Genomic DNA, 922,746 nt, shown 5'->3' with positions numbered 1-922,746 from the left:
TGCTTTTTGATAGATAGGGCAAGCGAGAGCCGCACTGTTTACAGAACACATTGGAAAAGGTGCGAGTGGGGTCATCATAACGTTCGGTATTATCGACCCCTTTTGTCCACTTGATATTTGTCGGTGACGTAAATAAGTGCGAAACATGCGCCGAACCAGTTAGTTTTCTGCATTGCTCGCAATGGCAAAAATAGAACTTTACGAAATCATCTTGAACGACAAAGCTAACATTCCCACATAAGCAACTACCAGTAATTTTCCTGTTCACAAATCATCTCCCTGTGTTCATTTTCTCGATAAACTTATCGTGGTTAAAAAACAATCTATTGAGATAAGGTACAAGGATTTTTAAAAACAGGTCAAGCGTCCATTAATAGACTTTAGAGATATCACAGTACTACCTTGTTGTGGATCAAAGCTGGACATTGGCGAAAAAAGTGTCAGCATAAAGAGCACGACATATATTGCCTAACCACTCATAGCCAGCCCATGATAAAAGCCACAGTCAATACAAGAGTTAATCAACATAGCTTTGGTCCAGCGAGCGAGTCATTATCACTAGAGACAGTGCCTTTGAGCGCTCTTAATCAAGATAAAGTACGAGTCAAAGTCGAAGCGACCAATATTAACCCGAGTGATTTGTTGTCTATTCATGGTGTCGGCCAGTATAGGCATACGCATCAGCCACCCAGAGTGCCTGGTTTTGAAGCCGTTGGTCGGGTTGTTGACTCTGGGCATCCAGAGTTTCGCGTAGGTGCGAGAGTCGTAGTGGCAGCCAGTGGGACTTGGCAAAACTATATCGATGCCTCACCAGATAACCTTTTTAGTATTCCCGACCACTTAGAGGCTGGTTATGCGTGTCAGCTTTATATCAATGCGTTAACGGCCTGGGTTTTGACTACAGAAATCGCCCAGTTGGGTCAAGATGATGTGTTGATTATCAATGCCGCCAGCTCAGCAATAGGAAAAATATTCGCCCAGCTATCCTCATCGCTTGGATTTAAGCTTATTGCTGTCACCTCACAACCCGAAAGCTATCCATGTGACACTCATTATGTGATCGACGCAAAACAAGACCTAGCCTCGCAAATTCAACGGCTTGGTTGCCCTAGGCCCAATGTTGCCTTTGACGCTATCGGTGGTCAGGCTGGAACTGAGCTGGTTTATACTCTTTGTGCCCACGGTCGGTTTATCAACTACGGAACCCTGTCGTTAGAGTTTTACCCGCCCAGCTTTTTCGACCACTCAAAACAGCAAGCGATAGATTTCAGTACATTTTTCCTGCGCTATTGGGAGAATGGGGTCGGTAAAGATCAGCGGCGTGAAAAGTTCACTATGATGTTAGATCACTTTATAGCAAATCAAATACAACTGGATGTAGAGTGTTATTTCCCATTAGACCAAGTGCACTCGGCGATTGAGCTGATTGAGTCTAACTCCTTTGCGTTGAATGGAAAAATTATTTTGAAGCCAGTCTAGCCGGCGAGTTACAAGTTCTCACTTACCTGAGTATTAAGGTTTTTGCGTTGTTTCCTTGCACACAGAGTAACGCCGCTTGCGATGAGAGTTATCGCGATAAAATGATAGCTTTCAAGTTGCTCACCGAGGAAAAATACACCAAAGCAGCCGCCGGAAATAGGGATCAGGTGGGTGAAGATATCACTCTTACTGGTGCCAAGTTTGCCCGCACCATAATTCCAGAACACATAAGAGAGCCAGGACGGGAAGATAATTAAGTAACACAATCCTGCGACACTAAAGTAATTGAGTGAATCTACCGCATGGTTGATATCAAAGCTTGTGGATGAAGCATATATTCCGAATATGGGTAACAGCATCAGCGCGGCTATCCCAGAGGTATAGGCAACGAAAGAGGTATTAGAAATATCCTTTTGCTTAAACCTGAGCAGTGAGCTGTACAGTGACCAGCTGAAGGCGGAGAAGAAGGCCAGTGCATCCCCAATATTGAAAGTCAAACTCTCAGCTTTTGCGTTCATTATCGACAGGTACAGTACCCCGGCAGTACTCACTATCACGCCCAAGATCTCGTTAGCATGTACCTTATCTTTAAACACAAAATGATTAATCGCCAACACCATACTTGGCGTGGTGGATATGTAGATCGCGGCATTAAGTGAGGTTGTGTATTGCAGGGCGAAGTACAGAGAGAGTGGAAAGAAAATCTGACCTAAGATCGAATAGATCAGATTAAACGGCAGGTGCGCTTTAAACGCCCGCCAATCTTTTATCACGGAAGTGCGGTAGATGAGAAAAATAATGCACGCGGCACCGAGCCAGCGGATCAAAGTGATACCGACCGGATCCAATGCTTGGGCCATTACTTTACCGACAACGTAGTTACCACCCCAGAAGATCGCTGCCATTGCTAACGCTAGGTAATGCATAGGGTTATCATCCTTAATCAATCCCATATCCGTTTAGTTGATATTAATTAAAACAGGCAGTTGAGACTAGTGTTAATAGAGTATATTGATTAAAACGCTATAAAAAACTGTCTATTGATGAACCCTTTACCCGAGTTCAATAGCTGTGACCGATGCAGTTGGCCTGGGCTTCGACTTGCAACAGTAAGCAAAAAGACGCCCATCACCGTAAGGCGGTGTTAGCGGAGTAGAAGCTAACCGATTTTTCCTGCAGCTTTTATTTTCACATGCACCATATTCCCTTGCAGGTAACTCAATGGGATCTCACTTTTGTCGATCACCGCGACACTCTGCTGACATGCTCCCGCTTCAACGGCTAAGCGGCAGGCTTGCTGCTCTAGGTTTGCCAGTACTTGTGTGCGCCTATTGGGAGCAATTGGGACAATCTTATCCAACTGGCCAGAAATCTCGCCAAGCGCTACACCGATGGCATTCGCGACCTCAAAGTGTTCTGGACGTATCACTCTGCCCACTCCCTGAAAGTGATTGGGCATTAGAGCACTGCCGCCACCCACTAAAATGACATCCACCTCAGCCGCTGAGGTCTTCATCCGGTCAATTGCATCCTCCACACTCAATACCATTTGGTGGTAGATAGCATCCGCACTTGCCAAAGTCAGAGGGATAGGATGCGGCGCAGTTGTACCCGCCCAGTTCATCACACGCTTGGTCAGTGCGACATCGGTGAGTGTGAGCGTATCACCCCCAAAGCTTTGAGCCTTCTCAACTAGCTGGTGGCCAACACTCGCAGGGCCCAGCGTTATCTGACCATCGCTTAATTCCACGCTTGTGCCGCCACCAATGGCGATCGCGAGTATGTCTGGCATTCTAAAGTTGGTGCGCACCTCACCAAGCTCAACTGCAAGACTCGATTCTCTAGGGTATCCATGGGTCAGTGCGCCGATATCGGTTGTCGTGCCGCCCACATCGACGACAATGGCATCCGCTAATTGGGTTAGATGGCTCGCGCCGCGGATCGAATTAGTCGGCCCACAAGCTACAGTCAGGATTGGGTATTGGAGCGCAAAGTCCTGTGACATCAAGGTGCCGTCATTTTGACCAAAATACGGAGTAACATCGATGCGATGCTTTTCAAGGGCGTGACAAAACCCCTGCACAAAGCGCTTTGCTGTCCCTTGCAGAGCAGCGTTGAGAATAGTAGCATTTTCACGCTCAAGGATCCCAAGGCTACCCACTTTGTGTGATAGCGAAATATTCACTTTGGGAAGCTCTTCGCCTATCCACTTGGCGACCACTCGCTCTTGCTCGCTATCGACAGGCGAGAACACACCACAAACAGCAATAGAGTCTATCTGACCACGCATCTTTTGGCATAAGGAGCGGATCTCTCGCTCGTTTACTTCTGCGATTTTTTGCCCGTCGTACTCATAGCCACCATGAGCTTGATAAAAGTGCTCACCTAACAGGCTCTGCCAAGACTTACTCCAACCACAAAGGGGAGGGACAGCGCTGCCACTGGGCAGGGCGAGACGGATCATACCGACCCTATCCAACCCCCGTTTTTCGACAATAGCGTTGGTACACTGAGTTGTCCCGAGCATGGCATATTTAATTTTCTCACCGGTCACTTCAGCTTGACAAAGTAACGCCTCAATTGCGTTGTCGATGCCGGTGGCGATATCGGGTGTGGTGGCAACTTTGACTTTTGAGATGACTGAGAGCTGCTCATCTAAAAGTACTCCATCAGTATTGGTGCCACCGACATCAATCCCAAGGCGATAAGTTGCAAAGGACATTATGCGTCCTCCTGATCAAGTCGTGCTGATAATGCCTCGACCGGTGTGTAGTCGACGGGGTAGCCAAAATAGCGGGGACCAGCGACGTCGATCCCTTTGGTGGTGCGCCACTTAGGGTCACAAGGGTAGGCGATAAGGTCAATGCGTTGACCGTAACGCAGCTGCTCAGTTGTGATTGGCTGACCAGATTCATGGTCGAGAATACTGATCAAATCCGGCGTACAGGCCAGTAACGATGCCTGGCTGATCTCATCGGCAGTGCAACCTTTATGGGCTAGGAGTAGCTCATTTTGGAAGTGAACGTAGACCTTATTGGTTTCACCCTCTGTTGAGAGCGGCTCGATCACCACCCCTCCAGTGACGAAACCACCGCTGGTGCTGCGCTCTATATCGACGATTTTACCAGTTATCACGCGGCGTCCATTAACCAGTTTAAGAACCGCCTCAACGGCACTGTCGCCAAGGGCGTTAGCTTGACGAATCGAGCGGCCAATCTCCATTGCTTTTGTTAGTGTGCCGCCCAGTGCGCTGCTTTTGAGGGCTTTGCCCAACATGGGGTAGTCACACATGGCCGCCGATCCCCCCATTTGCTCGGTGATCGGCCGAGCAAATCGCTCAGACCAAAGCCCATCAATAGGGTGAAGGGTCACCACATTACCCTTTTCATCAGCAAGGGTATTGGGTGCAGATGGCAGACCATCGAGATAGAACGTTACCATTTGTGATTCGGGGAAAGCGCGCCCCATGGCATCACAATCTACAACCGGAATGCCTTTTTGCGCGGCGACTAGAATCGGGATCAGGGAGTTAAATCCACCGACCTCGATAGGGAATGTTGCCCCAATAGGGCAATCAAGTGCTTGTTCGATCGCTTCAAATGCTACCAGCATCTGATCTTGCGAGTTTAGCTTCTCGATAGCTACGGTCGGTGCGCCGATCATTGAAGAGGGGACGGTCATCCAATCGTCGGCGACTTGATCTAAAGCGATCAGCTCAACTGGCTGCTTTGCATTGGCTATTGCGGCCTTGGCCATAAGTACGCCGCTATACGGGTCACCACCGCCACCGGTGCCCAATACAGTGGCACCTAGGGCAATATCATCAATCATTTGGTCATTGAATATCACAAACCGTTTCCTTTTTTGTTACTGACAGCTTAACAAGCACAATGTAGGCAACGAACGACGCGAGAATGCCGTCAATCGCTGAGATAGTGGTGAATGAGAACAGGTTGAAGAACTCTCCAGCGGTGCAGGCACTCACGGCGCTGCCAAACGCCCACGCGACCAGTCCTTTAGCCAGCCAGTCTGGAACGCTCTGGATGTGTGCGAAGTTTAGCGCATGTTTGTCTAGGCAGTAATACTGTGCCAAGTAGACACCTGCTGAGGGGGCAATCGTGACACTCAACAACGTGAGAAAGACAGTGAACATGTCGATCATGCCAAATTGAGCAATAGCGATACCAATGATGGTCATCATCACGACTAAGACTGGGCGCGGAACCTTAGGTAGCAACACCGATAGGCCGAGCGCCCCTGAGACAAGGTTGCTGCTGTTGGTGGTCCACTGAGCAAAGACCAGAATGATAATCGCCGCTAAACCCAGACCAAGGCCAAAGAACACATCGACAAGGTTGTCTGTACCGGTCATTTGGGTTAGCAGCAATGCAACGACAATAGTGGCACTGTTACCAAAAAAGAAGCCAAAGCCAGCCCCTAAGATGGCATCTTTACGGGTCTTAGCGTAGCGCGCAATATCAGGCGCTGCCACTGCTGCGAGGATCCAAATCGACATCACATAAGAGATCGCCTCGCCCATCGACAACGGTGTGTATATAAACTTGCCGCCGTCAGTTTGCATGCCTGCGGCCATATACAGGCCAACGGTAATTAGGGTTACCATCAGTGGTACCGAATAGGTGCTTAATTTACCCAGTGCGCGTACACCATAAATGGCGGTGATCATCATTAAACCGCTGCCAACAACCAAAGCGGCAAAGTGGGGTACGAGCAGATCATATTTCCCCAGAGCTTTAACCAAGATGTAGGCGAAGAAATCGGCCTGGAAAGCAAACCAACCCACCAAGGAAACACCGTTAATCGCACCCAGCAACTTGCCACCGTGCCGCCCAAAAACTGAGCTGCTCATTAACGGCGTGGATACGCCCGACTGAAAGCCAATGTTAGCGCACAGCATCGCGAGGATGGCTAGGAGGAAAGAGCCGGTGAAGGTTGCGAACAGCGCATCATGAATCGACAAGCCACTGCTGAGAAAAGCCCCTAAGAAAAGCCCTGAGATGTCGATACCAATGGCCAACCAGATCAGGCTGATCACCCACCATGAACGTTTGGCTTTGGTGGGTACGGGCTCTAGTTCAAAGTCATCAATCTTATGTGCTGTTGGTGAGTTTGCCATCCTTGGTCCTCAATAATTATCCATTAAATACACATAAATAATCTATCAGCTTGATACATTTAGATAAATATATATTATTGAATGCAAGTATTTGTTTTTGATTATGTATGGAGATGATGGCGATTCATATCGAAAAACTGGATAAACGCGACCTGAGGCGGTTAGAGCTTTTCTGCGCAATTGTAGAGCAGGGAGGGATAAGCACAGCAACTGTTACGACTGGACTGAGCCAGCCGGTGCTCAGCAATCAACTCATCGAGCTAGAGAAGAGCCTTGGCGTGACGCTGTGTAAGCGTGGGCGCAGTGGCTTTGAGCTGACGAGTGAAGGTCATACCGTGTATGGTTATGCAAATGAACTTAATAGCCTGCTCTGTGATTTTGCCCAAAAACTGAAAGGCGTGCAGTCAACACTGAGCGGTCATGTACGGGTGGGAATTCTGGATAACACCTTCACACTGGCCAATAATCCGCTTCCTGCGGCGATTGAGGCCTTTTATCGCTTGAGTGATAGCGTGGAAGTGACCTTGGAGGTGGGTGACTACACAGTGCTCAATGAAAAGCTATCAAAGCACCAGTTGGATATGATGATTGTGGTGGTAGCCGAGAATCACGACGATGCCTTTGCCCACATCGACCCCTTGTTCAGTGAGCAAAGCTATCTGTATGCAAGGCGTGATATCGCCCGAACAATCATCAGCAGTGATCTCTCCCTTGAAGGGCGGCGGATTAATATCGGGGGTTACTCCTCTAAGGTGATGAATCAACTGCTTGATGTGACGCAGTATCGCAGCATTAAGCTAATCGATGGCTGGAATGTTGAGTCTGGCGTACTGTTGACTCTGGCAGGCACACATTTAAGTTTTTTGCCCAGCCACCTGATTGAAAACAGCGCGCTTAATCAATCGTTGGTTGCGCTCAACCCGATCCACTGGCACTTTCACAGTCACTTTTCACTGGTGCTGAATAAGCCCAAAAAAGCACTCTCATTGGCTGCTATGGCGTTCTACGACTGTTTAATGGTGCAAAACCAGCCAAGAGAGTAGTAATCTCAATAGGCTGGTTTATAGAATTACCTGCTGCCCTTATTAGCGACTTTTAACCGTCTGCTTCAGGTTTTGCATAAACTGCTTAAAGTGTGGGAAGAAATCAGCAAACAATGGGTGCTTGCGATCTTTCATCATTTCTGGGCCAAGCAGGCGCAGCGCAACAGAGACTTTGGTGGCAGCTTCAGGCTCAAGTCCACTGCCGTTTTTAATGCTCTCAACAATTTTGAACAAGTCCTCACGGTCTTGGTAGTCAAACTCAAGCGCTCTTGGCTCATCGATGTTGATTTCCTCAATCGTTACCTTGTATTGCTTGTCTTTACGAATAGTCGGGATCATAGTAATTACCTCGATAAATAGATTGTGGTATTCGGTTCTAATGTTGTTAGATCAACTCTTTAAGAACTTCTCAACCTTAGGTTTGATTGTTAGTGATACCGTGATCATTAGCACCAGTGCGATAGGCAGTGCCCCAACCACGCTATCTATCCATGCGTTAAAAAACTCAGTTTGATTGTTCAAACCAACACTGTGGTAGGCACTCGTCAATGCCATCCCTGACTCCATAATCAGCGCCATAATAATGCCTACCAGCGCATCACGTTTCTTGATGGCCACATTAGGTAGCAGCTTGGCTGCTCCCTTGGTCAACAGCACCATCAAAGTGAAACCCAATGGGATCACCGTGACGAGTGCGGTTAGAAAGTTGGTTGTCCAGTCAACCAAGAAGGTGTCAGTGAACCCAAGGTTTAGGTAGGTCATAGTGCCTGTGATCGTGCCCCCCATCAGGCTGATCATGGCAAACATCACCAAGATCTTTTGGATAATGGGCGTCTTCTGTTGCCCAACAAGCGATTCTGTCGTCATCGTGCGTTCAGTCATTATGCTCTCCCGTGTTGAACTCTTCTTATTTGGTTGATGTGGTCAACTATAATTTATTGGTTGATATTGTCAACTAGTATTTTGTCGAAGCCCTGTCTCGATACACGTTACTCGATGGCCTGTTTAGAAGAAAACATCGACTCCAGAGGGATCAGCCAAGCTAGAACTGCTCTCTTAAAAGACTGTTCAAATCAGTATTTTTATAAATGAATAATTTTTAGGAATAGCAGTGCTCTAGGTACTGTGATTGGTCAAGTACCTTGGTGTCTTGTTACTGCAGCAAAGGTGGGTAGGACTATTTGGTAGCGCAGCAACAAAGGTAAGCCTTGTCACATGTAATCTCAACAAGGCTGACTTTAGGCGTCTTTAATCAGGTAATGCTCACTCTTATTTGACAGTCACGCGCTCAATAACAATATGCTCAGCAGGTACATCATCATGACCCATGCGCGATAAGGTCTCGACCTCAGCGATCTTGTGTACCACATCCATACCAGCGGTCACTTTACCAAACACCGCATAGCCCCAACCCAGGTTGGTTTTGGCGGTGTGATCGAGAAAATCATTGTCGGCGAGGTTGATAAAAAACTGCGCTGTCGCTGAGTGCGGGGCATCAGTGCGTGCCATGGCAATGGTGCCGATGGCGTTTTTTAGTCCGCGATTGGCTTCATTGGTGATTGGCGCACGTGTCGGTTTTTCATCCATCAGTTCGGTCAAACCGCCGCCTTGAATCATAAAGCCCTTGATCACTCGATGAAAAATGGTGCCGGTGTAAAAGCCCTCTTCGCAGTAACGCTTGAAGTTTCTTGAGCTAACTGGTGCCTTATCTTTGTTGAGTTCAATGTGGATATCACCAAAGTTGGTGTGCAGAGTAATCATAGCTAGGCTACCGTGTTGATTAAAATGGGGCGCAAGTATATCGATATAAAATCCAGTTTAGTACCTCTACCGAGCGGGCGAGGTGTTTTCTACTGCTCTCACAGCTTGGTTAGCCGCTTTAGGTAGCATTTTCTGCAAGCTAAAAGAAAGGCGGAGATTGATGTTGCAGTTATTTGGGGCAGCGTGCTAACTTTGTGAGCTAATAGCGGAATTTCAAAGGGTTGTGACTTTCATGTTTTCTCATCTACCAACGCCAGCGTTGGATCCTATTCTCTCTCTTTCGGTCGCTTACCGAAACGACACACGCAGCGACAAGGTTGACCTTGGTATCGGGGTGTACAAAAACAGCCAGGGTGAGACGCCAATTATGCAGGCGATCAAGCAGGCGCAGACTATTGTCACTGAGAGTCAGCAAACTAAGGCCTATGTGGGCTTGGCTGGTTGTGAAGAGTTTAATCAGTCGATGGTGGACTTGCTGCTCAAAGGCACATCAGCGATGGATCGCGTCTCTGCAATCCAAACACCCGGCGCGAGCGGCGCACTGCGTATGCTTGGCGACTTGATGGCCGTAGCTCAGCCCAATACCACGGTTTGGTTATCGAACCCGAGTTATGTTAATCACCGCCCGGTGATGGAAGCGGCGGGACTAAAAGTGAAGTTCTACCGCTACTTTAGCCCAGTGACCAAGCAGGTTGATCTTGAAGCCATGCTAGCGGACTTAGCTACAGCGGGTAAGGATGATGTCGTGCTGCTGCATGGGTGCTGTCATAACCCAACGGGGGCGGATATTGATTTTGCTACCTGGCAGGCGATTACGGAGCTTGCAGCGAAAAATGGTTTCACCCCATTTGTTGATATCGCCTACCAGGGCTTTGGCGATGGTTTAGAGGAAGACGCCAAAGGTTTGCGTCATATGGCGGATAACCTTGAGGAGATGATGATCACCACCTCATGCTCGAAGAACTTTGGTCTGTATCGTGAGCGCACCGGCGCGGCGATTGTAGTGGGTAAAAACCCGCAAGATGTCGCCAATGCGAAAGGCAAACTTCTGACCCTAGCGCGTGCGACTTACACCATGCCACCCGATCACGGCGCGGCACTGGTGAAAACCATCTTGCAAGACGATGCGCTTACTCAGCTATGGAAGCAGGAGCTCAATGAGATGCAGCAGCGTTTGGTTTCCCTGCGTTCACAGCTGTGCCAAACCCTTAGAAATGAGTACCATACCGCACAATTTGATTTTATCCAGCAGCACAAGGGCATGTTTACTGTGCTAGGATTTAGTCAAGAGCAGATGTCTAAGCTGCGTGAGGATTATGCCATTTACGGTGTTGGCGATGGGCGGATCAACATTGCTGGCCTGACCGAACAACATATTCCTTACGTCGCCAAGGCCATTTTTGAGGTCGCACAATAATTAGCATACTGAGGGACGCAATGAATCAACTGCGCAATCTGATGATGACCCTGTTGGTAACGGGCGGTCTTGCCGCCTGTTCCACGCCGGTGCCGATTGACCCGGAGCCGGAACCCCCACAACCGGAGATCGAGCAGCCGATTGAAAGACCGGATATCGAGCAACCGATAGAGCGAGAGGTGGAAGAGCCGGTTGAGCCTGAGCCAGAAGCCGAGGTCAAACCTGAGCCCAAGCCACTTCCGGTCAAAACCGCTGATGGGAAACTGATTTTAGGCGCGCAGGAGTGGGTGTATTTCCCAAGCATCGATAAACACATCAAGGCGGGCATTGATGAGAGTGTTGCCAACTCCTCGGTCAGTGCGGTGGATGTGACCCCATTTGAGCGTGATGGCAAAGACTGGGTCAAGTTCAAGATCAAACACCAGGGTCTTGAGACCAAGGAGTTTGAGGCGCCAGTCCAGCGTTGGCTCAAGGTCAAACAAGCCAATGGTGACGACAGCCAGCGTCGCGCCGTCGTGGTAGGCTGGGTGCAATTGGGCGATCTTCGTGAGCAGGCGGAGTTTACGTTAGTTGATGGTGGTCAAATGGCACATCCGGTTCAGTTAGGACGCAACTTCTTTAACGATGTCGCAGAGCTTGATAAAAGCCGAACCTTTGTTCAAGGTAAAGCAACCCCGCAAAAGTAATGGTGCATCGATAAGCTGGCTAACAAAAAGAAAGCTAACAAACAAAAAGAGCGCTTCTCATTCGAGTCAGCGCTCTTTTCTTTTGCGTGGGCTATGTCCCTAACTGCCATACCAGTCATCCATAAAGTACTGTCCTTCAGGAGCGTAAGGATCATCATCAAAAGGATGCTCGGCCTTTGATTTGAGTGATTCCAACTGCTGCTCTAGCATGTTGATAGTGTCATAGTCACCCTCTGAGCTAGCAATGTAGATTTGCTGCTCGAGCATTTCGATTCTCTCTTGTAGCTTCATAACTCCCTCCTGAACCGAATTGGTTCCCCCAACAAAATGTCCACGTCCATTTTTCATTCGATTATAGTTAAGCGCCGCAAGAACGATCAGAAAAAATTGCACAAATACAGCACAGCGATGATAGCTGAGACTATCAGGTGAAAAAGAGTATTGATTCATCTGTTATTTTTTAACCACTTATCTGGAGAGCTTTGTCGAGTCGTTGAGGCAAGTATCATTTCTCCTTGCTTTTATAGGCAAAAGGCTATCGCGCGGTTACCCAGCAGACTGAGAAAGGTAGGCTAAGGCGTTGAAAGTGTTTGATCCAACGCCATTGATTATCTTGAAGTTTGTCGCCCGGTCCCTTTACCTCAACCCAGCGAAACTCGGTATCATTAAACAAGATCAGGTCCGGCATGCCGTTGCGATACAACTTAATGTCCGAGAGCATCACAGTGAATAGTTGAGCCAAAGTTTCGGCAGGTATGCGAGTTAAGGCCAATTCCACCAGGGTAAAATCGAGCCACTTCCACTGGACAAAGGGGTTAGCGATTCCGAACTTAGCGTGATAGTTATCAAGGATAAATGCGAGTTCACCATTACCAACTCTCTGCAGCGTTTGCTCAATCAGAGGACGACGCTTGTCAGAAAAATCACCGTGGTAGAGATCAAGGGGTCGATGTTGGTAGCGATTGACAAAGGCATTATCAACATCCGCAAAGATACACGACCAAAAAGCCAAACCGAACAGGCCATTAAGCAGGGTATTTTCGCTGTAGAAAACCTGCCAGCCTTGCTGTTGATAATGCTCCAGTGCTGCGTATTCCACTCGCTGAGAAGACAAATTGAGGCTGAGCTTATCTTCGTTTAATGTGGGCTTTGGTGTGCGTGCAACGCGCTGTTTGCGCTTACGTTTAATGCGGGTCTCTAATCGCTGCGCAACCTCGAGCTCTTCGATATTGTAGGGGGCATCGAGCATCGACTGAACTATCTCTGCCATCGCGTCGACGTGCTCTAGTTTATCCAAGATACGCGCCTGTCGCTCTCTGGCTGGCGGCAACTGGCTGAGTCGAAACCAATTTAAGGCAGGTTGATAATGCTCGAGACGCTCAAGATCTCGGGCGATCAGATTGATTAATCGAAAGGCCTTGCGTTTTAAGCTGGGGTGGCGACTGATGGGTATCGACTCGAGTAATGCAAGCAGTGAGGGGGCCTGCTTTATCTCAAGGACATAGAATTGCTCTGCTATCTCAGCAAGTTGCTTGAGCTGTTCTACTTGCTCGCGGTCACTAAAGTAGCGTGCACTGCGAGTCAGTGGGTAGTGCTCAAACTGCTGCAAACCCAGATCACTGATGACAAACTGACTGAGATCCTGGCGTGAGTTAGCAAAAAATAACGCGAGCAGGGTGGCGATCATCTCATTATCAAGTAGATGGTAAAACACCACCTCATCGAGTGTGATAGCTGCGTTCGAGGGCAGTTGATCAATCAACACAGATTTGGGCAGAGTGCGTTTGAGTTGTGGGTAGGCTTGGCTAATTTCAGGTTTGGTCAGAAGGTGGTTGATAGCGCAAATATCAGACAGCGTGTCATAGCGGCTAATAAAACTATGTTGCTCTAGCTCATGGCTGACTGCATCGAGGTTTGGGATCTCTGCATAGTTGAGTTTGTCGCTGCGAAACCACTCACCCTTGCGTGACAACATTCTAACCAATAGGCATTGGCTGGGATTATCGAGCTGGTCAAAGCGGGCAATCCAGTCCAGTTCATGGGGGCTGAGCAAGTCTGAATAAAGCTGAGTAGCGTGCTCTATTAGTTTTAAAAAGTTTGTCAGGTAGTAGTCGGGCGCGAGATCTATGGCGTCAGTCATGGCATCAATGAGTGAGAAACAAAAAAGGCTTAACCCTAAGGTTAAGCCTTTCATCTAGCAAAGCCAATGATTAAGCGTTAGCGGCTTTAAGCTGTGCCACTTTCTCTTCTGAGATTGGCTTAGTGATCAGCGATAGTGCTACACACACGCCCATCATTACTGCTGAGATGGTGTACGCTAGGGTGTAGCTGCCGCCACCTTGTGCCATTGAGTAACCAACCACGCTTGCGCCGATGGCACCACCCATACCCCATGCGGTGTAAAGGATGCCGTAGTTGGTGCCGTAGTTTTTCAGGCCGTAGTATTCAGACGAGATAGATGGGAATACTGCCAGTAGGGTACCGTAACCCATTGCCGCAATTGCTGTACCTACAATCAGAGTGAACTCTGAAGTGAAGGTCGCGAATAGCACCATGTTAATGCCTTGGAGGGCGAACGCTAGGAACAGTGTGCGCATACAACCAATCTTGTCAGATAGGATACCTGCTGCCACGCGACCGCCTGAGTTAAATACCGCAAGGATTGACGCTAGGTAAACGGCGTTTGGCAGGTTTGCTTGTACGCTTGCAATGTTAGTGATGTTACCGATGATCATAAGACCAACAGACGCCGCGAAGGCATACATTACCCACAGTGAGTAGAACTGAGGTGTCTTTAGCATTGCGCTCCATTTTAGATCTTCAGGGCGCTTCAATACTTTTGGTGCTTGGCCAGCTTTCACTTTAGGCTCAGCTGGGGTGTAGTCCGCTGGTGGGTTGTTGATAGTACAAGCCAAAGGAACAGCAATAACCAGTACGCCAACACCTAGGATCAAGAAGGCGTTGTTGATGCCTTGCGTCTCAATCAGAAGCGAAGTCAAAGGTGCAAGGTAGATAGCGGCAAGACCAAAGCCTGCTGCGATAAGACCATTAACCAGACCTTTTTTGCTTGGGTGGAACCATTTCATCGCTGATGGAGAAAGACATGCGTAGCCAAAGCCGATACCCATACCAGAGATCACGCCGAAGGTGATGTTAAGGCCCAGTACAGAGTCAACAAAACCCGACGCGATCATACCAAGACCAGTCAGTGAAGTACCCAAGATAAGGATTTTACGTGGACCCATACGGTCTTGCAGAATACCCGCTACCAAAAGAGAAATTGAGAAGACAATAGTAGCAACCGCATAAGGTGATGACGCATCCGCAGCGTTCCAGCCAAAGTCTGTTACTAGGGCTTTGTTAAATACACTCCAGGCATATAGGATGCCAAGACAAAGGTTGATACTGAATCCTGCTAGTAGGATGCTGGTCGCTCTATCAAACTTGCTCATCATTTTTCTCGTCTGTGCCACTCAAACGGAGCAGCGGGTTAAGGGTGGGTTTACTCAAATATTTTTTACTTTATCAACACCAGTGATAAAGGAGCGCGGATTATAACCAATAAAATTGTGATTGGAATCTCTTTTTTTACGTGCTGCGAAAATATTTCAATTTGTTTCGGTGTGGTTACGGGGTTAAGCCTCGATCTGAACGATAGATGAGGCCTAATAGTGCTGTTTATCCGAAGTGGCATTTTGATAAATTATTGATATTAATGGATAATCAGTTTTATTGATTATATTTTATTTTTATATAAGAATTAATCAGAGCCCGTAGAGTTAAATTGTTGAAAAAGTGAGCGATCTGTTCGATTCTCGACTTTGGTGCACTGTGAGGGTTGGCGAAAGATTATACTGATGTCAGACTCAACTTTTGTTGAGTGAAATGCAGTTTTGACGAATAAATGAACGGGATGTAGCAGTGGAAAATCGTTTTGCGTTAGTGGTACAGGGCGGTGGTCAAAAGGGGGCGTTCGCCGCCGGGGTATTAGATTATTTCAAAAAGCAGCAGTTTGATCCCTTCTCGCTCTATCTGGGGACGTCAGCCGGTGCCTTAAATATCGCGGCGTATGTGGCTGGGCAGCAAGGTTTGGGTTTGGACTTTATTCTCAACTATTCAACCCACAATCGTTTTTTTGACCTGAATAAGTTTTTGCGCAAAGAGCAGCCGATGGATCTCGATTGGGCGTTCCAGTTTGTTGAAACGGGAGAGTTTCCCCTCGATATCAAGCGAGGGCGACAGCGGCTGGGTGCAACTCGAGAGGCGCTGGCCTGTATCACCCATGTCGAAGAGATGAAGGACTACTACTACCCGATCTTTGCCGATAACTGGTTTGATGTCCTTCGAGCAACCTGTGCGATCCCAGTACTGTATTTCAATGATATCGAATTCGATGGTGCAACCTGGGTCGATGGTGGCGTGACGGCCTCTGTTCCTGTACAAGAGGCATATCGGCGGGGCGCCACCGAGATCGTGGTGATCACTACAGAGCAAATTATTGAGAGTAAACAGCCCGATCGCTTTGATGTTTCGATTGAAAGGTTTAAAAATGAGTTAGAAACTGGGCTTGAGCCCCTGATCGCCAAGTATGGCCTGCATGGTCATCGTGATAAGTTGGTGGACTTTCGTAATCAGTTTGTCGATAAGCTTTCACACTGGCAGCAAACCAGTCGTGAGGACATTTTTGGCATGGTGCCTCGGGAGTGGCTGCCCGATACCGATAAACTGGCCCAAATGATAGCTGAGCAAAAGCATCGTTTGAGCTTGTCTAAGCCCAACTCACAAAAAGTCGATATGCTGGTCAATCATTATGTCAATCATGAGGCGGTAAAGGAGTTTATGCGTGAGCCGCCCGAAGGCGTAGTCATCCATGAGATCGCGCCTAGTAACGGCTTGCTCACGCAAGGGCTGATGAGCAGCCGTAAAGAGATCTTATCTGATTATGAGAGCGGCCAACTGGCAGGGTTCGAGTTTCTCAATCGCTTGCAGGAGCGCGAGGTTATGACAGGAAAATAGCAACGCGCCAAAAGACCGATCTCGATGCTTGCCCTAGTGCTCGATCTTGGGTGCGTATATCGAGTAAGCCGTAATTTGCCCTGCTACAATTGCCGAGAACATAAACACAGCGGACAAGCCAATATCAGGGATGGGTAATACTGATTGCTCAAACACCGATTGGCTGGCACTGACTAAAACGCGACTACCTGGGACTAGGATGATTATGCCTTGGACAATGTAGATAGAGCCGGTGAGCTCGAGGCGTTTCGCAACCCAAGTACCATACAGGGTGATCAGCACCGTGGTCACCCAAGTCCCAACTATCCAGCCACTGTCAAAGCCAAGGTAGAAGGGCCCCCACATGCCAAGTACCGCGACTGGCAAGCCAAGCAAAATATCTCTTGGTCTAGCGTTAAAGATCACGCCAATTGAGGTTGAGATCAACAGCAGGCCAAAGTAGTGCATCCAGGTTGGGATCTGATTGGTATACGAGATCGAGTCAACCTGACCCCACCAAGCCTCACCAATGTTGAGACCGATCACCACGCCAACAAACAGCTTGATCAGAGTCAGCGCACTTTGACCCAAAAGGGCAGTGCCTGAAACCAAGTCATTGAAGGCTAGACACTCGAGTGAGTTGGCGATCGATAAGCCCGGTACAAAGAGGATCACCGAGGCAATACATAGTGCCCAAACTGGTACACTGGCCCCCATACCGACAATGAAGGCCACAAAAATGCCCGTCAGCAGTGCGGCAATAAACTCAACTGCAATGGCTCGGTGCCCTTTACAGATTTGCTGCACCATCCACACCATCAGACCCAGTAGACCCGCGTAGCCCACGGCTTCGAGCGTGCTGCCTACCAGCATTAGGTACGCAGGCGGAATGCCAATATTGGCCATCGCAACCACCCACGGTGAGTATGAGCGTGTTTCCACGGCTGGCTCTTTTGAAGGGCGATTAATTCGATCAATGGTATTGGCAAGCAGCCCAAGATTGATTGACGCAGGCTTAAGGCGCTTAAGTACCACTGTATTGTGCTTATCGGGGAACTGATAGTTAATTGCGGTCGGAGTTGCCTGTACCAAGACATCCACACCATGCTTGTTAGCATAATATTGCGAGTATTTTTCCACCTTATAAGCAGGACACCCACAGCGATGCAGGGTATTACCAATCTCTACGATTTTATTGATCTTGTATTGCGAGGGCATAGCGGTCTATCAGTCATTACCAAAACGCGCGTAAGGTACCAAAGACCGGCACAAGAAGCTAGGGGAAGCTGGGGGGCGAGGTTCGGGTTACACTTCGTTCCGAGTATCGAGGAGTGCGTCGTGTGTGTCCTCGCCTCTCGCCTCTCGAATCTCGCCTCTGTTTTTACGTGCGATGCCACATTTTAAGAGATTGAAATTGCAGCCTATATCCTCGATAGGTAAGACTATTTCAATAATTTAAATCGTTTCGGTAATACGCAATGTCAGATGCACAGTTTTTGGTTGGGTGTTATACCCCTGAGTCGGCGCCCGCTGGTGTGGCGCGTATCTCACTCAACAGTGAGAGTGGTGAGCTGAGCTTTGAGAGTTGGGAGCACCTCACCACTAGTCCTTCCTACCTATACAGCAACGATAAGGGCATTTATACCTTTAATGAGCTCAGCCAAGCCAAAGGCTCACGATTAGAGTTTGTTGACAAGCGAGGCAAGGTTCATACGCTATCAAGTGGGGGGGATTACCCATGTCATATCGATATAGACAGCCAGGGGCAGTTATTGGCACTGGCTCATTATGGTTCTGGCACGGTCACTGTGTTCAGCTTAAATGAGACCGGCGCGATGCAGGAGCAGATTGACTGTCTGAGTAATCCTGGAACTGGCCCTAATCTCGCTAGGCAAGAGGCGGCACATGCGCATATGGTGAAGTTCTTGTGCAGAGATGATCAACTAGCCTATGTGGATCTTGGCACTGATAGTATCCATTTTTATCAGCTCAATAGGGCCAGTTTGAGTCTTGAGCTATCTCAAACCCTCACCTTGTCATCTGGCAGTGGACCAAGGCATATGGTATTTAACCGTGATGAGACGCTGGCCTATGTCGTGTGTGAGTTGACGGAAACCGTAGTGGTGTTGGCAAAAGTGAACCAACAATGGCAAGTGCTTTCTGAGCAGCGTTTACTTCCGGAAATTGAGGTGACAGAGACAGCGGCGGCGATCAAGCTGTCTACAGATGAGCGTTATGTATATATCTCATGTCGTGAGCAAAACATCTTGGCCTGCTTTGCGGTCACCGAGCAAGGCTTATCACCGGTACAGCAAGTGATGCTAAAAGGGCAGTTTCCCCGCGACTTCACCATTAGCCAAGATGGCCTCTGGGTTGTTGTTGCTAACCAGCATTCGAGTAGTCTAGAGGTATGGGCGAGAGATAAGGACAGCGGACTTTTGAGTGAAACCGACCATCAGCTGGACTTTCACCAACCTGTGTGTGTCATTGAGGCCACAGGCTAGGGTTAACCTCAATTTAGCTGTGAACATGCTAGGGTGAACGGGTCTCACCCTAGCAAGGCGAGATTAACGACCCAACATGCGCGTTAGCGTACCATCTTTATCGATCAACTGATGCTTGAGTGCACCAGCAATATGTAGGACGAAGATGACGATCAACGCATTCACGGCAAAGGTATGCACGGTATTGGCGCTTTGCTGCAAGAGAGGCATCTTTTCTCCAGCAGCGATAAGCTCAAGGCCAAATAGCTCAATCGCCCGCCCGCCACCGATACTCATTAGGATTCCCGACAGCGGCATTGCGATAGTCGCGAGCATTAAAATCCCATGTACGGCCTTACCCAGTTTTTCTTGCCACACGGGCAGTGATGAGGCGGGTTGAATCGCCCCCTCTCTAATGCGCCAAGCGATACGGACAGCGGCGACAAGTAAGATCAGTAAGCCAATCGATTTGTGGATTGCATAAAGCTCAAATTTATCTGGGCTGCGCGGAAGGTCGACCATATACAGACCCAAGCCAAAAACGCCAATAAACGCCAGTGCCACAAGCCAATGCAGGGCCACGGTAGGTTTGGACAGTGAGCCAGTGTTGAGCATAGAAGTTCTCCATATTTATGAGTGTTAAATGATTTGAACTATTATGTGATCAGTTAGGTTTTGAAACTATGATCGCCGATGTAAATTTGCGTAAATTCTATTCAGTGCAGTGAGTTAGGAGCCAAATATGGACCGATTTCCAGAGTCATTTTTGTGGGGTGGAGCTATTGCCGCCAACCAGGTTGAAGGCGCCTATGACCTCGATGGAAAAGGCCTATCAACGGCTGATATGTTACCTAAAGGCATTCTAAGTCCCCATCAAAAACGGGCGCAGCGTACGCCGGGAATCAAAGACCTAGCGATTGATTTTTATCATCGCTACCCAGAAGACATCAAACTTTTCAAAGAAATGGGGTTTACTTGTCTGCGTTTATCCATCGCTTGGACACGCATTTTCCCCAATGGCGACGAGTTAGAGCCCAATGAGGCGGGGCTGGCTTTCTATGACAAGATCTTCGATGAATTAGCTAAGCACGATATCACACCTTTCGTGACCCTGTCACACTATGAGATGCCTTATGCCCTAGTGGAGAACTATGGCGGTTGGGCAAGCCGAGACACGATTGGCTTTTTCGAGCGCTACGCTCGCTGCGTGCTTGAGCGTTATAAGGACAAGGTTAAGCTGTGGCTGACATTTAACGAGATCAATATGTCGACCCATGCGCCGTTTACTGGTGTTGGCCTGGAGGAAGATGCCAATCAACAAACCATCTATCAAGCCATCCACCATCAGCTGTTAGCCAGTGCTCAAATCGTGAACTTGGTGCATGACATTATACCCGATGCCAAGGTGGGTAATATGCTGCTTGGCGCACTAGTTTACCCTTATACCTGCAACCCTGATGATGTGATTGCGGCGATGCACAAGAATAACCAATGGCTGTTTTTTGGTGATGTGCAGACGCGCGGTCGCTATCCCGGCTATATGTGGCGCTATTTTCGCGAGCACGACATTACTCTCAATATGGAACCGGGCGATCTTGACCTGCTTGCCTCGGCAAGCGTGGACTTTATCTCGTTTAGCTACTACGCCTCTGGCTGCGCCAGTGCGGACCCTCAGCAAACGGAAGTCGGCAATATTATCGATAGTGTCCCCAACCCCTATTTAACCAAGAGCCAGTGGGGCTGGTTGATTGATCCCAAGGGGCTGAGGGTATTGCTTAACTTTCTTTACGATCGTTACCAAAAGCCATTGTTTATTGTCGAAAATGGCCTTGGTGCACGCGATGAAGTCGACGAAAAAGGTCAAATCAACGATGATTACCGGATTGCTTATCTTAATGATCACCTAGTTCAGGTGCATGAGGCGATTTTGGATGGGGTCGAAGTGATGGGCTTTACTAGCTGGGGACCTATCGATTTGGTCGCCAATTCAACAGCAGAAATGAGCAAGCGCTATGGCTACATTCATGTTGATCGCGATGATGCGGGGCAGGGCAGCTTATTACGCACGCGTAAGAAGAGCTTTTATTGGTATCAAGAGGTGATCAAAAGCCGAGGGGCCAGCCTGAAAGGCTAGACGTTTGAATAATTGGCAAAGGAGTGCAAAAAAATGATCCCACTAAGTACACACTATGTGTCTGGTGTAGTGCTATCAGAGATCGATGGCGAGATGAAATTGTTACTACTCAAACGGGTGAAAGGTGACTACTGGTGTCACGTTGCAGGGAGAATTGAGGGCGATGAAACTGGTTGGCAAGCCATAATGCGTGAGTGTTTGGAGGAGACTGCGATCGAGGTTGGGACACTGTATAACGGCCAATTTATGGATCAATTCTACGAACCACATGTCAATGTGATAGAACTTATACCTGTGTTTGTTATTTACTGCCCGCCCAATCAAGCGGTGGTGCTCAATCATGAGCATACTGAGTATCGTTGGTGCGGCTTGACGGAGGCGGTTCAACTCGCGCCATTTGTAGGCCAGCACAAGGTATATCAGCACGTTTGGCGATACTTCGTTGATGCGAAGCCTCATCCACTTTGGCAGGTCAAGAGAGTCAGCAAGGGCTGATACATATCCAACTGACCTCAAGGTGCAGTTGGGTATATTTCTTACGACTTGTACTTATGTAGCAGATCTAACGGGATATGGCAGTAGTCACCGGGGCGTAGGGTGAGCCGGTCTTGATGTTCATCGTCGCTTTTGACGTAGTTGGACAGCAAGCAGATCTCGACCGCAATCTTATCGGCGTCTTCTCGCTGTTTGATGTAGTCACGTGCATGCTCAAGGTGAGCGGTATTTTTGCTGTAGACGCCAGTTCGATATTTTTCGCCCACGTCGCCGCCTTGCTTGTTGATGCTGTAGGGGTCGATGATCTCAAAAAAGTACGCCATCAACTGCTCAACAGACACTTTAGCTGGGTCAAATTTAGTGCGCACACACTCAGCGTAGCCATCGTAGGGGGTAGCAGTAGAGTCGGTGCTGCCATTGGCGCGTCCTGCTTCGGTTTGGCTCACTCCGGGTAAGTGGCGCATGTATTCCTGAACGCCCCATAGGCAGCCGCCTGCGAAGTATATTTCTTCCATCTTTTATCTCTCTAGAGTTTTCAGTAGGTGATCGAGCAGGCTTAGGTCTGGTAATCGTTGTTTGTCTATTTGGCTATAGGCTTGGTAATCATTCCCAATGACATCAAAGTCAAGCAACTCTAAAGCCTCTCGGTCATATTCTGGGTGGGAAGAGCATAGCAGCCAACGTCCGTGGCCGTATTTGCCACACACAATGGCCGCTGGTTTATCGGGTAGCTCGGCAAAACGTGCCAGCACCTGATAATTGGCATTTTCATTGGCATCGTTTGATGGAGAAAAATAGCAGCCGCCGATGTACAGTGATGGTGTATTACTCAGCTGTGCTGAGCTCATTTGCAACTCAACCACACGGGGTTTGGTTTGGTTGTAGTTATCTCCGCGGCCAAAGGCTTCTACTGGGCCTTTGGCGATGCCGTTGAAAAAGCCCAGCTCGTTTTGAGTCACGATCTCAAACGGCTCACCTTTAGCCCAGTGTGTTGTCTCGCAGGCCATATAGGCTCCGGCGCAGATCCCCAGATAGCGACCACCACGTTTGACATACTCTTTGATCAACTGGTTGGCGCGCCCATCAAGCTTGGCAGACTTATAGCGACTCGCCCCACCAGGCATCACAAATAGATCAACATCTGCATCTAGGGCACCAGCGAGGATCTCGTTGGCATTGACGAAATAGATGCCTTGCTTGCCACGAAGTTTACCCAGAGAGTAATACAGCACATGGTTGTTCGAGACATTGTCTGAGTAGATAAGAATCTTCACGAGGTCATCTTAGCTAAAGGTTTGACTAGACAGCGCGTGATAGCACACTGGCAGGGCGCGCTTTAGCTATCGCTGAGGTGAGTGTGCCAGCGATTATAGCTTTGACCAGATCGCCCGGAATGAACACCCACATTAGCATCGTCGATTCAAGTAGTGTCTTTTCGAGCACGATCGCCATACCAATAATACCGAAGATGTACATCACAATGATACCGCCAATCACAGAGGCAACGGTTGCCACAAGTGCAAGCGATCCACGGCGCCATTTCTCAACGATTAAGCCGGTAACAAAGGCAGACACAGGCCAGCCAATCAAAAAGCCACCGGTGGCTGAAACAAACATGCCTAAGCCGCCATGGCCACCAGAGAGCAGCGGAAGGCCTAGGGCAACCAGTAGCAAGAACAGCATTACTGCCAGTGCGCCGCGTCGGGCGCCCAGCATGGTGCCGCACAGCATAATACCCATACCCTGAGCGGTGATTGGCACACCAAAGCCAAGCGTGATACGCGGCATCAAGCCCAGCGCCGCGATCAGGGCTGCAAACAAGGCAATATAAACAACATTTTTTTCCATCTATTCTTCTTCCATGTTAGTTAGGCCACCACGCGCGCGTAGCGCTTCTGCAACGTGGTCGGCATCATCAAGAGCAAGTACGGTAAAAGGCAGGATTATCCGCCAACTTGAGCGGCGATGAGAGCGCGCGCGCCAAGCCTGAGATAAATTCCGTCCTTTAGAGATCAGTGTTGGTGTCATACGGATCACCAGTGCCATCGCCAACTCTAAAGCGCGGGTATTTAGACCCAATCGGCGCAGGGGACGAACAAGCGTATGCACTACCTCAATCATGTCAGATAGACGAGTGGTCATGGTAACGAGGTTGGCTAGCGCCACAGCAGAGAGCAACCGCAGAGCGATCATTGTGCCTTGGGTCAAATCCGCAGTCCACCAATGCCAAACTAATAAGACCAGAACAAACGGCCACAGGATTTTGAGTTGTTTGACACCGTTGAGGAAAAACGCCTTACCGGGCAGAGCATATAGGGTGAGCACGAGCAACAAAAAAACAGCATGAACCATTAAATGCTGAACAAAGAACAACCCTAGCGTGGTGATACTCAACGCCGCAAGTTTAAGCCCTGCACTCCATTGGTGAGCCCTGGTTTCAACTGGCGAGCTGAGAGATATCATCACCGTCTCCGATTCTGTGCATTTCTTCCAAATAGCTAGGCAGCACATCTTCCGTTGGACCAAAGGCCGCTATCTGGCCGCTTTCGAGCCATAACAGTTGATCATAGCCCTCGAGATCATTGGGATCGTGGCTAATATGGACTAGTGTTCCTGGGAAAGTATTTAGGTAGCGCTGCAGCTGCTTTTTGGTTGGGATATCCAGTCCGGCAAACGGCTCATCAAGGATGATAAGCTTTGGCTGCATCGCCATCACCGCCATCAAACACACTAAGTGCTTTTGTCCGCCAGAGAGAGCGGAAGTATGTACGTCTTGCCAGTGCGTTTTACCAAACGCAGCCAGCGTATCAAGAGCGCTCTGCTGCGCCTGCTTTTTACTCTGACCGAGCTGGCGCAGGCCAAACACAATCTCTTCGATGACAGTAGGGAAGATAATCTGGTGATCAGGGTTTTGAAACAATAAGCCAATGCCACGCAATGCGGCCTTACGATCGGTAAACGGGTTAATACCACCAACTTCTAGCTCACCAGATTGGATCTCAATCAGCCCGGAAAGCACGCGCGATAGTGTTGACTTACCCGAGCCATTACGCCCAATCACGCCCAAGCGCTTAACTTTGGTATCCAAACAGAGGTCATGCAAAATAGACTTGCCTTCTACCTCAAGGCGAACTTGGTGAAGTTTTATCGATTCGCCGCCATCATCGGCAGCCTTGCGGTTAAGGTGAGTAGTGTTCATGTTCCCCTGACAGCCAAACATCCATAGAGTTGATATGCGGCCACATAGTATCAACTTTTTGGGGGAGAGGCGAGAATACAGAGGCGAGAAGCGAGAGTCGAGAGTCGAGAGTGTTTCTCGGGCGCTGCCTATTCTGCGAGCCCCCAAAGTTTTTTACAATTGAAAGTTTGTGAGAACTTTATTGCGTCAGAGCTTCGCCTCTCGAAGGGCGAAGCCCGTCTCGTCACTCGCCTCTGCCGCTAGGCCACTTTCGGGAAGAGGTGAGAATCGGGAGTCGAGAAGCGAGATTGTTTCCCAGGCGCTGCGTGTCTGCGAGCCCCCAGAGTTTTCACAATTGAAAGTTTTTGAGTACTTTATTACGCCAGAGCCTCGCCTCTCGAAGGGCAAAGCCCGTCTCGCTTCTCGCTTCTGCCGCTAGGCACGATTGGGAACCAATTCGACTGGACGATCATCAATCGGAATATGAATCAAGCCAGCAATCACCGCGAGTACGACCGTTGACCACCAGATTGGCTCGTAGCTGCCGTAGTAGTCGTAGATGCGACCGCCTGCCCAAGCGCCTAAGAAGCTGCCAACTTGGTGGGTGAAGAAGACTAGACCGTATAGGGTCGACATGTATTTTACGCCGAAGATATGACGCACTAGACCCGATGTTAATGGTACGGTGCCAAGCCAGACAAAGCCGATTGCGCCGCCGAAGATGGCTGCGGTGAACTCGCTGATTGGGAACACCACAAAGCTTGCGATGACTGCAGCGCGCAGCATATACAGTACACACATTACGTGGCGTTTGCTGTAGCGGTCCGCCATCAGGCCCCAGAAGTATGAGCCGAAGATGTTGAAGATACCGACATACGCCAGTGCCATCGCTGCGCTTGAGGCGGGTAGCTGCTTGTCAGCTAGGTAGCTTGGCAAGTGGGTAGCAATAAACATTACGTGGAAGCCACACACAAAGAAGCCTGCATGAATGAGCCAGTAGCCTTTGTGATTAAACGCCTGCTTAAGCGCTTGTTTAAGAGTCATTTCTGATTGGACCGACTGAGTCTTTACCGCCGCCACACTAGGTTTGCTGGTCTTCATAAAGGCAGCAAAAGCAATCATCAAGGCACACAGCATAGCAAAGCCTTGCATTGCACCTTGCCAGCCCCAGTTTGTCATCATCGCTTGCGCGCCTGGGATCATGGCGAACATACCAAATGAGCCAGCTGCAGTGGTTAGGCCAAAGGCCTTGGCTGCGTGCTCCGCTGGTACCACTTTTGCCACCGCACCAAGGATGATCACGTAGCTGGTAGCACTTAGACCAAAGCCGACTAGCGCGCCAAGAGAGATGTAAGCCATCGCAGTGGATTGAGTCACTGACATCAGCGCCAGACCCAGGGCATAGGCAATCGCGCCGATAACAACGATACGCTTTGCGCCCCACTTATCAGCGGCCATGCCGACAAATGGCTGGAATGCGCCAAACAATAGGTTCTGCAGTGCAATCGCAAGGCTAAAGAACTCGCGACCTGTGTTGAAGTGCTCTGAAATAGGCATCATAAAGATACCGAAAGACTGCCTGATCCCTAGGCTAATAATTAGTGTACCGATCCCTAGCCAAACCAAAATTGGAAAACGAAAAATACTCATGTTTGACTCTTAATGTTGATGATGGTTGTGGTGTTGATGGTGGTTGTGGCTGTCTAAGGTATCGTGGCTATGACACCCCGCATCCATTGCCTGCTCTGCGAGCACCTGCAAAAGGAAAGGTGAGTGGTGAACCGCGGCCAAAGCCATGACCAGCAGCAGGGTCATGCGAACCAGTTGCGCCGTCAATGTCTGTGAGAACATACCATTTCAAAGTGAATTAAAGATGTTGCGAATTGTAAATGGCTCACGTGTATGAGGCAAATGATTAATTGTCTTGGCTTATATGCATAAAACGCATAGAGGCGAGAAGCGAGATTGGGTCACTGTTATGGTGAGCTCCTCGTATCTCGGAACGAAGTGTGACTCGAACCTCGCCACTTAAAAAGTTTCAACGAAATAATGCAACAAGTTGAACAAATTTATCCGCTATTCAGTGACTCACAGGATGACTAACATTAATGGTGTCCGGACAAGACATTGATTTGATTAACTGTGATAAAGGAAGCCTGACCATGAAATTTAATTCGATAACACTGACCAGCTTAATGATTGTTGCTTTGTCCGCGCCTGCTGTTTTTGCCACTACAGCCGATAGTGATAGTGGTGAGCGAAGTGGCATTACTTTCCGTCTTGATTGGCAAGATCCTGCTGAGAAAACGGGCGGTGGGTATTATGATCAAGAAGAGTCAAACCGTAAGCATTAAACTATCAATCACACCAATGCCTTTCGGGCGTTGCGAGTCCTCAAACGCCCGAACCACACAGCAACTTAGAATTTGTGAAGCTCTATCGATGCTAAGCCTCGCCTCTCGCCTCTGCCGTAAGGCGATTTAGTCTAATGATTGAGCAAATTTTTCGGCGCAGCTTTGGCAGATGCACGCGATGCCTTTTTTATCTTGCGGTACTTGCTCTAGGAGTGCCTCGGGAAATTTTATTTTTTGGTCAAAACACCAACATTGATCGCCGCAACCTTGTGTCTTGGGCTGACCACATCGGTTGTCCTGATGGCAAATTGGACATTTTGTGGCTTGGTTTTGTGGTTTCATCGTTGTATCTCTGTAGATTACTTAGCCAATTATCATTGGGTGTGAGTATGGATGACAAGTTATTTTAAACTCTGACATTTTCTCTGACACAATAGGGATGTTACTTAATCTAATAGTTGCGTATGATTCCTGCCTCTAATTTTTGCATGATCAAAAGGAAGGCGAGATGAGAGATAAAAAACACGGCTTAGTAATGATGTTATTGTTTACGTTAACTCTGGCCGTGACCCCTCCTTTGAGCCAGGTTATTGATCTCAACGCATCCGTTGGGCATGTGAGTGGTATATTGGTGACAGTGGTGACTGACTCGGCTGGACACAGAGGCTTTTTACTTACGCTCGCGGGATTGACGCTACTCTCGCTGAATTTAAACATGTCACGCCGTGACTTAGTGATTCGCTTTACTCAACTTGCGGTGATCTTAGTGATTGGGTTTTTGAGCAAAAGTGGCTTGAAACAGCTGACGGAAAGTCCTCGTCCTTACACAGAGCATATTGCCCAGCAGCAAGTCATCCCCAGTGCGGAGCAGTTCTACCAACTGGACGTTGCTGAACAAGCTCAAGTGATTGGTCACGTATCTGATCAGGTGAGCAACTGGCGTACTCGCCATTGGCAGGGTGAAAAAGACTACTCGTTTCCCTCTGGTCACACTATCTTTGCTGCCATTTGTGTGGCGTTTTTTGCCGGGTTATTTTTCCAGCAGAGACGATTCTATCTAGCGTGCATGGTTGTTATTTGGGCGGCAAGCGTTGCATATACCCGTATTTGGATCGGTATGCACCGACCGGAAGACTTGTTCGCCTCTGCAGCGTATGTCACTTTGCTGTATATGGTGATACCTACTTTTCCACGATTGGCCAATCAAGCGCTGCGCCTAGCTCCGGCGCGTGTGCGTGCTTATCTAGACCAATAAACCTGCCTAATAACCGCAAGGTGCTGATTGGATCAGTACCTTGAGGTCGCTAGAAAAATTTTCTGATAATATCCAAGCTTTATTGTTTTAAATGTAAATAATATCAAAGTTTAAACGAAAGCAATTATATTGGTTTAAATGGATATGGTAATGACTATCATTATCCACCTCCGTTGATTAATTAGTTAATATAAAAGTGTAATTGAGTTGAAGTAATAGGTGACTATTATCTGATAGATTATATTGACTCATGTTGATACGTTTAGTGATAAGTGACTATTGACGCTTTTAGTAACGGTAGTTGCAGATTCACTCTTAACTATGTCAACGTAAGGATAGCTTGCGAGGTAATGTAAGGTAATTGGAGTTGCTAATTGATGTTATAGGCGGTTATTAATCCATTTATAGACTCGCCACAGAATATAAAGAGTGGCTTTGTTTTTGTATAAATAGCCCCGGTAGGGTAATCAAAATAATTTAGATGGCGGAATGAGAGAAAACGATGCTCTTTGTTGTAGTCAGAGGCAATACCTCACCACTTGTACAATCGCAAGTTTATACTGAGAAAATGGTTAATAAATCTAGGATGGTTGCTGAGTTAATACTTAATTATACTAGGGATAAATTATTCAGCGTCAGATGAGTTTGAATTAATTTGTTTCAAATTAATTAATCTAAGATTTAACTATTATTTACCAATTGTGTACTTTTGATTAAAGCTAGTAAAAGTTGTTTTTGATCAAATTTAATATAAGTTTGATTATGAATACTGAAGCCGTACTTAAATCATCTTGTAAAAGGCAATGTAATGAAAGGTAATTTTTTTAAATTAAGTTCAGTGGCGCTAACTGTTTCGGCTCTATTAATTACTGGTTGTAACTCCAGTGATTCAAATGAGCAAGATAAAGACGTTAAACAGGCGAAAAATATTATTCTTATGATCACTGACGGTGCGAGTGATGGCGCATGGGATATTGCATCTTACTGGCAAAAAGGCACGCTAGCGAATGACTCTGTGCCGTATGTGGATATTAAAACGCGTTATGCAATGACAACTTTCCCCCTAAACACCAGCTCAAACCCAGCTGATATGTGTTCAGATGAAAACGGTCGTGAGCAGGTCTCTTACGATAAAGATCTAGCTTGGGACAACACGCCAAGTGGCAACACAGCCCGTCCTTTCGAGGGTTATGAGTACTTAAACCGAGATGCAACGGACTCGGCTGCAGCGGGCACCGCTATCTCAACCGGTCAAAAGACTTACAATAACGCCATCGCGGTTGATTTCTGTGGTCGTGATTTAAAAATTATCACTGAATACGCCAAAGATCAGGGCATGAGCACGGGTGTGGTCTCATCCGTTCAATTTAACCATGCGACACCGGCCTCGTTTGGTGCCCACCATGTTAGCCGCAATGCATACTCGGACCTTGGCAGCTACATGCTAAGAGAGGGTATTCTTGACCTTGTCATGGGTACAGGACACCCAGCATTTGATGATCAGGGCCAAGAGCGTGGTATACAAAACTACGATCACAAGTATGTATCAGAGCAAGACTGGACTGACTTAACCAACAACGAACTGTTTGCCAAAGGCAATGATCTGCCTTGGGGTATGATTGAAACTAAAGCTGATTTTGAGCGTTTGGCGAACAATGAGTCAAGCATAGAGTTGATGCAAGCGCCGCTATTTGGCTTAGTGCAAAATATTTCAACCCTTCAGCAAGGCCGTGCTTGCCAAGAAGGTGAAGACAAAACGGTGGCGTTTGATTGTAGCATGTTAACCAACTCTCCTAGCTTAGAAGTGATGACTAAAGGCGCGCTTAATTACCTATCACAGAACGACAATGGTTTCTTCGTCATGATTGAAGGCGGCGCGGTTGACTGGGCAGCACACGGTAAACAAACTGCGCGTATCATCGAAGAGCAGATTGATTTTGATGACTCTGTTGCGGCAGTGATGGAATGGGTAGAGCAAAACAGCTCATGGGATGAGACGATGCTGATCGTCACAACCGACCATGGTAATGCTTATGTATTGGGTGAGCAGTCAGACCAAGTTGCTTATACGGCGGTGGAAAACCCGGGCAAAAATACGATGCCAAAAGTGAAATACTACAGCGGCAGCCATACTAATGAGCTTGTGCGTGTCTACGTGAAAGGGGTAGGTGAAGATATGTTTGACCAGCATGTTGTTGACACCGATACCAACTACACTGAGCAGTATCAGAACACTGGCGCAACCGGTGAGTACTTTGATAACACCAACATCTTTGATGTGATGAAAGAGTTTATTGTGAATTAATTACTCTTGATTTGGTAAATAAAAATCCCCTCAGATGCAAGCATCTGAGGGGGTTTCTGCATAAAGCGAGGTGATTAGAACGTTGCGTTCACAGAGAGCTTAAGGCGGCGCTCGTCACCGTAGTGAACATCACGGATAATACCGAAACTGTCCTGTGTGCCACCTGAGCCAACAAAGTATTCTTTATCCAGCAGGTTCTCGATGTTAAAACGCAAATCCCAAGTTACGTCACCGCTCTTAATCTTGTGTGACGCACCCGCATCGATACGTGTGTAACCATCCAGTTTGACTAGGTTACTCTCGTCTGCGTAACGCTCGCCTTGGTAGTTCAAGCCAAGGTTAACCGCCGTGCTTGGGGTAAACGCGTAACGTGTCCACGCCGAGCCAGACCACTCAGGGACGTTGGCCGGAGTGTTACCCTGATAAGTGTCGTCCTTGGTGTACTCAGCATCGATATACATCGCTGATGCCATCACAAAGAACTTGTCACTAATTCGACCTTGAGCGCCGGCTTCGGCACCTTGGTGACGTTGCTTACCGCCTTGTGTCGTGATGCTAGTATCTTCATCAACGTATTCAGTGAACTGAACATTACTTAGCTCGATATCGAAGATCGCACCGGTGAGCAATAGGCTCTGATCAAACAGCTCCCACTTAGTTCCCACCTCAAACTGACGGCTCTCTAGTGGATCAAACTCGGTGATGGTGTCATTGTCATTCAGCACGTTACTTTGATGACTAAAGCTCTCTGCGTAGCTCGCGTAAATAGTACCGTTATAGGCTGGATGATAGATCACGCCAACTTTTGGCGAAAAGGCCGAAGAGTCGTTGCCATCTGATACTTTGATGGCGTTACCTTCGCTGTCAGTTCCGGAGATCTCATCGTAGTACTTGTCATAGCGCAGTCCAAGTAGCACTTGCCATTGATCGTTAAGCGTGACCAGATCCTGCATGTAGAAACCAACCGAGGTGTTATCAGACTCTGAGCGCGCTCCGTTTTTGTAATTGATATCTGGTAGTGCACCCGAGCCATCAGAACCGATATCCTGTCTTTCGCCAGTCTGGCGCTGCTGTGCGTATTCGTACAACAAACCGTTGATACCAAAAACGGTATTGTGCTCAACACCCAGCGCTTCAAAGTTTCCTTTTAGGTCGGCGTAGAAGGTGTGGTGTACCCATTCATCTAGGCGGTCGAATGGGGTGATGCTGTATGAACCATCAAGCTCAGTACGAGCAGTTGTGTTCGGTGAAGAATCAAAGCGGCGACGGTCAAATTGCTGATAGTTATAGCCGGTGCTCAGCTCCCAGCCATGATTTAGATACGCAGTAAAATCAAAGCCAACGTTTTGAACGTTGTTATCGGTGTAAGCCCAGCTCATATCGCGGATCAGATCTTTATCACCGATTACGTTACCGTTGCTATCCAGCCACGCGCCAGAGTCGATGTTGGCTTTATCTTGGGTGCGCTCGTAGTGAACAGACAACAAACCCCAGTCAGAGATATCGGCTTCAATAATACCGTAGCCAAGGAAACGGTCACGCTCGCGGTTATCGCCATCGGCATACTGACGCACTTCCTCTGTGTCTTGTTTCACCATCACCATGCGTCCACGCAGGCTACCGGATTCGTTTAGGGAACCAGACGCATCGATATGAACACGGTGACTGCCGTTGTCATCAATATCGGTGCCGACGTTAACCATAGGCTCAAAAGTAGGGCGCTTGCGCACCATGTTGACCAAGCCACCAGGGTTACTTGCACCGTAAAGCATACTGCTTGGGCCTTTCAGAATCTCAACGCGCTCAAGCGTCTCAATTGGCAGCATGTAGTGAGCAAATTGCTGGTGACCATCAATCAGATAGCCATCGCCGGACGCAAGCTCAAAACCACGTAGGCTAAACACTTCACGGTTCCATTTTTTGGTGCCAGGTGAAACCGAGGCGTCGTTACTTAGCGCCTCACCCAAAGTCGTCGCAAGCTGCTCGTCAAGAATGATCTCAGGAATAACCGCAACCGATTGTGGCGTATCAAGTAGTGAGATATCCGCTCGCATCGCCCCCGATGCATGGTCCACTTTGTAGTCATCAAAGCCACGACCGGTAATGGTCATCGACTCATCCGTTTGTAATTCTGTATTGTCTTGAGCAAGAGCCGCGCTAGAGGCGAGGGCCGCTAAAATAGCGGTGCTAACAGTGGTTAGCTTAAATGTCATGTTTGAATTCCTTATTGTTTTTGCAAGCTTAGCGAGCAATCTGGATGCAAATGATAATGATTATCAAAATAAATTAAATTCAAAAATTACAGAATGTAACAGATTTTGCTAAAAAGGTGATTCAGATCAAATTAAGTGCATTTTAGTTGAAAAAGAAGATTGAAAAACAACAAGAAAAGAATTTAAATGCGACAGATTATCATTTGTATTTAATTTTAGGCGAGTGTAGTTTGCCAGCAACACCTCCATCGGCCAAGACATGAAAAACATTATCACCAATAGAAACGTCCAATCTTGGTCGCGAAAAATCCATATTTACAGCTCGGTGGCCCTGATGTTGTCGATGCTGTTTTTTGCAGTGACTGGTTTGACTCTCAACCGGCCAGAGCTCTACGTCGCCAAGCCCGATGTCAAAGAGTGGTATGCAGAGCTGCCCACTGCGCTGGCTGAGACTCTCGCAGAGGATCAGCAGCAGTTTGAGGTTGCTGTGATTGATTGGTCAAAGCAGCAGGGCAAACTCAAAGGCATTGTTTCACCGGTGCGCACCTTTACTCGCTATAGCGGTGATGAGTTAGTAGAAGGTGAGGTTGAGTTTGATTTTAAAGGCCCTGGCTATGATGCCAGCGTGTTTATCGATTTGGCTGAGAATGAGGTGGAGTTTCGTGTAACCGATTACGGCACCGTCGCTTGGCTCAACGACCTACACAAGGGTCGTAACACAGGTCCGGCTTGGCACCTGTTTATTGATATTGCTTCAGTCGTGATGCTGCTGTTTATCGTGACTGGTTTTATTTTGTTGTTTCCTAAAAAGAAAACCTTAGTGGTTGCCACTAAATGGTTGTCATTTGGCACCATCGCAACGCTGTTTTCTTACTACTTAAGTTATTAACGGACGGTTTGCATGTTTAACAAAACCCTGTGTGCAGTAGTGCTCTCTAGCTTAGCACTCTCACCGCTAGCCTCGGCTGAAGCGCTTCCTGAGCAAGCGCGAGTATCAGTTCAGTTTGAATTGCCTGAGCTTAATGTCGCCATGTACGCGCGTCCTTATGTCGCGATTTGGGTCGAAGATTCACAAGGTCAGGTGGTGAAAAACATTGCCTTGTGGACAGGTAACCAAACCGAATGGCTTAAAGATATTCGCAGCTGGTGGCGCAAATTCGGTCGCTACAACAGCGAAAAGATTGATGGTATCTCATCAGCAACGCGCGGCGCAGGCAACTACCGCGTCGAGTGGGACGGCCTTAATGAGCAAGGCGAGCGCGTCGAGCAAGGTGAGTACACACTCTTTACCGAGGTGGTGCGAGAGCACGGTGGTCGTGACATTGTTCGCCAATCGATTGAGTTAGGCCAAGAGAGCTTTGTGATCAGCACAACACCGCAAGCCGAGATTGGCGTCATCGAAATCAATTACCAAACAAAATAATCTCTCCAGGAAAAAATAATGAAAAAATTTACCACAGGTCTTTTGGCAGCGGCATTGATCGCACCGTCTCTAGTTAGCGCACACCCACTTTGGATTTTGCCTTCTCACTTTACTGTGTCTAAAGACGATGGTGACTGGGTCACGTTCGACGTTACCGCTTCACACGGTACGTTTGTATTCGATAAGCCAGCTTCGGCACATGGCGCAACTATCGTGATGCCGGATGGTACATCAGCACGTCCCGATCACGTCCTACGCGGCCAGCGTCGCTCAGTGTTTGATTTCTTCTTTGAAGAGCAGGGCACTTACAAGATCGTTAATAACTTTGACCCAATGTACTTGACCACTTATAAGGTCGGTCGTCGTGACACAGTACGCCGCATTCGCGCAAGCAAAGCTGAGCGTGACGCGCAAATCCCTGAAGGCGCGCGCGATATCAGCACTAGTCTAGTTAATCGTCGCTCAGAGAGCTACGTAACTGTAATGGCGCCAAGCACTAAGGCGATTGAGCCAAAGGGTAAAGGTTTTGAGTTTAATCCGATTACTCACCCTTCAGATATCATTGAAAATGAAGAGGTGACGTTTCAATTCCTATTAGACGGTGAGCCACTAGCGGGCGTTGAGTCAACCATCACTCGCGAGGGTACGCTTTACCGTGCAGCGCAAGAAGAGATCACTGTGGTATCAGGTGCAGACGGTAAAGTATCGTTTACGCTAGACCAAGCAGGTCGTTACGTGCTGCAAACCTCAACCCGTACTCCGGTTGAAAACAACCCACTGGCTGATGTGCTCTCAACCAGTTTGTCAGTGACGTTTGAAGCACAGCTCGACTAAGGATCCTTGATGAAATACTTTTTGTTGGCATTTGCCATGATTTCACTGCCAGCTAAGGCCCACTATGGCATGCTGGAGTGTTGGTTTGTCGATGAACGCTCAGGTGTGCTTTGCGAAGCGAGCTGGAGTGATGGCAGTGATGCCTCGAATTACGACCTTGAGCTGTTTGACTACGATGACAACCTGCTTGATCGCCAGCGAACCGACGGCCAATCACTGGCTCGCTTTGAGCTCCCTGAAGATGATTTTTACATCGTCTTCGACCCAGGCCACGAGGCACCAGCAGAAGTGGACATCGTAGAGATCAAGGATAAGTAATGGCGCACACACAAAAAGTATGGCCGGACAATGGCGCTCGAGAAGGGCGCTATATCTTTCTCAGCATTAGTCTGTTGTTGTTGCTGGGGTTGGTGACCATTCCACTTAACCAACGCGATGATGTTGCGGTTGAGCTTGCGGATCATCAGCTAAGAGCCGATCAAATGACGGTGGCCCAGCAAACGCTGCTCAGCCAACTGAAAGTCGCCCATGAAGAAATCGTCGACCTCTATCAAGACAGTGTTGAATTTGAGGACACGCCAATGTGGCCACAAGTTGAGCAACTGGAAGAGCTGTATCTAGCCCCTTTCACCCAAGACCAAAATTGGCGCAGCCTGGCTGAGCTTGACTGGCACAGCTTGGAGGATGGCCGTTATCTTGCGCGGGCGGGCAACGATGACCTGGGTTACCAGACGGTATTGCTTGATAGCCAAGATCAAGATGAGCCCGCAATTTGGCTCCATTTGGCATCGATTCAAACCCCGAACGCCGACCTGGCTCACGGTCAATGGCAACAAGTGGTGTTTGTACAAACTCATCGTCAAGCCCACCATCACTAATATAACGAACGTACGAATATGAAAAATATAATAAAACATAGTGGCCTTCTGTTAGCGCTCGCGATGACTCCACTATTTGCTCAAGCCAAAATGGTCGTCGGCACCACGCTTCACCCTTACTACAGCTATGTGTCTGTGGTGGTAGGTGATAAGGCTGAGGTAATGCCCTTGGTTGATGCAGGTTTTAACGCCCACAACTATCAAGCTCAGCCACAAGACCTGCAGCGATTGGCAAAAATGGATGCGATTGTGATCAATGGCATTGGCCATGATGACTTTGCCCTTGAGGTGATCCGCGCTGCTAACCGCAGCGACCTTGCTGTAATCAATGCCAACAATTCGGTACCATTACTGCCAGCTATGGGCGCCAGTGTCGGCTCGGATGCAGTCAACCCACATACTTTTATCGGCATTACCACCACGATTCAAAAGGTTTACACCATTGCTCAAGAGCTGGGTAAGCTTGACCCAGACAATGCGCGCGAGTATCGCCGCAATGCGCGCAACTATGCCGCGCAGCTACGCCAGCTTAAGCAAAAAACCATGGAGTCGATTACCGGCCTTGACACCCGTGGGATGAAAGTCGCCACCACACACAATGCTTACGACTACCTTCTGCAAGAGTTTGGCATTGGTGTTGATGCGGTGATTGAGCCAGCGCATGGCGTTGAGCCGAGCGCAAGTCAACTGCAAGACACGATCAACCGTATTCGCGACTCGGGGATCAATATCCTGTTTTATGAGCTTGACATGCCTAACCGCTTTGTTGCCACCATAGAAAAAGAAACCGGTGTGCGCCTGTTTCGCTTCTCACACATGACTTACGGTTCGTTTGATAAAGACAAAGTCACGCTTGAGACCACCTCGAATCTAGCAACCTTGGTTGAGGCCATTCACTTCTCGACGGAGCAAGGCTAATGGGACCGAGCATTGAAATCTCAAATATGTCGCTCAGCTACGTGGGCGGCCCGGTGCTGGAGTCGGTCAATCACCAGTTTGCCGGTGGCCAATGCCATGTGCTGATGGGGCCAAACGGCGGCGGTAAAACCTCATTGCTGCGTTCAATCTTGGGTTTGACCCCATTTGCGGGCGATATCAATGTGATATGGCCTGAGCAGCAAGGCAAGATTGGCTATGTGCCACAAAAAGCCACATTCGAAGCCAGCCTGCCACTGACGGTGATGGACTTTGTGCTGCTGAATCAAACCCGTCATCCGCTGTTTTGGCGCCAAAATGCTGCGCATAAGCAGCGTGCAATGCAGCAGCTTGAGCGTGTGGGTATGGCTGATCGCGCCCAGCGACGCATGGGGCAACTTTCTGGTGGTGAGCAGCAGCGTGTTCTCTTTGCTCAGGCCCTACTGGATGATCCTCAGCTTATTATGCTCGATGAGCCAACCACGGGCATGGATGAGCAAGGCGTGCGTTATATTGAGAACCTGATTTCAGAGTTGGTTGCCGACAATCGCACCTTGATTGCCGTGCTGCATGATCCTGAAACGGTGGAAAAGTTACCTTCACCTCAAGTCCATGTTATCAACCGCAAGTTGCTGCGCTCGGGCCCTGCCTCTGAGCTTTTGCAAGCACAAAACTTGGCCACGCTATACCAGCAAAAACCTTATCAAGTCGTGGGAGCCGCCTAATGGAATGGTTACGAGAACTCGCTCAAAGCGCAGCTCACGCGGGCTACCTATCTGAGAGCTTTACTTACGCCTTTGTGGTTAACGCGGTGATTGCGTCCTTGCTAATCGGTCCCATGCTAGGCGGTTTGGGTACGTTAGTGATTGCCAAGCGCCTTGCCTTCTTCTCTGAGGCGGTGGGGCACGCGGCGATGACCGGTATCGCAATTGGTATCTTGCTTGGAGAACCAACCGATAACCCGATCATCAGCTTATTCTGCTTTTCGATGATTTTCGCCCTGCTGCTGCATTACGTACGTAACCGCACGCAAGTGCCTTACGATACCTTAGTTGGTGTGTTTCTTGCCGTGGCACTTGCTGGCGGCGCAGCGCTGCTGATGTATGTTGCGCGTCAGATCAATGTCCATTTACTAGAGAATGTACTGTTTGGTTCAATTTTGACCGTTCAGGACAGTGATATCTATCTATTGGCTATCGCTTCTGCAGTAATTCTTGCTTTATTTTTACCAACATTTAACCGCATGCTGTTAACCTGTATCAGTCCAGATTTGGCCAAGGTACGAGGTTATAAGACGGCGCTGTATGATTATTTGTTTGTCATTATGATCACTCTGATCACGATTGCAGCAGTGAAGATCATCGGCGCGGTCTTGGTGGGTGCACTGCTGTTGATCCCAGGAGCGACCGCGCGATTGATCAGCTCAGATATGGGGACGTTTGTGCGCCGATCAGCGGCGATCTCAACGGTTTCTTGTGTTCTGGGTACGGTGGTTCCAATGGAGCTGGGTTGGTCGATTCCATCCGGTGCGGCGATCATCTTGCTGTGCGCCAGTTTTTTCTTAACAGTGACTCTGTATCGTATCTTGGTCAAAGCATAATTAAGAATGAGAAACAAACATGGTTAAATATTTATTTGTCCTTTTAGCGTGGATGCCTAGCATCGTCAGCGCGGTAACCCTAGTTAGTACTGAAACTCAAGTTAGCACTGAAACTTTGGTCAAGATTGAAAGTATCGAAAGCGCAGAAACCGTTGAAAGCAGTGAAGCAGTCATTGATGCTGAGCCTCAACTTAGCAATGAAGTGTTGGTGGTTAACGAATTATCAGCAGAAGAACAGCCAGCTGCGAATGATGAAGTTCAGCCAGTGGATGTACTGACTTCTTTACCTGCTACCTACATGATCGTAGACCAGCTTACTCAAGGTACGGGACTTAAAGTTGAAAACCTCGCGCCGCCGCGATTTGGCTTTGAGCGTCTACCCGGTTGGTATGAGCAACAAGGCGCTGAGCAGGTGGCAGAGGTGACTGGTCAGGCACAAGTTGTGGTGAGCATGGGCTCAATCTGGCAAGCCGACCCACTTTACCCTCACACTCGAGCGCATAATATTCAGGTGATCAACGTCGATGCTGGCCAAGCTTTGTTGCCAAACGGGCAAGCGGTAACCGCGCTGCACACCCAAGACGGCGTTTCTCCATACGTGTGGCTAAGCGCCGCTAACCTAATGCGCATGACCGAGATCATCGGTGATGATTTCGTTCGCATCTGGCCAGAGCACAAGCAAACCATCTCCGATAACCAAGGTCAGCTATTACAGTCTCTTAAAGAGCTCAGCGCCAGCCAGCAGCGTCAGCTATTTGAAGCAGAAATCGACAGCGTGATCCTGCTTGAAGAGGCCCTAGAAGACTTCGTGCTAGCCAATGATTTATTTGTCTTAGAGCGTAAATTCAAGCCAAACCTCGATTGGAACGAGCAAGACATTGCTGATATCGCCGAATGGGTAAAAGAAGAGCCAGAACTATGGGTCCTAACCACCCGCCCAGTCAACCAACGTCTACTTAAACTCCTGCCTGAAGGCGTATCAGTCTTGCGCATCGACCCACTCGATCGATGGGGCCGAGGTATCCAAGTTGACAATCCACTGCAGCGCTGGAACTTAGACCTTTAATTGAGTTTCACTTCGTTCCGGGGAGCGAGTATCACTTCGTTCCGAGGTTCGAGGGGTCTACCACGCGTGGTTGAACCTCTCGCTTCTCGCCTCCCGACTCTCGCTTCTGCTCTAAGGTCGCGGGGTTCGGGGATCATTTCGTTCCGAGGTGCGAGGGGTTTACCACGCGTGGATGAATCTCTCGCCTTTCGTCTCTGCTCCAACGCATGGCCAACTCCTCGCTCCCCGAAGGGCAAAGCCCGTACTCGAACCTCGCTACTTATTTAGCCACTCAACCGCCATAGCATTTCTCGAACATCCAGAGCATGTTACGCTATTAAAAATAGGTTTGTTTTTTTAGCATTTTATGTCGATTATTCTTGGGATTGATCCCGGTTCACGTATTACAGGTTATGGCGTTATTCGCCAGCAAGGCCGCCATTTGCAGTATTTAGGTAGCGGTTGTATCCGTATGTCAGAAAAAGAGCTGCCGGGTCGATTAAGACAGATCTATGCTGGGGTGAGTGAGCTTATTACCCAGTTTCAGCCTGATGTGTTTGCTATCGAGCAGGTGTTTATGTCGAAAAACGCCGACTCGGCGCTAAAGCTTGGCCAAGCGCGTGGCAGTGCGATTGTTGCGGCGGTGAATGCGGACCTTCCAGTTTATGAGTATGCGGCGAGATTGATCAAGCAGGCTGTAGTTGGCACCGGTGGCGCTGATAAAGCCCAGGTGCAGCATATGGTTCAGCATATGCTCAAACTGCCGGCCAAGCCGCAGGCGGATGCCGCAGATGCGTTGGGTGTGGCGATTTGTCACGCCAATACCAATAAGACCTTAGTTGCCCTGGCAGGTAAAGCCACCTCAGCACGCCGTGGTCGCTATCGTTAATATCCTCAATCCTGCAAGTTACCTGCTATACAGCACGGCATCGAGACTTGTACTGGCTATCCATCCAGTTATTGATTATCATCACTCCACTAACCGAACAACTATAGGAAACCTCCAGTGATTGGACGTCTGCGCGGAACACTGATTGAAAAATTGCCACCAGAAGTATTGATTGAAGTGAATGGGATTGGCTATGAAGTCCAAATGCCAATGAGCTGCTTCTACGAGCTGCCGAACGTTGGCGAAGAAGCCATCATCTACACCCACTTTGTGGTGCGTGAAGATGCTCAGCTGCTGTATGGCTTCAATACGGTGAAAGAGCGCGCGCTATTCCGTGAGGTGATCAAAGCCAATGGTGTAGGGCCAAAACTGGGTCTTGGCATCTTGTCGGGTATGACGGCAACGCAGTTTGTTGCGTGTGTAGAGCGCGAGGATATTTCGACCTTGGTTAAGTTGCCGGGCGTAGGTAAAAAGACCGCTGAGCGCTTGGTGGTAGAGATGAAAGACCGCCTTAAAGGCTGGGGTGAGGGCGATCTGTTTACACCTCATACCGATGCCGCGCCGATGGATTCAGCCGTGCCAAGTCAGAACAACGAAGAAGAAGCCGTCAGCGCACTACTTGCACTTGGCTACAAGCCGACCCAAGCTTCTAAGGTGATCTCCCAAGTTGCTAAAGACGGTATGTCGAGCGAAGAGCTGATCCGCGAAGCATTGAAGTCAATGGTATAAGTGTCAAACCGGTCAAAAGTTGAAATGTCATGATTGAAGCCGATCGTTTAATCGCCCCAGAGAACCCAGTATTTAAAGACGAAGACGTGATTGATCGCGCCATTCGTCCCAAAAAGCTCCAAGATTATCAGGGGCAAGACCATGTCCGTGATCAGATGGAGATCTTCATCAAAGCGGCGCAGCTGCGCAGTGAAGCGCTCGATCACTTGTTGATCTTTGGCCCTCCGGGCCTGGGTAAAACCACGCTCGCTAATATCGTTGCCAATGAGATGGAAGTGAACATTCGTACCACCTCAGGCCCTGTGTTGGAAAAAGCCGGTGATCTGGCCGCGCTCCTGACCAACCTCGAAGAAAACGATGTCCTGTTTATCGATGAGATCCACCGCCTAAGCCCAATGGTGGAAGAGGTCCTGTATCCTGCGATGGAGGACTATCAGCTCGATATTATGATCGGTGAGGGGCCAGCAGCGCGCTCAATCAAGATCGATTTGCCTCCGTTTACCCTAATTGGTGCTACCACCCGTGCAGGCTCACTGACCTCGCCACTGCGCGATCGCTTTGGTATCACCCAGCGCCTTGAGTACTACAAGATCCCCGACTTGCAGCATATCGTCCAGCGCAGCGCCGATTGCCTCGGCTTATCGATGGACCCAGATGGCGCACTTGAAGTAGCAAGACGCGCCCGCGGTACCCCACGTATCGCCAACCGCCTGCTACGCCGCGTACGCGACTACGCCGAAGTAAAAGGCGATGGCCATATCAGCGCTGATGTTGCAGATAAAGCGCTCAACATGCTAGACGTCGACGCCGAAGGCTTTGACTACATGGACCGCAAACTCCTACTCGCCATTATGGAGAAGTTTGGTGGCGGCCCGGTTGGCCTAGATAACATGGCCGCAGCCATTGGTGAAGAGAAGGACACCATCGAAGATGTTCTGGAGCCTTATCTGATTCAGCAAGGCTACTTGCAGCGTACGCCACGTGGCCGCATCGCAACTGATCGCGCCTACTTACACTTCGGCCTAGAAAAATAGAGGCGAGAAGCGAGATTCGAGAGGCGAGGGGTTTATCACGCGTGACTAGCTCCTCGCACCACGGAACGTAATGATACTCGTGCCCTGCGTCTGAATTCAGAAGCGAGAGTCTAGATTCGAGAGGTGAGGGGACTTCCCGCAAGTGATAAACCCCTCGAACCCCGGAACGAAGTGTAACCCGCACCTCGGAACGCAGTGATACTCGCGCGCCCCGCGCGCGCTGTGCGCGCCGTCACAATGTTACATTTTGGTTTTCATTATTGACTTAGCCTGGCTAGATAAATATGTTGCAAGTGTGTTCCAATTCACGCTTGCAGCAGTTCCTTTCACCACATCTGTGTAACAGCCTCTAGAAAAAGCGATTGACTTGCGTCAATTTGATGCTTTTTTATGCAATTTAACCTTTCAAATCTTGATCCTCATCAAGGCGTAATTTCGCAAGAAACTTTTTGAAACGCTCCCGATTAATCAGTAATATTAGCTCCAGCTATATTAGTTATCGCTTAACAAAAATACAACATTGCGATACATGGCGGCAACAATCGCGCAAAAGGATTGCAATATTATGAGTCGCTAAGCGATAGCTAATGGAATTTAGTGTTTAGAAAGTGCCATTCAGCCGGCACAAAGGAGTAATAATGTTCGACATCGACGTAGTGGATCTGTCGCGGTTGCAGTTTGCAATTACCGCGATGTATCACTTCCTCTTCGTACCATTGACTCTCGGTCTAGCTTTCTTGCTAGCCATCATGGAGTCTTTGTACGTTATGACCGACAAGCAAATCTATAAGGACATGACCAAGTTCTGGGGTAAGCTTTTCGGTATCAACTTTGCCCTTGGTGTTGCCACGGGTCTGACCATGGAGTTCCAATTCGGTACTAACTGGTCGTATTATTCGCATTATGTTGGGGACATCTTCGGTGCGCCGCTTGCCATCGAGGCCCTGGTTGCCTTCTTCCTCGAATCTACCTTTGTCGGTCTATTCTTCTTTGGCTGGGATCGCCTGTCCAAGCGCCAACACTTGGCGGTAACTTGGCTAGTTGCGCTTGGCTCTAACTTCTCTGCACTGTGGATCTTGGTGGCGAATGGCTGGATGCAAAACCCAGTCGGCGCTGAGTTCAACTTTGAAACCATGCGTATGGAGATGGTGAGCTTTGCTGAGGTAGTGCTCAACCCAGTTGCTCAGGTGAAATTTGTTCACACGGTTGCATCGGGCTACACCACAGGTGCGATGTTCGTTCTTGCAATCAGCTCATACTACCTACTGAAAGGGCGTGACATCGCCTTTGCTCGTCGTTCGTTTGCGATTGCTGCGTCTTTTGGTATGGCGTCAATCATCTCGGTTATCGTCCTGGGTGATGAATCTGGTTATGAGCTAGGTGACGTGCAAAAAGTCAAGCTGGCTGCGATTGAGTCAGAATGGCACACTGAGCCTGCGCCTGCGCCATTTACTGTATTCGGTATTCCTAACCAAGAGACCATGGAAACCGACTACGCAATCAAGATCCCTTACCTAATGGGTATCATCGCGACGCGTTCTCTGGATAAAGAGGTAACGGGTCTGCGCGATCTGCGTGAAGAGCATATCGATCGTATCCGTAACGGTATGTACGCTTATGAGCTACTTGAGCAACTGCGCGCTGGTAACAAGTCTGAAGCCAATATGGCGGCTTTCGATGAAGTCAAAGGCGACCTTGGTTACGGCATGCTGCTTAAGCGCTACACCGATGCGGTTGTCGACGCAACAGAAGATCAGATCCAAGCTGCAGCGGATGACTCCATTCCTACCGTATGGCCGCTATTCTGGTCGTTCCGCATTATGGTGGGCTGTGGCCTGATCATGCTGTTTGTCTTTGGTGCGGCGTTTGTTCAAACCTGTCGTCAGAAGATCGAGCAGAAACAGTGGGTACTTAAAGCCGCGCTTTGGAGTTTGCCACTACCTTGGATTGCGGTAGAAGCCGGTTGGTTCGTTGCCGAATATGGTCGTCAGCCATGGGCAGTGGGTGAGATCCTACCGGTTAGCGTGGCCGCATCGGCACTAACTGCAGGTCAAATCTGGACATCACTGTTTGCGATCATCGCACTTTACACAGTGTTCTTGATTGCAGAGGTTTACCTAATGCTGAAGTTCGCACGTAAAGGCCCTAGCAGCCTGAAAACGGGCCGCTACCACTTTGAACAAAACGCCACGACTGTCGAAGACAAGCTTGGCCGTCAAGTTGAAGCGTAATACAAGGAGAGATGTATGTTTGATTACGAAGTGTTGCGATTCATCTGGTGGGTACTGATTGGTGTCCTACTAGTCGGCTTCGCGATTACCGATGGTTTTGATATGGGTGTGGGTGCCCTAGTCCCATTTGTGGGTAAAACCGACAACGAGCGCCGCGTGATGATCAACTCGATCGCGCCGCACTGGGATGGTAACCAAGTTTGGCTTATTACCGCAGGTGGTGCACTGTTTGCAGCCTGGCCATTGGTTTACGCGACGTCTTTCTCTGGCTTCTATTTTGCGATGATCATTACTTTGGCCGCGCTTTGGCTGCGTCCAATCGGCCTTGATTACCGCTCGAAAATTGAAGATCCAAAATGGCGTGAAGCGTGGGATTGGGGCATTTTTGTCAGCGGCTTTGTACCACCGGTTATCTTCGGTGTGGCATTTGGTAACCTGCTGCAGGGCGTTCCGTTCCAGCTCAGTGACTTCTTGATGCCAACCTATCACGGCTCATTCTTTGGCCTGCTCAACCCATTTGCTCTGCTATGTGGTTTTGTCAGCCTATTTATGATTGTGATGCAAGGCGCGACTTGGCTACAGATGAAGACCACCTCTGATGTTCACACTCGCTCGCGCAATGTGGCTCAGATCACCGGTATCCTTACCGTGGTGTGCTTTGTTCTAGCGGGTTTCTGGGTTCAGTCTATTGAAGGCTACGTGATCGTAGGTGGCATTGACACCAACGCAGCGTCTAATCCACTTAACAAAGAGGTTATCCGTGAAGCGGGTGCGTGGATGCGCAACTTCGAGCAATACCCACTGTTGTGGTTAGCGCCAGCACTGGGTGTGTTTATGCCTCTTCTAGCCGTGGTAGCTTCACGCTTTGAGAAGTGTGGCTTTGCCTTCCTAACCTCAAGCTTGGGTAACGCAGGTATCATCCTGACAGCGGGCTTTGCTATGTTCCCATTTGTGATGCCATCTGATTTGGTGCCTTCACACAGCTTGACCATGTGGGATGCCACCTCAAGTGAACTGACGCTGAACCTGATGACCGCAGTTGCGGCTGTGATGGTGCCTATTATTCTGGCTTACACATCTTGGACTTACTACAAGATGTTTGGTCGCCTTGATGACAAGTTCATCGAAGAAAACAAAAACTCACTGTATTAAGGAGTCGAAGCTATGTGGTATTTTGCATGGATTCTAGGTGTACTGTTGGCGTGTGCGTTCGGCATCATCAACGCGCTATGGCTAGAGCACACTGAAATGATGGATAAAGACAGTGAGTGATCTGAATCACCAGATTCAGTCGTTACATAAGCCATTGGACAGGGCGCCGATGCGCGTCTTGTCCTTGCTGCTGGGCTTCTTCCATGTCGCGATGCTGATGTGGGAGCCTGAGCTGTATAGTCAGGCGATAGGGGGCTTCAATGCGTTGATCGCGCCTTTGATGATCCTTGCGCTGTGCAGCAGCATGATCTTTGGGATTGGTTTTCAGCCACGCTTTTGGCTGTGGCAGTTACTCTTCAGTCCCTATATATCACTGTCAGTATTATTCTATTTGTCGGTTGCTTACGTGCTATAAACCGGTCAAAAAAGTTAGTAAATGTTAATAAAAAAACGCCAGCCGAAAGGTTGGCGTTTTTTTATGCATTTTCAGTGCGATAACATGATATATTCAAGCAAAAATGTACTTAAATGCTAAACACTTACTAATACTTTGCGTTATAGTAAGTTTTTCAAGTGGAACCCAAATGGATAACATTTTGCATACTTCTGATAACCCTTTTCATTGGCCTGTCACTATTTACTACGAAGATACGGACGCAGGTGGTGTGGTGTATCACGCTAATTACGTCAAGTATTTCGAGCGGGCGAGAACAGAGTTATTGCGTTCAGTTAACATCTCGCAACATGTGTTGCTGGAACAAAAGATTGGTTTTGTAGTCCGACATATGGATATCGATTTTTTACAATCAGGGCGACTTGACGATCAACTTACAGTAAGCACATATATTCATGAATTGAAAAAGGTTTCGCTGACTTTCTGTCAAGAGATTGTCAATCCCGCAGGGAAAACTTTGTGCCGTGCCATCGTTAAGATAGCATGTGTGGATATTGATAAGTTAAGGCCGACGGCCATACCAAACGAGCTACTTTTGGAGTTAACCGCAAGTGACCGCTGATATTTCTTTTTTCGACCTCTTTTTACAAGCAAGCGTGCTGGTGCAACTGGTGATGCTGACCCTACTTGGTATGTCAGTGATCTCTTGGGCGATGATCATCAAACGCAGCAAAGCGATCAAACAAGCCTCCAAAGAAGCTGAAGACTTTGAAGACAAATTCTGGTCAGGCAACGATCTGGCCATCATCTACCAGGGCATGAAGTCGCGCAAAGACGAACTAGCTGGTAATGAAGAGATCTTCTACTCAGGCTTTACCGAATTTGCGCGCCTGCGCAAGACCAACCCAGACGCGCCTGACTTCGTTATGGAAGCAACCGGCCGTGCGATGCGCGTAGCGGTAGCTCGTGAAGTTGATGATCTGGAAACCAACCTGCCTTTTCTTGCTACCGTTGGCTCAATCAGCCCATACATTGGTCTGTTCGGTACGGTATGGGGCATCATGCACGCGTTTATCGCCCTCGGTGAGGTGAAACAAGCGACTCTAGCCATGGTTGCACCGGGTATCGCTGAGGCATTGATCGCGACGGCGATGGGTCTATTCGCAGCAATTCCAGCCGTTATGGCCTACAACAGCCTAAGTAACAAAGTGGGTAAACTTGAGCACTCGTACGCGACGTTCTCAGAAGAGTTCCACACGATCCTTCATCGCCAGGCAATGGCGGCTAAGGATCAACACTGAACAGAGCTCTTGAGGATTAAACATGGCGGGTTATCAACCTAAAAAACGTAAGATGACAGCAGAGATTAACGTTGTGCCTTACATCGATGTGATGTTGGTACTGCTGATCATCTTTATGGTGACGTCACCCTTTATTACTCAAGGGGTGGACGTTGAGCTGCCGAAGACGTCGGCGGCCAAGCCTGCATCGGAACTGGCAGGTGAATCCGAGTCAAGCTTTATCATTGTGGAAATCGATCACAACGGCAACCTGGGATTGAGTGTTAACGATGAAGAAGTGATGCGCGGCTTGGGGATTCAAGACATTATTGTCCGTGTTCGAGCTGAGCTTTCGCTTAAGCCAGACTCTCCAGTGGCGGTAGGCGGTGATGCTGCAACGCCTTATGCCGATGTGGTGTTGGTGCTGGATGAGTTGAGCCGAGCAGGAATCGAGAAAGTTGGCTTGTTAACGGACATCAAGGAGTAGATGCAGTTTACCATGCGAGAAAAGAGAACCAAGAATCACGGATTGGGTAAGCCTTTGGCGATCTCTTTCAGTATCCACGCAGCGGTGATTGCAGGATTACTGTTTGGCACGGATTTTTCAATGTCGCCGCCAGAGCCACAGCGCCAGGTTGTACAAGCCGTGGTGGTGGACCCGTCTGCGGTTCGTCAGCAAGCGCAGCAGATCCGCGCTGAGCGCCAGGCTGCCGCCAAACGCGAGCAAGACCGACTTGAAAAGCTGCGCCGCGAGAGCGAGCAACTGGAGAAGAATCGCCGCGCCGAAGAGGAGCGGATTCGTCGTCTGAAAGAGCAGCAAGCACGTGAAGCCAAGGCCGCTCGTGAGGCTGAGATCCAGCGTAAGAAGGTTGAGCAAGAGCGCAAAGCCGAAGAGGCGCGAGTTAAGCAAGAGCAAGAGCGGGTGCGTAAAGAGCAAGAGCGCGTCAAACAAGAGCAGGAGCGTGTTCGTCAAGAACAAGAGCGAGCAGCCAAGCTTGAGGCTGAGCGCAAAGCCAAAGAAGAAGCGATTCGTGTTGCGGAAGCTGAGCGTGTGGCGCGTGAAAAAGCCGCCCGAGAGGCCGAAGAGCGTGCTCGCGTAGAGCGTGAAGCGGCAGAAAAAGCCGAAGCCGAACGCATTGAGCAAGAGCGCGCAGCCAAAGAAGCCGCAGAAAAAGCACGCCAAGAGCAAGAGCGTCTAGACAGACTCGAGCGTGAGCGCAAAGAGCAAGAAGCGGCACTGAATGACATTTTTGCCGGCATGGAAGCCGAGTCACAAAGCAATCAAGCGGCGCAGTCGCGTCACAACCAGTCTGAGGTGCAGCGATACAGTGCTATCTACACCCAGCTGATTCAGCAGAACTTGCTGCTTGAAGACCGCTTTGTGGGAAAGTCTTGCCGAGTGAATCTGCGTCTGATCCCAACTGGTTCAGGCGCTATCGTGGGTAACATCAGTATTGAGAGTGGCGATCGTCATTTGTGTAATGCGAGTAAACGCGCGATTGCACAGGTGTCGTCATTCCCAATGCCGACGAATCAGCCAGCGGTGATAGAACAGTTAAAAAACATCAATTTAACCGTTCGACCAGAGTAAGATTCACATCGCTATGACTTTAGAGTATAGGCGAGATAGTATTGTTACAGCCTTAGAGTTTGACTCTATGACCCGTGGACAAAATACAACAGAAAGGAACAAGCTTGTGATAAAGCGTGTATTTTTAGGACTTATCCTAACCCTCACCGCAGCGGTCTCCACCGCCCATGCGGCTTTGGAGCTGGTGATCACCGACGGGATCAACTCAGCGCGTCCGATCGCGGTTGTCCCATTTAAATGGGAAGGGGCCGCGCCACTTCCTGAAGATATCTCTGGCGTGATTGCCTCTGACTTGCAGCGCAGTGGTAAATTTAACCCATTACGTGTCAGCACTATGCCACAAACGCCTAACGATGAGCATGAAGTTGATTTCGATCAGTGGATTGCGACGGGCGTTGATGCGATTGTGGTCGGTTCAATCACGCAGAACCAAGCCGGTGATTACCGCGTGAACTATCAGTTGATCGATGTGGTCCGTGGTCAGTTGACCCAAGGTGAGTCGCGTAGCCTCTCTGCCGATGGCAAGCTGGTTGCATCGCGTGATCACGTGATGTTCAACAAGGTGGCGACGGTGCCAAAAAGTCGCATGCGCGACTACGCCCACCGTATTTCTGATTTGATCTATGAAGAGCTGACTGGTGAAAAGGGCGCGTTCCGTACTCGTATCGCGTATGTGGTAGGTCAAGAAGATGCTCAGTACCCGTATCAACTGCGTGTTGCAGACTACGACGGCTATAATGAGCGCCTTGTATTGCGCTCAAAGCAGCCATTGATGTCGCCTGCATGGTCACCTGACGGCAGCAAACTTGCTTACGTGAGCTTCCAAAATGGCCAGTCTGAAATCTTTATGATGGATATCTACACCGGTGAGCGTGAGAAATTAACCTCCTTCCCGCGTCATAACGGTGCGCCGCGCTTCTCGCCAGATGGCAACAAGCTTGCGGTGGTTTTATCTAAGTCAGGCAGCTTGCATGTCTATACCCTAGACCTTAAGACCCGCCAGCTTGAACAGCTGACCACCGGACGCTCAAACAACACCGAGCCATACTGGACGCCAGACGGTAAAAGCCTTGTGTTCACCTCTGATCGTGGAGGTCGCCCACAGATATATCAAATCGCGTCTAATGGCGGCACGCCCAAGCGAATTACTTGGCAGGGCTCACAAAACCTCAGTGGTCAAATCACCCCAGATGGTCGTTTTATGGTGATGGTAAACCAGAATAATGCTGGTCAATTTAACCTTGCCAAACAAGACCTAGAGACAGGAGCGGTACAGATCCTGACGGAGACGCTTCTTGACGAATCACCAAGCCTTGCGCCAAACGGCAGCATGGTGATATACAGCTCGATGCATAATCAGGCGAATGTTCTATCCATGGTGTCCATTGATGGACGTTTTAAAGCTCGTTTACCATTGACTAACGGTCGTGTACGTGCGCCCGCTTGGTCCCCATTTTTAAAATAAATACAAAAGGAATAATTAGATGCAATTTAGCAAAGTGTTTAAAAGCTTGATGATTGCTTTGCCGGTTATCGCAATGACGGCATGTAGTTCAAGTGATGAAGCAGTAAACGCTGAAGGTTCTTCAACGGATTATGAAACTAACCAACCGGCTGCAGAAACGCCACAAACAGATAACACTGTGGTTTCTCCAATCGATGACGGCAAGGATGCACTGACAGAGCAAGAGCTGCAACAACAAGCACTTGCTGAGATGTCAACCATCTACTTTGCATTCGATAACGCCTCGATCTCAGGCGACTACGAAGAAGTGCTTGCGTCACACGCAGCGTTCCTAGTTTCTAATCCAGCTAAAGATGTGACTATCGAAGGTCACGCCGATGAGCGCGGTACCCCTGAGTACAACATCGCACTGGGTGAGCGCCGTGCTGAAGCGGTAGCCAAATACCTACAAGCTCTGGGTGTTCAACCTGATCAAGTATCTATCGTAAGCTACGGTGAAGAGAAACCAGTCGCCTTCGGTCAGTCAGAAGAAGCGTACGCTCAAAACCGTCGCGCAGTATTGGTATACTAATCAACCGCTCGGTTTAATACACACAGAAGGAGAGTGGTGCCATGGCTATTGAGCGCATCATTACAACGGGTCGAGTTTTTACTCTTTCAGGTTTAGCTCTTGCGCTGTCGGGTGCGGCGATTGCCGCGCCTGCTCCTGTCGCAGACATTACCGCGACCACCGCCACAGTAACGGCGACCGCGACCAATACGGCAGCGGTCAGTGGCGCTGAAACCGAAGTTCAACGCCTAGAGCGCGTTCTTGAAAGTCGCAACCGCACGCAAGCGCGTATGCAGATGCAGATGGACGAGATGGCTCAGGAGATCAGTGAACTTCGGGGTCAGCTTGAGCAAAATAGCTACGAGCTGCAGCAGATGCTTCAGCGTCAGCGCGAGCTGTTTATCGAGCTAGATAAAGTCCGTACTCAGGCGCCAGCAGTCGCTGTCGTACCTGTCGAGTCTGATGAGGACGACGCACCTATCGGTGGCAAGGCGACATCGAATGCTGGTGAGCAGCAAGCCTACCAAGAAGCGGTAGACTTGGTGCTGAAAAAGCGTGACTACTCTGCGGCGATTGTGGCGTTCCAGGAGTTCCAAGAGGAATATCCGGATTCGACCTACAGCGCCAACGCGCATTACTGGCTTGGTCAGCTTTATTTTGCTAAGAAACAAGATAAAGACGCGGTGAAGAGTTTTGCGGCCGTGGTGTCACACAAAGACTCAAACAAGCGCGCTGACGCGATTTTGAAGCTTGGTGAGATCGCGCGTCGTAATGACAATATGGATGCGGCGAAAAAATACTATCAGCAGGTTATCTCTGAATACCCAGACAGTGCCTCGGCAAAACTGGCGAGAGAGCGCATCAAATAGCGCGTAATATGTTGATTTTACATTAAGGCGGCCCTAGGGTCGCCTTTGTATTTTCCACTGAGTAAACCTGTTGCCTTGCAACCTTTGATCCGACATTTCACAGGGTGTACAATCGCGTAATCGTTGTAACATTGAGAGCCCGGGCCATGAGCCATATCCTAGATAAAATCGATACTGTTTACCCTTTCCCACCTAAACCGATGCCACTGTCGGACGAGGAAAAGGCGCAGTACGTTGCAAGCATCAAAGCATTATTAGAAGCAAAAGATGCGGTTCTGATTGCACACTATTACACAGACCCTGAAATCCAAGCCCTTGCGGAAGAGACTGGCGGCTTTGTCGGCGATTCTCTGGAAATGGCCAAATTTGGTAACCGTCATTCAGCCAGTACCCTAATCATTGCGGGCGTGCGCTTTATGGGCGAATCGGCGAAAATCCTCACGCCAGAAAAAACCATCCTAATGCCAACGCTAGAGGCAGAGTGTTCACTCGATCTTGGCTGTCCTGAAGACAAGTTCACCGAATTTTGCGACGCGCACCCTGACCACACGGTTGTAGTTTATGCCAACACATCAGCGGCGGTGAAAGCCCGCGCTGACTGGGTGGTGACGTCAAGTATTGCCCTTGAAATCGTTGAGCACCTTGATGAAGAAGGCAAGAAAATCATCTGGGGTCCGGATCGCCATCTAGGCTCTTACATCTCAAATCAAACAGGCGCTGAGATGCTGCTGTGGAATGCGGAGTGTGTGGTTCACGATGAGTTCTCTGCCGATGCGCTGCGCAAGATGAAAAACGTCTATCCTGACGCCGCTATCTTGGTTCACCCTGAGTCACCAGCGAGTGTTGTTGAGCTTGCCGATGCAGTGGGTTCAACCAGTCAGTTGATCAAAGCTGCCAAAGAGCTGCCACATAAGCAGATGATTGTCGCAACCGATAAAGGCATCTTCTTTAAGATGCAACAGCTGGTGCCAGAGAAAGAGCTGATTGAAGCGCCAACGGCAGGTGCTGGCGCGACATGTCGCAGCTGCGCTCACTGTCCTTGGATGGCGATGAATGGCCTTAAAGCGATTGAGCAAGCGCTACGCGAAGGCGGTGCTGAGCACGAAATCTTTGTTGATGAGCAAGTACGCGTTAAATCACTTATCCCACTCAATCGTATGCTGGATTTTGCTGAGCAGTTGAACATTAAGGTCAAAGGCAACGCGTAAGGCGTCGTTAAGGCGAAAACCGTCTTTGAAGCATAAAAAAGCAGAGCTCGATTGGCTCTGCTTTTTTTGATCTTGCTAGGCTTGTTCTGTTCAGGCCTAGTCGTCTTGCGCTTGTGCTAGCGCTTGACCACGCTGCGATAGGCCACAAATCATCACCGGGATAGCGTTAAAGATCTCTTCAAATTGCTCCAAGCCTTCCATACCTTGCTCTTTAAGGGTGGTGAGCGACGTCAGTGGGTCGTATAGCATGGATAGAGACAGCAGCACGCCACCAAGTAGGGCGTTGTCTTCACTGTCCTCTGGCATCAGGGTTTCCCAGTCATCACGGCTGAGTTGCCAACCTTGCAGCATGCCCTCACAAAACTCGCGTGTCTCCTCACTGACAATATCTTCTTCATCCAGCGTACAAGCTTGTGGCCACTGCCATGTGCCTTCAAGCAGTTGAGGGCCAGTCTCGTTCCAAATGTTGATCACCAGCTGGATATACTCCTCAAGCTGAGCGCCATCGCTAAATGGCGCTTGTTCCTCGCCGCCCCACAAGAAGGGTAGCCATTCATTGACCTCAAGTAGGTAAGGGGCGCTCGCCATTGCGGTGATAAAACCACGCGTTTGCGCTTCGCTTAGTAACTTATCTTGCAGCTCGTTCGTTGCAATCAGTTCAGATAGGGTCACTTTAGATTCCATTTATTGCTGAGTGTGTTTACAGGGCAGTTTAGCAAGCCAAGGAAGAAAAATCAGGCAAAATAGCTTGCCAGATCAGATGTGTGTAGTTAGCTTTGAATAGAGGCTAAGCAATAATCACGACCAATAGCCGCATTGGAACGACTCAACTACAGCTATGGATAGCATGGCAAGGGATAGCGCATACCGATGGAACAGACGTCGTCATTAAGGCGTAAAAGCAAATTTGCACTTAGTGTGTATCTCATCATTATCATTACCGTGATTGGTAGCGTGGTCTACAAGGTGGTGGAGCCACCTGTGCGCGAGCAGCTCCAGCATAGTCTGGACCTACGTACTATGCTGTTATCAGCAGAAATTGAGCAGCAGCTAAATAACTCATTGGTAATTCTGAACAATATCAGTAGTGTCGGCGAGTCAGGCCTGAACGCGTTTGGTCAGCGAGAGCTGCTCTATTCGACCTTTGCCAATAACACAGGCATTGCCGTCAGTGGCGGCTTATGGCCTGAGCCCGAGCACACCGAGCGCGGTAAAGTTTATCAAAGTCTGTTTTTTAACCGCGCCTCTGATGGGCTGGTTGAGCAAATCTATTCGTGGAATAACCCCGCGAGCGGTGGATACGACCAAGAGGGGTGGTATCGCAGTGCGATCAACCAGCCTTCTGGTGAGGTTGTCTGGTCACCAGTATATATCGACCCCTTTACCCATGTTCAGATGATCACCGCATCGGCTGCCTACTATGTTGAGGGGCAGTTTGCCGGTGTCGCGACGGTGGACATCTCTCTTGTTGACTTAATAGAGAGTGTTCGCCAGCACGCAGAACAATATAATATCGGTCTGGTGCTCAACGATGGCTTTGGCGAGACGATTATTCATCACAACTACAAGGTGGTGGAGAACATCTATATTTGCCAGCATACCTTTGGTGATTTTAATTGGCAGGTCAATGTGGTCAACTCGCAGTACCTAGTTAAAGATCAGGTCTTTCATCTGGTTTCGCAGATTGAGGCTGGTGTTATTCCCATCCTCTTGCTGTGTATCCTATTGGGATACTACCTACTGAGCCACTATTTGATTCGACCGATTGTCTCAATCGCGACCTGTGTGCAGGGCAGTAAACAGAGCGATACCATAGATATCGATTATCGCAGCCAAGATGAGATCCGTTTTTTGATTGATAGCTTCAATCAAAAAACCGTGTTTCTCGAGGATGAGCGACGTCAAGCCCAGGTCTCAACAGAGGCTAAGAGCGCGTTTCTAGCGACCCTGTCCCATGAGATCCGCACGCCAATGAATGGGGTGCTCGGCACCGCGCAGATCCTGCTCAAGAGCGATCTTAACCCTGAGCAGCGAAAAATGATGCGCATGCTGTATGACTCGGGCGATCATATGATGACGCTGCTCAATGAGATCCTCGATTTCTCCAAGATAGAGCAGGGGCAGCTTGAGCTAGATAACAGCGCTTTCCCACTCGATAACATCATTGGCAGTATCAACAGCGTCTATCACACCCTGTGCACCGAGAAAGGCCTCGACTTTAGGATCCGTACCGAGGTGCCTCACGATCGCTGGTATTACACCGATAAGGCGCGTCTGCGCCAGGTATTGTTCAACCTACTCAACAACGCCGTTAAGTTTACCTCGCATGGCTTTATCGAGGTGTACATGAAAGAGCTTCACGTAGGAGAGAGCCACTTTTTAAGTATCCGTGTGCGTGATACCGGGATTGGCATCACCAAAGAAGCACTCGAGAAGGTTTTCTCCCCATTTCAGCAAGCAGAATCTACCACCACCCGCCGTTTTGGTGGCACCGGGCTTGGCCTTGCGATCGTTAAGCAGCTTGTCGAGCTTATGGGCGGCAGTATCACCTTAAGCAGTGAGGTCGGGATTGGTTCAAGCTTTGAAGTTGTGGTTAAGGTTGAGCTCGCAACACCAGCAGCGCCGCCAGTGTCGATTGAGCAAAGTAAGACCTTTAAGGGCCTTAAAGCCCTTATCGTTGAGGATAACCGCACCAACGCGATCATTATTGAAGGTATCTTAAAAGGTAAGCTTTTTGATATCTGCGTGGTTGAAAACGGTCAATTGGCGGTTGAAAAGCTCACCCATCAGTCATTTGATTTGGTGATGATGGATAACCATATGCCTGTGATGGACGGAATTGAGGCCACAAGACGAATTCGCACCTTAGATAACGCCATGAGTGAGGTATTGATCCTTGGCTGTACCGCGGATGTGTTTGAGGAAACTAAGCAGCGTATGTTGGCCGCGGGTGTTGACCACATCATTCCCAAACCAATGAAAGAAAAAGAGTTGGATGATGCGCTTTACTTTTACGCAGATAAGCTACGCCAGTTCCAACAACACGCACACTCTTCTGCAGCGATTGGCTATAGCGATGACCTAGAAGCCATAGTGGTAGATCTGAGTATCTCAATCGACAATCAAGCCTATGACCAAGCTCAAAAGGCGTTAGATAGCCTATTTCCGATGCTTGCCGTCGAGAATACCGAAGGCAAACGATTGCTTAAGTCGCTTCAGTTATCTATCGAGCAAAAACAGCCACCATCGAAGGAGCTGATGGACAATTTGGTTGTTCACATTTTGAGTTGGCAGTCATAACTTCTGCCTTAATGGCAGATACTAGTGTATCTCGCTGCTTATTATTTTATATTCAATATCATAATCTAAATTTTTTATGCTCTAATAGCGCCATCGTCTGGTCGTCATTGGCTGGGCTTTTTTATGCCTGTTGATCCGCCGTGCCTATCCTGTGCTGATTGATAAGAGCCTGATTTTAAGTCGTGTTATTGGAGCCTAAAGAGAATGAAAGCGCGAGCGCCGTTCTGTATTCGCAACGCTGCAGCAGATACTTTTGCTATGGTGGTTTTTTGTTTTGTCACCGGGATGGTCATTGAGATTCTGATCTCAGGCATGAGTTTCCAACAGTCACTGGCCTCAAGAACGCTCTCTATCCCAGTTAATATTGCGATTGCTTTCCCGTATGGCCTGTTCCGTGATTTTTGCTTGCGCCAAGGAAAGCGACTCTCAGAGACGCCACTGATGCGCAATATCTCAGACTTAGTCGCCTACGTACTGTTCCAATCACCGGTTTACGCACTGATTCTGCTGGCCGTTGGCGCATCAAGCGAGCAAATCATTACTGCGGTTTCAAGTAATGCAGTGGTATCGTGCGGCATGGGCGTCCTGTACGGCTACTTCCTTGACATGTGCCGCCGCTGGTTCCGTGTCCCAGGTTATCAGCGCCAATCAGTGTAAATTGCTCAATCAATCAGCGAGATAGCTAAATATTCGCCACTTGGTACGCAAAAGCCGATTTTTTTCCAATATCTGCTTGACCAAACAGCCCTGAATCATTAAATTAGCGCCTCGTTGGCACGCGATGCCAACCCAATCAAAATACGGTGAGTTGTCCGAGTGGCTGAAGGAGCACGCCTGGAAAGTGTGTATACGGCAACGTATCGAGAGTTCGAATCTCTCACTCACCGCCACATTCTAAGAGGTCTGATTTATCAGGCCTTTTTCATATCTGAAGGTTCTACAAGATAGCAATAGCCCACACTGGAGCTAACACATGCTATCAAATCTTCGTTGACCCTCACGCAAAGCATTGTATCTTTTTACTAGTAGAACAGGTGTCTATACCTTTCGATGGAGCATTAGGAATAATGGCACGCACCACCAGCCTTCTCTGAGTTTAAAAACAAGAGATTACCTCACTGCTGTTAGGTTGGCTTCTGATTTAGCTAATCGACTTCTTCAGCTTTCTAGCCCTACCATTGACGAAGTTAAGTCAATTTATGACGACTTCAGGGGAGAAAAAAAGAAGGAAAGCCTACTGCTAGGCAACATTGATATTGAAGCAAGCCTCGTGGACTTGAGTGCTAAGAGTCAAACAGAATACCGCAATTGTTGGGTTAGTTTTGTTCAGTGCCTTGCTCCGTCAATGACCATAGATAGCGGGAATGACTGTCCGGATAATGCCGGAATAGGTGTCCGGTTTGCTCCGGCGCATGCAGTAAGGAGTGCTCACATTGAAAAGTGGAAGCAAACACAGACTTGTAGTGCTACTACTATGAAGAAAAAACTCCGTTTACTCTCTAGCTGTTTCAATCGTCTAGGGCATAAGGTTGAAACTGAATGGTTCAAAATCAGTGTGGAGAAGAAGCCAGTTCGGCCAACTAGAGCTATTGCTGAAAGCGCGCTTAAAATGCTCCTACAAGCCACAGAGAGATACAAGAATGAAGTGGATAGGTGGAAGTGCTATCTACCTCGTATTGCAGCTCTAACAGGTTGTAGGCTCAATGAGTTAGCTCAACTAAGAGTTGGCGACATTGACTTAGGCAAGCAACCAAGTTTGAGTATCAATGACTCTCACACTGATAAGAAACTCAAGAACTCAGCTAATGAACGTGATATTCCAATAACTAACGAGTTAAAGAAGTCGGCTTCTGTTACCTAGATGCGGTTTAACAGGCTGAATTTAAAGACCTAAAGTGGTCGCTGTTGCTAATACAATAAGGGATTGTCGTTTCCATCACAGAACGCGCAAAAGACAATGAGTTTAACATTTACGCATAGGCATCATTGCCCACTCCCCAATTTTCCCATATTCTCTCACTATCAATTCTGATGAATAAAACCAATATGAGATAACACTCTGAATGGTAGACCAAATTTTAACCTTGAAAGAGGTGGCTGCTTACCTAAAGTTGGCCGATAACACAGCGTATAGATTAGCAAGCGAAGGAAAGCTTCCTGGTTTTAAAGTTGGTGGTTCGTGGCGTTTCAAACGCGAAGACCTCGAAGGGTGGATCGAAAAACAAAAAACGTAGGTGCTTAGATGCTTCCAAGTTATCAGGATTTAATGAAGCCAGTGTTAGAGGCTGCGAAGAATGAAGAAGTTAAGCTTAGCAACGTTGTAGACTTGCTGGCGGAGCATTTCAATCTGTCAGAAGACGAGAGAACAGAGCTTCTTCCCAGTGGACGACAAGCAGCTTTTACAAATCGCGTTGGATGGGCCAAAACCTATCTTGCGAAAGCGGGTCTTTTGGACTCAACAAGGCGTGGTCATTTCGTGATAACAGACTTGGGGAAAGAAGCTCTAAACAGTGGCGAAGAGATCAACAACCAATACCTTAAACGTTTTGATGACTTCAATGCGTTCACCAAGCAAAAGAACGATGATTCAGAAAAAGTCGAAGAAACAACTGTGTCTGATAATGATGCGACACCAGATGAAGTACTAAGAGCTGCTTACAAACAGATTAACGACGCGTTAGCCTCAGACATCCTGTCTCGAACACGTAAAGTATCTCCAGCATTTTTTGAGCAACTACTTATCGACCTGCTACTCGCAATGGGTTATGGCGGAAGCGATGAGGGTATGGCCCACACTCTTGGTAAAAGTGGTGATAACGGTGTTGATGGCGTGATTAATCAAGACCCACTTGGAGTTGACCAGGTTTACATCCAGGCTAAGCGTTATGCAGATGGTAACAATGTTGGCGCTGGTGAAATCCGAGACTTCTTTGGTGCGCTTAATCTGAAGAAAGCACAAAAAGGCATTTTCATTACCACATCTGAATTTACTTCATCAGCCATTCAAACAGCCAAAGACTTAGGCATGCGCATCGTGCTTATCAATGGTAAAGAGTTGGCTAAGCTTATGCTGCGTTACAATATTGGTAGCCGAGATGAGCAAGTTTTGCATATCAAGCGTATCGATGAAGAGTTTTTTGAAGGATAACCCACGATGGATAAAGAACTCACGCCAGAAGAGCAGGCGAGATTAATCATAGATCAAAAGCTGGTGGACGCTGGTTGGACTATCCAGGATAAGAAACGTCTCAATCTCTACGAAGGCCTGCAAGGCATCCACGGAATCGCCATTAGAGAGATGGATACGTCCACAGGTCCAGTGGATTACATGCTTTTCATTGATGGTAAAGCATGTGGCGTTATTGAGGCTAAGAAAGACGGAGTCTCTCTAGGCGGAGTCGCAGGGCAAAGCGAGCGTTATAGTTTATCGAGATCAGCATTCACACAGCGCTGGATGGATGAGTTACCGTTTACTTACGAAGCAACCAGTGAAGAAATTCGTTTTTGTGACTATCGAGATCCTAAAGCACGTAGTCGCAATGTCTTCCATTTTCATAAGCCAGAGACATTGAAAAAGTGGCTAGAGGAAGAGAAAACACTTCGTGCGCGTATGCTAGATTTACCTGAACTCGACACTCAAGTTCTTCGTGAATGCCAAATCGATGCTATCAAAGGCATCGAAGATTCACTGAAAAAGAACAAGCCTAGGGCTCTGTTGCAAATGGCTACTGGCTCGGGGAAAACATTTACTGCCGTTACTCAAATATTTCGTTTAGCCAAATACGCCAAGGCTAAGCGTGTTTTGTTCTTGGTCGATAGGGGCAACCTGGGTCGCCAGGCCAAGAAAGAATTTGAGCAATACGATACCCCGCTCGACGGTCGAAAATTCACGTCTCACTACAATGTAAATATTTTGGGTACCACAGGCGTCGCGGATACAACGAAAGTGACTATCTCGACAATCCAACGACTTTACTCACAGCTTTCTGGCTTAGAACTCGATGATGACGCTGATGAGCGTTCTGGGTATGAAGTAGAAGCAGATAGCGATGCTAAACAACCTCGAACGGTAAACTATAACCCAGCGATACCGATTGAGACCTTTGATTTGATCATCATCGATGAATGTCATCGCTCAATATATAATCTATGGCGACAAGTAATTGAGTATTTCGACGCATTTTTGATCGGGCTCACGGCAACACCAACCAAGAAAACCATCGGTTTCTTCAACCAAAACTTGGTCTCAGAATACACTCATGAAGATGCAGTCATCGATAAGGTAAACGTTGGTTATGACATCTACCGAATCAAAACCAAAAAATCAGAGGAAGGGGACATAATAGAAGCGGGGACCGCTGTACAGATCCGTGACAGATTGACTAAGAAAAAGCGTCAAGAAGTTTTAGATAAGGATGAGAGTTATAACAAAACCCAACTAGATAGGAGCGTTATTGCGCCTAACCAGATAACAACCGTTTTAACCGCTTTTAAGGATAGATGCTTACCTGATTGCTTTAGTGAACGTTCTTGGGTCCCTAAAACCCTGATCTTTGCTAAAGATGATGATCACGCAGACCGTATTGTGGATAAAGTTCGAGAAGTATTTGATGAAGATAATCATTTTTGTAAAAAGGTGACCTATCGGGTTGGTAAGAAGAAAGCCGAAGATACCATTACAGAATTTCGTACAAGCCCAAGGCTACGTATTGCTGTGACCGTCGATATGATTGCGACAGGTACGGATATTAAGCCTCTTGAGTGCGTTATCTTCATGCGTGATGTTCGTAGCCAAGCTTACTATGAACAGATGAAAGGGCGTGGTACACGAGTGATTGATACCAGTTCTCTGCACCTTGTTACGCCGGATGCAAAAGCAAAAACCAAATTTGTCTTAGTTGATGCAGTCGGAGTGACAGAGTCAGACAAAACGGAAAGCCAAGCGATGGAGAAGAAACCATCAGTTTCTACCGAAAAACTGATGGAGCAAATTGCTAGGGGTGACCGAGATGCCGATACACTACAAAGCTTGGGTAACCGCTTAATCCGCTTAGATCTAAAGCTGGATGACAAGCAACGTGCAGAACTGACCAAGTTAATGGGCAAGCCACTCGCGCTTGTAGCGGGTGAGCTGATACATGCAACGAATGAAGATTACCTTGAACAAGAGGCGATAGAAAAGTTTGGCACCGACGCACCAACGGTCGAGCAACGAGATCAAGTCTATAAGCCTTTAGCCGATGCTGTCGTTAAACCATTTCACAACCCTGATGTACGAGAGCTAGTAGAAAAGGTAAGGCGCAATACGGACCAAATCATTGATGAAAGTGCCGATGAACTGACCGATGCAGGTTTTGATGTTGAAAAAGCCGAGCACATTATCAAGAGCTTTAAGCAGTTTATGGATGACAACAAAGATGAGCTCACCGCAATTGAGCTAATTTACAGCAAGCCGTACCAACAACGACATTTGAGTTACGATCAGATTGAAGAACTTGCTGAAAACATCCAAGCGCCACCTTATAATCTCGCCCCTATTGAAGTGTGGAAGGCGTATGAGCAGCTCGAAGCTGCCAAAGTAAAAGGTGTTCCACCAGCGGCTTTGTTAACTAACATAGTAAGCTTAGTTAGTTATGCAACAGGCTTAAAAGATGTACTCGAACCATTCCCAGAGGTGGTCGAACGGCGTTTTAATGCGTGGCTAAGCCAGCAACAGCAAACTGGTGTTGAGTTTGATGAAAGCCAGCTTGAATGGTTGGAAATGATTAAACAGCAGATTGCCCAAAACGCAGAGATGATGATCGAAGACTTTGATTACGCCCCGTTTAACCAACAAGGTGGCGTGTTCAAAGCGAAGCAGTTATTTGGTGACAAGCTGGATAATGTAGTCCATGAGTTGAATGGCTATTTAATTGCGTAACCCAAAGAGAAGTATTTTGACCGAACTAAATGAAATTCCCAATAATTGGGTGAAGAGCAGTATTGGTGAGTCCTTAGTCGTAGTGCTTGGCCAATCCCCCGCTTCTTCTTCATACAACGAAGAAGGGAATGGAGAACCATTTTTCCAAGGAAAAACCGAGTTTGGTGCGTTGTATCCAACCGTCAGAAAGTGGTGTACAGAACCGAAAAAGTTTGCGAAAAAAGATAGTATTTTAGTATCAGTTAGAGCTCCTGTCGGACCGACTAATATTGCCCCATTTGATTGTGCAATTGGTCGGGGTCTTGCTGCGCTTCAACCTCTGGCTGGCTGTAACACTAAGTACTTTTTGTATTTAATGCGTAATTTCGAGAAACAATTGGCAGCTTTGGGAACTGGAACCACTTTTGAAGCGATTTCAGGTGATGTGCTAAAAAACTTTCAAATTCCGTTAGCTCCGGTTTCTCAACAGAACTTAATAGTCGAAAAAATCGAAGAGCTTTTCTCTCATATTGATGCAGGAGTTGAAGGACTCAAGCAAGCGAAAGCAAAGCTACAACAATACCGCCAGTCGGTTCTTAAAGATGCAGTTACAGGAAAACTAACAGAGCAATGGCGTGCGCAAAACGTAGATATGTTAGAGCCTGCGGAACATTTGCTAGAACGTATTCTCGATGAGTGCCGAGCGAACTGGGAAGCAGAGCAGCTTAAAGCCTTTGAAGAGAAGGGTAAGACACCTAAGAACGATAAATGGAAGGATAAGTATAAAGAGCCCCCTCAGGCTGATCTGTCTTCCTTACCTGAAATACCCGATGGTTGGACTTGGACTACTATAACCCAGCTCGGTGAGTTGAATAGAGGCAAATCAAAGCATAGGCCACGTAATGACCCAAGCTTATATGGCGGAGATTATCCGTTTGTTCAAACTGGTGACGTGCGTGCAGCAGATGGTCTTTTAACAACTTATAAGCAGACTTATTCAGAAAAAGGGCTTTCTCAAAGTCGTTTGTGGCCAAAAGGTACAATGTGTATCACAATTGCCGCAAATATTGCTGAAACAGCGATACTTGGTTTTGACGCATGTTTCCCTGACAGCGTAGTAGGTTTTATCCCTCAAAATGAAAGTGTTTCAGTTGAATATGTTGAGTTCTTCTTTAGGACAGCCAGAGAAGACCTCGATCGCTATGCTCCAGCGACAGCCCAGAAAAATATCAACCTAGCAATATTAGAGACGGTCTCGGTACCGTTTATGTCAATTGAAGAACAAAAAGAGCTAGTTCTGCAAGTGACAGAAAAGCTTGAGGCTACGAACAGAGCAGAGGCTACCATTGATGAGAAGATACAACATTCGGCTTCTTTAAAGTCGTCAATCTTGGCAAAAGCATTCTCTGGCGAGCTTGTACCAAATAGTTGTGCTGAAAATGCACTAGAACTATTGGAAAACATTAAGACAGAAAAAGAAACGATGGCAGAAACAAAGCCAAAGCGTTCTACTAAGAGGAAAAAAAAAGTGACTTCAGGGCGTAAACCACTACTAACCGTATTGAATGAACAAAGCGAACCATTAAAACCTGATGAGCTCATGCAATTGGCTGGATATTCATCTAATGAAGTTGAAGAATTCTATATCAAGTTAGCCGAAATTGCTGAACAAGTAGAACAGCTATCGCCAGATACGGAACGGATTAAAAACTGGCCTTACGAGAAAGAGTCTGAGATCAAATTAAAGCTGAAGGGTTAGTTGTGAAAATTGATTGGTTACGCTTAGAAAACTTCAAAAACCTAACAAACTTTGAGGTCGACTTCTCTCTTGAGAGTGAACGGCAAGTTGTTATTGGTCGAAATGGTGTCGGAAAATCCAATATATTGGAGTCTATCGCGTGGATTTTCAGAGATTTAGACCTTGGTGAAGAGTCTGAATTTGAGTATGCGATTAAATATCGTTGTCGAGGTCACTATGTGAAAGTTGTCTCGAAAGGCGAGTCAGCTAGAAAGCCAAAGCGTAAGGGTAGTAGAAGAGAAAATGTTCAGAGATTTAAACGCTCTTACTGGGTTATTGAAAACGCCGCAGATATTGAAGATAAAAGTAGTGAAGAAGTCGAAGAGTTATTTGTAGAAATCAAAGAGACAGAATTTAATCGACGTAATCAAGCTATTAAAAATGAAAAGGGAGTTTATTTTTTTCCTGATACGCGAGTATTGCCGGACTATGTATTTGGTTATTACTCAGGTATATCTGCTCGTTTTAATGAAGCTTTTGAAGATCATGAGCGTGACTACTATCAAGATCAGAAAAATGGTGAAGAGATGTCTCTTCGCACCATGTTTTTAGCTAAGCCTCACCATAGCCAATTTTCATTGCTCTCTTTTTTCGCCAAGAATGATGAAAGTACTGCAAAATTTTTATCAGATGAGTTTGATATTGAGAGCTTGTCTTCTGTTCTATTTACACTTCAAGAACCATATTGGAGTAGTTCAGCGAAGAAGAATACATTAGCAAAGCAGAAAAAAGATAGACGTTTTTGGGGAGCTGGAGGAAACGTTGAGCCATTCTTAGACAAGTTATTTGAGCTTGCCTATGCACCGATGTACGGTTCAGAAAGAAAAGAGATATCAATAAACCGCTCGACAAATTTAGAGACGAGGTATTGCTTCTTAAACTCTCAAAACTGTATCGAGAAACTAGCTGAAGGACTTGAACCAAAAGAGTTTTTCACTCGTTTAGAAAGTGCAATTTTTAGCGACGTTTTGAGTCTAGACGGCAGTGGATTGAAGATTAGAGTCAAGCTAAGAGGCGTTAAGGACGCAATTACCTTCAGCGAGATGAGTGAAGGTGAGCAGCAACTACTAACTATTATTGGGCTGATGCGTTTCACTCAGCAAGATGAAAGCTTGTTTCTCTTGGATGAACCAGATACTCACTTAAATCCGGCATGGTGTTTAGATCTATTAAAAAACCTCAAAGATCATGGTGTTGACCCCAAGCGTAGTCAAATTCTTATAACTACTCATAACCCGTTAACGTTTGCTGGGTTGGACAAGCACGAGGTAGTAATTGTCGACAAGAATAGTGATGGCTCCATATATAGTTATCACCCAACGAGTGCCCCGAAGGGGATGGGCTTTCAAGCTATATTAACCAGTGACTTTTTCAAGCTAAGGTCAACTCTAGACCGGGATACGTTAGCGCTACTTGATGAAAAGCGTGAACTAGGTTTGAAAGCGGATAAATCCGATGAAGATAGGAAAAGACTTGCAGAACTGAACGTACAGCTTGGTAGGCTTGATTTTTCGCATGCTGCGCGTGATCCGCTTTATATCGAGTACATTAGGGCGATGACACTGGCGCAAAAAGATCATCCAGAGATTGGGGATGCAGCACCAAACCACAATAACTGGGAGCTTAGAAAGAACATAGCCGAAAAAATTGCATTAAAGCTGTCTGAGAAGGAAAGCGAGTAATGAGGTATATAGATAAGCGGCAGTTACCAAGGCTAATCGATCTGACTGATATTAATAATGCGAAGGCGGAAATATCTGCGCTACCTGATGACCAGCGTAGCAACTTTATTGATTCTAATGGCGGTAGATGGTCTGCTTTGAAAACGCAGCTATGGACTATTGGGAATATGAAGTGTTGGTATTCGGAAGCCGTTATACAGAGGCAAGAAGGCCACGTAGAGCATTATCGCCCAAAAAAGAAACCACATGGCTTGAATGGAGAACAACATCCAGGGTACTGGTGGAGGGCGTTTGATTGGATGAATTTCCGAATTTCTCATCCTACTTCAAACGTGCGAATAACAGATTACCTAACAGGGGAAGTTGTCGGAAAAGGTGCTTACTTTCCTTTGCGAGAAGGCTGCGTCCGAGCGCAAGATGAAGCAAGTGAGCGAGCAGAAGAGCCCGTCCTATTAGATCCAACCGTCAGAGGGGATTGTAGACTCCTTTGTTTTGACTCTAATGATGGTAAACCAATACCAACGTATACAGTAGACCAAGATGAGTGGAAAAATAAAAGAGCGGCAGACTCGATTGCTTACTACCATCTTGATGAAGGTACGTGGAACTATTTACGAAAAGATCTTATGGATGATGTCAGTCGATTATGTGAAACACTGATTGATGCAGCAGGTGCATCTGAACCAGATCAAGCTCGTTGTGATGACTTGATAGATGAACTTGTTGGTTTAATGGATGAGCATCAACCTTTTACAGCAGCATGTATTCAAGTAATTAAAGAAAAAGGTTTGCTAGAAGTAGTGACCTAGAGAACAATATGAACAATTTAACAACTGGTGATATCGTAAATCGAGTATGGAACTATGCCCATGTATTGCGCGATGAAGGCGTAGGGTATGGTGATTACGTAGAACAGCTAACCTATCTGATCTTCTTAAAAATGTCTTCTGAGCGATCAGAAGGTGGTAAAGAGGGGGAGAGCTTAGCTGCGGAACGTTGGGCTAAACTTATTGATCTAGACGGCTCAGACCTAGAGATGGAATATCGTCATACTCTGGAAAGCTTAGGTAGCCAAAAAGGTACACTGGGCATGATCTTCCGAAAAGCCCAGAACAAAATTCAAGACCCAGCGAAACTTGAGCGCCTAATATCCATGATCAATAAAGAGTCATGGTCTTCGCTGAGTATTGATGTCAAAGGTGAGATTTATGAAGGCTTGTTACAAAAAGGTGCTGAAAGCGAGAAGAAAGGTGCAGGTCAATACTTTACTCCGCGGCCAATCATTGAGGCAATCGTCGATGTAATGCAACCCAAGCCAATGCAGAAGATCGCCGATCCTGCTTGTGGTACCGGTGGATTTTTAACAGTCGCGCATGACTATGTTGCTTTTGATATTAATAGAGAAACAGGTGAAAGAACACCAAAAGCACTGACTAAAAAAGAGAACCGTTTCTTAAAAAATGAAGCGATAAGTGGTAACGACATTTCAGATTCGGTGGCTCGTTTATGTGCCATGAACCTGTATCTCCATGGTATTGGAGCTGAAGAGTGCCCGATCTCTACATCAGATGCATTGGCGAAAGAGGTTGGATCTAACAAAGTTGATATGGTTCTAGCTAACCCTCCTTTCGGGAAAAAGAGCTCAGTAACTATCATTAACGACTCAACTGGTAAGTTAGAGAAAGAAAAGCTGACCTATACTCGTGAAGATTTTTGGGCAGAAACCTCAAACAAACAACTTAACTTCGTCCAACACATCGGCAATATGTTAAGAGTTGACGGAAAAGAATCTGGCAAAGCCGCTGTGGTACTACCTGACAACGTTTTGTTTGAAGGAGGTGCTGGTGAAACCATCCGTAAAGAGCTACTTACACGTTTCAACCTACACACTATCCTACGTCTACCAACCGGTATCTTTTACGCTCAAGGTGTTAAGGCAAACGTACTGTTCTTCGATGCTAAGCCTGCTTCAAAAGAAGCGTGGACCAAAAGCGTATGGGTTTATGACTACCGAACTAATGTTCATAAAACGTTGAAAACTAATAAACTTGTCTGGAATGACTTTAAAGAGTTTATTGAACTTTATAAAGCAGATGATCAAAAAGCACGAGTTGCTACTTGGGCAGAAGCTCAGGAAGCAGATGGTGGCCCAGGTCCAGATGGTCGTTGGCGTGAATACAGTTATGACGAGATCATAGCTAGAGACAAGACGAATCTCGATATCACTTGGTTGAAAGATGAGTCACTGGAAGATACGGATAACCTTCAGCCACCAGCCGTCATTGCTAGTGAGATTGTTGAGTTGCTTACCGCTGCACTAGAAGAGTTCAAAAGCGTAGAAGAAGCACTTGTAGAAGAAGACGAAGATTAAATACATAGGGGCCTGCGCCCCTTTTTTGTGTTTTATATATTTGGTTGGGAAATATGAAGTTAATTGCGAATGGCTTAAACAAGAATTTTTTTAGAACAATGTTGCCTCCTGCAGGAACGGAGGTTGATGGTGTGGTTGCTGCAATCGCTTATGGTGATGATAGAACAGAGCTACTTCAGCACTGTATTGATAACCGTTATAGGCTTGATATTTGGATGAGGTATGATCATACGGTTCCCGTATCGCCAGCTTTTTTATCTAAACTTTTAGCCAACACAAAAAACAATATCTTCTGTAAGTTGGTACCAGATTCTCTCCACAGTAAAGTGATTTGGTGGAAGGGGTATGGTGCATATGTTGGTTCGGCAAACCTTACCGATCGAGCGTGGAATTCAAATATAGAAGCCGGAGTTTTCTTTAGCGAAAGTGATCTTGTTGATTCAGGAATGGCTGAGCAGTTATCAGAGTTTTTCGAAAGTTTGGAGTCTTTAGACGTTTGTTTTGATTTGAACGAGGCCATCATAAAAGAGCAAAAAGCGCTTCTCGAGCTAAACAAACAAAGAATGAAAGAGGATAAGGAAAGAGCGAATAAACGCAAAATACCTGAATGGGGGGGGTTAGCTTTATTGATGATCGCAAAGCGAAGGACAAGAGAAAGGACAACTTTAGGAAAGAGTGGGAGAGTACACTTTCGACAATCAAGAACATAGCTTCTCAGATCAATGATTTCAGACCTAAATGGATAGCGGATGATACTCCGGTGTATTGGCAAGTTGATCAATTCTTACACGCCTATTACTACAACAAAGTTAGACGTGATAACAATACATATCCATACGAAGACGACTATCAACAGCATTGTAAGAACCCACAAGCAACTTTAATGACTATGCTTCAGTGGTGGCAGGACTTACCTGAGCCCCCTTCACAAGAAGATTTCAATATCGAAGTCAATGCGCCACTTATTCGCAATAACTTGTCTAGGAACCACATAGGTTCAGTTACAAGAGATGATCTTCAAGGTATTTTGAGGGCAACTCATGCAACGATGGACCACTTAATTAAAATGAGCACAGAGTCTTTGGGAAGGCCAAATCAGAAGTCATTGACCAGAGAAGAAAGGCTTCCGCTGTTTACAGACTGGTCATACAACCAACGAAATGGTAAAGGGCAAACGGTGATAGAGCTATTAGATTTCGTGCTCTACGGGGGTAAACCTGAAAATATGTGGGAGCGCATCTATCAAGCAAGTAAGCATGAAGACTATCGATTCGCGCACTATGGTATTAGTTCGATTGCTGAGGTTATTGGTTGGGCTAGACCTGAAGATACTCCACCAAGAAATGGCCGTACTAACAAGGCTCTTAGAGCCCTTGGGTATCCGGTAAAGGTAAATATCTGATAAAAAATAATATTCCGTCTAGCTATACCAAAAATGTGAAGGGAAACGCTGTCCTGAAAGTAGTTTTATGACACTGTATGCTCATTTAAATGTATGGTGGTCAACGTATGAAATTAGGCTTTTTCTTTGGAGCGGGTGCTGAAGTAGGTTATGGGCTCCCGATTGGTGGAAAGTTTGCGATCGATTTGTTTCGCCAAGATGTTAGTGAGCATAAACAGGCGTTGCGAGACCAGTTGAGAAGCCTAAACCAATACGATACGTACGTTACAAGTTGGCTACCAGAAAAGTACGCTACACAGAGGATTCATGCCTTTGGGAAGAATGAGTTTACTAGTTTAATTGAATCGTCGATTGAGTACAGGAAGTCAGAAATAGTTCGTAGGCTTAACGACTTTGATGTGGAAGCCGACAAAGCCCTGATAGACCTCGGAATAGATAAGAAAGTTGTTGTTGATAAATTTAACACTGAAATGGATCATGCGTTCGGTGATCAGCTGTTTTCTACTGCTGTTCAGATGAATAGCTTACTTTCTGATGAAGTGAGATTGTTTGGCAGCGAAATGTACTCAGCAATGCTGAGTGTACTGCGTGTTAAAGAAAACACTGCTGATCTTCAGAGGTATGCAGGGGCCTTTTTACAACTTTTGGTTGGGGCCCACGGACAAGAGCTGGTTCAGCGACTTAATCAAGAGCTGTTTGAAGCCGCGCCTGACGATATCCCTATATTTGATGATGTTTCCGGAATGTTCAAAGTTGAGTTCAATCAAGCTGGATTAAGTGCTTTGGAACTATTAATGGAATCGAAGCGAGAATACGATGTAGAGAATGGGTCGATATCAGACTTGCTCTCCGCTTTGGCGCAACAACTTCTAGAAAATATATTTACCACTGTATTAGACTATCAGTCACTCATTGATAGTCATTTTCGCTATTTATACTCCCCAAAAACAGAGTGGGCTAAGTTCTCAAAAATGGTTATTTTTTTGTGGGCAACAAGGAAGTACATTAAGGAGCAGCTAGAGAATATTGGCAGTCTACCCAACAGCGGATACTATCATGATCTTCAACGTTGTGAAGCTCTTGGTATTGAAATTTCCGCAATAGGAACAGCTAACTATAATAACCTCATCGAGACAATTGCTGGGCAACTTAATTATCAAATACCAAGTGTTCACCAGTTAAATGGTGGTGTCTGTGATTACTACAATCCATATAAAAACTCGGTTGTATTTTGCCAAGATGATAATGATGTTCCACAAGATCAAATCCATGTACCGTTTATACTGACTCAAAGCGGGCTAAAGCCCTTAACATCTGTCGATATGTCAAGACGTTATGTTAGCTTGTTTGATAGTTACTCCGAGTGTGACGCCATAGTTGTGATTGGGTATGGTTTCAATATTGATGATAGCCATATCAACGGATTGTTTCGTCAGTTGATAGAAGATAACGGTAAGTCTTTACATTGGGTTTGTTTAGATACTGATGGAACAGCAGAAGAACAGAAACGAACATTGGTTCAGAAGTTGAGGATTAGTGCAGTTAATCGAAGTAAGGTTCACGTTGTGCCCGTTTCTCCTGCTGAGAGATTAGTTGGAGGAGTAAACTGGTTAGATAGTGTCAAAACAGTAGTTGAGCAAGGTTAGGTCTGCAATAGCTATTGTAACTAATAGCCCGATGAACTGAGTGAGAGTTCTGAGCAATGCTTTGTACTATTTATGGTAACCAAGTGGATGCGTCTAATCGTAGCAGGTAGTATCAACTGGTTGTTTATTTATGTACCACTGAATGTACCACTGTTGTTCTTTATTTTTAATTGTTTCTAATAATCAGTGCTTTATGTGGACTTTTCGACTGCCTCACTCCCGCCACATTCGAGCCCCTAGAGATATCTAGGGGCTTTTTGCGTTCTATAACCCACTGAAAAATAGAGAAACCGATGTGTCATGGCGTTTCTTTAGTCTCTTACGTTCCCAGTTTTCTTTGTATGCTTAAGTGTATGTTTAAGTGTATGCTTTAAGTGACATTTAGAGTTAGGGGTTGAAGTCAGAATGAAGTCGCCGTAGAACGGCAACTTTCATCAAAGGTGACACTAATACCAAAACGTAAGCGCCCCACGATCCCACGTGGTGCGCTTTAATAATCGAAGTTCCAAGGAAGCAGCGAGTCGACATCCGGCTCAGGTTTGGCAAGCTCTTTCAAGCAATGAACCATGTAGTTGTAGAGGATTAAGTCATTTGCTTTTGCCGTTTCGATGATGCTGTAGAGCATTGCGCTAGCATCAGCGCCTCTTGAGTTATCAGCAAAAAGCCAATTTTTTCTCCCAATAACCAGCGACTTAATTGCACGCTCAGCACGATTATTATCGATGGATAAGTGTCCGTCGTCGATATAACGAACCAACTTCGGCCACTGCCCTTGGGTGTATTTGATGGCTTTACCAAGTTCACCCGACCCAACCACTTTCTGCGTGGCAAGCCAGTGATGGATGTCATCGAGCATCGGTTTAGCTTGAGTCTGCCTTGCTATCAGGCGCTCCTCAGCCGTGCTGCCTTTCAGCCTCGTTTCCAACGCATAGAGCTTCTGGATTTTCGCTAGGATTACGTCAGCTTTACCTGCTTTGCCTTTTCCCTGCAGCTTTTTAGCATCCATGAACTTGCGACGAGCGTGAGCAAAGCAACTCACGTTGGTCACCTTATCTAGCCTATCGTAAACGGCATAGCCATCACTTTGAAGATAGCCATTGTAGTCACCTAAGAAGGTCGCAGGGCAAGCAGTTGCGCGACTATTTTGATAGTCGAACAAGACGATGTTTTTTGTATCATCAACACTGGCTTTTGGCGAGTCTGCACCTGAGCAGTAGAGCCACATATAGGCTTTCTTCTCTTCTTTGAGCACATTGAGTGGGGTTTCGTCGGCGTGAACAACAACTTGTTTAAGAAGGTGATGTTTGAGTACTTGGTAAAGCGGTGCGAACCGCTCACTGACCTGTATTACCCACCTTGCCATCGTCGTTCGAGACAGCTCGATACCCGACTGGCTGAACAAGGTTTCTTGGCGATAGAGTGGCAGTGCGTACTGGTATTTGCCGAGGATAATGTTGGCAAGCAAGCTTTCAGTGGCGAAGCTCTTTGGAATGATGCTTTGTGGTGATGGCTTCTGATGTATTTGGCTTTGGTCAGCTTGCTGCTCACACTGACGACACGCATATTTAGGCCGAACATACTCAAGCACTTTCAGCACCGCTGGGGTGAACTCGAGCTTTTCACTGTAGTCTTCACCGATTTTATGCAGCTCACCCTGGCAGCAAGGACACTGTTTTTCCTGCTCATCAAGGTCAAGAACGATACGCTCGCGCGGTAGGTCTTTAGGTAGTGGCTTGCGTTTACCTCGCGGCTTGGTGGTTTTCGATGAAGTAACTGGTGCCTCTTCCTCTTTGACTAACTCAGATTCTGCCTCGTTAAACAGGTCGCCTTGCGCTTCATCGTAAGGCTTTAAGGCCTCAGAGCGTTTTGCGAACTGGCGTTCAAGCGCTAGCTTGAACTGCTCAATCAAGGACTGGCGCTCTTGCTCCCACTGCGATTCTTTCTGCTCTTGTTGAGTCAACAAGGCTTTCACCATCGCTTGAAGCTCGGCAACATCTTGGCTTTCTGGGTTAATATCAGGTGTCGTTTTCATGGCATTTATTATACTAAATGCACATTATAAAAGCCTGATAGATAAGTCTTTTATTACGATTAACTCATTGTAAAATCATGTATTTCAACTGCTTTGTGACCAATAATAGTGAAGCCCGAGAGCAGCCTATCTAGCTCAAAGTCGGTTAAGATGAAGACAGCCTTTTTCTCTTTCGAGGGCCATTTGAACTTGGCTTTTTCAAGGCGCTTGTACCAGAGTGCGAAGCCAGTTTTATCCCAGTACAAGACTTTAACTTTGTCGCGTTGTTTATTCGTAAAGAGGAACAAAGCACCAGACCCTAGAGGCAAGTTGGTCTCAGATTCAATGATGGCAGCTAGGCCGTTAATCGACTTTCGAAAGTCGACAGCTTCGCGATATAGAAAGATGTTCGGGGCACTGAGCATTCTTTTCACGACAAGGCTCCAATCAGCTCTGCAACATAGGCAGCTGACGTGCCTGGCGGTATGCTGAGTTCAACCTCACCCAAAGAGAGTGTCATATTCGCTACTGACGTGCGCACCGATTGATAGTGAGTGGTCTTTTCGACAAGTTGTGCCTTAACGAAGCCACTGTTTTGGTTGGTACTTATTTGCTGTAGCCGTTGCCGCTTAGCGAAAAAGGTCGATGGACTGAGATTGTTCTGCTCACAAAAGGCACGTTGAGTGAGTTCGCTCGCTTCGTATTGCTCGAATAATGCCTGCCATTCCTGGTCACTACGTCGTTTAGCCATAATCTTACCTCCGTGTTAGTGAAATAAGATCATAATTGGGGACTGAGACTATTAGAATGCGGTGTTTATGGGGCGCTTACACCAAAACGTCACTCCGGCTCCGATTGATTGAACGGATTTCGTGTAGTTTGATAGAGTATTCATTTCAGGATCGAATCAAATACGCCATCCAAGACAATTCGAAGTACAGCAGATATCGAGTCATTACCGACTGATGTAACAATTTCTGGCATTTTGTAGGAAATGCCATCTCTATCGATGTATCCCGCATCGTCTGAGTAGTACAACTTCAAGTATTTTGAAATTGTGTCATTAACCTTAACTTGGTTGCTATTAGCTTTCGAGCCACTCAAAGGTGCATCTTCACCAGAAGTCATAGTTCTCATAGAGGAATTTGAACCGTAATTATTCTTTATTAGAGCAGCAAACTCCTCAATGTCCTTTGGTGAAATATCAATCGATTCTACTTGACCTCGTACGATGTCACTCTCAGATAGCTTTATCAGTTTTTGGATTAAGGGATCGTTGTTTAAGTAATCTGGCAGAAATTTTTGGTTCTTCCAAACTAATGATTCATCCTCGAATTCTGGTCCATAGATATTTTTATAAGCCTTGGACAAATTGCCATAGATTAAACTATTTAATTCTTGCTCCCTCTGAATAGTATTCTCATCCCTTTTTGATTGAATAAAGTAGCTTTCATTTGCAACAACCAATGCATCTTCACTTGGTATAGAACCGCAACCTACGAGCAGTAGTGGTAAAAAGTAGAAAATAAATTTCATAATCCATACCTTTCAGAATGACATGAATTTTAGCGTAGCTTATATGGTAAAAAATGGATGATTGTGATTAAAAATTACATATTTGAGTTGTAAAAATGTGATTAAAGTAGAAGTTATAAGCGCACTTAACGTAGTGGTGTTGGTAGATTTAAGGCCAAGCTAAAGTCGAATACATTGACGCCAGCTAGCTTCATTGATGACGAGAAATATTCAAGATAAGCTTGACCATAAAGGGCAATCATAAATTGATGTTTGATAAATTTACGGGCTTGAGCATAAAGTCCTATCGTAAACTAATATCTAATACTAGCTTATTTGAAGGTGAGCTGTTAAGACCCCAGTTCCATAGACACAGCCCCAATATAACAAGCCCTGCGACACTCTCCACAGCCATTGCACTTATCTGCATTCAGCTTAGGCAGTTCACCTTCTTCAATTGAGATCGCCTTTGTACCACAAACTCGTTCACACTCATCACAGTCCAACCCAAGATGGTTATTGCATGCCTCAGCAAATTTGGGTTTTAGATCGATATGTGGCTCGGAGGTCATATGCAGAGCGCCAGTTGGACACACTTGCGTACAGGCATCGCAAAACGAGCAAGTGTTGTAATCAAGATTGATCTTAATGTTCGTTTCTTGCTTTTCGATTACGCTATTAGGGCAGGCCAACTCACACTCGCCACAATTATTACAAAGGCGCTCAAATAGAGGCTCGGCTACCGCGCGAGGAGGGCGGGGCATTGACCTTTGATGTACCTCATTCTCAGCTTTAGATTGCTGAATAGGCTTTAAGGCTCGGGTTAGAAAACCGCGACGTTTGTTGTCAATGGATTCTTGCATCGAGATAGAGCTTTTTTTGTTCAACCTGAAGCTGGTTTTCCTCAACCAGTACCGCTAGCCACTGCTTGGTTTCAACCGCTAAGGCTTTGAAGTATTTAATATCTGTAGAGTTTGACAGCAGTTGTAAGTAATCAGGTGCCCAAGGAAGTAGGTGCTTTTCTAATAACTCGATAGCGGCCTTAACTTTATTCACTTCAAGTAAATAAGAGTACGCCATAAGCATTAAACCAAATTGATCTTCAGGCTCACGTGTGCCTGTGTCCATATCCATATCTTGGCTATGCAGAAATTGACGATAATCTACGGTTGAGTGACCAAAAATAACTCTGTCCTTATCTAGGTATACAGAGCCCCAAGGTGGTGCAGGCATCGGGCCAATTCCATTAAAAAGTCTTTGAAATTCATGGCTAAGAGATTCTTCTGGCTCAGAGATAAGTGCTGATTTGCACTCAGAAGTGAGCACATGTTCCAGTGTTAATGCAGATATGAGGGATTGAGTCTCTGCTTTGGATTGCCACTGATAGAAGAGGACTCCTAAAATTTTGGCAGTACTTTTTGAATTGATAATCATTATTGTTTACGACGGAGCCTGTTTGGTGAAATGTACCTTGTTTGGTTCGGAGTGTCTTTGAGCGAAACCTCATAATTTCAGTTTTAGATTTATTTTTATTGGTTTATTGATAATTATCAAGATAGCTTTGCTAAAGAGGTGCACTTGGGGTTTCTGGTCCTAAAGTATGAGTTAGGAATAATCGAAGGCACCTTTATATGAAAAATAATGATAAAGATTCTGCTCTGAACATGACCCGACGTGGGTTTATCAAGGCTTCCTCCGCTCTTGGTAGTGTAGCGGCTGTCGCTAGTGGGATCACCTTACCCTTTAAATCAAAGTCAGCCGCAGCTGCGGCAACCGAAGCGGTGGATGAAAAAGTGGTTTGGAGTGCGTGTACCGTTAACTGCGGTTCGCGTTGCCCCCTTCGTATGCACGTTCAAAATGGCGAAATCAAATACGTCGAAACCGATAACACAGGCGACGACGTTTACGGCCAAGATCATCAGGTACGTGCGTGCTTACGTGGTCGCTCTATGCGCCGCCGTGTTTACAATCCAGACCGGCTAAAATACCCGATGAAGCGTATCGGTAAGCGTGGTGAAGGTAAGTTCAAGCGTATCACTTGGGAAGAGGCCTACGACGAAATTGCCGTTAGCATGCAACGCCTTATCAAGGATTACGGTAATGACTCTATCTATCTAAACTATGGTACTGGTACTCTGGGTGGCACGGTCACTAAGTCATGGCCACCAGCGCAAACCTTGATTGCGCGTCTTATGAACCTATGTGGTGGCTATCTGAATCATTATGGCGACTACTCAACAGCGCAGATCGCTAAGGGCCTAAGTTACACTTATGGCGGTTGGGCGAATAACAACTCTTTCTCCGATCTGCAAAACGCTAAGCTTAATGTTCAGTTCGGTAATAACCCGGCAGAAACGCGTATGTCTGGTGGTGGTCTTATTCACCACTATGTAGAAAGCAAGAACCTCTCTAATGTTCGCACTATTATCGTTGACCCGCGTTATACCGATACCGCTGGTGGCCGTGAAGATCAATGGATTCCAATTCGTCCTTCGACCGACGCGGCTCTAGTCGCAGGCCTTGCGCACGTGATGATCACCGAGGATCTAGTCGACCAAGCTTTCCTAGACAAATACTGTGTAGGTTACGACGAGAAGACACTTCCTGCCTCAGCGCCAAAGAACAGCGACTATAAATCTTACATCCTAGGTAAGGGCGAAGACGGCGTTGAGAAAACCCCTGAATGGGCTGCGAAGATCACAGGTATTCCAGTGGATACGATTGTGAAGCTTGGCCGCGAAATGGGTAACAACAAACCCTGTGCCATCCACCAAGGCTGGGGTTTACAGCGCACGGCCAACGGTGAGCTAGCGTGTCGCGCCATTGCTATGCTGTCACTTTTAACTGGCTCTGTAGGTGTTTCCGGCGGTTCAACGGGGGCTCGTGAAAGTGACATCAATATCCCATTTGTACGCTTCCCGACGGTACCCAACCCAGTTCAAACCTCTATCTCTATGTTCTTGTGGACCGATGCTATCTATCGTCACGAAGAGATGACCGACATTACTGATGGTGTACGCGGTGCTGAGCGTCTAAAAAACCCGATTAAGATGATCTGGAACTACGCAGGTAACTGTATTATCAACCAGCACTCAGACATCAACCGCACCCATGACATCCTTCAAGATGATAAGGCGTGTGAGATGATCGTGGTGATTGATAACCACATGACCTCTTCTGCAAAATACGCGGACATTATCCTGCCTGATTTGACCACGTCTGAGCAAGAAGACTGGGCGATGGATGGCAAAGCAGCAAACATGCCTTATTTCATCTATGCGCAAAAAGCGATTGAGCCTCAGTTTGAGGCTAAGAGCATCTACGAGATATGTAGCCAACTGGCTAAGCGCATGGGTGTAGAGAAAGCGTTCACGGAAGGTCGCACACAAGAAGAGTGGGTAGAGCATCTCTACGCTGAAACGCGCAAGAATGACCCAGATCTTCCAACCTTCGAAGAGATGAAAGAGATGGGCATCTACAAGCGTAGTCACGATCACCACTACATTGCTTATGAAGATTTTCGCAAAGACCCAGAGGCGAACCCGCTAACGACACCGAGTGGTAAGATTGAGATCTACTCAGAAGCGCTTGCAGATATCGCAGCAACCTGGAAACTTCCAGAAGGCGATGTGATCCATCCGCTTCCTATCTATGTGGACTCGTTTGAAGGTCATAACGACCCGCTCACAGCGAAATACCCGCTGCAGCTTACTGGTTTCCACTATAAGTCACGTACGCACTCGACGTATGGCAACGTCGCCGAGATCAAGGCGGCGGCTCCACAAGAATTGTGGATTAACCCAATCGATGCAAAGGAGCGTGGTATTGAGAATGGCGACATGGTGCGGATCTTTAATGACCGTGGAGAAACGCATATTCCAGCCAAAGTAACCCCCCGTATCTTGCCACGTGTTGTCGCGCTAGGTGAGGGTGCTTGGTATGCCCCTGATGGTCAGAAAATTGACCGTGCAGGCTCTATCAACGTATTGACCACGCAACGTCCAAGTCCATTGGCTAAGGGTAACCCTCAGCACTCGAATTTGGTTCAAATTCAAGCGGTTAAAAAGGCATAAGGTAGACTGGAATGAAACAGTACGGCTTTTACATAGATTCAAGTAAATGCACAGGTTGTAAGACTTGCCAGCTTGCTTGTAAAGATTATCGAGATCTCGACATCAAACAGAACTATCGACGCATCTACGAGTATGCAGGGGGTGGTTTTGTACAAGACGGGGATACCTGGATTCAGAAAGATGTGTTTTCTTACTATCTTTCTATTGCATGTAACCACTGCTCAAACCCTGCGTGTGTGAAGGTGTGCCCGTCGGGTGCCATGCACAAGCGCCAGGAAGATGGCCTAGTCATTGTGAGTGAGGATATCTGCATCGGTTGTCGTCACTGTGAAAATGCATGCCCTTACGGCGCACCACAGTACAGCAAAGAGAAAGGTCATATGACCAAGTGTGACGGTTGTTATCAACGTGTTGCCCAAGGCAAGCAGCCTATGTGCGTGACTTCTTGTCCGCTACGTGCTCTCGAATTTGGTGAGATCAACGAACTGCGTGCTAAGTACGGTATTAACGCAGACGTTGCACCGCTTCCGCACTCTACGCAGACGATACCGAACATCGTTATTAAGCTAAACAAGAACTCTAAGCCCACTGGCGATACCAGTGGTTTCCTAGCTAACCCGAAGGAGGTGTAAGATGATTTTCCATGAATGGTCTCTGATCTTCTTTACTGTGTTTGCACAGACAGTGGTTGGTGCGTATGTGCTGGTTAGCTGCCGCGCGCTGGTGGATGGCCACGATAGCGATAAGATCAACCGTTATAAAATCCCAATGTTCTTCCTTTGGGCACTCATGGGGGTTGGCTTCTTGTTCTCAACTGCCCACCTTGGCTCGCCACTGCGCGCGTTCAATGCACTGAACCAGTTTGGCTCGGCATGGCTTTCTAACGAGATTTTTTTCGGCGCGGCGTTCTTTGCAGTCGGTGGCCTTCAGTGGCTACTGTCTGTCCTAAATAAGGGCGGTGCAGGTTTGCAGAAGATCCTGATGTTCGCTGCAATGGCTCTAGGTGTTGTGTTTATGTATGCCATGATCAATGTGTACATGATTGATACCGTTCCTACTTGGAATAATATCTACACCCCAATGAGCTTTATCATGACCATAGCCGTTGCTGGCCTTCTGTTCTCGCACTTGGTCTTTGCTAGTGCGGATGAAGCCGAGTTAAAGCTTAGCCGTAACTTCGCAATGCTAGCGGTAGTCGTGGTAGCCATCAGCCTTATGGTGACTGTCTCTAAAGCAAACTTTATTGGTGAAGTGCAAACCTCAGCGGTAAAAGCGAGTGAGCTAGTAGATGGTCTGGGTATGTACCTTGTCGTTCAAGTTGCACTTCTTTTAGCGGGCTTGCTGATATGGCTTCTGCCTCTTCTTAATAAGAAGTCAGTCAATCCGATTAATCTTGGTTTGGCACTGGTACTGATTATTGGTTCAGAGCTGATTGGTCGTGGTCTATTTTACAGCCTGCATATGACCACTGGTTTCTAGGCCTCGCGATTGATATCTTTGATTAAGCGACAGCACACCTTCGGGTGTGCTTTTTTATGTTGGTGGGATCTGGACAACTCAACAAGATCCTTTTCTAAACGAAATGAACTCATAGTCTATCGGAGAGCACGTGCTATTGGCAGTATATTGCTAGACGTAAGAGTATTCAGTATTTAGCTATCCCTAATACCACTTACTATCGCGAGACTATCTTTGAGTCAGCTCGATGACGGCCAAACCTGCCATGTATGATATCTCTCTCCTCAAAGAGAGGCGTCTTTGGGCATCTTTTTGTATCTAAATCATACCTATAAGACCTACTCTTTATCCTTTTGACCAATCACCCAATCAACAAAAAGCTGAGCCCCAGGATTAGTACAGTGGTCAGCGATAGAGAGAAAATAGGCTTTCTCTGTAAAATCCATCATCTCAGTTAACGCGATCAACTGGCCAGTTTCCAATAGCTCTTTTACCTGCCAATCCCAAACAAGCGCGATTCCCGTATCATTAATGGCCGCCTGAATCACTGCAACTTGGTCGGTCATACAGATGGCGTCGTAGGGGATGCGGTATTCAAGCCCGGCCTTATTGGACCAGCTCTGCCAGCCTTCCCAGAACTCCAACTCATCTTTGAGCATAATGAGTGGTAGATCGAACACATTGGTGATGTCTATTTCGCCGCCTTGCTTGTCGAGAAACCCCGGGCTGCATACCAGTAGCATGCGCTCAGCGAAAAGTAGGTAGTTGTTGTGGTTTTGTGCATGGATGGGGGAGTAGAAAAAGGCAACATCGTAATTGGCCTCGCTGGCAACCTGGCGTTCATTGTTAACCTTGAGATTAAACAAGACATCCGGATGGGCCTGTCGAAAAAGGTTGAGTTTTGGTAGTAGCCAGAAATGGAGGAAACACGGTCCCACCTCGATATCGAGCGCGGGGATAGCCGCGGCCTCGTCCATATTTAACGTCTCTTCTGCAAGAATCGTCAATGCCTGCGTGACCTTCTCGATGTATATCTTGCCGTAATCGGTGAGACGTACCCCTTGCGGTGAGCGAATAAACAGCTCAGTGCTTAGCAACTCTTCCAGCTGTTTTATCTGCTTGCTCACGGCTGTCGGTGTGACGCAAAGCTCGTCCGCGGCCTTGGTTAGGCTTCCCAATCGTGCTGCAGATTCGAACATGATCAGGCTGCTACTGGAGGGTATTAACTTGGGGTCTATAGGCATTGTGGCTCTTGTGTGAACTTTTAGTTAAGGCTATGGTAACTAAATACTGATTTACTGACAAATTGAACCCTTTAACATAGTCAGTTCTGCAGTAAACAAAAGGATTTGCATGAATACCGTACAAGAGTGCCATCATGAATGGCTGACCCTTCCTGATGGTACCCGACTTGCTTACCGGGCATGGATGCCTGAAGATGTTCTGACCAACCCAGTCCCAGCGATACTTGAATTTCTCCCTTACCGAAAGAATGATGGCACTGTTATTCGTGATGAGATCACGATGCCACAGACCGCCGCCCATGGTTATGCTTGCATTCGGGTGGATCTGCGTGGTTGCGGTGAATCGGAGGGGCTATTCGACGATGAGTACTCTGCGCAAGAGCTGCAAGACGGATGTGATGTGATCGCCTGGATTGCGTCGCAGCCATGGTGTGATGGTAGCGTTGGTATGGTGGGGATTTCCTGGGGCGGCTTTAATTCTCTTCAAGTGGCGGCACTTGGGCCTCCTGCGTTGAAAGCGATCATCACCCAGTGCTCAACCGACGATCGTTTCCGCGATGACATTCATTTCTCGGGTGGCTGTCTGCTTAACGATAACATGGATTGGGCGGCTTTCTTTTGGGCGTATGCGCTGGGCCGGGCACCGGATGCGAGCTTAGTCGGTGATGACTGGCAGTCTATCTGGCTTAAGCGCCTTAACCAAATGCCCTTTCTGGCTAAGCCATGGCTGACCAATCAGACCCGCTCTGAGTACTGGAAGCACGGCTCAGTATGTGAAAACTACTCAGATATTGAGATACCAGTCTATGCGATGGGTGGCTGGGCTGACGGGTATCGTAATACCGTCTTTACCTTGCTCAGCAACCTATCTGGACCGAAAAAGGGTCTCGTGGGTCCTTGGGCCCACAAGTATCCCAATATCGCCTATCCCAATCCGAAAATGGATTATGTTGCTGAGTCGGTTCGCTGGTGGGATCGCTGGCTGAAAGGGGTCGATAATGGTATCGACAGCGAGCCAGAGCTTCACTATTACTTGCAAGACGCCGTGTTACCGCAAACGGATTATGAGCATCGCCCGGGGCGCTGGGTCAGTGAGCCGACCTGGCCGTCACCATTTACAGAGCACCGTACTTGGCATTTCGCAGACAAGTACTTGTCGGCCTCGGTGTCTGACTCAGCCCCAGTCAGTATTCGCTCGCCACACACGGTGGGATTGGATGGCGGGCGTTTCTGTGTTGGTATCCGCCTGGATATGGAGCAGCCTTGTGATCAAAGGCTGGATGATGCTGGCTCGCTGGTGTTTGATACCGATACCTTGGATGAAGACTTGCCACTGGCAGGTCAGGTCATGGCGCATCTGGCACTGTCGAGCGACAAACCTCAGGCCTATGCGGTAGTGAGAATTTCTGATGTACACCCGACAGGGGAGGTTACTCGAATTACTCATGGCTTGCTCAACTTGTCTCATCGTGACAGTCATGAGTTCCCGGCCCCGCTGGTTGCAGGAGAGATCTACGAGGTGGATATCCCGCTCAACCATATGGCTTACGTCGTCCCCAAAGGCCATAAGGTACGTATTGCGGTATCTACGGCCTACTGGCCATTAATCTGGCCATGTGGCGAGGATGCAACACTGACACTGTACCCATCGCGTTGCTCGGTGACGGTTCCGTTGAACATGTCACCGACACCCTCCGATTTGGTGCCTGATTATGATAGCCCCGTGACCTTTGCAGGCGATCTGCTGCGAGCGCCAGGTAGCAAGCGGGTGGTGCATCGTGATTACAAGACGGGGACCCACATACTTGAGACATACGAGGATTTTGGCCGTCAGCGCTTTGCTTCCTGTGCCAGCGAGATTGATTTTATCATTGAGCAGGCGATGTCTATCCATCCACAAGACCCACTTAGCGCAAAAAATGCTATCCACCTTTGTGTTGATATGGGGCGCGAGGGCTGGCGTACGGGCATCGAAGCCGATTATGAAATGACTTGTGATGCATCACATTTCTACATTAAGGCGCATTGGACGGCGCGAGTCGAAGACAAAGTCATCTTTGAAAAGAGCTTTGATGAAACCATAAAACGGAACTACATGTAATCTCATATCAAGGATGATGTAATGATTAAGAATATTCGACCTTTGGTCTTTTTCCCCACCTTTTTCATACTGGTGGCGGCGTTGGTGTTGAGTTTAATTGAGTTGGAGCAGTTTACTGCTGTTACGGGGGCGATTAACGACAGCATATTACAGAACTTTTCTTGGCTGTTCAGCTTGGGCAGTTTCTATCTATTAGTTCTGATTGTCATCACCTATTTCTCTAAGTTAGGCAACATTCGCATCGGGGGTGAGAAGAGCACTCCACGGATCAGCAAAAAGCGCTGGTTTATGATTGTGCTGTGTACCACGCTTGCGGTGGGTGTCCTGTTTTGGACCACGGCTGAGCCGATTTATCACATCTATGGGCCACCGGCGAGTCTAAATATCGAGCCGGGCAGTGGTGATGCGATACTGTTCTCCATTTCTGCGATGTTTCTGCACTGGGGACCAACACCCTATGCTATCTATTGTGTTCCGGCGCTGATTTTTGCACTGGCGTTTTACAACCTGAAGCTGCCATTTTCTATTGCCAGCTCGCTTAAACCCGTATTCGGCCGCTTTCTCACGCCACAGATGTGCGATGTGGTGGATGCGTTGGCGCTGTATTCGCTTGTCGTGGGCATGGCGTCCTCGCTTGGTACCGGTGCGCTCACTTTGGTAGGTGGTGTGAGCCAGTTTATCGAGGTAGAGCGTAACACGCTGACTTTGGGTGTCTTTATCGCCATTATCGTTGGAACCTTTATTTTTTCTGCCTGCAGCGGCCTCAATAAAGGGATAGCACGCATGTCGCAGTTAAATTTCTGGATGTTGATCGGGCTGTTTGTGTTTGTATTGCTAGTCGGGCCAACGACCTACTCATTGGCGCTGGGCGTCGAAGGGTTGGGTGAGTTCTTACAGTCGTTTTTCCGCTTAAGCCTGTTTACCGGTCAAGCGGCACAAGACCCATGGCCACAATGGTGGAGCGTGTTCTACTGGGCGGTATGGTTTGCTTGGGCTCCTATCACCGCGATGTTCCTCGGCAAAATCGCCCGAGGCTATACAGTGAAAGAGTTTATTCAGGTCAACCTGATCTACCCCAGCATGTTTATCCTGGTATGGGTGACCGTTTTCTCTGGCACTGCGATCTTTATGGACATGCAGAGCGGCGGCGAGCTGTACAAGGTACTCAACGAGCAAGGCATCGAGCAACTGCTTTACCATATTATGGGCCAGCTACCATTTGGTGGATTGACCTCCTTCTTCTTGATCTTAATCGCGTTTATTTCTTACGTGACAGCGGCAGATTCCAGTACGGATGCGATAGGTGATCTATGTACTCGGGATTTCGATGCAGAATCCGATGAAGGCTCTTCTCTGCCGATCAAGATCCTATGGGGGACATTGATTGGTCTCGTCGCTTGGATCATGGTAAGTACCGTCGGCATAAACGGCGTCAAGCAGCTCTCTAATCTCGGCGGCTTGCCTGCAACGGTGATTATTCTTAGCTGCAGCTTAACCTTGGTCCGCTGGTTGCGTAATCCAGAACTGCTGAGTGCTAAGAGTGACGTAAAATTTGAAGATACAAGCACGAGTGCCATCCCTCATTCGGCAAAGAGTTTGCAGACAGAGTAGGTCGCCTCCAATAATTTGGGTGATTGCTATAGCAATACTAAGCGCTTATCTCTGATCGAGGCTGGGTTGATAAAACCCACCTCGTAAATGTTGCAATAGCAATCAACCGAGAGGTCAGACTACGGCAAGCGTGAGATAAAATACGCGGTTTACTTTCTATACTCCTGTGTAGATCTGTTAGTGGCATAAACGGTGCATCCGATGAGTGAAACGGATAAATTACTAACTTGGGTCCTCATTTAGCTGTGTGTGGTTACTTGGTTCTATTGGGGATCCATTGAGGACAAAGGAACTATGTATCACTTTAATATCCGCGCTTTGGAGTACCTGAATGCGGTTTCCCGATATGGTTCGTTGCGAAAAGCATCGAAAATGCTCAGTGTTGATCCAGCAGCCATTAGCCGAATGCTTTCCCAGTTGGAAGAGCAAATCGAAGCACCGATATGGGAACGCCATCAAGGCGGGGCTAAACTCACTGATGCTGGCATAGAGCTACTTAATTTTTATCGTACAACCGTCGCCAATGAAGCCGCGGTTTATTCTCGGTTGAATGATTTAAAGGATCTCAAATACGGTAAAGTTCGAGTGGCGGTAGGAGAAGGCTTCATTGCCGATCTCATATCCAAGCCGATGCAAGATTTTATGAATCAATATCCTGGTATTCAGTTAACAATAGAAACCGCTGGAGCTTCAGATGCGGTGCAATTATTAGAAGATCGCCAAGTAGACTTTGCCGTTACCTATGCATCCGCTCCTCATCCCAAGCTACATTGTCACGTAGAAAGATGCCACCCATTAGATATCGTGGTGCCAGCTGATCATGAGCTAACCAAAGGCGATGCTGTTGAGTCGATACAAGATATCGCGGATTATCCCTTGGCGTTGATTGATAGTTCGACGGGAATGGGCCGGTTAGTAAAAATTGAAGAGCAGCTTTCACATATCAACCTTGAGCCTAGGCTGTGCACTAACTCCGTCTCTGTGCTAACCAGCTTTGTGACTTCAGGCAGCGGAATTATATTTATGCCAAGGCTAACGGTAATCGAAGAGCTCAAGCAAGGGATGATTGAGATATTGGAGTATCGGCCCAAGGTCTTTGAGCAGGCCAGCGCACGAGTGCTATCTCTCAAAGACAGAGAGCTGACTTTGCAAGCCCAAGCCTTTATGAACTTCCTTATCGATAACTCTCGTTTTCTTAATGAAGACGCACCAGATATGGGCGTTGACGCACCAGAAAAAGGCGTTGACTATATGTCAATGCAATAGCTATTTCGTCATCAACACATTAATTTTATATTGATAACTAGGTTCTAGAAAATGGATTAACTAGTACAGGAAGTTGAATGATGATCACTCAATTAGCACGAAATTTATTGGTAGTTTCACTCTTAAGCACGAGCAGTTTTATCGCTGCAGCTCAAACCATTGACTTAAGCTATAACGGCGCCCCCGATGCGGATAAAAATGCAGTTCATTTGTTCGCATCAAACTTAAAGTCCTATGTCGAAAAGGAGTCAAATGGAGAGCTGAAGATCAACCTTTATCCAAACAGTATGCTGGGTGAAGAGCAGGAGAGGATGGAGCAGGTGATCAACATGCCGAGCTTGAATATCGCCTCTTTTGGCGGTGTATCACCCTTGGTTCCTGAGGTGTTTGTTAGTGCAATCCCTTTTATGCTGAAAAGTAATACTCAAGCGCATAACTTCTTCGATCACGGTGAATATTGGAAGCAATTAAAAGCCACCTTCTATGAAAAAACCAATGCGCATATGCTGGCGGTAATTGAAGAAGGTGGTTTCTTAGCGTTTACCAACAATAAAAGAGAAATCAGGACGCCAGATGATTTTAAAGGCTTAAGGTTTCGTGCGATGGATAAAAGCCAAGTTGCGCTCTATGAGTCATTTGGCGCTTCAGGGACGCCTATTCCTTGGACAGAAGTCTATATGGCGCTGAAAACTGGGGTGGCGGACGGGCAAATGAATCCACCGATGTACATCATTATGGGGAGCCTGAATGAGGTACAGAAATACCTGACTCTCGCCAATATCCAATACTCAGACCAATTTCTCATCGGCAATGACGCACTTCTAAATAGCTTGTCTGATAAAGAGAAGCAGATCCTGATGGACGGCATCCAACAAGCCGGAGAGATCAATCGTAAGTCGGTAGCGGAGCAGGTGCAAAATCGGATTGATTACCTGGCTCAAAACGGTATGCAGGTTTATCAACCAACGCAAGAAGAGCTTGCACAGTTTCAAAAAATTTCTCAGCCTTCATACCTCGCTTGGCTAAAAGAAGAGGGGATTGAACAGAAGTGGGTTGATATGGCCCTTGAAGATGCGAAGTCGTTTTAAATATTTGTGATTTTGGTGCCCACAAGGGCACCAAAGATTGAATAGAGGTCTATGCAATGAGCAAATATTTTAGCAATAAGTATTCAACCGAGATTCCGCACCTTATTCAGGAATAAACCGCTTCATAGAACTTACCCAGTAAACTAAGCAGCCGAGTTTGGTGCTCTTGAAGCCCTGTAATGAATCGTTGGTCGTTAATATCTAAGGTATCTATTCCCTCGAACTTCAAGAAGACCCAGCGTGCAGTCGGTTTCGATGTTTGCTTGTTCTTAACCATACTCGGGAAAAACTCCTCGGTTTGTCCCAGTTGCTCTCTGATCTTGTGCTCTAAGCTGGCATAAACTAGCAGACTCAATGTCATTATCATGAGTAACGCTTCAATGCGTTGGGGCTTTTTCAAAAATATTGAAGAGGTCAAAAACTCGGGACTTTTTAGAAAACGGAAGCCACGCTCAACCTTTTGTTGAGACTTGTAGTGATCTAGAAGTGCTGCCATTGTCAGACTTTCGTTGCCGATGTCATTAGTGGCTAGAATGAACATGCCTACTTTGAGCTTTGCTAGCTTCACTTTTTCTAGGTCGGTGTACGGCACGGCCTCTATAAAATACTGATATCCTGAGGGTTCATCGCCTTTCTTCGGACGACCTGGATTGGCATAAATAGCAGCTTTGACGATAGCGGAGTGTTCAAAGCCTAGTAACAGGCACTGCGCCTTGAACTCCTTAAGCGCATGCTCAGCATCAGTATCGCATGCAAATGGCTTTTTACTGAGCTTGTTCAACGCTCTGATTTCTTTGGCGATGTTTTTCTCTAAGTTCTTGTAGAAGGTAATTTCTTCTCGTTTAGTTGCTTGCTCACTGTGAACCAACAACCACCGCTGAGCAACCTTGCCATAGTTTGAGTCTACCCAACATCCTGAATAGCCATCTACAATCTTACTTAACTGCTCTGGCTCTAGGCTAAGTAGTGCTTGTTTTGCTTGCTTGATAGTCATTGGAACACGGGTAATGAACTTTTGTTTTTGCTCATCAAGTGAGCAGATACTTTCTTCAGTGTATAGGGCTGCATCAGCGATAAAGTATCGACTATTCTGTGCCGCTTTTAAGCAATGGATATGATTACTAGTGACTTCAGCGAATGCCTTGGCATCATTGGTGTTGCCACTAAGCGCCTGCATATAAACAGGAAGGCCAGCTTGGTTTTCACAAATGAGCTCAAGAACCACCTGATTGAGCTCAGGACGATGATCTCGGCTATAGCCCTTCACTAACTTGATTGCCTTGGTATCTTCCTCGTGCGCATACTCACCATCAACGTGAAAGCTCGTGATATCAAGGTGTACAGAGTCGCTAGCGAGGCCAAGTTTATCGACCACACGTTCGGCGATGACCTGATAAAGCGCTGAGACATCGGCCTCATACAGCGCATCCAAGGTTCGGCCGAGTACATCATCGGTGAGATGGTGCGCTTCAATATCCTTAGCAAGCAACTTAGAGATGGGTTTGGTTTCAAAGAAGTCAGAGAACATATGCAATGTTCTACTGTGAAAGCCTAACCCATTGAGAATCATGGCTAAGACTGCATCACCATGGGAAACGTTGTGATTAGAGTACTTGGGAATGACTGAATCTATCATTTTTGATAGGCCAATCTCGTGACAAAATGCAGCAATGAGCCCGAGGTGATCCAAACGCTTAATAACAGGTTGCTGAGTAGGCATAGTTTAAAACCGTCAAATAACAGTAATAGATCAAACCTGCAGATCGCGGTCAAGATGTTATCATCCTTTTCACTGCTAAATGTTCACTGGATCACACTGTTTTAATTCTAAAATTAGGTGCGGAATGACGGATTCAATACTCTTTACATCTTTATCTATTGGTTGCCTTTCTATCAATGTGATCACCCTGCTCGGTGGTGTTTTTTCAAGATATTTCCTCGGATCATCACCAATATGGGTCGATGAGCTATCTCGATATTTAATCATTGGCGGTGTGATGTTGATAGCCGGAATCGTGCTGTTAAACGGTGAGCACATGCGATTAAACTTAGTTGATAGGCTTGCATCAGAAAAAACTAAGTGTGTGATAAATCTCTATCAAGGTTTGGTGGTGACAGTGGTTTTAGGCGGTGTTGCCTATTTCAGCTATACCTATGCATTATCAATAGTTAAATTCACCACGATAGGCTTAGGGATAAGCAAGAGCATCCCAATGTTTTCCCTGCCTATCGGTTTTGGCAGTCTATTTCTATGCTCATTGCATGGTTTAGTTAAACAAGTTTTGCAGCTGATAAAAGGCTCGCCTGTCGCTAGGGAGGTCTCATGACTTTAGCGATAGTGTCGGTATTTCTAGTTAATTTATTATTGGGCATTCCTTTGTTTGTGGCGCTGTTGTTGGCGTCACTGGTTGGGTTTTGGTTTGTTAACTTTGACTTAGCATTTCGAATGGTGCCACAGCAATTTTTCAGTGGTATTGATAGCTTTTCGCTGATGGCGATTCCACTGTTTATTCTCGGGGGTAACTTACTTAACGAAAGCGGCTTAACCCCCAAGCTGATGAATTTTTCAAGATCGCTGGTCGGACATTTGCGAGGTGGGCTTGGCGGCGTGAACATTGTATCCAGCGTATTTTTCGCTGGGGTCAATGGGTCTGCCGCTGCAGATACTACTGCGCTTGGCACTATTTTGGTCCCTGAGATGAAAAAAGAGGGATACGCACCAGGTTACGCCGCGGCGTTAACGGCGGGAAGCTCCCTGATAGGGCCGATTATACCGCCAAGTATATTCATGATTCTCTATGCTTCTTTAACCAACACCTCGGTAGGGGATCTCTTTCTTGCTGGCGTCATTCCGGGTCTACTATTAGGTAGCATTTTCTTTGTGGTCAATTGGAATTACTGCCGCAAGAACAGTATTAATGTCACGGGCGATAAACCCACAATGACAAGGGTTGTAAAGTCCTTTTTTACTGCAGTTCCCGCTCTTTTTGCCCCAATTATTATTCTATTTAGCATTGTATTTGGTGTGGTCACACCAACTGAATCTGGGGCTTTGATCGTGCTGTACTCAATAACTGTCGGGCTGATATCCAAGTCACTTACTTTTGAGAGGGTTGTCAATGCGCTGGTAGGGACAATGAAGCTAACCTCATCAATATTTATGATTATTGCGGCATCATCAATAATCACTTGGTTGCTTAGCTATGCAAAGGTCCCTGATAGTTTTCGATTGTTGTTAGAGCCCTTTGTAGAGTACCCAGTGGTTATTTTACTTACTATCAGTGCGATTACTTTTTTTATCGGCATGTTAATGGAAGAGGTATCGACCTTGATGCTACTGACACCCATATTTATGCCGATTGCTCTTCACGCCGGGATCGACCCAGTCCATCTTGGTTTAGTCGTTACAATGAATATCACCATTGCTTTGATCACGCCGCCGATGGGGGCTTGTTTGTATATCGCGAGTGCAGTGAGTAATGTGCCACTGACACAAATGTTCAAAGATATTATTCCATTTATTGGCTATGCGATATTGGTATTGCTCTGTGTGATATTTATGCCAGGTATAGTGCTATTTTTACCGGGGTTATTTAATTAATGATTGATAATTATAAGTGTATTGAAACGATGGATAATCCAGATTGGACAGCCATGGAATCAATAAAAATAGAAGATAACCTCGAAACATTAGTCCCGACATCACTCTCATCAAGGATAAGACATTACCCCGTTTACAACAAAATGGGAGTGGAAGGCTCGATATCGGAATGCTTTGTTCGAGAAACGGTGTTTGAAAAGCTACATCAAGCTGCCAAAGCGCTACCACAAGGTACTCACTTAGTTGTTCTTGATGGTTGGCGGCCCTATTGCGTGCAGCAATATCTTTATGAGGCGCTATTGAAAGAGCTAAAACTTAGCCCAGAGCACCGAGGAAAGAGCCTAGATAGCTTGCAGCTGTTGGCTCGCAATATCGTCTCGCCAGCGAAAACCAACCCACTCTGTCCAAGCCCGCATCTGACGGGAGGCGCTGTTGACGTGACGCTTTGTGATGACTTGGGTCGATTGTTAAACATGGGGACCCTGTTTGATGAAAATCATCCGCTTTCCTGGACTGCTGCGATAGAGCGCTGTGAGCATATAGAGCAACAGGTGATAGCTAATAGGAGAATGCTTTATCATGCCATGACGTCAGCAGGCTTTGCTAATCTGCCAAGTGAATGGTGGCATTACGGGTATGGGGATCAAATTTGGGCTTTCTATAATAAGCAGCCAGTAGCAATTTATGGCGCAACTAAGCCAATTGACCTAGTTACCTTGTGGAAGACGCCGAGTCAATAAGAACCGTTAGAAAAGATCAAGTGACCACCGACCAGCAATGTAGTCAGTAAGTCATGACAAATCGACTATTTAGGTCGCCGTGTCAATTACGCCGCTTCACACAGAGTTTGTGTGTTTTTGGTGAGATGCTAAATTAGTGCGATTACTAATAAATGCATTAATAACCAAATGCTTGCAATGTTTTGTAACATCTCTTTATTTGCTCGTAAACGAGCTTCGCATATTATTCCATCAGTTGACTATTTAATGGAGAATAATATGCGCTTTGTTTGTGCCATAACTGCCATAGTGCTGTCTTTTTATTGTCGGGCATTCGATTATGATCAGCTGGTGGAGGCTGGCAAGACGCGTATTTTGACAACTGAGGAGATCGACTTTCTATTTGCCACAGAAACGCACGATGACTATCGTCGACTCGTTGGTGACGGTTTGAACCGCGTGAGCGGTTACACGCACTATAACTGCAATGAAAAAGAGATCAACGTTAAACGTTATAACGAATCAAGAGTATCGGCTTCTAATAGCTACCCACACTCGCCTAGCGATATTTTGCGCACAACTCAACCGAACCTATTCAGATTGTCGCTCATCGATGAGCATCGCCGCCATAAGTTTGCCTACGCTGCTTCAAATCTGAGTTCATCATCTACAGCCTCTTTGACGACTAAGTTTCGCCTCACATCGTCTTGGACAGACAGGCATAATTTTGGTGTGATGTCTGCAGTCCCTAAGTTGTGGCTAGAGAGTCAAACCGAGGCTGGAAAAATCAATGTTCACCAGGCTTGTGGAGATGCCCAGGTTGGTTCGGTGAATTACGGCAGAATGTCGATTATTTTGATAAATGTGCTGTCAGACCAGCATAGCTACCAAGAGAGAAAGGCGGTGTTGAATGAGGTTTCAAGGGCTATTTATGGCGATGATATTCAAGCAGTAGAGGCGCTGTCGAAGTACGATGATGCCTACGATATTGAGCTTCAGGTGTTTAGTCTCGATAGGCTTTTACCAGTCGGTACATTGTCGGCGATGGACCTCTTCCTCTATATCAGCAATCGAGGGCATCAAGAGGATGATTATGTTCCGGTTGGATTGAAGGAGTTTTCTTATGCTCATACAGGTTATGACCGCTTAGATTCGAATCAAGCGATTAACACCCGCGGTAAATGGCAGGGTTATATGAGGACTTTCTACTATCGTCAGTGTGCAGAGGATGATGGTTCCCTAACACAATTGTGTGAACAGACAGAGCGAATGTATTTCAAAATGGTTGGGGACTACTGTGGGAATGCAACGATGCGAGATAGGTGTGTCGCGCCTGAGCACTCAGCGTGTGAGTTGGATGAAGGGGTAAGTTGTGATGCGTTGCGTTATACCGAGTCAGAGGGAGTTGAGTTATGATTGCGCATAAGCAGTTTGCAGAATTGCACATTTCCCGTCGCAAGGCGCTAATGCTTACCGGTCTCATTGGGGTGTTACTCGGGTGTAATCAAAACTCCAATCAGTTGCCACCAAATATTGAGCCTGATGAGCCGACAGTCTTTTGGCGCGCGGAGGGCAATATCTACGCCAGCGTAGAGGGAGAGATACTGACCATCCACCAACTAAACTCAGTCGGCCAATACTGCTCTTTTGTTTCACAGACGCAAGACTGGCAAGTGATATCCGGTGATTTAGACCAACAACAGGTTGAAATTCGCTATATCAACGCGGATGGTTATCCGGCTTTGGCGGCGTTTTCTCAGACTAGCATTCATCCAGAGTATATGTATCCTGAATGTAACGAGGCTCATCCTCTTAACGGTGTCTACACCAGACTCAGTGGAACTTTTCAATCTGACTATCTTGTGATTGCGGCTCCAGAAACCTACGCGTTGACCTGGAATAACGATGTGCAGTGTTACGAACAAGCCTATATCGATGCTTGGCAGCGTGAGGCGGCGTTTGCGATTAAGGGTGAATCTGGCTTTAGAGCTAGGATAGGTCCTGTAAAGAGCGCTGAATATGTAAAATACCATCGCCAAGAACACTTACCAACACGCGATATCTGCCAGTAATACCAAGAGGGGACCTCTCTAGCGAAAATAGGAGAGGCAGTGCTGGGAAATTTATAACGCGGTGGTCAATTTTAATCGACCACGACACTGGCATGAAAGTGATGAGAGAGCGGGTTACTAATGAGGATAAGTTGGTAAGTTAGGGCCTTAGTCATTTAACAAGGAAACACACAGATGATTTATTCAGGAGCAGAGTCTCTTCGTCACATGAGCCATAGTGATATCAGTGTGATGCGTTCGCTTGATGTGGGCCATAAGCAGCAAATTGGCGCGGGTTTCTTGTTTAAACTGGGAGCTGGTGCTGAGTTTGAACACTGCAAATTTCCATATTATTCAATTTGTTACGTCATAGAAGGTACTGGCCAATACAGGGATCAAGCTGGAAACGGATATGATTTAGCGCCGGGTAGTCTATTTCAACGCTTTCCCGACAGAGAGCATTCAACTAGCGTTGAGCATGGTCAAAAGTGGGCAGTATGTTATCTTGATTTTGATAGGAAAACTTTTGATTTCTTTACTGCTACTGGGGTCATCAACCCGGACTACCCGTGTTTACATGGACTTCCTTCACAACATATAGAACAAACCTTGTTTGAACTTATGCAGGAGTTGAAGCAATGTCCTCAAGCTCGACTGCCTGATCTGCTGCTTCAAGCGGCAACATTTTTGCGTAAACTTCAGCAGCAATACCTTCGTCAAGGTGAGCATTCGTCAGATTTTATCCAGCTTTCATGCATTTACTTTTTGAACAACTACCAGCAACGATTTGATTTACAGGAATATTGCCTACAGCATGGCAAGGGCTACGAGTGGTTTCGCAAAGCTTTCAAACAATCTGTTGGAGTTTCTCCGAGAAAGTACATTATCCACAGAAGAATGGAAGTAGCCTGTCAATACCTAAGGTATACCACTGATAGCATCAGCCAAATCGCTCATGAACTTGGCTATCTATCCCCAAGTGATTTTTCTGCACAGTTCAAATCGACGCTGGGCAGCTCACCCCAATTCTATCGACAACGTCACAAAACGAATCCAAATACCAATTAACCCATGTAACATGCCAGTATTCCAATGGTTTTGACCAGCTTACTCAATTAACTTGTCTCTTATTGAATCAAGGAGTAGCTAAACTATGTTCTCAATGTTGCATTGTGCCAAACCGTGGGAAACCCCAGAAATAACCGCCATTAATAAGGTTGCTTCTCGAGCGACCCTGTACCCATATCCTACCGTAGAGCTCGCTAAACAGTGTAAAAGGGAGTTTAGTCCCTGGTTCAATTTACTCAATGGCGTTTGGAAGTTTAAGTTATTTGATTGCCCAGAAAACATAAGTGATGCTGTTGTCGAGCAACACTATGATGACTCTGAGTGGGATGATATTAAAGTACCCGGTTGCTGGACTATGCAAGATACCGGTGACTACCCACAATATACCAATATTCAAATGCCATTCACTTTGAGTCCTCCTAACGTACCACAGGTAAATCCTACCGGCGTTTACCGGATGAAATTCACTATAGATAGTGAGTGGAAGCAAAGACGCACGGTAATACACCTCGCTGGTGTGGAAAGTACTTATTTCTTATACGTAAATGGTAAACAGGTTGGACTTGCCAAGGATAGCCGCACACCCAGTGAATTTGATCTCACTCCTTATCTAATTGAGGGAGTGAACAGTTTGGCTATTATTGTGCTTCGTTGGTCAGATGGTACTTATTTAGAGGATCAAGATCACTGGCATCATGCAGGTATTCATCGAGATGTTTATCTCTATTCCTCTGACCATTGCTATATCCAAGATGTGTTTGCCAAGTCAGGTTTAGATACTAGCTACACCAAAGGTCAACTCGACTTGAAACTTCGTGTTGAGAACTCTGCCTATGATAAGCAAGCATTCTCTATTGATGTTTCTTTGTTCGACCCTCAAGGCAAGCCAGTCATTGAAGAGAGTGAAGCGGCACATTGCTTAGGGGTACCCATTTCACATACCTCAGATTTCAATACCAAGTTATTAGACCACAATGTTCGTCTGTTCTTTGAAGTTGATCGTGTCCAGTCTTGGAGTGCAGAGACGCCTTCTCTTTATACGTTAGTCATTACTCTAAAAAATCAAGTAAATGAAACAATCGAGGTTATTTCACTAAAAACAGGCTTCCGCCGGATAGAGATTCGCAATAAGCAAATGCTGATCAATAACCAGCCAGTGCTTATGAAAGGGGTTAACCGACATGACCACGATCAATACACTGGAAAGGTGGTTTCGCGTGAGACAATGATCCGCGATATCCAACTACTCAAGCAATTTAACTTTAATGCTGTTCGCTGTGCTCACTATCCCAATGATGTTTTATGGTATGAGTTATGCGATCAGTATGGCATTTACCTGATTGATGAAGCCAATATCGAGGCTCATGACTATTATGATCAGTTATGCAGAGATACACGATGGCTACCCGCTTTTATAGATAGAGTTTCTAGAATGGTTCATCGTGACAAAAACCATCCTAGTATCATTCAATGGTCATTAGGTAATGAATCTGGCTATGGTGCCAATCATGATGCAGCAGCTGGATGGGTTCGCGCTATGGATGATAGCAGGCTGCTCCATTATGAAGGGGCTACGCGAATGGAATATGGTCAAGCTGAAACTAGCATGGTTTCAGGCCGAGGAGCTCACGCGACGGATATATTTTGTCCTATGTACCCGAGCGTTGAGGATATGATCGAGTGGGTGACCACAGTTGATGATCCAAGACCCTATATCCCATGTGAATACTCTCATGCGATGGGAAATAGCAATGGAAGTCTAAAAGACTATTGGCATGCGATTGAGACACATCATGGTCTACAAGGTGGATTTATATGGGACTGGGTCGATCAAGGCCTCGTTAAGACAACAGATAGTGGTGAGGAGTATTGGGCCTATGGTGGTGATTTTGGTGAGGAAATACACGACTTTGATTTCTGTATCAATGGATTGATTTGGCCAGATCGAACACCGCACCCAGCAATGTACGAGTTCAAAAAGTTGGCACAACCGCTCAAGGTAGAGGTTGTTGATTGGGATACTGGTGCGTTCACCATTACCAATAAGCATAATTTTGTTGATTTGAGTTACCTAGCAGGCAAGGTCTTGTTGATGAAAGATGGCAAATCGGTCAGCACTTGCGCAATAGAGCCCCTTTATGCCAAAGCCGGTGACTCACAAATTATTCACGTCGACTTAAGTGCTATTCGTGACGAAAATGAGAGTGAGTACCACCTGCTGTTTTCTTTCATGACACTTGAAGACCAACCTTGGGCCAAACGGGGTCATGAGCTTGGTTGGGAGCAGTTCGAGTGCCCTTGGTCTCAGCGGGTCAATCCAATTTTGCAACAGCCATCGGTTTCTTCCACGGTGTCAGAAACTCCTGATGGCATTGAGATGCAGTGTGGGCAGCTAATTGTAACGTTTGACCGTACTAAAGCCTGTTTTTCTGGATTAGTAAAGAATGGCCATTCGTGTCTTACTTCAATGATGACACCCAACCTTTGGCGTGCGGCGCTCGACAACGACGGAATACGTGATTGGACGGGACAAGACAGTAAACCGATGAGTTTGTGGCAACAAGCAGGGCTGCAGGAGTTGAGTGTTCACGATGCATCTTTAGAAGTAATCAATAATAACTGCATTAAGATTAGAAGTTTATGGGTGACTAGTGAGAATACACATGCGCTGGAGTTTATCGAGCGTTATAGTTTTGATGTCCAAGGTGCGCTGAATGTATCGTTTGAAATATCGTGTAATTCCAGCCTGCCTTCGCTAGCGAGAGTTGGAATTAAGCTAGAAGCGAATAAAGAGTTCGAGGGTTTGAAGTGGCTTGGTTTAGGACCGAACGAGAATTATCGTGACAGAGATGCTGGCTCATATGTTGCCGAGTTCACATCAACAGTCAGTGAGCAATTTGTTCCTTATATCTTGCCACAAGAGAATGGTAATAAATCTGATACACGTTGGTTTAGCCTAATTAGTCCTGCCCAAGAATTGACATTTACCAGTGACAAGGCATTCGAGTTTAGTGTCAGCCACTTTACTTCAAAAGAACTGTTTAGTAAGCGTCATAAACATGAGCTAGTACCTGATCAAAATACACAAATCAACATCGATTTATTTCAACGAGGTGTGGGTACAGGGTCTTGTGGTCCACAAACACGACTAGAATACGAGGTTTCAGCGGGTAAATACAAGTTTGATCTGAAAATTGTATAACTGGAACTAGATAAAATATTGGGACTAATTAGTTTGCCTGTGCTGTAGATAACTTTAGTCCCACAATACATTAACACTAGAAGTTAAACTATCTGATAATTATATAACTTTTATAAGTTATAGATGCTTATCTGTCATAAATATAAATGTACTAATTGAATTTCTAGCCTTTAATTGAAGTTATAAGGGATATCACGTGAATAAAAATAAACAATTGAGCGCAGCTTCTTTGCGTGCCTTGGAGAGAGGCTACTACGAACAAGGACCAGAGTGGTTTATCGAGTTTGAGGTAGAGAAGCTAAAGGGAGATTTTGAATATCAAGAGGGTGTCATTCGTAGAGACCCCTCAGCGGTAATCAAAGTCAATGACATTTACCATTGCTGGTATACAAAAGGGGAAGGTGAGACAAAAGGATTCACAGGCAACCCTGATGATAAAGTATTCCCATGGGATAAAACTGAAGTATGGCATGCAAGTTCGAAAGATGGTGTGGTATGGAAAGAAGAAGGAGTCGCTATCAAGGCTGGTGAAGCGGGGCAGTATGATGATAGAGCCGTCTTTACACCCGAAGTATTAGCCTATGAAGATAAGTACTATCTCGTGTATCAGACGGTAAGAGCACCATACACCAACAGGCAGTTTGAAGAGGTAGCTATCGCTTGGTCTGATTCACCTTATGGCCCGTGGCATAAATCTGAAGGCCCTATATTAAGCCCATCACGAGACGGTGAGTGGTTAGGAGATGAAGATAATCGTTTCCATGTTAAGTCAAAAGGAAGCTTTGATAGTCATAAAGTTCATGATCCCTGCCTGATCGTGTTTCAAGGTCGCTTCCATCTCTACTATAAGGGTGAAACGATGGGGGAAAGAATCAATATGGGCGGTCGTGAGATAAAGCATGGTGTTGCGATTGCGGATAATATTCTGGGTCCTTATGAGAAATCTGAACTTAATCCTATTTCTAACTCCGGACATGAAGTTGCCATTTGGCACCACCAAGGCGGCATTGCATCTTTAATTACAACCGATGGCCCTGAGAGAAATACAGTACAGTGGTCAAATGACGGTTTGAATTTTCACATTAGATCCTATATTAAGGGTGCTCCAGAAGCGTTAGGTATATTTAGGGATGACAATGAGGATACCATCAACTCGCCAGGTTTAACATGGGGCTTGTGTCATAAGTATGATGACTCCTGGAACTGGAACTATATATGTCGCTATAAGGTTAAACGCCAAATACTAGATGGTTGGTCGAATATCGAAGATCAATAATAGTTATCTTAGAGGCCCAATATGAATAAAATATCGATACCGAGCAAAGGATCACAAATAGAAATTACCTCGATAACGCTAGGTACAGGTGGGTTTTTGTACAGTGATAAACAGGATTATTATCACAGCCTTCTTGATCACTACCTAGCTATTGGTGGCAACTGTATCGATACAGCTCGTCACTATGGTGCCAGTGAAAATGTCATTGGAAGTTGGTTGAATAAGCGAGGATGCCGAGATGACGTTGTTTTATTGACTAAAGGGGGGCATCCAGCTGACAAAACACCCAGTACAAGCAGGTTAACCCCTAGAGATTTGCAACAAGATTTAGATGAAAGTTTGATGGCATTAGGCACTAGCTATGTGGACTTATATGCACTTCATCGAGACGATCCGGATATCCCAGTACAGTCAATTGTTGAGCAATTACATCAGTTTGTAGTGGATGGAAAAGTAAAGTCTGTGGGTGTATCGAACTGGACTCTAGAGCGTATCGTCGAAGCCAATGATTATGCTGCAACCCATGGTCTTACCATGCTTTCTTTCAATAGCCCTGGCTTTAGTTTAGCGCGACCGATTGAAGCAAGGTGGCCTGGTTGCGTATATGCAGATCCAGAGATGATAGGGTGGCATGAATCCACAAAGCTACCCTTGCTTGCATGGTCTCCGCAAGCAGGAGGTTTTTTCTCAGGCAAATACTCTAAAGCGGCTACTGCTAACCATGATTTATATCGTGTTTACGCAAGCAGTGATAATTGGGAACGGTTATCTCGGGTTGAAGAGTTAGCTAAGCACTACCATACCTCAACCTCACAAGTCGCGCTAAGTTACGTCTTAGAGCAGAAGTTTCCAACGGTTGCGATTATTGGTGCAAGGGAAATTGAACAACTCAATCGAGCTATAGAAGCCGAGCAGCTTTCTATAACTAGAGAAGATCTAGAATGGCTAAATTCAAATAATTATCAAATCGAGGTGTAGAGGGCTATGGGAAAAGTGATTGGAATTAAAAACCTATGCGTGCATATATTAAACTTGGAAGAAACATTAAAACTGTATAGAGAGATACTGGGCTTTCATTTAATCGATGCAAGTGTTCTTAAAGGCGGAGCGATAGAAGGAATGTTGGTTTTAGAACTAACAGCAGGGGATTGTACAATTCATCTGTCTTTAACAGCTCCAGAATATAGAGATAATATTGGAGAGATAGGCAATACAAACCACAACCATTTTATGCTCTATGTTGATGATATTAAGTCCATAGGTGACTCATTAGTAGCTGATGGTTACAATTTAGAAAACTTAAACTATGAGGAAGATGGTTATACCTTCTTCACAGGTCCTAATGGAGAAATAATAGGGCTTAATCAAAAGTAAGGGGAAGCGCCTCCTTAGTTCCCTTGATTTAAGGCAATAAGTACAACATTGATAGGCAAGTGTAGAAGAGTAGGGCGGGTTGATGCCTTACTCATTGATATGATCTACCACGTTCTTTGGTGATAGTCATGCTTGCCTCGGTTTTGCTGTGGATCGCAGGCTCTAAAGCCTGCATATCGAGGTCACTTGGGTAGAGTTGTCTCAATTACTCGTTGTTCACACAGTATATAGCATCAGGTTGAGTTGCCCCTAGCTGCCAAACTGCTTTGTATAAATCAGCTATTTCTTGAGCTGAGGCTGAACGCGGGTTATTGGCTGGCGACCCTGAGGCCAAAGCTTGCTTTGCCATAACAGGGATTGAAGAAATGAAATTTTTTCCTTCGATTCCGTACTCTTTCAATGTTGGTACTTTAAGGTCTTTGTTTAATAAATGCAGTTCTGCAACAAGCTGATCACAAGCGGTTTGATCACTATCTTTATTTGTAGCAACTCCTATCGCTCGCGCGCAATCTGCATACCGTTTTTCATTGCCCTTGATTGAAAACTCCGTGATTGCGGGTAATAGCATCGCATTGGAAAGGCCATGAGGTATGTGGAATAGAGCGCCAATAGGACGGCTCATACCATGAACGAGTGCTACTGAAGAATTTGAAAAGGCGATACCGGCAAGTGTAGAGCCTAACATCATAGATTCGCGCGCGTTTTCATTGGCAGGGGAGTTGAAAGCGGTTCTTAGGTTTTTCCCAATCAACTTCATCGCTATGAGTGCCTGACTATCAGAGAAGGCATTGGCTCTTCGACTCACATAAGCTTCAATTGCATGCGTTAGTGCGTCCAAACCGCAATCTGCGGTAGTTCGAGCGGGCAAGGTAAGCGTTAGGCTATGATCAATAATCGCCGCAACAGGCATAAAACCTATACCAGCACATAGCATTTTCTCATCACTTGATTCGTCAGTAATGATAGTAAAGCGGGTGGCTTCTGAGCCAGTGCCAGACGTAGTTGGTATGGCTATGATCGGCAAGCCATGTTCCTCAACATCGCGAGGATATTTATAGTCACGAATGTGCCCTCCGTACTTTCCTACAATAGAAATCGCTTTGGCACTGTCAATTGGACTCCCACCTCCAAGGGCTATGATTGAGTCAAAGTTCCCATCACGAAGCATGTTTACCCCCGCTTCAATAGAGGCGGCAGTAGGCTCGGGTATGGTTTCTGAGAATACCTTTGATTCCATTCCTACGCTTGCGAGAGACACCCTCAAACTTTCGACATAATCGAGTTCAATCATGGTTCGATCGGTGACTATCATAGGCTTCCTGACTCCCAGCGTTTTAAGGACATCTGGAGTGCGTGATAATGCACCTCTGCCTATTTCCATTATTTGAGGTAAACTAATCCTATTAGTCATGTGGTATATATTCCTAATGTAGCGATGAATTACATATTGTATTGACAATTAAGCGAAGTGAACGTTTTTACTATTCAGCGAAGATTGACTTTTAAATACACTCTCTAGAGCTTTGTCAATAGTATCTATAATTACGTCAGCTTGTTCATGATTTAACGTTAGCATCGGGCTAATACATAAGTTATTGTTATACTTCTTGAAGGATCGATTGGTTCGCCCTATTAAAACGCCGTTCTGATTACAGTGCTTTACTATTTCAACCAAAATGGATTCATCGACAGGTTCTTTGCTTTCTCTATCTGTGACAAGCTCTAAACCTAAAAATAGCCCTTTTCCTCTCACATCTCCAATGACCTCGTGCTTGTCTTTCAACACCTCTAAGCGAGTTAATAAGTAATCACCTAAAAGAGTGCAATTTTGCAGTAGATTTTCGCGCTCGATTATAGCGAGATTTTCCATTGCTGCTGCGGGGCCTGAGGTGCATCCTCCAAAGGTACTAATATCACGGAAATAACTTTCTCGGTGGTTGGGGTTGTCGTTTAGCTTTTGAAAAATATCTTCTGTTACGACAGTACATGCAATTGGCGCATAGGCTGATGCTAAGCCTTTAGCCATAGTAACTAAATCAGGTTGCACATTAAAGTGCTGGTATCCGAACCATTTACCAGTGCGTCCTAATCCACAAACAACTTCATCGAAGTGAAGCAGGATATCGTGTTTATCACAAATACGCCTAACGCCCGCAAGATACCCTTCAGGTGGGACAATAATACCACCCCCGGCAGTTATGGGTTCAACCACGATAGCACCGATTGTATCTGCGCCTTCCCTTGAAATTACGTCTTCTATGGCTTTGAGAGATAATTCAGTATAGTTATCGACGTCGCCGTATTGACTTCGATATTCACAACAGTGTGGAATTTCGATGAAACCCGGGGTAAAAGGGCCATACTGGTTTTTCCTTTCCTCTTGCCCTGATGAGCTTAAGCAAGTAATGGTTGTGCCGTGATAGTCACGATCTCGATAAAGTATTTTTGTTTTTTTTCCACCATAAAATTTTGCCGCAATTTGACGGACCATTTTGTAGGCTTTTTCGTTTGCTTCAGATCCTGAGTTAGAGAAGTAAACCCGGCTCATCCCTGGCATATAGCTCAACAATTTGGCCGCGAACTGGCTAGCGATTGGTGTAGCACCGGACCCCGCATAATAGTGTAAGTTAAGCAAGTGCTCTCTGACGACATTAGCAATAGACTCACGCCCATAACCGACATTGACACACCAAACACCGCCGGAAGTAGCATCAAGATAACGTTGACCCTCTGCATCCCAAAGGTAGCTTCCTTCACCCTTAACAAACATTGGCGCCCTTGAGTTGGCGTGTTGTGTCATATGGTGCCATACATGGGCTGAGTCTAGCTCGATTTCATCATGAAAATTATCCATAGTCTCTCTGTCTCTCCTTGCATACCGAACGCATTCCTTTATGACTAGGCTGAACTTGGTGGCTTTGTCATGGTTGAAACTTGTTGATAGTTATCGGTTGGATCTTTTATCCCATGAGTGTAAGTTGAGTTAAATACAATTTTACTGTACGTGAGTTATTGAAATGCTAAACCATGAAAAAAAATTGGTTAATCAAATTACAGACTTTGACATTAAATTGATTCGGTTATTTAAAACAGTCGCAGAGTGCGGCAGCTATACTGCGGCAGAGTCTGTTGTTGGGATTACCAAGTCTGCAATTTCACTACAGATGAGTGATTTGGAACGGCGTTTGGGTATGAAGCTATGTCATCGAGGGCGGGGCGGGGTCACTTTAACAGACGAGGGTGCACTGGTGTTGGAGTCATCTGAAGCATTGCTGGCATCGATTGAAGACTTTAGGAACAACGTCAACCAAATAAACCATGAACTTAGGGGACAGTTGAATATAGCATTAGTGAATAATCTTGTTACTCAGCCCAAGATGCTAATAACTAATACACTCAAAAATCTAAGGCAATTAAGTGATAACATTAACATTAATATAACTATGACCACTCCAGAAGATATCGAGAAAGGGATATCTGATGGTCGCTTTCATCTCGGAGCAATGCCCATCCAAAATCGCAGGACAGGGCTTGAATATCACTCATTGTATCGGGAGTACTATAACCTGTATTGCAGTAGTGAACATGAGCTCTTTTCTGCCGACGATATCACTGTTGAAGACCTACGCAAATCTCACACAATCATTACAAGAAATCAGATAGATACCAAAGCATATGAGATTCATCAGAAATTGAGATGTACAGCAACTGCCTCGGATCATGAAGGTGTTGCATTTCTTATACTAACTGGCCAATACATAGGTTTTTTACCTGAACACTACGCGGCAAGTTGGGTAAATGAGCATAAAATGCTGAAGCTATTACCAGAGCTATTTAAATTTAGTTCTGAGATTAATTTAATTAGTAAAAAAGGTATAAAGCGCAACCAAATTGTTAGCGAATTTATCAATCTTGTCGATATGGAAGGTTAGTTTGTAATTAGTCAATAACGGATTTTTGATGGTTATAAGTTGAGTTTGGAGCATTATGGTCTTATTGAGGAAATCAACAGTAACTAATCTTGCAAGACGACAAATTGGTGCAATAATGTGCTTTTTGCACCATTTAAGTCCAGCAGATTAACTATTGTAGGTGTTTGAATTTGCGTGTTATGAGCTGACCAGCTTGATTAATATTATTATCAGCTAACCGACTGTTATCGGTAAAAAATACCATTTATCAATGAACTAGAAGACATGAGCTGAATCCATTCTTTGTAACTTTTGGCAGAGCAATAACGTCAATAGCCTAAATTGGCATGCTATATGCTTGGGAATTCAATAATTAATCATAATTATTTGTATAAATATAATTAATTTTATGGATGCGTAGCCATGGCACTTGGTGAAAAAAGTAGACTAAAACGAAAATTGTCGGATCTTATCGTTGATGAGGTAAAACGTCTTATTGTCTCTGAAGAGCTTAAACCGGGAGACCGGTTACCAAGTGAGAGAGAGCTGATAGAGCAGTATGAAATATCCAAAGGGACAATTCGAGAAGCAATGAAAGCACTCGAAGTAGAAGGTCTGATAAGGACAAAGCCGGGCCCAGGGGGCGGAGCGTGGTTAAAGGAGGTTGGTACAGAACCTGCGAGCAGGGCGCTTAGAAATTACATGTACTTCAAGAGTATGTCGGCTGAACAACTCTATCAGATAAGGAAATTGATTGAGGTTGAACTCGCTGTTTCAGTAGTGGGACAATTAACCGCTGATGATTTCCAAGCGCTACGCAAACATACTTTGATATGCAGCTCAAAACCAAACTCTGAACTTCGACAACATCAGCAAAAAGTAGCTGAACTAGAGTTTCATAACGTATTAGCAGATGCTTGCCCTAACCCAATATTAGGTTTTTTTGGACGGTTTATAAATGAATCTCTTCGCGATTTAGTCGTGTTCAAAAAGGCATATTTAGTCGACTACTATGAGTTTACAAAATCAAATGCTGACTATCATTATGAGCTTATTGAAGCGTATGAAAATGAGGATGAGCTGCAAGTAAGAGCTCTAATGAAGGAACATATGAATCAAGCTGAAAGGCATTTCCTTGCTTTAGATGGGATGATATCAAAAATAATGTAGATGAGTAGTTGCTTGTTTAGAACTGCTTAAACAGCCCAAGTGAATTTTAAATTTAATTAGATATAAGAAGGACCTTATAATGATTAGTAAATACTTGAAGATCACAGCATTGTCTCTAACCGTACTGTCTGGTTCTGTACAAGCAAAAGATGACGTAATAACAATCTATGGTGTCAAATCTATGTCGGGTGCATTTGCCAGCTACGGTAAATATGCTGACATGGGATCTCGATTAGCAGTCGAGGGTTATGGTGAGCTTTTGGGTAAGCAACCTGTCTATAAAGTCATCGACACAGAGGGTAATGCTGGTAAAGCCTTGCGTAAAGTGCAAGAGGCAGTAAACCAAGAAGGCGCAAAGTTTTTTGACGGGGGGACTTTATCTTCGACATCGTTAGCTATCGGTAAAGATGTGAACAAATCTGGAGGAATATTCATTACACCTGCAGGTGCTGATGAGTTGACGGGTGTTGATTGCAATGCAGCGACCTTTCGATGGTCGGTCCCTACCTATGGTGCTATCAGAGAAACAGTCACTGCACTATACAAAGAAGACCAAGCGAATAAGCGTTGGTACACTATTACTCCACAGTATGTTTTTGGTGAAGCATTGCTTGATAATGCTAAAGTAGTGTTTGATGAACTCGGTATTGAGCATGTCGGCAATAGCTACCATTCTCTACAAGAACAAGAGTTTTCAGGGTATTTAACAAATGCTATGGCCGCTCAACCAGATGTATTACTGCTCCTTAATTTTGGTGGTCAATCATCTAATGCCCTACGCCAAGCCGTGAATTTCGGGTTAAAGCAGCAAATGACCATTTTGGTCACTTGGTCTTCAGGGTTAGAGCAGTTCCAAGAACTTGGTACCAGTATCACTGAGAACGTTTTTTTTGGTGCACAGTACTGGCATACTGTTGACACACCAGAAAATAACAAGCTAGTTCAAGAGGTAAAAGAGGCATATGGTATAACGCCAAATTATCCTTTGGCTGCTGACTATATCGGAACAAAATTAATATTAGATGGAATTGCTATTGCCGGTTCGACAGAGCCGAGTAAAGTAGTTAAGTCGTTAGAAGGACATTCATATGAGGGGCCAACAGGAAAAGAAGTAATTCGTGCAGCTGATCATCAAATAATTAAAGATTACTACTTACTTAAAGGCAAATCAGCCTCACAAATGAAGGATCCAGATGACTACGCTCAAATTATTAGTTCTGGGAAGTCTTTCCCAGATGAATCAAGTCTAGAATGTAAATCAATTTAGTAGATAACGTAGCACATCTATTCTATTTTCTTGAATTGATTTCTGGAGAGTGTAATGAATCTATATTACTTTCAAGCTTTAAATGGCTTAGGATTAGGTATGATCTACTTTCTCATGTCTGTGGGATTGACGATTATATTTGGTTTGTTGAACTTTGTAAACTTTGCTCATGGTGCTTTCTATTTACTAGGTGCTTACTTAACTTATACCTTGGTTATTTATACAGAAAATTTTTGGTTAGCATTACTTGTTGCTCCTTTCGCTATAGCTCTAATCGCTTTGGTGTGCGAAAGAATTTTAATAAAGAGAGTCTATCACTTACCTCATACCTATCAAATACTAGTGACATTAGGTATGGCTCTAATAATTCAAGAACTATGTATATCCATATGGGGACCAATAGGAAAGAGTATATCTCCACCAGAGTTATTGAATGGTGTTATTCAAATGGGTAACTTTTTCTATCCGGAGTATCGTCTTTTCGTTATCTTTTTCTCCGCAGTGATTGCGGTAGGTATATGGCTGTTACTTGACAAGACTAAGTTCGGAGCACTGGTTCGAGCGGGCAGTGAGGATGCAGAGATGGTTTCACTGCTTGGAACCCATACGTATAGACTATTTGCGATTACTTTTGCACTTGGTGTGGCTCTTGCCGCAGTAGCAGGTGCTCTTGCTGCGCCACTTAGAGGGGTTCATCCTTTTATTGGACCGGAAATTCTAGGTTTAGCTTTTGTCGTCGTTGTCATTGGTGGAATGGGCTCTTTTACTGGTGCTTTGGTTGGTGGAATCTTGGTAGGGCTGGTCCAAAGTATGATGACAACTTTATGGCCTCAAGGTGCAAGTCTAATGATTTATGGGGCTATGGCTTTAGTGATTCTACTTCGACCTTATGGATTATTTGGGAGAGCTTAGGATGAATAGAAAAAATACGATTTATAGCGGCGTCACATGGGTTGCATTAGCGATTATTATATTTATGCCTTTTGTTTTACCGTCAATGACATTGGCAACGGAAATAGTAATATTTGCACTAGCAGCTTTGGCTTGTAATTTATTGCTTGGTTACACGGGTCTACTCTCATTTGGACAGGGAATTTTTTTTGGATCTGGTGCATATTCGGCTTCACTAGTTATGATCCATTTGGACTTTGGCCTATTTGGAGCATTATTTACCGCTACTTTATTTGGTAGTGTTTTAGCCTTTGTTGTTGGTGCGCTATCTATAAGAAGAACTGGTATATATTTCGTAATGTTAACTTTAGCATTTACCCAAATGGCCTACTTTCTTGCCTACTCATTCAGTGACTGGACCGGGGGGGATAATGGTTTGCTCGATGTTCCTAGACCGGAGCTTTCTATTTTTGGTGTTACTATTTCTAGTTTGTCAGACAGCAGTTCATTCTATATTTTTGTTGCAGTAATATTTATGTTGGTTTTTATTTCTGCACGAAGGATTATTCATTCTCCTTTTGGGACAACTCTTGTTGCGATCAGAGAGAATGAGGGGAGAGCTTCTGCAGTTGGTTTTTCAACAAATCACTTTAAATTGCTTGCATTTGTCATATCAGGAGCGATTACTGGACTAGCGGGCGCACTTTATGCAATGTTGATTAACTTTGCTCCTCTGTCAAATATTGAGTTGTTAATGTCGGAAAATATCTTAATCATGACAATTATAGGAGGGACAGGATCTTTGATAGGATCTATTTTTGGCTCCGGTGCAATTATATTGATTGGTGATGTTCTTTCGGCATATTGGCCTAGATGGATGATGCTTTTAGGCGCCGCTTTGATTGCTATAGTTCTAATAATGCCAGGCGGAATTTATGGTGGAATAATGAACCTCAAAGCCAAGGTTTCTAGTCTAAATCTGTTCAGAAAGGCCAAAGAGACACAGCTATTGGAGGTTTCTAAGTGATGAGTGAATATATACTGGAAACTTCTGGCCTTGGACTTAATTATGGTTCCTTTCTTGCTGTTGGCAATGTAGATCTTCGGATTAAAAGAGGTAGTATTCATACTATTATTGGTCCAAATGGCGCCGGAAAAACATCTTTGTTTCATTGCTTGACTGGAGAACGAAAGCCATCAAAGGGAAATATTGTTTTTAATGGAGAAAGCATAACCTCTTTGCCAGCTCATAAGCGCGTTTCACGGGGAATGTCACGCTCATTCCAGGTTACCAGCATTTTTCAAGAGTTATCCGTGAGGGAAAATTTACGAATAGCAGCTCAAGGTCGAGAGGGGTTACGTGCTTTAAAGTTCTGGGTCCCGGAAACTTCAGTTCAGTCGCATATTGATAAAGCAAATGAAGTACTTTCAAAGGTGAAACTCGAGGATGTTGCCGATCGACTCGCTGGTGAACTCTCACATGGACAACAGCGTGTTCTCGAAGTTGGTATGGCCTTATGTGGTTCTCCTGAAATCCTTCTGTTAGATGAGCCGACTTCTGGCATGGGCGTTGATGATATTCCTATGATGATTCAACTAATCTCGGAATTAAGCCAAGATCAGACAGTAATGTTGATTGAACACAATATGAAACTCGTGATGTCAATATCGGATTACATTACCGTTATGCACCAAGGTAACATACTTGTAGAGGGGGCTCCGAACGAAATCAAGGGTGATGTGCGTGTGAAACAAGCCTACTTGGGAGAAAACTATCATGAGTAAGCTAGTGATTAATAATGTCCATTCTTTTTATGGGAAAAGTCATATTCTACACGGGGTGTCATTATCTCTATGCCAAGGTGAAATAGTTACTCTTTTAGGTAGAAATGGTGCCGGTAAATCAACAACCTTGAAGTCTATAGTAGGAATAGTAAATCCAAAGGTTGGTCAGGTATTGTTAGATGATGAAAACTTAGTCGGCAGAGAAATATTTGAAATAGCCCGTTATGGCATCGCTCTTGTTCCCGAGCATAGAGGTATATTTGGAATACTATCTGTTGAGGAAAATTTGAAAATCGCGGTTCGCAGGGGTAGCCGATGGGATTTGGAGGATATTTATAGGATGTTTCCTCGCCTAAGAGAACGCAAGGCTAATGGGGGGAATGAACTCTCCGGTGGTGAGCAGCAAATGTTAGCGATTGCAAGAGCATTACTAAATAATCCTAGATTCCTGTTGCTCGATGAGCCCACTGAAGGACTAGCGCCAGTAATCGTAGATGAAATTGTTGATATTTTGGACAAGATACGTGCTCAAGGCGTTGGAATTCTATTAGTGGAGCAAAACCTATCCGTTTGCGAAAAGTTAGCTGACAAACACTATGTCATAGAACTCGGTAAAGTAGTTTATCAAGGAAGTCATGGTGAGTTTAAGTCTAGAGATGATATCAAAGATCGCTATTTGGCCGTTTAATTTTTAGAGAAGTGATTCAATATGATAGAAGAAAAAATAACTAGTGCTCTGTATCGAGTTAATAACGATCGATTATGGGACACCTTGATGTCTCATGGTGAAATAGGCGCGACCCCAAAAGGTGGACTGAATAGACTTGCGTTGACTGACCTGGATAAAGAAAGTAGAGAACTGTTTATTCTATGGTGTGAGCAATCTGGTTGCACTGTTCGAATTGACGAAATAGGTAATATTTTCGCTCGAAGAGAAGGGAAGAACAAAAACGTTCCGCCAGTCATGACAGGGTCTCACATAGATACTCAACCGACCGGTGGTAAATTTGATGGGTGCTTTGGTGTACTCGCTGGTTTAGAGGTTATACGCACGTTAAATGATCTAAATATTGTCACTGAAGCTCCAATTGAAGTCGTCGTCTGGACCAATGAGGAAGGTGCGCGTTTCCCTCCCTGTATGATGGGGTCAGGTGTCTATACCGGTAAAATTCTACTCGATGATGCTTTAGCGACAACGGATAAAGAGGGTATTAGTGTTAAGGATGCTCTAAAAGGCATAGGGTACGATGATTTGAAAAGCTCTCGTACCCATAAAGCCCAAGCGTATTTTGAGGCACATATCGAACAAGGACCTGTTCTAGAGGACGAGCAAAAGCAAATAGGTGTTGTGGAAGGTGCCTTAGGTCAAAAATGGTTCGATGTAGAAATTTTAGGCCAAGAAGCGCATGCCGGGCCAACTCCGATGCATCTGCGAAAAGATGCCAGTCTAGTAGGGGCGAAGATAGTTCAATTTGTTAATCAACTTGCAATTGATTATATGCCCCAGGGCCGGGGAACTGTCGGTTGTTTTGATGTCTATCCGAGTTCAAGGAATGTGATACCCGGTAGTGTAAAAATGACGGTTGATTTACGACACTCAGATATTGGCTGCTTAGATGCTATGGTAACCAAGTTTAAAGCTATGGTTGATCAACTTAGTGAGACGCATCGAGTACAGGCAATTATCACTCCTACGGCAGACTTCCCCCCAGTCCATTTCAATAGTGAATGTGTTAGTAAAGTAAGAGATGCGGCGAATGCCTTAGGTTACACCAATATGGGTATAACCAGTGGAGCAGGACATGATGCCATCTTCCTGTCAGATATCATGCCAACAGCGATGATTTTTGTACCTTGTGAAGGTGGAATTAGTCACAATGAGCGTGAAAGAGCGAACAAAGAAGATTTAGGCGCTGGTGCATCGGTCTTATTGAATGCACTACTCTTATGTGCTGGAGAGGTATAAATTATGTCCGAGGTAGCCACTACAGAGATTACCGATATGACTGCTGCTCAACTAGGGATGTTGTACAAAAAGAAGCAACTTTCTCCAGTCGAGGCTGCTGAGTCATTTTTGGCCAAAATTGAAAGCCACAATCCTATAGTTAATGCATACAGTCATATTGCAACAGAGTTAGCACTAGAGTCCGCGAAGGGTTCAGAACAGAGGTGGTTTAAGGGCACACCTTTAAGCCCTATTGATGGAGTCCCCTGTTCTATCAAAGATCTGACAATGGTGGAGGGTTTACCCAATCGCAGCGGCTCTCTAACCACGAGTGATAGACGGATGGATGTTGATGCTCCTTTTCCCGCAAGTATGAAACAAGCGGGTGCAGTCATCATGGGCAAAACGACAACTCCAGAATTTGGTTGGAAAGGCGTCACTGATAGTCGGTTAACCGGTATAACGCGAAATCCTTGGAATACTGCATTAACAGCAGGAGGCTCATCAGGAGGGGCGGCTGTTGCTGCTGCATTGAATCTAGGGGTCTTACACCAAGCTAGCGATGCAGGCGGCTCAATTCGCATACCAGCGAGCTTTTGTGGTGTATTTGGGTTTAAACCTACCTTTGGGTATATCCCTCAGTGGCCAGCGAGCGCTATGACGACGCTCTCACATCTTGGTCCGATAACGCGAACGGTTGAAGACAGCGTACTAATGCTTGACGTTGTGGCTAAGCCTGATATTAGGGATTGGTACTCTACTCGTGTTTGTAATAGCTCCTGGAGGACACGAGAACTTCTGCCGCTGAAGGGGTGTCGTATCGCGTATAGTCCTACATTGGGTTATGTGAATGTTGGTCAAGAAGTAAAAGCGGTCACAGACAATGTCGTTGAAAAACTGAGAGACCTCGGAGCAGACGTAGACACTATAGATCCGGGTTTTTCAGATCCTATTGAAACATTCTCAACGCTTTGGTTCGCGGGAGCCGCAAAAATTTTGGCATCTCTCAATATGCAGCAAAGAGAACTATTGGACCCGGGCTTTTTGAAAATTGCTAAGTTAGGAACGGAAATAGAAATCGTCGACTACATGGTAGCAGTAGATCGAAGAGCTGAACTTGGGGTTGCAATGCAGAAATTCCATACCAGGTACGATATATTGATTACGCCGACTCTACCCAACACGGCTTTCAAAGCAGGTCAAGATACTGAATCACAAGCTCAGAGAGACTGGATGGAATGGACTCCATTTACATACCCGTTTAATCTGACTCAACAGCCCGCAGCCACTGTCCCGTGTGGCCTAGCTAACGGACTTCCTGTTGGACTGCAGATTGTCGCAGATAGAGGTAAAGATTGGCTCACATTAGCCGTCGCTAAACACATAGAAAGGGAAAGTCGGTTTAAGTTTTTGAACGAACCAATAAGAATCAACTTTGGTTCTATATAAAATCAAACCGGTTTTAAAGCTGAATAGTCTCATTCATTAAAGAGTTAGCAGACCAAGTTGGACACCTCTGTTCTTACCTGCAATATAAAAATGGTAGCTTATGACCCAATGCAGTTTTGGTCTTTTTACATACTGGTAAATCGAAGTGCCGATTTACCTTCGGAACCCAAGTTACTCCTCACCACCAACCTACACCTTCAAATCATACCAACTACGTCGAATGTGCACTTAATGTAATCCCAATGGAAAGAAGGAACGACTTGTTTTGTCCAGCTGAGTTGGAGGTTCTGCATCTATGAATATCATAAAGTCTCATAGTGAAGTGTCGACTTCATTCTACCTACCTTTACCTCGTTATTGATTGTAATTACTTAACTAGGTGCAAAAACTATTGGCACCGCTCAGTATGGTGATGACATTGTCAGAGGTCAGTAAAAAGAAAGCACTATAAATAGCAATAAGTTAAATCCAAGTTAACAATAATCAGAGTATATCTGATAAATAAAAAAATTAATTATTACTTGGTTTTAATTTGGATATTATTATCATTGATGTGAATAAATTAACTCTAAAATATTGCAATAAATTTTTGAGATAAATATCATGTGTCACACGGTGATTGGTAAGGTTTTGCTTGATGCTTGCTATTGATCAAGTATTTGTATTTATGAGGTTTAATGTGATTAATGTAGTTAATGCTAATCATTAAATAATGAAAATAAATGGGTTTGATTTTTTGTGGCGACATGGAGTGTTAACATTTTTTGTCGTTTATCAGGTTCTAGTTTTGTTGGCCTTTCATGTTTGTAGTGTTAAGTGTGGTTATAGCACCTGAAGCGCAGTTTATTAATTGTTTTTGTCACTCTTTGAACTTTGTGTGTTTGGGTGGCAAAGAGCTGAAAGATGATTAGATGGCACTACTTATTCTATATGGCCTCTGTAGCGAGAGGATTGTGTTAATTAAGGTTTTGGTAGCCGCCTTAATGACGCACAACAACATTGGTAGCCTTATTACTGACTGAAAATAGTGGGTTGATAGTGAATTATTAGCCACCCACCATTGCGATTATTTGTTGCAGGTAAATAACACCTTACGATTGCCACTAAAAATGCGCGATAACACTCAGGAATATGGGGCGTTGTATTTGTGAAAAAGAGACAGGGCGTTCACATCGTTTAGAGAGATTTGTAATGCGAGGCAGGGCTGAATCTGCGTACGTATTTGATTGGCCCAAGGCAATGGTGCCAAGGGCGGCATTGTAACACAAGGAAAATAATATGAAATTAGCAGTAAACACCACCATGGCGCTGTCATTAGCGATGGCACTGTCCGCGCCAGCGCTGGCGAATGAGGCGTCCCAAGTGCTCAAATGGACGGGCAACTTACCGGGCAGTGGTACCGATGGTCAACACATTCGTATTCGTGGCGAAGGTCCTGTTGGTACAACATTGACAACGGGTGACGTTGTGGTCACCAGCCAGGGAGCGGCTGAGGGTACCTATGATATCAGTACTAGGGGCGCTAAGTTTCAGGTTGAGATACTCGAGGGTGAAGATCCTAGTAGTAACGATAGCTGGGCCATTACCTCAGACTATCAGCTGAAGTTCACCAATCTCGAGGTATTGGTAGGGGGTGTGGAAGACGTACTTGATACCGATGACTTTACCATCTCAGCGGCCGGTAGCGACTGGACGATAGGCGATGTGGGTGATATTACAGCCAGCTCTGTCGAGGTCAATGTCAATGCGCAAGGCATTAGCTACGCAGGGCTAACGCCTTATGCATCTATTGAGATAAATGCTGCCATTATGGTTGGCACCACCCTCTAGCTTGGAGTGCCGATATGTTGAAATGGCTTTGTGGTCTGTTGTTGTGCGCAACCTGTGCCAGTCAGGCGAAAGAGTTAACATTTCAAGTATCGATGGCCATTGAGCCTGCTGAATCGGCAGGCTCTAACATCCGTGTTGATGTTGACCAGGCGATATTTGACGCTGTTTATGACCCTTCTCGTCACAGTTTTAGGCCACTCCCTGTCACGTTCAGTGTGGTGAGTCCATTAAGCGATACCATCAGTGGCTATGACCTAAGGCTTATCTATAGTCGTCACGAATGTCAGGTCACCACCACCACTCAGGCGCCCGAGCCGATATCGCTCGACAACATCACCTTCAAGAATGGGACGGAGCTTGAGATGAATACACCTTATTCGTTCGGCTACCAAGCGGATGGCAGCCGCGATGAGAACGAGCAGTGGGTGGACCACGAACTGACGTTCACGTTTCCTTCTTTTCTATTTGACACACATCCGGAGCTTCGCCGTCAGTGTGTTGGTGCCATAGCAGTTGCAGTGAGGTTACCTGTATGAGATTGATGGCTGTGCTCAGTGTGACAGCACTGTTAAGCGTTAACTTAAGGGCGAGTGAGCATCCCGATGCGTTCACCCATTTTTTTGCCCAAACTCCCAAACCCATTACGGTCGTCCTCGCGGGTGAAACCACAGGGCAAGAGGTGATCGCGCAGGTCAACTTTGACCGATTTCGTATCGAACCAGAGAGCCGTGCCTATACCGAGATGAGTAACTTTCTTACTCGAAGTCAGCTAAATGGTGCCACTGTATCGATGATCATGGGCGATGCGGTGACGGGCATTGAGACCAATGCTGCGTGTTCGGTTCGCTTGAGTCAATGTGTATTGGCGATGTCACCAGACAGTCAGCCTCAGTATGTGTATGACTTTGATGAAGCGCTGCTGAAAATCTTTGTGCCAGCGTCCAGCTTGCGGGATGTGGTCACAGATATTGAGTATGAGAGTGCTTACAACGCAGAGAACGGGCTAATTAACTGGACGAACCTGTATGGGTTTAGCGATTTTGATGGCCATGACAGCATTACTTGGTCTAACGAGACGTACCTTGGGCTTGCGTATGGTCAATTGTATTTTGACACCACTTACTCCTCTTCTCGCCAAGATTTTACTACCTATGTTGGTCAATATGATGCCCATTGGCATAACTGGCGACTGCAAGCGGGCTACAGCCGCTATACCCCGACCTTTAACACGACTGATTATCTTAACAACGGTATTCGACTAGCTGGTGAGCGTGTGTTTGTGGGTCACAGTCGAAACCTTATTCGTGGCAATGTGGCCGATCTGCAGCGCATTAACTTCTATGCCCCTCAGGCGGGACAGCTGGAAATCTATCGTAATGAGCGTTTGATACTGAATCGAGTGGTGAACGAAGGAGGGCAGTATGTCAGTTATGCAGATCTGCCCCGTGGTGCGTATCAAATTACCCTGATTTTGCGAGTGGGGGGCGAGATTGTACTGACAGAAACCAGACAAGTGGTCAACAACAACCGGTTCGCCCTGCAGCAAGGACAAGTGGATATCGTGGCGGGGATAGGAAGACTTGATAAACCCCGGTTGGAAGAGTTTGACCAAGGCGTGTCTCGAGAGTTTGGTCGTGTGCTGCTTAATACTCGATGGTCAGACACCATCATGGTAGGTGCAGGGCTGATGGCCAACAGCGACAGTACCTATGTGCAAGCCGGGATTGGATACAACTACAGCCACTGGTTGTCAGCGACCTACGTCGGCGGACGATTTACGGACGATGAGTGGTATCAAACCAGTCGTCTTGGCTTGGGCCGTTTTTATGTCGATTGGCAGGCTACCGACGTCGACTCACAAGGGCGTCGGATGACATTAGCCCAAGCTCTGTATGGGACCACCAACCGTCGTGAGTGGGGGGTTGGGTACAGTGATGCACTCTTAGGAGGGCAGTTATTCATTCGTTATGACCGCGCGCGAAGTCAATACCACAACAGTATTCTCGTTGAGCATCGCGATATGGTGTCGACGGGTTGGTCGGTGCCTTTTTTTGGCGGGCATCTCAACCTCACGGCGGATTATGACTGGTATGAGCGTGGCCCAGATGAGTCTCGGTTTGGCCTGAGCTGGACGCGTGACTTAGGTCAAGGTGTGTCCGTTCAGATGACCACCTACACCAATCAGGCAGGTTTTGAATCCAACACCAACTATGTGCGAGCGCAACACGACAGCGAAAATTGGCAGTTGACAGGTGCGGTTGGAGCCAGGCTCGAACAAGCGCAACCGATGGGCGGTGAAATCAACGTCGCGGCCTATGGCGGTAACGAGCATTTGAGGGTATCGAGTTACGGTTTTGCCGATGACCGAGGGCGACAAAATGCGTCATTGAGTTTGAGTGGCTCTCAGGTGTTGACCCCGAGCTACGCCATGACCACGCGAGAGCGAGGCGCTTCTTTTGTTCACGTTGCGCGAGATTATGCCGGTGACTTTGAACAGACGCAGCCAACCCTGAAGCTGCAAATGGTGCGAGATGGTCGCTATGGATTTCGCGGGGACTTGGACTCGGATGAGGTACTGATGCCTGTGCCAACGTACGAGTTTATCCAACTCGATGTCGATGAGATGGGCAGTTTGCTTGATGTGGACAATCGTCACTTTAACCAGTTTACCCACCCTGGAGGGGTGTACAACTTTGCGATGACCTTGTCGCCTTTGGCCTACATGGTTGTGGTGTTGGATGATGTATTTGATGCGCCAGTCTCAGCGGTGCAGTGCGTCGGCGATGACTGTGTGAACGTCGATACATTGTCTGAAGATGGGGTGTTTGGCATTCGTTATCGTGAGGGGGGACGTTTTCGTTTGGTGTCCAATAAGGGGTTGTGTTTATTCGAGGCGATGGGAGAGCAAGGCTATTACAACGGCTATTGCCTACCAGGGCTCGATGCCACGGGCGACATGGATTGGGAGGAATTGCCGGAGGCCTTTGATAGTGAGGCGACTTGGCGAGACTCAAAAGACACCTTGCTGTTTTACCTAGGTCGTTTTGAGCATGAGGGTGATGCCCAAGCGGTGATGGCTCAGTTAGATGAGTTAGACATCCATTACAAACCGATTCGCGTCGCAGGGGAAGTGTTTGTGTATATCGTCGAGCAGCAGACATTCACTCAGGCGCAGCGAGCGCTATTAGAAAGTCTGGATACTTATGTCTTGCTCAAAGACGCGGAGTTGGATCTATTGACGATTCAGTCATCAGGAGAAAATAAGAAGGAGGGCGTATGAGGCTTGGAGTGTGGGCGATGGCGTTGTGTTTAGCAGGGAGCGTTAATGCTATCGAGGTCAATACGCTGTTTGCGGTGGCCAATGACGATGGGGTCGCGATGCTGACCTTAAATAATGATCAGCAGGAGCGCTTGTATGTCAACGTGTCGATGGCGGCACTGCACGTGGAAGAGGGGCAGTTGGTTGAGACGCCTTACAACCGCAGTAACGTGTTGGAGTGGGAGATAGAGGTTAAGCCCTCTCAAGTAGTGGTTAATCCAGGTTTTGAACGTGACTTTAAGGTGCAGCTTAAGTGTGGACAGGCCTGTGACCGAACGACCGACCAAGTGTATCAAGTCTCACTGCTGCCGGTACCTCACTTTCCAGACCGTCCACCTGGCTCATCGCTTGGTATGGTGTTTGGTTTTGCGCCAGTGATCATGATGCCAGGGGAAGAGCGCCCGCTCGACTATCACATCGAGTATCGAGCAGATGGGACGTTATGGGTAGAAAATTACAGCACCAATTATATGCGGTTGAAGATAGAGGCGTGTGAGGGTGGTGAAATAAGTCGCGACTGCACTGCTGAGTACACAGTGTTAGGGGGACGACATCTCGCCCTGCCACTGACCGAACGTCTGGCCAAGCTTCAACTGGCGGTGACGTTGGAAACGCACCGTGCTAGCTATCGAGACACTCAGGTGCTGACTCGAGGTAAGCAACATGAAGGCTAAGTTAGCGCTTTTGATGTGTTGTGGCTTTTGCACCTTGACAAATGCATCGGTGGACTTGCGTGGTGAAGTCGTGGGTCGGCAGTTGAACTGGACTAATGGCCAGACGGTTTCCGTTGGGGTGACCCCCAGCCACTGGGATGTGGTGCCAGCCCTGACTCCGACATCTCGGTGGCGGCCAGGGGCACTGACTAAGGGGGCTGAGCCGATAACACTCGAGCACCGTGATGGCTTAAGTAAGGTCGATATTACACCGGTGGGCATTGAATACCGTTTTGCTTCGTTTACCCCGGCAGCAGATGGACCACAGACGGGCACCTTGTGCTCGCTTAATCGCGTAGGGAGCAGTACCGCCACCGTCGGGACGATGGCCTTAGGGCAATGTTACTCAGACACGTGGCTGCTCTCTAGCTCAGCAGTGACACCCTTTAGTCACGTACACCCCCTGTTCAACACCACCTCGTTGGCGACGGATTTGTATGGGAAACCAGCGGGGGTGTATCGCTGGAGTGGTTCGCTCTCTTATGCCTACGAATATGCGTTTTCCGGCTCAGGGCAAGTGGTACGCCGAGTGGTGAACATGGCGACCACCATTGAGGTGCACCATCGCCCCGACGTACTGACGAGCATCAGCAAAACGGGTAATGGTGTCATTGAACCGGTGTACGACTATTTGAGCGACACGGTGTCAGGGGAGGCGGTCTTTGATGTGCGGGTGCGGGGCCAGTTTGATAATGGCATTACGCTGGCGCACAAAGACGCCAGCCGTGACTTTGCATTAACGGATGACAGCGCGGGTGAGTCAAGCCCGATTGCGTATTCGGTGTTATGCGACCAGTGCAAAGATACGCTACTGGTTCGTGAGGGAAGGGCTGCTCGTGATAACACGGTTGTCGAGAGGACGGGGACAGAGCTGCCGGTGACCCTTCGCGTTCGCGTGGAGAATGTGCCGATTGAACAGGGACAGTATCGCGATTCGTTCACGTTAGTCATCCGTGCAGGTCTGTAACAGGAAAGTTTATGAAGCAAAATTTCAGACAATGTGCACCCTTGCTGGGCGTCGGGCTGATATTGGCTGGATGCCAAGGGGAAGAGAGTCCCAAGGCACCAGCAAGTAATACCCTTATGTTGTTGGGTGTTAACCTTAAGGAGAAAATGAGTATGACGTCTAGGTACAGCAGTAAGGTAGTGTTCGCCTTTGGGGCAACTGTAATGGCGTGGCATTCGGTCGCTGGAGAGGGTTGGCACGTGGGCGGCATGGTCGGCATCGGCACCGCTTCTCAAAGCGCGGAGCATACCCATACAGAGTGGGTCTATGGGGGCTATGGGGTAACGAATTGGCTAGACATCGGGCTGGGAGTGAGCGCAATTGGCGCGACGGACCAAAATGACGCCAGCGTCAAACCCGCTCTTTATAACAGAGCCAAATATACGCTCAGTGAGGAGGACTCTATGTATGTAGGGCTAGGGATTAGGGGTGTTGACAGCCTTACGGCAGAGGTCGGCTGGTTGCATCGCTTCAGTGAACCCTTGTCATTGAACATTGGCTACCGTTATCAGCACCAACCCTTCAAGGTAGAGGAGGGCGATCTCTATACCTTGGGGATTGGGTTGGAGTGGCGATGGCGCTCAGCGCCGTTGGCCACATCGAGATCCAGTGAGGAGGTTGAGACGTTCCTTCGGCCGGTGAGTGAGCCTAGGGAGTCGAGTGTCGCACTCGTTCAGCACTCAGAGCCAGACTTATTAGCGCCAACTGATGAGTTGTGCCCAAAAGCAAAGGATATCCCGCTAAAGGCGTCAGAGACAACCCGCAGTTATACGATAGTTCCTGGCGATTGGGCGAGTAAGATTGCGCCGGCTCACTGCGTCACGCTAGCGTGGTTAGAAGCGATGAATCCATGGTTGGCAGAGCGTAATGCGCGAAAGGCCTATATTTTTCCCGGTGAAACCTTACTTGTCCCAAGTGACGCTCCTTAATCGCGTCGAAAGAGTGGGCTCATCGCTTTGGTCATTGCCTAAGGCGATTCGCGTAGTCCGTGTTGTGTAATGAATTCGATGACACCTTGCTGGTCAGTGAAGGGTGGGTAAGCGTTGAAAGCACCGTCGTCAGGGGCAGTGGTCAGAGCTGCCTGTGATCCTTCGCGTGCGCGTAGAGAATGCGCCGATTGAACAGGGACAGTATCGCGATTCGTTCACGTTAGTCATCCGTGCAGGTCTATAACAGGAAAGTTTATGAAACAAAATTTCAGACAGTGTGCGCCCTTGCTGGGCGTCGGGTTGATATTAGCTGGATGCCAAGGGGAAGAGAGTCCCAAGGCACCAGCAAGTAATACCCTCATGGCGTATAACACCGTGGTGGTGGCCGACGAGGGATGGGTGGATATTAGCCAAGCTGTGGCCCATAGCGGCCGCAGCGAGGTGCAGTTAACCAATGTGACCTCGATGATGGCGGACTGCCCAGATGCTCAGTTGGGTGAGGCACTTCGCTTTCAGGTGACGCCATCGGATTGGGCTCGCTGTGAATACCAGTATCAAGTGAGCGCAGGCAGTGAACGTTCTGGGGCACAGGTGCAAGTCATGGCGGACGATGACCATGTGGTGTTGACACCGCTGACGACCTCGCTACCTCTAGGGGGGGTGAGTCAGCTAGGGGTACCAAGAGAGGGGCCGCAGGGGCAAGATTTAGCGGGCTTTGCGCTGTCGGCCAATCTAAGCACGGTTGGACCGGGGTGCGAAGAGGTGACCTTATCGGTGCTCAATAGCACGTGGCCTCGATTGGTGTTTAACGGCGCGCAGACCACATCACCATGTCAGGTAACCGCCACTTATCAATTGACGCTCGATGATGAGCCCTTGTACTGGGGCGTGGCGAACGCGGCGGTGACCACCAGTACCCACACCCCACCACAAGCGAGCAATAGCGCTTATCCAGATGCGCTACCTATCAGTGAAACGGCACAGCGCATCGATATCACACCTTACGTTCAGGCGGGCACTTACCCAGATTGGCAGTTGCTGGAAGTACAGAGCTTAACCGCCAACGTTGCGGTGGACGATAAGCAGCATCTGCTGTTTTCGGCAGGCCAAGAGGGCGTGCACACCCTCGGTTATACCGTGGGCGATGAGTATGGCGGCTTGTCGGGTGGGTTGCTAATGGTCGAGGCCTACTCCCCGGACAGCGTGGCCCCATGGTCTGACATTTTGACCGCCGATGCACAGTTTTTAGCGCCACTGACCCACGCGCAAGCACAGCGCTTAGGAGTTGTGAGTGAGAGTCAATTGGACATCAGTACCGGCAGTGAAGTGGTGGTCAGTGGGCAAGCTTACAGTGTGGCGCAGGGGCATTGTTCAACGCTTGGGTTTGATATCCCAACGGTGGCTATGCTCGATGATGTGCGCACCAACGGCCACGCGGTTGCCGAGGGCTGGCCCCACAGTCAGCACTACTGGGCCAAAGTCGAGGGAGACAATCAGCCGGCGGGGGTGTATGAGCTTGCCGATGGCAGCTTTACGCACAATGTACAGCCGTTTGAGGCCCATTATGTCACGTGTGCAAAAGGCTTGGCACTGAGTATTGCGGGCCCTGAATCATTGATAGCCGGTCGAGGCAGTGAGCTCACGGTGCGTCTTTTCCCACCGCGCGTCGGTGACGTGACTCTACGTCTGTCCGGTGACGATGCCACGTTTGAGGCTAATGGCTCGGATACCATAACCGTGTCACTGAACCCTCAAGGGGAAGCCAGTACTCGGGTGGTCAGCAATAAGGCGGTGCCGTTTACGCTCAGCGCGACCATGGGCACCTTTGAGAGCAGTGAACGTTTTGAGGTGGCACCGGACCGAGACAATGCGGTGGTGACGCTGGAAGTGCAACAAGATGGGGCATTAGTGTATGACGGTCAAAACGTCGTGCGCGCTCGCTTAGCGGACCCGTTTGGTAACCGTATTGGCCAAGAAACACTGCCGATACCGACCTTTGACACCCCGATGGTTAGCTGCATCAGCTGCTTTGATGATGCGGGGCGCACCACCACCTCGGCTGGGTATCTGGACATGACCTTGGTCTCTTACGATAAGTCTTCGCACCCAACGCTTATGACGCAATGTTATCACGGTGCGTGTGACGACGTGACGGTTCAGTTTGCTGATAGGTTGTATTTAGACAATGTAATGCGTGTGGTTGGTGGGACCACAGCGTTTGGCGCACTGCGCCAAGATGGGGTCGTGAGCTGGGGGGATATTCGTTATGAGAGTGCCACTCAAGCGGTACCTGCACCGCTTGGCACTAGCGCCACTGAACTGGTGCAAGGATCTTCGATGAGCGCTGTGCTGTGGAGTGATGGCAGTGTCTCCTCGTGGGGGCAGGGCCATCCAGCAGAAAGTCCCATTACGACGCCGCCCACTATCGCCAACCCGGAAAACGAGGCTGACCAAGTGGTGGCACTTTCGGCGAGTTCGTTCGCGTTCGGTGCCATCCAACAAAGTGGTGAGGTGGTTGCTTGGGGTCACTCAGGTTACGGTGGACTGATGAACAGCACGCTCGCTGACGTGCGCACCCTAACCCCCAACAATTATGCGTTTGCGGTCACCATGGGCGATAATGCCGCGCTTGGTGCGTGGGGTAATGGCAGCTACGGGGGGCAGGCGCCCACCGGGGTGGTGGATGTGAAAGCCATCGTCCCGTCCTATGGCGCCTTTGCTGCTATTGCCGGCGAGGAGCGACAGCTTGTGACTTGGGGGTTTGAAGGTCACGGTGGGTCAGGTCCATCGTTGACGGGTGTAAGAGAGGTGGTCAGTACCCATAATGCCTTCGCGGCGCTGCTTGAGGACGGCACAGTGCGGGTGTGGGGGGATGCAGACCGAGGGGGACGCTTGGATGCCAATGAACAAGCGGCGCTCACCGATGTGGTGAGTATCACCGCGAACGCATTTGCGTTTGCCGCGCTGAAAGGGGACGGCAGTGTCGTCGCCTGGGGCGGCGCGGGGACTGGCCGAGAGCTTCCTTCCTTTGACGGGCACCCGATCATGGCTATCTACCCTGTTTGGCAGGGCGCTTTCGCGGCGCTGCTTGATGACAATACGCTGAAAGTCTGGGGACGCGATGATTATGGTGGCGACCCAGACGCGGCGCCGACACAAGCCATTTCACGCCTTTGGGGGGGCAACTATGCCTTTGTGGCTGAGCTAGAGGATGGCAGTTGGCATGCTTGGGGTAGCTACAGTTACGGGGGGCATTTACCCAACACAATAAAAGAGACCTTGCGTCAATCGATGATCACTGAGTTGGTGAGCAATGGCCGCGGGTTTGCGGCGCTCACGGACAACGGCCGGGTGATTACGTGGGGAAGTGGCAATTATGGCGGCAATAGCTGCCAGGCACAACCTCCTTGGGACAGAGAGGGCTATTCAGCATGGAGCTGTTAAGAATGAGAACACGCACAGTATTGCCACTGACAGCGCTAGCGCTGCTCGTGGGTTGTCAACAAGAGGCGGCACAGAGTGAGCCGCCAGCCGTCAGTGCCATGCCTTACGTCACGGCTGTGCCAGGCGGTGTCGGTTATGTGGATGTGTCCAGTCAGGTCCGTCATGGCGAGACACTGTCTGCGGTCACCTCGTCGAGCTGCGAGCCCGCAGGGGTGGATGGGCTTGGCTTTTATGTCGAGCAAGCGGGGAGCTTATGTGATTATACCTTTACCGCGTCAGGGCCTGGTGGGCGTGCCAGTGCGGTTGCTTGGGTGGCGGATGCGGATGCGCTGGTCATGCTGCCGCCCTTGGGAGTGGCGCTTGAGCGGGGTGACGAGATGTATTTGGTGAGCATGCCGACCGAGGATGAGCACGGCGTTGACATCAGTGATTACCTGCTTCAAGACACGTTCATCGTCGAAGGATTACCGGTGACTGCTCGGGCAAACACTGGTCGTATAGTGCTCGAGTCTGACGCCATCGACCGCATTGGCTATAGCAGTGTCTATTATCAGCTATCGCACCCCAATGCGGGGAGTGATACGCGTCCAGCGCAGTATTTGGGTGTAGTGGATGTCACCTTCTCCGAGCCAGGCAGTCACCCGCCGGTGGCAGGGCCAGGTCGTCATCCCAATATGGTGAATGTGGGTGACACGGTGTCCATCGCGATTGACCCTTGGGTCACAGCCGGCAGTCATGCGTACGAGTTGGTCAATGTCACTGCAATGGGCGCTAGCGTTCGCCTTGATGACGATAACCCGAATCAGTTTCTGTTCAGTGCTTTGACGGCAGGTGAGCACGTGGTGCGCTACACCGTGAGTGACCATCGCGCGGGGGTGAGCACCCATTTGGTTCGAGTGACCACGGTATTGCCCGACGGGGAAGCGCGTTGGGACGACATTTTCCATCAGGGCTACAGTTTTACAGCGCCGATGACCTATTCCATGGCGCAGCGAGAAGGATTGCTGCCCACAGCGGTGTATGAGCCAGACTATACCCCAGAGGTGTATATGGCAGCGATGGCGTACGACGATGTAGCGTACTACTGTCAGCAGCAAGGCTCTAGTATGCCAGATACCGCCGCGGCTGAGGCTCTTATCCATGCAGACCCCGTATCAAAGGACTGGCCAGCGGGCAGCGCGTATTGGTTAGAGGGGGGCGAGTCGGTGTTTTCACTTGCCGATGGGAGCTTATCTCCTGCCGATGCGTCGCATTACTACGCCACCTGTGCTCAATCTCTGCCGCTGACCTTGTCGGTGGAGAGCAACACCTTGATAGCCAACAATCAGCCTTCTTCATCCATAGAGGTGAGGGTGATGCCGGCGCAGGCGACGACCGTCTCACTTAAGCTAACTGAAGGGGTGGCGATGCTCAACGGCTGCAGTGGGAGCAGCACGCAGTGTACGGTGAATACCGACGATACTGGTGTTGCGCATGTCACGCTACAGGGCACCACCGCCGGCAGTGTTTTATTGGAGGCATCGTTGAATGAGCTTAAAGCAGAGCAGCGCTTTACCTTACTCGCCGACCCGGATACTGGGATCGCAACATTGAAGGTGATTAGAAATAGCCAACCGTTGTGGACTGGGTATAACCAGTTGCAATTGAACCTAAATGATGCTTATGACAACCCTCTTGAAGGGGTTGATTTTGGCACCCCTGGTCTTGGCGGCCCTGAGCCCGCTTACGGACAGGTTCACTTAGACGCGGACACCACCAGCATTATGAACAAGAGTGGCAAGATGCGCACCGATGACAAGGGTCAATTGGTGATCAGCCTGAGGGACTATGACAACGCGGCACATGACACAAGCGTGTGGGTGACCTATCAACGCCCGGATGGGAGCGAGTATGAGAGTATCAAGCGGGAGGTCAGTTTTACTGAGCTAAGCTATTGGCTGCTCGATGTTGAGGCCATTGTGCCGATTGGGCGAGCCATGCTAGCCCTGCGTGATCGAGGTCTCGGGTATCGTATAGTCGCCTGGGGCGCAGATGTTCCCACACCCAGCGGGAATTTGGCTCAAGAGCTGGCGACAGTACAGCCCGAGGCTTTGTTTTACACCCAATTTGCCGCCGCCGTCGTGGTGGACGATGAGGACACCAACCGACTGATCGCTTGGGGCGATGTCAATGCTGGTGGCACATTAACTGAACAGGCGCAGCAGATACGGGATATTGTCACGGTCAATGCCAGTGAGCGAGCCTTCGCAGCCCTCACACGTCAAGGCGATGTAGTGACATGGGGCAGTAAATGGTATGGCGGCGATGTCTCAATGACCGACATTGACCAGCCGGTGACGGCGATCGTCGGCAACCAGTATGCCTTTGTCGCAGAGCAGCGTGACGGTCGTCTAAAAGCTTGGGGAGAGCCTGATTTTGGCGGAACGATACCCGATGGTCTGACCGGACGCGCTCAGGACATTGTGGGTAATTACCGCGCCTTTTCAATGATAACGGACCAGGGCACCGTGGTGAGTTGGGGAGAAGAGTCGCATGGCGGGGATGGACCGCCTGATCCAGAACAAAGAGTCACCCACCTGGCTGCGACGCGAGGGGCCGACAGTAGTAGTGGTGGCGCTTTTGCGGCCATCACTGAGAATGGCGATATTATGGTGTGGGGGCATCGAAACTACGGAGGACGTCCTCCTGTAGTGACCGAATCAGTGATCGACATCGTGTCTAACTACTACGCGTTTGCGGCATTAACCGTTAACGGGAACGTAATCACTTGGGGGGGAAGCAGTTACGGTGGCATTGTCCCAGATAATGTGGTCAGTGAGCTAAGGGGGATCAGGCGTATTGAGACCCTTCCGGGTGGGTTCGCGGCGTGGCGTGACGATGGCGCTGTAGTGATTTGGGGGCTCTATAGCAACTCTACTGATCCATCACCCAAAGTCTTTACCAATGCGACACAAGTAGTGGGCTCACTGTATGGCTACGCCGTTCTCCATGGCGACGGCAGCGTAACAGGGTTTGGACACAGCACGCTGGCTCAGTGGCCCTTTGAGTGGGTTCAGGCGCAGCTCATCGGCGTGAGAGCGGTCTATGCCAATGATTATGGGTTTGCGGCGCAACGTGAGGATGGCAGTGTGGTCACGTGGGGACACAGTTGGAGCAACACCTGTGTGAGGCAGCCGCCTTGGCTATCAGGCATGAGTGCCTATGAAACCTATGGCGATACTTTAGGTTGCTAATGACATAGGACAAATGGAGTATGGAATGTGTATGAGCAATCAAAATAAGCGCTTGGCCGCGGTGGCACTCATGGTGACGATTTATGTTGCCCCTTGTGTTGCTGAAAACGGTTGGCACATAGGCGGTATGGTCGGCACCGCCTCTCAAATCGCTGCCCAGCGCTACACAGAGTGGGCTTATGGAGGCTATGGGGTAACGGATTGATTAGACATCGGGATAGGGGAGAGTGTGATTGGTGCGACGGAGCAAAATGCCACCAGCGTGAAACCCGCCCTTTACAACAGAGCGAAGTATCCGCTCAGTCAGGAGGAGTCTCTATATGCGGGCTAGGGGTTCGGGGTGTTGATAGTCTCAGCGCGAAGGTTGGCTGGTTGCACCGTTTCAGTGACCCCTTGTCATTGAACATTGGCTACCGTTATCAGCACCAACTCTATAAGTTAGAGGAGGGCAATCTCTATACTTTGGCGATTGGGTTGGAGTGGCGTATTCCCGACCTTCAGTCAACGACTGATAATCTGAGGCAGTAATGCTTATGTTTTGGCCAACAGATGAGTGAACTAATTTCACTAGTAAGCCTCCTCTTCCATACCCAAGCAAATCTCGTCGAAACTGCACCTTGAGGTTACTTGGGTATACATGTTTCCTATGATGTCGAACGTATTATCATTAATGGGTAGGAACTAATAAAAGTCTACGGGCGCGGTATTTTCCAAATGTGACCTTCTCCCAAAAAAGCGATGAACTTATTATAAGGAAGTACCATTATTATTAAATGTGCTTTGAAATATTGGTCTGATCACTTTTTTCTGGCAGGCAGAATAAGTACCCATATTCACGAACAGTAACAAAGTACTTCTTGCTCAAGATTTTTCTTAATTGAGAGATTGCGACTACTACTGCTTCTACTCCAACTTTTTTATTTCCCCATCCGATATTAACCAAATCCTCCTTGCTATATATAACTCCCTGATTATTATGTAAATGTAGCAGGATTGAATATTGTGCTTTCGAAATGCGACCGATGATTCTCATGTTAGCACTATTAAAAACCAGTCCATTTGAGAGAAAGATTTTGCCATCTAGTGAGAAGTTATTTTCATTTTTATCATTTAGTAGCTGTCTCAGTTCTATCACTGCATCTCCCCTTTTCTACTAGCTGAATTACAGATTGTGCGAGCAAGTTAACATACTAATATTAGGAAACACATACCAGCCCTGAATATTTTGGATATATAAACAGGATATAATCAGGAAGTGTTCAACAGTATAATATATAAATCAAAACGTTATGAGCTGCATTGTAGCCTAATTCGCTGTAACTCAATCAGGAGGTTAGGAACAGTTCGGTTGCTGGTAAGACCTCTGAACTCTATACACTGTTTGAGCTTGCAAACACAATATGGAAAAAAATATCTATACCTTGTAAATATTTACCGATAGAAATCACACCACTGATGCTCGGAACAGGGAGAGTTTTTATCTAGTGATCAGCAGGAGTTCTACCAGCCACTTCAGGATCATTGTCTGGCTATATACCCAAGTAAACTCGCCCGAAGGGAGCCAATATACAGGCTCTGAATTCTGCATCTTGAGGTCACTTGGGTATAGGGGTAACTGCGTCGATACGGCTCATCATTATGGTGAGAGTGAAAGTGTCATTGGAAGTTGGTTAACAGCCAGACAATGCAAAGATCAAGTCGTTTAGTTGACCAAAGTCGTACACCCCACCACCCAAAAGCGCTTTCCTTCATAACAGTCAAACCACCACCAATCACAATTATGTATTTGGGTATTGATTGACCAATAAATAGCTGTGAATAAATCTCATACTTTGATTTCTATCACCCCGATAAATCGTCTAATTGTGAGAAAAATCACAACAAACAAAACCAAATGCTTGTTAAATGAATTCAAACGAATCCAAATGCAGGTGTATTTGAGCTGTTTTTGTTTTCATTTACAGTGATTTTAGATTCGTATTTGTTAACTGATTTGAGAAAACAAACATTGAAGAGGGATAGATCTAATGAATGCCAAGCAACTTGCAGCAATGATTGACCACACAAACCTTAAGCCTTTTGCCTCGGTTGAGGACTTTAAAGTGTTGTGCCAAGAAGCCAGTGAGAATCAGTTCAAGATGGTTGCCATCAATTCATCACCGGTTTCCTTATGCGCCGATATGCTAAAAGAGACTGGGGTAAATGTCGGTGCAGCGATCTCTTTTCCTTTAGGGCAAACCACTATCGCAACCAAGTGCTTTGAAACTGAGGTAGCGATTAAAGAGGGGGCCGATGAGATTGATTATGTGATTAATATTGGTGAACTAAAGAATGGTAACTACGCGTATATCGAGGAAGAAATGAGTCGCATTGTTGCTATTTGCCGCGAAAACAAGGTGACATCAAAGGTTATCTTCGAGAATTGCTACCTCAATGACAGTGAAAAAATCAAGCTGTGTCAGATTGCTTCTGAAGTGAAACCAGACTTTATCAAAACCTCGACCGGTCTCGGCACATCCGGAGCGACTGTCGAGGACATCAAATTGATGCGCCAGCATGTTGCACCGCAAGTCAAAGTCAAAGCTTCGGGTGGCGTTCGTGATTTAGAAACCTTCCTTGCCATGGTGGATGCTGGTGCGGAGCGCATTGGTACATCATCGAGTCTCAAGATCCTTAAAGAGCTTGCACAACAGGCATAGCATGCAATAAATCCAGATTAATCAGAGAGGTACAAAATATGGCTAACACAAGAAAAGCAGCTGTCTTTATGGGCAAAGATCAGATGGTCGTGAAAGATGTTCCTATGGTCGATTGTGGTGACGATGATGTCGTGGTCAATATCAAAGCAGTCGGTGTCTGTGGTAGTGATGTTCACTTCTTTAAAGAGGGAAGGATTGGTCCTTATGTGCCACAGCCAGGGCATATCATCGGCCATGAATCCGCTGGTGTGATCAGCGCTGTGGGTAAGAATGTTAAACACAGAAAAGTGGGTGACCGGGTAGCGATTGAGCCTGGAACACCTTGTGGGCAGTGTGAGTTTTGTCAAAGTGGTCGCTATAACTTGTGCCTCGATATGATGTTTTTGGGCCACCCAGATCCTTGTCGCGAAGGGGCAATGGCTGAATACGTGGTCACCAAAGCCAGTTCCACCTTTATCTTGCCTGAAGAAATGAGCTTTGCAGAGGGGGCAATGATGGAGCCCTTGGCCGTCGCTCTAATGGCACTTAAGCGCGGCAAAGTGACCGCGGGTATGAATGTGGCCATCCTAGGTAGTGGTCCAATTGGATTGTCTTTGCTACTGGCGTGTAAGGCATTTGGCTGCCAAGCCGTGTATATGACTGATATCGAGGAAGCACGCTTAGAGTTTGCTGAGCGTTTGGGTGCAACCAAGGCGTATAACGCCAAAGGCGATTATATCAGCGAAATCCTGGCTGATACCCATGGTGCGGGCTGTGATGTGGTGATTGAAGCGGCTGGTGATGAGTCTGCTTACCTCACCTGTACCAAAGTGGCCAAACGCGGCGGCACGATTGTGTTTGTCGGTATGACGGCAAAAGAAGAGTTCCCGATCAATGTGTTCGACATCTCGGATAAGGAGCTCGAAATCACGTCCATTTTCCGCTATGCCAACGTCTATCAGCAGGGTATTAATTTGGCCAGCTCTGGCGCCATCGATATGAACTCGATCATTACCCATAACTTCCCACTCGATGATGTGGTTGAAGCGATAGAGGTGGCCCATAGCAAGCGTGATAACGCGATGAAGGTTGTGTTGACGGTCTAATTCATTGAAATAAGGGAATATGCAATGAGAGTAGCGAGTTATTACGGAAAAGGCGATATCCGCCTAGAAGAGAAGCCGATCCCGCGCGTGGGCCCGGGCGAGCTTTTGATAAAAATGCAAGCGGCCGCGATTTGCGGAACGGACCTGCGAATCTACAAACACGGTCACTTTAAGATTGACCCAGAGGATCGCCGCGTTCTCTCGCATGAAAATGCCGGTGTGATTGAGAGCATTGGTGATGGTGTGGTGAATTTTTTTCCGGGCGACAGAGTCATTGTTGCGCCAAATGTGGGCTGTGGGCAATGCGCTCAATGCAAAGCTGGGTTTAATCAGTTGTGTCCAGACTATGATGCCTTTGGCATTAACCGTGACGGTGGCTTTGCCGAGTTTATGTTAGTTGAAGCCGATGCGGTGAAAGGGGGGAACGTTCTCAAAGTTCCGGAGAACCTGTCACTAGAAGACGCGGTGTTGGCCGAGCCACTTTCCTGTGTGTACAACTCCTGGAAAATGTTGGGCACCAAACCGGGTGACAGTGTGCTCATCGTTGGAGCCGGGCCAATTGGGGCACTGCACGTGGCCATGAACAAACTGGCCGGAGCGACCCAGATCTTTTTAGCGGATATCTCCGATCAGCGTTTAGCCGATGTCAAAAAATTTGGTGCTGACGATACCATCAATTCTGAGCAGGTTGATTTGGTCGAGTACATCAACGATGTCACGGATGGACGAGGCGTTGACGTTGTGATTGCCGCTTGCTCTCACCCAAGTATTCAATCTTTATCGCTTGAAGTCGCGGCGATCCATGGTCGGATTAACTTCTTTGGTGGTATGCCTAAAGGGCTAGAAAACGTCACTTTAGATACTAACAAGGTGCACTATAAAGAGCTGATCGTCCTTGGTACCACAGGATCGAGTATCTCCGATTTTCAAGCGTCTCTCGATCTGATCGCGTCTGGCAAGATTGAGATTGAGGGGTTAGTGACGGCTCGGTATCCCCTAGAGGAGATCCACTCGGCCTTTGAGGGAGCACTGGCGGGTGTCGGCCTAAAAACACTCATCACCTATCAATAAGAATAACTAATAGGCAGGAACTATGGATTATTTAATTGGCGTTGATATTGGTACAACGGGAACCAAAACCGCGTTGTTTGATCTGCATGGTAATGAAGTGGCGGTCAGCTATGTTGAATCAAAGCTCTCATATCCAAAAGAGGGCTGGGTCGAGCAAGATCCGTGGGATTTTTACCAAACTGCCATAGAGACGATTTCGGATGTGGTTGAGCAGTCGCGGGTTGAACCCTCATCGATCAAGTCGATATGTGTTGCGGGGCAGATGGCCGGTATTTTAGGCGTCAATCAAACGTTCCAGCCTGTTACTCGTTATGATTCTTGGCTCGATACACGTTGCAAGCAGTATATCGAACAGATCCGCCAAACGGCAGAGCTCGATGTATTGGAGCTCAGTGGCTTACCGACAATGGTTGCACACTGCGCGAAAATGCTGTGGTGGCAGAATGAGGATCCTCAAACGCATGCGCAGGTAGACAAATACGTCATGCCAACCACCTTTGTCGTTGGTCAGTTAACTGGGCTTGATGCCTGTGATGCCTATATCGATGATACCCATGCCCACTTTTCTGGTCTGTTTGATTTCTATCGTGGTGAATGGTCTAGCTATTTGTGTGACAAGTTGGCGGTGGATACCAGTAAGCTACCAACCAAGATCCGTAAGCCTTGGGACGTCATAGGCACCATCACAGATAACGTCGCCCAGCTGACCGGGCTTAGCCCATCCACACGGGTGGTGGCGGGATGCGGCGACCAGGCTGCTGGGTTTCTTGGTGCCGGCATTGTTGAAAAGGGTGAGATCATTGATGTCTCGGGCACAGCGGCGGTGTTTGCTACCTGTGTTGACCGCTACAGCCCAGATGTTGAGCGGCGTACCTTGTTGACCTGCAAAGCGGCGACGGATGATCTTTGGTTTCCACACGCGTTTATCTCTGGCGGCGGGCTGTGCTTGCGATGGATGAAAGAGAACATTGTCGGCTCTAATGACCCCAATTTCTTCCACAGCATGAACGAGCAAGCCATGGCGTTGATGGATGGCCCTGAAAGCTCGCTGTTTCTTCCCTACCTCAATGGTCGAAACTTCCCTTTTAATGCAGATATGCGCGGATTTTGGGTTGGTTTCAACTGGAAAGATGATGCTGCTCGTCTTTACAAGGCAATCATGGAATCGATTGGCTATGAATATCTTAAATACCTAAAGATCGAGCAAAAGTTGTTTCCGGATATCAAGTTTAAGCGCGTCACTGCGATAGGGGGAGGGGCAAAGTCGGCCCTGTTTAATCAAATCAAGGCCGATATCTTGGGCATACCCTATGTGACGATAGACAGAGAAGAGGTGGGGTGCTTAGGCGCAGCATTAATTGGTGGCTTTGGTGTTGGGGTGATAAAGGAGTTAAAGCAGACCGTCAAATCAATGAACTCAATTAAACAGACATTTACCCCTGATATGGCGAGGCATAAGGCGTATCAAGAGTTTGCCTTGATGCATGAGAAGGTGACCAACCAAATGGAAGGGATTTACAGCGAATTTACGGCGTTGCAAGCAAGGAGTGGACAATGAGAGCAGCAGTGTTAGAGCAAGTTGGACAGCTTGTAGTTAAAGAGGTACCGATGCCACATAGGGACGATCAGAGTGCGGTAGTTCAGGTCAAAGCTTGTGGGGTGTGCGGCTCTGATTTAGAGCGTGTCATGCATAAAGGTACTTATCATTTTCCGACTATTCCAGGGCATGAGTTTGCGGGGGTAATAGAGCAAGGCTGTGATGATTTCGCTCAGGGGGAGCGGGTGGTTGTGGCGCCTATCATGCCGTGTAAAACCTGTGAGAGCTGTCGAAGCGGGTTTTATGGCCAGTGTGAGAACTATAACTTCCTTGGCTCACGTTGTGATGGTGGTTTTGCCGAGTATGTAAAAGTTCCGCAAGAGAATATATTACCTTTACCTGATAGCATCTCATTTCCTGAGGCGGCAGTAATAGAGCCGGCTGCGGTTACATTGCATGGTGTGCGCAAGCTTAACATCAATGTTGATGATGTGGTGACGGTGCTTGGCTGCGGTGCGCTGGGTTTATTGGCGGTGCAATTGGCGAAAATTATGGGGGCATCCGTGGTGATTGCTGTCGATATAAAGGCAAAAAACCTTGAACTCGCTACCCAGCTCGGAGCGGATTATGTGGTGAATTCTCGCACCGAAGATCTTCCCCAGCGCTTAGCACAACTGAGCAAGCGGGGAGTCAGCGTGGTCATAGAGACCGCAGGTGTTGCCTCAGTTCAGGCGCAAGCCATCGAACTGGTCAAGCCGCAGGGGCGCATTCTTTATTTGGGTACAGCCCATGCAGATGTGGTTTTACCCCCAACCGTGTTTGAAAAGATTATTCGTAACGAGTTGGCGCTACTTGGCTCTTGGAATTCCTATTCAGCTGATTTTCCAGGCGCAGACTGGCGCTCCATCATCAATCTCATTGCCCAGGGCAGGCTGGATGTCAAAACGCTCACTTCACACTGCGTGACAATGCGTGAGCTACCAGAAGTTATCGCAAAAATGTATCAGCGTGAGATGGAATACACCAAGGTCGTGATGTTAAACCAATAGCTAGGAGTAGAGATATGACTCTGTCTACCACCACCTCTCTTCCAATTAAGTATGGAAGGGTAATTAATCTAAATAACTTTGAGTGCCAAGATGATGTTTTTGGATGGTGCCCTGATATTATTGATTTTAAGCCAGATTATTCGATTAACGTTCTGTCATGTAAAAAAAGAAGCTTTGAAGTTGAAAAGTTAGAACGGCATAAAAACACGAAAGAAATTATTGTCCCTATTGATGGCAATGTCCTTATACCACTCGCTATTGGTGATGATTGTCAAGACAGGTTGACGTTCTCGCTTAGTCAGGGCCAAGCTTTAGAGTTAAATGAATCAGTTTGGCATTTTATACCCTACCCACAAGAGAAAGATGTAAATTGCTTAGTGATATTTAAGCAAAATACGGGTTTGAATGATATTGAATTCAAGCAGTTGAGCTAAATGCTTATCAAGAGAATAAAATCAATATGTGTAGCGGTATTGTATTTAATGTCCAAAAGTTTACGATTCATGATGGGCCTGGAATAAGAACAACGTTCTTTTTAAAAGGGTGTAATTTAAACTGTCCTTGGTGTCACAACGTAGAGTCTTTGAGTCGTTTAAAAGAACTCAGTTGGGATGCTGCCAAATGTCGCCACTGTAATCGTTGCGTAGATGCTTGCCAACAAGGAGCGCTGTCATTTAGTGAAAGTGGCGCCCTGCAGTTTGACGAGCAGCGCTGCGAAAGATGCTTTAACTGTGCACAGGCATGCCGAACACAAGCGCTAGAGGTGATCGGTACAGATTATACAGCGAACCAGCTAGTCGACATTGCGCTAAAAGATAAGGCGTATTTTGATGCCTCTGGTGGTGGTGTGACTATCTCGGGTGGAGAGCCATTGCTGCAAAGTCATTTTGTCGCGACGGTTTTTAAGTTGCTCAAATTGCAAGGGGTACACACCGCCATTGATACTGCAGGGTTTGTGCCATGGAGCAGCTTTGAGCGAGTACTTCCTTACACCGATGCTATTTTGCTTGATATGAAGGTGCTGGTGGAAGAGCAGTGCACGAATATGATTGGCGGCAAACTGAGGCATTTTTTGAAAAACCTCGCAAGGTTGAGGCAGTTTAGCGGTGATATCTATATACGTGTTCCTGTGGTCAAGGGCATCACCGACCAAGCTGCAAATATTGAAGCTATCAAGCAAGCTGTATCAGACCATCCTGCGATCCGCTCAATAAAGCTGCTTCCTTATCACTCCGTAGGGGCAGATAAAGGTGACAAGTTACTCTCGTCAATATGCCACGATAAGTTTGAGGCTTTAGGTAGGCAAGAGTTGGAAACGTTATTAGCAGAGTTTCAAGAATTAGATATACCAGCCATGATTGGATAAAGAGGGAATTATGGGTAACTCGATAGAGATATTAAAAAGTAAACTATTTGAGCGGGAAGACTTTTTAACATTTTATGAGAGAATTGAACTTCTCGAAGAAACGGAAAATATGTTCAATGAATACTCTTATGCTGAGAAGTATGGTTATACCTTGCAACATATTTTAAGCAACGTCTCCATCTGTATCGATGATAATGAGAGATTGTTTGGTAGAGTAAAAGAGATTATTCCCAATCAAGCGCAATATCAACATGCTGATAATATGAGTGAGCGTTGGTGGGGTAATGGTGACTTAGAAAAGCGCCGAGATAGCGTGCATTTCTACTACTCTCATGGTTGGCTAAAACGTCGCGCGCCTTGGTTTCACTCCATGGGGCATTTAGGCCTGCAGTGGGAAGAGATCCTCGAGTTGGGTTTACAAGGTTATATTAATAAAGCTGAGGGATTGCTTGCTGAAAAAAACGGCCACCAAGCAGACTTTCTGCGTGGAGCTGTGATTTGCTATCGAGCGATCCAGGAGTATATTTCGCGCTATGAGCAAACGCTTAGCAAGGCTGCTACTGAGGTGAATGACCCCCAGCGAGCTGTTGAGCTTGAGCATGCAAGCCATATCTGCAAGCAAATCGTTTCTGGTGCGCCACAAAGTTTTGAGCAGGCTGTTCAGTTGATCTGGTTGATAAGCTTAGTCTGCTCTAAGGTGTGTGGATGCGGTGTGCTCAATTTTGGACGCATGGATCAATACTTGTTGGCCTTGTATGAGCAAGATACTGCGCAAGGGCGGATCTCAAGTGAGCGTGCGCTTGAGATCATTAAAGAATTTTATATAAAGAACAATGAAATAATGGTTAATGTCGACCATATGTCGGTTGAAACTGACGAGGTCGATAAGCAGCTAGAAGTTACTTTCGATGATCCTAACTACATTATTCTTGGCGGCCTGAGTGCGCGTGGTAAGTCAGGTGTGAATCCACTTAGCTTCCTGTTTGTTCAAGCGGCGAATGAACTTCGGCTCAAAAATCCGTTTATCATTGTCCGTTATCACAAGGGGATTTGTGAGCGCTTTTTGCACTTGGTCTGTGATGGGATCATTCATAACGCGACCTTAGTCCTTTACAACGATGACACCATGTTACCTGCCCTGACTCGCTACGGTATTCGTGATGAGGATGTCTACGATTATGGCTTTTATGGTTGTAACGACCCAAGTTTTGCGGGCAAAGAAGGGGGGTTACGTCAACTCTGGTTTAATCTCGCCATTCCAATGGAATTGGCGCTGAATAATGGACAGATGTACAAAGGTGGTCCGTCACAGGGTAACTTCCCCCTAGAAGACCGAATGACCGGATTGATGTCTGGGCTTTACGCAGGCTTACCCGGTAAAGCGCTTGAGTCAATCACCACCCTAGATGAGTTATTTGATCAGTTTCAATCTCAGGTCGAGTTTCTGTTAGGTAACTATTACCGACAATTATGCCAAGACGTCAACAACGAAGTGGCGTTAAGCCCGGGGCGGCTGAGAATTGAAGATTGCTTTTTGCATGGAACACTTGAAAATGCCACGACTTGGACCGGATGCAGTAGCCTTTACCACAAAATAATCACCCAAGGTGTTGGGCTTGCCACTGTGGTCGATAGCTTCGCTGCGCTTGCCCATTATGTTTTTGACCTCAAGCAATTTACCTTAGCTGAGTATGTTGAGATCCTGAAAAACGATTTTCAGGGCCATCAGGACTTGCTCGATGAACTGGCCAACAGCCCACTAAAATATGGTAATGACAACCCACAAGTTGACCAGTATGCCAAGCGAATTGTCGATATCTTTACCGACGCCTGCCAAGCAACAAACCAGGCGGATGGTACGCATACGGATGGTACGCACACGGATGGTACGCACACGGATGGTACGCACACGGTTGGGGTATATAAACTCTTCCCAACCTTGTCGAGTGACAGAAGTTTTACCGACTCAGGTTTATTGATGGGGGCGAGCGCTAACGGTCGTTTGTCCAATCAGCCTTTAAGCGAAAATCAGTCCCCTTGTACCGGCGCTGATAATAGTGGCGTGACCTCGCTGCTTAATTCTGTCGCGAGTATCCCATTTAACAAAATCACCGGTGGACCACTGAATGTGAAACTGCATCCAACGATGGTGAAAGGTGTCAAGGGGCTCGAGATGTTTAAGATCCTGATTAAGACCTATATGGCCAAGGGTGGTATGCAGGTGCAAACCAATATCTTGAATCGAGAAGATCTGATTCAAGCGCAAAAAACACCAGAGAAATACCGAGACTTATGTATCCGTATTACGGGATACAGTGCTTATTTTACCAAGATGGGCAAGCTTGCTCAGGATGAAATTATCGCAAGGACGGAACACGGATAAAAAGCAATCTAATATACCCAAATAACCTCAAGATTTAGTTTCAGCGAAATTCACTTGGCTGCGAGCCAAGTGAATCTTGCCCAAAGGATGGCAATATTCTGGCTCTCCCCCACGTCAAATGACCTTAAAGGGGAGTGGCTTTTCTGCGGCCATTTTCCTTGATAGGAGCGGTATGTTGCCCCTGAAGTTAGCTCCTTGAGGCCACTAGGGTATGCAAATATAAACATAAGGAAGTTCAACTATGACAGTTTATTCCAGTAACTTGAAAACCGACGTCAATACCCTAGACATCACAGATGCAGTCGCGCCCGAAGAAAGCGCTGATCGAATAAAGCTCAAAGAGTATCTAGGCTATTTTGGCTATGGTTTCGGTCAATGTTTTGCGTACGGTATCATCGGTACATTTATACTGTACTTCTACACTGATATTCTGATGATTTCGGCGGTTTCCGCGAGTATTATTTTCTTGATAGCCAGGGTTTGGGATGCGGTGAATGATCCCTTAGTGGCAGGGATTATGGACTCGCGGGTGACCAAAGAGGGTAAATTTCGCGGTTATCTGAAATTTGTGCCTTTATTGGTGTTTATCTCAACTGTCATTTGCTTCTTTAACCCAGATATTTCCCTGACTGGTAAGGTGCTCTATGCGGCGGTTACTTACATCTTGTGGGGCACATTCTATACCTTCTCAGATATCCCATTTTGGTCAATGTCGGCGGTGATGTCTGCTCGAAATGATGAGCGAACCAAATTGGTTTCTGCAGCAAATGTTGGTGTTTGTGGTGGCATTGGTATGGCGAGTATCTCAGTACCCCCGCTGGTTGCAGCCTTTTCTAATGGTGACGAAGGTCGAGGCTATTTGATTGCTGTAGCGATTTTGATGACCGTGGGGTACCTGTTGATGATGTATGGTTACAGCGTGGTTAGAGAGCGCGTCAAACCTATCAGTGATGAGAAGCCAACTATGAAAGACGTGGTTGCTACGCTGAAGACCAACCGACCTATGTTTAAAGTGCTCGCGGTGTTTATGTTTAAGTTCTGTACCGATGTAGTGCAGGCTATCGTGGTCTACTTCTTCATCTACAATATGAGAGACTCCAGCCTGATGACCTTTTTCGGTATCGTCGTTTTGGCCAGTGCCGTTGCGATTATGATCTTGCCGTTTGTTACGCGATATTTTAAGAAGAAGCATATATACATTGCAATTATGACCGTTGATATCGCCTTGCGGGTGTGGTTGTATCTTACAGGGTATGAGAACGTTTACTTTGTCATGGGCATTTTGACGGCGACCCAGTTTATTAACGCAATGACCATACCCCTTGTTTCAATGATGCTAGTAGAGACAATTGATTACAGTGAAGTGAGAACAGGGAAACGCTGTGAGGCAATCACGTTCAGTGGTCAAACCTTTACAGGAAAACTCTCAGTGGCTCTAGCTGGTGCCGCAACCGGCCTGACCTTGAGCTTGATTGGTTATGTTCCATCCCAAGAGCAGACGGAATTCACCCTCAACGGCATTTTCTTTGCTGTGGCCCTGCTGCCAGCACTTGGTTCTCTGTGTCGTATCCTGATTCTACTCTCTTATCGTTATACAGAGACAGAGCATCGAGAAGATCAGCGTAAGCTAGCTGAGATGCGTGCAGCCGCGGCTTCGCGAGCATAGGAGCCTAATTTCGAATATTTAGTGTGTTGATTGGACAACGAATGCCAGGAAGCAAGTCTCCTTGCTTCCTGATTGTATACCCAAGCGACTGCTTTAGTTGCCGACCAAGCAACTGTCGCTGAATTTGTACGATGAGGTCACTTGGGTAATTTACGAACTTGAGCTTAATGAACATTGCAGTGAAAGGATAAGATTATGGACAATATTATTATTTCCCCAGGCAAGTATATTCAGGGTCGCGGGGCACTGGGTAATCTTGCCCATTATGCCGGACAGCACTCACTAGTGATTGCCGATGAGTTTGTGCTCGGTTTGACGCGTGATACCGTTGCCAGCAGTTTTGATAAAGAGGACATCAAGGTCACCTTCGAGCTTTTTGGCGGCGAGTGTTGTAAGCAAGAGATCCAACGACTTGCGGCTATAGCAGAGGCTTGTGGTAGTGAGATGGTGGTGGGAATAGGCGGTGGTAAGGCATTGGATACGGCCAAAGCGGTGGCTTATTATCTGCATCAGCCGGTGGTGATTGCACCAACGATAGCCTCGACGGATGCACCGTGTAGCGCGCTGTCTGTTCTCTATACCGAAGAGGGTATTTTTGAAGAGTATCTGTTACTGCGTCAGAATCCTGACATGGTGTTAATGGATACTGAGATTATTGCCAACGCCCCAACGCGTTTACTGGTCGCAGGAATGGGGGATGCGCTAGCCACCTACTTTGAGGCCAGGGCTGTAAGCAATAGCCACAAAGGAAATCTTGCTGGCGGCTTACCAACTAAAGCGGCTATGGCATTAGCCAAGCTGTGTTTTGATACGTTAATTGAAAAAGGGCAGTTAGCCAAATTGGCCGCAGAGGCGAACGTTGTGACGAGCGCACTGGAAGATGTGGTCGAAGCGAATACCTATTTAAGCGGTGTAGGCTTCGAAAGCGGTGGGTTAGCCGCCGCACATGCGATTCACAACGGCTTAACCATCCTTGAGGAGTGCCATGGTCAATATCATGGTGAGAAGGTCGCGTTTGGCACCATCACTCAGCTGGTTCTAGAGAATGCTCCTAGTACAGAGATACAGCAGGTGATCGATTTTTGTAGACAAGTCGGCTTGCCAACCAATCTGGCTGAGCTTGGGGTGAGCCAGTTTGATAAGGCTAAGCTCTATGAGGTGGCTGTGCTGGCTACGGCGCAAGGAGAAACCATCCACAACATGCCGTTTGCAGTCGATGCCGATAGTGTTCTCGCCGCAATGCTGGTTGCCGATCAACTTGGCTCCTAGCAAGTAGAGCTATCTCAATGTGTTGGGGTAGCTCTCAATTTCTCTACTCAACAACGAGGAATTGTGCGCCAAGCGCTTCATATTCCAAGTGATTGTCTGGTAGTTGGTCCGTTACGATGTAGCCTAACTCATCGATACTGGCATATTTTGCCAAAGATTTGAGGTTAAACTTGGAGTGATCACAGCACACAACCGTTTTCTCAGCTTTTGAGGACATCAAGCGTTTGGTATCGGCGAGGTGTATATCTACGGCGGTGGCACCATCGACTGAAATTCCGTTTGCTCCCATAAAGGCGATATCGACTTGGAGGTTATTTATAAAGGCTTCTCGACCGCTGTGATAGCTACAGTGGTAGCCGGATTTGACGATGCCCCCAAGAATATAAATCGTGATATTTGGCGAGGTTTCAAGGATTTGCGCCGTTGCAAAGTCGTTGGTGATGACCGTGAGATTCTTTTTATCGAGGATATAGCGTGCAATGTGGGAGGTTGTGGTACCCGTATCGAGAATAATGGTTTGATTGTCCGTGACAAGCGACGCAGATAGCTTACCAATGGCCTCTTTTTCGTTGAGGTGATAGTCCTTTCTCTTATCGGAAATGGTCTCAGTATCGATGAGATTTTTGCGTATCGCACCGCCATGAGTTTTGGTTGCTAGGCCACGGTCACAGATCTCCCTCAGGTCTTGACGAATGGTTGCTCGAGTGATGTCGAATTCGTCAGCAAGCTCATTAACGGAGACTTTACCTGCCGATTTTATAAGCCCAAGAATTTTTTCTCTTCTTTCTTCCGCAAACATAACTGTCCTGTATTTGTTTGTTTTTTCTTTCATTTTATCTACATATGCATTCGAGTCAATCTATGTTTAGTCGGTAGTTTGTGATCAAAGGCTTAATGTAAAGGGCGTGAGGGCATCGACAAACCACTTAATCCACCAATCCCGCACTTCGTTGCGGGCTGACGTTTTTAGGTTGTATCGGGTATGTATAGTAACCTCCGTGGCAGGTCCCAGAAACCAAGACTTTGACGTAGGAAAAGAACTTGCAATGTTACTGGTAATCATTGATAGATGCTTGACGACTTGAAGCGAGGTTTATATTGAGGGTGGGCCATCTTTCGAGCAAAGTTGGTTCCTGTAAAGTGCGTTGAGGTAGTGTCAAACCTCAACGCAGTATGTCTTGGCATAAAATGACTTCGAGGTTGCAACATGCTCGCTCCAAGTTCATTTTATTTTCTTCCATCCAGTTCTCTAACCCAGGTGGCCAGCTGACCGTCGGCTCAGTAAAAAAGCCGCGCAACAGTGAGAAACAGATCGCCTGATCGACCAGAGGAAGTGTGGATAAATACAGAGTCTCATTTTACCTTCCTCTCAGTGCCTAGTACTTAATCGCCGTTTTCCCGATAGAAGCGCTGCTCTCAATTAGGCGATGAGCCTCCTTCAAGGTACTCAGGCTAAAATCATGCAGTGTCGTGGTTAAGGTTGATTTTATCCGACCACAGTCAATCAGATTGGCGGTTTGGAACAAGATATCTTGCTGTCTTTGAATATCCTTAGTTTGAAATAGAGAGCGGGTAAACATCAGCTCCCAAATAAAGCCAGCGGATTTCCCCTGCAGTGCCGATAAGTCAATACCGTCATCAAACTCAACAATCGAGCTAATCATTCCTTGCGGGGCGATCAGTTCGACCATCGCAGCCCAGTGGCCCTTAGTGTCAGCTACATTAAAGATGTAGTCGACGTGGTGTATCCCCTGAGCTCTGACTGATTCGATGAGATTGCGGTGATTCACTACCACATCAGCGCCCATATCGCGCGCCCATTGTTCGGTTTCAGGTCTTGAGGCGGTGGCAATAACGGTTAAGTTTGTTAGCTGTTTTGCCAGTTGGATGGCGATTGAGCCAACACCACCTGCGCCGCCAATAATCAAAATCGATTGGTGCTCTTCTGGGCGCACTCTGAGGCGATCGAAAATAGCCTCCCAGGCCGTTAAGGTTGCCAAAGGCATTACTGCGGCCGCCTCGTCAGATAAGCTCTTAGGGGCGTGCGCAACAATGCGGTGATCAACGGCCTGGTATTCGGCATTTGCGCCCTGCCGGCTGACGTCACCAGCATAATAGACGCGATCACCAACGGCAAAGCCCTTAACCTCAGCACCAATCGCGACCACCTCACCAACCGCGTCATAACCCAGAACTTTGGGTTGGGCGTGAGGCTTATTTTTGGCGCTGCGGATGCGAATCTTGGCGTCAGCCGGGTTGATGGACGTTGCACTAACTTTTACTAATAAGTCACCATCTTTTGTTTCTGGTAGCGCAGCCTGAAACTCGATTAGGCTCTCTTGCTGTTCAATATCGAGCGATTGTGTAAAGCCAATGGCTTTCATTGTCGAAGGTAACGTCATGGGTTGTGCCTCTTTACTAAATGATTGACCAGTTTGGTGTTGGGTCCAAGTATAGGCGGGTAGAGGCATGGTTTTATCAAAGCTTCTTAGAGACTCTCTCAAATCCACATCAGGTAGCAACATATTTGATGGGGGAGTGAGCGATAGGCAATAAAACCCCGACAGTGAACTCGGGGTTTTATTGCCTATCGTGTAGATAAATTGCGGTGTGGTGTGGTCGACTATTTGCGGATTAGAGCAATCTCTCCATCACGATCGGCAACCATCCACCATCGATTTTCGTAGTTGGAGTCGTAGCCAACAACTGGGTGGTCTTCACAACCCGCTTCACGATCCGGTGTTACACCGTTTACAAAGTCTTCATTCCATGGCATATCCAACACGCAGTTTTCTGGCGCCACTGGAACCCATACGTGATTGACCGACTGGCCAAGGGTCACGTTCTTGGCATTAACGCTGTCACTTGCCGTAAACTGAATACCGTATTGGTCGCCGATGATCGCCTCAACATCCCAATCTTGAGTTGCCGTGGCCGGTAGCAGGGTATGCGGCCCTTTTGCTGTGCCGTCAGGTTGAGAGCCCTCATTGCCGTAGTCGGCAGTGATGTCTTTGACTGCGCCGTGTGAGTTCTGATACGTGCCACCATGAACCTGCATACCGTTGACAATTAGGATATCGGATACGGTCTCGTTGCTGCGAGGTTCCCAGCTCAAGGTGACATGCTTTTTCATATCAATGGTGGTAGCTGGTACGATAACATTACCCTTGCGCGCACCAGTGTTATCGAAGTCATTCTCGCCATTGATGATACGGTTGTTACCATTAAGGTTTACATCCCAACCTTGGTGTTGAGTGAACAGGAACTGGTAAGTAAGGCGCGTTAGGTCATTCATTGATTCAGCGCGCTTGAAGCCTTCGTGGAAGCTCAATGTACGCTGCGTTGTATCTACGCGGTTAAACGTATTGTTGGTACCACCAACCAGTTGTGCAGCGGAGCCGTCATCGCCCACACATTCCGCGGTTTTGTATTGCGTAATGTGATTTAGAATCGGGCGTTGATCCTCAGGGATCGAATTAGGGTAGATCAGCGACTCACAGCGATTTAGTGTGCGGCTGAAGGTATCGATCATAACCCAATCCGGATTCTCCAACTCCTTCATGCCATCTTCATTTTGTTTGATGGTGTGTGGAGCGGCCCAAGAGTGGTAATCCACACGTTGGTCATTGAAGGTTAGGATTGGTGCGTTCGCATCGTAGTGCGTCGAGCCTTCACTCATGCTGGCCATTTTGTGTTGGATGACATCTTGGATCAGCTCGCGCTCGCCGTAGCGGTACTCGTAGCCTTTGTAAGAGGCGTTACCACTGACGATCTGTGTATATGATGGCATGCGGTAATTGCCGCCACTTGGGGTCGAAGCCATAGTTTCAGTCGATGCACGGCCGCCAGGATCGTTTGAGCCAAGTACGCGTGCATGGATCTGAGAGCGTTGGTACATATGCTCATGGCCTTGTACCCAAATCACATCATGCTCAGCGAATGTCTCACGGATCTCTTTGTGGATATCGAACAAGCGGTTGTCATCTTTTTTGCCTTCAACGATTTGCTCGCGAGTTTCACCGTACTTCGCACCAACGAGACCGTCGTGGCTGGCGATAACAACGTGATCGAAGTTGCCTTCTTCATTGGCAAGGATTTCTTGGATCCAACCAAAGGCGATTGGCAGGTTGTAGTAGGCAAGGCCAATCATCAAGACGTTTTCACGAATGATGTAGTAGTTTAGCCACTCAGCTGACGGCATATGAATCGCATCTTCAGGGATGAAGTGGCGCATGTTCTCAATCCACTCTACCGTGTAGGCCCAACTGGTTTCATGGTTACCCATCACTGGCAGGAACTCAATGCCAGCATCGCGGTATTTCTCAGCCACACCAACCCACTGTTCCCACTCATGCGTTGAGCCATTGTCGGTCAAGTCACCAACAGGGATCACAACGTTAACGCCTTCTTGTTTTTGCTTCGCCAGCACAGCTTCCATCGGGTGGATCGCTACGTTCCAGCCGCCACCTTGAGTATCTGGCAGAAGACCAACTTTCAGTTGGCCCTGTGGGGCAGGTTGTGGAAGCTCTGAAGAGATATTGTCGTTGCTATCTGAGCTATTACAACCGGCTAACACTGCGGTAATGCTCAACGCAATAAGTGAGGTTTTAAAAGTACTGCTTTTCATTGAAAAATCCGAAAGATGATTAATTTTCTGTAGGTCACGTTTGGATGAATATTGACCTTTATGACAGTAAAACTGCTGGCGTCGGAGAATAGGTGGGGAATATGAAAGATTTATTTCTACAGTCTGGAAATATTAAGCCTAAAATGTCATAAAATAATAAAGTGTGACCTTGGTTCATGGTAGTGCGTTGCAGTTACATGACAGAACTAAATAGTTAGGCTAAAGGTAACTATAAGTTAAAGTATGCTAATGGTTATATTTTTGACCAAGTCTGATTGACAAGTTAGAGAGTTTTATTCATCAAAGGGCTGGTTTGGACGGGCTAGTTAAGTAAAAAAGCCCTGGATTAAATCCAGGGCTTTTTTATTGTAGATATCGTATCTTAGATTTCTGGTGGTGCAGAATCAAACTGACTGCGCGCCTCGAACCCATTCATGAATTCGCATCGGTGTGTATAAGCAGACAGTAGCATAGAGGGCAACATGTCCTCTTGGTAGCGCTTGGTGGCTCGATTGATGAAGTGCATATATTGCTGATTGGCCATTTCAAGGATGTTGTCCCTGACATCGTTTGGCACTTGATACTCGGTAACCAGCGATGTGTAGTTGGCACGATGCACTTGCTCTCTTTCTACTTTTAAATAACTCGCAGCAGCGATGCAGGTTGCCTCTTCATTCAGGTCATACATCATTTTTTCTGGGGATATATAAACTATGTCTTCTTGGGAGAGTGCCTGCATTGAACAAGCAATCAGGCCTAGGGTAATAAACAAACGTTTCATTGTAGGGTGTTATAAGCAAATAAGCGCAGAGAATATAGCTAAAAGATGACACTTTTATTTCTTTTTTGTGTAATAGGCCGACGTGGTATTACTAATAGAGAAAAATTGTCGCTTTATTGTAGGCACATCAATGATGAGTATAAAGCCCACTCAACCGAGCGCCAAATGGGCTAACTGTTCAATCAGTTAAGAAAATTCAACACCAAATTTGATATCGCATTCGATTGAGCCAGCATAGACATTGAAGCTTGTGTTAACAATTGATTTTTCATCATTTCAGAAGACTCAACCGCGTAGTCAGTATCGAGTATTCTACCCTTTGCCATAGCCGTGTTTTCCGACATGTTGGCCAGATTGAGTGTGTTGTGCTCTAGACGATTGATCTTGGATCCCAACTCTGAGCGAAGCTCGCTAACCTGATCTAGAAACCGGTCAATGCCATAAACCGCCGAACTCGCACCCATGGTGAGAGAATAACTAAACAGTCCACTTTTAATCCAAACAATATCGTCATCATCAGGCCAGTCCCAACGGCCTATGGTAGAAAATACACTTTCGATTTTGTCGACCAAATCAACTTCCATTTGCTCGTTGCTGGTGGTGCCAATTTGAAAGTAAGTCGGTTGTGAGAGTAATCCTGAGCCATCAACCAACTCTCTTGCTGTGTGGTCATATTCACCAAATACGCTACTGCCTGAGCCATGTTGAGTGTTGTCCATTATGTTTTTAAGCTCATAACAAAGAGCGTCCCATTCGGACTGCATGGCTTTGGTCTCTGACTCAGAGTTGGTTCCGTTGGCGGCAAGTAGAGCAAGGTCGCGCATTCGCTGACCAATATTGGTCATTTCATCCAGGGCGCTCTCTGCCGTCTGCAAAAGAGAGATCGCGTCCTGTGTATTACGTGAGGCAACACCTAAGCCATTGACTTGTGACTGCAGGCGAGTGGCAATCTGTAATCCGGCAGCATCATCAGCGGCGGAGTTGACGCGCTGGCCAGTTGATAATCGCTGCATGGCTTGGCTCATTGCACCGGTGTTTTTGTGTATTGAGCTTTGTGTGATCAGCGATAAATGATTAGTGTAAAGAGATAACATCCTTGATCCAACTTGTGATTCTAGTTCTAAATTAGGCCTCTTGGCCTAATTTTTATAGAACGACATACAGCGCATCAATAATTAAACAAGATGCATAGCTAAAATGCATAGATAAGATCTATAGGCTTAATTCAAGAGCAAGATCATGTCTCAACGCTGCGAGAGTGTGTATGAGCAGCTTCACTATTTTTTCACAGTTAATACAGTTATTTACTTTACGTCGTACGGCAACGTAACCAATATTTGAAGTCCGATCACATTATTACCCACAAATTTAGCATGGCTACCTATCTCTTCTAATATAAAACCTAATGCATATGGAGGGAGAGCGAAACCATGGTAAGGCGATTGGACACGATTTTGGTTTTGGTCAGCACCCTTTCCTTTTTTAGTGCGCCGGCATTTGGGTTGGTGGCTATCGATTCTCTGGGCTGGAAGGCCGAGGTGTCATTCGATAGCGCTAAAATACCGCTTGCAAAGATCCATACGTGGAAAGTGGAAGTCAAAGATCAAAGCAGCCAACTGGCGCCATGTGCTCCCAATTCGGTGACAGGTGATATGCCAGCCCATCGGCATGGTTTACCCACACGCCCGGTAGCGAGAGCTGCGGATAAATCAGGGGTGATTTGGGTTGAGGGCCTCAAGTTTCAGATGCCGGGTGAGTGGGAGGTGTTGATTTCGTGCGCGGATACAGTGGGGAACAACCATGAATTTAAATTCTCCTTTGTGTTGTAGATGCTTGTATCGGACATCGGCCCTTTTGATTGCTGTTCTATCACTTTCATCCTGCTGGCAAGCGGAGGGCAGTGTTAGACATCAGTGGTCCCAAATCGAGCTCAATATTCTCCAATCAATGCACTTGTCTAATCTCGACTCAATCTCTGACCCCGGTAATCGCTATATTGGCAGCGCGGATGCCATTGCATTAGGCGAGGCGTTATTCTTTAGCCCTATCTTGAGCCATGATGGTAATACCGCATGTGCCAGTTGCCACGATACGAGCCAATACTTTACCTCCGGTAATGTCAAAGACGGCCATAGGAACACGCCAACGATAGTGGGGGCCGCGACTTCACCATGGCAGTTGTGGGATGGAAAAGCCGATAGTTTATGGTCGCAGGCGTTGATCCCATTTGAAGAGCCGACTGAGCATGGAATCAGTCGTTTGGAAGTGGTTGAACTGGTTTTAGAACACTTTTTGCCGGAGTTTGTTCAGGCCTTTGGTCAAGTGGAAGAAATCCGTCAATTTGGCCAAATTAGACAGCAGCATGAGAGTCAGCCACTCGGTGAGGGATCGCAGCAGCAGTGGCAAAGCTTGTCGGCGTCCGAGCGAAACACGGTCAACAGACTGTTTGCCAAAGTTGGCAAAGCGATTGCTGCCTATGAAGCTCAGCTACTTCCAGGTGAAGCGCGTCTCGATGGCTATATCTCTGCCATTGAGCAGCAAGACTTTGCTTTAGCCGATGATTGGCTCACGCCAAGTGAAGAGGCAGGGTTAAGGATCTTTATTAGTGAAAAAGGTCAGTGTATCCGCTGTCATAATGGCCCCATGCTCTCTAATGGTGATTTTACTGTCACCGCTTCGCCGGAAAGTCAGCACGATCAAGGACGCATCAAGGTCGTTTCGTCTATCACTAAAGCGGAGTTCGGCTGCCTGAGTGAGTATTCAGACGGTCAAGAGTGCGATGAGGTACGCTACCTGAAAACCGAAGGGGCAGAGCTAATGCACGCATTTAAAGTTCCATCGCTGCGTAATATCACACTGACAGCGCCATATATGCATCAAGGCAGCCTCGGTGATCTCAATGCTGTTGTGGACTATTACAACCGTGCGCCAAGAAATGGCTTAGCCCACACCGAGCTCGAGCCACTTTACCTACTTCCTTACCAAAGAAAACAATTGGTCGATTTTTTGTCGGCACTAGAGGGGGGCATTAGTCCCACTTCCGTTTCTCGTATTCCACATAAGGAGGAATAACTAATGAGAAAAGTCATCGTACTAATAATCGTATTATTTTCCTGTCAATCCTGGGCCCATGTGCGGTGGTTTATTGATGCTGCGGAGGTTGAGTCTGTCAGCCTTCCCCAAGATAGCTTGGCCCTAGGCATCTTACTTTTTGTGCTAAGTTTCTGTTTTGTGGTCCACTACGTGACTAAAGTTGGCTTATTAGGGGGCTTTACCGCCAAACCTATCCTCCAAGAATCTTTAGTGCTTTGGCGTTTTCTGACGTTTGTGATGGCACTGTTTTTTATCCTCAACCTTATTTTGGGTGAGTTCGTTGCACCAAACCTTCAGTTGTTGACAGGGCAAGAGTGGATAGGGGTCGTTTTACAAGTGACTGTGGTGGCGGTGATGGCTGTATCGGTCAGCGTCAGCGGGCTAATCATAGTCGCACTGGCTTTGAGTCTGTTTTACCTTCAGCCGTTTTCCATCGCTATCGACTATTTTCCAGAGCTACTTGCGATTGGAACCGCGCTAGTTGTCATGGGGCCACTGCTGAATCCGGTGGATCAAGGTGTCTTTGGCAGTGTCAGTAGACGTATCGGTGGACGAGCGTTCGCGGTGAAACAGCTTCGGTTCTTATTGGGGCTGCAGCTGTTTATCTTGGGAATACATAACAAAATGATGTTACCGGGTCTTTCACTTGCTTTTGTTGAGGCCTATCCATACTACAACTTTATGCAATTGTTGGGTTGGAGTGAGTTTAGCCATATCCACTTTGTTTGGTTTGTTGGCGTTAGCGAAACACTTCTCGGTGTGATGTTGATGCTTGGCTTTGCGACACGCTGTGTGACGTCACTACTGGCGGCCATTTTTGTGACAACCACTATTGTATCGGGGCCGGCTGAAGTTTTGGGTCATATGCCGATATTTGCCATGGCTTTCTTACTTCTGTCTGAATCGACCAATATACTCCAGATTAGTGAAAAAAGAGCAAACAAAGAGCGTGAAAGTAATACATGTATAAATTGATGCTCCGTCAGTAATCTAAATATTTTACCGTACAGGAACTCATTAAATAGTGATGTTGTATGGTTTTATATATCGGTATATCTTGAAATTACACTTGCGTTAGACGTAAAGCGCTTTTATTTTGAGGGTATTTACCTGAAATCATGACTCTAAATATTATAAAGTATGCGGCCAGGTTATAGGTTAAGTTCCTCCTGGTTTTTCATCTTGAGGCCAAATGGTGGTTATTTGTAAATAGCGAAATTTGGGATGAGTTAATGTATTTACAAATTAGAGCTTTTATTTGAATATGACCAGCTCAAAGGATGTCGTATGGTAAGTGGCTTTAAAGGGCCAAATTACAGGATGTCGTGTTGTGTTATATTGATTGATTTGTTTTTATAATGCCAAATAACTGCGAGTAATGTAAGTGTTAATATATCTATACTTGATGTATTAACGATTATTTTTCAGAGCGAAGGAGTCTAATAAATAAGAATTAGGTCCACCACCACAATATATGCCTTCACCAAAAAAATTGCACAAGGAGAGTAGTGTAATGAGTATGAGTCACAAAGATGCATCAAGGTTTCTTGAGAGAGCTACTTTTGGCCCAAGAAAAGAAGAAATAGATACCGTTAAAGATATAGGTATAAATTCTTGGCTTGATGGGCAATTTAGTCATGAACCCTCTTTTCACTATGAACGATATCGATTTATTCAAGATTATCGAGCAAGTGTTAATGGTTCTAAACAGGAACACTGGAATTATCGAATTAATGCTTGGTGGGATATTGCCCTTAAATCCCAAGATCAGTTGCGCCAAAGGGTAGCGTTCGCCCTCAGTCAGTTGGTCGTGGTATCTCAAAGAGATCCCGGCTTGGCGGCGAAAAACCAAGCCGCTGGTTTGGCCAAGTACTATGACATCTTAGTGCGCAATGCTTTTGGCAGTTACGCTGATCTGCTTAAAGAGGTCAGCCGCTCCTCTCCAATGGGTGTCTTTTTGACCATCGATGGCAATATACCGCCCAGTGAAACAAGTATTCCTGATCAGAATTATGCTCGTGAACTGATGCAGTTATTTACCTTGGGTGACTGGCAAGTTGATATTGAAGGCAACTTTATCCGCGATCAAAATGGTGGGTTGATCACCTCACACAGTCAAGAAGATATCGAGGCTCTGGCGCGAGTATTTACTGGGTGGAAAGTCAAAGACTCAACCCTGATTAGCGATATGGTGGTCAATGAAAACGACCATGATCAGAATGAAAAACTGTGGCTAGGGCACACAATGCCAGCAGGTGTCTCAGCTGAGGAAGAGATGGAGTATGTGGTTGAGCGCTTGATTGAGCAGACTGAAACAGCGGTTTTGGTCAGTAAGCATCTGATTAAGCACCTAGTAACCTCTAACCCTAGCCGGGCGTATGTTGGACGTGTTGCCTCGGTATTCCAAAACTCTTTGGGTGACTTAGAGCAGGTTATAGAGGCAATTCTTACTGATTCTGAATGCTTGAGTGAAGAAGTGACGACGAGAAAGGCAAAAGAGCCAATTATCGCGTTCTCTTCACTTTGTCGGGCGCTGAATGCGAAGATGGGCGCGAACTATCCGCATCACCGAGATACCGGAATTGGTTTTGGTTACCTTGATCAGTATTCACCCAACAGGCCTACTAAGCAGGGGGCGTTAATGGCCCCAACGGTGTTCAACTTCTACGACCCTGATTATGCGCCTCTGGGAGCTATCAACGACCAAGGGTTGATTGCACCGGAGTTTGAAATTATGTCCGGTAACGATCTGACCCAGTACGGAAATTTACTCAACGACAAAATCAAAAATGCGGTCAGAGACGGAGATACAGTCAGTAAATCCGACAAGTACTTATATCTGGATATTACTCCCTTTATCGATTTGTATGAATCTGAAAAAGCGGATCTTTTTCTCGCTGAAGTCAATGATACTTTCTACAACGGTAGCATGCGTTCAGAGACATATGACTATGTGAATGAGGCGATGAATAGCTATGGATTCAATCGAGACAATTGCTGGAAAATCATCTGGTTGGTTGCCATGTCTCCAGAATTTAACGTACAAGGATGAGTAATATGAAGCTTTCTAGACGCAAATTTTTACAAAGTTCTGCTGCCTTATCAGCAACATCTTCACTTCCTTTTGCTCTTACAATTCCAAGAACTGCGCTCGCTTTTGGCAATGATGGATATCGCGCGATTGTGTGTATTGAGCTGACCGGTGGTAATGACTCAGCTAATATGGTTGTGCCTCTCTCTGGCGAATATCATGATGCATATAAGAGCAAAAGACCGGCCATTGCATTCTCACAATCTGAATTATTGGATACGGGTTGTCAGGATGACAACGGGGTTGCCGTTGGTTTACATCCGAAAATGGTGGGCGTTCATGAGTTGATGCTCCAAGGTAAAGCAACGTCTGTCTTAGGCGTTGCCCCCATGCTTGGAGTCAATAAAACGCCGCCAGGCACCCGTCGACATAATGCGATGAGAGCTGCTTGGCAATCGAGTTACACCGCTAACCAATCGCTTAGTGAGTTTGGTTGGGGTGGTCAAATTATGGATAGCCTGTCGACCGGCTCATTTTTTCCTGAGCTCCTCTCCTCGTCGAGCAACACGCTACTCAAAGGGCGTTCTGTCAGTGATCAACAGATGAATGATGACGCCAGTTTTAACCTAATGCAGTTTTTTAACTCAAGTAGCCAAGGCGAGTCGCTGTACAAGCTGCATATTTACCAACAAAGAGATAACGACTGTCCATTTATGGCGCAATATGCGCAAGAGTTTGGTGTGTTTTTTGATGCCTATGAGCAGTATACAGAAACCATTAAAGACATCGGCTTTGATCCATTGATTGAGCGCACTAGCTCACTGAGCAAACAGCTTTCCGCGGTTAAGAGAATTATAGATGCCAGTGCAAATTCAGGGGTTGTCGGCGGGCATATATTCCTGGTTAAACAAGGGGGTTATGACACGCACAGTAACCAGCTTAATCGTCACAATAGCCTATACGGTGTATTGGATACGGCTCTGTATCAGTTTAGTCAGGCGCTTGAGCAAAGTGGATTATCTGACAGCGTGACCACGTTTACCATGTCTGACTTTGGACGTACCACCCATGCCAACACTAGAGCAGGTACCGATCACGGTCATGGTGGACACCAGTTAGTGTTGGGAGGCGCGGTCAATGGTGGCAAGGTGTATGGTCAATTTGAGAATATGCTTCAGTCAGGGACGGGCCTTAAAGGGATGATTTCTCATGAATCCTATGCGATGACGTTGGCCTCATGGCTGGGGGTTGATGATAGTACTTTGATCGATGTGTTCCCCAACGCCTATGTTCAGTTCCCGACCAATCTTGGTTTTATCGGCAGCAGCACCTTATTCCTGAAAGCTTCCGAGGATGGATTTGTAAGAGGGGGGAGAGGTGCCAATGAGGTCAATAATACTCATCTTCTCTATGTGAAAGGAAAATCCAAGTGGGGCAGCAATAACTCCTTTCTTCGCATCGCGTATGTCAAATTCAATCTTGGCAGTACGACACTGTCTGATTCCGCTACATTAAAACTCTATTTGAGCGGAGTACATTCAGCCCTTGCTTCCACTAAAACGACAGTCAAAGTGGGGCTTGCAGAGAGTAATTGGTCTGAAGACTCCCTAACGTTCAACACCAAACCAGAGACCGTGAGTTGGGGAGAATCACGCAACATCTATCAAGAAGAGGCTGGGACGTGGGTCAGCTTTGATGTTAGTGATCTCATTGCTGGTCAAAGTGGCGAAGTCACACTTGTGCTCCGTCAGACAAGTATGGGTGATGGGCAAGGCGACTTGTTTTTCTCTAGCAAAGATAGCCTAGAGGGTAATGTCCCTGAGTTGGTTATCAGCAAGATTTAAATCAATGTCTTAGGTAGAAACTAGCCCAAACTCACCTATGAGCGAAAGGCTTTTAGATGCGGACTTCGTCATAGAGCAGGCGGCTCCGCTCTAATCGCTCTAAGACGTTGAGTTTAGGGCTTGGATATCACCCACCAAGCCAACCCTGCTGAATTTGCGTCTTGAGGTTACCGGCAGGTTAGTCAATAAACGACGTTATTATCAACCCGGAGGTAGTAGTGCAGCTGCCCAATACTGAACCGACTCTTACTCAAGTTCGCCATCAGTTTCCAATCGTTGACACGGATATATATTTCGATAGTGCCGGGGTTAGTCCTTTATCCATCGCCGCTGAGAGAGCCGCTAGCGCAGTGTTAAACAGTCGTATGAAGCAGGGAAAGCTCGGAATTAAGAGTCACGCGACGCAAGTCGTGGAAGGGTGTCGAACGCAACTGGCCAAGTTGCTGAGTGTGTCGAGCGATAATATTGCGTTGACGGCCAACACCACTCAAGGACTGAATCAGATTGCGCTTGGCTTAAAATGGCGGCCTGGTGATGAGATCTTGTTGCCTGACAACGAGTTTCCCGCCAACCAATACCCATGGCTCGCGCTGCAACGAAGAGGGGTGAAAATCATCCGCTTTCCGGTCGATAATGGAAAGTTTAGCCCGCAGCAGTTAAGGCCATTATTTACTTCACGTACACGGCTGCTCGCGATCAGTCATGTTGGCTACGCCACTGGCTTTACCGCGGATTTAGCGGGTTTCGGCGAGCTGTGTCATCGTCATCAAGCTGCGTTTATTGTCGATGCCGCTCAGAGCCTTGGTGCTGTCCCCATTGACCCCAAGCTATATGGTATCAGTGCATTAGCCGCGCCAGCCTGGAAATGGCTATTAGGCCTAGTTGGCCATGGGCTGCTTTATTGTGAATCTAATTTTATCGAACAACTGGCACCTTCATCAGTGGGGGTCGCCAGTGTGGCCCTTAGTGAAAGAGAAACGCCACAGTGGCCTTGTGCCTGGGCACGAGGCGCGCGGCGGTTTGAGTGTAGCTCGCTTGAAACTGCTACAAAGCCTATCTTGCACACAAAGGTACCAGCACATTCGTCAACTGAGCCAATCGTTGTTATCCCAACTCTCAAAGCTCGACCAATTGGAAACCTATCCGGATGGTGGCAGTGGTATCGTCAGCTTCCGTCATGCCAGACAGATTAATACAGCGCTGTTTGACGCCTTAACCCAAGCGAGAGTTCATGCCTCATACTGGCATGGTTGGATCCGACTGTCTCCTCATATCTATAACAATGAGGATGATCTCACGGCCCTGCTCTCACTGTTAACAAGGATAATCAACTAATGCCAAGCAAAAAGCCGATCTTGTTTGATGACCATATAAGCACCGATGAAACCGAGATTCAGTATATTCTCGATACACGAGTTGGTAAAAAAACCTACACCAAATCTATCAACAACACCCAAGTGATGTTCAATTAAGTCTCAGCGAAGACTTTGGCAAATGGGGCATCGAGGTGATGGACTTTCCCCAAGGTGTCGGCCAGTGCGTTGCTGGTGAAAGGTTGTTTGCCATCGTGAACAAACAGGTGTTCGCCTGTCCGGTCGACCTGACCATCAAAGTCGGTGAGCTTAATCACGCTAATCAAATTGAATGGTATCAACCAGCGCTGGAACGAATTGCGCAGCTTAAGCAACATCCATCTTATGGAGGGTGCCTCGGCGTTGCCCATGCCAACTCCATTGAGGTGCAAAAATGGTTGCAACCTTATACCCAACTGCCGGTTGGCGATAGACTCGAAATTAAGGAAGGATAAGATGTCACTTATTGAATTACGCTCAGACACGTTTACCTTACCAACGCTCGCGATGCGTGAAGCGATGCTTGCAGCGCCAGTCGGGGATGATGTTTATGGTGAAGATCCAAGTGTGATAGCGCTAGAGAGAAAAATGACGACAATACTGGGTAAAGAGCAAGCGCTGTTTGTCGCAAGTGGCACGATGGCCAATCAGATTGCTATTAATCTTCATTGTCGCCCTGGGGATGAGGTGTTGGTTGGGGCGAATGCTCATAATCGCTTTTTTGAGTGCGGCGCGGCAGGTTTCTTATCGGGCGTGCAAATGACTGGCGTGCCAGGCGATGGCCGTTTTGATGCCGAGCAGCTCTTGGCAAGCCTGCACTTGCCCGGAAGCCACTATGCCCCGACACGGTTAATATCGGTCGAAAACACCCACAATGTCAGTGGGGGACGGATTTGGCCGCTGGCTTTGATACGGTTTCGGTGTGTTTTTCTAAGGGACTGGGTGCTCCCGTTGGCTCAGTGATTACGGGCTCAAAGAAAATAATGTGCGAGGCGCGGCGAAAACGAAGAATGATGGGAGGGGGGATGCGTCAGGCTGGTATTTTGGCAGCCGCTTGTGAGTACGCTATCGATCATCACCAACCACAACTTGTGGACGATCACTCAAATGCTCGCCTACTTGCCCGAGGCCTAGATCGGTTGGATGGTCTCTCCATCGGCTTGGGTAGTGTCGAAACTAATATCATCATGGTCAAATCCGACCAACCTGCATCGATGCTTGCACAACAGGCAGAGCTACAAGGCCTGATGTTTTTCCCGCTTAACGATCACTATTTTAGACTGGTAACTCATCGTGATGTGAGCCGATTACAATGTGAAAAAGCGATAGAGATATTGTCAGGTTTAATGCAAGAGTAGCACGCAGAGGGGACAAGTAGCTGCCGGAATAAATCTGATATCGGTGGAAGTTGTCTAGTAGTCAGTTGTAGACAACATGGAATACTTCCCTAATCTACTAAGCAAAAGGCTTATCGGGAAAACCTCCCGATAAGCCTTTGACAGACAGAGAGTTAAGCAGTTTGTCGCGGAGCTTGTTTGCTTGGGTTAACCTCAGTCAACAAACCGCGCAGCAGGCTAAAGCAGCCTAATACCAGAATAATGGTAAACGGCAGTGCTGCGATAATCGTGATCGATTGCAGTGCTTGAATCGAATCCGTGCCGCCAATCCACAACATAACAATCGCGATAAGCGCAGAGATTACCGCCCATACCACTTTCTGCTTGATAGGTAGCTCGAGTTTGCCACCAGCGGTCATACTATCGACAACGATTGAACCCGAATCTAGCGTGGTGACAAAGAACACGATGATTAAGGCAACCGCGATAACCGACAGGATGTTGCCTATCGCGTAGGCATCCAGCATGTAGAACAGGCTGAGTGAGACGTCAGTGATCCCTTGTTCAATGCCAAGCAGGCCAACGTTATTCATGATCTGGTCGATAGCGATACCGCCAAAGAAGGTCATCCACATCGTGGTCACGATGGTCGGCACAACTAGTACGCAGATCAAAAATTCACGAATGGTACGGCCTTTCGAGATACGTGCAACGAAGATACCGAAGAATGGTGCATAAGCGACCCACCATGCCCAGTAGAACACGGTCCAGCCATGCAGCCAGGTTGTATCTTCACGTCCAGCGCTTTGGCTCAGTGGGATGATGTTTTTCACATATCCAGTGACGCCAGTAAAGAATGAGTCGAGCGTGGTGGTGAAGTTAAGGATTGCTAGAAAACCTAGGAACAAGAAGGCAATCACCATGTTAAGGTTACTCAGCACCTTTACGCCGCTGTCCATACCACGGATCACAGAGACAATCGCTAGCGCCATAATAGCTAGGATAATTGCCAGTTGTAGGAACAGGCTGTTCTCAAGGCCAAATACATGGCTGATACCACTTGCCGCTTGAGTGCCGCCAAGGCCAAGTGATGTCGCCAGACCGAATAGGATAACTAGGACTGCCATCACGTCGATGATATCGCCAATCTTACCCCATACTCGGTCACCCAACAGCGGGTAGAAAACCGAGCGGATCGCCAGGGGTAGGCCCTTGTTGTAAACGAAGTAGGCAAGCGATAATGCGGTCATGCCGTAGATTGCCCAAGCGTGGAAGCCCCAGTGGAACACAGCACTGCCAAGCGCAAGCTCACGACCTTCAGCAGTGAACGGCTCAACATCAAGCGGAGTACCAAACCAGTTAGTGAAAAACGCGGTTGGCTCTGCAACGCCCCAAAAGATGAGACCGATGCCCATGCCAGCCGCAAACAGCATCGAAATCCAAGACAGGGTTGAGTAGTCGGTGGTGGCTTTGTCGCCCCCTAGGCGGATTTTACCCAGTGGAGAGAAGGCAATGCCGATAGCGAATAGAAGCAGTATGTTTGCCCCCCACATAAAGATGAAGTCAAATTTGGACAGCGCTGCGCCCTTGACGGCATCGATGGCGGCCTTGGCGTCTGCAGGTGAGAGCACTAAAAGGGTGACGATGAAAAGAAGAGATAAACCGGCAGAAGCGGTGAAAACTGTGTTGTGGACATCCATGCCCCACTTAGTAACGTTATCTTGACCAACTTGGTAGTCTGTAGAATCTATACTGTATTTGTTTGATTTATAACTCATGCTATGAGGTTTGTGCATGCTCGATTCAACGAACGCTGCGAACAACTCCTTGTTTAAGTAATGTACGATTAGCGTGTCGATATCCGCGAGTGAGAGATAGAACCTCACGCCTTGTCTAGCCAGCGCAGAAGTACCAACAACTAATCCCAAGTCGCGTAATTTAACACAAAATGCACCAAATTAGGGAGTTTTGCCTGATTTTTTACAAATTTCAGTTGTACTGGTGGTTTTTTTCTTGGTTTTGTAGTCATATTTTTTGTCCAAATCTGATTGATAATTGAGTGGTGCTCACCTGCTATTTATGGTGTTTTTACCTTGTTGCTTATTCCAATTAATATTGAGTAAATAGTGATTAAATCTCTAATTTCATTGCATATTTGAAATTTTAGTTAACCTTGCCTTGGTTATAACGATTGAATAATTTGTCTACAGGTTTTTGGCTAGGAAAATAAGATGAAAAGCATCAGTATATTGACGTTATTATTTGTATCAGGTGTCGTCTCTGCCTCAGAGTGGGGATACGGTGAAGATAATGGGCCGGACAAGTGGGGCAGAGTCTCTAAGCTGTGTATGGAGGGGAAAAATCAAAGCCCAGTAAATCTTGGTCAGACGGTGGCTACCCAAACACACGAGCTGGATCTTGATTATTCAGGCGTGGTCACACAGCTGTTCAACAATGGGCATACACTTCAAGCGGCGATAGAGGGAGATAATATCCTATCGATTGACGATAAACAGTTTATCCTCAAGCAGTTCCATTTTCATACCCCATCAGAAAACCTGATCAGAGATAGGTCATATCCACTCGAGGCACATTTCGTTCATGCTGATAGTGAGGGTAACCTCGCGGTTGTGTCAGTGATGTATGAGATTGATACTGAAAACCGTGAAATTGGCAAATTGACGCGAGCATTGCCAAGTGAGGGTAAGCGGTATTCGCTGCAAAAACCGTTGGCCGTTGCGGATATGCTGCCAGATTACCACTCTTATTATCGTTATAATGGCTCACTGACAACGCCTCCATGCTCTGAGGGTGTACGTTGGTTTGTGCTGGCTAATACTCAATCATTGTCTCAAGCGCAGGTCAAACAGCTTAACGATGTAATGGGGGACAATAACCGCCCAGTACAAAGCCTTTGGGCGAGGCAAGTTATGTTCAGTAATTAAGGTAGCCGGTGAAATTTGGTGACATTAGCATTAATTAATGCCACCAAACTTTTGAACATAATATTTAATGCACTAATCGCATCATGCGATGGCCTTATATCGCGTGGTCACTTGGGTATTATTACAAGTAACCAAGGAGCTCAGTGTATTGATATCAGCTACCTTATTCAAAATGAGGATTAAGAAGATACCAGTGAGTAGCGTTTCCAGTGCATTGATCGCCAACGAGCAAACATAGTTAGGCTGCGTACCCACTCATCTGCCGCGATGGCAACCCAAACCCCTAACACACCAAGGCCCCAGTGCAGTCCAAGCAGGTAGCCAAGAGTAACCGAGACTCCCCACATGATAAGGATTCCCATTTTTACGGTGTAATTGATATCTCCGGCCCCTTTAAGTGCCGAGATAAAGATAAGGTTGCCGACACGTCCAGCCTCAATCAGTAGTGAACCAATCAGCAGGCTTGCCAGAAGAGCTGCAATTTCGGGGTCTTCAGTAAATAGAGCGATGATTGGTTGGCGGGCGAGTACCACCACAACTATAGCCAGTACCGACGTTGTGACACCCAGTAGATAGTACTTTTGTACCCGGCTGAATATCTCATCTAGCCACTGTTTTCCAACGAAGTAACTCGTTTGGATTTGAGTCGCCTGGCCCAGCGCTAATGCAAACGTAAAGGTGACCCTGGTGATATTTTGAGCATAGGTGTAGGCAGCCAATGAGGCTGTACCAAGTTGTACCACAATGTAGATAAGCGCGATCTGAGCTAGGTTGTAGGAGAGGATCTCGCCACCATTCATTACACCGATTTTTAGAATTTTACGATAGACATCGTTGGGAATATGGCGCCACTGGCGGTAGTGAAATTGAATGTCAGTTTGCCTAATGACCAAGAAAAGTAGCAGAGTAGCGATAATCTGACTCACAACGGTAGCAATAGCCACTCCCGTGATTCCATATACAGGTAGGCCAAATGGTTGATAAAGAGCGATATAATTACCGATAACATTGACTATCCCTGCAATGAAGTTAATCACCATTGGCGACCTTGCGTAACCATAGCTACGTAAAATGGTGGTAAGGACTACGCTAAAAGTCAGATTAAAGGTGAATAGGCCAGTAACGGAAAGATATTGGTTGCTCATTATGGCCACGTCACTTTCAAGAGCAAACAGGGCAATAATAGTTTCGGAACTAAGATAGATCATAAGGCTTAACATTAATCCGACACCAAGGCCTAGGATTAAGCTTGCGAGGCCAACTTGTGAAGATTTTAAGTGTTGATGTGCTCCATTGTATTGAGCGATCAGGATGCCAGTACCACTACTGACCATTATAGAGATCACCATGATAAAAAAGATGATCTGCGAAACAACGCCAACCGCCGATACGGCAAGGTCAGAGTAACCGGAAAGCATGAAGATATCAGTAATACCAAGCACACTTCGGAGCAAGGTTTCAATAAAAATTGGCCAGGTAAGCGCGACAATATTCATTCGCCCTTCCGTGGCATGAGAAGATGATGACATAGCTAGCTTCTATAGTTTAATTAAGATAGGGATTGTCTGGTTTTAGAAAGAGTCAACCAGTGAGCAAGCTATATTGGGACAAAACCAGATAAAAAACTATGCATTAGGCCACATATTGAGTGTGACGTGCTCACTTTATGTATGATCATTCACTGTATAGCTAATCAACCTCACTTGAAGGGCGTCGCATACAGGTTGCGGGTCAAATGACTTTGAAAAGGAACGCTATCCCTGCCGACAGTATCTTTTATATGAGCTTGTCGATTGGTTTGAAATCTGCATTATTTAGGTCGCTTGGATAGAACTTACGCGGAGTTGACCTATTTTTGAGATAAGAAAGTCGAGTTTAAAGTGTGGTAAGTTACTTGGGTATCAAAGCACAGGGACTTATCAATGCGACCAAATAAAATAGTTTTCTTGACCGGAGCTGGGATCTCAGCCAGTAGCCCGGGTATGCAAACCTTTCGTTATAAAGATGGGCTTTGGAATGAACATCCAGTGATGGAGGTGTGCAGTCCTCAGGCCCTCGAGCGCGATCCGCAGCGGGTTTTAGATTTTTATAATACGCTGCGACGTAAGGTGCACAGTATCGAGCCTAACCTTGCTCATGTGGCGTTGACCAAATTACAGCAAGAGTACCCTGGTCAGGTTTCAATTATCACGCAGAATGTCGATCCGCTCCACGAGCAAAGTGGCTCTGAAGTGATTCATATGCACGGTGAGTTATTAAAAGCGTGTTGTCCTGTCTCGCAAGAGCCTATTGATTGGCAAGGTGACATTCGTTTAGGTGAGGACTTGTGTGATTGCTGCGCGACTCCTCAACAGCTTCGACCGTGGATCACCTTCTTTGAAGAGATGCCCAAGTTTATGAGTCAGATTGAACAACTGCTCGCAAATGCTGATCTCTTCGTTGCGATTGGTACCTCGGGTAAAGTTTATCCTGCTGCTGGTTTCGTCTATGCCGCCAAGTCGAACGGTGCATATTGCATCGAGGTTAATTTAGAGCCCGGTGACTTGTGTGAGGAGTTTCACGAATCGCGCCAAGGGAATGCGACAGAGCTGGTGCCAGAATTAGTCGAGCAGTTACTTGCGGGAAGCGAAGCTTAAAGATCGTGGACTCATGATTCATTCACAAACAACGGACAGTTTGCCCTAGAGTGATGAAGAATATAATTGAATTATATTGTGCACGATAGGAGCTCCTGGGGGGAGCATTGGCGTTGCGACAAGTAAATGTTGCCATTTAGGGTGGATAGTGCTTGTGTTGAACATAGTGTTGTGGTGCAAAAATTGACCAAGAAAACATTGCCAGTGTGCCACTCAACTTGGCTTGACTCACGCGCTTTTTTACCTCAATGGCAACTTTACGGTTATCGCCTCAGTTAACAGGCCTCTTTGTAAGGCCGCTGCCTACATCACTGTCTCAGTGCTGGACAATCGTGTCATAGATTAATGGTAAACCAAAGATCGAGTCGAAAAATGGGACTTTCCAGTAATTGGTTTACATATCACGATTGGTAGGCCTATTTTTTCCGAATTCTGCGACAAACATATCAGTTAAATTGCTTATAAAACCGGCTCTTATCCGGTTTGACAAGAATTGCTACATTTTTTTTGGGCTAATGACCAACTCGTTACCGAGATCACGTAAAATTGGTTAGCCAGTTGTTATACTGAGCGCAGTACACGGGATATGTACTGTTTACAATCGATATGGATCGGCCCAATTAGGCGCTGGATTCACTATTAGGGAGTTGAAGGGTTTATTTAGTTAGGTCGGTATATATGGTATTCAATGTTGAAAAAAGTAGAAAAGGGATTAATTTCCTGTTCCTACTTAATATTGCTCTCCTCATTTTTCTGATGTCTTTGGTGGGTTGCGAGGAGGATCTAAAAGAGTTCACCGAGGTTAATAATGGTATTTACCTGCGACTTGGCCAGGCTGATATCGATAATGAACTCGACTTTGCTGATGTGGCCAGCTTCAATCATCTTGATTTCGCAGGGCTACATCTCTCGATGGATATACCGGTTGAGAGCAATGGGCACAAGGAAAGTCGTCATACGCTAGGTTCATCTTGATACTCAGTAGTGTCTATCATCGCAGCTGCATTGTAACGACGCTCTTACCCTTTGCTCTATGCTTCTTTCCACATACCTGAGACAGCGTCATCAGGTCAGTTAGGCGTAGGAGCCACGTTTAATTACCCTCCAAATCAACAATGAGTGACAAAACTGTGCGCTCACACAGAATCAAAAACTTTTCTTTGTATAAAAATCAAACACTCTTTCCTTCACACTCCAGTCTGTTACAGTAATCACAAAAGCTTTTCATTGCGACCATTGGTTGAGTGAGGCTGTCTTTCGTCACGTGTTTTCTCAGTGGGTATAGTGTAATGGGCGCAACGGCATAAGAATCTGCCGTTGTTTGTGCGATCTTGTAAAGGGTTGTCGGATCGCGTTGATATAAAACAGAGGACTCGTTTTACATGGACTATTTCGACCTATTTGCCTTGGGTAACTTTGCTGCTTATTTCGCCACTGCGCTGGTGACCTTGCTGATTTTCAAGTATACCGTCATCGCCATTACACCCTATCAAGAGTGGCGCTTGATCAAAGAAGAGAAAAACGTTGCGGCGGCGGTCGCGCTTGGTGGGTCATTATTGGGTTTTAGCATCGCCATTAACGGGGTGCTGCAAAACGCGGTCAACTACATTGATTTTGCTATCTGGTCTTTAGTTGCCCTGTTCGCTCAGGTTATCTCGATCATCATCGTGCGTTTTGTCTTTATGCCTAAGTTTGTTGAACGGATAGAGAATAACGAGCTCGGAGCCGCTATTGTCGCCGCAGCGATGTATATTGCCGTTGGATTGCTTAACGCTGGCTCAATGACTTACTAAGAGGTGATGTTGTGAATAAGAGACAAGGTCACGTTAACTTAGGTCGGCATATGATCGGTGACCGTGCACCCATCGTGCTGTTTTTGGGTCTCGGTGCCGCGGTAACGCTGGGTGGATGCGATACCAAGAATGAGCCCTATTATTCGTTTACTAGCATGGACACCTGTGAGAAGACCCTTCCGGGCCAATGTGATGCTGCCTACAAACTGGCTGAACAAGAGGCCAAACGTACAGCGCTGAAGTACATGCTTGAACAGGAGTGTAGCCGAGACTTTGGCGCTAATATTTGTGTCAAAGATGAGCAAGGGGTGTGGTCGCCGCGTATGGCAGGTTTCATTACTCACAAGGACTCTAGTGTGTCTTTTGCCCAGCCGTTTTTCACTACGCTCAATCCTGATCTTAGCCTCTATGGCCAGGCGTTTATGGCAGATGGTCGAGAGATTGCCGATCTGCGAGATATGGATGGTCTTAATCTCGACCTCAGTCGTGATTATGCTAAGCCGCTGTCAACCTCGCGCTTAGAGCAGGTTGCCAACACTCAGGAAAATCAGGACTCAACAGCGGATGGACGCTCACAGAGTGGGTCGTTGGTTAACTCATTGCTTGGGGCTTATATCCTCTCAGAAGTAATTGATGAGACTGGGGACTACCTGAGCGAGCGTGAGCGCACTAAGCGCTATCAACAGTGTCTGCAATCCGGGCGCAATAACTGTGACCAATATCGAGTGTCTTCTGGTACGGCGCGGATAGGGAGCATGACGACAGGCAGAGCTGGCTCACAATTAGAGACCAAAGCTCAAAAAACGAACAGTACCTATAAAAGCACTGCGCCAGTGAAAACCAAATCCAAGGGCGGCTTTGGCAGCTCAGGGCGCTCATTTGGTGGCTTTGGCGGGTAGGGTTCGTCATGTTTCAGGTGGATATTGAGCCGCGTCCTAACTGGCAGCAACGACTGCTAGAGCTTGGTTTTGACTTCTACGAGGTATCAAGCCGACACCCCTATTGGTGTGAAAATCAGTATATTCAGTTAACGCGATCGCAGGTTGATCATATTGACCAGGTCAGTGAGGCGTTACATCAATTGGCTGTTGATGCAGTCAGCTATGTGTTTGAGCATGACTTACTTGATCTATTCGGTCTGCCAAGTCGGCATCATAAGCTGTTACGTGACTCCTGGCAGAGCGACAAAACCTATCTCTATGGTCGTTTCGACTTTGCTTGGGATGGTGTCAGTGAGCCCAAGCTACTGGAATACAATGCTCAGACGCCTACCTCGTTGTTTGAGGCCTCAGTGGCGGCTTGGGACTGGATGCGTCAGTGTGTAGAGCAGGGCAAGCTGCCTAGGCATGCAGATCAATTTAACCTGCTCGATGAGCGCATTATCACTCAATTTGCCTATCTTAGACAAACTAAACTATTGCGCTCGAACGTTCTCCATTTGGCCTGTGATGAGACCTCTTCAGAGGACTTGCGCACCGTGACCTACCTAGCGGCTTGTGCCAGTGATGCAGGATTTGAGTGCGTGATCGTGGATATCAATCATATCCAGCTGAGCGTGGATAATCGCTTCGCGGATCACAATTCCAAGCCAATTGATGGCTTGTTTTCACTTTATCCCTATGAATTTGCGCTGCTTGATGAGTATGGCGACTATATTGCAGAGAGTGGGTGTGTGTTTATCGAACCACTGTGGAAGGTATTACTGAGCTCAAAAGCCCTACTGCCAATCATGTGGCAATTGAATCCGGGACACAAAAATCTGCTTGAGTGCTATTTTGCCGATGATCCTCGAGCAGAGCAGATCCCGCAGCGGGTGATGAAACCCGTATTCAGTCGTGAGGGCGCGAATATCAGCATTGTGATGAACGGAGACTGTATTGAGGGAACCTCTGGTCACTATGGCGCAGAGGGCTTTGTTAGCCAAGCATACGCACCGCTAGTCGAATTTGGTCGAGGACGATGTGTGGTTGGGTCATGGATGATCGGTCATACCGCTTGTGGGATCTCGTTTAGAGAGTCTGACAGGCTGATCACCAATGACATCGCACGCTTCGTCCCGCATGTATTTTTTGAATAAAAGGAACTTTAACATGGCACTAGAAGATATCAGAGCGCATCTCGATGCATCGGATCATAACTGGACTGTTGAGGAGATTGAGGGAGGCTTGACGATTGTCAATGAGGATGGCGTGCTGGCGCACCTGATCTTGACTGAGCATCAGATGATCATTGAGTCATTGCTCTTTCCGGTAGAGGCGATTGAGGATGTGGCGAAGTTTGATGATTTGATGATGTTTGCCCAGAAAAAACTGCCACTCACATCGGTAGGTAAGACGATTGTCGCCAAGCAAAAGTTCTACGCAGCGTTTGGTGCGCTCTCTGCGGATTCCAAGTTTGAGAATATCGAATTAGAAGTGGTGATGTTGTATCAAAACATCACTGAGTTATTAGACTTTTCAGCTGATTTTCTTCGCGTTACAACGGAAACTAATTAAAGGGTAGGTCACTATGTCAGCATTTAAACGACTATGGACAGGTATAAAAGGCATCGTCAATAACGAAGTAGAAGCGATTGCAGATAAGAACGCTATCCCTGAGCTTCAGCAGGCCACACGTGAGGCGAAAGCGGAGATCCAGACACTGGATCAGAATATCGCCAAAACCCGTGGTGAGCGTAAGTTAGCTGATAACGAGATTGCTGAGTTGCAAGCCAAGATTGCTGGCTATGAAGAGAACGTGCGAGAGTTTGCAGCTCAAGAAAACATGGAGATGGCGACCAAGATTGCTGCAGAGATTGCCAATCAAAGGCCTAAACTCGACGCAGCGCAGGCAAGGCGTGATGCGATTTTGGCCAATGAGAACAAGATGATTGCGATTGTGCAAAATCTTAAAGAGCAGATCACTGGGATGGAGCAAGAAATCGCTCAGATCGAGAGTACGGAGAAGCTTCAGCGTGCCCAAGCCGCCACTTTGAACGTCACTGCGGGGCTGGAGTCAAAATCTAAGACCGCGCTTGAAGCACTTGAGCGTACTAAAAAGCGGCAAAAAAGCCGTGCTGCGGAGCTTGAGGCCGCAACGGAGTTGGCCGCGGAAGCGGAAGCGCCCAAAGGGATTGATGCCGAGATTGCAGCTGCTAAGGCGGGTAACAGTAATGCAGCGCAATCAGAGCTTGAGCGCATCCTTGCGGGTAAAAAGTGACGAATAGAGCCGACTGGGTAGGCGGTCAGTGAGCCGCTTGTCGGATAGGCATTGCAAGTAGGTAATGGAAGCTGGCTATGTTTGATTCTTTGAAAAAACTATTTGCGGTTAAATCGGGGCCAGAGCCGATAGTAAAGCCTGAGCCGCCCGAGTTACTTGGGTTACGTCTAGGTGCGTCATTGACCATAGACCCGATTAAACTGGATTTGATCCAGCCTGCACTGACGATTGACGGGGCAAATCCAGATCAAGTAATCGAAGCGGTTGGGGTTGTCAGGCTCGATCAGCAAAGAAAAATTGTCCGTTATTACACTGACGATGAGGCTTTTTTGCAGGTCCAGCTTGATGGAGAGCACATTCAGGAGCTGTCACTGTGGTACTTCTTCGATAGCAAAGGCGTCATTGAAGCTGACTGGCAAGCGCTACTTGACCACCAAGTTGCCACTGGTCGCTACGAGCTGGATGGTCAAATCTTCAATCAATCATGGCAAGGTGAGCAGGTCGAGCTTCTCACTGAGACCACTTATCACCGCGATGGTAGCGTCTCAGAGACGGATCAATTCTGTATGGCGTATTATCGCGACGTCGACAATCCCCACCTTGATATTGAGATGCTGCTTGTCAGCGCTGAAGAGAAACATAATACCGTAACGCAACGTCTAGATAGAGAGTTGGTACGCTCAACCGGCTTTATGCTCAACACTATCGATATTCGTAATAATTGAACTTATGCAGATGACAAAAACGCTGATCAAGCTCTGGGATGACTATTTTTCACGACTGGCGGAAGGCTTGAGTAAGGTCAATGCGGGAGCAATCGCGCTGGGTTTTGCGCTTTTGGTCTACGCGGTGTACTACCTTTTGGGCGAGTACGAGTTGATTGCCTCGCCAATCCGCTTTGCCTATCTGCTGGTGGTGACGGGAAGTACCGTGGGCTACGGCGACTTTAGCCCAAGCACTGAGTTGGGGCAGCTATTTACCGCCTTTTTTGTTATTCCCGTCGCCATTGGTATGTTTGGTCTGATTGCAGGGAAAATCATCGCTAAGGTCGCTAGCATTTGGTATAGGAAACTTAAAGGAATGCACACAGTAAATCTCAAGAATCACATTGTTGTTATCGGTTACAATCGTAATCGCACCCCTTCCTTAGTCCGCCAGCTGATACGTGAGGAAACGCGTAAAATTGTGTTAGTGTCGTGCGAGCAGGTGGAAAATCCAATGCCTGATATGGTGGAGTTCGTCAATGTGCCCTCGTTTACCAATGAGGAGGAACTCAGTCGGGTAGCGCTTGATTGTGCCAGCTGTATTATTGTCGATACCGATAGTGATGAGAATACCCTGACCATTGCCCTTTTTGTCAGCCAGCTGAACAACACCGCCCATTTAGTGGCGCACTTTATCGATATCGTCAAGGGACGGATATTAAAGCAGCAGTACCCCAATGCGGAGATCATTTCAAACCTGAGCACCGAGCTGCTTGCTAAATCAGTGATTGATTCAGGCTCGTCACTGGTCCATAGCGAACTGGTGTCGGCTACCCATGGACAAACCCAATACAGTATTGAGGTGACAGGTAAGCACAGCTTTGTACTACGTGATGTGTTTATGCTGTTTAAGGAAGAAACCGAAGCAACCATTATCGGCTTGAGACGTCAAGGCGTGGATGCAGTAGTGCTTAATGTCAATCTCTCTACCGTGATCAACCCCCAAGATACCTTGTATTACATCAGCGACGAGCGAATCCAATTCGATAACTGGCCAGTCGGTGAGGGGTAGTCCTTCTCCTATCCCCTTCAGCAGAGCCCCTAGTGTCGCTAAATGACCTATTAGCCTTGCCAGCTTGGTATTGTTTTCTGGGATCGCAGTAATGGTTGTGATGATCCTTGCCCCTATTTCTCTATCAAACGAAATAGATCGGAAATCGAGAAAGCAGCCGGGCAAGTGCTGCTAAGGTTTGTTTTCGATACTTTATTGTTTTTTAGTACAACGCTTTAAATAGATAGATTTTATATTAACTTTAATGATATGGCGGAGTAGCGATGAAAAGTAGATAAATTAGCTTATATGTTATTGTGGTTCTGTGGGTGGTTTTTAATATATATTGTGCAGTGGTCATCCAAATAGACTATCTTGAAGTACTAGGTTGATTATTAACTATTGGCAGACTATTATGCCTATCTCTGTCGCTACAATATAACCTTAACTGGTAAAGCTTGAGGTCATCTTACGATACATTCCAGGTGAAACGCCTTTAATTTGTTTGAAGTTTCGGTTAAAGCTCGAAACGGTGGGAAAGCCGACCGAAAAACCAATATCGGCGATCCCCTTAGAGCTCTTAAGAAGCAGGTTTGCTGCAGCCTCAATCCTAACTTGAGTAATATAACTCATTGGCGATGTACCAGTTTGGGCTTTAAATGCACGACAAAACGCATTTTTGTTCATATGAGTCTGTTGGGCAATATCGTCAAGGTTGATTTCGCGATGATAGTTACTATTAATCCACTCTATCGAAGCGTGAATCTTTGTCGTTGACTGAATTTCAATATCTTGTTCTATCTGAGTCGACAAGAACTCCAATTGAGCGTTAATGTTCACTTCCGACAACAGTTGTAAGAATGTAATCACTGAGCTTACGCCCTTGGCTTGAATAAGCTCAGCCATCGACGAAAATAGAGACTCAGGGGCGTGACGAATGACCATGCCATGCTTCGCATGACTTATCATTTTGGCGATGCGATCCAGTTCTGGTGTTTCAGTAAAGAGTGACCCAAAACAATCGGGAGTAAACTGTAATACATAGGAATACAATGGCTGCTTTTCTCCCCGTGTGGTTTGAAAACGGTGCGGGACGTTAGAGCCAATAAAAAAAATATCACCCGCTTGAAAGTCACAAGTTGTATTACCAATCAATACCTTACCAAAGCCTTTGGTAATAAATACCAATTCTGTCTCATGATGAAAATGATACGGATGCTCAAATTCACTCGACTCAAATTCGTATGCCGTAAAAGAGTGATGGTCTCTAGAAATGTTTTCAACCGTTGGTTTCACATTGCCCCTTCCATAATCAGCCTGCAGTTAGGTTACTTGGGTATATAAAATTATTTGCGAGTGATCTATTTCACGCTTTTATCCAATGCTAATTTTTAACCATTTTAGGCGAATTTCTGCGCAGAATCGTTGCGCTACCCCCGATAAGATGAATTTAGTTAGGAATAAGGAGAAACCTAATGCTGTAATCAGATATTTCCCAACTGATAAGGTTATCTTCCCCCTTTCTGGTTTACCATGCGCGTCTTAATTCGCTGACTTTACGCAGCCAAATGATTCAAAGCATATAGGTTGCCGAGCAGTACGATTAGCGAGATAAGTCGTTGCCCAATAATATCCTGGGCGGCGCTGTTGATTGGACAACAGTCGACCGCAAATCACCTCACAAAAAGAGGACGAGTTATGATTATTCCAATCTCTTTCGCACTCGTAACCGGCGCTGTCGCCATCGGCTCTTGGTACAAGGTTCGACGCAAATCGACCAAGCAAGAGTCGGCCAATTCGTATTTTCTTGCCGGTCGCGGCCTAACTGGGGTGCTGATCGCCTCATCATTGATGCTCACCAATCTTTCGACTGAGCAGCTAGTGGGTCTGAATGCACAAGGTTATACCGCCAACATGACTCCTATGGCATGGGAGGTGTGTGCGGCGTTGACCTTGGTCGTGGTGGCGCTGTATCTGTTACCCAAGTACCTCAGTGGCGGAGTGACGACCATTCCGGAGTTTATCGAGGATCGCTTTGGCAAGAGCACCATGTACTTCTGTACCTTCTTGTTTCTATTCGGCTATATCCTGAATTTGCTCCCGCCAATCTTATATACCGGCTCGGTGGCTCTAGGCGGGATCTTTGATATCTCGGGCATCTTTGGGGTTTCTTACTGGGGCGCGATTTGGATCATGGTTGTGTCGATTGGTTTGGTCGGTGCGGCGTACGCGGTTTTCGGTGGCCTAAAAGCCATTGCTTACTCAGATACCTTTAACGGTGTTGGACTGCTGATCGGTGGGGTGATCGTCATTCCTATGTTTGGCTTGGCGGCGCTTGGTGATGGCAGCGTGGTGGCGGGTTTCCAGCACTTGATGACCGAACATCCAGAGAAGCTAAATGCCATCGGCGGTAAGGATGACCCGGTTCCATTTTCGACCTTCTTCACCGGCATGCTGATCCTCAATTTGTTCTACTGGGGAACTAACCAATCGATTATCCAGCGAGCACTGGGTGCACAAAACCTAGCAGAAGGGCAAAAAGGGGTATTGTGGGCAGGTATGCTCAAGCTAGCCGGTCCAATGTTCCTACTGATACCCGGTATCATCGCCTTTGCTATGTTTGGTCCTGACTTACCCAATGGTGAGGTGGCTTATCCCATGCTAGTGCGTGAAGTGCTGCCCACCCCATTGGTCGGCTTTTTCGCTGCAGTGTTATTTGGCGCGATCCTAAGTTCATTTAACTCCGTTCTGCACAGTACCTCGACCCTATTTACGCTAAACGTCTATAAGCCATTGCTAAACCCTAAGGCGAATGATGGCGATTTGGTCCGAGTCGGCAAGCGCTTTGGCGCGGTGATCGGTTTGTTTGCCATCTTTGTTGCACCGTTTATCTATTATGCCCCAGAAGGCTTCTATCAATACTTTCAAACCATCAATAGCTTCTACATGGCGCCAATGTTTACCGTCATTGTGGTCGGCTTGATCACACGTCGCGTGCCTGCGATGGCAGCCAATATCGGCATTGTGGTGTTTATGGTTGCCTACGCACTAACCAGTTTTGTCTATCAACCGGATATCCACTTCCTTCATCTCACCGGCTTACTGTTTGTGTCAGTAGGGCTGCTGATGATGGTAATTGGTTATTTCTTCCCGCAAGCGAAGGCGCATCAGCCTAAAAAAGCCAATGCGGTTGAGCTCAAACCTTGGAAGCACGCCAAGCCGTTTTCGGTGGCGATCTGCCTTGGTGTGGTATTGCTTTATATCATCTTCTCACCACTGGGCATTGCCAAGTAGTGACATGTCCAGACTCAGCCATTTTGTGCAGAGTCTGGGCGCGATTAGAACTCAGCACCAGTCAGTAGATACAAAGATTATTTTAAGAAATATGCAGTGAATCTATCCAATAATTGATTGAGACAGGAGTGTTATCCATGACAATCCAAAACCTACATCCACAGACCCTAGCCTTTGTTGAAACCAACCCAATGCCATTTCTACTCAATGGTGAATGGGTCCAATCGAAACACACGATAGGCGCTCATAACCCGGCAACAGGCGCACCGATTGCAACCGTGTCGCTCGGTGATGCAGAAGATGTCGATAAAGCGGTGCTCGCCGCTGATCAAGCGTTCAAAACTTGGCGCAAAACCACACCAAAGTCTCGCGCAGATAAGATGCTCAAATTAGCCGAGCTGGTGATGCGTGACTGTCAGATTTTAGCCGAGCTAGAGTGTATCGATGTCGGCAAACCAGTCGCGGCAGCGGCAGGCTTTGATGTCCCTTTCTGTGCTCAGTGCTTTGAATATTATGCTCAGGTAGCGATTGAGACAGAGTATGAGTGTGAGCTTGGTCTAGAAGTGACAGATAGTCAGACGGTCAAGCGCCCTTACGGCGTGGCAGGATTTATTTTCCCGTGGAACTTCCCTTTGACCTTGTGTGCATGGGGTATTGCACCTGCGTTGGCCGCAGGTAATACGGTAGTGATAAAACCAGCCTCAGAAACTCTGCTATCAACTTTGTATTTTGCCAAGTTAATTGAAGAGGCGGGCTTCCCGGCTGGAACGGTCAATATAGTGCCCGGACGCGGCGGGGTAGTGGGTGAGGCATTGATGAATCACCCTAAAGTCAAATTGATGTCGTTTACAGGCTCAACGGAAGTTGGTCGCCGAATTGGTGAGGTCTGTGGGCGTAATTTAGTCCCCGCTAAGTTGGAGTTGGGGGGCAAAGGTGCGGCGGTGATCTGTCAAGACGCGGATATTGATCTTGCAGTGGAAGGGCTATCGGGAGCCATCACGCTCAACGCCGGACAAGTATGTTGTACTGCTTCTCGTTGGTATGTGCATGAGTCAATCTACGATGAGTTTGTCGCTAAGGCCAAGGCTAAGTTTGAGGCATTAAAACTTGGTAATGGGCTGGATGACAGCACTGAAATGGGGCCAATGTGCACCCAAAAACAGATGTCAAAGGTGCTTGAGTGTATTGCAGAGGCTCAGGCCGCTGGGGCAGAAGTGGTCACCGGTGGTCGGCGCGAGATGTCGGGTGAGCTAGACCGTGGGTACTTTATTCAGCCAACACTTTTAGCCGGCAGTGATGACAACCCTTGGGCGCAGGATGAGATTTTTGGGCCTGTAGCATTCTTACTCAAATTTACAGACGAAGACGAAGTGGTTGAGAGAGCCAACCTTAATCCATATGGCTTGGCAAATAGCGTTTGGACTCGAGACGCGGCGAAGGCCAAACGAATTGCGGCAGAGTTGGTTGCAGGTAATAGCTGGATCAACGCACACAATGTGTTTGAGTATGGTTTGCACTATGGTGCATGCAACCAAAGTGGCTGTGGTGGTGGTGTGAACAGCAGGGCGACCTTTGAGGGGTACCTACGCCATCAATCTGTTGCCGCGATTCGCTGAGGTAAGGCATGATTTTAGACACCTTGAAAAAACACCAAATCGTGTCAAGTGATCATGCCACGGCCACCCCACTGACCGGTGGGGTGAGCTGCGAGATCTATTTGATAGAGGATGGTGAGCGTCGTTTTGTTGCCAAGCGTGCACTTGAGAAGCTGCGCGTCAAGCAAGATTGGTTTGCAGACACCAGCCGGAACTTGTACGAGCAACGCTATCTAAAATACGTCGGGCAGCGCTTCCCACATTATGTACCAAAGGTTCTTCATGCGCTTGAGCAGGAGCGTCTATTTGTCATGGAGTATTTTCCTACTCAGTTCAAGGATTGGAAAAAGTACTTAATGAAACGCGAGCTGGATACTCAAGTCGCTCATCAATTAGCCACTGCGCTGGCGGATATTCACCTTGTCAGCTGGAGAGACACAGAAGCGATCGACCTGTTTGACTCGGATGAAAACTTTCATCAACTGCGTCTATCGCCGTATTTTGAAAGTTTAAAGGCGCGTTATCCCGCCCTGTCATCATTGTTAACAGAGACCTGTAAGGAAGTCGCTGAGACTAAATACTGCCTCGTACATGGCGATTTTAGCCCCAAAAATATCTTAGTTGCTGGGCAGAAAATCAAGGTTGTGGATTGTGAGGTGGCTTGGTATGGGGACCCGGCGTTTGATGTGGCGTTTATGCTTCATCATTTACTGCTCAAATCACATCACTTTAATGATCCGAACTACCTAGTGCTTGCCAGTGACTTTACCAACACCTATCGAGATGTCCTTGGCGAGGAAAAATTCACCCTCGTCAATGAGCAACGGGTGGCCAAATTGACCCTGTTAATGGCACTGGCGCGCGTCGATGGTAAATCACCGGTGGAATATCTGGACCAACACCAACAACAGGCCGTTCGCCAGTGGTGTTGCTCTGCCATTGAGAATCAGCAATTTAATTTAGAAACTATCTTTAACGGAGTGAAGTCTCATGAAAATTGTCTCAATTGATGCCTATCAGATTTTTGATTCGCGCGGTCAGCCGACCGTTGAAGCGTTAGTGAGCCTTGATACTGGCGAGGTGGGGATGGGCACAGTACCATCGGGTGCATCCACTGGACAGTTTGAGGCGCTAGAGCTGCGAGATGGCGATTTATCCTGTTTTCTCGGCAAGTCGGTGTATCAAGCAATAGCCAATATCAAGGACATCATTCAGCCGGAATTGGTCGGGATGAGTGTTGAGTGCCAAAAGACCCTAGATAGTAAAATGTGCGAGCTTGATGGTACGGCAAATAAGAGTCGTTTAGGTGCCAATGCCATTCTCGCGGTATCGCTCGCGATAGCGGATGCAAAGGCGAAAGCGATCAAACAACCTTTGTATCGAAGCCTGGTACCGCAGAACTCAGACTTCTTGTTACCTTTGCCTGAAATTCAATTGGTTGGTGGTGGAGCTCACGCACAGTGGCGCACTGATATTCAGGACTTTTTATTGATTGTAAATGGAGCTAAAACCTATCAAGAGACACTGGAAGTCACGTACAACATCTATCGCACTGGAGAAAACTTACTCAAGAGCCGTGGGTTGCTTGCGGGAGCCGCTGATGAGGGCGGTTTTTGGCCGACTTTTGATAGCCATGGTGAGATATTTGATTTTGTGGTTGAGGCAATCGAAAAGGCGGGTTACAAACCAGGGCGTGATGTCTCGATCTCTTTGGATATTGCGGCGAGCGACCTCTACTCTGAAGGCAAATATCACCTGCCACTTGATGGTATGAGTTATAGCTCAGAGGAGTTTCTTCAATTGATGCTGGACTGGTGTGAAAAATACCCAATTCTCTCGATTGAAGACCCGTTTGCGGATATCGATTTTGCCATGTGGCAGCGTTTTACCGCCGAGGTGGGTGAAAAAGTTCAGGTCATCGGTGATGACTTGTTTACCACTAACATTGAGCGGATAAAACTTGGCATTGAACAGAAGCTGGCCAACAGTGTGTTGATCAAGCTCAACCAGATTGGTACCGTTTCTGAAACCATCGATGCGATCCGATTAACCCAAGAAGCGGGTTGGTTGCCTGTGGTATCCGCTCGCTCTGGGGAGACAGAGGATGCCTTTATTAGCCACCTAGCAATCGCGGCCAACGCGGGTCAACTTAAAGTCGGCTCGTTTACCCGCAGTGAACGCATGGTGAAGTGGAATGAGGTGATCAGGATTGAACACCAACTCCAGGGGCAATCCCGCTTTATTGGCGGTGAGATCTATCAACAGCTGGGGAAAAGTGTATCGATCGCTTGATATGAAGCCAGTTCGTGCGTGCTCTGATGACGAGAGGCGGCGAACAACACAATGAGGCGTGCTACTGTCAGCTCGCCTGTTGACTTGCGAAACTCGCTCCACAAACTCGGGCCAAGATGCCCGAGTTTGTTCGTTTAGCGATGGAAATAGATTGTAGGGGGTTATATCGCGCTTGTGATGTTTAGTGTGGGCTTATGACTCAATGTTTGAAACTGAAAAAGCATCACTCAATATCACGCGCACTGTAGAGAAAGGAGCAATGACCAGCGCTTAAATCATACTCAGATCACTTATTTCACTCACAATATTGATACTAAGAAAGATATCTATTATACCAATCTATGATCTTCGGCACATAGTCACATGACGTACTTACCATTTATATGATCAGTGTCGCACATCATATATGTCGGTATACCAATGTAAACGTTTACCCTGTACTTTGGTCGCTCAATTGTTAGTAAGTAATAAACCAATTTCGTCAGGAAGTAGTTATGGTTCATCACACCCGGAATGCCATGAAGTATGCATTAATTGTTGCTTTAGGTGGCTTTGTCTTTGGCCTCGACGCCGCGATCATATCTGGTACGATTCGATACATTAGTGTCGAATTTGGCTTATCAGATCTTCAGATAGGTACTGTAGTTAGCGCACCTAGCTTAGGGGCAATCATTGCTCTGTTTGTTGCTGGTAAAGCTGCCGATGCATGGGGGCGAAAGACAACCTTGCTTGTGATCGCCGGGTTGTATGTCTTCTCTGCGATTGGTTCAGCGTTAGCCCCTAGTTACGAAGTATTGGTTGCTGCTCGCTTTGTTGGTGGCCTAGCCTTTAGTTCTCTCTCTCTTGCCTCTATGTATATTGGAGAAGTCGCGCCATCTCGATTACGCGGTAAGCTTGTCTCAGCAAATCAGTTCAATATCGTTATTGGCCTCTCAGCTGCGTACTTTATCAATTACTACTTGGTAACCAATACTAACGAGTCAATTTATTTGCTCTCAGAAGCAGGCCTATGGCGTGCGATGCTCGCTTCAGAATTGATCCCAGCCATTGCCTGGCTTTGCCTGCTATTTACGGTGCCAGAATCACCACGCTGGCTGATCCTAAAAGGTCGACCAAAAGAAGCGAAGAAGGTACTTGGCCTACTATACTCCCCAGAAGAAATCATGGAGACGGTTAAGAACATTAATGCCAGTATGGATGTTGACAAGCAGCCATCTTTCTCTAGCCAGTTCCGCCAACTACTCAAGTCAAAGTATCGTAGTGCTCTTATCATTGGCGTCACCATTGCTATTGTGCAGGGTGTGACCGGAATGAATGCCATTCTATTCTATGCCCCAACCGTGTTTGAACAGGTAGGTTTTAGTGGTGATGTCGCCTTCAAACAAGCGATCTATGTTGGACTTGTGAGTGTTGTGTTTACAATTCTAGCGATTGCTTTCATTGACAAATTAGGCCGCAGACCGCTACTGATCATCGGCCTCAGCTGCGCTTTGCTAAGCCACCTTACTTGCTGGTATAGCTTCAACAGCGCAAGCTATCAGCTGACTGAGCAACGCGTAGAAGCGCTCAGTGAATCAATCGAAACTCAGCCGTTAGCTGCGATTGTTGGCGTTGAATATCACAGCGACGTTGAGTTTAAAACAGCTCTGTCTTCACTCTACTCTCAAAATGAGCTAAGACAGTATGAGGCACAAATTATCCAGAGTGCGATTTCGGTTAACCCATATTTAGTCTTGTTTGGTATCCTTGCATTTATTGCAGCTTTCCACATCTCTATCGGGCCGATTATGTGGGTGCTCTTTTCCGAGATATTCTCTAACTCGGTAAGAAGTGTCGCGATACCGCTATCGGCAATCGTAACGAGTATCACAAGCTACCTTATCCAGCAATTTTTCCCTTGGCAGCTAGCTAATTTGGGGGCCGCAAATACCTTCCTTATGTACGCGCTATTTAGCGGCATAGGTCTGGTGTTTATTGTTAAGTTGTTACCAGAGACCAAAGACAAGTCTATCGAGCAAATTGAGCAGTTGCTGAGCCGTGAAAAGCCAACCAATGCTCAGCTCGCGACAAGTAACTCTTAAGCCTCTATTGCTCGAAATAGCAATGTGATTATGATGGATTCTGCTGTACCTAACGGGACCCTGTCTATATCGACAATATCCATCATTTAAATCGTGATGTTGGAATGGAGCCTAATAACCTGACAGTTTAGGTTATACAGGCTCCATTAAGAGCGAAAGGGGAGGGGAAAGTAAAAGCTCTCTCTTCGTTATATTGCTAATTACGGTGACCTTTGGACTTAGCTTTAAAACCATCTCACAATGAGGTTAATTTAGCATTGCTCTTGACTTGCTAAACGCGCTGGACAAACTCGGGATCAAATAGATGCCCGAGTTTGTCATTCTTGGTTTGTAGATAGGCTTTATTGTGTGGGTTATGCCCCTCTTGTAATGGGACTCGCTCGACGATATTGATTTGAGCTTTTTTCAGAGCGGCTATTTTTCGAGGGTTGTTGGTCATCAAACGCACCGAGTCTACGTGAAAATGTTGCAGGATTTCTTTGCAAAATGTGTAGTCACGAGCATCGGCATCAAAGCCAAGGCGCTCGTTGGCTTCCACGGTGTCGGCGCCTTTGTCTTGCAGGTTGTAGGCACGGATCTTGTTCATCAGACCAATACCACGGCCTTCTTGGCGTAAGTAAAGCAGTATTCCGCAGCCTTCTTCAGTTATATTGTGCAGCGCACGATTAAGTTGAAAGCCGCAATCACAGCGCGTGCTAAACAGCGCATCTCCGGTTAGGCATTCTGAATGTAACCGAACCAAGGGCACTTGGTTGCCATTCAGGTCACCATAGACGAGTGCAACATGCTCTTTTCCGTTGGCCCGCTCAAGAAAACCATACATCATGAATGTTCCCCAACGAGTGGGCAGCTTTGCTTGTGAGATAAACTCCACCAAATTAGCCGGTTTGATACGCTTAAGCTCGGCACGGATGTTCATTAAGATCTCACCTAAGTGGTTTTCACCACTACCATCACCACCATCTCCCCAGAAGGCATCCTTGTGAGAATGCTCGGTTAAATGAGCACTGGCGGTATTAATCAGCCTTTGCGCAAGCTCAGTATTCTGGAGGAACTTCTCTCGCACGATATAACTCATCACCGAGAGTTTTTGTTGATCCCAGTCTTTGCGCACCAGATGTTGATACTTACGGCTTAACGCGAAGGCCTCACAAGGCGTTTCGGCCTCAAGAATTTGTTGTTGCAAACTAGGGTCAGTAAACTTTTGCGCTTGATAATAGTGTTCACTGGTTGGCCAGGATATTGACGAGACTTTGATCGGGGCCGAACAAAAGTTAGAAAGGAAGCCATACGGCTCGTCTGGCTCGTAAAAAAAAATCTGTTCACTCATAGTCGTCCCCTGACTGCTAATAATTATCAGTTTTGTTGCATATTGATAAGGTCTAGTAAGTCAGAGCGATAAAGTCAAATTGAGGTTGGTGGTGGCAGCACAATCTATGTGCTGAATGACAGATATCAAAGTCGCCTATATTGAATGTGGCGGCATTGCATTTGGTGTAGGGTGATAGGTTACAACAAAGGAAAACTGGCTGCTTGATTGGGCCAGCATTGATAGCTGACCCAGATAAGGGTTAATGGACGTCGCAAGCATCATTAACGTAAGGGTTTCGGTTACCTTGTTGGCGCAGAATACGTTCGCCACGAACACACTCATCGGCTTGCACGGGATACTGTCTATTCCACGCATCAAACAGTTGGCGCTTAGCAGAGCTTAACGTGAAGTCAGGATAGGCGTAATCAAAATAGAGATAAGTGCGCGCTATCTGGCCCCGGGTCCATTCAGGGGGCTCTACCGCCCAATCATCTATCTTCATTGGGCAGGTGCCGAAGAAGTTTTCAATATTGGATGACAGCTGAGTAAATCGATAGTTAGAGCGATAGGCGTTGACCGCGCCAATGGCCGGGACGAGATTCCAGCGGTCGGCGTGCATATAACGAAATTGCTCACTATGCTTGAGGGCACAATCGCGATTACTTAACCGGCGACCACGGCTGTTGAGGCAGCGTTGATCATCTTGAGCATAATGCCATGCCTCAAACGCGCGGCCGAAGTTTTCTGCCGGGACGATGTGCTCCCACTCGATACGTTCACTGCGGCGCTGGTATCCCGGTGTGCTAAAGCCAGCCGGAAGTTGGGTGTTCCCATCTGAGTCGTAGCCAGCTTGGCAATAAAAGGTCACTTTATGATCTTTAAAAATCTCGCGCATTTGGCGCTTGGCGGCGTTGAAAGAGGGGTTATTGGTGTTGCCCTTTGTCGATAGAGGCTGCGGCTCTTCTGGACGAGTCTCTGGCTGTGTCACTGTAAGCGTTTGCCCTTTAGGCAGGCGTCCACCGGCATCGATACACTGGCTTAGGTTAGGGTAGGTTTTCGTCGCGTTAGTCCGTGCAAACCATGGGCTGTCTTGGTCATGGCAGATCCCACTTTGGGACAGTTTGACTTCTGCATACGAGGAGGCAGAGAAAAGGGCAAAGAGACTGAACATCAGTCGGAATACAGATTGATACGGCACGGGATACAGCTTGAGTTTAGAGTTAAGCTTCTATCCTAAGAGATTGAATGGGTTTTGACTAGGTGTTAATGAGGGTGCTTTTGCTTGACTGATGGCGTTGGCCACAACAGAGCGATCAACGCCATTTTTATTAGTGACTGGTCACGACACTCTCAAATAGCTCACTAAACTTAGCTAACCCTTCTTCCACGATCTCATCGCTGCTGGTGAGGGCTGGCAGGAATCGTATCACGTTGGCATAGAAGCCGCAGGCCAGCAGCACCAGGCCATATTCCGCTGCCTTGGCAACCAGAGCTTGGGTTAACGCCACGTTAGGCTGTTTACTGTCCCCATCAATCATGAGCTCCAGGGCGATCATCGCGCCTTGGTTACGCACGTCAAGGATATGCTTAGGATAGCTTGCCTTGAGAGTCGACAGCGCCTGATTGAATTGGCTGCCAATCTGGTTAGCACGCTCAACCAGGTTTTCATCCTCTATCACGTCAAGCACGGCGAGTGCGGCAGCACACGCGATGGGCGAGCCGCCGTAGGTGCCGCCAAGCCCGCCGGGTAGGGGCGCGTCCATGATCTCGCTCTTACCAACCACTACAGATAGGGGATAGCCACCCGCCACGCCCTTGGCCATGGTAATGAGATCAGGCTCGACTCCACTGTGTTCGATACTGAACATCTTGCCGGTACGGGCAAACCCGGTCTGAATCTCGTCGGCGATTAGCACAATACCGTGTTGGTCGCACAGCTTACGTAGCTCAACCAATAAAGCCGTCGGCGCAGGATAGAATCCGCCTTCGCCTTGAACTGGCTCGATAATGATTGCCGCCACATCCTCTGGGCCAATATCGACCTTAAACAGATTCGTTAGGGCATTCAAACTATCCTCAACCGAGATGCCGTGGGCATTGATGGGGTAAGGGATATGAAAAATATCACCGGGGAAGGGGCCAAATAGGTGCTTGTAGGGCGCCACTTTGCCGGTCAGCGCCATTGCCATATTGGTTCGGCCGTGGAAGCCGCCGTTAAATGCAATCACGCCGCGGCGGCGCGTATAGGCGCGGGCAATTTTGACGCTGTTTTCGACGGCCTCAGCCCCAGTGGTGACAAAAATGGCTTTTTTTTCTGAAGGCCCAGGGGCAATAGTGGTGAGCTTTTCTGCCAGCTCCACGGCGCTCTCATAGGGATTAACCATCAAACAGGTATGGCTGAACTTATCGACTTGGGCTTTGACCGCTTGGGTAATCTTTGGATGACTGTGGCCGGTATTGCACACGGCGATACCCGTAGCAAAATCGATGTAGCGTTGTCCTTCGACATCCCATATTTCGGCGTTTTGAGCATGCTCGACATAAACGGGATAGGCATTACCTTGGCCGCGAGCAAACACTTGCTGCTTGCGCTCTTGTAGTTGCGAGTTGTTCATACTATTCCTTTAGCACTGATGTTGTGATGTTGTGATGTGTGTCATTGGGTTATTGAGTCAGGCCACCCATGCATAAGTATTTGATCTCCATGTACTCATCAAGACCATACTTCGAGCCCTCACGGCCTGAGCCTGATTGTTTTACGCCGCCAAATGGGGCAGAGACATTGGAGATGGCGGTATCATTGATGCCAACCATGCCATACTCGAGCGCTTCAGCGGTGCGCCAAATTCGCCCGATGTCTCGGCTGTAGAAGTACGCTGCGAGCCCATACTCGGTATCGTTCGCCATGGCGATGACTTCATCGTCATCGTTGAAAGCGATGAGCGGAGAGACCGGGCCAAAGATCTCGTTGCGTGCTACTGGCATTGAGTTGGTTACCTTAGTGAGCACGGTAGGCAGATAAAAGTTGTTACCCAGTGGTGAGCGCTCACCGCCCAGTGCGAGTTGAGCACCTGCAGCGAGTGATTCGTTGACTAAGGTTTCTACGTCACTGACGGCATCGGCGCTGATCATCGGTCCTATGTCTGTCTCAGGCTGCGTGCCAACACCAAGCTGCAGCTTACTAACGGCGGCAATAAATTTATCGCTAAACTGCTCGAGTATCGATTGGTGGACAAAAATGCGATTAGTACAGATACAGGTTTGCCCGGCATTGCGATATTTCGAGCTCAACGCGCCCTGAACGGCGGCGTCGATATCGGCGTCATCAAATACGATTAATGGCGCATTACCACCCAGCTCCATGGAGACTTTTTTGACCGTTGAGGCACATTGACTGATCAGCGCTTTACCTACCTGGGTTGAACCGGTAAAGGTGAACTTGGCAATATCTGGATGCTGAGTCAGCACCTTACCCATGCCGCGCGCATCACTGCCGACCACGACATTAAACACCCCAGCAGGGATACCCGCGCGCTCAGCGAGTTCGGCCGCAGCTAGTGCCGATAACGGAGTTTGTGTTGCAGGGCGCACCACAAAGGTACATCCAGCTGCAAGCGCTGCCGCGGCTTTGCGCGTGATCATCGCGTTAGGAAAATTCCATGGCGTAATCGCGGCGACAACGCCAACAGGCTGTTTAATCACCAGGATACGCTTGTCATTGGCTGGCGCAGGAATCGTGTCACCATAGGCACGAGTGGCCTCTTCGGCAAACCATTCAACAAAGCCAGCGCCGTAGTTGATCTCGCCTTTGGCCTCAGCAAGCGGCTTACCTTGCTCCAAGGTGAGGATATAGGCCAGGTCGTCTTGGTGCTCAAGCATCAATTGATGCCATCTTTTAAGCAACTGGGCTCGCTGCTGAGCGGTTTTTTGACTCCAGGTCGACAGCGCTTGCTTGGCGGATTTAACCGCAAGTTCGGTTTCAACCACACCGGCATCGCTGACATGGGTGATCACCGAGCCATTGGCTGGGTTGACGACAGCAAGTTGAGCCTCGCTGCTATGCCAACTGCCATTGATATAGGAAAATTGCTTGATAAGTTGACTGTCGTTCAGTGTAAGTTGCTGGTTGTCTCTCATAATGCACGTCCTTTTTTCACCTCTTTGTTCACCCATGACTATTGAAGACCAATTTCGAATCGGTTTAAATATCAAACTATTAACTGAATGTTTGAAGTGCATAAAACAATGGAGTGTTCATGCGCAGAAGCTCAATTATCCCGAGACCCGTTACTGAGTATGACTTACGCCTGCTACGGATCTTTGTGTCTGTGGTGGAGCATGGTGGCTTTTCGGCGGCTGAGAATGCGTTGGGGATCACGCGATCTACTATCAGCGTGCATATGACCAATCTTGAGTCGAGAATGCAGCTCAAGCTTTGTCGTCGCGGGCGAGGGGGCTTCTCTCTCACTGAGGAGGGGCAGATGGTGTATCACGCAGTCATTAACCTGTTTGAATCACTGGATGAGTTCTCCCTACTGGTGGGTACGCTAAGCAAGGATTTAAGTGGCGAGCTGGTGATCATGTGCTCTGATCAACTGGATAGTAAAAAGCAGCAGAAACTCGCGACAGCGATTGAAAATATCCACGATCAATCCCCCAACCTGCATATCGTACTGGATGGTGATACCTTGCCAAATATAGAGCAGCAATTGCTCAAAGATAAAGTTCACGTTGGTCTGTTGACTCAATCACAAACCATTGAGGGACTGGATGATACCATCCTTTCCCGCGAGCCGATCTATTTGTGCTGTGGGCGCAAACACCCATTCTTTGAACTGGTTGATAGCGAAATCAGTGCTGAGTACTTATCCAAAGTAGCGACCATTCATCCCGGCATAGACCTTCCACCTGATGGCCGAGAGCAGCTGAAAAAGCTCCAGCTCAGCGCCAAGTCCTATCAGTTTGATATGCGTAAAACGATGATCATGTCCGGTAAGTACTTGGGCTATATGCCGCAGAGCTATATTCAGGATGAGCTTAACCAAGGGATAATCAGGATTATTCAGCCTAGCTTACTTTCTTACCAGTTTGTTTTGTCGCTGGTGAGTAAGAAAGTGCCGCGCGAGCCACGCAAGGTCGAGCTTGCACGTTGTGTATTGGCTGAGGCATTTGTATAGTGCGCAAGCTTGGTAATTAACTATGCGCGCTTGAGCTACTGAGTTACTTTGAACATTTGATAGTTTGCTTTTTGAGACTTAGCTTTTTGGTACATAGAGGCAAAGTCGCCCTCACAGTCATTGTGGAGTAAGAAGCGGGCGAGATTCTCAGGCGATGAGTTCATCAAAGCGTCCAGTTCGATATGAGTGCGGCGGTCGATCAGGAGACAGGTGCCGCTATCGGCGTTGTAATTTTTGCATTGATGGTTGCACTTGCTCATTCAATCGTCCTTCAAAAGAAAAACCCAATACAAGATACTGTTTTTATAACTTATATTCAACTGGGTGCATTTAGATCACAACCGGCTTTTGTAAAAAAAATGTTGTAGCGCAAATACTTGTTTCGCAATATAGGATTCCCATTCTATTTCTACTCCCCGGCACGTTAACGGATTTAGACTATGGCTTTAATGTGCGAGTTGCTCCTGGAATAAGTTGATAAGCAGACCACGAACGTAACTATGCAATGGTGCATGCTGGTTGCGTTTATGCCAGTAACAGTAAATAGGAACTTGGGGTAGCTCTTCTATGGGCTTAGCGATTAATGTGGTTTGTTTGAGACACTCAAACGCTAGGTGTGATATCACCGTTAAGATCTGACTCCCCTGAATTGCCTCGGCAAGTACTGTGTAACTGGTCGCCGACACTTTCACGCGGCGCTTTTTACCCAGTTTATGTGCCAGTTGGTCCAGTGGCTTTTGGCCAGGCCCAGCGGGTAGGAGCAGGGCATGGTCAAAGTCAAAGATCTCCTGTGTATCAAATTCTTGGTTGGCTAATGGGTGGCTCTTATCCATTACAACATTGAGCACAGATTCAGTCAGCTGGCGGCCATGTATCAGAGGGTTCTGATGGGATAGCACATTAATCGCTATGTCCACCTCTCCATCCACGACTTTGCGCTCGGTTTCAAGATCCCAATCCCACACTTCAATCTCTACATGCGGTGCCTCAAGTTGCAGTTGCTTAACCAGTTTGGGGATCAGTGCGGCAGCCGTGACGTCTTGCAGGGCTATTTTAACCACACCACTCGCCCTGTGGGGCACGAATTTGGCCGGTTGTAACAATTGTTCGAGTTGCTCTAACGTCTCCTCTAATTGCGAAGCCATCTCGAGCGCCCTAGCGGTCGCCTCGAATTTCTTTCCGGTTGCGATGAACAGTGGGTCATCGAGCTGTTGTCTTAACTTATTTAGGTGGTATGTCACGCTAGCTCGGTTCATGTTGAGCTTCTCTGCGACCAGCTTTGCGTTGCGATAATGAAGTAAATAGTGGAGAACTTGCAGCGATTTGATCTCAAGATTAGGCCATCGCATAAATGCACCGTTTTAAATTTTAAAATTATGGTGATTATAATTTTAAATATCTTAAATGGAAAGTGACGGGCTACACTATTTAGGAAGTCATCAAGTTGATGATCAGAAGTTCCCTACAAGTAAAATAGAGCACCACTATATGCTAAAAAAATCACTTATAGCCTTGTCACTGGCAATCACTTGCTTACCTGCAATGGCGCAAACCGGAAACAGTGCATCAGAGATCGATGTGAATAAGATCCGCGAGATTCAATCTTACTTTGCTGAGGATGCCCACCGCTCTCACATTCTAGTGCCGTCTGACAAAACCCTTTACGCGTGGCAAAATATGTCTCGTTTCTACCGTACTGCCCTTATCCAACGTGAGGGTGCAGTCAGTGAGCTTGAGTACGACTTGATACCAGAGATCGGCAAGATTGAGTACCAACGTAATGACGGTAGCAAAGAGACACTTGAAGGGCATTTAGCAAAATATCCGACTGATGGTTTCCTTGTCGTACACAAAGGAAAGATCGCATTTGAGTATTACAGTGACACAATGCGTCCTTTCGATCTGCATAACTGGTACTCTTCTGGCAAGATTTTGGGTTCGACTATGTTAGCGATCCTAGAGACGGAAGGTAAGGTTGATGTCAATAAGCCGGTGTCTTACTACTTAACTGAGCTTAAAGACTCGGTTTGGGATACCGTTAAAGTGGTTGAAGCACTTGATATGACGACCGGACTAGATTCAACCGAGCACGATGAGCCAACACGTGACTCGCGCACTAATCCAGATCAAGGCTGGTATCGCTGGGCAGCAAGTCTTGACCTGTTTGATGATCCACGTGGATTGAACGAGACACCGATTGATGTGCTGCGCAGTATGAAGCGCCGTCAGCCGGCCTACTCGGCTTATGAATATAATTCGATCAATACTTTTGTTATCGATCTAATTGTTGAGCGAATTACCAACCAAACCCTTCCTGAGTTATTGAGCGAGACCATCTGGCGTCCAGCTGGTATGGAATCAGGCGCGTACATTGCTGTGAGCGACACGGGCCTACCGACATCGTTTGGCACCATGAACTCAACGCTACGTGATATGGCGCGTTTTGGTATGGCCTATACGCCGAGCTGGAAGGTGCTATCTGATACGCCAGCCATCCCACAAAGTGTTATCGAACTTATTCAAAAAGGTGGTGATCCGGAAATTTACAAGCACGGATACCTTGGGCCAAGAACAACTGAGTTGGGTTTCTCTGGTGAGCAGGGGATCACTAACCGTTATCAGTGGGACGCAGTTTTTGCTGACGGTGACTTTTGGAAGAAAGGGGTAGGTGGCCAAGGCTTATACATCTCACCAGACAAAGACCTAGTCATTGTCTACTTCGCAACGGGAACAGGCAACGATCAAGAGGAAACGATTACTCGCGAAATTGCCAAGTACTTCTCTTCTAACTAGTCAAAAATAGCTGAAATAGTTAGAGTAGAGGCTCTTTTACTCCGAGGGTCAAGCCATCCATACCCTAATAAGGACGGCTTGTCTCCGAGTATCTGAGCCTTGGCCTCTTGTGGCAACATGATTTGTGCAGCAGCTTAGCGTCAAAGCGATCAACGTTGGGTATAGCGGGTGCCATTGAGTTAATCGTTGTGGTGCGAATGCTCGCTAAAAGGCCCATCATTGTCGTTACTGAGAAATAATTATCTTAATCTGAACTTCTATGCTTTAATGGCGCGCCTTTGATAGATGGTGCCGCGATAGGACACCTTCTATAATTTTCCAACCAGCTTAGCTAGAGTTGGTTATGTCCTTGGGGTGAAATTGATTAGCCCAAGCCATACACAGATTTTAGAGAACGATATATGTCTGAGAGTAAAAAGTTTACAGTCCAAACAACAGAGAAGCGTAATGGTTGGTGTGCTGAGATTGTTCGCCAAGTGTCATCACGCAGAACGACTGTTTCTAAGCGACAAACTGGTTTCGAAACTGAGGCTGAAGCGCAAGCATGGGGCGAAAAAGAGCTAGAGGGCTTTGTTAAAAACCAAGTTGAGCGCAACAAGCGCAAATCAGCACTTCGCCAAGATAAAGACTAAGCCGGGCTCTTGACCGATGCATTTGAGTCAGCGACACCTATGCTGACTCGAATCTTTCTTTACCTCATCTCAGTTTTCTTCTCACTCTCGTTTCGACCGCCGTTTTGGCCGTATTTGATCTGTCCCAAATAGCACTCATAAAGGCGCACTAGCAAAAATTAGGCTCGATGAGGTTAACTTTGCTTGAGTAAATCGTTTTAGATTACTGTGTTTGGGTAGTCATTTTGTGGTTAAACTGCATGATGTGACAAAAGATAGATCATCAACATTTGCGGCTTTCCATAGGTACCGACAAATTCTGAACAAAAAGGCTTACTATGAATTTTGATATCAACGCACTCAAACACCACCAACTGGTAGAGGATGGTCAACTCGAAGGATGCTATATTCATCAGCCAGTACCGGGCAGTCAGCAAGACGACAAAGCGGTTGTGGCAGAGCGAAAAGCGTTAGAAAAGATGGGTTATAAGGTGGTACAGGTTAAAGCCAAAGGTGGGACAACGACGTTTGCCGAGGCTATGCAAGAGCTGGCCAAAAAGACCGGTCACCAGCCCAAATAATGGAAAAAAGCTACACCCAGGTTATCTTAAGGTGCAGTTTCAGTGATCTTGACGAGTTGAGAACATAGAGAGCTAAAAAGGGGGAATATTTCCCCCTTTAGGCTAATACCAGTTATTTGTGACTGATCACTAATGCCATTTCATCACCATCAGAGAACGGTTTGCCTCTTAGATCATTGAAGGTTCGCTTTATCTCTAGCCCATGAGCGGCCAATTCTTGGCTTAGGTCTTCAATGGTGAAATGTTGAAGCCAGTTAAGTACTGTCCACTCTTTATCTTCTTGAGCGATCACATACTTATCCAAAGTGACCTTCTCATCATCGTATTTGAATGAAGATTGAATGCACCAGTAGTCCTTGTCACTCCAAAAGCCATTCATCGCGTTTTTCTCTAGGTTAAGAGACTCATTTTGCTTGGTAAACCGGGTTGCAGTATAGACATCAAGCGCAATCGAGCCATTGGGGGCAAGTAAAGACTTAAATTTCCCATACAGCTTAGAGCGTTGCTCTGGATTTAAAGCACACAAGTCGCACATCACTAAGGTGATCAAATCAAACTTGCGAGGGTCACTGTACTCTAGGTAGTTTCCATAGTTGTACTCAACGGCAAGGCCAGCTTGCTTTGCTTGCTCTTTTGCGTACATCAAGGAGTTCTCAGAGAAATCCAAACCAACAACGGTGCCAACCCCTTTTTGCTTTAAACGATGGGTATACAGGCCCGGACCACAACCAAAATCGATGACTTTTGAGTCTTCGCCTAACTTAAACTCAGAAACCAACCACCCAACAGACTCTTCGATGAAGGAAGCCGTTCGCGAGGCAAGGCTCAAATCAGGGTTCAGGTGGAAAGCCAGCATTTGCTGAGCAATATGCTTATCAGTCCAAAGAACATCAGCAGTATATTCAGACCAAATGGCAGGTTTAGTGGTTGCAGTATCAATTTTTTTAAACATTTTTGTAATTCCGACAATGATTTAATTGCCGTCCTCACAACATACTACTGGGCCAATGATTGCCCCAAAATGCAGTAAGGACGCGTTAATAGGGTAGTTTTTTTATTAATAATCATTGCAAGAGCCTCCTTAAAAAAGATTAAAAATCAGGCGGAGACTATATCACGGTTGGAATTGTGTCAATTGGCGTGATTATGGCTTAAGCCCTAGTATTGTTGGCTGGATAATCACCGTAACCCATAACAACGTAGGCCGAGCAATAACGGTATTGCATGTCGGTATTTCATCAAAAAGACGCGATCCTTATTTTGCCATAGATAGGGCATCGCATTTAGCTGCGCAAATAAAATCATTCTGATGCAGCCCCTTAATTTTGTGGCTCCACCAAGTGACGGTGACTTTTCCCCACTCTAGTAAAATCGCCGGATGATGAAACTCATCTTCTGCTAACTGTGCGATCTGGTTAGAGAATGCCCAAGCGTCTTTGAAGGTCTTGAAGGTATATTGCTTTTCTAGTTGCGGGATACCATCTCTTACCATTATCTCCCAATGTTCGACTTGGCTTAACAGTGTTTGTTGCTCTTGAGCCGTTAACGCGGTTGCATCGCTGGTACAGGCTTCACAGCGGAGTTGATTTAGCATAGGTTCTTTTCCTTGTTAACATCAGTACTGATTAGAGTTTAGAAAGGCGGTGCCAATAAGCCAGCCCTCATGGCTTGCTTAACTTGCTCAGTAAGGTGTTGAGGGCGTAGGGCATAGAGCTGCTGAATCTCTTTTAATACAAAATACGTCGGCTGCATAATGTCGATTCGATAAGGGGTTCTCAGCACAGTATTGAGCTCGAATGCCTGACGTGACGGCCGTTGGTCCTCTAGAGCGTAGCGCGTCTCACTCGGGGAGGATAAAATGCCGCCACCATAGATCTTGAGCTGCCCATGTTGCTCAACGAGGCCGAACTCAACGGTAAACCAGTACAAGCGAGCCAGGTAACTGCGCTGCTTTGAGTCGGCATGATGGCCAAGCTGGCCATAGGTGTGGGTAAACTCAGCAAACTCTGGATTGGTGAGCATGGCGCAGTGGCCAAAGATCTCGTGGAAGAAGTCGGGCTCTTGCACGTAATCGAACTCGGCTCGTGAGCGAAGAAAGGTCGCAACGGGGAATTTGCGCTGCGCCAGGAGGGCAAAGAAGCGATCAAAGTCGATCAGCGCTGGCACTGCTTCGACCTGCCAGCCGGTCTCGTTGAGCAGTACGTGGTTAATCTCGGTGAGTTGTGGGGCTCGGTTGCGTGGCAGGTTAAGTAACTCCAACCCTCGGATATACTCTTTACACGCACTCTGCTTGACTAAAGGTAGTTGCCGAGAGACTAAATCATGCCAGATTTGGTCTTCTTCGCTACTCCAATCAAGATTACCGTGCTGATCAACAGGCTTGGATACATAGTGAGTCATGTCGCCACCGAGAGAGGTTTGTTTACCTCAAGCCTATGTCTAGACACGAATGGCGACAATTATCGGGTGTAAATTCCGCACACTTTACGCTGTAACAATTATTTTACATACAACGGTTAACGATGAGGGCAATGAGCCAGACGAGCTTATAAGTCACTCATCTGGCTCATAAATACACGTTGTTTCGCAGGTATTACTTCAGATGCTCGGCAACCGCATCGTGAGAGATCATGCGAACCTTGTTCTCAGTGCGTCTCGCATTGGATGCTGAGGCAGCGGAAGAGAAGCTGGCAATCACCAAATCCTGCTCTTGGTTAATGTACATTACCTGACCAAACACGCCGCGGAAGGTACCGATGCCTTTGTCACTGTCGTGAACCCACATGTAGTTCTTATAGCCTTCTAGTTGTGGGTCGTAGGCTGCAGCGCCTTGCTCTTTGTAGATGCTGCGCTCAGTATGTAGGCGCTCTTCATCGGTAAGTGCAAACGTATCCTTGACCCAATCTTTAGCAAACACTTGCTCACCGTTGTATTTACCGTCGTTGGCTATCGCCATACCGACACGAGCAAAGTCACGCAGCGTAGTGTTGAAACCGCCAGTGGCAATTGGGTTAAATGACGGATCGGTCCAGTAGAAGGCATCATGCTCAACGCCGAGTTTGTTCCATACGTTGTCAGCAATAAAGGTTTGCAGTGGTTGTCCTGAAACGCGGCTAATGATCCAACCAATCACGTCGACGTTAGGAGAGTGGTACTCGAATTTGTAGCCTGGTTCCAAATCTGGGTTTTGGGTGAACATTGGGGCGAACTCAAGCAGTCCACGAGGGGTGTCATCCTTGGTAGGATCAATGCCGTAGTACTGGATTGCAGGGGCAAAGCCAACGCGGCTAAAATACTCGGTGACCATTGCGCCTGGGACCATGTTTTCATAGTCTTCGGAGTAATCCAGTGCTGTGACCATATTGAGCACTTCACGCACCGTGCGCTGACCAAAGTGCTTGCCTTTTAGTTCAGGGATGTAGCTCTCAACTTTCGCATCAACGTCGACTTTGCCCTGCTCAACCAATAGGCCCATCAACTGGCCGGTTAAGGATTTTGTTGAAGATGCCCAAAGGTGGTGGTCGCGCTCAGTAAATTCATTGAAGTACTCTTCGTAGATTATCTCGCCCTTGTGCACGACGACAAAGCCATCGGTGTGGTCGTTGATCATCGCCTGACGCAGGGTAATTTCCTCGCCCTCATACTCAAAACGAATGTTGGCAATATCTGAGTCAATGGCTTCAGGGATCTTAACGATGTCGCCACCGCGCGGCACCATCACATTAGGCTGAATACCTACGTTACGGAAGGTCCAGTGGTTAAAGGGTTGCGCGCCCCAGTTCATCAATGTAGCTTGTTTTTCAGGTGCCGCCGGTACGGTATCCATAACCGTTGCTGATACGCCAGAGGTCAGACCTAGTGCTACCAAGCCTGCAATCAGAGTTTTCTTCATTGTTTTCTCTTTTTTGTTGCACGTTGAATTTACCGACTACTATACGTAAACTACAGGCCAACAAACACAGGCATTATGTTGGTGCTTTACGTTCATTGAGGTAAAATAAATGATCACTCTCGAACAAATTAACTGTTTTCGCGCCGTTTATGAGCATCAGAGTTATAGCGCGGCGGCGCGTAGTCTGAACAAAGACCGAACCACAGTGCGTGAGAGGGTCCTGACGATTGAAGATACGATCGGTTTGCCTTTGTTTGAAATTCGCGGCAAAAAAGCCGTTGCCACCGAACTGGGTCGTTACCTCTATCCAAGAGCGCGCAATATTAGTAAGCAAGTGGATGATTTTGAACAAGTGGCATGGTCGGCCTGCAGTGCGCAATTAACCGAGCTGACCATCCACTACGATACGCTGATCCCGCACTCATTATTGCAAGCGGTGAATGTCTGTATTAAGGATAAAGCGCCATGGCTGCAAGTTCATTGGTTGCATCGTAATCGAGATGAGAGCTTTACCGCGTTAGAAAAAGGCCAAGCCCAATTGATGCTCTCATTGCTCGGAGGAGGGACGACTGCACCAGCGAAAGTCGGGGTGACCAACCTTGGCGCGTCGCAATATGCAGGATATGCGCACCCGCGCAGCAGTTTGTTTGAGCACCATGCCGTCAGTCTTTCCCTGTTGGTTAGTGAGCCTCAGTGGCTGATTGAAAACACCCCCCAAAGTGTCCTCAAAGTGTTTGAGGTATCAGGTCAAATTCAGGTCGTGAGCAATGTGGACTTGATGGTGAAGCTGCTGGAGCAGGGTGGTTGGGGGCTACTGAATGTGGAAGATGCCGAGGGCTATGTTGCGCAAGGGCAACTGAGACAACTTCCCACCCAGGAGTTATTGCAGGCGTTCTCGAGTAGTATTGTGTTGTTTTATAGCTTTGAGCATGAGACCAACCCGGTGATTGCTCATTTGCTGGCGAAAATACCAGAGCTCGCCCGCCAATACCTAAGCTAATCGGACTCCCTTTAACGGATAGCCTGTGAAAGACACAGGCTATCCGGTCCTTTCTATGGTGAGAATTAGGTTTGCACAATCATACTAGGAGAGCGTAAGTATCTAAATCGAGCCATAAACACACCAGCGTCGACGACATTTGCCAGTGCGATCACGCTAAATAGCCAAACAACGTCTAACCCCAACTGAACGACTACCCAACTAGGTAGGACAACATTGAGCCACAGGAGCACAACCTTGATCAGTGCTGTTTTGGAGATGTCGCCAAGTCCTCTTAGCGCCGCGGTATAAACAAACTGCAGACCCAGTGGGATTTGAGCCAAGCCAATGACGCGAATATAGAGCGAAGCATCATTGATGACGTCCGGTTGGTTGGCAAACAGCCGTGCAAATGACTCTGGAGTAACGGCCATTAGTACGCCGATAACACCCATAAACACACACGTCACTCTTGCGGTCACACTAACAACCTTGTCGACCTTGTCAGGTTGATTCGCACCAATAAATCGACTGACCAGCGTAGTCGCTGCTGCTGCCGTTCCAAGCCCTGGTAGGAAGGCAATACTCTCAACTCGATAACCAATCTGAAAACCTGCCGCAACAGACGCTGCATAATGATTGATCAGCGATATGACCAGCAGCCAACTTAATTGAAAGGTTAGGTTTTCAATTGCTGAAGGAATGCCAAGCTTGAGGATGTCTTTGACATATTTCAGAGCGTGTCTAATCTGTATCGAATAGACACTAGTGCATTTGATGACAATGAGATACAGACCCACGCTAAACACTGTTGCGATAACAGTCCCCAGCGCAGCGCCCTGTACACCCAGCGCCGGTGCGCCAAAGTGACCAAAGATAAACACATAATTGAAGATGACATTCAGACCTAAACTCATGATCTTTATCTTCATCGGCAGCTTGCTGTTGCCAATTGAGACAAAATACGTAAACAGCAGAACATCGAGATAAAGAAACAGTGAGCCTGCGAGCAAGGTGCCAAAATACAAACCACCCAGTTCGGCTACTTGTGGTGTTGTTTGCAGCAGTAAATACAAGTCTGCTACAAAAGGAATCGTCAAGGCGCTAAAGATTGACAGCGGTAGCGCGATGAAAAACATTGCCCCAAGGACATTAGTGGCATTTTGCGGTTTGTTTGCGCCAATAAAGCGGGCAACGAGTATGCCGCCTCCGGTCGCAAATAGGTTATCGAGTACACCGATTGAACCAGAGAGCAAGACCAGACCCATACCTACGGCGGTGAGCTCAGCAGCGCCTAGCTGGCCAATCATAAATAGGTCGATCAGAACCATGGCCATATCGAGAAATATTTTTAAAGATACAGGAATGGCTATAGTCAAAACCTGTTTTGAAAGAGATAGAGATTTCATTCGCTAAGTAACATACACACGAGTGTATGTCTCCATATAAAAATGGAGGCTAGCATTACGGAGAGTGTTTTCGGTGACTTGCTCTCAGTACTAGCCGCAATTTTCCGCGGCCAATAAGGACACGGATACGTTAGTTACAAGTACCGTCAAGCGCGAAATAGCTAAGACAACTATTTCTGTGTTTTACGCTGAGCGGCGGATCCTATCCGCTGAGGCAAAAATACGAAAATTCCATTTTACGGTAAATATCATCATGGCCTCCTTTCTAGTTACTAACTATCCGTCTAGGCAGTGAAGTTACAATATCCTCATTTGTCTGTCAAATCCGTTATTGATCGTCAATAGTGATGTAGGTAATTGATTTACTTGCTAGTGGTACTTACAGATGAACAAGAGCCTGTTGATGGTCGTTGTAATTTGGTCATCGTGATTTTGTTAATGTGACTATTACTTTTGATTTAAAGAAAGCAAAAGTTCTTGACGGTTGTCGACTAAATAGCCTAGCATTTGCCCATCACTTCTTAAGGAGATTACGCCGATATGAATCACTAAACCTGTTATCCATTCGCATTCTATTTTTTTGGATTTACAGGGTTAGTAGGCGTAGCTCACTTACCGATACTTCTTTGCATGCACAATAACTCGCGTTGAGTGGTTTCTTTAGCTGGAAACTCATCGTTAGCAGCGAATCGCTAACGAGTCATTGCATCGATTTAATATCTCTTTATATCAAGCTGCGGTTATTGTCCCTGTCACACAGGAGGCAAAGTATGCCATTTTTACAGGCTTACAATATTTATCATCAATTTGATAACGGTGAGAGGCTATTTGAGCCGCTATCGTGCGTTATGACCCGGCAACGAGTTGGGCTCGTTGGGCGCAATGGCGTCGGCAAGTCAGTGCTAGCATCGATACTCAGTGGTGAGCGAGAGCCATCGGGCGGCTCTGTGACTCAGCCTGACACGCTTGCGGTCTACCGCCAGCAGCGCTCTGAGTCGTTGTCGGGCACAGAATCTATTGCTCAGTATTTAGGACTAGACCATGTGCTGGCGGCGATCAAAAACATCGAATCGGGAGACTGCTCGGAGCATTGGTTCGAGATAGTGGGTGAGCAGTGGGACTTAGCTAATCAACTCGCTAGGCAGCTCAATGCAATGGGCTTACCACCCGAACCAGACTTTGCATGTTCGCAATTGAGTGGCGGACAGCTCGCTCGATTGCAGCTGTGGCAGTTATTGAACAGCCAAGTGCCGTTACTGATTCTCGATGAGCCATCCAACCACCTCGATAACGATGCAAAGCAGTGGTTGATCGAGTCTATGCGCAAGTTCTCAGGTGGGATATTACTCATCAGTCATGATCGAGCGCTGCTGCGCGAGATGGAGGAGATTTGGGAGCTATCGAGCTTGGGTTTAAACACTTTTGGTGGTGACTACGATGCCTATGCTGCTCAAAAGCACACCGAGCAGCAGGCCATTGCAAGGCAGTTAGCCAGTGTTGATAAACACAGCAAAAATCTGGAAAAGCAGGCACAGCGCGACCAAGAAAAGGCGCAGCAACGAGCCGCGCAGGGAAACAGGTTGCGCAAAGAGGGCAGCCAACCCAAAATTTTGCTTGATAGCAACAAGGACAAGGCTACGGCACGCGCATCAAATCGCAACAAAAACCAGCAGCGCCGCAGAGAGCAACTGCAAGACAAATCGCAAAGCTTACAGGCCCGTATGGATCAAACCAAAAGCCAAACACTGTATTTGGCAGACGCGGAGCCGCGAGCGAGAAAAGCCATTTGCATGCGCCAGGCTAGATTGCCATTTGGTCTATCTCAGTCCATTACAATGCAGATTTATGCTCTGGATAAAGTGCACTTAAAGGGCCGTAATGGATGCGGTAAATCCACATTACTTAAAACCCTATCAGGTCAATTTTCACTGCAAAGTGGCGAGCTGCAAGTCAATACACCGATATATTACCTCGACCAACACTTCGCGTTGATCTGCTCAGAGCTTTCGATGCTCGATAACCTGATGCATTACTGTGAGGGGATGAAAGAGTCAGATGCACGAACACTCTTGGCTGGGATTGGTTTCCGCCGAGACAGCGTATTTCGCACCGGAAGCGTTTTGAGTGGTGGTGAGAAGATGAAGCTTTCGATGCTGATAGTTAGCCACCAACCGAGTCAGCCTTTGCTACTTCTCGATGAGCCTGATAACCATCTTGATTTGACATCAAAACAGATGTTGGCGCGGGCTCTCGCCAACTATCGTGGTGGTTTTATTTTGGTCAGTCATGATACTGATTTTGCGCATGAGTCGGGGGTGCAGCGACAAATAACACTCTTATAGAGTGCGGGTTTAAGCCCGCTATATAGTTATACGGGCTTTGTCTTTCAATCAGGCCCGAGGTCGGTAATGGGGACTATTTGTAACGATTAACGCGGGTCTAATGACAGAGTCATCAATCAGTTTGCAGGTTTGGCGTGCATCCATAGCCAAGGTTGAATTGGGTGAAAAAGCGAGTTTGATGTGAGGCTGCTTCAAATTCATCAAATTATCATCAAGACTTAATGGACTAGACCAAGTTCTGTCATCATTGAAAGCTAACTTAGTCGATTACTAGGATGGCACCATGAAAACCATTTGAGTGTCTAGTCCCCCTTACTTATTGAATAGAAACTGAAGATCTACACCATGAATTTTAAAAACGTCTCACTGCTTACTATTGCCGTGACTGCTGCATTAGCGGGATGCAACTCCTCTTCTGACACCAACGATAGTGACTCATTGCCAACTATGCCGAAAGGGCGTTGGACTTTTGGTGATATGCATGTCCACTCAACTGCTTCTGATGGACACAATATCATTACCGGTGTGTTAGACCGTGGCTTTAACCGCTTTGGGGCAGATTTTATTGTCACGACTGATCACTCGGGTTTTAATGCCTATGAGATCAATCAGGCACTGACACGTTTGACGGTTTCTGGTGAAGAAATCCTAAACCCTACACCGAATGAAGAGCTCCATAGTCACGACTATGCCAAAGAGTACTTTGAAGACGACAAAGCGAAAGGTAATCGTCGTAACAACATTACGATGGTGTACGACAAGATCGTTGAATATCGTGAAACCTTGCCTGAAGGCAAGTTCGTGTTTAAAGGAATGGAGTGGACTATTCCATATACCGACGAACATGCGACCTTGTTTATTCTCGATGAGGATGGCAATGCAGAGATGCTGGCGGACTTTCATGACGAGTACGCAAAGGGCGATGGTAACTCTAAAGAGCTTGAACACAGTCTTAACGCAGCGCGAGTGCTTGAGAACCATGGTAATTCAGTGTTCGCTTTCAATCACCCGTCTCGTAAGCACAAGGTAACGATTGGTGACTTACGCCACTTCCACAATACGGCACCTAACGCAATGCTTGGGATGGAAGGGGCGCCGGGGCACCAGCGTAATCCTTGGGGGCGTGGCTCTTATACTGAAGTTGAGCCTGTGATTATTGAAGAGTACGCAGATGATTATGGTATTGCTTACCATGGTCAGACTTATGGCGGCTTTGATTATATGACCACACGTGTTGGTGGTGTATGGGATGCTCTGCTGGCTGAAGGCCGTCAATTTTCAATCTTAGCTCAGAGTGACTTCCATAGCTTTATCAAGGACTTTTGGCCAAATCAGTACAGCAAAACTCATGTTTACCTCCAAGATGAATCGGAACAAGGACTGATCGATGCGCTAAAAAGCGGCATGATGTATGTCACTCACGGCGATATCATCGACAACTTACACTTTGCTGCAACCGCTGAAAACAGAACGGCTTGGATGGGTAATACCCTAGAGGTGACATCGGGTGAAAGTGTCGAACTCACGATTCGCTTTGATATTCCTCAATCAAACCACGCTGGCCAGACGCCAGATGTTGCCTTCGTTGATGTGATTGCGGGTGAGGTAAGCGGCTATATTCATCCTCAAGATGCGGAGTTTGAGAAGCCGTTTACCGATGCTGCGCGAGTGATCAGCAGTTTCGAACAAGGTCAATCGAGCTGGGAGCAAGATGGACGCACGGTGACTTTGCGCATGACTATCGATAGTGTTGAAAACGATATGTACGTGCGTCTGCGCGGCAGCAACAATGCTAAAGGTACGCCGGGTTATGTGGATGAGCACGGTAACCCAGTACTTGACCTTGAAAAATACGATGAAAACGGCAACCCAGTGTTAATTAGTGACAAGCAGGCGCGTTTCTCATCGCCAGCAGAGTTGGCTTGGAGCGATTTGTGGTTTTATGCTAACCCAATTTATATCAATGTAAAATAGGCGTTGGGCAAAACTGCTATATCGGGCAAGCTCAAATTTTCCGTACCACTCTATGGAGTAGCGCCGATTGGTGAGTTGCCCGAGGGGCACTTTTATATGCTAACAGCGACCTTCACAGCCGGTGATGGAAAAATGGACAGTTAAGCAATCTACCCACTAAGTTTTGTGACTCAATAAAGCGACAAGAGGGTAAAAACACAGGTGCAAGGCTTCAGGTTTTGCACCTTGCTTGCGTCTCGAAATCGCGACTAGGTAGCAAAGAGAGCGATGCATTTGCCGTCGAGGTGACTTTATCGCTAGAGTTACGTGAATACTGCTATGTTTATAACACTCATTAAATGATTTAAAGGGTGAGACAATGAAAAAATATATCGTAGCAGTGGGTGTCGTCACGCTAGCCTTAGTTGGCTGTGAGGACTCATCAAATACCATGGAAGAGGCAAAAGAATCGGCGACTCAAATGGTTGAAACAGTGAAAGAAACCGTTGAGGGCTTTGATTTAGAAAGCTTGGATTTGACACAGTTTGGCGATGCGGGTGAGCAGGTTAAGGCTTTAGGCGAGGCCGTTCAAGAAGTGCTCGCGACTGATTTCACCGATCTCTCGGCGCTGGCTGCTGTAAAAGATAAGGTGGCCAATGCTTACAGCTGTTTGGTTGGAGCATCTTCAGAAACAACGGCACAAGAAGTGATCGGTAAGCTACTCTCTTCCGTCACCGACCAGGAAGCCGTAGACGTGATTGAAGAAGGCGTCGAACAGGGCAGTGACCCGGATCAGTGTACTATGTAGTCGACCTTGTTCGTTTTAAGTATATTTTAGCGCTGACCTATTGGTCGGCGCTCGCTTTTTAGGGGGAAGCAGGTTACATTTCGTTCCGCGCAGTGAAGAATTTGTTATATGTGTTGAACTCCTCGTGCCTCGAAGGGCTTTGCCCGTCCCCGAACCTCGCCCCCTCGTCTCTCGCCGCTGTTTTTTGATAGGAGTAGCAATTTTACCGAACGATAGCTGCTAATCTAGTCGATGAGCCCTGCTCAAGGTTGTACGAGCCCCTGCAAATGGATATTGCCCATGAGGTGAGTGATGCACAAACATTTCTTGCTAGCCATTTTGGTTGTGTCTTCTAGTCTCGCAGCCCACGCACATGATTATGCCAAACTGTCTGCAACTGATCAGGGGCGATTTTATGTTAATGCAATCGAATCTGATCGCCTCTATCCGGTGAGTCGCCAGAGCTTTAATCAACTCCACGCTTACTACAAGGATATGAAGCTGAAAAATCCTTGGGAAGATAAAAGTCGCATCCTCAATGACCCTGGTTTTTATTCTTCGGTAAAGTCATTCACTGGCGAGGTCTGCGCGATGCTTTGGCGCTATGAAAATCGAAAACCGCACAAAGTGCGTGCCGGTAAAGCTGAGAGTAAAGTTGAGTTAAACAAGACGCAGCTTGAAACAACACCCTTCTATGATCGCAATAGTCCTTGGTACTCGGAGCGTTACGCGGTCACCTATCCTGGTCGGCAAAATACGTATCTTCACTTTTTGCCCCCAGGCAACCAGTTTGCGCCAGATCAGCTTGGATTTGCCATTCATCAGACCGGAGCCTTGTTTGGCTATGGTCGGGGAAGAGGGCGTCATCTGGTTTTTTCGATGCAATCCTTTTTCTTGCCTGTTAAAAAAGGGGAAATTTCAACTGAAGGTACCTTAATCGAGCGCGATATTGCCCTGATTAGTCCAATTTACATACCGATGAGCATTGGCGAACTAGGCGATATAAAGACCGAGGCGCGGGCGTTTAGACAGTGCCAGAACCAAGCGCAGTTTATATTACCTCTATGGCAGTAGCGCGAAATGCTCCCACCTCACAACTTGAAAATCAAGTGCATTAATCGGACTAAATATAGTAATATCAATTGTTTACTTTTCATAGCGAAGTTGATTAAATTGTTGATAGTCTAATTTGTATTGGAGAAGTGTTATGACTACGAGTAACAAGGTACGCTATCGACAATACCAACCTAGGGATTACTCAGATTGTGAAAGATTAGTCAGCCAAGCATGGCAATTTGAGCAGCACTTTGCCCCCAATTCATTGGCCAAGTTAATGGCCTATTTTTATACATCTGGCGCTCCGCAGGTGAGTAATTTCAGTTTGGTTGCAGAGGCCAATGGTCAAGTTATTGGCTTTATCTTTGGCAATAATCGTCGTGAGAGGCAAAAGAAACCATCACTTGGTTACTCGCTGCAGAGCTTGGGCAAGCTCGTAAAACTATGGTGTTTATCTGGCGAAGTTCGGCAGCGGAAAAAAGATCTTTGGGAGCGGATCTCACAACACAGCCTGAACCGCAAGTCTTTATGCAAAGATTGGGGCAGTGAGGTGCTGCTGTTTGTGATTGCCCCCGAGTTTCAAGGCCAAGGAATTGGATCGCACATGGTGAAGGCGTTTCTCAACAGTTGCGCCCAGCGTGGTGTTGACAAGGTCAGTGTTGAAGCGAATGTTGTTGAAGCTGGACGCTTCTATGAGCGGGTAGGGTTTCGTTACATTGATGAGTTTGAGTCTCCGTTACATGCTACTTGCTCGAGTTGCGATAGGGCAGGTCGCTACCTTTTTTGTCTTGATGAGCCCGTGTTTTCTGAGCCAAATCCAGAGTGATGGGGGAAGAGTACTTCCCCCTAATATAATGAACTTTATTGAAATAATTTCTAGCTTGTTGCGCTTTGATGTGCGAGCAGTAGCTCGGCGAACTCAGCGAAGCCGTAGCCGCCAGGCTTGCTCATAACAAGCGCTGGTTTGTGGGTTAACTTATCCCAGTACTTCTCAATATTAGCAACGCCAATGCTATTTGGCAGCCATGCAAACATGGCGACATCATTGGGTGAGTCTCCGGCATAACAACACTGGGCAAGGATTTGCTTATCGCTTAGCCCCTGCAGTTTGAGAAAATACTCAGCAGTTATGCGTTTAGAGTGCTCACCATACCAAGCATTGATATGAATCGAGCTTGCTGTCGCATTGGCGCCAAGCTGGTGGATGTCGCTCACGACCTGCTCAACAATATCAGGATCGACTGCGGGGCGGTTTTGGCCGATATCGATAGCCACCTCACACACTCGGTAAGCTTGATCGAGTGTGAACTCAAGGCCTGGATAAGACTTGAGGATTTTGCCAATCTGCACCTTTAATTGTTGTTGCTTTTTCGCAAGCTCTGCCATGTCGGTCAAACCATGCCGAACCAGATAGCCGTTTTGTTTCTCCATGATCACCGCACCATTTTCTGCCAGAACGGCATCAACCGGCCATAGCTGAGCGATATGATCACCCCAGCCAGCACAGGCACCCGTGACCGCAACCACTTTCTTTCCTGCATCACGTAGCGCTTGCAACGCCTGCAAAGTTTGCGGAGGAAGATGGCCGTGACAGGTCAGCGTATCATCGACATCAGTAAGAACCCACTCAATTGAGTCCCAGTTTTGGCTTAGCTTTTTCATTGTTTCTCTTGAATACAACCACAGGATTTGAATAGCGGGTAAGACTAGTCGGGGTTTGTGAAACACATATGAACGTACTAGATGTTTTCATTGTTGAGGATTAAATCTAAGAGGCTTAACTTGCGCTGGTTAACCGGCGAAGGATCACGCCTCTATACTAGGAGAAGGCCGTAATCAACGGCGCTCGCTACAGCGTTGAGCTAATAAGAGGTGTAAAGGTTTGCCTAAAGGTGTACAAGAAATCTACTTTTCAGGTACCTGTTACTGGTGCATGGAAGCCGTATTCCAGTCACTTAACGGCGTAATAAGCGCTACCCAAGGTTGAGTAAGGGTATCAGGGCAGTCAGGTCGCTATGAGGCGGTGGCGGTGATTTTTAAGCCGAGCATCATCAATATAAAAGCCTTGGTGACGGTTCACCTTCACACCCACCACTGCTGCAGTTCACACCGCTTTCGCCGGCGTTATCCTTCCGCTGTTTATGTCACTAGTGATGAAGGTTACCAAAGGGCTTGTCGGGCGATAGAGGTAAATCAATCGTATTTCCAAAACGAGATTATTACTCAAGTGTCGATGTTTGGTGACTTTACCCCCTGTCCAAAACATCAACAGAATTACTATTACTCACATCCAAGTCGACCATTCTCTAAACGCAAGATCGCGCCCAAGTTGTCTTACTTGATAGAACACTTTGAGCAATATGTTGATCCAGATAAGAAAAAGAAACTGCTATCTATCCTTAGTCTCGAGTGACGGTTGAAAGGATTACTGAGATAGGATCGACTATTGTCATTGACTAAGTAGCGCGGCCTAAAGGATGCCATTGACCACGCCTGTTAACAGCAACCCATCGATTTTCTACTATGATTTCTATTAATAGTCACTACGAAAGAGGAAGGAAAGACGTTAGAGATGATCAAATATTGCTTGATGTCGTGCCCCTCTACACGTCAAGCAGTAAGTTTAGAATCAAGGGATCAATGGTGACAATATGCTTCGAAGAATTGGACTCACAGTAACCTTATTAATCTCATCATTTGCGGTCGCTGCACAAAGCGCAGGCGGAAGTGGCGGCATTGGCGGAATACCGTCCATCAGTAAAGCTCATTTAGAGGCGCAGTGGGATGGTAAAGCGGGTAAGCAATCCACACGCATCTGGGGCATTGTTGCCAATTGGCGCGCTGATGTTTGCGGGACGCTCAATGGCACAGAGACGGATGCCAACCAGTGCGCTGCCAACACACCCAAGGCGACACGCCAATAAACACGTACAAACGGGTCATTGCTTCGCGTCAGCAATGAATATCGAAAAAGCCTATCTAGTTTGTGGTAATAAAATTGTATAAGGCACCTGCGCAGCCGGTGCCTCTTGCTTATCTACCACACGTCATTACTTGCTGTTTACTGTGCTGCAACCAGCTTTTGCCTTGAGCGGGTGTGTTGCTTAAATTTTGTACTGACAAAAAGTTGAGATTTCGTTTTTATCTTCCTAACTGCATTGTGTGATATAAAAACAAGTGGTTGGCTCTATGGGAAAAGCTTGGGTAAAAAGTACCAGTGCTGCTTTGCTGCTGGTCTGTGTTCCGTTATCGGCATCAACGGTAATTCGGTTTGGTATTGTACCTCAGCAATCGGCGACGCGTGTGGCCGAACACTGGATACCAGTATCGAACTTTCTAAGTCAACAAACCGGCCTTGATATTCGCTTTACTACCAAGCCTTCAATATCCCAATTTGATCAAGAGCTTGCCAAAGGTCGGTATGATCTGGTTTACATGAACCCGTTCCAATATATTCAAAGTCACGAGCACCTGGGTTATCAAGCCATTGCAAAAGCGCGTGATAAGAAAATCCGTGGCATTGTGGTATCACATAAGGATAGTGGGCTTGATTCTCTATCCGATATATCAGGTCAGCGATTGGCGTTTCCATCTCCTGTCGCTTTTGCGGCGAGTATCTTGAGTCAGGGGTACCTAAAGCAAAATGAGATCGATTACACGCCAGTTTATGTCCGCTCGCACGATTCGGTTTATCACAATGTGGCAAAGGGTGTATTTATCGCTGGAGGGGGCGTTATGCGCACCTTTAACGCGATGGATAAATCCATTACGGAGCAACTCACAGTGGTGTGGGAAAGTGATGGGTATACACCTCATGCGATTGCAGTTCACCCTTCTATGCCCCAAGCGACCGTACTGCAAATTCAGCAAGCATTTTTAAACCTTGAGGAACGCGCACCAGAGTTGCTGACTCCTTTAAGACTCAAAGGCTTTACCACCGCACAAGATCGAGAATGGGATGATGTGCGGCTGCTAATGGCCGATTATGAGTCGGAATCTCAGTGAACAAGGGGTATAGCCAGGGATGAAATTTCGCACCAAAACAGTTCTAGGTATCGCCATCATTGAGTTGATTTTTCTCGTGATTCTGGTGTTTTTCGCTGTCAGATTCATTGGCAACTCAAATATAGAGCAGTTCGAGAGTAAAATGACCGCGGCAATGAGTCTTATTCGGATCACTTCGGCCGATGCACTGCTGACTTATGATTTGGCCGTTCTGGAACGGATAGCATTGAGTGCCTTGAGCGATGTTAATATCACCAACGTGAAGATGTATATTGATGATCAAGCCGTTGTTAGTGTTGGTGATTACCTCACTGAGAAAAGCACAGCTTTACCCGAAGGCTACTTTAACAAAACCGCTAATATCGACTTTGAAGGTACGCATATAGGTCATATTGAGGTACTGTTTGATGGGCGCCATATTCAAAATGTCGTGACTGACTCGGCCAGCTATCTACTAGGTATCGCGGGTTTCGAAATTCTATGTGTTTCAATCGTCTCGCTGTTGTTTGGCTGGTTACTCACGCGCGACTTAGACAAAATAATTCTCGCAATCAATCAAATTGGACGCAGTGGACCTGGTGTTCAGATCCCGCACCATCGTAGCGATGAAGTCGGTCAGGTCATCCAGGCCTTCAACAAGATGTCGAAGGATATGCACAGCCAATATCAAGAGCTGCAAGAGGTAAAAGAGCAAGCATTGGCGGCTAATCGAGCGAAAGATGACTTTCTTGCCGTGGTGAGTCACGAGATCCGTACCCCCCTGAATGGGATTCTCGGTATGGCTAAGGTAATGGAACAGGAGCTGAGTGGGCAGCAAAAGCAAAACTGTAAAGTGATCAATAAGTCGGGTGAGCACCTGATGCTGATCCTGAACGACGTGCTGGATTTTTCCAAGTTAGAGCAACAACAACTGGTCTTGCAACAACATGATTTTAAAGTACCGAATATGACCTTTTTGGTTGGATATTTGTTCGATGAAGCGTGTAAGAAGAAAAACATCGAGCTTAATATTGTCGATCAAACACCAGCCGATATCATTTGGCAGGGCGATGAAGCGCGCGTGAAGCAAGTATTGTTTAACCTTTTGAGCAACGCCGTCAAATTTACATCTCATGGTGGTGTCACCTGTACATTCCCTTGGCAAGCGGGTCAGACAAGCTTAATTATGGAGATTCGTGATACAGGAATAGGGATAGCGGAAGACAAGATTAAAGCGATACTGCAACCCTTTACTCAGGTAGATAACTCAACCTCACGCAATTACGAAGGTGCCGGGCTTGGACTGTCGATAGTGGTCAAACTCATCGAGCTGATGAAGGGGACACTCGAGATAGACAGTGCACCTGAGATTGGCAGTGTGTTTCGGGTGAGTTTGCCGCTGGAGTGTCACAAGGAGGCGCAGCGAGAGGAGCAGTCATCTAAACAAGATGAGAGTTGGACAGCGCCCGATGGTGCTCGGATACTGATAGTCGATGATAATCGTGTCAATCTTATCGTTGGAAAAAAGTGGTGTGAAAAGCTTGGGTTACAGGTGGATGTCGCCATCGGTCATGAGCAAGCCATTGAGTTCGTCAAGCAAAATGATTACTACTTTTTACTGGTGGACAATCATATGCCAGGTATGACCGGCCCGCAATTGATCCCTATTCTGCAAAAAATGCGTTCTAGCTTGATAATTTTTGGTTGGACTGCAGATTTATCGGATAAGTCACTCGAGGAATTTGCCGCTGTTGGCACTAGTGGTGTGCTACCCAAGCCAATAAATATGCAGAAGTTTGAGCAAGTGGTGGTGAGCGCCCTCAACACAAGGGACCGTCTTGCAAAGCGACATAACGCTTTAATTGAGCACTCTGAAACCGTAGAGCCGGGGCAGTGAAACTCTTGACCCTACTGTTTACTTACCTGCTCACTTCCTATCCTATAAGTATCAGAAAATCGACAAGGGAAGAGAAGGATGACAAACCCACCGCGTGTCACTTGTGATATTGACGAGCAGTTCATTGCGACAGTGAGCCTTAATCGCCCAGAGAAACTCAATGCACTCGATATGGCCATGTTTGATGCTATCTTGGCGGTGACCAAGCAATTGAAAAAGGATAAAAACATTCGTGCCGTCATTGTAAAAGCAAACGGAACGGATTTTTGTACCGGGCTTGATATTAAGTCGCTTTTAACCAGCAAGGTGGATGCGATGCGCTTACTCTACAAATGGTGGCCGACAACCCCCAATGCCGCCCAGCGTTTTAGTCTGGCATGGCGTAAAGTCCCTTGCCCGGTCATCTTTGCTATTCATGGACGATGCTGGGGTGGTGGGCTGCAGCTCGTGTGTGGGGGGGATTTTCGGATTGCGAGTAATGATGCCAGCTTTTCCATTATGGAGGGGAAGTGGGGGCTGATCCCTGATATGGGCGGCTCAATTGCTTTTCGCGAACTGATGCGGCAAGACCATGCGTTAGAGTTAGCAATGACCGCGAAAGTGATAGATAGTCAGTCAGCCAAAGAGTATGGATTGATCACTAAGATCGCCAAAGACCCGTATGATGCGGCCTATCAACTTGCTCTCGAGTGTGCTGAGCGGTCACCAGATTCGATTGCTGCCAATAAACGACTGTATCAACAGACTTGGTGGGTGAGCCAAGGTAGAGCCTTGTGCTTAGAGACTTGGTATCAACTCAGGGTCCTATTTGGCACAAATCGGTCTATTGCAGCTAAGCGCGAGCGACAAAATACTAAAACCAGGTTTCTACCTAGAGGTTTCAAGTGAAAATAGCGCTGTGTGCATAAATGCGCCCCACCTAAATAACGGCGGTAAAACGGCCACTTGAGAGAGCGTGGCCAAGTTTCATATACTAAGGCAAGTTAATCGTCACTGAGCATAGTTTCGACCTCGAAGTTGTACTCATGTTTGCCTTCTTGGATGGACATGTTGCACTCCTCAATACTTAATCTCCATTCCCCAGCAGAGTTTTTTGCTGCAAACTGATTCAAGAAATGCATTTGCTGATCCTCGGAGTTGCTCGCGAGATCGCGTCCATACTGCTCACACATTTCTGCTTCGGTCATCGAGAAAGTACTGAATGATACTAACGCTATGAGTGATATCGCCAATGTTCTCATGATCACTGCTCCAACTAAATTAGGTGCTTTTAAAACCGTAGAACATGCCACCGTATTGATAAAGTCGACAGTCAATAATTTACCCTTAGCGCTTGTATCCGATCTATCTACTTTTTAGTGCGAATCAGCTGAGACTGTCTATGCGAGGCACTGGTCAAGACTTCTTGGTAGAGGGTATCAAAGTGTGATTCAAAATAATTATAATGCTTTACTAAGCTGTGCTGGCAGTCAGACAGTGCTGCGAGCCTAGGACTGCGTTGAGCGATTCGATTTAAGGCATAGAGAATATTGTCAAACTCTTGATAGGACTCTAGCCAGCGCTCTTGCCACATATGCTGTGAGACTAAAACAAAGCGCGCCGGCAAATCTGGATGGGTGATATTAATCTGTGCTCTGGCAAACGCGACAAAGCTAGCCAATGGTTGTGAATGATAGTGCTGCCAATGCTTGGCTAGGCAATGATCCCAAAACATGTCGAGTGCTATCGGAGAAAAACGACGCTGGTTTTGGTCAAATTTCGACTTACACAGCAACACTGTGTCGTGATAGTCGGTATAAGAGTCGACAAATCGATGCAGCAAAATCCCATTGGCGATATCCTTTCCAAACTGTTTGTGAGGATCGCCCTTTACAAAGTCTCCCAGTAGGTTGCCGAGCATACTACTGTTGCAGTGATGAGCGATGTGAAGGTGGGCTAGAAAGTTCATTTGGGTAAAATCGAAACTGATGTGATCTCGTTATTTGAATCTAGATGAAGTGTAGCAAGTAACTTGTGCACTCAGTTTTGAGTCTCGATAATTCACTTATTCTAGAAAGTTGGTGTGCACAACAACGATGAATTTACTCGTTTAGATTGGTTATCTCTCCTATTGCTCAGGCAAGGCTTTAGTAAAGAAGCAGCCGTATGGCTGTCTCTTTGATTTATGGGCAACACTGCTTACAAGTGTGATCGTTTTATGACACCCGTTGACCATGTGTGGTTTTCATATATGATTTAGCGAATATATGGTTGTACGTATATTTAAGTGACGTATGACCGACAAGGCTTCAAAGTTTTGATAATAAAACGAGAGACAGTGATGACTGAGCAACTTGCAGACATGGAACCCACCGCAGCGAAAAAAATGAGCTTTTTGGATCGCTATCTAACCTTATGGATCTTCCTCGCTATGGCCGTCGGGGTAGGGATTGGGGTCATCTTCCCGCAAGTCGGAGAGTGGAACGAGGCGATGACCGTCGGTAGCACCAATATTCCGTTGGCGATTGGTTTGATTTTGATGATGTATCCACCACTGGCTAAGGTGAACTATAGCCTACTTGGCAGCGTGACTAAGGATCGCCGCGCAATTACTCTGTCTCTGGTGATGAACTGGATTGTCGGGCCCATCTTGATGTTCGCCCTCGCAGTGATCTTTCTGCGTGACCATCCCGGCTACATGGTGGGCGTGATCCTGATTGGTTTAGCACGCTGCATCGCAATGGTCTTGGTTTGGAATGATATCAGTGGCGGTAACAAAGAATATGGCGCGGCGCTAGTGGCACTCAATAGCGCGTTTCAGATTGTCACCTACAGCTTCTTTGCTTGGCTGTTTATCACCGTGCTGCCACCAATGCTTGGGCTGCAAGGGTTTAATGTCGACATAACCGTGCTGGAGATTGCTCAAAGCGTGGCCATCTATCTTGGTATTCCTTTTCTTGCTGGCTACCTTAGCCGTAAATGGTTAGTCGCTGCAAAAGGAGAGCAGTGGTATCTGCAGGTGTTTATTCCGCGTATCTCACCCATCACGCTGATTGCTCTGCTAGCGACGATTGTGCTGATGTTCAGCCTAAAAGGGGAGATGATCTTTGAGTTGCCCGGTGATGTGCTGTTGGTATCGGTTCCGCTGATTATTTACTTCTTATCGATGTTCTTTATCAGCTTTTACGCCGGCAAAAAGCTCGGGCTACCGTACGATCAAAATGCCTCGATTGCCTTTACCTCATCAGGCAATAACTTTGAGTTAGCGATTGCCGTCTCGATTGCGGTGTTCGGCCTAAACTCTGACCAAGCGTTTGCTGGAGTGATTGGTCCCCTGGTGGAAGTGCCTGTGCTGATCGCTTTGGTTAACGTTGCGCTCAAGATGAAGCGCCGCTACTAGCCCGGTTACTTGGCGGGGTATTTGACAAGCGATGCCTGTTGGTATCGCTTTATTTTTATCCATACCAGACCGGCGACGAGCCCCCACAAGGTGGCATCAATGCCAAACAGATTAACGCCTGACAGCGTGATCAAAAGTGTCAGCATTGCCGCATCGTTGTCACCCTCGACGAGGGATTTATTTAAACACATGGATAGTGTGCCTAGCAGTGCGAAACCTGCCAACACGGTGGTGACAGCATTGGGCAGAGCGAGGAATAAGGACACGACCGTGGTGCCCCATAGACCGGCAATAAGGTAGAACAGACCCGCACTGATACTGGCGAGGTAGCGCCGTTCGGGTCTTGGGTCGACACTCTCATTCATACAGATGGCTGCCGTAATTGCGGCCAGATTGACACTGAATCCACCAATGGGGGCAAATAGGCTATTGGCGAGCCCAGTTGTGACTAAGATAGGCTTAGTCGGCGGTTGATAGTGGAAGTTCTTCAGCATCGCGAAGCCAGGTAGGTTCTGTGACAGCATAGTGATGACGTACAACGGCAGTGAGATGTTGATGATTGCGCCGAGATCCCACTCCCAGCCCATAAACTGAGGCGAGGCGAGGGTAAAGGCAAGCTTGCTCACCTGGAACTCATCAAGCAATGCAGAGACTGAGGCGCCTACGATCAGGATTGCCAACATCGCGTATTTGGGGAAGTAGACTTTACTGACCAGGAAGGCGGCAAACATACAGAAAAAGATCTCAGGCGAGCTCATTGAGGGGGTAAAGGCGTTAATACAAAAAGGTAGCAAGATAGCCGCTAACATTGCTGAGGCAAGGTTAGTCGGAATGGAATTTAGTGCCTGGTTAAGCGGTTTTATTAAGCCTGTTAAAGCGATAAGCAGCCCCGTGATGACAAACGCCGGTGTCGCTTGGGCAAGGGTATAGGCACCATCAAAAGTGATCAGTAGCGCCGCCCCGGGTGTTGACCAAGCAATTAGGATGGGCAGCTTAAAAAACCAAGACAAAAAGACCGAAGATAATCCCATCACTAAACCCAGCGCCAAAAGCCAACTCTCTATCTGACCGTCAGTGGCACCCAGACTGGTAGCCGCCTGGATCACGATGATGATGGCGCTGGTATAGCCAACCAGTACCGCAGTAAATCCCGCGCTAAGGTGGTCGAGTTTAGTCATTTTCAATCCCTAGTTGAGCTGCTAATCTTGAATATGTACGCTATAGCGCACAAAAGACAGCCTAGCACTGTGCGTTATAGCGCACAAGGTGAGATGAACACTATTTTAACAACCATGCAGCATATCGCTCGGTGAGAGCCGAGTGAACAAGACCAAAAGGAAGCCGCCGTGTCGGAAACGCGATTTAAAGCCAGTATTGCTAATCATCTCAGAGCCATACGCAAAGAAAAGGGCTTAAGCCTAGATGCGACTGCGAAGCTGACGGGGATCTCTAAAGCCATGCTCGGCCAAATTGAGCGAGGGGAGTCAAGCCCGACCATCGCGACGCTATGGAAGATTGCCAGTGGACTGAAAAGCTCATACTCCGCGTTTTTTGCCCTAGACTCGTCGCCGCTTAGTGAGACCGAAAGCTTTCCTCATGACCCCAATATGCATGTGAAAACGCAGTTTCCATTCACTGCTGAGACAGGGTTAGAGGTATTTGAGATCACACTAGAAAACTATCATCAGCAAGAGTCCAGTGCCCATGAGCATGGGGTGATTGAGCATATCCTAGTGATAAGTGGTGAATTAGAGCTTTACATCGATAATCAATGGCATCAGCTCAGTGCCGGTGAGAGTCAGCGTTTCTACGCCGATCAACCCCATGCTTATCGAGCGAAAACAGAGCAAGTTATTTTTCATGACATTATCAGTTATCCGCCTAACAAAGCGCGATTAGTGAGATGAAAATGTTAACTAAATGTAATTGAGCTGTCACTTGTTCGCTGCAAACTAACTCCAAACATCACAGCAATCCAACTGATTTGGTCATTGAGATCATGGAGGAAGCAATATGAGCACCAAAGAGCCAAGCCGCTGTAAACCCCTTAGTCCTTGCAAAGATCAAGGCATCGACCAACGCCGATTAGAGCAAGAGCCAGAGTTCAATCGATTTGTAGAGGCTGCCTTATCGCGCCGCGGGTTCCTTGTGGTAACTGGTGCGGTCGGCAGTGTTGCGTTCTTCGGGACCAGTCCATTGAGCCAAGCCGTGGCGAGTGCCGTAGCTAGTCCATCAGCCCTGATGGGATTTGAGGGGATTGCTATCTCGACCAAGGATAGTGTTGAAGTCCCGGCCGGCTATCGAGCAGATGTCCTGATCTCTTGGGGCGATGCGGTAGTGAAAGGCGCACCTGCGTTTGAGCAAGGTAATGACGCGCAAGCACAGGCGCTTCAATTTGGTGATAACAATGATGGGATGACCTTCTTCTCACTCAGTGATGACCGCGCTGTGCTTGCTGTCAATAACGAGTACACCAACAATGAGTACCTCTATACTCACCAAGGTCAGTCGATCAGTCGTGATGATGCGCTTAAGGCACAAGCGGCGCATGGAGTATCGATTGTTGAGTTGATTAAGCAAGACGGGACTTGGCGCGTCAATCCAAATGGTCGGCTAAATCGCCGCATTACCGCCAATACCGAAATGGAGATTACCGGACCTGCGGCGGGGCATGATCTGCTTAAAACCAGCGCAGACAAAAGTGGACGTAAGGTACTGGGTACCTTTAACAATTGCGCTAATGGTGAGACGCCATGGGGAACCTACCTCACCTGTGAAGAGAACTTCAATGGCTATTTTGCTAATCCGGGAAAGGCAAAACTTGCGGACACTTATGCTCGCTATGGACTTAATCAGCAAGACCGTGGCTATGATTGGTATAAGCACGATAGCCGCTTTGATATGGGCATCGAGCCCAACGAGGCGCACCGCCATGGTTGGGTGGTGGAAATTGACCCTATGAACCCGAGCTCCACGCCGAAAAAGCGTACGGCATTGGGGCGTTTTAAGCATGAAAATGCAGCGCTAATGGTCGATAAAAGCGGTCATGTGGTGGTGTATCTTGGTGATGATGAGCGGGGAGAGCACCTGTATAAATTTGTCTCCAAGAACAAGTTTCGCCCAGGAGCTGAAACTAATCACGACCTGCTTGATGAGGGGACATTCTATGTTGCCAAATTCACTGGTACCGAGGGTGAATTAAAAGGGCAGGGGCAGTGGATAGAGCTAACCTGGGGTAAAAACGGGCTCACACCTGAGAACGGTTTTGCAGACGCTGCGTCGGTGATGATCTTCGCCCGCCAAGCGGCAACACAAGTTGGGGCGACCACTATGGATCGTCCCGAGTGGGTCGCGGTGCACCCACAACAACACTCGGTCTTTGTCACCCTGACTAACAACAAGTATCGCGGCGTGAGAGAAAACCAACCGCTTAATGCCGCAAACCCACGTGAGAAAAATCCCTACGGACACATAGTTCGTTGGCGACCAGCTGGAGGAGGCCACACCTCCGAGCATTTTGCATGGGATATCTATGTATTAGCGGGCAATCCTACCGTCCATCAATCGGGTTTAATGGCAGGCAGTGACAACATTACGGCGGATAATATGTTTAACAGCCCAGATGGTATTGGTTTTGACCGCTTTGGCCGTTTGTGGATTCAAACCGATGGCAAGTACTCAAATCAAGGTGAGTTTGCTGGGATGGGTAACAACCAAATGCTGTGCAGCGATCCCCAGACCGGAGAGATCCGCCGCTTTCTCACCGGTCCTATTGCTTGTGAGATCACCGGATTGACCTTCTCACCCGATAACACGGCTATGTTTGTTGGCGTGCAGCACCCAGGAGAGGATCTCGCGCCATCTCACTTCCCTGATGGTGGTCAGAGTATTCCTCGCTCTTCGGTGTTGGTAATCACTCGTGCAGATGGCGGAATTATCGGCGCTTAACGCTTATACTATCGTGCAATATAAACTATTTAAAACCCTGTGTAATCAGGGTTTTTGCTGTTTTAGAGCGCTAAAGTTTATCACTAGTGATAGACTTAACCTAAACAAATCACGGCTTTAACTGGATAGGTATGTTAGTGCGTTGGTTAATTACGATGTTGTGCTTGGTGTCGCTGCCTGTTGTCGCCCAGCCAAGTATTACAGTATTTGCAGCGGCCTCGATGACCGAAGCGCTGGATAAGATAGCAAAGCAGTTTGAGCAGCAAACCCAGATTAAGGTCAAGCGCTCATACGCATCCTCATCGGTACTCGCTCGACAAATTGCTCAGGGTGCCCCTGCTGATGTATTTGTCTCGGCCAACGTGCGCTGGATGAACTACCTCTCTGAGCTTGGGGCGATAGAGCAAGACTCTGTCACTCCCTTGGTGCAAAATCAATTGGTGGTGATTATGCCGATTCAATTGGCAGAATCTGTTACTGAAATTAGAGAAGACAATACGTTTGAGGCACTACTGCAAGGTACGCGCTTAGCCGTCGGCGACCCGCGCCATGTGCCAGCGGGTATCTACACTCAACAAGCGCTACGATCACTAGGCGTCTGGGAGCAGCTCAAGCCGCATTTAGCGCGCGCCAATAGTGTTCGATCCGCTCTGCTGTGGGTCGAGCGGCAGGAGGCGAGGGTAGGTGTGGTGTACAAGACTGATGCTCTGGTTTCCGATCTGGTTGAAATAATCCACCATATTCCCGCTTCAAGTCATGATCCGATTGTTTACCCCATCGCTAAAGTTACCCACTCACGGAGCGACGCATTACAGCAAACAGAGCGAGATGCTTTTTTTAGCTTTTTAACGAGTGAGCACGCAAAGGAGGTCTTTAGAGAGTTCGGTTTTCTAGTTACCGAATAGCGGGTGTATATGGCACTTTGCTATCTCGGATACCTAATCCAGTGACTCACTGCCCGCGACATTTTTAATCATCAACTATTCTTTGTGCGTATCAATAGTCGTTTCACATCACAAGAGGATAACTTGATGAACACCCCTCCGAACACAAACCCGACTTACCCTCGCACCTTCAGTCATATTGGTATATCTGTCCCTGATCTAGAGGCCGCTGTGGCGTTTTATACTGAGGTACTAGGTTGGTACTTGATAATGAAACCGACCGAGATTGTTGAGGATGATTCACCGATAGGTGAGATGTGCACGGATGTTTTTGGCTCAGGCTGGAATAGCTTTAAGATTGCTCATCTGGCAACCGGCGATCGCATCGGCGTCGAAATTTTCCAGTTTGAAAATGCACAAAACCCAGAAAACAACTTTGAATACTGGAAGACGGGCGTCTTTCACTTCTGCGTTCAAGACCCGGATGTCGAGGGGCTGGCGGAGAAAATTGTCGCAGCCGGGGGTAAGAAGCGTATGAAAGCGCCGCGCTATTACTATCCGGGTGAAAAGCCTTATCGGATGATCTATATGGAAGACCCATTTGGTAATATTCTAGAGATCTATAGCCATAGTTACGAGTTGACTTATAGTGCTGGCGCATACTGACAAGAGAGCAATACTCTTCAGTCGGAGCTGCTTGAAAGCTCCGGCTGAGCCTAACCAGCCCCTCTCTGATGATTATATTGCTGTTCAATAGCTCAATGGAGAAATATGGTTTCTTCAACAGAAATAAAAAGGAAAGGATGCTAATCATCAGTGGGGACATTTTATAATGAGGACATTTTTCGAAAACCGAGTAACTCCTATTTGGTTAGCCGGTCCCCATGCTCCGATGACTGCGCGAAGTTCGCTTACAAAATGCAAGCCTTGAACTGACGCGCTATCCCCCACGCCAAGAAAGGTGAAAGGCTTTCCACGAGCCTTACACCCAAAATAAAGGCAGAGCGCGAGTTAGACTTAGTTTCTATACGCGGGTAGTCCCCGCAAGCGATCAAATCCTCGCTCCTGATTTTTCCTTGACAGCGTTCAAATTGACTACCACGCTAAATATATGAAGTATAAACACAATATTATCAAAATATAACTGACGTCAGCTAGATCATAACAAAGCTAAATCCGCCCTATGTGAATGTAGGGAATCACTAAAATAACTACGATAAGAGGTATTGCTGTGAAAAGGGTATTGCTAATAATAATGCTTATCTCGCCCTATGTGATGGCGCAGTCTCAGTGTCATCTAATTGATGATGATACGCAGCGACTTGCGTGTTATGACAAAACTCGCCACAATCAAGGCACTGCCGAGCCGATGGATGATACACGTTTTGGTGATATGTCATTTTTCCAGGTAGTTGATTATTACAATGACAGGGATGTATTTAAACTCACTCCTCATCGTGCAAATTACATTTTACCTTTTTCCTATAACTCATCACCCAATCAAGAGGATTGGTCACTTTATTGGCGTGACTCTGAGCTGGATGATATTGAAGCAAAATTTCAAATTAGCGGTAAGTTGAAATTATGGAAAGATCTATACCGTGATTGGGATCTCTGGCTGGCATACACCCAAACATCCTGGTGGCAAATTTATAATGGTGAGAATTCAGCGCCGATTCGAGAAACCAATTACAGCCCTGAGCTGATCCTCAGTACGTACCCCAATGTCTCGCTACTCGGGTTTGATTGGGTTCAGGCAGACTTTGCGTTTGTCCATCATTCTAACGGTGAAGATGGGCCTTTTTCTCGTAGTTGGAACCGACTCTATACCAATCTAGAGTTTACCCGCGATCAATATGTGATTGCCTTCAAGCCTTGGTATCGTATTCCTGACCCTGAGCTTCGAGATGACAACCCCGACATAGAAGATTACATGGGCTATGGTGAAATTGTGTTGGGTTATCGTCACAATGGGGCGCTTTACAGCCTGCTTTTGCGCAACAATTTGACCAGTGATGGTCAGGGAGCCGTTGAGATCAATGTTGCTTATCCATTGTTTGACAAAGTAAAAATCTACGCACAGTACTTTTATGGTTATGGTGAGAGCTTGATTGATTACGACGACAGAGTGAACCGCTTTAGCTTGGGTATCTCGCTGTTCGACTTGTTATAACTGATCATTCTCATCGATTGGATACGTACTTTGCCAAGATCACTGACGAGCAGTTTTAACAGGAAACTTTCATTGATGAGTCGCTAATATGAGTTTTCATTGCTTAACTGACAAAGGTGTAATATACCCAAGTAACCTCAAGATGCAGTTTCAGCGAGTTTGCTTGGCTAGCCAAGCAAACTCGCCCGAAGGGAGTCCATTTACAGGCTCATCTCCGCGTCAAATGACTTTGAAAGGGATGGCCATTTCTACAGCCATTTTCCTTGATATGAGCCTGTATATGGACTCTGAATTCTGCATCTTGAGGTCACTTGGGTATAAAGCATTAAAGATCACGTTATGAATAAAGTTTCTACCCTTTTGGCTATCGCCTACCTAGGGGCTGTACTCACTCCGGCCGCGTTTGCTAACCAACCACCACATCAGCCCCCTTTATTCGATGAGCTCGATACCAATGGTGATGGGCAACTCAGTCGAGATGAGGTCAAGGGACCGCTGGCTGATCAGTTTGATAGCCTAGATGTCAATAGTGATGGGTTTCTATCTCAAGACGAGCTTCCAGAGCCAAGAGGGATGGGAAAAGGTGAGATGAAAAAAGAATACTAAGGTTGAGTTTTGTGGGGAGAGCATGACCACTTTAACTGTGTGTGTCAGCTCTCCCAGATGCCCTACAACCTTTTTAAGAACAAGGTTTATAAAGGCGCAGCGAATACCTGCGTCCAGTAAATACCGTAAGTCGTGTCAGGGTTTTCAACCAATGCCACACCTAATTCCGTGACGCTAGTGCGCATGATATTCTCGCAGTGACCAGGGCTGCTAAGCCAAGAGGCCATTACGGCATCAATATCTTTTTGTCCTGCCGCGACATTCTCTGCCCACGCTGATGCTCGATATCCCGTATCAGAGATCCTATCGCCCGCTGAGCTGTTATCTGAGCCTGTATGGCTAAGAAAATTGCCATTCGCCATATCGCTAGAGTGTCTTACAGCAGCAGATTCAAGGTCGTAACTCCAGGTCAGTGCCGATGCTGCAGGCATACTTTTATCACCGCAGTCTCTGGCATGTTGGCGCGCTTGGTTGACCGCAAACAGCATTTGCTGAGCAAAATCGTCATCAGGCCCGGGTGCTGGGTTATTGTCATCCCCGGGATTAGTTCCGTCTCCCGGTGTGTTGCCATCGTCAGGAATTTGACCTGAATCTGATGTACCAGAGCCGCCGAAGCCACACCCGACCAGTATCAAGGTCGGCAATAACAGTAGAGGAACAAGTTTCATCATACACCTTAGATTTACACTGTGATCAAAACGTCAAGCCGGGTATCTAAGTTGCAAGTCGATAGCTTGAGCGGTGTTACTATACGAAGTCACAGTAAGACTGTTCAATATGCAACCAGTGGGCAGATGTCGTAAATGACAAAAGATTGACAGTGTCATTTGTCTTGCTCCATTTTTTTGAGTACTTTCGCTTGAATGACCAGTACGGCAAATGGGAAGACACCGCGACCAACAAACACACCAGCGTAGACAATGGGATTACATCAACCTTCGCGCCAAAATATATTAATGCAAAGATTGAAATTAATAGGGTGATTAAACCAGAGTAAATCTGGATTGGTTAGTGATATATTTAAATCCAATAGTAATATTTTTGATACAAATTAAACCCAGAATAACCTCAAAGGAACTGAACTCTATGCAGCCAGAGAAAATCCAAAACGTGGTGTTTGATATCGGTAATGTATTGGTCCGCTGGGCACCAGAAGAAATTGTCCGCTTAACGTTTACAGATTCAAGACCGGCTATTGATCTCGCCAAGACCCTATTTCACGGAGACATTTGGCTCGACCTTAATCGAGGCTTGATGACGGAAGAGCAGGCTAAGCTCAAATATCAGCTGCAACATGGCCTGACAAAGCTCGAGAGTGACAAACTGTTTTATTATGTCAAGCAAAGCCTGATCCCGCTTTATGGTTCGCAAGAGCTACTCAGACGGGTCAAACAAGCCGGGTACAACGTGTATGCGATGACCGATAACGTGCATGAAATCGTGGACTATTTGCAGCTACATTATGATTTCTGGCCGTTATTTGATGGAACGACGGTCTCTGCGGACCTAGGTTTACTCAAACCCGAGCCAGGGATTTACCAAAGTTTATTAGAGACTCATAGTTTGCGCGCCGCTCAGACAGTGTTTATTGATGATATGCAGCACAACGTCGCAGGGGCTCAGAGTCTCGGTATTAAAGCGATCCAGTTTCTAGATGCACATCAGTGTGAACGAGAGTTGAATATGCTGGGCGTCCAGTTTTAGAGGGCGGGTAGCGAGTATCACTTTGTTCTGGGGGCGATTAGATATCGCTTGTGTTGAGTTCACCGTGCTGATGTTTGTTTTGGGCAATTTATTCTTACTGATAGTTCTCCAAGTATTGCGACTGTCTAATATTTAAGACAGTGTGACCTAGATCTAACTCGTAAAATCGAGTTAGCGGGTGCGTTCCGATGTGGTTGTTTGAGTGTTCTTCCCGCTGAAAACAGTGAAAGGGAGATAGAACAATGAACAAACTAACAGTGATTGTGGCGGCGAGCACCGCGCTAGTTATGGGTTACGCGCAAGCAGGTTACAATGCCTATCCAAACCAAACCAATCAGGCCAGCAGTGTTTGTACCACAGACAGTGGCAAGCTCGGCAAAGTCGTCGACGCTAAACAGTACGGCCATCTGTGTGTGCCATTTACCGTGCACAACAAATACGTGCAATGTGAAACGGCAAGTGGTGAGCCGGGTCGTTGGATCGATGCGAAAGAGTACGGCAAGGTTTGCTCGTCTTTCGCGCTGCAGACTGTTAAAGCAACCTACCAGTGCACTACGCCAGAGGGCAAGCCAGGCCATTACGTTGATGCGAAAGAGTATGGCATTATCTGTCGTAGTTAACTTGAATATCTAGTGACAACCATCCTTGATGGCTCTTGTTGTCACGATGGTAGCAATAGCGAATCAGTGCCTTTAGCGACTCTCTCGCTATCGATGCTTATTAAGGCTTAGTGAATTGATTACCAAGCGTTTGTGTTATAACTCTTGTGGTTGTTGCTCGCTCGGTGCTAACGCGATCTCACGATTACTTTTAAACGGTGTTGATCGGCACGGCTCGTGGGCAGCGAAGCGGTTTTCGATCGCTTCGCTGCCGATTTATCTGGTCAAATGCGCTCAGCGAGCACTTTTACCGTTGCTTGGATACCAAGGTGGGCATCGAGCACACTTTGGGCTGTCATGTAGGCGGGCGTGGTGATCAATCGATTGGCTTGATCAACCACACAATCCTCGGTTGGACAGTCGATATGAGTATGCCCCTTGGACTGCATCAGTGCTGCGATGTCTTTATCCTTGCCAAGGGTAAGCGTAACGCCTGAAAGCACATTGGCCAGCAGTACTGGGGTGATGCATAAGGCTACAATAAACTTGTTGTCTTGGTGAAAACGTTCAATCAGTGCTTTCACTGATGGCAATACCTCGTATTCCCCCTCAGTAAAGGCAAAGTTGGACAGGTTTTTCGCAGCGCCGAAGCCGCCGACAAACAGCAAGGCATCGAAGTTATCGGGGTTTAACTCATCCAGGTCTTGGGTGGTGGAGCGAGTGATACGGTTGGCTTCCACCAGAACGTTACGCTGCTCTTCAACCACTTCACCCGAGTAGTGGTTAACGCAGTGCGCTTGCGCAATATTCGGCGCAAAGGTTTCGTAACTGAGTTGATGTTGCTCGAGTGCTAGGAAGGTTAGCACCGCTTCATTAAGCTCGGTGCCATCGAAAACACCAGAGCCAGAGAGTACCACAGCAATTTTTTTCATCGAGTTGATCCTTTTTTGAGCAATCCTAAAACCATATTGCCACAGCTTGTCTGCCCATGCAGCAGGCGGCCGATGTTGAGAGAGCATTTTTGTGTACAGGCACTAGTATCTCACTGGGAATAAAACATACAATAGCCGCAAACGGCCAACCTGAGATCCCTATGCTAGATTACACTTACGATTCGTTGAATCAGTCGAATAAAGATGAATTGACTGAGCTTGCCCTGCGACTTATCCACCGCTTGGTGCCTGAAGAGTCGGTTAGTGAACTGTTTACCTTTGAGAATGAAGAGACCGAGTCTGAAGAGCGCCTGCAGGAAGCACAGTTTGATGCCATGCTGCGTCTATGTGCGATTGCACTTGCAGAGTTGCCTGCGCTTTTTGCCGAGTCGGAGAACGCTGCGCAAAATATTCAGCGTATGCAGCGTCTGTTGTTGTGGCATTTCTATGCGGTCTCTTTTCAGCTAGAGCGAGCAATTTCACTTGAGGTGCATTGTAATCATGTTGAGGTTCTACTCAAGCAAGCGCCAAGCAATGTGATTGAGTGGGTCGCGACCTTAACTGATCTGCTTCGTCAATATGCTGAGATTGACGCAAAGTAATACCATATTGGTTTGATTGCTAGAAAGAGCACCTCCGGATGCTCTTTTTGTATTGGGAGAGGAAATGATCCTTGCCAAGCTTACCGCGTAACCCTAGCTAAGACTCAATAAGGAGCAAACTATGGCGACTCTAACCGTTTTCTACGACGCGACATGCCCGCTCTGCGTCAAGGAGATGAAAGCCTTGGGCAAGCATGATGAGCTGGAGCGCATTAAAACCGTCGATATCTTTAGCCAAGAAGTCAAAGACTACCCCCAGATTGACCCACAGCGTGCCAGTGATATTTTGCACGCCATCGACGAAAAAGGCACGCTGTTGCTCGGACTTGACGCAGCGCATCGGGCCTGGCAATTGGTTGGCCGGGGTTGGCTGTATGCTCCACTACGCTGGAGGGGCGTTAAGCCCGTGGCAGACTGGCTCTATCTGCAATTTGCTCGTCATCGTTACCTTATCTCAAGGCTGTTAACTGGCCAATCACGCTGCAATTGTAAGTAACGCCTAGTTTAGCGCTACATTCGTTTTGGCACTGTAAGCTCCGGTTAAGTGCTAGTTCCAGTTAAAAACCTTAACCTCATTGTGCTCGCTAGGATGGCGAGGGATATTTAGTGACAGTATCAAGGATAAAGCAGCCATTGCCGCGCCAGCATAAAACACCAAGGCGGGAGAGGTGAGCCAGACGATACCAAAAGCGACGGGGATGACCACTGCAGCGATATGGTTGATGGTAAAGCTCACCCCGGCGGTTGAGGCCATGTCAGCTGGGTCGGCAATTTTTTGAAAATAAGTTTTTATTGCCAGCGCTAAGGCGAAGAACAAATGGTCAATGATATACAGCGCTGCCGCCCACTCAGCAGTTTCAACCACGGCATAGCCGACAAAAACACCGATTAAGCCCACATATTCAAAGATCAACGCTTTGCGCTCACCAACTTGGCCGATAAAACGTCCAATCTTCTTGGCAAACAGGAAGTTGAACAGATAATTAAGCAAAAATAGCAAGGTAATATCGGCTGCAGAGTAGCCAAACTTTTCCACCAACAAAAAACCGGCAAACACAGTGAAAATCTGGCGTCGGGCACCACTCATAAAGGTTAGCGCATAGTAGAGCCAGTAGCGTTTACGAAGCACTAACTTAGTGGTTTGCTGAGTGTGTGTTTCAAAGTTCGGAAACGTAAATGCAATCCAGACCAAGAGTACAAACCCAGCCCCACCGAACAGCAGATAGACCCATTGGTAATCGAGCTGAAATTGCTCTAAACATAGCCACAAGGCGGCATACGTTATCAAAGAGGCAAGTGCGCCAACAGAAATCAATTTGCCCAACATCTCAGGCGCTTCCTCTTTGCTCAGCCACTGAAGCGAGAGGGATTGCTTTAAGGTTTCAAAGTAATGAAAGCCAGTCGACATCAACAGTGTGGTTAGCATTAGCCCCCACATACTAGGGAAAAAGCCGGTGGCCACCACGCCTAGGGTGAGCATCGCCAGCGAGATGATCATAAAGCGCTGCTCTTTGATAAACCCAATCACAAAGATAGCGGTGAAGGCGAGGAAGCCCGGCACCTCACGCACGCTCTGCAGCAAACCGATGTCAGCCCCATCAAAGCTGGCTTTCTCGATAACAAAGTTATTGAGCAATGCCATCCAACTTGAGAAGGCAATCGGCACGATGATTGAAACCATAATCAGAAAATTGTGCGGGGTTTTCCACGTTTTGCGACTGGACATGGTTGGATTCCGGAAAGACGACAGAGCAACACTTTAGCGCGAAATGCAACAAATACACAACAACAATGGGTGATTAAATAGGGACGAATGAGACAGCTACAACCGGGCGATTGTAACGACAGCCTATTTTACTTAGGTTTATAAACCGCAATTCTCACCAGTGACTTAAAGGTTGATGTACAGCCTCAACATGTCAAAGTGGCGAATGCCATTTTCCCAAATAGGCTCTGGATAGTTGTTAACGAAGTGATCCTTTTCTATTCGGTCTACACGAAAGCCCAATCGCTGATAATAAGTCAGTTGGTAGCCAAAGGTGCCCGTGCCTAGTTCTACTCGCTTGATCCCCTGCATCGCGAGTTGTTCAAGCGTGTATTGCAGTAGTTGTGTGCCAACGCCTTTGGCTTGGTGGTCAGGGTTGACTGCTACGTTGAGAACTTCATAGACGCTTGAGTCGCTGAGCTTGACCACCACGGCACCAATAATGTCGTTGTCCAATACAGCGCAATAGCATTGTGAACTGCTGAGGTATTGATTAATCGATTGCTCGTTAGGGTCAGCTTCGAGCAATAAGGGTAAAGGAATAGATCGAGGCGTTGCTTGACGGTATTCAACTTTGTTGAGGTCAAAGCGCAGGGGATGGGTCGTGTTCTGTGGTTGATTACTCATAGCGATTCGCTTGATAATTATCTCTCGATATCTTTAGTGGCTGTTTAGTCTAACTGCCTATTAAACCGATTGCTAATTAGTTGATTGATTCAAGATTTTGAGTTGATCCTACTTTTGGTCTGGGTGAGTCATATAAAATTTGGTGGCATAAAAGGATTGCATAGTCATACCCATCTTTCTACTAATAGAGTAAAAACAACCCCTGATACCCAGCTAACTCAACCTCGCTAACATAGTCGCCGACGTTTCCGTGTTGATCGACGGGACGCATTGGCTCGTCGAGCGTGATGGTGACAGGTTGTGCGCTGTAGTAGTCACGATTTTTACCGTGAAAGTCGGTCCTATACAGGACTTTGCCTTTGGTGAACTCACGTGCGAGCACCATTTCAGCCGGACCGCCCGAGACGACATTTTGTGCCGAGCGATATAAAAAGTATGTATGAGTCGGGGTGATATACTCAATCCCTTCAGGCAGGTCAGCGTGGACCACCTCAGGGTTTGCTGAATTGCCAACGATGGTGTAATCCGCAGGAGAGGGTGTTTGCGTTGACAGCATCAGCGGGATAGGGTCGAAGCCACTTGGGATATGATTGGCAGGCTCACCCAAGTCAATCGATAACAGAGCGGTTGGTTGATAGGCGATGTTCTTTGCGATCCCACTTTGATAGAAGTTGCTCTCGGTGGTGTTGTCACTACCGTACAGATAGCCGTTGTTCCATTGGTTAAACAGGCTACCCGAGTTGTGATGATTAAGATAATAGGCTGCTAGGGCAGAGTATTGATCTTGTTGCCAGTTGTCTTGGTTATTGCCAAAGTACTCAACTCGACCGTAACGGGTGGTTGCTTGATAGATCACCTTTTTGCCAGCGTGCGCTAACGCCGAATTGTCCCAAAACTTGCTAAGTCCTGCATAGCCACTAAAGCCAGTAGAGGGGAACAGATAGTGCTCTCTGAGGTAGAGCGACGCCGACTCGATAAGATGAGATTGGCCGTTGCGACCATACAAGTTAGCGGTGCCGATGTTGACACTGATCAGGGCGTCACTGTCGAGTTCGCTCAAACCTAGGAGAAAGTTGGCAAATTGCTGTTGATAGACTTGCTGTGCCTGCTTACTACCGGCAATGGCGTCGAGCTCAGCAACGTGACCGCCCGAGTAAACCACGAACTGATTGCCGCCAATCAGCTTGTTGGTGTCATCATTGTATGCACCACTCAAGCCTTGTTCCTGCCAGTCTCGTTGGTAAACACTGTGTATGGCGTTGAGGTAGTCCTGACTCCCAAGGTGAGTCAATGCCCACGAAGAGCTCTGATTCCACATTCGACCAAATGGGATCACCCGAGACTCCCAGCGAAAACGCGCTGTTGCATTCTTATTGCTGCGGTTCTTGTACTCGAAGGGCGAGAGGTAATTGTCTTGATTTAGATCTGCAGAGGCATCAAAACCGCGCACCTTGCGCCATCGTTGTATCGTTTGGCCTTCTGCGGTTGTACTTGGCCCATCACTGGGCTTGACCACTGGGAAGCTGTTGCGCAGCTTGACCTCATCGATGCGTGGACGCAGCTCAGAGTTATCATCATGCCATCGGATACGGGCAACGAAGAGTTGACCACCGTCGCGCAGGTAAGTTGAACCAAAATACTGACCGCCGCCATAGCTGCGACCGCTGCCATCATGCGTCGCTGCTCGCTGCCAGTCATCGGGCATATTCCAGATCACCGTTTGGTTTTTGGTCATGTTGTTGGTTTTGTCGTTCTTGATATCTAATCTCGCCCATTGAGTTACCATCCCCTGGCTATCAGTGGCACTAGGGTACTCAATCCAAAACTCACCACCTTGAGCAAACTGGGAGAACTTGAGGGTTAAGCGGTCAAATTGCTCTGAGTGATAAACATACAGCGCGCCGCCTTGTTGGTGACCGGCAAAAACATCGGCATTCCACGGTGGCGATTGATAGAGCCAAAATCCAGCGTGCATGGCATCGGCGGTATGACCGACGATCATCGGCTTGCGATTAAGGGAGGTTTTTTCGCCGTGGGTAGGGTCCACCTCTGCAACAATGGTGTCGCTAGTAAAGTGAAGAAAGAAGTCTTCGTAATCGATGCCCTGTGTCTCGGCATACTGTCTCACTCGATGTTCAGTCCATCCGGCATTGAGCTCAAGTTTTTGGTTGTACATGTAACCAACGGCCTGAGTGCGCGCGTTGTCGCTTTGCTCTGCGTAGGAGCCAAAAATGAGGTCGCTGTTGTTGATCTCCCAATCGATCACTTGCTCGGGCGATAGGGAATAGCCTTGCAGATCTTGGCTAGATTGATGCTGTCCCGGCAGGATGATGGCGCTACTTGCTGATGGAAAGCTGGCTGATTGAAGGTAGAAAGGCGCTAGCAGGGTTAACAACAAAAACGGTCTCATATAGAACAAATCCTTAATTCATTTCACGATTCAAAATGCGAGTCAGATTGCTATTCAAAATGCGAATTGATTATCGATGATTGAGTCGGTTTTGCCATATCACTAAAGGCTGATTTATCTTTGTGTATCAATAAAGATGCAAAGCCAAATCCAAAGAGGTTAAATTTGTGAGAAGCCAAGTTCATCTAGGAAGCTAAGTTAATCCCAAAGGTCATGGATTGTTGCAGATTGAGTTGCAAATTGACAAACAAGACAGTGTTTTGGGTTGAACGAGGGAGAGAAATCGTGAAGCGCACTCACTTTCGCAGGGGCGAGTGATGATTGGTGAACTTCACGGCTACTGAGTGTCATCGTGGCTATGATATTTAGGCGATTGTATTTACTGATCACTTTTCTTTGCACAATGTGTGCTGTTAGTCGGCGCAATCTATCTCTGACCTAAGCTGTCAATCTATTTACTCCGAGCTGACACTCTCTGAAGCTCTAGCACGTATGTTGCCGCCAGTTTTAATCTTGGTACAGCAGCATGACATCCACCAATCCGTCGCCCAAGTCTCGACGTTTTTCCATTCCCACCGTCCTAGTTATCGTATTAGTTGGTATCGCTCTCGTGTGGTGGACCTTTCACCGCAGTGTTGCGAGTCAAGTGCAGCAGCGCTTTTCTGGACACTTGTTTGAACTGCCAAGTGTGGTTTATGCGCGTGAATTAGTGTTGAGTATTGACTCGGCTGTGAGCCAGCAAGAGTTGCTTGATGAGTTAACTACGCTCAATTACCAACAAGTGCAAACTCCAGCGAATAGCGGTGAGTACCGCGTGTCAGGCAATAACGTGACACTGGTACGTCGTCCTTTTCAATTTAGCGATGGTTACCGCGATGTGCAGAGAGTGTCCTTCACCTTTAGTCAAAGTGGCTTGAAGTCAATCCATGACGTTGATACCGGCTTAGAGCTGGGGGTGTTTAGCCTTGAGCCCAAACTGATGGGCATGATTGGCAATGATGGTCATCAACAGCGGCTGTACCAGTCTTGGCAGGATATGCCGGAAGGGCTTATCACAGCATTGCTACTGACAGAGGACCGCGCGTTTTGGCAGCATGATGGTATTTCTGTAACCGCCATTGCGCGTGCTTTTCTGACCAACTTAAAGGCGGGCCGTACCGTACAAGGTGGCAGTACACTTACCCAGCAGCTAACTAAAAATTTATTTCTAACCAATGAGCGTAGCTTGAGCCGTAAAGTACGCGAGGCGTACATGGCTTTACTCATCGATGCCAAATTTAGCAAGGATGAGATCCTTGATGGCTATGTCAATCAGATTTATCTCGCCCAGCAGGGCTCGGATGCGATCCATGGTTTTGAGCTAGGCGCGCAGTTTTACTTCAATAAGCCGCTAAGTGAATTACGTATCGATCAACAAGCATTGTTGGTGGCTTTGGTAAAGGGGCCTTCATATTATAATCCGTGGCGTTTTCCTGAGCGTGCGCTAGCAAGGCGCAATACGGTGTTAAAACTGCTAGAGCAAGAGGGTTATCTGGAAGAGTCAGAGTATCAAGCAGCGATTGAGCGTGAGTTGGACGTTCAGGTCCGTGGTCAAGTGGCAATGCGCAAACCTGCCTATTTTGACTGGGTGACTCAAGAGTTACAGGCACTGGCACCAAGGATGGACCGAGCGGGCGCACGTATCTACACTACGTTAGATCCGCAGTCCCAGCAGCAAGCAGAAGAGAGTGTGGTGGCCATGCTGCCAGAGCTAGATGCCGTTGCAGGCACTGAGCTAGATGCTGCGCTGTTGAGTGTAGATTATCAAACAGGCGCCATTCGCGCCGTGGTGGGTAACCGCAATCCCGACTATGCCGGTTATAACTTTGCTCGCGATGGCTCGCGTCAAGTTGGGTCGATTATTAAGCCAGTGGTTGTGCTGGCGGCGCTGAGTGACCCACAACACTATAATCTAGCGACCCGTTTGCCCGATCAGCCGCTGACTATCACTCTGGATAATGGAACAACTTGGCAGCCGCGCAACTACAATCGTCAATATCAGGGCGAGGCGTCCCTATACTCGATGTTGGCAAACTCGCTTAATGTACCGATTGTTAATTTAGGTATGGCACTTGAGCTTAAGACGGTGGCTGCACTAATCGAACAGCTTGGTCAGCTTGAAGACACAGTTCAACCTCTACCCTCGATGCTACTTGGTGCTTTAGAGCTGAGCCCTGAGCAGGTCAGTCAGATTTATCAGCCAATAGCTAATCAAGGGCAGAGAAACCAGCAGTTTCTTATCCGTGCCATCGTCGATGCCGACGACCACTCGGTCTATAAGCAGCGAATGAGCGAGCAACAGGTCGCGCCGGCCCAGGCCAGTCAACTGACGATGGCGGCACTGCAGGGAGCCGTTAAAGAGGGCACCGCTAAATCCCTGAATGCGCTTGGGTATAATTATCAGTTGGCAGGCAAAACTGGCACGACCAATGGTAATCGCGATAGCTGGTATGTCGGCATTGATGGCCGTGAGTTAGTGACGGTTTGGATTGGTCGTGGTGACAATGGCAAGACCAAGCTGACCGGGGCAACGGGTGCCTTGCCGGTCTATCAGCATTACCTCACAGGGCGAGCACCACAAACCCTTAATATTGATTATGTAGACGACATTGAGCTAGTGAGCTTTAGACGTAAAGAAAACGGCGTGCTGCGCACCAGCTGCGGTCGAGGCGATGTTGTACTGCCGGTTTGGGGCGCAAAGGAGAACCTGTCTTCTGGCTGCGCCGGTGAGGAGATCGGTAACTTTTTTAAGCGTTTATTTACGCGTTAAGTCGATCACAGGCTAAATAGCTACCGCTTGTTTTTCAGTACGATGTGTTGAATTACAGTCTTGCTCGCAACGTTGTTGCCAACTTAGATTGACGCGAGAGGTGAGTTGTATCGTTAGTTCATAAGGTATGGTTCCCGCGGCCTGAGCGACCTGCTCAATCGGCATGTGTTCTCCCCAAAGCTCGACCTGATCCCCGCTGCAATCTCGAGCATCTTGCCCAAGGTCGACCACCAACATATCCATAGATACCCGGCCAACGATAGGGACTTGACGACCATTGATAAACACCATGGCGCTGTTGGATGCCGATCTGGGATAGCCATCACCATAGCCCGCTGCAATGACGCCTAGCGTGGTGTCTTGTTTCGGTCGCCATGTCTGCCCATAACCTACCGGCTGCCCGGCTTGATGTTGGCGAATCGAAATTAGACGACTGGTAAAGCTCATGGCAGGGATCAGACCGAAATCATGTCCGGTATAGCCATCGATGGGAGAGATCCCGTAAAGGGCGATCCCTGCCCTTGCAACGCCAAATGACGAGTCGGGCCACATCAGTAAACCCGCAGAGTTGGCGATACTTTTAGGGCCTTGGGTATCCTTGATTGCCTGTGAAAAGGCACTGATTTGCTCGGTCGTGGCAGTATTTGAACGCTCATCGGCGCAGCTAAAGTGGCTAATAATGCCAATTGCACTGTCAACATGAGCGAGAGCTGTTAGGCGTTTTTGATAATTTGGTACCAGCGCAGGTTCAATGCCGATGCGGTGCATGCCCGTATCGACCTTTAGCCACACTGCTAGGCTGCTGTCTACCTTTAGTGTTTCAAGATCGGCCAGTTGGTATTCGCTGTGAATCACCACATCAAGGTTATGTTCGGCGGCCTTATAGAGGTCATCTTGGCAAAAGCAACCCTCTAATAATAGTATAGGTTGCTCAACCTTGGCCTTTCTCAACTCAATGGCCTCTTCTATACGGGCCACGGCGAAGGCATCGGCATTGTGCAGTGCTTTGGCGACAGCAATCGCTCCATGGCCATAAGCGTTGCCTTTAACGACCGCTATCAATTGTTGGTCGCTGAGTTTTTTCAGTTGTTGATAATTATGCCGAATAGCATCGAGACTAATGGTGGCTTGAGCCGTGATCATTCTTCACTCCTTGAGTCATGATTCGTTTTTCTAAGCGCTGATGTGAAATCACCCAGACATATTAAATGTACTTACCTGTAAATCAATGAAGCAATTACTACGCCATATAAACGTTAGAGTGGACGACTGTGATTTTTTCTAAGTAATGAATCGGTACTAATCGGCGAGTTATGCTCTGGTTTATCTGGTCATAAGGTGGTTTTGATGAGGATGAATAGGCCACAAATGATGGTTGGAAAGAGAGTTTTACCTTGCAATATAAAGGCTCTTGTAGTGGGTCATATGCACCATTATATAGCGTATACTCACCATAATGATTCATTTATGTGGGTATAAGGTAGTGTATATATCGGTATTGGGTCTACATAACAGTCATTAGTGTGGTGAATGATTCTTTGTTGTGGCTATCGTTTATGTGTGGCATTAACAGTAAAACTCAGTATTTAAAACTGCACGGGCAAAAAAGTTGGTTGATAAATTCATTAATGGTCGCGGATAAGGTTAATAATCTAGTTGAGACTAATGTGACTAGATGATAAGGCAGTGTTAATTACTGCTTAAAAGATAAAAATACCACGTAAATATCTGGTAACTGAAAAGTTGACACGATTTTTGCTTTGAAGGTTATTAACAGTCAAAAGTTAGGATCAAATTTAGGAGTTTTAGATGGAACTGAACAAACCTTATTTACTTTTTCTCGGGGATGCAGCCGATCAATTGGCCGCTAAAGTCGCACAAGGAATTAAGACTTGGCGACCAGATTACTGCGTAGGTCAACTTCGCCTTGAGGGGTGTAACGCGGATGTAGGGCTGAATGACGTTTCGATTGAGCAAGCGATTGAACTCGGTGCACAAACGCTAGTGATTGGGGTAGCTAATCGAGGTGGGATCATTTCTGAGCAATGGATTGGGGTATTGAAGCAAGCATTGGCTGCAGGTATGGATATCGCGTCTGGTTTGCATAATAAATTGACGGATATACCAGAGTTGGTCGATTGTGCCCAGAGTTATGGTCGCAGCCTGTTTGATGTTCGTTACCCAACCCAAGCCTATCCGGTTGCGAGTGGGGTAAAGCGCAGCGGTAAGCGCCTGCTCACTGTCGGCACGGATTGCTCAGTAGGCAAAATGTATACCTCACTCGCGATAGAAAAGGACATGCAGGAAAAAGGCTTTGATGCTGATTTTCGAGCCACAGGGCAAACAGGGATTCTTATCACCGGTGGTGGCGTGAGTGTTGACTGTGTGGTTGCAGATTTTATCGCTGGTGCCATTGAGACGATTGCACCTGCTAATGACGAGCAACACTGGGACGTCATTGAGGGGCAGGGCTCGCTGTTTCATGCTTCGTTTGCTGGTGTCACCATGGGGCTTATCCATGGCTCTCAGGCAGACGCGTTAGTTTTATGTCATGAGCCAACACGTGAGCATATGCGAGGGTTACCAGATTATGCTTTGCCAGATATCAAAACCTGTATTGAGACTAACCTTGCAGCGGCACGACTGACTAACCCAGCGGTGCAGTGCGTTGGCATCTCAGTGAACACAGTGAATATGCAAGAGCAAGAGGCGTTGGCGTACATGGACCTACTTGAGACCGAAATCGGCCTCCCAGTTGTTGATCCGTTCCGTCAAGGCGTTGGGCGGATTGTAGACAAGCTCAAGGAGCTGTAATGAAATTAGAACTTTCCCAACAGGCTTGGCCGATACGGGGTCGGTTCACGATCTCACGCGGGAGTAAAACTCAGGCCGATACCTTAATTGTGACCTTGTCTGATCAAGGACATTCTGGGCGTGGAGAGTGTGTCCCGTATGCACGCTATAACGAATCGATTGCCAGTGTACGCGCGCAAATTGAGGCAATTGCTCCGCAAATTGAAGCTGGACTGTCCCGTTATGACTTACAGGCGCTTTGTCCATCTGGCGCTGCCCGCAATGCGATTGATTGCGCGATGTGGGACCTAGAGTGTAAATTAGCCGGACAAAGTATTTGGCAACAACTTGAACTTGAGCCACAGGAGCTGCAAACTGCCTACACCATTTCATTGGCTGATTCGAGTGTGATGGAGCAGGCTGCGAAAGACAATGCTCACCATACTTTGCTAAAGGTAAAGCTTGGGGGCGGTGATGATCTTGAATGTGTCCGAGCCGTGCGTCGAGGTGCACCTCAATCTAAGATCATCCTAGATGCTAATGAGGCATGGACGCCGGAAATATACAACCAGCTAGTTCCAGAGTTGGTGAAACTGAAAATCGCAATGATTGAGCAGCCTTTTCCTGCCGATAATGACGCCGTCTTGGCCGAGTTGGAAAGACCGATCCCTATCTGTGCTGATGAGTCGTGTCATGATCGAGAGAGGCTTGAGCAGTTGGTGGGTCGCTACGATATGATTAATATCAAAATTGATAAAACCGGTGGGTTGACCGAAGCTCTATTTTTGAAGCAGGAAGCACAGCGGCTCGGTTTGAGGGTGATGGTAGGTTGTATGTTGTCATCGTCTTTAAGCATGGCACCAGCATTTGTATTGGGTCAGGGTGTTGATGTCGTTGACCTTGATGGTCCTTTACTCTTAGAAAAAGATATAGAAAATGGCTTTGATTTTAGAGGCAACCAGATGCTGCCTTTTAACAGTCAGTTGTGGGGATAATTATGAATAGAACAGTATATGTGAATGGTGAATATGTCGCCGAGCAAGAGGCGAGTATCTCTATCTTCGACCGTGGCTTTTTGTTTGCCGATGCGGTCTATGAGGTTACGGCAGTGCTTGAAGGTAAACTGGTCGATAACGCGGGCCACCTGGCACGCTTGGAGCGTTCTTGTAGTGAGCTGGGTGTTAAAATGCCAGTTACTGGAGCGCAGCTTACTGAAATCCAACGCAGCCTAATAAAGAAGAATAATCTGACAGAAGGCGGAGTCTATTTACAGCTCACACGAGGCAATGAAGGCGACCGAGATTTCTCTTACTCAGATGATATCGAACCGACACTGGTGATGTTTACTCAACAACGTGCCCTTATCGAGAGCAAGCCTGCCAAGGAGGGGATAAAAATTCTCTCTATGGATGATATGCGCTGGCGTCGCAGGGATATAAAAACCACTAGCTTGTTACCGGCTTGTCTGGCCAAGCATATTGCTCATCAAGCAGGGTGCGATGATGTGTGGTTGATTGAAAATGGTTATATCACTGAGGGTGGCTCAAGTAACGCTTATATCGTGACTCAGGATGACAAAATAGTAACCCGTCCGCTCAGTAAAGACATTCTGCATGGTATCACGAGAGCCTCTTTGCTTAAGCTAGCTGAAGATTGTCAACTAGAGGTAGAAGAGCGCCCATTTACAATAGCTGAAGCCTACCAAGCAAAAGAAGCTTTCGTCAGCAGTGCCACGACGTTCATCTGGCCAGTGACGAGCATCGATGGCCACACCATCGGCACCGGCAAACCAGGCGCAATAGCCGCCAAACTACGCGACATCTACATCCGCACCGCACTAGAACTCGCAGAGTAGCAATCCGCAAAAGAGGTGGTGTAGACGTCATTACACCACCCATTTACAGGACACACACCTTATTGGTCCTCACTCATCACCCGTTTACCACCCATTCACAGGACACACACCTTATTGATCCTCACTCATAGTTAATGGGACACACAATAAAATGCAATAAAATTTACCGATTAAGCAACAAGCGGATATATACTTGGTTTAAAAGGATACACAGTAAATATTCCGCTCAAACAGCAGGATAGGTCATGATGCTTGGAGAGTTACAAAGCTGATACTATGATTTAATCAAAGAGTTTTTGTGTGGGTTTGCATTTAGGAAATTCAGTCATGCAATTGAGCTATTACGGAGGTGAGTTCACCCTATCAACTAGATTCACAAAAATAGATTTGTATATGGATGAATATTTAGGTGGTTACTCCAACAAGTAAAGCTGAATTTTTTGCTTATGCAGAGATAGTTTTGCCTTCAAAGCTTTGGCTCTAGTACCCACCGCTGTTGCACGTGGTTTCTCTAGTTTTCTACAGACCTTGAGCCAACATTCACAACCGATATCAAGTCTGCACAGAATAGGAGGTAGGCTACCATCTAAGTGGGCTTTCCCCTGTCTCAGTTGACGAGAAGTCCAATCAACGAGTTCAATATATTCAATGAGATGGAAAGGAATACCTTCTAATTGATTGTTTCTTCGGTCACCAATGAGCGGATACAAGTAGGAGGGAGCGAGGCAACTTTGTTTGAGGGCACTAATTCGTGTCTTAATCGATGTATATTCCGACGTTTCAGGTTTGCTAGCGATACCGGATCTAACCGGATTTAAATCCACATAGGCCATTGCTGCTGCGAGTGCTTTTTCATCAAGAAGTGCCTGGCTTTTAAATCGACTTTCCCAAAAGTGCCCCGTGCAACTGTCTTCTCTATTGGCTTTACAAGCGATGTGATAGTTAAGCTCTTTCATGAACCAGCTGAGGCTCCAAAGTCTTTTTCTCCAACTTTCAATGAGCTCGATACACGAATCTTTTTCTGCAAGACCAGTAAGCTTGCCATTTTGCCAACGTTGCACAAGTAGGGGTAATTTGTGAATGCGACCCCATCGTTCCACGATTTCGTCAAAGCTAAAATCCAATGCTCTTCGTTTATTGATGTGTACTACTAGATGATAGTGATTACTCATGATGGCATAGGCACAGATCTCAATGCAGTAGACATGAGCTAGTGCATGAATTTTTGCTTCGATCCAACCTCTTCGATGTTCATAGTTCACATTAGTTAGCGGGTCTTGACCACACAAAAAGCTGCGTCTGACACAGCGAGAAACGCAATGATAGTAAGAGGTGACATCGGTTGAAATGAGCTGTTGTCTTGCAATCGTCATTGAGCAGTACTTGGAATTTAGGCCAAGAGAGTTTAGAGCTGACAGGCTCATCGAGTAATGGCATATGTTTAATATTGCGTCACATTATGCTTTTTCCTGGCTTTATTTTTTCCGGTGTACATAGAAAGTGAGACGAGAGACAAATATTAGGTTGTCCCTTTATGGGTAATTAAAAATAACGTGTGTGTCCCTTTGTGGGAGAGAAAAGGTGTGATGAGGTGTGTGTCCCTTTGTGGGGGGGGAGAAGCTCCGGCACTTAGTGACGGAGCTGGAGGGATTTATGATTTAACTTCTGCTGATGGCTTTGCTTGATTGCCTTTTGAGAAGTAGGATTTCGTGAGGGCGAAAACTACTGGGCTTAATACTGCTAGGGCGATCAAGTTTGGAATTGCCATCATGGCGTTTAGCGTATCGCTGAGTAACCAAACAAAGTCAAGTTCCATGGTTGCACCGACAGGTAGCGCCAGTACAAAAATAATGCGGAAAGGTAGAATTGCCTTATCACCAAACAAGTATTTGGCGCAGCGCTCACCGTAGACAGACCAACCTACGATGGTAGTGAATGCGAATACCGCGAGGCTAATTGCAACAATGTAGTTACCTAAACCAGGCACGACTTGACCAAAGGCCGCTGATGTTAGTGCAGCGCCAGAGTCACCAGAAGTCCATGCACCAGATACGATAATTACCATACCAGTAATCGTACAAATCACCAAAGTGTCGATAAAGGTACCAAGCATCGCGATCAAGCCCTGACGAACTGGATCATTGGTTTGTGCACTTGCGTGAGCAATCGGTGCAGAGCCAAGACCGGCTTCATTCGAGAAAACACCACGTGCAACACCGAAGCGGATTGCCATCCAAACCGTAGCACCAGCAAAGCCGCCTTGGGCTGAAGTTGGTGTAAACGCTTCTTTGAAGACAAGCGCGAATGCACTAGGAAGTTCACTTGCGCTCATTGCCAAGATAACCACACCACAGAGTACATAGGCAACTGCCATCACTGGTACTAGCGCGCCAGCAAATGCACCGATGCGTTTCAAGCCACCAATGATCACAGCACCTGCAAGAACCATCACGATAATACCAACGACAAGAGGAGAGTAGTCAAAGTTAGACTCTAGCACCTGTGCGATTGAGTTAGACTGAACACCATTACCGATGCCAAAACAGGCGAACGTACCAAAAATCGCAAATAGAGTACCAAGCCAGGCCCATTTTTGCCCCATACCATTTTTGATGTAGTACATTGGACCACCAAGGTAGCGACCTTGCGCATCCTTCTCACGGTATTTTACTGCAAGTACGGCTTCAGCATATTTCGTAGCCAATCCAAACAGTGCGGTAATCCACATCCAAAACAGTGCACCAGGGCCACCAATAAAGACGGCAGTGGCAACCCCGGCGATATTACCGGTACCTACTGTCGCAGACATCGCAGTCATCAGCGCTTGAAATGGAGGGATTTCTCCATTGTCAGAAGACTTATCACGTCGACTCAAAAGCAGTTTAAACGCGTTCAAAATATTGAACATCGGCATAAACTTAAGGCCGACGCTGAGAAAAATCCCGACACCCAAGATCAACACCAGCATGGGTACGCCCCAAACGATGCCGTTTATTGTTCCGACCAGTTGACTTAAAAATTCCATTTATCTTTCCTACAACTTGATTAATAAAAATTTCTTCCCTGTTCCATGATGCATTTCGTATTCCAAAACCATCGCTAAATAGAGGTTATTCGATCTAAATGGCTAAATAAACGTCAATTTAGCGCTTATTGTGACATGAGTCATATTTTTATGGATAATAATCAATGGGTTGCTAACTATGAGTGAGCTGAGACAAGAAAAGTGCACTAATTTAGTGCTTTCAATGCTTGGTGTTGGTGCATGCTAATTTGTAATAATAATCAATAGCATAGCAAGAGCCTTTGGGAGTTTGCTGAAAAATTAATATCCAAATATTTGCAATAAGTTAGAAGCTAATGTCGGCCAGCTCTTTTTTCTATCTCTGTTTTGCTGCCAATATTCGAATTTAAAGGGTAATCTGTTAAGTGGAGCGCCCTGTTGAAACAAAATGACAATATGCATTGTACTATGTGAGAAATTACCAAACAGGTTTCTAGAAAGGCGGGTGATGACGAATTTTATAAGGTTAGCCCAAACAGTACCTTAATCTGCGAGTGAGGAACTGGCGCAATCTACCCTTGCCTACCATCACACCGTGCACCAAGTATGTCAGTGCTATCTTGGATTGATATAGCTATTATTTGTCACAAATACGAGCTTGGGTTTTCGTATTGGTAATTGATTGAAAAGCCGTGAATCATCACGGCTTTTACAAGTTTGATAAAATCGATAGCGAAATAGCGAATCAAGTATAGAGTGGTACTGAAATAGGAGAGTTACCACCCAACTTTGTGCTCGCTTATGCTTGGCAGCAACGCTTGAGTTTTTTGCCACTACCACATGGACAAGGTGCATTTCGGCCCCCTGTAAATTGCTTGCTTATCATCTTTTGCTGTAGATTAAGATAGATAATGTCTGAAGCTGGGCGGCCGCTAAAGATCAAATCACGCATTTGCTTCATCTTTGTCTCGGTGTGCTTAAAGAAGCTTTGGTAGCCGGAACAAAAGTAGTTGTGACCAGGTTGGCCCGAAGACGAGGTATTAAATCGATGCTTCGGACAGCCGCCGTTGCATTGTTTTAGATAACGACAGCCTTTACATTGCTGCGTTAGCTTGTCTTTTTTATCAGCTCCAAATTTGAGAGCTTTTTCCATCTTGTTCATTTCACGAATAGAAACGTCGTGGATGTTGCCAAGGCGGTGCTCAGGGTAAACGTAGTGGTCGCAGTTATACATGTCACCATTAGACTCAAGAACGAAGGCATGACCGCAGGTTTCGGCCTGAACACAGATGCCTGGTGACTCATTACAATAGGTCGCTAGGGTGGCATCAAAGGTATTGACGTAGATACGACCTACGTCTTTTGCTATCCAGCGATCAAAGATACGGTTTAGAAAGTCACCATAGGCAGTGGGGGGGAGCGACCAGTCAGTAACGCTTGCTTCCATTTGATAATCTGGGCTAATTAAGTACAGGCCTTCCTCAGTTTTGTCAGATGCTTCACGCTCCACAATGGGAATAAACTGAAGGAAGCTAGATCCAATACTGACTAAAAAGTCATACACTTCCTGAGGGTGGTTCGCATTGGTAGCATTCACTACCGTCAGGGTATTGAAATCTACGTTGTATTTTTTCAGCTTTTCAATCGCGGCCATGACCTTGGCGTGGCTTGGTTTACCCGAGCGGGATACACGATTGTTATCGTGTAAGTGGGCAGGGCCATCGATAGAGATACCGACCAAGAAATTGTATTGATTTAGGAATTGACACCATTCATCATCAAGCAAAATACCATTGGTTTGGAATGCGTTTCGGATACGCTTATTTTGGCCATGCTTTAGTTGTAGCTCTATTGCTTTACGGAAGAAATCGAGCCCCATCAAGGTCGGTTCACCGCCTTGCCATGAGAATTCTATATCTTGACTATCATGTGATTCAATATAGGACTTTACATAGTGCTCCAATGTCTCATCAGACATCTTCCAACGACTTCGACGTTCAGGGTATAGATGCTCTTTTTCTAGGTAAAAACAGTAACTACAATCGAGGTTGCAAACCGAGCTGCTGGGTTTCGCCATTACATGACTGTGTTTATAAGAAGACATTGTTTACCTTTGTAAAATTCTTTTGACTATATTGATGTCATTGCCTCTAACAGAGCTGGTAAGCGCTAAATTTACTAAGCACATAACGGCCAAATAAAGAGAAGTTAACCAAAAATACAACTCTGAAGCCAAAAATTGATTAATGATGAAGTTGTTAATGTAAACGTTTTACATAACTGAAGACTACTTTAACCGTCTCTATTGCTCAATGGTTGCATATCAGGGAAGCGTTAGAATGTGAGCTGAATCGGAGCCGTACGTCAAAGTTGGGGTAATAACCTTACGCTGTGCAAATTTCAACCAGCAAAGCTGTTCTGTAAAGAGGCATTCTAGTGACTAGAGTTAGTTTATGATGTACAGGTTCAAAGGGTTGCACAAGACGATTAACTTGTTGATGTTATGGTTTCATTAGTTAGGGCAAGTAGAATGTCATTTTAACCACCTCACCAATGTAACCACGATAGATTCACATGAATATATAGCGACACTTGACTCTCCCCTTACCGGAGAGAGCAAACTGCAAGATGTACTCAAAACGAAGGCAAAACTTATGTATACCATTGGCGAATTTTCGCAAATTACCTCTATCACAGTGAAAGCACTGCATCATTACGATGAAAAAGGACTGTTAGTGCCTGTTTATCGCGATCAGGACAGTGGCTATCGCTATTACGGTGAGCAAGAGGTAGAGCGTGCACGTGTGCTCAGTGTGATGAAATCGATGCGCTTTAGCCTCACTGAGATAGCGATGTTACTGCAAGAATTCGACGATGAGTCACAGATCACCGCATGGTTAGAGCGTAAAAAAGCCAGTGTTGATGCTGACATTGCAAAGTTAAACTCCGTTTCTGAGGCACTTGAAACCATCCTAATCAAAGAGCAAGAGGTCGCTAACATGTCGCACAGTCCAGATCTAATCACCATTAAGAACTTATCACCCATTCAAGTACTCAGTATCCGCTGGCAAGGCAAGTATGCCGAAACAGGCAAAGCCATGGGCAAACTGTATCGTGCAGTAGGGAGGCACGCCGCTGGCGCCGCTTTCAACTTGTATTTTGATGGTGAATACAGAGAAATCAGTACTATCGAAAGCTGTCTACCCGTCAAAAAAACCATTAACTCCAAACTAGACCAGCAATCGCTGCCCGGCGGACGTTTCGTTACCTACGTCTATCAAGGTCCTTATGAGCGAATCGGCGAGGCGTACAAAAAGTTGTTTGATTATATCAAGCAGCATGACGAACAAACCATACTACCTACCCGAGAGGTTTACCTAAAAGGGCCGGGGTTGATATTTAAGGGCAATCCGGACAAGTATTTGACGGAGATACAAATCCCCTTGAAAGGCTAAAAAAGTTGCGAGGGGCGGGGACGCTTCGCTCAAGTAGCGAGGATGTCTGAGCCCGCTACACCTGCAGGGACAGGCGAATAACGTCATCCAGTTGCAGTGATTGACTGTGAGGTTTCCCAACAAGGTATGAAAAGTTCGATACTTACAACACCTCAGTGACTCCTCGCACCTCGAAGGGCAAAGCCCGTCCCCGAACCTCGCCCCCTTTATTTCGAGAGTTTGACCGCAGTCCCATAAGCCATCACCTCTGATGCACCATCAGTGATCGAGCTGGTGGTGAATCTTACGCCGACGATGGCGTCGGCACCGAGTTGGTGGGCATCGGTGACCATGCGCTCGATGGCGATGTTGCGTGCTTCAGTGAGCATCTCGGTGTAACCCTTAAGCTCACCGCCAACGATGCCCTTTAAGTTAGCCATAAAATCTCGGCCCACATGCTTTGATTGCACGACATTGCCGGTGACGATACCGAGTACTTCTTGACTATCGCTACCTGGAATATGGTCAGTGGTACTGAACTTCATGCTTTTCTCCATAATTATGATTTATCAAAAGCTTGTTTGATAGTTGCATGGAGGGAGCGGTGAGCGCAAGTGTATAGACGAGAAATGAGAGAGTATGATTTGCTTGTTATAACAACAAGAAGAGAGGCTTGGTAAATAAATTAAATCGCACTGACTAGGTTGCTCTTGGTCAGTGCGACTGACTATTTGTCTCAGGGCTCCAACTCCACTTCAGCGGGTAGTTGTATTGGCGTGTCGAGTGTTTGGTCGCTCCCGACCCAGTCGCGCAGCGCTTTCCACCATCGGCCCATGGTCTCGTGCCAGTAGCGCTCGGTTTGTTCGAGATATTTGGCGCTAGGCGCATACTTGTTCCATGGTTGGTTGATATTGTCATGAGCAAGGTAATTAGTCGGAGCGGGGTATGGATTAAGACCGGCGGTTTCAAACTCAAGCATGGCGCGTGGCATATGACTGGCGGATGTCACCACCACTAAATTCTTTTTACCCACATAGGCGGCCGCTTGGTGTGCCTCTTCCCATGTGTCCTGTGCGGTTTCAAGCAAGATGATATCCGACTTACTCACCCCAAGGGAAAGGGCAACCGTTGCCATCATGCGAGCATTGCTCACTTGTGTGCCACCAGCATAACCAGATAGGATCAGCTTGGCCTCTGGATACATGCGTAAAATACGGATCCCTTCGCTAAGACGCATCAGGCCAGCACGGGTTAGCTCTGAGGTAGGCGGGATCTGATCGTCTACGACATGCCCGTTGCCAAGCACCATCACGTAGTTGACGTTTTGCCCCTCAGGCAGGTAGATCGAGTATTCTCGCTCTAACGGCATCAGTAAACTGGTGGCAAAAGGTTGGAAAGAGACTAAGAAAATACCGATTAGACTAAACAGCACCATGAAGCAGCCCGACTTACGTTTAGCAGTAAACATGACCAGCATTAGGCCGAGAAATGCCAAAATCAGCATCGCAGGAAGTGGCATTAGGAGCGCAGAGACCACTTTTTTCAGTTCAAACATACGAAATAGCCCGAAAAAACATCACTTAGAGACAAAAAAACACGAACCCTCTTTATTCCTCATATTCCTATGACAGAATAGCGGCACGGAGGATTATGATAGCCTAATGAAACAAACACAAGACCGCAATTTCGATGATATTGCCCACAAATTCGCAAAAAATATTTATGGCTCGGATAAAGGCGAGATTCGCCAGGTCATAGTTTGGGAGGATTTGCAGGCCCTGTTGTCGCATTTTAAACCACAACAGACGCCGCTTCACGTGCTAGATGCCGGCGGTGGGCTCGCGCAGATTTCGCAAAAGATTGCCAAGCTAGGCCATCATGTAATCCTGTGTGATCTGTCTTCTGAGATGCTCAAGCTGGCACAGAAGGATATTGACGCTAATGGCCTTGGCCAACAATATCGCTATGTCCATAGCCCAGTGCAAGAGGTAGGAAACCATCTTGATGAGCCAGTGGATATTGCGATGTTTCATGCTGTCATGGAGTGGCTAGCTGAGCCTGAAGAGGCACTAAAATTGCTTCTGAAACAAGTTAAGGATGGTGGGATGGCGTCGATCATGTTCTACAACCATCATGGTTTGGTGTACAAGAATGTGATTTGCGGCAACATCCCGCATGTTCTAAATGGCATGCCGTTTAGAAAACGTTTTAAGCTACAACCACAGAAGGGCTTAAAGCCAGAAGAGGTGTATCGCTGGATTGAAGAGGCAGGTTTTGAAATCTGCGGTAAATCGGGTATCCGATCATTCAGTGATTACATCGGCGATCGACAATATGTGGGTGAGTATGATTATGAGGATGTACTGGCGTTGGAAAAACAACTTTGCCGTCAAGAGCCGTACCTCTCATTGGGTCGATACATTCATGTATGGGCCAAGAAGACCCCAAAACAGGAATAATGATGAGTGAGATGACTCACAATGTTGCCGAGCAACCAGTCGATGAGCTGGTAAGCTGGGTACAGAAGAACGAATTTTCGCTCAATCTACCCCCAGAGCGTCTCGCTTTTCTGATCGCACTGGCGGTGCTGAGCAATGAGCGATTTGATGAAGAGCTCGGGGAAGGTGAGCTACACGATGCGTTTGCGATCGTGGCCAGGATGTTCCCTGATACGGGAGAAGCCTCGGCATTTCGAGCCAACAATGCGATCAATGAGATGGTTAAGCAGCGACTGATGAGCCGCTTTACCAGCGAAGTCAATGACGGAGCAAGTATCTATCGATTGTCACCGCTAGCGGTGGGAATCACAGATTACTACGTTCGTCACCGTGAATTTTCTAAGCTGCGCCTGTCGATTCAGTTATCCATGGTCGCGGATGAGATGGCCAAAGCGCTTGAGGCGGCTCAAGAGGGCGGCACAGTCGGTCACTGGAAGAAAAACGTTTACGGCGTATTAAAGTACTCCGTTGCCGAGATCTTCGACCAGATCGATCTCAACCAGCGCGTGATGGATGAGCAGCAACAAGAAGTCAAAGTGCAAATTGCTGAGCTACTCAATAAAGACTGGCGTGAGGCGATCAATAACTGTGAGCAGTTGCTGTCTGAGACGTCAGAAACGCTCAAAGAGCTTCAAGACACATTGCAAGCGGCTGGTGATGAGTTGCAAACGCAGATCTTAGATATCCAGCAGCAGGTGTATGGCAATGAAGAGCTTGATTTTATCGATGAGACTCTGTTCAGCCTGCAGATGAAGCTTGATCGCATCACGAGCTGGGGTCAACAAACGATTGACCTGTGGATTGGCTATGACCGCCACGTCCACAAATTTATCCGAACCGCGATTGATATGGATAAGAACCGAGCCTTTAGCTCGCGTCTGCGTCAATCATTAAAAGACTACTTCGACCAGCCGTGGTTCCTAACTTACGCCGATGCAGAGCGATTGACTGACCTGCGTGACGAGGCGCTGGTACTTCGTGATGATGAAGTGACCGGACAGGTACCGATGGCGGTAGAGTATGAAGAGTTTGAACAAGTCAATGATGAGTTGTCAGCGCTTATCGGCACTATGCTGAAAGCGCATAAAGACCAAGGTCGCCCCATCGACCTTGGTACGGTGCTGCGCGATTATCTCGCCGATCACCCTCACACTCATCATTTTGATTTAGCCCGCATTGTTGTTGATCAAGCTGTACGCATGGGGTATTCGGAGTCCGATTACCAAGCGATTCAACCAGACTGGCAAGCAATCAACGATTTTGGCGCAAAGGTACAAGCAAATGTCATCGACCGATACTAATGACTACATACCAGAGAAACTGGTAAAAGCAATTTCTAACCCTCTGTTCCCGCAGCTCGATAGCTTGCTGCGCGCAGGGCGTCACATCTCTAGCGAGGACCTAGATAATCATGCCTTATTGTCGGATTTTGAGGTGGAACTAGGGCAGTTTTATCAGCGCTACAACACCGAGCTGGTGAAAGCGCCGGAAGGCTTTTTCTACCTTCGCCCTCGCTCGACCTCATTGATCAGCCGCAGCGTACTTTCTGAGCTGGACATGTTAGTGGGTAAGGTATTGTGTTTCCTTTATCTCAGCCCGGAGCGCCTAGCACATGAGGGGATCTTTACCAATCAAGAGCTCTATGAAGAGCTGTTGACCCTGACCGATGAGAAAAAGCTGATGAAGCTGGTGACACACCGCGCATCTGGCTCTGATTTGGATAAAGAGAAACTGTTTGAGAAGGTGCGCACATCACTGCGTCGCCTGCGCCGCTTGGGTATGGTGATCACTGTGGGTGAAACTGACAAATTCCGCATCAGTGAAGCAGTGTTCCGCTTTGGCGCCGATGTGCGTGTCGGTGATGATATGCGTGAGGCGCAGTTGCGTCTGATCCGTGATGGTGAGGCGGTGGTGCACACCCCTGAGCCAAGCCAAGGCAGCTTACTTGACCAAAACAATAATGATAACCAAGAGCTTGATTCACAAGCCGAGCATGCCCTAGAGGATGAAGCATGATTGAACGCGGTAAATATCAATCCCTGACCATGGTCAACTGGAACGGCTTCTTTGCTCGTACCTTTGATATCGATGGTCTGGTAACAACGCTATCAGGCGGTAATGGTGCGGGTAAATCCACCACCATGGCGGCCTTTATTACCAGCTTGATCCCTGACCAAAGCTTGTTGCACTTTCGCAATACCACTGAGGCAGGCTCAAACCAGTCTTCTCGTGACAAAGGCTTGTACGGTAAGCTGCAAGCTGGTGCGTGTTACGCCGCATTGGATGTGATTAACTCACGTAACCAACGTCTCCTGTTTGCGGTTAAATTGCAGCAGGTTGCGGGTCGCGATAAAAAAGTCGATATCAAGCCGTTTGTGATTCAAGGCTTGCCGATGAACGTCAAGCCAACCGACATCCTGATTGAAACCGTGTCGGCAAGTCAGGCGCGGGTACGTCAAATTAATGAAGTTAAAGCGGCCGCAGCAGAGTTTGAAGGAACACACTTTAAGGCATTCAGCTCTATTGTCGATTACCATGCGCAGATGTTTGAGTTTGGTGTGATCCCAAAGAAACTGCGTAACTCAAGTGATCGCTCTAAGTTCTACCGCTTGATTGAGGCGTCGCTTTACGGTGGTATCTCGAGTGCGATTACTCGCTCACTGCGTGATTACCTACTGCCACAAAATGGTGGGGTGAAGAAGGCATTCCAGGATATGGAGTCGGCATTGCGTGAGAATCGCATGACGCTAGAAGCCATCAAGGTGACTCAAGCCGATCGCGACCTGTTTAAGCACTTGATCACCGAGTCGACCAACTATGTGGCAGCGGACTATATGCGCCATGCCAACGAGCGGCGTAAAAAGCTTGAGCAAGCCATGTCGCTGCGCCAAGAGCTGTTTGGTTCTCGTCAGACCTTGATTGAACAGAATCAATTGATGGCGCAAGTGCAAGAAGAACTTGAACAGCTTGTTGACCAAGAAGGCGTATTAGAGGTCGACCATCGCGCCGCGTCAGATCACCTGCAGTTGGTGCAAAATGCCTTGCGTCAGCAAGAGAAGATTGCTCGCTACCAAGAAGACCTCGAAGAGCTAAGCGAGCGCCTTGAAGAGCAAATGATGGTAGTGGAAGAGGCGCAAGAGCGCGTCTTAATCGCTGAAGAACAGGCCACAGTGTCTGAGGAAGAGGTGGATAGCCTCAAAACTCAGCTTGCTGACTATCAACAGGCTCTAGACGTTCAACAAACGCGCGCACTTCAGTATCAGCAGGCAGTGCAGGCACTGGAAAAGGCCAAGACCCTAATGGGCGATGACTCGCTCACTGCAGAGTCAGCGCAAGCGCTGGTGAGTGAGCTCAAGAGTCAAGAAACAGAGAACACCAACAGCCTGTTAGCAATCAAGCACAAGTTGGATATGTCCTCTGCCGCTGCCGAGCAGTTCGAGCAGGCCTACAAACTGGTGCAAGGCATTGTTGGTCAGGTTGAGCGTAGCGAAGCAGCCGCGCAAGCCAAGTCGATTTTCAAACAGGCACGTGAAGCCGAGCAAACGGTGGAAAATGAGCAGCAATGGCGCGCTCAGCACCGCGATCTTGAGCGTGACCTGCAGACGCAGCGTCAGACCCAAGAGCTGGTGGATGGCTACCAAAAGCAGTTCAACATTGTCTTGGACGACGAGCTGGCTATCGAGCAAGAGCGTGAGCGTCATATGATGTCGCTTGAGTCGCTTGAGATGGCACAAGAAGAGCTGCGCGAGCAGCGCTCTGAGCAGCGTCGCAATGAGCAGGATTTAGCGACTGAGATCGAGCGTTTAGAATCGATTGCGCCAAGCTGGCTTGCCGCCAATGACGCACTCGAAGTTCTACGTGAGCAGAGCGGGGCGGACCTGTACGACAGCCAAGCAGTGATGTCGCAGATGCAGCTGGTGCTCGAAGACGAGAAGAACCTCTCGCTTGCCAAAGATAAACTCGCGACTCGCCGTGGTGAGCTTGAGTCTGAAATTGAGCGTCTTGCCTCACCAGGTGGCTCTAATGATCCGCGTCTTAAAGGCCTTGCGGATACACTAGGTGGCGTGCTGCTGTCTGAGATCTACGATGATATCACCATTGGTGATGCGCCATACTTCAGCGCGATGTATGGCCCGGCGCGTCACGCGATCGTAGTGTCTGATCTGTCTGATATCGAACAGAAGCTCGTCGAGCTGGATGATTGTCCAGAAGATCTGTACATCATCGAGGGTGATATTGATGCCTTTGATGACAGCAGTTTTAATGCCGAAGAGCTTGAGGGCGCAGTGTGTGTGCGTCTTAATGAACGTCAAATGCGTTACTCGCGCTTGCCTGAGATCCCGTTGTTTGGCCGTGCAGCGCGTGAGCAGCGCCTTGAGCTACTTCGTAATGAGCGTGAAGAGGTGGTTGAACAGCATGCAAAAGCAGCGTTTGATGCCCAGAAACAGCAGCGTTTATACCAAAGCTTTAATAACTTTGTCGCTAAGCATATTCAGGTGGCCTTTGATGCCGATCCTGAGCAGGCGCTGTCCGCTGCACGTGATAAGCGTAATCAAGCTGTGCGACTACTGACCGACCTCGATAGCAAAGCCCAGCAGCAGCGCAGTCAAACCACAACCAGTAAGCAAGCCTTGGCTGCCATCGATAAGATTGCGCCAACCATGCGTCTGCTTGAGGATGATACCTTATCTGAGCGATTTGAAGAGCTTGAAGGGAAGATTGCCCAGCTGTCTGAGGCGAAGGTGTTCATAAATGCCCATCGTAAAGCCGTTGCTGAACTGGATAAAGTCGCCAATGCGCTTGAGGCCGACCCAGAGCAGTTTGATGCCTTACACAATGGCTATCAGCAAGCGGATCAAGCGCTGCAAGCACTCAAAGCGCAGATTTTCGCCTTATCGGATCTGGTCGAGCGTCGTCACTACTTTAGCTACTCAGATTCGGTGGGCTTGCTGAGTAAGAGCAGTGAGCTCAGTGAGCAGCTTAAGAACAAATTGATCGAAGCAGAGCGTGCTCGAACCCGCTCGCGTGATGAGCTTAAGCAGTCTCAAGGTCAGATGAACCAATACAACCAAGTGTTGGCCTCACTGAAAAGCTCACACCAGGCGAAACTTGAGACGGTACAAGAGTTCCGTCAAGAGCTGCAAGAGTTCGGCGTGAACGCCGATGAGGGCGCTGAAGAACGTGCATTGCGTCGCCGTGATGAGCTTCAAGAGCGTCTGCACGCCTCACGTACGCGTAAGAGCGAATATGAACGTACCTTGACGTCGACTGAGCTAGAGATGAAAGGCCTAGCCAAGCGAATGAAGAAGGTACAGAAAGAGTACGTTGAACTGCGCACCTTTGTGGTCGCGGCAAAAGCGGGCTGGTGCTCAGTGTTGCGTCTTGCACGTGAGAACGACGTCGAAAGACGCCTGCACAAGCGTGAGTTGGCGTACATGAGCGCCGACGAGCTGCGTTCGATGTCGGATAAGTCGCTTGGCGCGCTACGTTTAGCCGTTGCCGATAACGATGATCTTCGCGATGCGTTGCGCCTGTCTGAGGACAATGCTCGCCCAGAGCGCAAAGTTCTATTCTATATCGCGGTCTATCAGCACCTGCGTGAGCGTATTCGCCAAGATATTATCCGTACCGACGACCCGGTTGAGGCAATCGAAGAGATGGAAGTCGAGTTGGCACGCCTGACCGAGGAGCTTACTCAGCGTGAAAACCGCCTGGCAATCAGCTCTGAATCCGTTGCGAGCATTATCAAGAAGACCATCCAGCGTGAGCAAAACCGTATTCGCATGCTTAACCAGGGTCTGTCGAATATCTCATTTGGTCAGGTAAAAGGCGTGCGCTTGAATGTCAAGGTGCGCGAGAGCCACGAGGTGTTGCTTGATAGTCTAGCAGCGCAGCAAGACACGCATAAAGACTTGTTTGAGTCGATGCGCTTTACCTTCTCTGAAGCGATGGCGAAGTTATTCCAGCGCGTTAATCCGCACATCGATATGGGCCAACGCTCACCGCAGGTACTAGGTGAAGAGCTGCTTGATTACCGAAACTATCTTGAGCTCAGCGTTGAGGTGAATCGTGGCTCAGATGGTTGGCTACAAGCGGAGTCGGGTGCCCTATCAACGGGTGAGGCGATTGGTACTGGTCAGTCTATCTTGTTGATGGTAGTACAAAGCTGGGAAGAGGAGTCACGTCGACTGCGCAGTAAAGACATTGTTCCGTGTCGCCTACTATTCCTCGATGAGGCTGCTCGTCTGGATGCGAAGTCTATCTCTACCCTGTTTGAGCTGTGTGATCGTCTTGATATGCAACTATTGATTGCCGCACCAGAGAATATCAGTCCAGAAAAAGGCACCACCTATAAGTTAGTCCGTAAAGTGTTTAAGGACCATGAGCATGTGCATGTGGTTGGCCTGCGTGGGTTTGGCCAAACCGATAAGACCGGCTCGCAAGAGCTAACTGCAGAAATCGACTAAGCTTATTGCTTCGCTAACAATGAAAATGCCCGCAGATGCGGGCATTTTTTTATCCCTCGGTTGAGCTGAGGAAGGACCAATTCTACGTTAGACGTAGCATCAGGCTGCATGTTTGGTAACCTCGTGAGGGTAGATGCGCATGCCACTTAAGGTGTTCTCATAAACAGAGAGTTCGCTAAGGTAGGACCAAGCAGTCGCCTCGGTTGCCGTTTGGGCGGCTAGGCGAGCGATAACAACATCAATATCACGACCTGCGTAGTCTCGTACTGGAATAAACAACTCTTTTATCACTGATAACATAAGCTTTCCTTTTCAAAAATGTAATTTAATTACGCCCTAAAGCTCTTTAACCTTAGGTCAAAAGTAAAGTGTGATCAAGATCAGCTTGAAAATGTCACAAATAGTTCATTGGCTGTAATTTGATTACATGATTAGGAAGTCTGAAATTTGGAGACAAATGAAGCCTATTGAGTAATATGTCAATTTTAGTGCAAGTTTTGCTTCGTTTATTGGGTCTAGACGTATGAGACCCTGCTAAAGGAGGTAACCCATGAAAACACTAGTGTTTAGCATCATCATCCTTTTCTCTGGTTCTGCGTTCGCAGGACAGGGCACGGGGGGAACACCGTCTGTCCCTTGTTATATCAATGGTGAATACCAAGGCACGATTCAGATCACCATTTGTCACCGTATGGGAGGCAAAGTGCCGGGTGAAAATGGTTGGCGAGAGCGTCAGTAATACGCTAGCGCAATCTGCATAGTCAAACCGTAAGTCGCTACCACAAGGATTGTGGTGAGTTAAGGGCAGATACAAACATGAGCCGAGATGGCTCATGTTTGTTGTAGGTTGTTAAGATGGGGTCATCAGCTGAAGATAAATTGTTCGATACAGTGTGCGACACCATGCTCATCATTGCTGATAGTGATGTGATCTGCGATTTGCTTAGTTTCTTCCATCGCATTTGACATCGCTATTCCAAGCCCGGCGTAACGCAGCATATGGTGATCGTTCTCTGCATCACCCATCGCGATAACTTGTTGTGCAGGAATGTTGAGATATTCGGCGATCGCCGCAACGCCAATGCCTTTATTTGACAATGGATTTAGGAACTCAAGGAAGTAGGGCGCGCTCTGCACAACGTTGAATTCTTGTCTCAGTTGCTGATCAATTGCGGCTGACGTCTGAGTGATCTTGTCGGCTGGCCCCACCATCATGACTTTGATTATCGGGTGGTCATCCTCGAGCGATTCAAAGTTCATTTCGGTTGCTGGGGTGCCGTTGATATCGGTCTCAATTTGGGTATAAGGGTTGTGCTCTGGGGTGATCAAACCCAAATCAGTACTGAATGCATGACAATAAACTCCAAGCTTCTTTGCCTTGCGTGCAACCTTTTTCGCTGCCTTGCCGTCAATGATTTGCTGATGGATCACCTCGCCTGTACCGATGTTCTGTACCATTGAGCCGTTATAGCACAGGACAAAGTCTCGATCAGAATTAATTCCCAACAGCTCTAGCTTATCGACCATACCTTGGATAGGGCGCCCGGAAGCCAATACGACCGTTACGCCAGCTGCGCGAGCTTTGGCGATAGCTTTTTGGTTTTGCTCCGAAATGCGCTTATCGCTTGCTAGGAGGGTGCCATCTAAATCAAGGGCAATTAACTTGTACATCTATACTTACCTGCAAAATAAAACCGTAATGAAACACTAAATGACGGTAAAAGAAAAATGAATTTTTGGCGAAAAATGAAAATAATGCCATAACCACTACTTTCGAACGATAGATTGAAACGGCAGGGGGAGAATAAGGGAAAATATGGGCAGATTAGGAGAGGCGACTTAAGATCCGGCCTCTCCTTTGATACGACTAGTCACTCATTGGCGTGGGTTTAAAACTGCGCGCGGATCAACTCAATATGCCGGTTGGTGATTTCGCCTTGTTGATAAATGGATTCAAGCTTTTCTGCAATTTGTATTGTGCTTTGCAGTAAATCGCCAGTTTCTTCAACATGATTGTCGATATGGCGGATACTTTCCAAAATACGCGTTGTTTGCTCGTTGGCGGCATCCATCTCACCGGTAACGGTGGTCACGTCCTTGGTGATCTGACCGAATTGATTAAGCAGTCTGGCAACACTATCCCGTGAATCGTTGAGTGATTCTTGGGTGTTCTGTGCGAGTTTTCGCACCTCATCCGCGACGACGGCAAACCCGCGTCCGTGTTCTCCTGCGCGAGCAGCTTCAATACTGGCATTCAGCGCTAGCAGATTGGTTTGCTCCGCAATCTTCTCGATGATGCTGAAGATGGCCTCAATCGTAGAGAGATCGCCCTCGGCACTGTTAACGTTGCCACTTAAGACATTAAGTTGCTCAGTCAACCTAGTGATCGATTGATTGAATTCGCTAAATTGATCGTTGAGATCTCGGCTGTCACTATTGATCGCATGAGTTTTTTGCTCGGCTTGCTTTGATAGCGCCAAAGACTCGTTGGCGACCGACATAGTACTTTGACTGGTTTGGATCATGCTTTGCTGCATTTGACTAAGCAATTGACTTGCTTGTAGCTCTAATTCAACAAAATAGCGGGCAAAAGAGGCGTACTGGGTGACAAAGTTATTGTTGTTGACGGTTTGATATGTATCTTGGCGATAAAAGAACAGCGCACTTAAGGTTTCATTGACGTTGACGCCACACAACTCACCCAGTGTAGAAAAGCCTGCACACGGGAAGTCATTAAAACTATTCAAACGGCTTAACCCGGCTTGGTTTTTTAGACGGCGCAAGATACAGTCAAACAGTACTCCACCAACCGGTTCAGAGCCGTGACTATTCAGGGCATCAAAGTCGCGTTGGGTGGTTGAGCTGAAATCATTACTCTTCATCAGATAGAGATGAGTGGCTAGTGGAAGGTCACAGTAAAAAGAAAGACCGCCTTGCGCGACATCAATTGCTGCAACAGAGCGGATATAGAAAGTGTCTTTGACCTTAATTGCGAATGTATAGCCTTCTAGTGACTTCTCTAGCTGCTCTGGTTGGCAGTTAAGATAGCGACACAATGCATCCACGATAGACACCATCCCTGATCCACCTTGATCAAGCACCTTGGCTACGGTGCGCAGAGGCGGGTTAGCCTCGGTGATCAACCAGTGCTGGCTGGTCGGCTGGTAATTATGGCTGGTGAACAACTGGTAGTGGTAGGCCTTACTCACTTTGACAAAGCAAATGATGGCGTGCTCGTGAACAACTTGTGAACGGGTGGCAATAGACGTCACACTAGTAGAGAGATCGTTGCCCGCAGTACCGCCGACGAAAGGTACCGCAAACTTACCGCTTTGATAAACGGCCTCCATCAGCCAACTTTCACAGTTGGTGAAGCCATTGACTAAGGTGAGGGCAAAACTATTGTGGTGGTCAGGGATAAAAGACGGATTAATTGTGCTCAATTGGTCGGTGATCGCTTTGATTCTTTGCTCTTTGGTTAAAGATAAACTTTGCTTATAGATATCTTGGCAAGGCAACTTAATCACATGGCAGGAGACCTGCTCAATCAGTTCTGGGGAGAAAATCTGTAGCACGACTTGTTTGTCTTGCCCCGTTTGATAGAGGTTATTACCATCGGTGCTCGATAGTTGTCCTGCTGTGCTGGTAAGAATAACCTCGCAATCAACGATTGATGTCAAGGTCCGACGAATTCTGTCCAGATCAAATTGACAAGGAACAAAACCAAGTACTAGGGCTGGATGGTTGTCGAAATCGCAAAGCTGGGCTTTGGTTAAGCTCAATACTTGTTTCAACTCTAAAGAGAGAACCTTTATTGGCTCGACATTCGCCGAGCGTTCCGTATTTTTCTGTCGGTTAAAAAAACGCTTCATTTGCCTGCTTTTCCCTGGCCTGTGTTATGAACTAGGATACCTGATCGCGAATCATACTAATGATTTGTGACAGATATTATATTATTTGATAACAATATCAGTACTTTGAGATCATTGTCTCATTTTGTAGAACTCAAAGACTAGCACGGCAGTTATGAACCCCAAGCTTTCAATTTGTAAAATTTAGTGTAAACGTTTCCACAGTGTGAAAGTAGTCACAAAATCAAGCGCAATTCTTGTCTAGAATCTATCTCAACAACTTGGGAGGAGTTTATGAAAGTATTAGTAACTGGCGGTATGGGTTATATTGGGAGTCATACCTGCGTACAGATGATCGAAGCAGGGATTGAACCGATTATTGTCGATAATCTGTCAAATGCGAAAGAGGAAGTATTGCATCGGATAGAGGCGCTAACGGGTAGTCGCCCTGCGTTTTATCAAGGTGATATTCGCGATGAAGAGTTCCTCGACTCAGTATTTTCACAGCATCAAATTGACGCTGTTATCCATTTTGCGGGTTTGAAGGCGGTTGGAGAGTCAGTTGCTAAGCCTATCGAATACTACGACAATAACGTCAATGGTTCACTGGTGCTCGCTCGCAGTATGCGCAAAGCTGGTGTCAAGAGTATCGTGTTTAGCTCATCAGCCACTGTCTATGGTGACCCTGAGGTTGTGCCGATCACCGAAGACTCCCCTACAGGGGCTACGACTAACCCGTATGGTCGCAGTAAGTATATGGTTGAGCAGTGCTATTCAGACCTGTTTAACGCCGAGAATGACTGGAGCATTACACTGCTACGCTACTTTAACCCAGTGGGTGCTCATCCGTCTGGCACTATGGGTGAAGACCCACAAGGCATTCCAAATAACCTGATGCCATTTATCGCTCAGGTGGCGGTCGGTCGACGCGAAAAACTGGCTGTTTTTGGAAACGATTACAATACACCGGATGGCACGGGCGTGCGCGATTATATCCATGTGGTTGACCTTGCTGATGGCCATATCGCGGCATTGCAGTCGGTGGGTAAAGAGTCAGGCTTGCATATCTTTAACCTAGGTACTGGTAAAGGCTCGAGCGTTCTTGAAATGGTTGAAGCATTCAGTCAAGCCTGTGGTCATCCTGTACCTTACGAAATTTGTCCTCGCCGCCCAGGTGATATTGCCGAGTGCTGGGCAAGCACTGACAAAGCAGAGCGTGAACTGGGCTGGAAAGCCACGCGCAGCGTCGCACAAATGACTCAGGACACTTGGACCTGGCAATCGAAGAACCCACAAGGATATGAAGGATAAGTAGTACTTATGTCAAACATTGAATTTAACCCAGTGGACCACCCACACCGTCGTTACAACCCGCTAACCGGACAGTGGATCTTGGTATCTCCGCATCGTGCGAAGCGCCCTTGGAGTGGTCAGGATGAGAAGCCTTCAACTGAAGAGTTACCAAGCTACGACCATAAGTGCTTCCTGTGTCCTACCAATGAGCGTATTTCGGGTGATGTTAACCCGGATTATGAAGGGACATACGTATTCAGTAACGATTTTGCGGCATTGATGGTGGACTCGCCAGATGCGCCTGAATCAGATAACCCATTGTTTAAAACCCAAGGTGTTCGTGGTCTTAGCCGAGTGATCTGTTTCTCCCCAGATCACAGTAAAACTCTGCCAGAGCTACCGGTTGCTAAGATCCGTGGTGTAATTGATACCTGGAACGAGCAAATTGAAGAGCTTGGCAAAGAGTTTCTTTGGGTGCAGGCATTTGAGAACAAGGGCGAAACCATGGGTTGTTCTCAGCCACACCCACATGGACAGATCTGGGCAAACAGCTTCTTACCAAACGAGATAGAGCGTAAAGAGCAAAATCTACGTGCGTACTATGAGCAGTACGGCTCGAACTTGTTGGTGGACTACGTGAATGCGGAAGTTGAAGACGGCTCTCGTACTGTGGTTGAAACCGAGCACTGGATTGCTGTTGTTCCCTATTGGGCAGCATGGCCATTCGAGACCATGCTTCTGCCTAAAACTCATGTTCGCCGCATGAGTGAATTGACTGATGAACAGCGTGATGATTTGGCAGTAGCAATTAAAAAGTTAACCAGTCGCTACGACAACCTGTTCCAGTGCTCATTCCCATACTCAATGGGTTGGCATTACGCACCGTTTTTTGAGGAAGGAACGGACATTGAACACTGGCAACTACACGCCTTGTTCTACCCACCATTATTGCGCAGTGCTTCGGTACGCAAATTTATGGTCGGTTATGAAATGCTAGCAGAATCACAACGTGATTTGACTGCAGAGCAGGCAGCACAGCGTCTGCGTGACCTGAGTGATGTTCACTATAAAGAGCAGTAACAGTCTGTTCAAAAGCAGTAATTAACTATAAACATGGGGCACTTGAGTGCCTCAATCCCAAAAACTATCAACTATTATTGAGGACGAAAGATGTCTGATTTAGTCCAAAAAGTGAAAGCCTCATTTGAGGCGGTGTTAGGCTACGAGCCGACCCACATGATCCAAGCACCTGGTCGTGTCAACCTGATTGGTGAACACACCGATTACAACGATGGATTTGTCTTGCCATGTGCGATTAACTACCAAACCGTAGTTGCCGCAGCTAAACGTGAAGATAACTTGGTTCGCCTAGTGTCTGTTGACTATGGCGACGCTCGTGATGAGTTTAGTCTTGACCAAGAAATCGAGTTCCAACAAGACAAGATGTGGTCGAACTACATTCGTGGTGTGTTGCAATGTCTTCAGAAGCGTGGCTTCGAGTTCGCTGGCGTTGATATCGCCGTGAGCGGTAACGTACCTCAAGGCGCTGGCTTGAGCTCATCAGCAGCACTTGAAGTCGTCATTGGTCAAACCATCAAAGAGCTGTATGGTATTGAGATCACTCAAGCTGAGATCGCGCTGAACGGCCAGCAAGCAGAAAACGAGTTCGTTGGCTGTAACTGCGGCATCATGGATCAGATGATTTCGGCTGAAGGTAAGGCGAATCACGCACTGTTGCTGGACTGTCGCTCTCTAGAGACCAAAGCAGTGCCGATGCCAGATGACATGGCGGTGGTGATCATCAACACTAACAAGAAGCGTGGCCTGGTTGATAGTGAATACAACACCCGTCGTGAGCAGTGTGAAGAAGCGGCGCAAGTATTTGGTGTCAAGGCATTGCGTGATGTCACCATTGAAGAGTTTAACTCACGTGCACACGAGCTTGATGAAGTGGTTGCTAAGCGTGCTCGTCACGTCATCACGGAAAACGATCGTACCGTACAAGCGGCAGAAGCTTTGCGCCAAGATGATATTCGTCGTTTGGGTGAGCTGATGGCGGAATCTCATGCCTCTATGCGTGACGACTTTGAGATCACAGTAAAAGAGGTGGATACTCTGGTTGATATCGTTAAGGGTGTGATTGGCGACCAAGGTGGTGTGCGCATGACTGGTGGTGGCTTTGGCGGTTGTATTGTTGCCCTAGTCCCGCCAGCATTGGTTGGTGATATTAAGGCGACGGTTGAGCGCGAGTATGAAGCGGCAACCGGTCTGAAAGAAGACATCTATGTGTGTCAGGCGACCGATGGCGCAGGCTTGATCGCTTAAGCGACTTAACGCCAAACTGAGTGTGCTCGTGGTAATTTTGCTACGAGCCACACATGCTGCTTACATGTGTATTAAAATTGCCTTACATTTGCGCTAACGTTTTAGAAGGATAATCGTGATAGTGTAACTATCAAGGTAAAAGTGTTGACGCAAAAAATAGGTTAATGTGAATGCTGTTTGGTCATGTAAGTAAACTCAATCTCGTCCCATATGTTCATCCAACCTTGCGTGCTCTAATACAAGAGAGCTGGATGATCGCCCATGATGACGCGGCAGACGATGGGCAATATGCACTCTCGATGAGCGGTGCCTTTGTCGTATTAGCCCGCGTGAAAACCAGCCCCAAAGATCAACGCTCCGCCAAATTTCATCAACATTACCTAGACGTTGAGCTATTGCTCGAGGGTCAGGAGACCATCGGTTTTTCCAACTATCTTGAAGATGACTTGGTTGAAATGGCGTCGCTCGAGCATGACATCAAAATATGCAAACAGATCAAGGGTGAGCAATTTATAACGCTTGCGCCTGGTGATTTTGTGTTGTTCTATCCTAATCAACCTCATCGCCCCCTGTGCATGGTTGAGGAGGCGGGACTGATTCGTAAAGCGATCATCAAAATCCCTTGCTCGCTGTTTACGTAGCAACGGTTGGCTTCATGCCCGCTATTTCAGTAGGTTACATTGACTCACTGTGCCCCTTGGCTGATGATTCGGCAAAGAGTTTGGCGCAATTTTCTCACTCGCTGACGCAGTGTCATAACGTTTTCTGAGTACTGCTCATCAAAATTCATCGATTGTTGAGTAAGGATCTCAAATTGAACTCTGAGTGCTTCTAGGCATAATCGAGTGCGTTTATTACTGGCCCTTAAAATGGTGCGTGCGCGTTCATCTGGGCCTTGCTGAATCTTGAGTTCATTGCCTATGGTGCTCAGGTGGATGAGCTGGCTGTCGATATCCCCCAATAGTCTTTTGATGTCTCCCGCTCGTTGCTTGGTCGCCGTTGTTTCGAGAAGATTGATGGAAAAAATGCGATCGAGAAGCGCGTTAAGGGGTATGAGGTCAGAATTAAGGGTGTTCATATCTTGTTGTCCGTTCATAAGCTTCATTGATTCTCGCAGATGCCTGCTGAGACTTATAAAAACCACTGACATCGGCCAATGAGCTGCCTCTAGTCGGGCTATTTTGCTCACGACAGAGCATAGTGGGGGAAAGTGAGGAATGTTAGTTAGGGCCGCTAATATTTGGCGAGATTCTTTACAATGATACGTAGATTGGTTTCATTGAAGTGATAATTCAAGTGACGTTGTCACTGGTGTTTTGACTTCGATATCGAGAGGTTAAACAACGAGATGCACAATCTGTCACCTTTCACGTAACAAGATGATGATTTAACAAGGAGAATGGTTTGATACAGGTATATTTTGTTTGTGGTTTTATCGGCTCTGGCAAGTCGACGCTTTCCAACAACCTAGCCTCTGAGCACAATGGATTTATATTTTCCCCCGATGAATGGATGATCCCGCTGTTTGGTGAGCATATGGAGCGCGAAGTGTTTGATCGCAGACTCAACACACTGCGGGAGTTGTTTGATCGCAGTGCGCTGCGGATGGTTGAGCTAGGCGTTCCAGTGATTTTTGATTACGGTTTTTGGAGCAAACGAGAGCGCGAGCAAGCTGTTGCTTGGGCACAGTCTCATCAGCTCGACTTTGAGTTTCTCTATTTGGATGTTGGCTACGAGGTGTGCCGAGAGCGTGCATTGCTGCGTAATACAAAGGAGAGTGTGACCTGCTATCAGATGAGTGATGAGATGCTTGAGCTGTTCTGGTCGCAGTTTGAACCACCGGTCAACGAACCTTACATAATCCCATACCAAGGATAGGTGGTACTGAAGTAGGTTACCAAAAGTTAACTAATTGAAACTCGAAGTCGAGGTTACCATAATATACCCAAGTGACCTCAAGATGCAGATTTCATAGTCAATATACAGGCTCATATCAAGGAAAATGGCTGTAGAAATGGTCATCCCTTTCAAAGTCATTTGACGCGGAGATGAGCCTGTATATTGACTCCCTTCGGGCGAGTTTGCTTGGCTCGCAGCCAGCGTTGGTCACTCTCGATTTAAAACCACTAAGTCTTCAAGTGACCGCCTTGGCTGCAAACCAAGCAAATCTCGCTGAAACTGCATCTTGAGGCCACTTGGGTATAAACCACATAGCGAGTCGACAAGCTAAATGTGTATTTCAACAAGGTATTTATATTATGAGTAACGTATTGATTATCAACGCCCACGAGCCTTCTCCTTACTCAAAGGGTAAACTAAATTCCAGTCTTGTCGATATGGCGGTGACATCGCTTGGCGCAAAAGGGCATCAAGTTCGTGTGGTGACGATGCAAGACGATATTGTGGTTGATGAGCAACTAAGCCATTTTGAGTGGGCTGACCGCGTGATCATTCAATCGCCGATCAACTGGATGACAGTGCCTTGGTCATTCAAGAAGTATATGGATGACGTGTTTACTGCGGGCATGGGTGGCGCACTGTGCCACTTTGATGGTCGAAGTGAACAAGAGCCAAAGAAGAACTATGGGACTGGTGGAACAAGAACCAAGAGTAAGTACATGCTTTCTTTAACATTAAATGCGCCACAAGAGTCCTTTGACGATCAAGAAGAGTACTTGTTCCAAGGTAAGAGTGTTGATGATCTTATGCTGCACATGCATGCGAACTTCCGTTTCTTTGGTATGCAGGCGCTACCGACATTTGCCTGTTACGATGTGATGAAGAACGCAGACATTGAGAGTGATTTCGCGCGCTTTGCAGCGCACCTCGATCGCCACTTCTAACAGGCGCATTTTAGTCATCGAATGTGTCTGAAACAAACCAAGTGACCCTATATTGATGGCAAGTCGTCATTAAGGGTTACTTGGATGTAATGAGTTGTAGGAAAGATATGGAAAGTAAAATCAGTATTGACCAACGTGGTCGCAAGTCAGTGGCTAACGTGTGTTCGGAGCCATGTGCGATCGAAAAGGGCATGCGTTTGATCGGCGGAAAGTGGAAGGGGTCTTTGATTTATCACCTTAAAGATGGCCCGGTGCGTTTTAATGATTTAGCGCGAATGCTTGGTGGAGCCAGTAAGAAGATGATCGACCAACGACTTAAGGAGCTGGAAGCCGAGGGTATGATCACCCGCACCGTACTGTGTGAAAAACCACTAGCGGTGTGTTACGAACTCACCGAGTTTGGTCGCAGTGCACTGGATATTCTTGAGTCTTTGCGCCTATGGTCAGAGGCACATCAAATAGAACTCGTTAAATAAGTGACGCTGGACTTGCCAGTGTCACTTATTTGACTGCTCCGTTTAGTATGCTAGTGTCCCGCGGATCGGATAATGGTTATCTGGGTCTCTAATCCAAGCCAGACCGCGCGTTAACGCTCCAAGTTCGGGTCGGACAAATGGGTTGTTTGAAATGTCCACCACATGCAGATTCCCTTCTTCGTTAACAATAAACAGACCAGGCTCTGCGAAGTTATGGTCGGTCTCCTTTTCTGATCTTGGTATTGAGATATAAACGCCAAGCGTTTTTAACTGCGCTTCTGTCAGTCCGTATGCGATAGGGAAGTTAATCTCCAGTTTCTCAAGATGTGCTTCAAGCTGAGCTTTCGAGTCAGCCGATACCGCAACAATGTCGACGCCAGCGTCAGCGAACGCCTGTTTATAGCTCGCTAGCTCGTTAAGATAACGGGTGCACAATGGGCAATGTCTACCACGATACACGAACACAGCCTGCCAAGTAGCAGGGCTGTTTGGCTTACCAAGTCGTACTAAAGAACCATCAAGAAGGGTGGCTTCTATTGAGGGGAATTGATCACCAGCTTTAAGCTTTGAGGAAGTCGCCATTGCTGTCACTCCATATTCAGGTTGTCGATTTACCTTAATCAATTTAGTCATGCTTGCATGAATTATCAATTAGTTACCTTTTGGTAACCTATGCTTGCCAAAGAAATAATGCCTCCGGCAATCATGCGCTTATGGTGTACTATTCACTAAATACACATTTGCGTGGAAACGTTTACACAAACGATAAACTGATCACGGTTAGCCGGTAAGACCAGTGGTAATATTTAGCCAAATCATAATTACAAGGATTGAAAATGAGCGAAGTCATATCAATGAACGATCAGTTGGATGGGTTAGAGTTGCTTGAACAAGCAATGACACAAAGTGTTTATCGCGATGGTCGAGCGGCTAAAGTGGTACATCTGCGTAACAGCAATGGCGTGACGGCGTCTTTTATGGATATCGGGGCAACATGGCTGAGTTTTTGCGCCCCAGTAGGCGACGAAACCAGAGAGTTACTGATCAGACCCAAGCACATTGAAGCTTTTGTACAGCATGGGGCTTATATGGGGGCAACAGTCGGACGTTTTGCCAACCGTATTGCCAATGGTAAGTTCAGCATTGATGGTAAACGCTATCAGTTACCAATCAATAATGGACTTAACTCATTGCATGGCGGTGACGCTGGATTTGATCAGCGTCGCTGGGCAATTACCGAGTTCAACACCAGTCGTGTAGTGTTTGAGCTTGCTTCAGCCGATGGTGATCAGGGCTACCCAGGTAACCTCGCGGTCAAGGTTGTTTATCAAATAAGTGAATCTAATGAGCTGACGATTGATTATTACGCATCGTGTGATCAAGCGTGTCCAATCAACCTAACTAATCATGCTTATTTTAACCTCAGTGCTGAAAATGCCGATGGAAGTGCTCTCGAGCATCAGCTACAGATTTTGTCTGATCATTATTTGCCGACCGATCAAACCGCGATCCCAACTGGCGAGCTGCGCAGTGTGGCGGGGACAAGCTTTGATTTTCGTGTGGCAAAATCAATCGGACGCGACTTTTTGCAAGACAGCGACCAAAAACTTGCTGGTGGATATGACCACTGCTTTGTGTTTGAGCCTGAGGTGTGTGACTCTGTTTCTGTATTGGCTAAACTGGTCGCACCGGAAAATGATATCACCTTGTTGGTCAAGTCAACCAAACCAGGGATGCAATGCTACACAGGTAATTTTCTAAATGGTATTGAAGGCTTTGACAAGCAATACGCCAAGTATGACGGTGTTGCGTTAGAAACTCAGTACTTCCCAGATGCCCCGAACAATCCGGATTGGCAAAACCGCTGCCCAATACTGCAGCCAAAAGAGATCTACCGTCACCGCACTGCTTATCAGATCATGTTCTGAGCCTATGTGGATTAAGTGATAAAAGCCTGCGCATTAGCAGGCTTTTTGCTTTATGCCGAAATAAACTGGGTATAAGTACGCAATATCTCAAGCGCTAAATTGGTTATGACTAACTTCTGCTCAGCCTCTCGCTGGTACTGGCTTGGTGTCATCCCCGTCAACTTATTAAATGCATCAGAAAAATGAGTGGGATGGTTAAACCCAACATCCAGCGCCACATCGGTGACTAAGTAGCCCGTTTAAGACACAAAACACTTGCCTAAGGTATAACGTTTACTCTACCCTAAGTAGAATAAACGTTATACCTAGTGGAGAAGAGTGTGTGAAAGAGCAGATTGCCGCTGAACTGGAAAGTGCATTCAGTCTATATGGCTTCGCTCAACCGAGTGTGGCTAAACTCAACAAGGCGTGCAGCGTTAGCTTGCGCACGCTGTATAAATACTTCCCCTCAAAAGAGGCGATGATCATTGGCGCTTTGGAGCACCGACATCGTCGCTACCTGCAACATCTAATGTGTGATTTAGCCAGTGAACCTCGCGAGGCGCTAAGTCAGATATTCGATCGGCTTGAAAGTTGGATGGAGACTGAGGCACCTAACGGCTGCATGTCAACCAACGCATTGACCGACTTTCCCGATAACCCTGAGATCAAGCAGGTGGTTAGTGAGCATAAGCAACAAGTAAGAGCCTATCTAGCTAACCTGTCTGGCTGCGAGCAACTTGGTGGCGCGATCTTTCTTATTCACGAGGGTGCTTCCAATGCTTGGCCGCTGGTGGGAAAGACCACTATCGATATCGCGAAATTTACCGTCAATCAATTAATCAAAGAGAAATAAACATGACTTCAATACCAAACACGATGACTGCCGTACAAATGATCGGTCACGGTGGCCCAGAGATGCTAAAAATCAATCCGAGCGTCTCAGTGCCACAGCCTAAAGAGCACGAGGTATTGATCAAGGTCTCTGCCGCAGGTGTTAACAATACCGATATCAATACCCGCATTGGTTGGTACTCGAAAAACGAAAACGCGAGTGAAGATGCAAGCTGGTCAGGCACTGCTTTGCAATTTCCACGTATTCAAGGGGCGGATGTTTGCGGCTACATTGTTGCGGTAGGCAGTCAAGTTGACTCGTCACGTATTGGTGAGCGCGTTTTGATTGAACCATCGCTGCAGAAGATTAACGGTCAACAGTTGGATGCACCTTGGTACTTTGGCTCTGAGTGTGACGGTGGTTTTGCTGAATATACAGTGGTTTCGGAGGTACATGCTTACAAAGTTGAGACCTCAATGACGGACGTTGAGCTGGCATCATTCCCATGCTCGTACTCGACGGCGGAGAATATGCTAACGCGCGCTAAGGTTAGTGAACAGGATACGGTGCTGGTAACAGGCGCCTCTGGCGGGGTGGGTTCAGCAGCGGTGCAACTTGCAAAAGCGCGCGGCTCCAAAGTTATTGCTGTTGCCGGTGCAGGCAAAGAGGAGCAACTGATGGCACTGGGTGCTGAGCGCGTGATTGAACGTGGTCAGGATTTGTTGGAAGCGCTCGGCGCTGACAGTGTCGATGTTGTGATTGATTTGGTTGCAGGCTCGGCTTGGCCAAAGCTGCTTGAGATCCTACGCTCGAAAGGCCGCTACGCGGTATCTGGTGCGATTGCTGGCCCAATCGTTGAATTGGATGTTCGCACACTGTATCTCAAAGACTTGAGCTTTTTTGGTTGCACCGTGTTAGAGCCACAAGTATTTGGTAACCTTGTTGCGCGTATCGAAAAAGGTCAGATAGCTCCTTTGGTAGCTAAGAGCTATCCACTTGAAGAGATTGCTCAAGCTCAAGAGGACTTTCAGCATAAACGTCATGTGGGTAAATTGGTGCTAAAGGTTGCCGGTCGATAAGCCTTAGTTAGTCGTGGCGTTACGACTTAACTCTCAAGGTTAGGTCGTAACGCTCATTGACTTGCTGGCGCAGCTAAACAGTGTGTTTTATTTGGGTATATCCTATTACACTATGTGAGTGGAGCACCCACACCGGTGAGTATAAACAAACCCACCAAACATATACTTGGTCGCCTCTGCGCCCAAAATAGCGATCTTTGCCCCTGGCTTTAATTTGCCATTGTTTATTAGGTTTGAAAAACTGCACCAAATAGCAGCCGAGCCTAAATTTCCCCAGTACTTAGCATCATTGATAATCCTAGTCGCGTCGATATCCAGTGCTTCAGAGAGCATGCTATCGATATGGCCACTGGCTTGATGTGGAATAATATAGTCGAAGTCGCCCAACTGATAACCCTGGCTCTTTAAGGCTTGAATACTCGCCTCGAATAAAGCCTGACCATTCTCACGTACCTTGCTAGCATTGTGGTGAAAGCGCACTTTGGTGTCATGGGTATAAGCGGACAACGAGCCACCATCGAGTGATAGTCCAGGAGACTTGTCGATGCCGATTTGTCCGGTAAAGCAATCTGAGATAGTGCCGATACCCTGGCGATTTTCAGGCGCCACAATGATCCCCCCAGCACCGTCACCCATTTGCATGTAATTGACGAGTTGGGATTTATCTAGAAAGTCCGGCTTGTAGTCAAAATAAACCGAGCCGGTTTCACTGCCAACGATAGCGATGGGCTTGGATAACATAGCAATGCGCGGGATAGCGATTTGCAGTGCATTGGCAAAGCCTGTACAGGCTTGGCGCAGCTCCATAAAAGGCCCCGGATATCGGAGTTTTTCAGCGACCCATGCTATGTTCGGCGGCAGTTGTGTATCTGGAGTGGTAGTGTGGCCGATAAGGAAATCGATATCATCAAGGGTTAGCTGCGTTTGCCTGACTAAGGCGCGGACGGTTTGCTCAGCAAGATCAGAGTTGCAAGGGGCAGGGCTGCTGACAGCCTTTCTAATGCTACGCGAGAAATGTCGCTGTTCGATTCCCAAGTAGGGTACGATCCGAGCTGCGATCTTGGCGTAGCGCTTACCTGATAACGACTCGAGTGCCGATATCAGTTGGGTATTGCTCAGTACCTGTGATGGGAACTGATGACTGGCAGCCAATAAAGATACTTTGCCGGGTAAGAAAGTCACACTCATTGATTATCTCTCCGTTAAAGTCGCAGTCGTTACGCACTGATCACGTCAAAAATATCGTCCAATTGGACACCTATTTCGCCAAAAGCCGCCCGTTCAGTATTGAGCAGCTCAAACAGTCGCCGTGAGATCACCGCGTTCATCTCTCTCCATTGTGATCTATCGTAGCCCAGCATTAGCGCATGCTTTCTCGATACCGATACGTGCCTGGCTTCATCTTGTTTTATCGCGCGGCACAACAGCACGAATGGGTGCTGAGGAGCTAGACGACCTTTCTCAATCAACAGCATGAGCTTACACACTAGCGCATCAAGACAAGCGATTTGTGCAAAGTGCTCTTCAATGGTTTTGCGCGCGCCAAGTGAGGTGAAAAAACGCTGGCTACGCCGCTTGATAGACAAGATGTCAACAGGTTCGCATAGCTGACGGCGCACGCATTCGAGTGCTTGCTCATGGTATTTCTCATCTAATACGATTCGCTTGAAATCGTCCTGAGCGATTGCTTCGCTCGATTTACACTTTTGTCGTTGTGACTCGTTATAGAAAACCCATTGGGAACTTTGTTCGCCGCATACCAGTAAGGGTAGCAGGCGAGAAAGTGCACGTGCTTGTCCTTGGCTGAATTTAAACTTGCTCGCCTGATATTGCTCAAGCCACGCGCGTACAGGGCTTTCACTATTGCCAGCAAAACAACTTGGGGCCTCTAAAGGGACAGAGGGAAAACACGCTTTCATCGTCATGGGCACAATCCGTTGGTAACACACTTTTTAGATAGACCGGACTTTTGGGTATTTCTTTTCTTGGAAAAACTGATGCAAGGGGGCGAGGTTCGGTGACGGGCGTTGCCCTGCGAGGAGCGAGGAGATTTGTGGTTGTTGATAGCACAAGAATACGTACCCATGAGATGGGTAAACATTAACCATGGCGACTGGCCGGAAGGTGATTTGCTTGAACGCAAACGTTTAATTGGGATTGAAAGTTGTGCTTTTGATCTGAGTTAGTTGGGTTTTTGGTGTGTTGCTGTTGCGCATAATGGTGATTCGGACAGGGGGTGTCCGAAGCGGTTCTATAATTGAGTTGTCAGCATCAGAATTCGCTGTGTGATGCCAATATCATGTGCTGTAACGGGAGGCGATATGCTCAAGCAACAACGAATCAACACTATTCGTTCGCTATTACTCAAAGATAAGCAGGTTACCGTTGCAGAGCTAGCAAGTTTGCTAGAGGTGACGGATCGAACGATAAGACGAGATTTAAAACAATTAGCAGACTCCGGCATCGCAGAGCTGTTCTTTGGTGGAGCAAGACTCGCAAAACAAAATAAAGAATTATTAAAGCAAGTAGGCATTAAAAGTATTATGAGTGCGCTCACTGACAAATATAATCAGGAACTTGAAAGTATGAATGCAGATAACGAGGACACATTGGGTGTCTACGTACTGGGTTCATTCAATATCGATATCGTTTCTGAAGTTCCCGATTTCCCGCGAAAAGGCGAGACGATCCATTCACTATCGACCGATTTTTTTGCTGGTGGCAAAGGCTCAAACCAAGCCACGGCCGCAGCTAAGGTCAATAAATCCGTGCACTTAGCGGTTAAAATTGGTGATGACGAGTTTGGTACTAAGGCCAAGCAATATTTCTCTGGTACCGATATTCACTCATTTACCATATTTGAAAATGAGCATCGTCATACTGGTAACGCGTCAATTTTTGTCTCTCATTTATCGGGAGAGAACTTTATTGCGATTGATCTTGGTGCCAACAAAACCATTTCTGATCTCGAGGTCCATCAAGAATATAACCTGATTGAAAAATCAAAGGTGTTTTTGACTCAGCTAGAGAATAACTTCTCTGCCACCAAACTGGCGGTTGAATGTGCCAGTCAGAGTGGCTCACAAGTGATACTCAACCCCGCGCCATACATTGAGGAGTGTAACTCAATCCTGCACCTAGTCGATATCCTGACGCCAAACGAAACCGAAGCACAAGATATCACCGGGGTTAAGGTCATTGATGTTGAGACCGCAAAACAAGCCGCGGCGGCGATCCAGCAAATGGGCGTTAAGGTGGTGATCATTACCCTTGGCAGCAAAGGTGCCTTGATGTACGACGGCACACACTACCGCCACTACCCACCGTATCGAGCAGTGGTGACTGATACCTCAGGGGCAGGGGACTCGTTTAACGGTGCATTGGCAGCATGTTTGGCCAACGATCAATCTCTGGATTATGCGATTAAGTTTGCCTGCGCTTATGCGTCACTCGCTGTGGAGCGCAAAGGGGCATCAAATATGCCGGAATACGCTCTTGCCAAAGCCAGAATGTCTGAACAGGATAAATTCTAATGAACCTACATCAACCAAGATTGACCCAAATGACGGCAAGCTTTGAGCCACTTACATTAGCTCAGCGCATGGCAAATATGGACGTGCCAAAGCAGGGTAAGGTGGCAATAGTCATTGATAGCGATACCTACAACGAGATTGATGATCAATTTGCCATTGCTTGGGCGATGCTACGCAGCGATCGCATTGATCTTCAAGCGGTGTATGCAGCGCCCTTTACCAACGCGATGTTTGACGATGCCCACGAGCCAGTGGCGGACCCAAAAGTGGGTATGACCCTGAGCTTTGAAGAGATTGAGCGTGTGTTAGAGCGTGTCGAGACAGAACGTAAACCCCAGATTTTCCGTGGCTCAAGCCGCTATGTGTATCAAAGTGATGCGCCTGAGCGCTCTGAGGCGGTGGAAGACCTTATTGCTCGTGCCCATGCTTGTGATGGTGTGCTGCAGGTGATCAGTATTGGCGCGCCAACCAATATCGCTCACGCCTTGATTGCCGATCCGTCGATCGTTAAGAAAATACATGTGTTGTGGCTTGGCGGTCACAGTTTCGATTGGCACGACACCCAAGAGTTCAATTTGCTACAAGACCTCGATGCCAGCCGAGTTCTGCTCGACTCGGGTGTGGCTTTGACGCTGTTCCCTTGCATGGGAGTGACTAACACCTTGGCGACCTCCGTGCCGGAATTGCAATACTATTTGGCCGGTACCAGCAAGATTGGTGACTACCTTGCAACTGAAGCACCTAAGTGCCCGTGGATTGGCTTCGCCAATCGCAAGGTGATTTGGGATATTGCGCCAGTCGGCTATCTATTAGATTCGAACTGGTACACGGAGACTTTTCAGGCTTCACCAGTACTGAACGATAACTTGACTTGGAGCTTCGATCAGCGACGCCATCCAATTCGAGTGATCAAATTTATTGAACGCGACCACCTGTTTGTCGACCTATTTCAACGCTTAATTGACGGTTAAACTTTTTAATGCAAACTCTAATCCCTTTGTGTGGTGTTGCCACACTGCTTTTTATCGCTTGGATATTCTCTTGCAATCGCAAGGCGATTCATTTTCGCACCGTTAGTATCGCGCTATTACTCCAGGCCTCTATTGCCGCCTTTATCTTGTTTGTTCCTGCAGGGCAAATCATGCTGGTGGGTATTTCTAATGCCGTTAGCTCGATTATGGACTACTCAGGCGAGGGCATTCGCTTCTTGTTTGGTGATTTAGGCGCCTTTGGTTCTGGATTTATTTTTGCTATTCATGTTCTGCCTATCATCATCTTCTTTAGCGCCCTAATGTCGGTGCTGTATTACCTCGGCATTATGCAGCGCGTGGTGAAATATCTGGGGATGGCGGTGCAGAAAGTGCTAGGGACTTCTCAGGCTGAGTCGACCGCAGCGGCGGCAAACATCTTTATCGGTAATACCGATGTGTTTGTGATGATGAAGCCGTACGCACCAAAAATGACCAAGTCAGAGCTATTTGCTTTAATGACAGGCGGCTTTGCCTCAATCGCGGGTTCTGTGCTGGTGGGTTTTGCTGGCATGGGTATCGAGATCAAATACCTTGTTTCTGCAGCCTTTATGTCAGCGCCAGCGGGCCTATTGTTTGCCAAAATTATCTACCCTGAAACCGAGACGCCACAAGATGTGGAGCTGGAGATCTATCAGGAAGAGGACCGTCCAATCAACGTGATTGAAGCGGCGACCAGCGGCGCCTTTAATGGTCTAAAAATGGCTGCAGCGATTGGTGTGATGCTTTTGGCCCTGATTGCCCTGATTGCCATGGTGAATGGCATGTTGGGGAGCCTATTTGCGCTTGTTGGTATTGAAGATGTTACTCTGCAAGCCATCTTTGGTTATCTATTTGCGCCAGTGGCTTATTTGTTGGGTATTCCTAGCGATGAGATCATGATCGCCGGTAACTTCCTCGGCCAAAAACTGGTATTGAATGAATTTGTTGCCTTTATGGGATTCTCTGAGGTGCGCGAAACGTTGAGCCCTAACAGTCAAGCCATCATTACTATGGCACTGGCTGGTTTTGCCAACCTTTCTGCTCCGGCAGCAATGATTGGTGTGCTGGGCACGATTGTGCCGAAGATGAAGCCATTTATCGCCTCAATGGGCGTGCGAGTTATCCTTGCTGCGACCTTGGCTAACCTAATGAGTGCAGCGCTGGTCGGCTTACTTCTCTCATTTAATTAATTCACTTTGTGGGAGATAACCTCTCCCACTACTTTTTAGTCGCTGTGCCCATCTTTGGTGTACTGGGCATGGTGACGCTCGTCCTAAAATAAACACGGTAATAAAACCAATGAACAAAGCAGTATCTTCTTCACTTTTATGTTGTTCTCTTATGGCGACTGGCGCAGTGGCCGGCGAATACTCAGGCTGGGGTAATATCCACCTTGATTATCAAGCGTGGGGTCACGGTGTGTCTGAAAGCGAATTTGACCAAACCTTGATTGGTATTGAGGGTGGTCTGAACTTCGAATGGGGTGAGGTATTTGGTTTTTACGACTTTGAGGGCCTAGATCGCGACTCTGGTCAGCAGACTGCGACCATGAACCTACAAGCGCACACCTACCTGGGCGATACAGGTGCAAGCATCTTTACTAAGGTGTACAGCACACAAGGTACTGAGATCAAAGAGACCAACAGCTTCCTAGGTTTTGGTTACACAGATATCGGTGGTGATGGCTGGTGGTTCACACCTTGGGTTGCAGCGAACTACACCACGGTATACAACGAGTTTGTAGCCAACCGCAACGTAAACGGCTTTAACGGTGCCACGCTTGGTTGGGCAGCGGGCTACGCGTTTGAAGCCTTTGGTCAAAACCTATTACTAAGTAATTGGACCGAGATTGAGATGCTACGTAACAGCGACTACGCCGATAACAACGACGGTAAAACCGGTGTTAACGGTGGTTTAAACCTAGGCTGGGATGTGACTGATAAGATCAATGCAACTTTGATGTACCGTTACTACCACAACAAGCTAGGTGCGGATGGCTACGGTGATATTCTTATTTACCGCTTAGCTTACAAATTCTAATTTAATTAGAATCGGCCTCACACGTTGAGTCCCCTTATCACCCAATAGGGGTGATAAGGGGTGGTCAAAGAGCTAGTTCGGCATTGGCAAAATGTCGAACAACCCATCGAACTCGTCTAATGCACCGATAAGCTGACTCAATTGCTCTTGGTCGCCCTCGATGGTGGCAGCGCCATCCTTGACTAGCTTTTCAAGAGTGGTTTTACCTAGCACAACCTTGGTCATATCGGTCTTTGCCATCGTCACAGTGACATCGGTTTTCGGCAACTCGACAACCTGAATGTTAGCCATGTTTGCATTCGAAACCTCAGCGTAAAATGCCTCATCGAGATCAGGATGAATTAAGCCTAGATTAAAGTCGAGTTCCGCTTGCTCGGCTTTTTGGGCATCTAATCTCACCGCCATAAAGTCAAGGAACATACCGGTAGGGGTATTGGCAATCACGTCCGGAGAGGCCAGTTTGATCGATGGGGTAATCGTTCCCGAGCGCAGCTCTACCGCAGCCTGCAAGTAAGAGTTACGCCATGCCATGGTCTCTGATTGGTAGCCTTGCTGCTCGAAGCTATCCGCCAATGCAAAGCGATACTGCTGATTGTTTGGATCACACTGCACCAGGTCATTAAACAGCTGTGAAGCGGCTTGATAATCGCCTTGTTCAAAATAATTCATCCCAGCTTGATAAAGAGCACTTTCCCCCGCAGCTTCGACATAGACACATGATTTGTCTTGGGTTTGTAGAGGGTTGGTATTGACTGGATTAAGGTCATGATAACCCAGGTACAGATTTACCACTGCGCGTGCGTTATGGTTGTAGGAGCCGTGATAGCCGTTGGTATGCCAGGTATCGCGCTGAGCTTGTGGGACAATTTTCTCGATCTCTCGGCCGACATCATTGATCGTCACACCATGGTTAGCTAGACGCATAGACTGATTATGAATAAAGCCGTAATTATCGCGTTGTAGTGTCATGTACTTAGAGATCTCGTTGATGTCGGTTGCGGGATCATTCCAGACTGGCGCTGAGTGCGCGGCGTGAATATTGTCCACTAAACCGCTATCGACAAAGCGCAGTTTGAGCTCAGTAAGATACTTGGTCCAAATCAGCGCATCACGCACCTTTGCCCCGCGGAAGGTGTAGATGTTATGCATGCCGTCATAGGTGAGTTCAGCGGTATTTAGAGAGCGATATTTCGGAACATACAGTACCATCTCCGCTGGTGCCTCAGCGCTTGGCATATTAATCGCTAAAAACTCCAGCCCGTCGATGGTGATAGGGGCTTCACGTTGTTGCACTTCCTCTGTCGGCGCAACCAGCGTCACCTTGCCGCGTGAGGTGCCAAGTCCCAGTGCGTTGTCCACGATCCCTTTGGTGTTATTGTCGAGGGTTGTGCCATATTGATAGTTGGCGCGACGGCTCATCGCTGTGCCGGCAATTACATTTTCATCAGCCAGCTCTTTGATAAAGTCCTTGGGAGCGAAAATCGGTGCATCCTCGGCAAAGTCGCCAGACTCAACGATGCCACGCGAGCCGCCAAAGTGGTCACCATGCATGTGCGAGTAGATCATGCCCATGATCTTGTGCTCGCCGTTGATTGCTGGCAAGTGTAATTTGGCAAACTCCCATGATGCGGCAGCCGCCTCTTTTGACAGCAGCGGGTCATGGATAACATAGCCGTTATCAGTGCGGTAAATGGTCATGTTGGATAGGTCAGCACCACGGATCTGATACACCCCATCAGTCACTTGATATAGACCGCCTGCGGCGTAGTTAAGCATGCCTTGGCGCCAAATTGATGGGTTAACCGAGTCAGGCACATTCTGCAATGGCATACCTTGCATATAGCTAAAGCGGCTTTTCAGCTCACCCGCCTCGTGGTCGCCAAACTCAGCCATGAGTCCCTTTTGAGTGCGCTCAAAAGCACTGGTATCTTGCCATGGCAGTGATTTTGCCAATTGGTTGTTAGCCTCAATAGTATGCGCTGTCGCAGGCTTGCCTTGGTAATTTTCTAGGCTTGAGTATTCAGCTTGCACAGAGAAAGTAGCAATTACGGAAGTGGCGAGTAGGGATAAGGTCAGTCGGTTAGTCATAGTCAGCCTCAATCGTGGTTAGTATCGAATTGAGCTCTACTTTACGGATTCGATTCATACAAATTAATGCATGAGTCTGTATACTAAATATCATGGTTTGTTATGAGTGGGATTGCAAATGGCGTTGAATTTCGATCTGAATCTGTTGACGGTGTTTAACGCCGTCTATCGACACGGTTCAATTACGCTAGCAGCGGAAGAATTAGATATGACCCAGCCAGGTGTCAGTGGCTTGTTGAAACGCTTACAAACCAAGCTCAAAGTGCAGTTGTTTGTCCGCGAAGGCCGCGGGATTGCGCCGACCCAGCAGGCGCATGAACTACACCGTCATACTGAACCTGCTCTAGTTCAGATCAATAACGCGCTGGAGGGGTTGGGTGGTTTTTCTACTCAGCACAAACGCAAGTTTGTAGTATATGCCTCTGAGCCAATGATGCTGATATTGCTGCCTAAAATAGAGTCAGATCCCTCACTGGGTCAGGTCACAATTGAGTTGCATCCCTCACGTGCCAGCCATGAGCAACTGCTGCATAACCTTAACCTGCAGCGAGCGGACCTGGCCGTTGATTTCGTTAATCAATCAGCTAGCGCCTTTGTGTCACAACCCCTTTATGACGATCAGATGTGTGTGATTGCGCGTCGGGGTCACCCTCGGGTTAAACAGACGTTGTCGTTGGCGCAGTATTACCAAGAGCGGCACATCACATTGAGCAAACGACGAGAGGACACACACCTTGCCAGCTACTATGTTCAGGGTGAGCTGAGAGAGCGCACAGTCGCTGCTGAGGCGGAGTCACTGATGTCGCAGATGACCATGGTGGCGAGCAGCGATTGCCTCGCGGTGACAGCGAAAAGCGTAGCAAGTCTGTTCGTGGATAAATTGGATCTTCAGTTACTTGAGCCACCATTTAGCTATTCGCCGATTCAGTTTGGGCTACTTACGCATAAGCGAATGAGAAAAAATCCAGCCAACCAATGGTTAAGAGACAAATTGCAAAGTTACTTTAGTGAGTAGAGAGTGATTGGTTTGCGCACTTTGGGGCCAGTCAGCGAAGGGTTCTAGTTGTACAAAATTTAGAGCTAAGTTTCACTCACGGGCAAAGCTCTACAGACGGTTATCCAGCCGAGGGGGAATGAAAACAATTAGGTCTATATAGGCCAATTGCTTTAGTTCGAAACACATCTGCACCACAAACTAAAGCAATATAGATGAATTGGTATTAGCAGGTGACGAGCTTAGAGCATAATGCCGCATATCGCTTTATCGGTGTCGCCCAAATATTGCTCGCGCAGCGACTTCCTTTGGCACGACCGTTTTGCCTATCGGTGCAAGGGAGATCAACGCTAACTTGAGGTGTTGCAAGGCAAAAGGGATACCAATAATCGTCACAAAACATGCCACTGCCGAGGTCAGATGACCAATCGCCAGCCAGATACCCGCAAACAAAAACCAGATCACATTGCCAATAAACCCAAGCGGTCCTGTGCCAATATCATGTCGCATGGTCAAATCATCGCGCGCAATCGCCTCGTAGCCAAATGGAAAGAAGGAGAAATTCCCCATCACAAAACAGGCACGTCCCCAAGGGATCCCAACAATGGTGATAAAGGCTAACAGGCCAAAAATCCACCACATCAACCCCATGATCACGCCACCACAAAGAAACCAAATAATGTTGCCCAGTGTTCTCATATCAAAATCTCGAAAATCGTGTGTAGTTAAGTCTAACAGTTATTTCTAAAGAAGAGGCGAGATTCGAGAGTCGAGAATCGAGATCCTAACCACACGTGACCAACCACTCGCCTCTCGAGCGCAGCGTCCTCGCCTCTCGCAACGCAGTGATCTGCGCATCCAGCGCATAAAAAAGCCCAGTAAATACGACTGGGCTTAAAGCGATAAATTAATCTAAATATTACTCACAAGGCGGCGCCAAATGAATAAGAGCCAGACCGCCGAGTGACGTCTCGCGGTATTTCTTGTTCATGTCTTTACCCGTTTGGTACATGGTCTCGATAACCTTGTCCAAAGAGATTAGTGACTTGCTGGTGCGTTTAAGCGCCATGCGTGATGCGTTGATCGCCTTCATTGCGCCCATTGCGTTACGCTCGATACAAGGCACTTGTACTAGACCGCCGATTGGGTCGCAGGTCATACCTAGTGAGTGCTCCATAGCGATCTCTGCTGCGATACAGATCTGCTCGTTGCTGCCGCCACGTAGAGCCGTTAGACCGGCTGCTGCCATTGACGACGACACGCCGATCTCGCCCTGACAGCCTACCTCAGCGCCAGAGATTGAAGCGTTGGTTTTGTATAGGATACCAATCGCACCGGAGACAGCGATAAAGTCCTTAAGCTGCTTCACATCCAAATTTTTGATAAAGCGGTGGTAGTATGCCAATACCGCTGGGATTACGCCTGCTGCGCCGTTGGTTGGTGAAGTTACAACCTGACCACCTGCTGCGTTTTCTTCACTGACAGCGAAGGCAAACAGGTTGATCCAGTCCATGATCTCCATTGGGTCATTCTCGATAACCGCATTCGCTTCAAGCTTTTTCAGTAGGTTAGGGGCGCGGCGTGTCACATTTAGGCCACCGTCTAGAATGCCTTCAGTCTGGAAGCCACGCTCCATACACTTGCTCATTACATCCCAGATCTTCTCGGCTTTGGCATCGATAGCCGCTTGGTCTTGGAATGCCAGCTCGTTGCGTAGCACCATACCGCCCAAGCTTAGGCCGTTCTTTTCAGCTTGTGCCAGCATGGTGTCTGCGCTAGTAAAGCTGAACTCAACGTCTTTCTCTGAGCTGCCAGTACCATTTTCCAGCTCTTCTGCGGTTGCGATAAAGCCACCACCGATTGAGTAGTAGGTTTCGAAGCCCAGTTGCTTGCCTTGTGCATCGAACGCAGTAATAGTCATACCGTTTTCGTGCAGAGGAAGGTTATCTTCGTGGAACAGCATATCGGTTTGGTAATCAAATGCGATTAGGTGATCGCCACCCACAGCCAGTTCACCATTATCGATAGCATGGCGCATCTTTTGGTTTGCGGCAGTGATGTTGATAGTATCAGGCTTGTTGCCAAGCAGACCCAAGATAGTGGCACGATCCGTGTGGTGGCCAATACCTGTCAGTGACAGTGAGCCATAGAGATCGACTTGCACGCGAGACACTTTCTTTACATCTTCACCCAGCATTTGGATAAAGTTGTAACCCGCGATCATTGGACCATTTGTGTGTGAACTAGATGGACCAACACCAATCTTGTAGATATCAAAAATCGATAACATTAGAAGAACCCTTAAGAGTAATATCCTGACTTAATTTTAGGCAAAGGCTGCGTACAGCCAGTCAGGGATAACGAAACATGCAGCAATGGTGATCGCCGCAAAGACCAACAGACCGTACTGGCCCATCGTCGGTTTAACAATCAAACGCTTTTGCGTTTGAATAAAATTCAAATTTGCAGGGGAGTTTTGACCCCATACGTGGCTAGTGGCAACACCAAAAATTAGAAACACAATTGTGCCGATTGGTGCAAACCATGGCCAAGCAATGTTACTGCCTTGGGCGATAAACACCGCAATAATACTGGTGATACTACCAACGATAACCCCTTTCTCATTGGCCTTGGCAAAAAACAGACCCAGCACAAACGATCCGAGTCGGATACCGACAAAGATAGAGGTGAGACTAGCGATGGTTTTTAATACTGATTCATTTGAGATCGCAAACAGAGCAGGGGCGATAACTGATGCCGCTGCAATTAAGCTAAGCTTGCGTGCTGTCGCATCATAGTGTTTTGCCTCGGCGTCACGGTTAATAAAGCGCTTGTAAATATCGAAAGTGGCAACCGTAGCAATCGAGTTATAGGTTGAGTCGAGCGTAGACATGGCTGCTGCCGCAAGTGCTGAGATGATCAGACCAATCACAATTGGGTTGGTGTGATTGAACACAAAATCCAAGATCACTTCGTTACTGTTCTCAAAAACGCGGCCATCATAATAGACCGTGAGAAGAATGCCTAGTACCGCAAACAACAAATAGATAAAGAAGGCGCCATAGCCACACAGCAGCATAGACTTATTTGCGTGTTCCACCGACTTAGTCGCCAGCGTGCGCTGAATGATCAACTGGTTGGTGCCGTAGACGCTCAGGTGTAAGAAAGTCACTGCGAATACACCCGCCCATACTGTGGTATCGACACCAAGATCAAAAGAGCTATCAATAACCGTCAACATCTCATAAGAGGGCGCTGCCGTGTTTCCACTGGCTACATTGACCAAAAGAATCGAGATAATGCATGCCGTACCGATCATCAACACCAAAGATTGCAGCATGTCGGTCCAAATTACAGTAGAAATACCCCCCGCATAGGTATAGCAGGCAGTAAAGATACTGATGTAGATGATCGCCTCGGAAATCGAGATCGGTAGTACTTGGACTAAGATCAGTGCCACGGCATACAAAATCACCCCGGCTGAAATACACTGTACTAGAATGAATACGATTGAGTTGATCGTTCGGGCCAATACGCCAAAACGCAGCTCAAGGTACTCGTAGATCGAGGTTAGGCGCAGCTTATAAAATACTGGGACGAAAAATATCGTCGCAAAGAAGATCACGATAGGGTAATTGAGATGAATGCTCATCGCTGTCATACCATCGCTGAATACCCACCCGGGCATACCGACAAAGGTCATTGCACTGATGTAGGTAGCCAAAATAGAGACGCCGGCAGTAAACCAACCAAACTGTTGGCCGCCGGTCGAGTAGTCGCCGCCGCTTTTGTGCTTCACATTGACCAGATAACTGATGAGTATCGTTATCGCAAGGTACAGTACGATGACCAAAATGCTTGAATACGTAACCATTGGTGGGGGTTTCTCGCTTTAGTATTATAGTTTATTGGTTAAATGTTGTTCCAAAACTCTTGTTATTATTCATGTTCATCCTTGTTTGCAGAGATGATAATCAATATTCAAGGCTAGTTCTTCCTCATTTTAGTCGATTTTGCGTATTTGTGTGATCATGATCACTAAAATTGTATGCCTGGATGGGTTTTGGGTGCGTATTCATTGCGAATTTGACCTTGATCACTTTTTTTTACTGGCAACTTCCTTTAATATTCGCCCCGAATCAACGGGGAGAACACGTGCAATAATCGTGGGAAACCCCAGTTAATTATAAGTAACTATCAGATAAATAGAGGATTCTCGGTTATGACAACCAAGAAACACATGAGCGAAGTGCCAATGGTACAACGTGCTGCAGCGTATCTAGCGATACTTGTGGGTTACGTTTTTTACTGTTACAACTTTGTTGTTATTGACTACGTACGCCCTTACATTGTTGACGCATATGACGCGATCGACCTTGCAGACACTGCTCAGTTCTACACATGGCAGTCACTAGGTGCTCTAATTGGTGCCCTAAGCTGTGCGTGGTTTGCATCACGCTTTGGTAAGAAGAACGTTCTTATCACTATTACTGCCATCAACGGTGCAGCGACCATTCTAAACATGACTTTTACCAGCTACGAAGGCTGGGCTGCAATGCGTTTCATCGTTGGTATCGCTCTAGGTGGTTACTTTACTGTTGCTGTTTCTCTAATGATCGGTCTATTTACAGACTCTGTACGCGGTAAATTGACGGCATTTGCATCAAGCATGTTCTCTGTTGCAGTAATGGCAATGGGTGCGTATGCAGCATACCTATCAAGCATCAACGCAGCATGGGAAAACATGATGCTAGTTGGTGGTATTCCTCCACTAGTGGCCGCTGTTGCAATGATCTTCATCCTACCAAGCGACAAAAAAGTGATCGCTTACGGTGAAGAAGTACAAGAGGCAAAAGAAGGCGAAGAGCCAGTAGAGCAGAAGAAAGGCTCTTGGGGCGAGATGTTCCGCGGCGCGAACCTACGCATCACTCTTACCTGTCTACTACTGTCAGGTCTGAACTTCTACGGCTTCCAGTTCTTTAACGGTTTCGTGACTACGTACCTAAAAGAAGTACGTATGTTCGATGGTACAACAATGGGTATCATCTTCTCTATCTCTGCATTCGGTAGCCTTCTAGGTGCATGGTGCTGGGGTGCGATCGCTGACAAATGGGGTCGTAAAGTTAACGCAATCGGCTTCATCCTTGCAGGTATCATGGCGTCAATCTTCTTCGTTGCGCCTTCAGATGTGACCTTCATGGGTCTAAACCTACTGGCTATCCTAGGTCTAATCTACAACTTCGGCCTAGCATCAAGCGCGGTATGGGGTGGTTACTTCTCTGAGCTATTCCCATCACACCTACGTAGCTTCGGTGCAGCGCTATTCCACGGTGGTCGTCTAATCGGCATGTGGGCGCCAATGGTACTAGTCTTTATCCAAGAGCGTTCTGACCTACAAACTGCGATGTGGGGTTCACCAATCGTATGGATTCTAGCGGGTCTACTGTGGTTCTCACTACCAGAGACGCTAAAAGGCGGCATCTTCAACAAGAAGAAAGCTGCTTAAGCAAGATTTAAGAATAACTTGTCGGCGATACACACGTCGCCGGCAATAAAGAATATCGAGTCCTGTTCCAAACTTTCGGTCTCGAAGACTAAAAGAGAGATAATTATGTCTAAATATCAAGAAGCTAAACGCATCGTACGTGAATACTTCGATGCAATGGAAAACGCAACTCACGAAAACGTTGCAGAAGTACTAAAAGCACACACTTCAGAAGATTACCTTTTCCGCGGCGTTTACCCATTCCGTGAGCAAGCAGGCGCAGAAGCAGCAGCAGACGTATTCTGGGCTCCTCTAATGAAGTCAATGACACGCATGCAGCGTCGTCAAGATGTATTTATCGGCGGTGAAAACGAAGTAACTGAAGGTGAAATCTGGGTAATGAGCATGGGTCACTTCATGGGTCTATTCGACGCTGAGTACCTAGGCATGCGCCCAACTGGTAAGATCATGAACCTTCGTTACGCTGAGTTCAACTGTGTTGAAAACGGCAAAATCACTAAGACTGGCCTATTCGTAGACCTTCTAGGCATGATGGACCAAGCGGGTTGCTACCCACTACCACCATCAACGGGTCGTCACTTCACTTACCCTGGTCCTCGTAACCACGACGGTCTACTGTTCGAAGACGCAGCACCTGAAGAAGGTCAAGCGACTCTAGATCTAGTAAACAAGATGGTTGCTGACCTGTCTGCTCTAAACGACAGCGGCGCGATGGGTTGTCCACCAGAAGTTCTAGAGATGAGCTGGTCAAAAGACATGGTATGGTACGGCCCATGTGGTATCGGTGCTTCTTACACTATCCCACGTTACCAACAGCAGCACCAGCTGCCGTTCCGTAACAACCTAAAAGACAAGAAGTTTAACGGCCACGTATGTCGTTTCGCTGAAGGCAGCTTCTCTTGTTTCTTCGGTTGGCCAAACCTATCAAACACCCCAATCGGTGGTTTCCTAGGTATGCCTGGCGGCGAAGTTCGTGCGGACATGCAAGTTGTTGATGTTTACTACCGTGACGGCGACAAGCTATCTGAGAACTGGGTACTGATCGACCTACCATACTGGTTGAAGCAGCAAGGTCTAGACGTATTTGACCGTACTTCTACTATCCTGAACCCTTCTTACTAATCAGGTACTGAGTTAAACGAGACGCTAACGCTGCCTTGTTAAACTTGCGATAAGACACTCTGAAGAGACTGATGGTTATCAGTATCAATAGTCTCAGCGCTCTTCAGAGTTATCGGCGAGTTTGTCCGGAGCAGGTCAGTGACGGTGCCTCGCACAACTGAGTGTCTGTTCCAAAGCCAATAGTCACGTGTTGGCTTTGGAATGACCTAAGTCATTTCCACTGGAGACCCCTCTCGGCTCCGGTGGGCTCTCAACTAGTACCTCATGGATGGGGTACGTCTCAAAATATTATTTTTATAACGGGCAAACATGCACGGTGGCATGGTGCGTCCGAATTAACGAGAATCAATATGAAAAAATCGACTCTATCTGCAGTGATTCTAGCTGCACTAGCTTCTGGCTCAGCTGCTGCTGCGCACACTTGGGTAAACGAAGCGGGTGATAGCTTGACTCTTGACGGTCGTTTTGACGTACGTTACCAAGACAAAGGCGGCGATCACGCTGGCGAGTGGAACAGTGGTAGTTCACGTTTCGGTCTGAAAGGTACTAAGGGCCTAGACAATGGCTGGACGGGTTTCGGTCACGCTGAATGGGGCTACAACTCTGGCGCAAACGGCAACAACATCTACGACCGTTTGCTATACGTTGGTGTTGAGCATGACAAATTCGGTAAAGTTGCAGCGGGTACTAAGCAGTGGTCTACTTTCTACGATGTAGCTTGGTACACTGACCTTGGTCGTGTATTCGGTACGCGTGGCTCTGGCGTTTACAACTTATCTGACTGGGGTATCGCATCAGGTGCAGGCCGTGCAGAAAACTCAATCACTTACCGCAACAAGATCAACGACGCTCTAAGCTACGGTTTCACTTACCAAACCACTCGTGAAGGCGTCGCACTTTCAGGCTCTGAGCACGAACTATCTGTTGCTCCAGCGAGCACGCATAACAATCGTGCTACAGCGACACTGAAAAACGGTCTAGGCGCATCGATGACTTACAAGGGCATCGAAGGTGTAACTCTAGGTGCTGCTTACCACCAGAATGAACTTCAAGACGTAACAAGCAACGTTGAAGGCGCGAAAGACGGCGACCACATGCGTATCATGCTTGTTGGCGCAAACTACTCTAACGGTGGCTTCTACGCGGGTGCAACTTTCCACGTTGGCGAAAACTGGGAAGCAGTTGAGACCTCAAGCGTAACTAACGCACTAATGGACACCATTGGTGGTGAATTCTACACCTACTACGATTTTGCCAACGGCCTGCGTCCAACGTTCATCTATAACTACATGGAAGAGCGTGGCAACAGCTTTGCAAACAACTACGAGCGTCAGCTAGTGGTTCCTGGTGTTGAATACCACTTCCAGAAGAACAAATTCCTAGTATGGACTGAGTACCAATTTGACCTTGGTAAAGACCAGCTAGACGGCGACAAGTTCGTGAACCGTGAAGACCAGTTCGCAGCGGGTATCCGTTACTACTTCTAATTACTTAATGGGTCGTACCCAAAATAGCTAAAGTAGTTAAGCTAAAGCCTTATTCTTATTAGAATAAGGCTTTTTCTGTTTATGACTACGTACCTAAATGTGTTATCATGCAAGGGTATTAGTAGGCTAGAAAAGACAACAATGAATACGACCAAGACTCAAGTCACCTCGAAAGACGTCGCCAAGTTGGCCGGCGTGTCTCAATCCACTGTATCGCGCGTGTTCGTCCCGGGCAGCTCGGTAGCAGAAAGCACAAAGCAGAAGGTTTATGAGGCAGCGAAGACGCTCAACTATCGCCCTAATGCGTTCGCCCGTAGCTTGACCACCAATGAATCGAAACTGATTGGCTTGGTCTTCCCGGATGCCGATTATCCGATCCATATGAAAACCCTCCAGTTGATCAGTAGCGAATTGCAAAAACAAGGCTATTCTGCAGTGTTGATCCCATGGCAAATGGATGCGCTGCAACATACTATCCCAAGCATTTTTCAATACCGTGTTGATGGGGTGATAGCGGCATCAGCCACCATGAATACCGCACTGTATGAAGAGTGTACTGAGTTTAATATTCCTATTGTCCAGTACGCTCGCGTGGTTGAGGGAACCAAAACCAGCTTTGTTGTGAGTGATAACTACTCAGCAGGACAAAAAGCAGCAGAAGTCTTTTATAAATCAGGTGTAACAGATGTTGCTTATCTGACCGGTGAGGTACCTACCTTTACCAACGGCGAGCGTCAGCAAGGCTTTGCCAATGAATTTGAAGCTTTATCAGGTCAAGCTGTGCGTGTGATAGAAGCCAATTATGACTACAAAGAGTCGATCGAGGTGATCCGTCAGATGCTGTCCAACGGCGATAAGCCTCAAGCTGTTTTTTGCGCAACGGATAATCTAGCAATGGCCGTGATGGATATCGCGCGCTTTGAGTTCGGTTTATCGATTCCAAAAGATTTGAGAGTGATCGGTTTTGATGATATCCCACAAGCAGAGTGGGTGAGTTACCAGCTCAGCACTTTTAGTCAAGATTTTGCCCGCCTAGCACGCGAGTCGGTGAAGATTATCGTCGATCAAATTCAAGAGAATGATCCAAGTTTGATCAAGTTGATGGTGCCGGTTCGCTATGTTGAGCGCAGCACCTGCTAATCCGATGTTGTTTCAGCCAATCCAATCCTGATTGGCTGATTTACATTGTAAATCCCTTCCTGTTTGCTCTTTCCATTGCCTCATACCTTAATGGGTGACTTCAAATTGCTTATAAAGTAAGCAGTTAAACTCAATCTGGCTCTAAGTCACTAAATTTTAACCTTTTTTAAACTAGACTATAACTACAAGAACGCGCCGCTAGAACAAGTATAACGTCACGATAGAAGCTGACGACTGAGGAGGTTAAGATGGCGATAGAGAGTTTACGAGCAGAGCAGCTGTATAACGTTGCTGATTTGGAGCAACTTCCGTGTAAGTCGACTAAGGAGCTTCCACCCTTAGATGAGATAGTGGGACAAGAGCGAGCTCAGAAGGCGGTTGAGTTTGCGATGAACATTAAAGAAAAAGGCTACAACATCTACGCCATCGGTCATAATGGCTTGGGTAAGCGGACCATGATCTTGCGCTACCTTAATCGCCACCAATATGATAGCTCGACTTTGTTTGACTGGTGTTATGTGGCGAATTTCGAGGATATTCGTACACCAAAAGTCCTCAAGTTACCTTGTGGGCTTGGCCAGCGCCTAAAGCACGATATCGAAATATTGATGACTAAGTTGGTGACAGCGATGCCGCTCGCATTTGATAACGAGATGTATATCTCACGGGCCGAGCGGCTCAAAAATCAACTCGCCCAGAAACAACAGCTTGAGCTAGATAAAATCAGCCGAGTTGCAAAAGAGAAGGGCATCAGCTTGACGTTAACTCCGCAAGGGGATTATCAATTTATCGCCATGAACGGTGATGAACTGCATACCGAAGAGAGTTTTGATGCCCTGAGTCGCAAGCAGCAGGAGGAGTTTGGCAGCAGTATCGATGATCTTGAGGTGACACTGCGAGATATGGTGCGCCAATTGACCGATTGGGAAGAGAGCTACACCGACAAGATCAAGCGCTTGAATGATGAGGTCACGCTTGATGTTATTGCCCATTTTATCAAGCAGTTAAAAATCGACTATGCACAGTTTAGTGAGATTAAATCTTTTCTCTCCGCGCTGCAGAAAGACATAGTCGATAACGCCGATATCTTCCTCGAAGAGGGGGGAGAGCAAGGCGAGATAGCGGCGGCGTCACTGGATAAAAAACTGCCAAGGCGGTATAAAATCAATGTGTTGGTTAGCCGTGAGGGGTGTGATTTTCCAATCGTGGTCGAGGAAAACCCTAATTACCATCGGCTATTTGGTTATACCGAGACAGCGACCTATAAAGGCACAGTATTTACCGATTTTTCATTGATCCGTGCCGGCAGCCTGCACAAAGCCAACGGCGGGGTACTGCTTATCGATGCGCAGAAAGTGCTCGAGCAGCCATACGTTTGGGATGGACTCAAGCGCGCTTTGCGCTCACGCCAGTTGAGTTTAACCTCGCTCGAGCGCGAGGTAACGCTCAGTGGAGCGGTGACACTCGACCCAGAGCCAATCCCACTCGATGTAAAAATCATCTTGTTTGGCGACTATCGCACCTACCAACTGCTTCAACATTACGATCCCGAGTTTAGTGAACTATTCCGTGTCACCGCCGACTTCGCTGATGAAATGCCACGCAATGAGTCGTCGGAGCTTCACTATGCGCGGTTTATCTCCAGCATTGTTCATGACAATAAACTGTTACACTGTGACAGAAAGGCGATTGGACGGATCATCGAATACAGTTCACGCATGGCCGGTGATCAGACCAAGCTCTCTCTACACTCAGCCAAAATTGCCAACCTTTTGCGCGAGTCTAACTATGTCGCGCGCCAGGCAAACTCGAATATGATCCGTGCGACTCACGTAGAGGATGCATTGAATAGCCAAGAGTTGCGAGTGAATCGCTTGCAGCAGAACGTAATGGAATCGTTTATTGATGGCACCACCTTGATCCAGACCGATGGTGAGGCAATAGGTCAAGTCAATGCGTTGTCGGTGTTGTCCACCAGCGATCATATGTTTGGTGCTACCAACCGTATTACGGCGACCACCAGTTATGGGGATGGCGAGGTTATTGACATCGAACGCAGTGTCGATCTTGGTGGCAGTATTCACTCTAAAGGGGTGATGATTTTGACGGCTTATCTGTCTTCAGTGTTTGGCAAAACCGCCAAAGTGCCGCTCACGACTAACATCACCTTTGAACAGTCTTATGGGGGTGTTGATGGAGACAGTGCGAGTATGGCAGAGTTTTGTGCTGTGGTGTCCGCCTTTTCAAGGCAACCGGTACGTCAAGATATTGCCATCACGGGATCAATGAACCAGTTTGGTGAGGCGCAGCCCATCGGTGGGGTAAACGAAAAGATCGAAGGGTTCTTTGATGTTTGTCGGATCAAAGGTCGCACCCATCACCAAGGGGTGATCATTCCACAGTCCAATGTCCATAATTTGATGCTGCGTCATGATGTCGTAAAAGCGGTAGAGAAGGGCGAGTTTCATATTTGGCCTATCCAACATGTCACCCAGGCAGTCAAATTGTTCTCTGGTAAAGAGGCCGGCGAAGCCTCCGAGATGGGAAGTTACCCGATTGATACCGTGTTTGGTATCGCCCAGGCCAAACTCAACTCACTGCGAAAATAACCCTGAAATCGCAGTGTGGGTTTGGCCTGTCACTGCGATTCTGCCGCTTTCTGTTGGCGACTCTCTCTCTGTCGCAACGGCATCGCATCAATCTGCTCAAATATATCAGCGAGATTAAAGGTATCAGCACGTGATTTGATTCCCCCATCTTTACCCATCAAGATCACTTCTCTGGTTGGGTCGGAAAACATCGTCGCAATCTCATCGTCGAGTTGGGTTGACATGGGACCTACGTAGTTGGTCTGCATACCTCGCTCAGATAGCACAAACCACTGAATATGGCGTTCATCAATCTCAGCTTGGTTGGCAATTAATTGGGCAATGTCACTGTCGGCCGATGGCATGGATTGGATAAGCAGTATCCGATGTTTCCACTGCAGCTGTGATAGCTGTTGAAGTGACGAGGTTGCCCCAAGCTGTGCACTGACCACAGTGACGAGAAACCCGGTGAGAGCGAGTCGAAATCGCATACCTAACCTCCGATAGACTAAACTGGTTACCAAAGGATAGAAGAAAATTCTACAGGCTAGCGAGTTTTATCCTCACCACTCAATAAATATTGGTGTACCGTACTCAACCAGTTTTATAAACTCATCCATCTCATGGTTTGACAGAGCGATACAGCCATCTGTCCAATCGAAACTTTGGATAAACTGAGGATCTCTTTCGTCAGTGTTACTCACTCCGTGAATTTTGATGTTACCTCCAGGATCAAGCCCTAGACGCTCGGCATGTTCGATGTCCTGATAGTTTGGGTAGTCGATGTGCATTGAGCGGTGAAATGCGGAATCTTCCATCACGAATGACAGGGTGTAATGGCCCTCTGGCGTTTTCTGGTCACCCTTTTGTACTTTGTGGCCACGTGGACTTTTTCCAAGTGCAATTCGATATTTCTTAATCACCTCATCACCATGCATTAGGTACATGCGACGCTCAGATTTCTTGACATGTACCCACTCAACATGCATTGCTTGGGTGGCAGATGAGAACGACAAATTGAGTTGGCTCGCACTGTCGCTGGGTGAATGAGCTGTGGCGCTCAAGGGTAACAACAGTGATAACAAGAGAAGAGCAATAAGTTTTGGCATTAGCGGGGATAAATCATTCAAAGTGGAACATTCGGCGACATTCTAAGCTAAGTTGACCCCGGCGCCTAGTGGATTGGTGAAGAACTGTACTGCTAGGCTGAAATTTTTGAGCGAGATACAGCATCCGAATGAGAACGGCTATGGGGAAGGCTAGATGGCGACTAGTCTATGGAGAAGATATCACTCGGTAAGTAACCGCTCTGTTTAAATTGCTCGATGGCATCTTTACGTGACTCCGCAGTGAACGTGACGCTTACGATCGCTTTGCCGTCGAAGTAGCGGATGACAAACTGAGTCTGTGGATTGATTTTTATTAAAGCAGCCATATCTATATTCCACTTTATTTGTAAGAGCCTATTTGTAAGAGCATAACGTAACGACTCTTACAGCGAACACTCTTTAGCCAACTGATATTTTATACCTATAAAAACGAGGTTAGACTCAGTCTAACCTCGCGTTAAATTATAAGAGCACTTTACAAATTAGGCAAATTATAGTTTGAATTTTTGATATTTGAATAATGTTTCGCATTTTTTAATAGTTGGATTAATTCGCTGCTGTTCCATTTCTGCTCAGAGAGCGAATATTGGCCACGATTCATTTTGTCTAATTCTTCTTCAATTGCTCTTCGTGTTTCAGCGCTGAGACTTGGTTGGTTATTTAACCACTTTTTCAGGTGGAAATTAATTAATTGTGTGTCTCCGCCTTGAACGACATCGATGAGTTTCGGATCAGTCTTAGGGTCTGAGTTGTGAGTGTTAACAACATTAGCTCTCAAGCGGTCTTTTCTGATGTAATGTAATATGACTGTAATACATACTAGTAAGCTCCCAGCAAGCATGAAGGTCGCGTACTTCCAATAGTGAGAGACGCCGTAATGAGTTTCGCCACCTGGTTGAGTAATGAATTGATCAGGCTGAAAACTGTAAAGGCTCTGCTGCGCGGCAACGATGTTAATATCGGTACTTATTGCTTGAGTAGTACGGGCAATATTATTTCGGCTATCCCACCATTCAATTTCAGGTAAATTGATCGTTATTTGATCCTCACGCTGCGGGATCAACACCTGTTTTCTGATCATCCGTGTCAACCCATTTTCAACCTGTTTAAATTCTGGCTTTTGCTCATAAACGCGCAATGCCGTTGGTAGAGGTAGGTCAATTTCTGGGAAGTTTTCAGCTTCTAAACCTTCGATGTCTAAGTAAATTTCACGCGTAATTGACTCACCGACTGAGAGGGTTATTTGTGCATTATCTGATAATTGGTTACCCGTTTCATCGATAAACTTTTGTTCGATTTTGAGTGATTGTGTTGGTAGCCAGTCTCCCGTGTAGTTAGCTGGAGGCGGCAACACACTGATCGATATTTGCTCAGGTTCGACCTTAGTCGGGATCAAGCGTGTTGAGCCACGCATGTTATCGCCGTAGATCACTGTGCCATTAAAACCAACGCCGCTTAAAGTAAAGTCGCCGGCTTGCTCTGCAGTGAGTCGATAAGTTTGCTCAACCACAGTGACCTCAACACCTGCCAGAACCGAGTTGAACTGGTTGGCGTCACCAATCGGTGTTATCTGCATACCCTCGACTTGTGGTTGCGAGATTTCTGGGTTTTGTAGCCGGCGAGGATCGGTCTTGATGATCACGCGGCTAAGCAGTTGGGTGCTTTCCTGCGGGTAAAGTTGATGACGTTGAAGATCGTTAGTCACCACGACGAAGTCATCGGCTTGGGGCTCTCGCTCATCTTTACTGACACGAACATAGATTGGCTCAGACCGGGCGCCATTGAGATCGAAGGCGGGAATAGTAAAACGGCCCTCTGTTTGCGCTGCAAGAGAGACATTCCATTCACTGCGCGTGGTTCTTTGATTATTGACGATATTGATTGAGGTACCAAAGTTTGGTCGGCCGACAAAGAAATCCTCTTCGAGCACACTGAGATCGATATCATCGCTGCTGGCTCGGGTATCGGCGACAATTCTCAGCTGGAACACTTCATTGACCACCAGTTCACGGGCGCTGACAGTGACTTGTAAGTTTGCGGCATACGCTGCCGAGCTAATGCTCGCGAAAAGAATAAGACTCGCGACGATCAGTGGATAAATTGGATTAGTGACTCTCATTTACCAGGTTTTCTCCGTAACGGGTGGCTGCGGTTTTTGTTGTGCTTGGAGCTGCAATTGCGCTCGGATGAGACGACTTGGATCGCGCGCGGCTTCGACTTGATCTAAGCGGCGCAGATCACGCTGGGTTTGAGGATCAATGGCATCTTCATTAGCGAGCTCAGCTTGGTTTGCTTCAAAGCCTTGCTGTTCAAGAGACTGCTGCTCTGAAGTATTGTCTTGCGATTTCTCCTCTGGCGGCGCATCCCCATTAGTTGAGTCTGGTTCAGCCTCACTCTGGGACTCGGTTTGCTTATCCTCAGAAGCCGATACATCGGCTGTATCTTGCTCTGGTGAAGGCTGAGGCTGATCTGATTGCTGTTGTTCAGATTCTTCGTTTGAGGACTGCGCGTCGGCGGACTGCGCGTCAGCGGACATATCATCACTAGGTTGGTTTTCTTGGTTCTGATCGCTGTCAGCGTCATTACTCTCAGTTGAATCGTTTTCTGAGGAGTCGCTCTGTGATGGTTGATCATCAGTCTGGTTACTGTCTTGTGGTGACTGCTGCTGCTCTTCAAGCAGTTGCTCAACAAGCTCAAGGTTATGCTGAGCATCGGTGTTGTTTGGATCGGCGTCGAGAACACGGCGGTACTGCTCTGCCGCTTCCTCTAGCTGGCCAGATTGCGCGAGGGCATTACCTAGGTTGTATTGGGCGTCCTGCGTCTCAATGCCACTTAACACATCAATTGCGGTGTCAAAATCTCCGGCCTGATAAGCAGCAGCACCGAGCCATTCAGGGTCGCTAAATTGTTGCTGCGCACTCTGATAGTCACCATTTTGAAAGGCTTGATGCGCTTTTTGGTCATTATTGTGCCAGGGCGAGGCCTCAACATTAACCGAGGGAAGCCCCAATACCATCAGCGGTATGCAGTAAAACACACCACGGCGGAACATCAGTAGAGCCATGATCAGCAAGGGGATAATTAGCCAAAAACCTTGGTTTTGCCAGGTTTCAATTTGACGTCGATCAGAACTGGTATCGGTGGAGTTAACGCGCTCCGATAGGCTGGCAATAGCCGCAACGTCTGCATTGTGATGTTGGACGGGGAGGAACAAACCACCACTCTCGCGAGCAAGGCGGCTCATATTATCGAAGCTGCTGCTCGCGACCACAGTGGTACCATTAGACAATTGCAGCATCCCACCTTGAGGCAGAGGAATTGGAGCGCCGGTCTCAGTGGCCACGCCTAAGATGGCCAACTCCCAGCGAGCATCGAGGTGCTCAAGGATCCCTTGTGTCTCTATCTGTGAGAGGTCATCGGCGACTAAGATAATTTGACCTGCTTGAAAGCCTGCATCGGTTAGCATTGAGATCGCCAGTTCCACCGCTTTATCCGCACGTGCTCCAGGGTAGGGCATTATCTCTGGGCTTAGTAGAGGGAGCTGGTTGAGCAGTACGTTGGTGTCTTTAGTGAGTGGTGAGACAGAGTAGGCATCACCGGCATAGACAACCAGACCAGTTTGACCATCCTGCCATTGATTCAGCAGGTCAGTGACCTTAAAACGAGCCTGCTCCAAACGACTCGGTGAAATGTCTCGTGCATACATGGACAGAGACATATCCATGATCACCACACGCGCATCGCTGGACTGAACCGAAGGACGCTCGGTCGGTTTTAGGCTAGGGCCTGCGAGCGCGATAATGGCGACAGACCAAGCAACGGCGAGCAGGGAGGCGAGCGTGGTTTTTTTGCCTCTCTCTAAGCCCATTGCTTTAGCGATGTGTGACGCTATTAAGGTTTGCTGGCGAGTGCGCTTGGTGAGATACACACACAAGATCAAGCTGGGCACAAGCAGCCATAATAACTTTGGGTAGACAAAATGCATCTAAATTTGCTCCCGACGATAAAAAATAAGTCCAACCGATAACAGCAGTGCAATCGCAAGTGGCAGGAAGAACCACTCGGTTTGTGGGCGCCAGACGTCTGACGCAATTGAAATCGGCTCAAGACGGTTAATCGTGTCATAGATCTGTTGCAGATCCTGTTGATCACGCGCGCGGAAATACTCACCACCGGTCAGTTCAGCTATCTGTTGTAAAAGTTGCTCATCGAGATCATGTGCGGTATTGACCGTGCGGCTACCCATAAAGCTGCGTACCTCCATTTCGCCGGCACCAACGCCGACGGTATAGATGGTGGCACCATGCTGCTGGGCAATCTGGGCGGCCTCCATAGGGTCGAGCACTCCGGCGTTATTGGCGCCGTCACTCATCAGCACCATCACGCGCTGCGGGGCATCACTCTCAATAAACACCTTTGTCGCAATACCAATGCCGTCACCGATGGCGGTTTGAGTGCCGACCAGTTTTAGTACCATATGGTCAATCTGTTGCTCAATCGAGTTGGTGTCTAGCGTCAATGGCGATTGAAGATAGGCATGATCGGCGTACACAACCAGCCCAAGGCGATCACCTTGGCGCTGGCGAGTAAATTCAGTCAACACCCTCTTCATTGCGGTCAGGCGGTCGATATATTGATTACCATCACGCATGTCCTCTTGTTTCATTGAGTACGAGAGGTCAACAACCAGCATCAGATCGCGATGATCGGTAGGCAATGCAACTGGCTCACCATAGTGAACAGGGCGCGCCGCCGCGACGAGTAACAGGCCCCATATCGCCCAAATAAGTGCGGGTATCACTCGCGATTTAGGCTGGCGACTGCCAGCCTCATCGGGCAAGTGTGGGATGAATACGGCGCTGGGCTGCTTTATCGCTGGCAGCGCCTTTCGTACTATCCAGGGTAAGGGGAGAAGGAGCAGTACCCACACCCAGATAAGATCGACATCAATCACGTTTTACTCCTGGTGTTTCGTCTCCAACGCCCTCTTTACCTGTGACTTGCACTTTGGCAGCTTGCTCTTCAGTGGCTTGTTCGCTAGCTCCTTGCTCATTGGCAGCCTCCATTTTCACAGGGCGTGACTTCGGTGGCAGAGCATGGCGAATCCAGTACTCACAATCGGCGATATAGGAGGATACATCTTGTTCACTTTGCGGTCGGTACAAGACCGCCTGCCAGTCAGCAATGCGCGGTACAAAACGCTCATCACCGAGCTGGCGATCGAGAAACTGATACCAAGCCTCGCCATGCAGTGAGGCCAATTGCTCGCGAGAGAAGTAACTGAATGAGACCTGTCTGAGCACTTCCATCGCCGCAGAGGGGGAAGTTTGGATTTTGACCAGCTTGAGAGCGGTATTTCTTGGCAAAACTCGCTGTTGATGGCGACGAAGTAACCAAGTGCCTAGCCCAAGTAAAACGATGATCCCAGCAAGAGATAACCACCACGCTGCGGTAAGTGGAAACCAAGAGGGTGCATCGGGTAGATGAAGGCCTTTAAGTGGTAAAGTATCTGGTGCTTGCTGCATGCTAGGCTCTCAATAATTGGGTCAAGATTGGTTGGGCGTTCGATAGGGTGAGAAAACTCATTCCCTGTTGTTGTGCATACGTCTTTAGCTGCTCGACGTGCTGGTTAAAGTGGTTTTTCATTGCATCACGCGTTTGTCGTGATGAGAAGTCCATCCACTGAGTGCGAGTTTGGCTAGAGACCTGCTCTATGCCACGGTACTCGGTCATACCATGTTCGAGTGGGTCTGACACGTGCACTAAGCGGATCGAGTTGTGTTGGCGCAACGCGGTGAGACGTGGCTGATCTTGCTCAGCCAAACGGTTAAAGTCGCTAATCAAGATAATTTCACTGCCTTTGGGGCACAGTTGAGTCAACGCCTCTAGCGCAGAGGTCATGGAGTCCGGTTGGTGGTGTTGACGCTTGAAGTCATGCTGCTCGGTGACAAGATTGAGTAAGCGCAGTACGCCACGATTGCCCGTTGTCGCCCGCGTTTCGAACAGCTCATCGCCAGTATCAATTACGGCGCCAACGCGATCTTTTCCCTTTGCCGCCAGCCAAGCAACTAACGCGGCAAAGTGCGCCGCAACGACGGATTTTAGCATTAAGGTAGAGCCAAAATTCATGCTCGAGCTCAGGTCGAGGTAGACAAAGACGGGGCGCTCACGCTCTTCGGTGAACAGCTTAGTGTGCACCTTGCCTGTGCGTGCTGTGACCCGCCAGTCAATCGAGCGGACATCATCGCCACGCTGATATTGGCGCACCTCGGCAAAGTCCATACCCCGGCCAAGTTGGCGGCTTTGGTGTTGTCCAAGTTGTTGTGACCAAAGGCTTATCGCCGGCGGCAACCAATGCACAGCGTGCTGCTGATAGTAGAGCAGCTCATCGAGGCTAAGATGCACGCCATCAGCAAATGGTGGCAGGGACGGTGAGCCAAGGTCGGGCTCAGGGTGAAGCGAGTGAGCCATGACTATGCACTGCCTACACTAGACAGAATGTGGTCAATCAGATCGTCTGACTTGATCCCTTGCGCTTGAGCTGAGTAGCTCAGTAATAAGCGGTGACGAAGCACGGGATACGCCATGGTTTGCACGTCTTCTGGCGTCACGTAGTCGCGTCCAGATAGCCAGGCATGTGCGCGGGCACAGCGGTCAAGTGCGATGGTGGCACGAGGGCTGACGCCCATCTCCAGCTGACTTGCCAGCGCTTCGCTGTATTTTTCTGGCTGACGCGTGGCAAGCACCAAGCGCACGATATAGCGCTCAATCCCTTCCGCCATATGAATATCGAGCACCTGTTGACGAGCGGCAAAGACGCTCTCCTGGCTGAGCATAGGTTTTTCTTTTACTTCAATGCCTTGGGCTTCACCACGATTGAGGCGCAGGATATCGAGTTCCGACTCTTCATTTGGGTAGTCGACATTGAGGTGCAGCAAGAAACGGTCTAGTTGCGCCTCAGGCAGTGGGTAGGTGCCCTCTTGCTCAATTGGGTTTTGCGTGGCCATGACCAGAAATAGCTCAGGCAAAGGGTAAGTCGTTTTACCTACCGAGATTTGCTTTTCAGCCATCGCTTCAAGCATTGCCGCTTGGACTTTGGCTGGCGCGCGGTTAATCTCATCCGCCAGGACTAGCGAGTTAAAAATAGGACCAGGCTGGAAGCTAAACTGACCGGTCTCAGGGTGAAAAATGTCGGTGCCGGTCAGATCGGCAGGAAGTAGGTCAGGGGTAAACTGAATGCGGTGAAAATCACCCTCAATGCAGTCTGCAAGGGACTTGACCGCTCGTGTTTTCGCAAGCCCCGGCGGACCCTCAACGAGGATATGCCCATCTGCTAATAAAGCCACTAAAAGTTGTTTTACCAGCTCTTGTTGGCCGATAACTTGAGATTCTAAGTAGGTTTTTAGGGTATGAAATTGCTGTGCAATCATCCTGAATGCCTTTGTTTTTGTTCTAAAAAGTCGTTGCAAAATATGCGATAGCTTGAAACAGGTTTCAAGGGTATGGATTGAAAAAATCGTGTCAAAATTTAAAGAGTGCGCTCAGGACAAAAAGTTCCCTAAACTCAATGGGAAAGTGCACAGTCGCTTGGAAGCTGATAAACTAGACGACAATTGTGTTATTTACGTGAAATTAAGAGTTAGCGTTATGAGTGATTTTGATAAAGAGCTAGAACTGATGTCTCAAGAGATGGGTGATGAGCCAGAGGTGAAACTCCCAACCATGGAAGAGCAAAAACAGATTGCTGCAGAGCTGAAAAAGCTTGAAGAAGAAGGCAAGCTGACGCCGGAAGTGCTTGAGGAGTATTTTGGTAAGTTCTACGCTAAGGCTACCCCCGTCCATTAAAAAAACGCTCTTCGGAGCGTTTTTTTATTCCCTCTGGGAAGAGGCGAGAGGCGGGATCACTTCGTTTCGAGAGGCGAGATGTGATCGTTTTGAGTCTCGATTTTTGCTTGTAATATTTGTTGAACACGTTAGTTCGTGTTGAGCATTTAGAGGAGCGAGGGGCGGGTTACACTTCGCTCCGAGTTGCGAGGAGTTTTGTGAGTGCTTTTATTCCTCGCCTCTCGCAGGGCACCGCCCGATCTCGACTCTCGCCTCTACAGCCAACCAGGCGTTGGACTAATTCAACCCAGTGAACCACTGGGATATCGACATAACTTACCAAGTGCATCAGGCATGACGCGTTGGCTGTAATAATGAGGTCGGGGGAGTTTATTGTTAGGTTTTGGGCTTTGCTTTGACCTATGGTTTTGCTCATCTCTGGGTGGATAAATCGATAGCTTCCGCCTGAGCCGCAGCACACTCTTGATTCGTTTACTTCTACTCTTTCTACGGGTAGCTTGTCGATTAATTCTATCAGTGGCTTGTGTTTATCTAGGCCGTTTTGTAGTGAGCAGGGTAGGTGGACGGCAACTTTTAGTCGCTCTAAGCTATTTAGATCCGCTCGTGATAGATGTGGCCCTACTAACTCGGCTAGATTGACTAGCTTGTTACTTAGAGTCTCAACCAACTCAATGAAATTACTCTCATCCCCGACTAAGTCTTGGTATTGGCTCAATGCAAGCTCGCAACTTGACGACAGGGCAACCACGCCTTGCAAGTTTTCGTCGGTTAAATATGGCTGCCAATTGCGCAGGTTACTACGCATTTGCTGTTTGGCTTGCTCAGTTTTGCCAAGGCCAATATTGATGGCACCGCAGCAGCCTGAACGAGGGGCCGATATCACTTCAAAGCCTAACGATTTCAACAAGCTTGTTGCAGCTAAAGCCCCTTTGCTGTTAAGGCTTTTATCACCGCAGCCTGCAATTAACAGGACAGTCCCAAGTTTTTCAAGTTGTTCCTTCGGCTTGATTATGTGAGGTTGGCTTGACTTAGAGTGGTGGAAGGCGGCTCTAAGGGGGAGAGCGTTCGGTAAAAGCTTAAGTTTTGCCCCGGCTTTGAGCACGAGGTGATTGGGTTCGTTTCGTGGGCTAAGTCGACTTAAGCCAAATTCGATTAGGCGTTGTTTAAGTGGTGGCGTGGACTGTCGGTCTAAGGCACTTTTTGCCAAACGAATTAATCTAGCAACCTCAACTCCCGATGGGCAGTCGGTTTCACAGCGACGGCAGTTGACACACTGCTGGATGGCTTGCTTCTGATCTTTGGTTAACTCTTCCCCTTGCAGATACTGCTTGATCAAATAGACCCTTCCACGTGGGCTGTTATCGACTTCCTTGGTGGCTAAAAAGGTTGGGCAATGACTGTTGCAAAAGCCCCGATGTACGCAGCGACGCAGGATATTTCGTCCCGCCACTGCCACTTCTTGATCAATAAACGCCGGATCTACCTCTACCAACATTACCAGCCTCACTACCGTCTCTTGGATCCTATCAATATGATCCAGCTCTATTTTTAACCAACTTGTGTTGACAATAACTCGGTAAAGATCAATAGTCAATAACATGAGTACTCCATATATTGATTATTGAATTCAAGACAGACACTGAGTGAGGTGGAAGCGCTATGACAAACTATCTAAATGTTGTTGAACAACTGGAATCACAACTCGGTCAACAACGAGTATCAACCCATCGAAAAGACCTTGAGGCGAGCAGCCACGACACATGGCCCTTGATGACCAAATTAAATTTACTCGATCAGCACCCGAATATGGCTGATGTTGTTGTCACTGTGGACAGCATGCAGCAGATCAGTGAGGTGCTGGCGGTGGCTAATAAAAAGCAAGTGCCGGTCACTGTGCGTGCTTTAGCTTCATCGGTCACGGGGCAACCATTGCCAACCCGAGGCGGAATCGTGCTTGATGTATCGCAACTGCCCGCTGACTATTCGGTTAATGAACAGAATATGACCGTTACCGCCGACGCCAGTTTTAACGGTGGTGACCTAGAGGACTTACTTGCTAAGCAAGGCTGGACCATGGGGCACTCACCTCAATCACTCTATCGCTCGACAGTTGGTGGGTGGCTGGCGACGCTAGCGACGGGGCAGTTCTCCTCGCTTTACGGTGGCATCGAGGATTTGGTGGTGGGTTACGATGTTATTCTCGCCACCGGTGAAAAGATGACGCTGAAAGCCAACCCGCGCGCAGCGATGGGGCCGGACTTGCGTCAAATCTTTTTAGGCTCTGAAGGTACCCTTGGCATTATTACGTCAGTGACATTGAAGATTTTCCCAGTGGCTCAAGCTGAGGCCTTGATGACTTATGCGGTGCCAAGTGTTGAGCAGGGGCTACAAATGATGCGTGAGATCACCGCCTCCAATATCAAGCCATTCTTGGTGCGCTTCTATGACACTGAAGAGGCCAAACACGCCATGGCAGACTCAAGTTTTGCCACGCCAGTGCTGTTCTTAGGCAGTCGCGGTCTTCCTGAGCTCGTCGATGCCGAGCAAAACGTATTAAATGGCATCGCGACCAAACATGGGGCAACCGCCATTGGCTCCAAAGGCGTTGAGGGCTGGATGGCACGCCGCTATGACTTCTCAACGGTGGAGAACTTACTGGCAACCAAAGGTGGTTTTGGGGAAACCATTGAGATTGCCCATAACTGGGATACGATTCATGACCTGTGGGCCGCCCTGAAGGTCGCACTGGACCCTTATGCTGATGAAGTCCTGTCGCACTTCTCGCATATCTACAATCAAGGCACCTCGATGTATATGATCCTGCTGGCACAAACCGAGGATGACGAGGTGGCGGTTGAGCGTCTGCGTCAAATTTGGAAGACCACCATGGAGGTGTGTATCGAATATGGCGCCGAGCTATCCCACCACCACGGAGGTGGTCTGGCGCGCTCGCCATACAGTCGCCGCTCAATCGGGGAAGCACACCTCATTCTAAGAAAGCTTAAGGCAGCACTCGATCCGAACGGCATTCTCAATCCAGGCAAGCTTGGATTGGACTAACCCCAAATGATTTTCATGCAACACCGAGGTGTGTATGCAATCGACTCTGTTGGCCGATAGGGCTGACAGAGTCAAAGCGCGAGCATCGAGACACCTCATATTTAGTCACGATGACAGCTTAATTTCCATCACCAAGCTGCCTCACTTAGTACCCCCAAAACAAGGTGCGAGGTGCGGGGACGGGCATAGCCCTACGGGGTTCGAGGAGTTGAATGCATAGCCTTGGCTACTCGAACCTCGCAGCGGAGTGTACCCCGTACCTCGCCCCTGAACCCAGAGGACAATTATATGGAGAATGTGTTTAATGTTATGCAATTAGCTGGTGCCATCGCAGGTGGATTTCTTGGAGCCACCTTTGGTGCTTTGGTCGCGTTTGTGTTTACTGGATTTGCCATCTTGGTCGGCATTGCCATCGTGATGGGCAGTGGTGACCCAACCTTTCTTAATCTCATTGGCCTAGGTCCCTTCTTTGGTCCGCACATCTCGTTTGCAGCAGGGGTTGCTGCGTCTGCGTATGCGGCGAAAAAAGGTTGGCTAGAGAGTGGACGTGACATTGTCACGCCGCTAGTGAGCTTAGGTAAGCCCGAAGTGCTGCTAGTCGGCGCCGCGTTTGGTCTGTTCGGTTTTGTGGTGCAGCAGCTACTCATGATGGTCAACGGTTTGGGTAACTACACCGATTCGGTGGCTCTGACTGTGGTGATCTCAGCGGTCGTGGTGCGCTTGATGTTCGGTAAGTGTGGCATAGTCGGTGAGCACTGCCAGGGTAAGAAAGGGCTGAAACGCTTTGAAACCTGCAAAGAGCACGCGTGGCTTCCGTATCAAGACTCCTTCTCTATGAGCGCGGTGCTGGGTCTGTTTGTCGGCGCCATGTCGGCTTATGCAGCGTATGAACTTTTGACTCTCTATCCTCAACCACAGGCGCAGGGCGTCATGCTGTTTGGCTTTGCGATCTCAGCTATCTCGTTGCTTTTCTTAGGTATGAATGTGATGGTGCCCGCCACCCACCATATCACAGCGGTGAGTGCGGTGGCGGTCTCATTATTTATGGGCGTTATTGGCAATCAGTTTATGGTGATCACGCTTGGCGCGGTCTGCGGTTTACTTGCCTCGGTATTAGGGCAATTATTTGCAAGATTCTGGTTGATCCGAGCTGATACCCATATCGACCCACCGGCTAGCGCAATCTGGCCGATGACATCTGCTCTTATTGTTATTTCAGTCGCCCTTCAGTAGTTAAGGAGTTACGTATGGACAATAAAATACTAGTCATTGATGCAGGCACCACGGGTATCAGAGCCATTATCTATAACGACCGCTGTCATATCTTGGCGCAGGCCTACACCGAGTTTCCCAACTACACGCCCGAGCCAGGTTTGGTCGAGCAAGATGCCAATGAAATCTGGCAGGCGACCGACAAAATGATCACCCAAGCGCTCAATGCGCTCGAGCTGCAATTGGACGATATCTCATGTATTGGGATCACCAACCAAAGAGCGACCACCGTGGTGTGGGATCGCACGACGGGTGAGCCAGTGACACGGGCGATCGTTTGGCAAGATACGCGCACCGCCAAGCAGGCCGAATCCTTAACCAAAGTCTGGGGCGATGAGGTATACTCGCACACCGGCTGGCCAATCGCACCTGTTTACTCTTCACTCAGCTTACAATGGATGCTAGAGAACAATCCAAGCATGCGAGAGCAAGCCGAGCAGGGGCAGTTAGCGTTTGGTACGGTAGACTCTTGGCTGATCTATCGCTTAAGTGGCGGTGCGAAACACATCATTAGTGCGTCCAATGCCTCGGTGACCGGCAGCTATGATATGGTCAAAGGCGAGTGGTATAGCGAATGGCTAAACTCGCTACAAATCCCGCTCTCTATGTTCCCGGAAGTGTGTGATGACTCAGGCATCGTCGCGGTCACTGATGCGAGTGTGATGGGCGGTAGCGTACCGATAAGTGGCGTTATTGCTGACCAACATGCGGCGCTGTTTGCCCAAGGCTGCACTGAGCCGGGAATGATCAAATGTACCCATGGCACCGGGACCTTCCTTGATATGTTGATTGGTGAGGAGCCAATTATTGAGCCGAGCAGCGGGGTATGCTGCCAGATTGCTTGGCAGAAAAACGGTAAGACCCACTATGCACTGGAGGGCTACGCAGGCTGCACGGGTTCAGCGGTTCAATGGCTGCGCGATGGCCTGCAAATTATAGATTCGTCTAAAGAGTCGGAAGCCGTGGCGAAAAAGGCCGATGATAATGGTGATGTCTATTTTGTGCCGGCGCTCACTGGCTTATCAGCACCATCGTGGGATTCGTTTGCTCGTGGCGTGATATTGGGTATCACACCAGGCACTCAGCGCTGTCATATCGTCAGAGCCACGCTAGAAGGGATCGTCTACTCGGTGAGGGACTTTATAGAGGAGATGGAAAAGATCTCCGGCTATGAAGTCAAGAGTATTGCCGTGGATGGTGGAGCGTCCAAGAATGATCTCCTGGTCCAGTTCCAGGCCGACCAGCTTGGCGTTGAGGTCGTCAGACCAAGAAATGTTGAGGCAACCGCCTTTGGTGCGGCACTGATGGCAGGGCTTGGCATCGGTATGTGGAATAATGAGCATGAAGCCTTTGCCGTGCATCGCAATAAAACCAGTTTCCAGCCTGAGATGTCAGAAACAACTCGCAGCGAGTTGTATCGTAAATGGAAAGTAGCGGTTGAGCGCGCACGTGGATGGAGCAAGCTATGAGACGAGCAGACTTACACTCTATCAGTAAGCAGCAGTACGACCTGATCGTTGTTGGCTGTGGTGTGACTGGTGCGGCGATTGCCCGTGACGCTGCGTTGCGGGGTCTAAAGGTGTTGGCGGTGGAGAAAGAGGACATCGCCTCCGGCACCTCTAGCCGCTCGTCCAAACTGATCCATGGTGGATTGCGCTACCTTGAAACCTATCAATTTGGCTTAGTGGCTGAATCAGTGCGAGAACGTGAGATGGCGCTGAGGGTTGCCCCGCACCTAACCAAGGTGCAGCCATTTTTGTATATGTTCTATGATGATGCACCGGACAAAAAGTGGCTGCTTAACCTTGGTCTGACGTTTTATGATGTGGTGTCTGGCAGCTGGGCGAAGCGCCGCCATCGGATGCTCAGTCGTAATCAAGTGCTAGAGAGACAACCACAATTTCGTCAGGAAGGCCTCAATGGCGCGGCGTTGTTTTTCGATGTCTCAACCGACGATGCTCGCGTGACCATCGATACCATCAAATCGGCGTGTGAGCAAGGTGCGGAGGTGATTAACCACTGCGAGGTAGTGGGTTTAACCTTTGATGATAAACGCTGTAATGGTGTTCAGGTTAAAGATCGCTTGACCGGCGAGACCGGCGTGGTGCAAGGGCACTATGTGGTCAATGCATCTGGCCCTTGGAGCGATAATATTCTGCGCTTTGAAGATGGCAACTCAAAAGTCTTGAGACCCACCAAAGGCGTGCATATTGTCCTAAGAAAAAGCGACTTTCCACTTCACTCGGCGGTGTTTACTCGCTCGCCCGATGATGGGCGCGTGGTATGGCCAATCCCTTCGATGCAAGATGATCGCGTGTTTATTGGCACGACTGATACCACTTATGAGGGGGACCTGGATAATGTCTGCCCAGATAAGCAGGACATCGATTATCTGCTCAATGTAGCCAATCACCTTATGCCTACCGCGAGATTAGAGCCTAAGCATGTGGTGGGCTCTTGGGCAGGATTGCGTCCCTTGATCGCACCAAAAGATGACCTCAATAACAGCAAGACGCCACGCGAGCATCAGATCATGGTCAGTGATTCAGGTGTCCTGTCGATTGTTGGCGGTAAGCTCACCAGCCACCGAGTGATGGCCAAGCAGGTGATCGACCGGGTGATCCGAGAAGATGGCTACAAGTACCTCTCACCGAGTTTACTGCCACACACAGCGCATAAGGTGGTGCTGTCAGGCGCGCGCCCTATTGGGCAAGGCGGCTACAGTCACAACCAAGTAGTGGCAAAACTGGTTGAATGCCAAGTGCCTATGGAACTTGCACGAGCATGGGCAGGGCGGTTTGGCTCTAATGCGCTGAAAGTGGCAGAGATCTATCGCGCTGATCCTGCCAATCAGGTGCGATTGTCCGAGCGTGGACTCACGGTCGCAGAGCTAGACTACTGCGTTAATTATGAGGTCGCCAGCCAGCTTGCTGACCTCTTGATTCGCCGCACATCTGAGTTCTTCTGGGATAAGCAGGGGGGACTTGCGCAGATCAAGGCCATTGCCGCAGAGATGCAGCAGCGACTTGGCTGGAGTGACGAGCAAACGGCGCAGCAAATAGAGCGTTACCAGCGTTTAGTTGAGCAGCACCGCCCAGTTGTTGATGCTATTGAGAAAGCTACAACAGAAGATGCAGAGGTAGTAGTTTAGCTCAACATAGGTCACTCGCGTACTTAAGCTTAGGAACGTCTATTAAAGACCATGTGATTGTCACCCCAATCCATGGTCTTTCGCATTTTGGGTCTTATATGTATCTAAAAGGCACGATTGTAGGGATCTTCTTGTTTGAGAGCACGGGTTTGCGCCGCGAGGATCTCATCGCTATCCAAGTTACTTAAAAGAGAATTGAGCTCAGGTCGCTTCGGGTTGGTAATAAACGCGGCTGATGAGATCTTTTGGTGTTGCTCAAAAGTGGCCGTGCCAGTTAACGGAGTTGCTTTTAGGCCCGCAAAACTGAGCGGAACAGGGCTCCCCGTCATATGCCAGATCCCGGCATCCAACTCATCACGGAGCACGCGAGCGGGGATCTGACGAAAGTCCGACTCGATATAATCAAACCCTTGCTGGCGAGGGAACTCGCATTGAGTCAACCCCAAATGGTCGGTTGAGTGTCGATCAATTGCAATCCGGCGCCACTGCTCAGGCTGTGAATCCTGGCCAGAGATGATCACGAGTCGCTCTAGGCAGTAATAGGTGTTTGGCTTGAGCACTTTCATCTGGCCTGATTCCTCGCAGATCCCTTCAATCTCGGCAGCGCCGCTTGAGGCAAGGGTTATATCACTCTTACCTTGCTCAACTTGCGCGATCCGGTCTAATGCCCCCGGCTGGTTAGAGATAAAGTAGGGGATATTCAGCTCACTGAGTTTGGCCGTAAAATGACGAATTAAGACATCAATCTCAATCGAGCCACTGCTCGGCATCAAGAGCTGGAGAGGTTTAAGTTTGGCAATATTCCAGCACAGCCCCACATCAAGGTGAGTAATCACCCGCCCTTGATGTCCGCGCGAACGAGTTTTCAGCGCTTCAGTATCACTGAGTAAAGTCAGTGCACGCTGCATGGTCCCCGCCACGATATTATGCTGCTGCTTAAAAAAAGCATTAGTTGGCAGCTTGCCATCCACCCCAGCACTAAGTGCTTGAATTGCAATCTGCCGCTTGGCATTCAATATGGCTTGATCTTCACCAGAATCTTTACTGACTTTCGACATTATTCTTATTTAAATCAGGGGCTAATATCGACTATGGTAGCAGATATGCGGCTTTCTAGGAAACCATAAGGGTAGGGGAATAGAGGCGAGAGGCGGGATCGGGCTTTGCCCTGCGAGAGGCGAGGGGGTGTGCGCTGGGAAATACTAGTAACGCGATACACTATACGATCGCTATCTATTACTAACGCGGAAAATAAGGCGTTAAAACACGATATCCAGTAACCCGATTTAGTGGCGTTAATTGAGGAATAACCGCGATCACAACTCGCCTCTCGCAGCAACGCGGTCTCGCTTCTCGCCTCTCAAATCCCCAAAAGGGATAGAAAAAAGCCCAGCAGGTGTTGAGCCTGCTGGGCGTGATTTACTATAGCGATAAGATTATTTGACCGTCCAAGCAATCTCTTCGCCGCCGCGGATTGGTACGACGACGTCGCCGCCAAACGGCATGGTTTCTTCAACTGACCAAGCTTGTTTGGTCAGAGTCACAGTATCGGTATTGCGTGGGATACCGTAGAAGTCCGGGCCGTTGTGGCTAGCGAAAGCTTCTAGGTTTTCTAGCTTGCCTTCTTGCTCAAACACCTCTGTGTAAAGCTCCAGTGCAGCGTGCGCTGTGTATGAGCCTGCACAGCCACAAGCGTTCTCTTTTTTGTCTTTGGCGTGCGGGGCTGAGTCCGTGCCCAGGAAGAACTTCTTGCTGCCGCTGGTGGCTGCGGCAACCAAGGCTTGCTGGTGCGTGTTACGTTTCAGAATTGGCAGGCAGTAGAAGTGCGGCTTAATGCCACCGACCAACATGTGGTTGCGGTTGTACATCAGGTGGTGCGCTGTAATCGTTGCTGCCACGTTTTCATTGGCGTTGTTGACAAACTCAGCTGCTTCAGCAGTAGTGATGTGCTCAAGGACGATCTTAAGATTTGGGAAATCGTTAACGATTGGCGCAAGCACGGTCTCAAGGAACTGCTTTTCACGGTCGAAGATATCGACGTCGTGCGTAGTGACTTCACCGTGGACTAGAAGGAGCATGCCAACTTCTTGCATTGCTTCAAACACAGGGTAGATTTTTTGCGCTGAAGTCACACCAGAGTCAGAGTTGGTGGTTGCGCCTGCTGGGTAAAGTTTTGCCGCAACGACCTTGCCAGATGCTTTCGCTTTACGGATTTCATCAGGGGTAGTGTTGTCAGTCAGGTACAGCGCCATTAGCGGCTCAAACTGCTCGCTAGGCTTTTCTGCCATGATGCGCTCACGGTAAGCCAATGCCATCTCGGTATTGGTCACAGGTGGGATAGTGTTTGGCATAATCAGTGCGCGGCCGTTGTAGCGGCTGATATCGCGTACTGTATCTTTTAGAACGTCACCGTCACGTAGGTGAACATGCCAGTCGTCTGGACGAGTAATTGTAATCGTTGTCATAAAGCGCTCCCACCGCATATAAGATTGGAATAGCGCCTAAACGCAAACGGTTACGCTTAGGCGACAGGATGATAGTGGAATCCGCGTAAAGAAACAATCACTGTGTGTCTATTTGCCTATTTTAATATCAACCACAGGGCATGAACCATGCCTGGGATGAAAAAGAAGATGGTTAAAATCAGGTTGATCAAAAACTGCGAGCCAAAACCAAACTTGATAAATACCGCGAGTGGGGGGAGAAGAAGGCAGATGATCACCATTAAAAATGTATTGTCCTGCATCGATTGACTCCAATTCACTGTGAGAATAACTAAACAACTAGCAGACTCAGTCGAGAGATCAACTGTCAAACATGGATAAGGCTTGGCCAAATGACTGCATCTCACTTGAGATACCTTGGTCTTGGTGATAGCGTGAATGCATAACACAATACATGGACCCCATCATGCAAAATGAGCAAAATCGTCAAGATACCCACCTGTCTGGCATTCATATTTTCCCGGTTAAATCGATTCGAGGCATCGAGCTATCCAGCGCCTGGGTTGAAAAGCAGGGATTGGCCTTCGACCGCAGACTGATGCTCGCCAGTCATGATGGTGTGATGGTGACTGCGCGTAAGTATCCTCAATTGGTACTGGTTAAGGCGGCCCTGACCGCGACAGGTTTAGTTCTGGGCTACCCTGGTCGACCGGCCCTGCAACTGAGTTACAACGATTTCTCAATGCAGCCTACAGACGCAACCGTGTGGAGCGATGAGTTCACCGCTTATAAAGTGGATGAGAAGGCGGACGAGTGGTTTAGCGATCTTTTGGATCAGGACGTTGAACTTTTGTATACCGGTGAACAGTCAAACCGCACACGCGAAAAGCTTGGTCATAATGTTAGCTTTGCCGATGGATACCCTTTGCTAATTATCTCACAGGGCTCGCTTGATGCGCTCAACGCTCGTAGTAGCGAAGAGCACAAGATGGCGCAGTTTCGTCCGAATTTGGTTGTCTCTGGTTGTGAGGCGTTTGCTGAGGACAACTGGAAGCGAATTCGCATTGGTGAGGTTGAGTTTGAGATAATGAAACCTTGTGAGCGCTGTATCCTAACTACGGTTGAGACGGAGACGGGCAAGCGACGTGAAAATCGTGAGCCGCTTAAAACCTTGAGTCAGTTCCGCGCTAATGAATTTGGGCAGGTGTTCTTTGGCCAGAATGTGCGTGCGCTGAATGAAGGTATTATTGAAAGCGGTGCAAGGGTTGAGGTACTCGAAACACAACCAGCGGTGGAGTATATCGACCAAAACAGCAGCGTGGCGGTAAAGAAACAGCTGCAGCTTACCATTGATGGCCAGCAGATCCAGGGTAACGATCAGGAGACGCTGCTCAGCCAAGCAGAAGCGCAAGACATTAAAATCCGCAGCAGCTGCCGTTCAGGTTTATGTGGTGCTTGTAAAGTCAAGGTGACGTCGGGCAGTGTGAAACAGCCACAAGCACCCGCCATCACCGATCAAGAGCGAGAGCAAGGCTTTGCTCTCGCATGTTGCTGTATTCCTGAAACCGATGTTGAGATCACGCAATAAGGTTAGCTATTGACGGGCTGCGCTGTCTTGCGGCGCGGCCACAGGTGTGGTTTAACTTGCGCCAGCAATACGCCACCAATCACTAGCAGCCCTCCCATCAAATGATAGGTATCGATCACCTCATCAAGCAGCACCGCCGCCATGGCCAATGCGAAAACCGGTAGCAAATTCATAAACATCGCGGTTGAATCGGCGCCGAGCTTTTTAATTGCGGTGACCCACATCCATGGTGTTAATGCAGACGCGAGGACGCCTGCGTAGGCAATTAATGGTAGTGAGGCTTGGGTAGGCATTAATTGCTCGCTAGTCAGCCACAAAGGCGTGAGCAGAAGTACCGCCAAAACACCTTGGGTATAGATCATGGTCCAGTTACTCAGCGGCAGTTGCCAACGCTTGAGTAAGACACAGTAAGTGGCATAAACCACAGCGGCCAGCACCATCAAACCATCACCTTGAGTAACCGATTGACGCATAAAGAACAGCACGTCACCTTGTCCTAGCATCAAGGCTAAGCCTGAGAGTGACAAGATACCGCCTACCACACTCAAAGGTGAGATAGCTTTGCCTAGCAAAGGCACGCTAAGAAACACACTCAGCAGTGGTACCAAAGATGTAATTAACGCCATGTTAGACGCTGTGGTTGTCAGGCCTGCGTAATAGCCTAGTGATTGATTCAACACCATGCCTAGGCCCGCCAGTATGGCCAGTTTACCGATATGTTTTGTGATCACTTTACGCTGCTTGATGGCTTGTGGCAGGCAAAAAGGCGACAAAATAACCATCGCCACCAGCCAGCGATAGAAGCTCATGGCACTGGGCTCAATGGCGGTGGCCGCCATCTTATTGACGATAGAATTGCCTGCCCAAATAATAACGGTGATCAGCGGTAACAAATAAACCATAACAGCCTAGGAAGTAGGGGAGAATGTCGTTAGTTTCTCATGTCGAATGATTTGCATGTATCTGCAAACCGACATTGTGGGTGATGGAGAGACAAAATAGCTCGTGCTACAGCTGACACAGTTTAAACCCACTCATGACGTGGACTAAACGAATGGTAACAAAATCGCGCATTGGTAAGAGTTGCTTATCAATCATCACAGGTCGTTACAAATTAGCCAAAGAGTTAGTGGAGCTTTTTCTCTAGAATAAACGGTAATCTCGCTCAATGTCCTCGGTAATTCCAGCAGCCGGCAATGAGCGCTCGCGCTACATAAGGAGAACAACCGTGCAAGAGATGTTAACGGCCATCTTAGTCCAAGACTTTGATACATTATTGGAGTTTGATTCGTTACACGCTCTACTGTTGTTGTTAGCCCTGATCTTATTTCTTGAGTCGAGCTTCGTATTTTTGCCTTTGCCTGGCGACGGTCTGGTGTTATTCGTTGGCGGTCTTGTCGGTATCGGCGCGATTGATTTTCACGTCGCGTTATTTGTCTTAGCCTTCGCTGCAGGTAGTGGCAGTGTGATTGGCTATTTGCAAGGGCGCTGGCTCAGTGACACGCGCTTTATGGCTAAGGTGGAATCGACGCTTCCCGATGGCGCATTGTCACGTGCGAGTGATTTGCTAGAGCGCTATGGCTTTTTATCTCTGTTTGGCTCACGTTTTATCCCGTTTGTGCGCGTCCTAACACCTATGCTCATGGGGGTCTCTCGCCTTAGTATTACCCGCACAGCGCTCATTAGTATGACCAGTTCGTTTACCTGGACGTTAGCACTGCTGTGTGTCGGTAGTTGGGTGATGCAGCACCCTGTTGTTGCAGAGTACCAAGAAGTGTTGACTAAATATTTCTTGATGGGCAGCTTGGCTCTGATGATCAGTGCGTTTATTGGCCTTGCGATCCGTGTATCGCGGAATAGACGTCGAGATACTGCTAGCAATATCGTGGTTGAGTGAAATGTCACCAAGCGTGGTCAGGTATGATCAAGAACGCACATTTTTGCTTTACCCAACGGGTGAATAAAGGGTATCTTGCTGAACTGGCGCGACATCGCCATGTAACTCAAGGAATCGAATGAAAAAAAATGCTCGCAACCTACATCCGTCTCTCGCTATCGATAAAGCGCCTTCAGATGTATTTATGAACTTTGAGGCTTTCCTCTCCAATACTGAGACCCGAGTTCACTCTCACCCTTGGGGGCAGATTCAGTTGATCAGTGGCGGGATCTTAGAGATGGACGCTGAAGATACTCGATTCCTAGCTCCGCCTCACCTCGCAATATGGGTACCTGCAGGCGTGCGCCACTGCAGCTATAACCGTAAACCACTCGAATACTGCTCACTCAATATCTCGCCGAGCCTAGCGCAAGGTCTGCCAGCGCAAACTAGCCTGCTAAAAGTCACTCCAATCATCGACGCCATTATTGAGGACTTTCGCCAACGTGGCGTTAACGTTGCAGAATCCGAGCAAGATCAGCGCCTGGTTCAGGTGCTACTTGATCAATTAGCCGCCAGCGATATTGAGCATCATTTTCTGCCAAGTACCGACAATAAGTATTTGGCCAAAATTCTCGCTCACGTTGAGGAGAACCCAACCGACGATACTTCATTGTCTATGTGGGCAGAGAAAGTCCACACCACTGAGCGCACCCTAGCGCGCCATTGCCAAACCGAGCTTGGCATGAGCTTTACCGAGTGGCGTCTGCGGGTGCGTTACCTGTTTTCGATGGAGTTGCTGCGTAAAGGGCATTCGGTCAAAGAGGTGGCACTGACACTAGGCTATAACCAAGCCAGTCCGTTTATTAGTATGTTCAAGAAGTATTCGGGTCAAACCCCAGAGCAGTATAAGAACCGACTGTTGTAAAATTCGGGCGTAGTGCAAACAATACTGTTTGGTTGAGTTACACAAAAAAAGCTACTGGAAGTCCAGTAGCTTTTTTCATAGTCGAAGTTAATTGCTTAACTATTTAGCCAGGTAAACTGACTGACCTTCTTTGATGGTCTCAAGCACCTTAAGATCTTTCAGGGCTTGTGGGTCAATCTCAAGCGGGTTTTGGTCAATGATGATCATGTCCGCCATTTTACCTACCTCTAGAGAGCCTTTAATATCTTCCTCTTTGAACTGATAAGCCGCGTTGATCGTCGAGGCTTTTAGCGCGTCCATGACACTAATACGCTCTTCTTCTCCCCATACTTTTCCACTGCGGCTGGTCCGGTTAACCGCCGACCAAATCAGGGTAAACTGATCGATTGGGTGCACGGGTGCGTCGTGGTGAATCGTGGTTGAGAAGCCGTAATTAATGCCACTTTGAACCGGATTTAGCCTTTTAGTTCGCTCGGGTCCGTAGATGTGTTTAGCATGGAAATCAGCAAAGTAGAACGAGTGCGCCATCTGATAGGTCAGGGTCACATCGAGATCTTGCATTGCCTTGAATTGGTCGTCTTGTACCTGTTGAAGGTGGATCAACTGGGTACGATGAGGCTTGTTCGGGTACGCCTCTTCGGCTGCTGAAATCGCGTTAATCGCCTGGTCAACCGCTGCGTCACCCAGGGCATGGACGAATGCTGGAACATCGTGCTCAAACATATCCATCATGAACTCGGTGATCTTCTCATCAGTCATGATTGGGTAACCGCGGTAGTCCTCTTCACCTTGTAACTGCTCTGTATACGGCGTACGTAGGTAGGCCGTGCGACCAGGGCTGCCGCCATCCAGGCCGATCTTGCCTCCCATTACACGATAGTGGTTGTCATAGCTTGGTGAGTACAACTCGGCCAACAGCTCTGGGCCAGCTTGGAAGTACATTGGCATAATACCCACATCGATATCCAGAGCACCTTGGCTGGCCATATTTTTGTAAAGCTCGTGAGCATCAACTCCAGTGCCCGCATCCGTTGCCGTGGTAAAACCTTGTGACTTATACTCTTCTAGGATATTCAATGATGCCTGGGCGATAGCGGCTGGAACAAAATTTTCAGGCAGCGCCTCTGCATCTGGGTAGCCGATCGACAATAGCGCAGGAATCATAACGATTTTTGACGCGTACTCTTCCAGGATGCCATTTGGTGTCTTGCCATCTTCCTCACGTTGGATCACGCCGCCGTCAGGGTTTTCGGTTTCAGCGCTAATGCCTGCGATCTCAAGTAGCTTAGTATTAGCGACCACTTGGTGTGCAGAGAAATGAATCAACATGATGGGTTTGTCGGTTGAGATCTTATCCAAATCATGTCGAGTAGGGTGGCGACCTTCTTCAAGCATCGCATGGTCATAGCCCCAGCCGATTAGCATGCGGTCATCATCCTTGCCCTCTTTTGCTCTTTTAGCCAACTCTAAACTGAAGTTACGCTGGATATCGCCAATATTTCTCACATTACTAGCAGGAGCCGGGTCCATATCAACGAATATACTTTTAATTGCTGAGAGGAAAAGGTGGCCATGAGAGTCGATAAACCCAGGTAGCAGGGTACGGCCATCAAGGTCGACCATGCTAGTTGCCGCAACTTTGTGCTCTTGTTTGATTGAGTTGAAATCGCCCACCGCGATGATATTACCATCTTTAACTGCGACGGCTTGTGCCGTTGGCTGGGCATCATTCATGGTTAAGATATCACCACCAAAATAGATACTATCTGCATTAGCGAACACCGAGCCTGTATAGAGGGTTATCAGCGTGGTAAGAAGGGTCTTTTTCATAGTTTTGTTTGCCTTGTGCTTTTTTTACAGTGCTCAAGCACTGCATTAAATTCCCGACTATTGTATCTACCGCTAAATAAATGTAATGTCGCCCTTGTGTGCTACAACCAATCAAAATAACACATTATGTTACATTTAAGCGCTGAGCAAATAGAGGCTTTCGTCGCTGTCGCGAGAGAAGGGTCGTTTAGCCAGGCCGCTAAGGTATTAGGCAAAAACCGAACTACGATCAATCAGCATATTTCTAATCTCGAGATTGATCTTGATATTAAAGTTTTTGAGAGGCAGGGCAGGACGGCAGTATTAACACTGGCCGGAAAACAGCTAATCACCCCAGCTAAGCAAGTGATTTACCACCTCAACTATATGCAAAATTGTGCTGAAAGTTTAGCTCGAAAAGAAGAACTGCAACTCACGATTTGTCACGATGGGGTGTTACCGGCAAGTCTCTTAGCGTCGGTAGACAAGTGGATTCAAGACGCCTTCCCTTTGACCGAGGTGAACTGGCTGTATCGTAAGCGTGAAGATATCTTCAACGACCTGCGCGATGGTCGTTGTGACGTTGGGCTTGCGTTATCTTTGGGACGGTCATTACCTGCTGATGGAATTGATTTCTTCAACTTAGGCGGCCTGCCATTTGAAGTCTATGCTCATCACGCTTGTGAACTTGTAGAATTACAGCCTTGCTCAGTTAATCTTTTTGCGCAGCACCGGCTGGTAATGCTCGAAAGCTACTTTAAAACCCCGGTTGCAACCGCCGCAGAATTATCTGCAAAGCGGCTAGTTGTAAACAATAACGAGGAAATGCTTGCTATGCTGACGTCTGGTGGTTGGGCGGTCGTGCCTAGCATGGTCGTGGACCACTCTCCGTTAAAGCAACAACTCATCTCACTGAAAGTTGATTATAGAGAGGTAATCGCCCAAACGGATTACGTTATTTTTAGCAATAAGTTGAAAACTGCCGGTCCTGTGTTGTCCGAGGTAGTGGAAGCTATCAAGGCTCAGTTTCAGGGATATGTAAACCCCAATAAATGGTAGCTAAATAGCAAGTCATATCTTGACGGGTTTATTGCTTGTAAATATTGTGCCTCGTTGGTGAAGATAATCCCTTTAAGAGGGGAACGGGGAAGGCCACTAAATATTGGTGTCCATAGTAAAAGAGACTGTTAGCCAAGTTTATGCTGCGCTTATGCGGCAAACTAGAATAAGCATCTGTTTTGTTGTGCATTTATCGCTTTCGATATCTGTGCTTGATAAGCTCGCCCTACGCAGTCATTAGGATGGAACCATGACCAAGGCTAAACTGAGCATTTTCCAAGGGGCCAATTTACTTCTCTCAGCATTGTTAGGCTCAAGTATTCTTATAATTCCAGCGCTAGCTGCAACACAAGCCGGTCTCTATTCGCTGCTTGGCTGGGTGGCCATCATCTTAGTGATGATCCCTATTGTCATCACCTTTACCGGTCTGGGAAGAAGATACCCACATGAGGGAGGCACCGCCCATTATGTTAGCCATGCCTTTGGTCGACCAGCGTCTAAGGCGATCGCGTGGCTGTATCTCGCCATCGCCCCAATTGGCCCGCCCGTGGTGTTTATTACTGGTGCAAGTTATCTGAATCAACTTATCTCTTGGTCAGATATCCCGTTACTATCATTAGAGTTGGGTATTTTATTGTTGATCACCGCAATGAATTTTGCCCGTTTGCAGACCTCAGCTCGGTTGCAGAGTTTCATCTCTTGGGGGCTGATAATTACCATCTTTCTGGTGACAATCCTAAGCCTTGGTCAAACTACGCCGATGATAGATAGAGAAGTTAGCCATGCTTTTTCCACGACTAAGTTTGGGGCTGCAATCGCGATTATGTTTTGGTCTTTTGTGGGCATTGAAGCGATTTGCCATGTTGCAAATGAGTTTAATAACCCTGAGCGAGATTTTCCCAAAGCGGTTGCTATCGGGGTCGGTGCCGCTGCCTGCTTATACATCTGTGTCAGTTACGCAGTACTGGTTCACCATGCGTATGGGGATGAGGCGAGTAATCTCAACTCGGTCACCCATCTCGCTGAAATCGGGCTAGGATCTATCGGGCATAAGTTGGTTGCACTGCTTGGCTTTCTGGGCTGCTTCTGTGCGGTGAATCTCTACGTAATGAGCTTTGCACGTATGCTGTATAGTCTTTTTGAATCTCAGGGGGACGAGCATCTTTTGAGAAAAAAGAGTGCTTCAGGAACAGCTGTTGTCGCTCTGTTACTCGTTTCTGCGAGCATTGCTGTCGTGCTCATCTTGCGTGATACTCTTGACCTCTCGTTTGAGGTATTGCTTGGCACGGCGAATGCGATGTTTGTGCTGATCTACCTTGCAGCCAGCCTCTCTGGTTTGCGTTTATTACGCGGTATTCCTCGTATTGCAGCAGGCTTGGCAAGCCTTTTCTGCTTGGCAATTCTCTTTAATACAGGGCTCTCGGGATTGGTCGCCAGTGCAATTGTGTGTGCTTTGTTTGTTCACTTTAATCTAAATAAATCTCGCCACCGTTTGTCACTGGAAGGTACTGAGTAGACTAGCACCAGATTAGATATCCTTTTAATGGGTTGGGAGCGATGTTGAACACGGTTGCTCACTTAATTTGTTATTGATTTTTGGGAAAGTTTTAGCGATTCTATAATGCTGCGTAAAATTTACCGCACCAGCAGTTGCGACTCGTCAACCAGATTTAAAGGTAAAATAATGAAGTTTCCCAAATCCCTTCCGATTTCTCATCACGCGGTTTTAGAGCACATTGTCTCAGTGCTATCTCAAGATCCACGCATTTGTGGCATTGGTTGTAGTGGCTCTTTTGCGTCAGATTCTATGGATCAATACAGCGATTTAGATTTTGTTATCGCGGTTAATCCGCAAGATTACGCTGAGGTCATGGCACAGCGATTCGATATCCTTAATCAGTTTGAAGATTTACTGGCTGCTTTCACCGGTGAGCATGTCGGAGAGCCAAGGCTGATCATCTCTTTATTTAACGCGAGTGAGCCTGTGCATGTCGACTTTAAATTTGTTTCCCTGCCGGATGCAGCCGTGCGGGTGGATGACACTCAGGTGTTATGGCAGCGTGGAAGTTGTTTAAGTGATGTGTTTGCAACCAAAGAGCCGCATTACCCGCAGCCAGATGCTCAGTGGATTGAAGACCGGTTCTGGATTTGGGTACACTACGGCGCAACTAAGATTGCCCGTGGTGAGTATTTTGAAACCCTAGAATTTATCTCTTCTCTGCGTTTGGTGCTTTCACCTCTGGCTTTGCAACAAGCGGGGTTAACGCCATCTGGGGTACGTAAGATTGAGCAGCGCTTGCCAGAGTTTGCGCGTCAACTTGCCAAAACAGTTGCTACGCCGGAAAAAGCCTCGCTGATTTCTGCGCTTGAGCAATGCATTACTATTTATCTTGATCTGAGGTCAAAAGAGAGCGTGGTGGTTAACGATAAGGTGAAACAAGCGAGTCTGGCTTATCTTGCCGAGATTAAATAAATACAAAAACCAATAAAAAGCCCTAACGAAGGTTAGGGCTTTCAGTGAATATTAATTGAGGCTAGTGAGCGATCAGGTAGTCAAGACCACCAATAATTGCCGCGACTTGAGCTTGATTACACTCATCGTCCGTCACCTTGGCACTATCGGGATAGACTTCGGTGGTGGTACCAAATTGACAGTTGGTCACACCACCACATAGGCCTAGCTCAACCATAGGGTAGAGGATGACGCCTTCCTGAACCACATCAGAGCCAATGATCTGACCGTTTGCGTCAGCTGGTGCAATATGTGTCACTTGGCGCACTGAATCGATCACCGCTTTCTGGAACTCAGGTTGTGGGTTTAGTGTATCGCCAACGGTGTAAAAACCATCAGGGATATTAGCTTCGATATTAACCAGACCGTCACGCGCCGCTTTAGCTGGGCGGAACTCCGTTTGGTCTGAGTCGGTGGTTTCGTGAAGGTCGAAATGCGCAAGCACATCAATTGAGCCAACCAGCGCACGTAGCGCTGCCGATTCTTCTGCTGGGCTATCTGCATAGAACGAGCGATTCGGATCAACCGCATTAGGGTTCCAGCGATTGATCACCTCATAGCCCCAAGGGCTAACACATGGCGCGATGATAAAGTTAAACTGCGCTTCGTAGCGCTCGGCGTCACGTTCAGCAAACAACAGCGCGCCGTGAACGCCGCTGGTCTCATAGCCATGCACGCCGCCAGTCACCACCACTGTTGGCTTGCTCTCATCCCAGTGCTTGCTCTTAAGGCACAGCAGTGGGAATCGCTTAGGGTCGTATGAGAGGGCACCATATTGCTCAACGGTGAATAGCTCACCTAAGGCACGGATCTTTGGTACCACTTCATCTTGATATAGGCGCTGAACTTTGCGGCTATCGAGCCATTCACGTCGCTCTTTCTCACCCCATGGTTGTCCAGCGACACCAATCGGGTATTGAAAATCGCTCTTCATTATTAACGATCCCAGTAAGCTTCTTCTAAGCTGTCCTCTCGTTCTGGCAGAGAGCGGGTCAGGCGTGGAGAGTGCTGCGTGAGTACCTCGTAGCTGACTCGGTTGGCATATTTACAGATCTGTGACAGCGAAGAGTAGGTTAAAAACGGTGCTTCGTGTTTTGAAGAGTTTGGTACATTGTTCAGGTGATACAGGTTCGCCGCCATATCGTGCAGTAGGGCAGAGAGTGCTGCGTCACCTGCACCATTGGTGTTTTTGATCTCAAGTGGACCACCTAGGTATGGACCAATGTGTGAGTAGACCTTCATCGGCTTGACACAATCTGACTTACGCATTGCGCGACTGAACTCATACTTGTTGAACTCAGGAATGTTACCTGGAAGCAGCAGGTGATCGGTTTCTCGCTTATTCTGCTCGTCGGTGTACCCTGCCATGTAAAGGCCAACTGGGCCTGCAGTACACAGTACAAGGTCAACCCACTCCAGCGCTTTATCTGCGGCTAGTAGAGGATCTTTTTCACCGGTCAATGCCAGGCCTTCTTCCTCATTCATCGCAAGGATGGTGACATTGTCACGAATGTAGTTTTGCCAGAACTCTTCATTACCTTCAATAACATACTTAGTGCCAAGGGTAAGCACAACCGGTACATTGTAGGACTTTGCAAGCTCAACCGCACGCGCGACGGCTTTTGGCATTGGATCTTCTGGTTTACCGCGCATCAAGTAAGACGACACAACAAGTGCCGAGGCCTTTTCGAACACGCTCTCTGGTACGCTATCTGGCTCAAGCTGGTTCATATGGCCCTCGCTGATTGCGAACGTGCGCTCACCACAAGAGGTGATTAGGGTGTAGCAGCGACCAATTGGACCATCGACCGTTTGCAAGTGGTTGAGATTCATACGTGACGAGGTGCGGCACAGATAGCGGTAAGCGTAAGAGCCAACCTCAATATTTTTCGACATCACACCCAAAAGAACCGATTTGCTGTCTGCCAACACTGAGTAGTTGTGCAGGGTGTTACCAATGGTGTCGCCTGGGAATTGGTGGGTGATCAGTTCACGTTCTACTAGTTCCGCATACAGGGCATCTGCTACGGATTGCTCCACAACCAGCGAGTGTCCTTTACTCAGGTTATATTTTTCAAGGAACGAGTCATCAACTTGCGCTTCAATATCTACGATAGTTTGCCCAACACCGACAATGGTAGGGCGGTGCAGCTTCGCTTTATCGTCATGCATTTGGTTCATGAGCGGATCACGCGATTGAGTCGGGAAGTAGTGTTTTGATTTGCGTTGGCCTGGGAATTTCATAATTCTCGGGAAGTAGTAAAAAACGGGCTGTGGATACTATCACAAAAAATTCATAGTAGTTGCAGTAATTACTCAGAGATTAACGACATATCGGTCAATACATCGCCATATTCTCAAAAACAGGACGGACTGGGGGGCCTGCGAGGTGCGAGTACGGGCTGCGCCCTACGGGGTACGAGGGGTTTTTCGCGTGTGGATGATTACTCGTAACTCGGAACTTAAAACAAAGGGGCGAGATTCGAGGACGGGCGGAGCCCTTCGGGGAACGAGTAGTTTTTCACGCTTGGATGACTCCTTGCACCTCGTCCCTAAAAGACGGTTCGAGGAGTCTTTCGCGCGTGCATGACCCCTCGCATCTCGGAACGAAGTGAACCTCGCACCTCGCCCCTTTACTCGTTAGAGTATGCGTGCGTGCCCCATAGTGGGACAGTTGAGAGGCTGTGTTTGAAGCTGCCGCTGGTTTCTTTGGTGGTGTATGAGACATAGAGTAGGGTCTGGTTGCTTGCATCGTAGATGCGGCGCACCTTCATGGTTTTGAAGAAGATACTCTTGGATTTTTTGAATACCACTTCCCCTGAGGAGCTTTTGTTGATGTTTTCTATCATTTCGGGGGTAATATCTCCGGTTTGGCGGCAGGAGATTGAACTGTCGCTGGGATCAGAGAGACTCAGATTGGCTTCAATTGACGCAATATGACAGGTTACCCCAGTGACGATTTCATCTTGAAGAGAGGTGATTTTGATGTCTTTCATGGTGAACAAACCCAGGCTCACATCACCGACTTCGTTTTTGTCACAGCCCGCTAAGGCAAGGGCAGCAAGGGAGGTAACTATCAGTTTTTTAATCATATTAGAGTCCTTAGTACTATTTCCCCCAGTGTAGCTTATGTTTTGTGCTCAAGTCAGCTGAATTGCCTTGAGAGAAGCGCGTTTGATGCGTATGCTTGACACGAATCAGTTAAACACAAGGACCATTGAGATAATGGACACCCACTCGGCACTGGTTGCCGCAAAAAATGATTGGCTTCACCAGCAAGTTGAAGTTGATTATCCTACCAAGGAAAGCCTTAAAGGCCGCGAACTCTACTTTAGTCGCTACAATAGTACTCAACTGTTTGATTATGACCAAATCTCTGCCTCAGCTAACTTCATTGCTGAGAACATATTCAAAGTCGATTTTCATCGCCTCACCGTGATGTTTTCCCTGCTTCAATCGACCTTGTGGCCAGCATCCGACGACCAAGAGTTGATTGTCGAGTTCCTTTCGCAAATTATCTATGCCGCTCCTTGCGATCTCTATTTAGCTTTTGAGCAAGGTACGCCAGTGGCTGCCGCTATCGTGACCTGCGTCGAGGGTCGCGGGCTTATCTCGGATATTGCCACTCATGTCGATATCGACAAGCATGGCTTCGTAGTGAGCTTGGCTGAGGTGCTCGCAGAATCTGGTGTTGAGGTTCAAGAGGTAGAGTTATAAATGGATGCTACAATGTTTGCGATGGTGCTCACCACCGTAGAGCCAGGGAAAGAGCAGGGCATTATTGAAACGTTGTTAGACAACAAGCTGGCAGCGTGTATCCAAACCCTGCCGATGAATAGCCACTATGTTTGGCAGGACAAGATTTGTCACGACGACGAGGTTTTGTTGGTGATCAAAACTCAGCGCAGTCTCTACACACGGGTCGAGCAGGCCATTCAACAAGCTCATGCTTACGATGTACCCCAGATAGTCATGTTACCCTTTGTAAATGGGTTTAACCCTTATCTTGCTTGGATTGAGGAAAATACCAAATAGTGCAGTTCAAAGTGAGCTTTAGTCCTAGGTACTTTTCTCTATGTGTTTGTTTTTCAGTGCGTAGTCTTTGACTATGCTTGAGAGAGGTAAGCGCTATTCGATGGATGGAGAACACAAGGCATGGAAGATAGCCACACTGCTCACCAGGCACTCTTTGAGGACAACCCACTAGTATGGCCGATTTACGCGATCATCAAGCAGCACAATAGTGGCTGGAAGGTACACACCTTAGCTCAACGGCTTCAACAATTAGACATGATGCCCAAGCTGGATGAGTGTAGTGAAAAAGATCTGTTCAAACGCAACTTTCTGTTGATGAATGCTCTCTATCACTTACAAAACTTGCTCTACCCACAACAATGGCTACAAGTGCAAGCTATGGATATTTGCCTGCAAGCGAACCTTGGTAAGCAGAGTATTGACGCTTATGACCCATTAAGAGACTACTATCGCGATTGGTCACACTATGACACTGATCATCATGAGGTTAAACGTCTACTGGATCAGTTTTGGCAACGCTATAACGAGCATATGGGCCATACGACTTGGTCTGGTTTTGACGAGCGGGAGCAGGCGTTGGCTCTGTTTGGCTTGGATGAGACGGCAAGTCGCCGTGATATCAGTAAACGCTGGCGAAAACTGGCGCTGCGTTGGCACCCCGACCGTGATAACGGTGATTCGCAGCGATTTCGCGAACTATGTCAGGCCTGGAGTGTTTTGCGCCTTCAATCGACTTAATGTAGATTCAACTTTCTATACTTTAGTCGCCTCGAAAGTTATGTGTATCGGTTATTACAAGCCAACTTGGGTATTGAGGTATGAGTATTGTAAACGAATACGTTCCCAGGGTAGGCTAATCTATACCTAGGAACGCACTATATTAAATAGTCATTACATCCAGTGATTTGGACATAGAATTTATACTATTGTCATCGCCAATGTGACAGAAAGAACCATGATCATTAGATATAGACCAAAAGTCTCACGGCGAGATACTTTGCTATTTTCGACTAGTTTGCTAATGATTTTTGTTTGAGCTTGATTAAATCCAGCCTGTTTTAGCTCTGATTCAATATCACCATTTTTCATAAAGTTAACATCAGTTTCAACTGCCTGCTGGGTGCCAACAGACTGGGTAATTTTGGTCAGTTGCTCATCTACTTGTACATTCATTTGTAATTGATCCTTTGTTCTAATGCGATTGAGTCACTTGGGTATAGCTTACTTACTATTTAATTTATCACCTTGAATAAAATCGATTGTACAAAATCCCTTTGAGCAGGGCTATTGGGTGTTGTCCGATAGACACTGAATTAGAATTAAACGTCTAAGTGATTAAGCAACTTAGCTGCATAAGTGATTTGATTAAGGTTGACCCTATAGCCCATATAAGTTGCGGTTCAGCAGAATAAAATTGGCTAAAATAGCCATTTATAATGTTCAGCTTGTATTGATATTCAATAGTGAAATACACTAGTTAAATTGTAGTTGGTTAGCAAATAATTCTAAGATCAGGTAATTTGCTTGCGCGATTAAATTGGCGGCTATTACTAAGTTTATATAGTGGAAAACATTAAGAAGTTGAGAAGATGTATCAATAATATTTTCTTCTCGGTTTAAGACAATATGCGTTTAGACTGTGAATTGTAAAATTGTATCTAAATATTACTTACTGGCTGTTTAGGTGACTGGCGTAGGATCTGCCGAGATCAAAAAGGGGAACGAAACGTATCCGATCCCCTAAACCTGCTCAATTATGATGATAACCTACGCTTGTTTCATATCACTTAAACTGTGCTTTACGTAGGCGGTTGAGTGTTGCCATGGCATCAATCACACGAGGCTTGGCAATGTCGCCTTGAATAGGCATTGTCTTGTACCAGTCGCCTTGTAGGCTTTCCGCCATCTCCTTGGCAGGCAACGATGACCAACCAGGCAGCTGGGCTAGTTGGAACAACAGCCAACCAATCGCGTTCACTTCACAGCCCGATTCTAACTGCTCGAGTGCTTGAATATCGACAAACTCTTTACCAAAGCGTAGGGTATCGGTGCCTTTGGCGGTCACACGGTATTTACCATCCGCTAGGGTCTTTTGAAGTGCAACTCGGCTACAGTTGCGTGGTTTAAAGGTGGCAAGCTCGGCTTCACTCTCGTTCACACGCTGGCTTGGATGCTGGGCGATAACCTCTTTAGCCTTTTCGCTGAGATCGACGGCTTGATAGTCATGCATTTGAATCACCGTATCCGCCACATCAAGATAATCACCCGAGCCACCCATAACGATAATCGATGAAATATCTAACGAGTGATGCAGCTGTCCAATGCGATCAACCAGAGGCGTGATTGGCTCATCACCCTTACTGACCAGTGCTTGCATGCGTTCATCACGGATCAAAAAGTTGGTTGCCGAGGTATCTTCATCAATCATCAGCGCGGTGGCTCCTGCCTCGATGGACTCTTGCAGCCAAGCGGCCTGTGAGGTTGAGCCCGATGCATCTTGAGTCGAAAAATTGGCTGTATCTTTGTTCATCGGCAGGTGATTGATGTAGTTGGACAAGTTAAGGTTGTGTACACAACGTCCATCCTCAGCCTTGATCTTGACTGCATCACGGCTGGTGACAATATACTCTCGACCGTCACCAAGGATGTGGTTGTAAATTGAGCGCTCAACGGCATTCAACAAAGTCGATTTGCCGTGGAAACCACCACCAACAATCAGCGTGATACCTTTAGGAATGCCGAGGCCTGTCACAGAGCCTTTATGCGGCGCGTCTAGGGTGACCTCTAGTGACTTTGGCGCGTTAAACGCGACGGCATCGCGCATCGGCAGGTCGCTGTTACCAGCAAAGCGTGGCAGGACACTACCATTGGCAACAAACGCAATCAGATTGTGCTGCTCGAGCTGCTCGCGTAGAGCATCTTGGTCCTCTACGACTTGACAGTGTGCTTCAAGCTTGGGTATATCTAACTCACGCTCTAGGGTTGCCTTACGAATGAATTTAGGCAGATGAAAAGTCAGCAGATTGATCGCGCGCTTACCCAAGACAGTGCGACCTTCTGCAGGTAAGTTGACCCTAAAACGCAGCTCAATCCCCGCTTCAGTGAATAGAACCGCGGTGCTGTCGAGCACGGTTTGCCCGGTCAGGGCAATATCAATGTCGTTTTCTTGCTTGGCATAGTAGGCGAACTGGCGGGCAATGAAATCGCGTGCCGCTATCTGGTAGCTTTGTGGTTTGGCTCGTAAGCTGTCTAGGCCGGTTACTGACCACGGGCGAATAGCTCGAAGGCGGGAAGCAGACGCGTGAGAGTCACCCTGGACATGGTCGATGTGCAAAGTGAAGTCTTTAAAGTCGTACTGACCTTTGATCTGTTGATAAGCGCGGTAGTTCTGACGCTCGATTTTCTTAAGTATTGCCGTTAGGTGGTCCATAACTTTTTATTCGCTTGGCTTTTAGTTTGCTTGAACATTGGAGGCGGCGATTATAGAAACCGCTAGGCAATGAGTAAAGGCTCAAGGCTCGATTTGCGGCGAATTATTACCCGAATGGCTCTGATTCAAAAGGCAATACTCAAATTCATCGCACGGCATTGGCTTGCCATAATAATAGCCTTGTCCCACGTCACCGCCATGATGAATGATAAAACTTTCATGCTCTTTGGTTTCGACACCTTCCACCGTTACCTTAAGGTCCAACTTCTTGGCAATGTGAATGATAGAGCGAATGATCTCTTTGTCGTAGTAGCTATCCTCTACTTGGTTAAGGAAGCTCTTGTCCACCTTGATGCCATCGAAGGGAAATTTCTTTAGGTAACTAAAGGAGGCGTAGCCAGTACCAAAGTCATCGAGTAATAAGCCGACTCCAGTTGATTTGAGTCGAAACAGCGTCTGTTTGGCTAAGGTTTCATCGGCAATTAAACCACCTTCGGTGATCTCGAGCTCAATAAACCGGGCCGGAAGATCGTGACATCCAAGCAACTCTTCGACCTGCTGGGCAAATAATGGGCTTTTGAGCTGCACTGACGAAACGTTGACAGCGATGGTAAAGTTTTCAAACTGACCGGCCCATAAAGCGGCTTTTTCAATCGCTGAGCGAAGGACAAAGTTGCCGACCTCAAAAATCAGGCCGTTTTGCTCAGCCAGGCGGATCAGCCCCTCATTAGAGATATCACCCAGCACGGGGTGCTTCCAGCGTAAAAGCGCTTCCGCCCCAATCCAGCGGTGGGTTGTTGGGTCGACCTTAGGTTGGAAGTAGAGCAGTAAATCATCGTTTCTTACCGCCTGAAGCAGATAGCTTTCTTTGACATTGAGGTCATGGCTGGTGTTGGAATCTGTCGGCTGATAGAAACTAAATTTATGTCCAGAATCGCGACTGGCCAGGGCCGCCTCAGCCGCATGGGTAAGTAGAGGGGTTCCCATTACCTCGTGTTGGGAAGTCGCGACGCCAATATGGCAGTGGAGATGGACGGATTGTCCATCTAGGCGAAACTCATCGGTGCTAATATCAAGCACTTTTTGACAAAAGTCGTGAACCCTTGCAGGTTCAGAGACCGAGCGAATGATCACCACTAATTCGCTAGATGTCGGACGACCGACGATGATCTCACCTTGCTCAACAGTTTCAATACGCTGCGCAAATGCCATCAAGGTCGCATCCCAAGCGATATAGCCATATTTGGTTTGCAAGCGGCGACCGTTACTTAGGGTTATGTGGATCACCGCGGTGAATCCCGAGGAATGCTGAGTTTCGGCGTCACCGAGTGAGTTAAGCTCGTGCTCTAAAGCTCGACGATTGAGTAAACCAGTGCCTTGGTCATGCCACTTTTGATATTCAACCGCCCGCTCTGCCGCTTGGCGCTTGCTGATCTCCTCACTGAGAGAAAAGTTGAGTTCGGCGATGTTTTTTGCTCGGTTCGACATCCGATGACGCAGAGATTGCTGGGACAGTTTGAGGCTTTCATTTAAGAACAACATCGACAATTGAGACTCGAGGCAGTCGCGAAACGCTTCCAGAAGTTTTCGATACATATCACTAAATGGATTGGCTTTTGTATCTAACACGCACAAGGTGCCAAAACACTCTCCGGTTGGCCAACTGATGGGCAACCCAAGATAGGCGATCATACCCATCTCGACCTCAGGTGTGTTTTGCCAACGAGGGTCACTTAAGCTATCGGCAATCAACAGGGCTTGCTGCGAAGCGATAACGGTCTCACTGTAAAGCCCTTGCCCAAGCGCTTTACCGTTGTCCTTTTGATACACATGGTCACGGTTGTCGTTTGATGAGAACACTTCGAGTTGCTGGTTGTGGAACCGCACGATCAATACCGAAGGTACATCAATCATCTCAGCGATAAGATTAACGATATTTTGCCAACTAGCCTGCGTGTTGGAGGGGATAGGCACCTGTGATGTATCGATTTTAGACATCGTGTCTTCCTTGAATGATTAGGGCTAGTTGGTTCATTTTTCCTATAATTTTTTGGCTCACTAAAGTGTAGGCGGATTCTTGAGCGGTTACTCAATAGTTTGCTGCAAGGGATTTAATACTGAGGAATGTCTTATTTCTAAGACAAAATAAAGGGTGAAGAAGAGGCGAGAAGCGAGAGTCGAGGAGGGAACACGTTCGTCTCTCGCTTAGTCAGTACGAAGGTTGCTTAGGAAGTTGCTTGTGTGTTGGTGAGGAACTCACTAATGTCAATTGGTTTATCGTAATCGACGTTATCAAAGCCAAAACCGTTGAGGTTCATAAATGCCTGTTTGTAGCCTTGGTAATCACCAAGCTCAGTGAAATTATCACCATTCATTTGCGCGACAATCTCAGCCACTTCTTGCTGGACAGTGGCATCTAGCTCGCGATCGTCAATGCGTATTAAGCGCTGACCATCGACATGAGTGCCAGATGGAGACATGAACTGCTCAGAGAACAGGCGATGCATCTGTTCGATACAGCCTTCATGGGTGCCATGCTGTTTCATGACTTTATACAGCGCTAGGATATAAGGGGTGAACGCAGGGATAAAGACGCTCGCTTTGGTCACCAGTGCCTTACAGACCGCTGCATAGGCGCCACCATTGAAGTTGGCAAGTTTAAGGTTCAATGAGTGGCTGGTTTGGTGCAGGTCAATCTTGGCTTGCCCCAACGTGCCATCGAGATAAATTGGATGGGTTAGCTCAGAGCCAACATAAGAAAATGCCACGGTTTGACAGCCTTCAGCTATCGATTCTGCGTTGATCAGCGTATCAATCCAGCTCTCCCAATCCTCGCCACCCATCACTTTAATCGTATCTTGGACCTCTTGCTCGGTTGCAGGGTTAAGGGTTTGAGCAAGCCACTGATCCGTTTCAAGCGAGACCACCGCCCCGGTGACAGACTGTCCAATCGGTTTGATCACGCTACGCCACTTTTCGGGTTGGTCACTGGCGTAGTTTGGCCGCACGCCAGTGGCTAGGCTGTAGATGACCAAATCCACCTCGCCCTCGAAATAGGTTTCGATGGCTTCGATGACCTGCTCGCGCAGTTGGGGCGAGAAGGCATCACCGGTAATGTTGACGGCTATGCGTCCTGCTTGTTCAGCGTGTTTTTTAAAGTAGTGGTTGTTATACCAGCCGGCGCTGGCGCTACTGTGCTGTGAAGGCGCTTTTTCAAAAGAAACACCAATGGTGTCGGCCTGTGGGCCACCAAAGGCGAGTGCGATTCTAGCCGCCAGACCAAAGCCAGACGAAGCGCCCAAAATTAGCACCCGTTTTGCTCGAGTAGGTAGCTGCGGTGCATGTTTCACATACTCAATCTGCTCAAGAACAGATTGCTGGCAACCGAGAGGGTGAGCACTGCGTGCGACAACCCCTTGAATAATAGGCTTAACTATCATTAAACGCACTTCCTCTGTGTTACTGCATTGATTAAAAAACTCTAAACCAAACCAATCAGAGATTTATTGCGCTAGGGCATTAAAGTGGAAAGTAGGGTGTGAGGTTGGTTGCGATAAACTCAGCTATCCACGGCTGGGCAGCGGGTTTGGGGTGCAGGCCATCGGCCATCATCCACTCTTGGTTCAAAATCACTTGCTCGAGGAAGAATGGGATCAGAGCAACCTTTGCTTCTTCAGCGAGTTGTGGATAAACATCTTCAAACAGGGTTTGATAACGCTTGCCATAATTAGGCGGCACGCGAATTTGCATCATGATGGCCTTGGCGCCCGTCGATTCAATCATTTCAACCATCTGTTGTAGGTTGTTTTTTAATACCTGAGGAGGAAATCCACGTAAACCATCATTAGCACCCAGTGCAATCAGTACTGAGGTTGGCTCATATTCCGTCAGCAGTGCAGGCAGTTTGGCCAAGCCGTTGCCCGAGGTGTCACCCGAAACACTGGCATTGATCACAGTGACGTCTTGGGCTTGTTTTTCAAGCTCATTCGGAAGTAAAGAAGGCCAAGCTTGTTCGATGGACATCTGGTATCCTGCACTAAGGCTATCGCCAACCACGAGCAGGGTTTGTGCCGAAACTGAACAAGAAAGTATCATTACAATAAACAAGGAAAAGCGTTTGAACATGTCATCTTCCGTAATAAAAGCCAGTTCCCTCAACCATATCGTTTCAACCAAACAAGAGCAATTAACAATTCTTGAAGATGTCTCGTTAACTATCGACAGGGGACACTCCGTGGCGATTGTTGGCTCCTCAGGCGCGGGTAAGTCAACCCTAATGAGTTTGCTCGCGGGGCTCGATCTCCCTAGCTCAGGCAGCATAGAACTACTGGGCAAATCCCTTGATACCATGGACGAAGAGCAGCGCGCAGCGCTGCGTAGCCACTCAGTTGGATTTGTTTTTCAAAGCTTTCTACTCATTCCAAGCATGACGGCACTAGAAAATGTCACTCTGCCGTGCCTACTCAAAGGTATTACTGTTGATGAGCAGCGGGCGAAGTTCCTGCTTGAGCAAGTGGGTCTTGGCCAGCGCATGACGCACACCCCTGATGAACTTTCAGGTGGTGAGCAGCAGCGAGTTGCCTTGGCGCGAGCGTTTATGATTGAGCCTGAGATCCTGTTTGCCGATGAGCCAACTGGCAACCTTGACCAAGGCACGGCCGAGAAGATCATTGATTTGCTGTTTGAGCTCAATCAGCGCCACGGCACCACACTGGTGATGGTGACTCATGATCCTGCTTTGGCTGAGCGCTGCGACCGCACGATTCAATTAGCGGGTGGCAAAATAGTGGGAGACAGCGATGGCGAGTAATCAGACGACTAAACCTGGCTTTTTGTTGACCCAGTGGTGCTGGCGTGAAGTGCGCAGTGGTCAGCTATGGATTGTCGCTTTGGCGCTGATGCTGATCTTTGCCAGTGTGTTTGCTCTCACCGCGTTAAGCTCTCGCTTAGAGCAAGTGATCGTTAAGCAGGGTAAGGATGCGTTAACCGCAGATTTGGTGTTTGAGTCTTCCAACCCCATCACTGACGTAGTACGAGACCAGATCACACCTCAACCCGAGTTGGTGACCACAGAACTCACTCGTTTTGCCACCATGAGCTTTAGCGACAGCCAGATGCAACTGATCTCAGTCAATGCCGTGAGCAGTGATTACCCGCTTCAGGGCAGCTTAACCCTTGAGCGTGATGGGCAACGTTTTGAGCGCGTTCAGCCAGGAGAGCTGTGGCTTGATGACCGGTTATTCTCACTACTGGATATAGATACAGGTGATGTACTCAGTGTTGGTGATGCAGAGCTCACGGTGACAGGAAGGATCGCCGAATTTCCTGGTTTGAGCTTCAATCCATTTCAACAAATGCCAGCAGCGCTTATCCATCATAGTTCGATTGAGCAGACGGGGGCCATTCAGCCCGGTAGTCGTGTGCGCTACAAATTATTTATCGATGGTCCGAGTGCACAGCTTGAGCAGTTACAAGAGAAGATAGAGTTAACGCCAAGCGATCGCTGGCGAACGACAGAGAGCGGCAGTCGTACCAATGATGTGTTTGCTAACACCCAACAGTTCCTCTCGTTAACCGTCGTCGTGGTGATATTGATGGCAGCAACCACGCTGGTGCTCACCTGCCAACATTATGTCAGTACACGTGAACGCCTCGTCTCAATGCTGAAAAGTATGGGAGCGACGCGAGTGTGGCTGCAGCGCTGGCTCGCCACACAACTGTTGATGCTTGCCGTGATTGCAGTAGTCACTGGCACATTACTGGGTATGCTTTTGGAGTACGGCTTGCGCTTTGCTCTGATAGACCTCTTGCCGGCACCGCTGCCGAGCTATGGTATCACGCCATTTGCCACCGCACTGTTATCTTGTGCTTTGATCTCGGTGCCAGCCGTCGGCATACCCTTGCTACGCCTGCTCAATGCCAAGGCCAGTCAGGTCATTTCGGTTACCGAGCAACAAGCCAACTACCGCCACTTAGGTCTTGTCTTGGTGCCGCTGGTGCCGTTTCTATTGCTTTATGCCTCAAATAAGCTGGTGTGGTTGATCCTATTTGGCTTGATTGGGCTGGTTATTGCGCTGGGATTAATCAGTGTTGGCCTAGTAAGTAGTGCGCAAAATGTCTCGAGTCAGCCTGCTTATCAGCTCGCGCTGAGTCGCATCAATCGTAATAAGCTTGCGACCGGCTTGCAGTTTGGTTGCCTGGCCTTTTCGGTGATGCTATTAGCTATCTTGTGGCTAGTGCGTACCGATCTCCTGGCTGACTGGCAACGCACTCTACCAGAGAACGCTCCCAATGCCTTTGCGCTGAATATTGCCGAGTATGAGAAACAGGCCTATATCGATACGCTTGATTCTGCGCAGATTGACCGCTCTGAGGCTTTTCCTATCATTCGAGGGCGGTTATCGCTTATTAATCAGCAACCGGCTAAAGAGCAGCAAAGAGCCGGTGCTGACACTGACGCCGTGCGCCGTGAGCTCAACTTTACCTGGGCAGAAACGCTACCGGATTACAATGAGGTGTTAGAGGGGCAATGGACCTCAAATGGAGGGGTGTCGGTAGAGAAGCAAGTGGCCGACGCACTCAATATCCAACTGGGCGATACCCTTGAGTTTGTTGTCAACTCTCAGCCCTTTACCGCACAGGTCAACTCAATTCGCGCGGTTGAATGGCGCGATATGAAGCCAAACTTCTACTTTATTTTCACGCCCGATGTAATGGCCTCAATTCCCACCACGTATTTAGTCAGTTTCCGCCTCCAAGAGCAACACGACGACTTGTTCATTCAATTGTCGCGTGAGCACCCCACAGTCAGCCTAATGGATATTCGCATCATGGGTGAGAAGATCCAACAATTGGTTAAACAGATAGTTTCTGCCATCACCTTATTGGCTGGCCTTGCCGCACTAGCAGGAATGCTGCTGATTTATACGCTCCTTAACCTGAGCCTTGCTGAGCGTCAATCCGAGATGCAGCTTTATCGCACGCTTGGCGCCAGTGAGCGCCGCCTGCGCAGGACACTCTGGATTGAGTATGGGGTGATTGCGATCGTTGCTAGTTTGGTTGCAACTGCTGGCGCCGAGCTGGTCGTTGCCGGTGTCATGACCTTTGGCTTTGAGCTCTCAGCTCAAGCTCATCTATGGGTGTGGATACTGCTGCCTTTACTCACCATGGTGACCTTGGCCTTGGTGGTGCAGGGGGGGATGCGGCGGATATTGGTGCCGTTGACTAAGGGTTAACGGCAGAGGCGAGATTCGAGTGTCTGGTGCGGAAAAAGACTCGCTACTCGGAACAAAGTGAAACTCGCTACCCGAACCTTAAAAAAGAAGCCAACCGTTAGTGGTTGGCTTAAATGTAAAAGGATTGATTCCATAATGTCATAGATGCGCCTGGAGTTGTCATCCCGTCGCAGAACATATAGTAACTTAAAGTGGTAACGTTTACATGGGCTCATGCCGGTAATCTTATTTTTTGCGATCCCAGCAGATGTTAGTGGAGTAATAACTAATAGTCTTATCAGCGTTAATTGTGCCACATGGATTTAAAGTAGGGCGTTAATGACAACTATCATTTAGGAAAACCGAATTGAGGCTGATGACATGCCATTGATTGGGCAAGCGGTTCCGCCAGTTTTATGGACGATTAATTGCTCCGCACGATTGTGCTTGAACAAAAAAACACCACAAAAGGGCAATTTCTTCCACTGAAACTGGCCTAGTTATCCACAAAAACGGTGGATAAAGTTTTGGATAACTTGTCCTGTGAATAACTTCGATGGCGGTGAAACGGTTTTGTCACAATGGGTAGCGGGTTTTGAGATACTCACAAGGCTCGTTTTTAATAATTCTGCAATTGAACCGTCAAGTATTTTTTGTGGTTTTTTTTGTGGTTCAAGTGAAGGTATAATTGCGTCACTTCAGTGGTTTACCTGCACCCACACGGTGCAGAAGAAGAAACTAAATAGGGCATATAATGAGTGGCAAATCAATAGCCATTATCGGTGGCGGTGTTGCAGGAGCAACAACGGCAGTCCATCTTGCAGAGCTTGGTGTAAATGTGACCTTGATCGAAAAGGGCGCAAGCTTGGTCAGTGGACCACCTATCTGTCATCTGCACGCAGGCGGCAATTTATACAGAGAAATATCAACAGAGCAATGCATCGAGTTGTTAATCCAATCGATTAACACGCTTAGGATGTTTCCACATACCATCAATCATCGTCCAACTGTGGTTGCGATCCCGACCGATGATCGCGGCGAGCCGCAAGATCTGCTCCCGCGCTTGGAGCAAATCCGCGATGTTTATCAACAGCTCGTTGAGCAAGACCCCGCCAATGAGGTTCTCGGTGGTGTTGATCAGTATTTTCAAACCTTTTCTAAGTCTCAACTCCTATCTCTCAAGGGCAAAGTACAGCCGGAACGTGTTGAAGCGATCCAAGACTGGTTGATTCCATTTGCTAACCAAGTTGACCTCGACAAAATCAAATACCCAGTTATCGCTGTCCAAGAGCACGGCTGGAGCGTATTTCGCCTTGGCGCTAGCGCATCGCTTGCCCTAGACAAACTCTCCAACTGTGAGGTCAAGCTCAACAGTGCGGTTGAGGGTATCAGTGCGACAGACCAGGGCTGGCAAATTAGCTATCGCCAAGCGGGGCAGCTAGAGGTCTTAGATGTCGACTACTTAATCAATGCAGCTGGTTTTAAAACCGGCGTGATTGACGATATGGTTGAACAGCCGCGTCAGCGCTTGGTGGAGTTTAAAGCGGCCTATGTGACTCAATGGACAGAGAACCGCTATCAGTGGCCTGAGGTGATTTTTCATGGTGAGCGCGGCACACCAAATGGTATGGCCCAGCTGACCCCTTACGCGGACAATCACTTCCAGCTCCATGGTATGACCAAGGACATCACCTTATTTGAGGGAGGCTTGGCGCAGTCAAGTGCAGCCACATCACAGCCTCAGCTTCCGGCTGCGCTGGAGAAGAAACAGCAAGTTGGCTGGCAAGAAGAGGTAGTCGCGCAGCGCACCGAACGTGCGATTGACTTTGTCGCTCGTCTGCTGCCTGATTTTGGTCAGGCAGAGTGTGCAGGCACGCCTTTGTTTGGTGTCCAGCAAATCCCGGGCAATGACGATACGCTGCGCGCTGCGGATGTGAGCTTCTCTGGTGAGCGCTATGCACGACTCGAGATAGTCAAAGGCTCTTCAGCCTTAGAAGGAGCGATGACCTTAGTTAAGGAGTGGCAACTGGTAGCTGACTTTGATGAGTATCAACACAAAACCATCGAGCAACTGCACCCTGTGACGCTGTCACTTAGTCTTGCTCAAGTAGAGAGTGCCGCGATAGATACCGCCGAGCAGCGTGGCTACCCGGCCTCCCTTGCGCGCTATTTTGGCCATGCTTAACGACTTGTAAGCTAAATACTAATGACTTAAGCACTAGTAGCCCAAGAACTAGTACCCAAAAAACTAGTACCCAAAAAACATAGCCCAGCGGCACCAGGCATCTTGCAGTTCATTGACATCCCCAGGGTGAAAATGAACGCTTTGACCAGGTTTGGCCTGTCCCAGGCGGGGCAGGTCAACCAGGGACACGGTGCCTATTTTGGGATAGCCGCCAATGGTCTGATGATCGCTCAGCATTACAATCGGCATACCCTCTGGGGTGATCTGAACTGCGCCGAGTGCCAGCCCCTCACTTTTAATTCCATCACTCGGTGGAGTAAGGTGCTTACCGGACAGGCGGTAGCCCATGCGATTACTGTCTTTCTGTACCTGGTATTCACTTTGATAAAAGGTCTCAAGTGATTGTCTTGAGAACGCCTTATTCTGATAACCTTCAATCACACGCAAGTAGATAGGGCGGTTATAGTCAGGGATAAAACGAAATGAGACATACTGCCGGCTACCTTCAAGTGAGTGGTTAGCAAAGGGTAATTTGTCGCCAGCTTTGAGTGCATGCCCCTGATGGTCTACCCCTCCAAGTTTGTCTCGGCTGACCGTTGAGGTGCTGCCCAAGGTTTTCGGGACTTTAAAGCCATTTTTTACCGCAAGATAGGCACGCAGACCATTTTTAGGCAGTTTAAATTCTAACTGCTGTCCCTCACAGACTAAGAAGCTCGACCAGTTTCTCAGCGCGACGCCATCCAATTTCGCCTGCAGATCAGCCCCCGCGATGGCCATCCAACAAGGCTTAGTGATGCGAAAACGCGCTTGACCTAGGGTAATTTCAATTACGGTGCAGTCGATATGGTTTTGCAGCAGGTAGTTTGCCCAGCTAAACGCGTACTGATCAGCAGGCCCGCCTGTAGTAATACCGAGATGAGCATACCCGTAACGACCAAAGTCTGTCACGATCACGCCAGGGTGTGACTTCTCTACAATCAGTGTCATGCGCTTGCTCCAAGGTTGGTTAGCTGGCCACCTAAATCCAGAAATTCACGCTGGCTGATGCTCTTAAAGCGCACCGTGGCACCAACGGAAAACGGCGTGATCGGATCTTGCTTGGGAAGGTAAAGCGGTTGTGGGCAATTACCGATAATTCGCCAACCTCCGGGGCTAGTACTGGGGTAAACAGCGGTAAACTCATCCGCAATGCCAACACTTCCCGCGGCCACTTGTGTGCGGGGTGCGCTTAGTCTTGGCATAGAAAGCTCGGGATTCAGACCGGCCAAAAAGGCAAACCCAGGAGCAAAGCCGAGTGCTGAGACATAATAGCTTTGCTGGGTGTGTAGCTCGATGACCTGATTGAGTGACAGGCCCTTTTGTTCATAGGCTTCAATATCGTAGCCAACACTTGGGTGATAGTAGACAGGCAGTGTCAGTAGCTTGGTATTGAGATGACCAAGCTGGGCGTTGGCCACTAAGCGCTGCAGATCGGCAATAAGGACTCTAGCATCGACTCGATAAGGCAGATAATCGAGTGACAGAGTTTGGTGAGAAGGTGTCACGTTCATTAACACCTTGCTGTGTTTTTTAAGCAGCATCTTGGCCACGTGGCCAATTAAATGCGACAGCTCAATACTGAGCGGCGCTTGGAACTCGACCAATAACGTGGTTTCAGATACCTGCTGCCACTCAATTGCGACTGGTTTGATTTGATTCATCCCTGGCTTCCTTGCTGATCAATGATTTGTCGCAAACGTTGCGCGATAAGGATTGAGCTTGGGTTGTCACCATGGATACACAGGGTATCAGCATCAATCGGCAGAATTTCACCATCGAGTGTTTTGACTTTTTGATAGCGAATAATCTGATTGGCTTGGTCTAGGATCGCGTCAGGGTCGCTCAGCACGGCACCGGGTTGGGCTCGCGGTGCCAAGGTGCCGCTGGCGAGATACGCCCGGTCAATAAATGCCTCAAACAGTAGCGGCACATCATAGCGGTCGGCACAGTCGAGAAAAGGGTCCCGATTCGGTGTAGCCAGCGTCATCAGTGGCAGGTGAAAGTGGGCGACCGCTTGGCATACCGCCTCAAACAACCCAAGATCGCGCTGCATGTCGTTATACAGCGCGCCATGAGGTTTGACATGGTTAAGCGACAACCCTTGGCTATGTGCAAGAGCTGACAGGGCGCCAATTTGATAGATCAAGATATGAGATAGCTCAGTATGCTCCATCGTCATTGAGCGGCGACCAAAACCTTGCAGGTCAGGGTAGCCGGGGTGAGCCCCAACTTTTACCTGGTGCTTGCTGGCAAGCCCAAGCGTTTGAGCCATGATGTGTGGGTCTGAGGCATGAAAGCCGCAGGCGATGTTGGTTAAATCGATATGGGGCATAACGTGTTGATCGTTACCCATCCGCCAAAGCCCATAACTTTCCCCCATGTCACAATTGAGAGAAATGCTGCTCACTGTCATTTAGTGTCCTTGTACGTCCTAGTACATCTTATAACCTTAATTAGTACAATCAATATGTTAAATTAGCAACTTTCAATTTTGATGATGTCAGTCTGCGCACCTTTCGAGTGAAAGGAGGGGCGAACAAGGATGAAATTATTGCTGCAGGTGTGTTTGACTAAAGACTTAGCTCGGTCAATGCTTTACACTCACGGTCTGACAATAAAACCCCAGTTGAGGCTAGGATAAATGAACGTTTTAGTGACAGGTGGTATGGGCTATATCGGCAGCCACACTTGCATCCAGATGATTGAAGCAGGTATGACGCCTGTAATTCTCGATAACCTTTACAACAGTAAATCCAGCGTGCTTGAGCGTATTGAGCAAGTTTCGGGTGTAAAACCTGTCTTTGTTCAAGGTGATATTCGTAATAAAGGCCTGTTGGTTGATGTGATGCAAACGCACAGCATTGAAGCTGTGATTCATTTTGCGGGTCTTAAAGCCGTGGGTGAGTCGGTCGCCAAACCTCTTGAGTATTACGACAACAATGTCAATGGCACTCTGGTTTTGGTCGATGCAATGCGTGAATCTGGTGTGAAGAGCATTGTGTTTAGCTCATCAGCGACCGTGTATGGCGACCCTGCATCGGTGCCAATTACAGAGGACTTCCCAACCAGCGCGACTAACCCATATGGTCGCAGCAAACTGATGGTTGAAGAGTGCTTAACCGACTTCCAAGCTGCTAACCCAGATTGGAGCATTACCTTGCTGCGCTACTTCAATCCAGTCGGTTCACACCCAACCGGTCATCTAGGTGAAGATCCACAAGGGATCCCAAATAACCTGATGCCGTTTGTGTCTCAAGTTGCTGTAGGGCGCCGTGAATTCCTGTCGGTGTTTGGTAGTGACTACCCAACCAAAGATGGCACGGGCGTGCGTGACTACATTCACGTGATGGACTTGTCTGATGGCCATATTGCTGCGCTGCGCAAGGTGGGCAAAAAAGCAGGCCTGCATGTCTATAACCTAGGCACAGGTAATGGCTCGAGCGTATTGGAAATGGTCAAAGCCTTTGAACAGGCAAGCCAGAAGACGATCCCTTATAGACTGGTTGAGCGCCGCCCAGGCGATATCGCCGAGTGTTGGGCTGACCCTAGCAAAGCAATCAATGAGTTGGAGTGGAAAGCGACCCGTACACTGGCCGAGATGACCGAAGATACTTGGCGCTGGCAGTCAAATAACCCTAATGGGTACCCAGACGCGTAAATTATTGTTTTATTAGCAGTAAATTAAAATAAGTGGTCTACCGCCTGGCAATAGACCACTTGATCTTTAGAGACGCATGCTGCCTTCAGCCTGTCAACACCGTCTTTTCGCTATCATCTTGAGTAATAATCACCTTGACTAGGTGAGATAAAGCCAAATACCCACACCCACCATCAGGCTGCCCGCAATACGATTAAGCAATTGGACCTTTTCACTCTTGCCCAGCATACGTTTAAGGCCCTTACCACCCGTGGCGTATAGCGTCATACAAATGAACTCACATATAAGGATAATCGATACGAGCACCATTAACTGCGGTGTTAATTGGCTGGATTGATCGATAAACGGCGGTAGAAGGGAGATCATAAACGCCCAACCTTTGGGGTTAGCTATTGCGGTAATAAAGCCTTGTATAACCAGATCCCAGTCATTGCCAGATTTAACAGGAGCGGTATCGGCCGACAGAGCTAACTTGCCTTTTGAACGCCACATCTGCACCCCAAGGTAAATCAGATAGGACCCGCCAATGAACTTAAAACCAACGAATAGCCAAGGATAGTTAAGCATGATTGCCGCAATGCCAAACACCGCTGAAATTGCCACAATCGCAACCCCAGCCAACTCGCCCAGCATCATCCACAGAGTGCGGCGATAACCGATACTCATACCCAGTGTAAGGGCTAGTGTCATACACATGCCAGGGGTCACAGAGACAAAAAAGAAAGTCGGGATAAAGACAGTAAGGGCAGCAAAATTCATTACAAACAAACAGTTTAGGGTTTCAATACGGCAAGGCTAACATATTCAATTTGACAAAAACAGCCACATTTCCCGCTTGGATCAATCGAGGCAAAAAGGCGGTGACCGGGTAACTTTGGTAACCACCTTAATATAGGCTGATTGCTACGGTTAATCTGCGGCTGAATTACCGTCTGTCTTCAACGTAGAACGATATTGCAAACGCTGGAAGAGCCATCCAATTACAATTAGCGAGCCTCCCAAGCCCAAGAAACTGATGGCTCTCCAAATACCGTCTAGTACTGCGGTATCGAGTAAAAATACCTTACAGACGGCAATACCTAATGTTGCCAAGCCGACCTTTTGTAACTGAAGTTGCTCTTTGATCCCCCCTACATAAGTCGTTCCAACACCAATGAGGATAATCGCGAACGAGTAGCTAAACATCTCAGCCATTGTGGTTGGTTGAGAGAGCATCATGCTACCTTCTTGCCAGAACTGGCGGATCGAATAGAGAACCCACAGCCCCATGGCACCTGCTGCAACGCTATATAGTTGTACTGCATTAATCGGCGGTGAGAAGTATCCTTTGTATGCTGTTATAGCGAGAATCGCAGCGGGTAACACCCAACCAATCGCTAACCAATTGAAGATTGGCCAATCTGCACCAGTAACGTAGGTGTTGGTCAGTGGTTGATAGACGGTATTTAATGCTGTAAACAGCAAAGCAGCTAGGGCAAGTAAGCCCAATGAATAGTACTGATAGAATAGCTTCAAGCTTGAAGCGACTTTGGATTTTGCTTGGTAAACGACGAACAGTGCTAACGCTTGGCAAGTGAAAAGCGAAATGCTGTAGAAGCTCACCTCAGCAAAGAAGTTGTAACTGTCTAAAAGCCAATAGCTAGTTTGAGTAAAGGTTAGTAGCACTGCTAGGTGCATTGTTGTCGCATCAAACCATTCTCTAAACTCTAGGTTATATGTGCCGATGACCTGCCGGGCAACAACCAAAATCGTGATTGTCGGGACAAAGCTAGTGAGAAGCCATGCCCACTCCGGTAGCCAAGTAATTTGTAACTGGGGTAGGAAAGGCACTAGTGACAGCTTAATGATAAGTAAAGTCATCATGATTTTAATAACCGGTATCCCCGGTGAACAAAGCTTTTTCTGGCTCTGTACACTAGCAATTAGCACCTGTGTTGCGATCGTTAATGGAAGAAATTCAGGGGCGAAATAACAGTAACAAATCGCCAGAATTAAAGCGTGTACCGCAATAGAGTTCTCCATGACAAGCTGTTTGTATCGGTTAGCGACCATGAGAGATAGTGTGATTGACGTAATGCAAAAGGCCGCCCAACTGTTTAGGAACGCAGCGAAGTTATGATTGATATAGACAAGGGCGGTGATAACCAAGCATGGCAAAGTCAGTGAAGCCATCCAGTAGGCGATTTTGTGTTTGTCACCCAGCAAGTATTGGGCTTGTGCTCTTATACCAGCTATGACGACGAGCGCAGCAAAGACGAACCACACCTTGCCCGTTAACGTCTCATTGGCCACAATAAAGGCTGATACGATCGCCAGAACAATGGCCAGTACGCTAATACCATAGAAGGCTCTCGGAACAAGTTTACCTCGCAATGCAGGTATGATGAGCAGTAGTGCTGGATAAGAGAACACTAACAGGTAACCAGTGCCTAACGAAAGAGAGCGCTCCATGACTTGCGCGCTAATGGCGGTGAGCAATACTGCGGGGATCAGTGGGTGAAACAATCGCTTTGGTGCTATTCGCTTGTAGCCTAACTTTAGCTGCCAACCCATTACCGGAGTGAAAACCAACAAATAGGTACTGATTGGAACAAAGAGTAAGAACCAGGTGATGATCTGCTCTGATGAAATATTAGTCGCAATTAACAGTAGCCATAGCCCGTGAGCGATAGACACAGCAGTTGCCAGCCATTTGATTTGGCTGTAGTGCTTGGTCAAAATTCCTGCAAGTGAAATGGTTAATATGTAGCTAGTTAGTAATAGATAATTGGGTTCACTACCGCCAATCCAAAACGGTGCAGAATAGCCACCAAACAGACCAAGCGCAGCCATTAATGGCCCTAACCTAGCGGTTAACGCGAGGCAGAGCACCGCGAGTGTGGCCATTGATATCAATGCAATGCTTGGGGTGAAAAACTGATAAATCACCGTCGAGAAAATAACAGTGGCGTATAAGCCACTCATGCCCGAAGCATAAAGCGCTGCCGGTATATAAGCATCGGCTTTATCATTGAAAAACGTGGTGGAAATAGCACTGATTTTTCTATGTGCCCACTCTCCAATAGTGATAAGAACCAGAGATATCGCGGCTGCAGCTAATACTCTCGCAATGGGTGGGAAAGTGAAGTTGCTGCCAACGACCTGAACAAGGTAACCAGCACCGATCACCATGGCTAAACCACCAACCCAAACTAACCACTTATCGTGCATATGGTCAAAGCACTTTACAAGCCACGGATGTAGCTCAGTTGGCTCTGATGGCGGAATCGGTTTGAAAACAGGCTTTGGCGCGTTTGTTACTTGTGTAGATTTAGGCTCCCACGGCGATTCAATGACGAGAGAGTCTTTCACAACCGGTGCAGTTTGCGGTTGCGCTTGTGAGATCGACGCCGGCTGTGGATTTTCCTCTTGGGAGGGGAGGTGTGCTCGCTTTAGTTTCTCAACTTCTTCTTCTAACGAGCGGACATGCTGCTCAAGTCGATTCGCTTTATCATTGGCCCTAAAAGCCACAATAGGTGTGATAATGGCTAAAGAGATAGCGATTAGCCCAATCACAATGATTATTTCCATTTTTCCAATCCATACAAGTTGCGAGCGAAAGACGAAATTAGGCGTATATTAGCCTAATTAGCAAACACTGGTATTGATATGACGGCTATATTTGATAGGCAGCGCGCTCGGTAGTCGGTGCGAAACATGACAATAAGACGAAATCAACATTCAATTGAGACAGCCATCTGCTATCAACACGCTCTGTTTGCTCAATGTACTACAGAGTGCATAGAATTTAAAATCTGAATTTGGCTAATCACCAAGATTATTAGCTATTTAGCGATTTGACGATCTCTTGAAACAGCAAATAGTTTTTATCATCCATGATTGCTTGCCTTAAAAGGATAAAAGTGGGAAAACGTGTCCAAAAAGACTTGGTTTAGTGACTTAACGTCACTATTTGGTCATACTTGCCACGTAAGGTAAGCGCGCGAAAATAAAGACAGTTTAGGTCAAATCAAAATGAATAATCTTTCACAGCAACTAATGAAATACCAAGGACTCATCTTTGACATGGATGGCACCTTGCTCGATACCATGCCAGCCCACCTTGAGGCTTGGCATCAAACCGCACAAGAATTTGGCTTTGGCTTTGATCAGCGGTGGTTTCATGCGCTAGGCGGGATGCCCAGCCCCAAAATTACCCTTAAGGTGAATCAGGAGCAAGGCTTAAATCTTGATCCTCAAGCGGTGTCTCGGTTTAAAATGCAGAGTTTTGCGGCAATCCGTGACAAGGGGGCACCGATTGAAGTAACAGTAGACATCGTTAAGGCAATGCACGGTGAAAGGCCGCTGGCGGTTGGCACGGGTAGTCAGAGTGTCAGTGCCAATGAACTCATCGAGGGTGCTGGCTTGATGCCTTATTTCGAGGCAATTGTGACCGCCAACGATGTTGATAATCACAAGCCTGAGCCCGATACCTTCCTACTTGCGGCGCAAAAGATAGGCTGTGAGCCAAGTCAATGTGTCGTATTTGAAGATACCGACCTAGGCAAGCAGGCAGCCCATGCCGCGGGTATGGACTGCTTTATGGTGGTAGGTAATCAATTAGTCTTCCACCCAGTGGACTTATAAAATCTCGAGTAGTTCAACGTCAAAGATTAATACCGAAGCGGGTGGAATGGTGCCCGCACCTCGGTTGCCATAGCCCAACTCACTTGGGATATACAAGCGGAATTTATCGCCTTGTTCCATCAGCTGCAATCCTTCCTGCCAGCCTTTGATCACCTGCATCACACCAAAATCAATCGGTGTGCCACGCTCAACGGAGCTATCGAATACGCTGCCATCGATCAGTGTACCGTGATAGTGGACTTTAACACGCTGATCCGCCGTTGGTTTAATACCCGAACCACTTTGATGAAGGATCTCATATTGCAAACCAGACTCGGTGGTGATTACTCCTTCCTGCTGCTTATTCTTGTTCAGAAACTCAATCCCTTTTGCTTGGTTCAGGTCGGCTTGCTTAGAACTTTGCATATTGCGATAGAGCCAAAATAGACTCAGAGCAAGGATAACGACGGCTAGTATGGTCTTTGACATTAAAGGTTACTCCAGATTTAGTAAGTAATTGATAGTATTCGCGATATCTTGCACGTCTTCATGGGCAGAAGTGTTGATTTGATACTGTCCATTGACGATAAACGTTGGCACCGCGTTGATGCGTGCCTTAATGCTGACGTTATCAGCATGTTGGAAGAGTTCGAGTCGTTCACTATTTAGCTGCTCCTCGATGTCATAGGGGCTTGTCCAACCCTGTTGACTAAACACCAGCTCGACGGCTTGCTTTTGCTCCTCAGCCGTGACATCGGCCATTTGGATTGCTGCATACAGCTGCTCCATCGTCTCGGCGGACAGTGGCGTATCACTTTGCATCACGGCAGTATAGTAAATCAATGCGGCTATCTGGGCGCTCTCATTAAAGGTGACATGGACTTTATCAATGCTCTGACCAGTCGCTTGCTCTAACTGAGGAAGATAACCCTGCATCGCGCGGCAGTGACCACAGGTCAATGAGAATACTTTGGTCACAGGAGCCATATCATCAAGCACCACGCTCAGACGTTGGTATTGATCGCCCTCAGTTGGCACTGTTGGCTCTTCACTGCAGCCAACCAGAGTGAGGACAATAGCAAGTAGGGATACCAGGTAAAACTTTGGGGTTTTTATTGACATATTCATGCGCTATCCATCTGATTTTGTATCATTTCCTATCATACACGTTTGCGGTTAATCCGAGTATGAGATTAAAACTGCAAAATATTACTCAAGTATAATCAGCTTTGGCCGATATGATCAGAGTAGTAATTTAGTTTTGTAGACGTGGTGCTGGTGGGCGATGAAAAAAACCATAATAGTAAGTGCATTGATCTTAAGCGGTTGTGGTAGTTTCGACTCTCAAGGAGGGTATGGTAGCAATCTGCTCGATACCGCACCGAGAAACGATTATGAGGTCAAGCATCCGGAGTGGGGCGATCCACCGTACACGGTGATCACCGTGCAGCGTCAGGTTACGTCAACGACCGTTGAACACAATCAATCGAGCAGTTTAGAGCAGTTTCTACGTCAAAATGGCATTGAATATCGCTTGATCCCAGGCGAATTTGCCGTGATCCAACTTGAACCCGTGATCCAGTTTGCGACCGATTCTGCTCAAATCAACCCTCAATCACGTCAATGGTTAGATAGGCTGGCACGCCACCTCGCAACAACGCCAGAGATTGAGGTTGTCATCGATGGCCACACCGATAACGTTGGTCTAAGCCGTTATAATGATCAACTTGCGCAAAAACGCGCCGAGTCTGTCGAGCAAGCACTGGTTAGCCAGCGTGTGACAAGACAGTCTATCTATACGCGCGCCTTTGGTGAGACAATGCCCAAGTGCAGTAACACCTCTTCTGCCGGTAAGCAGTGTAATCGCCGGGTTGAGATTAAGTTCATTTATCCCGCGGGATAGATGAAATGTTTGCATCTAAAGATAGCCACACAGTTGTGCTTTACTTAGGCAAGCGATCGTTTTAGCGTCGGTGAGTTGATTCGTTTTGATAAGCTCTTGAAGGTGCTGCAGAGGTAGGGTTTCGACCTGGATTATCTCGTCATCGTCCAGTGCGCACTCGCCGTGTATGCTCGCTCCCTTAGCAACGAATAGATGCTGGATCTCATCACAAAAACCCGCCATGGGCGTGACTTGACCTAATGGCAAAAACTGCTCAGCAACACAGCCGGTTTCTTCAAGCAGCTCTCGCTGTGCGCAGGCTAACGGGCTTTCACCTTCTTCAATGGTTCCGGCAGGCAGTTCTACTAACCACTTTTTCAGCGAAGGGCGATACTGATTAACCACAATTATTTCACCTTCAGCATTGATGGGTAATACCACGGCAGCGCCAGGGTGTTGAATATTGGTGTGAGTGATCTGCTTGCCATTGGGCAGGACGACCTCTTCTTGCTCTAAACGGATAGACTTCCACTGATGAATAAGACGACTCATGTCCTTACCACGCTCACTGACAACATAAACTTGCCTCCACTCTAACTACAAAAGTCAGCAATAAAAAGACTAAGGGAGTAAAATCCCAGCGCTTATTCCATTTTTGACCCGTTTCACACAATGGTGTGATGTGCAATTTCAAAATTACAAACAAAGATTGTGTTGTTCACACTTTTATTCATACATTTATCTGTGTCACATTTTGTTACACAGCATTGGCCAATTTCCATCACAACTGAGCAGCTATTTCAAGCGCTTGCCTTGTCAGCCTCGGTCCCACCTAGAACTAAAGTTGTAAGTGCAGGGTTGGGAATGTAGCTATAATGTTAATTGAAAACAAAGATAAAATGAGCAGTAATAAAAGGAAAGTGGATGTTGAAGCCAGTCTCTACGTCACATGCAAATAAAGCATTGTTATCAGAGCGAATCAATAAGCTTGCCAAGGGCTTATCGGATGGCGTGTATGAGCGTGAGCGCACGATCAAAATGTGTTTACTGGCGGCATTATCTGGTGAGAGCGTGTTTTTGCTCGGTCCGCCGGGAATCGCAAAGAGTCTTATCGCCAAACGTCTTATCCAAGCGTTTGAGGACTCGAGCTATTTTGAGTATTTGATGACGCGTTTCTCAACGCCTGAGGAAGTGTTTGGTCCACTGAGCATCCAAGAATTGAAGGACAACGGCCGCTACGTGCGCCTAACCCAAGGGTATTTGCCCACCGCCCAAGTGGTCTTCCTTGATGAGATATGGAAGGCAGGGCCGGCAATCCTGAACACCTTGTTAACCGTGGTAAACGAAAAGACCTTCAAAAATGGCAGTGAAATAGAACCAGTGCCAATGCGTTTGTTGGTCTCGGCTTCCAACGAACTACCAGATGAGGATAGCGGCCTCGATGCGCTTTACGATCGTATGTTGGTGCGTATCTTTGTCGACCGAATTCAAAACAAGCAAAATTTCCGTTCGATGTTGACCGTTGGCACTCCGCAAGAAGTACAACTCGAGCCAGGGTTGGCCATTACCGATCAAGAATATCATGACTGGATGCGCGCACTACAAGATATCCCACTCGACGAGCGCACCTTTGAAAAGCTCTATACGGTTAAGACAGCACTCGAACAAGATCCTCAAGCCATTCAGCTTGGCGAAGAGCAGATGTACGTCTCGGACAGACGCTGGAAAAAAGCGATTAAGCTGCTCAAAGCCAGCGCGTATTTTAATGGTCGAGATACCATTAACCCACTGGATCTACTGCTACTCGAGGACTGCCTATGGAACAGCCCAGAGTCCCGACAGGTAGTCCATCAGGTGATGCGAGACTATGCCCTTAACCATGCTTTTGACCAACAAGAGGTGGAGTTACAGGTCAACAGTTGTCGTGAGGATTTGCATGACATCCAAGAGGAGATCAACCAAGCCTTTAGTATGACCCTCAATCATGAGGCTGCCTCTAGAATTTTGAAAAAGACCAGTATGTCTTATGACCTGAACCAGGCCAAACTGTATAAGGTCGGCGTGATTGGCAATCTGGCCAAACTGGTGTTGCTACAAAGCAATATGTCCGTTTCTGATGTCGATAAGGGCGATACACAATGGGTCTACGTGCCGAAAAATGATCTTGAAAAGTTGGTCAAAGAGGGAAGTGGAGAGATTTTTGGCTACGTAAACACTAAATCTCAAGTCACCAAACTGCGTTTCGACCTTGATGCTCAGGAGCGTTTGGTGATCAAAGATCTCGCCAATCGCTCAGTGCTGGTCGGATTAGCGACTACCCAACCTATAGAGACCGACAACTATGCCGAGTGGCTTGAGCGCTGCAAGGCGATTAATCACCAAGTGCAATCGATGCAACACCATGTTCGTCAAGTGAGCTCGGATTTTCGCGGAGCATTACCGCATAATTTCCTCGATCAAGACATCTTGCTGGCAATGGAGTCTGGGTTGCAGTTGATAAGTGAGCAAGCCGAGGGCTTTGCCGAAGAGTGTGACAACATCATTAAGCGTATTCACGCGTTCCCAGAGTTTTTTAGGTAGAGAGGTGGCGTATGTTGGGTGCAGATAGTGTTAATTTAGCCTTGATGGTAGCGGAATCAGGCATCATCGACACCGCGATTAATGATGTCATGGCTCGCTCGCAAATGGTCGTCATGGCCGAAAATCGCGGCGTCTCGACTTCGGTTAAAAATCACTTGATGAAATGGCGCACGTCGGTCAAAAAACGCATCACTAAGGTGTGCGAGACAGAGCGGTTCAAGACAGAGCTTGCCCTCTATCAACAAGTGATCCATTGGAACGAATCTCAGTTTGATACTGAGATTGAAAGTGTTGTTAAACAACTCGAGTGGCATTCTGCCTTTTACGTCAAAGCCCGCAAGCTGCTCGACGATAACAAGATAAAACACAACCCGATGTTCCCGCACTTTTTTTGTGACCAATGGTATCAGCATCTTAAGGCGGCATTAAAACAAGCGCAGGTTTCAGAGCTAGAAGCCAACAAAGAAAAGGTGCTCGACGATCTCTATCAACGCATAGAGACCATTCAAGAGATGGATGGCATCACCAGTGCGGGTGACGAGGAGAGTATTGGACGTTTATGGGATATGGCGTCGGCTAAACTCAAACGCAGCGATGTTGGTCAACTGAAACAGTACGCCGATTTCCTTAAGAAAAATCCTGGTCTGCAAGCCATTGCTACCTCTCTTGGCCGAATGGCGGGCGAGGTAGATGATCCGGCCTTAACCACACTGCCAGATGAGACACTGGAAGTGGTCGAGGAGAGCAGTGATGAGGTGGCCGATGATATTGTTGGTGTGCATCAAAGTGATGACCTTAACCGCTTACTGCCTAATGAGACGATGTTTTTAACCCATCCAGAGCTAGAAGTGGTGTTTTATCAGCACCTGATTGACAAGCGTTTGATGAATTATCGCGTTAAGGGTAAAGCGCGCACTATCCGTAAAGTGGTGGCGCATAAGCCTGACCACGCCGCTGGTGAGATAGAGAAGGGACCGTTTATTCTCTGCGTTGATGCCTCTGGTTCAATGAAGGGCTTTCCGGAAAAAAGTACCAAGGCAATGGCCTACGCTCTAATGCAAATTGCCTTGGCAGAGGGACGAGATTGCTTTGTGATGCTGTTCTCTACCGAACAGATCACTTACGAGCTAACCAAGCAAGATGGTTTGCAAGAGATGGCGGATTTTCTTAGCTATACCTTCTATGGCGGCACGGATATCGAGCAGGCGTTGATTCGTTCGATGGAAATGCTCCAGACCGAGCGCTATCGTAACGCGGATGTGTTAGTGCTCTCTGATTTTATTGCGCCAACGCAATCCGAGGAACTTGAGCAGCGGGTTAATGATTTAAAGCAGCGCCATTTTCGTTTTCATGCGGTGTGTGTCTCGCGTTACGGCAATCCAGAGCTCACTGAGATGTTTGATCACTGCTGGCATTACGCGCCGAGCATGTTGGAAAGATTTACCAAGCGACACTAGCATCGCTGACTATATCAGCACATTGTAGAGTATTTGTTCGATTGGGCATAAACTGAAAAAAACCATTGACTGACACAGTGAAGCAGGTAAAGTACACGCCATCGAATCGGTGGGGCACACGATTTCTGGGTTTCAGTCGTTGTGGGTTCATATAGATTTGATGGCAAATCAAATGAGGCGTGTTGGCAGAGTGGCTATGCAGCGGATTGCAAATCCGTGGACCTCGGTTCGACTCCGGGACGCGCCTCCATTTCTTTGAAGCTTTTCTTTGTCTTGCAAAAATCTACCTTTCATCAAAAAAGTCTTTGTTCCGAATATACTTGCTCATCAGGTGGTAGGAAAAAGGGCGCATAATCCAACTTAACACTGAACGTCCAAAGCGAATCAAGCTCGGCGTGTTTTCGTATATCCGTCCATTGTATAACCACAACATTTTACCTACGTGCCAGTAGACCAAAGGCAGCGGCGGCATAAATGTGACCATATCTAAATCGCAGCAGATGCGGTAGGTCTTGTGCGATAAGCGATAATGTTTCCTGAAATTCCAGTCGCCAATCGACGGTTGACCAAAAGTTACAATCCTCTTGATCGATTTAGGGTACTTTGTCTCAAGATAGTCGCCAAACACGCAGCCGATCGCGCCTCCAGACGAGTGCCCGGTAATGGCGATACGCTTTCCTTGCTCGATGAGGGGAACCAATGTCTGTTCAAGCCGCTCTAGTACCGTTGCACCAAGGCGATCTTCGTTGCGTGAAGGCTGACTCTCTTGATTGAGAAGATAGTAAAATCCTGCGTGGATACGATAATTAAGCCCAAGCGACTGGCAACTGCGCGTCCAAAGGGCGAAGTTAAGCAACCAATCGAGCGCGCTGTGAGAGCCCTTGATCACCACCACTACTTCTTTACTGCTTTTACTCCACAGTACCCGTACCAGCGTTTTGCCAAATTTGTTCTTGATGATGCGTTGTCCATTTGGATCGAAACCGTAGCGTGTTTGCTTAAAAACACGTGGATAGGCGAGACTGCACAATACGGCATAACGTTCATACTGATAACGTTTTAAAGGTTTCATCACATCAGGGCAGGTCATTTAGGCAAATTACACATTAATAAAGCTGTGTGAATTTGTGATGACATTGATTATCACAACAATCGCTCAGCGTTTAGATTGATTAACATCTGCCCTAATCGGTGCGCCTTTATACTGCGGAGTCGCCTTTTTAACCATATGAATAAAAAAGATAAAAATTAAGTTGACCTAGAATCTCAATCCGTTAAAGTACGCCTCGTTCTCGCGGCTCAGGCCTCTAGAGCAGATGGTGTTGCCATCGCATGATTGCGTTGCCCTGGTGGTGGAATTGGTAGACACAAGGGATTTAAAATCCCTCGACGTTCGCGTTGTGCCGGTTCAAGTCCGGCCCGGGGCACCATCACAATCAATGAGATTGAGCGCTATAAAGGCGCCTTGGCAGAGTGGCTATGCAGCGGATTGCAAATCCGTGGACCTCGGTTCGACTCCGGGAGGCGCCTCCATTCTCTATCGCAACATGGCGGGATGAGAATTGGCGAAAACTCATTGAATAAAACTGAATTAACTCTATGTTAATCACCAAAGGCGTGTTGGCAGAGTGGCTATGCAGCGGATTGCAAATCCGTGGACCTCGGTTCGACTCCGGGACGCGCCTCCATTCTCTCTTACTCGATGAGTCGGAGACAGAGCAGTAACAAGCTCACCTCAAGCAAGATTAACTCATGTTAATCATCAAAGGCGTGTTGGCAGAGTGGCTATGCAGCGGATTGCAAATCCGTGGACCTCGGTTCGACTCCGGGACGCGCCTCCATTTTTATTCCCGATTATGTATCAAATGAATTCGTTTTCTTAGTGAACTTGTGTAGGCTTTTAATGCAACTCAGTCCGAATGCGACCCAGTTTGATCGCGACCCGGACCAATTCATTGTTCGTAACCGAGTCGCAATTGCCTCTATTAAGACTGAGCAAGCCACTGTTCAAATTGCTGTTTTGGCAGCGCACCGTTGATCACATTCACTCTTTGACCCTGTTTAAACACCATGATGGTTGGGATACTGCGGATACCAAATCTTGCCGCAAGCTGTTGCTGCGCCTCGGTGTCAACTTTAACAAAGCGGGTTTTCGCTTGCTGCTCCGCCGCTACCTGTTCAAATACAGGAGCAAAGCTCGTGCACGGGCCACACCATGGTGCCCAAAAATCCACGACCACGGTTTGGTCACTTTTTAATAGCGCATCAAAATTGTCTATCGTAGCTTCGACAGGCTTACCATCAAGCAAAGGAGATTGACAGCGACCGCATTTAGCGACCTGGTTAATTTTATCCTCTGGTACTCGATTCAATCCCTGACAATGCGGACAACGGGTGTTGAATGTGTTCATTAGTGGTTCCTTTTTTACAGCTTAGGCTTTGTTGGGTATATACTTATAAGTGTTTGAGAAGTCGAAGTTCATCGTTCGCAGTATAGACTAGTGATTTGACTCTATTTTGCAATCGTCTCTCGATTGGAAATACCAATTACAACGATAAGTAGGAACTGATTGACTATGTACTACGCAGAGATCACTGGGTGGGGGAAATGTCTACCACCTGCTGTATTAACTAACCAAGACTTAAGCTCATTTATGGATACCTCTGACGAGTGGATCCAAACCCGCACTGGGATCAGTTCTCGTCGTATTAGCCATGTTAATACATCGGACCTAGCTACAGTGGCCGCGCAGCGTGCGCTTGATTGTGCAGGGCTTGCGCCTGAGGACATTGACCTGGTCATAGTGGCAACATGCTCTCCGGATTCATTGATCCCCAATACCGCTTCTAAGGTGGCACAAAATCTAGCGATCAGCAGTGCTGCTGCGTTTGATCTAAATGCGGCATGCACGGGTTTTCTATATGGCCTTGAGACTGCAACGCGTATGATTCAAGCAGGCAATTACCAACACGCCTTGATTATCGGGGCGGAGCGCTTGTCGTTTTTTATCGACTGGACCAAGCGTGACACCGCGGTACTGTTTGGTGATGGAGCAGGCGCCGCGGTGGTGTCTCGAACCGAGCAGGTACTCGGCCTGCAGAGCGCAAAAATTGGCTGTGATGCCAAGGGGCGCGATATCTTGTCGGTACCCAAGTTTGGTACCTCAATGGAGCGGTTTGACCCAGAAAACGGTTACTGGGACTTCAATTTTGTTGGTAAGGAGATTTTCAAGCGCGCGGTTAAAGGGATGGGGGCAGCCACTGGTGAGGTGTTACGCCAAGCGAAGTTAACCCAAGAGCAGGTCGATGTGGTTGTGCCACATCAAGCCAATATTCGCATTATCCAGACCTTATGCGATCTGTCTGGTATTCCCCAAGACAAAGCGTTCATCAATATTCAAAATTACGGTAACACATCAGCAGCGACGATACCAATCGCGCTTTGTGAGGCGGTTGAGCAGGGTAAAGTGCAACCCGGCAACACGCTGTTGCTGGCGGCATTTGGCGCGGGCTTAACTTGGGGGGCTGGGATCATCCACTGGGGCGAGCGAACTCAGCCTATCAATCACAGTACGGCACAGTTGCCTGACTGTACTCAATCCGCGACAGAGCTTATTGATCGTGCGATTAAGCACTGTAAGCAGTATGCCGCGAATAATCCCTCGTGAATCGCTTTGATAGACGTGACGGATCAATAGTGGATTAGCCAAGATTAGAAATAGTAGTGCAGTATAGACCTGGCTCACCTTTTGGTGAGCTAGTTTTTGTTGGTAACTTGTTACGCCATATTGCGCTTGTGAATAAAAATTGCCCGACAATTGCACCAGTTCTCTCTTGTTGTGAATAATTATTCTTCGCTGCGGGTTAACTTATCGCCGCGTGTGAAACAAACTCTAAACATAAGAAAATCTAATCCGAAAGGAGAGTTTTTGTCATTATTTACAATGCAATTAATCACTTATGATTGTGTCAACAAGGTGACCGAATATTGAGGAGTTAGGTATGGCACAAGCAATGCAAATCGATGCAATCGTAGTTTCAAGTCCTAAGGAAAGCAGAAGCTACTCGGTTAACTTCAAAGGATTGATTAAACACTTATTGGACATTTTGTTTGTCGATAATACGCCGCGCAGCTACTACGCAAGCGACCTTTCAGGGCATATGCAGAAAGATATTGGGCTTTATCGCTAACCGAGCCAGACAAAAAAGCCAGTTCATCGAACTGGCTTTTTTACGTTTGAAGGAGGTGACCCTGAGCGAGCTCACCTCTCTTGCGTGTCAGAGTGCTTATTTCTTACGACAAAACTCGCAGCGAAGCCAGATAGATTGGCCTTCGACTTTACCAGAGAAGAGATCAGGATCATCTTGAGCAAGACCAATGCCACGCACCACGGTACCTTGCTTAACAACCATGCTTGAGCCTTTTACTGGCAGGTCTTTGATGATTGTGACATCGTCACCTTTTTGTAGCTCGACGCCATTGCAGTCTAGGTGTTTATCGTCTGCTGACATCCCTTTCATTGCCCAAGTCATGGTGTCTTCTTCCATGTACATCATGTCCAACGCATCTTGAGCCCAAGACTCGCTGTTAAGACGAGTCAGTTGGCGCCACGCCAATACCTGTACTTGAGGTACTGGGCTCCACATGCTGTCGTTAAGACAACGCCAGTGGTTAATATCTTTTGGCGCTTCAATCTCAGACAGACACTTGTCACACAGCATTGCTGCGTGGTCAACGGTAATCGTTGACTCTGGCGGAACCGCATAAGCTGTAAGAGAGGTTTCTGCGCCGCAAAGTTCACATTTTGATTCGCAACGTTGTAATAGAGTCGCTTCTGTAGACATGATTATCTTACCTAACATTCAATTTGGGTCGGATTATAGCGGAAGTCAGGCAAAGATGCTGGTAAAAGTTATCTATTCCAGCTAGATAAATGAGCAAAAGTTATACTGTCACTCATCTCTTTACGCTTAAAACACAGGCAGTTAGCAAAAGAAACAAATTTCACTGACAATACAAGCTAGCCTGGCACTTGGCAATTTGGTTTGCCACCGGCGGCAGGCGGCACCTTGGCGATTTGCTCACGCAGGTCCTTGATCCGGGTTGAATGAGATGGATGGGTGGAAAAAAACTCTGGTGGCTGAGAACCACCGGAGGCTTTAGCCATATTTTGCCACAATGAGACACTGGCGGTGGGCGTGAAGCCAGCACGTGCCATAAGATCTAAGCCTATAATGTCGGCTTCAGACTCTTGGGCTCGACCATACGGTAAGATCACCCCGTATTGAACGCCAAGCCCAAGTGCAGCCATAGTCATTCCCCGATATTCACCAGCCCCGCTACCCGCAAGGGCGACATCGGTGATCTGCAAACCAACATTGGCTAACTGACTTTGTGAAAGGCGCTCATTACTGTGGTCTGCCAGCACATGCGCAATCTCATGGCCAATCACAGTGGCTAGCTGATCTTGGTCTGTAGCAACATTAAGCAGACCCGTGTAAACACCAATTTTCCCACCTGGCAACGCAAAGGCATTAACCTGCTCACTGTCAAAGACAACGACCTCCCACTCAGTAAACGCGGGCTGGGGTGGAACATAGGCGGTAATTGCATTGGTGACACATTGAACATAAGCATTGACTTGCTTATCTTTACTAATCGCGAGCTCTTGCTTCATTTGTTCAAATGACTGTGAACCCAGCGAGCTCATGTCCGAGTCGGAAAACAAGATTATCTGGTTACGTCCGGTTGGCGACGAGCTACACGCAGTTAAGGCGATACCTAAAGCGATAAAACAAAAGCGGATCCCGTTAGACATTATCAATCTCCGTATTGATATAGTGATACAACTTCTCTTACCATTATGGCTAACCTACAAATGATGGACAAGTTGCTATGGCATTCAACGACCTAGATTCACTCAATCCAAGCCAAACGATATGGAAACAACGCGCTGACTTAGATGCGCTCAATCAAATGTCTCACAACACCTTGGTCGAACATCTCGAAATCCGCTTTACTGAGATCACCGACAACTCAATCAGTGCTACGATGCCAGTATGTCACTTCACCCATCAGCCTTTTGGCCAGTTGCATGGCGGTGCATCGGTTGTCTTGGCCGAGACGGTAGGCTCGGTGGCGGCCAATTTATGTGTTGATGAGGGGTACTACTGTGTTGGGTTGGACATCAACGCCAATCATCTGCGGGCAAAAAGTGAGGGGGTTGTGACCGGAACTGCGCGTGCTATACACCTCGGTCGTTCAACGCAGGTTTGGCAAATCACCATTGAGGATGAAGAGCAGCGCGCGATCTGTGTCAGCCGCCTGACTATCGCCGTTAAACAGCGCTAAGCGATTTCCGAGCTATTAAACGTTTTATTAGAGCAATTTAACCAGAAAAATAAGAAGTAATAATGAGCAGTCCACGCCTTAGAGTCCAGTTTGAAACCTTGTTTGAGCACTTTGCAGGTCAAGACAGTCAAGTCAGGATCGAAGAGATCACTGAGGTTTTGTTCTGCACCCGACGTAATGCGCGCATTGTGCTAAATAAGATGGATGAAGAAGGGTGGATAGAATGGCATCCGGCACCGGGTCGAGGCAAGTTGTCACAACTCAACTTTAAGCGCAACCGGACCGATGTCAGTCGCCACTTGGCCTTGCGCTACCTAGAAGAGGGTAAAATTGAGCACGCACTCGGGGCGATGAACAACGACTCAGCAAAATTAGCTCAAGTCATTGAGGGTTACTTGGGAGTTCAGCACCGTCAGGGTGAGCAAGTGATCCGCCTACCTTACTATCGCCCGTTATCAATGCTCAATCCAAGAATGCCAATGCGCCGCTCTGAGCAGCATATCGCCCATCAGATTTTTAGTGGTTTAACTAGACTAGACGATAATGACCAATTAGCGCCTGATCTCGCACACACTTGGGAAACCATCTCCGATTTACAATGGCGATTTTATTTGCGTCCCAATATTCGCTTTCATGATGGCAGTATGCTCACTACGCAGCACATCGTAGAAAACCTCAATGAACTGAGGCAGTTTACTCTGTTTGAAACCATCGAGAGCGCTACATCGCCATCACCCTTGGTGGTCGATGTACATCTAAACTCTCCTGATCTGCGTTTACCGCTACTGTTGGCTGAGACCTGTGCCAAGATAATACCCCATAAGTTAGAAAGAAATGACGAGTTCGATCTGGCACCTATTGGCAGCGGGCCATATAAGGTGGTGAGAAACGATGAGCAGAAGTTGGTATTGCAGGCCTTTGATGGCTATTTTGGTTATCGCGCCTTGGTGGACACGGTTGAAGTGTGGGTGATTGATGAGGCGTATTCCAGTCTGGTTTATCCAAGTGTCTCGAACCCAATCAAGCCCACCAACAGTAATATGGAGCAGAGTGTTGAGCTCGACCCTGGCAGTATTTATTTGCTGCTTAACCAAAGGACAGGGGTAGCAAAGGACCCTCGCTGGTCAGAATATTTTTCTAATAAATTCAATGCTCTAAGTCTATTTCGTGAGCTGCCAAGTGACATTGTCACCAAACTTGGCGTTCTTCCCGCCCATGGTCTAAAGCCAGGATGGTTGCACCACACAGATTGTGACCTCAGCATCGAGCCACCAAGCCAGCGGGTGATCAGGCTCGCCTATCATGACCGACATCCAACCTATCCGCACTTAGTTAAAGCGCTAGAGCAGCGTTTGAAGCAGGATGGTTTAAGCGTGGAGCTGTCAGCCTATAACCTAGAGCCTGAAGACACCGAAGAGATTGATATCTGGATTAAGCCGATGAGTATCGCCAATCATCGCGATGATGCATTGGCCGGTTGGTTGCTCGACTATGGTGATATCGAGCGCTTGAGCAGTGATGAAAATTTCCGAAAGTGGAAGGAGCTGATCTCATCATGGCGTGAGTGCGAATCGCAGCCCTTTCCCGCCCATCAATTGGGCAAGGCTCTGATTGAGCAGCGCCAGATCATTCCGCTGTTCCACTGTTGGTTGGGTGTCAATCAAGAGCAATGCGGTGCACTGCAAAATGCACAATGTAATGCGCTTGGATGGTTTGATTTTAGTCAGGTATGGGTTCGCCCAGATCGTTAGTGAACAGAATAAGGAAGAGTGGAGTGATTAGTCCAATAACACTGGAAGCACTGAGTATTCTTGATGCCATCGAGCGCAGAGGTAGTTTTGCCGCCGCCGCGAATGAACTCAATCGCGCACCATCGTCACTTAGCTATCAAATTCAAAAGCTTGAGCAAGATCTTGATATCACCATATTTGATCGCTCCGGTCATAAAGCCAGCTTTACTCAAGCCGGAAGATTGATCCTCGAACGTGGCAGACTCATTCTCGAACTGACAGGCAACATGGTTGAGGAGGCCAATATCATTGCCAATGGTTGGGAGCTGGATTTGACCATTGCCTATGATGGTATTATTCCGATTTCGAGCTTTTTCCCTGTAATCGAAGCGTTAGGCCAGCAAAGCCAAACCCGGATTAAGCTTCAAGAAGAGATCTTAGCCGGCGCGTGGGAGTCTCTGAGTAGTGGGCGTAGTGACCTTTTGATCTGCCCAGCGATTGAGGGCATCAGCCAAGATATCAAGGTACAGACGATAGGGAGGCTATCGATGGTATGGGTGGCTGCGGTTGATCATCCCGTGCATAAACGCACCTCTGAATTTGATGACCAAACCAGGCTCAAGTATCGCGTTATCGCAATCTCAGACACCGCACGAGAGCAGCCTACGATGAGCATCAATGTCCTAGACAAGCAGCCGCGCCTAACGGTCACTAACTTTGCCAGCAAACTCGATGCCTTAGTGGCTGGCTTAGGTATTGGTACTTTGCCTGAGCCTGTGGCGCGTAAACTGATTGCACAAGGCCAGCTGCAACAGATCGATGGGGCAGTGTCACGGCCGATAGACATAGTACTTGCCTGGCGTCGTAACCAATTGGGCAAGGCTAAGTCATGGTTAATCAAATACTTGAACAAGCATTGGCAACTTGGCAGTTAAACTAATCGTCCAGTGGGAGCACCATGTCAGCGGTGCCGTCTTCAAAATCAATCGACACGGAGAAACCCAGTGATTTAGCCAGATTGAGCATGCCTTGATTGGTGGGCATCGTCATACCGCTGATCTTGGCTGTACGATGATCTTTACAGTAATCAACGATCCGGCTGAGTAATAGCTTCCCTAGGCCCATGCCTTTCTGATCAGATCGGATCAGCACCGCAAACTCAGCATCAAGGTTATCTGGCATGATCATCGCTCTTGCCACCCCGAGGATCTCGGTCGGTGGTGATAAGGTTTGGGCGACAAAGGCCATCTCTCGATCATAATCAATCTGGGTTAGCGCGGCCAAAGCCTCATGGTTGAACTCACCCACCTCGGTAAAGAATCGTTTGTAGAGATCCTCGTTAGAGACTTGGGAAATAAACTTATCATGCAAGGGCTCATCTTCTGGCTTGATGGGTCGCATCAACAGTTGACGCCCATCTTTTAGGGTGATGAGCTGCTCTAGTTGATTAGGGTAAGGTTTGATTGCGAGCCTTTGTTGGGTATCACCGTCAAAGGCTTTGATACACATATCTGCATCGACAATACACACCTTGCTGCCCTTAATCATTAGTGGATGGATATCCAGTGTATTAAGCTCTGGGTTATCGACCACCATTTGTGAGATGGTGGCAATAAACTCTGCTAGTGCATCAATATCAATCGGCTCCGGACGCTTTTGCAGTCGGATCACCCCAGCTTTGACTGCGCGAATAATGAAATAGCGTGCCAATGCAGTATTGAGTGGAGGAAGGGCACACACTGAATCTGTAACAGGATTCCACTCCGAACCGCCTTGTCCTATCAGTAAAACCGGGCCAAATAGTGCATCGGTGTGAACTTTAAGGCGGATCTCTTCAGAGCCAGCCGAGTTGGCCATCGCTTGGACTGCGACACCATCAATGTTGGCACTTGGGTAGGTTAACTGGGCACGATCAAGTATTGCATTGGTCGCAGCAGAGACCTCATTGGCGTCGCGCAGTGACAACATGACCCCATGGACATCCGATTTATGAGCAATGTCCGGTGAGAGGAGCTTTATCGCGACCGGATAACCAATCTGCTGCGCAAGATGAGTAGCTTCGCTTGCATCAATCGCCACCCAAGTTTCTAGTAAGTCAATCTGGTAGAGTTCAAATAGCTTGCGCAGATGGTGGCTTTCAAGCTTAACCTCATTGTTGTCAGTGAGCTGGTTATTAAACCATTGCCGGGCGGCTGCCAAGGCTTGCTCTCCGATCATCTCGAGCGAGGTCGGCGTTTGCATTAACTGTTTTTGATTGCGCCGGTATTCGACAAGATGCATGAAAGCTGTCACTGCGCTCTCAGGAGTGCGGTAGGTGGGAATTTTAGCCGTAGTGAACAGATTGCGAGCGTTTTTAGCGGTTTGCTCACCTGTCCAGTTGGTAAAAATATTCAGTCGATGCGCCTTTTGTTTATTAGCGTGAATCACTTTTACAATCGCTCTTGCGGTCTCCTCACTGTCAGAAACTGCAGAGGGTGTATGCATGATCAGTAGTGCATCAAGCTCACGACTATCAAGAAGCGTCTCAACCACTTGACTAAAGCGTTTACTGGTTGCATCGCCATGAATATCGATTGGGTTGCGACCGCTCCAGCCTGGCACCAGCTTGCTCAGCCTTGCGATCATATCGGGGTCTTCAATGCTGGCAAGTTTACCACCAAGATGAATCAGTTTATCTGTGGCAATAATCGATGGCCCGCCTCCATTGGTAACAATCATCAATCGCTCACCACGCAAAGGGGTTGGGTGGGCTAAGGTTTCAACTGCAGCAAAAAGCTCGTGCGTGCTGTGAACGCGCAGCATACCTGAGCGCTTGATGGCCGAGTCATAGATGATATCCATTGACATAGGGGTAGAGTAGTAGTCTTGCAGTGAGGTCAAACCTTCATGGCTGCGGCCTGCTTTTAATACCAGTACCCGACGATTACGTGATGCCGCTCGAGCTGCGGAAATAAACCGCCGGGCATCCAAAATCGAGTCAACGTAGAGAACAATAGCCTGAGTTTTGCTATCAACCGATAGATAGTCAAGCAGTTCGTCAAAGCCGATATCACTGCCATTGCCAAGCGATATAAACGCTGAAAATCCAATGTTTTGTGCATTAGCCCAGTCAAGCACTGTGGTGCACACGCCCGCAGATTGCGAGATAAAGCCGATCGAACCTGCTTGTGCTGGGAGAGGGGAAAAAGAGGCGTTAACCCCTAACCAAGGTAGCATCATGCCCAAGCTGTTCGGGCCGAGGACTCTGATATTGTGTTGTTTTGCCAGGTTTTGTACTTGCTCGGCGAGCAAGGCATCTTGCTGATCAAAGTGAGTCGCCAAGATCACAATTGATTTCGTTTGCTTGGCACTCAAGCTCGGGATAAGGTCGAGATTGACTTCATTGTTGGTGCACAAAATGGCAATATCTGGTGAGAGCGGCAAGTCCTCAATGGATTGATAGGTATACACGCCACACACCGACTTGTGCTTGAGTGAGACGGGCATGATCGTACCTGCAAAACCTGCTGAAAGTAGATTTTTCATCACGATATTACCGGCGCGATGGGTGGTTGCTGAAGCACCAATTACCGCAATAGTTTGGGGTCTTAATAAGTAATCAAGTGAACGTGCCATATCGCCATCTCCGCACAGTGTTTGTATGAAGAATAAGCGCTTAACAAAGCAACTGCTATCACAAGGGCTATCAATGTGCCTTAGTTCACAATGTGCTGTTATTAAATGAGTTTGCTCGCTTGATTCTGTGCCTTGACAGGGGCATCATTGATGTAATTTATAAAAAATAGTCAGCTGAGTTTTTCAATGAAAAAAATGCTTGTTGTCGGTTTGAGCTCGCTTGCTGCAGCTTGTACATCGAATACCTATGTCACAGACGTCAAATCCGAGTCTTATGTCGAAGATTATACCCTGACCAAAGAGGCAGCCATTGTCGAAATAGAGGCACAATCAGCGCAAAGATCGATAACTAAGACTGAAACTGTGGTTGAAACGCAGCGTAAGCAGGTAGCCAAGCCAGTGCTTGTTACCCCACCGAGTGATGATCAGCAGCAAAAGCAAATTCGCTATGGCTATACCATTCAAGTGGCGGCAATGAGCAGTCAGGCCAAAGTCGATAATTTGCTCAAGGCATTTACCGACAGCACGCAGCCAGTGTGGCAAAATGATAAGGTCGTCGATGGCGTGAAGTGGCATACGGTTCTTTACGGTGATTATGCAACCCGAAAAGAAGCGGTGAATGCGATAACGGTTTTGCCTGAACCAGTGCGTCGTCTAAAACCATTTGTGAAGAGCATTGATGCGATAAAAAACTCTCAATACCCAGAATTAAGTAAGCTTAAGTAACTAAACCAAAGCAACTTTTACTAAATTTATCGGGTACAAGCCAAAGAACCATAAGGTCCTTTTGTCATTTTCAGGTCAATAATCGCCTAAGAAGTATGCGTTTGGGAAAAACAATTGCATTTTGTGGTTGGTAAACATGTCACAACACCGCGTTTCCGATTATCATGATCTTAAGCAACTCCAAACCAATGATATTATGACAACACGTAAATCTATTCTTTTACTTTGTGGTGGTGACTCTTCTGAGCATGAAGTGTCTCTGGTGTCTGCAGGTTATCTGCAAGCTCAACTTGAGTCGACCAAGCAGTATTCTGTGTATAAGGTCGAGATTAAAGACGGAGAATGGCGCACCGATAGTGGTGAGCTAGTTGCTCTTGAGACCAGCTCCAAGACGCTGGTTGGCGATCAGCTTGCTGTGAAGATCGATTACGTTGTGCCATGTATTCACGGTTTTCCTGGAGAGACGGGCGATATTCAATCGTTGCTCAAGATGGCTGATATCCCATACCTCGGTTGTGATGCTGAAGCAAGTACCAATAGCTTTAACAAGATCACCTCCAAGCTTTGGTATGATGCACTTGGTATCCCAAATACGCCTTATGTGTTTCTAACTGAGAATAATGCCCATGCTGTCAATCAGGCTGAGCAAGCATTGGAGCAATGGGGGAGCGTGTTTATTAAAGCGGCCTGTCAAGGTTCCTCAATTGGCTGCTACAAAGTGACCGATAAAGCAGAGATCGCCCAAACAGTTGCCAACGCATTTCAATACTCTCATCAAGTCTTGGTGGAGAAAGCACTCAAACCACGCGAGCTTGAAGTGGCGGCGTTTGAGTATCAAGGCGAGCTGAGAGTGACGGTTCCTGGTGAGGTCATCGCCCCAACGGAGGCCTTTTACACTTATGAAGAGAAGTACAGTAGCGATAGCCACACAACGACGGAAGTGGTTGCACCAAACCTCAGTCCGGAACAAGTACGTGACATCCGAGCCTACGCATCGCGCGTGTTTACTCATATGGGTTTGCGTCATCTGTCTCGAATTGATTTCTTCCTTACTGAAGACAACGAGATCTATCTTAACGAGGTCAACACCTTTCCAGGAATGACACCCATTTCCATGTTCCCTAAGATGGTTGAGCACTCAGGTGTCAAGTTTGCCGAGTTTTTAAACGATTGTATTCAAGCTGACCTGCGCTAATCTTCGGCAACTGCGCGTAAGACAGTGCGAATCTAAGCGGAAAACCACAAACTCCAGGATATTTTACTATTGGGGGTTTCTTTTGAAGATTGTTACTGATATAACCGTAAGTTGTTGTTAAACCTCTTAAACAAGAGTGAACGAAGATTAGCGGTATAGAATGGCGTTTAGTAACTATCGAGGCTTTAATATTAAACTCCTGAATCGTGAGAAAGATCTCTGGCAGGTGCAAATTCAAAACAAGGTTCTACAGGGACAGCTTATCGGCGTGCGTAAGAGCATCGATTGGTTTTGCGATAGTGCATCCATCATTGACCCTTCTGAGTTTGCTTCGCTGGCGAATAAGCGCCCGGTGGTAAAAGGGAGTGTGGACAATTTCCACGGCTTCCTTTTACAAAATGACAGCGGCGAATATAATGCTTGGTATTGCATGTTCAAAGGTCGCCTGATAAAGGGGACGAATATTGCCCTGAAAAAACACATTAGAGAGACTATCGCTGCAATCAACAAGCAACGTGCAGCGCTTAAAGTGAAGAATTAGAGTCATGACATTAGTTTATTCAACCGAGTCAGGCCGCATTAAGCCTGAAGAAGAGAAAGTTCAGCGTCCAAAAGGCGATGGTATTGTTCGCATTCAACGCCAGACCAAAGGTCGAAAAGGCAAGGGCGTTTGTATTGTCACTGGCCTCGACCTGGATGATGCTCCGCTGAAGCTATTGGCGGCTGAGCTGAAAAAAGTTTGCGGCTGTGGTGGTGCTATCAAAGACGGCACGATCGAGATTCAGGGTGATAACCGCGATAAGATCAAGGCACATCTTGAAAAGAAAGGCATGACCGTTAAGTTAGCCGGCGGTTAATCTTAACGAGGAACATCTAAGGCAGCGCAGTGCGCTGCCTTTTTCTATTTGTGCCGCAGTGAAATCGGTAAAACAGATAACCGCGGCGGCTCAGGTATAGAATCTTATTCGAGCGTAATGAAGATTGACTCGGCGATTTCTAAGCTGCTTGAAATATGGCAATGCAACTCACCAGCTGCAAATAGATCAAAGCTGTAGATAGCAGCAATACAGGCAATCGCCAGACTCGATGACTTCAACATAAACTTCTCCCTCAGTAAATGACACCCCAAAGGCAGGTTACAACTGCGATTGGGTATTATAAATTAACGACGGTGGCAGAATTGTACTGAAGAATGGCAAGTACTTAGCTATTGATTTGGAATGAATCTCACGAATGATAGGGCTTTGAGGACAACAAGAAGTAGGGTATCAAGGCTTGAATACAACAATGCCGTATTACGGTTCGCTTCAATGCTTCGTAACACGGCAAACAGGATACAACGATAATCAGTCAGAGATTAGTCGTCGTTAACTGAGGAAATTCGGTGAATCGCCAAGTCAGCACCATTGAACTCCTCTTCCTCAGAAAGGCGCAGTCCTGTGATTTTATCAAGAAGGCCGTAAATTATTGCAGCGCCGACTAATGCGACAGCGATACCAGCGACTGTTCCCACCAATTGAGTAAGTAGACTCACACCACCAAGGCCACCAAAGGCTTGCTGGCCGAAAATACCGGCAGCGATACCACCCCAAGCACCGCACAGACCGTGTAAAGGCCATACGCCCAACACGTCATCAATTTTTGTCTTATTCTGCAGGTAGGTAAACACCCAAACGAACAGAGCACCGGCAATACCACCGGTGACTAAAGCACCAATTGGGTGCATTAGATCAGAACCAGCACAAACGGCAACCAGGCCAGCCAAAGGTCCGTTGTGAATAAAGCCTGGGTCATTTTTACCAATGATCAGTGCGGCAAGAATACCGCCAACCATCGCCATCAGAGAGTTTACAGCGACCAGACCGCTAATACCATCAAGGGTTTGTGCTGACATCACGTTAAAGCCAAACCAGCCAACACTTAAGATCCACGCACCAAGAGCTAAGAAAGGAATGTTTGAAGGCGCAAAGTTGGTATGCTTGCCTGCTTTAATTCGGCCTTTGCGCATGCCAAGATACACGACCGCGACCAATGCAATCCAACCACCAACACCATGCACGACGACAGAACCGGCAAAGTCGTGGAACTCTGCTCCAAAGGTTGACTCAAGCCAAGCTTGGAAACCAAAGTTGCCATTCCAAATCATCCCTTCAAACAGTGGGTACACCAGACCGACCGTGAAAAAAGTCGCCAACAGGATAGGGTAAAAGCGAGCACGTTCAGCGATACCACCCGATACGATTGCTGGAATTGCAGCGGCAAAGGTCAGCAAGAAGAAAAACTTAACTAACTCATACCCGTTACCTTGTGAGAGGGTTTCGGCATCAGCAAAGAAGGTTCCGCCATAAGCGACCCAATAACCGATAAAAAAGTAGGCAATCGCTGAAACGCCAAAGTCAGCAAGAATTTTAACCAGTGCATTTACTTGGTTCTTTTGACGCACGGTACCTACTTCAAGGAACGCAAAGCCTGCATGCATTAGAAAAACCATAATGGCGCCTAATAAGAGGAAAAGTGTGTCAGAACTTTGCGTAAGGGTGTGTACGGCTCCGTGTACCTGCTCTATGGAAGAGGACATGCTTAAATAACTCCTTTATATTGAACCAATTGACCTCATTGAGATAAATGCACCAGATAGGGGCTCTATTTCGATACGGTCACACCAAAATGGTGAGTAATCGTTTTAAAGCGAGTAACAAAGCAAATTATGTTCCAAAAAAATGACACAAAGTATATTTACTAAGTGACTGTTTTATATCGACTAGTCTAAATAAACCAAAACTTTGCCTATTATCTTTGCCCCAAAGAAGGGCGTTAATGCCAGAAATGAGTGCACCAACATGTAGCGCAGATGTTAAATTATGATGTCTGTAGCGCGACTTGGGCCACCGAAGCCGTCATTTGGGATGATAAGCCAGAACGAAACAAAAATATCGAACTCTCGCTGCTACATATCGATGCATGATGTGCATGATAATGGGTCAAGAGTCAGTTGCTCGAGCAAGGATGTCTCAAGGCCGAAGATAGACTCTCTCGCTCTAAACAAAATTGGCAACTGAGCTAAGCCTAGAGAGAATGGAAAACGTCACAAGCAAAGCAGTTTGAGGCAAACCAACCATGTTAAGCGAATACCTTGATATTGATGTACAAGAATGCGTAGCGTTCGCCGGACAACAATATCAATGGATATTAGCTATTTTATGGTAAATACAATTATGTTGAATACAAATCTCCTTATGGAAGCTATGGAAGCGGTTAGCGGGTAAGGGGTATTCCGTTGTACGACTTCTATTGGTGATAATTTATATTTAACATAACACATATAATACGCACTAATTTTTGATTTGTTAACATTCAGACCAGACAAAGCTTTTTTCGAACTCAATCACGCTACACAGCCCAGAAACTCTATGTTCTTTGCAGCAAAATCACCAACTTCTGTAGATTGCTCCCGAGTTTGCTTCGGACACGCGATAAATATCAATAGTCTGCGTTCTTGTTTTTGGACAAGTATCATCGTTACCGCCTATCAATATCTTCATTAATTCCATATTTTGATAGTTCAAATCTATGATAAACTAATTTCGAAAACTTTAAATTATGGGAGCTACTTCACAATGCTACACGAGTCATTCACCACACTCATCGTAACCGTTCACCGGAGTAGCTTGACTCAAGTAGCAAGCTCAAAGACATCAGGGTATGGTTGGCGGTGCACAACAGCAGTGATAATCTGACTCAACACATCCATTGTTGATAGGCCGCGTTTCTTGCAGGTTTCGATAAGCGTATGGATCCGGCTTCGGAACTTGTCACCAGCATCAGAAGTGGTTCCATAGCTAATTTTACGCATGATCACGCAACCTCGAAGACGTCGCTCCGCCTCATTATTGGTCAGAGGGATCGTGAGATCCTTGAGGAAGACCCACAAGCTACTTTCATGCTTAAGTAAGTGAGCACACCTTCCTCGATATCGCTTAACCATCACATCTGTGCCTTTGTTGAGCCAACTATGTAACGATTTCCTCAAGCGCTGCATTCTGCGAAGGTAGACAAGTTCTGTGATGTGGCCTTCTTCTAAGTTGTGACGATTACGGAAGACCAAGTTGACAATAAAGCATAGGTGCTGACCAATAAAGGCCGTATGCCCACCACCACTGTAGTCGGCCATCTGCTGTAAGTTTCGTTTTACATGAGCCCAGCAGAGTTGGTGGTTTTCGCTAGGTAGCCAGTTGTAACTGGCATATTGATCAGAGACAACGATACCTGTGTATTTTTCTCCGAGCACAAGCTTGGCAGAGTGTATGGAGCGGGAGTATAAGATCTTCTGATAAACAAGATCCTCACTGGCAACCAGCCAACACCATCTTAGACTCTGCTCATCATTACGGATGTGTGAGGTTTCATCGATATGAACTAACGGCGCTTTGTTCACTGCCAGTTTAATGGCTTGGTGCAGTGGTGTTAGCATTGAGGCCACTTTGGTTTGAGCTTCACTGATAGCACCAATCGAAAAGGTTGTTCCCAAATGCTCTTTGAGTAGAGATTGGATTTTACGGACACTGAGATGATACTGCCCCGCAAGCAAGGCGATGTAGCTTAATAAATTCGGACCCAAGATACCTTGTGGGGCATCATCTGGTTTCTTGGCTCGAACTTGGGTTTGACAGTGGGAGCAATGGCCAGAATAAAGTTGATATTCGATGATGTGAACAACAGGCTCGGGTATTTCGTGAACTTGGTGGCGATAAAATGGCGACGAGTTTATTTTGACGTCGGGTTTTCCACAACATGGACATTGAGAGTCAGGCAAGCATTTAACAACGTTGTCAGTGGGTTTTAGTTTGCTGATTTCTCGTCGATGCCCTGTGTGGCCTTGTTGAGCTCCTCGCGTATTGCCACTACTAGGGCTTTGAGCTTTTTTCTTTCGGCTCGCTCTTTAGGGCCGTCCGATGAAGGTGATTTTGAGGAGTTCCGTGAACTGGTCGCAAGCTTATCCTCATAAAACCGAAGCTGCTCCCAGAGCTCGTCAATAAGCGCCTTTGCCTCACTTAGATTAGAGACCTCAGGCGGGGCTAGTTTAAAGCTGGCTTTTTTCTTTTTCATGGTTTCCAGCATGAGCCAGCGGAATGATCAATCAATAGGCAAAAGTGGATCAAGTGCTCTTAGTCACATTTTCTGTGTCAATAGGGGGCAGGTGAACGCTTACCACTCATCAAGCAAAACTTCACTTCATTGCAATCGGCCGCCGACTGGTTTCATGTTCTACCGATCACCGTTCGACGTTGGATCACCGACGAAATTGCGATTAATCCCATGGCCGAAAAACTTCTGATCATCAAAGCCATTGGTTATCTGCCCAACGATTTACGCTGGCAAGGTTTTCGTATCAATGAGCAAAAAGCCATTTTGATCACGCCTGAGGGTCGCGAATTTAGTCCCAAGCAACTCGATAGCTTTGCCGTCCACAAAGACGAATATCAACAACTGTAACTGTCAGATCAAGTCTGAATTAGCACACTTAACGCTTTGCCTATTAGGTATCGAGGTGTATTTGTGTAAAATTGTCGGTACTCAAGGATGAATCACGCTGAGTTATTTTTTAGGACCCTGTAAATAATTCTGTGTAACTGACGGGGTTATTGGTATTCAGAGAGACGTTCTTCGAACATAATAATAAAAGATATTATTCATCATGCTCAGAGTCATCACTTGGCTTAAAGCGATAGCCCTTAGGATATCTTTTACTGATAATTTCTTCTATTGCATCATCAGATAACCCGTCAGCTTTCAGGCCTGAGATAAGCTTATCACGTGTAACTTTCTTCACAGAACGACTAGTCAAATCTAAAAGTTTGCTGATGTCTGTTAATCCACGTTCATTCTCGATATTTCTAATTCTCCTATCCATCGTTCGAGTTGAACTTAATATCTCCAACAAAATTTCATCTTCACTGCGCTTCTCTACATGGTCGGATTGAGGAGTCTCTTCTAAAATCTTTCGAAAGTCTAATTCAAACTTTGGCCAGTATGTTTCAAAAACCAACTCAAGCGTTTTTTCTTTTAATCCTTTTTCTTTTAGTGAGCTGTTTAATGTTCTTACTAACTCCCACAATCCACCTTGAGAAGGGAAAGTATGGTTAAATTGTGATAATGGAGTACCAACATCTGTAGGTTCTAGGTCGATAAGAAATGTGCATACTCGGCTATTGCTTAGACCTTTTGCCAATGCCCCAGCTTCAAATAGTATCCAAGGCTTATTTTTATTTTCCTGAGTTAAGCAAATTATACCAATGGTAGTATTCTGCAATTGATCATTAATTTCTGAGAACCATAGCGAGCCTCTATCAATATCTTTACTAGACATCCAAGGATCTACAGCTTGAATTACACACTGCAGCCATGTATCAAGCAGTTCTGCAACCAATTTGCTTCGCTCACCTGACCAACTACAACTGCTTGTAGACTCCAATGTAAAATGTAACTTTTTTTGCGCTGAAACTTTACATTGGGAAATGTCAAGTCTATCGACTTTAGAACTAGCTCATTCAAGTACATCCACAAATTGGAATAGATTAGCAACAAAAAAAGAAAACTAACAGCAAATGAACTGTCAACTGTTAATAACGGGCTAACTTTCTCAGCAATCACAAGGCTAGCTAAAAAACCAAATATCACACCACCAATTTGTATAACTAGATTTGTCCATGAAGTTCTAACAATACCATTTTTATTTTCTATTGCTGCAATCACATCCCTATATGCAGAGTAAGTTGACTCAACCCAATCTTGCTCATCGCTAGAAACAGATAACCAGCAATTACTTGGATCTTTAGCATCAAAACGAAGTTCACTGTGACAACCAAATACCCGCCCTGTATTTCGACTTTGCTGTGATTCCATACAGATAATTACTCGCTCTACTTTATTAGCATTTTTATAGAACTTTAGTAGTTCATCTATCGCGTAGAAACGGTAGCCTTTATTGTCAAAGCGTATCACGTAACTCACTAATTGCACCTGACCTTGATTTTTCTCGTCATCAGTTAAGACATTATTTATCTTTTGTGCTCTAGATAAAAATTCATAACTAATGTCTCTGAGGATATCCTCTCTTACAGTGACATTCTTGATAGCTTCATCTCTCAGATATCGTCCCATCTAGTAACTTTCCCCAAACCTATAACGCCTCTAATACACTATCACAATAATATGAAATGCTATACAATCAGTTCACTGAATGATACGTGATGTCATCCGCATAAGTACGGAAAAATGAAAGTGGATTGTTGGGGGGAGCATTTGATTTTTATTCAGAAGCATATTGGGGGAACCTATCGACCCGAAAGCACCTAGACTGAAAATTTAACCCTAGAGAGTTCCACCTAAGATATCGCTAATTAACCATTCACTATTTGTAGTCCAATTCTCCTTGCTCAATGTTATCGATCCCCTCTTTGATTAACAGGTATTGTGCGATGCCTTGGTTTTGAGTCGCGGTTTTCAGTGCTTTGAGTCGCTCTGGACAAACCCCACGTAATTTATGAATCGCATTGACATCGGTTAGACTCGATAGCCTACCCACCCACCAAACCGGACTTTGAGTAATTACGGTTTTTGATTGCCGATGGTCTCTGGGTACCGCATTCTCAGCGGCAGCCTCGCGTTTATCAGCCTCGTTACCGTAGAGATTGTCTGGGCGTTGACGGCTTTCATCATGACTGGTTTGAAGGACGCAGCGACAAGTGTAGCTTGCTCGTCATCATTGATGATGCCACGGGCCGCCTGATGAATCTGAGTTTCAGTAAGACCGAATCCGGGTTTGACTATATGGTTGCGACTCGCGAGTATTTGTGCGAGCACGGTAAGCCCGTGGCGCTCTACAGCGATAGACACTCGATATTTCGGGTCAATTAAGAGCAACGAAAGCAAGTCGGTCAAACGCAATATGGACGTGCCTTACAGGAGCTGGGTACTGAGCTGATTTGTGCGAATAGCTCCCAAGCCAAAGGTCGTGTTGAGCGAGCCAACTTAACGCTACAAGACCGCTTAGTCAAAGCGATGCGTTTGGAAGAATTTGAACAACACCAAAAACGCAACTGCCCGTGATTAAGCCAGTCCTCACAGATCCGGAACCTTTTCAGTGGCCTCACTCTCCTACTCTTCCAAGACTGCCTTAAGGGGATACCTCTACTTGGAAGCAAGAACGCATTTTTGACTAATATTGACATTTTTATTTAAGTAATTGTAATCATTAGATGTAATTGAGATTGCAACTTCACCCGATATTACGTGACCTGTGCCGGATATTTGTGCAATTAATCAATTTAATCAGTAATTTAGTTGAATGTAATGCATTACATTTGTATCATCTGCTTTGTAACGGTTTCAGACCTGTTACCTAGCCAACTGACGTTGTTATTGAACTAGGATTGTTCAAAAAAGCCAGGCACTCGTGTATGTGACTGGCTTTCTTTTACTTTCTTCTCTCACTGCTCAGACTTAAGTTTGCCGCTATCAACTCAGTAATATCCAGCGAACCGAATTCGTACCAATGCTGCATCTATCTTCTTGCCTGAATATAAGCTGAATGCTATTGCGCCTGTCAATGTCAATTTTTGACCACAATATTCGTGATTAGATTATTGAAGCGAAGAGCCATACTGCCAAACGAAGATTTTGGCAGTATGGCGGCAACAAGATTACGTTAACAGTAAAGCTGACGTTTTTGGCTCTTAGTTCTCGCCAAAGATCGAATACTCATTTGGCGTTGTTGTCCTCTAGTCTAGTTCGTCTTCTAAGTCCTTCTCTGGATCAATAAAAAACACAGCCTGACAGTTTGCACACTGACACTTTGTCTGTTTTCGATTTAATAAGTGACGCTCAAGTGTCGTTCGCCTTTTACGGTAAACTAACGTTTCCCGTTGGCACTTGTCACAAAAGTATTCGAATACCACCATTTTTGTTATTTCCTTATAACAGTTAAACCTTAGTCCTAGTAACAAAGGCAATATAGGAAGTTATAGAGATAAAACAAGTTTAGTGTGTGATCGGTACCAGTAAATCTATGTCTTACAGGCCAACAAATCTCAACTAACTGTGATCTGTTACTGATGGCCGATCTACTCAATATGCATTGAGCCTTGGAAGCAGAGTCATTCCCAGAACTGGGCTGATGGTAAGCACATCAGATAACATCGAGTATGAGGGACTGACGGTGAGGATGTTCTAAGAGACAGTAGTTTATGACTACTTAGCCTCAACGACATAGCCGTTGGTGTCACGCACAACATAATAGCTGTCTGCACTGTTAGGCAACTCGATATGCTGCTGTTCGTCTTTTTGAAAAGCTATCGCAAGCGCTGAGCCAAGTAAGATGACATTGATGGCAAACAGGGTGCGACCGATACGCATTGAAAACGAGCTTTCCATTAAGGGTCCTAAACAAATTTGAAGAATTAAAAAATATTTTAAATCATACAATATCACTATTGAGCAATCAATCACTGATAGTAAAAATCTCTCACAGCATAGAGTCATTCAGCTAGCTGTTGATGACCCTTTCCTCTAAGCGCCTGACACTTGCAATGCATGGTTTTTTTCTTCGTGACAGCGTCACATAACAGACTTCTAGTTGTGTGATTTGGGTAATCGTAAAAGGTGACGGTGTGCCGTGGCAGAGAAAACAACCAGCCTACACTTCCTTGCTGTTACTGCGTGACTTCAGTCTTGTAATAAAACTACTATTTCATATCACCTTTATTTTCTGCAGTAGAATACTCTTGGCTATCCTATTGATTAATATAATATAATTACTATAAGTGCCCTTTATTTGATGCATTTAAAGTTATTTAGCTTCGATAATTAACTCTATCAAGAAAAAAGAAACCAGCGCAGAGCTGGTCTCTTTTCTATGGCAAAATAGTGATTGCCGCTATTGGTTCTGAGCTTCAAATTCTTGTCGAATTTCATCAGCGACTATTTTGATCGCTTGAGCTGTGCTGATACCCTGCTCCATCAGTTGTTGGATTTTCTCGACGGCCTTTTGTTGCTCTTCGTGACTGAGCGGTGGTAGCTGGTCAAACATGGTGGGTGACTCACAAGTTAAATCATTTGCTTGCATTATAGCGATTTAGCCACAAAATAAAACCCATACTTCGTGACAGGGTAACTCTTTAATATGAACTCAAAAAATTGATATAGACGCCAACCGCACTTTCATTAGTATAACTAAAGCCTAAGTCCATTTGAGTAATGTTCAGCGGTGAGATACCGAGGCCTGCGGTCAAGGTACCCTGATCATCGTTTCTAGCAAGGTTCTTGTAGTAACCCCCTCTAAATTTAAATTGGCGCATCAGATCGGCCTCAGCGCCAACACGCAGCATATGCACACTGTCATTGACGCCCGTAAATTTTTTTGCCTCATTGAGATCGTAGTCGACACTAATCTGCCAAAAGTCAGCAACCAGTCCGGCGCCAAGTGTATATTGGGGCCGCATTTTATAGGTGTATGCACCATCTTCGGTAACAAAGTCACGTGACACCATATTTCGCCCCGTTATACCAACCCGTACTGGACCATGAAACCAAAGTGCACCAATATCATAGTTGAAGGTGTTCTCTGCACTGCCATTTTGCTTGATATTGCCCAATGAGAAATCATCCAGCTGACTGACATGGCTGTATGAATAGACCCGTTGAATTTTAGGTGTAAAGCCAAAAGACCAATGATTGTTCAAAATGGTCATATATTTCGCTATGGATAGCCCGCCTTCAAGCACACCAATTGCTGCTCCCCTAACTTCTGAGTCATCATATGCTTGACCCGGGTTAGTCTCATAATCACCCACTACTGCCTCAGCAAAGCTCTCGCTGTAGAGTTTTCCGTAGGCATTCATTGAGACATACCGGTTAGGAATGGCGAAGGCTGCAGATAGACCAAGCGTGAGGGTAATGACGTCGCCGTCTAACTCGCGCAGCGCATCTTGAACTCTATCATTATCGTTAGCATCAATCGCTGACAGGACATTATCTAAATCTTCAAGCATGTTGTGCTGATCATTGTATGCAAAACCCACACTTGGCAGCAGCATACCGACATTATCATTGCGACGATAAATCGCGGTCAACGCTGGGTTGTGGAAAGGAGCAGAGAGAAAGTCACCGGCCACTACCCCCACACCACCCATGGCGTCACTCCTTGCATCAATCGCAAAATGACCGGCATGAGCAATGTGGGTAAGCACAAGTGTAAAGGGAATCAGTCTGAGGACTGGTTTCATAGCGGCTGGTTTCCATTAAATATTGAGCGATATCGATAATATCGACTGGAAGCCAGCAAACTTTAGAATTGATTACAATTACCGCCAGGGTAGTGAAAAATCACTCGTTATCTTCGAGGTCAGCCTCATCAACCGAAATATCATAGGTTTTGGTGATAATCTGTGACTGCTCGATAATGATAGGTCCCTGCCAGCGCTGACTATCTAGGGCAATCGACAGTACATAGCGGTCAGGCGGTATTTCCATTTGCTCCAACTGGGTTGGGTAGTTGGCTTGGTAGGTCTGGCCCCAAACCTCTCGATATTGATCCTCTTGATAGTTGTAGATTCGCACCGAGAGCTTAGGTAACGGACAGAACTTATTCAGCAACTCATTTTTCTCAATGCTCCAACTGTCATTATCCGACCAACGAACGATCTGCTTGGCTTTGTACTCTTCAATGATCACCCAAGTTGAGTAGCTTTGGTTATCACGTGTTTCAACGTTAAGGTGATAAAGGCCCATCGGCAAACGACTATTAAGATTGTAGGTTTTTCGGTACTCAATGTTGGCTGAACGAGATTGCGCCTGTGGCTCGCTGATCGGCGCAAACTCATTGTCTGTTGCAATGCTGGCATTGATCCAACGATCAAGTGAAACGTCCCTTAACTGTTGCGTCGCCGTTACGTCGACAAAAACACGGTACGATTCCTGTCCCGGGCTTTGAATACTGGTACGTTTGATGGAAACATTACGTAACCAGTTCGGTAACGGGTCATTTTGCAATGCTTTACCGCAATCGGCGTCGAACGACTGAACAAGCAAGTCGTTGATATGCTCACGCATTGATGGTGACTGGTCTCTCTGCAGAACCTCGACCATCACCGAATACATCTCAGAGAATGAGCCCTTGAGTAAGTGCTGATGAGCCTGGGTCAACGGAGTCACATCGTCAAACCAAGTATTCGAGGCAAATGATGAGCAAGATAGGAGACAAGCTCCTATCATAAGTGTCTGTCGGATCATGCTTTTAGTTTGTAGCCCACACCACGCAAGGTTTCAATTTCAAGGCCAGGCAATTTTTGACGTAACTGCAAAACGTGTGTATCCACGGTTCGTGTAGTCGGAAAATGATTGTAACCCCAAACATGATCAAGCAACTCATCACGAGTGAACACACGACCGATATTGCTGGCCAAAAACAACAGCAAATCAAACTCTGTTCGGGTCAACGTGATTTGCTCGTCTTTATAGACCACTTCACGTGTATTCTTGTTAATGTTTAAAAACTCAGTGTTGACCACACTATCATCCTGCTCGGATGCTTCCGGGCTGCGCAATTGTGCTCGGATACGAGCAAACAGTTCGGCTTCAGCAAAGGGTTTGGTCAGATAGTCATCAGCACCAGCATCGAGGCCAGTTACCTTGTCTTTTACGGTCACCAGAGCAGTCAAGGCAATCACAGGGACGTTTTTTATTTGCTTCCATTCCGGTAGTTTTGAGATCGAGTCGCCATCAGGCAGTTGACGGTCCAAAATAACCAGATCCGCCTGCTCCCATAAAGGCGCCACATCCGCAATAGTTTCCGAGTGAAGGCAGGTGTAGCCCGCCTGCTCTAAACTTACTAGCAGTCCGTCAGCTAAGTTTCTATCATCTTCAACGAGAAGCAGTGTCTGTTTCACAAGGTATCTCCAGTATAAATGTCGTCGGTGGACCGACGAGTTTCATATTTCCGCCCATTTTAGCGACCATCGACTCGACAATTGTCAGCCCCAAGCCAAGACCTGCTTGACTAACGAAGGGTTTTCTCAGGTTATTCCAGTCTTTCTGACCTAACTGACCTTGGTCAATCACTTTGATCAACAAACCAGAATCGGTCACTTCAATGTTGAGTGTAACAGGAGCGACGCCATACTTTAGTGCATTACGTATCAAGTTGTCGATACAGGTGCCCAACCAGTATACGTTAAGTTTAGCAGCGACATCACGGTTAAGATTAAACTCAATTGACTGGCTAAACTCTTCTTCCAGTTTATAAGTCAGCCACTCTTCGATTGACGGCACCCATTCGGTAGCAAGCGGTTGGTAGTCCGATTGCAAATAATCTTTACTCGCCTCAGCTAACTGACGCAGTCGTCGCGAGTCTTCACATAATCGACGAAATTCGTCGTAAACGGATTCTGGTAGATTCTCAAACTCGCGGCGAAAGCCCTCAACCGTTAGTGAAAGACTTGCGATTGGCGTGCGCAGCTCATGGGTCAAGATTTGCAACACCAACATGCGGCTCTTGAGCTCTTTGCGCTTGCTATCCCAACGGTAGTAAAGCCAACCACACACCAACATTATGTTAGCGATCCCCAGGCCAATCATTACCCCTTGCAAGATTTCACTGTGATCCTGAACCGACCAACAGACATTTCCACGTTGCACCAAGCATTCGCCACGCTTGTTGGTGACGGAATAAATCAATCCCGCCTGCTCGGCATGAGCCTTCCACACACTCGGCTCATACACATAGTAGATATCGCCTTTTTTTAGCCACAATTCGTCCTCTTCAAGCATCATCGAGTCACCACGAAGTAAGGCCTGAACAACGGTCGGCGTCATTTCTTGCATGCGGCCCAGCAAGGTATTTGGGTCAGCAATTGGACGCTCTTTTATGTGCATAAAGCGTTCTAGTTGAGAGTATCGCTCTGGATAGACTTGGGAGTATCGATAAGCATAGCTACCTCCGCCTGGGTGAATCATGTTACTACGGGCAAACCAGCGTTCGCTCAATTGATTGCCTTTACACAGGGCACGAACAAACACCAGTGGCTCAGTGACCAAAGGGCTAACAGGTAGTTGTCCAGTACAAGATTCCGAAAGTTGATAGAGCTTTTGGATATCCTTTAATGGATAAGAAGAGGTCTGTGGCTTCATATAGCTAGGATCAATCAGACGGTTAGGAAACTCACTTTGAATGATCCGAATGTCGTAGTTTGCTAATGCTTGCTCGACATTGAACATGGCACCGAACTGATCAAGCCGCTCAGGCAAGGTATTTGCGCGAACGGCGAAAGAGCAAATGGTGACGAGTATAAAGAGTAAAGTTCGACTTAGCACGGGCACAAATTAACAGTTTCGATGGCCTAACTATATAGCCTTTGCGCCTATTAATACACTCTCCGATGTGAGGAGTGTGTCAATTTAGCTTCATATTTTGCTCTAACAAAAGGGAATTTAGAGCAAAATACACATCAAAAACAACAACACTAAATTAACCAGCTATTCACAGGCGATTATTAAAATAACTTAAATGTTCTTAGTGTTTTTTTTCAGATTTCAAACTTGTGCCCAAATTTTGAAGGTAGCTTTGATTTTGTTGGTCAGTTGGTTTTGAATCCTGATAAATCAACCGTTTATTAAAACTATTTTTTAAGGCTTTCCATGACTACGTCCACCTTTAAAATCGCTGTCGACGACGGCTCTACCAACGTTAAAGTTGCTTGGCTTGAACAAGGTGAAATCAAAACCGTTGTTTCTCCTAATTCTTTTCGTAAAAATTGGAAGAGTGCGGCACTGAGAAAAGATAAGAAGATCTTCAACTACAGCATAGGTGATACTAAATACACTTATGACGCGACTTCAGACAAGGCGTTGGAAACCACCCATGTCGATTATCAATACGATGATTTAAACTTGCTAGCAGTCCACCACGCCCTACTGCAAACAGGCCTCTCCCCTCGCCCAGTAACCTTAGTCGTTACTCTACCTATCACGGAATATTACAATCCTGAAGATTGTCAAAAAAATGAGTTTAACATCGAGCGCAAGCGCAAACACCTGATGCGTGAGATCTCGCTAAATAAAGGTGAGACCTTTAAGGTCATCGACGTTGAAGTCATGCCAGAGAGTTTGCCTGCGGTTCTATCAACACTGGTTAATTCAAACTGTAATGAGTTTACTCGTTCACTGGTGATCGATATTGGCGGTACAACCCTTGATATGGGTGTGGTTGTCGGTGAGTTTGACGATGTATCTGCTATTTATGGGAACAACGAGATTGGTGTCTCTATGGTTACAGATGTCACCCGTAAAGCCCTAGCATTTGCGGATAGTGATTCAAGTTATCTGGTTGCTAACGAGTTGATTAAGCGTCGTAACGATCACCAATTCTTCTGCGACGTGGTCAACGATGAGAGCAAGATCGCGACAATCAAAGAGAAGATCGAGAGTAAGATCGAGGAGCTTGGCGCTCAAGTAGCCAATGAGGCGAAGAAGTTCGCTAAGAATCCAAACCGAGTTTACATTGTCGGTGGTGGTGCCCCATTGATTTACCCAGCGATTAAGGCGGCGTACGAGACCCTTGGTGAACGCGTGGTATTAGTAGAACAGGCGCAGGCTGCTCTGGCGGAGGAACTATGTCTCTATCATGCAGATGAAGCCGAGACAGCGGAAGTAGTCAATGGATAATCGTTTTAAAAAGATCAGCTACTCGATCTATCTTGATCCGACACAAAATCAATCCGATTTTTATGCGTACAAGTTGATGCAGCAATGGTCTAAACAGCAAAAGCAGTTTGCTGAGGACCCGAGTGCCGCAATCGAGCTGCATAACCAGATCCATGTCCACAAGGACATTTATCTTAGTGGCTTGTTTCTCTACCAGTTAAAACCCGAATTAGCCAAAGCCATGGCATCGACTTTAACTCAAGAGACAATTACTGAGCAAAGCTTGGTGGCGATGCTTCGCGCACACAATGTGGTGTCACAAGCCAAGTCTGATCAGCAACCGGTCACTGAGCTATCCTTCGATGCATCCGCTCAACTGGCACAATTGACTGAACTGACACAGAAGCTTGCTTCTGCTGATACTAAAACGACAGCAACACTGGATATCGACACACTTGCTGAGCAAATCACTAAGCAGCAGCAACCAACAGTAGATAAGTTAAACGCGCAGGTATCTACGCTAGAAAACTTGGTTGATAAACAGCAAAAACTGATCGAGCAACTACTACAAGCCCAACGCAATGTTCATACGCAAGAGCCATTGACAGATAAAGGTAAAGTAGTCGATATCGGTGAAGGCGTTAGCGACCGCCTAAATAAAGTACAAAAAGTTAAAAAGAAAGGTATCTTTTAAGCTTAAATCGAGCGCGGTTCCCCTCGCTCCTCGCAGCGAAGTGAAACCCGCGCCTCGCACCTAAAAAAAGCCCGCCAAAATTTGGTGGGCTTTATTATCTATAAGTGCAATAGATAATTATGATGCTAGCGCTTTCGCGATAGAGTCGACAGACTCTTTAGCATCACCGAACAGCATTGACGTATTTTCTTTGAAGAACAATGGGTTCTGAACACCGGCATAGCCTGTATTCATTGAACGCTTGAACACGACCACATTTTGCGCATTCCAAACCTCAAGTACTGGCATGCCCGCAATCGGGCTGTTTGGATCTTCTTGTGCCGCTGGGTTAACTGTATCGTTAGCGCCGATGACCAAGACCGTATCCGTGTCAGACAAGTCATCATTGATCTCGTCCATCTCTAGCACGATGTCGTAAGGGACTTTAGCTTCAGCCAGTAGTACGTTCATGTGCCCAGGCAGACGACCAGCCACAGGGTGAATACCAAAGCGAACGTTCACGCCCTGCGCGCGCAGTTTTTCTGTGATCTCGTGCACTGGGTACTGTGCTTGCGCAACCGCCATACCATATCCCGGAGTAATGATGACAGACTTCGAGTTCTTAAGCATCTCAGCCACTTCTTCAGCAGAAGTTTCCGTGTGCTCACCGTGCTCGACATCGCCCGATACCGCCACTTCTTGACCAAAACCGCCAGCGATAACGCTGATAAATGAGCGGTTCATCGCCTTACACATGATGTAAGACAGGATGGCACCTGAAGAGCCGACCAGTGCTCCGGTAACGATCAGTAGATCGTTCGATAGCATAAAGCCTGCCGCAGCTGCTGCCCAGCCTGAGTAGGAGTTCAGCATTGAGACCACGACTGGCATATCCGCCCCACCAATTGAGGCAACCAAGTGGTAACCAAAGGCAAACGCAATTAGCGTCATTACAATCAACGCAAACATACTGCCATCAACATTAACGAAGTAAATCATCAGTGCTGTTGAGACCAATACGGCTGCCAAGTTCATCTTATGCTTGTGAGGTAGGTTCAATGGTGATGATGAAATCACGCCACGTAGCTTACCAAAGGCAACGACGGATCCGGTGAACGTCACCGCACCAATAAACACACCCAAGAACACTTCCACCATATGAATCACATGTTCGGTATGTTCGTATGGGCCCGGCTCATAGACCGGTGGTTCTAGGAAGCTGTTAAAACCAACCAACACTGCTGCCATACCAACAAAAGAGTGAAGGATCGCTACCAGCTCTGGCATTTCAGTCATTTCGACTTTGCGAGCATAGAAGATACCGATGCTTGCACCGATCACCATCGCAACGATAATCCAGCCAAAGCCTTGTGCTTCTGGGCCGAAGATAGTGGCAATCAATGCGATCGCCATGCCGACGATACCGTAATAGTTACCTGAGCGAGCCGATTCTTGCTTCGACAATCCCGCTAGACTCAGAATGAAAAATAATGCGGCAACAATGTATGCCGCTTGTACTAATCCTGCAGACATGGTTATCCCCTATTATTGATCTTTACGGAACATCTCAAGCATACGCTTGGTGACGGTGAATCCGCCAAATATGTTGATACTGGCTATCAGTACTGCGACAAAGGCTAGGCCAGTGACTACTCCACTGCCTTGACCAACCTGCAGCAACGCTCCCACAATGATGATGCCAGAGATCGCATTGGTGACTGACATCAGTGGGGTGTGCAGGGCGTGAGTCACGTTCCATACCACGTAATAACCCACCACACAGGCAAGGACAAATACTGTAAAGTGTGCAAGGAAGGCAGGAGGAGCAACCGAGGCGATCCAACCAAATGCCGCCAATCCCGCACCTAGCGCGACAAATTTTTTCAGTGGTGAAGCGGGTTTCTCTTCCTTCTGCGCAGCTGGTGCAACAGGCTCAGCTTTAACCTCAGGCTGAGCAGAGACTTGGATAGGTGGTGCAGGCCAAGTGACTTCGCCCTCTTTGATCACTGTCACGCCACGCTGAACGACATCGTCAAAGTCGATATTGATGTTACCGTCTTTCTCTTTGCACAGTAGCTTAAGAAGGTTGACCAAGTTGGTGGCATAAAGCTGTGACGACTGTGTCGGCAGGCGTCCCACCATATCGGTGTAACCGATGATTTTGACGCCGTTATCTGTGGTAATCACTTGATCAGCGACGGTATATTCACAGTTACCACCATTAGCCGCAGCCAGGTCAACAATCACGCTGCCTGCCTTCATGCTATCAACCATCTCTTTAGTCACCAGTTTCGGTGCTGGGCGACCTGGAATAAGCGCGGTGGTGATGATGATATCCACATCTTTGGCTTGCTCTGCATAAAGCTCTGCGGCTTTGCGATTGAAGTCATCAGACATCTCTTTAGCGTAGCCATCACCTGAACCCGAGTTCTCCTCAAAGTCTAATTGGAGGAACTCCGCGCCCATCGATTCAACCTGCTCTGCCACCTCTGGGCGCACATCAAAGGCACGTACAATCGCTCCAAGGCTGCCTGCCGCACCGATTGCCGCAAGACCGGCAACGCCAGCACCAGCAACAAACACTTTTGCCGGAGGCACTTTACCAGCAGCGGTAATTTGACCTGTAAAGAAGCGTCCGAATTCATGAGCAGCCTCAACGACTGCACGATAACCAGCGATATTGGCCATCGAAGAGAGTGCATCTAACGCCTGGGCGCGCGAGATACGCGGTACAGAATCCATCGCCATTACGTTGATGTTCTTGGTTGACAGCTTGTCCATTAGCACAGGGTTTTGCGCTGGCCAAATAAAGCAAATTAATGTTGTGCCATCTTTTAGCAGTGCGAACTCATCAATTTTCCGTGAATCATCAACGATTGGGGCGTTGACTTTCAATATGATTTCAGAGTCCCAAACCTCACTTGCTGAGACCACCGTTGCGCCCGACGCTTCGAATGCAGAATCATCGAAACTGGCCAAAGCACCGGCTTGCGATTCTACTTTTACTTCAAAGCCCAGTTTAATCAGCTGCTCCACCGATTTCGGTGAGGCAGCAACTCGCGATTCCCCTGCGAGTACTTCTCTAGGTACACCTATCTGCATCATGAGTAACATAATCCTTTTTAATTATTTGTGTAGCTAAATCCTTAACTTAGCCATTCGATGTTACATGATTATTTACAGAGCACCACAAACTTTTTAACAGGTCAGCTCACATTACTCGCATAGAATTCGCACAGGACAGTGCCGGAGTTAACAGATTTTAAACAAAAAGAAACGAGAGCCTAAATAATAGAAGCGAGAGCCGAGAATCGAGATTCGAGGAGGGATTAGCGCGCGTGATATATTACTCGCAACTCGGAACGAAGTGTAACTCGCCCCTGCCCCTTGTTTTGAGTTAGTCACAAACTGGCGTGTGCAGACAAGAGTAGAATAGAGTCGAGAAAATACCACGATCGCCTCGCCTCTCGCAGCAGAGCGATCTCGCCTCTCGACTCTATATGGCGTTTAGCCAAAAATATTGTCACCCATTTGGTCGATAAACATCTGTGCCTTGTTAAGCATCAGTTCATTCGCGTCATCTTTATTCGATACCACATCTGAGCGTATAAAGCGGTGCTGCTTTAGCTCGCCGTCGATCTCTTTGGTAATGCGCCCTGCGATGCGAAACTGGCCGCCCTCTGCAATCGGCTCCTGATAAATGTTATAGCCTTTGTACTCTACCGGCTCCGCCTCTTGTGCAGGCGATTTTTCCTTAGACTTACCGCCGAATAATCGAGAAAAGAATCCCACTATAATGCTCCTAATTCATTTGCTTATATTGTTCGCTTGATTGGTGAAATCCATCGAGCGACTTTGCTGATTAGCATAGCCTGAAACCCTATTAACGAATAGCCTTGTTACCAGGGATTGTGGCGTTAAACCGACTGGTTGCGCATTTTTGCTCCATTTGCTTCATTTAATATATGTGACAGTGTCATTATTTTCTATGCCGGTAATTTGGCGAAAAACTTGGCATCAGTGAGAATTGTCATAAGCTATAAGTTACTCTATCCACAAAACTAATCAGGTAGATAGCGCAAAACATGTTCACGAATTGGTTCAGAGTACTGTTTCCGATCGCTCTGTTGGCGGTGGTATTTGGTTTTTACCAGCAATTGCTGCCCCTAATCGAAGCTAATCTGACGGTTGCGACCAACCTTCCCTACGTGTTGCTCTCAATCGCAATAGTCGTCAGTTACGCTTTCAAGCAAAGTCGCAGCGCAATGGTCAGCGCGACTGCGCTTGTGGCCTACTGGATCATACAGCAGCGTCTGCAAGTTCCCCTTGCTTACGGCAACACCACCTTGGAACTATCCCTCTTGTGTTGTTTACTGCCGCTATGTTTGTTTGCCTGTTTACTTTTCTCTGAATCGGGACGGTTTTTTCGCTCGTTTCTCACCTACCTGGCGATTCTTATCAGTTGCGGGTTACTTTTCTATCTGGTGGTCACCTCAGTGCCTTTGAAAGCCACTCACGAGCTACAATTGAGCTGGTTGATGAATTTAGACTCGTTCTCTCGCCTACCATTTGTGTTGGTCGTCTATATGGTCAGTATGACGGGTGTTGCATTCGCTGTGCTCGTACGTCGTAACCGCAACATTGATGCGATGATTTACACCGTCATGCTGCTCTGTTGTGCGACGTTTGCACTCTTTCATCTAGCCTATATTTCAAGTTCACTGTTCACTCTGGTTGGCGTCTTACTGCTGTTCTTTATTGGTTGCTCAAGCTATCAACTCGCCTTCAATGATGGCCTAACCGGGATCCCAGGGCGACACACGTTGGACCTTGATATTTTGCAATTAGGCTCGCATTTCACCATTGCTATGGTGGACATTGATCATTTCAAACTGTTTAACGATCAGTATGGCCATGAAACTGGAGATGATGTACTCAAGTTAGTGGCCAAGCAAATCGCCAAGACCAAAGGTAATCCTCGATTTTATCGATACGGGGGTGAGGAGTTCACGATTTTGTACCATCGTCGTCGGGCAAACCAAGCAATACCCTACTTAGAGCAACTAAGACGCGATATTGCCAATTACCCGATGTCTTTGCGTGATAACAACCTAAGGCCAGAGAATGACGTGGAAGGTTCACGCTTTCGCAGCCAGAACGACTCTACGTCAAACGCCGAGACAGTGCATGTCACAGTCAGTATCGGTGTGGCTGACTCGACCTTGTCCCTTGAACCTAATGAAGTGCTAAAAGCTGCTGATAGTGCCCTTTATGCGGCAAAGCGTGGAGGAAGAAATCGTATCATCAATGCGTCGGCTCAACGTTAGCTAACTCGCCTTTGATGACAAACGACCAGCCAATGGTTAACGAACGCTAAACGACCGGCATTGGTTGCAATGACTCAATAACATAACGAGCACGGCCGCGTTTCTTGGCCTGATACAGCAACTTATCCGCGCAGCGATAAAGTGTATCAATCGACTCGTTACCACTTGGCACAATTGACACCCCACCCTGTGACACGGTCACATATTCACCGACTGAGCTGTTCTGGTTTGGAATAAATTGATCAACGATGGCTTCGTGAATGCGTCGGCAGGCCTGCTCAAGTTTGCTTTCATCGGTATTGGCCAGCAATACCACAAATTCTTCACCTCCATATCGTCCCACATACTCTTCAGTGCGGGTAAACAGGCTGTTAATGGTATCTGAAATCTTAATTAAGCATTTATCGCCTTCAATGTGGCCATAATTATCATTAAACAGCTTAAAATGATCGACATCGAATAGGATCAGAGAGAAGGGAATATTGTGCCGACCATGGAAGGAGATGACTTTTTGCAACTGCTCATCCATAAAACGGCGATTAAATAGCTTGGTTAATCCATCTTCGTTAACTTGTTTCAACAACCGATAGTTGACCCGCTCTAGTTCCAGCGATGTGGCCTGTAGCTCCCGACGCATATTTGCAATCCGTTGCATCGCCTTAAGCTTGGCGCTCAATACTTCGCGGTCAACAGGTTTGATCAGATAGTCGTCTCCACCGGCATGAATCGCCTTAGAAATAAAGTGGGGCTCCTCATGGCTACTGAGGAAAATGATTGGTAACCAGTCTTGATCTTGATCCCTAATTCTTTGCGCGACCTCAAAGCCATCCATTTCAGGCATGGTGATATCCAGCAGAATCAACTCCGGGTCAAAGTGACCAAACACCTCCAATGCTTCCCGCCCACTTGCCACGGCCTCAACCACGTGCCCTTGTTGCTTTAAGCGGATAGCCAGTTGCATTCTATCGAGCTGTACATCATCGACTAACAGTATTCGCATTGAAGCGCTGGTTTCAAACATACAAATCACTCGCCATATTTTGGTGTTGTGGTTAGTTAGTTGCAAATCGGTTAGCTACAAATTGGTCAGTTTGTCAATTTTTTAACCGATTCTTTTCAGGAGTATATGAAACAATTATTCGATATCCAATTTAATGACAGCCAATTTGTTGACTTTTGTCTATGAACACATACGATCACAGCTGATTTAAACTGATACAGAAATATGACTATGTCTGATACTCAAGCAAATGAACAAGCAACACCAACCGTCGATCTAGCGACGATTTCAGCAGAACTTCGTCAAGTGATCGAATTTGATCAAGTTCCGGAGTCGATGCACTCTATGGTGGTTTCAATCCACGAAGTGTCAGAAGAAGCCGTGCGTGAGTCATGGAATGAGCTACCCGCGAGTGCACAAAACATCGTTGATAACTTTGAGCAGTTTCATGCTTTAGTTTCAGTGAGCCAAGCCTTTGCTGGAGTGGACCTAATGGAAAAGTTCCCGACACTTGACCTGCCAAAAGAGATGACTGAAGAGCAGCAAGAGGCTTACCGTGCTGAGCTACTTAATGACGTGCTGTTTAACTGCGTGAAAGACATGTGTAAGCAAGTGAAAAAAGCCCGTCGCGATCCACTGCTTAAGAAAGACTTTAAAGACGTTTTTGCACGTTAATCCCATCGCCTCTAAAGTCAGTCTTGGCGGCCAGCGTCCTGACGACCAGCGGTAGGTAGTCGCCTAGTTCAATGGGGTGAGTAGGTTAAGGAGATATCTCTTTGACTGATACTCACCCCTTTTATTTGTGCAAACACCACCATCTCCGGCGCCAGTTTCAGCTCATCAAGCGCCCACTGAGTAATACTGGCACTTAAGGTTCGGTTCGGACCAATGGCTAGCTCAACAACCACACTCTGTCTATCTGGTGCCTGCTGACGCTGCTCGATCGCCACAATTTTGGTCGGCAAGACATTACGAATTGAGGTGCCAGTTGGCCTAGTCAGCATGATTGACACATCTCCAGCACGTATTTGTACACGCACAGTTGAGCCGAGCGCCACTGCGCAATATTGAGTCCATAGCTCCACTCCATCGGCTAATGCCACCTTACTCAGTCCATATTGCTGACTGTGCTGTACGATCTTGGCTTCAAACAGCGAACTTTGCTCTGTAAAAGATTGCCACGGCCGCATCGCGTGAGATTGCCACACTTGAGTTAACTCTCCACATTCGAGTACCTTGCCCTCATCGAGCATGATGATGTTCTGCGCTAGGCGGGCTATTTCAGCAAGACTATGGGTGACATACAGAATAGGGATATTAATTTGCTCAGCCAGCTGCTCGAGGTATGGCATAACCTCTCGCTTGCGCGGCAGATCGAGCGAAGCAAGTGGCTCATCCATCAACAACAAACGTGGCTTGGCCAATAAAGCACGACCGATGGCAACGCGCTGCTGTTCGCCACCAGAAAGTTGATTGGGATAGCGAGTAAGCAAATGCCCGATATCAAGCAACTGACACACTTCACTAACAGCTTCGACCGATCGCAACTTCATGCCATAACATAAATTGCCTTTGACGGTGTAATGGGGGAATAAGCGTGAGTCCTGAAAGACATAGCCGACTTGGCGCTGATAAGTGGGCAGATTGTGCTGCGCACCGCTATCAAAAAGAACCTGGCCATCAATGGCGATGTAACCACTATCTGGGGTTAATACTCCCGCAAGCATATTGATCAGGGAGGTTTTACCTGCACCGGAGCGGCCAAATATGGCCGTGATCCCTTTTGGCGCTATCTCAAGGTCTATTTTGATCTCTAATTGACCAAGTCGCTTACTTGCCTTGACGATAAAACGGCTCATGACTTCGCCCCCAACCGCTTAGTGGTACTTCGTTGTAACCACTCAGAGAACAGTAAGGAAAGCAAGGCTATGGCAACAGAAATCGCGCACAAGCGTGCGGCTTCAACTTCGGCCCCCGGTGTTTCGATAAAGCTGTACATTGCGAGAGGCAGGGTCTGAGTCTCGCCCGGTATATTCGAGACAAAGCTGATCGTCGCACCAAACTCGCCAAGGCTTCGCGCAAACGCGAGCATCGAGCCGGTAATAATACCCGGCAACATCAGTGGCAATGTGATAGTTACAAATACCCTAACGGGGGATGCACCAAGCGTGGCCGCCGCCATCTCCACTTTGGTATCAATAGCATCAAGGCTCAGTCGAATCGAGCGCACCATCAAAGGGAGCGCCACCACAATACAAGCCAGCACCGCCCCTTTCCAATCAAAACTGAACACTAGGCCAAAGTGCTGATCAAGCCAGCGACCGATAAAGCCTTGCCTACCCATTGAGATCAACAGCAGATAACCAACCACAACCGGAGGCAGCACCAAAGGTAGATGAACCAAACTGTCAACCAGCGACTTGGCAAAAAACTGCTTGCGACTGAGTAACCACGCTAGAGAAATACCAAGGGGGATCAACCAGACTAGGGCGTAAAGTGCGACTTTAATGCTCAACACTAACGCTTGCTGTTCATACTCATTCAACAAACATGCTTCCTTTTCAATCGATTATAAATCCGTCCATATTGGGGATAAGTCTATATGTTGTTCGATAGCATCGGCAATCTGATTAATCGCATTTTCCTGGATTTGGTCATGGTTTAGCGGCGTCAATTGAACGCCTGTTGCCCAACTGATCAGAGCTTCGGCGAGCTGTGGTTGATCAAAGATACCATGCAGGTACGTGCCAAGAACCTGATTATCAGCGCTTAACGCACCATCTAGGCGACCGCAGGAAAGCTGAATCGGCGCTTGCTCGACGCCAGTAGTGACACCGACATGGATCTCATAGCCCGAAACGTCAAACGATTGACTATTTAGAACCAGTTGACCACTGACATTGGTCAGAGTCTTCTCGGCTTGCAGTTCGGTATGAACATCAAGCAGACTTAACGCCTGACTAATTCCCTGCTCACCCTCAATTCCCAACGGATCAGAAATAGACTGACCGAGCATTTGATAGCCACCACAGATACCGATGACTTTACCACCATAACGTAGGTGGCGGCGGATCTGCTCATCCCATCCTTGCTGCTGCAAGAAGGCTAAGTCAGAACGCACCGATTTACTGCCCGGCAGAATTATGAGGTCGGCGCCTTCGAGACTTCCCCCTTTGGCAATATAGTGAAAGTCAATCTCTGGATGCAGTCGGAGTGGATCAAAATCGGTATGGTTGCTGATACGAGGTAAAACAGGCACCACAACCTTAATCCGGCGTGATACGTCGCTATTCGGTTGCTCTACCAGCGCGTCCTCGGCTTCCAGATTGAATCCATGTAAGTACGGCAGCACGCCAAGCACAGGTTTGCCCGTTTTTTGCTCGAGCCAATCTAATCCGGGTTGCAATAACGCAAGGTCACCGCGAAAACGGTTAATAACGAACCCCTTGACCCTGGCTTGCTCAGAGGGTGAGAGTAAGGCTAATGTGCCGTAAAGATGAGCAAATACACCACCACGATCGATATCGGCAACGATGATCACTGGTACATCGACTTCTTCGGCAAAGCCCATATTGGCGATATCATTGGCACGCAGATTGATTTCCGCTGGACTCCCTGCCCCCTCGACCACCACACATTGATATCCCTCGGTTAACTGCTGAAAAGATTCCAGCACCTTAGGCAAAGCAAACGATTTATAGTCACTAAAGCCGATAGCCTGCATGTTTCCGACCGCTTTGCCCTGAACGATCACTTGGGCTCCTGTGTCGCTGCATGGCTTGAGCAATATTGGGTTCATATGTACGTTCGGCGCGACCTTCGCGGCACGAGCCTGAACGGCTTGTGCACGACCAATCTCGCCGCCATCCGGTGTCACGGCACTGTTGAGAGCCATATTTTGCGGCTTAAAAGGGGCAACACGGACACCATGGCGCTGGAGCACGCGGCAAATCCCTGCCACTAGGACACTTTTCCCCGCATCTGAGGTCGTTCCCTGAATCATGAGCGGGGTTAATTGGTGATTGAATGAACCTGTTGGCATTGTGTGGCTTCCCGTACGGCGGTAAAAAGTGATGAAATAGTTATCAACACGCTGATTTTATGAAGATTATAACCCACTTCTAACACTTGGTGGGTTTCTATTATTATGTAGTGGCGTATAATTTGCATCTAATTAGACGAGCCGATGATCGACCAGAGTCCGGCAACACATTGTTTATAGGAGTGATTTTTCACTATGTTACGTTTTAAGCCAAAAGCCGTATTGATGGCTGCCAGTTTACTTGCTGTGACCACAGCCGCGTCAGCGAATAACTTTAGTTATGACTATATCGAGATGCGCAGTGGTCTAAGCCCGCTAACGATGGGGGTTGAGGGCAGTAAACAGATCATAGAGAATCTGCACATGGTCGGTCGCATTGACTCCAGGCTAGAAAACGACTGGGACTTTGCTGCTGGCCTAGGCTTTAACGGTCCACTTAACCAGTTTGCCGATATTTATGGTCAAATGTTGATCCACAATATTCGCGAAATTGATAGAAGCTCGACAGATTTCAAGCCTGAGCTTAATGTTGGGTTTCGTGTTTGGATGAGTAATCAGCTTGAAGCAACGGGTCGTATTGGTGTTCTAAAAGAAAAAGCAATTTTCCACGGCGGAATCAAATTTCATTCAACCGAAACCTTGGTACTTGCCGCAGAGATCCGCAGTAACGGCACTTACGGTGTTCAGCCAACCCTTGGGGTTCGCTTTCACTTCTAACCCCCCTTATCATCTCATTGGTTGCTATCGGTTCGCTCCAGAACCGATGAGCATTGTCGAATTCTATCGCTTGTAGCGACATAGCGAAGTTGGCTCAGTTGGCAGTTTGTGGCTATAGATATAGAGGCTAACCTGCAATCAAGCTTGGAGAGTTGTTATGACCCGTAAAGTCGTCACCGTCACCTTAAACCCTGCACTCGATCTGACCGGCTCACTGGAAAACATTACCTTAGGTAAGGTGAGCCTGGTAAACCAAGGTCATCTCCATGCTGCCGGCAAGGGGGTTAACGTCGCCAAGGTGCTGAGTGATCTCGGAGCTGACGTGACCGTGACTGGATTTTTGGGTGCTGATAATCAAGCCGCTTTTGTCGAAACCTTTGCGGCGATGCGTGCTCACGACCAGTTCGTTCGCGTCCCTGGCTCAACACGAATTAATGTCAAGCTGGTCGAAACCCATGGCCGGGTCAGTGATATTAATTTTCCAGGGATAGAAATAGACTCATCAGCAATTAAAGCCCTCACCAGCAAACTTACTGCGCTATGCCCCGATCATGACTATTTTATCTTCTCAGGCAGCCTACCTCCCGGTGTAGCGCCCAAACAGTTGGCAGACTGGATCTCGTATTTAACCGATCAAGGCAAAAAAGTTGCGCTCGATTCTAGTCATGCCGCCCTTGAGCATGGGATAAAAGCCAAGCCATGGATGATCAAACCCAATCAAGATGAACTCGCTGAGCTTATGCAGCGCCCATTAACCAGTCGTAATGAACTGCAGAGCGCGGCGCAACAGCTAGCCAGCTATGGTATCAAGCACGTCGTGGTTTCTATGGGTGCCACAGGCGCCATGTGGCTATCCCACGGCCAGTGGCGCATCGCTTCCCCACCGAGTATGGAACTGGTCAGTACTGTTGGTGCTGGCGATAGCTTTGTAGCCGGATTTTGCTGGGCTGCGATGCAATCGTTTGAGGCACGCAAGCAATTGGGCTTTGCAACAGCAATATCCGCACTCGCAGTCAATCAAATAGGCGTTGGGGTGAGTGATATTAACCAGGTTATCGGTTTAAAAAAGCAAGTTATCATGCAGGGTTAACTAACCCTGATGTTGTGGGGTCCTGTTTTCAGCTATCGATGCAGCGCCTCACAATGCCGTACCCCGCTGCACCAAACTGAACACCGACGTAGTGGTTGCACCAAAACAATGCCAAGTTTGCTTGTCACGACACTTGTTTTTATACCGTGCTTCTCAGGATCAGTCTTCAATTGCTTAAACTTGGGGCAAAAATTTGCTTGTGACCCATAATGTGACTAAACGTAACATTATGGCTTGATTCTTGTAACCTAATTAATTAACCAATATTTATGCGTTGAGACAGCAAGTTTGCACCTATAGTGTGCAAGCGAAACACGCTCCCCCTAGTAACAAAGGATTGAACTATGGAAGACACGATAGCCATCGTATTGGCAGGAGGCATGGGCTCTCGCCTGAGCCCTTTGACCGATGATCGAGCTAAACCTTCGGTGCCCTTCGGTGGTAAATACCGGATTATCGACTTCACCCTCACCAACTGCTTGCATTCAGGTGTGAGAAAAATCTTAGTCTTAACCCAATACAAATCACACTCTCTACACAAACATCTGCGCGATGGTTGGTCTATCTTCAACCCAGAGTTGGGCGAGTTCATCACTGTGGTTCCCCCACAAATGCGTAAAGGCGGTCGCTGGTATGAAGGAACAGCAGATGCGATCTACCACAACCTGTGGCTGCTCGAGCGCAGCGAGTCAAAATATGTCGTGGTACTCTCTGGTGACCATATCTACCGCATGGACTACGCTGCCATGCTCGAAGAACATATCGCCAACCAGGCCGAACTCACCATTGCCTGTATTCCCGTACCAAAAGCGGAAGCGCAGTCATTTGGCGTCATGACGACCGATGATACGGGTAAAATCACTCAGTTTGATGAGAAACCGTCGAGTCCGGCGAGTATGCCTGACGATCCCGAGATGAGTCTAGCCTCAATGGGTATCTACATATTTAGCATCGATACCCTGCTTAACACCCTCAACGAAGACGCGGCTAATGAAGAGTCTAGTCATGACTTTGGCAACGATATTATTCCCAAGCTAATTGGCAATGATACGGTTTATGCCTACAACTTTTGCAACGACAAGGGACGTGTTGCAAAAGACTGCTATTGGCGCGATGTAGGCACCATTGATTCCCTCTACCAAGCTAACATGGATTTGCTTGAGCCAGTGCCACCGATGAATGTCTATCAATCAGACTGGGCGGTAAGAACTTATGAGCGACAGCTTCCTCCTGCTCGCACTGTATCATCGGCCACGGGTAATGAGGGGATCTTTATCAACTCAATTATCGCGTCTGGAGTGGTGAACTCCGGCGGGTCTGTGCACCACTCAGTGATCTCTTCAAGCGTCCGTATCGAAGACGGAGCCACCATTACTGGCAGTATATTATTTGACCACGTGGAGGTTGGTGAGGGCTGTCAGCTAAAAAACTGCATTATCGATAAGCGGGTCAAAATTCCGCCACATACGACGATTGGTTTTGATCTAACCGAAGATCGCAAACGCTTTAAGGTCTCAGAACGCGGGATTGTTGTAGTACCAGAAGACTATCAGTTCTAGAAAACTAAAAGCCTTATCACTACGCTAATCATAAATCCGGGGGCATCTTAGGGTGCCCTTTTATTGTCTCACTACCCTTGAGTAATGCGCACCACTTTTCGTACGGTTTACTCTGGCGTCCCTTTTTTTATAGAAAATGTCTGTGCTAGGGATTGATCTTTGCCGATTTCATTCACATATTGAATTTGTCACTGGCAAACGGCGAGTCAGGGTTTGGTGCTTCTCCTGCACTGATATCACGCCGACAGATAAGGAAAAAGACCAATGAAATTCAGTTATGCAAACCCAACCCAAATCCACTTTGGACAAGGCCAAATTGCGGCAATCGCGCAAGCGATCCCTGCAGACAACAAAGTCCTCGTCGTCTACGGTGGCGGCTCTATCAAGCGCAATGGCGTCTACGACCAGCTCACTCAAGCACTTGCCCAGCATCAGTGGAGTGAGTTTTCAGGTGTAGAGCCTAACCCGACTAAAGAGACTCTGGACAAGGCAGTGGCACTGGTCAAAGAGAAGCAGATCGACTTTATCCTCGCGGTTGGCGGTGGTTCAGTTATCGATGGTTCAAAATATGTCGCTGCGGCGTCTCTCTATGCTGGTGATGGCTGGGATATCCTAACTGGTCAGCATGTTGTCGACCAAGCACTACCACTTGGCGCGGTATTAACCTTGCCTGCAACCGGCTCGGAATCAAACATGGGTGCGGTGATCACTAAGGCCGAAACCCAGGACAAACTGGCGTTTCTTAGCCCATTTGTTCAGCCTAAGTTTGCTGTGCTGGACCCAGACACAATGAAAACTCTGCCAGAAAGACAGCTGATCAACGGCGTGGTTGATGCCTGGGTGCATGTGTGTGAACAATACCTGACCACCACCACTGACGCTTGGGTCCAAGAGGGCTATGCCGAGACCCTACTACGTAATCTAAAACGCCTTGGCGAGAGTTACGATGTGCGTGATAGCGACGAATGGCGTGGTAATTTGATGTGGACGGCTAACCAAGCGCTCAATGGCTTGATTGGCAGTGGCGTACCACAAGACTGGGCAACTCATATGATTGGCCATGAGCTGACTGCACTATGGGGTGTCGATCATGCCCGTTCGCTGGCTATCGTTCAGCCTTCGCTGCTGCGCAACCAGCTCGATGTTAAACGCGCTAAATTAGAGCAAATGGGCACGAATGTGTTTGGCTTGGAGCCAAGCGATGACCTAGCCGAGCGCACGATTGATTCGATCGAGCTATTCTATCATCACCTCAATGTCGCGACTGTTTTTGATGGGCACGGTGAGTCAAAGCAGACAGCAGTCGACAAAGTCGTCGAGCAATTGGATGCCCATGGCATGCACACACTCGGTGAGAATCAGAGTATAACTTTAGAGCAAAGTCGCCAGATCCTTGAGCAAGCCATCGCCTAATCGATGAAATACTCAACAAAACATCAACGCACTCCTCGGGGTGCGTTTTTTCGTTTACAAATCTCCAACACGAATTGGCTTTACATCACGAAAAATACTCGTATTATGCTCACGCAAACGTTTTCCTTGGTCAAAATCGCTAGTTAAAGAGATATTATGCTGCCAGATATTGAGATTTGTCGTCAGACAGAGCTGTTGTCAATTAATCACGTTGCCAAACAATTTGGCCTCCTTGAGGATGAGTTCCAAGCCTTGGGTAAGCACAAAGCGAAAGTGTCGCTTTCCAGCCTCAAACGCACACAAACCAACAAGTCCGGCAAACTTATCTTTGTCACTGCCATTACACCAACGCCACTCGGTGAAGGCAAAACCGTGACCACCATTGGTCTTTCTCAAGGTTTAAAAAAGATTGGCCACAATGCAGCAGCCTGTATTCGCCAACCGTCGATGGGTCCCGTTTTTGGTGTCAAAGGTGGCGCTGCGGGCGGCGGTTTCTCACAAGTTGCGCCGATGGAAGAGCTCAATCTCCACCTAACTGGTGATATTCACTCGGTGACGGCAGCGCACAACCTAGCGTCAGCTGCCATCGACGCACGTATTTATCACGAACAGCGTCAAGGCTACGAAGCATTCGAAGAACGTACCGGTCTTAAGGCGCTTAAAATCGATCCGAAAAATGTCGTTTGGAAGCGCGTGATTGACCATAATGACCGTGCCCTACGCATGATCACTGTCGGTAAGAACGAAATCAATAAAACCATCAACGGTTTCGAGCGTGAAGACGGGTTCGATATTTCTGCGGCCTCTGAGCTAATGGCGATCCTAGCGTTGGCCGATGACCTACAAGACCTGCGTAAACGTATCGGTTGTATTGTCGTTGCTTACAATGTTGATGGTGACCCGGTAACGGCAGAGGACCTAGATGTTGCCGGTGCGATGACCGTTAGCATGAAAGACGCCATTGAGCCAACGCTAATGCAGACCCTTGAGGGCGTGCCTACCCTAATTCACGCAGGCCCATTTGCTAACATTGCCCACGGTAACTCGTCAATTATTGCTGACCGCGTAGCAACGCACCTTGCTGATTACACAGTAACTGAAGGCGGTTTTGGCTCGGACATGGGCTTTGAAAAAGCCTGCAACATTAAGGCACAAGCCTCTCAACAAGCTCCTGACTGCGCGGTGATTGTGGCTACTCTACGTGGACTAAAAGCCAACTCTGGTCTTTACAACCTCAAACCAGGTCAAGCGATCCCTGAATCTATCTTTGACGCCGACCAAAAGGCGCTTGAGGCAGGCTTTGAGAACCTGAAATGGCACATCAACAACGTCAATAAATATGGCGTGCCAGCAGTGGTTGCGATTAACCGCTTCCCACAAGACTCTGAGCAAGAACTTGCGACGCTGAAAGCAATGATCGAAGCGCTGCCATTTGATGTTGAAGTCGCCATCAGTGAAGCATTCGGTAAAGGCGGCGAAGGTGCGGTAGAGCTTGCCAACAAAGTGGTTGCACAATGTGACAAGCCAAGTCAATTCAAACCACTCTATTCAGTGGAAGACTCGCTAGAGTCAAAGCTTTCTACCATTGCAGAAGTCGGTTACGGCGGCAGCATAGTCATGAGCTACAAGGCTCAGCAACAGCTTACTGCACTGAAAAAGCACGGTTTTGATAAGCTTGCGGTATGTTTTGCCAAAACGCCACTGTCAATCACCACCGATGGCTCGATCAAGGGCGCACCAAAAGGCTTTGACGTACCAATCCGTGAGCTGAAGTTGTGCGCCGGCGCAGGCTTTATCTACGCCCTAAGCGGCAACGTAATGACCATGCCAGGCCTTCCAGATAAGCCAGCCTTTATGAACCTGGATATCGATGAAGACGGCAATATTGTTGGTTTAAGTTAATATCACCAACTGTTAGTAACAAAAAACTCGGAGCTTGTCTCCGAGTTTTTTTATCCCTTCGGGAGAGGCGTGAATCGAGATCGGGCTTTGCCCTGCGAGAACGCTGCGCTCGAGGTGGTGTAACACTTGACAGCAGTGACAAAGGTTGGAAAATTTTCTCGCCTCTCGCCTCTCGCCTCTCGCCTCTCGCCTCTCGAATCTTTCCCGTAGTTGAAATTTAATCGCTTTGCTCCCGTTCTTATTGCGTATAGATGTTTAAATTACGTGAAGCTAGGGTAAAGGAGTGACACCATGAAGCGAATTGTACTGTTTATAGCCTTATGTCTTGCGGCGGTGGCAAGCCTGTTGATGCCTGCTAGTGCCGACAACAAAATGAGTAAAGCCCCCTCGGGTAAAACTGAAGTTGCCACATTGGCCGGCGGCTGCTTTTGGTGTACTGAGTCGGATCTGGAACAACTTCCTGGCGTGCTGGATGTGGTCTCTGGTTATGCCGGTGGCGAGCTTGAGAATCCAACCTATAAACAGGTCTCATCAGGTAAAACCGGTCATATTGAAGTGATTCAAGTGACCTATGACCCGATGCAAGTGACTTATGAGCAGGTATTGGATCAGTTCTTCCGCCATATCGACCCAACCGATGACCAAGGATCATTCGTCGACCGCGGTCGCCACTACCGCCCCGCTGTCTTTTATCATGACGATGAGCAAAAGCAGATTGCTCAGACTTTTATGCAGCAGATCGATGCCTTGGGCGTGTTTCCGAAGCCACTCAAAACTGAGCTGATCGCCTATGAGACATTTTATGTGGCCGAAGACTATCACCAAGACTATTACAAAGAGAACAAGTGGCGCTACAAGTACTACCGCAATGCCTCTGGACGCGATCAGTATCTCGACGAGGTGTTTGGTAAAGGCCGTAAAGAGAACCCGGTGACCCTGCGCCAGATGATTGATGAGGCTAATGGCGTTGAGCGTATTCGTTACGCCCGTCCAAGCGAATCAATCATTAAGCAGCAACTAACTGAGCTGCAATACTACGTCACTCAAGAGGAAGGCACCGAACGTCCGTTTAATAATGAGTACTGGGACAATAAGCAAGAAGGCATATATGTCGATATCGTCTCTGGTGAGCCATTGTTCTCCTCAACAGACAAGTACAAGTCAGGTACAGGGTGGCCAAGTTTTACCAAGCCGATTGATGAGCACTACATCACGACCAAGACCGATTTTAAACTCATCTACCCCCGCACTGAAGTGCGCAGTCGCTACGGTGATTCACATCTAGGACATGTGTTTAAAGATGGGCCTGCCCCTACTGGCCTACGCTACTGCATGAACTCAGCAGCGATGAAGTTTGTCGCCAAAGAGGATATGGAGGCACAAGGTTACGGTAACTACCTATTCTTGTTCGATAGTTAACCGACACTCCACTAAAAAGGAGCGCTTTATGTGCTCCGTTCATCTATCCTTTGCTTTAACTCGCATCGCTGGCGCTATTAGGTATATAATGCGCCAGCTTTTTCTTGGACAGACAAACCTTTTATGATTTCAAAAAACCAACTTAAACTTCTTCGCGCACTTGGGCAAAAGAAACAGCGTAAGGCGCATGGCCTCTTCTTGGTTGAGGGAGAGAAGAACGTCCTTGAATTACTTGATTCATCTTTGATTGTTAAACAGATTTTCGCTACTCGTGAGTTTCTCGAGCAATACCGTGCTGAGCTTGGCGGCTATGTGTGTATTGAAAGCTCACTCGATGATCTGACCAAAGCCAGCAGCTTAGTCAGCAATAATGCCGCTGTTGCCATCGCAGAGATCCCTGCGAACACAGCGCCACAATCACAAGGATTGATGATCGCCCTAGATGGCGTTTCAGACCCTGGGAATCTTGGCACTATTATCCGTGTTGCTGATTGGTATGGGATCAAACATATCGTCGCCAGCCGCGATTGCGCCGACCCCTATAACCCCAAAACCATCCGTGCCACCATGGGCAGCTTTGGCCGCGTACAGGTGACTCAACTGGATCTGCCTGATTATCTCGCGCAGGCAAACCTGCCGATTTATGGTGCGTTCCTTGAGGGTAATAGTGTGCACAGCACGGAGTTCGCCGCTGAAGGCATTTTATTAATGGGCAGTGAATCTCATGGGGTACGCCCACAAGCTGAGCAGTTTGTCACCGATAAGATCACCATTCCTGCCTTTGGCGGTGCCGAGTCACTCAATGTCGCCATGGCTACTGGGATTATCCTAGATAACCTACGTCGTCAGAACAGTAACTAGTTTTTGTTAAAAATATCCGATTTTTTAGCCTAACATCAAAACGCAGCTCACAAATAAGCTCTAACGATTTCAGTATAAGATATTATTTTACAAAGACTTTTAGTCCTTGTTATGAATAACAAATGACTTAGACCTAAGTGAGCTCAAGGTGTGGACTTCTGAGTTAATATACAGGCTCATATCATAGAAAGTGTTAGCAAAAGTGTTCATCTCTTTCAACGTTATTTGACGCTGAGGCGAGCCTTTTTGATCTCTCCCTTCCGGCGTGTTTACTTGCTTTGCTTAAACTGCTCTTTGAGAACACTTGGGCCGAATCTTTAGGTCACTCTCAACCGCGGGTTTGGCTAAGCCGTTTCAAGATTTATCTGAGACCCTCGGTCCTCTGTGGGGAACTAACGAATTAAATCCATGTTATCCAATAAACACCTACAAAAATAACCGTCTTGAGTACTATATAAAACGTTCGACATAACACATCAAATCAAATAACATACCAATCCATAGTTACAACCAAATGTTTACAACAGTGCAACTCTCTCTCTTTAAGTAGCAGTACCCAGTGAGTGTTCTCATGGTAGCTACGCTGACTTCTCGTATCGATATTGCATTTAAAGAGAGAGAGCTTTGCTAATTATTAAATAAGTTAGAGGTATGTAGAGCACAAAACATTTGGTTCTAGCATTAATCTTTGACAACTAAATTAATGAAGTAAAGGATAATACCATATGGATATGAAGCGTTTTGTTACGTTAGCTCTTATTTTTTTTAGCATGAATATTTATGCCAGTCCATCTTACACGGACGTAATTGTGTTTGGGGATAGCCTTTCCGATGTAGGGAACTTAGATTTCATGAATTACCCTGGAGGTGCGGCTGAGGGGCAAACATACGGGCCAAGATTTTCAAACGGTCCGTTAGTCGTGGAGTATATTGCAAGTGAACTCCTTGGCGTTGATGATATTGAACAAGCACTACAGCCCTCTCTTCACCTTACAGGCAATATAATAGGTAGCAACTTCGCTGTCGCGGCTGCAAAATCTCTTGATGATGACGGGTCTTTATTAACCCCTGATATTAACCTTCCAACTCAAGTTAATGCCTATTTAGCCGCTCAACAGGGTATAGCTCATGATAATGCACTGTTTTTTCTTTCGATCGGAGGAAACGATGTTCGTGCTGCTAGGGATATTGTTTTGAGTGATAGCAACATTGAGAATGCAATAAAAAATAGACTATCTGCCTATTCTTACGTTTATGACTCTGTCACATCTACTGCGGAAAATCTGAATTTACTGCTAAAAAGTGGTGCTAAAGATATCATGATCCTTGGCACGCCAAACATGGCTCTTACTCCAGAAAGTGCTCTCATCACCAACCAATTAATAGAGAGCTCGAGCAATTCACTAGAAAAATTAAGTGCTATGTCCCTACCAAAATTAGTGAGTGATTTATCAAAATTCTACCAATTTAACCTCAAATATGAGATTAAAAAATTACAGAAAAGATACCCAGGTTCAAATTTAATTTATATTGATCTAATGAAGTTAGTAGATTCAGTTAATAAGCAACCTGAGCACTTTGGATTCACAAATACAACTCATGCCTGTAATTACATACTAAGTACGTTTCCAGTTGCAGAACCGACTTCAGAATGCCTCGTAGATCAAGGATATCTGTATTTTGATGAACTTCATCCTACAACAAAAGCAAACCTTATCGTAGCAGAAAGGGCACTCAAACAGCTTATAAGCGTCAAGCACTGAGAAGCCTGCTAATAATTTGGATTTAAACCATCAAGTCCATCTAGATTGTACAGCTTGTAATGTGAATAAATGGTTTCGCGACAGCTCGAAAACCAGATAACATGCTGTGCAATCTTTCTACTCTGTATAGTTGTCTTAACCAATCCAGCCCTGAGCTCTATCTACAGCGACTCATAGTTTGATATTAGCTTTTCGAGCATTATTTGATAGAAACACACTTGCGCTCACTGAACTTGCTTGCCCGAGTTCGAACTCAACATTACTTTACCGCAGCGGTTAGTTCAGGCAGCGATAAGGTATATAAAGGGCTCCCTTGAGATGCAGCTCGACTAGTGTTGCAGGCTATTTTTTTAGCATGCTCAATTTGTTCGGCACACCATTCCAGGTTTCAGCCTCTTCCATTGCAGGCTTAACCTCCGTCAGAACTGGCCACTGCTCTGAGAGTTCAGCATTCAGCTCGACAAACACCTGCTGATCGTCAGCAAGCTCTTCTTCTTGAAAGATGGCCTGAGCATCACACTCTGGGACACACAAGCCACAGTCGATACACTCGATTGGATTGATGACCATAAAGTTTGGACCTTCATGAAACGCATCGGCTGGGCAGACGGCCACACAGTCGGTGTATTTACATTGGATACAGTTATCGGTTACAACAAATGCCATGGTGTTCAACTCTTGGTTAGCTGGGTTTGTGGAGGGGCGATAATACTGATCCCCACCTAAAATTCAATACAATAGCGGCGATAAACTCCTCAATCCGCCCGACGATGTCCAATTAAGTATGACAGACAAATGAACTTGACGTAAAATGCGCGCCATTGTGAGCCTATTGCTGCCCATCGAACGTGATCATCCATCATTGTGACGGCAATACGCTAAGACACCAATTGAAAATACGAGAAATCGACATGATACGTTTAACCGAAATTAAACTTCCTCTTGATCATGAGGAAGGCGCCATCCTGGACGCTATTACCAAAAAATTGGGCATCACGGCCCAGGAAGTACTCTCTTTCAATATGTTTAAACGTGGCTATGACGCTCGTAAAAAAAGCAAAATCCTGCTGATCTACACCCTAGATGTTGAGGTCGCTAACCAAGCAGAAATGCTAGAGCAGTTTGCCAGCGATCCACACGTGCGTGAAACGCCAGACATGGAATACAAATATGTTGCTAAGGCGCCGGAAAATCTCACTGAGCGCCCAGTGGTGATTGGTTTTGGTCCATGCGGACTATTCTCAGCGCTTGTTCTGGCGCAAATGGGCTTTAAGCCAATCGTCCTCGAGCGCGGTAAAGAAGTTCGTGAGCGTACCAAAGACACCTTTGGCTTCTGGCGCAAGCGTGCGCTGAACCCAGAATCGAACGTTCAGTTTGGTGAAGGTGGTGCGGGTACATTCTCTGACGGCAAACTGTATAGCCAAGTTAAAGACCCTAAACACTACGGCCGTAAGGTGATCGAAGAGTTTGTTGCCTCTGGTGCACCTGAAGAGATCCGCTACGTGAGTAAGCCGCACATCGGCACCTTTAAGCTGGTGACCATGATTGAGAAGATGCGCGCAAAAATCATCGAGCTCGGTGGCGAGATCCGCTTTAGCACTCGCGTGGATGATATTCACATGCAAGATGGTCAGATCACAGGTCTTACCCTATCGAACGGCGAAGAGCTGAAATCACGTCACGTGATCCTAGCCGTTGGCCACAGTGCGCGTGATACGTTTGAGATGCTGCACAAGCGTGGCGTTTACATGGAAGCTAAGCCATTCTCGGTTGGTTTCCGTGTTGAACATAAACAATCCGTGATTGATGAAGCGCGTTTTGGTAAAAATGCCGGTAACCCTATTCTTGGCGCAGCAGACTACAAACTCGTTCACCACTGTAAGAATGGTCGCACGGTATACAGCTTCTGTATGTGCCCAGGTGGTACTGTGGTGGCAGCAACTTCTGAAGAAGGTCAGGTTGTAACCAATGGCATGAGCCAATACTCACGTGCAGAGCGTAACGCCAATAGCGCTATCGTAGTGGGTATCTCACCTGAGACCGACTACCCTGGTGACGTGCTTGCGGGTATTCGCCTGCAGCGCGAGCTGGAAAAAGGCGCTTACGTGCTTGGCGGTGAAAACTACGATGCGCCAGCACAAAAGATTGGTGACTTCCTTAAGGGTCGCGATCCAAGTGCGATAGGTGAGGTTGAGCCGTCATTTACCCCTGGTATCAAGCTGACTGACCTTTCAAAAGCACTGCCTGATTTTGCTATCGAGGCTATCCGTGAAGCGATCCCAGCATTTGACAAGAAAATCAAAGGCTTTGCTTCCGATGATGGCTTGTTGACCGGTGTTGAAACGCGTACCTCATCGCCAATATCTATCAAGCGTGGTAAAGACTTCCAGAGTGTCAACCTTAAGGGATTCTACCCAGCAGGTGAAGGCGCAGGTTACGCCGGCGGTATCCTTTCTGCGGGTATCGATGGCATCAAGGCTGCCGAAGCACTAGCCATTGCGATGGTTGAGCAAGCGCAAGAAGCTTAAGTCGTTATAGTCGAAACAACTAAAAGGGCGCTATTGATTAGCGCCCTTGATGTCTTTACCCATCAATATTTCCCCTCACACAGCCTCAAGCCAAACACTGATTAATAAACTCAATCGATTTGGACAGCCGCTGCTCTATTTCAGCGATCGGCAATAGCTGCTCTCTAGGCTTAAACCTGGTTGAGCCATCAACCAGCCTTTCAAGCGCATAAGGTGACTCGATACTGAAAAACGGCACTTGTTCGTTGGCTGCCGCACTTTCGAGTAAGGCTTGGTATTTGCCTGCGCCTCCCCCTAATTCACAGCAGCGCCACACATCTTGCTCCAAATAGAGATCTTTAAGATGCAAGTGCTCTGCAAACGCAAGGCTCGACAAGCTGTGCTCCAATACATCCAGCTGTGGGCGGTGTGAGAGAAAGTTACCGGGGTCGAAGTTGATGCCAAACACTGTATTATCGGCCTGTCGACAAAATGGCTCAAAATCATCCGCTTGATTGAGTAAGTAGGCCTGAGTGTCACCGACATTCTCGATCAAAATCTTGATCCCAAGTTGTTTAGCCAAGGCAATGGCCTTAGACGCTGCGATCACGAACTCACCAAGCTCGGCTCCTCGAGGCGCGTATAGCACCAAGCGCTTGCAGGCTAAGATTTTGCACATCTCAAGGCGCGTGATCAGCCTTTGCTCACAGTTCTCCAAAGTCAGATCACAGTGCGCCGCCAATGAGCTGCAGCGCATCTGCTTGTCATCTAGGTACGACTTTATCCACCGCGCAAGCTCAGGTGTAATATCGGACTCAGTCAGGTCGTAGACCGCGCCTTGGATCAAGGCCAGTTCGATGTTCAGTACTCCTAAGCTAGCAATGGAATCAATCGCCTGCTCGATTCGATAACCCGAATAGGCGACGGTACTGATGGAAAAGTTAAGTTGCATAGGCCCCTCCCCCCGTCACTTGCTCCTCGGATATCATCACCTCAGATACCAGCTCGATTAAGCGAGCAAACCCTTCAGCTTGCCACGCTGTTCGGCCGACAAACAAGCCATCGATATTTGGCTGAGTAATTAAGACTTGCGCGTTATCAAGGTTGACACTCCCGCCATAGAGCAATGGGATACGCTGAGCTATCTCGGCGCCGTAGCAAGACGTTAAGGCAGTGCGGATGGCACTCATCCCCGCCTCCGCTTCTTGCGCACTTGCCGGAGAGCCTCCCTCACCAATCGCCCAAACGGGCTCGTAAGCAATCATCACCTTGGTTATATCAGCTGGCTCAACGTCATAAAGCGCAATCTTGACTTGCCGCACGATTGATTCCGCAGACACGCCCCAGCGCTTCTCCTCAGCGCTATCACCGACACAAATTAAGGGCACGAGTCCAGCCTTAAGTGACAATATCACTTTTTTGTTCACGGTTTCGTTGCACTCACCAAACCACTGCCTGCGCTCAGAGTGACCAATCTCAACCAGTGTGGCACCGATATCTTTAGCCATGTTAGCCGACACCTCGCCGGTCAATGCCCCTTGCTCCGCCCAACCAATATTCTGCACCCCGGTTAAGCAAGGCGTTTGCGCCAGTAGTGTTCCCACTTGTTTCACATAAGGGAAAGGTGGGATAAGAAAGGTCTGAAGCTCATGCCTGATATTGCTAAGCTGTGGGGCGATAGATCGGCAATACTCAACCACCTCAGCCTCGGTTTTATTCATCTTCCAACTCGAGCCCAACCAGACCTTTTTCATGCTGGCACTCCTTCAACGATATAGGTTGTCATGAATTCGAGGATCAACGACATCGAGATGGCGCCAGGGTCTGGGTAACCCAGCGAGCGCTCGCCAAGGGTTTTCGCCTTGCCCGTAGTGGCAATCATCGACTTGGTGGCCTCTACACCCTGTTTGGCTGCCGCAGTGATCAAAGGCATCGATTGCTCTAGTGGCAAATGTGCTATTTCATGTGCCTTTCTTGCTGCTGGTGCCAGTGCGTCAATCATAGTTTTTGCCCCCTCATCGGCGCCGCCACGTTGACGTATCCCCTCTAGCCCCGCGGCTAAAAAGTCAGCGACGACGGCCGTAGTCAACTCGGGCGCATTGGAGACCGCTTTGCCGCCATTGCGAAACAAGGTGCCAAAAATCGCACCTGAAGCGCCGCCCATAGTCGTAAGCAACTTTGTACCAACTTTGGTTAGCACATCGCCGACTGACTTGGCCTCAAATCCTTGCTCAATTAACTGTTCAACATTGCTAAAGCCGCGCTCAATCCCGAGCCCATGGTCGCCATCGCCAATCGCTTGGTCGACACGCGTTAATTCAGGCTCACTTTTCACCATGTTGTGCGCCATATATTGCAACATTTGTTTGGTTTGTGTGCTGTTCATAATCACTTCCTTAGTGCGAACGATTGACAAGGTGCTTGGTACAAGGCTTGGAGATCATCATTGAGTTTGAGCAATGAAATCGACCACCCAGACATCTCAAGTGAGGTGCAATATCCGCCAATAAGATTATCGACGATAGAAATTTGTCGCTCAGACAAATAGCGGTGTACCGCCCGATTGGTGATCAACAGCTCCATTTGAGTTGAAGCACCTAGGTTGTTCACCAACAGAGCAACTTGGTCGCCCTGAGTGAGAGCCGCCTCTTCAACCAACTTACTCATTACCTGCTCAGTCACTTCGTCTGTACTGGTCAAGGCAGACTTACCGACTCCGGGCTCACCGTGAAGCCCCATACCGACTTCGATTTGATCGTCGGCGATGTGGAAATTAAAGTCGTCGTTTCTTGGAATCGCGCAGGGACCAAGAGCCACACCAATAGAGCTGGTATGAGCGAGCGCCATTTCACTGGCGGCCACGACTTGCTCAAAGCTATCACCACGCTTAGCTGCCGCGCCAGCCACCTTTAACACAAACAGTGCTCCAGCAATACCACGGCGCTCTTGCTCCAATTCTTTCGGCGCTGAGATTACGTCATCGTTGACTCGAACCGTGTGAGATTGGATCCCTTCTTCCTCGAGCAGCTCAGCGGCGATATCAAAGTTCATGTTATCGCCAGCATAGTTGCCATAGATAAACACCACGCCGTTTTCTGGATTGAGTGCTAACGCAGTGGCAAAGATGGCATCCGGTGTTGGAGCGGCAAACACATCACCAACCGCCACCGCATCAGCCAGCCCCTCTCCCACATAGCCGCCATACATTGGTTCATGTCCGGCACCGCCACCAGTGAATATCGCCACCTTGCCATCAAGTGGGGCTTTACGGATCGCACAGGTATAGTCACCAATAGGTTCTAAGTCATGCTGCATGGCTGCGATAAAGCCCTCAAACTGTTCACGGGCTACGGCATTTTTGTCATTAATTAGTTTTTTTGGCTTTCTCATCTTGCTCTCCTTGCCGCTTATTGCGCCAGAATTTCGGCCTCTATCTCACTGATCCGTTGCACTTTTGGCTTAGACGCCTCATCGATCTCTTCAGCTTCGAGCCAGGCTTGCAGTATCGTTTTAGCTAATTCCACACCGATCACTCGCTCGCCCATAGTAATGATTTGTGCGCCATTGCTTTTTCTCGCCCGCACGGCGGAAAATACGTCATGGCAAAGCGCTGCGCGGATCCCGGGTACTTTATTAGCAACAATCGATACACCGATTCCTGTCCCACACACCAACACACCGCGCTGGTGAGTATTATCAGCGACTTTTTTGGCTACTCTTTCAGCAACATCGGCATATAAATTAGAGCCACCAGCTGGTGCTTGGCTATAGTCTATATAGTGATATCCTAATTTATCTAAGTGTTTACAAAGCTCATCTTTTAATTTTACTGCTGCATCATCACAGCCAATTGCAATTGACATACATCCTCCTAAAGGGTCAGACAAACCACCAGGCAACACAAATAAAGCTACTCTATTTTTATTAGGGTATATTTGAATTTCGTCACAAAGAATTTATTAATTTATTTTTAATTTTGTATAATTATTATCATTCTTTTCTTATTCGTTAATATTTATTTTTCATGCCGTAATGATTACTTCCTAAATATACCTATTTCACATCACAACTTAATATCTTTTTTCTGTACATTATCAATCGGACAAAAATATATTAATTTTTGTCTCTTTGCGTGACTAAGATCGCGTTTGAAACAACCAGGTTATTTTATACTCGACAGCAATTAATGAATGTTTTAATAAATTTTTTAGGGAATCTATTAGAAAATAAATTGATTTTGCTCACACTTTGCGATTGGTATAGAGGTTGAAAACGCCGTTATGAAGCTATCAGAACAAGCATACAACAAGCTTAAACGAATGATTTTAGAGAATAAATTTCGAATCAATCAGCAGCTACTTGTTGATGAAGCGGTCGAGATATGTGGCTTTAGCAGAACTCCTGTAAGAGAAGCTCTGCTAAGACTACAACAAGATGGTTTGATAAAACTTCACCCGAGACATGGACTAAAAATTTGCGCGTTGTCAAGACGCGATGTCGAGGAGCTTTATGAGCTGATTGCCCACTTAGAGGTGATGGCGCTGGATATTTGCATTGCAAAAGGGCTGACTGAGAGCCAGATAGATGTCCTGCGTGATTATACAAGTAAGATGGAGCAAGCGCTTGACGATAATGATATTCAGCAGTGGGCAATTCATGATTTTGCCTTCCACGATCAAATTTTTCAATATACCGAAAACTCTCGACTGATTGAGACGGCTAGAAAATACAATGAGCAAAATAAACGCTGCAAAGACATTGTTATTAAGTTAAGACCCCTACCCTGGGATTCGATTATTGAGCACAACAAGCTTATTGATAATTTGCAAACTGGCAATATCAATGAAGCAAGAGAAATGCATTTAACTCACTGGGAGCAGGTTTCTAAGCAATTTATTGAATTCTTAGAGAATTACCATTTCCTAGAGAAATAAATTTAGTCACTATTTTTTTAATTTGTATCCTATTCAAGGAGGTTCACTTATGTCTAATATAAGTGTTCAGGCGCTTTATCAGCTGGCCAATGATGTTCGAATTGATATTCTCGATATGGTTTATCAAGCACAATCAGGACACATTGGTGGCTCTTTTTCTGCAGCCGAAATCGTCACCACTCTGTACTTTTCAGAAATGCAGAACCTCGATCCCAATAACCCAAAACAAAGTCATCGCGACCGCTTTGTTTTGTCTAAAGGTCACGCTTGTCCGGTCTGGTACGCCTGTCTGTCACGGCTTGGTTATTTCGATCGCGAGCACCTCACCACGCTCAGACAGATCAACAGTATTCTCCAAGGTCACCCTGATATGAAGAGTACCCCAGGGATTGATATCACCACCGGCTCACTTGGACACGGCTGCGCGGCGGCTACCGGTATGGCGCTCGAGGGCCAACTTGTACAAGACGGTCGCCGAGTGTATTCGCTGCTTGGTGATGGTGAGCTAAATGAAGGCGTGGTGTGGGAAACAGCGATGGCTGCGGCCAAATATAAGCTGGATAACTTGGTGTTCTTTGTTGACAAAAATAACCTACAAATGGATGGCACCAGTGATCAGATCATGCCGCTACTTAGCATTGAAGATAAGTTCCGCTCTTTTGGTTGGCACGTGCTAACCATCGATGGTCACGACATTGAGCAAATTCTCACCGCACTCGATACCGCTCGCCAGACCAAAGGCAAACCAACTTGCATCGTGGCCAATACGGTCAAGGGCAAAGGGGTGAGCTTTATGGAAGATGTACGCAACTGGCATGGCAAGGCACCGAGCGAGCGAGAGTATACCGATGCTCGTGCAGAACTAGTCGTTTAACAGGTAAGGGCTATCACTATGATTACAGTTACTAAATCCACAAAACCGACTCGATTAGCCTTTGCCGAGCGCATGGTTGAGTACGGGGAAATTAACTCAGAATTTGCTGTTTTTGAGGCCGACATTGGCTATTCAACCAACTCCTATTTGTTTAATCAGCAGTACCCTGAGCGCTACTTTCAGATGGGGATTGCCGAATTTGGCATGATGGCGTCCGCCGCGGGCATGGCCGCGAATGGACGTCCAGTCGTCGTCGCAGGCTATGGAGTGTTTTTGACCATGCGTGCCTTAGAGAGTGTGCGCAGCTTTATTTGCTACCCTAACCTCAACGTCAAATTGATGTCCTCACACGGTGGCACCACTGCCGCCATTGATGGAGTAACCCACCAAGCCTCGGAAGATATGGCGCTGATGTCAACGCTGCCGAATATGCATGTTTTCGCGCCCTGCGACAGTGCGTCAAGCCGTGCTTTGTTTGATGTCACCATGCAAACGCCGGGACCAGTTTATTGCCGCTTAATGCGCGATGCCTACCATGAGCTGTATGACGAGAGCGCCCAGTTTGAGTGCGGCGGAAGTCATACTCTGATGACAGGCAGCGACCTCACGTTAATCTCCTATGGTGATATCCTCTTCCAGGCTATTGAAGCGGCGAATGAGCTGCGTGAGGCAGGTGTCAGTGTCGAGTTGATTGATGCCTACAGTGTCAAGCCGCTAGATTGGGCGACGATTCGCAGCTCAATTAAGAAAACCGGTCGCGTGATCATTGCCGAGGGTCATCAAAAACGCAATGGCATGGCCTATGACATCGCCACGCGCATGGCCAAGGAGCAGATCCAGGCGCAATTTGACCATCTAGGTTTGGATGATACCTTCGCCGAATCTGGCGCTTACCCGCTATTGCTAGAAAAATATGGCTTGTCGTCAAAACACATCATCGACATCGCAAGCGCCATGCTGATATCCAATCAATCGGAAGCTTACTAATTAGAGGCAAGGCAATTGCCTAGGGAGACTTATGTTTAAACATGCAGTGATTACCCCATTTCTCAGCCAGACGCGTGACCGCTTCTCTGAATATAACGAACCAAAAACATTAGAGCAGCGCCTGCAAACGCTGCGTACGATTGATGGGATGACTGGGGCAGAGTTGGTTTACCCCTACGAGGTAAATTATGACAATTTGGCCGAGCTGAAGTTACTCTTGGCTAAATATGATGTCAAAGTCGCGTGTATTAACGTCAATGTAAAAGTCGAGAAAGAGTTTTTGTCCGGTGGGCTTACCTCGCCAGATAAAGCCGTACGTGATCGCGCCGTCAGTTTTATTAAGCAGGCTAAAGACTACGCCGAGGAAGTGGGTGCCGATAAGGTTCAGTGCTGTCCGCTCAGTGACGGCTATGAGTTTTCTTTCCAAGCGGATTATGTTGAAACGTGGCAACGCCTGTGCGAAACGTTTGGCGAGGCGGGTGACTATAAGCCACATATCCCACTGTTTATTGAATACAAACCGAATGAAGTGCGTGGCCGCTGCTATCTGGATGATGCAGCAAAAACCATCTGCCTAATCAAAGATATCGGCAACCCCAATATCGGCGTCACGCTCGATTATGGTCACTCTTTATATGGCGATAATAACCCAGCAGAAGAGCTTGCCTTGCTTAACTCGCTCGATATGCAGTACTACATCCATATCAATGATAACGATGGCAAATGGGACTGGGATTATTTCTGTGGCAGCCGCAGCCTGATGCAATACATTGAATTTATTTATTATCTGAAGAAGTTTAACTACCAAGGTTGGCTTACATCAGATACCTCACCAACGCGATGGGATATTGTAAAAATGTTCGAGGCGAATATTCGCATGACGAATCGTATCTCTGACCGAATTGATGCCATCGGCATGGATAGCTTTGGCGAGAGTTTAAGAAAACAAGAATACATGGATATTTGGGCCGATCTTGAGAGCTATTTCATCAAGATCTAGACCGGAATATCAACCTGTCCGCGGCACAAGTTGGGCTTAAGATCCGACGCCGCATCACAAGAGGTGAAACAAAATGAAAACGAGAACTCTACTGAAAGCGGTTTTGGTTGCAGCTATCGCTGCAACAACTTCATTTGCTCAGGCGACGGATCGCTACCCTACGCGAAACATCACTGACGTGGTCACTTGGTCTGCCGGCGGCGGTACTGACGTAATTAACCGCGTTGCGACCGCGTCGATGGCCAAATACCTTGGTACCAATATCAACGTCATCAACAAACCCGGCGGCGTGTCTGGCTCAGTCGGTTTGCTTGAAGGCTATAACTCATCACCCGATGGCTACACCTTTGTTGGGCTTTCCGAGTCAAACGTGGCCGCAGCAGTAATGGGTGGCTGGGACAACCGTATGGACGTGTTTGACTACTTTATCGTCGCAAGCTCGCCAGATGTTATCTCGGTGTCGAAAAACTCGCCGATCAACACTATTGAAGAGCTCGTCGCACACATTAAAGCCAACCCAGGTAAAGTGCGCGTTGGCGCAGGCTCTGCTGGCTCACTGCACCATATTAACTACCTTGCGTTTGAAAAAGGCATCGGTGGTGAGATGAACTTTATTCCTTTCCCTGGCTCTTCTCGTAGCCAAAACGCGGCGTTAAGCGGTGAGGTCGATGTGGTTATTACCTCAGTAGCTGAGCAAAATCAGCTAATTCAATCGGGTGATTTCAAAGCGCTTGCAACTCTGACGGAGAATCCATTTACCGTGGGTGATATCACTATCCCTTCTGGTTTGCAGACCTACCCTCAGCTTCAAGAGCACTTGCCTATCTCGCAAGCAATTGGTTTTGCGATGAAAAAAGAGACCCCGGTTGAGATCAAGCGTACTGTGGCCAAAGCCTTTGCTAGCGCGATGCAAAGCGATGAGGTACTGACTTATGCGAGCGAAAACCATTATGAAATCGTCGGCGAGTTCGGCAAGAAAGCTAACGAGCGTATGGCGCGCCTAGAGTCGCTGTTTAGCTGGACACTGTGGGATCTGGAAGCGGCGAAGATTGACCCTGCGTCACTTGGCATTCCAAAACCTGAGTAATGCCTGTAGACCAGTCTCTTTAGGAGGCTGGTCTTCCCTTTTGATTGATTGACTTGCTGTTGGGGGCACCTATGTCTACGCAAAACCAAATGTCTTCGCAAGAAAAAGCGTCACAAGACCAAGAATATCAAGAGCCAACACTCGAAGAACAACAGATGCATGGCTGGGATTTTGCTTTTTCCCTGGTAGTCATGGTGTTTTCAGTGATGATCATCGCAAACTCATTAACCATGCCATTTTCAGGCACCGTTGGCGGGGTAACCACCGAGTGGTATGAATCACCCGGATTGCTGCCACTGTTCATTGGCTGCTCACTGTTTGCAGCGGGCCTATCGGTATTTTTAAAAAGCAAAGCAGCGCACGGCAAAGCGCTACTGATGCAACACTATAAAAACATTAACCCAACTGGGTTTCTTATTTCAGGTGGCGGTATTATTACCTACATCTACGTGCTTATTACTTGGTACGACTTCTTCCTCGCCTCGGCGATATTTCTGATCTTCTATATCGGCCTGTACTACCTCGATATTGAAAAGGTTACCAAACAACTGATCAAGATTTACTCGGTAACCGTTGTGCTATCGATTCTGTTATTTACTACAGGCGCTGCCAATGCAATGAACTCATTCTACCCCTACACCAGCGACATGGTGTTGGTGGTGAGCGGTGTTGTCATGTCGAGCTATCTCTATCTGCAAGGCAAGGCGCTGGGCAAAGAGGTTAGCGCTAAGGTTCGCCGCTTGCTGATCATCGGCCTGGTTTTCCCGGCTGTGCTGTGTCCTATCTTCAGATACTTCCTATTGGTGCCACTACCCAACGAGGGTCTGATTGTTGAGCAGGTATTTAATCAAACTTACTACACCTATTTAGCACCACCAAAACAAACAGAAGCCATGCAGCTATCAGATGAAGATCTTCAGCTGCTCGAAGACGCATTCTAACAGGTGATAAACATGGATATTTTGACCACTTTCGGAAGTATGTTTTGGCATATTTTCACCTCACCACTGCTGATACTGATCCTGGTCGGCAGTACTTTCTTGGGGATTATTTTTGGCGCGATGCCCGGATTGACCGCAACCTTGGGGGTGGCACTACTCACCACCCTCACCTACGGTCTCGATAATCAAACCGCGCTGCTTGCCCTTTTGTCTATTTATGTCGGCGGTGTGTATGGCGGCATGTACACCTCGATTTTGCTGAACATTCCTGGAACTGCTGCCTCTGCGGCAACGGCCATGGACGGCTATCCAATGGCTCAGCAAGGGCAAGCGGGGCGCGCGTTTGGTCTCGCGACAACCTCATCTTTGATAGGCTCTGCGATCGGTATGGTGTTTGTCGCGCTGCTCTCACCTGTTATCGCTAAAGCAGCATTGCAGTTCACCTCGTACGAATATTTCTTGCTGGCCCTATTTGGCATTCTGATATCGGGAAGCCTAACCTCACCCGAATTGGCCATCAAAGGCTGGATTGCGGGTCTATTTGGAATCTGGCTCTCTACCATCGGCCAAGACCATATGCAGATGTACCCGCGCTTCACCATGGGCATCCATGAGCTGGATAATGGTATCGATGTGGTGCCGGTCTTGATTGGTGCGTTTGGCATCCCGCAAATCATGTCGGTGTTAGAGTCTAAACTGAAGATGAAATCGATGAACGCCAAATCGATTGGACGCTTGATGCCCGACTTTAAAACCATGTTTCAAAACACCCGTAATATCATCGCATCGGCATTAACTGGTGTCGGTATCGGTGCCGTGCCCGGCATTGGCGAGGACATCGCGGCTTGGGTAGCCTACGGCATCTCGCGTAAAACCAGTAAAAAACCGGAAACCTTCGGTAAAGGTGCGCCAGAGGGGGTTATTTCCACTTCAACGGCCAACCAAGCATGTGTCGGTGGTGCAATGATCCCACTGCTCAGCCTTGGTATTCCTGGCTCGCCACCGGCAGTAATGCTCCTTGGTGCCTTAATGCTGCATAATGTCGCACCAGGTCCAATGCTACTGAAAACCAACCCAACATTTATCCCTGAAGTCACGGCGATCTTGTTTGCCGCTGCGATTGCAATGTGGGTGTGCGGTATGATCTTGTCTAAGCAAGTCATCCATATCCTGCGTATTCCACAAACGCTGTTTATGCCTTTGATTGCCGTCTTGTGTGTGATTGGCTCATTTGCACTAGGGATGCGCGTGTTCAACCTGTATTTAATGGGTATCATCGGTATCATCTCCTACTTCTTTATGAAGCTTAAAGTGCCGATTGCACCGTTGGTTATTGGCGTGATCTTAGGGCCAATGGCGGATACTTCTTTGCGTACTGGCCTAAAAACCACCGGAGGTAGCCTGATGCCGATGATAGAGCGCCCAATCTCATTTATCTTGGTGTGTGTGATTGTGATGATCATTTGTAGCCAAATTCCGGCGGTTAACCGCGCCATTCGCAACCTCTTTAGCTCGGTGAAAAGTCGCCTAGCAACGTCATCTTAAGGAAAAGATATGAAAACTATTGTTTGTTTGGATGGTTACACCCTTAATCCAGGCGATAATCCATGGACACCGATTGCCTCACTCGGCGAGTTTCAGTGCTTTGACCGCAGCACCGAAGGACCAGAGCAGGTGATCGAGCGTGCGCAAAATGCTAGCGTCCTACTGACCAACAAGACCCCTATCACCCAACAGGTCATCGATGCCTGCCCAGAGCTTGAATGTATCGCCGTGCTCGCCACTGGTTATAATGTGGTGGATGTCGACTACGCCAAGCAAAAAGGCATCGTGGTGATGAACGTGCCGGTTTACGGTACCCAAACCGTGGCTGAGATGGTGTTTGCGCATATATTCCAGTTCGCTCGTAACGTTGGCAGCATCAGCGATGATGTCAAAACTAATCTCGGTTGGAGTAATAACCAAGATTGGACCTACTGGCTCACACCACAAGTCGAGCTAGCGGGTAAAACCTTGGGCATCGTTGGCTTTGGCAACATCGGTCAGCAAGTGGGAGCAATTGCCAGCGCGTTTGGCATGCAAGTCTTAGCGCACGACGACTTTAGCGCCACCGTCCCAGTGTATGAGCACAAGAAAGTCTCACTCGATCGCTTGTTATGTGAGTCGGACTTCGTCTCACTGCACTGCCCCGCGCTGCCCGCCACCGAGAATATGATCAACCAACAGACACTCAAGAAAATGAAACCAAGTGCCCTGCTGATCAATACCTCGCGTGGGCAGCTGGTCCAAGAGCAAGAGCTAGCCGAGGCATTGACACAAGGCGAGATCGCAGGTGCTGCGCTCGATACGCTTTGGCAAGAGCCTCCAGCGGTGGATAACCCGCTGCTGGCTGCGCCAAACTGCGTGATCACACCACACATCGCTTGGGCCACCCTCGATGCACGTGAGCGGATCATGAATATGGTCGCTAGCAACATCCAAAGCTTTATTGATGGCCAGCCCATCAATGTCGTCAACCCTTAGGAGCGCGTTATGCCTATCGATACCCGTCATGTCGGTTATTTCTACAACCAGAGTGTTCACCAAGTGACTATGACCTCTAGCACCGGCATGTCGGTATCGATCCTGACACTGGGCGGGATCATCAAATACTTGCTGGTGCCTAATCGTAATGGTGAGTTGGTCGATGTCGTCTTGGGCTATGATCGGCTTGCCGACTATGCCAATGACCCGCACTATATGGGCGCGATCATTGGCCGAGTGGCCAATCGCATCGAGAACGCACAGTTTGACTACCAAGGTCGAACCATTAAGGTCAACGCTAATGCCTATCAAGGTAAACACTGCGTCCATGGTGGGCGGTTTGGTTATCACCATCGGGTGTGGAAAATCGTCGGCACCAGTAAAACTGAGCACAGCGTCTCGTTGACGCTAGGCTTAGTCGATAATGACGGTGAGGAAGGCTTTCCCTCAAAAATCGACGTGCTAGCGACTTACACTCTAACATCAGATAACCAATTAAGCCTTGAAGTTGCCGCCCAGTCAGACGCTTCTTCGCCGTTTAGTTCCACGGCACACAGCTACTTTAACCTCAATGGTCACTCATCTGGCTACATTGGCGATCACCTACTATCGATTCCATCTCAGCAGAGACTGCAACAAAAACACGACCGCGTGCCAAATGGCGAGCTTATCTCTGTAGAGGGTACACCATTTGATTTTCAACACCCTAAACCACTCTTCGAGTGTGTGGATCAGGCTATTGATATCAACGACTCTTACACCCTAGCCTATGACGGCAATACAAACCTGGTCGCAGAACTCACCGCCTGTCAGCTTGGTCTGCGCGTCTACTCCAACGAACGCACACTGCACTTTTATAACGGGCACAACCTAGATGCAGTAAGCGGCAAATTTGGTGCAACTTATCACAAGTTTGCCGGCGTTTGTCTAGAGCCCAAAGGCTATGTTAATGCCGTCAATATCGACCACTTCCCCCTCTCCGAGGTCTCGCCAGACAAGCCTTATCAACACAAGATTATTTATCAATTTTTTAGTCCTGAGTAGGTTGTTAGTGGTAAACTCTGCGCATCAGAATTACCGAGATACCCTATGTTTATCCATCGTGTAAACGACATCGACTGGCTTGTGATCACCGCTTTTGAAGAGCTGAAACCGCTGTTTATCGAAGAAGCCGGTGCGATCCCCTCTTACTTCTCCACCACCAGCGAATTGAGCCTGATTGATCAAGCCAAGCGAAGCTATGGTTACTTGCCAACACTCAATGGCGAAATCACCGATACCGGGACCTTTCAAAGCCAGAATATCGGAGAAGATCTGAACCCCCAGCTTGCCTGTCTAGTTGAAGGACGTGGTCGCGTGTTTATCTATCATGGCGGCTTTGTCGCTTTCGTAGATGACGAGCAAACTTTTATTACTCGAATGGAGTGAGAATCACTCAGTGTCGGTGAGCTGGCGTCCCTTGCCGTTCAAGCGTAAATGTTTCGCCGATGCTCAGGAGGCGAGTCAAAATTTCAGTTGCTCAATCAAGCAATTGCCGATAGTGTTAAAGCTCACTTGGAGATTTTATGAATACATCTCAATTCAACCGTTGGCTATCATCTTTACCTGTAGCTAGGTAGGATGAGTTGTGCCTGGCTGCGAGAATCGTAGCCGTGGTTGTTCATTCTCGTAGCCTTTTTCTTAAGGAATAGAGAATGATTTCAAACAATGACCCCCTTCCGAACAAGCGTTTTTTTCAAACGAGTTACGTCAAGGGCCTGTGCCTTGCGCTAACTGGTACGGCGCTCATGTCACTCAAACCGATATTGATTAAAATCGCTTATCAGTTCGGTGGCAATGTACAGTCCGTGATGCTGCTCAGAGCAATAAGTGCTTTACCCATCTATCTATTGGTTTTGTTTACCCTTATTACTAAATACGATAAGAGTGAGCGGTTAAAGCAAGATGGATGGAAAGCCGCGTTTTTGGGTGTATTCGGCTACTATGTCACCGTCTACCTAGACCTAGCCTCTTTGAATCATATTTCTGCTCAGTTGGAGAGATTAATTATATTTCTCTACCCCAGCATCGTCATTATGCTTTCTTGGAGACTCTATAAACAACGACCCACAAAGCGTGTCATTATTGCTGTTATCACAGGCTACCTTGGCGTCACAGCCATTGTCATCGGTGAGCCTACCGGGGCTAGCTCAGAAGCATTTTTAGGTGGGGGCCTAGCTTTTGCGTCGGCTTTTGTGTTTGCATGTTATTTGCTATCCAGTAAGCCGTTAATAAACCGGATGGGAAGCCAACTCTTCACCAGTGTCGGGATGGCAAGCGCCAGTATTGCTATTTTGCTTCACTTTTTCATTTTGGATGGCAGTTTTGATAGTTGGAGCCCGACGCTTATAGGCTTGGGGGTCATCCTTGGGTTGGTCTGCACTGTGTTACCCGCCTATTTGATTGCTGCCGGAATGGAAATCCTCACTCCAGCAGAAGTAAGCTTGAGCGCAAATATTGGGCCAATCATTACTGCGGGTGCAGCTGTGTATGTGTTGGGTGAAGCCTTTACAACCTTGCACGCGATTGGACTTCTCATCGTCGTACTTTCTATGCTAGTCATGTGTTCTAGACAATAGTCATATAGAAAACCCTGGGCCAGGACGTATTTTGCTAACACGACTAAACAGCAGCGGACAGTATGATGAAGCTTTAGTCGTCACAATAACCGGCCCAAACCTATTTTCACTTGATACTCTCTTTATAAGGAGCTATCTCATTTCGCAATATTCAGAGGTACGCAAAGGAAAATCGCTAAACACTTCTAAAACGGCTACCTGGATTATTCTGCGATGGGGCCAAGTTTTCTCATGCTGCAACTTACATAACAAGCTCAATGACTTGTACTTTCAAACCTAAATGCTGGTTGTATGTCATCGTAGCGTACTGATAACTTTGCCCGTTGACTCTGAATGACAACTCGCGACCAATTGGAATATGCTGTTGTGAAATCGAACTATTGAAGGTTGGATAAGGGACAGTGCCATGCCATTGAAATTGAGCAGAAGCGGCAAATGTCGATTGTGATATAGTGACAGTTAGAAGACTGATGAGACCTAACACGACGTTACGCATAAGTTATATCCTTTTTTAAGGCAAACAACACAATTGTTACCATTTGTAACAATTGTGTTTCTCACTTGTTATGTTAGATCGTTATTTCCGGAGATCAAACTTTTCGTGACCTAAACCACATTTACAGGTCGGACGTCTTATAAGGCAACTCTACTTTTTTGTAGTCAAGCGGAAATTGGATAGTTCATGTTTGGCGATTTCAAAGCCTCCTAGGCTAAATTTATCTGCGATTAGGATCATTTATTTTTAGCGTATGTGAATTCGACTCATCACAAGGGGGCTGTTTTTTGAGCAGAAAAATGCTGCTGTACCAGAATTTGGACAGATATACCCTAGGCCGCGGCCTTTCTACGCCTACTTAAGGTTTCATTGACTAACCGTTGTTTATTGATTCCTACATAGGAAGGGACAAAGCGCGGTTGCCAGCCACACAAAGTGCATTCAAACGGATAGACTTTATAAAAAAGGATAGTAAGGTGGCGGTAAACACCCTACTGCAATAACAAACGCAAGAAAGACAACTGCAATGGCGCTTCACGGGTCCGGCAGGAAAGGCAGAAAAATCCTTACCGGATATACTCTCATCAACAAAAAGTTTTGTGCTAAAAACAAGTTCCGCTCTTACTCGGTGCGCTCGCGCTTTCCGGCATTTCATCGCACAGTAACTCATGACTGCACAGGTTACACCGTCACTAAATATCTAGACTAATCATGTTTGACATTACCTAATGATGACCTAGCAAAACAGGGAGCGTTTATAAAGAAACTATGATAGGGGTCGGTGCTGGCCAGTGGCCCATCCCGTAAGAGGACGTTAAATACTTGCCCCGGCATGACCGTTGGTATGTGTGATTCATAGAGAGGGTCTCAATTTTCTTAGCTCAAGTTCGAGCTTATAATTCTACTCTTGAAGTCGCCCTTCCTTGATCTTGTATTGCTGAGATACCTTTTCAGACAAAGGAGTTTGGTCAGATAACTCAGTTATTCTATCCATCGGAGCTGAGCCCTTTAATGGTTACGATGGGTTTGAAGGATGCTTTGGATAAAATTTTATGCAGTATCGCAGTGATTAGGTGTGTTTTCTAAAGTCGGATTACTTCTGGATGAATGGGGCGTTTGCTCTGATTTTGGTACGTTATTTCAGCAACGGTTTACATTGCTCTTACTGCACTATAACCAAGTGGCGTGACTCAACCAATGCCTTCAAATAACACTTTCATTCTCCCGTCGAGACGATGCCCACAAACAGATAAGGAAGTAATGGATCTTGCCATTACTTCCGTCTTTCTTGCATACGCTTTGACTTTATTCTAGCGTCACCGTAAAGTTCAGTTCATCGACATCGCTTTGTCTACCACCATTTTCATCCTTCCCCCAGACAAACACGCTACCGTCTTCCCAGTTTGTGGTTGCAAAGGCATAAGCATTGGAAAAAACGGCGTTAACGGTATCAAGACCATCCACATCACTGGGCCTACCCCCAGAGATATGATCCCCCCAAGTCTGAACCTTGTACTCCTCGCCATATACCGCAGCAAACGCCGTTTCTGTAGAGAAAATACCCTTGATGTCTGAGAGGCTGTCGACAGCACTTTGGTCGCTGCCTGCCCCTAATAATCCCCACACTTTGACTTTACGCTCGTCGCCATATAGTGCCGCAAAGTCAATAGCCGTAGAGTAAATGGCGGAAACGTCAGTCAACCCGTCCACGTCCGCTTGAGCGCCACCATGACTATCTAACCCCCAAACCTTCACTCTACTCTCATCGCCATAGACAGCCGCAAAGGCAAACTGTGTTGATGACATAGTAATGACATCTTTGAGTCCGGCTACATCATTGGAGTTACCTCCATAGCTATCATCCCCCCACACCCAAGCTCTATTTTCATCGCCATATACCGCGGCAAACGCATAGCTTCCTGGATAAATGTCATGGACATCGGATAATGCGGCCACGTCATGTTGGTTACCGCCATAAACATCCGCTCCCCAGGCCAAGACTTTGCGGTCATCCCCATAGATTGCTGCAAAGGCTTGAGTGGTCGAATACACCATTTTGACATCGGTTAGACCATCGACATCACTTTGGTCGCCACCATAATCACCTCTTCCCCAAGCCCAAACTCTATTCTCATCGCCATAAACCGCCGCAAACGCGAGAAACGTTGAGTACACCGCTTTGACGTCTCGCAAACCATCAACATCGCCTTGACTTACCAAGTTTCCCCAAATCCAGACTCGGTTTTCATCCCCATAGACCGCTGCAAACGCTGAGTTGGTCGAATAAATGGCTTTGACATCTTTGAGCCCAATTACATCACTTTGGTTGCCTCCAAACATATCAGCACCCCAGACCCAAACTCGGTTTTCATCCCCATAGATGGCGGCGAACGCGTAACCGGTTGAGTAAATGGCTTTAACGTCGGTCACAGCAGCAACATCGGACTGATTACCACCGTAGTCGTTATGCCCCCATGCCTTTATCGTTCCATCATCGGCAATGGCCGCAAATGCTTGGCGTGTACCGACAATACGGCGACTGTCTATTAACGTTTTAGGCGCGGTTACCGTTACGGACAGCAGTCCCACTGAGTAGTTGCCACTAAAGTCGCTAATCACGTACTGCACGATATGAATGCCCTCAGTCGAGGCCGTAAACGAGATATGCTGGCCATCATCGTCAGGGGGTGGCGCCAGATAAGTCGTGGCCGTGAGACTTTGAACGTCGGTCAGTTGCCAATCCATATCCCCCTCATTGACAAAGTCTTTTATGCTTATTGTCACCACTTGGTCTACGTAAACCCGTGTTGGCGCTGTAACGCCATTGGGCACCTCGCCATTGCCAGCAATCGGACCATCAATACCGGTAACCGACACCGAGGTATAAATGACACCAAACATACGGTCGTCAGTATCACTGGTATTGACCATGGTATAATGCACCTCTCCCAATCCAGTGCCTTGGTCAGCGCTGAGCGAGATTGACTGAGTGCCTAAGTTAGCCACCGCCGATATGGCGCCCTGAACCATGATGTTTTCTAAAGTGTAGCCGGGCTCTGAGACCGAGACGTCTTGTGTGTCACCCAACCATAGCGCTAGCGATGTTGACGTCAAAGCCGGCTCCGTGTTGGTTGACACGAGCGTAGTCACCACGCCGGTGTCTTCAAATGATTGCCAAGCATCCCCTTGCTGATGCAACGTTAACGTATACTCATACTGACAGACCACAGTCTCAGATTGCGCTCGAGAAAAGCGCTGTTCATTGTAAGCCGTCGCTGGACCACACTCATTTGGGTTGGTTGGGAGAGAGCGAACGTCCGTAATGCTTACCTGCGAGTTATTGAGCCAACCGGACAGGTCAACATCACTGTCAGCTTGAGGTGTTGCCACGACGATATTGGGCGCAGCAAAGGCGGGAATATCCGGCTGATTGTTCTCATCAGGTTGGCACCCTACTATCCCTATCGACAGTAACATGCAACAAGTGAACGCCCATCGATTCTTGTGCCTATTGAGTTTTTTTACCACAATATCCTCCTCTCAATTTATCGCAGTGTTACGGTGAAATTCAGTGCATCCACATCATCTTGGTCACCACCGTAATGACTCGATCCCCAAACTGCCACGCTCCCGTCTTCCCAGTTTGTCGCAGCAAACGCGTAAGCATTTGGAAAAACGCCGTTAACGGCACTCAGACCTACCACATCACTAGGACTCCCGCCAGAGGAGGGATCGCCCCAGGCTTGCACCCTATTTTCATCACCATACACTGCGGCAAACGCCCCTGCTGTCACCCCAGTTGTTGAATAAATGGCGATAACACCTGTCAAACTGTCAACGTCGGATTGAATACCACCATAACTATTTTGGCCCCACGCTTTGACTTTATTCTCGTTCCCGTATGTCGCCGCAAACGCGCCCTCATTGGAGTAGATAGCCGTCACCCCCGTAAAACTCTCTACGTGACTTTGATTACCACCATAACTATTTAATCCCCAGGCCCAAACTCGGTTTTCATCCCCATAAATGGCCGCAAAAGCAGCATGTGTTGAAGAGATGGTCTTGACATCTTTTAGCTCCGAAACCTGACTTTGGTTGCCACCATAGAAGTCATTTCCCCAGGCCCAGACTCGATTTTCATCCCCATATACAGCAGCAAAAGCCTCGCCTGCAGAGTAAATGTCCTTGACGTCTGATAATGCACTTACATCATTTTGGTTTCCTCCATATTCATTTCCTCCCCAGGCCCGAACTTTATTCTCATCCCCATACACTGCTGCGAAAGCTCGAGTGGTTGAATACACCGCTTTGACATCTTCGAGGCCTGCTACGTCGCTTTGATTTCCACCAAAGATATTGGTCCCCCAGACCCACACTTTATTCTCTTCCCCATAGACCGCAGCAAAAGCTCGTTGTGTAGAGTAAATCGCCTTGACATCACGCAGACCATTGACATCGTTTTGACTGACATAATTTCCCCAAGTTTTTACACGATTTTCATCCCCGTACACCACTGCATAGCCAGTATCACTTGAGACAATGGCTTTGACGTCTTTGAGTTCAACTACGTCACTTTGGTTACCTCCATAGCTATCATGTCCCCATACCCAAACTCGGTTTTCATCCCCATACACGGCAGCAAACGAAAGCAAATTTGAATGAATGGCTTTGACATCGGTCACTTCCGTGACGTCGGACTGATTACCGCCAGCGATATCATCCCCCCATACCTTTATCGTGTCGTCATCGGCTATAGCCGCAAACGCCCTTCTATTGCCAACAATACGAGAACTCTCTAATACAAATGGGTCCCGGGATACGGTGACTGTCAACAACCCTGCATCAAAATACCCTTGTTGGTCCGACACCACATAGCTCACGATATGATCGCCCTCGGTCGTCGCTGTGAATGTAAAGCTCGTATTGGTGAAATCGTTCTCATCGGATGGCACTACCATTGATGTCAGACTATCGACACTCACCAACTGCAAAGTTTCGGGTGTTGAGGTTGCCACAAACGCCTTCACATCAATAGTAATGACCCGACTAGGAAAGACCTGAGTGTGAGCGGTGTCGTCCGGCACCGCAAAGTTGGATGCGCTCAGTTCACTGGCCTCATCACCAATCACGGTGACGTAAATCACCCCAAACTTTCGCTCGTCAGGGTTCGCATCACTCGCCAGTAGATAGTGCACTTGACCAGACCCCATGGTGGTGCCTTCGAGCGTTATCGTTTGCTGGACCACATCGCTGGCCACCACGTCCACCGCACCCATCGACGTGATATCTGGCTCGAGATGGTATCCAGAGAGCGCCACCGAAACCGTGTCTTGTTTGCCCACACCCAGCACTATCGACTGAGGCGATACCGTCGGAATGGTGCTGCTCGACACAAACGTAGTCACTCGACCTTGTTGCTGCTGCATTGCATTTTGCCTCGAGACGTTCCCCGCCTCATCGGCCCCGTAGGCACGCAACGTGTAATCATACTGACAAGAGACCGACGTCGATTGCTCTCGGGTAAATTGCAAGGTGCCTGTCGTCAAGGGCTCACCGCACTGTGCTGAGTTACTGCTTACCGCCGTGACCTCACTTAAGTAAGCCCCTGTCGCGCCCACACTCACCCATGCCGACACATCGATGGCATCGTGGCCTGATTCTGTCGCCACCAGAATGTTGGGCGCTGCAAACGGTGGGACGGACTCCCCTTTTTGCTGGCGCCCCTCAGACTGACAGCCTGTCAGAATGGCGAGCGCACACAAAGCCACTGCGCCCATTGACTTAATCGTTGTGATGGTCATCGCCTTGTGTCTCCTTCCTCTTCGGCACCCAAAGTCGCTGCTCGGGGTAAATCAAATCATAATTACTGTGGTCCAGCGTCTCGGTGTTGTGCCTTACCAGCCACTCGAACGTTACACACTGTTGGCGCGCAATCTTGAGCAGCCAGTCGTCCTTTTTGACCACGTAGGTGTCAAGGTCAACGTCAGGCAAGACATCGTCTTGGGTGTACACCGTTAGACATTGTGACGATGAACGAGGTTGAATTGGTGTCGCGACTTCCTGCGTCGGAGTGGTTGGCGTGACCGGTGACACTGGCGTAGTGACAAGCGGCTGAGAAGGGCGAGGCTCTGTCACCGTCGTTTGCACCGGCTCAGTTGACGATGTTAAACCCAAGGCATAATTGACCGTCAGCCCTCCGGTATAACGAACACCCGACGCCTCCCCACCTTGGTATCGTCGATAACCGAGGTCGAGAGACCATGACCTCCATCCCTGATAGCGTAACCCTGCGCCAAGATAGTAGTGACCTTTGGCCTGATAAGGCCCGGTCTCAACGAACAATCGCGACTGCGGGGTAATAGGCGCAAGTAAACGAAGCACGCCTTCTAAGCCGGAATCGTTGCGAGATTCACCGAGCCAGCGATGGTAGCCCACCCCAAGCTCCACCGTATCTGCAAAGCGATACCCCATGGCCAACCGACCATACGGCTCATTGAGTTCGGCGTCCGCACTCACCCCGAGACTGGCACTGCCGTAGGCGCAGTGGTCAGACTCACACGCAAGACTTGGTAGACTGGTCAAGGCCAGCGCTGACCAACCCAACAGGCTAGTAGTTCGCTTCAAGTAACAAAGTAAAGGTGTCACTGTATTCCCCATCCTCTAAATCCATGAGTGGTAACTCGTCAATCCCGGTTTGTAGCTTTACTTCCAATGCTGACCCTTCTCCGCCAACCGTGACCGTGGTCACCCGCGCGTGGCCATTGACGTCTATCCATTCATCATCAGAGCACGACGACAAACAGCGCAAGAAGTAAGGCAATGGCGTCGCCAACACGTTGTCGATCTTTTTCATCTCAAACGTACGCGTAGGGTGTTGCAAACTCAGACTCATGCCATTGACGAATGTCCCTGTCGCCTTGATGATGTAGTTCGCCTCACCAGAAAGTGCGACGCCATTGCCTATTCTGGGCGTAATTTTGCCATCCCCAATCAGGCTGACACTGGTGATGCTGGCCGGGTTATAGTGAAGACGGACATCGATGGGCAAAGAGAGCTGGCGCAGTGTGTTCACCCCCTCGTAATCGTAGGCATATCGGTACGTCATAAACGCGGTCCCCAGGTACTCACCGGGCTCCGCGTTGGCCTGACTGAACGCTTGCGCTATCGCCGCATCGTCGCCCAAACGAAACAAGGGCTTCACAAATGAAAATGGCGTGATTCGCTCAGCGCTGACCCATTGACGAGGCGCGAAGCAATGCTCGCCTTTTACCCAAGCCAGGCCAACGTCGCTCTCCGTGGAGGTACAAATCGGTGTGATGCTTGACGCCGCCTCAGTCGGGCCTTGTTTGACCGCGTGGTAAGCCACCCCCATGACGTCAAAAGGGAGAGTCACCGCTACGCCATTTCGGCGAACCGTCACCTCGGTTACGCTCGTCACCAGCCCCCCTGGCACCCAGCGTGATGTCGACGCTAGCCCCTCAACGGGCGTCCACTGATGAGGCTCACTGTCGCCAGCTATTCGTGACGAGGTCACATTTGACCAACTCACGCGTTCACCCTTCAGCTCCCCGCTAATCGTGACGTTGGCCATCGCGGAGCACGTCACACTGCTCATCATCAGGAGCATCACACCCTTCACTCTCATTCAGGCCTCCTTAGTACCTGCTGCTCACCCATCGCCTTGCCCCTCACATCCGAGTACGTCAGGGTCAATGATGGCGTTTGCATAGGCTCAGGAAGCGAAAATGACAATGACCGTCCCCCTAATACCGTTAAGGTGCGCTTGCATTCGTCTTTGAGCGCTCCCTGACAGGCCGACACTCGGGTCGTCAACACATGGGGAGAGTGATTGAACACCGTTAACGTCGTCCCCTGGTAATTGACCACAGCGTCTAACTGTGGGCGCCCTTTACCTGGGTAAACCACATACGGGCCAAATCCAACCGCCATCTGAGACACCGCTCCCGCGACCCCCTCACGATAAGGCACTGGAACAAACGCTACCTGATACACTTGGTCATCACGATAGTCACACTGCAACTCACAGCGCATGGTCACCTCAAACACCTTTTCCAGCCCCGGTTCAATAATGGCTCTCGCCGGAAAGACATCCAAAGCCCACTGCCCGATGTTGTCTCGTGAGTAAGGCACCTTGTTCATCGCGCCTTGCTCGTCAAAATGAAGCTCATTCACAGACGTGCCGACAAAAATGCGATAGTCTTCGCTGTTTTTAATGATGAAACTGGCTGTCCCTTCACGATTCATCACTTGGTACATGGAATCGATTTCAAAAGCCGACGAGGACAAAGGCAAACCGCCCATCGCCAACAGACACATACCGTGCCACCACTTCAGACTACGATGCGTCATTCATCCTCTCCTCTAAGGTCAAAATGGTTAATGGGCTTAGCTCTGAGCCTTGCAACAACACATAGGCATCCAGCTCTTGAAGATAATCTAACTGCGCACTGGTAAAGTGCTGGTCAGTGAGGACATACAGATAAAAGTGTCCACCCACTTGAATCGATTTATAACGAATGTTGAGCGTTTCCAACTGCAGCGTCGCCACCTCCAGCGTTTGGGACGTGAACAGACCTAAGTACACCACCAAGGCATCGCTTTTCTCGAGCAGGAAGGAAGAATCTTGCCAGCGTTCACCATTAAGCGAGGCGTCACGATCAATCCCTGGCAAGCAATACCCTTTAATCACTAAGGACGTAGCGCTCGACTCATCTAGCACGCACAAGCCTTTATTCGACACCAATCGATAGGGCTTACCCGATAGAGTCGAGACTCGGAATACCCCGTCGTCCGTGACCGCTTCAACACTGACGCACCCTTCACCAATGCACTGCACATCTTGAATCGCATGACTGAAGACGTCGTCCAATATCACCATCTGAATGTCGACTTGATACAGCTCAGGCAAGAACTGGTAAACGCTGCCAGGGTAGCTATAAAACTCAAACTGACGCGTCTGCGGTGCCACTTGATGGCGACGGGCGTCAACCGTTAACATCAGCGATTGATACGCCTGCTGACCAAGAAGTGCCCCCTCACTGCCGATATCCGCTCGTTGGCCGTAGCGACCATCGCGCTGCACCATCACACGGATAGGGTCATGGTGCTCACCACCATACTGTGGCTGTACTTGCACATAACTGTCGCTTTTTCTGTCGGTAAATCGAAGCCCTTGCCCCGACCACACCTGCGTACTGCTCACCGTGCCAGACACAGTGGAGATTTGCTGGTCATCGACATAGCCATAGGCGTTCATCTGCGCCACTGTGCCCACTCGACCAGAAGCCGTTCCAGATAGCTCGGCAGACAGCTGTTCATGGGTCTCAATCGTGGCCCCTATCCCACCATCGACCAGCCACCCATTCTCGAAGCGATTCTGTTTACGTAACGAGTTGGTGTTTCTGACCATGCCATCAAAATCGCTGAACATCGCCGCTTGCGCAGACCAGTCTTCCCCAAGCGGCAGGGACCAAGTCACCCCTACCCACATTTGGTCAAGCTTTGAGATTGACGATTTCGGCTGGGTATACGTCATGGTGACATTGACAGAGCCCAGTGGCATCGCGCGCGTCAGCCCCAGCGAGTACTGGTGATTCAGCGTAGTCATCTCATCCACCGCCTCTTGATAGGCGTATTGGCTGTAGCGTAAATAACCATTCATCCCTAGCCACGACCACGACGCCCCAACACCGATGTCTCGATACCCTTGCTGGCCGTACAAACTCTGCGCCAGCGTCGTGACGTCGTCATTGTTTAAGTTATCGACCGCCATGTCATCGAGTGACAACTGTCGATAGTCAACAAACAGCGGCACCCAAGTTAATCGCGCAGTCGAAAACGATGCGCCTTGGTCAAATCGACCGTACGTGTAATCGACCATGGTGCCACTGTCCCACATCCAGTTCAGACCCACTTGACCATAAGCCTCACGACCATCCCCAGTCAGGCCCGCCAACCACATCCAGTTCTCACGCCAGCGATAGCTGCCAAGCGCCCTAGCGTAATAGTCATCGCTGTTTGAGTAACGAGTATCAAACCAACCCGCTGACACCACATAATCCCAATCGCCCACCGGCAACGAGAATCGGTCATTATTGACCACCGTGTGCACTTCATTGAGCAGCACATTGCCCGCCACATTCAATCGCACCACGATGTCGTAGGCCCCTTTAGGCAATTCAGAGTAGCGTATTGACTGACGCCCTTCGGTGACCGCGCGCGACAGCAACAGACGCTCGCCTTGATAGACTTCCAACTGACCATAAGACGGGGCATAGAAATAAATGCGCTGCCTATCTTGCTCTCGACCGTTCATCAGCAAACGACTGCTGCCCACACTGACTCGGTCTCCCGTCACCAGGGCGCTGTTATTTAGAAAGTCTGTTGTGTTGAATGACACACCATAACGACTGCGGCCCACCACCACTCGATGCCCCTGCAGCGGTAAATCGTATAGCGCTTTGTACACGTCAAAATTCGAATCTGAGCCCTGACGCTGCTGGTATTGCGTGTCCAACTGAACATGCCCAAGCGGCAGTCCCAGTACAGTGTCGTTCGACCACGACACCCCCTTACCCCCATCCAAATCCACCGACCCGTACAATCGTGAGGTGTTAATCAAGGCATTGTGCTCACTGTAGGGCGACGCATAACCAAACGCGTCACTCTGGTTATCCAACGCATTCGCTGGCATGAAAATAATCAATTTTGAACGGTCGAAATCATAGGCATAACGCGGCATCTCAGTAGCTTGCAACAAACACTCTGACGCCACCAGAACATAGTAACAGGCTTCATCGGAGCGAATACCCGCGAGCATATCTTGCTCAATAGTCGCTATCGTCGCAGCCCCCACAGATTGGGCCGACAAATACCCCCTAACGGCTTGTAAGGTCGCCTCGTCGTCTTGACGAAGCCAAAACCGCTCAAAATTGGTCATTGCAGACACGCTCAACCCAGTACGCTCGCCCGCAATGGCGATATGGATGGGACGACGTGTTTGGACAAAAAAATCTGAAAACCCTTCTGGGTAATAAGAAGGGGTGGTCGACTCCTCTTGGGCATAGGCCACTTTGACATACCACAAGCAACTAAACAGCGCTGTCATACAGGCGATTAGGCCAATGTACTTCTTGAACTTCTTCATTGGTCTCACATCCTTACATCAGTGATAAGTAGTGTGATGGATAACGTCAGTCCTTCTCCCTCTTGCCACGCAGGCGGCCCGCTGTAACTGGCATTAGACGTCATGGACAAACGCACAACTTCCTCACCTGGCATCTCTGTCCGTTGCTCTGACAACCCTAACAAGCCCCCGGATACATATAGCTGGTAGGCAGGGTTCGCGGAGTCTATACTGACCGCCTCTTGGTCATTAATGCGATAGGTCATGTCGTCGTTGACGAGCGTGAAATCAGACACAGAGCCATCCAACACACCGTTGGTGATCTTCATCACTTGAAACATCATGTCACTGGTGTAAATGTGAAGCGGTGACTGACGCCAGTCATACCCCAGTGTCCCCGAAAGAAAATCCGTTGTACCTCGATTGACAATGCGATACGTGGGCGTAGTCACCACTTCCACCGATACAGGCACGTCGAGAGTATGAATCTCGGCCCCTACACTCGCACTGAGAAGACCAACAAGAAGACTTACCTGTCGTATCATGCACTCTCCTTAGAAAAAAAGAGGCGCTCCCCTCGATAACAGGAGCGCCCGTCCATACCAACGACGTTACGGTGCAACCACTACATCAGTAACAAGAAGCGAAGCGGTAATCGTCAAGTCCTCACCCGCGGTAAAATCTAGCGGGCTGATAGTGGCCACATTTAGACCGACCACGTCGCTACCATTGGTAATCTCTGCTGAGTCGCCCACACTTAGCTCTTCTGCTGCTGCAGAGCCTGCAAGATAGGACAGCGCGTAATCGTCACGCGCATCAACTGGCACCAAATCCGAACTCAACTTCGAAGTCAGACGATTTAGCTCAATTGTGTAACTCTCTGGTGACACGTCACCGGTCGCTACATCCGCAACATAGAAACTCAATGTATCTGTTTCGACGTCACGAACACCTGTAGTCTCGTCAGCATCACCAAACTTTACGGTACCGTTTAAGAAATCCGGGCTGTTCAGCGCCTGATAGATTTTCCATGTATCACTGGTAGACTCAGAAGGCACTACACCCGACCACTGAAAATCTTGTGACGCCTCTGTGTCTGCCAAACTGTGACCCGCGAAGAGCGCCATAGACAGACATGCTGCAATTGAAATCTTATTCATTATCTTTCCTTATTTGCTATTAAATATGTCGTAATACCTTTAATGGTGCGAAGGTAAGTACAACTTGAATTCACTTACAGTAACTGCAAGCAAAACTTAATCACTCGCTGGATTTTAGAAAATATCCAACTTGACGAATTGCGACTAATTTCGAATCTGGCAATAAGCGTTTAATGCCGTAAATGACATTTCTGACCGTCGCATCACTACCGCTGCAATTATGAGTCGTGAGATTATCTTTAAGCTCTTGGGTAGAGATGATGTCTGCATTTCTGTGTTTATACAGAATCTTTAACGTTACGTATTGAGAATAAGAAATGCGTCCAGTAGGATACAAACTTCCTTCATTAAAAATATGCCCATTCTCTAAGAACACTAAACCATCAAGCTTAATATGCTCGCTTCTATCTAATAGTTGTTGAAACGTTATTGCCATGAATTTACCAACCCCCAACGTCGAGGCTACTGACAACATAAGAAAATGACGAGTACAGTTAAGGAGCCTAACCGTTTTAACATAATGGAGATAATACGAAGTGTCTTTTGATTATATGCTATCTGATAAGCACTAAGAATGATACATATCATGCGAGGGAAAAGAGGCATTTGGAGCGAGCATCACAACTCTGACACTAGTTTATAGTTTTTGATGATCGCTCCATATGCATGTGTTACCTAGCATGATATGTATCATACTAAGTGATTATCAGATAGAATATAATCAAAAGACACTTCGTATTATCTCCATTATGTTAAACACAAAGAGATATGGCTCATCGCTTTTAAGTATGAGACACGATTAAATGCCTGATTGATGCACCGTATTCTAACTATGCTGAAAAAAATCGCAATCCTGTATTTTGAGTTTTTCTGATGCTTGCTATTAAATGATGCTTATCATAAAGATCAAATATACGAATAATTAGCATATTCTCATGTTGAAATTTTCATTATAAACTCGTTATATTTATTGAATATTAAGAATATAAAACAAGAGTCATCTCAAAAACCAGTAGTCATTAAAACTACCAAAAACCCTTATTGTCGCATGTTTGTCTTTATTGCTGGTCTATATAAAGTATTTCTCTTGAGTTTGATATATACAGACTATTTTATGTTTCTCTATTTTATCTATACTTAGCCTAGCGTAACATAAGTGTTCTATTGCAATGCTCATTCTGATAATTAAGCGCTGCATTAATGTAGCGGTTACCACGATTATTAGAGTCCACTACGCTTTGAAATTTGTGACATATATCACTTAGTGAAACGATACATCCCTCTTTATAGCTAAAATCAAACAGGGATAACCAGTGTATTGTCAATAGCGACAGTACAATTTTCCGCCGCTGGCATTACTGGCGTGTCGATTCTCGTCTGGTGTGCATTTTTGCCGGCTTTTGCCTTTGGTGCGCCATTGATTACGACATCCTCGGCCTCTTGATTGGTCAGCGTGTTAATGACACTGGATACCTAAATATCATCAACAAAATTCTGGCTACTGTATTGCTTGTTGTTGGTGTGAGAATGGGTCTGCCAGCGACAATTGATTTATTTTCTTAGTTATCTGCCCTATATAGGGCTATTGGTAGAAAAGCGATTAGTTAACATCCATTTCGGTATCTAACAAATACTGACCTACGACACCTGACCATAGATGATAATACTTGTAGAAAATGTCATGTCCGGATACCCCTTCACCGAGTTTGTAGAACTTAAAATCTAGAGAACCGCCAGCATTCTTATAAGAGCTGACAAACTTTTCGATTGTTTGGTCGGCGTAAAACGGATCATTTCTGCCATAGATGAATAGAGTTGGGGTGCTAAGCGCACTACCCGCGGTTGCAAAAATCGCTTCATTGGGTGAAACGCCGCCGCTAGCGCAAGTATCATCGACCCAACCGCCAGAAAAGTTAATGACTCCAGTAAACGAATCAGGGTGTTCAGATGCGTACCTTAGCGAGAGAATTCCCCCTCTTGAATTACCAACGAGCATAACCTTACTCTTGTCGACCCAAGATTGTTTTAGCAGGAATTGATAGGATGCATCCAACGACGCCATTGCATAATCGAACCCTTGAGCAATGCCCTTAGAGTCACATGTATATTGCTCTTTATAGCGGCCTTGTGAGTTCCCCCGACCCCGCCTCATTGGAACAATGAGGGCGATGTTTTTCTCGTTCAATACTTTCCCTAAACCCCAAGGATTAACCGTTTGCCTGGCATATTCTTTGCTGCCGCCAGTAGAACCATGATTGAAAATAACGGTTGGAAAAGGACCTTGCCCCTCCGGTTTATACAGCGTTGCTTGTAATTTGATCTCAGTATCCCACAGCATACCTTTGTCTTTCATCGGTATTTGGATAGTTTGTCCGTAGTCATTCGCTATTACGCCTAAAGAAACACATAAACATAATGCCCCTAGGGTAAATGATTTGATTCGTGAGAGCATTGGAGTCATCTGGTGGTTAAAGTAATGTCTAAATACTAACCACCCTTAAGTGAACTGTTTGTGATCAATGTTATGTATTAACGACATTACCAAGCGCACCGATGAGTTAATATCATTAAACAACTTGTTTTTTGTAAATCACTTAAGGATAAGGACATCGTATGATAAACAAAATCAACCAGCTTTTTCCGGTTTGGGCAGTGCTATTCGCAGCGACAGCCTATCTATCGCCTGAGCTGTTTATCGGTTTGAAGGATCAAATCGTGCCGCTGCTGACGATCATCATGCTGGCGATGGGTATTAGCTTATTACCGAAGGATTTTGTTAACGTCGCTCAATATAAAAAAGCCGTGGGTATTGGAGTGCTGTTGCAGTTTTTGTTGATGCCACTTTCCGCCTTGGCCATCAGTATCGCACTGGGTTTTGATAGTGAGCTAACCGTCGGCATGGTGTTGGTTGGTAGTGTCGCCGGGGGAACATCGTCGAATGTGATGTCGTTTTTGGCCAAAGGTAATGTGGCGCTGTCGATAACCATGACCGCAATTTCAACCTTGATAGGAGTGGTTTTGACCCCATTTCTGGTGCAACTTTTGGTTGGTGAAACCGTTGATGTCCCGACTTCGGCCATGCTAATGAGTCTGGTGAAAATCGTTTTACTTCCCGTTGGCTTGGGACTATTGATCAATACCTTTGCCCATAAAGTCGTAGCAAAAATCAGCCCTGTGCTGCCGCTTATCTCTATGGTTGCGATTGTCTTGATTATTGCTATCGTCGTGTCGCTCAATGCCGAAAACATCAGCCAAGTTGGTTCAATGGTGGCACTTGCGGTTGTTGTTCACAACGGATTCGGTCTCTCGGCTGGCTACTACTGCTGTCGCCTACTTGGCTTTAATGAATCTACCTGCCGTACCATCGCGTTCGAGGTTGGACTGCAAAACTCAGGGCTAGCAACCGCACTAGCGATGAAATTCTTCTCTCCAGCATCGGCCATTGCTGGCACGATATTCTCTGTCTGGCACAACATCTCGGGTTCGCTGCTTGCTGGGTACTGGGTGAGTAAAGAATCGGATAACAGCAAAGATTCGGTTGCCGCAAATTAGCCTATGGCCAAGCTAGAGCGGGTTGCTAGGCAGTTAACCTAGCAACCAATCAAAACCTCATGACGACGCTGGGTTAAACAGCGCCGCAGTGCTGGGCGTTAAACTCATTTCACCAAGTTCTGAAGCTGAGTCTTGTTTGCCTCAAGCCAAGCTTTGAACGACATTGGCTTTTTCCCAGTCAAGGCTTCAAAGTCAGTGCTATCGCCATCCGAATGACCGGCTCGATTGTGCTCGTCCATAGTGACACACAAGTAAACAATCGCCTTTGGTAACTCAAAGCTCTCCAGTTTGGCCTGATAGTCCTCGTCACTAAGCTGTACAACTTGGATTGAGGTCCCTAATACCTCATCAATCTGCTTCGCCATCTGCTCATGAGTCAGGGACTCAACACCATTTAAAGATAGGGTGTGTTTACCCTGGCTCTCATGCATCAGTGAAGCCGCGGCCGCATAAGCAAGGTCTTGGCGAGACAGTTCGGCTACCTGACCAAGCCCTGACGAGGTGAGCCAAAAACCAGTTTGGAAGATACTTGCAAAGTACTCCGGCAGATTCTCAAAATACCAGTTGTTACGCAAAATAGTTGCTGAAGCAATGCCACTTTGCATGATCGCCTTTTCGGTGGCTTGGTGTTCATGGGCAAAGACCAGTGGCGATTGCAGCGCTTCGGGCATTGAGGTGTAGCTAATATGCTTGACTCCTGCCCCCTGCGCAGCCTCAACCGCATTAAGGTGTGCTTGAGTGCGAGGTCCGGACGCATCAATACTGATTAACAGTAACTTATCAGCCCCTTCAAACGCTGCGACCAATGAATCAGGCTGTGACAAGTCGGCCTCGCGCACCTCGACCCCTTTTGCTGCTAGATGTTGCAGACTCTCTGCTCGACGGCTGGTTACAATCAGTTGACCTGGGGCCAGCTTAAAGTCCTCAAGAAGATAGCTCACCACCTGTTGACCCAATTTACCGCTTGCGCCTGTGACTAGAATTTTTTGCTGTGACATGTTTGATTCTCCATCTGGGTTTGCAGCCCTTGTGTACGACTGTTGTTTTCTGTCGGCACTTGGCGTTGTTGATGAGGTCACTATAAAGGTAATGATTGCAGAGATAATTAGCGTACAATTAAACTCATTGTTAATTTGAATTAAACAGTGTAAGTATGATATCGCTAGATGACATGATGGTTTTTGCAAAAGTCGTCGAAAACCAATCTTTTACTAAAGCGGCAGAAGAGCTGAACCTGGGCAAGGCACGGGTATCGCAGATCGTGACCAAACTAGAAAATGATCTCAACACCCGTCTCTTGCACCGAACTACGCGATCCCTTTCTCTTACCCAATCTGGGGCTCATTACTTTGAGAAGTGCTGCGCGGTCAGAGACATAGCGCAGCAAGCTAATGATATGATCCAGGAGGATGAGCACAACCTCAGCGGCCTGATCCGGATCTCGACTCCAAGTATGGCCCTCATTGATCTGCTCAGTGAGTTTTTAACCCAATATCCAGCAATCAAACTGGATATTGTAGAAAGTGACAGTTACACCAACTTAATTGAGTCTCGCTGTGATATCGCGCTCAGGGCGTCATCAATGCTCGAAGATTCCAGTTTATATGCGATCAAACTTGGCCACTTTACTGACATGATCTGCACCTCGCCTGAGTACCTTGACAAGCACCTAGCAACAGGACAACCACTGGAGTGCGCTGAAGATCTGCTTAAAATGGACTGGATTAGCCACCACATTGTGCACGGCGATAAACAGTTGACGTTGACAGCTACTGACCACCGGGTCGTCAAACTTGCTCATACGCCAAAGGTTTCTGTGAGAACCTCGGCCTCAGTTAAAGGGTTCTTGCTCCATCATCATGGCTTTGCCATTGTGCCCAGTTTTATGGTCTACAAAGAGTTAGAGTCAGGCAAACTAGTGCGACTCTTACCCGAGGTCCATGATCTAAAGGTTCCAATCTATGCCGTTTATCAAGATAAAGCCCTTATGCCAGCAAGAGTGCGCGCATTGATTGAGTTTCTTAAACAGAGGAGTGACTTTTTCAATTGAGGTCAATGAGCGTGTCATATTGAAACAATGGCTCTTATGTTTTGTAACCTCATTTTAATTGATTAACCACTAAAACAAATAGCCAGATAAGTGTAGAACATATCATATTAACACCACCCAAGTTGATGCTACTTTGGTAAGACAATTAGTAGCAAATACTAGGGGTCAATATGTCTGAACAAAAAGTTGTCGAGCAAAGAGTTGCGTTAGCAATATCAGGAGCAGTTAGCTTAGGTTCTTATGAAGCTGGTGTTATGTATGAACTAATCAAAGCATTTAAAGAACACAACGAAAAAGACCCATACAACAAGATCGTTATCGACGTTATCTCTGGCGCTAGCGCCGGTGCCATTACCGGAGCGATGTTAGCGCAAAAACTGCTGTTTGACGGTGTACGTCTTGAAGACCCCAAAGGAAATGCGCTATATCAAGCGTGGGTTGAAAAGGCGAATATTGATGGGTTGCTAAAAAAGCACAAAGGAGACAATACCAAGACCTCCCTACTCTCCAATGGCTTTGTAAAAAGCATTGGCGAGAGCATGATACTCTCACGCTATGGAAGTTACGCACAACCATCCGAGCAACCTCACCCTGTTAGTGCTGCCAAGATACGCTTGGGTTTGGCGCTCACTAACCTCAATGGTATCGATTATCACGTATCCACACTCGACCCACTTCATTCTGACGGAAAGTTCATCCAAACCCGCCACCAAGACAGATACACAGTAACCATTGAGAGCGAATCCGCTAAACAAGTTAGGGAGAAGGAGGAGGAAGCACGAGACGAGCCTACAGAGGACGAGGTTATTTCACGTAATTTTGCCCATGATAAAAAGGAAGACTGGCAATACATTGTCAATTTAGCACAAGCAAGCGGAGCATTTCCTTTCGCTTTTTCACCGATTAAATCACACCGTACTTGGGACAGCCCCGACTACAGGGTGAGAGATGCTGATAATTTCAATCTTCATAGCTCTGATGGCTCTATGGCGTATCTCGATGGTGGCGTCATGAACAACTACCCGTTGGGTATGGCAAGAAATCTGGCCCAGTTAAACGATACCAAGGCAACTGACTACAAACAGCGTCATTACTTTTATATATCACCCAATAAAAAAACCAGCACTGCAGATTATAAGAAAAAGCTTGATAACCTAATTGATATTACTGTTGGCCTGGGTAGTTCAATTTTTAATGATGCTAGATTCCAAGACTGGCTTATGACGGACGATTTTAACCAAAAGGTTGCCTCCATCGACACTCGGGCAAAGTCGATTCGAGACTGGATCCGGCACAACTTGACTGATGAGGCCAAAACACAGCATCAGCAGAAACTTATCACACAGTTAGTGGAATCGATTTATTCAGACGATGAACTTGCTGCCCTCAGAGACTACCTAGGGGGTCAATACGAAGAGGACCTCAACGAAAAGCCATTGAACAAGGCTCAACGAGCGGTTTGGTTAGATATGATTGTGTTGGTTGTCGACTCAGCTAGCTTGACAGACAAAGACACGATGAATGTATACACCATTACAGCAGAGAACAACGATCTCGCCAGCAGTGATATGTCCTCCTTTGTCGGTTTCTTTGATAAAGATTATCGTGACCATGATTACCTAGTCGGGCGTATTAAAGCGTGCGAGCTGCTAAATGATATCGCCAACAGATATGGCAACAAATCCGATCTAATCAAACTTAAGATCACAAGACGTGATACAGACCAACTAGAGAACTCCAAAGCTGCGTTTGGCAAACTTGGGGGCATTGAGCTTCCAGATACTGATCTTAACGTCAGAAAACGATTAGCTGCCCATTTCAAGTCTCGACTAGATAGCACTTTAAAACAGTCTGAGGTTAACTGGTTTCAGCGATTTGTGATCAAGCATTTTGTCACTGATAAAGCCATTGATAAATATTTGGGTACTGAAACACGCGGGCGTGGCAAGCCATGGGGTAAATAACCTCAGTAGCTAGCTCGCAAGCACGGGCTAGCTACTGTCGGTAGTCCTATACCCAAGTGACCTCAAGATGCAGGATTCAGAGCCAATATACAGTGAAACCAGTCTAGTTGTACCACTTCGGATTATCTGGATAGTAGTGTGACGCAAAGTCGATAAAAGCCCGTACCCTGCTCGGCATAAACTGGCGATTAGCGTAAACCAAAAACAACCCTAAATCCGGCAATGCATGCTCTGGCATAATTTCTACCAAACGCCCCGCCTTTATCGCATTACCCGCGATAAAGGTAGGCTGAATGATGATCCCTTGCCCAAGTGAAGCCAAACTGACCAAAAGATCACCATTGTTGGCCGTGATTGGGGAGCGTATTTTGGCCTCACGCGGATCGAGATCTAAAAAATGCTGCAATTGGTTTTGCTCAGAATACGAGTAGTTGAGAAAATCATGGCCGCCTAACTCTGCAGTATTGTTTGGTGTTCCTTTTCGCTCGAGATAATCAGGCGAGGCGAGAATAGCGAGTCGGATTGAGGCGATCCGTTTGGCGATGACAGAATCGCTTTTCAGACTGCCGATTCGCAGCGCAATATCGACCCCTTCCTTAACAATATCGACCTTGTGATCAGTGAGATTAAGTTTTATGTCCACCTCTGGGTAGCGGCGTTGAAAGTCACTCAACAGCGCTGGCAGATGACGATGACCGAACGACATTGGCGCGTTGATGGTGAGTTGCCCCGATACGCGCTGGTGCCAATCTGCGAGCTGATTTTCCGTCTCTTCGATATCATCCAAGATCTGCGAACAGCGTAAGGCGTATTGCTGGCCTGCCTGTGTCAGAGTGACCTTACGTGTGGTGCGATAAAACAGTCGGGTGTTCAGCCGCTGCTCGAGTGCTGCAACATACTTGCTCACCAGTTGTGGTGAGGTATCCAGCTTTTCCGCCGCTTTAGAAAAGGCACCTTCTTGGGACACACACAAGAAGGTACGCATCATCTCTAGTTTGTCCATCTTAATCCTTTAACAATACTTTGTTGTTAATTATTCAACATAACCAATATTTATCAACAATTAGTTTGCTATTAGTCTTTAGTTAACCCAAAAAGGAAATCAATAAAGGACACCACCATGAACAATAAACTGATCAATCTTGCCTTTGGCTCCAATGCTGGCCTTGCACCACTGCTACTACGTCTGCCATTAGGGCTTATCCTCAGTGCTCATGGCGCACAAAAACTGTTTGGCTGGTTTGGCGGCTACGGCTTAGAAGCAACCGGAAACTGGATGGCGAGCATTGGTTTTCAGCCAGGGCTACTAATGGCATTCCTTGCTGGCAGTGCCGAATTTTTCGGTGGCCTTGCCCTAGCACTTGGTCTGTTAACGCGACCAGCTGCGATTGTAGCTGCCTTCACAATGGCGATGGCAATGACAGTCCATATTGGCAACGGCCTGTTTATCAACAATTCTGGCTATGAGTTTGCGCTTATCCTTCTTGCGGCTACTAGTTATCTTGCCGTTATCGGCGGCGGTCGCGCATCGATTGACCAACTCGTTAGTAAAAAATTCGCCTAACATTCGATAGCCGAACAGTGTACAAGATTCGCTATTAACCACCCATAAGGAGAGCCTGAGATGAACGCTAAACCCTTCCCTGCCCTGTTTATTTCTCACGGCTCTCCTTTGATGGCGACCGACAATAGCGACACGGCACATTTTCTTGCAACCCTAGGTCGTCAACTTCCCAAACCCGATGCTATCCTAGTGTTTTCCGCCCACTTTGATATTGACGCCGAAGTGGTTGTGACCGGAAATGAAAACCCCACCGCGATTCACGACTTCTATGGCTTCCCTGAAGAGCTATATCAACTTGATTACCCAGCTCCTGGTGCTCCAGAGCTTGCCAAACGAATTACCTCAACCTTAGTCGAGGGCGGCATTAGAGCGCGACTGGACCCTCAGCAAGGCTGGGACCACGGCGTGTGGATTCCGTTACGATTACTCTACCCACAGGCCAATATTCCCGTCGTTCAAGTCTCAATCAGCACCCAATCAGGGCCTGAATTTAATCAGAAACTTGGCAAGCTGTTGGCAGCGCTGAGAAATGAGCGGGTACTGTTTATTGGCTCTGGAGGAGCCAGCCATAATCTCGCTGAGTATTTTACGCCCTCACCAAGTCCTGATCGGGCAGAGAAAGTCAACAGCTTCACTCAGTGGGTCGATGAACAGCTTGAACATGGCCACCATCAAGCACTGCTCAACTATCAAACACTTGCGCCAGAGCTTAGTTTTAATCACCCAACCCAAGAGCATTTTACCCCACTGTTTCCGATTATAGGCAGCAGCACTAATCACAAAGCATTCTGTCTGCATCGCGCAATTGATAATGAAGTTTTAGCGATGAATGCTTACTTGTTCGAGCAGTAAAACTCTCATAGTTATGTAAAATGTGTTTCAGCACATCTTGATTATTGACTAATTATTTTTGAGACTTAGTTGATAGTACTCGGTGGTCTGGTCTAGTTGTCGCTTATGGGTGCCATAGTCGTTTGCTTTGCTATTTTTCCACACATTATGTGTTGAGGACCGGCGGCACCACCCAAGTATTTCTCTCCCGTATCCTCAAAACCACCATTTCTATAGCAACTCTGTGCACTTGGATTTTTGCAGTTGACCGTCAGATAAATGGAATCAAAACCTGGGTAGTTTTCTTTAAGATAAGGGAATAGAGCCTTTACTGCTGACGTTCCAATACCCTGCCCCTGATAGTTAATACCAATTACAAATGTTCTCAGCCCTAGACCATTTTGCGAGCAAAAATCGTAGTTTAATGAGTAAGCGGTATCGAGCTTAAAAAAGCCCACCACCAGATTGTTGTTCTTTATCACATTCCGATGAGTCGTGTCGGCGAAGTCAGAAAGGAACTCTTCCGCTGTACATGCAAATTTTTCTTGCTCTTCAGCCACGTTAATTTTCTTTATCAACTCGATGTGTGAATCATCTAACCGTTCAATCAGTATCATTTCATCTCCCTATGAATACATTACTTATCAAATGGCATGCTCCCTCAGACTAGGACGCAGGCACACTTTGAGAGTTACTTTTGGCTACCGGATGCGCTCACTATTCTCATAATCCCCCTAAGTATAAATTGGTAAACAATAGTAACTTTCGAACCTATCATCGGAAAATAACAATAATTTCAGGTTATAAATAACTTGAATAGTGCCGGCTATCGCTCTCTTCAGTGGGCAGGCCCACATCTTTTTTTAGGTGGTTACTCATCACAGTGACCTTGGTGTGCTTTTCACCACGAATCAAGTTTAGGTGACTAAATTTCATAACCTTACGTACCAAACGTGCTTTATAGGCTGTTGTCAAATGCATGTTCTTATCCTTGATTACTAAATGGATACCATTATTATCAAGGTAAGCAACCTCCGTTACGAGCAACGATAGATTACAGGTACTATAATTACAGCTTATGGACAATCGACTTCGCTACCTCTCTGCACTGCACTCTTTCGAAGCTGCTTCCCGACTTAAAAGCTACAGCAAAGCTGCTGAAGAGCTATGTGTCACTCAGGCAGCTATCAGTCAGAAACTACGGCTCCTTGAAGACCGTTTGGGATGTAAGCTATTCATCCGTCGTGGACGTGAAATGCACCTGACAGATAAAGGACAAATGCTTCAAAGCCATGTCACAGAGGGGTTTAATGCCATCATAACTGGTCTGAACCGAATTCAAAACGAACCACTCGAGGGCGTGCTTAACGTCAGTGCTCCTCGTTCATTCTCCACACGTTGGTTAATGCCCAAATTATGGAAGTTCACTATGGCGTTCCCACATGTACCAATCCGGGTGCAAGCGGTTAAAGAAATAGATATTCGCCACTCTGAAATTGACGTCTTGATTTGGCAAGGAGATGAGAGTGTTGAGCACTTAAATTTGGATCAAGAGACACTTTTCGAAGAAGATATTTTTGCTTATTGTTCTCCACAACTCGCAGACTCAATGACTTTGGCTAGTCCAGAGCAGCTTCTCAACTGTTGGTTAATTGATTTTCATTCTGCATCTTTCAGTTGGGAGCAATGGTTTCGACAAGCCAATATCACGGTCAAGAGAGATGGTGTTCAATGGATGGAAGTGGGTACCTTTGACATGGCCATCAATGCTGTGGTTGCAGGACATGGGGCATGCCTAGCGACAGAGAGTATTACCGCAGACTTTGTTGAACGAGGATTACTAGTCAAGCCATTCAACATAGGGCTCAATCCCGGTATTCGCTACTCTGTAATTAGTGATCCTGCTTCTTCACGGGCTCTAAGAGTTAATGCATTTAAATCTTGGTTACTAAAAGAATTAAGCACAGCATCGCAAGGTTAGTTTATGTCGTGTAGTCAAGCTTAAGGATCAGCGAGAGTCTAGCGTTTCGATAAGTGATTCAATAGAGCCAACGCAAGCTTACTTTACCCCACTGTTTCAGATAATAGGCAGCAACAACCACAAATGCCCAATGCCGGACACTTTGTTCAAGAGTTTGGGGAAGACGTAGCCCTTGCAGCGCTCAAGCACTTTAACTTGTAAACCTAATTCAATCGAGCACAGAGGCATCTCGTTCAACCGCTTTAACTTGACTCGTTTTTCCTCCTAACTGTACTGTGACGAAAAGCGTTTGTTTTAGCGGTGACCGAGAATGGAAAGAATTATTGAACTCATCAAGCAGGACCCAATGAGAGTAAAGGCCCTAAGATGTGTTGCCCAACTAAACCTCCCTCAGTGCTATATAGCTGCAGGGTTTGTGCGTAATTTGGTTTGGGACTCTCTACACAAGGCCGAGCAATCAACGCTACTCAATGACGTGGACGTGATTTATTTTGATCCTCAAGAATCAAACCCCGGCAAAAATTTGCTGTATGAGAGACAACTCACTAAACTAATGCCGGAGTTAAACTGGCAGGTACGCAATCAAGCAACAATGCATACAGCCAATGGCGATTTACCTTACACAAGCTCTTTAGACGCGATGCGCCACTGGCCAGAAAAAGAAACAGCCGTAGGCATTCGCCAAGTTGGCCTAAGCCAGTACGAGTGTATTGCAGCGTTTGGCTTCGAATCATTGTTGAAAGGCTATGTCACGTTCAACTCTATCGGGTCAAGACTAGCTTACGATCATCGTTTGAAATCCAAGGGGTGGTTAAAACAATGGCCTTTATTAAAAGTCTCATCATAGTCTTTGTGTACAGCTCGTCGCCTCCCCACTTACCGAAGATACAACCCAAGACTTGGTGTAATTGCAACAAATTGAGCTCATGACAAATATGTGTTCGTGATGAGTAACGACTAACTACCCCTTCGCCAGAACGAAGCAGTCAGCTTAGTTGTTCGATTATGTTGGCTGCTAGCGCAGCCAACGATAGATATTACTAATTGACTGTCTTGGGGCTCATTATGACAGGTGTGTGTTATTTAGCTTGCGCTAAAACAAAGTCATTTAACTCGGGCACTGTTTTAATTATGTAAACTTCTTTACTACGAGAGTAAGCAGTAATCCTCGACTCGAAATCATCGTTCCAGAACTTAGGGCACAACTTAAGTGTCTTGTAGCTATTCAGTGTGCCTTTTAATACCGAGCTTCCATCTGGCCACCCCTCTGGTTTTACGAAGAGTCCTTTGAGAAAGCGTTTAGTCACAAACCAGTAACTGACCGAGTATGGTAAATCGATATAAATTAGTGTGTCTGCTGCCGCTAAACGTTCGTTAAAGGAACTGATTGGCCCAAGCCCATCGATAACCCAAGATTCAGAACGCAAGATATCGCTGTGAACGGCATTGAACTCTTCTCGCCCGACAAACTCACCATTTGGTTTATAAACAATCGAATCTAACTGATGAAGCGGCAAACCCATCTCTGTCGCTAGTGCTTTGCTTACTGTTGACTTCCCACTACCCGGCTTACCAAAAACGGCTACTTTTTTCATTGTAATCCCTTTAAAAGTTAAATTCCCAAAAGGCAGAAAAATGAAACCCACCTTCTAGGGTGGGTCGATTTATCCAAAGCATATCAAAATCCCACCATTCCTAAGGAATGATGATAATTCGTTGGTTAAGTTGCAATAGATTAAATTTCATATAGCCACGGTCTTATAAATTCGATCCGTTGTCAACTGTTCTCTGCACTTGTAAAAGCAAACCGCCTTGCTGACGGGCAATAACGCTATACCACTTAACTTCCCTAAGCCCTGGTACCGATTTGAATTAAAGTGCTCAAGCGTCAGAAGCTTCTGTTACGCGATTGGCTTTGTGAACTCACACAATAGTTAAATGATTTAATGGGGCCCATGCTGACTGTTTATTACCCTCAACCTTGTGGCACCAAATCCAACCATTGAGCTCATACTCCTTGATCAATATGTCGCCTTCAACCAAAGAGTGTTCTTGTGCAGAGTAATCCTTTAGTACGCGAGCAACGGAGTTGTTAAGTTCAAGTAATTGCTTGGGCACCCAACCCTCCTTATTTTCCCCACGGCAAAACACCCAATTGGGCCAATCACCGTTAGAATCAGACTCTTCGACAAACTGTAGCTCTTCACCTGCTGTTACCTGTATTGGGCTCTCAGGTGCATCTGAATAATTCTTAACTACCGTGTATTTCATTACGTGTCCATTCCTCTATCCATATAGCGCTTGAGCATTTACCCACTTGCAATCGTTCATTTTGGCGTCGCCTACTATGCTCGCTGCTCTGACCATACAGCGAACTCGTTGCCACTCGGTTCTTGAAAGTGAAATCGACAACCGCCCGGAAATTCAAATATAGGGCGAATGATCTTTCCACCGTTGCTGGTGATCTTCTCTTGGGTTGCCTCGATACTAGAGCTGTAGAATACTAAAAGGGCGCCACCTGTTTCAGTTTGATTGCACGAGTCAGACTTAAAGATTCCTCCATCCAGGCCCTGATTTGAAAACGCTGTATATTCAACACCGTAGTCGATAAACTCCCAAGCGAACACCTTGGAGAAAAAATCTTTAGTGGCTTCAAGATCACTGGCACCAAACTCAACATAGTTGAGCTTTTCATGTTGATTCATATCGTTCCTTGTTATTTTCCTGTCATTAGGTTCACTTTTACTCGGTTTATCTTAAGGTTAATTTAATGGAGCATCAATCTTGTTGCCACCCAGTCGATGAGCAGTTCCACTATGGTGTAAAGGAACAAGATTGTGCCAGTTACCCTAGCTTGGAATGGCCCGTATCGATTACTGTTGGGCAATGGTTTGAACGCGAAATGCGTAGATGTACTCGATCAAGTTTAGAGTAAGATGAGCAGCAAACGGTGCCATCACTCCGCCGCGAACATAGTACAGTCCCGTAAACAGCCCCCCTGCTACAACACCTGTTAAAATCATATACCAAACTCCTCCCATCCAGTGCAGGAGACCAAAAAACAGGCAACTTAATAGCACCGCCCAAGTAACACCCAGTTCAGTTTCGAGCATAGGGAGAGCAACCCCTCGGTAGAGTGTTTCTTCAACTAAGGGAGCTAATATCACGTTAGCTAGAAAGAACAGCGTAATGCTGCTTGACACTGTTTTTAAGACTGAGCCCGGGGAAACATAGTCACCAAAGGTACTCTGAAAATATTCAAGAAGCGGAGCTAACCAATAGATATATGCAAACGCCAGAATTGCCCCACATAACATACCGACCATTACGTCTATCAAGGCCTTATCATTGACCAGCGGCATCCATGCCGCTTTGCTGCTGTTAGGAAAAGCTGCGAATAACGCCATCAATAGGCAGAAGAGTACACCAAGTAAAATATGTGGCACAAAAGCCATTACTTCACTTGAAATTTGCTCAGGTGGCGTTGAGCGTATAACAAACCCTATAGAAACAGCGACAGTTCCTAATAAGAATAGAAATGGACCGGCCATTAGTAGCAGCCATAACCCAATCGGGATTTCAGCCAAACGTTGTACTAACAAAGTGAACTCCCAGGAATCTTTATATGAGTTTGGGTTATTGCGTGCCGCTATTACCAACACTGTGATCATCTTGGTAAAACTACCCTAATCTAAAACTAAGTAAATGAATTAATTGCGAACTTGGGATGTTATCCCATTAGCCGCAGCTCAGAAAAATACGTCGTGAGGCAAGTCTGCGCTACATTTCTAATGAACTTGCTTCTCACCAAAGGTTTTACTTATCGTTGTAGGTCGTTAGTGAGCAACTGGGTAAAGAACTGTCGCTCTAGAATACACAAAACGGAGTGCAATATTACTGTAAAACAGCGTTAATCGAACTGTAAGAAAAAATTAATTAAGCGTAATTATTATCTCTGACCTTACTTCGTCATTAAACACATGGAACTGAGATGAAAAAAACTGTATTGGCGCTAATTGTTACGGGCATGCTAGCGGGTTGTATGAGCAGCAACGATAATAAGGATATAACCCTAAGTGAAAAAGGGAAAGAAGAGCATCTTAGCTTTGTTGTGGGCGATGTTCACTGGGTTACTGTTGGTGATCTTATGCCAACACAAAGAACATTAGGTCTACGCCAAAATGACTACAAGCTCGGTCGCTGGCAGCTAGAACAAGAAAAACTATTCGAAGAGTTCTGTGAAACCTATGGCCTTCGTGATTCGGTTGACTATTTTGATGAAGACAGCGACTTCAATGACCCAGACAGCTTCGTGTGTAAAGACCCACGTGAGTCAGACGGAGAAATATCAGAAGATCAAAATGGCGATGAGCGAATAATGAGCTGGATCAACCCAGTTATTGTTGGCCCTGATGGCGCGCTTTACCTAACCGACGGTCACCATACTTTCAGTCGTTTCCATGATATGGAAGACGGTGGAAAAGACACAAAAATACTGGTTCGAGTTGAAGAGAACTTTGCATTTGACGCTAATGGTAACCGCAGTGATATGGCGACTTTCTGGCACGAGATGCAGGAAACAAAAAACGTTTACCTGTTCGACAACGGTAACGCGATCAAGCCGAGCGATTTACCTAAAGACTTAGGCGCAGTAACCGCAGAGAACCCACGTGGACTCATTAACGATGATTATCGCGCCCTTGTGTACTACACCCGTGATATCGGCTGGCACAAAGGAAGCGCTGAGTCGATCCCCTTCCTAGAATACTACTGGGCCGAAGAGCTACGTGACATTATTCGTGTCGATGGCACCGACTCTATTGAAGACTATGTACAAGTCGTTCTTGATGCATCTCGCTATATGGTGAGCTTACCAAGTTATTATGTTCTCGGTGACAGCGGCAAAACAACCACTGAGTTAGGCCAGCTACCAGAACTGGAGTTCAACAATACCCAAAGTATTATTGAAGAAATCATCTGTGAGTGGGATGAAGATGATGCTGAAGATGGAAAACTAAAACTCGGTAAACTAGGCTGGTCATTCTATAACACCGGCACTGATATCGAAGATTTCCCATACCCTTGCAACAACTTAAGCGACTACGAAAATCGTTACGATCTATCTCGTTAATCCTTAGTTGTAGTAGCCATGACTATATCAGTTGTGGCTACTCACAGTAACGATGATAGCTTACACGCCTACCTTTGATTGACTTGCTCGGCTCACTCATTAGATATATTAGTAATAATGTGATCTTCCCGTTATCTAATCAAGATGTAATAAGATATGACAAATTACTCTAGCTCACTTTGTCCCTAAATGAGTTTGCACTCTTCCCTTCTCTTTACGCATACAAATGCATTTGACTTATTTTTCCTAAAAGCTGTAGCCTAATGAATCAAGGACGACTAATCAGCTTTCGAAGGTAACTCCGGATGGACTACTCTACCAACCCATATGAGCCATTTCAGCCGCAATTAGATAGTAAGATCGCGACTAGTCAAAATATCACAATAGAAAAATGTGCCCCTTGTGATGAACTGAAGGGTATTGTTCACTCTTATTTACAGGTTACAACTCAAGGTCCACTAAAGTACAAAGTAGTACCTGACGGAATGGAAAATTTCTATATTTCTCCATGTGGTGTGACGAAGTTAGGTGTGTGCAGAGAGTCATTCGAAGTAAATATTAAACAATCAGGTCAGTATTTTGGAGTACGTTTCTACCCTGGTATGCTCTAGCGCTTCACAATTGATAGCTTTCCGGGTGTCTCATCAATAGCTAAAGCGTTCGTTTGTTGTAAGGAAGGAGGTCTACACACACAAATCTATGACAAGGAAGGTTTTGATGAGCGAGTTCAAATTTGCGATAGCTGGCTAATTGAAAGGCTTTCACCAAGTCAAGATTCAAAACTGATAGACGCTGTTAATTTAATCATTGAGAGTAAGGGGCGTATTTTAGTTTCAACTCTTGCCGAGAATGTCAATCTAAGCGCGCGACAACTCAATCGCGTTTTCCGTAAGCATATCGGCCTGAGCACCAAAGCAATGATTCAAACTATTCGGGTACAGTGTGCGTGCCGTAGTGCATGGGATTTGCAAGCCCCTCTCTCCGAAGTTGCGCTCGAACTTGGCTATTACGACCAATCTCATTTTACTAATGACTACAGACGCTTTGTGTCAAACACTCCCAGTGGATTATTTGCTCAAATGATGTCCGATTTTTCCAATACCTAAAAAGTGAAAATTAGTAAAACGGTAGTTTTATAACAAGGATTTGAAATGCAGTTTACTAATGAACAGATTATTGAGATGTCTACTGGGAGATTTTTTGGCAAAGGAAATGCAACCCTTCCAAGTGATGAGATGCTGATGATCGATCGGATTACAAAAATAACTAAGGAGTCTGGAAGTTACAATAAAGGTATGTTGGAGGCGGAGTTTTCGATAGACCCAACGCACTGGTTCTTTAATTGCCATTTTAGAGGAGATCCGGTAATGCCAGGTTGTCTTGGTTTAGATGCTCTTTGGCAGTTGTTAGGGGTGTATCTAGGCTGGTCAGGCCTAGAAGGTAGAGGTCGCGCGCTTGGAGTCGGTCAAGTAAAGTTTTCAGGTCAAATTTTCCCAGATGCGGGCAGTATCCAGTATAAGCTTGATATTAAACGCGTATTCAAGAAACCGATGCCTCTAGGCATTGCTGACGGTTTTGTGCTTCTCAATGATGAAATAATATATGAGGCGAATGACCTCAGGGTTGGGCTAGTTTCCTAACTGGAATTTACGGCGTAGCAATTTTGCCACAAGATAACTGAGGTTCGGGGCATGAAACACAGACATGCTCCAAAACGTGTTGTCCGCGATAGAACCACATCCACTCTTAGCTCACAATCACATAATCAAAATTTATATATGAGGCAAGAGGCACCAAGTATCCTCCCTTGAACCGAATAAGTTATAGTGACTAAAACTCGTCTACCATTACGGAATCAAACGGAGAACAAGTTGCTAACTAAAGAAAATATCATAGGTCAGCTTGGACGCCTCAACATAGCAAACAAAGTTGTATGCCTTCACTCCTCATTTAGATCTTTTGGCGATGTTCAAGGCGGCCCACAAACAATTATCGATGCCTTTTTGGAGAGCGGCTGTACCTTGGTTTGCCCTACCTTCTTTTATTTGGCTCAGACCTACCCAGCACGTATAAACTACCTTAACAATGGTATCGACTACGAGTCGGTACTTGAAATGCGCTCTGTGAACTACACGGGTGCTCCATCTCAAATAGAGCCGACGATGGGAGTAATTCCAAAGTTGCTTTTGGGTATTGAATACACCGCTCGGACACAGCACCCAACGAACTCGTTTGCTATTACAGGTAAAGACAAAGCTTTGCTGCTCGCAAATCAGAGCCCACTTAATGTTTACTCCGCATATAAAGCCATTTACAGCGGAAATCTGCCAGCGGTAGTGATACTTGCTGGAGTCAATTTTAAAGCCTGCACACCGATCCACTACGCTGAAGAACTTGCTGGGAAAGGTTTATTTCGGCGCTGGGCTGTACAAAACGGTCAAGTAGTCGAAACCGAAGAAGGAAGCTGCTCAGATGGTTTTGAAAGTCTAAGGCCTTATGTTAGCAAGATTGAAAGTGAAATTAAGATTGGCAATAGCTTAGTAAGGGTTTACGACTTTCACCGCTTTGTAGATACCATTACTGACGTTATCGTCCGTGATCCTAGTATTACTCACTGTGGGATTGCGAACTGTCATCGGTGTAACGATATGGTGCATGGTGGGAGAAACAAGGCGTAATCAAATCATCATCGTACAACCAATCAAGATATGCTCTGCAAACTGGGGCTGCTTTTGCCTTTTCCTACTTAGCCTAATGCGAAAGCTACCTAACCTTGGCAACCCCAAACATACGATTGTCCACAACTTTCATGGTCGGCACCGCGTAACTAACAAGTGCCCCATTTCAATTCAGCCCCCTCACTCACGATGTTCCTGAGTATCGACGTTTGCCCTAATTTACCTAACGAATTAATACCAGTTTAGTAGTATCTGACTGGCTAAATGTCTAAAGGACAATTCAGTGGAGAAACAGAGGTTATCTTTCTTCTGGAGAATTCTGGATAAGTTCGTTACATTATTTTTTCATTCGGTATAAGGATTTACTCGAGTATTTATGAAGTTTTGTGACGAAACGTTGGCCCCTCCAATACTGGCATATGCACACAATTATTCTCATGGGGATGTAGAACCACCCCATACTCATCAGTGCGCTCAGTTTTTACATGCTTTAAACGGTGTTATTCGAGTGGATACACAATCAGAGTCGTGGGTTGTGACAACGAATCAAGGGCTATGGATACCTGCAGGTATCTCACACAGCCTCAGAATTACGGGGGACGTTCGAGTTCGCACGCTTTTTGTTGATCCTATGGCCAGGGCAGACCTTCCCAATACCTGTGTGCTATCGAAAGTTTCGTCGTTGTTGACCAGTTTAATTGTTGAGGCCGTATCTCTACCCGATATTCGGATAGCAGGAACGCGAGAAGAACGAATATTCGAACTGATACTTGATGAATTACGTTTGCTAAACCCCATTGATTTTTATCTCCCCAATCCAAGAACCGAAGCATTGGTCATGCTCTGTAAAAACGTATCTGAGCGTCTTTCACACCCATGGACAGCTTCAGATGCTGCCAAGTATTTGGGCCAAAGTGAAAGAACTGTTTCTCGTCGGTTTCAGCAAGAGCTAGGTCTAACGTTCACAGAATGGCTGCGTCAGAAACGATTACTACATGCGTCTGAACTTTTAGCCAGCGGGTGCAATGTGCTAGATACTGCATTAGCAATTGGATATGACAGCCCTAGCGCATTTAGCGCGATGTTTAAAAGTCGAACGGGGCTGTCTCCGAGGGAATATTGTCCGATGGTTAATCCATTAGAACAAGATTAAAGCGCTAAGTTAGTCTGTAGTAAATTAGAGTAGGCATTCAACAATGCTTGTAGAGACGCTTTTGTTGCATCTTCTTCAATTGCTACGCCAAAAAAGCTCACGTTAGAAATCGCAGACTGTAGCTGCACATAACAGGCCGCTTTACTTTGGGTTCGTGAACCGAGAGTATGCTCGTGATAGTCAACGATATTGACCTGCAGACCATATTGTTCCATTAACCCTTTTAGCAACGCAGACATTAGACCATTCCCCGAACCAACACATCCTATCATTTTGTTGTTGTGATGAATTTTAGCTTCAATTTTTTGGCCAATCTCTGTTGTTTGGCTGTGATAGCTCTGCAAGCTTATGGTCGGGTTACTCACTAGACCATAAGACTGTCTGAATAGTTGCCATAATTCCGAAAGATTAATTTCACATCCCGATCTATCGGTATGACTTTTCACTTTTTTACTCAAATCGGCTTGGAGCATTTTAGGCAGTAACAATCCGTGGTTTTCTTGTAGTAACCATGCGGCACCACTCTTACCTGATTGACTATTTACACGAATCACTTCTTCATAGTTACACCCCAAATCCATAGGGTCTATCGGCAAATAAGGGATATCCCAGAAGGTCTTCAACTTAGAGCTATACGAAGAAAATCCTTTTTTAATAGCATCTTGATGAGAGCCCGAAAAGGCGGTGAAAACGAGCCTTCCAGCATATGGGTGACGTGGGTGAACAGGGATTTCGTTACACTGCTCGACGAGTTCAACCGTATGCCGAATGTCATGAAAGCGCAATTTAGGATCAATGCCTTGTGAATAAAGGTTTAGCGCGAGTGTGACCAAGTCAACATTGCCTGTACGTTCACCGTTCCCGAATAAACAACCTTCGACCCGAGTCGCTCCTGCTAGCATGGCGAGTTCGGCACTAGCAACACCTGTACCTCGATCATTATGAGGATGAACACTGATTGTCACGTGCTCTAATGAACTAAATGTATTTATGAAGTGTTCAATCTGGTCTGCAAAAACGTTAGGAGTGTTACATTCAACGGTTGTTGGCAGGTTAATGATAAGCTGCCGTGTCTTACTTGGCTGCCATGCTGACGCTACTGCTTCACAGATTTCAAGAGCAAACTCGGATTCCGTAAAATTGAATGTCTCTGGTGAATACTCAAGAGTCCATTCAGTTTCAGGTCGTTTTTCACATAAGGCTTTAATCTGTTTAGCCCCATTTACAGCAAGTTCTAGGGTAGACATTTTATCCTGAGAAAAAACAATATCTCTAAAAGATGGAGCTGTCGCATTGTACAAATGGACGATAGCCTTAGACGCCCCTGTTAGAGAATCAATTGTTCGCTCAATCAAGTCCGATCTGGATTGCGTAATCGCCTGAATAGTAACATCACCTGGAATTAACTCGTTCTCGATCAGACATCGAACAAAGTCAAAATCCGTTTGCGATGCTGATGGGAATGCAACTTCAATCTCCTTGAATCCGCATTCAACTAAGTGGTGAAAGAGCTTCAGTTTTTTATCAATATTCATTGGGTTAGATAAAGACTGATTACCATCTCGTAAATCGGTTGAGCACCAGCGAGGGGCTTTGTCTAATATCTTCGAAGGCCATGTTCTTTGTGGGAAGCTGATAACAGGAGCTGCTTGGTATTTTTCTGATGGCATTTCTAACATTATTAATTTGTCCCCCGATTTCAGATAATAAGTGCGACATTCATGGGAAGGTGTAGAAGAGGAAGCCAACTGCTGAAAGTGGTACGCTCTTCTCGCCAAAGAAACAAGCAGTACTACCATGAATTATCAGCAGTTGACCGAGGGCAGAAGATACCAGATTTCTGCTCTTTTGGAACGGGGAATTTCAGTTTCTGAAATCGCTAAAACAGTTCAATGCCATCGCTCGACGGTTTATCGAGAGCTAAAAAGAGGCCGTAAGAGCAATCATTACTGTCCAAGCACGGCACAGATGGTGTCCATCACCAGACGGAGAGCTGCACTAAAATACCGAATTCCAAAGGAACGTGTTGACTTTATTCGTCTTCTTCTAGAGGCGGATTGGAGTCCAGAGCAGATATCCAACGTCTTAACGAAAGCCGGCGCAGCAGTCAGCCATGAGTGGATTTATCGTTTTGTTGCTAGCGACAAGCGCTCAGGCGGTAAATTATATCGCCACTTGAGGCAAGGCCATAAGCGGTATCGTCGCGGTAAAAAAGAGAAAGCTCCTGCGATTAAGAATGCCGTTTCAATTGATGACAGACCAAGCATTGTCGACAGCAGAGAGCGGTTTGGTGACTGGGAAATTGACACTGTTCTAGGTAAGCATGGTACAGGCGCAATGGTAACTATTTTAGAGCGTAAGACCCGGTTTTACTTGGTAAAGAAAGTACCATCTAAGTCAGCCGATGACGTTACCCAGGCGACAATAGAGCTACTCATGCCTTACAAGGAGCATGTGCATACCATCACCGCGGACAACGGGCGAGAGTTTGCAGGTCATGAAACTATCGCAAAAGAGTTGGAGGCAGATGTGTACTTTGCTCATCCCTATAGCTCTTGGGAGCGAGGTGCTAATGAGAATGCGAACGGCCTTTTGAGGCAATATGTGAAGAAAGGAACCGATCTATCGACGGTGACGGACATTGATATAGAGTTTGCTTTATCGCGGATAAATTATCGACCAAGAAAGTGTTTAGGCTTCAAACAGCCAGCCATTGTATTTACCAAAATGGCTTTAGCTGCTTGATATTGGAGAGTGTCGCACTTCGCAGTTGAATTCGGGCCTTTCTTTGTTGAGAAAAGTTCATGCTAGAAGACTATGTGACTGATATCTCAATAGAAGTTGACGAAAATCGTCGCGTTTTGGACAGCGGGGGACATCGTCAGTATGAGAAGAGGCACTTACCTGCCTATTTGCTAATAGTTTTTTGTTCACTGTGAACACTTCTAGCTCAGAAATGCCCCTTTTCGGTTTATGCCCTACAAACAGGCGAGCACGCCTTTAATGGTCTTTCCCAAATTATACTTACGCGACGTGACTCTTATGTTATTGATTTGTCTAAAAAGAATACCAAGTTTTGTATCATTCGTCACATTTGACTATCATTTTTCTATATCATTGATTTGTATGACTTACTTCCCCAATACGGTGTGTAATGATTGTTGGGTTGTTTAGTGTCCCTATTCATCATGAATCTTTTGTATTTATGTGAGGTCAAATTTGCTAGTAAGGAGTATCGTTTGCGTAAATTAATAAGCTCAGGCTCCCATCTTGAGTCTCCAATTGGTTTCTCTCGTGCCAGCCGTATCGGCAATCACATTGCCGTAGCAGGCACGGCTCCAATAGACAATGGGAGGACTGTTCATGCAGGAAGTGTCTACGAACAGACACAATATTGTCTAAAGCTATCAATCTCAGCTATCGAAGAAGCAGGCGGTCGTCTGACAGACGTTATTCGAACAAGGATAATGCTCACTGATATCTCTGAATGGGAGCAGGCAGCAAAAGCTCACGGAGAATTATTTTCAGAACAACGGCCAGCTTGCACGTTTGTTGAAGTAAAGGGGTTTATTGACCCTGAGTGGTTAGTTGAGACAGAGGTAGATGCAGTGATAAATAGGTCCTGAAATCAACACTTCGTAAGTCAAAACTGCCCCTTTTCGTGCTGGTGACGCTCAACCTCATGAATCGCATTGAGGTGCTCGCCTCACTTTTTTGTAATCTGAAAGTGGCTATCGCTATCAGACCTTTCCAATCACTGCCTGATTGATAGATGGCAATGCACATCATATTGTGACGCGTGTTCGATTTAGTCGCTTGATAATCTGCTGAATTGTAGGGATGATGTTGATGTGGGTTTAGTTTTAGTGGTGGATTAGGGAGCGATTCTAAAGGGGATTATACGGCAGGTTGCCGCATAATAAGCACATTATGTGATTCTCAAATTTGGAGTTGGAATGAAATCTAGATCATTTGTAGTGACTTGGGAGCAAGAACATTTCTTTGCAAGTGTAAGTCGTAATAAAGTGGCTAGTTTATTTAAAGGTATCAAGTCATTTGAGATGTATTACGGTTTAGATATAACCTGCTCGGATATAAATGTTTCTTTTCAACCAATGGAACTAGACTCGAATGGAACAGTTCGCAGTTCTAACGGTATTAACTTCCCAGTGCTAAATGTACCGGCTGATCCGGTTGTTTTACGAGAATTAGCTAAATCACTGGAAGATTGTGCGAAGCATATAGAAGGTATAGGTGATAACACCACATAATAAAGCGTTAGGGGCTTTATCAGTTATGGAGAAAGTAAATGGAATCAATTGATAAGTGGCTAGAGAAAGTTTATAGCGAAAATGATTTTGGTAGGGGTATCGCTACCTCTTTATCCGGAGCTCTTGGATTAACTAGTTACTTGTATTCAAATGATTGGGTTATTGCTTTTTTCTCTTTATTCATAATCTTCCCTATTGCTCGTATAGTTGCTACAGCACTGAATGAACGATCAAAAGTCAAGCTAACAAATAAACTTCAACATAAGCAGTTAGTAGACGTATTTCAGCGCTTGAGCAAAGAGGAGTTGAGAGTTGTTCAAGCTTTTACGGAATCAGGTGGCACAGCGTTAACATTTCGTCAGATTAATGAATTAGACCTGTCTAGCCCTGCAATTGAGTCGTTGGTTCAAAGGGAACTCCTTTGGACATCCGTCACGTCTGATCTAATGACTGAAACATTTGCATTGGATACAGAGTTTTTTGATGTAGCTAAGAGTATGGCGAAAACATCCCCCTAACGCGGTGTGAGAACTTCTGACCCGCGATATGTGTGTTTTCGATACTAAAAGTAATCCGTAATTTACTAATTTAGCAAAACCTATAAAACGTTTTTGTCCAGAGGCGTTTTTGGTGGCATGTGGGATAATCTTTAGTACACATTAGAACAGCGTCCACTTCAATCAATTTTCAATCGCAACTGATCCAATATCTTGCCAAGAGATTAGGGAATACCTTACCCATAATGGTTTTTTCAAACTGGCCGCCGTTAGCTTCAATGACCTTTCTCGAGGCAAAGTTGTCTTCATCAGCAGTGACTAGCGCTTTCAATATACCCAACTCTTTGACTTTCGGTAGCGCAAGTTTAAGCATAAGCTTGCCTTTACCGTTGCCTCGATATGAAGGGGCTATATCATAACCAATATGCCCAGCTTCCAAGGATAGAAATTCGTTGTCAATGTTATGTCGAATGCGAATGACCCCTTGTAAGCTTTTGTCTGTGCCTACTAACCAAAAATGGCTGCAAGGCACATAACCTTCACGTAAGTTAATCCCCTTAGATTCATCGCTCAAACGTTGGACATAGTGTGGAAAATCAGACTTCCCAGCAAAGTAATGATCAGCGTTTGCGGTATCATTTATCGCGAAATCTTCGTAAAAAGCAGCAAAAGCCTTTTCAAACTCTAGCGATGGCGCTATCAGTTCCATTTTTCTATCTCCTATTCGGTGTCTAAAACATGAGTCCACCATCGTTAGTTAAATATCTGGTGGCTAGTAGAGTTCTCAAGAATCAAGCTGGCTTCCACGCCGAAGAGCTTTGACGCTGGTATGTCGAAGCTTCGGATATAATCAAGTACTATTTGGTACCCTAGGGAGTAACCAGCATACCGCGGTATCGACCTTGACGGTTTACCCAAGAACCAAGCAAAGTGGTCATAGGTATCGCTAGATAACTCGTTTCTTGCTCTCTTCCAAATTTGGGGTAGTTCGTCTTGATTGACAGCGATAGCATAGAGTGGCGGCGCCAACGTTCGTAATTCAGCCTCAAAACAACATGCTAACCCCTCGCTAACCAACGCCTCACCCAACGTAGTTCCATACCCTACTTCCTTCCATCGTATGGAATGATGTAACTCATGCGCAAGAGTAGCGGTAAATTCTTCAGAGAATTTTTTGAGAAGGTTGGTGTTATTTGGATCAATGCTAACGTAAACCAGATCGTCTTGTGGGCAATATCCAGCTATTCCTGTTTCAGGAATAACTTGAGAACTTGCACGTATTACCACATCAACGTGGTTCACTGGCATTAGATACTTCACCTGGTTGACTGCATTATTGAACTCAACAACTATTCTCTTTTCAAGGGTTGAAAGTCTATTTGTAGCATTAAGTAGATGCAAGTTTATACTCATAACAGCTCCTATTTAATAAGCACTTTCTAATTTATTTATACTATGAAGCATGCTCACTAAACCCGTTTAACAGCCACGACAGAGTACGTGTGCCAATGCTTTAATTTACCTAGGGACGTCATCGCTTTTTCGTCACGCTCGACGAACTTAACGACCTCAAAACCTGAGAATAGAGACCTCACTTGTGACTTTAACAGCGGTGTCGTCGGACTGCGATAGTTGTTTGCCCAACTGTCTTTTTCACCCATAAAATCCCCGGCAAATACACCTCCGGTATGAATAGAAGATCGAAGCTTACTCCAAGTAGATTCAAACAGATTGGGTGTGGCAAAAAATAAGCTAGAATTAGCAATCACTATACCTGTGCGGGGATAGTGAAAAGATTCAAAAGAGGACTCTGATATTTCGACTAATGCTTTGGAAGCAAATCTTTCTCTGCAGATAGCGATTGAGTCTGGGTTGATGTCAAAGCCATGTACCTGATAGCCTTGCTGCTCTAGATATTGGATATCGCAGCCAACACCACATCCACTATCCACAGCTACTTTTAGATTCGACTCATTGAGCTTGATAGCAAGTTCAGTGCGTTTAGAGTGCTGTCGAGACAGCGCTACTTGGTAATATTGACGCCAAATTTCTCTGCTTTCATCCATGAATTTTCACCATTCTCAGTACTAAGAGTTAATGAAATTAATACGTTACATTGAAAAGCAAAACTAAGTCAACTGAGCTTCACTTGACAAGAAGGATCGTCTGTTGCTGACACAAAAGGGCGATTTCATTTTGCTAGGGTCGGACAAGCTCATAGGTTAGTTGGCTTTTTGTGCTGCACTTAGCTAAACGGTTCACACATCGCTTAAAACCGGACTTTTCAAGTACTCGTTGTGAAGCATAGTTTTCGGTATCACATATTCCGTAGAGATGATTGATACAGAGCTTTTGCATAACCACCGGCACAAATGCTTTTAAAGCTTCTGTCGCGTATCCTTTACCCGTAAACTCTTTTGCGATGTGATAGCCAACTTCCCAGCCTTGATCAACTTTCGCTACCTGCACATGACCAATGTGTAGCCCCGATTCATATACGGCATACACAAACGGTCCCTCTTTGTTGCTGTAACAGGTGATCAAAAATTCAATAGCATCTTTCGCATCTTGAACTGTCTCGAAAACTTCATCAGGGACAAATCGACGATTATCGTCATCTAGGGAATTAAGATGCACACTTTTGGCTAATCTTGCCTCTAGTTTTCCTATCGTGATCCTAGTCGTTTTAATTTCCAAAATTCATTCCCATCTTCATCCCGTTAGCTCACCATACATCAATTTTAACTGGACATGCAGTTTAATTGATGAAGGTGACTGCAAAAAAGCAAACAACACTAAACGTGTAAACAGTATGAACGGTAAACGACTACATGGGTATACATACACCCTAGTGTTTAGTTATATCTACGCCACGGATGGTTTTTTCCAATAATATCGATAATAGCCCACTAGGTTGCTTGTGATAAAAAGTACTTCCATTAGAACTGCCGTTGGCGAACCTATTACATAATTGTGGATTAACCAAAAAGTTGTACCCACTATCATATATTCCCTCAAACGACGATCATTTTTACTGAACGCAGCCACTGTTTGAAAAACTGACGCCACACAGCTAATTATGCTGATAACTCCCGAATAGGTTACCACAGATGAAATAATTGCCCCTGTACAAAACACATACTTTAGTTTGTCGGAAGTAGAAAATGCACTCACTAAATATCTAATAGTGGCGATAATCATTAGACTTGCAGCAGTATACTGCTCAAGTAACATAAAATGACTGGAAATAAACAAACCCGCAAAAAAAAGGCACATCACAATTTTTTTTCTGTCTTTGAACTGGAATGACATCAAGTCAAACCCAATTGCAACGGCCACTAATATCTGCGACAAAATGAATGGTGTCACTATACCTCCCTGTGAATAGACCAGCTAACTGGTGATCCAACTCGTTAACTTGGCAATCTGCTTGGTCTATCTACGTATAACTAATTGATATCAAGTCCCTTGGCGCTGATAATACCTGCTTGCATGGTGCATTAACAAGCTCAAAAACCGTACTTTTTCTTCAACTGTCCGCAGTGCTGTACATTTCGACTTAGGCGGACAGCCTAGTTCACTTTAACCCAAGCTGGCGGCTGCTCGTCGACTGTTACCTCTTAGACGTCAGTAAAGGAAGTAGATGCTCTGTAAACAGCGCCACTCTGTCTTTGGGTCGCGGGATGAATCGCGATGTTATCGCCACCGCCACCTGTTGTTTTGGTAAGATAATCAATGCATTGCCCCCATCCCCCAGAGCGCAGTAGCCGTTACTTTCCGTATCAGGCATCAGCCACCATAGATAGCCGTAACGTCTCTCCCCCCAGCGACTCTGCTCAGACGTGCTCCGTTGTATCCACTCTTCTGCCAGCAAACGTTGTCTTTCCCAACGTCCCTTGGCCAGATACAGGTGGGCAAGTTTAATCAGGTCTGATGTGCTTAACACAAGTCCCCAACCAGGAGTATTACTCCCCTGAGGGTCTGCCACCCAACCGCGCTCAGTCGCACTTCGAGTAAATTGAATATGCTGCTGCCGATCGCGTAAAGTGATGTTCTTAACCGGATTAATTCCAAGCGGCGCAAACAACTGCCGATTGGCGAAGTCCGCCACGCTTTGCCCAGTCGCGGCGCTCAACACTCCTGATAAGACGTGCAGTGCCGGTGTCGTGTACTTAAACTGCCCTACTTCACCTTTACCCCCAAGAAGATCTAGCGATGCGAGTGTCCAATCATTGTTTGAGTAGACCTTGGTATACGGCTCACTCCTAAACTTGTAAGGCGCAGTCATGCTTAGCAGATCTTTTAGCCGAAGACGCGGCAGTGTTTTCTCGCCACGTTTTAGTGAGTAGTCAGGGAAAAAATCCAATATTGGCTGCTCTACGCTTTTGATATGCCCTTGCTCTAGCGCAACACCAATGAGCATCGAAGTAATGCTTTTGGTAACAGAAGAGAGGTGTACGGGCGTTTGGCTTGAAAAGCCGGGGGCAAAATAACTAAGTTCCTCGTTGCCGCACCGAGTGGCAACCAGTCCAGTAATGTTTTGGTATTGGGTGCCAATTAGCCCTGCTATGGATTCATTGATGTTACTCATCGTAATGCCTCATTTCGTGATTAATGAGGTTGCAGGCTAACTAAACCATTTTAAAAATGGAAAACCAAACCCTGATACGGTCGCGTTCATTTTAATACCAAGGGGGGCGATCACAGTAATTTGAAAATGTAATCTGATATTGGCTACCCAATAGCTGAATAGAAGTTACTTTGTTGTTGAGGACCCATTGGTGAGATCCTGCCCCCACTGACCCTTTCAGCATATAAATTACACGACTACCCAGCACTATGCAGATTAGATCTCACCATATTTGCTTCTCAGCCTGTTTGAGTTGCCACTAGACCCAGGGTGAGATCGTGAACGTTTTATAATCAAAATAACGATCGATTTGACGATCACATCTACCTGTGATCATATACTCCCTTTTTAGGGAGCACACGATGCACATTGACCACTTCAAAGAACATTTCCAAACGATGACCGACCAACGCCAAGAAGCAAAGGTAACTTACTGCTTGTTTGAAGTTCTTTTTGGCTCGCTATGTGCCGTGATTGCCGGTGCAAAGGGCTGGTTTGATATTCGTGAGTACATTCTCGGACACCACGATTGGTTTAAACGCAATGACCTCTTTTTGAATGGTATTCCTGCCGATGACACGATTGCCCGCATAATATCTACGATTGAGCCCGAGCAATTCCATAAGTGCTTTGTTAGCTGGATATCGTCGATACATACACTCACCGACGGCCAAGTCGTTGCAATAGATGGCAAAACGCTTCGCGGCTCCTACAATCGTGAAGACAGAGCAAGCACTATTCACATGATCAGCGCCTATGCTTCATCAAATAAGCTCGTATTGGGACAGCTAAAAACCGAGCAAAAAAGCAATGAAATAACGGCAATCCCAGAGCTGATAAAGATGCTCGATATCAAGGGTGCTCTCGTCACCATTGATGCAATGGCCTGTCAAACCAAGATAGCTAAAGTCATTATAGAACAAGGAGGCGACTACTTGCTTGCAGTGAAGTGTAACCAAGGAAAACTTCGACAAGCGATAGAAAAAGCGTTCTCAACTGAGCGAGCAAATGTGGCGGAAGACATTGTGCTTGAAGACGGGCATGGGCGTATAGAGTCTCGCCAATGCTATGTATTTGACAGTGCCAAACTTGAAGGTAACTTCTCTCGTTGGAAAGGCTTGAAGAGCATTGTTATGGTTGAAAACTTCCGCTTTGAAAAAGGAAAAGCAATAGGTCTAGAGTATCGTTACTACATCAGCTCCAAAGAGCTTAGCGCCGAGCAAGCGGCGACAGCAGTCAGAGAACATTGGGGTATAGAGTCAATGCATTGGGTGCTTGATGTGAGTATGAATGAAGACGCGTGTCAAATATACAAAGAGCACGGCGCAGAGAATCTGTCGTGCTTACGCCATATGAGCTTGAATATGCTCCGTGCAGAGCCAACCAAGTTGAGCATTGTTGGGAAACAAAAGCGATGCATGATGAATACAGCCATGCTTGAGGCGGTATTAAGTGCTGGTTTTAATCAGACGCTGAAAAACTAGACACTCATGCGGTCGCCCTGCCACTAGACCAAACTGTATTTCGACGACATTATCAACTGATTCTGGCCCCGCCCATTTATGGTAAACCTCGCGACTTTCCCCAGTGTATTTGCCGTTAACAGCGTTGATCTCATTCAGTAGTGGTTGATAGCCGAGTTCGAATAACTGATGTAGTCCTCCTTCAAAGGTACTGCTTGCACAATAAAATTCGTTTAGTGTAACTAACTGAATATCATCACCATTCACTTGATGACTCACATCAGAAACAGGAAGACAGAAGTCCACGGTGTAGCTGGTTTCAATATCTTTAGGAAGCCCGTGTGAAACAAAGTGCCAAGGTCCACTCACAGACGCCCCTATTTCTTGCGCTTTTTGGTAAATTTTCCCGCAACATTCGACGCTCTGCGGACCAACTTCAGGGATAGTTAAATTTCGTCTAATACGTAAGACGCGACCAACATCCATATTTTTAAGTTCCATAACTGCTCCTATATACCTAATGTTTTGTAACTGACTAAATATTAAGCTCTCTTATGTATACCTGTGCCTCTTTTGGATTAGTGATACGAACAAAGCTAATGTGCCTGTAATCAGGGTCCACCAGCAGCCTTTGATATCGGGCTCGATTAGTTTTGTATGTTTTCAGTGTCCATAGAATTATTGATTCTTTACTCAAAAAGGACTTCTTGAAAGACTCAACATTGCCTGAGTTCTGCCAGAGTTCCTGGCGACTCACAGAGCGAATAAAGGCTCTTTTTACCGCTTGATATATCGTTCTGGTAAATGAGTAATCAATCCATATCACAGTGTCAACTCTTGGCCACTTAATTGGGCCTGTGCGATTATAGTTACCGTCAAGAACCCAAGTATCGCTCACGAGTTTGCTTTCCAAGGCTGAGAAAAACTCCTCATCGGTGGGCTTTTGCCAATTGGGCTTCCAAAAAATGGCATCCATTTCAATATACTGATAGCCGAGAGCTTCGGCTAATTGACGGCTAAATCTACTTTTACCACTGCCACTGGTACCAATTACGTTAATTCTTTTCATAACCATTACTTTGCGTGTATTTTCGATGGCATCAACAACTATTCAGAACGAGTGTGCGCTGACCATTGTGTGCTCTTGTCCATTGTAAAAATATGCAAACCACTGTCTAGTGTTACATTACCATTTGTCTTTGAAGATATGTAGCCAACCGTCGAATCGTAGCCCTATTCACTCATTCACTACAACCATTTATACTGGATAGTTCAAACTTGTTGTTACACTCGTTCAACGGTTATCAACAATACAATAAATAAGGAATTATAATGTATCTTAATGGATTTCATCATGTCGCCATTATTTGCTCAGACTATCAACGTTCAAGGTCATTCTACACGAATATCCTTGGATTAAAGGTTATTGCAGAAACTTTCAGAAAAGAGCGCAACTCATATAAACTTGACCTAGCACTACCTAATGGTGGCCAAATAGAACTTTTTACCTTTCCAGAGCCTCCTTTCCGTGTTGATAACCCAGAAGCTAGAGGGTTGCGACACTTAGCTTTTGCGGTTATCGAGATTGAAAAAATGGTTGCTTTCCTCGAGTCGTCCGGCATAGATGTGGAGCCCATTCGTATAGACAATTTGACTGGCAAGAAATTTACCTTTTTCAAAGATCCTGACGGTTTGCCGCTAGAGCTATACGAGCAGTAGTATTACTAACTTGTCAGATCAATCACACCACTGACAAACGGTTATCGATTAGGATAATCCTATACCTTTATGGTTAGATGACTCTCGCCAAATGGTCGGCAAGGAAATTCATCAGTAAGCGTATCTTGCTGTTGTGTTGGACGTCTCGGTGGCAGGCGATATAAACCGGTAGGGCTGGAATAACCAGACCACATTCTACATGCTTGAGGTCGGTTTTTTCTGCCACTTCTCTGTGAGTGAATACAATACCTCCCCCATGACTTGCCAACTCTACCAACAGAGGCATATTGTCTGTACGAAAGGAGAGATCGTCGTTTTTTATCTCCCAACCCAACGCCGCAGCACCGTCTTCAAGCTGTTTGTCTCGGTCATACCCAAGCACCCTATGATTTGAAAGATCTTCGGGCGTCTCAGGCATACCCGATTTTGATAGGTATGCCTCACTCGCATAAGCGCCAAGTTCAATGTCAAAAAGGTGCTTTATCACAAGATCTTGCTGTTGAGGCCTAAGCATTCTTATCGCGATATCTGCATCGCGTTTATCAAGGCTTGTGATTTGATTCGTTACAACAACTTGCACTTGCAGATTAGGATATAAATCTAAGAATTCAGGCAAAATTGCTGGAAGGTAATATTGCGCAATCATCTCATTAACCGACAATCTCACACTACCAGACAATGTAATGTCCTGCCCTTGTATCAATCTTTCAAGCTTATTCGCTGACGTTGCCATTTTTCTGCTTTCTTCTAATAGCGTTTGCCCGAAGCTGGTCAACACAAGACCACGTGTACTCCTGTCAAACAGAGAACGCCCTAGCTGCCTCTCAAGTTGGTAAAGCTGTCTACTTAATGTCGGCTGAGAAGTATCGAGCATGGTAGCCGCTTTAGTCAGACTCCCACTCTCCGCTACGGCTAGAAACAAATGCCAAGCACGCCAGTCAATATTCAATTTTGTATATCCATCTTGCAGATTAGTCAGTTCTTTACATCAAATATGAATATTAAACTCATTGCAACTGGTTTATGAACCACACCTAGATCCCACTAATACTCAAAGGAGACAGTTCGATGGAAAGCAATATTAGCGCGACGGTTCTTGATCATGGCGCACCTAACACCTTAAAACTCGTCAAGAGCGATGCAGCAAAGCCTGGACCAAAAGAAGTGCGAGTTAAAGTACTGGTTGCAGGGGTTGGATGGGCCGATATCATGGCGCGCAGAGGGGGGTATCCCCTTGCTCCAAAACCCCCTTTCGTACCTGGGTACGACTTTGCAGGGATTATCGATGCGTTGGGCGATGAGGTTTCTGAGTTTAAAATTGGCGACCATGTTGTTGGATTAAATCCAAAATATGGCTGCTATACACAATACTTGTGCATCAAACCCGATCTGATTGTTAGGTACCCCAAACACCTCAATGCCGCTCAAGTTTGTGCTTTATCCCTTAACTATTTAACTGCGCACTGCATGCTATTTTCCAAGGCGAATCTGCGGCCAAACCAAACCATATTGGTCCACTCAGCGGCTGGTGGCGTTGGCTCTGCCGTGACTCAATTAGCAAAAAATGCTGGAATTCAGGTAATTGGGACCGCCTCTCCTACAAAGAAAGAGGCCGTAAAACAACTCGGAGCAATGCCTATCGATTCCAGCTGCAAGGACTTTGTTCGCGAAGTCCACACCTACTGCCCTGGCGGTGTTGATGCGGCTTTTGATTCGGTCGGAGGCGACCATTTAAATCGCACTGTTCAGGCAGTTAAAAAGGGCGGCATTACTGTGAGCTACGGTTTTTCCGGAAGGAATTTTGGTGGCTTATGGAAAATGCTCTCGGGAGTCATGCAGATCACTATGTTAAACATCCTACCTAATGGGAAGTCAGTAGAGTTTTGTGCATTGCCTTCTGAGGTTGACAAGAACAGATCTTGGTATCAAGAAACCCTTGCATCCCTAATTAAACTGTTAGAGAGCAAGCAAATAGATCCCATCATCTCAGCCGTGATACCTCTGGCTCAAGTACACCAAGCACATCAACAACTGGAGAGTGGAATAAGCATAGGCAAGATTTTAATACAGTGTAATGAGGCACCTCAATTAGAGGATTGCAAAGAGTAAAAAGTACCGGACAGTCACGAGATTGGACAATCTGGATAAAGTCATCATTGGTGAACTTTTACCAGCTGCTACCTCACCCCAAAAAGCCTAATTATTTCTGGTTTACAAGGGGATACATGGTTTATATTCTATCGGTAATTACTTGTGATAATGACTATGAATATTGCGCTCGCGAGCTAATCTTGCCTATTGAGAATGGAAGCGATGCGAATTTTTGAGGCTATTGTATGAGATTGTTGATTTTTACTCTTCTTGCCAGCGCATTGTTTCACCAAACAAGCTGGGCGCAAACAGAGAAGTACTCTGATTCAGAGCTGCTTGATCGACCGCTGATGGAGCGTTATATCCTCGACGAGCTGAAGTCACTTCGCCAAGAGCAACAGGACTTGGAGAGGCGGATGGTGTTGCAGATCACTGATCGCGAACTTGAGGTGGCGGACAAATCGCTCAACTACGCCAATGTTACCGTCACCTACTTTTTCTACATTATCGCGGGCGTCGCGTCCCTTATTGCCTTTGTCGGCTGGCAATCATTACGTGAGTTTAAGCACAACACCAAAGAGATGGCCGACAAACGCTTGGATGCGATTGCCAAAGAGTACGAGCGAAAGTTCCGCGCACTAGAGCTGGATCTCAAACGCAAAACCCGAGTGATTAGTGAGAACAACAAAGAAATCGAGCGGATCAACGAGATCCACAACCTCTGGCTGCGTGCCCAAAGTATGCCTACCGCTGATCAGCGTATCGATGTTTACGATGAAATTCTTACCATTCGCCCTGGTGACCTTGAAGCCCTAACCTACAAAGCTGATGCCGCAATGGAAATTCAGGAGTACCACTGGGCGCTGAGCTTGTGTAACCGCGTTCTATCACTCGACAATACTAACGGTCCGGCGCTTTATCAGCGTGCTTGTGCATACTCTAGACTGGGCGCCGAAGAACAGGCTATCGAAGATCTAGAGCTGGCGATCGAAGCAAGCCCCTCGATTAGAGACCTCATTAATACCGAGCCCGATCTTGAGGGCCTGCATGGCAATCCGAGATTTGACGGCCTAATTGAGAAGCCGCAAGGTGAATAGAGGTCACCCTTCACAACAACTTACCGCTTGGTCAGAAGTCTGACTTTCAAGGGCGAGCAACCTAGCTCGCCCTTGAACCCAAGTAGCCCTACCTCACCACACCTAAAAGGGTGAATATAAAGCGATAAATCAGTAATCCGTTTGTTTTTTTAACAAATTGCGATTTGCCTCTGCCGTTTTGTGTATTTTACGACTAAAATAGCCGCGATCCTCCTTCCTTCCACCTGATAGGGAATGCCATGAGCAGCCAGAATGCACAAACCAATGACGTAGTGATTGTCAGTAACTCTTCCGATAACCCTTTTGCCATCGACGTCGCCTACGCGATGGGGCAGCACGAAGATATCTCCGATGTCATTAGCATGAAGCAGTTTATGAATACCGAGTTTTGTCCACGCTTCATTTCTGATGAAGATGATATGGACAACATCGGTAATAGCTTAAACGGCAAGACCGTTGTCATTGTTAGCACGGGTAACCTAGTGACCAGCCGCCAAGAGTTGGCGATGCACAACCTAATTATTGCGCGCGCGGCAAAAGAAAATGGTGCGAGTCGTGTGGTCCTGGTTGAACCGGACCTGTTCTTCTCCGCACAAGACCGTGGCCCTCGTCCCGAGTTGGGAGACACCTCAACAGAGCGTTCAGTATCCGATATCAAGAAGTTTGATGGCCAGCCTTTTACGGCCAAACTCTATGCGCAGATGCTGAAACTAGCCGGTGTCGATGATGTTATGACGGTCCATAACCACTCGGTGTCGGTGCAAAAGATGTTTAGTCAAGTCTTCGATGGTCGCTTTTACAACCTGATCCCATACGAGATTTATGCTCACTACTTATTGAATTCAAACATCCTCAACTACGGACCTGAAGGCGAAGGGCTAGTGCTTTGTGCGCCAGATAAAGGAGCGCGTGATTTTGTCAAAGCGATGTATAACCAACTGGGCCTGGCATCGGCCAAATTCATTATGCTCGACAAAGAGCGTACCGCTGAGCGACAGGTAGAAATCACACTCCACAAAGAGAGTGAAGACACCTTCGAGGGTTTGGAGAACCCAAGTATTGTGCTGTTCGATGACATGGTGCGTACCGGCTCAACCGTGGTTAAATCCTGTCAATTCCTCCAAAAATTGAAGCCACAGCGAATGCTGTTTACTGTCTCACACTTCTACGCCAGCACTGAAGGTCGCGAGCGTATGTCAAGCCCAGCACTGGGCGAGATCCTAACGCTTAACACTATGCCAACTATCCTTAATCGCGACGAGCAAGGTCGTCTGCGCAAGAAAATGGTGGTGTTAAAAATCGAGAAGTACTTGGCTCAAGAGCTGTGTAAAATCCTCGATATACCGCAAAGAATGGAAGAGAAGAACCCGTACAAAATCGATATGTCGTCTAAGAACCCGCGCTTTCAGCGTAAGATCTGGTTCTCTGACCAATTGTCAGAGCTGTAAATCAGTTTGATGAACGAGCTTTAATCTTGATAAACACTTGGTGCAGCGCAAAACAGACTGCGCCAAGTGCCGCACCACTGAACAAGTGGACCACGCTTGCGCCAATGCTCTCCCAAAATAGATCCAAACTCGGTATATGATTAAACGTATCTGCTTGGCTTACGCTAAGATGCTCTAGCCAAGGCAAGGCATGAGCGATAATGCCACCGCCGACTAGGAACATGGCGACGGTCCCCACTATGCCTAGAGCTTTCATCAACCAAGGGGCGAAATTTAGTAAGCCCATACCGAGCTTGTATTGCAACGAGTTTTGTTGTGGATCACGGTTGATCAACCACAGTCCTGCGTCATCAAGTTTGACGATGAAAGCAACTAAGCCGTAAACCGCAACGGTCACTAGCAGCGCAACCACACTTAAACTGACTGCTTGTGTCGTAAGCGAGTGCGCCATCATAGTGCCTAGTGCAATGACCACAATCTCAGCTGAGAGGATAAAATCAGTGCGAATCGCACCTTTGATTTTCTGCTGTTCATAGGACACAAGTTGTGCCTCATCGAGCACAGCGACCGGCGAGCCCTGGTGACCATCGGCTTTCTGACCTCGATGACTCCACCAGTGATAGATTTTCTCAAAACCCTCAAAACACAAAAAGGCACCGCCTAAAGTTAATAATGGGGTTATCAACCAAGGTGCGACAAGACTTATCAGCAAAGCGGCCGGCACCAAGATCACCTTGTTGATCAACGAGCCTTTTGCCACCGCCCACACCACTGGCAGTTCACGCTCAGTGGACACCCCACTGACCTGCTCAGCATTAACCGCCAGATCATCACCCAGCACCCCGGCTGTTTTCTTTACCGCAACCTTTGACATCACCGCCACATCATCCATCAAGGTTGCGATGTCATCAATCAAAGTCAGCAAACTCGCCCCTGCCATAATGCGGCTCCTTTCTCAGGTATCACTACGCCGGCCGGTGTCCCCACAAGCCGATATTTCGGTCATTGAGTTAGTGTAGTTGATGTCGCGAGGCGCTTTGAGCAATCAGTCGTTTTAAGTTAAGCGTAAAGGTGAAAGAGTCAGGGAGCGCTAGACTCACGCCCTTCCTGACTCTTGTATTTGAAATAGCGGGCGAGGCTTGAGGAACGAAACGCGCGCTTAACTCGCCTCTCGATTCTCGCCTCTTGTCCTAGATCTTAAACACCAGACTTCATCACACGCGCCTTGAAAGTACGCCCTTTCATCTTACCAGTCTGTAGTTGCTTAAGTGCCGGTTTCACCACATCATGCTCTAACGCGACGTAAGACACCATCGCCAGGATGTTGATCTTACCGATACGTTTACCATCGATGCCGGCTTGCTTAGTCAGTGCGCCGAGGATATCGCCTGCACGTACCTTTTGCTTCTTGCCGCCAAGGATTTGGATGGTTTGCATCTTTGGATAGAAAGGACGCTCAACGGGCTTCTCTGGCAGTTGTGCTGGCGAGATGGCGATGTCCATGTATTCATCGATTCGCGCAACGCGGTAGGCTTCTTTCTCACTGTAGAAACTATAGGCGCAGCCCTTTGAGCCTGCACGACCCGTACGGCCGATACGGTGTACGTGAACCTCAGGGTCACGTGATAGCTCAAAGTTGAATACCGCATCAAGGTTATCAACATCGAGACCACGTGCAGCGACATCGGTTGCGACTAAGATAGAGATGCTCTTGTTAGCAAACATCGTCAGCGCGCGTTCACGCTCACGCTGCTCCATATCACCGTGCAGCTCAACCACACTAAAGCCGCGGTGAAGCAGCTCATCCGTAACGTTCTGTACTTCTTTTTTGGTATTACAGAAGACCACTGACGATTCTGGCTTATGAGTCAGCAGCAAGGCCTCCAGCGCGTCATCACGTTCTTCGGTGGTGTCTAGCTGGTAGAAACGCTGCTCGATGGTTGAGCCTTGGTGAGTCGACTCCACCTTGACCATCACTGGCTGCTTAAGCACTTTGGCTGAAAGCGCTTCAATATTATCTGGGAAGGTCGCACTGAACAGCAGTGTCTGACGCTCGGCAGGTGCCTGGGCGATGATCGCATCAATCGCATCCTCAAAGCCCATCTCTAGCATTCGATCTGCTTCGTCAAGCACCAGTGTATTGAGCTCATCTAGGTTAATTCGACCTTTAGACAGGTGATCCAAGATGCGCCCCGGTGTACCAACCAGAATGTGCGCGCCGTGCTCAAGTGAGCCAATTTGTGGCCCCATTGGCATACCGCCACACAGGGTTAGCACTTTAATGTTGTGAATGCCGCGCGCCAGGGTGCGGATCTCTTTGGCCACTTGATCAGCCAGCTCACGTGTTGGGCACAGCACCAAAGTCTGCACGCGAAAGCGAGCAACATTCAGATTACTTAACAGGCCAAGCGAGAAGGTCGCGGTTTTACCCGAGCCAGTTTTGCCTTGGCCAATCACGTCCTGTCCCTCTAGCACCACAGGCAATGCCTGCTGCTGGATGGGGGTCATATCGGTATAACCTAGGCTATCCAGCGTGCCGAGCAGCTCAGGTCGTAGGTTCAGAGATTTAAATGAAGTACTCAAAGTCGTGTCCTTTAGCGGGAGACCAATCAGGTACGCGATATCGGGCGCACCTAGTTAGCATAGAAAATAAAAGCCGCTTCAGAGGAAGCGGCTTGAAAAATTTTATCGGTTAATCGCTGATTAACGTAAGCCGTGGAGGAACTCAGCGCGAGTTGCAGAGTTGCTCTTAAAAATGCCACCCAGTGCCGTGGTGGTGGTCACGCTGGTTGCATCCATTACGCCACGTGATTTAACGCAAAAGTGAGTCGCGTCAATCGTTACCGCGACATCATCAGATTCAAGCAAGGTTTGCAGCGCAACCAAAATCTGCTGGGTCATGCGCTCTTGCACTTGTGGACGCTGAGCAAAGAAGCGCACGATGCGATTGATCTTCGACAAGCCAATGATCTTGCCGCGCGGGATGTAAGCCACCGCTGCTTTACCGTCAATCGTAACTAGGTGGTGTTCACAGGTACTGGTCAGGGTGATATCTTTAACACGCACCATCTCGCTGACATCCATCTTGTTTTCGATTACTGTGATTTTGGGGAAATTCTGGTAGTCCAAACCCGAGAAAATTTCATCGACAAACATCTTCGCCACGCGGCGTGGTGTCTCTTCTAACGAGTCATCAGTGAGGTCAAGCTCAAGTAAAGATAGAATTTCACGCATATGGTGTTCTATGCGCTCCTTCTTTTCGTCGCTGCCAAGAGAATTAGCGTTCATTGGCGTCTCTTGCCCTCGCTCCTCAAGTGCTGCTTTAACGAGTTTTGCCGATTCACTTAGACCTGTCATTCCACTACCTTCTGATGTTGCCCATTGCGGATGGCTGACAAGAATACTCGCATTTAATCACAATTACACCCACTATTTATTGACAATCCACGTCAAGATGCTGACTTGTCTGTAATTCATGCTCAAACCGCATCTTGAAGTTACTTGGGTATCGCAAGGGTTATGCAGCCTTTGTGCAAAGGGTTATCGAGTGGTACAGTTGGTGCCACAATAATGAAAAAAATAGGAAGTCTCATGGGATGCTGTGATGCACCAGGCCTGATGCCTATCGAAGATGCCGTGAACACAATGCTCAACGCGGTAACACCAATTTCAACCACACAAAGTCTGCCCCTACCCCAAGCTCTCGGCTTTGTCCTCGCCGAGGATATCCTCTCACCCATCTTTGTGCCGCCATTTGCTAACTCGGCGATGGACGGTTATGCGATCCGGATTGCAGATCTCAAAGGCACCGACACCTTACCTATGGCCGGTAAATCCTTTGCAGGTCAGCCTTATGAGGGAGACTGGCCGCAGGGCACCTGCGTGAGGATCATGACCGGTGGTGAGATCCCAACCGGCTGCGATGCGGTAGTTATGCAGGAGCAAACACAAGTCACACCGCAAGGTATCGTGTTTACCAACCGCGAGATCCGGGATCAGCAGAACATTCGCCCTGTTGGTGAAGATATCGCCAAGGGCGCGATTGTGCTGCCAAAAGGTGCGCGTTTGACCCCACGTGATATTCCAATGATCGCCTCTTTGGGTATCGCTGAGGTGCGTGTTTTGCGTAAACCTAAGGTAGCGTTTTTCTCTACCGGGGATGAGTTGCGTGCGCTGGGTGAGCCACTCGAGCCTGGACAGATATATGACAGCAACCGCTATGGGCTGGCGGCATTGATTGAAAAGTTTGGCTGTGAACCACTCGACCTTGGCGTGGTGCCAGACTGCCGAGAAACGCTGCAAGCCACCTTTGAGCGTGCTCAAGCACAAGCCGACTTGGTTGTGACCTCTGGTGGTGTGAGCGTCGGTGAGGCCGACTATACCAAAGAGATCTTGGGCCAAGTCGGTACGATCAACTTCTGGAAGCTGGCGATGAAGCCCGGCAAGCCGTTTGCGTTTGGCACCCTTAATAACGCCCTATTTTGCGGTCTGCCCGGCAACCCTGTCTCTGCCATGCTGACCTTCTATGTTTTGGTCCAACCGCTGATCGCCAAACTCGCCGGTCACAGTCAATGGCAGGCAGAGCCTTTTATTCCTGCCATCACCAAGCAAGGGTTTAAAAAGACCCCAGGACGAACTGAGTATCAGCGTGGCATCTATAAGCTAGAGGATGGCCAGTTTGTGGTTGAGTCCACTGGCAATCAAAGCTCTGGCGCATTTCGCTCAATGAGCCTTGCTAACTGCTTTGTAGTGTTAGAGCGCGAACGAGGCCGCGTTGAGGTCGGTGAGACGGTCCAAATTCAGTTGTTTAACGCCAACCTATATTAGGAAGACGCAATGGAGATCCTGTCTGACCAAGAGCTTATCCGCTATAACCGTCAAATCATCTTACGTGATTTCGATTTTGACGGCCAAGAGGCACTCAAACAAGCCAGTATCCTGATCATTGGTGCTGGTGGCCTAGGCTGCGCCTCCAGCCAATACCTTGTCACCGCCGGGGTGGGTCAACTGACTCTGGTTGACGACGACGTGGTTGAGCTCTCCAACCTGCAGCGCCAAGTGCTGCATCAAGACCAAGATGTTGGCGTGCTTAAGACCCAATCGGCTCAAGCGTCGTTGAGCCAGCTCAACCCGTACACACAAATTGCCACCGTCGATAAGCGACTCGACGACAAAGAGCTTGCTCAGCTGATAGCAAGCCATCAGTTGGTGATTGATGCCAGTGACAACTTAGCCACACGCAACCAGCTCAACCGGCTGTGTTATAACAGTAAGACACCGCTCGTCTCCGGCGCAGCAATCCGCATGGAAGGCCAGATCAGCGTCTTTACCTACCAAGATGATGAGCAGCCATGCTATCAGTGCCTGAGTGCACTGTTTGGTGACACCAACTTAAGCTGTGTAGAGACGGGCGTGATGGCACCGGTTGTTGGCATCATTGGTGCCATGCAGGCGATGGAAGCGATTAAAGTGATTGCCAGTTACGGCCAGGTGAAACAAGGTAAGTTATTGATCCTCGATGCCCTTTCAATGTCATGGCGCGAGCTTAATCTGAATAAAATGCCCAACTGCCCAGTGTGCGGCAATCAATCATAACGAACAATTCAAAGCAAAGGAGTGACACAATGAGCCCGCTGGTTAGCGCAAAATGGTTAAAGGATAACCTCGATAACCCTAACCTAGTCTTGCTTGATGCAAGCATCGACTTTCAGATCCCAACAGAGACAGAAAAGGACAAGGTCAACCTAATCCCTAATTCTCGTCGCTTCGACTACGACAGTGAGTTTTGTGACCCGAACTCAGCATTGCCTCATATGATGCCGAGCGAGGCACGCTTTAATGCCTTAGCGCAGGCGCTGGGAATCAATAACTCCTCGTTGATTGTGGTGTACGACAACGCGGGCACCTTTGCCTCGCCGCGTGCTTATTGGATGTTTAAAGCCATGGGACATCAAGAGGTTGTGATACTCAATGGCGGTTTGACAGCCTGGAAAGCACAAGGTTACACCGTCACTCAGTCCTATCTATCAGATATCGTTGCGGGTGACTTTGAGGGGCAATATCAAGGCCAGTGGTTCGTTGACGCCGATTATGTTGAGCAGCAGATTGACGCGAAGGACAGTACCACCATCGATGCCAGAGGAAAGCCGCGCTTTTTAGGAACGGTGGCCGAGCCGCGCGAGGGCGTCCGCGCAGGTCATATCCCCAACTCGGTTTGCTTGCCCTTTGCCGAGCTTATCGATGGTCACCAATTCAAAGCTGTCAGTGACATCGAGCCTTTGCTGCATTCATTGGTAACCGATCGCAATCAACAGATCATTTTTAGTTGCGGCTCAGGCGTCACTGCCTGCATCCTCTCCGTTGCCGCGCAGTTGTGCGGATATCACGACCTGCGCGTCTACGATGGCTCTTGGACTGAATGGGGACAAGACCACAACCGCCCTATCGCCTAATTAAGATTAGTTTAAATGCAATCTGTCAGTTCCATTGACTCGATGTGACTAGAGCTGACAGGTTGGCCAAAATCAGTACTGCGACGAACCGTTTTGGCGCTATCGCTCGATAGCGAGCTGTTGTTACCTTGAAGCAGTGATGTCCTGCTTGGTAGACATTGCATCTCAAATGACGAGCGGACTGATACGATCAAAGATGAGTTAAGCAAAAAACGAAAACATTTATTCACCTGTTGGTATTTCACTCTTTGAGCGCTTTTAAACCCCTGTCGAATTTTTGATTTACTTTGTGTAATCTGGAGACCTCGATACGCCAATGTTTAGTGGAAAGGTGATTTGTTAGCATGGCTTGTAAAATACGGAACATTAGTCAGGATTATTGGACTAGCCCACTCACACCCTATCTGACGGTAAGGACAACTCGAGATAGTACCCAGGGGTACAAAGCCCATTATCACCCGGAGCTATCTATTGGGATCATGCTTACTGGTCAAACATCTTTGACTCTAGGTAATACAACTATGCTCTTAAACGAAGGTGATTTGGTTGTTATTGAGCCTAATATGGTTCACGCCTGCAATCCTGTCGATAGCAATCCTAGAAGCTACCACATGCTTTACATAGATAATCAGTGGTGTTGTAACGCGTTATCGAAGCTGTTTGGTTACGAAGTCAAAAGCTTCAAAGTAGACCATAGTTTGTTGTGCGACAATGCGGGTAAACTCGATATTAAAAATTCAGTCTCTATGCTCATTGAATGCGAATCACAGCACATGGCATCGTCAATCGAAAACTCAATACTCGATCTATTAGGTCAATACTGTTCACCCTACATTGATGACAATAGTGATGAGCTAGCTTACAAAGTTAGAGAGTTGCTTCTAAAAGATGTTGAACACGCCCCACAGCTTGAAGCTATCGCCTACCAGCTTGGGTACAGTCCAGAAACCCTAATTAGAAAATTCAAAAGACAATTTGGGATCACTCCCAAGTCATTTCTCAGCAACTACCGGGTTGAGAAAGCAAAGGTGCTTTTGAAAGGAGGGATGGAAATCACCGATGTCGCTAATGAGCTAGGTTTTTTTGACCAGAGTCAGTTACACCGGGCCTTTGTGACTTATACCGCATCAACTCCGGGTCAATATCAACTTATAAAGTCAATTTTCGACAATAATGAATAAACAAGATACTGCATAGTCGTTGGGTGTTTTAAATGGATGCTCAAATATGTCTTACTCTACTTTTTTCCCTATTGCGTTTCCGGCATTGGCTATTGCTCATTTTCTAGCGTTATTAAGTCCTGGCCAAGACTTTTTCCTAATCGTTGCTCACTCTATACGTTACAGACTGCAAGGGAGTCGCTTCATTTGCTTAGGTGTTGCTCTAGGGAATGGATTCTATATTGGAGTTGCAATATTTGGTTGGAAGATTCTTCGTGATAATCAGGCTATCTATCTGATGGTTGAAGTTATCGGTGGGCTATGGCTTCTGTGGTTAGGATCTGCTCTGCTAAGAAGTAAAAAACGCAATGCTGATTTTAACTTAGAGCAAATACAAGTACCGTCAGTCCTTAACCAGTTAGTCCTAGGTTTTAACTCAGCAATACTCAACCCCAAGAATGCGCTATTCTATATGAGTCTAATGACCGTCATCCTGGGAAAAGATGTTACGCTGACTCAGCAACTATCATGTGGATTGTGGATGTTTTTTGCGGTTCTAGCTTGGGACTTGTTGGTTGCATCTATTATTGGTCAGCCTAGCGTGCAAAGGCCCTTATCGAACTATATCCATATAGTCGAAAGAGTAGCTGGACTGGTTCTTTTCTTCTTTGGACTCTCACTGTTTGTTGGCTATTTGCGTTAGATTTAGTCCATGCTGCGCTATAAATCCATCATGCCCACTTCGTCAATCACAAGGGCCCTGAAGCTTTACAGTCCTATTGAGCTGACTGGTTAGCAAACGCTACAATCGGCCTTAATTTAAGTAATCTCTATGAATCACACATAAATTGAGGTTTAAATTGCATGGCCTTTGGGAAGAATCATGATTCTTGGAATTCTTATGTGATCGGGCTTCTCTAATACTTCAATAACGGCGTCAGCTATATCTTGTGGTTGCAATGCATGGGAAATGTTCAACAGCTCCTTGGGATGAACATCCCACTCTGAGTGCAGGTTTGTTTGGACAAGACCTGGTTCAATACATGTTATTTTTACGTCTGTATCTGACAGCTCCATTCGTAGTGCTTCCGCAAGGGCTTCAAGAGCATAATTACAGCCTGCATACGCTCCTGAACTTTCCCGTGTTTTTGTCCCAAGAACACTAGAAGTAATAAAAATATGTCCACGCCCTTTTGATTTGAAGTATTTCGCAAAGGTATATACAAGCCTAAACCCCGATTCAACTTTTAGTCGAACCATACTGCAAATTTTGTCAATATCAACATTCTCAATATCTCCTGACTCAATTACACCTGCATTGACGAACACCGCATCAACAGCCCCAAGTTCAGATAATGAGTATTCCAATATTTTCTCAATCTCTCCATCCACGGTAAGATCGCAGCTAAATGGGTATATCAGCTCAGATGGTGCATATTTGTCATTGGCAGATCGACCAACCGCGACAACTTTATTGCGACGATTGGTTAATGCGGAGGTTATAGCCTCACCTATTCCGCTAGTAGATCCAGTAACAACCGCAATCATGCTCTCTCCTCACTAAATAACCATCTGAATATGTTGAACAATATCACTTCCCACACCAACCTACCAAACAAAAAGAACGAAATCTATCCGACTATTACATCAGACTTCTGTAAGCGTTGACCGATAGATTTGTCGAACCAATTGTGCGCCTAAAATACCAATCGTTGCCCAGAAAGCGCCATGAGCAAGAGCACCGATGAGCAAAGCAGCGAGCAATAGACGAAAACTGTGACTGACCGCTGATAGAGCATAGCTATTGGTGCTAACTCAGTAGCAACTAACGTAAATGACGCGATACCAGGCATAAAAACAGCGGTCCAGATGTGTCACAGTTTGCATAATTTAATGGGCTCAAGCGTTCACTCCCTTCATACCTTCAGTTGTATAACGCTCGCCTACCGGCTCAAACTCGCGTACAGCTGATTCAATACGTGCCAGTTCCGCTGCCGTTAATACCACATCATGAGCCCCCATGTTATCAATCAAATGCTTTATCTTCTTTGTACCAGGAATAGGTACTATGTCAGGCCCCTGGGCTAATAACCATGCCAATGCAATTTGCGCCGAAGAGCATGACTTACTGCTGGCCATGTTAGCGACAACCTCCGTTAGGGGACGGTTTGCTCTTAGATTATCTGGGGTAAATCTCGGTAGTGATTGCCTCGCATCTTGAGAGTTAAAGTCGCTGTCAGGCGTTATATTCCCGGTCAAAAAGCCACGCCCCAATGGCGAATAAGGGACAAAACCAATACCTAATTCTCTACATGTTGGCAAAACATCTCGTTCCACATCACGGGTCCACAGTGAATACTCGGTCTGTACTGCACTAATTGGATGAACGGCGTGGGCTTTTCTCAGTGTACTTGCGCTGACCTCGGACAAGCCAATATTCGCAATTTTCCCCTCCTTGACTAACTGAGACAACGTGTAGATGGTTGCTTCTATCGGTACATTAGGGTCTAGTCGATGGATATAGTACAAGTCGATGCATTCGACGCCTAAGCGACATAGTGAACTCTCGCAAGCACGCCGAATATAATCTGGACTGTTATCAATTACTCGTTGGTACTCCCCAGGGCGGCGTACAATTCCGCACTTAGTCGCAACTCTGATTTCAGCACTGCTTTGTTTCAAGAACTCTCCAAGTAACTGCTCGTTATGATAATGACCATAAGTATCCGCCGTGTCGAAAAATGTGCAGCCGAGATCAATAGCTTTGTGGAGCACCGCTTTGGATTCAGCGTCATTTCTAGGTCCATAGAACTCGCTCATACCCATACAGCCCAACCCTATCTCGGACACTTCAAGACTTTGACCTAATACACGTTTCTTCATCAGTAATTTCCCTTGGTTTGCGTTGAGATATTCAGTATATTTTTCAAAAATGGAGATTTATATGCATACAAACCGCAATCAGATTTCCGAAAATGGAAACCAGAACAACACCCCTTCTTTGAATTGGGATGATGTCAGGATATTTCTCACCATCGCAAGAGAAGGCACATTGAGTCGCGCAGCAAAGCGATTAAATTTGGGGATTGCCACCACTTCTCGACGCTTAGAGCGTCTAGAATTGGCTCTACAGATCCGCCTATTTACGCGAGATCAACAGGGCTACACATTAACCGATGAAGGCAGGGATATGGTTTTACCGGCTGAAGCTTTAGAACAAGCTGGCTTTGCTTTGGGAGAGGCTACTTATCGTAACAACGATGAAGTGGCAGGTCATGTAAGGCTGGCGACAGCACAAGGACTAGCAGATCACCTCATTATTCCTGCTATGCCAACACTTATAGCTGATCATCCAAATTTAACCGTTGAGTTAGTCACGAGCGTATCCACCGTTAACCTGCACCGACGTGACGCTGATATCGCCTTGCGTATGGTAAGGCCGGAACGAGGTAATGTGAGCATCCGTAGACTAGGTACACTGGGGTTTGGGCTCTATGCCTCACAGGACTACGTAAACAATAGAAAAACCTCAGGCACCACTAACCTGTCTTTCGAACATGATGATTTCATCGGATGGTCTGAAATACAGCAAAATTTGCCCGCAGCACAATGGTTAACAAAAATGTCAAAAGGCAAGCCGTATCGCTTAACCACAACCAGCCTATCGGCACAAATGAGCGCCGTAGAGGCGGGAATTGGCATGGCCATACTCCCTCATTTCTTGTGTAAGAACAAAGGGCTGGTTTGTGTTCAAGGAGATGTAGGCTGTGATCAGCCTATTTGGCTAGCTATTCACTCCGATTTAGCATATTCACGCAGAGTCAGAGCCGTTGCCGATTTTCTGGATACACTTATTTCCAACAACCAGCAATTGTTATCGCCATATTAGGGCTCACTGTTTGCTGGACATTACACGGTACTAGAATTCTAGGACAACATTACTTCTTAAGTAATCTATTAGATTAGAAGCCCTCCTGCTGAGGAGCTGACGTCTATGCCAAACAACATAAGCATGACGATCTCTTCCATGATTTACAGTTGGCAGTTCGTAACTCGGGACAGCCCAATTTCAGTTTATGCTCGACAAGCAGGCGAGCACGTCTTTACTGGTTTTGCCCAAATTTCCCCTGTGTGATGTGCTTCTTGAATTATTGATTTATCAACCGACACTGCCAAGTTATCTATCATTCGTCACATTTGGCTATCGCTTCTCTATATCATTGATTTGTATTACTTACTTCTTAAATTCGGTGTGTAATGATTGCTAGGTTGTTCAGACGCACGTCAAGTGCCCCTTGCCACGATGAATGTTCTGTACTTATGTGAGCTCAATAACAAACTTGATTAGAAGTCTAAGTATTACTGGTAACTAGGTAACGTAGTCCAAATAGGTAACAAATGCATACGCTTAAAGAATACCCGATAAATCTGCATGAGATGTATAAAGCACGCAAGATCATTAGTGAGTTTATGAAACCATCACCTCTGATCAAGTATGATAGCCTATCGAATCAACTAGGATTCGAGGCCTATATTAAGCACGAAAATCAGAACATAACCGGTAGTTTCAAAATAAGAGGTGGCATCAATATCATGTCACATCTCAAAGAAAGGCAGGTAAGCGGTGTTGTAACTTTCTCAACTGGGAACCATGGTTTATCTGTTGCTGCTTCTGCAAAGTTATTTAACCTTCCATCCATTGTTGTTGTGCCAGTAGGAGCTAACCCAACAAAGATTGACCTTATAAAAAGGGCTGGTGCTGAAGTTATTGAAGCCGGTAGGAACTTTGATGAAGCATCAGAGGTGGTTTTTGAGATAAACAAGACTAAAGGTTACTACTATATACACCCAGCAAATGAGCCACTACTTGTAAATGGAGTTGGCACGGAGTTTCTAGAAATACTTGATGAAATTCCCGACCTTGACGCAATTATACTGCCATTAGGTGGAGGGAGTGAGGTTGCATCGGCTGTTGTAGCGCTAAAATCAATTGCTCCCCATGTGAGTATTTATGCAGTTCAAGCTGAACTTTCGTGCGCAGCTTATCAATCATGGTGTCGCAATGAAATAGTCAGCAGCTCCAATCATACATTTGCAGGCGGCTTCGCTACAGGTACCGCATACAAAACAACTTTTGATCTTTACCGAGATAAGCTAGACGATTTCATACTGCTATCTGAAGAAGAAATTGTACAAGGGATTGCCCTTGCTGCATTTCATACAAAGAACATAGTCGAGGGTGCTGGTAGCTCGACGATAATGGCCGCCGCAAAGTTGAGAGAAGAGCTTGCAGGAAAAAAAGTGGTATTGCAATTCAGTGGTGCTAATCCGTCTGATAGCGAAATTAAACTAGCTTCCAAACTTAGCTGTTTTTATGACGGTTTAATAATGTAATTTATATCAGCGAGTTGATTTAGAGTAAGCAGTTTAATATCAAGTTGGTCTTCGAGCCTGATGACTACCGGTATTTTGAAGACTCGGATTCTAAGCGGAGTGAGCAGAGAACATGAAGATCAAAAAGAAGTTAATGCTAGTAATCACGATCTCCTTTTTGTGTTTTGGATGTGATCAGGGAACGAAAACTCTAGCTTCTAACTATCTACCAAGGTTAGAGATGGACAGTTACCTTAATGATTTTTTGCGTGTTGGATATACTGAAAACATGGGGGCATTTCTAGGTATTGGCAGCTCCTTACCAAGTGATTATCATTTCGTCGCTTTCTTTGTAGTAGTGAGCCTGATTCTGTTAGCGTTACTTCTTTATATCTTTTATTCAGGCAGCCTAACCTCAAAAAGTGTTGTTGCTTTGTCTCTGCTTCTATCAGGTGGGGTTAGTAACTTGTTCGATCGATTCGTTAACGATGGCGCTGTAATTGATTTCTTAAACATTGGCGTTGGAACACTTAGAACTGGCATTTTTAATCTAGCTGATATCGCTATTGTCACAGGAGCTGCTCTGCTAGTCGTTAACTCGAAGAACAGCTCTTTTGAGTAGAAGTTGTATTTGTAGCCGGCAAGAAGTTGAGCAATGCCACAGATTTTCCGCTAAATACTCGCTTAGCAAAATCTATAGTCCACTTTTGTCCAAAACTTTTGCTGACTGGCACCACGGCATTATTGTACAGGTCAACTAGAGCAAACCAGTCATGGCTTGCCTGCGGACTTATAGCTTTAGTATGAAATACAACTACTGCATAGCATGTGAGGGCATTTGCTCATCTAAGTTAAGCACCGTTAAGGCATTACTCACGCTCGTGGCGATCACATCGATCGCCCCGGTGCGAAGCGCGCCGAGCAGCGCCAAAGGCTTGCTGTTTTCCGCTGCGATCGCTATCACTTCTGAAATCGCGGAGTACTCCTCGATCCCCAGGCCAATCACGCGATCGTTCATCACCGTATCAGCAATTCGCCCATCGATGGTAAAGAAATCGTAGCCTGCAAAGTCCCCAACTACGCCCTGATGTAGGCGAGACTGAACCACCTCTTCTGGAGTAAACCAGCCCAAGTCAACCATATAGCTGTTTTCACTCATATCACCAACCCCTACCAAGGCAACATCGGCTCTGCGTGCAATGTCCAGCGTCTGTTTAATGGTCGAGTTTTGTAAAAAGGCATTTTTTTGCTCGCGGTTTTCGGCGTAGGCTGGCGCGTAGAGAGTTTCCGAGCTGCCGCCATATTTTTTGGCAAATTGACGACAGATATGGTCGGCATTGTACATCCCGCCTTTAGGGTGAATCCCACCGATCCCACAGACAAATTTACAGTCTTTCTCAGTGTTGACCCCAATATGATGAGCAATTGATGATACGTTGCGCCCCTGCCCAACCGTTACCACCATGCCATTGGCCAAACTCGCATCCAAATAGCCAGACACTAAGCCTGCCACCAGCGTTCGTTGCTGCTCTTCTAGTGGGTGGTCGAGTGCAATTAAGGCACGTTTTATACCAAATCGCTCAATCAAGCGCTGCTCAATCTTGGCACTGAAGACTGGGTGGTACTTGACCGTGATCTCGACAATCCCTTCATCACGCGCCATTTTGAGCATTCGACCCACTTTTGCCCTAGAAATAGAAAACTTCTTAGAGATTTCTTCTTGTGTTGCACCATCTTGATAATAGGCGACCGCAATCTCAGTCAGTAAGTCCGTCGTATTGGAATCGATTGTCGACATAGTATTTCTCAACCTCGGTACGTCATTAGTGTTTTTAAACTTCCCAGTGCGCAAGCAATTGCTCAGCCAGAAGACATTTGCTGCTGCCGGGCAAATACTATTACATTTGTTTACTGGTAATACAAATGCTCACAGTGCGATTATGTGTCTTTTTGGTGACAACTGGCTGAGATTGCTCGGAATTTGCACACTTTTTGTCGCGGCAGCTTACTTTTTTTCGTTTCGGTCTAAAATTATTTTGGTTTCCGACGTCAAGCATTGACATTAAATCTGGTTAGGATAAATATGGATTTATCAAATACTCATTGGCCGAGCAATTGCTCAACCACAATTGAGCACTGAGAAAGTACTCGCAGACAAGGGCTCTAAACATAGTAATTTCTGCCCGCTGCAATAAAAATAATTAAAGCCCGTAAGTGGTTTACTGCATTAGAGATAGGAAGACGAAAATGACGAACAAGCTAGAGCAACTACGCAAACTAACAACGGTTGTCGCGGACACGGGTGAAATCGATGCGATCAAGAAGTACCAACCGCAAGATGCCACCACCAACCCTTCATTGATCCTCAAAGCGGCGCAGCTAGAAGAGTATGCCCCACTGATAGACCAAGCGATCAGCTACGCCAAATCTAGTGGCGGGGACACTGTGCAGCAAGTTGAAGCAGCCTGTGACATGCTGGCGGTTAATATTGGTAAAGAAATTCTTGCCACTATCCCAGGTCGTATTTCAACTGAAGTCGATGCTCGCCTGTCTTACGATACTGACGCGAGCGTGGCGAAAGCACGCCAATTGATCAAGATGTATAACGATGCGGGCATCACTAACGACCGCATCCTTATCAAGCTGGCCTCAACTTGGGAAGGTATCCGTGCAGCGGAGATCCTTGAAAAAGAAGGCATCAACTGTAACCTGACCCTGCTGTTTTCATTCGCTCAAGCGCGCGCTTGTGCAGAAGCGGGCGTTTTCCTTATCTCGCCATTTGTTGGTCGTATTATGGACTGGTACAAAGCCAAAGAAGGCCGTGATTTCGCGCCTCAAGAAGACCCTGGCGTACTGTCTGTGACCAGCATCTACAACTACTATAAACAGCATGGCTACAACACCGTTGTGATGGGGGCTAGCTTCCGCAATATCGGCGAGATTCTCGAGCTAGCTGGCTGTGACCGCCTGACTATCTCACCGGCTCTGCTTGCTGAGCTAGAAGCTGCTGAGGGTGTGGTTGAGACCAAGCTTGCGCCAGCAGGTGATACTCAAGCAAGTCCGGCAGCTATGACGCATGCTGAGTTCCTATGGGAACACAACCAAGATGCAATGGCCGTGGAAAAACTGGCTGAAGGTATCCGTAACTTCGCGATTGACCAAGGCAAGCTTGAAACTATGATTGAGGCTAAGCTGTAATCCAGTCACTGAATTTACCTACCAAGGTGGCAGGCAAAGATGACTTTAGTCTGCCAGTTTGGTGAATAACAGAGAGTGTTATCAAGAGTTGTAATAAGCAAACCGCACTCCCCCTACTCTACTAAATCGGTATCACAATATGGATCGTAAACATCTCGCAAATGCTATTCGTGCTCTGAGCATGGATGGCGTACAGAAGGCCAATTCCGGTCACCCTGGTGCCCCAATGGGCATGGCAGACATCGCTGAAGTGCTGTGGCGCTCTCACCTCAATCACAACCCACAAAACCCAGATTGGGCTAACCGTGACCGCTTTGTGCTGTCGAATGGTCACGGCTCGATGCTGCTTTACTCTTTGCTTCACTTGACGGGTTATGAACTGCCGATTGAAGAGCTGAAGAATTTCCGTCAACTGCACTCGAAAACTCCGGGCCACCCAGAGTACGGTTATGCTCCGGGGATTGAGACAACCACTGGCCCACTCGGTCAAGGGATCTCAAACGCTGTCGGCATGGCAATCGCCGAAAAAGCCCTTGCCGCCCAATTCAACCAGCCGGGTCACGACATCGTCGACCATTACACCTATGCCTTTTTGGGTGATGGCTGTCTAATGGAAGGTATTTCACACGAGGCATGTTCACTTGCAGGTACCCTTGGACTAGGTAAGCTGATCGCCTTTTGGGACGATAACGGTATCTCGATTGATGGTCATGTAGAAGGCTGGTTCTCTGACGATACGCCAAAACGCTTTGAGGCTTATGGTTGGCATGTCATTCCAGCAGTAGACGGTCACGATCCACAAGCGGTTAACGCAGCGATTGAAGCAGCCAAAGCCGACCCACGCCCTACTCTAGTGTGCACCAAAACCATCATCGGCTTTGGCTCACCGAATAAATCAGGCTCACACGACTGTCACGGTGCCCCACTGGGAGAAGCCGAGGTTGCTGCAGCACGTGAGTTCCTTGGTTGGGAACACGGCCCATTTGAAATCCCAGCGGATGTTTATGCCAATTGGGATGCGAAAGATGCCGGTGCTGCAAAAGAGGCCGCTTGGGAAGAGAAGTTAGCCGCTTATCAGGCTGCCTACCCAGAACTTGCTGCCGACTTTAAACGTCGTATCAATGGCGAGTTACCTGACAACTGGCAGCAGTATGCAGAACAAGTGATTAATGACTTACAAGCAAACCCAGCCAACATCGCCTCTCGCAAAGCATCACAAAATGCGCTCGAAGCCTTTGGTAAAATTTTGCCAGAGTTTATGGGCGGCTCTGCTGATCTTGCTCCCTCTAACCTAACGATTTGGTCTGGCTCGAAATCACTTGAAGCCAATGACTTTGCCGGTAACTACATCCATTATGGAGTGCGTGAGTTCGGCATGACCGCGATCATGAACGGTATCGCATTGCACGGCGGTTTTGTCACCTACGGCGCGACCTTCTTGATGTTTATGGAATACGCGCGTAATGCGATGCGCATGGCCGCGCTGATGAAAGTGCAAAACATTCAAGTCTACACTCACGATTCAATTGGTCTTGGTGAAGATGGTCCAACCCACCAGCCTGTTGAACAGATGGCAGCACTGCGCCTAACGCCAAATATGAGCACTTGGCGCCCTTGTGATCAGGTTGAATCTGCTGTTGCTTGGAAGCTTGCCATTGAACGCAAAGATGCACCTACCGCTCTGATTTTCTCGCGTCAGAACCTGGCTCAACAAGAGCGCAATCAATCGCAGGTTGCCGACATTGCCAAAGGTGGTTATGTACTTAAAGACTGCGCAGGCAAGCCTGAGCTTATCTTGATTGCAACAGGCTCTGAGGTCTCACTGGTGGTTGAAGCAGCTGAGCAGCTGGCCGCTCAAGGCAAAAATGTACGCGTAGTATCAATGCCATCAACTGATACCTTTGATGCCCAAGATGCCGCCTACCGTGAACAAGTTCTGCCATCAGATGTGACAGCCCGCATTGCCGTTGAAGCTGGTATTGCGGATTACTGGTATAAGTACGTTGGCTTCGATGGTCGTATCATCGGCATGACCACCTTTGGTGAATCAGCACCAGCGGGCGAGCTGTTTAAATTATTTGGCTTTACTGTTGCTAATGTGCTTGAAACTGCTCAGGAGCTGTTAGCTTAGCTATTAGTAACAACGCTCGTTAGCAAATATTGGGTTAAAAATGCACACACCTCTCAGTGTGTGCATTTTTTAGTCTTCAAAGGTGAAATGGCCGTTGCACAGTTGATCAATGTTGCTTGTTCATCCACTGCTAGTGTGAACGATTGCGCTAACTGATCAGGTTCACCTAGCGGTTTCGATGAGACTCCAATCCAATCTGGTAGCAGGTGAAGGCTTGAATCGCATTGCTCTTCACGAGCAACTTTGGTCACATTATTGGTATCGGCTCGAAGCCGAACAGGCCCTGTAAAGAATCTTAGCTATCTCTTTCATCATAAACTTTGCGTGCCTGTTTGATTTCTTCCTGATGATCATCTGCCCATGTAACAAGCTGATAAAGTGGCTTAACCAGATCTCTTCCCAGCTCCGTCAGTGCGTATTCAACTCGAACTGGCACTTCAGGATACACCGTCCGATTGACATAACCCTCTCGTTCTAAATCACGCAGAGTTTGCGTTAGCATACGCTGAGAGATCCCCTCAATTCTTGATTTCAATGCATTGAACCGATCAGAGCCGTCAACCAGAGCGAAGAGGATAAGTAGTGACCACTTATCACCGATCTGCGCCACTATGCTTCGAACTGGGCAATCCGGTCTATTATGAAAAACCCGTCTGTCTGATTGCTTTGCTATCACCATATTTATTCTCCTGATTCCCAGTTACCTCAATGTGCCTTACTAATATATTAGTACCTCCTTGTAATGCAAGTTACTTTTGAATACTTAGGTTATTAATCTATACTTTGAAAGTAAAACGACCAAAGGAGTGACTTATGTATAAAGCAATTGCCCTATCTATTCTTTTGCTATGTAGTAAAGCAACCTATGCACAAACCGAAGATTCACTGAAAATTGATCTCTTGTCGCTGGCCAAGGATAACTGGACAGAGCAAGAGCGAAATAATGCAGAATTGGTGACGGATTTCGTTCAAAACCTAATGAATGATCACAATTTTGACTACGTCATGGACAATTATGACGACAGTTCTTATCTACAACACAACCGTAACCTACCGGATAAAATGACAGGCTTAGTCGGCTTTTTGAAAGAGTTCGTCGAGGAGTATCCCGATTACACTTATGATGTGAAGCATATCTTGGTTGACGGCGACTATGTCATTTTTCATTCTCATGCAACGCTTAACAAAAAAGACCGGGGAAATGATCAAAAGGGAATGAATATTATTGATATCTGGCGTATTAAGGAAGGGAGAATCGTAGAGCACTGGGATTCAATCCAAGCTCTTGATTTCTCTATGAGAGTCTATTCTCTTATCAGTGGCGGTGATATCGCCAATGCCAATGGCGTTTTCTGACTCATTTCAGGCGAAATATCTCAGTGGCGACTAATGATAGGATTAGAATGACACCCAAGTAGCCTCAAGAGGTAGGTTCGGCGATTTTTGCTTGGCTTGTAGCCAGCCCCGGGCAGCATGCCAAGCAACATTTGCTTTTTTTTGCTAACTAAGCCAAATGACGGCCTCTAAATCTGTCGCCTTAACTCTGCACTATCAAGCAATATGGACTGAGGTACCACTCTCGACTAGTGCCTTGATTTGCTCTTCTTCTATTCCATTGTCCGTGATCAAAGCTTCAAACACATTGATTGGTAGAGCATTGTGCAGGGATATATTGCCAAACTTAGCTGAGTCGGAAACCAACACCTTGCGCTTAGCCATCTGGGCAATGGCCTGCTTCACGGTGACTTTGTCCTCTGCTGGGGTCGATATACCGTTTGCACTAAACCCGGAGGTCGAAACAAAGGCAAGATCGATATTGAAACTACGGATAGCATCTGCCACCCGCTGGCCAACAAATGAGCCATTTTGGTGATCAAGCTTACCGCCGGTGCAATAGACCTCGCACTGCCCGTTTTCCATCAGGTAATTGGTAATGGCAATATCATTGGTGATCACCACAACATCACTGCGCCCCTCAAGTAAAAAGGCAATTTCGGCCGTTGTGGTACCGGCATCCAAATATAGGGTTTTGGCTTGTCCAATCAAGGAGAGTGCAGTGTTAGCAATAGCGACTTTCTGAGGGTGGCGGATTTTTGCTTTGTGGGTACGAGGCAGCTCACGACTGGTCGAAGCCATTGCTTTTACCCCCCCTTTCACCGCCGCAACCCGATAATCGGCCTCGAGCTTTTCAATGTCCCGACGAATAGTCATGTGTGACACATTGAGCTTTTCCGAAAGCTCGGCAATACTCACGAACTCTTTGTCTTCTAGGACTTTTAATATTTCACTGTGGCGTTGTAACTGCAACATAGACGCATCCCTTTACATATGAAATCACATTTTATCACAGAAATTCACACAAGGTAATTCCCCTAATCAATTAGCTCCTCGAACATTGCTGGCCTCACAACTCTGTTAACTTTTGTGATCAACCAATCAAAGATCAACTTACAATGTTAATTGTTGTTCATTTTTCACAATAATTAACATACAGTGCGCTTATCGACAGAATGATTAATGGAGAAAAGGCTATGTTTGTCGTCCAGGTTAACCTGACAATTCCCAACCATTTTGCAGCATCGTTCCAGAAACTGCTGCTCGAAAATGCCAATGCAACACTCAAAGAACCGGGGTGTGATTGCTTCGAGGTTTCAGTCAACCACAGCGACACTGCGGCCACTTTTCTCTTGTATGAAAAATACCACCACCCCCGCGATTTTGATTTCCACCTTACCACCGATCATTTCAAAGCATTCGATACAGAAACTGCACATATGGTCGGCGAGAAAGTGGTGAACACTTTCGAACTTTTACCTTCTGCTGAATAACCGGAGCGCCCATGAAAACCTTCAATATTGCTGTGATGCCTGGCGACGGCATCGGCCATGAAATCACCCCACCAGCATTGAATCTTTTGCAATTTGTTGCCAATAAGCATGGTATTCATTTGGAATTTGACCATATCGATGCAGGAGCACAATACTATGCCGATACGGGTGATGCCTTCCCTGAGCCACACTTCGAACGCGCCGCTGCTGCAGATGCCATTTTCCTTGGTGCAATGGGCTTGCCGGATATTCGCTACCCGGACGGTACTGAAATCGGTCCCCAGCATGATCTGCGCAAACGCCTTGGGCTTTATGCCGGTGTGCGGCCTTGTCGCACCCTGCCAAACCTACCACTGCCCTTAATTGATCAACGCAGCAAAAAACTCGACTTCGTTATCGTTCGCGAATCAACAGAAGGGTTGTTTGCCTTCCCGCGCGGCCACGAGCTTGATGACGATGAGTATGCGCACAACCTAATGCGGATATCCAAAACCGTTTCCGACAAGCTGTACGATTTCTCGTTCCGCCTCGCGCAACGCCGCCACCGTCAGGGGCGCGGTCATAACCTGGTAACCCACATCGATAAAGCCAATGTACTGTCCTCACAGCACAAGGCCCGTCAATGGTTCTATCAAATCGCAGAGCAGTACCCCGAAGTCAAATCAGCTCACCAGTATGTCGACTTCGCTGCCCTCGACATGGTTCGCCGCCCATGGGAGTTCGATGTGATGCCGACGGAGAATCAGTATGGCGATATCCTATCTGATCTTGCTGCCGGCCTGATGGGCGGTATGGGAATGGCACCAAGTGCCGAGATCGGCGACAACCACGCCGTCTTCCAACCTTGCCATGGCTCGGCACCCGATATCATGGGTCAGGCCAAAGCTAACCCAACCGCGATGATCCTGTCCGGTGCTATGATGCTGGATTACCTCAGCGACAAATTCGATTGCCCACAAGCCGCTGTTGCAGGACAAGAACTCGACCAGGCTGTCGAGCAAGCCTATGCCACTGGTACGCTCCTACCTTACGAACTAGGCGGTACCTCGGGCCTAAACGAAATCGTTAGTGAAGTTCGTCGCCAACTAGGCATGTAAACCATAGGAGTCAGCATGAAATTAGGAATTATCGCTGACGACTACACTGGCGGCACCGATGCCGCCAGCTTCGTGGTCAATGCGGGATTGCGCACTATTCAGGTCAATGGTATTCCGGACAGGACAGTCACCGCCGGGCTGCCAGACGATATCGATGCCATTGTGGTGAGCTTAAAAAGCCGCAGCGAACCAAAACAAGATGCTATCAACCATAGCCTGGCTGCCTATCGTTGGCTCAAGGCCCAAGGCTGCAACCAGATCCAGCTCAAGTACTGTTCAACCTTTGACAGCACTACCGATGGCAATATTGGCCCTGTTACGGATGCCTTGCTCGAGGAAGCCGGCTTGACCAGCACCATTGTTTGCCCTTCGCTGCCGATCAATGGCCGTCAGGTGTTTTTCGGCAACCTATTTGTAAAGGGTGTACCACTCAATGAGTCCGGTATGAAAAACCATCCGCTGACCCCAATGCATGATGCCAACCTAATGCGCCTGATGGATAGCCAAAGTCAAGGCCGCTCGGCATTAATTGACTTCCAGATAATAGAAAAAGGCTGCGAAGCGGTACGTCGTCGTTTTACCCAGCTTAGCAATGAGGGCTACCGGTATATCGTCGTTGATGCGTTTAACGACAATCACCTCGATGTGTTGGGCAAAGCCTTCCACGACCTGGCATTAATTACTGGCGGTTCGGGGATCTCTGGCGGTATTGCGAAACATCGACAGCCGAAAAGTTTTGGCGAAACAAGCGTTCCGCTACCCGAGGCGGCAAAAGCAGTGGTGATCAGCGGCTCTTGCTCAACCCAAACCAACCTTCAAGTCAGCAGGTATGAAGCTGTGGCGCCTAGCCTGAAGCTAGACCTCGACGAGGTAATGAGCAACTCAGGTTACCCGCAGATACTAGCCAATTGGGTGGAAGCAAACAGCCACCAGCGTTACGCCCCCATGGTGCGAGCAACCGTGGATGCCACTGAGCTTGCCTTCATCCGCCAGCACTACCCGGAAGATATCTCGCTGCTGATCGAACAGGTCTTCGGGCAACTAGTAAGTGAGTTAAGCGCAAGGGGCTTCAAAAATTTCATTGCCGCAGGCGGTGAAACTTCTGGCTCTGTCACTAGGGCATTGGATGTGGGTGCGCTTGAAATCGGTGTCACCATTGCAGCCGGTGTTCCCTGGGTACGAGTTAGCAACCATGACTACTACCTCGCTTTGAAATCAGGCAATTTCGGTAGCCCAGATTTTTTCCAGCAAGCCCAGGATATGTTTTTACCTAAACTTGAGGAGACGTGCTAATGGACGCTCAAGCACTACGGCAACTAATGGTCGAACAGGGCCGCTCGCTGTTTAACAGGGGGTTTACCACAGGTGGGGGTGGTAACCTTTCACTCAAATTGCCAAATGGCAATATCCTGACAACTCCAACAGGCTCCAGCCTTGGTCGCCTCAACGCCGATACCCTGTCGGAAGTGACGATCGACGGCACCCACATCAGTGGTGATCGTCCCTCGAAAGAAGCTGGTTTTCACCTTGCGGTGTACCTTAGCAATCAAACAGTCAATGGTATTGTCCATTTGCACTCGACCTACCTAACCGCGCTCTCTGTCAGAGCCGATCTTGACGTTGATAATGCGATAAAAGCTTTCACTCCTTACTACGTGATGCGGATCGGAGCATTGCCCGTGGTCCCCTATTTTGCTCCCGGCTCTGCGCGTCTCAACGATACAATTGGTTCGCTGACCGCACAGGGACACAAGGCAGTCCTATTGGCCAACCATGGCCCTGTCGTTACCGGCACGGATTTTCTCGACGCCGTAGACAATGCCGAAGAACTGGAGGAAACCGCCAAGCTTGCCTGGCTATTACAGGGCCAACCCGTGAAATACCTAACAGATACAGAGGTCAGCGAACTGACCCATAAGAGAAAGTAATTCGCTCTACACATAATAACGACTGGTCATTAACCAGCGCCATAACGTGAACGAAAAGGAAAAGTAAAGAATGACTGATGCCTCTATTACCCTGCTCATATTATGTTTTACCATCTTTATGTTCGTCACCGAAAAGCTTCCCCTCGGTGTCACCGCCATGCTTTCGGCCGTTTTATTGGTCTTTTTTGGGGTACTCTCCCCCCAAGAGGCCTTTGACCAGATCGCCAACAAGAATATTGTCCTGATTGTCAGTATGCTGATCATCGGAGCTGCCTTGTTCGAAACCGGTATGGCAGACCGAATAGGTAACATGGTTAAGAAAGTTGCCCGTACCGAAAACCAGCTCATTGCTGCAACCATGATCTTGTGCGGTATTATGAGTGCCTTTCTGTCCAATACGGGAACTGCCGTCGTGCTTATTCCAGTGATTGTCGGAATGAGCATTGGCCTGAAATACTGCTCCAAAACCTTATTGATGCCGATTACCATTAGTTGTTCTATCGGCGGGATCATTAGTTTGGTAGGCCAGCCTGCCAATCTATTGGGAAATGGCCACATACAGAATTTTGGCCATGAACCTTTCTCGTTCTTTTCGTTTGGCACTGTCGGTGTACCTATGCTGCTCGTTGCCGTGGCTTACTACATCCTGATTGGCAAACGCTTTCTAAGCTCACAAGTACACAAAGGTGCTGAAAAGACCGAAACACAAAGCAATGACCATCACAACGTCCCTGCTTGGAAACAATACTTGTCCCTTGCGACCCTGATCACTGCAGTGATCGGCATGGTCCTTGGCAAAAGTGTCACTGGATTTGATCTTCATGTTATCGCTTCGATTGGCGCAGTCAGCTTAATCATAACCGGCGTGCTCAATGAAAAACAGGCCTACAAAGCCATCGACCTCGGCGTTGTTTTCCTCCTCGCAGGGATGCTGGCAATGGCTATCGCACTCGGAAAATCCGGTGCTGGTGCCATGATCGCCGAAAACTTGGTTGGCTTGCTGGGCGAAAGTCCCAGCGGCTACGGCCTGATGGTGACCATGCTGCTGCTCGCTACCGTGATGACCAACATTATGAGCAACACGGCTACCGGTGCCCTGCTTATTCCAATTGCCTACAGCCTTGCCGTTCAGATTGGTGTCAACCCAGTCGGCATCGTCTTTGCTGTCATCATCGGTACTTCACAGTGCTTCTGTATGGTAATGGGGCAACCTGCCAATCCTTTGGCGATGTCAGCATCCAAACGTCATGACGGATCCGGTGGTCTGAGCTTCACCGATTTTGTCAAAGTCGGCACACCATTGGCGGCTATCAACACTGTACTGGCGATTATGGTTATCCCAATGGTATTCCCGATGTAACAATGAAACGTCAAGCACAGTAGCAACACTAACCAAAGCTGGAGCTGGTAACAGCCAGCCCCAGCCAACCAAGAATAACAATTAGATGCCTAGGACAATTACCTCCCCTGTTATCAAAGGTGGGGTATTGCTTGGAGTGTCTAACAACGACAACGAGAAAAAAGTCAGTGATGTAACGAATTCAATTAAGACAGAGAGGTCACTATGAGCTTCAATCAGCGATGGCGGGTTAAGGGAGTAATAGCCTTTATCTTCGCATGTGTGTTTTTTTCTGGCGTCATGAAATCCGACCAATGGTGGGGAATCTTTGATTTTCTCACCATGGCAGGTGGCTTCGGGCAGGTTGTCCACCAGGTCGATACTACGCTATTAGACGGGCAGGTTACCGAGGTCGTCTCCTCGACCACATCTTTTCGTGGCAAGGGCGGGAGCGGCGCCAGAGACGGGTTTATCTTCGCCCTGACACTGGCCCCGATGGTGATATTTGCGATGGGTATTTTTGCCGTCATCGAATCGATGGGCGCTCTTGAGGTTGCCCGCCGCCTGATGGAGCCACTTTTCCGCCCGCTACTGGCCGTTCCCGGTATTGCGGGCCTAACCGCCCTAGGTTCATTTCAAACAGTAGATGTAGGCGCGGCAATGACCAATGACCTACTCAAAAAGAAACACCTCAATGCGCGTGAGAAACTATTCTTCACCCAATTCCAGTTTTGCGCCGGAGGTTGGTTGACCAACTTTCTGATGACCGGTTCAGTGTTGCTTGCTTTATCCGCTGAGGACAGTAGCGTTAGTGCCACCAGTATTGGTTTAGTGCTGGTTGTTAACTTGCTGATGAAGGTCTTGGCGACTAACTTGCTGCGGGTCTATGTACACTTCTTTGACCCGAATTTCGAAGAAAATAACAAACCAACTTCACCTCAACCAGCATTGCAGGAGACACAGTCATGATCCAACCAAAAGCAAGTAAAAAACTCCCAACTGATGTCTTTGTTGACGGTGCCAAAACCGGTTGGAATGCAGCTATTACATCGATGATGCCCAATGTGGTGATGGCCTTTGTCCTTATTCACGCTTTGAAGTTATCTGGAGGGCTGGACCTCATTTCTGCTTTGTTCGCTCCTATGATGGGCCTGCTTAACTTACCTGGAGCCACGGGTATCATGCTGATTGGATACTGGCTGTCGATGGGAGGAGGTTTAGGCGTCGCATCAGCCCTTTACTTGGGTGGGGCACTAACTGGGTACGACTTGGTTGTAATGGCACCAGCATGTTACATCATAGGTTCCAATATTCAATATCATGGCCGGATTTTAGCGGTTATAGGTACACCCGGTAAATACCATTTAATAATGCAGATCAACAACTTTATTGCCGCATTGGTGTCGATAGTCATTATGAAAGCCATAGTCTAATCGATGGTAATAACTGCAAGCTCATTATTACCGACAACTATGGGGATACAGGCTTTTCAAAGCCAAGAAAAGCCTGTATCTGTACCTCTCACGAGTATCTAATCAAAGAATTTTGATTGGGTTCTTTTTGACCAAGCTTCTATCACATCTGACGCTGTATCTTCGACCGATTTCTCATTACTGTTGATCTCAATGTCATATTCAGAGTAGGAGTGTACGTGCGTTAAGTGATATTCAGCCTCACCTCTGTAACGATTGCCGATATTTCTGTCCTCTCGCTTTATCTCTCGCTCTCGAAGAACGTCAATTGGACAGTGGACACCAACAAAAAACAGGTCATGTTCAACGAGCAAAACTTTTAACTCTTCATACCATTCATCTGACTCGATGATGTGATCAAGGATAATATCGTTTCCTGAGTCCAAAACTGCCTTGATACATAAGTGAAATGCCCGAAAGAATTTGGGGCGGTTAATCTTCCAATCAAATGCACCTCCATCGTTTATACGCTTTGGTAGCATTCCCGCTTCGACTAACTGATCTGACGCATAGTGCCAAAATGGTAAATCGATCTGTGACTGAATGGCTTTAGATAGCGTGGACTTACCAGCGCTACTAGTACCATGTAAAAATATTACTTTAGCCATCAATTTCCTTTTATTAGATGCAAAAGCCTGACGATATGTGTGCATCAGTAACACATTCTTGCTGTGCCCTCTGCAGCCGTACATCATGCGAGCACGGCCCATACCTAACTCTTTGAAGGGACAAACGCGTTAGTGAGTCTGTTTATCCTAACAGTATTTTTGTAATATATTCTCGATTATTTACCAGATACTCAATATCAGCGAGATAAGCTAGATGATGACCATCGCGAATATTGGCTATGAAAGCATCATCGCCTCTTCTCGCCTCTTGGTCCATAAAGGCTAGCAACGCTTCAAGTCTATCAACCATTGTCATTACCAGTTTTTCACGATGTTCGATGCTTAAGCCGTAAGCATCACAAAACTGCTTTGCGCGTGCGGATTGGGAGTTCAGGTCACCCAAAGCATCATATTCATGTGTTTTAAAGGGGGCCCAGCAATACACCGCATAGGCAATGTCCCACACTCTCGATGCTGGATGGGCAGTATCAAAATCAAATATCCCAACCGTTTGTGAACCATTTAGAGCAACATTGTAAGGGGCAAAGTCCCCATGACAAATGACTTCAATTGGCTCACGGCTTGGTAACCGCCAACGCATATCATTGAATAGTGGATTAGAGAGTAACGGTAATGTTGCATCATGGTATTCTCGTAGCAGTTGTGCAGCCGAAACAAGAGCTTGACTGGTGGCTATATTTCCTTCTAGCGGGTAGTTATATACCTCTCCTTGAACGAAAGTCAGAATTTCATTTCCGTGGTTATCAAGTCCACAAAACTTTGGTGCGGCGTCAAAACCACTACTTTTAAGTTGCTCTAGAAGCGAATGTACAGACGAAGACCATAACCCGCAGGGACGAATTACATTATTACCAGAGCGGTAAATTGAATTTAATCGCCCACCTTGAAGCTCTTCCATATCCTTCCTTGTCAGTGAATAATTGCGTGAGTTGAATCTACCACAGCCGAACCACATTTTATGTACACTGGGTAAGTGAAATTCAAATCACTTGACCAAAGTGCGACCGCGATCCTGACGAAACATGAAAAGGGCCATCAACCATGTTAGCTACTTTCCATCGTAAGCTCCTAGTCTAATCAAGGGCGAATTTGATACACGCTCCCTGTCTCATACTGATTCTCTGCAGCGCATTTTCTTTGCCAACCCAGTTTTTCCGCCACTTTTTGGCTACCTAGATTATCCGATGCAATAAATACCTTCACCTGAGTCAAATCGACGGACTCAGCCAACTGAGATATCGCAATTTTACACATTGCACTTGCCAGTCCTTTTCCCCAAAATCGCCGACGAATAAAATAACCAAAGTCTAACTCACCCTCGAGCAGTGTTACTCCGCAAAAGCCTATGATTTCATTGGATTCAACCGAGCGAAAGGCAAAGCGGCTTTTGGCTCGTTGCTCATTCACAAACCAAGTTTCAGACTCTTCGTCTGTCAAAGGCCTGCGGGGGCCTAAATACCGCATAGTCTGTTCGTCTTGCAATAACTCCCACACAGCACTTCGGTCGCTATCAAGTAGCTGTGAAATATAAATTTTGTCCAAGATAACCTCTTAGCGTTTGATTTATGTCGATACCGCCCATTCATATAGAGACTACAGCCACAAGCAAAACCAGTTCAAATAACGAACAGTAATGTGTGGCGGATAAGTACTCTCATTTAAATAGGTGAATCCGTGCTACGAACAACTGTTGTCAAAACATTGCATGGGGCCTAAGGGCTGTGAAGCCGACCAACCCTCAGAGAAGGCGCCGTGGGTGTAGCTTGATATCGCCTTGCGCCAAAAGCACTGAGCTACTTTGTTGGACTCAAGTTGTGCGACCGTCCAGCTACCCAAATGCTGTCGAAATACTTTATGAGCAAACTGAGTTGCTATCCCTTTCCGGCGATGTGAACTCAAAATGAAAAATTCTGCGATTGAAAACTGGTTAGTCGCAATTTCTCGGACCAAAGCAAAACCGATCGCTACATCGTCATTGAGACAAAGATAAGCAAACCGGTCTTTATCAGTCCAATATAGGTCGAAGTATTTTCCGAGGTCATACAGGCCTTTATCATCCGATATATCACCTGTATATGGTGACATATCATGCAGATAATTTTGCATCAGATCCTTAACGACTTTTTTTGTTGAGCGCTCAGATTTTATTATTCTCACCAAATTAACCGATTTCATCTAATCCTAAGACAATCTGCACTTATAAAATTGTGTTGAAAGCTTCGATTTACCCGAGCCCGCAGACCCTATGATTATAATTTTCTTCATCTCTGACACTATCTGCAAGCCATATCTCCCTGACTCTGCAAGTGCTGATTCAACCTGACCAAGGTGTCCATTTGAGCCTGGGTTTGGATCATATGGTTGTTTCGAGATACCCTCAGGTCCCTCACAATGGATAATAGACTCAACTGGGGCCACTTTGTCATTACCATCGCAGCAATGGTTTGACCCGTCCTGCCAACGCCCGCACGGCAGTGTATTACTGGCAACATTCTTTTGGCATCCCCGACGGCCCGGCTGTTTCTCTGTGCGTAAAAGTTTCTCTTATCAGCCGCAATCGATTCAATAATATCAACGAGTTCAAGTGTGGCATCTATATCTATCGTGTGATGATCTGGCCAATTGTGCACGTGAATGACGGGAACACTGACAGTAGCTTTGTAACCTGAGATTTCCAAGCGATGGATTTCCAATCTGGTCGCCATAGCTAAGGAGATTGAACGTTCATGCGTGCATCTTGTCGATATTTCTCCATACTTCTCAGAGAGTGCAAAATACCTCGGCAAGTTGTCATTAAAGATGTCGTTGCTACTTGCAAGCACAACTAATACCGGAGTTCTATTATCTACCAACAACTGTAGCTGTGCCTCTACTTGATGTTGGTAGGGATACTGAGTCGCAATGGCAATATTGAGCCCATCAACTGCAATGAAATTCGCGTTTAAGTCTCTGCGGACGCTTGTCTTAACGCTGTGTGATAGGTTGAATCTATCTCTTTTGGGTTCGAAGAGTAGACGCTCAGCCGGTCCCTTAATTCCCATTAGCAATTTTGCGCTATCAACACCAGCAGTATCAAAACCGTGCTTATCTTGCATATTCGTCCTTTTTCGCTGGAAGTGTTATTTCACGGTTAGATTACAGACGCGAGGAACATAGAGTCAAGCTGGACTGGTATGGCAGGACAAGTTAAACAGCGCTGTACGAAACGGAGCAATTATTACAATGTTTGAAAGTGCACCCGTTACCAACCCACCTGATAAGTCATCTAAATCTAACCGGTTAACTCTCGTAGAAACTGCAATGCCCGCTCTTTTACCGTGTCGACTTTATTCAAGGTATCATCAAGAGTTTTATCTATGTATAGGTCCGGCTCTATGCCAACTCCGACGAAGTCTTCACCATTTGGGTAGGTATCACGCTTAGCACATATTCTATAACCCCCTCCCCCTGGGAGTTCGCCAAAAATAGGTTGGCCGGTACTACCACACGTTCTCTCACCCATTGTTGTAACATTTTTCATTGCGCTCGCATAAATCAAGAAATCCTCTGCTGCAGAGGCTGTATACCTCCCTATCAACATAACGATAGGCAAATCAGGGTATCCTTTACCTTGAGGGCTAACTGGATCATTCGAGCCCTCCACCCAAACATCATCTGAAGCGTAACATTGATACTCAGGTATAACGGCTCCCCAACTCCGATACGCCGCTATATGCTTACGTGTATACCATTTCGATCCGAGCAACTCACAATCTGTCAGGTGGGATAGTATTTGTGCAGCAACTCGAGTATCCCCGCCACCATTGAACCTCAGGTCAATCACTAATCCAGACAGGTGGTTAAATTTTGGTACCAGTGATTCAAACTCATCTACTATTGCAGGCCTATCAAAGCTACCTAAACCAACATATGCAATGTCATCGCTAACTTTCTCGAAAGTCAAAGCTGCATTACTCACTGATTTAAGCTTTAGTGACTGATATTGTCCGTTATAAGTTCGCCCGTTGCGCTGGAGCAACTGCTGCCGATGTGCGCCATTTGGAGTAATGAAATCAATTTTAACGCTTGAGTAAGGCTTGCCATGTAACGCTGTTGAGATTGCCAAATCATTTCGTACATGTGGCGATGAAGCAGCGATATAACGAAGGATATTTTTCTGTAAGTAATCCATAACCTCATCACCATCAATGTTAGTCAGCACTGAGCCCGGAGGAACCAGGTCAATGAGTGCTTCAGCAACGGAGATTATCACAGCTTTACCCGCGACTTCTTGCAGCTCAATACATGGCCAGTCTATAGATTGGGCTTCTAATTCAGGAGGTAAGTAGATGTTTGTATGCCCATCTTTGAGTAGTGCACAAAACTCCATTAGCAGTTGGTAATACTGGAAAGTCGATTGTGGCTCGACTGCTTTGGTCAAGTATTCCCAGTATGCCTTGTCGAAATCCAGTTCTGGGACTTGATGAAAGTAGGCAAAATTGTAGCTCGCTTCCTTCCAGAAAAGAGATAAGCCGAAGATCCTATCCTCAACTGATAAATCTCCCTCGCTGAGCAATACAGTCTTGTCACACATACCTGGCGCTTCCTTTCATCACTGTCTTCAGGATAATGCATAGGTTAACGGCAGAAAGAAAGCTAAGTCAAAGATTTCATTGACTATTAGCTTGAAGAAGCTTTGAGCTCAGTAGGGGGATTTGTGTCGTTTTATTGTCCAGAGTCAAGACGGCTTCGTTTCTCAACAAGCTAAAATCAAACAACATTCTCCATTGACATTCAACGTTTATGGCTCAACGATTTTGTATCGTGGAATGAATTTCATACCAGCGCGTGACGCTTGGTCTGATAATGATGTAAGCATAAGAAGGAAATGCTATGACGTATAAGGCAATCATTTTTGATTTCAATGGAACCTTGCTTTGGGACACACATCTCCATAATCAGGCATGGGATATTTTTTTAGAAAAACATGACTTTTTTCTCAGTGATGCTGAAAAAAATGAAATCATCCATGGCAAACAAAACCAATTTATCTTCAAAGAGCTCTTCAATCAGAGCCTGACAGATGCTGAGATTCAAAAGTATACCTTGGAAAAAGAGCTGATTTATCAAAACCTATGCTTGGAAGAGAAGTTAACTCTTAGGCCAGGAGTGGTTGAATTCCTTGATCTGTTGAAAGAGAAACAAATTACATTTACCATCGCAACATCATCTGGTATCGAGAATATCCGTTTTTTCTTTGATAACTATGACCTTGATAGATGGTTCTCAATAGACAGTATTGTTTACAATAATGGTAAGATTGAGAGTAAACCTAGCCCGGATATCTTCGAAGCCGCAATGGAAAAATTAGGCTGTGCACCGGAGCAAGCAATTGTGTTCGAAGATTCACAAACTGGTATTATCTCGGCCGAGGCGGCGAAAGCTGGCAAGGTTATCATTGTTAACTCAATTGATGACGATTACTCGCATTACGGCCACGATGTTATAACCCATTTTGACCAGTTCGACATCAGCCTTGTTCAATAAGAACTAGGGTTGTCTCACTATGACAGCTATTCAATAAGGTCCCGGCTAATAGCTTATTATTATCGGGCTTGTTAAGTACAAGCCCTTCATCAAGGGATCTTTGCATTATTTGCTAAGGAACAGTAACGTATGCACAACAAACTTAAGGAACTTCAGCTAAATTATCAGAAAATCGAAGATATGCATGTTGATAATTTGGCCAAAGGTAGTGTAAAGATTGACCCCTATCTTATGCCAGGCTGCATAGATAATCGATTTGGATTGTCACTGATTTGCTCGATTGGATCCCAATTTTCAAACTACTCTGCTTTACTTTCCAATTACGATGAATTCAAGGGTTGCTTATATATGTACCCTCAGGAAGACCTTCACATTACATTGTTTGATATTTTCCCTGCTGTATCTGATTTTAGTATTTCTGATAGTCAACTTGAAAAATATAAGAATACCTTTGAGGACCTGTTTAGTGGTATTGCATCGTTTCAAGTCAGTCTAAATGGTGTTCTTTTTACTGATATGGCAGGATTTGTAAAGGGCTTTGATTGTATGAAGGTCTATTCGATTAGGCAAGAAATTAGGAAAAAACTCAAACAAATGAACCTAGCCTATCAAGAGCGTTACGAATCAAAAATCGCTCATATTACATTTTGTCGTTTCAATGATGAGCTTTGTAACTCTTCAGCACTACAAAAAGTGAACTATAAACTTAGTGATAAAGCCCTTAATACTTTAACTATTAATAATGTCTCCCTTGTGGTTCATGATTGCTATAACATGAAAAGCAAAACAAATATTATCTCTAACATCCCTCTTGGTGGTTGATAGGTGTTAACTAATAGCTTCTCTGCCTAAGAAAAATCACGGGTATAGCCCAATCGATGTCACTACACCCGTGTAAAATGATTGCGGTTAAGCTGATTTTACGTATTAGGAGCACCCGCAAATTTGTCCGCAAGTGCTTTGATAGAGATAGTTCGAGACTAACCCACGCTTCATTATTTTAAAAAGCCTAAGTCTTTTACTGAAAAGTTGGCTAAATTTGGAAAGATATAATCCATTGCGCTATCGCTGGTCACACCCATCCATTTCGCGATGGTCGCGCCAATTTGCTCTACGGAGGTGGTTGGGATCATGCGCCCTTTATTGAAATCATTCTCTCCATCAAGGACTAACGATGGCCATTGTCCATATAGCTGCCCGCTATTTAACGCGCCGCCCATTATAAGGTGATTACTCGCCCAGCCGTGGTCGGTTCCACTGCCGTTGCTTGCCAAGCGCCGACCAAAATCAGACATCGTCATTGTTGTCACCTTATCACTTAGCCCTGATGCTTCCATTGACTGATTAAATGCGGCCAGAGACTGACTCAAGTTGCTCATCAATATTGCATGGTCTTCCAATTGGTTAGCGTGGGTATCAAAGCCACCGAAGCCAACAAAATAGATTTGTTTTTGATGCCCAAGCTGATCGCTTGACTTGATCAATCGCGCGACCGTATGCAACTGATTACTTAGCGATAGGTTCGGAAAATGATCTTCTTCTGGGACTGAATCAATCGCCGCTGCGAGCATATTGCGTATTGCGATTGAATCCCCCTTAACACGATCGAACTCTCTGCCAAACGCTGTGCGTGGAGAGAGGCTCATCACCTGTTCAAAGCTCCTACGGCGTAAGTCATTTTTGATGGCATTGATTTGCGGCAATGATGAGCCATTTATCAGGTTGGCGGTATATTCACTGCCATTGAGTAGCTGTGCATATCCATTAAGACTAAACATTGGACTGACGCCATCACTATCGGCGCTGAGCACATCCATCAAACGCCCTGCCCAGCCCAACGTGGTATTACTCCCAGACCACCCGCGTTGCCACTCCTCTTGCTGTGAATTGTGAGAAAACAAAAATGGCGGCATAGCGTGAGTGCCATCCTCTAGACCCGCTTTGGTCGAGGGCTCGATCAAGACACCGCTGTTAGCAATGGCAACCATTTTTCCTTGGTTACAAAGAGTTTGAAGATGGCTCATTGAGGGATGTAAACCCAGCCTCAAATCAGAGTCGGTGTTCAACGATATAGGCAACAAGGACTCTTGAGCAAGGGCAATATCAGGCCGAGCTGCCGCATACTCATCGTAGTGCTTGTTATCGCTTGGCACCAACATATTGAAGCCATCATTTCCACCAAACAAAAATACGCAAACAAGGGCTTTATAATCATTATTTGGCTGCGCATGGGCAGAGCCCATATCCATCATTGAGACGATGGGGGTCGATGCCATCGCAGCCAATAGTTGACGACGTGTAATCATTGCGCAATCTCCTCTATATGAAATTCTTGACTGGTCACCACCATATAAAGAGCGTTACGCACTTTTAAGCTTTGCTGTGTGTCGCGCAGTTCCTCTAAGCTCTCGAGTAATATGGCTCTCAACGGCTCACTCATTCTTTGCGACAGCAAGCGCCGATCAATCTCATCAATCAATGCCAAGTGGTCATTGGCCATCGCCTCCAAAGGTTTCGTATTGATCACAATCCGGCTCGGGTTGGTTTCACCTTCATAGTTGGTTCGGCCCGTTGCTGACCAAAGTTGATTATTGGTGAGAATGAAGTTGTTCCAGCTTAGGATCTCAAACTCTGGCGCGACCTTGTTTGCATCGGCTATCTCGCCACTGGGTGCGTAGTCTGGAGAGAAAAAATTGAACACACTGGGTGAGCCAAGTGGGGATTGTCCATATGACCCAAACGTGCCAATGGAGTTATGAAAGCGTCCCGAGGGATCGGCGGACTTGGCTTCGAAGGCGCGCAAGAAGTTTGCCATCGCAATCAAAGGCTCTTTAAGCTTAACGGGTGAATGTTCACCGCCGCTCAGCGCTTCACTATCGGTTAACACCGCGCGGATCACCGCTTGAAGATCGCCCCTAACTCCTCGACCATTATCAGCGAACAGTGCACTCACTCGGGCAACATACGCTGGAGATGGGTTTGAGGTGACCAACCTTTGGATCAGGTGCTTACTGATAAACGGCCCGGTATTGGGATGATTGAGCAACATATCCATTGCTTGCGCCATGTCTTGCTCGGCGGTTTGCCCTTGCACAAACACCTCGCCCATCACGACCTTCTCCTCGTCGTCATGATACTCAGGGTAAGCGATCATTGGCACCAACCAATTGCCATCCTTCGAGCCCCACCCCGGTTTGTTTTTGTCCGCGATGTGCCAGCCGGTGAATACGCGGGCTAAGTTTTCAATATCATCTTGGGAGTAGGTCGGGATCAGTTGCCCTTGGCTATCGCGTTTCTCTGTTCCATCGGCGTTTAGCTCATACAGGCCAATACTGAACAGTTGCATGACTTCTCGAGCATAGTTTTCATCAGGGTAACGGTTGCGCTCAGGGGCGGCCTTTTGATTGGCCATCATAGATAAGTAGTCACCCATTGCAGCATGAAGTGTCACCGATTCAATCAAATCTCGATAGTTACCGAATGCGTGAGTGACTAGCATATCATAGTAGTCGGTCATCTCTAGTGCGCGCCCATTCAGGCTTGCACCATAACGTGAAATCACAAAAATCTCGCTCAGGGCAAACGCGACACGTTGCCTCAGCTGATCGGGTGCATTAAGGCTGAGATCCCACCACACGGCCGCTCTGTCTGCTTGGTTGTAACTGTCTTTATCCCCCTCGAGCGGATACTCCTGGAGGCGAACAGAGTGCAGACTCGGGGTCATCGAAAACTGTTTATTCAGCCAAGCTACATAGCCTAACTGGGTTAATTCTTGATAGGAGCCAGGCTCAGGACCAAAGGTTGACCGATAAAGCAGGTCATAACGCTGGTCTTGGGTCAGGGGAATAGCAGGTTCATTTTCGGTGCTGTTGTCACTACCACACGCCGAGAGAATTAAAAGACTAACAAGCCATTGAAGCCCAGAACGTTTTAATACAAAAAACAACTCAAATACCCTATTCGCAAACGATGTCGCAGGACGATATCCAAACAGAGGGAACTCAGCAATCGAGCCCCAAATTAAATGTGTGATGGGTTCAAATTTGCAAATTTGTCATAAAAATGACTTTAAGATTGGTCTAACTACTGTCGAGCGTACATGCACTAGGAAAAAGTCGGCCTACTACCTATTCATCACACAAGCAATGTTTGACCTCATCATCTCATCGATAAAAATATTAATTGCCCCTACCTAGCTGCTGAAAGTATGGACAGAGTCATCGACACCATAGCCAAAATCGACTAAATTCTTACCCGACGACAATATTAGTTAGTAAGTAGCAATACGTACCCTACTTTATAGTTAGCGTTGCTCAGCCACTGCTGCGAGTTTACGCTAGATAAATTCAACACCATAATGAATAGTACGGGCTGGTATTCTTGCAACACCAGCCCTTCGCTTGTCACTTTGTGGCTCTAACTGACACACCAGATAAACCCAGTGCATCAAGAGCAACAAGTTTTACTGCATGAAGCGTAATCTTTGGTTATTGCCACCATCACAAGACCATTGCTGTAAAAGCCCACCATTTGCTGTTGAACTATCGGCTATTTCTAAACATTTACCTGTTGTTACGTTGCGTAGCTCAAAAGTATTGCTACCCTTATCAAACAAAGTCCAGCGTTGATTATTTTCAGCTGAATTACAGACGTATTGCTGAATCTCAGCTCCGTCCTGCCACTGCGTGCTGCTCGGTTCTAGCTCTACACATAATTGGCTTTGCTTGGACTGAATCAGATACTCATCATTACTGACAGGCAGAAATTCGAAACGTTGATTATCATTCGATGTATTGCATGTCCACTGTTGGTAAGGGCTTCCATTCCATGTCGCACCATCTTTAACATCGATGCAGCGGTCGCTATGAATGAACTGAAGATTGGTCATTCCCGACGGGGGTGTGATTGCATCGCCACTCCCTCCTCCAGTGGGTTTATATACACGTATCCAGTCAACATACATTTTGTTCTTACTAGGGTTGGCGAGGTCCTCATCCTTCGCGATGTTTCCTGCTTGAGAGCGCCAATCATGATCTTCTGTATCTAAGATAATGAACATTTCTCGATCCATGTTATAGACTGACTTGTCAAGAATAGCACCAGTGTAGTCTTTGTCCTTCATGACCACTTGCTCCCACGAGCCCTTAGGTGTCTGTACCCCATTGATGTAAAAAGTAACCTCCGTCGGACTTTTCCAGTAAACACCAAAACGGTGGAAGCCATCACGCCAATAAGTTCCCCAAGGAGGTTCATTATGTGTTTGGTCGTTGAAATCACTGCGAATACTATTGTCATTATTGCGTAGGAATACATGGAAGTTTGTCGACATATTCTTGGCAAACCATTCATCTTCTGCCCCACCATAGACTTCCAACACATCAATCTCACGTTGATCGTCTTCACTGAGTAGCCAGAAGTTAGAGGAGAGTTCCAATCCACTTACTTTAATGCTTGCTTCTAGGAAAATAGGGTATTTAACCTTAGTTTTTGAGGTCACTACACCAGCATTTACCATGTTGGTCCCCTGTCTTCGAGATGCACTGATGATTAAGTTGCCATCGGCCACCCATGATTCTTCCTGCTGCCAATAAGTCAGTCCTGGACCAGTCCAACCGTGAAAATAGGTATCGTTCCATTTTTCTGAGAAACTTGACCCTTTCCCGGCATAGTTAAATGAATCAGAGTAAGCCTCCTGCAATTCCCATGTCTGCCCATCATCTAGCTTCGCCGGGATTGGAATATCTTGCCAATCATTAGCCATCGCGCCTATTGATGCCAGTGCCGGCAACAATATACAAGTAAATCGAGATACATTTATCATTCTTTGAAACCTTTCGTACTTTGCTTAATATTAACAATGCAAGTTCAATAATGTGCACTTGTCTGCCTTTGAACTTACCGTTTAAATCAAACTAATCTTGTGAATGGTTAAATAGAGTAGCTATTAACTAGCTACTCTATTTTTTAATGGTTATCTATATATAATTTTATCTATCACTGAATTTGCTGCTGGGGCTGTGAACTGTAATCCCAAATTACAATACTGGTTGCAGTTAATTCACCGTTATGCTTAAAGTCGACAGAGATCTGATTATCCTGTTTGAGCACATCAACAGGTACTGGAATTTCCATGGTAGTGAAAATGCGCTCGGCATTATTTTTCGCTGGCCCTCGCCAATCAATCGGTGTATCGATCTTTTGACCATTGACATACATAGAGTTAAGCGTCAACAGACCACCAACGATATCATCGGCATCAGGGTACAAGGACACAGTGAGCCTTACCATGGCTTCAGCTGAACCTTCAGGCAAGCTGACTTGGTTAACATTTAGCGACTTAGCACCACCGTTGACCGAGATTCTGTGTGGCACAGTACCGCCGCTCACACTCTCACCAAAGTACTTATGCTCTTCAACCAGCTGGTCGACAACCACTGGCTGCTTTAACGTAACTCGTAGCATCATCGTGCCATCAGCGGCCAACTGAACACGGCTTGGCAGCACTTTACTATGACGTCTATCGAGGATCGTTTCTGTGTTGTGTTCATAGTAAAGGTGGCGCATTTCTACATTTTCCACCTCATCTTCTGAAATGCCAAACACTCCAAGATTGACTGCTGATGGATATTCTTCCAGGTTATTGAGCATAATGAACAGTTCATTGTCATTCACATAGGCGTCAACTTGAACATCAATATCCGAAGAATGAGAGCGGACTCTGGTACCATCAATATCGGCCCACAACTCAAAGAACTTGATGTAAGAGGTCCACTGCCAATCACCATTATTGAGCGCACTTTCCATTAACATGCTGTAATGGTATGGCGCTGTACAAGCCACAGAAGCATCGTATGCACAACCGCCCGGCATATAACCCCATATTGGCTTGGCAGGGGTAAATGGCATTGACTTGATCACATAGTCTGGTCTTTGCAAGAATTGCATCAACATACCATTGAACGCTTTCAAGTTTTCGATATCGTAACGCTCTTCATGCGGCAATGGCTCCCAAGCACCCTGAACCGCCCCGTACTCTGACATCACAATCGGCTTTCTTGATGCAATACCACCGCGATTAACATCGTACCACTCCATCATATCCAGCATTGCTTGGACATGACCGCCACGACGGATTACCCCAGCTTTATCAGCATCATCTTTGTGTGGCCAGTCATAAATGTGCACGGAGTAGAAGTCCATCTCATCGCCAGCAAGGTCCATAAATCCGCGCCACATAACGTCCCACTGATACCAATCACTTTCGCGGGTATCATCAACATCAGTCGTCATCGCATCGCGGTAGAAAGCTCTTGCTTCTTCGTCTTCAATCCACTGGTCATAATTATCATCGGCGAAGCGAGAAATACCGTCTCTGCGATAAAAATCATGCTGTCCCCAGGTCATCCCCCCAATGAGTGGTGCATCCGCACCCAATGCCTCTCGTACCTGTTGAGCAACTAAGGCATGATAACGCCACACTGCTTCCTGGTTTGAAACCATAAACTGTCCAGTTTTCAACAACATGTCTGGTTCGTTTATGACCTCCCAGTATTTAGGCATCGGCTCACCGACATAGCCATTCGACGCATTGGCGTAATAGTGTTTCAGGTATTGCGCCATCCAAGCCGCCGAGGTTTCAATATTTTTCGGCTGCCAACCTGTGTAGGTAATTCCATTTGGGTACCAGCTTAAGGTTGGATAAGTTGGGTGTGGGTTCGTGCCAGCGATCAACTCCGTTTTTTCAAGCGCGAAGCGTTGATAAAACGGATTGTCGTCATAGAGCTTTCTCAGTGTTTCACCACGAGAAACCATCCAGTCAAGATCTGGCCAATTCGTCTTGTTAGGATCTTCTAAAGTTTCATTAAAGCGCCAGGTTGCGGTCCCATTGTCGCGGCCAAAGTACACGTCGAGGGTATTGAGTAGGTAATTTAGCTTGTCATGATGCCCATTCCAATCCTGCTCATATATCCCACTATGCATAGTGATATGTCTTGAGCGACCAAAATCATCCACCCCATTCACCGAGTGACGGAAATTCGCATTGATATCCACGTTCACTGAATGCGGAATGGCTAATTGTGACGGTGAACATCCATTTCTATCTGCAATTTCATCAAGTGGGGTATTTGGACACATGTCGTATGCGTTCTCAACACCATCTTGGTCATCATCATTGGAAACCGTCAACGAACACCCATTCGAGTCAACATTATCGCCAAACGGTGTATCCGGACACATATCAAGTGCATTTGGAATGCCATCAAAGTCATCATCATCGCTACCGGTGCTAGTACAGCCTACCTCATCGACAAAGTCACCTTCTGGCGTATCTGGACACTGGTCGATAGCATCATTGATGCCATCATTATCTGAGTCTTTTTGCGATGGAGTACAACCGAACTCATCCGCTATCTCATCGATTGGACTGTTGGGACATTGGTCTGAAATATCCGGTATCCCATCGCCATCAGAATCAAGAGACAAATCAATGTCACCCTCTCTCACGAAGTTGAGTTTATCGATATTAAACTGAAAATCTTCACTCCCAGCCCCAACGAGACGCAAGGTCGTTACCCCTGCAAAAAAGTTAAAACGGCTCGCTGCTGGAGCGTTAAAGTAACGATCCCAGTCTCGATAAGGGCTGCTGATCGAAGTTGAGTTGACTAATTTAAGCTCGTTGGCTTCATTAGTAGCGTAGAGTTCTGCGACCACACCGTCACTATGTTCGGTTGCTAAGTCGAAGCTCACACTGTATAAACCCGGCTGCTTTTGGTCGACATAGAACTCGATATGATCGCCTGAATTAAAATAGTTAACCGCAGTTCTGCCGTCGATAGTGTAAGTACTTAATTCCCCCTTGCTACCTTGATACCACTCAGCCTCCAGAGTGAAGCTCCCATCAACCGTAATCGGTTCTTCCCCAGTTGGTGGATCAACCGGAGGGTTGGGATCTGTTGGCGTATCAATCGGCCCCATACGCATGAGTTCGAGGTAATCTAAATTCCATTGCCAATCGGCAGTCCCGGAGGCTAACACTCGTAGCTCATTTGTACCGGCAACAAGCGGCACCTGGGTGGTTGATGTTAGTGGGTAATAGGTGTCCCAACCACTTGCAGAAACTGGCAGCTGTGCGTAATTTTTCCATACTCCATTATCGTTGACTTGGAGAACAATCTCCGCCCCCTGACTCGTCGCCGTAGCGACCTGATAGGTGACTTGATACATACCCTCTTCTGATATATCAACATAATAACCAACCAAATCACCTCGATTGACAAAGTTGATCGCCTCTCCGGCATCAGTACTGTATATGCTCACTGGATTAGGCTGTCCATCGGGAAAAGTTCCCTCTGAATAGTCAAAAGCCTCTGCCTCAACTCGGATAACATGATCACTGGCATTTGCGAAAGCAATCAGACCAATTGAGACAGCGAGAGCACATGACAAAAGGTTCTTATCTGTTTGTTTTTTCATTACGTGTCCTTTAAAACTGAACGTACAGTTAACTAATTAGATAGTTTGGTGAGTAACCTGATGGTTAACTCTTGTCCTGATTAGCCAAAGACAACAAAAAAACGCAACTACACACACCTACGCAACATTGGGCAACCAGACGCAAAAAATCATAGTACCAATTAATAAACTTTGGTTGATCATAGCTCGCCTTTTTTTGTTTTTTATGCGATTAATTTGAATAGGTATGAGCAACATCAAACTCGTGCGGCATGTAATCTTATAATTTTATTTACAACAATCATCAATTTTGTGACATAAAAACAGAGCAATAACCACAAAGAAATAAAATAAGTTCATTAGTATTCCAGAAACTCAAGTGAGGGAGAGAGAATTAATACCTTTACTCTAATGAGGAGCAGAGATTAAACCAAACAATGTGCGATAAATAAACCACACAATATGCGATTAATTGAGATTAATATATTTAAGCTAAAAAGTAGAGACAACCATGCAACTAGCAAGCGAATAAATGTTTATTAATCACCAGGCTTTGATTATAGTTGCTGATTTATTATAAGCCCTCAAGCTGAGAGTTCAACTTGAGGGCTTATGGGTAGTAAAAGCTAATTTAAAAACCAGTCATATTGAACATCATACTTCAGATACAAGTTCTCTAAATATCTGGTCACCACTTTGAAACTCCAGCCCCGGATGATTATCAAACCTAACCACACCAACCGCTGCTCTGCCCTTGACGGCTTTACTCACCCGAGCCACCCCTTCGCTACCAAAGCCGCCACACAGCTCAATAGCTGATATACCCGATGAGATCAATTCACTGACTAACTCCTCTGCTTGCTGATAATCTTTGACTCCGACGCTGGTGAGCTCAACAACTGGCGTGTCAATGATAGAGCGATGAATTTTACTATCCGCATCTGGTGCGACAAATATAAATGCTGCTTTTAGCTTCATTGTTATACCTTATTTTTCGTGTGAACAATTACCGTATATATTCGCACGTCATTTACAGATGTGTAAAATGACATTAAATAATCTTTAGGTATAGAGTGACAACATAAGTATTTTGAAAAGTCGATTTAACTTCAGCGATTAGCTACAACCTATGCTCCAGCTTAACTTAGTCAGGCTAGATTCATAATTTGTTAACAGATTAAACTGTTTGGATTGAGGCGATTTGATCAAGCAAGTTTAGGAGTATGCAAACCTATCATATCTTAATCCGTATGTACACTTAGAGTTAGCCCACACCGATGTGCATAACCATATGTACGCAGGAGCACTCTAGATAAATAACTCAATTAAGCGTATCAACGCTGCCACTAATTGGTCTAACAGATTTTAAATCCTCAGAACTGATAGCATGGTCTGGATGTTGTACTCTGCCTTCTTCCTTATCATGACGAGTTGGTCCGGTTCGTTGGGCACAAAGATAATGCTGTCATAAAACTAAAATTGATAGGTTACTCCAAGGCCCACGCCAATCTTAAATTTGGTCTTATCTTGAACTTGTAAGGCTGGGTTGAGTTGACCTGTTAGGTTCCAGCTCGGAGCAAAGCGCCAATCTAAGCCTAGCGGTACTCGCACACCAAAATCATCATCCCAATCTGTCCAGCCACCAACACCGACAAAATATCGAACGGGTTCCCCACTTGAAAAAACCCCTGTTTCGAAATGGTAGTCTAGAGCAAATCCATCATTACCAATGAAGACATTGACCGTGTCGTCAACCTTCAGGTTAACCCCTAGCCCAAGATCAACACCCATACCCGCTTTCACTGACGCATAAGCGGGAAATATCGCCAGACCAGCAGAAAGTGCCGCAACATACAGCGCTAGCGGACGTAATTTACCCATGGGTTGTTCCTTCATCATCTCGTGATGCTGGTGACCAATGACTCGAAGTCACTCTCCGTTGCAACTTCGGTATTTGGCTCTCAGCAAAAAGCCTTTACAGTTGGCAGTGCATAAACAAACATTAGAAGTGTTTTTCCATTACTTCAAACTCCTAGACCTAACTACTCAAACCTATTAGGGCTTGGTTACTGGTAGCGCGTATTTCATATCATGCATATCATCTTTTCAATTGCTCAAAACAGTGGTTACCTGTCATTATTGAATTACATTTTGTCAAGTGTCGATATGAGCCGGATGAATATCCTTTGAGATAGATGCAAACATGTCTGTGCCTATTTCAATTCTAACGTGACGGTCAATACTGACACTCGATAGTGACTTTGTCGATAACGTGCGTACACCAAACAATGCGATTGGACTGTTCGCAACCCTAACTTCAGGCATAAATTGATTTAAGGTATGATAATATATTGCGTCATGACTCATATCACTGAGCCATAACACAGTATATTCAGGCTTCATTGCCTTCCACCTCGATCAATTTACCTAAGTGACAACAGGGATTAGTTTATGCGAGTTAATGATCACGCACCCGTTGAGATGTATCACGCCAAAAGCGAGCGTTACGACTCCTTACCCTTTCGCCGCTGTGGCAAAAGCGGTGTACGCCTGCCTGCGTTTTCTATCGGGCTGTGGCAAAACTTTGGTCAGCATGATAGCTTGGCCAACGCAAGAAGCATTCTGCGAACCGCCTTTGACCTTGGCATTACCCATTTCGACTTGGCGAATAACTATGGTCCACCTTACGGCTCTGCGGAGGAGACCTTTGCTCAACTGCTGCGTATGGACTTCAAGCCATATCGAGATGAACTGCTTGTTGCCACTAAAGCGGGTTATGATATGTGGCCTGGACCTTATGGTAACGGCGGTTCACGTAAATATCTGGTTGCCAGCCTCGAGCAATCATTGAAAAGAATGCAGCTTGATTACGTTGATATTTTCTATCACCACCGACCAGATCCTGACACGCCGCTTGAGGAAACTGCGCTGGCATTGGATCACCTAGTTAAGCAGGGTAAGGCGCTTTACGTCGGCGTATCCAACTACAGCGCTGAGCAAACCGCAGCGATTTCAGCGATTTTTAATGATCTAGGGACACCTTTTATCATCAATCAATCTCGCTATTCGATGCTAGAGCGGAAACCCGAGCAACACCTACTTGATGAGCTGCAAACTCAAGGGCTGGGCATGATCGCATTCTCCCCCCTTGCCCAGGGCATGCTTACCGGAAAATACTTAGCCGGTATTCCTGCTAGCTCTAGGGCGGCGAACCAACGCTCCTATCTCGCACCAGAGCAAATTGAACCACACCTAAACAAGCTCAATCAACTCGCTGCGATTGCTGCCGACCGTGGGCAAAGCTTGGCACAAATGGCCCTAGTATGGTTACTGCGCGACCCTCGTGTCACATCGGTTCTTCTAGGCGCCAGTTCGCCTAAGCAATTAATCGATAATGTGAGCGCATTAGACTGTGCAGATTTCTCTACTGAAGAGCTCATGGCCATCAATAACATTCTTACCTAAATGAATGACTGTTTAGGGGGAGAAACGACAGAAACGTCCTTCTCTCCCTAATCTGCAATATTCCGCTGACTCTCGCTACCAGCTCATAACTGTAACAACACGGCGTACTGATTATTTATTCTTTTCGGATAGTATTTTTACTTATCATAATAATCGACACACTCTAACTATTTATACAAACATCACATCAATTCTCATCCAAATACCAATAATTGTGTATCGAATTTATTTGATCACCGAGCTTACCACTAAGTCATTTATTCCAATGTCATCAATCTGCATATCCATTCTTTTTTATTAGCAATCGGCACGAAACACCAAATAATAACCGTAAGGAGTACCATAAAACACTATGTGATATTGGTTCCATAATAATTTGTCTAAATTTGTAGATGTGTCTCACTTGACCAAACTCAGCTTCGTAGCACCCCACATAAACTTGGTTCAGCGTGAACTAGCGTGGATCAAAAAAGCGGATGTAGACACAGTGGTCACTGCCTCTATGAGGCTCGGGGGTTTATCATGCACGGTTAATGCTCACCCCAGCTCAAAGTGTACCTCGCCCCTCGCTCCTAAAATAAGGTGAATGTTATGGAAAACTTAACTTACCGACAGGCGTCTCGGTTTCTCGATATGGCGACAATGGGGATAAAAGATGGTGAAATTGAATCCCTTCTCAACATCGATGACCGAACGGCTTGGATCGATGATCAAATTAGCCAAGCTTATACCTCGCACGAAAATCAAACTCTCTACCAAATGCAGCAAAGAGGAGAGTCTCAACCGAGTCAAGAGATGCGCGTATGTGCTTGGTTCGATATTGCGCTATCCAGTTCTGCCCAACTTCGCCAAAAAGTTGCTTTCGCGCTAAGCCAAATAGTGGTGGTTAATGATCGCGATAGCCAACTGAGTCCCTACCCGGTTGAACTCGCACACTACTATGACCTACTTGCTGAACATGCCTTTGGTAACTATCGCACCCTGCTCTACCATGTTACGCGCTCGCCGATCATGGGGCACTTTCTCACTATGGCAGGGAATCTCCCCCGCTCAATAACAGGCGTCGACCCAGACCAGAACTACGCTCGAGAAATCATGCAGTTATTCTCGATTGGCTTAGAAGTATTGAATATCGATGGCTCGCCTCAGCTTGACGACAACGGGCAAGCTATCCCGACCTATGACGATGATACTATTCGCAATGTAGCGCGCATCTTCACTGGCTGGTTTTTAGACAACAACGGGGCAAATGGTGTTATGTACGATGCCATGGTGGCCGATGATGAATACCACGACCTAGATGAGAAGGTGGTTTTTAATGAAATTTTCCCAGCAGGTATTGGCGCCGAAGACGAGCTCAACCATTTTCTCGACCTTTTGATGGCACACCCAAGCACAGCGCCAAATATTAGCCAACTTTTGATAAAGCGCCTAGTGACGTCCAATCCAACCAGCGCCTATATTGCCCGAGTTGCCAGCGTATTTAACCACACCAATGGCGATCTCGCTGCTGTGGTTAAAGCGATCCTCACCGACAGTGAGGTACTCAAGGAGAACAGCAATCAAGTAGCCAAAGTCAGAGAGCCTATTCTGGCAATGACCTATGTTTATCGCGCGCTCAATGCCTACCCAGGACAAAACAGCGATATTATTTACAACTCGATGCAGTATCAATCTACCTTTAACCAGTATCCTCTCGGTGCGCCGTCTGTGTTTAACTTTTTCTCACCGACTCATAGTCCAGAAGGTCCACTACAAGAGGCAGGGTTAGCCGCTCCCGAGCTAGAACTGATAGACTGGAACCAAGCAATCAAGTTTGCTGACATTGCCTACAAACTTGTCTGGACCAATGGCCAGCATCGCAGCAAAAGTAATACCAAGCTCGAAATGTACGTCAATACATCGGACCTTGAAACTCTCGCCAATAACGATGACTTTGCAGGGATTGTAAATCTGCTCAAAAACCGCTTCCTTCATGGACAGATGTCTGAGCCACTGACCGCACATTTGCAGAAAATCTACGATGTGCATGCCACGCCCGTCTATTCAATACCTAAGCTATTGTTCTTCGTCATCATCTCTCCCGACTTTATGATACAGGAGTCAGTCTCATGAAAATTTCACGTCGCAGATTTCTCCAAGGTTCCGCTGCCGTTAGTGGTTCATGTCTCGCACCACTGAGTCTCACTCTTCCTAGCTCTGCCTTCGCAGCAGAGGACGGTGATTACAAAGCACTGATTTGCCTATTCTTATATGGCGGCAATGACTCTTTTAACATGGTGGTGCCCACCACAGGAGCTAACTATCAAAACTACCTAGCCTCTAGGCCGGATATTGGCCTCGTCGAGAGTGCGATGGCTGCCCAATCGTTCGTTGATGACCAAGGGCAAACACTAAAAATGAACGCTGCCATGCCAGGCATTGCGCAATTAATTCAAGACGGTGTTGCAGCACCGTTAGTCAACGTCGGCACCCTGCTTGAGCCAACCAATAAAAGCAATTACAGCTCGGTACGTAAGCCCGCTAATATCGGCGCACACAACAAGCAGCAACTCGCCTGGCAATACAGCTGGAATACCAGCGAGTACCACCCCTATGGCTGGGCTGGCCTGATGATGGACATTCTTGGCGACTTATCCTCTCCCATATCAGAAAAACTCGCGTTTAGTAATAACGAATTAATGACGGGCTCAACTCGTACAGCGCTGCAAGTGTCCAGTGGTGGTATCAAGGCGATGGATGCCATGGGGCACTCCGGCGTTATCACCAACACGTTTGAAGATATGGTTTCATCACCTTATGGCTCGGAGTTTTCGCGCGAGTATCTGGCTCGGCTCAAAGGTGTGGTTGACTTCCAGCAAACGCTCGAGTCGATATTCGATGGTTACCCGGTCGACACGTCGATACCAGATAGCTCGCTTGGCTCACAACTGCGTGCCGTCAAACAGCTTATGCAGGCCAGTCAAGATCTTGGTCATAGCCGACAGGTGTTTTTCGTTGCCACTGGGGGCTATGATACCCACCGCAATCAGAAAGGACGTCATGAGGGCTTACTCTCAGGCGTAGACCAAGCCGTTACAGCATTTTATCAATCACTAGTAGCAGAAGGCATGGCTGATCAGGCGGTACTGTTTACTATGTCAGACTTTGGCCGGACGATAGAAAACAACAGTAATTTAGGTACGGACCACGGTTGGGGTAGTAATCAGCTTATTGTGGGTGGCCCAGTTGCAGGCGGTAAGGCGTATGGTCGCTATCCAGAGTTTATTCGTGACGGCAACGATGCGATTGGTAACAAGTTTATCCCTTCTACCTCTTCTGAGCAGATGGCGGCAACACTGTGTAAGTGGTTTGGCCTAGGCGACAGTGGTATAGATCTCATTTTCCCGAGCCTTAACCCGAATAACGCCAATGCCTTCCCGAGCCGGTATTTAGGTATCCTAGGTGATGCTGGGCCACAGGCTAGTACGGTAGTGGTCAGCGAAGACTGCTTTGTGCGTGGAGGGAAGCATGCAGATAAAAACTATGGAAACAATGCTCGTCTTACCGTTAAGTTAGACAATGGTAACTTCGAAAGGGAGACGTTACTCAAATTTGACCTGGCGACACCATCGATCAGCAGCGCCGTACTGCGTTTATATGTGAGCTATTGTAATATTGCCGACTCACGGACGGTGACCATTTATCGTACTGATAACACAAGTTGGAGCGAGTCGACGGTGACCTGGAATACCAAGCCAGCAAAAGGCGCTGCAGGTAATAGCTTCACTGTCTCACCTTCTCAGGTAGGCAGTTGGATAGACGTGGACGTGACGGACTTACTGGCTGGAAGCAGCGGCACTGTTTCTTTGACCCTAGCCCAAACCAGTGCGAAAAACAGCAAGGCGGACCACAGTTATGCAAGTAAAGAGGACTCGGTTGATTTAGCGCCACATATTGTCATTAATGCGTGACACACGTCAGTAAATCGTAGGTTAAGCACCTTGAGGATATCGGGCAACACCGCCCGATATCCTCTTACTCATTTAGGTCAACAGTTTGTCATTGGGAAGTGTCACGTTTTTAAACCCACCTTCGCACTACTTAGCAAAGGCTTTGGTGCGAAACTGTTTAGGCGATATACCATGATACTTCTTGAAGCGATGCGAAAAGTTGTTTGGGTCTTGATAACCCAACCGACCACTAATCATTTTTATTGACCAGTCGGTATGCTCGAGCAATGCTGCAGCCCGAGTCATTCTTAGCATCACAATATATGAACGTGGGTTTAAGTCATACAGTGACAACGTCACTCTATTGAGCTGCTCTTCGCTGAGAAAACAGCGCTTGGCAACTTCAGAGACTCGCCAATCCAAGTGAAGCTGGGATTCGACAAGGTTGTAAACCGCCATAACCCGAGTGGGCGTGTCGTAATCACTGGGCTCTATTTGATTGAGCACTCGCACGAGTTCAGCCAGTAGGAAGCGACGAAAGCTTTTTCTTCCGCCAATTTCTGCATGCAGCAGTTGAATCGTTGACCATGTCCGCTCTGCATCTTCAAAGTTGGTGACCCTTTTGGCTTGCTGATGCCAGCTTGACCAAGAGTCGGTGTCTTTCAAAAGTATCCAGATCATTTTCCAACCCGATGCGAGAGGCGCCAATTCAAATCGAAATGGCACATTGGCAGGCAAGATGGTGATTGTCGATGGTGTGATCTGCTCAGCCCCTTGCTCTGTCAGCAATTGTCCTTCGCCTTCCACCGTGATCAAAATGGTGTGAGTGTCGGGCTTGGTACGTTCAACCCAGTAGGCCTCTCTCAGTTCTGACATCCCGGCCATATGAATTCCAAATTCCTGCATTTCTGGAATATCCGCATCGACCAAGAACCTTTCATAGCACGCAGGGCTGAGAAATAGGTCATCTTTCCAATCTCGATTAAACTGCTCTTTGGCAATGACAGATTCGCACAGATTTTTTGGTTGTTTGAACATTTCAGTTGATCCTAAAAAGCTTTAGAGTTGACGCCCTCGCTATTAGACAGGAGATGTACCTTTATGAAAACCTTTTCACTCACATCACAGTCTCGTTCTTTAATCAGCCGCACACTTAAGCTCGGGATCCCTGTCGCTATTCAAAGTGCTTTAGTATCAATACTTGCGCTCGCTGATGTACTCATGGTGAGCAGCTTTGGTGAAGCCGCGACAGCGTCAGTCGGTATTGCGGCAAAATGGCACTTCGTCGCTATCATGGTGATGGCTGGGCTTGGTATTGCAAATGGGATCTTGATCGCACAATACTGGGGCAAGTCTGATGTGATTAGATGCCGGAAAATAACACGTTTTGCCGTTTACGTAGGTATCCTAATTCTGATCCCAATTTCGATTGCTATCGTCGTGTTTGCCGATTGGATTATGCGCCTGCAGACGCCGGATCTTACCGTCATCGCTTTGGGTAAAGAGTACCTGATTTATGCAGCACCCGTTTTACTACTCACGCACGTGATCATCATGTTTGAGTCCAGTATGCGCTCGACGGGCAATGCCGTTACGCCGCTTAATATCGCCGCGGTGACCATTGCAGTGAATATTTTCCTCAATTTCTGCTTAATTCAGGGTAACTTTGGCTTCCCTGCAATGGAGGTTGCCGGTGCTGCCCTTGCGACAACCATTGCGCGTGTTTTCCAACTGGCAATATTTATTGTCTACCTCGCAAAACGCAATCACTGGCTCAAGGGTTGGTCAAAGGAAAGTCGTGATCTAGCGGTTGAACGCTCGTTTGTTAAACTCGCTATCCCTGGTATAGGTAGTGCTGTGTTGTGGGGCACTGGCACGCTGGTATACCAGATTATTTTTGGTCACCTTGGTACCACAGAGCTGGCTGTGTTTAGCATGTTTGGCCCGTTTGAGTCACTATGCTACTCAATCTTCTTTGGACTGTCTGTCGCAAGTTCAGTGATCATTGGTCAGTCACTTGGCCAGCGTAACTTTGAAGAGGCTAAGGATAATGCCCAGCGCTTTTTAAAGTTTAATCTATTAGCCGCGTTCACTGTCTCATGCGTGATGTTTTTACTGCGCGATCAGATCTTAAGCTGGCTAAGTCTAGATGGCCCTGAATACATTGCTATTTCAGCCCCGGCTATCGTGGTCATCTGTATTGGCCTTGGCATCAGAATGAGCAATCTTATGATTATCAACGGCGTACTGCGTGCTGGGGGCGAAAATAGCCACTGCTTACGTATCGATTTTATCGCGATGTGGCTGGTCGGCCTTCCATTTACCGCCATCGGAGCGTTTATCATCGGCCTACCCTTTCACTTGGTTTACACCGCCATGCTGTGCGAAGAGGTGATCAAGCTGTGCTTGTGCTACCACCGCTACCGCCAATGTATCTGGGTAAAAGACCTCACCCTAGCGACGGAATAAATTCCAAGGTGCGAGGTGCGAGTGCGGGCTTCGCCCCTAATTTAAACACAAGGGTTCGGGCACCAGTAAGCCCTACGAGGATCGGTAAATATGACCTAAAACGATGAACCCCTCGCACCTCGGAACAAAGTGTAACCCGCACCTCGAACCTTTTTTTTGGTATGAGGCGAATTAGTGTTATTCTACGACAAATAGTTATTATCCAAACAATCAATGAGCTCCCAAGTTAATAAACGCGTTCTTCTTCTCGCCTGCTTAATCATAAGTGTCGGACAAATCAGTATGGGGCTCGTGATCCCATCATTGCCTTCTATTGCTAACGACTTTGGCGTGTCTCTCGACCAAACGCAGTTGCTTGTCAGTGTCTATTTGTTAAGTTTTGGTCCTTCCCAGTTTTTGTACGGTCCGGTTTCTGATGCGTTGGGAAGAAAGAAGGTACTGCTGTTTGGTCTTGCTATTGCAGCAGCTGGTCTTGTGAGTATTCTGCTGTTCCACCATTCACTAGAAGCCTTAGTGCTTGGACGCTTGCTACAAGGGGCTGGTACGGGGTGTTGTGCGGTTCTTGCTCGAGCCTCCATCCGTGATAGCCATGGTGGCGACCAACTGGCGAAAGCGCTTGGCTATATCGCGATGGCAGCGTCAATCACGCCATTGTTCGCTCCCGTACTTGGCGGCTTTATCAACCATCACTTTGGCTGGATGATGGTATTTGCTTCCTTGTTTGCTTATGTCTCAGCGGCTTGGTTGTTACTGCTTATTTTCTTTAAAGAGACTTCAAATCAGCGCTCAAAAGTCCCTTCACCAAAGACAATGGGTTTGCAATATAAGGCCTTGTTACAGTCGACCTATTTTGTCAGTTTTGCCTCGATCAGTTGGCTTAATTTTAGCCTGATGATCACCACCATCTCAGTGATGCCGTTTATCATGCAAGATCAAATTGGCATGAGTTCTGACGAGTTTGCTCTATGGGCACTCATTCCAGCGATGGGGATGTTGATTGGCACCAGCTTGTGTAACCGTTTTAGGCCCAAGATAGGGACCAAGGCCATGCTGTACTGGTCACCTGTCTTCCATCTTTGCGCCGCATTGTGGCTGGCATTTTGCCCACTGGAGCCGTTGATGATGATGCTTGGCCACTTATTGATGATCCTCGGTAACGGTATCGCTCTGCCCTGCGCGCAAACCATGTTGCTCCAGCCCTACAAGAAACAAGCTGGGGCCGCAGCGGCAATGGCTGGAGGTGGTCAAATGATAATGTCCGCTCTGGTGAGTATGGGATTAACCCAAATGGGTCTTCAGTTTGCTTGGCAATTGGCGATCATCATTGCCGTATTCGCCTGTATGTCGCTCATTAACATTAGTCGCGGTTTCAAAGCTCAGCCTTAAACCAATTAGCCGCCAGTTAAGGCGGCTAATGAATAGTTATGATGTGAGTACCTCTATAGCCAGAATAGCATCGCGATAATGGTCAGGGCCCCGATACACATAATGTTGAGGATGATCCCCACGCGCATCATATCACTTTGCTCAATGTGGCCTGAGCCATAGACAATCGCATTGGGTGGCGTAGCCACCGGAAGCATAAAGGCACATGATGCCGCCACAGCAATGAGTACTGATAGCACAACGGGTGAGACACCAAAGGCTTCAGCGACGGTCGCAAACACGGGGATCAGTAGCGCAGCACTGGCCGTGTTACTGGCAAATTCGGTCAAGAACACCACAAAGATTGCGACCACTGCGATGATAAAGAAGATGCCTAAGTGAGCGATCAACTCACTTAACTCATTGGCAAGAAAGACGCTAGTGCCAGTACTGCGCAATACATTACTCAGACAGATACCACCACCAAACAGCAACAACACACCCCAGTCAGCGGTTTTTTCGATATCTTTCCAATGCACGACACGGGCAAAGCTGACCGCGATAATTGCGCACAATGCGATGATCGTATCAAAACTTTTTAGCCCACCTAACATGCCATTAATAGGTTTGCTGAAGATCCAACAAAATACCGTTGTAGTAAAAATAGCTAAGGTAACGACTTTCCCTTTATCCCAATCAACAGGCTCATAATTAAGCTCAAAGTTGCCTTTCAGATCAGGCTTCATGGTGAAATACAGTACCATTAGAGCGACAGGTAAGATAATCAAGGAGGTCGGCAGACCAAATGCCAGCCAGTCACTGAATGATAGGCCAACTTCTGCGGCAGCAATCGCGTTCGGCGGACTACCTACCAAGGTCGCGATCCCACCAATACTTGCACTATAAGCAACGCCAAGTAGCACGAAGACATAGGTTTTACGCTCACTTTTCGCATCGACTTTACTCAAGATCCCGAGCACAAGCGGCAGCATCATTGCGGCCGTGGCCGTGTTACTGATCCACATCGATAAACCTGCCGTCACGCCAAACAGCATAAATACCGCCACGCTCATCTTACCCTTGGCTAACACCAACACCTTATCCGCAATCACCTTATCGAGTCCTTGTCGGTGCATCGCTGCCGCAAGTGCAAAGCCGCCCAAGAACAAGAAAATGATCGAGTTTGAAAAGTTGTTTAGTGCGGTCTGGGTATCGAACACACCCAACACCACCGCAAGCACAGGCACCAAGATTGCCGTGATGGTGACATGCAGCGCCTCGGTGAGCCATAGTACCGCGATAAATGCCAGAATACTCAGCCCCAACACGACGTCAGGTTCAAATGGGAGGGTTAAATACAGGGTGAGAAACAGTGCTATATCCGCCAGCACAATCATACTATTTCGGTTAAAAAACCACTCTCTGGTGTTGGTGGGGAGTGGATAGAGGTCATTTCTATGCATGATTCCGATCCTTGTCGTTGCTATTGACCTGTTTATAATCCCACAATGAACCTGAGGGAATACTAGACCTTGGTCGCAATTGAAGCACAATTTTTCCAGTTTGTGATTTTCATCAGATACAAAAAAGCCGCTAGTACATTAGCGGCTTTTTTTCAATAAAATCTGCTATTTATGCGAAGGTAGGATAATCAGTCAGGCCTTTTTCACCACCACCAAACAGGGTTTCCGGGTCGTGTGGCGCTAGAGGTTGCCCTTGTTCGATACGCGCTGGTAAATCTGGGTTAGCCACAAACGGACGGCCAAAGCCAATCATATCTGCAACGCCTGAATCTAGCGCCTGCTGAGCTTTATCCGCGTCGTATTTACCGGCCCAAATCAGCACGTTTGAGAAAGAGTCGCGCATGTCACGCTTAAATTGCTCCGGGGTTTCAGGTGCATCTTCCCAATCCACTTCCGCGATGTGTAAGTAAGCGATGTTGTGCTTATTGAGTAATTTCGCCGCGGCCGGGTAGGTTTCCAGTGGATTCGCATCAACGGTACCATTGAGTGTTGTCAAAGGCGCAAGGCGCACACCGACCTTGTCTGCACCAATCGCATCGACCAATGATGCAACCACCTCATCCAAAAAGCGCAGACGATTCTCTAGGCTTCCACCGTACTCATCGATACGCTGATTCGACTCCGAATCAATAAACTGATTCACCAGGTAACCATTGGCAGCATGCAACTCAATACCATCAAAACCCGCTTCGATCGCATTGAGCGCCGCTTGGTGATACTCGCCGATCACCTTGTCGATATCGGCTTTGGTCATAGCTCTTGGCTCAACAACGTCAACGAAGCCCGGCTCATCACTGCCATTATCGATAAAGACTTTAACATCCTTGGCTTTGATTGCCGAAGATGAGATTGGTTGCTCACCACCGATATTGTCCGGGTGAGTCACACGACCTACATGCCAAAGCTGGGCAAAAATGACGCCCTGCTGCTTATGAACCGCATCTGTGACCTTTTTCCAGCCAGCAATCTGCTCTGCACTATAGATCCCTGGTGTCCAGGCGTATCCTTGGCCAAGCGGAGAGATTTGAGTACCTTCGGCAACAATCAAACCAGCACTGGCACGCTGGGCGTAATACGTCGCCATCATATCGTTGGCAATATTACCAGGTTGAGTGGCACGAGAGCGCGTCATCGGTGGCATCACAATGCGATTACTTAATGTGTGTTGACCAAGTTTTTGCTTTTGAAAAAGTGAGCGGGTCATAAGTTACTACCTATTTATCTGCTGATATTCGCTGTAAGGTTATGATTTTTATCATCTCAACAGCCAGTTACCGCCAAAATACGCTGAACTTTGAAATTTATAAAATTATTGATTTTTATGCTGTCGATAACGTTTTGTTATTCTGATGGCAAGCATCAAATATTAAGTCACGATCAGACTAATGGTAGAGGTGATAAGTATACCCAAATCACCTCAAGGTACCTTATCGGTACACTGAGGTGACTTGGGTATGGAGTATTATGCGGTTTTCGTGGTCTTTTTCGCACCCGTCGCTGGGCTTTTGTCGACTATCTCGTTAGTGCTATTAAGCTGAACAACCTCGTTACCCGGTAACTCAGAGTTTTCACCGATAAACTTACCACCAGGTTCAATACACAGGTCGTTACTGCGTACCTTGCCGTTCACTTTGCCCTTACCCAGCACCTGCATGTGCGGAGCATGACACTCACCCTCAACGATGCCGTTGACGATCAATCTCTCGGCATGGATTTCACCTTTAACTCGACCAGTTTCAGAGATGATCAACGTGCCTTGGACGTTACACTGGCCCTCGATCACACCATCAACCTGAATGTCACCCTCTACTTTTAGTTGGCCACTCGTGTAACAGCCTTTGGCGATGAGGGTGGCAACAGTTGTGCCACCCGTGTCTCGACTGTCTCGACTAAAGATTCCCATGGAACTCCTCCTTCATTTACAAATATCGACTCAAAATCATCCACACCCCACGCGACAAAACGCGCAGGATCTAATGCGCGGCCGACATAACGCACTTCGTAGTGCAGATGTGGACCGCTTGATAAACCGCTGTTGCCTGAGATGGCGACTAGGTCCCCTTTACGGACGAACTGCCCTGGACGAACCTTAAACTGATGAAGATGTGAATAAGAGCTGGCAAAGCCAAACGCGTGTTGAATCCGCAAAAAGTTACCCGAGCCCTGATCACTTTTCCGCGTCACCTCAATAACCCCATCGGCTGGAGCAAACACTTTGGTACCGGTATTGACGGCAAAATCGATACCGCGGTGCATGGTTTGTGCTTTGGTGATCGGGTGGGTACGCATACCGAACTTCGACGATATACGTTGGTTGCCGGCAACCGGCGAACCGTTTGGAATTTGCGACAACATCATCAAGCGCGTGCTAGAAGCAATATTGGCAGCATCAAGACGAAACTCCAGTGAGGTTTGCTCATCTAACTTATCTACATTCAACAATTGCTCAATGTCAGCCAATCTATCGGAAACAAACTCAACCCGCTCCTCGCGCTCAATTAAGTCGTTTTCTAAATCATCTTTGAGTTGGTTTAGAGCATCAAGCTCCGCAGCTAGCCCTTCCGAGCGACCAATAAGCTCAGCATTGCGCAATTGAAAATCGTCTACCGTGTGATACAAATACGCTAATGTCAGTATCGTAAAAGTGGCTACAGTAAAAATGGCATAACAGAAGGCTTTAAAACGAACTCGCGCTCGCTTACTAAAGTGCCAATGTTTGGATCCATTAATAGAAGAAATAGATATGGTAAGCTGGTCTTTCATTACTACTTGGCGGGTCTACAACATTACTGCTTATAGGGGTGACTGTACGCTATAAGCATGTCAGGAAAAAGCCATTATAACGTGAAATTTCGCTGTATGTGACGTTGTTTCAGATATTTATATCATTTTCACCGGGGGTGAGAGGCGAGAATCGAGATCGCTGCGCTGCGAGAGGCGAGAGGGATCGTTCTCGAATTCTCGCCTCTCGATTCTCGACTCTTTTCCGCAGGAAAAAAAAACCCGAGCAAAATGCTCGGGCAAGAATAAAAAATAATAAAAACTATCAATACTAAATCGAGGTATAACCAAAGGGAAGTATGAACTCCCCCAGCGGGTTATGGCGCGTGGCGCAGTAGGCGAGATTAAAGAAGCTCTACAGACTGCTGTGCAATTACAAACTCTTCGTTGGTTGGGATAACCATAGCTACCGCATCCAACAATTCAGATTTTGCAATAATGCCTGCTTCGCCGAAACGAGCCTGCTCGTTTCCTTTTTCGTCTTCAACAAAGCCTAGAAGTTTTAGGTTGTTCAAGATTTCGCGGCGAATTGGTAGTGCGTTCTCACCGATACCACCAGTGAAGATCACTGCATCAAGGTTTGATAGTGGGATTAGGTAAGAACCAATGTATTTAGCAACACGGTAAGTAAACACTTCGAACGCTAGACGAGCACCTTCATGGCCCTCTTCCATCGCTTCTAGGATACCGCGCGCATCAGAAGTTAGACCAGAAACACCCAAGAAACCAGACTTCTTGTTCAGTGCTTCAAATACTCGCTCAGTTGTCCAACCTTTCTTGATTAGGAATTCAATGATGCCTGGGTCAAGGTCACCAGAACGTGTGCCCATCATTAGACCTGCCAACGGCGTGAAGCCCATTGAGGTATCGACTGATTCACCATTAGAGATAGCACATACTGATGCGCCGTTACCTAGGTGAACAGAGATAAAGCTTGACTCATCAATTGACTTGTTCAGCATCTTAGCCGCTTCGCGAGAAACGTAGTAGTGGCTAGTGCCGTGGAAGCCGTAACGACGGATACCGTATTCTTTGTAAAGCTCACCAGAGATTGCGCCTGTGAATGCTTTTTCAGGCATGGTTTGGTGGAAAGCAGTGTCGAATACAGCAAATTGTGGCAATGCAGGGAATGCGTCCATTGCAGCGCGGATACCGATAGCGCCTGCAGGGTTGTGAAGCGGCGCTAGGTCAGCCAGCTTTTCAATCTCAGCGGTCACGTCTTCAGTGATGCGAACTGTCTTAGTGAATTTCTCGCCACCGTGTACGATGCGGTGACCGATTGCAACGATTTGCTCAGAGAAGCCCAGTTGCTCAGTTAGGCCAACCAGCTTGCCAATAGCAATTTTGTGGTGGCTGTCATCACCTTCGATAGCGATTTCAGTCTTCTCGCCGTTGAACTTCCAGCTCATGCGCGATTCAGCAAGACCGAAGCACTCGCCTAGACCTGTTAGGACATCGTCGCCAGTTGCTGCATCGATTACAGCGAATTTAAGAGATGAGCTACCAGAGTTGATAACCAGTACAAACGATTTCGACATGAGTATAATCCTGTAATAAGAGAAGGTATGGAGCACCCTGTTTACGTGTGCTCATTATTCAATAATTTTTGAGCGTTTCAACTTTTTTTTACTCATTCAACAAAAGTTAACGCGCTTTTTTGATGCAAATCAATTTTATTGATTGAATCAACAATTGTCTTGCCACTCGCTTACGCAAACGGTTGCGCTTGTAACCACATTGATTTGTGGAACAAAATCAATTAAATCGCTTACAATTAAATTGCTCAACAAAATTTGAGTTGTATGACAATTAATCCAAGTGGCTCCATCATAACATTTAAGGACCAGATTAGTATGATGAATATTGGTGAAATCGCGAAATTGACCAATTTATCGGCTAAGTCGATACGACTTTACGAAGAAAAACAGTTGATCGCGACGCCCAAGCGCACAGAGACTGGTTATCGTGTCTATAGTCAGCAGCACGTTGAGCAACTCAACTTGATTGCCAAGGCAAAGCGCGCCGGGTTTTCGCTGCTTGAGTGCAAGCAATTTGTTGATTTGGCAGGTGACCCCAATCGCACCAGTAAACAGGTTCGCGATTTTGCCGCCCACAAATTGGCTGAGGTAGAAAGCAAGATTAACGAGTTGACCGCGATCCGCCGTCAACTTGAGGTTTGGGTGAGTCGCTGCCCTGGCGATGAGGGCAGCGACTGTCCAATCATTGATGATTTGACTAAATCGTGATGGCTTAACTAGAAAAAGTTAATTTCACCGCGCCCACCAGAGCCTTTATTTGACTTTGGCTTATCCATGATCGGCGCATCATTAGACTGAGCTTGGCGCTTGTTACGGCTGCGCTGCTTGCTACCCTTTGCCTGTGAGTTCGGTTTTTGCTGACTTAGTTTCGGTTGCTCTGCTTGGGTTTCGACAACCTCAACTGGCGGCGTATCACAAACCACGACGTAGTATTCCTGATTGAACTCAAGGAAATCGCCGTCGTACATCTTGCGGCGCTTACGCACCTCTAGCTCACCGTTGACCGCTACATAGCCTTCCGAAATCAGGTGCTTGGCTTGGCCACCACCATCGACAACATTGGCCAGTTTAAGCACCTTGTATAGCTCAATAGGCTGAGACGAGACCTCAACACCAATCGCCTCAATCTCAATTTCTTCTTGATCAAATTCTTGTTGATCAATGTCTTCTGGGAAACCTTCCACCAAAACCTCTAATAACTATTATGACACCGCTGATAGCGATACAAGTGTCTTAGTGTAATCGTGTTTGGGGGCGCTAAACAAGCTCGCTGTTTCACCCTGCTCCACGATCTCACCTGCCTTCATCACAATAGTATAGTGGCAAAGTGATTTGACCACGCTGAGATCGTGGCTGATGAATAAATAAGTTAAGCCGTATTTTTGCTGCAGTGATTTCAGCAAATCAAGCACTTGAGCTTGTACCGTTCTGTCTAGCGATGAGGTGGGCTCATCGAGCAGGATAAACTCTGGTTTGAGGATCAACGCTCTTGCAATCGCTATCCGCTGACGCTGGCCACCCGAGAACTCGTTAGGATAGCGATAGCGGGTACTTGGGTCGAGCCCAACCTCACGCATCACTTCCTGGATCTTGTTATCCAGCTCCACTTCGTCAAGCTCAGTATGGACGAGCATCCCCTCACCAATCACCTGTGCCACTGACATGCGCGGATTGAGTGCCGAGAACGGGTCTTGAAACACCACTTGCATCCGACTGCGATAAGGCAGCATGCCTTTTCTATCCAGCGGCTGAATATCGGTATCTCGATATTCGATCAAGCCTTCCGATTCAACCAGCTTAAGGATAGCCAGCCCCGTGGTTGATTTACCCGACCCCGACTCACCCACAACGCCAATCGTTTGGCCAGATTTGAGGGTGAAATGCATATCGGTCACTGCTTTAACATGTGAGGTAACCCGTTTAAACAGCCCAGTCTTGATGGGAAACCACACCTTGAGTTTATCAACCGCCAGCAATTTACGCGCATCCTCACGCATCGCCACTGGCTCACCGCGAGGGTCAGAGTTAATCAACATCGTGGTGTAGGGGTGACTCGGTGCAGAAAAAAGTGTCTTACACTCACCGACTTCAACCAGCTCACCACTTTTCATTACCGCGACTCTGTCAGCGATCTGCTTGACGATACTTAGATCGTGCGTGATGAACAGCATCGCCATGCCCATCTCACGCTGGAGTGACTTGAGTAGGTCGAGGATCTGTGCCTGCACAGAGACATCCAGCGCGGTCGTTGGCTCATCGGCAATCAGCAGCTCTGGCTCATTGATCAGCGCCATGGCAATCATCACCCGCTGACGCTCGCCCCCGGATAACTCGTGGGGATAGGCATCGATTTTTTGCTCTGGGTGTCGAATACCGACTTTATTTAGCCAATCGAGCGCTAACTGACGTGCCTTAGTCGCGCGCATGCCGCGATGCAGTTCTAAGGTCTCAACCAACTGCTTACCAATCTTGTGCAGTGGGTTGAGTGAGACCATCGGCTCTTGGAAGATCATGCCGATTCGCCCCCCCCGGATCCCGCGTAAGTGGCGCTCGGAGCAATTAAGCATATCGGTGCCATCAAAGTTGATGTGACCGCCCTGATAGCGAGCGGAGTTTTTCGGTAGCAGTTTCAAGATTGAGTTGGCCGTCACGGATTTGCCCGAGCCACTCTCCCCCACTAGCGCCAAGGTTTCGCCCTTGTTGATTGAGAGCGAAACATCCTGAGTCACCGTGCGCACGCCCGTTTTGTCTTTAAATCCGACCGTCAGATCTTGAATGGTTAATATGGTTTCACTCATGGCTTAGCGTCCTTGTTGATGAGGGTCAAAGGCATCGCGGACCGCTTCGCCAATAAATACTAACAGGGTCAGCATGATGGATAACACGGCAAACGCCGATATGCCAAGCCATGGCGCCTGCAAATTCGCCTTGCCCTGTGCGAGCAGCTCACCCAGTGACGGAGAGCCTGCCGGTAAGCCAAAGCCAAGAAAATCGAGTGACGTTAGGGTTGTTACTGAGCCCGATAGGATAAATGGCATCATAGTCAGCGAGGCCACCATGGCATTGGGCAGCATGTGGCGCCACATGATGCGCTTATCATCCACACCCATGGCTTGGGCTGCTCGGACATAGTCAAAGTTGCGGCAGCGCAAGAACTCGGCGCGCACAATCCCCACCAGCCCCATCCAGCTAAACAGCACCATAATCCCCAGCAGCCACCAAAAACTCGGTTCGACAAAACTCGAGAGGATGATGAGCAAGAATAAGGTCGGCATTCCCGACCAGACCTCAATAAACCGCTGACCAAGCAGATCTAGCCAGCCACCGTAGTAGCCCTGGCTAGCACCTACAGCAACCCCAATCACACTGGAGATAATGGTGAGGATAAAGCCAAATAACACCGATATGCGAAAGCCATAGATGATCCTCGCCATTACATCACGACCTTTGTCATCGGTACCAAGCCAATTGACCTCAGACGGCGGAGATGGAACTGAGCCCACCACATCAAAGTTGATTGACGAGTAACTAAATCGGATCACCGGCCAGATGATAAAGCCCTTGTCTTCAATCAAGTCGATCACAAAGGGGTCGGTATAGTCAGCTTCGGTCTCAAATTCACCGCCAAACTCGGTTTCAGCGTATTGAGTGGTGACGGGAAAATACCAGCCGCTGTCATAACGCACCACCAACGGCTTATCGTTGGCGATCAGCTCGGCAAACAGGCTTAAAATAAACAATATGGAGAAGATCCACAGTGACCAATAGCCGCGCTTGTGATTGCGAAAGGTGGTCCACCTCGCAGCAATCATCGGATTCTTATGTTTTTCCTTATTCTTGGTTAGCATCTTAGCGTGCCTCAAAATCAATGCGTGGGTCTACCCAGGTGTAAGTAAGGTCGGAGATGATACTGAGTATCAGCCCGAGCAGCGTCATTATGTAAAGTGATGAAAACACCACTGGATAGTCGCGCTGGATGGTTGACTCAAACCCAAGCAGCCCAATCCCCTCAAGCGAAAACATCACCTCAATCAGCATCGAGCCGGTAAAGAAGATGCTAATAAAGGCACTTGGAAAGCCGGCGATAATAATCAGCATCGCGTTGCGAAACACATGACGATACAAAATCTTTTGGTCATCGAGCCCTTTAGCTCTTGCAGTTACCACGTATTGCTTATTGATTTCATCCAGAAACGAGTTCTTGGTCAGCATACTTAAGGTGGCAAATCCGCCAATCACCATCGCTAGGGTTGGTAAGGTTAAATGCCAGAAATAGTCGATGATCTGTTGAAAGGTGCTCATCTGATCAAAGTTATCCGACACCAAACCCCGCAGGGGGAACCAACTGAAGTAGTTGCCGCTAGCAAAGAAGATGATCAAGATAATCGCAAATAAGAAGCCGGGGATGGCGTAACCCACTATCACCACCGCGCTCGACCAAATATCAAAGCGTGAGCCGTGGTGGATCGCTTTCATTATCCCAAGCGGGATTGAGACCAGGTAGATGATCAAGGTGCTCCATAAACCCAGCGATATCGACACTGGCAGTCGCTCGACAATCAAGTCGATAACGTTGCCCCCACGAAACAAACTATCGCCAAAATTAAAGCTGGCGTAGTTCTTGAGCATGTCCCAATAGCGCTCGAGGATCGGCTTATCGAAGCCAAACTGCTTCTTGATCTCTTCCACCACCTCTGGGTCTAGGCCACGTGAGCCCTTATAACCGGTGGGTGTGGTATCTTGACCACTAGGGATATCAACCTCACTACCGCCGCCTGAAAAGCGCTCCATAATGCCGGACGAGTGGCCCTCAAGCTGAGCAATCGCCTGCTCAACTGGGCCTCCTGGGGCAATTTGAATGATAAAGAAGTTAATGGTGATGATTGCCCACAACGTTGGAATAACGAGCAGCAATCGGCGAAAAATATAGGCAGCCATTATTGTCTATTGAAGTCCTTTTATTACTGACGCTTTTGCGGAAGTTTTTGCGCTTTGGTCTTTGACACCCACCAAGTATCGACGCCTAGATCATATTTTGGCGTGATCTCTGGGCGCTCGAATTTATCCCAAGTCGCAACACGGTAGAGGCTGCTGTGCCACTGAGGGATGATGTAGAAATTCCACTGCAGGTAGCGGTCAAGCGCGCGGCCTAAAGACAGTAGCTTCTCCGGGTTTTCTTGGTTTTGTGCAATCTCTAGGGTAAATGCGTCAACCACAGGATCCTCAACCCCGGCTCGATTATAGGTTGAGTCAATATACGACGAGTGCCAGACAATCATCATATCAGGGCTTGGGTGGGTAAATGCTGGGTAAGCTGATGACACCATATCAAAGTCTCGCTCACGCAACCGCTTGATGTATTGGGTGGTATCTATGGTGCGAATGCGCATCTCTATCCCCATTCGCTTGAGGTTCTTCTGCACTGGGATCGCAATTCGTTCTGTAGTTGGGCTGTAGATCAACAGCTCAAAACTCATTGGCTCGCCCGTCTCAACGTTGGTCATCACCTTGTTCTGTAGTTCCCAACCTGCTTCTTTTAGCAAAGCAAACGCCGTACGCATCTGAGCGCGAATACGCCCTGTGCCATCTGTCACTGGCGGCTGGTAGATATCGCTATAGACGCGTGGTGGGATCTTGTCACCAAACGGCTCTAACAAGGCTTTTTCTTCGGCAGAGGGTAAATCGGTCGCCTCATAGTCGGTGTTTTGGAAATAGCTGCGGGTGCGCTCATACTGGCTGTAAAACATGTTGCTGTTCATCCACTCAAAGTCGAGTGCGTAGTTGAGCGCTTCACGAACTTTCGGGTCAGCAAACATCGGTTTTTGAATGTTAAACACCAGCGCCTGAGTACCGGTTGGCTTTGAGTGTGGGATTTCCTCTTTCTTGATGTAGCCACGGTCAAAGTTGGCGCCGGTATAAGAGTTGGCCCAAAATTTTGCCGAAGACTCTTCGCGGAAATCAAACTCGCCTGCTTTAAATGCCTCGAGCATCACCGTCTCATCACGGTAATAATCGTACTGAATTTGCGCAAAGTTATAGCGGCCTACATTGACAGGAAGATCTTTTGCCCAGTAGTCTGGGTTGAGGCTGTAGGTGAGCGACTGACCTGACTTAAAATCGGTGATCAAATACGGCCCACTGCCCACGGGTGGTGTGTCCAAAGGCTCCGAAAAGTCTTTCCCCTGCCAAAAGTGCTTAGGGAGTACCGTCATCGATTGAGCCAGGCTAAACAGTTTCTCACGATTTGGGTTGTCCATCTCGATACGAGCAGTGCGTTCATTTAGCGCTTTCACGCTTGCGACATCTTGATAGTAGACACGATATTGTGGCACCCCTTGGGTCATAAAAGTCTGGAAAGTAAACTCGACATCTTCAGCCGTAATTGCCTCACCATCTTGAAACACCGCTTTAGGGTTGATATCCACTTCAAGCCATGAAAAATCGCTGGCGTATCTCACCTTCTCGGCTATCAATGGATAGTACGCATCGACCTCATCAGCGGGGCTGAACATCAGGGTATCGTATAGCTGCCCTGTCGCCGCTGCGGCAACGCCACGTGAAGCATAACGGTTAAAGTTGTCGTACGTACCCACTTGACCGTAAGTCACTTTGCCATATTTGGGCGCATCAGGGTTAACGTAGTCAAAATGAGAAAAGTCGGCGGGATATTTCGCTTCACCGAATCCGACCAAGCGGTCAGTTTCAATTACGCTGGGCTGCGCGTCCTCAGCGTAAGCTGACAGCGCAAAAAAAGAGACAGAAACACCCAAGATCACCTGCTTCAGTTTCCCCATTACCATTTCCTTATATTCCATTTGGGATAGAATTTGAGTATAACCCACTGAAAAAGAAAAAGACCAGTCGGTTTACCAACTGGCCTTAAAAACAGTTTATATCAGCACACTTTCAACGTGACAGGGGGATTTGGGTTCCATTTCCCAAAATATGACTAGGTGCGGTAAAGCACCTTAGTGTTATGTTTTAACTGACTAAACTTTCATTTCACAACTCACATTACCAACTTCAACACTGTTTTTATTAGGTATTTCCAGTATCATCTTATGTCAGGGTTAACACAGTGATGAGGGTAGGATGCCAAAAATATCTTTAGTTGTTGGTAATGGTTTATCTATAGGTTACGGGTATTTCTCAAAGCTCATTGAGCAATACAACTCTCAAGAGCCACTTACATGGGACGTGAAATGCCCTACTACGGGTGGCAAACTGCTATCTAGTCTAACCAGGCTGAAAAAGTTGTACAGAAAAAATACTGACAAGCCACACTTTGAGGTATTTAAGCTCGCTCTAGATGATCAATATTGTAAGAGTATTGGACTCGACAGCTTTTACACGACTCTAGAAGCCCGACACTTTTTAACGATAGCGTTCTCAGAGTACAGCCAAAAGCAGCGTGAAGTTTTTTCTACGGATTGGACTTGGTTTCGCTGGTTAAAGCTACATAGAGATGAAGTTAATGCAGCATACTCACTAAACTATGACTTACTTCTAGAAACTGCATTCGACAAACTACGTAAAGACTACAACTCACTACAAATAAACCATCACGGGTATGGCATACCTCTCGTTAAACCTCATGGCTCAGTTGATTTCGAAATATCACCAAATAGCATCTGTTATACGCCTTGCTATCCATTGAGGAACTTTGTTGATCTAAATGATACCGACATTATTAGATTGGAAGAAAATGAGCTATCAACAGCTAGGCGACAAGTACTCTGTATCGTGCCTAACGAGTCTAACAAGTATGCGTCATATCAATGGGTAGAACCTGCAAAGCAACGCTTTGAAAGTAAACTCAAGGAAACCAGTTACTGTATTTTTATCGGTATTTCGTATTTTCCGTGCGATAGAATTGAGATCGATCGCATCATAAATTCTTTGCCGCTAGACTGTGTCATTGTCGTAGCCAACCCTCACCCTCCAGAAGACTTTCTAGATAAAATATCTGGTAGACCATACATTGTTTGGGATAACCCAGAAGGACCTGTAGGCGATGACGGTTGCCTGCTGAGTTTGAAGTGTTTGAAGTCGGGGAAAGCGTTGCGTAAGTGCTTTTGCAAAAGTGGTATACCATACCAGTATTGTGACTGTCACTAAAAGACAGGCTTAAGGCAACAACAATACTTTAGCTCAGACTCGGTAGTGCTCATCTCACTACCGAGCCTGGCGCTCTATAAATGACAGTACATTTTATAGATCATGTACGATAGAGGATCTTGACAACATGCCAGCCAAACTTGGTTTTGACTAGGTGCGGGACCAGCGTCTCGCCGCTGAAGCAGATGCGATCAAACGCAGGCACCATTTGGCCTTTCTTAAACTCCCCCAAATCGCCACCTTTTTTTCCTGACGGACACTTAGAATACTTGCGCGCTAGTGTCTGAAATTTCGCGCCTTTTTTTAGTTGTTTGATGATATCTTCTGCCTGCTCTTTGTGATTCACAAGGATATGCAAGGCTGCTGCTGTGCGTGCCATTTAACTAACCTATAACGATAAAACGTGATCATCATACCATTTATTATCCTCTGCTCACTAGTTAAGCTTGGTATTGGGTATTTTATCTGTCGTGATGGCTGGAAAGTTTACCGTCAGCACAGTCGTTTATTTACAGTATTGAGGTAGTTACTGGTTATGGTTGAGTTGCAAACCCAATCCAATCAAGCGCAAGGAATGTTGATGTTCACCCTCAACAGCCAACAGCAGCGCTTCGCCATTGGCACGTTAAAAGTGCGCGAAATTGTCCCGTATCTTCCCACTACGCAAATTCCATACTCTCACCAACTCGTGATTGGCACCGTCTCAATTCGAGATAAAACCGTGCCGGTTATCGATATGCCAGGAGCGATTGGGTTTCGTCCAATCCAACCAGAGGAATATGAGAGGTGCTACCTGATTGTTACCGATTGTTTGCGTAGTGTGGTTGCGTTTATGGTTCGTTCCATCGATAAGATTATTGAGTGTGACTGGCGTGATATTGAGCCAGCGCCGCACTCTGCCGGGCATCACGTTTTCGTCACCGGTATCGCGCGCTTTGACAACCAGTTGGTCCAGATGCTCGACATTGAGCTGCTGCTATCGAAAATCTATCCTCAACTTAACGACACCAGTCAGCCCATCGTTACCGATATTGAACGGGAGCAACTCAGACGAGCGAATATCTTGCTAGTGGATGATTCGGCCATTGCCCGCAAACAACTTGCCAACGCACTAGATAATTTGGCGATACCTTATCAGATGGCAACAAACGGAGCCGACGGATTAGAGCGCATGCGAGAGGCAGCTGCGGCAGGTAGACCGTTTGATGTCTTAGTCAGCGATATCGAGATGCCCGGTCTCGATGGCTATGAACTGGTTTTCGCGGTGCAAAACAGTCCTGAGTTGTGTCACTGTTATCGTATCTTACACACATCACTCTCAAGTGAGATCTCCGTTGAGCGCGCCAACCAAGTCGGCGCCCACCAAGCGCTTGAGAAATTCAACGCGGCAGAGCTAGTTTCAGCAATGCTAGCAGGTGCTCAGAAAATGAGTGATCAAACCCTCAGCAAGGCAACGTAGTAGCACTTAGGTACACTAAGGAGCGACGATGAGCCATAAAAAAAGCACGTTACCACACAAGGTGTGTCCAGTTTGCCAGCGCCCTTTTTCTTGGCGGAAAAAGTGGCGCCTAAATTGGGACAATATCAAGTACTGCTCTAAACGCTGCAGCAGCAAACGTAGCACTAGCTGTGGTAACCAATCACCTATAACTGATTAATATCACTTAAGTAATATTCGGCGGTTTGCAGTATTTCATCCTGTTCAGCATCACTTAGCTTATCCCAGTTACGGTAGACCATATTCATGCGCGGGTTGCGCGCTAGCCAGTCGCGATGCTTAACCATAAAACGCCAATACAAGGGGTTAAAAGGGCATGCCCCCTCCCCACTGCGCTGTTTGACTTGGTAGTGACACCCTCGGCAATAGTCGCTCATGCGATTGATGTAAGCACCGGATGAGATGTACGGCTTAGAAGCAATTAGGCCACCGTCGGCATAGAGTGCCATGCCTAATGTATTGGGCAGCTCGACCCACTCTATCGCATCAATATATATTCCCAGATACCATTGATGAACTTCGGATGGAGCCAACTCAGCCAACAGGGCAAAGTTGCCGGTGATCATTAAACGCTGGATATGGTGCGCGTAGGCATAATGTAGCGATTGTTCAATCGCTTGTTGCATACAGCGCATTTTGGTTTGGCCATCCCAGTAAAATTCCGGCAGTGCTTTTTGATGGCGCAGATGATTCAAGCCGGGATAATCTGGCATATTGGCCCAGTACATACCCCGGATATACTCACGCCAACCGAGGATCTGACGAACAAAACCCTCAACTTGCGCCAACGCCTGCTGTGAAGGGTGATGATTGTAGACATGCACAGCTGCATCAATGACCTCACGAGGCGACAACAATTTACAGTTCAGGGCAAAAGACAAACGGCTGTGATACAAAGACCAGCGTGAGGGGGACTCTGCAGTCATTGCATCCTGGAAAGTACCAAAATTTGGCAGGCAAACGCGGCAAAAGTGGGCCAAAAGGTTCAGTGCTTGAGCGCGATTGATTGGCCACAGTAGATCATGCTCAACATGACCAAACCCGATCAGTCGATGCGCGCGCAGTCGCTCTATGATATCTCCTACCGGATTGCCAAATACCAATGGCTCGGGCAACTCTGAGATATCGTTTGCCTTGAGTTTATGTCGATTATCAACGTCATAGTTCCACTTCCCGCCCTCTGGACTCTCCTCAGAGTCGACCAGAACCCGATGCCGCTTGCGCATGCGGCGATAAAAGTGCTCCATCCTCACGGCTTTGCCGCTGGGAAACTCTTCAAGCAACTGGTCGAACTGACACAGGAAGTGCTCGGTATCAAACTCCACCACCTGACAATCAGCCAAGCTCATCTGGCGCAGCATACCAAGCAGACGATACTCATCCGGGCGTTGATAACAAAAGCGTTCTGCATTGACCAACCGACACACATAGTCAATTAGCGACGGCAAGCTTTGATACTCAGCAGTATCATCTAGGGTGAGATGAATGACTTGATGGCCGTCTTTGGTAAGGTCTTTAGCGAACGCTTGCATTGCTGCAAAAAAAGCCACCTGTTTTTGTCGGTGATGACGCACATAAGTTTGCTCTTGCACTAACTCAGCGATCAGATAGAGCACATCTTGTTGTGGCTGCTTAAACCAGCTGTGTTCGCTGTTGAGTTGGTCACCCAATATCAAACGCACCTGGAGATAGTGCTTACCCTTGATTAATTTTTGTATCGTCACTTAGCCACCTCTGGATGAACGCTTCGTCTGGGTCATAAATCTCAGTCTGCTTTTGCAAATCAAATCGGCGATGACCACGCGGATCAGCACCAACACCCGCCAAATACTGCCAGTTACCCCAGTTCGATGTGACATCATAATCGATCAACATGGCTTCAAAGTAGGCTGCGCCAAACCGCCAGTCCAAGCCAAGCTCATGGACAAAGCAGCTGGCAACCAACTGCCTGCCCCGATTCGACATCGTGCCTGTGTGTTTGAGCTGACGCATACACGCATCCACGATCGCAAAGCCAGTGCAGCCCTCAGTCCATTCGCGGTATTGCTGCGGGTAATACGTGGTCAAGGGTTTAATCCCCTTGACCCCAGCAAAAGCGAACAGCCTTTTGCCGTGTTTTTCTGCATACCAACGAAAGTATTCACGCCATAGTAGTTCGAACCAAATCCAGTAGGTTGATTCATTGTAACCATGGCTTTGTTGATAAGCCTCAAGGCACTGCACGATCTGTTTTGGGCTTATACACCCCCACGCAAGCCATGGTGAGAAACCAGTCGACTTGGTCCAGTCATCAAGGTGGTTGCGGGTCTGCTTGTAATGCGAGGGTCGTTGTGAGTCAAAATAGCGACCAAGCCACGCCTTCCCGCTTGTCTCCCCCCCCACAAACTGGCTTTGGTCGTTAATAGGCTCTAGCGTCAACCAACGCATTCCTTCATCGTTAATCAAAGCGGGTGACGGCAGATTGTCTGGCGAAGTGTGTGACGGATACCGAGGCGTGATGTTGTCCACTTTCTTGCGAAAAGGAGTGAAGCTTACGGGTAATTCACTGAGCGCAAACGGCAACTGCTCAAAATCAAACAGACCGCCTTGGTTTGCGGTGTGCGTCGTGATCTGGCCCATGGTCGAGTTAAGGTAGCGTACTAGAGCATGCTGCTGATAGTCCGCACCGCAATCATGATACAAGTCACTGATGTGTGGGTTTTGCCCAAGCAGTTGTGTGAGTACCTGACTTGGTTGGCCACAAAACGTAAGTAACACATGACCATACTCCGCCAACCGATGCTTCAGATCAGATAAACACTGCTGCTCAAAGTTTGCCTGAGCCTTGCCTTGGGTTACATGGGGAGAGAAATGGCGGGCAAACACGTTAGGTTCAGGTTTAACATAAATAAAGGCAAGTTGGTGGCACTCATTCGCAGCCGAGTGTAGTAAAGCATTATCAGCCAAACGCAGATCCCGATGAAAATAGTAAATCCCAATACGCACAAGCTACTCCCGTTAGTGTCACTAAGCATGGTTACGTGAGTGACTAAAGGCTGATCACTTTGAATAAAATAAACCTAAGTATTAGCAGTAATTTAGGTCAATTTTAGATATTATCTAATGCGTATTTTTCAGGTCAGGCTTTGTCGCCCTGCTTGATTTCTCATAGTGTTAACTATTTTTGACGAGGGGCTTTGGTGTAATAGCGGCTTATATGCTTTTTGTCGCTATCCTTATCCGCTTCATCAGTTTGCTTACTTCGATACACACCAAACGGTATATCAATTGGAAATTTTGACTATGTTTGAAGAGTGGTTTACCACATCGGCTTTGCTCGCTTTTGGACTGATTTTCTTGGGCTCTTTTGTTCAAACCGCCATTGGTTTTGGCCTTGCCATTGTTGCTGCGCCATTGCTGTTTCAGGTCTCTCCCATTTATATACCCGGACCTATCTGCCTCGTCGGTTTGTGTCTCTCAATCATGAATGCGCTAAAGTACCGGGAAAATATTGAGATTGGTGGCTTAAAAATGGCTTTTCTTGGTAGAGTGCCCGGTACACTTGCCGGTGGGTGGTTGTTGCTGGTGGTTTCGGGCGAGCAGCTGTCTTTGTTGCTTGGGTTTATCGTGTTGTTTGCTGTGGTTCTGAGCCTCTTGCCTTTTCGTATTGAACCTACCCCGGCTAGGATGGGAATCGCTGGGTTTTTCTCGGGATTTTTCGGTACCAGTTCCGCGATTGGTGGGCCGCCAATGGCACTCTTACTGCAACACCAAGACGCAGGCAAGTTACGCGGTAACATGTCTGCCTTTTTTGTATTTAGCTCAACCCTGACCCTACTAGTACTGATCCCCACTGGGTACTTTTCGTTATACCACTTATACCTCAGTATCCCACTCATACCAGCGGCATGGCTGGGGTATTACCTTGCTTATAAAACGACCCACTCTTTACCCAAAGAGAAAATCCGAGTGGGTGCACTGGTCCTTTGTTCAGTCAGCGGTCTTACGGCTATCATTCAAGCGCTATAGTTGTTGCAGAGAAAGATATAAAAGGGAGAGATCGGAACCGTCGATACTCTACTATTTGTCGGCAAACTCGCTATAGCGAATAAAATGATCGATCTGACGGGTGGCAAAATCACTGTAAATGAGACTGGTGTGACTTTGTTTTGTAACAATATGGTCGGTCATCCCCTCAATACGCGTTTCCGCTACAGTGACTGTGCCATCGGACTCCTCCATCTCCCCCAGCAGCAATCGGCGTGCCCCCAGGTCAAAGTTGCCTGCGATGCTGCCCAGCTTTTGCGGTAATCGCCAGCGATTGTCATTCATCGAAAGGCCATGCTCACGTGAATTTCCCAAAATCATGCCCATGCCCATCTCTTCAATCACGGCAACAATTGATGCCCCTTGCAACGGAGAGCCAAGGGTTACGACATGGGAGATCTGCTCAACAGATGGTTGGCGACTCTCAAGGTAACGCTGGATCATCAAACCACCCAGACTATGCCCCACCAGTATATTGGGCAGCTTTTGGCTTAATGCTTGATCAATATCAGTAAAAACCCGCTCGGACTCAATGGCGAGGCTGTTGTAGGTAATAAGTCGAGTACTGTAGCCCAATTTCTCTAGGTTTGATGCCAATGGTTGCATCACAACGCCATGCATGTACAGCCCATGCAGTATGACTATGTTCATTCCACACCTCGTATTTCTGGCAAAAGGCACAGCAGGTCACAGCCCGTTGTGGGCGTAGTCATTACCTTACGAGATTTTTGCTAGCAATCACAAGTGATTTTCACTACTCAATTTCACTAATTGCAATAAGATCAACTGCATACTCTAGATGGTCAATCATATCCTTGATGCTTTCGCACTCGAGGATATGCTGCAAACTGCACGGCCTACTGAAATAGTAGCCCTGCACGTATTTAACCTTAAGTGTGGTGAGTGTTTTTAGCTCGGCGAACGTTTCTACGCCCTCCACGACGACATCCACCGATAACTCGTGGGCGAGTTCAGTAAGCATTTTTACGGCCAAGTACTTGTGCCTTACGCTATCAATATCGGAGATAAAACTGCGATCGATCTTGATACAATCAAACTTGATATCATTGAAGTATTGAAATGATGAATTACCAGAGCCGAAATCATCAACTGCGATATCAATGCCTTTGGCGCGCGCATTCATCACCTGCTCTGAGTCCATCAAGCTATTGTCGAAATATGCCGACTCGGTGATCTCTATCATCACAGAAATATTCTCTGGCTTGTGCTTTTGTATCACGGTGCACAGCTCATCGAAGCACTTTAGCTTTTCACCACTCTCTTTGAGAGAGCAGTTGAGAGATAAACGATGAACCGTTGGAAACTTAGCTCGGATTTTCTCGATGCCCTGTAGTGCTCGCTCAGCGACGATTTTATCTAGCACATGCACGACACCAATTTTCTCCGCCGTGTCGATTAATTTCTGAACCGAAAACTCTTTCCCAACACCATTAAATCGACACAGGGCTTCCAACCGATGGATTTGGCCTGTTGTGATATCTACGATCGGTTGAAAAGCAACATCTATATTTCTCAGCCTCACGGCCTCTAATACGGCTGCGGTCAATTTCTGGTCGGTGTTCGCTTTTTCGACCAATTGGCGATTAAAAAAGGCGTAAGGTGATTTGCGCCTGTCGTGGACACGCATGGTTTGTAGCGCCCGTTCTATCACCTTATCTAACGAGCTACTGTCAATACCATAGATGTCAATGCCCCAGTAACCATTGACAATATCCCGGTAGATCAAATCATGAACATTGCTTTTGAGTTCTTTGCGAAGCTGGCGTAGCAACTTGGTCACCGCGTGGGTGTCTTGAAAGTTTTTTGGGCATAGCTTGGTGACGAGGCAATACACGCCACTCTCCAAACGCCCCATGACCAAAGGTATGGAGAGCTTCTTCAGCGCTAAAGAAAGGCGCCTATCCGCCTCTTCCCTGACAGACTTAAAGAAGTCTGGCCTGATACAGGCCACTAGCAGCACTTGATCTTTACAGCCCTGCTCGACTCTCTCGATAATTGCCTCTCTACTGGGCAAATCAAAGCTAGGTTGCCACTTAACCTGTTCACTGGTGGTTAAATTGAGTTGTAATCCATTGAGTTCATTTAGAGTAATCATGTATACGTGGTTATCTGCCGACCAGCGGATCGCTCGCACCTCAACCTCTTGAACACTCGACTCCCCATTTGATTGGGCAAATTCTGCAATACTTCCCCACGTCTCTTTATCGCGGTTATCAAGCAGTACAGATTGAATACTCTGGGCGGAGGAGACTTCAGGACTCAACGTCCATACCGGCATACCTAAGATTTGCTCTTCTGTGACATCAAATTTATTGAGGAATCGATGGTTAACACACAGGATGTTAAAGCTTTCATCGGTAATGATAACGCTTTTGCGCCGGTCATTGAGTAGGGTCTGCAGCAGCCACTCCGAGCCAACCTGGCTGGGAATGATTGATTGCACATTGCCCACTCCATTCACCTGTCCTTGGTGTTTATCCTGGTGTTCGATATAGACAATACAACTGCGCACGTCGTCGATTTGATAGATAAAGGATGCTCTCGCGACTCCATCGCTATTTGGATGGAGGAAGAAGCTTCTTAGTCTTTTTCTGCTGGTTGGGGAAATGTGACGAAAGACATCTTTCAAACTGAGCTGAAACGTAACGCGTACCCGCGACTCTCCACTTACAATGAACAGCGACCGAGTGGATAGATCGACTACCCACTTAAAGCTCTTACCGACTAAAGAAGCAATCTGGCTGTTCATACTCCACCTTAAGCTTGCCTAACTGTATGTAATTCAGAGAGATATCAAATATGAGTCAATCACGTCCTAAAGATGTAATTTGAGCGAGCTTTGCTAGGTTTGTAGCCAAGTTTTTACAGGCTATGAGCGTAGTAAGCCATGTCAGTACTCAAGACTTTCACATTTCTGATTGATCACCAGCAAATAGTTTGCATAGGTTTTCGCCACTGTGTCATCCCGCCACTGATCAACGATTCTCACAGCAGCGCAATAATAATCATTGTTTTTCAATAAGGTAGATACCGTTTCATTCATATCGTAAAAGCGCTGTGACTCCAACTCACCCAACTCCCCGGGTGAGGTATTTAAAATCGGTTGCAATCCAAATTCCAGCCAGGCTAACAGTATTTCACGCATTTCAAGTTCCGCTTCTGGAACATCTTTACAAGAAAGGACTCGTCCTTTGGGAGGGGGTTTTATATAGTGGGTTGCTGTGGGCGAGTCGACATATTTATACATGAACATTTCCTAACCAGTGTAGCTTGAAAATAATCTAGGAGTTAACTCACGCAAATCAAATTAATAGGCCTATCACTAACTCGTTATTTGATAACCAGCAAGCCACCTGCAAGAAAATTTTGATTTCCAATTTTCTATCCTAACTTACCTTTTAGGACTGTTAAGTAGGGACAAAGCAATGATTGATATTACTCAGTTAGAAGAAATGTTCGACGGTGATAAGGAGCTTATTCAAGCACTGTTTATGGCCTATCTCGATGATCACGTACAAGCTGAGAAAAAAGTACAAGAGAAGGTCGACACGGGCGACTTTGAGCAGCTGTTTTTCTTGTCGCACACACTCTGTGGCACGCTTAATAACCTGTGTGAATCAGATATCACAGCAAATTTGAAGCAGCTTGAAGAGGCGGCTCGTGATGGTAATCTCTCAAGTCAGGAAGACTTAACCAAAGTACTCAGTGAACTGCCAAAGATAGAGCAACAGATGAACGAGTATCTCGCCTAACAGTCAAGTTGTAAGATACCAACCGCCCGTATGATACCAGCGGCAAAGTAGCAAACTACAATCAGGCTACTTTGCCAGGCAGCTTCGCAACACCTTACCCAACATCGGTACACTCATTGATAATGTGTCTTATCGATACAGCATCGAGGGCTTAACTTCAATTGACATAACCTCCTGTACAACACGACACCATTGTCTGGTTAAGTACGCTAGCTCGCGGTAACTCTTGGATAATGCATGGCGCTCAACCAATTCGAGATAGCGATAACACCAAGGAAGTAGAAAGTGGCCCAGCAAGTGTTTTACCACCTTAACATCGTAACGCAGCTCAAGAATTTGACTCACGGCAAATAGCATCAAGCCGAACTGATCTTCGGGGTCATCCACACCGGTATTGACTTCGATTCCGTAGTCTCTGAGAAACTGGCGATATTTGAGCGTGCTTATCCCGATCGGAGACTCACTCTGTTCAAGATACAGTGATCCCCAAGGCGGGGCGACCAAGATCTCCCCACCCTCAAACAACAAGAAAAAGTCTTGCTCTAGAGTATCAGGTAACTCTCTGTTGACGGTGTTAGACCAATCACTGAACACACTTCCACCCCGCTCAGACGCGTACGAGAGCGCACGAATTAGAGCCTGATTGTTGGCATCCGTTAGTGGATAGTAAAATAGCGACCCAAGTACTTTTGCCATGGTTTGTACACTGTCTAAATCGATATCTGTGTGTTGGGGCATGATCTTTCTTGTCTGCGGGTGATTTACTAAATTTAGTGTGAAAGCCGTTTTCCCGCCATTCCCAAATGAGCAACATCGCGCAGTTATAGTGTCAATCGTGGCTGGATAAAGTCGATAAATGCAGTAATTCGACGTGCAACGTTGGATGACTTGTAGTACACCGCATTGACAAGTTCGCGGCCAGTTTCGGTCATCTTTTGCTGCTCGAATAAGGCAACCAGCCTACCGGCTTGTATATCTTTCTTAACCATAAACCCCGACAAACACGCAATACCATTGCCATCTAACGCCATTTGACGCACGGTTTCTCCATTACTGGCGCTAAAGCAAGGGGTGATCATAACTCCTCCGTCGATTGGCCAATAGTTGAGGATCTTTACGTCAGAAAACCCAATCAATTGGTGTGCGGCCAGTTGATCGCTGTGATTAGGTGTATCCCAAGCCGCCAGATACTCAGGAGAGGCAACGATAAATAACTCACTTTTACCCAGTGCTCTTGCATGCAATGTAGAGTCCGTGAGCTTGCCGATACGAATCGCAATGTCAGTCCGCTTTTCAAGTAAGTCAACGAAACCCTCATTCGACGTCAACTCAAGCTCGATATCTGGATAGTCAGTCTTGAATGTCTTAATCAGAGGAACGAGTTGATGAAAAATGAAAGGACTCGCTGCATCGACTCTCAATCGGCCTTTTGGGGTAAGGCCTCGAGTCATTACCTCCTCTTCTGCCGCTTCGAGCTGCCCCAATGCCTGACGTATTTGCTCAATAAACTGCTGACCTTCTTCTGTCGGTTTCACTCGGCGTGTCGTGCGGTTCAATATTGTGACGCCTAATTGAGCCTCTATACGGCTTACCGCTCGTGATACCTTAGCAACTTGGATCTCCATCTGCTCTGCTGCAGCAGAAAACCCACCGCTATCGACGACGGTAAGTAATATCTCTAAATCATCTGAACGTGTTCTCATCACCTCTCCTCTTTTATTGCAAATATAACAAAGGTCATTTGTAATTTTTACTGTTTCTGACAAAAGAGGATCCAAGCATAATGCGCCCCGTTCACTTACACAACGAGATACTATTATGCCATTAGCACTCTTTGCTCTTACGCTCAGCGCGTTTGCCATCGGCACCACTGAGTTCGTTATTGTTGGTCTGATCCCTACTATGGCATCAGATCTAAATGTTTCACTGCCCTCTGCTGGGCTACTTGTCAGCCTTTACGCGCTTGGCGTAGCCATTGGCGCACCCGTTTTGACCGCTCTTACTGGTCGATGGCCCCGCAAGCGTGTCCTACTTGCCGTGATGAGCTTGTTTGTTCTGGGTAACCTGCTTGCTTGGCAGGCACCTAATTATACGACCTTGGTGGTCGCGCGAATCCTAACCGGGCTTGCACATGGTGTGTTCTTCTCGATAGGCTCAACCATCGCAACGGGTTTGGTTGCCAAAGAAAAAGCAGCAAGCGCAATCGCAATTATGTTTACTGGCCTGACTGTCGCCTTGGTAACCGGGGTGCCTCTAGGAACCTACATTGGACAGTCTTTCGGTTGGCAAGCTACTTTCTTGATCGTTGCTCTGCTTGGTCTAATAGCGCTTGTCGGTAGTGCTATCCTGGTACCAAGCAACCTAAAGCAGCCGCCAGCGACCAAGCTTGTTGATCAAATGAAGGTTCTAACCCAACCACGACTACTACTGGTTTACTTGATCACCGCTTTAGGTTACGGAGGCACGTTTACTGCCTTTACCTATCTTGCTCCGATTCTTGAGCAGGTTTCAGGGTTTGAATCGACTGCGATTGGCTTGATCATGTTGGTCTATGGTGTGTCGGTCGCCGTGGGTAATATCTGGGGTGGTAAGCTGGCTGATAAAGCGGGTCCAATTAAAGCACTAACTATCATTTTTACCTTGCTTGCGGCGATTTTGTTGATGTTTACCTTCACCGCTGGCAATAAAATTACCGCAGTAGCGACCATCTTGATTTGGGGAGCATTTGCTTTTGGTAATGTTCCTGGATTGCAGGTTTATGTGGTTAAGCTCGCTGAGAAATATGCACCCAATGCCGTTGATGTTGCATCGGGTCTGAATATCGCGGCGTTTAATGTCGGTATCGCACTTGGCTCCTGGGGCGGTGGTGTCATTGTTGCTGACGCTGGGCTAATGAATACCCCTTGGGTGGGCGCTCTCATTGTCGTCTTGGCTCTGGTACTAACACGAGTAAGTGGTGCCCTCGACAAACGCTCCGCGGCGACTGAAGTGGCAGCAAACGTTTCAGTGTAATCGCTTATACATCGTGAACAACTAGGTACAACAAAGGCGGGAAACTCCCCGCCTTTTCTAATGACAAGCTGAAGTGATTTTTACACTAACTGCCTAACATTCCGTAAATACACGCTCTTGAGGCCAACGGGCCTTAGGCAGGGCTGAGTTAAAATCTTGCTCCGAGTGATGACCCAATGCAACCAAAACCACAGACGTATAGCCTTGTTCGCGTAGGCCAAACTCCTGGTCGATTTTTTCTGCATCGAATCCTTCAATCGGCACGGCATCTAAGCCCAACGTTTTGGCACCCAACAATAAGGTACCCACATTCAGATAGACCTGTTTCTGCATCCAATGTTCGGCATCATTGAGCTCATTACGATGCAAGCCGACAAAATATTGTCTGCCTGCATTAACCGTTTGCTTAACCTCTTGGTTAGGATAGCGCCCTGCGTCTTCCTCAAGGTCAGAAAGTGCAGCTAAGTAATCGTCATCTATAGAGGTTTTAGCACAGAACACCACCACGTGCGAAGCCGCTTTGACCTTCGCATCATTAAATGCAAAACCCTCTTGCGTTCCTTTTGCAACTCTGGCCTTGCCTTCCTCTGTTCCTGCCAAAATAAAATGCCAAGGCTGAGAGTTAACACTTGATGCACTGAGTCGAATCAGCTCCTTTATTGCTTCCACCTGCTCGTTAGTTAACTTCTTTGTACTATCAAAGGCCTTAGTTGCATAACGGGACTTAGCAATATTTACGATTTCCACACGACTTCTCCTACTACATTCTCTATTAATTGTTCAGTTTCAGCGTAGGCTCAGTTCTAGCTATGCAGTGATCTGACTACAATTGGCTGGTCAAACGCTACCAACTAAGAATCAGAATAACTGCCTAGGCCACTATGCCTTGATCACCATGACTAGGTTACTATGCCCAACTCACTACACTCAATTCTCTTGTGCTAACACGGCGTCAACCTGAGAAACACGCGCCTCTGGAGAGTGGCTCGCTCCTCCAATAAGCAGATACAAGCTTGGAATCACGTACAGAGTTACTATCGTCGTCAATAGCATCCCACTAAAGATCACAATGCCGACTGCAAAACGTGTTTCTGAACCGGCACCTGTCGCCGCCAACATTGGAATAGAACCGAGCAGCGTCGTCAAAGCAGTCATAATGATCGGCCTTAGACGCTGCTCTGCCGCGTTGAGCACCGCTTGTTTTATCTCTTGACCTTGGTCACGCAACTGATTGGCAAATTCGACGATCAGAATACCGTTTTTGGTTGCCATGCCAATCAGCATCAGCATGCCAAGTTGTGAGTATAGGTTGAAGCTTCCATCGGCTTGGAGTATTCCGACCAAGCCACCAAGCAAACCTATCGGTACTGTTAACATCACTATGGTTGGGCTAGTGAAACTCTCGAATTGTGCCGCCAGAACTAAGTAGGACACAAAAAGCGCTAAAACAAAGATTAACCACACCTCACGCTGATTATCATAATAGTCTTTTGACTCTCCTGCATAGTCATAACTGTAACCTGGCGGTAACAATGGCGCGACTTGCTCCTCGAGAAACTCCAAGGCTTCTCCTAACGTAACACCGTCAACAAGGTTAGCCTTTAGGTTGATCGACTTCTTGCGTTGATAGTGAAATAAACCCCTTGCTGAGGCGACATCTTTAACCGCAACGAGCGTATCTAGCGAAATTAAATGACCATCATTAGAGCGAATATAAACCTTACTCAGATCGGCTGCTGAATTAAACTGGCTCTCATTGGCTTTAAGGTAAACATCGTACTCTTCTCCACCCTCTTCAAAACGAGTTTCAGTGGCACCGCCAAGAAAGACTTCTAGTGTTGATGCGATATCGCTCACGCTGACCCCTAGCTCACGTGCAACTTCACGGTTAACGGTCAAAAGCATCTCTGGCGTTGTCGGGTTATAATCGAGTTTGACGCCATCCATTTTGCCACTCTCTTTGGCAATTAGCTCAAGCTCCTGAGCAATCTCATAGATGGCGTCATGATCATCACCTTGCAAGACAAACTGCACCGGCTCACCCATTCCACCACCAAAACCTGGTTGATATGGATACACCTTCACATCCGTCACGTCATGGGTCAGCTCTTTGATTAAATTAACAACCTCGGTTGCGTTTAGGTCTCGTTCGCTCCAGTGTTTAAGACGAATGATAAAGAAGCCTTGGTGGTCTGCCCAAGTACCAAATGCAGGTGTTGAGTAATTCAGCGACGCAATCGGACCGTCACCTTGCGACAATGGCAGCAGCCGCTCGTTGATCTGCTCCATACTGCGCACCATTCGTTGATAACTGGTTGCCTCGATGCCACCGACATAAACGTTCACCGCTCCGCGATCCTCAACCGGGGCAAACTCATGCTTCTGCGCAAGATACGCATGGTACAGTCCGATCATACAAAGCAGCAGCACCACTATTGAGAACCAACGCCAACGCAACACATAAGTCAGTGAACTGCGATACACTACTTGCGCGAACTGAACCCCTTGATCAACCCGTGCACAAATTCGACTTGGTTTTTCTAATGGACGACTGAATAGTCTTTCACTTAGGACTGGACCCAGCGTCAGTGCCGCCACCGATGAGAAAGCCACGGCCGCCGATAAGATCACCGCAAATTCAGCAAACATATTACCCAACTTACCATCCAAGAAAATCAGGGGTAGAAAGGTCATGATCAAGACTAAGGTTGTGGCAATCACCGCAAAATTGAGCTCTTTGGTTCCCTTATACGCGGCGACCATGGCTGGTTCACCTTTACTCCGGTGACGAACGATATTTTCAACCACCACAATCGCATCATCTACCACCAGGCCAATCGCCAAGATCAGCGCCATTAAGGTGATCAAATTTATCGAGTAGCCACACAAATAGGCCACTGAGAAGGCAGAAATCAGCGACACGGGTACCGTAATCGCGGGAACGATGGTCGTCGATAAGCGGCCGAGAAAGAGATATAGAACCGATATCACCAGAACGGCGGTGATACCTAATGTCCAATATACCTCTTTGATCGCTTCGCGAATAAACACCGTGCTGTCATAATCCACCTCAAGCGACACGCCTTCTGGTAGGAAGTGCTGCAAAATTTCCAGCTCACGTTGAACAGCCTCAGATACCGTTAGTGGGTTGGCTTGGGACATCGCTACGATCCCAAGCCCCATACTGTCAACATTGTTGGCCTTAAAGGTCGTGGTATCTTTTTTGGAGCCAACATAGACATTAGCAATGTCCTTTAGCAGTACTGATTGACTATCGCGCTCGACAATCAATAACTGCTCAAAGTCCTCAACTTGTTGATACAATCGCTCAAGACGAACCACCACATTCATTGATTCATTACGAACATAACCAGCTGGTAACTGGAGGTTTTCTGCTCTTAACGCCCTTGTGACATCAGTCGTAGTCAGTTCACGTGCAGCAAGCTCGACAGGGTTAAGCTCAACATACAATACGCGCTCCATCACGCCAGAGGTATTGATGGTGCTCACGCCGGGCAGCAAACTCAGACGCTCGATCAATACCCTCTGCGCATAATCACTCAACTCGATCCGGTCATGTTTACTACTCGTAAGGTTGAGCCACATGAACGGGTCACCCTCACTGCTGTTTTTACGTACAATCGGCTCTTTAACATCGTCAGGTAGCCGCCATCGAGCACGCCCAACAGCATCACGCACGTCGCTAACCGCTTGGAGCATGTCATGCCCGGGCTTAAAGGTAATGTTTATACCAGACCAACCATCCCACGACGAAGAGCGGATGTAATCGATGCCATCAATACCACTGAGTTGATCTTCAATTGGCTTGGTGATCTGACTCTCTACAATCGATGAGGCACTGCCATGATAAGGGGTACCAACGGAGACCACGCTACTTTCGACATCGGGCATTTCGCGTACTGCGAGCATGCTTGCCCCAACAAGGCCAAAAAGGATGAATAGAATATTCAATACCACTGCCGACGTTGGTCGGTAGACGGCAAAATCTGAAAGTTTCATCTGTGTAATTAACCCTGTGCAGTGGTGCTTGAGCGCACGGTTTCTATAACTTCAACGCCTGCGCCATCACGAAGCTTTACGGTACCGCGATACACAATTTCCTCGCCCATATCGAGTCCAGAAATCACCTCAACCCTGTCACCAGTTCTCCCGCCGAGCGTTACCTCGCGTTGATGAGCAACCTCGTCTTGGATCACATACACATATCGGTTATGCCCTCGGTAAACGACTGACTGCAATGGAATGGTTACAACGTCCTCACCTTCCAGTACCAACTCGCCAGTCATTAAGCTACCGGGGGTCAGTTGGACAGACTGGTTATCAATCGTAAATTGTGCCTGAATATTTTGAGTTTGACTGCTCACTCGGCCATCCAAGCTGTCGAGTATCGCATTAATAGGGGTCGCACTCTCAACATGGGAGAGAGTGGTAGAATTGCCGGGAGTGATATATGGCAGATAGCTGGCAGGAATGGCAACGTTCAAGCGTAGTCGACTGGCATCATCCAAAGTCGTCAACTGTGTATCCGATGCCACGATTTGGCCAACGCTGATGTCAACCAGGCCTAACCGACCTGCAAACGGGGCGGTAACCCGACGGTCTTTGAGATTGGCCAGGGCAATTTCTAACTCCGCTTGTTGCATCTCTAATCGAGCATTAGCGGCATCAACATCTGCTTGAGTTACCGCGCCATTGGGTAATAGACGAATTAGTTTGTCATGATGACGCTGCAGTTCTCCTAAGTTCGCCTGCTCGCGTGTCACCGCCGCGCGCTCGAAACGATCATCTAGCAGAAATAGGAGTTGCCCCTTCTCCACACTTTGACCCGAAACGACTAAAACCTCATTGATTCGTCCGCGATTCTCAGGGGTGATAGAAATGGACTGATGGGCAAAGCTGTTACCAACAATATGGACAGTTCGAGTGAGCGTGCTAAGTTCAGCGAAGGTGGTATCTACCGTCAACCTCGTGACTGGAGATTCTTTCTGTACCTTCTGCTCAGAGGGCTGCAGAGAAAATGCCACCATGCCGCTGAGAGCTATGATGGCAGTAATTAATGCGATATTTTTCATTGCTAGCGATATCAAACTCAAGAATTGGACTGCTATTTTACTCAGTGATGCAATCTTAAATTGAAACTGAGTTCAAATTCTTGATATTTTCCCGCGTCTAATCACAAAAAATACGTTACCAGTTTTTACAACTGGCAAACATAACGTGACATAGTCACCCTATGACAAATTCGATGCTGCTATTAGAAGTAGACTCTAAAGCCAGCGCGTGCCTCAAGTTCTATTTCTAGGCCATCGAGGTAGATGCTCGGGCTTAAGTCTACATAAAAACCAAGTGGTCTAGCACCCAACTCAGCACCAATACCCGGTGCAATCGCTAATGATCGATTGTTACGGTCGACGTAATGACCGCCCAAGAACAAGTACAAAGGGGTATTATTGACGCCGAAGAGCTTATTAGCACCGATACCAAAGTTATCGTCTAGGCTAACATTAACTCTCAAGTCATTGTGTTTTAGCTCAACGCCCCAGTACGGATCACCAACCATCATACCCACACCGGTTGCAGCCACTGAGCTAAAGCTAACCGTCAAAGCAACTAACGCTAGAATACACTTTTTATAAAACACTCTGCTTTCCTCACAATTGCAAAGCGCGTAACCTAGCAAAACAGGCTGTAAAAAGCCTGAAAACGAGGTGGATTTTACCTAAAACTCACAATTTAGAGTAAAAGGCACCCACCTCTTTAAGCGGTACTTACATTGGGTCGTCGACCCCTTGATTGCCGTCTCGATAAGTCAATCTTACCTGTCAGCTCATTAACGCTGAGTGGTTGACTAAAATAGTAGCCTTGTTGGTAGTGCGCTCCTGCCGCGCGGAGAAACTCAGCTTGGGCCTGTGTCTCAACACCCTCGGCAACGATTTCAACACCAAGGCGATGACCTAGGTCGATAATCGCTTCCAGTACAGGGCTGTTGACCGCGTCTAAGCCAATGCTATCAACAAAGCACTTATCAACTTTTAAGACGTCAAAGTGAACTTGCTGGATAACTGAAAGTGCAGTGTGCCCTGTACCAAAATCATCCAGAGATACCTTGATTCCCGCCTCTTTTAGCTTGGTCAGCGAGTGACGAGCTCTTTCATCAAGAAATTGCCTTTCGGTGACTTCAACGCACAGTGATAGGCCGGTTGATGTCATTGCATGATGCGCAGATAAAATCTTGCCCAAATGGCGAGGCTGATGCAGATAGTTAGGGGGGATATTGACCGCTACATACTCAAAAGGTTGATTGGTTAACCTACTTAAGTCGTGCTGAACACGCGCCAGAACGAAATCGGTCAATTGCGCGACCAGCCCATATTGCTCAGCAAGTGGGATAAAAATCTCTGGGCTTATCGCTCCAGTATGTGGATGAACCCAACGTATTAGTGCTTCAGCACCGACAACTTCACAGCGCTCGCTCGAAATGATTGGCTGATAGACGAGATAGAGCTCTTCACGCTCAAGACCGCGTCTTAGGTCATCAACGACTGAGTTGCGTTGCTCGAAAGCCCGGCGACAAAGGGTCAAAACAAAGGAAATCAGCAATGATAACAATATTGCTTGAGTCATAATGTACACGAGCATATGACGGACAAATGCGGGTTTGGCTTCGACAATTATTTGATAAGTATATTGAGATGAGTCAATCAATACGTGGATTAACTCCGAATCAAAGTGGGCATACTCTGGATAGGTTTGATGGCCAACTCGGAATTTGAGTGCGTGAATTCGATCACTGATCCCCTCGCCGATATTGCGGTTCAAATAGTCTCTATCAATAATGGAAAATACCCCACTAGTCGGATCGTCCTCTCCGGTATTAACAATAATGAGTGTTCTTTGTGATGGATCCGCTCCGCGGTTATGCAAATACTCACCAGACTTCACACCTTTGTTTCCAAACAGATGGGTCAAGTCTGCATGTGTTTTACCTAGCCTTGACGAGCAAATCACAACCCCTTTTTCAACCAGTAACATCTCACGAAAGGTGCTATCAACAAACAACTCATCTCTGAAGTCATGGCAATCTAAATCACGAGTCATCACCTGATTGTGCTCGAAATAGACCTCATCAATCACACTATCTACGCGATCAACAAAACCATTACCAAACTGCTCCAGGGATTCATTGACTTTGGCAAACGCCACCCAAGTGGCAAAAGGAAGAATAACAACCAATGGCGATAGCACTATCAACAACATGGCTTTGGCTTGTGGTGTGATTTTGAATATAGTGCTCATCGTCTCTCAGTGAAGTACAAGTTTTCATTTAGTGACGGTTTGAATCATTACGACCAACACGACTGCCGCATTGAATCCGCATCAACGCCCTTGAGCCGATTCGGCCCTTGGTTACAGCATAACAGTATATACCCAAGTAATCCCAAGATGCAGAGTTGGCAAGATATGCTTGATTGTCAGTCAGAGGGGAGCGTCAAGATTTGGTCGCTCCCAATGAGTTTAGTGAACACAAGTTGCCAGCCACATAAACTCGGCATACCTTTTAAGCGACACCCTTGGCGTACTGTAAACTGGTGGTATTGTCGATCATACCAGTAATCTGTTGCTGAGTTTGCTGTCCACTCAGTGCGATTTTGAATCCTTCTATCAATTGAGCATCGTCAACCTGAACACGCGTCTCAGTCTTAATTGGTCTCAGGTCGACTACAAAATGGGTGAACAAGCCACCAAGCTGCTCAATAGCATCGAGATGTAATGTGTTTTTGTCAGCATACAGTCTGTTGAAACTTCCTTTTTGCTTGTCGATCACATAGGGATTATCGCGCAAGTTGAGGATGGATGTATGCTTCGAACAGCGCTTTAAACACCCCCGATTCATGCGTTGTTTCTTACACCCAACACTTTGCATAAACAGGCAGTGACGGCTAGTTAACAACATCATTGGTTGATAGAGGGTATAGTAGAGTTCAAAGCCTTCAGGGCGAACTACTCTTTTCATTTGCTTGTAACTAAGCTCAGAGGAGATAACCGCACCGCCACCACCAAGCTCCTGTTTGATGCATCTTAGGGCAAACGAGTTAGCAATATTCAAATGCTGACCAGCAACCCAATCCACTTGATACTCTTTCGCGGCCTGCGCTACCCCGAGGTTATCTGTCACCAACTTGCGACCAATAAGCCTCTTAACTAACTGCTTAGCCGCTTGATAGTGCTCACCGATCAAAATCGCCGGAAAAACTGGAATGATAGAGGTATGTTTAGCTAAGATCTCTTCAATCTGTTGGTAATAGTCAGCGAGCGCATCTGGTAAATGGTAGAAAAACAGTACATCGCTGTGCTGCTCGACTAAAGTGAGTTGCTCCGGGGTCGAGATTGATACCACCAGCTGAGGCTCGCAATCACCAGACAAGTTAGCATCAGGCTTTGGCATGGCAAAGTCCTTCAGTTCAATCGAACCCTTCAGGCTTCTCTTGCTCGAGGGAGCCACCATCATATCACGCGTTCTACGCTCAACGTTCTGGATAATTGATGTTTTTTGATCGTACAGCGCCTGCTTCACACGCTGGACATCCTCCGTTTCAATCGCATTTGCTCGTTGACTAAAGTATAGCGGTGCATGGTCACGTGGGTTATCAATATACATTGCGTTATTGATGTCACCCTTTAAATAACCATCTGAGAAATCACGATTAAATACCGTATAGAGTGGCTCAATATCGGTTAACAATTCACCCGTTTGACAAAATTTATCAATCTGTTTACGCCAACTATCGACGACAGTGTACACATAATGGGGCTTCTTGATCCGTCCTTCAACTTTCAATGAGTGCACGCCTGCTTTTGCAAGCTCTGCCATGTCTAAATAAGCGGAGTTGTCTTTGAGGTTAAGGGGGAAGTCCTTGCCACTCTCAGTTCGCTGATACTGTTCACGACAGGGCTGACTGCAACGACCACGGTTGCCTGAGGCGCCATTACGTGCTGAGCTAATGTAACAAAGCCCCGAAAAACCGATGCAATAAGAGCCATGGACAAAAACTTCCATCAGCACATTGTGTTGATGGCCAAACTGAGCCAAATGAGAAATTTCATCGATATTTAGCTCACGTGATAGGTTGACGCGACTTGCCCCCAAATTTCCCAACAACAGTATCTGTCCCTCGTTGTGGGTATTCATTTGAGTCGAGGCGTGCATATCCAGCTGGGGAAAATGGTGCTTGAGAATATAGGCGAGCCCCAGGTCTTGAACGATTATCCCATCAACCTTAGTCTCAACCAGTTGTTGCAGCAGGCGCACAACCGCCGGGATTTCACTCTCTAATACGACAATATTGAGGGTAAGAAAGATCTTGCAGTCATGACGATGGGCCAGCTCAAGTACACTGTCGAGAACATCGAGAGTAATATTCGTGGCTCGATTACGTGCATTGAATCGGTCTAATCCGCAATAGATTGCATCAGCGCCGGCAGCGATGGCTGCTTTAATCGAATCAAGATCGCCACCAGGGGCCAGAAGTTCAAATTGCTGTTTACTGTACACCGTCAAAGCCTACTGTTGTATGAACACAAAAGCCCGGCATTGTAGCGATCTCACTTGCAAATATCGAGGAATAGTTGTCGATGAACAATTATGTTTTATCAGGGGGCTGTACTTGAACTTCCTCAAAGGCTGCGCTCGCCCTCAGAATTTCATCGTTCGTGTAACAGCCAGTACGGCGAGAGATATTTTTCAGGATAAAAAGAGGGCAATAGTGTTAAGTTGGCTTTTATACCCCAAAGAACTATGAATGTCGCACTTATTTTCTGAAATCAGGCATGACTCGTTAACAATACCAAAGACGACATTCATGTAGGGTTTTTCCAACGTTCTCGTACCTCAGACGCTGAAATACCCATGATTTTTTTAAAGTTTCGACAAAATACCGAAGATGATGAGTAGCCCACACTCATAGATATGCTGCAAATTGAAGCATTTGTGGTAATTAATTGTGAGTAAGCATCAGATACTCTGAGTTGATTCACATACTCCCTAACAGTCAAACCTGTTACTTTCCTAAACCTTCGACAAAACGATGACACGTCCATATTAACCAAGCATGCGAGCTCTACTGTTGTTACATTCTCTCGGTAATTATCACCAATCCACTCAAATATTGGGCTAATCCTAGAGACATTGAAGTCAAAACTAGCGTTCTCCCGGATGATATGCTCACTAAAATCACTAGCAATATACTTGAGGATGAAAAGAAGACTATGCCAAAGATCGATACCTTTGCTATAAATCGCATTATCAAGGTGATACTCTAGTTCAGCGCATTCAGTATTCTTTATATAGACACACGAGGTTGTCACTAATAACTTGTTAAGGAAGCTAAAATTAGGCAACTTCATCATCTCGTTACTAAACAGCTTTGGAGAAAATTGAATTAATTTTGACCTCGACCAAGAGCTATTGGCGTTACTGAGAAATCGATGAGGCAAGTTAGATGATATGAATATTAAGTCATTCGGCCTGTAAGGGATAACCTCATTGCCAGATATAAGAGAGCCCTCGCCTTCTTTTATATGTATGACTTCAATTAACTCATGAAAATGGTACGGGTTGTCGAAGCGGTATTCAGAGAAGTATATTGCTCTGAGCGTTTTGTACTCAGAATCAAAGAATTCCGTTTGTGCATCCATGACCTATCCCCTTTTGCTAACTTGCGTGGTGTGTGAGTCTGTTCACAAAATCTCATGCTCGTCAATTAGCGTCAATTAACAGCATGTTAGTAGCAATAATTTGATCTCTCATTAGCTTACTCTTTGAGGCATATCATTCAAATAGCAAAGTCAATGAGAATACAGAATGTGTGATAACGACTATACAAGATCAATTGAACCCCGTGACTTTCTTCAATTTTGGCAGGTAGCAAAGGAGAATGTTGACGTATTGGGAGGTAGTTTTTCTCTTCAAGAGTCAGGTTTTAAGCACCCTACTCATCAATGCCTAGAACTCATCTATAAAGGCATCGATGATGCGACTATCTATGCTAAGTATCTTAAGCACCATTCAAGTACTATAAAACCAAGCCCAACAATCTTTGTTTTCCATGGATATGGAGAAGCCTCACCTCCTTGGTTTAGGCTTTTGAGCTGGGCGTCTGCTGGATATTCTGTTATTGCTATGGACGTGCGAGGTCAATTAGGAAGGTCGTTAACCGGCAATGGTATTTCGGGAACTAATGTCCATGGTCAATTAATGGCAGGGATAGGTTTAGATACGGACCAACTTCATTTCACAAAAGTATATCAAGATGTGTATCAGCTTATTTCTATCGTGAGCAAAATGGAAGAGGTTGATAGTGATAATCTTTTTACTTACGGTGCATCTCAAGGTGGAGCTTTATCAATAGTAGCGTCAGTTTTATCTAAAAAAATCAAGAAAACGGTCGCAATACACCCTTTTCTATCTAATTTTCCACTAGCCATCAGCATGGGATTAGTTGATTCACCTTACTTTGAAATCAATAAATATTTCAAATTCAAGGATCCCTCTTTCATTTCGAGAGATGCCGTCCTAGAACAGTTAAGTTACATTGATGTCCAACATTTCGCTAAATACCTTGATAATAGTTTCCTCGGAGCCTTAACAATGAAAGATAACATTTGTCCTCCTGAAACACAGCTTAGCACCTTCAATAATATTAACTGTCAACGTGAAATATTAACTTACCCCGAACATAGTCACGAAGACATAAAGTGCTTTGAAGACATAGCCTTTAGTTTTTTCATGAATTAGGAGTTAATACATAGTATGCAAGTAATTATATTTTTATTCATTACACTATCCATAGCTGCTTTTACTTATATCAAATGTCGGAATGCTCCGAGAAAAGATAATGACAAGCAGGAATATTTCCTAGCTGGTGGAAGCTTGCCGTGGTTCTACGTTGCTGGATCGATCATGCTGACTAACATTAGTACTGAGCAAATTGTTGGTATGAACGGTGCTCAGATGCTGTTAGTTGCTTGGTGGGAAATTGCAGCTGCAGCCGGATTAATAATTTTAGCCAGATGGATAATCCCCATCTACTTTAAGTACAAGTGTACGACAACAGTAGAGATTCTTGAGCATAAATTTAAGAGCAAAACACTAAGAGCAACGGTTTCAACGCTCTTTTTAATTGGCTATGTATTTATTCTTCTTCCAACAGTCTTGTACACGGGCTCATTATTTTTGAAGTCAATGTTTAATTTAGATTATAGTATCATTTCGATAGCAATAGTCATTTCAATTATTGGGTCATTGTATGCTATCTATGGTGGTTTAAGAGCAATAGCGGTATCTGACTCCTTTAATGGAATCGGGCTGCTTGTCATGGGATTAGTGGTGACTATATTAAGCTTAAATGCTATCGATTTTGACTTTTCCGGCATACCAGCCGATAGAATGACACTGATTGGTAGCAATCAGTCCCCCATTCCTTGGCATACATTACTGACTGGAATGATTTTCATCCAAATTTTTTATTGGGGTACTAATATGGTTATCACCCAGCGAGCTTTAGGTGCAAAAAGTATAAAAGAGGCGCAAAAGGGTATTTATGCAGCTGCAATACTTAAAGTACTTATTCCATTTATTGTGGTTATGCCAGGTATCATATCGTTTAAGCTCTATGGACCAATTGGGGATGTATCTTATGGCAGACTAGTTGGGGATCTTTTACCTAATTATCTTAGTGGCGCTTTTGCGGCAGTCATGCTTGGTGCCATTTTGAGTACTTTTAACAGTACATTAAACTCTTCAGCCGCTTTATACTATTGCGATATTCATGAAGTTTTCATCAATCATCGGGCCAACATCAAAAAGGTCAGTACAATTTTTTCTGTTATCATCGCACTTATTGCTTTGTGTCTTGTTCCTGTCTTTCAAAGTGCAGAGTCTATCATCGCAATGCTGCAACAAATGAGCGGCTTGTATAGCATGCCAGTCCTTTCTGCGTTCTTGATGGCCTTATGTTGGCGTAATATTGATGCAAGAGCAGTTATTATAGGCCTTATTGCAGGCACACTCCTTTATGCAGTATTTACTTTTGTTTGGTCACCTCTTCATTATATCCATCTTATGTTTATTACAATGTGCTTTTGTATGTTAACTTCGATTGTCTGTAGCCGAGTAATTTATAACTCAAATGTGGAACTTATCTTAACTAAATCTTCAAACAAACCTGCAATTGACGCTATACCCAAGTGACCTCAAGATGCAGGATTCAGAGCCAATATACAGGCTCATATCAAGGAAAATGGCTGCAGAAATGGCATCCCCCTTTCAAAGTCATTTGACGCGGAGATGAGCCTGTATATTGGCTCCCTCGGGCGAGATTTGCTTGGCTGGCCGCCAGCCAAGCAAATCTCGCTGAAACTGCATCTTGGGGTTACTTGGGTATACATAAGTCTCTACACCTATTGTTAGTAATCGCACCATGCGAATAGTGGTGCGGTTATGTCCCATGTAAACAAAATACCTAAACATCAACTATAAGTAGCCCTATGAGCTCAAAGTGACTTTGATTCGCTATGTGCTAGGAAGTATTTGAGAACGTTCTCAACTATCGACAAACGAATTATTGGCTTGTTGAAATACGCCAATACCATCTATCGCTTCGGCCAAGCGTTCCTTCTTTATTGGTTTGTGAATATAGCCGGCCACACCAGCCTGGATAAACTGCTGCTTGGTCTCTTCAAACCCATCAGCCGTGCAGACAATAATCGGTATCGCAAGCTTAAGCTCGCCTAATATCCAGGGCGACCGCATGAGTGTCTAGTTTTTCACCGCCAGATTAAAACCAGCACTTAATACCGCCTCTAGCATGGCTGTATTCATCATACATCGCTTCTGTTTCCCAACAATACTTAACTTGGTTGGTTCTGCTCGCAGCATATTCAAGCTCATATGGCGTAAGCAAGATAGATTCTCTGCGCCGTTCTCTTTGTATATCTGACACGCGTCTTCATTCATACTCACATCAAGCACCCAATGCATTGACTCTATACCCCAATGTTCTCTGACTGCTGTCGCTGCTTGCTCGGCGCTAAGCTCTTTGGAGCTGATGTAGTAACGATACTCTAGGCCTATTGCTTTTCCTTTCTCAAAGCGGAAGTTTTCAACCATAACAATGCTCTTCAAGCCTTTCCAACGAGAGAAGTTACCTTCAAGTTTGGCACTGTCAAATACATAGCATTGGCGAGACTCTATACGCCCATGCCCGTCTTCAAGCACAATGTCTTCTGCCACAGTTGCTCGCTCAGTTGAGAACGCTTTTTCTATCGCTTGTCGAAGTTTTCCTTGGTTGCACTTCACTGCAAGCAAGTAGTCCCCTCCTTGTTCTACAATGACTTTGGCTATCTTGGTTTGACAGGCCATTGCATCAATGGTGACGAGAGCCCCCTTGATATCGAGCATCTTTATCAGCTCTGGGATTGCCGTTATTTCATTGCTTTTTTGCTCGGTTTTTAGCTGTCCCAATACGAGCTTATTTGATGAGGCATAGGCGCTGATCATGTGAATAGTGCTTGCTCTGTCTTCGCGATTGTAGGAGCCGCGAAGCGTTTTGCCATCTATCGCAATGACTTGGCCGTCGGTGAGTGTATGTATCGACGATATCCAGCTAACGAAGCACTTATGGAATTGCTCAGGTTCAATCGTAGATATTATGCGGGCAATCGTGTCATCGGCAGGAATCCCATTCAAAAAGAGCTCATTGCGTTTAAACCAATCATGGTGTCCGAGAATGTATTCACGAATATCAAACCAGCCTTTTGCACCAGCTATCACGGCACATAGCGAGCCAAAAAGAACTTCAAACAAGCAGTAAGTTACCTTTGCTCCTTGGCGTTGGTCGGTCATCGTTTGGAAATGTTCTTTGAAGTGGTCAATGTGCATCGTATGCTCCCTAAAAAGGGAGTATATGATCACAGGTAGATGTGATCGTCAAATCGATCGTTATTTTGATTATAAAACGTTCACGATCTCACCCTGGCCTAATATCACCTTAGTCGCTTCAAGCCCGGTCATATTTGGCATATGGTGGTCCATCAAAATCAGGTCAAAAGATTGCTGCTTCACCCGTTCGACCGCTTTTTGCCCATCCACCGCGACCTCACAAGTATGGCCGAGATCTTTACACAGTTTTTTCGCCACCATGGCGTTTACCTTGTTATCTTCAGCAATTAAAACATTTAAGCTCTGAGGGGGACTTTGTGTGATTTCCGCATCTGCAGACTGCTTTGTCTCCATAACGGCTAAACGTGATTCTAGGGGAATCTTAACCCAAAAGTGACTGCCCTCACCTTCACAACTGTCAAAACCTTTAGTCCCATTCATACCAGCGACCAGCTTGTCGACAATCGCCAAGCCCAGTCCGGTTCCGCCATACTGTCGCGATATACCACTATCGCTCTGAACGAAAGGGTCAAAGATACTTGGCTGGCTCTCAATCGGAATCCCAATCCCGGTATCGATTACCTCAATCTTTAGCTCACCCGAATCAAACCCAAGGTTGAAAACCACCTCGCCGTGTTGAGTAAACTTAGCGGCATTGCTGACTAGATTGTAAATTATTTGCCGTAGTCTCGACTCATCACCCAACAGCTCTACTGCAGGGCTAATCGCGTTATTCACCGTGAGTCGGATCCCCTTTGCATCACAGACTGGTTTGTAAGTCGCGACGATGGGATTAATTAACTCGGTCAAACTAAACGGCTCTTCGACATACTCAATCATATCTTTATCTGACTTAGAGAAGTCCAATATATCATTTAGTATGGTGACGAAATGGGTGCCGCTCTCGACAATCGTCGAGAGCATCTCACGCTGTTGAGGGTTGTTGATCTGACTAGTCAAAATTTGAGTCATGCCAAGGACACCGTTCATTGGTGTACGTAGTTCATGACTCATAGTGGCTAAGAACATACTTTTCGCATCACTCGCCGCCTCGGCTTGCTTTCGTGCGATTTCCAGCTGTTTATTGGTTCGCTGCTCACGCACATAACTACGATAGAGAAAACGATAAAACAATATGCCAGTACAGATAATCGCGACGAGACCACCGAGTATCATTCCAAATAGTGATTGGTTGATTCTGTATATATAGTAGTTCTCTGTGAGATGTATATAGGAGAAAGTCTCTGCTGTCAGCAACTGAGAAACAATCTGTTGTCGTTGGGCAATCAGGTCATAGTAATTATCGGCATAGATGGATAATGGAGCGGAGCGCCCTTCGTTGGGTTTAACCCCACCCGTTCCGAGTAGGTCGGCAATAACATTGGCTAATTGTTGTTTGGTGTAGTTATCAATGTTTTGTGTAAGCGAGTTAGGTACAGCTTGTTGAGCAAACTGCAGCGCTACCTCGACACGAATTAGCTGCTCCAATCGACTAATCACCTGCTTGGATTTTGAATAGAATTCTTGTCGATAGCGTTCATCTTGCGGATTTAAGGCAGCAAGATATATCGGCTGCGTAGAGTCGAGTTTCAATGCATCGATATCAATATCGAACTGATTCAGGCTATAGGTTAAATCACTCGCAGCCCTATTCGAGTTGAGCTGAAACGCCAAAAACTCACTGTTAAGTTCAACCAGTCTGTGGCCTAGTTTGTTGACGACCACCAGATTACTGTCCAACAGCTGCAACTTATAGTACGACCACGCGCTCGCGCCCGCAGCGAGTACGAAAATGACAACCAGAATACTGTTATAAAAGATGAACTTTCTAATTTTCATTTTCGAGCTGCCCTAATATTGTCGGCCGAGGAGTCTCTAAGCTTTGCAAAAATGCGGCAATCTCAGCGATAGATTGCTCATTGAGTTCCTGGCCTAGTTGAACTTTGGCCATGATATATATCGCTGACTTAAGCTCCATCACCTTACCATCGTGAAAATATGGTGCGGTAATAGTGACATTGCGTAAGCTTGGGACACGAAAGACTGAATGGTCAATCTCTTCACCCGTAATTGCCTCTCGGCCTACGTCTAAGGTCGCCTCTGTATCGATATAGTAGCCAAATTTCTGATAGATACTGCCACCAACATTGGGACCTTGATGACAAAGGATGCAGCCACGAGAGTTAAACTGCTCCCACCCGGCCAACTCAACGGCGGTCAATGCATCGTCTTGACCAGCAAGGAACTGGTCAAACCGTGAAGGGGGGGTGATCAATTGTGACTGAAAGTAACTCAGTGCCTGTTTAACCCCATGCTCACCAATATCCTCCACGCCCGCTTGGGCAAAAAGAGTGGGGTAATCTGGGTGCTGGCGCAAATAACTCTCAATCTCAGGCCAGCTGTTATCCATTTCTAGCGGATTATGAATTGGGCCATCCACCTGGGCCTCAAGTGTATTTGACCGTCCATCCCAAAAAAAACGCGTGTTAAGCGACACGTTAAATACCGTTGGCGAATTCCGCTCCCCCAGCCCACCAACTCCAACAGACAAGGGAATAAGATCCGCTCCATTGCTCGCCAAATCATGACAGCTATTACAGCTTATTTGGCCATTAGAAGAGAGGTTTGGATCGTTAAATAGTTTCCACCCAAGCCGTGCTAAGGGTTGATTAGAGTTGACCACCTCCGGTAACGGGAAGACCAGCTTGCTACGAGAAACTGGCAATGGAACACGCTCATCTGCAGAATGCTGGTGAGAGTGAGAATCATGATGATGGTTTTCGTTATGACCATGCTCATCAAACCGATGGTCTTCACAACCGATGATTAGCACACCCATTAGCGTGCTACAAATTACTGACCGTTTGACCATAGTCACTCCCATACGTAGTGCAGCTGGCTGCCCCCATCAGCAGCCAAGTCACCCTCTGACAACAGAGGTGGGCATATCACCCACCTCTTGCTTCAAGTGCTAACTCATTAGAATGAGTTGTTATCGAAGTCATTTTCCAAGTTGCCGCCTCCTTGTTGATCGTTATCGAAGCTGCCAGAGTCGTCAGTAAAGTCGACGCCAGCATCACCGCCGCCAGCATTGGTCCAGTCACCGCCGCCTGCATCACCACTATCCATCTGACCAGCATTTGGATCTTGCTGCTGCGATGCCGTCATTGCGTGCTGATCATCGACCTCTAGCTCAACCGATGCCTGAGCACCATCAACCTGACCACCCAAATCATCGAAGCCTTGGAAGCCAACATCCACCGTGCCTTCATAGCCATCCGGCAATTCAACACTGACTGGCTGCGACAAGTCGCCACTGATGGTGTAAGTGCCGTCACCACTGTCGAGCGCACCACTGACATTCGAGCCGTCCGGTAAGCCACTCATCTCGACGTGATCGACATCATCATTGCCACTGACCTCATCTGGAATCGCGATATTGATGGTATCACCTGGCGCTGCAGTCACATCGGGCTCAGCCTCTTCATCACCAGCTGCTTCTGCTGCCGCTTCTTCTACCACTGGTGCCTCTTGCTCGGCTGCTGCAGCTTCGACTTCGACAGACTCTTGCTCTGTTTCTGCCGCCGCTGACGCCTCACCGCCAGTATCAACTTGCACCGTTAACGCATGCTCTTCGACGTTGCCATTATCGTTAACCTCAACCGCCATTGGTATTTCGCCATTGAAGTCATCGTTCGGCCAGAAGGTCCACTCATTCTCACCGGACTCAACGAAGAAACCGACGTCCCCTTGGTCAGTTACATCCATCACCTCTGCCGATGGGCTTAGGTCAAGCTCGCTAAGCAGTTGCTCTTCGCTAAAGGCAATCGAGCCGTCTTCAGCTTGAACATACTCATCGCTCACCTCACTTGGGCCTTGCAGGTTAACGTTGAAGTGGCTTTCGATGCGGTTTTCACCATCGGTGGCGATAAACCCAATCTCAACTGGCCCTTCGTAACCTTCTGCAGGTGTGAACTGGTAGTTACCCTCGTTATCACTTTCGACCATGCCTCGGCCTTCCATGATGCTCACAGACTCAATCGACAGCGAGTCGCCTTCAGCATCGGAAAGGTTGGCCAGCATATCTTCATCGGTAAACTCAAGCGTCGAACCTGGTTCAAGGTCGGTGGTGGTCACCGTCTCAACCTGTGGCGCCTCATTGGCCGCTTCACCTGGTTCATTGACCACGATGCCAGTTTGCTCATCATGCAATACACCGTCTTTATCGATGACGTAGGCAATGTCCACTTCACCAGTAAAGCCAGGAGCTGGATTAAACGTCCAGGTTCCATCGCCATTATCAACGATCTCACCTTGGCTGCGGTCAGTTAGGTGAACCATCTTAACTTCGTCACCGGCATCCACATCGACGTTCTCAGCAATTGCCATCAGATCATCAGCAGTCAGTAGGATTGACTCACCGGCAACCATCTCGAAATCACCTGAATCGATGCCATCCTCGAAGGCTTCTGGTTCATCACCATAATCGACAGTGGTCGCCGATACGGTGACAAAGAAGTTACCCGAGAAGTCATCCGGTGGGGTGATTTGTAGATCCGACATATCCCACTCGGTAATATCGATGTATTGATCTGGCGAGGTGATAATAATCGTGTTCTCACCATCCGATACCTCGAATCCTACTGGGAAGCCAGTCATCACTAAGTTACTGAGCGTCTCTGAATCATCAATCAAGTCAACATTCAGACCTAAGTGACCCGTGCTGTCTTCGCCAATCACCAATGGACCATCATGGTCGGTGGTGATCACGGCGCCATCCGCTACTGGGCGAACAAACACAGGTACATCAAGTGCCGTTTCAAACTCACCATCGCTAACCACAACTTGCATATCCGCAAGGCCTGCAAAGTCACCGGTTGGCGTGAAGGTCCAAGTACCATCGCCGTTGTCGGTGATGGCGCCGCCATCTTCATCTTCTGGCATGATGATGCGCGATACCACCAAGTTCTCGCTATCAATATCATCAAACAGGTTCATCAGGTCGCCAGCATCGAAGGTGAATGCACCATCTTCATCGGTGGCCATAAAGGCGTTACCGTTATTAAACGGTGCATCGTTGACCGGAATAACATCAACGTTCATTGCCCCTTCAACCGACTCAGTGCCATCTGTGATGGTGTACGCCAACTCAACCAGACCGTTATAATCTTGCGCAGTCACTAAGTGGAACATACCGTCTGGCTGCTGAGTAATGGTTGCATTCGCTGGTGCACGTACCGATAGATTTTCAAGCGAGATATTGTCGCTATCCATGTCGGTAACTTGACTGGTGATAAAGCTTGGGTCGATGACCATTAACTGGTCTTCCTCACCAATCATCTCAACCATAGGTGCATCAGGCGTATCGTTCACCGCGGCGATATCGATGTTGCCCGATACCGTGGTGGTGAGGTCACCATCGCTGACCTCAAACTCCATTGGCACATCGCCATTAAAGTTCTCGGTTGGTGTGAATGACCAGGTACCATCACCGTTATCGAGTAGCTCCCCGAACTCCTCATCGATTCTCAAGTCAATCGCACTGAGCTCATCGATGGTGTTATCCACGTCTGTTGCTTGAGCCAGCAGCATATCTTGAGTGATCAGTATTGTGGTGTCTTCTGTGCCTTGAAGCTCGATGTCCTCTGACTCTGGTGCATCGTTCACCGGAACAAACTCAAGGTTCGCCTGGGTATCGACTACCTCAACACCGTCAGTCACTTGGTAATCGAGGGTAACATCACCGTTGAAGTCTTGTGCCGGGGTGAACTCGAAGAAGCGATCCACTTCGGTATCACCGCTGACATCCAGCTCAACACTGCCAGACTGATCAACAATCTCACCGTTTTGCACCTGGATATCCAGCGCAAGGTCATCCGAGGCTTCGCTGATTGGGGTGCCATCCAAGATGGCCTCTTCATCAACACGCTCATAGGCCATGGTGAAGCCCGACAACTCGACGTTCGCAAGACCACTATCATCGAGCGAATCCGCTGCTTGACCAATGGTTGGCTGAATGCCAGCTGGCATCACGATACCCGGTTCAACCGCTTCGGTTCCGACTAGCTCACCATTGTCGTACAGACTTACAGAACCGTCTTCACTGCTCCAAGTCAGCACGATATCGTGACTATTACCATCGTTGAGGTCGATACCATCAAACATTACGTTATCTTGACCATTGAGGTCGAGGCCAATACCTCCATCCTCGTTGCGCACGTAAATTGACAGTCCTGCACCTTCAGAGTCACCAGACATCAGGGTTTCAACGTTGCCTTCGTGCTCACCAGTCGAGGTGTATTCGAACTGAATTGAGAACTCATCGTGCTCTTCAAGTTGATCCTCTATCTGGATTTCACCCGAGCCATCTGCACCGAACTGAATAGTACCAGTATCCGCGATTGAGCCATCGTCACCTGTGTATTGAACGTTAATGACATCGAGATCATCACCGTCGATATCAGATGCATTCTCCAACAACTCTTCTGGTGTAATGCGCATCACCGTATCTTCAACGCCGCTGAAGTCGGTTTCACCAGCAACTGGGACGTCATTGGCTGGGTCAACCGTCAAGTCAACGCCAACCTGAACGGTGGCACCATCGTTGTCGATCAGGTCAAACTGAAGGTCAATCTCACCGTTGAAGTTCTCATCTGGTGTGATGGTAAAGCTGCCGTCCTGATTCTCGACTACGGTCGCATTGCCTGCTGCCGTTAAGTTGGTTGCTTCAAGATCAGTACTGTCGATATCGGATGCTTGCGCCAGCAGTTGTTCTTGACTCAAGGTAATTGAGCCATCCTCGGTGACGGTGTAAGCCAAATCACCAGAGACAGGTGGATCATTGATTGGCAACACATCAATGCTGGCAGTGGCCTCCGCGGTCGCACCATCTTCATCGACAACGACCACCTCTAGTGATACCTCGCCGTTGAAGTTCTCATTCGGCGCGAAGCTAAAGGTGCCATCACCGTTGTCGGTCAAGATACCATCAGCGCCTGAGTAGTTGACACTATCTAGGCCCACTTCGCCCTCGATATCGCTAGATTGGGCTAGTAACTGGTCGGCCGTGAAGGTCAAGACCTCATCTTCATTGACGCTGTAGCTGGTATCGCCAGCAATTGGTGGGTCATTAACCTCAATCACCTCGATGCCTGCAGTGGTCTCAGCTGTGACACCGTCTTCATCCGCTACGGTCACATCTAGGCTGATATCGCCTGAGAAGTTCTCGTTTGGAGAGAAGGTGTAAGTACCGTCACCATTATCTACAAACACGCCATCCGTACCGCTGTAGCTGACATCGCTGACAGAGACATCCCCTTCAAGATCGGAAGAGTTGGCCAGAAGCTGCTCATCACTGATAGTGATTGAGTTGTCTTCTTGGACAGTGTACGAGGTCGCGCCAGCTACCGGTGGATCGTTCACTTCCGTGACTGACACATCGATATTGGCGGTCACCGTATCAGTGCCATCGCTCACATCGAAGCTGAACTCGACATCGCCATTGAAGTTCTCGTTCGGTGCGAAGCTATAGGTACCATCGCCATTGTCGGTGAGTACACCATCGGTGCCGGTGTAAGACACGCCTTCTACCGATAGCTCATCGCCATCGATGTCAGTGGCATTTTCAAGTAGCTGCTCATCAGTAAAGGTGAGCGTACCGTCCTCTTCCACTGTGTAGGCTTTGTCCTCCGGCTGAGGCAGATCGTTAACTGGATTAACGGTCAGGTCTGCACTCGCTTGAATGGTATCGGTGCCATCGGTGATATCAAAACTGATATCGATATCGCCGTTGAAGTCCGCATCTGGGGTAATGGTAAATGAACCATCGTCATTAACCGTCACCTCAGCGTTACCATCGACAGTAAGGTTGCTGGCAGTTAAATCATCGCCCTCCACATCAGAGGCTTGCGACAGCAACTGCTCTTGGCTGATGGTGATTGAGCCATCTTCGTCAACTGAGTAAGCGGTGTCGCCAGAGACTGGCGCGTCATTGATCGGCAATACATCAACATTTATCACCGTCTCAACCGTAGCACCATCATCATCCGTGACGGTCACATTAAGTTGAACTTCGCCGTTGAAGTTCTCATTCGGCGCGAAGCTACAGGTGCCATCACCATTGACGGTAAAGATACCATCTGGACCATCGTAGTTGATCTCAAGCGAAGTCACTTCACCGTCGATATCCGAGGCGTTAGCCAAGATTTGTGATTCACTAAAGGTTAAGACACTGTCTTCATCAATGCTGTAAGACGTTGGGCCAGCAATTGGTGGGTCATTGACCTCAATCACTTCAATGCCCGCGGTGGTCTCGGCCGTGGCACCCTCTTCATCCGCAACGGTCACATCTAGGCTGATATCGCCAGAGAAGTTCTCGTTTGGTGAGAAGGTGTAGGTGCCGTCACCATTATCAACAAACACACCGTCAGTGCCGCTGTAGCTGACATCGCTGACAGAGACATCCCCTTCAAGATCGGAAGAGTTGGCCAGAAGCTGCTCATCACTGATGGTGATTGAGTTGTCTTCTTGAACCGTGTAAGACGTAGAGCCTGCAACTGGTGGATCGTTCACCTCAGTCACGGATACATCGATATTGGCAGTCACCGTATCGGTACCATCGCTCACATCAAAGCTGAACTCGACATCGCCATTGAAGTTCTCGTTCGGTGCGAAGCTATAGGTACCATCGCCATTGTCGGTCAACACGCCATCGCTACCAGTGTAAGACACGCCCTCTACCGATAGCTCATCGCCATCGATGTCAGTCGCGTTTTCAAGTAGCTGCTCATCGGTAAAGGTGAGCGTACCATCTTCCTCGACTGTGTAGGCTTTGTCTTCAGGCTGTGGAAGGTCGTTGACAGGGTTCACTGTCAGGTCAGCCGTGGCCTGAATGGTATCGGTGCCATCCGTGATATCAAAGCTAATATCAATATCACCGTTAAAGTCGGCATCTGGGGTAATGGTAAATGAGCCATCGTCATTCACGGTTACCTCAGCGTTACCATCCACAGACAGGTTACTCGCGGTCAGGTCATCACCCTCAACATCAGAGGCTTGCGCGAGCAACTGCTCTTGACTGATGGTGATTGCGCCATCTTCATCGACAGAGTAAGACGTAGTACCAGAGACCGGCGCATCGTTAACCTCGGTCACTGTGACATCGATATTGGCCGTCACCGTTTCCGTACCATCGGTAACAGCAAAGCTCAGCTCGACATCGCCTGCGAAGTTATCGTTCGGCGCGAAGGTGTAGGTACCATCACCGTTGTCGCTAAAGACACCTTCACTACCCGTGAACGTGACATTCTCTATACTGAGGTCGTCACCGTCGATATCACTGGCTCCTTGAAGCAGCTGCTCATCGGTGAAGGTTAATGTGCCATCTTCCTCAACGGTGTAAGCTTTGTCTTCGGCCTCTGGCGCATCATTGACTGGGCTCACCGTTAGATTCAGGTCAGTTGAGACAATCTGGTCGCCATCAGAGACATCGAAGCTAAACTCAATTTCTCCATTGAAGTCCGCATCCGGAGTTAGCGTGTAAGTGCCATCGCCATTATCGGTGATGGTGACATTATCATCATCGGTGGATAGATTCAGCGCGGTTAGGTCATCGCCGTCTAAGTCGGTGGCGTTAGCCAACAGATCTTCTTGGGTAATGAGGATAGAGCCATCCTCATCAACCACCGCATCAACCGGCGCTGCTTCTGGTGCATGCTCAACATCGATGGTAATAGTTTGAGTCACCGTCTCTGAATCATCGTTAGACAACTCAGTCGCCGTGGCTGAAACCGTAATATCGAAGGTCTCGCTCGCATCCTCAGGCAGCACAAACTCGATGGTTTGGTCAATCGCTGTGGTTGGTATGACAACTTGACCATCCTCACCAACAGTGATTTCACCGCTGTAGATCTGGCTGTTTACTTCACCAACATCAATGGTGTAGTTGAAGTCACTGAAGTCGTTATCGCCACCGCCATAGAGATCCTCGAAGCCATAAACCAGCTCACCGTCTTCGTTGATGGTGGTGCGAGTATGCTCAATGCCATCCTCGTTGATACTCTCTGTGGAGCCACCGTGGAACACGGCATCACCAAATTGACTCTGGATGACCGTTACTTCGCCATCTTCACCAACGTGCACAAGCTGTGGATCAACCGTGTCCATCGTGGCTGGTGAGCCATCTTCGGCGCGGAACTCGAAGCTACCGTCTTGCATCGCATCGAAGTCATTGGTGTTGAAGCCATTTGGTACCACGAAGAGGTTGAAGCTCTCACCCTCTTCAATTGGGAAGGTGAATGAGTCTTGTCCTGGGACAAGGTCACCACCGCCACCAACTTGTGAGGCGTTTTCGTAGACGATTTCTACATCGTAGATATTGCCTTCGTCATCGACTTTGTAGTAACCCGCCGCATTCTTGAACCCAGCGGTTTCACCCTCAAAGGTTACGGTGATTTCAGTATCGTTGAAACTGGTGATACCGTTTTGCTGATCAGCCAATACCTCATCGTTGTCATAACGAACCACGGTGCCTTCTGGGATACCATCAACGGTGACACTCAAGGTTTCTGACAAGTCTTGGTCAACTAAGCTTGCGCCAATATTAAGCTCAACCACGCCACCAGGCTCTGTGACGATCGTGCTGTCACCGACTTCGTTACCATCACCATCGGTGACGACAAGATCCGGCGCGTCGGCCACGGCCTCAACATTGACGTCTATGGTCTGTGTCACCTCAGCCTCACCGTCAGAGACAGTAAAGTCGAGTTGCAGCTCACCGCTGAAGTGCTCACCCGGTGTGAACGAGTAAGTACCATCGCCGTTATCAACAATCTCACCCTGATCACCGCTGTAGTTCACACCTGTCACTGAAAGATCATCACCTTCAATATCGGTGGCATTTTCAAGCAGTGCTTCCTCAGTGATGAGCAATGTGCCGTCTTCTTGCATGTCGAAGGCAAGGCCTTCCACTTCAGGGGCATCATTGACCGGTGTAACATCAAGGTTCAATTGCGTGGTGGTGCTGAGCTCACCGTCGCTGACTTCATAGTCAAACTGGATTTGACCATTAAAGTCTTCTGATGGGGTCACACTAAAGGTGCCATCACCATTGTCCACTACGGTAGCGTTTGGATCGTTGGTAGTAAGACCAGATGCGTAGAGATCATCGCCATCGACATCCGAAGCATTCTCAAGCAGCATCTCTTGGGTGACCAAGATGGTGCCATCTTCCTCTACTGTGGCAGCAACGGCCTCGGCATCCGGCGCATCGTTTACAAACTCAACGGTAAGGTCAATGTTGGCAGTAATGATATCCGTACCATCACTGACATCGAAGGTTAAGTCAGCATTGCCGAAGTAGCCTTCTTCTGTACTTAGGGTAAAGGTACCGTCACCGTTATCAACCACCTCGACGTTTTCATCCAGGCTGGTGACGTTGAGGGCGGTCAGGTCATCACCCTCAATATCAGTGGCTTGCGCCAACAACTGATCTTGAGTGAGGATAATCGACTCGCCATCTTCAGTGGTAAACGATAGGTCTGGTACGTCTGGCAGGTCATTAACAGGGTTCACCGTAAGGTTCAAGCCAGCGGAAACCGTGTCAATCGCATCGCTTACATCGTAGGTAAACTCTACCTCACCGAAGAAGTTTTCACTCGGTGTGATGGTGAAGCTGCCATCTGGGTTTTCAACAATGGTCGCATTTGGATCATTGGTTTGCAGATTAACCGCAGTTAAGTCATCACCATCCAGATCAGAGGCATTCTCAAGCAAGTCCTCTTGGGTCAAGGTAATGGTGCCATCTTCATCGACGGTGGCTTCCACAGGACCTGAGACATCAGGGCCAGTGTTGACCATTTCAACATCAATCGAGGCAGTGCTTGGCGCGCTCGCCATACCATCGCTGATGTCAAACGTTAGACTCACATCACCACTGAAGTCCGTTGCCGGTTCAAAGGTAAAGGTGTTGTCGCCATTGTCGGTCAAGGTACCTTGAGTCTGATCAACCAGCAGCAAGTTCTCGATATGGAGAATATCGCCATCCACATCAGTCGCGCCAGCAAGCAGATCCTTGGCCTCGATAACGATCGTACCATTCTCAAGCATCTGAGTATGCAAAGGCTCACCAGGTACTGGCACGTCGTTGACTGGGATAACCGTCAAATCAAGGTGCGTTTCAGTGGTGTCTTGACCATCAAAGACTGAGTAATCGATGTCCACTTCACCATTGAAGTTCTCGTTTGGCATGAAGGTGTAGCTGCCATCGCCATTGTCGATTAGCTCACCGTTATCGCCGTTGTAGGTGATGTCTGTAATAGAGAGTTCATCCCCTTCAACATCGCTGGCATTGGCCAATAGATCTTCGGCGTTGAAGGTGATACCCACATCTTCATCGGTCGAAAGTACGATTGGCCCAGAGACAATCGGCGCATCATTCACAGACTCGAAGTTGATGTTGATGATATTGTCATCGGTCAACTCGCCATCGGTGACTTGATAACCGAGCTCAATCTCACCGTGGAAGTTCTCATCCGGTGTGACCGTCCAAGTACCATCACCGTTATCGGTCAAGGTGGCATGCTCGGAGTTCTCACCCACCAGCTCGAGGTTCTGGATATCTAGGTTTTCACTATCGATGTCAGAAGCTTGAGCGAGCAATTGCTCCTCAGTGATCACTATGGATGCAAACTGTGAAGCACCTTCCGTATCGATTTCGATATTCGGCAGTTCAGCACTTAGGTCGATCTCTGTATCACCTTGGTGGAGGTTAAGATTTACTGCCTCTGTGATCTCAGTACCATCAACCCCGATTGAAGTGAATACCGCTTCATCAGGGCAAGTTTGTGACACTGTCATGTTTTGCACAACATAAGTGCCGTTACCTTGGATAGTACCGAGCTCGAAGTAAGAAACAGGCTCATCAACCGTCAAGGTATAGTCGGTCTCAAAGGTACCACGGTCTTCTTTGTGGTAGGTCATTGAGTCAATCAAGTCGCCATCAGCGTTAAACGCTTTAATTTCTACTTCGGTGAAGTGGCGCGACTCTTCCATAAACCAGCCGCCAACACCGTCAAGGTGGAAGCTAACTTCGTTGATGTCTTGACCTTCAACCGTGACGGTCAGTTTCTCATCACCGCTCAAACCCTGACGGTCTGTATCACCGATACCATGACCAATATGAGTATCCCCATTCCAGGCACCCAGTGGGTCGTCGTTACTTTGTACCGTAATGGTTAAGTCACCATCGGTGAACTCACGGGTGTATGGGTCAATCTCAGTACCCCAATCATCGACGCTGGCATTGTCATCGAAAGTACCAACTTGAGTCGTATGAGTACCCTCAGCGATAGCATCTTCATTGGCAACAAAGCGCACCTCGGTGTCAGCCGGAATTTCAACCCCAACCTCAAGCTCTACCCACTCATCGTTGAGGTGAGCTTCAATAATACCGAACTCAGGCGCTTCATCGAGACGCAAGGCTGGCTCTTCTCTCAAGGTCACACCAACGGTTTGATCTTCTTCCGCTTGGATATAGATCTCTTCGCCTGCATCCGGCGCATCATTGACTGGGTTAACGGTTAAGTCCGCAGTACCCTGAACCACACTGTTGCCGTCAGTGACATCAAAGCTAATATCAATATCACCATTCCAATCCGCATCTGGCGTGATAGTGAATGAACCATCGTCGTTAGCCGTGACATTGGCATTGCCGTCCACTGCTAAGTTAGTTGCACTCAACGTATCACCCTCGACATCGCTGGCGTGGGTCAACAACTGCTCTTGGCTGAGCGTGATTTGGCCATCTTCATCGATGGTGTAAGCGAGGCTGCCATCCACAGTTGGCGCATCATCCACTGGAGTGACTGAGACATCCACATTGGCTGTGACGGTGTCGGTACCATCACTGACATCGAAGGTAAACTCAACATCACCGTTGAAGTTTTCGTTCGGAGCAAAGCCATAAGTACCATCACCATAGTCAGTCAATATACCGTCTGTGCCTGTATAGCTGACCCCCTCAACAGTCAGTTCATCGCCATCGATATCCGTCGCATTCGCCAACAACTGCTCGTCGGTAAAGGTTAGGATGCCATCCTCTTGCATAGTAAATTCATGGTCTTGAGGCTGCGGCAAGTCATTGACTGGATTCACTGTCAGGTCAGCTGTCGCTTGAACCGTATCAGTGCCATCGGTGATATCGAAACTTAGGTCGATGTCACCATTCCAATCTGCGTCAGGGGTAATAGTGAATGAGCCGTCTTCATTAACGGTCACCTCAGCATTACCATCCACAGTGAGGTTGCTCGCCGTTAGGTCATCGCCCTCAACATCAGACGATTGGGCAAGGAGCTGCTCTTGGCTGATAGTAATAGAACCATCTTCATCGACGCTGTACGAGGTTGAACCGGCGACTGGTGGATCATTGATTGGCAAGACATCAATGCTCGCCGTCGCAGTATCCGTGGCGCCATCTTCATCAACTACGGTCACCTCGAGGCTGACATCGCCATTAAAGTTCTCGTTCGGTGCAAAGCTGTAAGTACCATCACCATTATCGGTCAAGATACCATCCGCGCCTGAGTAGCTAACATCTTCAAGCATCACCTCACCGTCAACATCGCTCGATTGAGCAAGGAGCTGCTCGGCACTGAAGGTTAGGACTTCGTCCTCGTTGATGCTGTAAGAGGTGTCACCAGCAATTGGTGGGTCATTCACTTCAATGACCTCGATACCGGCTGTTGTTTCAGCCGTCGCGCCATCTTCATCAGCAACCGTCACGTCTAGGCTGACATTGCCCGAGAAGTTCTCGTTTGGCGAGAAGGTATAAGTGCCATCACCGTTATCGACAAACACACCCTCATCACCCGAGTAAGACACGTCATCAACGCTAACATCGCCTTCGATATCTGACGAGTTAGCTAGCAGCTGCTCATCACTGATGGTGATCGAGTTATCTTCTTGGACTGTGTAGGACGTCGAACCTGCCACTGGTGGATCGTTGACCTCAGTGACCACAATATTGACTTGAGCTTCAGAGGTTAACTCTCCATCAGTAACTGTATAGTTAATGCTTAAGTCACCATTGAAGTTTTCGTTTGGTGAGAAGGTAAAGGTACCATCACCGTTATGACTGAAGACACCATCATTACCTTGGTAGTCACCCACGTCAATGGTGAGAACATCCCCATCAGCATCAGTTGCATGTTGTAGCAGTTGCTCTTCGGTAAAGGTCAAGCTGCCGTCTTCTTCGATGGTATAGGTCACATCGTCAGCTTCTGGAGCCTGGTTCTCAGGATCGCTAGGAATGACATCGATTCCGGCACTGGTTTGTGCCGTTGCACCATCCTCATCCACAACCGTCACATCAAGCTGTAGATTGCCAGCAAAGTCCTCACTTGGCTCAAAGGTAAAGGTACCATCACCATTATCGGTAAGCTCACCGAAGCTGCCTGTGTACTCGACGCCGTCAACAAATACCTCACCCTCAACATCGGAGCTATTGGCAAGTAACTGCTCTTCACTAATGGTGATAGTGCCGTTGGCATCCATTGAGTAAGAGGTCGCACCCGCGATTGGCGGATCATTCACCTCAATGACTTCAATACCCGCGGTGGTTTGAGCTGTCGCACCATCGTCATCGCTGACGGTCACATCCAGGCTAATATCGCCCGAGAAGTTCTCATTTGGTGAGAAGGTGTAGGTGCCATCGCCGTTATCGACAAACACACCATCAGCCCCGCTGTAGCTGACATCGCTAACCGACACCTCGCCGTCAACATCAGACGAATTCGCCAGTAGCTGCTCATCACTGATGGTGATCGAGTTGTCCTCTTGTACGGTGTAAGACGTTGCACCGGCTACTGGTGGATCGTTGACCTCAGTGACCGAGACATCAATATTGGCCGTCACCGTATCGGTGCCATCGCTGACATCAAAGCTAAACTCAACGTCACCCGAGAAGTTCTCATTTGGCGCGAAGCTGTACGTACCATCACCATTATCCGTTAGGACACCATCGGTACCGGTGTAGCTCACGCCCTCAACCGAGAGCTCGTCACCGTCAATATCGGTTGCATTTTCAAGTAGCTGCTCTTCGCTGAAGGTCAGCGTACCATCTTCCTCTACCGTGTAGGCTTTATCTTCTGGCTGCGGCAAGTCATTAACAGGATTCACCGTCAGATCCGCCGTGGCCTGAATCGTATCAGTGCCATCGGTAATATCAAAGCTTAAGTCGATATCACCGTTCCAATCCGCATCTGGCGTGATGGTGAATGAGCCATCCTCATTCGCAGTCACTTCGGCGTTACCATCCACCGTGAGGTTATCCGCGGTAAGGTCATCACCCTCCACATCCGAGGCTTGCGACAACAACTGCTCTTGACTGATGGTGATTGAACCATCTTCATCGACTTGATAAGCGGTGTCACCGGATACCGGTGCATCATTGATTGGCAAGACATCAACATTGATCACTGTATCGGTTGTCGCGCCGTCATCATCTGTCACAGTCACGTTAAGCTGCACTTCACCGTTGAAGTTTTCATTCGGCGCGAAGCTACAGGTACCATCGCCATTAACGGTAAAGATGCCATCAGGGCCGTCATAATTGATCTCAAGTGAGACCACTTCACCATCAATATCCGACGCATTGCCTAGGATCTGCGATTCACTGAAGGTCAGAACGCTATCTTCATCAATGGTGTAAGACGTTGGTCCGGCAATCGGTGGATCGTTGACCTCAGTCACTGACACATCGATATTGGCAGTCACCGTCTCGGTGCCATCGGAGACATCAAAGCTGAACTCAACCTCACCAGAGAAGTTCTCATTAGGTGAGAAGGTATAAGTGCCATCACCATTGTCAGCCAACACGCCATCAGTGCCGGTGTAGCTCACGCCCTCGACAGACAGGTCGTCGCCATCGACATCGGTGGCATTTTCCAATAGCTGCTCATCGGTAAAGGTGAGTGAACCATCCTCTTCAACCGTGTAGGCTTTATCTTCTGGTTGTGGCAAGTCATTAACTGGGTTAACGGTTAGGTCAGCACCAGCTTGAACCACATTGTCACCATCAGAGATATCGAAGCTAATATCGATATCGCCATTCCAGTCGGTATCTGGGGTAATGGTGAACGAGCCATCGTCATTGGCGGTGACCTGTGCATTACCGTCAACACTTAAGTTGCTAGCTGTCAGGTCATCGCCCTCAACATCGGAAGCTTGTGACAACAGCTGCTCTTGGCTAAGGGTAATCTCGCCATCTTCGTTGACGCTATAGGCCAAATCACCAGAGACTGGCGCGTCATCCACCGGAGTGACTGACACATCGACATTGGCGGTCACCGTATCGGTACCATCTGAGACCTCGAAGGTGAACTCAACATCACCATTAAAGTTCTCGTTTGGTGCGAAGCTGTAGGTGCCGTTGCCGTTATCGGTCAAGATTCCATCTGTGCCTGAGTAGCTGATACCCTCGACAGACAGATCGTCGCCTTCGATATCGCTAGCGCCTTGCAATAAGTGCGCATCAGTAAAGGTGAGGATGCCATCTTCTTCAATGGTAAATTCTTGATCTTGCGGCTGTGGCAAGTCGTTGACCGGGTTAACGGTTAAGTCAGCACCAGAGGCAACGATATTTTCGCCGTCGGAGACATCGAAGCTGATATCGATATCACCGTTCCAGTCTGCATCCGGTGTGATAGTGAATGAGCCATCGTCATTGACGGTGACCTCAGCATTGCCATCCACGCTCAGGTTCGAGGCCGTAAGATCATCACCCTCAACATCCGTCACATTAGACAGTAGCTGCTCTTGGCTAAGTGTGATTTCGCCATCTTCATTGACAGTGTAAGACAGGTTACCCTCAACCGTTGGCGCATCATCGACTGGTGTCACTGACACATCCACATTAGCCGTTACCGTATCCGTACCGTCAGAGACCTCGAAGGTAAACTCAACATCACCGTTAAAGTTCTCGTTTGGTGCGAAGCTGTAGGTGCCATTGCCGTTATCGGTCAAGATACCGTCAGTGCCTGAGTAACTAATACCCTCGACAGACAGATCGTCGCCCTCAATATCCGAAGCGCCTTGGAGTAAGTGTGCATCGGTGAAGGTCAAGATGCCATCTTCTTGGATGGTAAACTCTTGGTCTTGTGGTTGTGGTAAGTCATTAACCGGGTTCACGGTTAAATCGGCGCCAGAGGCAACAAGGTTTTCACCATCAGAGACATCGAAACTGATATCGATATCGCCATTCCAGTCTGCATCCGGCGTAATAGTGAACGAACCGTCATCATTCACCGTCACCTCAGCATTACCATCCACGCTCAAGTTGCTCGCAGTCAGGTCATCCCCTTCCACATCGCTCACATTCGATAGCAGCTGCTCTTGGCTTAGGGTGATCTCACCATCTTCATTGACGGTGTAAGATAGATTACCCTCAACCGTTGGCGCATCATCGACTGGTGTCACAGACACATCAACATTGGCAGTGACCGTATCGGTGCCATCAGAGACTTCGAAGCTGAATTCAACATCGCCATTGAAGTTCTCGTTTGGTGCGAAGCTGTAAGTGCCGTTGCCGTTATCCGTTAAGATACCGTCGGTACCGCTGTAGCTGATGCCCTCGACTGACAGGTCATCGCCTTCGATATCGCTCGCACCTTGAAGTAGGTGGGCATCAGTGAAGGTGAGAATGCCGTCTTCTTGAACAGTAAACTCTTGGTCTTGTGGCTGCGGTAGGTCGTTAACTGGGTTAACGGTTAGATCCGCACCCGAGGCAACAAGGTTGTCACCATCAGAGACATCGAAGCTGATGTCGATATCGCCATTCCAGTCTGCATCCGGTGTGATGGTAAATGAGCCATCGTCATTAACGGTGACTTCAGCATTGCCATCCACGCTTAGGTTGCTCGCGGTCAGGTCATCCCCTTCCACGTCAGTGACGTTAGAAAGAAGCTGCTCTTGACTTAGGGTAATTTCACCATCTTCGTTGACGGTGTAAGACAAGTTGCCCTCTACCGTTGGTGCATCATCCACTGGTGTCACAGACACATCTACATTGGCCGTAACGGTGTCCGTGCCATCGGAGACATCGAAGCTGAACTCAACGTCACCGTTAAAGTTCTCGTTCGGTGCGAAGCTGTAAGTGCCATCGCCGTTATCAGTCAAAATACCATCGGTGCCTGAGTAGTTGACGTCTTCAACCGATAGATCATCACCATCAATATCGGTGGCTCCGGTCAATAGATCCTCATCAGTAAAGGTCAGCGTACCATCCTCTTCCATGGTAAACGCTTGGTCCTCGGCCTGAGGTAAGTCATTAACTGGGTTCACCGTCAGGTCAGCCTGAGCCTGAACCACGTTATTGCCATCAGAGATATCAAAGCTGATGTCAATATCGCCATTCCAATCGGCATCTGGCGTGATAGTGAACGAGCCATCATCATTGGCCGTTACATCGGCATTGCCATCAACACTTAAGTTGCTGGCGGTAAGATCATCGCCCTCAACATCCGACGCTTGCGACAATAACTGCTCTTGGCTAAGCGTGATTTCACCGTCTTCGTTAACGCTGTAAGCCAACTCTCCTGACACTGGCGCATCATCAACTGGCGTTACTGAGACATCGATATTCGCTGTGACCGTATCGGTGCCATCAGACACATCGAAGCTGAACTCAACATCGCCATTGAAGTTGTCGTTTGGCGCAAAACTATAAGTGCCATCGCCGTTGTCACTCAAGATACCATCGGTACCGGAGTAATTGACGCTTTCAACCGATAGATCATCCCCGTCAATGTCAGTGGCACCGGTTAATAGGTCCTCGTCGGTGAAGGTCAGCGTACCATCTTCTTCCATGGTAAACGCTTGGTCTTCTGGTTGTGGCAGATCATTGACTGGGTTAACGGTTAGGTCAGCACCCGAGGCAACAAGGTTGCCACCATCAGACACATCGAAGCTGATATCAATATCGCCATTCCAATCGGCATCTGGCGTGATAGTGAAGGAGCCATCATCATTGACCGTCACTTGTGCGTTACCATCAACACTTAAGTTGCTAGCGGTCAGGTCATCCCCTTCCACATCGGTCACATTCGATAGCAACTGCTCTTGGCTTAGGGTAATTTCACCATCTTCATTGACGGTGTAAGACAAGTTGCCTTCTACCGTTGGTGCGTCATCAACTGGTGTTACAGACACATCAACATTCGCCGTCACGGTATCGGTGCCATCCGAGACATCGAAGCTGAACTCAACCTCACCGTTGAAGTTCTCGTTCGGTGCGAAGCTGTAAGTACCGTCGCCATTATCAGTCAAGATACCGTCAGTACCCGAGTAGTTAACACCTTCAACGGATAGATCATCGCCTTCAATATCAGTCGCACCGGTTAATAGGTCCGCATCGGTGAAGGTCAGCGTACCATCTTCTTCAATGGTAAACGCTTGATCTTGTGGCTGTGGCAAGTCGTTGACTGGGTTAACCGTCAGATCTGCACCTGAAGCAACAATGTTTTCGCCATCAGAGACATCGAAGCTAATATCGATATCGCCATTCCAGTCGGCATCTGGCGTAATGGTGTAAGAGCCATCATCGTTTACCGACACTTCAGCATTACCATCTACTGTCAGATTCGAAGCGGTTAGGTCATCACCCTCCACATCGGTTACGTTAGACAATAACTGCTCTTGGCTAAGCGTGATTTCACCATCTTCATTCACGGTGTAAGACAGGTTGCCTTCTACCGTTGGCGCGTCGTCGACTGGCGTGACAGACACATCAATATTCGCAGTCACGGTGTCAGTGCCATCAGAGACATCGAAGCTGAACTCAACGTCGCCATTGAAGTTCTCGTTTGGTGCGAAGCTGTAGGTACCATCACCGTTATCGGTCAAGATACCGTCAGTACCCGAATAGTTAACGCCTTCAATCGATAGGCCATCGCCATCAATATCGGTGGCACCGGTTAATAGGTCGGCATCGGTAAAGGTCAGCGTACCATCTTCTTCCATGGTGAACGCTCGGTCTTCTGGCTGCGGCAAGTCATTGACTGGGTTGACCGTTAAGTCCGCACCCGTGGCAACAATGTTTTCACCATCAGAGATATCAAAGCTGATATCAATATCGCCGTTCCAGTCGGCATCTGGGGTAATGGTGAATGAACCGTCCTCGTTAGCCGTGACCTCAGCGTTACCATCGACACTCAAGTTACTTGCCGTCAGGTCATCGCCCTCTACATCAGAGGCTTGTGACAATAGCTGCTCTTGGCTTAAGGTGATTTCGCCATCTTCATTAACGCTGTAAGCTAAATCACCTGAAACAGGCGCATCATCCACTGGTGTGACTGAGACATCAACATTGGCGGTCACCGTATCGGTACCATCCGAGACCTCGAAGGTGAACTCAACGTCACCATTAAAATTCTCATTCGGCGCGAAACTGTAGGTACCGTTGCCATTGTCGGTCAAGATACCATCGGTACCGCTGTAGCTAATACCTTCAACCGTTAGATCGTCCCCTTCAATATCGCTTGCGCCTTGAAGTAGATGCGCATCGGTGAAGGTTAAGATGCCATCCTCTTCGATGGTAAACTCTTGGTCTTGCGCTTGAGGCAAGTCATTGACTGGATTCACCGTCAGATCAGCACCAGAAGCGACGATATTTTCGCCATCAGAGACATCGAAGCTGATATCAATATCGCCGTTCCAGTCTGCATCCGGAGTAATGGTGAAGCTACCATCATCGTTAACCGTCACTTCGGCATTACCATCCACACTGAGGTTACTCGCGGTCAGGTCATCCCCTTCCACATCCGTCACATTCGACAGTAACTGCTCTTGGCTAAGCGTGATTTCGCCATCTTCATTCACGGTGTAAGACAGATTGCCTTCCACTGTTGGCACGTCATCGACCGGCGTCACTGATACATCAATGTTTGCGCTAACCGTATCGGTGCCATCGGAGACATCAAAGCTGAACTCAACGTCACCATTGAAATTCTCGTTCGGCGCGAAGCTGTAAGTACCATTGCCGTTGTCGGTCAAGATACCATCGGTACCGCTGTAGCTGATGCCTTCAACGGTGAGGTCATCACCCTCAATATCCGTAGCCCCCTGAAGTAGATGGGCATCGGTGAAGGTTAAGATACCATCCTCTTCGACGGTGAACTCGTGATCTTGCGGCTGTGGTAAATCGTTAACTGGGTTAACGGTCAAGTCCGCGCCGGAAGCGACAATGTTTTCGCCATCAGAGACATCGAAGCTGATATCGATATCACCATTCCAATCGGCATCTGGAGTTATGGTGAAGCTGCCATCGTCATTGACGGTAACTTCCGCGTTGCCATCCACACTCAAGTTACTGGCCGTCAGGTCATCGCCCTCAACGTCAGTCACATTAGACAGAAGCTGCTCTTGGCTGAGGGTGATTTCACCATCTTCGTTGACGGTGTAAGACAAATTGCCTTCCACCGTAGGGGCGTCATCCACTGGGGTGACAGAGACATCAATATTGGCCGTCACTGTATCGGTGCCATCTGAGACATCGAAGCTAAATTCGACATCACCATTGAAGTTCTCGTTTGGTGCGAAGCTATAGGTGCCATTGCCATTGTCAGTTAGGATACCGTCAGTACCGCTATAGCTGATACCTTCAACAGTCAGGTCATCACCCTCAATGTCCGTAGCGCCTTGAAGTAAGTGAGCATCGGTGAAGGTTAAGATACCATCCTCTTCGACAGTGAACTCTTGATCTTGCGGCTGCGGCAAGTCGTTAACTGGGTTAACGGTCAAGTCCGCGCCGGAAGCAACAAGATTTTCACCATCAGAGACATCGAAGCTGATATCGATGTCTCCATTCCAATCGGCGTCTGGGGTAATGGTGAATGAGCCATCGTCATTCACCGTGACTTCTGCATTACCATCAACACTCAAGTTGCTGGCCGTCAGGTCATCACCCTCAACATCCGTCACATTAGAAAGAAGTTGCTCTTGGCTTAGGGTGATTTCACCATCTTCGTTGACGGTGTAAGACAGGTTACCTTCAACGGTTGGCGCATCATCGACTGGTGTGACAGACACATCCACATTCGCGGTCACCGTATCGGTGCCGTCAGACACATCGAAGCTGAACTCTACATCACCATTAAAGTTTTCATTCGGTGCGAAGCTGTAAGTGCCATCGCCATTGTCGGTCAAGATACCGTCTGTACCGGAGTAGTTCACCCCTTCTACCGACAGATCATCCCCATCAATATCGCTCGCACCGGTTAATAGGTCGGTGTCCGTGAAGGTCAGCGTACCATCTTCTTCCATGGTAAACGCTTGATCTTCAGGTTGTGGCAGGTCATTGACTGGGTTAACTGTCAGGTCAGCCTGAGCTTGGACAATATTGTTACCGTCAGAGATATCGAAGCTAATATCGATATCGCCATTCCAGTCCGCATCAGGGGTGATAGTAAACGAGCCATCATCATTGGCCGTCACCTCAGCATTGCCATCGACACTCAAGTTAGATGCAGACAGGTCATCCCCTTCAACATCAGACGCTTGTGACAACAACTGCTCTTGGCTTAGGGTAATTTCACCGTCTTCGTTAACACTGTATGCAAGGTCGCCAGACACAGGTGCATCATCGACTGGTGTGACTGAGACATCCACGTTGGCTGTTACGGTATCGGTGCCATCGGATACATCGAAGCTGAACTCAACATCACCGTTGAAGTTCTCGTTTGGTGCGAAGCTGTAGGTGCCGTCGCCATTGTCACTTAAGATGCCGTCGGTACCTGAGTAGCTGACGCTTTCAACAGACAGATCATCCCCATCAATATCGGTGGCACCGGTCAATAGGTCCACATCAGTGAAGGTCAGCGTACCATCCTCTTCCATAGTGAACGCTTGATCTTCTGGCTGTGGCAGGTCATTGACTGGGTTAACCGTTAGGTCAGCCTGGGCTTGGACAACATTGCTGCCATCAGAGATATCAAAGCTGATATCGATATCACCGTTCCAATCCGCATCTGGGGTAATGGTGAATGAGCCATCATCATTGACGGTCACCTCTGCATTGCCATCGACGCTGAGGTTGCTCGCCGTTAGGTCATCGCCCTCAACATCAGAAGCCTGTGACAACAACTGCTCTTGGCTGAGGGTAATTTCACCGTCTTCATTGACGCTGTAGGCCAAATCACCGGACACTGGTGCATCATCCACTGGAGTGACTGACACATCGACATTCGCGGTCACCGTATCGGTGCCATCAGAGACATCGAAGCTGAACTCAACATCACCGTTGAAGTTCTCGTTTGGTGCGAAGCTGTAGGTGCCGTCGCCATTGTCACTCAAGATACCGTCGGTACCTGAGTAATTCACGCTTTCAACGGATAGATCATCTCCATCGATATCGGTGGCACCAGTTAATAGGTCCGCATCAGTGAAGGTCAGCGTGCCATCTTCTTCAACGGTAAAGGCTTGATCTTCAGCCGTTGGCAAGTCGTTGACTGGATTAACAGTCAGATCTGCACCAGACTCGACAATGTTTTCGCCATCGTTGATATCGAAACTGATATCAATATCACCATTCCAATCCGCATCCGGAGTGATAGTGAATGAACCATCTTCGTTTGCAGTTACCTCGGCATTGCCGCTCACACTAAGATTACTAGCCGTCAAATCGCCACCGTCAATATCGCTGGCATTCGACAGTAACTGCTCTTGGCTTAGGGTAATTTCACCATCTTCGTTGACGGTGTAAGACAAGTTACCCTCCACGGTTGGTGCGTCGTTGACTGGAGTTACGGACACATCGATATTCGCGGTTACGGTATCGGTACCATCAGAGACATCGAAGCTAAACTCAACATCGCCATTGAAATTCTCGTTTGGCGCGAAGCTGTAGGTACCATCACCATTTTCGGTTAAGATACCATCGGTGCCGGAATAGTTGACCCCTTCAACAGACAGATCATCCCCTTCGATATCCGTCGCACCGATCAATAGGTCGGCATCGGTGAAGGTGAGCGTTCCATCTTCTTCCATGGTAAACGCTTGATCTTCTGGTTGTGGCAGGTCGTTGACTGGGTTAACGGTTAAATCAGCACCAGAAGCGACGACATTTTCACCATCAGAAACATCGAAGCTGATATCAATATCGCCGTTCCAATCCGCATCTGGGGTAATAGTGAATGAGCCATCGTCATTCACCGTCACCTCGGCATTGCCATCGACGCTTAGATTGCTCGCGGTCAGGTCATCGCCTTCCACATCAGACACATTCGATAGTAACTGCTCTTGGCTGAGGGTGATTTCACCATCTTCGTTGACGGTGTAAGACAAGTTACCCTCAACCGTTGGTGCGTCATCGACTGGTGTCACTGACACATCAATGTTAGCCGTCACTGTATCGATACCATCGGAGACATCGAAGCTGAACTCTACATCACCATTAAAGTTCTCATTCGGTGCGAAGCTGTAGGTACCATCACCGTTGTCGGTCAAGATACCGTCGGTGCCGGAGTAATTCACGCCTTCGACGGACAGATCATCCCCGTCGATATCGGTCGCTCCCGTCAATAGATCTTCATCTGTGAAGGTCAGCGTGCCATCTTCTTCCATGGTAAACGCTTGATCTTCCGGCTGTGGTAAGTCATTGACAGGGTTAACAGTGAGGTCCGCACCTGAAGCGACAATATTCTCACCATCAGAGACATCGAAGCTAATATCGATATCGCCGTTCCAATCCGCATCTGGGGTGATGGTGAATGAGCCATCGTCATTGACGGTGACTTCGGCATTGCCGTCGACGCTGAGGTTGTTCGCGGTCAGATCATCGCCTTCCACGTCAGTCACATTCGACAGTAACTGCTCTTGGCTTAACGTGATTTCACCATCTTCGTTAACGGTGTAAGACAAGTTGCCTTCGACGGTTGGGGCGTCATCGACTGGTGTTACAGACACATCAACATTGGCTGTTACCGTATCAGTGCCATCCGACACATCAAAGCTGAACTCAACGTCACCGTTGAAGTTTTCATTCGGCGCGAAGCTGTAGGTGCCATCACCATTATCGGTCAAGATGCCGTCCGTACCAGAGTAGTTCACCCCTTCAACAGACAGATCATCCCCATCGATATCGGTCGCACCAGTCAATAGGTCTTCATCAGTGAAGGTCAGCGTACCATCTTCTTCCATGGTGAACGCTTGGTCTTCTGGTTGTGGCAGGTCGTTGACTGGGTTAACAGTTAAGTCCGCACCCGAAGCTACGACATTTTCACCATCAGACACATCGAAGCTGATATCAATATCGCCGTTCCAATCTGCATCTGGGGTAATAGTGAACGAGCCATCATCATTAACGGTGACTTCGGCATTGCCGTCGACACTGAGATTGCTCGCGGTTAGATCATCTCCCTCAACATCGCTCACGTTAGAAAGAAGCTGCTCTTGGCTTAACGTGATTTCACCATCTTCGTTAACGGTGTAAGACAGGTTGCCTTCTACCGTTGGCGCATCATCCACAGGCGTCACAGACACATCAACATTCGCCGTCACTGTGTCCGTGCCATCAGAGACATCAAAGCTGAACTCAACATCGCCGTTGAAGTTTTCATTTGGCGCGAAGCTGTAGGTGCCATCACCATTATCGGTCAAGATGCCGTCCGTACCAGAGTAGTTCACCCCTTCAACAGACAGATCATCCCCATCGATATCGGTCGCACCGGTTAATAGGTCTTCATCGGTGAAGGTCAGCGTACCATCTTCTTCCATGGTGAACACTTGGTCTTCAGGCTGTGGCAAGTCGTTCACTGGGTTAACGGTTAAGTCTGCACCCGCTTGAACCACGTTCTCGCCATCGGAGATATCGAAGCTAATATCGATATCACCGTTCCAGTCCGCATCTGGAGTAATGGTAAATGAACCGTCTTCGTTCGCAGTAACCTCGGCGTTACCATCAACACTCAAGTTACTTGCTGTCAGATCATCACCCTCAACATCAGACGCTTGTGACAACAATTGCTCTTGGCTTAAGGTGATTTCACCGTCTTCGTTGACACTGTAGGCCAGATCACCCGAGACCGGTGCATCATCCACTGGTGTAACAGACACATCAACATTAGCAGTGACGGTGTCGGTGCCATCAGAGACTTCAAAGGTGAATTCTACGTCACCGTTAAAGTTCTCATTCGGCGCGAAGCTATAGGTACCGTTGCCGTTGTCGGTCAAGATACCATCGGTGCCGCTGTAGCTAATGCCTTCGATAGACAGATCATCACCTTCAATGTCGGTGGCACCTTGCAGTAGGTGTGCATCGGTGAAGGTTAAGACGCCATCCTCTTCGATGGTAAACTCTTGGTCTTGCGCTTGAGGCAAGTCATTGACCGGATTCACCGTCAGATCAGCACCAGAAGCGACAATATTTTCGCCATCAGAGACATCGAAGCTGATATCAATATCGCCGTTCCAGTCGGCATCAGGAGTAATGGTGAAGCTGCCATCATCATTGACGGTGACTTCGGCATTACCATCCACGCTGAGGTTACTCGCGGTCAGGTCATCCCCTTCCACATCCGTCACATTCGACAGCAACTGCTCTTGGCTAAGGGTAATTTCACCATCTTCATTGACGGTGTAAGACAGGTTACCTTCGACGGTTGGCGCGTCATCAACTGGTGTCACTGACACATCAATGTTAGCTGTCACGGTATCGGTGCCATCGCTGACATCGAAGCTAAACTCTACCTCACCATTGAAGTTCTCGTTCGGCGCGAAGCTGTAGGTACCATTGCCGTTGTCGGTCAAGATACCATCGGTACCACTGTAGCTGATGCCCTCAACGCTGAGATCATCACCCTCAATATCCGTCGCACCCTGGAGTAGATGGGCATCGGTGAAGGTTAAGATGCCATCCTCTTCGACGGTGAACTCTTGATCTTGCGGCTGCGGCAGATCGTTAACTGGGTTAACGGTCAAGTCCGCGCCGGAAGCGACAATGTTTTCGCCATCAGAGACATCGAAACTGATATCGATGTCACCATTCCAGTCGGCATCTGGGGTAATGGTGAAGGAGCCGTCGTCATTGACCGTTACTTCGGCATTACCATCCACACTCAAGTTGCTTGCTGTCAGGTCATCACCTTCAACGTCAGTCACATTCGACAACAGCTGCTCTTGGCTGAGGGTAATTTCACCATCTTCATTGACGGTGTAAGACAAGTTGCCTTCGACCGTAGGGGCGTCATCCACTGGGGTGACAGAGACATCAATGCTGGCCGTCACTGTATCGGTACCATCCGACACATCAAAGCTGAACTCGACGTCACCATTGAAGTTCTCGTTTGGCGCGAAGCTGTAGGTACCATTGCCGTTATCGGTTAGGATACCGTCCGTACCGCTATAGCTGATACCTTCAACAGTCAGGTCATCACCCTCAATGTCCGTAGCTCCTTGAAGCAAGTGAGCATCGGTGAAGGTTAAGATACCATCCTCTTCGACAGTGAACTCTTGATCTTGTGGCTGCGGCAAGTCGTTAACCGGGTTAACGGTCAAGTCTGCACTAGATTGAACGACGTTATCACCATCAGAAACGTCGAAGCTAATGTCGATATCACCATTCCAATCGGCATCCGGAGTGATGGTGAATGAGCCATCATCATTCACCGTGACTTCAGCGTTACCATCGACACTCAAGTTGCTGGCCGTCAGGTCATCGCCCTCAACATCGGTCACATTAGAAAGAAGTTGCTCTTGGCTTAGAGTAATTTCACCATCTTCGTTGACGGTGTAAGACAAGTTGCCCTCTACCGTTGGCGCGTCATCAACTGGTGTGACCGACACATCCACATTCGCAGTCACGGTATCGGTGCCATCGGACACATCGAAGCTGAACTCTACATCACCATTAAAGTTTTCATTCGGTGCGAAGCTGTAAGTGCCATCGCCATTGTCGGTCAAGATACCGTCTGTACCGGAGTAGTTCACCCCTTCTACCGACAGATCATCCCCATCAATATCGCTCGCACCGGTTAATAGGTCGGCGTCCGTGAAGGTCAGCGTACCATCTTCTTCCATGGTAAACGCTTGATCTTCAGGTTGTGGCAGGTCATTGACTGGGTTAACTGTCAGGTCAGCCTGAGCTTGGACAATATTGTTACCATCAGAGATATCGAAGCTAATATCGATATCGCCGTTCCAATCTGCATCTGGGGTAATGGTGAACGAACCATCATCATTGGCGGTGACTTCGGCATTGCCATCGACACTAAGGTTGCTGGCACTAAGGTCATCACCTTCGACATCACTCGCTTGTGATAGTAATTGCTCTTGGCTTAGGGTAATTTCACCATCTTCATTCACGCTATACGCTAAGTCGCCTGAGACAGGTGCATCATCGACTGGCGTGACTGAAACGTCAACGTTGGCTGTTACAGTATCGGTACCATCGGAAACGTCGAAGGTAAACTCAACATCACCATTAAAGTTCTCGTTTGGCGCAAAGCTGTAAGTACCATCACCATTATCACTCAAGATACCGTCCGTACCGGTATAGTTGACACCTTCAACAGACAGATCATCCCCCTCAATATCGGTGGCACCGGTGAGTAGGTCTGCATCAGTGAAGGTCAGCGTACCATCTTCTTCCATGGTAAACGCTTGATCTTCTGGCTGTGGTAGGTCATTGACCGGGTTAACGGTCAGATCCGCCCCCGCTTGGACAACATTGCTGCCATCAGAGATATCAAAGCTAATATCGATATCGCCGTTCCAATCCGCATCTGGGGTAATAGTAAAGGAGCCATCATCATTAACCGTCACCTCGGCATTACCATCAACGCTGAGGTTACTCGCCGTTAGGTCATCGCCCTCCACATCAGAAGCCTGTGACAACAACTGCTCTTGGCTTAGGGTAATTTCACCGTCTTCATTGACGCTGTAGGCCAAATCACCGGACACTGGCGCATCATCAACTGGTGTGACTGACACATCGATGTTCGCGGTCACGGTATCCGTGCCATCAGAGACATCGAAGCTAAACTCTACGTCGCCATTGAAGTTCTCGTTTGGTGCGAAGCTGTAGGTGCCGTCGCCATTGTCACTTAAGATGCCGTCGGTACCTGAGTAGCTGACGCTTTCAACAGACAGATCATCCCCTTCGATATCAGTCGCACCGGTCAATAGGTCGGCATCGGTGAAGGTTAACGTACCATCCTCTTCCATGGTAAACGCTTGATCTTCTGGTTGTGGCAAGTCGTTGACTGGGTTAACGGTTAAGTCTGCACCAGAAACGACGACATTTTCACCATCAGAGACATCGAAGCTGATATCAATGTCGCCGTTCCAATCCGCATCTGGGGTAATAGTGAACGAGCCATCGTCATTGACGGTGACTCCGGCATTACCGTCGACACTGAGATTGCTCGCGGTTAGGTCATCCCCCTCAACATCGCTCACATTAGAAAGAAGCTGCTCTTGGCTTAACGTGATTTCGCCATCTTCATTCACGGTGTAAGACAGGTTACCTTCGACTGTTGGTGCATCGTCAACCGGTGTAACCGATACGTCCACATTAGCTGTTACGGTATCCGTGCCATCGGAAACATCGAAGCTGAACTCAACGTCACCGTTGAAGTTTTCATTTGGCGCGAAGCTATAAGTGCCATCGCCGTTATCGGTCAAGATACCGTCAGTACCCGAATAGTTAACGCCTTCAACCGATAGGTCATCGCCATCAATATCGGTGGCACCGGTTAATAGGTCGGCATCGGTAAAGGTCAGCGTACCATCTTCTTCCATGGTAAACGCTTGATCTTCTGGTTGTGGTAAGTCATTGACTGGGTTGACGGTGAGGTCAGCACCAGAGGCAACGACATTTTCTCCATCAGAGACATCGAAGCTGATATCAATGTCGCCGTTCCAATCGGCATCTGGTGTGATGGTGAAGCTTCCATCATCGTTGATGGTCACTTCGGCATTGCCATCAACGCTGAGGTTGCTCGCGGTCAGATCATCGCCTTCCACGTCAGTCACGTTTGATAGCAGCTGCTCTTGGCTTAGGGTAATTTCACCATCTTCGTTCACGGTGTAAGACAAGTTGCCTTCAACCGTTGGTGCGTCATCCACTGGTGTTACAGACACATCGATGTTCGCGGTCACGGTGTCCGTGCCATCAGAGACACCGAAGCTGAACTCAACGTCGCCGTTGAAGTTCTCGTTCGGTGCGAAGCTGTAGGTACCATCACCATTGTCGGTCAAGATACCGTCGGTACCGGAGTAATTCACCCCTTCAACAGACAGGTCATCCCCATCAATATCGGTTGCACCCGTCAATAGATCTTCGTCGGTGAAGGTCAGCGTACCATCTTCTTCCATGGTAAACGCTTGATCTTCTGGTTGTGGTAAGTCGTTGACTGGGTTAACGGTTAAGTCTGCACCAGAAGCGACGACATTTTCACCATCAGAGACATCGAAGCTGATATCAATGTCACCGTTCCAATCCGCATCTGGGGTAATAGTGAACGAGCCATCGTCATTCACTGTAACTTCTGCATTACCATCCACACTCAAGTTGCTGGCTGTCAGGTCATCACCTTCAACGTCAGTGACGTTCGACAGAAGCTGCTCTTGGCTAAGCGTGATTTCACCATCTTCGTTGACGGTGTAAGACAAGTTACCTTCGACCGTTGGTGCATCGTTAACCGGAGTCACGGACACATCAACATTCGCCGTTACCATATCGGTGCCATCAGAGACATCGAAGCTGAACTCAACATCGCCATTGAAGTTCTCGTTTGGCGCAAAGCTGTATGTGCCATCACCATTATCGGTCAAGATACCGTCGGTGCCGGAGTAGTTCACGCCTTCAACAGACAGATCATCCCCTTCAATATCAGTCGCACCCGTCAATAGGTCGGCATCGGTGAAGGTTAGCGTACCATCCTCTTCCATGGTAAAAGCTTGATCTTCTGGTTGTGGCAGGTCGTTGACTGGGTTAACGGTTAAATCAGCGCCAGAAGCGACGATATTTTCACCATCAGAGACATCAAAGCTGATATCAATGTCGCCGTTCCAATCCGCATCTGGGGTAATAGTGAACGAGCCATCGTCATTCACCGTCACCTCGGCATTGCCATCAACGCTTAGATTACTGGCGATCAGGTCATCGCCTTCCACATCAGAAACATTCGATAGTAACTGCTCTTGGCTTAGGGTGATTTCACCATCTTCGTTGACCGTGTAAGACAGGTTACCCTCAACCGTTGGAGCGTCATCGACTGGCGTCACTGACACATCAACGTTAGCCGTCACAGTATCGGTGCCATCGGAGACATCGAAGCTGAACTCAACGTCACCGTTGAAGTTCTCATTTGGCGCGAAGCTGTAGGTACCGTCACCATTGTCAGTCAAGATACCGTCGGTACCGGAGTAATTGACGCCCTCTACAGAGAGATCATCCCCATCGATATCAGTTGCCCCAGTCAATAAATCGGCATCAGTGAAGGTGAGCGTGCCGTCTTCTTCAACGGTGAATGCTTGGTCTTCTGCCTGTGGTAGGTCATTGACTGGATTAACGGTGAGATCAGCCGTGGCTTGAACGGTATCCGAGCCATCGGTGATATCAAAGCTCATATCAATATCGCCGTTCCAGTCCGCATCCGGCGTGATGGTGAATGAGCCATCGTCGTTAACCGTGACTTCCGCGTTGCCATCCACCGTTAAGTTGCTGGCGGTTAGGTCATCACCCTCAATATCTGAGGCTTGAGACAGCAGCTGCTCTTGGCTGATGGTGATCGAACCATCTTCATCAACTTGGTAAGCGGTATCACCCGACACTGGCGCATCATTGATTGGTAATACATCAACGTTGATCACTGTATCAACCGTCGCACCATCATCATCGGTAACCGTGACATTCAGTTGTACTTCACCATTGAAGTTTTCATTTGGTGCGAAGCTGCACGTACCGTCGCCATTGACGGTGAAGATGCCGTCTGGACCATCGTAATTGATTTCAAGTGATGTCACTTCACCATCGATATCCGAAGCATTGGCCAGGATTTGCGACTCACTGAAGGTTAGGACACTGTCTTCATCAATGGTGTAAGACGTTGGTCCTGCAATCGGAGGATCGTTAACTTCAATCACCTCGATACCAGCAGTGGTGGTATCCGTTGCACCGTCTTCGTCAACCACGGTCACATCAAGACTGATGTCGCCCGAGAAGTTCTCATTAGGTGAGAAGGTATAGGTGCCATCGCCATTGTCGGCCAACACACCGTCAGTGCCAGAGTAAGAGACATCCTCAACCGCAACGTCCCCTTCGATATCACTCGAGTTGGCAAGCAACTGCTCATCACTAATTGTGATCGAGTTGTCCTCTTGCACTGTGTACGCGGTAGAACCCGCCACCGGAGGATCATTGACTTCGGTTACGGAGACATCGATATTCGCTGTGACCGTCTCAGTACCATCTGAGACGTCGAAGCTGAACTCAACATCCCCATTGAAGTTCTCGTTCGGTGCGAAGCTGTAGGTACCGTCGCCATTATCGGTCAAGATACCGTCGTTACCGGAGTAGTTCACGCCTTCAACAGATAGATCATCGCCATCGATATCGGTCGCACCCGTGAGTAGATCCGCATCGGTAAAGGTCAGCGTGCCATCCTCTTCGATGGTGAACGCTTGATCTTCTGGCTGTGGTAAATCGTTAACTGGGTTAACGGTTAAGTCTGCACCTGCTTGAACGACGTTCTCGCCATCAGAGATATCGAAGCTGATATCAATATCGCCATTCCAATCCGCATCTGGAGTAATGGTAAATGAACCATCGTCATTCGCCGTCACCTCAGCATTACCATCGACAGATAGGTTAGACGCACTAAGGTCATCGCCCTCGACATCCGAAGCTTGTGATAGTAGCTGCTCTTGGCTGAGGGTAATCTCACCATCTTCGTTAACGGTATAAGCTAAGTCGCCCGAAACCGGTGCATCATCGACTGGCGTCACTGAGACATCGACATTCGCTGACACGGTATCTGTGCCATCGGAAACCTCAAAGATGAACTCAACATCGCCATTGAAGTTCTCATTTGGCGCGAAGCTATAGGTACCATTGCCGTTATCGGTCAAGATACCGTCCGTGCCACTGTAACTAATACCCTCGACAGACAGATCATCCCCTTCAATATCCGTTGCACCTTGTAATAGATGGGCATCGGTAAAGGTTAAGATACCATCTTCTTCAATGGTGAACTCTTGATCTTGTGGCTGTGGCAAGTCGTTAACCGGATTAACGGTTAAGTCTGCGCCTGAGGCCACGATATTCTCGCCATCCGACACATCGAAGCTGATGTCGATATCACCGTTCCAGTCGGCATCTGGGGTTATGGTGAATGAGCCATCATCGTTCACCGTCACTTCAGCATTACCGTCAACACTTAAGTTACTCGCGGTTAGGTCATCACCCTCGACGTCAGTCACATTAGACAGCAATTGCTCTTGGCTTAGGGTAATTTCACCATCTTCGTTGACGGTGTAAGACAGGTTGCCTTCTACGGTTGGGGCATCATCAACCGGTGTCACAGACACATCGACGTTCGCGGTGACGGTATCGGTACCATCTGAGACTTCGAAGCTGAACTCAACATCACCGTTAAAGTTCTCATTCGGTGCGAAGCTATAAGTACCGTTACCATTGTCGGTCAAGATACCATCTGTGCCGCTGTAACTAATACCTTCGACAGACAGATCATCCCCTTCAATATCCGAGGCACCTTGCAATAGGTGCGCATCGGTAAAGGTCAAGATACCGTCTTCTTCCATGGTAAATTCTTGATCTTGCGGCTGCGGCAAGTCGTTCACCGGGTTAACGGTAAGGTCCGCGCCCGAAGCCACGATGTTCTCACCATCAGACACATCGAAACTGATATCGATATCGCCGTTCCAATCGGCATCAGGGGTAATGGTGAAGCTACCATCATCGTTGACGGTGACTTCGGCATTGCCATCGACGCTGAGATTGCTAGCTGTGAGATCATCCCCTTCTACGTCAGTCACGTTTGAGAGCAGTTGCTCTTGGCTTAGCGTGATTTCGCCATCTTCGTTGACGGTGTAAGACAAGTTGCCTTCTACCGTAGGCGCATCATCAACTGGGGTGACAGACACGTCAATGTTGGCCGTCACTGTATCGGTACCATCCGACACACCGAAGCTGAACTCAACATCACCATTGAAGTTCTCATTTGGTGCGAAGCTGTAAGTACCGTTGCCGTTGTCAGTAAGAATACCGTCAGTACCTGTGTAGCTAATGCCTTCGACTGATAGGTCATCGCCCTCAATATCCGTGGCACCTTGAAGCAGGTGCGCATCGGTGAAGGTCAAAATACCATCTTCTTCAATGGTGAACTCTTGGTCTTGCGGCTGTGGCAAGTCATTGACTGGGTTAACCGTCAAGTCCGCACCAGATTGAACGACGTTTTCACCGTCAGAGACATCGAAGCTAATGTCGATATCACCATTCCAATCCGCATCCGGAGTAATGGTGAACGAGCCATCGTCATTAACGGTGACTTCGGCGTTGCCGTCGACGCTTAGATTGCTCGCGCTCAGGTCGTCGCCTTCTACGTCAGTCACGTTAGATAGCAGTTGCTCTTGGCTTAGGGTGATTTCACCATCTTCGTTGACGGTGTAAGACAGGATGCCTTCAACGGTTGGTGCATCGTCGACTGGTGTAACCGATACGTCTACATTCGCCGTTACAGTATCGGTACCATCCGATACATTGAAGCTGAACTCAACGTCACCATTGAAGTTCTCGTTCGGCGCGAAGCTGTAGGTACCATCACCATTGTCGGTCAAGATACCGTCTGTGCCAGAGTAGTTCACGTCTTCTACAGACAGATCATCCCCGTCGATATCGGTCGCACCCGTTAATAGGTCTTCATCGGTGAAGGTCAGCGTACCATCTTCTTCCATGGTGAACGCTTGATCTTCCGGCTGTGGTAAGTCATTGACTGGATTCACCGTTAGGTCCGCACCCGAGGCAACAATATTTTCGCCATCAGAAACATCGAAGCTGATATCGATGTCGCCATTCCAGTCTGCATCTGGGGTGATGGTAAATGAGCCATCGTCATTAACGGTGACTTCAGCATTGCCGTCGACGCTGAGATTGCTCGCGGTCAGGTCATCGCCTTCCACGTCAGTCACATTGGATAGCAGTTGCTCTTGGCTGAGGGTGATTTCACCATCTTCGTTAACCGTGTAAGACAAGTTGCCTTCAACGGTTGGCGCATCATCGACTGGTGTCACAGACACATCAACATTGGCCGTTACCGTGTCTGTGCCATCGGAGACATCGAAGCTGAACTCAACGTCACCATTGAAGTTCTCATTCGGTGCGAAGCTATAAGTGCCATCGCCATTGTCGGTCAAAATACCGTCGGTGCCAGAGTAGTTGACACCTTCGACAGACAGATCGTCCCCGTCAATATCGGTCGCTCCGGTTAGTAGGTCGGCATCGGTGAAGGTCAGCGTACCATCTTCTTCCATGGTGAACGCTTGATCTTCTGGCTGTGGTAAATCGTTAACTGGGTTAACGGTGAGGTCAGCTCCCGAGGCCACAAGATTCTCGCCATCGGAGACATCAAAGCTGATATCGATGTCGCCATTCCAGTCCGCATCTGGGGTGATGGTGAATGAGCCATCGTCATTAACGCTCACCTCAGCATTACCATCCACGCTGAGATTGCTCGCGGTCAGATCATCGCCTTCCACGTCAGTGACGTTAGAGAGTAACTGCTCTTGGCTTAGGGTAATTTCACCATCTTCGTTAACCGTGTAAGACAAGTTGCCCTCAACGGTTGGCGCATCATCCACCGGCGTAACCGATACGTCCACGTTCGCCGTAACCGTGTCGGTACCATCCGACACATCGAAGCTGAACTCAACATCACCGTTGAAGTTCTCGTTTGGCGCGAAGCTATAGGTGCCATCGCCATTGTCGGTCAAAATACCGTCGGTGCCAGAGTAGTTGACACCTTCGACAGACAGATCGTCCCCGTCAATATCGGTCGCTCCGGTTAGTAGGTCGGCATCGGTGAAGGTCAGCGTACCATCTTCTTCCATGGTGAACGCTTGATCTTCTGGCTGTGGTAAATCGTTAACTGGGTTAACGGTGAGGTCAGCTCCCGAGGCCACAAGATTCTCGCCATCGGAGACATCAAAGCTGATATCGATGTCGCCATTCCAGTCCGCATCTGGGGTGATGGTGAATGAGCCATCGTCATTAACGCTCACCTCAGCATTACCATCCACGCTGAGATTGCTCGCGGTCAGATCATCGCCTTCCACGTCAGTGACGTTAGAGAGTAACTGCTCTTGGCTTAGGGTAATTTCACCATCTTCGTTAACCGTGTAAGACAAGTTGCCCTCAACGGTTGGCGCATCATCCACCGGCGTAACCGATACGTCCACGTTCGCCGTAACCGTGTCGGTACCATCCGACACATCGAAGCTGAACTCAACATCACCGTTGAAGTTCTCGTTTGGCGCGAAGCTATAGGTGCCATCACCATTGTCGGTCAAGATACCGTCCGTACCAGAGTAATTGACCCCTTCAACAGACAGATCATCCCCATCGATATCGGTCGCACCGGTCAATAGGTCTTCATCAGTGAAGGTCAGCGTACCATCCTCTTCCATGGTAAACGCTTGATCTTCAGGTTGTGGTATGTCATTAACTGGGTTAACCGTGAGGTCGGCACCCGAGGCCACGATGTTTTCGCCATCAGAGACATCGAAGCTGATATCGATGTCGCCATTCCAGTCCGCATCTGGGGTGATGGTGAAGCTTCCATCATCGTTGACGGTCACTTCGGCATTACCATCGACGCTGAGGTTGCTCGCAGTCAGGTCATCGCCCTCCACGTCAGTGACGTTAGAAAGCAGCTGCTCTTGGCTGAGGGTGATTTCACCATCTTCGTTAACGGTGTAAGACAAGTTGCCTTCGACGGTTGGCGCGTCATCCACTGGCGTAACCGATACGTCCACATTCGCCGTAACAGTGTCAGTGCCGTCCGAGACATCAAAGCTGAACTCAACGTCACCATTGAAGTTCTCGTTTGGCGCGAAGCTATAAGTACCGTCGCCATTATCGGTCAAGATACCGTCCGTGCCGGAGTAGTTCACACCTTCTACAGACAGATCATCCCCGTCGATATCGGTCGCACCCGTCAATAGGTCAGCATCGGTGAAGGTCAGCGTGCCATCTTCTTCCATGGTGAACGCTTGATCTTCTGGTTGTGGTAAGTCGTTAACTGGGTTAACCGTCAGGTCAGCACCCGAGGCAACAATATTCTCACCATCAGAGACATCGAAGCTGATATCAATGTCGCCATTCCAGTCCGCATCTGGGGTGATGGTGAAGCTTCCATCATCGTTGACGGTCACTTCGGCATTACCATCGACGCTGAGGTTGCTCGCAGTCAGGTCATCGCCCTCCACGTCAGTGACGTTAGAAAGCAGCTGCTCTTGGCTGAGGGTGATTTCACCATCTTCGTTAACGGTGTAAGACAAGTTGCCTTCGACGGTTGGCGCGTCATCCACTGGCGTAACCGATACGTCCACATTCGCGGTGACCGTATCAGTACCATCCGACACATCGAAGCTGAACTCTACCTCACCGTTAAAGTTCTCGTTTGGCGCGAAGCTATAAGTACCGTCGCCATTATCGGTCAAGATACCGTCCGTGCCGGAGTAGTTCACACCTTCTACAGACAGATCATCCCCGTCGATATCGGTCGCACCCGTCAATAGGTCAGCATCGGTGAAGGTCAGCGTGCCATCTTCTTCCATGGTGAACGCTTGATCTTCAGGTTGTGGTAGGTCATTAACCGGGTTAACGGTCAGGTCAGCACCCGAGGCAACAATATTCTCGCCATCAGAGACATCGAAGCTGATATCAATGTCGCCGTTCCAATCTGCATCTGGGGTGATGGTAAATGAGCCATCGTCATTAATGGTGACTTCGGCGTTGCCGTCGACGCTGAGATTGCTCGCAGTCAGATCATCGCCTTCCACGTCAGTGACGTTCGAAAGAAGCTGCTCTTGGCTTAGAATAATTTCACCATCTTCGTTTACGGTGTAAGACAGATTACCTTCAACGGTTGGTGCATCATCCACCGGCGTAACCGATACGTCCACATTCGCCGTTACGGTATCGGTACCATCCGACACATCGAAGCTGAACTCAACGTCACCGTTGAAGTTCTCGTTTGGCGCGAAGCTGTAGGTGCCATCGCCATTGTCGGTCAAGATACCGTCGGTACCGGAGTAGCTTACCCCTTCAACAGACAGATCATCCCCGTCAATATCGGTCGCACCCGTTAATAGGTCTTCATCGGTGAAGGTCAGCGTACCATCCTCTTCCATGGTAAACGCTTGATCTTCCGGCTGTGGTAGGTCATTAACCGGATTAACGGTGAGGTCAGCACCCGAGGCGACAATATTTTCGCCATCAGAGACATCGAAGCTGATATCGATGTCGCCATTCCAGTCCGCATCCGGGGTGATGGTGAAGGAGCCATCGTCATTAACGGTGACTTCGGCATTGCCGTCGACGCTGAGGTTGCTGGCGGTCAAATCATCGCCTTCCACATCCGTCACGTTAGATAGCAACTGCTCTTGGCTTAGCGTGATTTCGCCGTCTTCGTTTACGGTGTAAGACAGGTTACCTTCAACGGTTGGCGCGTCATCCACTGGCGTAACTGATACGTCCACATTCGCCGTAACAGTATCAGTACCATCAGACACATCGAAGCTGAACTCAACGTCACCGTTAAAGTTCTCGTTTGGTGCGAAGCTATAAGTGCCATCGCCATTGTCGGTCAAGATACCGTCCGTACCAGAGTAATTGACCCCTTCAACAGACAGATCATCCCCATCGATATCTGTCGCGCCGGTCAATAGGTCTTCATCAGTGAAGGTCAGCGTACCATCCTCTTCCATGGTAAACGCTTGATCTTCCGGTTGTGGCAAGTCGTTAACTGGGTTAACCGTGAGGTCTGCACCCGAGGCCACGATATTCTCGCCATCTGAGACATCGAAGCTGATATCAATGTCGCCATTCCAGTCCGCATCTGGGGTGATGGTGAATGAACCATCGTCATTGACGGTGACTTCAGCATTGCCGTCGACGCTGAGATTGCTCGCGGTCAGGTCATCGCCTTCCACGTCAGTCACATTGGATAGCAGTTGCTCTTGGCTGAGGGTGATTTCACCATCTTCGTTTACGGTGTAAGACAGGTTACCTTCAACGGTTGGTGCATCATCCACCGGCATAACCGATACGTCCACGTTCGCCGTAACCGTGTCGGTACCATCCGACACATCGAAGCTGAACTCAACGTCACCATTGAAGTTCTCGTTCGGCGCGAAGCTGTAGGTGCCATCACCATTATCAGTCAAGATACCGTCGGTACCGGAGTAGTTCACCCCTTCAACAGACAGATCATCCCCGTCAATATCGGTGGCACCGGTCAATAGGTCTTCATCGGTGAAGGTCAGCGTACCATCCTCTTCCATGGTAAACGCTTGGTCTTCTGGCTGTGGTAGGTCATTGACTGGGTTCACGGTGAGGTCTGCACCCGCTTGAACCACGTTCTCGCCATCTGAGATATCGAAGCTGATATCGATATCACCGTTCCAATCCGCGTCTGGGGTGATGGTGAATGAGCCATCATCATTGGCTGTCACTTCAGCGTTACCATCGACGCTGAGGTTACTTGCTGTGAGATCATCACCCTCAACATCAGACGCTTGTGACAACAATTGCTCTTGGCTTAAGGTGATTTCACCGTCTTCGTTGACACTGTATGCCAAATCACCCGAGACCGGTGCATCATCGACTGGTGTGACAGACACATCCACATTAGCAGTGACTGTGTCGGTGCCATCAGAAACTTCAAAGGTGAATTCTACGTCACCGTTAAAGTTCTCATTAGGCGCGAAGCTATAGGTCCCATTGCCGTTGTCGGTCAAGATACCATCGGTGCCACTGTAGCTAATGCCTTCGATAGACAGATCATCACCTTCAATGTCGGTGGCACCTTGCAGTAGGTGTGCATCCGTGAAGGTTAAGATGCCATCCTCTTCGATGGTAAACTCTTGGTCTTGCGCTTGTGGCAAATCGTTGACCGGGTTTACGGTCAGATCTGCACCTGACGACACAATGTTCTCGCCATCAGAGACATCGAAGCTAATATCGATGTCACCGTTCCAGTCTGCATCCGGGGTAATGGTGAATGAGCCATCGTCATTGACGGTCACTTCAGCATTGCCATCGACGCTGAGGTTACTCGCGGTCAGATCATCGCCTTCCACATCAGTCACATTAGATAGTAACTGCTCTTGGCTGAGGGTAATTTCACCATCTTCGTTGACGGTGTAAGACAGGCTACCCTCAACAGTTGGAGCGTCATCGACTGGTGTCACTGACACATCAATATTGGCCGTCACTGTATCGGTGCCATCCGAGACATCGAAACTAAACTCTACATCACCGTTGAAGTTCTCGTTTGGCGCAAAGCTGTAGGTGCCGTTGCCGTTATCAGTAAGAATACCGTCGGTACCACTGTAGCTAATGCCCTCGACAGATAGTTCGTCACCCTCGATATCCGTTGCGCCTTGGAGTAGATGCGCATCGGTGAAGGTCAGAATACCATCTTCTTCCATGGTAAATTCTTGGTCTTGCGGCTGCGGCAAATCGTTGACTGGGTTTACGGTTAAGTCCGCACCAGATTGAACAACATTTTCACCATCGGAGACATCGAAGCTGATATCGATATCACCATTCCAATCGGCATCTGGCGTAATGGTGAACGAGCCATCGTCATTAACCGTGACTTCTGCGTTACCATCCACGCTGAGATTGCTTGCAGTCAGATCATCGCCTTCCACATCAGTGACATTGGAAAGCAGTTGCTCTTGGCTGAGGGTGATTTCACCATCTTCGTTAACGGTGTAAGACAGATTGCCCTCTACCGTAGGTGCATCATCAACAGGAGTGACAGACACATCAATGTTAGCAGAGACGGTATCCGTGCCATCTGACACATCAAAACTGAACTCGACATCGCCATTGAAGTTCTCGTTTGGCGCGAAACTGTAGGTACCGTTACCGTTATCAGTCAAAATACCATCGGTACCACTGTAGCTGATACCTTCGACCGTCAGGTCATCCCCTTCAATATCGATCGCGCCTTGAAGTAGATGTGCATCAGTGAAGGTCAAAATACCGTCTTCTTCAACGGTGAACTCTTGGTCTTGCGGCTGTGGCAAGTCGTTGACTGGATTAACGGTCAAGTCCGCACCAGATTGAACGACGTTTTCACCATCAGAGACGTCGAAGCTGATATCGATATCACCATTCCAATCCGCATCCGGAGTAATGGTGAACGAGCCATCGTCATTCACGGTGACCTCTGCGTTGCCATCCACGCTGAGGTTGCTAGCAGTAAGATCATCGCCTTCAACGTCAGTGACGTTAGAAAGAAGCTGCTCTTGGCTGAGAGTGATTTCACCGTCTTCATTAACGGTGTAAGACAGGTTGCCTTCAACGGTTGGTGCATCATCCACTGGTGTGACAGAAACGTCTACATTCGCTGTTACGGTATCGGTACCGTCTGAGACATCGAAGCTGAACTCAACGTCACCGTTGAAGTTTTCGTTTGGCGCGAAGCTGTAGGTACCGTCGCCATTATCAGTCAAGATACCGTCTGTGCCTGAGTAGTTCACGCCTTCAACAGACAGATCATCCCCATCGATATCCGTGGCACCGGTCAATAGGTCGGCATCAGTGAAGGTCAGCGTACCATCTTCTTCCATGGTAAACGCTTGATCTTCCGGCTGTGGTAAGTCGTTGACTGGATTGACTGTTAAGTCTGCCTGAGCCTGCACCACATTGTTGCCATCAGAGATATCGAAGCTGATATCGATATCACCATTCCAGTCTGCGTCCGGCGTGATAGTAAACGAGCCATCATCATTAGCCGTGACTTCAGCGTTACCATCGACGGCGAGGTTGCTCGCGGTCAGGTCATCACCTTCGACGTCGGAAGCTTGTGACAGCAACTGCTCTTGGCTTAAGGTAATTTCACCATCTTCATTAACGCTATACGCTAAATCGCCTGAGACAGGTGCATCATCGACTGGCGTGACTGAAACATCAACGTTGGCTGTTACGGTATCGGTACCATCAGAAACATCGAAGCTGAACTCAACGTCACCATTGAAGTTCTCGTTTGGCGCGAAGCTGTAAGTACCGTCGCCATTATCAGTCAAGATACCATCCGTGCCGGAGTAGTTGACCCCTTCAACAGACAGATCATCTCCGTCAATATCAGTGGCACCGGTCAATAGGTCTGCATCGGTGAAGGTCAGCGTACCGTCTTCTTCCATGGTAAACGCTTGATCTTCTGGCTGTGGTAGGTCGTTAACTGGGTTAACGGTCAAGTCCGCTTGCGCTTGGACAACATTGCTGCCATCGGAGATATCAAAGCTGATATCGATATCGCCGTTCCAATCGGCATCAGGGGTGATGGTGAATGAGCCATCGTCATTAACGGTGACCTCAGCATTACCATCGACGCTAAGGTTGCTCGCGGTAAGGTCATCACCCTCGACATCGGAGGCTTGCGACAATAGCTGCTCTTGACTTAGGGTAATTTCACCATCTTCATTAACGGTATATGCCAAATCACCAGAGACTGGCGCGTCATCCACTGGAGTGACTGAAACGTCGACATTCGCGGTAACGGTGTCAGTACCATCGGATACGTCGAAGGTAAATTCGACATCGCCATTAAAGTTTTCATTCGGCGCAAAACTGTAAGTACCGTCGCCATTGTCACTCAAGATACCGTCAGCACCAGAGTAACTGACGCTTTCAACAGACAGATCATCCCCATCGATATCGGTCGCACCCGTCAATAGGTCCGCATCAGTAAAGGTCAGCGTACCATCCTCTTCCATGGTAAACGCTTGATCTTCCGGCTGAGGTAAGTCATTGACTGGGTTAACGGTGAGATCAGCACCTGACGCGACAATGATATCGCCATCGTTGACGTCGAAGCTGATATCAATATCACCATTCCAATCCGCATCTGGGGTTATGGTGAAAGAGCCATCATCATTGACGGTAACCTCGGCATTACCATCAACTGTCAGGTTGCTTGCGGTGAGATCACCGCCATCAATATCACTGACATTGGATAGCAACTGCTCTTGGCTGAAGGTAATTTCACCATCTTCATTAACGGTGTAAGACAGATTACCTTCCACCGTTGGCGCATCATTGACCGGAGTCACTGATACGTCGACATTGGCGCTGACCGTATCTGTGCCATCTGACACATCAAAGGTAAACTCAACGTCACCGTTGAAATTTTCATTTGGCGCGAAGCTGTAGGTGCCGTCACCATTGTCGGTCAAGATACCGTCGGTGCCAGAGTAGTTCACGCCCTCAACAGACAGATCATCGCCATCGATATCGGTGGCGCCAGTCAGTAGATCAGCATCAGTAAAGGTCAGCGTACCGTCTTCTTCTACAGTAAACGCCTGGTCTTCTGGCTGAGGCAGATCGTTAACTGGGTTAACAGTGAGGTCTGCGCCAGACGCAACGATATTCTCACCATCAGAGACATCGAAGCTGATATCAATATCGCCGTTCCAATCCGCATCTGGAGTGATAGTAAACGAACCGTCATCATTGACTGTGACATCCGCATTACCATCCACCGTTAGGTTCGACGCCGTCAGGTCATCGCCTTCGACATCCGACACGTTTGAGAGCAACTGCTCTTGGCTAAGGGTAATTTCACCGTCTTCATTCACGGTGTAAGACAGGCTACCTTCGACCGTTGGAGCGTCATCGACTGGTGTCACTGAGACATCGATATTCGCTGTGACCGTATCGGTGCCATCCGACACATCAAAACTGAACTCAACATCACCGTTGAAGTTTTCGTTTGGTGCGAAGCTGTAGGTGCCATCACCGTTATCGGTCAAGATACCATCCGTGCCGGAGTAGCTCACTCCTTCAACAGACAGATCATCCCCGTCAATATCGGAGGCACCGGTCAATAGGTCAGCATCGGTAAAGGTTAATGTACCGTCTTCTTCAACGGTAAACGCTTGATCTTCTGGCTGTGGCAGGTCATTGACTGGATTCACGGTCAGATCAGCTGAAGCCTGAATCGTGTCCGTACCGTCTGTGATATCGAAGCTCATATCGATATCACCGTTCCAGTCGGCATCAGGTGTAATGGTGAAAGAGCCATCATCATTGACTGTCACTTCAGCATTACCATCGACCGTCAGGTTGCTAGCCGTGAGATCATCACCCTCAATATCCGAAGCTTGCGACAGCAGTTGCTCTTGGCTGATGGTGATAGAGCCGTCTTCATCGACTTGGTAAGCAGTATCACCTGAGACCGGAGCATCATTGATTGGCAACACATCAACGTTAATTACCGTTTCAGTCGTCGCACCATCGTCATCCGTCACGGTGACGTTCAGTTGTACCTCACCATTGAAGTTCTCATTTGGCGCGAAGCTACAGGTACCATCACCATTAACTGTAAAGATACCGTCTGGGCCATCGTAGTTGATTTCAAGTGAGGTCACCTCACCATCGATATCTGAGGCATTGCCCAGGATTTGCGACTCACTAAAGGTTAAAACGCTATCTTCATCTATGGTGTACGAGGTTGGCCCAGCAATCGGTGGATCATTGACTTCAATAACTTCAATACCCGCTGTCGTGGTGTCGGTTGCACCATCTTCATCGACAACGGTGACATCAAGGCTGATATCACCTGAGAAGTTCTCATTTGGTGAGAATGTATAGGTGCCATCGCCATTATCCGCCAACACACCATCGGTGCCTGAGTAGGACACATCCTCAACCGCAACATCGCCCTCGATATCGCTTGAGTTAGCAAGAAGCTGCTCATCACTGATAGTGATTGAGTTATCTTCTTGAACTGTGTATGAGGTTGAGCCGGCTACAGGGGGATCGTTGACCTCCGTCACTGAGACGTCGATACTCGCCGTGACCGTCTCGGTGCCGTCACTGACATCGAAGCTGAACTCGACCTCACCGTTAAAGTTTTCATTTGGCGCAAAACTGTAGGTGCCATCGCCATTGTCGGTCAATACACCATCAGCGCCCGTGTAGGACACGCCTTCTACAGACAACTCATCGCCATCAATATCGGTCGCGTTTTCAAGTAGTTGCTCATCGGTAAAGGTCAGCGTACCGTCTTCTTCGACGGTGTACGACTTATCTTCCGCCTGCGGCAGGTCATTAACTGGGTTAACAGTCAGGTCGGCGCCCGCTTGAACCACATTCTCGCCATCGGAGATATCAAAGCTAATGTCAATATCGCCATTCCAGTCGGCGTCCGGAGTAATGGTGAATGAGCCATCATCATTGACCGTCACCTCTGCATTGCCATCAACACTTAGGTTAGACGCAGTCAGATCATCGCCTTCCACGTCCGAAGCCTGCGACAGGAGCTGCTCTTGGCTAAGGGTGATTTCACCATCTTCGTTGACGGTGTAGGCGAGATCGCCCGAAACAGGGGCATCATCGACTGGCGTGACAGACACATCAACATTCGCCGATACTGTATCGGTGCCATCAGAAACCTCAAAGGTAAACTCAACATCGCCATTGAAGTTCTCATTTGGCGCGAAGCTGTAGGTACCATTGCCATTATCGGTCAAAATACCGTCGGTACCGCTGTAGCTGATTCCTTCAACAGACAGATCATCGCCTTCAATATCCGTGGCACCTTGCAAGAGGTGTGCATCGGTGAAGGTGAGAATACCGTCTTCTTCAATGGTAAATTCTTGATCTTGGGGCTGTGGTAAGTCGTTAACTGGGTTAACAGTGAGGTCCGCACCAGAGGCGACAATATTCTCGCCATCGGAAACATCAAAGCTGATATCGATGTCGCCATTCCAGTCGGCGTCAGGGGTAATGGTAAACGAGCCATCGTCGTTAACCGTCACTTCGGCATTACCGTCAACACTTAGGTTGCTAGCGGTAAGTTCATCGCCTTCAACATCAGTCACATTGGACAATAACTGCTCTTGGCTGAGGGTGATCTCACCATCTTCGTTCACGGTGTAAGAAAGATTACCTTCCACCGTTGGTGCATCGTCAACTGGCGTGACTGATACATCGACATTCGCCGTGACAGTATCGGTGCCATCAGAAACCTCAAAGCTAAACTCTACATCACCGTTAAAGTTTTCATTCGGTGCGAAGCTGTAGGTACCATTACCGTTATCGGTAAGAATACCGTCAGTACCACTGTAGCTAATGCCTTCGACTGAAAGATCATCCCCTTCGATGTCCGTTGCACCTTGAAGTAAGTGGGCATCGGTAAAGGTCAAGATACCATCTTCTTGGATGGTAAACTCTTGGTCTTGTGGCTGAGGCAAATCATTGACAGGATTCACCGTCAAGTCTGCACCTGAGGCGACAATATTCTCGCCATCGGAGACATCAAAGCTGATATCAATGTCGCCGTTCCAATCGGCATCAGGAGTAATGGTGAACGAACCATCGTCGTTCAACGTCACTTCGGCATTACCGTCAACACTTAGATTGCTCGCGGTAAGGTCATCCCCTTCCACATCAGTGACGTTCGATAGAAGCTGCTCTTGGCTAAGGGTAATCTCACCATCTTCATTGACGGTGTAAGACAGGTTACCTTCGACCGTCGGCGCATCATCGACTGGCGTCACAGAGACGTCAATATTCGCTGTTACTGTATCCGTGCCGTCGGAGACATCGAAACTAAACTCAACATCACCGTTGAAGTTCTCATTCGGTGCGAAGCTGTAAGTACCATTGCCGTTATCGGTCAAGATACCATCGGTGCCGCTATAACTGATGCCTTCAACGGTAAGGTCATCGCCTTCAATATCGGTCGCACCTTGTAGTAGATGCGCATCGGTGAAGGTGAGAATGCCGTCTTCTTCTACGGTGAACTCTTGGTCTTGTGGCTGAGGTAGATCGTTAACCGGATTGACCGTTAAATCCGCGCCAGATTGAACTAGGTTTTCACCATCAGACACATCAAAGCTGATGTCGATATCACCGTTCCAATCCGCATCTGGCGTGATAGTAAACGAGCCATCATCATTGACAGTAACTTCAGCATTGCCATCAACGCTGAGATTGCTGGCGGTCAGGTCATCGCCCTCAACATCACTTACATTAGACAGAAGTTGCTCTTGGCTAAGGGTAATTTCACCGTCTTCGTTAACGGTATAAGACAAGTTGCCTTCAACGGTCGGGGCATCATCGACTGGAGTTACGGACACATCGATATTGGCCGACACAGTATCAGTGCCATCAGAGACATCGAAGCTGAACTCAACGTCACCATTGAAGTTTTCATTTGGTGCGAAGCTGTAGGTGCCATCGCCGTTATCGGTCAGGATACCATCCGTGCCGGTGTAGCTCACCCCTTCAACAGACAGATCATCCCCATCGATATCCGTTGCGCCAGTCAATAGGTCGGCATCGGTAAAGGTCAGCGTACCGTCTTCTTCCATGGTAAACGCTTGATCTTCCGGTTGTGGTAAGTCGTTAACTGGGTTAACGGTCAGGTCAGCTTGGGCCTGAACAATGTTGTTACCATCGGAGATGTCAAAGCTGATATCAATGTCACCATTCCAATCTGCATCTGGTGTGATGGTAAAGCTGCCATCATCATTAGCAGTGACTTCGGCGTTACCGCCGACGCTCAAATTGCTCGCCGTCAGGTCATCACCCTCAACATCTGAGGCTTGTGACAATAACTGCTCTTGGCTTAGCGTTATTTCACCGTCTTCATTCACGCTGTAAGCTAGATCACCGGACACCGGCGCATCATCCACTGGCGTTACTGACACGTCGACACTAGCGGTCACAACATCTGTGCCATCAGATACATCGAAACTAAACTCAACGTCGCCATTAAAGTTTTCGTTTGGTGCGAAGCTGTACGTGCCATTACCATTGTCGGTTAAGATACCGTCCGTTCCGGTATAACTTACCCCATCAATAGACAGATCATCGCCATCAATATCGGTAGCACCCGTTAAGAGATCCGCATCTGTAAAGGTCAGGATGCCGTCCTCTTCCATGGTAAAGGCTTGATCTTCAGGCTGTGGAAGGTCGTTAACTGGGTTAACCGTTAAGTCCGCCTGTGCCTGAACGACATTGTTGCCATCAGAGATATCGAAGCTGATGTCGATATCACCATTCCAATCGGCATCCGGCGTGATGGTGAAGCTACCATCACTGTTCACGGTCACCTCAGCGTTACCATCAACACTGAGGTTACTGGCAGTCAGATCATCGCCTTCGATATCACTCGCCTGCGACAGCAGCTGCTCTTGGCTAAGCGTGATTTGGCCATCCTCATTGACGCTGTATGCCAGATCGCCTGAGACAGGAGCATCATCAACTGGTGTGACGGAAACATCGATATTCGCCGAGACCGTATCGGTGCCATCGGAAACGTCAAAGCTGAACTCAACATCACCATTAAAGTTTTCATTTGGCGCAAAGCTGTATGTGCCGTCACCATTATCGGTCAAGATACCATCGGTGCCGCTGTAGCTCACGCTCTCGACAGACAGATCATCCCCTTCAATATCTGTCGCGCCAGTGAGTAGATCGGCATCGCTAAAGATTAACGTACCATCCTCTTCAACGCTAAAGGCTTGATCTTGAGGCTGTGGTAAATCATTAACTGGATTAACCGTGAGATCGGCGCCGGAAGCAACAATGTTCTCGCCATCGGACACATCGAAGCTGATATCAATATCACCATTCCAATCCGCATCTGGCGTGATAGTAAATGAGCCATCATCATTAACGGTAACTTCAGCGTTACCATCGACGCTTAGGTTGCTCGCGGTCAGGTCATCACCTTCCACGTCAGTCACGTTGGATAGCAGTTGCTCTTGGCTTAGGGTAATTTCACCATCTTCATTGACGGTGTACGACAGGTTGCCCTCCACCGTAGGCGCGTCGTCAACCGGAGTCACTGACACATCAACATTGGCCGTAACAGTATCCGTGCCGTCAAACACGTCAAAAGTAAACTCAACATCGCCGTTGAAGTTCTCATTTGGCGCAAAGCTGTAGGTGCCATCGCCATTGTCGGTCAAGATACCATCGGTGCCGCTATAGTTGACCCCATCAACCGACAGATCATCGCCATCAATATCTGTTGCATCGGTGAGTAAGTCAGCATCGGAAAAGGTTAGCGTTCCGTCTTCTTCGACGGTAAATGCTTGGTCTTGCGGTTGTGGCAAATCATTGACTGGATTAACGGTCAGGTCCGCACCAGAAGCAACAATGTTCTCACCGTCAGAGACATCAAAACTGATATCGATATCACCATTCCAATCCGCATCTGGCGTAATGGTAAATGAGCCATCGTCGTTGACCGTTACCTGCGCATTACCGTCAACCGTAAGGTTTGAAGCCGTAAGGTCATCGCCCTCGACATCCGAGACATTGGACAACAGCTGCTCTTGGCTTAGAGTAATCTCACCATCTTCATTGATGGTGTAAGACAAGTTACCTTCCACTGTTGGCGCATCGTCTACCGGAGTTACCGAGACATCAACATTGGCCGTTACGGTGTCAGTGCCATCCGACACCTCAAAGGTAAACTCTACGTCACCGTTAAAGTTCTCATTTGGCGCAAAGCTATAAGTGCCATCGCCATTATCGGTCAAGATACCATCGGTACCGGAGTAACTGATCCCTTCAACCGATAGATCATCCCCTTCGATATCCGTTGCGCCGGTAAGGAGATCGGCATCGGTGAAGGTCAGAGTGCCATCTTCTTCAACCGTAAAGGCCTGATCTTGTGGCTGAGGTAGATCATTGACTGGATTAACGGTGAGATCTGCAGTGGCTTGGATAGTATCGGTGCCATCAGAGATATCGTAGCTAAGGTCAATATCACCATTCCAATCCGCATCTGGCGTAATAGTAAATGAGCCATCCTCATTAATGGTCACTTCTGCATTGCCGTCGACGGTTAAATTAGACGCAGTCAGGTCATCCCCTTCCACATCAGAAGCCTGCGACAATAATTGCTCTTGGCTGATGGTGATCGAGCCATCTTCGTTAACTTGATAAGACGTGGTGCCAGAGACCGGTGGATCGTTGACTGCCGTAACCGACACATCAATATTGGCGGTAACCGTTTCAATGCCGTCACTGACATCAAACGTGAAATCGACATCACCAGAGAAGTTTTCATTCGGAGCGAAGGTATAGGTGCCATCACCGTTATCGGTCAAAATACCATCAGCGCCAGTGTAATTGACCCCTTCGACTGACAAATCATCACCGTCAATATCGCTTGCTCCGGCAAGCAGTTGCTCATCGGTAAAGGTAAGTGTGCCATCCTCTTCGGCAGTATAAGATTTGTCTTCCGCTTCTGGCGCATCATTGATTGGACGCACGGTTAAGTCAATATTGCTGGTGACCGTTTCCTGACCATCACTGATATCAAACGTCAGATCAAGCTCACCGTTAAAGTCTGGGTCTGGTACAACGGTAAAGGTGCCATCACCATTATCAGTAACTGATGCATTTTCTCCGACAGACAGGTTTGAAGCCGTCAGGTCATCGCCATCAACATCACTGGCATATTCCAAGAGTTGTTCTTGAGTAAAGGTAATGGTGCCATCTTCGTCCATGATGTAGGCGAGGTCTTGATCAACCTCAGGTGCGTCATTGACGTTTTCCACTTGCACTTCGAAGGTGCTGCTCGTAGTTTCCGAGTCAAAGTCATCCTCGGTTTGGCTGGTTGTCTCATCACTGCCGTCAGCAACATTGACCTCGAACTGCTCACTGGTGGTTTGTGAATCAAACTCTTCCTCTTCACCTGTGCCTGCTCCCGCGTCTGAAGAAGCCGCAGCTGGCGCAGCTCCACCGCTCGCTGCCGCCGCTTGTGTCGCCCCTTCAGCTTCAGCACCACCATCTGAGCCACCAGTATCACCTCCAACTGGCTGCGATCCTACCGTCGCACTCGCACCGCCACCAGAGCCACCACCGGTATCAGCACCAACCCCACCACTATCTGAAGAGCCGTCAACATTTTTCGATTGCGCGGCAGACGAGCTTTGTTGGCCTTGCTCCGAGGCATTCGATGACGCTGGGCCGGAGCCACCACTCTCTCCCTCCTCGCCTGCACCCGATGGACCACCCGCCATCGCCTGATTCGCCTGCGCTGCTGCATCTTCTGAGCCCGCGGCAGTCGCCGCAGCCGTTGCTGCAGTACTTTGTTGATTTCGCGTATTCGCCTGCTGTGAGTCGGTCCCAGCATCCGGTGTAACTTGTTGTTCTACCGCATCATTTAGTTTGTTTTCATTATTGTTGGGATCTTTGTTATCAGCCATGATGAGCTCCAATAGGGTGGAAGTGCAAAATATTTCATAGGTAGTAAAGAAAACTAATCTCAAACTTCAAACTTTTTTGCCGCTTTGTCTCAGAAAATAAATTTGAAAAACAGCCAAATAGCTCCTTAATTGCTGACGTATGTTTGGAATGGAATAAGTGATGATAGATATGGAGCAGTTCTCCAAATCAATGGAGTTAAATCACAATGGAATGCAACTGCTTTTGCTGGATTATATTAACCACTTCAAGCAGCCCAGCAGCTACATTAATCAGCTGTACAAGCACGAAAACTATTTTGAGCTGATGACGTACTCCAAGAAACTAAAAATGACGCTTGCACTATTTAGTGACGCTGACACACCGATAAAACTTGCGAGGCTTGAGCATCTAGCCAGACACGAGTTCTATCCGCCTGAGGAGCTGATTCGAGATATTCAGCTCGATTTGGCGGTGGTTGAGCATCAAATCCGCTCATTGTGTACCGAGCTGGCTAGTGACTGATTGACACCAAGCGATCAAGTTTGACCTGGTGATTGAGGAGAGACAGTGAGCAAAAACCCAATTGAGCAGCACTTAAAAACTGCCCTCATCTCCAGTGGCTCAACCGATGGAGATAAAGTGGATGACAAAGTAGTCCTGTCTAGCACGATGACCGCCGTGCACAAAACACTACTGGTCATCTTCCTTTTGATCATCATCGCTTTGGCCGTCGCTTCACAAGCACGTATCGATATCGTGGTTTCGGTGCGTGGAGAGCTGCTGCTCGATTCTGATATAGAAAAGGTGCAACATCTTGAGGGGGGGATGTTAGAAGAGCTGTTAGTTAAAAAGGGCGACCTTGTTTATGAGGGGCAACCGATAGCGAGACTAAAAGCACTTGAGCGCAACAGCCAATTGGATACGGTTAATACCGAGCTAATCCAGTTACAGCTTGATAAAATCCGCTACCAAAGTCTGCTCGATATGGTTGAGCCAGACTTTTCCGCCTATCAAGACGAGTATCCTGAGTTCGTTGCCACCAACTTAAATACTTGGCGCCAAGAGTACAGCAAAAATCTCTCTAACGAGCAGTTGATCACCCACGATATCGAGCACAAACAAGCCTTGATCGCGTCGATGCGAGAGCGCAGAAAGAGCTCGGTCCATCAGTTAGGCTTGATTCGCAAACAACTTGAGATCAAAGAAACCCTATATAAAGAGGAAATGGCATCCTATGTCGATGTACTCAACAACCAGGTGCAAGTGTCCAATATGGTGCGCGAGATAGAAAACCTCGATGAGTCGTTGATGAATGAGGATTTTCAGTTGGCCAAGCTCGATAAGCAGCTGCTTGATTTAATTGAAAACCGCAACGCTGAATATCAATCGCAGATCATTCAAGCTAAAAAAGACATTAAGATTAAGGAGCTGCAACAACCGCAGCACTCGGACAAGGTCGACCGCCTAACGGTCTACTCTCCGATTGACGGACTGGTAGACAAGGTTCACTTCAACTTTAAATCAGCGATCGTACCACCAGGTGAAAGTATTGCTGATATAGCACCGCTTAACAATTCACTGCACGGAGAAGCCAAAATCCCACGAAAAGAAATGGGCTTTGTTGAGATTGGTCAACTGGTTAAGGTCAAGTTTGATACCTATAACTTCGCCAAATTTGGTTTTATTGAAGGTACAATAACTTCAATCAGTCGCTCATCTTACGAGGAGGAAGATACAGAGTTTTATCTTGCTGCTATTGAGTTAGACCGCAATTATCTTGAGCGTGCAGGGGCAAAATACAATCTATCGCCTTATATGGAGTTTACCGCTGACGTCAAGACTGGCTCACGGCGTGTAATTGAATACGCAGCGAAGCCCGTCATGTCCGCCATTGAAGATGCCTTCGACGAGAGGTGATGATGGCTGAGGCGCAAAAACCCTTACTCACTCTTTCAGTTTACCGGATCAGCGTATGCTTGTTTGCGGCGATGGCTATTATCGCCGCAGGACTGTTCTACCAATGGAAACAAGTCACGCCACTCGATACCGTTGCCAACAATGAGTTAGTGATTGCCTCTCAAACCCTCAATGAAACACTTTCGTCTGTCACCCTTACATTGCAAGACTGCTTTGTGGTTGAAGATTGCATGTTTGCTGAAATCAACCAAAAGCTGTTCGCCATCGAGCAATCGCTCGATGAGTTAATTAAAGGCGCCTCCCTAGATAAAAGCAGCCTAAGTTTGGTGGGTGCGATTGAATACACCAACCTCCAATTGGCGCTCACGCGTTATCAACGCAGCGCTGACAGCGAATACATTACAACCAGAGAGCTGTATGACGCCTTGGTCACCGCCGGTGTTCACTTTGAGAAAAATCACTTAACCCTGACCCAAGCCCTGTTGGCAATGGAGTTGAGCAAAAAAGAACAGTATTACTACCGGCTCATGTGGCTTATTGCTGCATCATTAACTCTAGGTATCTTAGCGGCAAGCTTACTTTATCTGCGCCTGAATAAGTTTAAGCAAGGATCGGAAGATATTAGCGCTGGCTACCAACAATTGGCGAGCCAAATTGAACAGATGGACGCCTCGACACTGAGAGCGCAGCTCAATGATACCGCGTTAAACGTTTATCTACGGCAGATTTACTCCACTCTAAAACAGGTCCTTGAGGGCAGTGAACGGCAAAAGCAGGTAAATGATCTTTATAAACAACTTTATGCCTTAATCGGGTATGAGATCCGCAGCATCACCACAACCATCAATGGTGGTATCCAGTATTTGGTGCAGGAAACCGACGAGAGCGGTGTTGCGATGGCGCGAGACATTACATCAGCCGCTAATACGCTATCAGAGCTGGCAGACAACTATAATCGCTTAATCTCAAAAGGCGGTGATACTGAACAAAAAGACTTTGCCTTGCCCAGTGTACTATCTGAACTCGTAATCCACCTGCACTCAAAGACCTCACGCGAGCAAACCCGTCTCGAGTGTTTCATCGATAATGGCATCCCTAATCGAGTCCAGGGGCAGCCAACCCAGCTATTTTGGATCTTGTTTCTTCAACTATCTAGCGCCTTACAGGTGCAGAACAGTCAACACATACTGTTCAAAGTCACCTCCGGTGTCTCGAGTAGCGTTGAAAAAACGAAACTCACTATTCGCGTCTACTTTCTCACCACATCCAATGTCACCTTGAGCAAACTCGATACATTGCACTGGAGCCAACACACCAATCCACCGACAAGTAACGAAGAGCTGGCAAAAACCTTGCTGAGTGATGACAGCCAATTTTCAATTCAGTGGCTCCAATCGGGCAACCAAGTCTGCTTTCAATTGCAGATAGACCTGAGTGTCAAGAGCTACCTCTCCGATGAGACCAAGCTCGACAAGCGCCAGCTGCTGGTACTGTCTAACTCTCCGCTTCAGGTGGATATTTTACAGACTACCTTAGAGCAAACTGGCGCCACAATTACCGCTATCGATAGCCCCAATGAGTTGTTCAAGCTGGCGGGTAAATTTAAAGACTATGATGCGATCATTCTGACCGACACGCTGGATAACAAAAAACTACCCAGTTTCAGTAAAACCGTCAAAGCTCAACTTAAGGCTGCCCCGGAAACCAAGCTATTCCTTTCCGTTTCATCCGCGCAAATCGCCCAAGAGACCCTTTCGTTCGTTGATAAAGTCTTTTATCTGCCGTTTATCGGCTATGAATTCACCCCGGCTTTACTCACCGCACTTGAGACCGAGAGCAGTGAAGATAGTGCGCAAAATAGCTCGTTCCTGATTGTCGAAGACGACCGTGTCCAGCAGATCCTACTGAAACGGATATTGACTAGCCAAGAGTATGACCCTGATGTCGTTAATGACGGCACCGATGCTGTTGAGCATTACAAGCAACAGCGCACCGACATTATCTTTATGGATTGCATCATGCCCGGAATGAACGGTATGGAGGCTACAAAATTGATTCGAATTCACGAGCAAGAGCAGGATCTCATGCCCTGTACCATCATCGGCGCTACGGCACTGACCAGTAGCCAAGAGCACCAAGCGTGTATCGAAGCCGGGATGGACTTTGTGATCAGCAAACCCTACAAAAGCGATGAAATCGTCAAGGTGATTAATAAGTATGTTGCCGTTCAAAAGCTCTATTGACCCCTTGCTAGTGCTGCTCATTGCAGTCAGCTCAACTAGCCAAGCCACTACCCTGCTAGAGGCGGTAGAGCTGGGCCTGGAGAACAATATTTCCCTGCGCGCCAGTGCTAAGGGCTTAGAGGAGAGCGAAAACAGCATCTACGTCAGCCGCTCAAAATTCTTGCCCTCACTGACGGCAAGTGCCAATACTAACTGGAGCCGAAGCCACAGTAACCGCACCGGCGCGGTAGATGCCACCTCCTACTCTCACTCCAGTGGCGCAGCCCTCTCGCTATCACAAACACTGTTCAACCTCGGGGATATCTATAAATATCAAACGGCTAAACTGAATTTCAACACCGAAGAGCTCAATCACGACGATCAAATTCAAGCGACTATCGTCGAAATCGCCACCAGCTACTTTGAATACCTCAAAAATAACGCCCAAATTAGGGCGACCGAGGTCGAACTCAAATCATCCAATTCTCGCGAGGCACAAATGCGTCGCAATGTCGAGTTAGGCAATACCGCTGGCAGTGAACTTTATGAAGTCGTATCGCAAAAAGAGGAAGTGAGCAACCGGCTCAGAAGTTTAAGAAAAGACCGCCAAGTCATCCTCAACGATCTCGCGGTGCTAATCCAAAACCCGATCACCCCCTCGCAAGACTTGTACAGCCGTGCTGAGCTCGATGAGTTTGACCAACGGCAAACCCGGCAGTTGATAGAGGACTCGTTAAGATACAACAGCAGCGTGCTGATCTCGAAAAACACTCTGGATATCAGTCGCCAGAGTCTGAAAGAGAGCGGCGCCACCTTCCTGCCCTCCTTGTCGCTATCGGGCAGCTATAGCTATGACTACGCGCACAGCTTTGAGCCACCTGAAAATGATCTTAACGCAACTGGCAACTCAGATTCAGCCAGTGTCAGCCTCAACCTAAGTATCCCCATCACCTCGGGCGGCTCTGACTACTACGACTACAAGAAAAATGCCTTGGCCATTGAGCGTCAAGAGCTGTTATATCAAGATACGCTGATCTCGACCCGCAATGACGTTAACTCCCTGATCATGGACGTTAACGACCTGGCCCAATCGGTCGATAGCTTTGAGCGAATTATCCGCGCTAATTATGCCTCTTATCGTGGTATACAGCGCGCGCAACAATTGGGCACCCGAACCATCACCGACCTACTCGCTGCCGAAAGTAAGCTGTTTAATGCAGTGCGGGATTACCAAAACACTCGCTACGACTATGTGATCAACATTATTAATTTGGAGAAATCCAAAGGCTCGCTCTCACTGATCTCCATGCAAAATATGATGGACCTGATGACCGACATGAGTTCACAAAGTGATGAGGAGTTAATTCCAATGCACCTGTTGGAATAACGAGCGAGGGAGAAACAATATTATGCAAACTGAACACTTTTCACAAAAGATAAACCTCGCTGACAAGCTGTACCTCACCGCGTCAACGATCCTCTCCACCTTGCTTGGTTTGGTGCTGCCGTTTTCGATTTTGATTATCTTTGATCGGGTTTTGCCCAACCAAGCCAAAGATACGCTCTATTTACTGTTCGCCATTATCCTTGGCGCCATCTATCTCGACTATCAACTTAAAGCGCAGGAGGAAAAGATCTCTTCAGCGCTCATGAGTCAGTTCGAGACCAATCTGACTAACAAGGTGTTTCGCTCAATCTGTTTGGCTGAATTTTCCAAGTTTCGTACCCGTGAGCCGGGTGAGTATCTAGAGAGGATCGCAACGATTCCCGAAATCAAAGCCTTTTTTGGTGGGGAATCCGTTAGAGCCCTAATCAACTTAGCCGTCAGTATTATCACCATCGCCTTGATTGGAGTAATTAACCTTGGCGCTGGAATAACACTGGTCATCGCCTCAACCGTGCTGGCGATTGCTGCCGTACGATTATCAGAGAAAAAGGTCGCCAACTTACAGAGCAAGTCCGATATTGAGGGCCTCACCACCTCAAAAATCATCGAGATCGTGTCAAGCCCAATGGACATCAAGGCGCGCAATATGGAGTACCGAGTAGAAAGCTTGATGACCGAGATGATCAAAGAGCGCGAGACTGAGAGCATTAATTATGAGCAAATCGAGTCACACTTTGGCCTAGTCCTATCTCTTATTCAGCAGCTATCAATCGCTTGTGTGGTGGTGTTACTGGCATCGGCGGTCATTAACCTAGAATCCAGTCAAGGTATCATGGCCGCAATCATCATGCTCACCAACCGCTATTTCGCTCCTTACCAGCAAGTGATGCGCACCCTCAGTCGCTGGAAATTGAACAAAATGCACATCCAACGCATCGCTGAAGTGCTTGATCTAGTTGCAGATCAAAACCAACAAGACGAGGATATGGATGTTGAGACGATCAACGTCACGTTCCCCAATGGTAAGCGGATTGAATTGAACCGTGGTACCGCTTTTCTCTTGACTGGTCGTAGCGGAACCGGCAAAACCCATTTGTCCTCTTGCCTAGCAAGACAAAAACACGACCCTCAACTTGCCATCCTGATCAACGATAAGCCACTCGATAACATCAACTACAACGTGTGGAAAAACAGTGTCATCCTGATCAATAACCGCAGTACCTTCGTCGAGGGTTCGATCATCGATAATCTCACCTGCTTCAAGCCAAGCTCAAACACTGCGGCCTATTCATTGTGTGAAACACTCGGTATCAAGGCACAGATCGACAGCCTACCGAACGGCTTTTACACCGAACTGAGCGGCAATCAACGTATGCCATTTTCACGCCAAGTCGTCTATTCGCTGCTGGTTGTTCGAGCAATCCTTGCGGATAAGCCATTGATCATTCTGGATGATATTGACGCAGTCTATGATGAAACCTTTGTTAGAAAGATTCTCGCCTCACTGATTAGCCGTACGCAAAACAAGATCACTATCGTGGCAAGCAACAAGATTGACGCCACCGCCAAGCTGAAAAAGATCAGCCTCGAGCGTGAGTTCGCCACAACACAGAAACAGATGGTAGAGAGTTAAGTTATGGGTATCTTAGTCGATTTTAACAACATCTCTCAGCGCTTAGCGGACTTTGATGACGCTATGTATGATGAACGTTATCGCCACTCTCCGTTATTGCGTGGGCTGGCTTATTTGCTGATTTCTGTTGAATGGGAGGGCACACCCAGCTTGCTCAGTGATGCCTTTGTACCTGCCAGCAATGATACGGACGCATTTACCGAAACGCTGGAGAGAATGGGCTATCAATGTAATATCAACAAGCATCGCAACACTTTTGAGCTGCAGAGTTTCACTAACATCTGCTTCGTGAAAATCGAGAACTTGTGTGCAATCTTGGTCGGTCATCACGACGGTAAGCTGATACTTTTTGATTACAACAATAATACCAACTTCGAGATTGAAGCGAGTAACACCCCATGTACGACAATTTCTATTAGCGAGTATTCGCGCCTGTTTCGCGAGCCACCACCGGAATCACAGGATAAGTCCAACTGGATCAAATATTCGTTTTATCGTTACAACAGTGAACTAAAGAGCCTGATCATACTGAGCTTTGCCATCAGTGTCCTCGGCGCGCTGCAACCGTTTTTTATTATGAGCGTGTATAACTTTGCCCTCACCTCCAGCTCGGTGACCACCCTGTACTGGCTGACACTATTTGCCATTATCGTTGCCTTTGCTGAATACACCTTTAAAAAGCTCCGCGTCAAGATCATCAGTACCTCAGGGAAAGATCTCGCCGTGCACATCTCAAAGAACGTGGTGTCTAAGCTGCTGTGGCTGCCCTACTCAATGACATCCAGCGCTGGCGTATCAAGCCAGTTAGCTCGCCTTAAAGATATCGATAATTTCCGCCGCTTGGTCACTGCCGAATCGACCATGAGTTATTTTGATATGCCGTTTGTGATTGTGTTTATTATCGCTATTGCCTTTATGTCGGGCACCGCTGCCATCGTGGTGTTCACAGGCTTGTTGCTGATGCTGGTTTTCTGCGTCTACTCACGTTACCAATACACCCAAGCAACCTCAAAAAGCTCGCGAGCGAACGCCATGGTCTCCTACCAATGGAACGAGATATTACGCGGGATTCGCACCATACAGGGGCTGCCGCTGCTGCGCGTGATCCAATCCCGTTTTCGCGCTTGCCATAGCCAGAGTACCGATGATGCCGAGCGCGTTGCAGTAACTAATAGTAAAGTTCAGGCCGCCGGGGGCAGTCTGATCCAGGTGATAGGCACAGCCAGTATCGTAGTTGCAGTGGTGGGTGTGATGGATGGCACCTCAGATGCGGGTGCAATGCTAGCGACGGTGATCTTAGTCTGGAAGGCATTAGGTCCTATCATGGGGATCTACAACTCTATCTCAAAGTTCCAATCGTTAAAGGCCTCTGCCGCGCAGATAAACAACCTGATGGCACTCGGTGATGATAAGTTGACCCTGCATAAAAGCCCCCCTGTGCGTCAGTTTGAGGGCTTAATTGTTGGCAGTGGCATCACTCACCGCTATCTGGGTGCCACAACCGGGCTGACGAACCTCGGCTTTAAGATGGCGCCAGGCTCAAAAACCGTGGTGTCAGGCCCCTCAGGCAGTGGTAAAACGACACTACTCAATGTGTTAACCGGGATGGAAGATCGCTACCAAGGCGCTGTGTATTTCGATGGGTATAACATAAAGCAATTCAATAGTTTCCGTTTTAGAAAGTCGATTTGTCACATCCCTTTTGAGCTGCATATCTTCGATGGCAGCCTCGAAGCTAACTTTATTTTCCACAATGGTGTTATGCCGACCAAGCAAATGAACCAGTGGATTGAGTTCTTTGACCTTGGTTATTGGCTTAAAGAGGGTTTAAGTACCGAACTATCAATGGATATCGTGCAAGGCTTTCCCAACAGCGTCCAACAAAAGCTTCGTCTCGCTTTAGGGCTCGGTACGCTTGAGCAGCAAATCTACATCATTGATGAGCCATTCTGTGGATCAGAAAAGGAAAACGCCCACTATTTTAACCAACTCTTTAGCGACAAGTTACTCAAAAAAACGGTGGTCTTTTCGTCAAACGATACCAACCTAATCTCCTCAACCAACCTTAGCATGGTGTTGGAGGCAGACGGTAACAGCAAGTATTTTGGCCTTACAGACAAGTACTTAGCGAGTATGGGTTAACAAATTGTCACTTGTTAACCAATCTCATTTTTGAGATACTTTTGGTGATAGGATTATAGATATGAGCTTAGTTCAGGCTAGGTGAAACGGATTCATATGCGAAGAAGCAACCTTAAACAACACAATGTTCACCCTCCTTGCACTTGTAGCGACTGTGTCGACACTTACCGAACCAGCGCGAGAGAGGAAATCAGGGAAATCCTTGATATCTGGTATCACGAGGGTTTTCTCCCAAGTACCGGGCACAGTCACACTAAGCCAATTACCAAGGCAAAAGCCGACCGTGCCCGCTATGAGGCCACCATCGTCTTCTTACTCAAATCCAACCAATACAGAGACGCATTGCAACAACTCACCCAACACTGGCCGTATTGCAACGCCAGCCGAGAGGCACTCGAACAACTGGCTTGCCACGCTGATACGGAATTGCAATAGAAGAATCGAGAGGCGGGATCGGGCTTTGCCCTGCGAGAAGCGAGTAGCTCATCTCATTTGACATACCCCGATCCAGAAAAGAGTCGGGAAACTGGCTCAGGCATTGACATTCAAGTAAGGACTTATCCCCAACCAATATGGTTCTCGCTTCTCGAAGCGCAGCGATCTCGCCTCTCGCCTCTTCCCGATAGGGAAAAAAAAGAGGACTTCCGTCCTCTTTTTTTCAAACCCATCCATCATTCATAAGCCGTTTTTGTATCCTGTCGATGGCCTCTATTTGCAGTTGTCTTACTCGCTCGTTGGAGATGCCTAACATCTGACCTACCTCTGCTAGGGTTTTTGTAGGGGAATTAAACAGCCCATAGCGGTTGATAAGGATCATCTTTAGCTTCTCTGGCAGAGAGTCGATCACATGCTCAAGCGATGCGCCAAACTCTTGATCTTGAAACATATCCAGTGGGTCGACACAGGTTTCACTCTCACACTCATCCAAGGTAAGCGGGCGTGAGAGGATATCTGCGGTGGTTGAGGTCTCGATAAAGCCGCTCAATTTTACCAGCTCACTCACCTTCTCTACTGACATCTCGGCTTCATCGGCGAGCTCAGAAACCGAGCTGGCGTGTGATTCAGCCCTGTGAAAAGCAGAACTCTTTGAGGCGAGTTTATTGATCTCTTTGACCACATGTACAGGGATTCGTACTGTACGGCTGGTGTTCATCAATGCAGATTCAATACTCTCTCTGATCCACCACACGGCATAAGTTGAAAAACGATAACCCAACTCTGGATCGAACTTTTCAATGGCTTTAATCAGACCGATGTTACCCTCTTCAATCACATCAAGCAGATTAAGATTACCAAGATTACGTCGGGTGTAACTTTTGGCTATCTTTACGACTAAGCGCAGGTTAGCCTCAATAAGGGTATCACGAGCACTCACATCACCCGCACGATTGAGGCGTGCATAATGGTACTCTTCTTCGGGAGATAACAAATCGATACCCACTATATCAGAGATATAGTTGGAGTATGGATCATAGGAACGACCACTTGAAAACCCAGCCTGATTTTCTTCACGCTCTTCCTTGACCTGCTCCTTTGCTCTGCAACGGCTATTTCCTTCCATACGTTGTTCCCCTGAATCAACATTAATGTTTTTGATTCGTACTACCTGACCGATTCACCATCCATAGCCAGCTTGACAGCACGCCTTTTCAATACATCTACCATATGTCGCGTTACGCTTTTGTTAAGTAATTGTTTAAGCGACACTTGTAAATGAATTGCTACCCTCTTGTGGGGAAAAGCTTAGCAATATTAACAATGAGAAACACAAAAATCACTAACTTTTTACACATTTTGTTAACAACAAGCTCACTTTTGAGCTACCTAAAAATCTCACTTTTACAACTATAGCAAAGGAGGGGTGTTTTTGTGCTTTTTTTCCTGAAAGTGAGATTTTGTATCCTAGACTAATTCTTGTAGTAAACGGATTTATGCATTCTTTAGGTATTATTTATGACGTTATGGCACGATTTATCAGTAAGATATAAGCTCATAGGGCTGGTATTATTGCCAATTATCCTTGTGGCAGCCTTGGCATTCAATCAGGTACACGGGCTGCAAAACCAAGTTCAGGATTTAGAGAAAATCAAATCCGCCTCACAATTTATCGATCACCTCTCGTCATCAATCGTGGCGGATAAGGAGTTACTGACAAAACAAGATGCGCTACAACAACTGGACAATAGCCACACTATCCAAATCCCCTTGCTGCCTAACCTATTCCCCTCAGATGACCAATTGGCTGAGCGTATGGCAGAAATGCAAGACGCTGTTGAGTTCCTCTATGAGAGCGAGGATGCGTATGACCAATATGATGCTATCGAATCACAAGCCGACATCGTCGAAGAGTTGCTGACTAAAGTCGAATCTTTGCAACTCAATGCCGCCCCGCAAGACATTCAGAACGACCTTGGCGCTTTGGTCAGAATCGAGTGGTTGATGCTTTGGGGGTTGAAAGAAAACGCTTTGAGCCACCTTCTGTATAACAGCTATCTGCAAGAGGAAGAGTTTGATTCAGAAATCGCCGATGAGATACAAGCCCTAAGCCAGAACCAGCTTCTATACCTCGAGCGTTTTATCGCCCTAAATGCCGACGAACAGCAGGTATCACTGATGCTTGAAGTGTTTGGCAACCAAGTATTTTCACAAGGTCGCGAATTCATGCAGACCCTGTTAGAGGAAGAGCAAATCGCTGGAGTAGCCTTTGATCAGGCCCAAGTTGGCTTTTCAGTACTCGAGCAGCGGCGTGTACTTCTTGAAGGCGTCGCGGATAAAATTGAAAGTCAGCTACGCTCTGAGGTCGATCAAAAAGCGTCCGCGGCCAAAAACCAAATCACCGGCTTTACTCTGACACTCATCGTGATCAGCCTGGCAGTCATCATTGTGACAGTGCGCTTCTCTCGTCATGTCACCAACAACCTCAAATTAGTATTGGAGTATCTAATCGATGAGCGTACTCCAGATGGCCTTGCTCTCTCGTCACATATCAAAGGTAAAGACGAGCTCAACACCTTTGCCAACGAGGTGGAACGACTGACTGTTGAGCGTAAGCATGCGCAGGAGAAGCTCAAACACGCGATTGAAGTAGCCGAAAAAGCCAAAGACGACGCCATTATGGCAAGCAAGGCAAAAAGTAGTTTCTTGGCCAATATGTCGCATGAGATCCGCACACCGCTTAACGGTGTGATTGGTATCTCTGAGGTATTATCGGACACTCAATTGACAGCAACGCAACGTGAGTATGTTGACACCATAGAGACCTCGTCGCATCTATTGCTCACCCTGATCAACGATATTCTCGACTTCTCTAAGATTGAATCCGGTATGTTGATTGTGAGCCCTCACGCTTCAAGCCTAAGAGAAACTGTCTATGATCTCGCCTCAATTGTCATGCCAAAAGTCAAAGAGAAAGAGATAGATCTCAATATCAACATCAGCAATGATATGCCCTACAGCTTAATCATCGATGATCACCGTCTCAGTCAAGTGCTGATGAACTTCTTGTCCAATGCCGTCAAGTTTACCAGCGAGGGCACAGTCGAGCTCAGCGCTCAATGCCTTGAACTCTCCAATGACAACGCCAAGATAGAGTTTGCCGTGCAGGATTCCGGTATTGGTATCGATGCTGAGCAGCAACGCAAGATATTCGAGCCTTTCTCCCAAGAGGACAGCTCTACAACTCGTCAATTTGGGGGGACTGGGCTAGGCTTGGCAATCAGTACTCAGCTGGTTGAACTGATGGGGGGTAAGATTGCGCTCCATTCTGAAAAAGGGGTGGGTAGCCGTTTCAGTTTTGTCTTAGAGGTGCCACTTGATAAGCAAGACTACACACCGAAACACGCAATCAAGGCGCCGATTGTCTTGGTCGGTGAGCCCTCGGCGGCGTTAGAGTCTTTACTGCATGAGATGCAGGTTTATAAATTGCCCATCAAGCAAACCGTGAGTTCAATCTCTCAATTGGAACCCGATCTTACCAAAGCGCTTATCGTGTATCTTGAGCCCTCTGCCAGCCAAGCTAACAACCTAGTAGATGCCTTTACCCAACTAGAGGGCAACAATAACCGCGTCTGTTTGGTGCAGCACTTCGCCAGCCAAAATTTTGATTATAAAAACAGTATCTCTGCCCTGGTCACCAACCCTGTTTTTGGTCTTCGCCTGGTTAAAGCGATTGAGAATTGCGATAAAGCAATGACTCAGTCGGTAGCTAAAGAAGATAGCCAATCCGAGGTCAAACAACGCCTATTGATTGTCGAGGACAACAAGGTTAATCAGAAAATTGCCAGCTTACACGTGTCTCGCCTCGGTTTCGACTTTGACATCGCCAACGACGGTCAAGAAGCCATAGATATCATTAGTGGTGGCGCGCGTTACAACTTGATCCTTATGGATTGCATGATGCCGATTAAAGATGGCTTTGAGGCGGTGACTGAGATTCGCCAATGGGAAAAAGACACCGGTACCCGCAAGACTCCGATCATTGCCCTCACCGCCAGTGTGGTCGACGATGACGTCCAGCGCTGCTTTGATGTTGGCATGGACGGTTACGTGCAAAAACCGTTTAAAGGTAATCAGCTCAAAGAAAAAATCTTTGATAACATCGATGCGAGCGTATTACCGCTGGGAGTTGCGACACCCTCAGAGAATGGCGCCTCAGAGCACACGCCAAAGAGTGAAGGAGATAAGCGGCCAAGCGCCCCAACCAAAACCCCAGATTCACACAACGTCAGTGTAAAACCCAGTGTCCCGGTAGAGGACAAGAAAGAGCGGGTCATGCTCGTGGAAGACAACAAGGTTAATCAAATGGTGACCAGCCTGTTTTTGGAAAAGGCCGGCTACCAATATGAAATCGCCAACAACGGTCAGGAGGCAATTAACACCTATCTCAGCGGTAGTTTCGATATTATCTTGATGGACTGCATGATGCCAATCAAAGATGGATACGAAGCCACCAAGGAGATACGGGCCTATGAACAGCAAGAGGGTCTCAATCGAACCCCAATCATAGCCCTCACCGCCAGTGTTATCGATGACGATATACAGAAGTGTTACGACTCTGGTATGGATGCTTATGTACCTAAGCCAATTAAAAAGGAAAAACTCCTTCAGCAGATGCAAAGCATCGTCTAGCAGGGAGAGGTTAACTATGAAAAGACTTTTTTCGAGAACACTTTTTAATCGAGCAGCCTATTTAGCAGTGTTGTTAGGCATCGCTCCTCTATCCACATCCTTCGCTCTGTCTGCCTCTGAGCAGTTTGCGATCATCTCTCTTAACCCAGAGTTTGAGCAACTGAGTGTGAGTAAGGCTAAAAAGCTTTATCGAGGGAAAACTAAAAAACTTCAAGGCGAGCGAATCGAGCTGTCTGACTGGCCGGAAGGTACTAATGTGCGAGCCGACTTTTACAAATCTCTATTAGGCAAAACCGTCGCCCAAATGAATGCACACTGGGCAAGTTTGTCTTTTTCTGGAAAGGCTAGGCCACCCAAAGTCATCCGTGGTAGCGATGTCGAGATGTTGATCGATTGGCTAGGTGACGATCCCAGTCGAATCGGGTATGCACCTCTCGAATTAGTTCCTGACAATGCCAATATCATCTATGTAGTGGGCGCGGAGAAATAATATGAATAAGAATATCTTGCTATTATCGAGTTGGTTGCTCACTTGCCCTGCACTAGCTGCGATAGAAATTAATGATTATTTATCGGTCAGTGGCTTTGGTAGTACCTCTTGGGCGAAAAGTGACAATGAAACCCAATTGCTAATTAACCGCTATATTGACGATTCAAGTTGTTTTGACTGTGACACCACCTTGGGTGTTCAACTCGACTTTTACTATGAGTCATTTAAAGCCTCAGCCCAAATTGTTAAACGTCCACAAGACAGCTGGGATGACCCTGAGCTCGAATGGGCCTATATAGGCTATGAATGGGACGACTTTGAGTTTAGAGCAGGTCGCCTACGTTTGCCGTTATTCTTGAAGTCTGAATATTTCTATGTTGGTCATGCATACACTTATGCGCGTCCACCTACTGAAGTTTATAATTCTACACTTGGTATAACCTCGTTTGATGGTCTTAGCGCTATTTGGTATACCGATGTAACAGATTCTCTGAGTCTATCTCTTACTCCATACGTTGGTTTTAAGAAAGACAATGAAGCGAGATTCGACGACACCTTTCGTCTAGAACTAGAGACACAAAACCTTTGGGGGGTTAATGCTCTATTTACAGGGGACAACTATCGACTAAATTTGACTTATCTCGACTCAACTTATGAGTCGACGGCAATACTTACACCGCCACCTCCGTTCTACACTCCTGAACCTGACCGACAGAATGTAAAACTCTACGGGGCAGGTATTGAGTATGATTGGAAACAAGCTATATTCACCCTTGAAGCTCAAAAAAATGAAGAACGTGCGTCATGGTATACTGCGGTAGAATATAATATTGACAAATTCACACCTTATGCAGTTTTTGGTCAACAGTACACAGACGACAAAAAGTCCGGTAACAGTTTCGCTTTAGGGGCTCGTTACGACGTGTTAAGTAATGTGTCTATTAACGCAGAGTGGCAACGCTTTAAAGCACATAACGGTTACATTGGCGCGTTTAGTACTCCTAGGGGGCCAGTTAGTGAACCAGAAGCTAATCTATATACCATTATGTTGAATTTCGTATTCTAAATTGCGTTAGGAATGTCCAAAACAATATGAAGGAAGCCTTTTAGTACTAGCTACCATCGGTGCTAAAAGGCGACAAAACTTACTCTAGATGCGTTTTTATCAGCTCACCAATGTCAACACACGCTCCCAACCTAGCAGCAAGCATATACAACCCAGCAATCTTACGATGCAAAAATAGCGCTTCCACCGGGGGTGTATGCCAGTATCCCTGCTCCAAACTCAGCGCTGCTCCAGCATCGCGAAGCCTTGGTGCCAAATCGCTGGTGGCAAAGTTGTAACGCCCTTTCACTAACATCGGCTCGCAGGCAATCGAGACCAAATTAAGAATCGATTGTCTCTGCTCATCCGCAATCTCTTCACTAAAAAAACCTATCTGCTCTAGCGCGGCGTTAAGACCTTGGTTATCACTGCGCATTACCGCAGTGAAGGCCAACCGATAACCATCACAAATTCGTTCGTCGTACTCCCTTGTGGCGCCAAAATCAAGCAAACCAATCTGTTGAGTCTTTTCTAAGTAAAGGTAGTTGGCAAAGTTAGGGTCGGTTTGCACCAACCGATATTCAAAAATTTCTTTGAATAGCAGTTCGAGTAACTTGGTCATAACATGGTCACGGGTCGCCTGATCGTGTCCGACTAAGTCTTCGATAGCAATGCCATCGAGGTACTCCATCGATAACACACTATCGCTTGAGCATTGGCGGATAATTTTGGGCACAACAAAGTTGCTATCTCCGGCAAGTAACTGCCTATAACGCTCAGCAAATTCAGCCTCTCGCTGGTAGTCAGCCTCAAAATGAAGCTGCTGCTTAGCATCGTCAAGTAAGTCGGAATAGTTTACCCCTTGTGGGATCAAGCCCACCATGTTGAGCAGCGTACCAACGTTATCTACGTCACTATCAATACTCTCTTTAATCCCGGGATATTGGACCTTAATTGCCAGCGAGTCGCCGTTTTCAGCATAGGCGTGATGGACTTGGCCAATCGATGCACTGGCGACAGGTTTAAAGTTAAACGCCAAGAAATTCTGTTTCCAATGGGCACCAAGCCCATCTTCAAGCGCCTGTGTAAGTTGTTTTGCTGGCATTGGATTGGCCTCAGAGCGCAATCGCGCGAGAATTTCTGCCAAATCTGGGTCAATCAGCTCCCCTGCATCCATCGAGAGCATTTGGCCAAGCTTCATAGCTGCGCCACGCAACTGGGCAAGCTGATCCGCTAGATGACTCATATTATGTGGTGTCAGCACCAAGTCTTTCATATTGGGGCGTTGTCCTTTAAACCACTGTTTAGAGCCTTCTGTCACTACGTTTGTCGCCACTCGCGTAGCGAGGGATGCGAACTTACCGAAACGAGCTACCCTGTGTGTCGGTAGGTTGCTCTCTTTCATTAACACGTCTTTCATCAGCATAAGAAGCCTTCATCATCGATTAGTAATTTTTAGTTCCTACGCACGAATAACTAATAGGTAGCAAACCTCGTGTTGCAGTATCATAGCAACCCAGAGATTCCCAACCCTATCCCGATGATAATGATCAACAAAGGCGACATAATCATAGTTCTTACCACCCTGCTTGCTGCTGCAGGATGGGTGTTTTCAAAAGAGACGGTGCAAGAGATGCCACCGTTTATGTTTATTGGTACACGCTTTTTTCTTGCCAGCGTTTTCCTATTGCCATTTTGTTTTAAAACACTGCGTCGGATCCCACGCAACGCTTTATCATCAGCGATGGGGGTTGGGGTTGTCCTTGGGTGTGCGATTTTCTGTTGGATTTACGCCATCTCTATCTCAGATACCTTGGGTGAAGGCGCGTTTATTATGAGCCTATCAATGCTGTTCGTTCCCATCGTCGCTTGGATGATGTTCGGGCAAAGGCCCACTCGCCTATTTTGGTGGTCACTACCCATTGCTGCGCTTGGGCTTTTTTTGCTCTCTTACGATGGTGGATTCGTACTCGCGAGCAGCCATTTACTGTTTTTACTCTCTGCGATGGCACTGGCCGTTCACTTTAACCTCAACAGCAAATACGCCTCTACCATCCCACCACTGGCGCTAACCACTATTCAACTGTTTGTGATTGGAGTGATTGGTACACTGCTCTCAGCCGCGGTCGAGCAATGGCCGAGCACCCTCTCGGCAACGACACTGAAATGGTTTGCGTTGAGCGTATTGCTCGCCACCAGCATCCGCTATGTAATGCAAACTAGCGGACAAAAATTTGCCCAGCCAACCTCAGCCGCCATTTTGATGCTACTTGAGCCAGTTTGGACCGTAGTACTTAGCGTTATGCTGTACGCCGAAGCCATGCCGGCAACCAAACTTGTGGGTTGTGGACTGCTGTTGTTTTCTCTGCTGTTTTATCGCATGGGTAGTATGCGAAAACTCCACTAACGCTATCTTAGTTGGCGAGGGGCGGGTTACACTTCGTTCCGGGTTTCGAGGAGTTACCAAACAGAGGTCAATTTCGTAGTACGCCAACTTGTGATAGATGCAAGCTTGGGCAGTTGCGTCAACATTACTTACTGGTTGTTATCGATTGGGCGGATGATTTTACATGGGTTGCCTGCGGCGAGGACATTGGCTGGTATGTCTTTGGTGACCACGCTGCCAGCGCCAACCACTGTGTTGTCACCAATCGTGACGCCTGGGCAGACGATAACCCCTCCACCAAGCCAAACATTGTCACCTATGGTGATTGGCTGACCAAACTCAACCCCTTCGACCACTCGCTGCTGAACATCAAGGGGGTGACCTGCGGTGTAAATCTGTACGTTTGGCGCAAACATTACATTGTCGCCGATCTCGACAGGGGCGACATCGAGCACCACGCAGCTGAAGTTAGCATAAAAATTTTTACCAAGCTTGATGTTGTAGCCGTAATCACAACGAAAAGGGGGTTCAAGAAATGCTTGCTCAGAGCCTGGGATAAGCTTGTCGATCGCGCTTCGCCACTGTTCAGAATTGGGAAGTGAGTTATTTAACTCCATCAGGGTTTTACGACACTCAATACGCTCGTTGTATAAGGTCTCATCCCACGCATCATAAGCCTCACCGGCCAACATTTTTTCTTTCTCACTTCGCATTTACTTACTTCACTTGATAATGATTTCATTAGCTTGTCGCATAGTGCAGTGCAAAATACCTGACATCAACCCAGTCACACTATATTTATCTAAATGACAATCTGAGTCACATTGTTTCATTAAGTGGCCAGATTTCTGACTACCGCAAAGCCAAGTCTTGACGATGAATGAAATGAGATCCTGTGCCAATTAACGGATATACAACTTGGATAACGGCGTGCTAGATCCTAACTTTAATAAGAGTCGGGTTGCGCAAAATCGCCTGACTTTGCACAGACTTGACATAAACCTGTCCAAACCTTGTTTTGTAAATGACGTGCTAGACGTATGCTTTTTGTCCATTGAGAATACAAGGTCCCGCGATGAGAGCGGCCATGTGCAACCAAATGAATACAACAAAAGCGAGCAGCAGTGAGATAAGCCTTATGGATAACGAAAAATTCAGTGAACTCATTTCTCAAGTCGGCCGACTTTCGAGCGAGCAATTAATCCGTCTCGAGCAGGAGCTGCATTTACGTCGCTCTCAACCTCAAACTCTATTAACCGAGGATGAGTTAGACGCCCTTCAAGCCCTATTCCGCGACCAGGACTAACCGCTTCCGCCTCACGATTGGCTCTTGGCCCAGCTTTGCATAAAACCAACCAACTGATTGAGCCCAACGCTGCGAAACTTTTTTTTGTGCAGTACAATCGAATACTCACGCATCAAAGGCTTGTCTAACTTCACTCTCTGCAGCTTCTCCGCGACTCGACTCGCATCAAGCGATAAGTTTGATAAACAGCAAAAACCCAGCCCCGCACTGACGCCATTGATAATGGCTGTTACAGAGTTAAACTGATAGACCTCTCGCCAACTCGCAAGTGACGGCGAAACGTGTTTGATAAAATACTCTCGACTGCCCGAACCTTGTTCCCTCAGCAGCCACTTTTGGCCAGATAGCTGATGTAGACTGATTGCGCCATCGTGACACAATCTGCTATTTGGCGGGCAGGCAATCACCATTTCATCACTGGCAAAAGGCAACGCCACTAAATCTGAATGACTCACCTGCCCCTCAGTTATGCCAATATCTAACTTAAATTCCGCTACCTGGTCACATAAGGATTCATGATTGGTAATTTGTATATTTGAGTCAATCAAACCAAGTTTATCACCCTGCGTATCATCGTCCCGATGTTGCTCGTTCAACCCAGCTAAGATATAGGGTAACAGGTGATTACCAATGGTTTGACTTGCTCCAAGTTTCAACCCTGCTAGGGACGCGTATTCTCGTTGTCCTAATTGCTCGATTTCTGCGTGCCTTGCCAGTAACTCATCCGCTAACGGCTGTAACTGTTTACCTTGATGGTTTAGCTGAAGGCGATTATTTGTACGATCAAACACAGTATGTCCGAGCTGCTTCTCCAGCTCCGAAATCGCGATGCTGACCGCCGCTTTTGACAGACAGAGTTTTGCTGCAGCATCACTCAGGCTACCTGACTGTGAAACATACAAAAATATCGTCAACTGACGGAGTGTGATTCCTGAAGCCATAGTTAAATTCTGTTAAACATCGATAAAATAAGTTTAAATTTAATTAAACCTATTTTCCATGTATTATGCTTTCATTCTCTCAAAACCAATCGCCGCACTCTCTATTTTAGCTAGCGGCTTATTGAGTACGATGGCCAAGCACGCCTAAAAAACAGAGAACCTATACCACTTGCGATTACATAAAAGACTGCACAGGAACAGGACTTTAGTTCCTCGAATAAACGAACATGAATAGACAATACTTATTTTATATTACCGGACTCCTGTGTCTAACACCTTGGGTGTCATCGCCTATGGCTTTAACGCTGGGCTTCGCTTTGTCCTCTTTTGGCATGGTGCCAACCCACTTCCCGGTTGGCAAATGGACCAAAAAACTACTGTCTTACTCAATTATTGGCTTAGGATTTGGCATCAGTCTACAACAGGCTCTAGTCGTTACCGGTGACGGTATTGGTCTGATTGTCACTAGTATTGCCGCCACCTTTGCCTTGGGTATGCTACTGGCAAAGCTGCTTCAACTCGACACGGTCATGAGTTATTTAATCTCTGCCGGAACCGCAATTTGTGGTGGTAGTGCCATTGCAGCCGTCGCACCCGCCATCAAAGCTAAAGATCAACAGATTGGGCTTGCTCTCGCCACTATCTTTGTCCTCAACTCGATCGCTCTGTTTATCTTTCCGGTCATAGGACATGCCTTGAATTTAGACCAAGTCACCTTTGGCCGATGGGCTGCCATCGCGATACACGATACTTCCTCGGTTGTTGGAGCAGCGTCTGCCTATGGTGAGCAAGCGCTGCTCACCGCTACTACCCTCAAACTTGCTCGAGCTCTTTGGATTGTACCCGTGGCTTTTTTCAGTGCGCTGATTTTTCGCAGCGACAACGGCAAGGTGAGCATTCCATACTTTATCCTCTTCTACTGCCTCGCAATCTTGCTCAGTGATTGGCTACCACAATTTGAACCACTCTATTCAGGTATATTCTCTGTGGCTAAGCAAACACTCGTGTTGTGCCTGTTCTTAATCGGCTCTGGCATCTCTATTGATAAACTCAAAGCAGCCGGCTTTAAGCCAATGCTGCTTGGCATAAGCTTGTGGTGTTTTATTTCAATTGGTTCATTGATTTGGCTGATGTGACATACCACAAAGTTGCGATGCCCAACCTACAAATTCATCAATAACCAATAAATGCCGTCAATTAGTGATCTTGAACGTACCACACCTGGGTGTTTTTTGACCAAAAACAACCTTTTCTAAGTTTAGCTAAGGCATAACCTTTAAATAGATGAATTTGTATAAACTTTCCGCGGGGTCAAGGCGATGAAGATAGCATTTGAGAGGTTGAAACTATTAACCAACCAGTTATGTGAGACTGAGGTCTCTTCACCAGAAACACAAGCAGCGCGAACCTATGCTTACGGTCTATGCTGTGAGCTTGGCTCGGTCAAAAGCGAGCAAGAGTTTGAGCGAGGATTACTCAACAACCTTTATCTAAGTATGCCAACAAAAACAATAGAGAAAGCACAAAACCAATTGCTCGCTGCTCAACAGTACCACCTAGCAGAAAAATGGCAGAAATTGATGTCTAACTTACAGATGCGTTACCAAGATCAAACACGCGCCAATCGACACTTTGCCAGACACCGTTAGTACGGGCGAGTTTGCTGTATCAAATAGCTCGAATCGACGCACTGTTTGACTCGTTATTCGAGCTATTACTCAAGGTATCGGAGCGTGCGATCGATCATACATCTAAACAGCAAAATGTAACGGTCCAGCAAACTCACGCTTGTCTTCTATACTGTGTTTAGCGATGCAAAACCAACGGTTACGAAAGGAGACACTATGTTAGGTGAAGTACACTCTCTCAACAACGACTTTCCTGAGCACGAAGCTGCGATCAACAAACTTAAAGAGACCGATGCAGACTTTCTCAACAGTATGAAGGAGTACGATGCGATCGATAAGCAGATCCGCACCCTTGAACTTAACGGTGCCCCAATTGGCGATGACCAAATGCACCAGCTCAAGCATGACCGAGCCGTATTGAAAGACTCACTGTATAAGCGCTTAGTTAACGGGAAATAGCGCTTTTTTTACGCCTGAATTTTCGATCTACATAAGCCAAGCCATTCGCTTGGCTTATTTGCTTCTACAACTGGTTTGTTCGGTTAAACACTGCAGCCACTTTTGATGATAGGCTTGCATTCGAGCCGGTTGGTAGAGGCGTGTTAACCAGGTCATCCCGCCGCGCTGAGTGGCCTCGGTGATCACGCGGCTCCCTTGCTCTAACGGCTCAATCACCCAGGCATGATACATTTCAGTGCTTCCCAAGCGACCCTTCCAAGCAATGCGTTGCAGTGGCTGATATTCAACAACCGTGCAGTTATAGGCAAGCCAACCTGCCTTCCAAAGAAACGCCGTTCCCCGCTCCAGAGAATGTCCATCGCCATGAATGATCTGTACCGATGTTCTACTGTGCTTCCAGCCCGGCCAGCATGCAGCGTTGACCAAGCAGCGCCAAATCACTTCAGGTGAATTGTCACTGATCACCTGGCTTTTGACATGAATACGCGCATTTCTCGGGTGATAGTAATCTGGCCAATAGATAGATGTTTGCTCTGACATAGCGAATCTCTTACATAACCTAGTAAGTTAAGGCTAAGACAATGACTGGTATTTGCCAAATTCGAGTATACAGGTCTTTCTATAGACTGATACCGACATATAGACCAAACAACCTAACACGAAACGATCAGATTCCCGTGAGCCAGTTATGCTCAGCGCAGGTGTCATATTACTTTTCGGCCCTAAAAAAGGAGCGCTATACGCTCCTTTGTCACCTAAACAGTAACGATTTAATCGGTATGGTAGTCTGATAGCACTTGACCAATTTCGCCTGAAGCATTACCAACCTGCGCCACGCCTTCTGCACTACCACTAATCTGCTTCTTCATACTGTTGGCATGATTGCGAACGTTGCTTAGTTGCTCTGCAATATCGCTTGCAACGGCGCTCTGCTCTTGTGCCGAACCGGAAATCTGTACACTCATTGCAATCATTGAGCGAGCTGATTCGGCAATTCGGCTCACGTCGCCACCAATTTCCGACACCAGATCACTGCTTGTCTGCGCCTGTTGTACCGTCTGATCAGTGATAGTTGCGATACTCTGGCTCTCTGCCTGAAGTTTTTCAATCATCGTCTGGATTTCAACGGTGGCTTGTTGGGTACGACCGGCAAGGGTGCGTACCTCATCTGCAACCACTGCAAAACCACGCCCTTGCTCGCCAGCACGAGCCGCTTCAATCGCCGCATTCAGAGCCAGAAGGTTGGTCTGCTCTGAGATAGCGTTGATGGTTGTGATCACCTCATTAATCTGAGTCGTGCCATTATTAAGGCTTTCAACCGAGACTGAGGTTTGCTTAATTAGCTCACTTAAGTGGCGAATTTCCTGCATCGAAGACACAACGCGTTGCTGACTAGATTCAACGTACTCGGCGTCTTTCTCCGTTTGTTCCGTTGCCTGATTTGCGACCATCGCCACTTCTTTTGATGAGGCCGTCATTTCCTCCATTGCGGTTGCGACGGAGTCAAGCGAAACACACTGATCATCAATTTCAGACTCATTCTTTGCCACTACATGAGTAAATGCCTCAGACAGACTATCCAAGTTATTGGCGTTGCCCTTAACTACGTTGATCAAATTAGCCAGCTTATCCATCGCAGAGTCAAGCTCACAACCAATCGTGCCAAACTCATCGCGACCCGATCTAAGCCCTAAGCGCGAGGTCAGATCCCCCTGGGAGATCTTCTTAGTTGTATTGTATAGGATCCACAAAGCACCGTTAATAAACGACGTCACCCAATAACAAAACAGTGCAAACGGTAAAATCCACAACAGGCTTAGCAATAATGTATTACGTGCAGCTTGTTTGTGCAGAGAGTAATCAGCGGAATAATCATCACGCACTCGAATATGCTCCCCTGAAGCGAGTCGAGCGCTAGCAGTTGCAGTATGACCATCAAAGTTTGACGGTGATGGATTGCGAGTGATATCGACATTTTGCGGCAAACGCGTTTGATCATTGCCTAGGACGGCGGCCATCCCTTCTGCTCTTGCTTGGGTACTTGCGATGGCTTGTTGCTCAAAAGAGGCTAGTTGGGCAGAGTAGCGCCCTGTCGCGAGTGTCAGTGTTGCAGCAAGGAAGATCGCTGATAACAGCCACATCTTATCGTTAATTGACATTTTAACGAACAGAGCATCGATCGTTCTAAAAGGAACATATTTCATAGGTTTTCCAATGATTTCTTCTACGGCTTGGATTCAGCGCTCAAATACGTGACTGGATGAGCGTGTCCACAAAAAGAATTACCCCACGTTCTCAAAAGGTCATTTTCAGTATCCAGAGGGACAATGGGTCTAATTTATTTGAACGTCGTTAATCTATCAAAACTTAATAGAGCAATCTATGTTACTGATGCAAATTGTGCACTGTAAGAGCAACTGAGTAACTAACTTGACAAAATTTAATCAAATGAGGGTGTTATAACCAGGTGGCCTACTTTGCGAATGAGATAAAGTGGCTTGTATAACCCCACTTTATCTCGATTGGCGTGGGTTTAACTTAACGTTTTTCCACCAGCGGCTGACCTTTGAAACTTACTTTTTCCCAACCGTGAAGGATAAAGTTACGAATATTGGCGTGGTCATCGCCTGAAGGATTACCCAACACGTCAATGCGGTAGTAATCACCAAAACAGCTCAGTGTCTGCTCTTTGTTCAAACCATGCAGCTGACCAAAAGCGAGAATTTTACACGAGCCGTTATTTGTCCCTGCTAGATTTTCCACTGCACCATTAGCAAAATCAGTGGGAGTAAAGTCATACACTGCGTCAATGACGGCCATGGTTTCGCCAAATTGAATCTCGGTTGGCTCGGCGTTAAGTCGAGCAATAAACTGTGTTAGCGGCATCTAAAGTATCCATTTTGTTTTTTCCAAGCGCTAATACTAAACGCCAGTAAAAAACAAACGCAAGCCAATTTAGCCATCACTGGCTACACTTTTACCCTAGTGGCCTTGAGGTAACCTTGCAGTGAGACGGAAAATGTCAACTTCCAAGTTAATATCGGACGTGTTTAATCAACTAGAACACCACTATGGTTATTTTATCTGGTGGCCAAGTACAAGCCCATTTGAGGTAATGGTTGGCGCAATACTGGTGCAAAACACCAACTGGCGAAACGTAGATAAGGCCCTCAGCAATTTACCCTCTCCCCTCATCCCACAGGCGATAGAAGGTTTCGGGCAAGGCGAGCTTGCTGATCTGATTCGCTCAAGTGGCTATTACAATCAAAAAGCGATTAAACTCAAGTCTCTACTAGCGTGGTTTAAGCAATACAACTATCAAATTGACCCACTACTTACTCGAGAAATGACGGAATTGAGGACAGAGCTGCTCAAGGTCAAAGGTATCGGCAATGAAACTGCCGACGTGATCCTCACCTATGCTCTGAATAAACCCTCGTTTGTGATTGATGCTTACGCAAGACGGATCTTCAGTCGCTATGGCCTCGATGTACCGAAGAGCTATGACCAATTTCGCGCACTTATGCACTCTGCCTTATTCCACCAGCGCGATAGGTATGACTACTTTCATGGCTTAATGGTTGAGCATGGTCAGCAATTTTGTAACAAGACTCCTAAATGTGACCCGTGTCCTCTTAACCGAGGGTGTCAAAAGAGGCTAGAGCCCTAGCCTCTTTGATTGATTTGGTGCGCTCAGTTAAAAACCTTTCCAAGGCACCAGCTTTTTCTCTAGATAGCGCATCAAAAGGTCAAAAGCATAGGCGATCACACCAATGATGATAATCCCTGCTATCACCACGTCCGTGACCAGAAACTCTGCCGCGTTAAGTACCATAAACCCGATACCCGCCTCAGCAGCGACCATCTCACTCGCTACCAGTGTCGTCCAACCAAAGCCGATACCAATCCTTAGCCCGGTTAATATCTCTGGCAAGGCACTTTTAATGATCACATGATAAAGCACTTGGGCTTTGCTCGCGCCCATCGAGTATGCAGCCTGGATCTGCTCACTGCGCGCCGAGTTCACGCCCGCTCTGGCACTCAAAGCAATTGGGGCGAACATCGCAAGGTAAATTAGGGTCACTTTACTGGTTTCATCGATACCAAGCCAAATAATAACCAAAGGTAGATACGCCAGAGGCGGTAGTGGGCGATAAAACTCAATCAATGGGTCAAATATACCGCGAACCCATACATTCGCGCCGATTAAGATACCAATTGGCACTGCGGTCACTACCGCGAGCAAAAAGGCACCAAACACACGGCTTAAGCTAGCACTAAGATGCTCAGCCAATGAAACACCAGAGAAACCATTGACCACTAAGTCAACAAAGCGCTCGATAACCGCACTAGGAGACGGAAGAAATAGCGGTTTCACCATTCCCATCTCTGTCACCAAAGCCCACAAGCCGATAAAGAAGCAAGTCGCCAAAATAGACACCAACCGTGAGTCCCCTTGCCCGGGCTCACCATAATAGTTTCCTTTGGTTAATGTCCTACGCTTTATCGCCTGGATAAGAGCAAAAAACGGTGGCGTCTTATGCAGTTGACTGTCCTGTTTTTGCTCAGGCTCAGCGCTTGATTTTTGGCTAGTCTCCAGGCTCCCTGCAGAATTCTTAGTCTCTGTCGCTAACAGTACGTCACTCATACTAGGCTACCTCCGGCACTTCGTCTTGGTGAATAATGGATAAGATTGTCTCTCGCATCTCGATAAAGTCCGGCATAGACTTGACTGCCCTAGCATCACGACACTCCAAAAAGCGTCGGTTAAAATCTAACTCAAAGCTGTGGGTGATCCTTCCGGGTCTTGGCGACATCACAATTAAGCGTGAGGCCATAAACAGCGCCTCTTCCACACTGTGGGTAATGAAAAACATCATCTTATTGGTGGCTTGCCACGCATCGAGCAACAGCTCTTGCAGAGTTTCCCTAGTTAAGGCATCGAGTGCGCCTAACGGCTCATCAAGTAAAAGAATACTCGGGTCGTTAGTCAGGGCTCTCGCAATGCCCACTCGCTGTTGCATCCCGCCGGAGAGCTGATAAATTTTGTGGTGATGGAAATCTTCAAGCCCAACCAGTTTTAAATACTTCGCCGCGCGCTCCAAGCGCTGCTTTTTATCAACCCCTCTGAGCTTCAGACCAAAAGCGGTATTTTCAATCACATCCAACCAAGGAAACAACGCATGCTTTTGAAACACAACACCTCGATCAGCCCCTGGTCCTGTGATTTGATCGCCAATTTCACGCCCCATGCTGACTCGAGGTAAACCTTCAATCGATGAGTTACCCAGAGTCAAGTAGCCTTCCGTTGGCTGAATAAACCCGGCCATCAGGTTGAGCAAGGTCGTCTTACCACAACCTGAGGCTCCGAGTGCAACCACCAGCTCACCTTGCTCTATCTCTAAGTTGACACCGGAAAGTGCTCGCACTGGCTCACCACCTTGATGATCCTCATAGATCACCGAGACATCTTGAATTTTTAATGTTTTTTCTGCAGTCATACGTTACTTCCTTGTCGGTATTAGCAGGTTAGGCCATTACTGAGACACAGCTGCAGCCGCATAACTTGGGTTAATGAATACACTGTAATCAGGCTTAAGTGCCGAGATCTTCTTCTCTTTGAGCAAGAACTCTGAGGTTGCTTTAAGGGCTTGGCTAGCACCACCTTCAACACCACAGCCTAGCCACTGGCATGACAACTGTGTCTCAACATCCAAAAACTCATAAAGGCTCATTGCTTCAACCACACCCTCTGGTTCGCCACCGGCAAGCTTGGCAACCGAGACCGCCATTGGGTCTTGTGCTGAGAAGCTGTCTTTACCCGCACGGTACTGTGCATCCACTCCAGAGACCACAGAGATAAACTGCGTGATAAATTCCGGGTTAGCCGCGGCAAACGCTTTATTGGCAATCATGCCATCAAAGGTTGGCTTGCCCCAGGCACTTAACTGCTTAGAGCTGATCAGCACGCGACCATCTTGCTTGATTTGGCCCAGAGCCGGATCCCAAATAAACGCGCCATCAATATCACCACGTTGCCACGCCGCCATAATCGCGTTCGGTTGCATGTTAATCAGTTTGACATCGCGCTCGGTCAAACCAAACTGCTCAAGGGCAAACAACATATGAAAATGGGTTGTTGAGACAAACGGTACGGCAATGCGTTTACCCTTAAGATCCGCCGGAGAAGCGATGCCGCTACCCTCTTTAACCACCAAGGCTTCTGCATCGGCGATGTTTTCCATCACCCAAACCAACTCCATGTCGACACCGTTACTGGCCGCACTAGCAATCGGGCTTGAGCCCGCCACTGTCATATCGACAGCGCCTGCCGCCATTGCCGTAATCGCGCGTGCTCCTGAATCAAACTTGCGCCACTTAATGTCGTAGCCAGTTTCCGCCTCAATCAATTTCTGGTCGATGGCAAACTTCATTGGGTTGTACATGCCCTGATAACCGATGGTCACTTCCTTTGCCGCCCAACTATTGAAAGAACACAATAGCGCTCCAAGAAGCACGGTTTGCTTTGCTAGTTTATTTTTCAGAGACTTAGTTAGTAATCTGTTCATGTCTACGTCCTTATATGCTGTATGACATCTTTACCCTAAGACTTTGGTTACAGGTTCGGTAGTGCCAACCATTTTCTTTATTGGTCCAGATGTGCACTATGGTGAGGCACTAAAATGGTGCAATAATAAACAGTGGGCGAAATACAGTGGCGAGACGCAAGTACGCTTCGCGTCGAGGTTCGAGGCGTTTAGTGCACAGCTGTGCCTGCGGCGCGCACCTTCGCTCCTTGGAACGAAGTGTAACCCGCTCCTTGCCACCTAAAAAAAGCCCTAGTTGGAAGCTAGGGCTTTTTTAGCGGGGATAGCGAAGTTTTTTTGTCGCTAGGCTGTAGTGGCTGGTACTTTGTCTTTGATGGCGGCGGTTATCGTTTCGATGATCACATCGGCCTGTTCTAGGCTTAGGGTCAGCGGTGGGCTTATGCACAGGGTGTTGTTAAACCTTGCGAATGAACGATTGGTGCGGCCGATAATGACGCCACGCTGCATGCAGTTGCCGACCACTTCTGCAACCAACGATTCCGTTAACGGCTCGCGAGTTGCTTGGTCTGCCACTAGCTCGATACCAATTAATAGCCCTTTTCCTCGCACATCTCCGACGATAGGTAACTGCTCCTTGAGCAGGGACAGCTTGGCCAATAGATACTCACCGACCATTTGGGTGTTGCTGACCAGCTGTTCATCTTCAATGATTTTGAGGTTTTCTAGTGCTGCAGCTGGCCCCATAGTGCAGCCACCAAAGGTGCTGATGTCGCGAAAATAGTCATATTTGTCGCTTGGGTTTTGGCTAAATTGCTCGAAGACTTCCTCGGTTGTCACGGTGCAGGAGATAGCAGCATAAGCTGACGCCACGCCCTTAGCCATAGTGACAATATCTGGCTTAAGACCGTAATGCTGATAGCCAAACCATTTACCCGTGCGTCCAATACCACAAACGACTTCATCAACATGAATGAGGATATCGTACTGACGACAGATACGCTGAACTTCTTGATAATAGCCTTCTGGCGGTGTGATCACGCCACCACCCGCCGTGATAGGTTCAACCACAATCGCACCAACGGTGTCTGGGCCTTCACGCAAGATCACTTCCTCGAGTGCACGCGCCGCTTTCAAGCCATAGTCTTCACTCGAATCAAACTGATTGCGATACTCGCAACAGTGAGGAAACTCAACAAACCCAGGGGTAAATGGACCATATTGTTCACGTCGCTCTTCTTGTCCGGTTGAGCTTAGACAAGTAATCGTCGTACCGTGGTAATCACGCTCACGATAGAGAATTTTACTCTTCTTGCCACCATACTTCTTGTGTGCGATCTGCCGAACTATTTTGTAAGCTTTCTCATTTGCCTCAGAGCCTGAGTTAGAAAAATATACTCGGCTCATCCCCGGCATTTTCTCAATCAGTTTATTGGCAAACTCCGCCATTACTGGTGAGCCCGCGGTGCCAGCAAAGTAGTTCAGTTGCATGGCTTGTTGCTTGATCACTTCAGCGATGCGCTCGCGACCATAGCCAACGTTGACGCACCATACCCCACCCGAGCTGGCATCAAGATAGCGTTTACCATTAATGTCCCAAATATATTCCGCTTTGCCATGCGACATGATCAGCGGCGCCTGGTCCTTAAACTGCGCATGTTGTGTCATATGGTGCCAAACATGGGATTTGTCCCACTGCTCGATTTGCTCGACACCTTCAGCGCTAAGCTGAACCTGAGTTGATTGTCCGTAATCCATAAGCCCTCCTGCCTTTTGTTACAACATAGGCAATCAACTCAGACTTGGGTTAGATCCAGAATTGGCTATTTATGGTGACAGGGTAAATCAGGTTCGAGGTTCGGGGACGGGCTTTGCCCTGCGAGGTGCGAGGGGTTTCACACGTGTGAGAAGATCTTCGCTAATAGGAATGAAGTGTAACTCGCTCCATTTTAAGAAACAGGCTCGAGGTACGAGTGGTTTACAGCGCGCACTAAGCTCCTCGTTACTCGGAACGAAGTGTAACTCGCTCCTCGAAACTGGATCACTGGATCACTGGATCATGGCACATTTGATGCAACGTGCTGATTAATAGATATATATAACAACGTATAAGGCTAGGTAATGAAGAGTGATTTACTCCTGCACATCCAGTTTTCGCCTGAGCGAAGCCTGCAAGAGCAGATCCGGGAACATCTATTGGAAGCGATGCGCAATGGAGTTTTTGAGGGGAAAGCGCTGCCCTCGTGTAGAAAATTAGCATCAATGCTGCGTGTTTCGCGAAATACTGTGGTTTTGGTCTACGATAGGCTGGTGGATGAAGGCTATCTGGAGGCGCAGCAGCGCAGCGGCTACTACCCAAACGAGGCAGCGTTCGAGCCCAATACTTGTGGCTCCGCCCCTACTATCAGTGACAACTTTGGTGCAAAGCCCGCCCATTTTTGGGCAAAGCGAGTCAAAAAAGATCTTTCAAGCCAACGTAATATCGTCAAAGCCAAAAACTGGCAAGACTACCCCTATCCGTTTTTGTTTGGTCAGCCTGATCATTCGTTGTTTCCTTTGAGTCACTGGCGCGAGTGTTGTCGCTTGTCACAGCGCTCTGGGGTGGTGAAAGACTGGATCTCAGATTCCATCGACAGCGATGACCCTGCCTTGATTAAACAACTACAAAATAACGTATTACCCAAACGTGGCATCCAGGCGCATCATGAAGAAATCCTCATCACCATCGGTACACAAAATTCACTGTTTTTGCTCGCCCAACTGCTCTCAGATCAAGAGACATGCTTAGGGGTTGAAGAGCCTGGTTATCCTGATGTGCGCAATATTTTCTCTGCACATGGCGCACGAATCGTGCCACTGGGGATTGATTGCCAAGGTGTCGAGGTCAGTGACCAGCTTAAGCAGTGTGACTACGTGTACGTCACCCCCAGTCACCAAGTACCCACTAACGTCACTATGTCGATGGCAAGAAGAGAAGCGTTGTTGGCGGCTGCTGAAGAGCATGACTTTATCATTATCGAGGATGACTATGAGAGTGAGATCAACGTGTTGCACCAGGCGAGTCCCTCATTAAAAAGTCTCGACACCAATGGACGCGTCATCTATATCGGCAGTCTTTCCAAATCCCTTTCGCCTGGGCTTCGACTTGGCTACATGGTCGCGGAGCGCCCACTCATTGATGCGGTGCGCAGCTTACGTCGCTTGATGTATCGTCATGCACCAGCCAATAATCAGCGCACCTGCGCACTGTTCATTGCGCTTGGGCATTACGACAGCTATCTGCGCAAACTGAAAAACTGCTACCAAGAGCGCTGGAGTATCATGCGCCAAGCCATCGAGACTCACCTGCCGCAATGCATCACAACAGACTCTGTCGGCGGCAGTGCATTTTGGTTAAAGCTGCCCAAACACACCAACTGCGAGACCTTCACCCGCCAAGCCAAAGAGCTTGGCGTGCTCGTCGAACCAGGAACGGTACACTACGCTCGCTTTAACATCGACAGTCGCAACCACATCCGACTCGGCTTCTCAGCGATTGATACCGACAAGATTGAAGCGGGGATAAAAAAACTCGCTCAACTTTTGTGATCTTTCCCTTGACGGGAAGAGGCGAGAATCGAGATCGCTGCGCTGCGAGAAGCGAGAACAGATCGCTGAAATAGCTCAGTTCTAATCTCTTTTATATGATTTACGGTAAGTGTTATTTCTCGACGCGCGTCAAATACTCGCCTCTCGCAGGGCAAAGCCCGCTCTCGCCTCTGCTTTTAATGTGCTATTTGCTCGATAAAATCGACTTCAAACACACGTTGGCCATAACGCGCTTCGAAATCGGTGATCGAGCCTATGGTTGGGGAGATCAATAGTACGATTGAGTCAGGGTTATTTTCATCGCCTTCGCTGTCAAACCAATCGAAGGTTTGCTTGAATTTATCTCTTATATGGCGGTTTTTCTCGCCGCCAACCCAACCTAGGTTCTCCGCAATCCCTTGAAAGGAAAAACCATCTAAACCTGCGATGGTGACATCATTATTGTGCTCGATCTGGAGCACTTTGTTTGATTGTGCATCAGTCGAGACGAAAAAGTTCCCATCCTCGTAGTAGGCACACAGCATTCGATTTGCCGGGCGAGGTTTGCCTTCAACACCGGGCTCTAAAGAGATTGTTGCGAGCGCTATGATGATTTCTTTGCCATTGCCACAACACTCATCCATCAGTTTAATCGCGTCATCATACTTGCTCATCATTACATCCTTCTAATATAAAGCGCACGATAGCCGTGCGTTTCTGGTCTATCAATTAAAGGGGGGATTCATTCAAACAACCCCATAGCTTGTTATGGTATATCAGGTAACGTGCCACTCAGATTACGATTGACGCAGGGAAAGACCCTATGACTTGGATCAATTGCTCTAGATAAACAAACATCGGGTAATCAATAATTTGCACTGGCGCAAATGTGATGAATCTATGGCCAAACTTCATATCCGAGTCATCGATTGAACTTTGTGACCGCGATCTGATACCTGAATGATTTACCTGAAGCTGCTTCTTGAGGTTCCTTGGGCATATGTTAGCATCGCGCGACATGCTGTTATTTATGGGAAAGAATTATGTCGTCAGACTTTTATGGCACCAGTGCGGCTTATGCGCGCAAGGAATCTGATTATCGTGAAAAAGCACTCAAGCTTTATCCTTGGGTATGTGGCAGTTGTGCGAGAGAGTTTGTCTATTCAAACTTACGAGAGCTAACGGTACACCACAAGGACCACGACCATACTAACAACCCTGAAGATGGCAGCAATTGGGAGCTACTCTGTCTATATTGCCATGATCACGAGCACAGCAAATACCTTGACCATGAGCGCTATGGTAGTGAGGTCAAGCCGGGGCAAGATGAACATCAAAACGCAACGTATAACCCTTTTGCGGATTTAGCAAACATGATGAAAAAGTAAGCACAGCCTATGTGCTCTACCTTCTGAGCGGCACAAAAATAGCTCACTGTGCCCTCATTAGATGCCGCCTAATAGGTATCGTATATACCCAAGTGACCGCCTTGGCTGCAAACAGCGGGCGGCTAGCCATGCAAATCTGGTGGAAACTGCATCTTGAGGTTACTTGGGTATAATAGACCACCTGCCTCTGAGTCAGTGCATTGTCCGTTATTCGAATCACCAACACCTTCAATTTGGCCTGGCGAAAATCAGCCACGCTGAACCATCTAGTCTGTCTAACAGTCTTGGACTGCCCCAAAAACTAACTATAACTGGTACTAGCCCAGCTCAGGCTAAATAGTTAATTATCATACCCAAGAATCTAATTTTCAAAGGAAGTTATCAAGTGCTTGAGGCCATCATTGTCGCTACGCTGCTGATCGCGGGTTTCTTGCGCGGCTATACTGGATTTGGTTTTTCTGCGTTAGTCATCCTCGTCTTATCTGGATTTTACCCGGTCGCAGAGATGGTGCCTGCGGTCTTACTCCTTGATCTGATCATTTCGCTCCCTTTGGCAGCTCGAAGTTGGCAACAAACCGACTTACCAAAGCTCACCCCATTGCTGTGGGCGACAGGGATGGGCGTGCCTTTCGGCTATCTATTACTTAGCTACTTACCAGACCCCATACTTAAGCTCATTGTGCCAGGTGCGATACTTGGCCTTGCTCTGATGACCCAAAGCCAAAACCGCATCACTCAACTGCTTTCACGTTCCCCTTGGCTGTGTGGGTTTATGTCTGGTTGGACAACCAGCGCAGTGTCTGCAGGGGGAGCACCGGTCGTGATCTATATGCGCCAAAGCAACCTCCCTCTTGCTGCTCAACGGCATTGTATAATCAGCTATTTCTTTCTTACCTCTTGTCTTGTTGTTGGCTGTAGTTACGCACTCTCAAGACAGTGGTACTTACTGCCTGATCACCCCGTATTCTATGGCGTTACGGCGCTTTCAGCATTACTTATCGGGCAATGGGCACAGCGTCAAATAGATCACCCCGTCATTCATCATATTGCATTTTATTTAATGCTCTCACTCTCGGCGATCTCTTTGCTACGTGCATTTTGGATGCTTTAATTAATAAGGATATTTACTATGAATACACCTAGCGTATTTATCACTGGTGCCACTTCTGGATTTGGTCAAGCGGCGGCGCGCCGCTTTGGCGAGCAAGGTTATCAATTGATCCTCACTGGGCGACGTCAGTCACGTTTGGAGGCATTGGCTGATGAATTGGGACAGTACTGCTCTGTCCACATTGCCTGTATGGATGTACGGCATCAAGCTGACGTGACCGAAGTCATTGACGCACTTCCCGATGAGTTTAGAAATATTGAAATATTAATCAACAATGCCGGTTTGGCACTCGGTGCAAGCCCTGCAGATCAAGCTAGCCTTGATGACTGGCACACCATGATAGACACCAATGTCACCGGGTTGGTTAATGTCACTCATGCCCTGTTACCTACCCTGCTCAAGCAGCCCAAGGCAACGATAATTAATCTCGCGAGCATCGCTGCGAACTGGTGCTACCCTGGTGCGCATGTCTATGGAGCAAGTAAAGCGTTTGTCGCCCAGTTTTCGCGCAACCTACGCTCAGATTTTGCCGGAACGGGGTTACGTGTCACCAGCCTTGAGCCCGGTTTGTCAGAGAGTGAGTTCAGCTTAGTCCGCTTTAACGGCGATCAAGATAAATACAACCAAATCTATAATGGCACGAACCCTCTTCAACCCGAGGATATCGCAGACATTATGTTGTGGATAGCCGAGCAACCGAGTCATATCAATATCAACAGCCTTGAAGTCATGCCAACCAGTCAAGCATGGGACAATTTTAAAGTTATCAAGGATTAGTAGAAATAACTAAAAACACCCCTAGTACAACTTTTGGGGTGATCACGCATTCTGTGAGCGAAGTGTAACTTACATACTTTCCCTGCCAGCTAAAATAAAAAAGCCCCTCGACAAAGAGGGGCATCGTTTATTTAGAATCTAACCGGCTTGATTAACGCTGAGATAGTTTGTAACGCTTCTCATACATAGATTCATTGAATGACTTAGCATGTTCAACCAGTGCTTCATAAGGTGTATCTGTCACAGTAACAAAGCCAACATTGTAGTTTTCACCATCCCAAGCTCGACCAGTTGCTGGCGAGTCAGTGTACTGGAACCAATGTGCACCCACAAAATAAGGGTTCTCTAGAATCGAGTCCATATATTGGGTGAACATCTCACCGCGCTCTTTTTGGTTAGCCGTTGTGACAATCCCTCCATGGAACAAGCCTGTATCCGTCGAACCAAAATGGAACTCACCAATCACAGAAGGCTTATCCAATTCAGCTAGTCGACTCCAATCCCCTTTTGAGTTGAGATCATTGGCGTACAGGTTGTAGCTCATCACGTCGACATAAGGCGCCGCGCCGCGAGCAACTTCAGGTGTTACCCCCCAATCCGCGAATCGAGCACCAAGATAGAGGTGATTCGGCAACACGCTTTTCAGCTCTCTTTCAACCACAGCAAAGTATTGTGCTGAGATCAGCTCCAACATCTGTGCGTAATCGGTACGCATCGCTGGATTCAAGCTGTCACGGTACTCGTACCCTTTCGCAAAGCTCTCCCACGAGCTTACCTCTGCTCCCCACTTCTGGTTTAAAGCGTCGATCGTTACGTATTGATCTTGCAAGTGCTTAACGAGTGCGAGCTTAGCAGGGCTCTCCGCACTGTCATAAGCCAATGCATTAACCACAATACCATAACGGTTGGCTTCATTGGCAACGTTACCCCAGCTCATTTCGTTGTCAATGAATACACCGATCAACCAAGGGTCATCAACGTCCACCTCAGAGGCGATCTTATTGACCGTGTTTTGGGTCGCTGTGACAAAATCAGGGTCGAATGGATCTGGGATTGGTCCCCAGTAGTCGTTACCTGAGCTGATCCCTTTGTAATCACCACCAAACATAGTCCAACCGTTCGCCACATAAGGCACACGCGCATTACCATAGAATGATGGATCTGCCCAGTTACCTAGTGAGGTAAAGCCCCAATCTAGCATGCGATCAAGGGAGACATCACGCCAGATGTCCAGTGCCTCTTCTGGCGTCTCTGTGTTGTACTTACGCATGAGATTAGAAAGATAGAAACTAAATACTTCACCCTTCTCAACCGCCCCAGTATGAACGAACGGAACATAATCATACGCCTGTGCAAATGGTGAGTCGTCTTCTGGAAGCCAGGTAAACAGCGAACGACGCAGCTCAGACTTCACCTCTGCGCCACTGCGAGTGTCTGGGTCAGTAAAGTCAACCCCGGTGATCGTCATGGTATCTGTGGTGCGCAGGTTGTCGATACCCGTCATGAAGTACAAGTGCCCTTCTGGGTCAATCATGTTCCATTGACCATTGTGTTTTTCAACCCGGAAGAAGCCCGTTGCCTCAAACTGAGGTCCCTCAGACCAACCGCCGTACTGACTACGTCCTTGATGACTCTCAACGCTTCCGCGGCGAGCAAGCTCAATGGCACCCTGACTTTGCAACTCGTCTTGTGAGTGTACTTTTTCAGCCCAATCAGAGCCTGCGTACTGGCCAAATTCGTCAATAATATCTTGGAATCGCGTTGTGTCTGAAACAAGGTCCGGCACTAATCTTAGGCCATTAACAACCAGCTTGTAGTCTTTGTTTGGCTGCATTAAAAACAGCTGCACAGTATAGATACTGTCGAGTTTGTCGAGATCTTGTTCACCCCAAGAGTAAGTGATTGCTTGGGCGTTATAGCTTGCACGAGGTGGCTCACCACGCATACCTGATACTGCATCTTGGCTTGGCTTTGTCAGTGTCATGTAGTAGGTTGAATCCGAGTTCGGTGCAATCGCCATCGAACCGATCATACTGTCAGTGACGCCATCCGCACTCCCACCCAACTGCTGATGTTCAGCTTGGTCAATGCGCACATAAACCTGTACCGGATCGTCGGTCGGGTTTTCAATATCAAAGGCAAGGTTAAAGGAGTCAATATCTGACCAGTCCCAAGGGGTGGATGGTCTAAACGCTACTGCTGGATATTCAGAAGCCTGAGTAAAGACCACTTCTAAGGCTTTATCTTGGTGAGTACCTTTAATCAGTTCGGTGCGTGTTGCCGGACTAAAGCCCTTATTGACCACGTCCAAACGACCCTTTTCAAACTCAGTCAGCGGCTTAATCGTTGGAATTGGGCCTGCATCAATGGTTTGAGTTTGCTGGGCAATGAAGTCACCCGTCGCATCCACTAAGTCGAAATTGCTTAAAATCGCCGTTTGTGGATCAGCCGGACCTTGTACATAAACTTGGAGCTCACTTAGAGTGGTTAAATCAAGCTTCTCACCACCAAAATATCCCGGTATCTGGCGCTGGGTTCCATTAAAGATTAGCTCCACATTGCGCTCTTCGCCTGGCTGTAGCTGAACCGCATAATTTACTGCATTATCCGCTGAACCGACCATGCCAACACGATCAGAGAGCTTAAGCACGATGCTCAGAGGGTGCTCTGAAGATGGGTTCTTAACATCGAGAGTAAGGCTGCCCTTGTTGTTCCAGTTCCAATGACCACTTTCAGGTGCAAAGCGCACATGGGGCCAATAGACGAACTTATCGGCATCAGACACACCATCGAACTTGACTTCAAGCTGTGGCTGACCATCAACTGTTTGCACTTTAGCTTCGGCAAAAGAGGCGGTTTGGTTGGCAAAAAGGCCGTTTTGGATGTATTCGGCTTGTTCTGCCGATGACGAACCTGATTTAGATGCCGTCGGTTCGCTCGAGCACCCATATAGAGTTACTGAACCGGCGATAATCGCCAAGGTAATTAGGCTTAGTTTCATTAAAATTCCCTCTTGAAGCGACTATGCCTCATAGCTCCAGTACACAACGCGTTTTTGCAGATAGTTTTCGATACCATGAATGCCGTCTTCACCACCGATGCCGCTGCGTTTATGCCCCGAGTGGTAGCCTTGCACATTGCCAGTGATTGGACGATTGACAAACACCGTACCGACTTCAAGCTCGTTGATGGTCTGCATGATTTTGTTTACGTTCTGGGTATACACGTATGAAGAAAGGGCTTCCTCTCGGTTATTGGCGATTTCTAATGCTTGTTCAAGGCTTGTCACTTTGATGATTGGCATCACAGGAGCAAATAACTCTTCTGCGGCAATTGGCATCTCTGGCGTAACTTCACTGACAACCGTTGGAGCAAACCAATGGCCCTTTGCAAATTCCTCACCTTGGGGACGCCCACCACCAATCTCAATCTTCGCGCCTTGAGCAACAGAGAGTTCCACCATAGTGGCGACACGATCTAAGCCACTCTGAGTCACACTCGGCCCCATGTCCACGTCACTCATCGGATCGCCAACTCTGATCTGCTTAACCTTCTCAACCACCTTAGCCGTAAATTCATCGGCAATCGATTCATGTATCAGCACTAATTCATTACAAATACAAACCTGACCACAGTTCGCGTAACGCGAGGCAACTGCAGCTTCTGCGGCTTTATCCACATCGGCATCTTCCAATACAATGAACGCGGCTTTGCCACCAAGCTCAAGCACCAATCCCGAGACGTTGTCTGAGGACGCTTTGTAGATAGCTTGACCCGCGCGCGTGCTCCCGGTTAGTGACACGAGACGAGTCAATGGGTGCGTCACCAACCATGAGCTTACATCGATACCAGCGCCACTCACTAGGTTAATGACCCCTGCTGGAATACCAGCTTCTTCAACACACTGACAAAACTCGGAAGCCGTCACGGGTGTTGCTTCATGTGCTTTCAATACCATGGTGTTACCAGTGACCAATGCTGGACCAACTTTGCGTCCAATAAGGGCAAGCGGATAGTTATAGGCACAAAGGCCTAAGGTCACACCGTAGGGAACGCGGTTGATGTAGATCTGCTCATTGGCGGCATCCGAGGGAAAGATCTCCCCTTGAATGCGACGCGCAGCTTCAGCAGCGTAAGTCATGTAGTTCAACGTATCATCAAACTCGCCATACGCTTGAGCCAAAGTTTTGCCCTGCTCCTTAACGATCAAGCGGGCAAAATGCTCACGCTTTGGCTTCATTACTTCAACCAATTTAAGAATATAGCGACCACGCTCAATGGCCGGGAGCATTTGCCAAGCGCGCTGTGCCTCTTGTGCACTTTGCATCGCGCGCTCGACATCTTGTTGAGAACAATCAGGGATGGTTGCCCAAACTTGCTCGTTGGCTGGATCAATCACGTCAAATGTTTTGCCATTCGATGCGTCAACCCACTCACCATGGATAAAACAAGGGTAATGTTTCACGTTATTGTTCATATAAGGTACCGTTCTATTATTTTCCTAAAAATTCTGCTTCGCGCTTTTCGACAAACGCTTTAAAGCCTTCTTTGGCGTCATAGGTGTCGTAGAGTTCATCCACCAGTTGCATTTCCAACTCCAACCCCTGAGCGAGTGGGAGCTCAACGCCGCCTTGTATCGCACGCTTAGTCGCGGCAATTGCCAATGCCGGGCCGCGCGAGATACGCTTGGCGTATTCGACCACGTCATCCGAGATCTGCTCTGGCTGACACAGCTGGTTGACAAGCCCCCACTGAGCGGCCTGCTCTGGTGAAAAACTATCGCCGGTTGCCAAAAGCTCCAATGCTCTTGTGGCACCAACCAGTCTCAATAACCTCTGCGTGCCGCCGTTGCCAGGGATCAAACCTAGCTTGATTTCTGGCAAGCCAAAATAGTAGCTTCCTGCAGCGGCGAACCGCACATCACAACTCATCGCAATCTCTAGCCCTCCGCCCAAGGTATGGCCTTCAATTTGGGCGATATAGATCTTGCCGCTTGCTTCCATCAAGGCCATGTTGGCACGAGCCTGCTCCACCATGCGTTGGTTATCTTCAGTAGAATTTGCCTGGAAAGCTTTGATGTCCGCGCCAGCGCAGAAAAATCGCTCGAGCCCACTACGAATTATCACCGCATTAACTTGATTATCTGCCTCTGCTTGCTGCAGTGCTTGATAAAACTCGGTGACAAACTCGAGATCATACGCATTGGCTTTGGCACGATTAAGGGTGATCACGCCAACTCGATTGTCATGACAATAGGTTACCCAAGGGTCTTGTTTCATTGTTTTACTCCTGTATCGAAACTAAATTCTTCACGGATGGCTCGATTATCTTTACCTAAGGTCGGCGCGCCTTTTTTACTGCTAAAAATTTGGCCATCGATGCGAATTGGGCAGCGAGTCGTTTGATAGCTTTGCTCATCTGCCAGCTCGACTGTTTGCAGCATATTCAGAACCTTAAAGCCATCATGTGCCAGCATCTGCTGCCAATCGAACACCTCAGCACACCAAAGATTGGCAGGCTCTAAGATAGACAGCCAATGAGCCGTTGGTTGGGTCAATAACAGATCACGCAGCACTAACTTGATCTCATCGCGCCTATGGTACCATTCACTTGGCTCCGCAAAATCGAGCAACGCTTGGCACTCGAGTAACTCACCGAGCTTGGTGACCGAGCCCATCGCCAACACCATGAAGCCATCCTGAGTTTGATAAAGGCCGTAAGGGGCAGCCACCAGAGGGTGGGCTCCATTGACACTACCTCGATTGATAGGTTGATTATCTTGGTAATAATGGGTCAGTGGCTCGAGCTGAAAATCGAGCATAGCTTCAAGCATGCTGACTTCAACCAGCGTACTTTCTCCGCCGACCAGCGCTGCAAGAACACCCTGCACCAGTTGTCCACCCGCCAACATATCAGCAATCGCTAGCCCCATTGGGACTGGGCCGTGCCCATCATTGCCCGTTTGCCAAACCAGTCCGGACAGTGCCTGGATCAATAAGTCCTGACCCGGCAGATCCCGCCAAGGCCCTTTGTCTCCATAACCGGAAATCGCACCATAGACAATATCGGGATTGATGGTTTTCGCTTGCTGATAATCTAGGCCCAATCGCGTCATCACACCCGGGCGGAAATTATGTAAGAGTACATCGGCATGCTTAACCAACTCTCTAACTAACTGCTGGTCCTCAAGTGAATTCTTGAGGTCAAGCTCAATGCTCTCCTTGTTACGGTTAATCGCTTGATAAAAAGACGACTCTCCACAAAGTCGATAAGACTCTCCATAAAGGTGACGAGACAGATCGCCCTTGCCAGCTTGCTCGACCTTAATCACTCGAGCACCAAGATCAGCAAGGCGCAGCGATGCACTTGGCCCAGAAAGCAGTTGGGTAAAGTCGAGGACTGTAATTCCCTCTAATGGCAGATTCATAGCCCGAACTCCTCAGATACACGGCCATTATCTTGCCCGAGGCGAGGCGCAGCCTTGGTTGACTTGATCACCTGGCCATTAATTCGAATCGGGCAACGTGTTGTGCGCAATTGGGTTGCCTTATCACGAGTGACGACCTGTTCCATGTCTAACGCTTGATAGCCTGCACTCTTGGTGAGCGTTGGGTAGTCATATACCTCCGAGCACCAAAAGCCGATACGTTGTAAACGGGACAACCAGTAGGCAGAAGGCCGCCGTTTCAACACATTGGCAATGATTGCCTTTGCCTCATCACGTGCCGTGAAATACAACTCGTCATGACAATAATCTTCAAGCTCCGCGCTATTTAACACAGTGTTAAGCTGTGACAAATCTCCCATCGCTAGCGCGATGTATCCATCACTAGTTTGATATACCCCATAGGGTGCACCAAGGTATGCGTGGGCGTTAGATTGCACACTGCGTACCGGTGCAAACTCCGGATTATTCAAATAGGCGGTCAGTCCCTCAAATTGAAAATCAACCACGGATTCCATCAGGCTAACTTCAACTTTGGCTCCCTGCCCGGTGCGACGTTTTCGCACCAAGGCAGCAAGAACACCTTGCACCAAGTGCGTACCACACAGCGTATCGATCACTGCAGAGCCAAAAGGGGTTGGCACTTGTTGTTGATTACCGCTTAGCCAAGTTAACCCTGACATCGCTTGAGCCAACAGGTCTTGTCCAGGCTTTGATCGCCAAGGCCCTTCTTCGCCATAACCACTGACTTCGGCATAAACCAAGCTAGGATTTATCTGTTTAACCGTCGCATAATCTAACCCCAGTCGCTGCATAGTCCCCGGACGAAAGTTATGCGTGATCACATCGACTTTTGCGATCAATTTCTTAATCAGTTCAATATCATCGGCGCGTTTTAGATCAGCGACGAATGATTGCTTGTTACGATTTAAGGTATGGAATAACACACTATCGCCATCAGCCCACATGCTTTTTGTCGCTAACTGTCGACCAGCATCCCCATATTTAGGGCGCTCAACTTTGATCACTCGAGCCCCTAGGTCAGCCAAACGCAATCCCGCATGAGGTCCAGCCGTATACTGGCAAAACTCTAATACCGTTATGCCTTCTAACGGTTTTTTCATAACGAAACTCCATTTGACATCCGGCCGTAATTAAGGGAGTGAAGCACAGCACCACGCTCTCGAGCTAGCAGGGTATCCGTAAAGTAATTATTTAATATTTGGCTGGTGCTCTCGCGCTGCCAAGTATCTTTATGTCCCGATTGAGCACCTAACTCGATAAGGAAGTTGGCTTGCATTTCTGGGTTTGTGACAAACGCTGTGTTATTTGCTGCGATGTCCTCATGCTGTGAGTTTGCCGACACGGCATTACCTGTACCGCCCAAGGTGGTCGTTAGGCGGTCGTTACCATACAGGTTTACCGTGTCAGCAAATTTTTGCGCCTTGTGCGCGTAATTTGGCTTATTGCCGTTCGCATTGGCATAAGCAAATGCTTGTGGCGAACGTTTTTTGCCAATGATTGTTACATTAGAGTTTATTTTTTCAATTCGCTTTGCTGTTGCCACCATTGGAATAAGACCAAGGGTATAGTCACAAGTTATCCCTTTTAGCGTAATCATTGCCTATATCCATATATAAATATTTAATTCGCATGTAAATTAAAGCGCTTCTTTTAGTAGTTAGTCAAGACAAACAGTTTTTGGCTTGTAAAAACTGTGAACAAGCTTTTAGCTCTAAAGCAAACCCGCCGAAATTCTTCTATATGCAATACGAAAACGGCTAGAAGTCCTCACAAATCAGCAAAGTGCGATCCGGATCATAATTGACACACAAGGTGAAATTTCCATTTGAATATCTCGTTCATATATGAATATATTATCCCCATAGACCTTATGGAGGATGTATGACACGTATTAACCTAGATTTAAGTGGTGACCGTTGGCAAATGGAGCGCATGCGCCCAGGCCAAGGTGTCATCGAGGGACTTCACCTATTGCCTGCTGAATATCAAGGCACGCATTTTAGCTGGAACTTTGCCAAGGTACCGGGTGACGTCTATAGCGATCTTTACCGCGCAAACGAAATTGATGACCCTTATTTTGGTCGTAACATGCATCGCGCCAAATGGGCAGCAGAGTATGAGTGGTGGTATAGCAGACGCTTTGCCCTACCAACGGAAATGCAAGGCAAAAAAATCCGCCTAGTGTTTGAAGGTGTGGACTACAGCTGTGAAGTGTGGCTTAACGGTACCTACCTTGGCAGACACGAAGGTATGTTCTCAGAGTTTGAGTTCGACATTACACAGTGTGCTAGCTTTGCTGATTGGCGCGACGGCTCTAATATGTTGATGGTCAAACTCGATCCGCCACCAAAGAACTACCGTAACTGTGGCGGTAAGAAAGTTAACTTCTCTGGAGACTACTTCTCAGGCCTTGTGCCATTTGGCATCTGGCGTCCTGTTCGCGTTGAAGCAACCGACAACATTCGCGTCGCGGCTATCCGCACGGATGTGAAGGTTCAAGGTGAAGACAAAGCAGTGGTTAACGCAAGCTACACTGTCGTCAACCATGAAGAGAGTGCGAAAGAAATCACTATCGTTTCTCACCTCCGTGGTAAGAACTGTGAAACTGGCGATTACTTTACAGAAACCAAGTTCATGGTTGCCCCCGGTGAACACGAAGTGACCGCTCAAATTGATGTCAACGACGCCAAACTTTGGTGGCCATGGGATATGGGTGAGCAAAATCTGTATCAACTTGATGTATTGGTTAAACAAGACGGTGTCGATCTTGATCTCGCCACTGAAACCATTGGTCTTCGTGAAGTGACCATGGACTACAACCCAGGTTACACCCGCGATGAAGCCGAGTTCCCATGGACCTTCTTTATCAATGGTAAGCGTCACTTCCTCCGTTCTGCATGTTGGGGTGGTCAGCCTTCGTTCCTATACGGACAAAACAGCCTCAAGAAGTACGAAAAACGTCTAGAAATGGTGCGTGAGGCCAACATCAACAACCTGCGTATCTTCGGCTGGCACCCGCCTGAGATCCCAGATTTCTATCGTCTGTGTGACGAGTTGGGTATCACAGTATGGACCAACTTTACGCTAGCAACTCAAGCCTACCCTGAAGATGAAGAGTTCATCAACGGTGTTCTTCACGAGTGTGTTGAAACCGTTAAACAACGTCGCAATCACCCATCGAACATCTTCTGGATGGGTGGAGAAGAGGTCTTCTTCTCCGGTGCACACGAAGAGAGTGGCAACAAGAAGCTGATGGAAATCATTGGTGAGTCAGTGGCAGAGCATACTGATGTCCCTTATGGTTTAGCCTCACCGCTTAGCTCAGAGTCGGCACAAAACATGGGCTTTAAAGCACACGAGTCAATGCACGCGAATGAGCACTACTATCAAGGTGGCGCTGAGTTTATGGAAGAATACTACCCAGCCCTCGACTGCTGTATTATTCCTGAGCTTACCGCAGCATCGGCCCCATCAATCGACAGCTTGAAGAAATTTATTCCTCAAGATGAGCTGTGGCCAATGGGACCAAGCTGGGCTTACCACTGGGCCGATATCGACATCCTTAAGAACCTTAACTTTGAAGTCTTTAATGATTACAAACTAGGCTCATTAGAAGAATTTGTTGAAGCGACTCAAATTGCGCAAGGCACTGTCATTCAGTTTGCTCTTGAAACCTACCGTCGTCGTAAGCCGAAGATGAGTGGTGTCGCGCTGTGTCACTTCATTACCCACGTACCTGACATTAAGTGGGGTGTGGTTGACTTCTACGGTGAGAAGAAAATCAGTTTCGATTACCTGAAACGTACTTACCAACCAGTATTGCCTAGCCTTGAGTTTAGCAAGCGTCGTTGGGATGCGGGCAGTGAATTTAATGCTAATCTGTGGATCATCAATGACTACCAACATGCACTTGAAGGCCTAACGCTTGAGTGGGAAGTCTTGTATCAAGGTAAGCCAACCGGATGCTCTGGCTCACTGACTCAAGACATTGCGCTTGATTCTGCTAATCAACTTGGTCAGCTAACTTGGACAGTTCCAAACGATGCTGAAAAAGACTTTGAGGTTGTTCTAAGCCTCAAAGATCAGCAAGGCAAAGAAATTGCCAATAACCACTACGTGTTGCTGATTGGTAACCAGGAAGAGGCAAAAGCACAAAGCCTGAAGTTCCTCGCTGAGGCAACAGAACGACTTGAACGCCACGGCCACTGTGTCTACCGCTACTGGCCTGAAATGTGGGATAACGAATAACTTGACCAATAAAAAGAGGCTGTAATGCCTCTTTTTATTTTAATGAGGACAATACTATGAACCAACATATCACCATGAGCCTTGGCGAGCGTGCGAGCGAGCTTACCAGTTGTGCCCTACCCGCATACAGTCCACTTGATTTCCCTGGCTGGAAAGGTCTCGCAATTGAAGATGCGACCTTCTTTATGTTTGTTTTTGATATCGAAGCCAATGCCGAAGAGTTTACTCTTCATAGCGATGAAAACACCTGGCTGGCGTATGTAATTGCGGGCAAAGGGACCTTGTACGCTGGAACCAAGGATAATCAAGAGAAGACTGCTTCGATACCGTTTAATGCGGGGGATGCGATAACCTTTGAGGCTAATACGCCTCATGCTTGGCTTGTTGGCGATGAAAGCAGCAAAATACTGTTTTGCCGAAAAAACTAAGCCAATTCAAGACCCCAAGGCTTGCTACTTGGGGTCACTATTTTTCGTAAAAACCAGTCATAACCATATCTAACAGTCACTCGACAATTGAGCACACCCTCTAGTTGCTTATCACACAATATTTGCTTTACAAAAGCCGCTCTGTCTTGGGCGAAGTCTTGGTATTTTTGACGCAATGCATGACGCGCTCCGTTGCGAGATTTTCGTGCAACTCGATCTTGCTTACTTAAGAGCCACTATTAATCGAGAAGGGGCAGTCACACCGCGGTGTTAGCACGTAATTGGTTTACCACTTGCCCTAATCAACGAATCCGCCAGGCATCGTCGACACTAACATCCCAACTGCTGTGTAATTGTGGCTGCGGTCTCTTGTAGCTTGTTGATCAGCTCATCTTCATCTGTATTGTCATTAAGCAGAGAAGGCATCTTAGAAATGGATAGAGAGGCTATAACTAAGCCTTCAGGCTCCCCGATTAAGGTTGAGAACTCCTGTACTCCGGCAATGAATGGACTGTCAGCGCTGACAATACCAAGTTCTCGAATATTGGCAAGCTCAACAGATAAGCTGTCTTGCTTTGCCTGCGACATGTTGTTGTATACACCATCGCGTTCAAGAATCATGTCACGAACTTCCGGCTTACTGTTAGCGAGCAATATTTTACCCGGACACGATGACATGGTAGAAATCAAGGTACCTTCTGCTATGTTCATCGACACAGCTTCATGACTCGAAGCATGAACGATCACCATAGTCTGACTCTGGTAAAGCATTGTCAAATAGCATGAACAGCCAGTTGAAAATGCCAGGTCTTCCATGTGTGGAAGTGCGAATTGACGAACCTTCTGTACTGGGCTTATTCGGCGTGACAAGTTGTACAATTTGAGCGAAATTCGGTACTTGCCAGATACCTCTTCGCGATACAAGTAGCCTCGCGATTCCAAACCAACCAATACTCGATAAATTTCATTGGCGCTACGCCCCAGTGCGGTTGATATCTCCGCTTGAGACCGTGGTGCTTCTTGTGAAGCCAGATATTCGATGATATCAAGCCCTTTGTCCAAAGCAGGAACCGCGTATTTGTTAGTTGGATTTTTTTCTGCCACTGATATTTTACCCTGCCTTTTAACGTTTAAAGCCGAGGGTGGTTTCCTCGGCTTGCTCTTACTTATATCTCAGTCGAAATATTTAGTCAAAGTTTACATAGAATGTTTTCTTCTCTAAGTATTGCTCGAAGCCATACTTACCATCTTCACCACCAGTACCACTTAGTTTGTAACCATTGTGGAAACCTTGGTGCTGCTCACCGTGGCCGCGATTAACGTATATTTCACCGCACTCTAGCTCGTGTGTCAGGCGATGTACATATTTCATGTTTTGAGTACAAATCATCGTTGCCAGACCGTATTCACTGTCATTAGCGTAGCCTAATACCTCTTCAAAGGTATCAAACTTAACAACAGGTAGAATCGGGCCAAAAGCTTCTTCGTGCACGATTGTCATGTCTTGCGTTACATTACCAAGCACGGTTGGTTCGAACCAAAAACCTTTATCGAATTGGCCACCAGTAATGCGTTTACCACCAGCAAGCACAGTCGCGCCTTCGTCGATAGCTTGTGCGACTAGTTGCTCCATATGCTCAACTTCGCGTCGGTTAACCTTTGGTCCCATATCAGAAGACGGGTCCATTGGGTCACCCACTTTGATTGCCTGGACTTTTTCCATGAAGGTTGCCATAAACTCATCGTAAATACTGCTGTGAACGTACATACGCTCGTTACAAGTACAAACCTGACCACAGTTGTCAAAACGAGAGTGTAGTGCAGCAGCTGCAGCCTGTTCAAGGTCCGCATCTTCCATCACAATAAACGGTGCTTTGCCACCAAGCTCTAGCTGAACGTGCGCCATATTGTTCGCTGACGCTTTAATAATATGCTGACCTACCGGTGTTGAACCCGTCATAGTCACCATATTAGTTAGAGGGTGACCTGTAAGTGCGCCACCAAGACTCGCGCCGCCACCAGTAACAATGTTGAGGACACCGGCAGGAATACCGACCTTCTCAGCAAGGAAACCAAGCTCTAGCGTAGCAAGTGGTGTTTCTGATGTTGGTTTGACGACAATCGAGTTACCAGCTACCAAGGCTGGGCCAATTTTACGACCAGCGAGGGCCAGTGGGAAGTTCCACGCAGTAATTGCCACAACGACACCACGAGGAATTTTTTGAATCCAAATATGCTCATTCTGGTTATCAGATTGAACGATATCACCATCCATCTGACGAGCCCAGTCACACGCGTACTCAATGAAAGATGCAGCCACGTCAACCTCACCCAATGCGACACGGTGCAATTTGCCTTGCTCTTTTACCAAAAGTTCTGCGAGGTATTCGCGATTGTTACGAATTTCCTGAGCAAATTTACGCATTAAGTCAGCTCGTTCACGGGCTGGAACACGTTTCCAGTCGTTTTGTGCTTTCTTTGCCACTTCCAGAACATACTCTGCGTCTGCTTGATCTGCGTCTTGAATTTCCGCAATCACTTCTTCGGTCGAAGGACTGATTACCTGGTCAAACTTGCCATTTTTAGCATCAATCCATTCGCCATTTACAAACATTTGGTAACGTTTCATAGCTATTCCTACTTAAATAATTATTAAGACAATCAAATCTGAGTCTCAGAACTAACGACCCACACTGGTTAACCACATACTACCAATAATTGACCAATATTGTGTGCGCCAAATCTAATTTTTGAGATTTACTCAATACTTGTAATACTATTTGAACCACCGTTCCGCTTCAAAACTAAAAGTCTTGAGCGAAAAACAAATCATCGAGTGCCGTATCAGGCCCTTCAACTCTAACCAACTTCATCAGTTCTTGGCGGCTCTGCTCTATATGGTTCCAAACTGCCTCTCGAGCGTCTTCAGAAGAGCGTCTTTGCAAAGCAATGAAGATCCGTTTGTGATCCTCAAGCCAACCTCGCCTTAGCTCTGTCTCATGAAGGTATTTATGATTTAGCTCAGACCACAAGGGGTTTTGAATCCTTACTGAGCTCCACATTTGATTCGTTTGACCAATTAGCACTCGGTTTTGGGTCGACTCGGCAATCATTTGATGGAAAATTTGATCAAGCTCTTCGAATTTTTCACTGTTTCCGTGAAGTTCTTTCTCTTGCTCAACAAGAACTTTTTTAAGTTCTTGCAGCTCATTGAACTTAATATGACTTGCTGCAAACGCGGCAATGGTACTTTCAATAACTTGACGTGCTTGAAGTAATTCGAACGGTCCAACGTCACTTTTTGGGGGGAGTATTGAAGAAGGGAGATTGTCGTCAGCATCAATAAAATAAATGCCCGCTCCTTGTTTGACCTTAACTAAACCTTTCAACTCCAGCATAATAATAGCTTCTCTAATCGTTGCTCTGCTGGTATCTAGCATCTCACTTAATTCACGTTCAGATGGTAGTCGTTCTCCAACTTTGAATACACCCGAGTGCAGTAGGCCTTCAATCTGAGTCCCCACATCAAAATATCTACGTTTCGTTGTTAATAATGTCATAAATCACTTGCTTCCATTATATGACTGGTCAACACAAAGCCTCACCAATGCCAGCTATTGGTATAATATAATATCTATAGCACGCCAAAATTCATCTACTACAATCAATAATATGTTAACCAAAATGCAATTATTCGACCTAGCTCTCATTTGCAAGCAATTTGGTGCAATTTGACGCTCCATCTGGTTGACCAGTAAACCTATTTTCGCTAATGTTTATCTCGACAGCAAAGTGTTTTCTTACTTTTTGTAAGAATGGTCCTATAGCAGGTAAGTACATGGGGGTACCATCTGCAAGCTTAACCCTGTGTTAAATACACAGGGTTCTTTTTTTAGTCAAAGAAATAATTAGTCTATTCTTTATATCAATCCAGTAACGGCTAATAAAACCCTTTTATCCAAAGCCTTGCCTGAGCCTGTTTGATCACATCACTGCTGCATCTAATATTCGATTTTTAATTTTAATATTGAATAGGATTTTCTATTCACAGAGTCACACTTCATCACTTGAATATAGAGGATTAGCTCTGTCATGTTCTCGATATGCCGCTAAACACACGTGACAGGGGCCATGATAGAGTGAGCAAACTCAATCGCTCTGATTTTACACACTTCTGTGATTAACAGCCTAATGCGGTGCTAGCTTGTTTTTTATCACCTAGGCTGAAGAGCGTCAGTTTTATGGCAGTTTAGATTGATATTGTAAAATGACCTCCACTCTATCAAATAACGAGAGATCATTAGGGTACGGCTTTCTATGTGAGTAGTTTTGCCCAATACTTAAATATTTCCCGATCATCACCTAATACCTTTATTTATGGTTAAAAAAAGTCTCCAAAATGCATCTTTTGGAGACTTTTCAAAAAACACCATCGATAGAAATTATTAGGCGCTAAAACTAGTTCGTGTTTTGGAAGGTCCCTGGGCTAAGGATTTGTCTTCTAACTGTATAACGACAAATATAGTTCCAGTTCCATGATGGATCATATTTGTGGCACAATCCCCACTCAAGTGCGTGTTCATCATCGACAATTGGCGACTCAGGACGGAAGATACCCAGTGCTTCTGGTGCTCCCTTGATATAGGACATAATCTCAAAATTAATCCCATCTTTCGCCCACTGGATGGTATTTTTCTCTGGTCCATCAGTCGTGATTAGCGATGCAATGCCACCATTTTGATGCCAAACAGCGACTTCATGGCCACTATTGGAGATAGGGTTATACTCAGACTTAATGTATGGGCCAAGTATATGGTCTGCGATCGCAACACCATGTTTTATTTCACGCCCACCCATGTTCATTTCTTCACCCATCGTCTCTCCTTTATAGTAAAGGTAAAACTTGTTGTTGAAATACATTAGACAAGGGTCATGAACCTTATGGCTATCAAAGCTTCCTTTTGACTTAACTATAAAGCGATTATCTTCATCACCAGACCATTCTCCGTCTTTTGATGGTGAAAGGATAGGTGCCTCTGACTTTTTCCATGGCCCATATGGGCTATCAGACCATGCAATGGCTATCTCTTCATACTGACGGTTCGTATATGGCGAACAGACCGTCTGATAAACTAAATAGTATTTGCCTTCATGAACTAGGACCTCGGGAGTAAACACCGCGCGATCATCGTACTGACCTCGTTCTCCGGCCTGGATCGCAGGACCTTGCTCTTTCCAAGTAATCGAGTCTTCAGATGTTGCGTGCCAAACCTCAGTTAAATCCCACGGAAATACTTTATCTTCAATATTTCCGGTAAACCCAAGAGTCTCGCCTTCACCCTTAGTGTACCAGCAGTGGTAAGTGCCATCGACCAAAATGACAGCAGTTGGATCTCGACGAATAACACCTTCTTCATATTCAAAGTCGCCTTTTAGGTCAAACTCGTCGAATTCAACCACCCACTCAGGGCCTTTGTTATCATAGCCACGCTCAATTGCTCTTTGGCTAGCTAAGCTGAGCTTTTTTACTGGATTTTCCATGTTTGCCTCAATAAATTGGAATAACGCAAAAAAGGTAAACCAATTTGATAAATGGTGCAACACATGAGTTATAGTTAGTTCAAATTGCGTGATTTCGCACACGTTACTTCCCATGAGTGCGTATTTATCCGTCAATTCCTGTCTCCCCACAACCCTCTTTAGCCTTATGACAATGACGATAAAGCCGATAAGGCACCGACCAAGGTCTAACCAGAAGACAGGTTCAAAGCGTGCCAACGACAGCTTAGTCTTCGAGCCCACAGCTGTGCGGTGAGCCTTAACAACTTTGCCAGTCTCGATCTCCCTGTTATCCAATGAGGTAATGAGTTTTTTGCCAAACCGCAAAAAACTGTAGACTGACGCCCTATGTCGGTATTTGACAAATTAGTTGTTGTACTCAAATGGTTGAGAGACTGTGGGAATCGCAAATCCGCATATTAAGTCTCTGGCCATCCAGGTTAAATCCTTGGTGTAAGGTTAGTAGCCCCTTACCTACGCAGGAGATCAATCTGCTGGTCTTGAGACTTCACGAGTGGCTCAAAGTAGAAAGCAATCGCTTTTCAAGCACTCCGTGTCGTATACAACTGCAATCGTGAGGTTGGGGTGACAAAAGTAGATGCGCCCAGAAAAGCATCACGCGTATACAGCGTGTTGACATAGGTTTTTGTCGGGGCACACACGAGCTTCCGTGTTGAGTAAACTTAGTGGACTTTGCTAGATAGGTAGACTTGAAACGTGAGCTAGAAGTGGCCCCATTAGCCATCTAGTAACTCATCTTACGGGTAATTTGACCGCACCCATTAGGCTAAGCTCTTTGATTATCGGGTGTCCAAAACACCAAGCGAAGCGCGATGTATTGCTAACAACGGAAAGGGGGAATCAGTGACGACTCCCCCACGACCGATTGAAAAAACGCACTCCCTGGGCGTAATTCGCAAGGCACGAAAACCAAGACATCTCTATTACTGAGTGCCATCCATCCAGGGAGGGTTACACAATGTATATCGGATACAAGTATCCATGTCTTTCTATATCAGCCTTTAGTCTCTCTCCAGCCATCTTCCCCAGCCGCTTTGCCACCTTTAATATGGCATGTCACGATCTGCATGTAGGTGGCAAACTCACCATTGATATAACACGCGACAACAGGTACATTGCTGGAACCATAACCTGTGGCCCCAACCGTAGCTGAAAACATAATCATTGCGCACATTAATACCTTTTTCATCGATTCTCTCCTTCTAAGTTCCATCTAACGCGAATGCGAGAGACTAACTAAAATGAAGCAAACGATCCTAAATTTATCCACGTCACGCGCAAATTTCCTTAACATAATTTCGCGAATTCTTAAATCCTAAACACAATTTTGTGTCAATTCTCGTGATCACAATCTCACTGCTAACAATATGGTGCGTTTTTTCCTTGACTCGATTTTTCTCGACTCGAAAGTGATCACCGCTAAAAGGCAAATCAACAGATAACCATCAGGTATTTCAATTCGTGGGCAGAGACTAAGATCTTAACTGTGCAATATGATCTTAATGACCGGGCCGGGCGTAGAACCGAGATTCCGCACCTTATTCAGGAATAAACCGCTTCATAGAACTTACCCAGTAAACTAAGCAGCCGAGTTTGGTGCTCTTGAAGCCCTGTAATGAATCGTTGGTCGTTAATATCTAAGGTATCTATTCCCTCGAACTTCAAGAAGACCCAGCGTGCAGTCGGTTTCGATGTTTGCTTGTTCTTAACCATACTCGGGAAAAACTCCTCGGTTTGTCCCAGTTGCTCTCTGATCTTGTGCTCTAAGCTGGCATAAACTAGCAGACTCAATGTCATTATCATGAGTAACGCTTCAATGCGTTGGGGCTTTTTCAAAAATATTGAAGAGGTCAAAAACTCGGGACTTTTTAGAAAACGGAAGCCACGCTCAACCTTTTGTTGAGACTTGTAGTGATCTAGAAGCGCTGCCATTGTCAGACTTTCGTTGCCGATGTCATTAGTGGCTAGAATGAACATGCCTACTTTGAGCTTTGCTAGCTTCACTTTTTCTAGGTCGGTGTACGGCACGGCCTCTATAAAATACTGATATCCTGAGGGTTCATCGCCTTTCTTCGGACGACCTGGATTGGCATAAATAGCAGCTTTGACGATAGCGGAGTGTTCAAAGCCTAGTAACAGGCACTGCGCCTTGAACTCCTTAAGCGCATGCTCAGCATCAGTATCGCATGCAAATGGCTTTTTACTGAGCTTGTTCAACGCTCTGATTTCTTTGGCGATGTTTTTCTCTAAGTTCTTGTAGAAGGTAATTTCTTCTCGTTTAGTTGCTTGCTCACTGTGAACCAACAACCACCGCTGAGCAACCTTGCCATAGTTTGAGTCTACCCAACATCCTGAATAGCCATCTACAATCTTACTTAACTGCTCTGGCTCTAGGCTAAGTAGTGCTTGTTTTGCTTGCTTGATTGTCATTGGAACACGGGTAATGAACTTTTGTTTTTGCTCATCAAGTGAGCAGATACTTTCTTCAGTGTATAGGGCTGCATCAGCGATAAAGTATCGACTATTCTGTGCCGCTTTTAAGCAATGGATATGATTACTAGTGACTTCAACGAATGCCTTGGCATCATTGGTGTTGCCACTAAGCGCCTGCATATAAACAGGAAGGCCAGCTTGGTTTTCACAAATGAGCTCAAGAACCACCTGATTGAGCTCAGGACGATGATCTCGGCTATAGCCCTTCACTAACTTGATTGCCTTGGTATCTTCCTCGTGCGCATACTCACCATCAACGTGAAAGCTCGTGATATCAAGGTGTACAGAGTCGCTAGCGAGGCCAAGTTTATCGACCACACGTTCGGCGATGACCTGATAAAGCGCTGAGACATCGGCCTCATACAGCGCATCCAAGGTTCGGCCGAGTACATCATCGGTGAGATGGTGCGCTTCAATATCCTTAGCAAGCAACTTAGAGATGGGTTTGGTTTCAAAGAAGTCAGAGAACATATGCAATGTTCTACTGTGAAAACCTAACCCATTGAGAATCATGGCTAAGACTGCATCACCATGGGAAACGTTGTGATTAGAGTACTTGGGAATGACTGAATCTATCATTTTTGATAGGCCAATCTCGTGACAAAATGCAGCAATGAGCCCGAGGTGATCCAAACGCTTAATAACAGGTTGCTGAGTAGGCATAGTTTAAAACCGTCAAATAACAGTAATAGATCAAACCTGCAGATCGCGGTCAAGATGTTATCATCCTTTTCACTGCTAAATGTTCACTGGATCACACTGTTTTAATTCTAAAATTAGGTGCGGAATGACGGGTAGAAATGCTAGTTAGGCACCACTTAAACGAACGCAAGACGCGGTGTCATCAGTATTTGCAATGTTTACGACCAAGGCGCCATTCAGATTTGGGTAGCTTCAACTTAAGGATGTCCAATGCAGACGGTAAACCAGCCTTAGCCACAGGGAAACGGTATTGTCGCTTCAAAATCAGCACCTTTAGATGCTTAGGTATTTGACGGTATACGTTAATGAGACGCAGCTCTGCGTTACTTTAGCCTCAAGAAATAAGATATCTACCAGCTTAGTTGCTAACTTAAGCGACTGGATGTTAAAAACTGAGCGCAAATATTATTTTGCGCTCTATTTGAATTGTAAGGCGAGTATAGAAAATTGCATCGGTCATTATCGACAAACACGATGATTGGACAATCCCCACGTACTGAGTGGCTAGTTGATAATGGGACTTGTCCAAACTTGCTATGAGCGAATCATAACACCGGCCTTTTACTCGATAACTGAGATGACTTAGGCATTGAAGTACTCAACATGTTCTGTCAGCGTAGAGTTCAGTTGTTGAAGTCGGTCAGTCTTACGCTCCAAGTCTGATGCGCCAGTCGCAATAGAGTTCGCTCTGGAGCTCAAATCGTCTACGTAATTGACTATGTCTTTCGTGACTGTGCTCTGCTGTTTTGTGGCGACGACGACCTCATTGTTCATATTATTAATAGACTCAATGTTGTCAGAGATTTGCGCAAGAACAGACGCTAGCTCATTCGCAGCCACAGTGACTTGTGACGAGGAGGATTGACTGACTTGCATTGAATCCGCTGCTTTACTGGCATTGTCCTGCAAGCTAGTCACTATCGCTTCAATCTCTGCCGTCGAGTTCTGAGTTTTCTGTGCCAACGCGCGAACTTCATCGGCGACTACTGCAAATCCACGCCCTTGCTCACCTGCTCGAGCTGCTTCAATCGCAGCATTAAGCGCTAACAAATTGGTCTGCTCAGCGATATTCCGTATCACCTCAACCACTGAGCCAATATCGGTCGATGATTGGATCAGGGCATCGATTCGCTCTGAAGTCAGTGTAATTTGATCCGACAAATGCGTCGCTAGTTTGCCATTGCTACTGATCATACGCACACCTTCCTCGGAGCACGATAGTGCGAGCTGAGTTTTTTCAAACGTGATTTCAGCGTTATGATAAACATTTTCAGCAGACGCACTAATTTCTTCGAGTGAAACCGCAGCAGACTGCATAGAGGTCTTCTGAGAATCAGCATCAAGCATTGATCGTTTAGCAACTTCTGAAAGTTCCTCCGAAAGTACGCTAATAGAACTGCCGGTTGTTGCAACACTGCTCATCATCTGCGTCAAGTTGTCCATCAAGGCATTGAAGTTCTTGGTCAGCAAACCAATCTCATTGTCATTTTGCACTGCAATCCGCTGGGAAAGGTCCGCATTACCGGTTGCGAGGTTGGACAGTGACTTACTAACATTGTTGATCGGCTCAATAACAGTAACGCGCACAAATTGATAGACACTAACTATGAGTATTACCAGGATCGCAACAAAGCCGGCTGTGGTAGCGGTGATCTCCTTAACCAAGACTTTTTGCACTATGGTAGAATCAAAGTCAAAATACACAGCACCTATTTCCTCTCCATCGCGAATAATTTTGTGTTCGATGAGAGCTTGTGATTGCTGTTCACCAGTAGAAGCAATCGTCTTACCACGGTGATCAACCACTTTCAAAGACAATAACAACTCAGATCGGGCTAATGCATCAGCAATTGCTTGTGCTTGTTCGAAATCATAAACAAATACCGCTTCCACCAACGATGCCTGCGCGAGCTCGATCTGTGATTCGATATCTTCGTTATACACCGACTCTAGTCGATTTTTTACACTAAAGTAGTTATAGCCAATACCAACCGCAATACAACACACTCCAATAAATATCAGAAATATTGACAGTGTTCGACTCAAATTACCTTTCATCATCATACCTACTTGTTAATATCAAGCCATAGCTCTGTACGTTCTAATGGCACATCATTGGGCAAGATTGGATTGTCAATATAAATAATCTCTCGCTTAGAAATATTACTATTAACTAGCGCATTGACTATTAATGGTGAATTATAAAACAGCTCATCATAACTACCATCAGAGATAGCCATTTCCATACCATCATTCAATTTATTATATAGATCGTAATTATCTTTCTGTACATAGAAGTACATAGCTAATGGGTAGGCCAGAATTAAATTCTGTTCTAATGCTAAGTTAACATCCCCTCCATTTTGCAACGTGATGACATCGTGAGACTCATGCATCCCAAGTGGCATGTAGTCAAACCGACCTCCGTCAAGCATATGAAAAAGACTATCAGCCTTGACCGGTTTAATTACATTAATTCCCGATGCTTCAAGGATCAAAGTGTCGCTCCAAAATCGCCCCAATCCGGCTTTAAGGCCCTTGAGAGAAGCGATAGAATCTATCCCATCAAATCTATCTTGTGTTCCAGCAGCGATGACAAAAGTTCGATAGCCGGATAACCCCTTAAATATTGGCAGCTTGATCGCCTGAAGCTGTTCTTGTAACTCAGATGACGCACCGGCCCAAATAAGATCAAGATTACCCTGCCGCAACTCCTCTACCTGCCTAGCGTCAGAATAGTAATCAGCAGAGGGGGCGATAACTTTCGACTCACCACTCTTTTCCATTGCAAGCTCAATGATATCTAATATCAACTCATCCCTGCCGGGGAACGTCATTGGAACTCTAATTTCTGCGAAAGACTGAATAGGAAGAATAAAAACAAACATTAAGATTAATCTATAAACCACTTTCACTATTTATCACTCATACATTAAACCTACTACAAATGGATACTTTAGCTATAGAATTACATACTACCCGCTTATACTATACTAAACGACATTATTACCCACTATATTAATGACAACGCAAAAAAAAAAGCGCTTAACTTAACGAAAAGCGCTTTGAATTTAACAACAAACAATCTTAGTTAACAGAACCAAATCTACGATTATAAAGCTCTTTGTTAACCGCTCGTGCAGATTTTACGAGAGGTTCATAAGGTGTATCGGTGACAGTAACAAACCCAACATTATAGTTTTCACCATCCCATGCACGACCCGTTACTGGAGAGTCCATGTACTGGAACCAGTGCGCACCAACAAAGTACGGATTGTCGATAATGCTGTACATGTATTTCGCATAGGCGTCTGCTCGTCCTTGTTGGTCATCACTACTAATAATGCCAGGGTGGAATAGACCTGAGTCTGTCGAGCCAAAGTGGAACTCACCAATAATGCTTGGTTTATCCAACTCCGGTAGACGACTCCAATCGCCTTTAGATTCTAGGTCTGTAGCATACAAGTTGTAGCTCATCACATCGACATAACGCGCGGCAGCAGTAGCTGCCTCTGGAGTAATCCCCCAATCAGAGAAACGCACGCCCATGTATAGGTGATTAGGTAGTACTTTCTCCATCTCTTCACTGACCACAGCGAAGAATTCGTCAGCCAGTGCTTCTAGAAGCATGGACAAATCCGCTCTGATGGTGTCAGAAATTTCGCCTTGGAAATCAAATCCCTTACCAAACTCTTCCCATGAAGCTACCTCTACACCCCAAGCAGCATTAAAGTCGCCAATCGAGCCGTAACGCTGTTGCAGTAGTTTGTCAAAGGCTGCCTTAGCTGAGCTTGACTCGACATTGCCACGTAATCCCGACACCGCAAGAGAATAATGATTGGTGTCATTAACTGTGTTACCCCAGCTCAACTCGTTATCAACAAAGTAACCGATACACCATGGGTCATTGTCAACTTCTTCACCAATCTCTTTAGCCATGGTTGCCACAGATACACGGAATTGTGGATCAAATGGGTCATGCATTGGCCACCAATAGTCATTACCTGTGCTCACTCGTTGGTGATCGCCAGTGATCCAACCATGTGCTGTATATGGCACCTTGCCATTTTTACGGTACATAGGATCTGTCCAGTTACCCAATGAGGTGAAGCCCCAATCTTGCATACGTGCCAGTGTTACATCCTTCCAGATATCAATGGCTTCCTGTGCTGACTCGGTCTCATACTTACGTTGTAAGTTTGCAGAATAGAAACTAAATAGCTCACCATGCTTGAGCGGACCAGTATGAATCATCTGTGTGTAGCTGTAGTTATCCGCTAGCGGATCATTCAACTCTGGCAACCAGTTGAACATTCCGCGGCGTAGCAAAGAAGCCTCAACTCTTTCCCGTGTATCATCGGCGTAACGATCCTCTTGAACCTGACTAGGGCGCATTCCCTTAGTATCAGCGGCGACGGCATCAGCAAAATCGACACCAGTGACAGTGTAACTGTCGTCCATACGGATATTGTCAACACCTGTGGCAAAGTAGAGGTAGCCCTCAGGATCAACAAGAGCCCACTTGCCATCGACTTTTTCTGTTCTGAAATACCCGGTTGCTTCGAGTTTTGGCCCTTTTGCCCATCCGCCAAACTTCGAACGATCGTCCATCAAGGTAGCATTTTGAAGAAGCTCTTTATCAACCACTGCCTGACTGCGTAGCTGTTCAACATCAGTCACTTTCTCGTGCCAGGTCTCCTCTTCATACTGACCGAACTCATCCAGCAGCCCTACATAGCGTGTTGTATCTGTACTCAAATTAGGAATCAACGATAAACTGTCGATGGTTATAGTCGCTTCCTCTTGTGGGTTCATCAGATAGAGTTGCACACTGACAATATTCGACAGGTCTAACTTAGGCTCACCCCAACCAAAGACCACTTGGCTCGCTGCAAACGTTTTTTTCGGTGGCTCGCCGCGCATACCAGAATCTAAACCCTCAGCAAGGTCTTGAAACGTAAAGTAGTACTTTCCTTCTGAGTTAGCAGGGATCTGAACGTAACCCGTACGGCTGTTGACAGCGCCGGTTGCAGTGCCACCTAATTTTTCATCAACAGCGTCATCGACTCGAACAAAAAGCTGAAGGCCTGAGTCATTTTCATTTTTAGCATCAAAGGCAAGGGCGACATCGCCATAGTTAGAGAAATCCCACGCCTCACCATTCTTCCCAGCAGAAAACTTGATTGTTGGATAATCATCGTCTGTGGTGTAGTTCACCTTCAGTGCAGCACCTTGGTCACCTTTCACCAATTCGATATTAGAACCAGTATGACGCTCAACAATAGACCCTAAACCTTGCTCAAAGTCAGTCAATGTGTAGAGCGTTGGGATCTGAGCTTCAATAAATTGACCTTGTCGTGCCTCTGAAACAACGAAATCACCTGTGCGTTCAATAAAGTCGATATCTTTGACAACTACTTTTTGCTCACCGATAGGCCCGACAGCATAGAATTGGAACTCTGCGATGTTTCGTAGATCCAGCTCGCTACCACCACGGTATCCTTCGATGTTCATATCTGCACCATTAAACAAGAAGTCAACGGTGGTAGTTTTTCCTGCTGGCAAGTAAATTGGCAGATCAAGTTGGTGTGTTGCTGCCCCCATAATGCCAAGGTTATCAGCGACTTTCATCTCAATTCTGACTTCGTCGCTGCCCGGGTTTTCAAGCGTCAACTTCAAACCGCCCTTGGCATTCCAATCATAAGAACCAGACTCAGGTCGAAACTTCATATTCGGCCATTTTGAGTTGGCTTCGGCTTGCGAAATCGCATCAAAAACAATCTCTAAATCGGAGCCAGAAACACTGTAGCTTGTATGAGTTGAAGCAGTTTTCGATAGAAAACCTTCATCGGTCATTACTATTTTACCGACTGCACTGCTCATATCTTGTGAAGCAGTCTCACTCGAGGCCTCTGTTTGTGCCGTGCTTTCCGCAACGCAGCCACCCGCCAAAGTAGTCGCTAAAATAGCTAACGCGATTGAATTTTTTTTAAAACTCACAAATATTCTCCTTTCATTTGCCCAATTACTGGATAACCAATACAAACAATAGTACATACCAAAATAAGTTTTTTTAGTGATCGATGACCAATAATTGATAACGTATATATTGATATTCGGATTTTGTGCACTAGATAGAAAAACACACAAATTTTGTATAATATTCATAGCTTTGAATTATCAATACGATACACAACAACCCGTCCAGCACAGCTCATATTAGACGCCACACAGTATGGTTAACCAAAAATAAAGAGCCTAGAATCGCCTCAAGCATTAGTGGCCCCAAAGCGCCGAGACTATTGAACTAATAGTTTCCTATATCCACTAGCCATGGTATTAGAGTTACGTCTTTCTGGAATATTTAAAATATTGGGAAGGGATGGTGTAGAATCGCATCAATTTGGTCTATCGTCTTACCTCGTTCATCATGGTGTGCCCCGACACCTTATTTACTATAGGTATTGATGAGTAGAAATGTGATTTGCGCCAGCTATTGACTATTACTACCTAAAGTCAATGTACGGTTGGTACTTCTGTGTACCGTGATTATCGTCGTTAGAGTAGTAACCCTGAAAGGGGATTCAGGGTTACTAGTTTGCATAGATTTAGTAGTTTTTACCACCAAGCCTCAAGCATTACACCTGCGGTTAATGCATCTTTCTTACCTAGGATGCTGTCATCGTAAGATGCCCAACCAATTCCGTCGAAAGGTTTGTAAGTCTCAACGTCTTGCTCTGCATACGTTAGATAGAAGTAGATTAATGGGCGGTCCCATTGACCATTACCAATATGCAACTGTTGCGCCAGTGTGACTTTATAACCAGAGTTGGTGCCATCGTCCGCAGAATTTACAGCACTATATTTAATCTGCTCGTAGCCAGTTTCAACAACTGTCGTGGTACGGGTGTTCCAATTGTACTTACCTTGAATGATAAACGAATCCCAGTTACTCTCTGTTGCATTAATCGCCCACGCGCCACCACCACTAGCAGCACCACCATCACCAGCTCTCGCATTCTCATCATATTTTGCTGTTTCGTGCGAGTAGGTGTACTCTAACGTAGTGCTACTGTTGAGTTGGTAGCGACCACTAAAGAACCCGCCAATCTGCTCGCTGGGGCGAGGGTCGAAACCCCAAGTTCGCGTTGATGCTGCACGTAGTTCACTGCTATAGCGCAAAAATGCTTGATGACTAAAGGCACCACCCGGAGCGTGGTTAAATTTCAGCCCTGTAGTGAAGCCATCTGGGTTACGATCTGAGAATGTATCGCCTGAATCAACTTCTTCATCACGATTCGAACCAACATACGTGCCGTAGTTAGCATATAGCTCCATATTCACCGAATCGGTCAAGTCAATACCACGCAGAGCTGCCGAGAATATCGCCATGTTACCTTGCTTAATATTGCCATAAGAGTTATAGAGGTCACGGGTTAGACCAAGGTCGAGTTTCGAGTTACCTACAGGCAGGTTCTCTACACCAAATCCGCGTCCATCAACGGCATATGCCTCGTTGACGACCAAAGGGGTGTAGACACGGTTGACGTATTTTTGGCCGGCCCAAACTGTTGCCTCAGGCATGGATGGAAAAACGCCCTGCGCATCAACATAAACCCATTCTGGCATAAATGTCTGGCTAGCGCCTACACCACTAAAGTTACTCGAGAACATGAAGTGCGCGCCCCAGTTCATGTCGTTTTGATTGATACCATAGTCGCCATGAAATTGGCCCCAGTTGCCATCGTTACCCACACGGCCGGCTGAAGAATTAGCGTGGTACAGGCCTGGAAGCTTGAAAATATTGCCACCTGTTTGCGCCCAGTTATATGCGCCTTGGTTTAACACTTCATCGTTGGTAAAGCCAACGCCATACGCCAGATAACCGTGGCTATGAAATCCCTCTGGGGTAGCAGCATTTGCACAAAATGCGATCATTAGACTGGAACACACTGCCGAGTACTTCAAGATATTATATTTCATCTTTTTTCCTTAAAGATTGAGTAATGGTAAATAGATAAATGAAGCCTGTTTACCAATAGCGCTTCATTAAATTTATTATCACAAAATGGATAACCAGAAGTCAGTGACAGGTATAACACTTTACAACTAAACGTTAACCAAATTTCCGTTCCACTTACTGGAACAAATCTTTATCAATACGATTTAATGCTTTATATTCAATGACTTAAAATGAATACAGTTTAGAAAAACATCGAACCTCACCCAACAACAAAGTGGAAAAAATAGTCAAAAGTGTGTTTCCTATCACCTTAATTACCAATTTTATGGTTTGGTTATGGCTAACTAATTGCCAGTTTTGGGCAATTGATTTACCTTTACTAGCAGCAACGATAGCAGTGTTCAGTGCTTTTTCGGCCTTGCGCATCTTTATTTCGTAACCAATAAGTATCTAGATTGGTTACCTGGATAGGAGCCAAGAGTCCTTCTGTTCGCAATCAAAGCCTGCCCAACGCCAAGTACTGAAAATATTACTCAAGTGTGATGATGACCTAAGCCGCTTAAATTTGGCTAGTTTGAGCCTAATTTCTAGCACCTAATTTTCCCTGAAACGTTAGCTCGTTGCGCCTAAGTTAGCTTCAGGCTGGTTAGTAGAACTCATCAACTAATTTACTGAAATTTATTTAAGGACTTATCTTATGGAATTGACGCCCAGAAATGCCACCTGCTTTAATCAGCACTGGGAATTTCAGTTGGACGATGGTTCACAAAACAACGATCAATGGCAACCCGTTACGCTACCTCATGACTGGAGTATTGAATCGCCATTCTCACAAGAATTCGACGGTGCCACAGCTTATCTCCCTGGCGGGATAGGATGGTATAGAAAGCAATTTGCCAACCCGATTGTCAATAAGCAGCAACGATGCTTTATACTCTTTGATGGTATTTATAACAACGCTACCCTTTGGTTAAATGATCAGCAGATACACTTCCAAGCCTATGGCTATGCCCCGTTCTATATTGAATTAACCAACTTGTTACAGCAGGATAATGTGCTGACAGTGAAAGTAGACCGAAGTCGGTATGTAGACAGTCGCTGGTATACAGGCTCCGGGATTTATCGAGATGTTACGCTGATCACAACCCACAGTGTTCACATTCCAATTTGGGGTAATCGCCTAGAAGCTAAAGTCTCTGACAGCCTCGATGGTATCGTTAGGCAAACGTTGACAATCGAGTCGCAGGGCCAGGGGCATGTCCTATCCATCGTCAGTCAGCTGATTGATAGCGCTACAGGTCAATGTGTTAGTCAAGCAGAGACTCAAGCCGAATCTTCAGGCCCGGTCACCTGTGAGCTTCAACTTCCAGTCGCCCAGCCTAAGCTGTGGTGCCCTGACAGCCCTAACCTTTACCATGTCGAGACTCAAGTTTTCCTCGATTCACAACTGGTTGACCATGTGACAGACACAACCGGCTTCAGACTGGTCAAATTTTGCCCAAGCTCGGGAGTTAAGCTTAATCATAAACCCATAAAGATTAAGGGGGTTTGTCTTCACCATGACGGTGGTATTGTCGGTGCTGCAGTCCCTGATGAGATATGGACGCGTCGACTGAAGAAACTAAAACAGTGTGGTGTCAATGCAATTAGAATCGCGCACAACCCTGCCTCGAAGGCGTTTCTGCATCTCTGTGACAGGCTGGGCCTGTTAGTGCAAGATGAGTTTTTCGATGAATGGGACTACCCGAAAGACAAGCGACTCAACATGAGTGAACAACACTCAGACTATATTAGCCGCGGATACAGCGAGGTTTTTCAAGATAACTACGCGCGTGATTTGAGTAATACGCTTTTAGCTCATATTAATCATCCCTGTATCTTCATGTGGAGCATTGGCAATGAAATTGAGTGGACCTATCCGAGAAATATCGAAGCTACCGGCTTTTTCGACGCCAGTTGGGATGGTAACTATTTTTGGAGCCTTCCGCCAAACTCACCAGAGAAAATCATTGAGCAGCTTGAGACTTTACCCCGTGATGAAATGGATATTGGTCGCACCGCAAACAAGCTATCCTCTTTGGTTAAGAGTTTGGACTCGAGCCGCCCGGTGACCGCCAACTGCATTCTACCGTCTGTAAGTTACCATTCAGGCTATGCAGACGCCCTCGATGTCATTGGCTTTAGCTACCGACGTGTTGTGTATGACTACGGACACGAACTGAGACCAAATCTACCCATTATTGGCAATGAGAACTTACCACAATGGCATGAATGGAAAGCTGTATTGGAACGTGACCATGTTGCAGGGATCTTTCTTTGGACAGGAATAAACTACATGGGTGAGTCACATGGTAAATGGCCCGTCCACACCACGGATAGTGGTCTACTAGACTCAGCCGGATTTACAGGCCCTAGTTACGCTCTGTTTCGTTCGCTGTGGAACCCGTCGCCCTATGTTGAAGGGTTTACAGTTTTAGCCAGTGAAAGCAAACTTGAGCTCGATAAGCCACGATATGGCGCCTTTGAGGCCGACCCTGAGCAATGGCAAACCAAACTCTGGCAGTGGGATAAGCGTGAGCAACATTGGAACTATGCCGATGGTGAATGGGTTGTTGTCGAAGCGTATAGTAACTGCCCTTCTGTTGCACTGTGGCTTAATGATCAACTCATTGGAGTTAAAGCCCTCGAAGATCAGGCAGACCGCACCTTTCGTTGGGCTCTTCCCTCCACTTGCGGCCAACTTAAGTTAGTTGGTTTGATTGATGACAAGCCAGCAGCGGTACACGAAATTACCACCACTGGAGACGCCTGCTCAATTCAAGTTATTGACGAATCCCCAGCGGAAACTGACCTCTACCGTCAACTATCCGTCACCTTGGTTGATAGTGCTTCTAAACCGATACGTCATCAAGAGACCACATTCTCCTTCGACGCACCTGAAGGCGGTTGGGTGGGGTCTGATAATGGTAGTCATCAATCACTAACCCCTAGAAACTCAAAAGTATTAGAGACATACCATGGGAGAGCACTCATAGTCGTGAAACGTATGCCGGGCAAGGAAGTTGCCCTAACTATAACATCCTCATGCGGGCTAACATGCAAATATATGATTTAGAGCACAAATGCCTCATTTGATGACGCTCACGCCCAACAAGAGCCCATGAGCTAAGTAAATGGAACCTGTGCTGATAACAAATACCCTCAGTCTTTTATGTTTGAGGGTATTTTTTTGCGCGAAATAGCACGATTTCCGTCCAAAATTCGCATGCGTTGTTTCGAATTATTTTTTTGAATATAGACAAAACAAGCATTCATACGACGAAATGAGACAGAATTAATTTTTACGGGGTTGATCGTAAAGTGGCTTTTTAGCAGAGCTGCACAATGTACAAGAGAACTAAAGGCAAGACAGAGCTTGAGGTTATTTGAGGTTTTTATCATTTATACAAATGGATAGAAAAACGGCCCTAAGAAAGGGCCGCTTATAAGAACAGAACGCGCTATTTCACTCACTCCAAAAACTCAGAATAGTAGCTACTGACATGGAGTGAGAGTTCAATACTATTACAATAGATTAATTACTAATGCACAGCCCACTTTCGTCAAATACATGACAGTCACTAGAGGAGAAGTACAGTTTGATATTATCGTAAGCGCTAACATTCTTGTCACCAGGGTGGTGAACAATAAATCCTTCACGCTGAGCAAATTGACCAAACAAGTAGGTACTATTACCTAAGCGTTCAACCACTTCACTACTAAAGTCAATGGTAATATTGCCTTTCTCTTCTTCAACATAGATATGCTCAGGTCTAATGCCAACCTTAACGCTTGTCCCAATGCTAACACTTGGCTCTGCAGATACAGGAATTGAGACAACTTGCTCATCCGCAAGTTTTACTTCAATAAACTTACTATCTTTGGCGGTAACTTCAGCGTTGATGAAGTTCATTTTCGGCGAACCGATAAAGCCTGCAACAAACATGTTTACCGGCTTATTGTATAGTTCTAGAGGTGAACCCACCTGCTCAATTCTACCATCGCGTAGCACAACAATCTTGTCTGCAAGAGTCATTGCCTCAACTTGATCATGCGTAACATAAATCATCGTGGTATCAATTTCTTGGTGCAGACGGGCAATTTGCAAACGCATCTCAACACGTAGTTCAGCATCAAGGTTAGACAGGGGTTCATCAAAAAGGAATGCACTAGGGTTACGCACAATTGCGCGGCCAATAGCTACGCGTTGACGCTGGCCCCCTGACAGCTCCTTTGGTCGGCGCTTAAGCAATGGTTCAAGTTGAAGTGTTTTCGCCGCTAACGCAACCTGTTTCGCTACCTCATCTTTCGCCACACCATTCATTTTAAGGCCAAAGCCCATGTTTTCCTCAACGGTCATATGCGGATATAGTGCATAAGATTGGAATACCATTGAAATACCACGTTCAGCGGGCTCAACATCATTAATGAGATTACCATCAATAAATATTTCACCATCTGAGATAGTTTCTAGTCCGGCAATTAGACGCAAAAGCGTAGATTTACCGCACCCTGATGGACCTACAAAAACCACGAACTCGCCGTGATCAATATCTAAGTCTACACCATGAATAGTTTGTACTTTGCCAAATCGTTTTTTCACGTTGGATAGTCTAATATCTGCCATTTTTTCTGCCTTTCAATTCTAGATATATCACTTATCAACCAAACTAACCCGAAAACTACTCAGTGGTTAATATGTTTTTGATGTTTTCGTTTATTATTGTGATTGAATTCATATCTTGGACTAATAGAGACCCTTATACGAATCCTGTTTTAACTATTTTGATGCCAGTCACACATTGAAAGTCAACCTGTTGTTAACCTAAGTGACAGTTTGGTGAGCCAATTCTTCAACCAGTTAACTCACCTGATACGTTACCAAGCACCATAAAGGAATATAACAATGAAACTCTCGAAACTTGCAGCTATCACTGCTCTAACATTATCGACATCAGCTTTATCCGCTGGCAAAGTCGAGCTAGAAGTCGCCAGTTGGAAAGGCGCTGGCGCAGAAGTTGCAAACTTTCCTGTGCTGATTGAAAAGTTCGAGGCTGCATACCCAGATATTAAAGTTAAACTTAATTACATGGCACGTAATGATATGGTCACGACCATTCCTGCTCGTTTCCAAGCCGGTTCACCACCTGATGTTATCATGGTTGACCGTGAATTTGTCACCCACTGGGGTGGCGCAGGTCAACTTATGGAAATAGGTGACCAAGAGTTTATCTCTCGTATCCAGCCTGGACTTCAATCGCACCTTGGCCTTGAAGACAGCACATATTACGCAATGCTACAAGTCTCTGGCATGGGTATTTACGTCAATGACGATCTGATGGAAAAAGCTGGTGTTACACAATACCCACAAACAATTGCAGAGTTCACATCAACTTGTAATCAGTTAAACAGCAAAGGCATTACTCCAACACTTCTTGCGGGTAATAACGGTTCATGGACTCCTTACATTTTCTTCCTAGCTCTTGGCTTGGCGGACGGTGATGTACCTAGCCAAGATCGTCTCGCACGATTTAATAATGGCGAGATTAAGTTCGCGGATGATGAGTCGATGAAGAATGCGTTTGAAGCATTCCGACTCATGATTGATGCAAAATGTTTCGATCCAAAAATCAGCGCAGGCACCGACCCTTGGTCTGTAGCCTTGACGACGTTCCAGTCAGGCCGTATCGCAATGTTGCCTCAAGGGCTATGGAATATTAACACCTTCTCAAAGGATTCGCTTCCTGAGAATTTCTCACTTATACCATTCCCTTCAATTAATGGTGAGAAAGCGATTGCACTAGATTATCTTGGTCCAGGTTGGGCAATTCCAAAAGATTCAGGTCAAGTCGATGCTGCACAGAAATGGATCGATTTTTGGACACATGATGAGAACCTAAAGCTGTTCTTGGAAGCTGATACAGCGATGACGACACTGACAAATGGTACATCCGGCTTACCAATGAATATTGCTAGCGAGTACGTACAAGCTAGAGACAATATGCAGTATGTGACGTTCCCTGTAGGGGCTCTACCTGTCGATGTTACTCGCGATATGATGAATGACGTGACTTCGTTTATGTTGAACCCAGAACAGGATTATACAGAAATCCTTAAACGCTGGGATTCACTAGTAGCACGTGATCTTGCTAAACGTTAATTAATATTTTGTCTTCGGCTGCCCTAAGGGCAGCCATTTTTGCCACTAGGGCAATTTAAGAGGTGTAGTTATGAAAGTCGACAAAAGGTTGTATTTCCTTCTTCCGGCACTATTTTTATTTATTACTTTTACAATTTATCCACTTATGAAAGGGATATCTTTGTCGATGACTGAATACGCAGGTGTCGGCGAAGCAACCTGGGTAGGATTAGACAACTATCGAGAAATTTTTTCTGACCAGCGTTATGTCCAAGTACTAAAGAACACACTAGTTTATGGCGTAGTTGTTGTCGTATTCCAAAATGGCCTAGGTCTTATATTTGCCGCGATTCTTAATAGTATTCCTGCGGTCAGAGACGCACTAAGAACAGCGTTGCTGGTACCATCAATGCTGTCACTAGTGATCGCGGGTTATGTATGGCAGTACCTCTATGCGCCAATGGGCGGAGGTCTGAATGAACTGTTAGCCTCGTTTGGCATGAGTAGTTTACAACAGGTCTGGCTAGGCGACTCTTCGATAGCGCTGTTATCGGTTGCAACGGTTCATGTTTGGATGTTCGTTGGTTACTCGACCGCAATTTTCTTGGCTGGTTATTCTGGCATTTCTACTGAGGTTAAAGATGCAGCCCGCGTCGATGGTGTTTCACCAATTAAATCGTTCTTCCATATCGATATTCCACTTCTAGCACCCGCTATCACGGTCAATATCACGCTTGCTACCATCGGTACTCTAAAGTCATTCGAATTCCCGTTTATTATGACATCAGGTGGACCGGACTATGCAACTATGACCCTTGGCCTCAAGATCTTCCAGTTGATATTCCAAGAGTTTAAGTACGGCTCAGCCGCTGCACTTTCCGTTGTCATGATTTTCCTTGTTGCAGGAATTACCATCATTCAAAACAGCTACCTTCGAGCACGCGAGGATCGTATCTAATGAGTTCTATAACATCACATAAAGTACAACGTGCACTACCCGATGGGCAAAAAGGTGCCAATAAATTTATCAAACTACTGACACCGAGAAATCTAAAGCAAGGTTCGTTAATCACCTTGATGACAGTAGTGACAATGATTATTTTGTCACCGGTGTTCTACATGTTGTTCATGTCTTTCAGAAGTCGCCGAGAGATCATGCTTGATCCTTTGGGCTTACCAAACGAGCTGCACTTCTCAAATTACGTTAATGTAATTGCGGATATGAACTATTTTGGTACAGTACTCAATACAATTGGTATTACCCTTGCTACTATTATTTGTGTAGCAATAATCTCATCACTTGCTGCTTACCCATTGGCTCGTATTCGCAGTAAATTGAGTAGTACTGTTTATATTTTATTTATGCTTGGTATGGTTATTCCACCATTCGCTGCACTAACACCTTTGTATCTATTTATTCGTGACTTAGGGCTTCTAGATACATATGTTGGTCTAATCCTTGTTTACACTGTGGGTCACTTGCCTCTGGGTGTGTTTTTCTATACAAGTTTCATGAAAGCAATTCCTAAGGAGCTAGAGGAAGCTGCAACATTAGATGGCGCAACGTTCCTTAAAACCTATTGGTATATCATCTTCCCGATGCTGAAACCAATTACAGGCACCTTAGCAATTTTCATCACACTTGGTGTATGGAATGATGTAGTAAACCCGCTTTTGTTTATTACATCTGAAAGTAAATTAACCATAATGCCTGCAGTGCTGAGATTCTTGGGAACCTACTCGGTGGATCCTACTCAATTATTCCCTGCAGCTGTTCTGGCATCATTGCCATTGCTTGTTGTCTTCTTCACCCTGTCAAAGCAGATTGTGAATGGAATGACTGCAGGTGCGGTAAAATAATCATGATGAGGGCAGCCTCTGGTCTGCCCTCCAATAAATTGGAGGTATTAGTTCAAGCAAACACGCATTAAGTTATGTCTACACGCGTTGGTAATGTCTTACGCATAATTTTTGATAACAATTACAAAGCTTATTTAATCAAATTTAAGGAAATCTAGTAACATGGAATCAAAAAAAATCTCTTTAGCTTTAGCAATTAGCACTAGTTTATTAGCAGCTTCAGGCGTTTACGCTAAGCAAGTTGAACTTGAAGTAGCCAGCTGGAAAGGGGCTGGTGCTGAGGTGGCAAACTTCCCTACAATCATCGAGCGCTTTGAAAAAGAAAACCCTGGAATTAAGGTCAAACTTAATTACATGGCACGTAATGATATGGTCACTAGCATTCCTGCCCGAATGCAAGCAGGCAATCCACCTGATGTTGTTATGGTAGACCGTGAGTTTATCCAACACTGGGGGGGTAATAACCAGCTTCTTCCTTTGAATGATCAACCTTTTGTCGAGCGCGTTCAGCCTAAGCTGCAACCATATCTTGGTCTAGGTGATACTGTCTATTACTCTATGCTTCAAGTATCGGGTATGGGTGTCTATGTAAACGATGATCTGTTCGAATCTGCTGGGATCGAAAGCTACCCACAGACCGTTGATCAGCTAGTGAACGTTTGTGGCAAGCTGAACGAGAAAGGGATCCAGCCTATGCTTCTGGCTGCAAATAACGGTGGTTGGACCCCTTATGTCTATTTCTTAACCATGGCGCTAGCAGACGGTAACAACCCTGACTTGGGTCGCATGGATCGATTTGTCTCTGGGGAAGCGAAATTTGCTGATGACCCATCGATGAAGCAAGCCTTTGAAGGCATGAGAAAAATGATCGATGCTAAGTGTTTCGATCCTATGGTATCAGCCGGTACAGACCCGTGGTCAGTTGCACTAACTACCTTCCAGGCAGGTCGTGTTGCTATGTTGCCTCAAGGCATGTGGAATATCACACCATTTAGTAACGATTCTTTGCCAGAGAATTTCTCACTCCACCCATTCCCTGCTGTTAATGGCACTAAATCGATCGTAATGGACTACAACGGTCCTGGTTGGGCTATTCCAAAAGACTCTGGTGACGTAGAAGCAGCGAAGAAATGGATCGACTTTTGGATGAATGATGACAACCTCAAAGTATACCTTGAGGCAGATACTGCGATCACTACTTTGCAGAACGGTACCTCTGGCGTCCCTGCATTAGCTAAGCCATATGAAGACGCTCGCTCAGAAGGTCGTTTGATCACATTCCCAGTTGGCAACATGCCTGCTGACCTTGGTGCGGATATGCCGAACGATATTACTGCATTTATGCTTAAACCGGATCAAGATTATAATAAGATTCTGCAACGTTGGGATAAAACTGTTGCGAAAAACCTAAAGTAAGAATATAGCTGTCGAATTATTCGATAGTATCTATCTGCTATTAGCTAACAAGGTCTAGCGTCGTCGCTAGGCCTTTTTTTCTATCTCATTTATGTGTCGATCAGCTAAGATCTTAGTCTGGCTCACACCCACAATTTAGGTCTAAAGCTTAGAGGGAATGGTAACGAATAAGGTGAAATCTGAATAGTGAGAAATATTAATATTGAACCTTGTGAGTTTTAAACTCAGGCATTCAAGAAGGTGTGCCTCTATATCAGTAGGTTAAGCTACCCTATGGGGAAACAATTGAGGGAAAAATATATTATTTGTCCGCAACTAATGACCTTGACTCAATGCAAGTAGTCGGTAGGCTTTTAAACACAGAAAGGGTGGCGGCTCAAGTTTGGTTAGCTCAACTAAAAACTATTGTTTTAGATGTTAATTATGCTGTTATTGCCTTTGCGCTAAACTAGACTTAGCGTTCATGGCAAGGCAAGTGCTGCTCAAACTGAAGAACACGCACTTCTATGCCGATATGAGCTTGAGCGAGCGTTTATTGTAGTATTCTTAGCTCACTGCTCATAGTGGTTATAACGAGGGATAGTGGTTGTACTGACTAAATTTTCTGCCCAGCCTATTATAGTGATTCAACATCCTTTTGATTCATCTAACACATTTCGCTTATATTTCTAAATCCATCGCGAAGAAATAGTCATCTAAGTCGGCTTCGACATCACCACTACTCGCAATTTTTAGTAACTCTTGCTTACTATTTTCCATATGATCCCATATAGCCTGTCGCGCTTCTTCTGGATTTCGTTTTTGTAGCGCTAGAAATATTTTTTTATGATCATTGAGCCATGCTTGACGTAAACTCTCTTCGTGTAGGTACTTATCATTAAGTGCCTTCCACAGTGGATTTTGCGTACGAACACTTCGCCACATCTCCCCAGCTTGATTGATTAGAACTCGATTTTGGGTCGATTCGGCAATCAATGTGTGAAATTGACGGTCTAATTCTTCAAACAGTTCGCTGTCACCGTTTAATTCTCGCTCTTGCTCTTGCAAAACACGCTTCAATTCCCTTAGTTCATTAATCTTAATTTGTGTAGCAGCGAAAGCGGCTATATTGCTCTCGATAATCTGTCTGGCTTGCAACAACTCAAAGGGACCCACATCGTTGTGCGGAACGATCGTGCTCTTGGTTATTTTCTCAGGAGAGTCGATAAAGTAAATTCCGGCGCCTTGTCTTACAATCACCAACCCTTTCAACTCAAGCATAATGATCGCTTCGCGGATAGTCGCCCGACTAGTCTCAAAGCGTTCGCTTAATTCTCGCTCTGATGGAAGACGTTCACCTGCTCTAAACACCCCAGAGTAAAGCAGATTTTCGATTTGTAGTCCGATATCGTAGTAACGGCGCTTTGTTGTTTGCTTCATAAGTACAATCCAATTATAGCTTAGGACTATTCATCCTATTGTATTGTTAATAAGTTAACTGTAAATCATTGTATCAGTACACCAATCCAACGCATAGACTCATTTTTGGCATTTTCAAACTATTTTAAGGAGGTATCGTTTACACTCATATTTTGCTTTCAAATCATAGAAGTCGGAGTGAGAGAGCGATCATATATTGGTTGGACAAATCAATTAATTGGTTAACAAAAATTCCTTTAGGTTTTAAAGTAACAGTGATGAACTATCCAAGATGAGAGATATTACAATGAGACCAACCCTTAAGGACGTCGTAGAGTACTCAGAACATGACCGTTCTGCGTCACTGTTCGACTTTACCGCCAATACCCTACCAGCAGCCTTTCGTTTTAATAATATTGATGCCAACATGACTTCAGCCGCTAAACTGAACATAAAATGCAAAAGTGCTGAAAATATGTACACTTCAGTGTTTATTGAGCCAAGCGAAGGAGAAACATGGGACTGGAGTGACATGCCAAGCTTCTGTTTCGCTTTCGATGTTGATAATTTGAACCAACGCTCAACGCAAGTTTTCATCAATATCTTTGATCGTAAAGGCCAAATGCATAGTCGCTGTGTCAACGTTGCGGGTAGTTCATCAAACACTTATATGTGTGAGCTTAAGGGTGAGTATCTAAAAGGCAACACCAACTATTCCTCCGGTCTCCGTTCAAATCCAGCACCTTGGGAAAGCCCGTTCGTTTACGCAACGTGGATGTGGGGGCTAATGAACATTGACCTCAGTGACATTGCGCAGATTGAACTTAGTGTCCACGGCACGCTCATCGATCACGAGCTTGACCTGTCTAACTTCCGTCTAATGCTGAGCCCAGCGATCAAGCCAGACTTCCTATCTCAGGTGATCGACCAATACGGACAAAATACCTCAGCCGAGTACCCAGAAAAGGTCCACAATGATCAAGAGCTTGCCGACTTTACCGCTCGGGAGCTTCAGCAGCTCAAAGAAGGGGCAATGCCAGATCGCTCTAAATTTGGTGGCTATAAGGAAGGCAAGCGCTATGAGGCAACGGGCTTCTTCCGCACAGAAAAGATCGATGGCAAGTGGTCGTTAGTTGACCCAGAGGGTTACCCATATTTCGCTACCGGTATCGATGTTATCCGCCTTGCTAACGCTTATACCCAAACTGGCGTCGATTACGACCACTCTTTGGTTGAGCAGCGCTCTCCAGACGACTTAACTCCAGAGGACTCTATTGAGAAGCTGGAAGTCTCTATGCAAGCGAAGAGAACGGCGTTTGTCGGCAGCGATGTACGTCGTGACTGCTTTGAATGGTTGCCAAGCTATGATGAGCCACTGGGCCAACACTACGCTTATATGCGAGAAAACTTTGAAGGGGCACTTGACCAAGGTGAAACTTATAGTTTTTACGCGGCTAACTTGCAGCGTAAATATGGTGAAGACTACCTGACAAAATGGCGTGAAGTGACCATGGACCGCATGCTTAATTGGGGCTTCACCTCGCTAGGCAACTGGACAGCGCCTGAGTTTTACTCTAACGAGAAAGTTCCTTTCTTTGCAAACGGTTGGATCATCGGCGCGTTCAAGACCGTGAGTAGCGGCGATGATTTCTGGTCACCATTGCCAGATCCGTTTGACCCACTGTTTAAAGAGCGTGCAGAGGTTACGGTTAAGCAAGTTCGTGAAGAGATCCAAGACTCTCCTTGGTGTGTCGGCGTCTTTATCGATAACGAAAAAAGCTGGGGCCGTATGGGCACCATTGCGGGGCAACACGGTATTGCTATCCACACTCTAGGCCGAGATGCGGCTGAGTGCCCAACTAAAGCCGTCTTCGTGTCGGTACTGCAAGACAAGTACACCACTATTGATGCACTAAACCAAAGCTGGGGCACCACGATTGCATCATGGGAACAAGTCAGCAGCGGTGTTAAGGATCTTGAACACAATGAAGCACAGCTGGCCGATTATGGAATCCTACTTGAAGCCTATGCAAGTCAGTATTTCAAAGTCGTTCGTGAAGCGCTAAAAGCAGAACTGCCTAATCACTTATACCTAGGTTGTCGCTTCGCTGACTGGGGCATGACACCTGACGTAGTCCGTGCCGCCGCGAAATACTGTGATGTGGTAAGCTACAACTACTACAAAGAAGGTCTACACCCAGCAGCTTGGGGCTTCTTGGCAGAAGTCGATATGCCAAGCATCATTGGTGAGTTCCACATTGGCTCTAAAGACGTTGGTTTCTACCACCCGGGGCTTGTTACCGCTGACAACCAAGTTGAGCGCGGTGCGATGTATGAAGCGTATATGCACTCTGTGATCGACAACCCCTACTTCGTGGGTGCGCATTGGTTCCAATACTTAGATTCGCCAATCACTGGCCGCTCTTATGATGGTGAAAACTACAATGTTGGCTTCGTCTCAGTGGCCGACACGCCATATGAAGCAATGACAGATGCCGCTAAACGCCTACATGGCAGTATGTACAAGCGTCGTTACCAGTCTTAGTTAACTTCGCTTCATTACCTTCTGTCCTTTTGCCCGAGCTTTGCTCGGGCTTTTTTCTGTCCATAATATGGGTCGAAGTTTCTATCTATGATGACAGGCGATTGTCAGATGGCTTAGTCAAGTGATGCGATATCACAGTATTGCTAGATACACTACCCACTGCAAAAAGGGTCAAAGTTTTAACAGACCGAGAAAGCGCAAAGCTTATTCTATTTCATTACGTGTCGAATAGCTGTTTGGCAAAAAGAAACGGCCCTATGGAGGGCCGTTAGTGGAAAATATTACACAGTCTGGTCGAATCAGGACCAGCACGCTAGATATAAACCTTGATCCAAATTATACTTCGTACTGAGCAATCTTATCCCAGTCAAACTCAACACCGATACCTGGCTCATCCGAAGCCACTGCACGGAAGTTTTCAACAACCAGTGGTCGTTTAGTGTATTCGTCAATTGGGAAGCTATGTACTTCTAGCCAACCGGTATCGAAAGCGGAAACCAGGCTTACGTGTAGCTCTTGCATGCCGTGTGTACAGACCGGAATGTTGTTTTCGGTGATCAACTCAGCGGCTTTCAACCAACCAGTAATACCGCCACAGTTTGATGCGTCAGGTTGACAGAAACCAAGTTTTGCCTGATCCATCGCATAACCAAACTCATGAATAGTATGGAGGTTCTCTCCCATAGCGAGTGGAATCGTGGTGTTTTCCGCGATCTTGGCGAAACCTTTATAGTCGTCAGGCAAGGTTGGCTCTTCAAACCAAGTGATATCGTACTGCTCTACCGCTTTTGCCAATTCAATCGCTTGGTCAACCGTCAAAGAGTAGTTAGCATCAATCATGAAAGTGATATCTGGGCCAATCAGCTCACGGACCGCTTTAATACGATCGATATCCTCTTGCATATTTGGTCGACCAATTTTGATCTTCACGGCATTGAAGCCGCTTTCTAGATAGCCGCGGATATTGCTAAGCAGCTTTTCTAGCGGGAACTGGAGATCGATACCGCCACAGTAGGCTTTACAGGTATTGTTTTTACCACCAGCCATCTTCCACAGCGGTAAACCTTCACGCTTACCCTTGAGATCCCACAAGGCAATATCTACCGATGACATCGCAAAAGTTGAGATACCACCACGACCAACGTAGTGAATATGCCACTCCATAAAGTCGTAGATCTCTTCAATTTGAGTCGCATCTTTACCAATCAAGTGTGGCTGGATGTCATGCTCAAGCATTGCCTTAATTGAGTAACCACCTTTACCACCAGTGTAAGTATAGCCAGTACCATGCGAACCATCTTCCAAAGTAATGGTGGTAGTGATCAGTTCAAAGTGGTCGTGATCGCCGTGTTTTGCATCAGACAAAATCTCTTTCAACGGGATCTTAAACAGTTTGGTTTCAATATTCTTAATTGCTGTGTTCATTACTACTACTACCTGTCTTAAACGTTAGCGACGATTTCACGCACAAGACGACCAATCTCATCCCATGCGCCATCGTTAATCAGTGATTTATCAACCATCCAAGTACCGCCACACGCAAGTACAGCAGGCAAGGCTAGATAATCGTGGATATTCTTAGGGCTCACCCCACCCGTAGGCATCACCTTGAGCTGTTGATATGGACCAAGTAAAGACTTCAGCATCGCAAGACCACCAGAAGCCTCAGCAGGGAAGAACTTGACTGTGTCGATACCGAGCTCTAGCGCCTGTTCAACCAAAGAAGGGTTATTTACACCTGGAATGATAGTAATATTATGCTTTTGGCACGCCTTTACTGTGTTCGGGTTCAAACCTGGAGAAACAATAAAGTCGGCACCAGCCTCTTTTGCTTCAATAACTTGTGCTTCGTTCAGTACCGTACCTGCACCAATCAGCATTTCAGGGTAGGCTTTACGCAATAAACGGATAGATTCCGCTGCCGCATCTGAGCGGAAGGTGATTTCAGCAACCGGAAGACCATTTTCAGCAAGTTGCTTACCAAGTGGAAGAATATCCTCAGCCTTGTCCAGTGCGATCACTGGAACCACCTTCAGTTCCGCCAAGCGTTTATTTAAGTCGTTCATAATATTCCCTTATTTCGCTTCTTCGAGTCTTGCCAACACTTGGTCAAAACTCGGTAGTGGCGCAACAGCACCATAGCCTGTAATTGTGATTGATGCGGTTGCATTCGCATAAGCCAGACATTTCTCAAGTGGCTCACCATTAACAAAGTGCGTACAGAATGAGCCAGCAAAAGAGTCGCCCGCCGCAGTTGCATCCACTGGAGTGACCTTGTGTGGACGAACGAAGTGACGTTGGTTACCATCAGCTACCGTCGCACCGTCGCCACCTTGCTTAAGAACAACAACTTTGGCACCCAACTTCAGGTAATAGTCGATAATATCGTCTGGCTGCTCGAGACCGGTTACTAAGCGGGCCTCATCGAGGCTTGGGAAGCAGATATCAACCAATGAAGCAGTTTCATTGATGATCGCGCGAGCGCGCTGTAGCGACCACAATTTGAGACGTAGGTTGGTATCATAAGAGACTAGTGTACCGTTTTCCTTGGCTGTCTCGATTGCAGCAAATACCGAATCACAGCTAGAGTCACTGATTGCTTGAGTAATCGCGGTGACGTGCAGGAGCTTAGCGTTAGCAATGGCTTGCTGTGGTAAATCTTGTGGTGTAATGCGGCTCGCTGCTGAATTTTTTCGTAAGAAAGAGAAATGGTGGCCATCTTCATCGTGGGTAATAAAGTACACACCAGTCGCGACGCCGGGTAACGTTTTAACCACTTTTGCATCAACGCCCTGCTCTTGCCAAAGATCTAAGAATCGTTTGCCGAATTCATCATCCCCCAGTTGAGTCAACATACCAACCGACGCACCTTGACGCGCTGCTGCAATAGCGAAGTTAGAGGCATCTCCCCCAAAACCACTTAAAAAGTCTGCAGAACCCGTACCCGCTTCAGCAACTTGGCTGAACTCAAACATTGGCTCACCAAAACTTAGAATTTCGCTAAATCCTGTGCTGTTCATCGAGTCTATCTCTCCCTTCTTTTGTCATTTCTATCTCGACAATCTTAAATTCCGGCCCCAAATAACTATATGGTAACCACTTAAGTCAAATAGTATGTAACATCACACTCATGGTCAACCAATTACACATAAGATTTACCAACTTAGATCACATTTCCTATCTATAAGCACCATCGGCTCTAACAGCGAATTACTAGCCATAATATCGCCGGCTGAAAACGCTACCACCGTCACAAAAATTGCCAAAACACATTACTGGTTAACCAGATATTGACATTTGGTAGCTTATGTGTGATTTTGGTCACTGAAATCAGTCTGATTGAGCAGTATAAATCTACTCATTGGTTAATCAATTAACTTCTAAGGTTGAACATGAACAGTTTAGATATTGAAAAAGCGAGATACACCACCCAAACAACGTATGCTCGTGAAGAATTAACAACAGATATCGTGCATATCGGTTTTGGTGCGTTTCACCGCGGTCATCAGGCTGTTTATAACGACCTGACAAATGACATCACAGGCTCTCGCTGGGGTATCTGTGAAATCAATATGTTTGGCCCATCTGATTTGATTAACGACTTAAATGCCCAACAAGGCCTGTTTACCGTTGTTGAGAAATCCGCAACAGAAACAGAAACTCGCCTAGTTCGCACCGTAACAGAATCTATTCACACGCCGGATACCGGTATACAAGCCGCAATCGATAAGCTGATTGAGCCGCAAGTCAAAATCGTTTCTCTGACTATCACGGAAAAAGGTTACTGCGTTGACCCACAATCTCGTCGCTTAGATGTTAACAACCCACTTATCGCACACGATCTACAACAGCCACAAGCACCACAGTCGGCTATTGGCTTGATCACCGAGGCATTAAGACTTCGCCAAGAAGCGGGTTTACCAGCATTTAGTGTGCTCTCTTGTGACAATATCCCTGAGAACGGCCACCTAACTCGCGATGCGGTTTTAGAGTTTGCTGAATTGTACAGCCCTGAACTGAAAGATTGGATTGAAAGCAACGCATCGTTCCCAAGCACTATGGTTGACCGCATTGTTCCAGCAATGACGCCAGATCAATTTGACGTTATCGAGCAAGAAACTGGCTACCGTGACCCTTGTGGCGTGGTTTGTGAAGACTTCCGTCAATGGGTTGTCGAAGACAACTTCGTAGCGGGCCGACCAGATTGGGATGCCGCTGGTGCGATGCTTGTTGAAGATGTACTGCCATATGAAGAGATGAAACTGCGCATGCTAAACGGCAGCCACTCATTCCTTGCTTATAACGGTACGCTCGCGGGCTACGAGTTCATCTATCAGTGTATGCAAGACCCACAACTGCGCCAAGTTACGCTATCGCTGATGAAAGAGGAGCAAGCCAAGTCACTTAACCCAAGCCTAAGCGTTGACCTTGATGAGTATGCTGAGCTTCTTGTTGCACGTTTTAGTAACCAGAATATCAAGCACAAAACCGGTCAAATCGCGATGGACGGCTCACAAAAACTGCCACAACGTGCTGTTGACCCATTCCTAACCCTACATGAGCGCGGTATTGCCACCCGTTGCCTACCTGTTCTTGTCGCAGGTTGGATGCACTTTGTGATCAACGCGGTTCAAACCGGTAGCGAGTTGGTTGACCCACTAGCTGATACCTTCGCTGAGATTGTAAAAGGTGCAGCAACCAAACTGGAGATGGCCAACGAGCTATTAAAGGTTGAAAAAGTATTTGGCGACAACGCAGAACAACACAAACTATTTAAGCAACAGACACTGAGTGCATTTGAACGCATCGAAGAGAACGGCATTAAGCAGATCTTTGCCGAACTAACTCAGTAATTTGAATTCCAGGATTGAAACAATGAAAACTCTAATTTGTAATGAACCAAACTCGATCGAATACATCGAACGTGATATCCCGACGATCGAGGCAAACGAAGTACTACTGAAGATCAATGCTGTAGGTATCTGTGGTACGGACATTCACGCTTATGCGGGCCGTCAACCTTTCTTCTCTTACCCACGCGTACTAGGTCACGAGATTTGTGGTACAGCTGAGAAAGTAGGCGAAGCATGTAAAACGGCGCAAGCTGGTGAACGTTTCTCAGTCATTCCTTGTATTCCATGTGGCGAGTGTGCGGCATGTGAAGAAGGTAAAACCAACTGCTGTGAGAATGTGTCACTTTACGGCGTACACCAAGATGGTGGTTTCTCTGAGTACCTTGCGGTTTACGAAGATAATCTAGTTAAATTACCTGACAATGTCTCTGCCTCTGAAGGCTCGCTGGTTGAATGTTTCGCTATCAGTGCGCACGCGGTACGTCGTGCTGAAGTTCGCCCAGGAAACAATGTACTGGTTGTCGGCTCTGGTCCTATCGGTCTTGCTGCAGCGGCTATCGCTAAAGCTGAAGGCGCGAGTGTTGCAGTTGCAGATGTAGATGCAGGTCGTCGTCAACATGTAGAGAACAAATTGAACGTGCCAGCACTAAACCCATTGGACGAAGGCTACGAGGCAGCGCTTAAAGATGCGTTTGGCGGTCGCCTACCATGCACAGTGCTTGATGCAACTGGTAATAAAGGCTCTATGAGCCGCAGCGTTGAACTTATCCGCCATGGCGGCAAGATTGTCTTCATCGGCCTATATATCGGTGACTTGGTTCTTGATGATCCAACGTTCCACAAGAAAGAGACCACATTACTAAGTAGTCGTAATGCTACCCGTCAAGACTTTGAAAAAGTGATTGAACTTATGGCGGCAGGTAAAATTTCTCAAGACATCATGAAAAACAAAGACTACGACTTCCAGACCTTCGGTAATACCTACAAGCAAGACGTAGTAGAAAACCGTGACTTGGTTAAAGGCGTGATTAACTTCTAAAGAATTAGGATAAGTATTATGACAACTGTAAATGTAAAAGAAGCTGATCTGCGCGAATTGGCATTGAAAAAGCTCACTGCCGCTGGCCTTGACCTAAACACGGCTCAGGAAGTGACTGATGTATTGGTACACGCAGACAAAACGGGCGTTCACTCTCATGGTGTCATGCGCGTTGAGCACTACTGCACGCGCATCGCAGCAGGCGGCCTAAACAAAAACGCTGAGTTCAGCATCGAACAGGTTTCTCCATCAGTCGCAGTACTAGATTCTGACGACGGTATGGGTCACTCTGCTTTGATTGCTGCGACTAAACACGGCATTGAAATGGCAGCAGAGACAGGCCTTGGCTTTGTAAGCGTGAAAAACACCTCACACTGTGGTGCCCTTTCTTACTTTATGGAACAGGCAACATCGAAAGGCATGATTGCAATTGCAATGACGCAAACCGATACCTGTGTAGCACCACACGGCGGCGCAGAGCGTTTCCTTGGTACTAACCCAATCGCGTTTGGTTTCCCGGTTGAGGGCTCACACCCAATGATCGTCGATATGGCAACCAGTGCGACGGCATTTGGTAAGCTTCTGCACGCAAAAGAGACGGGGCAACAAATTGGTGAAGGCCTTGCTCTAGACAAAGATGGTAACCAAACGACTGATCCACACCAAGTTGAAAACCTTCTACCATTTGGTGGTCACAAAGGCTCAGGTATCGCACTGGCTATTGACGCTTTGACTGGCGTACTAATGGGAGCCAACTTCGGTAACCATATTCACCGTATGTATGGTGATTATGACAAGATGCGTAAACTGGCAAGCCTTGTGATCATTATCGACCCAACTCGTCTTGGTACGCCACTATTCTCAGCAACTATGGCAGTGATGATGCAAGAGCTTCGTGCTGTGCGCCCTGTTCCAGGTGTTGACAAGGTACGCGCGCCAAACGATCCACAAGTTGAGTACAAGGCTCAGTGCGAAGAAAACGGTATTCCAGTCGCACAAGGTGTTTACGATTACCTTGTTAGCTAGGTTATTGTTAACAAGGGGCTTAAATTCTCCTTTTAACTACCCTCTCTATTGTTAGTTAAGCATTGCTGCAGCTCGTTGATAGTCTCGGGCTGCAGCATTTTTTTTACCACAGAAACGTGATTGGTGAAAATGAGATCCATCGCTAAGGCATCTCGATTCTCTTTCCTTTTTTGGGGGTCGGGCGACTCCTAGATGCAGCTTTTCTGTATTGCGCAAATCCAAGTAAAAAAGCATCACTCATATTAGTCATTCCGAATCAAAACCGGTTCGCTAAAACAATGGACAAAAAAAGAGCGCATGCAAACGGCATGCGCTCTGTCCTAAAAACTCTGATAAGCAAACTGTGGAGAGGAAAGCTATTAGTGTGAGCAAGGACTATCGGACTCAGTCATAATTTCGGAGATTAAAACTGAAATTCGGGATTAGAATTGGTAGGTGAATGAACCACTCAACTTGTTTAAGCTGCCAAAGTCATCGCTTGAGTAATAGCCAAAGCTGTTAAACGATAGATTGTCGTTCACTTTGTAGCTCACACCGGCACCGACCCAGTGACTTGAGTAGCTGTTAGAGCCTGCACCAGCACCGCCAAACGACATCACACTCCATTTGGTATTGGCGATTGGACGGACACCGAACATGCCTAAATAGCCGCCATGACTCGAGCTGCGCATCAAAACATACTCTTCGCCGTCGATATCATCTGAAGGAACAGCCTGCTCGCCATCATTATAGGCATAACCCGCCATTGGGAATAGCATCCAGCCAGCCGGCTGAATATCAAAGTACGTCAACGGAACATAGCTACCAACACTGTAATTATTGCGATAGCTGTCATTGTCGTAGTCGGTTTTACTGAAGTTGAAGTTGACGATACCAATATCAAATAGCCATGAGCCACCGATACGCCATTCAGAGTTATCACTGATCCGTGCAGAAACCATGCGCGCGTCGTCAAGGCCTAGTGAGCCTGACAAGGTCACTGTATCACTGACGCCCACGCCAACTTTGGTCACAATTCTAGTTGGGTCTTCATGGTGTTTTTCTTCAGCAACAGCGACACTGGATACCAGTGTCACCAGCAGTAAACTAATGGTGCGATTCATTGGATATATACATCTCAAAAAAGGGAGTGCGAGGTTAAAGCAATCAAAAATCACAGACGCACTTATAGTGCAGGATGCGAACTTAATTCCAATTGTGTTACTTATCTCTCACTATCCTGGGGTTAAAAAGGGGTGACGCACTCCGCGTGCGACAAACGAAAAGTCGCTATGATACCGTCGGTTTTTTCTTACTCTTTGACTTTGGTTAATAAAACAATTCACCATGATTAAAAAGAACGCCCTATTTTTGGCTATTACCGCCACGCTTGCCGCTCAAGCTCACGCTGGCGGTATCATTCTTCACGAAGTTGCGACTTTTGATAGTGTTTCATCAGCGGGTGTGGGTAACACCACTAACCGTAAAGACGCCAGTGCTGCGATCACTAACCCTGCCGGTCTGACCGCGATTGAGGACTCTAGTTGGTCTTTTGGTTTGCAGGTTGTGGACGCCAAGACCGTACTAAGCGGTACTGCTAGTGTTGAAGGTGTGGGTGCCATCAACTTGGACTCTGAAGGTACAACTACTGCACTTGCACCAAGTATTGCCTACGCTAAACGCTTTACCGATAACCTAGTACTGGGTGCGTCACTCCATGCTGATGGTGGTCTAGGGATGGAATACGACAATGGCTTGTCTGGCTACGGCTTTGTTGACAGCCAGTCACAAGAATTTCTCAATGTTAACCTAGCAGCTGGATATTCGGTGAACAGCCGCTGGGCGGTGGGTGGTGCATTGGTGATTCAGCATATGATGACAACAATGGATATCGACCGCTCTCTGAATGTTTCTGATGTTATCGATGCTAACCTAAAAGCAAGTGGTGAAGATGGTACCACTTCAGCAAGCTTTATGTTGTCAACTATGTACGACATTAATGATCGTACCTACATCTCTGCGAACTATAAGCATAAAGTAGAGCACTCTGATGCATCACTGACTCTTAAAGGTACTGCAAATGGTCAGCCTGTCACTGTACCCGCTGACATCAGCGTTAACTGGCCAAGCCAACTAAGTGTCGGTATTCAACATCAACTAGACCACGCTTTAACGCTGAAAGGTATGGTTGGTGCTGAATTCTGGTCTGACTACAGTAAAGAGCTCAAAACCGAAGACGTTTATACTATTGGTACCGCTATTGAATACCAACATAACGCTTGGACCTACCAAGCAGGTGCTCGCTACGACACCTCGTTTATGAAAGACAAAAACCTAACCCCTCAGCTTGCCGTCGGTGATAACTGGGCAGTTGGCTTCGGTGCAGAACTGCAGCGCAGTAACGGTCATCGCATTGGTATCGCGTACCAATACCGTGATATGTCGACAGCAGACACGACTCACGAGCTATTTGGCGCACCTATCTTTGACGGCAGCATCAAAGAAAACCGCTTGCATGCACTTAGCCTAAGCTACGCCTACTAACTAGGCGCAAAGCAAACAGCCCTGCCTCATCATCGGTTGGGGCTGTTTTTCCTTCAGGACAACATATAGCGTGAGAACCAATCAAGCATCTGCTGTGGATTCTCACCAAAGTAATTATACCCATCAAAGCGCCGCGTCGTGCCCTCTAACCAAAATAGTTGTTTCTCTTGTGAGCTAAAAAGATCAAGTGTCGCTTGTCCGTCACTCAAGCCAAACTTCAGCATCATGAAACCTTATCAAGATAACAAAATATTATCATTAAAATCATTTTTGATAATTTTACGCGATAAAGCAGTCTGCTTATACTCTCCCCATCGAAACGCACTAGCAAGCAATTAGTTTATTGGAGAGCACGTTATGAAAATGAATCACATCGGTATCATGGTCGGTGATATGGACCAAGCGGTTGAATTTTACACCAAAGCATTGGGTCTTGAGATCGTGATGAACAACACACCTGTGATTGAAGAGCGTGAAACGGCGATCGGCCGTATGTGTATCGCAGTCTTTGGTGAGGGCTTTAAGGGCTTTAATATTGCTCACCTTCTCACTAGCGACGGCATTGGTGTCGAGCTATTTGAAATGAAAGAGCGCCAAGAGCGCCACGTAGTCGACTTTTCTCGTATCGGCATCTTCCACTTCTGCCTACAAACTGACGACTTTGCGGGTGTGATTGAAAAGGTTGAGCAGTACGGCGGTAAGGTGCGTATGGACATCATGCGCTACCACCCAGAAGACGACAGCAAGCCTGCACAAATGATCTACCTAGAAGACCCGTTTGGCAACCTATTTGAGCTTTACTCTCACACCTACGCAGAAACTTACGCCTCTGATTACGAGTAATTAAGTACCCAATAGAATTGACAGGGTTAAGGTATTTGCCTTAATCCTGTTTTGGTTTTACTTGCCAATCACTAACGGAAAGCTGTCTCAGCGCCCCTGCCCAATCTTCAACATGGTAAGTCTTGATGATCTTGCCATCACGCACCGTGTGCATATCAATTGTCATAATCGCAAAACTGTTGCCCTTGTATGGCACGCCAAAAAACTCGCCGGTCGGTGTACCCGTCGCCTCACTACGCACCACAATTGTGTCTTCTGCCACCTTGATATCGCGTATCTCCCAGTTCAAGTCAGGGATCAAATCTCCATAACGTGCCACGGCGCTAATGGTTTCGTCCAAGCCTCGCGATGCCTCATTGCTGAAATAAGACTGCCAATTCGGGTCAAAGATAGCTCGTGCCTTTTCTGCTGCATCTTTATCTGAGGGGTTACTCAGATAAGCGTAAAACGGTTGGACTAATTCGCGCGCAGATTGCGCTGTTAAGGCCTGTGCAAAGGTTGACTGTGCGAGAGTACACAGTAACGCGAACAAGGCACTCTTGAAGATAAAGTTCATTGCATGTTCTCCAAATCTTAGCGTGTGAACTTAGTATAGAAGTGTATGTTCAATGGCTTAGTCTTTCATCACATCAAGATAATCTCTGAACGAGACAAACCTAACAACCAAATTAAACCAATGATATTAATACCAATTTATTTACAATTGTAAATTAGTGATCCCGAGCAGATCTGTCTTTGGGATTCGCACGCACAGTGCGATGCTCACATTTTGCTTTCGCTAACATGACTCGGTTTTGACAATAACGAGTTTTAAGCAATGAAAAGAAGCACTTTCTTACTTCCAGTCTTGGCTGGGGTAATCGCGGCACCTGCACTAGCCTCTGGGGTGCCGGTTACCGCAACGTCAGTCGTAGAAGGCGTCTACCAACCTACTCTAGTTTTAACCAGTAAACTTGAAGCGCAAGAGCACGCTAGGCTTACTCCTCGTGTCACCGGCTACCTTATCGAGCAACACTTCCCTGATGGCGCATTTGTCAAACAAGGCGATCTACTATTTCAAATTGACGATACGTCCTATAAGCTCGCGCTGCAGTCTGCCCTTGCCCAGAAGCAGCAAGCTCAAGCTGCGCTGCAACAGGCTAAACTGAATCATCAGCGTATCTCTGATCTGATTACCTCTGGTGGTACCACCAAAGCCAACCTTGATGATGCAAGCGCAAGCTTATTGATTGCCGAGGCAGGACTGGCATTGGCAACGGCATCGGTCGACGAGGCACAAGATGACCTGTCACACACCCAAATTCGCGCCCCTTACGATGGACAACTGGGTAAGAGCCAGTTCTCTCGCGGTGATATGGTGTCACCAAACTCAGGCGCCGTAATCGACACACCAAGCCTAAAGCAAGTATATTTCTAACATCGACTCGCATATTTTCTCCAAAAGCCAAAGCTAAGGTTAACTGACTAAAATTAATGTGGATCATAGGTTTAGCCTAGTTCAACAACAACATAGCTGGATAAGTAGAGAGTATTAATCTGGTGAATATTCGCTATTTTGCCGACCGACCTAACCTAATAAAGCAAAATTAATCATAGGGTTATCAGTCTGAATGAACAATAATCCTCAGTTATAGCGTCTATTGATGCGGTTAATGCGTTTGCCACTAGAGATACAGGGGCACCATTTGGCGCCAATAACGCCCGCGGTGTGCTCGTCCATCCCACTCATACAAGCGGTGATGAACGCCTTTTTGGTTGAGGGTACGGCTGATTAAGTGGTTGTTGTACAAGAAAGGATCTTCCTTGCCGACCACAAACACGATGTCGCTATGGCGGATATGATTAAGCTGGTCAGGATTGGTGAGATTGTGTAAATAGTGGGTTGGCGTGTGAAAATAGATATCTTCGTTGTAATAACCATCAAACAGATCACCAAATGACTCAACACCCCAGGTTAAATCGTATCGGCCCGAAAACGCCGCTAACTTGTCAAACAAGTGTGGATGACGAAAGAAAATATTGGCCGCGTGATATGCCCCAAGTGAACAACCATGGGAAATAGTGCAAGGGTGGTTATTTTTCATTGCCATCAATGGCAGCACCTCACGCAGGATATACTCCTCGTAGCGCTTATGTCGCTCGATCCTGCCGTGTGGATGGGCCCAGAAACAGTACATACTCTCACTGTCGATACTGTCTACGCAGTAGAGCTGCAGCTGACCGGCATTGATTTTATCGGCAATTGAACCAACCAAGCCAAGGTTTTCGTACTCAAAAAAGCGCCCACCCCGGGTTGGAAACACCAACACCTTTGCGCCGCCGCGACCAAAGATCAACAGCTCCATCTCACGATCTAAGTTGGGGCTCCACCAGCGGTGATATTCACGATGCATCTTTTACCCTTAATTGGTCAAAAAATCGTTGAACGTTTTTCTTCATTGCCCTTTGCTCAAGCGCCTTGCCTGGATAATCACAGTGCCCGGCCTCTAACAGCGTCAATTGCTTAGCACTTAGGCAGGCATTAAAAATGCTAAATTGTCCAGGCGGGGCAACATACGGATCGAACTGTGCCAATCCCCAATGGGTTGGCTGAGTGATGTAGTGGGCTGCAACAGAGGCATCAAAGTAAGGTAAATTTTTGGCCAGCAGTGCTTGATCATCAAACTCGATCAAGGCTTGAGTGCTACCTACCGTTGGTAGCGTTAATCTTAGCTGGGCGTTACCAAAAGTTGGAACGTGAAAATGCGCTCGCGTAATGCGCGGATCAAACGCTGTCGCGAAGACGCCCAGCCCACCGCCAAAACTATCACCAGCATAGCCTATCGCGTCCTCGATGCCCGGAAATAGGGTCAGAAGCGCAGTGATAGCGCACCAGATATCTTGCACGCAGCCGCCGATAATATACTGCTGCGGGTCTTGAATGTGGTGTAGGACATGCCAATAAGGGTCTTCAGAGATACCCGGAAAGCGACTGCGACCGATCCCACGGATACAAGGCATAAAAATGGCGGTGTTATCCAGCGCCCAAGTCGTATCCGGCGCATGCAAGCCGCCATAGCCATGACCATAAATTACCGCCGCTTCAACACCGCCACATAAAGGCAGTAACAACCAACCACCTATGCGCACGCCCTCGGTCGAGTCGTAATAACAGTTAAATACCCGCCAAACTTGGGTGGTAACTCCGCTATCTTGAAGACTTAAATGCGTGGTCGCTTGCAAGGCCCGGTGGTACTTTTGCTGCCAGAAGTCTCGAAAACCGCTTGGTTCCATCCCGCTTGGTACCGCTTGCAGACGTTTAAGGTCGAAGCCGTAATCCGGCTCAAATGGAAAATCGTGGTCGATGATCTTAGACATGTCCCTATGCCCTTGATGATAATGAATTAATCCTACTGGTTACATATTACACCTAGATTAATTATTCACCAGCGCAGACCATAAAACATGCAAGATCACTCGCAGAGATATACAGCTTAGAGAAGCGTTAGCGCCGATGGGGCGGACACTAACGCTGTTTGGCAAGGTGGGAGCAGAGGGCGATTAATCGTCGTTAACGGTAATGACTTTGATCCCCTCCATGCGAATATTGGTCTCTACTGCTTCAGTGATCTCATCAAGCGGGAACTCATGCGTGACCAACTTTTCAATCGGCAGACCAATGCGCTTGATGCCTCTCATACACTCAATCGCATTCGGGTAGTCTTCCGGGCTGTAAGCCCAAGAGCCGACTAAGGTAAGCTCTTTATTACAGATATCGATATGGGGATTGTAAGCCGCTTCGCCTAGATTAACGAAGAAACCAACCTCACATAAGCCACCGCCACGCTCAACCAGTTTAAATGCTGTCGTTGCCGCTGCCGTCACACCTGTGCACTGGAAGACAAATTTAGCACCACGCCCGTTGGTGAGCGACTGCACATGAGCGGCTAAATCATCGCTCGAATCGAAGTCCATAAAGTTAACCACCTGCGTGGCGCCGAGCTCTTTTGCCAGCTCAAGACGGGAAGCTTGGCCGTCAACCGCAATAATGTTCTGTACACCCAACGTCTTAAGTACTGCGATGACTGAAAGACCAATTGGACCCGCCCCTTGGATCAATACTGACGAAGCAAAGTTGATTAGGCCAGTCGTTTTCGCACGCTCTACCGCGTGAACCGCAACTGCAACTGGCTCAATGAGGATACGTTCTTTTAGGCTGAACTCAGACACATTAAATAGGGTTGAGCCAGGCTTTATTACCAGATAATCACCAAACCAACCATTGAAGCGGTTTTCTGGCTGATCGCCCATCAGACCATAACAGCCCATGTTTTCACACATATTGGTTCTGGCTGGCGCGGTTTTACATGGCTCACACTCACCACATGGGATGATGCTGGTAATGATCTTAGAGCCAACTTCGATTGGCTTACCGGTGCTATCTCTGCTAACGTTTTTGCCCATCTTAACGATGCGCCCAGTACCCTCGTGTCCCAACACAATTGGCATCACACCAAACGGGTCATTACGGTATTCATGCACATCCGTGCCACACACCCCACAGCCCTCGACCTTAACCAAGATTTCATCATCTTGGATCGGCGGGATCGGGTAAGAAACAAATTCAAAGGTTTTTAAATCGCTCAGGACGGCAACTTTGGCTTTTTCAGGTACAGCAATGCTCATATCAATGCTTCTCTCTATATTGGTAAAAATAGATTGGTAATATTAGGCATCACTTCCTCCCCCATAGTGAAATGGCGAGGCAGTGTTGGCCGGGATATCTGCCCTAGACCGGTCGGCCTAGGGCATTGTTATCGGTGACCCTCACCGATTATAGGTGTGGGTTGACCGCTTTTAGTCTATCTAGAACTACAGCTTGAACCTGCGGGATCACCTCTTTCATGATGAACGGTGGGTACGCCGATGCAACGTCTTTTGCAATCCGCTCGTGCGCTTCACGCATGTAGGTGGTGTGCACTATGGTGCCAATATTAATTTTGCCAATGCCCATGGTGATGGCTTTCTGAATATCTTCATCGGCAATACCAGTCCCTCCATGAAGTACTAATGGATTTGGCACGGCATTCGCGATAGCTTGTAGACGATCAAAATGGATTTTTGGCGTAGTCGGTGTAAAACCATGCGCCGTTCCAATACCCACGGCAACAATGTTTGGGCCAGCTTCTTCGCACAGAGCTACCACATCCGCTACGCTCGCAAGGTAGTCGTCCTCGCTCTTAACCACAACATCACGTCCCATGATCTTGCCAATTTCCGCTTCCACGGTCACACCAGCACTGCTTGCATAGTCTACGACCTCACGCGTCATCTGGATATTGGTTTTAAGATCATGGTGTGAGCCATCGATCATTACCGAATCATAGCCGTCATCAATCGCTTGTTTGCACAGGTCGACCGAGGTACTGTGGTCAAGGTGTAGGTAGATCTTGTTATTCGCTATTTTTTCAAAACCATCAACCATTTTGCGGCACAGGTAGGTGCCATTTAACTCAGCAACTGGCGGGTAAGTCATCGCCATAAAGGGGAGATCTAGCTCATTCGCCGCCAGAGCGACCGCATGTAAGTCATAGATATCATTGATGTTAAACCCAGCCAGACAGCGTTTCTCTCTGCGATAGCTGTTCAGTAGCGACATTAGGTTGGTACTCATAGTCTTGTCCCTTTTAACCTATTGAATTAGTAATCGAGTTTCTTTGGTAATCCACGGCCTGTGGTCTTGGCCTCAGCCGGCGCCAGTTCATTGACACCAACCCAGTAATTAAACTCACGCAGAGTTTCAAGCAGGTGGCCGCGTGCAACGACCCAGTGATGGTCCATGCCGTGATTCATGATCGAACCAGCAATCGATTTAGAGCACAGCTCAAGCGGTGCAACCTCACCATAACAGCCACGGTAACGCATTGGTGAATCAACAATATCCCCCTCAAATGCGAAGATCGTTGAGGCGTGTGGGTACTGATATTTAGCAACTGTGATTGGACCAAGCTCCTGCATAAACTCAAACAGCATGCCGTAGGAATCCTCTGGATCGTAGTTATCCAAGATACTGTGGTTACGCACCTCAAGCTGGGTTCCTTCACGCATCAGTTTGGTTGCTGTGCCACCACAGTGCCACATGCCGACCTTATTCTGTGCATGATCGACAAATGAGAAGTCCATCAAGGTTGGCAACCCTTCGCTCATCGTCAATTCGTTAAAAGTAACCATGGTTAGCAAAGCGCCCATATCCGACTCATCAGCCACTGGAATGCCCAAATCTTGCACTAGCGAGCCTGCGCCATCACCGGCAATCCCGTAGTTATCAAACAGCTCAGGCCAATTCTTAAGCGCGACCCCAACATAGCCATTGCGGTTGGCAAAATCGGCAATAGCCAGAGACAGACGAACCGATTTCAAAACCTCGTCATATTTTACAAAATTGCCTGCCACCATTGGAGATGACAGCAGTTTGTCGACGATTGGGTTAAGGGTTTCCTCACTGAAGTTTTCTTCACCGTGGCGCCAAATGGTTTGCATATCAATACGATCAACCGCTAGGCCAAAGTGCTTAGCAATCGACATCTCATTGAGTTCGCAGTCGTAAAAACCTGGTACGCGCATACCACCGACCATCAAGATCTTAGCATGCTTCAAACGTGCTTTGGCGGAGACGGCTGAAATAAAGCGCCCCAAGGACTCACCAAGGCTATCCGCGCCTGGCTGTTCAAAGATCCACGAGTACTTAACTTCTAAATTAGCAAGATTATTCAGTAAGAAGTTTTGACCACATAAGCGGTTAGCGGTCAGGCTGCCACCAGTCGTTTCAGTGTGTGACCAACTCAGTACCGGTACGTCGTGATCGGCAAGCCAGGTTGCCAATGCCAAGGCTAGGTCACCTTGGATGTATGAAGCTTGGTAAACCACCAGTGCTTTCATACCCTGTGCATAGTAGCGCTCTAGCAGTTCAAGCATCTCTTCTTTGGTTTGAATTGGCTCCTGCTCTGCCAGCATCGAGTTGTAGTCAGTAAACACCTGTTTGACATCACTCACTGCTTGAGTGTATGACTGCTTGGCTTTTTGCCAGTCAAAGTGAAGCTCAAAACCAATACCAATAAAGCCGATAGGGACGTCTTTACGCGGTGCTTTTGGTGTGACAAGTGGGCGCATCTGCTCTTCTAAAAGACCAGTACGTTGATTGAATTTAATGCTCATAGTATTACCTATTATTTGTAATTATTGATAAAAGCGTCGACTTCCGCTGCGGTAGGGAAGGCAGTTCGACCACCAAAATGTGTGGCGACAATCGCTGCAAAGGCAGCAGCAAAAGTCATACGCTGTGCAAGAGGGAACTCTTGAAGTAGTGCGTAAGCATAAGCGGCATGATAAGCATCACCGCACCCGGTGGTATCAACTACCGCGACCTCGAAACAAGGCTGGTGAATCACCTCCTGATCTGCTAGAGCCCAACTACCATTCGCGCCATCAGTAATAACTAGTTGTGCTTTGGTCAGTTCACTCAGCTTTTTCAGACAAGCCTCAGCATTTTGCTCACTGGCAATGAACTGAGCCGCTTCCAGCGGTAAAATTGCGTGTCCAGCCAACTTCAGCATGGTGATAAGCTGCGTGTGATCGCCAGCTTCGATATCAATGACCGAAGGTATCCCGCGTTTTTTTGCCATCTCTAGCAGGGCAATATTGCCCTTAACATCGTAGCCATCAACATAAAGTAGGCGAGTGTCGTCGAGCCAGGCAGGGTCGATATCGGTTGGTGTTAGAGCGCGATAGCCCTGAGTGGTATAAAACACCGTTCGTTCAGCGGTTTTTGGGTCAACTTCCACCAATGCGGTGGCTGGAACAGCAGCTGAATCGTGAAGAAATAGGCTGGTGTCAACCCCACAACGTTCCAGCTCAGAGCGGGCAATGTCACTCTGGGCGTTATCGCCCAAATAGCCTACGAACGCGGTCTTTAGGCCTAAGCTCGCCAAGCCACAGGCGCCATTTCCAGCCGGCGCACCACCTTGAATCATAATATTGTCTACTTCATGCTTGCTGCCCAAGGTGTACTCCTCAGGAAGGGTGACCAATAGGTCCACCACATTGAGACCTGATACAATCACGTCAAAACTCATCGTGTTTCACTCCATCTAAATATGTGAGTCAGTACGGAAATACTAAGAGACAACTTGAGCTTGGCTTAAACACTGAGTTAGTTTGTTTGTGTACTATTTTTCCCCTAGTGGGAATTTATGAATGCTTTATATGGAAAATTAGAGCCTGATCAAGCTTTAGGGAGCGAACGTTGAAACCCATACTAGAACATGTGCCCAATAACCAGCAGCAGTCGCTGTTCTTTAATCAGTACGAAAAAAAGGTCTTCAGCTTTCCGTGGCACTATCATCCACAATGGGAGCTGACTTATATCTTGGCGGGGACGGGGACAGCCTACACCGGCAATGCGGTGCGCCACTACAGTGCCGGAGAGTTGGTTCTGGTGGCACCCAACATCCCCCACTGCTGGAAGAGTGACGGCAGTTCAAAAACTGGTGTAAAATCAGTGTTCGCTCAATGGGATAACAGCTTCCTTGGCGATAATTGGCTAACGAGGCCAGAGTTTGCCAGCATTCAGCACCTGTTTGAGCAGTGCCATAGTGGCCTGTCTTTTATTGGTTGCAACGAGTTGGGAGAATCCCTCAATGCTCTGCGCTTTAAAAGTCCTTTCCATCGCACTATGGGCTTTGTCGACCTATTGCATGAGCTCAGCCTCAAAGAGCATGTCGAGCCGCTGGGCCAAAACACTCATGTGCATCTCGACTTTGGCTCAGACAAACGTATTGAGGCCATTCTCAACTACATCACCGACTACTACGACCAAAAAATCACAGCCGCCGATATGGCGAACGTGACCAACATGACCCCAGTGTCGTTTAGCAAGTACTTCACCCGTACTTTTAGCAAACCATTCACCCAGTTCCTCAACGAGTTCCGCGTTAGTCAGGCTTGTGGCCTTCTAGTCTCTTCCGAACTGTCCGTTGAACAAATCGCCTATCAATGCGGCTATCAAAACATGTCCTTTTTCCATCGCCAATTCAAAACAGTAACAGGACACACACCTAATGGTTTTCGCTCTAGTTACTTGAGCTAATTGAAATCACACGTAAACTCAAAATGGCGCTAATTGAACCCGCATCAGATTGTAAGCGCTCTCGGGACGGACAAATGAACAACAGCGGGGTGGTTACGATACCTAGTTAGTCCTGTCCCCAAAGACAGTTAGCATGGGACACGCCAAACTGGTATTTACTGACAGGATAGGCACTAAAGCGCGTTGTATAGGCACAGTGGCGTGTTACTCCTGTCCCCATGGTTCAGCTAGCATTACTTACTGCTCTACTTTTGCAGACACACCAAAAAATTGCTCAGGTGTTTTCTCTCTACCCTGCGCTATCACATATTCGAGCTCAGTCGCTAACGACGGACTAAGCTCTCTCAAGGTTTCAAGATCGCGTAACGCGAAGTCCGATTTTTGCATTTGCACGTAAAGCACACCGCGATACATGTAGGGTTCGGGAAGATCGGGGGCTAACTCGATGGCTTTGTTGTAGTGGTATAGGGCCTGAAAGTAGTTGTCTTCACCTTGTTTACGTAAGGTGTATGCTAGGTTGTTGTGTGCTTGTGCCCACATCTCCTCTCGCTCGATTGCTCGGCGAAACTTTTTTTCTGCCTTGTTGAACTGGCCATTACGCATTAACTCTACACCTTGATTGTACGTGCGTTCAGCGCGTGTCAATCCACTACTACCACTAGAGCTTGAACCAGAGCCTGCGGCCATAATCGGCGTCACCACGAAGAAAAAGGATAAAATAAGGATATGTTTGAGCATAGTTTCAACCTAGATAAGTGTTTGTTATCTATGCTACGTGCGCAATAGCGTGATGGTTCAGCGTTGGGTTAACAACCGACTGCAGACTCACTATTATTGCTCTCTAGCAATCCCTTATAGGCCAAAGAGAGCGAGGTTACGGTGATGATCATCACCACATTGCTGATAAGGTTTACCGCGATCAATGGCATGCCACTGGATAAAAGTGAGGAAAATAGCAGGCCAAGTGTGGCTGGGTAGACACCCACTACTGCAAACATATAGGCCGACTTTCCCTTAGTCAGCTGCCATGCCTGACGAAACGTAAGGGCATTCTCAGTCGCGATGGCTGGAAGAATCACACATAGGCGACACATGATGACATAGAGTGTTAACATGCCAATAAATACCAATGCCTGAATAAGAATGATATTTTGTGCCAGTGAAGCAAACAAAACCACCGCAACACCGGAAGAGATCAGCGTCAAAGCAAGGCATAAAGAGTAACCTATAAATGCTATCTCCACCTGACCTACGGTAAAACGCCCCCACTTAGGCACTGATTCAACGCCATTGATAACTATCTTGTGCACATTGATCGCTACAACCACATAAAGAAAAGACAGTAAAATGATGCTCAACGTATTGATTAATTCATTATCAACGCTAAATAAAACAAACTCGATCAATATTGACAAAGTGATCGGTAATAAGGTCGCTTTAAACAAAGCTCCTTTGTAATATTTAATAAATAGAAACGAACCTACAATAGTTTTTTTCAACATCCCGATAAACTCTCTTTGGTGGCCTTTGGCGCGGCCTTTGTACATTCCCTGTCAAATCATATCAATGATTGAGTCTTGTTAATTCGCGAAATATTGAATTAGTATCTTATTCTTAAAAAAAACCACCTTTCACTATTTGTGATTTATCTATATTTTTGTCATTTACCTGTAGTAAAAACAACACACCACTATTCATCTAAAGAACGAAGATTGATTACTGACACTCTTCTGTTTTTGGATACTCAAACAAATAGAACTAGGCCAAACGTAACCATGGCCTCGTTCTTTTCGGTGTTGATCTCATTAGCTAGTTGATCATCGACTCATATATTGCAATATCTTACGATTAAAAGATCCTATTGCCGTCCACGTAGTACGATTGCAATTTCGAATGCTCATAGATGCTATCAGATTCACGCAGATCTTTCCCTTCTTGCTCAATCGTCATCTGTACCATCAAGCCTGTCTGCTCATCTAACCAATAATTCTTGTGGTTAATATAGTCTTCAGCAAAGCTACCATCTTCTAGGTAACGATAAGTATGGGAATCGTGGGAAAAATGACAAGAGCGCAGATTTTTGTCACCGATACTCAGTTTTTCAAGACCATTATTGATAAAACTCTCTTGGATATCCGAGTGGTATTCTCGGTCGCTGCCATGACTTCGCTCGACCAGAAATGACTGTTGGCTATCAACATCGCCTACACTCAAATCGTGGCGTAAATAAAACGCCGCAGGAGAGTAATCAGACCAACGCTCTACTTCCTCACCCTCGAACTCTTGTGACCCAACAGCAAGCACACGTCCGTTATCCTTATCAACCGATAGATAGGAGTAGAATGAGCGAACTGGCTCATCAATCACCCTATCTTCAGAGATTTCATAACCAATTAACTCTTTCGAGATTAAATTATGATAACCATTAAAGTACTGCCCTGAGCGAAACTCCTCCGTCAAGGTCAAGGTATAACTATATGGATGTCCTGATTCAACGCCCTCAATCAACCAAGTGGCCTCATGTACTCCATCACGCCAGACATCGGAGTTAAAACAGTTCTCGCCTTGGCTTGTACTGTCTTCGCTTCCACAGCCGACTATGACTGATAACAACAAGACTGACGAAGCAGCACGACACACATTGAGCCTATTCATTAATTTCACCTAGAAGAAAAGGCGCAAATTGTAGCCCAAACATATGATGATTGCATTAATAATAAACCTGTATTTCCGCCCATTTCCAAAGCAAATGACTAGGTTAATGCTTTTAGATCCTGAAATTCTTTGGGTAGATCACCGACCTCCGGTCTATCTAGCTTCGGCACAAATGCAGAAATAACCGTACCTTTGGGCTGCACCTCATCGACCATGATCACTCCACCTGCGTTAGTGATATAGCGATTGCTCAGATATAACCCGACACCTTTTTGTTCATCCTCTTTGCTGCTCACGCCGCGACTGAACATGGTCATGGCAAGCTCAGGATCAATGCCACACCCATTGTCTTTAACCTCAATCACCAACTCTTTACCTTGGTCAGTGATCAGTAGGCTAACGACTTTATTGCTGTCGGGGTTTTTTAGTGTCGCTTCAAAGGCATTATCAAGCAGGTTACCCAGTACCGCACACAGTTCCTTGGTATCCAGAGCACCGCTTTGCTCGCCCAACTGACACTCGGGAGAAAAATGCAGATCTAAACCCAGCACCCGTGCCCTTGCCGCCTTACCTATCATAATCCCGGCGACTTGTTTGCAATGAATTTTCTCGCTAACAAAGTCTACTTTCTCTTGATTTCGATGTTGTTCATTGTAGATAAGGCGCAGCGCGGCACGACTATCGCCCATTTCAATTAACCCACAGATGGTCGAAAGCTTATTTTCATACTCATCTCGCGCCGCGCGCAAACTATCAGTGTATTGCTTGGTTTGGGTCAGCTCTTCGGTCAGGAGTGACAGCTCCTCTTTCTTGCGCAAACTCACCACCCAGCCGGTTAACACCCCTTGGTCATAAATCGCAACCCGATTGGCAATCATGACCTCTCCATTGACTGTAATCAGTTCATTCTTTAGGTTCTCATCATAAGGGGCATGGAAGAAAAACTGGCTTTGATTCACGTAGTCACCGATATCTTTACCCCTTAGTGCTCTTGGGGGCTTGTCGGTTCCAAGCATTTTTAACGCGGTAAAGTTGACGGTTAGAATTCTTCCTTGCTTGTCGATGGCGATAATACCTTCATACACCGAGCGCAAAATGGACTTACGCATATTATAAGCAAAGGCGATTTCTGCAGGCTCTTTACCGTTCATATTACGCTTGATGTGTGTTGAGAACATCCATCCAACAACCAGCGTAATGATGATCACCGCCACCACCCCAATACTCAGCGGCTGAGCGTATTCAAATAGCCACTGATCAAAACGGTCGATTAAGTAGCCCACCGACACCACACCGACGATCTCACCTTGCGAATCGATAATCGCTGCCTTACCGCGCACGGATGGTCCCAGACTACCTTCATTGAGCGACGTATAGTACTCACCCCGGAGCAGAGCTCCCTCATTGTCACGCCCCTCCATCAGTTGCCCGATGCGCTCTGCAACCGGGTGATAGAGGCGTACCCCCCTATCATCACCGATCACAATAAAGTTTGAGTCAGTCAGCTCGCGGCGTCGCTCAATTAGCTGGTCAACTAGCGCGCTGTCTTTGCGCTTCACCGCAGCAATCATTTGTGGGTCAGTTGCAATTTCACGGGCCTGGATCAGCGCCTTACTGCCGACTTGGTCTTGCAGAGCATCCATTGCCACAATATGGAGATTGACGCCAATAAAGCTCAGCTGCAGTGCAATGGAGACCAAAACAAACAGGAAGATCTTATTGCGAAAAGATATGCGACTCTGGATTCTATCCATAGCGGTTAAAGACTTTGCTAACATACGCGCCTCGCTTGCTGGTTAGTTGATAAATTAAGTGGAAAACGACAAAAAGGGAGGCAAGCCGCACTCCCTGTTTTGCCTCGATTAATCACGATTAGCTGGCCAAGACATATTTGATCATCACCCCAGCGGCGACGGCTGAGCCAATCACCCCTGCCACATTGGGCCCCATAGCATGCATCAATAAGAAGTTTTGTGGATTGGCCTCCAAACCTATCTTATTCGACACCCGTGCCGCCATCGGTACAGCGGAAACTCCTGCTGAGCCAAGCAATGGATTGACCTTATCGCTAAATAATCGATTCATGAGCTTAGCCATTAATAGCCCCGTGGCGGTGCCAACACAAAAGGCGACAATGCCAAGGGCTAAAATGCCCAACGTCTGCGGCTGCAAGAACTTATCCGCCATCAGCTTAGACCCCACCGACAATCCAAGGAAGATCGTCACAATGTTGATCAACGCATTTTGCGCAGTGTCATTCAACCTTTCGACCACGCCACACTCACGCATCAGGTTGCCAAAGCAGAACATGCCAAGCAACGGCGTGGCCGAAGGCAAGAGCATGGCAATCAAAACCAGCAGCATCAAAGGAAAACAGACCTTTTCAATCTTGTTGACCTGGCGCAGCTGCTTCATCTCGATTTGACGTTCAGCCTCTGTGGTTAACGCACGCATGATCGGTGGTTGGATCATCGGCACAAGTGCCATGTAGGAGTAGGCCGCGACCGCAATCGCTCCAAGCAGCTCTGGTGCTAACATGCTTGATACATAGATGGCGGTTGGACCATCCGCCCCGCCAATGATCCCGATGGCTGCGGCTTGTGCGACGCTGAAGTCCATGATACCCAGTTGGCTCAGTGCTAATGCACCCAGCACCGTGGCAAAGATACCAAACTGCGCCGCGGCACCAAGCAGCAAGGTCTTCGGGTTAGCGAGCAAGGGACCAAAATCGGTCATTGCTCCCACCCCCATAAAGATCACCAGCGGCCCAACCCCAGATGCGATTGCCACACTATAGAAGGTGTACAGCATGCCATCAGAGTAATTGTATTGCTGAGCTAATAGATGTAACTGCATCTTTTGCTCTGGGTTCGCCATCTCATAGGCATACTTAACCGTCTCAGGCGTGCCGTCAGTAAGCTGCAATACCGAAGAAAACGAGGCTATCACCTCACCCTTGCCAGCATGGATCGCCGCCTCGACTGCACTGACAGCTAGATTCGCATCCGGCAGGTTTGCTAAGATCCCACCAAGGCCTATCGGCACCAACAACAGTGGCTCAAACTGCTTAACAATCGCCAAGTAAAGCAGCCCCATTCCCACCAAAATCATGACACCCTGTCCCAGCTCTAGGTGCAGAAAACCAAAGTCTTGAATTAGCGCTAAAACACTATCCATGTTAGCTCCTTAAGCGAGCGCCAGTAGAGCGTCACCGACTTTGACCGCATCACCCTCGGCGACAGAAAGGTGATCTACCTTTCCATCGCGAGCCGCCTTGATCTCCGTTTCCATTTTCATCGCCTCGAGGATCAGTAGAGTGTCGCCCTGTTTGACTTCTTGACCAGCTTTGGCGTGGATTTTCCAGATATTACCGGCCAAAGGTGCCGCAACGGTTTCACTATCGCCCGTTTGACTATCCCCACTTGGCGCCGCAGCGGGAACTGCTTGTGGCGCGGCGTCAGATTTATCGCCCACTGCCAGCACCTCAGGGTCAGCGCCTTCATTAATTTGTACCACATAGGCCTTATTGTTTACGTTCACTGTGTAAACAGCATTCTCAGCCACCGGCTTGACCGAAACAGACTCTGACTGATTCTGTTTAGCACTTGGTACTGGCTCAAACGCATCCGGGGTATTGCGATTTTCCAAGAACTTCCACGCTACCTGATCAAAGAGGGCAACAGTGAGCACATCGTCGATGGCATTGTCTGCCAATGTCACCCCTTTCTCTTTAGCTTGCGCTTTAACCTCCGACGTCAAGCTCTCCACTTCCGGCTCAATCAGATCGGCGGGACGACAGGTGATCGGCGCGCTGCCCTCCAGCACACGCTGCTGCAAATCAGGGTTGACCGCTGCGGGTGTTTCACCATATTCACCACGCAATACGCCTGCCGTTTCTTTGGTGATGGTTTTATATCGCTCACCCAGCATGACGTTAATTACTGCTTGAGTGCCCACGATCTGCGAGGTGGGTGTTACAAGGGGAATGTAACCCAGGTCTTGGCGCACTTTCGGGATCTCTTCTAGAACCTCATCAATGCGATCCAGTGCATTTTGCTGCTTGAGCTGCCCTTCCATATTAGTCAGCATCCCGCCTGGAACTTGAGCCACCAAAATACGTGAGTCAGAGCCTCTTTGCTGGCCCTCAAATGCATGATATTTCTTGCGAACTTCCCGGAAATACGCAGCGATACTTTCAATTTTCTTGATATCCAGCCCGGTATCTCTTGAGGTTCCTTTTAACGCTGCAACAATCGATTCAGTGGCTGGATGGCCATAGGTTCCACTCATTGACGAGACTGCCGTATCCACACGATCGACACCCGCTTCAATCGCTTTTAATAGTGTCATATCAGCAATACCTGCGGTAGAGTGGCAGTGAAGATGCAGCTCAACATCGAGTTTTTTCTTCAGCGTCGAAACCAGCTCATACGCTTCATACGGCGCCATCACCCCAGACATATCTTTGATTGCAATCGAGTCCACGCCACACTCCACCAACTGCTCAGCAACATCGAGCCAAGACTGCATGGTATGTACTGGGCTGGTGGTGTAGCAAATTGTGCCCTGAGCGTGAGCGCCCTGCTTATTCACCGATAGGATTGCTTGCTTCATATTGCGCACATCGTTAAGCGCATCAAAGACGCGGAACACATCCATTCCATTGACTACAGCGCGCTCAACAAACTTATCGACCACATCATCAGCATAATGACGATACCCCAAAATATTTTGCCCGCGGAATAACATCTGCTGCTTGGTATTGGGCATAGCCTGTTTTAACTCTCGTAAACGTTGCCAAGGGTCTTCACCCAAAAAACGAATACAAGAATCAAAAGTTGCACCGCCCCAAGACTCGAGCGACCAATAACCAATTTCATCCAACTTAGAGGCAATCGGTAGCATGTCATCAATGCGCATGCGGGTGGCAAATAAAGACTGGTGGGCATCTCTGAGTACCACATCCGTGATACCGAGGGGTTTAACTGCTTTGGGCATAATTCATCCTTAATAATTTCAAGCTTGATGACCTAAACGGCGCTTGTTTAATTTTTGCTTGTGGTGATGAAGCGCGGCACTAATGGCGGCAACAACGGCGTCATCCGATGTTTCTATAACAGGAGAAGTTGGCGAAGCTCGTGGCACCGCAGGCTGAAGTCTCATTGCGATCGCGGACAGCAGGCGCGTCGCTCCTACCATCAGAACAAGGAAGCTAAACACAAACCCCATACCGAGTGACATCAGGGTAATGCCTTCTAAAATTAGCGGACTATCATTCATGATCATTCTCTGCATACTGTTCATTAATCGCTACCAGTCTAACTCTGGTTATTCAACGAACTTCGTGAAGCTCATCATTCAAATAGCGTCGCAAAACTACTTAAATGGTGTTTATGAACTTAATCAAAGTGCTACTAAAGATTATTTAACCAAGGGGGTTTTGAGCATAAAAACCATTTAGTAAACAATTACCATCTAAAAGTGTTTTCCAACGCGCATTTTTAATTTAATGGCTCATTTAAAATACTGTTTAATCGGCTAGGAATGGAGGCGCCAATGTTCGAACACAAAAAATCCAAAGACCAGTGCGATAGCGCTTGGCAACACACTAATAGACAAAATATCTGGGTATCTAAGTACCGTTTACCGTTACTAAAGTTGACCACGTTTGTGCCTGAACACATGGCCAATAGTGAAGTTGCAGAAAAGATCTTTTCGCTTGCTTATCAAGAGATGCATCGCACGCTCGAGAAGTACAACTATAAGGTGCTAGAGAGTGAATGCTTCCAGCATCTTAATGGGCGTGGACTGTTGTTGGTTATTTCTGGCGCAGCCTCGACGGAATTAAAGCGGGCCATGATTAAAATAGAAAACCAGCATGCACTTGGAGGTTTATTCAACTTTGATGTACTCAACAGAGAAGGCAAAATGATCACACGTAAAGCCTCGGAACTTTCACCGCGTCGTTGTGTATTGTGCAATAATGCCGCTTCTTTTTGTGCTGCTGCTCACAAGCACACACCTGAAGCTATGGAAAAACAGATCGTTTCAATGCTAGGTAATTATCTCGTCTCGTTTGACGAGTCCAATAAACAAGCTGTAGGTGCCTGACGCTATTATCTTTTGGTTCTGAAGGAGCTTCCTTTCCCATTCGATATTAGTCCTAATCGGTTGCCAAACACAAAAGTTCACCAAAGGTAAGGCATTTCGCCTTACCTTTTTATTAACGAGTAAAAACGTTCACCTCACCCCGCAGAAGCAAGTGATCTGCGACAAACTCGGACATGGCCGATAGGGATTGTCTGAGCAAAGCTCTAGTCTCTATCACTCACACGAGAGCATTAATCAGCTTAGTCAAGGCGACGTGGCCCTGCTTAACGGGGAACGCTGGGAAGGAAATGAGGGTGTAGGACTGGTGCATCGCTCACCAGTGATTACAGATAATAAACCGAGGCTGCTTTTGACCTTAGATATGTGATAGACGATGTTCACAACCGCCGCGTTGCGGCAGTGATTTAGACTACCGAGTCGTCTGCGCCAAGTCGATAATCGCTTGCACATAGCGGTTATCGATGGTGCTATCTTTGGTCACGATATTAATCTCTTTACTGATACCCTCCGCGCCCAGTCGTACTGACTCCACAGGCAGTGTATTTTTATACTCATCCGCGAGCCAAAGTGGCAGAGTTGTCACCCCTCGCCCTGCTACCACCATCTGCAACATCATATCGGTATCTTCCAGTGTTTTATGCCGTCGAGGCTGACACCCAGCAGGGGTCAAAAACTGCTGGTAAACGTCAAGGCGGGCCTTTTCTATCGGGTAGGTGTAGAGGTTTTCCTTCTCTAGGTCATGCGGTTGTATATGATCTTTTCGCGCAAATGTATGCTCACTCGATACCACTAATACCTGCTCATAAAGATACACTGGGAAATGGGTCAGACCGGTGCGATAGATTGGGTCAGGGGTGATCAAGATATCGATTTCATTATTGAACAGCGCGGCGATCCCACCAAACTTAAACCGCTGATTGATATCAATATCCACCTCAGGCCACTGAGCCAAAAAAGGGCGAATCACTTGCTGTAACCAGTGATAACAAGGGTAGCACTCCATACCAATGCGTAATGTGCCCTTATCACCACTCGCATACTGCATCAAAACTTGATCGACACGCTCCAGCTGAGGCAGCAACTTCATCGCTTCACGCTGCAAATACTCGCCTGCAGAGGTGAGCTTAAGTACTCGCCCCTCTTTAGTCCACAAAGGTGTGCCAATTTGCTGCTCTAGCTTCTTAATACTATGCGTCAACGCAGATTGCGTCAGGTATAAACGCTTTGCCGCTGCCGTTAATGAACCTTCCGTCTCTATCGCGCGCAATATGCGTAAATGGATCCGTTCAATCATCCCTTACCTATGAACAAAACTAATCATTTGATTAATTTATACCATTATTTTTAATTAATCGACTCCGTTAGTATTTTTTCAACCCAGACTAAAGGAGAAACAACATGGCCGTTATACATAATCTTGGATTTCCGCGCATCGGCGCAAAACGTGAGCTTAAATTTGCCCTAGAGAAGTTTTGGCGCGGTGAGACGGATGCACAAGAATTACATGACACAGCAAGCACGCTACGCAGCGAAAATTGGCAGGTACAAAGCGCCCTCGACCTTGCACCTGTTGGCGACTTTTCGCTCTACGACCATGTTCTCGATACCAGCTTTTTACTCGGTAATCTGCCACAGCGTGTCCGTGAACTTGAGGGTAGCGATCTGGATAACTACTTCCGTCTGGCGCGCGGTCGCTCTGCCAAGGATACGGCACAAAACCAGATTCATGCCGGCGAGATGACCAAGTGGTTTGACACTAACTATCACTACATCGTCCCCGAGGTAACTAAGGACACACACTTCTCTCTCAATGCAAATAGGCTGATTGAGCAGCTAAAGGAGGCTGAGCAAAACCAAGTTAAGGCGAAGCCAGTCATTATTGGTCCAGTCACCTATTTATGGCTGAGCAAAGCAAAAGATAACTCTGACCGCTTACAGTTGCTTGATCAATTGATCCCGATTTATCTTGAGCTTCTAAACCAGCTTTCTCAAGTAGGAGCAGAGTGGGTACAAATTGACGAGCCAGTATTGGTGACTGAGCTTGAGCCAAATTGGCAGCAAGCGCTAAGCAAAACCTATGCAACGCTTGCCACTAGCCAACCTAAACTGCTGATCGCCACCTATTTTGGCACTCTGGCTAATAACCTCGATATCGCCTGCTCGCTGCCCGTTGATGGACTGCACATCGATGCGATTCGTGCGCGGGAAGAAGTGGACACGATTGTCAGTAAACTGGCGCAAGATAAGGTCCTTTCGCTTGGGGTGATCAATGGGCGCAATATTTGGAAGACCGATTTAACCGCGACCCTCGACTGGTTGGAGCCGATTGCTCAGCGACTTGGTGAAAGACTTTGGCTTGCCCCCTCATGTTCACTGCTGCATATCCCGGTTGATCTTGAGAGTGAAGAAAAACTCGATGCAGAGATCGTAAGCTGGCTCGCGTTTGCGAAACAGAAACTCAACGAGCTTGAGGTGCTCGGCAAAGCGCTCAAACAGGGTCGTAGCGCGGTTGCCAGTCAATTGGCCAAGAATGCTGACGCTCTCACAAGACGTGCGCAATCAACACGGGTACACAACCCTGCGGTAAAGCTAGCGCTTAAAACGGTTAATGCTTCGCTAGGTGAGCGCCACTCTAGCTATGAGACGCGCGCTCAACTGCAAAAACAAACCTTGCCACTGCCGCTCTACCCAACGACGACGATAGGCTCTTTTCCACAAACCACCGAGATCCGCCAGGTGCGCCGTGCCTATAAAAATCAGGCGATTTCAATCGAAGAATATACCGCCAAAATTAAGGCAGAGATTGAGTTTTCAGTTCGCCAACAAGAGCAGTTGGGGCTCGATGTCTTAGTGCATGGCGAGGCCGAGCGCAATGACATGGTCGAGTACTTTGGTGAGCAGCTTGAGGGCTATGCATTTAGCCAGTTTGGCTGGGTGCAATCGTATGGCTCGCGCTGTGTTAAGCCACCTATTCTTTTTGGCGATATCAGCCGCCCACACGCGATGACAGTTGACTGGACGCGCTATGCTCAATCGATCACCGACAAACCGATGAAGGGCATGTTGACCGGACCTGTCACCATCTTGAACTGGTCATTTGTTCGTGATGATCAGCCGCGCAGCGAGTCATGCCTGCAGCTGGCATTAGCCATTCGTCAAGAGGTTCAAGACCTCGAGCAAGCTGGGGTCAACATTATCCAGATTGATGAAGCGGCACTGCGCGAAGGGCTGCCTCTGCGCCAGTCGCAGTGGAAGGACTATCTCGATTGGGCGGTAGAATCTTATCGTATCGCTGCTAATGGAGTGAGTGATAAAACTCAGATCCACACCCATATGTGTTACTCCGAGTTCAATGACATTATTGAGGCCATTGCCGAGATGGATGCCGATGTGATCACGATTGAAACCTCGCGCTCAGATATGGAGTTGCTTGATGTGTTTGAGCAGTTTGATTATCCAAATGAGATTGGGCCAGGTGTTTATGATATTCACTCACCCAATACGCCAGCGGTTGAACAGATGGTGGAGTTGATTAACAAAGCAGGACAACGCATTCCAGCCGAAAGATTGTGGATCAATCCAGACTGTGGATTAAAAACTCGTCAATGGGCTGAGGTGACGCCAGCATTGGCTAATATGGTTGAAGCAGCGAAGCTGTTGCGCGCACAAGATGTAACAACAACTGCGTGATGACCGTATCCAGCGATATGCTTAAGCATGATTAATCAATCGTATCGCTGTTTATTGATGAGATATTGACGGTCGCTCGTAGGGGTGATCGTCAATTGATTGATATGACTTTGATCTAGAGACTAATGTTCCATTTGCAAGCGAGGAATCCCCTTCTCTATCACTTTCTGGCGCTTAGTCTGGTAGCTTGATTTCTCTTCTCGAAACAATCCCTGCAGATATTGGTATGTACTCTCTGGGACAATTTGCTTGATCTCTTCCCAGCGCTTTTGAAACAGCAGATTACGCACTAATGAGGCTGAAATCGGTAGCTCCCCCTCCTCTTGACGAAGTATTTCCACCAACTCGATGGGGTCCGTTTCCAACGTTGGCGTGACCAACCACTGGCGCATCTGCTGGTTGTAAAAACGGGTGACTTTACAAATCGGTTCAGTGCCTACATAGCGGTGAGTGATCCCCAATGCCGGCGCGATATAACTGCGATAGAGCTGAAGATCAATCGCGGTGTGAGCGAAATTAATCACCCCTTCATCTTTAAGAAAATAACTCGGAAAGGTGGCTCTTGAGATCATATAGTCTGAGCCAGGGTGGACAATCACGTTGCCGAAAGACTCAACCCCTGCTTCAATCATCTTTAATCGATCCGGGTAGGTAAAAAACGAACTATCTTCTTTGACCACAAACAGATGCACCCAATCACATTCATTGGCGGCTTTCTCTACCAAGTAGCGATGACCAAGGGTAAAAGGATTGGCATTCATAACGATACTACCGATCTTCTGCCCCTCTTTACGCAGCCCAGCCAGTTTGTTGCAATAGCGACGCAAACGTGTTTTGCTGTTTTCCATTAAGATCACACGGTCTTTTACTGAAGTTAATAAATAAAACCCAGCGGCATGAAACATCTGATAATTTTCAGGTTTAGTGTAGATAAATAAATTGTAACGCTGTAAATCGTAGGCCATGGTCACCAACTCTGTCAGTAACTTGGTCGATAAGCCCTGGCCTTGGTGCTGCTCATCAATCGCAATTGACTTAAGCGTGTTCCCTGCCAAACCGCCACAACCGACGATTTGATTGTCTTGATAGGCAATAACAAACAGCTCAACATCAACATCGACGCCCAGCCCCATGCTGTCTAGAAAGTGGCGCACGAGCTCCATTTTTCGGCTACTGCCATTGGTAACTTTCTCAAACTGATACATTCCTAGCACGGCTGCGTCTCTATCACTGATCTCGAATTTATTATCCTAATTGCCCTCTAGCAAATACATGACGCGCATCAAACCCATCAGTAGACTTTTATTACTCAATGGAGTTTATGAATTTATTTCTCTGGGCAACGAAATTCTCGCGACTATTTTGCGCTAACATAAACGCAAAAAAGACTCATCGCGCCTCAGCACGATGAATCTTATCCTACAGACTTACACGAATAGACTTAATAAGCGAAATTCAACCCACTCGGTATACTACTCGAACCTCGAACCTCGAACCTTGAACCTTGAACCTTGAACCTAAGAGCTTAACACCAAGTTAAGCTCTTTGTTGTATCGAGGATCTTGGTCGAACTTAAGGTAACGATAAATCTGATTTCGACTCTCGCTAAGCACTGCAACCGCCTGTAGGTACTCATCAACTGTAGGCAAGCGCCCTACCACAGACGCGAGCACCGCAAGCTCTGCCGATGCGAGAAATACCTGGGTATTGGTCCCTACTCGGTTAGGAAAGTTGCGCGTTGAGGTCGAGACCACGGTCGTGCCCTCTGCCGCTCGGGCTTGGTTACCCATACACAAAGAGCAGCCCGGCTCTTCAACTCGTGCGCCGTAGCGGACATAGGTATAAAAGCAGCCCTCTTGGCGCAGTTTCATTTCATCCATAATGGTGGGTGGTGCAAGCCACAGCTTTGATTCGACTATCTTTGCTTGGTCCTCTAGCAGTTGTGCGACGGCTCTAAAGTGACCAATATTGGTCATGCACGAACCAACAAATGCCTCCTCGATTTTCGTACCTGTCACTTCTGACAGCAATCGAGCATCATCGGGATCGTTCGGACAGCATAAGATTGGCTCCGTGATCTCGTTAAGGTCAATCTCAATCACCGCCGCATACTCAGCATCTTGATCCGCCTTGAGTAAGCTTGGGCTTGCGAGCCAAGTCTCAATCGCCTCAACACGGTTTTGCAGTGCGGCTCGGTCGCCATAGCCACTGTTGATCATCCAATTGAGCAGTGTCACATTCGAGCGCATATTCTCCACCACCTTGTCTTCGGTCAACGCTATGGTACAGGCCGCTGATGAGCGCTCCGCTGACGCGTCTGTGAGCTCAAATGCTTCATCCACACTCAAGTGCTCAAGCCCTTCGATCTCAATGATCCGCCCAGAGAACACATTCTGCTTATTGGCTTTTTCAAGTGTAAGTAAGCCCTGCTGACGTGCTACGTATGGGATGGCATGAACAAGGTCGCGCAAGGTGATCCCCGGTTGCATTTCACCGCTAAACTTCACCAACACCGATTCGGGCATATCAATTGGCATGGTGCCTGTGGCTGCCGCGTAGGCAACCAGTCCAGATCCTGCTGGGAATGAGATCCCTACCGGGAAGCGGGTGTGACTGTCACCACCAGTCCCGAGAGTATCAGGGACCAGCATTCGATTTAGCCAGGAGTGAATCACACCATCACCCGGACGCAGGGCAATGCCGCCTCTTTGATGAAAGAAGTCAGGTAGAGTTTGATGCAACTTACTGTCGATTAGGCGAGGATACGCCGATGTATGACAGAAAGATTGCATGACTAAGTCTGCACTAAAGCGGGTACAAGCGAGGTCTTTTATCTCATCACGCGTCATGCCGCCGGTGGTATCTTGAGAGCCAACTGTAGCAACTTTTGGCGTGACAAAGGTGCCCGGTTTAACCCCACTAACTCCACATGCTTTGCCGACCATTTTCTGCGCGAGCGTGTATGCGCCTGACTGTTCATCGCTGGCATTGGTCTCAATCGGTAGGCCTAATTCACGACGAACACGCTTTGTCAGTGACTGACCAATCAGATAAGGGATGCGTCCACCAGCACGTACTTGATCAAGGATCGCATCATGCTTGAGGTCGAAGCGAGTGATCTCGACATCCGTTCCATTGCGACGAATCACCCCCTCATAGGGGTAGATATCAATAATGTCACCGGTTTGCAGTAGTGATACGTCCACCTCGATTGGCAGGGCACCCGAGTCTTCTAGCGTATTGAAGAAAATTGGTGCAATCTTTCCGCCGAGTACGACACCACCCACTTTCTTATTTGGCACAAAAGGGATCGCCTCACCGATATACCAAAGTAGTGAGTTCGCTGCAGATTTACGTGACGAGCCTGTCCCAACAACATCACCAACAAAACAAATTGGGTTACCTTTGGATTTCAGCTCTTCAATCTGGGCCACTGGACCGGTTACACCCTCCTTGTCTGGCCAAACGCCATCGCGAGGGTTTTTATACATACTTTTTGCATGTAGCGGAACATCCGGGCGAGACCAAGCATCGGGTGCTGGAGAAAAATCATCGGTTGTACTCTCGCCGACAACTTTGAATACCGTCGTGGTGATCCGATCAGCAACTGGGTCTTTACGCGTAAACCACTCTTTATTCGCCCAGCTATCTAGCACCTGCTTGGCGTAGTGGTTTCCTCGCTGCGCGAGCGCGATAATCTCATCGGATTTGTCGTAGACCAAGATCATATTCTCGAGCTCATCCGCCGCCACCCAAGCCAATGCCTCGTTATCCAGCAATGCAATCAGTTTATCTACACAATAACCACCCACCATACTGCCGAGCATTTTCGCGGCAACGATTGGCGTGATACCGTGAATCTCAAGTGCATTAGTGGCAATTTGGTATAACTTATCCGATTTGAGTTGTGCCGCTTCATCCACCCCCGCCGGGGTTTGATAGCGGATAAGCTCAACAATCTCTTCAATCAGCGACTGATCCGTTTCACTCGATAAAAGGCTAAAACATGCCTCAACCTCTGATAAGGTCAAAGAGGGGCGAGCCACTCCCATTTCGGCGCGGTCGGCACATTTTATTAGGTATTCTTGGTAGACTTCTTTCATACTCAACGCTTCCTGTCTGGTTTGTTAGCGTTAGTTTTTCTTACTTTCCTACTTAGGAACGTGACTGACTGCGCCAAGGTCTGAGAGATAAAAAAACAGTATGGATTTTATGAACACAATAATTTGAGGTTCGAGGAGCGGGAACGGGCGTTGCCCTACGAGGGGCGAGTATTTTGGCGTTCGATGGCAGTTTGTCACACAACGAACAGTTTTCCCGAGATTTTGGACCTCGAGGGGCGACTTGGAACGAGGTGCGCACCTAAGTGCGACGTCCGCGTTGGTTAATTTATACTAATTGATGGTTTTCGATTACTTCGCGTTGGGTTTCGACAGGTTTCGATACTGGGGTGGTATGGATATTGTCTGGGATATAGAGATTAAATAGCGCGCCGCCGAGCTCTGACTCTTCGACAATAATGGTGCCGTTTTCGTTGGTGACAATTTGACGAATTAAATTAAGGCCAATACCGCGGTTCTTACCCTGTTTGGCCGTGTATGAACGCTCAAAGATCTTATCGATATCTTCCGGTCGGATACCATTGCCACTGTCTTCGACCTCAATCAACAACTCGTTGGCATGATGAATGTATAGACGAACGATGCGCGTGCTCGGCTGTGCCTTGACAATCGCCTCAAAGGCGTTGTTGATCAAATTACCTATGATACAGGTGATTTTCGCCTCACTGATAGGTAAATTGTCTGAGTGAATCGCACTTAATGGGTCAACCTCCAGTGTAATACCGAGTTCTTTGGCCCGCGATATTTTGCTTAACACAAGGGCTACGAGGGTTGGTATACGCAGTGTTTTTGACACATGATAGATGTCACTCTGCTTACTTTGATGCTCCGCTTGGATAAAATCGCGTGCTTTCTCGTACTTCTCCATCTGCAGCAAGCCATAAATTATCGCAATTTGGTTGTTGAACTCATGGATAATGGCACGCAGATTCTCTTTATCGTTATTCACGGCGTTAATCGTCTGCTCAAGCTCACTGATCTCAGTATTTAGACGAAAGCTGATCACCACCCCACTGCGCTCGCCTTTACTATCGAGCATATACTTGCGGTTAGCTACAATGGTTTCTCCGTTACAGACAATGGCTTTGTCAGAGATCTCCTCCTGATTCGAAATAGAGAAAAAATCCGTCGGATAGATATAGTCGCTGATGTCACTGCCATGAACTTTATCCCGTCCATCGAGAATATGCAGAAATTTGAGCGCTGAGTCATTGATCACCAAGATGTGATTATCTTTATCGACGGCAATCACCCCTTCAAAGACCGTATTGAGAATACCTTGGCGAAGCTTGAGTGCCATCTCGATCTGTTTGGGGCTTTGATGTTGCATATTATTAGCAAGATAATGCACGAAGCGTCGACTGGTCAAAGCCAACAGTGCCATAACGAGGACGGCTAACCCCATTGCAAAGATAAATCTTTGATACACATTATTAATCGCTTCATCGTAATCAACGCCGACAGAAACAATACCGATGAACTGATCATCGGTAAAGATCGGCACCCTTGCCTTGATCAATGACTTATTTTCCAAACTGGCATCAACAAAGCGTACACCGACCCCGCGCCCCTTGCTGTGATAGAGACGGATCTGGTCGACATTAGCAACTGAGACATAATCAATGTTGGCAGGTGCTTCATAGTTGCGCATTAGGTGCTTGATCATCAGAGTATTTTCTGTCTCAACCGCTTCACGTAACTGAGTGTTTGAGGCAATCAAGCGGGCCTGAGTCAGTGCGAGTGATTTCATCGACGCCACGCGAACCGAGGTCACATTCTCGTAAAGGATAAAGCCAAAGATCGCCACTAAACAAAACGCAATAAATAGCATCCAAAGAAAAACACGCTGAAAAAATGAGATCGTCTTCAAAATAACCCCGATTACCCCTAATTACTTTGAAGCCAGCATACCTAATTTATCGGTTATTGAATAGTTTAAATTTGCTTGAATAAACTATTTAAACTTTACCAAAAAATCGTTAAAAACCAAATTGATATGACTTCACGCCACACAATTAAATTTATATAAATCATAAACTTAAATCTAAAGATAAACTCCTATTCGAATTAGAACCATAAAAACCATACTGTCTATTGTGTTTCAATTTTATACCTGCTGCGGTCACACTCCACATTAACCATTCTTCTTATTATTACCCTCAGATTCAGGATTTGAATCAGCGACACAAACAATATCTGAGGATGTGCCCTATGAAAAAAATAATTTGTTTATCAAGCGTTGCCGCCGCAATCTTACTCGCGGGCTGTGGACCAGAAAACAGCGCACAAGACACGTCAAACTACCCCAAAAAGCCGATCGAGATGATCATTCCTTTTGGAGAGGGTGGTGCGAGTGACACCTTTGCTCGCAAATTCTCTGAGCTAATGGCAAGCCAAATGGATCAGCCGATCCAAGCTGTAAACAAAAAAGGCAGTAGTGGTTTGGTTGGTATGGTTTACGCCGCACAAAAACCAAGCGATGGCTACACCATCCTTTCTGTGACTCCTTCAATGGTGATTGCTGATGCACTTGAGGTCAGTGACGCAGTGAAGTTCATGCGTGATTTCGAGCCTCTCGCACGCATCCAATCTGACATTTACATCTTATGCCTACCTGGCGAGAGCCGCTTTAGCTCTTTTGAAGAGTTGGTGGAATATGGCCAGAAAAATCCGGTCACCTTCGGTGGGATAAGCCCCGGTGGTCTTGATGACCTGACACTTAACGCACTAGCTGCTGAAACCGGCGTTGATATTAAATTCATTCCATATAAGTCAGGCTCAGAAGTAAAGGCTGCTGTACTTGGTGGCGAGGTCGATATCTACCTCGACAAGATCGTGTCTGCCGTCAACTACATCAAAGATGGCAAAGTGAAACCGGTTGTTGTGCTCAATGATGAGCGTATCTCTCACATTGATGTGTTCGCTGATGTCCCAACCACCAAAGAGTTGGGTTACGACGTGACCATTGGCTCATGGCGTGGCTTTGTGGTTAAGTCGGGCACTCCGCCTGAAGTGAAAGAGTACTTGATCGACAAGATGAAAGTCGCTTACGGCACACAAGAATACCAAGATTTTGCCGAGTTAAACCTGGTAAATATCCGCCCTGGTTACTTAGATTCCGAAGGCTTCCAACAGCAGTGGGAACAGGAGTATCAGAAGTTTGAGAAAGTCGCCAAGCAAGTTGGCTTGAAATAAGAGTGAGAGCAAATCATGGGTGAAATTATTTTTCATATTTTCCTGATCGCCCTATTAGGCGTTTTCTTTGGCGAGTCGATGGACATTAATACCGCGCGTATGACTGACCCCATCGGCCCGGCAGGGTTCCCTCAGGCAATCATTATCTTAGCTATCGGACTGCTGGTTCCATCGTTATACAAAGCAATGAAAGCCTACAAAGCTACTGCGGGGGCCTCGAGTGGTGAGAAACAGAAGATCAAGGAACTCGACCCAGGTTTCCTGGCAGTGCTTGGCGTCATCGTGGTGTTTGTCATGGTGATTGGTTATGTCGGCTTCTGGTTTGGTACGGTAATCATTATTCCATCGGTGATGTATATCCTCAACGAGCGTAAGCCACTACGCATGGTGTCGACCACGGTCATTGGTGCTATCGCATTTACCTTCGTGTTCGGTAACGTCTTGAGTATTCCTCTTCCTCGCGGAGTTGGGTTATTTGAGTCAATTAGTTACCTGCTCTACTAATTAATTACAAAGGAGTGAAATAATGGACTTTGCACTATTGGTGGAGGCACTACAAGTTATCTTTGTCCCCACTAACTTCGCGCTCATCATTGTCGGTATGTGTCTAGGGGTGTGCTTTGGTACCCTACCTGGGATCAGCTCGTCAATGGGTATAGTACTGATGATACCGTTCACCTACTACATGGGGATCTACCCTTCGATTATCCTGCTGGTTGCGCTTTACGCTGGCTCTGCTTACGGGGGATCCATTACCGCAATATTGTTCAACACACCAGGTACGGCCGAATCGGTAGCGACCACGTTTGATGGCTATCCGATGGCGCAAAAAGGCCGCGCGGGCAAGGCGCTGGGCCTGGCGATGTCTGGCTCTTCATTTGGTGGTATCTTCGCTGTCGTGATGCTGCTGCTGTTAGCGCCGGCCCTATCAAAAATTGCGCTTAAAATCCAAAGTGCTGAGTACTTTGCACTGACTCTACTTGGCATGGCATGTATCTCATCCGTCGGCTCAAAGAACCTTGGCAAAGCGTTAGCCACCGGTCTCATTGGTATCTTGATTGCAATGATAGGTATGGACCCAATGACGGGTGTGTCCCGTTTAACCTTCGGTGAGATTCAATTCCTTAATGGTATTGAGTACATCCCTATCATGATCGGCTCATTTGCGATGGCAGAGGTGTTCAAGCAGATCATCAACCGTGCGAGCCGAAACGACGGTACCACCGGTGACTCAGGTAAAGTGTCACTTGAGAGTATTAGCCTGAGAGACTTCTTTAAATACAAAGCAACCGTAATTAAATCAGCCGTCATCGGCACCTGTGTCGGTATCCTTCCGGGGACAGGCGGCTCAATTGCCTCGATTGTCAGCTATGGCGAAGCAGCTCGCTCGAGCAAAGACAAAGAGAAGTTTGGTAAAGGCGCAGAAGAAGGTGTACTGGCCCCAGAGACTGCAAACAACGCCGCAGGCGGTGGCGCAATGATTCCAACTTTGGTTCTGGGTATTCCGGGGTCACCAACAACAGCGATTATCCTCGCCGCATTGGTACTACAAGGCTTACAACCCGGTCCTCAACTGATGGCTGAGCAGCCACTGCTACTCTACTGCATCTTCTTCTCAATGCTAGTGGCCAGTATCGTTGTGTTCTTTAGTGGTCGCTTTGCAGTAAAAGCCTTTGCTGCGGTATTGAGACTGCCATACGGCTTGATTGCCCCGATGATTGTGATGTTCTCTATCATTGGCGCCTATGCAAGAACCAACGACGTATTCCAAATCTGGATCATGCTCGCGTTCGGTATCTTTGGCTACTTTGTGAAAAAGTACAAGTTCTCATCCGCGTCACTAATCTTGGGTATTGTACTAGGGAACATGATGGAAGAGAGTTTCCGCCGTCAACTACTGATTGCCAACGGCGACATCACCTCCTTCTTCACCCGCCCAATCACTTTGACCATCTTTATCGCAGTACTGGCTGTCGTCTTCTGGCCAATGATTGGCAACAAGATTGCTAAGATGAAGAAACAAAAAGAGGCTGTAGCTTAACTTACTAATAATCAATAACTAAATAGAGCCGCTACCACCGAGGTAGCGGTTTTTTTCATCCGAGGACACACACCTTGTCTTTATTTGAGTTTATTTGAGGACATACACTAAGTAATTAGAGGACATATACCGAATTATCGACAAGTCAAAAGTCTGGACAGTGCTTTTGAGCTCGAGATTCGAGAAGCCAAAAGTATCGATTTCTAACGGGACACACACCAAACAGCAGTTTCGAGCACAAGCATCAAAAATACTAAAGTATGGTATTAGCATTGTTTTTCTATTTTTGAATACTCACTCGCAAGTTTAACCCAGATCCACTGTTAAACTTTCTCCCATATCTCGTTGAGGAACCATCTATGACTACAGCTAGAAAACAACTGATCTCGACTGATGTAACCTCCTATTATCACTGCGTATCCCGCTGTGTTCGACGCAGCTTTTTATGTGGAAAAGACCCTCACAACCAAATCAGCTACGAACATCGTAGACAGTGGATAAGACAAAAAATCCAATTACTCGCGAGTGTTTACTGTATAGACATCTGTGCGTTCGCAATCATGAGCAATCACTATCATCTAGTGGTGAATATCAATAAAGAACGCGCTTTAAATCTGAGTCATCATGATGTGGTCGAACGTTGGAGATATCTGCACAAACTTCCAGCAATCATCAAGCGCTGGCAAGCCAACCAACTTGAAAGTGGGTTAGAAGAAACTAAGGCTCTAAAACTGATAGAAACTTGGCGACATAGGTTATGGTGTTTGAGTTGGTTTATGAAAGAACTCAATTACGATATCGCATGTAAGGCCAACCGTGAGGACAATTGCACCGGCCACTTTTGGGAAAGTCGGTTCAAAAGCCAAGCTTTACTCGACGAAAAAGCCCTGGCTGCAGCAATGGCTTACGTAGATTTAAATCCTGTTAGAGCGGGGACGGCTGAAACACCAGAGACGTCCGAGTTTACATCAATAAAAGCAAGAGTCGACGCACTATCTGAAATGCAACTTACCGCCTCTTTCCTTCACCCATTTGTTGGATATACCCGCAATCAAACATCTAGTGGTATACCTTTTCGGCTAATCGATTACATTGAACTTGTTGACTGGAGCGCACGTCGGTTTCGAGAGGGTAAAGCCTCTCTTGATAGTACAAAACCTTTGATTTTGGACAGACTCAATTTTGACCAGCGTTGTTGGCTCAAAATCTGTACCCAATTCGAGATCAAACGTTCAACTGCTGTTGGTTCAAGGTTGCTGGCTAACAAAGCCAAGTCTATTTTCAACAAGAAGAAGCTGCACCTCTTCCAGTTAGCCTAAACGCATTTCTTCAACAATATACCGTCATATTGGATTTTTTGAATTGAGTCAGACTGCTCCCATCCACCTTTTGTCGATTTTAAGCTCACCTAAGATAGTGCCGAGGTTGGTTGCAGTTATCTTGTGCTTATTGCTTAGTTTCTGATTACGTTCGTATCCTCTCGGGTTGGCAAAAAAGCTAACACCTCTATGCTGTTGTTCTCGTATGTGACCGTTCCTCTTCATGTCCAAATTCTTGAATCAGTCTTAAGCCACTTCTCTGAAAACCAAGCCTCAGTAACGCAGTAACGTGCCTGTCCTTATAAGAAACTTTATTAAGAAACTCTTTCATTGAAGAACTGCAAATACCCCGATTTAGTGTGTGTCCTTGTTTAGGGGTTTTGTTCATTTTGTCCATAGTGTGTTTTTATTTCTTGGGCGGGCGTTTGTGTTGTCGCAAATCTGATTGAGGGATTGCTCGACTATAGAGGCAACTCCATGAACAATGAGGGATTGCTATGACCCAACCAACCACACTACCCTGCGTTTTAATGCGAGGCGGCACCTCGCGTGGCCCTTACTTCCTTGCCTCAGACTTACCTGAAAACCGAGAGCAAATAGCTGATGTACTGATGAAAGCCATGGGCTCTGGCCATGAGTTGCAGGTTGAAGGCCTCGGGGGTGGTAACAGCTTGACCAGCAAAACCGCGATTGTGGGCTCTTCAGATTCCCCTGAAGCGGATGTTGATTACCTATTCGCCCAAGTCGGAATCGAAAAGCAAAATGTGGATTTCTCGCCCAATTGCGGAAATATTCTCTCAGGTGTCGGGCCATTTGCGATTGAAAAAGGACTGGTCAAAGTCCAGGGCAATAAAACCCTAGTTCGGATCCGTAACCTTAATACCAACAAAATTATTCACGCTAATATCGACACACCAAACAACCAAGTCAATTACCACGGTGACACCTACATCAGTGGTGTAAACAGTCCAGGTGCCCCAATTGAGCTGAGTTTCCTTGATGTTGAAGGGGCGAAAACAGGCAAACTATTTCCCACCGGAAACACCGTAGATAGGGTCGGTGAGTTTCGCATCAGTTGCGTCGATGCGGCAATTCCGGTCATGATTGTCGAAGCCTCTCAGTTTGGTAAAAGCGGTTACGAGTCACCTGCTGAGCTGGATGCCGATAGTGAGTTTACCTGCCGACTTGAGGCTCTGCGCCGCCAGGCCGGTGAGATGATGGGGCTTGGTGATGTATCTGATAAAGTCATCCCAAAACCGGTACTGATTGCAAAACCACAAACTGAGCAAGGCACTATTTGTGCCCGCTATTATGTACCAAACCGGTGTCATAAAGCCATTGCTGTCACAGGCAGCATTGCGATCACCATGTCGCTGTGCTTTGAGGGCACGGTGAGCTCTGAGATGCTTCAGTTAAAGGATCAGCTGGTCAATAACTGTATTGAACACCCTTCGGGTTTTATCGACCTGAAGGTTGCACGTGAGCAGGGTAAGGTGTCTTCTATTTCATTGATCAGAACGGCGAAAAAGATCTTCGAGGGTGAACTCAATCTCTAGCTACCCATTCGCCTGACCAAAAGCACCTAAGCAAAAGAGGAGCTACTTGGCTCCTCTTTTCTTCGCTTCAAATCAAGCTTAATTGTCTGCCGATTCCGGCATGTTTCTCACCACCGCTGAGCGGAACGTACGCTGCGGACGACCGACTTTACCATGCTTAATATCAGCCGACAGCTGACCAATGTTTGCCGCATATTCTAAGTAGCGCCTCGCTGTTGTGCGGCTGATCGAGGTCTTCTCACTGATCACATCAGCGGTATACTCCTCACCCTCCTCAAACACAGCTAGGACCTTTTGTAAGGTGATCACATCAATACCCTTAGGGTGGTTAATCACACTGTCAGAGTTGAGGTGGGTATTGTAGATTTTCTTTACAAACGCTTGGTTTATATTCTCATTCTTCTCAATATGGACACTGCGACTAAACTCAAAGTAGCGCTCTAGTGAATCGGTAATCTGCTCAAGAGAAAACGGCTTAAGCAGGTAATCAAAGGCACCATAGCGAATAGCTGTCACCGCCGTCTCAGACTCACTAGCAGCGGTCACAAAGATCACATCAACTGGATTGTCCTTAGCACGCAAACTCTTGATTAGGTTGAGCCCTGTGCCATCTGGAAGGAAATTGTCTAAGATAAGCAAAGTTGGTTTTAAGTGATTAATCATCATCCTTGCATCGGCAATTGTCGGGGCAATCCCAACCACCTCATAGGGATAGAGCTTTGAGATGTGCTCTGACAACAGACTCGACATCTCCTTGATGTCTTCCACGATGAGAACCTTTACTTTAAACATATAACAATCTCATTCCATTCAAATCATTATTCGATTTAAGGTTACTACAATAACTCGTACGTAACATTGAGCGCTCTCGCAATTAATTCAATTTAGTCAAATCCTCGAGAACCTGCTGTCCTTAATATTTTTGTTTATTAACACCAGTTAACTACTTTAGTACCTCGATATCATGAGCTATCGGTCAAAGATTCAAAACTTGCAGTCAAATAAAATAACCAACATACCGCCGATAGAGAGAATAACCACATGATAGTTATCAATATTTCTGATGAGACCGTCACCGACACGGCAAGAAACAATTGGCTAAAGTATTGGCAGCATTTTTCCGATGAGGAGTACCACTTTTGCTCAGAGGCGAACTGCACTGCCAAGCATCAACATGGCGTTTTGGTCAAGCGAAAACTACCAGATAATCAAAACCGTCTCCTTGTTGTCCCGTTATGTAAAGAGCACAGCTACGGCTTCAGGAGCCAGCTTGAGTTGGACGAGCGAGTTCCCGTCGTGCATGCAGATATGAGTTTGTAGGGATCTTGGGACAAGAGCAATAAAGTCTTTTATTGCTCTTATTTTACTTAGATAATTTCTTGAGAAAACGTCAATACTGTAGAGCCATTCACTCTAACGTTATTTGTTGCCAACATTTCTATCTGTTCTGACTGCCAAACATCTGAACAATAGGCCATTATATGAACTCTATCGCCACGCTGAATAAAGTTGTCCTCTCCCCAAGCAGAATAACTCGGTGCGCCTGTATACAGCAATAACTCATCCGGCATTCCAGATTTTTCAAACTCTGGTAGGATTTGCTCATATATTCCCTCATCTTGCTGGTTATTTATTTTATTTACCACCCATCTGATCAATTCGACATTAAATAACTTAGTATTCGCACAGCTTGCAATTGGTGTTGCGCAGTGTATTTTACCATTTCGCTCGATATATGAAACTATATTTATATTTTCAGCGCAGTTTTCATCAATAAAGGAGGACTCTTTCCACCATGAATGGTTGATTCCCTTGGATCTACTTCCCCATGCTTTGCGATCACTGATCTTAGTTGCCCCTTCGAGTGTGCGAATGGTGTAGTCATTGCCAATTGTCATAGCTTGCGGCACGAGATCAACCACTCGTCCCCGTTCATAGATCACTTTACAGCGCACGACAAACTCTGGCTCGATATCAACATCACTGCCCTCTGACGGGTAAATCGCCACACGCTCTGACGTTAATGTTTCAGCGTCTTGTTGATGAATAACAAAAATCCCATTTGGCAACGGATGCTCTTCTATGTTTTCCGCTCCACTCGCATGGCCATAATAGTTACCAATAATTCCAATACAGATAGGTTTAGTCATAAGATTCCTTAAGTAAAAAGTCCCGCCAATGGCAAGCACTGTGTGAGCAAGATGACAGCTGACCACGAGCCTCTTATGGTTGAGACTTTAGTGGACATTTGGTTGTTGGCTATCGTTATCTTGTTGGGAGAAATTTGACTGAGTACATAGGTTAAGCTGCGCCAACAGCCAGGTTGCCGCGAGGAGATCTGCGCTGCCTCCTGGGCTTAGGTTGCGTTCAACCAATGTCTTATCAAAATTGATGATGTACTTCCTAACATACAGGCCATCAAATTTTACCCGCCCAAGTAGGCGTTTAGATTCAGCTTGGACATAGCGTAACCCAGCGATACCGCCTCGATTCACCAAGTTGGTATCGCTGTTGTTTGCCATGATCGAAAATAGGGTTTTTGACATCGCTTGCTCCTCTGAGAAATTTCGCTGTATGCAATGCTCATAGATAGGCAAACCATGCTCAAAAATGGTCGGATAGCCAAGCGCTGCCTCTCCGCGGATCCCAGTCATCCCATAGCGCTGAAACAGGCGCTCCCCCGCTGTTTTTGGTGGCGAGATGCTCGCTTCAAGGTCATCAGTCACTAAATCTTGACAGCACTCGATGATAACCTTGCGAATATTGTCACTGCTAAAGGCTTGGTGATTACCACTGAGCCAGCCGACAGCACCACAAATTAGACCCAAGGTGAAGATCATGCCTTTGTGTGTATTCACGCCTGATGTGGCAGAAAACATCGCCCGCTCCGCCTCTAGGCCCACGTTGCGAAGATGGGGCAGAAGATCCTTTTGAGGGAATTTGGAGACTTCAATACCGGCACAGACAAAACTTTTCATAAATGGCCGCAAGGCATTTGAGCTTTTGACAAAAGTATTAATGTCCATGTCCTTGTGGGCACCGGGTGAGGCACAATCGACCAACCCCGGTTTGGGGGTCAAATGCGCCTCAAGCATCATTGCATGATACGCAAGGTTTCCTACCAGCTCAGTAATATTCAGTCTCATCTGCCCGTTGGGTAGAGACTGATAGAGACTGCAATCATCGAGCAGCCATCGAATCGAATTAGACGCTATCATTTATCATCTCGCACATTTTGTCTTTGAGTTGATCAAGGTGATGAGCGCGACTGCGTGCACATACCTTGGCTTCGGCATCACACAGTAAACATTTGCGCCTTGCTAATCCCAAGATCTCACGTGATAGGCCCCTCCCTTGGTTATCCAGTACATCGATATCAAATAGGCGGCCTAAAGGGTGTGTGTCCTCGATAGTGACCATCGCTTCTTTTAGTGAACGCGCACTCTCTACGCCAACACAAGCCAGCAATTCAAAGCCCGTATCCAGTTCAAATCGCTGCACTTTATGTAGAGAAAAATCATGGGACTGGCACGTCTCCAAGATGGCTAGGCAACCTTGGTCGAACGCTTGCTGAGAGATACGATTGCGTTTCACCTCCACCATCATATTTATGGTGAAACTGACTAAGGGTAGCGAGTACGATTCGAGCCACGCGTTCTGGCGCGCAACGCGCGCCTCTCGGCTATTGAGTACTTGCTCCAGTGTCACTTTTGGCCCGCTATACAAATGCTACTCCTTGACTTGCTTGATCACATCAATCACTGAGCCGTCGCGATAACGTACATAAGCCACCACATTATCGTGATACTCAATCGCCTTGGGTTTGCCCGTCATCAATTCAGCGCGTTGCAATAACGCCTCGATATCCACCACGTCGATACCAGCCTCCACCAAACGCAAACGCACATCTTCACGAAACGGATTCACTGCAATGCCGTGATCAGTCACCAGCACATCAATCAGTGAGCCAGGCGTCACAACATTTAACACCGATTCGACCACTGTCGGAATTCGACCACGAACGAGCGGGGCAACCACCACAGTAAGATTGGCAGAAGACGCCGCATCGCTATGGCCACCAGAGGCGCCTCGAATAACCCCATCCGAGCCGGTGATGACATTGACGTTAAACTGAGTATCAATTTCTAATGCGCTAAGAATAACCACATCGAGCCGCTCCACCGCAGCCCCCTTAGATGATGGGTTGGCATATTGATTAGCAGAGATCTCAAGGTGATTAGGATTACGCGACAACGAGTTGGCTGCATCTGCGTCAAAGGATTGCACATCTAATAACTTAGTGATCAACCCCTTCTCATGCATATCCACCATGGTGGAGGTGATCCCGCCTAGCGCAAAACTTGCCGTAACATTGTTTTTGACCATCTTGCTCTCAAGGAAACGGGTCACGGCTAAAGAGGCACCACCAGAGCCGGTTTGCATGGAAAATCCGTCATAGAAATAGCCCGACTTTTCAATCATATCGGCCGCTTTTCTCGCAATCAGTAACTCGCGGGGATTTTTGGTCATACGTGTCGCGTCCCCGCCAATTTTTGACGGATCACCGACCTCTGTTACTTGTACAACGGCATCAACACAATCTTGTGCAATTGACGCAGGCGAGTTGGGATAGGCCACCAGCTCTTCTGTCAGCACTATGACATAGCCGGCATGCTCTGCATCGACTTTGGCATAGCCGAGTGAGCCACAGCGCGAGCGCCCTGTGGTCGCGTTCGCATTACCAAACTCATCACATGTCGGCACACCAACAAACGCCAGATCGATTTTTAGCTCGCCCGTTTCAAGCAAGTGAACTCGACCGCCATGAGAGTGGATCTGCACCGGCTCAGACATGAGTCCGCGCGAGATTGCCTCCGCCAATTCGCCACGCAGACCAGAGGTATAGATCTTGCTCACAACGCCAGTTTGAATGTGCCCAACCATGGGTGAGTGGATCGCAGCCAGCGAGCTTGAGGCTAAGGTGAGGTTTTTAAAACCCATTTTGGCAATCACCTCCATCACCATATTGATGGCCTTATCTCCACCGCGAAATGAGTGGTGAAAAGAGATGGTCATACCGTCTTGAAGACCAGAGGCTTTAATGGCTTGTTCTAGCGTATCGTAAACTTTACGACTCGCCTTTAAATCCGGCCGGAGTAAGTACTTAGTCAGCTCATGCGCATCAACAAATGGTCGCATATTCGGATGCTCGCCACTTAGGATAGAGACTTCTCGGTTTAGTGCATTAGTTAGTTTTGTCATAATGGTCCCTACTCCTTGATTCCCGTTTCGGCGCGCTTCAGCGTCCATTTTGCCCGCTCAATAATCGGGCCATCGACCATTTTTCCGTTAAGTGATGCCACGCCAGAGCCTTGGGCTTCTGCTTCCTCAGCAGCTTCAATCACGGCTAATGCATGATCGACCTCCTTCTGAGATGGTGCAAAGACATTGTGTAACATTTCAATTTGACGCGGGTTGATCAACGACTTGCCATCAAAGCCCAACGATTTAATCAGTTCCGCCTCGTTAAGGAACCCCGTTTCGTTGTTTGCATCCGAGTACACCGTATCAAACGCCATGATCCCAGCCGCCCTCGCCGCTTGCAAAATCGAGCAACGCGCAAACAGCAACTCGGTCCCATCCGGTGTGCGTTGGGTACGCAAGTCGCGGACATAATCTTCTGCGCCCAACGCAATACCAATCAACCTTTTCGAGGCCGTCGCTATCTCAACCGCATTATTGATCCCCATTGCCGACTCGATAGCCGCAAGCATCTTGGTACTGCCAGGCTCGATACCGAACTCCTGCTCAGCCTCGCCTATCAAGGCATCCATCTCCATCACATCATTGGCGGTATCCGTTTTTGCCAACCGCACCGCATTCACGCCCGCTTTGACCACCGCCTTAACATCATCTCGGCCATACTTGCTGTCGAGGCCATTAACGCGAACTATGGTCTCAATATCTTCATAGAAAGGGTGTTGCAGTGCGTTGTACACCAGCATGCGCGCCGTATCTTTCTCGCGGATCGATACCGAGTCTTCAAGATCAAACATGATCGCATCTGGGGTATAGATAAAAGAGTTGCTCAACATGGCAGCATTAGAGCCGGGAACGAACAACATACTACGACGTAACTTAGTCATTATAGGCTCCCCCAGATCATGTCTTCTGTTTTCGCGGCGCGCATAACCGCAGCCTGAACGCGAGCCCGAATAACGCAATCTAGGGCTCCTTTATCATTGACTACCACGTACGCGGATTGAACACCCAACTCATCAACCGTTTGCGTCACAACCTGACGGATCAGGTGATCAAACTGCTTCTCGACGGAGCTGGTAATTTCGATTTCTAGAACATTGTCGTCTGAGGGCATAACCTCAACCAATAGGTCACTGGACTCCAAGGTTCCAGCATAAGCTCGCTGGATAATTATCATGTATCGTCCTCATGAATCTCGCTTTAGATAAAACAAAAATGATTCGAGGTGGCAAAGATGAGCATTGCCAAGTCGTTTGAGTTAATTGTCGCGAAAGCAAGATGTGAGATTGGCGATAGCAATCAAGTTTCTATTCAGGCTAAAAAATATTAATGGTTTTAATGGTTAAAAAGCAAAGAGAAGTGAGAATGGTTGTCTGATAGTGAATCTTCACTTGTCACGCGGGCTGACGGCCAAATGAAGCAGAGCTTAAATAGACATTAAGTAATTGAATTCAATGTATAGCCTAAGCTCAACATTGCCAAGTGATCGGTATTAACGTCACGCTTGACGTTAAGATAAAGACTGGAAATCCTAAAAACACTATGAGTGGCGATACAATTCCATCGCCACTCAATTGATAACCGTAACCCCGCTAGGGGATTGAAACTAAACTAGTTGCCTACTGCAATAGGTACGCCAAGCGCACGCAAATCGGTCTCACCAACAATCGTTTGTGGCACTGCGCCTTTTGAGCGACTGTAAAGCACTTGCTCGTTATCAAGCCTCTGCTTCTCTAAAATCTCAGGGGTCAGGGACTTGGTTAGCTCAAGGTTGGCCTCCGCCAGCAGTTTCAGGGCCGTTGCATCGGCCTGTGCTCGCAACTCGATCGCCTCTGCTTCACCTTGTGCTTTGGCAATTTGTGCGGCTTTCTCTGCATTGGCCACCTCGGTTAGGCGATAGGCCTCGGCATCTGCCTCTTCACGCTTTTGGTTGGCGACACCAATTGCATTTTGACGCTTGATTTCCGCTTCTGTTGCGGCAATTCGCTCTTGCGACTTTTTCTGCTCTTCGGCTTGAATACGCATTTGCGTATCGAGGATCTGCTGCGCGATTCGGGTATCAAACTCGATGTCTTGGATGAGAACTTCTTGGATATCAATCCCCGTATCATCCAATGCCGTAATCAGTCGATTGCGTGTGTTTTCCTGCATGGTGGTGACATTGTCTGATTGAGCAAGGCCGCGACTGTCTTTGATCTTACGGCCTTCATCACGAACGATTGAGCGCAGTTGCTGGCGCATCGTTTTATCGATGTACTCTTCCGAGGTACCATAGTTCTGCTTTATATATGGCGTTCGGTGCGCATCGATACGATAAAGGACAGTCACGTTTCCGGTTGAGTTAAAACGGTCTTGTGTGGGAATGTTTAGGCCATTGACCTCATAGCGTGCATTTCGCGTGTCGTACGTATCAAAATTTGAAAACGGGTTAACTGGGAAGTAAATCCCTTCCCCATAGTGACTAGTGTTCACCGTACCAAACGTGGTTTCTACCTTTGCTGTACCCGCATCGACAATCACAAACGTGCGGTTAATCGCAAATAACGCAATCGCAGCAACTGCTACAACTTTGACATTCACTTTCTTAACATCAAACTTCATTTATTTACCCTAACTCTATATATGAATATAATCTGGATATTTTACCACATGACACAACAATTGTATTGCAGGCAAGACAATGGGCGGAATGTTATGCTATTCGAGAGTGCCAATCTGATTAATATGACTCGGAGCTAAGGTGAGACCAACGAAGGGTATTGATAAGCGCTTATCAAAGCATTTTTTGATATATTTATATAGGAAACATTTGTTTCAATAACAATTTTAGTCAATGGTGAAATTAGGAATAGGAGCCGGAGATGAGTATTATCCAGACTAAGCGCTATCACCGGCTCCCGATTATATATTAGTTTACTTGCTCTTCCTGTTTCCAAACACGCACGTACTTCACTTCCATGGTGGTAGGTAGGCCAGCCTCTTCAGCTGTCACATTTTTAGGGTAGAACTGGTTACAATCCCAACGAGTGAAGGTCTCACCGCGCATACCCATTGACAGTGCCACATTCATCTCTTTATGCCAGTAAAGGTTCTTCTTCTTACCGACTTCTTCACCATCAACATACCAAGTGATCTCTTCTGGCGTTACGTTAACCGCATAGATATGGAAATCCTCACGCGGGTCGAAACCCAAGTTGTGTAGGTTCTGGTGCGTTTCTGGGTTTGGCTTAGGTCTTACCCACTGTGGCTTACCATCTTTTACGATAATGTTGTGTAGGTTGTGGTCACTGTGAGTCGCATCTTTTTCATCTTGTTGCAACTCAACCACATCGATCTCAGCGTACTGGATATCTCCCTCATTTTTCAGCGCGGTATCAATATTACTGTAGATCCAAAATGCAGGTGAAACGCCTGGGTGTAGATGCGCGCCCTTCATTTTCGCTTCATAGTAACCATAAGTACCACTTGCTTTAGACTTCACCATGCCCGACTTGAAGAATAGTGGGAAGTCGTAAATGGTCTTCTCGTTACAACCATCTTCAAACTTGCGTAGATGCTCCTCATAAGAAGCGGTCAGTTTTAGTGTACCATCTTCAACAATGGCGTTCTTCTTGTCCCAAGTCCAAATTTGGAAAGGGTTAGGTTGGAAGTCCCACTTACGAGTATCTTCGAACTCAAACTCGTCTGAGCGATCTTCTTGAAGCACCCACTTTTCACCTGCTTTTGCGGTATGAGGCTGAACTTGTTCCTTAGCAACCGCTGCATTTGCAACTACACATGATGCACCAATTAACACGGCGATCAAATTCTTTCTACAAAATAGACTACTGGTCATTTCCCTTTCCATCTCCATTTTCATGGTTAATAACTTAGAAAAACTCAGAGTAATACAATCCCTCTGGCCTATTTCTAATAACCCAGTTCAATTCACCTAATATCTTAGATATTAAGTACGGTACTATTGTTTTCAATTAAATACTCATCTCGAGTGATATAAAGCTTAACACTCTAAATAAGTTTTTTTGTGATCCAGATCTTTACGTGTGTTTTAGCAACAAAGGTCCCAGTATATGGAATATTTTATTAACAGTTGTGACATTTAGATACATATGGAAATTAATTGAAAACCCAATAAAACAAGGCCTTAGCAGTAGCCGCTATAAACCACTATAAATCAATGACATAAGATAGAATATGAAAGATAGGAACTGCTAACTTATCAACTAAGTCAGGTGTATCCCACTTCGGAACGACCATGAGTTGTCCATCTTTTGTAATACATGATCATCGCCTAAAATTAGCAATATGCCTTCTCAATTAACATCTAAAACCAGTACTTATGAGCTAAACTTTTATTCAACCAGCCATAAAATTGCAGATTAAACAAGTAGAGAAACAATATCCATAGCGAGCTTATAGTGTAAAAAGTCGTTTAATTTTGACGTTGCCGATACTTATTTAAATATTGTAAATGTGTGAGCTGTAGGCAGTAATCTAGGTCAATTTTAAGTTATTTTGCTATCTCGCTCATATTATCCATCTTGATAAAAAAGTGATGACCTATAGAAAAATAACGAATCTTAATTCTTGCTATACGTGATGATTAGATCAATATCACCTGTCAAGAATTCTGAGCATATAGTACGTTATCAATAAACGACAGTGTAAAGCTTCCCTCTCGAGAGTTTTGTCCTTTCAGAAGCTTCAACCAAAACGCAACCTAGCCTCCTGCTCTTCTAACTTTCGTGGGTTTAGATGTCAACAAGCGTTGAGATTGCATATTATCTCAACACTTTTCGTGTCGAAACTAAGCAGACTCTTATACTAAATCCAACTTATTTTTCAATCTGTATAGACCTTCCACAAAGTAGTAGTCACCGTAAATCAACGAGCAATCAATACCGAGTCCTTTAGGATAGTTGAAAGTACCTCCAACCAAAATACCTTGATTGGTTTTGTCCCCATATGTCCCATAGTGGTGGTACAGGCTTTGTAGAATGTTATTTGCCGCAGTGAGATAACGCTGGCGTGACTCTTCGGTTGGTGCCAAATCCGATAGCAATACTAGGCCGCTAGCAGCACACGCCCCTGCGGAGGTGTCTCTTGGTGTATTCGACTCAATCGGCGCTCTAAAATCCCAATAGGGAACCGAGTCTTCATCAAGATTTGCGATAAAGAAATCGGCTGTTTTCATTGCTGCCTCAAGATAGCGTGGCTCTTTAGTGTATTGGTAGCTTAACGCAAAACCGTGCACCGCCCATGAAACGCCTCGGCTCCATGCAGAGCTCTCATTGTAGCCTTGACCACCGTGATACTGTTTTACCTTACCCGATAAGTAATCAAACTCAACCATATGTCTCACTGAACCATCTTGACGAATAAACTCTTTCAATACGGTATCGGCGTGCGCCATTGCGATTAGCTTGAATCGAGGTGCATCCAACTGCTCTGCTGCCCAATACAGAATTGGTAAGTTCATCATGCTGTCAATAATACTCAGCCCTTTCGGGTCTGCATTGTTGACATCATTTTTGTTCCAAGCGGTTAGAAAACGGCCGTTGATATTGAACCGACTCGCAAGATGACTGGCCGCCCTCAAAGCGCGAGTTCTCGATTGTTCATTGCCCAACAACTCATATTGCTTGATCGAAGTTAGCTGCCACATAAAACCGACATCATGATGAATGTTTACAAACTCATCTAACGCCTCGTCCATTGTCTCTTCACGCGCCATAGCGATCTCTTTAAACAGAGCATAGTCTTCTTTCTCATGCAGCAACCATAACAGACCCGGCCAGAAACCGACTACCCAGCCCCAAAGCCTATCGCTATCAGCGTAAATACCATTTGATGTCATTGTAGGAAAACTGGCTGAGATGTCCTCACTTGTGAATTTCACCTTCTCAAATGTATCGGCCCAAGCTTGCTCAACCCATACCATTTTATCTTTCATTACATACCCTTAAAAGTTAATCAAACGACCACGAGCCCTGAATAAACAGCACCTAATCCAGCAACAAGACACAGGCTGAGTGAAATATTACGCACCCATTTGGCAGAGATCCGCGGCAACGCATAGAGTGCTAACTTGTGGCCCAGATAGCCCGCTGGTATCAACGGCAGCGCCAACATCACATGTCTAATACTCATATAACCAATCGGGATCTGAATCAGCAGAGACAAAGCAGAACTCATCAAGAAAAACCCAGCTAAGTTTGCACGAATCTTATTTACCGCCTGATGTTGAAGGAGCAGTGCCATCGGTGGACCACCGATACCTGAACTTGTCCCTAGGAAGCCAGAAAAGAAGCCTGCCAACATTAATCGCTTCGTAGTTACCTCTAATTTTATGGGTAACAAACTTGCACATACAGCGATGAGGACGGTCGAGCCCAGTAATACTGAGAGTTGGCCCACATCGATAAAGTATAGGATTGCCGCCCCAACACAGCTGCCTGGTAGCAAACCTATCGTACTTTTTTGTAGACCTTTTAGTGATATCTGTTTGCGATATTTTTAGGTGTTAATTGAAGCGATAAAGAAGCCGACAATGATGATTGGTCCCGGTATATAGTCTGGTGATATGTACAGCAATAGTGGTGAGGCAACGATTGCCATACCAAAGCCAGTAGCCGTTTGAATAAATGCTCCTATGAATATCAGAGACATAGCTAGTAGGACTGTAATATCTATCAAATTATCATACCTTGTGTTTATGTGGCCCACCCTTTTCTCGCCAGAACAATACACCTGAAGAAAACGGCACGTCAAATTAAATAAACCATCGTTTCACTAAAGATGGTATTGTATTGATGTATGACAATTTGTCGATGGATTTTTGCGGCAATCCTCCAGTTCGTTCTCAGCGCTAGTTCACCGACAATCTGATGAAGAAGCGACGAGTTTTTTGGATCAACAAAGCGCAAACTTTGACCAAGATGATTGAGCTTTTAGAATGTTTCGCTCTTGAGTGAGCATGAGGCTTCCGCTTCGGTTACAAGATTAGAGATCAGGTAGAAGCTTAAATTTTAGATATGACAAAACACGCAATTAAGCGCTGGTTTCTAGTTGAGGGCTTTTTACTTTAGAAGGACTTGGAGCGTGCAGCGGGAATCGAACCCGCATCATCAGCTTGGAAGCATTACACCCTCTCAAATTTTTATAGTCGAAAAAATGCAATATAGCTATATTTCAATACTTTACATACCATAAATCCATGAGATCCAATCCCATTTTTCAACATTTTTGACCAGTTTCAAAACTTTTGAGCCTCAAAAGATGTACATTTATTGTACAAACCCTGACTTAAACGAGCGTTTGAAATGTCGCATGTTTTATCAAATCGTTCAAAAAATCGATTAGAATTTTCTATTCATAGAGCTGCCATGCCGGCCTTTTCTTTCATACTCGGAAATTTTGGGTCGATAAAACTGCCATGACGAAACTATCTTTGGACGAAATTAGTGTCGGTCTCACGCTTCAGGCTTTGCACATCTCAAGCAACAAAATCGCCATCATTTCTGGCTTTGAATCCTTTTGTTTCTCACTAGCAACACTCAAACTTACCGACTGTGACGTTATTGTTCACGACGAAATGAGTGATATTGATATTGAGAAGCGAGCATGGTTAGCCGTACTTAGATCAGTCCTATCGTCAATCGATAGTAAATCAGCAGAAGATTTACGCCGTGCATTGAATCAGCATGCTCCGAAAAGCATCATAAAATCCATATTCCACAAAAATAAACTCAGCCAAACGAAGCTGTCTAGTATAACTCATTCCTCAAGAAGCTCGCTCGCCCAACAAAATGCCAAAGCACAAACCGAAGATACACCACCCAAAGAAGAACCCTCGATTTTTGAGCAGTTGTTAAAGGAGAAGACACGAGATGATTGAAGGCGTAAGAGAGCGATTTAGACAAAAGAATATTGATCAGTTTCTAAAGCAGCTATTCCCATTCAGTGAAAGTCAAAATGCCCTCATCGCGACCGAAGTCATTCGGCTTTGCACAATCATGCGACAAGAGTATAAAGATGAATTTTCTGAAATACCATTTCTTGTTTCTGAGGCCAAAAAAATTCAACAACCCTCAACAACAAACTTACGAGACGTGGTCATTTCAATTACAAATCGTAAGGAGCTAGGCGTCCACTATCTTCCCGCCTTCTTATCGTCCAATCTTTTGCTGACCTCTTATGATCATCACAAATTCGACCAATATAAAGCGCTAACTTTTTGTCAGTGGCGCGCCTTTCGTTTATTGGTACACATCAACCGAAGATCAAAGCCATCTGCGACCAGGGCGACCGCATGAGTGTCTAGTTTTTCACCGCCAGATTAAAACCAGCACTTAATACCGCCTCTAGCATGGCTGTATTCATCATGCATCGCTTTTGTTTCCCAACAATGCTCAACTTGGTTGGCTCTGCACGGAGCATATTCAAGCTCATATGGCGTAAGCAAGACAGATTCTCTGCGCCGTTCTCTTTGTATATCTGACACGCGTCTTCATTCATACTCACATCAAGCACCCAATGCATTGACTCTATACCCCAATGTTCTCTGACTGCTGTCGCTGCTTGCTCGGCGCTAAGCTCTTTGGAGCTGATGTAGTAACGATACTCTAGGCCTATTGCTTTTCCTTTCTCAAAGCGGAAGTTTTCAACCATAACAATGCTCTTCAAGCCTTTCCAACGAGAGAAGTTACCTTCAAGTTTGGCACTGTCAAATACATAGCATTGGCGAGACTCTATACGCCCATGCCCGTCTTCAAGCACAATGTCTTCTGCCACATTTGCTCGCTCAGTGGAGAACGCTTTTTCTATCGCTTGTCGAAGTTTTCCTTGGTTACACTTCACTGCAAGCAAGTAGTCGCCTCCTTGTTCTACAATGACTTTGGCTATCTTGGTTTGACAGGCCATTGCATCAATGGTGACGAGAGCCCCCTTGATATCGAGCATCTTTATCAGCTCTGGGATTGCCGTTATTTCATTGCTTTTTTGCTCGGTTTTTAGCTGTCCCAATACGAGCTTATTTGATGAGGCATAGGCGCTGATCATGTGAATAGTGCTTGCTCTGTCTTCGCGATTGTAGGAGCCGCGAAGCGTTTTGCCATCTATCGCAACGACTTGGCCGTCGGTGAGTGTATGTATCGACGATATCCAGCTAACAAAGCACTTATGGAATTGCTCGGGCTCTATCGTAGATATTATGCGGGCAATCGTGTCATCGGCAGGAATACCATTCAAAAAGAGGTCATTGCGTTTAAACCAATCGTGGTGTCCGAGAATGTACTCACGAATATCAAACCAGCCCTTTGCACCGGCAATCACGGCACATAGCGAGCCAAAAAGAACTTCAAACAAGCAGTAAGTTACCTTTGCTCCTTGGCGTTGGTCGGTCATCGTTTGGAAATGTTCTTTGAAGTGGTCAATGTGCATCGTATGCTCCCTAAAAAGGGAGTATATGATCACAGGTAGATGTGATCGTCAAATCGATCGTTATTTTGATTATAAAACGTTCACGATCTCACCCTGCATCTGCGACGACGTGAGATTATTTGCCAATGGTCAACGAGAAACGATGGCAGCTTACCTGCCAGATATTGAACAGCTCGGTTTTATCCAACTTGTAAACGCTTTTAAAACTCTTGTAGACGAAGAAAATGAAGATCGTCCCCCAAGTCCAGTTGTGAACAAACTCAATCACTATCGCCGACCCTATGAATCGACTTTGAACTATTCAGACGGCTACACTCGTAATGTTACTAGCGGTGAATTCAAGAAAAGTGGGCACCTAGAACAAGGTGAGCTCAAAACACTTGATGACGAGGGGCACGAGGTATTATTTGAACTAAAACAATTCGATGAAGCCCCTCGGGCAACTAACAATAGTTGGCAGAAAGAAGATCACCACAATGAAAGCTGTCGCACCACCAGCATAGTCAGCAGCTATGGCCGAATTCGCAATAGCTATGCAGCCGGAGCTCTTCATGCCCGTGCTATCCAGGCTCGAATTGAAAAGCGTGACATGAGGCTAGCTTGCGATATAGACAGTGCTACTAATTATGAGATCGGTTCATTAGTTCGCTATTGCATGGAGCAGATTAGCTCCAAGACAAACACTTTAATGGCAGCCAAGCTACTTCTCATCATGCTATTTAGCGGCAGTACCTACAACCAAGCTAAAAAGCTAAAAAGTAAACGCTCCTCAAGCCGAAAGCTCATAGGCTATTGCCGAAGGCATAGACTGCCTTCTCAAAAACAGCGCGCAGAACTCCTACCTATTCTGACCAAAACCACGGATGAGTTTTGGTTGCCTTTACCAAATACAGTATGTCAGCATTTGAGTAACCTTAGGTTCAAAGGTGTAGAGGAAGCTGATTTGAAGGGTTTACTCTGTCACATTAACAAGCGACATACTACGCACCTAACTCTGAGGAGGGTTTCGTCCTACCTGAAGCAGAAGCTGTCTCATGAAAACATCGATTCGGCCATAATAGCTTTAATTGCTGGTGAACCGACTAACACCATACCTGCTGTGTTTTACCTTCAAGTTTCCAACGATTACCTACTTCATATTTACAGTCGATATTTGAACTTCCTCTCGCACCTAGCTGCATGCGCCGGAGCAAACCGGACACCTATTCCGGCATTATCCGGACAGCAATTCCGTTTTAATCCGGACACCCGTTCTGGTTTAATCCGGACGATTTTGGCCTAACTCCGGAATCACTGTCCGGTTTAGCGGAAACCCTGTCCGGATACTCCGGAATCCCTACCTTTTCTCTTTTAAATCAATGCCTCACAATCTTTGTTGTCGATTTTAATGCAGCAAGGAAGTGAGAATGCCGAAAAAGAGAACGTCTATGGACAAGATCAAAGAGGTATTGCGCCTCAGATACGAGTGTCACTTATCACTTAGAAAAATCGCTTCCTGTACTAAAGTAAGCCGATCAACGATCTCCGAGATCCTTACTCGCTTTGAGCACTATGGTGTTGGTTGGCCGTTGCCAGACAACCACTCAGAAGCTCAACTTGCTCAAGTGCTGTATCGCGACAAAACCACATGCGCCAGTAAGGTGATGCCCAACTGTAGCTATATCCACAAAGAACTACGCCGTTCTCCAATGACTAAGCAGTTGTTATGGGAAGAGTATGTCGCTGAGCATCAAGAGCGAGCCTATCGATACAGCCAGTACTGTGAGCACTATCGCCGTTGGCTTAAAAAACAAAAGCGCAGTATGCGTCAGAGCCACCTGGCCGGAGATAAGCTTTTTATCGATTACTGTGGTCCCACCATCCCAATCATCAACCCCGAGACTGGAGAAGTTCGCAACGCTCAAATCTTCGTAGCCACACTGGGCGCTTCAAATTACACGTACGTTGAGGCCTGTGAAAGCCAAAGGCTGGAGCACTGGTTAGAGGCTCATGCTAATGCCTTCGAGCACTTCGGTGGTGTACCTGCATTGCTGGTGCCAGATAACCTCAAGGCTGCCGTCACTAAAACAGATCGTTATGAGCCGAAGCTTAATGACAGTTATCGCCAGCTTGCCTACCACTATCAAACTGCAGTCATGCCTGCACGACCATACAAACCCAAAGATAAGGCCAAGGCTGAAAATGCGGTTCTTGTTGTTGAGCGCTGGATCATGATGCGGCTGCGCAATGAGCGCTTCTATACCTTCAAAGAGCTGAATCTGGCTATCAAGGAGCTTATGCAGTCACTGAATCAACGTCGAATGAAAGAGCTAGATGCAAGTCGGACTGAGCTGTTCAACACGCTTGATAAACCCGCCCTGCGGCCTCTACCGGCAGGTCGCTTCCTCTATACAGAGTTCAAGCAAGCCAAGGTGGGACCGGACTACCATATCGAATATAAGCAGCATTACTACTCCGTCCCACACCAGTTGGTTGGGCAGCATGTTCAACTAGAGGCCAGTCGTAAGCTTGTTCGGATCTACCATCAAGGTCAATGCGTGGCTCAACACCCAACAAGCACAAGGGCACGTGGCCAAAGTACCTACACAGAACATATGCCAAGTAATCACCAGTATCAGAAATGGTCACCGGAGAGGCTACAGAGTTGGGCAGAGAGGATCGGTCCCGCAACGAGAGAAGTCATTAGCTACCTGCTCCAGTCTAAAGATCATCCCGCTCAAGCCACCCGCAGCTGTCTAGGGCTGCTGAACCTATCAACTAAACATAGTGAGCAGCGTCTCGAACAAGCCTGCAAAGATGCCCTCATCGTCCACAAGCCGTACCTGCAGTTCGTCAAAAACTTACTGCAAAATCATCGGGAGGGTCGGTTGTCCACCTCACCAGAAATTACACCGGACATCCAGCACAGCAATGTTCGCGGCCCGAATAGTTATCACTAGGAGCACACCATGAACTCTATCAATGAACAACTCAAAGTCCTGCGCCTTGGCCATGCCGCAACAGCGTTGGAGCAGCAGCGAGAGCAAGCCTCCACTTACGCTGAACTGAGCTTCGAGGAGAGGCTCACCTTGCTGTTGGAAAGTGAAATACTCGGTAGGGATCAAGCTAAGATCCTCAGACTGAAACGGCAGGCAAAGCTCAGGTTAGATGGGCTTGCTAGCCAGATCATCTATGAAGAAGGTCGAGGGTTAAGGCGAGTACAGATAAGTGAACTGCTCACAGGTAAGTATCTTCAGAAGAAACAAAACGTTCTGATCACAGGCCCAACAGGAGCAGGGAAAACTTACCTGGCTTGCGCCTTGGCGGGACATGCGTGCGAGCAACTACACAGTGCTCGATATTACCGCCTCAGCCGACTGCTCGACGACCTTAGCTCAGGCCGCCTTGATGGCACATACCAAAAGCAGCTACAAGCGCTAGCCCGAAAAGATCTCCTGATCTTAGATGACTGGGGAATGGAGAAACTGAGCCAAGATCACGCTGGCCATCTGCTAGAGCTTCTTGAGGATAGATACCAAACAAGCAGCACGATCATGGTCAGTCAATTACCGGTTAAGGAGTGGTACAACATGATCGGCAATGCCACTGTTGCTGACGCTCTATTAGATAGGTTGATCCACAATAGCCACCGCATAGAACTGAAAGGTGAATCCATGAGAAAACTAGCGCAAAACGGACAGGTAGAGTAAAAATAGTGGTAGAGAAAAGCTTGGGGAAAAGGGTGTCCGGTTAAACGCGGAATGGGTGTCCGGAATCAGCGGAATACGCACCTAGCATCAGATCCATCAGCATTGACCCTCTTCGATGAAATTCCCAGTCCTTCATCGCTTGGTTCCCCTCTGTATATCGAAATAGATACCTTGTCTTCACTGTTCTCCCATCTTAAGTCGAAACTGTATTCTAAAGAGAGCACAGCCGAGTGCTTTCATAACGACATCACGATTTACACTCAACTTGTTCTTGCCATCGCATCAGGCTATCGCCCCGTCACCGGTTGGTTTGGAAAGATCACACATTTATCACTACAAACCGGAGACTATTGGATTTCGGATAAAGAGTCCGGAATTGGTGATAATAGTCGCATCATCAAACTTCCAGAGGTTGCTATTCAAATCCTCGATAACTATTTGAGCTATTGCAAACGACGAGTGTTACAACTCGCCAACACCCACCCAGAGCTATCACTTGAATATCAACATTTACTCAAAGGTGAGACTCACCTCTTTTTCTACTTAAGACAAGATCAATATCAGCCATGCACACCATCAAACTACACATTATTCATAGACGCGATCTCCCCTCTCCAAGCAAATTGGGCACGACACCATGTACGCTCGTTATTAACCGCCGAGGGAGTTGACGTCTCTGTCATTAACGCATGGATGGGGCATATGAATCAATCTAAGCGTAGCTTTCACGAGTTTAGTACTCTCACTCGTCAACATATGGCAACGGTATCAAACATTCTTCACGAGCACCTATTAGATATTGGCGTGGAGACCAAGCATGACTGAAATTGGCGTCGACGCTCGTCGCAAAAAACGACTTAACCACATAGAGCGAGTCAATCAAAAAGCACAGCAAGTGTTTGAGAAGTATTTCCCAAACTCAGTCATAGCGCCGAAACCAGATGTCTTTTGTAAGAAATGGTCAAAGTTCATTGACGAGATCACCAACACGTTTGGGCAAATCAGAGACTACAGGCGTGCATTTAATATTGGTGTGAATAACGTTCTCCGTTTTCAAAAGATCCACAACTGGAACGTCAATCCGCCTAGTTATATTGTCACTAAAAAGTCACCCAAGCCGCTACGGACACTCGATTGGATGCAAAATGCTTGGAAAGGCTATGAATTTTATCAACACTGGTATTACGATGAGCTATTGAAATCGCCTGCTCGATCCAAGGAACAAGCTTTTCGAAACCTTGTACTCTCGTTCATCTACCATAGTGGCCAAGCTAACCCAGATGTTGTAGATGCCTTCCAGCGATTAATTGTTAACTCAAATGTCAAAGTGAACCATTGGGAGCTTTCCCCATTTATTAGCGTTACCATTGACTCAGTTCGGTATAATACCAATGTTGATATCAATGGAAGTAAGGTCACTCAATTTCAATGCTATCTACATCCAATAACGCTTGGCTTGTTGCGCATGTGGAGACGGTGGCAACAGCATAGCTGGCAGGCCCCTAAAGATCGAGGTGCACTGGGCGCAATATTAACTAGAAATCAATGCTCACTAACTTTCGGCCAGCTTTGCCAAACTTCAGTATATGTAGTGGAAAATCAATCCGACTTGGCAATGAGTCAGGCATTAATTGAGTACCAAGTCGGTAAAACAAGATCCTACGGGCTTCCAACCAACAATCTTGCCCGTTTGATTCTTCCGATGGTCCATCCATTAACGGACATTGACTTTTCCTCAGAATCTGATGCCTCAAATTCAGAAGCAAATCCGAACAAAGCTAAAACAAAATCACAAGACCTTGAACTCTTTGACAAACTAAAGGCGTGCTTGCATCCCAAGGGTGCCCTCACGCCCATGAGCAAAGTAACACTAAAGTGCAGCCTAAAAACACTAATAACAGAAATATCTCATGAACACGCTATAAACCAACGCTTACTTGTTCAGTGGTACCTCCACAAACTAGCCACTTGCAGTGTCGGCACTTTGAAAGCTTACCATTCGACTCTAACTCGCAAGTGGCTTTACCTCTGCGAAGCATATCAACTGAATGAACTAAACAGTGAAGAGTTAGAACTAATCTACAAACACGCAATTGACAGCTACACTACAGATAAGTCGAAAAAGTACTTTGCTGGTAGACTCAAAGACTTGCACGCTTTTGCTGTAGAAGCCAATGTGCTCACACCCATTTCGAGTGACTATTTACACACTGACCCTACTCAAGCCCATACTCGAGCAGCGTTTGTGGATGAGTCGCTATTCACAGGTCTACTCAACGGCATCTCTTCCGCTAACGGACTTAATGAAGCCGATAAACTTTGTCTTCAATCGATGTGTATTATCTCTTATCGATGTGGCTTAAGGCTTGTTGAACTAAAAAAATTACGAATTAAGGACGTTGAGCGCTCCAATATAGGCTGGCTATCCATCCGCGATAATCATCTCGGTCAAAACAAAACAGCGGCAAGTTTAAGGAAAGTGCCACTCTACCCAATGCTGCTTGAACAAGAAGCTGAAATCATCAACCGCTATGACCGCATCAAGCAAGCGCAACAGCTTAGGGGTACGTTTCCCTTCTTTTCGATGGGTACCAACGCAAAGCTACCGGTAGATACCTTCCGAGTTTCCACGCTTGTTAGTGAACTACTAAAGCCCCTGTCGCAACTGAACTACTTTGTATTTCACCACTTAAGGCATAGCTGCTTGAGCCGATTGCAACTGGTCTTAGAAATGGATGATATGAGCTCACTCCCGCAACAAATATCCCCCTATGATCAAAATCAACTTAAAAAAATAAAAATGTTCCTTTTTGGTCGATCGGCTATGAACGGCTACGATGTCATTGCGGCCATGGCCGGTCATGAGTCGCCACGGATGACATTCGAGCACTATTTCCATTTTTCTGACTGGATCATTGCTCAAAAACTGAAAAAGCTCGGTTTTTCACTCTCTCAAAACGCAATGAGCCAGGTGGGCTTACTACCTCAGAGAGTCCCTATGGAGAAAAGACTCTGGCAATATGTTCTACCCTACTTGATGAAAAAGCTTGCTATTAAAGAGCTATCAGCAAACATATATAATGGCATTGTGCCCACACTCCGTATCGAAAATGACAAAGAAATCCTCTCACTTCCAATTTGCTATGGTGCACTGGAGCTTTATCAACAGGGCTTCATTCATGAAGATATCTGTTCGAGACTAAAGATCACCAAGGCAACATTGGGTAAGTGGATCAACAATGCAAAAAGCATCAAAGCACTTTCAACAGAGTCGGCAGGTAAGCAATACTCCCGACATTTTTCTAATACCCGCTCAAATAAGCTTCTGCCCTCTGCTCTCAAAACTCCCATTGAGATCAAAACGCAGAATCAATACATGAGAGACTTGGAAAAACACTATCATCATCACCAAAAAGCTATCGACGATGCCATTGTGTATGCCCTCAACCATACAAGCATTTCTCGATCCGGCATCCATTTCAATTCACCATTTGAATTAAGTCAGTTTCTAAAGGCAACCCACTTATTTATCCCAAAAGCGCACTGGTGCGCAGCAACGCAATATATCGATAGCAGCATTAACAAGTCGGACTGGTTCGATGCCCTTAAAGGCATTAAAACATACAAAGAGAGAAAGCCATCAGGTCGGAGTAAGAAAGCACAAGGTTCGGTTAGATTAGAATTAGTGCACCCAACAGCTCGAGCGAATAGTGAGCCCAAAACTAAGCAATCATCCCCACTTTTACTGCATTTATTCCATATGTTGGGCATAATGATGATGAACGTACATAATAGTGATAGTTGAGCATCTGGGGATAAGCTCAGTATATCGTAAGTGCCTCACGACTCCACGTGGTGCGCTTTAATAATCGAAGTTCCAAGGAAACAACAAGTCAATATCCGGCTCTGGCTTGGCAAGCTCTTTCAGGCAATGAACCATGTAGTTATAGAGGATTAAGTCATTCGCTTTTGTCGTTTCGATGATACTGTAGAGCATTGTGCTGGGGCTTTGTTACGTAATTCAGATTAGAACCAAAACCGCCTAAAGTTGAGCAGCTTTTATACAACGCACTGAGTTTCAGGCATACCGAATCCTGTAAGCTTGTTCAGCACCTTAATCATTGCGTAAGTCTCACCAACCTGAGCGTTGTAATTTCTCAGGCTTAGTTTCCCACCCAACAACTGTTTCACTCGATGCATTGCTGTCTCTGACAGCGAACGTTTGTGATAGCCATACCGCTTTTTCCACTTCTTGTTGGAGCCGTAGAGCTTTTCACAACCTACTCTAAATTGCGAGGGTGTCCTTGCTCTCAGAAGGCTGCCCCTTCTCGTGGTGGGATAAGCGGAACCGCTCGCTTGAACTGTATAGCATCATGGCAACTCCTTGTGTCATAAGCACCATCACCTGATATCTCAATGATTTTTCGACGTGTCTGCGTGAGCAAGTTGGGAAGCACTTCGGCATCGGTTACGTTAGACAAACTCAATTCTGCTGCGACGATTTCGTGAGTGCTTGTATCTACTGCGATATGTAGCTTACGCCAGACTCTGCGCTTCCCATCAGTTCCATGCTTTTTGACTTTCCATTCACCTTCGCCGTAAACCTTTAGACCAGTAGCATCAATGGATAGATGTTGTATCGCTCCTCTGGCTTTAGTTTTAAATGAAACCTCAACTTCCTTAGCTCGGCGGCTTATACAAGTGTAGTGCAGGCAAACAAGCGGGATGTTAACCAGCTTAAATACTGAGTCTAGAAAAACTTGTAGTGCTCTCAGTGGCAGTGAGAAAACGCGTTTCACCATCAATCCAGAAAGTAAGTGAACCACGGTTGATTAGGGCTTTGTTGTACTGTTACCTGTTAGTTGTTTTATAGCGAGGTTTGGGCATAAGGCTACGAAGGTTAGCTGATTTAGCCGATCAGATCGTAACTTCCTGGTTTAGTAACATCGAATTACGCAACAAAGCCTTACCAAAGGTAAATATAACAACTAGCAATAACCGCAAGCACTGATGAACAAACGGGGAACATCCTAGCAAAAAAACAATATTATAAATAAGAGTCGCTGTATAGGAATGTGCAAAAATTACATCAATGTGTGAGCTATATATACCTACACAACGTGTATCTAATCAGCACTAGCTATCATAGTGAGCTTAATATTTGTCTATGCTGCTATGTATTGATACTCGTAGAATCGTGACAACTTGACTTGCATCACATTATAATCATTAAACTTTTACTATGATAAAATTTTAAGGAGGTGAATAATATGTTTGGTGCAACTGAAATAAAAAAAGACACCGTTGGCTCTGACAAAGCAGGCAATGGTTGATTTATGCAAACAAATAAGAAAAAGGTTAAGTTTGAACTTAACCTTTTCATTTCTCGTGATAGTAATTATTTAAACATAGTAAAATTAGAACAAACATTCTCAACAGTTAGAACATTCTACTTGGACAAAGTTTTTGATGTATACATTGACACTACATCATTTACTTTAAAGCAAGAAAATACGATTATCGATCTAAAAAGACCGATGAACTTAAATGTTTTTTTTCCTTGCTCTATAGATGAAATTAACTTCATGATATGTAACCACCACAACTATGATAACTTTTATTACAACCAATTTAAAAACAGACAGTGGTATGCATTGTGGACTGCAATTAAGAAAACAGATCATATAAATTGGTATAACCACCCAGAAAAAGCAGAAAATTATTCTAATAAAATACTGTCTCACTCTCATTTGGAAAACAATAACATACCAGTATTAAAAACTTGTTTTGTAACACATAGCCAAATCAATTTGATTAATATGAGTAGTTTTTTAATCAAGAACCTCTCAGATACAGATCACATATCTGAAAAAGAGCATTTTACGCCACAGCTAGTCAACAAGCAAAAAGAAATACATGGGTGTAAATTCCCTTTCATTTCCCAAGAGTATATAAAGTCAACATTGGAATATCGCGTGTATATATTCAATATGAACCAATATGTAATAATGGAGATTAAACTGCCGTCAAAAAAAGACATATCATATAAAAACATAAATGTTAATGAGTTGAGTTTAAGTGTAATTAAAAATCCTCCCTGCAATTTATTAGAGATAATCAAAAAAACCATTAAAACAATAGACTTGGATTATTACTGTCTTGATATAATTAATGACAACTACAATTTTAAAATAATCGACTTAAACCCTCATGGGAGCTGGCATTGGTTACCAGATGACATTAAAAATATGATAGATGATAAATTTTTAAAATCTATCATCCACCGAGCTTGTACACTATAATATAACATAACCATTTCTAGGTGAAACAATTACACCATCATTACATTTAAAAACCAAATAAAAAGCATTGCATTCAAAGAAGCCGCTTTCAAATTCTGTGAAGCATTTATTATAAAAAGATGCTTGAAAAATTGAATATTTCACCTCATTTATATCTATCACTGCCCCCACAAATCCAACTTTGTCTATTAAATTTATAATGTCGGCGCCACACATGTCTTGACTTATCGTTCGTCTCTTCTCAGGGTAATAACCTTTGAAGGAGCCACCTGCCTGTGTTACCTTCTGTTCATTAAAACTCAAAAAATCTGAAAGATATCTAATTACCAATTGAGACGCTAATAGATTGCATTTCAATGAATATTCCGTATAACTCAATCCTTCTGCATTTGGTATTGCCTCGGAAATCAAAATATCTCCTTTATCAAGCTCTTCTGTGAGCTCATGTATGGTAACACCAGCTGATTTTGGCTCATCAAGCAGCACCCAAGGAATGGGGCTAGGCCCTCTGCATTCTGGAAGCAAGCTAGGGTGAATATTAATTTGAGTCAAAACATTACTATTTGTGTTGATTAAGTTATCATATGATGCGCTAATAATGACATCTGCATCATGAATCAAGCTTTCAAAGTGTAGTGGTTCAAAATCATCAAAAAATACCGGAATGTTATTAGTTTCAGATATTTGACACACACTTTTTGAGAATTCACTATTCCTAGTAAAAACAGCTATAACATTGTACCTACTATCATTTATGAGTTCTTGCAGCACAAATGAAAAAAAATCAAATCCAAAATATATTATATTCACTGGCCTAACAATCATTTTTCACACCTATACAGTACATTTCACGACGATTAATCAATCCTTTATCCCACGCTTTTTCAAACAACGCCCAAGGGATTTCTGACGCCCTCGTCGAAGGGTATCCTGGGTTGTGGAATCTAATGCCTCTTTTACTATAACCGTAAATAAAAATGAGATGAGATACTATCCCCGTTTCATTTTGCAAAACTCTTTGGTTAATCGAAGCTAACACATAATTGCCTCTATTTATATTTTCTACTACATCAGATATAACAGGCGACTTCTTAATTAAGTTTACATTATGATTGCTTGAAAATTTTCTTGCATCCTTTACAACCTGGTCAATATCAGAATTGCTAATTTGATCTTTGCCAACTTCCTCACCGAAATAACTTAAAAGATAATCATAAGGCTCTTTAATAAAACCATTCAAATCAAATTGTTGATATGAATTTATCTCGTAACCATTACTAGCTAAGTCAGCTAGTATTGCATACTCCCAAGAGTATAATTTAGGATCTGTTTTTAATATTTGATTTATTTTATTAAAACTGTACATATCTGCCATATTATGTCCACGTTGAGCCATGCAAATACAAGCATGTAAACAACTCATTCCTGAGCTGTCATTTTCAACCAACCCTGGATCATTAAGCGTAACTTCAATATTTAAATCAGAACTTAGCATATTAACACTCCTTATCACGCCACACAATTAATGCACCTTCTCCAGGCTGAAGCAATCCGTATACTTTTTGCCTTACTTCTTTTGTTGATTCATTATGTGTCAATTTTGATGATGGTGAACTAACAAACGAAAGGGCTGAAACCTTACCTATATAATTAGAAATTCCACTATAATCAATTATAATCTCATTGGCAAAAACATAGCTTGTTGCTGCATTATAAAAGTATGGATCTTTAACTGACAATAACTGCTCATAAGATATACTTATTCTGTGCTCTTTACAAAGATTGGGAAATTCAATTGTTAATAACAATGAATCCTTTAATAGCCCTTTCTCTTTGCTTGAGATATCACTAGATTCTGCCTCATATTTAATAGTATCTCTCGAGTCCCATACATTATTGCACAAGACCTCATAACTAATGTTTAGATTGTTATTTACAAAGTCATCGAAGTCACTATTTATATTATCTGACAAAAGAACCAAATGATCACATCTATATGTGGAAGATATTACATAATTAGCCACTTCAGGACTTTTAGTTACAAGCAAATTAATCTTATTTTCACTATCATTAATTTTAAACTCATGTGTCATACTCCACATGTATTGACTATCACTAAAATAGATTAATTTACTACGTAATATCACATCATCTAGGTGAATACCTTGCCTAAAAGGCGATAGATAACTATTCACAATTGAACTTGACTTGACTTTATCATGACACAATAAAAATGAAAGATAATCTAAAAAGTCATCCCTTGAAAACAATTTATCTAATAAATTATTAATCTCAGACTCACTTAATGATGAAACATCTACTTTTTTAAATAAATCTGACGATAATTGAGAAAGTAACAATTCCTGTTCTAATAAAGACTGCTTGTTCTGTGCCCTCTTCATGAAAAAATCAAAAAAGACAGTTATAACGAAAGTTATCACAACACCTTGAAATGCTGAAGACCATAAACTCTCAAAATTCCATGTTTTATCGGCCTCATCAAATGAAATTAAAAAGCCTATCCCGATAAACAATATCACTAATATGGTATATTTTAGAATATTATTCTGAGAAATTTCATTTTTAAGCTGAACAATTGATTCATTTGTTAATGTTTTCAATGCCCACCCTCTCAATGGTTGTTTTTTGCCACTAGTGTAACTGTTATCATTTTTTTAAAAGTTACTCAATAGATATTTAACTTTGCAATGGCTTTCACAAAAACTTGTGAGCCCACCACCAATGATAATTCGTTCTTTAACTGCGGCTCATTTGTTACATTAACACTACTATATAATAAGAGGTCTCTTCATCAATCCAGAAAGTAAGTGACCGCGGTTGACTAGGGCTTTGTTGTACTGTTTCCAGTTAGTGGTTTTGTAACGAGGTTTCGGCATAATGCCACGAAGATTAGCTGACTTAGCCAATCAGATCGTAACGTCCTGATTTAGTTTCATCTAATTACGCAACAAAGCCTATTCTCTTGCCCAGCAATGTGCAGAAGCACAAGCTGCAAAAGCGATCACAGCAGTAGTCGGAACTCGTTTAACAATTGCTTTAAACAAAGTGTTGCACTTGTATTTGCCTTGCCAAACATTTTTTGTATCAATTGCAAGAACATGAAAAATATTCTTTGCTAGGTCAACACCAACTCGATTTACGATACTCATGAAGCCCACCTTTTGATTATACCTGCTCACTCAAAAGTTTAGTTGCGCATCTGGCTGAGGGTGAGTTGTGTCCATACCATTGCTTTCGTTGTAGCTGGATTTTGGAGAGTATTCTTCATAACCAAGGTGGTCGTCTAGTGTAGCGTTTACCGCTGTTTCAACGGTCACCTTGGTTAACATTTTGCTGGAGTCATCGAGATTGGGTTCGGTGTTAATTGACTTAGCAGCTTCAGGAGCAAAAGGTTGGTTCAAGTGTTTTTTTGTCCATCCTCAAACATTACTGTATAACTTTAGGCAGTTACACAGAATTCAGGACAGCCTCTTAATGACTGACGCTTGTCCTTCTTCAATCAACCGAGAAAAAAATATCGCTGTCGGCCATTTACCACTTCGCAGTTTCCAATCTGCATATAATAAATCACGAGCCGAATGCTCTATTGGATCATGAGGGTTTAGCCCATTCTCGTTAGAATATTTATCAACCCACCAATACCCGAATCCTTGATCAAGCCACATCCGCACGGTTACACCATCATCAAAAACTAGCGACATGGTTCTGGCATGAGGTAACGAATACTTCTCTCCTGTCTTAAACGTGATATCAAGACCAGACTGATATATAGCCTCATCTAGAACCGATTGACGCTCTTCCTCACTTCGCCAATTATCTTGGATAGTTTTATCTTCGCTTTGGTTCTTCCTGCGAGGTTGTTTTTGTAGCTCAGCTTCGGTTTTCAGTGTTCCCGTTACTATACGGGCTCGGCATCCCTCATAATAACCAAGGATAGCCCCAACCGCTCGAAGGCATAGGCTCATGGGAAGAGGTGCCGCCAAGTATCTATCTTGATATATGACTTCTGTTATCTTGTGCGTCTGCATTCTCTTCATTAGGAGATCAGATGAGCTAAGCACGCTCGTCCAAAATAAAGCTCCGAACCGGTCTGCTGGTCCATCAAGTTCTTGGTGAATGGAAACACTCCCGACTCTTTCAGGGTCCTTTAGGATCTCTAGAACGCATTCCGCTAGTGCAGGTGCCTTTCTAAAGCCCTTTATCAACTGTGACTCATGCTCATCGACAATACCCCAACATTGAGCTAGATCGTCTTCGACGACTTCAGCGAATAAAGTGTGACCGTCCGGTAATACATTTTTTGTTTGCTTCAAAGCAATGTTTGGGTGACTTGAAAGCCAAGATAAACTAATTTGCTCTGAAATATCTAAGTGAGACAACTCACTCTCTGACAGCACTAGATTCAACCTTCGCTCTCTCGCCCAATCATAAATTGAGTTAATTAATGGCCAAGCTTCAAGATCTGCCAGTGCTCTCTTCGAAATATATACATTGAGGACAGGCGCCTTAACATGTGCAATTGCCTGTTCAATAGCTACACCCAGTGGTTTCAATTCCCTCTGGTTGTCACGTTCGAAGATCTCAAACTCGCTAGATAGTAACATTCGATTAAAAAAATCATTATCTAAAAAGCCAATCGCAGCCTTTCTATCTAACAGCTCTAGCGCGTGCTGAGTAGAGTAATCTACTAAGCAACGGTGACATGCCCTATCACAGGAACAAACGACCGCTTTGCGCTTAGATTTCTGCAATAACTCAACGATATACTCGGAAGCCTTTATTGAAAAACCTGCGCTTCCCGCTGCTGAGTCGTAAAGCACAATAGCTTGAGCTTCTTGTTCAGCATAATTAACCGGCTTTGTAGTACAGCCAATTTCATCACTGTTAATACCAAGCTTTTCTGCCAACTCATTTCTAATCAGTACTGAAATAGATCGAGCGATGGTTCTATTACTCAAAACAGAACCATCCGCATTAAATAGCAGTAGTTCAAAAACATCGGTATGTGTACTATGACCCAGTTCGATCGGCCCTTTTATCGCAAAATCTCGCTCATTGCCTCCACAGAAGACTTCACTTTCACGCTCTAACTCACCTTTACCACCACGAAGACGCGTATGTCCTTCAAGAACCTTGTGAGCCGTTACAGAGTCATCATCAGGCATTGGCTCCATTCGACCACACTCTAAGCAAAGAGCGTACCCACGATTAGATAAGCCGGTACTATGGTAATAGACATGACCGTCATGGCTAGATTTAAACAAAACGCTTGGGTTTACACTCATTTCTACCCAATCTTTTTTCTCAACAGTCACCCACGGATCTTGAAAAGGGATGTGGGTTAATTTTGAGATATCGTTATGTGGTTTGTTACGAATATCAATCGCAAAACTACCCGGCTCGATAAAACGATGGTAAGTATTCGGTTCCAACTCAGAATCACAGCTTTTACAACTTGTTGGAAGTGCTCTGTCAACACCGCTCGAGCCACAATGGTTACAACGCCACGCCCACAATAAAGATTGGATTTCACTGACTTGATCTGCTGATGCTGGGCTGTGCCAATTTAGAATGACACCTCCTGATTGATAAACGCGTCCGTCCAGAACAACCTCCGCTCCCGGTGCGTAATCCCTGATGGCGACAGACAGATCACGCGATGGATAGTCTCTGGCACTATATAAGTTATCGATACGATGCTCTAACTGATTATCCTTCGCAGACTTCGCCTGCTTTGCTGCTTGTATTGCTTTTTTGCGGCGATTGATCGATTCGATATTGTCATTATTAAGCGACACAACATCCGTAGGAAAACCATATCCAGGTAAAAAGCCTTTTCGAGCCAGCTCAGAAAGCAAATACTCCCCTTCCAAGCGTTGAATTTGAGTTTCAACAGCAGCTTGAGCAGTAGACAGTCTATTGCTATCACTCTTTATCTCCTCGCTTTGTTCAATCAACAACTCATGTTCTTTTTTCCAGCGCCCTAGAATGTCTTCAACTTGACTAGCGGCATCTCTCACTAGTTGGTGCTTCGCTGTTTCCTGCAATATTGTGCGCTTAAGAAGTGTTTCTAGTCCTGCGTTAATCTCATTCAAAGCATCCGTTCGACACCAACTTACAAACAGCTCTGCGTGGGCTGGACAGCTATCATGGAGAGGAATAAAGAAATTACCGCAGCTCAAACGCAGCGCATTGTCACTAAGAGGATGCATCTTCAAAAATACAGAAAGCAATAGCGCGTTGATATGGCGCTTAACGATATACTCACTCGACAACGAAACATTGGGAACATGGATAGGAGTATCAAAAGCCCAACGAGTTTGCTCGAATATATGCTCACCATGTGGAGTATTCTTACAGAGCGTCAGTGCTACGGAGCGACTCTCTCCACGGCGGCCAGCTCGACCCGCTCGCTGCAGATAGTTGGCAGGGTTTGGTGGCGCATTATTCATGGCGACGACCGAAATACCCCCAATGTCTACCCCCATCTCCATCGTAGTGGAACAGCTAAGAACATTAATCGCTCCTGCCTTAAACTTGTCCTCGTAGTCTCTGAGCAAACTCGCAGGTAACTGCGCAGAGTGCTCCGCAACCCTGAAGTATGGTGTTCGTTCGACAATTCTGTCTGAAATATCAGACCAAGCATTCTCACGACGTAGGAACGTTACCTCTTCGTTTTCTTGCCAACCTCTTACTTGTTCCAAAGTTACCTGAGAGCCATCGTCAACGTCTCGTCCATAGGGGTACGGGTACGATGGCGTAGGTAGAAGACGGCAAAGCTGGTCTTGGCGAGCTCCCTTAACATTAAGGTAAGGTGACACCTCTTGTAAGGGTGTATCAATGATCTTTTGTGTATGAGGACACTGCCACTTGTCTTTTGTAAGGCTAAAGCTGACCTGTTCCTCGAGTTCGAGTCGATAGCCATCTCCACTGGCAGAGAGAACATGGCGTTGTAATACTTTCCACGCCTCCTGCAGAATGATATTTATACTTACCCTATCCTCTTTTTCGTCAAGGTTAAGATTAAACGCAGTAACCAACAACCTCACAAGTCTTGGCTGTACGCTACCACCTCTAACTTGCGGCCAACTTTGAATGTTACGATATTGACTATCGTCATCCGGCGCTATAATCAACCCAGGAGAGAACTTAGCACCTATCCAACGCTGCTGTTCTTCACTGAGAGAAATCGCTTTGTTAGCTCGTACATGGAAGTTAAGGCAAAGTGTCAGAAAGTCGACCCACGATTTTTGAGCTTCATCTACCGACGAGTTTAATAGCCTCCACTCTGGTGGTGCTGTGTTGCCCTTATCTTTTATGGCAGCAAACTCCAATCGAATGAGCCCCAATGTCTCCAAGGTGTTTTGTCGCTTTGGTCGGCTATTAAACTCTCTCAATAACAGCAATCTCGCAAGCAATAGCGGGTTCTTGACCATACTCATTTGCTCATCAAAGCGGTGATAAGAGTCCTTAATCCAATACTGAAGCTCCTTCTCTTTGGCCAACTCATGCTCAACATCAGACCAAGGAATAGAAACATCACCAGCACTCGCTAGCGATGCTATTTTTTCCTCAATGATTTCAACCATGTCGTCATCACCTAACTCTTTGAACGTATCCAATCGAGCTTTATATTTTTCAAGGTCTGCACGTTGTTCAGGGGTCAAAGTACCACTTTTCAGTGTTCTATCCGCGACTAAATGGAATAGGGCAGCTCGCAAAAACTGTCGTTCAGCATCTTGTTGGGATTTCGCTGCAAAACGGGCTGTGCCTTGCCGACTATCTGTAAAAGTAATCATCCGACGGCCGTTCCACGGACCTTTTAGTTGCTCTTTTTTGCCATCTTGGCAGAACTCTAACAAGGTAGGGATCACCGTCGACAACATGAATGGCGCACCGTTGCGGAAGTGACGGTAAAATTCAAAGTTTTGGGTCTTAGTATGTTGGCAACAAGGGCATCGCAACCCCAAACCATTGCCGTTAGACTTCTCATAGCCTTCGACTTTATTGACCAAATATGCCTGTTTAAAGCTCGCACTTTTCAAAACTCGATCATTGTTCAGCCAGTAAGAACCCGTCTCATCCGATGGTTGCTCCGCTAAAATACATAACCTAGAGTGTACGTCACCATCATCAGTGTCAGCATCTTCATACGAATCGATGTCGTCCGACTCAATATCCAAAGAGAAATCGTCCACACTGGATTCTGGTTTGGTCAAACTTAGAACGGTATCACCAGACTCTTTAGCAATACTTTCATCTGCTAATAGAAGACTTGTACCACAGCCGTTACAACTCGTCATTTCAAACACAGGGGAACCGCACGAACACTTTTCTCTACGTGACATGTACACCATGCCAAAGCGCCATTCTATGCTGTCGAGAGGAGTGTTCGCTTTTGCAGAGCAACTAGGATTTGAGCACGCCCAAAGCCCCCCCGAGACTCTATGGAAAAGGTGCATACGAAATGGAATAAAGGCCATCCCGCTGGAATCTTTGGTTGAAGCACATATGTCTAACCATTTAAGTGTGATTTCTTCACTCAGCAGTTCATCTGTTGCTGAGAGGAGTTTTCTTATTTGAAGGAGCGACAAGCGGTTGTCATCAGCACTTAAGGTTTGGCGAAGAATGCGAAGCGGCACAATAGACTCTAGCGCCTTATATCGTTCACTCATGCTGGCAATGGCATTTATTGCTTCCAAATCCATTGCATACGGTGAATCAAGCTCTGAGAGAGACGAGACTTCACGATGGCCTTTCACCAGATATACTTGAGATATATCCACACCAGCCACATCCGCCAAAAATGCTTTCAGTTCGGTGTCCGAATCCTTACCGCCAATCGTTGCAGACGTCGCTACAAATCGAACTTGATCTGGAGTGACATCAAAACCATGCATTACTCTTCGAAGCAACAGAGATAATTCTGCAGCCTGAGAACCTATGTATGTGTGAGCTTCATCTAGGACAATCCAACGCAACTTTCCCTTGGATTTAGCTAAGATGGGCTCATCTTTTTGACGAACCAACATGTATTCCAACATCGTCGCGTTGGTAACTAAGATTTGCCCTGGGTCGGAGCGCAATACCTTTCTAGAAAGCTGTTGATTCGGCTGGATGCGCTGCTTGGCAGCGGGCACATTCTCTTTAGTCTCGCCATTGTACAAACAAAACTTTACATCAGCGCCAAGCTCATATGTCCAAGCTGCAAGTCTATCGCGCTGACTGTTAATTAATGCGTTTAGAGGATACAAGAACAGCGCCTCAACACCGTTTGATTTGCTTTGGCGTCTTACAATGTCGTTAAGAATTGGAACAAGGAAACATTCTGTTTTGCCCGAGCCAGTACCACTACTAACAATCACTGACCGAGGTTCTGATTTAGAGAGGTGTTCCCAAGCCTCATATTGATGGGCATAGGGATACCAACTACTATCGAACTTATAGTCATCGCGAAGCTCTTTGGGAGGGTTTTCCATCGCACTGACCAGGCGACTCTCCAACAGTCTGCCTGATAAGGCAGTCATGGGCTCGGTGTGTGGTTTCCAACCAAAGGTTGCTTCGAACACAGGGTCCCCTAGAAATGCCCCATCGTTACCCGGCGATTGACTAAAGGCACTCCATAGAAATTCTCTGAGAGGTTTAGAGCGAAGTCCAAATTGCCCAAGTGTTGCTCTCGCAGCACGCTTCGTTAGCTGATCAATAATTGATTCAAAATATTCCATTTCGCTGTCTCCAAACTAAACGTTGAGCAAACCAATAATTAATTTCTGTGTCAGATTAAACGCTTCATCGAAGTAGGTTTCATCAAACCTGCGATACTCCCGCATCGCATGAACCACCTCAGCGGTCATTCGTAAGTCAGCATGTCCAGCCGTCGCCAATGCAAGCAGGACGGGAGCGTTCATTACATTGTTTTTAAATGAGTAATCACCAGCGAGACAAAGTTCTACGATCTGTGTGTGTACTCTTTGTATTACCTGCCCAAACACATCGTTCGCGTTATGGCATGGCCATTCATTTTCACACTTCCGCTGTGCCAATTGACCACGTATGGCTCGCAGTTGAGCGGTATAATCGCCGACCTCTATAAAGGACTTCTCTAAATTGAAAGCAATCTTGACGCCGAATAACTGTATGAGCGAAGAAAGGCTAGGAAAGAACGATTCTAATTCCGATAGCTTTTTCATAATCCTATCTTGAACCAGCTCTTCCATGCCCTCTCCACCTAGCCTTTCCAGTAAGTACTCATAGTAGGCTCGAACTACTTTAATGGACTGCTGAATATCGAGTGAAGCCCACAACAAAGGAAACTGCTTATCCATCTTCCATACAGCTTCGATTTCTGACTTGTTAGCCTGCAGTAGCAACGCAAGCATGAATTCAGGTTGCTGAGAGGCTCCGCGCCATAGATCAAAGGTCGTCAAAGGTACTTGATTGAAAGCTAATAATGTTCGAACGTACTTCCACTCAACCGATGAGTAGTCAGCGGCTAACTCTTTTGCTGCATGACTGAAGGCTTTGATGCGATCGATGTTCCGACTAATGCCAGCAGCAGCTTCAAAAGCACCTTTGGGGGCCGGAAGAAGTTGTAGATCTTTCGTCCACATAACAGGTCGAATGCCAAATTTAGGTTCGTTGCAGTAAACCAACCAAGCGCCCGGCTCGAGCTCTTCATCAGGCATATGCCAACAATAGCGTTCTGAATCATCTACAGACTCTAGTTTCAGTGGAATAGGAGTCTGGTCTGGCTGCCCTAGGGGAATGGTAAACAAGTCTATAGCTGCGATGTTATCTAGGTGTGAGCTCGCCGCTGAGCTCAAAACTACATGGCTATTAGAGCGGTCTGGTAAGAGTGTAAATTGATATAGTGCGAGATCAACGGAAAAAACTTCGTGGCCATGATGCATGACTTCCATTTTTACTTTTGCATCTAGACTTGTCGAAAGTGCAAATAGAGATTGAACGCTAGAACGAAATGCGGAGAGTGATAAACCAGCAGACATATCATCGACCGAAGAGAGGACCGTTTTATAAAAGGCAGAACGAGCAAAGGCACCTCTGACGTCCTTAGCCCTCAACGAGAACTGAACCTCAATCTCACCGTCTAATCCACAACCGTATAACTCATAGCTACTCAAACTATCAACCAAGATCTCACTGTGGTTGTCGACTCTCTGTTGCTTAGCGTCAAGTAAACACACTCCCTTGCTAGGGAAAGGCAATCTCATTTCTATAGATTTAGGCTTATCTTGCCACCAGATTTCGAGATCTATGTATGCTGGCGGGTAAGTGCCATTGGCACTAAGTTCGAGAACTACTGCTTGCTCCGTTGAAGACACCTGCATTTTGACATGATCATGGTTGTCTTTTGCCAATGCTACCAAAGGGGGGCAACTGGTTGATATCACTACTCTGCCTTGGCTAAGATCCGTAGCAGGAATTAAATCAACTCGAAAATCACTCGGAACACTAGCAATTCGAAAGTGCTTGTTGGTACCTGACTGATTTGTGTATCGAACCTCACTTTTCCCCGCTGGTAGTGTCCTCAACGAAGACCATTGTTGCTTGTTCAGATCGTGCCACTGAACCGAGCTTTCCTGTATCGGAGTTCGAACACCTTGCTCATTCAGTTCGATAAGTTTTGGGGTGCCTATGAAGCATTTTTGTGGCGATGTTTGAAAGGGTAAAACGTCGCCTTGCCACACATACTCTTTGAGTTGAACCCTCTCACCTCCAAGTACGATGTGATACTGACCGACATTGTATCGACCAGCCTCTCGAAGCAATGTAAGCTGGCGATCATCTTGCAAAGCAGAGCTGTCTATAACCTCGCATTGCTCTGAAGCCTGTTCGACAACATATCCTTGTTGAGTCGCAATGATTGCCTTGCTGGCCTCACAGATAACGTCCCCTGCGCCCGCGAACACCCATTGTTCTTCTTTCTCGATGAATACCCAAGGTTCTTTATCAGATGCCGAGCTGCCTCCAATTACAGGAGCAAACCACGTCTCGCCTTGATCATCTCTAGCCATCAACTCTATTTCACAGCTAAACCAATCTGCAGGCAGCTGACTTTCAAGTACATCAACTAAGTATCTATCCGGGGTATTTTTGGGGCGAAAGGCCTTCGCCACAAGAAGCGGTTTTTTGCCTACAGCGAAAAGACTGAAACGTTCAGGTAAGCTCGCCATGTTAAATAGCTGCTGAATGTAGAGTGTGTTGACGCGAGATCGCAACGTTAGTTCTAACGAGCAAACGTAGTTTACTTCAACCTCACCTAAATCATCGACCGTAAAAGCATGCCTATTGTGCTGTGGCTTTAACGAGCGAAGTAATCGAATCGTTTCCGGCATCTTACGCTGGACAACAATCGCTTTACCTAACGCCCTATCTAACAAACTCTTAGCGACCGTATGCTCTATGTTGAGTGGCAGCCTATCTACCCAGTTGGGCTCAACGACGTCAAGATACATTAAGGGATCTTCCTGCTTACCTAGGTCATGCTGATCTGCCAAAGAAAAAATCGCTTCAGCGATCTTACCGACCACTGAGTAAACTGCATCGTTTCTAAATGAAGACGCAATATGATGATCATGTGCTTTTGCTATCGTCAATGAATCAGGCTTTGATAATGTGTATTTATCAAAGTCTTGGATCACCTGCTCAAAGTAATAGGCGAGTTTACTGTTCGAATCGGTCACCAACTGCAGCGGCAGTCCCCCTTCAACAGCAACTGTTCCCAGAAACATATGACCTTGCGCATTCATTAGAATTGGCCTTCGCCAGTAGCGACAGCCAGCAGCTACCATACGACTTCTCTGCGCCGGAGAAAGCTCTGACTCATGAAGACCTAAAGCGCCAAAAACAGGCTCCCAACTCCAATGTCCACCTGAAAACTTCCTGCGCCACCACTCAGAGGCAAATAACACAAAGGCCCCCGACCATTCAGAACTTATAGCCGTCGGAACGTAACTGGCTATGCTATTGCTCCGTAAGCTGTTTAACAGTGATTGTTCCAACAGTTCAAACTCATTATCGCTGAGCTTATAGCTATAAAGTGGTTGTCCCGTCACTTTGTCTAAACCTCTAAAAGACAAAATTGACTGAATACAGTGTCTGAATGTGTTCATATTGTCCCTACCTAACTGACGTTATTATTACTTTTCTAATTGATTAAAATAGAGCCGTTACTCCGGCAACAAATACCCTAAAAACGCATCAATATGTTTTTGGGTCTGTACCTTAACTTTAAGCGCCGACTCCCCTCGCGTTAGACCTGGTGTGCTGTATGTGTTGCTGTGACGACCTTTGTCTTCGGGGTAACGCGTTGTTGGGATCTCTGGTAATGTCACATCACCAAATGGTTCAGGTAGCCAGACATTGGCATACGACCCATCTTTTGGCGTATCGACCTCAATCACGATGCCGAAATGGCTTGTGATATGCCATGCATTTACCTTTTTAGTGACGCGTGCTGGCTCACCAAATTCGAGTAAAAGCCTGTCTAATAGTCTGTCTCTAATCATTAGCGGTTCATTCTTATTATAATTCTGAGCATTACAATAGCTCAGAGCTTAACTCACAAATGCAGGGGCTTACTCTTCATAAGCTTGTGAAATGGGTGATAGTCTCGGGTAATCAATCGACTAAGTCCGCCCTGCTCTATTTCAAACGGGACAACCCACAACCGTAGGTCTTTAGTAAACTCAAATGAGAACTCTATCGGCTCTTGGAATCCATCATGTCGTGGGTAAATCAGCACAAGATCACCCGCTCCATCTTGATAATTCTGCCCGTAGGCCAGCATTTGATAGAAATCAGACTGAGCCAAGCCGTAATTTTTAGCTTGGATATCAATCAACTTCCATTTCGTATCCAGCACCAGTTTTATTCCCTCTGAACTTGTACCTTCACGGTGAGTGATAAGCAAATCAGGTCTTAACTGGAACTGGCGGCGATTTTGATGTTGAACCAAATACTCACTGGTCGTTTGGGTATGCAGTTTTGCTTCGGGTATCAGTTGCTCGTTTAGCACTGAGGCAACGTAGCTTTCGAACACTGATTCCATTGGAAACAGTAACGATTGTGCGTTCGATGTGCCTTTCATACTCAGCGGGGAAAAACCTTCGAGAATCAAACGAGCCCAAGCCAAAGGCGCTTGGTAATAGCTCATACTTCGGTCCAATTTCACTCGCGCAAAATCTTGTTTCGCATTAAGACTTGCGGGTACCTCATCGAAAGCAAAGTCGAGTTCTCGCAATAAACGCTGGTTAACATTGGCTCTGGTGTACGAGGCAACCTTTTTTAAGGCAGCCCTAATTAGACGGTTCGCAGGTCGGTCTTGAAGATACTCGTCATACTCAACAAAGAACTTATGCTTGTTCACCACATTGTGACGAAGCTGCTTAGACACTTTGAGCTTGCCCTTTTGAAACGCTAAATTGTCCTCACAGCGCACATAATCACTTCGCAAACCACGTTTGACCAGTTGATTTACACTATCCAAAAACTGCTTAATAAATACTTCAAGGAGCGGCATCTTAAGCGTATCGACGCTGGCAGAATCGGTGGCTAGGTGCCTAAACTCGCCCAGATGTCTGAGCATCATTAACAATTTGCTTCGTGACTCAGTAACACCCAGTTCAAAGTCTTCCGCCGTTTTGGCTATTTTGGGCAATACCTCTATATGCTGGCCATGTGGCGTAAAAATGACACCAACGTAGTTCTTTACTTGCAGAACCTTGTAGCCAAAACGAGTTCTCAATTGCAGAAACTGCGATACGTTACTGTTTCTCTCCTCGGGCTCATACTGGCTGGCACTTTGCTGATTGAAAAAAAGCGACTCGAGGTATTCAAATGAACGTTCGGAGACATGGCACAAGCCGAACTGAATCGCAGCATCTTTGTCACTACAAAGAAAACCAAACTCAAAGACAACAGGATGCCCGCTCGCTACCCCGTTGCCATTGTGCAATGATCTGTTGCTAGCGCCCATGATTAATCACCCGACGCTTGACCCAACGAATAGATCCCAATGTAGGCAGAAGGGTTATCCCAAACACTATCGGTTTTATCTTTTAGTGTGAATTTCTGTTGTTCCTCGCCGTACTGGTTTAAGCCATGATTATGGCCAAACAGTGTTCCCAACGCAGTAGTGGTTAGCTTTTGTTCAGAAATAAACTGCAAGTCCTCTAATTGGGCATTCTCGGCTTTCTGGTTGTCCGCTAGCACCAAGCGGATCTTGTTCCAATCTTCAAAGAAATACTCTTCGAGCAAAGGGATGATTTTATTTTGAAAGACCGACTTCAACACGATAAAGGCCTGATTATCATCACCTTGCTTAACACATTCCTTCACTGGCATAAAGAACGCATGTCCTAAGGTGTGTTCACGGTCGTAAAGCACTTCAATGCGTTGATTTAGAGTTTCTAGCAACTTCTCTAAATCAATGCCTTTGACCACAACGTTACTTAACAAGCTAGGCGTTGGCATCATCTCGACAAACTCGAAACGGCGTCGCAATGCGGTATCCATCATAGCCAGAGATCGGTCAGCGGTGTTCATCGTACCGATAAGATAAAGATTGTCAGGTACCGAAAATTGATCTCCTGAATAAGGTAGTGTCAATGTGATAGCTTCACTTTGCCCAAAACGCTTCGAAGGCTCCAATAAAGTGATTAGTTCACCGAAAATTTTCGAGATATTTCCGCGATTTATTTCGTCAATAATGAGAACATAGTTGGGTTTGTCGTGCGTGCTGGGTTTGAATTTTTGTTTTAAGTACTCCCCAATAGCTCGCACATAAGAGTAGTTGTGAGTATTGTCGTTCTCAGCCTCACCTCCTAAGTAACGCGAGACGTCTGCGTATCGTGCATCTTGCCGAGTCTGTGTTGATTGGGGGGTAATATCGAAGCTCTTGCGATTTGAACTGCTATCCACAGAACATAAAAACTCGTGATTATTCTTAGTGGTCAGCTCTATTGGTTCAATGCTTACTTGGTCTATGAACGTTTCCAGTAACCCTTTGGCTTCATTACTAGCTGCGCGACATGCCTTTTTGAAGATACCATCTTCGACACGATAAGATACTTGGTTGTCTTCGGTTGTATTAGCTCGTAGACCCTCTACAAACTCCTCATAGCCATAGCTTTGATGGAAAGTGACAAAGCGGATACGTTTAGCATCACAGAGTTGTTGGTATTTTTTCTGCAGCGCAGCACGTTGCTCCGTAGTTGCACCGACCTTCTGATCGATATTCAGCCCAAGGTAAAACTCTGGATCTGCGGCTTTTACTGCTGCTTCAATAGTGTGGTAGGTTTTACCTGTACCAGGGGGGCCATAGAGGATTTGATTTAAAGGAACATGAGAAACTTGTTCTTGAGGTTGCAGAACTACCTGTTCATCCCGATCATCTTGTTCAACCATACGTTGGGTTATCTCCTGTAAAGAAAGTCCGTAGAAAGGTCGCAGTATTTGCTCTTCGAAGTCGGCAAATTGTTCTCTAGGAACTCTATAAATTGTCCCGTTGTAATTAGGTGTCCAGCCTCGCTTAAAGCGTGAATCATAAGCAATGGGCTTGGGAAGCTCACAGACTATCTGATAGCTCCGAACTAACCACCCTTCATCTAGCGGCGAGTCATCGCAATCGATCACACCGCTAGTGACTCTAACGAGAGATTTAACATCACCACTTCTTGACAGACTCACCAACGAGCCAATAGATAACCCATCAGAAAATGCACTACCTTGCGACTTTTTAGTATCTTGATGAACCGTTAGATAGCAGTTTTGATCGAGCCACTGAGATTGTTGCTCAGATATATCGTTGGCGCCATGAGACACCTTCCAGATTGAAAAAGGAAATGTAGGACTAGTTACTTTACTCATACCGATACTCATAAAAAAGCACGCTGTTCAGCGTGCTAATACATTTATAAATTAGTTATTTTCAGCAGCCTTTTTCGCTGCACGCTTTTTCGCGTTCTCTGCTTTTTTAGCGGCCTTAGCGAGCGCTTCGGCCTCTTTGCGGGCTTCGGCGATGCGCTCTAAAAGCTTGTCTGCGGGCTCATCGTTTGGATCTTGTGGTACCAGTTCGCCGCGGAATGCTTTTGCTAGAATGCTTTGGGTTAGGTTATCTACCCTCGCCTGTGCTTTTTTCACTTGTGCTTCTATGGTGTCAGCGAAAGCGAAGTACTGGTCGACTAGACGAACAATTTCTTTTTGCTCCTCTATCTTGGGCAACGGTAGTACACAGCCTTTTACATCAGTTTGATTTATGCTTGCTTGATTGACTGCGAGTTTTGCATTCTTCCTAAGCTCTTTTAGACCGGAAATGCTTCTTAGAAAAATAGTTACAAAGGCAGGTAAGGCTTTCTCTGTATCAATTGACATACGCATAATATTGCTTTCGAAAACCGCGTTTTCTGGTAACTCCCTTACTAAAGCACACTTGCCCAGATATTCGATACTATTTACACGATTAACTAATACATCATCAATACCAACACTGTATTTGGCAATTTCTTGTTCTTCTAGTTCTACACGCTTAATTGCTTCCCAGTTGACTAACTCGCCATCATAAAAGCTATCTATTCGAAAAATTTTTGTACCATTGCCGTAAAAACGAGATGGCTTATATAGCCCGTTTTGTGGGCCATCCTTCAATAGCTCACCTAATTCTACATATTCACCGAAAGACTTGATCCCACGCCACTCTTCCGTCAACTTCCCCGACACCGCAGAAGCGAGTACCGATTGGCGGAAGCGTTTTAGCAAATCGGGGATACCGTCTAGACGGGCTTTGATGGTGTCGACCTGTGCCAATACCTCGTCGAGTTTTTCGACGATGCGTTTTTGTTCGGCTAGTGGGGCCAGTGGGTACGGAATGCTCTCTAGATTCTTTTTCGTAAGCTTCGGTTGAGCGGAGCCTGTAACCCACGACTCTAAAGAAAGAGAATTGAAGAACTTTTCAAGATACTGGTTTGGGCTACCAGCAATACACCTTAATGTATGAGCATGATTGTTGACCCAGTATTTCCCGTCGGCAATAAATGCTAAAGGTTTTGACTTAGACAGAAGATTTGCTCCGTCTTCACCAATAAGAACATACTCACCTTCGTGGGTGTAGTTATTTAGGTAATCTATAACCCCAGTGGCACCATAGTAAGGGAAGCTACCTTGACAATTAGCGCGCTCTTTTAATGATATAGGTTTCCTCAGACCATTTTCAATCAAGCAAGCTTCACCGATTGTGCTAGTCACCCAACCTTTCGGCAATACACTCATTACTCTGCCTCCGGCTTTTCTTCCAAACCAAAAGCTTCCTCGAGCAACTGTTTCTGTGCCTCAGCTTCATCATTCGCACCCAACGATTGCATTAATTGGTAAATTTCAGACATTGCTTCGGTCAGCTCAGCCATCGCTTCTCCTGCTAGCACTTCTGGCTCTGGTAAGTTTTCTGCGCTGGTGGCTTCTAGGTCTTTTAGCCATGAGATATCTAGGCTGTCGCCTTTTTGGTCGCGAACATATTCACGGCTGAACTTGCGGAAACGCGCATTTTCGAGGCTATTTTCCTTGTGCGCTTTCTCGCTTAGGCTCTCTGAGGTTTCTCCTTCTGCAAACACATTGCCTAACGTCTCATATACACGTTCAACACGATCAGATTGACCATTCGCATCGCTACCGTAGGCGTTTACAAATGCATCAAAATGTTTGTCCGTTAATGGGCGGCGTTTACCAAAGGTGTTCATATTGGTTCGCATATCAAATACCCAAGTCTCCTTGGTGCAACCTTTGTCCTGAGCTGGATTCTCTGGTGTGCCTTTTTGGAAAAACAGCACATTGGTCTTCACGCCTTGCGCGTAGAAGATGCCAGTTGGCAGGCGTAGGATGGTGTGTAGGTTACATTTGTCCATCAAGTCACGACGGATTTCTGTACCTTTACCGCCTTCAAACAAGACATTATCTGGAATAACAACGGCTGCGCGACCACCTGGCTCCAGCGCATCGTAGATATGCTGCATAAAACAAAGCTGTTTGTTACCTGTTGGGTGAACAAAGGTGCGAGTAATGTTGGTACTTGCGGCACTACCGAATGGAGGGTTAGTCAAAATTACATTGGCTTTTGGCAAGCTTTCACCCGCACTGCCTAGTGTGTTACCAAGGCGAATTGCCCCTTCATCTTCATCGCCCTCGATGTCATGTAGCAAGCAGTTCATAAGAGCAAGACGACGGGTCTCTGGCACCAGTTCCAAACCCACAAAGGCTTTGGTCATTTGGAATTCTTGGTCATCATCATCGAGGTCATCGAGATCGTTGGTTTGCGCCTTGATGTATTTATCGGCTTCAATCAAAAAGCCTGCGGTGCCCGCTGCTGGATCTTGAATGATTTCACGCGGCTGCGGCTGCATAAGCTTAACGATGGTGCTGATAAGCGAACGCGGCGTAAAGTACTGACCAGCACCTGATTTGGTCTCGTTCGCGTTCTTTTGCAGTAGACCTTCATACATGTCACCAAAGTCATCGCGGCTCTTGCCCTTATCGCCTTCGAACCACTCTAGGCTATCCATATTGTCCACCAGCTCGGTAAGCTGCGCTGGCTGCGTAATGGTGGTGTTGACGTTTTGGAAAATAGCACGAACAATGGCGTGATCATCAGCGCCCAACTGTACCAGCATATTGCGGTAGAACTGGTGTTGGTCTTGACCGATTTTTGCTTTCAGATCCGCCCAACGATAACCCTCTGGTAACAGGTCATCTTCCTGACCCGTTTCTTCACACATTTTAAGAAACAGCAGGGATGCCAGTTCGTTAACGTAGTTTTGGTATGACACCCCACCATCACGTAAGTTGTCACAGAGTTTCCAGAGTTTGGCGACGAGATCGTTGTTGTTCATAATAGGTCTCTTGATTAATGCAACACCTTCATTGGTGATGCGAAGGCGCGGTTACGGCGCGCCTTTTTACATTTGCTCAGGAGTTCTCACTGTCAGCAACGAATATCTATTCACTTGTTAAACGCTGACAACGAACCCCGTTATTATGGGTAGACGGAATGAAGTGGATTTTACGTGACTACGCCGGTTCATCCCACATGTATTCGTTGAATTGAGTGAGTATGCTGTCTAAATCATCATTAAAGACTTTCATAAGCTTGCGTTTTCCACCTTTGCGCTTGTAGTTGCCGGTTTTAAAGGTGTCATCATCGAGTATGACCTTGTCTTTGATGGATTGTGCCAACCTATCGAGCCATGTTAGCTGCTCTGTATTCCAATCATTGGCTGATTTTATTCTCTCTAGAGCAAGCTCAACACGCTTTTCAAACGGCAGTAGCGCATCCCCGATAGAGGCACGTCGAATATGACCGATAAGCTTAGCGGCAATATCGTGGTTCTTAGCGGCTTTCCATGCGCTGCGTAGATTCGCTTCGTTGAAGTCTTGTGCATCGAACCACTCTTGCAACTCAATCAAGCCTTTGCGAGTTAGGTCTCGTGGACGATTAATAATGGCGTCCAACGCTTCCTGTTGGTTGACTGAAACATCCACAAGCTTGTCAAACGCTTCTAGAAAGTCTTCTGGATTATCAAAGTCCCCATACGCCTGGGTTACCTCAACCACTTCATCGTGAATATCGGTAAAGATTGGCATGTCTCGCATAGCGTTAATGTCGTTTTTAAGCTGCTCTAAACGACCTACCAAATTCGGTACTTTGTTGAAGATTTCAGCTGACCATTTTGGTCCCTTGGATTTGAGTGTTTTTGCAAGGCTTGCAAAGTCGCATCCTGCTGCATTGTTACAGACTTCATCAAAACGCTTCACTTGAGATTCTATCTCTTTCGAGCGGTCGCGGTTAAATTGCGCGTGGCTAATAATGCGCTGCATTTTCGCCACTAACTGATCAAAGCTATGCTCGGCAAAGCTGCGTCCATCAGCTTCTTTGGTTTTGTATGTTTCGGAGTCGGTGATCTCGTTAACCAACGTTTGCAGCTCAACTTGTGGACGAACGACCACTGGTCGCATGGTGTCGACACTTTGCAGTGTCGAATACAAATCCACGGCGTCAAAAATACGGAATGAGCTTTTACCGACTGCAGGACATAAGCGCGTTGCTCGGCCTTTCATCTGCTCATAAAGAATTCGGCTGCGTACTTTTCGCATGAATACTAGGTTACAGATACTCGGGATATCTACCCCTGTCGTCAGCAAATCAACGGTGACCACGATGTTAGGTAGTCGCTCTTTTTTGTAGCGAGTGATCATTGATTGGACTTTGTTGGCGTCCTTGTCGGCATCGCCTGTGATCTTGATGATCGCGTCATGTTCAAGGTCTGGATATTTCGCCTTAAACGCGATGCGAAGTTCTTCAACTACCGTATCTGCATGAGTGTTGTTGACACAAAATACCAATGTCTTTTGGGCACTTGTTGGATCGATATGCTGTACTAACTCCTCACACACAACCTTATTGAAGTTTGAAGCAATAAGGTTGCGGTTAAAGTCTGCGACTTCAAACCCTTGCTCATCCTCTAATGTGTCGTTAATGAGTTCGCCTTGATTAGACAGACGCACAACCTCTGCCCCTCTTGATAAGTAGACACCTTCTTCACTCAATTTGGTCTTGATTTTGATTGGCGGCTCTTGGTCGCATAAGTAACCATCAATGACCGCTCTTCTATAGCTATAGCGGTAAACCGGCTTTTTCTGAGTGTCACCCAGCGTGCCACCACCAAAGATATCAATGGTATGCAGTGCTGGAGTCGCCGTAAGTGCAATTTTAACCGCATCAAAGTGGTCGATAATACGGCGATAAGAAGAGATAAAATCGAGCTGATTACGGAACTTCAGTTCCCCTTCGGTCTGCTCTTTATCGAGGATGTATCCACGGTGCGCCTCATCAACAATAATGCAGTCATAACGGCCAACTGGCATCACTTCATCGCTTTGAAGTGTTCGTTTAACCAACGACTGTACTGTTGCTACATGAATTTTGGTGCTGTCTTCTGGGAAGCGGTCCGTTAATCCTTTGATGTTAAAGATAGCGTTAAAGGTATAACCTTTGATATCGGTATCTTCAAACGAATCCAATGCTTGCTTGCCCAATGACGTTCTGTCGACTAAGAACAACACGCGTTTAAAACGCTTTGATTGGATAAGACGATACATAAGGGCGATAGCTGTGCGAGTCTTACCGGTACCTGTTGCCATAGCAAGTAAGATATCCTGCTGTCCTGCGATAATCGCTTTCTCGACCGCTTGCACCGCTTCTTCTTGGTAGTATCGTAAACCAAGATCGTTCATGTCGGCGTTGTCGGCAAACCATCGGTTTTGGAGCTGTATATCATTCTCCAATTTGGCGACGAGCTCTTCTGGGCGGTGCCATTCTGGCAACGCCTTTGGCATATTGGTGTCATGTCTTACGTCTCGATACCAAATGCCGCTTTTTGTCTTCATCGCAGCTCGGTAGTCACGACCATTGGCGGAGAAACAGAATGGAATTTTGTAGCTTTCGTTTCCACTGGCGTCAGACCACGTAGGAGCATAACTCGGGAAGGTTTCCGCAATTTGGTGCAGCATTTCATCATCGTTAGCTGCAAGTTCTAACTCCTGCTTTAGAAAAGCCGAATCAAGGTACTTGCTGTAGCGATAAGCTTCATTGAGCTTCGCGGAGACATCACTGTTCGCTTTTTTGGCTTCCACCACACCAATGGGGCGTAGTCCAACAAATAGAACGTAATCTGCAAACCCTGTTTTCCCTGTCTCATCTTTACCAGTTGGCCACTCTGCGATGGCGATATTGCGACCTACCTGGGGACGAGTTCCATTAGCAAACGTGAGCATTTTGCTGTCGGCATCCCAACCCGCTTTACGAAGTTGAGAGTCAATTAAAAAACGGGTTTCAGCTTCACTTAGCTCTAGACTTCGAGATGCCGCTTCTTTGGTGATTTGCTGCTTGTAAGCCTTACGCTCGCTCTCTGTCTTCTTGGACAGCTCCAGCTCTTTTTCTTTTAGTTTTGCTTCTAAAGCTGTAATTCGAGCTTGAGACTGCTCTTGAGTTTCCTCTTGTTTACTCTCTAAAACGGAAATGTAACCGTTGAGTGACGTGAGCTTCGCTTGTTGTGCTTCCAACTCTACTTTGGTTAGGGTCTCGGCTTGGCGTACTCTTTCGTTCGCACTGGCAAGCTCTGCTTTTAATGACAAAACTTCTTGCTCGAAAGCTGGGCTGTTATCGGAGGTTGGTAATTCAAACTGTGGAACGGGAAAGTCGTACTGCTTAGTAACGAGTCTGTAGTACCAAATTGCAACTCTAAACGCTAGGCGCAAACACATCTCTGCGTCTTGCAGATCGTTATGATATTCATGAACGGCCTTGTTGCCGATTTTTCGAAGCTTATGGAAGACGCTCAGTATGCTGTCATCAACAAAAGGGATTTTGCCTAATTCACGTAGGAGGTCGTTTTGATTTTCAGGGATCTCAATATCGAGCAATTTTGCTAGGTGCTTTGCCGTCGACTCTCCGAAAATTCTGAGTTTTACCAGAGTTGTGTTCGGGTCATCCGTATAATTTTTTTCTGCTGCACGAGCGATAGCAAATAGAAAATCGTTAACGCCTTTCAGGAACTCAAAGTTAGATTTGGTCATAGTATCTTTCCTTTAACCCTCTGATTCACAATGCTTGTTAATGACAGACACTTCGATATCTGGACGACAAAGTGCAACAGAATAACGCTGGTTTACGCCTTCAGAAATCGACGTTACCTCCAACATACCTGCTGTTTGAGTTGGTAAGGCTTTTTTAAGCTTGCGATTGATGGTCGAACAAATGGGCTGCAGGAAGTCTTTGTTCATACCAGATAATGATGAGTAATCGCTCTCTGAAAAATCTTCTGGTGTGGTGCCAAAGGTGCTAAACACCCTTGGGTCACTTGCAAACTGGCGGTAAGTGTTTAGAAAGTCGATGCTGTGCTTTTGTTGATCTTCAAAATATCGATCAACAAGCAGCCCCTCAGTACCTTTGTCTAAAAGCCAAAGATAGAACGCCAGCTCTTTGGCTGTCAGTGAAACATCTATACCTAATGTGGAAATCAATTTGGATGAGCCATCGATGGTAACGGACAGCTCTCCCTCTCGAGAGGAGTTCAACATGCCTACCGTTTGACTAAAAGAAAGATTAGCCATAGTGGATAGCACTGTTGGGTCTACGGCATTTCTCATCCTAACAAATGGAATTTCTGCCAATGTTACCGTCGCCCGACTTACATCGACTTCACCTTGGCCATTTTTACCCGTAACCCACTTTTGATTCTTGGTCGGATACCAAAAATCTCTAACAAATTCGTAAGCATCATCGACAAACACGTGACTCAATGTGTCCTGAGAACGCCCGAACATGGACATCGCATAACCAAAATAGAATGCCATGGTTTTTCGTCCACCAGCTAGCGACGCATGAATTGCCGTATGGTCATCTTGAGTTAACTCAAACACTTTTTTGGTAATGAAGTCAGCCATAAAGGTTTGGTCTTCGATGGATTTGGCATCGTCGATATACTCGCCTTTATCATTTTCTATCAACCAAACATGGCTTTCATTAAAGGTGAACTCTGGCAGTTGATACTCGCTTTTGAGTGCTTCTAGATGACCATCTCGAATTAAGCCATTGAGCAAAACATCTTTACTGCTTTGTGTGGTGATGACATACACTTCATCTGGAAATGGTCGACCGCTCTTTGCTATGGCAAAGAGTGTTTCTGTTAAGACTTGGGGGCTAGTTCCTGTGGTTGAAAGAAGGATATTTTTCATTCTATTCTTTGTTTTTTAGTCGGTTACATCGAGCTACTGAGTCTGATATTACACTAGATGAATATCCATACAAACCTTAGGTGATCTCAGAATGACATGATTTTTGAATTAGTAAGCAATTCTAAAACGATTAGCTGTCTCCACCGCTTCTTTGTGTCCTTGTGCTGCTGCTTTAGAAACCCAATCTTCTCCGTATTTTCGGGTTCTCGCATCACTGTTTGAGCCCAAAAGCATTGTCTTACCAAGCTGCCACATAGCCTCTGGGTTTCCCTGATTGGCTGCTTTTTTTATAAACAGCTCGTAATCAACCTGATTCCCAAGTTGCTTGGCCAAAATTGCTTTGGACAGATATAACGTACTCTTTTGAGCCAGACCACGTAACTCACCAAACTTGCCGGTTTTAACTTCGGCTTCCCAAAATCTTTCAATCCACGTTTCCAAACTCACCTTACGTTTCTGAACCATCGCTTGATCTGGTTTAGGTAGGCCTTTGCTCTCCGAGTACTGCCCCAGTGCTTTCGACAACCCTTTGAAGGATTTCGTGCCATTATTTGGTAGGACTTTAAACTTGGTTCTAAGCAACTTTTCACAATAGTGCTGCCAAAAGTCGAGGTGGTCGTGTACTTCGAGCTGAGTCATAGTGCGAATGTCTTCACTCGTCAGAGCGTCGCTATCAAACAGCTTTTGAGTATTCCAATCACTCTTCTTGTAGAATCGCGTTTCTGCAATGGTTCCACGAAGAAACTCAACAACAAGCAGGTCATCAAGTTCGAAGATGTAAATTTCGCTGTCAGTATTTGTGGAGCTTGGCAAGACATGCACAAACTCCGGGAGTGATCCATTTTGGAGCTCGACCCACTTGTAACTTTCACTTGGAAGTAAAACTCTAACACGTTCAAATCGACTACTATAATTAGACCAAAACTTTGAACGACTTCTAATCTGGCGTGTTTGGTAGTCGTTAAAATCTAGCTGAATAGCTGCTTCTTCAGAGTAGAGTGCCGCAGAAATTGCATGCAAATCAAAATAGCTTGTTAAGCCAAATTTCTTTTTGAGTACTGCTTTTGATTCGCCACCAAGTTGAGGCCAGTAGCTGTTTTTCTTTAGAGGAAAACAATGTTCCTCGATAATTTCCGCACACTGTTTACCATAGTCGAATTGTTCAAACTTACCGATAAAGCCATCGCAAAAATCAACTCTTTGTTGAGTGGTGTCCAATGCGTAAAAGTTTTTGGCAAGCCAAACGTCATCAAAATCTGATAGGTTCCCATCCGATATTGGACTTAGCAGGCAATTGGCCAACTCAGCCTTGTAACTGTTAGCTTGAGGCAACCTCAAAAACTTAATATAGCCACTTAAAGTCTGTTTACCTTGGTAGCAAAGCGATGCCATTTCATCAAAATCTTTTGCTTTTAGCGCCAACAGCCAATCCAATTTGGCTTGATCTATCGCACTCCATATAGGCACCGTTCTCGCTATGTCTATCGATTCAACAAGATCAGAAACTACACTCGTTGCTTTTCCATCTAACGCTAGCCCCATCTTGAACAGCGCAATATCTCCAAGCACCAGCTGACTGCCAACACCAGTCCAAACCGCAACACAAGCACGCTCTCGTTCTTGTTCGTTTAAGTTGATCCACTGGGCTTCGTTTTCAATCGCTTCTAACCATTCGAAAACATGAACTTCGTCTGACCTTTGAGCAGACACGAGCTCCACTATTTGCATGAGTGTTTTTGGTGGAAAGCTCGGTGTCCTGTCGTCAGTAATTCCTAGTTCCAGAAACTCATCGAATGAATGGCTGGTTAACTTATTTATGCTAGGTAATCTCGGCTGCGAGAACGAAAAACCTGAACTACTCAACTTTCTTCACCTCTGAAAAATTGCCAAGAAACTCCTCATCTTTGAACTGGAAGCGGAACTTCACCTTACGATCAGAGGTTTCTACAGCGTCCTGTCTTGCCTCGAGCGAACCTCTACCAGAAATAACCACTTTATCGATGAACTCTGTACGATGCGAGAGAAACGAATCAATATACATGGACATTATTGCTTTCGCTTCGCCAGTTGCTTCCTCATCAGCTTTTGTCTCAAATGCTTCTTTCGAATTCAGTTTATTTATATAAGCAATAACGCTGTTTGCTCTAAGAACACTTAACTCCATGTTCCGCTCAAATGCGCCTTCAGAACTAGAGTGACCTTCTATCACAATACGGCTTACTTCATCAGCCGTAGCTTGCGATTGAAAAATAGCATCCGAATATATGGGGATGAATTTTCTCAAAAAGTCTTGCCCTGAGGATTTTAACTTATAGTCGTTGAGATCAAATAAGATCGAGTCTGTAATTGAAATATCACCAGTTTCAGAATCGGCTTGGACACCAATTCCCTCCGCATTTAACTTATCGTTGATATCTTTAATAATCACGATTCGAGTATTTTGGCTCTGTTCATATACCTCAGAAATTTGAACCAAGGCGCTGATAAGCAGCAAGGCGAAGATCATCAGTAATACTGACATTAGATCTCCGACCGAGAGCCATACACCAGACTCTTCTGCATCTGCAGTTCTTGGTGAGTGGGATAAACTCCTCATCAAGCCTCCGCTCTATCTGCTTCAAATTCTCGGTTTTGAACTTGAGCGTTAATCAAGTAGCCAGCTGCTTGTGACAATTTATTATGGATCGTGCTTGCCGATTGGTCGAAATCATTGAAGAAAGTTTCAAAGCTCTCATTTGCTCGCGAGAAGTATTCGTCCATCGCCTTCGGAAGGTTCTCTGTCACATCGGTAAACGACGCTGAAGCTGTTGCATATTCTTTCTTCAATAGTGCTATCTGCCTTCCCATTGTTTGCGCAGCATCTTGAAGCTCTGCCATTCTTGACGCTTCATTTAACCCAATAGCCTTCGCTACACGCTCAACTGTTTGAGCTGATGCTTCTAGTTTTTCATACTGTGCCGTGAGCTCTTGAAGTAGATTGTGGCGAGCTTGGTATTCGCTCTCGAAAACTTTGCGGAAATTCTCTACAACCTCATTTAGACCGTTACGCTGCTTACTTAAGCTATCCTCTAGTAACGAATTCTGCTGTTCGAAGTACGCCGTTAGATTCTGTTGATACTGCAGTCGGAAAGCTTCTAGTTCTTTCTGAACGGTTGTCGACATCGACTTAACTTTTTCATCAATGTCGCCTAAGCCTGACTCTAGTTCTTGCTTCGCTGAAGTCATTAAACTACTGGCTTGATCGCCTACAGCCTCCAACACATCTGTTTGTTGCTTGAATGCAGCACTTGAACCTTCGATGAGTGCATTGATTCGAGACTCCACACCATCGAATAGTGCTTTCTCTTTTTGTTGCCTTTCGTTAAGCGCACCATCCATTGAAGTTTTGATTCCTTCAAAAGCTGCAGATGCTCTTCCCGCACTGAGTTCAAAGGCATCCCTCTGCTCTTCTAGACCTTTCGAAGCGCCATCAAGCAATGTTTGGACTTCTTTCGCGATAGTAGACATCGCTCCTTGGGTGTCGTCTTTAAAGCTCGCTAAAATTTGTTTTAGTGATTCGGCAAACTGTTGCAGCTTGTCCATTGTATCTTTCTGGAATTCATTGATTGTCTCTACGGTTTGCGCCGTGCTGGTTACAACTTTCTCAACATTAGCATTAAGCTGAGCTGAAACTTCATTACTCTGAGATACCGCTTCACTTGTTTTCTTAAGCTCTTCTGATATAGGGTCAATCAACGCTGATTTCATCTTATCGACGAGCAGCTCAACGAGCTCTTTTTGCGACTGTTCTTTGATATCTTTTAGAGCCGAAAGCTCACCTGTAATGGCTTGCACGGCTGGAGTAAGTTGATCTTCTATTGACCCCTTGACAGCCTCTGATACTTTGTCAGCAATAGCATCACCATTGAACGAATCTCCGAGCTTGTTTAACGAAGCTGCCGTATCCCTAAACTGTTGGCTCATACTTTCTATCGCTGAAGCAGAACGCAACTGCGCGGCAACCACTTCCTCCTGCCCTTCATTGGACATATTTTTTAGGTAGTAGACTGGACTCGCCTCAAAGTATTGACTTGAAATTGCTTTTAAGAATGTCGCCTGAGCTTTAGAGAGACGACTTGAAGACATTTTCATGAGAGCCATAAACACCGCTGAGCTACTTAAACCAGCTAGAGAGGTGTAAAATGCTGTTTTCATCCCCTCCAAAAGCTCAGCAGCAGAACTCAACAATGCTTTGGAATCGCCTGCCATGCTAAATTGACTCAACCCAAGTGTGATGCCTAAAAACGTACCAGTGATACCGATACTGGTTAAGAGTGCAGGAACTAACTTGTAACGGGTCGAATCACAAGGTGGAAGCATATGAGACAGTGGTGACTTCGTTAACCAAAGCCCCGCTTTGCTTTCAACTTTTAGACCATTTTCGGTAGGCGTATAAATTAGGTGCTCAGCCAACCATTTAAGTTGAGGCGCAGGTAAGCTTTCAGACTCTACTAGGCCTGAAGAGTGATTGTTTTTAAGGCCTGCGATCGCTTTAAGCTGCGAGATTGCACCCCAAGTAGCCTTTACTTCACGTACAGCGAAAAAGAAGAACAAAGCTAACGTTGTGATGATGATAATATCTGTTACCCCATCACCTGATATTATTGCGACTCTGTCTAGCATATTTAACTATTCCTTAAAAACTTACTTATTTCACTTGAAGTAAAAATCTGTTCTGCAATGCGTGCTGCTAGGTGCTCTGCATCTTCTCGAACTGCACCATTGACCAGTACTTTGTCTCTGAGCCTCACGCTATACAAGGCTTCTTCGTGATCATCACTATCTGAGGCTACTCGCAGATAGACCTCTTCTGGAAACTCTCTGAGAAGGGTTGCTTGAAGTGATGACTTTGTGTCTCTCAAGGAGTTTGTCGCAATGAAGTCGGCTCCAAACTCCTCTTTGGATAGCTTCCAAGCGTGGTTGACTGAAATAATTCGCTCCAATACTTGATCCAATCGCATCTTCATCATCAATACCTCAACGAGTGAGCCTGGCTTCTGTAATCACTCAGGAACTCATTTACTGTTATTACTTGCCAACCTTGTTTCATTGCATCATTGATGTCATTTGGTGAAATCGCTACGCCAAATCGACGTGTAGGCCAAGCTAGCTCTATACGAGAAGCTATATCACCCAAACTATCCATCACATAGTAATTAACTTCTGGTAGCGATAGGTGTACTTCACGACAAGCATGTAAAACACCATGTACGCCAGGGTCTGATAATTCGAACAGCTCTTGCCAGCCACCAAGGTCGTCTAATAAACCTTGAACCTTACGAAGGTCATTGATCAATTGCCTTTCGCGATGGCTCAGGACCATATGCTGATGTTTCGGTTGTTTACTGTGACAGTCGATACATAGTGCTTTTAGGTTCTTATCACTATTATCTGACTTAACGCCATTGATGTGATGCACATGCAGTAGTGAACGGTTCGTGCGCAAGTTCACCTTACAGTCCTCACATTCAAAGTTCTTGTCTACGCGATAACGTGAAGATACTCTCGACCAATCGTCGGTATATCCTGTCTCAGCCGTTTCTGCGTTTCTAGAAGGCATATGAGGGAAAAACGAGCTATATGTCGCAAAGAATTCTGCCATGTTAAATTCAGCAACTATTGAGCGAATATCGTATGAAGAGTTACAACCTTTATAGTTAAGCTTTCTCAAACAGTTCTGGCAGACTTTCAGTCTAGCTTTAGTTTCTCCATACCCAGAGTCAACAACAAACTCCCCTGAGGTATTGTTCGTCACTACATAGCGTTCAAAGCGTCCATTGGCTCTCATCGATTGAAGAGTTCTACAATCAGAGACATGAAAGCGAGCACTCGAACCGTTAGCCTTGATATAGAGGCTGACGTTCCGTCCTTGGTAACTTAAAAGACCAGACTCTATTTCTACATCTTTAAGCTCTACATCTTTACCTTGCTCTAGTTCTTTATCTACTTTCGCTATATGCGTTTCTTCATATGCTAGGTTGAAGGAACCTTTTTTCTCGGGTTGCATGGTATTGATAGCTGTCATCAAGGAGCCTAAGTTGAGAGTCAGCTTCATTACGCCCCCAAAATCTTAAGTATCTGTTGTTCAGCATTGGTAATAATTCGGAAAGACACTCTACGTGAGCGCTTTTCATCTTCAACACCAGCCTCGTCTAATGCAAGTTTTGACGATGAGTAACCAACTGCCGCAACGTTACCTTTAACCCACTCATAGTAGTCATTCTTAACCGGTTCCAAGGCCATCACATAACCTAAAACAGCTCGGGTACGTGACTGAGAGAGTCGCATGTTATTAAAGTAGGCTTCGTAGTCCGTTGAGTCATGATTCCAACGACTTGAGGTGTGACCTTCAATTTTGATCTCTTGGATAATTGGTTGGTATTTTTCAAGTACAGCTAAATAGCGAGGGAAAAAATCACCCAATATCGATTGAAATCGGTTGGTTAGATTGGCTTTACCATTGGCAAAAAGTACATCTGGAGCGGTAAAGTTAACACTGAGAGTATCGCGGTCAATCTCTGCTCCCCAGTCTTCCAGGTCCCTCGCGAACTCTTCAAGTAACGCAATATAGATAGCTTGCTGAGTTTGCTTGTAGGTTTCGGCGACATCCTTAATCTTGTCTCGTTCAACCATTGCATCACGCATCAGGGCAACTGAAATAAACAGGAAAACCATCATGAGTCCAGCCATAAGGTCGGACACAGACATCCAATGTTCACCACTTCCTTCTTTGGGCTTTTGAGAACCGAACAATTTTTCCATCGTTAAACTGCTGCTCCAGCGTTGACCACATTAGACATTTCTCGAACAAGCTTCTGATAATCTCGAGTGAACTGCTGCGTGATCGTTGCCAGGGCCTCACCCATTTCGTTCATAGTGCGATTAATCTCCTGCTGCATTTGGATATCAAGTACTTCGACTTGCTTCTCTACTGCGTTACCAGTTTTACCAACTGAATCAACAATTTGGTCTTCCAAACTATCAAATGTACGCTTAACGGCTTGAGCTTGGATTTGGAATACATCTTCGAGAGTGGTCTCTAAGCGATCGTGTAGTTTTGTAATCGCTTGAGTCGTCTCAGTTTGAATATCACGCGTGCTAGATAGCAGCTCTTGATTAGCAGACTTGAGGACATTACCCGTTTCTTTAGCATCATCTTTGATGTCAGCAACGAGAACACGTAATTGAGAGTTTAATTCTGTAATAGCATCTTCAAGCTGTTGTTTGATTCGGTCTGAGTTATCGGTTAGATAAGAAGCACTGTTTTGAAGCGCACCAGATGCACTAGTAACGTTGTCCGTGATATCGTTTGATGCTTCTGCAAGGCGCCCACCAATTTCAACCGCTCTCGTTTCGAGTTCGCTCGATACTTTAACCGCCCCTTCTTCCAAGTTGGTGCGCATAGTCTCAACGCTCTGATTGGCTGTGGTACTAAAGTTGTCAATAATTTTCTGTGACTCGACTAACATCGACTCATAGTGCGTAGAAGCGGCCTTAACCGAATCACCAATCACAGCCATAGTGCTGTCCATTTGCTCACGAATCTGAGGCATTGCTTCAACAGCCTTGTCACGCAGGTCCCTAAATGCCTCAAGGCGGTGTTCCAGCTCCGTCACTTGACCGTGACCTAGCTCCATTACATGGTGAAGTTTCTCCATTGTCTGTGGAATGGACTCTGCTCGTTCGTTAATACTCGCTACAGATTTCTCTGTTGAGGAGATTGCGTCTACACCAAGCTGATACTTGTTTGCCATATCTTCTAGCTGAAGCTTATAGTTTTCTTGCCAATCCACCAGTTTTTTTACCGATTCATCTAGGCGCTTGAAGTTCTCTCCAAACTGCTCAGTCAGCTTATCGTTAAACTCAACGATGACTTCTTTGAGCGCGTTAATAACCTGCTCAGTGGCAGACTTAGAGAGTAGCTCACCAAACTCATCCATCTTTATCCAAAGCTCGGTTCTGAACTGCTCATTCGATTGAGAAAAATTCTCCAAATGAGTATTGAGCTGTCTATTACCATCAGTAACGTCTGTTCGTAAGTTTCTGATTTGAGATGTTAGAGAAGAGTCACTATCTCCCCTAATCGCGGACAATAACTCTGAAGAGGATTCAAGCTGCTTGTTTGACGCTTCTAGTTGCTGAGACATAACAGCATAGATTTCATCAGGCCCAACTTGCTTATCTGGTTCTTCTTCATGTTTTGGCAACACTCCCAGTATCGCTTTGTAAACGATTGAACCAGCCATACCAACCAGGCTTGTTAAAAATGCAGTCTTGAGTCCCGATAGCAAAGATTCAATGCTTCCATCAATATTCTTGGGATCAAAATCCATCAGACCTACAACAATACCTGCAAAAGTCCCTAAGATACCAAGCGAAGTTAATAGGTTGGCCGTACTAGCTGTTAGACGAGGTGCCTTTCCCGCCGCAGAAAGAGCAATGGAAACAATCATTAATGCAATAATAATTAGTATAAAGGCATCGGAAATCGCATTTGCAGTGAACGCTGCAATGAAAGAAGCTATCTGGTCGGTCATAGGAGTATTCTATTGGTTTGAGTTTGAACGCACGAAATTTTACTTTTACAATATGATGCACTGCAATCAGTTGCTTCAAGTTTAATCGATAATGCTGAGTTAGATCATATGTTTTTAGTAATGGTATTATGATAAGTAAGTGACTTCAGCCCCTGGTTTGTATAGTTGCACAGTACATACTGCAACGCGTGAACTACAAAGCCGATTTTGACCACATAAAGAAACTGATAGACAGTTTCCGATTCCATATATTCACCTGCCGGGTTATCAATTGATTTTGTCAACTTATTGCCTGCATTGATATCTCGCGTCATTATTTGTGCCACTATTCAACCCTTAATTTGAAATGGTACCGACACTGTATCAGCATATTTAGGCAAAAGACCGTTCGCAAGCTTACAAACTACGAGGTTGGACTTGAAGTTAGCAAGTATTTGAATACTCATACGCTAGGACCGAAGACAAACAGGATGACTAACCCTATACGGTTTTAGTCCTACTAGTTAGCTTTCTCATCGCAGTCACTCATGTGTACCAGCTCCGTGTGTAGTAACTCACATCAATATCCCCTAGTGCTTCGCTATCTCTATAGCCAAACCAATCTGGCGCTCCACAAAGCTTAATACCCAATCCACATCTCGTTTTGAACGGTGGTGGCGACATTGGTACAACACCTCCACGATGCTATTTGCTACCATGTCCAAGAACATATCTTCCCGCCAATACTGGTGCGGCAGCATGTAGGTTCGCCCCTTGAGTAAGGAATAAATTTCTGCTTTAGATTGTTTGATATCTTCAACCGTCATTTCATCAAAGTAATGACTTTGAATCACATCGAAACAAAGGCTTGTGCAATGCACAGCTAAAGGTGAATAGCGCATCACTTGCCTCCTGTATGAAGAAATGCAGCAAATGCGCTACCATCTTTGCGAGTGAGGTTGGGGACATAACGCGAATAAACTCGGAACAGCATCGTTGTCGTCGTGTGCCCCATTTGGTTTGCGATCCATTCTGGAGATTCACCAGCGGCTAAAAGTAGCGTCGCGTACGTATGGCGAGTTTGATAGGGGTTTCGTCGCTTTAACCCTGCTCTTTCGATAGCAGGATACCAAACGGAACGAGCAACTACGGCGTAATTGAGATGACGATTTTGAGCATTAGTAAACACATATTTCAGTTTTTTATCGGCGCTAAGAAAGTGCTTTTCAAGGGCTTCCACCACCCTATCTGTAAGCTGAACCACACGATATGAACCATCGGTTTTGAGCCCTTTCAACCGGCCACGCACAATACTTTGACTAACCGTGATGGTTTTGTTCTCGAGGTCCACACTTTCCCACATCAATCCATCAACTTCACCTGTTCTCATGCCAGTAAAAAAGCGAGTTATATAATAAGCGAGGTACTCTTCATCAACATGTTTAAGGAAGCGCTCCACTTCCTCTAATGAGAATGGGTCAACTTCCGTACGACCTACTTTTAAGGCTTTGATATTCTTCCAGGCTGGGCTAAAGTCATAACGATCAGCGGCTTCATTAAGAATCATTCTAAGCGGTGTCATTATGTGATTTATCCGTGATGGACTTAAGAATTGAGCATTTCGTCCCGGTACTTTGGCGAGGAAGGAGCGAAATTGCATGATTTGAGCCTTATTAATGGCGCTGATCCTCTTACTACTGAATGTCGGTATTAGGTATTTGCTTAGTACGCCCTCCACATCCACTAGGTGGCTGTGACTCCACTCGATCTTCATTTCGGCTAACCATATCTCAGCAAATTCCTGAAACCTTGGGGACTCTGGTGCTTCAAAGTAACATTTTGCCGTTTCCTCTCTTCGTTTCACCTCATCAAAACGCTTAGCCATTGAGCTTTTTGGAAAATAGGCGGAATAGTCAAAGATATCAAGAACAATCTCCGCTTCTATTCTTTTGAGTAGGCGCTCCAGCCGGTTTCGATTGGCTTTGTTGTCAGGCAGTTGCGTTTGTTCTCGGCAACGCTGACCACGATAGCGAAACTGAAGAACAAGCTTGCCATTTCGAACGTTCAATACCCCCATATTTCCCCCTTACAAACCAGTGATCAATGATTGCATCGAAACACCACTCAGCATTTCCTCTTCGACTCTTTCCCAAATGAAGAGTATTTTTCTCCCTCCAAATGGGCGGATATAATGGACACCCTCAAACAGCACACTGTCTTTCAACTGCTCTCGGATCACTCTTTCGTCATACTTGATTCGCTTTGAGAGCTCTGACGTTGTCAAATAGGTATTATCCATCGTACAATCTCCTGCTGAACTAAATATCTTTCAAAAGAACTTAATGCTCTCCTACAGAACAAAACGTATCATAGAAATACTCTTTTGCAAGTACTTTTAATCTACAGGAGAACATTTTTTACAGGAGAAGACCATGTTAAAGTGCCACCTATCGAAAATCATGGGTGAAAGAAAGCTAAAAATTTCAGATGTATCGCGCGATACGGGTATCAATCGAGGCACGATTACACGCTTGTATAATGAGACAGCGACGCGGGTAGAGCTTGAAGTGATTGATACGCTGTGTGGCTACTTTGATATTACAGTAGCGGAGTTATTCGAAAGGATCGCTGAAAATACCGATTAAATGGAGTAATGTTGGGCTGACGACTATTGTGTTGAAGCCCATCTAACACCACATAGTCCCCATAGCAGTCGTGGACACCAAAATTGCCACCACTTGGCCACCGAGCATTAATTTAAAGCTAGACTTTCAAACTGCAGACACGACGAAAAACGCAATAAAGCGTTTATTTTTAAGAGTTTAGATTTTATTTAGTACTTATGAGGACTTGGAGCGTGCAGCGGGAATCGAACCCGCATCATCAGCTTGGAAGGCTGAGGTAATAGCCATTATACGATGCACGCATCATCGTGGGACGAGAGTTAATATGCCACACTGGTGAGAAAAGAAAAGCACTATTTTGGCCTTTGAGCGCTAACTGGGCATCTTTTGCTCGTTTAGGGTGATTTTTATTCTAGGTGATTGTTCTATCTGAAAAAGCTGCGATATAGATCGCATTTATCTAAGTTCAATTCTGCCCGAAAAAAACGGAGCTTTCTCTGTACTTTGATTCGAGAGTGTTTAACATTACGTAAACAAAACTAATTATCACTTGCTCAACAAAGGTCAGTATGAAAATCATTAGAATCATCCTCGGGAAACTCATTTTGCTGCTGAATGTTATCTTTAGGCCCAGCGGCGTAAAACGCAGCACTCAGGCTCAGCAACTTGCCGATCAAAAAGCCAAAGACTTGACTCTGTATCAGTTCGAGGCCTGCCCCTTTTGTGTCAAAGTGCGACGTGAGATGAAACGTCAATCGATTGATATTGCCCTAAAAGATGCCAAAAATGATCCTGTTGCTCGAGAAGAGTTACTCACTGGCGGGGGTCAAGTTAAGGTACCATGCCTGCGCATTGAGCAAAATGGTGAGCAGACTTGGATGTATGAGTCTTCTGATATCGTTGCCTATTTGCAAAGAGAATTTGCATAACTCTTTCGATGCCAAACCGGCGGAGAGCGAAGCTCCGCCCCGTTTAGATTAGACAACACCAACCTTTTGCTTGACCTGTTGGTCGCGCATCGCGGTTTCGAAAAAGCTGCTGATCCAGTGAAGGATCAGGGACGAGTCCTGTGGTTTGCCAGCTTCAGTAAGTGCTGATTGGTACTGCCCCGGTCTTAACAGGTGCTCTCGCTGTCTGGTCAGTGCTTGCGTAAAGCTTGAGGAAAATTCTGGGTGACCCTGAATGGTCATCACATGATTATCTTTAACTAACATAAAGTTTGGACAAAAGTCGTTGCGCGCGGCAACCTTCATTCCGCTTGGCGCAATCACTACTTGATCCTGATGACTAACCAATAGCCTTGCGCTGTCGACCCCAAGCTTCATCCAGCGCTTTTGCCTGATAATATTGACTTTATAGCTGCCAATCCCCCAACCTTTGGTTGATTTTTCAACCCGCCCGCCGAGAGCGCGCGCGATAAGCTGGTGACCAAAGCAAATTCCGACCAGTGGCTTGCGCTGCGCTTCACACCGCACTATCCAATCCATCAAGTTAGTGATCCACGCATCGTTATCGTAAGCGTTGTGCACACTTCCGGTCAGAATGAAGCCAAAACACTCATCTAGGTCTGGTAGCTCGCCTGCATACGCATCATAGTTGATAAACTCTAGCGTTGACTTGACCTCACCTAGTGAAAGCTCGATCATTTGCGCGTACTGGCCATAAGTCTTGGCTAGCTCACTATCGACATAGCCACAGGTTAATATCCCTATTTTCATCCGTCCTCACTCCTTGTCAGGCTCTGTTTTATCCGCTCTCTTTAATTTCAATTTCTGTCTAAATAGATACAATACTCATTATAGACCAATCAGTTATGAGTCACTTGCTATCAATCACTATAGCGTTTTTGGTCTAAAACAAGCAATGCTAGGTTCTTCGGATCTTAAGGCTTGGTTGCACGCGGATAATCGCATTATCTAAAGGCCGCTGATCCCACTGATGCTGTAAGGCATCGAGCGCTCGCGTGGCTATTAGGCTAACAGGCTGAGCGATGGTGGTTAACTGATAGCCTTGCCAAGCCGCCTGCGGAACATTGTCGCACCCCACGACTCTTAGCTGATTGGGGATGGCGATGCCGGCAAATTGCTGGCACGCGTCAATCACCCCCATAGCCAGTGCATCTGAGGCACAAAATACACCATCAAGACTTCTAAGCCGCTCAGTATTGCTAACCGAAGCTTCGAAACCTGCGCTGTAGCCATAGCGACCAGCATCAATATACTCAGGCTCACCGCCTAGCGTGGTGATCAACGATTCCCTAAACCCTTGCCAGCGCTCGTTGGATGCCTGCCCATCCCTGCGTCCAGCAATGTAACCCAAGAACTGACAACCTTGACCCACTAGGTACTGAGCGGCCAGTTTACCTGCAGTAAAATTGTCAGTCTGAACCGAGGGGATCTGCCCTTTGACATCGGCTCGCCCAAGTGTCACTAAAGGTAACGACAGCTTTAAACATTGATGAAGGCTCTCTGCAGGGAGTGAGCCCACAACAGCAATCACACCATCAACTTGATAGCCCGATAGGCGCAAGATGGCCTGATCAAGGTCACTCTCTTGCTTGACATTCAATAACATCGGCTGCTTGCCAGCCTGCTGAAGTGCCGCAGACAGCTCTTCAAACAAAAAAGACTGATAGGGATTAGAAAAATCACTGATCAATATAGCCACCAGGTTTGATTTGGCCTTTTGAACCGGTGTACTGAGGTTACGAGCAAACATATTCGGTTGATAACCAAGCTGCTTCGCCGCCGCAAGGATACGCTGGCGCTTCTCTTGGTTAATACTCGCGCCATCAGTAAAGGCGCGAGAAACCGCTGAGCGCGAGACTCCAAGGTGTTTAGCGACATCTGTTGAGGTGACTTTTTTGTTCACTTTTTCACTTCTCACCAATTACTGTTCTACTACCTTATCGACTCATCTACTGATAGGCAATGATGGTCAGACTCGGTCGCTTTTGCCACCAGGCGCTCGCCCTCATGAGCCATCTGAATTTGGGGCTGATCATGCAACGCTGCGATCAACTCACCGCGCTCTTCCGGGCTCACATGATAGAGACGCCAACGGCTAGTCGCACGCTTGGGCAAAGTCTTGATTTGCTCCCATGAGCCATGGCTGGTATGCAGCTTCAACGTCTGACATTCGATAAACACCCAATCTGATTGGGCGGCAAGCGTCGTCCCAAGCTCGCTCAGCTCACCATCACCGGAGAAAAACAGCGAGTGTTTGCCTTGGGTTTGCAACCGTATACTAAAGTTATCGACCGCATGTTTGGTCACAGCAAATTGTGCTTTCCAAGGCCCCACACAATTAATGTCTTCAATATATCGATATTCAATAGCAAAGCCGAGCTCATCATTTGGCCAGTAAGCATAACTGACCAATGCCTCAATCACTCGGGCCTGAGAACGTTGTAAATATATCGTTAGTGGATGGCGGCGCTGCTTGGAGTCCATCCAGTTAAGTAAGGTCGTCAACCCCAAGGCATGATCTGGGTGCGCGTGGGTTATATAGATCCCATCCAACTGTTCTGGGCCATCAAGGTATTCAAGCGCCCGACGAGTCAGCCAAGGACCACAGTCGATTAGCAGGCTATAGTCGCCCTCTGTCACCAGCAGGCCAGAATTGTGCCGCTGAGTATCATAAGCATCACCACAGCCTAACATCACTGCAGTGAATGACGATTGTTGTGTACTAGGCTGCATTGGCAACCTCATCCAGCTCGACGCGTTGGTCATTAACATCAAATAAATGCACAGTCGATGCCTTGAGATCAATCTCTATCGTTTGGCCTACCTCAAAGCGTTGATCACTCTCAATAACAAATTTGCCCTGAGCGAGGTTGCCATAATATAGACGAGCATGACCCAAGGGTTCGACTACGTCTATTACCATACTCACACTGTGATCACTCTCGCCTGTTACTACCTGATTTGGGCGAATACCGATTGTCTTAACACTATTGGCTAAGGTTTGATGACCTAGTGATGCAGCAAACTGTTCAAAAGGTAAGAAATTCATTACTGGACTGCCAATGAAAGACGCAACAAATCGGTTTGCTGGTCGGTCATAGAGGGTTTCGGGAGCACCAATCTGTTCAATATGTCCTTGGTTTAATACCACGATCTTGTCTGCCAGTGTCATCGCCTCGACTTGGTCGTGGGTCACGTAGACCATGGTCGCGTTGAGTTGCTGATGCAGCTGCTTCAAGTATACCCGCATCTCCCCGCGCAACTTAGCATCCAAATTGGATAGTGGCTCATCAAACAGAAATATTTCTGGATCACGCACAATCGCTCGTCCAATTGCCACTCGCTGGCGCTGACCACCAGAAAGCGCACCTGGTAATCGTTGTAAAAATGGCTCCAGTTGCAGATTACGCGCGGTTTTCATCACCTTTTGTTTAATCTGCTCTGCTGGAACACCCGCCATCTTGAGTGGGAATCCTATGTTCTTCTCCACTGTCATATGTGGATAGAGTGCATAAGACTGAAACACCATCGCAACTTCACGATTGGATGGATGCACCGTGTTCAGTATCCGTTCATTGAGCTGAATAGTACCTTGTGTCACCGACTCTAAACCGGCGATCATTCGCAGTAAGGTGGACTTACCGCACCCTGAAGGGCCAACAAAAACAACAAATTCCCCTTCGTTGATATCAAGGTTGATGTTCGGGATCACTAAGTTGCCATCATAGGACTTAGAGAGATTTTTAATGGTTAATTTTTTCATATTAGAAGCCTACTTAAGTCCCATAGAAAAACCGCGCAGCAGGTAGCGCTGCATGTACCCTGCCAAGGCCAACATAGGTAGTGACGAGACAATACCCACGGCCATAAGCTCACCCCACGCAGTGCCGTCTTCGGTCATAAAGTTGGAAATGAACAAGGGGATCGTAAAATTATCAGGTAGATGGATAAACAATAGCGAGAACAAGAACTCGTTCCATCCGAGGATCATCGAGAAAATTGCCGTGGCGACTAGCCCTGGCGCACAAAGCGGAAAGACGACATAGACCAATCGCTTGATTAGGTTCGCGCCATCCATCGCCCCGGCTTCCTCAATCTCTAGCGGAATATCACGCACAAAACCGAGTAGCATCCAGATGCAAAATGGCAGCGTATAGACCTGATAGGAAAGCACAAGGCCCAATTTAGTATTGAGCAGTCCCAAGGTATTCATCAACGAATAGAGCGGAATAGCGACCACGATCGGTGGCATCATTTTGATCACTAAGACCAATAGCAAAAAGACCAAGTCCAGTTTGGCTGGAAATGAAAATCGTACTAAGGCATAAGCAGAGAAGAATGCAACAACCAATGACACTGCTGTAGCGCTGAGGGCGACGATCACAGTGTTAGCAATCAAGGTATTGATGTTTCCCTGCCACAGCGATCGAAAGGCCTGCCAGCTTACTTCGCTCGGCAGCAACGACGTACTAGAGTGCAGGATCTCACTAGCAGGCTTAAAAGCCGTACCAAACATCCATAGGATGGGCAAGGCAAACATCGCCACGGCGCACCAAACCAATACCGTGTGTAAATGACGCATCATGAGGCCGCTCCTTTTAATGCATTGCGGGCGTAAACCAAGGTCATCAGCAAGGAAATGGCTAACATTACCAGTGCAGCAGCACTTGCCATGCCCAAGTTAAAGAAGCGGAAGCCATACTTATACACAAACATTGACAAAGTTTCGGTGGCATTACCTGGCCCACCACCGGTCATCACGAATACCTTATCAAACAGCTTAAAGGCATCGATTGAACGCAACAACAACGCCAGCATCAACTGCTTTTGGATCAAGGGAAACGTTATGTAAGCAAATGAGCGTAAACCTCGCGCCCCATCCACCATCGCGGCCTCTCCAATATCTTTAGGAATCGATTGCAATCCTGCCAAGATGATCAGAAATGCCATCGGCGTCCACTGCCAAGTGTCCACCAGCGCAATGGCATACAGGGCCATGTTAGGGTCAAACAACCACTCTTGTGCCGGTAAACCTAACGATATTAATAATGCGTTGAGTAACCCAAAGTCGTAGTGGTACCAAGAACGCCATATTGATGAACAAACCAAGGTTGATAGCATCATTGGATAAATAATGATCGGCAGCGCGAAGCGACGACCAGGAAATTGGCGATTAAACAGTAGTGCCAACCACAACCCCAGCCCAACCTGAGACAGTGATGCAACCAGAGTAAAAGTAAAAGTGTTTTTTATCGCTGCAACAAAGAAGAAGTCGTAAAACAGCTCAATAAAATTTTCCAGGCCAACAAAACGATACGTTTTGTGCACATAGTTCACATCACCAAAGGCGTTATAGATCACATGAATAATTGGATAAACGGTAAGTAGCCCAAGTATCAATAGCGCGGGAAGTAGCAGCAGGAATAATTGCTTACGGTTTTCAAATAACATTTTACGTCCAAAGCCCATAGTCATCGATATGATGACTATGGGCAAAGTCTACTGTATTGGTAATTAATTGCTTACGACACGATTGATGCGACGCTGGGCTTGATTCAGCGCCTGCTCGGCCGTCATTTGTTCCATCATTGCCATTTGTAGGAAGTCACCTAGAATACTTTCTACCTCAGCCCAGTTCTGAATGCGTGGACGGGGTTTACCTGTCTCCAGTGCCTTGGCCTGCTGCGGGTACCAGCGGTATTGATTGACAACTTCTTGGTCGTGATAGACGCTCTCACGAGTTGGTGGCATACCGAAGTCTAACGCCAGTTGCTTTTGGATTTCTGCACTCGTCGCAAACGCTATAAAGTCCTCAGCCTCGGCTTTATTCGCTGAATCGGCTGGGATACCCATTTGCCAAATACCAAGCATAGGCGCAGGTGCACCAACCTCTGCTGGCGGCGCTTTGATGTCCATATCACCAACCACACTCGACAGCTCTGGGTTATCAAGGTTTGGTACCCAAGCTGGCCACACCTCAATCGCCATGGCTGCCGTGCCTTTTTGAAGTGAGTCACGCACTTCATCGGCGTTATACACATCAACACCGCGTGGCGCATATTGCTTCATCGCAAGGAACGTCTCTAGCGCCTGTTTCGCCTCAGGCGTATCCAGTGATGCCTTACCACTCTCATCGACAACATCTGCACCATAGCCCCATAGAATTGGTAAGAATCCAGTTACAATAGGGTTACCCTTTACACCACGATACACCAAACCGTTTTGATCAGCGCTTGCGTTAATCACTTTGGCTGCAGCTAACACGTCGCTCCAAGTTTTTGGCTCTTCAAGCTGATGTTGCTCAAAGGATTTGGTATTCCATGCGAACATAGCGACGTTACCCACCATAGGTAATGCATAGGTCGCTACTTTGTCGTTTGCGTTACTCTCTTGGTATTGACCGATGGCAAACGGTGCCGCTAGGAAGTCTTGCTTGGCAAAATCTTCAGATAGTGGTGCAAGCCACTGATTAGCAAAGAACTCGGGTGCCCAAGTATCATCTAAGAGTACCACATCATACTGTCCAGTTTTTTCGCGCATAGAAAGTACAATACTTTCATACAAGCCACTATTTGGTCGTTTAACCAACGTCACCTTGGTTTGCGGGTTGACCTTTTGATACTCCTGCGCGATGAACTGCATTGCGTCGCCATAGCTACTATCGCGTGACGCAACAACCAACTCGCTTGCAGTTGCATTGAAAGCACTTGCCAGCAACGCTGCAGCAAGCATAGATTGTTTCAACATGATCCTCTCCTTTGATAAAGTAATGCACACGCGTGCATTCGATAACGACAAAATTAGAGGTGTTAGGTGACATTAACATGACTATTTGGTGAAGTATTGGCGCAATAATCATGATTGCATTTTGGTTTGACACCATTAGTGAACGCGAGTGCAATGCGTTAACCATTGTCGCCTCTCGACTGTCGAGATTAGGCTATCCTGCCTCTTACACTGGGTAAGCGTGCTTACCTCTCGATAATTCTATCTAGTTGCCAACCTCAGTAGGGATGTTCAGACAACCATGTAAGACACCCCAAAATAGAAGCCAAAATAACCAATCCAAGCTTCATTGATGCTTTATTAATCTCTGAAATAGAGGTTATAAATTCAGAACGTGATATTGGTCCAATATTGGCAAAAACGCTGTAATTCGATCTACATCTCACTTTTAAAATGTTCTCTCTTATGTGGTTTATTTTAAAAATATTACCGGTAACATGTTACGCGTAATATCACTGATTGAAGCCCTAAAATGGATATTTCACCAATAGAGTTTGGCAAAGATAGCGCTTGGTTTGATCTGAAGTCGAATCGAGATTATTGACTAATATTGGTGACTTGGGGAGATGGTACACCATTGGTCAAAGGGCTATGAACTCAATCAGCGCACTTTATTAAAACTTGTTGGCCTTTGAATAAAGCCAATCAAAAAGCATTTTGGGGAATTGGGTGTTGAGATCACCCAAAGCTATTACCCCACACAAGCAGGAGTAAAAAAATGTCGAAAGATTACAGCGCTGTCGCGCGCACAGTCGTGGACAAGCTGGGCGGGGCAAGCAACGTGGTTGCTCTGACTCATTGTATGACTCGTTTACGCTTTGTACTCAAAGACGAAGCCAAAATCGATGCCGCCGCCCTTAAAGGGATTAATGGTGTTATGGGAGTCGTACACAACGGCGACAAGTGCCAGGTGATCATCGGCAATAATGTCGCTTATGCGTATAAAGAAGTGATGAAGCTGTGCAACCTTGATGGCGCTGTTGAGGACGACACGCCAGCACCAAAAGTCAAACTGACGCCAAAAGTGATTGGGGCGAAGATGCTTGACGCACTGGTTGGCACCATGTCACCACTGATCCCTGCTATCATTGGTGGCTCAATGGTCAAACTGGCCGCAATGCTCCTTTTGATGTTCAACATTTATGAGGCCGACCACTCAACTGTTATTTTGCTTAATACCATTGGTGATGGCGCATTCTTCTTCCTGCCGATCATGGTAGCGGCATCAGCGTCAATCAAGTTTAAGACCAACATGTCACTGGCGATTGGTATCGCGGGTGTCCTAGTTCACCCTAACTTTATTGATTTGATGGCACAGGCTGCTGAAGGCACCGAAGTGGATCTATTTGGTATCCCGGTCACTTCCGTTCGCTATACTTACACCGTAATCCCTGTGCTGATCATGACCTGGATTCAGTCCTACATCGAGCGTTGGGTGGACAGCATTACCCCACCGGTGACTAAGAACTTCCTAAAACCAATGCTGATTGTGTTGCTCGCAGCGCCGGTTGGTATCCTATTCGTGGGCCCTATGGGCATCTGGATTGGTACCGCTATCTCAACCTTGGTTTACACTATTCATGGCACCCTTGGCTGGCTAGCAGTTGCCATCATGGGCGCACTGTGGCCGCTGCTGGTACTGACGGGCATGCACCGCGTCTTTACCCCAACCATCATTCAAACCATTGCGGAAACTGGCACTGAGGGTATGGTAATGCCTTCTGAAATTGGTGCAAACATCGGTATGGGTGGCGCTTGTCTTGCAGTAGCGTGGAAAACCAAAAATATTGCCTTGAAGCAAACCTCGATGGCCGCAGGTGCTTCAGCGCTGATGGCGGGTATTTCTGAGCCTGCTCTTTATGGCGTACTTGTCCGCCTTAAGCGTCCACTAATTGCCACTCTTATTACCGGTTTCATCGTCGGTGGTCTGGCGGGTATGGCCGGTATTGCGAGCCACTCAATGGCCGCACCTAGCCTGTTTACCAGCGTTCAATTTATCGATGTTAACGACCCGATGAGCTTGGTTTGGGTACTTGGCTTGATGGCGCTATCGGTAGTGTTGTCGTTTGTTCTGACGCTGATGCTAGGCTTTGACGATATTCCAAATGAAGAAGACGATAAGTCAACAGCAAGCAAATCGTCAGCAAAACAAGATGATAAAGAGCTTGGCACAACGGCACCCGCTAAAGCCTAATAGCTCAAACAAGACCAAAGAATAAATATACAGCCACCTCTATCGAGGTGGCTTAAACACAGATAGAGGTAAACCATGTCTGAAACAAGATTCCCTGATGGCTTTCTTTGGGGTGGCGCGATTGCCGCAAACCAATCTGAGGGCGCTTACCGTGAAGGCGGTAAAGGACTCACCACAGTTGATATGATCCCTTACGGCGTCAACCGTATGCCAATCAAGCTCGGTCAGGTTGATAGCGTTGAGCTAGACAACAGTGAGTTCTACCCAAGCCACAATGCGATCGACTTTTACCATCGTTATAAAGAGGACATTGCGCTGCTGGCTGAGATGGGCTTCAAGGTCTTTCGCATGTCAATCGCTTGGGCGCGTATCTTCCCGAACGGTGACGAAGAAACGCCAAACCAAGCCGGTATCGATTTCTACCTAGATGTGTTTAGAGAGTGTAAGAAATACGGTATTGAACCACTCGTGACCCTGTGTCACTTTGACGTGCCGATGCATCTGGTCAACGAATATGGCTCATGGCGTAATCGCAAGATGATCAGCTTCTTTGAGCGCTACGCCCGCACGTGTTTTGAGGCCTTTGATGGTTTGGTCAAGTACTGGCTAACCTTCAACGAGATCAATATTCTGCTCGCTAGCCCATTTTCTGGCGCGGGTCTGCTGTTCCAAGAGGGCGAAAATCACGATCAGGTTAAGTACCAAGCCGCGCACCATGAGTTGGTCGCCAGCGCATTGGTGACCAAAATTGCCCATGAGATCAACCCAGAGAACCAAGTGGGCTGTATGTTGGCCGGTGGTAACTTCTATCCTTACTCTTGCAAACCTGAAGACGTGTTTACTGCGATGCAAAAAGATCGCGAGAACCTGTTCTTTATCGATGTGCAATCTCGAGGGTACTACCCGTCTTATGCACAAAAAGTGTTTGACGACAAAGGCGTTAAGCTTGAGATCGAGCCTGAAGATCATGAGATCCTCAAAAACACCGTCGATTTTATCTCGTTTAGTTACTACGCCTCTCGCTGTGCTTCAGCTGATATGAATGAGGGCAACACTAGCGCTGCTAATGTAGTGAAATCGATTAAAAACCCACACCTTGATGCGAGCGACTGGGGTTGGGTCATTGACCCTCTGGGTCTGCGCATCACAATGAATACCCTATTCGATCGTTACCAAAAACCGCTATTCTTGGTTGAAAACGGTCTAGGGGCTAAAGATATCCCGGAAGCAAATGGCGAGATTAACGATGATTATCGTATCGATTATCTCCGTGCTCACGTTAAAGCAATGAGCGATGCGATCGCTGATGGCGTGCCTTTGATGGGTTACACACCGTGGGGCTGTATCGACCTAGTCGCAGCCTCTACCGGTGAAATGAGCAAGCGTTATGGCTTTATCTATGTAGATCGCGATAACGAAGGCAACGGTAGTTTGGATCGTACCCCCAAGAAATCCTTCTACTGGTATAAACAAGTCATTGAAAACAATGGCAAAAAATTAGACTAGTTCCACTCTGATAATAACACTTCTTGCCGATAGGTTTCCCTTATCGGCTTTTTTATATCCACTAAATTAGGCTCATTACAAGTTAGTATCTATACAAGAATTACGATAGTTTGCATAGATAATCGATAAAACAAGCAGCTTTGAATTACACTATACCTAGGGTTTCCTTTTGGGATTATTTATTGCCATACTTATTAAACACACTAGATTAATATCTAGGCTATTAATGAAACAATCATTGATATAGGAATGCTATCTCAGCTTATGGCAGTTATATCATTATAATTTTTTTGGTTGATTTATTACCTAAAACAACATTAACCAAAGACTCTGACTCAAACGTGAGAAAAATACCTTGAGTAACAATCTTTGTACACCTCAGGGCACTAATGTCTCGAAAATAACACCACACTCGGACATTAGTGCCCTTCAAGCACTACATCTCGTTTCGATAATCAGAACCTTCATCAGACCAGTAGTTATATTGGACGTCGACTACGGCTCGATATTCAATCACGCCACGTTTCGCCGCATACTCTTCAACCGTGACTTCTAGGCTGTAGATTGAAGCTTCAGAACCATCTATCGAAAGTAGCTTGTTATCCAGTTCGCCTTGAGGCAGAGATTTCAGTTCATTGACCATCTCGAAGCCAGTATCATAGGCCTGTGTCTTGCTCGAATGGCCATCACTTACTAACAACTTGTTGCCTACCGTCTCATCAGCAAAGGCCGATGAACAGAACATGAGTGAAGTTGCGACAATAGTCGTTATCGTTTTCATAAAACCTCCTTACTAAATCCAGCTAAATTAATTTCTCAGTTCATTCTCTTAGTGAGACATTTTGATTATAGAGGCTAGTTTGGAAAATTGCGTAAGTAAAAAGTAAACTTAAGTAAATAATTTCAATATAAAAATGGTTTCCAAGTTCCACCATTAATTAACCAATACCAATAATTACACTATCGAAACCTCATTTATGGAATGTCATTTCCATTATTGAATCACCGCTATTCTTGTCACTATCATTTTAACTGTGTGCGTTTTTTGATGATGTACTTTTCACAGTTATTAAACTGTGAAAACGTCTTCATTGCTATATGTAAAGCATGATTAAATTCATCCTGTTTGGAAACACTGGACTCAATAAATAAGTGGCTCACCTCCAAAAGGCAACTCTTCCGATGGGCTTTACAATCAACTCTAGCGACCAGTTTACCATCCCATAATATCGGCAAACAAAAATAGCCATACTGCCGCTTTTTCGCTGGTACATAACATTCGAGTAGGTAATCAAAGCTAAACAGATCTTTCGCTCTATTGCGCTGAATAATCAAATTATCAAACGGTGACAGGATGTTTGCAGTTTTGCGGTTAAGCCGTCGCTTTAGCAATTGTAGCGTGTCAGGAAGCAGATAATACACCTTTCCTTCAACCTGTACCCACGTAACCTGACCGCCCTCAAGCATTTCGTTCAATGCCACCTGCACATCCGACTTTACCCCTTTAAGAAGGTAAATCATCTCTGCCAGCTTAGCGAGGCCCTGAGTTTTTAGTGTATTAAGAATTAGGAATCGTGCGCTCTCTTGGGCACTTGGTAAGGAGGTATCGATATCACCGGGTAACACTCGTTCAGTAAGATCATAAACTTTGTGAAAATTGCGCCGCTCACTGATCATCAGGTCGCCCTGCATATAGAGCATCTCGAGCGCCTGTTTGGTTGGCCGACTCTCCCACCCCGTTTTCTTGGTTACACTGGATTCAAAATCTTTGGCCATCAGTGGTCCATCGGCGCGAATGCGGCTAAGCAGCTGTGACATCAACTTGCGGTCTTTTTTAAACCAATGCCCCTGCTTGTCTGATTGAATCGCGTGCTTTCTTGGCAGTGAAAAGCGAAAATCGCGCATTGCCAGATAAGATGCAGCGTGAGACCAATACTCAAACACTCGCCTTTCTTGCACCATGCGATCGAGGTGGGTCAGTTGATAAGCTGGGTTACGGCTCCATAGGGTATGATGGTGGGCACGCTGAACGACTGAGATGGTATCAATCTGTACATAACCCAAATTATCCATCACCTGGACTGTTTTTTGATAGCTGGTGCCTTTTAAGCTTTGTGACGGAAGCCCTTGTGCGAGTAGGGCAAGCTTTTGTGCCTGCGGTAATGAAAGAGATTCCATCTTGTCCTCGGTCGATGACGGTCAAAGTGCGTGGGAGAAGTGTAAGCTTAGGCACATACGAGTATTTGATGCAAAGATGGGAATGCTTGGGCTGCTATTTCTTCTTACCCTGCTCGACCAGCTTTTCATGCCATGCGTTGTTGCCATCTTTCTTGCTTACATCGTACTCGGCGCAAAACTGCGAAATGGTCATATTGTTGTCGCCGGTGGCCAGCTTTAATGCTAATTCAACACGCTGTAAGCGCCCTTGCAGACGTAAGATCTGCCCTGCTTGAGGACTTTTTTCTTTCGCATATTTCAGCGCTGCATGTTTGCGCTCGGCTGCCCCTGCTCGGCGATCCGCTTCACCAAGAAGATGCTTAAGCTGAGCCACGCTTTTGCCTCTCTTAAATGCCGGCTCAATCAGCTCAACACACTCTTCAAAAGTAGGCTCTTCTGTGTAGGGGTCGATCTTATGAGCGAGTTGACGCATCCACTCAAGTGCACGTTGTTCATCTGACATAATGACGCCTTCGCAATTAAAAAAGTCCTTATACCACAGTCTACTAGTTAACAGCTAGAGAGTAAGCGAAGGTTCATCTCACCCGCGCCTTTTATGAGACATAAAAAGGCTGTCAACTGGGTTAACCGCCATAGACAGCTATTCAATCTTGCTCAAGCATGGGTTAGTTTGTCGGTGCCCATACTCGGTAATTCACTGTCACACCTTCTGGTGCATAGATCACCAAAGGGATCTTTGAGTTGTAGTTGTAAAGATCACCGCGTGCTGCGAACACCTCACGCTCTACCACTTCCGTGTTATCACACGCCATCATGGTTGATGCCACACCTGTATCGGCAGATACCGTGTAGTAGCTGTATCCCCAGCCTTGTACTGTGCCTTTGTCAATGCTGCTTGCTAGTGCAAGACGGTTGCACGTATCGGTCGTTTCAACGGTTTTACTCACCATGATCTCGATCAGGCGATCGGCTTCTTGTTCAACTTGCTCGAGCACGAAGGTATGTTTTACCAGACCATCAATCTGCTCTGGATACATGTGGTCAACCGGCTTGTCATTACTAAAGGCAGTCGCTGACAGAAGAAGCGTAGTAATACCTACCATTGGTTTTTTGAACATAGTTTGTCCTTTTGATTATTGTTGCGAATGCGAACATCCACTTTTTTAGTACATCGAGCGCGGATTATGCACGCGCTACTTAATCACAGTTACACATAGGACAAACGGTTTCCGCCAAAGTTGCGCAGCCAATGTCAGGCTTTTGTCAGCGATAAAGGCATTATGCCAAGATGGCACGAATGGTATAAGAGACAAGCAACAAACACCCAACACTGGCGAGCCAAATGACAATAAACCACAGTAGTTTTCGCACTGTTCTGTTCATTATCAATGATACCCCTCTCCATGCTTGAGCTTGCCGCGAAATACCCAGTAAGAGTACGCGGTATAAGCGATGATCACCGGTAGCAAAATCGCCGCACCGACAAGCAGGAACTTGAGGCTTGAGTCCGGACCCGCGGTCTGTTGGTAAGTCAAAGCAAAAGGAACCAAATAGGGATAAGTACTCACGGCAAAGCCGAGAGAAGAGATGACAAACAAGCCAATGCCGTAAAGGTAGGCGCGCAGAGGCTTGTGCTCGGTTAGCGCAGAGAATAGCTTCCATATACACAAGCCAGCAGCAATTGGGATTAGAACGAATAAGACAATATTGGGGAAACTAAACCAACGCTGCAGCACTAGCTCATTGCTTATCGGTAACCAAAGGCTGACAAATACCACGCATCCCACCATGGCGAGCCCCCAGCGCTTGGCAATCGCATAGTAGCGCGCTACCAAGTCATCTGGCAGCTTCATAATAAGCCAACAGGCGCCAAGCAAGGTATAAGCGCACATAAGCCCAAGGGCACAGAAGACACTGAATGGCGTCAACCAATCAAACCAACTGCCTGAGAACGCCCGTCCCTCGACCGAGATCCCCTGCAGCATAGTGCCTAGCATCACGCCTTGCATTAAGGTTGCCATCAAGGAGCCAAAGAAAAACGCCCCGTCCCAAAGAAACTTGCCGCGCTTGGTGCGAAAGCGATACTCAAACGACACACCACGCAGAATAAGACCAAGCAACATGATGATCAGCGGCGCGTAGAGCGCCGGCATCAGTACCGCGTAGGCAAGAGGAAAGACCGCATACAGTCCGCCACCACCAAGGACCAGCCAGGTTTCGTTGCCATCCCATACGGGGGCGACACTGTTCATCATCATGTCGCGTTCGTTGTCACTGTGGGCACTGGGAAATAGAATTCCGATGCCGAGATCGAACCCATCAAGCACTACGTAAATCAGAACCGCCAAGCCAATCAAACCATACCAAATCAATGCATAATCCATATCGACTCCTTTACGGTAAATGGTTGGAGTGAGTGACCACTGGCGTGTCACTGCCATCGGGTAAACGTGCGTCCAAAGACTGCTCGTATTTCGAGGGTGATTTTTTCATTAGCCGCAGCAAATAGAAAAAGCCGCAGCCAAAAACAATAAAATACACCACGATAAACGCGGTTAAGGACACGCTTATCGCAGCAGCATCAATCGGCGATGCAGAATCGGTGGTGGTCAGTAATCCGTATACGGTATACGGCTGTCTCCCGACCTCGGTCGTGACCCAACCTGCCAGCACCGCAATAAAGCCGGCGGGTCCGAAGGCGGTGCAGAGTCGCAAGAACCAAGGCTTGTCGTAGAGTTGACGTTTTTTACGCAGCCACAAGCTATATAGCCCAATCGCTAGCATGGCAAAGCCGATGCCAACCATAATTCTAAAGCTCCAGAATACAATCGTCACGGGCGGGTGCTGCTCTGGTGGAAACGCATCAAGGCCTTGAACGGTACCATTGAGATCGTGAGTTAAGATCAGACTGCCAAGCTTGGGTATTTCAATCGCATAGTCGACTCGCTGTTCCTGCTCATTGGGCAGACCGAAAAGTATCAATGGCGCGCCTTGGTGGGACTCAAAGTGCCCTTCCATAGCGGCAACTTTAGCTGGCTGGTGCTCTAGCGTGTTAAGTCCATGCATATCACCGGCAATGATTTGCAACGGCGTCACTATCGCCGCCATCCACATCGCCATCGAGAACATGGTTCTTGCTAAAGGGTTTTTGGGCGTTTTGAGTAGATGATAGGCCCCCACCGCGGCCACAACGAACGCCGTTGTCAGATAAGCGGCGAACAGCATATGCACCAAGCGGTACGGGAATGATGGATTGAACACAATCTCAAACCAGTCTTCAGGGACGAACTGACCTACCTCGTTGATCGAATAACCAGCAGGAGTCTGCATCCAGCTGTTAACCGATAATATCCAAAAGGCCGATAAGAAGGTACCAAATGCAACCACACAGGTTGAGGCAAAGTGGATCTTCTTGCCGACACGCTCCATGCCAAACAACATCACGCCAAGAAAGCCCGCCTCGAGGAAAAAGGCCGTAAACACCTCATAGCCCATCAACGGGCCCAGTACCGGACCCGTTTTATCGGCAAACACGCTCCAGTTAGTGCCAAATTGGTAGCTAAGCACGATGCCACTGACCACCCCCATACCGAAACTGATGGCAAAGATCTTTAACCAGTACTTGTAAAGCTGAATGTATTTATCTTGACCGGTTTTCAGCCACAAGCCTTCAAGCACAGCTAAATAGCTAGCAAGCCCGATGGTAAAAGCAGGAAAAATGATGTGAAAAGAGACAGTAAAAGCAAATTGAAACCGAGCCAGATCGATTGCGAGTGTGTCCATTGGGCATACCTCAGTGGTCGCGACTCAATTTATACGCGCTAAGCAGAGACTTTGTTCAAACACAATTTTCTGTATCGACAAACTGCAATCTGGCCTGCTCCGGCCTCTTCGATACCAAACACAAAATGCTGCTCAACCGAAAACCACCGAACAAATGCAACGCGAAAGCAGGCTGGGTGTTTTTTAAGCAAAACGAAATCTAATCGGCATAAAACGTTAACCTATTTGACATTTTCCCCACATCCAAGTGCAACAAAGCGCGTAGAGAATAGCCCTAAACGAAACAAACGAACCCTCGTTAGAAACTCACATTGAGAATGATATAAGGAAAGAACCATGAACAAGCTAATGCTAGCAGGATTGCTATCAGCGACGATTTCCAGCACAGCGTTTGCTGCCACTGAGATCACCTTTTGGCACGCAATGGGCGGTCAACTGGGTGACACAGTGAATCAGATCGCCAGCGACTTCAATGCTTCACAGGACAACTACAAGATCACCCCTATCTACAAGGGTGAGTACACTGAAACGCTTACGGCAGGTATCGCAGCATTCCGAGCGGGTGAAGCACCGAACATCCTGCAAGTGTTTGACGCAGGCGCGGCCACGATCATGAATGCGCCAGGCGTGGCTAAGCCAGTGCAAGATATCTTGGTCGAATCAGGTTATGACTTCAATGCAGAGGACTACCTAGCGGGTGTGCGTAACTTCTACGCTGACAATCAAGGCAAAATGGTTGGAATGCCATTTAACAGCTCAACGCCGGTACTGTACTTTAACCAAGATATCCTCGATGAGGTCGGCGTTGAAGCGCCAAAGACTTACGAGGAACTAGAGGTGGTCGCAGCGAAACTGAAAGCCGCTGGCTACGCGACCTTCTCGCAGTCTTTGACACCGTGGATCATGTTTGAGAACTTCAAGTCTCGTCACAACCTGCCACTATCAGACAAGCAAAACGGCTATGAGGGCCTCCCAACTGAGATCCACTTTGGTACCGAAGACATGCAGATGCACGTCAGTAAGCTCAAAGAGTGGTCAGATAAGGGTTACTACAAGTACTACGGCAGTGACTGGGATTCTAACCAAACTCCATTTGAGCGCCAGGATGTCGCAATGTGGATGGGGTCATCAGGCTCTTTCGGTGGCCTGCGTAACCGCGTTGAATTTGAGATGGGCACCACCTACCTGCCTTATTGGGAATCCGTTGCTGAGCAAGGCAGCCACACCTTTATCGGTGGTGCGGCGCTGTTCGCACTTAACGGTCACGATAAGAAGCAAGACGACGCGGTTGCGGCCTTCTTTGCTTACCTGACCGAGCCAGAGACGCAGATGTACTGGCACAAAACAACCGGCTACGTTCCAGTCACCAATGCCGCGTACGATCTGACTAAAAAATCTGGCTACTACAACGAAGCGCCTGATGCAGAAGTTGGCGTTCTCCAGCTAAGCCTTCCTGAGGGTGAGTGGACGAAGGGTTACCGCCTCGGTTTCTACCCACAAATTCGTGAAATCATGCACCGCGAGTTCGACAACATTTTCGCTGGCCAATCGTCTGTTGAAGACAGCCTGAAGAAAGTGGATGTTGAGAGTGCCCGTCTACTACAACGCTTTGCGCGTACAGTGAAGTAATCGCACTGCTTCTCTTCGCCCTCACTTCGGTGAGGGCGCTTGTGTTTGTTCTCACATATGGACATTAATGTGAATCATCGACAACAATTCAGCCATAGCCCCTTGGCTTACCTATTGCTGGCTCCGCAGATTGCCATCATCGCTGTGTTTTTCATCTACCCAGCAGCGCAGGCCGTTTACCTCTCTTTTATGCTCGAAGACCCATGGGGTATGTCTTCGACTTTTGTCGGTCTGGAAAACTATCAAATGCTGCTCGAGTCGAGCGATTACCTCAACTCAGTGGTTTTCACTGTGCTGTTTGCCTTTACGGTTTCACTGCTGTCACTGAGCATCGCTTTATTGCTGGCTGTTAAAGCCGACAGCGTGCTGCACGGACAAGGTCTTTATAAGGTTACCCTAACTTGGGTCTACGCGGTGGCCCCAGCGGTTGCCGGGATCATGGGTGCGTTCCTGTTTAATCCACACTTTGGCACCCTCACCGAGCTGTTTGCCAAGATTGGCTGGAAGTTCAGTTTTCAAACCGACCCATTTGATGCCACGCTGGCGCTGATCATGGTATCGGTGTGGAAGCAGGTCTCGGTTAACTTTATCTATTTCCTTGCCGGCCTGCAGTCGATCTCTTACGCCGTGCGCGAGGCCGCAATGCTTGATTGTGTTTCTGATCGCAAGCGCTTTTGGACCATCACCTTTCCGCTCTTGGCGCCAACTGGCTTTTTCTTGCTGGTGATCAACCTAGTTTACGCCTTCTTCGATACCTTTGGCGTGATTGACACCATGACCTCCGGCGGCCCAGATGGCAACACTACTTCCTTGGTTTACAAGGTTTATCGTGATGGATTTGTCGGTGCAGATCTTGGCGGCAGCTCGGCTCAGTCGGTGGTTCTGCTCCTGTTGGTGTTGACCCTGACTTACTTACAATTCCGCTTTGTCGAAAAGCGTGTTCACTACTAAGGGCCTGGAATGAAAAGCAATAAAATCTCAGACCATATTATCTTGATCCTTGGTGCGCTGTTTATGCTGGCACCAATCTGGTTGATCTTTGCCAGCTCAACCCACCACCCTAACACTATCGTCAGTGAAGGCCTGCAGATAACCCTTGGCGATAACCTAGTCGGTATCTATCGCGAGGCATGGCAAACCAGCCTTGGATTTTCAGATGCGGTTACCGCCAAAACCATGATCACCAACTCGATGATCATGGGGCTCGGTTTTGCACTCGGTAAAATCCTTATCGCCATCATCGCTGCCTATGCACTGGTGTACTTTCGCTTGCCTTATGCCACGGCTTGGTTTTGGCTGATCTTTGTCACCCTGCTATTGCCGCTTGAGGTGCGCATTATTCCGTCATACGAAATCGTCGCAAAGATGGGCATGCTCAACAGCTACTCTGGGCTGATTTTCCCACTGATTGCCTCGGCCACGGCGACGTTTTTCTTCCGCCAGTTTTTTAAGACTATTCCAGACGAACTGATGGAGGCCGCGCAGCTTGATAACGCAGGTCCAATCCGTTTTCTTATCGATATCGTACTGCCGCTATCCAAAACCATGATGGCCGCAATCTTCATCATCATGTTTGTCGATGGCTGGAACCAGTATCTGTGGCCAATCATGATGACTACCGATGAGAGCTACAACACTATCGTGATGGGCATAAAGCAAATCATGAACAACATCAGTGAAGCGAGCCTACCTCGCTACGACTATGCCTTTGCCATGGTCATCTTCGCCATGCTACCACCGATCCTGGTGGTGGTGATCTTCCAACGTTGGTTTGTAAAAGGACTCGTAGAAAGTGAAAAATAATCAGCCACACACTCAATCAGCTCAAGTTGTCACCATGCATAATCCATCGACGGAGGCGAGTATGCTTAGCCTTAAACAACTGGTTAAAACCTATGAAAATGGCCATCAGGCAGTCAAGGGCGTCGATCTGGAGATCAAAAAAGGCGAATTTTTGGTTCTAGTCGGCCCCTCTGGCTGCGGTAAATCCTCGATCCTGCGCACAATCGCGGGTCTTGAGTCAATCACCAGTGGTGAGATCCACCTCGGCGGACGTCGAGTCGATACCGAGAAACCGGCCCTGCGTGACATCGCGATGGTGTTTCAAAACTACGCGCTTTACCCCCACATGACGGTGTATAACAACCTTGCCTACGGCCTTAAAAACCGTGGTGTTGATAAAGCCACGATTCAAAACAAAATCGAACAGGTTGCTAAGACACTGAAGATTGAGGAATACCTCGATCGCAAGCCGGCAAAACTCTCCGGCGGCCAGCGCCAACGCGTCGCAATGGGGCGCGCCATCGTTCGCTCACCGCAACTATTCTTGTTTGATGAGCCATTATCGAACCTCGATGCTGCGCTGCGTGCCCATATGCGCCTAGAGATCAAAAAGCTTCAACGCGAACTTGGGGTCACCAGTGTCTATGTCACCCACGATCAGGTCGAAGCAATGACACTCGCCGATCGCATCGTGGTGTTAAACAGTGGCAAGATTGAGCAAATTGGCACCCCATCTGAGGTTTATCACCAACCAGCAAGTCGCTTTGTCGCAAGCTTTATCGGCAGTCCGGCGATGAACTTCTTGCCTGCCACTCTTGAGCTGGGTCATCTGAATATCGGTGATCAAAGCCTTTTCCTACCCGAGTTTGCCGATATCAGCCTCGACAATATCAGTGTTGGGATCCGCCCAGAAACCGCAATGCTTGAGCGTGAGGGAACTTGTCAAATCGAACTGGCCATGGACATCAGTGTCATTGAGCCGCTAGGACCAAACCAACTTGTGCATGGTAAGGTCAATGGTGAGCAGTTTATTGCCGTGACACCAGAGCTTGAGATAGACGCAAGTCAATCGCTCGCACTGCATGTCAGCCGCCAACACTTGCACTTGTTTGACCATACTGGTAAGCGCCTAAACGTCGACGAGCCGTTCATCTCAGATGCGCAGCAAGCGATCGCCTAGTTATAGGGTTTAGCCGTGTCGTTATCAGCAAGACAAAAAGCGATCTTGACCTTTCTCGGTGAAACCAACGGGGTGCTTTCGAGCACCCTGCTCTCCGAGCATTTCTCAGTCTCAGTCCAGACCATTCGTAAAGATCTCAACCATCTACATGATAAAGGGATGGTTCGCCGAGTCCATGGTGGTGTAACGCTGCTGACCGAAAATGACAATTTGTCGTTCTCCAATCGTGAAGTAGTGAACCTCAGCGCCAAACAGGCCATCGCTCGGCGCATCGTACAAGAGCTGCCCGAAGGAACCAGTATCTTTCTCGGTATTGGTACCACGCCAAAACAGGTCGCTCATGAGCTCTTAGACCATCCCGGGCTCACTGTGGTGACCAATAACATCAATGCCGCATCGATACTAAGCCGCAACCCAAATCTCAGCGTGCACCTCGCTGGAGGTCAGGTTCGTCCATCAGATGAGGATACCGTCGGTGAGACTGCCACCAACTTCTATCGGCGCTTCTATATCAAGGTAGGGATATTTGGCGTTGGCGGTTTGACTCCGCAGGGGCAGTTACTTGATTTTACGCCGGAAGAAGCGGATCTTTCTCGAGCCATCATAGAGCAAAGCCACCAATGTTGGGTGGTCGCGGATAAGAGCAAATTGGGTCGCTACGCGCCTATTGTCAGTGGTAAGCTTGCGCAGGTAGACAAACTGTTTGTCGATCAATCATCCGACAAGATTCAACACTTATGTAAGATAAACCAGGTTGAGCTGATCGCTGCCAACCCAGAATAAAATAAAGGATTTCATATGACTGCGATGATCGTGGGTCACCGAGGCGTAGCGGGTCACTACCCAGAGAACACCAAGGTAAGCATATTAGCGGCTATCGAGCTTGGTTTAAAATGGGTCGAGGTTGATGTCCAGCCCACCAAAGACAATATCTTGGTCGTGTGCCATGACCACACCATCAACCGCTGCAGCAACGGCAAGGGTCGAGTCGATAGCTATACCCTCGCCGAGCTTGAGCAGTTCGACTTTGGCGGATGGTTCGATTCTAAGTTCGCTGGTGAGCCAATTTTAACCTTAGAAGCGCTACTCAAGCTGGCCGCAGCGCACGACATTGGCCTTAACATCGAGGTCAAAGTCGATCGGCATGATGTCACTCAGGTCGCCACGCAACTTAAAGCCCAGCTGGATACCTCGCCGCTTGAGCAAGACAAGGTGATCTTATCCAGCTTCAGTCACGATATTATGCGTCAGCTCCACCAGCACTGCCCAGGTTACAAACTTGGCGTGTTGAGTGAGCGATTGCGTAAAAAAGACTGGCTTCTCTTAGAGGAAATAGAGGCCTTTAGCTGCCATTTGAACCATCGCTGGACCACCAAGCGTCAGGTAGCCCGTTTACAAAGCGCTGGGTATCAAGTTTGGTGCTATACCGTCAATAACCCCACCCACCTCAAGCACATCGCTATGGTTGATGCAGTGTTTAGTGATTATCCGAGTCGATTTCTCTGAGTCATCCGCACTGATAAGTCACTAAGGCAGTAGAGAAGGTACTGGTAACCTTCTCTAATCATATTTCATCAAACAGGCGCTCAATTGCGGCTAGTAACAAAGATAAACCTCGTTGTAGCGCGGAGCCTGTGGGGACTGATTGAACATTGGCTCTAGCTCTTGCGGGGAATGTTCTCCTAGCAGTTCGGAGTTTAGGGGCAGTTGAAACCTCACAAAAATGGCAGTGCTATTATTAGTGACCAACTGATCATCCACCATGATTAGCTCTCCTGAAGCACGGCTATCAATATGTAATGCGACTGAAAAGTCGATGGTATCCACCGACTTATAGCCTTGAGATAGATGTACTTTGGCAGTATCGGGGCCTACTGAAGGAGCAGGGTCGCCACCAGAAATATTGATCGTCTTTTGCGACTCTTGCACACCTTCGGTAATCTGAACTAAAGCTTCTTTTACAAACTGTTTTAAATCCATAAAACTCACCTTCTAGCCGAGAAACCAAATTGTGTGTTAAGAAAATCGTTACTTCCCTTAACAAAGCCAGTATCTCATATACAAACAAGGTAAACTTTGAAGTCAAACCACTATCTTTAGTAAAATGATGGATTACAATTCAACTGCTAATCGTCTACCGACCGACTCTAGGAAACGCTAGAATCTTCGAGGTGAACGCTCAGACTCTCTTTTGTGTTGGAATCAACCTACGAGGGCTATTGGCCCATTAACATCGGCCGACAATTAGCGCGAGAATGCAGTCCATCACTAAGCAATCAGCAAACGTAAAAATTAACACAATAACTACTGCCTTAACTACTGCCTTAACTACTGCCTTAACTACTGCCTTAACTACTGCCTTAACTACTGCCTTAACTACTGCCTTTTCGATTTAATAAAAATTGTCGGCAAGAAACAAGCCATCTGAGTGACCTAGGCCACTCAGATTTCATTTAGTGTCTATCCATTTAGTGTCAATCATAGATGAACAACATCGCTTTTACTCTGGCAGAGACTCACCAAATCATGCATGCTTCCGACGCGACCGACAGCCAATTTGTCGGTCAGATTAAAGTAATCAAGACATGTGCCACACACTATGATCTCCGTACCTTTGGCCTCCATCTCTTTTAGGGCCAACAAGGTATCAGCACCTTCGATACATAAGGTTGCACCACTATTCATAAAGAAGGCTGATTTTGGAGCATCCTGGTATTGAGAATGAACGTTAAAGAAAGCGGTCATGAGCTTTTTACCGAGTTCATCATCTCCCTTGCCGATAATATTGGTACTCACCACATAAGCTTTACTCACAGATGCCTTTTTATCCGCAATAGCTACCGATAGCTTGTATTCGTGTCCACTCACCGCTACCTCACATTCAAGCCCTTGAGAGCTGAGCACAGCGATTACCTGCTCAATGCATTTTTCTTCGGCACTAAGGATTTCTAAAGCGGTGAGTTCTGGTAACTCAAGGGCTGCTTTCAGCTGAGTTATTGCTTGTGCAGAGTCTACCCCTCTAACATCCAGTGTAGTGTTCATATCGTGTTACTCCGTTAATTTTTATTTTGGTAAATATCGAGCTAAAGCTCACCGCTAGCACCTCTAGCGTTTTAATTAGGTTGCCGGAATCATAACCTTCTATCAGTAAGCAGAACCCACATTCTGAACTAATGCTTCGTGGGACAGAAATCAATCTTGTCATAATACCTGACTTCCCAAGCAAGCTTTCTCCTTTGAGCGCCAAGTAGCTAGAAGGAAAAGTAATGATGTAATCAATGTTGTGATTCGTTGTTCCAGCCATAATATAATCTGGTATCTCGGTTAACAGGGAAACGTTAGCGGCTTTGAGCCAACGCTCTGATGGCCTCTAGCGCACTTTCAAGTTGAGACTTGGTTGTAAAAACACCTAGGCTTAGTCGGATAGTCCCTTCAGGGAAAGTACCCATCGTTTTATGAGCGGCGGGGGAGCAATGGAGTCCCGCTCTACAGCATACCCCATATTCACTCTCCAGTTGGTCAGCTAGCTCACCAATATCCTTACCTTCAACACTGAAGGAAATAACGCCTACTTGCTCAGAAGCATTGCGAGTTCCAAACAGCTTCACATTGGGAATGGTGGCTAACCTTTCTAGGAGGTAGGCCGTTAGACCTTGCTCATGGACTCTTACCCTATCCACACCAAGCTGTTGTAACCATGCGATGCCGGCATTAAGCCCAGCTATCCCGGGTAAATTCGGGGTTCCACTCTCCAAACTATCTGGGAACAGGTTTGGCTGGGTTTCGAACTCAGAGTTGCTGCCCGTCCCACCAGTTTTAAGCGGTTTAATACCATTACGCTGAGCCTTTTCACTCAGTACTAAGCCACCAATCCCCATCGGCCCTAACAGACTCTTATGTCCAGTGAATGCAAGAAAATCGATATTTGCCTTCTGCATATCGATGGGTAATACTCCGGCCGTTTGAGCGGAGTCCACCAAAAATAGAATCCCCTCGTTGTAGCAAATCTTGCCTATCTCCTCAATCGGCTGCACTGTACCGATTATATTTGAGCCATGATTTATTGCTATCAACTTGGTCGCTGGCGAAATAGCGGCACGAATATCAACACAATCAATCTGCCCGGTATCTGGGTCACACGGAACAACCTTAACAACCACCTCCAGTGCCTCTAGTTCCCTCAAAGGGCGCATCATCGAGTTGTGTTCCATACTACTGACAATCACTTCATCACCAGCACTTAGGATGCCTTTTAAAACCAGGTTCAATGATTCCGTGATATTAGCAGTGAAAACCACGTGGGACTTAATGCCCCCGTTAAAAAAGCCTTGGACTCTCTCCCTAGCTTCAAATATCAATCTGGCAGCTTCATTTGCTAATGAATATGCGCCTCGACCAGGGTTAGCACAGCCATTATTGACAAAATACACCATAGATTCGGCAACTGAATCTGGTTTAGGGTTGCTTGTTGCAGCATTATCTAAATAAATCATACTTACTCACCCTATAATGACTTAATTGAGCTCACTGTCATTATAAAACTACCCTACAAGGTTAACTAACTTGGCCAATTATATTGCATCCTCTCTACACAAAGATTACAAACAATCACCTCCCCACCAGGCTCTTAGCCAGGCAACAAGTGTTATGTGCTATTAAATCAGATAAATACGACCAACTTAAAAAAAACAATCTATAATAAGTAAACTGCAATCGCTTTAGTTAATAATGATGCACACCTATAAACCCGCCCTAAGTCACAATTATTCAAGCTGATATTGAGCTTACTGTATTTAAAAATTTAAATTTGATTTGTATCGCAATTCGTATAAGTATAAACGTAATTATACCTATGATCATCGAAGGTGCTTGATTCCTGTATAAGTAGAATCACGCTACATAATCATGAAGTATCACTATCTCTACAGAAAAAACAGAACTCGACCAGATTAAGGCGGTTTTGCTTACTAGCGTGACAGTGGGTCAGTAGCGTGGTCTCTCATACAAACGCCAAAGGTAAACCTCATAAGCTCAGCCCACTGATAAGGCAAGCCTTGGTATTTATTATGGTTGATTTTTAGCAATTTGAACCCGCACCTTCCGTTGAACAGGCACAGTTTATATGCAGCAACAGAGTAAGAGTTCAATGAAAAAAATCAAAACACTTGTAAATTTGAAGCCAAAGGCCAGGATGGTAGTTTCCATCTTGATGGCAAGCCTATCCAGCTCAGTATCCGCAGCACCCTCCGGGAAAGATATGTCAATCTGGTTTGATGTTGGTGGTCCAGTTGGTGGTCCATATGCAACCGTAGTACAAAATGGTGCAGTTCAAGCCGCAGAAGACCTCGGAGTCGATTTACGTGTCGTCTATTCAGATTGGCAACCGCAAAAAATGGTTGAAAATTTTAAACAAGCTCTCGCAGCGAAACCTACAGGTATCGTGGTAATGGGTCACCCCGGAGATAGCGCATACAAGCCTCTGATTGATGAAGCCTACGAAAAAGGAATCAAAGTCACTGCGGTCGATACTGCCCTGCCAACCACAATGGCAGGACAGCAAGCCAATGGCTTTGGCTACGTGGGTGTGAGCAATGCAGAGCGTGGTATCCAGTTAGCCAATCAAGCGCTTTTAGAAGGAAAATTCAAGGCCGGCGATCGTGCTTTGGTTTGGGGGATCAAGGATATTGCTGAGCGTAGTGAGTCGACTCGCGGCCTAATTGCAACATTAGAAAATGCTGGCTTAGAGGTTGATTTTATCCAAATTTCACCAGAGGTAGATAAAGATCCATCTCTAGGTAGTAGCGTCCTATCGGCTTACCTAGCTCGTACGCCAGATGTCGATCTGATCATGGTTGATCACGGTGCTCTCACCTCCCAAATGGGCAATTTCTTGCGTAATGCTGGTGTTCGCCCCAGCGAGATATTCGTAGCAGGTTTCAGTTTGTCTCCAGCAACTTCAGATGCGATTAAAACAGGGTATGTTCAACTGGTCGCGGACAGTCAACCCTACCTGATGGGGTACCTGTCTGTTGTGCAAGTCGCTTTGAGCAAACGCTACGGTTTCTCCGGCCTTAATATCAACACGGGTGCCGGTTTTGTCAACACAGGTAATATCGATTTCATTGCTCCCCTTGCCGCCAAAGGCCTGCGGTAGTGAGTGATTGTGTATTAAAAGTTTCAGGGCTAAATAAATGGTTTGGCCCTGTACATGCATTAAAAGATATTAATTTCTCATTGAAGCGGGGAGAGGTTTGTGCACTGCTCGGTGATAATGGTGCGGGAAAATCCACTCTAATCAAACAGATCAGTGGGGTTGAAGCGATCGAACAAGGAGAGCTTCAGATTAATGGACACAATATTCACAATAAACACTACAGCGTGAATAGCGCAAGGCAGCTTGGGATTGAGACCGTTTATCAATCAGGCTCACTTGGAGAACAGCAGAGTGTTTGGCGCAACCTGTTTTTAGGCCGACATATTCGAAATAAGTTTGGCTTTATCAATCAAAAAGAAGAGCGTAGGCAGGCTGCAAGACTTCTTAACAGGCTTAATTTACGTGGAGTTGGAGCCGATATAGAGACACCAGTAAACCGCTTATCAGGTGGAGAGCGTCAGGGTCTTGCTATTGGTCGAGCTATGCTATTCGATGCAAGTATTGTTATTCTAGATGAACCAACAACCGCCCTATCTCTCGGTGAAGTCGATAAAGTGCTTAGTTTTATTGAGACCCTAAAAAAGCAGCAACGTGCCTGTCTTTTGATCACTCACAACATCAATGATGCTTTCCGAGTCGCCGACCGTTTTGTCGTAATGGATCGGGGACGTATCGTCGCAGAATACTATAAAACAGCGATGACCCAAGAGACCCTTCACACTGCCCTACTTGATGCCGTAGGGAGGGCCGCATAGTGTTTTCTTTCCTCACCCAGCATCGTATACCCACACTTACCGCGACTATTTTATTTGGCCTATGGGCAATCTTTGCTTATATCAGCCCTCAGACATTCTTGCAGTTTCGTATTTATACCTCATTTATGTCGACGATCCCATTTACGGCAATGTTGGCCTTCGCTTTAACACTGCTGATTATAGCTCGCGAGATTGATATGAGTTTTCCGTCAGTTGTTGCTCTGGGGGGATATGTATTTGCAGCAACATTTCAAGCAACCCAATCGCCTATTTTTTCCCTAGGCTTGGCCTTGCTTGCTGGAATTATTTGTGGCCTTTTGAATGGGTGCCTTGTTGTGATTTTCAGGATCCCTTCCATTATTGCAACAATAGGTAGCCAATTTTTTCTCGGTGGCCTAACGACCGTGATGGCAGATGGCATTGCACTTAGTATTCCAGAAGTCCGTACCACGACACTGCACACCCTGATGGTTGGCCGTTTTGCTGAGGTAATCCCGGCTCAAATGTTGTGGGCGTGCGTGCTGTTGGTTTGTCTGTGGTTATTACTTTCATGGCATGTCTTCGGTGATAGAGTCAATTTTATTGGAGATAATCCTAAAGCCTCTGAGATGATGGGAGTGCCTATAGCACAAACTCGCATCTTACTGTTCATACAGTTAGGAGCAATATCCGCACTTGTCGGTGTTTTTATCAGCTTAGAGATGAGCAGTTGGTGGCCCAACCAAGGCCAAGGGTATATGTTATTGGTTTTTGCCTCGGTATTTATTGGAGGCACCTCAGTCTTGGGCGGCCGCGGTACCTTAGTCGGTACCCTTTGCGGGGCTTGCATTATTGGAATTTTAGAGGCAGGTATTATAAGTGCTGGGCTCGCTGGCTTCTGGACGCGGTTAATTTATGGCGTGATCATTTTAATGTCACTCGTTGTTCACAGTATTTTACTAAAGCAATACTCCAAGTCTTGGAGAAACGCCTTCTCTACCTACCGATAAAAATCAGATTCATGCATAAGTATTAACCAGTCGCTAAACCACTAGGGTGAAGCAAAACATAGAGTTAACTTTCAAGGAAGCGTTATGCCACAAGTTACTATCATAGGGGCGGGAAGCGTAATGTTTACCCGTCAAATTTGTTCTGCTCTTTTGTCCTATCCTTGTTTTGCGTACTCAACAATAGTGTTGATGGACATAGAGCCTTCAGCCCTAAAGCAAAGTGGACAGGTGGTCGCCAAGATGATTGAGCAGGCTAAAGTTCCTGTCTCACTAAAAGTAACAGCGAACCAAGGCGAAGCACTGCAAGGTGCTGACTTCGTCATAAATGCTATTCAGGTTGGTGGACTAGAGCCATGGCGATTGGATATGGATATTCCTGCCAAATACGGCGTAATCCAAGAGGTTGGCGATACCATGGGGCCTGGTGGTATCTTTCGAGCCCTTCGCCATATCCCTCCAATGCTTGCCATCTTGAAAGATATGGAGTCCATTTGCCCTGATGCACTATTTATCAATTATGCCAACCCATTGGCTCCATTAACTTGGGCCGCTAAAGAGTTTAGCACTATCCAATCTATTGGCTTGTGTTACGGAGTACGATATACCGTTGCCCAACTTGCAGGATACTTGAAACATGGACCTTGGGTCGATCACCCTGCAACACCAGAGCTGTGGCAACGCCTAATGTACCATGAGGTTCCCGAAAACATAGACTATGAGTTTGCTGGTATCAACCACATGACCTGGATTACTAAAATGGAGGTCAATGGTCAAGATCTGCTCGCCGATATTCGTCGCTTACCCACACAGTCAGAGGTATATCAAGTCGATGGTGTTCGCTGTGAAATGGTGAAGTTCTTTGACTATTGGTGTACCGAGAATCATTGGCACTGCAGTGATTATGTGCCCTACTTTAGGAAAAATAAGCCAACGATAGACCGTTTTTTGCCCCAGCGTTGGAACATACTAGCCTTAGAAGAACAGGTTCATCAATCTGGGCAGGCCGAGATCGATGCTCAGTTAAGAGGCGAGCGTGAGTTTATTATTTCTCCCAATATGCTAAACGCGCCCAAGATCATCAATGCGATCTTGAGTGGGGATCGCACTCGGATCAACGGCAACCTTCCCAACCAACAGGCAAGCGGTTTATTAGTCGAAAACCTACCGCACAACTGTGTCGTCGAGGTGCCTATCTGGGTAGACCAAGATGGGTTGCACCCTCAGAAAATGGGACGACTCCCCACCCAATGTGCAAGCCTAATCAAGAGTAATACCGCTGTCCAAGAGCTGATCGTTGAGGCCGCTTTGAGCAATGATCTCAACGCCGCCCGATACGCATTAGCTTTAGACCCTGTGACAGCGACAGTCTGTACATTGGATCAGATTGATCAAATGTTTGAAGAAATGATATTGGCTCAAAAGCGTTGGCTAGGGTTTTACCATCAATGAGACCGCACAAGATAGTATTTGACGACAACGCGGTTGAGACTAGAGCAGGTCACTTGGGTATATAGGGTAAACTGCACTCGCCTGATAGTCCTGAAAAGGCCATCAGGCTTAGCCACGATTTGACTACATTCAAAACCATTGTGGCTGGTTGTCATAGCCTGGTAACTATCCTCGTTAAAAGCTTCCCTAGTTACGAGCTTGGCTCCCCTATTTCAGTTGGGTTGTTGACATCAGAGCTCCACTCATACCAACCACCATCAAATACGCTGATATTTTTCCACCCTGCTACATAAGTGTAAAAGAACACCTCAGAAGCGCGCCAACCGGTACCACAATAAAATGCTACATTTTGACTGCGATTGATACCCCAGCGTTGCCAACGATCTTCAACAATCTCTGGGGCTAACATAGTCCCATCGATATTTCGGAATGCCGCCAAACTATGGGAGTCTTCACCAGATTGACCCCACTTCGCCCCTTTAATACGACCCTTAGGTTCAATATAGCTATAACCACTGGTGTGGCCAATAAATTCAGGCCAGGTTCGAATACTCACCAACGAACTGCCCTGCTGATCTGCAAGTAACTCCTTCGCTCTGTCAATTGAAGTAACATACTCTGGGTGCGTCGGTTCCGATAACTCAACAGTCGCGGGTTTCGGAGAGTTAAACAACGCTTCGGTTTCTTTCCCTTCCCATGCCGACCAGCCGCCATTGAGCAAACGCACATCATCAATACCCATATACATTAGCACCGCAGCGGCTCGTGCTGCTGCCATATTATCTCGGCCGTACAGTATCACCGTAGCATCTTTGCTAAAACCATGATTTTTTGCAGTTTCTTTTAGTTTCTTGAAAGGGTGCAAATTCCATAATGGCTCTGCTTCAATCTCATTAGTATCGAGGTAAATGGCACCCGGAATATGTGCGAGCAGGTATTGCTTCGGCATGCCCCAAGCCACCTCCACCACTTGGTAGTCCTTCGTGGGTGGATTTTCGACATCTTTGCCTGCAAGCAGGTCTTGCAGCCACCAGCTTGGAACAAGCTTGTCGTAATGTTCATACGCTTGAAGTGCTTGTTGGGGGTGCAGTGCCTTGGCCACCCTTACGTCAGTAAAGCCCCATGTCACAAATTTATGAGCCATTAACTGAGCATCATCATTGGGGCAATATAAATAAGTAGGCGATGATTTATTAAATCGAGAGACGATAGTCTTTAGCTCATCCAGCCCCCCATCTTTGTCCAGCCAAGCCACACTGTAATTGATCGCCCCTTGCACATGCCCTGAGACGGTTTCTTGCTTGTCCTGCCAGCCGTTATAATAATTGCTGTCTCGGCAGTCTATCAGTTGAATATCATGGCTATCTTCAAACAATGGAGCAACCACCTGTTTGATCTCCACTGCACTGGCTGCGCAACTCAGTAAGCCAAGTAACACGCTGCCAATAATTGACCAATGATGCTGTGTCTGTTCCATTTACCTTCCCTAAATCGTCACGTCCTTTTGTGATGAGCTGACAGTGGCTAGCTGCTCTTCGAGTATTGAAAGCCATGCTTCCATACCAGTGTGCTTAGTCGCAGACAATTGAATCACCTTGATATGTGGATTGATACTTCGAGCATTTTGGATACAGTTTTCAATATCAAAGTCGACGTAATCAATAAGGTCGATCTTGTTGATTATCATGTACTCAGACTCTGCAAACATATAAGGGTATTTTAGCGGTTTATCCTCGCCCTCAGTCACCGACAGAATAGCCACTTTATACTGCTCTCCGAGATCAAAACTGGCTGGGCAGACAAGATTGCCTACATTCTCAATAAATACTATCCCAGGCCCGGTGAAGTCTAAATGCTCAACCGCATGCGCCACCATGGCGGCATCCAAATGGCAGCCTTTCCCTGTATTGACTTGTATTGCCGGGGTGTTTGTCGCTCGTATACGCTCGGCGTCATTGTCGGTTTGCTGATCGCCTTCAATGACTGCGCAGTCAACCCCCATCTTAAGCAACTTCAAAGTTTCGGTCAGCAAGGTGGTTTTACCTGACCCAGGGCTGGAGACTAAATTCAGTGCCAACTGGCCTCTTTGATTAAATAGTGCCCGATTCTTATCTGCTATGCGATCATTGCTGTGCAAGATAGCCTGCTCTACGTCAATGATTCGCTGAGCAGGTTTGTGTTCATGAGCATGCGAATGCCCCTTATGTTCATGCACCGACTCTATTGAACGTATTGAATTGAAAACTCTATTGTTACCTCTTGTACTAATGAGTTTCTCGCTGTCACAGCCACAAACACCACACATTAGCTAACCTCCATATAGTCAATTTCTAGTTCATTTCCCGATTCAATATTGATATCTAGGCTCCCACATTCCGGACAGTGTCTTAGATAAATAGATGCCTGAAATGATTTTTGACAGTCTTTACAGCACGCCTGTGGTGTAATTGTCTTGATCTCGATGCGGGCGCCATCCGCGATGGTATCTCTGGCGGCAACTTCCAAGCCAACCCGCAATGCATCCTGTTCAACACAAGAAAGCTCGCCAATTTTCAGATGAATTGCGGTAATTTTGTTCGCCGAATGCTGCTGAGCAAGCCGAGTTACCGTCTCGACGGTACTCATTGCTAACGATAATTCATGCATATACTTTTCCTAACAAATTCTCGGGAGAAGCTCCCCAAGCGCACAATCCACGATGCGTTTAGCTCCAGTCGCACTAGTCAGTATTGGTTGCTTTGGAGATGCATCGACAACCTCACCGACCACCGCTGCGGTTGGGTTAAAGTGGCGCAAGACCTCAACTGTTTGCTCGGCAAACAATTTTGGGACGGCCACCACAAACGTTCCCTCGTTAGCCAAGTCAAATGGGTCAACACCAAACAATTCACAAATCCCCCGCACAGGTTCTGAAATGGGTATCTGCTCTTGTTTAAGCTCTATCTGAACATCTGAGGCCGCACACCACTCTTGCATCACGGCAGCAATGCCTCCTCGAGTAGCGTCACGCATCGAGTGGATCGGCAGGCCTTGATTCAGCAAGGCTTCAACCGCTGGCCACAGTAGAGCACAATCCGACATGATATCGTGGTCAAGTTTTATTGACTCACGTTGAGCAAGAATGCAGGCACCATGGCAACCGATGTCGCGAGACACAATGATTGAGTCACTTGGTTTTAGTGCCGCTGCACTCACGCCTTCAGCCATTACCTCACCGATACCTGTGGTATTAATAAAGATCTGATCGACTGAGCCCTTGGGAACGACTTTGGTGTCACCACAGACTATCTTGGCATCAATCTTCTCCAGCTCAGATGCCATGGTACTGACGACCTGTCGTAGGGTCGCTATCGGTAACCCCTCCTCTAAAATAAAACTACAGGACAGGAATTTGGGTCGAGCTGCAACCATACTCAGGTCATTACAAGTCCCGGCAATAGCCAGACTGCCAATATTGCCACCCGGGAAGGTGTGTGGTGAGACAGTGAAACTGTCTGTAGACATTGCTATTTTGCTGCTCGTGGTCAACACAGCTGCGTCTTCACCATCAAAGCTCGCACTCGCAGCAAAACCAGATTTCAATACCTTGTTGATCAGTTCATTGGTTTCATGACCGCCACCGCCATGAGCAAGCTGAACCCTGTCAAACACTTTCATCTAACTCTCCAATACAGATGCATAACGATAGTATGCGTTACAAGCTCCTTCTGAGCTCACCATACAGCTTCCAATAGGCTTGGTTGGCTTGCAAGACTTGCCAAACAAAACGCAATCACACGGGCTCTTCAACCCTTTTAAGATCTCTCCACAACAACACTTTTTCAAATCCTCCACCGGGAGTTGAGGCAAGATCGCAGCAAATTGCTTCTCTGCGTCTAGGAGGGAGTAGGCCTCTCGTAGCCTCAATGCACTGTGAGAAATTTCACCTAATCCTCGCCAATTGAAACTTGGTCGAGGCTCAAAATAGGTATCGACCAACTGTTGGCTATGCAGGTTGCCTTGCTCGGTCACCACACGATCATATTGGTTACCAAGCTCAGCACGTCCTTCAAGCTTCATCTCAACCAGTTGTTCAAGCGCTAATAAGATATCTATTGGCTCAAAGCCTGCGACAACCAAGGGAATAGAGTACTTATCAACGATGGGTTGATAGATTTTGTAGCCCGTAATTGCACTTACATGCGAGGGGGCGATGAATGCATTGACTATCGCATCACCACTGGCCAATACCGCATCCATTGCTGGGGGGACGACGACATGATTGATATGAAAATAGACATTACCCAAACCCTCATCGAGCACACGCCTGACTAATACCGCAGTCATAGGGGTTGTCGTTTCAAAACCAATGGCAAAAAACACCACATCACAATCGGGATGTTGCCGGGCTATCTCTAAGGTATCAAGAGGATCATAAACTGCCTCGACACTTCCCCCCTCTGCGCGACATTGGGCTAAAGACTGCTTTGAGCCAGGAACTCGGATCATATCGCCTAGAGTCACCAAAATAGTATTCGGCTTTTTCGCTAGGATGACGGCATGGTCAATACGCTCTTTGGGCATGATGCAAACCGGACACCCGGGGCCGTGAATAAATTTGATATTTTTGGTCAGCAATTGATTCAAGCCGTATTTCATGATCGCATGAGTGTGTCCACCACACACCTCCATCACATGAATAGGCTCACAAAGGCTCTTCGCCCGCTGATTAATATGCTTGACTAAATTGGTGATATATCGACTATCTCTATAGCTACTCGCCAGAACCTCAAAACTGCTCATAACGCGGCCCTTCATCAACCTCAAAAATAGCTTGGTAATCCTTTAATGTCTGCTTGGCTTTTTCTACACTAATCTTGCTAATAGCAAAACCAACATGTATCAGTAGATATTCACCAATTTTTATCTCAGAGCCGATGAGTTCGGTATTCACCTCCCGTCTCACCCCCAATGTTTTTACAATCACTGAATTAGGCGCACTGCCCATCTCGATCACTTCTGACGGAATACCTAAACACATATCTTTGTCCAATCTAATTAAAAATTTCTACCGACGATTTATCTGCACGCCGCCACATAAAATGCCTGACCGATAGCAATGCCCGCATCATTCACTGGAACCTTTTCTCCAATCAATAATGGTTTGCATCGGGTTGACAACCGCCCAACAAGGCGATCCACCAAAATACGATTTTGGAAAACACCCCCTGATACCACCACTGGAAGGTCTTGATATCGGTAAGCAAGTGTGACAATTGCTTCAGCAAGCCCAGCGATGAAACTCAAGCAAATTCTCGCGGTGCTATTTTGTCGTTGTTCCTGAATCATGGCGATGGACTGATGCAGAGCAGGCTCCCAGTCAAGCTCGCCATCCGATGTCCAGTCAAAGGATAAATAATCCTCGTTATCGAGAGCAGCAAATGCCTGATTCTCTATCACCAGCCCACTTTCACCCTCATAATCTATCTCATCGACCAGCGTTAAAAGTACTGCCCACGCATCGAATAGACGCCCGGCCGATGAGCAGTAGGGGCTTAAGGTGTCGTTATGCCAAACACGATACAGATTGTAGAATGTATCCTCACTCCAATGAGAAAAGGCCCCGAGATTCAGCGCCTGGATCTCTTGTGGTGAATAGCATTCCAGCAAAAGGGCATATAGCAGCCTTGATGGTTCTCGAATGGCTTTTTCACCACCGATCAATTTGAACTGGCGTAAATGACCGATACGCTGATAGCTTTTTTGCTCAACGATCAACGCTTCCCCGCCCCAAATCGTGTGATCATCACCCAAGCCAGTCCCGTCGAACACTATCCCTAAGACAGGTACCTCTACCTTAAACTCGGCCATTGCAGATAATACATGGGCATGATGGTGCTGCACTTGTTTCACCTCTAAGCCTAGTGACAGTGCCTTCTGAGTTGAGAAGTACCCGGTATGCTTATCGCAAACCACATACTCGACCTCAAGCTGATAGGTTTCAGGGTACCAGTTGAGCAAGTGCTCATACCTTTGTTGAACGGCAAGTGACTCTAGTTCACCAATATAGGGGCTTAGCGTAATTTTTTGTCCAGAGATTAACGCCAGTGTAGATTTTTGTTGCGCTCCACATGCGATCCCCGGCTTGAGTTCTCGCTTCGTGGCAAGAGTCAGAGGTGCGTAACCTCGCCCCAGCCTGAGCACACGAATACGCCCCCCTGCATAGTGCACTAAGCTATCGTCACACGAATTTTGGATCGGGCGATTATGGTCGAGGACATAGCGGAGTTGGCCACAAAAGCTTTGCTGCAAATCTTCGAGCTCGGTTGCCAGTACCTGTCCTGACAAATTCGCACTGGTCATCACCAAGGCTTGGGTTGCCGATAACTGGCTAAGCTCTTCAAATAATAACTGGTGCAAAGGGGTGTTAGGCAGCATTACCCCCAGATAGGGCACATTGGGTGCAACCTCATCTAGTAACAAGCCTTGGGCATGTTTACTCATCAGTATGATCGGTGAGCGAGATGAGCTTAGCTCGTGCCATTCAACATCGGTGCCCTTAACCAAAGATGCAGCAACCTCTTGATTAGCCACCATCAAAGCAAATGGCTTGCGCGCACGCTGCTTTAACTGACGTACCCGAGCAATAGCCTGTTGATTAAACGCATCACAGACAAGGTGAAAACCGCCTATACCCTTAATCGCAATGACCTCGCCGTCTTTTAACAATTGTGCACAGTGGCCAATTGCCGCATGTCGCTTATCGATGCACTGACCGGATAACTGTCTCAGTACCACCGCAGGACCGCACTCTGGACAGGCGATGGGTTGTGCGTGGTAACGCCTATCTAAAGGGTCTGCATACCGGGATGCACATGAAGGGCATAGCTCGAAGTCACTCATCGAGGTCATCACCCTGTCGTAGGGCAGTTGTTTTAGGATCGTATATCTAGGGCCACAGTTAGTACAATTGGTAAAAGGATATCGGTAGTAACGCGATTGGGGATCATTCACATCGCCTATACACGCCTCGCAACTGGCCTGATCTGGGGAGATGCTAGCCAATGTAGCACCGTAGTGTTCACTGGGTTCAATTGAAAAACCCTCCCTATCAACCAGCTCCAACTCAAGCTTTTCAAGACTATCGATCTGTGCCAACACCGGTATGTCATGGCTAAGTCGATATTCAAACTCAGCGATATCTGGGGTTCGTCCTTGAATATCAATCTTTACCCCTTGTGGGTTATTTGCCACGACCCCCGATAGGTTTAACTCGACCGCTTGCTGATAAATGAAAGGTCTAAAGCCTACCCCTTGAACAATACCGCTAACGTTAATTAATAGGCGTTGTTGCATTGGCTAATGCCTTACTATAGGACCAAGAAAACGATCGCTGCAATACTGCAGCCAATCGTTCTTCTTGCCAGATCAGAATTTTGGCAACCTAACCATTGGCCTAGTTTTGCTGCCGAAGCGAGTACGCCAAGGCTAGCAACTACGAGCCCAAGGAAGTACAGACTCGGTGTAACCTCACCTGGCATCTCTACGGCATGAGCAAACCCGTGAACCGCTGCACCTAATATGGCTAGCACCAACATCCAATGTACGCCATTTTTCTTGAACATCGCGATAGAAAGACCTGCAATGAGCACACTCGATGCCAACAGCATCTCTACTGAGCCATTGAGCAGCCCCAAGGAGCCAAGCACAAGGCCAACTGAAAACAGTAACAAATACCCACCTATATATTTCCAATTATACCCACGACTTACCAACGACAACGCAATACCGACCGCAATGATGTAGATCAAGTGATCGAGGCCTGTCAGCGGATGTAAAAGACCATGCACAAAGCTAGTTTGAGCATCGATAGTATGTCGAGCATCGATAGCATGTCCTGTATGAGCAAAAGCCGATGAGCTAGCAACCACCAGTAGCGTCGTCAGCACTCTAAATAACTTCATATAAACTCCTAGTATATAGATGTGTAATTTTGTCCAGCCTAGCAAAGTGCTAAAGGCCTAACCTGGGTAGAAATGCGTTCTGCATGACTATAGGCGGTTGCATTTCCATTGCGACAAAAGCCAATTAGGGTCATGTTCAATTGCTCTGCCAATTCAACTGCCAACTCTGTTGCTGCTGAGATCGCAATCAGTGATTCAACCTCGATTGCCGCTACCTTTTGAACCATTTCAAAGCTTGCGCGGCTGGTGACCAAAATAAAACCGCCCGGCTCAGGTTTATGAATGACATACCAGCCCGCCAACTTGTCTAACGCGATATGACGACCAACATCCTCATAGATCGCGAGTAATCTCCCATTTGAGCTAAAATAGGCAGCAGCATGGGATGCCCCGGTGGTTTTACTTAGTAATTGATGCTGTTCGAGCTCTTGAGTAACACGCTCCAACTCGGCAATATGAACCGTAGCACTCGAGGGAACCGGCTCACTCACACGCAAGATCCCCTTAAGTCGCTCGGTGCCACACAAGCCACAGCCAGTCGTCCCTGCTAAACTACGCTTTTTCTCTTTGAGCTTATAGATACACTTGTTCGAGATAGAGAGATCTGCGGTTATCCCTTCCACCGAAGAATAAATCTCCACGTCATGGATATCACTATATCTTTCTACAATCCCTTCAGTTATAGAAAAGCCAATAGCAAACTCTTCCAAGTCGGTTGGGGTGCACATCATGGTAGTATATGAAACACCATTAAATGAGATTGCGACAGGAACCTCTTGGATTAAATTATCATTGGCTTGTAAACTATAATTACCTTCATGAAACTTAGTAATATTTCTCAACTTAAAACTATTTCGCTCTAAGAAATCAAGCTTGATGCTCATACGGCTACCTTTAAATATTTAGAGTTTATAGATAGTCTTTACTATCAATACCCATTTTTTGCATTCTTGAAAGCAGAGTAGTTCGCTTAATTCCAAGCTTGGCTGCTGCACCACGTTTCCCGGCGACAACTCCGTTACTTTCCTTTAGCGCCTGAACAACGACATCCCTGTCCACGTTTATTTTATTGTATACTGTTCTCTTACATGGCCGTGGATCTTCATTGACAACATCTTCATGTACGACTATTTCACTTGGAGTTGGACTAATTTCTAACAACTGCTCATTGGGAAGGGTCAATACTTTATCTGTGGTAAGAACCAAGGCTCGCTCGATAAAGTTTCTTAACTGACGTACATTTCCAGGCCAATCGTAAGCGAGCATTGCATTCATCGCATTTTTACAAATATACTTGACTTCCTTACCAAATATTCGAGAGAGCTGGTAAGTAAAATAGTTCACCAAAATAGGTATATCATCTTTCCTTTCCCTTAGTGGTGGGATATTTATGGGAAAAATATTTAAACGATAAAAAAGATCGCTGCGAAACTCCTTCTCATTCACCATTTGAGACAGGTCAGCATTGGTCGCAGCAACAACCCGCACGTCTATCGATACTGAGCTACTTCCACCTAACTTTTCAACCTCACTCTCTTGCAACACCCTTAATAGCTTTGGTTGTTGATTCAGTGGTAAGATACCCACTTCATCCAAAAGTAGCGTCCCATGATTGGCCTCCTCAAATCGCCCTTTACGGCTATTAGATGCTCCAGTAAATGCCCCTTTTTCATGGCCAAATATTTCACTTTCAAATAAAGTTTCAGGGATCGCTGAACAGTTCACCTTAACTAACTTTTTATCGCGACGCGAACTAAACTCATGTATCGCCTCAGCTACTAATTCTTTACCTGTCCCTGTTTCCCCAGTAATAAGGACAGTACTATTACAATCACTGACCATCATAGCGCGGGTGATGACTGAATACATATTTTTGTTCTGACCAATAATCTTATCGGAAATTTTATATTTTGAATAGTCCATTTCAATCGGGATAAGATCAGTATTCCTTGGTAAATTATAACGAACAGGATTTCGCATAAAGCTGTGCATAGAGATTGAAAGCCTTGCCGATATATGCTCTAACAGCTCTAATTTTTCTCCGTTGAGATCTACTTGCTCCTCCCCCCACATAAAAACCACATAGCCTATTTTTTCTCTTCTAAATAAGAGTGGGTATATACAGACTTTCTCTACATCTTCAGGTATAGATTGCTTTTCCAGAATAGAACCATCAAACCGAACATCTTTTATGTTGGTCGGGATACAAAACTTATCACCGCAGGGCTTTTCAAAACCACTTATATAATGTGTAGTTGAATAAACTAACTCTTCACTCTCACAACGAAAAATATCAGTATCATACTTACCCGAGGGATTTTTAACCTCTACAAAACCAATAAAATTAACTTTCAATAGTTCATTGATCACCGGACTGATCGCTCTAAGTAACGACAATCTGTTGCTCGATGATATTACTGCATTGGTTACATCGACTAATAACTTATTAGCTACACCATTTAGCCCCATACCTAGCCCTTTCCTAAACTCTAAAAATGACCCCAAACTTATATAATTATTGTTTTAGAACCCCACTTATTAAATGCTAATAAGTGGGGCATTGCCGTGATCTAGGTTAAGAACATGCAACATGTTGCTTAAGTCTAGCTTTAAGACTTGCATACTCCTCTTGGACGTAGACTTCTGCACCTGCTTGGTCATCAATCTTATCGAGTTGAACTGCACAGTATTTATACTCTGGAGTACTCGATATGGGGTCCAGATGTTCAATGGTGAGTTCATTACATGCACCAATCCACCATTGGTAGGTCATGTAAACCACGCCTTTATTCACCCTATCACTGGTGTTAATACGAGCGATGACCTTACCCCGAGGTGAAGTGATCCAAGCCAATTCATCATCCTTAACCCCATAGCTTTTCGCATCAACAGGGTTAATCTGAATATAGCCGGGTTCGTCCGCTAACGTTTTGAGTGCAGAGCAGTTACCCGTCATAGAACGGCATGAATAGTGGCCGACTTCGCGCACGGTTGACAGCACCAGTGGGAACTCTTCGCTTGGCTGCTCTAACGGAGCGCGCCATTCAGCCGCAATGAACTGACCTTTACCAGAAGGCGTCGTAAATTTGTTGCCTTCAAACAGGTATGGCGTTCCCGGGTGATCTTCGGTTGGACATGGCCACTGAACACAGCCTTGAGCCTCAATCTTGTCGTAGCTTGCCCCTGCGAACAGAGGAGCCAATGAACGCAACTCATCCCAAATTTCTTGGGTATTATTGTAGTGCATTGGGTAGCCCATCTTCGTAGCGAGCAGTGAGAAGATTTCCCAGTCTGGCTTACAGTTTTTCGGTGGTTCAATCGCTTTGTAGAAGCGCTGGAAACCACGATCAGCACTTGAATAGACCCCTTCGTGCTCTCCCCAACTGGTTGCAGGGAAGACTATATCAGCCAGCTCGGCAGTCTTGGTCATAAAGATATCTTGGACAATAACCAGCTCCATATCGCGCATTGACTTGCGAAGTGCCGCCAAGTCTGCTTCCGTTTGAGCAGGGTCCTCACCGAAGATGTAGTAAGCCTTACACGCTCCCTCTTCGACTTTATGTCCAACCTGAGTAAGTCGATAACCTGGCGTTGGAGAAAGCTTAACGTTCCAGGCTTTTTCAAACTTCTCTCTGATCTTATCGTCTGTCACCGACTGATAACCCGGATAAACATGCGGCAACATACCAAGATCACAGGTACCTTGTACGTTATTTTGTCCACGTACCGGTCCACAACCAACACTTGGGCGGCCAAAATTACCTGTCATCAAGGCAAGGCCTGCAAGACCGCGCACAACATCCACGGCTTGACCAAACTGGGTCACACCCATTCCCCACAGGATCATAGAATCTGGTGAGTTCGCATAAGTACGGGCAGCAAGTCTGACAGTGGCAGGATCAATACCAGTGATGGATTGTACATCTTCTGGGGCATAGCCCATGACCACCTTCTTGAATTCGTTGAACCCTTCGGTGTATTTGTCGACGTAGGCTTTGTCATAAAGCCCTTCTTCTATGATGGTGTACGCTAACGAGTTAACCAACGCCATATTCGAGCCATTGTTCAATGGCAGCCATTGGTCGGCGATTCTAGCGGTTTCTATTTTTCTTGGGTCACATACGATAACTTTCGCACCATTTTCACGTGCTTTAATGATATGTCTTGCTACTACAGGGTGGGAATCTGCAGCATTGTAACCAAAGATGAGTAAGCAATTAGTATTTTGAATTTCGGGAATAGCGTTGCTCATTGCGCCATTACCTACTGTTGACTCCAGACCGGAGACTGATGGGGCGTGTCACACCCTAGCGCAGTGATCGACGTTATTTGTCCCAATTACTGCCCTAGCAAACTTTTGCATTACAAAGTTCGCTTCATTGCCTGGTCCACGTGCTGAGCCGGTAGTAATGATAGCGTCCGGACCATACTCTTGTTTAATTTTCATCAGCTTTTCAGCGGCAAAGTCTAATGCCTCATCCCAGCTCACTGCCTCAAAATCGGCGCCTTTGGTACGGCGGATAAGTGGCGAGTTCAGTCTTGGTGTCAACAAGTTGGTGTCATTTAAGAAATCCCACCCATAGTGACCTTTAAGACATAGCTGTCCCTCATTGGTCCGCCCGTTCATCGGTTCTGCACCGACCACCTTATTGCCTTCTACATGCAATTTCATCTTGCACCCAGTGCCGCAATAAGGACAAACTACTTCCGTTTTTTTCATCATTTAGCTCTCACTCTCAGATACAACTAAACACTCATCGACACGGCTTGATCAACCGCTGCTATGCGCTTTTTCTTTTTCAGTGACTCTACCTCGTCAGGACTCACGAGCATCAGTGCATCCGTTGGACACACTTCCATACAAGCGGGGCCCTGCTCTCTATGCGAACACAAATCACACTTTAGCGCTTGGCTCTGACAGACAGATCGATTGAAGAGTGATTTCTCACCATGACTCTGCTCAACCATCTTAGTAACAACATCCATCGCACCGTACGGGCATGCCACTGCACAGGTTTTGCACCCAATACAGCGTGACTGAATCACCTTGACGTAGTTGTCCTCTTGAACAATTGCGTCATTAGGACAAACCTTTGCACAGGGTGGATCTTCACACTGACGACACATGACAGGAGCCGACACTGACGAAGTTTTTACCAACTTCAACCTCGGTGTAAACTCAGTTGGGCTATTTATCGTCGCGACGGCGGAGTCCTCGCTATGTGAGACGGCGCAGGCTACCTCACATGTCCTACAACCAATACAGCGGCTAGTCTCTGCAATAATAAATCGATTCATACCTTATCCTTTGATGCACGAAGCATCACCGATTAAACAATTTTGCATAATGCATACCATTATTTGTTACTGTCCCCCCATCTTGTTCTATTCCACTTAAGTAATTTAATTTCAATTGCTTATTACCATAAACCTATTCAAAATCGCAACGAGTGCTACTGAGAAAGGATTTCGACACTGTTATTTTCGACACCGTCAATTTCGACACCATGCAATTTCGACATATGTGTCAAAACCTGCGACGGTTAGCAGTGTTCGAACTCTGTCTCTCCACTCCAACCTGGCAACCGGCGATACAGAGTCTCAACCCCTTGAGCAACCATCTCAGTTAAAGGAAAACCGAATGCAACTACAGCAGGTTGGATGCCCACAAAAGTGACCTCCGGAACAAAGGTTTCGAGCTCTTCAATAAAGAAATTCAGGGGCAGTGCATGAGTAGAAACCATAAACATGTCTGCAATAGTATCAGGATCAATGATGCGGACCTGTCCAGCAGACTCACCAAAGTCGGCAGCATCGACAACCAAAACCCTTTGAGGTTGCAGCTTACGTATCTGATGCAAAGTATCTTCTGGCATGGTGCCTCCCTCAATGAGGCACCAACCCGTGACAGGATTGTCCTTCAACATTTTTGCCAAATGCGGCCCTGCTGCATCATCGCCCATCATTGAATTACCAACGGTTACGATCACTTGCCTAGCCATGGTTATGTCCTCGAATCATTATGTACATGCTTGGCTCCTGATAGATAGATTGCAGCATATCCATCATGGTTGAGGTCACTTGTCGCAGTTTCTCACTCAACAGACTCTTGTCTATCTTCGACAAAGCCAGCGCCGTTGTATTGATATGTTCGTGCAGCAAGGTAACCTCACCAAATTTGAGAAACCCAGCAAACTTTTGATATGCAACGCTATCTTCAGGTAGGTGTCGTATCCACTCTTGATACTCTTCACGTGAACATGACACTCTTGAATCTAGGCAATCGACCACCCCTAAGTGATGGCCTATCGTTAAGCTGTAGTACATAACCTGTTTAACTTGTTCGGGGATATCCTGTTTATCAACAAACTTTCGGCTCAGGCAATAAAAGTAGACTGTCTCTGTCAGCATACAGGTTCCCCGCGACATTCGTTCTCATACGGCGTTTTGCTTCCCACTAGCGCAGCAGAAACCCGAGTCATCAGGCGATTAACGATCTCGGTCCGGCGCGGGTCACTTTGTTGTTTCAGATAGGCCGCTACATTTTGATCAACATTACTGGCATCTGAGTTGGCAAATACTTCCATCAATTGATCAGCAATCTGGCCACCCTGACGATACCCAGCCAGTAGCCTAGCCTCAGCGTCAATCATTACCCGAATGTCAGCAGGTACAGCATCGTGGCGGACCTTTGCCGCGCTGCCATCAATGTCGTGTGTTTTAGCATGCATCTTCTGCTCTAAAAGGCCTAATGCAACCGCAAAGCCATAGATAGTTGCAGCTGGCGTTGGAGGGCAGCCTGGGATATAGACATCCACTGGAACAATCTTGTCGCTCCCCCCCCACACACAATATAGATCGTGGAAAATGCCACCATCGCAGCCACATGCGCCATAAGAGACAACTATCTTGGGGTCGGGGGCAGATTCATAGGCCCTCAACGCTGGGCCCCTCGTGGCACGAGTTACTGCACCGGTATACAGCAAAATATCGGCATGACGCGGGGTCGCAACCACTTTGATGCCAAATCGCTCGGTATCATAAACAGGGGTTGTTGCTGCAAATATCTCGATTTCACAAGCGTTACACCCACCGCAATCGACGCGAAAAACGTAAGCAGAGCGTTTAATGGTTTTAAGCAGCTCCTGCTTCAGGGCTTGATGCTCCTCTGAAACGGGAACCGGTACCGCCTCGGTATGCTTTTTACCAATGATTGATTTAATCCCTTTCACACAACCTCCTCGATATCACCCACTTGCGGTGCAACTGCAATATGAGCAGAACAAAATACATTCGACGCATCGAGCATATTGCCCTTGCGGCGGCACTCAGGGCATGTTGCAAGGCGCTGTTTCGCCCCTTCTAGATCACCTTGAGACATCCCGTTATGCTCCAGAACCTCGAGCGTATAATCGAGTACCTTCTGGGGCGCAAATGGTTTTTCGCAGCTGATACAGGTTGCGATCTTCGTCGTTGCCTGTTCGTACAGATCGCTCTTACAAGTCACGGCTAGCTCAAAATTCTGGCCCAAACGAATCGACTTGGTTGGGCACACCTCTTCACATCGGCCACAATAGATGCAGCGTGCTACGGACAGCTCCCAGGTTCTCGCCATTGATTTCGTATCGTTCTCAATCACGATGGCATTAGCAGGACACGCCCTTGCACAGGCACCACACGAGATACATTGCGCTGCGTCTAATTCAGGTTTGCCACGAAAATCGTTTGGAACCTCTAGTGGCGCAAACGGGTATTTCACCGTTGCTTCACCATTTTTTAATATGGTTTTTAGTAACTTAAACATATCAACCCCTTATAGACCTTTTAGCGGCGAGTTTTTTCTCGTGATGCTGTATTGCTCGATCGCCTTATATGGGATGGTTTTGCTACGGCGTTTCTTGGTATCAACAATCGTTACTCGGTCAGTGCATGAGTAACAAGGATCCAAGCTGCCAATGATAAGAGGTGCATCAGCGACATTCGCACCGCGTAACATGTAGCGAAGCGTTGGCCAGTTAGCGTAGGTTGCAGCACGACAACGCCACCTGAAGAGCTTTTGATTGTCCCCTGTCATACTCCAGTGAACGTTTTCACCCCGTGGAGCCTCTGTGTAACCCAATGCGAACTTGTTAGGGACATAGTCAAAGTCCTCGGTCAGGATTGGGCCTTTTGGCAGGTTATCGAGGGCAAATTCGACAATATTCAAAGAATCAAAGGTCTCTTTCACTCTGACTAATACTCGGGCCTTCACGTCGCCGGTATCTATGAACTGGCAATCGACCGGCACGTCACCATACGCCTCAAATGCCTGGCCATGAACAACTCGAACATCGCGCGCAAAGCCTGAGCCGCGCACCAATGGACCGACTGGACTAAAGTCTCTGGCCACCTGCTTATCTAATACACCGACACCTGCAATCCGGCTTTCGATGTTTGGGGTCGATAGCAACACCTCCACCAGCTCGGTGAACTCTTTACGTACCTCTCTCACCATCTGAAGGCTCTTAACCCGCTGCTCTTTAAGTAGATCACGGCGAACACCACCAATCAGATTCAGCCCATAGGTTTTACGTGCACCTGTGAGCTCTTGAGCCAGCTCCATGGTTTTTTCGCGCAAACGGAAAAACTGCATAAACCCGGTGTCGAAGCCAATAAAGTGACTTGATAGGCCAATATTAAGAAGGTGACTGTGTAAGCGCTCAACCTCCAACATCATGGTACGGATCATCTTTGCCCGCTCAGGCACCGGCACGTGCAAGGCATTTTCTACCGAATTTGCATAGCCAATGCTATGGGTAAAGCCACATATCCCACAGACTCGGTCGGCAAGAAAGGCAACCTCATGATAGCCCATACGGGTTTCAGCGAGCTTCTCCATCCCACGGTGTACATAAAACATACGGTAGTCGGCATCAACAATTCGCTCACCCTCGACAAACAAGCGGAAGTGACCGGGCTCATCATTGATGATGTGCATTGGACCGAGAGGGATTACGCTGTTGCCTTCATCGCCAAGCTCGTTGATAAACTCATAGGTTTCAATATCCGTAGTTGGCTCTGGCCGCTGACGATAATCCATAGCATCTTTACGCAATGGGTGGTGGTCTTCCGGCCAATCATCCGGCAAGATCAGACGACGTTCATCAGGCAGTCCGACAGGTTTAAGGCCATACATATCTCTAATTTCGCGCTCTCCCCACACCGCTGCGGGTATTTCCGACGTGATAGAGATAAACTCTTCATCATGCTCAGGGACCAACACTTTAACGACGACCCATGACTTGGCATCTCCCTCCATAGACAACGAGTGGTAGATACCAAAGCAACCGTTAAGGCTTCTTTCATCATTACCGAAGGATACGGCAAGCCAACCCTCTTGATCGTAATAAAGCCATTTCATCACCTCAATCAAAGAGGTCATCTTTACGGTGATCGTTACCTGATTATCGGTTTGCCACTCTTCATCAAGAATTGCACTAGGGAACAACTCTCGTACACCTTGCACATATTGCTGCCCAATTCTTTCTGTTACGACTCTTTCTAGAATTGCATCCATTTTTGTGTACTCTCCCTATTTTTGACTCAATACTGTTGCAGCATCACTTGTATTAGAAAACGTCACCCAAGGTAGATTTAATGACTGCAATACGGACTGCGATGACTCATTAACCACGACTTGTGCTGCAAGGTCGGCTCCCGAAATGATGTAAGAAGGAATACTTGTCCCCATAATCAACATCATGACAAATACCACCACCAGCGGCACAACTGTGAAACCGCCAAATTCACCCTGCTCAATCTCTTTCGGTGACTCTCCAAATACACACTTGGAGGTCATGCGTGCAAATCCCACCAACACGATGGTAAGCAAAAGCAGTACGATGATCGTAAGCAGTGGGTGTTCACCATAGATACCCGAGCAGATAACCAAGAATTCACTGATGAACAGATTAAATGGCGGCATACCCGCCAGTGCCATGGCTCCACAACCAAACATAACTCCGGTCCAAGGAGCAACCTTTACGACCCCTTTAACAATGCTCATATCACGAGTGCCGTATTTGAGCATGATATTACCTGCCCCACAGAACATGAGTGTCTTACCCAGACTGTGGTTAATGACGTGTAGCATCGCAGCAAATACCCCCAGCGGACCCAAGCCGATTGCAAGCGTAATCAGCCCCATATTTTCAACACTTGAATAGGCTAGCAGGCGTTTAATGTCTTTTTGTACCAAGATAAGCAGCGCCGCAAAGGCAACAGATAGCAAACCAAAGCCAATCAAAACAGTATTGGTAAAGCCACTACCCAGTACCTCTGTCCCAACGACATAGTGACGTAGGATCACGAGCAGTGCACAGTTCAGCAAGCCAGCGGAAAGCAGACCAGATACCGGGCTCGGTGCTTCAGAGTGCGCATCCGGAAGCCAGGTATGCATTGGGAAAAGGCCCATTTTGGTGCCGAAACCAACGATGATGAACATAAATGCAATCTGGATTAGTTGAGGATCAAGTAAGTGGGCATGATCGCGAATATCGGTCCATAGAATCGCATTCACACTCGGGTCAAAAGCAGCAACGCCATTTGCATAGGTCAACACCGTGCCAAACAGCCCCAATGCGATACCAATGCTACACAGCATGATGTATTTCCAAGCCGCCTCAAGCGAGGTGCGCTGGTAATAGATCCCTACCAAGAATGTAGAACTGATCGTTGTTGCTTCGATAGCCACCCACATCATGATGATGTTGTTCGAGGTTAGGGCCAGAATCATGGTCGCGACGAATATATTAAACAAGCCGTAATAGAGGCTAAACTGCATGCTTGTAAACTCGCCATGCTTGTATTCATGCCCGATATAGCCAATGGAATAGAGCCCAGTAATCAAGGCCACCACTGCTAACACCAGCAGAAAGAGTGCTGACAATGGGTCTAGCAACAACCATCCCCCAGAAGAGATCAGGGCTGTCGAAGAAAAGACGCTTATCGTCAAGTAACCTGAAAGCAATGCGATAGTTGTAATGCTAAAGATATGTAACTTTACTAAAAGCTCATTAGCTTCCTGTTTCCGATATGCATGATAAAAGGCTGTCAACCCCACGCAGAATGGCACCCCGACCAATAACGGAAATAGAGCTTCAATCGTACTCATGCTCTTACCCCTTCAACACGTTTAGTTTGCTTGAATCAAGCGTTTGGATGTTTTTGAACACCAACCGAGACAACACAACCATGATGATTACTGAGAATAACGCATCGATAGTGATACCGATCTCCAGCAAATGGGGAGCCGTATGCGCCAATAGGGCTAACATCAAAGAAGCTCCATTTTCCATTAAGCAGTAACCGAATATCTGTTTGAGGATATTTCGATTGGTAACGATGCAAAGAATGCCAATAAAAAAGTGTGCTAAGGAAACAGCAAGCACAGGTTTTAGATCGGCAACCAGAGGAAGCGCAACCGGCTGCACTACGTGCAAACTGGCAACACTCACCGCACCCACCAACAAGGCAATAACTAGCGGGTGCACCGTGGCCTTATCTGCTTCTTCATCGTTCATGTCGCGTAGGAAGTAAAACAAAATCCCTGGAACCAAAATAACCTTGGTGATGAACGCTGTGACAGACCAACTGTAGAGGCTGTGTGCCCCATATTTGTATGCAATCGCACAGAAGAGTGAAACCAGCACCACCGACTGAATAGCATAGACAGTGATACTCGGGACCAGTCTTCTGGAAATAACCACAAGAAATGAGGTCACAACCAAAAGTCCAGATAAGTTATTAATTAATTCATTCATGATTTTTCCTTAACCTAGCCAGGCTGAAGCGAAAAAGCTGGACAAGAACGACATGACAATCAGCACAATTAAGCTGATGCTCATCGCTTTCGGTAGCGCTGACATCGTCTTCACATTCTCTGATGGCGTGCCGACAACCGTTTTACCGAACCAGTAAAGCAACCAAGCAAAAGTGCCCAATGATTCAATCAAAGCCAGCACCAATATCGCCAATAGCCATGGCTGGCTATCGGTCAGGCTGAAACCAGCCATAAATAGTGGAAACTTACTGAAAAAAATACTCAAGGGTGGAACCCCTGCAATGGTCATAGCAGCAACACAGAACCCAACGGCTAACAACGGTGAGCCTTTTAACAAGCCTTGGATCTCTGGCAGCATACGCGTACCACACGCATAGCTAAGAGAGCCTGCAACAAGGAAGAACAAACACTTAGCAAAGGCGTGGTTAAATATGTAGGTAATCCCGCTCTCAAGCGCCAAATCAGATCCAAGCGCTGCAATAGAAAGCGCTAAGAAGATATAGGCTAATTGAGCAATCGTTGAGTAAGCCAGGAGACGTTTCATGTCTTTTTGGGGTAGGTACATCAAGAAACCGTAAATCATGGTTACGGTAGCACCAATAATACCAACCACAGCAACCAATTCAGGCACCTCCCCAGCATTAAGTAGCGAGCGAGCAAAGATGTAAACCCCCACTTTTACCATTGATGCCGCATGCAAATACGCACTAATTGGTGTGGGCGCATTCATCGCATCCGGTAGCCACATGTGCATCGGGAGCTGAGCCGATTTTGCCCATGCTGCAAATAAAATCCCAAGCAAAACAAACGTCTTCATGCTTGGATTCAATTGAGCAATGGCCGAGAGCTCAAATGTTCCCGTTGAAACGAATAAGCTAGCGGCAGCCAAAAATAAGCCTAGCGACCCGATATGGGTGACCACTAAGGCCTTCATTGCTGACGCTCTTGAGACATCAGTTTGGTAGTAGCTGATTAACGCCCAAGAGCAGGCTCCAGTGATCTCAAAAAACAACAACTGACCAAGGATGGTTGAAGAAAGCACTACTCCAGCCATCGCACCGACAAACATCAATAGGAAAGCCCAATAGCGTGGTGTGGCATTTTGCGCATGTTCTTTGTTTTCAGCACTCATGTAGCCATGCGAGTACATAACAACAATCAAGCCAATACCAACAACGGCGACCAAAATCAGGGTGCTGACCTTGTCGACTATCAAGCCAAACAATAAGGTATCACCCAGTTTCAACAGCTCAATGTTCACCGTTTCCATGCCGCTAAACGCAAATACGAGCGCCAAAATGATTGAGATGCCCGTTGCTGCGGCTGCACCATACTGACAGATAAGCTTCGATTTTATTTCCGGCTTAAGAAAGATAATAATTGTGCCAATAAATGGGACAAGTATTGATAGTAAAGCAAATAACCCCATCTCATTATGCTCCTACGCTTAAGATATAAAACACGGTCGCCATAACAGCAAACGCAAACGCAGACCAAGTCATCTGATGGGAGTCAGCAAAACGAACCCTCGCTACGCTGTTCTCAAACACACATACACAAAGCATCAAGATTGCCACTTTAAACACGAGTAGTATCATGGCACCTAGCAGGCCAAAGAATGTCACCTCAGCTGATTTGCCAAATGGCAAGAAGAGCGCAACAAAGAACATCGCAATGACGACTTGTTTCATGCCCAGACCAATCTTGATCAAGCCAAGTTCGAGGCCTGAGTACTCCGTTAAAGGCCCCTCCTGCAACTCCTGCTCAGCCTCTGCCACATCGAAAGGCAGCTTGCCCATTTCAATGAACACTGCGAATGCACATGCGATACATGCCAATGCAAGCGGGACTGGATAGTCGCCAACTTTTTCTACTACTTGTGCCCCCATGGTCCCAAGGTCTGTTGACCCTGCTACCAAAGCCACAACCAGTGTGCCTAGCATAAGTACCGGCTCAACAAGGACACCAATCGTAAGCTCACGACTACTACCGATTCCAGCGTAAATACTGTTGCTGTCTAATCCTGAGAGAGAGAAGAAGAACCGATAAATAGCAAACAGGTAGATAACGGTGATCAAGTCCCCTGATACGGAAAGGGGCGACTGGTATGTCAGTACTGGAAGCGCCATTGCAATCAGAAACATAGTGACAACCAAACACCAAGGCATGATCTTGAAAGATAAGCCTGAGTGACTTGGTCCAACTGCCTGACGGCGGAATAACTTATTGAGGTCTCTATAATCTTGTAGTATTCCAGCGCCCTGTCGAGAGTGCATCCGCGCTCGGATCACCCTTGAAAAGCCCGTGACTAAAGGCACGAACAACAGCACTAACACCGCTTGAACAGTGCCCATTAATACCCACGAAAAGGAAAGCGTTGATAGTTCAGGCATTACTGTACTCCTACTTCTAGTGGAATGATAAGCAGTAGGAAGAGTGTCACTATCGTATACAAGCAATAGACTCGAAAGTCTCCGCCCTGTAGGCGACTCATACTGACAGACAGCATACCTACCAATTTACGGCAAGGCTCAACCAGATAAACCTCAAAAGATGGCTCTAACTTTTTCGCAAATCCAGTGGTTGCCTGAAGGCTTGATGACATCCAATGAGATGGGTCGAGCATAATTCGAGCCCGGTATATTGGAGCAAACATTGAGCGCAGTGGCTGAGTAAAGCCCCCTGCTGAGACGGTCATACGACGCTCGAACTTGTAACCACAGGCCCAAGGGTCACCCTTGACACGTCGCTCCAAGCGGCGGCGACCGAAAGGCCGAACTGCAAATACAGCGGCAACCACAAGGAGACCAAGCACGACAGCAATAGTTGGTGTTGAAAGCAGCGCTTGGCTTGTATCACCCGGGAAGAGCGTCGAGCCTTGTGCTACCTGAACCGGAGCCACCGACAATACATCACTGGCAACCGTACTGATATATGGGGCGATCCAAGGCGCGCCAACACCAAGACCGATACAAGCAAATGCCAATAACCAAGTGCCCGACAACATAGTGACAGGAACCTCTCTTGCATCATGTGCGGCCTGCGAGCGCGGTGCACCACCAAAGCAAAGGCCAAATACCTTTACGAAACACATACAAGCCAGCGCCCCAGTGATCGCTAACATCACGATGGCAAATGGGCCAGCGATCAACATGGCAAAATTAGGCTCTTTGCTCATTGAGAATAGAGATTGATAGATGAACCACTCACTCACAAAACCGTTCAACGGTGGCAGAGCAGAAATAGCAAGGGTACCAATCAGGAATGCAAACGCAGTGTAAGGCATCACCTTGCCTAAACCGCCCATTGAGTCCATATCTTTGGTGTGAATTCGGTTGATAATCGAACCGGCACCCAGAAAGAGCAAACTCTTAAAGACTGCATGATTAAGTAAGTGATAAAGCGCGCCAAGTAGACCGATAGTCGCAATCACTGGGTAACCGTTCGCGGTGGCAATCATTGCAACGCCAACCCCGAGTAAGATAATGCCAACATTTTCGACCGTGTGGTATGCAAGCAGGCGCTTTATATCGTGCTCGGCAAGTGCATACATCACCCCGAGTACAGAAGAGAGTGCACCAAAAATCAGCACTACGTATCCCCACCAAGCTTCCGCTGCCCCGAGGAATACCAAACCAACCTTGATGATCCCAAACACCCCGATTTTGACCATGACGCCAGACATAAGCGCAGACGCATGAGAGGGGGCGGCCGGGTGAGCCAATGGCAACCACGCATGCAAAGTGATCATGCCTGCTTTTGCACCAAAGCCTAAAAATGCCAATAAGAAGATCGCAGAAGCTTTACCTGCACTAATGTCTAGGTTGGTATAATCGGCGAAATTCAAACTACCCGTTTCTTGATACAACAAGAAAAATGCCACCATGATCAAGACTGAACCACCGTGGGCAATGATGAAATACTGTAATCCGGCCCTAGTGCTTTTACTATTTTGCTCCACCAGCACCAGAAAATAGGACGCGAAAGACATCATCTCAAAAAACACAATAAAGTAGAAACTGTTATCAATAGTGACTACCGCAATCATCGAGGCGACAAAGAGATTAAGAAAGAAAGTGATACCCCACGCTCCCTTCCCTTCATACTCTTTCAAGTAATCGATAGAGTAAAGCCCTGATGCAAAAGCGATAAGTGAGATAACCAGCACCATAAAGCTTGACAAGCCATCTAAGCGAATCACCAAATCAGAGAAATAGAACATACTTGGCAGCTCAATTAAGGTGGCTTGTGCAGCAAGCAATGAGGAGATAGCTGCGATCACCCCAAGCAAGCCAGCAAATGCGGTTAAGCCACCGGTGGCGCCAAATAAACTCGACTCATGTTTACCGTTACCTATCAAGCTGACTAAGCTTGCTATCAGATAGCAGCCAACTGACATGGATAACCAATCTGTTGCCATCATTGGCCTGTCTCCTTCATTTGTTCAAGCTGTCCAGCCTCTGCGGCTAGCGCCCGCTTAGTACCCTGGGCAGCCATCGCACTTTCTTCTTCAACCAAACAGAGTGCATCGGTAGGACAAACCCCTACACAAGCGGGTCCCTGCTCACGGAACTGGCAAAGATCACATTTAACCGCGATACTCTTCACACCCGGCTCCCAAACCAAAAGCTCAGCTCCAAACATCGAAGGAACAGAGGTCGATGGGTTACTTGAGCGAGGAGTTGACGGAATATACACGTCGTAACTGTTCGCCATCGCTACGGGGCGACTCCCATCTAGGGATATCGCACCAAATGGACAAGCGGCTGCGCATAAGGTGCACCCTATACACACAGACTCCTGAATAAAGACACCCTGTGAATTCGATGTGATTACGCCGAAAGGACAAACCTTGACACACGGCGCATCTTCACAATGACGGCAAGCCACCGGAGCGGTGCTGTCTCTGTGTTTAACTAAATTCAACCTTGGGTGTCCTTGCAGACCCTGTTTTTTATGTGCCTCTGAACAGGCAGCAACACATGTACTGCATCCGATGCACTTGCTGGGATCTGCAACAACAAAACTTTTCATAGCGTCCCCTTTTAGACAAAAATTTCAGGCCTTCCATTGACCTGACCGATAGGCAAAGCCCAAATACAACTAAACCGTTACAGCCTCAATGATCTCTTCCGACTGCTTGCTTGACTTTTCTCCATACAGCGGGCGGATCGCTCTAAGAATATGGTGACGAGTCAGCACACCAACGAACTTTTCACCATCCAATACTGGTAGGATATGAGGTTTATGAACTCGCATAGCCCTTGCGCGTTCATGAATAGAAGCACTGTTCATCGTGGTCACAACACCACTGCTACTGACTGGGTAAAGCTGGCTCTTATCAATGGTCAGGAACTCTGCGACATCCACTAAGCGGTCTGCCGCATTCAGTGCTAAGATCTCACGAGACATCAGATCGCCAACACGCTGGTTTGAACCGACGCTGTAATCGTTACACCACACCTCTACCATCACATCATGAACAGAGATAAATCCGACTAAGTTGTTTTGACCGTCACACACTGGTGCGCCAGGGAGATCGGTTTCCAGCATCTTGTCTAATGCATCAACCACTAAGTCCGTTTCACGCAAAATGAACGGTGCTGGTTCCATGTGATCTTTAACCAGTAATGAGCTATCCATATTTAACCCCCCTTGATTTGGTGAAAGATTTGGCAGGTGGGTGACGGTAGCCTTTGAATCAGAGGCCGCTTCTGGCTGTGATTGACGAAAGATCGCCCAGTTGGCAAGGCCAACCAAGCCCGCACCCCCAACGATATTTCCCAGAGTGACTGGGATGAGATTATGAAAGACAAAATTAAAGATGGTCAGATCGGCGTAGGTTTGTGCAGATGCACTCACGTCCGTCCAAAAGTCTGCTGGGGCCCAGGAATGGATGGCAATACCAAGAGGGATCATGAACATATTTGCAATACTGTGCTCAAAGCCGCTTGAGACAAACATCGCTACTGGCATAATAACCATCACCATTTTGGTCATGGCATTCGCCGAACTAAATGTTAGCCAGACAGCAAGACAAACCATCACATTACACAGAATCCCAAGGGCAAAGGCTTGTGCAAACGTATGATGAATCTTATGCTGAGCAATATTTAGCGCATTGAGCCCCCAAAGCCCTCCATCTAGGTAGTACATCGCCCCGGTCATAACAATCGCCAAAAGCAACATGGCACCAAGAAAATTACCTAGATACACCTTGGCCCAAACCGACAGCATTTTCTTAAGGCTTATTTGCTTGTTTGCATACGAGATTGCGGATAATACAACGCTGGTAAACAGCTCACCGCCACAAATAACCACCAGCACCAAGCCTAGACTAAAGGCCAGGCCACCTGTTAACCTGCCCAGCCCCCAACCGGCGGTATTTCCCGTGGTAACAGTAATATAAAATAAGAATGCAATTCCAATAAACATTCCTGCCATCATTGCAAGACCTAGGGCCATTTTGGTGGACTTCTTCGTTTTACTGAACGCAAATTTTTCCGCTTCGGCCATCATATCGGAAGGCGAAAATAAAAGGTTATTTACTTCTGAGTTATCTGTCATTTTTTATTCCTCATCATATTGAGGCGATACCATATTTGGTACACGAAACACTCATATGTTAAGCCTCGCTAAGCGAACTAAATCAACAACATCACCTAACTTATCGATTTATATACGGCAATATACGTACCAACTTTTTTAGGGGGGAATAGGCTAATTAACGTGAAGGAAGTCACGATACATCATCAATTTCGACATCAAAATCGTCACTTATGTCTATGACTTTTGCCCAAATGACATTTTCGTCATGATGATATTGATTCAATAGAAAGTAGAATGAACTTGGGATGAAGTAGCGATAGGTTCAGTTAGAGTAAAAGGTTTTTTAAGGAAGAAGACTGATTGAAAGGGAGGGGTTAAATCAGCCTTCTCTACTAACTTACAATATACGGATAATTTTATCTCGGTTATCTCGCTCCTCAAACTCCCCTATCACGGTAGGAGCTACATTGAGATCATTGAGTAGCGATAACACGACGTCTAATTGGCTTGGCTCTACAGCGACAAGCAAACCACCCGAGGTTTGAGGGTCACACAGCAAGGATTTCTGAAGTGGTGACATCTCACTGATTTTTTCACCATAGCTGTCGAAGTTGCGTTGGGTACCTCCAGGTAGACACCCTTGTTCAATATAACTCGTGACCCCCGCCAGTACAGGTAAGGCATCAAATGTTATCTGGGCAGCAAGACCCGCTCCCTCACACATTTCTACCAAGTGCCCAGCTAAGCCAAACCCAGTCACATCCGTCATCGCAGATACACACTCCAGTTCTGATAGCTGTTGGCCAGCTTCATTTAGACGACACATGTTTTCAATAGCTAGTCCTCTATGCTCCTCTTTCAAAAGAGATTTTTTCTCCGCTTGACTCAATACACCTATACCCAAAGGCTTGGTTAAAACAAGTTTATCCCCTGACTTTGCGGTATTATTACGTTTAACAAACTCAGTGGATGTCGTGCCCGTCACCGCCAGACCAAAGATAGGCTCCGATATGTCGATTGAGTGCCCTCCCGCTAATACAATTTTGGCATCAGCACAAACGCTTCTCGCCCCTTCAATCACCCTTGAGGCAATCTCCGCAGGCAGAGTTTTTACAGGCCACCCCAGAATGGCAATTGCCATAATAGGCGTGCCGCCCATCGCATAAATATCACTGATCGCATTGGTCGCTGCAACACGGCCAAAGTCATATGGGTCATCCACTATTGGTGTAAAAAAGTCAGTCGTGCTTATAATTGACGTGCCATTTTTTAGGTCGTAAACAGCGGCATCGTCTTTGGTGTCATTCCCCACCAATAGATTTGGATCGATAAACTCCTTGATTTCTGTTTTAAGTATCTGTTGTAAAACACTAGGAGACAACTTACATCCACATCCCCCACCAGGGCTAAACTGAGTTAACTTTACACTTTCCATGCTTGTGCCTTTTCATCTAATTTATTAGTTGTAATCAGTGATTAATTTCAATTTATCACTCAATTTCAGATAATATTTAAATCACAATTGCTGCAAAGCGTATATAGAAAACTTAAATGTTCATGATTTAAATCAAAGTCGAATAAGCAAGATTTAAATACTGTAAAACTATGGAATGAGATGGGGTCTGGTGGCCCTCTCGGTCTTCAAAACCGATGCGAGCTGTATAAGTTCTGGTAGGTTCGATTCCTGCCTCTTCCGCCAAGCCTACCTAATGGTTGCCTTTATAAGTTAAGAGCCTGTTTATGCCCAACCCTAGCGATAAAAGTAATATTAATTTTCGCCTGCCTAAAATTGATAAAATAGTTAATACTCCAGAGTTAGTCCATTATTGCAAATTATTGAGTCGTCCTATTGTGGTTGATTTTGCTCGACGTGTATTGAGCGATATCCGCTCAAGTAACACCTTCAGGACTCAAGGGTTTAGTCTGGAACAAGTGCATGCAAAGGTGCTATCACTTTGTGCCAGCCATGCTGCGATGCGTCAGCAGAAGGTAATTAACGCCACGGGGATCCTGATTCATACTAACTTAGGGCGCTCTCCCATTGATAGTGAGGTTTGGCGAGAGGTTGGGGAGCTCAACACAGGTTATTCTAATCTTGAGATCAATCTCGAAAGCGGCCAACGAGGCCAGCGGCATGGCCTGATTCCCACCCTACTCAATAAGTGGATTGGTAGCGAGGATGCGATCATTGTCAACAACAATGCTGCCTCTCTATTTCTTATGTTATCAACCCTGGCTAAAGATAAAGAGGTAATAGTCTCGCGTGGAGAACTAGTCCAGATTGGCGGGGGATTCCGTATCCCTGACATTATGGCAGCGACCGGCACTAAGCTGGTCGAAGTTGGTACCACCAATATCACAACCGAAGATGACTACCTGAACGCGGTCAATGAAAATACCGCTGCGGTTTTACTTGTCCACAAATCTAATTTCTCTATAGAGGGATTCAGCTCAGAGCCAAACTTAAAGACACTTGTTGCTAAGCTGCCTGAGCAGGTCCTAGTATTGGTTGACCAAGGCTCTGGTTTCAACAATGAGTTTTCGATCTCAAGAGAACGCTCGGTAAAGTCCTACCTAGACAACGGGATCGACCTGATTTGCTTCTCTGGCGATAAGCTACTGGGTGGCCCACAATCAGGAGTGATCGCTGGTAAACAGGCACTCGTTCATCAACTCAACAAGAACCCCCTATTTAGAACCTTTCGAGCAAGTCGATTGATCCTATCTTTGCTTGAGTCATTATTGGTAAAAAAACTTAACAAAAGCATCAAGCCTGTCATCTCGGAACACGTATTAAACCAGGCGAGCGCATTGTCACGACAGCTTGCTCAACAATGGGAGGGCGTTGTTGAGCTGTGTGGCCTGAACACCCAGATTGGTGGTGGCGCTGCCCCCTTCCAGTCTTACCCTACTCAAGGGATCGCCCTGCGCTTGCCTGGCAAAGCGAGCTTACACCTTGAGCAGCTTAGAAGTATGCCCATCCCGATCATCGGTTACATCGAAAAGGAGCGTGTACGCCTAAACCTAGCTACCGTGCTAGAACAGGACAAAGAGCTATTTACTCAGCAGCTACATCAATATCTTAGTCAGTTTCAAAGCGACGACGTAAGCAAGAAAGAGTGTGACCATGCCTGATCAAACTACACAACTCACTGGACTCATTGTCGGACTCGGTGGACATGTCGATCACGGAAAAACAGCCTTGGTTAAGGCGATGACAGGTATTGATACTCAACGCCCTACCGAGCGCAAACTGGGTATGACCCAAGATATTAATTTTGCTCGCTTCAACAGTGATGGCCAACCCTATATTGCTTTGACTGATGTCCCTGGCCATGAAAGATATCTGCGCAATATGGTGGCGGGAGTCGCTGACATCGACGTACTTTTACTTGTCGTGTCAGCGGTAGAAGGCTGCATGCCAATGACGTACACCCATACTCAGGTTGCTATCGCAATGGGAGTGACACAGATTGTTATCGCACTAACTAAAACCGATTTGGTTGATCCAAGCACTCTAGCCAATATAGAAGATCAAGTTCTCGAGCAAATCATGGATGTTACCGGAGTGGTACCCGATATTGTTCCAGTCAGTATTCATAACCCCTCCAGCATCGAGGCACTGAAGGCGACATTAGTTAGCTATATACCTCCGCTGGCTACTGGGATGGATATGAATCAAACCCTGACCTCTCCTGCTACAAGCCTCTACGTTGACAGAGCTTTCACTATCCAAGGCGCTGGTACTGTCGTTACCGGCTCGTTAACCACCGGCCAGCTTACTAAAGGGGATAAACTAATTCTTGAGCCGAGTGGGGTTGAAGCAAAGGTGCGTAGCTTACAAACACACAATCAAGCATGTGAAAGTGTCGTATCTAAAGCCCGTGTTGCGATTGGACTCAAGGGTATTGCAAAGCACAAACTAAAACGTGGGACTCTATTGCGCTCAAGCAACTTCAATGACTTTTCGGTGGTTTCGCAGTGTTTCGTCAAAAACCTCAACCTCGGTACACCTGAATCATCGACGACACTGACTAATCATCGGCCAAATAGGCGCATATTAGCCTGCTCGGCAACTTGGTCATGTGAAGCGACGTTAATACCCGTATGTGACGGGGTCTTCTACAGGGTTATCTTTGATAACCAAACACCAATTACGCTAAATCAACGAATCGTTTTTCTCTCCTTGAATCAAGGCGCGATCATTGCTACTGGAAGCGTGGTCTGGGATGAATTTATTCCTAGAAACCTCAAGCATCAGACACTAGATCAACTCGATGAAATCTATTCAAAAAATGACAAGGTTTGTCGTCAGCAGATCAAGCTTGAGATTCTAGGCTATTGCAAGTCAGAGGGAGCGATGCTTGCAAGCGATGACACGGTGTTGTCTATCGATGGATATAGAATTGACAAGTCGTGGCATAAAGAGCAACTAGAAAAAATCGTCTGTTTGCTAGAGAAATTTAATCACCTTAGCCAGTTAGAGATTTCACATAAATTGCAACTCGATCTCGAGATAACTAAGGTGCTACTCAAGTTTCTTAAACACAATGAAAAAATTGTCAATCGATATGGTAAATGGCAACTTGGTAGAGGCAGCAGTGAAGATGACCTAGACCCTGATGTGTATAACCTGCTGCAACACATACGTTCACTTGGTAAAGTAGGGTTTGAAACCAACAAGACCGACTACAAGTACAAGGTCAAATGGCTACGCTTGCTTGCTCATGCAAAATATATCACTGCCATTAGTGAGTCGATCTACTTAGATGCTCATGTGTATACCAAGCTTGCCCATCAGGTACTTTGTGATCGAAACGCTCACGATACAATCGAGCTACAAGAGATTAAGAACTCGGTACAATTAAGCCGTAAATACTTAATCCCATTTGTAAATAGATTAGAAAGAGATGGCTACCTACGAAGAAATGACGATGTGAGGGTGATTCTAAAAACACCAGCTATTGAGTAAGCCGTTTATCCTTAAAACCACTTTTTTGCGCTGAGTGGCGAGAGCAGCTATCGCTGCAAGCAAGTTTTGAGCTAGAAATATTGGTCGTCTTTCGCGACTCTTGCTCACCTTTTCGCCAAGAAACCAACTATGCGATAAGGGCCTTGTTGCTCCCCTCAACAAAGCCAGTACCACACATTCAACACTGGTGAACTTTGGTCATCTCTACCAGTCAAAAAGGCCTTAAAACAGTATCTAATCTGTTATCGGCTAATACTAATATTGGCGCGACTTTTGTAATGTGAACACTGATACTCCCTTCAATCGTATGATCCAACGTTCTACCGCAATTGGCCCATAAATGCCGACCAACAAATAGAGCCAGAAAGCAAGTGGGCTAATATAATGATTAAGTGCCGATATTGCTTGCCCATCAAAAAGCCCGAGCTTAGCGAAAATGAGGTCGAGAATGACAAAAAAGGTCATATGTAGCGTCATAATCGGTTTGCTCCACTGACCAATACGCATCAAGTGATGACTGCCTGCTAGCTTATGGCATGCATGAGCCACGGCAATTATGCCGGCGGAGCCAAGCAATGAAACCGCCACATGGCCAATAAAGCCGTCGGGATATTGACTCCATGACATACCCAGTTCATGCGCCAAACCAAGCATGACTAGCATTGCTACTATCGACCAACTGACAACCAGACACAAGACGCTCGCCAAGTGTTTGATGACGTCTTTAAGCACAAAGCCCAGAGAAAAAAACATCCAACCAACACAGACTTGGCAAAGCAAATTCCAAGGCCAATTGCGCTCGAGGTGATAGTATGGAGCAACTACCTCAATACCCAGATAACCAATCAATAAACCCAGCACAACTACCGAGTGTTTAGAGACCCGACTGCCAACAAAAGTAATAAACAGACTAAATAGCGTACTTACCAAGCCATAAGCGATGATAAACCACCCCACCATAAACAGAGAGTTGTTATGACTATTGTGTGCCAATGGAAGCCATAGGGACTCAAGGCCCTGGCCTAAATAAAACACGATACTTGTCTGCCAAGATGAGACAATGGCCCAAGTCAGCAAAGCTAACAAGGTGTACCAAACAATGTAATAGCCGAGATGAGCTCTTACAACCTTGGTCACCCAACGGTGGAAGTTTTCAATCGGCTTGGCAACGATACCACCGAGAAGAAAAAACAGTGGCATATGAAAAAGGTAAGGAGACCAGGTCCAGTTTGGATGCCAAAGATAGTGACCTACTACGACCAAAATAATCCCGAGACCACGAGTGATATATACCACCTCAGAATCAGATTTCGACAACGCCGGCATTCGTTATTCCTCGTACAGTTAGTAGAATACTTAACCTAGCGCTGGCTGAGAAAGATAACTGTGACCAATGGCTGAGTCCATAAAAACTGGCCAACCAAAGATCACAAATTCACCAATCCAATGATTGCAATGCATAGACCAATGTTATTGATAATCTTGCAACATCTTAACTAGGCACTGAAGAGCAATCGCCACATCTGCTTCATTCACTGCCTCCAGCGGATTATGACTGATCCCCTTCTTACAGCGAACAAACAGCATTCCGACCTCGGTTAACTGCTGCATCGCGAGCCCATCATGGCCAGCTCCACTGGGAAGGAGATGGGCGGATTGCCTAGTCACCTTCTCTACCGCAGACGCCCAGCACTGCTGCAGGCGCGGTGCACACTGCAGAGCATCCGCTTGATATAATCGCTCTGTGGTCAGCGAGACCCGTCGCTGCTGCGCAATGCGCTCAAGCTTGGTGAGCAGCTGCTCTGTGCAAACCTCGAGTCGTTTTTGCTCTGGGCAACGTAGGTCTAAGCTAAAGCTGACCTCTCCGGGGATCACATTGACCGCACCAGCGCGCACATCACATTGACCCACGGTTGCAACGACCTGCTCGGCTTTCGCAAAGCACTCAACTGTGCTAATCATCTCGGCCACCGCGCAGAGTGCATCCTGTCGCAGCTCAATTGGCACCGTCCCTGCATGCCCCGCGACCCCTTTAACTTGAATGTGAAAACGCTTTGCCCCCGCAATACCCTCGACCACACCAACAGGCAGCTCAAGATGCTCAAGTACCGGCCCCTGCTCGATATGCACTTCCAAATAAGCACCGATATCGGCGGGCTTACGCGCATCACTGCCCGCACGGCTTGGGCATAATCCAAACTGACGCATTGCCTGCGCCATACTGATCCCATCAGCATCGGTGATATCGAGCCAAGCGCGGTCAAAGCAGCCCGCGACGCCGCTTGAGCCAATCAGCGTGGTGCCAAACCTTAGCCCCTCTTCATCACCAAAGGCCACTACATCGATATGGAAGGGAAACTCGGCCTCGCTGAGCGCCGCCAGTGCCTCAATGGCGAGTAATATACCCAAATTACCATCGTACTTACCCGCATTTCTCACTGTGTCACTGTGCGAACCGAGAATAATCGTGGGCAGTTCTGGATTGGGTGAGACCTTGCGCCCCCACTGATTACCCACGCTGTCCACCCAGGTTTCAAGCCCCGCGGCTTGCATCCATTTGGCCAGTTGCTGGTTTGCTTGCTGATGCTCTTGGGTTAAATAGGCGCGAGTAAGGCCTTCGGTATCACTCGAATACTTCGCCAACTGGTCCGCTTGGCGCATCACTTTGTGGGATCGACACTCCATTGTCTCAAACATCCAGCTCTCCCTACGCGTAATACTCAATTGCCGCAGCAACTGCTTGGCCTGGGTTAATGTCGGCTTTATGTTTCAATAACACCGCCTCTAGTGCCGCCAAGGTGGTCAAAACACACTCTTGACGCGCATTGTAGCCCATGGTGCCAATGCGCCAGATCTTGCCATGCAGTGGACCAAAAGAGGTACCAATCTCAATCCCAAACCGATGCAGCAGCTCACCACGCACCGCATCCCCATCGACATTGCTCGGGATATAAACTCCCACCACGTTATTCATCTTGTAAGCTTGATTACCAAATAACTCAAGGTTCATCGCGACTAAGCCAGCCGCCATGGCATCGCCAGCCTGCTTGTGCCGCGCTATCACCTGATTTGGCCCCTCTTCAAGGAACAAGCGGGCACACTCTCGCGCCGCATACAGCATACTGGTGGCCTCTGTGTGGTGATTGAGACGCTCAGGCCCCCAATAATCCATCACCATAGCAAGATCAAAATAGTTAGACTGGATCATCCGTCCTTGTCCCGCTATGTGGTGATCAGCACGGATGCCTGCCTCGATATGTTTGCGTTGATTGATTAGGTCGGCACAAGCATCACTGAGGGTGATCGGTGCTGAACCCGATGGGCCGCCGAGACACTTTTGTAATCCAGCCGATACCGCATCAAGTTGCCACTCATCGGTCTTTAGTTCATTGCCGGCGATCGATGCGGTCGCATCGCAGTAAAATAGAACGCCATACTTTTTGCACACGGTGCCAATCTCAGCCAACGGCTGGTTCATTGTGGTTGAGGTATCCCCCTGCACTGTTGCAACTAGTTTTGGGCCAAACGATTTGATTGCCGCTTCAACCTGCTCAGGCTGACACACCTCTCCCCACTCAATATCAATAGTTTTCACTTGAGCCCCAACGCGCTGAGCGATCTCACACAACAAATGACCAAAGCGACCAATGACCGGGATCAAGACCTTATCACCAGGCTCAAGCACCGATACCAACACCGCCTCAATCCCAGAGCGGGCCGTGCCATCCACCAGCATGGTTTGCTGGTTGCTGGTTTGAAACACACCACGATAGAGCGATTGAACCTGATTCATATAGCCCGTCATTACTGGGTCATATTGGCCAATCAGTGATTGAGATAAGGCCTGATGAACCCTAGGGTATGCGTTGATGGGCCCCGGCCCCATAAGCATGCGCTGTGGTGGATTGAGAGTTTCAAAAATTTGTCCGTGAGTCATGTGGTGTTATTCCTTTTTCTTATCAGTAGGGGGAGTTTACCCACTACCGCAAAACTAATTGGTGAGTTGCTCGGCAAATGCCATCAATCGATATTCACTGTGTGCAGGTCCGAGCAAAGAGTAACCGATTGGCCCTGGTTTCTGCTCCGTTAAAGGCACATGCAACTGCGGCAGGCCCGTTAAACCGGCAACGCTAGTCAGCCCCATAAGCTCAGTTCGATAGTGCGCCAAATATTGCGCGCTGCTATCCAATCTCGGCGGCCCAGAGGGTGTTGTCGGCAGCAGCCAGTAAACCGTGTTATCGATGATATGTTGCTGGGTGGCATGAGAAAAATCTGCCTGTTGTTGCTTCGCTTGTTGGTAGTCTTGACTTGTGATGGTGCGCGCCCATTCGACACGCTGAGCGATACTCGAATCTAAGCTATCTAAATGTTCAGTCAACCACTTGTCATGCTTAGCTATGATTTCAAAACCCTGAATGGTGCGAAACAACTCGCTAAGTCGAGCCAAGCTCAGCCCCTGCTCAGCAATAAAGTCACCTTGGATAAGCTCGACATTAGCATCATTTAATGCCTCTATAAGCGCCTTCATTCGCCCTGCGCCCATTAATGCGCCATGTTGTTTATCGAGATACACTCGCCTAAAAACGGCTTGATTATTCTTGCTAGGTTTAAGAGCCTGCCAAACTTGGCTTAGCACACTAAGCTTTTCGGCAAATAGCCCAGCAGTATCGAAGCTCTTGGCAAGCTCAAAGCAGTGTTGAAGGTCTAAAGAGCCCAGCGTAGGACGCAACCCAAACAAACCACAGTAACTGGCCGGGACTCGCACCGAGCCGCCCGTGTCAGTGCCGAGAGAGAAATCACACTCACCATTGGCAACCGCCACCGCACTGCCACTGGATGAGCCGCCAGGAATACACTCCGCGTCCCTAGGGTTTACTGGTGTGCCGTAGTGTATATTCTGCCCATTCAGGCTATAAGCCAGCTCATCGGTCTGCACCCGACCGACACAATGGGCGCCTGCATCAAGCAGCCCCAAAATAATCGGTGAGGTCTGCTGAGCTGCCTCATGGGTATCTAGCCAAGCGGGGTTACCGGCCCCCGTGGGGTAGCCTTTAACATCAAACAAATCTTTGAACACAAATGTTAAGCCATTTAGGCTGCCTGACGTACTTGGTACGATGCTCTCAGGTCCCTGCTGACAATAAATACGGGTATCTCTATTCACGTGTCGCTTGTTCCTTATTCGAGTTCACTCAGTTGGGTATAACTCGAGGCTATCTTCTGACTCAGGCTTGCGGCCTGATTGCCTAATTTGCGATAGGCTTTGTTAACTAAAAACGAGATCAGGCTCATCGGTACAGCGTAACTGTCGAGGGGCGATTCGTTATTCATATGGCAGATCATCACGCTGTCGACCTTATCAGCGTATTTCTGCCCTGATTGGTCGGTCACCAGCAGGCAAGGCTGGCCTTGTAGAAAGTCAATGATCTGAGTAAAGTTCTCGGTTCGGCGTCGAATTCCAAACAACACCACAAAGTCGCTAGGCTCGATAGAGGTGAGATCTTCACCTAAGGTCTGCCCCGGTAGTGGCAACAAATCAACGCCAGAGCGACACTGCATCAGTTGCTGGCGAAAGTGCATCGCTAATGGATAACTATTGCGATAACCAATGACTTTAATTCGCTTCGCCGAAATCAGTCTCTCGATCAGGGCGTCGGTATCCATATTGACGAGTTGTGTCCAAAGTTGCTCGAGTGCCCGCATATCCGACTGGATATCACCATCATCAATCTCTGAGGTGATAACCGGAATACCTTGGTCACGCTCAAACATTAACTCTTGTCGCAAAGCAAGGTGGTCATCATAACCTATTTGGCGAATAAAGCGGCTGACACTGGTTTTTGACACTGCACAAGCCTCGGCAATCTCACCAGTCGAAAGAATCAAGACTTTTTCCGGATTCAGCTGTAAATAGTCTGCCACCTTGCGACTGCTCTGAGTTAGCTGTGCATATTGCTCAGTAATACGCTCGCTGAGGGAGTGATGAGGAAGTCGAGTCATCGCTTACTGCCTCTTATCGAACTGCTGACAAAAAGCTTTGCAGCTCTGGCGTTTTTGGCGCAGCAAACACCTCTTCACTTAGTCCTGTTTCCCACACTTTGCCTTGGTTCATAAACACCACGCGATCGCCAACATCACGGGCAAAATTCATCTCATGGGTTACCAAAATCAGTGTCATCCCCTCTGCCTTAAGCTGCTCTAACACCTTAAGCACTTCACCAACCAATTCAGGGTCAAGCGCAGAGGTGATCTCATCACACAGCAGTACTTTAGGATTCATTGCCAATGAACGAGCGATCGCGACCCTTTGTTGCTGGCCACCAGATAGGTTGGTCGGATACGCATCAAACTTATCACTCAAACCCACCTTCTCAAGCAGTTCCTTAGCCAGCGCCTCACACTCTTGGGGGGATTTTTTTAACACCAATTTCGGCGCTAACATCACGTTCTCACCCACCGTCATATGGGGAAACAGGTTAAAGCTTTGAAACACCATACCGACACTGCGACTGAGCAGGCGCAACTTGTAATCGTCATTTTCTACCGCCTGACTATCTAGGATGATCACCCCATCCTGGTAATCCTCAAGACCATTCATGCAGCGCAGTAGTGTGCTCTTACCCGAGCCACTGCGGCCAATGATCGACACGACCTCACCTGGTTTGACTTTCAGATCCACGCCTTTTAGAACATGGTTTTCGCCATAATACTTATGGACTTTCTCAACGCTAACGAGTGACATGATTACGCGCCTCCAAATGACGAGCTAAACAGGAAAGAGGAAAACAGATAGCAAAGTAGAGCAGTGCCACGAGGGCAAAGACCTTGAATGGTTGAAAAGTGGCATTATTGAGCATGGTGCCAGCCTTCGTCAGCTCAACAAAGCCGATGATTGAAGCTAATGCGGTGCCTTTAACGATTTGCACAGAAAAGCCCACCGTTGGCGCAATCGCTAGGCGCGCCGCCTGCGGCGCAATGATATAGCGCATGGTTTGCAGATAGGTCAGACCAAGGGTACGACACGCTTCCCACTGGCCCTTAGCGAGAGACTCTATACAGCCTCGCCAGATATCGTGAAAGTAGGCACTACTGTAGAGAGTTAAAGATAAAATCGCTGCCGTCCACGGGCTAACATCGACGCCGAGCAGAGACAGACCAAAAAAGGTCAGAAACAGTTGCATCAGTAGCGGGGTACCCTGAAAGATCTCGACATACAGTTTGATCATCTGAATAAAGGCACGATTTTTAGTACTGCGCAGCAGGGTTAACACGAGACCAACCGCACCACCACCGATAAAGGCAATCAGTGACAACAATAGTGTCCAGCGTGCCGCTAACAGCAGGTTGCTAAAGATGTCCCAGTCGGAAAATTCCATCATCATAATAGGCCTCCTAGAGGGCGGGGTTTTTGAATGCGGCGCGGCGCAGCAGGGCAAATACCTGACGCATGATCATCGCTAACACCAGATAAATCGCTGCGGTGAGCATATAGGACTCAAAGCTTAGGAAACTGCGCGATTGGACAAAGTTAGCGGCAAAGGTCAGATCTTCAACTGAGATTTGCGAGACCACCGCAGAGCCTAGCATCACGATAATGCTTTGACTGACCAGCGCTGGATAAACGCGCTGATAAGCCGGGGGAAGCACAATGCGGGTGAAAATCTGTAGCCGTGTTAGACCTAGGGTTTTCCCTGCTTCCCACTGCCCTTTTGGCGTGGCATCGATACCTGCGCGAATGATCTCGGTCGAGTAGGCACCAAGGTTGATCACCATAGCGATCACACCAGCTTGCCACGCTGATAACTTGATACCCAGTGCTGGCAGGCCAAAAAAGATAAAGAACAGCTGAACGATAAATGGCGTGTTGCGGATCACCTCAACGTAACAGCGGCATAAAAAGGATAGCCAACGCACCTGGCTGGTTTTGGCTCCCGCACACACGGTGCCAAGCAGCAAACCCAGTGTAGTGGTGATCAAGGTAAGCTCGATGGTTGTCCATAGACCTGCCACAAAATGTGGCAGGTAAGGCACAAGCTCAGCGAACGATAACTGGTAGTTCATGCCAGGCTCCCGTTACACTTCATCAAGATCGGCAGGGAATGGGGCCCTCATCCATTTTTGCGACAGCGCCTCAAGCACGCCCGCTTGTTTGGCGTTCGAGATTAAACGGTTCACTTCGTCAAGTAGCTCCTGTTGACCCTTCATCACGCCCACGTAGCACGGCGAGTTTTTCAGTAGAAACTTGGTTTGTGGCGCTTTACTTGGATAACGAGTGGCGATTTCTGTGACCACAAGGTTACCAGTCGCGATCAAGCCGACTTGACCAGATAGGTAAGAGGAGAGTGTGGCGTTATTGTCTTCAAAACGCTTAATGATGGTATCAGCTGGAGCAATCTCGCTCAGGTTCAAATCCTCTACCGAGCCACGGGTAACGCCAATGGTTTTACCGCTAAGATCGCTTGCTGAGGCTACCTCTTCACTTTCTGCACCAAACACACCTAAGTAAAACGGTGCATACGCTTGAGTAAAGTCAATCGCGCGCTCACGCTCAGGGTTTTTACCCATACTTGAGATCACCAGATCCACGCGCCCAGTCTGCAAGTATGGAATACGGTTGGCGCTGGTGACGGGTACCAGCTCCAGCTTAACGTTGAGCTGCTCTGCCAAGTAGGCCGCCATGTCGATATCATAGCCTTGCGGCTTAAGATCGCGCCCAACCGAGCCAAATGGAGGAAAGTCTTGTGGCACAGCAACCTTAAGTACGCCCTTGCTCTGAACAGATTCAAGTTGATTTGCTTGCGCTGAAGAAACGCCGGCCATTAGACCTAGCGACAGTACAACTGTGGATAACGCTGAAAAGAGTTTCATTGTCTATCTCCCTATAATGTATGAAACGTTTGAAACAGTTATAATTGCAACTGCAACGAACGTACCAAAATGTCAGGCTGATAGATAAACCAATAATTTCAGCCACTTGCACTCTCCGTGCAAGCACTTAAGGCAGGAAGATTAACCCATTGTTGTGCATAAGTGGTGCATTTGAACCAATATTGGTGCACCTATGAAACAATCGAAACATAAAAAGCCAGTGGTTAATACCACTGGCTTAAAACAACGTTATTCATTGTAAGTGTGAAAAGGCATAAGCCCTTTTTAATCACCCATGTGCACGCCTAAGCTGACCAAGGTACTTAACCCAACTTTTGGCTTGGCTCGAAGGGCTAATATTGTTGGCAAGCTTGGCCTGCACGATCGCCTGATCGAGCTTATCAAGCTTGTAGTAGGCACGCGTTTTGGCGAGCGCAACTTGTTCTTCTCGCGCGGGTACCTTATCAAGCACAGCTAGAGCGGCTTGATAACGCTGTTGCTGAAGCATAATTTGCGCTGCATTCCAATGGTAATCAGGCTCATATTTTGCTGCTTGTAACCAAACATGCGTTGCACGATCCCACTCTCTCGCTTGCTGCCAATAGGTGGCCTGCTCCCTGAGTAGTTTGACATCGGTTTTTGCATTATCCAGCTGTGCAATCTGACGAGCAGCCTGCTCTGGCACGCCATGTTTGGCATAGAGTTGTGCCAGCAGGCGTAGCTCTTGCTGAGACAGCTCGATATTGCGCTGTTTTGCCAAAGTCAGATGATTAAAGGCACTTTTCTCATCACCCACACGCAGCTCTAAACCGACTAACTGCGTCCACCACTGATCCTTCTCAGGCTCCAGATCGACGAGTTTCTTCAGTGTAGCGATAGCGCCCTGCCACTGCTCAAGGTGGAGCTCTGCACCTAGTTTAAGGCTGTATGAGGCGACATCTGGTACCACCAATTTGTGCAGCGCTGCGACAGCAGTTAATGTCTCGTGCCACTGCTTGGCTTGATAGTGAGATTGGGTAACACGCAGCTGGATCTGCTCGACCATCTCTGGCTCCGGCGCATTCTCAAGCAATGGATAATAATACTCAAGCGCCTTGGTGTACTCTTGCTCGCCCAACAGCAGATCAGCCAGCATTTTTTGCGTGTGCCAAGCTTGCTCATCTCTCAATAGACCGCTGTCTACTGCGATGGTGATCTGCTCTATCGCTTTAGGTAATTGTTCCGCTTGCCAGTAAAACACACCCAGCATTCGGGCAATAAAGGCCTGATCGTAGGCTCTTGATGTCTTGATGGCTTTGAGCTGCTCAATCGCTTCAGAGATCTTGTCATCTTGTGCTAGCTCATTCGCCCGCATTACACGAGTGGCAGAATAAGGAGACAGCTCTTGGGCAACCACAGATGCACAAACTAATTGGCTGAGCACAACTGTCGCAATCAACAGGGTTCGCTTGATCATTTTTCTAACTGAAACTCCAATTTAACCGTTTGATTAGGCTGAGCCACGGCGCTGCCATCCACGAGTTTGGGTTGATATTTCCAGCTGCGTAGCGCGCGGGTTGCCTCTCGCTCAAAGACGCGATTTGGCTGCGCCTCGACGACTTTGATATCGGTGGGTTTACCCGTTGGGTCGATAGTAAAGCTCATCACCACATACCCTTCTATCTTGCGACGCAGGGCATTCGGTGGGTAACGCGGCTCGACACGGTAGAGTGGCATCACCTGTTGGTTTGCGTTGAAATCACTGAAGGTCGGTGCACTGATTGCCAAGCCATTAATACTGGTGTCCAAGTCTAAAACCGGCTGATCCATCATCGCCATATCAGACACAAGATCGTCTGACTGCGCCATTGGTGTTTGCTCAGGCATCTCAGGCGTCTCAGGTTTTTCTGGCGCCGTTCGTCTGCGGCGCTGAACATCTTGCTCATTCTCAATCATCACCATGTTAAAGCTCACCCCTTCCGATGCGTCCGGGGTTTTGCGGTGACTGGTATCCACCATCCATGACATAAACATAAAGATGCTTAACGTTATCAGCAACGCTGGCGGGGTTGCTAATAGGAGACGTCCCATTATTGCTTCTCCGCCGCCAAAGCAATATTCACCACGCCCGCACCCTTGGCTGCGTCCATGACTTTGACGACGGTGCCGTTATAGGCATGCTCATCGGCTTGGATCACCAATGAAGCATCAGGCTTATCAAGTAGCAGGTGCTCGAGTGTGGCTTGCACACGTTCTACATCGACCATGCGCTTATCAATATAGATGTCATTGGCTGAGGTGATCGCAACGAAGATACCCGCGTCTTTTTGACTGACCACATTCGAGGCTTGCGGCCTATTCACTTCAACGCCCGATTCACGCACAAACGAACTGGTAACAATAAAGAAGATCAGCATGATAAATACGATATCAAGCATCGAGGTCAAGTCGACTTGCGCCTCATCTTGGTTATGTTGTCGTCTACCAAGTCTCATTGACGACTCCTTAATGATTTTTCTAATTTAATTTCGCGCTTCTTGCAGGCTTTGAACAAGCGTGCGTGAAAGAACATTCCGGTCAGTGCCGCCACCATGCCGGCCATGGTTGGCAATGTGGCTAATGATATTCCCGAGGCCATCAACTTTGGATCGCTGCTGCCTTGGGTTGCCATCACATCGAACACCGAGATCATGCCGGTCACTGTACCGAGCAGACCCAACATTGGGCAGATAGCGACTAAGACTTTGATCAAATTCAGATTCTGATAGATCTTGATGTGCGCGTGAGCAAGCCAGCCGTCACGAATCGAGCGTGCATACCATGAATGCTGATCAGCACGCTGATGCCAGGCATCAATCCAGCCCGCTCTCTGTTTCGGGAAGCTAAATACCAAGTAGAGAACTCGCTCAGCGACCAGCAGCGTGTTGATTGCCACCACAGCTGCTAGCCACCAAAGTATTTGCCCCCCCTGCTGCATAAAGCTGAGCAGTGACACCGATAGGTCACTCTCGGTCAGTGCTTTAGGCAACAGAGATAAAAGCAATTCCATTACGCTGCACGCTCCACAGAATTAGTGTCATTACGATCACTCTCTGCTTGCGCAGCCACTAAGCCAATACCCTGCTTCTCAAGGATATTGCGGATCGACTCCGCTTGTGAGCTCAAAATATTATGAGACAGCAATAACGGCATCGCGGCGATCAAGCCCAGTACTGTGGTAACCAGCGCCATTGAGATGCCACCGGCCATCACTTTCGGGTCACCATTACCAAATTGGGTGATCACTTGGAAGGTTTCAATCATACCGGTTACCGTACCGAGCAGACCCAACATCGGTGCCAGTGCTGCAAGCAGCTTCAACATCGATAGGCCGCGCTCAAGGCTGGTCTGCTCATCGACAATGCTCTCAAGCAAACGCAACTCCATCGCTTCAACACTGCGCTCTTTGTCTTGATGATAAACCGACAGTACACGTCCCAGTGGGTTGTTGGTTGGATTTTCTGGGTTCTTGAGCTGCTTACGGATTTTCTGACGTGTCACGACCAAGCCCATACCGCGTACTAACGCGATAATCAGACCTATAGCGAGTAGGCCAAGGATGATTCGGCCAACGACACCACCAGCGCGTAGGCGATCCGCTAAATCAGGCGTCAGAGCCAATTGCTCGAGCAGTAAGCCACGTGATGGGTCGATGGTCATCGACACGCTCTCACCAGAGGCTAGACGCTGCGCTTGTGTCAAGGTTGGAATTGAGCTCGGCTGCTTAAGGTAAGTGCGAGTTTCTGCTTTTGCGCCATCCCAGTTAAGGTAACCGTTCTCGTCAACCAGACCCATAGCACCAATACGTGCTACTTGCTTTTCAACTACTTGACCATCACCATCGATGTAGCGAACCGGCGCAAAGCTGACTTGCGCGCTCGCATCAATCTGCTCTTGCATCGCCTGCCACAGGCCAGTCAGTTGCGGCATAGAAGGAAGGCGAGTTGCTGCGGTGATATCAGCAACCATCGCCTGGTGCGTCTGGGCATCCAGACCAGTTACTGAGGTTTCTAGCTCAGCTTCAAGCTCTTTGGCCGTTTGACGCACAACGCCGAACACTTCACCTAGGCTACCGGTTTCCAGGCGAAGCTGCTCTTCAAGACGGGCGAGCTTGTCTTCGTTGGCACTAAAGGTGTCAGTTAGGCGTGCATTCTCTGCTTCGATGGCTTTTTTATCCGCCTCAAGTTTCGCTTTCAGCTCATTGAGCTCTTTTTCGGTCAGCTTAAACACTGACTCACGAGCTTTGTCATGCTGCGCTTGCTCAATCGAGTGCGTCTTCGCCGTGTTAACCAGGTCGGTATCAGCGCTTGCGTTAAAGGTGGCTAGAGACAGTGCCAACATTGAAATTACAGGAATCGTTTTCATCTTACTTCACCTCCGCGTTAGCAACTGAAACCGGCAGGCTTAGTAGTGTTGGGGCGATCTGCTGATCGGCCAAACGAAATGCTTGTTCTAGGTCGTTGTTCATTTTGCTATCGACAATTAGCCACTCACCCTGAGCCTGGTTCCAAGACCAGTAACGCGCTCCGTTGGCACTTTTGGCGATCAGCGATACACGACCAAGATAGAGCATGCTCACTTCAAGATTTTGGCCGTCGAATTCAATTTGTCCTTGGTAGGTGCCCAACTTAAATCCGTAGTCTATCTCAATCATGTAGGCTTCGAGAATACGGCGATACTTTTCCGCATCACTAACGTCGGCGCGAGACATCATTTGCTCAAGTTTGTTCACGCGCTCAACACGCGCTTGGTAGCGAATTGGCACATCAGTGTCGATGTGTGTTTTCAGCGCATCGATCATCTTATACATCAGTGGTACAACGCCCTGACGTGTATCTTGGATCTGGTCGATCTGCGCTTCAAAACTCAACACCTCTTCCTCTTGGTTTGCTACTAAGGCACGAAGATGGTCGCGATAGATTTCAAGGTTACGGATCTCTTGTTGCAGCTGCTCGGCTTCAAATTGCAGTGCCAAGGTGGCTTCAGAGCTTTGATTAATACGCTGCTGGGAAGCGGCAGATTGTTGGTTGGTTTTGTCAGTAATGGCTGAGGCGTTGTCAAGGCCCGAGGCCCCCGCCTGACCTGCAATCGCCATCATCAGGATTGCTAGGCTATATCGTGTTGTATTCATGTCAGTTGTTCGGGCTAAATTTAAATGATAAATATTCTCATTAGTAATACGCTGATAGTACCTGAAGTTTTTCTGTTTTAAAACTCACAATTGCGTATTTACTGTCTTAGGTCAAAACCCATCACCTAGCCCCAAGTGACCTAAAGCCAGATCTTGGTTTTGATCCTCAGTCATGCAGTTTAGCGGGAAAATCATCCACTTATGTCAGAATAACTCGATAAGTTTGCGGACATTATCTCATCTTGTTGGTCAAGGTATTGATTTTATAGGTCAAGGTGTTCTCCAGACCTAGTTCAATTACAGCATCAATGAAAATGCCAACCAAAAGGCGACGATGAGTGAGGAGGACCAGATAACCCTTGTTAAGATCAACGATGCGAGTAAAGCTGATGGAGATTATCCTGAATGTAAAATTGGCGGAGTCTCTACGCTGGCTAATAGAATCAGATAGTTAGCAAATGGTAGTGACACTCTGTGGTTGACTTGGGCTGGGTGAAAGGGCTATCGACTAGTTATTCTCAAGCCTCAACGCCTACAACCCTAATTAATTTGTCAATCGTTACCTATCGCTCTACTCCACTCAAGCAACAATGTAAGTCGACCTAATCCAACGATGAACAGGAAAGTGTGCCCGTATATAGAACGCTACCAGTTAAGACTTATAGCGGTACATCTTGCCAGCGGCCTTTAAGTAAAACGCGCTGTTCGGTGAAGCCCAATTGCAACAGCTGCTCGCGACATGCCTGATGATAAGTGCCAAGATGATAGGGCGCATGTGCATCGGCATTGATCTGGATTGGGATATGACGCGCCTTGACAGCCTCGAGCAACCAGTACGATGGGTAGGCCGATTGGGTCGCGCCGCGTATAATGCCACCGTAATTGACCTCGAGCACAACGCCGGATTGCGCAACAGAATCAAGCGTATTGATCGCCACCTCACGATACCAGGGGGCTTGTTCGTCAAATAGCCCATGGGAAAGGTTGTGCTTCTTAACCAGGTCATAGTGGCCAAGTATATCAAACCCACCTGAGCGACACAGCGTGCCCACACACTGATAATAGGACTCAACCATGGCTCTGACGTCACCTTGATAAACGCCGTTGATAAGCTGGTCGAGTTCTTCTAACGGACCATCGACACTCAACATGGGATACTGGTCATTAGGCCCAGATAAGGCATGCACCGAGCCAATTTTGTAATCGAGGTTAAGCGCTTGCCACATAGTATCATTGGGAGAGACTACCCCTTCGATAAAGTCACACTCAAGCCCTAGGTATACCTCAATATCTGACTGAGATTTTAACGCGTTTATGTCGTCCACATAGTTGGACAAGTTATCGGGATACATGCAAAAATCATTGTCAAAAGGAAGCGGGGCGTGCGAGCTAAACCCGATCGCTTTAAAGCCTAGCTCTATGGCCTGGGCCAACATCTCTGCGGGTGACCCTTTGCCGTCACAGTAGTGTCCGTGGGTGTGATAATTTGTCAGTAGCATAACGGCCTCTTATCTGAAAACGGTGCTTGTGCGATTGCGGTTGAGAGGCCTATCATAAAGGTTAGTTCATTGATTTCAATGACATTTGCTAGCAAACCCTCGTCTGTTAGTACCAATTCAAATCGATTTCCATCTCAGAAACTGGTGCCACAGGGCCCCCGCACATCTCGTCATAAACACATGCATGCTGTAGGGTAGCAGATTGATAGACTTCGTCGGCGCAGTAGTCTCTGACTTGGTTGAGACTGCGAAACGTGATGGCCCTATCCATCTCATCACGAATTAACGATTCTTTTTTGCCATCAACACGGTAGGCAAGATAAATGTCACCTTCAAACGACTTAACCAGTAATTGCATGGGAGTTCTCCTTTGACTGCTCCTTTGCTGCTTACGGGGTTATGATGGGCAAAGATCGTTTCAAATACCATTGCAAAGATACAAACTAAAATTACCCTGATTATCGATAGATTTCTCTTTGAAGCTATATTGAGAGGTTACTTGGGTCTATTTCGTCTTTTGATATAATCAGCCAACAACACTACTCTGTAAATTACATATCATCTCAGTTTGTAATTAGAGTACCTCGATACGAGACAAAGGAAACTTGATTCTATGCCTGTGCTCCAACGCATCAGTCTATTCGCCCTGCTCACGACTTTGCTTGCAGGCTGCAGCTCACTTCCCGCAGAGATAAACCATCCCACTGCGCCCGCACCTTTATCACCAAACAGTCGCCTTCTAGCAATGGTCGAAGACCAACAGTCCGATGCACAGCTCCTAACCAATAGTGCCGTCGTCCTGCAAAAGAGCGGTTGGGACGCACTCGCCCAGCGCCTTGCGCTTGTCGAGAGCGCCGAACGCAGTGTCGACATCCAGTATTACATCTGGAATTCGGATGCCTCTGGTATCTACCTCGCTAGCCGCTTAATTGCCGCTGCAGAGCGAGGTGTGCGCGTGCGCGTCATGCTAGATGATATCAACCTAAATGAGCGCGAAGACCTACTCGCCACCCTCAATGCTCACCCAAATATAGAAATCCGCATCTTTAACCCTATCTCTTCGCGCAAGGGCAATGCCAAGATGCTGCGTGTATTGGGGGACTTTTCACGCTTGAACCGCCGCATGCACAACAAGACCTTTACCGTTGATGGCGCTCTATCTATTGTCGGCGGGCGAAATATCGGTGATGAATACTTCGATCTCTCTGATGAGATCAACTTTCGCGATCGCGATGCGCTGGTAATGGGCGATGTGGTCCATGAGGTTGAGTCAAGCTTTGCCACTTATTGGGACAGTCCTTGGGCCTACCCGATCACGCTTCTCGGCGGTGAGGCGGACTTACAGATCCCTGATATCAGTCAAGTAAGTGCGCCGGTTTATCAAAATTACCCCGCGCTGCCACAAGATAAGAACACCGCTCATCGATACCTCACGCAAGTGATGGCGGAGATGAACTGGGTTAGAGCGATGTTTATCGCCGATCAGCCGGTACCAGATAATGCCGCCAACACGGATGTCCCTAAAGCAACCGCCTTGCGACTTGGCCGCTATGCACAAAATGCCCAGCAGCAGGTGTTAATCGAATCGGCTTACTTGGTGTTTGATGACCGTCAACTCAAAGGCCTAAAAACCTTGATTGACGATGGCGTTGAGATCAAGGCATTGACCAATTCTATGGTATCGAACGATCTGTTGACTAACCACTCTGGCTACGCGGGTCGCCGTCAAGATATGCTTGAGCATGGCATTGAGCTATTTGAACTCAAACCAAGTACCGCACTATGCCAAACATCCACCAAGGACAGGTCCAAATGTGCGCCAACTGTGCCTTATGGCCTGCACACCAAATCCGTAGTGTTTGATCGCAAGTATGCGGGTATTGGCTCGTTTAATTTCAACCTGCGCTCAACCTATCTCAACACCGAATCCGTGTTGCTTATAGAAGATAAAGCCTTTGCCGAGCTGTTGGCTCAAGATATTGAGCAGACCATGCTTGATGAGAACAGTTGGCACTTGGAGCTGGATCAAGGCGATATCCGTTGGTACTCAGGTGGACAGAGTTGGAATACTGACCCGGATACCGGGCGCTGGGAGCGCTTTCAGTCACGATTTATTCAGCTGTTTCCTATCGAAAAATACCTTTAAAACACAGGGGCGAGGTGCGGGGACGGGCCTTGCCCTACGAGGTACGAGGGGGTTACCGATTGTGATAAATCCTCCGCTCCTCGGAACAGAGTGTGACTCGCTCCTCGCCCCTGGATAGAAGAGGCGAGAGCGGGCTTTTGCACTTCGAGAAACGAGGAGTTCATCGCGCGTGACAAATCCCTCGCTCCTCGCCCCTGTCTTTTAGGGTTTAGATTTTGAAGACGTTGACTCGTTGGTAGAGTTGCTCTGATTGTGTTTTAAGGCTGGAAGACTTTTCTTGGCTGGCGCTGACTACACCTGCCAGGGCGTCGGTGACGTCTTTTATTGCGACCATGCTCTGACTGATCTCTTCACCAACGTGGCTTTGCTGGCTGGCGGCAGTGGCAATTTGCATGGCCATATCACTGATAAGCTCAACACTGACGCTAATTTCATCGAGAGCCTGAGTCGCCTGCTCGGCGCTGGCAACCGAGTGGTCTGCTTGCTCAGAGCTGCTATGCATTAGGTTAACCGCTTGCTGAGTAGTCTGCTGGAGAGTTTGGATCGTTGTTTCGATCTCTTGGGTTGAGCTGTATGTGCGCTGCGATAAAACACGTACCTCGTCCGCCACCACAGCAAAGCCGCGACCGTGCTCACCCGCACGCGCCGCCTCAATGGCTGCATTAAGCGCCAACAAGTTGGTTTGCTCGGCTATATCACGGATGGTTGCGAGTACTTTGTTGATCTCTTGAGCGTGCAGGCTCAGTTGCCCAATCACCTCATTCGCCTGTGTCACCTCACCCGCCAGCGCACCAATCGCGACTTTTGTGCCGGTAACTAACTCGCGCCCAGTCTGAGCATTGCCACTGGATTGCTGGGCCGCCTGTGCGGTTTGCTCGGCATGAGAGGCAATCTCTTGAGTTGATGAGGCCATTTCAGTTACGGCAGTGGCTACTAAGGTCACCTGTTGTTGCTGCTTGTTAATCTCATTGGCAGCGTGACTCACTTGGCTTGAACCTGTATCGGATTGGCGATTAAGCTCCGCTGCTTGATCACCAATAAGACCAATCAGGCTTTGCAGACTCGACATAAAGGTATTGAAGTTTTTCGCCAACACACCGATTTCATCGTTGCTGTCGAGCTTGATACGTTGAGTTAGGTCGCCATTACCTTGGGCAATTTCGGCAAGTGCTGAAGATACGGTTTGCATAGGGCGAAATAGCGCGCGACATAGCAGGTTAAATCCGATGGTGCACAGCATAACGAAAAACACGGTAGCCAACAGTTGGCGCCATACTTGGCTATATAGAGGGGCGATCAGAGAGCCCTGATCGATCATCGCAACGGTGACCAAATCGGTACCATCGATTGGCCAAGCAAGGGACACATAGTCTTGCCCAGTAACTGTGATGACCTCACTTTGATGAGACTGGATTAACTGACGAAGTTGGCCCTGCTCAATACCCAAGGCACTAATAGGTTGGTCGAGTAAGCTAACATCGCGATGAGTAAAGATAGTGCCGCTGCGATCAACGATAAACATACTGCTGTCGCCAGGTAAGATCACCTGATTGAGGCCGGCAATAATATCAGTAATTTCAACGTCTGCGCCGAGTACAAACTGCTCACCCGATAGATGAATCGCCTTACCTAATGACACCACATTCGCCCCAGTTGCCGCGGCGACGGTCGGGTTATCAACGAACACTTGGGCTGGGTTTTCTAAAGCGTGAATGTACCAGCCCCACTCGCGCGGATCATCGTTGCCAGGTGGTAGGCTGACACCATTGGCGTTGCGTTGCGAACCATCCGCCCTGGCGATAAAGACGTTATCAAACGCACCTGAATCACGGATTTGCTCAAGGTGCGGAATCACCTGTTCAATCTCGGTCCTGGCGGGAATCGCCGTCAAAGCGCGTTGCTTAGAAGCAAGCCAATCGGCAACATAGTGATTGTACGCTGAGGCGCTTGCCTGCAGGCGCTCCTCTACATCTTGGTTTAATCGCTGCAAGGCATTGGAGAACGAAAGCCCCTCGACAACTAACCCGCCAATAATAATGGCTAGGCTAGCAGACAAGGCCAGCTTGTTCTTTAAAGACATATTCTTGAACATGGTATTTGACGCTGCTGTGATGATGGTTTGGTTGGCTGGCGATTATATTTTATTGGATAAAATAAATCGAACACCAAATCACCACAACGCCTCGAAAATGCTGCCTTACTACAAAAATTGCAGCTTGAGATTAAGCTTGGTCGTAAAAGGGTCGTTTTATGTATCGTAGTTCTAATCAATGACATTCCAAAACCTTGTTCGGCTTCGATGCAAAGACAGGTTTGTGCTTGATTTAGTTTTATTGGTTAATGGATGGGTTGTTACGTAAACATTCAGCGGCTAAATCAATAAAAGAGCGTATTTTGGCGTTCGCGCGACGGCCTTCCAAGTGAATCACAGTTACCGGTATGGGCGCTTCCTCGTACTCTGTGAGTATGGCTTGTAATCTGCCTGTTTCGATCTCTTGTGCAACTTGGTAGGACAGCAGACTGGTTATCCCGTAGCCAAGAACCGCAGCCTTACGAGCGGCTGAAATTTGATTGCAGCGCAATCTTGGGTTGAGCTTGATGGTTTGTTTCTTGGTTTGATTGAGGAATGTCCACTGGCTTATGTTCCCACTAGGAACAGGCAATATAATGCTATGTTTGCTTAAGTCCGTGGGTGTTTTTGGTATACCGTGCCGCTCGAAGTAGGTTGGTGCGCCACAGACAACACGCCTAACTTCACCGACCTTAACTGCATACAATCCAGAATCCTTTAGATGTCCAATGCGAATGGCCACATCGAACTCCTCTTCAACAAGGCTGGTGATCCGGTCATAAAACATCGCTTTAACCGAGACTTCTGGGTTGCGCTCTAAGTATTCCGTCACGATAGGCATAACATGCTTTTCACCAAATAACACTGGCGCTGTCACGGATAAGGTACCACTGGGCTTAGTGTAAACACCTTTAACGGCTGCTTCAGCCTCTTCTAACTCTTCAACAATGCGCTTGGCATCCTGCAAAAATCGCACACCTGCCTCTGTTAGACGTACATGTCTGGTGGTTCGATTGAACAACTTCGCCCCCAAACGACTCTCCAACTCAGCAATCGATCGTGTCACAACAGGCGCAGAAAGGCCTAGTTTATTCGCCGCTGCAGAGAAACCTTGTAGGTTGGCAACTTCAATAAATACCTGAATGGTGTGTAGTTTATCCATATGCCAACCCCAACTCAAAACCGATGATAGTAATTATTGCACAAACAGAAATAATCAATTGCTAATACCACCAATTACTTCTCGATTCTCTTCATCTACAGTCACTCTATTACTCGCTGTTCAGCCTTTTGCGAATACGCTACTGATGATCTGACAAGCTTTATTTCGCACGTCGCACAGGGGACCTGAGCTCACGCTGCACGGTAAAGCGCAACCATGAGGATATCAAAATGAATGTTAAATTTAGCCCATCTGATGCTCCAATAAAGCTCTATCGCAATCCCATCTCTGGACACTGTCACCGTGTTGAATTGATGCTGTCGTTACTCGACCTTCCCTACCAGACGATCGATTTAGACATGGCCAATGGTGCCCACAAAGCGCCTGAATATCATAAATTAAGTCCCTTTGGTCAGGTGCCTGCCATTGATGATAATGGCGTAACCTTATCGGACTCCAATGCGATCCTGATTTACTTGGAGAGAAAGTACAGTGATGGTTATGAGTGGTTACCGCAAGACCCTGTGCAAGCAGCAGAGGTCCAACGCTGGTTGTCGGTTGCTGCAGGAGAGATTGCTTATGGCCCTTGCGCGGTACGCCTTGTCAAAGTATTTGGTGCATCTCTGGATTACAACGCCGCAAAACAGAAGACCGAATCACTGTTTTCGGTACTCGAAGTCCGACTGCAAACTCAAGACTACCTAGCTAGCGATAAAGTCACCTTAGCAGATGTCGCCGGTTACAGTTATATCTCCCATGTGCCCGAGGGCGGTATCAGTCTCAAGCCCTACCCCGCTATTCGAGCCTGGTTAAGTCGCATTGAAGCACTGCCACGGTTTGTTGGTATGGCACGCTCGCCTTTGCCTGAGTCTTAATCGGTTGATAGATTCAATTTTCTGACGGACAAGCCACCATGAACTCTCGTAAAAAACATTGCCTGCACTCGGGTGAACTCAGTGTTCAGAAGCGTCGCAATACACCCGAAGAGCTGACTCTGAGGATACCTGATTTTGTTGAAGCCGATATGCCAGCAGAACATGCCAATTTCTATTCCGAATTGCCCTACTTGCCTCTAGCCACCTTAGACGCCAATGGACGACCTTGGGTTAATCTATTGGTAACACAAGCACAAGGTGACGCGTCTATCGGAATCAAGGTAGTAGGGCAAAATCAGCTATCAGTCGTCGCCGAAGCCGTCTCAGATGATCCCTTTATACGAGCATTAAGACAAACTCAACTGGCTTTAGCGAAAGAGCGTGCGCTGTTTGCCGGCGTTGGTATCGACTTTTCCAATCGGCGACGCAATAAATTTTCGGGCCATATAAACAGTGCAGAGCTTGAACCCTCGGGTCGGTTCAGCTTGGAGTTATCATCCGAGCAACACCTAGGCAACTGCCCCAAATACATTACGGTTCGCTCGTTGGTGTATCACCAACGCGAGGCAGAAATAGTGTTCGATCATTTCAAAACGCTCAATGTCGAGCTGCCTAACATTAGTAAAGCACTAATAAATACAGCCAGTACGCTCTTTCTTGCCACCAAGCATACCTCGAAAGACGTTGGGGCTAGTCAAGACCAGCAAGACATGGGGCTAAACCATCGCGGTGGCACACCTGGCTTTGTCCGCCTCTACCACGAGCGTGACGGTGAACGTGTCACGACCTTTTTGACCATACCGGACCATTCTGGTAATCGTTTCTATCAATCACTTGGCAACATCCAAACCGATAAACACGTGGGTTTGATATTTCCAGATTTCTATACCGGCGATCTCTTGTATCTAACTGGAGATGCCGAAAACCTGTTTGACCAAGACGCCGAGCAACTGATGCCTCGTGTTCGCTTATTAACCCGCATCAAACTAACTGGTGCTGTACACATCAAGCAAGGCTTAAATCTAGAGATGGTTTCAGCCGAGCAGTTTTCGCCTTACAACCCCCCTGTAAGGTATTTAAGGCATGAATTACACGAGATGGGGCAACTTAATGATGAAGACAACGCTCCAGATACCCCTATATCTGCAACGCTCGTAGCGGTTAAACCACTGACAGCGAACGTCAGTACATTTACCTTTCAGCTGTCAAAGGCCGTAACCCTACCCACACCTGGCGGCTTCGCTGTATTTGATTTCTCACAGGTCGTTAACGCTGATTACCGACATATGGATGACAGCAATCCGCAGAGGGTGAACGATGACTACATTCGAACTTGGACTCTCTCAAGCGCCGCAGAATTTGATCCTCAAACCGCAGGGTTTGGCCCTGTCGATAAAATCAATGTGACCGTTAAACGTAAACCCGGCGGATTGATCTCAAATTTACTTCATCAAAATAATGAGCCAAAGAGTATAAACCCAAACTTCAAAGGGACTGGGGCTGGATTTAGCTGCTTTAGCAATAAAGCAGATGAAGGGCTTCCCGCTATTCCATCAAAGATGCTTTGGATCGCAGGCGGGGTCGGTATTACGCCATTTATGGCGATGTGGGATGGTATTCTACAGGTTGCTCGCAAGCTCCCAAAGCGAGCAGAGTTCGCAACAGATATTATTTTACTGTTTGCTGGCCGTGATGATGATATCTACCTACTAAAACCCTTTTTGCACCGTGCCGCCCCCCTGCCCAGCAACATTCACCTAAGGGTCTTTGGCTACCAAAGCATTGGTAAAGACGCATCAAGTGGCAACACCTCGTACGATAAACTTACCCAAGCGTTGCCGAGGCCAAGACTAGAGATTGTCCAGAGGCGGCTACAAGAAAGTGATCTTAGAGGTATCGAACACTTAAGCGATAGAGAGGCGTTCTTATGTGGCCCCCTCGCCTTGATGGAGACTACGACCGCAGCGCTGAAACGCTTCGGTGGACCAGATTTAAAAATCCATCAAGAATCATTTTTTTTCTAGCGATTGAGAGGAAAAGTACGAGACAAAGGTGATGTTACTCCTTCTATCCACTTAGTTAGGAGCAACAACACACCCTTATAAATACACAAATTTAAGCGTGCGCCTTAAGGTATTTCTTGACCTTTTTCATCGCCATTTGACGCTTGAGTGGTGAGAGGTAATCAATAAATAAGTTACCGGATAAATGGTCAATTTCGTGCTGCATGACAATCGCGAGAAACTCATCGCTCTCAACGGTGATAGGATTACCGCTGCGATCTAACGCTGACACCGTCACCGAGGTAAATCGCTCTATATCGGCATAATAGTCGGGTACGGATAGGCAACCCTCTTGACCTAACGCGTTATCTGAGCCATCAACCACTTCAGGGTTAACCAAAATTAGTGGCTGGTCGCGATTTTCCGAGAGGTCGATAACAACTACCGCCTCTTTTCGACCGACTTGAGTTGCAGCCAGACCGATACCGTTATCAGTCGCGTACAAGGTATCTAACATATCATCGATTAAGGTTTGTATCGATGATATGTCGTTTACCCTCTCAGCTTTAACTTTGAGCCGTGGGTCGGGTGCAGTGAGAATGCCTAAAACAGCCATATTTACCTTTTGATGTTTAGAAATCATGTATTCGATACGGCTCTATGCCGCACTCTAGGCCGATATGATGCAGGTTTTCAGCGTTCACTTCAATTGCCTAGTACTTTTTACTTCAGGTCATATTGAGTTGACTCAATTTGTTGTTGTCTTGTCTTGTCTTGTCTTGTCTTGTCTTGTCTTTGACAGTTTCGAGCACACAAGAACAGCGCTTGTCTAACATCTGCTTAAAATCATTGCTCAATAGTAGTACGGGACAAAAAAAGCCCCGAGCGTATGCTCGGAGCCTTCGATATTGTGTAGTAACCTCTCACGCCGTTTCTAACAGAACTGGCACGAGATTGTTACATTACAATTCAATTGTTACGGTTTCGCCGTCAACAGTTAGCTCTAGAGTGTTACCTACAAGCTTATGAGATACAGCAACTTGCTCACCTTCGTTCTTGTTAGGAACAAGTAGAGTCAGGATGTTGTGCTGTTTCGATGGCTTGAATTCCACTTCAACGTGACGGTGGATCTCAAGATCTTGGTACTCGTATGGGTCAACTTCGCCGAAGCCTTCAACGTTCTTCACTGACGCGATGTTGTCAGCAGACTCGTTGATGAAGTTCACGTCTAGGTGCGCAACTTCGCCACGGATAGTGAATGACTTGTCAGCCACTTCGTTAGCGAATGTTGTGTGCATTAGCCAAGTCATGTCTTTCTCTTCAGATAGAGCAGCCTTGTCTTGCATTACGAATACTTTACCCTTCACGAACCAGATCTTACGCTTGTAAGACTCGATTTCAGGAACAAAGTACTGGTAAGATGCCGTTGCATCACCTTCAACCATCTTCACATCAGACTCAGTATCGAAGTCTGTGATCTGACCGCCCGCTTCAATACAGAAGCGATCTTGGTGACCTTCGTAGCCCGTGTTCTTGTTCTCGCCGTACTGACCCTTGCCGCCGAATAGAGGCAGGTTCTTAGAGAACGTTTGACGACGCCACTTAGTGTGCATGTCCACACCGAAGCCACCGTAGTAGCCAGTGATTGCCGCTAGAGTTTCACCAAATGCATGTAGAGTGAACGCGTTTTGGTCGCCGTGTGAGTGTGAGATAGAACCAAATGGTGAACACTTGAATACCATGTGGATGTGGTTATCACGCTCAGTCATCTTGTTGTGGAACGCAGCCCAACCAGTGATTGGGAATACTTTCAACAGAGGATCGTTTGACGGTGCTTGCTCTTCAGGTGCATCCCAAAGGATGTTGAAGCGTAGGTCGTCGTAGCCAAAGTCCCACCAACCGAAGTTGTAGAACTTAGTGTGCGCTTCAGTATCACGACCTTTAAGTTGGTTGTAGTACCAAACGTACTCAGGCTTCTGGTTAACACCCGCGTAATGCTTGATGTTGTAAGCCAGTTTTAGACCTGGGAAGTCACCGATTGACGACTGGTCACAGAAGCTCGCGCGCTTAGAGTGAACAGGCATACAGTAAAGTGGGAAGTCACCTGTATTCTCGTAGAATGTCTTGTTGAACATGTCTACGCCACAGTAGGCTTTCAGTAGGTCGAACGCTTCGCCTAGGAACGCAGTTTGCGTGTTCCAGTAGTCAGGACCTTCAGCCCAACCGCCGTCTTCACCGCCCCATGGTGGGTAGTGTACTGCGTAGTACTCTAATGCGTATGCGATGTACTCGCCTGCTTTCGGGTGATCGTGGTAAAGCGCGATACACGTTGGAATGATAGCAGAAGAGATCGAACGAACACCGTGACTGTTTAGTGGGTTGTTCAGAAGATCAACCGTCACTTTCAGGTGATGCATGATCTCGTCTAGACGCTCGATTAGCGCGTCTTGAACTTGCTGACGCTCTTCATCGGTGAAGTAAGCGTGTAGCCAGTCGTAACCCCAAGCCATTGCTGCGATAACACGGAAAGCTGCTTCATCGTTATAGCCGCGAGAAGTCACGCCTTCTGGATCGTAAGTCGATAGCTTAAGAGTCCAAGCTTTTGCTTTTGCGATTAGCTCTTCGTCTTCTTTTACGATACCCGCGATTGCTAGGTTACGTGTCGCGTTCAGTGCCATTTGGCAATCAACGTACATTTGACGCCAGTAAGGGCGCCATAGAGAAGCTTTACCTACTGTTTCTTCTGGGTAAGGCTGAGGCTCTTCAAATGGAGCAGTCTCAAGGAACTTAACCGTAGAGTTGTTGTAGAAGTCATCGAACATGCAGTGTGATTCATCTGCACGTACCGCTGCTTTGAACGCTTCTAGATCTGCCGGTTGTACAAGAAGACGTGGACGTGCTTCTGATAGGTTATCTAGGAAAGACAGGTCAAAGTCACGCTTTTGAACTTCGATTGGGAGTAGGTCTACAAGGTTACCTGCTGAAGTATCGTTCTCCAGCTTCATCTTCCTGATCGCGTCAAGAGATTTTTGGTTGCTCATGCTAACTCTCTTATATCAATATTGAGTGAAGGATTGGCGACAATATACGTCTTATTGTAATACAATTGAATGATTTTCGTCATCTGAGCGCAACTTTTTGGCGATTTCGTGATGTAGGTCAGAACTTAGGTCGAAATTGACATTGTTTGTTCAATGGTTCTGTGTCTTCACTACGTCAACCACGCACACAAGCGCTTTTCTTCGGCTTAATAGTATGATTTTTAACTTAGACCCTAACCCTGAAAAATGAAAGCGGAGTTAACATTGCACGGGTATTCGTTGATCGCATCTGATCAGACTTTCAATAAGTAATAAACTAAATGCATATCAAACTTGAAGGTTGAAAACGCTTATCTGTGACAAGTATGAGTGATCATTTGAGCTCTAATCAATTTGAGCAAGCGCCAATCTGCTTGGACACTTGTTGCTCAATCGGCTGTCGAGCTCAAACTGTATCTTCTATAACGTGAATAGATGGAATGTCGGTTCCGATTCTAGTAATTCATAAATATTTTCAAGACCACAAACTATTATTCTAGTCATTTCAATCTTGATATATCCCATATATTGGGATTTACCTTCTTAGTCCACACACATAGGAATATAACCATTCCCATAAATATCACTATGTAATTATTAATATCGAAACACATCAAATTAATTTTTAAGTGTAAACGCTAACAGTGCGAGAGTGATTTGCAACTATTTAGGCAGCAACTAGAATTCAAACTGCAAAGAGGAGAAAACAAACAGAGGCCAAAGACCATGCGAATACTATTTATTTCACTAATAGTGGCTTTTGCAAGCCCCTTATTAGCTTCAGAATCAAGTCAAAGCACCACACCACCAGAGGTGCCTTGTTATACAGAAAGTGGGGAACTGATTGGAAGTAATGTTCCTATTACTGAGTGTGAGATTCACCATATGTAATCAACTAAAAAAGCTGGGGCACAAACCCCAGCTTTTTTTGACTCTACCTGCTTAGCAAGTTATTAGTCTTCTAGACGCCATGCACGCACGTACTCTACTTGCATGCTTGTTGGCAAACCTGTTTCACCTTGTAGGTCAACTGGGTAGAATTGGTTACAATCCCAGCGAGTGAACTGCTTACCACGCATACCTAGCGACAGTGCCACGTTCATATCACGGTGCCAGTAAAGGTTTTTCTTGTAACCCACTTGCTCACCGTTCACATACCAAGTGATGTCTTCTGGGGTAACGTTTACAGCGTAAATAGCAAACTCTTCACGTGGATCGAAGTCCAAGAAGTGGATGTTTTGGTTTGTTGGCGCGAATGGCTTAGGACGCATCCACTTCGGCTTACCGTTTTCTACAATAACGTTATGTAGGTTGTGGTCACTCTGGAATACGTTGTCTTCCTCTTGCTGCAGCTCGACGACGTCGATTTCAGAGTATTGCACATCACCGTCTTCTTTTAGTGTGCGGTCAAAGGCACTGTACAACCAGAATGCAGGGGATACGCCTGGGTGAAGGTCTGCGCCTTTAATCTTAGCTTCGTAGTAACCGTAAACGCCCGTTGCGTAAGACTTCGCCATACCTGACTTAAAGTACAGTGGGTAATCATCAACTGGCTTCTTATTACAACCATCCCAGAAACGACGCGTATGCTCTTCGTGTACAGCGCTTAGTGTCAGAATACCGTCTTCAACAACAGCGTTATTTTTATCCCAAGTCCAAACACCAAATGACTCCGGTTGGAAATTCCACTTAGATGTATCACGACCATCGAACTCATCCGATAAATCGTCAACTAGAACCCATTTCTCGCCCTCTTGAGCGGTATGAGGTTGGAATTCCGCAGCAAACGCCGCATTCGACAGCACGCATGAAGCGCCAATTAGCAATAATGACAATTTAGGGTTACAACTAGTTATGGTTGTCATAATTTATCCTTAAAATATATATACAACTATTATTTTGCAATATTCAACGTCATAACAACATTGAAGTCATGCACTGATTTAAGTATTGATGTTTTTTCTGATTTAATTATTACAGCAATTTAAATACTCTTAAACATTAATAAGCATGCGCACTCAGGACTCCTAACTCTGAGTTAGCTACCGTTAACATAACGTCTCTAGGGTAGTCAGTATTATTATCCTTATAATAATGATATCTGGCATCCCAAGCATAATGTTCATCACCCAATTTACTTGGATCATTATAAACCAGAATATATTTAGCATTGCTGTAGTTATCGTCTAAATGAACACTGGTAAAAAAGTAATTTGTTAGATCATTGCCACGCTCAACCCAACTCGTCTTGATTTCTTGCCCAATCGGCATAAAAGAGCCATCAAACAACTGATAGATTGGCTCGAAGACAAAGTTTTCATTTGCATAGCTGTAAAGGTCGACAGAATAGTTACCTTTTTGCTCGGGCAACTCGATAACATATACCTGTCTAAGTACTTTATCTATCATCACATAAGGTAATGACGGCTCAAAAGTATAGAAAGCGGGTTGACCAAACTCTAAAACCAATGGGTCATAAAGGCGAATCTCGCTGTCATCCGACTCATCTTTACTTTTTGCTTCTAAGTTTTTCCACAGCTCGGTGATATTCACTTGGCCTTTAACCACTTTATTGCCTGATAAACTGGATGTTTCAACAATCACATCACTGGATATGCAGCCTGAAACCAATGCTGCCGTGAATACATATGCTAAACCATATTTTGATTTATTAAACATACTGATGTCCAGTTCCTTATCAAGTTGATACAAAGTCTAGCATGGCTTTTAAAAATAATTTTGTGATCTAATTCTCTTAAAGTAGCTTTGTGAACCAACGTCCCAGCATATGGGAAGATGCTAATTACAATAAGCATGTCCTTGAGCCTGACAAATATTTTTACATATTATTACAACCGCAATCTGAATTAACTAAATTAAGCAGTCTTTCGTCAATGCCCTTCCACTAAGGTGAGAATAATCGAATGAAAACGAAACAATTAAATGACAAGGATTAAGTCATGCGAAAAACACTAGCAGTCTCTTTACTTACATTAGCAACACTCCCCTATCAATCTTTTGAAGCTAACGCAGATGATTCATTTCGCCTAACTGGCTATGCGCGTTACGGTATGGGTTATACCGATAGCACAAAACTGCAAAATGGCTCGATAATGAATGGCATAAATGTCATTAAGTCTGCGGGTTCTAAATACGCACTTACAGGCCACCTTGCCAACCAAGGTATGGGCCACGAGCTGGGCTTTGAAAAAAGTTGGTCGGCCAACGATTCTAATTGGCGCGCCTTATTTATGGCCACTGATAATTACAATGCCGGCCCATGGAAAACGGCCCAAATGTGGGCAGGCGGTACTAATGTAATCAAGAGTAACCCGAGCGCACACGTTTGGGCAGGTCAGCGTTATGCCCAGCGTGTTCAAATGTTGCTGAATAACTACAAACCACTTCTTAATGACGGCGTGGGTGGTGGCGTCCAAAACTTTGATTTAGGTTTTGGTAAAGCCAGCATAGAAGCGATTTCAGGCATGAGAAATAATGACAGTAACGGTCGTTACGCGCTGTTGTCGTCGATTAAAGATATTAGAATTGCAGATAAGCAAACACTAGATTTTTACGCTAACTATGGCTTTGGTGATGGACGCAATGATGATAGACCATGGGGCAGTGGTGTCGTCAATAACGATGATGCTTACCAGTTAGCAGCCACGTACAACCTCAACCGAAAAGGTAGTTTCACAAAATTCGTCGTCCGTTATGGCGATGGAGTGAAAGAGAACCTTGTCCAACATGCGGGGCCGGCTGAGGATGGTGGATCACTGGGTGCCTTTCTTTACGGCCATGAGAAGATCACTGATAAGTTCGCCATGATGTATGCATTCAGCTATGAAAACAGCGACCTCGCCACCAACGATGGTGCTAAAGCTGGTAAAGCTAGAGAAAAATGGTACCAAGGTGTCCTGCGAGGCGGATATTACTACAACAAACACCATAGTACTTGGCTAGAAACTGCTTACGACACTATAGATGTCCATGATGAAAATAACGGTGCAAATGGTACTAACTCTTCATGGAAGGTCACGCTATCACAAAATGTTTCACTATCTGATTTCTTGTTCTCTCGCCCAATTGTCCATTTCTATGTCTCCTACGGTGGGCTTGACACAGAAATTGTACGTAACGGCGCGAGAAAAGGCGTTAAAGAAGCGGTCTCAGTTGGTGCTTATTTCGAAGTATTTATGTAATGACTAAAATCCATCGCTGAGGAAAAATCGACAAAATTTTTGATACTTAGCAGAGTTAAAAACCGCCTTACCCGAGGCGGTTTTTTAGTCCTGAAATTGGAATGCGATATTTTTATCCAACGTTTGTAAAATAATGAGTATTGCTTATCAATAATACATGTGTATGAGAGCCTGTCACGCTACACGTCATCACACATGGTAAAGTCACCTCTCTTATGGCTGTCACCGGATCAGCTGCTATACCAGATTAGATATCTCAACCACAATTAATAAGTACTAATTTAATACTTATTACGGAAAAGCCGATGAATTCACTGCAACACTCTTAGTTAGGCGCTTGATTTGCTGACTTTTTGCGCAATTTAGATGCACATTTATGGCGAATTCCATGTTTTGCGACATTCCCACTCTTTGGGAATCACGATCCATACTCTTGCTGCGTGATCTATGTCCACTATGCAAACATTCGATTATGTTAATTTAAATGGGACGAAAGATTGCATATTTTAATCAAATCACCAACCTTGAATTAGTACATTAAATATACAATTTAAGGTTGTAAAGCTTATAACTATAGGGATTTAACCAAAATGACACATAATAGAAACCTCGTATACTACATGGCTATTATTGTTTTGAGTGGATTTGTTTTTGGCGTTGATGCTGGAATCATCTCTGGAACAGTAAAGTTTATTAAAGCAGAGTTTGCACTCACTGACCTTCAAATTGGTACTGTCGTAAGTGCCCCGGCCTTCGGTGCAATTATTGCGCTTTTATTCAGCGGAAGTTTAGTTGATAAGCTAGGCCGCAAAAAAATGATGCTAGTCATCGCCGGGTTTTATTTAATCTCTGCGATTGCATCAACAATAGCCAATAACTACACCGTTCTTGTGCTAGCTCGTATGCTTGGCGGTATGGCTTTCTGTTGTCTCAGTATCGCCTCAATGTATATTGGTGAGCTTGCGCCAAGTAAAATGCGCGGTAAGTTTGTTGCTTCTAACCAAGTTATGATGGGTATCGGTTTCTTCGTTGCTTACCTAATTAACTACGGCTGTGTACTGGTACTCGATGAGCAATCTTTCCTATTCTCAACTGAGAATGTATGGCGCACCATGTTCGCTTCTGAGATTCCAGTCGTTATCCTATGGACACTAACACTAACTAAGCTGCCTGAATCACCACGCTGGTTGATGAAAAAAGGCTATAAAGAAGAAGCGATTGCGGTTATCCGTAAGGTAACTCCTGAAAATGAAGTGAACGCTGTTGTTGCCGAAATTGAAGAGAACCTAGCCAAAACTGACCACAGCATCCCATTGGGTGCTCAGCTTAAGATCCTATTCTCGCCACGCATGAAAACTATCCTAACCATTGGTATTGGTCTTGCGCTAGTGCAATCATTCAGTGGTATGGGCGCGGTATCTTACTACTCGCCAATGATTTTTGAGCAAGTCGGTCTGGGTGAAAACAACGCCTTCTTCCAAACCACACTTCTGGGCCTTATCAGTATCTTCTTCGCTATGATTGCAATGAAGCTGGTAGATAAAGCTGGACGTCGTACACTGCTACTCATTGGCTTGCTAACTATCGCCTTAAGCCACCTAACTATCTGGTACGGCTTTAGCAGTGCAAACTACCACATCTCTTCTGAGAAAATCGTCAGCCTTGAAAGCCGCGTCGACACAGCGCCACTGCAGTCACTAGAAGGTCAGACTTTTACTAGCGACCGTGATTTTAAAGATGCGATTCGTCCGCTCTACTCTGACCAAGAGATGACACTCAACGAAGGTGCATTTATCAATGCCTTCATCCAACTTAACCCATGGATGATTGTTACCGCTATCTTTGTCTTCAAGGCCGCATTCTTCTTCTCGATTGGTCCAATGATGTGGGTGGTGTTCTCGGAAATCACACCGAACTTGGTACGCTCTATCGCCATCCCATGCTTTGGCCTGGTAGCAAGTTTGGCAGCCTTCTTTGTTCAGCGCTTCTTCCCATGGCAGCTAACAACCTTCGGCGCAGCCAATACGTTCTTGATGTACGCCATCTGTAGCTCAATCGGTATTCTGTTGGTGCTATTCATCTTGCCTGAAACTAAGAACAAATCGATTGAAGAAATCGAATCCCTCTTGGTTAAGGGTGAGCTTGCTGACCTCTCCCCTGCACAAGCTAAGTAATTAATCTTGGGCCCACTTTACCGCCTCGGGGTAAGGTGGGCCAATCTCAAATTAGGATATTCCATGAAGAAAAACATTATCATCCTCCATACTGACCAACAGCGTTTTGATAGCTTAGGTTGTAATGGAAACAGTCACGCACAAACCACTAATATCGACCAGCTTGCTAAAGAGGGTTGTAACTTTAGCCGTCATATCTCAACCAACTCCGCTTGTATGCCATCACGCGCGAGCTTGATGACTGGTCTTTACGTTCCTGGCCACGGCGTTTCGTCAAATGGTATCCCACTGTGGCGCCGTGACAACGGCTGTGAAGATAAAAACAACGTCATCAGTCAACGTCTGTTTGGGGTTGATGTCATGGATAAGATCCCGACCATCGCCGACCTACTCACAGAGCAGGGCTACCACACAGCGCTGTTTGGTAAAATGCACTTAGAGCCAATGCTTGCTGACCGCTCTTACGATTTCTACGACTCCTACTCAAAGTGGGATGAAGAAGAGACAGAGCACGATGAGAGCCCATACTACGGCTTCGCTCAGAAGAAACTGATCCTAGGTCACGGTGAAGCGCCTTGTGGTTACAACCGCGGTCATTACGGTCGTTGGTTACACAAAAACCACCCTAACTATGTTGAGCAAGTATTCCCAGGGGAAGATATCAACACCAAAGAAGGCTCGATCGCCAACGATATCTATGCGTCAAAACTGCCTGAAGAGCTACACAATACCATGTGGCTTGCCGATGAAGTATGTCAGCACCTAGAGCAGCAAAAAGACAGCGATCAACCAAACTTTATCTTTGTTGGTTACCCTGACCCTCACCACCCATTCACGCCACCAGAGTCGCTTGCAGCAGAGTTCCATGACATCCCGCTACCGGAGTTTACTCAGCGTGACGAACTGGTTGGCAAAAAGCCGGATGCTGTCGAGCAAGCAATGGATAACTTTTCGGCTGAGAAAGAAGATTTGGCCAAGGCTTATCGTTACACTGCGGCTTCGGTTAAGCTTATCGATAAATCAGTAGGCAAAATCATCGAGAAAACCAAAGAGCTAGGTATCTACGATGACACCATCATCGTCTTCACCTCAGACCACGGTGACTTCCTTGGCGATCTAGACATGATTTGTAAGTACGATGTGGCGTTCAACAACCTACTTCATCTTCCATTCGTCCTTAAGCCTGCTAAAGGCACTTCTCTACCTGAGAAGTGTGCAACGCCAATGAGTAATGCCGACGTAGTGCCAACTTTGCTGTCACTAGTTGGTGTGGAAGTCCCTAGCTATGTTCAAGGTATCGATATTTTTGGTGAGAAAGCAGAAGACAACACTCCAATGGTCACCTGCTACACCGCTCGCGAGCAGAACCGTAATATCTCACTGTTCGATCAAAACTATCGCTACACCTATTACCTAGATACCGCTGAAGAAGAGCTGTATGACCACAGAGTCGATTTAAAAGAGCGCGTTAACCTCGCAGTGACTAAAGATCCAGTCATCCGCGTAATCTGTGATCGCCTCAAAGCCCAGCTATTCCAAAAACACATCGAGTGCGATCTAGGCATCTTCAACCACTACGCGCTGTGGTAAGCGACTAAGTTTCATCTTATTAACATTGGCCACCCTCTCGGGTGGCCTTTTTCATTAAACTCGAGGTGTGAGTTACACTGCGTTCCGAATTGCGGGTTACACGTCGTCCCGGGGAGCGAGTAGTTAGTACGTTGCACATATTTCTTATTGCCTTATCTTTTCGTTTATCATAATGTCTCTGGCTAACATCAATATATTCTACTTAACTAACCCTTCAAATAATATTAGTTGTATTGAATGTACCCTCATGAATACTCCCCAAGCATTAACACCCTTATTACCAATACTTTCTCAAGATTCCAATACTCTCCGTGTTTACAGTGTATAAAAGTACCATTACTAAGTAGTGTTTATAGTCATGAAAGAGACTCGCGGTATCACCGCAACCACCCCTCGTCTCCCGAAGCATAGCGCTCTCGCTACTCGCCTCTTTCCCGATCGGGAAATAAAAAACGGCCTCACGCTTGAGAGAAACGTGAGGCCAAGTGCTGGTGTAGTATGGAGAATTTAAATTATTATAATGAATGGGTTTCGCGGGTTAAATACAGATAGTCGTTCAGTGCATACTTAGAGCAATCACAGCCAATGCCCGACTGTTTGATGCCTACGTGTGGTAGTTCGATTGCGTATTTCACGCCATTGATTTGAACCTCTCCAAAATCAAGGTTCTCAGACACACGCTTGGCCTTGGCATGATCTTGAGAGAACACGTAAGATGCTAAGCCTGTGTCTGTGTCATTGGCCATATCAGTCACATAATCCTCTCCCTCAAAGCGGATCATACTTATTACAGGGCCAAACAACTCTTCGCGGTAGATTTCCATCATATCATGAACACCGGTCACGACAGTTGGCGGGTAGAATGCACCGACATCACTATCAGTCAGTTCTCCTCCGGCATGCAAGGTCGCCCCTTGCTCAACCGCACTCATGACCAAACTGTGAATTCCGGCTCTCGCTTTCTTATTGATCAACGGTCCCATGGTCGCGTCGCTATCACGACCGAAGCCCAGCTTAACCTTGGCGGTTCGCTCTAGTACCTTAGCTAGGAATTCATCATGAACTTGAGATTCAACAAACACGCGGTTAGGTGCGACGCATATTTGACCACTGTTACCATATTTAAGCGCGGTTAAAATATCAGCAGCCTTGTCTAGATCTGCATCATTAAATACGATAAACGGCGTGTTCCCGCCAAGCTCCATCGAGTATCGTTTTATGTTTGTCGCCCCCGTCGCCATGATTTTCACCCCAGTAGGAATTGAGCCTATCAAGGTGATCATTGCAGGTACTTTCGACTTGGTGAGGAGATCACTCACATCTCTATCACCACCAGAAATAATAGTGACCGCCCCTTTAGGCAAACCAATTTGACGACATAAATCCCCCACCAAATAAGCTGACAATGGTGATTGAATGGAAGGTTTGAGAATAATCGGGCAACCACTGGCCATGGCTGGACCAAGCTTGTAGCCTAGATTAAGCAACGGGAAGTTCCATGATAAATATGCAACCACAACACCAACCGGTTTATGACGTAAAGTGTGGACACACTGACCATCAGGGTCGACCAGTTGATCAGGTTGAAAGCGAGTGATCTCTTGAGCATAAAACTCTAAGCTGTCAATCAGCAGTTGGTAATCTTCTTGTGTCCCTTCCCAGGTCTTACCGGTTTCCAAGTGTACACACATGCGCAACTGCTCTTCATGCTCAATACAAGCTTGTCTGAGTTTATTCATCCACTCAATGCGTGTTTTAACACTGGCTTTGCCCCAACTCAATTGTGCCTCTTTGGCACTTTCTAAGGCAATTTGTGCGGTTTCCAAAGTCGCAGCCTGGACATTGGCTAGCACTTCATCTGTGGCAGGAGAATAAACAGCAGTCGTTTCACCACTGTCATATGACCTACCATCTACGTACATACTATTTACAATCATCACTCGACCTTATTCCATTAGATTCAAGAAAATAATACCGTACTTGGTAAATGTTTTTTGTATCTCACTCCACTTTCTTTTAAAATGGAAGTAAATTCCCACAATATGGAATGGCGATCTAATTATTAGGAAATTGGTTTAATTAGTGCTTTGTCCAGTAAAATCATCACATTAAATTAACTGCTGAGTATTATATAAACTAATCAATAGATTTAAACCCCAGAAGTATAATTAACTTACAATTCACTATGACTTCCCATGTCATGGGACTTTACCCAAGCAGACATCTATCGTGACTGATATCACACACATATTTATTTTCTCAAATTAGAATTCCAGTGGACTAATTAATTGAAACATTAAATAAAACAATATTTAGTATTGAAAAATAACTTATCCTCAGGACATCTATGAAATCAAAATATTTAATACTATCGACACTGGCCATTGCCGTTACAGCCGCACATGCCAGTGTGATCCGTCCTACTGGCTTTCATGCTGGTGAAGTTCGCTGGCAGGAGTTAGGCGACAGAAGTGACGATTTTACTACTGGCTCAATTAATCCAGCGAAATGGCAAAATGCACCAGCGAGCCTAAACGTGGGTGCTTGGACTTTTGACCCTGCCAATGCTTACGTTCAAGATGGCAAACTCGTCATAGAAACCACCCAGGAAACTCACACACGTCGTTTTGCTGACAGTTGTTGGGATGGCGTGGCTGGAGGACCACCACAGTTCGTGGACCGCGAGCTCTACTACAAATCGGGCGCTGTTCACTCAATCGCTAAAGGCGTCTATGGGTTCTATGAAGCCAAAATTAAAGGTGTTGAGATGTTTCCTGGTCTGAGCCCCGCGTTCTGGCTCTACAGTGACGATCACCCATTCGATGATCGCAATGACCCAACTAAGCAGTACGTCGACTACAGCGAAATTGATATCGTTGAGCTGCAACAGGCCGATTGGCGCAGCCCAACCGACTTTGACGACCAATACGATATGGACCACAACCTGCACGCACGCGTAGAAGAAAACGGCAAAATTGTATGGAAGCGTCCAAAGCCAAACCCTGAGGCGCAACTGCTTCACTACCGCGCACCTTTTGATCCTCGATTGGATTACCACACCTATGCTGTGGAAAACCGCCCAGATCGAATCACATGGTATGTCGACGGCGTTGAGGTCGGCTCCAAACCAAATAAATGGTGGCACCGTCCAATGCGCGTGACTTTCTCACAAGGCCTGCGTCGTCACCTGATTAAGTATAACCCTGACTGTCAGCGTGCCGATCCAAACCCTGACAACATCATCTCAGAAGGCTTTCCAGAGAAGGCACGTATGAAGGTTGACTACGTGAAAACTTGGAAGGCCATGCCCTCGGTGTGGATCGACGATGAAGATCGTTACGTTAACACCGAGTTCCCAACCAACCAACCAATGGACGTTGTGGTTAACTACCACGGCGGCAGTGATTACTACGTTAAGTCAGGTCAATACAACGGCGTCACACTCAACCTGATTGAAAAAAATAGCTCAGGGCTCGTCCAAGTCGTGCGCAGTGCGAATGATCCAAATACCACCAAAGATGACAACAAGTATGCTGGCAAAACCACGCTTAGCATCGACCTGTCTGGTGTCACTCCATCGAACCAACTCCCTAGCGGGCACTTCTACGCTCTAGCCCCGGTGTTTAATTCATCTAATGGCTCGGCGATCTACGCACAAGCCCCAATTGAGCCCATCCTAATTAGTGGTGACGGCAATGGCGATGGCGGCAATGTCGCGGTAACCGATGTAGAGCTTTCACCAACTTCAGCAACGCTGAAAGTCAATGAGACAGTGCAACTCACGGCTAAGGTCAGTCCGTACAACGCCAGCAATAAGAGTGTTTATTACTATTCAGACGACTCCGATATTGCCAGCGTAGATAACAGTGGCTTGATCACAGCGAAGAAAAAAGGCACCACGGCCGTGTCTGTAACGACTAATGATGGAGCCTTCACTGATAGTAGCATGATCACAGTTGTAGAAAGCAATACTGGGTGGGTACCCGTAACCGGCGTAACCACTTCCCCTAGCAGTCTGAGTATAAAGGTTGGTGAGACCAAGACTGTGTTAGCCAATGTCATTCCTAACAATGCGAGTAACATTAGCGTGACGTACCAATCTAGCAACCCTTCTGTTGCCATCGTCAACGCACAGGGTCAAGTTTCTGCAAAAGGCAAGGGTAATGCAACTATAACCGTGAAAACTAAGAATGGTGGCTTCACTGCTACCACTTCAGTTGTAGTTAGTTAACGATTTTATTAACCTAATAGGCGCGCAAACTTGCCATGTCTAACAGCGGGTTTGCGTGCTTTTTACTAAAGGAATGCATAGCAGTATTTCGCTCACCTAGACCATGAGTGTGTGGCCAAAGGCTCATTTTAGCTCTCTTTGTAATGCTGCTAGTAACAACTAAGGGATTGCTTAATGAAAAGACCCAAACGTCATCCGCGCTGGAGGCATCAAGGAAAAGCCCCTGACTATCGCTTTTCGCTCGCTAATGAACGCACGTACCTCGCTTGGATCCGCACCTCTCTGGCCCTTCTAGCGGCTGCTATCGGCATTGACCAACTCACCCCTGACCTCGCTAACCCACAAGTAAGAGTGCTTATCTGCTACTTTCTTTGTTTTTGCTCTGCAGGACTTGCCAGCTTTGCGTATCTTCGCTGGGCAAGTAATGAGGATGCGATGCGAAGAGAGGCCCCTATCAAATATACTGGCTTCCTAAAAGTCGTCAGCGTGGTGGTGTTAGTTCTATCTCTCGCTGTGATTTTGGCTATCGCGTTATAAGTAAAGGCGTCGCGCTATGAGTAATGGTACAGACACAAAAGATCCCGGACTGCAGCCTGAACGAACATCATTGGCCTGGCTGCGAACTCAATTGGTTCTATTTGGAATTGGGCTTATTTTCTTCAAACTACTGAGTAGTAGCCATGTCCATCACCTATCGCAACTTGGTAGTGCAACTATGGTGTTTGCAATAATCAGCTCTGTTTATTCACATCGCCGCTGCCAATCTATCAGCGAGGCACATATTAAGGTAGGGATTAAGGATATTGTTGTGAAACAAACTCTGTCGCTGATAGTGGCGCTTCTAGCCAGTTGTTACTTGATATATATGCTATTACGATAAACCCATAAGCTTCCATCTTTGAGCCACTAAAATGGCTTCTACTGACCATCAATAGATAACGTAAAGGCATTATTATGTGATATGTTACTTTCTAAAGAATAAAGTAGTGCGCTCTTTCGTATAAAAAAAACCACCCTATAAACTCAGGGTGGTCTGCACAAAACTGCAAAGTTAAGGAACATGAAACATCACGGTACCTGGTTTATCACCAGAGAAACTTGTGCTCAAAGAAGTCAAACAGCTATGTATTGCCTTCTAAAGTTAAAAAAACGAATCGAATAAGTCGTACTATAACTAGTGTTTCTTGGATATTTCCACACCAGCTAAATACACTTAAAACTCATTGCCATCTACTAATAAATTAGCAGCAAAAAACCAGACTAAACGTTATTACATGAGAAAAAATAAAGAACCACAATCTACTAAATTATTCATTAAAGGTCTCCGGCTTGAACACTCCTGAATAGTCTATTTATGAGTTAAATTTTATAAGTATTCATTGAAAGCTAATCTGACAGCAAAATGATTAGACAATCAACTTGACTCGACAATAAATCACAATTTATTAATGAGTGATTATCTACTGTAATTACTATTACAATGACATCCGATTTAATTTCACTATCATTTGATACGCACAGACATTATGCATAATTAAAGCCTATCAATTTGTGATCTTGATAACATCACAATCTCTTTAGGAAATGGTTCCCACATTGTGGAAAAAAGACTTTATCATTCAACTTATATCCGCCGCTATAAACTACTTACTCACGCTACTGGCAGTCCGGCTCGTTTCCCTTTCATCAGTGACGAACAATTAGAATGCTGAAATATACATCACTAAACTCACTGAGATCACGCTAATGGTAATTAAGTAAAGAGCTTTATCTGATAAGCGCTTCATCAGCCAGGCAGCAGCAGGCACGCCAATAAATGAGCCTACGACGAACCAAACAGCTGTTATCGTATCGGCTTGTCCACCCTTAGCATAACCAATAGCAGCGACCGTCGATAGAAACAGGGCAAGTACCACTGACGACCCGATTGATTTTTTAATGTCTAATCGCAGTACATTATTGAGAACTGGTAGCAAGAGTACGCCTCCCCCAACGCCTGTCGACCCCAACACCGAGCCACAAAACATTCCTGAAACTAACGCCTTATATCCACGAACAGGCTTTTCGTCTGACAAATCATGCGCCTTAGCTTTGGGCTTAATATTCATCAGTACCGACAACAGCGAGCCAACCATCACGATAATCACAAGAGCCGAGATAAGCGATTGCGTCAAATCTGCGTGGACGGGGTGTTGATTAAAATACACGACGATCTGCGTGACCAAAATGGTGATTGGTACTGCCCCAATAAACAATAAACCGACTTGACGCCAAGAGACATTCTTCGCTTTCACATGCACAATCGAAGCATTTATTTTTACCATCGCAGAAATCAGGCTTGCCGTTCCAACCGCCAACACTGTCGGCATACCACAAAACAGTTGTAGCATTGGTATTAGCAATACACCACCTCCCACACCGGTCAGGCCAAGGCAAAGACCAAATAAACTCCCAAGTGCAATTTTGAGCATTAACACATCAGTAGTTGACATTTGCGAAACAAACTGAGCTATATCCACTGCTATTTCCTCCTATTAAGAACAGCGTATTGTAATCGTTATCACTTTATGTGACTTTAGATCAGTTTTGACGTCAAAGTTTATGGCGATGACCATATATTGGTAACTAATGTTACGGTAAACTGACTTTGATTTAATTTTATTCATGGCTTTAGGACAATGATTGACATAAAAAATCAACTCGCAGCGAATATTAGCTTTTTTCAACTATCTAAAAAGGAGATCATCTATCAGAGTGGTACTCCAGCCAATGGGTTGTATTATGTTGAAGAAGGGTTGATTGGTTTATATCAAGTCTCTGAGAATGGTCGTGAATCTTTGTTGAGAATTTATGGACCGGGTTCGTATTTTGGCTATCGTTCGCTTTTTACTCAGCAAAAATACCCTGCGACTGCACGGGCTATGATTGATAGCACGGTCGCTTTCTCCAATGTAAAAAGCTTTAGTGAACTCGATAAGCTCGCGCCAGATTTAGCAAACTATCTAATGAGAGAAGTATGCTTTGAGTTAGGAGAGGCAGAAAAACGCTTGATGCAATTTAATGCGTTTAACGCCAAAAAGCGTATCTTGGATTCTATTTACCATGTGTTCGATATGTACCCAGATTATCCATGGACCTATCGAGAGATTGGTGAATATAGTGGCACCGACATCAGTACAGTAATCCGCTATTGTAGTAAGTTAAAAGACCAAGGAATACTTGATAAAAGTAGTCGAAAACCTATTCCAACGGATCTTAATCAATTAGCCGACTACCGAAAGAGCCTTGTAGATTGAAGATTTATTTTTTTCTTCGACTTGTGATGACGAAAATAAAGGCAATAATTTAGCCGAAACGTTGAGAACAACTATACCAACAATAACCAAAAATTTGGTTAAATTATCATCGAAAACTGAACCCTATCATTAATCAAAATAATCATAAGCCAATAGACAGGAGTAGCAAATGTCTAATAATAATGGAAATCAAGCTCTCAATAAGGCAATCGATGTCGTTGATGCTGTCGCGGATGGACACCGACAGCTAAAAGCGATTTGCGAAGCTACCTCTCTACCTAAATCAACGGTACATCGAATCCTTCAAGGACTTATCGAAGCAAGATACCTTCGAGAAGTAAAAGGTATTGGACTGGTACTCGGTACCAAGATGATCCAATTGGGTAACAAGGCACAGAAAGACATGCCGCTGAAGGAGGTAGCCCATCCAATACTTTCGGAGCTTGCTGAGCAGACCAAAGACACCGTTCATCTCGGGATCAAAGATGAGGACCATATTTTTTACCTCGACAAGATCTCTGGACAGCGCCCTATCGAGCTGCGCTCTCGCATCGGCGACCGACTACCCCTTGCTGCTACCGGGATAGGAAAATCCCTAATGATTGATATGCCACAGATGGAGTGGCGTAGACTGATCAAGAAACACGACAATATTGATTTACCGAATATGCTGCAACGCATGAATGAGTACTCTAAACGCGATTACAGTTTTGATCTTGAAGATAATGAAGAGTTGGTCAGATGTGTCGCTGTACCAATTCGAAACAAATATGGCAATATTATCGCTGCTATTTCTGTCACCAGCATTAAGCCTTACATGCCAGATGATAGAATGGCTAATCTCATTCCTTTACTAAAAAAATACAGTCAGCGTATCTCCGAGAGCATCAACTAAAAATCTCTAATATAAAAAAAATCACCAAATATGGTGATTTTTTTTTCAGGTTAAAGCAAAGCTCAAGCTAAACTTTTATAAGTTTGCACAAACTGACGTGCATTCTTTCTGACTTGCTCAGTGCTTAACTCTGGAGTGTAGAGCGCGGCGCCCAAACCAAATCCATTCACACCGGCTTCAAGCCAAGGGCGCATTGATTCAGTCGTTGCCTTAACTCCACCAACAGGAATACACACTGTGCCCTTAGGCAATACCGATTTAAGCGCTTTATATCCAGAAAGACCAACAAGGTCAGCGGGGAAAAGCTTAATCCCAGTTGCACCATTGTTCACTGCGCTGAATGCCTCTGAAGGCGTCACTACCCCAGGGAATACGTAGCAGTCGTTCTCAGCGGCTAATCTAATTACATCCACATTAACATTTGGTGTCACTATCAACTTGGCACCGGTTTCTATGACGGCTCGAGCGTCATCTAGCGTGGTGACTGTACCCGCTCCTACTACTGCTTTTTCGCCCAACTCATCAACTAATAGTTGGATACTTTCTAACGCGTTAGGGCTATTTAATGGCACTTCGATGAGACTAAAGCCCTCTTCCAGTAAGGCATTCGCGATCTCTAGAACATTGCTAGGACACACACCGCGAATAATCGCAATAAGTGGTAAGTGCTGTTGTATATCAAACGACTTCGACTTGTTCATTTACCTTCTCCCTTTGAAGCTCTTTCATCCCTTCAATAAAACATGACTCTCCATCGAGTACCTGTGAAATCAGTCCCAATGAGTTGAGTGCCATTTCATATTTTTTACTCAGTTGGTGGCTACCAATAATATTGAGCTGCTCTCGACGAGATGAAATCATCTCAGCGATAATAGACTTGACCTCGTGACCAATCAGCAGTCCTGACAAATAATCAAGTACGTGTTGCTTATCTATCTGGTTAAATAGGCGATGGGTTCTAGCCATAAACAATTGCTTAGTCAGACTATCAACTCTACTTTCCTCAACCCCTTTCAAAAACACCTCAGTGTTGTGTGGCACATTGGTTGTCCCAAGGTCTTTACCCAAAATGGTGTGCTTGGAGAGAACAGAGAACATTTCCCCGGTCATATAGGTCGAAAATGATGCGATTGCGCCTCGCTCGACTTTGACATATTTACTGTGTGTCCCTGGTAGCACAGCATGGAAATCCTCTTTACCCAATAATGATTGAGCACCAATAAGTTGAATTTCCTCCCCACGCATAACATCAAACTGACCATAATTATGCTGATGACGTACGCCAGGACAGATACTGGCCTGAGCACCCCATGGCAACAAGAATGTGTGGCAATGCTCTAAAATACCTCGCTTTTTCACTGGTGTATTCACATAAGGAACATCATGCCAACCCTGCTGTGACCCTACCATACCAGCCATAAATACAGGTAAGTGTTGATAGTCGCCTAACCAACTGGACAGCACTTCCTCTAATTTTTGTGCAAATTCCCCCTGCTTCACCGTTAGCAAACCAAGCTTATGCTCGATACGACTTATTTCTTTGCCGTCACTGCTAATGGCAAAAGCTCTAAAATTGGTTGTCCCCCAGTCAATAATTAACCAGGAGGCACCATGATGCTCAGCTACCATATCTGTCTCCGAAATAGAAATTCTAAAACTAATTAATCTTGTATTTACTAATAACTTCTGTATTAACCTCTACACCAATGCCCGGCTTATTGGAAATTTGTACTTTGCCATTATTTAGTTTAATTCCATCAAATATTAGATCCGTTCTAAACGGATGCGATGATTGATCAAACTCGAGCATCGGCTCAATTGGACTCAGCGACAATGGTGTGGCTGGAATTGAGGCAATAAACTGAAGTGAAGCGGCAATACCAATACCTGACCCCCACACATGTGGAATGAAGCGTGTATTTGTTGCTTGGGCCAAGGCCGCTATTTTTTTGCATTCTGTGATCCCGCCAGAAGAACATAAGTCTGGCTGGATAATATCGAGTGCGCCTTGAGCAAGCCAAGGTTGGTAACCATGTTTACCAAAAATCTGCTCACCCGCAGCGATTTGTGTTTTGGATAGGTTTCTTAGCTGTTTATAGCCCTGTAAGTCTTCAGGTGCTAATAATTCCTCTAAGAAGTAGAGATTACACGATTCGGTCTCCTTAATGAGTCGACGCGCACCACCGACACTATAGGCGGCATTGGCGTCGGCCATAATATCCACACTCTCACCTACAGCCTCTCGAACTTGATGAATCAGCTCTATATCACTGTCAAGATCAAAGCCTATCTTGAGCTTCATCGCGCTAAGGCCCGCATCAACATATCTTTGGGCTTCATCAATTAAGTCATGGGGATATTGACCATCTGCAACACGATAGAATCCAGTTGCATAAGGCTGTACTTCCGTGCGGTAGGCTCCACCAATGAGCTTATGAATAGGTTTGCCCAAAGCCTTACCCATCGCATCCCATAGGCCGATATCGATACCACTAATAGCGTTAACAGTCGCGCCAGCTTGACCATAAGGTCTTGTGCGGTTGTACATCTCTTCCCACAATACCTCGACGTCGAATACATCACGTCCAATGAGCATGGGCTTAAGCACACTCTCAATGATTGCAGCAGAGATCAGTGGGGATTGTAGGCCATGACATAAGCTTTCACCCCAACCGATGATCCCTTCATCGGTAACAACCTCAACGATAAGTGAGCTGCGTGCTTTCACCCAGCCTTGAGAAAAGTAAAATGGCTTATCTAATGGTACTGATATTGCGTGTGGAATAATGTCAACGATCTTCATAAACTTCTCTTTATCTTTTTGTACGAACTACTTAAATTCAACATGAATAATGAGCAATTCGATTAATTACTAACCAGCTAAAGTAAGTATTTGGCTTACTTAACAGACAACTTTTAGCAAATTACTAAGCCACACAGGTTACCGTGACTCAGTCGCTTTTTAGGACCTGTTAGGATAGCTTTATCGTTGGTTATTTTGGCTAATATTAATGTGATCACACCGACATTTCCATCTGAGCGGAATTGGTTCCCGTATTCTGGGATTTGTCGTCCATACTCTACTCACCTCAAGCTAGGACATGTTATTTTATACTTGGCGAATAAATGCAGATAACCCCGACTTACTGCCAAATTAGTAAATCTATGTGCGAATTTATTTCTGAAGGTTTGAGTTAGTAAGAATAGAAACGTAGGAATTATTCAAAGATGTATATTAACGGAAAATTAATTGAAACAGACCTCAAGTTCTCGGTCGAAAACCCAGCAACCGACGAGGTTGTCGAAGAAATATCTGTCGCTAATCAAGATGTTGCTTTGCAGACACTTAGCGCTGCTAAAGCAGCCGAGTCGACTTGGGGCAAGAGTACCATCGGTGAGCGCGTTGCTTGGATGAATAAATTGCGCGAAGCGTGTATTAACAATGAAAATGCATTGCGTTCGGCGGTCCATCTCGAAACCGGCAAGCCTTGGGCTGCGACTGAGGAAGATTATCAATCTTTGATTGATAGCCTTGAGTTCTATGCCGAGGAGGTCACGCGATATGCGCCCCCAGCACTGTTGGGTAAAGACGACACATGTCGTCATCAACTACGTTATCTACCTGTTGGTGTTGTGGTAGCGTACCTTTCATGGAACTTCCCGTTACTTAACCTTGGCTTTAAACTGGGACCTGCAATGGCCTCTGGCTGTCCCGTCATCCTCAAACCAAGCCTCAAAGCACCGCTCTCTGCTTACCTAGTTGGCTCTCTCTGCCATGAGATCGGTTTACCCGCAGGTGCGGTCAATGTTATTGCCGGCGATGATATGGAAGTCGGCAACTTTTTGTCGTCGTCCAAAATCCCCCAAATGCTCACCTTAATTGGTTCAATCAATACCGGTGTCAAAGTGATGCAGGCTGGTGCCACCTCAATTAAACGCTACTCCATGGAGTTAGGGGGCAATACACCATTCATTGTCCTAGAAGATGCGGATCTCGATTTGGCCGCTGATACACTGTGTGGACTTAAGTATCACAATAGTGGTCAAATCTGTGTCGCGCCGAATCGTGTTTTGGTAGCGAAATCAATCAAGCAAGCGTTCATCGATAAAGTTATTGAGCGTGCTGATAAGGTAAGGCCGGGCTTTGGTATCGCGTCAGACGCTACAATGGGTCCTGTGATCGACAAAGATTCGCGGAGCAGAATACACCAACTGGTTGAGCAAGCAGTGGCGGCTGGTGCGACGCTATTGAGAGGCGGGACATACGATGCACAAGACGTCGGGGCTTTCTATCCGCCAACAGTGCTGAGTGATGTTAACTCAAGTATGGAGATCTACAATGAAGAGATCTTCGGCCCAGTGATCAGTATTATCGACTTTGATGTCCAAGATGACATTGTCGCTATCGCCAACAGCACGGATACTGGCCTAGCTTCTTATATTTTCACCACAGATATCACTAGAGCAGATGCCATTGCCGACAAGCTAGAGTTTGGTGAAGTTCAGATCAATGGTGTGAAATATGGAATCGACTTACCTCACGTCGGTATTAAGCAATCAGGAATTGGTTGTGACTGCTCAAAATACGCGCTTGATGACTATTTCTACCTCACTCGCGTTACCCGAACACTATAGACGTTGATATATCATAAGAGAGGAACGAGCTTCACATCGTTTCATGTGACGAGTAATAGCGCAAACAGGTTAAATTACTCGTCCCTCTTTCCTTTGATGATCACATAGAGGCTTTTACTTTCGCCAACTCGGTGATCTCGTAATAACGCTCCACCTCTTTGCTGACCTTACCCCAATAGGAACTCTTCGAGCGAACTTGATGAAGGGCAAATGCTTCCTTATCAGCAAACTCCTCATAGACATCAAATCGATTAGGCTGTTGCGCATTCAAGGTTACGCGAAACACAGTACAGCCCGGCTCACGTCGCGTTAACTCAATATGCTGCTGTAGTGCTTGTTCTATTTCGGCCAATTGCTCCATTGGCACAACGATATAGCCTTCAACGGTAATTTTTGCCATGTATCTTTCTTTCCCTGTCCAACTGAAACTGCATCGTGACGTCACTTGGGTCTAATATGCGCTACTCAATAAAAGACCGCAAGCCAAACGGTCGGTTCTTCGAGTGAGGTCGCTAGCACTTTGTGTTTTTGCCGTGCTGGAATATTTATGTGGTCGCCAGCATTTAAGTGAACGATCCTGCCATCGACGAACTCGAGCACGCCACTCCCTCTCAATACTATCACCCATTCATTTTGCTCTTGGTCGTACCAACCGCTTACAGGAGAACTTTGACCAAACGATACGATTCGTTCAATTCTTACCTGTGTACCTTTTATTATGTCTTCAAATAGCTCAGTTTCTGCCACCTCTGGTATGTGGGAGAATAGATTTTCCGCGTTCATAATGACCATCCAATGTCCAAATCTAAACTTAATATAGCGTCAAATTTCTAGGTATGAGGAAAGTGAGCGGGTGAGTTTTCGAGGCTGATCACTTCGCTCATCGATTACCTCAAGACCATGACTCAGATCACACCTCTATTCAAACCATGTTATCGGGGTAGGCAGATTTACAGTGTGAGTCACCTTTTCCACGCCACAACCTGTTTTACTTGTCCCACCAATTAGTATCAGTAAATCAAGCAACTAGGGTGTTATCCTGCATTTGGGGTAGAAAATCTATATTATGTACTGTCATGTGATACTGATTAAAAAACGCTCCATATCGTGCAACCATCTAATATGCATCAGTACTATCTCCCTCGACCACGCCAGTAATAACCGCACACCAAACGTTAACAAGCTTGATTGGGCAATACAACATTTCACTTACTATCAAGCACAAAGCCATAACACCTAGTGAATCATCAAAAATAAGTGTAAAAAACCAATATAAATACCCTAGCAAGTATATATCACTATCTATAACGGATTTTTCCCTCATGAATTGAGTGTTATATCGATAAGTGGCAGCACAAAACCTAACCAGATATCATGTCGTACTATTTTACTAGTACACTATTTCCTGCTAAGTTGCGCAACTCTGTTAATCTCATATGTAAGGAACAACCAAGTGAGTGATGTTCAAGCACAACCACAGCCTAGCAGTTCGGGCGTGATTGGCTTTATTGAAAGAGCTGGAAAGAAAATCCCTGATCCTGTGATCATCTTTATGTCTCTGTTTGCATTCTGTCTTGTGCTAACAGCGGTGATCGGTGGTCTAGAGTTTGAAGCTCTTGGCGCTGATGGTGGCATGGTTCAATACACTATCAAGAGCATGACAGACACAGAGCACTTCCGTTGGTTGTTTGATAATGCAATTCTTGCTAACTGGCTTGGCTTTGGTGGCGGCGTTCTGGGTGTGATTTTAATCACTATGCTAGGTGTTGGCGTTGCTGAAAACTCTGGCCTTTTGTCTGCTGTGATCAAGAAAGTTGGTCTGCGTATCAACCACAAGTACCTACCGATCCTGATGGTGTTCATGGGTATCATGAGCTCTATCGCAACTGACGCAGGCTACCTAGTACTGATCCCTCTTGCAGGTATCCTATACGCAGGTCTAGGTAAAAACCCGCTTATTGGTATGGCAGCAGCCTTTGCTGGTGTATCGGCTGGCTTCAGTGCAAACCTTCTTCCAGCGACTCCGGTAGACGTTGTTATCGGTGTCAACGCACAAATTTTTGCTGAAGCTCAGGGTATCCCGTTTGAATCTGGTGACGGCCGTGCGCTAAACCCAGCGACAATGCACTACTACTTTATTCTTGCTTCAACCTTCCTACTTGCCGGCATCGGTGCGTGGGTAACGGCTAAGTTTGTCGCGCCGCGCCTCGAGAAAATGGACTACCAAGTTCCTGAAGAGATCAGCCTCGATGACTTCTCTGTGTCAGAGCAAGAAAACCGTGGCCTTAAAGCCGCTGGTATTGGTCTAATTGTAGCGATTGCTGCTATCGTTGGCCTGGCAAATGGTCCACTGGCAACGTATGTGAATGACGCTGGTCGTGAAGTGACACCTTACCTAAATAACATCATCATTTTGATTGCGATGACATTTGTGATTGTTGGCTCCTTCTTCGGCTTTGCTACTGGCAAATTCAAGAAAGTGCAAGACGTTGTAAACTCGATGGTTAAGCAGATGAACACCCTAGGTTATGTCCTGGTACTGACGTTCTTCTGCCACAACTTCTTGGCACTAATGAGCTACTCAGGTCTGGGCACTTACGTGACGTTCCTAGGCGCAAGCTTCTTGGAGATGCTAGGCCTGCAGAACTTCCCTATTCTACTGATCTTTGGCTTTATCATTGTTACTGCGTTAATCAACCTATTCGTAGGTGGCCTAACGGCCAAGTGGATGCTGCTAGGTCCGATCTTCGTTCCTATGCTGTATCAAGTAAACCCAGATATGACACCAGATATCGTTGCCGCTGCTTACCGCGTTGCTGACTCATCAACGAACATCATCACACCTATGATGACTTACGCTGGCGTTATCCTAGCCTTCATGCGTAAGTACAAGCCTGAGCTAAGCTTTGGGGATGTGATCACTATGATGGTGCCATACTCAATCGCATTTATGACAGCGTGGACAGGTCTACTGATTGCCTTCTTCACTTTCGGTATCCCGCTAGGTTTCTAAAAGAACCAACCCATGACTTTAAAAAGGCTTGCACATGTGCAAGCCTTTTTAGTTTCGAGGCGCAGGTTACACTTGATTCCGTGGTGCGAGTAATCTGCCGCGAGTGTCAAATTCCCCGCCCCCCGCAGGGCAACGCCTGTCCTCGGACTTCGAACTTTTTAGAACGCCTGATAGTAACCTGAGCAAAGTGGACGAGAGTTATCTTGTCTTTGCTTACCCAATATATCGTTTGCCAACAAATCTACTAACTCTGCTAGATCACTGCTCTTGGCGACTCTAAAATGCAGATCCATCTTTACTCCATTTTATTTTCAATACAATAACTCATGTTACACTGTCATCGCATGCAACAGACAGCTTTCAGTGCCCTGTGAGTGCTTTAAGACTTTAAATCAATCTGCATGATAAAACCAAAATCATTACTACATAAGTCACTATGGCAAAAGAATCTGGGACCCACGACTTCACTCAAGAAATCCTCATTCAATGGCTCAGCGACCAGCCACATCACTTTATTTGTCCAGACTGACTCGCTAAAATAATGCCAAATTCATCTATTGGAAACATCATGGCAAAACTATCCCTTCAAGAACAGATGCTGAAAGCTGGTCTGGTCAACGAGAAGAAACTGAAAAAGGCGAAAAAGGGCTCAAAGAAATCACGCGTACAGGCGCGCGAGGTAAAAGCGGCAGTTGAAGAGAACAAGCGCGCGCAACAAGAGCGAGATAAAGCGCTCAGCGAGCAACAAAATGCCGACCGCCTGTCGAAAGAGATCCAAGCTCAGGTAAAACAGCTGATTGCCATGAACAAGATTGAACTAGCCGACGGTGAGATTAAATACAACTTTACTGATGGTACCTTGGTAAAATCGCTCTATGTTGACAACAAAACTCAAGATCAGCTCAGCAAAGGTATCCTCGCGATTGCCCTTGAGGGTGAAAGCTACGTGGTGATACCAGGCACAGTGGCGAGTAAAATTGCTGAGCGCGATGCTGAGTCAATCATCGATCACAAAACCAATGTCGATGAGACACCAGATGAAGACGACCCGTATGCAGACTTTGTCGTCCCTGATGACCTAATGTGGTAAATACACCGCTAATATAAACCTACTTATAACCTCAGGTAGGAGATCATCTCCTGCCTGGTCATGTTCACCGCCAAACCCATATTCAGCGCTTGGGTTTAAGTCACTTCGCTTATTAAAGTAGTAGAAAAATCTTAACTAGGACTCAACCCTCAATTTGTGTTGCAGTTCAACTAAATACTTGTCACAGTAACAAGTTGTATTGTTCACTGCACCCAATTTGGAAGAGCGACATGGAGAAGTTCGCACAAGATATATGGATATTTGAGGGACCTGATGTTCAGTTTCTCGGTTTGCCTTACTCAACCAGAATGACCGTCGTTAAACTGCCATCAGGCGATTTATGGGTGCACAGCCCAATCCAACTGTCACCGCCATTATTTGAGCAAATTACGCGTCTCGGCCCAATCAAATACTTGATAGCACCTAATCATCTACATCACTTATTCTTACCTGATTGGGTCGCAGCCTGCCCAGATGCACTCGTATATGGAACAGATGAAGTAATTAAAAAGCGCCGCGATATTGTATTTAGCGCCTCATTGAATGCTACTAAGAGCTTTGCTTGGAATGACAATATCTCTCAACTCCTGTTTTCTGGCTCCCGCCTCATGGAGGAATGTGTCTTTTTCCACCAAACCTCAAATACGCTGATCGTCACTGATCTTATTGAAAACTTCTCCGGAGAAAACTTTACTCGCTGGCAACGCTGGTTAGCGAGAGTGGTAGGAATACTCGCGCCAAACGGTCAAATGCCACTGGATTGGCGCTTGAGTTTTCAGTTCAACAAATCAGTTGCTCGCCAGCATCTAATTGAGATCCAATCTTGGCAACCAGAAAGGATTGTCATGGCACATGGCGAGCCAATTAGGGAGGAAGCTCGTGGCTTCTTAGCTAGATCATTCCGTTGGCTACTTTGATGACGCGCATGACCCAAACCATTGTCGATGACCATTATCAAAGCCTCACCATGGTCTAGCGATGCAACTCTGAGCCGTTGATTCGGTACCCAACTTGAGCCAAATCATGTGATAGGGATTCGGTCTTCATCTCACCTGTCACATACACGACCTCCCACATACCCCTTATCTCCTGAAAGTCATCCATCACGACATGAATGATTTGGTTTTGAGGTGGTGGGGGAACATGAATGCAGGCTCCGTAGAAAGGCACTAATAGAAATTCTTTTACCGACGTACTCGTCCCTTCTATCGGGATCACAAAACCAGGAATTTTGACCTGTTGATTATTTAGTTCAGGGCGTACCGAGCCCAAGAAATCTTGCTCCCCTACAGGTGTATCACTTTCATCATGCCGACCAAGTTGATTCTGGCGTCGCACCGACTCTCTAACATACTCAATTTCTTCTTCTGGGACCAAATCGTACCAGTTCAACTCTACAACCTCTGCCTTTACGACATGGCTACAAAGCATTATTAATAGTAAAGCTATCTTTCGCATCTTTATAAAATAGAGGAGCTAGCGACCTAGCTCCTCGTCATCCTTAATTACTTCACATCTACGTAAATTGGGCTTGAGTAGAACCACAAACTCTCGTTGTTGTCACCGCGAGAAGCGCCACCACCACGTTTAAAGTCAACATTTGGATTACCATCGCGATCCATACGCTCACTGTTTAGCTCAATATTGGTACCACGAATACGGAAATACATATCAGCCGTCACATTTTCTACCGTATATTGCATGGTGTAGTAGCCTTCTTCATCAAGCTCTAGCTCGTCGATAAAGAAGCGATGATGCAAGCGAGTTGTTGGGTTGACCGGCAGTACATACTCAGGGGTACCCGGTTGGGCACGCTCTACCATTTCACCACCGATGAGATCGATATGATCAACGACCGGCGCGTCAATGCCATGCTCATCTGTGTATGGGTTGCCTTCAGATGGCTTGAAGCGCACCGTTAGCGTGACATTCTCACCTGAAGACGTAACAACGTTATCGCCCATCATTTGTCGGTCGCGATCTGATTCACCAAAGTACACCAGGTCTTCAATCAAGTTGCCGTACATCGCCACGGTTTTACCTGAACACACTGCATTCATGATGTTGGATACATTAAACTCTTGATCGTCTTCTAGCCAAACTAGGGTCTTATTGTACTCACCAGGGAAATAAGCATCATGGAAATCAGAGTTCGAGGTGAGGTAAATTTTGTGACCTTCGGCCAATAGAGCATCCCATTCACCGCCTAGTTCGTTAACTGAGTAGTCAACACCACCGTAAACAAAGGCACGAATATTTCCGTTGTAGGTATCATATTCGTATTCTGCACGTAAATCTGTGGCTTGGTTACCTGGCAAGCCCTCATAGGCACACATTAAGCCAGGTGCTGCGTTGAGAATATCGCGATAGTCAGCGATGGTGTAGTTGTCGCCTTTACGATTCGGGTGGTTAAACTGAATGAGACCTTGGCCCGCTGGAATATTCTCATACAGCCACTTAATGGCTTCCAGACCCTCAGTTTCAGGGTCAAATCGACGTCCCTCTTCTAACCAGCGCAGCACTTCTTCTTGTGAGTAGTGATGCTCTGGGTAATCTTGAGCGTAGAACTCAAACTGGCGCATAAACTCAATACTCTTGTCTGAGTTAGGCTCATCGTCGAACATCCACACGTTAGTGTGTTCGAAGTTATCGTTGTTCCATTCGGTGCCAGCAATCAGAACCTTACCTTGTTTTTCATACTCTTCGAAGTATTTAAGCTGATATTTCTTGATCGCGTCAAAAACAGGTAATGGAGTATCGTGCTCTATATTTTCATCGTCACGATGAGTCAGTCTTAGGTGGTCAGCCAAGAACACAAAGTCTAGCCCATAAACATCAAAAGCATGCTCAAGTCCACGCGCGACTGGGGTATGCGCATCTTCTGAGATGGAAGTGTGGGCGTGAAAATCACCAGCAAAATAACGCCCTTTTTTTAAATTAGGGAGTTCAGGCAGTATTGGGTGCTCTGGCAAAATGGGTTGTACCGGGGGCTCGATATCAGTGTCATTATCGTTATCAGAAGCATTACATCCAACTAGCGCAAAACCACATACGACAGCTAAAGCGGATAGTCTTAAATTCATTATAATTACCTAACTTAAATTCATTTGAGTATATATACCCAAGCAACATAAAAGTTAAGCACCAATCATCTAGATACTAGAGAAAATCAATCAAAAAATCATTAGTAAAATAAGGATTAGATGACTCGGGTATAGAGATTGCATTTTTAACAATAAATATGTCAATTAGCCTATTTTAAAGTTACAGTTATATGAAGATAATATTAACCGAACTAAGTAGAACCCTGCCACCCCTTGCCAGATAGGGCGTTAGTCATGGATCACCTCCTTCTATGTAAATATAATCAATGACACTTAAACTGTTATCTTATAACATCAAACTACAATTTAAGCGTTATAATGTAACACTTGCATTGCGCAAAACTTACCCTCTCAAGCTAGAGATTGAGTTTATTCCCTTGTTATTTGTATTTGCAACAAGGAGCATTATCTCTATTGTAAATTTGATCACACATATATTAAAAGCATCAAACCTCAAAAAGGATAATTTACTATAACACTAATTAACCCGTCATTCCGCACCTAATTTTAGAATTAAAATAGTGTGATCCAGTGAACATTTAGCAGTGAAAAGGATGATAACATCTTGACCGCGATCTGCAGGTTTGATCTATTACTGTTATTTGACGGTTTTAAACTATGCCTACTCAGCAACCTGTTATTAAGCGTTTGGATCACCTCGGGCTCATTGCTGCATTTTGTCACGAGATTGGCCTATCAAAAATGATAGATTCAGTCATTCCCAAGTACTCTAATCACAACGTTTCCCATGGTGATGCAGTCTTAGCCATGATTCTCAATGGGTTAGGCTTTCACAGTAGAACATTGCATATGTTCTCTGACTTCTTTGAAACCAAACCCATCTCTAAGTTGCTTGCTAAGGATATTGAAGCGCACCATCTCACCGATGATGTACTCGGCCGAACCTTGGATGCGCTGTATGAGGCCGATGTCTCAGCGCTTTATCAGGTCATCGCCGAACGTGTGGTCGATAAACTTGGCCTCGCTAGCGACTCTGTACACCTTGATATCACGAGCTTTCACGTTGATGGTGAGTATGCGCACGAGGAAGATACCAAGGCAATCAAGTTAGTGAAGGGCTATAGCCGAGATCATCGTCCTGAGCTCAATCAGGTGGTTCTTGAGCTCATTTGTGAAAACCAAGCTGGCCTTCCTGTTTATATGCAGGCGCTTAGTGGCAACACCAATGATGCCAAGGCATTCGCTGAAGTCACTAGTAATCATATCCATTGCTTAAAAGCGGCACAGAATAGTCGATACTTTATCGCTGATGCAGCCCTATACACTGAAGAAAGTATCTGCTCACTTGATGAGCAAAAACAAAAGTTCATTACCCGTGTTCCAATGACTATCAAGCAAGCAAAACAAGCACTACTTAGCCTAGAGCCAGAGCAGTTAAGTAAGATTGTAGATGGCTATTCAGGATGTTGGGTAGACTCAAACTATGGCAAGGTTGCTCAGCGGTGGTTGTTGGTTCACAGTGAGCAAGCAACTAAACGAGAAGAAATTACCTTCTACAAGAACTTAGAGAAAAACATCGCCAAAGAAATCAGAGCGTTGAACAAGCTCAGTAAAAAGCCATTTGCATGCGATACTGATGCTGAGCATGCGCTTAAGGAGTTCAAGGCGCAGTGCCTGTTACTAGGCTTTGAACACTCCGCTATCGTCAAAGCTGCTATTTATGCCAATCCAGGTCGTCCGAAGAAAGGCGATGAACCCTCAGGATATCAGTATTTTATAGAGGCCGTGCCGTACACCGACCTAGAAAAAGTGAAGCTAGCAAAGCTCAAAGTAGGCATGTTCATTCTAGCCACTAATGACATCGGCAACGAAAGTCTGACAATGGCAGCACTTCTAGATCACTACAAGTCTCAACAAAAGGTTGAGCGTGGCTTCCGTTTTCTAAAAAGTCCCGAGTTTTTGACCTCTTCAATATTTTTGAAAAAGCCCCAACGCATTGAAGCGTTACTCATGATAATGACATTGAGTCTGCTAGTTTATGCCAGCTTAGAGCACAAGATCAGAGAGCAACTGGGACAAACCGAGGAGTTTTTCCCGAGTATGGTTAAGAACAAGCAAACATCGAAACCGACTGCACGCTGGGTCTTCTTGAAGTTCGAGGGAATAGATACCTTAGATATTAACGACCAACGATTCATTACAGGGCTTCAAGAGCACCAAACTCGGCTGCTTAGTTTACTGGGTAAGTTCTATGAAGCGGTTTATTCCTGAATAAGGTGCGGAATCTCGGATTAATAGCTGCTATAGAGAATAATCATCGCTACGCAATTGCTAGGGTTTCTTAGCCGCGAGGGAACCAGATGCCCATGTCTTGCTCTTCGCGGTTAGCCCATGCAAAGTAAGGGATCAGGCGAACAGATACTTGCTCGTTCAGATCCGGTTGAACTTTAAAGTACAAAGTGTCTTGCACTGGGCGCACATCCATGTTTGTGGTTAAGCCAACCATGTCATAAGGCAAATCAGTGATGGTTTGCTCTTCAAACGTTGCATCAATCGGCAGAACCAAATCATCGATAGTGTATTTTTCGCTGCCAATGTCTGAGCCTTCCAGGCAGTAGACAACTGGACCACGCTTCACAGCGACCATACCATTGCTCTGCTCAAGCATTGGGTTTGCACCGTATAGCTCGACCTTCATTGGTAACACAATCGCCAGTTCATCACCCTCTTTGACCGTTTGAGTCTGCATACCTGATGATACAGCAACGCCATTGACACTGGCTTGGTCGCACCAGGCTGGAATACGGTACGTCAGCTCAAAGCCATCGACTGGGGCTTTAGGAACCTTGATGGTCACCGTTTCTGTCCATGGGTAATTGGTTTCCATGACCACTTTAACCTGGTCGCCATTGGCTAGCTCAGTCTCAATCTCACTGCCAGCAAACAGATTAATAACCACACCCTGATCGCTCTTCGAGTAGATAAACTTCGGCATGCCCGTAAAGGTACGCAGAAGCTGCGGTGGACAACACCAGCAATCGAAGGTAAAGAAGCGCTCATTTGGCACATGAGAGTACTGCTCAAACGTCGGCTCAATGTGCTTGTCACGACGATGCGCTGCTGGGTTTGAGTAGAAGTAACGCTTCATATCCAAGCTTGAGCCTGAGATACCTGAGTTAAACATAATCGTTTCTAACCAATCACCAAACTCAGCTTCACCAGTAACGTTAAGCATACGTTTTGCCCACATCGCGCCCGCGATATTGGCGCAGGTTTCGTTGTATGCTACGCGCTGAGGCAAATTATACTCAGAAGCAAATGCCTCAAACACGCGGTCACCACGGTCAGAGATACCGACATATTGGGGGCCCAGTGCACCTGTGATGTAAATACGGCGTTTGATTAGGTCATTCCAAATACGCGTTACCGCATTAAGTAGCGCTGGCTCGCCAGTGTGGCTGTATACATCGGTCGCACCCGCATAAAGGTAGGCGCCTGTTACTGCGTGGCCAACAGGTTGAGTCTCTTCTCTTAGTGGTGTGCGGTTTTGTGAACAGTCTTTGCCAGAGTGTGTCACACTTTTCGCTTCCAGCTTGCGTCCACGCATTGAAACAAAAATATCGGCAAGCTCAAGGTAACGCTTATCGTCTGTCATGCGATAGAGATCAACTAGGCCCATGATTTGACTTGGATTAAAGCCAAAGTTTGCCAGGTCGTAAGGCTCAGGTGAGAACAGATCCCACAGATAGTCAGCATTCTTGATCGCAACTTTGAGTAGACGATCATCACCAGTCGCTTCGAAGTGAACACAACCTAATGTGTGCAGGTGACCCATGTTGTAAAGCTCATGGACCTCGATATCCACCCAGCGCTCAACATCGGTTAATAATGTCTGAGTACCGACGTAACCGTCTTCTTCTTGGCTTGCCTCAATCCAAGGGATATATTTATTAATAACCTCAAGAATACGCTCATCTTTTGTTGTCGCATATTGGTTACAACAGCCTTCTAGGAACTTATAGCAGTCACCGTCTGACCAGTAATTCTCGTAAAACTCACCTTCGACTTCACCAGCAGCGATACCAAAGTTTAATAGACGAGCTGCGTTGGTTTCATTCAACAGTGCCGCTTCTAAGTTGAAGATAATATCCATGTAGTTTTCGACACGATTGGCCCAAAAACCGCTAGTTAGCCTAGCTTCACCTGTTTTTATGTTAGAAAACATATTTAGTCCTTCAAACGATTATTATTTTGAACGAATTAAAACTCTATCACTAAGTTTTTCTATTCCCGTTTATTCCCAAGTGATCACGCTTGACTGCAAACCACGGGCGGCCAGCCAAACAAATATCGCTAAGACTGTATATTTAGTCCACTTGGTTATTTATTTAAATTTCCCGACAGTCATTTAAATAGTAACTCATATGCCAACTCTGCGGCTCACTTTTAGTAACATAAGACACCGAACCATTGTTCTGAGCATCTTCTGCACTATCATAGATACCAGAACAAGGCTCAAGCGCAAAGTTATGGGTATTATTAACTACTCCTTGGTTTTTCCAAACACCTAAATAAGGAGCAGTATGGCTATCAACTGCCATTAACACTTGATAGTATTTATTCCTAAAACCGAATACATCATTGGCCTTAAGTTTTTGTGTAAAGTAAAACTTGTCACATGTCCCTTCATCTTGCCTCAAGAACTTTGAGCAATCCCATACACCAACTTTTGAGTCATGCGTAATTGGGTAGTTATACATAACGTCTTTTCGGTTGAGTCGCCCGACACTGCACACACTTTTTACTTCGTTGAATCGCTGTGGGGCGATGATTTCAGTATCGTGGTCATAGCGAAATAGCGCATGTGGCGTCCATAAAAAGGGAAGTTTTTCAATATCCTCAATCAACTCAACTCGGTAGGATAGACGTAGCTCCCGACCAATTAGTGCTGCCTTTTTAGTCAGTCGATAACCGAGCGAAGGACTGGTGACAGAGAATTCAATCTCTCTATCCTCATTGATGCGATAGTCCCAAGACAACGCCCAAACCTCACCATGACAAGGAACGTGAACGCGAAGCTTTTCTCCAGCCTTCTCGACCTCAACCTCACAGGCATCAATGGATGGGAAACACTCATCGAACCCGCTAGTGTCATAATTCCCAAACGGAGTAGCATAAACAGGTAATTCCAATTGTAATTGAGGTGTTTGATAAAGTAGTTCGCAGTCAGACAGTGACTTTAGCTCCAATGAAGCCAACTTGGCCCCATATATAGGCAACCATTCTGCCCTAATAAATTCATTCTCTAAAATAATGGAAGGTATTCCCTTAAACTCACCATGGGAAACACTTACAACTAACTCATCTTTTATTGCTACACTATCAGCCATGAACTTACCTATATGTTACCGCTTTAAACCATATCCTAAAGTACTTGAAACAATAACCCAATCGATACAACCAAACTTAAAAGTTACAATTGAAATTATTCATATCTATTGTCTTGTCAGCGCATATCAAAGTGAAGCCCTGCGCTTTAAGATAACCTCGAATTCGAAATTATTTTTACCATTAATACGGTTAACTTCCGTGAAGTATGTCACACCCAAAAACTATCCCAAAAACTATCCCGCATATTGGAACTCTATTCTCAATTACCACATGGTCATAACCAATGAGTTTAGAATTTGGCGCGCCAAAAGACAGCATTTGCTTTTCCACACAGTACAAAGTGTCGAAACCCAACTCTGTTTCAACCAAGACAACTACCTTACCCACACAGTTGCACCTTGCTGATAATCAAGCTCACCTATTTGCGAGAATGCGAGGACGAAACTAGTGATTGTGATTTAGACTAGTGAGCCTTGCAGCAGATCATGAGGGTAAAATGGCGTTTTTACCCTCACTCTCTCTACAGTTATACCGACAAGTAGAATCCGTCTCAACAACATTATTAAATAATCACTATTTGCGTTTATTTTTCGACACGAATTTCTTCTTTTATACTCCAAAATCAAATTTCAGTTAACCGACGAAGAAAAATAGTCACACGTAAGCGATTGAACCTCAAAGGTTGCAAAATCAATATCTTCACTCCAATAGTCCGCTGGCCACCCCCCTTTTTGTTTGAGATGTTTTAGAAATAGTTTTGGCTCGGGAATTTGTCGCCAAACTTGTGGGAGAAATAGTGCCTTTCTCGCACCTTCACTAAGCGTTAAGCCACTTCGATGTGTCGCTAAGTAGTTAAGTAGCTCTGCCTCATTGGCAACATTAAGCGACTCAGGCTCACTCAACACCGAAACCTCGAGCTCAAGACCTTTCAATTGGTGTTTTTGAAGCGGAGTAAAGCGTCTGTCTTGACAGCACGCCGCCCATGCCTTGCGTTGTACTTCCATGATCAACGGGACTTGGGCTTGCGTTGTACCAATGCACCCTTGTAGATCCCCATCAACATGCAAAGAGACAAAGCATGCACCTTTGCGCAGCAGACTCGTAGGATAATCACTTGCTTTTAACTTACTCAACGTCGAACCTTTGATATAGCAATCAATAGTTTGACGAATAACATCTAGCAGCACGCTCAATTCTTGCTTGGTGTAACGTCTATTGACAGATTGCATAACTGGCATAACCCACCACCCTATTTTTATCGCCAAATTTAGTGTCACCCGAATTAGTCCGCATCAGTGGCTCTAGCTTATATCTGTTCTGTGTTATCAGATGCAAAGCTGCATTTAGCGCCATTGATCCGCAGGCTTCATGAGGGGTGATTTTCGATTGGAGTGACTCAATTTTTCCACAAGTGCTGGCATCCAATGCCTGGCACTGCTCATAACTATGGAAATGACTCAAATCTGTACTAATCACAAGCAGTGTCTGTGTATCCCAAATTGGAGCGATAAGGTCGGCGACCGTTTGATAATCGGTTATACAGGTCACCATTGGTACCAAACGGAACTCATTAAGGCACTCTTGGAGGAAAGGAAGCTGCACCTCTAAGCTGTGCTCTTGTGCGTGCGCATCATTCGAACGGATAACTTTTGGAGATTGGGCCAAATGAGCAAGCGCATTGCTGTCTAGGTCAACTAAGCCCAGTGGTGTAGCGAACTGCATGCAAGTTGGGATTGCAACGCCATCAAATCGTACCCTATGACTAGGACCAACTAAGATGACTCTTTTGATACTCTCTGCTAACGGTTTAAGTAGTCGATATGCGACTCCAGCTACTCGACCTGAGTAAACATAACCAGCGTGAGGCACGATCAATCCCCGAACCCCTTCAATTCTGCTGCTTAAAGGCTCTGAGCTTTGATATTGGCTATCACTCAGCAGTGCACGTATATGCTCGTTCAGCGTATCTTGCTCATCAGAATAGAAACGACCAGCGACCGCTGTAGCTCGAATACGCATTTCTCCCCCTTTGCCATGCTGACTGTATATACTCAAAGTATAGAGTCACTAAACACTCGAGGTGTGAGATGACAGAGATTATCGCCAATCACCCGACGCAATACTGGCAGACATTGGCTGACGGTAGAGTGCAGTGCGCCGTTTGCCCAAGGCTATGCAGTCTTAGAGAGGGCAAGCGCGGAGCGTGCTTTGTTCGTCAGGCAGTGGAAGGTGAGATTGTTCTCACTACCTATGGCCGCTCGAGTGGCTTTTGTATCGACCCCATCGAAAAAAAACCGCTCAACCACTTTTATCCCGGTAGCTCCGTGCTTTCCTTTGGCACCGCTGGCTGCAATCTTGGCTGTAAATTTTGCCAAAACTGGAACATCAGCAAATCTCGCCAGCAAGATACCTTAGCAAGTCAAGCCCTTCCGCAGCAAATTGCTCAAGCTGCACGTAAATACGGCAGCGACAGTATTGCTTTTACCTACAATGACCCAGTCATTTTTCTTGAATACGCTATCGATACCGCTCATGCCTGTCGTGAGCTTGGCGTTCATAGCGTCGCTGTCTCAGCAGGGTATATGTGCGAAAAACCTAGGGAAGCCTTCTATTCAGTGATGGATGCGGCAAACATTGACCTCAAGGCGTTCACTGACCGGTTTTACCGCCAACTATGCGCAGCGCAGCTCGCTCCGGTGTTGGAGACGCTCAAATACCTTAAGCATGAAACCGATGTATGGTTCGAGATTACCACCCTGCTGATACCCGGTGAAAACGATAGTCCGAGCGAGATCGATCAGATGACTGGCTGGATCATGGATAACCTCGGCCCCGAGGTCCCCCTGCACTTTAGTGCCTTTCATCCCGACTTTAAGATGCTCGATAAGCCGCGCACGCCTGGGGATACTTTAGTTCGAGCGCGGCAGATCGCGCTCGATAATGGGCTTCACTATGTCTATGTGGGCAATGTACACAATCAAGCCTGCAGCAGTACTTACTGTCCAAACTGCGGCAATATCGTTCTTGAGCGTGACTGGCATCAATTAGGCGCACAGAGCATCACCCACCAAGGTGCTTGTCATCATTGCGGACATCGAATTGCCGGACGATTTACGCCAAAAGATCGCTCTTTTGGGCGCAGGCGAATACCGGTCCGAATGACACCTCATGCCTAACTGCGATCCTGACTCGACCTAATCACATCAAACCTCATGGAGTTGACTATGCAACGCATCAGCCCCCTAATCATCTTAGCTAGCCTCGCCGTTAGTGCGTGCAGTGACAACATGGTTAAAGACACGACACCGGTTGTTAATGCAGATAACAACGACAGTTGGCCGGCTCACAGTGCTCGCGACTCATTAGATTGGGATGGCACGTATGTTGGAAAGTTGCCGTGTGCCGATTGTCCAGGCATTGATATCTCTTTGACCTTGAGTCTCGATGGCAGTTATCGCCTGGTCAAGCACTATCAAGGCTATGGCGAGAATAGCTTTATCACCGAGGGAGAGTTTAGCTGGAACGAGGCAGGCTCTATCATCACACTCGATCACTCAAGTCCAGCAAACAGCTATTTTGTCGCAGAGGGGCGCCTGATCAAGCTTGATGCGGATGGAAACAAGATCACTGGTGAGCTTGCAGAGTGGTACCAAATTACTAAGCAATAGTCTTTTGGCATTAGTGCTTTGGCCAATAGGTGAAAAACAAAAAAGCCGCTGAAAATCAGCGACTTTTCTATATATCACAAAGACGTATCTTTGATAACAGCTAGCAATTAAGAGTTAGCTAGTTCTTTCTGTGGAGCGCGTGATGCGTTAACTAGTAGGATACCTACTGTTAGTACCATCGAACCACATAGCAAGAATAGTAGGCGACCAGTTGGGTCATTTGGAATCAGTGCCATTGCAAGGATACCGAAGCCTGCTACTGAGATTAGCTTACCAAGCATACCACGTTGTTTGGTATCTAGGTTTTGCTGCTCTTCTGA

At 46.8% G+C, this 922,746-nt stretch carries 755 protein-coding genes, 8 tRNA genes and 12 pseudogenes (2 of these 775 only partly in view); 379 read left to right on the top strand and 396 right to left on the bottom strand.

The features are described from left to right. A protein-coding gene (locus ACZ5R2_RS21700) for a GFA family protein (RefSeq protein WP_464902550.1) crosses the window boundary here: on the bottom strand, nucleotides 1-268 show its 5' portion. Its footprint begins 146 nt before the window's first position; 268 of the gene's 414 nt are visible here — the first part of the coding sequence; its start codon is at nucleotides 266-268; its stop codon lies off the left edge, out of view. A 221-nt stretch (nucleotides 269-489) separates the two neighbouring features. Between ACZ5R2_RS21700 and ACZ5R2_RS21695 the strand changes: the two genes are divergently transcribed. After that, entirely contained in the window at nucleotides 490-1,479 is a 990-nt protein-coding gene (locus tag ACZ5R2_RS21695) for a zinc-dependent alcohol dehydrogenase family protein (RefSeq protein ID WP_464902551.1), read from the top strand. An 8-nt stretch (nucleotides 1,480-1,487) separates the two neighbouring features. On the opposite strand, the gene ACZ5R2_RS21690 is transcribed toward ACZ5R2_RS21695, so the two are convergent. The 4 genes from ACZ5R2_RS21690 to ACZ5R2_RS21675 all read right to left on the bottom strand — a co-directional run bounded on the left by ACZ5R2_RS21690 (nucleotide 1,488) and on the right by ACZ5R2_RS21675 (nucleotide 6,616). Further along, entirely contained in the window at nucleotides 1,488-2,405 is a 918-nt protein-coding gene (locus ACZ5R2_RS21690) for a DMT family transporter (protein WP_464919451.1), read from the bottom strand. A 233-nt stretch (nucleotides 2,406-2,638) separates the two neighbouring features. Next, the gene (locus tag ACZ5R2_RS21685) at nucleotides 2,639-4,201 is read right to left on the bottom strand and encodes a hydantoinase/oxoprolinase N-terminal domain-containing protein (protein WP_464902553.1); all 1,563 of its coding nucleotides are present in this window, start codon (nucleotides 4,199-4,201) and stop codon (nucleotides 2,639-2,641) included. Beyond that, the gene (locus ACZ5R2_RS21680; RefSeq protein ID WP_464902554.1) at nucleotides 4,201-5,328 is read right to left on the bottom strand and encodes a DUF917 domain-containing protein; all 1,128 of its coding nucleotides are present in this window, start codon (nucleotides 5,326-5,328) and stop codon (nucleotides 4,201-4,203) included. Before ACZ5R2_RS21680 ends, ACZ5R2_RS21685 begins: the two co-directional genes overlap by 1 nt. Continuing rightward, nucleotides 5,315-6,616 (bottom strand): cytosine permease, encoded by a 1,302-nt coding sequence (locus ACZ5R2_RS21675; RefSeq protein ID WP_464902555.1) that lies wholly within the window; start codon nucleotides 6,614-6,616, stop codon nucleotides 5,315-5,317. The genes ACZ5R2_RS21680 and ACZ5R2_RS21675 overlap by 14 nt, the downstream gene beginning before the upstream one ends. 116 nt (nucleotides 6,617-6,732) lie before the next feature. On the opposite strand from ACZ5R2_RS21675, the gene ACZ5R2_RS21670 reads away from it, so the two are divergent. After that, nucleotides 6,733-7,659 (top strand): LysR family transcriptional regulator, encoded by a 927-nt coding sequence (locus tag ACZ5R2_RS21670; RefSeq protein ID WP_464903651.1) that lies wholly within the window; start codon nucleotides 6,733-6,735, stop codon nucleotides 7,657-7,659. Nucleotides 7,660-7,701: 42 nt separating this feature from the next. On the opposite strand, the gene ACZ5R2_RS21665 is transcribed toward ACZ5R2_RS21670, so the two are convergent. The 3 genes from ACZ5R2_RS21665 to ACZ5R2_RS21655 form a co-directional block, all read right to left on the bottom strand. After that, nucleotides 7,702-7,998 carry a DUF3861 domain-containing protein gene (locus tag ACZ5R2_RS21665; RefSeq protein ID WP_464902556.1) on the bottom strand — a complete coding sequence of 99 codons (297 nt, stop codon included), beginning with the start codon at nucleotides 7,996-7,998 and terminating at the stop codon, nucleotides 7,702-7,704. 51 nt (nucleotides 7,999-8,049) lie between these two features. Then, nucleotides 8,050-8,541: a DUF2798 domain-containing protein gene (locus tag ACZ5R2_RS21660; protein WP_464902557.1), complete on the bottom strand. Its 492-nt coding sequence runs from the start codon at nucleotides 8,539-8,541 to the stop codon at nucleotides 8,050-8,052. 387 nt (nucleotides 8,542-8,928) lie between these two features. Then, on the bottom strand, nucleotides 8,929-9,420 hold the full coding sequence (locus ACZ5R2_RS21655) for a peptidylprolyl isomerase (protein WP_464902558.1): 492 nt from the start codon (nucleotides 9,418-9,420) through the stop codon (nucleotides 8,929-8,931). Between the two features lie 232 nt (nucleotides 9,421-9,652). Here ACZ5R2_RS21655 and ACZ5R2_RS21650 point away from each other — a divergent pair, with 232 nt between their 5' ends. After that, nucleotides 9,653-10,837 (top strand): amino acid aminotransferase, encoded by a 1,185-nt coding sequence (locus tag ACZ5R2_RS21650; RefSeq protein WP_464902559.1) that lies wholly within the window; start codon nucleotides 9,653-9,655, stop codon nucleotides 10,835-10,837. A 20-nt stretch (nucleotides 10,838-10,857) separates the two neighbouring features. Continuing rightward, the gene (locus ACZ5R2_RS21645) at nucleotides 10,858-11,523 is read left to right on the top strand and encodes an ATP-dependent zinc protease family protein (RefSeq protein ID WP_464902560.1); all 666 of its coding nucleotides are present in this window, start codon (nucleotides 10,858-10,860) and stop codon (nucleotides 11,521-11,523) included. Between the two features lie 99 nt (nucleotides 11,524-11,622). Here ACZ5R2_RS21645 and ACZ5R2_RS21640 read toward each other — a convergent pair whose 3' ends face one another. The 3 genes from ACZ5R2_RS21640 to ACZ5R2_RS21630 all read right to left on the bottom strand — a co-directional run bounded on the left by ACZ5R2_RS21640 (nucleotide 11,623) and on the right by ACZ5R2_RS21630 (nucleotide 14,975). Next, nucleotides 11,623-11,814 carry a hypothetical protein gene (locus tag ACZ5R2_RS21640; RefSeq protein WP_438457058.1) on the bottom strand — a complete coding sequence of 64 codons (192 nt, stop codon included), beginning with the start codon at nucleotides 11,812-11,814 and terminating at the stop codon, nucleotides 11,623-11,625. Nucleotides 11,815-12,058: 244 nt separating this feature from the next. Continuing rightward, nucleotides 12,059-13,663 carry a VRR-NUC domain-containing protein gene (locus ACZ5R2_RS21635; protein ID WP_464902561.1) on the bottom strand — a complete coding sequence of 535 codons (1,605 nt, stop codon included), beginning with the start codon at nucleotides 13,661-13,663 and terminating at the stop codon, nucleotides 12,059-12,061. Nucleotides 13,664-13,733: 70 nt separating this feature from the next. Then, nucleotides 13,734-14,975, bottom strand: a complete 1,242-nt coding sequence (locus ACZ5R2_RS21630; RefSeq protein WP_464903652.1) for an L-lactate MFS transporter — start codon at nucleotides 14,973-14,975, stop codon at nucleotides 13,734-13,736. A gap of 469 nt (nucleotides 14,976-15,444) precedes the next feature. Between ACZ5R2_RS21630 and ACZ5R2_RS21625 the strand changes: the two genes are divergently transcribed. Continuing rightward, the gene (locus ACZ5R2_RS21625; RefSeq protein ID WP_464902562.1) at nucleotides 15,445-16,539 is read left to right on the top strand and encodes a patatin-like phospholipase family protein; all 1,095 of its coding nucleotides are present in this window, start codon (nucleotides 15,445-15,447) and stop codon (nucleotides 16,537-16,539) included. 33 nt (nucleotides 16,540-16,572) lie between these two features. Here ACZ5R2_RS21625 and ACZ5R2_RS21620 read toward each other — a convergent pair whose 3' ends face one another. Continuing rightward, entirely contained in the window at nucleotides 16,573-17,736 is a 1,164-nt protein-coding gene (locus ACZ5R2_RS21620) for a threonine/serine exporter family protein (protein ID WP_464902563.1), read from the bottom strand. A gap of 260 nt (nucleotides 17,737-17,996) precedes the next feature. Here ACZ5R2_RS21620 and ACZ5R2_RS21615 point away from each other — a divergent pair, with 260 nt between their 5' ends. Next, on the top strand, nucleotides 17,997-19,022 hold the full coding sequence (locus ACZ5R2_RS21615; RefSeq protein WP_464902564.1) for a lactonase family protein: 1,026 nt from the start codon (nucleotides 17,997-17,999) through the stop codon (nucleotides 19,020-19,022). 63 nt (nucleotides 19,023-19,085) lie between these two features. Here ACZ5R2_RS21615 and ACZ5R2_RS21610 read toward each other — a convergent pair whose 3' ends face one another. Then, nucleotides 19,086-19,616, bottom strand: a complete 531-nt coding sequence (locus ACZ5R2_RS21610) for a cytochrome b (protein WP_464902565.1) — start codon at nucleotides 19,614-19,616, stop codon at nucleotides 19,086-19,088. Between the two features lie 127 nt (nucleotides 19,617-19,743). Between ACZ5R2_RS21610 and ACZ5R2_RS21605 the strand changes: the two genes are divergently transcribed. Beyond that, nucleotides 19,744-21,135: a glycoside hydrolase family 1 protein gene (locus ACZ5R2_RS21605; protein ID WP_464902566.1), complete on the top strand. Its 1,392-nt coding sequence runs from the start codon at nucleotides 19,744-19,746 to the stop codon at nucleotides 21,133-21,135. A gap of 33 nt (nucleotides 21,136-21,168) precedes the next feature. Then, nucleotides 21,169-21,630, top strand: a complete 462-nt coding sequence (locus tag ACZ5R2_RS21600; protein ID WP_464902567.1) for an NUDIX hydrolase — start codon at nucleotides 21,169-21,171, stop codon at nucleotides 21,628-21,630. A 41-nt stretch (nucleotides 21,631-21,671) separates the two neighbouring features. Here ACZ5R2_RS21600 and ACZ5R2_RS21595 read toward each other — a convergent pair whose 3' ends face one another. The 7 genes from ACZ5R2_RS21595 to ACZ5R2_RS21565 all read right to left on the bottom strand — a co-directional run bounded on the left by ACZ5R2_RS21595 (nucleotide 21,672) and on the right by ACZ5R2_RS21565 (nucleotide 26,659). Further along, nucleotides 21,672-22,145 (bottom strand): peptide-methionine (S)-S-oxide reductase, encoded by a 474-nt coding sequence (locus tag ACZ5R2_RS21595; RefSeq protein ID WP_464902568.1) that lies wholly within the window; start codon nucleotides 22,143-22,145, stop codon nucleotides 21,672-21,674. Between the two features lie 3 nt (nucleotides 22,146-22,148). Further along, entirely contained in the window at nucleotides 22,149-22,904 is a 756-nt protein-coding gene (locus tag ACZ5R2_RS21590; RefSeq protein ID WP_464902569.1) for a BPL-N domain-containing protein, read from the bottom strand. A 25-nt stretch (nucleotides 22,905-22,929) separates the two neighbouring features. Next, complete coding sequence (locus ACZ5R2_RS21585; RefSeq protein WP_464902570.1) at nucleotides 22,930-23,478, bottom strand: biotin transporter BioY; 549 nt, start codon at nucleotides 23,476-23,478, stop codon at nucleotides 22,930-22,932. Beyond that, nucleotides 23,479-24,093 (bottom strand): energy-coupling factor transporter transmembrane component T family protein, encoded by a 615-nt coding sequence (locus tag ACZ5R2_RS21580; RefSeq protein WP_464902571.1) that lies wholly within the window; start codon nucleotides 24,091-24,093, stop codon nucleotides 23,479-23,481. Further along, a complete protein-coding gene (locus ACZ5R2_RS21575) occupies nucleotides 24,068-24,829 on the bottom strand; it encodes an energy-coupling factor ABC transporter ATP-binding protein (RefSeq protein ID WP_464902572.1) in 762 nt (253 codons plus the stop codon). Before ACZ5R2_RS21575 ends, ACZ5R2_RS21580 begins: the two co-directional genes overlap by 26 nt. Before the next feature lie 414 nt (nucleotides 24,830-25,243). Then, nucleotides 25,244-26,458 (bottom strand): MFS transporter, encoded by a 1,215-nt coding sequence (locus ACZ5R2_RS21570; protein ID WP_464902573.1) that lies wholly within the window; start codon nucleotides 26,456-26,458, stop codon nucleotides 25,244-25,246. Nucleotides 26,459-26,467: 9 nt separating this feature from the next. Next, on the bottom strand, nucleotides 26,468-26,659 hold the full coding sequence (locus ACZ5R2_RS21565; RefSeq protein WP_464902574.1) for a hypothetical protein: 192 nt from the start codon (nucleotides 26,657-26,659) through the stop codon (nucleotides 26,468-26,470). Nucleotides 26,660-26,970: 311 nt separating this feature from the next. Between ACZ5R2_RS21565 and ACZ5R2_RS21560 the strand changes: the two genes are divergently transcribed. Further along, nucleotides 26,971-27,162, top strand: a complete 192-nt coding sequence (locus ACZ5R2_RS21560) for a hypothetical protein (RefSeq protein WP_464902575.1) — start codon at nucleotides 26,971-26,973, stop codon at nucleotides 27,160-27,162. 126 nt (nucleotides 27,163-27,288) lie between these two features. On the opposite strand, the gene ACZ5R2_RS21555 is transcribed toward ACZ5R2_RS21560, so the two are convergent. After that, nucleotides 27,289-27,504, bottom strand: a complete 216-nt coding sequence (locus tag ACZ5R2_RS21555) for a cysteine-rich CWC family protein (protein WP_464902576.1) — start codon at nucleotides 27,502-27,504, stop codon at nucleotides 27,289-27,291. Between the two features lie 166 nt (nucleotides 27,505-27,670). Between ACZ5R2_RS21555 and ACZ5R2_RS21550 the strand changes: the two genes are divergently transcribed. Together ACZ5R2_RS21550 and ACZ5R2_RS21545 are read left to right on the top strand one after the other, a co-directional pair. After that, nucleotides 27,671-28,417, top strand: coding sequence for a phosphatase PAP2 family protein (locus ACZ5R2_RS21550; RefSeq protein WP_464902577.1), 747 nt, complete (start codon nucleotides 27,671-27,673; stop codon nucleotides 28,415-28,417). Nucleotides 28,418-29,225: 808 nt separating this feature from the next. Then, a complete protein-coding gene (locus ACZ5R2_RS21545; protein ID WP_464902578.1) occupies nucleotides 29,226-30,722 on the top strand; it encodes an alkaline phosphatase in 1,497 nt (498 codons plus the stop codon). 74 nt (nucleotides 30,723-30,796) lie between these two features. On the opposite strand, the gene ACZ5R2_RS21540 is transcribed toward ACZ5R2_RS21545, so the two are convergent. Continuing rightward, on the bottom strand, nucleotides 30,797-32,935 hold the full coding sequence (locus ACZ5R2_RS21540; protein WP_464902579.1) for a TonB-dependent siderophore receptor: 2,139 nt from the start codon (nucleotides 32,933-32,935) through the stop codon (nucleotides 30,797-30,799). A gap of 259 nt (nucleotides 32,936-33,194) precedes the next feature. On the opposite strand from ACZ5R2_RS21540, the gene ACZ5R2_RS21535 reads away from it, so the two are divergent. The 24 genes from ACZ5R2_RS21535 to nadA all read left to right on the top strand — a co-directional run bounded on the left by ACZ5R2_RS21535 (nucleotide 33,195) and on the right by nadA (nucleotide 53,022). Beyond that, a complete protein-coding gene (locus ACZ5R2_RS21535) occupies nucleotides 33,195-33,824 on the top strand; it encodes a PepSY-associated TM helix domain-containing protein (RefSeq protein WP_464902580.1) in 630 nt (209 codons plus the stop codon). Between the two features lie 12 nt (nucleotides 33,825-33,836). Next, on the top strand, nucleotides 33,837-34,358 hold the full coding sequence (locus ACZ5R2_RS21530; RefSeq protein ID WP_464902581.1) for a DUF2271 domain-containing protein: 522 nt from the start codon (nucleotides 33,837-33,839) through the stop codon (nucleotides 34,356-34,358). Nucleotides 34,359-34,376: 18 nt separating this feature from the next. Next, the gene (locus ACZ5R2_RS21525; protein ID WP_464902582.1) at nucleotides 34,377-35,192 is read left to right on the top strand and encodes a DUF4198 domain-containing protein; all 816 of its coding nucleotides are present in this window, start codon (nucleotides 34,377-34,379) and stop codon (nucleotides 35,190-35,192) included. A gap of 9 nt (nucleotides 35,193-35,201) precedes the next feature. Next, nucleotides 35,202-35,510, top strand: coding sequence for a hypothetical protein (locus ACZ5R2_RS21520; protein ID WP_464902583.1), 309 nt, complete (start codon nucleotides 35,202-35,204; stop codon nucleotides 35,508-35,510). Then, complete coding sequence (locus tag ACZ5R2_RS21515; protein ID WP_464902584.1) at nucleotides 35,510-36,070, top strand: DUF6162 family protein; 561 nt, start codon at nucleotides 35,510-35,512, stop codon at nucleotides 36,068-36,070. Before ACZ5R2_RS21520 ends, ACZ5R2_RS21515 begins: the two co-directional genes overlap by 1 nt. An 18-nt stretch (nucleotides 36,071-36,088) precedes the next feature. After that, nucleotides 36,089-36,988: a metal ABC transporter solute-binding protein, Zn/Mn family gene (locus ACZ5R2_RS21510; RefSeq protein ID WP_464902585.1), complete on the top strand. Its 900-nt coding sequence runs from the start codon at nucleotides 36,089-36,091 to the stop codon at nucleotides 36,986-36,988. Continuing rightward, entirely contained in the window at nucleotides 36,988-37,710 is a 723-nt protein-coding gene (locus ACZ5R2_RS21505) for a metal ABC transporter ATP-binding protein (RefSeq protein ID WP_464902586.1), read from the top strand. Before ACZ5R2_RS21510 ends, ACZ5R2_RS21505 begins: the two co-directional genes overlap by 1 nt. Continuing rightward, nucleotides 37,710-38,585, top strand: a complete 876-nt coding sequence (locus ACZ5R2_RS21500; RefSeq protein ID WP_464902587.1) for a metal ABC transporter permease — start codon at nucleotides 37,710-37,712, stop codon at nucleotides 38,583-38,585. Before ACZ5R2_RS21505 ends, ACZ5R2_RS21500 begins: the two co-directional genes overlap by 1 nt. Before the next feature lie 19 nt (nucleotides 38,586-38,604). Further along, entirely contained in the window at nucleotides 38,605-39,651 is a 1,047-nt protein-coding gene (locus ACZ5R2_RS21495; protein ID WP_464902588.1) for a metal ABC transporter solute-binding protein, Zn/Mn family, read from the top strand. A 346-nt stretch (nucleotides 39,652-39,997) separates the two neighbouring features. After that, nucleotides 39,998-40,519, top strand: a complete 522-nt coding sequence (ruvC, locus tag ACZ5R2_RS21490; RefSeq protein ID WP_438457099.1) for a crossover junction endodeoxyribonuclease RuvC — start codon at nucleotides 39,998-40,000, stop codon at nucleotides 40,517-40,519. Nucleotides 40,520-40,636: 117 nt separating this feature from the next. After that, the gene (gene ruvA, locus ACZ5R2_RS21485; RefSeq protein ID WP_464902589.1) at nucleotides 40,637-41,248 is read left to right on the top strand and encodes a Holliday junction branch migration protein RuvA; all 612 of its coding nucleotides are present in this window, start codon (nucleotides 40,637-40,639) and stop codon (nucleotides 41,246-41,248) included. Nucleotides 41,249-41,277: 29 nt separating this feature from the next. Continuing rightward, nucleotides 41,278-42,282 carry a Holliday junction branch migration DNA helicase RuvB gene (gene ruvB / locus ACZ5R2_RS21480; RefSeq protein WP_464902590.1) on the top strand — a complete coding sequence of 335 codons (1,005 nt, stop codon included), beginning with the start codon at nucleotides 41,278-41,280 and terminating at the stop codon, nucleotides 42,280-42,282. A 638-nt stretch (nucleotides 42,283-42,920) separates the two neighbouring features. After that, the gene (gene cydA, locus ACZ5R2_RS21475; protein ID WP_438457102.1) at nucleotides 42,921-44,513 is read left to right on the top strand and encodes a cytochrome ubiquinol oxidase subunit I; all 1,593 of its coding nucleotides are present in this window, start codon (nucleotides 42,921-42,923) and stop codon (nucleotides 44,511-44,513) included. 15 nt (nucleotides 44,514-44,528) lie between these two features. Then, nucleotides 44,529-45,665, top strand: coding sequence for a cytochrome d ubiquinol oxidase subunit II (cydB, locus tag ACZ5R2_RS21470; protein WP_464902591.1), 1,137 nt, complete (start codon nucleotides 44,529-44,531; stop codon nucleotides 45,663-45,665). Nucleotides 45,666-45,677: 12 nt separating this feature from the next. After that, nucleotides 45,678-45,785, top strand: a complete 108-nt coding sequence (gene cydX / locus ACZ5R2_RS21465) for a cytochrome bd-I oxidase subunit CydX (RefSeq protein ID WP_000270285.1) — start codon at nucleotides 45,678-45,680, stop codon at nucleotides 45,783-45,785. Next, the gene (ybgE, locus tag ACZ5R2_RS21460; RefSeq protein ID WP_464902592.1) at nucleotides 45,778-46,080 is read left to right on the top strand and encodes a cyd operon protein YbgE; all 303 of its coding nucleotides are present in this window, start codon (nucleotides 45,778-45,780) and stop codon (nucleotides 46,078-46,080) included. Before cydX ends, ybgE begins: the two co-directional genes overlap by 8 nt. 169 nt (nucleotides 46,081-46,249) lie before the next feature. After that, entirely contained in the window at nucleotides 46,250-46,681 is a 432-nt protein-coding gene (ybgC, locus tag ACZ5R2_RS21455; protein ID WP_464902593.1) for a tol-pal system-associated acyl-CoA thioesterase, read from the top strand. Next, the gene (gene tolQ / locus ACZ5R2_RS21450; protein WP_438474822.1) at nucleotides 46,671-47,360 is read left to right on the top strand and encodes a protein TolQ; all 690 of its coding nucleotides are present in this window, start codon (nucleotides 46,671-46,673) and stop codon (nucleotides 47,358-47,360) included. The genes ybgC and tolQ overlap by 11 nt, the downstream gene beginning before the upstream one ends. 22 nt (nucleotides 47,361-47,382) lie before the next feature. Beyond that, nucleotides 47,383-47,826 (top strand): ExbD/TolR family protein, encoded by a 444-nt coding sequence (locus tag ACZ5R2_RS21445; protein WP_464902594.1) that lies wholly within the window; start codon nucleotides 47,383-47,385, stop codon nucleotides 47,824-47,826. 12 nt (nucleotides 47,827-47,838) lie between these two features. Continuing rightward, entirely contained in the window at nucleotides 47,839-48,930 is a 1,092-nt protein-coding gene (gene tolA, locus ACZ5R2_RS21440) for a cell envelope integrity protein TolA (protein WP_464903653.1), read from the top strand. Between the two features lie 106 nt (nucleotides 48,931-49,036). Then, nucleotides 49,037-50,395, top strand: coding sequence for a Tol-Pal system beta propeller repeat protein TolB (gene tolB / locus ACZ5R2_RS21435; RefSeq protein WP_464902595.1), 1,359 nt, complete (start codon nucleotides 49,037-49,039; stop codon nucleotides 50,393-50,395). A 19-nt stretch (nucleotides 50,396-50,414) separates the two neighbouring features. Next, nucleotides 50,415-50,966, top strand: coding sequence for a peptidoglycan-associated lipoprotein Pal (pal, locus tag ACZ5R2_RS21430; protein ID WP_464902596.1), 552 nt, complete (start codon nucleotides 50,415-50,417; stop codon nucleotides 50,964-50,966). Nucleotides 50,967-51,007: 41 nt separating this feature from the next. Further along, entirely contained in the window at nucleotides 51,008-51,814 is an 807-nt protein-coding gene (gene ybgF, locus ACZ5R2_RS21425) for a tol-pal system protein YbgF (protein WP_464902597.1), read from the top strand. A 146-nt stretch (nucleotides 51,815-51,960) separates the two neighbouring features. Continuing rightward, nucleotides 51,961-53,022 (top strand): quinolinate synthase NadA, encoded by a 1,062-nt coding sequence (gene nadA, locus ACZ5R2_RS21420; RefSeq protein WP_464902598.1) that lies wholly within the window; start codon nucleotides 51,961-51,963, stop codon nucleotides 53,020-53,022. A 96-nt stretch (nucleotides 53,023-53,118) separates the two neighbouring features. On the opposite strand, the gene ACZ5R2_RS21415 is transcribed toward nadA, so the two are convergent. Then, entirely contained in the window at nucleotides 53,119-53,706 is a 588-nt protein-coding gene (locus ACZ5R2_RS21415) for a UPF0149 family protein (protein WP_464902599.1), read from the bottom strand. A 186-nt stretch (nucleotides 53,707-53,892) separates the two neighbouring features. On the opposite strand from ACZ5R2_RS21415, the gene ACZ5R2_RS21410 reads away from it, so the two are divergent. The 14 genes from ACZ5R2_RS21410 (at nucleotide 53,893) to ACZ5R2_RS21345 (ending at nucleotide 71,120) form a co-directional block, all read left to right on the top strand. Then, nucleotides 53,893-56,322 (top strand): hybrid sensor histidine kinase/response regulator, encoded by a 2,430-nt coding sequence (locus ACZ5R2_RS21410; RefSeq protein WP_464902600.1) that lies wholly within the window; start codon nucleotides 53,893-53,895, stop codon nucleotides 56,320-56,322. A gap of 204 nt (nucleotides 56,323-56,526) precedes the next feature. Beyond that, nucleotides 56,527-56,979, top strand: coding sequence for an L-alanine exporter AlaE (locus ACZ5R2_RS21405; RefSeq protein ID WP_464902601.1), 453 nt, complete (start codon nucleotides 56,527-56,529; stop codon nucleotides 56,977-56,979). A gap of 145 nt (nucleotides 56,980-57,124) precedes the next feature. After that, nucleotides 57,125-57,212, top strand: a tRNA-Ser gene (locus ACZ5R2_RS21400). A gap of 239 nt (nucleotides 57,213-57,451) precedes the next feature. Then, nucleotides 57,452-58,183, top strand: coding sequence for a hypothetical protein (locus ACZ5R2_RS21395; protein ID WP_464902602.1), 732 nt, complete (start codon nucleotides 57,452-57,454; stop codon nucleotides 58,181-58,183). Nucleotides 58,184-58,385: 202 nt separating this feature from the next. Next, nucleotides 58,386-58,556, top strand: coding sequence for a methylation-associated defense system helix-turn-helix domain-containing protein MAD1 (gene mads1, locus ACZ5R2_RS21390; RefSeq protein ID WP_464902603.1), 171 nt, complete (start codon nucleotides 58,386-58,388; stop codon nucleotides 58,554-58,556). A gap of 8 nt (nucleotides 58,557-58,564) precedes the next feature. Further along, entirely contained in the window at nucleotides 58,565-59,470 is a 906-nt protein-coding gene (locus ACZ5R2_RS21385; RefSeq protein WP_464902604.1) for a restriction endonuclease, read from the top strand. 6 nt (nucleotides 59,471-59,476) lie between these two features. Beyond that, on the top strand, nucleotides 59,477-62,242 hold the full coding sequence (locus tag ACZ5R2_RS21380; protein ID WP_464902605.1) for a type I restriction endonuclease subunit R: 2,766 nt from the start codon (nucleotides 59,477-59,479) through the stop codon (nucleotides 62,240-62,242). A gap of 16 nt (nucleotides 62,243-62,258) precedes the next feature. After that, on the top strand, nucleotides 62,259-63,980 hold the full coding sequence (locus tag ACZ5R2_RS21375) for a restriction endonuclease subunit S (protein WP_464902606.1): 1,722 nt from the start codon (nucleotides 62,259-62,261) through the stop codon (nucleotides 63,978-63,980). 2 nt (nucleotides 63,981-63,982) lie between these two features. Continuing rightward, nucleotides 63,983-65,701 carry an AAA family ATPase gene (locus ACZ5R2_RS21370; protein WP_464902607.1) on the top strand — a complete coding sequence of 573 codons (1,719 nt, stop codon included), beginning with the start codon at nucleotides 63,983-63,985 and terminating at the stop codon, nucleotides 65,699-65,701. Next, nucleotides 65,701-66,510, top strand: coding sequence for a hypothetical protein (locus ACZ5R2_RS21365; RefSeq protein WP_464902608.1), 810 nt, complete (start codon nucleotides 65,701-65,703; stop codon nucleotides 66,508-66,510). The genes ACZ5R2_RS21370 and ACZ5R2_RS21365 overlap by 1 nt, the downstream gene beginning before the upstream one ends. An 8-nt stretch (nucleotides 66,511-66,518) precedes the next feature. Then, a complete protein-coding gene (locus ACZ5R2_RS21360; protein ID WP_464902609.1) occupies nucleotides 66,519-68,072 on the top strand; it encodes a class I SAM-dependent DNA methyltransferase in 1,554 nt (517 codons plus the stop codon). 53 nt (nucleotides 68,073-68,125) lie between these two features. After that, nucleotides 68,126-68,782 carry a phospholipase D family protein gene (locus ACZ5R2_RS21355; RefSeq protein ID WP_464902610.1) on the top strand — a complete coding sequence of 219 codons (657 nt, stop codon included), beginning with the start codon at nucleotides 68,126-68,128 and terminating at the stop codon, nucleotides 68,780-68,782. A 50-nt stretch (nucleotides 68,783-68,832) separates the two neighbouring features. Further along, the gene (locus tag ACZ5R2_RS21350) at nucleotides 68,833-69,474 is read left to right on the top strand and encodes a hypothetical protein (protein ID WP_464902611.1); all 642 of its coding nucleotides are present in this window, start codon (nucleotides 68,833-68,835) and stop codon (nucleotides 69,472-69,474) included. A 107-nt stretch (nucleotides 69,475-69,581) separates the two neighbouring features. Beyond that, the gene (locus ACZ5R2_RS21345) at nucleotides 69,582-71,120 is read left to right on the top strand and encodes a hypothetical protein (protein ID WP_464902612.1); all 1,539 of its coding nucleotides are present in this window, start codon (nucleotides 69,582-69,584) and stop codon (nucleotides 71,118-71,120) included. A gap of 490 nt (nucleotides 71,121-71,610) precedes the next feature. Here ACZ5R2_RS21345 and tnpC (ACZ5R2_RS21340) read toward each other — a convergent pair whose 3' ends face one another. The 6 genes from tnpC (ACZ5R2_RS21340) to ACZ5R2_RS21315 all read right to left on the bottom strand — a co-directional run bounded on the left by tnpC (ACZ5R2_RS21340) (nucleotide 71,611) and on the right by ACZ5R2_RS21315 (nucleotide 76,080). Continuing rightward, nucleotides 71,611-73,152 (bottom strand): IS66 family transposase, encoded by a 1,542-nt coding sequence (gene tnpC, locus ACZ5R2_RS21340; RefSeq protein ID WP_464902613.1) that lies wholly within the window; start codon nucleotides 73,150-73,152, stop codon nucleotides 71,611-71,613. A gap of 59 nt (nucleotides 73,153-73,211) precedes the next feature. Then, the gene (gene tnpB / locus ACZ5R2_RS21335; protein WP_464903654.1) at nucleotides 73,212-73,556 is read right to left on the bottom strand and encodes an IS66 family insertion sequence element accessory protein TnpB; all 345 of its coding nucleotides are present in this window, start codon (nucleotides 73,554-73,556) and stop codon (nucleotides 73,212-73,214) included. Between the two features lie 5 nt (nucleotides 73,557-73,561). Continuing rightward, nucleotides 73,562-73,882: an IS66 family insertion sequence element accessory protein TnpA gene (tnpA, locus tag ACZ5R2_RS21330; RefSeq protein ID WP_464902614.1), complete on the bottom strand. Its 321-nt coding sequence runs from the start codon at nucleotides 73,880-73,882 to the stop codon at nucleotides 73,562-73,564. 140 nt (nucleotides 73,883-74,022) lie between these two features. Continuing rightward, nucleotides 74,023-74,667 (bottom strand): hypothetical protein, encoded by a 645-nt coding sequence (locus ACZ5R2_RS21325; protein ID WP_464902615.1) that lies wholly within the window; start codon nucleotides 74,665-74,667, stop codon nucleotides 74,023-74,025. A gap of 329 nt (nucleotides 74,668-74,996) precedes the next feature. Further along, the gene (gene napF, locus ACZ5R2_RS21320) at nucleotides 74,997-75,509 is read right to left on the bottom strand and encodes a ferredoxin-type protein NapF (RefSeq protein ID WP_464902616.1); all 513 of its coding nucleotides are present in this window, start codon (nucleotides 75,507-75,509) and stop codon (nucleotides 74,997-74,999) included. After that, nucleotides 75,493-76,080 (bottom strand): molecular chaperone TorD family protein, encoded by a 588-nt coding sequence (locus tag ACZ5R2_RS21315; RefSeq protein WP_464902617.1) that lies wholly within the window; start codon nucleotides 76,078-76,080, stop codon nucleotides 75,493-75,495. The genes napF and ACZ5R2_RS21315 overlap by 17 nt, the downstream gene beginning before the upstream one ends. A 197-nt stretch (nucleotides 76,081-76,277) precedes the next feature. Here ACZ5R2_RS21315 and ACZ5R2_RS21310 point away from each other — a divergent pair, with 197 nt between their 5' ends. The 3 genes from ACZ5R2_RS21310 to ACZ5R2_RS21300 are packed head-to-tail and all read left to right on the top strand — an operon-like array spanning nucleotide 76,278 to nucleotide 80,198. Then, entirely contained in the window at nucleotides 76,278-78,719 is a 2,442-nt protein-coding gene (locus ACZ5R2_RS21310; protein ID WP_464902618.1) for a DmsA/YnfE/YnfF family dimethyl sulfoxide reductase, read from the top strand. Between the two features lie 11 nt (nucleotides 78,720-78,730). Further along, entirely contained in the window at nucleotides 78,731-79,351 is a 621-nt protein-coding gene (locus ACZ5R2_RS21305; protein ID WP_464902619.1) for a DMSO/selenate family reductase complex B subunit, read from the top strand. Between the two features lies 1 nt (nucleotide 79,352). Then, a complete protein-coding gene (locus ACZ5R2_RS21300; protein ID WP_464902620.1) occupies nucleotides 79,353-80,198 on the top strand; it encodes a dimethyl sulfoxide reductase anchor subunit family protein in 846 nt (281 codons plus the stop codon). A 317-nt stretch (nucleotides 80,199-80,515) separates the two neighbouring features. Here ACZ5R2_RS21300 and ACZ5R2_RS21295 read toward each other — a convergent pair whose 3' ends face one another. Next, nucleotides 80,516-81,376 carry a LysR substrate-binding domain-containing protein gene (locus ACZ5R2_RS21295; RefSeq protein ID WP_464902621.1) on the bottom strand — a complete coding sequence of 287 codons (861 nt, stop codon included), beginning with the start codon at nucleotides 81,374-81,376 and terminating at the stop codon, nucleotides 80,516-80,518. 154 nt (nucleotides 81,377-81,530) lie between these two features. On the opposite strand from ACZ5R2_RS21295, the gene ACZ5R2_RS21290 reads away from it, so the two are divergent. The 4 genes from ACZ5R2_RS21290 (at nucleotide 81,531) to ACZ5R2_RS21275 (ending at nucleotide 87,487) form a co-directional block, all read left to right on the top strand. After that, nucleotides 81,531-83,522, top strand: coding sequence for a CocE/NonD family hydrolase (locus ACZ5R2_RS21290; protein WP_464902622.1), 1,992 nt, complete (start codon nucleotides 81,531-81,533; stop codon nucleotides 83,520-83,522). Nucleotides 83,523-83,543: 21 nt separating this feature from the next. Then, nucleotides 83,544-85,133 carry a BCCT family transporter gene (locus tag ACZ5R2_RS21285; RefSeq protein WP_464902623.1) on the top strand — a complete coding sequence of 530 codons (1,590 nt, stop codon included), beginning with the start codon at nucleotides 83,544-83,546 and terminating at the stop codon, nucleotides 85,131-85,133. 294 nt (nucleotides 85,134-85,427) lie between these two features. Further along, a complete protein-coding gene (locus tag ACZ5R2_RS21280; protein ID WP_464902624.1) occupies nucleotides 85,428-86,399 on the top strand; it encodes a LysR family transcriptional regulator in 972 nt (323 codons plus the stop codon). Nucleotides 86,400-86,476: 77 nt separating this feature from the next. Continuing rightward, on the top strand, nucleotides 86,477-87,487 hold the full coding sequence (locus ACZ5R2_RS21275; RefSeq protein WP_464902625.1) for a TRAP transporter substrate-binding protein: 1,011 nt from the start codon (nucleotides 86,477-86,479) through the stop codon (nucleotides 87,485-87,487). A 106-nt stretch (nucleotides 87,488-87,593) separates the two neighbouring features. On the opposite strand, the gene ACZ5R2_RS21270 is transcribed toward ACZ5R2_RS21275, so the two are convergent. Further along, complete coding sequence (locus ACZ5R2_RS21270; RefSeq protein ID WP_464899543.1) at nucleotides 87,594-89,207, bottom strand: IS1634 family transposase; 1,614 nt, start codon at nucleotides 89,205-89,207, stop codon at nucleotides 87,594-87,596. A 124-nt stretch (nucleotides 89,208-89,331) separates the two neighbouring features. On the opposite strand from ACZ5R2_RS21270, the gene ACZ5R2_RS21265 reads away from it, so the two are divergent. The 10 genes from ACZ5R2_RS21265 (at nucleotide 89,332) to ACZ5R2_RS21220 (ending at nucleotide 100,778) form a co-directional block, all read left to right on the top strand. Next, entirely contained in the window at nucleotides 89,332-89,814 is a 483-nt protein-coding gene (locus tag ACZ5R2_RS21265) for a TRAP transporter small permease (RefSeq protein ID WP_464902626.1), read from the top strand. Then, complete coding sequence (locus tag ACZ5R2_RS21260) at nucleotides 89,811-91,088, top strand: TRAP transporter large permease (protein WP_464902627.1); 1,278 nt, start codon at nucleotides 89,811-89,813, stop codon at nucleotides 91,086-91,088. The genes ACZ5R2_RS21265 and ACZ5R2_RS21260 overlap by 4 nt, the downstream gene beginning before the upstream one ends. After that, nucleotides 91,088-91,828 carry a M15 family metallopeptidase gene (locus tag ACZ5R2_RS21255; protein ID WP_464902628.1) on the top strand — a complete coding sequence of 247 codons (741 nt, stop codon included), beginning with the start codon at nucleotides 91,088-91,090 and terminating at the stop codon, nucleotides 91,826-91,828. The genes ACZ5R2_RS21260 and ACZ5R2_RS21255 overlap by 1 nt, the downstream gene beginning before the upstream one ends. 258 nt (nucleotides 91,829-92,086) lie before the next feature. Continuing rightward, nucleotides 92,087-93,223 (top strand): hypothetical protein, encoded by a 1,137-nt coding sequence (locus tag ACZ5R2_RS21250; RefSeq protein WP_464902629.1) that lies wholly within the window; start codon nucleotides 92,087-92,089, stop codon nucleotides 93,221-93,223. Then, nucleotides 93,220-93,879 (top strand): hypothetical protein, encoded by a 660-nt coding sequence (locus tag ACZ5R2_RS21245; RefSeq protein WP_464902630.1) that lies wholly within the window; start codon nucleotides 93,220-93,222, stop codon nucleotides 93,877-93,879. Before ACZ5R2_RS21250 ends, ACZ5R2_RS21245 begins: the two co-directional genes overlap by 4 nt. Before the next feature lie 174 nt (nucleotides 93,880-94,053). Continuing rightward, nucleotides 94,054-94,926 carry a helix-turn-helix domain-containing protein gene (locus ACZ5R2_RS21240; RefSeq protein ID WP_464902631.1) on the top strand — a complete coding sequence of 291 codons (873 nt, stop codon included), beginning with the start codon at nucleotides 94,054-94,056 and terminating at the stop codon, nucleotides 94,924-94,926. 85 nt (nucleotides 94,927-95,011) lie between these two features. Beyond that, nucleotides 95,012-98,128, top strand: coding sequence for a glycoside hydrolase family 2 TIM barrel-domain containing protein (locus ACZ5R2_RS21235; RefSeq protein ID WP_464902632.1), 3,117 nt, complete (start codon nucleotides 95,012-95,014; stop codon nucleotides 98,126-98,128). Between the two features lie 196 nt (nucleotides 98,129-98,324). Then, on the top strand, nucleotides 98,325-99,404 hold the full coding sequence (locus ACZ5R2_RS21230; RefSeq protein WP_464902633.1) for a glycoside hydrolase family 117 protein: 1,080 nt from the start codon (nucleotides 98,325-98,327) through the stop codon (nucleotides 99,402-99,404). 21 nt (nucleotides 99,405-99,425) lie between these two features. Continuing rightward, entirely contained in the window at nucleotides 99,426-100,382 is a 957-nt protein-coding gene (locus ACZ5R2_RS21225; protein ID WP_464902634.1) for an aldo/keto reductase, read from the top strand. A gap of 6 nt (nucleotides 100,383-100,388) precedes the next feature. Then, nucleotides 100,389-100,778 (top strand): VOC family protein, encoded by a 390-nt coding sequence (locus tag ACZ5R2_RS21220; RefSeq protein WP_464902635.1) that lies wholly within the window; start codon nucleotides 100,389-100,391, stop codon nucleotides 100,776-100,778. Between the two features lie 205 nt (nucleotides 100,779-100,983). Here the strand turns inward: ACZ5R2_RS21220 and ACZ5R2_RS21215 are convergent, their stop codons facing one another. Together ACZ5R2_RS21215 and ACZ5R2_RS21210 are read right to left on the bottom strand one after the other, a co-directional pair. Beyond that, entirely contained in the window at nucleotides 100,984-102,189 is a 1,206-nt protein-coding gene (locus ACZ5R2_RS21215; protein ID WP_464902636.1) for an iron-containing alcohol dehydrogenase, read from the bottom strand. Between the two features lie 48 nt (nucleotides 102,190-102,237). After that, entirely contained in the window at nucleotides 102,238-103,632 is a 1,395-nt protein-coding gene (locus ACZ5R2_RS21210; protein ID WP_464902637.1) for an aminotransferase family protein, read from the bottom strand. A gap of 163 nt (nucleotides 103,633-103,795) precedes the next feature. Here ACZ5R2_RS21210 and ACZ5R2_RS21205 point away from each other — a divergent pair, with 163 nt between their 5' ends. The 18 genes from ACZ5R2_RS21205 (at nucleotide 103,796) to ACZ5R2_RS21120 (ending at nucleotide 127,875) form a co-directional block, all read left to right on the top strand. Further along, the gene (locus ACZ5R2_RS21205) at nucleotides 103,796-104,710 is read left to right on the top strand and encodes a LysR family transcriptional regulator (RefSeq protein ID WP_464902638.1); all 915 of its coding nucleotides are present in this window, start codon (nucleotides 103,796-103,798) and stop codon (nucleotides 104,708-104,710) included. Between the two features lie 402 nt (nucleotides 104,711-105,112). Further along, nucleotides 105,113-105,859: a FadR/GntR family transcriptional regulator gene (locus ACZ5R2_RS21200; RefSeq protein ID WP_464902639.1), complete on the top strand. Its 747-nt coding sequence runs from the start codon at nucleotides 105,113-105,115 to the stop codon at nucleotides 105,857-105,859. A gap of 79 nt (nucleotides 105,860-105,938) precedes the next feature. Then, nucleotides 105,939-107,126 (top strand): ABC transporter substrate-binding protein, encoded by a 1,188-nt coding sequence (locus tag ACZ5R2_RS21195; RefSeq protein WP_464902640.1) that lies wholly within the window; start codon nucleotides 105,939-105,941, stop codon nucleotides 107,124-107,126. Nucleotides 107,127-107,180: 54 nt separating this feature from the next. Beyond that, the gene (locus ACZ5R2_RS21190; protein WP_464902641.1) at nucleotides 107,181-108,038 is read left to right on the top strand and encodes a branched-chain amino acid ABC transporter permease; all 858 of its coding nucleotides are present in this window, start codon (nucleotides 107,181-107,183) and stop codon (nucleotides 108,036-108,038) included. Between the two features lies 1 nt (nucleotide 108,039). Beyond that, nucleotides 108,040-109,044 carry a branched-chain amino acid ABC transporter permease gene (locus ACZ5R2_RS21185; RefSeq protein WP_464902642.1) on the top strand — a complete coding sequence of 335 codons (1,005 nt, stop codon included), beginning with the start codon at nucleotides 108,040-108,042 and terminating at the stop codon, nucleotides 109,042-109,044. Beyond that, nucleotides 109,044-109,802 carry an ABC transporter ATP-binding protein gene (locus ACZ5R2_RS21180; RefSeq protein WP_464902643.1) on the top strand — a complete coding sequence of 253 codons (759 nt, stop codon included), beginning with the start codon at nucleotides 109,044-109,046 and terminating at the stop codon, nucleotides 109,800-109,802. The genes ACZ5R2_RS21185 and ACZ5R2_RS21180 overlap by 1 nt, the downstream gene beginning before the upstream one ends. Continuing rightward, complete coding sequence (locus tag ACZ5R2_RS21175; protein WP_464902644.1) at nucleotides 109,795-110,490, top strand: ABC transporter ATP-binding protein; 696 nt, start codon at nucleotides 109,795-109,797, stop codon at nucleotides 110,488-110,490. The genes ACZ5R2_RS21180 and ACZ5R2_RS21175 overlap by 8 nt, the downstream gene beginning before the upstream one ends. A 21-nt stretch (nucleotides 110,491-110,511) precedes the next feature. Continuing rightward, nucleotides 110,512-111,768: a Zn-dependent hydrolase gene (locus tag ACZ5R2_RS21170; protein WP_464902645.1), complete on the top strand. Its 1,257-nt coding sequence runs from the start codon at nucleotides 110,512-110,514 to the stop codon at nucleotides 111,766-111,768. A gap of 3 nt (nucleotides 111,769-111,771) precedes the next feature. Then, complete coding sequence (locus ACZ5R2_RS21165; protein WP_464919450.1) at nucleotides 111,772-113,196, top strand: amidase; 1,425 nt, start codon at nucleotides 111,772-111,774, stop codon at nucleotides 113,194-113,196. A gap of 1,278 nt (nucleotides 113,197-114,474) precedes the next feature. Next, on the top strand, nucleotides 114,475-115,026 hold the full coding sequence (locus ACZ5R2_RS21160) for a hypothetical protein (protein WP_464902647.1): 552 nt from the start codon (nucleotides 114,475-114,477) through the stop codon (nucleotides 115,024-115,026). A gap of 14 nt (nucleotides 115,027-115,040) precedes the next feature. Beyond that, nucleotides 115,041-115,562: a hypothetical protein gene (locus tag ACZ5R2_RS21155; protein ID WP_464902648.1), complete on the top strand. Its 522-nt coding sequence runs from the start codon at nucleotides 115,041-115,043 to the stop codon at nucleotides 115,560-115,562. After that, a complete protein-coding gene (locus tag ACZ5R2_RS21150) occupies nucleotides 115,559-118,306 on the top strand; it encodes a TcfC E-set like domain-containing protein (protein ID WP_464902649.1) in 2,748 nt (915 codons plus the stop codon). The genes ACZ5R2_RS21155 and ACZ5R2_RS21150 overlap by 4 nt, the downstream gene beginning before the upstream one ends. Continuing rightward, complete coding sequence (locus tag ACZ5R2_RS21145; RefSeq protein WP_464902650.1) at nucleotides 118,303-119,019, top strand: hypothetical protein; 717 nt, start codon at nucleotides 118,303-118,305, stop codon at nucleotides 119,017-119,019. Before ACZ5R2_RS21150 ends, ACZ5R2_RS21145 begins: the two co-directional genes overlap by 4 nt. Further along, nucleotides 119,009-120,025: a hypothetical protein gene (locus tag ACZ5R2_RS21140; RefSeq protein WP_464902651.1), complete on the top strand. Its 1,017-nt coding sequence runs from the start codon at nucleotides 119,009-119,011 to the stop codon at nucleotides 120,023-120,025. The genes ACZ5R2_RS21145 and ACZ5R2_RS21140 overlap by 11 nt, the downstream gene beginning before the upstream one ends. 11 nt (nucleotides 120,026-120,036) lie before the next feature. Further along, the gene (locus ACZ5R2_RS21135; RefSeq protein ID WP_464902652.1) at nucleotides 120,037-120,993 is read left to right on the top strand and encodes a hypothetical protein; all 957 of its coding nucleotides are present in this window, start codon (nucleotides 120,037-120,039) and stop codon (nucleotides 120,991-120,993) included. 255 nt (nucleotides 120,994-121,248) lie between these two features. After that, the gene (locus ACZ5R2_RS21130) at nucleotides 121,249-124,437 is read left to right on the top strand and encodes an RCC1 domain-containing protein (protein WP_464902653.1); all 3,189 of its coding nucleotides are present in this window, start codon (nucleotides 121,249-121,251) and stop codon (nucleotides 124,435-124,437) included. A 2-nt stretch (nucleotides 124,438-124,439) separates the two neighbouring features. After that, nucleotides 124,440-127,670: a hypothetical protein gene (locus ACZ5R2_RS21125; protein WP_464902654.1), complete on the top strand. Its 3,231-nt coding sequence runs from the start codon at nucleotides 124,440-124,442 to the stop codon at nucleotides 127,668-127,670. Between the two features lie 31 nt (nucleotides 127,671-127,701). Further along, a complete protein-coding gene (locus tag ACZ5R2_RS21120) occupies nucleotides 127,702-127,875 on the top strand; it encodes a hypothetical protein (protein WP_464902655.1) in 174 nt (57 codons plus the stop codon). A gap of 564 nt (nucleotides 127,876-128,439) precedes the next feature. Here ACZ5R2_RS21120 and ACZ5R2_RS21115 read toward each other — a convergent pair. Further along, nucleotides 128,440-128,805 carry a winged helix-turn-helix domain-containing protein gene (locus ACZ5R2_RS21115; protein ID WP_464902656.1) on the bottom strand — a complete coding sequence of 122 codons (366 nt, stop codon included), beginning with the start codon at nucleotides 128,803-128,805 and terminating at the stop codon, nucleotides 128,440-128,442. 892 nt (nucleotides 128,806-129,697) lie between these two features. Here ACZ5R2_RS21115 and deoC point away from each other — a divergent pair. The 10 genes from deoC (at nucleotide 129,698) to ACZ5R2_RS21065 (ending at nucleotide 141,795) form a co-directional block, all read left to right on the top strand. Beyond that, complete coding sequence (gene deoC, locus ACZ5R2_RS21110; RefSeq protein ID WP_464902657.1) at nucleotides 129,698-130,369, top strand: deoxyribose-phosphate aldolase; 672 nt, start codon at nucleotides 129,698-129,700, stop codon at nucleotides 130,367-130,369. Nucleotides 130,370-130,407: 38 nt separating this feature from the next. Continuing rightward, nucleotides 130,408-131,454: an NAD(P)-dependent alcohol dehydrogenase gene (locus tag ACZ5R2_RS21105; RefSeq protein WP_464902658.1), complete on the top strand. Its 1,047-nt coding sequence runs from the start codon at nucleotides 130,408-130,410 to the stop codon at nucleotides 131,452-131,454. A 24-nt stretch (nucleotides 131,455-131,478) separates the two neighbouring features. Further along, on the top strand, nucleotides 131,479-132,525 hold the full coding sequence (locus ACZ5R2_RS21100) for a zinc-dependent dehydrogenase (protein WP_464902659.1): 1,047 nt from the start codon (nucleotides 131,479-131,481) through the stop codon (nucleotides 132,523-132,525). 22 nt (nucleotides 132,526-132,547) lie between these two features. Beyond that, complete coding sequence (locus ACZ5R2_RS21095; protein WP_464902660.1) at nucleotides 132,548-134,083, top strand: xylulokinase; 1,536 nt, start codon at nucleotides 132,548-132,550, stop codon at nucleotides 134,081-134,083. Next, nucleotides 134,080-135,111 carry a galactitol-1-phosphate 5-dehydrogenase gene (locus ACZ5R2_RS21090; RefSeq protein ID WP_464902661.1) on the top strand — a complete coding sequence of 344 codons (1,032 nt, stop codon included), beginning with the start codon at nucleotides 134,080-134,082 and terminating at the stop codon, nucleotides 135,109-135,111. The genes ACZ5R2_RS21095 and ACZ5R2_RS21090 overlap by 4 nt, the downstream gene beginning before the upstream one ends. Nucleotides 135,112-135,125: 14 nt before the next feature. Then, nucleotides 135,126-135,545, top strand: coding sequence for an ureidoglycolate lyase (locus tag ACZ5R2_RS21085; protein WP_464902662.1), 420 nt, complete (start codon nucleotides 135,126-135,128; stop codon nucleotides 135,543-135,545). Nucleotides 135,546-135,571: 26 nt separating this feature from the next. Further along, nucleotides 135,572-136,477, top strand: a complete 906-nt coding sequence (locus tag ACZ5R2_RS21080) for a glycyl-radical enzyme activating protein (RefSeq protein WP_464902663.1) — start codon at nucleotides 135,572-135,574, stop codon at nucleotides 136,475-136,477. A gap of 10 nt (nucleotides 136,478-136,487) precedes the next feature. Then, entirely contained in the window at nucleotides 136,488-138,860 is a 2,373-nt protein-coding gene (locus tag ACZ5R2_RS21075) for a pyruvate formate lyase family protein (RefSeq protein WP_464902664.1), read from the top strand. 241 nt (nucleotides 138,861-139,101) lie between these two features. Beyond that, nucleotides 139,102-140,526, top strand: a complete 1,425-nt coding sequence (locus ACZ5R2_RS21070; protein WP_464902665.1) for an MFS transporter — start codon at nucleotides 139,102-139,104, stop codon at nucleotides 140,524-140,526. A gap of 195 nt (nucleotides 140,527-140,721) precedes the next feature. Further along, complete coding sequence (locus ACZ5R2_RS21065; protein WP_464902666.1) at nucleotides 140,722-141,795, top strand: glycerol dehydrogenase; 1,074 nt, start codon at nucleotides 140,722-140,724, stop codon at nucleotides 141,793-141,795. A 43-nt stretch (nucleotides 141,796-141,838) separates the two neighbouring features. Here ACZ5R2_RS21065 and ACZ5R2_RS21060 read toward each other — a convergent pair whose 3' ends face one another. The 5 genes from ACZ5R2_RS21060 to ACZ5R2_RS21040 form a co-directional block, all read right to left on the bottom strand. After that, on the bottom strand, nucleotides 141,839-142,627 hold the full coding sequence (locus tag ACZ5R2_RS21060; protein ID WP_464919449.1) for a DeoR/GlpR family DNA-binding transcription regulator: 789 nt from the start codon (nucleotides 142,625-142,627) through the stop codon (nucleotides 141,839-141,841). 544 nt (nucleotides 142,628-143,171) lie between these two features. Then, a complete protein-coding gene (locus tag ACZ5R2_RS21055; RefSeq protein WP_464902668.1) occupies nucleotides 143,172-144,197 on the bottom strand; it encodes a zinc-binding alcohol dehydrogenase family protein in 1,026 nt (341 codons plus the stop codon). Between the two features lie 221 nt (nucleotides 144,198-144,418). After that, nucleotides 144,419-146,422, bottom strand: a complete 2,004-nt coding sequence (locus ACZ5R2_RS21050; protein ID WP_464902669.1) for a metallophosphoesterase family protein — start codon at nucleotides 146,420-146,422, stop codon at nucleotides 144,419-144,421. Between the two features lie 382 nt (nucleotides 146,423-146,804). After that, nucleotides 146,805-147,203, bottom strand: coding sequence for a hypothetical protein (locus ACZ5R2_RS21045; RefSeq protein ID WP_464902670.1), 399 nt, complete (start codon nucleotides 147,201-147,203; stop codon nucleotides 146,805-146,807). Nucleotides 147,204-147,385: 182 nt separating this feature from the next. Then, nucleotides 147,386-148,297 (bottom strand): flagellin N-terminal helical domain-containing protein, encoded by a 912-nt coding sequence (locus ACZ5R2_RS21040; RefSeq protein WP_464902671.1) that lies wholly within the window; start codon nucleotides 148,295-148,297, stop codon nucleotides 147,386-147,388. Nucleotides 148,298-148,645: 348 nt separating this feature from the next. Here ACZ5R2_RS21040 and ACZ5R2_RS21035 point away from each other — a divergent pair, with 348 nt between their 5' ends. From ACZ5R2_RS21035 to ACZ5R2_RS20995, 9 genes and pseudogenes are all read left to right on the top strand, one after another. Continuing rightward, nucleotides 148,646-149,032, top strand: coding sequence for a FixH family protein (locus ACZ5R2_RS21035; RefSeq protein ID WP_464902672.1), 387 nt, complete (start codon nucleotides 148,646-148,648; stop codon nucleotides 149,030-149,032). After that, complete coding sequence (locus tag ACZ5R2_RS21030) at nucleotides 149,004-150,275, top strand: cytochrome-c peroxidase (RefSeq protein WP_464919448.1); 1,272 nt, start codon at nucleotides 149,004-149,006, stop codon at nucleotides 150,273-150,275. The genes ACZ5R2_RS21035 and ACZ5R2_RS21030 overlap by 29 nt, the downstream gene beginning before the upstream one ends. A gap of 3 nt (nucleotides 150,276-150,278) precedes the next feature. Further along, nucleotides 150,279-151,271, top strand: coding sequence for a hypothetical protein (locus ACZ5R2_RS21025; RefSeq protein ID WP_464902674.1), 993 nt, complete (start codon nucleotides 150,279-150,281; stop codon nucleotides 151,269-151,271). A gap of 538 nt (nucleotides 151,272-151,809) precedes the next feature. Next, complete coding sequence (locus ACZ5R2_RS21020; protein ID WP_464902675.1) at nucleotides 151,810-153,348, top strand: DUF1800 domain-containing protein; 1,539 nt, start codon at nucleotides 151,810-151,812, stop codon at nucleotides 153,346-153,348. A 5-nt stretch (nucleotides 153,349-153,353) separates the two neighbouring features. Further along, entirely contained in the window at nucleotides 153,354-155,171 is a 1,818-nt protein-coding gene (locus ACZ5R2_RS21015) for a DUF1501 domain-containing protein (RefSeq protein ID WP_464902676.1), read from the top strand. Between the two features lie 218 nt (nucleotides 155,172-155,389). Beyond that, a complete protein-coding gene (locus ACZ5R2_RS21010) occupies nucleotides 155,390-156,364 on the top strand; it encodes an aminotransferase class V-fold PLP-dependent enzyme (protein ID WP_464902677.1) in 975 nt (324 codons plus the stop codon). A 141-nt stretch (nucleotides 156,365-156,505) separates the two neighbouring features. Beyond that, complete coding sequence (locus tag ACZ5R2_RS21005; protein WP_464902678.1) at nucleotides 156,506-156,643, top strand: hypothetical protein; 138 nt, start codon at nucleotides 156,506-156,508, stop codon at nucleotides 156,641-156,643. A 38-nt stretch (nucleotides 156,644-156,681) separates the two neighbouring features. Further along, nucleotides 156,682-156,978: a hypothetical protein gene (locus tag ACZ5R2_RS21000; protein ID WP_464902679.1), complete on the top strand. Its 297-nt coding sequence runs from the start codon at nucleotides 156,682-156,684 to the stop codon at nucleotides 156,976-156,978. Next, nucleotides 156,869-157,881: pseudogene (locus tag ACZ5R2_RS20995) on the top strand (threonine aldolase family protein). The gene ACZ5R2_RS21000 and the pseudogene ACZ5R2_RS20995 overlap by 110 nt, the downstream one beginning before the upstream one ends. A 152-nt stretch (nucleotides 157,882-158,033) precedes the next feature. Here the strand turns inward: ACZ5R2_RS20995 and ACZ5R2_RS20990 are convergent. Then, nucleotides 158,034-159,638: a BCCT family transporter gene (locus ACZ5R2_RS20990; protein WP_464902680.1), complete on the bottom strand. Its 1,605-nt coding sequence runs from the start codon at nucleotides 159,636-159,638 to the stop codon at nucleotides 158,034-158,036. Between the two features lie 453 nt (nucleotides 159,639-160,091). On the opposite strand from ACZ5R2_RS20990, the gene ACZ5R2_RS20985 reads away from it, so the two are divergent. After that, nucleotides 160,092-160,805 carry a carbonic anhydrase gene (locus ACZ5R2_RS20985; protein ID WP_464902681.1) on the top strand — a complete coding sequence of 238 codons (714 nt, stop codon included), beginning with the start codon at nucleotides 160,092-160,094 and terminating at the stop codon, nucleotides 160,803-160,805. 179 nt (nucleotides 160,806-160,984) lie between these two features. Here the strand turns inward: ACZ5R2_RS20985 and ACZ5R2_RS20980 are convergent, their stop codons facing one another. After that, on the bottom strand, nucleotides 160,985-162,334 hold the full coding sequence (locus tag ACZ5R2_RS20980) for an MATE family efflux transporter (protein ID WP_464902682.1): 1,350 nt from the start codon (nucleotides 162,332-162,334) through the stop codon (nucleotides 160,985-160,987). 393 nt (nucleotides 162,335-162,727) lie between these two features. Between ACZ5R2_RS20980 and ACZ5R2_RS20975 the strand changes: the two genes are divergently transcribed. From ACZ5R2_RS20975 to ACZ5R2_RS20935, 9 genes are all read left to right on the top strand, one after another. Further along, nucleotides 162,728-163,441, top strand: coding sequence for an NAD-dependent deacylase (locus ACZ5R2_RS20975; protein ID WP_464902683.1), 714 nt, complete (start codon nucleotides 162,728-162,730; stop codon nucleotides 163,439-163,441). Between the two features lie 678 nt (nucleotides 163,442-164,119). Further along, nucleotides 164,120-164,416: a hypothetical protein gene (locus tag ACZ5R2_RS20970; RefSeq protein ID WP_464902684.1), complete on the top strand. Its 297-nt coding sequence runs from the start codon at nucleotides 164,120-164,122 to the stop codon at nucleotides 164,414-164,416. A 407-nt stretch (nucleotides 164,417-164,823) separates the two neighbouring features. After that, entirely contained in the window at nucleotides 164,824-165,234 is a 411-nt protein-coding gene (locus ACZ5R2_RS20965) for a DUF350 domain-containing protein (RefSeq protein ID WP_464902685.1), read from the top strand. Between the two features lie 11 nt (nucleotides 165,235-165,245). Further along, entirely contained in the window at nucleotides 165,246-166,133 is an 888-nt protein-coding gene (locus tag ACZ5R2_RS20960; protein WP_464902686.1) for a DUF1190 domain-containing protein, read from the top strand. An 8-nt stretch (nucleotides 166,134-166,141) separates the two neighbouring features. After that, nucleotides 166,142-167,311, top strand: a complete 1,170-nt coding sequence (locus ACZ5R2_RS20955) for a glutathionylspermidine synthase family protein (RefSeq protein ID WP_464902687.1) — start codon at nucleotides 166,142-166,144, stop codon at nucleotides 167,309-167,311. Between the two features lie 13 nt (nucleotides 167,312-167,324). After that, nucleotides 167,325-167,729: a DUF2170 family protein gene (locus tag ACZ5R2_RS20950; RefSeq protein WP_464902688.1), complete on the top strand. Its 405-nt coding sequence runs from the start codon at nucleotides 167,325-167,327 to the stop codon at nucleotides 167,727-167,729. A 13-nt stretch (nucleotides 167,730-167,742) separates the two neighbouring features. Then, nucleotides 167,743-168,432 carry a PspA/IM30 family protein gene (locus ACZ5R2_RS20945; RefSeq protein ID WP_464902689.1) on the top strand — a complete coding sequence of 230 codons (690 nt, stop codon included), beginning with the start codon at nucleotides 167,743-167,745 and terminating at the stop codon, nucleotides 168,430-168,432. A gap of 77 nt (nucleotides 168,433-168,509) precedes the next feature. Continuing rightward, a complete protein-coding gene (locus ACZ5R2_RS20940) occupies nucleotides 168,510-169,157 on the top strand; it encodes a DUF2491 family protein (RefSeq protein ID WP_464902690.1) in 648 nt (215 codons plus the stop codon). 10 nt (nucleotides 169,158-169,167) lie between these two features. Continuing rightward, complete coding sequence (locus tag ACZ5R2_RS20935; RefSeq protein WP_464919447.1) at nucleotides 169,168-170,208, top strand: ion channel; 1,041 nt, start codon at nucleotides 169,168-169,170, stop codon at nucleotides 170,206-170,208. Nucleotides 170,209-170,631: 423 nt separating this feature from the next. On the opposite strand, the gene ACZ5R2_RS20930 is transcribed toward ACZ5R2_RS20935, so the two are convergent. Next, nucleotides 170,632-171,483, bottom strand: coding sequence for an AraC family transcriptional regulator (locus ACZ5R2_RS20930; protein ID WP_464902692.1), 852 nt, complete (start codon nucleotides 171,481-171,483; stop codon nucleotides 170,632-170,634). Nucleotides 171,484-171,885: 402 nt separating this feature from the next. Here ACZ5R2_RS20930 and ACZ5R2_RS20925 point away from each other — a divergent pair, with 402 nt between their 5' ends. The 5 genes from ACZ5R2_RS20925 (at nucleotide 171,886) to ACZ5R2_RS20905 (ending at nucleotide 179,449) form a co-directional block, all read left to right on the top strand. Next, nucleotides 171,886-173,481: a solute:sodium symporter family transporter gene (locus ACZ5R2_RS20925; RefSeq protein WP_464902693.1), complete on the top strand. Its 1,596-nt coding sequence runs from the start codon at nucleotides 171,886-171,888 to the stop codon at nucleotides 173,479-173,481. 137 nt (nucleotides 173,482-173,618) lie between these two features. After that, on the top strand, nucleotides 173,619-175,097 hold the full coding sequence (locus tag ACZ5R2_RS20920; RefSeq protein WP_464902694.1) for an aldehyde dehydrogenase family protein: 1,479 nt from the start codon (nucleotides 173,619-173,621) through the stop codon (nucleotides 175,095-175,097). Nucleotides 175,098-175,105: 8 nt separating this feature from the next. Further along, nucleotides 175,106-176,086 carry a phosphotransferase family protein gene (locus tag ACZ5R2_RS20915; protein ID WP_464902695.1) on the top strand — a complete coding sequence of 327 codons (981 nt, stop codon included), beginning with the start codon at nucleotides 175,106-175,108 and terminating at the stop codon, nucleotides 176,084-176,086. After that, on the top strand, nucleotides 176,067-177,368 hold the full coding sequence (gene eno, locus ACZ5R2_RS20910) for a phosphopyruvate hydratase (protein WP_464902696.1): 1,302 nt from the start codon (nucleotides 176,067-176,069) through the stop codon (nucleotides 177,366-177,368). The genes ACZ5R2_RS20915 and eno overlap by 20 nt, the downstream gene beginning before the upstream one ends. 518 nt (nucleotides 177,369-177,886) lie before the next feature. Then, a complete protein-coding gene (locus tag ACZ5R2_RS20905) occupies nucleotides 177,887-179,449 on the top strand; it encodes a sugar porter family MFS transporter (protein WP_464902697.1) in 1,563 nt (520 codons plus the stop codon). 271 nt (nucleotides 179,450-179,720) lie between these two features. Here the strand turns inward: ACZ5R2_RS20905 and ribA are convergent, their stop codons facing one another. From ribA to ACZ5R2_RS20885, 4 genes are all read right to left on the bottom strand, one after another. Next, entirely contained in the window at nucleotides 179,721-180,779 is a 1,059-nt protein-coding gene (gene ribA, locus ACZ5R2_RS20900; protein WP_464902698.1) for a GTP cyclohydrolase II, read from the bottom strand. Nucleotides 180,780-181,020: 241 nt separating this feature from the next. Next, nucleotides 181,021-181,959, bottom strand: a complete 939-nt coding sequence (locus tag ACZ5R2_RS20895) for an endonuclease (protein WP_464902699.1) — start codon at nucleotides 181,957-181,959, stop codon at nucleotides 181,021-181,023. Between the two features lie 130 nt (nucleotides 181,960-182,089). After that, complete coding sequence (gene gabT / locus ACZ5R2_RS20890) at nucleotides 182,090-183,376, bottom strand: 4-aminobutyrate--2-oxoglutarate transaminase (protein WP_464902700.1); 1,287 nt, start codon at nucleotides 183,374-183,376, stop codon at nucleotides 182,090-182,092. Between the two features lie 49 nt (nucleotides 183,377-183,425). Then, entirely contained in the window at nucleotides 183,426-184,898 is a 1,473-nt protein-coding gene (locus ACZ5R2_RS20885) for an NAD-dependent succinate-semialdehyde dehydrogenase (RefSeq protein ID WP_464902701.1), read from the bottom strand. 119 nt (nucleotides 184,899-185,017) lie between these two features. Here ACZ5R2_RS20885 and ACZ5R2_RS20880 point away from each other — a divergent pair, with 119 nt between their 5' ends. Next, the gene (locus ACZ5R2_RS20880) at nucleotides 185,018-185,938 is read left to right on the top strand and encodes a LysR family transcriptional regulator (RefSeq protein WP_464902702.1); all 921 of its coding nucleotides are present in this window, start codon (nucleotides 185,018-185,020) and stop codon (nucleotides 185,936-185,938) included. Nucleotides 185,939-185,973: 35 nt separating this feature from the next. Here the strand turns inward: ACZ5R2_RS20880 and ACZ5R2_RS20875 are convergent, their stop codons facing one another. Both ACZ5R2_RS20875 and ACZ5R2_RS20870 read right to left on the bottom strand, forming a co-directional pair. Then, complete coding sequence (locus ACZ5R2_RS20875) at nucleotides 185,974-186,198, bottom strand: hypothetical protein (protein ID WP_464902703.1); 225 nt, start codon at nucleotides 186,196-186,198, stop codon at nucleotides 185,974-185,976. A 186-nt stretch (nucleotides 186,199-186,384) separates the two neighbouring features. Beyond that, nucleotides 186,385-187,287 (bottom strand): LysR family transcriptional regulator, encoded by a 903-nt coding sequence (locus ACZ5R2_RS20870; protein ID WP_464902704.1) that lies wholly within the window; start codon nucleotides 187,285-187,287, stop codon nucleotides 186,385-186,387. 139 nt (nucleotides 187,288-187,426) lie between these two features. Between ACZ5R2_RS20870 and ACZ5R2_RS20865 the strand changes: the two genes are divergently transcribed. The 3 genes and pseudogenes from ACZ5R2_RS20865 to ACZ5R2_RS20855 all read left to right on the top strand — a co-directional run bounded on the left by ACZ5R2_RS20865 (nucleotide 187,427) and on the right by ACZ5R2_RS20855 (nucleotide 189,923). After that, nucleotides 187,427-188,731 (top strand): serine hydrolase domain-containing protein, encoded by a 1,305-nt coding sequence (locus ACZ5R2_RS20865; RefSeq protein WP_464902705.1) that lies wholly within the window; start codon nucleotides 187,427-187,429, stop codon nucleotides 188,729-188,731. 401 nt (nucleotides 188,732-189,132) lie between these two features. After that, nucleotides 189,133-189,360: pseudogene (locus ACZ5R2_RS20860) on the top strand (DUF3622 domain-containing protein); the annotation flags it as partial. Between the two features lie 320 nt (nucleotides 189,361-189,680). Continuing rightward, nucleotides 189,681-189,923, top strand: a complete 243-nt coding sequence (locus ACZ5R2_RS20855) for a hypothetical protein (protein WP_464902706.1) — start codon at nucleotides 189,681-189,683, stop codon at nucleotides 189,921-189,923. A gap of 112 nt (nucleotides 189,924-190,035) precedes the next feature. Here ACZ5R2_RS20855 and ACZ5R2_RS20850 read toward each other — a convergent pair whose 3' ends face one another. From ACZ5R2_RS20850 to ACZ5R2_RS20835, 4 genes are all read right to left on the bottom strand, one after another. Continuing rightward, nucleotides 190,036-190,875 (bottom strand): class I SAM-dependent methyltransferase, encoded by an 840-nt coding sequence (locus tag ACZ5R2_RS20850; RefSeq protein ID WP_464902707.1) that lies wholly within the window; start codon nucleotides 190,873-190,875, stop codon nucleotides 190,036-190,038. 303 nt (nucleotides 190,876-191,178) lie between these two features. Further along, complete coding sequence (locus ACZ5R2_RS20845; protein ID WP_464902708.1) at nucleotides 191,179-191,517, bottom strand: 4a-hydroxytetrahydrobiopterin dehydratase; 339 nt, start codon at nucleotides 191,515-191,517, stop codon at nucleotides 191,179-191,181. A gap of 38 nt (nucleotides 191,518-191,555) precedes the next feature. Next, a complete protein-coding gene (gene phhA / locus ACZ5R2_RS20840; RefSeq protein ID WP_464902709.1) occupies nucleotides 191,556-192,323 on the bottom strand; it encodes a phenylalanine 4-monooxygenase in 768 nt (255 codons plus the stop codon). A 193-nt stretch (nucleotides 192,324-192,516) separates the two neighbouring features. Then, nucleotides 192,517-193,815 carry a serine hydrolase domain-containing protein gene (locus tag ACZ5R2_RS20835; protein WP_464902710.1) on the bottom strand — a complete coding sequence of 433 codons (1,299 nt, stop codon included), beginning with the start codon at nucleotides 193,813-193,815 and terminating at the stop codon, nucleotides 192,517-192,519. A 109-nt stretch (nucleotides 193,816-193,924) separates the two neighbouring features. Here ACZ5R2_RS20835 and ACZ5R2_RS20830 point away from each other — a divergent pair, with 109 nt between their 5' ends. After that, complete coding sequence (locus ACZ5R2_RS20830; RefSeq protein WP_464902711.1) at nucleotides 193,925-194,815, top strand: LysR family transcriptional regulator; 891 nt, start codon at nucleotides 193,925-193,927, stop codon at nucleotides 194,813-194,815. Nucleotides 194,816-194,880: 65 nt separating this feature from the next. Here ACZ5R2_RS20830 and ACZ5R2_RS20825 read toward each other — a convergent pair whose 3' ends face one another. Continuing rightward, entirely contained in the window at nucleotides 194,881-196,203 is a 1,323-nt protein-coding gene (locus ACZ5R2_RS20825) for an MATE family efflux transporter (RefSeq protein WP_464902712.1), read from the bottom strand. Between the two features lie 770 nt (nucleotides 196,204-196,973). Between ACZ5R2_RS20825 and ACZ5R2_RS20820 the strand changes: the two genes are divergently transcribed. From ACZ5R2_RS20820 to ACZ5R2_RS20800, 5 genes are all read left to right on the top strand, one after another. Continuing rightward, on the top strand, nucleotides 196,974-198,545 hold the full coding sequence (locus tag ACZ5R2_RS20820) for an ATP-binding cassette domain-containing protein (RefSeq protein WP_464902713.1): 1,572 nt from the start codon (nucleotides 196,974-196,976) through the stop codon (nucleotides 198,543-198,545). A 345-nt stretch (nucleotides 198,546-198,890) separates the two neighbouring features. After that, nucleotides 198,891-200,519 (top strand): CehA/McbA family metallohydrolase domain-containing protein, encoded by a 1,629-nt coding sequence (locus tag ACZ5R2_RS20815; protein WP_464902714.1) that lies wholly within the window; start codon nucleotides 198,891-198,893, stop codon nucleotides 200,517-200,519. 358 nt (nucleotides 200,520-200,877) lie between these two features. Then, entirely contained in the window at nucleotides 200,878-201,306 is a 429-nt protein-coding gene (locus ACZ5R2_RS20810) for a hypothetical protein (protein WP_464902715.1), read from the top strand. Nucleotides 201,307-201,597: 291 nt separating this feature from the next. Continuing rightward, on the top strand, nucleotides 201,598-202,359 hold the full coding sequence (locus ACZ5R2_RS20805; RefSeq protein ID WP_464902716.1) for a hypothetical protein: 762 nt from the start codon (nucleotides 201,598-201,600) through the stop codon (nucleotides 202,357-202,359). A gap of 133 nt (nucleotides 202,360-202,492) precedes the next feature. Further along, nucleotides 202,493-203,167, top strand: coding sequence for a GNAT family N-acetyltransferase (locus tag ACZ5R2_RS20800; RefSeq protein ID WP_464902717.1), 675 nt, complete (start codon nucleotides 202,493-202,495; stop codon nucleotides 203,165-203,167). 50 nt (nucleotides 203,168-203,217) lie between these two features. Here the strand turns inward: ACZ5R2_RS20800 and ACZ5R2_RS20795 are convergent, their stop codons facing one another. Continuing rightward, entirely contained in the window at nucleotides 203,218-204,003 is a 786-nt protein-coding gene (locus ACZ5R2_RS20795; protein WP_464902718.1) for an HAD family hydrolase, read from the bottom strand. A gap of 220 nt (nucleotides 204,004-204,223) precedes the next feature. Between ACZ5R2_RS20795 and ACZ5R2_RS20790 the strand changes: the two are divergent. The 5 genes and pseudogenes from ACZ5R2_RS20790 to ACZ5R2_RS20770 all read left to right on the top strand — a co-directional run bounded on the left by ACZ5R2_RS20790 (nucleotide 204,224) and on the right by ACZ5R2_RS20770 (nucleotide 209,110). Further along, nucleotides 204,224-204,754, top strand: a pseudogene (locus ACZ5R2_RS20790) (peptide-methionine (S)-S-oxide reductase). Between the two features lie 238 nt (nucleotides 204,755-204,992). After that, nucleotides 204,993-205,265 (top strand): hypothetical protein, encoded by a 273-nt coding sequence (locus ACZ5R2_RS20785; RefSeq protein ID WP_464902719.1) that lies wholly within the window; start codon nucleotides 204,993-204,995, stop codon nucleotides 205,263-205,265. Nucleotides 205,266-205,530: 265 nt separating this feature from the next. After that, nucleotides 205,531-206,346 carry a phosphate/phosphite/phosphonate ABC transporter substrate-binding protein gene (locus ACZ5R2_RS20780; protein ID WP_464902720.1) on the top strand — a complete coding sequence of 272 codons (816 nt, stop codon included), beginning with the start codon at nucleotides 205,531-205,533 and terminating at the stop codon, nucleotides 206,344-206,346. 19 nt (nucleotides 206,347-206,365) lie between these two features. Continuing rightward, a complete protein-coding gene (locus ACZ5R2_RS20775) occupies nucleotides 206,366-208,222 on the top strand; it encodes an ATP-binding protein (RefSeq protein ID WP_464902721.1) in 1,857 nt (618 codons plus the stop codon). A gap of 78 nt (nucleotides 208,223-208,300) precedes the next feature. Next, entirely contained in the window at nucleotides 208,301-209,110 is an 810-nt protein-coding gene (locus ACZ5R2_RS20770; RefSeq protein WP_464902722.1) for a crotonase/enoyl-CoA hydratase family protein, read from the top strand. Nucleotides 209,111-209,205: 95 nt separating this feature from the next. On the opposite strand, the gene ACZ5R2_RS20765 is transcribed toward ACZ5R2_RS20770, so the two are convergent. Both ACZ5R2_RS20765 and ACZ5R2_RS20760 read right to left on the bottom strand, forming a co-directional pair. Then, the gene (locus ACZ5R2_RS20765) at nucleotides 209,206-209,463 is read right to left on the bottom strand and encodes a hypothetical protein (protein WP_464919446.1); all 258 of its coding nucleotides are present in this window, start codon (nucleotides 209,461-209,463) and stop codon (nucleotides 209,206-209,208) included. A 107-nt stretch (nucleotides 209,464-209,570) separates the two neighbouring features. Further along, complete coding sequence (locus ACZ5R2_RS20760) at nucleotides 209,571-210,170, bottom strand: acyl carrier protein phosphodiesterase (protein ID WP_464902724.1); 600 nt, start codon at nucleotides 210,168-210,170, stop codon at nucleotides 209,571-209,573. A gap of 372 nt (nucleotides 210,171-210,542) precedes the next feature. Here ACZ5R2_RS20760 and arsB point away from each other — a divergent pair, with 372 nt between their 5' ends. Continuing rightward, a complete protein-coding gene (arsB, locus tag ACZ5R2_RS20755; protein ID WP_464902725.1) occupies nucleotides 210,543-211,601 on the top strand; it encodes an ACR3 family arsenite efflux transporter in 1,059 nt (352 codons plus the stop codon). 5 nt (nucleotides 211,602-211,606) lie between these two features. On the opposite strand, the gene ACZ5R2_RS20750 is transcribed toward arsB, so the two are convergent. Further along, nucleotides 211,607-212,779: a benzoate/H(+) symporter BenE family transporter gene (locus ACZ5R2_RS20750; protein WP_464902726.1), complete on the bottom strand. Its 1,173-nt coding sequence runs from the start codon at nucleotides 212,777-212,779 to the stop codon at nucleotides 211,607-211,609. A 168-nt stretch (nucleotides 212,780-212,947) separates the two neighbouring features. Here ACZ5R2_RS20750 and ACZ5R2_RS20745 point away from each other — a divergent pair, with 168 nt between their 5' ends. The 6 genes from ACZ5R2_RS20745 to ACZ5R2_RS20720 all read left to right on the top strand — a co-directional run bounded on the left by ACZ5R2_RS20745 (nucleotide 212,948) and on the right by ACZ5R2_RS20720 (nucleotide 219,212). Then, nucleotides 212,948-213,508 (top strand): helix-turn-helix domain-containing protein, encoded by a 561-nt coding sequence (locus ACZ5R2_RS20745; RefSeq protein ID WP_464902727.1) that lies wholly within the window; start codon nucleotides 212,948-212,950, stop codon nucleotides 213,506-213,508. A 106-nt stretch (nucleotides 213,509-213,614) separates the two neighbouring features. Beyond that, nucleotides 213,615-215,549: a PhoX family protein gene (locus tag ACZ5R2_RS20740; protein ID WP_464902728.1), complete on the top strand. Its 1,935-nt coding sequence runs from the start codon at nucleotides 213,615-213,617 to the stop codon at nucleotides 215,547-215,549. Nucleotides 215,550-215,686: 137 nt separating this feature from the next. Continuing rightward, nucleotides 215,687-216,454, top strand: a complete 768-nt coding sequence (gene modA, locus ACZ5R2_RS20735; protein ID WP_464902729.1) for a molybdate ABC transporter substrate-binding protein — start codon at nucleotides 215,687-215,689, stop codon at nucleotides 216,452-216,454. Between the two features lie 126 nt (nucleotides 216,455-216,580). Continuing rightward, nucleotides 216,581-217,099 (top strand): lactoylglutathione lyase family protein, encoded by a 519-nt coding sequence (locus ACZ5R2_RS20730; protein WP_464902730.1) that lies wholly within the window; start codon nucleotides 216,581-216,583, stop codon nucleotides 217,097-217,099. 589 nt (nucleotides 217,100-217,688) lie between these two features. After that, nucleotides 217,689-218,606 (top strand): phospholipase A, encoded by a 918-nt coding sequence (locus ACZ5R2_RS20725; RefSeq protein WP_464902731.1) that lies wholly within the window; start codon nucleotides 217,689-217,691, stop codon nucleotides 218,604-218,606. A gap of 339 nt (nucleotides 218,607-218,945) precedes the next feature. Beyond that, nucleotides 218,946-219,212, top strand: a complete 267-nt coding sequence (locus ACZ5R2_RS20720) for a hypothetical protein (RefSeq protein WP_464902732.1) — start codon at nucleotides 218,946-218,948, stop codon at nucleotides 219,210-219,212. An 86-nt stretch (nucleotides 219,213-219,298) separates the two neighbouring features. On the opposite strand, the gene ACZ5R2_RS20715 is transcribed toward ACZ5R2_RS20720, so the two are convergent. Beyond that, complete coding sequence (locus ACZ5R2_RS20715) at nucleotides 219,299-219,880, bottom strand: CAP domain-containing protein (RefSeq protein ID WP_464903655.1); 582 nt, start codon at nucleotides 219,878-219,880, stop codon at nucleotides 219,299-219,301. 418 nt (nucleotides 219,881-220,298) lie between these two features. Between ACZ5R2_RS20715 and ACZ5R2_RS20710 the strand changes: the two genes are divergently transcribed. Together ACZ5R2_RS20710 and ACZ5R2_RS20705 are read left to right on the top strand one after the other, a co-directional pair. Continuing rightward, the gene (locus tag ACZ5R2_RS20710) at nucleotides 220,299-220,916 is read left to right on the top strand and encodes an HAD family hydrolase (protein ID WP_464902733.1); all 618 of its coding nucleotides are present in this window, start codon (nucleotides 220,299-220,301) and stop codon (nucleotides 220,914-220,916) included. A gap of 242 nt (nucleotides 220,917-221,158) precedes the next feature. Continuing rightward, the gene (locus ACZ5R2_RS20705; RefSeq protein WP_464902734.1) at nucleotides 221,159-221,536 is read left to right on the top strand and encodes a hypothetical protein; all 378 of its coding nucleotides are present in this window, start codon (nucleotides 221,159-221,161) and stop codon (nucleotides 221,534-221,536) included. 263 nt (nucleotides 221,537-221,799) lie between these two features. Here ACZ5R2_RS20705 and elbB read toward each other — a convergent pair whose 3' ends face one another. Then, entirely contained in the window at nucleotides 221,800-222,447 is a 648-nt protein-coding gene (elbB, locus tag ACZ5R2_RS20700; RefSeq protein WP_464902735.1) for an isoprenoid biosynthesis glyoxalase ElbB, read from the bottom strand. Between the two features lie 161 nt (nucleotides 222,448-222,608). Between elbB and ACZ5R2_RS20695 the strand changes: the two genes are divergently transcribed. Then, nucleotides 222,609-223,049: an exoribonuclease R gene (locus tag ACZ5R2_RS20695; RefSeq protein ID WP_464902736.1), complete on the top strand. Its 441-nt coding sequence runs from the start codon at nucleotides 222,609-222,611 to the stop codon at nucleotides 223,047-223,049. A gap of 121 nt (nucleotides 223,050-223,170) precedes the next feature. Next, on the top strand, nucleotides 223,171-223,545 hold the full coding sequence (locus ACZ5R2_RS20690; RefSeq protein ID WP_464902737.1) for a thiol-disulfide oxidoreductase DCC family protein: 375 nt from the start codon (nucleotides 223,171-223,173) through the stop codon (nucleotides 223,543-223,545). A gap of 51 nt (nucleotides 223,546-223,596) precedes the next feature. Here the strand turns inward: ACZ5R2_RS20690 and ACZ5R2_RS20685 are convergent, their stop codons facing one another. The 3 genes from ACZ5R2_RS20685 to ACZ5R2_RS20675 form a co-directional block, all read right to left on the bottom strand. Beyond that, the gene (locus ACZ5R2_RS20685) at nucleotides 223,597-224,775 is read right to left on the bottom strand and encodes an MFS transporter (protein ID WP_464902738.1); all 1,179 of its coding nucleotides are present in this window, start codon (nucleotides 224,773-224,775) and stop codon (nucleotides 223,597-223,599) included. Between the two features lie 165 nt (nucleotides 224,776-224,940). Further along, entirely contained in the window at nucleotides 224,941-225,441 is a 501-nt protein-coding gene (locus ACZ5R2_RS20680) for a GNAT family N-acetyltransferase (protein WP_464902739.1), read from the bottom strand. A 181-nt stretch (nucleotides 225,442-225,622) separates the two neighbouring features. Then, entirely contained in the window at nucleotides 225,623-227,851 is a 2,229-nt protein-coding gene (locus tag ACZ5R2_RS20675; protein ID WP_464902740.1) for a hypothetical protein, read from the bottom strand. Between the two features lie 526 nt (nucleotides 227,852-228,377). On the opposite strand from ACZ5R2_RS20675, the gene mrcB reads away from it, so the two are divergent. Continuing rightward, a complete protein-coding gene (gene mrcB, locus ACZ5R2_RS20670) occupies nucleotides 228,378-230,660 on the top strand; it encodes a penicillin-binding protein 1B (protein WP_464902741.1) in 2,283 nt (760 codons plus the stop codon). A 12-nt stretch (nucleotides 230,661-230,672) separates the two neighbouring features. Here the strand turns inward: mrcB and alr are convergent, their stop codons facing one another. Then, nucleotides 230,673-231,803 carry an alanine racemase gene (gene alr, locus ACZ5R2_RS20665; RefSeq protein ID WP_464902742.1) on the bottom strand — a complete coding sequence of 377 codons (1,131 nt, stop codon included), beginning with the start codon at nucleotides 231,801-231,803 and terminating at the stop codon, nucleotides 230,673-230,675. A 666-nt stretch (nucleotides 231,804-232,469) separates the two neighbouring features. Between alr and dgcN the strand changes: the two genes are divergently transcribed. From dgcN to ACZ5R2_RS20650, 3 genes are read left to right on the top strand one after another with little or no spacing between them, the layout of a single operon-like run. Continuing rightward, nucleotides 232,470-233,474, top strand: coding sequence for an N-acetyltransferase DgcN (dgcN, locus tag ACZ5R2_RS20660; RefSeq protein WP_464902743.1), 1,005 nt, complete (start codon nucleotides 232,470-232,472; stop codon nucleotides 233,472-233,474). Further along, nucleotides 233,474-234,448: an N-acetyl-D-Glu racemase DgcA gene (dgcA, locus tag ACZ5R2_RS20655; protein ID WP_464902744.1), complete on the top strand. Its 975-nt coding sequence runs from the start codon at nucleotides 233,474-233,476 to the stop codon at nucleotides 234,446-234,448. The genes dgcN and dgcA overlap by 1 nt, the downstream gene beginning before the upstream one ends. Nucleotides 234,449-234,450: 2 nt before the next feature. Continuing rightward, entirely contained in the window at nucleotides 234,451-235,308 is an 858-nt protein-coding gene (locus ACZ5R2_RS20650; RefSeq protein WP_464902745.1) for a D-amino-acid transaminase, read from the top strand. A 413-nt stretch (nucleotides 235,309-235,721) separates the two neighbouring features. Here ACZ5R2_RS20650 and ACZ5R2_RS20645 read toward each other — a convergent pair whose 3' ends face one another. The 3 genes from ACZ5R2_RS20645 to ACZ5R2_RS20635 form a co-directional block, all read right to left on the bottom strand. Further along, nucleotides 235,722-236,681, bottom strand: coding sequence for a transposase (locus tag ACZ5R2_RS20645; protein ID WP_464902746.1), 960 nt, complete (start codon nucleotides 236,679-236,681; stop codon nucleotides 235,722-235,724). A gap of 278 nt (nucleotides 236,682-236,959) precedes the next feature. After that, nucleotides 236,960-238,333 carry an alanine/glycine:cation symporter family protein gene (locus ACZ5R2_RS20640; RefSeq protein WP_464902747.1) on the bottom strand — a complete coding sequence of 458 codons (1,374 nt, stop codon included), beginning with the start codon at nucleotides 238,331-238,333 and terminating at the stop codon, nucleotides 236,960-236,962. A gap of 778 nt (nucleotides 238,334-239,111) precedes the next feature. Next, nucleotides 239,112-240,416 carry an anaerobic sulfatase maturase gene (locus ACZ5R2_RS20635; protein WP_464902748.1) on the bottom strand — a complete coding sequence of 435 codons (1,305 nt, stop codon included), beginning with the start codon at nucleotides 240,414-240,416 and terminating at the stop codon, nucleotides 239,112-239,114. Nucleotides 240,417-240,966: 550 nt separating this feature from the next. Between ACZ5R2_RS20635 and ACZ5R2_RS20630 the strand changes: the two genes are divergently transcribed. After that, a complete protein-coding gene (locus ACZ5R2_RS20630) occupies nucleotides 240,967-241,767 on the top strand; it encodes a MerR family transcriptional regulator (protein WP_464902749.1) in 801 nt (266 codons plus the stop codon). Between the two features lie 206 nt (nucleotides 241,768-241,973). Here ACZ5R2_RS20630 and ACZ5R2_RS20625 read toward each other — a convergent pair whose 3' ends face one another. Next, nucleotides 241,974-242,291: a YbjQ family protein gene (locus ACZ5R2_RS20625; RefSeq protein ID WP_464902750.1), complete on the bottom strand. Its 318-nt coding sequence runs from the start codon at nucleotides 242,289-242,291 to the stop codon at nucleotides 241,974-241,976. Between the two features lie 191 nt (nucleotides 242,292-242,482). Continuing rightward, nucleotides 242,483-243,301 carry an envelope biogenesis factor ElyC gene (elyC, locus tag ACZ5R2_RS20620; protein ID WP_464902751.1) on the bottom strand — a complete coding sequence of 273 codons (819 nt, stop codon included), beginning with the start codon at nucleotides 243,299-243,301 and terminating at the stop codon, nucleotides 242,483-242,485. 106 nt (nucleotides 243,302-243,407) lie between these two features. Between elyC and cmoM the strand changes: the two genes are divergently transcribed. Genes cmoM through mukB form a run of 4 tightly spaced genes read left to right on the top strand, consistent with a single transcriptional unit; the run spans nucleotide 243,408 to nucleotide 250,711 of the window. Further along, entirely contained in the window at nucleotides 243,408-244,205 is a 798-nt protein-coding gene (cmoM, locus tag ACZ5R2_RS20615) for a tRNA uridine 5-oxyacetic acid(34) methyltransferase CmoM (RefSeq protein WP_464902752.1), read from the top strand. Nucleotides 244,206-244,207: 2 nt separating this feature from the next. Beyond that, nucleotides 244,208-245,545, top strand: coding sequence for a chromosome partition protein MukF (mukF, locus tag ACZ5R2_RS20610; RefSeq protein ID WP_464902753.1), 1,338 nt, complete (start codon nucleotides 244,208-244,210; stop codon nucleotides 245,543-245,545). Then, complete coding sequence (mukE, locus tag ACZ5R2_RS20605; RefSeq protein ID WP_464902754.1) at nucleotides 245,526-246,260, top strand: chromosome partition protein MukE; 735 nt, start codon at nucleotides 245,526-245,528, stop codon at nucleotides 246,258-246,260. Before mukF ends, mukE begins: the two co-directional genes overlap by 20 nt. Further along, the gene (gene mukB / locus ACZ5R2_RS20600; RefSeq protein ID WP_464902755.1) at nucleotides 246,257-250,711 is read left to right on the top strand and encodes a chromosome partition protein MukB; all 4,455 of its coding nucleotides are present in this window, start codon (nucleotides 246,257-246,259) and stop codon (nucleotides 250,709-250,711) included. Before mukE ends, mukB begins: the two co-directional genes overlap by 4 nt. A 99-nt stretch (nucleotides 250,712-250,810) precedes the next feature. Here the strand turns inward: mukB and ACZ5R2_RS20595 are convergent, their stop codons facing one another. Continuing rightward, nucleotides 250,811-251,011, bottom strand: coding sequence for a hypothetical protein (locus ACZ5R2_RS20595; RefSeq protein ID WP_464902756.1), 201 nt, complete (start codon nucleotides 251,009-251,011; stop codon nucleotides 250,811-250,813). A gap of 250 nt (nucleotides 251,012-251,261) precedes the next feature. Between ACZ5R2_RS20595 and ACZ5R2_RS20590 the strand changes: the two genes are divergently transcribed. Further along, entirely contained in the window at nucleotides 251,262-251,450 is a 189-nt protein-coding gene (locus ACZ5R2_RS20590; RefSeq protein ID WP_464902757.1) for a hypothetical protein, read from the top strand. A 125-nt stretch (nucleotides 251,451-251,575) separates the two neighbouring features. Here ACZ5R2_RS20590 and ACZ5R2_RS20585 read toward each other — a convergent pair whose 3' ends face one another. The 3 genes and pseudogenes from ACZ5R2_RS20585 to ACZ5R2_RS20575 all read right to left on the bottom strand — a co-directional run. Beyond that, nucleotides 251,576-252,382: a Cof-type HAD-IIB family hydrolase gene (locus ACZ5R2_RS20585; protein ID WP_464902758.1), complete on the bottom strand. Its 807-nt coding sequence runs from the start codon at nucleotides 252,380-252,382 to the stop codon at nucleotides 251,576-251,578. 218 nt (nucleotides 252,383-252,600) lie between these two features. Then, on the bottom strand, nucleotides 252,601-253,212 hold the full coding sequence (locus ACZ5R2_RS20580) for a methyl-accepting chemotaxis protein (protein WP_464919473.1): 612 nt from the start codon (nucleotides 253,210-253,212) through the stop codon (nucleotides 252,601-252,603). A 201-nt stretch (nucleotides 253,213-253,413) separates the two neighbouring features. Then, nucleotides 253,414-254,583 (bottom strand): annotated as a pseudogene (locus ACZ5R2_RS20575) (FIST signal transduction protein); the annotation flags it as partial. A gap of 273 nt (nucleotides 254,584-254,856) precedes the next feature. Between ACZ5R2_RS20575 and galE (ACZ5R2_RS20570) the strand changes: the two are divergent. From galE (ACZ5R2_RS20570) to ACZ5R2_RS20555, 4 genes are all read left to right on the top strand, one after another. Then, on the top strand, nucleotides 254,857-255,873 hold the full coding sequence (gene galE, locus ACZ5R2_RS20570) for a UDP-glucose 4-epimerase GalE (protein WP_464902759.1): 1,017 nt from the start codon (nucleotides 254,857-254,859) through the stop codon (nucleotides 255,871-255,873). Between the two features lie 9 nt (nucleotides 255,874-255,882). After that, nucleotides 255,883-256,935: a UDP-glucose--hexose-1-phosphate uridylyltransferase gene (locus tag ACZ5R2_RS20565; RefSeq protein WP_464902760.1), complete on the top strand. Its 1,053-nt coding sequence runs from the start codon at nucleotides 255,883-255,885 to the stop codon at nucleotides 256,933-256,935. A gap of 90 nt (nucleotides 256,936-257,025) precedes the next feature. After that, nucleotides 257,026-258,180: a galactokinase gene (gene galK / locus ACZ5R2_RS20560; protein WP_464902761.1), complete on the top strand. Its 1,155-nt coding sequence runs from the start codon at nucleotides 257,026-257,028 to the stop codon at nucleotides 258,178-258,180. Between the two features lie 170 nt (nucleotides 258,181-258,350). Next, nucleotides 258,351-258,821 (top strand): NanQ anomerase/TabA/YiaL family protein, encoded by a 471-nt coding sequence (locus ACZ5R2_RS20555; RefSeq protein WP_464902762.1) that lies wholly within the window; start codon nucleotides 258,351-258,353, stop codon nucleotides 258,819-258,821. Nucleotides 258,822-258,865: 44 nt separating this feature from the next. Here ACZ5R2_RS20555 and ACZ5R2_RS20550 read toward each other — a convergent pair whose 3' ends face one another. Further along, nucleotides 258,866-259,285, bottom strand: a complete 420-nt coding sequence (locus tag ACZ5R2_RS20550) for a hypothetical protein (protein WP_464919445.1) — start codon at nucleotides 259,283-259,285, stop codon at nucleotides 258,866-258,868. Nucleotides 259,286-259,584: 299 nt separating this feature from the next. On the opposite strand from ACZ5R2_RS20550, the gene ACZ5R2_RS20545 reads away from it, so the two are divergent. The 3 genes from ACZ5R2_RS20545 (at nucleotide 259,585) to ACZ5R2_RS20535 (ending at nucleotide 261,499) form a co-directional block, all read left to right on the top strand. Then, nucleotides 259,585-260,058, top strand: coding sequence for a P-loop nucleotide/nucleoside kinase family protein (locus tag ACZ5R2_RS20545; RefSeq protein WP_464902764.1), 474 nt, complete (start codon nucleotides 259,585-259,587; stop codon nucleotides 260,056-260,058). Between the two features lie 380 nt (nucleotides 260,059-260,438). Next, the gene (locus tag ACZ5R2_RS20540) at nucleotides 260,439-261,023 is read left to right on the top strand and encodes an NAD(P)H-dependent oxidoreductase (RefSeq protein ID WP_464902765.1); all 585 of its coding nucleotides are present in this window, start codon (nucleotides 260,439-260,441) and stop codon (nucleotides 261,021-261,023) included. A gap of 107 nt (nucleotides 261,024-261,130) precedes the next feature. Beyond that, nucleotides 261,131-261,499 carry a winged helix-turn-helix transcriptional regulator gene (locus ACZ5R2_RS20535; protein WP_464902766.1) on the top strand — a complete coding sequence of 123 codons (369 nt, stop codon included), beginning with the start codon at nucleotides 261,131-261,133 and terminating at the stop codon, nucleotides 261,497-261,499. Nucleotides 261,500-261,541: 42 nt separating this feature from the next. On the opposite strand, the gene ACZ5R2_RS20530 is transcribed toward ACZ5R2_RS20535, so the two are convergent. Continuing rightward, nucleotides 261,542-262,081: a peroxiredoxin family protein gene (locus tag ACZ5R2_RS20530; protein ID WP_464902767.1), complete on the bottom strand. Its 540-nt coding sequence runs from the start codon at nucleotides 262,079-262,081 to the stop codon at nucleotides 261,542-261,544. Between the two features lie 254 nt (nucleotides 262,082-262,335). Between ACZ5R2_RS20530 and galM the strand changes: the two genes are divergently transcribed. Continuing rightward, entirely contained in the window at nucleotides 262,336-263,427 is a 1,092-nt protein-coding gene (galM, locus tag ACZ5R2_RS20525) for a galactose-1-epimerase (RefSeq protein ID WP_464902768.1), read from the top strand. A gap of 50 nt (nucleotides 263,428-263,477) precedes the next feature. On the opposite strand, the pseudogene ACZ5R2_RS20520 reads toward galM, so the two are convergent. Next, nucleotides 263,478-263,651: pseudogene (locus ACZ5R2_RS20520) on the bottom strand (helix-turn-helix domain-containing protein); the annotation flags it as partial. Nucleotides 263,652-263,749: 98 nt separating this feature from the next. Between ACZ5R2_RS20520 and ACZ5R2_RS20515 the strand changes: the two are divergent. Both ACZ5R2_RS20515 and ACZ5R2_RS20510 read left to right on the top strand, forming a co-directional pair. After that, on the top strand, nucleotides 263,750-264,262 hold the full coding sequence (locus ACZ5R2_RS20515; protein ID WP_464902770.1) for a TetR/AcrR family transcriptional regulator: 513 nt from the start codon (nucleotides 263,750-263,752) through the stop codon (nucleotides 264,260-264,262). A 2-nt stretch (nucleotides 264,263-264,264) separates the two neighbouring features. Beyond that, the gene (locus tag ACZ5R2_RS20510; protein WP_464902771.1) at nucleotides 264,265-265,320 is read left to right on the top strand and encodes an alcohol dehydrogenase family protein; all 1,056 of its coding nucleotides are present in this window, start codon (nucleotides 264,265-264,267) and stop codon (nucleotides 265,318-265,320) included. A gap of 105 nt (nucleotides 265,321-265,425) precedes the next feature. Here ACZ5R2_RS20510 and ACZ5R2_RS20505 read toward each other — a convergent pair whose 3' ends face one another. Together ACZ5R2_RS20505 and ACZ5R2_RS20500 are read right to left on the bottom strand one after the other, a co-directional pair. Further along, a complete protein-coding gene (locus ACZ5R2_RS20505) occupies nucleotides 265,426-266,508 on the bottom strand; it encodes a 3-oxoacyl-ACP synthase III family protein (RefSeq protein WP_464902772.1) in 1,083 nt (360 codons plus the stop codon). 29 nt (nucleotides 266,509-266,537) lie between these two features. Beyond that, entirely contained in the window at nucleotides 266,538-267,245 is a 708-nt protein-coding gene (locus tag ACZ5R2_RS20500) for a hypothetical protein (protein WP_464902773.1), read from the bottom strand. A gap of 396 nt (nucleotides 267,246-267,641) precedes the next feature. Here ACZ5R2_RS20500 and ACZ5R2_RS20495 point away from each other — a divergent pair, with 396 nt between their 5' ends. From ACZ5R2_RS20495 to ACZ5R2_RS20480, 4 genes are all read left to right on the top strand, one after another. Next, the gene (locus ACZ5R2_RS20495; RefSeq protein WP_464902774.1) at nucleotides 267,642-268,853 is read left to right on the top strand and encodes a ribokinase; all 1,212 of its coding nucleotides are present in this window, start codon (nucleotides 267,642-267,644) and stop codon (nucleotides 268,851-268,853) included. Beyond that, nucleotides 268,853-269,824 (top strand): nucleoside hydrolase, encoded by a 972-nt coding sequence (locus ACZ5R2_RS20490; protein ID WP_464902775.1) that lies wholly within the window; start codon nucleotides 268,853-268,855, stop codon nucleotides 269,822-269,824. Before ACZ5R2_RS20495 ends, ACZ5R2_RS20490 begins: the two co-directional genes overlap by 1 nt. An 8-nt stretch (nucleotides 269,825-269,832) precedes the next feature. Further along, a complete protein-coding gene (locus ACZ5R2_RS20485) occupies nucleotides 269,833-271,053 on the top strand; it encodes a NupC/NupG family nucleoside CNT transporter (RefSeq protein WP_464902776.1) in 1,221 nt (406 codons plus the stop codon). Nucleotides 271,054-271,162: 109 nt separating this feature from the next. Beyond that, complete coding sequence (locus ACZ5R2_RS20480) at nucleotides 271,163-271,903, top strand: outer membrane protein OmpK (protein WP_464902777.1); 741 nt, start codon at nucleotides 271,163-271,165, stop codon at nucleotides 271,901-271,903. Nucleotides 271,904-271,975: 72 nt separating this feature from the next. Here the strand turns inward: ACZ5R2_RS20480 and ACZ5R2_RS20475 are convergent, their stop codons facing one another. After that, nucleotides 271,976-273,991: an alkyl/aryl-sulfatase gene (locus tag ACZ5R2_RS20475; protein WP_464902778.1), complete on the bottom strand. Its 2,016-nt coding sequence runs from the start codon at nucleotides 273,989-273,991 to the stop codon at nucleotides 271,976-271,978. A 118-nt stretch (nucleotides 273,992-274,109) separates the two neighbouring features. Between ACZ5R2_RS20475 and ACZ5R2_RS20470 the strand changes: the two genes are divergently transcribed. After that, complete coding sequence (locus ACZ5R2_RS20470; protein WP_464902779.1) at nucleotides 274,110-275,006, top strand: LysR family transcriptional regulator; 897 nt, start codon at nucleotides 274,110-274,112, stop codon at nucleotides 275,004-275,006. A gap of 246 nt (nucleotides 275,007-275,252) precedes the next feature. Here ACZ5R2_RS20470 and ACZ5R2_RS20465 read toward each other — a convergent pair whose 3' ends face one another. The 3 genes from ACZ5R2_RS20465 to ACZ5R2_RS20455 all read right to left on the bottom strand — a co-directional run bounded on the left by ACZ5R2_RS20465 (nucleotide 275,253) and on the right by ACZ5R2_RS20455 (nucleotide 278,859). Further along, on the bottom strand, nucleotides 275,253-275,684 hold the full coding sequence (locus tag ACZ5R2_RS20465; protein ID WP_464902780.1) for a YccF domain-containing protein: 432 nt from the start codon (nucleotides 275,682-275,684) through the stop codon (nucleotides 275,253-275,255). A gap of 220 nt (nucleotides 275,685-275,904) precedes the next feature. Further along, entirely contained in the window at nucleotides 275,905-277,275 is a 1,371-nt protein-coding gene (locus ACZ5R2_RS20460; protein ID WP_464902781.1) for an L-serine ammonia-lyase, read from the bottom strand. 36 nt (nucleotides 277,276-277,311) lie between these two features. Beyond that, nucleotides 277,312-278,859, bottom strand: a complete 1,548-nt coding sequence (locus ACZ5R2_RS20455) for a sodium:solute symporter family transporter (RefSeq protein ID WP_464902782.1) — start codon at nucleotides 278,857-278,859, stop codon at nucleotides 277,312-277,314. A gap of 348 nt (nucleotides 278,860-279,207) precedes the next feature. Between ACZ5R2_RS20455 and ACZ5R2_RS20450 the strand changes: the two genes are divergently transcribed. The 5 genes from ACZ5R2_RS20450 (at nucleotide 279,208) to ACZ5R2_RS20430 (ending at nucleotide 286,849) form a co-directional block, all read left to right on the top strand. Continuing rightward, a complete protein-coding gene (locus ACZ5R2_RS20450; RefSeq protein ID WP_464902783.1) occupies nucleotides 279,208-280,491 on the top strand; it encodes an MFS transporter in 1,284 nt (427 codons plus the stop codon). Between the two features lie 105 nt (nucleotides 280,492-280,596). After that, entirely contained in the window at nucleotides 280,597-281,613 is a 1,017-nt protein-coding gene (locus ACZ5R2_RS20445) for an ester cyclase (protein ID WP_464902784.1), read from the top strand. A 350-nt stretch (nucleotides 281,614-281,963) separates the two neighbouring features. After that, the gene (locus ACZ5R2_RS20440) at nucleotides 281,964-283,100 is read left to right on the top strand and encodes a porin (protein ID WP_464902785.1); all 1,137 of its coding nucleotides are present in this window, start codon (nucleotides 281,964-281,966) and stop codon (nucleotides 283,098-283,100) included. A gap of 141 nt (nucleotides 283,101-283,241) precedes the next feature. Next, complete coding sequence (locus ACZ5R2_RS20435; protein WP_464902786.1) at nucleotides 283,242-284,240, top strand: LacI family DNA-binding transcriptional regulator; 999 nt, start codon at nucleotides 283,242-283,244, stop codon at nucleotides 284,238-284,240. A gap of 248 nt (nucleotides 284,241-284,488) precedes the next feature. Next, nucleotides 284,489-286,849, top strand: a complete 2,361-nt coding sequence (locus ACZ5R2_RS20430) for a Lon protease family protein (protein WP_464902787.1) — start codon at nucleotides 284,489-284,491, stop codon at nucleotides 286,847-286,849. 29 nt (nucleotides 286,850-286,878) lie between these two features. On the opposite strand, the gene ACZ5R2_RS20425 is transcribed toward ACZ5R2_RS20430, so the two are convergent. The 9 genes from ACZ5R2_RS20425 to ACZ5R2_RS20385 all read right to left on the bottom strand — a co-directional run bounded on the left by ACZ5R2_RS20425 (nucleotide 286,879) and on the right by ACZ5R2_RS20385 (nucleotide 295,367). Then, nucleotides 286,879-287,319, bottom strand: coding sequence for a DUF4174 domain-containing protein (locus tag ACZ5R2_RS20425; protein WP_464902788.1), 441 nt, complete (start codon nucleotides 287,317-287,319; stop codon nucleotides 286,879-286,881). A 72-nt stretch (nucleotides 287,320-287,391) separates the two neighbouring features. Continuing rightward, nucleotides 287,392-287,937, bottom strand: coding sequence for a L,D-transpeptidase family protein (locus ACZ5R2_RS20420; protein ID WP_464902789.1), 546 nt, complete (start codon nucleotides 287,935-287,937; stop codon nucleotides 287,392-287,394). 161 nt (nucleotides 287,938-288,098) lie between these two features. Continuing rightward, nucleotides 288,099-288,263, bottom strand: a complete 165-nt coding sequence (locus tag ACZ5R2_RS20415) for a hypothetical protein (protein WP_464902790.1) — start codon at nucleotides 288,261-288,263, stop codon at nucleotides 288,099-288,101. Between the two features lie 149 nt (nucleotides 288,264-288,412). Then, nucleotides 288,413-290,056 (bottom strand): BatD family protein, encoded by a 1,644-nt coding sequence (locus ACZ5R2_RS20410; RefSeq protein WP_464902791.1) that lies wholly within the window; start codon nucleotides 290,054-290,056, stop codon nucleotides 288,413-288,415. Further along, entirely contained in the window at nucleotides 290,057-291,922 is a 1,866-nt protein-coding gene (locus tag ACZ5R2_RS20405) for a VWA domain-containing protein (protein ID WP_464902792.1), read from the bottom strand. It lies immediately after the preceding gene. Beyond that, complete coding sequence (locus ACZ5R2_RS20400; RefSeq protein WP_464902793.1) at nucleotides 291,923-292,891, bottom strand: VWA domain-containing protein; 969 nt, start codon at nucleotides 292,889-292,891, stop codon at nucleotides 291,923-291,925. Further along, nucleotides 292,884-293,462: a DUF4381 domain-containing protein gene (locus ACZ5R2_RS20395; RefSeq protein WP_464902794.1), complete on the bottom strand. Its 579-nt coding sequence runs from the start codon at nucleotides 293,460-293,462 to the stop codon at nucleotides 292,884-292,886. The genes ACZ5R2_RS20400 and ACZ5R2_RS20395 overlap by 8 nt, the downstream gene beginning before the upstream one ends. Before the next feature lies 1 nt (nucleotide 293,463). Beyond that, nucleotides 293,464-294,408 (bottom strand): DUF58 domain-containing protein, encoded by a 945-nt coding sequence (locus ACZ5R2_RS20390; protein ID WP_464902795.1) that lies wholly within the window; start codon nucleotides 294,406-294,408, stop codon nucleotides 293,464-293,466. A 2-nt stretch (nucleotides 294,409-294,410) separates the two neighbouring features. Continuing rightward, on the bottom strand, nucleotides 294,411-295,367 hold the full coding sequence (locus tag ACZ5R2_RS20385; protein ID WP_464902796.1) for an AAA family ATPase: 957 nt from the start codon (nucleotides 295,365-295,367) through the stop codon (nucleotides 294,411-294,413). A gap of 217 nt (nucleotides 295,368-295,584) precedes the next feature. Here ACZ5R2_RS20385 and ACZ5R2_RS20380 point away from each other — a divergent pair, with 217 nt between their 5' ends. Continuing rightward, on the top strand, nucleotides 295,585-295,782 hold the full coding sequence (locus ACZ5R2_RS20380; protein ID WP_438457423.1) for a restriction endonuclease subunit S: 198 nt from the start codon (nucleotides 295,585-295,587) through the stop codon (nucleotides 295,780-295,782). Between the two features lie 166 nt (nucleotides 295,783-295,948). Here ACZ5R2_RS20380 and ACZ5R2_RS20375 read toward each other — a convergent pair whose 3' ends face one another. Then, nucleotides 295,949-297,382, bottom strand: coding sequence for a (Fe-S)-binding protein (locus tag ACZ5R2_RS20375; RefSeq protein WP_464902797.1), 1,434 nt, complete (start codon nucleotides 297,380-297,382; stop codon nucleotides 295,949-295,951). A gap of 59 nt (nucleotides 297,383-297,441) precedes the next feature. On the opposite strand from ACZ5R2_RS20375, the gene ACZ5R2_RS20370 reads away from it, so the two are divergent. The 4 genes from ACZ5R2_RS20370 to ACZ5R2_RS20355 all read left to right on the top strand — a co-directional run bounded on the left by ACZ5R2_RS20370 (nucleotide 297,442) and on the right by ACZ5R2_RS20355 (nucleotide 303,265). Further along, nucleotides 297,442-298,842 (top strand): FAD-binding oxidoreductase, encoded by a 1,401-nt coding sequence (locus ACZ5R2_RS20370; protein ID WP_464902798.1) that lies wholly within the window; start codon nucleotides 297,442-297,444, stop codon nucleotides 298,840-298,842. Nucleotides 298,843-299,130: 288 nt separating this feature from the next. Beyond that, the gene (locus ACZ5R2_RS20365; RefSeq protein ID WP_464902799.1) at nucleotides 299,131-300,075 is read left to right on the top strand and encodes a DUF7973 family transport facilitator; all 945 of its coding nucleotides are present in this window, start codon (nucleotides 299,131-299,133) and stop codon (nucleotides 300,073-300,075) included. 14 nt (nucleotides 300,076-300,089) lie between these two features. After that, nucleotides 300,090-301,583: an FGGY family carbohydrate kinase gene (locus ACZ5R2_RS20360; protein ID WP_464902800.1), complete on the top strand. Its 1,494-nt coding sequence runs from the start codon at nucleotides 300,090-300,092 to the stop codon at nucleotides 301,581-301,583. Beyond that, nucleotides 301,580-303,265, top strand: a complete 1,686-nt coding sequence (locus tag ACZ5R2_RS20355) for a glycerol-3-phosphate dehydrogenase/oxidase (protein WP_464902801.1) — start codon at nucleotides 301,580-301,582, stop codon at nucleotides 303,263-303,265. The genes ACZ5R2_RS20360 and ACZ5R2_RS20355 overlap by 4 nt, the downstream gene beginning before the upstream one ends. Before the next feature lie 104 nt (nucleotides 303,266-303,369). Here the strand turns inward: ACZ5R2_RS20355 and ACZ5R2_RS20350 are convergent, their stop codons facing one another. The 3 genes from ACZ5R2_RS20350 to ACZ5R2_RS20340 all read right to left on the bottom strand — a co-directional run bounded on the left by ACZ5R2_RS20350 (nucleotide 303,370) and on the right by ACZ5R2_RS20340 (nucleotide 306,011). After that, nucleotides 303,370-304,323, bottom strand: coding sequence for a YhfZ family protein (locus ACZ5R2_RS20350; RefSeq protein WP_464902802.1), 954 nt, complete (start codon nucleotides 304,321-304,323; stop codon nucleotides 303,370-303,372). Between the two features lie 378 nt (nucleotides 304,324-304,701). Next, the gene (gene pyrC / locus ACZ5R2_RS20345) at nucleotides 304,702-305,730 is read right to left on the bottom strand and encodes a dihydroorotase (protein ID WP_464902803.1); all 1,029 of its coding nucleotides are present in this window, start codon (nucleotides 305,728-305,730) and stop codon (nucleotides 304,702-304,704) included. Between the two features lie 116 nt (nucleotides 305,731-305,846). Continuing rightward, nucleotides 305,847-306,011: a YqaE/Pmp3 family membrane protein gene (locus ACZ5R2_RS20340; protein WP_438457431.1), complete on the bottom strand. Its 165-nt coding sequence runs from the start codon at nucleotides 306,009-306,011 to the stop codon at nucleotides 305,847-305,849. A 164-nt stretch (nucleotides 306,012-306,175) separates the two neighbouring features. Here ACZ5R2_RS20340 and ACZ5R2_RS20335 point away from each other — a divergent pair, with 164 nt between their 5' ends. Then, complete coding sequence (locus ACZ5R2_RS20335) at nucleotides 306,176-307,297, top strand: YcbX family protein (RefSeq protein ID WP_464919444.1); 1,122 nt, start codon at nucleotides 306,176-306,178, stop codon at nucleotides 307,295-307,297. Nucleotides 307,298-307,299: 2 nt separating this feature from the next. On the opposite strand, the gene ACZ5R2_RS20330 is transcribed toward ACZ5R2_RS20335, so the two are convergent. Continuing rightward, nucleotides 307,300-308,199: a DMT family transporter gene (locus ACZ5R2_RS20330; protein WP_464902804.1), complete on the bottom strand. Its 900-nt coding sequence runs from the start codon at nucleotides 308,197-308,199 to the stop codon at nucleotides 307,300-307,302. A 335-nt stretch (nucleotides 308,200-308,534) separates the two neighbouring features. Between ACZ5R2_RS20330 and ACZ5R2_RS20325 the strand changes: the two genes are divergently transcribed. Both ACZ5R2_RS20325 and ACZ5R2_RS20320 read left to right on the top strand, forming a co-directional pair. Next, complete coding sequence (locus ACZ5R2_RS20325; RefSeq protein WP_464903658.1) at nucleotides 308,535-309,194, top strand: DedA family protein; 660 nt, start codon at nucleotides 308,535-308,537, stop codon at nucleotides 309,192-309,194. 118 nt (nucleotides 309,195-309,312) lie between these two features. Further along, the gene (locus tag ACZ5R2_RS20320) at nucleotides 309,313-310,101 is read left to right on the top strand and encodes an AraC family transcriptional regulator (RefSeq protein WP_464902805.1); all 789 of its coding nucleotides are present in this window, start codon (nucleotides 309,313-309,315) and stop codon (nucleotides 310,099-310,101) included. A gap of 99 nt (nucleotides 310,102-310,200) precedes the next feature. Here the strand turns inward: ACZ5R2_RS20320 and ACZ5R2_RS20315 are convergent, their stop codons facing one another. Then, on the bottom strand, nucleotides 310,201-311,931 hold the full coding sequence (locus ACZ5R2_RS20315) for an amidohydrolase (protein WP_464902806.1): 1,731 nt from the start codon (nucleotides 311,929-311,931) through the stop codon (nucleotides 310,201-310,203). A 126-nt stretch (nucleotides 311,932-312,057) separates the two neighbouring features. On the opposite strand from ACZ5R2_RS20315, the gene ACZ5R2_RS20310 reads away from it, so the two are divergent. The 3 genes from ACZ5R2_RS20310 to ACZ5R2_RS20300 all read left to right on the top strand — a co-directional run bounded on the left by ACZ5R2_RS20310 (nucleotide 312,058) and on the right by ACZ5R2_RS20300 (nucleotide 315,442). Then, the gene (locus ACZ5R2_RS20310; RefSeq protein WP_464902807.1) at nucleotides 312,058-312,969 is read left to right on the top strand and encodes a LysR family transcriptional regulator; all 912 of its coding nucleotides are present in this window, start codon (nucleotides 312,058-312,060) and stop codon (nucleotides 312,967-312,969) included. Between the two features lie 250 nt (nucleotides 312,970-313,219). Continuing rightward, a complete protein-coding gene (gene yjeH / locus ACZ5R2_RS20305) occupies nucleotides 313,220-314,485 on the top strand; it encodes an L-methionine/branched-chain amino acid transporter (RefSeq protein WP_464902808.1) in 1,266 nt (421 codons plus the stop codon). 168 nt (nucleotides 314,486-314,653) lie between these two features. Continuing rightward, complete coding sequence (locus ACZ5R2_RS20300; RefSeq protein WP_464902809.1) at nucleotides 314,654-315,442, top strand: oxalate:formate antiporter; 789 nt, start codon at nucleotides 314,654-314,656, stop codon at nucleotides 315,440-315,442. A 61-nt stretch (nucleotides 315,443-315,503) separates the two neighbouring features. On the opposite strand, the gene ACZ5R2_RS20295 is transcribed toward ACZ5R2_RS20300, so the two are convergent. From ACZ5R2_RS20295 to ACZ5R2_RS20285, 3 genes are all read right to left on the bottom strand, one after another. Next, a complete protein-coding gene (locus ACZ5R2_RS20295; RefSeq protein WP_464902810.1) occupies nucleotides 315,504-316,415 on the bottom strand; it encodes a M14 family metallopeptidase in 912 nt (303 codons plus the stop codon). 2 nt (nucleotides 316,416-316,417) lie between these two features. Further along, nucleotides 316,418-317,725: an inosine/guanosine kinase gene (locus tag ACZ5R2_RS20290; protein ID WP_464902811.1), complete on the bottom strand. Its 1,308-nt coding sequence runs from the start codon at nucleotides 317,723-317,725 to the stop codon at nucleotides 316,418-316,420. Nucleotides 317,726-318,114: 389 nt separating this feature from the next. Further along, on the bottom strand, nucleotides 318,115-318,573 hold the full coding sequence (locus ACZ5R2_RS20285) for a CreA family protein (protein ID WP_464902812.1): 459 nt from the start codon (nucleotides 318,571-318,573) through the stop codon (nucleotides 318,115-318,117). Between the two features lie 133 nt (nucleotides 318,574-318,706). On the opposite strand from ACZ5R2_RS20285, the gene ACZ5R2_RS20280 reads away from it, so the two are divergent. From ACZ5R2_RS20280 to ACZ5R2_RS20270, 3 genes are all read left to right on the top strand, one after another. Beyond that, nucleotides 318,707-319,198, top strand: coding sequence for a flavodoxin (locus ACZ5R2_RS20280; RefSeq protein WP_464902813.1), 492 nt, complete (start codon nucleotides 318,707-318,709; stop codon nucleotides 319,196-319,198). Then, entirely contained in the window at nucleotides 319,199-319,516 is a 318-nt protein-coding gene (gene cutA, locus ACZ5R2_RS20275) for a divalent-cation tolerance protein CutA (protein WP_464902814.1), read from the top strand. Between the two features lie 120 nt (nucleotides 319,517-319,636). Further along, nucleotides 319,637-320,254 carry a DNA-J related domain-containing protein gene (locus ACZ5R2_RS20270; protein ID WP_464902815.1) on the top strand — a complete coding sequence of 206 codons (618 nt, stop codon included), beginning with the start codon at nucleotides 319,637-319,639 and terminating at the stop codon, nucleotides 320,252-320,254. A gap of 180 nt (nucleotides 320,255-320,434) precedes the next feature. On the opposite strand, the gene ACZ5R2_RS20265 is transcribed toward ACZ5R2_RS20270, so the two are convergent. The 5 genes from ACZ5R2_RS20265 to ACZ5R2_RS20245 all read right to left on the bottom strand — a co-directional run bounded on the left by ACZ5R2_RS20265 (nucleotide 320,435) and on the right by ACZ5R2_RS20245 (nucleotide 327,071). Further along, nucleotides 320,435-320,689, bottom strand: a complete 255-nt coding sequence (locus ACZ5R2_RS20265) for a hypothetical protein (protein WP_464902816.1) — start codon at nucleotides 320,687-320,689, stop codon at nucleotides 320,435-320,437. A 610-nt stretch (nucleotides 320,690-321,299) separates the two neighbouring features. After that, on the bottom strand, nucleotides 321,300-322,946 hold the full coding sequence (locus ACZ5R2_RS20260) for a P-loop domain-containing protein (protein WP_464902817.1): 1,647 nt from the start codon (nucleotides 322,944-322,946) through the stop codon (nucleotides 321,300-321,302). A gap of 81 nt (nucleotides 322,947-323,027) precedes the next feature. Continuing rightward, a complete protein-coding gene (locus tag ACZ5R2_RS20255; RefSeq protein ID WP_464902818.1) occupies nucleotides 323,028-324,944 on the bottom strand; it encodes a putative bifunctional diguanylate cyclase/phosphodiesterase in 1,917 nt (638 codons plus the stop codon). 227 nt (nucleotides 324,945-325,171) lie between these two features. After that, nucleotides 325,172-326,386, bottom strand: a complete 1,215-nt coding sequence (fabV, locus tag ACZ5R2_RS20250; protein ID WP_464902819.1) for an enoyl-ACP reductase FabV — start codon at nucleotides 326,384-326,386, stop codon at nucleotides 325,172-325,174. Between the two features lie 79 nt (nucleotides 326,387-326,465). Beyond that, entirely contained in the window at nucleotides 326,466-327,071 is a 606-nt protein-coding gene (locus tag ACZ5R2_RS20245) for an arylesterase (protein ID WP_464902820.1), read from the bottom strand. On the opposite strand from ACZ5R2_RS20245, the gene ACZ5R2_RS20240 reads away from it, so the two are divergent. The 3 genes from ACZ5R2_RS20240 (at nucleotide 327,070) to ACZ5R2_RS20230 (ending at nucleotide 332,345) form a co-directional block, all read left to right on the top strand. Next, on the top strand, nucleotides 327,070-327,756 hold the full coding sequence (locus ACZ5R2_RS20240; RefSeq protein WP_464902821.1) for an ABC transporter ATP-binding protein: 687 nt from the start codon (nucleotides 327,070-327,072) through the stop codon (nucleotides 327,754-327,756). The genes ACZ5R2_RS20245 and ACZ5R2_RS20240 overlap by 2 nt on opposite strands. Then, nucleotides 327,746-330,181: an ABC transporter permease gene (locus ACZ5R2_RS20235; protein ID WP_464902822.1), complete on the top strand. Its 2,436-nt coding sequence runs from the start codon at nucleotides 327,746-327,748 to the stop codon at nucleotides 330,179-330,181. Before ACZ5R2_RS20240 ends, ACZ5R2_RS20235 begins: the two co-directional genes overlap by 11 nt. A gap of 733 nt (nucleotides 330,182-330,914) precedes the next feature. Then, on the top strand, nucleotides 330,915-332,345 hold the full coding sequence (locus ACZ5R2_RS20230) for an FAD-dependent oxidoreductase (RefSeq protein WP_464902823.1): 1,431 nt from the start codon (nucleotides 330,915-330,917) through the stop codon (nucleotides 332,343-332,345). Nucleotides 332,346-332,408: 63 nt separating this feature from the next. Here the strand turns inward: ACZ5R2_RS20230 and ACZ5R2_RS20225 are convergent, their stop codons facing one another. Genes ACZ5R2_RS20225 through ACZ5R2_RS20215 form a run of 3 tightly spaced genes read right to left on the bottom strand, consistent with a single transcriptional unit; the run spans nucleotide 332,409 to nucleotide 334,797 of the window. Next, on the bottom strand, nucleotides 332,409-333,332 hold the full coding sequence (locus ACZ5R2_RS20225) for a 5-oxoprolinase subunit C family protein (protein ID WP_464902824.1): 924 nt from the start codon (nucleotides 333,330-333,332) through the stop codon (nucleotides 332,409-332,411). Then, entirely contained in the window at nucleotides 333,329-334,045 is a 717-nt protein-coding gene (locus ACZ5R2_RS20220) for a 5-oxoprolinase subunit B family protein (RefSeq protein WP_464902825.1), read from the bottom strand. The genes ACZ5R2_RS20225 and ACZ5R2_RS20220 overlap by 4 nt, the downstream gene beginning before the upstream one ends. Next, on the bottom strand, nucleotides 334,042-334,797 hold the full coding sequence (locus tag ACZ5R2_RS20215) for a 5-oxoprolinase subunit PxpA (protein WP_464902826.1): 756 nt from the start codon (nucleotides 334,795-334,797) through the stop codon (nucleotides 334,042-334,044). Before ACZ5R2_RS20215 ends, ACZ5R2_RS20220 begins: the two co-directional genes overlap by 4 nt. 228 nt (nucleotides 334,798-335,025) lie before the next feature. Here ACZ5R2_RS20215 and galE (ACZ5R2_RS20210) point away from each other — a divergent pair, with 228 nt between their 5' ends. Next, nucleotides 335,026-336,042 (top strand): UDP-glucose 4-epimerase GalE, encoded by a 1,017-nt coding sequence (galE, locus tag ACZ5R2_RS20210; protein WP_464902827.1) that lies wholly within the window; start codon nucleotides 335,026-335,028, stop codon nucleotides 336,040-336,042. 138 nt (nucleotides 336,043-336,180) lie between these two features. On the opposite strand, the gene ACZ5R2_RS20205 is transcribed toward galE (ACZ5R2_RS20210), so the two are convergent. Both ACZ5R2_RS20205 and ACZ5R2_RS20200 read right to left on the bottom strand, forming a co-directional pair. Next, nucleotides 336,181-336,801 (bottom strand): LysE family translocator, encoded by a 621-nt coding sequence (locus ACZ5R2_RS20205; protein ID WP_464902828.1) that lies wholly within the window; start codon nucleotides 336,799-336,801, stop codon nucleotides 336,181-336,183. 150 nt (nucleotides 336,802-336,951) lie between these two features. Further along, entirely contained in the window at nucleotides 336,952-339,612 is a 2,661-nt protein-coding gene (locus ACZ5R2_RS20200; RefSeq protein ID WP_464902829.1) for a DUF2339 domain-containing protein, read from the bottom strand. A 444-nt stretch (nucleotides 339,613-340,056) separates the two neighbouring features. Between ACZ5R2_RS20200 and ACZ5R2_RS20195 the strand changes: the two genes are divergently transcribed. Continuing rightward, complete coding sequence (locus tag ACZ5R2_RS20195; protein WP_464902830.1) at nucleotides 340,057-340,668, top strand: beta-phosphoglucomutase family hydrolase; 612 nt, start codon at nucleotides 340,057-340,059, stop codon at nucleotides 340,666-340,668. Here ACZ5R2_RS20195 and ACZ5R2_RS20190 read toward each other — a convergent pair. Next, nucleotides 340,663-341,136, bottom strand: coding sequence for an FKBP-type peptidyl-prolyl cis-trans isomerase (locus ACZ5R2_RS20190; protein ID WP_464902831.1), 474 nt, complete (start codon nucleotides 341,134-341,136; stop codon nucleotides 340,663-340,665). The genes ACZ5R2_RS20195 and ACZ5R2_RS20190 overlap by 6 nt on opposite strands. A gap of 6 nt (nucleotides 341,137-341,142) precedes the next feature. Continuing rightward, entirely contained in the window at nucleotides 341,143-341,775 is a 633-nt protein-coding gene (locus tag ACZ5R2_RS20185; protein ID WP_464902832.1) for a thioredoxin domain-containing protein, read from the bottom strand. A gap of 157 nt (nucleotides 341,776-341,932) precedes the next feature. Here ACZ5R2_RS20185 and ACZ5R2_RS20180 point away from each other — a divergent pair, with 157 nt between their 5' ends. Beyond that, nucleotides 341,933-342,550, top strand: coding sequence for an OmpA family protein (locus ACZ5R2_RS20180; RefSeq protein ID WP_438457464.1), 618 nt, complete (start codon nucleotides 341,933-341,935; stop codon nucleotides 342,548-342,550). A 15-nt stretch (nucleotides 342,551-342,565) separates the two neighbouring features. Here ACZ5R2_RS20180 and ACZ5R2_RS20175 read toward each other — a convergent pair whose 3' ends face one another. Further along, on the bottom strand, nucleotides 342,566-343,081 hold the full coding sequence (locus tag ACZ5R2_RS20175; protein ID WP_464902833.1) for an NUDIX hydrolase: 516 nt from the start codon (nucleotides 343,079-343,081) through the stop codon (nucleotides 342,566-342,568). 372 nt (nucleotides 343,082-343,453) lie between these two features. Between ACZ5R2_RS20175 and ACZ5R2_RS20170 the strand changes: the two genes are divergently transcribed. From ACZ5R2_RS20170 to ACZ5R2_RS20160, 3 genes are all read left to right on the top strand, one after another. Beyond that, nucleotides 343,454-345,109, top strand: a complete 1,656-nt coding sequence (locus tag ACZ5R2_RS20170; protein ID WP_464902834.1) for an ATPase RavA domain-containing protein — start codon at nucleotides 343,454-343,456, stop codon at nucleotides 345,107-345,109. Between the two features lie 11 nt (nucleotides 345,110-345,120). Then, complete coding sequence (viaA, locus tag ACZ5R2_RS20165) at nucleotides 345,121-346,566, top strand: ATPase RavA stimulator ViaA (protein ID WP_464902835.1); 1,446 nt, start codon at nucleotides 345,121-345,123, stop codon at nucleotides 346,564-346,566. A 176-nt stretch (nucleotides 346,567-346,742) separates the two neighbouring features. Continuing rightward, nucleotides 346,743-346,816: transfer RNA gene (locus ACZ5R2_RS20160), tRNA-Cys, on the top strand. A 33-nt stretch (nucleotides 346,817-346,849) separates the two neighbouring features. Here the strand turns inward: ACZ5R2_RS20160 and ACZ5R2_RS20155 are convergent. Then, nucleotides 346,850-347,638, bottom strand: a complete 789-nt coding sequence (locus ACZ5R2_RS20155) for a lipase family protein (RefSeq protein ID WP_464902836.1) — start codon at nucleotides 347,636-347,638, stop codon at nucleotides 346,850-346,852. Nucleotides 347,639-347,909: 271 nt separating this feature from the next. Between ACZ5R2_RS20155 and ACZ5R2_RS20150 the strand changes: the two genes are divergently transcribed. From ACZ5R2_RS20150 to ACZ5R2_RS20135, 4 genes are all read left to right on the top strand, one after another. Next, nucleotides 347,910-347,996, top strand: a tRNA-Leu gene (locus ACZ5R2_RS20150). A 29-nt stretch (nucleotides 347,997-348,025) separates the two neighbouring features. Beyond that, nucleotides 348,026-348,099: transfer RNA gene (locus tag ACZ5R2_RS20145), tRNA-Cys, on the top strand. 81 nt (nucleotides 348,100-348,180) lie between these two features. Continuing rightward, nucleotides 348,181-348,254 (top strand) — tRNA-Cys (locus ACZ5R2_RS20140). A 79-nt stretch (nucleotides 348,255-348,333) separates the two neighbouring features. Next, a tRNA-Cys gene (locus tag ACZ5R2_RS20135) sits at nucleotides 348,334-348,407 on the top strand. A gap of 144 nt (nucleotides 348,408-348,551) precedes the next feature. On the opposite strand, the gene trxC is transcribed toward ACZ5R2_RS20135, so the two are convergent. Continuing rightward, nucleotides 348,552-348,977 carry a thioredoxin TrxC gene (trxC, locus tag ACZ5R2_RS20130; protein ID WP_464902837.1) on the bottom strand — a complete coding sequence of 142 codons (426 nt, stop codon included), beginning with the start codon at nucleotides 348,975-348,977 and terminating at the stop codon, nucleotides 348,552-348,554. 159 nt (nucleotides 348,978-349,136) lie between these two features. Here trxC and ACZ5R2_RS20125 point away from each other — a divergent pair, with 159 nt between their 5' ends. After that, entirely contained in the window at nucleotides 349,137-350,234 is a 1,098-nt protein-coding gene (locus ACZ5R2_RS20125) for a beta-ketoacyl-ACP synthase 3 (protein WP_464902838.1), read from the top strand. A gap of 334 nt (nucleotides 350,235-350,568) precedes the next feature. Continuing rightward, the gene (locus ACZ5R2_RS20120; RefSeq protein ID WP_464902839.1) at nucleotides 350,569-350,757 is read left to right on the top strand and encodes a hypothetical protein; all 189 of its coding nucleotides are present in this window, start codon (nucleotides 350,569-350,571) and stop codon (nucleotides 350,755-350,757) included. Nucleotides 350,758-350,853: 96 nt separating this feature from the next. On the opposite strand, the gene ACZ5R2_RS20115 is transcribed toward ACZ5R2_RS20120, so the two are convergent. Further along, nucleotides 350,854-351,411, bottom strand: a complete 558-nt coding sequence (locus ACZ5R2_RS20115) for a PhnA domain-containing protein (protein WP_438457475.1) — start codon at nucleotides 351,409-351,411, stop codon at nucleotides 350,854-350,856. Between the two features lie 176 nt (nucleotides 351,412-351,587). After that, nucleotides 351,588-352,385 carry a M48 family metallopeptidase gene (locus ACZ5R2_RS20110; RefSeq protein ID WP_464902840.1) on the bottom strand — a complete coding sequence of 266 codons (798 nt, stop codon included), beginning with the start codon at nucleotides 352,383-352,385 and terminating at the stop codon, nucleotides 351,588-351,590. 77 nt (nucleotides 352,386-352,462) lie between these two features. Here ACZ5R2_RS20110 and ACZ5R2_RS20105 point away from each other — a divergent pair, with 77 nt between their 5' ends. From ACZ5R2_RS20105 to ACZ5R2_RS20095, 3 genes are all read left to right on the top strand, one after another. Next, nucleotides 352,463-352,918, top strand: coding sequence for a hotdog fold thioesterase (locus ACZ5R2_RS20105; RefSeq protein ID WP_464902841.1), 456 nt, complete (start codon nucleotides 352,463-352,465; stop codon nucleotides 352,916-352,918). A gap of 62 nt (nucleotides 352,919-352,980) precedes the next feature. Further along, complete coding sequence (locus ACZ5R2_RS20100) at nucleotides 352,981-354,669, top strand: SgrR family transcriptional regulator (RefSeq protein WP_464902842.1); 1,689 nt, start codon at nucleotides 352,981-352,983, stop codon at nucleotides 354,667-354,669. Beyond that, a complete protein-coding gene (locus ACZ5R2_RS20095; protein WP_464902843.1) occupies nucleotides 354,648-355,583 on the top strand; it encodes a LysR family transcriptional regulator in 936 nt (311 codons plus the stop codon). Before ACZ5R2_RS20100 ends, ACZ5R2_RS20095 begins: the two co-directional genes overlap by 22 nt. A 1-nt stretch (nucleotide 355,584) precedes the next feature. Here ACZ5R2_RS20095 and ACZ5R2_RS20090 read toward each other — a convergent pair whose 3' ends face one another. Continuing rightward, nucleotides 355,585-358,263 (bottom strand): bifunctional acetate--CoA ligase family protein/GNAT family N-acetyltransferase, encoded by a 2,679-nt coding sequence (locus ACZ5R2_RS20090; protein WP_464902844.1) that lies wholly within the window; start codon nucleotides 358,261-358,263, stop codon nucleotides 355,585-355,587. A gap of 186 nt (nucleotides 358,264-358,449) precedes the next feature. Here ACZ5R2_RS20090 and ACZ5R2_RS20085 point away from each other — a divergent pair, with 186 nt between their 5' ends. From ACZ5R2_RS20085 to yciH, 4 genes are all read left to right on the top strand, one after another. Next, entirely contained in the window at nucleotides 358,450-358,989 is a 540-nt protein-coding gene (locus ACZ5R2_RS20085; RefSeq protein ID WP_464902845.1) for an SPOR domain-containing protein, read from the top strand. Between the two features lie 196 nt (nucleotides 358,990-359,185). Beyond that, nucleotides 359,186-360,184, top strand: coding sequence for a D-alanine--D-alanine ligase (locus ACZ5R2_RS20080; RefSeq protein WP_464903659.1), 999 nt, complete (start codon nucleotides 359,186-359,188; stop codon nucleotides 360,182-360,184). Nucleotides 360,185-360,344: 160 nt separating this feature from the next. Then, the gene (locus ACZ5R2_RS20075; protein ID WP_464902846.1) at nucleotides 360,345-360,725 is read left to right on the top strand and encodes a DUF3319 domain-containing protein; all 381 of its coding nucleotides are present in this window, start codon (nucleotides 360,345-360,347) and stop codon (nucleotides 360,723-360,725) included. 4 nt (nucleotides 360,726-360,729) lie between these two features. Continuing rightward, entirely contained in the window at nucleotides 360,730-361,041 is a 312-nt protein-coding gene (yciH, locus tag ACZ5R2_RS20070; protein WP_438457483.1) for a stress response translation initiation inhibitor YciH, read from the top strand. A gap of 104 nt (nucleotides 361,042-361,145) precedes the next feature. Here the strand turns inward: yciH and ACZ5R2_RS20065 are convergent, their stop codons facing one another. The 3 genes from ACZ5R2_RS20065 to tnpC (ACZ5R2_RS20055) form a co-directional block, all read right to left on the bottom strand. Beyond that, nucleotides 361,146-361,283 carry a hypothetical protein gene (locus ACZ5R2_RS20065; protein WP_464902847.1) on the bottom strand — a complete coding sequence of 46 codons (138 nt, stop codon included), beginning with the start codon at nucleotides 361,281-361,283 and terminating at the stop codon, nucleotides 361,146-361,148. Nucleotides 361,284-361,541: 258 nt separating this feature from the next. Then, complete coding sequence (locus ACZ5R2_RS20060; RefSeq protein ID WP_464902848.1) at nucleotides 361,542-362,762, bottom strand: ammonium transporter; 1,221 nt, start codon at nucleotides 362,760-362,762, stop codon at nucleotides 361,542-361,544. A gap of 1,095 nt (nucleotides 362,763-363,857) precedes the next feature. After that, nucleotides 363,858-365,290, bottom strand: a protein-coding gene (gene tnpC / locus ACZ5R2_RS20055) for an IS66 family transposase (RefSeq protein ID WP_464899933.1) whose coding sequence is annotated in 2 segments (ribosomal slippage) — nucleotides 363,858-365,101 and nucleotides 365,101-365,290 — 1,434 coding nt in all. Because the reading frame shifts where the segments join, the coding sequence is not laid out codon by codon here. A 129-nt stretch (nucleotides 365,291-365,419) separates the two neighbouring features. Here tnpC (ACZ5R2_RS20055) and ACZ5R2_RS20050 point away from each other — a divergent pair. Beyond that, nucleotides 365,420-365,677, top strand: coding sequence for a DUF3653 domain-containing protein (locus ACZ5R2_RS20050; RefSeq protein WP_464919443.1), 258 nt, complete (start codon nucleotides 365,420-365,422; stop codon nucleotides 365,675-365,677). A 193-nt stretch (nucleotides 365,678-365,870) separates the two neighbouring features. Here ACZ5R2_RS20050 and ACZ5R2_RS20045 read toward each other — a convergent pair whose 3' ends face one another. From ACZ5R2_RS20045 to ACZ5R2_RS20035, 3 genes are all read right to left on the bottom strand, one after another. Further along, the gene (locus ACZ5R2_RS20045; RefSeq protein WP_464902850.1) at nucleotides 365,871-366,551 is read right to left on the bottom strand and encodes a toll-Interleukin receptor; all 681 of its coding nucleotides are present in this window, start codon (nucleotides 366,549-366,551) and stop codon (nucleotides 365,871-365,873) included. Nucleotides 366,552-366,571: 20 nt separating this feature from the next. Further along, a complete protein-coding gene (locus ACZ5R2_RS20040) occupies nucleotides 366,572-367,345 on the bottom strand; it encodes a hypothetical protein (RefSeq protein ID WP_464902851.1) in 774 nt (257 codons plus the stop codon). Between the two features lie 250 nt (nucleotides 367,346-367,595). Continuing rightward, complete coding sequence (locus ACZ5R2_RS20035; RefSeq protein WP_464902852.1) at nucleotides 367,596-367,769, bottom strand: hypothetical protein; 174 nt, start codon at nucleotides 367,767-367,769, stop codon at nucleotides 367,596-367,598. A 29-nt stretch (nucleotides 367,770-367,798) separates the two neighbouring features. Between ACZ5R2_RS20035 and ACZ5R2_RS20030 the strand changes: the two are divergent. After that, nucleotides 367,799-368,257, top strand: a pseudogene (locus ACZ5R2_RS20030) (transposase family protein); the annotation flags it as partial. A 1,176-nt stretch (nucleotides 368,258-369,433) separates the two neighbouring features. On the opposite strand, the gene ACZ5R2_RS20025 reads toward ACZ5R2_RS20030, so the two are convergent. From ACZ5R2_RS20025 to vxrA, 6 genes are all read right to left on the bottom strand, one after another. Next, entirely contained in the window at nucleotides 369,434-369,616 is a 183-nt protein-coding gene (locus tag ACZ5R2_RS20025; RefSeq protein WP_438457498.1) for a hypothetical protein, read from the bottom strand. Nucleotides 369,617-370,118: 502 nt separating this feature from the next. After that, nucleotides 370,119-370,271 (bottom strand): YoaH family protein, encoded by a 153-nt coding sequence (locus tag ACZ5R2_RS20020; RefSeq protein ID WP_464902853.1) that lies wholly within the window; start codon nucleotides 370,269-370,271, stop codon nucleotides 370,119-370,121. An 88-nt stretch (nucleotides 370,272-370,359) separates the two neighbouring features. After that, complete coding sequence (locus tag ACZ5R2_RS20015) at nucleotides 370,360-371,466, bottom strand: conjugal transfer protein TraF (RefSeq protein ID WP_464902854.1); 1,107 nt, start codon at nucleotides 371,464-371,466, stop codon at nucleotides 370,360-370,362. 100 nt (nucleotides 371,467-371,566) lie between these two features. Beyond that, nucleotides 371,567-372,394, bottom strand: coding sequence for a DUF2861 family protein (locus ACZ5R2_RS20010; protein ID WP_464919442.1), 828 nt, complete (start codon nucleotides 372,392-372,394; stop codon nucleotides 371,567-371,569). Between the two features lie 74 nt (nucleotides 372,395-372,468). Beyond that, complete coding sequence (gene vxrB / locus ACZ5R2_RS20005) at nucleotides 372,469-373,128, bottom strand: response regulator transcription factor VxrB (RefSeq protein WP_464902856.1); 660 nt, start codon at nucleotides 373,126-373,128, stop codon at nucleotides 372,469-372,471. Continuing rightward, nucleotides 373,103-374,551, bottom strand: coding sequence for a sensor histidine kinase VxrA (vxrA, locus tag ACZ5R2_RS20000; RefSeq protein WP_464902857.1), 1,449 nt, complete (start codon nucleotides 374,549-374,551; stop codon nucleotides 373,103-373,105). Before vxrA ends, vxrB begins: the two co-directional genes overlap by 26 nt. Nucleotides 374,552-374,875: 324 nt before the next feature. Between vxrA and parM the strand changes: the two genes are divergently transcribed. Then, on the top strand, nucleotides 374,876-375,901 hold the full coding sequence (gene parM, locus ACZ5R2_RS19995; protein WP_464902858.1) for a plasmid segregation protein ParM domain-containing protein: 1,026 nt from the start codon (nucleotides 374,876-374,878) through the stop codon (nucleotides 375,899-375,901). Then, on the top strand, nucleotides 375,894-376,574 hold the full coding sequence (locus tag ACZ5R2_RS19990; protein WP_464902859.1) for a hypothetical protein: 681 nt from the start codon (nucleotides 375,894-375,896) through the stop codon (nucleotides 376,572-376,574). Before parM ends, ACZ5R2_RS19990 begins: the two co-directional genes overlap by 8 nt. A 117-nt stretch (nucleotides 376,575-376,691) precedes the next feature. On the opposite strand, the gene pntB is transcribed toward ACZ5R2_RS19990, so the two are convergent. The 3 genes from pntB to ACZ5R2_RS19975 all read right to left on the bottom strand — a co-directional run bounded on the left by pntB (nucleotide 376,692) and on the right by ACZ5R2_RS19975 (nucleotide 380,345). Next, on the bottom strand, nucleotides 376,692-378,086 hold the full coding sequence (pntB, locus tag ACZ5R2_RS19985) for a Re/Si-specific NAD(P)(+) transhydrogenase subunit beta (RefSeq protein WP_464902860.1): 1,395 nt from the start codon (nucleotides 378,084-378,086) through the stop codon (nucleotides 376,692-376,694). A 12-nt stretch (nucleotides 378,087-378,098) separates the two neighbouring features. After that, nucleotides 378,099-379,655 carry a Re/Si-specific NAD(P)(+) transhydrogenase subunit alpha gene (locus tag ACZ5R2_RS19980; RefSeq protein WP_464903660.1) on the bottom strand — a complete coding sequence of 519 codons (1,557 nt, stop codon included), beginning with the start codon at nucleotides 379,653-379,655 and terminating at the stop codon, nucleotides 378,099-378,101. A 405-nt stretch (nucleotides 379,656-380,060) separates the two neighbouring features. Beyond that, nucleotides 380,061-380,345, bottom strand: coding sequence for an HlyU family transcriptional regulator (locus ACZ5R2_RS19975; RefSeq protein ID WP_464902861.1), 285 nt, complete (start codon nucleotides 380,343-380,345; stop codon nucleotides 380,061-380,063). A gap of 293 nt (nucleotides 380,346-380,638) precedes the next feature. Here ACZ5R2_RS19975 and ACZ5R2_RS19970 point away from each other — a divergent pair, with 293 nt between their 5' ends. Beyond that, nucleotides 380,639-381,880 (top strand): GGDEF domain-containing protein, encoded by a 1,242-nt coding sequence (locus ACZ5R2_RS19970; RefSeq protein ID WP_464902862.1) that lies wholly within the window; start codon nucleotides 380,639-380,641, stop codon nucleotides 381,878-381,880. A gap of 46 nt (nucleotides 381,881-381,926) precedes the next feature. On the opposite strand, the gene ACZ5R2_RS19965 is transcribed toward ACZ5R2_RS19970, so the two are convergent. Then, the gene (locus ACZ5R2_RS19965; RefSeq protein WP_464902863.1) at nucleotides 381,927-382,901 is read right to left on the bottom strand and encodes a GGDEF domain-containing response regulator; all 975 of its coding nucleotides are present in this window, start codon (nucleotides 382,899-382,901) and stop codon (nucleotides 381,927-381,929) included. Between the two features lie 210 nt (nucleotides 382,902-383,111). Between ACZ5R2_RS19965 and ACZ5R2_RS19960 the strand changes: the two genes are divergently transcribed. Then, nucleotides 383,112-383,555: a DUF3069 domain-containing protein gene (locus ACZ5R2_RS19960; RefSeq protein ID WP_464902864.1), complete on the top strand. Its 444-nt coding sequence runs from the start codon at nucleotides 383,112-383,114 to the stop codon at nucleotides 383,553-383,555. Nucleotides 383,556-383,623: 68 nt separating this feature from the next. Here the strand turns inward: ACZ5R2_RS19960 and modC are convergent, their stop codons facing one another. Genes modC through ACZ5R2_RS19945 form a run of 3 tightly spaced genes read right to left on the bottom strand, consistent with a single transcriptional unit; the run spans nucleotide 383,624 to nucleotide 386,922 of the window. After that, nucleotides 383,624-384,739, bottom strand: coding sequence for a molybdenum ABC transporter ATP-binding protein ModC (modC, locus tag ACZ5R2_RS19955; RefSeq protein WP_464902865.1), 1,116 nt, complete (start codon nucleotides 384,737-384,739; stop codon nucleotides 383,624-383,626). After that, nucleotides 384,736-385,425, bottom strand: coding sequence for a molybdate ABC transporter permease subunit (gene modB, locus ACZ5R2_RS19950; RefSeq protein ID WP_464903661.1), 690 nt, complete (start codon nucleotides 385,423-385,425; stop codon nucleotides 384,736-384,738). The genes modC and modB overlap by 4 nt, the downstream gene beginning before the upstream one ends. A 24-nt stretch (nucleotides 385,426-385,449) precedes the next feature. Then, the gene (locus tag ACZ5R2_RS19945) at nucleotides 385,450-386,922 is read right to left on the bottom strand and encodes a cobyric acid synthase (protein WP_464902866.1); all 1,473 of its coding nucleotides are present in this window, start codon (nucleotides 386,920-386,922) and stop codon (nucleotides 385,450-385,452) included. 195 nt (nucleotides 386,923-387,117) lie between these two features. On the opposite strand from ACZ5R2_RS19945, the gene ACZ5R2_RS19940 reads away from it, so the two are divergent. From ACZ5R2_RS19940 to ACZ5R2_RS19905, 8 genes are all read left to right on the top strand, one after another. After that, the gene (locus ACZ5R2_RS19940) at nucleotides 387,118-387,639 is read left to right on the top strand and encodes a hypothetical protein (protein ID WP_464902867.1); all 522 of its coding nucleotides are present in this window, start codon (nucleotides 387,118-387,120) and stop codon (nucleotides 387,637-387,639) included. A gap of 157 nt (nucleotides 387,640-387,796) precedes the next feature. Beyond that, the gene (gene pfkB, locus ACZ5R2_RS19935; protein ID WP_464902868.1) at nucleotides 387,797-388,729 is read left to right on the top strand and encodes a 1-phosphofructokinase; all 933 of its coding nucleotides are present in this window, start codon (nucleotides 387,797-387,799) and stop codon (nucleotides 388,727-388,729) included. A gap of 344 nt (nucleotides 388,730-389,073) precedes the next feature. Then, complete coding sequence (gene glgC / locus ACZ5R2_RS19930; RefSeq protein ID WP_464902869.1) at nucleotides 389,074-390,288, top strand: glucose-1-phosphate adenylyltransferase; 1,215 nt, start codon at nucleotides 389,074-389,076, stop codon at nucleotides 390,286-390,288. Nucleotides 390,289-390,552: 264 nt separating this feature from the next. Next, entirely contained in the window at nucleotides 390,553-391,701 is a 1,149-nt protein-coding gene (locus ACZ5R2_RS19925) for an iron-containing alcohol dehydrogenase (protein ID WP_464902870.1), read from the top strand. A 156-nt stretch (nucleotides 391,702-391,857) separates the two neighbouring features. Further along, entirely contained in the window at nucleotides 391,858-393,603 is a 1,746-nt protein-coding gene (locus ACZ5R2_RS19920) for a formate--tetrahydrofolate ligase (RefSeq protein WP_464902871.1), read from the top strand. A gap of 291 nt (nucleotides 393,604-393,894) precedes the next feature. Next, nucleotides 393,895-395,022, top strand: a complete 1,128-nt coding sequence (msrB, locus tag ACZ5R2_RS19915) for a peptide-methionine (R)-S-oxide reductase MsrB (RefSeq protein WP_464902872.1) — start codon at nucleotides 393,895-393,897, stop codon at nucleotides 395,020-395,022. Nucleotides 395,023-395,145: 123 nt separating this feature from the next. After that, entirely contained in the window at nucleotides 395,146-395,883 is a 738-nt protein-coding gene (locus ACZ5R2_RS19910; RefSeq protein WP_464902873.1) for a TrmH family RNA methyltransferase, read from the top strand. Nucleotides 395,884-396,608: 725 nt separating this feature from the next. After that, entirely contained in the window at nucleotides 396,609-397,646 is a 1,038-nt protein-coding gene (locus ACZ5R2_RS19905; RefSeq protein ID WP_464902874.1) for an SGNH/GDSL hydrolase family protein, read from the top strand. Nucleotides 397,647-397,988: 342 nt separating this feature from the next. Here ACZ5R2_RS19905 and fdxA read toward each other — a convergent pair whose 3' ends face one another. Next, entirely contained in the window at nucleotides 397,989-398,312 is a 324-nt protein-coding gene (fdxA, locus tag ACZ5R2_RS19900) for a ferredoxin FdxA (protein WP_464902875.1), read from the bottom strand. Between the two features lie 245 nt (nucleotides 398,313-398,557). Here fdxA and ACZ5R2_RS19895 point away from each other — a divergent pair, with 245 nt between their 5' ends. Beyond that, nucleotides 398,558-400,174 carry an NAD(P)/FAD-dependent oxidoreductase gene (locus ACZ5R2_RS19895; protein WP_464902876.1) on the top strand — a complete coding sequence of 539 codons (1,617 nt, stop codon included), beginning with the start codon at nucleotides 398,558-398,560 and terminating at the stop codon, nucleotides 400,172-400,174. A gap of 85 nt (nucleotides 400,175-400,259) precedes the next feature. On the opposite strand, the gene ACZ5R2_RS19890 is transcribed toward ACZ5R2_RS19895, so the two are convergent. Genes ACZ5R2_RS19890 through ACZ5R2_RS19870 form a run of 5 tightly spaced genes read right to left on the bottom strand, consistent with a single transcriptional unit; the run spans nucleotide 400,260 to nucleotide 404,016 of the window. Beyond that, entirely contained in the window at nucleotides 400,260-401,105 is an 846-nt protein-coding gene (locus ACZ5R2_RS19890; protein ID WP_464902877.1) for a sugar phosphate isomerase/epimerase family protein, read from the bottom strand. After that, nucleotides 401,095-401,907, bottom strand: a complete 813-nt coding sequence (locus ACZ5R2_RS19885) for a triose-phosphate isomerase (protein WP_464902878.1) — start codon at nucleotides 401,905-401,907, stop codon at nucleotides 401,095-401,097. The genes ACZ5R2_RS19890 and ACZ5R2_RS19885 overlap by 11 nt, the downstream gene beginning before the upstream one ends. Next, a complete protein-coding gene (gene dhaL / locus ACZ5R2_RS19880; protein ID WP_464902879.1) occupies nucleotides 401,904-402,539 on the bottom strand; it encodes a dihydroxyacetone kinase subunit DhaL in 636 nt (211 codons plus the stop codon). The genes ACZ5R2_RS19885 and dhaL overlap by 4 nt, the downstream gene beginning before the upstream one ends. Nucleotides 402,540-402,541: 2 nt before the next feature. Then, nucleotides 402,542-403,543: a dihydroxyacetone kinase subunit DhaK gene (locus tag ACZ5R2_RS19875; protein ID WP_464902880.1), complete on the bottom strand. Its 1,002-nt coding sequence runs from the start codon at nucleotides 403,541-403,543 to the stop codon at nucleotides 402,542-402,544. 17 nt (nucleotides 403,544-403,560) lie between these two features. Then, a complete protein-coding gene (locus ACZ5R2_RS19870) occupies nucleotides 403,561-404,016 on the bottom strand; it encodes an RpiB/LacA/LacB family sugar-phosphate isomerase (RefSeq protein WP_464902881.1) in 456 nt (151 codons plus the stop codon). A 417-nt stretch (nucleotides 404,017-404,433) separates the two neighbouring features. Here ACZ5R2_RS19870 and ACZ5R2_RS19865 point away from each other — a divergent pair, with 417 nt between their 5' ends. From ACZ5R2_RS19865 to ACZ5R2_RS19815, 11 genes are all read left to right on the top strand, one after another. Further along, nucleotides 404,434-405,087, top strand: coding sequence for a GntR family transcriptional regulator (locus tag ACZ5R2_RS19865; protein WP_464902882.1), 654 nt, complete (start codon nucleotides 404,434-404,436; stop codon nucleotides 405,085-405,087). A 49-nt stretch (nucleotides 405,088-405,136) separates the two neighbouring features. Beyond that, nucleotides 405,137-405,961: a transketolase gene (locus ACZ5R2_RS19860; protein WP_464902883.1), complete on the top strand. Its 825-nt coding sequence runs from the start codon at nucleotides 405,137-405,139 to the stop codon at nucleotides 405,959-405,961. A gap of 18 nt (nucleotides 405,962-405,979) precedes the next feature. Beyond that, nucleotides 405,980-406,948 (top strand): transketolase family protein, encoded by a 969-nt coding sequence (locus ACZ5R2_RS19855; RefSeq protein WP_464902884.1) that lies wholly within the window; start codon nucleotides 405,980-405,982, stop codon nucleotides 406,946-406,948. Nucleotides 406,949-406,979: 31 nt separating this feature from the next. Next, nucleotides 406,980-407,948: a sugar phosphate isomerase/epimerase family protein gene (locus ACZ5R2_RS19850; protein WP_438457532.1), complete on the top strand. Its 969-nt coding sequence runs from the start codon at nucleotides 406,980-406,982 to the stop codon at nucleotides 407,946-407,948. A gap of 73 nt (nucleotides 407,949-408,021) precedes the next feature. Beyond that, nucleotides 408,022-409,035 carry a Bug family tripartite tricarboxylate transporter substrate binding protein gene (locus ACZ5R2_RS19845; protein ID WP_464902885.1) on the top strand — a complete coding sequence of 338 codons (1,014 nt, stop codon included), beginning with the start codon at nucleotides 408,022-408,024 and terminating at the stop codon, nucleotides 409,033-409,035. A 71-nt stretch (nucleotides 409,036-409,106) separates the two neighbouring features. Beyond that, nucleotides 409,107-409,976 carry a hypothetical protein gene (locus ACZ5R2_RS19840; protein WP_464902886.1) on the top strand — a complete coding sequence of 290 codons (870 nt, stop codon included), beginning with the start codon at nucleotides 409,107-409,109 and terminating at the stop codon, nucleotides 409,974-409,976. A gap of 12 nt (nucleotides 409,977-409,988) precedes the next feature. Next, complete coding sequence (locus ACZ5R2_RS19835; RefSeq protein WP_464902887.1) at nucleotides 409,989-411,521, top strand: tripartite tricarboxylate transporter permease; 1,533 nt, start codon at nucleotides 409,989-409,991, stop codon at nucleotides 411,519-411,521. A gap of 9 nt (nucleotides 411,522-411,530) precedes the next feature. Further along, the gene (locus ACZ5R2_RS19830) at nucleotides 411,531-412,499 is read left to right on the top strand and encodes a D-2-hydroxyacid dehydrogenase (protein WP_464902888.1); all 969 of its coding nucleotides are present in this window, start codon (nucleotides 411,531-411,533) and stop codon (nucleotides 412,497-412,499) included. A 9-nt stretch (nucleotides 412,500-412,508) separates the two neighbouring features. After that, nucleotides 412,509-413,543, top strand: coding sequence for an aldose epimerase family protein (locus ACZ5R2_RS19825; protein ID WP_464902889.1), 1,035 nt, complete (start codon nucleotides 412,509-412,511; stop codon nucleotides 413,541-413,543). 45 nt (nucleotides 413,544-413,588) lie between these two features. After that, nucleotides 413,589-413,927, top strand: a complete 339-nt coding sequence (locus tag ACZ5R2_RS19820) for a cytosolic protein (RefSeq protein WP_464902890.1) — start codon at nucleotides 413,589-413,591, stop codon at nucleotides 413,925-413,927. A gap of 266 nt (nucleotides 413,928-414,193) precedes the next feature. Next, nucleotides 414,194-415,117 (top strand): DMT family transporter, encoded by a 924-nt coding sequence (locus ACZ5R2_RS19815; protein ID WP_464902891.1) that lies wholly within the window; start codon nucleotides 414,194-414,196, stop codon nucleotides 415,115-415,117. 241 nt (nucleotides 415,118-415,358) lie between these two features. Here the strand turns inward: ACZ5R2_RS19815 and ACZ5R2_RS19810 are convergent, their stop codons facing one another. From ACZ5R2_RS19810 to ACZ5R2_RS19755, 12 genes and pseudogenes are all read right to left on the bottom strand, one after another. Further along, a complete protein-coding gene (locus ACZ5R2_RS19810) occupies nucleotides 415,359-415,613 on the bottom strand; it encodes a hypothetical protein (protein WP_464902892.1) in 255 nt (84 codons plus the stop codon). Between the two features lie 901 nt (nucleotides 415,614-416,514). Further along, nucleotides 416,515-416,625: pseudogene (locus tag ACZ5R2_RS19805) on the bottom strand (IS481 family transposase); the annotation flags it as partial. A 293-nt stretch (nucleotides 416,626-416,918) separates the two neighbouring features. Then, nucleotides 416,919-419,090: an RCC1 domain-containing protein gene (locus ACZ5R2_RS19800; RefSeq protein WP_464902893.1), complete on the bottom strand. Its 2,172-nt coding sequence runs from the start codon at nucleotides 419,088-419,090 to the stop codon at nucleotides 416,919-416,921. A 68-nt stretch (nucleotides 419,091-419,158) separates the two neighbouring features. Beyond that, complete coding sequence (locus tag ACZ5R2_RS19795) at nucleotides 419,159-421,414, bottom strand: RCC1 domain-containing protein (protein WP_464902894.1); 2,256 nt, start codon at nucleotides 421,412-421,414, stop codon at nucleotides 419,159-419,161. Continuing rightward, complete coding sequence (locus ACZ5R2_RS19790) at nucleotides 421,395-422,270, bottom strand: LysM peptidoglycan-binding domain-containing protein (protein ID WP_464919441.1); 876 nt, start codon at nucleotides 422,268-422,270, stop codon at nucleotides 421,395-421,397. The genes ACZ5R2_RS19795 and ACZ5R2_RS19790 overlap by 20 nt, the downstream gene beginning before the upstream one ends. After that, complete coding sequence (locus ACZ5R2_RS19785) at nucleotides 422,221-423,258, bottom strand: hypothetical protein (RefSeq protein WP_464902896.1); 1,038 nt, start codon at nucleotides 423,256-423,258, stop codon at nucleotides 422,221-422,223. Before ACZ5R2_RS19785 ends, ACZ5R2_RS19790 begins: the two co-directional genes overlap by 50 nt. After that, a complete protein-coding gene (locus ACZ5R2_RS19780; protein WP_464902897.1) occupies nucleotides 423,255-423,983 on the bottom strand; it encodes a hypothetical protein in 729 nt (242 codons plus the stop codon). The genes ACZ5R2_RS19785 and ACZ5R2_RS19780 overlap by 4 nt, the downstream gene beginning before the upstream one ends. Further along, a complete protein-coding gene (locus ACZ5R2_RS19775) occupies nucleotides 423,970-426,780 on the bottom strand; it encodes a TcfC E-set like domain-containing protein (RefSeq protein ID WP_464902898.1) in 2,811 nt (936 codons plus the stop codon). Before ACZ5R2_RS19775 ends, ACZ5R2_RS19780 begins: the two co-directional genes overlap by 14 nt. A gap of 5 nt (nucleotides 426,781-426,785) precedes the next feature. Then, nucleotides 426,786-427,304 carry a hypothetical protein gene (locus tag ACZ5R2_RS19770; RefSeq protein ID WP_464902899.1) on the bottom strand — a complete coding sequence of 173 codons (519 nt, stop codon included), beginning with the start codon at nucleotides 427,302-427,304 and terminating at the stop codon, nucleotides 426,786-426,788. A 66-nt stretch (nucleotides 427,305-427,370) separates the two neighbouring features. Beyond that, nucleotides 427,371-427,919, bottom strand: coding sequence for a hypothetical protein (locus tag ACZ5R2_RS19765; RefSeq protein ID WP_464902900.1), 549 nt, complete (start codon nucleotides 427,917-427,919; stop codon nucleotides 427,371-427,373). A gap of 100 nt (nucleotides 427,920-428,019) precedes the next feature. Next, a complete protein-coding gene (locus ACZ5R2_RS19760) occupies nucleotides 428,020-428,355 on the bottom strand; it encodes a hypothetical protein (RefSeq protein ID WP_464902901.1) in 336 nt (111 codons plus the stop codon). 1,164 nt (nucleotides 428,356-429,519) lie between these two features. Then, the gene (locus ACZ5R2_RS19755; protein WP_464919440.1) at nucleotides 429,520-430,272 is read right to left on the bottom strand and encodes a dienelactone hydrolase family protein; all 753 of its coding nucleotides are present in this window, start codon (nucleotides 430,270-430,272) and stop codon (nucleotides 429,520-429,522) included. A gap of 260 nt (nucleotides 430,273-430,532) precedes the next feature. Here ACZ5R2_RS19755 and ACZ5R2_RS19750 point away from each other — a divergent pair, with 260 nt between their 5' ends. Beyond that, a complete protein-coding gene (locus ACZ5R2_RS19750; protein ID WP_464902903.1) occupies nucleotides 430,533-431,471 on the top strand; it encodes a bile acid:sodium symporter family protein in 939 nt (312 codons plus the stop codon). Nucleotides 431,472-431,575: 104 nt separating this feature from the next. Here the strand turns inward: ACZ5R2_RS19750 and ACZ5R2_RS19745 are convergent, their stop codons facing one another. Beyond that, complete coding sequence (locus ACZ5R2_RS19745; RefSeq protein WP_464902904.1) at nucleotides 431,576-432,469, bottom strand: SDR family oxidoreductase; 894 nt, start codon at nucleotides 432,467-432,469, stop codon at nucleotides 431,576-431,578. A 155-nt stretch (nucleotides 432,470-432,624) separates the two neighbouring features. Between ACZ5R2_RS19745 and ACZ5R2_RS19740 the strand changes: the two genes are divergently transcribed. Both ACZ5R2_RS19740 and ACZ5R2_RS19735 read left to right on the top strand, forming a co-directional pair. Next, nucleotides 432,625-433,521, top strand: a complete 897-nt coding sequence (locus ACZ5R2_RS19740) for a LysR family transcriptional regulator (protein WP_464902905.1) — start codon at nucleotides 432,625-432,627, stop codon at nucleotides 433,519-433,521. A gap of 170 nt (nucleotides 433,522-433,691) precedes the next feature. Then, entirely contained in the window at nucleotides 433,692-435,485 is a 1,794-nt protein-coding gene (locus tag ACZ5R2_RS19735; protein ID WP_464902906.1) for a patatin-like phospholipase family protein, read from the top strand. Nucleotides 435,486-435,588: 103 nt separating this feature from the next. Here the strand turns inward: ACZ5R2_RS19735 and ACZ5R2_RS19730 are convergent, their stop codons facing one another. After that, nucleotides 435,589-436,488: a LysR family transcriptional regulator gene (locus ACZ5R2_RS19730; RefSeq protein ID WP_464902907.1), complete on the bottom strand. Its 900-nt coding sequence runs from the start codon at nucleotides 436,486-436,488 to the stop codon at nucleotides 435,589-435,591. Between the two features lie 117 nt (nucleotides 436,489-436,605). Between ACZ5R2_RS19730 and ACZ5R2_RS19725 the strand changes: the two genes are divergently transcribed. Both ACZ5R2_RS19725 and ACZ5R2_RS19720 read left to right on the top strand, forming a co-directional pair. Next, nucleotides 436,606-437,049, top strand: coding sequence for a DoxX family protein (locus tag ACZ5R2_RS19725; RefSeq protein ID WP_464902908.1), 444 nt, complete (start codon nucleotides 436,606-436,608; stop codon nucleotides 437,047-437,049). Nucleotides 437,050-437,109: 60 nt separating this feature from the next. After that, nucleotides 437,110-437,901, top strand: coding sequence for a DODA-type extradiol aromatic ring-opening family dioxygenase (locus ACZ5R2_RS19720; protein WP_464902909.1), 792 nt, complete (start codon nucleotides 437,110-437,112; stop codon nucleotides 437,899-437,901). 92 nt (nucleotides 437,902-437,993) lie between these two features. On the opposite strand, the gene ACZ5R2_RS19715 is transcribed toward ACZ5R2_RS19720, so the two are convergent. Then, nucleotides 437,994-438,497, bottom strand: coding sequence for a GNAT family N-acetyltransferase (locus tag ACZ5R2_RS19715; RefSeq protein ID WP_464902910.1), 504 nt, complete (start codon nucleotides 438,495-438,497; stop codon nucleotides 437,994-437,996). Nucleotides 438,498-438,681: 184 nt separating this feature from the next. Beyond that, on the bottom strand, nucleotides 438,682-438,861 hold the full coding sequence (locus tag ACZ5R2_RS19710) for a hypothetical protein (RefSeq protein WP_464902911.1): 180 nt from the start codon (nucleotides 438,859-438,861) through the stop codon (nucleotides 438,682-438,684). A 97-nt stretch (nucleotides 438,862-438,958) separates the two neighbouring features. Here ACZ5R2_RS19710 and ACZ5R2_RS19705 point away from each other — a divergent pair, with 97 nt between their 5' ends. Next, nucleotides 438,959-439,861, top strand: a complete 903-nt coding sequence (locus ACZ5R2_RS19705; protein ID WP_464902912.1) for a LysR substrate-binding domain-containing protein — start codon at nucleotides 438,959-438,961, stop codon at nucleotides 439,859-439,861. A 310-nt stretch (nucleotides 439,862-440,171) separates the two neighbouring features. Further along, on the top strand, nucleotides 440,172-440,708 hold the full coding sequence (locus ACZ5R2_RS19700; RefSeq protein WP_464902913.1) for a nucleotidyltransferase family protein: 537 nt from the start codon (nucleotides 440,172-440,174) through the stop codon (nucleotides 440,706-440,708). A gap of 232 nt (nucleotides 440,709-440,940) precedes the next feature. On the opposite strand, the gene ACZ5R2_RS19695 is transcribed toward ACZ5R2_RS19700, so the two are convergent. From ACZ5R2_RS19695 to ACZ5R2_RS19680, 4 genes are all read right to left on the bottom strand, one after another. Next, nucleotides 440,941-441,456, bottom strand: a complete 516-nt coding sequence (locus tag ACZ5R2_RS19695) for a P-loop NTPase family protein (protein ID WP_464902914.1) — start codon at nucleotides 441,454-441,456, stop codon at nucleotides 440,941-440,943. Nucleotides 441,457-441,784: 328 nt separating this feature from the next. After that, on the bottom strand, nucleotides 441,785-442,132 hold the full coding sequence (locus ACZ5R2_RS19690) for an SH3 domain-containing protein (protein ID WP_464902915.1): 348 nt from the start codon (nucleotides 442,130-442,132) through the stop codon (nucleotides 441,785-441,787). A 74-nt stretch (nucleotides 442,133-442,206) separates the two neighbouring features. Then, nucleotides 442,207-442,566, bottom strand: a complete 360-nt coding sequence (locus ACZ5R2_RS19685) for a VOC family protein (RefSeq protein ID WP_464902916.1) — start codon at nucleotides 442,564-442,566, stop codon at nucleotides 442,207-442,209. 168 nt (nucleotides 442,567-442,734) lie between these two features. Beyond that, nucleotides 442,735-443,463, bottom strand: coding sequence for a lysostaphin resistance A-like protein (locus tag ACZ5R2_RS19680; protein WP_464902917.1), 729 nt, complete (start codon nucleotides 443,461-443,463; stop codon nucleotides 442,735-442,737). Nucleotides 443,464-443,852: 389 nt separating this feature from the next. Here ACZ5R2_RS19680 and ACZ5R2_RS19675 point away from each other — a divergent pair, with 389 nt between their 5' ends. The 6 genes from ACZ5R2_RS19675 (at nucleotide 443,853) to ACZ5R2_RS19650 (ending at nucleotide 448,823) form a co-directional block, all read left to right on the top strand. Continuing rightward, complete coding sequence (locus ACZ5R2_RS19675; protein WP_464902918.1) at nucleotides 443,853-444,992, top strand: ParB/Srx family N-terminal domain-containing protein; 1,140 nt, start codon at nucleotides 443,853-443,855, stop codon at nucleotides 444,990-444,992. 305 nt (nucleotides 444,993-445,297) lie between these two features. Beyond that, nucleotides 445,298-445,603, top strand: a complete 306-nt coding sequence (locus ACZ5R2_RS19670; RefSeq protein WP_464902919.1) for a DUF6597 domain-containing transcriptional factor — start codon at nucleotides 445,298-445,300, stop codon at nucleotides 445,601-445,603. Nucleotides 445,604-445,612: 9 nt separating this feature from the next. Further along, nucleotides 445,613-446,098, top strand: a complete 486-nt coding sequence (locus tag ACZ5R2_RS19665) for a helix-turn-helix domain-containing protein (protein WP_464919472.1) — start codon at nucleotides 445,613-445,615, stop codon at nucleotides 446,096-446,098. 45 nt (nucleotides 446,099-446,143) lie between these two features. After that, nucleotides 446,144-446,632, top strand: a complete 489-nt coding sequence (gene fabA, locus ACZ5R2_RS19660; RefSeq protein ID WP_464902920.1) for a bifunctional 3-hydroxydecanoyl-ACP dehydratase/trans-2-decenoyl-ACP isomerase — start codon at nucleotides 446,144-446,146, stop codon at nucleotides 446,630-446,632. A gap of 186 nt (nucleotides 446,633-446,818) precedes the next feature. Beyond that, the gene (locus ACZ5R2_RS19655) at nucleotides 446,819-447,670 is read left to right on the top strand and encodes an AAC(3) family N-acetyltransferase (protein ID WP_464902921.1); all 852 of its coding nucleotides are present in this window, start codon (nucleotides 446,819-446,821) and stop codon (nucleotides 447,668-447,670) included. A 376-nt stretch (nucleotides 447,671-448,046) separates the two neighbouring features. Beyond that, nucleotides 448,047-448,823, top strand: coding sequence for an AraC family transcriptional regulator (locus tag ACZ5R2_RS19650; protein ID WP_464902922.1), 777 nt, complete (start codon nucleotides 448,047-448,049; stop codon nucleotides 448,821-448,823). On the opposite strand, the gene leuA is transcribed toward ACZ5R2_RS19650, so the two are convergent. After that, entirely contained in the window at nucleotides 448,820-450,502 is a 1,683-nt protein-coding gene (gene leuA / locus ACZ5R2_RS19645; protein WP_464902923.1) for a 2-isopropylmalate synthase, read from the bottom strand. The genes ACZ5R2_RS19650 and leuA overlap by 4 nt on opposite strands. A 118-nt stretch (nucleotides 450,503-450,620) precedes the next feature. Between leuA and ACZ5R2_RS19640 the strand changes: the two genes are divergently transcribed. From ACZ5R2_RS19640 to ACZ5R2_RS19625, 4 genes are all read left to right on the top strand, one after another. Continuing rightward, a complete protein-coding gene (locus ACZ5R2_RS19640; protein ID WP_464899512.1) occupies nucleotides 450,621-451,568 on the top strand; it encodes an IS30 family transposase in 948 nt (315 codons plus the stop codon). Nucleotides 451,569-452,062: 494 nt separating this feature from the next. Further along, complete coding sequence (locus ACZ5R2_RS19635; protein WP_464902924.1) at nucleotides 452,063-452,449, top strand: RidA family protein; 387 nt, start codon at nucleotides 452,063-452,065, stop codon at nucleotides 452,447-452,449. A gap of 330 nt (nucleotides 452,450-452,779) precedes the next feature. Continuing rightward, complete coding sequence (locus ACZ5R2_RS19630) at nucleotides 452,780-453,094, top strand: hypothetical protein (protein WP_464902925.1); 315 nt, start codon at nucleotides 452,780-452,782, stop codon at nucleotides 453,092-453,094. A 38-nt stretch (nucleotides 453,095-453,132) separates the two neighbouring features. Beyond that, nucleotides 453,133-453,612: a hypothetical protein gene (locus ACZ5R2_RS19625; RefSeq protein WP_464902926.1), complete on the top strand. Its 480-nt coding sequence runs from the start codon at nucleotides 453,133-453,135 to the stop codon at nucleotides 453,610-453,612. 169 nt (nucleotides 453,613-453,781) lie between these two features. Here ACZ5R2_RS19625 and ACZ5R2_RS19620 read toward each other — a convergent pair whose 3' ends face one another. From ACZ5R2_RS19620 to ACZ5R2_RS19595, 6 genes are all read right to left on the bottom strand, one after another. Further along, nucleotides 453,782-454,300 carry a GNAT family N-acetyltransferase gene (locus ACZ5R2_RS19620; RefSeq protein ID WP_464902927.1) on the bottom strand — a complete coding sequence of 173 codons (519 nt, stop codon included), beginning with the start codon at nucleotides 454,298-454,300 and terminating at the stop codon, nucleotides 453,782-453,784. Between the two features lie 44 nt (nucleotides 454,301-454,344). Further along, the gene (locus ACZ5R2_RS19615; protein WP_464902928.1) at nucleotides 454,345-455,004 is read right to left on the bottom strand and encodes a DUF2268 domain-containing putative Zn-dependent protease; all 660 of its coding nucleotides are present in this window, start codon (nucleotides 455,002-455,004) and stop codon (nucleotides 454,345-454,347) included. 56 nt (nucleotides 455,005-455,060) lie between these two features. After that, nucleotides 455,061-455,657, bottom strand: a complete 597-nt coding sequence (locus ACZ5R2_RS19610; protein WP_464902929.1) for a class I SAM-dependent methyltransferase — start codon at nucleotides 455,655-455,657, stop codon at nucleotides 455,061-455,063. Between the two features lie 133 nt (nucleotides 455,658-455,790). Beyond that, nucleotides 455,791-456,288, bottom strand: a complete 498-nt coding sequence (locus ACZ5R2_RS19605) for a GNAT family N-acetyltransferase (RefSeq protein ID WP_464902930.1) — start codon at nucleotides 456,286-456,288, stop codon at nucleotides 455,791-455,793. Between the two features lie 168 nt (nucleotides 456,289-456,456). Next, nucleotides 456,457-456,960: a YgjV family protein gene (locus ACZ5R2_RS19600; protein ID WP_464902931.1), complete on the bottom strand. Its 504-nt coding sequence runs from the start codon at nucleotides 456,958-456,960 to the stop codon at nucleotides 456,457-456,459. 244 nt (nucleotides 456,961-457,204) lie between these two features. Beyond that, the gene (locus ACZ5R2_RS19595) at nucleotides 457,205-458,182 is read right to left on the bottom strand and encodes a serine hydrolase domain-containing protein (protein WP_464902932.1); all 978 of its coding nucleotides are present in this window, start codon (nucleotides 458,180-458,182) and stop codon (nucleotides 457,205-457,207) included. Nucleotides 458,183-458,583: 401 nt separating this feature from the next. Between ACZ5R2_RS19595 and ACZ5R2_RS19590 the strand changes: the two genes are divergently transcribed. Then, the gene (locus ACZ5R2_RS19590; protein ID WP_464902933.1) at nucleotides 458,584-459,705 is read left to right on the top strand and encodes an ISAs1 family transposase; all 1,122 of its coding nucleotides are present in this window, start codon (nucleotides 458,584-458,586) and stop codon (nucleotides 459,703-459,705) included. On the opposite strand, the gene ACZ5R2_RS19585 is transcribed toward ACZ5R2_RS19590, so the two are convergent. Together ACZ5R2_RS19585 and ACZ5R2_RS19580 are read right to left on the bottom strand one after the other, a co-directional pair. Continuing rightward, complete coding sequence (locus tag ACZ5R2_RS19585; RefSeq protein WP_464902934.1) at nucleotides 459,670-460,185, bottom strand: GyrI-like domain-containing protein; 516 nt, start codon at nucleotides 460,183-460,185, stop codon at nucleotides 459,670-459,672. The two genes, ACZ5R2_RS19590 and ACZ5R2_RS19585, sit on opposite strands and share 36 nt — an antisense overlap. Nucleotides 460,186-460,219: 34 nt before the next feature. Then, nucleotides 460,220-460,753 carry a P-loop NTPase family protein gene (locus tag ACZ5R2_RS19580; protein ID WP_464902935.1) on the bottom strand — a complete coding sequence of 178 codons (534 nt, stop codon included), beginning with the start codon at nucleotides 460,751-460,753 and terminating at the stop codon, nucleotides 460,220-460,222. A gap of 263 nt (nucleotides 460,754-461,016) precedes the next feature. Here ACZ5R2_RS19580 and gloA2 point away from each other — a divergent pair, with 263 nt between their 5' ends. Then, nucleotides 461,017-461,403 (top strand): SMU1112c/YaeR family gloxylase I-like metalloprotein, encoded by a 387-nt coding sequence (gene gloA2, locus ACZ5R2_RS19575; protein ID WP_464902936.1) that lies wholly within the window; start codon nucleotides 461,017-461,019, stop codon nucleotides 461,401-461,403. 73 nt (nucleotides 461,404-461,476) lie between these two features. Here the strand turns inward: gloA2 and ACZ5R2_RS19570 are convergent, their stop codons facing one another. Beyond that, complete coding sequence (locus tag ACZ5R2_RS19570; RefSeq protein ID WP_464902937.1) at nucleotides 461,477-462,352, bottom strand: LysR family transcriptional regulator; 876 nt, start codon at nucleotides 462,350-462,352, stop codon at nucleotides 461,477-461,479. A gap of 119 nt (nucleotides 462,353-462,471) precedes the next feature. On the opposite strand from ACZ5R2_RS19570, the gene ACZ5R2_RS19565 reads away from it, so the two are divergent. The 3 genes from ACZ5R2_RS19565 to ACZ5R2_RS19555 all read left to right on the top strand — a co-directional run bounded on the left by ACZ5R2_RS19565 (nucleotide 462,472) and on the right by ACZ5R2_RS19555 (nucleotide 466,039). Then, entirely contained in the window at nucleotides 462,472-463,512 is a 1,041-nt protein-coding gene (locus ACZ5R2_RS19565) for a quinone oxidoreductase family protein (protein ID WP_464902938.1), read from the top strand. Between the two features lie 227 nt (nucleotides 463,513-463,739). Then, nucleotides 463,740-464,591, top strand: a complete 852-nt coding sequence (locus tag ACZ5R2_RS19560) for a tetratricopeptide repeat protein (protein ID WP_464902939.1) — start codon at nucleotides 463,740-463,742, stop codon at nucleotides 464,589-464,591. Nucleotides 464,592-464,830: 239 nt separating this feature from the next. Next, nucleotides 464,831-466,039 carry a phosphoribosyltransferase family protein gene (locus ACZ5R2_RS19555; RefSeq protein WP_464902940.1) on the top strand — a complete coding sequence of 403 codons (1,209 nt, stop codon included), beginning with the start codon at nucleotides 464,831-464,833 and terminating at the stop codon, nucleotides 466,037-466,039. Between the two features lies 1 nt (nucleotide 466,040). Here the strand turns inward: ACZ5R2_RS19555 and ACZ5R2_RS19550 are convergent, their stop codons facing one another. The 3 genes from ACZ5R2_RS19550 to folE form a co-directional block, all read right to left on the bottom strand. Next, nucleotides 466,041-466,979, bottom strand: coding sequence for a DUF808 domain-containing protein (locus tag ACZ5R2_RS19550; RefSeq protein WP_464902941.1), 939 nt, complete (start codon nucleotides 466,977-466,979; stop codon nucleotides 466,041-466,043). Between the two features lie 257 nt (nucleotides 466,980-467,236). Further along, nucleotides 467,237-468,622: an ATP-dependent RNA helicase DbpA gene (dbpA, locus tag ACZ5R2_RS19545; protein WP_464902942.1), complete on the bottom strand. Its 1,386-nt coding sequence runs from the start codon at nucleotides 468,620-468,622 to the stop codon at nucleotides 467,237-467,239. 120 nt (nucleotides 468,623-468,742) lie between these two features. Further along, nucleotides 468,743-469,396 carry a GTP cyclohydrolase I FolE gene (folE, locus tag ACZ5R2_RS19540; RefSeq protein ID WP_438460872.1) on the bottom strand — a complete coding sequence of 218 codons (654 nt, stop codon included), beginning with the start codon at nucleotides 469,394-469,396 and terminating at the stop codon, nucleotides 468,743-468,745. Nucleotides 469,397-469,630: 234 nt separating this feature from the next. Here folE and moeA point away from each other — a divergent pair, with 234 nt between their 5' ends. The 5 genes from moeA to ACZ5R2_RS19515 all read left to right on the top strand — a co-directional run bounded on the left by moeA (nucleotide 469,631) and on the right by ACZ5R2_RS19515 (nucleotide 474,354). Further along, nucleotides 469,631-470,866, top strand: a complete 1,236-nt coding sequence (gene moeA, locus ACZ5R2_RS19535) for a molybdopterin molybdotransferase MoeA (RefSeq protein WP_464903663.1) — start codon at nucleotides 469,631-469,633, stop codon at nucleotides 470,864-470,866. Between the two features lie 9 nt (nucleotides 470,867-470,875). Next, complete coding sequence (moeB, locus tag ACZ5R2_RS19530) at nucleotides 470,876-471,634, top strand: molybdopterin-synthase adenylyltransferase MoeB (protein ID WP_464902943.1); 759 nt, start codon at nucleotides 470,876-470,878, stop codon at nucleotides 471,632-471,634. Between the two features lie 29 nt (nucleotides 471,635-471,663). Further along, nucleotides 471,664-472,491, top strand: a complete 828-nt coding sequence (locus ACZ5R2_RS19525; RefSeq protein ID WP_464902944.1) for a sulfurtransferase — start codon at nucleotides 471,664-471,666, stop codon at nucleotides 472,489-472,491. A gap of 344 nt (nucleotides 472,492-472,835) precedes the next feature. Further along, nucleotides 472,836-473,672 (top strand): AraC family transcriptional regulator, encoded by an 837-nt coding sequence (locus tag ACZ5R2_RS19520; RefSeq protein WP_464902945.1) that lies wholly within the window; start codon nucleotides 472,836-472,838, stop codon nucleotides 473,670-473,672. A gap of 46 nt (nucleotides 473,673-473,718) precedes the next feature. Next, nucleotides 473,719-474,354: a LysE family translocator gene (locus ACZ5R2_RS19515; RefSeq protein ID WP_464902946.1), complete on the top strand. Its 636-nt coding sequence runs from the start codon at nucleotides 473,719-473,721 to the stop codon at nucleotides 474,352-474,354. 152 nt (nucleotides 474,355-474,506) lie between these two features. On the opposite strand, the gene ACZ5R2_RS19510 is transcribed toward ACZ5R2_RS19515, so the two are convergent. After that, nucleotides 474,507-475,199 (bottom strand): SDR family oxidoreductase, encoded by a 693-nt coding sequence (locus tag ACZ5R2_RS19510; protein WP_464902947.1) that lies wholly within the window; start codon nucleotides 475,197-475,199, stop codon nucleotides 474,507-474,509. A gap of 351 nt (nucleotides 475,200-475,550) precedes the next feature. Then, nucleotides 475,551-476,534 (bottom strand): aldo/keto reductase, encoded by a 984-nt coding sequence (locus ACZ5R2_RS19505; RefSeq protein ID WP_464902948.1) that lies wholly within the window; start codon nucleotides 476,532-476,534, stop codon nucleotides 475,551-475,553. 61 nt (nucleotides 476,535-476,595) lie between these two features. Here ACZ5R2_RS19505 and ACZ5R2_RS19500 point away from each other — a divergent pair, with 61 nt between their 5' ends. The 3 genes from ACZ5R2_RS19500 (at nucleotide 476,596) to lspA (ending at nucleotide 479,646) form a co-directional block, all read left to right on the top strand. Next, nucleotides 476,596-477,540: a LysR family transcriptional regulator gene (locus ACZ5R2_RS19500; RefSeq protein WP_464902949.1), complete on the top strand. Its 945-nt coding sequence runs from the start codon at nucleotides 476,596-476,598 to the stop codon at nucleotides 477,538-477,540. 509 nt (nucleotides 477,541-478,049) lie between these two features. After that, on the top strand, nucleotides 478,050-479,045 hold the full coding sequence (locus ACZ5R2_RS19495) for a threonine ammonia-lyase (RefSeq protein WP_464902950.1): 996 nt from the start codon (nucleotides 478,050-478,052) through the stop codon (nucleotides 479,043-479,045). A gap of 112 nt (nucleotides 479,046-479,157) precedes the next feature. Continuing rightward, nucleotides 479,158-479,646, top strand: coding sequence for a signal peptidase II (gene lspA / locus ACZ5R2_RS19490; RefSeq protein WP_464902951.1), 489 nt, complete (start codon nucleotides 479,158-479,160; stop codon nucleotides 479,644-479,646). A gap of 192 nt (nucleotides 479,647-479,838) precedes the next feature. Here lspA and ACZ5R2_RS19485 read toward each other — a convergent pair whose 3' ends face one another. Further along, on the bottom strand, nucleotides 479,839-480,822 hold the full coding sequence (locus ACZ5R2_RS19485; RefSeq protein ID WP_464902952.1) for a sugar-binding transcriptional regulator: 984 nt from the start codon (nucleotides 480,820-480,822) through the stop codon (nucleotides 479,839-479,841). 449 nt (nucleotides 480,823-481,271) lie between these two features. On the opposite strand from ACZ5R2_RS19485, the gene tal reads away from it, so the two are divergent. Both tal and tkt read left to right on the top strand, forming a co-directional pair. Further along, on the top strand, nucleotides 481,272-482,222 hold the full coding sequence (gene tal, locus ACZ5R2_RS19480) for a transaldolase (RefSeq protein WP_464902953.1): 951 nt from the start codon (nucleotides 481,272-481,274) through the stop codon (nucleotides 482,220-482,222). A gap of 139 nt (nucleotides 482,223-482,361) precedes the next feature. After that, on the top strand, nucleotides 482,362-484,353 hold the full coding sequence (gene tkt / locus ACZ5R2_RS19475) for a transketolase (RefSeq protein ID WP_464902954.1): 1,992 nt from the start codon (nucleotides 482,362-482,364) through the stop codon (nucleotides 484,351-484,353). A 295-nt stretch (nucleotides 484,354-484,648) separates the two neighbouring features. Here the strand turns inward: tkt and ACZ5R2_RS19470 are convergent, their stop codons facing one another. Continuing rightward, nucleotides 484,649-485,032: a winged helix-turn-helix transcriptional regulator gene (locus tag ACZ5R2_RS19470; protein ID WP_464902955.1), complete on the bottom strand. Its 384-nt coding sequence runs from the start codon at nucleotides 485,030-485,032 to the stop codon at nucleotides 484,649-484,651. 134 nt (nucleotides 485,033-485,166) lie between these two features. Between ACZ5R2_RS19470 and ACZ5R2_RS19465 the strand changes: the two genes are divergently transcribed. Beyond that, entirely contained in the window at nucleotides 485,167-485,709 is a 543-nt protein-coding gene (locus ACZ5R2_RS19465; RefSeq protein ID WP_464902956.1) for a nuclear transport factor 2 family protein, read from the top strand. A gap of 195 nt (nucleotides 485,710-485,904) precedes the next feature. On the opposite strand, the gene ACZ5R2_RS19460 is transcribed toward ACZ5R2_RS19465, so the two are convergent. After that, complete coding sequence (locus tag ACZ5R2_RS19460; protein ID WP_464902957.1) at nucleotides 485,905-486,663, bottom strand: DeoR/GlpR family DNA-binding transcription regulator; 759 nt, start codon at nucleotides 486,661-486,663, stop codon at nucleotides 485,905-485,907. A gap of 221 nt (nucleotides 486,664-486,884) precedes the next feature. Between ACZ5R2_RS19460 and ACZ5R2_RS19455 the strand changes: the two genes are divergently transcribed. The 7 genes from ACZ5R2_RS19455 to ACZ5R2_RS19425 all read left to right on the top strand — a co-directional run bounded on the left by ACZ5R2_RS19455 (nucleotide 486,885) and on the right by ACZ5R2_RS19425 (nucleotide 492,978). After that, the gene (locus ACZ5R2_RS19455) at nucleotides 486,885-487,181 is read left to right on the top strand and encodes a putative quinol monooxygenase (RefSeq protein ID WP_464919439.1); all 297 of its coding nucleotides are present in this window, start codon (nucleotides 486,885-486,887) and stop codon (nucleotides 487,179-487,181) included. Nucleotides 487,182-487,192: 11 nt separating this feature from the next. Next, nucleotides 487,193-488,278: an isocitrate/isopropylmalate dehydrogenase family protein gene (locus ACZ5R2_RS19450; protein ID WP_464902959.1), complete on the top strand. Its 1,086-nt coding sequence runs from the start codon at nucleotides 487,193-487,195 to the stop codon at nucleotides 488,276-488,278. Nucleotides 488,279-488,293: 15 nt separating this feature from the next. Further along, complete coding sequence (gene otnK, locus ACZ5R2_RS19445; protein WP_464902960.1) at nucleotides 488,294-489,571, top strand: 3-oxo-tetronate kinase; 1,278 nt, start codon at nucleotides 488,294-488,296, stop codon at nucleotides 489,569-489,571. Beyond that, on the top strand, nucleotides 489,571-490,206 hold the full coding sequence (otnC, locus tag ACZ5R2_RS19440) for a 3-oxo-tetronate 4-phosphate decarboxylase (protein ID WP_464902961.1): 636 nt from the start codon (nucleotides 489,571-489,573) through the stop codon (nucleotides 490,204-490,206). The genes otnK and otnC overlap by 1 nt, the downstream gene beginning before the upstream one ends. Before the next feature lie 70 nt (nucleotides 490,207-490,276). Beyond that, nucleotides 490,277-491,566 carry an SLC13 family permease gene (locus ACZ5R2_RS19435; protein ID WP_464902962.1) on the top strand — a complete coding sequence of 430 codons (1,290 nt, stop codon included), beginning with the start codon at nucleotides 490,277-490,279 and terminating at the stop codon, nucleotides 491,564-491,566. 204 nt (nucleotides 491,567-491,770) lie between these two features. Then, nucleotides 491,771-492,514: a nucleoside recognition domain-containing protein gene (locus ACZ5R2_RS19430; RefSeq protein WP_464902963.1), complete on the top strand. Its 744-nt coding sequence runs from the start codon at nucleotides 491,771-491,773 to the stop codon at nucleotides 492,512-492,514. Next, a complete protein-coding gene (locus ACZ5R2_RS19425; RefSeq protein WP_464902964.1) occupies nucleotides 492,511-492,978 on the top strand; it encodes a nucleoside recognition domain-containing protein in 468 nt (155 codons plus the stop codon). Before ACZ5R2_RS19430 ends, ACZ5R2_RS19425 begins: the two co-directional genes overlap by 4 nt. Nucleotides 492,979-493,076: 98 nt before the next feature. Here ACZ5R2_RS19425 and ACZ5R2_RS19420 read toward each other — a convergent pair whose 3' ends face one another. The 6 genes from ACZ5R2_RS19420 to ACZ5R2_RS19395 form a co-directional block, all read right to left on the bottom strand. Continuing rightward, the gene (locus tag ACZ5R2_RS19420; protein ID WP_464902965.1) at nucleotides 493,077-493,625 is read right to left on the bottom strand and encodes a chloramphenicol phosphotransferase CPT family protein; all 549 of its coding nucleotides are present in this window, start codon (nucleotides 493,623-493,625) and stop codon (nucleotides 493,077-493,079) included. Nucleotides 493,626-493,767: 142 nt separating this feature from the next. Beyond that, the gene (locus ACZ5R2_RS19415; protein ID WP_464902966.1) at nucleotides 493,768-494,544 is read right to left on the bottom strand and encodes a phosphotransferase; all 777 of its coding nucleotides are present in this window, start codon (nucleotides 494,542-494,544) and stop codon (nucleotides 493,768-493,770) included. Nucleotides 494,545-494,723: 179 nt separating this feature from the next. Then, entirely contained in the window at nucleotides 494,724-495,188 is a 465-nt protein-coding gene (locus ACZ5R2_RS19410; protein WP_464902967.1) for a GNAT family N-acetyltransferase, read from the bottom strand. Between the two features lie 135 nt (nucleotides 495,189-495,323). Continuing rightward, entirely contained in the window at nucleotides 495,324-495,821 is a 498-nt protein-coding gene (locus ACZ5R2_RS19405) for a GNAT family N-acetyltransferase (RefSeq protein WP_464902968.1), read from the bottom strand. A 98-nt stretch (nucleotides 495,822-495,919) separates the two neighbouring features. Further along, nucleotides 495,920-496,741 carry a protein-tyrosine phosphatase family protein gene (locus ACZ5R2_RS19400; RefSeq protein ID WP_464902969.1) on the bottom strand — a complete coding sequence of 274 codons (822 nt, stop codon included), beginning with the start codon at nucleotides 496,739-496,741 and terminating at the stop codon, nucleotides 495,920-495,922. Nucleotides 496,742-496,917: 176 nt separating this feature from the next. Further along, nucleotides 496,918-498,219: a S41 family peptidase gene (locus tag ACZ5R2_RS19395; protein ID WP_464902970.1), complete on the bottom strand. Its 1,302-nt coding sequence runs from the start codon at nucleotides 498,217-498,219 to the stop codon at nucleotides 496,918-496,920. Between the two features lie 299 nt (nucleotides 498,220-498,518). On the opposite strand from ACZ5R2_RS19395, the gene ACZ5R2_RS19390 reads away from it, so the two are divergent. Further along, the gene (locus ACZ5R2_RS19390; protein WP_464902971.1) at nucleotides 498,519-499,172 is read left to right on the top strand and encodes an HAD family hydrolase; all 654 of its coding nucleotides are present in this window, start codon (nucleotides 498,519-498,521) and stop codon (nucleotides 499,170-499,172) included. A 129-nt stretch (nucleotides 499,173-499,301) separates the two neighbouring features. After that, nucleotides 499,302-499,994, top strand: a complete 693-nt coding sequence (locus ACZ5R2_RS19385) for a 2'-5' RNA ligase family protein (RefSeq protein WP_464902972.1) — start codon at nucleotides 499,302-499,304, stop codon at nucleotides 499,992-499,994. A 173-nt stretch (nucleotides 499,995-500,167) separates the two neighbouring features. Here ACZ5R2_RS19385 and ACZ5R2_RS19380 read toward each other — a convergent pair whose 3' ends face one another. The 6 genes from ACZ5R2_RS19380 to ACZ5R2_RS19355 form a co-directional block, all read right to left on the bottom strand. Then, entirely contained in the window at nucleotides 500,168-501,478 is a 1,311-nt protein-coding gene (locus ACZ5R2_RS19380; RefSeq protein ID WP_464902973.1) for a DUF1501 domain-containing protein, read from the bottom strand. Further along, nucleotides 501,475-503,118, bottom strand: a complete 1,644-nt coding sequence (locus tag ACZ5R2_RS19375; protein ID WP_464902974.1) for a DUF1800 domain-containing protein — start codon at nucleotides 503,116-503,118, stop codon at nucleotides 501,475-501,477. The genes ACZ5R2_RS19380 and ACZ5R2_RS19375 overlap by 4 nt, the downstream gene beginning before the upstream one ends. A gap of 516 nt (nucleotides 503,119-503,634) precedes the next feature. Beyond that, complete coding sequence (locus tag ACZ5R2_RS19370; protein ID WP_464902975.1) at nucleotides 503,635-504,993, bottom strand: RICIN domain-containing protein; 1,359 nt, start codon at nucleotides 504,991-504,993, stop codon at nucleotides 503,635-503,637. 173 nt (nucleotides 504,994-505,166) lie between these two features. Beyond that, the gene (locus ACZ5R2_RS19365; protein ID WP_464902976.1) at nucleotides 505,167-508,646 is read right to left on the bottom strand and encodes a carbohydrate-binding protein; all 3,480 of its coding nucleotides are present in this window, start codon (nucleotides 508,644-508,646) and stop codon (nucleotides 505,167-505,169) included. Between the two features lie 633 nt (nucleotides 508,647-509,279). Beyond that, entirely contained in the window at nucleotides 509,280-509,603 is a 324-nt protein-coding gene (locus ACZ5R2_RS19360; RefSeq protein ID WP_464902977.1) for a DUF6506 family protein, read from the bottom strand. A 495-nt stretch (nucleotides 509,604-510,098) separates the two neighbouring features. Next, nucleotides 510,099-510,506 carry a hypothetical protein gene (locus ACZ5R2_RS19355; protein WP_464902978.1) on the bottom strand — a complete coding sequence of 136 codons (408 nt, stop codon included), beginning with the start codon at nucleotides 510,504-510,506 and terminating at the stop codon, nucleotides 510,099-510,101. Nucleotides 510,507-511,076: 570 nt separating this feature from the next. On the opposite strand from ACZ5R2_RS19355, the gene ACZ5R2_RS19350 reads away from it, so the two are divergent. The 3 genes from ACZ5R2_RS19350 (at nucleotide 511,077) to ACZ5R2_RS19340 (ending at nucleotide 516,043) form a co-directional block, all read left to right on the top strand. After that, complete coding sequence (locus ACZ5R2_RS19350; protein WP_464902979.1) at nucleotides 511,077-512,090, top strand: aldo/keto reductase; 1,014 nt, start codon at nucleotides 511,077-511,079, stop codon at nucleotides 512,088-512,090. Between the two features lie 591 nt (nucleotides 512,091-512,681). Continuing rightward, nucleotides 512,682-514,205, top strand: coding sequence for a DUF1800 domain-containing protein (locus ACZ5R2_RS19345; protein WP_464902980.1), 1,524 nt, complete (start codon nucleotides 512,682-512,684; stop codon nucleotides 514,203-514,205). Further along, on the top strand, nucleotides 514,202-516,043 hold the full coding sequence (locus ACZ5R2_RS19340) for a CBM96 family carbohydrate-binding protein (RefSeq protein ID WP_464902981.1): 1,842 nt from the start codon (nucleotides 514,202-514,204) through the stop codon (nucleotides 516,041-516,043). The genes ACZ5R2_RS19345 and ACZ5R2_RS19340 overlap by 4 nt, the downstream gene beginning before the upstream one ends. A 126-nt stretch (nucleotides 516,044-516,169) precedes the next feature. Here ACZ5R2_RS19340 and ACZ5R2_RS19335 read toward each other — a convergent pair whose 3' ends face one another. Beyond that, nucleotides 516,170-517,060, bottom strand: coding sequence for an AraC family transcriptional regulator (locus ACZ5R2_RS19335; protein ID WP_464902982.1), 891 nt, complete (start codon nucleotides 517,058-517,060; stop codon nucleotides 516,170-516,172). 63 nt (nucleotides 517,061-517,123) lie between these two features. Between ACZ5R2_RS19335 and ACZ5R2_RS19330 the strand changes: the two genes are divergently transcribed. Then, nucleotides 517,124-518,491, top strand: a complete 1,368-nt coding sequence (locus tag ACZ5R2_RS19330) for an MATE family efflux transporter (RefSeq protein ID WP_464902983.1) — start codon at nucleotides 517,124-517,126, stop codon at nucleotides 518,489-518,491. 213 nt (nucleotides 518,492-518,704) lie between these two features. Next, nucleotides 518,705-519,877 (top strand): Bcr/CflA family efflux MFS transporter, encoded by a 1,173-nt coding sequence (locus tag ACZ5R2_RS19325; protein ID WP_464902984.1) that lies wholly within the window; start codon nucleotides 518,705-518,707, stop codon nucleotides 519,875-519,877. A 53-nt stretch (nucleotides 519,878-519,930) separates the two neighbouring features. Here the strand turns inward: ACZ5R2_RS19325 and ACZ5R2_RS19320 are convergent, their stop codons facing one another. The 5 genes from ACZ5R2_RS19320 to ACZ5R2_RS19300 form a co-directional block, all read right to left on the bottom strand. After that, complete coding sequence (locus tag ACZ5R2_RS19320) at nucleotides 519,931-521,319, bottom strand: SLC13 family permease (RefSeq protein WP_464902985.1); 1,389 nt, start codon at nucleotides 521,317-521,319, stop codon at nucleotides 519,931-519,933. Nucleotides 521,320-521,488: 169 nt separating this feature from the next. Then, a complete protein-coding gene (locus tag ACZ5R2_RS19315; protein WP_464902986.1) occupies nucleotides 521,489-522,583 on the bottom strand; it encodes an alkene reductase in 1,095 nt (364 codons plus the stop codon). Between the two features lie 258 nt (nucleotides 522,584-522,841). Then, the gene (locus tag ACZ5R2_RS19310; RefSeq protein ID WP_464902987.1) at nucleotides 522,842-523,282 is read right to left on the bottom strand and encodes a bactofilin family protein; all 441 of its coding nucleotides are present in this window, start codon (nucleotides 523,280-523,282) and stop codon (nucleotides 522,842-522,844) included. Then, complete coding sequence (locus tag ACZ5R2_RS19305; RefSeq protein WP_464902988.1) at nucleotides 523,192-524,142, bottom strand: M23 family metallopeptidase; 951 nt, start codon at nucleotides 524,140-524,142, stop codon at nucleotides 523,192-523,194. The genes ACZ5R2_RS19310 and ACZ5R2_RS19305 overlap by 91 nt, the downstream gene beginning before the upstream one ends. Nucleotides 524,143-524,504: 362 nt before the next feature. Next, nucleotides 524,505-525,698, bottom strand: coding sequence for an acetate/propionate family kinase (locus ACZ5R2_RS19300; RefSeq protein WP_464902989.1), 1,194 nt, complete (start codon nucleotides 525,696-525,698; stop codon nucleotides 524,505-524,507). Between the two features lie 318 nt (nucleotides 525,699-526,016). Here ACZ5R2_RS19300 and cueR point away from each other — a divergent pair, with 318 nt between their 5' ends. Continuing rightward, a complete protein-coding gene (cueR, locus tag ACZ5R2_RS19295; RefSeq protein WP_464903664.1) occupies nucleotides 526,017-526,406 on the top strand; it encodes a Cu(I)-responsive transcriptional regulator in 390 nt (129 codons plus the stop codon). 8 nt (nucleotides 526,407-526,414) lie between these two features. Here cueR and ACZ5R2_RS19290 read toward each other — a convergent pair whose 3' ends face one another. From ACZ5R2_RS19290 to ACZ5R2_RS19270, 5 genes are read right to left on the bottom strand one after another with little or no spacing between them, the layout of a single operon-like run. After that, entirely contained in the window at nucleotides 526,415-526,882 is a 468-nt protein-coding gene (locus ACZ5R2_RS19290) for an RNA-binding S4 domain-containing protein (RefSeq protein WP_464902990.1), read from the bottom strand. Between the two features lie 18 nt (nucleotides 526,883-526,900). Further along, complete coding sequence (locus ACZ5R2_RS19285) at nucleotides 526,901-528,496, bottom strand: ABC transporter ATP-binding protein (RefSeq protein WP_464902991.1); 1,596 nt, start codon at nucleotides 528,494-528,496, stop codon at nucleotides 526,901-526,903. A 3-nt stretch (nucleotides 528,497-528,499) separates the two neighbouring features. Beyond that, nucleotides 528,500-529,546 carry an ABC transporter permease gene (locus ACZ5R2_RS19280; RefSeq protein ID WP_464902992.1) on the bottom strand — a complete coding sequence of 349 codons (1,047 nt, stop codon included), beginning with the start codon at nucleotides 529,544-529,546 and terminating at the stop codon, nucleotides 528,500-528,502. A gap of 1 nt (nucleotide 529,547) precedes the next feature. Then, a complete protein-coding gene (locus tag ACZ5R2_RS19275) occupies nucleotides 529,548-530,636 on the bottom strand; it encodes a microcin C ABC transporter permease YejB (RefSeq protein ID WP_464902993.1) in 1,089 nt (362 codons plus the stop codon). A 23-nt stretch (nucleotides 530,637-530,659) separates the two neighbouring features. Then, a complete protein-coding gene (locus tag ACZ5R2_RS19270; RefSeq protein ID WP_464902994.1) occupies nucleotides 530,660-532,492 on the bottom strand; it encodes an extracellular solute-binding protein in 1,833 nt (610 codons plus the stop codon). 298 nt (nucleotides 532,493-532,790) lie between these two features. Between ACZ5R2_RS19270 and ACZ5R2_RS19265 the strand changes: the two genes are divergently transcribed. After that, complete coding sequence (locus ACZ5R2_RS19265; protein WP_464902995.1) at nucleotides 532,791-533,816, top strand: hypothetical protein; 1,026 nt, start codon at nucleotides 532,791-532,793, stop codon at nucleotides 533,814-533,816. 100 nt (nucleotides 533,817-533,916) lie between these two features. Here ACZ5R2_RS19265 and ACZ5R2_RS19260 read toward each other — a convergent pair whose 3' ends face one another. Then, nucleotides 533,917-534,195 (bottom strand): peptidylprolyl isomerase, encoded by a 279-nt coding sequence (locus ACZ5R2_RS19260; RefSeq protein WP_464902996.1) that lies wholly within the window; start codon nucleotides 534,193-534,195, stop codon nucleotides 533,917-533,919. A 156-nt stretch (nucleotides 534,196-534,351) separates the two neighbouring features. Between ACZ5R2_RS19260 and ACZ5R2_RS19255 the strand changes: the two genes are divergently transcribed. Beyond that, entirely contained in the window at nucleotides 534,352-535,275 is a 924-nt protein-coding gene (locus tag ACZ5R2_RS19255; RefSeq protein WP_464902997.1) for a chemotaxis protein, read from the top strand. Between the two features lie 28 nt (nucleotides 535,276-535,303). Then, a complete protein-coding gene (locus tag ACZ5R2_RS19250) occupies nucleotides 535,304-535,474 on the top strand; it encodes a DUF2256 domain-containing protein (protein ID WP_464902998.1) in 171 nt (56 codons plus the stop codon). On the opposite strand, the gene ACZ5R2_RS19245 is transcribed toward ACZ5R2_RS19250, so the two are convergent. After that, nucleotides 535,461-537,038 carry a cryptochrome/photolyase family protein gene (locus tag ACZ5R2_RS19245; RefSeq protein WP_464902999.1) on the bottom strand — a complete coding sequence of 526 codons (1,578 nt, stop codon included), beginning with the start codon at nucleotides 537,036-537,038 and terminating at the stop codon, nucleotides 535,461-535,463. The two genes, ACZ5R2_RS19250 and ACZ5R2_RS19245, sit on opposite strands and share 14 nt — an antisense overlap. Then, complete coding sequence (locus tag ACZ5R2_RS19240; protein ID WP_464903000.1) at nucleotides 537,010-538,299, bottom strand: DASH family cryptochrome; 1,290 nt, start codon at nucleotides 538,297-538,299, stop codon at nucleotides 537,010-537,012. Before ACZ5R2_RS19240 ends, ACZ5R2_RS19245 begins: the two co-directional genes overlap by 29 nt. 297 nt (nucleotides 538,300-538,596) lie before the next feature. Between ACZ5R2_RS19240 and ACZ5R2_RS19235 the strand changes: the two genes are divergently transcribed. Next, complete coding sequence (locus tag ACZ5R2_RS19235) at nucleotides 538,597-539,322, top strand: sulfite exporter TauE/SafE family protein (protein ID WP_464903665.1); 726 nt, start codon at nucleotides 538,597-538,599, stop codon at nucleotides 539,320-539,322. A gap of 51 nt (nucleotides 539,323-539,373) precedes the next feature. Here ACZ5R2_RS19235 and ACZ5R2_RS19230 read toward each other — a convergent pair whose 3' ends face one another. From ACZ5R2_RS19230 to ACZ5R2_RS19220, 3 genes are all read right to left on the bottom strand, one after another. Beyond that, nucleotides 539,374-539,991 carry an esterase/lipase family protein gene (locus ACZ5R2_RS19230; protein WP_464903001.1) on the bottom strand — a complete coding sequence of 206 codons (618 nt, stop codon included), beginning with the start codon at nucleotides 539,989-539,991 and terminating at the stop codon, nucleotides 539,374-539,376. Nucleotides 539,992-540,094: 103 nt separating this feature from the next. Then, the gene (locus ACZ5R2_RS19225) at nucleotides 540,095-542,110 is read right to left on the bottom strand and encodes an EAL domain-containing protein (protein WP_464903002.1); all 2,016 of its coding nucleotides are present in this window, start codon (nucleotides 542,108-542,110) and stop codon (nucleotides 540,095-540,097) included. A 141-nt stretch (nucleotides 542,111-542,251) separates the two neighbouring features. Continuing rightward, on the bottom strand, nucleotides 542,252-542,608 hold the full coding sequence (locus ACZ5R2_RS19220) for a hypothetical protein (protein WP_464903003.1): 357 nt from the start codon (nucleotides 542,606-542,608) through the stop codon (nucleotides 542,252-542,254). A gap of 178 nt (nucleotides 542,609-542,786) precedes the next feature. Between ACZ5R2_RS19220 and ACZ5R2_RS19215 the strand changes: the two genes are divergently transcribed. After that, entirely contained in the window at nucleotides 542,787-543,113 is a 327-nt protein-coding gene (locus ACZ5R2_RS19215; protein WP_438460805.1) for an Hpt domain-containing protein, read from the top strand. Between the two features lie 129 nt (nucleotides 543,114-543,242). On the opposite strand, the gene ACZ5R2_RS19210 is transcribed toward ACZ5R2_RS19215, so the two are convergent. Together ACZ5R2_RS19210 and ACZ5R2_RS19205 are read right to left on the bottom strand one after the other, a co-directional pair. Further along, nucleotides 543,243-543,851: a molecular chaperone TorD family protein gene (locus ACZ5R2_RS19210; RefSeq protein WP_464903004.1), complete on the bottom strand. Its 609-nt coding sequence runs from the start codon at nucleotides 543,849-543,851 to the stop codon at nucleotides 543,243-543,245. A gap of 83 nt (nucleotides 543,852-543,934) precedes the next feature. Then, on the bottom strand, nucleotides 543,935-544,816 hold the full coding sequence (locus ACZ5R2_RS19205) for a LysR substrate-binding domain-containing protein (RefSeq protein ID WP_464903005.1): 882 nt from the start codon (nucleotides 544,814-544,816) through the stop codon (nucleotides 543,935-543,937). Between the two features lie 115 nt (nucleotides 544,817-544,931). On the opposite strand from ACZ5R2_RS19205, the gene ACZ5R2_RS19200 reads away from it, so the two are divergent. Continuing rightward, complete coding sequence (locus tag ACZ5R2_RS19200) at nucleotides 544,932-546,125, top strand: MFS transporter (RefSeq protein ID WP_464903006.1); 1,194 nt, start codon at nucleotides 544,932-544,934, stop codon at nucleotides 546,123-546,125. A 93-nt stretch (nucleotides 546,126-546,218) separates the two neighbouring features. On the opposite strand, the gene nfsB is transcribed toward ACZ5R2_RS19200, so the two are convergent. The 7 genes from nfsB to ACZ5R2_RS19165 all read right to left on the bottom strand — a co-directional run bounded on the left by nfsB (nucleotide 546,219) and on the right by ACZ5R2_RS19165 (nucleotide 556,841). Then, nucleotides 546,219-546,872 carry an oxygen-insensitive NAD(P)H nitroreductase gene (gene nfsB, locus ACZ5R2_RS19195; RefSeq protein WP_464903007.1) on the bottom strand — a complete coding sequence of 218 codons (654 nt, stop codon included), beginning with the start codon at nucleotides 546,870-546,872 and terminating at the stop codon, nucleotides 546,219-546,221. Between the two features lie 180 nt (nucleotides 546,873-547,052). Next, complete coding sequence (locus ACZ5R2_RS19190) at nucleotides 547,053-550,145, bottom strand: efflux RND transporter permease subunit (protein ID WP_464903008.1); 3,093 nt, start codon at nucleotides 550,143-550,145, stop codon at nucleotides 547,053-547,055. 8 nt (nucleotides 550,146-550,153) lie between these two features. Next, nucleotides 550,154-551,218, bottom strand: coding sequence for an efflux RND transporter periplasmic adaptor subunit (locus tag ACZ5R2_RS19185; protein WP_464903009.1), 1,065 nt, complete (start codon nucleotides 551,216-551,218; stop codon nucleotides 550,154-550,156). 182 nt (nucleotides 551,219-551,400) lie between these two features. Continuing rightward, nucleotides 551,401-551,787, bottom strand: coding sequence for a hypothetical protein (locus ACZ5R2_RS19180; RefSeq protein WP_464903010.1), 387 nt, complete (start codon nucleotides 551,785-551,787; stop codon nucleotides 551,401-551,403). Between the two features lie 116 nt (nucleotides 551,788-551,903). Then, on the bottom strand, nucleotides 551,904-553,442 hold the full coding sequence (locus ACZ5R2_RS19175; protein ID WP_464903011.1) for an EAL domain-containing protein: 1,539 nt from the start codon (nucleotides 553,440-553,442) through the stop codon (nucleotides 551,904-551,906). A 262-nt stretch (nucleotides 553,443-553,704) separates the two neighbouring features. Further along, nucleotides 553,705-555,699, bottom strand: a complete 1,995-nt coding sequence (locus ACZ5R2_RS19170) for a peptidase U32 family protein (RefSeq protein ID WP_464903012.1) — start codon at nucleotides 555,697-555,699, stop codon at nucleotides 553,705-553,707. Between the two features lie 305 nt (nucleotides 555,700-556,004). Further along, nucleotides 556,005-556,841: a helix-turn-helix domain-containing protein gene (locus tag ACZ5R2_RS19165; protein WP_464903013.1), complete on the bottom strand. Its 837-nt coding sequence runs from the start codon at nucleotides 556,839-556,841 to the stop codon at nucleotides 556,005-556,007. A 166-nt stretch (nucleotides 556,842-557,007) separates the two neighbouring features. Here ACZ5R2_RS19165 and ACZ5R2_RS19160 point away from each other — a divergent pair, with 166 nt between their 5' ends. After that, entirely contained in the window at nucleotides 557,008-557,940 is a 933-nt protein-coding gene (locus ACZ5R2_RS19160) for an acetylxylan esterase (protein ID WP_464903014.1), read from the top strand. 15 nt (nucleotides 557,941-557,955) lie between these two features. Beyond that, entirely contained in the window at nucleotides 557,956-559,395 is a 1,440-nt protein-coding gene (locus ACZ5R2_RS19155) for a solute:sodium symporter family transporter (protein WP_464903015.1), read from the top strand. Nucleotides 559,396-559,746: 351 nt separating this feature from the next. Here ACZ5R2_RS19155 and ACZ5R2_RS19150 read toward each other — a convergent pair whose 3' ends face one another. From ACZ5R2_RS19150 to ACZ5R2_RS19130, 5 genes are all read right to left on the bottom strand, one after another. Further along, the gene (locus ACZ5R2_RS19150) at nucleotides 559,747-559,956 is read right to left on the bottom strand and encodes a response regulator (RefSeq protein ID WP_464903016.1); all 210 of its coding nucleotides are present in this window, start codon (nucleotides 559,954-559,956) and stop codon (nucleotides 559,747-559,749) included. 6 nt (nucleotides 559,957-559,962) lie between these two features. Further along, a complete protein-coding gene (locus ACZ5R2_RS19145) occupies nucleotides 559,963-561,084 on the bottom strand; it encodes an ISAs1 family transposase (protein WP_464899922.1) in 1,122 nt (373 codons plus the stop codon). A 69-nt stretch (nucleotides 561,085-561,153) separates the two neighbouring features. Next, nucleotides 561,154-562,923 carry a sensor histidine kinase gene (locus tag ACZ5R2_RS19140; protein ID WP_464903017.1) on the bottom strand — a complete coding sequence of 590 codons (1,770 nt, stop codon included), beginning with the start codon at nucleotides 562,921-562,923 and terminating at the stop codon, nucleotides 561,154-561,156. Further along, a complete protein-coding gene (locus ACZ5R2_RS19135; protein WP_464903018.1) occupies nucleotides 562,913-563,956 on the bottom strand; it encodes a cytochrome-c peroxidase in 1,044 nt (347 codons plus the stop codon). Before ACZ5R2_RS19135 ends, ACZ5R2_RS19140 begins: the two co-directional genes overlap by 11 nt. 107 nt (nucleotides 563,957-564,063) lie before the next feature. Beyond that, nucleotides 564,064-613,563 (bottom strand): tandem-95 repeat protein, encoded by a 49,500-nt coding sequence (locus tag ACZ5R2_RS19130; protein ID WP_464903019.1) that lies wholly within the window; start codon nucleotides 613,561-613,563, stop codon nucleotides 564,064-564,066. 157 nt (nucleotides 613,564-613,720) lie between these two features. On the opposite strand from ACZ5R2_RS19130, the gene ACZ5R2_RS19125 reads away from it, so the two are divergent. The 7 genes from ACZ5R2_RS19125 to ACZ5R2_RS19095 all read left to right on the top strand — a co-directional run bounded on the left by ACZ5R2_RS19125 (nucleotide 613,721) and on the right by ACZ5R2_RS19095 (nucleotide 623,279). After that, a complete protein-coding gene (locus ACZ5R2_RS19125; RefSeq protein WP_464903020.1) occupies nucleotides 613,721-614,065 on the top strand; it encodes a hypothetical protein in 345 nt (114 codons plus the stop codon). Between the two features lie 45 nt (nucleotides 614,066-614,110). Beyond that, nucleotides 614,111-615,460 carry an HlyD family type I secretion periplasmic adaptor subunit gene (locus ACZ5R2_RS19120; protein WP_464903021.1) on the top strand — a complete coding sequence of 450 codons (1,350 nt, stop codon included), beginning with the start codon at nucleotides 614,111-614,113 and terminating at the stop codon, nucleotides 615,458-615,460. After that, a complete protein-coding gene (locus ACZ5R2_RS19115; protein ID WP_464919470.1) occupies nucleotides 615,460-617,703 on the top strand; it encodes an ATP-binding response regulator in 2,244 nt (747 codons plus the stop codon). Before ACZ5R2_RS19120 ends, ACZ5R2_RS19115 begins: the two co-directional genes overlap by 1 nt. After that, nucleotides 617,678-619,069: a TolC family protein gene (locus tag ACZ5R2_RS19110; RefSeq protein WP_464903023.1), complete on the top strand. Its 1,392-nt coding sequence runs from the start codon at nucleotides 617,678-617,680 to the stop codon at nucleotides 619,067-619,069. Before ACZ5R2_RS19115 ends, ACZ5R2_RS19110 begins: the two co-directional genes overlap by 26 nt. A 22-nt stretch (nucleotides 619,070-619,091) precedes the next feature. Next, nucleotides 619,092-620,702, top strand: coding sequence for an ABC transporter transmembrane domain-containing protein (locus ACZ5R2_RS19105; protein ID WP_464903024.1), 1,611 nt, complete (start codon nucleotides 619,092-619,094; stop codon nucleotides 620,700-620,702). 3 nt (nucleotides 620,703-620,705) lie between these two features. Next, nucleotides 620,706-622,844, top strand: coding sequence for an ATP-binding cassette domain-containing protein (locus tag ACZ5R2_RS19100; RefSeq protein ID WP_464903025.1), 2,139 nt, complete (start codon nucleotides 620,706-620,708; stop codon nucleotides 622,842-622,844). 96 nt (nucleotides 622,845-622,940) lie between these two features. Then, nucleotides 622,941-623,279 (top strand): hypothetical protein, encoded by a 339-nt coding sequence (locus ACZ5R2_RS19095; RefSeq protein WP_464903026.1) that lies wholly within the window; start codon nucleotides 622,941-622,943, stop codon nucleotides 623,277-623,279. A gap of 223 nt (nucleotides 623,280-623,502) precedes the next feature. Here the strand turns inward: ACZ5R2_RS19095 and ACZ5R2_RS19090 are convergent, their stop codons facing one another. After that, nucleotides 623,503-624,405 carry a sigma-70 family RNA polymerase sigma factor gene (locus ACZ5R2_RS19090; protein ID WP_464903027.1) on the bottom strand — a complete coding sequence of 301 codons (903 nt, stop codon included), beginning with the start codon at nucleotides 624,403-624,405 and terminating at the stop codon, nucleotides 623,503-623,505. A 392-nt stretch (nucleotides 624,406-624,797) separates the two neighbouring features. Between ACZ5R2_RS19090 and ACZ5R2_RS19085 the strand changes: the two genes are divergently transcribed. From ACZ5R2_RS19085 to ACZ5R2_RS19075, 3 genes are read left to right on the top strand one after another with little or no spacing between them, the layout of a single operon-like run. Beyond that, a complete protein-coding gene (locus ACZ5R2_RS19085) occupies nucleotides 624,798-627,971 on the top strand; it encodes a response regulator (protein ID WP_464903028.1) in 3,174 nt (1,057 codons plus the stop codon). Between the two features lie 16 nt (nucleotides 627,972-627,987). Next, on the top strand, nucleotides 627,988-628,461 hold the full coding sequence (locus ACZ5R2_RS19080) for a hypothetical protein (protein WP_464903029.1): 474 nt from the start codon (nucleotides 627,988-627,990) through the stop codon (nucleotides 628,459-628,461). Nucleotide 628,462: 1 nt separating this feature from the next. Continuing rightward, entirely contained in the window at nucleotides 628,463-629,527 is a 1,065-nt protein-coding gene (locus ACZ5R2_RS19075) for a porin (protein WP_464903030.1), read from the top strand. A gap of 79 nt (nucleotides 629,528-629,606) precedes the next feature. Here ACZ5R2_RS19075 and ACZ5R2_RS19070 read toward each other — a convergent pair whose 3' ends face one another. After that, nucleotides 629,607-630,917, bottom strand: coding sequence for an ABC1 kinase family protein (locus ACZ5R2_RS19070; protein ID WP_464903031.1), 1,311 nt, complete (start codon nucleotides 630,915-630,917; stop codon nucleotides 629,607-629,609). A 129-nt stretch (nucleotides 630,918-631,046) separates the two neighbouring features. Here ACZ5R2_RS19070 and ACZ5R2_RS19065 point away from each other — a divergent pair, with 129 nt between their 5' ends. Then, entirely contained in the window at nucleotides 631,047-631,913 is an 867-nt protein-coding gene (locus ACZ5R2_RS19065) for a DMT family transporter (protein WP_464903666.1), read from the top strand. A gap of 128 nt (nucleotides 631,914-632,041) precedes the next feature. On the opposite strand, the gene ACZ5R2_RS19060 is transcribed toward ACZ5R2_RS19065, so the two are convergent. Then, complete coding sequence (locus tag ACZ5R2_RS19060) at nucleotides 632,042-632,605, bottom strand: sugar O-acetyltransferase (RefSeq protein WP_464903032.1); 564 nt, start codon at nucleotides 632,603-632,605, stop codon at nucleotides 632,042-632,044. Between the two features lie 386 nt (nucleotides 632,606-632,991). Between ACZ5R2_RS19060 and ACZ5R2_RS19055 the strand changes: the two genes are divergently transcribed. After that, nucleotides 632,992-633,198 (top strand): hypothetical protein, encoded by a 207-nt coding sequence (locus tag ACZ5R2_RS19055; RefSeq protein ID WP_464903033.1) that lies wholly within the window; start codon nucleotides 632,992-632,994, stop codon nucleotides 633,196-633,198. 11 nt (nucleotides 633,199-633,209) lie between these two features. Here ACZ5R2_RS19055 and ACZ5R2_RS19050 read toward each other — a convergent pair whose 3' ends face one another. After that, nucleotides 633,210-634,139, bottom strand: a complete 930-nt coding sequence (locus ACZ5R2_RS19050; RefSeq protein WP_464903034.1) for a LysR substrate-binding domain-containing protein — start codon at nucleotides 634,137-634,139, stop codon at nucleotides 633,210-633,212. A 227-nt stretch (nucleotides 634,140-634,366) separates the two neighbouring features. Between ACZ5R2_RS19050 and ACZ5R2_RS19045 the strand changes: the two genes are divergently transcribed. From ACZ5R2_RS19045 to ACZ5R2_RS19035, 3 genes are all read left to right on the top strand, one after another. After that, a complete protein-coding gene (locus tag ACZ5R2_RS19045; RefSeq protein WP_464903035.1) occupies nucleotides 634,367-635,275 on the top strand; it encodes a YeiH family protein in 909 nt (302 codons plus the stop codon). A 183-nt stretch (nucleotides 635,276-635,458) separates the two neighbouring features. Continuing rightward, nucleotides 635,459-635,788, top strand: a complete 330-nt coding sequence (locus ACZ5R2_RS19040; protein WP_464903036.1) for a hypothetical protein — start codon at nucleotides 635,459-635,461, stop codon at nucleotides 635,786-635,788. Nucleotides 635,789-635,983: 195 nt separating this feature from the next. Continuing rightward, nucleotides 635,984-636,226 carry a YdcH family protein gene (locus tag ACZ5R2_RS19035; RefSeq protein WP_438458804.1) on the top strand — a complete coding sequence of 81 codons (243 nt, stop codon included), beginning with the start codon at nucleotides 635,984-635,986 and terminating at the stop codon, nucleotides 636,224-636,226. Nucleotides 636,227-636,280: 54 nt separating this feature from the next. On the opposite strand, the gene ACZ5R2_RS19030 is transcribed toward ACZ5R2_RS19035, so the two are convergent. From ACZ5R2_RS19030 to ACZ5R2_RS19020, 3 genes are all read right to left on the bottom strand, one after another. Further along, complete coding sequence (locus ACZ5R2_RS19030) at nucleotides 636,281-636,766, bottom strand: SRPBCC family protein (protein WP_464903037.1); 486 nt, start codon at nucleotides 636,764-636,766, stop codon at nucleotides 636,281-636,283. A gap of 230 nt (nucleotides 636,767-636,996) precedes the next feature. After that, complete coding sequence (locus ACZ5R2_RS19025) at nucleotides 636,997-638,430, bottom strand: methyl-accepting chemotaxis protein (RefSeq protein ID WP_464903038.1); 1,434 nt, start codon at nucleotides 638,428-638,430, stop codon at nucleotides 636,997-636,999. Nucleotides 638,431-638,764: 334 nt separating this feature from the next. Continuing rightward, nucleotides 638,765-639,112 (bottom strand): HopJ type III effector protein, encoded by a 348-nt coding sequence (locus ACZ5R2_RS19020; RefSeq protein ID WP_464903039.1) that lies wholly within the window; start codon nucleotides 639,110-639,112, stop codon nucleotides 638,765-638,767. A 133-nt stretch (nucleotides 639,113-639,245) separates the two neighbouring features. Here ACZ5R2_RS19020 and ACZ5R2_RS19015 point away from each other — a divergent pair, with 133 nt between their 5' ends. Beyond that, nucleotides 639,246-639,896: an endonuclease gene (locus ACZ5R2_RS19015; RefSeq protein WP_464903040.1), complete on the top strand. Its 651-nt coding sequence runs from the start codon at nucleotides 639,246-639,248 to the stop codon at nucleotides 639,894-639,896. 27 nt (nucleotides 639,897-639,923) lie between these two features. Here the strand turns inward: ACZ5R2_RS19015 and ACZ5R2_RS19010 are convergent, their stop codons facing one another. From ACZ5R2_RS19010 to ACZ5R2_RS18995, 4 genes are all read right to left on the bottom strand, one after another. Then, on the bottom strand, nucleotides 639,924-640,874 hold the full coding sequence (locus tag ACZ5R2_RS19010) for an ABC transporter permease subunit (RefSeq protein ID WP_464903041.1): 951 nt from the start codon (nucleotides 640,872-640,874) through the stop codon (nucleotides 639,924-639,926). 1 nt (nucleotide 640,875) lies between these two features. Beyond that, nucleotides 640,876-641,727 (bottom strand): taurine ABC transporter ATP-binding protein, encoded by an 852-nt coding sequence (locus ACZ5R2_RS19005; protein WP_464903042.1) that lies wholly within the window; start codon nucleotides 641,725-641,727, stop codon nucleotides 640,876-640,878. A gap of 36 nt (nucleotides 641,728-641,763) precedes the next feature. Next, the gene (gene tauA / locus ACZ5R2_RS19000; RefSeq protein WP_464903043.1) at nucleotides 641,764-642,795 is read right to left on the bottom strand and encodes a taurine ABC transporter substrate-binding protein; all 1,032 of its coding nucleotides are present in this window, start codon (nucleotides 642,793-642,795) and stop codon (nucleotides 641,764-641,766) included. A 321-nt stretch (nucleotides 642,796-643,116) separates the two neighbouring features. Beyond that, nucleotides 643,117-644,529, bottom strand: a complete 1,413-nt coding sequence (locus ACZ5R2_RS18995) for an aminotransferase family protein (RefSeq protein WP_464903044.1) — start codon at nucleotides 644,527-644,529, stop codon at nucleotides 643,117-643,119. A gap of 363 nt (nucleotides 644,530-644,892) precedes the next feature. Between ACZ5R2_RS18995 and pdxR the strand changes: the two genes are divergently transcribed. After that, a complete protein-coding gene (gene pdxR, locus ACZ5R2_RS18990; protein WP_464903045.1) occupies nucleotides 644,893-646,359 on the top strand; it encodes a MocR-like pyridoxine biosynthesis transcription factor PdxR in 1,467 nt (488 codons plus the stop codon). Nucleotides 646,360-646,535: 176 nt separating this feature from the next. Here the strand turns inward: pdxR and ACZ5R2_RS18985 are convergent, their stop codons facing one another. After that, nucleotides 646,536-647,015, bottom strand: coding sequence for a pyridoxamine 5'-phosphate oxidase family protein (locus ACZ5R2_RS18985; protein ID WP_464903046.1), 480 nt, complete (start codon nucleotides 647,013-647,015; stop codon nucleotides 646,536-646,538). 366 nt (nucleotides 647,016-647,381) lie between these two features. On the opposite strand from ACZ5R2_RS18985, the gene ACZ5R2_RS18980 reads away from it, so the two are divergent. The 3 genes from ACZ5R2_RS18980 (at nucleotide 647,382) to ACZ5R2_RS18970 (ending at nucleotide 649,614) form a co-directional block, all read left to right on the top strand. Further along, nucleotides 647,382-647,726, top strand: a complete 345-nt coding sequence (locus ACZ5R2_RS18980; protein ID WP_464903047.1) for a YajD family HNH nuclease — start codon at nucleotides 647,382-647,384, stop codon at nucleotides 647,724-647,726. A 385-nt stretch (nucleotides 647,727-648,111) separates the two neighbouring features. Next, the gene (locus ACZ5R2_RS18975) at nucleotides 648,112-648,837 is read left to right on the top strand and encodes a TSUP family transporter (RefSeq protein ID WP_464903048.1); all 726 of its coding nucleotides are present in this window, start codon (nucleotides 648,112-648,114) and stop codon (nucleotides 648,835-648,837) included. A gap of 18 nt (nucleotides 648,838-648,855) precedes the next feature. Then, complete coding sequence (locus ACZ5R2_RS18970) at nucleotides 648,856-649,614, top strand: SDR family NAD(P)-dependent oxidoreductase (protein WP_464903049.1); 759 nt, start codon at nucleotides 648,856-648,858, stop codon at nucleotides 649,612-649,614. 151 nt (nucleotides 649,615-649,765) lie between these two features. On the opposite strand, the gene ACZ5R2_RS18965 is transcribed toward ACZ5R2_RS18970, so the two are convergent. From ACZ5R2_RS18965 to ACZ5R2_RS18940, 6 genes are read right to left on the bottom strand one after another with little or no spacing between them, the layout of a single operon-like run. Then, on the bottom strand, nucleotides 649,766-652,615 hold the full coding sequence (locus ACZ5R2_RS18965; protein ID WP_464903050.1) for a beta-galactosidase: 2,850 nt from the start codon (nucleotides 652,613-652,615) through the stop codon (nucleotides 649,766-649,768). A gap of 21 nt (nucleotides 652,616-652,636) precedes the next feature. Beyond that, nucleotides 652,637-654,091, bottom strand: a complete 1,455-nt coding sequence (aldA, locus tag ACZ5R2_RS18960; RefSeq protein ID WP_464903051.1) for an aldehyde dehydrogenase — start codon at nucleotides 654,089-654,091, stop codon at nucleotides 652,637-652,639. 16 nt (nucleotides 654,092-654,107) lie between these two features. Beyond that, nucleotides 654,108-654,893, bottom strand: a complete 786-nt coding sequence (locus ACZ5R2_RS18955; protein ID WP_464903052.1) for an enoyl-CoA hydratase/isomerase family protein — start codon at nucleotides 654,891-654,893, stop codon at nucleotides 654,108-654,110. Further along, nucleotides 654,890-656,041 (bottom strand): CaiB/BaiF CoA transferase family protein, encoded by a 1,152-nt coding sequence (locus tag ACZ5R2_RS18950; RefSeq protein ID WP_464903053.1) that lies wholly within the window; start codon nucleotides 656,039-656,041, stop codon nucleotides 654,890-654,892. The genes ACZ5R2_RS18955 and ACZ5R2_RS18950 overlap by 4 nt, the downstream gene beginning before the upstream one ends. Next, nucleotides 656,038-657,183: a CaiB/BaiF CoA transferase family protein gene (locus tag ACZ5R2_RS18945; protein ID WP_464903054.1), complete on the bottom strand. Its 1,146-nt coding sequence runs from the start codon at nucleotides 657,181-657,183 to the stop codon at nucleotides 656,038-656,040. Before ACZ5R2_RS18945 ends, ACZ5R2_RS18950 begins: the two co-directional genes overlap by 4 nt. Then, a complete protein-coding gene (locus ACZ5R2_RS18940; protein WP_464903055.1) occupies nucleotides 657,180-657,680 on the bottom strand; it encodes a hypothetical protein in 501 nt (166 codons plus the stop codon). Before ACZ5R2_RS18940 ends, ACZ5R2_RS18945 begins: the two co-directional genes overlap by 4 nt. Before the next feature lie 284 nt (nucleotides 657,681-657,964). Here ACZ5R2_RS18940 and ACZ5R2_RS18935 point away from each other — a divergent pair, with 284 nt between their 5' ends. Both ACZ5R2_RS18935 and ACZ5R2_RS18930 read left to right on the top strand, forming a co-directional pair. Continuing rightward, on the top strand, nucleotides 657,965-660,331 hold the full coding sequence (locus tag ACZ5R2_RS18935; protein ID WP_464903056.1) for a glycoside hydrolase family 2 protein: 2,367 nt from the start codon (nucleotides 657,965-657,967) through the stop codon (nucleotides 660,329-660,331). A 56-nt stretch (nucleotides 660,332-660,387) separates the two neighbouring features. Further along, nucleotides 660,388-660,759 carry a cupin domain-containing protein gene (locus ACZ5R2_RS18930; RefSeq protein ID WP_464903057.1) on the top strand — a complete coding sequence of 124 codons (372 nt, stop codon included), beginning with the start codon at nucleotides 660,388-660,390 and terminating at the stop codon, nucleotides 660,757-660,759. Nucleotides 660,760-661,089: 330 nt separating this feature from the next. Here ACZ5R2_RS18930 and ACZ5R2_RS18925 read toward each other — a convergent pair whose 3' ends face one another. The 10 genes from ACZ5R2_RS18925 to ACZ5R2_RS18880 all read right to left on the bottom strand — a co-directional run bounded on the left by ACZ5R2_RS18925 (nucleotide 661,090) and on the right by ACZ5R2_RS18880 (nucleotide 677,517). Continuing rightward, a complete protein-coding gene (locus ACZ5R2_RS18925; protein WP_464903058.1) occupies nucleotides 661,090-661,863 on the bottom strand; it encodes an IclR family transcriptional regulator in 774 nt (257 codons plus the stop codon). A gap of 82 nt (nucleotides 661,864-661,945) precedes the next feature. Continuing rightward, entirely contained in the window at nucleotides 661,946-663,388 is a 1,443-nt protein-coding gene (aldA, locus tag ACZ5R2_RS18920) for an aldehyde dehydrogenase (RefSeq protein ID WP_464903059.1), read from the bottom strand. Between the two features lie 175 nt (nucleotides 663,389-663,563). Continuing rightward, nucleotides 663,564-664,319, bottom strand: a complete 756-nt coding sequence (locus tag ACZ5R2_RS18915) for an FCD domain-containing protein (RefSeq protein WP_464903060.1) — start codon at nucleotides 664,317-664,319, stop codon at nucleotides 663,564-663,566. A gap of 898 nt (nucleotides 664,320-665,217) precedes the next feature. Beyond that, on the bottom strand, nucleotides 665,218-666,300 hold the full coding sequence (locus ACZ5R2_RS18910) for a glycoside hydrolase family 117 protein (protein WP_464903061.1): 1,083 nt from the start codon (nucleotides 666,298-666,300) through the stop codon (nucleotides 665,218-665,220). A gap of 1,033 nt (nucleotides 666,301-667,333) precedes the next feature. Next, complete coding sequence (locus ACZ5R2_RS18905) at nucleotides 667,334-667,528, bottom strand: hypothetical protein (protein ID WP_464903062.1); 195 nt, start codon at nucleotides 667,526-667,528, stop codon at nucleotides 667,334-667,336. A 353-nt stretch (nucleotides 667,529-667,881) separates the two neighbouring features. Further along, on the bottom strand, nucleotides 667,882-669,495 hold the full coding sequence (locus ACZ5R2_RS18900; protein ID WP_464903063.1) for an IS1634 family transposase: 1,614 nt from the start codon (nucleotides 669,493-669,495) through the stop codon (nucleotides 667,882-667,884). 621 nt (nucleotides 669,496-670,116) lie between these two features. Then, nucleotides 670,117-671,592: a methyl-accepting chemotaxis protein gene (locus ACZ5R2_RS18895; RefSeq protein WP_464903064.1), complete on the bottom strand. Its 1,476-nt coding sequence runs from the start codon at nucleotides 671,590-671,592 to the stop codon at nucleotides 670,117-670,119. Between the two features lie 8 nt (nucleotides 671,593-671,600). Next, a complete protein-coding gene (locus tag ACZ5R2_RS18890; protein ID WP_464903065.1) occupies nucleotides 671,601-672,422 on the bottom strand; it encodes a diguanylate cyclase in 822 nt (273 codons plus the stop codon). Nucleotides 672,423-672,621: 199 nt separating this feature from the next. Continuing rightward, nucleotides 672,622-675,534: a beta-galactosidase gene (locus ACZ5R2_RS18885; protein ID WP_464903066.1), complete on the bottom strand. Its 2,913-nt coding sequence runs from the start codon at nucleotides 675,532-675,534 to the stop codon at nucleotides 672,622-672,624. Nucleotides 675,535-676,152: 618 nt separating this feature from the next. Next, nucleotides 676,153-677,517, bottom strand: a complete 1,365-nt coding sequence (locus ACZ5R2_RS18880) for a carbohydrate porin (protein ID WP_464903067.1) — start codon at nucleotides 677,515-677,517, stop codon at nucleotides 676,153-676,155. A gap of 677 nt (nucleotides 677,518-678,194) precedes the next feature. Here ACZ5R2_RS18880 and ACZ5R2_RS18875 point away from each other — a divergent pair. Further along, a complete protein-coding gene (locus tag ACZ5R2_RS18875) occupies nucleotides 678,195-680,612 on the top strand; it encodes a glycoside hydrolase family 2 TIM barrel-domain containing protein (protein ID WP_464903068.1) in 2,418 nt (805 codons plus the stop codon). Nucleotides 680,613-681,071: 459 nt separating this feature from the next. Here the strand turns inward: ACZ5R2_RS18875 and ACZ5R2_RS18870 are convergent, their stop codons facing one another. Next, nucleotides 681,072-682,163, bottom strand: coding sequence for an ABC transporter ATP-binding protein (locus ACZ5R2_RS18870; protein WP_464903069.1), 1,092 nt, complete (start codon nucleotides 682,161-682,163; stop codon nucleotides 681,072-681,074). 279 nt (nucleotides 682,164-682,442) lie between these two features. Between ACZ5R2_RS18870 and ACZ5R2_RS18865 the strand changes: the two genes are divergently transcribed. The 4 genes from ACZ5R2_RS18865 to ACZ5R2_RS18850 all read left to right on the top strand — a co-directional run bounded on the left by ACZ5R2_RS18865 (nucleotide 682,443) and on the right by ACZ5R2_RS18850 (nucleotide 686,951). After that, on the top strand, nucleotides 682,443-683,696 hold the full coding sequence (locus ACZ5R2_RS18865; RefSeq protein ID WP_464903070.1) for an ABC transporter substrate-binding protein: 1,254 nt from the start codon (nucleotides 682,443-682,445) through the stop codon (nucleotides 683,694-683,696). Between the two features lie 166 nt (nucleotides 683,697-683,862). Continuing rightward, entirely contained in the window at nucleotides 683,863-684,633 is a 771-nt protein-coding gene (locus ACZ5R2_RS18860) for a carbohydrate ABC transporter permease (RefSeq protein ID WP_464903071.1), read from the top strand. After that, nucleotides 684,633-685,535: a carbohydrate ABC transporter permease gene (locus ACZ5R2_RS18855; RefSeq protein WP_464903072.1), complete on the top strand. Its 903-nt coding sequence runs from the start codon at nucleotides 684,633-684,635 to the stop codon at nucleotides 685,533-685,535. Before ACZ5R2_RS18860 ends, ACZ5R2_RS18855 begins: the two co-directional genes overlap by 1 nt. A 162-nt stretch (nucleotides 685,536-685,697) precedes the next feature. Further along, nucleotides 685,698-686,951: an ABC transporter substrate-binding protein gene (locus ACZ5R2_RS18850; protein ID WP_464903073.1), complete on the top strand. Its 1,254-nt coding sequence runs from the start codon at nucleotides 685,698-685,700 to the stop codon at nucleotides 686,949-686,951. A gap of 660 nt (nucleotides 686,952-687,611) precedes the next feature. On the opposite strand, the gene ACZ5R2_RS18845 is transcribed toward ACZ5R2_RS18850, so the two are convergent. Beyond that, complete coding sequence (locus tag ACZ5R2_RS18845; RefSeq protein WP_464903074.1) at nucleotides 687,612-688,370, bottom strand: FCD domain-containing protein; 759 nt, start codon at nucleotides 688,368-688,370, stop codon at nucleotides 687,612-687,614. Nucleotides 688,371-688,656: 286 nt separating this feature from the next. On the opposite strand from ACZ5R2_RS18845, the gene ACZ5R2_RS18840 reads away from it, so the two are divergent. Then, complete coding sequence (locus tag ACZ5R2_RS18840) at nucleotides 688,657-690,894, top strand: beta-galactosidase (RefSeq protein ID WP_464903075.1); 2,238 nt, start codon at nucleotides 688,657-688,659, stop codon at nucleotides 690,892-690,894. 336 nt (nucleotides 690,895-691,230) lie between these two features. Here the strand turns inward: ACZ5R2_RS18840 and ACZ5R2_RS18835 are convergent, their stop codons facing one another. The 3 genes from ACZ5R2_RS18835 to ACZ5R2_RS18825 are packed head-to-tail and all read right to left on the bottom strand — an operon-like array spanning nucleotide 691,231 to nucleotide 693,914. After that, on the bottom strand, nucleotides 691,231-692,319 hold the full coding sequence (locus tag ACZ5R2_RS18835; RefSeq protein ID WP_464903076.1) for a 3,6-anhydro-alpha-L-galactonate cycloisomerase: 1,089 nt from the start codon (nucleotides 692,317-692,319) through the stop codon (nucleotides 691,231-691,233). A 17-nt stretch (nucleotides 692,320-692,336) separates the two neighbouring features. Then, nucleotides 692,337-692,960: a bifunctional 4-hydroxy-2-oxoglutarate aldolase/2-dehydro-3-deoxy-phosphogluconate aldolase gene (locus ACZ5R2_RS18830; RefSeq protein ID WP_464903077.1), complete on the bottom strand. Its 624-nt coding sequence runs from the start codon at nucleotides 692,958-692,960 to the stop codon at nucleotides 692,337-692,339. Between the two features lie 9 nt (nucleotides 692,961-692,969). Next, nucleotides 692,970-693,914 carry a sugar kinase gene (locus ACZ5R2_RS18825; protein WP_464903078.1) on the bottom strand — a complete coding sequence of 315 codons (945 nt, stop codon included), beginning with the start codon at nucleotides 693,912-693,914 and terminating at the stop codon, nucleotides 692,970-692,972. 372 nt (nucleotides 693,915-694,286) lie between these two features. Between ACZ5R2_RS18825 and ACZ5R2_RS18820 the strand changes: the two genes are divergently transcribed. The 3 genes from ACZ5R2_RS18820 to ACZ5R2_RS18810 are packed head-to-tail and all read left to right on the top strand — an operon-like array spanning nucleotide 694,287 to nucleotide 697,812. Further along, complete coding sequence (locus ACZ5R2_RS18820) at nucleotides 694,287-695,747, top strand: mannitol dehydrogenase family protein (RefSeq protein WP_464903079.1); 1,461 nt, start codon at nucleotides 694,287-694,289, stop codon at nucleotides 695,745-695,747. A gap of 22 nt (nucleotides 695,748-695,769) precedes the next feature. Continuing rightward, nucleotides 695,770-696,786 carry a zinc-binding alcohol dehydrogenase family protein gene (locus ACZ5R2_RS18815; protein WP_464903080.1) on the top strand — a complete coding sequence of 339 codons (1,017 nt, stop codon included), beginning with the start codon at nucleotides 695,770-695,772 and terminating at the stop codon, nucleotides 696,784-696,786. Between the two features lie 18 nt (nucleotides 696,787-696,804). Then, nucleotides 696,805-697,812 (top strand): Ldh family oxidoreductase, encoded by a 1,008-nt coding sequence (locus ACZ5R2_RS18810; RefSeq protein ID WP_464903081.1) that lies wholly within the window; start codon nucleotides 696,805-696,807, stop codon nucleotides 697,810-697,812. A 422-nt stretch (nucleotides 697,813-698,234) separates the two neighbouring features. Here the strand turns inward: ACZ5R2_RS18810 and ACZ5R2_RS18805 are convergent, their stop codons facing one another. Then, nucleotides 698,235-698,915: a hypothetical protein gene (locus ACZ5R2_RS18805; RefSeq protein WP_464903082.1), complete on the bottom strand. Its 681-nt coding sequence runs from the start codon at nucleotides 698,913-698,915 to the stop codon at nucleotides 698,235-698,237. A 223-nt stretch (nucleotides 698,916-699,138) separates the two neighbouring features. On the opposite strand from ACZ5R2_RS18805, the gene ACZ5R2_RS18800 reads away from it, so the two are divergent. Continuing rightward, nucleotides 699,139-700,335 carry an OmpP1/FadL family transporter gene (locus tag ACZ5R2_RS18800; protein ID WP_464903083.1) on the top strand — a complete coding sequence of 399 codons (1,197 nt, stop codon included), beginning with the start codon at nucleotides 699,139-699,141 and terminating at the stop codon, nucleotides 700,333-700,335. Between the two features lie 53 nt (nucleotides 700,336-700,388). On the opposite strand, the gene ACZ5R2_RS18795 is transcribed toward ACZ5R2_RS18800, so the two are convergent. Next, complete coding sequence (locus ACZ5R2_RS18795) at nucleotides 700,389-700,562, bottom strand: hypothetical protein (protein WP_464903084.1); 174 nt, start codon at nucleotides 700,560-700,562, stop codon at nucleotides 700,389-700,391. A gap of 130 nt (nucleotides 700,563-700,692) precedes the next feature. Here ACZ5R2_RS18795 and ACZ5R2_RS18790 point away from each other — a divergent pair, with 130 nt between their 5' ends. Then, complete coding sequence (locus ACZ5R2_RS18790) at nucleotides 700,693-701,178, top strand: VOC family protein (protein ID WP_464903085.1); 486 nt, start codon at nucleotides 700,693-700,695, stop codon at nucleotides 701,176-701,178. A gap of 40 nt (nucleotides 701,179-701,218) precedes the next feature. On the opposite strand, the gene ACZ5R2_RS18785 is transcribed toward ACZ5R2_RS18790, so the two are convergent. Further along, nucleotides 701,219-701,734, bottom strand: a complete 516-nt coding sequence (locus tag ACZ5R2_RS18785) for an ester cyclase (protein ID WP_464903086.1) — start codon at nucleotides 701,732-701,734, stop codon at nucleotides 701,219-701,221. A 261-nt stretch (nucleotides 701,735-701,995) separates the two neighbouring features. On the opposite strand from ACZ5R2_RS18785, the gene ACZ5R2_RS18780 reads away from it, so the two are divergent. Further along, complete coding sequence (locus tag ACZ5R2_RS18780; protein ID WP_464903087.1) at nucleotides 701,996-702,595, top strand: efflux RND transporter periplasmic adaptor subunit; 600 nt, start codon at nucleotides 701,996-701,998, stop codon at nucleotides 702,593-702,595. 247 nt (nucleotides 702,596-702,842) lie between these two features. Here the strand turns inward: ACZ5R2_RS18780 and ACZ5R2_RS18775 are convergent, their stop codons facing one another. The 6 genes from ACZ5R2_RS18775 to ACZ5R2_RS18750 form a co-directional block, all read right to left on the bottom strand. Beyond that, a complete protein-coding gene (locus tag ACZ5R2_RS18775; protein WP_464903088.1) occupies nucleotides 702,843-703,571 on the bottom strand; it encodes an esterase family protein in 729 nt (242 codons plus the stop codon). After that, entirely contained in the window at nucleotides 703,561-704,535 is a 975-nt protein-coding gene (locus ACZ5R2_RS18770; protein WP_464903089.1) for an acetylxylan esterase, read from the bottom strand. The genes ACZ5R2_RS18775 and ACZ5R2_RS18770 overlap by 11 nt, the downstream gene beginning before the upstream one ends. 183 nt (nucleotides 704,536-704,718) lie before the next feature. Next, a complete protein-coding gene (locus tag ACZ5R2_RS18765) occupies nucleotides 704,719-705,843 on the bottom strand; it encodes a zinc-dependent alcohol dehydrogenase (RefSeq protein WP_464903090.1) in 1,125 nt (374 codons plus the stop codon). A 148-nt stretch (nucleotides 705,844-705,991) separates the two neighbouring features. Beyond that, nucleotides 705,992-706,831, bottom strand: a complete 840-nt coding sequence (locus tag ACZ5R2_RS18760) for a class II fructose-bisphosphate aldolase (RefSeq protein ID WP_464903091.1) — start codon at nucleotides 706,829-706,831, stop codon at nucleotides 705,992-705,994. A gap of 26 nt (nucleotides 706,832-706,857) precedes the next feature. After that, nucleotides 706,858-708,372, bottom strand: a complete 1,515-nt coding sequence (locus ACZ5R2_RS18755; RefSeq protein ID WP_464903092.1) for an L-fucose/L-arabinose isomerase family protein — start codon at nucleotides 708,370-708,372, stop codon at nucleotides 706,858-706,860. 11 nt (nucleotides 708,373-708,383) lie between these two features. Continuing rightward, nucleotides 708,384-709,289, bottom strand: a complete 906-nt coding sequence (locus ACZ5R2_RS18750; RefSeq protein ID WP_464903093.1) for a carbohydrate kinase family protein — start codon at nucleotides 709,287-709,289, stop codon at nucleotides 708,384-708,386. Nucleotides 709,290-709,459: 170 nt separating this feature from the next. Here ACZ5R2_RS18750 and ACZ5R2_RS18745 point away from each other — a divergent pair, with 170 nt between their 5' ends. Then, nucleotides 709,460-710,302 (top strand): AraC family transcriptional regulator, encoded by an 843-nt coding sequence (locus ACZ5R2_RS18745; RefSeq protein ID WP_464903094.1) that lies wholly within the window; start codon nucleotides 709,460-709,462, stop codon nucleotides 710,300-710,302. Nucleotides 710,303-710,539: 237 nt separating this feature from the next. Here the strand turns inward: ACZ5R2_RS18745 and ACZ5R2_RS18740 are convergent, their stop codons facing one another. The 7 genes from ACZ5R2_RS18740 to ACZ5R2_RS18710 all read right to left on the bottom strand — a co-directional run bounded on the left by ACZ5R2_RS18740 (nucleotide 710,540) and on the right by ACZ5R2_RS18710 (nucleotide 718,261). Then, a complete protein-coding gene (locus tag ACZ5R2_RS18740) occupies nucleotides 710,540-711,040 on the bottom strand; it encodes a tetratricopeptide repeat protein (RefSeq protein WP_464903095.1) in 501 nt (166 codons plus the stop codon). A 68-nt stretch (nucleotides 711,041-711,108) separates the two neighbouring features. Next, entirely contained in the window at nucleotides 711,109-711,660 is a 552-nt protein-coding gene (locus ACZ5R2_RS18735; RefSeq protein WP_464903096.1) for a hypothetical protein, read from the bottom strand. A gap of 490 nt (nucleotides 711,661-712,150) precedes the next feature. After that, nucleotides 712,151-712,957, bottom strand: coding sequence for a hypothetical protein (locus ACZ5R2_RS18730; protein ID WP_464903097.1), 807 nt, complete (start codon nucleotides 712,955-712,957; stop codon nucleotides 712,151-712,153). Nucleotides 712,958-713,055: 98 nt separating this feature from the next. Beyond that, nucleotides 713,056-714,735, bottom strand: coding sequence for an ATP-binding protein (locus ACZ5R2_RS18725; protein ID WP_464903098.1), 1,680 nt, complete (start codon nucleotides 714,733-714,735; stop codon nucleotides 713,056-713,058). 94 nt (nucleotides 714,736-714,829) lie between these two features. Then, complete coding sequence (locus ACZ5R2_RS18720; protein ID WP_464903099.1) at nucleotides 714,830-716,134, bottom strand: sodium ion-translocating decarboxylase subunit beta; 1,305 nt, start codon at nucleotides 716,132-716,134, stop codon at nucleotides 714,830-714,832. A gap of 9 nt (nucleotides 716,135-716,143) precedes the next feature. Further along, complete coding sequence (gene oadA, locus ACZ5R2_RS18715) at nucleotides 716,144-717,955, bottom strand: sodium-extruding oxaloacetate decarboxylase subunit alpha (RefSeq protein ID WP_464903100.1); 1,812 nt, start codon at nucleotides 717,953-717,955, stop codon at nucleotides 716,144-716,146. An 18-nt stretch (nucleotides 717,956-717,973) separates the two neighbouring features. Beyond that, the gene (locus ACZ5R2_RS18710) at nucleotides 717,974-718,261 is read right to left on the bottom strand and encodes an OadG family protein (protein WP_464903101.1); all 288 of its coding nucleotides are present in this window, start codon (nucleotides 718,259-718,261) and stop codon (nucleotides 717,974-717,976) included. 252 nt (nucleotides 718,262-718,513) lie between these two features. Here ACZ5R2_RS18710 and citX (ACZ5R2_RS18705) point away from each other — a divergent pair, with 252 nt between their 5' ends. Continuing rightward, nucleotides 718,514-719,068: a citrate lyase holo-[acyl-carrier protein] synthase gene (citX, locus tag ACZ5R2_RS18705; RefSeq protein WP_464903102.1), complete on the top strand. Its 555-nt coding sequence runs from the start codon at nucleotides 718,514-718,516 to the stop codon at nucleotides 719,066-719,068. 187 nt (nucleotides 719,069-719,255) lie between these two features. Then, the gene (locus tag ACZ5R2_RS18700) at nucleotides 719,256-719,435 is read left to right on the top strand and encodes a DUF1826 domain-containing protein (protein ID WP_464919469.1); all 180 of its coding nucleotides are present in this window, start codon (nucleotides 719,256-719,258) and stop codon (nucleotides 719,433-719,435) included. A 42-nt stretch (nucleotides 719,436-719,477) separates the two neighbouring features. Here the strand turns inward: ACZ5R2_RS18700 and ACZ5R2_RS18695 are convergent, their stop codons facing one another. Continuing rightward, nucleotides 719,478-720,362: a LysR family transcriptional regulator gene (locus tag ACZ5R2_RS18695; protein WP_464903103.1), complete on the bottom strand. Its 885-nt coding sequence runs from the start codon at nucleotides 720,360-720,362 to the stop codon at nucleotides 719,478-719,480. Between the two features lie 104 nt (nucleotides 720,363-720,466). Between ACZ5R2_RS18695 and metE the strand changes: the two genes are divergently transcribed. After that, nucleotides 720,467-722,758, top strand: coding sequence for a 5-methyltetrahydropteroyltriglutamate--homocysteine S-methyltransferase (gene metE, locus ACZ5R2_RS18690; RefSeq protein WP_464903104.1), 2,292 nt, complete (start codon nucleotides 720,467-720,469; stop codon nucleotides 722,756-722,758). Nucleotides 722,759-722,880: 122 nt separating this feature from the next. Here the strand turns inward: metE and citC are convergent, their stop codons facing one another. The 3 genes from citC to ACZ5R2_RS18675 all read right to left on the bottom strand — a co-directional run bounded on the left by citC (nucleotide 722,881) and on the right by ACZ5R2_RS18675 (nucleotide 728,749). Then, complete coding sequence (gene citC, locus ACZ5R2_RS18685) at nucleotides 722,881-723,972, bottom strand: [citrate (pro-3S)-lyase] ligase (protein WP_464903105.1); 1,092 nt, start codon at nucleotides 723,970-723,972, stop codon at nucleotides 722,881-722,883. Nucleotides 723,973-724,275: 303 nt separating this feature from the next. Beyond that, nucleotides 724,276-726,861: a bifunctional aconitate hydratase 2/2-methylisocitrate dehydratase gene (locus ACZ5R2_RS18680; RefSeq protein ID WP_464903106.1), complete on the bottom strand. Its 2,586-nt coding sequence runs from the start codon at nucleotides 726,859-726,861 to the stop codon at nucleotides 724,276-724,278. A 286-nt stretch (nucleotides 726,862-727,147) separates the two neighbouring features. Further along, nucleotides 727,148-728,749, bottom strand: a complete 1,602-nt coding sequence (locus ACZ5R2_RS18675; protein ID WP_464903107.1) for a sensor histidine kinase — start codon at nucleotides 728,747-728,749, stop codon at nucleotides 727,148-727,150. Nucleotides 728,750-729,090: 341 nt separating this feature from the next. Between ACZ5R2_RS18675 and ACZ5R2_RS18670 the strand changes: the two genes are divergently transcribed. From ACZ5R2_RS18670 to ACZ5R2_RS18650, 5 genes are all read left to right on the top strand, one after another. Next, on the top strand, nucleotides 729,091-730,074 hold the full coding sequence (locus tag ACZ5R2_RS18670) for a Bug family tripartite tricarboxylate transporter substrate binding protein (protein WP_464903108.1): 984 nt from the start codon (nucleotides 729,091-729,093) through the stop codon (nucleotides 730,072-730,074). A gap of 15 nt (nucleotides 730,075-730,089) precedes the next feature. Beyond that, nucleotides 730,090-730,578, top strand: coding sequence for a tripartite tricarboxylate transporter TctB family protein (locus ACZ5R2_RS18665; protein ID WP_464903109.1), 489 nt, complete (start codon nucleotides 730,090-730,092; stop codon nucleotides 730,576-730,578). A 22-nt stretch (nucleotides 730,579-730,600) separates the two neighbouring features. Next, entirely contained in the window at nucleotides 730,601-732,115 is a 1,515-nt protein-coding gene (locus ACZ5R2_RS18660; protein ID WP_464903110.1) for a tripartite tricarboxylate transporter permease, read from the top strand. 359 nt (nucleotides 732,116-732,474) lie between these two features. Beyond that, the gene (locus ACZ5R2_RS18655) at nucleotides 732,475-733,434 is read left to right on the top strand and encodes a transposase (RefSeq protein WP_464903111.1); all 960 of its coding nucleotides are present in this window, start codon (nucleotides 732,475-732,477) and stop codon (nucleotides 733,432-733,434) included. A 497-nt stretch (nucleotides 733,435-733,931) separates the two neighbouring features. Then, on the top strand, nucleotides 733,932-734,990 hold the full coding sequence (locus ACZ5R2_RS18650; RefSeq protein ID WP_464903112.1) for a 4-oxalomesaconate tautomerase: 1,059 nt from the start codon (nucleotides 733,932-733,934) through the stop codon (nucleotides 734,988-734,990). A gap of 78 nt (nucleotides 734,991-735,068) precedes the next feature. Here the strand turns inward: ACZ5R2_RS18650 and ACZ5R2_RS18645 are convergent, their stop codons facing one another. Continuing rightward, nucleotides 735,069-735,782 (bottom strand): response regulator, encoded by a 714-nt coding sequence (locus ACZ5R2_RS18645; protein ID WP_438474655.1) that lies wholly within the window; start codon nucleotides 735,780-735,782, stop codon nucleotides 735,069-735,071. Between the two features lie 249 nt (nucleotides 735,783-736,031). On the opposite strand from ACZ5R2_RS18645, the gene ACZ5R2_RS18640 reads away from it, so the two are divergent. Next, a complete protein-coding gene (locus ACZ5R2_RS18640) occupies nucleotides 736,032-736,310 on the top strand; it encodes a hypothetical protein (RefSeq protein ID WP_464903113.1) in 279 nt (92 codons plus the stop codon). A gap of 47 nt (nucleotides 736,311-736,357) precedes the next feature. On the opposite strand, the gene ACZ5R2_RS18635 is transcribed toward ACZ5R2_RS18640, so the two are convergent. The 10 genes and pseudogenes from ACZ5R2_RS18635 to ACZ5R2_RS18590 form a co-directional block, all read right to left on the bottom strand. Beyond that, the gene (locus tag ACZ5R2_RS18635) at nucleotides 736,358-737,140 is read right to left on the bottom strand and encodes a DUF5718 family protein (protein WP_464903114.1); all 783 of its coding nucleotides are present in this window, start codon (nucleotides 737,138-737,140) and stop codon (nucleotides 736,358-736,360) included. Between the two features lie 87 nt (nucleotides 737,141-737,227). Continuing rightward, complete coding sequence (gene citG, locus ACZ5R2_RS18630) at nucleotides 737,228-738,208, bottom strand: triphosphoribosyl-dephospho-CoA synthase CitG (RefSeq protein ID WP_464903115.1); 981 nt, start codon at nucleotides 738,206-738,208, stop codon at nucleotides 737,228-737,230. Next, a complete protein-coding gene (gene citX / locus ACZ5R2_RS18625) occupies nucleotides 738,195-738,716 on the bottom strand; it encodes a citrate lyase holo-[acyl-carrier protein] synthase (RefSeq protein WP_464903116.1) in 522 nt (173 codons plus the stop codon). The genes citG and citX (ACZ5R2_RS18625) overlap by 14 nt, the downstream gene beginning before the upstream one ends. Nucleotides 738,717-738,719: 3 nt before the next feature. Continuing rightward, nucleotides 738,720-740,189, bottom strand: coding sequence for a citrate lyase subunit alpha (citF, locus tag ACZ5R2_RS18620; RefSeq protein WP_464903668.1), 1,470 nt, complete (start codon nucleotides 740,187-740,189; stop codon nucleotides 738,720-738,722). 71 nt (nucleotides 740,190-740,260) lie between these two features. Further along, nucleotides 740,261-741,136 (bottom strand): citrate (pro-3S)-lyase subunit beta, encoded by an 876-nt coding sequence (gene citE, locus ACZ5R2_RS18615; protein WP_464903117.1) that lies wholly within the window; start codon nucleotides 741,134-741,136, stop codon nucleotides 740,261-740,263. Beyond that, on the bottom strand, nucleotides 741,136-741,429 hold the full coding sequence (citD, locus tag ACZ5R2_RS18610) for a citrate lyase acyl carrier protein (RefSeq protein ID WP_438458646.1): 294 nt from the start codon (nucleotides 741,427-741,429) through the stop codon (nucleotides 741,136-741,138). The genes citE and citD overlap by 1 nt, the downstream gene beginning before the upstream one ends. A gap of 434 nt (nucleotides 741,430-741,863) precedes the next feature. Continuing rightward, the gene (locus ACZ5R2_RS18605; RefSeq protein ID WP_464903118.1) at nucleotides 741,864-742,853 is read right to left on the bottom strand and encodes an SPFH domain-containing protein; all 990 of its coding nucleotides are present in this window, start codon (nucleotides 742,851-742,853) and stop codon (nucleotides 741,864-741,866) included. A gap of 307 nt (nucleotides 742,854-743,160) precedes the next feature. Beyond that, nucleotides 743,161-744,087 (bottom strand): family 16 glycosylhydrolase, encoded by a 927-nt coding sequence (locus tag ACZ5R2_RS18600; protein WP_464903119.1) that lies wholly within the window; start codon nucleotides 744,085-744,087, stop codon nucleotides 743,161-743,163. Nucleotides 744,088-745,071: 984 nt separating this feature from the next. Continuing rightward, nucleotides 745,072-746,205 (bottom strand): hypothetical protein, encoded by a 1,134-nt coding sequence (locus ACZ5R2_RS18595; RefSeq protein WP_464903120.1) that lies wholly within the window; start codon nucleotides 746,203-746,205, stop codon nucleotides 745,072-745,074. Between the two features lie 20 nt (nucleotides 746,206-746,225). After that, nucleotides 746,226-746,921 (bottom strand): annotated as a pseudogene (locus ACZ5R2_RS18590) (sulfite exporter TauE/SafE family protein). A 766-nt stretch (nucleotides 746,922-747,687) separates the two neighbouring features. Between ACZ5R2_RS18590 and ACZ5R2_RS18585 the strand changes: the two are divergent. Then, entirely contained in the window at nucleotides 747,688-748,149 is a 462-nt protein-coding gene (locus ACZ5R2_RS18585) for a hypothetical protein (RefSeq protein WP_464903121.1), read from the top strand. Continuing rightward, on the top strand, nucleotides 748,142-748,567 hold the full coding sequence (locus ACZ5R2_RS18580) for a hypothetical protein (RefSeq protein WP_464903122.1): 426 nt from the start codon (nucleotides 748,142-748,144) through the stop codon (nucleotides 748,565-748,567). Before ACZ5R2_RS18585 ends, ACZ5R2_RS18580 begins: the two co-directional genes overlap by 8 nt. A gap of 4 nt (nucleotides 748,568-748,571) precedes the next feature. Here ACZ5R2_RS18580 and ACZ5R2_RS18575 read toward each other — a convergent pair whose 3' ends face one another. Beyond that, nucleotides 748,572-749,693, bottom strand: coding sequence for an ISAs1 family transposase (locus ACZ5R2_RS18575; RefSeq protein ID WP_464899841.1), 1,122 nt, complete (start codon nucleotides 749,691-749,693; stop codon nucleotides 748,572-748,574). Nucleotides 749,694-749,718: 25 nt separating this feature from the next. Between ACZ5R2_RS18575 and ACZ5R2_RS18570 the strand changes: the two genes are divergently transcribed. The 5 genes from ACZ5R2_RS18570 to ACZ5R2_RS18550 all read left to right on the top strand — a co-directional run bounded on the left by ACZ5R2_RS18570 (nucleotide 749,719) and on the right by ACZ5R2_RS18550 (nucleotide 757,187). Then, the gene (locus ACZ5R2_RS18570; RefSeq protein WP_464903123.1) at nucleotides 749,719-750,975 is read left to right on the top strand and encodes a hypothetical protein; all 1,257 of its coding nucleotides are present in this window, start codon (nucleotides 749,719-749,721) and stop codon (nucleotides 750,973-750,975) included. Nucleotides 750,976-751,099: 124 nt separating this feature from the next. Beyond that, nucleotides 751,100-752,632: an IS21 family transposase gene (gene istA / locus ACZ5R2_RS18565; protein ID WP_464899541.1), complete on the top strand. Its 1,533-nt coding sequence runs from the start codon at nucleotides 751,100-751,102 to the stop codon at nucleotides 752,630-752,632. A gap of 9 nt (nucleotides 752,633-752,641) precedes the next feature. After that, entirely contained in the window at nucleotides 752,642-753,382 is a 741-nt protein-coding gene (gene istB, locus ACZ5R2_RS18560) for an IS21-like element helper ATPase IstB (protein ID WP_464899540.1), read from the top strand. Between the two features lie 51 nt (nucleotides 753,383-753,433). After that, nucleotides 753,434-754,207 carry a hypothetical protein gene (locus ACZ5R2_RS18555; protein ID WP_464903124.1) on the top strand — a complete coding sequence of 258 codons (774 nt, stop codon included), beginning with the start codon at nucleotides 753,434-753,436 and terminating at the stop codon, nucleotides 754,205-754,207. Then, the gene (locus ACZ5R2_RS18550) at nucleotides 754,200-757,187 is read left to right on the top strand and encodes a tyrosine-type recombinase/integrase (protein WP_464903125.1); all 2,988 of its coding nucleotides are present in this window, start codon (nucleotides 754,200-754,202) and stop codon (nucleotides 757,185-757,187) included. The genes ACZ5R2_RS18555 and ACZ5R2_RS18550 overlap by 8 nt, the downstream gene beginning before the upstream one ends. Before the next feature lie 57 nt (nucleotides 757,188-757,244). On the opposite strand, the pseudogene ACZ5R2_RS18545 reads toward ACZ5R2_RS18550, so the two are convergent. Together ACZ5R2_RS18545 and ACZ5R2_RS18540 are read right to left on the bottom strand one after the other, a co-directional pair. Next, nucleotides 757,245-757,385, bottom strand: a pseudogene (locus ACZ5R2_RS18545) (transposase domain-containing protein); the annotation flags it as partial. A 56-nt stretch (nucleotides 757,386-757,441) separates the two neighbouring features. Next, nucleotides 757,442-758,215 (bottom strand): annotated as a pseudogene (locus ACZ5R2_RS18540) (IS5 family transposase). Between the two features lie 503 nt (nucleotides 758,216-758,718). On the opposite strand from ACZ5R2_RS18540, the gene ACZ5R2_RS18535 reads away from it, so the two are divergent. Beyond that, nucleotides 758,719-759,684 (top strand): ATP-grasp domain-containing protein, encoded by a 966-nt coding sequence (locus ACZ5R2_RS18535; RefSeq protein ID WP_464903126.1) that lies wholly within the window; start codon nucleotides 758,719-758,721, stop codon nucleotides 759,682-759,684. Here ACZ5R2_RS18535 and ACZ5R2_RS18530 read toward each other — a convergent pair. The 25 genes and pseudogenes from ACZ5R2_RS18530 to ACZ5R2_RS18410 form a co-directional block, all read right to left on the bottom strand. Then, nucleotides 759,679-760,509 (bottom strand): formyltransferase family protein, encoded by an 831-nt coding sequence (locus tag ACZ5R2_RS18530; RefSeq protein ID WP_464903127.1) that lies wholly within the window; start codon nucleotides 760,507-760,509, stop codon nucleotides 759,679-759,681. The two genes, ACZ5R2_RS18535 and ACZ5R2_RS18530, sit on opposite strands and share 6 nt — an antisense overlap. Continuing rightward, complete coding sequence (locus ACZ5R2_RS18525) at nucleotides 760,499-761,179, bottom strand: hypothetical protein (protein ID WP_464903128.1); 681 nt, start codon at nucleotides 761,177-761,179, stop codon at nucleotides 760,499-760,501. Before ACZ5R2_RS18525 ends, ACZ5R2_RS18530 begins: the two co-directional genes overlap by 11 nt. A gap of 1 nt (nucleotide 761,180) precedes the next feature. Further along, the gene (locus tag ACZ5R2_RS18520; RefSeq protein ID WP_464903129.1) at nucleotides 761,181-762,305 is read right to left on the bottom strand and encodes a hypothetical protein; all 1,125 of its coding nucleotides are present in this window, start codon (nucleotides 762,303-762,305) and stop codon (nucleotides 761,181-761,183) included. Between the two features lie 184 nt (nucleotides 762,306-762,489). Continuing rightward, nucleotides 762,490-762,581 (bottom strand): annotated as a pseudogene (locus ACZ5R2_RS18515) (IS5/IS1182 family transposase); the annotation flags it as partial. Nucleotides 762,582-762,659: 78 nt separating this feature from the next. Next, the gene (locus ACZ5R2_RS18510) at nucleotides 762,660-762,854 is read right to left on the bottom strand and encodes a hypothetical protein (protein ID WP_464903130.1); all 195 of its coding nucleotides are present in this window, start codon (nucleotides 762,852-762,854) and stop codon (nucleotides 762,660-762,662) included. Nucleotides 762,855-762,929: 75 nt separating this feature from the next. Further along, nucleotides 762,930-763,106: pseudogene (locus ACZ5R2_RS18505) on the bottom strand (IS256 family transposase); the annotation flags it as partial. A 57-nt stretch (nucleotides 763,107-763,163) separates the two neighbouring features. Further along, nucleotides 763,164-769,430: a DEAD/DEAH box helicase gene (locus ACZ5R2_RS18500; RefSeq protein WP_464903131.1), complete on the bottom strand. Its 6,267-nt coding sequence runs from the start codon at nucleotides 769,428-769,430 to the stop codon at nucleotides 763,164-763,166. A 15-nt stretch (nucleotides 769,431-769,445) separates the two neighbouring features. Next, nucleotides 769,446-772,838: an STY4851/ECs_5259 family protein gene (locus ACZ5R2_RS18495; RefSeq protein WP_464903132.1), complete on the bottom strand. Its 3,393-nt coding sequence runs from the start codon at nucleotides 772,836-772,838 to the stop codon at nucleotides 769,446-769,448. Between the two features lie 57 nt (nucleotides 772,839-772,895). Continuing rightward, nucleotides 772,896-773,234: a hypothetical protein gene (locus tag ACZ5R2_RS18490; protein ID WP_464903133.1), complete on the bottom strand. Its 339-nt coding sequence runs from the start codon at nucleotides 773,232-773,234 to the stop codon at nucleotides 772,896-772,898. Nucleotides 773,235-773,287: 53 nt separating this feature from the next. Next, a complete protein-coding gene (locus ACZ5R2_RS18485; RefSeq protein WP_464903134.1) occupies nucleotides 773,288-774,703 on the bottom strand; it encodes an McrC family protein in 1,416 nt (471 codons plus the stop codon). Nucleotides 774,704-774,705: 2 nt separating this feature from the next. Further along, nucleotides 774,706-776,595: an McrB family protein gene (locus ACZ5R2_RS18480; protein WP_464903135.1), complete on the bottom strand. Its 1,890-nt coding sequence runs from the start codon at nucleotides 776,593-776,595 to the stop codon at nucleotides 774,706-774,708. A 51-nt stretch (nucleotides 776,596-776,646) separates the two neighbouring features. Further along, entirely contained in the window at nucleotides 776,647-777,993 is a 1,347-nt protein-coding gene (locus ACZ5R2_RS18475) for a restriction endonuclease subunit S (protein ID WP_464903136.1), read from the bottom strand. After that, nucleotides 777,993-779,603 carry an N-6 DNA methylase gene (locus tag ACZ5R2_RS18470; protein ID WP_464903137.1) on the bottom strand — a complete coding sequence of 537 codons (1,611 nt, stop codon included), beginning with the start codon at nucleotides 779,601-779,603 and terminating at the stop codon, nucleotides 777,993-777,995. The genes ACZ5R2_RS18475 and ACZ5R2_RS18470 overlap by 1 nt, the downstream gene beginning before the upstream one ends. A 178-nt stretch (nucleotides 779,604-779,781) precedes the next feature. Then, nucleotides 779,782-783,345, bottom strand: a complete 3,564-nt coding sequence (gene hsdR, locus ACZ5R2_RS18465) for a type I restriction-modification system endonuclease (RefSeq protein WP_464903138.1) — start codon at nucleotides 783,343-783,345, stop codon at nucleotides 779,782-779,784. A gap of 12 nt (nucleotides 783,346-783,357) precedes the next feature. Further along, on the bottom strand, nucleotides 783,358-784,506 hold the full coding sequence (csm6, locus tag ACZ5R2_RS18460) for a CRISPR-associated ring nuclease Csm6 (protein ID WP_464903139.1): 1,149 nt from the start codon (nucleotides 784,504-784,506) through the stop codon (nucleotides 783,358-783,360). 108 nt (nucleotides 784,507-784,614) lie between these two features. Continuing rightward, nucleotides 784,615-786,369, bottom strand: a complete 1,755-nt coding sequence (locus ACZ5R2_RS18455) for an EH signature domain-containing protein (RefSeq protein WP_464903140.1) — start codon at nucleotides 786,367-786,369, stop codon at nucleotides 784,615-784,617. After that, nucleotides 786,362-787,102: a chemotaxis protein MotB gene (locus ACZ5R2_RS18450; RefSeq protein ID WP_464903141.1), complete on the bottom strand. Its 741-nt coding sequence runs from the start codon at nucleotides 787,100-787,102 to the stop codon at nucleotides 786,362-786,364. The genes ACZ5R2_RS18455 and ACZ5R2_RS18450 overlap by 8 nt, the downstream gene beginning before the upstream one ends. Next, nucleotides 787,102-789,168 (bottom strand): chemotaxis protein, encoded by a 2,067-nt coding sequence (locus ACZ5R2_RS18445; RefSeq protein WP_464903142.1) that lies wholly within the window; start codon nucleotides 789,166-789,168, stop codon nucleotides 787,102-787,104. The genes ACZ5R2_RS18450 and ACZ5R2_RS18445 overlap by 1 nt, the downstream gene beginning before the upstream one ends. Nucleotides 789,169-789,170: 2 nt before the next feature. Then, on the bottom strand, nucleotides 789,171-789,515 hold the full coding sequence (locus tag ACZ5R2_RS18440; protein WP_464919468.1) for a hypothetical protein: 345 nt from the start codon (nucleotides 789,513-789,515) through the stop codon (nucleotides 789,171-789,173). After that, nucleotides 789,515-790,600, bottom strand: coding sequence for an HNH endonuclease (locus ACZ5R2_RS18435; RefSeq protein WP_464903144.1), 1,086 nt, complete (start codon nucleotides 790,598-790,600; stop codon nucleotides 789,515-789,517). Before ACZ5R2_RS18435 ends, ACZ5R2_RS18440 begins: the two co-directional genes overlap by 1 nt. Further along, entirely contained in the window at nucleotides 790,600-791,307 is a 708-nt protein-coding gene (locus ACZ5R2_RS18430; protein ID WP_464903145.1) for an OmpA family protein, read from the bottom strand. Before ACZ5R2_RS18430 ends, ACZ5R2_RS18435 begins: the two co-directional genes overlap by 1 nt. 2 nt (nucleotides 791,308-791,309) lie before the next feature. Beyond that, a complete protein-coding gene (locus tag ACZ5R2_RS18425) occupies nucleotides 791,310-793,082 on the bottom strand; it encodes a hypothetical protein (RefSeq protein WP_464903146.1) in 1,773 nt (590 codons plus the stop codon). 569 nt (nucleotides 793,083-793,651) lie between these two features. After that, nucleotides 793,652-793,963, bottom strand: coding sequence for a hypothetical protein (locus ACZ5R2_RS18420; RefSeq protein ID WP_464903147.1), 312 nt, complete (start codon nucleotides 793,961-793,963; stop codon nucleotides 793,652-793,654). After that, entirely contained in the window at nucleotides 793,963-795,138 is a 1,176-nt protein-coding gene (locus tag ACZ5R2_RS18415) for an Arm DNA-binding domain-containing protein (protein WP_464903148.1), read from the bottom strand. Before ACZ5R2_RS18415 ends, ACZ5R2_RS18420 begins: the two co-directional genes overlap by 1 nt. Before the next feature lie 9 nt (nucleotides 795,139-795,147). After that, nucleotides 795,148-795,360, bottom strand: coding sequence for a hypothetical protein (locus ACZ5R2_RS18410; protein WP_096993182.1), 213 nt, complete (start codon nucleotides 795,358-795,360; stop codon nucleotides 795,148-795,150). Between the two features lie 133 nt (nucleotides 795,361-795,493). Between ACZ5R2_RS18410 and ACZ5R2_RS18405 the strand changes: the two genes are divergently transcribed. Then, on the top strand, nucleotides 795,494-795,706 hold the full coding sequence (locus ACZ5R2_RS18405; RefSeq protein ID WP_438458601.1) for a helix-turn-helix domain-containing protein: 213 nt from the start codon (nucleotides 795,494-795,496) through the stop codon (nucleotides 795,704-795,706). A gap of 206 nt (nucleotides 795,707-795,912) precedes the next feature. On the opposite strand, the gene ACZ5R2_RS18400 is transcribed toward ACZ5R2_RS18405, so the two are convergent. After that, a tRNA-Gly gene (locus tag ACZ5R2_RS18400) sits at nucleotides 795,913-795,987 on the bottom strand. Between the two features lie 267 nt (nucleotides 795,988-796,254). Here ACZ5R2_RS18400 and ACZ5R2_RS18395 point away from each other — a divergent pair. Further along, on the top strand, nucleotides 796,255-796,614 hold the full coding sequence (locus tag ACZ5R2_RS18395; RefSeq protein WP_464903149.1) for a glutaredoxin family protein: 360 nt from the start codon (nucleotides 796,255-796,257) through the stop codon (nucleotides 796,612-796,614). Nucleotides 796,615-796,662: 48 nt separating this feature from the next. Here the strand turns inward: ACZ5R2_RS18395 and ACZ5R2_RS18390 are convergent, their stop codons facing one another. The 7 genes from ACZ5R2_RS18390 to ACZ5R2_RS18360 all read right to left on the bottom strand — a co-directional run bounded on the left by ACZ5R2_RS18390 (nucleotide 796,663) and on the right by ACZ5R2_RS18360 (nucleotide 803,400). Then, on the bottom strand, nucleotides 796,663-797,403 hold the full coding sequence (locus ACZ5R2_RS18390) for a type 1 glutamine amidotransferase (RefSeq protein ID WP_464903150.1): 741 nt from the start codon (nucleotides 797,401-797,403) through the stop codon (nucleotides 796,663-796,665). Between the two features lie 148 nt (nucleotides 797,404-797,551). Beyond that, a complete protein-coding gene (locus ACZ5R2_RS18385) occupies nucleotides 797,552-798,556 on the bottom strand; it encodes a LacI family DNA-binding transcriptional regulator (protein WP_464903151.1) in 1,005 nt (334 codons plus the stop codon). A 29-nt stretch (nucleotides 798,557-798,585) separates the two neighbouring features. Next, on the bottom strand, nucleotides 798,586-799,386 hold the full coding sequence (locus tag ACZ5R2_RS18380) for an MBL fold metallo-hydrolase (protein WP_464903152.1): 801 nt from the start codon (nucleotides 799,384-799,386) through the stop codon (nucleotides 798,586-798,588). Next, the gene (locus ACZ5R2_RS18375; RefSeq protein WP_464903153.1) at nucleotides 799,376-800,416 is read right to left on the bottom strand and encodes an ABC transporter ATP-binding protein; all 1,041 of its coding nucleotides are present in this window, start codon (nucleotides 800,414-800,416) and stop codon (nucleotides 799,376-799,378) included. The genes ACZ5R2_RS18380 and ACZ5R2_RS18375 overlap by 11 nt, the downstream gene beginning before the upstream one ends. Before the next feature lie 9 nt (nucleotides 800,417-800,425). Beyond that, the gene (locus ACZ5R2_RS18370) at nucleotides 800,426-801,238 is read right to left on the bottom strand and encodes a carbohydrate ABC transporter permease (RefSeq protein ID WP_464903154.1); all 813 of its coding nucleotides are present in this window, start codon (nucleotides 801,236-801,238) and stop codon (nucleotides 800,426-800,428) included. Further along, the gene (locus ACZ5R2_RS18365) at nucleotides 801,235-802,104 is read right to left on the bottom strand and encodes a carbohydrate ABC transporter permease (RefSeq protein ID WP_464903155.1); all 870 of its coding nucleotides are present in this window, start codon (nucleotides 802,102-802,104) and stop codon (nucleotides 801,235-801,237) included. The genes ACZ5R2_RS18370 and ACZ5R2_RS18365 overlap by 4 nt, the downstream gene beginning before the upstream one ends. Before the next feature lie 63 nt (nucleotides 802,105-802,167). Continuing rightward, a complete protein-coding gene (locus ACZ5R2_RS18360; protein WP_464903156.1) occupies nucleotides 802,168-803,400 on the bottom strand; it encodes an extracellular solute-binding protein in 1,233 nt (410 codons plus the stop codon). A 757-nt stretch (nucleotides 803,401-804,157) separates the two neighbouring features. Here ACZ5R2_RS18360 and ascF point away from each other — a divergent pair. Together ascF and ACZ5R2_RS18350 are read left to right on the top strand one after the other, a co-directional pair. Continuing rightward, nucleotides 804,158-805,633, top strand: a complete 1,476-nt coding sequence (gene ascF, locus ACZ5R2_RS18355) for a PTS cellobiose/arbutin/salicin transporter subunit IIBC (protein WP_464903157.1) — start codon at nucleotides 804,158-804,160, stop codon at nucleotides 805,631-805,633. 75 nt (nucleotides 805,634-805,708) lie between these two features. After that, entirely contained in the window at nucleotides 805,709-807,139 is a 1,431-nt protein-coding gene (locus ACZ5R2_RS18350) for a 6-phospho-beta-glucosidase (RefSeq protein ID WP_464903158.1), read from the top strand. Nucleotides 807,140-807,575: 436 nt separating this feature from the next. Here the strand turns inward: ACZ5R2_RS18350 and ACZ5R2_RS18345 are convergent, their stop codons facing one another. The 6 genes from ACZ5R2_RS18345 to ACZ5R2_RS18320 form a co-directional block, all read right to left on the bottom strand. Continuing rightward, nucleotides 807,576-807,920 (bottom strand): DUF3316 domain-containing protein, encoded by a 345-nt coding sequence (locus tag ACZ5R2_RS18345; RefSeq protein ID WP_464903159.1) that lies wholly within the window; start codon nucleotides 807,918-807,920, stop codon nucleotides 807,576-807,578. Between the two features lie 242 nt (nucleotides 807,921-808,162). Beyond that, the gene (locus ACZ5R2_RS18340) at nucleotides 808,163-809,317 is read right to left on the bottom strand and encodes a winged helix-turn-helix domain-containing protein (protein WP_464903160.1); all 1,155 of its coding nucleotides are present in this window, start codon (nucleotides 809,315-809,317) and stop codon (nucleotides 808,163-808,165) included. A gap of 94 nt (nucleotides 809,318-809,411) precedes the next feature. Further along, nucleotides 809,412-809,819 carry a hypothetical protein gene (locus ACZ5R2_RS18335; protein ID WP_438458595.1) on the bottom strand — a complete coding sequence of 136 codons (408 nt, stop codon included), beginning with the start codon at nucleotides 809,817-809,819 and terminating at the stop codon, nucleotides 809,412-809,414. 163 nt (nucleotides 809,820-809,982) lie between these two features. Continuing rightward, on the bottom strand, nucleotides 809,983-810,435 hold the full coding sequence (locus ACZ5R2_RS18330; protein ID WP_464903161.1) for an ecotin family protein: 453 nt from the start codon (nucleotides 810,433-810,435) through the stop codon (nucleotides 809,983-809,985). A gap of 267 nt (nucleotides 810,436-810,702) precedes the next feature. After that, complete coding sequence (gene cydB / locus ACZ5R2_RS18325) at nucleotides 810,703-811,701, bottom strand: cytochrome d ubiquinol oxidase subunit II (RefSeq protein ID WP_464903162.1); 999 nt, start codon at nucleotides 811,699-811,701, stop codon at nucleotides 810,703-810,705. 10 nt (nucleotides 811,702-811,711) lie between these two features. After that, nucleotides 811,712-813,100: a cytochrome ubiquinol oxidase subunit I gene (locus ACZ5R2_RS18320; protein ID WP_464903163.1), complete on the bottom strand. Its 1,389-nt coding sequence runs from the start codon at nucleotides 813,098-813,100 to the stop codon at nucleotides 811,712-811,714. Nucleotides 813,101-813,436: 336 nt separating this feature from the next. Here ACZ5R2_RS18320 and ACZ5R2_RS18315 point away from each other — a divergent pair, with 336 nt between their 5' ends. The 6 genes from ACZ5R2_RS18315 to ACZ5R2_RS18290 all read left to right on the top strand — a co-directional run bounded on the left by ACZ5R2_RS18315 (nucleotide 813,437) and on the right by ACZ5R2_RS18290 (nucleotide 819,197). Continuing rightward, on the top strand, nucleotides 813,437-814,729 hold the full coding sequence (locus ACZ5R2_RS18315) for an extracellular solute-binding protein (protein WP_464903164.1): 1,293 nt from the start codon (nucleotides 813,437-813,439) through the stop codon (nucleotides 814,727-814,729). A 69-nt stretch (nucleotides 814,730-814,798) separates the two neighbouring features. Beyond that, nucleotides 814,799-815,680, top strand: coding sequence for an ABC transporter permease subunit (locus ACZ5R2_RS18310; protein ID WP_464903165.1), 882 nt, complete (start codon nucleotides 814,799-814,801; stop codon nucleotides 815,678-815,680). Nucleotides 815,681-815,689: 9 nt separating this feature from the next. Then, nucleotides 815,690-816,532, top strand: coding sequence for a sn-glycerol-3-phosphate ABC transporter permease UgpE (gene ugpE / locus ACZ5R2_RS18305; RefSeq protein WP_438458589.1), 843 nt, complete (start codon nucleotides 815,690-815,692; stop codon nucleotides 816,530-816,532). Next, nucleotides 816,522-817,691: a sn-glycerol-3-phosphate ABC transporter ATP-binding protein UgpC gene (ugpC, locus tag ACZ5R2_RS18300; RefSeq protein ID WP_464903166.1), complete on the top strand. Its 1,170-nt coding sequence runs from the start codon at nucleotides 816,522-816,524 to the stop codon at nucleotides 817,689-817,691. Before ugpE ends, ugpC begins: the two co-directional genes overlap by 11 nt. 15 nt (nucleotides 817,692-817,706) lie before the next feature. After that, nucleotides 817,707-818,474, top strand: coding sequence for a DeoR/GlpR family DNA-binding transcription regulator (locus ACZ5R2_RS18295; RefSeq protein WP_464903167.1), 768 nt, complete (start codon nucleotides 817,707-817,709; stop codon nucleotides 818,472-818,474). Nucleotides 818,475-818,489: 15 nt separating this feature from the next. Beyond that, the gene (locus ACZ5R2_RS18290) at nucleotides 818,490-819,197 is read left to right on the top strand and encodes a glycerophosphodiester phosphodiesterase family protein (protein WP_464903168.1); all 708 of its coding nucleotides are present in this window, start codon (nucleotides 818,490-818,492) and stop codon (nucleotides 819,195-819,197) included. A 90-nt stretch (nucleotides 819,198-819,287) separates the two neighbouring features. On the opposite strand, the gene ACZ5R2_RS18285 is transcribed toward ACZ5R2_RS18290, so the two are convergent. From ACZ5R2_RS18285 to ACZ5R2_RS18270, 4 genes are all read right to left on the bottom strand, one after another. Further along, nucleotides 819,288-819,671, bottom strand: coding sequence for a hypothetical protein (locus ACZ5R2_RS18285; RefSeq protein ID WP_464903169.1), 384 nt, complete (start codon nucleotides 819,669-819,671; stop codon nucleotides 819,288-819,290). Between the two features lie 498 nt (nucleotides 819,672-820,169). After that, nucleotides 820,170-820,733 carry a sulfurtransferase-like selenium metabolism protein YedF gene (gene yedF / locus ACZ5R2_RS18280; protein WP_464903170.1) on the bottom strand — a complete coding sequence of 188 codons (564 nt, stop codon included), beginning with the start codon at nucleotides 820,731-820,733 and terminating at the stop codon, nucleotides 820,170-820,172. Continuing rightward, entirely contained in the window at nucleotides 820,711-820,995 is a 285-nt protein-coding gene (locus ACZ5R2_RS18275) for a putative Se/S carrier protein (RefSeq protein ID WP_464903171.1), read from the bottom strand. The genes yedF and ACZ5R2_RS18275 overlap by 23 nt, the downstream gene beginning before the upstream one ends. A 34-nt stretch (nucleotides 820,996-821,029) precedes the next feature. Then, nucleotides 821,030-822,184 (bottom strand): aminotransferase class V-fold PLP-dependent enzyme, encoded by a 1,155-nt coding sequence (locus tag ACZ5R2_RS18270; protein WP_464903172.1) that lies wholly within the window; start codon nucleotides 822,182-822,184, stop codon nucleotides 821,030-821,032. Nucleotides 822,185-822,948: 764 nt separating this feature from the next. On the opposite strand from ACZ5R2_RS18270, the gene ACZ5R2_RS18265 reads away from it, so the two are divergent. The 4 genes from ACZ5R2_RS18265 (at nucleotide 822,949) to melA (ending at nucleotide 827,038) form a co-directional block, all read left to right on the top strand. Then, entirely contained in the window at nucleotides 822,949-823,845 is an 897-nt protein-coding gene (locus tag ACZ5R2_RS18265; RefSeq protein ID WP_464903173.1) for a sugar ABC transporter substrate-binding protein, read from the top strand. Then, on the top strand, nucleotides 823,845-824,600 hold the full coding sequence (locus tag ACZ5R2_RS18260) for an ATP-binding cassette domain-containing protein (protein WP_464903174.1): 756 nt from the start codon (nucleotides 823,845-823,847) through the stop codon (nucleotides 824,598-824,600). Before ACZ5R2_RS18265 ends, ACZ5R2_RS18260 begins: the two co-directional genes overlap by 1 nt. Beyond that, nucleotides 824,600-825,589 carry an ABC transporter permease gene (locus tag ACZ5R2_RS18255; protein WP_464903175.1) on the top strand — a complete coding sequence of 330 codons (990 nt, stop codon included), beginning with the start codon at nucleotides 824,600-824,602 and terminating at the stop codon, nucleotides 825,587-825,589. Before ACZ5R2_RS18260 ends, ACZ5R2_RS18255 begins: the two co-directional genes overlap by 1 nt. A gap of 84 nt (nucleotides 825,590-825,673) precedes the next feature. Further along, on the top strand, nucleotides 825,674-827,038 hold the full coding sequence (gene melA, locus ACZ5R2_RS18250; RefSeq protein ID WP_464919467.1) for an alpha-galactosidase: 1,365 nt from the start codon (nucleotides 825,674-825,676) through the stop codon (nucleotides 827,036-827,038). Between the two features lie 190 nt (nucleotides 827,039-827,228). On the opposite strand, the gene ACZ5R2_RS18245 is transcribed toward melA, so the two are convergent. The 25 genes from ACZ5R2_RS18245 to selD all read right to left on the bottom strand — a co-directional run bounded on the left by ACZ5R2_RS18245 (nucleotide 827,229) and on the right by selD (nucleotide 854,786). Further along, nucleotides 827,229-828,515 (bottom strand): rhodanese-like domain-containing protein, encoded by a 1,287-nt coding sequence (locus ACZ5R2_RS18245; RefSeq protein WP_464903176.1) that lies wholly within the window; start codon nucleotides 828,513-828,515, stop codon nucleotides 827,229-827,231. Between the two features lie 9 nt (nucleotides 828,516-828,524). After that, complete coding sequence (gene hypB, locus ACZ5R2_RS18240; RefSeq protein WP_464903177.1) at nucleotides 828,525-829,253, bottom strand: hydrogenase nickel incorporation protein HypB; 729 nt, start codon at nucleotides 829,251-829,253, stop codon at nucleotides 828,525-828,527. Between the two features lie 89 nt (nucleotides 829,254-829,342). Continuing rightward, entirely contained in the window at nucleotides 829,343-829,684 is a 342-nt protein-coding gene (gene hypA, locus ACZ5R2_RS18235; RefSeq protein WP_464903178.1) for a hydrogenase maturation nickel metallochaperone HypA, read from the bottom strand. A gap of 9 nt (nucleotides 829,685-829,693) precedes the next feature. Further along, nucleotides 829,694-830,695: a hydrogenase expression/formation protein HypE gene (hypE, locus tag ACZ5R2_RS18230; RefSeq protein WP_464903179.1), complete on the bottom strand. Its 1,002-nt coding sequence runs from the start codon at nucleotides 830,693-830,695 to the stop codon at nucleotides 829,694-829,696. After that, nucleotides 830,696-831,820: a hydrogenase formation protein HypD gene (gene hypD, locus ACZ5R2_RS18225; RefSeq protein WP_464903180.1), complete on the bottom strand. Its 1,125-nt coding sequence runs from the start codon at nucleotides 831,818-831,820 to the stop codon at nucleotides 830,696-830,698. It lies immediately after the preceding gene. Then, complete coding sequence (locus ACZ5R2_RS18220) at nucleotides 831,807-832,058, bottom strand: HypC/HybG/HupF family hydrogenase formation chaperone (protein WP_464903181.1); 252 nt, start codon at nucleotides 832,056-832,058, stop codon at nucleotides 831,807-831,809. The genes hypD and ACZ5R2_RS18220 overlap by 14 nt, the downstream gene beginning before the upstream one ends. Nucleotides 832,059-832,096: 38 nt before the next feature. Beyond that, entirely contained in the window at nucleotides 832,097-834,373 is a 2,277-nt protein-coding gene (gene hypF, locus ACZ5R2_RS18215) for a carbamoyltransferase HypF (RefSeq protein WP_464903182.1), read from the bottom strand. 14 nt (nucleotides 834,374-834,387) lie between these two features. Next, the gene (locus ACZ5R2_RS18210) at nucleotides 834,388-834,981 is read right to left on the bottom strand and encodes a HupE/UreJ family protein (RefSeq protein ID WP_464903183.1); all 594 of its coding nucleotides are present in this window, start codon (nucleotides 834,979-834,981) and stop codon (nucleotides 834,388-834,390) included. Nucleotides 834,982-835,019: 38 nt separating this feature from the next. Next, a complete protein-coding gene (gene fdhD / locus ACZ5R2_RS18205; protein WP_464903184.1) occupies nucleotides 835,020-835,865 on the bottom strand; it encodes a formate dehydrogenase accessory sulfurtransferase FdhD in 846 nt (281 codons plus the stop codon). Nucleotides 835,866-835,890: 25 nt separating this feature from the next. Further along, entirely contained in the window at nucleotides 835,891-837,450 is a 1,560-nt protein-coding gene (locus ACZ5R2_RS18200; protein WP_464903185.1) for a sigma-54 interaction domain-containing protein, read from the bottom strand. A gap of 106 nt (nucleotides 837,451-837,556) precedes the next feature. After that, entirely contained in the window at nucleotides 837,557-839,701 is a 2,145-nt protein-coding gene (gene fdhF, locus ACZ5R2_RS18195; RefSeq protein WP_464903670.1) for a formate dehydrogenase subunit alpha, read from the bottom strand. Between the two features lie 26 nt (nucleotides 839,702-839,727). Then, on the bottom strand, nucleotides 839,728-840,279 hold the full coding sequence (locus ACZ5R2_RS18190; RefSeq protein WP_464903186.1) for a 4Fe-4S dicluster domain-containing protein: 552 nt from the start codon (nucleotides 840,277-840,279) through the stop codon (nucleotides 839,728-839,730). 245 nt (nucleotides 840,280-840,524) lie between these two features. After that, nucleotides 840,525-840,983 carry a hydrogenase maturation peptidase HycI gene (gene hycI, locus ACZ5R2_RS18185; RefSeq protein WP_464903187.1) on the bottom strand — a complete coding sequence of 153 codons (459 nt, stop codon included), beginning with the start codon at nucleotides 840,981-840,983 and terminating at the stop codon, nucleotides 840,525-840,527. Further along, a complete protein-coding gene (hycH, locus tag ACZ5R2_RS18180; RefSeq protein WP_464903188.1) occupies nucleotides 840,976-841,392 on the bottom strand; it encodes a formate hydrogenlyase maturation protein HycH in 417 nt (138 codons plus the stop codon). Before hycH ends, hycI begins: the two co-directional genes overlap by 8 nt. Next, a complete protein-coding gene (locus ACZ5R2_RS18175) occupies nucleotides 841,386-842,213 on the bottom strand; it encodes an NADH-quinone oxidoreductase subunit B family protein (protein ID WP_464903189.1) in 828 nt (275 codons plus the stop codon). The genes hycH and ACZ5R2_RS18175 overlap by 7 nt, the downstream gene beginning before the upstream one ends. Beyond that, nucleotides 842,210-842,785, bottom strand: a complete 576-nt coding sequence (locus ACZ5R2_RS18170; protein ID WP_464903190.1) for a formate hydrogenlyase complex iron-sulfur subunit — start codon at nucleotides 842,783-842,785, stop codon at nucleotides 842,210-842,212. Before ACZ5R2_RS18170 ends, ACZ5R2_RS18175 begins: the two co-directional genes overlap by 4 nt. 9 nt (nucleotides 842,786-842,794) lie before the next feature. Further along, nucleotides 842,795-844,537 (bottom strand): hydrogenase large subunit, encoded by a 1,743-nt coding sequence (locus ACZ5R2_RS18165; protein ID WP_464903191.1) that lies wholly within the window; start codon nucleotides 844,535-844,537, stop codon nucleotides 842,795-842,797. A gap of 15 nt (nucleotides 844,538-844,552) precedes the next feature. Further along, the gene (locus ACZ5R2_RS18160; RefSeq protein WP_464903192.1) at nucleotides 844,553-846,133 is read right to left on the bottom strand and encodes a hydrogenase 4 subunit F; all 1,581 of its coding nucleotides are present in this window, start codon (nucleotides 846,131-846,133) and stop codon (nucleotides 844,553-844,555) included. 4 nt (nucleotides 846,134-846,137) lie between these two features. Continuing rightward, nucleotides 846,138-846,782 carry a hydrogenase 4 membrane subunit gene (gene hyfE, locus ACZ5R2_RS18155; RefSeq protein ID WP_464903193.1) on the bottom strand — a complete coding sequence of 215 codons (645 nt, stop codon included), beginning with the start codon at nucleotides 846,780-846,782 and terminating at the stop codon, nucleotides 846,138-846,140. Nucleotides 846,783-846,791: 9 nt separating this feature from the next. After that, nucleotides 846,792-848,231 (bottom strand): hydrogenase 4 subunit D, encoded by a 1,440-nt coding sequence (locus tag ACZ5R2_RS18150; RefSeq protein ID WP_464903194.1) that lies wholly within the window; start codon nucleotides 848,229-848,231, stop codon nucleotides 846,792-846,794. 4 nt (nucleotides 848,232-848,235) lie between these two features. After that, complete coding sequence (locus ACZ5R2_RS18145; RefSeq protein ID WP_464903195.1) at nucleotides 848,236-849,195, bottom strand: respiratory chain complex I subunit 1 family protein; 960 nt, start codon at nucleotides 849,193-849,195, stop codon at nucleotides 848,236-848,238. Continuing rightward, entirely contained in the window at nucleotides 849,195-851,225 is a 2,031-nt protein-coding gene (gene hyfB, locus ACZ5R2_RS18140; protein ID WP_464903196.1) for a hydrogenase 4 subunit B, read from the bottom strand. The genes ACZ5R2_RS18145 and hyfB overlap by 1 nt, the downstream gene beginning before the upstream one ends. After that, complete coding sequence (locus tag ACZ5R2_RS18135; RefSeq protein WP_464903197.1) at nucleotides 851,222-851,836, bottom strand: 4Fe-4S dicluster domain-containing protein; 615 nt, start codon at nucleotides 851,834-851,836, stop codon at nucleotides 851,222-851,224. The genes hyfB and ACZ5R2_RS18135 overlap by 4 nt, the downstream gene beginning before the upstream one ends. Before the next feature lie 69 nt (nucleotides 851,837-851,905). Beyond that, on the bottom strand, nucleotides 851,906-853,369 hold the full coding sequence (gene focA, locus ACZ5R2_RS18130; protein ID WP_464903198.1) for a formate transporter FocA: 1,464 nt from the start codon (nucleotides 853,367-853,369) through the stop codon (nucleotides 851,906-851,908). A 379-nt stretch (nucleotides 853,370-853,748) separates the two neighbouring features. After that, nucleotides 853,749-854,786 (bottom strand): selenide, water dikinase SelD, encoded by a 1,038-nt coding sequence (gene selD / locus ACZ5R2_RS18125; RefSeq protein WP_464903199.1) that lies wholly within the window; start codon nucleotides 854,784-854,786, stop codon nucleotides 853,749-853,751. A 172-nt stretch (nucleotides 854,787-854,958) separates the two neighbouring features. On the opposite strand from selD, the gene ACZ5R2_RS18120 reads away from it, so the two are divergent. The 3 genes from ACZ5R2_RS18120 to selB all read left to right on the top strand — a co-directional run bounded on the left by ACZ5R2_RS18120 (nucleotide 854,959) and on the right by selB (nucleotide 858,323). Continuing rightward, nucleotides 854,959-855,050 (top strand) — tRNA-Sec (locus ACZ5R2_RS18120). Nucleotides 855,051-855,091: 41 nt separating this feature from the next. Further along, nucleotides 855,092-856,486, top strand: coding sequence for an L-seryl-tRNA(Sec) selenium transferase (gene selA / locus ACZ5R2_RS18115; protein WP_464903200.1), 1,395 nt, complete (start codon nucleotides 855,092-855,094; stop codon nucleotides 856,484-856,486). Further along, nucleotides 856,479-858,323 carry a selenocysteine-specific translation elongation factor gene (selB, locus tag ACZ5R2_RS18110; protein WP_464903201.1) on the top strand — a complete coding sequence of 615 codons (1,845 nt, stop codon included), beginning with the start codon at nucleotides 856,479-856,481 and terminating at the stop codon, nucleotides 858,321-858,323. The genes selA and selB overlap by 8 nt, the downstream gene beginning before the upstream one ends. Before the next feature lie 255 nt (nucleotides 858,324-858,578). Here the strand turns inward: selB and ACZ5R2_RS18105 are convergent, their stop codons facing one another. The 17 genes from ACZ5R2_RS18105 to ACZ5R2_RS18025 all read right to left on the bottom strand — a co-directional run bounded on the left by ACZ5R2_RS18105 (nucleotide 858,579) and on the right by ACZ5R2_RS18025 (nucleotide 874,197). Continuing rightward, nucleotides 858,579-859,649, bottom strand: a complete 1,071-nt coding sequence (locus tag ACZ5R2_RS18105) for an acyltransferase family protein (protein ID WP_464903202.1) — start codon at nucleotides 859,647-859,649, stop codon at nucleotides 858,579-858,581. Nucleotides 859,650-859,793: 144 nt separating this feature from the next. Next, nucleotides 859,794-861,020: an allantoate amidohydrolase gene (locus ACZ5R2_RS18100; protein WP_464903203.1), complete on the bottom strand. Its 1,227-nt coding sequence runs from the start codon at nucleotides 861,018-861,020 to the stop codon at nucleotides 859,794-859,796. Between the two features lie 10 nt (nucleotides 861,021-861,030). Further along, entirely contained in the window at nucleotides 861,031-862,260 is a 1,230-nt protein-coding gene (locus tag ACZ5R2_RS18095) for a pyridoxal-phosphate-dependent aminotransferase family protein (RefSeq protein WP_464903204.1), read from the bottom strand. A gap of 54 nt (nucleotides 862,261-862,314) precedes the next feature. Beyond that, entirely contained in the window at nucleotides 862,315-863,487 is a 1,173-nt protein-coding gene (locus ACZ5R2_RS18090) for an amidase (RefSeq protein WP_464903205.1), read from the bottom strand. 14 nt (nucleotides 863,488-863,501) lie between these two features. Further along, nucleotides 863,502-864,323, bottom strand: a complete 822-nt coding sequence (locus ACZ5R2_RS18085; protein WP_464903206.1) for a MurR/RpiR family transcriptional regulator — start codon at nucleotides 864,321-864,323, stop codon at nucleotides 863,502-863,504. A gap of 13 nt (nucleotides 864,324-864,336) precedes the next feature. Then, nucleotides 864,337-865,065, bottom strand: coding sequence for an amino acid ABC transporter ATP-binding protein (locus ACZ5R2_RS18080; protein WP_464903207.1), 729 nt, complete (start codon nucleotides 865,063-865,065; stop codon nucleotides 864,337-864,339). Continuing rightward, complete coding sequence (locus ACZ5R2_RS18075) at nucleotides 865,052-865,705, bottom strand: amino acid ABC transporter permease (RefSeq protein ID WP_438458567.1); 654 nt, start codon at nucleotides 865,703-865,705, stop codon at nucleotides 865,052-865,054. The genes ACZ5R2_RS18080 and ACZ5R2_RS18075 overlap by 14 nt, the downstream gene beginning before the upstream one ends. A gap of 10 nt (nucleotides 865,706-865,715) precedes the next feature. Next, nucleotides 865,716-866,384, bottom strand: a complete 669-nt coding sequence (locus tag ACZ5R2_RS18070; RefSeq protein ID WP_464903208.1) for an amino acid ABC transporter permease — start codon at nucleotides 866,382-866,384, stop codon at nucleotides 865,716-865,718. A 12-nt stretch (nucleotides 866,385-866,396) separates the two neighbouring features. Continuing rightward, on the bottom strand, nucleotides 866,397-867,191 hold the full coding sequence (locus ACZ5R2_RS18065) for a transporter substrate-binding domain-containing protein (protein WP_464903209.1): 795 nt from the start codon (nucleotides 867,189-867,191) through the stop codon (nucleotides 866,397-866,399). A gap of 289 nt (nucleotides 867,192-867,480) precedes the next feature. Then, nucleotides 867,481-868,647, bottom strand: a complete 1,167-nt coding sequence (locus tag ACZ5R2_RS18060; RefSeq protein WP_464903210.1) for a tetratricopeptide repeat protein — start codon at nucleotides 868,645-868,647, stop codon at nucleotides 867,481-867,483. Next, a complete protein-coding gene (locus tag ACZ5R2_RS18055; RefSeq protein ID WP_464903211.1) occupies nucleotides 868,644-869,261 on the bottom strand; it encodes an energy transducer TonB in 618 nt (205 codons plus the stop codon). The genes ACZ5R2_RS18060 and ACZ5R2_RS18055 overlap by 4 nt, the downstream gene beginning before the upstream one ends. Beyond that, nucleotides 869,261-869,665, bottom strand: a complete 405-nt coding sequence (locus tag ACZ5R2_RS18050; RefSeq protein ID WP_438458562.1) for an ExbD/TolR family protein — start codon at nucleotides 869,663-869,665, stop codon at nucleotides 869,261-869,263. The genes ACZ5R2_RS18055 and ACZ5R2_RS18050 overlap by 1 nt, the downstream gene beginning before the upstream one ends. Next, a complete protein-coding gene (locus ACZ5R2_RS18045; RefSeq protein WP_464903212.1) occupies nucleotides 869,662-870,219 on the bottom strand; it encodes a MotA/TolQ/ExbB proton channel family protein in 558 nt (185 codons plus the stop codon). The genes ACZ5R2_RS18050 and ACZ5R2_RS18045 overlap by 4 nt, the downstream gene beginning before the upstream one ends. Next, nucleotides 870,219-871,574, bottom strand: coding sequence for a MotA/TolQ/ExbB proton channel family protein (locus ACZ5R2_RS18040; RefSeq protein WP_464903213.1), 1,356 nt, complete (start codon nucleotides 871,572-871,574; stop codon nucleotides 870,219-870,221). Before ACZ5R2_RS18040 ends, ACZ5R2_RS18045 begins: the two co-directional genes overlap by 1 nt. 1 nt (nucleotide 871,575) lies before the next feature. Continuing rightward, nucleotides 871,576-872,340 (bottom strand): DUF3450 domain-containing protein, encoded by a 765-nt coding sequence (locus tag ACZ5R2_RS18035; RefSeq protein WP_464903214.1) that lies wholly within the window; start codon nucleotides 872,338-872,340, stop codon nucleotides 871,576-871,578. A 659-nt stretch (nucleotides 872,341-872,999) separates the two neighbouring features. Continuing rightward, nucleotides 873,000-873,839, bottom strand: a complete 840-nt coding sequence (locus ACZ5R2_RS18030; RefSeq protein ID WP_464903215.1) for a histidinol-phosphatase — start codon at nucleotides 873,837-873,839, stop codon at nucleotides 873,000-873,002. Between the two features lie 106 nt (nucleotides 873,840-873,945). Next, nucleotides 873,946-874,197, bottom strand: coding sequence for a DUF6482 family protein (locus ACZ5R2_RS18025; RefSeq protein ID WP_464903216.1), 252 nt, complete (start codon nucleotides 874,195-874,197; stop codon nucleotides 873,946-873,948). Nucleotides 874,198-874,452: 255 nt separating this feature from the next. Here ACZ5R2_RS18025 and ACZ5R2_RS18020 point away from each other — a divergent pair, with 255 nt between their 5' ends. Continuing rightward, nucleotides 874,453-875,985: a phospholipase D family protein gene (locus tag ACZ5R2_RS18020; protein WP_464903217.1), complete on the top strand. Its 1,533-nt coding sequence runs from the start codon at nucleotides 874,453-874,455 to the stop codon at nucleotides 875,983-875,985. A 208-nt stretch (nucleotides 875,986-876,193) separates the two neighbouring features. On the opposite strand, the gene ACZ5R2_RS18015 is transcribed toward ACZ5R2_RS18020, so the two are convergent. Together ACZ5R2_RS18015 and ACZ5R2_RS18010 are read right to left on the bottom strand one after the other, a co-directional pair. Beyond that, nucleotides 876,194-878,077 (bottom strand): methyl-accepting chemotaxis protein, encoded by a 1,884-nt coding sequence (locus ACZ5R2_RS18015; RefSeq protein ID WP_464903218.1) that lies wholly within the window; start codon nucleotides 878,075-878,077, stop codon nucleotides 876,194-876,196. 238 nt (nucleotides 878,078-878,315) lie between these two features. Next, a complete protein-coding gene (locus ACZ5R2_RS18010; protein ID WP_464903219.1) occupies nucleotides 878,316-879,218 on the bottom strand; it encodes a LysR family transcriptional regulator in 903 nt (300 codons plus the stop codon). A gap of 230 nt (nucleotides 879,219-879,448) precedes the next feature. Between ACZ5R2_RS18010 and ACZ5R2_RS18005 the strand changes: the two genes are divergently transcribed. Continuing rightward, on the top strand, nucleotides 879,449-880,093 hold the full coding sequence (locus tag ACZ5R2_RS18005; RefSeq protein WP_464903220.1) for a glutathione S-transferase family protein: 645 nt from the start codon (nucleotides 879,449-879,451) through the stop codon (nucleotides 880,091-880,093). A 38-nt stretch (nucleotides 880,094-880,131) separates the two neighbouring features. Continuing rightward, nucleotides 880,132-882,117: a hypothetical protein gene (locus ACZ5R2_RS18000; protein ID WP_464903221.1), complete on the top strand. Its 1,986-nt coding sequence runs from the start codon at nucleotides 880,132-880,134 to the stop codon at nucleotides 882,115-882,117. 91 nt (nucleotides 882,118-882,208) lie between these two features. Here the strand turns inward: ACZ5R2_RS18000 and def are convergent, their stop codons facing one another. The 4 genes from def to ACZ5R2_RS17980 form a co-directional block, all read right to left on the bottom strand. Then, nucleotides 882,209-882,712 carry a peptide deformylase gene (gene def / locus ACZ5R2_RS17995; protein WP_464903222.1) on the bottom strand — a complete coding sequence of 168 codons (504 nt, stop codon included), beginning with the start codon at nucleotides 882,710-882,712 and terminating at the stop codon, nucleotides 882,209-882,211. Nucleotides 882,713-883,058: 346 nt separating this feature from the next. After that, nucleotides 883,059-885,137, bottom strand: a complete 2,079-nt coding sequence (locus ACZ5R2_RS17990; RefSeq protein WP_464903223.1) for a DUF4962 domain-containing protein — start codon at nucleotides 885,135-885,137, stop codon at nucleotides 883,059-883,061. 992 nt (nucleotides 885,138-886,129) lie between these two features. After that, entirely contained in the window at nucleotides 886,130-887,041 is a 912-nt protein-coding gene (locus tag ACZ5R2_RS17985; RefSeq protein ID WP_464903224.1) for a family 16 glycosylhydrolase, read from the bottom strand. Nucleotides 887,042-887,177: 136 nt separating this feature from the next. Beyond that, complete coding sequence (locus ACZ5R2_RS17980; RefSeq protein ID WP_464903225.1) at nucleotides 887,178-887,855, bottom strand: hypothetical protein; 678 nt, start codon at nucleotides 887,853-887,855, stop codon at nucleotides 887,178-887,180. 281 nt (nucleotides 887,856-888,136) lie between these two features. On the opposite strand from ACZ5R2_RS17980, the gene ACZ5R2_RS17975 reads away from it, so the two are divergent. The 3 genes from ACZ5R2_RS17975 (at nucleotide 888,137) to ACZ5R2_RS17965 (ending at nucleotide 893,142) form a co-directional block, all read left to right on the top strand. Beyond that, nucleotides 888,137-889,378, top strand: coding sequence for a carbohydrate porin (locus ACZ5R2_RS17975; protein ID WP_464903226.1), 1,242 nt, complete (start codon nucleotides 888,137-888,139; stop codon nucleotides 889,376-889,378). A gap of 590 nt (nucleotides 889,379-889,968) precedes the next feature. Continuing rightward, nucleotides 889,969-891,552: an MFS transporter gene (locus ACZ5R2_RS17970; RefSeq protein ID WP_464919466.1), complete on the top strand. Its 1,584-nt coding sequence runs from the start codon at nucleotides 889,969-889,971 to the stop codon at nucleotides 891,550-891,552. 63 nt (nucleotides 891,553-891,615) lie between these two features. Next, complete coding sequence (locus tag ACZ5R2_RS17965; RefSeq protein WP_464903228.1) at nucleotides 891,616-893,142, top strand: sulfatase family protein; 1,527 nt, start codon at nucleotides 891,616-891,618, stop codon at nucleotides 893,140-893,142. A 515-nt stretch (nucleotides 893,143-893,657) separates the two neighbouring features. Here the strand turns inward: ACZ5R2_RS17965 and ACZ5R2_RS17960 are convergent. Then, the gene (locus tag ACZ5R2_RS17960; protein WP_464903229.1) at nucleotides 893,658-895,079 is read right to left on the bottom strand and encodes an aldehyde dehydrogenase family protein; all 1,422 of its coding nucleotides are present in this window, start codon (nucleotides 895,077-895,079) and stop codon (nucleotides 893,658-893,660) included. Between the two features lie 410 nt (nucleotides 895,080-895,489). Here ACZ5R2_RS17960 and ACZ5R2_RS17955 point away from each other — a divergent pair, with 410 nt between their 5' ends. From ACZ5R2_RS17955 to ACZ5R2_RS17945, 3 genes are all read left to right on the top strand, one after another. Continuing rightward, nucleotides 895,490-897,373, top strand: a complete 1,884-nt coding sequence (locus ACZ5R2_RS17955) for an Ig-like domain-containing protein (RefSeq protein WP_464903230.1) — start codon at nucleotides 895,490-895,492, stop codon at nucleotides 897,371-897,373. Nucleotides 897,374-897,547: 174 nt separating this feature from the next. Beyond that, a complete protein-coding gene (locus tag ACZ5R2_RS17950; protein WP_464903231.1) occupies nucleotides 897,548-897,910 on the top strand; it encodes a YidH family protein in 363 nt (120 codons plus the stop codon). A gap of 16 nt (nucleotides 897,911-897,926) precedes the next feature. Continuing rightward, complete coding sequence (locus ACZ5R2_RS17945) at nucleotides 897,927-898,253, top strand: DUF202 domain-containing protein (protein WP_464903232.1); 327 nt, start codon at nucleotides 897,927-897,929, stop codon at nucleotides 898,251-898,253. An 820-nt stretch (nucleotides 898,254-899,073) separates the two neighbouring features. On the opposite strand, the gene ACZ5R2_RS17940 is transcribed toward ACZ5R2_RS17945, so the two are convergent. Continuing rightward, nucleotides 899,074-899,892: a sulfite exporter TauE/SafE family protein gene (locus ACZ5R2_RS17940; protein ID WP_464903233.1), complete on the bottom strand. Its 819-nt coding sequence runs from the start codon at nucleotides 899,890-899,892 to the stop codon at nucleotides 899,074-899,076. Between the two features lie 159 nt (nucleotides 899,893-900,051). On the opposite strand from ACZ5R2_RS17940, the gene ACZ5R2_RS17935 reads away from it, so the two are divergent. Both ACZ5R2_RS17935 and ACZ5R2_RS17930 read left to right on the top strand, forming a co-directional pair. Continuing rightward, nucleotides 900,052-900,669 (top strand): Crp/Fnr family transcriptional regulator, encoded by a 618-nt coding sequence (locus ACZ5R2_RS17935; RefSeq protein ID WP_464903234.1) that lies wholly within the window; start codon nucleotides 900,052-900,054, stop codon nucleotides 900,667-900,669. Nucleotides 900,670-900,838: 169 nt separating this feature from the next. Beyond that, nucleotides 900,839-901,564, top strand: coding sequence for an IclR family transcriptional regulator (locus ACZ5R2_RS17930; protein ID WP_464903235.1), 726 nt, complete (start codon nucleotides 900,839-900,841; stop codon nucleotides 901,562-901,564). A 62-nt stretch (nucleotides 901,565-901,626) separates the two neighbouring features. Here the strand turns inward: ACZ5R2_RS17930 and ACZ5R2_RS17925 are convergent, their stop codons facing one another. From ACZ5R2_RS17925 to ACZ5R2_RS17915, 3 genes are read right to left on the bottom strand one after another with little or no spacing between them, the layout of a single operon-like run. Further along, nucleotides 901,627-902,265 carry a 2-dehydro-3-deoxy-6-phosphogalactonate aldolase gene (locus ACZ5R2_RS17925; RefSeq protein WP_464903236.1) on the bottom strand — a complete coding sequence of 213 codons (639 nt, stop codon included), beginning with the start codon at nucleotides 902,263-902,265 and terminating at the stop codon, nucleotides 901,627-901,629. Then, entirely contained in the window at nucleotides 902,243-903,193 is a 951-nt protein-coding gene (locus ACZ5R2_RS17920) for a 2-dehydro-3-deoxygalactonokinase (protein WP_464903237.1), read from the bottom strand. Before ACZ5R2_RS17920 ends, ACZ5R2_RS17925 begins: the two co-directional genes overlap by 23 nt. Before the next feature lie 28 nt (nucleotides 903,194-903,221). Further along, nucleotides 903,222-904,367, bottom strand: a complete 1,146-nt coding sequence (locus tag ACZ5R2_RS17915) for a mandelate racemase/muconate lactonizing enzyme family protein (protein WP_464903238.1) — start codon at nucleotides 904,365-904,367, stop codon at nucleotides 903,222-903,224. Nucleotides 904,368-904,792: 425 nt separating this feature from the next. Here ACZ5R2_RS17915 and ACZ5R2_RS17910 point away from each other — a divergent pair, with 425 nt between their 5' ends. Further along, nucleotides 904,793-906,199 (top strand): aldehyde dehydrogenase family protein, encoded by a 1,407-nt coding sequence (locus ACZ5R2_RS17910; RefSeq protein WP_464903239.1) that lies wholly within the window; start codon nucleotides 904,793-904,795, stop codon nucleotides 906,197-906,199. Nucleotides 906,200-906,299: 100 nt separating this feature from the next. Here ACZ5R2_RS17910 and ACZ5R2_RS17905 read toward each other — a convergent pair whose 3' ends face one another. Together ACZ5R2_RS17905 and ACZ5R2_RS17900 are read right to left on the bottom strand one after the other, a co-directional pair. Then, nucleotides 906,300-906,599, bottom strand: a complete 300-nt coding sequence (locus ACZ5R2_RS17905) for a putative quinol monooxygenase (protein ID WP_464903240.1) — start codon at nucleotides 906,597-906,599, stop codon at nucleotides 906,300-906,302. Between the two features lie 65 nt (nucleotides 906,600-906,664). Further along, on the bottom strand, nucleotides 906,665-906,982 hold the full coding sequence (locus tag ACZ5R2_RS17900; protein WP_464903241.1) for a cupin domain-containing protein: 318 nt from the start codon (nucleotides 906,980-906,982) through the stop codon (nucleotides 906,665-906,667). A gap of 670 nt (nucleotides 906,983-907,652) precedes the next feature. On the opposite strand from ACZ5R2_RS17900, the gene ACZ5R2_RS17895 reads away from it, so the two are divergent. Then, entirely contained in the window at nucleotides 907,653-909,212 is a 1,560-nt protein-coding gene (locus ACZ5R2_RS17895) for an AbgT family transporter (protein WP_464903242.1), read from the top strand. 158 nt (nucleotides 909,213-909,370) lie between these two features. Here ACZ5R2_RS17895 and ACZ5R2_RS17890 read toward each other — a convergent pair whose 3' ends face one another. Continuing rightward, nucleotides 909,371-909,505 (bottom strand): hypothetical protein, encoded by a 135-nt coding sequence (locus tag ACZ5R2_RS17890; RefSeq protein WP_464903243.1) that lies wholly within the window; start codon nucleotides 909,503-909,505, stop codon nucleotides 909,371-909,373. A gap of 275 nt (nucleotides 909,506-909,780) precedes the next feature. Between ACZ5R2_RS17890 and ACZ5R2_RS17885 the strand changes: the two genes are divergently transcribed. Both ACZ5R2_RS17885 and ACZ5R2_RS17880 read left to right on the top strand, forming a co-directional pair. Then, complete coding sequence (locus ACZ5R2_RS17885) at nucleotides 909,781-910,302, top strand: DUF2058 domain-containing protein (protein WP_464903244.1); 522 nt, start codon at nucleotides 909,781-909,783, stop codon at nucleotides 910,300-910,302. Between the two features lie 230 nt (nucleotides 910,303-910,532). Continuing rightward, entirely contained in the window at nucleotides 910,533-911,219 is a 687-nt protein-coding gene (locus ACZ5R2_RS17880) for a DUF4336 domain-containing protein (RefSeq protein ID WP_464903245.1), read from the top strand. A 55-nt stretch (nucleotides 911,220-911,274) separates the two neighbouring features. On the opposite strand, the gene ACZ5R2_RS17875 is transcribed toward ACZ5R2_RS17880, so the two are convergent. Together ACZ5R2_RS17875 and ACZ5R2_RS17870 are read right to left on the bottom strand one after the other, a co-directional pair. Next, nucleotides 911,275-911,694, bottom strand: coding sequence for a DUF3299 domain-containing protein (locus ACZ5R2_RS17875; RefSeq protein ID WP_464903246.1), 420 nt, complete (start codon nucleotides 911,692-911,694; stop codon nucleotides 911,275-911,277). A gap of 113 nt (nucleotides 911,695-911,807) precedes the next feature. Beyond that, the gene (locus ACZ5R2_RS17870) at nucleotides 911,808-913,385 is read right to left on the bottom strand and encodes a CehA/McbA family metallohydrolase domain-containing protein (protein ID WP_464903247.1); all 1,578 of its coding nucleotides are present in this window, start codon (nucleotides 913,383-913,385) and stop codon (nucleotides 911,808-911,810) included. A gap of 639 nt (nucleotides 913,386-914,024) precedes the next feature. Here ACZ5R2_RS17870 and ACZ5R2_RS17865 point away from each other — a divergent pair. Then, a complete protein-coding gene (locus ACZ5R2_RS17865; protein WP_464899543.1) occupies nucleotides 914,025-915,638 on the top strand; it encodes an IS1634 family transposase in 1,614 nt (537 codons plus the stop codon). 70 nt (nucleotides 915,639-915,708) lie between these two features. Here the strand turns inward: ACZ5R2_RS17865 and ACZ5R2_RS17860 are convergent, their stop codons facing one another. The 4 genes from ACZ5R2_RS17860 to amrB all read right to left on the bottom strand — a co-directional run bounded on the left by ACZ5R2_RS17860 (nucleotide 915,709) and on the right by amrB (nucleotide 920,777). After that, nucleotides 915,709-917,592, bottom strand: coding sequence for a glycoside hydrolase family 127 protein (locus ACZ5R2_RS17860; RefSeq protein WP_464903248.1), 1,884 nt, complete (start codon nucleotides 917,590-917,592; stop codon nucleotides 915,709-915,711). A 163-nt stretch (nucleotides 917,593-917,755) separates the two neighbouring features. Continuing rightward, nucleotides 917,756-918,757 carry a hypothetical protein gene (locus tag ACZ5R2_RS17855; protein ID WP_464903249.1) on the bottom strand — a complete coding sequence of 334 codons (1,002 nt, stop codon included), beginning with the start codon at nucleotides 918,755-918,757 and terminating at the stop codon, nucleotides 917,756-917,758. Between the two features lie 630 nt (nucleotides 918,758-919,387). Then, complete coding sequence (gene amrA / locus ACZ5R2_RS17850; RefSeq protein ID WP_464903250.1) at nucleotides 919,388-919,996, bottom strand: AmmeMemoRadiSam system protein A; 609 nt, start codon at nucleotides 919,994-919,996, stop codon at nucleotides 919,388-919,390. Then, entirely contained in the window at nucleotides 919,971-920,777 is an 807-nt protein-coding gene (gene amrB / locus ACZ5R2_RS17845) for an AmmeMemoRadiSam system protein B (RefSeq protein WP_464903251.1), read from the bottom strand. Before amrB ends, amrA begins: the two co-directional genes overlap by 26 nt. Before the next feature lie 68 nt (nucleotides 920,778-920,845). Between amrB and amrS the strand changes: the two genes are divergently transcribed. Together amrS and ACZ5R2_RS17835 are read left to right on the top strand one after the other, a co-directional pair. Next, nucleotides 920,846-921,934 carry an AmmeMemoRadiSam system radical SAM enzyme gene (gene amrS / locus ACZ5R2_RS17840; RefSeq protein WP_464903252.1) on the top strand — a complete coding sequence of 363 codons (1,089 nt, stop codon included), beginning with the start codon at nucleotides 920,846-920,848 and terminating at the stop codon, nucleotides 921,932-921,934. A gap of 48 nt (nucleotides 921,935-921,982) precedes the next feature. Beyond that, nucleotides 921,983-922,426 carry a copper resistance protein NlpE gene (locus ACZ5R2_RS17835; protein ID WP_464903253.1) on the top strand — a complete coding sequence of 148 codons (444 nt, stop codon included), beginning with the start codon at nucleotides 921,983-921,985 and terminating at the stop codon, nucleotides 922,424-922,426. A gap of 107 nt (nucleotides 922,427-922,533) precedes the next feature. Here ACZ5R2_RS17835 and ACZ5R2_RS17830 read toward each other — a convergent pair whose 3' ends face one another. Beyond that, nucleotides 922,534-922,746: the 3' portion of a sodium:solute symporter family transporter gene (locus ACZ5R2_RS17830; RefSeq protein WP_464903254.1), read on the bottom strand. The gene runs 1,536 nt beyond the window's last position; the window shows 213 of its 1,749 coding nt (coding positions 1,537-1,749); its start codon lies beyond the right edge, outside the window — the gene reads right to left on this strand; the stop codon is at nucleotides 922,534-922,536.

Source organism: Vibrio sabulosilitoris (assembly GCF_055391395.1).
This window is presented reverse-complemented; position numbering and strand designations above follow the sequence as displayed.

Bases quoted from the DNA above. Each gene is read 5' to 3' on its own strand.
- ACZ5R2_RS20800 (WP_464902717.1), top strand. From the start codon at position 202,493: ATGACTACGAGTAACAAGGTACGCTATCGACAATACCAACCTAGGGAT.
- ACZ5R2_RS18085 (WP_464903206.1), bottom strand. From the start codon at position 864,323: ATGACTCGACTTCCTCATCACTCCCTCAGCGAGCGTATTACTGAGCAA.
- ACZ5R2_RS21145 (WP_464902650.1), top strand. From the start codon at position 118,303: ATGAGGCTTGGAGTGTGGGCGATGGCGTTGTGTTTAGCAGGGAGCGTT.
- ACZ5R2_RS19905 (WP_464902874.1), top strand. From the start codon at position 396,609: ATGGATATGAAGCGTTTTGTTACGTTAGCTCTTATTTTTTTTAGCATG.
- ACZ5R2_RS20785 (WP_464902719.1), top strand. From the start codon at position 204,993: ATGCTTCGAAGAATTGGACTCACAGTAACCTTATTAATCTCATCATTT.
- ACZ5R2_RS19495 (WP_464902950.1), top strand. From the start codon at position 478,050: ATGCATACGCTTAAAGAATACCCGATAAATCTGCATGAGATGTATAAA.
- ACZ5R2_RS18955 (WP_464903052.1), bottom strand. From the start codon at position 654,893: ATGAAACAAGACCCTTGGGTAACCTATTGTCATGACAATCGAGTTGGC.
- ACZ5R2_RS19175 (WP_464903011.1), bottom strand. From the start codon at position 553,442: ATGAGCACTATATTCAAAATCACACCACAAGCCAAAGCCATGTTGTTG.
- ACZ5R2_RS21225 (WP_464902634.1), top strand. From the start codon at position 99,426: ATGAATAAAATATCGATACCGAGCAAAGGATCACAAATAGAAATTACC.
- ACZ5R2_RS18980 (WP_464903047.1), top strand. From the start codon at position 647,382: ATGTCGTCAGACTTTTATGGCACCAGTGCGGCTTATGCGCGCAAGGAA.
- ACZ5R2_RS19400 (WP_464902969.1), bottom strand. From the start codon at position 496,741: ATGCAAGATAAGCACGGTTTTGATACTGCTGGTGTTGATAGCGCAAAA.
- ACZ5R2_RS21305 (WP_464902619.1), top strand. From the start codon at position 78,731: ATGAAACAGTACGGCTTTTACATAGATTCAAGTAAATGCACAGGTTGT.
- galE (WP_464902827.1), top strand. From the start codon at position 335,026: ATGAACGTTTTAGTGACAGGTGGTATGGGCTATATCGGCAGCCACACT.
- ACZ5R2_RS19305 (WP_464902988.1), bottom strand. From the start codon at position 524,142: ATGAAAGACCAGCTTACCATATCTATTTCTTCTATTAATGGATCCAAA.
- ACZ5R2_RS20410 (WP_464902791.1), bottom strand. From the start codon at position 290,056: ATGAGAGTCACTAATCCAATTTATCCACTGATCGTCGCGAGTCTTATT.
- elbB (WP_464902735.1), bottom strand. From the start codon at position 222,447: ATGAAAAAAATTGCTGTGGTACTCTCTGGCTCTGGTGTTTTCGATGGC.
- ACZ5R2_RS18265 (WP_464903173.1), top strand. From the start codon at position 822,949: ATGTCAATCTGGTTTGATGTTGGTGGTCCAGTTGGTGGTCCATATGCA.
- ACZ5R2_RS17885 (WP_464903244.1), top strand. From the start codon at position 909,781: ATGGCAAAACTATCCCTTCAAGAACAGATGCTGAAAGCTGGTCTGGTC.
- ACZ5R2_RS20395 (WP_464902794.1), bottom strand. From the start codon at position 293,462: ATGCAGCAAGCACCAGATACTTTACCACTTAAAGGCCTTCATCTACCC.
- ACZ5R2_RS20015 (WP_464902854.1), bottom strand. From the start codon at position 371,466: ATGAAACCAGTCCTCAGACTGATTCCCTTTACACTTGTGCTTACCCAC.
- ACZ5R2_RS19185 (WP_464903009.1), bottom strand. From the start codon at position 551,218: ATGAAAAATATCGCATTAATTACTGCCATCATAGCTCTCAGCGGCATG.
- ACZ5R2_RS17970 (WP_464919466.1), top strand. From the start codon at position 889,969: ATGACACATAATAGAAACCTCGTATACTACATGGCTATTATTGTTTTG.
- ACZ5R2_RS20715 (WP_464903655.1), bottom strand. From the start codon at position 219,880: ATGAAACTTGTTCCTCTACTGTTATTGCCGACCTTGATACTGGTCGGG.
- ACZ5R2_RS18765 (WP_464903090.1), bottom strand. From the start codon at position 705,843: ATGAGCATTGCTGTACCTGAAAAAGCCAAAGTTGCCGTCCTGAGCGAT.
- ACZ5R2_RS21445 (WP_464902594.1), top strand. From the start codon at position 47,383: ATGGCGGGTTATCAACCTAAAAAACGTAAGATGACAGCAGAGATTAAC.
- ACZ5R2_RS19130 (WP_464903019.1), bottom strand. From the start codon at position 613,563: ATGGCTGATAACAAAGATCCCAACAATAATGAAAACAAACTAAATGAT.
- ACZ5R2_RS20510 (WP_464902771.1), top strand. From the start codon at position 264,265: ATGACTTCAATACCAAACACGATGACTGCCGTACAAATGATCGGTCAC.
- ACZ5R2_RS20705 (WP_464902734.1), top strand. From the start codon at position 221,159: ATGAACAAACTAACAGTGATTGTGGCGGCGAGCACCGCGCTAGTTATG.
- ACZ5R2_RS17930 (WP_464903235.1), top strand. From the start codon at position 900,839: ATGTCTAATAATAATGGAAATCAAGCTCTCAATAAGGCAATCGATGTC.
- ACZ5R2_RS21190 (WP_464902641.1), top strand. From the start codon at position 107,181: ATGAATCTATATTACTTTCAAGCTTTAAATGGCTTAGGATTAGGTATG.
- ACZ5R2_RS21205 (WP_464902638.1), top strand. From the start codon at position 103,796: ATGCTAAACCATGAAAAAAAATTGGTTAATCAAATTACAGACTTTGAC.
- ACZ5R2_RS21555 (WP_464902576.1), bottom strand. From the start codon at position 27,504: ATGAAACCACAAAACCAAGCCACAAAATGTCCAATTTGCCATCAGGAC.
- ACZ5R2_RS21240 (WP_464902631.1), top strand. From the start codon at position 94,054: ATGATTTATTCAGGAGCAGAGTCTCTTCGTCACATGAGCCATAGTGAT.
- ACZ5R2_RS17955 (WP_464903230.1), top strand. From the start codon at position 895,490: ATGAAATCAAAATATTTAATACTATCGACACTGGCCATTGCCGTTACA.
- ACZ5R2_RS18830 (WP_464903077.1), bottom strand. From the start codon at position 692,960: ATGAACGACTTAAATAAACGCTTGGCGGAACTGAAGGTGGTTCCAGTG.
- ACZ5R2_RS18840 (WP_464903075.1), top strand. From the start codon at position 688,657: ATGAGACCAACCCTTAAGGACGTCGTAGAGTACTCAGAACATGACCGT.
- ACZ5R2_RS19850 (WP_438457532.1), top strand. From the start codon at position 406,980: ATGTTTAAACATGCAGTGATTACCCCATTTCTCAGCCAGACGCGTGAC.
- ACZ5R2_RS20045 (WP_464902850.1), bottom strand. From the start codon at position 366,551: ATGTCTAGTAAAGATATTGATAGAGGCTCGCTATGGTTCTCAGAAATT.
- ACZ5R2_RS20425 (WP_464902788.1), bottom strand. From the start codon at position 287,319: ATGCGATTTCGACTCGCTCTCACCGGGTTTCTCGTCACTGTGGTCAGT.
- ACZ5R2_RS19190 (WP_464903008.1), bottom strand. From the start codon at position 550,145: ATGAAACTTTCAGATTTTGCCGTCTACCGACCAACGTCGGCAGTGGTA.
- ACZ5R2_RS18320 (WP_464903163.1), bottom strand. From the start codon at position 813,100: ATGGACACACTCGCAATCGATCTGGCTCGGTTTCAATTTGCTTTTACT.
- ACZ5R2_RS18950 (WP_464903053.1), bottom strand. From the start codon at position 656,041: ATGAATCTGCCATTAGAGGGAATTACAGTCCTCGACTTTACCCAACTG.
- ACZ5R2_RS19310 (WP_464902987.1), bottom strand. From the start codon at position 523,282: ATGGGAATCTTTAGTCGAGACAGTCGAGACACGGGTGGCACAACTGTT.
- ACZ5R2_RS19015 (WP_464903040.1), top strand. From the start codon at position 639,246: ATGTCAACTTCCAAGTTAATATCGGACGTGTTTAATCAACTAGAACAC.
- ACZ5R2_RS20265 (WP_464902816.1), bottom strand. From the start codon at position 320,689: ATGAATGTACAAGTAGATGAGCAACTGACCAAAATTACCCAGTCTGTT.
- tkt (WP_464902954.1), top strand. From the start codon at position 482,362: ATGGATCGTAAACATCTCGCAAATGCTATTCGTGCTCTGAGCATGGAT.
- ACZ5R2_RS21235 (WP_464902632.1), top strand. From the start codon at position 95,012: ATGTTCTCAATGTTGCATTGTGCCAAACCGTGGGAAACCCCAGAAATA.
- ACZ5R2_RS19420 (WP_464902965.1), bottom strand. From the start codon at position 493,625: ATGGCTAAAGTAATATTTTTACATGGTACTAGTAGCGCTGGTAAGTCC.
- ACZ5R2_RS20750 (WP_464902726.1), bottom strand. From the start codon at position 212,779: ATGACTAAACTCGACCACCTTAGCGCGGGATTTACTGCGGTACTGGTT.
- ACZ5R2_RS18605 (WP_464903118.1), bottom strand. From the start codon at position 742,853: ATGAAGTTTGATGTTAAGAAAGTGAATGTCAAAGTTGTAGCAGTTGCT.
- ACZ5R2_RS19765 (WP_464902900.1), bottom strand. From the start codon at position 427,919: ATGAATAAGATTTCAATTGCAGCATGTCTGTCTATGGCGCTCTTCGCG.
- ACZ5R2_RS20505 (WP_464902772.1), bottom strand. From the start codon at position 266,508: ATGAGTGTGACTTTCTTACCCGGCAAAGTATCTTTATTGGCTGCCAGT.
- parM (WP_464902858.1), top strand. From the start codon at position 374,876: ATGACTACGTCCACCTTTAAAATCGCTGTCGACGACGGCTCTACCAAC.
- ACZ5R2_RS20760 (WP_464902724.1), bottom strand. From the start codon at position 210,170: ATGAACTTTCTAGCCCACCTTCACATCGCTCATCACTGCAACAGTAGT.
- ACZ5R2_RS21210 (WP_464902637.1), bottom strand. From the start codon at position 103,632: ATGGATAATTTTCATGATGAAATCGAGCTAGACTCAGCCCATGTATGG.
- ACZ5R2_RS21595 (WP_464902568.1), bottom strand. From the start codon at position 22,145: ATGGAAGAAATATACTTCGCAGGCGGCTGCCTATGGGGCGTTCAGGAA.
- ACZ5R2_RS21265 (WP_464902626.1), top strand. From the start codon at position 89,332: ATGACGGATTCAATACTCTTTACATCTTTATCTATTGGTTGCCTTTCT.
- ACZ5R2_RS21180 (WP_464902643.1), top strand. From the start codon at position 109,044: ATGAGTGAATATATACTGGAAACTTCTGGCCTTGGACTTAATTATGGT.
- ACZ5R2_RS18005 (WP_464903220.1), top strand. From the start codon at position 879,449: ATGAATGTTAAATTTAGCCCATCTGATGCTCCAATAAAGCTCTATCGC.
- ACZ5R2_RS19885 (WP_464902878.1), bottom strand. From the start codon at position 401,907: ATGAAAAAGGTCTGGTTGGGCTCGAGTTGGAAGATGAATAAAACCGAG.
- ACZ5R2_RS18450 (WP_464903141.1), bottom strand. From the start codon at position 787,102: ATGAGGAGTTTATCCCACTCACCAAGAACTGCAGATGCAGAAGAGTCT.
- ACZ5R2_RS21385 (WP_464902604.1), top strand. From the start codon at position 58,565: ATGCTTCCAAGTTATCAGGATTTAATGAAGCCAGTGTTAGAGGCTGCG.
- ACZ5R2_RS18430 (WP_464903145.1), bottom strand. From the start codon at position 791,307: ATGGAAAAATTGTTCGGTTCTCAAAAGCCCAAAGAAGGAAGTGGTGAA.
- ACZ5R2_RS21005 (WP_464902678.1), top strand. From the start codon at position 156,506: ATGCCAAGCAAAAAGCCGATCTTGTTTGATGACCATATAAGCACCGAT.
- ACZ5R2_RS19380 (WP_464902973.1), bottom strand. From the start codon at position 501,478: ATGATTACACGTCGTCAACTATTGGCTGCGATGGCATCGACCCCCATC.
- ACZ5R2_RS19210 (WP_464903004.1), bottom strand. From the start codon at position 543,851: ATGCCCCAACACACAGATATCGATTTAGACAGTGTACAAACCATGGCA.
- ACZ5R2_RS19200 (WP_464903006.1), top strand. From the start codon at position 544,932: ATGCCATTAGCACTCTTTGCTCTTACGCTCAGCGCGTTTGCCATCGGC.
- ACZ5R2_RS21215 (WP_464902636.1), bottom strand. From the start codon at position 102,189: ATGACTAATAGGATTAGTTTACCTCAAATAATGGAAATAGGCAGAGGT.
- ACZ5R2_RS19355 (WP_464902978.1), bottom strand. From the start codon at position 510,506: ATGGGTAAATTACGTCCGCTAGCGCTGTATGTTGCGGCACTTTCTGCT.
- ACZ5R2_RS19550 (WP_464902941.1), bottom strand. From the start codon at position 466,979: ATGGCAGGGGCGAGTTTGCTGACTTTGATTGATGACATCGCAACCTTG.
- ACZ5R2_RS20075 (WP_464902846.1), top strand. From the start codon at position 360,345: ATGGCGTTTAGTAACTATCGAGGCTTTAATATTAAACTCCTGAATCGT.
- ACZ5R2_RS21060 (WP_464919449.1), bottom strand. From the start codon at position 142,627: ATGAAAGAAAAAACAAACAAATACAGGACAGTTATGTTTGCGGAAGAA.
- ACZ5R2_RS17945 (WP_464903232.1), top strand. From the start codon at position 897,927: ATGAGTAATGGTACAGACACAAAAGATCCCGGACTGCAGCCTGAACGA.
- ACZ5R2_RS20985 (WP_464902681.1), top strand. From the start codon at position 160,092: ATGAAAAGCATCAGTATATTGACGTTATTATTTGTATCAGGTGTCGTC.
- ACZ5R2_RS18445 (WP_464903142.1), bottom strand. From the start codon at position 789,168: ATGCTAGACAGAGTCGCAATAATATCAGGTGATGGGGTAACAGATATT.
- ACZ5R2_RS19075 (WP_464903030.1), top strand. From the start codon at position 628,463: ATGAATAAGAATATCTTGCTATTATCGAGTTGGTTGCTCACTTGCCCT.
- ACZ5R2_RS18820 (WP_464903079.1), top strand. From the start codon at position 694,287: ATGAACAGTTTAGATATTGAAAAAGCGAGATACACCACCCAAACAACG.
- ACZ5R2_RS18245 (WP_464903176.1), bottom strand. From the start codon at position 828,515: ATGGAACAGACACAGCATCATTGGTCAATTATTGGCAGCGTGTTACTT.
- ACZ5R2_RS19285 (WP_464902991.1), bottom strand. From the start codon at position 528,496: ATGAGTGAAACCATATTAACCATTCAAGATCTGACGGTCGGATTTAAA.
- ACZ5R2_RS20085 (WP_464902845.1), top strand. From the start codon at position 358,450: ATGAAAAAAATGCTTGTTGTCGGTTTGAGCTCGCTTGCTGCAGCTTGT.
- ACZ5R2_RS21175 (WP_464902644.1), top strand. From the start codon at position 109,795: ATGAGTAAGCTAGTGATTAATAATGTCCATTCTTTTTATGGGAAAAGT.
- ACZ5R2_RS18860 (WP_464903071.1), top strand. From the start codon at position 683,863: ATGACTGAATACGCAGGTGTCGGCGAAGCAACCTGGGTAGGATTAGAC.
- ACZ5R2_RS18370 (WP_464903154.1), bottom strand. From the start codon at position 801,238: ATGATGCGTCATTTACACACGGTATTGGTTTGGTGCGCCGTGGCGATG.
- ACZ5R2_RS21185 (WP_464902642.1), top strand. From the start codon at position 108,040: ATGAATAGAAAAAATACGATTTATAGCGGCGTCACATGGGTTGCATTA.
- tolA (WP_464903653.1), top strand. From the start codon at position 47,839: ATGCGAGAAAAGAGAACCAAGAATCACGGATTGGGTAAGCCTTTGGCG.
- ACZ5R2_RS20865 (WP_464902705.1), top strand. From the start codon at position 187,427: ATGCTAAAAAAATCACTTATAGCCTTGTCACTGGCAATCACTTGCTTA.
- ACZ5R2_RS19320 (WP_464902985.1), bottom strand. From the start codon at position 521,319: ATGCATAGAAATGACCTCTATCCACTCCCCACCAACACCAGAGAGTGG.
- ACZ5R2_RS19710 (WP_464902911.1), bottom strand. From the start codon at position 438,861: ATGCATTTGACAACAGCCTATAAAGCACGTTTGGTACGTAAGGTTATG.
- ACZ5R2_RS20875 (WP_464902703.1), bottom strand. From the start codon at position 186,198: ATGAGCAAGTGCAACCATCAATGCAAAAATTACAACGCCGATAGCGGC.
- ACZ5R2_RS20430 (WP_464902787.1), top strand. From the start codon at position 284,489: ATGGCGATAGAGAGTTTACGAGCAGAGCAGCTGTATAACGTTGCTGAT.
- ACZ5R2_RS18330 (WP_464903161.1), bottom strand. From the start codon at position 810,435: ATGTTCAAAAAACCAATGGTAGGTATTACTACGCTTCTTCTGTCAGCG.
- yjeH (WP_464902808.1), top strand. From the start codon at position 313,220: ATGACCAAGGCTAAACTGAGCATTTTCCAAGGGGCCAATTTACTTCTC.
- cydX (WP_000270285.1), top strand. From the start codon at position 45,678: ATGTGGTATTTTGCATGGATTCTAGGTGTACTGTTGGCGTGTGCGTTC.
- ACZ5R2_RS21050 (WP_464902669.1), bottom strand. From the start codon at position 146,422: ATGAAAAGCAGTACTTTTAAAACCTCACTTATTGCGTTGAGCATTACC.
- ACZ5R2_RS18375 (WP_464903153.1), bottom strand. From the start codon at position 800,416: ATGAAAAAATTAACCATTAAAAATCTCTCTAAGTCCTATGATGGCAAC.
- ACZ5R2_RS20065 (WP_464902847.1), bottom strand. From the start codon at position 361,283: ATGTTGAAGTCATCGAGTCTGGCGATTGCCTGTATTGCTGCTATCTAC.
- ACZ5R2_RS20350 (WP_464902802.1), bottom strand. From the start codon at position 304,323: ATGTCGAAAGTCAGTAAAGATTCTGGTGAAGATCAAGCCATATTGAAT.
- ACZ5R2_RS18995 (WP_464903044.1), bottom strand. From the start codon at position 644,529: ATGGATTACGGACAATCAACTCAGGTTCAGCTTAGCGCTGAAGGTGTC.
- ACZ5R2_RS18420 (WP_464903147.1), bottom strand. From the start codon at position 793,963: ATGCGCTATTCACCTTTAGCTGTGCATTGCACAAGCCTTTGTTTCGAT.
- ACZ5R2_RS19690 (WP_464902915.1), bottom strand. From the start codon at position 442,132: ATGAAATACACGGTAGTTAAGAATTATTCAGATGCACCTGAGAGCCCA.
- ACZ5R2_RS19315 (WP_464902986.1), bottom strand. From the start codon at position 522,583: ATGACCCGCTCACTTTTTCAAAAGCAAAAACTTGGTCAACACACATTA.
- glgC (WP_464902869.1), top strand. From the start codon at position 389,074: ATGGAAGACACGATAGCCATCGTATTGGCAGGAGGCATGGGCTCTCGC.
- ACZ5R2_RS20805 (WP_464902716.1), top strand. From the start codon at position 201,598: ATGCACAAACATTTCTTGCTAGCCATTTTGGTTGTGTCTTCTAGTCTC.
- ACZ5R2_RS20920 (WP_464902694.1), top strand. From the start codon at position 173,619: ATGACAATCCAAAACCTACATCCACAGACCCTAGCCTTTGTTGAAACC.
- ACZ5R2_RS20080 (WP_464903659.1), top strand. From the start codon at position 359,186: ATGACAACACGTAAATCTATTCTTTTACTTTGTGGTGGTGACTCTTCT.
- ACZ5R2_RS21250 (WP_464902629.1), top strand. From the start codon at position 92,087: ATGCGCTTTGTTTGTGCCATAACTGCCATAGTGCTGTCTTTTTATTGT.
- ACZ5R2_RS18770 (WP_464903089.1), bottom strand. From the start codon at position 704,535: ATGTCTAAGATCATCGACCACGATTTTCCATTTGAGCCGGATTACGGC.
- ACZ5R2_RS20370 (WP_464902798.1), top strand. From the start codon at position 297,442: ATGACAAACTATCTAAATGTTGTTGAACAACTGGAATCACAACTCGGT.
- ACZ5R2_RS18335 (WP_438458595.1), bottom strand. From the start codon at position 809,819: ATGTCAGATGAACAACGTGCACTTGAGTGGATGCGTCAACTCGCTCAT.
- ACZ5R2_RS19350 (WP_464902979.1), top strand. From the start codon at position 511,077: ATGCGAGTTAATGATCACGCACCCGTTGAGATGTATCACGCCAAAAGC.
- ACZ5R2_RS20480 (WP_464902777.1), top strand. From the start codon at position 271,163: ATGAACAAAGCAGTATCTTCTTCACTTTTATGTTGTTCTCTTATGGCG.
- ACZ5R2_RS18490 (WP_464903133.1), bottom strand. From the start codon at position 773,234: ATGATTAGAGACAGACTATTAGACAGGCTTTTACTCGAATTTGGTGAG.
- ACZ5R2_RS20455 (WP_464902782.1), bottom strand. From the start codon at position 278,859: ATGGTTACGTATTCAAGCATTTTGGTCATCGTACTGTACCTTGCGATA.
- ACZ5R2_RS19650 (WP_464902922.1), top strand. From the start codon at position 448,047: ATGAAGTTTTGTGACGAAACGTTGGCCCCTCCAATACTGGCATATGCA.
- ACZ5R2_RS18405 (WP_438458601.1), top strand. From the start codon at position 795,494: ATGTTAAAGTGCCACCTATCGAAAATCATGGGTGAAAGAAAGCTAAAA.
- ACZ5R2_RS19965 (WP_464902863.1), bottom strand. From the start codon at position 382,901: ATGTTTGAAACCAGCGCTTCAATGCGAATACTGTTAGTCGATGATGTA.
- ACZ5R2_RS21270 (WP_464899543.1), bottom strand. From the start codon at position 89,207: ATGCCTACTCAGCAACCTGTTATTAAGCGTTTGGATCACCTCGGGCTC.
- alr (WP_464902742.1), bottom strand. From the start codon at position 231,803: ATGATCACGGCTCAAGCCACCATTAGTCTCGATGCTATTCGGCATAAT.
- ACZ5R2_RS21665 (WP_464902556.1), bottom strand. From the start codon at position 7,998: ATGATCCCGACTATTCGTAAAGACAAGCAATACAAGGTAACGATTGAG.
- ACZ5R2_RS20855 (WP_464902706.1), top strand. From the start codon at position 189,681: ATGAATTTTGATATCAACGCACTCAAACACCACCAACTGGTAGAGGAT.
- ACZ5R2_RS19450 (WP_464902959.1), top strand. From the start codon at position 487,193: ATGAAAACCTTCAATATTGCTGTGATGCCTGGCGACGGCATCGGCCAT.
- ACZ5R2_RS21545 (WP_464902578.1), top strand. From the start codon at position 29,226: ATGAAAGGTAATTTTTTTAAATTAAGTTCAGTGGCGCTAACTGTTTCG.
- ACZ5R2_RS18695 (WP_464903103.1), bottom strand. From the start codon at position 720,362: ATGATTGAACGGATCCATTTACGCATATTGCGCGCGATAGAGACGGAA.
- hycI (WP_464903187.1), bottom strand. From the start codon at position 840,983: ATGGCTAGGCAAGTGATCGTAACCGTTGGTAATTCAATGATGGGCGAT.
- ACZ5R2_RS19390 (WP_464902971.1), top strand. From the start codon at position 498,519: ATGACGTATAAGGCAATCATTTTTGATTTCAATGGAACCTTGCTTTGG.
- ACZ5R2_RS20375 (WP_464902797.1), bottom strand. From the start codon at position 297,382: ATGTTATTGACTATTGATCTTTACCGAGTTATTGTCAACACAAGTTGG.
- ACZ5R2_RS19940 (WP_464902867.1), top strand. From the start codon at position 387,118: ATGTTACGTTTTAAGCCAAAAGCCGTATTGATGGCTGCCAGTTTACTT.
- ACZ5R2_RS18530 (WP_464903127.1), bottom strand. From the start codon at position 760,509: ATGATTGTTAGGCCAGTGAATATAATATATTTTGGATTTGATTTTTTT.
- ACZ5R2_RS18060 (WP_464903210.1), bottom strand. From the start codon at position 868,647: ATGATCAAGCGAACCCTGTTGATTGCGACAGTTGTGCTCAGCCAATTA.
- ACZ5R2_RS17890 (WP_464903243.1), bottom strand. From the start codon at position 909,505: ATGGATCTGCATTTTAGAGTCGCCAAGAGCAGTGATCTAGCAGAGTTA.
- ACZ5R2_RS20880 (WP_464902702.1), top strand. From the start codon at position 185,018: ATGCGCAGAAGCTCAATTATCCCGAGACCCGTTACTGAGTATGACTTA.
- ACZ5R2_RS21055 (WP_464902668.1), bottom strand. From the start codon at position 144,197: ATGACGTTACCTTCGACAATGAAAGCCATTGGCTTTACACAATCGCTC.
- ACZ5R2_RS21585 (WP_464902570.1), bottom strand. From the start codon at position 23,478: ATGGAAAAAAATGTTGTTTATATTGCCTTGTTTGCAGCCCTGATCGCG.
- hypA (WP_464903178.1), bottom strand. From the start codon at position 829,684: ATGCATGAATTATCGTTAGCAATGAGTACCGTCGAGACGGTAACTCGG.
- ACZ5R2_RS20465 (WP_464902780.1), bottom strand. From the start codon at position 275,684: ATGAGAACACTGGGCAACATTATTTGGTTTCTTTGTGGTGGCGTGATC.
- ACZ5R2_RS21600 (WP_464902567.1), top strand. From the start codon at position 21,169: ATGATCCCACTAAGTACACACTATGTGTCTGGTGTAGTGCTATCAGAG.
- ACZ5R2_RS21615 (WP_464902564.1), top strand. From the start codon at position 17,997: ATGTCAGATGCACAGTTTTTGGTTGGGTGTTATACCCCTGAGTCGGCG.
- ACZ5R2_RS20710 (WP_464902733.1), top strand. From the start codon at position 220,299: ATGCAGCCAGAGAAAATCCAAAACGTGGTGTTTGATATCGGTAATGTA.
- ACZ5R2_RS20740 (WP_464902728.1), top strand. From the start codon at position 213,615: ATGAGCACCAAAGAGCCAAGCCGCTGTAAACCCCTTAGTCCTTGCAAA.
- ACZ5R2_RS19025 (WP_464903038.1), bottom strand. From the start codon at position 638,430: ATGAAATATGTTCCTTTTAGAACGATCGATGCTCTGTTCGTTAAAATG.
- ACZ5R2_RS19700 (WP_464902913.1), top strand. From the start codon at position 440,172: ATGGAAAGAATTATTGAACTCATCAAGCAGGACCCAATGAGAGTAAAG.
- ACZ5R2_RS19270 (WP_464902994.1), bottom strand. From the start codon at position 532,492: ATGGGGAAACTGAAGCAGGTGATCTTGGGTGTTTCTGTCTCTTTTTTT.
- ACZ5R2_RS19755 (WP_464919440.1), bottom strand. From the start codon at position 430,272: ATGAAAGACAAAGGTATGCTGTGGGATACTGAGATCAAATTACAAGCA.
- ACZ5R2_RS21655 (WP_464902558.1), bottom strand. From the start codon at position 9,420: ATGATTACTCTGCACACCAACTTTGGTGATATCCACATTGAACTCAAC.
- eno (WP_464902696.1), top strand. From the start codon at position 176,067: ATGAAAATTGTCTCAATTGATGCCTATCAGATTTTTGATTCGCGCGGT.
- melA (WP_464919467.1), top strand. From the start codon at position 825,674: ATGCCACAAGTTACTATCATAGGGGCGGGAAGCGTAATGTTTACCCGT.
- ACZ5R2_RS19005 (WP_464903042.1), bottom strand. From the start codon at position 641,727: ATGACTGCAGAAAAAACATTAAAAATTCAAGATGTCTCGGTGATCTAT.
- ACZ5R2_RS18045 (WP_464903212.1), bottom strand. From the start codon at position 870,219: ATGGAATTGCTTTTATCTCTGTTGCCTAAAGCACTGACCGAGAGTGAC.
- ACZ5R2_RS19775 (WP_464902898.1), bottom strand. From the start codon at position 426,780: ATGAAGAAGTTCAAGAAGTACATTGGCCTAATCGCCTGTATGACAGCG.
- ACZ5R2_RS21275 (WP_464902625.1), top strand. From the start codon at position 86,477: ATGATGATCACTCAATTAGCACGAAATTTATTGGTAGTTTCACTCTTA.
- leuA (WP_464902923.1), bottom strand. From the start codon at position 450,502: ATGTTAGAAATGCCATCAGAAAAATACCAAGCAGCTCCTGTTATCAGC.
- ACZ5R2_RS20245 (WP_464902820.1), bottom strand. From the start codon at position 327,071: ATGTTCAAACGCTTTTCCTTGTTTATTGTAATGATACTTTCTTGTTCA.
- cydB (WP_464903162.1), bottom strand. From the start codon at position 811,701: ATGGATTATGCATTGATTTGGTATGGTTTGATTGGCTTGGCGGTTCTG.
- ACZ5R2_RS20215 (WP_464902826.1), bottom strand. From the start codon at position 334,797: ATGACAGTGAGCAGCATTTCTCTCAATTGTGACATGGGGGAAAGTTAT.
- ACZ5R2_RS19815 (WP_464902891.1), top strand. From the start codon at position 414,194: ATGATTTCAAACAATGACCCCCTTCCGAACAAGCGTTTTTTTCAAACG.
- ACZ5R2_RS18680 (WP_464903106.1), bottom strand. From the start codon at position 726,861: ATGAAAGAAGTCTACCAAGAATACCTAATAAAATGTGCCGACCGCGCC.
- ACZ5R2_RS21020 (WP_464902675.1), top strand. From the start codon at position 151,810: ATGAGTATGAGTCACAAAGATGCATCAAGGTTTCTTGAGAGAGCTACT.
- ACZ5R2_RS21315 (WP_464902617.1), bottom strand. From the start codon at position 76,080: ATGATTATCAATTCAAAAAGTACTGCCAAAATTTTAGGAGTCCTCTTC.
- ACZ5R2_RS17990 (WP_464903223.1), bottom strand. From the start codon at position 885,137: ATGAGCAACCAAAAATCTCTTGACGCGATCAGGAAGATGAAGCTGGAG.
- ACZ5R2_RS18025 (WP_464903216.1), bottom strand. From the start codon at position 874,197: ATGCAATTACTGGTTAAGTCGTTTGAAGGTGACATTTATCTTGCCTAC.
- ACZ5R2_RS20485 (WP_464902776.1), top strand. From the start codon at position 269,833: ATGCAAACTCTAATCCCTTTGTGTGGTGTTGCCACACTGCTTTTTATC.
- ACZ5R2_RS21640 (WP_438457058.1), bottom strand. From the start codon at position 11,814: ATGAAGCTACAAGAGAGAATCGAAATGCTCGAGCAGCAAATCTACATT.
- ACZ5R2_RS20110 (WP_464902840.1), bottom strand. From the start codon at position 352,385: ATGTCTAACGGGATCCGCTTTTGTTTTATCGCTTTAGGTATCGCCTTA.
- ACZ5R2_RS20980 (WP_464902682.1), bottom strand. From the start codon at position 162,334: ATGTCATCATCTTCTCATGCCACGGAAGGGCGAATGAATATTGTCGCG.
- ACZ5R2_RS18050 (WP_438458562.1), bottom strand. From the start codon at position 869,665: ATGAGACTTGGTAGACGACAACATAACCAAGATGAGGCGCAAGTCGAC.
- ACZ5R2_RS19465 (WP_464902956.1), top strand. From the start codon at position 485,167: ATGTATAAAGCAATTGCCCTATCTATTCTTTTGCTATGTAGTAAAGCA.
- istB (WP_464899540.1), top strand. From the start codon at position 752,642: ATGAACTCTATCAATGAACAACTCAAAGTCCTGCGCCTTGGCCATGCC.
- ACZ5R2_RS19670 (WP_464902919.1), top strand. From the start codon at position 445,298: ATGGACTACTCTACCAACCCATATGAGCCATTTCAGCCGCAATTAGAT.
- ACZ5R2_RS18360 (WP_464903156.1), bottom strand. From the start codon at position 803,400: ATGTTGAAACAATCTATGCTTGCTGCAGCGTTGCTGGCAAGTGCTTTC.
- ACZ5R2_RS19770 (WP_464902899.1), bottom strand. From the start codon at position 427,304: ATGATACGACAGGTAAGTCTTCTTGTTGGTCTTCTCAGTGCGAGTGTA.
- ACZ5R2_RS20555 (WP_464902762.1), top strand. From the start codon at position 258,351: ATGCTGTTTGGTCATGTAAGTAAACTCAATCTCGTCCCATATGTTCAT.
- ACZ5R2_RS21200 (WP_464902639.1), top strand. From the start codon at position 105,113: ATGGCACTTGGTGAAAAAAGTAGACTAAAACGAAAATTGTCGGATCTT.
- ACZ5R2_RS18780 (WP_464903087.1), top strand. From the start codon at position 701,996: ATGAAAAGAAGCACTTTCTTACTTCCAGTCTTGGCTGGGGTAATCGCG.
- ACZ5R2_RS19875 (WP_464902880.1), bottom strand. From the start codon at position 403,543: ATGAGAAAGCCAAAAAAACTAATTAATGACAAAAATGCCGTAGCCCGT.
- ACZ5R2_RS17960 (WP_464903229.1), bottom strand. From the start codon at position 895,079: ATGATTGTAAATAGTATGTACGTAGATGGTAGGTCATATGACAGTGGT.
- ACZ5R2_RS20240 (WP_464902821.1), top strand. From the start codon at position 327,070: ATGTCATCTTCCGTAATAAAAGCCAGTTCCCTCAACCATATCGTTTCA.
- ACZ5R2_RS19640 (WP_464899512.1), top strand. From the start codon at position 450,621: ATGAATTATCAGCAGTTGACCGAGGGCAGAAGATACCAGATTTCTGCT.
- ACZ5R2_RS19045 (WP_464903035.1), top strand. From the start codon at position 634,367: ATGAATAGACAATACTTATTTTATATTACCGGACTCCTGTGTCTAACA.
- ACZ5R2_RS18165 (WP_464903191.1), bottom strand. From the start codon at position 844,537: ATGGATGCAATTCTAGAAAGAGTCGTAACAGAAAGAATTGGGCAGCAA.
- ACZ5R2_RS20100 (WP_464902842.1), top strand. From the start codon at position 352,981: ATGAGCAGTCCACGCCTTAGAGTCCAGTTTGAAACCTTGTTTGAGCAC.
- ACZ5R2_RS18585 (WP_464903121.1), top strand. From the start codon at position 747,688: ATGACGAAACTATCTTTGGACGAAATTAGTGTCGGTCTCACGCTTCAG.
- ACZ5R2_RS18845 (WP_464903074.1), bottom strand. From the start codon at position 688,370: ATGAAGCAAACAACAAAGCGCCGTTACTACGATATCGGACTACAAATC.
- ACZ5R2_RS20780 (WP_464902720.1), top strand. From the start codon at position 205,531: ATGGGAAAAGCTTGGGTAAAAAGTACCAGTGCTGCTTTGCTGCTGGTC.
- ACZ5R2_RS18660 (WP_464903110.1), top strand. From the start codon at position 730,601: ATGGACTTTGCACTATTGGTGGAGGCACTACAAGTTATCTTTGTCCCC.
- ACZ5R2_RS18750 (WP_464903093.1), bottom strand. From the start codon at position 709,289: ATGAGTTTTGACGTGATTGTATCAGGTCTCAATGTGGTGGACCTATTG.
- ACZ5R2_RS19060 (WP_464903032.1), bottom strand. From the start codon at position 632,605: ATGCGAAGTGAGAAAGAAAAAATGTTGGCCGGTGAGGCTTATGATGCG.
- mads1 (WP_464902603.1), top strand. From the start codon at position 58,386: ATGGTAGACCAAATTTTAACCTTGAAAGAGGTGGCTGCTTACCTAAAG.
- ACZ5R2_RS20725 (WP_464902731.1), top strand. From the start codon at position 217,689: ATGCTTATCTCGCCCTATGTGATGGCGCAGTCTCAGTGTCATCTAATT.
- ribA (WP_464902698.1), bottom strand. From the start codon at position 180,779: ATGAGTGAACAGATTTTTTTTTACGAGCCAGACGAGCCGTATGGCTTC.
- ACZ5R2_RS19010 (WP_464903041.1), bottom strand. From the start codon at position 640,874: ATGAGTGACGTACTGTTAGCGACAGAGACTAAGAATTCTGCAGGGAGC.
- ACZ5R2_RS19515 (WP_464902946.1), top strand. From the start codon at position 473,719: ATGTCTTACTCTACTTTTTTCCCTATTGCGTTTCCGGCATTGGCTATT.
- ACZ5R2_RS18915 (WP_464903060.1), bottom strand. From the start codon at position 664,319: ATGACATTATTAACAACGAAACGTAGATATTTTGATGTGGGGACTCAG.
- deoC (WP_464902657.1), top strand. From the start codon at position 129,698: ATGAATGCCAAGCAACTTGCAGCAATGATTGACCACACAAACCTTAAG.
- ybgC (WP_464902593.1), top strand. From the start codon at position 46,250: ATGGATAACATTTTGCATACTTCTGATAACCCTTTTCATTGGCCTGTC.
- ACZ5R2_RS20935 (WP_464919447.1), top strand. From the start codon at position 169,168: ATGACAAAAACGCTGATCAAGCTCTGGGATGACTATTTTTCACGACTG.
- ACZ5R2_RS20325 (WP_464903658.1), top strand. From the start codon at position 308,535: ATGTTAACGGCCATCTTAGTCCAAGACTTTGATACATTATTGGAGTTT.
- ACZ5R2_RS20815 (WP_464902714.1), top strand. From the start codon at position 198,891: ATGAATTTTAAAAACGTCTCACTGCTTACTATTGCCGTGACTGCTGCA.
- ACZ5R2_RS21580 (WP_464902571.1), bottom strand. From the start codon at position 24,093: ATGATATCTCTCAGCTCGCCAGTTGAAACCAGGGCTCACCAATGGAGT.
- ACZ5R2_RS20435 (WP_464902786.1), top strand. From the start codon at position 283,242: ATGAATACGACCAAGACTCAAGTCACCTCGAAAGACGTCGCCAAGTTG.
- ACZ5R2_RS18970 (WP_464903049.1), top strand. From the start codon at position 648,856: ATGAATACACCTAGCGTATTTATCACTGGTGCCACTTCTGGATTTGGT.
- ACZ5R2_RS20365 (WP_464902799.1), top strand. From the start codon at position 299,131: ATGGAGAATGTGTTTAATGTTATGCAATTAGCTGGTGCCATCGCAGGT.
- ACZ5R2_RS18720 (WP_464903099.1), bottom strand. From the start codon at position 716,134: ATGGATAGTGTTTTAGCGCTAATTCAAGACTTTGGTTTTCTGCACCTA.
- ACZ5R2_RS20190 (WP_464902831.1), bottom strand. From the start codon at position 341,136: ATGTCAAAGACCATACTAGCCGTCGTTATCCTTGCTCTGAGTCTATTT.
- ACZ5R2_RS20290 (WP_464902811.1), bottom strand. From the start codon at position 317,725: ATGAAATTCCCAGGCCAACGCAAATCAAAACACTACTTCCCGACTCAA.
- ACZ5R2_RS20200 (WP_464902829.1), bottom strand. From the start codon at position 339,612: ATGGAAATAATCATTGTGATTGGGCTAATCGCTATCTCTTTAGCCATT.
- ACZ5R2_RS18290 (WP_464903168.1), top strand. From the start codon at position 818,490: ATGACTGCGATGATCGTGGGTCACCGAGGCGTAGCGGGTCACTACCCA.
- ACZ5R2_RS18105 (WP_464903202.1), bottom strand. From the start codon at position 859,649: ATGCCGGCGTTGTCGAAATCTGATTCTGAGGTGGTATATATCACTCGT.
- ACZ5R2_RS19110 (WP_464903023.1), top strand. From the start codon at position 617,678: ATGTTGCCGTTCAAAAGCTCTATTGACCCCTTGCTAGTGCTGCTCATT.
- elyC (WP_464902751.1), bottom strand. From the start codon at position 243,301: ATGTTTGAACTGAAAAAAGTGGTCTCTGCGCTCCTAATGCCACTTCCT.
- ACZ5R2_RS21165 (WP_464919450.1), top strand. From the start codon at position 111,772: ATGTCCGAGGTAGCCACTACAGAGATTACCGATATGACTGCTGCTCAA.
- oadA (WP_464903100.1), bottom strand. From the start codon at position 717,955: ATGCCCAAAGCAGTTAAACCCCTCGGTATCACGGATGTGGTACTCAGA.
- selA (WP_464903200.1), top strand. From the start codon at position 855,092: ATGCCCAACCCTAGCGATAAAAGTAATATTAATTTTCGCCTGCCTAAA.
- ACZ5R2_RS21255 (WP_464902628.1), top strand. From the start codon at position 91,088: ATGATTGATAATTATAAGTGTATTGAAACGATGGATAATCCAGATTGG.
- ACZ5R2_RS19795 (WP_464902894.1), bottom strand. From the start codon at position 421,414: ATGACCATCACAACGATTAAGTCAATGGGCGCAGTGGCTTTGTGTGCG.
- ACZ5R2_RS19705 (WP_464902912.1), top strand. From the start codon at position 438,959: ATGGACAATCGACTTCGCTACCTCTCTGCACTGCACTCTTTCGAAGCT.
- ACZ5R2_RS21500 (WP_464902587.1), top strand. From the start codon at position 37,710: ATGGAATGGTTACGAGAACTCGCTCAAAGCGCAGCTCACGCGGGCTAC.
- ACZ5R2_RS21570 (WP_464902573.1), bottom strand. From the start codon at position 26,458: ATGAGTATTTTTCGTTTTCCAATTTTGGTTTGGCTAGGGATCGGTACA.
- moeA (WP_464903663.1), top strand. From the start codon at position 469,631: ATGGGATGCTGTGATGCACCAGGCCTGATGCCTATCGAAGATGCCGTG.
- ACZ5R2_RS19035 (WP_438458804.1), top strand. From the start codon at position 635,984: ATGTTAGGTGAAGTACACTCTCTCAACAACGACTTTCCTGAGCACGAA.
- amrA (WP_464903250.1), bottom strand. From the start codon at position 919,996: ATGCCAGTTATGCAATCTGTCAATAGACGTTACACCAAGCAAGAATTG.
- ACZ5R2_RS18510 (WP_464903130.1), bottom strand. From the start codon at position 762,854: ATGAGTATCGTAAATCGAGTTGGTGTTGACCTAGCAAAGAATATTTTT.
- ACZ5R2_RS20695 (WP_464902736.1), top strand. From the start codon at position 222,609: ATGCTAGATTACACTTACGATTCGTTGAATCAGTCGAATAAAGATGAA.
- ACZ5R2_RS20535 (WP_464902766.1), top strand. From the start codon at position 261,131: ATGGAAAGTAAAATCAGTATTGACCAACGTGGTCGCAAGTCAGTGGCT.
- ACZ5R2_RS20720 (WP_464902732.1), top strand. From the start codon at position 218,946: ATGAATAAAGTTTCTACCCTTTTGGCTATCGCCTACCTAGGGGCTGTA.
- ACZ5R2_RS20380 (WP_438457423.1), top strand. From the start codon at position 295,585: ATGAGTGATTTTGATAAAGAGCTAGAACTGATGTCTCAAGAGATGGGT.
- ACZ5R2_RS18480 (WP_464903135.1), bottom strand. From the start codon at position 776,595: ATGAGTAAAGTAACTAGTCCTACATTTCCTTTTTCAATCTGGAAGGTG.
- ACZ5R2_RS20950 (WP_464902688.1), top strand. From the start codon at position 167,325: ATGGCACTAGAAGATATCAGAGCGCATCTCGATGCATCGGATCATAAC.
- ACZ5R2_RS19160 (WP_464903014.1), top strand. From the start codon at position 557,008: ATGTGTGATAACGACTATACAAGATCAATTGAACCCCGTGACTTTCTT.
- ACZ5R2_RS18075 (WP_438458567.1), bottom strand. From the start codon at position 865,705: ATGATGATGGAATTTTCCGACTGGGACATCTTTAGCAACCTGCTGTTA.
- ACZ5R2_RS21515 (WP_464902584.1), top strand. From the start codon at position 35,510: ATGGCGCACACACAAAAAGTATGGCCGGACAATGGCGCTCGAGAAGGG.
- ACZ5R2_RS20500 (WP_464902773.1), bottom strand. From the start codon at position 267,245: ATGACGATGAAAGCGTGTTTTCCCTCTGTCCCTTTAGAGGCCCCAAGT.
- ACZ5R2_RS21125 (WP_464902654.1), top strand. From the start codon at position 124,440: ATGAGAACACGCACAGTATTGCCACTGACAGCGCTAGCGCTGCTCGTG.
- ACZ5R2_RS18190 (WP_464903186.1), bottom strand. From the start codon at position 840,279: ATGAATCGATTTATTATTGCAGAGACTAGCCGCTGTATTGGTTGTAGG.
- ACZ5R2_RS19500 (WP_464902949.1), top strand. From the start codon at position 476,596: ATGCATACAAACCGCAATCAGATTTCCGAAAATGGAAACCAGAACAAC.
- ACZ5R2_RS18795 (WP_464903084.1), bottom strand. From the start codon at position 700,562: ATGATGCTGAAGTTTGGCTTGAGTGACGGACAAGCGACACTTGATCTT.
- otnC (WP_464902961.1), top strand. From the start codon at position 489,571: ATGGACGCTCAAGCACTACGGCAACTAATGGTCGAACAGGGCCGCTCG.
- ACZ5R2_RS21510 (WP_464902585.1), top strand. From the start codon at position 36,089: ATGAAAAATATAATAAAACATAGTGGCCTTCTGTTAGCGCTCGCGATG.
- ACZ5R2_RS19485 (WP_464902952.1), bottom strand. From the start codon at position 480,822: ATGTCGACAATCGATTCCAATACGACGGACTTACTGACTGAGATTGCG.
- ACZ5R2_RS18855 (WP_464903072.1), top strand. From the start codon at position 684,633: ATGAGTTCTATAACATCACATAAAGTACAACGTGCACTACCCGATGGG.
- ACZ5R2_RS20185 (WP_464902832.1), bottom strand. From the start codon at position 341,775: ATGAATATGTCAATAAAAACCCCAAAGTTTTACCTGGTATCCCTACTT.
- ACZ5R2_RS21405 (WP_464902601.1), top strand. From the start codon at position 56,527: ATGAAAGCGCGAGCGCCGTTCTGTATTCGCAACGCTGCAGCAGATACT.
- ACZ5R2_RS18635 (WP_464903114.1), bottom strand. From the start codon at position 737,140: ATGACTAAACCTATCTGTATTGGAATTATTGGTAACTATTATGGCCAT.
- ACZ5R2_RS21535 (WP_464902580.1), top strand. From the start codon at position 33,195: ATGAAAAACATTATCACCAATAGAAACGTCCAATCTTGGTCGCGAAAA.
- ACZ5R2_RS19895 (WP_464902876.1), top strand. From the start codon at position 398,558: ATGATACGTTTAACCGAAATTAAACTTCCTCTTGATCATGAGGAAGGC.
- ACZ5R2_RS18270 (WP_464903172.1), bottom strand. From the start codon at position 822,184: ATGATTTATTTAGATAATGCTGCAACAAGCAACCCTAAACCAGATTCA.
- ACZ5R2_RS18415 (WP_464903148.1), bottom strand. From the start codon at position 795,138: ATGGGGGTATTGAACGTTCGAAATGGCAAGCTTGTTCTTCAGTTTCGC.
- ACZ5R2_RS18825 (WP_464903078.1), bottom strand. From the start codon at position 693,914: ATGAACAGCACAGGATTTAGCGAAATTCTAAGTTTTGGTGAGCCAATG.
- ACZ5R2_RS19225 (WP_464903002.1), bottom strand. From the start codon at position 542,110: ATGAACAGCCAGATTGCTTCTTTAGTCGGTAAGAGCTTTAAGTGGGTA.
- ACZ5R2_RS20330 (WP_464902804.1), bottom strand. From the start codon at position 308,199: ATGGTTTATTTGTTACCGCTGATCACCGTTATTATTTGGGCAGGCAAT.
- ACZ5R2_RS18065 (WP_464903209.1), bottom strand. From the start codon at position 867,191: ATGAAACTCTTTTCAGCGTTATCCACAGTTGTACTGTCGCTAGGTCTA.
- ACZ5R2_RS19845 (WP_464902885.1), top strand. From the start codon at position 408,022: ATGAAAACGAGAACTCTACTGAAAGCGGTTTTGGTTGCAGCTATCGCT.
- ACZ5R2_RS20475 (WP_464902778.1), bottom strand. From the start codon at position 273,991: ATGACTAACCGACTGACCTTATCCCTACTCGCCACTTCCGTAATTGCT.
- ACZ5R2_RS19760 (WP_464902901.1), bottom strand. From the start codon at position 428,355: ATGGCAATAACGTTTCAACAACTATTAGATAGAAGCGAGCATATTAAG.
- ACZ5R2_RS21000 (WP_464902679.1), top strand. From the start codon at position 156,682: ATGGACTTTCCCCAAGGTGTCGGCCAGTGCGTTGCTGGTGAAAGGTTG.
- ACZ5R2_RS20940 (WP_464902690.1), top strand. From the start codon at position 168,510: ATGTTTGATTCTTTGAAAAAACTATTTGCGGTTAAATCGGGGCCAGAG.
- ACZ5R2_RS18550 (WP_464903125.1), top strand. From the start codon at position 754,200: ATGACTGAAATTGGCGTCGACGCTCGTCGCAAAAAACGACTTAACCAC.
- ACZ5R2_RS19030 (WP_464903037.1), bottom strand. From the start codon at position 636,766: ATGTCAGAGCAAACATCTATCTATTGGCCAGATTACTATCACCCGAGA.
- ACZ5R2_RS21300 (WP_464902620.1), top strand. From the start codon at position 79,353: ATGATTTTCCATGAATGGTCTCTGATCTTCTTTACTGTGTTTGCACAG.
- ACZ5R2_RS21290 (WP_464902622.1), top strand. From the start codon at position 81,531: ATGAATACCGTACAAGAGTGCCATCATGAATGGCTGACCCTTCCTGAT.
- ACZ5R2_RS21015 (WP_464902676.1), top strand. From the start codon at position 153,354: ATGAAGCTTTCTAGACGCAAATTTTTACAAAGTTCTGCTGCCTTATCA.
- selB (WP_464903201.1), top strand. From the start codon at position 856,479: ATGCCTGATCAAACTACACAACTCACTGGACTCATTGTCGGACTCGGT.
- hyfB (WP_464903196.1), bottom strand. From the start codon at position 851,225: ATGATGGCAACAGATTGGTTATCCATGTCAGTTGGCTGCTATCTGATA.
- ACZ5R2_RS19470 (WP_464902955.1), bottom strand. From the start codon at position 485,032: ATGGTGATAGCAAAGCAATCAGACAGACGGGTTTTTCATAATAGACCG.
- cmoM (WP_464902752.1), top strand. From the start codon at position 243,408: ATGAAACAAACACAAGACCGCAATTTCGATGATATTGCCCACAAATTC.
- ACZ5R2_RS20415 (WP_464902790.1), bottom strand. From the start codon at position 288,263: ATGGCTGCTTTAATAAAAATCAATCCACAGACTCAGTTTGTCATCCGC.
- aldA (WP_464903051.1), bottom strand. From the start codon at position 654,091: ATGAACAATAACGTGAAACATTACCCTTGTTTTATCCATGGTGAGTGG.
- ACZ5R2_RS21380 (WP_464902605.1), top strand. From the start codon at position 59,477: ATGGATAAAGAACTCACGCCAGAAGAGCAGGCGAGATTAATCATAGAT.
- hypD (WP_464903180.1), bottom strand. From the start codon at position 831,820: ATGAGCAGTTTTGAGGTTCTGGCGAGTAGCTATAGAGATAGTCGATAT.
- ACZ5R2_RS19590 (WP_464902933.1), top strand. From the start codon at position 458,584: ATGCACATTGACCACTTCAAAGAACATTTCCAAACGATGACCGACCAA.
- ACZ5R2_RS20550 (WP_464919445.1), bottom strand. From the start codon at position 259,285: ATGAAGCTTATGAACGGACAACAAGATATGAACACCCTTAATTCTGAC.
- ACZ5R2_RS19580 (WP_464902935.1), bottom strand. From the start codon at position 460,753: ATGAAAAGAATTAACGTAATTGGTACCAGTGGCAGTGGTAAAAGTAGA.
- ACZ5R2_RS18895 (WP_464903064.1), bottom strand. From the start codon at position 671,592: ATGAAAGGTAATTTGAGTCGAACACTGTCAATATTTCTGATATTTATT.
- ACZ5R2_RS17920 (WP_464903237.1), bottom strand. From the start codon at position 903,193: ATGGTAGCTGAGCATCATGGTGCCTCCTGGTTAATTATTGACTGGGGG.
- ACZ5R2_RS21355 (WP_464902610.1), top strand. From the start codon at position 68,126: ATGAAGTTAATTGCGAATGGCTTAAACAAGAATTTTTTTAGAACAATG.
- ACZ5R2_RS18035 (WP_464903214.1), bottom strand. From the start codon at position 872,340: ATGAATACAACACGATATAGCCTAGCAATCCTGATGATGGCGATTGCA.
- ACZ5R2_RS21495 (WP_464902588.1), top strand. From the start codon at position 38,605: ATGGTTAAATATTTATTTGTCCTTTTAGCGTGGATGCCTAGCATCGTC.
- ACZ5R2_RS18440 (WP_464919468.1), bottom strand. From the start codon at position 789,515: ATGATGAAGATGCGATTGGATCAAGTATTGGAGCGAATTATTTCAGTC.
- ruvC (WP_438457099.1), top strand. From the start codon at position 39,998: ATGTCGATTATTCTTGGGATTGATCCCGGTTCACGTATTACAGGTTAT.
- ACZ5R2_RS21670 (WP_464903651.1), top strand. From the start codon at position 6,733: ATGGCGATTCATATCGAAAAACTGGATAAACGCGACCTGAGGCGGTTA.
- ACZ5R2_RS18890 (WP_464903065.1), bottom strand. From the start codon at position 672,422: ATGTTTGTTTTTATTCTTCCTATTCAGTCTTTCGCAGAAATTAGAGTT.
- ACZ5R2_RS19695 (WP_464902914.1), bottom strand. From the start codon at position 441,456: ATGAAAAAAGTAGCCGTTTTTGGTAAGCCGGGTAGTGGGAAGTCAACA.
- ACZ5R2_RS19820 (WP_464902890.1), top strand. From the start codon at position 413,589: ATGTTTATCCATCGTGTAAACGACATCGACTGGCTTGTGATCACCGCT.
- ACZ5R2_RS18670 (WP_464903108.1), top strand. From the start codon at position 729,091: ATGAAAAAAATAATTTGTTTATCAAGCGTTGCCGCCGCAATCTTACTC.
- ACZ5R2_RS19520 (WP_464902945.1), top strand. From the start codon at position 472,836: ATGGCTTGTAAAATACGGAACATTAGTCAGGATTATTGGACTAGCCCA.
- ACZ5R2_RS20105 (WP_464902841.1), top strand. From the start codon at position 352,463: ATGGCATTCAACGACCTAGATTCACTCAATCCAAGCCAAACGATATGG.
- mrcB (WP_464902741.1), top strand. From the start codon at position 228,378: ATGACATCCACCAATCCGTCGCCCAAGTCTCGACGTTTTTCCATTCCC.
- ACZ5R2_RS18345 (WP_464903159.1), bottom strand. From the start codon at position 807,920: ATGAAAACGATAACGACTATTGTCGCAACTTCACTCATGTTCTGTTCA.
- ACZ5R2_RS19945 (WP_464902866.1), bottom strand. From the start codon at position 386,922: ATGCCAACAGGTTCATTCAATCACCAATTAACCCCGCTCATGATTCAG.
- ACZ5R2_RS19630 (WP_464902925.1), top strand. From the start codon at position 452,780: ATGAAATCTAGATCATTTGTAGTGACTTGGGAGCAAGAACATTTCTTT.
- ACZ5R2_RS20205 (WP_464902828.1), bottom strand. From the start codon at position 336,801: ATGAATTTTGCTGCCCTTACTGTCTTTATCCCGACTTTCTTTTTTGTC.
- ACZ5R2_RS18905 (WP_464903062.1), bottom strand. From the start codon at position 667,528: ATGAAAAAGGTATTAATGTGCGCAATGATTATGTTTTCAGCTACGGTT.
- ACZ5R2_RS20320 (WP_464902805.1), top strand. From the start codon at position 309,313: ATGAAAAAAAATGCTCGCAACCTACATCCGTCTCTCGCTATCGATAAA.
- msrB (WP_464902872.1), top strand. From the start codon at position 393,895: ATGAAGCGAATTGTACTGTTTATAGCCTTATGTCTTGCGGCGGTGGCA.
- ACZ5R2_RS21505 (WP_464902586.1), top strand. From the start codon at position 36,988: ATGGGACCGAGCATTGAAATCTCAAATATGTCGCTCAGCTACGTGGGC.
- ACZ5R2_RS19825 (WP_464902889.1), top strand. From the start codon at position 412,509: ATGCCTATCGATACCCGTCATGTCGGTTATTTCTACAACCAGAGTGTT.
- ACZ5R2_RS19745 (WP_464902904.1), bottom strand. From the start codon at position 432,469: ATGTCACAGCAAAAAATTCTAGTCACAGGCGCAAGCGGTAAATTGGGT.
- ACZ5R2_RS20120 (WP_464902839.1), top strand. From the start codon at position 350,569: ATGGCACAAGCAATGCAAATCGATGCAATCGTAGTTTCAAGTCCTAAG.
- ACZ5R2_RS18020 (WP_464903217.1), top strand. From the start codon at position 874,453: ATGCCTGTGCTCCAACGCATCAGTCTATTCGCCCTGCTCACGACTTTG.
- dgcA (WP_464902744.1), top strand. From the start codon at position 233,474: ATGAAATTAGAACTTTCCCAACAGGCTTGGCCGATACGGGGTCGGTTC.
- ACZ5R2_RS19565 (WP_464902938.1), top strand. From the start codon at position 462,472: ATGGAAAGCAATATTAGCGCGACGGTTCTTGATCATGGCGCACCTAAC.
- ACZ5R2_RS17915 (WP_464903238.1), bottom strand. From the start codon at position 904,367: ATGAAGATCGTTGACATTATTCCACACGCAATATCAGTACCATTAGAT.
- ACZ5R2_RS20025 (WP_438457498.1), bottom strand. From the start codon at position 369,616: ATGGAAAGCTCGTTTTCAATGCGTATCGGTCGCACCCTGTTTGCCATC.
- ACZ5R2_RS20255 (WP_464902818.1), bottom strand. From the start codon at position 324,944: ATGTCTAAAATCGATACATCACAGGTGCCTATCCCCTCCAACACGCAG.
- ascF (WP_464903157.1), top strand. From the start codon at position 804,158: ATGTCGAAAGATTACAGCGCTGTCGCGCGCACAGTCGTGGACAAGCTG.
- csm6 (WP_464903139.1), bottom strand. From the start codon at position 784,506: ATGAAAAATATCCTTCTTTCAACCACAGGAACTAGCCCCCAAGTCTTA.
- ACZ5R2_RS20630 (WP_464902749.1), top strand. From the start codon at position 240,967: ATGTATACCATTGGCGAATTTTCGCAAATTACCTCTATCACAGTGAAA.
- ACZ5R2_RS19740 (WP_464902905.1), top strand. From the start codon at position 432,625: ATGATATCGCTAGATGACATGATGGTTTTTGCAAAAGTCGTCGAAAAC.
- ACZ5R2_RS21685 (WP_464902553.1), bottom strand. From the start codon at position 4,201: ATGTCCTTTGCAACTTATCGCCTTGGGATTGATGTCGGTGGCACCAAT.
- ACZ5R2_RS19360 (WP_464902977.1), bottom strand. From the start codon at position 509,603: ATGAAGCTAAAAGCAGCATTTATATTTGTCGCACCAGATGCGGATAGT.
- ybgF (WP_464902597.1), top strand. From the start codon at position 51,008: ATGGCTATTGAGCGCATCATTACAACGGGTCGAGTTTTTACTCTTTCA.
- ACZ5R2_RS19990 (WP_464902859.1), top strand. From the start codon at position 375,894: ATGGATAATCGTTTTAAAAAGATCAGCTACTCGATCTATCTTGATCCG.
- ACZ5R2_RS17950 (WP_464903231.1), top strand. From the start codon at position 897,548: ATGAAAAGACCCAAACGTCATCCGCGCTGGAGGCATCAAGGAAAAGCC.
- modC (WP_464902865.1), bottom strand. From the start codon at position 384,739: ATGAGCCGTTTTATCGTCAAGGCAAGTAAGCGACTTGGTCAATTAGAG.
- ACZ5R2_RS18500 (WP_464903131.1), bottom strand. From the start codon at position 769,430: ATGGAATATTTTGAATCAATTATTGATCAGCTAACGAAGCGTGCTGCG.
- ACZ5R2_RS20925 (WP_464902693.1), top strand. From the start codon at position 171,886: ATGATTATTCCAATCTCTTTCGCACTCGTAACCGGCGCTGTCGCCATC.
- focA (WP_464903198.1), bottom strand. From the start codon at position 853,369: ATGACAGATAACTCAGAAGTAAATAACCTTTTATTTTCGCCTTCCGAT.
- ACZ5R2_RS17910 (WP_464903239.1), top strand. From the start codon at position 904,793: ATGTATATTAACGGAAAATTAATTGAAACAGACCTCAAGTTCTCGGTC.
- ACZ5R2_RS20585 (WP_464902758.1), bottom strand. From the start codon at position 252,382: ATGTACAAGTTAATTGCCCTTGATTTAGATGGCACCCTCCTAGCAAGC.
- ACZ5R2_RS19750 (WP_464902903.1), top strand. From the start codon at position 430,533: ATGATAAACAAAATCAACCAGCTTTTTCCGGTTTGGGCAGTGCTATTC.
- yedF (WP_464903170.1), bottom strand. From the start codon at position 820,733: ATGAACACTACACTGGATGTTAGAGGGGTAGACTCTGCACAAGCAATA.
- gloA2 (WP_464902936.1), top strand. From the start codon at position 461,017: ATGTATCTTAATGGATTTCATCATGTCGCCATTATTTGCTCAGACTAT.
- ACZ5R2_RS20915 (WP_464902695.1), top strand. From the start codon at position 175,106: ATGATTTTAGACACCTTGAAAAAACACCAAATCGTGTCAAGTGATCAT.
- ACZ5R2_RS21140 (WP_464902651.1), top strand. From the start codon at position 119,009: ATGAAGGCTAAGTTAGCGCTTTTGATGTGTTGTGGCTTTTGCACCTTG.
- ACZ5R2_RS20565 (WP_464902760.1), top strand. From the start codon at position 255,883: ATGTCAAACATTGAATTTAACCCAGTGGACCACCCACACCGTCGTTAC.
- ACZ5R2_RS18200 (WP_464903185.1), bottom strand. From the start codon at position 837,450: ATGGGGCTAAATGGTGTAGCTAATAAGTTATTAGTCGATGTAACCAAT.
- ACZ5R2_RS18010 (WP_464903219.1), bottom strand. From the start codon at position 879,218: ATGGATAAACTACACACCATTCAGGTATTTATTGAAGTTGCCAACCTA.
- ACZ5R2_RS19330 (WP_464902983.1), top strand. From the start codon at position 517,124: ATGAAAACCTTTTCACTCACATCACAGTCTCGTTCTTTAATCAGCCGC.
- ACZ5R2_RS20225 (WP_464902824.1), bottom strand. From the start codon at position 333,332: ATGACACTGATTGTAGAGAAGTCACACCCTGGCGTGATCGTGACAGAC.
- ACZ5R2_RS19150 (WP_464903016.1), bottom strand. From the start codon at position 559,956: ATGCGGTCGCCCTGGATATTAGGCGAGCTTAAGCTTGCGATACCGATT.
- citX (WP_464903102.1), top strand. From the start codon at position 718,514: ATGTTCGAACACAAAAAATCCAAAGACCAGTGCGATAGCGCTTGGCAA.
- ACZ5R2_RS20385 (WP_464902796.1), bottom strand. From the start codon at position 295,367: ATGATTGCACAGCAATTTCATACCCTAAAAACCTACTTAGAATCTCAA.
- ACZ5R2_RS19345 (WP_464902980.1), top strand. From the start codon at position 512,682: ATGGAAAACTTAACTTACCGACAGGCGTCTCGGTTTCTCGATATGGCG.
- ACZ5R2_RS21675 (WP_464902555.1), bottom strand. From the start codon at position 6,616: ATGGCAAACTCACCAACAGCACATAAGATTGATGACTTTGAACTAGAG.
- ACZ5R2_RS18410 (WP_096993182.1), bottom strand. From the start codon at position 795,360: ATGGATAATACCTATTTGACAACGTCAGAGCTCTCAAAGCGAATCAAG.
- ACZ5R2_RS19810 (WP_464902892.1), bottom strand. From the start codon at position 415,613: ATGCGTAACGTCGTGTTAGGTCTCATCAGTCTTCTAACTGTCACTATA.
- ACZ5R2_RS19220 (WP_464903003.1), bottom strand. From the start codon at position 542,608: ATGTATAAATATGTCGACTCGCCCACAGCAACCCACTATATAAAACCC.
- ACZ5R2_RS20170 (WP_464902834.1), top strand. From the start codon at position 343,454: ATGTTGAAGCCAGTCTCTACGTCACATGCAAATAAAGCATTGTTATCA.
- ACZ5R2_RS20540 (WP_464902765.1), top strand. From the start codon at position 260,439: ATGAGTAACGTATTGATTATCAACGCCCACGAGCCTTCTCCTTACTCA.
- ACZ5R2_RS20775 (WP_464902721.1), top strand. From the start codon at position 206,366: ATGAAATTTCGCACCAAAACAGTTCTAGGTATCGCCATCATTGAGTTG.
- ACZ5R2_RS18875 (WP_464903068.1), top strand. From the start codon at position 678,195: ATGGAATTGACGCCCAGAAATGCCACCTGCTTTAATCAGCACTGGGAA.
- pfkB (WP_464902868.1), top strand. From the start codon at position 387,797: ATGACCCGTAAAGTCGTCACCGTCACCTTAAACCCTGCACTCGATCTG.
- ACZ5R2_RS18095 (WP_464903204.1), bottom strand. From the start codon at position 862,260: ATGACTCACGGACAAATTTTTGAAACTCTCAATCCACCACAGCGCATG.
- ACZ5R2_RS17925 (WP_464903236.1), bottom strand. From the start codon at position 902,265: ATGAACAAGTCGAAGTCGTTTGATATACAACAGCACTTACCACTTATT.
- ACZ5R2_RS20965 (WP_464902685.1), top strand. From the start codon at position 164,824: ATGGACTATTTCGACCTATTTGCCTTGGGTAACTTTGCTGCTTATTTC.
- hycH (WP_464903188.1), bottom strand. From the start codon at position 841,392: ATGCTGACAGAGACAGTCTACTTTTATTGCCTGAGCCGAAAGTTTGTT.
- ACZ5R2_RS20870 (WP_464902704.1), bottom strand. From the start codon at position 187,287: ATGCGATGGCCTAATCTTGAGATCAAATCGCTGCAAGTTCTCCACTAT.
- ACZ5R2_RS20945 (WP_464902689.1), top strand. From the start codon at position 167,743: ATGTCAGCATTTAAACGACTATGGACAGGTATAAAAGGCATCGTCAAT.
- ACZ5R2_RS20640 (WP_464902747.1), bottom strand. From the start codon at position 238,333: ATGGAATTTTTAAGTCAACTGGTCGGAACAATAAACGGCATCGTTTGG.
- gabT (WP_464902700.1), bottom strand. From the start codon at position 183,376: ATGAACAACTCGCAACTACAAGAGCGCAAGCAGCAAGTGTTTGCTCGC.
- dhaL (WP_464902879.1), bottom strand. From the start codon at position 402,539: ATGAACAGCACACAAACCAAACAAATGTTGCAATATATGGCGCACAAC.
- ACZ5R2_RS19065 (WP_464903666.1), top strand. From the start codon at position 631,047: ATGATAATGATCAACAAAGGCGACATAATCATAGTTCTTACCACCCTG.
- ACZ5R2_RS17855 (WP_464903249.1), bottom strand. From the start codon at position 918,757: ATGGCTGATAGTGTAGCAATAAAAGATGAGTTAGTTGTAAGTGTTTCC.
- ACZ5R2_RS18040 (WP_464903213.1), bottom strand. From the start codon at position 871,574: ATGAAAACGATTCCTGTAATTTCAATGTTGGCACTGTCTCTAGCCACC.
- ACZ5R2_RS19115 (WP_464919470.1), top strand. From the start codon at position 615,460: ATGATGGCTGAGGCGCAAAAACCCTTACTCACTCTTTCAGTTTACCGG.
- ACZ5R2_RS21070 (WP_464902665.1), top strand. From the start codon at position 139,102: ATGACAGTTTATTCCAGTAACTTGAAAACCGACGTCAATACCCTAGAC.
- ACZ5R2_RS21415 (WP_464902599.1), bottom strand. From the start codon at position 53,706: ATGGAATCTAAAGTGACCCTATCTGAACTGATTGCAACGAACGAGCTG.
- ACZ5R2_RS18760 (WP_464903091.1), bottom strand. From the start codon at position 706,831: ATGAGTACCAACCTAATGTCGCTACTGAACAGCTATCGCAGAGAGAAA.
- ACZ5R2_RS19460 (WP_464902957.1), bottom strand. From the start codon at position 486,663: ATGTTGCAGTTACAACGCCACAGTGAAATATTAAAAGTCCTAGAAGAC.
- ACZ5R2_RS18380 (WP_464903152.1), bottom strand. From the start codon at position 799,386: ATGCAGCCTAGTACACAACAATCGTCATTCACTGCAGTGATGTTAGGC.
- ACZ5R2_RS21695 (WP_464902551.1), top strand. From the start codon at position 490: ATGATAAAAGCCACAGTCAATACAAGAGTTAATCAACATAGCTTTGGT.
- ACZ5R2_RS21525 (WP_464902582.1), top strand. From the start codon at position 34,377: ATGAAAAAATTTACCACAGGTCTTTTGGCAGCGGCATTGATCGCACCG.
- ACZ5R2_RS21660 (WP_464902557.1), bottom strand. From the start codon at position 8,541: ATGACTGAACGCACGATGACGACAGAATCGCTTGTTGGGCAACAGAAG.
- ACZ5R2_RS19840 (WP_464902886.1), top strand. From the start codon at position 409,107: ATGTCTACGCAAAACCAAATGTCTTCGCAAGAAAAAGCGTCACAAGAC.
- ACZ5R2_RS21065 (WP_464902666.1), top strand. From the start codon at position 140,722: ATGGACAATATTATTATTTCCCCAGGCAAGTATATTCAGGGTCGCGGG.
- ACZ5R2_RS19050 (WP_464903034.1), bottom strand. From the start codon at position 634,139: ATGGCTTCAGGAATCACACTCCGTCAGTTGACGATATTTTTGTATGTT.
- cydA (WP_438457102.1), top strand. From the start codon at position 42,921: ATGTTCGACATCGACGTAGTGGATCTGTCGCGGTTGCAGTTTGCAATT.
- ACZ5R2_RS20850 (WP_464902707.1), bottom strand. From the start codon at position 190,875: ATGTTTAAAAAAATTGATACTGCAACCACTAAACCTGCCATTTGGTCT.
- ACZ5R2_RS21310 (WP_464902618.1), top strand. From the start codon at position 76,278: ATGAAAAATAATGATAAAGATTCTGCTCTGAACATGACCCGACGTGGG.
- ACZ5R2_RS21295 (WP_464902621.1), bottom strand. From the start codon at position 81,376: ATGTTCGAATCTGCAGCACGATTGGGAAGCCTAACCAAGGCCGCGGAC.
- ACZ5R2_RS18340 (WP_464903160.1), bottom strand. From the start codon at position 809,317: ATGGAATCTCTTTCATTACCGCAGGCACAAAAGCTTGCCCTACTCGCA.
- pal (WP_464902596.1), top strand. From the start codon at position 50,415: ATGCAATTTAGCAAAGTGTTTAAAAGCTTGATGATTGCTTTGCCGGTT.
- citE (WP_464903117.1), bottom strand. From the start codon at position 741,136: ATGACTAAGTTACGTCGTAGTATGTTGTTCGTTCCCGGCTCTAATGCT.
- ACZ5R2_RS19155 (WP_464903015.1), top strand. From the start codon at position 557,956: ATGCAAGTAATTATATTTTTATTCATTACACTATCCATAGCTGCTTTT.
- ACZ5R2_RS21345 (WP_464902612.1), top strand. From the start codon at position 69,582: ATGAAATTAGGCTTTTTCTTTGGAGCGGGTGCTGAAGTAGGTTATGGG.
- pdxR (WP_464903045.1), top strand. From the start codon at position 644,893: ATGAAGAGTGATTTACTCCTGCACATCCAGTTTTCGCCTGAGCGAAGC.
- ACZ5R2_RS19855 (WP_464902884.1), top strand. From the start codon at position 405,980: ATGATTACAGTTACTAAATCCACAAAACCGACTCGATTAGCCTTTGCC.
- ACZ5R2_RS20450 (WP_464902783.1), top strand. From the start codon at position 279,208: ATGACAACCAAGAAACACATGAGCGAAGTGCCAATGGTACAACGTGCT.
- ACZ5R2_RS21620 (WP_464902563.1), bottom strand. From the start codon at position 17,736: ATGCCCTCGCAATACAAGATCAATAAAATCGTAGAGATTGGTAATACC.
- ACZ5R2_RS18815 (WP_464903080.1), top strand. From the start codon at position 695,770: ATGAAAACTCTAATTTGTAATGAACCAAACTCGATCGAATACATCGAA.
- ACZ5R2_RS19780 (WP_464902897.1), bottom strand. From the start codon at position 423,983: ATGACGCATCGTAGTCTGAAGTGGTGGCACGGTATGTGTCTGTTGGCG.
- ACZ5R2_RS21130 (WP_464902653.1), top strand. From the start codon at position 121,249: ATGAAACAAAATTTCAGACAGTGTGCGCCCTTGCTGGGCGTCGGGTTG.
- citF (WP_464903668.1), bottom strand. From the start codon at position 740,189: ATGCGACCATTTGTTGATGCGCATGAGCTGACTAAGTACTTACTCCGG.
- trxC (WP_464902837.1), bottom strand. From the start codon at position 348,977: ATGAACACATTCAACACCCGTTGTCCGCATTGTCAGGGATTGAATCGA.
- yciH (WP_438457483.1), top strand. From the start codon at position 360,730: ATGACATTAGTTTATTCAACCGAGTCAGGCCGCATTAAGCCTGAAGAA.
- ACZ5R2_RS21635 (WP_464902561.1), bottom strand. From the start codon at position 13,663: ATGACTGACGCCATAGATCTCGCGCCCGACTACTACCTGACAAACTTT.
- ACZ5R2_RS19265 (WP_464902995.1), top strand. From the start codon at position 532,791: ATGCCAAAAATATCTTTAGTTGTTGGTAATGGTTTATCTATAGGTTAC.
- ACZ5R2_RS21040 (WP_464902671.1), bottom strand. From the start codon at position 148,297: ATGTTATCTCTTTACACTAATCATTTATCGCTGATCACACAAAGCTCA.
- ACZ5R2_RS18580 (WP_464903122.1), top strand. From the start codon at position 748,142: ATGATTGAAGGCGTAAGAGAGCGATTTAGACAAAAGAATATTGATCAG.
- ACZ5R2_RS18870 (WP_464903069.1), bottom strand. From the start codon at position 682,163: ATGGCAGATATTAGACTATCCAACGTGAAAAAACGATTTGGCAAAGTA.
- ACZ5R2_RS19585 (WP_464902934.1), bottom strand. From the start codon at position 460,185: ATGGAACTTAAAAATATGGATGTTGGTCGCGTCTTACGTATTAGACGA.
- ACZ5R2_RS18575 (WP_464899841.1), bottom strand. From the start codon at position 749,693: ATGCACATTGACCACTTCAAAGAACATTTCCAAACGATGACCGACCAA.
- ACZ5R2_RS20115 (WP_438457475.1), bottom strand. From the start codon at position 351,411: ATGTCTACAGAAGCGACTCTATTACAACGTTGCGAATCAAAATGTGAA.
- def (WP_464903222.1), bottom strand. From the start codon at position 882,712: ATGGCTGTTTTAGGCATTCTCACTGCACCCGACCCACGGCTCAAAGTT.
- ACZ5R2_RS20020 (WP_464902853.1), bottom strand. From the start codon at position 370,271: ATGTTTGACCAGCTACCACCGCTCAGTCACGAAGAGCAACAAAAGGCC.
- viaA (WP_464902835.1), top strand. From the start codon at position 345,121: ATGTTGGGTGCAGATAGTGTTAATTTAGCCTTGATGGTAGCGGAATCA.
- mukF (WP_464902753.1), top strand. From the start codon at position 244,208: ATGAGTGAGATGACTCACAATGTTGCCGAGCAACCAGTCGATGAGCTG.
- ACZ5R2_RS20835 (WP_464902710.1), bottom strand. From the start codon at position 193,815: ATGAAGAAAACTCTGATTGCAGGCTTGGTAGCACTAGGTCTGACCTCT.
- ACZ5R2_RS18135 (WP_464903197.1), bottom strand. From the start codon at position 851,836: ATGAAAAGTTTTGTTGTTGCAGATCCCAGCAAGTGCATCGGATGCAGT.
- lspA (WP_464902951.1), top strand. From the start codon at position 479,158: ATGAAGATCAAAAAGAAGTTAATGCTAGTAATCACGATCTCCTTTTTG.
- ACZ5R2_RS17935 (WP_464903234.1), top strand. From the start codon at position 900,052: ATGATTGACATAAAAAATCAACTCGCAGCGAATATTAGCTTTTTTCAA.
- ACZ5R2_RS18730 (WP_464903097.1), bottom strand. From the start codon at position 712,957: ATGAATAGGCTCAATGTGTGTCGTGCTGCTTCGTCAGTCTTGTTGTTA.
- ACZ5R2_RS18810 (WP_464903081.1), top strand. From the start codon at position 696,805: ATGACAACTGTAAATGTAAAAGAAGCTGATCTGCGCGAATTGGCATTG.
- ACZ5R2_RS18070 (WP_464903208.1), bottom strand. From the start codon at position 866,384: ATGAACTACCAGTTATCGTTCGCTGAGCTTGTGCCTTACCTGCCACAT.
- ACZ5R2_RS19610 (WP_464902929.1), bottom strand. From the start codon at position 455,657: ATGGATGAAAGCAGAGAAATTTGGCGTCAATATTACCAAGTAGCGCTG.
- ACZ5R2_RS20635 (WP_464902748.1), bottom strand. From the start codon at position 240,416: ATGTCTTCTTATAAACACAGTCATGTAATGGCGAAACCCAGCAGCTCG.
- ACZ5R2_RS20885 (WP_464902701.1), bottom strand. From the start codon at position 184,898: ATGAGAGACAACCAGCAACTTACACTGAACGACAGTCAACTTATCAAG.
- ACZ5R2_RS19785 (WP_464902896.1), bottom strand. From the start codon at position 423,258: ATGAGAGTGAAGGGTGTGATGCTCCTGATGATGAGCAGTGTGACGTGC.
- ACZ5R2_RS18000 (WP_464903221.1), top strand. From the start codon at position 880,132: ATGAACTCTCGTAAAAAACATTGCCTGCACTCGGGTGAACTCAGTGTT.
- ACZ5R2_RS21090 (WP_464902661.1), top strand. From the start codon at position 134,080: ATGAGAGCAGCAGTGTTAGAGCAAGTTGGACAGCTTGTAGTTAAAGAG.
- ACZ5R2_RS19730 (WP_464902907.1), bottom strand. From the start codon at position 436,488: ATGGACAAACTAGAGATGATGCGTACCTTCTTGTGTGTGTCCCAAGAA.
- ACZ5R2_RS17870 (WP_464903247.1), bottom strand. From the start codon at position 913,385: ATGAATTTAAGACTATCCGCTTTAGCTGTCGTATGTGGTTTTGCGCTA.
- ACZ5R2_RS19620 (WP_464902927.1), bottom strand. From the start codon at position 454,300: ATGGAACTGATAGCGCCATCGCTAGAGTTTGAAAAGGCTTTTGCTGCT.
- ACZ5R2_RS19080 (WP_464903029.1), top strand. From the start codon at position 627,988: ATGAAAAGACTTTTTTCGAGAACACTTTTTAATCGAGCAGCCTATTTA.
- ACZ5R2_RS21170 (WP_464902645.1), top strand. From the start codon at position 110,512: ATGATAGAAGAAAAAATAACTAGTGCTCTGTATCGAGTTAATAACGAT.
- ACZ5R2_RS19340 (WP_464902981.1), top strand. From the start codon at position 514,202: ATGAAAATTTCACGTCGCAGATTTCTCCAAGGTTCCGCTGCCGTTAGT.
- ACZ5R2_RS20830 (WP_464902711.1), top strand. From the start codon at position 193,925: ATGATCACTCTCGAACAAATTAACTGTTTTCGCGCCGTTTATGAGCAT.
- ACZ5R2_RS21285 (WP_464902623.1), top strand. From the start codon at position 83,544: ATGATTAAGAATATTCGACCTTTGGTCTTTTTCCCCACCTTTTTCATA.
- ACZ5R2_RS18865 (WP_464903070.1), top strand. From the start codon at position 682,443: ATGAAACTCTCGAAACTTGCAGCTATCACTGCTCTAACATTATCGACA.
- ACZ5R2_RS18485 (WP_464903134.1), bottom strand. From the start codon at position 774,703: ATGGGCGCTAGCAACAGATCATTGCACAATGGCAACGGGGTAGCGAGC.
- ACZ5R2_RS19335 (WP_464902982.1), bottom strand. From the start codon at position 517,060: ATGTTCAAACAACCAAAAAATCTGTGCGAATCTGTCATTGCCAAAGAG.
- ACZ5R2_RS20580 (WP_464919473.1), bottom strand. From the start codon at position 253,212: ATGTCGGTCGCCAACGAGTCTTTGGCGCTATCAAAGCAAGCCGAGCAA.
- ACZ5R2_RS17835 (WP_464903253.1), top strand. From the start codon at position 921,983: ATGCAACGCATCAGCCCCCTAATCATCTTAGCTAGCCTCGCCGTTAGT.
- ACZ5R2_RS20040 (WP_464902851.1), bottom strand. From the start codon at position 367,345: ATGGGACGATATCTGAGAGATGAAGCTATCAAGAATGTCACTGTAAGA.
- ACZ5R2_RS18645 (WP_438474655.1), bottom strand. From the start codon at position 735,782: ATGTTTAAAGTAAAGGTTCTCATCGTGGAAGACATCAAGGAGATGTCG.
- ugpE (WP_438458589.1), top strand. From the start codon at position 815,690: ATGAAAAGCAATAAAATCTCAGACCATATTATCTTGATCCTTGGTGCG.
- ACZ5R2_RS19085 (WP_464903028.1), top strand. From the start codon at position 624,798: ATGACGTTATGGCACGATTTATCAGTAAGATATAAGCTCATAGGGCTG.
- ACZ5R2_RS19675 (WP_464902918.1), top strand. From the start codon at position 443,853: ATGAAAAAAACTGTATTGGCGCTAATTGTTACGGGCATGCTAGCGGGT.
- ACZ5R2_RS19325 (WP_464902984.1), top strand. From the start codon at position 518,705: ATGAGCTCCCAAGTTAATAAACGCGTTCTTCTTCTCGCCTGCTTAATC.
- cutA (WP_464902814.1), top strand. From the start codon at position 319,199: ATGGATGCTACAATGTTTGCGATGGTGCTCACCACCGTAGAGCCAGGG.
- citD (WP_438458646.1), bottom strand. From the start codon at position 741,429: ATGATAATTATCCAGCGAGCTTATGCTGGAACCTTGGAGTCCAGTGAC.
- mukE (WP_464902754.1), top strand. From the start codon at position 245,526: ATGTCATCGACCGATACTAATGACTACATACCAGAGAAACTGGTAAAA.
- ACZ5R2_RS21650 (WP_464902559.1), top strand. From the start codon at position 9,653: ATGTTTTCTCATCTACCAACGCCAGCGTTGGATCCTATTCTCTCTCTT.
- ACZ5R2_RS21520 (WP_464902583.1), top strand. From the start codon at position 35,202: ATGAAATACTTTTTGTTGGCATTTGCCATGATTTCACTGCCAGCTAAG.
- ACZ5R2_RS21025 (WP_464902674.1), top strand. From the start codon at position 150,279: ATGAGAAAAGTCATCGTACTAATAATCGTATTATTTTCCTGTCAATCC.
- ACZ5R2_RS21135 (WP_464902652.1), top strand. From the start codon at position 120,037: ATGAAGCAAAATTTCAGACAATGTGCACCCTTGCTGGGCGTCGGGCTG.
- ACZ5R2_RS21325 (WP_464902615.1), bottom strand. From the start codon at position 74,667: ATGAAATTTATTTTCTACTTTTTACCACTACTGCTCGTAGGTTGCGGT.
- ACZ5R2_RS19140 (WP_464903017.1), bottom strand. From the start codon at position 562,923: ATGAAAATTAGAAAGTTCATCTTTTATAACAGTATTCTGGTTGTCATT.
- ACZ5R2_RS17965 (WP_464903228.1), top strand. From the start codon at position 891,616: ATGAAGAAAAACATTATCATCCTCCATACTGACCAACAGCGTTTTGAT.
- ACZ5R2_RS18725 (WP_464903098.1), bottom strand. From the start codon at position 714,735: ATGTTAGCAAAGTCTTTAACCGCTATGGATAGAATCCAGAGTCGCATA.
- ACZ5R2_RS19230 (WP_464903001.1), bottom strand. From the start codon at position 539,991: ATGAACATAGTCATACTGCATGGGCTGTACATGCATGGCGTTGTGATG.
- ACZ5R2_RS19505 (WP_464902948.1), bottom strand. From the start codon at position 476,534: ATGAAGAAACGTGTATTAGGTCAAAGTCTTGAAGTGTCCGAGATAGGG.
- ACZ5R2_RS21220 (WP_464902635.1), top strand. From the start codon at position 100,389: ATGGGAAAAGTGATTGGAATTAAAAACCTATGCGTGCATATATTAAAC.
- fabA (WP_464902920.1), top strand. From the start codon at position 446,144: ATGCAGTTTACTAATGAACAGATTATTGAGATGTCTACTGGGAGATTT.
- ACZ5R2_RS18650 (WP_464903112.1), top strand. From the start codon at position 733,932: ATGACCCAACCAACCACACTACCCTGCGTTTTAATGCGAGGCGGCACC.
- ACZ5R2_RS20645 (WP_464902746.1), bottom strand. From the start codon at position 236,681: ATGACGATTGCAAGACAACAGCTCATTTCAACCGATGTCACCTCTTAC.
- ACZ5R2_RS19595 (WP_464902932.1), bottom strand. From the start codon at position 458,182: ATGAGTAACATCAATGAATCCATAGCAGGGCTAATTGGCACCCAATAC.
- ACZ5R2_RS19960 (WP_464902864.1), top strand. From the start codon at position 383,112: ATGTCTGATACTCAAGCAAATGAACAAGCAACACCAACCGTCGATCTA.
- ACZ5R2_RS21150 (WP_464902649.1), top strand. From the start codon at position 115,559: ATGAGATTGATGGCTGTGCTCAGTGTGACAGCACTGTTAAGCGTTAAC.
- ACZ5R2_RS18985 (WP_464903046.1), bottom strand. From the start codon at position 647,015: ATGATGAGCAAGTATGATGACGCGATTAAACTGATGGATGAGTGTTGT.
- ACZ5R2_RS19715 (WP_464902910.1), bottom strand. From the start codon at position 438,497: ATGATACTGATTGAACGGTTAGATGATTCACACATCGAGTTGATAAAG.
- ACZ5R2_RS19455 (WP_464919439.1), top strand. From the start codon at position 486,885: ATGTTTGTCGTCCAGGTTAACCTGACAATTCCCAACCATTTTGCAGCA.
- ACZ5R2_RS20440 (WP_464902785.1), top strand. From the start codon at position 281,964: ATGAAAAAATCGACTCTATCTGCAGTGATTCTAGCTGCACTAGCTTCT.
- ACZ5R2_RS20675 (WP_464902740.1), bottom strand. From the start codon at position 227,851: ATGAGACCGTTTTTGTTGTTAACCCTGCTAGCGCCTTTCTACCTTCAA.
- mukB (WP_464902755.1), top strand. From the start codon at position 246,257: ATGATTGAACGCGGTAAATATCAATCCCTGACCATGGTCAACTGGAAC.
- ACZ5R2_RS19235 (WP_464903665.1), top strand. From the start codon at position 538,597: ATGTTTGAAGAGTGGTTTACCACATCGGCTTTGCTCGCTTTTGGACTG.
- ACZ5R2_RS17860 (WP_464903248.1), bottom strand. From the start codon at position 917,592: ATGTTTTCTAACATAAAAACAGGTGAAGCTAGGCTAACTAGCGGTTTT.
- ACZ5R2_RS20810 (WP_464902715.1), top strand. From the start codon at position 200,878: ATGAAAAAATATATCGTAGCAGTGGGTGTCGTCACGCTAGCCTTAGTT.
- ACZ5R2_RS17980 (WP_464903225.1), bottom strand. From the start codon at position 887,855: ATGTTTAATAAATCAAAATATGGTTTAGCATATGTATTCACGGCAGCA.
- ACZ5R2_RS19020 (WP_464903039.1), bottom strand. From the start codon at position 639,112: ATGCCGCTAACACAGTTTATTGCTCGACTTAACGCCGAGCCAACCGAG.
- ACZ5R2_RS20685 (WP_464902738.1), bottom strand. From the start codon at position 224,775: ATGTCCAGTCGCAAAACGTGGAAAACCCCGCACAATTTTCTGATTATG.
- fdhD (WP_464903184.1), bottom strand. From the start codon at position 835,865: ATGAGCATCAAGCTTGATTTCTTAGAGCGAAATAGTTTTAAGTTGAGA.
- ACZ5R2_RS18210 (WP_464903183.1), bottom strand. From the start codon at position 834,981: ATGAAGTTATTTAGAGTGCTGACGACGCTACTGGTGGTTGCTAGCTCA.
- ACZ5R2_RS18015 (WP_464903218.1), bottom strand. From the start codon at position 878,077: ATGTTCAAGAATATGTCTTTAAAGAACAAGCTGGCCTTGTCTGCTAGC.
- aldA (WP_464903059.1), bottom strand. From the start codon at position 663,388: ATGAAACGTTACCAAATGTTTGTAAATGGCGAATGGATTGATGCTAAA.
- ACZ5R2_RS20650 (WP_464902745.1), top strand. From the start codon at position 234,451: ATGAATAGAACAGTATATGTGAATGGTGAATATGTCGCCGAGCAAGAG.
- ACZ5R2_RS19725 (WP_464902908.1), top strand. From the start codon at position 436,606: ATGAACAATAAACTGATCAATCTTGCCTTTGGCTCCAATGCTGGCCTT.
- ACZ5R2_RS18170 (WP_464903190.1), bottom strand. From the start codon at position 842,785: ATGTTTAAGTTACTAAAAACCATATTAAAAAATGGTGAAGCAACGGTG.
- pntB (WP_464902860.1), bottom strand. From the start codon at position 378,086: ATGTCTGCAGGATTAGTACAAGCGGCATACATTGTTGCCGCATTATTT.
- ACZ5R2_RS19040 (WP_464903036.1), top strand. From the start codon at position 635,459: ATGAAGATAGCATTTGAGAGGTTGAAACTATTAACCAACCAGTTATGT.
- ACZ5R2_RS18535 (WP_464903126.1), top strand. From the start codon at position 758,719: ATGCAAACAAATAAGAAAAAGGTTAAGTTTGAACTTAACCTTTTCATT.
- ACZ5R2_RS21530 (WP_464902581.1), top strand. From the start codon at position 33,837: ATGTTTAACAAAACCCTGTGTGCAGTAGTGCTCTCTAGCTTAGCACTC.
- ACZ5R2_RS20765 (WP_464919446.1), bottom strand. From the start codon at position 209,463: ATGAGAACATTGGCGATATCACTCATAGCGTTAGTATCATTCAGTACT.
- ACZ5R2_RS18285 (WP_464903169.1), bottom strand. From the start codon at position 819,671: ATGGATTTAAAACAGTTTGTAAAAGAAGCTTTAGTTCAGATTACCGAA.
- fdxA (WP_464902875.1), bottom strand. From the start codon at position 398,312: ATGGCATTTGTTGTAACCGATAACTGTATCCAATGTAAATACACCGAC.
- ACZ5R2_RS20300 (WP_464902809.1), top strand. From the start codon at position 314,654: ATGAAGTTTCCCAAATCCCTTCCGATTTCTCATCACGCGGTTTTAGAG.
- ACZ5R2_RS21410 (WP_464902600.1), top strand. From the start codon at position 53,893: ATGGAACAGACGTCGTCATTAAGGCGTAAAAGCAAATTTGCACTTAGT.
- ACZ5R2_RS21645 (WP_464902560.1), top strand. From the start codon at position 10,858: ATGAATCAACTGCGCAATCTGATGATGACCCTGTTGGTAACGGGCGGT.
- cueR (WP_464903664.1), top strand. From the start codon at position 526,017: ATGAATATTGGTGAAATCGCGAAATTGACCAATTTATCGGCTAAGTCG.
- ACZ5R2_RS19860 (WP_464902883.1), top strand. From the start codon at position 405,137: ATGTCTAATATAAGTGTTCAGGCGCTTTATCAGCTGGCCAATGATGTT.
- pyrC (WP_464902803.1), bottom strand. From the start codon at position 305,730: ATGACAACGATTACAATTACTCGTCCAGACGACTGGCATGTTCACCTA.
- ACZ5R2_RS20060 (WP_464902848.1), bottom strand. From the start codon at position 362,762: ATGTCCTCTTCCATAGAGCAGGTACACGGAGCCGTACACACCCTTACG.
- ACZ5R2_RS18495 (WP_464903132.1), bottom strand. From the start codon at position 772,838: ATGAACACATTCAGACACTGTATTCAGTCAATTTTGTCTTTTAGAGGT.
- ACZ5R2_RS19790 (WP_464919441.1), bottom strand. From the start codon at position 422,270: ATGGGGAATACAGTGACACCTTTACTTTGTTACTTGAAGCGAACTACT.
- ACZ5R2_RS18100 (WP_464903203.1), bottom strand. From the start codon at position 861,020: ATGTTTGAGACAATGGAGTGTCGATCCCACAAAGTGATGCGCCAAGCG.
- ACZ5R2_RS19405 (WP_464902968.1), bottom strand. From the start codon at position 495,821: ATGAAATCGGTTAATTTGGTGAGAATAATAAAATCTGAGCGCTCAACA.
- ACZ5R2_RS18315 (WP_464903164.1), top strand. From the start codon at position 813,437: ATGAACAAGCTAATGCTAGCAGGATTGCTATCAGCGACGATTTCCAGC.
- ACZ5R2_RS20335 (WP_464919444.1), top strand. From the start codon at position 306,176: ATGCAAAATGAGCAAAATCGTCAAGATACCCACCTGTCTGGCATTCAT.
- ACZ5R2_RS19135 (WP_464903018.1), bottom strand. From the start codon at position 563,956: ATGGTCAAACGGTCAGTAATTTGTAGCACGCTAATGGGTGTGCTAATC.
- ACZ5R2_RS21030 (WP_464919448.1), top strand. From the start codon at position 149,004: ATGAATTTAAATTCTCCTTTGTGTTGTAGATGCTTGTATCGGACATCG.
- otnK (WP_464902960.1), top strand. From the start codon at position 488,294: ATGAAATTAGGAATTATCGCTGACGACTACACTGGCGGCACCGATGCC.
- ACZ5R2_RS21075 (WP_464902664.1), top strand. From the start codon at position 136,488: ATGGGTAACTCGATAGAGATATTAAAAAGTAAACTATTTGAGCGGGAA.
- ACZ5R2_RS18930 (WP_464903057.1), top strand. From the start codon at position 660,388: ATGAACCAACATATCACCATGAGCCTTGGCGAGCGTGCGAGCGAGCTT.
- ACZ5R2_RS20390 (WP_464902795.1), bottom strand. From the start codon at position 294,408: ATGGCTCACTCGCTTCACCCTGAGCCCGACCTTGGCTCACCGTCCCTG.
- amrS (WP_464903252.1), top strand. From the start codon at position 920,846: ATGACAGAGATTATCGCCAATCACCCGACGCAATACTGGCAGACATTG.
- ACZ5R2_RS20955 (WP_464902687.1), top strand. From the start codon at position 166,142: ATGTTTCAGGTGGATATTGAGCCGCGTCCTAACTGGCAGCAACGACTG.
- ACZ5R2_RS19385 (WP_464902972.1), top strand. From the start codon at position 499,302: ATGCACAACAAACTTAAGGAACTTCAGCTAAATTATCAGAAAATCGAA.
- ACZ5R2_RS20280 (WP_464902813.1), top strand. From the start codon at position 318,707: ATGGACACCCACTCGGCACTGGTTGCCGCAAAAAATGATTGGCTTCAC.
- ACZ5R2_RS18785 (WP_464903086.1), bottom strand. From the start codon at position 701,734: ATGAACTTTATCTTCAAGAGTGCCTTGTTCGCGTTACTGTGTACTCTC.
- ACZ5R2_RS18080 (WP_464903207.1), bottom strand. From the start codon at position 865,065: ATGTCACTCGTTAGCGTTGAGAAAGTCCATAAGTATTATGGCGAAAAC.
- ACZ5R2_RS17880 (WP_464903245.1), top strand. From the start codon at position 910,533: ATGGAGAAGTTCGCACAAGATATATGGATATTTGAGGGACCTGATGTT.
- ACZ5R2_RS18570 (WP_464903123.1), top strand. From the start codon at position 749,719: ATGATCACAGGTAGATGTGATCGTCAAATCGATCGTTATTTTGATTAT.
- hypF (WP_464903182.1), bottom strand. From the start codon at position 834,373: ATGCAACAACGCCTATTAATTAACGTTAGCGGTATTGTTCAAGGGGTA.
- ACZ5R2_RS20270 (WP_464902815.1), top strand. From the start codon at position 319,637: ATGGAAGATAGCCACACTGCTCACCAGGCACTCTTTGAGGACAACCCA.
- ACZ5R2_RS20595 (WP_464902756.1), bottom strand. From the start codon at position 251,011: ATGTTATCAGTGATAAAAGAGTTGTTTATTCCAGTACGAGACTACGCA.
- ACZ5R2_RS18800 (WP_464903083.1), top strand. From the start codon at position 699,139: ATGATTAAAAAGAACGCCCTATTTTTGGCTATTACCGCCACGCTTGCC.
- ACZ5R2_RS20315 (WP_464902806.1), bottom strand. From the start codon at position 311,931: ATGAAAAAGACCCTTCTTACCACGCTGATAACCCTCTATACAGGCTCG.
- ACZ5R2_RS19830 (WP_464902888.1), top strand. From the start codon at position 411,531: ATGAAAACTATTGTTTGTTTGGATGGTTACACCCTTAATCCAGGCGAT.
- citG (WP_464903115.1), bottom strand. From the start codon at position 738,208: ATGATAGCGTCTAATTCGATTCGATGGCTGCTCGATGATTGCAGTCTC.
- folE (WP_438460872.1), bottom strand. From the start codon at position 469,396: ATGACAGGTCTAAGTGAATCGGCAAAACTCGTTAAAGCAGCACTTGAG.
- ACZ5R2_RS19920 (WP_464902871.1), top strand. From the start codon at position 391,858: ATGCTGCCAGATATTGAGATTTGTCGTCAGACAGAGCTGTTGTCAATT.
- galM (WP_464902768.1), top strand. From the start codon at position 262,336: ATGAGCGAAGTCATATCAATGAACGATCAGTTGGATGGGTTAGAGTTG.
- ACZ5R2_RS19425 (WP_464902964.1), top strand. From the start codon at position 492,511: ATGATCCAACCAAAAGCAAGTAAAAAACTCCCAACTGATGTCTTTGTT.
- ACZ5R2_RS21540 (WP_464902579.1), bottom strand. From the start codon at position 32,935: ATGACATTTAAGCTAACCACTGTTAGCACCGCTATTTTAGCGGCCCTC.
- ACZ5R2_RS17900 (WP_464903241.1), bottom strand. From the start codon at position 906,982: ATGAACGCGGAAAATCTATTCTCCCACATACCAGAGGTGGCAGAAACT.
- ACZ5R2_RS20285 (WP_464902812.1), bottom strand. From the start codon at position 318,573: ATGATTAAAAAACTGATAGTTACCTCCCTTGCTGCCCTTGCCTTAGCG.
- ACZ5R2_RS21690 (WP_464919451.1), bottom strand. From the start codon at position 2,405: ATGCATTACCTAGCGTTAGCAATGGCAGCGATCTTCTGGGGTGGTAAC.
- ACZ5R2_RS19625 (WP_464902926.1), top strand. From the start codon at position 453,133: ATGGAATCAATTGATAAGTGGCTAGAGAAAGTTTATAGCGAAAATGAT.
- ACZ5R2_RS20360 (WP_464902800.1), top strand. From the start codon at position 300,090: ATGGACAATAAAATACTAGTCATTGATGCAGGCACCACGGGTATCAGA.
- ACZ5R2_RS18805 (WP_464903082.1), bottom strand. From the start codon at position 698,915: ATGAATCGCACCATTAGTTTACTGCTGGTGACACTGGTATCCAGTGTC.
- amrB (WP_464903251.1), bottom strand. From the start codon at position 920,777: ATGCGTATTCGAGCTACAGCGGTCGCTGGTCGTTTCTATTCTGATGAG.
- ACZ5R2_RS18150 (WP_464903194.1), bottom strand. From the start codon at position 848,231: ATGGGGTTATTTGCTTTACTATCAATACTTGTCCCATTTATTGGCACA.
- ACZ5R2_RS20460 (WP_464902781.1), bottom strand. From the start codon at position 277,275: ATGTTATCGATTTTTGATATCTACAAGATTGGTGTTGGTCCATCTAGT.
- ACZ5R2_RS20195 (WP_464902830.1), top strand. From the start codon at position 340,057: ATGAATAATCTTTCACAGCAACTAATGAAATACCAAGGACTCATCTTT.
- ACZ5R2_RS17865 (WP_464899543.1), top strand. From the start codon at position 914,025: ATGCCTACTCAGCAACCTGTTATTAAGCGTTTGGATCACCTCGGGCTC.
- ACZ5R2_RS19395 (WP_464902970.1), bottom strand. From the start codon at position 498,219: ATGTGTGACAAGACTGTATTGCTCAGCGAGGGAGATTTATCAGTTGAG.
- ACZ5R2_RS20310 (WP_464902807.1), top strand. From the start codon at position 312,058: ATGTTACATTTAAGCGCTGAGCAAATAGAGGCTTTCGTCGCTGTCGCG.
- ACZ5R2_RS19615 (WP_464902928.1), bottom strand. From the start codon at position 455,004: ATGAGTATAAACTTGCATCTACTTAATGCTACAAATAGACTTTCAACC.
- ACZ5R2_RS19095 (WP_464903026.1), top strand. From the start codon at position 622,941: ATGCGAAGAAGCAACCTTAAACAACACAATGTTCACCCTCCTTGCACT.
- ACZ5R2_RS18555 (WP_464903124.1), top strand. From the start codon at position 753,434: ATGGGTGTCCGGAATCAGCGGAATACGCACCTAGCATCAGATCCATCA.
- fabV (WP_464902819.1), bottom strand. From the start codon at position 326,386: ATGATAGTTAAGCCTATTATTCAAGGGGTTGTCGCACGCAGTGCTCAC.
- ACZ5R2_RS18435 (WP_464903144.1), bottom strand. From the start codon at position 790,600: ATGAAGCTGACTCTCAACTTAGGCTCCTTGATGACAGCTATCAATACC.
- ACZ5R2_RS19910 (WP_464902873.1), top strand. From the start codon at position 395,146: ATGATTTCAAAAAACCAACTTAAACTTCTTCGCGCACTTGGGCAAAAG.
- ACZ5R2_RS18775 (WP_464903088.1), bottom strand. From the start codon at position 703,571: ATGCATCGTGAATATCACCGCTGGTGGAGCCCCAACTTAGATCGTGAG.
- ACZ5R2_RS18350 (WP_464903158.1), top strand. From the start codon at position 805,709: ATGTCTGAAACAAGATTCCCTGATGGCTTTCTTTGGGGTGGCGCGATT.
- ACZ5R2_RS17985 (WP_464903224.1), bottom strand. From the start codon at position 887,041: ATGACAACCATAACTAGTTGTAACCCTAAATTGTCATTATTGCTAATT.
- ACZ5R2_RS20845 (WP_464902708.1), bottom strand. From the start codon at position 191,517: ATGCTAAATCAACTCCGCTGTGAAGCCTGTACCAGCGATGCAACCGCG.
- ACZ5R2_RS19365 (WP_464902976.1), bottom strand. From the start codon at position 508,646: ATGAAAAAACAAACAGATAAGAACCTTTTGTCATGTGCTCTCGCTGTC.
- ACZ5R2_RS21260 (WP_464902627.1), top strand. From the start codon at position 89,811: ATGACTTTAGCGATAGTGTCGGTATTTCTAGTTAATTTATTATTGGGC.
- ACZ5R2_RS18145 (WP_464903195.1), bottom strand. From the start codon at position 849,195: ATGCCTGAACTATCAACGCTTTCCTTTTCGTGGGTATTAATGGGCACT.
- ACZ5R2_RS20420 (WP_464902789.1), bottom strand. From the start codon at position 287,937: ATGCCAAAACTTATTGCTCTTCTCTTGTTATCACTGTTGTTACCCTTG.
- ACZ5R2_RS19980 (WP_464903660.1), bottom strand. From the start codon at position 379,655: ATGCAGATAGGTGTACCTAGAGAAGTACTCGCAGGGGAATCGCGAGTT.
- ACZ5R2_RS21360 (WP_464902609.1), top strand. From the start codon at position 66,519: ATGAACAATTTAACAACTGGTGATATCGTAAATCGAGTATGGAACTAT.
- ACZ5R2_RS18640 (WP_464903113.1), top strand. From the start codon at position 736,032: ATGATAGTTATCAATATTTCTGATGAGACCGTCACCGACACGGCAAGA.
- ACZ5R2_RS18755 (WP_464903092.1), bottom strand. From the start codon at position 708,372: ATGAGCATTAAATTCAATCAACGTACTGGTCTTTTAGAAGAGCAGATG.
- ACZ5R2_RS18850 (WP_464903073.1), top strand. From the start codon at position 685,698: ATGGAATCAAAAAAAATCTCTTTAGCTTTAGCAATTAGCACTAGTTTA.
- ACZ5R2_RS21610 (WP_464902565.1), bottom strand. From the start codon at position 19,616: ATGCTCAACACTGGCTCACTGTCCAAACCTACCGTGGCCCTGCATTGG.
- ACZ5R2_RS18365 (WP_464903155.1), bottom strand. From the start codon at position 802,104: ATGTTATTTGAAAACCGTAAGCAATTATTCCTGCTGCTACTTCCCGCG.
- ACZ5R2_RS18740 (WP_464903095.1), bottom strand. From the start codon at position 711,040: ATGCTCAAACATATCCTTATTTTATCCTTTTTCTTCGTGGTGACGCCG.
- ACZ5R2_RS21550 (WP_464902577.1), top strand. From the start codon at position 27,671: ATGAGAGATAAAAAACACGGCTTAGTAATGATGTTATTGTTTACGTTA.
- ACZ5R2_RS21560 (WP_464902575.1), top strand. From the start codon at position 26,971: ATGAAATTTAATTCGATAACACTGACCAGCTTAATGATTGTTGCTTTG.
- ACZ5R2_RS18160 (WP_464903192.1), bottom strand. From the start codon at position 846,133: ATGAGTACGATTGAAGCTCTATTTCCGTTATTGGTCGGGGTGCCATTC.
- ACZ5R2_RS20095 (WP_464902843.1), top strand. From the start codon at position 354,648: ATGGGTTCGCCCAGATCGTTAGTGAACAGAATAAGGAAGAGTGGAGTG.
- ACZ5R2_RS20220 (WP_464902825.1), bottom strand. From the start codon at position 334,045: ATGAATCAAATCAAACCAGTCGCAATTGAGTGGCAGCAGGTATCTGAA.
- napF (WP_464902616.1), bottom strand. From the start codon at position 75,509: ATGCAAGAATCCATTGACAACAAACGTCGCGGTTTTCTAACCCGAGCC.
- ACZ5R2_RS19275 (WP_464902993.1), bottom strand. From the start codon at position 530,636: ATGGCTGCCTATATTTTTCGCCGATTGCTGCTCGTTATTCCAACGTTG.
- ACZ5R2_RS20905 (WP_464902697.1), top strand. From the start codon at position 177,887: ATGAAGTATGCATTAATTGTTGCTTTAGGTGGCTTTGTCTTTGGCCTC.
- ACZ5R2_RS21155 (WP_464902648.1), top strand. From the start codon at position 115,041: ATGTTGAAATGGCTTTGTGGTCTGTTGTTGTGCGCAACCTGTGCCAGT.
- ACZ5R2_RS19370 (WP_464902975.1), bottom strand. From the start codon at position 504,993: ATGATAAATGTATCTCGATTTACTTGTATATTGTTGCCGGCACTGGCA.
- ACZ5R2_RS19145 (WP_464899922.1), bottom strand. From the start codon at position 561,084: ATGCACATTGACCACTTCAAAGAACATTTCCAAACGATGACCGACCAA.
- tnpB (WP_464903654.1), bottom strand. From the start codon at position 73,556: ATGCTCAGTGCCCCGAACATCTTTCTATATCGCGAAGCTGTCGACTTT.
- ACZ5R2_RS18965 (WP_464903050.1), bottom strand. From the start codon at position 652,615: ATGAAACTAAGCCTAATTACCTTGGCGATTATCGCCGGTTCAGTAACT.
- ACZ5R2_RS18595 (WP_464903120.1), bottom strand. From the start codon at position 746,205: ATGAAAGATAAAATGGTATGGGTTGAGCAAGCTTGGGCCGATACATTT.
- ACZ5R2_RS20405 (WP_464902792.1), bottom strand. From the start codon at position 291,922: ATGCATTTTGTCTACCCAAAGTTATTATGGCTGCTTGTGCCCAGCTTG.
- ACZ5R2_RS18600 (WP_464903119.1), bottom strand. From the start codon at position 744,087: ATGACCAGTAGTCTATTTTGTAGAAAGAATTTGATCGCCGTGTTAATT.
- hyfE (WP_464903193.1), bottom strand. From the start codon at position 846,782: ATGAATGAATTAATTAATAACTTATCTGGACTTTTGGTTGTGACCTCA.
- ACZ5R2_RS21565 (WP_464902574.1), bottom strand. From the start codon at position 26,659: ATGTTCTCACAGACATTGACGGCGCAACTGGTTCGCATGACCCTGCTG.
- ACZ5R2_RS19090 (WP_464903027.1), bottom strand. From the start codon at position 624,405: ATGGAAGGAAATAGCCGTTGCAGAGCAAAGGAGCAGGTCAAGGAAGAG.
- ACZ5R2_RS18900 (WP_464903063.1), bottom strand. From the start codon at position 669,495: ATGCCTACTCAGCAACCTGTTATTAAGCGTTTGGATCACCTCGGGCTC.
- ACZ5R2_RS19435 (WP_464902962.1), top strand. From the start codon at position 490,277: ATGACTGATGCCTCTATTACCCTGCTCATATTATGTTTTACCATCTTT.
- ACZ5R2_RS18425 (WP_464903146.1), bottom strand. From the start codon at position 793,082: ATGACCGACCAGATAGCTTCTTTCATTGCAGCGTTCACTGCAAATGCG.
- ACZ5R2_RS18935 (WP_464903056.1), top strand. From the start codon at position 657,965: ATGACACGTATTAACCTAGATTTAAGTGGTGACCGTTGGCAAATGGAG.
- ACZ5R2_RS19415 (WP_464902966.1), bottom strand. From the start codon at position 494,544: ATGGAAGAGCTTCAAGGTGGGCGATTAAATTCAATTTACCGCTCTGGT.
- ACZ5R2_RS21605 (WP_464902566.1), top strand. From the start codon at position 19,744: ATGGACCGATTTCCAGAGTCATTTTTGTGGGGTGGAGCTATTGCCGCC.
- istA (WP_464899541.1), top strand. From the start codon at position 751,100: ATGCCGAAAAAGAGAACGTCTATGGACAAGATCAAAGAGGTATTGCGC.
- ACZ5R2_RS21280 (WP_464902624.1), top strand. From the start codon at position 85,428: ATGTATCACTTTAATATCCGCGCTTTGGAGTACCTGAATGCGGTTTCC.
- ACZ5R2_RS19870 (WP_464902881.1), bottom strand. From the start codon at position 404,016: ATGTCAATTGCAATTGGCTGTGATGATGCAGCAGTAAAATTAAAAGAT.
- ACZ5R2_RS20470 (WP_464902779.1), top strand. From the start codon at position 274,110: ATGGCGTTGAATTTCGATCTGAATCTGTTGACGGTGTTTAACGCCGTC.
- tnpA (WP_464902614.1), bottom strand. From the start codon at position 73,882: ATGGCTAAACGACGTAGTGACCAGGAATGGCAGGCATTATTCGAGCAA.
- ACZ5R2_RS20590 (WP_464902757.1), top strand. From the start codon at position 251,262: ATGAAAACACTAGTGTTTAGCATCATCATCCTTTTCTCTGGTTCTGCG.
- ACZ5R2_RS21095 (WP_464902660.1), top strand. From the start codon at position 132,548: ATGGATTATTTAATTGGCGTTGATATTGGTACAACGGGAACCAAAACC.
- arsB (WP_464902725.1), top strand. From the start codon at position 210,543: ATGACTGAGCAACTTGCAGACATGGAACCCACCGCAGCGAAAAAAATG.
- ACZ5R2_RS18790 (WP_464903085.1), top strand. From the start codon at position 700,693: ATGAAAATGAATCACATCGGTATCATGGTCGGTGATATGGACCAAGCG.
- ACZ5R2_RS20175 (WP_464902833.1), bottom strand. From the start codon at position 343,081: ATGAGTCGTCTTATTCATCAGTGGAAGTCTATCCGTTTAGAGCAAGAA.
- ACZ5R2_RS18475 (WP_464903136.1), bottom strand. From the start codon at position 777,993: ATGAGTGTATTGCCGAAAGGTTGGGTGACTAGCACAATCGGTGAAGCT.
- ACZ5R2_RS18665 (WP_464903109.1), top strand. From the start codon at position 730,090: ATGGGTGAAATTATTTTTCATATTTTCCTGATCGCCCTATTAGGCGTT.
- ACZ5R2_RS20820 (WP_464902713.1), top strand. From the start codon at position 196,974: ATGCCATTTTTACAGGCTTACAATATTTATCATCAATTTGATAACGGT.
- ACZ5R2_RS21575 (WP_464902572.1), bottom strand. From the start codon at position 24,829: ATGAACACTACTCACCTTAACCGCAAGGCTGCCGATGATGGCGGCGAA.
- phhA (WP_464902709.1), bottom strand. From the start codon at position 192,323: ATGACTCACTATGTATCCAAGCCTGTTGATCAGCACGGTAATCTTGAT.
- ACZ5R2_RS18880 (WP_464903067.1), bottom strand. From the start codon at position 677,517: ATGAAATATAATATCTTGAAGTACTCGGCAGTGTGTTCCAGTCTAATG.
- ACZ5R2_RS21100 (WP_464902659.1), top strand. From the start codon at position 131,479: ATGAGAGTAGCGAGTTATTACGGAAAAGGCGATATCCGCCTAGAAGAG.
- ACZ5R2_RS19525 (WP_464902944.1), top strand. From the start codon at position 471,664: ATGAGCCCGCTGGTTAGCGCAAAATGGTTAAAGGATAACCTCGATAAC.
- selD (WP_464903199.1), bottom strand. From the start codon at position 854,786: ATGGAAAGTGTAAAGTTAACTCAGTTTAGCCCTGGTGGGGGATGTGGA.
- ACZ5R2_RS19560 (WP_464902939.1), top strand. From the start codon at position 463,740: ATGAGATTGTTGATTTTTACTCTTCTTGCCAGCGCATTGTTTCACCAA.
- ACZ5R2_RS19800 (WP_464902893.1), bottom strand. From the start codon at position 419,090: ATGTTACTGTCGATAGGGATAGTAGGGTGCCAACCTGATGAGAACAAT.
- ACZ5R2_RS20180 (WP_438457464.1), top strand. From the start codon at position 341,933: ATGAAAAAAACCATAATAGTAAGTGCATTGATCTTAAGCGGTTGTGGT.
- ACZ5R2_RS21120 (WP_464902655.1), top strand. From the start codon at position 127,702: ATGAGCAATCAAAATAAGCGCTTGGCCGCGGTGGCACTCATGGTGACG.
- ACZ5R2_RS19215 (WP_438460805.1), top strand. From the start codon at position 542,787: ATGATTGATATTACTCAGTTAGAAGAAATGTTCGACGGTGATAAGGAG.
- ACZ5R2_RS20730 (WP_464902730.1), top strand. From the start codon at position 216,581: ATGAACACCCCTCCGAACACAAACCCGACTTACCCTCGCACCTTCAGT.
- galE (WP_464902759.1), top strand. From the start codon at position 254,857: ATGAAAGTATTAGTAACTGGCGGTATGGGTTATATTGGGAGTCATACC.
- ACZ5R2_RS20795 (WP_464902718.1), bottom strand. From the start codon at position 204,003: ATGAAAAAGCTAAGCCAAAACTGGGACTCAATTGAGTGGGTTCTTACT.
- ACZ5R2_RS19165 (WP_464903013.1), bottom strand. From the start codon at position 556,841: ATGGATGCACAAACGGAATTCTTTGATTCTGAGTACAAAACGCTCAGA.
- ACZ5R2_RS18525 (WP_464903128.1), bottom strand. From the start codon at position 761,179: ATGCTAAGTTCTGATTTAAATATTGAAGTTACGCTTAATGATCCAGGG.
- ACZ5R2_RS21195 (WP_464902640.1), top strand. From the start codon at position 105,939: ATGATTAGTAAATACTTGAAGATCACAGCATTGTCTCTAACCGTACTG.
- ACZ5R2_RS21365 (WP_464902608.1), top strand. From the start codon at position 65,701: ATGAGGTATATAGATAAGCGGCAGTTACCAAGGCTAATCGATCTGACT.
- ACZ5R2_RS18945 (WP_464903054.1), bottom strand. From the start codon at position 657,183: ATGAAAAAACCGTTAGAAGGCATAACGGTATTAGAGTTTTGCCAGTAT.
- ACZ5R2_RS19970 (WP_464902862.1), top strand. From the start codon at position 380,639: ATGTTCACGAATTGGTTCAGAGTACTGTTTCCGATCGCTCTGTTGGCG.
- ACZ5R2_RS21045 (WP_464902670.1), bottom strand. From the start codon at position 147,203: ATGAAACGTTTGTTTATTACCCTAGGCCTGATTGCTTGTTCAATGCAG.
- ACZ5R2_RS18710 (WP_464903101.1), bottom strand. From the start codon at position 718,261: ATGAACAGTATGCAGAGAATGATCATGAATGATAGTCCGCTAATTTTA.
- ACZ5R2_RS19255 (WP_464902997.1), top strand. From the start codon at position 534,352: ATGGTTGAGTTGCAAACCCAATCCAATCAAGCGCAAGGAATGTTGATG.
- ACZ5R2_RS18055 (WP_464903211.1), bottom strand. From the start codon at position 869,261: ATGGGACGTCTCCTATTAGCAACCCCGCCAGCGTTGCTGATAACGTTA.
- tal (WP_464902953.1), top strand. From the start codon at position 481,272: ATGACGAACAAGCTAGAGCAACTACGCAAACTAACAACGGTTGTCGCG.
- ACZ5R2_RS20090 (WP_464902844.1), bottom strand. From the start codon at position 358,263: ATGGCACGTTCACTTGATTACTTATTAAGACCCCAAACTATTGCGGTA.
- ACZ5R2_RS19205 (WP_464903005.1), bottom strand. From the start codon at position 544,816: ATGAGAACACGTTCAGATGATTTAGAGATATTACTTACCGTCGTCGAT.
- ACZ5R2_RS20445 (WP_464902784.1), top strand. From the start codon at position 280,597: ATGTCTAAATATCAAGAAGCTAAACGCATCGTACGTGAATACTTCGAT.
- ACZ5R2_RS17905 (WP_464903240.1), bottom strand. From the start codon at position 906,599: ATGGCAAAAATTACCGTTGAAGGCTATATCGTTGTGCCAATGGAGCAA.
- tnpC (WP_464902613.1), bottom strand. From the start codon at position 73,152: ATGAAAACGACACCTGATATTAACCCAGAAAGCCAAGATGTTGCCGAG.
- ACZ5R2_RS19720 (WP_464902909.1), top strand. From the start codon at position 437,110: ATGAACGCTAAACCCTTCCCTGCCCTGTTTATTTCTCACGGCTCTCCT.
- ACZ5R2_RS19555 (WP_464902940.1), top strand. From the start codon at position 464,831: ATGAGCAGCCAGAATGCACAAACCAATGACGTAGTGATTGTCAGTAAC.
- ACZ5R2_RS19925 (WP_464902870.1), top strand. From the start codon at position 390,553: ATGAAATTCAGTTATGCAAACCCAACCCAAATCCACTTTGGACAAGGC.
- ACZ5R2_RS21630 (WP_464903652.1), bottom strand. From the start codon at position 14,975: ATGAGCAAGTTTGATAGAGCGACCAGCATCCTACTAGCAGGATTCAGT.
- ACZ5R2_RS19100 (WP_464903025.1), top strand. From the start codon at position 620,706: ATGGGTATCTTAGTCGATTTTAACAACATCTCTCAGCGCTTAGCGGAC.
- ACZ5R2_RS20680 (WP_464902739.1), bottom strand. From the start codon at position 225,441: ATGAGTAATCAACCACAGAACACGACCCATCCCCTGCGCTTTGACCTC.
- ruvB (WP_464902590.1), top strand. From the start codon at position 41,278: ATGATTGAAGCCGATCGTTTAATCGCCCCAGAGAACCCAGTATTTAAA.
- ACZ5R2_RS19250 (WP_464902998.1), top strand. From the start codon at position 535,304: ATGAGCCATAAAAAAAGCACGTTACCACACAAGGTGTGTCCAGTTTGC.
- ACZ5R2_RS19260 (WP_464902996.1), bottom strand. From the start codon at position 534,195: ATGGCACGCACAGCAGCAGCCTTGCATATCCTTGTGAATCACAAAGAG.
- ACZ5R2_RS20975 (WP_464902683.1), top strand. From the start codon at position 162,728: ATGCGACCAAATAAAATAGTTTTCTTGACCGGAGCTGGGATCTCAGCC.
- ACZ5R2_RS20155 (WP_464902836.1), bottom strand. From the start codon at position 347,638: ATGAAACCTTTAAAACGTTATCAGTATGAACGTTATGCCGTATTGTGC.
- hsdR (WP_464903138.1), bottom strand. From the start codon at position 783,345: ATGACCAAATCTAACTTTGAGTTCCTGAAAGGCGTTAACGATTTTCTA.
- ACZ5R2_RS20690 (WP_464902737.1), top strand. From the start codon at position 223,171: ATGGCGACTCTAACCGTTTTCTACGACGCGACATGCCCGCTCTGCGTC.
- cydB (WP_464902591.1), top strand. From the start codon at position 44,529: ATGTTTGATTACGAAGTGTTGCGATTCATCTGGTGGGTACTGATTGGT.
- ACZ5R2_RS18470 (WP_464903137.1), bottom strand. From the start codon at position 779,603: ATGAACAACAACGATCTCGTCGCCAAACTCTGGAAACTCTGTGACAAC.
- nadA (WP_464902598.1), top strand. From the start codon at position 51,961: ATGAGCCATATCCTAGATAAAATCGATACTGTTTACCCTTTCCCACCT.
- ACZ5R2_RS20295 (WP_464902810.1), bottom strand. From the start codon at position 316,415: ATGAAGAGCGATTTTCAATACCCGATTGGTGTCGCTGGACAACCATGG.
- ACZ5R2_RS20770 (WP_464902722.1), top strand. From the start codon at position 208,301: ATGACAAACCCACCGCGTGTCACTTGTGATATTGACGAGCAGTTCATT.
- ACZ5R2_RS20260 (WP_464902817.1), bottom strand. From the start codon at position 322,946: ATGGACCACCTAACGGCAATACTTAAGAAAATCGAGCGTCAGAACTAC.
- moeB (WP_464902943.1), top strand. From the start codon at position 470,876: ATGGAGATCCTGTCTGACCAAGAGCTTATCCGCTATAACCGTCAAATC.
- ACZ5R2_RS20970 (WP_464902684.1), top strand. From the start codon at position 164,120: ATGGTATTCAATGTTGAAAAAAGTAGAAAAGGGATTAATTTCCTGTTC.
- ACZ5R2_RS18275 (WP_464903171.1), bottom strand. From the start codon at position 820,995: ATGGCTGGAACAACGAATCACAACATTGATTACATCATTACTTTTCCT.
- tauA (WP_464903043.1), bottom strand. From the start codon at position 642,795: ATGAACAGATTACTAACTAAGTCTCTGAAAAATAAACTAGCAAAGCAA.
- dgcN (WP_464902743.1), top strand. From the start codon at position 232,470: ATGGAACTGAACAAACCTTATTTACTTTTTCTCGGGGATGCAGCCGAT.
- ACZ5R2_RS18395 (WP_464903149.1), top strand. From the start codon at position 796,255: ATGAAAATCATTAGAATCATCCTCGGGAAACTCATTTTGCTGCTGAAT.
- ACZ5R2_RS18940 (WP_464903055.1), bottom strand. From the start codon at position 657,680: ATGATTACGCTAAAAGGGATAACTTGTGACTATACCCTTGGTCTTATT.
- ACZ5R2_RS18835 (WP_464903076.1), bottom strand. From the start codon at position 692,319: ATGAACACAGCAATTAAGAATATTGAAACCAAACTGTTTAAGATCCCG.
- ACZ5R2_RS19735 (WP_464902906.1), top strand. From the start codon at position 433,692: ATGTCTGAACAAAAAGTTGTCGAGCAAAGAGTTGCGTTAGCAATATCA.
- ACZ5R2_RS18220 (WP_464903181.1), bottom strand. From the start codon at position 832,058: ATGTGTTTAGGTATTCCGTCAGAAGTGATCGAGATGGGCAGTGCGCCT.
- ACZ5R2_RS20495 (WP_464902774.1), top strand. From the start codon at position 267,642: ATGCTCAAGCAACAACGAATCAACACTATTCGTTCGCTATTACTCAAA.
- ACZ5R2_RS18910 (WP_464903061.1), bottom strand. From the start codon at position 666,300: ATGGAAAATCCAGTAAAAAAGCTCAGCTTAGCTAGCCAAAGAGCAATT.
- ACZ5R2_RS19510 (WP_464902947.1), bottom strand. From the start codon at position 475,199: ATGATTGCGGTTGTTACTGGATCTACTAGCGGAATAGGTGAGGCTATA.
- ACZ5R2_RS19280 (WP_464902992.1), bottom strand. From the start codon at position 529,546: ATGCTAACCAAGAATAAGGAAAAACATAAGAATCCGATGATTGCTGCG.
- ACZ5R2_RS21160 (WP_464902647.1), top strand. From the start codon at position 114,475: ATGAAATTAGCAGTAAACACCACCATGGCGCTGTCATTAGCGATGGCA.
- ACZ5R2_RS21085 (WP_464902662.1), top strand. From the start codon at position 135,126: ATGACTCTGTCTACCACCACCTCTCTTCCAATTAAGTATGGAAGGGTA.
- ACZ5R2_RS19865 (WP_464902882.1), top strand. From the start codon at position 404,434: ATGAAGCTATCAGAACAAGCATACAACAAGCTTAAACGAATGATTTTA.
- ACZ5R2_RS21080 (WP_464902663.1), top strand. From the start codon at position 135,572: ATGTGTAGCGGTATTGTATTTAATGTCCAAAAGTTTACGATTCATGAT.
- ACZ5R2_RS20990 (WP_464902680.1), bottom strand. From the start codon at position 159,638: ATGAGTTATAAATCAAACAAATACAGTATAGATTCTACAGACTACCAA.
- ACZ5R2_RS19890 (WP_464902877.1), bottom strand. From the start codon at position 401,105: ATGCAACTTAACTTTTCCATCAGTACCGTCGCCTATTCGGGTTATCGA.
- ACZ5R2_RS17975 (WP_464903226.1), top strand. From the start codon at position 888,137: ATGCGAAAAACACTAGCAGTCTCTTTACTTACATTAGCAACACTCCCC.
- ACZ5R2_RS19835 (WP_464902887.1), top strand. From the start codon at position 409,989: ATGGATATTTTGACCACTTTCGGAAGTATGTTTTGGCATATTTTCACC.
- ACZ5R2_RS21245 (WP_464902630.1), top strand. From the start codon at position 93,220: ATGATTGCGCATAAGCAGTTTGCAGAATTGCACATTTCCCGTCGCAAG.
- metE (WP_464903104.1), top strand. From the start codon at position 720,467: ATGGCCGTTATACATAATCTTGGATTTCCGCGCATCGGCGCAAAACGT.
- ACZ5R2_RS18390 (WP_464903150.1), bottom strand. From the start codon at position 797,403: ATGAAAATAGGGATATTAACCTGTGGCTATGTCGATAGTGAGCTAGCC.
- hypE (WP_464903179.1), bottom strand. From the start codon at position 830,695: ATGAAAGTGTTTGACAGGGTTCAGCTTGCTCATGGCGGTGGCGGTCAT.
- ACZ5R2_RS19055 (WP_464903033.1), top strand. From the start codon at position 632,992: ATGAATACAACAAAAGCGAGCAGCAGTGAGATAAGCCTTATGGATAAC.
- ACZ5R2_RS19105 (WP_464903024.1), top strand. From the start codon at position 619,092: ATGCAAACTGAACACTTTTCACAAAAGATAAACCTCGCTGACAAGCTG.
- ACZ5R2_RS20825 (WP_464902712.1), bottom strand. From the start codon at position 196,203: ATGAAATCTCTATCTCTTTCAAAACAGGTTTTGACTATAGCCATTCCT.
- ACZ5R2_RS19685 (WP_464902916.1), bottom strand. From the start codon at position 442,566: ATGAATCAACATGAAAAGCTCAACTATGTTGAGTTTGGTGCCAGTGAT.
- ACZ5R2_RS20235 (WP_464902822.1), top strand. From the start codon at position 327,746: ATGGCGAGTAATCAGACGACTAAACCTGGCTTTTTGTTGACCCAGTGG.
- galK (WP_464902761.1), top strand. From the start codon at position 257,026: ATGTCTGATTTAGTCCAAAAAGTGAAAGCCTCATTTGAGGCGGTGTTA.
- ACZ5R2_RS20530 (WP_464902767.1), bottom strand. From the start codon at position 262,081: ATGGCGACTTCCTCAAAGCTTAAAGCTGGTGATCAATTCCCCTCAATA.
- ACZ5R2_RS20490 (WP_464902775.1), top strand. From the start codon at position 268,853: ATGAACCTACATCAACCAAGATTGACCCAAATGACGGCAAGCTTTGAG.
- ACZ5R2_RS19430 (WP_464902963.1), top strand. From the start codon at position 491,771: ATGAGCTTCAATCAGCGATGGCGGGTTAAGGGAGTAATAGCCTTTATC.
- ACZ5R2_RS18655 (WP_464903111.1), top strand. From the start codon at position 732,475: ATGACTACAGCTAGAAAACAACTGATCTCGACTGATGTAACCTCCTAT.
- ACZ5R2_RS20625 (WP_464902750.1), bottom strand. From the start codon at position 242,291: ATGAAGTTCAGTACCACTGACCATATTCCAGGTAGCGATAGTCAAGAA.
- ACZ5R2_RS18030 (WP_464903215.1), bottom strand. From the start codon at position 873,839: ATGCTACTGACAAATTATCACACCCACGGACACTACTGTGACGGCAAA.
- ACZ5R2_RS20230 (WP_464902823.1), top strand. From the start codon at position 330,915: ATGAGTGGCAAATCAATAGCCATTATCGGTGGCGGTGTTGCAGGAGCA.
- ACZ5R2_RS20355 (WP_464902801.1), top strand. From the start codon at position 301,580: ATGAGACGAGCAGACTTACACTCTATCAGTAAGCAGCAGTACGACCTG.
- ACZ5R2_RS21105 (WP_464902658.1), top strand. From the start codon at position 130,408: ATGGCTAACACAAGAAAAGCAGCTGTCTTTATGGGCAAAGATCAGATG.
- ACZ5R2_RS20340 (WP_438457431.1), bottom strand. From the start codon at position 306,011: ATGCAGGACAATACATTTTTAATGGTGATCATCTGCCTTCTTCTCCCC.
- ACZ5R2_RS19300 (WP_464902989.1), bottom strand. From the start codon at position 525,698: ATGTCGAAATCGTTTGTACTGGTTATCAACTCTGGTAGCTCATCTCTT.